Below are 922746 nucleotides of genomic sequence, written 5' to 3' on the forward strand. Positions count from 1 at the left end.
ATGCATTCGAAGGTGGCGCATCGAGACACGGCCGCGGTCTACAAGTCCCACGTGATTTCATTGAACGTGAACTCTGTGACGGCCTCGGAGACCATGTGCTCGCGGCGGCTGCTAGAGATTCTTGCGTGCGGAGGAATCGCGGTAACCAACCAGAGTCGTTCCGTTGACCGGTATTTCAGCGAGTACTGCCACGTTGTGACCACACCGGAAGAGGTTACGGAGCTGTTCTCGCGGCTGCGGCATGGTCCTTCGGAAGACGATCTGGCGCGCGCTGAAGCCGGGGCGGTGTACGTCAAGCAGAATCACACCTGGGCGCACCGTTTGCAGGAAGTCTGCGCGGTCGTTGGTCTCTGAGCGGAGACTGACGCAATGGCTGTGTTGTTCTCATATCTGGCTCAGGCTGTCTTCGTTCTGGTCGTGTTGTCCTTCGGTCTGTACGTCGTGCTTGAGCTGCGCGTGCTGTTGATTTCACGCAAGGTCGAACGGCGCAAGCTGGCGGCGATCGCTCAGGCTGCCGCGCGTTCCGAAGACCCGTTTTTTCCCCCCGTCAGCGTCCTCCTGCCCATCTGCAACGAATCCGCGGTCGTTGAACGTTTGATCGACGCTGCTTGCCGCTTGCGTTATCCCGCTGGCGCGTTAGAGATCCTTGTCCTCGACGATTCTTCCGACATTACCTCGCAGCTTGTCCTTGCCCGGGCGCAGCGCCACGCTGCTGACGGCGTCAATGTTCGCGTGATCCGCCGGCAGGACAGGAAGGGCTTCAAGGCCGGCAACCTGGTCCATGGCATTCAACAATCGACAGGCGATTTCTTCGCCATCTTCGATGCGGACTTTGTGCCGCCGGAGGATTTCCTGTTGAAGACCATCCCCTGTTTCGAAGAACCGAACCTGGGCTTTCTACAAACCGGGATCGGCTATGAAAACCGCGATGTGTCCTTCTTGACCCGCTTCCAGGCGATGGAGATGGGGCATCAGCAGTACGTCACGGTGGGGCTGAGTGAAGACGGTGACATGGCGTCGCTAAGCGGAAGCTCGTGTGTGTGGCGGCGTGCGTGCGTCGAGGCCCTGGGTGGTTGGAATGCCTCTACCGTGACTGAGGACGTGGACCTGGGCTACCGCGCCCAGTTCGGTGAATGGAAGTATGCGTACCTACGCGACGTGGTGTCCATGTCGATTTTGCCCGAGACCATCAGTGCTTTCCGTGTGCAGCGCGAGCGTTGGGGACGTGGCCTGATTCACAGCGCCTTCAAGCACGTGGGTCAAATGTTCCGCCAGCGCATGCCTGTGCTCAAGCGCCTGCATGCGGTGTCAATGATGTTCTCATCGGTCTTGCTGGCGTCCATCTATGTGCTCGTGCTGCTGAGTTTGCCGCTGAACTATCTGGTGGACTTTGATCAGGACGTCTTCAACTGGGGCGCGTTGGCTTTCTTTGTGCTGGTGACGGTGTGGTCGCTGGATAACGCATTCGGCGCACGCAAGGGCGCGCGTCTGGAAGACCAGCCCAGCCTGGCGCTGACGTTATGGCACAACTATCTGTATATCGCGATGTTCCTGCCGATGGCCTGGTACTACTTTGCCGGGGGGATACGTGCGCTGTTTGGGGTGTACGGCGAGTTTCACCGTACGCCCAAAGGGCAGGACGAAAAGCGCACGCGCTTACCGCGAATCAACGCGGTGTTGATGGCGGGGGAGGCCTTTACGTTCTGCTATTCACTGATCGCGCTGGGCGTGGCGCTGCACGAGCGCAACTACGTTCTGGTTCCGTTGAACCTGACCGTCTGCGTCGGTTTTGGGATGGTGGTGTTTTGGTCTTGGCAGGAAGCGCGCCGCCAACCGGAAGCTTGACGGCGTAACCTGCGGCGGGCGGCCGGCGGCGGCGATTGGCGCCGCCCGCTGGCACTACATGGATTGCGCCAGGATTTTCACCGTGGAAAGGATCTGCGCTTCAGTGTGCATGCAGGAAATGAAGAAGCGTAGTCGCGCGGTCTTCTCGGGCACCGCTGGATAAAGAATCGGTTGCACATTGATTCCGTGCTCGAACAGCACCGAGGACAGGCGCGTCGCCTTCAATGAGCTTCCCGTAATGGCAGGCACTACCGCCAGCCCGGAACTGGTGCCGGTGTCGATGCCTGCCGCCTTGGCCTGTTCCAGGAAGAACTTCCCGCGCGCTTGCAGTGCTGCCACGCGATCCGGCATCTCCTTCATACGACGCAATGCGGCCAGCGACGCCGCGGCGACGCTGGGCGGCATGCCCACGCTGTACAGAAAGCCCGGGGCCAGAAACTTCAGGTGTTCCACCAGGGCGGTTTCTCCGGCGATATAGCCGCCGCATCCCGCCAGCGTCTTGCTCAGCGTGCCCATCCAGATGTCGACGTCTTTGCCGTGGACGCCAAAGTGCTCGCGTATGCCGTAGCCGCGCGCGCCCATGACGCCCAAGGAGTGCGCTTCATCAACCATAAGGAACGCGCGATGGCGTTGCTTGATCTCGATGAAGCGGGGCAGATCAGGGTAGTCCCCGTCCATGCTGTAGATGCCTTCCAGCACGATCAACACGCGTTCGAATTGATGGCGTTGTTCGTTCAAAAGCGTGTCCAGCGCTTCCCAGTCATTGTGCGGGAAGCGCAGGCGTCGCGCGCCTGATAGCTGGATGCCTTGAAGTACGCTGTTGTGGATCAGTTGGTCATGGAGGACAAGGTCGCGGGGGCCGAACAGATAGCCGATGGTGGAGACGTTCGTGGCGTGGCCGCTGACGAACGTGATGGCGTCGTCTACGCCGTAGAGCGCGGCAATTTCGTGTTCAAGTTCCCGATGCACGGGCCGCTCGCCAGAGACCAAGCGGCTGGCGGACACCGACGTGCCGTAACGATCAATGGCGGCCTTCGCGGCTGCGGTGACGATGGGGTCACCCGACATGTTCAGATAGTTGTAACTGGCGTAGTTGATGAATTCGCGGGTTCCGATCTGCGTGTCTGCGCCCGCCGTGCCTTCGTGGAGTTTGAAGAACGGATTCTTGACGCCCATCCGGTTTGCGCCGTCGTTGAGGATGCGTAGCTGCTGATAGCCGGGATGCAAATGAAAGCGGTAGTGCTCGTCTGGGATTTCCGCCTTCTTTTCTGTGGGACGCGCGGGGGCCTGGCCGCCCGGGGCGGCAGCCTGACGCAGCTTGCGCTCCAAGGCCTGCTGGATCAGCTTGTCTTTGATCCCGGCCGCCAGACCGGGCAACTTCTTCATGGTGCTCAATTAAATCCGACCTACTGAATCATGCGTTGAATGGGCTGACTGCCGTTCATTTTTATCTCGCCGACCAGGGCGGAAACGGTGCTGGAAGACACGTCAATTGCGTGGCTCGCCGCGGCTTGTTGGACGCTGGCTGCCACGGTGTCGCAAGGTTCGTGATCTTCATTACGTAGCAGCAGAGCCAACCGCTCTGCCAGCTTGGCCGGCGTAGGGCTTTCGTTTAGCGCCATCACAGGAAGGCGGATGCCGAAGCGGCTTTCCAGTGCAACCACCAGCTCAACGCCCATCAGCGAATCCAGGCCCATGTCGTAGACGGAACGCGTGGCTTCGATTTTGTCAGGCGATACGCGCAGGATTTCGCCGATTTCCATCTTGAGCATTTCGGTAAAGCGATCGTGCAGCGTGCTTTCGTCCAGGGTGGCGAGCATCTGCGCTATGTCGTCGGCACCGCCTTCTTCGTCCGTGCTGTTGCCGGATCGACGGGCAAGATCCGAGAATTTAGGCAGGCCCGCCGTGGGCAGAAAGCGGCTAAGCGCGCGCCAGTCCAACTCCAGCACACCTAGCCCAGAGGCGTCCGACACAAGCATGTCTTCCAGAGCGTCCAAGGCCACTTGCGATGCCAGCGCGCCGCCACCCATGCGTCCTTGCAGGGCGTCCTTGATCTTCTGATTGCGTGCCAGGAATCCGACGTCATCGATGGCGCCCCAGCGCACGCAGGTGGCGGGAAGGCCTTCAGTGCGGCGCTGGGCGGCCAGGCGCTCCAGCCAGGTGTTGGCAGCCACGTAATTGCTTTGTCCGGGGTTGCCGAACAAGGTGGTGGCCGACGAATAGAAGATGAACAGGTCCAACGGCAGCTTGCGCGTCAGCTCGTGCAAGTGCTGGGCGCCCAGCACCTTAGCGGCAAGCGTGCGTTCAATTTGTTCGGGCGTGGCGCTGCGGGCCAGGCCATCGTCGATGACGACGGCCGCGTGGACGATGCCCTTCAGGGGCGGCAACGTGCTTGCCGTGTCCTCCAGCAAGCGGGCCAGGGCCTTGCGGTCGGTGACGTCGCAGGCGGCGGCATGCACGCGCACGCCTTGGGCTTGTAGGGCCGCGATTGCGGCTTGCGCGGTGTCGGTGGTGGGGCCGCTGCGGCTGATCAAGATAAGGTTGCGGGCGCCCTTGTCGGCCAACCACTGGGCGGTGCGCAGGCCGAAACCGCCCAAGCCGCCGGTGACAAGGTAGGTGGCGTCGGCGGGCAGTGTCAGGCCGGCGCGTTGCGGGGCGGCGGGCGTGTGGATGCCGCTGATGCCATTGCGATAGGTGATGACAATCTTGCCGATCTGGCGCGCCTGCTGCATATAGCGGAACGCATCGACGATGTCGTTGGCGTCAAACACGGTATAGGGCAGGGGGTGCAACGCGCCCTGGCGGAACAGCGCCATCATCTCCGCGAACAGGCGTTGCGTCAGGTCCGGCCGTTCGTTCATCAACTGATCGGCGTCGATGCCGAAGTAGCTGATGTTGTTGCGGAACGGGCGTAAGCCGATGCGGGTGTTTTCGTAGAAGTCGCGCTTGCCTAGTTCCAGGAAGCGGCCAAAGGGTTTCAGCACCCGCAGGTTGCGGTTGATGGCTTCGCCGGCAAGGGAATTCAATACGACGTCGACGCCCCGGCCGTCTGTGTCGGCCAGTATTTCGTCGGCATAGGACAACGAGCGCGAGTCATAGATGTGGCGCACGCCCAAAAGGCGCAGCAAGTCGCGCTTTTCGTCTGAGCCCGCGGTGGCGTAGATTTCCGCGCCCAGCCATTGCGCAAACTGGATGGCGGCGATGCCGACGCCGCCTGCGGCCCCATGGATCAGGATCTTCTCGCCTTCTTCCAGCCGCGCAAGGTGGTGCAGCGCGTAGTAGACCGTGAAGAAGGTGCTGGGGATGGTGGCGGCCGCTTCGAACGAGAATCCGTCCGGGATATGGGAAATGGCGCTGGGCTTGGTCAGCACGCGGTCGCCGAAGCTGGCGGGTCCGAAGCCCACGACGGCGTCGCCAACGGCATAGCCGTCCACGTCGGCACCCACGCGGGTGACCGTGCCCGAGAATTCCAGGCCCAATGTGGGTCCGGCAAAGCCGTTTTCGATGGCCTCGTCCGATAACAGGCCCAGGGCGTACATGACGTCACGGAAGTTCAGGCCGGTGGCTTCGATGCGAACTTCAAGTTCGTCGGCCGCAGGCATCGGCCCCGGGCAGGATTCCCAACGCAGGTTGCGCAATTGGCCGGGAAATTCAAAGCCCAGTCGTACGGCCCGCGACGCATCGGCGTTGGGTGAAGCGGGCGCTGGACGCGCGACTTGCTGCAATCGCGGCACAAACCGAGCGCCGTTGCCGTCCAGAATGATTTCGTCCTCGCCATCGGTCCAAGTCAGTTCGCGCGTTAACGCGGCAGCCAGTTGTCCCGCTTGCAACAAGGGCAAATCGACCATGCGGATGCGGAAGCTGGACGCCTCGTTGGCCAGCGTACGGCCGTAGCCCCATAGCGCGGCGTCGTTCAGCGCGTGCATGCCTGCTTCTGGCGTAGGTGAGCCAAGCAGGTATTGAGCGACGTCGGCGGTGATTAGCCACAGCGTTGCGCTTGTTCTGCTGCGTTCGCAAGCCCGGACGACCGAGGCTGCCACGTGGCAGCGGCGCGTCTGCTTGGACAGCAGTTCGCGGGGTGTTTCATTGGCGTCGGCCCAAGCCAAGCCGTCCAAGTGCACGATATGGTCTACGGCGCCGGCGGCCTCGTCACGTAGCAGGTCGTCCAGGGCATCGGCGTCGATGCCGGCGGCGATGCGCACATGATGACCTGCGTCGGTCAGGCTCGCCATCAACGCCTGGGCCAGCCCGGCGCCACTCTCTACATTGTGGTCCGCCAGAATCAGCCAGTTGGCCGCGCTGGCCGGCGCGGCTGGCAACGGCGCGGCAGTCTCGTCGGAAAGCAGCCGGGCCGTCAGCAGATACGCGCCCGTGGCGAACGATTCAGAGAAAGCAAGCGGGCTATCGCAGCTCAGGCCCGCGGTTCGGAGCTCTTCGATCCAGAAGGCAGCGGATTGTTGTGTAGACAATTGCTCGCCATTTTCGCCGGCTTGCCACCAGCTTGGGGACGCGCCAAAGACGAAATCCCCCCACGTCGCTGGGTGGGCGCCGCACAGCAAAAGGATGCCGTCGGGCCGCAAACTGGCACGAGCGTGCCGCAGCGCCGCCCGTGCGGCTTCCAGCGTGTCGAAGTCGCAATGGAAGATAGCCAGATCGCAGTGGGCGAGCGCGATATCCTGGCCGTCGCCAACAAACTGCGTCCGCGTATTCGGATAGCGCTCGGACTGCTGATGGGCAACTTGCTCGAGCACGTCGCGGTCGTTCGATGCAAAGCAATAGTCGGCCACGTTGAAGTCCAGTGCGTTGCAGCAGCTGGACCAGAACAGAGGCGCGGCCTGGCCGATTTCGATAACGGCCACGCGCTGCCCGGGCAGGCGGCGCGATTGTGCCTGCGCCAGCGCCGCCTGCAAGGCAGATCCCAGGCGTTGGCTGCTTGCCGCACCAAGCGCGCTGCGCAGGATAGTTGCAGGCGTGGTCGCACGCGGACAGATGTCCTGCAGCTTGGCTTCGCCGCGCAGCAAGGCGGGCAAGTGCAGGCCAACGCGCCCAACGGCATGCACGATTGGTGAGTAGTCGGGATACTCGCGCAGCAATGTGTTCCAGATATCGGCGGATCCGCTTTCGGTGCTGGCTGGCGCGGATAGCTGGACGCCGGCGGGACCGGCTTGGGCGCAGCCTGCGCCGGTCAAGCGGCCGATGCTGTGTTGTAGAAGCAGCCGGCTCTCCGGCGCCAGCCGGTGCAGCTCTGTGATGAGGCTTTGCGGCAGCAAACGGCCATCGGGCGCAAGCTCGCGCAGCGCGTCCAACGAGAACCCATCGCACAGGCTGTCCAACAGCGGGTCCACCTCTTGCGCGTAGCGGGCGTGGGCGTCCTGGCTGCCATCAACGGCAATTGCGTCGGCCAACGCCGCACGCAATGCCGCATGGTCAAGGGGGTTGGGGCCAAACGGGGCATGGGGGCGCGGCGTGGCGACGGCATTCAGAAAGCTAAGTTGGTCCGCCGCAGGCTTGCGTAAACGAATGCTGCGAAACCGCGCCTGCTCGACAATGGCGATGGGTTCACCAGCCTCGTTGAACAGCTCGAAGCAGGCGGTCAGCGAATGCGGAGCGCGACGTTCAAGCCGTGCGCGGGCGGCTGTGGGTTGGCCGGCGTTTGCGCGCAGGGTCAATCGCCCAATCTTGGAAGGCACGAACGCGATGCCCCGGCACATGGCGGGGTCGTTGCGTAACAGCTGGATGATCAGTTGAAATGCGCAGTCCAGCAGTGCCGGGTGCAGGTGGGTGCTGGAAAGTTCACCGGTCAGGCTGTTGTCGGGCTGGAGTACGGCTAGCACGCTATTGTCGGATTCCTGCCAGCCATGGGACACGGCGCGAAACGCAGCGCCGTAATCCAGGCCGACGGCGCGTGTCAGCGCGTCGTGCGACGCGCCGGTGAACTCGGGGGGGCGGCTGGGCAAGCTAAGCCCGGCACTCGACAGCCGCGTCAGCCCGGGCTCGCGTAGCAAGCGCCCGCTGGCGTGTGTCACCCAAGGCTCAGTGCTGTTGGCCTCTTTAGCGGTGATACGGAACCGGCCGTCGGAATCGTCCAGCATCAGGCGCGTCAATTTACTGGGCGAGGCATTTAGCAGTAACGGGGCGTGGATCTCAAGCTCTTCAAGCTCAGCGCAGTCTGCCGCATGCCACTGCAAGGCAGCCGCCACGCCAATCTCGACAAAGCCGGTGCCGGGAAAGACCACGGCGTCTCCCACGACGTGGTCCGCCAGCGTCGGGTGCGACTGCGTATCCAGGCGGTTTTCCCATGTGTGTTCGTGTTGCGGCATACGGTAGCCGAGCAACGGATGCGAGAACCGCCGCGACAGCAGGCCTAATGATTCCGGCGTAGTGGGATGCCAATGGCGTTCACGCTGCCACGGGTAGGTGGGCAACTCGACCTGGGGGCCCGTCCAAGGAAACAGCGATTGAAGATCAATCTGACCACCACCGATGATGACTTGGCCTGCCGCAGTCCAGATTTTGTCGGGGTCGTCTCCACCGCGCGTTGATGTAGCAAGCGCGCGACCCTCGATTCCAGCCGTTTTGAAGGCATCGTTCAGATAAGAACGCAGCACCGGATGCGGGCCGACCTCCAGAAAAACGTTGTAGCCGTCCGCAGTCAGTGCATTGGCGGCCTGTTCGAAACGAACGGGTTCACGCACATTACGCCACCAATAGCCGGCGTCCAGTTGTTCGCCAGCCAAAGTTGCACCGGTGACGGCGGAATAAAACGGTACGCGGCTGGATCGGGGCTGTATTTGTGTCAGCGATTCCCGAATGCCGGCCTCGATGGGATCCATCGCGGGGCTGTGAAAAGCGTAGTCCAGATCCAGGCGGCGGAAGAACATCGCTTGCTCGGCGACCGAGCGCTCCAGTGCGTCAAGGCCCTCTGGAGCTCCGGCAACGGTTGAGCCGCGGCTGCTGTTGAATCCGGCCACGTCAACGCTGTCGCGCAGGCCACTCAAGGCGATCAACGCCTGTGCCTCTTCTCCGCTGATGCCCAGCGCGGTCATGCGGCCGTTGCCCTTGGTCTGGCCTTGCAAGCGGCTGCGCTGAAAAATCACACATACCGCATCGGGCAGGCTCAGCGCCCCGCACGCCCATGCCGCGGCGACTTCTCCAACGCTATGGCCCACAACGGCCGACGGCACGACGCCGCGTTGCGCCAACATGCGCGTGATGCCGACTTGAAGGGCGAACAAAGCAGGTTGCGCAATTTCAGTGCGCTGGTAGCGGTCGTCGCCGTTTGCGCCCGCCAATTCCTGGCGCAGCGAGAAATCCGCATACTGCGAGAACAACGCGTCGACTTCGTCGATTGCCGTGGCGAACACCGGATCTGCCAACAAGCGGCTACCCATGTTGGCCCACTGCGATCCATTGCCGGCATAGACCATTACGGGACCGCAGGCGCGATCAAGCGCTGTACCCGCTACGACGCCGTGATGCGCGTCGACGCCATCGGCAAACCGCTGGAGCTGGTCGGCGACCGCGTTGCCCTGCGTGCCGAAGACCACGGCGCGTTCAGGATGCCAGTCGCGCCGCATCGCGGCGTGGTAGGCGGCGTTGTACAAAAAACGCGCGGGTTGATCGCGCAGCGCGTCGGCCATCTGGCGGGCGGCGGCTCTGAGTGCCAGGCCTGACTTGCCAGACACGATCACCGGAATGGGCGCGGTCTTGGCCATCTTCTTTTCGGTGGTCGGGCTGCAATCGGGCGGGCTCTGCAAAATTACGTGCGCGTTGGCGCCACCAAAACCAAAGGAGTTCACTCCGACGACCAGTGAGCCCGTCGAGCGCAGCTTGCGATTCTGCGTGACGACGTCAAGGTTCCAGTCTTGAAATTCGATCTTCGGGTTAAGGGTCTTGATTCCGATCGTGGCGGGTACGACGCGGTGCCGCAATACATACATAGCCTTGACCAAGCCGGCTACGCCGGAGGCGGCTTCCAGGTGTCCCACATTGCTCTTGACCGAGCCAATAGGCAGCGGGGCATCCTTGCTGCGTTGTTGCGCAAGGGCGGCGCCGATAGCGCGGGTTTCGATCGGGTCCCCCACGGCGGTACCGGTGCCGTGCGCTTCCAGGTAGTCGATCTGCGTGGGCGAGATGCCGGCCCGCTCGTAGGCTTGGCGCATCAAGGCGGCTTGCGCGTCGGCGCTGGGCACGGTCAGGCCTGGTTTGCGGCCATCTGTGTTGACCGCGGATCCCGCAACTACGGCCAGAATGTTATCGCCGTCGGCAATTGCTTGGTCCAGGTCTTTCAGCAGAAAAATGCCGCCGCCTTCGGACCTGACATAGCCGTCGCCAGCTGCGTCGAACACGTTGCAGCGGCCGCGCGGCGACAGCATCGACGCCTTGGAGAAGGTAATGAATCCATAGGGGTGCAGGTGCAAACTGACGCCGCCCGCCAGAGCTTGACCGCATTCGCCGGATACGATGGCGCGACAGGCTTGATGAAATGCCACGAGTGAAGACGAGCATGCCGTGTCCATGGCGATGCTGGGGCCGCGCAGGTCGAAAAAGTATGAGAGGCGGTTGGCGGCGATGCTGGCGGTGTTGCCGGTGGCGGTTGAAGCGTCTATGGCGCCCAGGTCTTCAGCAAGCCGATAAGCGTAATCAGTGCTTGCGATACCGATATAGACGCCACAATTCGACCCCCGCAAGGATGACGGGCGCACGCCTGCCTGTTCAATGGCCTCCCAAGTCATTTCCAGCAGCAAGCGTTGCTGCGGGTCCATGAGCGCGGCTTCGCGAGGTGAAATGCCGAAGAACTCGGCGTCGAACCCGGCCACGTCGCCGATTGAGCCAGCGGCAAACGTGTAGGCCGTGCCTGGATGATCCTTGCCGCGATGCAAATAGGCATCCGCTGACCAACGGTCCGCGGCAACTTCCGTGACCAGATCGCGACCCGCAAGCAAATCCGTCCAGTAGTTGTCGGTCGTGGTGCTGGGGAATCGGAACGAATGTCCGATTATGGCGACGCGCTTAGCCATGCAGTGTCCTTCTATCCCGGCCGCTAGACGACGGGAATTTGAGAATGCGGCGATGCCGCAGGGAGAGCAGGGGCGCTGATAGCTCGAAAGGAGCGATAGACCGCCCGTACATCAGATCGACTGGATCTGGACGCGAAGGTCACGCAGGGCCAAAGTGGCCCGAGCTGCTGCTTCTCCGTTGTGCTGCCATCGCGAGGACGGCGCCCCTCATCCGCTGGACACTGCATTGGCGCGGCTGCCGGCGCACCACCAAAACGCTATTTGTCGTCATTACTTGGTATTGAAGTCCCACAGTGCAAGCATGCATTTTCTTGTGATCCGATAAGGACGCGTCGGCATGGTCTGGAGCACCGCGGAAACAATTTGATTTAAACGGAATGATTTTACTGTATGGCGGCGATACAGACGCCGCATGCGACGGCATGTTACCCGCTCATGCGCTGCTGACTCCGGGCGCAGGCAATATTTGCCCCATGCCTCCTCCTAATTCCGCCCACGCTACGCCCCGCTTGATTAGCCGTAGCATATCAACCGTTTGTAACTTTCCTGGAGCAAGATTAATCAAAACGCTTCTTTCATTGCAAAAATTTGCGGCAATAGAATTCGTGCCCGTCACTTTCGCAATAGTTCATTGTGTGGCGCTGTTACTGCCTAGCTTGGCCAGCGCTCATTGCCCGGCGGAAATAAAAACGCGCGCTGGCTAGCGCGCGTCAAGACGTCCACAAAGGGCAAGTTCAAAATATCCCACACGCCGGCACCGGCGGGATTCTCTTCGCCGGCGTCGGGATCCTCCAGGACGCCCGGCGTCTCAGCGCCCCAAATATCTTCAACCCCTGCGGCCATTCCTCCAGCCCGCTTTCCGCGTTGATATGCCCCGCACCCGAAAGCACCACGACCCGGCTGCCCCAATCCTCGGCAAACTTGCGCGCGCGTTCCAATCGGCAGTAGGGGTCGTCGTCGCTGGCCACAACCACGCTTTGAAAGGGCAGGGGTTGGCGGGGGATAGGTGCGAAGGCGCGCAGGCAGGCGGGGGCGTCGGGGCGTTCGACGTCGGCCGGGGCGACCAGCAGCGCGCCGGCGACTTTGGCGCGCAGGGGGATGGGCAGGGAGGCGCTGATCAGGCAGCCCAGGCTGTGGGCGACCAGCAGGACGGGGCTGCGCGCGCGGTCGACTTCGGCGGCCAGCGTGGACACCCATTCGGCGGGCGACGGGTTTTCCCAGTCGCGTTGTTCGATGCGCACGGCATGGGGCAGCGTGGCTGCCCAGCGGGATTGCCAGTGCTCGGGTCCGGAGTTTTTCCATCCGGGGACGATGATCGGTTGGAGTCTCATGGCGGCCATCTTGCCGCGCGGCGCTTGTAACTCAAACGAATATATCGTCTTTTGCATATACCGCACCGGGTATAAGGCCAGGCCAGCCCGGAATGCGGCCTGCCTGTCCGACGTAGCCCTACCGGAAGGCAGCCCTTTCTATCAAACGTTGCCCGGGCTGAAGCAGGCGCCGCGTATCGAAGAAGGCTTTGCACGATGCGGCACCACCGCGCCCGGACCCCGCCGGAAGTCGGGCCGGATGGGCATAAAAGCCGCATTTTTTCGGTGTATGCTTGCCGTGCAAAAGCACCGTGGCGGGGCGTGAACTTATTGGTATCCGGCGTCCGCCCGCTACGAAAACCAATGATTAAAGCGATTAAAGGAGTCCACTCATGAAGCCAGTATTTCGTCTGACCCCGGTCATCGCGGCGCTGGGAGTCGCCGCTGGCCTGACGTTTGCCGCGGGAGCGCACGCGCAAACCATCAAGATCGGCGTGGTCGGCCCCACCACGGGCGCCGTTACGCAATATGGCGACATGGTCCGCGAAGGGGTGGATACCGCCATTGAACGCATCAACGCCGCAGGCGGCGTCAACGGCAAGAAGCTGGAAGCCGTGGTGATCGACGACGGCTGCGAGCCCAAGCAAGGCCCGGTTGCCGCGAACCGCGTCGTGAACAGCAAGATCGGTTTCGTGGTGGGCCACGTGTGCTCGGGCGCGACCATCGCTGCCGCTGATATCTATAACAACGAAGGCGTGGTCATGGTGACGCCGTCGGCCACGGCGCCCGCGGTCACTGACGGCAAGAACTACGAGTTCATCTTCCGCACCATCGGCCGCGATGACCAGCAAGGTCCCGCCGCCGCCAAGTTCGTGCTGGAAAAGATCAAACCCAAGAAGGCCGCCGTGCTGCACGACAAGCAGTCGTATGGCCAGGGCATCGCCACCGCCGTCAAGAACGACCTGGAAAAGGGCGGCGTGCCCGTCGCGATTTTCGAAGGCGTCAATGCCGGCGACAGCGACTACTCGGCTGTCATCACCAAGCTCAAGGCCCAAGGCGTGGACTTCGTCTACTACGGCGGCTACCACCCCGAAATGGGGCTGTTGCTGCGCCAGGCCGCCGAGCAAGGCGTGAAGGCCAAGTGGATGGGTCCGGAAGGCGCGGGCAACCCGGACATCAACGCCATTGCCGGCGATGCCGTCGAAGGCATGTTGCTGACCCTGCCGGCCGACTTCACCCAGAACGCCGCCAACGCAGACATCGTCAAGGCGTTTGAAGCCAAGAAGCGCAACGCGGGTGGCGCGTTCCAGATGACGGCTTACACGGCCACCCAGGTCATTGCCGACGGCATCAAGGGCGCCGGTAGCGACGACCCGACCAAGGTTGCCAAGTACCTGCACGCCAATTCCTTCGACACGCCGATCGGCAAGGTGTCGTGGAACAAGCAGGGCGACCTGACGAACTTCCAGTTCGAGGTCTTCACCTGGCACAAGGACGGTTCCAAGACCGTCTATAAGTAATACCCGGCAAGTAATACCGGGAAGTCATGCGCGGGCGGGCGCAAGCCCGCCGCTGCATAAGAAAACGGACCGCAAGCCATAAGGCGCGCGGTCCGTTTTTTTATTGCCGGGCAGGCGGGGGAACGCGGCGGCCGGATGGCCGGCCGGGGGCGCGCCCGCCGATAGGCTTAGAGGCCCTGTACGCGGCGACCGGTGTCGGCTTCGAACCAGTGCAGCGGGTGGCGGCCGTCCGGGCCGACGTTGACGCGGTTGCCCACCTTGGCGGACGACTCCGACAATTGGCGCGTCGTGCAGCGCACGACCAGCGTGGTCTTGCCGCAGCGGCAGTGCACCAGCTGTTCCGAACCCAGTGTCTCGACCATTTCAACCTCGGCCGGCACGCCTTGCGTGTTCAGCAGCATGTGCTCCGGACGCATGCCCATGATGATCTTGCGGCCGCGCACTTGCGAGGGCACTTGCAGCGGCGAGATTTCCAGCGGCGTGCCGTCGGCCGTCTGCACGGTACCGTCGCCTGCCACCTGTACTTCCATCAAGTTCATCGGGGGCGAGCCGATGAAGCCGGCCACGAACGTCGAGGCGGGCTTTTCGAACACTTCCATCGGCGTGCCGATCTGCTCGGGCACGCCTTGGTACATGACGATCATGCGGTGCGCCAAAGTCATGGCTTCGACCTGATCGTGCGTCACGTACAGGCTGGTCGTGCCCAGGCGGCGGTGCAGCTTCATGATTTCAAGGCGCATCGCCACGCGCAGCTTGGCATCCAGGTTCGACAACGGTTCGTCAAACAGGAACACCTTGGGTTCACGCACGATGGCGCGGCCCATGGCCACGCGTTGGCGCTGGCCGCCGGACAGCGCGCGGGGACGGCGGTCCAGCAGGTGGCCCAGTTCAAGAATCTGCGCGGCGATGTCCACGCGCTTTTTGATCTCGTCCTTGGAGAACTTGCGGATCTTCAAGCCATAGGCCATGTTTTCAAACACGGTCATGTGCGGGTAGAGCGCGTAGTTCTGGAACACCATCGCGATGTCGCGTTCGGCGGGTTCCAGGTTGTTGACGACCTTGTCGTCGATGACGATGTCGCCGCTGGTCACGGTTTCCAGGCCGGCCACCATGCGCATCAGCGTGGATTTGCCGCAGCCGGACGGGCCGACGATGACGATGAATTCGCCGTCTTTGACATCCATGTCGATGCCATGGATGACCGGCACATTACCGGCATAGGTTTTCTTGACGTTACGGAAGCTGAGAGTAGCCATGTTTATTCGTGTTCGGAGTCGTGTTCGGGTAGGCGAGGGCGGGCAAGCGTCACTTTTCAGTGTCGACCAGACCCTTGACGAACCATTTCTGCATCAGGATGACGACGAGCGCCGGCGGAATCATGGCCAGCATGGCGGTGGCCATGGTGATGTTCCATTCGGTCACGCTGTCGCCGCCGCTGATCATCCGCTTGATGCCGATGACGACGGGGTACATGTCTTCCTGCGTGGTGATGAGCAGCGGCCACAGGTATTGGTTCCAGCCGTAGATGAACTGGATCACGAACAGGGCGGCGATGCTGGTCTTGGACAGCGGCAGCAGGACGTCGAAGAAGAACCGCACGGGGCCCGCGCCGTCGATGCGCGCGGCTTCGATGAGCTCGTCCGGCACCGTCAGGAAGAACTGGCGGAACAGGAAAGTGGCGGTGGCCGAGGCGATCAGCGGCAACGTCAGACCGGCGTAGCTATTGAGCAGCCCCAGGTCTGCGACCACTTTGTAGGTGGGCGCGATCCGGACTTCGACGGGCAGCATCAGCGTGACGAAGATCATCCAGAAAAAGAACATGCGGCCGGGGAAGCGGAAGTACACGACCGCGAAAGCCGACAGCAGCGAGATCGCGATCTTGCCGATGGAAATCGACAGCGCCATGATCAGGCTGACGTACATCATGCGGCCGACGGGCGCGCCCGACGAACCGCCGGACGAGCCGCCGAACAGCGCCTGCATGTAGTTATCGACAAAGTGCGGGCCGGGAATCAGCGACATCGGCGCTTGCGCCACTTCCTGAGCAGTCTGCGTGGACGCGACGAAAGTGATGTAAAGCGGAAATGCCACCATCGCCACGCCGCAGAGCAGAATGAAGTGGGCCAGAATATCCAGCCAGGGACGGCGTTCAACCATTGTTATTAGCCTCGAACAAAATCAATACTGCACTTTGCGGTCGACGTAGCGGAACTGTACGACCGTCAAGGCAACCACAATGAACATCAAGATGACCGACTGGGCAGCGGACGAACCCAGGTCCAGACCACGGAAGCCGTCGCTGTACACCTTGTAGACCAGGATCGAGGTCGACGTGCCGGGACCGCCCTGCGTCGTGGTGTCCACAACGGCGAAGGTGTCGAAGAAGGCATAGATGATGTTGACCACCAGCAGGAAGAACGTGGTGGGCGACAGCAGCGGGAACACGATGCTCCAGAAGCGGCGCGCCGGGCTGGCGCCGTCGATCGCGGCGGCTTCGATGAGCGAGCGCGGAATCGATTGCAGGCCTGCCAGGAAGAACAGGAAGTTGTACGAGATCTGCTTCCAGACGGCGGCGACAAGCACCAGCATCATGGCCTGGTTGCCGTCCAGGCGCGGGTTCCAGTCCACGCCGGACTTGCGCAGCGCGACAGCCAGAATGCCCACGGAAGGCGAAAACATGAACAGCCACAGCACGCCGACCACGGCGGGCGCCACGGCGTAAGGCCAGATCAGAAGGGTCTTGTAGAGCCCCGCGCCGCGGATCACGCGGTCGGCCATGACGGCCAGCAGCAAGGACACGCCCAGACCGACAACGGCCACCAGCACCGAGAACACGGCGGTGACACGGAAGGAATCAAGGTAGGCCTGTTGCGAGAACAGTTCCATGAAGTTGTCGAGGCCGACGAACTCGGACGACAAACCGAAGGCGTCTTCCAACCGCATGGACTGCCACATGGCTTGTCCGGCGGGCAGGAAAAAGAAGACCACGGTAATGATCAGCTGCGGCAGAAGCAGCAGATAGGGCAGGGTCTTATGCCCGAATACAACGCGTTTTTCCATAGGGGGTACCCAAGGTACAGAAAAGCGGCGGTTGGATTAACCGCCGCTTGAAACCGCTTTCATAAAAATACGATAGGCTTAAAGCCCTAAAAAAACCAGGGCTTTAAGCCTTGCGCTCGTATCCGGATTGGCCGTTAAGTCATTGTCACGCTTGAGAAATGCGCGAAGGCAATCGACTGACGGAATCCCGGAAAGGGCGCTACTTTACACTCTTCTCGAACTTTTCCAGCAACTCGTTGCCGCGCTTGACGATGTTCTCGGCGCCGTCCTTGGCCGCAACCTTGCCGGACACGATGCGTTCGATTTCAGCGTCTTCGATTTCGCGGATCTGCGGCAGGAAGCCCAGGCGCAAACCACGCGATTGCGCGGTGGTTTCAACGTTCAGCTGCTTGACGCCAACTTCGGTACCCGGGTTCTTTTCATAGAAGCCGTCTTTCTTGGTCAGTTCGTAGGCGGCCTTGGTGACCGGCACGTAGCCGGTCTGCTGGTGCCAGCGAGCGGCGATTTCCGGGCTGGCCAGGAACTTGAAGAACGCGGTCACGCCCTTGTAGGTTTCCGGCTTCTTGTTGGCGAAGACCCACAGCGAAGCGCCGCCGATGATGGTGTTCTGCGGGGCGCCTTGCACGTCGGCGTAGTAGGGCACGGTGGAAGTGCCGAATTCGAACTTGGCGTTCTTGGCGATGTTGGCGCGCAGGCCCGACGAACCGGTGATCATGGCGCACTTGCCGCTGATGAACAGCGAGTTCGGCTCGTCGCCGCGACCGCCGTACATGAAGATGCCTTCCTTGCCCAGCTTGGCCAGGTTTTCCAGATGGCGCACGTGCAGCGGGGTGTTGATCGCGATGCGGGCGTCCAGGCCACCGAAACCGTTGTCCTTGGTGGCGTACGGCACGTTATGCCAGGCCGAGAACGTTTCCAGTTGAACCCACGACGGCCACGACGTGGTGTAGCCACATTCCTGGCCGGCGGCCTTGAGCTTCTGACCGGCGGCGGCCAGCTCTTCCCAGGTCTTGGGCGGCTTGTCGGCGTCCAGGCCGGCCTTCTTGAAGGCGTCCTTGTTGTAGTAGAAGACAACCGTCGAGCTGTTGAAGGGCATCGACACCAGCTTGCCGTCGGCCGACGAGTAGTAGCCGGCCACGGCGCCGATGAATTCCTTCGGGTCGATCGGGTTGCCGACTTCTTCCGACATCTGTTGGACCGGCTTGATGGCGCCCTTGGCGTACATCATCGTGGCGGTGCCGACTTCGAACACTTGGAGGATGTCCGGCGCATTGCCGGCGCGGAACGCGGCGATGCCGGCATTCATGGATTCGCCGTAGTTGCCCTTGTAGATCGCCTTGACCTGGTAGTCAGGGTTCTTCTTGTTGAACTCGTCAACCAGACCGTTGACGCGGTCGCCCAGGGCGCCTTCCATCGAGTGCCAGAACTGGATCTCGGTGGCGGCATGCGCGGACGCGCCCGCGAACGCAGCCATGACGGCGGCGAAGGTTAAAGCAATACGGTGTGATCGCATGGTGAAGTTCCTCCTGATGGGCGTGTTGTGACCGGGTAGTCCGGACACGGAAAACACGACACCTTATGAATTGTTTGTGACAAAACCGTGACTTTCACATCACTCCAAACGCCTGTCAAATTGCGCGTTTCAGGCGCGAACGAACATTTTCTTTTTTTTCCCCAACGTAGTTGACCGATTACAATGCTGCGCTATGAAAAACGAACTTTCGATTGCGTTCATTGGCGGCGGCAATATGGCGGCCGCTTTGGCCTCCGGTCTGGCCGGCAAAGTATGCCCCGCCGGGAACATCCATGTCATTGACATTAATAAGGATAGCCACGCAGCGTGGCAGGCGCGCGGCATGACCACCGCGGTGGCTCCCGACGAGGCCCTGGCGCGGTGCCGCGTTTGGGTGTTCGCGGTCAAGCCACAGAACATGAAAGATGTTGTGGCTTCCACACGTCAGTGGCTTCGGGACGACACCTTGGTGGTAAGCGTTGCCGCCGGCATTCGCGCCGACACCCTGGCCGGCTGGCTCGGCACGCCCGACGCGCCGTTCAAGCGGCTGGTGCGCTGCATGCCCAATACGCCCGCGCTGGTGGGCGCCGGCATGACGGGCCTGGCCGCGCTGGACGGCGTGGGTGAGGCCGACCGCGAACTGGCTGCGCAGTTGCTGTCCAGCGTGGGGCAGGTGGTGTGGGTGGCCGACGACGCCGCGCTGGACGGCGTGACCGCGTTGTCGGGCAGCGGGCCGGCCTATGTGTTCTTGTTCCTGGAAGCGCTGGTGTCCGGCGGGTTGAAGGTCGGTCTGACCGAAGCCCAAGCCAAGCAGTTGGCCTTGGGCACGCTGGCCGGCGCCACCAAGCTTGCGGCGGAATCTGACGAACCCTTGTCCGTGCTGCGCGAGCGCGTCACGTCCAAGGGCGGCACCACGGCGGCGGCGCTGGCGGCATTCGGCGCGGCCGGGTTTACCGGCATCGTTGAAGACGCCATGGCCGCCGCGGCCCGCCGGTCGGGCGAGCTGGCAGAGGAATTTGGGAAATGATCAAGGCAAGCCGGGGCTTTCCCGCCATGAGCCGCACGCAATTCGGCATCGCCGTGTTGTGCATGCTGCTGGTGGTGGTGGGCTCCAACATTCTGGTGCAGGTGCCGCTTAACGATTGGTTGACGTGGGGCGGGCTGTCGTACCCCATCGCCTTCCTGGTGACCGACGTACTGAACCGCCGTTTTGGCCCGGGCGCCGCGCGGCGCGTGGTCTGGTTCGGCTTTGCGGCCGCATTGGTGGTGTCGTTCTGGGTGGCCTCGCCGCGCATTGCGCTGGCGTCCGGCCTGGCTTACATCTGCGCGCAGCTGGTTGACATCCAGGTGTTTGACCGCCTGCGCGACCAACGCTGGTGGCGTGCGCCGCTGGTGTCGGGCGTGTTGGGCGCCATTCTGGATACGGTGGTGTTCTTCAGCGTGGCGTTCGCCGCCACGGGTGCGCCCTGGACGACCTGGCTGATGGGCGATCTGGCCATCAAGCTCGTGGTCAATATCAGCATGTTGGCGCCGTTCCGTGCACTGATGTGGAACCTGGCCAGGCCCGCCAACGCCTGAAGGTAACGGCCCGGATCGCAACGTCGGTTCGCCGTGCCAAAAAAAGCGCGTATGGACAGCGGTTTCTCCGCTTGCCATACGCGCTTTTTTATTAACCGAATAATCATTATTCGTAAGTCCGGCGTAAGCAGTGTATTTAAATGCGAGACCGCCCGTAATTCGAACGCTGTATTAATGATTATTCATATATCCGCGGGTGGCAGCGGTGGCGCGAAGCAGCCCCCATCCCGCCTGTAAATTCCGCGATTTTCCCAGCGATTTCAGGGGCTTGCAAAACTGATCCGTCACGATTAAACGTTTGGCGCTAAATATTGGGGATTACACGCAGTGACAGTATGGCGGCTTGCTTCCAGAATACCGCCCACACCGTGTTTTTGCCCAAGAAGCCGGCGACGCGCGATACGGATTGCGGGGTATCCACCCGACTAACCGTTTCGATCAGAGCCGCTCAAAACCTCGCTGGAGAACTCCGCATGAAGTTTCTGAATCGCCTTACCCCGGTTGCCATGGCGCTTGGGGCACTTGCCTTGGCTGGCGCCGCGCACGCCGCCGACACGATCAAGATTGGCATTCCCCAGCCTATGACCGGCCCCAACACCCAATACGGTGACCAGATCCAGGCCGGCGCCCTGACCGCCATTGAAACCATCAACGCCAAGGGCGGGGTCAAGGGCAAGAAGCTTGAACCCATCCTGATCGACGACGGTTGCGAACCCAAGCAGGCCGTTCCGGCCGCCAACCGCGTGGTCAACTCCGGCGCCAAGTTCGCCGTGGCCCACGCTTGCTCGGGCGTGACCGTGGCCGCCGTGAAGGTCTACGAGGAAGAGGGCATTGTCGGCATCACCCCGGGCGCCACGTCGCCGCTGGTTACCGACACCATCAAGCCGCATTTCTTCTTCCGCACGATCGGCCGCGACGACCAGCAAGGCCCGTACGCCGCCGCGTACATCGCCAAGACGCTGAAGCCGCAGAAGGTTGCCGTGCTGCACGACAAGCAGACGTACGGCTCGGGCGTGGCCACGCAAGTGAAGGACGCGCTGGCCAAGCAGAACGTCAACGTGGCGCTGTTCGAAGGTATCAACGTTGGCGACAGCGACTACTCGGCCATCATCACCAAGCTGAAGTCGGCGGGCGTGGACCTGGTCTACTTCGGCGGCTACCACCCCGAACTGGGCCTGCTGCTGCGCCAGTCGCGTGAACAAGGCCTGAAGGTTCAGTACATGGGTCCGGAAGGCACGGCCAACCAGGATCTGGTGGCGATTGCCGGCCCGGCCATCGACGGCCTCTTGGTCACGCTGCCGGCTGACTTCACCAAGCTGCCCGGCAACGAAAGCATCGTCAAGGCCTTCAAGGACGCCAAGCGCGATCCGGACGGCGCCTTCCAGATGCCCGCGTACGCCGCCGTGCAGATCCTGGCCGACAGCATCAACGCCGTGGGCGAAGATCCCGCCAAGGTCGCGGACTACATGCACAAGACCACGTTCAATACCGGCATCGGCAAGGTCGAATACGACGCCAAGGGCGATTTGAAGAACTTCGAATTCGCCGTCTACAAGTGGGACAAGGACGGAAAGAAGACCCAGCTGTAAACTCGCGATCCCGCCGGCACGGTGCCGGCGTGTAGGGCCTGTCGTCTTCGTTGTGCCGTAATCCGCGTAGCGATGCGCCAAAAGCGCTGTGCGGCCGGCAAGCGGTGACCACAGGCCCTTATAAAATACGCCCAGGTTTCCGGCTCCGGGTCTTCTCACCGGGGCCGGAACCATTTGGAGCAAGAGAATAATGTCTGACCTCATACCCCAACTTACCCAGCAATTCTTCAACGGATTGTCTCTGGGCGCGATCTACGCGTTGATCGCCATCGGCTACACAATGGTCTACGGCATCATCGGTATGATCAACTTCGCCCACGGCGAAATCTATATGATCGGCGCCTATGTCGGCCTGGTCACCTTGACGTCCATCGGCACCAATAGCGGGCTGCCGGTGCCGTTCATCATTGCCGCCATGCTGCTTGTGGCCATTACCGTGACCGGCATCTACGGCTTCTCGGTCGAACGCGTGGCGTACCGCCCCGTACGAGGCAGCCCCCGCCTGGTGGCGCTGATCTCGGCAATCGGGATGTCGATCTTCCTGCAGAACTGGGTGGCCCTGGGCCAAGGCGCGCGCGACATGGCCGTGCCGTCGCTGGTATCCGGCGCCGTGCAGTTCCACATGGGATCCGACTTCGACGTGACGGTGCCGTATTCGCGCATCATGATCATCGTCGTGACGGTGGTGCTGATGATCGGCCTGACGCTGTTCATCAAGTATTCGCGCATGGGCCGCGCTTCGCGCGCCTGCTCGCAAGACATGCACATGGCCAACCTGCTGGGCATCGACACCAACCGCGTGATCTCGTTCACGTTCGTGATGGGCGCGATCCTGGCGGCGGTGGGTGGTGTGCTGATCGCCATCACCATCGGCAAGCTCAACCCGTTCATCGGCTTTCTGGCCGGCATCAAGGCCTTTACGGCGGCGGTGCTGGGCGGCATCGGCAGCATCCCCGGCGCGATGCTGGGCGGCGTGCTGCTGGGCCTGGCCGAGACCTTCGCGGCTGCCTATATCTCGTCACAGTACAAGGACATCGTGGCGTTTTCGCTGCTGGTCCTGATTCTGTTGTTCCGTCCCACCGGGCTGTTGGGCAAACCTGAGGTGGAAAAAGTCTGATGTCCAAAAACAATATTAAAAACGCCACGATGGCGGCCGTGCTGACGGCGGTCATCGTTACCCCGGTGTTTGGCCTGCAACTGATTCGTCAGGGTGCGCGCACGTCGATGGAATCGCACTGGGGCCTGGTGGCCCTTGCCGCGGCCGTGGTGTTTGTGTTCCAGATGCTGCGCCCGTGGATCGCCATTCCGTTCCAGAAGCTCAAGACGGGCCTGCCGACACTGCCGTCGGCGCCCGCCAAGAGCCACAAGGGGCTGGCGCTGTTGCTGCTTGCCATCGCGGTCATCTGGCCATTCTTCGCGGGACGCAGCTCGGTCGACATCGCGACCCTGGTGCTGATCTACGTGATGTTGGGCCTGGGCCTGAACATCGTGGTGGGCTTTGCGGGGCTGCTGGATCTGGGCTTCGTGGGCTTTTATGCCGTGGGCGCGTACACCTACGCCTTGCTGTATCACTGGGGCGGCTGGAGCTTCTGGGAAGCGCTGCCGTTCTCGGGCGCGATGGCGGCCTTGTTCGGCTTCGTGCTGGGCTTTCCGGTGCTGCGGTTGCGGGGCGATTACCTGGCCATCGTGACGCTGGGTTTCGGTGAAATGATCCGCCTGCTGCTCATCAACCTGAACACGCTGACCGGCGGCCCGGACGGCATTTCCGGCATTCCGAAGCCCACGGTGTTCGGCCTGGAAATGACGCGTCGCGCCAGCACCGAAGGCGGCACCACGTTCCACGACTTTTTCGGCCTGACGTTCCAGAACCAGCACATGGTCATCTATCTGTACATGATGGCGCTGCTGCTGGCCCTGATTACGTTGTTCGTTTCCACGCGTTTGATCCGCATGCCGGTCGGACGTGCCTGGGAAGCGCTGCGCGAAGACGAAATCGCGTGCCGCTCGCTGGGGCTCAACCCCACGCGCATCAAGCTGTCTGCCTTCACGCTGGGCGCGACGTTCGCCGGTTTTGGCGGGGCGTTTTTCGCCGCTCGCCAAGGCATGGTGAACCCGGAATCCTTCACCTTCATCGAATCCGCGTTGATCCTGGCCATTGTGGTGCTGGGCGGCATGGGCTCGCAGGTGGGTGTGATTCTGGCGGCCATCCTGCTGACCGTGCTGCCCGAGCTGGCGCGCGAGTTCGCCGAGTACCGGATGCTGATGTTCGGCTTGGTGATGGTGTTGATGATGATGTGGCGTCCGCAGGGGTTGTTGCCCATGAAGCGTCCCCACGTGGAGCTGTCTAAATGAGCGAGGCATTGCTGAAAGTATCCGGGCTCACCATGCGGTTCGGCGGCCTGTTGGCCGTGGACAGCGTGGGGTTCGAAGTCCAATCCGACGAGGTCTTCGCCATCATCGGCCCCAACGGGGCCGGCAAGACCACCGTGTTCAACTGCGTGGGCGGCTTCTATGCGCCCACGGCCGGCGACATCATCATGGACGGCAAGCCGATCACCGGTCTGCCCAGCCACAAGGTGGCGCGCCATGGCCTGGTGCGCACGTTTCAGAACGTGCGCCTCTTCAAGCAGCTGACCGTGCTGGAAAACCTGCTGGTGGCGCAGCACACGCAGGTGGAATCGCGGCTGCTGCCGGGCTTGTTGAAGCTCAAGGGCTATCGACAGTCGGAAGCCGAAGCGCTGTCGCGCGCGGCGCAGTGGCTGGATTTCATGGGTTTGCGCGAATTCGCCAACCGCGAAGCGGGCAACCTGGCCTATGGCCACCAGCGCCGTCTGGAAATCGCGCGCTGCATGATCACCAAGCCGCGTTTGCTGATGCTGGACGAACCGGCAGCCGGCCTGAACCCGCAGGAAAAGCGCGATCTGCAATCGCTGATCGACCAGCTGCGCCGCGAGTTCGGCGTGGCGGTGCTGCTGATCGAGCACGACATGAGCCTGATCATGGGCATTTCCGACCGTATCCTGGTCATGGAACACGGCAAGCCGATCACCACCGGCACCCCCGAGCAGGTGCGCAACGACGAGCGCGTCATCAAAGCGTACCTGGGGGAGGAATGATGCTTAAGCTGGAAAACATACACACCTTTTACGGGGCCATCCAGGCGTTGAACGGCGTGTCGGTAGAGGTCAACAAGGGCGAAATCGTCACCTTGATCGGCGCTAACGGTGCCGGCAAGACGACGCTGTTGATGACGGTCTGCGGCAACCCGCGCGCGCGTGAAGGCAAGATCACGTTCGAAGGAGAGGACATCACCCACAAGGACACGCACCACATCATGCGCAATGGCATCGCCATTTCGCCTGAAGGCCGGCGCGTGTTCAAGGACCTGACCGTTGCTGAAAACCTGATGATGGGCGGCTTTTTTTCCAAGCGCGCTGAAATCGAAGAGGGCATCGATCACGTCTACGGCCTGTTCCCGCGTTTGAAAGAGCGTTCGGCCCAGCGCGCCGGGCTGATGTCGGGCGGCGAGCAGCAGATGCTGGCGATCGGCCGCGCGCTGATGACGCGCCCGCGCCTGCTGCTGCTGGACGAGCCCACGCTGGGGCTCGCGCCGCTGGTGATTGCGCAGATTTTCGACATCATCCGCGAAATCCGCGAGCAGGGCGTGACGGTATTCCTGGTGGAGCAGAACGCGAACAAGGCGCTTGGCGTGGCCGATCGCGGTTATGTGCTTGAAAACGGCCGCGTCGTGTTGCAAGACACGGGCGCCAATTTGCTGGTCAACGATCAAGTCCGCAAGGCGTACCTGGGCGGATAAGAACCGCGTTGACACATTCCCCGCGAAGGGAAATTCGGGCGCATCGAAAGATGCGCTTTTTTTTCCGCCCGTTTCGGTCAGGCCGCGATCAGCTGCTTGGCCAGATCCGCTTCGTAGTGCGCGATGGCGGCGCGCGCCAAGGCGTCGATGGAGTCCGTCAGCGTCACGCCCAGACTGGCGCGCAGCGCGTGCGGCACGGCCAGCGGCAGTTCAGTGCAGCCCAGCACCACGGCGTCGGCGCCGCGCGCTTTCAGGCGGGCGATGCATTCCGCGGCGGGCGCGAACGCGTCTTCCAGGCGGTTGCCTTTGACGGCGCGAATCGAACCCATGCAATAGCGTTCGACCTCGTCGTCATCCGGCACGATGCACTCGTAGCCTTGCGCCAGCAAGTGCTTCTGGTACAGGCCCAGCTTCAACGTAGCAGCCGTGCCCATCAGCCCGATACGCCCGCCGGGCAAGCCCAGGCGGCGCAGGTCGTCGATGACGGCCTGGATGATGTGCAGCACCGGTACGCCGGTAGCGGCCGCGATGTCGTGGTACCAGAGATGCGCCGTGTTGCAGGGGATGGCGATCAGTTGGGCGCCCGCCTGTTCCAGAAAGCGCACGCCTTCGACCATATGGGGCAGGGGGCTTTCGCCGCCGGCCATGTAGGCGCTGGACCGGTCGGGAATGCGGGGATCGTTGCGCAGCAGCGTGGGGATGTGCTGCTGGTCAATCGCGGCGGGCGTCAGCGCCGCCAGGCGTAGGGCAAAGGCCGCGCCGGCCATGGGACCCATACCGCCCAATACACCCAGGTAGCATCCCTGGGAAAACGTCTTCACTTTATACACTCCGGGCTAAGGCATCACCGGGCGTCAAAACCTGGCCCGGGCGTTGCGTGGTGGTCCGTTCCCCATCCCACACCTGGCGGCCATTGACCCACACCGCGTGGATGCCCTGGCTTGCCTGAATGGGAGCTGAAAACGTGGCCACATCCGTTACCGTGGCAGGATCGAACAGCACCAGGTCAGCATGATACCCCTGGCGCAGCAGACCGCGTTCGGCGATGCCATATTGGTCAGCCGCCAGGCCGGTCATCTTGTGGATGGCGGCTTCCAGCGACAGTAGCTGTTGTTCGCGCACCATCGTGCGCAGCACATTGGTGAAGGTGCCCCATTGGCGGGGGTGCGGGTGCGGATCGAACGGCAGGCCGTCCGAACCGACCATCGTCAGCGGATGCGCAAAAATGCGGTTGACGTCGGCTGGGTCCATCAAAAAGTAGATGGCGCCAGCGGGAGCCAGGCGCGCCACGGCGGCCTCATCGTCCAGGCCCAGCTCTTGCATGACGTCGCTGAAGTCACGGCCCGTGGCGTCGGGGTAGCCTTTGGACCACGTGATCATCGTGCGGCTGGCCAGCCGCGCGCGGTCCAGGCGCAGCATCGTGGACGTGGCGGGGTAGGGATGGCAGTCCAGGCAAACGGGCTGATTGGCCGCGGCGCGGTTGATCAGGTCCAGCGTTTCGCGCGTGCGGCCATGGTTGCGTTCGCCGGCCAGCTTGTGGTGCGAGAAGACCACGCGGCAGTCCAGTTCACGGCCGATCAGCAGCGCCTCTTGCATGGCGGGCACGATATGGTCGGCCTCGTCGCGCAGGTGGGTGGCGTACAGGCCGCGCCGGCCCGCGTTATGAGCGGGAAGCAAAGGCCGGCACACGTCGATGATTTCGTCGGTGGGCGCGGCGCTGGCGGGCGGATAGAACGTTCCCGTCGACACGCCGAAGGCGCCCGCTTCCAGCGCTTCTTGCAGCAGCGCCCGCATGGCGGCGCGCTCAGCGTCGTCGGCGGGGCGCGAGGTGTCGTCCATGACGGCCACGCGCAAGGTGGTGTGGCCCACCAGCGCAATGACGTTCACGGCGGCGGGCGTGTCGCGCAAGGCGTCCATCCACGCGCGAAACGTACCAAAGCGGAACAGCTCGGGCGGCCCCAGCAGGTCCAGCGGTTGGGGAATGCTGTCGCATTCCAACGGCGCCAGGCTGATGCCGCAGTTGCCGGTCACCACCGTGGTGATGCCCTGCGACACCTTGGGCAGCATGTCGGGGTGCGCCAGCAGGTAGCCGTCATCGTGGGTGTGGGAATCGATGAAGCCGGGCGCCAGCACCTGGCCCCGGCCATCGATGACCGGCACCCCCGCAGGGTGGGCAAAACTGCCCACGGCCACGATGCGTTCGCCCAGCACGGCCACGTCGCCCTGGCGGGCGGGCGCGCCCGAACCGTCGATAAGCGTGGCGCCGGCCACGATGAAGTCTGCCTGCAAGGTGTGCTGCGTCATGAAGGCTTAGTCCAGTTTCTCGATGCCGGCAGTGTCGATGATCTTCTGCCACTTGGCGGTTTCACGGTCGATCAACTGCTTGAACTCTTCCGGCGAGCCCGTTGCCGGTTCGGCGCCCAGCGTGGCCAGGCCGGTGCGCACGTCGGGTGCGGCCAGGGCTTTCTGGATGGCGGCGTTCAGCTTGGTAACGACGTCGGCCGGCGTGCCCTTGGGCGCGACCACGCCGCCCCAGGCCACCGTTTCATAGCCCTTCAGGCCGGATTCGTCCAGCGTGGGCACATCAGGCATCAGCGCCAGGCGCTTCAGGCTGCTGACGCCGATGGCTCGCACCTTGCCGCTCTTGACCAGCGGTGCGGCTTCGGACGTGTTGACGAACAGGTAGTCCAGGCGACCGCCCAGCAAGTCCTGAATGGCGGCGGGGCCGCCGTTGTACGGGATGAACATGACGTCCAGCTTGGCCATGCTCTTGAACAGTTCGCCGCCCATGTGGCCGGTGGTGCCCACGCCCGACGCGCCATACGACAAGCGGCCCGGTTCCTTGCGGGCGCGGTCGATCAGGTCTTGCACGCTTTTGACGGGCGATTCGGCCGGCACGATCAGCGCGTTGTACAGGTCGAACATATGCGCGACCGGCGTCAAGTCCTGGTCGACGTCGTAGGGCAGGCGCTTGAACAGCGAGCGGTTAACCGCCAGCGTGTTGATGTTGCCGTAGCCCACCGTGTAGCCGTCCGGGGCGGCGCGCTTGACCAGCGCAATGCCGATGTTGCCGGCCGCGCCAGGACGGTTTTCGATCACCATCGTGGCGCCGGTGTCCTTGGCGATCTGGGTGGTGATCAGGCGCGACAGCACATCGGGCGAACCGCCGGCGGCGGACGGCACGACGAACGTGATGGGCTTGTCGGGATAGCCGTTGGCGGCCGATGCGGTGGCCACCAGTGTGGCGCTGACGGCCAGCGCGGACAGGCCGCGGATAAATTGACGATGCATGGTGGTATTCCCCTTGTTTTGTTGTGGTGACGGGCGCAGATTACACCCGCGTTGCGGCGCTGCATCATCGAAAAATGTGGCAATCCTATAATCCGCCGTTATCGATAAGGGGAAGAAAAAATGGATGCGGACGGCTATGCGGACGAGGTCGGACCCAGCGCGGGGCGGCCGTTGAACCTGCGTCAGATCGAGGTCTTCCGGGCGATCATGATGGCCGGCTCGATCAGCGGCGCGGGCCGCATGCTGCATGTGTCGCAGCCGGCCGTCAGCCGCGTGCTGGCGCTGACGGAATGCCGGCTGGGCTATCGCTTGTTTGAACGCGTCAAAAGCCGCTTGTCGCCCACGGCTGAAGCGCGGCGGCTGTATGCGGAAGTAGAGCAGGTGTATGGCGGCATCCAGCGCGTGAACGACCTTGCCGCCAGCCTGGGCCAATCCGGCGCGGGCATGTTGAAGATCGTGGCCAGCGCCAGCTTTGGGCAGCGGCTGATTCCGATGGCGCTTGAGCGCTTTCGCGGCCGTAATGCGGACGCCCGGGTGGACTACCGCAGCGTGACGTTCGACGAACTGGCGGCGTACTTTTTGTCGGGCCAGGCGGACATCGGCATTTCCATGCAGCCGCCCGATCATCCCAATTTGACGTCGGTGCGGCTGGCGCGTGTTCCCGTGGTGTGCGTGATGCCCGCCGCGCACCCGCTGGCCAGCCACAAGGTGGTGCATCCCGAGGATTTTTCATCCGCCGCGTGGATCGGCTATCCGCGCGACACGCCGCTGGGCCGAGCGCTGGTCACTTTTTTTGGCGCAGGGCCACGCCATGCCGCCGCCATCGAAGTGCATTCGCCGGTGACGGCGTGTTCGTTCGTACAGCAGGGGTTGGGGCCGGCGCTGGTGGACGCGTGGTGCGTATCGCCCGAGCAGTCCGCAAACGTGGTGTTGCGGCCGATCGCGCCCGAGGCCAGCGTTGAAATCTGGGCCACGCATTCGAACCTGAGCGCGCCGCCGCTGCTGGCGCGCAGGTTTTTGGCGGCGGTGAAAAAAACGCTGGAGCTGGAAAGCGCCGCCGACACGCAGTGAATGCGTCCGTTGTCGGCGGGTTCAGAGCAAGCGCGGAGTGTTTCCGGCGCGGTGCGGGGCTCGCAGGGCGCGGTACGCAGGACGCCGGACGCAGGACCGCGGACTTGAGATTACGCCAGCCCTTCGGCCTTCAATGCGGCCTGGACGCCCTTGTCGGCTTCCATGCGCTTTTCAAACGCCGCCAGATTGTCCTGGCCGGCCAGGTCGATTTCCTTGGCGCGCGCCCAGCGCAGCACCACGTACAGATAGGCATCGGCGATGGAAGGCGCGTCGCCCGCCAGATACGGCTTGCCGGCCAATTGCGCATCCAGCTGCGCGAACAGCTTGGTCAGCAGCTTGGACGCCGAACCCGCCAGCTCTTTCTGCGCGGCTTCATCGCCCAGGAAGCGAGACGCGCCAAAGATCATCGAGAAGGTCTTGTGGATGTCGGAATTGATGAAGCCCAGCCAACGGCGGACATCGGCGCGCGAGCGCGCGCTGCCGTCGCCCAGCAACTTGGCCTGAGGGGCCTGCTCGGCGATGTATTCCAGGATGGCTACGTTCTGCGTAAGGGTCCAGTCACCGTCGCTCAATGCGGGCACGGCGCCCAGCGGATTCACCTTCAGAAAGTCGGGTCCCTTGAGCGCTTCGCGGCTCAATTGATGCGTTTCATAGGGCTTGCCCACCCACTCCAGAACAATATGGGAAGCGAGCGAACACGCGCCGGGCATGTAGTAAAGTTTCATGTGATCGGGTCTCCTGAACGAAAGAACGGGCGGGCCCCCGTCCTTGGGCGCTATGGTACGCCACCCCCGGCGCGCTTGGCGCCAACTTGTCATGCCACCCGCGCCCGCATTCCCACTCGTTGCCGCCGGAGATGTCCATGCAGTCACGCACCGCCGCAAGCTCGCGCGCGATTCCCCGTTTTGCTTTCTCCACGTTGATACTGGCTGGCGCCATCTGGGCCGCAACGCCGGCTCGCGCCGCGCAGGAGCCACCGTCGGTGCCGGCGAACGTGACGGCGGTTGTCGGGGGGCTGGATCATCCTTGGGCATTGGCTTTCCTGCCCGATGGCGGCGGTGTGCTGATCACCGAACGACCCGGCAATCTGCGTCTGTTGCGCACGCCGGGCGGGTTGTCCAAGCCGCTGGCGGGCGTGCCCAACGTGGCGGCGCGCGGGCAGGGTGGTTTGCTGGACGTGGCGCTGTCGCCCGACTTCGCTAAGGATCGCTACGTGTACTTGTCGTATGCCGAGTCCGACGGTGATAAAAGCGGCACCGCCGTGGGCCGTGGCCGGCTGTCCGACGATGCGACCGCGCTGGAAGACTTCAAAGTGCTGTTCCGGCAGGCGCCCAAGCTATCCTCGGGTCTGCATTTTGGGTCGCGCCTGGTGTTTGACGGCAAAGGCCACCTGTTCATCTCGCTGGGCGAGAACAACCAGCGCCCCACGGCGCAGGACCTGGACAAGCTGCAAGGCAAGATCGTGCGCCTCAAGCTGGATGGTTCGGTGCCCGACGACAACCCCTTCGTGGGCAAGACAGGTGCGCGGCCGGAAATCTGGTCGTATGGGCATCGCAACCCGCAGGGCATGGCGATGAACCCCTGGACCGGCGAGCTTTGGGAAAACGAACACGGCCCGCGCGGCGGCGATGAAATCAATGTGGTGCAGCCGGGCAAGAACTATGGCTGGCCGCTGGCGACTTACGGCATCAACTATTCGGGCCAGCCCATCCCCGAGGCCAAGGGCGAGACCGCGCCGGGCACCGAGCCGCCGCTGTTCTGGTGGGCCAAGTCACCCGCTATCAGCGGCATGGCGTTCTACAACGCCGACCGCTTTCCGGCCTGGAAGCATTCCGTCTTTATCGGCGCGCTGGGCAATCAGAATTTGATCCGCCTGACGCTGGACGGCAACCGCGTCGTGGGCCAGGAATGGCTGCTGGTGGATCGCAAGAGCCGCATACGTGACGTGCGGCAAGGGCCGGACGGTTATGTGTATGTGTTGACGGACGCATCGCCGGGGCAACTGCTGCGGGTAGCGCCAGCGCAATCAGGAGGGTAAGCGATGAAGACGTACGAATTGATCGGGTCAGCCGGCTGCGGGTCGGCCATTGTGGAAATGGCGCTGGTGCTGGCCAATGTGCCGCACAGGCTGACGGACGTGCCGTACCTGAAGCCCGGCCCCGAGCGCGACCGCTTGCTTGCCCTGAACCCGCTGGGACAGGTGCCTACGCTGATCACGCCCGAAGGCGAGGTCATGACGGAAAGCGCCGCGATGATCCTGCATCTGCACGATGTGGCGCCGCAAGCGGGCTTGGTGCCGGCAGCCGACAAGCCCGAACGAGCGCATTTCCTGAATTTGCTGTTGCGGCTGGTCGCCGCGGTATACCCGACGTTCACCTATGGCGACATTCCCGCGCAATGGGCGGGCGAAGGCGCCGGGGCGGATCTGCTGCGGGAACGCATCCATACGCGGCGCGCCGAGTTGTGGAAAGAGCTGGAGCAGCAGGCCGGTGCGCCGCATATGCTGGGGCGGCGCTTCTCGGCGCTGGACCTGTATGTGACGGTCATGACGCACTGGCGGCCGGGGCAGGCATGGTTCCAGGCCGAATGCCCGGCGTTGACGTCCGTGGCGCGACAGGCCGCGCAGGAACCCAATGTGGCGCGGGTGCTGCGGCGGCATTTCCCGGCGCCGACCGAATAGCGCGTCGCATCGCTGGGTTGGTGGCCGGGTGGCGGGCCGCCGAATCTTGAAGAACGCGCGGCGCCGGGCCTATCAGGCCTTGCCGCGCCGCCGGCCCTTGGCGCGGGCTTCGCGCACCGCGATGTACACGCCGCTGCCGGCGATGATCAGCGCGCCCAGATAAGCGTAGGCGTCGGGGGCTTCGCGCCAGAAGATCCACCCCAGGATCGTGGCCCAGATCAGGCCGGTATAGTCGAACGGCGCAACGACCGATGCCGGGCCGATCCGGAAACCCTGCGTGATCAATGCCAGCCCCAATGTGCTGAAAAGCGCGATGCCGCCGAAGTAGGGCAGGTGTTCGGCGGCCGGCGTCTGCCACACCCACGGCAAGCCCACCGCGCTACAAATCAACTGCCCAAGCACGATATAGAACGTGGTTGTCAACATGCCTTCGGCGCGGCTGATGCCGCGCGCGGTAATCATCATGACGGCGTATAGCAAGGCTGTGGTCAGCGGATACAGCGTGGCCGCCTGAAAGGCATCCGAGCCCGGGCGCACCACGATCAGCACGCCCACGAACCCGGCCAGCACCGCCAGCCAGCGCTTGCCGTCGACGCGCTCTTTCAGGATCAGCACGGACAGCGCCGTCACGAACAAGGGCGCGGCAAATGCGATGGCGGTGGCTTCGGCCAGGGGCAGTGCGCGCAAGCCCAGGTAGAAACAACAGGCCGACACGACGTTGATTGCGCCGCGCAGCAGATGCAAGCCGGGATGCGCGGTGCGCATGACGCGGCGCCCGCCCAGCCACAAAGCCAGCGCGGTGACGAAGGGCAGCGCGATCAGGGCGCGCAGGAACAGGATCTGAAGCGGGTTGTAGTGGGCGCCCAGCCATTTGGCGTTGGCGTCGCTGAGGGTAAGAAAGAAGATGCCGCCCACCACGCAGGCGATGCCTGCAAAGGCGGAGTGTTCCCGGGCGGCGGGCAATACAGTCGAGGAAGACATCGGAAACCTGCAAAGGCGGCGCTTCCTGCCGCCGTTAGAGAAAAAACGGGTAAAAACCGGGGGTAAAAAACCGCGCCGGTTAAAAACGCGATCAACCCAGGCGCGCAGCGAAATGGCTTGGCGTGTTCAGCCCTGGGCGCGATAGGCGGCCAGGGCCACCATGGCCCATGCGGCCAGGAACGCGGTGCCGCCCAGCGGCGTGACGGCGCCCAGCCAGTGGATGCCCGTCAGCGACAGCGTGTAGAGGCTGCCCGAAAACAGCACGATGCCCACGAACATCACCAGCCCCGCAGCGGACAGCAGCGGCGACCCAAAGCGTGCGCCCAGCAGCGCGATAACGAACAAGCCCAGCGCATGCACCAGGTGATACAGCACACCGGTCTGCCAGACGGACAGCAGCTCGGGCGTCAGCATCCGCTTCAGACCATGCGCGCCAAACGCGCCCGCGCCCACCGCCACCATGAGATTAAGCGCCGCAAGTATCGTCAGCTGCCGGTCCGTCATTGCCAATCCTTATCGTTGTTCGTGTGTAACGCCGCCTATGATATGCCCAAATACGGTGCATGCCCGGCAGAACAGCGGCGCATTTGGCCCTTGCGACACGAATTCCAAATGAGATATTATAAATTCTGTTTGGAACATCTTTGTTTGAGTTTGAGCGGCGCCCGCTGTCCGCCCAGCCGCCAACCGGAGCGCAACATGACCCTGTCCATTACCGGAAAATCCGCCGAAAAGCGTGACGCCTCGTCGGCCCGGCCGCCGCGCCGCGCCGTGCCGCGCGCCAAGCAGTTGTTCCAGGAATTGGTGGATAGCCCGCTAAGCGATATGGCGCGCGATGTGCGGCGCGGCCTGCCCGCGCAGATGGTGGACGACGCGGCCGATTTCCTTCAGGTGCCCAAGTCCGAAATCATGGCCATTACCGAAGTCAAAGCGGCGTCGCTGTCGCGTTGGACCCGCGAAGGGCAGATGCTGCCGTTGGGGGAATCCGACCGCCTGGCGCGCGTGGCCCGGGTGGCGCGTGTGGCGCGCCAAGTGCTGGGCAGCGATGAAGAAGCGGTGCAATGGCTGAACACTCCGGTGCCCGCGTTGGGCAACGTCAAGCCCTTGTCACTGCTGACGTCCGACGCCAGCAGCCGGATCGTGGAGGACACCCTGGCCCGGGCGGCGGCGGGCGTGTACGCATGAGCGACTTCATTTCGCTGTGGCGCATTGGCACCACGGCGGGAAAATACCGCGCTGACGACCTGAGCGGCGCGGGGGCGGCAGCGGTGGGCGGGCGCTACAACAGCCCCGGCACGGCGGTGGTGTACACGTCGGCCAGCGTGGCGCTGGCGGTGCTGGAAACCGTGGTGCATTTTGCCGCGCGCGCATCCGAGCAGGCCAACCGTTACCTGATTGAAGTGGCGGTGCCACGCGCCGTGCATGATGCGCGCCAGGTGCTCACGGTGGACCAGTTGCAGCGCAACTATCCGTTCTGGGAAGCGGTGCCGTTTGCCGAGGCCTCGCAGACGGTGGGCGACAACTGGGTCGCGTCCGGCGTGTCCGCAGTGCTGGAACTGCCCAGCGCGATCGTGCCGTATCGCGGGGTGCCCGACTGCAATCTGCTGATCAACCCGGCGCACCCGGACGCCGAGAACATCGTAGTGGTGCGTCGCGAACGTTTCGTTTATGACCCACGCCTGAAAGCGGCGTGAACGGTGCCTAGCCGCAAAAAAAGGGAGCCCCGTGAACTGACCCCCGAAAGTTGGACGTAGATCCAACCTTTCGGGGGTTTTTTACATGGCGAAGTACGACGAGCAGTTCAAGAAAAAGGTGGTGAGGGAGTGTCTGGGAGGCGCAGAGGGTGTTAAATCGGTGGCGGCTCGATATGAGCTGGCACATTCAATGGTGCGTCGGTGGGTCGGGAGCTATCGCGAGCAGGGCGTTGCAGGCCTGCGCCGGAAATCGGGTTCGTACAGTGCGTCCTTCAAACAAGCCGTGCTGCTGAGGATTCGGCGCGAAGGACTCTCTGATACGCAGGCAGCAGTGCTGCACGGGATTCGAAGTGCGTGCCACATTGCGAAGTGGCGCGCCCAGTATGATTCCGGGGGTATAGAGGCGTTGGCGCGCAAGCGCCCAGGAGCGACCATGCCGCATAAGTATCCCCCAGAGCCGGTGTCCAAGGACATGACCAAGGAAGAACTCGAGCAAGAGCTGGCCTATCTGCGCGCGGAGAACGATTACCTAAAAAAAATGAAGGCCTTAATCGAAGCGGAGAAGACCCGGGCGCTCGTTGGAAAGCGCAAGTGGTCCAAGGATTGAGGTCTAAGCATCCGCTCGCGCTATTGTTACGCGCAGCCAACCTATCGCGCAGCACGTTCTACTACCACCTGAAGACGTTGGGTGCCATGGATCCGTATGCCGAGCTCAAGCAGCGCATCGGCGCGGTCTACGCACGTCATAAGGGCCGCTATGGCTACCGCCGGATCACGGCGGTGCTGCGCCAGGCAGGTGAACGGGTGAACCACAAAACGGTTCAGAAGCTGATGCAGACGCTGGGCTTGAGGTCGCTGGTGCGCGCTAAGAAGTACCGCTCGTACCGGGGGCAGTCGCATCACGTGGCCGCCAACGTGCTGGCGCGCGACTTCGAAGCCGCACGCCCGAACGAGAAGTGGGTCACTGACGTGACCGAGTTCAACGTGCGCGGCCAGAAGCTGTATCTGTCGCCGGTCATGGACCTGTACAACGGCGAGATCGTGGCCTACGAGACCAGCCGCCGGCCGGTGTTCCAGATGGTGGGCAGCATGTTGAAGAAAGCGCTGGCGCGGCTGCTGCCCGATGATCGGCCTGTCTTGCACTCCGACCAGGGTTGGCAATACCAGCAGCAGAACTACCGGCGAATGCTGGCAGATCGATCGGTCACGCAGAGTATGTCACGCAAGGGCAACTGCCTGGACAATGCCGCCATGGAAAGCTTCTTCGGCACGCTCAAGGCTGAGTTCTTCCACCTGAACCGCTTCGAAAGCATCGACCAGTTGCAGGCCGGCATCCGGCGGTACATCCATTACTACAATCACGACCGCATCAAGCTCAAGCTAAAAGGCCTGAGTCCGGTGCAATACCGAACTCAGGCCTTCGGGCTTTAGCTGACCGTCCAACTTCTGGGGGTCAGTTCACCGGGGCTCCCTTTTTCATGGCGCGGCCAGCCCGTCAATCGTTGGTCAACACCGCGCGGCCGACCACCTTGCCGGCCCGCAGCGCGGCCAGCACGCTGTCGGCCTCGGCCAAGGCGTGGCGGTGCACCGGCATCGGCGGCACCTTGCCCGCGCGCACCAGTTCCATCAGCTCTTGCAATTCGGCCAGGTTGCCGACGTAGCTGCCGATGATCGACATCGCCTTCATCGGGATCAGCGCGATGGGCCACGACGATGCGCCGCCGAACAGGCCCACGATGATCAGCTTGCCGCCCTTGGTCAGGAAGTCGAACGCCAGCGACGTCGTGGCGGGCGCGCCAACCAAATCGATAGCGGCCTGCACCGGCTTGCCGCCGGCGGCCTTGATGATTTGCTGCGCGGCGTCGGGCGCGGCGCCATCAATGGCGGCCAGCGCGCCGGCGTCCAGGGCTGCCTGGCGCTTGGCCGGGTCGATATCGACCACGATGGCGCCGGCGCCGCCCAGGGCCTTGATCAGTGTCAGGCTCATCAAGCCCAGGCCGCCCGCGCCGAAGATCACCACGGGATGCTCGCGGTATACGTCCGCGCCGATCTTCTTCAGCGCGGAATAAGTGGTCAGGCCCGAGCAGGCATAGGGGGCGATCTGTGCCGGTTCCAGGTCGCCGATGTCGATCAGGTATTTAGGGTGCGGCACCAGGATGTGGTCGGCGTAGCCGCCGGCGCGATGCACGCCCAGGCAGGCCGGCGCGCTGCAATGGTTTTCCATGCCCGCCTGGCACGGTGCGCATTTTCCGCAGCCGATCCACGGGTACACCAGGTAATTCTTGTCGCTGGACAGGCCCTGCGCGTCGGGTCCGGCGGCCGCCACGCTACCCACGGTTTCATGGCCCATGGTCAGCGGCAGCGACACGCCGCGATCTTTCAGCGCCAGGGTGCGCCCCTGGCCCAGGTCGTAGCCGCCTTCCCACAAGTGGATATCGCTGTGGCACACCCCTGCGGCGCGAACCTTCAACAGCACCTGCGTGCCTTGCGGGGTCGGCGTGGGTGCGTCCATTTCCTGCAAGGGTTCGCGAAAGTTCACAACGCAATAGCACTTCATGGAAAGGTCTCCTTCGTGGTTTTTTATAGCCAGCAGACTACACCCGGGCGCGGGGGAACGATATTCACTTTTTTACCAGGGGGCATTCGCTGTCGGCCAGGGATACGAATACCTTGTCGCCCGGCACGGTGGACAGGATGCGGTAGAAGTCGCCGGGGTACTTGGATTCGGCGGGCTTTTTCACTTCGACCAGATACAGGTCCATGATGACGCGCCCGTCTTCGGGGCGGATGCGGGCGTTCTTGATGAGCTTGGTGGTGATGGGCAATTCGCGCATCTTCTTGTTGACCGCGGCGCCCTCAAAGGTGCCCGCCGCCTGGGCGGCCTGCAAATAGTGGGTGGTGGCCACGTAGCTCAGCGCCTGCACGATGGAAGGCGGGCGCGTCACGCCCATCTTTTTCTGCCAGCGCTGCGTCCAGGCGCGGGTGTCGTCGTCGGCGTCCCAATAAAAGCCGGTGGGAAAGGTCAGCCCTTGCGCTACCGGCAAGCCCATGGCTTGCACGTCGTTGATGAAGGTCAGGAACGTCAGCAGGCGCTGCTTGCCGCCTGTCAGCCCAAATTCCTGCGCCTGCTTGATCAGGTTGACCAGGTCGCCGCCCGCGCTGGCCAGCCCCACGACGTCCGCCTTTGATGCCTGCGCCTGCACCAGGAACGATGCAAAATCCATGGCCCCCAGCGGGTGGCGCGTACTGCCGATCACCTTGCCGCCCGCGTCCTGCACGAAGCGGCTGGCGTTGCTTTCCAGGGACTTGCCGAATACGTAGTCGGTGGTGATGAAGTACCAGGACTTGCCGCCGCCCTCGACCACGCTTTTGACCACGGCGTTGGCAAGCGCGTAGGTGTCCGGCGCCCATTGCGTGCTGAGGTTGCTGCATTGCTTGCCGCTAAAGTCTCCGGCAAACCCGCCGCTGATCAGCGCCGTGCCGCCTTTTTCGCGAGCCACGCCCTGGGCCGCCAAGCCGGCCGAGCTGGCGCCGCCGTCCACCACGGCAACCAGGCCCTGCGTGTCAAACCATCGCCGCACCAGTGCCGAGGCCACATCGGCCTTGTTCTGATTGTCCGCACCCACGACTTCGACGGTCTTGCCGGCGACCTTGCCGTTGAAATCCTCGACCGCCATTCGCACGGCCATTTCGGAACCCAGCCCGCCCAGGTCCGAGTAAATGCCCGAACGGTCATTGGACACGCCAAGGCGCACGACATCCGACTGGGCATGGGCCGCGCACGCGGCCATCGTGGCGGCCAGGGCCGCCAACAGGGGTTTGATACGCATCTGTCTGTCTCCCCGACCCTTTGCCGGGCCGTATGGTTTGAATTTTTGGTGTTGACGCGGTACCGCTGACGGGCTGCCGGACCCGGCTGAAAAGGAATTCCTATTGGTGAAAGATAATTCCTGTGCAAGAATTTAGGTTCGCCCATATGAAAAGTCAACATAGTGGAATACCTAGCAGATTTGCACTTTTTGCGACGGTAAATCCGCACAGGGGTCGCCACCATGGAAGTGAAACTTGTAGCCCGCACGCTGGACTTGATCGAGCTTTTTGCGCAGGCGCGCCGGCCCATGCCGCTAACCGAATTGGCACAAGGGCTGGGCGCGCCCATGTCCAGTTGCCTGGCGCTTGTGCGCACGTTGGTGGCGCGCGGCTATCTGTACGAAGTGCGGCGGCGCGGCGGCTATTACCCCACGGCGCGGCTGCAAGCAATGAGCGCGCTGATACAGGCGGGTGACCCCTGGCTGGAACAGGTCCGGCCGCATCTGCTGGCATTGCGCGACGCGGCCAATGAGACGGTCATGCTGGGCAAGATCCAGGATGGCGCCGTGGTGTTCCTGGACGTGGTGGAATCCACGCAACCGGTGCATTACGCCGCGCGCCCCGGCGAGCGCCGGCCGCTGCACACCAGCGCGGTGGCCAAGGCGGTGCTGGCGCGCCTGCCGCCCGCCGAGCGCGACAGCGTCTTGGCCAGCGTCAGCTACGCCAGCCACACGGAACGGACCTTGACCACGCGCGACGCCTTGCTGGCAGACATTCTGCAAGTGCAAACGCGCGGTTGGGCGGCCAACGTGGGTGAAAGCGTGGCTGACCTGACGGGGCTTGCCGTGGCGCTGGATCTAGGCGGGGAATGGTACGCGCTGTGCATGGCCGGCCCGACCCCGCGCGTGTGGGAACGGCGGGATCAGAACCTGGCCTATCTGACGGACGTGGCCGACGCCATCAGGCGGGCGCGCGCGGGGTAGGGGGTGTTAGCAGCGGGGGGTGTACATCCGGGCTGTCGGCAGCGGGCGCAGCAGCATCGGGGCAGCAGCAGCGGCGCACCAGCAGCGGCGCACCAGCAGCGGCGCACCAACAGGGATGCGTCAGGCGGCGGGCCTCAGCTGCCCCGGCGCATCAACGTCGATTTGCCGAACAGGCTTTCGATCAAGTCCACCGCGACTTCGGCCGTCTTGTTGCGCACGTCCAGCGCGGGGTTCAGCTCCACCACGTCCAGCGAGCGCATCAGGCCGGTGTCGGCAATCATTTCCATGCACAGCTGCGCTTCGCGGTAGGTGGGGCCGCCGGGCACCGTTGTGCCCACGCCGGGCGCGATGTCGGGGTCAAGAAAATCGACGTCAAAGCTCACGTGCAGATGGGTGTCGGCATCCAGCCCGGCCAGGGCGGTTTCCATGGTGGCGCGCATGCCCATTTCGTCCAGATAGCGCATGTCGAACACTTCCAGGCCGGCTTCGTGCACCAGGCGCTTCTCGCCCTGGTCCACGCTGCGTATGCCGATCTGGCGGACCCAGCCGGCTTCGATATCGGGCGTCTGACCGGACATGCCCGTGATCTGCGCCGGTCCGTACCCACACAGGCAGGCCACCGGCATGCCGTGGATATTGCCTGTGGGCGTGAGCGCATGTGTGTTGAAATCCGCGTGTGCATCCAGCCATAAAACGCGCAGCTTTTTGCCGGACTCGCGGCAATGGCGCGCCACGGCGCTGATGGACCCGATGCCTAAGCAGTGATCGCCGCCCAGCAGAATCGGCAGGCGGTTCAGCGTCAGTTCGGCATAGACGGCATCGTGTACCACCTGGTTCCAGGCCGCCACTTCCTCCAGATGCCGATAGCCGTTTTCCGGAGGCAGCCACGGGTTGGCCGGGCCGTAAAGGTTGCCGCGATCGATCACTTCAAAACCCTGTGCTTCGATGACGGGGCCCAGGTTGGCAACCCGCAAGGCCTCGGGGCCCATCGACGCGCCGCGTGCGCCCGCGCCGATGTCGGTAGGCGCGCCGATCAGGGTGATTTGGGTGGGCAAGCTGGCGGAGGTGTGCAAGTGGTGGACTCCGGTGGGGTTCATCATGGCGGATAGTAACGCGCGCCTTGGCCGGCTGCTGCACAATAGCGCCTGCGCCGTCACGTCGATACCGATCACGCCGGCCGATTCTTCATGACTTCTGGATGGCTCTCATGCTTTTGCATTCCTTGCTTTCAACGTTGACGCGCGGCGCTACCGTGGCGGCCTTGTCCGTGGTGCTGTGCGCCACCGCCGCCGCCCAGGAAAAGCCCTTGCGCATTGGCGTCATTCCCAGCGTGGCTAACGAAGCCACTGAAATTGCCATTGCCCAGGCCAAGAAAGAAGGCCTGGACGTGAAGCTGGTGGAATTCAACGACTGGGTGTTGCCCAACATTGCCGTGGCCGACGGCTCGGTGGATGCAAACTTCTTTCAGCACGAGCCATTCCTGCAACTGTTCAACCAGCGCCGGGGCGCCAACCTGACGCCGATTGCCTATGGCTATTCGACCACCATCGGCCTGTTCTCGAAGAAGCTGAAAAAGGGCGACACGGTGCCCGACGGCGCCACCATTGCCGTGCCCAACGACCCCGTCAATACCGGCCGCGCCTTATTGCTGCTGGAGTCGATCGGGCTGATCCAGCTGACCCCGGGCGTGGCGCACCAGGCCACGTTGCAAGACGTGGTGGCCAACCCCAAGCGCTTGAAGTTCGTGCAGATTGAAGGCTCGCAGTCGGCCCGCACCTTTGACGACGTGACGGCCTCGGTGACGTACACCACGTTTGCCAAGCAGGCCGGGCTGAACGAAAAGGACGGGCTGGCGTTCGACAATACGGACCCGGCCAGCATCCGCCGCTACGCCATCCGCTGGGTGACCACGCCCGACAAGGCGCAGGACCCGCGCCTGTTGAAATTCATTTCGATCTACCAGAACTCGCCCGAGGTCAAAACGACCCTGAAGCGTCTTTACGGCGACCTGATCAGCTTCCCCTGGTAAGGTGGCCTGCGCGGCTGCCCGGGGGCCGCTTGTGTGGCTTGTGTGGCTGGTGTGGCTCGTGTGGCTTGTGTGGCCCCTTGGGTCGCAGACCGCGTGGCAGCCCGTCTGCCGCCTACGCCGCAGCCTCGCGCCGACCTGCGCGCCGCCCGTTCAGGCGCCAGTGCAAACCCAGCGCTGCCACGCCCACGGCGGCCGCTGCGCACAGGCCCAGCGCTTCAAAGCCCATATGCGTGTACAGCGTGCCGGCCACTGCCGTCCCCACGCTGGCGCCCAGGTAGGTGGTGCAGGTGTTCAAGCCCAGCACGGCGCCGCGCTCGTCCGGCCGGGCGCGAGACAGCAGCAACACCAGCAGGTTCAGGCTGATCTGCGAGGCCGCGCCCCACAGCACGGCAAGCGCCAACACCGCCGCCAACGCGTGCGCGGCGGGCAGCAACACCAGATACACCAAGGCAATCGTGGCCAGGGCCAGCGGCAACGCGCGGCGCGGTCCCAACCTTTCGATCAGCGGCGCGCCGGCAAAACCCGCCAGCATGAAGCCCGCGCCATAGGCGAAGGCAATGAAGCCGACCTGACCGGCCGACAGCGCCAGCAAGGCCCGGACGTGGTCGGCCAGAAACGCGTACACGCCATAGAACGCGGACGAGAACGCCAGGCAGGCCAACAACAGCACCGGCACATCGCGATAGGACAGCGGCGCCAGCAGCCGCGACAAGCGTAGCGGCGCGGCGTTCTGCACGCGACGCTCGGGCAGCTTGCGCAGGCCAAGCAGCGCAATCGTGGCGCACAGCGCCAACGTGCCATACGTGGCGCGCCAGCCGACGGCATCCGAGATCAGCGCGGACAAGGGCACGCCCGCCACCAGCGACACCGACCACCCCGCGATCACGCGGCCCAAGGTGCGCGCCTCTTGGCCCGCGGGCGCCACCAGCGACGCCGACCCGTAGGCGGCGGGCAGAATCACCCCGGCGGCGGCGCCGGCCAAGGCTTGCGCGGCGGTCAGCACCAGCCAGTGCGGCGCCGTGGCGGAAAGCAGCAGGGCGGCAATCAGCACCAGCATTGCGCCCAGCAGCGAACGGCGGATGCCGATGCGGTCGATGCGACCCGCCAGGAAGAAGGCGCTGGCGGCGGTGGCTGCGCCGTAGGCCGAAATGGCGGTGCTGATGGTTAACGCCGAAGTCGAAAAGGACTGCGCCACATCGGTCAGTATCGGACTGAGCGCCAGGCCGTTAGACCCGACCACGCTGACGGCGAACATCAGGGCGGGTACGGACGACGCCTGCTTCGAAGTTTGATTGCCAGGATTTTGCATGCGCCGAATTTTATTGGAATAAAATAAGGGTTTACGCCGATAACTCCTTATTCCATAAAAGTTCAAATGCCGTAAGGCAGAACTTGATTCCGATGCCAGACCTAGACGATCGCGACAGAAAACTATTAACGCTGCTGGCTGGCGACGCTACCCCCAGTTACGCCGAACTGGGCAAGTTATTGAACCTTTCCGCCCCGGCCGTGCATGAACGCGTCAAGCGCTTGAAGCGCGACGGGCTGATCAAAGGCATTGCGGCCCGCCTGGACGGCGCGCGTATTGGCCGACCATTGCTGGCTTTCGTGCATGTGGACACCGCCAACTGGAGCATTACGCAGCAGGTGCTGGACCTGGCCGAACTGACCGAGGTGGAAGAGATCCACACCATCACCGGCAAGAGCGCCATGCTGTTGAAAGTGCGGGTGCGCGACACGCAGGCGCTGGAATTACTGCTGGCGCGCATCCATCAGATAGACGGCATCACCAACACCACCAGCGATATCGCGCTGACCAGCTATCTGGAACGCGGGCCGCTGCCCGACAATGCGGCGGAAGTGGCGGACTAGGAAGCACCGGGAGAGGGCGGCGTGCAGGGGGGGGGCCGCGCGCGCTGGCAGAACGTGAAGGCAGAACGGGACGGCAGAACGGAGCGGCAGAACGTGACGGCGGAACGGAGCGGCCAAACGTGACGGGCAAACGTGACGGCCTAAGCTGACGGCCAAACCTGACGGCCGAGGCTCACTACGCCGGCCGCGCCACCCGCAGCCGTAGCCGCGTGATTTCGGACGGCGCGCCCAGCCGCTTGGGCGGGCCCCAGTATCCCGTGCCCCGGCTGGTGTACACCCACATCTTGCCCAGGCGATGCAGGCCCGCCGTGTAGGGCTGCTGAAAGCGCACGAAGAAACCCCACGGAAAGAACTGGCCGCCATGAGTGTGCCCGGACAACTGCAAGTGATAGCCCAGCGGTTGCGCGGCGGCGGCGCTGCGCGGTTGATGCGCCAACAGGATGCGGGCGCAGGCATCGGGCGGCGCGCCTGCCAGCGCGGCTTTGGGGTTGCTGCGCTGCTGCGGATCGAACGCACCGGCGCTGTAATCCGTCACGCCGGCCACCACCACGGGCAGGCCCGAGGGGTGAATAACAGCATGCTCGTTCAACAACACCCGCAGTCCTATGCGCCGGAATTCGGCAATCCAGGCCGTGGCGCCTGAATAATATTCATGGTTTCCGGTCACCAGGTATACGCCGTAGGGGGCGCGCAAGGTTCCTAGCGGGCTGGCCTGATCGGACAGATGCTCGACGCTGCCGTCCACCACATCGCCGGTGATGGCGACCATGTCCGGCAGCAATTCGTTGACGCCATCCACGATGGCTTGCACATAGCGTTTCTTGATGGTGGGCCCGACGTGGACATCGCTGATCTGCACGATGGTGAACCCGTCCAGGTCTTGCGGCAGGCCGTCGATGGGGACGTCCACATCAACCACCCGTGCCCGGCTGCGCGCGTTGTAGAAGCCGACGAGCGTGCCCGCCAATGCCAGCCCGGCCACCGCCCACGCACTGTAGCGCCGCACGTCGGCCCACGGCAGGTCGGTATTAGCCAGCCACGCCACACCCCAGGTCACCAGCAATGCCGCGTCGCGAATGACGGTCAGCACGAACAGGGACGAAAACAGCCCCATCGCCAAGAGGCCGACCCATGCAATGCGGTCGCCCCAGGGCGGGTTGATGGAAGAGCGGGCCAGCATGCCCAACGGAATCAGGATGCACGACAGCAGCAAGCCGATGATGGCGGCGGCGGCGCCGGCGGCGGACAGTTGCGCGTCGGGAATCAGGCGCGCGCCCACATAGACATGGGCCAGGGCGCCCAGGGTCAAAAAGCGCAGGAAGAACGAGGATTGGCGTAGGGACACGGCGGGCGCGGGGCGGGCAAGGGAAACGCCATTCTATGCCGGGCCGTGGGCTTAAGACGCGCCGGCAGCCGTTGCGTCGCGCCACAGCAAGCCCGCGTTCATCTCGTGCACGCTATTGATGCCCAGCATTGCCATGTTGCGGTCCACTTCGGCGCGCAAAAGATTGATGGCGTGGGCGACACCGGCCTGACCACCCACCGCCGCCGCGTAGTTGAACGGCCTGCCCACGAACACGAAGCTCGCGCCCAGCGCCAGGGCCTTGAGCACATCGCCGCCGCGCCGCACGCCGCTATCCATCATCACGGTCATGTCACCCGCCGCGTCCACCACGCCGGGCAGCGCGCGCAGCGGCGAGATCGCGCCATCCAGTTGGCGTCCGCCATGGTTCGACACGATCACGCCGTCCACGCCATGCTGCCGGGCCAGCGCCGCATCTTGCGGATGCAGGATGCCCTTGATGATCAAGGTGCCCGGCCATTGCCGCCGGATGCGGGCCACATGCTGCCAGCTGAGGTGATCGCGCGCGGTGAAGTCGCGCAATACCGACGCGGATACGATCGGCGCGCCGCGCGTGGCGAACGAGTTTTCAAAGTGCGGCATGCCGTGCGCCATCAGCGTGCGCAGGAACGTGCCCGCCAGCCAGCGCGGCCGGGTCAGGCCGTCCCACGCCAATCGCAAGCTGGGCTTGAGCGGCGTAGAGAAACCGGTGCGGACATTGTTTTCTCGGTTCGCGGACACCGGAATATCCACAGTCAGCACCAAGGTCTCGTAGCCGGCGCGCCGGGCGCGTTCGACCAGCGCGTCGATCTTGGCCGGATCGCCCGGCAGATAGGCCTGGAACCAGGTGCCCGGCGCTTGCTGGATGACCTCTTCCAAGGGGATCAGCGAGGTGCCGCTGAGAATGGCCGGAATGCCGGCGTCGCGCGCGGCGCGGGCCAGCACCACGTCGCCGCGATAGGCCGACAGCGCGCTGATGCCCATCGGCGCAATGCCGAAAGGCGAGTCGTAGCTGCGTCCGAACAACTCGGTGCGCTGCGTGCGCTTCGACACGTCGACCAACACACGCGGCGCAAAACCGTATTGCGCGAACGCGCGTCGGTTGTCTTGCAGGGATTGATTGTCTTCCGCCGCGCCCGCCACGTAGCCGAAGATGGGGCGGGGCAGGCGTCGGCGCGCAGCGGCTTCAAAATCGTCCAACGACAGCATTCGGGCCAGCGCGCGCGGCAGCGGCTGTGCGGCAGTCGCCGCCGATGGGGCGGGCGGAGCGGCCGAGGTCATGGCTGCGTTGCCCGCCGAGGTGTCGGCAGGAGTCGTAGTCAGCGTGGATGTCGTCATGGCAGTAGGGCGTCGGAAGAAAGACTGGACCTGGGAAAGTCCGTAATCTACCGACGCAGCATGACTGCGAAAAGCGAATAAAAGGCGACGAACTTATTCGCTTTTAATGAATGACCCAGCCAGGGTCAGCGCATTCAACGATGCTTGGGCAGGGCCAGCAGTTCGCCCATGCGCACCGGGCCCAGCACCGACGGCGTGTCGGCCCACCGGATCTGGTCCGGGCCGAACAAGACGATGGCGGTGGACCCCAGCTTGAACCGGCCCATTTCCGCGCCTTTTTCCAGATGAATCGGCGCGCGCGCGGCGGCGTCATAGCGCACCGCTTTCACGCGGCGCTTGTAGGGCGTGACCAGGCCGGCCCACACGGTTTCGATCGACGCAACGATCATCGCACCCACCAGCACCAGCGCCATCGGACCATGCTCGGTATCAAAGATGCAGACCACGCGTTCGTTGCGCGCGAACAGGCGCGGCACGTTGCGCGCCGTCAGAGGGTTGACCGAGAACAAGCGGCCCGGCACATGGATCATTTCGCGCAGCGTGCCGGCCACCGGCATGTGCACGCGGTGATAGTCCTTGGGCGACAGGTAGACCGTGGCAAATTCGCCACCTTGAAACGGCGCGGCTCGCTCAACGTCGCCGCCCAGCAGGTCAACCAGGCCGTAGCTGTGGCCCTTGGCCTGGAAAATGCGGCCTTGCTCGATGGCGCCCAACTGGCTGATGGCGCCGTCGGCCGGACAGAGCACGGAACCGGGTTCGTCGTCCAGCGGGCGAGCGTCGTCTTTCAGCGCGCGCGTGAAGAAGTCATTGAAGCAGTCGTAGGCCAACGGGTCTTCTTGCAGCGCTTCGCGCATGTCGACGCCATACTTGCGGACAAAGCGCGAAATCATCCAGTTCTTGACCGCGGGTTCCCGGCAGTCTGAGGCGTATCCGAAGAAGCGCGACACCAGGTGATGGGGCGCAAGATACTGGCTGGCGAGAAATAGTTGGTCTTTGATCGTCATCTACGAGCGCTGAAAAAACGCGTCCCGCGGACAGCGGGACGTGGTTGAAGGCCGCCTCGCAAACGACGCATCAAGGACGCGTGCGGGCAATTCGCGGGATTGTATCGCGATCAGGCGGCTTTGGCGGCCAGTTTGGTTTTGTAGAGCCAGTCCTTGTAGTCGTCCAGGTCGCCATCAAACGGACGCACGGCGCCGTCGGCCACGATGATGAACTCATCGGTGGTGGCGCGCAGCAGGTGGCGGTCGTGGGACACGAGCATCAAGGTGCCTTCGAATTGCGCCAGCGCGGTAGTCAGCGCTTCACGCGTTTCCAGATCCAGGTGGTTGGTGGGCTCGTCAAGCAGCAAGAGGTTGGGGCGCTGCCAGACGATCAGCGCCAACGCCAGGCGCGCCTTTTCACCGCCGGAGAACGGCGCGATCGAGCTGGTGGCCATGTTGCCGTTGAAGTTGAAGCTGCCCAGGAAGTTGCGCAGTTCCTGTTCGCGCACCGTGGGCGCCAGCTTCGTCATGTGCCACAGCGGCGATTCGTCGTGGCGCAGCATTTCGACCTGGTGCTGGGCAAAGTAGCCGATGGACAGGCCCTTGTTGAATTGCGTGTCGCCGGCCAACGTGGTGAGGTCGCCGGCGATGGTCTTGATGAACGTGGACTTGCCCGCGCCGTTGATGCCCAGCAAGCCGATGCGTTGCCCGGCTTGCAACGAAAAGTTGATGCCGGACACGATGATCTTGTCGGACACGGCCTGCGTGTCTTCGCATTCCACGCGGTAGCCCGCGCTGACCTTGTCCATGGTCAGCAAGGGGTTGGGCGCGCGCAGCGGCTCGCGGAATTCAAACGAGAATTCGGCGGCGGCACGCAGGGGCGCCATCTCTTCCATGCGGGCCAGCGCCTTGATGCGGCTTTGCGCCTGGCGTGCCTTGCTGGCCTGGGCCTTGAAGCGGTCGATAAAGGATTGCAGGTGCGAGCGTTGGCGCATCTGCTTTTCCATCATGCCTTGCGCCAATTCCAGCTGCGCGGCGCGCTGGCGTTCAAACGACGAATAGTTGCCCGAGTAGCGGCGCAGTTTGCGTTCGTCGATATGGACGATGACGTTGACCACGCCGTCCAGGAAGTCGCGATCGTGCGAGATGACGATCAGCGTGCCGGCATAGCGCTTGAGCCAGTCTTCCAGCCAGATGATGGCGTCCAGGTCCAAGTGGTTGGTGGGCTCGTCCAGTAGCAGCAGGTCGGACGGGCACATCAGCGCTTGCGCCAGGTTCAGGCGCATGCGCCAGCCGCCGGAAAAACTGGTCAGCGGCAGGTGCATCTGTTCTTGCGTGAAGCCCAGTCCGGTCAGCAGTTGTTCGGCGCGCGAGTGCACGGTGTAGGCATCGGCGTCGGCCAGCGCGGCGTAGATGTCGCCCATGCGCAGGCCGTTTTCGGCGCTTTCCGGTTCGGCTTCCAAGGCGGCAAGTTCGGCTTCCAGCTTGCGCAAGGTGACGTCGCCGTCAATCGCGTATTCGATGGCGGGGCGGTCCAGCGCGGGGGTTTCCTGCGCCACGTAGGCCATGCGCCAGCTGGACGGGTAGTCCAGGTCGCCCTGGTCCGCGTGCAGCGTGCCGCGCAAAAGGCCGAACAGGCTGGACTTGCCGGCGCCGTTGGCGCCGATCAGGCCGATCTTGTCGCCGGGGTTCAAGAGCAGGTCGACCTTGTCGAGCAAGGGCTTGACGCCGCGCATGAGTGAAACTTGTTGGAAGCGGATCATGAATCTTGGGGCAGGGGGTGGCGCGGCAAGCGCGCGGCGTGGCTCCCGCCACAAGGGGCGGCGCAAAAAAGGGAACCGGGCGAGTTCGCGCGCAAATGCCTGGGTGGCCGGCGCCGCCGCCAAAGGCAGCGACAAAACATCGGCAAGACAATAACCAAACAGCGGCAGGACAGCGGGCGCGAATAGAAAAAAGACACGCCCCAGGGTAGGGGCGTCGTCCAATCGTGGGCGCTATTGTACCGGGCCGCGCGCCTTGGCGCAGCCGGCGCTGTGCCGTGAGCAGGATTCGAGGGGGATCCCGGCCGGATTCACACGTGTTTTGCTCTGATTGTTGCGGCAAAACAGCAGCATATTGCCCGCGTGCTGGCTTTGGGTCGCCAGAAGCGGGCTATGCGCCCGCGATGGCGGCAGCCAAAGCCAAAACGCGCTCGGCCTCTTGCGCATGCAGGTTTTCAACCAGCGCCCCGTCCACCACGGCCACGCCCAAGCCCTCGGCCTGGGCGGCGCGCCACGCGTCCAGGCGCTTGCGGGCAAGCGCCACTTCATCGTCGGTCGGTGCAAACGCCGCGTTGGCGGCCGCGATCTGCTTGGGATGTATCAGCGTCTTGCCGTCGAACCCCTGGTCGCGCCCCTGGCGGCAGGTGGCGGCGTAACCGGCGTCGTCGTGTAAGTCCAGATGCACGCCGTCCAGCACCGCCAAGCCGTGGGCCCGCGCGGCCATGACGGCCATCGACCGCGCCAGCAATGTTTCTTCGCGGCCAGGGGTATGGCGCGCGTGCAGGTCCTTGACCAGGTCCGACGTGCCGACCACGATGGCGGCCAGCCTGGGGTGGCCGCCCGCAATGGCGTCCAGGCGCAGAAAGCCCAGCGGCGTCTCGGCCATGGCCCACAGCGGCAGATCCGGCGGCGCGCCGGCGGCATCCAGCGCGTCGGCCAGGGCGTGCAGCTGCGCGGAGGATTGCACCTTCGGCAGCAGCACGGCGTCGGCGCCGGCCCGCGCAATGGCTGCTACATCGTCCAGCCCCCAGGGGGTGTCCAGCGCGTTGATGCGCACGATGCACTCGCGCCGGCCATAGCCGCCCGCCGTCAGCGCCGCGGCCACTTGCTCGCGCGCCTGGGCCTTGGCATCGGGCGCGACGGCGTCTTCCAGGTCAAGAATCAGCGCGTCGGCGTCCAGGCTGCGGGCCTTGTCCAGCGCACGCACGTTGGCGCCGGGCATGTAGAGGACGGAGCGGCGGGGGCGGATGGCAGAAGTCATGAAATCGGGAAGGATCGGCTCAGGGTTTGGAATTGCCCACGACCTGCACGGGCGTGGTGCAGACATAGCCTACGCCGTACACGGTCCGGATGCCCATGTCGCCGCCCGCCAGCGCGCGCAGTTTGCGGCGCAGGCGATGCATGTGGGCGTCCAGCCTGTGGGTGTCGTAGGCGTCGACGCTGGCGCCTAGCGCTTCGACCAGCCGCCCGCGTGACAGCGGCAGCGGCGCGGCCTGGATCAGCGCGCCGATCAAGCGGCATTCGGTGTCGGTGATGTCCACGCAGACGCGCTCGGGCGAAACCAGCGTGCGGCGCGAGGGATCAAAACACCACGCATCGGATTCGGCATCGTGCATGCCTGTCGCGGGCACCACGCGCAGCCGCCGCGACAACGACACCAGGGTGGCGCCCAGTTCGGCCAGGTTGACGGGCTTGGTCAGGTAATGGTCGGCGCCCAGGCTCAGGCCGGAAACCTTGTCTTCGCTGAGCAGGCGGCCGGTCAGCATGATGATGCCCATCGACGGATAGCAGGTCCGCAGATGCGCAATGCGGGTGAAGGCGTCGCCGTCGGGCAGCATGGCGTCCAGCACGAGGATGCCCGGCGTGACGGTCAGCAGCAATTGGTCCAGTTCGGCCAGCGATCCCGCGGTCAGGATGGCTTTGTCCAGCCCCAGGTCCTGGATGGTCTCGACGATGGTGTCGCGCCAGTCACCGTGATCGTCGACAACGATGATGGTCACGGCGGGGTACGCGCCGGCGTACGCACGTGACGCGATCCAAGGGCAAGCACGCGGGTGGCTGCTGACATGCTGTGGCTATATGTTTTGGGAAAAGAGTCCGCTTGCGCGGGCACGTGGCCGGCCAGATACGTTTCGTATCGTGGCGCCTGCGGAGAATATCACCAACGACGTTGCGGCGGCGCGGCAAACGTGGCGGATGCCATCCGGGCGGCGCCAAAACCGTGCCTGATCAAACTTTGCGCAGCCCGTTGCGCATCCCCCAAAAGGCCGCCCACCTTGCATCGGCGGCTGCCTTATCCACAGAAATTGTGGATAAGGCGCTACCGGCTGGCGCCATCCGATTTATGTAGGCAGGTATTCGATCGGCACGCCCGCCGGCACCTTGCGCATGCGGTCGCGCTCGATGCGCGCCGAGGCGAAACGGGTCTTGCGGGCGGCCGCATTTTGCAGCAACACCGACAACACCGATCCCTTGTCCTGGATCCATTGCGTTTTGCCCCGCAGCAATTTCATCGCGCTCTCGGCGCTGCCCAGGCGGTACGACATGGCGTTGATCTGCACCGAGGTCTTGCCGTCGAACGCCGCGGGCTCGTGTTCCGTAATGGCGGCGGCGTCCAGATTGCTGCTTTCGTGATCCACACGGTAGATGAACTTCAAGCCGCTGTGCGGGTCTTGCACCACCAGCAGCTTTTCGGAGCCGGAAATATCGGACAGCATGCCGATGACCGGGGATTCAACCAGCTGGTTGCCGCGCTGTTCTTCGGTGTAGATGAATACGCTGTGGCGCGATACGGAAAGGGCGGCGGGAATAAGGGGAGAGCTGTCCATACCTGACTTGAAAGTGGCGGCCCGGACAACGGCGTCCGGCAATCTGAAGAGGCTGGCGCGTACGGTCAACGCGGCCATGCCGACGCGCATGATACCAATTGTTTCAGATGTTTGCCGAAGCAGCGGGAATTTGATGAGGGGAGCGACGAGCGCGATTCTACGATGCGCGTCGCTTGCCGAACATGGGGGCGCAAGCGCAGAATTCGGCGCATGAAAACAGACGTTGTGGTTCTGGGCGCGGGCATAGTCGGCGTCAGTACGGCCCTGCATCTCTTGGCGCGCGGCCGTTCGGTGGTGCTGCTGGACCGAAAGGGGCCTGGCGAAGAAACCAGCTATGGCAACGCGGGCCTGATCGAACGGGCAAGCGTGATTCCGTACGCCTTTCCCCGGGATTGGCGCAGCCTGTGGCGCTATGCCCGCAACAACACGCCCGACGTCAGCTACCACGTGCGCTTTCTGCCGCGCATTGCGCCATGGCTGCTGCGTTATTGGTGGCATTCGTCGCCAACGCGGCTGGCGCGTGCGGCCGAGGCGATGCTGCCGCTGATCGAGCGCAGCGTGGCCGAGCACGACGCGCTTAAAGACGACGCGAATCTGGCGCCGCTGTTTCGCCGCAATGGCTGGATTGACGCCGCGCGCACCGAAGCCGGCCTGGCGCAGGCAATCGCCGACGCCGAGGCGCTGGCGCCGTATGCGCTGAACTACCGCGTACTGGACCGGCAGGCCTTGACGGCGCTGGAGCCGTCCCTGTCGGCGCGGGCGGTGGGTGCCGTGCATTGGCTGGACCCCGTCAACGTGTCGGATCCCGGCGCCGTCACGCGCGGCTACGCGGCGCTGTTTCAACAACGGGGCGGACAACTGGTACGCGGCGACGCCCGCACCCTTCAGGGCTCGGGCGCCGGGCGTTGGCAGGTGCAGGCCGACGACGGCCGGATCCAGGCGCGCGATGTAGTGGTGGCGATGGGCCCGTGGTCGCTGGATATCCTGCGGCCGCTGGGCTACCGCATTCCCATGGCGGTCAAGCGCGGCTATCACCAGCACTTTGCGCTGGACGCGGGCGCGACCTTGTCGCATCCGGTGGCGGACATCGACAGCGGTTTTGTGGTGACGCCGATGACGCGGGGCGTGCGACTGACCACGGGGGCCGAGTTTGCGCATCGGGATGCGCCGCCGTCGCCCATCCAGATCCAGCGTACGCGGGTATTGGCTGGGCAATTGCTGCCCCTGGGCGCGGCGGTGGAGCAGGAACCGTGGATGGGTTGCCGGCCTTGCATGCCCGACATGAGGCCGGTGATCGGCCCCGCGCCTGGGCATAAGGGGTTGTGGATGGCCTTCGGCCACGCGCATCATGGCTTCACGTTGGGCCCGGTGACCGGCAAGCTGCTTGCCAGCCTGATCACCGGCCAGACGCCGGACATGGACCCCGCGCCTTACGCATTGCGCCGCTAAGCAAGCGGCAGGGGTGGCGGTGGGGCAGGGCAGTCGCGTTGACGGCCCCCCCCCGTGGGCGTGTGTTTACGCCGTACCGGCCACTTTCAAGCGGCGCTGGCGCACCGCCTGTGCCAGCGTTTCCAGCACCGGTTCGGTCTGGCTCCAGCCCAGGCAGGCGTCGGTGATCGACACACCACGGCGCAGCGGTTGGCCGGGCTTCAGATCCTGGCGGCCTTCTTCCAGATGGCTTTCGATCATGACGCCGGTGATGCGCGCATCGCCTTGCGCCAGCTGCGCGGCGATGTCGTTGGCCACGTCGATCTGGCGCAGGTGCGACTTGTTGGAGTTGGCGTGCGAGCAGTCGATCATGACCTGTTCGCGCTGGCCGGCGGCGCGCAGGGCGGCGCAACAGGCGTCGACGCTGGCTGCGTCATAGTTGGGGCCTTGCTTGCCGCCGCGCAAAATCACATGCGTGTCCTGGTTGCCGCGCGTCTCGAAAATGGCGGCCATGCCCATCTTGGTCATGCCCATGAACGCGTGCTTGGCGCTGGCGGCAACCATGGCGTCGGCCGCGATCTGCACGCCGCCGTCGGTACCATTCTTGAACCCCAGCGGGCAACTCAGGCCCGAGCTCAGCTGGCGGTGGCTGGGGCTTTCGGTGGTGCGCGCGCCGATGGCGCCCCAGGCGATCAGGTCAGCGATGTACTGCGGGCTGAGCAGGTCCAGGAATTCGGTGGCAATCGGCAAACCCAGGCCGCTGATGTCCAGCAACAGTTCGCGCGCGCGGCGCAGGCCTTCGTTGATGCGGAAGCTGCCATCCAGGCGCGGATCGTTGATGTAACCCTTCCAGCCCACCGTGGTGCGCGGCTTTTCAAAGTACACGCGCATGACGATCAGCAGGTCTTTCTTGTGCTGATCGACGGCGGCGCGCAATTGGCGCGCGTAGTCCATGGCCTGGCCATGGTCGTGAATGGAGCAGGGGCCCACGACGATCAGCAGGCGGTCGTCGCGGCCGTGCAGCACGTTGGCGATCTGCGCGCGGCTTTCCTCGACCAGCGTCTGGATAGCGGTGGATACGGGCAGTTCGTCCTGCAGGAGCGCGGGCGAAATCAGGGGACGAACGGCGCTGATGCGGGTGTCGTCGGTGCGCGTGTTGTCCTGGGTCGAGTCGGCCGTGCCGACCTCGCGGTCGTGCTGGGGGTCGTCAATGCGGGTCAAGGGAAGCTCCGTGCCGTGGTTGCGCAAGCTGCGCAAGATGCGTAAAGGCGGCCATTATCGCACCCGCGCGCCCACCCCCGGGCGGCGGGGCGGCGTCCGTCTGGACGAGCCGGTGCGTTGTGCGTGGACAACGGGACGAGGCAATTGCGGCCAGGGTGTTCTTAAACCTACGCCTATCGGCCCGGAAATTGCCTTAGCCCTTTGCCGTCGACGACAGATCGCAAGTGAATGCCGTAGCATGGGAACCCGAACAGAACCAGCGGCCGCCTGCCAGGGCTCGACCTATAAGCTAGGACGAAAACGAATGCCAAAAACCGACGCCGGAGCCGCTCGACGAATTCTTCTCGTTGAAGATCACCCCGTTGAACGTGCTTATCTGCAGAACATGCTGCTGGCGTTGGGATATCGGCGGGTTGCCGGGTTGGGCAGCAGCACGGAAGCGGTTAGCGCGTTAAGCCGGCAGTACTACGACCTGGTCATCAGCGACATCGTGATGAGCGACGGCGACGGCACCCACATGCCCAACGAATTGCGGCGCCTGGTGGATGTGGGCCGGCTAAAAAGCATGCCTCCCATCATCTGGATCAGCAGCCTGAGCGAAGAGCTGTTGCAGTCACATGTACGGCTGGCGCTGCAAGCCGGCTGCCCGTCGGCGCAGGCGCTGTCCAAGCCGGTATCCCGCACGGCCATGCACCAGGCCATCAAGGCTGGGCTTGCCGCCGAGGACGTGACGACGCCCCAGCACCCATCCATCCGCCGCGAAGTGGTCGAGGCCGAACTTGGCCGGGCCTTGATCACGGGCGTGGGCATGAGCGTGGTGTTGCAACCGCAAATGAGCCTGTCCACCGGCAAGGTGCTGGCCGCCGAAGCGCTGTCGCGTTGGGATCATCCCGAGCTGGGCGCCATATCCGCCGTGGATTTTGTGCCGGCCGCGCATCGCCTGGGCATGGATCGCATGCTGTTTCTGCGCGTGACGGATCGCGTGCTGGAGGTGCAGAAAACGCTGCACGCCGAAGGCATCGCCGTGCCCATCGCCATTAACGCATCGGCGTCCACGCTGTGTTCTCGCGATATGCCGGCCGTGCTGGAAAAGCGCGTAGCGCAGGCGGGACTGCCGGCGCGCTTGATCAAGATTGAACTGACCGAGGACGAGCCCGTCAACGATTGGCTGGCGCTGTCTTCCGCGTTGAACCTGCTGCGCGTGCGCGGCTTTGAACTGGCCATGGACGACTTCGGCGCGGGCATCGCCTCGATGCGGCTGTTTTCCGCCATGCCTTTTACAGAACTCAAGATCGACCGGGACTTTATCGTCCACATGCACCGCGAAGCCGCATCGCGCGCGGTGGTGGCCGCGGCCATCGAAATGGGCCGGGTGCTGGGCCGGCGCGTGGTCGCCGAAGGGGTCGAGCAGGAACGCGACCTGCAACTGCTGCGCGAGCTGGGTTGCGACGTGGCCCAGGGCTATGGCCTGTCCATCCCCCTGGAGCCGCAAGCGTTCATCGAATTCTGCCGCCAGCACTGAAGCGGCCGGCGGCGGGCGGGGCAATCAGATGCCGGACACGTCGATGTCGCCGGGATAGTCGATCGAGAACTTCAGAACGGTCTCGCGCGATTTGCCCGGTTCAAGGTCCCATTCCCAGATCAGCTTGCCGTCTTCTTCGCGCTTGATGTCGCGGTCGGCGGGCGAGAGCAGCTTGACGACGATTTTCTCGTTGCGCGAGACCGGCAGGCGGTCCTTGAACGACACCTGTTCCTTGGTGGCCTTGTTGTTCTTGACCGTGATCTTGTATTCGTAGGTCACCCGCTTGCCGCTGCCCGAAAAACCCGTGCTTTCGGTGTAGCGGGTGACCAGCTGGCGCTTGATCGAGATGCCGTCGTCGGCGCCCATCGCCAGTTCGACCTTTTCGCCCGGCATCACCGCCTTCATGGCGCTGGACGCGACGAACGCGTCATCCAGGAAGGTGTTGAGCGGGCCGGCCAGGAACGGAAAATCGGTGTTGTTGCTGGCCTGCGCCGTCAGGAATACCGCTTCGCGCAGCGCGGGCGTGGATTGATATTGCAGGGTGGCCGGCAGCTTGGCGGTTGCGATCGCCACGCGCTGGGTAGAGTTGTCCGAGGGCAGCGTGGCCGGGTTCTGGATCTGGAACGAGGCGCTGGTGGCCTCGTTTTGTACCTGCGCGGTGCGCACGTCGATCGGTTCCGGCATGACGTCGGCCTGTGCGCTTTCGGCATAGGCCTGGCTGGCGCCGCGCGGCGCGCGCTTCATGGCCATTTCGCTGGATACGGCAGGCGCGGGCGCGGCGATGGGGCGCGGCGGCGGAGGCGGTGGGGCGGCCACATCGATGATCCACGGTTGCAAGGTCGGCGCGCCACCGCCCAAGGCGGGCCGGGCAGTGGACAACGTCAACTTGACGTTGTTCCAGTCTTCGCCGGAATTCTGGCGAATGACGCCGAAGTAACCCAGATCCACGCTGCGGTCGGCGGGACGCAGGCGGGCGTCATAGGCAGGCGTCCAGCGCGCGCCGCCGACGGCGTACGACACTGCCAGGTCGACCTTGCCCGCACGCGCCAGGTTGACCCGCAACGTAACGGTCTTGGTGCGGCGGCTCATCTGGCCTTGCACCACGTTCAGCTGGTTTTGCAATGCGGCAAGCTCGCGTTCCAGCGCTTCTTTGCGCGTTGCGACCTGACGCAGTCCGGCCAGGGCCTTGGCCAGGCTGTCCGCGCTAAGCGTCTGGATGGCCTTGAGTTCTTCCAAGGTCAGCCGGGCGCTGTCCTTGGAGGGTTCGGTAGCGCCGCGCTGCATCATCAAGACCAGCTCGCGCTGGTTGTCCAGCACGGCGGCCTCGTCATCCAGCTCGGCCATCTGACCTTCCAGCTTGCGCACCTGCTCTTGCAAGGCGCGAACGCGTTCGTTGGCCGTGTCGGCGTTGAAGGCGTCGCGCACCTTGACGTCCAGCAACGAAGCCTGGCCGGTGCTTTTGGCCGACACTTGCAGGGAATTCTCCTGCAATGATGCGGGCAGGTTTTCCAGGGTCAGCTCATGCTCGCCCGCCGCCAACTCGCTGGTGGCCGAGCGCGTGACGACCGCACGGTCCTGATAGACCGTCACTGCGCCGATGGCGGAGGTCAGCGCGGCGGCTGCGCCCAAGCCGGGAATCGTTGCAAGGGCCAAGGCCAGGAGAGTACGTCGCACGGGTTCACCTTTGAAAAGGTTGATATCTGAAGCTGCGTCCCGGCTCAGGGACGGATCAGCGGTAGCGCAATTTACTCTGGTGTCCAAGGCGCGTGCTTTACAGAAGATGACAAACGCGACAGGGCACTACGGCGGCGATGCGGCCGGCTGCGCGCGTTCGGGATGGGCCAGTTGGCGCAGCAACGACACGGCGTTGCCTGCGGCCATGGACCGGTCATGGCGGCGGTAGGCCATGTCCAGCAAAGCGTGCGGGGCGTCGCCCTTGATGGGGCGATACTCAATGCCCTGCGCGCCCATGTGGCGCATGGCGGCGGGCACGATGGAAATGCCGACGCCGGCTGCCACCAAGCTGACGATGGACGCCATTTGCGGCGCCTCTTGAATGACGCGCGGTGCAAAGCCCGCGCGCTGGCAGGCGGACTGGATGGCGTCGTACAGGCCGGCGCCGATGGGGCGCGGGTACAGCACGAAGTCCTCGTCGGCCAGCGCCGCAATCGGTACGCTGCGGCGGCGGCTTAAGGCGTGATCGGGCGGCAGGGCGACCAGCATGGGTTCGTCCAGGACGCGTTCGGATTCAAATTCCGCGTCCAGCAAGTAGGGCGGCCGTACAAAGGCGATGTCTACCTCGCCCACGCGCAGCCCGCGCAGCAGTGAAATGGTGTTGCTTTCCGTCAAGGTGATGCGCACGTCGGGATAGCGGTCGCGATAAGCGCGAATGGCGCGAGGCAGGTACGGGTGGAATACGGCCGATGCCGTGAAGCCCACGGTGATCGCGCCGCGCTCGCCTCGTCCCAGCCGCCGGGCCGTGTCTATCGCGCGGTCGGCGCTGGCAAGAATGGCGCGGGCGTCTTCCAGGAACTGGGCGCCGGCTTCGGTCATCTCGATGCCGCGGGGAAGCCGGAGAAATAGCGGTGTGCCGATTTCGCGTTCCAACTGCTGTATCTGCTGGCTCAACGGCGGCTGGCCAATTCCCAGGCGCGCCGCTGCCCGCGTGAAATGCAATTCTTCGGCCACCGCAGTGAAATAGCGCAGATGTCGTAATTCCATCGTTTTAAAGTATGGACGGTAGGGGTTTCATATATTGGACATATCAAGGCGAAAAGTCTACTTTTGATCTGCGGGCGCGTCGCCCGCTTGTCTTTCAGAGATTTCCCATGTCTGCCCCTAGCGCCAGTTCTCCCACCCCCACGCCCGCCCCTTATCTGGCGCGCGGCACGCCAGAACTGCATCGCGCGCAATGGGCCTTGTTCGCAGCGGGCTTTTCCACGTTTTCGCTGTTGTATTGCGTGCAGCCACTGATGCCGCTGTTCACTGGCGCCTTCGGCGTGTCGCCCGCGCAAAGCAGCCTGGTCCTGTCCTTGTGCACCGGCTTGCTGGCGATCGCGATCTTCTTTGTTGGCCTGTTCTCCCAAGCATTGCCGCGCAAGCGCGTCATGGCCTGGTCATTGCTGGCTTCCGCCGCGCTGGGCACAATCGCGGCCGTGGCGCCCGACTGGCACAGCCTGTTGGCGCTGCGCGCGCTGCAAGGCGTGGCGATGGGCGGCGTCCCCGCCGTCGCCATGGCCTACCTGGCCGAGGAAGTCGAACCGGACACGCTGGGCTTCGTGATGGGCCTGTATATCAGCGGAAGCGCGTTTGGCGGGCTGTCCGGCCGCGTCATCACCGGGCTGGTTTCGGATCACTTTGGCTGGCGCGCCGCGATGGGCACGCTGGGGGTCGTGGGCATCGTGGCCGCGGCACTGTTCATGTGGTTGCTGCCCGCCTCGCGCCGCTTCACGCCGCAACGCGGGCGTGGCTGGGCCGGTGTGCTGGGCGATGTGCGGGCCGGTGTCGGCGCGCACCTGAAGAACGGGCCCTTGTGCGCGTTGTTCGCCATGGGCGGCCTGCTGATGGGCGCGTTTGTCACGGTCTACAACTACGTGGGCTTCCGCCTGCTGCTGCCGCCGTTTTCGCTAAGCCAGACCTTCATCGGCTTCATCTTCGTCGTGTATCTGGTCGGCATCTTTGCCTCGACGTTTTTCGGCCGCCTTGCCGACCGCCACGGCCGGGGCGCCATGCTGTCCGCCGCGACGGCTCTGGCCCTGGCCGGGTTGCTGCTGACCTTGTCGGACTCCTTGCCCATCCTGATCGCCGGTATCGTGGTGTTTACCTTCGGCTTCTTCGCGGCGCATGCGGTCGCCAGCGGCTGGGTGGGCCAGATGGCCCGAGGCTACAAGGCACTGGCCGCATCGCTGTACCTGCTGGTGTATTACGTGGGGTCCAGCGTGCTGGGCGCCTGGGGCGGCCACTTCTGGGCTGCCCAGCAATGGCCGGGCGTGGCCGCGATGGCCGGCGGTTTGTTGGCATTGGCATTGGCCATCAGCGCCGGCCTGGCCTGGCGCACCAGCGGCGCACGTCGCGGGGACGCAGGTCAACCGGCTTGATTGCGCGGCTGAACCTGCCGCCCCTTGTGGTCGACAAAGATCACACCCTTGTCCATCCCAGCGTAGCGATAGAAGTAGCGGGCGCTGGACTTGACGGGGCGCGTGTCGTAGGCGGATAGATCGGAGCCCGGGGTGCATAGGCGTTCGACTTCTTCCGGCCAGCGAAAGGTGCTGGCTTTGTGCTTGATCCAGCGGTCGAGAAGAGGCTTGAGGGTGAAGAGGTTGAAGAGGATGTCGTAGATGTTGAAGATATCGCTCCATCCGCCCGTTCTGGTGACGTTGTTGTCACCGGTGGGTTTACGGACAAGGCCTTGCTCGACAAATTTTGGGTCGGCTTGAATTGCCTTCAGCCCGTGCTCCATATAGCGGCGGATGAACTCCAGCCGGTGAAGGTTGTTGTCGAAACACGTCTGATCATGCACGTCAAAGTCGCCTCCGACGATAAACGGCCTTTTACTCTTTCTGATGCTCTCGGGATCCTGGGACGGCATTTGCATCGTCTCAAGATAAGGCTGCGGGAAACATAAGCGTAGCGTGTAACCGTGCCCGAATTCGGTGTAGGGCCGCACATCGCGCCATGGCAAGTGCAGCACCGTATCGCCATAAGAGACGTGCACCAATTGCGCTTGCCGATTAAATCGGATGCGCGACATGGCAGAATTGGTTCCTAACCATAAACCCGCCGCCGCCATCAGTAAAAAAGGAATACAGATGAGGGCGCCCTTGTGCTGGTACTCCCCGAACAGGGGGGCCAGAATGAACACGATGGTCACGGACATGGACACACCCAGCGTCGACAGTTGCAGCAGAAAGGTAATCTGCCCTTCCATGCGCGGCTCAATATATTGCTCGTTGAACTGCTCTGGATCGGACACGTCTTCGGTCAGCCATAGCTGCTCCGGATCCATGGCGTAGCGAATGTCGGGCAGGGCGGCGAAATACAAGCTTTCGTCGAGACGTGCGCATTGACGCTTGAATTCGACTGCGGCGTCCGGGATGGTGGCGGGGTCGATGGCGCGAAGCTTTTTCACCATGACGAGCTGGCCTCCATCTCGTAGTCGGCGTCCGTGAAACCATTGGGGCGATAGTTCACCGTCGTCGTGCCGAACAGGGCGTTCGTGGCAATTTTGACGACGCCGACACCGTTTATCACGGTCACTCGGTCCGGGTCGTCGTAACGCACCTCGCGGCCTGAGAACTCGCCCAGGCGCGGGGCCTGCTGCTGGCTGATCGAGTACTGGCTGATTTGCGACCGCCATCCTGGCAAGAAGACGGAAACCGAACGGACGTCGTCCGGCACTCCTAATACCGTCGCTAGCCCCGATTTGAGGGAAGGAGCCAAGACCTTCATTACGTCGATGTCGTTTTGCATGCTGGGCGCCTGGAACAAGCGATGGAATTCTTGCAGCTCTTCTTCATCGCTAGCAAAGGGCTCAAGCCCGCCTGGCATGCCCCATACGCTACGTCGGATCCATGTCTCGACCCTCGCCTCGTCGACCGTGGTTTGGTGGAGGTGGCGAAGGCCGAGATAAAGCGCTTCGATTCCAAGAAGGATCCACCCGATCGTGCCGGAGTTAAGCCGAGCCACTCCAGTTGTGCCTTTCAACAGTAATGAGCTTGATCTGGCCAATCTATTTACCTCCCAAGGACGTAATTTTCCCCACAGGTGCAAGAAGCCAATCCCCCCAGCGGCAAATTGCACTGAGCCACTGACGAAGCTGATGGTCGCCACTTGGCCGCGCTCTTGCACGGCGGCCTGCCACCAGTCCTTTGCGCCAATCGCGATTGCGGCCACAGCAGCCACCCCAATCGCTCGCAATTCCCATTTCTTGGCCGCCCCATCAAACGCAGCAGCCACCCCCGTCTCCCCCCGCACCTTCGCCAAGTCGCGCTGTTTCTCAAACCAAAACCTCGTCATCGTCGCCCCAGCGGCGCCCACCCCCAAAACCTTGCCAGTCGCATTCAGCGCATTCCCCAAAGTCAATCCATCCTCACGCCCCAGCGCCTTGAATGCTTCGCCCGCGCTGTACACCGTGGCGAACGCCGCGACGCCGCCTAGCGCCAGGCGGGCGTTGTGCCAGAAGCGCAAGCGCCCGGGCAATTTTCGGCATTGCTCCACGCGCTCCTGCACGTCCTCGGTGTCATACAAGGTGACAAGGGTCTGCACGGCGCGGTCGACGGTCTGTGGACGAAAGCCGTTGACGCCGGTGAGGCCCATGCTGTTTCGCACCCAATTGCCCACTTCGCGCAGCGGTACGTCGTGGGCGCGCGCCAAGGCGCCGTCCAGCACTTCCATGATCGGGCGGTACACACTGGTCCAGAATGCGCCGGGCGATTTCAATTGGCCGTGCGCGACCAAGGCGCCCAGCATCACGCTCAGCTGACTGGATGCGCCGTCCGCCGGTAGCGTCTCCAGCACTTTTTGCAGCGCGGCCAAGGACGCATTGACCGCTGCCTGGCGGACGGTGCCGCTGGCCAGCTTGGCGTAGCTGACGACTTCCGGCGCGCCCAGCACGGCTTTTTGCAATAAGCCCACCGGGCCGTCGGGTTCGACTTGCGCCAGCAAGAAGTCCTTGCCGGCTGTGCAGTGGATCAGGGCGGGCAGGGTGTGCCCCGCAAGGCAGCGCAGGTCCAGATAGCCCTGGGTGTCGGGCGCGTGCACGTCGATGATGGCGTCGTAGGCTTTGCGCTGGCTGTTGAACAACGCCCAAAGATCGGCGGCGGCACGGACGACGTCGTCGGCGTGCGCTTGCAGCTGCTTGGGGTGGTGTTCGACGAAGTGGGCGCGTGCGGCATTTCGAGCGTGCATAGTGCGCTTGCGGTACGCGGCCAGGCGCGCCTGGTTGGCGCGGTCGCGAGAGGCCAGGACGTCCGGGCCGGTGACACCCGGCCCCATGGCGCTGCCGATAGGGTCATTTCGTAGGGTTTGGTGTCCGGCCTCATCGCCGGCCAGATTGCCCAACTGATCGATCATCTGGGACACCCGCAGCTTGTGAGCCGCGTCGGCGCCGTAGCTCTGCAAATCCGCCAGCCTGCTGCCCACCAGCATGTTCAATTCACTTAGCATCCCGGCCAGATCCTGCACGACAACGGCTTGGGGTTGGATGTCCGTGCGGGGCCGCGTCGCGGCCGTCATGGCGTTCTGGGTGGACAGGACGCCGTCGGTGTGTGGCCGGCTTTCACTCCAGGGATACTGGCGCAGCACGGTCTGGGACAGTTCGCGGACTTCTGGCAGCAAGGTAGCGGGAAAGACGTGCGCTTGCTTGCCGCCCGCAATTTTTACGGGGGTGGCCAGCAGGCTGCGCCAACTTTCTTTGTTGTTTTCAATGGTCCATAGCGCGGCGTGGCTCAGTAGCGTGTCGCTGACCATGACATGCACGGTCTCGTCTTGCAGGTCAGGAGGCGCAAGCAGGTAGCGCGCTGCGCCCGTTTCGTCCGGTACGGCCGCGCGGCCCGGCACGTCGCCTTTGTAGTCCGCTTCGGTCCACCAGATAGGCGCGAAGCGGATGTTGTCGGTGACCTGATAGTGGATCGTCCACATGCGTCCGCTCTGGCGCACAAACAGGTAGACATAGCTGCGTGGCCGCAGTACCCGCAAGCCGTAGGCTTTGCCCTCGCTCAACGCCGGATAGCCGACGGTACTTAGCGTAGGGAACACCTTGGCATCAAAGGGCTTGTCCGTGATGCCATAGCGCAAGGGATACAAGGGGATGCCACGCTGGCAAGGCGGCGGGGATATCGCCTTGCCCAGTATCTTGGCGCTGGGGTGGGGCGGTTGCAGCGCCTTGGGACATTGCAGATGAATCATGATTGCTTTCCTGATGCCATCGCGGCGGTGATCGTGTTCAAGCGGTATTCAGCGTGGTTCAGGCGCAACAGCCCGGATTCGTCGCGGCGGGCCAGATTGGCGCGCAATTCGGCATCTTTCTCGAATGGCAATTGGGGAAAGTAGAGGCGCAATTCGATGTAGTGATGAATGTCGCGTTCGAGCCGCAGGTTGATCAGCCCGGCTTCGTCGGTAAACAGCGCGATCTGATGCAGCAGCTTGGCGTGGGCGGCCGGGTGCTTGGTCGCCATATCGGCAGGCACGTGGCGGCGCACGGCCTCGCGCATGAAGCAGGCAAAGCTGGCGCGGTTGACCGCGTCTTCCTCAATCGTCGACAACGCAAAGCCCCTAGGGTCGGGCGCGGTTTCATTCGGAACAGGAACATCGGCTTGCAGCCATAGCGCGCCCGCGTCGTCGGCGGTGCGCCAGATCAGCCTTTGTATCGGCCCCAGCAATTGCGCCAGGCGATCGGCAGGCAGACCTTCGCAAAGCTCTTCCAACTGGCGCGTGGCCGTCAGGTTGAATCGCATGGGCAAGCCATCGGGCGCCCGCATCAGACGCAGGTGCTTCAAGTGTGCACTTGCCGGCGCGTCATCGCCGGCAAACAACAGCACACCCATTTGCCTGGGGGCCCAATCGTCAATAAAAGCTTGCAGCAGCGGCGCGGTGACGGGCGTCAGCAACGGACCATGGCGATATCCCGGCGGCTGGTATTCCCAATCGGTGCCGCGCCATAACCAGTGACGATCCACGCCGGACTGCAATGACGACACCTCGTGTTCCAGCGTGGCAGACCGTGCGCCATCCAACCAAAGCCAGGCAGAGGCAGAGCCGTAGCCAGGGCAAGAATTCGTATCCGCGCTCGCGCGATCGTCGGCCAGGCTGTCCATGCTGGGGGCTTGCACGACGCGGACGGTTTGACGGGGCCAGCCGGCATGTTCCGGGAAGGACATCGTCAGGCTCCTTGCATGCCGCAAGGGCAGGGCACACGGGGGCAGGTGCCGTCGGCGCGCAATGCGCAAAGCAGGTCCATGGCAAGCCCTGGGGTAGCGGCGCCCGCCATCGACGGGCCGCTGGCCGCGCCGGATTGCTGATTGATGGGCCCTTTGAATACAAGGGCGCCTGCGTCCAGCGTGATGCCCGAATCGTCGATGTTGATGGTGCCGCCCGGCCCCTTGATCACCACGCTTTGCGCGGCCTGCAATTCCAGCGTGACCGTCTTGCCCTCGATCCGCTCGCCCGCATGCACCTGGAAATGCCCCTGCACCTTATGTTCCACATGCCCGCCCGTTTCGATCCAGTGATTGGCCACAGTCTTGTCGCGGCGGTTGTTGCCCACGTCTTCCGTACGGTCCCGGCCGGTGGCGATGGTGTGGTTGCGGTCGATGGTCAGGAAGTCGTCCTGGCCGATGGTGTGGCGGCGGTCCTGGCCGATGTGGACCTGTTCATCGCTGCCCACCGATTCGCTGCGGTCGTGGCCGACGGTGATGGTTTCGTCATGCTCGACCTGTTCGCTGCGGTCGTTGCCGACGAAGGTGGTCTCGTTGTGATTGACGTGGATGTTCTGGTCTTTCTGCGCGTGGATGTAGATCTCTTCCTGATCCCGTTCGTCTTCAAAGCGCAGCTCGTTATAGCCCTCGCCCTTGTGCGTCTGGCTTTTGATCGTCATGCGCGTTTTGTGGCGCGGCAGCTCGTAGGGCGGCGGGTTGATCGACCGGTGCGTTCTGCCCGTGACGATCGGCTGCGAGCTATCGCCATCCAGAAAGCTGACGATGACTTCCTGGCCGATGCGCGGGATGGCCATGTGGCCCCAGCCCGCGCCGGCCCAGTTCTGCGACACGCGGATCCAGCACGAACTGTGTTCGTTGTTCTGCCCCAGCCGGTCCCATGGAAACTGCACCTTGATGCGGCCGAATTCGTCGCAGTAGATTTCTTCATTGGGCGGGCCGACCACGCTGGCGATCTGCGGGCCGTCCACTAGCGGCTTGCGGCTGGGCTCGGGTTTCCAATCGACCTTGTCGGGCACGATGTCGGCGGTGTAGCCGTAGCGCGTGCCTTGTTCAGCGCCCGCGCCGTCTTCTTCCTGGCTGCTGTGCTGGATGCCGTGGTGGCGCATGCGCACCGGGCGCCAGCCGTGGTTCCAGTCATCACGCGGGTGGCCGGTCAGGTCGAACGCCACGCCGGGAATTAGCCGTGCGTCGTCGCCGTGCACCTGGGCCATGCGCGCATCGCGGCGCAAGCCCAGCAGGCGGCTTTGCGTGAAGGGTTTGCCTGCCTCGTCGCGCTTGTAGCGGCCGGGGTAGTCGTAGCGCTCGTAGCGGCCGTCTTGGTGTTGCAGGTCGGCGGCGACGTGCGTGTGTTCCTGGTCATACTGCGGGTGTGTGTAGGTGTAGTCGCGTTGCGTCTGGCGGGCGGTGCGTAGTTGTTCGGTGTAGATGAAGCGATGCAATGCAGGTTCGCGTTGATCGCCGCCCGGCGTCGGGTTGTAGAGGACCGGCCCGCCGGCGATCTCGCCATGGATGTAGATGCGGTCGCCGTGGATCAGGCGGTGGGAATTTTCCGTATGGGCGTAGCGGTGGAAGTAGCCCTCTTCGGCGGCCAGGCGCGCCACGAAATCCAGATCGGTTTCGCCGGCCTGCACGCAGTATTCACGCACCAGGTGGTGGTGGGTGGTGACCTGTTCGTAGTCGGTAATGCCGTGGCGCTTGAAGACATCGGCCAGGATTTCCGGCACGGACAGTTGCTGGTAGATGCGCCAGTCCGAACACAGCGCCGCGCGCGCCAGCGACGGTTCGACCACGGCGCGGTAACGCGTGCGCCGAAAGCCGGTGTCGCCTTGCTCGAAGGCGGTGACGATGCCGTGCACGTGGCGCACGGGCGCATCGCCCCGCCATAGCGTGAACAACGCTGTTTGATCCAGCAGCGCGCCAAAGTCGATGGCGGGGTCGAAGCTGGATAGCTCAAGGTCCAACCGATAGGTCTCGGACAGCGCCTCGTCCAGCGTGAATTCAATAACGTCGAACGCCACGCCACGGGCGGCGGGCACGAAGGTAAAACGCAGGTCGGATGAGTGGGCCATGGCTGGGCTGATGCAACATCCGTGCCAAGCCACGAGCCAACAAAATAAAGCCTTTCAGATCATCCACTTGCGTAAAAATCAGGAGGCTTACGTCAAGCGTGCAGCAGCCGATCGGGCTCGAATTCCCGAGTTTTTCCCAAGATTCAGGCCAAATCTGGCCCGATAAAAAATAAGCACTTATGGATCAATGGCTTAGAGTGAGCCAAATTTGGCTCGATCGGGTCAATTCTGGCCCGGCGGCGCCTTCGGCTGGCCGCAAACGGCTCGCGCCAAGCCGTCAAACCTCGGTCTTGAACGCCGCTTGCGGCGGGCTGGCCGCCGCCTCGCCACGGGCGGCCAGCGTTGCGTCCATGCCGCGGCTCAGCGCCGACAGTAGCAGGTGCGGCGCTACATTCAGCTGTGCCAGCAGCACGCTGCTGCGCGCCAGCCGGGTCAGCGCGTGCGGCTCCAGATCGGCCAGCCACTGACAGGCGCGCGGAGACATCTGCATGCCGGCCAGCGTCGTGGCGTCGCAGGTGCGCGCCATGCGTTGCAGCAGCAACAGGTACATCAGGTTGGTTTCGTGGATATCGCGCAGAAGTTCGGTCGAATTCGGCATCGGGCGCTCATCTCGTGGAGTCCGCTTGCCGGCCGCGACCGGAGCGAAAGGCGCGCGGCGTTCTGACGCGAACGTCTATTGCAGACCCGGGGCGGGTTGCCGTGCCGATATGGTCAGTCGATCATATTTAAGCCATCGGGACGCGTCAGTAGTGGATTTCCCTTGTCGTCGGGGCCGGCCGACGTGCCGCAAAAAAGAAGGCGTCTCATTGCGCCGGATTGATGAGCGCCTGAGCCGCGCGTATCCTCCACTAGCCAAGCCGCACGCTGGCGCGACGGCGCATACTGGCGGGTGCGGGATCATCACATGCATAACGCGCGCGCAGCGATCAGTGCGCCAGGTGGACAAACCCGAGGCGCCGGACGGGGCAGGATCGGTAGCGTTGCGTTACCTTGGGTTTCGCCATCGCGGCGGGGCCCCGCAATACAGTACTGGCTGGTAAAGGGGCAGAAATGTTGAAGAAGCAGGATCGCGTATCCCTCCCGTGGACCGATACGCTCGCCCGTCTGGAAGATGAACGGATTATGTTGCAGCGCATTGCGGCCGGTATGCCGCTTGCGCACGTGTTGGAGCACGTACTGCACGCCATCGAGGCCCAGTCCAGCGTACAGCTGCGGGCCGCCATTGCGCTGGTGGATGACACCGGAAAATATCTGGTGCACACCGCCGCTCCCAGTTTGCCGCCCGAGTTCAGCGTGGCAGTGCAGCGCACCGCCATTGGCCCGAACATGGCCTCTTGGGGCACCGCGGCGTACACGGGCAACCCCGTGTACGCCGAGGATATTGCGTCGCACCCGGACTGGGAGCCCTGGCGTGAGCTGGCCCTGGCGCACGGACTGCGCGCCTGCTGGTCCACGCCCATCAAGGCGCCGGACGGGCGCCTGCTGGGTGTGTTTTCGAATTACTACGGGGTGGCGCGCTCGCCGTCCGCCCATGACATCGACGCCATTGCGCTGGTGACGCGCAGCGCCGCGCTGGCCATCGAAAGGCACCTGACCGAAGCCGCCCTGCGCGCCAGCGGCGAGCGCTGGCGCGCCATGTTCGACGGCATGCAAGAGGCCTTCTTTCTTAGCGAGGCGTTGCGTGACGAAAGCGGCCGCATCGTGGACTTCCGCTTTTTAGAGGTCAACCCGGCCTTTGAACGTCAAAGCGGCATGAAAGAGGGCGACACGCTGGGCCATACGCTGCGCGAAATGATTCCCGGCGTGCCGGGCCAGATCATGGACGCCTTCGCCCAGGTCGTGGAAACCGGGCAGCCAACCCAGTTTGAATTTGCCGTGCCGGGGCCCAAAGAGGCGTGGTACGAGGCCCGCGCCCGCAAGGACGGCGATGATTGCATGATGGCGTTGTTCCTGGATGTGACGGCCCGCAAGGCCGCTGAAACCGAACTCTGGGAAGGACAGCATCGCAAGAATTTCCTGTTGTCGCTGGTGGACCGCATGCGCGAATTGCACCATCAGGCAGAGATCGAATATGCGGCTTGCGCGGGGCTGGGCCAGCACCTGGCGCTGGGTTTGGTCGCCGTGGTGGACTGGCCGGGCGACACCGAGCCGGCAACGCTGTCCGCTTGTTGGCGGTCCGAGTCGGACCTGGCAACGCGCGAAGCGCTGTCGCCCGAGCAGCTCGGTGAAGAATTCCAGGCCGCGATGCGCAAGGGGCGCACGGCGCATTTGCAACCCATGGTGGCCGAACAGAATGGTGAAGTCCGGCCGTCCGCCATCGTGGTGCCCATGCGCCGCTGGGGTCGGCAGGACGGGGCGCTGTGGGTACGCCCGCAGGCAGGCAGCCGGCTCAAGGCTGGCGACATTGCCTTCATCGAAGAGGTATCCGAACGTTTGTGCGACGCGGTCGAGCGCTCGCAATACGCCCGCACGCTGGAGCAGCGCGTGGAGGACGCCATCGCGGAACGCGACCGGATCTGGCGCTTGTCGCCCGAGTTGCTGGCGGTGGTGGACGGGCAGGATCGTTTCGTCAGCGTCAACCCGGCCGTGCGGCCCATCCTGGGCTGGACGCCGGAACAGTTCCTGTCCATGGGGCTGACCGAATTGATCCACCCGGACGACCAGGCCGCCACGCGCGCGGCAATTGCGCAGGCCGCCCAGGGCAACCCGACGCAGGCCGTGCGCCATATGGAAAACCGCCTGCTGACGCGCGAGGGTACGTATCGGTGGATTACCTGGAGCATGTCCTGGTCGCAAGACAGCCTTTACATGACCGGGCGTGACGACACGGATTTGAAGGTGCAGGCAGAAACGCTGCGCGACACCGAACAGGCGCTGCGGCAGTCGCAGAAAATGGAAGCCGTGGGCCGCTTGACCGGCGGCATCGCCCACGACTTCAACAACATGCTTCAGGGCATCACGGGCGCCTTGTACCTGATCCAGCGCAAGCTCGCCGCCGGCACGCCGGAGCAGGCCCAGCGCTTCATCACCGTGGCGATGGATTCCGCGAACCGGGCCGCGCACCTGACCCAGCGGCTGCTGACGTTTTCGCGGCGCCAACCCATTGACCCCAAGCCCTTCAGCGTGGCGCCCACGTTGCAATCGATGGCCGACCTGTTCCATCGCTACACCGGCGAACGGGTGCAGCTGCAATTCAATCTGCAACCCGATCTGTGGACGGTCAGTTGCGATCGGAACCAGTTTGAAAATGCGCTGCTCAACCTGGTCATCAACGCCTGCGACGCCATGCCCAATGGCGGCACGCTGACCGTGGCCGCCAGTAATACGCACCTGGACGAAACCACGCTGCGTCCGTTTCCCGGCATCAGCCCGGGGCAATTCGTGGAAGTGTCGGTCAGCGACGTGGGTTGCGGCATGCCGCCAGACGTGTTGGCCCACGCGTTCGACCCCTTCTTCACCACCAAGCCGCTGGGCGAGGGCACCGGCCTGGGTTTGTCCATGATCTACGGCTTTGCCAAGCAGGCGGGCGGCACGGCCACGCTTGAAAGCAGCGTGGGCCAGGGCACGACCGTCCGGCTGCTGCTGCCCCGCTATGAAGGCGCGCCTGACGCGACGCTGCGCCACGAACCCGCTGCGCATCGCACCCAGGACGCCGCGAATCCGTCGGTGGTGGTGGTGGTGGAAGACGACGCCAATGTGCGCGAGATGGTGCGCGAATGCCTGGCTGAACTTGGCATGCAGGTGTTGACGGCCGCCGACGGGGAGGCGGGGCTGGAACTGGTCCTGCATACCCACGACATGGACTTGCTGGTCACGGACGTGGGGCTGCCTGCCCTGAATGGCCGCCAACTGGCCGATGCGGCGCGCGCCGCGCACCCCGGGTTGAAAGTCTTGCTGATGACGGGCTACGCCGAAAGCGCGGCGCGGGGCGGGGGCTTTCTGGAGCACGGCATCGAGCTCATCGTGAAACCGTTTTCGCTTGAAGTCCTGGGTGAACGTGTGCAGCGGATGCTTGATGAGTCCCGCGCAGACGCAGAGAACGCTCGTCCGGCGTAGTCACACCGGCCCGGTGGCGTGCGCAGCCTCGCCACCGGGCTGCTGTCCCCCGCTGCATGTCCCCACTGCATGTCCCCGCTGCATGTCCCCACTGCAATCGCCGGTAAAAAATACCCGGTCTGGCAACAGACTAGGCGAGTAGCGGTGCCGCAAGGAAAAAGCCCGGTGTGAAAGCGGGGCGGGAACGCAGCTTGCTCATAGGTCTGGGCTTTTCCACAAAGGAGTCTGACTATGAAATCTCGTGCTTTGACTTGCGCTTTCGTATTGGCAGCCGGTTTGACGTCTGCCGGCGCGGTAATGGCCCAATCGGCCAACCCGACCACGCCGTCCTCCACGCCGAATGACGCCACCGCCGCGCAGCCGAACCGCGCACAGCCTCCGGGCCAGATGGCTCCGGCGCCCAACGCGACGCCTTCGACCGGAACCAAGCCGCCCGCCACTCACCAAAGCGGCACCATGTCGTCGGGCAAGAAGCACTCCGACGAAACGCCGAAGCGTCCTCGTGAAGCCAACGACAACGTGCCCCGCACGCCGGGCGCAGGCGCTACGCCGCCTCCGGGCTATCCGAACACTGGCGGCTCGAAGTAACGGCTGACGTTGACGGCGGTCTTGACCACCGCCGTCGCGCCGTTCGAGCAGAAGGCTTCCCACGGGAAGCCTTCTTTTTTATGCGAACCGGCAAACTGAAACACCATTTTTTAGCAAACCGGCCACGGCTTCCAGGAAGCGTGGCCGGTATGTATCGCGTGTTATCGCGTGTCTTCCAGCAGGCGCCCGCTGCGGCCTGCACGACCGCTTGCGTGGCGACCGCCTCTTAATGCTGACGGCGCAATTCCGCCGGCGGCACCCGCAATTGCCCGCGATACTTGGACACCGTGCGCCGTGCCAGCAAGATCCCGCTGGCCGCCAGCTGCTGCGTCAGGGCAACGTCGGACAGCGGCATGGTCGGGTCCTCGGCATCCACCATTTCCTTGATCAGCGCGCGGACCGCCGCGGCCGAGCACGAGCCACCCGATTCCGTGGCCAGCTCGCGCGAAAAGAAGTGGCGAAATTCAAAGACGCCGCGCGGAGTCACCATGTACTTGCCGACCGTGGCGCGTGACACGGTGGATTCGTGCATGTCCAGATCATCCGCCACTTCGCGCAGCATCAGCGGCCGCAACGCCACTTCGCCATATTCAAAGAACGTCTGCTGACGCTTGACGATAGCCTCGGCCACGCGCTGGATGGTCGTGTAGCGCTGTTCCACGTTGCGCACCAGCCAGCGCGCCTCCTGAAGCTCTTGCGCCATCGGACTGCGGTCATCCAGGCGGGCGCGGCGGAACAGGTCGGCGTACGTGCGATGCAGCCGTGCCTGCGGCATGGCGTGGCGGTTGGGCAGCACGCGCCAGCGCGAATGCCATTTGTCCACAAACACGTCGGGCACCACATATACGGGCGCTTCAGCGCTGTAGCGCGACCCCGGCTTGGGATCCAGGCTGCGGATCAGCGCGCACGCTTCGCGCACTTGCTCATCGGTGCAGCCCAGCAAACGGCGCAGCCCGACGCAATCGTTCTTGCCCAAGCGGTCCAGATGCTCGCGCACGATGCGCAAGGCCAGGTCGCGCACGTGGGGTTCGACCGACTGCGCCGCCGCCAATTGCAGCGACAGGCATTCGGTCAGGTCTCGCGCTGCAAGGCCCGGCGCGTCCAGCTGCTGCACCAGGCGCAGGGCGGCCGTCCATTCGCCTTCGTCTGGCGGGGGGCTGAAACCGGCGTGCTCCGGATCGCACAGGCTCATCAGCGGCACGCGCAGGTAGCCGTCGTCGTCCAGCGCGTCGATGATGAATTCGGCCAGCAGGCGGTCGCGCGGTTCCAGGTGATAGTTGCCCAAGTCCGCGGACAGGCGCTCGCGCATCGATACCGATGCGCAGACCCATTGCCCCATGTCCTTGCCGTCGCCACCGCCCGTCAGCTGGGTAGGATAGTCGCCGGAATAGGAAGGGGCGTCAGGCAAAGGCTCATCGGCCTCGGATGGCGAGGGCGGGGCGGCGTCGGCCATGGCCGACGGCTCGTCCCCGTAATTGCCGGGTTTGATGGAATCGCCGTTTGGCAGCGGTTCGGTGTCCTGCTCGTCGCCATCTTCCAGAAAGGGGTTGGTGGCAAGCGCGTGTTCCACCGCGGTCGTGAATTCAAGCGCCGACATCTGCAGCAGCTTGACAGACTGCTGCAAGCGCGGCGCAAGCGTCATTTGTTGGCGCAGGCGCAATTCTTGCGAGGGGTGGCCCAATCGAGTCTCCTGGATGAAAGCCGCCGAAGGGCGGCGCATCCTAGGACACATGCAAGATCCGTGCCAGGTCGATTTTCGGGCGTAGGCGCGAGGCTTGCGGCCCTGTCGCAGCGACCGTATTACAAGGCGACGGTAAGAACTGCTCAGCCTCCCGACAAACCTTCTTTTTCGTAGACGTCCAGGCGGTTGTACAGGGTTTTCAAGCTGACGCCCAAGGTGTCGGCCGCCAGGCGCTTGTCACCCCCGTGGTGGGCCAGCGTCGCCAGGATGAAGGCGCGCTGCGCCTGGCCCAAAGGCATGCCCACCGGAAAGTTCATCGCGCCTTCGCGCATCTCGGCGTGCTGGCTGGCGGCAGGGCGGGCCAGCAGGTTGGTGTCCAGCTGCGTGTCCGACAAAATGAAGGCGCGCTGCACAACGTTACGCAGTTCGCGCACATTGCCCGGCCAGTCATGCTGGGCGATGGCGTCCAGCATGCGCTTCGAAAACGTTTTCTGGGTTTGATATTGCGCGTTCAGACCGTCCAGGAAGCGCTGCGCCAGGATCAGCGCATCGTCACCGCGTTCGCGCAGCGGCGGTACCCGAAGGGGGATGACCAGCAGGCGATGCAGGAAGTCCTGGCGCAACCTGCCATCGGCCACCGAGGCCGCGGGGTCGCGGTTGCTGGCGCAGATGATGCGCACGTTTGCGCGCAGCAGGTCGGTGCCGCCCACGCGCTGATACGTTCCCGCTTCCAGCACACGCAAGAAATGCACTTGCATGTCGGGCGGCATCTCGGTGACTTCGTCCAGGAATAAGGTGCCGCCGCTGGCGTACTCAAAATAGCCCGCGTTCTGCGCAACCGCACCGGTAAAACTGCCTTTCTCGTGGCCGAACAATTCGGCATGGGCCAGCGTGCCGCTGATCGCGCCGCAGTTCACGGCGACAAACGGCGCGGCGCGCCGTTCGCTGGCGTCATGGATTGCGCGGGCAATGATTTCTTTGCCCGCGCCGCTTTCTCCCACGATGAATACGCTGGCGTCGGTAGCCGCCGCCAGCTGCAACTGGGTTGCCAATTTCTGCATGACAGCAGACATGCCGGTGACGTCCATGGGGACGACCGAAGACGCGGGCGCAGTGTCGCGCCGCGCGGTGGTGCGATTTGCCATAAAGATACCTCGGGCCGCCGGGGCCTTACGCGACAGCACAATCGTAGTGGTACGTTTGTAGCGCGACTGCGACCAGTTGCAAGTATTCGAAAACTTTAGTCGACAGTATCGATTCTTTACGCATTATGGCTCCAGAGTGTCTATCCTCACAGTGATAAACGCGCGCGCTGATTGATGACCGCGCACCGGCAACAGGAGAACTCATGCCTCATCTGCTTGTCGTCGATGACGACGACGCGATACGGGAAACACTGGCCGAAATGGGTCGCGATAGCGGCTTTTCGGTGGCAGTGGCAGGAAGCGTGAAAGATGCGCTGATACAGCTGGAACGGCAAGCGCCGGATCTGGTGTTGACCGATGTCCGCTTGCCTGGTGGCAACGGCATGGACATTTTCAAGAATGCGGCCGTGGCCAGCGCCGAAGTCGTGGTGATGACGGGGCACGGCACGGTGGATTACGCCGTCCAGGCGCTGCGTCTGGGCGCCAGCGATTTTCTCGTCAAGCCGATCTGCATGGAACGGCTGAACGAAATTCTGACGCGAGTCGTTACGAACGCCGGTGGCGAACTGCCCGGCATGCCCTTCGAAGAGCCCGGCCGTTTCGGCAAGCTGTACGGCGAGTCGGAACGCATGGTGCAGCTGTACCACCAGATCGGCCGGGTGGCGCCCACGAATGTCACGACACTGCTGATCGGCGAAAGCGGCACCGGCAAAGAGCTTGCTGCCCACGCCATCCACGAACTCAGCGCGCGTCGCCAGCGCCCGTTCATTGCGGTCAACTGTGGGGCGATTTCGCCCAACCTGATCGAAAGCGAAATGTTTGGCCACGAGCGCGGCAGCTTTACCGGCGCCGACCGCCAGCACAAGGGCTATTTTGAACGCGCCGACGGCGGCACGCTGTTCCTGGACGAAGTCACGGAAATGCCGCTGGACCTACAGGTCAAGCTGCTGCGCGTGCTTGAAACCGGGCAGTTCATGCGCGTGGGCACCAACCGCGAGATCAGCTGCGACATCCGTATCGTTGCGGCCACCAACCGCAATCCCGAACAGGCGGTGCAAGAAGGCAAGCTGCGCGAAGACTTGTACTACCGCCTGAGCGTATTCCCAATTGAACTGCCGCCGCTGCGCGAACGGGGCGACGACATCCTGCTGCTGGCGCGCCGCTTTCTGCAGGCGCAGAACCAGGAGTCGGGCAGGAACAAATACTTCTCGCCCGAGGCGTCCGAAATACTCAAGCAGTATGAATGGCCGGGCAACGTGCGCGAGCTCAAGAACTTTGTGCGCCGCGCCTTCATCATGGCTGATGGGGATGTGCTGGGGGTGGACATGCTGGCCCCGCACGTGTCGCCGGCGGGTGAACCCGTGGGCGGAGAAGTCAGCGTGCCGGTGGGCGAGACGCTGGCCGAGGCGGACCGCCGCCTGATCCTCGCGACGCTTGAACGCTGCAACGGCGTGAAGAAGCAAGCCGCGATGATGCTGGGCATCAGCCCCAAGACGCTTTACAACCGACTTGAAGAATATGCCGCGGCCGGCTTCGCGCTGCCCGGCGAAGACGCCGGCCAGCGCGATTCCAGGGACGCGGCCTGACCGACTAGCGGTTTACTTGTTGTGGCGGGTCTTCAGATCCGCCATGCAAGCGTCCTTGGCGTTGCCGGACATGGCATCGCATTTTTCCTTGCCCACCTTGTAATCGGCGTCGCTCTTGGTCTTGGCCGCGTCATGGTTGGCCTCGGCCTTTTCCTTGCCGGCCTTGGCATCGGCGCGGGCCTTGTCGCGGTTGGCTTCCGCCTGCTTCTGACACACGTCCTTCTGGTTGCCCTTCATCGCATCGCAAGCCTTTTTGTCCATCTTGTATTGGCTGTCGATTTGATCGTTCGTGCGCAGGGGCGCAGAGCTGCCTTGGGTAGTTTGCGCGGAGGCCTGGAAGGCGACGGCGGACAGGCACAAGGCGATAGCGGGGCAAACGGTTCTGGACAGATTCATGACTGACTCCTTTGGGTAAGGGTCCACACGGGGCGGACCTGCGGACTCCAGAGCAAGTCCCGTTCCCGGTGTGTCAGGCACGGCGCTTGCGCGGGCTGTGGGCGATATCCAGCGATATCCGCCGACGTCAATCGGTGCGCGGCGATATCCATCACGTCAACGCGGAGCTACCCATGACCCACAACGATATGAAGAACGATATGAAGCAGGACAATCAGGCCGCCGGCGCCGAGACCGGAAAATCCCAGGCCAACCAGCCCAAGGACAATACCGAAGCCGCCCACGACAGCGGGCAGTTCGGCGCCGACAAGCCGGGCTTCGGCAAAGAGCGGCAGCCCGCCAAGCGGCCCGCCGACAAGAAACCCAATACCAAGGGCGCTGAATTCGAGGAAGGGGGCCAGTACCCGGGTAAGCGTCCGCCGGGCAACTGAATAAGCCGGGCTTAGCCCGGCTCGCCGGGCTCGCCCGCTTCATCTGCCCAGCGGAACAGCATCACCACGCAATGCAGCGCGGCCAGCCCGATGATGCCCTGGATGCCACGCGTGACGGCGGCGTTCGGAATGACGCGGGCGATCACATCCAGGTTCACGGCAGCGATCAGGCCGCAATTCAAACCGCCGGCCACCACCGCGATCAGCGCTGCCCAATCCAGCCCCGACAAATCGCGTCGGCGGCCGAGTGGGCGCGCGGCAATTTCTTCTTCGCTTGCGGAAATATCTTCACTCTGGCCCGACATGTCCATGGTGCGCGTGCTCCGGTGAGGGGCGGCTGCGGGCAGAGGCCGCCCGCAGCGCGTGGGTACTGCCAAGGGGTCAACCTCCGTTGCGGACCGGGTCGGGCGGCGAGCGCGAAACGCCCGCGTCGTCAGCGTCGGTCACGTGATCGGGCGCGATGTCATCGCCGTCCACATCGTCGTCCAGCAAGTCCGGGTCCACGCTTTCGCGGTCGCCGGTGGATTGCGAGTCGCTATCGGTGTGCGCCAGGCCCGGCGGCACATCGCTGGCAGAGTCCGAGGTGTCGCTGGGTCCGACATCGGGGCGGCCGCTGTTGTCGGGATATTGGATGTCAGGGGTAGGGGGCATGACGGTCTCCGGTAAGTCTTGAATAGGCGATGGCGTAGCCGCATGGCAACGCCGCGCTTCGGCCGGCCCCGCAAGTGGCGTGCCGCAACCCCTCGGGTATGCAAGTTGCTGGACAGCGGGCGTACGCATACGGGAGAACGCTATGTCCTTGATCGTTGCCGCCAGATTCCAGACCTTTGACCAAGCCTCCGTGGCCACGCAAAACCTGTTCAAAGAAGGCTTTACGGAAGACGACGTCCACACGTTCTATATCAATTCCGCAGGCGGGCATTCGCGCTATCCGCTTGGGGGGGATCGGGCGGCCGACCCCGACGCCAAGGGCGGCCACCTGGGCGCGATGGCCGGCGCGTCGGCGTTGGGATTGGTGTTTGCCTTGCTGGGTGGCATGATCGCCGCGCAGATGTCCGCGCCTGTGCTGATCATCATCGCGGCGGCCGGTGTCGGGGCTTATATCGGCGCGCTGGCCGGCGCCATGTGGATCGTGGGCCGAGGCCGGCGCAAGACGCCCAGCACGCCGGTCGTGCAGGAATCCCACCCGGTGGTGCGCATGGCGGGCGTGATGCTGGCGTTGCACGTGACCGCGGAGAAGGAATCGGTGGCGCGTCGGGTGTTGCGCGAGTCTGGTGGACAAGACATTGAACGCGCCCAAGGCCGTTGGCGCGACGGAAAATGGCAGGACTTCGACCCGCTCACGCCGCCGCAAACCGTCGAGGCGCCGTCGCCCACGCCTTGAATGTTCCGTGCCGTATCAAAAAAACAGCAGGCCGCCCGCGGGCGGCCTGCTGCATCTTCCCGCCCGCTGATCAGTCGCCCGCGCTGCCCGTGATGGGCAGCACGATACCGGTGATGTAGCTGGCGCACACGGGCGAGGCCAGGAACACATAGGCCGGGGCAATTTCCTCGGGCTGGGCGGGGCGGCCAAGGTCCGTCTTTTTGCCGAACTCTTTGATGGCCTCGGGGCTTTGGTCCGCCGGGTTCAGCGGGGTCCACACCGGTCCGGGCGCCACGGCGTTCACGCGGATGCCCTGTGATGCCAGGTTGGCGGCCAGCGACCGGGTAAAGGCGTGGATGGCGCCTTTGGTCGACGAGTAGTCCAGTAGTTTGGCGCTGCCTTGCAAGCCGGTGACCGACCCGGTGTTGATGATCGACGCGCCGGTTTTCAAATGCGGCAGCGCTGCGCGCGCCATGCGGAAGTAGCCGGTGATATTGGTGGTCAGCGTTTTTTCCCATTGCTCGTCGCTGATGTCGGTCAGCGAGGCTATGTGCTGCTGGTACGCCGCGTTGTTGACCAGGATGTCGAGCTTGCCGAATTCCTTCACGGTCTGCTCCACGGCGCTTTTGCAAAAGGCGCCGTCCTTCACGTCGCCCGGGATCAACACGCAGCGCCGGCCTTCGGCCTGGACGACGCGCCGGGTTTCCTCTGCATCCTCATGTTCGTCCAGATACACCACGGCGACGTCCGCGCCTTCGCGCGCAAACAACACGCAGACGGCTCGGCCGATGCCGGAGTCGCCGCCGGTGACAAGGGCGACCATGTCTTTGAGTTTGCCGCTGCCTTCGTAGCCGGGCGCCTGGTATTGGGGCTTGAGCACCATGTCGGCTTCATTGCCGGGTTTTTCCAGATGCTGGCCGGGCATGGGCGGCGTGGGGTGCGGGCGGTCGCCGGTTTGGGGCGGGGTCGAGGGTTTGCTCATGGCTGGGCTCCTGTCATGGTCATGGCGCGAAATTCCACGCCTGGCCCCGCGCAGGAGCAAACCTTGTTCCTGTTGTTGCGCCAAATGGTTTGGGCACGGCGCTTGCGTAGGAACGGTACCGGCGTCAACCGTGGCGCCGGGCACCCATCAACATGATGAAAGCGAGAGAGCCATGAACAAGGACCAGGTAAAGGGCAGAGTCGAAGAGGCCGCCGGCAAGGTAAAGGAAGTGGCTGGCAAGGCGACCGGTAGCACGTCTACCGAGCTCAAAGGCACGGCGCAAAAAGTAGCCGGCAAGACGCAGGCCGCTTACGGCGACGCCAAGGACAAGGCCCAAAAGCCGGGCTGATGCCCGGCCTGAGCCCTGTTGGCGCGGCGGTTACTGGCGTCCCACGATGACGCCGAAAAGGAACGCCGCGCCAGCCACCAGCCCGATGGCTTGCCACGGGCGTGCGTGGATGTATTCTTCGGTGCAGTCCAGCGTTTCCCGCATCAAATCCCCCGCATTATCCGAGGCATCGCGCAGGCTGCGCCGCGTGGCGTTCAGCTGATCCGACAGGCGCGCCTTCAACGCGTCCAGATCGCCCGGGTCGGCATCGCGCAAGGTCGCTTCGATTTCATCGATCCAACTTTCCGGATGGCGCGCGCGTCTGCGCGTTCCACGATCGTCCGGGCCGTTCTCGGGAAAATCGGAAGGCAAAGGGGTATTCGTAGAGGCCATCGAAAAGCTCCTGGCAGTCGGGCGAAAAGGGCGCCGGGTCCGAGGCCTGCCCGTGCGGCCCCGTGGCGTGTCAAAGCCGTCAAGCTTCGAGCATGTCCTGACAAGCCAGCGTGCACGCCAGGCAGGCGCCGGCGCAGATCTGGCAGTGCTCCATATCTTGGTAAGGAGCGCATGCGCGGGCGCAAGCGTCGCAAACCAAAGCGCACAACGTACAAAGCGCGGTAGAAAATTCGCCGTTGCGCGCCAGCATCGCGGCGCACAAGCGGCACACGCCGGCGCAATCGGTTGCCAAGGCAATGCAGCGCTTCATCCGCGCTGCATTGGCGTCCAGGCTGGCCGCCGCGCACTGGTCGCAAGCCACCGCGCATTCGTAGCAGGCTTGCACACATTGCTCGAAGTTTGGGTCTCGCATTGCATCTCCTTGTGAGTGCCCATGGCGGTTGGCAAAGGCGCGGCCGCGCCCGGCCGGGCACATCCGCTTGCAATTTGAAGATACTGTCAGTGCCTCGATGCGGCGCGCGGCCGTAGCATGAAAGCTCGAACCCAGACAGGAGGTAGTCATGAAATCCCGATCCGATTCGAAACCCGAGAACGCAGCGTCCGACACTTCTGCGCCCAAGGCGGACGCCACCCAGGACACCGCAAAGATACTGCCGCCGCGCGGGCCCGTCGATGTGCCGAAACAACCGGTGAAACCAGACGCCTCGACGCCGGACGAGGCCGCTCGCGACAAGCGTGCCGTGGTCGATAACCAGACCGAGTCGAACTGGGCCGATGGTGACGCCCCGCAGCCGCGCGCGAAGAATGCACGTTCACACCTCTTCTGAAGGCATGGGCGGCGCGGGCGCGTCCATGGGCGGCAGCTTGCGTAGGAATTCAAGCAGGCGCCGTTCATCCGCATGCAGCCCGCGCGGGCCATCCGGCGCGCGTGACTTGGGCGGCAGCCGGCCCTCCAGATAGGCCTCAAGCAACGCCGGGTGCACATAGCAGGCGCGGCATACGGCGGGCGTGTTGGCCAGCCGCTTCGACACCTGCTTGATGACCTCGGCAACCGTTTGACGCGCTTGCGTCGCGGTCTCGAAGGGGTGCGCCTGCAATGCCGCGTAGGCCATCGCGGACCCCGCCCACGTGCGGTAATGCTTGGCCGTGAAGTCGCCTTCACCCGCTTGGCGCAGATACGCGTTCACCGCGCCGGAATCCACGGGGTGCTTGGCGCCGTCTTCATCCAGATACTGGAACAGCTGCTGGCCGGGAATCTCCATGCAGCGTTTGATGATGCGCGCGACGCGGCGGTCGCGTACCGTCACGTCGTGCGGCACGCCGCTTTTACCCACGAAGCGAAAACGAAAGCTGCTGCCGGCCACGGTGGCGTGGCGGCGCGTCAGCGTCGTCAAGCCATAAGACTTGTTTGACCGCGCGTATTCCCGGGCGCCGATGCGTATCAGTGTGGTTTCCAGCAAGCGTACCAAGGTGGCGATGACCTTGTTCTGCGTCAGGCCGCGTTCCTTCATGTCGCGCGCCACGCGCCGCCGGATGCGCGGCAGCGCCTGTCCGAAGGCCAGCAGGTTCTGGTACTTGCCCGCATCGCGCAGTGCCGCCCAGGCGGGGTGATACCGGTATTGTTTACGGCCACGGGCGTCGCGCCCGGTGGCCTGCAAATGCCCGTGGGGCAGGGGGCAGATCCACACATCTTCGTACGCGGGCGGGATCACCAGCTTGTGAATGCGCTTGATCTCGGCCTCGTCCGTGATGCGCTTGCCGTGGGTATCAAGGTAATGAAAGGTGCTGCCGTTGACGCGTACCCGCCGGTAGCCGGGCTGGGTGTCATCCACGTAGACCAAGGGTGGGTCGCCAGCGCCGGGGGCCGGCTCGGCAAGCGGGTTGCTGCGGGTGTCCATGCTGTCTCCGGAACCTTACGGGCGTCCCGAAGCAAGCGCCGTGCCCGTCAATCAATCGGCCATCGGGCAGGCAGCATGCGTTTGGGCACGGCGCTTGCTGAACAGGGGCCAGCGACAACCGTCTGCGAATCGATCGTTGCACAGCGCGCAGCAAAGCGCGTGGCGCAACGGTCCCTACAGGAGAGTGCCATGCAAGCCACACAGCATCTACACGTGCCGCCCAAGCCGGAGCCCATTCCGCCCGGGTCGCCGCCGGGAGACTTGCCGGTGGACCCCGATACCGACCAGCCGGAAGTGGACCTGCCGCCGCTGTCGCCGCCCGTCAAGGAAATCGAGCCGCCGCAGCGCTGATGCGGCGGCCGCGGAACAACGCAAACCAGAACAACGCAAATCAATAACGACGAGGAGTCATTATGTCGACCATCCTGCTGATCATTCTGATCCTGCTGCTTATCGGTGCCGTGCCCGCGTGGCCGCACAGCCGAAGCTGGGGCTATTACCCCAGCGGCCTGCTCGGCATTGTCGTGATCGTGCTGATCGTGATGCTGCTGATGGGACGGATATAACGGTCCGAACCTGACGCCACGGGCTTGAAAGGCCCGGGCTTGACGCGGCCGAAGGTAACGCTTCGGACATGACGGTCTTGCAATGTGGCCCGGGGTGGCATCGCCGCCCCGGGCCATTGCGTTTGGGCGTGGCCAAGGGCTGGACGACGGGTGGCGCGACGGCAACGCCAGGCGTAAGATTTGCCCGCCTCTCTTTGGCCGATTTCTATTTGGCCCACTTCTCTTTGGCCGACTTTCTTCGCCTGCTTTTTTGCCCGTCCTTCCAAGACCCCGCTACCCGGCAACGCCAACATGACCATCCCCTTGCTGATTTTGATCGACAGCGTGCAGGACTACCTGCCCGAGATCCAGGCGCGCGGCTTCCAGCCCGTCTATGCCCCCACCGCGCAGATGCGCGCTGACGCCATCGCCCAACACGGCCAGGACATCCGCGTCGTTCTGACGCGCGGCGCCACGGGTTTGAAGGCCGACGAAATGGCGGTCATGCCCAGGCTGGAACTGGTCTGTTCGCTGGGCGTCGGTTATGAAAATATCGATCTGGCCGCCGCCCATGCGCGGGGCATCATCGTGACCAACGGCCCTGGCGCCAACGCCGTGTCGGTCGCCGACCATGCCATGGCGCTGCTGCTGGGCGTGGCGCGCCATCTGCCGCAGGCGGACGCCTGGGTGCGGCAAGGCCACTGGAGCGGCTTCATGGGGCCGCAAGTAACGGGCAAGCGCCTGGGCATTCTGGGCTTGGGCACCATCGGCCTGGAAATTGCGCGGCGCGGCGCAAACGGTTTCGGGATGGAGGTCGGCTATTTCAACCGGCGCGCGCGTCCTGAAACGGGCTACACCTATTTCGATAACCCGCGCGACCTTGCGGCGGCGTCCGACTTCCTGGTCATCGCCACGCCCGGCGGCGCGGGCACACGGCACCTGGTGGACGCGCAAGTGCTGCAAGCCCTGGGGCCGAACGGCTACCTGATCAACATCGCGCGGGGCAGCGTCGTGGACACGGACGCGCTGATCTCGGCGCTGTCCGACGGCGGTATCGCGGGCGCGGGGCTGGACGTGGTGGACGGCGAGCCGCAGGTCCCGCAGGCCTTGCTCAAGTTGGGCAACGTGGTGCTGACGCCGCACAGCGCCGGGCGGTCGCCCGAAGCGGTCGCGGCAACCGTGGCGCTGTTCCTGAAAAACGCCACGGCGCACTTTGCCGGTCAGCCCGTGCTGACGCCCGTCCTGGAAGCACACGCCCAGGCGGCCTGAGCGCCGCCGCGGTCCGCGCTCAGTGCGAGAACATGATCGGCACGGTCATGCTCTTGAGGATGGACGCGGTGGCGCCGCCCATGGCCCATTGGCGGAACTTGCTGTGGCCGTAGGCGCCCATCACGATCAGGTCGGCGCTGTGGTCGGCGGCGGCGTTCAGGATGGTGCTGCCCACGCCCACGCCCTTGATATCGCGGCGCACGTGGCTAGGTGCCGGCATGCCGTGCGCCACGCAGTACGTGGCCACGTCGTTGAAATCGACGACGCCGGCTTTGGACGGCGCCGTGCCTTCTTCCATGGTCAACACCACCAGGCTTGCCGCCTGGCGCAAGACCGGCGTGGCGTCGGCCAAGGCGCGGGCCGCTTCGCGGCTGCCATCCCAGCAAACCAGCACGCGGTTGCCGACGGCGTTGAATTCGCCACTTGAGGGCAGCACCAGCACGGGCCGCCCCGTGGTCAGCAACATCTGTTCGACGAATTCGGTTTCGTGCGCGGCTTCGATATCGTCAGGGTTGAATTGGCTGACGATGACCAGGTCGCTGGTGCGCGCATGCAGCGCGACGGTGGCGCTGGGCGCGGCATCGCCCGCGCGGACCACGGCGGCAATATCGGATGCGGCAGCGCTGGCCAGGAAGGCGCTTTCCACCGCGTCGCGATTCTGCGCCTGCAATTGCTTCATGACGTCCAGCGTGCGAGACATCAGCACGGATTCGCCGTAGTAATACTGCGGCGGCGCGGCGCTGGCGTAAATGCCCACCAGCTCCGCCTGGTGGCGGCGCGCCAGCGACAGCGCCAGGTCGGTGCGGCGTTTGCAGTCGAAACCGTGGTCCAGGTGTACAGAAATGCGGCGGTACATGGCGGGTCTCCTTGATAAGCGTCCCATGCCTTCATGGTTGCGCTTTCTTGCCGCCTTGCTATTGACGCGCATCAACCCGTGGGCAATCTCCCGCGTCCGGCGCAAGCGCGCGTCACGCCGTTGATTCCTTTTCGATGCGATCGCGCAATTGGCGCACCTGGCGCGCTTGTTGCGCAATGCGGTCCAGCGGGCCGGCCAGCGCGGGGTCTGCCGCCGTGACAGCGGCGGGCACCGCGAACTGGCGGGCGCTAACGCCCGGCGCCTCGTCCTGCGGGTGCAAGGCGTGCGCCAGGACGCGCGCATAGTCTTGCAGCGCCGAGGCAGCCGCCGGCGCGTCGGCCGGCAGGGCGGGCTGGATTTCCAACACGGTGCCGGCGGCGGTGATGCGGCGCATGGCGTTCAACAGGTTCACGGCGGTGTCGACCTTGCGGTCTCGGTGCACCGGGTTTTGTTGCAAGCGCTGCAACGACGCTTCGGCGTTGTCGGCGGACAGGCACGCCAGGCGCCGCAGCCCCACGATATCCGCCTGGTCGGGCGCGGACGGCGCGTTGCTCTTTTGGCGCAGCAGCGCCAGCGCGTAGGCCGCATGCCGCTCCAGCGCGCGCGTCAGCGCATCGGCCAACTGGCGTGGCTCTTTTTCCGGCCACACCAAAACACCCACCAGCAGCGCCAGCACGCCACCCAACACGCTGTTGAACGCACGTAGCGCGGCCAGCATGGGTTCGTAGATTTCCGGCTGCTGGATATGGCTGACCAGGACGAACTGCGACGTCAAAAAGAAGGTGAACAGCGCGTAGTGGATGGTGCGGGCGGCGAACGTGCCCAGCGCAATCGGCAGCACGGCCAAGGCCACGGACAGCGGCGTGCTGAGCAGCAAGCCCAGCAGCGACGCGCCGATGGCGCCGGCCACGCTGCCAATCACCCGTTCCACCGTGCGCTGCCAGGTCGTGGCGAAATAGGGTTGCAGGATGAAAACCAGCGTCAACGACATCCAATAGCCGTGATTCACCGCAAACGTCTTGGACAGGGCCACCGCGATGGTGGCGCCCACGCCCACGCGGCAGGCGTGGCGAAAGGCGTCTGATTCCACGCCGATGTTCTGGCGCAGCGTACGCAGGGCCTGGCGTGCCCGGCTGCCCATGCCGGGCGACGAGACAGGCGCGGTGGGCGCATCGCCCTGGTCGAACATGGCCTGCATGACGGACTGGGCCGTGTGCAGCATGCGGTCCAGCACCGGGACGACGGACGCCAGATCTGGCGCGTACGCCATGGCGCCGCCCCGCAGGTCATGCAAGCCCGCCGCGAAATGCGCCAGGCGTTCGCGCAGGCATTCGGCCTGCTTGGCGTCGCTGACGTCGGAGGTGCTGGCGATGGCGTTGCATACGCTGGCGTAGCGGTGCAGGGCATGCGACAGGTGCGCGCCCGCGCTGCGCCCCAGCCAGCGCGGTGCGTTCGACTCCAGCAGGTCGGCCGCGGCCACCAGCGCAATGAAGCTGTCTTCGGCACTGTCCAGCAGATACATCAGTTGATGCGCGCGGGCACGGCGCGACGGCCGGGCGTCCTGCACTTCGCGGATGCGCACGCGGGCCGCCTCCAGGGCAGCGCGTTGCGCGCTGCGTTGCGGCTTGGTAACGGCCGTCCAGGCTTGCGGACCGCCGGCGGGCGTCAGGCCGGAATACATGCGCGCCAGGGCATCGGCAAAGTCGGCCAGCCCGCGATAGCAATGGGCCACGGCGTGCGTCGCGTCTTTCCAGGGACGGCGCCGCCATACCAGGGCGGTCATCAAAATGGCCCAGACGGCGCCAACCAGGAAGAACAGGGTGTACGACAGGCTTTCGGCCAGCGTGGGCGCGGGCAGTTCGGCGGCGACCACGAATCCGGCCGACAACAGCGTGCCGACGATGGCGGCGGCGGGCCCCAGCACCCGCAACAGTCCCCCGAGGGTGCAGCACAGGAAAGTCAGGGGCAGCAGCAGCCACAGGTGCCCCGCGCTGGCGCTGGCAAGAAAGCAGAACAGGGCGCCGACCAACCCCAGGGCGAGCATCGAGCCGGCGCGCTGGCGTAGCGGCCCGCCGGGGTCGCCAAAGCAGGCCCAGAACGCCGCGATGGCCGTCCAGCCCAGGCGGGGCTCATGCGCCAGCACGGCAAGAATGACGGGGGCCGCGCTGATCGCGGCGGCTTGCAGGGCGTCCAGCCACAGGACGTGGCGCAGCGAGGCGCGCCAACGGGAAAGCAGTTTTGTCACGCTAAGGGAAGTCGCAGCAGGGGGAAGCCAAACCGGCCAGGGATGCAAACCCTAGCATGTCGACAAGGCGCCGGCATATACGGACGGTTACATAAATGTGAATGCGTTGCCAGATACTCGCAAATTTGCCTGGAACAATTGCGCAAAATGGCATAAAAAAACACTTGCGATCGCGCAGTGGAATTTAACCCCCGCGGATTGCGGCAAGCCAACAGTGAATACTCATGTCCCAATGTGTTCTATCTGCGCCCGGACAGCGCAGGCTTTATCCGGGAACACGCTAGGAGCGTAGACATGACACCGAATCACGAGGCTTCCACAGGCTCGGTGGTCAGCGATGAGGAAATCGCGGCCATGATTGCGGGTAAGGACGGGCTGCGCGTGCTGTTGCAGCCCCAGGTGGATTTGCTGACCGGCAAGATCGTGTCGGCCGAGGCGCTGGCGCGATGGCAACACCCGCGGCTGGGCGTCGTCATGCCCGCCGAATTCATCCCCGGCGTCAATCGCATGGGCCTGGACAAGCAGTTGTTCGAACGCGTGTGCCTGCGCGTCATCGATGTGCTGCTGACCATGCGCAGAATGGGCGTTGCCGTGCCCGTGGCGATCAACGCGCCGGCCACGACCTTGTCGGACGAGCGCTGCGTGGACTTTCTGCTTAACCGCATCCAGGCCGCCGAGTTGCCGGCCTCGCTGGTGCGCGTGGAGCTTACCGAAGACCAGCCCATCAAGGAACTGGACGTGCTGCGCGCGTCGTTGATGAAGCTTGAGGACGCCGGTTGCGAAGTCAGCCTGGATGACTTCGGCACCGGCCATGCGTCGCTGAAGCTGCTGTCTGCAATCCCCTTATCCGAAGTCAAGATCGATCAATATTTCGTGACCCGCATGCGCCGCAGCGCGGTGGCCTTTGAAGTGCTGCGCACCGCCGCCGAGCTGGCCACGCGCATGGGCTGGCGCGTGGTGGCCGAAGGCGTCGAGAACGTGGCCGACATCCCGGCCTTGCGCGCGGCGGGTTGCCGCTATGGACAGGGCTTTGCGCTGGGCCGCCCCATGGTGCTGGACGAGCTGATGGTGCGCCTGCGCACCCAACGCGACGGGATAGCTCCGCTGGCCGCCTCCGCCAGCTACGCCTCTTCGTGGATCGAAGCCTTCGACGGCGCCGACGCCGAGCCTTCCTCGCGTGCGCGCGTGACCACCCAGTAATCGAAGCTGCCGGTAATTCTTACCGAGCGGCCGTCCCCCGGCAGGCTGCGGCGCTTGCCGCGCCGGGCACCAATCAATCAGGGTCATCAAAACTTTGCCCCCCGCATCCGGCACACGGTGTTGTTTGGGCACGCCAGTTGCTACTCCTGTCCAGCGGAATCGTTCCGCCCTAAAGGAGACACGCAATGTCCAATCAGAACCAGCCCGACCAGCAAAAGCAGCCGCAGAAGCAACAGGCCCAGGAAAATTCGCGTGACAAGCAGCAGCCGGGTCAACAGCCGGGCCAGCAATCGGGTCAGCAGCCCGGTCAGCAAATTGACAAGGGCCAGGGCCAGCAAGGCCAGAACCCCGGACAGCAAAACAAGACGCAGCGCTAGCGTCTCGACCGCGTCTTGATTTCCCAGTACGGCAAGCGCGACTCCCGACGGCCCCGGCCCCGCCAGCAACCACGGCGAGGCCGGGGCCATTTGCTTGGCGGCCGGGATTGCTGCCATCATCCATTTCGACCATTGAATAATGTCGCCGTATCTTTGACCATGCCTTGGTTGCGCCCGCGCGGTTGCGCGCACTTTCGTTCGCCCACACAGGATCTTTCATGAGCATTCCCGCCCCAGCTCCGCGCCGGCGTTCGGCCCTGGGCACCACGCTGGCCGTGCTGCTGATGCTTGTCGCCCTGGTGGCGATACTGGCGTTTGCCGCGACGCGCATGGTCGAGCAGCGCATCTACAGTCTGTTGGGGCCGCGCAGCCAGGTGGGCGACATCAGCGTGGGCTTGCGGCAAGTGGTGTTGACCGACGTCGTGGTGCCGGGTGCGGCCGGCCAGAACAAGGCCAGCGCCACGCGCGTGACGCTGGAACCGGAATGGACGGCCTTTCTGCGCCACGAAGCCGTGTTCCACACCGTGCTGGTTGAAGGCTTTGACTTTGCGGTGGTGCGCAGCGGCGACGATATGCAGATTGCGCCGGCCTTGCAGACCGCATTGCATTCGGGCGAAAGCCGCACGCGCGGACCCATGCCGATCCGCATCGCGGACCTGGTGCTGCGCGACGGGCGCCTGGATTTCCTGGATGCGGTCGTGTCGAAACCGCCGCATCGCATCGCGTTCAAGAACGTTCAGGCGCGCTTGAACCCGATCGCCATCCCGGGCGACGGGTCGCATAGCGACCTGGAATTCAGCGGGGTGGTGCAAGACAACCGCAACGGCGAATCCACCGTGCGCGCGCAAGGTTGGGTGGCCTTGGGCAGCACGGATTCCAACATGAAGGTGGCGGTGCGCAATATGGACATCCGCCATGCCGCGCCCTACCTGTCCGAGAACGGGGCGGGCACGCTGGCCGCTGGCGCGATGGACCTGGACATGACCACCGCCATCGACAAGCGTGACCTGCGCGCGTCCGGCACGGTGGCGCTGCGCGACCTGAAGTTCACGGGCGACGGGTCTGTATTTTCCCTGCCGCGCAAGGCCGTGCTGGCCGCCATGAAAGACAAGACGGGCGCGTTGCGGTTTGAATTCGCGCTACGCGGCAGCCTGGACAATCCGAAGTTCTCGGTCACGCGAGGGTTTGCCGCGCAAGTGGCGCGCGGGTTCGGCCGGGCGATCGGCGTGGGCGCGGAAGGCGCCGCCGAAGGCGTAACGGGCGCCGTCAAGGAACTGGGCGACGCCTTGTCGGATCTGCTTAGCCCTTAAGCCAGGCGATCAGTGCGAGCCCGGGGCCGGCGATGCGTACTTGCCGACCATCGTGGCGCTGGCCTCGTTCAGGCCGATCACCTCGACCGTCTTGCCCGCGCGCCGCAATTTGGCCACGGTTTTTTCCAGCGCATCCACGGCTGAGATGTCCCAGAAGTGCGCGCCGCTAAGGTCGATGACGACGGCCGGGGCGTCATCGTTGAAATCGATGGCGTCGGCAAACCGGCCCGTCGACGCAAAGAACACCTGGCCCTGGTAGCGATAGACGCGGGCGGCGCGGTCGTCTGCCCGCTGTGACGTCACCGTCAGCAGGCCCTTGACCTTGCCGGCGAAGAACAGCCCGCTCAACACCACGCCGGTCAACACGCCGCGCGCCAGGTCGTGCGTCCACACCACCACCAGAACGGTGGCCAGCATGACCACGGACGATTGCCAGGGATGCGATGTCAGGTTGCGCAGCGAGCGCCAGTTGAACGTACCGATGGACACCATGATCATCACCGCCACCAGCGCCGGCATCGGAATGCGCGCCACCAGCGGGCCCAGCACCACAATCAAAAACAGCAGGAACGTTGCCGCCACAAAGGTGGACAAACGGGTGCGTCCGCCGGAACGCACGTTGATGACCGACTGCCCGATCATCGCGCAACCGCCCATGCCGCCCAAAAAGCCCGTAACGATGTTGGCCATGCCCTGGCCCTTGCATTCGCGGCGCTTGTCGCTGGACGTGTCGGTCATGTCGTCCACGATCTGGGCGGTCATCATCGATTCCAGCAAGCCCACGGCGGCCATCGTCAGCGAATACGGCAGGATGATGCGCAGCGTGTCCAGCGTGAACGGCACGTCCGGCAGCGCGAATGAGGGCAGGGCGGAAGGCAGCTTGCCCATGTCGCCCACCGTGTTGACGTCCAGCCCCAGATAGATGGACACCGCCGTCATGGCGATGATGGCCACCAGCGGCGAAGGTATCACCTTGGTGAATCGCGGCAGCACATAGATGATTGCCAGGGACGCCGCCACCATCGCATACGCCACCCACGTCACGTGGGTCAGCTGCGGTAACTGCGCCATGAAGATCAGGATGGCCAGCGCGTTGACGAAGCCGGTGACTACCGAACGCGACACGTACTGCATCAGCAGGTCCAGGCGCAACAGGCCCGCCACGATCTGCAACACGCCCATCAGCACCGAGGCCGCGAACAGATACGCGATGCCATGGTCGCGCACCAGCGGCACGACCAGCACGGCGATGGCCGCGGTGGCGGCCGAGATCATGGCGGGGCGACCGCCGGCAAAGGCGATGACCAGCGCGATCGAGAACGACGCGTACAAGCCCACGCTGGGATCAACGCCGGCAATGATGGAAAAGCCGATGGCCTCGGGGATCAGTGCCAGCGCAACGAGCACGCCCGCAAGAATATCGGCGCGGGGATTGGACAGCCAATCGCGGCGCAGCGTGGAAAACGAAAACATGGTTCAGCTAGCCTGAGGTCAGCAAGCGGTGGGGCGTCATCGTGCCCAGGGCCGATGCGGCAAGTTCCGGGCACGCACCCAAAGTCGCTTGAAGTTGTCCGGGGGATAGGCGCCCGGCCGAGCCACCCGGCATGCCGGGTCCACCAGGATCGCGGTAACGCGATCGCCGCGTCCATTGCAGACACGGCGGTGGGGATTGTACATGGACGGGCTTGCAGGGCGTTGCGGCGGCCAAAGGGGCCGCCGCCTGCGGCAACGTGCGGCAGCCTGCCGCAACTTGCCGCAACCCGCCGCAACCTGCCGCAACCCGCCGCAACCTGCCGCAACCCGCCGCAACCCGCCGCCACCCGCCGCCACCCGCCGCCACCCCGGCGCCGCGAAAGGCAAGCTGCGGCGCTTACCGTTGCTGAGGCGCCGGCCCCGCGTAGTAGGCCGCCAACGCCTGTATCTCGGCGTCGGTCAGGCGTTGCGAAAAGGCGCGCATCACCCCGACGTCATCGTTTTGGCGCGAGCCGCTGCGAAACGCGTTCATCTGGTCGGTGAAGTACTCGCGCGATTGGCCGGCAAGCCTGGGTATCAGCGGCCCTTCGCCCATGCCGCGCAGGCCGTGGCAATTGGCGCAGGCGGGCAAGGCGCGTGCGCCGTCGCCTTGCACGTCCAGCTTGCGGGCGGCGTCACCGCCAAACTCGCCCACGTGCATGGGCGGCCCGGCCAGCGTGCCGTAGTACGCCGCCACTTGGCCGATTTCCTGCTCGGACAACGCGCGCGCCACGGTATTCATCAAGGGCTGTACTCGCGCGCCGCTGCGGAAATCGGCCAGTTGCTTGGCCAGGTATTCGCTGCTTAAGCCCGCCAGGTTGGGAAAGATACCGCCCGACGGCGTGATGCCGGCTTGGCCGTGACAGGCCACGCAGGCTTGCACACCGGCGGCGGGTTTGCCGTTGGCCGCCAATTGCTTGCCGGCCGCCGGGTCGGCATCGCGCAGAAAGGTTTCCCATGCGGGGCGCGATGCGCTGAAGTCCAGCGCGCTGCGTCCTGGCACGGGCGCCGGGGGCTTGGGCGGGGCGGCCGCGGCCGTGGGCGCGGGTGCCGTGCCGGCTGCAGTGCCGGGGGTGGCGCCCGGTGTGGCGCCCGGTGTGGCGCCCGGTGCGCCCGGTGCGCCCGAGGCGGCCGGTGCGGTGGCGGGCGCCTGCGTGGCGGGTGGCGCCGATGCCGTCACGGCCCGGGCCCGGATCAGCCCGTCGCCGCCGGTGCCGATCATCTGGTGGGCCGTGGCGATCAGCGTGACGAGCGGTGGCGCCACGATCAGCAGCACGGCGATAGAGATGCCTTTGCGATGTTCAATCATGATCACACCAGCCGTCCCGGCGAACGCAGATAGTCCGCCTTGATTTTTTCCACGATCCAGTAGGCGGTGGCGCCCACGGTGCCCGTCGGGTTGTAGCCCGAGTTCTGCGGAAACAACGCCGCGCCGGTCACGAACACATTGGGCACGTCCCAGCTTTGCCCGTAGCGGTTGACCACGCTGGTTTCCGGGTTGTCGCCCATGGCCGCGCCGCCGGTCAGGTGGGTGGACTGGTAGGCGGTGGCCGAGAACGGACGCTTGCGCGGACCGGGTTCGGTGCGCACGATGCCCTTCATGGCCTTCCCGATTTCATCCCCCTTGGCCGTCAGGAATGCCGACATGCGGATGTCGTTGTCCGGAAAATCGTACGTGACGCGCAACAGCGGCAGGCCCCAGGCGTCTTTATAAGTGGGGTCCAGGCTAAGGTAGCCGCCGCGCCAGGGTTGGGCCGAGCCGGTGATGGTGATGGAGGCGGAATGGTTGTAGTAGCGCTTGACGGCCTTCTTCCAGTCGGCGCCCCAGGCCGGCGTGCCCTTGGGCGTGGGGTGGTAGCCGATGGGCGCGCCGCTGACCACCTGGATCTGCAAGTAGCCGCCGCCCACGAACCCGTGCGGGCCGTGGTCGAAATTGTCGGCGCTGAAGTCGTCCATGGTGACGGCCACCGCGCCCGCGCCCATGAAGGGGTTGATGTTGGTGGCTTCGTCAAAAAACAGGTTCACGCCCGACGTGGTCTGGTGCGTGTAGTTGCGGCCGACCACGCCGGTGTCGGTGACCGGGTCGTACGGTTTGCCGATGCCGGACAACAGCAACAGCCGCACGTTATTGATGCCAAAGGCGCACAGGACCACGATTTCGGCGGGCTGGAACACTTCTTCACCCGCCGCGTCTACATAGGTCACGCCGCGCGCGCGCTTTTTGTCGGGCGTGAGCTCTACGCGCAGCACGTGCGCGCCGGTGCGGATTTCAAAGTTCTCCATCTTCAGCGCCACGGGCAGGATGCACACCTGGGGCGAGGCCTTGGCGAAATGTTCACAGCCGAAGTTGGAACAGAAGCCGCAATACACGCACGCGCTCATGTGCAGCCCTTCGGAATTGACATAGGGGCGGGTACAGAGCGCCGAGGGTTGCACGTAGGGGTGATAGCCCAGCCCGCGCGCCGCTTCGCCGAACAACGCCGGGGCGTAGGGCACTTTCATCGGCGGGTTGGGGTAGGGACGCGAGCGCCACGGCTCGAACGGGTTGCCGCCTTCCTGCTTCTGGCCCTTGATGTTGCCCGCCTGGCCCGACGCACCGATCAGGTAGTCGTAGCGGTCGAAGTACGGTTCCAGCTCGTCGTAGCTGACCGGCCAGTCCTGGCAGGTCAGTTCCTTATCGAAGATATTTGCGCCATACCGTTCGGTGTAGTGGCTGCGGATGCGGAAGTCGGTGGGGTCGAAGCGGTAGTACGCGCCCGACCAGTGGTTGCCCGCGCCGCCCAGGTGCGTGCCCGGGTAGGCGAATTGCCAGCGCCGCATCGGCAGGGCCTTCTGGTCGGTGTTATTGCGGAACGTGAAGGTTTCGGTGGCCGCGTCCTGGTGCAGTTCGTGGCGGCGCGTGTACTTCAGTTCATCGTGGACGTTGGGCCCCTGGAAGTCCGGCGACGGCCAGCGTGCCTGCCCCCGTTCCAGCACCACCACTTTTTGTTTTGCGGCGGCCAGTTCCTTGCCGATGATCGACCCCGTCCAGCCGCCGCCGATGATGGCGACGTCCACGGGAGGTAATGTTTTAGCCATGCTGGTCTCCCGGTTTCATCGTGTGTCCGCGTGCGTTCGCGATAGATACGGGCTTGCCCGCCCAGATCACGCCGTGGCGTTCGATGTCGTTGGAAAACGAGGCATAGGCGCCGGGGAACCCCACCAGCTTCCACCCGACCATGTCGGCGTTGCCGCCATAAAGCGGATCGGAAAAAAAGCCTTCAATGGTGGCGTCCAGCACGGCCTGGAAAAACACATCGGAAGGCAAGGGCGAGAAGTCTGCCTTGCCGCCCTGCAAATCATGAAGCCAGGCGTCCTGCCTGGCTTCGTCGAGTTCCGCGTAAGGTTTGCCGTCTTGTTTGCGCGCGGCGGCATCCAGCGCGGCCAGTCCGCGCCGGAACATTTCGGCGGGCGTGAAAGAAAGCTGGTAGCCCTGTTCGGGCGTGCCTTTTTCAAAGGGGCCCTGGCGGTAGAACTGGCTGCCCGCGCCCCAGGCACCGGCCAGTTGTCCGTCAATGAAGAAGGTGACGCCGGCTTCCTTGGCGCCAGGGCCCAGCTCATCGGCGGGGATCAGGCGCGCCGCGATGGCGTCCATCGTTTTCGCTTCCTCTGCGTTGAAAAATTGCAGGGTGCGGGGGGCGGACGGCGCGATGGCCGCCTGGCCTTCGGGGTTGCCCGCTGCCGGGGCTGGCGCGGTCGGCGCGCCGACCGCCTTGGCGGCCCAGGCCGCACCGGGCACGCCCACGGCCAAGGCCTTGAGCAAGCCGCGTCGGCCGGCAACCGGCTGATCGTCCGCGGGTAAGTCCTTAGGGGATTGATCGTCCATGCATCACTCCAGTGTCAGGGCAGGCACGCTACTTGCCCATGAGTTCAAAGAGATCCGTACAAAATCGTTATCCGCTGGCGCGTAGTTTGTCACTGTTTTCAACTGGGAGACAACGATGAAAAGCCACAAACTGCTACTGCTGTGCGCCATGTTGGCGACGCTGCCCTGGCAGGCCACCACCGCCCAAACGTCGCAAACCACCCTGGTTGCGCAGGCGGCGCCGCCACCTTCCATGCCCATGCCCACCGCTGACGAAAAGACGGCGCCCGCCAATGCCATCGGCAAGCCGGTGCCGGGCGCGCAATCCGAGGACCAGAAAAAAATGCCGTCGACTGAAGAAACCACCAAGAAGCCCGATCGCGGCGCCAAGGATTCGAATGCCCCGCCCAAGGGCGAACCGGATTCGCGCCAGAAGGCGCCCGCATCCGGCACCCATAGTGGCAAACCGGTGCCCGGCGGCAAGGCGGGCGCGCCCGACAACGCGGGCATGCCGGGGGCTGGCGCCACGTCCGGCTCGGGCGGCGGCGCGGACACGCGCTGAGCAATCTGGCAGGGGTCGCGCACCGCTGCGCGGGCGCCGTCGCGTCTGCCGCTTGCGCGACAGGGGCGCCTGCCGCGGCCTGTGTAGACGCGGCTTGGGCAACGTGCTTCGTTGCGCGCGGGGCGGCTGCGGCCATCTGAGGGAATCCAACTTTCAGGTATCATTCAGCTTCCTGTAAGAACGAGAGTTCGGCGGTGTACGCGATAAAGGTTTGCTCAAGCAGCCTCGCGGACGCGGCCTTTTATGACTGAAGACCCGCCTCCTAGCAGGGCGCCTTGGCGCCCACCTTTTCTTCCTGCCACAAGACCGGCCGCCCGACTGCATCGGCGCGCTCAGCCGGCTTGCACCGCGCGCGCCACGCCGCAAATAGCGTGCCGCGCACCGCCGGGCCGCAACCAATCCCCCTTGATTGACCACGCTTTCCCTACTCAGGGCGGCGCCATCGCGCGCGCCCGCCCGACGCTTGCGGATCAACAATGATTTTTGACTGGATGAACGACCCCACCGCCTGGCTTGGCCTGGCGACGCTGGTGGTACTTGAAATTGTTTTGGGCATCGACAACCTGGTCTTCATCGCCATCCTGGCCGACAAGCTGCCGCCCGAGCAGCGCAACCGCGCGCGCCTGATCGGGCTGAGCCTGGCGCTGGTGATGCGACTGGGCTTGCTGGCCAGCATCGCGTGGGTCGTGACGCTGACCGAGCCGCTGTTCACCGTGCTGGGCAGCGAGATCTCCGGCCGCGACCTGATCCTGATCCTGGGCGGCCTGTTCCTGCTGTTCAAGGGCACGATGGAACTGCATGAACGCGTCGAGGGCAGCGCGGGCCATGAGTCCGGCCAGAAGCCGCAGCACGCCATCTTCTGGCAGGTGATTTTGCAGATCGTGGTGCTGGACGCCGTGTTCTCGCTGGACTCGGTGATTACCGCCGTGGGCATGGTGCAGGAACTGAGCATCATGATGATCGCCGTGGTGGTCGCGATGGCCGTGATGATGGTGGCCAGCCGCCCCTTGATGGCCTTTGTGGGCCGCCACCCGACCGTGGTCATCCTGTGCCTGGGCCTGTTGCTGATGATCGGTTTCAGCCTGGTCGCCGAAGGCCTGAACTTCCACGTGCCGAAGGGCTATCTATACGCGGCGATTGGCTTTTCTATCTTGATCGAGCTGTGCAATCAGTTGGCCCGGCGCAATCGCGTGAAGGGAACCCATGCGCTGGGCCGCCGCCAACGCACGGCGCAAGCGGTTCTGCGCCTGCTGCGCGCCGGCCGTAGCGGCCAGCCCGGCCAGCCCGGTCAGCAGGCCGACGACATGGCGGCGCTGGTGGATGGTGTGGGCGACGAGCCCGCGTTCGCGCCCGAGGAAAGCTCCATGATTGAACGGGTGCTGTCGGTAGGGGCGCACGACGTGCGTTCCATCATGGTGCCGCGCGGCGACATGACCTGGCTGGATGTGGCCGACACGCCCGAGGCGGTGGTGCGCAAATTCGCCACCGGCCATTCGCGTCTGCCGCTATGCGCGGGCGATGCGTCCAATGTGTTGGGCGTGCTGCATTTCAAGGAAGTGATGCCGCTGTTGCGCAACCCCGGGCCTATCGACCTGGTGGACCTGGCGCGCGAGCCGCGCTACGTCATGGAAACCACGCCGGTGTTGAAGATTCTTGAAGAGCTGCGCGCCTCGCGCGACCACATGTTGATCGTGGTGGACGAGCACGGCGTGTGCGAAGGCCTGGTCACGCCGATGGACGTGTTGACGGCCGTGGGTGGCGAACTGCCGGAGCACAGCGAAGACCAGCTCGAAGCCTTGCAGTTGTCCGACGGCTCGTGGTTGCTGGAAGGCGGCTTGTCGGTGGGCGAGGCCGCGCGGCTGCTGAACACCCCGGGCCTGGTGGACGAATACCCCGATGCCACCTTGGCCGGATGCCTGCTGCGCGCGGCGGGCCGCTTGCCCGATGCCGGCGACACGATCCGCATGCATGAATGGACCTTCGAAATCACCCGCCGCGACGGCCTGCGCCTGCATCAAGTGCATGCGCGGCCGGACCTGTGAACACCTGTGCCCGCCGTGACGCCCGCAACGCGGACCGCGCGGGTCGGTATGCCGGCGGCCACCACTGCCGCTAACTGCACACGCGGCGCCACGGGGCGATGCCGCGTGGCGGGCAGTAGCCGGCGCACGGGGTAGCGATCGACGTGCCGCTTTGGCAGCGCTGTTCGGGCGCCTTGTCGCCGTAGGGCACGGTGCCCTGGCAGTCGCAGCTGGCCAGGCCCGCACCGGAAGGCAGCTTGCGTGGCACGTCGACGGGCGCGGCCGCCGCAACGTCGTCGGCGGCATTGTCATCGGCCTCCACCACGGCACGCACCTTCGCCGCCGCCATGTTGCAGGCCTTGGCAATGGCCTTGACCGATTTTCCCTCGTCGGACAGAGACAATATTTTCTTGTCGCTGCATGCGGCCTGGGACGGCGGCGACAGTCCTACGAATAGAGCAAGCACGATCAATGCCCGAAACAAGGGCTGGCGCCAGGTCATACGTGTCTCCAGCAGGGAACTTCGGAGGGGCTGCTACGTCTGGCGCCCGATGATCCGATGGCCAAGGCGGGGGCTTGGACATGGGGCGCCCTGGCGTGCGGCCTAGCGTAGTGCCGGCGTTTCCGCGCTGTCAATGCGACCCGATTAAATAGGCGGACGTGGCCAAAGGGCTTGGTAAACAAGCACTTATGAAGAATCACCACGTTGCGCCCGGTCGTCTGATGCGCCTGATCGGGCAACGGGATGAATGGACTAGGCGGCCATGGGATGCGCGGCGATGGCGGCTTGGGCCGATGCGCGCGCGGCCTGCAATGCCGCGTCGCCGCGCGCCGTGCCCTGCACCGAGAAAAATGTCACGTTCTTCAAGCCTATCGTGCCCAGCACATGCGTCAGGTACGGCGTCAGGAAGTCCGGCTGGCGCGCCGCCTCGCCAGAGAATTCTCCCCCCGACGACACCGCCACATACACGGGCCGGTCCGGCAAGTTGCCGATCTTGCCCTCGGGTGTGATGCGAAACGTGCTGCGCACGCGCACCACGTGATCGATCCAGACTTTCAACGCCGCCGACACCGTGAAGTTGTGCATGGGCGTGGCGATGACGATGTGGGTGGCCTGGCGCAACGCGTCGATCAGTTCGCTGGACTGGCGCAACGCGCCGCGCGCCAGCACGTCGTCGGCGGGGTCCACGGGCGAGCTCAACGCGGCGGCGTAATCGTCATCGACATTGGGCAGGCGGGTAGCGTCGATGTCGATGACGGCGGGCGCGGCATCGCCAGACGCCCTGAGCAGCCGTTCAATGATGTGTTGCGACAAACGGTGGCTTTCCGATGCCCGGCCGCGCGGGCTGCAATGAATGTGAAGAATGCTCATGCGGTGACGGCGTCCAGGTTCTTGGAAAAGTGCAGGGCGGTGCTTAGCAGGCCCTGGCGGAAGTAAAAGCGTTGGGCCAGGGAATTGGCAAGGCCCGTATCCAGCACCAGCTTGGCGCAACCGGCCTGGCGCGCAATGTCGTCCAGGGCGCTCAACAGGCGCGCGCCCCAGCGACCGCCGCGACGCGTGTCGTCCACGATCAGGTCGTCCACGTATACGAAACGTCCGTAGATCAGGTTTTCCTGGAAGCGGTAGCCAGCCAGCGCCACCGCCTGTCCGGCGTCGATACCGGCAAGCAGCCGATAGCCCTGGCCGCGCATGCGGTCGATGCGGGCGACAAAGTCGTCGGCGTGGGCAAGGTGCGGGCGCAACTGGCGCATCAAGGGCAGGCAGGCGCGCAGGTCGGCGTCGGTGTCAATGTGATTCAGGTCGGGGTCGGTCATGGCATGGGTAATCGGCATAGGAGTGTTGGGGGCCATCAAATGTCAGCCGTCATCGTAGAAACCCCATGCCATAATTTGAAGAGCCATAAATTGAACTTTGGACTATGCCATGATCAGCCGCCCCGATGCCTTGCCGCCGCTACGCGCCGGCGATTCCGACCCGCTGTATCGGCAGGTCTATGAGCGGTTTCGCAGCGGCATCGCCGAGGGCACGCTCAAGCCCGGCGACCGCATTCCGTCGGCTCGCGCGCTGGCCAAGGAAATGGGCGTGGCGCGCGGCACCATCGAAGTGGCGTATTCGCTGCTGAGCGCCGAGGGCTACATCCAGGCGCGCGGCCAAGCCGGCACCATCGTCGCGCCTGACTTGCAGCCCCTTGCCGCCGCACCCGCCGCCGTCGCCCCGGTGCAGGCCGCCGACGACGACCACGGCTGGCATCGGCCGGCGCGCATCCTGCCGTTTCAGATGGGCATCCCGGCGCTGGACGCGTTTCCGCGCAAGTTGTGGGCGCGATTGGGCGCGCGCGAACTGCGCAGCCTGCAAGCGCCCGACCTGTCTTATCCGCCCGCCGATGGACTGGCAAGCCTGCGCACGGCGCTTGCCGCCTATCTGCGCGTGGCGCGCGGTATTCATTGCCAGCCGGCCCAGGTGTACATCACGTCCGGCTACAACTTCACGATGCAACTCATCATCCAGGCGCTGCTGACGCCGGGCGATCGTGTGTGGGTGGAAGACCCGGGTTATCCGCCCACGCGGGCGCTGCTGGCGCAGGCGGGCCTGGAGGCGGTGCCGATACCGGTGGACGCGGATGGCCTGATGGTGGCGGAAGGCCTGGCGCGCGCAGACCTGGCCCAGGCCGCGGTGGTGACCCCCGCCCACCAAAGTCCGCTGTCGATGTCTTTGTCGTTGCCCCGGCGGCAAGCGTTGCTGGACTGGGCCGAACGCCGTCAGGCCTGGATTGTGGAAGACGATTACGACGGGGAATACCGCTACGTCGGCCGCCCGCTGCCCGCGCTGAAAAGCCTGGATGCGCAGGGGCGGGTGCTGTATGCGGGGTCGTTCAGCAAGGTGCTGTTTCCCGGGATGCGGCTGGCATATCTGGTGGTGCCCCCGGCGCAGGTGCCGCGCTTTGACCGCATCAGCCGCCTGCTGTCGGGCGGCGCGGCGGCGTTCAACCAGGCCATCTTGACGGCCTTCATCACCGAAGGGCATTTCGGCCGCCACATCCAGCGCATGCGGCGCCTATACAGCGAACGGCGCGCGGCTACCGCGCGCGGCCTGAGCGCGGCGCTGGGCTCGCGCATGCGGATCGAACCTCAGCCGGGCGGCATGCATCTGGTGGCGCGCATGGACGCCGGGCAGCGCGATCAGCCGCTGGCCGCCCGCATGTTGGAACAGGGGCTGTACGCGCACCCGCTGTCCAGATGGTCCACGCTGCCGGATCCGCAACCCGGCCTGTTGCTGGGCTTCACCAATATCGTTTCGGAGAGTCAGGCGTACGACTATGGCCTGCAAATCCGCGCGTTGATGTAGTGGGTATAGGCGCCTATTGCAGACCTTGAGGTCTTTGCAGGTATGCCGGGCGACGCCCAGCGTTCAGTTAAGCCCAGCCTTGTCCAGCCCGAATGCGGCGTCGGCCGAGCCGGGCACGGTACGAAACGCCACGTTCAAACGGTTCCAGCCGTTGATGGCAACGATACGGAAGGTCAGGTCCGAGATTTCGGATTCCGATAATTGCTCGCGCACGTGGCTGTACACCGGGTCGGGCACGCCATGCGGGGGCAGGGTGGTCAGCGCCTCGGTCCATGCCAGCGCAGCCCGCTCGCGCGCCGAGAACAATGTCGATTCGCGCCAGATGGCCACATGGTGCAGACGCAGTTCGCGTTCGCCGTGCAGCTTGGCCTGCTTGACGTGCATGTCCAGGCAAAAGCCGCAGCCATTGATTTGCGACGCGCGGATATCGACCAGATCGCCGAACTCCTCGATGACGGGCACTTTTTTCATTGCCGCGCTGAAGTCCATGTACTTCTTGGACAGCTCCGCGGACACCTGGAAGTAATTCAACCGCTGGCTCATAGGCCTACCTTTTAAGACGCTGTTAGGGAAAGGGAATCAGGAAGCCGTAGGATGCGGTAGATTGGTCCAGCCAGAAAGTGCCATAAATGATGTTTAGTTCTAGGCCATGCGGGCGGCAAGCCTGGCCCTTGAAACACGCGCGCGCCCCGGCTATAAGCTTGATCCAGGGGCGGAAACCCGGCGCCCCGACCGACTTAGAAGCCACCTCATGCCGCACCCCCCATCACACGACGAACACGTCGCAAATAAGCCCGCCACCCATGAACGCGAGGAGGCGGCGCGCGGGTCCTGTCTGGAGGTCTTTCTGGTGTTCCTGCGCCTGGGGCTGACTTCGTTCGGTGGGCCGGTGGCGCACCTGGCTTACTTTCGTACGGAGTTTGTCGACCGCCGCCATTGGCTGGACGATTACGCCTATTCCGACCTGGTCGCCTTGTGCCAATTCCTGCCGGGGCCGGCAAGCAGCCAGGTCGGCATGGCAATCGGCCTGCGCCGCGCGGGCTGGATGGGCATGCTGGCCGCATGGCTGGCGTTCACGCTGCCCACGGCCGTTGCGCTGATCGGCTTTGCGATGGGCCTGGCGCATGTTGGATGGCTGTCGGGGTCAGCCGTCATACACGGCCTGAAGATCGCGGCGGTGGCCATCGTGGCCCAGGCCGTGTGGGGCATGGGCCGCACACTGTGTCCCGATCGCGCGCGCGCCGGCCTGGCCGTGGCCGCCGCCTTGATTACCGTCGTATTGCCCAGCGCCTGGGGCCAGATCGGCGCCATCTTGCTGGGTGTCGTCGTGGGGGTGGCCGTGCTGCAATTGCCGCCCCGGCCCATTCTGGCCAACCCTGCCGACGCCGTGTCGCGCGGCGCCGCCTATGTGGCGCTGACCCTGTTCGTGGCATTGCTGGCGGGCTTGCCGATATGGGCGGCCATGTCGGATTCGCCAGCGGCCGCGCAGCTTGCCGGGTTTTATCGCGCGGGGGCTTTGGTGTTTGGCGGCGGGCACGTGGTGCTGCCGCTGCTGGAATCAACGGCGGTGTCCGGCGGCATGGTTTCCAGCGCCGACTTCCTGGCCGGGTACGGGGCAGCGCAAGCCATGCCCGGGCCGCTGTTCGGTTTCGCTGCTTTTCTGGGCGCATTGTCCACCGGCCCGCTGACGGGCTGGGTCGGCGGCCTGGTGCTGTTGGCCGCCATTTTTCTGCCGGGCGCCTTGCTGGTCGTGGGCGCCTTGCCTTTCTGGGAAAGCCTGCGGCGCCGGCCCGGCGTACGCAACATGCTGGCCGGCGTGAACGCCAGCGTCGTCGGCATATTGCTGGCCGCGCTGTATGACCCAGTGTGGACCAGCGCCATTGTGAACAAGGCCGATTTCGGCCTTGCCTTGCTGCTGTTTGCGTTGCTGGTCTATGCCCGATGGTCCGCCGTGTGGGTGGTGTTGCTGGCGGCGGCGGGCGGTTGGGCGCTGGCCTTTCTGGCCTAAGCCTGCCAGCGTGGCGCGCGCTTTTGCAGGAAGGCGTCGATGCCTTCGGACGCGTCCGCTTCCATCATGTTGCGCGCCATGACGTCGCCCGCGTAATCGTAGGCATCGCCCAAGGCCATCTGGCGCTGCTTGTAGAACATCTGCTTGCCGTAGCGGATGGCGCTGGGGCTCTTGGCCAGGATGTCGGCCGCCAGGGCGTTGACGCGCGCGTCCAGCTCGGCCTCGGGCACGGCGTCGTTGATCAAACCCCAGTCCTTGGCCTGCGCGGCATCGATGAAGCGGGCAGTGACCAGCATTTCAAAGGCGCGCTTGGCCGACACATTGCGGCTGAGCGCCACCGCCGGCGTTGAACAAAACAGACCCACGTTGATGCCGGACACGGCGAATCGCGCCGAGTCGGCCGCCACCGCCAGGTCGCAACTGGCGACCAATTGGCAACCGGCCGCCGTCGCAATGCCTTGTACCTTGGCGATGACGGGCACGGGCAAGGCCTGCAAACCCTGCATGACGCGGCTGCATTGGCGGAACAGCGCGCGGTAGTAATCCAGGCTGGGCTGGCTGCGCATTTCGCGCAGGTCGTGGCCCGCGCAGAAGGCCCGGCCCGCGGATTCCAGCACCACGCAACGCACGGTGGCGTCGCCCGCCAAGTCGTCGATCTGTTCCTGCAAGGCGGTCAGCAAGCCTTCGGACAAGGCGTTGAATTGCGCGGGGCGGTTCAGGCGCAGCGTCACCACGCCGTCGGTCGACGTGCGCAACAGCAGGGCGTCGTTGTTCTGGGAATCCGGGGCCATGTCGTTTCCAGGAAGGTCGATTCCTGGATACTAGCGCAAGCCCCCGCGCGTCGGTTCAGCCGCGCAGCCGCCGCGCAATAGCGGGAGACAGCAAGAGCAAGGGCAGGACGATGACCGCGCCGATCAGTGCCATCGCCGCTTGCGGCGCCACGCCGGTGTCCAGCAACACGGTGGCCACAATGGCCGACCCGCTCATCTGGAACAAGCCATACACGGCGGCGGCCGTGCCGGCGCGTTCGGCGAAGGGCTCCAGCGCCAGGCTCAAGCCAGACCCCAAGGCCAACGAGAAGCCCACCGTCAGCACGGCAACCGGCAGCATGAACACCCAGGCTGCTTGCGGTATCCACCACCAGGCGGCGGCATGCATGGCCGATGCCAGCAGCAGCGCCACCATGCCGACCCGCACCATCGTGTGGCGCCCAAAGCGCGCAATGAAGGTGGGCGCCAGGAAGAACGCCGCGATGTTGATGGCGGCGTTGCCGCCGAACCAGGCCGAGAAGCCCAGCTCGGAATAGCCCAACTGCTGCACCAACACCACGGGCGCAGCCGAGACGAACACCAGGATCATTGCCATGCCCGCCATGCCGAACATGGCGAAGTACAGGAAGCGTCCGCTGGACACGATGGGCAGGTACCGGCGCAGGCTGTAGAGCGCGCCGCGCGGGCCGCTGGGCGGCACGCGTGTTTCTTCAAAGCGGCGTGCCAACAGCACCATCAGGCCCAGCGCAAACAGCACCATGAACACAAACGTGCTGCGCCAGCCCGCATGCACCGCCAGCGCGCCGCCCAGCATCGGCGCCAACGCCGGCACGGAGCACAGTGCACCGTTCAAATAGCTGTAGACGCGCGCGCCCACGGCAGGGCTGAAACGGTCACGCACCGCGGCAAAAGCCACCAGTGAAGCCGAACAGGCTCCCAGGCCCTGGATCACCCGCGCCACATAGAACACATCAAGGGATGTCGCGGCCGCACCCAGCGCCGATCCGGCCAGATACGCCAACGCGCCGCCCAGCGCGACGGGTCGCCTGCCATAGCGGTCGGCCAAGGGCCCGATCAGCATCTGGCCCAGGCCCACCGCGAAGATGAACAGCGTGATGCTGGCCTGCAACGCGCTGACGGGTTCACCAAACCCGGCGGCCATGGCGGGCAGCGAAGGCAGGTAGATATCGATGCCCATCGGCGTGAGCGTGACCAGGCCCATCAACAGGCCGATCAGCCAGCGTTGGCTGGAGGAAGATGCAGCAGACTTCATGGCAAGACTCTGGGCGCATTGCACACCCGGGAAAACCCGACATTATCCATGAATGCCGCATGCAGCAGGGGCGGATGTGGGATGCATGCGCGACGCGTGTAGGGCGCATGTAGGGCGCATGTGGAGCGCATGTGGAGCGCATGTGTGACGTGTTTGGAGACGCACGCAGGTGCATCTGGCGACTTTGCCAGGCCGGGCATAGAATATTTCGCCATGAGCACACCGGCCTTCCGACCCCGCATCGTCATCCTTTACTGCACCCAGTGCCAGTGGCTGCTGCGTGCCGCCTGGATTGCGCAAGAACTGTTGTCCACCTTTTCCACCGATCTGGGCGAAGTGGTATTGCAGCCCGGCACCGGTGGCATATTCCAGATCACCTACAACGGCGACCTGATCTGGGATAGAAAAGGCGATGGCGGTTTCCCAGACGCCAAGATCTTGAAGCAGCGCGTGCGCGACCGCCTGGATCCCACGCGCCCGCTGGGCCATATTGACGGCCCCACCGCGGGCAGGTTGGCAGGCCCTTTGGCCGACCCCTTGGCCGACCCCGCCATCACGCCGGACGACTAGTCCGCCGCACCGCGCGCCGACCGGGAAGTGCGGCGCCGCGCTGATATCGTCATGGCTTGCCGTTCCCGTGAGGCGGGCGCAGCCGCGCGGCGATGGCGAACAAGATCAGGCAGATGCCGGCCATCAGCATCCAGGCCGGCCGCAGCCCTGAAAGATGCTGACGGATCACGCCCGCCACGAACGGGAACAGGGCGGCGATCAAGTAGCCCACGCCCTGCACGAAAGAGGCCAGTCGACCCGCCTGTGCAGGCGTGGACGCATGGTCCATCGTGACGATCAGCGACAGCGGAAACAGCGCGCCGATGCCCAGCCCGGCCAGCACGGCGGCAGGCCACGCCAGCAAGACGGGCGCGAAAATCAGCCCCAACAAACCCAGCGTCAGCAAACCGATGGCCGTAAACAGTGCCACCCGGCGGTCGCGCAGCCGGCCGATTGCCGCCGACACCAGCAAGCCGGCCACGATCTCGGCCACCGTCACGGCGCCCAGCAGTTGTCCGGCCGACACCGGCGTCCAGCCCAAGGCCGTGTAATAGGGCGGCAGCCAGGCCAGCACCAGCGTGTAGGCACCGGTGCCCAGGCCGAAGAACACCGCCAGCAACCACCGGTGCGAATGCCCGGTGACCGGTTGGCCCGCCGCGTTCGTCGCCTTCGTCGCCTTCGTCGCCTTCGTCGGGTTCATCGCGTTCGCCGCCTTCGTCGCGTTCGTCGGGTTCATCGCGTTCGCCGCCTTCGTCGCGTCAGTCGCCAACGGAGCGACGGCACCCAATCGGTACACCAGCAGCCAGCACAGCAAAGCCGCCGCCGCGGGCACGGACCAGGCCGCCAATGCCTGAGGCCAGCCCACACGCTCGGCCAGGACGGGCGAAGCCACGCTGGCCACGGCCGCGCCGCCCATGATGGCGGTGGAATACAGGCCCATGATGGCGCTGACGCCGGACGAGAATTGCGCCTTGATGGTGTAGGGCAGCAGCGCCTGCGTGACCGCGATGCCCAGCCCGGCGATAACGCCCGTCAGCAACATCAAGTTGGCGTCATGGGCCCACAGGCGGCATGCGGTGGCCGCCATCACCAGCGCTACGCCGACGGCGATGGCGTGGTGTTCGCGCATCATGCGGCGCAGCGGCGCGACACTCAATGCGCCCAGGCCCATCACCAATACGGGCAGCGCCGTCAACAGGCCGGCCGCACTGTCGGATAGCGCAATAGCGGCTTGCAACCGGTCCAGCAAAGGGGGAACGGACGCCAGGACGGGGCGCAGGTTCAAGCCCACCAGGATGATGGCGGCAACGCGCCAGGCGTTCAAATAAGTCGATGACACAACAGCTCCATGGCCGGCGGCACGCGCGGCGGGAGTTGCCGCAATGCCGTCCGGTAAAGTATCTTGGCGTCAAGATATTTGGATTTTATCTTGACGTCAAGATAAATGGAGAGAGAGAACCGTGGACAGAGCAAGCCGTGCCGTCGAGCAATGGAACCGTGAACGCCCCGAGCTGGACGTATCAACGATGCGTGTGCTGGGGCGTTTGGGCGAATGCGCGTTGGTGATTACGCGCGACCGCATCAACCCGCTATTTGCTGAATTTGGCCTACAGCCGGGTGAATTCGACGTGTTGGCCACGTTGCGCCGTAGTGGCAAGCCGTACGCGCTGACCCCGACGGCGCTTTACGAAGACGCCATGATTTCGTCGGGCAGCATGACCAACCGCATCGATCGCCTGGAGAAGGCGGGCCTGGTGGCCCGCACGCCCAGCCCCAACGACGGCCGCGCCACCTTGGTGATGCTGACGCGCGCCGGCATCAAGCTGATCGACGAAGCGCTGGTGGCCCACCTGAAAAATCAGGCCGACGTGCTGGCGCCGTTGACGCAGGCTGAACAGGAGCAGCTGAGCCGCCTGTTGGGAAAGTTGCTGAAGGCGTATGAGTGATTGCGATGAATGATTGCGATGGAGCAGGGCGCGGGCGGGTAGCGGATTGCGCCCGTGGGACAGGCGCCCGGGTGCCCCGCCCGCAATGATCTTGTCAGAGCCCCAATTCGGATAAGCCGGGGTGGTCATCCGGACGGCGACCCAGCGGCCAGCGGAATTTTCGGTCGGCGTCTTTGATCGGCAAGTCGTTGATGCAGGCGTAACGATGCGTCATGAGCCCGTCTTCGCCGAACTCCCAGTTTTCATTGCCGTATGAGCGAAACCAGTTGCCGGAATCGTCATGCCATTCATAGGCGTAACGCACGGCGATGCGGTTGCCGGTGTACGCCCACAGCTCCTTGATCAGGCGGTAGTCCAGTTCTTTCGCCCATTTACGCGCCAGGAAGGCGCGAGCCTCGTCGCGGTTCTTGACGAATTCCGCGCGGTTGCGCCACTGCGTGTCCAGGCTATAGGCCAGCGCCACCTTGTCGGGGTCGCGGCTGTTCCAGCCGTCTTCGGCCAGCCGGACTTTTTGCACGGCGCTCTGGTGCGTGAAAGGCGGCAGCGGCGGGCGGACATTGGGTTGGGATGTCATGGGCGAACCTCTTGTGGGGGGAAAAGGGCGGCGGCGGCGCGTTGCGCAGTGGCGGTCACGGACACGTCGCCCGTGACCAGCGCCACCGCGATAGCGCCGTCGATCAGTACCAGCAGTTGTCGCGCGGCTTCGTCCGGGTCGGCCAGGCCGGCCTGTTGCGCCAGGCCGCGTACATGGTCCAGCAAACGGGCTTTGTGCAGCCGCGATACCTGGCGGATGGGATTGGCCGGATCGCTGATTTCGCCTGCCGCGTTGATGAAGGCGCATCCGCGAAAGCCGTCGGATTCAAACCATTCTTGCAGCGCGTCGAAGAGGGACAACAGCCGGTCGCGCGGCGCGTCGGCCCGCGTGGTGGCGTGAACGAACCACTGCATCCAGCGTTCATCGCGCGCGGCCAGCGCCGCGGCCACCAGCGCGTCCTTATTGGGATAGTGCTTGTACAGCGTCTTGCGCGCCACGCCCGAGGTCTTCACGATGAGATCCATACCGGTGGCATGGATGCCGCCTTGGTAAATCAAATGTTCGGTGGCGCGCAGCAGCCGTTCCTGCGTCTGCGTCATGGGTTCGGGGGCGGTGACAGCGGCGGCGGGGGTCGAAGAGGGCATGTCCAAACTGGAGTTCATTACGGAGAACGATCATTCTGCATAGGATTCAGGAATCGTAGAACGGTCATTCTCAAGCGTCAAGCTTTATGGCTTAACCCATTATCTGCTTGCTTTTTCACTGATAAATATGTTAAGATCTTTTAATTGCCAGCCAAAATAAAGCAACGCTGAAAAAAACCAAGAACAACTAAAAACGACCGTTGCAGGAATTTTTGGCCGGCAAACTTATTTTGCTTTTTGTTTTGCATTGCCCCCGTTTGAATGCCCCGGCTGACGCAGCAGTTTTTGCCTAAGCCATCCAGTAGTACCCCGCGCAAGACCACGCAATACTACGCAGTACCTTGCGCACCCCCCGCAATTACCGGGCATTCTTGGCACGCTTGAACCCGTGGTGCATTGCTTTGGCGGGAAAGCCACGCGCCCACGCATAGGAGAACGCTCATGTCGCATCAACTGGTTGGTAAAAAGTGGCGCTTCGAGGTTCCGCCCCTGAACTGGACGGCCCCTGACGCGAACAAGGAATCGGAAATCGATTCCATCGACGCGGATTCCGAAACCTCTGAAGACAGCGATACGTCGCGGTCATCCAAGTAGTTCTTCTAGCTGCGCCCGCCCACGCGGGCGTAGTTCTTGCCTAGCAAACACCCAGACGGCGCGCCTTGTGTGCGCCGTTTGAACGTGTAGCGCGCGACTTTCTCTTCCCCCTTTTGTCCGACTTCCGTCAACGCCTTGCCGCGTCGGCGGCTTTTCGTTTGGGCGCAAGCGTCGCACGCAGCATCACCTCTTTGCCAGTGAGCCTGGAATGCCTGAAAACACTTCGAGCAATCATCAAGTCCGACCTTTCGTGTATGCCACGTCGACGTCACGGTCATTGATGTTTTCGCACTCTGAGATCCAAAGCCGCATGTGGACGAAAGACCCGGCGGCGCTCAATCTGGAATACACCCGGATCATGATGGCGTTCTTGCTGTTCAACCCGAACCCTCGTCGCATCGCAATGGTGGGGCTGGGCGGCGGATCGTTGGCCAAATTCTGCTACCAGCATCTGCCGTCCGCCCGCATCGACGTCTACGAAATCAACCCGCATGTCATCGCCTTGCGCGATTCCTTCCATGTGCCGCGCGACGACGACCGCTTTGCGGTGCTGCAAGGCGACGGTGCGGAATTGATTCGGCAATATCAAAACGAGTACGACGCGGTGCTGGTCGATGGCTACGACATCAATGGCCTGCCGACGCAGCTGACGACCGACGCCTTCTATGAAGCCTGCTTCAACGCCCTAGCACCCGACGGCATGATGGTGTGCAACTTCCATGCCTCGAACTTTCAGTTCAGCACGTACCTGGGTCGCATCAAGAAGCAGTTCCTGGGCTCGGTCATCGAAGTCAGCGATACGTCTTGCGCGCACAGCATCGTCTTCGCGTGCCGGGGCGACACCCTTAAACGGCGCACGGGCCTGCCCAAGCGCAAGCCCGACGGCATGAGCGCCGACATGTGGCTATGCCTGTCGCCCACGTACTGGCCAATGCTGGTCTAGCGCCCGCGCCTGTCGGCCATGCTGAAGCTCGCTGCCCCAGCCACTTTCGCGGCTGGGGCAGCGCTGTTAGCCAAGCCCGGCAGGCTGCCGGGCAGGGTAGCGCTTAGAAGTGGTGGCGGATGCCCACCACTGATTGCAGGGTATGGGACTGGTTGCGGTCCACGCGGTCCAGCAGCGCGTAGAAGTTCGTGCGCTTGGACAGATCATGTTCGTAGCCCAGGCCCCAGCCCTTGATGTGCGAGCTGGTGGCGCGCTGGTAGGCAGCCAACACCTTGCTGCTGCCGCTGACCGGAACGCTGACGCCGCCCACGAAGGTATTGACGCGGCGTACGCCCGCCGACGGCCCCACGTTCGGATTGCGCAGATTGCCGTAGCCGGCATGCAACTTCATCCAATCGAAGTCATACGCGGCGGCCAACTGTACGTTGCGCGAGGTCAGCTTGCCCGGCACGCTGGCGTCCGGATTCAGATGCTCATAGGTCAGCGCGGTGGACAAAGGCCCGTCGCGATAACGCAGGCCGGCGGTCCAGACGCGGTCGTGGTTGGTGGTGGAAAATTGATCGTTGTCGTGCGCCTCGAAGCTGTAGCCCACGCCTGCCTGCCATCCCGCCCAGACGGGCGTGCGATAGATAAAGGCGTTATTGACGCGACCGCCGGTGCCGAAGTCGCCGTCGTTGTAGCCCGACGTGACGGATGCCGACGCGCCGCCCCACGAGGTGCCGAAGGGCGAGGCGATGCCGCCCCAGCTGTCGCTGAGGACCTGCTGGCGGCCCGCGCGCAATTCCCCAAAATCACCCCGCAGGCCCAGATACGCCCAGCGTCCGAACAGCCGGCCTTGCGCCTGCGTGCCGTCCGAAGCGTGAAACCCGCTTTCAAGCCGGAAGAAGGCGCTGTAGCCGTTGCCCAGGTCTTCGACGCCGCGCAGGCCCCAGCGTGACCCGGATTGCGTGCCGTCGCGCATGCCCACATGCGAGCGCGACGCGCTTTCGGCGTTGTCATGCCGGCGTTCGAAGGCCAGGCCCAGATCGATGACGCCATACAGCGTGACGCTGGTGGTGGAAGCGTGGGCCATGCCGCCCGTCAAGGCGGCCAATGCGACGGCCAGCGCACCGCGCTTCATGCTTGCTGCTTTCATGAGTACCCCTGGTTTTATGTTGTGTTGCGTTGGACAAAAGGCTCCCCGGCGGCCGGCCAAAAGGCGGGTCGCTAAGGACGTGGAAAGCGCGTGGAAAGAACGCCGCGTGAACACGACGGCAAGCGCAGAAAAACCCGGAACGCGTTCGCCGTCAGCGGCTAGTCATTAACATCGCAATGACCATGGCGCATTATGGTGAGCGTCGCCGCGTAATCAAATAAGACGACTACGAATATGAGTGCCAGGGGGCAGCGTGAATGTCGTCTTTGCCCTTAAGCAGGACGAAATCAGCGCAAGAAAACAACGACCGTGGCAGACACGGTCGTCAAATCAGGATGCATTGCGCATCCCGGGTCCGGTGCGAGGCCCCGCGGGGCGGGGTAAGCCCGGCGCCTTACGCGCCGTGCACAACCACCCGGTTCCGTCCTTCCGCCTTGGCGGCATACAGCGCGGCGTCGGCCGCCTGGAAAACCTGCGCGACATCGCCGACAGAGGTGCGCCATTGCGCCACGCCGGCCGACACGGTAACGCCGCCCACGCCGGACACAGGCTGGCCGGCCGTGTGCTTGCGCAGGCGCTCGGCCACGTTGGCCGCTTCTTTCACGCCCACATTCGGCAGCAGCATCAAGAATTCTTCCCCGCCGCTGCGGCAAAGCACATCTGACGGACGCGAACATTGCCGCATCAGGTCGGCCATGCCGCGTATCACCTCGTCGCCCTTGGGGTGGCCGTAGGTATCGTTCACGCGCTTGAAGTGGTCGATGTCCAGCGCCACCACCGTGAAGGGCGTGCCGGCGGTTTGCAGGTGGTCCACCGCCTCCTGCATGCCGCGCCGGTTGCGTAGCGCGGTCAGCGGGTCGGTCATATTGGCCTGGTTCAGCTTGCCGATTTTGTCCTGCAGGCTTGAAATGCTGGCCATCACCGCGCGCTTGAGCCGTTCCGCCTCGAAGTACCAGGCCCTGACCGACTGCACGCGCTGCATGGCGATGGCCACGTCGTGGTGTTCCACATTGGTGGCCAGTTGCGACAGGGGCAGGGAGATCAGCCGGGCACACCACCAGATGGCCAGCAGGAACGCCACGGCCAGGGGCGCCGCGTAGCCGATCAATGCCCAGATCAGTTCGTATATCGGCTCCAGCGTCACCTCGGCGGGGCGTTGCGCGATGATGCCCCATCCGCTTAGCGGTTCAGGCGCGTAGCCCGCCAGCATGTCCACGCCCTTGGTGTTGACGACGCGTTGCGAGCCCGCTTTGCCTTGGGTGACGGCCGCGACGACCGGATTGCGCATCACGTTTTCGCCGACCCGGGTCGAGTCGACGTGATAGATCAGGTGGCCGTCGCTATCCACCACGAACAGATATGAACCATCCAGGTAATGATGCTTGCCCAGCAGCTGTTGCAGCGCGCTGTCGTTGCGCAGGTAGATGGTGCCCGCAATGTAGCCCAGGTATTTGCCGTCATTGGAATAGATGGGGTGCGACAGGTTGACCAGCATGTTGCCGGCGACTGACACATACGGCTTGCTGATCAGCGGCTGTCGTGCGCGCAGCGCGGCGCGAGTCCCCGGGCTGTCCAGCCGGGTGCCCAGAAAGTTCCGGAACGTCTGCGTGGTAGCCAGCAGGGTGCCGTCCGCGCTGATGACGCCGACCGAGTTGAAGTCGTTGGCCTGTTCCTGCAAGCGCGCGACTTCGGCGGCCAGCACATCGGGCGCGTCAACCTGCGTTGCCAGGTGCCGCGCGCTGTAGGCCAGCTGCTGTTGAGCCGACTTCAGAAAATTCGTGGTGCTTTCGGCCAGCTTGGCCGCGTAGACCCGGTTGGACTCCAGCGTGTTCGTGATGAGCTGGTCGCGCTGCACCAGGTAGCTGGCGTACAGGGCATTGGCAGTGGCCGCGATGGCGCTAAGGACGGTAAGCGCAAGCACAAGCCCGCGTAGATTGATTCGCATGGAGTTTTGGTTAGGCGGGAATCAGGGAAGGACAAGGACGACAGGGCAACGACGGCGCGGCGGTGACGCGCGATGCGGGTGGCTGGTAGCGCAACCCGAGGTTTACGGCAAAAGCGGCGGGCATCTATAGGGCGTTGACGTCCGGTTCGTCCAACAGGCGGGCGGCCGGCGAGTGGGCCGCGGCGCCCGCCCGGAAGTAGCCCATGACCGTGGCAACGCTGGCATGGCCGGTCATTGCCATGGTGTCGCCCAGCGGCACGTTCTGCCGGCCCGCTTCGGTGACAAAGCCAGACCGCAGGCTATGCGCCGAAAACTCGCCATCCAGGCCAGCCAGCTTGCAGCGTTCCAGCACGATGTCGCGCACGGCGGCGGCGGCCAGCGGTTCGCCCACGACGTCGCCGCGCCGTACCCGCCGGAAAATCGGGCCCTGGCGGATGCCGCTGGCGGCAAGCCAGGCGTCCAGCGCCTTGGCGGCGGACCCGGTAATGGGCTTTTGGTCGTCCGCACGGCGGGCGCCTGCCTGATTGGTCTTGGATTGGGTCAGGCTATATAGATAGCCGTCCGCCGTGCGCACCACGTTCTCAACGGTGGCCCGCACCACCTCGGATCGGCGGCGGCCGCCGCTGGCCCAGGCGAACAGCAACAGGGCGCGGTCGCGCATGCCCCGCAGCGACGCATCACAGGTGGCCAACATGGCTTGCAAGGGTTCGCGCGTCAGGGCGGCTTTCTTGGCGGGCGCCATGCCCCGGCGGGCATAGGCGCGACGCGTCTTGGCCAGCAATTCGCGTACGGAAGGCGCGCGGCACGGGTTGGGATACCCGTGCAGCTCGTGCGCCTTTGACAGTACCGACAGGCGTTGCAGCAGCGTGTTCAAGCTGGGCGGCCCTGGTCGGCCTTTGGCTTTCAAGCGCACCAGTTCCTGGTCCAACGCCAAGGGCAGCTCCCATTTCAAGCCTTGATCCGTCGCGCGCTGCGCATGGTCCACCACAAACTGAATGACGGCCGCCTCGGGCAAGGGCAGGGCGAAGCGCTGGCCGTAGCGCAGTTCGAACCAGGCGGTCCAGTAGCGGATCGCCGCGCGGTAGCTGGCCGCCGTGTTGGCGGAACTGCCTTCGCGCATCAGGCCGCGAACGGCGGCGTCCGCCTGGGTATCCAGGGCGTGCGGGTCAAGCAAGGGCAACGAAGCCAGCAATTTCAACGACATCGGAACGGGCAGGGGCGGCAAACGGGAAAGACTTCAGCACTATACGGAAGCGGGCGGGTTTCGGGCGCGGCGCGGCCCCTGGCGCGAGCGAAGAGGCGGTTTTTGAGGCTTTTTTGCACCGCTCCCTGCACAGAAGCCTGTCGCCCCGTCATATGTATTTATACATATGTATGATGTATGATATCTAACAGTATGGCCGGATAGGTCACGATAAGGTTCCATTATCGTGAGTAATTCAGCCGAGACGCCGCGCGAAATGCGGCGATGACAAGGAAAAGGCGATGGCCACAGGAATCACCCAAAACGACGTCTGGACCGCTGCGGACGCGCTGCTGTTGGAAGGGGCGCGCCCCACCATCGAGCGCGTACGGCAGAAAATCGGCCGTGGTTCGCCCAACACCGTCAGCCCGCACCTGGAAACCTGGTTTCGCGCCTTGGGCGCCCGCATCAAGGACCCTGGCGCGTTTGCCGCGCCACCCGCCGTGCCCGACCCCATTGCTCAAGCCGCCACCCATTTCTGGGAAGCTGCTTTGGCCGAAGCCCGCGCGCAACAGGCAGATGCGTATCGCGAACGCTGGCAGGAACTGGCGGACGAGGGGGAGCGGCTGGCCCAGCAAGCCGAACAATTGCAGCAGCGCGATGCGCAATTGGCGAATCGTGAAAAAGACCTGGAAGAGGGGCTACGGGTGGCAACGGCCCAGCTGGCGGCCACCGAAGAGCGGCTACAGGCCGCCGAACGAGCGGTGCGCCAGCGCGACGAACAATTGAAGCAGGCGCGCGGGCAGTTGCAAGACGCACAAAGCGCGGTGCAGACGCTGCTGACCGAAGCCGAAAAGATGCGAGGCGTGCATGCGCAGGCGTTGGACGCGCTGCAAACGCGCCATGCGGCGCACGAAAAGCGCTGGCTGAACGAATTGGACGCCGAACGCGTCGCCGCAAAGAAGCTGCAATCGCGGCTGGACGAGGCCCAGTTGGCCGCGCAAAAACAGGGCGAGCAACACACGGCGGCATTGCGTCAGGCGCAGGAGGCCAGAGGCATGGCCGAAAAGGCGGCGCAAGACGCGCGGGCGGAAACCATGGCTGGGCAGGCGCGGTACGCCACCGCGCAGGCGGCCAGCGAGGCCGCCCAAGCCGCATTGCAGGGCGCGCTGACCTCCGCCCAGGATGCGCTCGCAACGGCCCGGCACAACGAGCAAGCGCTCTTGGCGCGTTTGGCGGCGTCCGACGCGCAAGCGGGAACGCTGCTCGCGCAATTGCAGCAAAAGGACCAGCAACTGGCCGAGCTGACCCGCCATCTGATGGCCGACGCCGCCCAGCTCAAGCGACCGACCGCCTAGTCTTGGCGACGGACTTGCGAAGACGCTCGTGACGTCTCGCTTTCAGCTACCCGCCACTACCGCCCGGGGTAGGTGCCCTGGAACGGCGTATTGTCCGGTTCGCCGAAGTTCTCCGAATGGTAGTTGGCGTGATCCCGCTGCATGGCCGGCGCGCCTTGCTGGGTCGAACTATAGGAACTGGGCGCGGTGCAGCCGGTCAGCATCACGGCCAGCAGCGCGGCGGGGATGACGGCAAAAAGGGTCAAGGGCCTCATGGCATACCTCCAAAGAGATGCCGCCACGGGTGCGGCCGCCAGACAATCCGGGGCCGTCGCCACCCAACGTCGGCGGCAAACGGCTGCCTAGCAAGCTGCATTCCCACCTGTGCGATTGCCTCTGTAAGTCAACCTGAATTTGGGATAAATTCCGATAGACGTATCCACGATGTCTCACGGGCATCCGCCCATTCGTAGCGATGCGTCGTCATGCGGGGCGCTTCAGTCGTCCTGCCGGGAGCATCGGGTGAATCCACGTCCAACGGTTGATCTAGCCCGCATTCTGCTTCTGATTGTCATTCTTTCCGCCCTGATGATCGGCAGCCTCTATGTGCTTAGCCCGTTCCTGCCGGGGCTGATCTGGGCGACCACCATCGTGGTGGCGACGTGGCCGGTGCTGCGGGCGGTGCAAGCGCGCTGCGGCGGGCGCCGCTGGGCGGCCACAATCGTCATGCTGCTGATTTTGCTTTTCGTCATCGTGCTGCCGCTGTATCAGGCGATCGCGACGCTGGCAGAGCATAGCGGCGCGATCATGGCGGCCGTCAAGAGCCTGCCCGACTACACCTTGCTGGCGCCGCCCAGCTGGATCAGCAGTGTGCCGGTGGCCGGCCCCAAGCTGGCGCAGGAATGGCAGACCTTGTCCGATGCCGGCGCGGGCGGCCTGCTGGCGCGGCTGGAACCCTATCTGACCATGGCGGCGCGCTGGCTATTGAGCCATGCGGCCATCGTCGGCGTGTTCGTCATGCACATGCTGGTCACCATCGTCATCGCCGGCATTCTTTATAGCCAGGGCGACGCGGCGGCCGAATTCGTCAAGCGATTCTCGAACCGCCTGGCGGGCGAACGCGGCGTTGCGGCGGTCCGGCTGGCCGGCGCCGCCGTGCGCGCCGTGGCGCTGGGTATCGTGGTGACGGCCGTGGTGCAATCCGTGTTGGGCGGGGTAGGGCTGTGGATTGCCGGGGTGCCGGCCGCCGGCATCCTGACGGCGCTGATGGTGATGCTGTGCCTGGCGCAACTGGGCCCGTTCCTGCCCATGTTGGGCGGGGTGATCTGGCTGTTCCAAAATGACATGAAGCTGGCCGCCACGTTGCTGCTGATCTGGGCGCTGCTGGTAGCCATGTTGGACAACCTGCTGCGGCCCATACTGATCAAGCGCGGCGTGAACCTGTCTTTGCTGCTGATCTTGTCGGGCGTGCTGGGCGGCATGGTCGCGTTTGGCATCGTCGGCCTGTTCATCGGTCCGGTGATCCTGGCGGTGACCTCGACCTTGCTCAATGCCTGGATCGACGAAGTCCCGCCGCCCGCCACGCCCATCGACATTCCCGCTACGACGGCTGCCGCTGCGCCCGGCGACGTGCTGGCTCGTGCGGGGTCGGCCAGCGAAAAGGCGTAACATCTGCCTGACACGGCGGGCGCTCAGCCCGCTTTTTTGCAACGCCCCGCGCAATACCCCATGACGATGCACCCGCTTTTGTCCTACACAAGCAGTTTTCACCTTATTCAAACCCCGGCCACGCCCGCCGCCCGGGGGCCGCAACAATGACCGAAAGCGTACGCCTGGCCAAGCGACTGGCCGCGGATCTGTCTTGCTCGCGCGGCGACGCCGAACGGTATATCGAAGGCGGATGGGTGGCCGTGGACGGCAAGACGGTTGAAGAACCCGGCGCGCGCGTGGCCCCCGGCCAAACCGTTGCGCTGTTGCCCGGCGCCAAGCTGGAAGACATCAAGCCCGTGACGGTGCTGGTGCACAAACCGGCCGGCACCTATGCCGACAACGAGCCCGGGTCCGCGCTGGACCTGATCATTCCCAAGAACCTGATGCCCGGCGACCGCTCGGGCCGGCGCTATCTGAAACGCATGTTCAACGGCCTGAAGCTCGTCACGCCGCTGGAGCGCGCGGCCAGCGGTCTGGTCGTCTACACGCAGGAATACGCGGTGTCGCGCAAGCTGATGGAAGAGGGCAAGCTGGTCGAGCAGGAATACGTGGCGCAAGTCACGGGCAAACTCAGCGACAGCGACCTGGCCCGCCTGCAACGCGGCATGGCTTTTGAAGGCCGCGCCGCCACGCCCATGAAGGTCAGCTGGCAGAACGAAACCCATCTGCGCTTTGCACTGAAGACGCCGCCGCTGGGCTTTATCGAATATGTGTGCGATACCGCCGGCTTGCAGTTGCAGCAGCTACGCCGCATTCGCATCGGCCGGCTGCCGCTGGCGGGCATGGCGGCCGGCCAGTGGCGTTATCGGCTGGACTACGAGCGGTTTTAAGCCGCAGCAAGCACTACTGACCGCACTGAACGCACTGAAAGCACAGCAAGCACAGCAAGCACAGCAAGCCACTGCCAGCACTCAGCACAAGCGAACCGCAACCATGACCCTGCCTGGCATGCCCCCGTTCCCTGCCGATTCCGGACGACGCGGATTTTTGAAACAGGGCGGGGCCCTGTGCCTGTCGGCGTTGGCGCTGGCCGGTTGCGCCGGCCGCGCGCCCAGCGGCCGCCACACGTCGGCCAACCCCGCCTTGCAACGGCCCACGCCGCCGCCGCCCCCGAATGGCAAGGGCGCGACGCCGGTGCCCGCGCTGCGGCCCGGCGCGCGGGTGGCGATTGTGGCGCCGGCCTCGGCCGCCACCAATGCCAGTGACGATGCGGCCGAATGGCTGGAAGCCCGGGGTTTTGTCGCCCAGGTCATGCCCGCCAGCCGCACCCGCCTGGACCCTCCTTACGAATATCTGGCCGGCAGCGATGCCGACCGCCTGGCCGACCTGCACGCGGCCTTTGCCGACCCCGGCGTGGGCGCCGTTTGGTGCCTGCAAGGCGGCTTTGGCTCCTGGCGCCTGCTGAATCATCTGGATTACGGGCTGCTGCGTCGACACGCCAAGCCCTTCATCGGCTATAGCGACATCACCGCGCTGCACCTGGCCATCCAGCGCCATGCTGGCTTTGTGACGTTTCACGGGCCGATGCTGGCGCAGGACCTTTTGGCCGGCAAACGCGAGCCCACGGAATCCAATTTGTGGGCGATGGTCAGCGGGCAGATGGGGCCGGGCTCGTGGATCGCGCCCCCGCAAGACGCGCTGCCTACCGAGCTGGTGCCGGGCGTGGCAAGCGGCAGGCTGGTGGGCGGCAACCTGGCGCTGATCGCCGCGCTTACCGGCACCCGCAACGACATCGACACGCGCGACGCCATCCTGTTCATCGAAGACGTCAACGAAGCCATTCCGCGCGTGGACCGCCTGCTGGCGCAATTGGCGGCGGCGGGCAAGTTTGATGGCGTGAAGGGCTTGCTGGTCGGCAATTTCACGCGGCTAGGCGTGCGCATGGACGACGATCAGGCGCAAGGCCTGCTGTACCCGCTGATCCTTGAGCAGTTTCGGGCGCGCAACATACCAATCCTGGGCGCATGGCCCAGCGGCCATGGCGACCCCAATCTGACCCTTCCCCTAGGTGCACAGGTGACGTTGGACACGGCGCGGGGGGCATTGCGGCTGGACCAGGCGGTGGTGGTGTAAGGGCTGGGTTTCGGCCTCACGAATTGCATCGTTAATAGCGCAGAAGTCTACTTTTTGCGCTATTAATGATTCATAAACGCCGATTGAATGCGTTATTAATCGTGCATTTCCGCGCGCGCGGTTCTATTATTGCGTCATGAAAAAGAAGCTAGCCCCCAGTTTTGACGCCGCCGAGGCGCTGGCACGCCTGGGCGCCAATATCCGAACCGCCCGCCTGCGCCGAGCGGAATCCGAAAGCGCGTTGGCCGATCGGCTTGGCGTGTCGCGCGCCACCGTCGCGCGGCTGGAACGCGGCGATGGCGGCGTGTCGCTGGCCCTTGCCATTGAAGCGCTGCTGCAATACGGCTACAGCGAGCAGGTATTCGCGTTGGGCGACCCCGAGCAGGATGGCGTGGGCAAACGCCTGGACGCGCTGCGGCGGCCAAGCCGGGGCAGCGGCGGCGCGCTGCACGCGCATCGCGCCGATCCCTCCAAGCTCTAGGACGCACCCGGGATGGCACGCGCCCGCAAACTCAAATCGGTAGAAAGCGAGCTCTTCGTCTACGTCGACATACGCGGCGAAGCGGTGCTAGCCGGCGTACTGACGCTGGACGACTCATCGGAATCGCTTTTCTTTGCCGAATTCACCTACGTGCAGTCGTATGTGAACGACCCCCGCGCCTTCGCGCTGGACCCCTTGAACCTGCCGCTGATCGACGCCAAGACCACGTTTCGCACCGAAAGCCGCTATGAAACGCTGGGTGCCATTTTCGACGCCGCCCCCGACGCCTGGGGCCGCAATGTCATGCGGGTGGACAAGGCCGGCGCCCGGGTCACGGAAGACGAAGTGCTGCTGCGCGGCCGGGGCATGGGGGTGGGGGCGTTGTTCTTCAGCGCGCGCCTGTTGACGCCCAACATGCGCAAAACCTACCGCTTGCCCGAAGTCAGCCAATTGGAATCCCTGGCCGACCTGCTGACCGACATCGACCAGGGCGTCAAGCCCAAGGGCCTGTACCGCGACATCCTGGGCAGTTCGTGGGATATCGGCGGGGCCCGGCCCAAGACCATCGTGCGCGACGAAGCCGGCGAAATGTGGATCGCGAAGTTTCCGCGCCGGGGCGATTCCTATGACCGCCAGCGTATCGAATTCGCCAACCTTCAAATGGCTCGCGCCATCGGCCTGACCGTGCCGGACATCCGGCTGACCGAAACGCATCTGGGCGCGGTGCTGCTGACGCACCGCTTTGACCGCGAGCTGCTGCCGCCGGCGCCAGGCGCCGCGCCGGTCGTGGCCCGCCGCCATTTTCTTAGCGGCGCATCGTTGATCAGCCCGCCCGTGCGCATCGGCAAACGCGATCTCGATGGCCCGGAGGGCAGGGCAACGTATTCCTATGCGCGGCTGGCGGACGTGACGCGCCGCATTTCGTCCAACCCCGTGCAGGACCTGAAAGAGCTATACGCGCGCATGGTGCTGAACGTGGCCGTGCACAACACCGACGACCACTTGAAAAACGTGGGTTTCCTGAAGGACAAGAACGCGCACACCTATCGGCTATCGCCGCTTTTTGACGTGGTGACGCAGGAAGGCTCGGCGCGCCACTACCTGCATATCGGCGAGCACGGGCGCGACAGCACCTTTGACAACTGCCTGACGCAGTACCGCCGCTTTGGCCTGCGGTCCGAGGCCGCCGCGCAGTCCATCGTGGACGCGGTGCGCAGCGTAGTGGCCGAGCGCCACCGCTATTACGAGGCTGCCGGCATGGCGCCGACGGAGATCGCGCTGGTCGAATCCACCTTGGCGGCGTGGCGCGCCGGGCGGTAAGTGTCAGCCCGCCGTTGGCCCATGCCAATCCACCTGCCGCCCATCCTTAAGCATGCCCTCGTGAAAATCCCGGCTTAGCGCCGCCAGCGTGACGCCACCAAAACGCGCCATCAGCAAGGCTTCGGCTTCTTCAAATGCGCCGTCCAGTGCCTTGTTCACGGCGGCTTCCACCAGGCAGCCCGGCGATTCGCTGCGGTTGCCCATGGCGAAAATCTCCGGCGCGCCCAACGCTTCATAGATGTCACGCAGGGTCACGGCGTTGAAGTCGCATGACAGCGTCCAGCCGCCGCCGTGGCCTTTTTCAGAGCTGACCAACCGCTGGTCGCGCAGCCCCGCCATGATGCGGCGGATGACGACCGGGTTGGTCTGCATCACCCGGCCCAGGTCTTCGGACGTCATCGGGCCGGGCGCCTCGGCCATATGAAGCAGGACGTGAAGCACGCCGGAAAGTTTGCTGTCTCTTCTCATGCAACGGATGCTATTGCATGAGAAGCCGCGGGGTCAAACCCGCGCTGCCATCATGCCCGCCTGGCCGTCCATGCGCCCTTGCCGTCAGCGGTCCCGCTCATCGTTTTGCCGTTGACCTGGCCGCTGTAGCGCACCCCGTTGACGGTGAACGAGATGGCGTTGCCGTCCATACGCGCGTCCGAAATGTCGTTTGAACCCAGCTTACCGGACAGCATCTGGTAGCGCTGGGTCAGGCGCAGCGTCTGCCCGTCGACCTCCCATTTACCCTCCACCTTGGCCGGCACGATCCACAGCAGCGCCGTGCAGTAGGTCGAGCATTCTTTGGTGACCGTCTCGGACGCGTCCGGCTCCCAGTCGCCCATGCGGAACGTGTTGGACACCACCCGCGTGCCCGGCTTTAGCTGCAACAGCGTCGGGCGCAGCTTTTCATTGATGGTGGACAGCAGGAACATGGTGATGACATCGGCTTTGGACAGGTCCGTCTGGAACAGGTCGGCCGCGACAAACGTGGCCCGGTCGGCCACGCCGGCGCGTTGCGCATTGCGGCGCGACAGTTCCACCAGGTCGGGGTTGTATTCAATACCTTGCGCGGTCAGCCCGCGCTGCGCGGCCGTGATGACGGTGCGGCCATCGCCCGAACCCAGATCCATCAAGCGGTCCTGCGGCGTCACCTTGGCCATGTCCAGCATCTTGTCCACCAGCGACTGCGGCGTGGGCACCCAGATGACGTCCTTGCCGTCCTGGCCCACGTCCGGCACATAGTCATCCTTGGACGCGCCTTGCGGCGCGTTCTGGCCTGCGGGCTTGGCAGCGGGCTGCGCCAGTGCCGACGCCGCGAAGGCAATGGATAGCGCCATGGCGGTGGCGGTGGCAATCAGGCGCAATCGTGACCGGGCCTGGGCATCGGCGGGGGGCGAGCGGCGAACGGAAACGGCTGGGCGGGGTGAGGCTTGCATGATGGCTCCTTGTGGATCGGATGGCGAAAGGTCAGCGGTCAGAGGGCGTAAGTCATCAATCAACCCGGCAAGCGGGCCGGCTTGAGCAGATGCAGCAGCGGCACACCTGCCGCCAGCACCGCCAGGCCGATCAGCGCGCCTGCGCCGGCGTACACGGCGCTGGACACCACCAGGCCGGCGCAGGTCAGGCCCAGCAGCAAAGGGGGAAGGGGGTATAGCGGCACGCGGAACGGCCGGGCGCGCTGCGGGTCGCGCTGGCGCAACCGCCACACGGACGCGGCCACCAGCAGCATGAACAGCCAGAACACGGGCGCCGTATAAGCCACCAGCGTCTGCACGCTGTTCTGGCTGAACGCGCCCAAGCCCACCAGCGCCAGCGTGATCGCGCCCTGTACCAGCAGCGCGGCCACCGGCGTTTCATTGCGGGCGCTCCAGCCGGATAGCGCGTGCAGCTTGGGCACGTCGCGGCCCAGCGCGTAATACACCCGTGCTCCGGTAATGATGGTGCCGTTGATGGTGCTCAAGGCCGTGGCGCAGATCGTCAGGCTGAGCAGCGCGGCGGCGTAGGGGCCGGCGGCCAGTTGCATGACGTCGGCGGCCAGCGCGGGGGTATCGCGCAAGCCCTGCAAGCCGAAGATCTCCAGCAATGCCAGGTTTGTCAGCACGTAGGCGCCCGTCACCACCGCGGTGCCGATCAGCAGTACCCGGCTCATGTTGCGTCCCGGATCGCGCAGTTCGCCGCTGAGATAAGCGGCTTCGTTCCAGCCGCCGTAAGTCAGCAACACAAACACCATGCCCATGCCCATCAGCCCGGCCGGGTTGCCCACCAACGCCGTTGGGGCGGCCAAGGGCGCCGTGTCGCCGCCCGATGCCGACAAACTGGCCACCAGCACCGCGCTTAGCGCCAGCAGCGTCAACACCGTAAAGGCCCATTGCAGCCGTTTGGAATAGCGGGTGCCCACCACATTCAGCGCGGTCAGCGCCACCACGGACATTGCCGCGTGCAAGGCTGGCCCGTGCGCGCCTAGCGGCATCAAGCGTTGGGCGTAGTCGCCATAGATGTAGGCCACGACCGCGATGGCGCCGGTCTGGATCACCGTGCACCGCGCCCAGGCGAACATCAGCCCCACGCGCGCGCCCCAGGCCCGAGTCAGGTACAGGTATTCGCCGCCCGCGCCGGGGTAGGCGGACCCCAGTTCCGCATAGCACAGCGCGCCCACCAGCATCACCAGCCCGCCCGCGCACCACAGCGCGATATACATCGCTTCAGAGGTGGCGTGCTGGGCCACCAGGGGCGGAAAGCCGAAGATGCCGATGCCCACGACCACGCCAATCAGCACGACGGTGGCGTCCATGACGGACAAGCCGGCGGGCGTGACGCCGTCGATGGTCTTGGCGGAGCCGGTCATTGCCTGACTTCCCACGCGTCGCTGGATGTGGGCGGACGCGGCGTCACAACACGCGGGCAGGGCAGGGTCATGGAAACCTCTAGGAAAAGGGGCGGAAGCGGGCTCGTTGAACCCGCCTGACAATTGCCTGAACAAGAACAAATTGCGACTAGACGGTGGCAGAAAAAGTTTCTGCGGGTTTTCCCTTGCGGAGGGGTCTGGGGCGGCGACAGTTGCATTCCGGTGCGTAGAAATCACCTGATAATCGACGCATAACCCTTTGATTCACCATAAATAAATGAAGTTCTTGAAGTGAAATAGTTAAAGTAATTTCTAGGGCTGTATATGGCTTGTACCTGGCCTGTACATGGTTGCTTGGCCCGACAATCGTTCTGCTTTTTCTTTTGTTTACGCGCGGGCGCAGGCACGCCACTTGCTGAGATGGGCGTAAAAAAGAGGAGCTGATCATGGCAACTAGAACCATCTGGAAAGGGGCAATTTCGTTTGGCCTCGTCCATATCCCGGTTGGCCTGCACACGGCGACCACGGACTCCGGCGTGGATTTCGATTGGCTGGACAAGCGCTCGATGGACCCGGTGGGCTACAAGCGCATCAATAAGCGGACCGGCAAGGAAATCGACAAGGAAAACATCGTCAAGGGCGTGGAATACGAAGACGGCCAGTACGTCATCCTGTCGCCTGACGAAATCAACGACGCCTATCCGCGCACCACGCAAACCATCGAGATCCAGCAATTTGTGGATGCCGACGACGTGCCGTTCGTCTACCTGGAGCGCCCCTATTACATCGCCCCCATCAACAAAGGGCAGAAGGTGTACGCCTTGCTGCGCGACACGCTGACCAAGACCGGCAAGATCGGCATCGCCAAGGTGGTGATTCAGACCAAGCAGCATCTGGCCGCGCTGATCCCGTCTGGCGACGCGCTGGTGCTGAACCTGATGCGGTGGGGCGACGAGGTCAAATCCATGGACGACCTGGACCTGCCCAAGGCGGGCTCCAAGGCCATGTCGCCAAGCGCCAGCGAATTGAAAATGGCGCAGATGCTGGTCGAGGATATGGCGGGCAAATGGGACCCGGAGCAATACAAGGACGAGTTCAAGGCCGCCGTCATGGAGCTGGTGGACAAGAAGGTGAAGGCCGGCAAGACCGAAACGGTGATCGAGCCGCAAGAGGAAGCGCCCGCGTACGTGGATAACGTCATCGACCTGACGGAGCTGCTGCAACGCAGCCTGAAGGGTGGGGCAAAGAAGTCCGGCGACACGACCAGGGACGGCAGCAAGGAAAAGCCCGCCGCGAAGAAATCGGCGTCGGGCGAGACACCATCGAAGACCTCCGCGAAGACCGCCACCAAAGCCTCCGCCAAGACCGCCACCAAGTCGGCCACCAAGTCGGCCTCAAAGAAGACCACCAAGAGCGCGAAGACCTCGACCCGGTCGCGCAAGGCGGCGTGATATGGCCGACAGCCTGAAAACCTATCGTCAAAAGCGCAATTTCCAGGTGACCTCCGAGCCGATGGAGGGCGGGCAGGCCAATGAGGAGGCGCGCGCGTTTGTGATCCAGAAGCACTGGGCCAGCCGGCTGCATTACGACTTTCGGCTGGAGCTGGATGGCGCCATGAAAAGCTGGGCGGTGCCCAAGGGGCCGTGCTTTGATCCGTCGGTCAAGCGCATGGCGGTGCAGGTCGAAGACCACCCCATTGCCTATAACCAGTTTGAAGGCCAGATACCCGAAGGGCAGTACGGCGCCGGCAAAGTCATCATCTGGGACGAGGGCGTGTGGGCTCCCGTGGGCGACGCCCGCAAAGGGTATCGCGAGGGCCACCTGAAGTTCGACCTGCAAGGCAAAAAGATGCAGGGGCGCTGGGCGCTGGTGCGCATGAAGGGCAAGGAAAGCGACAAACAGCCGCCCTGGCTGCTGATCAAAGACCGCGACGCCTATGCCCGCCCGGAACGCGAATTCAGCGTGGTCGACGAAATGCCGGACAGCGTGGTGCCGCTGCGTGACAACGCGGCCACCACCCAGCCCGCCGCTCGCCAGCCCGCGCCCGACGCGCAGCAGCCCGGCTCGGACACGGATTCCGCCGCCGACGCCAGGCTGCCCGGCCGCCCGTCCGACCTGCCAGACACGTTCAAGCCCCAATTGGCCACGCTGGTCGAGGGGATGCCGCCCAACCCCGAAGAATGGCTGTACGAATTGAAGTTCGACGGCTACCGGCTGCTGGTGCGCATCGAGGGCGATTCGGTCAGGCTATACACCCGCAACGGCCACGACTGGAGCGCCAAGCTGCCGCACATCGTCCAGGCCTTTGCCAAGCTTCCCGCCAAATGGGCCTGGGTGGATGGCGAAGTGGTGGTGCTGAACGAGCAGGGCGTGCCCAGCTTCCAGGCGCTGCAAAACGCGTTCGACAACGACCGCACTGGCGACATCGTCTTTTACGCCTTCGACTTGCCCTATATCGGCTTGCGAGACCTGCGCGACGAACCGCTGACCGTGCGTCGCGACCTGCTCGCGCAGCTGATGGAAACCGCTGACGACGACCACCTGCGCTTTAGCGCGGCCTTCAAGGAAGCGCCGTCGAACCTGGTGGCCTCGGCCTGCAAAATGGGGCTGGAAGGCATCATGGCCAAGCGGCCGTCAGCGCCCTATGTGTCGCGGCGCACGGACAGCTGGCTGAAGATCAAGTGCGCGCAGCGGCAGGAATTCGTCATCGTCGGGTACACCGCGCCGCAGGGCTCCCGGGAAGGGCTGGGTGCGCTGTTGCTGGCGGTGCATGAAGACGATGGCTCGCTGCGCTATGCGGGCAAGGTCGGCACCGGTTTTGATACCCAGGGCCTGCTTGCCTTGCACAAACAGCTTGCCGCCCTCCAGACCGACAAAAAAACGGTCAGTGGCGCGCAGGCCAGCGGCGTGCAGTGGGTCAAGCCTGAGCTGGTGGCCGAGGTCTCGTTCAGCGAATGGACCAGCGGCGGGCATATCCGCCATTCCGTCTTCCGAGGGCTGCGGCAGGATAAACCCGCCCGCCAGATCACACGCGAGCGGCCGTCGCCCCCGCCCAAGGAGGAGCCGGCGTCCGCATCGGGCAAAAAGACCGCGCGCCAGGCAAAGACAGAGGCAAAGACAAAAGCAAAAGGACAGACAAACACAAAGACAACTGCCGGTCCCGCGCCGGCCCGGACAACGGCGGCGGCGCCCACGCGCGCCAAGCCCGCGCGGCTGACCAACCCGGACCGCGTAATCGACCCGTCCACCAAACTTACCAAGCTGGACCTGGCGCGCTATTACGGGCTGGTTGCCCCGCTGATGCTGGAACATCTGAAGGGCCGCCCGGTGTCTTTCCTGCGCGCGCCCGCCGGCATCGACGGGCAGCTGTTCTTTCAGAAGCACCTGGAAGCCGCGATGCCGGGCGTCAAGCCCTTGCCCAAGCGGCTGGACCCGGATCATCCGCCGTTGCTGGAGGTGCCCACGCCTGAAGCCATCATGTCGGCCGTGCAAATGAACGTGGTGGAATTCCATACCTGGAATGCCGTGAAAACGGCCATCGACAAGCCCGACCGTGTCCTCTTCGACCTGGACCCGGGCGAAGGGGTCAAGTGGGCGACGATGCAGCAGGCCGCCCGGCTGGTGCACACCATGCTGGACGAACTGGGCCTGCAAAGCTGGCTGAAAACCAGCGGCGGCAAGGGCCTGCACGTCGTCGTGCCGCTGCGCCGCCAATACGACTGGGACACCATCAAGTCGTTCGCGCAAGCCATCGTGGTGCATCTGGCCCGTACGTTGCCGCAGATATTCGTGTCCAAGAGCGGGCCGAAGAATCGCGTGGGCAAGATCTTTGTCGACTACCTGCGCAACGGCTTTGGCGCCACTACCGTGTCGGCCTGGTCGGCGCGCGCCCGGCCCGGCTTGGGCGTGTCGGTGCCCGTGGCATGGGACGAACTGGACAAGCTTTCCAGCGGCGCGCACTGGACCATCAGCAACATTCACGAACGGCTGGATGCCGCCAATGCGCCGTGGGACGACTATGCGCCGCAATCCGTGGGGCAGGCCATGGACGCGCTGGGTTTCAAGCGCGGGGCCTCATGACGAGCGCCGCAAGATTGCCGTCGCAAATCACCCGACTGCTTGGCGAACTGACCGCTCCGGTCGACCCCGGGCGGGCATTGCGCCTGCTGGTACGGGCGGGATATGACCCGCTGCCGCTGCCGGGTGGCGGTGCAACGCTGGCCCGCTGGCAGGCCTTGGCCGCGGTGGCCGCCGTCGACCTGAGCCTGGTCAAATTGGTTGAAGGTCACACTGATGCGTTGGCGATTCTGGCCGAATTGAACGCAGCGGACCTCGCCGCGCCGGGCAGTATCTGGGGCGTGTGGTGCGCCGAACCGCCGGACTTCCGTGTCAGCCTGCATGGTGGGGCTGAAGGCGGGAAGCCACACACCCCCGACCCCTACACCACCGCGTGCCTGCGCGGCGTGAAAGCCTGGTGTTCCGGCGCGGCCACGGTCAGCCACGCCCTGGTCAGCGCGTGGGACGAGGCCGGCCGGCCCTGCCTGGCCGCCGTGTCGATGGAGCAGGCTGGCGTTACCGTCACCGAAGACGGCTGGCAAGCCGTGGGGATGCGCGCATCGGCCAGCGTGAACGTGGTGTTCAACAACGCCGTCTGTGTGCCGGTGGGCGCGCCCGGCGCGTACGTGGGCAGACCCGGCTTCCAGCACGGTGGCGCGGGTGTGGCGGCGTGCTGGTATGGCGCGCTGACGCGGATCGCCGCCGCCGTCCAGGCGGCAACGCCGGCGCAGTCCGCCGACCCGCACCGCTTGGCGCATCTGGGCGCGATCGACGTCGCGCTGGACCAGGCGCGTGCCGTCCTGCGCGAGACCGCCGCCGCCATCGATGCGAACCCCCATGACGCCTGCTCGCTGGCCTGTGGCCGCGCGCGGCTGGCGGTGGAAGCCGCCGCCACCGAGGTCATCACCCGGGCAGGGCGGGCCTTGGGCGCCGGGCCGTTGTGCCGCGATGCCGGCTTTGCCCAGGTGATGGCGGACCTGCCGGTGTTCATCCGGCAAAGCCACGCCGAACGCGACCAGGCCGCGCTGGGCCAAATCGTGCGCACGGAGCAGACACCATGGCAGCTGTAGGCGTGGACCATTTCGAGGCCCTGTACCGGCAGCATCCCGACCCTTGGCGCATTGCCAGCGCCTGGTACGAACGGCGCAAGCGCGCATTGCTGCTGGCCTCGCTGGGCCGCGAGCAATACGCGCATGCCTTCGAGCCGGGCTGTGGCAACGGTGACCTGACCCTGCCGCTGGCTGGCCGGTGCGGGCAGGTTTGCGCCGTGGATTTTGCCGGCATCGCCATTGAACGATGCCGTGCACGCACCCAGGAGCAGGGCATGGCCCACGTCGAGGCGCTGGCGCTGGATCTGCCCCGCCAATGGCCGCCCGTGCCTGAAGGCGGCTTCGACCTCATCATCGTGTCCGAACTGGGCTACTACCTTGACGACTCCGCCCTGGCGGCGTTTTTGCAAGGGATCGACGGTTGCCTCGCCCCCGGCGGGGAACTGGTTGCCTGCCATTTGCGGCTTGACTTCGACGACCGCCAGCAGGGCACCGACGCCTTGCACCAGGCGCTGGGCGCGTTGCCCGGCATGAGCTTGCTGTTCGAACACCGGGAAGACGTTTTCCTGTTGAACGGCTGGCAACGACAGCAAAAGGATGACGCATGATCGGTATCTGTATTCCGGCGCATAACGAAGAGCAGCACATCGACGCCTGTGTGCAGGCGGTGCTGCGCGCGGCGCGGCACCCTGAACTGCGTGCCGAGACGGTGCGCATCGTTGTGGTGCTGGACCACTGCGTAGACGGCACGGCCGACCGGCTGCGCCACCATCCCGTGCATTGCCTGGCAATTGACGCGCGTAACGTTGGCGTGGCGCGCGCCCGGGGCGCCCGCCACCTGCTGCGCGCGGGCGCGCGGTGGCTGGCGTTTACCGACGCCGATACCCGCGTGTCGCCACGCTGGCTGGTGGATCAGTTGTCATTGAATGCAGAGGTGGTTTGCGGCACGGTCGGCGTGTCCGGCTGGAGCGAACACGGCGAGCATGCGCAGCGCGCGCGACACGCGTTTGAAAGGGCTTATCAAGACAGGGATGGCCACCGCCATGTGCACGGCGCCAACCTGGGCGTGGCCGCGCGGGCGTACCGGCGCATCGGCGGCTTTGATGCGCTGCCGTGCAGCGAAGACCAGGCCTTGGTAGACCGATTGCAGCAGGGTGGGGCGCGCATCGCCTGGTCGAACCTGCCTCGCGTCGTGACCAGTGCACGCCCGCATTCGCGTGTGGAAGGCGGCTTTGCCAGCGCGCTGCGCGGCGGCTGGAGCGCGGGCGACAGCACCGGCTAGCGCCCCGCACCCGCATCGCCGCTCACGTCACCATGGCGCCATCGACATCGCCACGGACAGAACGACAACCAGTACCAGGAACAGCAGGATGTGCTTCGTGCGCATAAGACCTCTTGAAGTATCGTGACAAAGACAGACAACCCCGTTATCAGCACAACTCATGCCCGGAGGCGTTCGATGCAAGACGTCGTGCAACTACGGCCTGAAGGCCTGTACTGCCCGGCTGGCCGGTTTTATATCGACCCCTGGCGGCCGGTGGACACCGCCGTGTTGACGCACGGCCACGGCGACCACGCCCGCGCGGGCATGGGCTGTTATCACACCAGCGCGCAGGGTTTGCCGATTCTGCAATGGCGGTTGGGGCAGCAGGATTACCGCGTGCATGAATACGGCGAAACGTTCACGCTGGGCAACGCCCGCGTGTCCTTGCATTCGGCGGGGCACGTGCTGGGCTCGGCCCAGGTGCGCATCGAAGTCGACGGCCAGGTGTGGGTGGTGTCGGGCGACTACAAGCGCCAGCCCGACCCCACGTGCGCGCCGTTCGAAGTCGTGCCCTGCGACACGTTCATCACCGAAGCCACCTTCGGCCTGCCCATCTACCGGTGGCCCGATACGTCCGACGTGGCGCGCGACATCGTTCAATGGCGCGACCATTGCGCGGCCCGTGGCGAGGCCGCCATCCTGTATTGCTACGCGCTGGGCAAGGCGCAGCGCGTGTTGGCGGAACTGGCCCCATGGATCGACCGGCCCGTCTACCTGCACGGCGCCATCGCGGCCGGGGTCGACGTGTACCGCCAAGCCGGCATCGCCATGGCAGACACGCGCCTGGTGATTGACGCAAGCGGTACGCGCGCCGCACCCGCGCAGGCGGGGGTCGCGGCAGCCGACGCTGCGGCAGCCGATGCTGACGCAATCACCGACGCGGCCGACGTCGCCAGATCCGGCTTTGCCGGTGAACTGATCCTGGCGCCGCCGTCCGCCGCTGGCAGCAGCTGGCTGCGGCGCTTTCGCAAGGCGCAGCATGGGTTTGCGTCCGGCTGGATGCGGCTGCGCGGCAACCGTCGGCGGCGCAACATGGACCGGGGCTTTGTCGTGTCGGACCATGCCGACTGGCCGGCCTTGCTGCGTACCATCCGCGAGACCGGCGCGCGCCGCGTCATTGCCACCCATGGCGACACGGACGCACTGGTCCGCATCCTGAACGAAACCGGTACGGCGGCCGAAACCCTGGCCACCCAGTACGGCGAAGATGACTAACACGGCGAAGCCCACCCCCTGGAGGCCAACCCCGGCATGAAGCGATTTGCAGCGCTGTATCAGGAACTGGACCGTAGTACCGCCACCTTGGACAAGCGGGCGGCGCTGGTCACGTATTTTCGCGACGCACCGCCGCGCGACGCCGTATGGGCGCTGTACCTGCTGGCGGGCGGCAAGATCACCAGCGCGCGGCGCAAGATCGCGGGGTCGGCCGAATTGCGCGCGTGGATCTCTGCCGCCTCGGATACCCCGGCGTGGCTGGTGGACGCCAGCTACGACCAGGTCGGTGATCTGGCGGAAACGCTGGCCTTGTTGATGCCCGGCCCGGACCCCGCCCATGCCGACCCCGAGCGCGGCCTGGCCGACTGGATCGAAGAAGTGCTGCTGCCCATCGCCAACCGCGACGAGTCCGAACGCCGCGACATCATCGTGGCCGCCTGGCGCGGCATGGGGTTGTCGGAAAGGCTGGTGTTCAACAAGATGCTGACCGGCGCACTACGGGTCGGCGTGTCGCAACGCATGGTGCAGCAGGCGCTGGCCGAAATGTCGGGGGTGCCCATCGCCCGGATCGCGCAGCGCATGCTGGGCACATGGACGCCCAGCCCGGCGTTCCTGCGCGATCTGCTCAGCGCCGAGGCGCTGCCCGGCGACCGCCAGCAGCCGTACCCGTTCTTCCTGGCCTCGCCACTGGAAGCGGACCCGGCCACGCTCGGCACCATCGACGACTGGTTGATCGAATGGAAGTGGGACGGCATCCGCGCCCAGCTCATTCGCCGCCATGGCGAAGTGGCGCTGTGGTCGCGCGGGGAAGAGCGGCTGGACGGAAGGTTCCCCGAAGTGGAGGCCGCCGCGCACGCCTTGCGGGTGGACTGCGTGCTGGACGGCGAACTGCTGGCCTGGCAGGAAGACGCCGCCGGCCCGATGCCGTTTTCCGCATTGCAAACCCGCATCCAGCGGCTTAAGCCCGGCCCCAAGTGGCTGGCGGAAGCGCCCGTGCGCATGCTGGCTTATGACCTGCTGGAGCTGGATGGCGCCGACCTGCGCGAGCGGCCCCAGTCGGAACGCCGCGCCATGCTGGAAACGCTGCTGCGGCAACACCCCGACCCGCGCCTGTCCTTATCGCCGGCGGTGTCGCCCGCCAGTTGGGAGGCGGCCGCCGCCTTGCGCAGGGAATCGCGCGAACGCGATGTCGAAGGCTTCATGCTGAAACGGGCGTCGGCCCCCTACCAAAGCGGGCGCCGGCGCGGCGACTGGTGGAAGTGGAAGATCGACCCGCTGACCATCGACGCCGTCCTGCTGTATGCCCAATCGGGCCATGGCCGCCGCAGCACGCTGTACACCGACTACACCTTCGGCCTGTGGCAGGGCGATGCGCTGGTGCCCATCGCCAAGGCCTACTCGGGCCTGGACGATAAGGAAATCCTGGAGCTGGACCGCTGGCTGCGCGCCCACACGCGCGAACGCTTTGGCCCCGTGCGCTCGGTGGACCCGGTGCAGGTGTTTGAACTGGGGTTTGAAGGCGTCAACCTGTCCAAGCGTCATAAATCGGGCGTGGCGGTGCGCTTTCCGCGCATCCTTCGATGGCGGCGCGATAAGCCCGCGGATCAGGCCGACCAGCTGGACACGCTGAAGGCGCTGGCGCGATGACGGCACCCCCGCGCGGCTGGGACGCGCCGCTGTCGGCCTGGTTCAAAGCGCGCGGCTGGCGCCCGGCGGCTTTTCAGAAAGAGACCTGGAAGCGTTACCTGGCAGGGGAATCCGGCCTGTTGCATACCCCCACCGGCAGCGGCAAGACGCTGGCGGCGTTTGGCGGGCCGATGCTGCAAGCGCTGGCCGATCGGGCCGGTGCCACACCCACGGCCGGCGCGGGGCCGCGCGTGCTGTGGGTGACGCCGCTGCGGGCGCTGGCCACCGACACGGCGCGTGCGCTGGCCGACACGGTGGCGGACCTGAACCTGGGCTGGACGGTCGCCTTGCGTACCGGCGACGCCAGCGCCCGCGACAAACGGCTGGCGCGCCAGGGCAAGGCCGATGTGCTGGTCATCACCCCCGAATCCCTGGCGCTGCTGTTGTCGTACGCGGACGCGTCGTCGCGCTTTCGGGCGCTGCGGTGCATCGTGGTGGATGAATGGCACGAGCTGCTGGGCAACAAGCGCGGCGTGTTGTTGCAGCTGTGTTTGGCGCGCCTGCGGCGCCTGTCGCCCGACGTACGCATGTGGGGCCTGTCCGCCACGCTGGGCAATCTGGACGAAGCCCGCGACGTGTTGTTGCCGCATCAGCCGAACAGCGCGGTGGTGTCCGACGCACGGCCGCGCAAGGTGACGCTGTCCACCTTGCTGCCCGAGCGCAGCGGCGCGTTGCCGTGGGCGGGGCATCTGGGCCTGTCGCAACTGGCGCGCGTGTACAAGCGCCTGTTCGACGTGCGCGCCAGCCTGCTGTTCACCAACACCCGCGCGCAGGCCGAGCTATGGCATCGTGCGCTGGAATCGATCTGGCCCGAAGACCCGGCCACGCTGGCGCTGCACCACGGCTCGCTGGACCCCAAGTTGCGCACCCGCGCGGAACAGGGCCTGCGCGACGGCAGCATCCGCTGCGTGGTGGCCACGTCCAGCCTGGACTTGGGCGTGGATTTTCCGGCGGTGGATCAGGTCTTGCAGGTGGGCAGCCCCAAAGGCGTGGCCCGGCTGCTGCAACGGGCCGGCCGCGCCAAGCACCGGCCCGGCGAATCCGGCCATGTGGTGTGCGTGCCGGCGCAGGCGCTGGAACTGGTCGAATACGCTGCCGCCCGCCAGGCCATCGCGCGCGGCGATATCGAGTCGCGGCCCCCGCCGCGTGGCAGTCTTGACGTGCTGGCCCAGCACGCCGTCACGCTGGCATTGGGCGGCGGTTTCCAGGCGGACGCACTGTACGAAGAGGTGCGCGGCACGCACGCCTATGCCGCCCTGGACGCGCCCACTTGGCAGGCTGTGCTGGACTTCATCGTGCAGGGCGGCCGCGCCTTGTCGAACTACCCGGAATTTCGCCGCGTGGAAAAGGGGGACGACGGCTGCTACCGCGTGCACGACCGCCGCATCGCGCTGCGCCATCGGCTGTCCATCGGCACCATCACGGCCGACGGCGCGGTGTCGGTGAAGTACCTGCGCGGCGGCAGCCTGGGGTCGGTGGAAGAGGGCTTTCTGGCCCGGCTGCGCCCCGGCGACCGCTTCCAGTTCGCCGGCCGCACGCTGGAGCTTGCGCGGCTGGAAGGCATGACAGCCTACGTTCGGCGTGCCAAGGGCGGCGACGGGCCGGTGGCCACGTGGCAGGGCGGGCGCATGCCGCTGTCCACCCAGCTGGCGCGCGAAGTGCAAAGCCTGTATGCCGATCCCGGCGATCACCCCGAAATGCGCGCCGTTGAGCCGCTGCTGCGCATCCAGCGCCAGGCCAGTGCGCTGCCGGCACCGGGCCGCCTGCTGGCCGAACAGATTGCCACGCGGCGCGGCATGCATCTGTTCCTGTTCCCGTTCGCGGGCCGCGCCGTGCACGAAGGCATGGCTGCCATGATGGCGCTGCGCTGGGGCCGGCGCCATCCCAATACCTTTTCCTATACGGTCAATGACTACGGCCTGATGCTGACGCTGGCCGAGCCCGCGCTGCTGGACGACGCCTTGCTGCACCAATTGCTCAGCGCCGAACATATGGCCGCCGATTTGCGCGACGGCGTGAACCTGGGCGAACTGGCGCGGCGGCAGTTCCGCGAGATTGCGCGCGTGGCCGGATTGCTGACGCCGTCGCTGCCGGGCAGGGCCGCCCGTTCGTTGCGCCAGGTGCAGGCGTCCAGCGGCCTGCTGTACGACGTGCTGCGCCGCTACGATCCCGACCATCTTTTGCTGGCGCAGGCCGAACGCGAGGTGTTCGACAACCAGCTGGAAGCGCCCCGGCTGATGGCGGCGTTGCAAGATTGCCAGACGCGCGCGCTGGACCTGTGCACGCCGCGCGCGCTGACGCCGCTGTCGTTTCCGCTGTGGACCGAAAGCCTGCGCGGGCAACTCAGTACCGAAACCTGGCAGGCCCGGGTCAAGCGCGCGGCCGCCCAACTAGAGAAACGCTATGCCCGAATTGCAGGATGACCCGTCGGCGCACGCCTTGCCCACGACGCTGGCCGGCGAGCCGGTGCTGCTGCTGGGCGAGCGCGCGTTGTATTGGCCGGCGCGCGCGCGGCTGGTCATCGCCGACCTGCATCTGGGCAAGGGCCACGTGTTTCGGCAGGCCGGTATCGCCGTGCCGCGCGGCGCGACGCAGGCCGACCTGGACCGGCTGACGCGCCTGGTCCATGACACGGGCGCACGGCAGTTGTGGATTGTGGGAGATGTGCTGCATGGGCCGATGTCGCAAGCCGATTGGCGTGTGGACTGGGCGCAATGGCGGCGCGCCCACGCGGGGCTGGACGTGGCGGTGCTGATCGGCAATCACGACTGCGCCCTGGAGGGCGATGCGCTGGGCATGCGACAACTGGGCGACGAGCAGGCCGACGGCCCGTTTCTGTTCCGGCACCTGCCCAAGCCCGACGCGCAAGGCCGTCATGTGATCGCGGGCCACGTGCATCCCAAAACCCGATTGCCCGGCGTGCCCCGCCATTGGCCCGCATTCTGGCTGCAAGCGGGTGTCACCGTGCTGCCGGCGTTCTCGGATTTCACAGGGGGCCACGCCGTGTCCGTGCAAGCGGGGCAGACGGGGCGGACGGGGCAAGGCGGACAGCAATTGGCCGCCTGCGTCCACGGCAGCGTGGTGCCGATAGGCTGGACGCCACCACGCGCGTAGTCCAGTGGTGTAGTCCAGTCGTGTAGTCCAGTCGCGTGGCCCACTCGCGGAGCCCACTCGCGGAGCCCCGTCGCGTCGTGCCGTCGCGTCGTGCCGTCGCGTATCCCCCCGGCCGACCCGGCACTTATTACCGCCGTTGTAAGAAGTGCCGGGCAGGGCAGCCCCCCAAAAACCGGCCGGCCCCGGCAGCCGAAACGGACCCTGTGCCCCCCGCAACGCATGTTGCCCCGCTGCGCGGCACACCACTTGCTGCGTACCCGGCAGGCGCCCGCACGGGCCACACCCCGGTTCGTGCGAGGCAGGACCCACCTTCACAGGAGACTCACAATGAACCGTGACCCCAGGTACACGCCCCGGTATGACGATGACTTCGAACGCGATCCGGGCGCCGACGCCGGGCGGGGTGATCCGTACCGGCAGGCCCACCAGCGCGGGCGCTCGCAGGGCGACCCATATCGTGATCCCAATCGTGACCCCTATCGCAATCCCGGCTCCCAAGGCCAAGGGCGGGGCAACCGGGGCGCGGGCGACCAGGAACCCTGGCACGACCCCGCACCCTCGTACGGCTACCAGGGCGATGGCAATCGGCCCGCGCCTGGTGCACGCGAGTCGCGCGGCGGCCTGCGCAGCCGCAGCGCCGATCCCGGTCAAAGCAGCTACGGCGGGTTTCGCAACGAAGACCCGTCCTACCAGCGTGAACAGGTCTATGGCTCGCGCAACCCGTCCTACTCCGGCCCCACGTCCTATGGCGATGAAGAAGGCGGCTACTACGGCGACCGCCCGCGTTGGGGCGACGAGACCGGCGTGTCCTTCGAAACGGCTGAACGCGGCGGCTACAACCGTGGGCCCACCGCCTGGCGCGACCGGGGCTCGTTTCGCACCGACCCCAAGGGCTACACCCGGTCCGACGAGCGCGTGCGCGAAAACGTCTGCGAATACCTGGCGCACAGCGGTCTGGACGTCAGCGACGTGTCGGTCAGCGTGACCGATGGCCGCGTCACGTTGGAAGGCACCGCGCCGGACCGCCGCACCAAGCACCGCATTGAAGACTGCACCGACGCGTGCGCGGGCGTGCAAGACGTCGACAACCGCATCCGCATCGCGGGCAAGGGCGGCGCCGGGGAATCAACCGCCACCGGCGACACCGCCATTGGCGGCGGCCGGGAATAACGGCGCCACGCCATGAACGCCGAGCCCACCCCCACCCACGGCGCTGACGGGGACATCGACCCCGATCAGCAGCCCCGCGCGCTGGACGACTGCCGGCGCTGCGGGCTGTGGCGCAACGCCACGCAGGCGGTGGGGGGCGAAGGCGGACGCCGCGCAAGCATCATGCTGGTCGGCGAACAACCCGGCGACAAAGAAGACCTGGCCGGGCTACCTTTCGTTGGCCCGGCCGGCGCCTTGCTGGACAAGGCCTTGGCCGAAGCCGGGGTAGAGCGCCAGGCCGTCTATGTGACCAACGCCGTGAAGCACTTCAAATGGCAGCTGCGCGGCAAGCGCCGCATGCACAAGTCGCCCGCGCAGGTCGAGATTCGCGCCTGTTCGTACTGGCTGGATCAAGAGCTGGACGACATCCGGCCCAGCGTCATCGTGGCGCTGGGCGCAACGGCCCTGGGCGCCGTCATGCAGGACGCCAAGCGCACGTTGAAGGACGCGATGGGTCACGTGATGACGCGCGGCAACAGCCGGGTGCTGGCCACCTACCATCCGTCATTTGCGCTGCGCAGCCCCAGCCACGACAGCCGGGACGCCGCCTACCAGGCGATCGTCAAGGCGCTGGCGCGCGCCAAGCGGCTGGCCGACGAAGGCGGGTAGCGCAGCGGCCGGCACCAGCCATACGCGCCAAGCAACAAGTCCAGCAACAGGCCAGCAACAGGCCAGCAACAAGCCAGCAACAAGCCAGCAACCCGCCACAAGCCACCCGCGACAAACAACAACCCATCTGCCTAGCCCTAACGATCAAGGAGGATCGACCCCATGAAATTCACCAAAGCCACCGGTGCGCACACGCAAGGCGACGCTGTCCTGTTCAACATGGAAACGGCCGGCGTCACGCGGCAATTCGAGATCTCGGGCGACGTCTTGCGGCGCCGTTTCGGCGCGGCGGACGACACCGCCACCGAACTGCTGCACGCGTTCGAAAACGCCGCCCAGGCGCTGCAAGACGCCGCCCAACGCGCAAAGGGGGTGCCCGCCGACGGCCCCATCCAGTTGGGCGAGGGCGATTTCGCCTGACGGACTCGCGGCGACGGCGGGCAAACATGGACATCCAGGCACCACCGAACGCGCCGTCGATCTGGGTGATCGGCGACGTGCACGGCTGCGTGGATTCGCTGGACGCCTTGCTGGCACGCCCCGAGATCGCCGATGACCCGCATTGCCGCCTGTGGTTCGTGGGCGACTTGATCAACCGGGGTCCGGATTCCGCTGCCACATTGCGGCGCGTCATGGCGCTGGGCGAACGGGCCACAGTGGTACTGGGCAATCATGACCTGCGCGCGCTGGGGATTGCTGCCGGCTGCATCCGCCCCGGGCGGCGCGACACATTGGATGAGCTGTTCGCCTCACCCGACGCGCACGAGCTGCTGCACTGGCTGCGTCAGCGGCCCCTGATGCACGTGGAAGCCGGCCATGTGATGGTGCACGCCGGCATCTACCCCAGCTGGGACGTGCGCACCGCCCAGGCGCTGGCGGATGAAGCGCAGGCGCCGCTGCGCGGAGATCGCTGGCGGGCCGTCATGCACGCATTGCACGGCGGCTCGCCGCGCGCCTGGTCGCCAAAACTGCATGGCGACTCGCGGCTGCGGTTCATCGTAGGCGCGTTCACGCGCATGCGGCTGTGCTCGCGCGATGGGGCCATGGCGCTGGGCGCCAAAGCCACCCCGGGCCATTGGCCGCAAGGCACCTTGCCGTGGTTCGACGTGCCCGGGCGGGCCTGCGTCGACACCCCGATCCTGTTCGGCCATTGGGCCACGCTAGGGTTATTGGTACGCCGTGACGTCACCTGCCTGGACACCGGCTGCGTGACGGGAGGCGTGCTGACGGCGCTGCGCGTGGCCGACCGAAAGTTGTTGCAGGTGGGGGCGGAAGCGTTGCAAGTCTAAGCCGCCGCGTGCCCGCTATTCGAAGCTATTCAACATTGGACAGGGTCTGTAAAAACGCCGCGATGTCGCGCGCGTCCTGTTCGCGCAGGCCCAGGGCCGGCATGGCAGTGCCCGGCTTGATACGTTGCGGATCCAGCAACCACTGCTGCATGGAGTCAGGCGAATTCGGCACAACGCCGGCGATGCGCGAACGGTCCGCCATGCCATCCAGCGACGGGCCAACATAGTGGCGCGCACCCGGCACGCCGGGGATGGCGTGGCAGGTCACGCACAGATACTGCTGCAACGCATCGCGCCCGGCCTTGGCGTCGCCCAGGCGCCTGTCGCTTGGCTGCGCCTCTGTAGGCGCAATCGACGCGGAGGACGCCGCGCCCGAAGCCGGGTCGCCAGGCGGTGCGGCGTCGCGATATTGCTGCGGCGATAGCGTCGGCAACACCCGCAGGTATCCCACCACGTCCCAGATCTGCTCGTCCGTCATGCGGTACTGCCAGGCGGGCATGCCGGTCATCTTTATGCCCTGGCGAATGATCCAGAAGACCTCGGCCGCCGGACGCTCCCGAGCGCTGGTCACCAGCGGCGGGGGCGGGGGATTCAGCCCCAGCGCATAGGGTTCGGGCCCCTGGCCCGGCCCACCGTGGCACTGCGCGCAATGCGCGCGGTACAGCGCATCGCCGCGCCGTATGCGCTGCGGGCTGTCCAGGTCCGGGACCTTGATATCCGCCGACCGCAACTTCACCGACCGCGTGGACGCCACGTCCAGCAGGGCATAGACGGGCATGGTGTGCGGGCCGGTGGCGCTGACGTCATACCAGCCGAAGTAGACAACCGCGCTGCCGACCGCCGCGCCCGCAACCGCCAACGCGGCGACACACCAGGCAGCGATACGTGGCCAGCGTCTCATTGCGCCTCCTGTCCCTTGGGCAAGCTCAGCAAGAACGCCGCAATGTCTTGGGCCTCGGCCTGGCTCAAGCCGACGTTCGGCATGGCGGTGCGCGGATTGATGGCGGGTGGGTCCATCAACCAGCGGACCAGATTGGCGGGCGTGTTGGGCAGCAGCCCCGTCAAATAGGCCTGCCGCCCCAGATTGTCCAGGGGCGGCCCCACGGCGGATGCCGGACCGCGCACCGTCGGCACGGCGTGGCAGGCCAGGCAACCGTGCTTGGACACCAGCTGCCGCCCGCGCGCCGCGTTGGCAGTGCTGGGCAGGGCGTCAGCGGACAGGTTCTGCGCCAATGGCGGACGCTCGTCCCCGCACGCCGCCAGCAACGACAGCGCGGCAGCGCCAAGCAGGATGAGGGGAGGGCGAGCGATAAGGCGCAAGAGGGTCTGACGTCCAGCGGCTGAGATACCTGCCAAGCGCCAGCAAGTGTCGTTCCTCGTGGTCGGCATCGCTTGCGCGGAAGGTCCGATGTGATGGCGGGACCGCCGCACGCTACGTTCACCGTTTCATAACGAGAAACCCAATGATCAGCATTCCCAACAGGGTCCCACCCAACGCCAACGCCGCGCGTTCACCGCGTTCGGCACCGTGGAAATACAACGCGCAGCACACTGCGGCGGTGATCACTATCAGGACCCCCAGGACGAAAGGGCGCCAATGACTCCGTAACGCAAAGCACGCCCCGCGCATGGCAAATCTGAGTTTGCTCATGGGCTCTTGCGAAATTTGAAGACCGGGTGTCGATTGTGCCAAATGCGCCACCACTGGAATAGTGTTTTCCACTGATCGCGCTAATTGTTTTCCCCTAGTGCCCGCCGTGTCGACTCTATACAAGACGCGATATGCAAGCCCCCGGGTATGCCACATGCTGACGCGCGGCATGGCCGCCATCCTTTCCTACGTGCTTGCCACCGCGCAGGCGGATTCCGCCGGGACGCGCTTGCCTGCTGCAATTTCGCGCGGGCCGGCGGGCGACGGCGCGCATGTCATTGCCGACATCAGCCAAGTCCTGTTCATCGGCGCCACGGCGATTTTTGTGGTGGTGTTCGCGTTGGTGGCCGTGGCGCTGTTTGGCCCGGCCGCCGCGCGTCGGCGTCTGTCCAGCCCCGCACTGATCGTTGGCGCGGGCATTGCGTTTCCCGTGGTCGCGCTGACCGCGTTGCTGGTCTACGCGTTGAGCACAGGGCCTTCCATGGCCGGCGACGGCGCCAAGCCTGCGGTGCGCATCGCCGTCAAGGGCGAACTCTGGTGGTGGCGGGTGCGCTACCACGACGCGTCGGGAGCCGTCTTGTTCGACACCGCCAACGACATTCGCATACCCGTTGGCGCATGGGTTGAGTTCGAGCTGAGTTCCGACAACGTCATCCACAGCTTCTGGGTGCCCGAACTGGCGGGCAAGCTGGACATGATTCCCGGCCGCGTGAACCGCCTGCGGGTACGCGCGCAGGCGGCAGGCACGTTTACCGGGCAATGCGCCGAATATTGCGGCGCGCAACACGCCAACATGAAGTTCAACGTGGTGGCGTTGGAACCCGACGCGTACCAAGCATGGCAAGACGCACAGGTGCGGCCGGCTGAGGTGCGGCCGGCTCAGGTGCGGCCGGCTGAGGCGCCGCCGGCCGAGGCGTCCGCGCCCACGCTGCATCAGGGCGCGCAAGTCTTCCAGCAAGCGTGCGCGCAATGCCACACCGTGCGCGGCACGGCGGCCCGGGGCACGCTGGGCCCAGACCTGACCCACGTAGGCAGCCGCCTGTCACTGGCAGCCGGTGTGCTGCCTAACAACGTAGGCGCGCTGGCCGGGTGGATCGCCGACAGCCAACACATCAAACCGGGCAACCCCATGCCGTCCTTCAACCAACTGCCAGGCGAAGATCTGCGCGCCGTGGCCCGCTACCTGGAAAGCCTGAAGTGAGCGAAACCGCCCAGCCCCCCGCGACCGCCACCCCACAAGCGCCACCCGTGGGCGCCTTGTTGACGCCCAAGCTGCCCAATCCTTCGCCGCGCCCGCAGGAAGAAGAGGGGGCGCTGTTGCGGGCGTGGTGGCGGCCCAGTGGCTGGCGCCTGGTTACCGTGGTCGACAACGCGTCGATCGGCTTGCTTTATATCGCCACGGCCTTTCTGTTCTTTCTGTTGGCCGGCGTGCTGGCGCTATTGATGCGCACACAGTTGGCCGCGCCCGACAGCCACCTGATCGGGCACGCGCTGTACAACCAGCTGTTCACCATGCACGGCACCGTGATGATGTTTCTGTTCGCCGTGCCCGCCGTGGAAGCCATCGCCGTATTGTTGTTGCCCAACATGCTGGGCGCGCGCGACCTGCCGTTTCCCCGGCTGTCGGCCTATGCCTACTGGGCCTATGCGGTGGGCGGGCTGGTGTTTTTTTGCAGCATCTTCTTTGGTCTGGCGCCCGACGGCGGCTGGTTCATGTACCCCCCGCTGACCGGCTCGCAATATTCGCCCGCCATGAACGCGGACTTGTGGCTGCTGGGCATCGGCTTCATCGAAATATCGGCCATCGCGGGGGCCATCGAGCTGGCCGTGGGCATTCTGCGCACGCGCGCGCCGGGCATGAGCCTGGACAAGATGCCGATCTTTGCGTGGGTGATGCTGGTGTTCTGCGGCATGGTCATCATTGCGTTTCCCGCGGTCATCGTGGCCACGGCGCTGCTGGAACTGGAACGCGCCTTCGACATGCCGTTCTTCATCACGCAACGCGGCGGCGACCCCTTGCTATGGCAGCACTTGTTCTGGTTCTTTGGCCACCCCGAGGTCTACATCATCTTCCTGCCCGCCGCCGGCATGGTGTCGATGATGGTGCCCGCCATGACGGGCGTGCCGCTGGTGGGCTACCGCTGGGTGGTCATGGCGGTGGTGGGCACCGGGTTTCTCAGCTTCGGCCTGTGGGTGCACCACATGTTCGCCACCGGCATCCCGGCGCTGTCGCTAAGCTTTGCGTCGGCGGCAAGCATGGCCGTGTCGGTGCCCACGGCCATCCAGGTATTCGCCTGGATCGCGACGATAGCGGCGGCGCTGCGCTTGCGGCCTTTGAAGACGCCGATGCTGTTTATCCTGGGGTTCTTCTTCATCTTTGTGCTGGGCGGACTGACCGGCGTGATGGTGGCCGTGATTCCGTTCGACCTGCAAGCGCACGACTCGTATTTCGTCGTCGCGCATTTGCACTATGTGCTGTTCGGCGGGATGGTGTTCCCGCTGTTCGCGGCGTTCTATTTCTGGACGCCGCTGGTCAGCAGGCGCGCCTTGTCCGAACGCCTAGGGCGCTGGGCATTCTGGTCGATGTTCGTGGGCTTTAACGTCACGTTTTTTCCCATGCATTTCACGGGCCTGGCCGGCATGCCGCGCCGCGTCTACACCTATGCCGACAGCCAAGGCTGGGGCCTGCTTAACATGGTGTCCACCGTGGGCGCCTACCTGATCGCGGCCGGCGTGCTGGTGTTCATCTGGGACCTGGCGCGCAACTTCCGCCCGGCCATCGGCCGTAACGCCGGCAACGTCTGGAACGCGGGCACGCTGGAATGGCTACCCAGCGAAATCTATGGCGTGCGCAGCATTCCACGCGTGACCTCGCGCGAACCTCTATGGGACCAGCCTGGCCTGGCGCGCGATGTGGCCGCTGGCCGCTATTTCTTGCCTTCCGCACCCTCGGGAACGCGCTCAACGCTGGTGACCAGCGCCGTGGACGCGCAGCCCGATTACGTGTTGCCGCTGCCCGGCCCGGGATGGTTGCCGCTGTTGGCCGCCCTGGGCACGGCAGGATTCTTCTTGCTGCTTACCTTCAAGATGCATGCGTTGGCAGCGGCCTGCGGCGTGCTGGCAGTGGCATCGTTGTGGCGTTGGTTGTGGGACGCCGACACCGGGCCGGACTACGCGTCCGTAGACATCGGGGCGGGCGAGCGTGTGCCGATGATGTGCTCGGGCGCGGCTTCCCATTACGGCTGGGCCATGACGCTGCTGGTGATCGTCTGCGCCAGCATTTTCGGATCGTTGTGCTTTGCGTATCTATTCCTGTGGACCACGGCGCCCGGCGCCTGGCCGGACGTCGCGGAACTGGCCGGCGTGGGGCGCCCCGTGCTATCGGCCTGCCTGCTGTTGGGCGGCTCCGCGCTGGTGGCGCGCTGCGGGCATTGGCTGCGCGTGAAACAGCATGGCCTGTTCAGGGCCGGCATGGTAACGGGCGCGGTGTTGCTGGGCGTGGCCTCCGGGCTTGAGCTCCATGGACACTGGGCACATGGGCTGCGGCCGCAGGCCTCTGCCTATGCGGCGGCCGTGTACGCGGTGTCTGGCTTGCAGGCATTTTTTGCATTGATCGCCATGACGATGGGCGCGTTCACGGTGGCACGCTCGGTTGCGGGCCGGCTGTCCTACACGCGGCGCGCCTGCTATCACGCCACGATGATGATGTGGCACTACACCGTGGCACAGGGTCTGTTGGGGTTGGGGCTGATGCACGCCTTTTCCCGGCTGGTGGGGTAGGGCGATGAAGCTGCCTCTGACCCCGCGCCTGACCTCGCCATTCGGCCGCGACCTGTTGCTGCTGATTGCCGGCCCCCTCATCTGGATGGTGCACTTTCTGGGTATCTACATCGTCAACGCATTGGCATGCGCGCGGCCCGCTTCCGCGTTCGCGATGCAGGCGGGTGGCCTGCCAGTGTCGTCCTGGGTAATTATTGCCGCCAGCGTCGCCGCGTGGATGGCAATGGCGGTGGCCGCGCGCCACGCGGCCCGACGGTCCAGACGTGAAAACGCCCCGGACGGCGCGCGCTTTCGCGCTTGGCTGACCGGGGCGTTGTGCGTGTTGTCGGCGTTGGCGGTCGTTTGGCAGACCGTGCCGGTTTTCCTGGTTGCCGCCTGCGGCTAGCGGCCTGGCGTCAAGGCTACTTTTTCACGCCTTGTTCCAGCGTCTTTGCCATTTGCAGATGCTGCTGCAAGGTGGGCAGGGTTTCGGTCGCGAACTGCTTGATCTCCGGGTCCTTGGCATTCTTGGATGCGTCTTCAAACAGCTTGACCGCATCTTCGTGCGCCGACACGCCCACGCCTTCGGCATAGGCCTTGTCAAACCCGTCGTCGCGCATGCCCAGCGTCTTCAGCTTGGCTTGCTGCATCAACGACGGCTCGGTCGGCGCGTCATAGCCCTTGCTCTTCGCCAGGCTGGCCAGTTTCTCTCCGGCCTTGCCGTGGTCGTCGATCATCTTCTGCGCAAAGCTCTTGATTTCAGCGTTCTGCGACTTCTGCAGGGCAAGCTTGCTGCCTTCCACTTCCATATGACCCGACTGTGCGGCATTTTCCAGAAAATCGCGGTCTTTGCTGTCCAGCTTGGAATCGGCGGCCATCGGCGTGGCGGGCGCGGCGGGCGAAGTCTGCTGCGCAACAGCAGCGGTGCCGACACCTAGCGCGGCAACCGAAAGCAGGGCGGCGGTAAGGGTGCGAGTTTTCATGTACGTCTCCCAAGGGGTGGCGCGGCGCGCCGTTGATAAGAACTACCCTTGTGCTATCCAGCAAACCGCGTTCCCGCCGTCATGGCTTGTTCTCGGATTCCTCAAGCGTGGAATTCTCCGGCACGGGATGTTCGGTCTGGTTGATTACGCTGAATTCGCCGGTGGGTTCCAGGTACGCGCGCTTGACGCGGCTGATGTCGCCCACGCCTTACAGGCGCAGTTGTTCCATCAATTCGCCCCGGCTGATGTGTTCGCGCTTCAAACCCGCCACAAGGATGCGGCCATCGCGGATCAGGCAGATACGCTGCGGTTCCAGAAAGCGCTGCATGGGCGGGATGTAATAGCACAGGCGATCCAGCAGATAGCTCCACCCGACAATCGTCGTGACGACGATGATGCCGTCTCCCATGGAATAAGAATCGCCCGACATGGCATTACCCGCGGCGTCGGCCACCAGCACCAACACCAGCATGTCCGCCACGCCCAACGAGCCCATGTCGCGGCGCCCCGATATGCGCAGCAACGCGTACAACACCCAATACATGGTGGTGCCGCGGACAATCATTTCCGCGAACCCGGCTTGAAGCGCAAAAATTTCAGCAATATCCGACATCGTGGCGACAACACCTAAGCCGCGCTGGGGCGGCGATGCCGAGGAAGCAGCAAATGTTGTGCCTGTGGGGGGTGGGGGCCGTGTGGGCCCTGAGATACGAGTTCAAATACGGTCTCAAATACGCGCGCAGATCCGGGCTTGACTGCGCGCGCATAGACGCCGCCCGCCTACGCGCTGCTGTCGGCCAGCAGGGGTTGCGCAGGCAACGCGCCGCGCAGGGATTCCAGCAATACGCGTTTGTTCTCCCGGCTTCGGTAGGCGTGTTCGCGCATCAGATTTTCAGCGCGGACCGCTTCGCGGCGCGAGATGGCGCGCAACAGATCTTCGTGATCGGCTTGCGCACGCAGCACAAACGGCGTTTCCAACAGCGAAGGGGTCGACGGCAATGTCAGCGCGGCGGGGCCTGCCAACGGCGTCTTGTTGTTGTGTTCGAGCGCCGATAACAAGGCGCGATTGCCTGCGGCGGCGCACAAGATTTCGTGGAACCGGCGGTTGATTTGCCCCCAGGCGCGGGCGTCGACCGTGGTGTTGGGGTCGCGGCGCGCCGGGGCCAACAGCGCGCGGCCTTCATCCACCGCCTGCGTCAGTTGATCCAACACCTCTTGCGAAGCCCCGCGCTCAGCCAACAGCCGCGCCGCCATCCCTTCCAGCACGCCGCGCACGTCTACGGCGTCGCCGATCTCGTCCACGGTAAAGGCCCGCACGCGAAAACCCCGCGAAGGCAAGCGTTCAAGCAGGCCCTCTTTTTCAAGTTCGGTCAGGGCAATGCGCAGCGGGGTGCGCGAAACGCCCAGACGCGCCGAGAACTGCAACTCCACGACACGCTCGCCGGGCTGCAACGCGCCCGAAAGCACCATGTCCCGAAGTTCTGAAATGACTTTATCGATCTGAGCGGCCATAGAGCGGTGGCAAAGGCTGAAGAGTGTCGGAAGGGCTCAAGTGTACCCAGAAAATTGCATGCAATCGGACCGATAAAAACAGATTGCGTATTGCGAATCCTCGAAATTGCATGCAATAATTCGGAAAAACAACGGAAGGCGGGCAAATAACCCGCCCAATGCATGCAACGGGATATTCCGCTGCATGCCTTAGCCGCCAAACGTACAGGAGACAAAATGAAGCTGATCAGCTTCCTGGATGCCGGGCGCCAAGCCTGGGGCGTGGTACAGGGACCCGACGTCGTGGTGTTGACTCACGTATGGCCCGACGTCATCGCGGCGTTGGAAGCCGGCGTGGAGCAGATCGCGGGCGCTGCACAGGCCGACGGCATGCCGCGCCGGTCTTTGGCTGATCTGCAATGGCTGCCGCCCGTGCCGGCCCCTCGCAAAATCTTGTGCGTCGGGCTGAACTACGGACGCCACGTGGCCGAAGCCGGCCGCGAACTTCCCGCGCACCCGTCCTTGTTTGTCCGCTTTGCGGATAGCGTGGTGGGCCATGGGCAGGCGGTGTGGAAGCCGCGCGCCTCCGACCGCTTCGACTACGAGGGCGAACTGGCCGTGGTAATCGGGCGCGGTGGACGTCACATTGCAGCCGCAGACGCGCTGGCGCATGTGGCCGGCTACACCTGCATGGCCGAAAACTCGGTGCGCGACTTCCAAAAGCACAACGCGCAGGTCACGCCTGGCAAGAACTTCGAACGCAGCGGCGCCGTCGGACCGTGGCTGGTCACGGCGGACGAAGTGGGCAACCCGAGCCGATTGCAGGTGCAGTCCCGGTTGAACGGCGAACTGATGCAACAGGGCGACGTGTCGGACCTGATCTTCCCCATTCCAGAATTGATCGCCTACATCAGCGCATTCACCCCTTTATCGCCGGGCGACATCATCGCCACCGGCACGCCCGAAGGGGTGGGTTCCAGCCGCAAGCCGCCGCGATTCATGGCCGCGGGCGACACCTTGGAAGTGGACATTCCCGGCGTGGGCACGCTGGTCAACACCGTGGCCGACGAACCGGCCCATGCATCGGGAGACGCGCATGAATGATGCGCTGCTGTATCTGACAGAGCGGGACGTCGTCTCGGCGTTGAACATCCCCCGCGCCATCGACGCGCTGCACAGCATGCTGGTGGCGCAAGCCCGTGAGCAAGCCCGCAACCTGCCCAAAACACTGGCCACCTGGGGCGACGGCAGCTCAATGCATGCATTGGGTTCCGTGCAGACGGGGCAGGGCGGCTACGCCGGTTTCAAGACCTGGGTGCACACGAAGGCGGGCGGCGGGTCGCTGTTCAGTCTGTTCGACGCGCACACCGGCACCTTGCGCGCCGTGATCGAAGCGCGGGCACTGGGCATGTTGCGCACCGCGGCAATCAGCGGCGTTGCCACACGGGCGCTGGCCCCGGCCGACGCTACGCGGGCCGCGTTGATCGGCACCGGCCCGCAGGCCGTCACGCAATTGGCTGCGCTGGCGGCGGTGCGTCCATTACGACGAGTCCGCGTCTACAGCCCCACCCCCGACAAGCGCCGCGCCTTCGTGGCCAGCATGGCGGACAAGTATGGGTTCGACGTCCAGGAGTCGCCAAGCCTTGAGCACGCGCTGGAGGGCGGCGACATCGTCACCTTGATCACCCGCGCCGTCGAGCCGTTCGTCAATGCCGCCAGGTTGGCCGATTGCCGGCACCTGAACGCCGTGGGCGCCATCCTGCCCGCCAAGGCCGAGTTTGCCCAGGACGTGTTCGAGCTGGCCGACGAGGTAGTGGTCGACGACCTTGAAAACGCCCGCAAGGGCTCGCGCGAACTGCGCGAACGCTTTGGATCGGATGCCGCGCCGTGGGACAGCGTGTCGGTGCTGGGCCAGTGGCTGGCGGACGGCAAGGCACGACCCAGGGACGCGAGGCTGACGATATTCAAGGGCATGGGGATGGGCCTGTCCGACCTGGCGATGGCGCGCGTGGTCTATGAGCACGCCCGCGAACACGGCCTGGGCGTGGCGCTGCCCCCGCAGACCCGCGAAAACCTGCTGCTGGCGCAGCCCTGATCCCGATCCATCAACAAAACAGAGGAAACAAACATGTTCGTCGACGTCAGTGGGGCCAGCCCCCGCGAACAAAACAAGTGGCCGTCGATCGTGATCCCGAAAGAGGACATCGATCTGGAAATCGCGCGGTTGATTGACGCACCCCGGCCCGACAACGGCCGCCGCGCCTCGCTCATTACGCACCCACAGGCCACCGCACCCGGCCTGGGCCTGGCGCCAGGTACCGATGTGACCATCAACGTCGTCAACCCCGGTGAACGCACCTACAACCTGCGCAAGAACTCCAACATGCTGGAAATCTGTATCAGCGGCGAGGGCATCGCGACGGTGGCCGGGCGCGATATCCGCGTGGGGCACTGGGACGTCTGGAACACGCCCGCGATGCAGGTGCACGCTTACCGCAACGAGGGCAAGACCCCTTGGGTGCGGCTGTCGTATTCGAACGCGCCGTTACTGGAAAAGCTGGAAATCCATTACGTCGAGGAGTTTGACGGCGACGTGCCGCCCGCGGACGCCAACACCCGCCCCGTGCCGCCCCGCGCCCCTGACGCGGCTCGCTCGCGCGATCTGGCGCTGCGCGAACAGATCACGCCCGAGGGCGCCTGGCTGATGGGATACGAATGGCTGATCGATATCGACGTGCTGGAATCCAAGGCGCTGCATTGGCCGTGGCAGGCGGTGTCGCGCTATCTGCCGACGGTGGAAGACATGGCACGCGGCTACAACGGCCGCCGCCTGTTCGTGCTGTACAACCCGGCAACCGAGCGGCGCATCGGCACCACGCACAGTTTCTTCGCCACCATCTCGTCATCACCGCCGGACAACCACCACGTGCCGCATCGGCACAGCTCGTCGGCCATCAACTACTACCTGCGCGGCAACGGCTACAGCAAGGTCAACGGCGTGCGGCTGGACTGGAAGGCGGGCGACCTGATCCTGTCGGCGCCCGGCTGGGCGATGCATTCGCACCATTCCGGTACCGAGACCACGTCCGCGCTGACGGTACAGGACCACCCGCTGCAGATCGCCATGGAGTCGCTGATCTGGCAGGAGCGCATGCAGGAACCCATCCTGGCGCTGGGCAGCCAGAGCGGCTTTGAAAGCAACCGCGCGCAGCTGGCCGCGGCGTCCTGACAGTCGTCGTCAAACACTGCCGGGCACCGCCACACCCCGGCCATCTCCGCGCCTTTTCATCCAACGCCATCCGGATCCACCATGACTCTGACTGACCTGTCCGACGCGCCGGCCTTGCGCGCCCAACTACGGGACTTCTACGACGACTATGCCTTCTGCCTGGACGAAGGCCGGCTTGAAGAGTGGCCCGACTTCTTCACCGAAGACTGCCATTACCGCGTGTTGTCTCGCGAGAACCACGACGCCGGCCTGCCGCTGGGCCTTATCTATTGCATGAACAAGAACATGGTGCGCGACCGAGTGACCGCGCTGCGCGAAACCACCATGTTCGAACCGCGTTCGCTGCGCCATTTCATCAGTGGCGTGCGCGTCATGGAATTACAGGGCGACCACATCGTGTCGCAAGCGAACTTCGCCGTGATGGAGTCGCTGTCCGACCGCGAACCCTCCTTGAACATGGTGGGGCGCTATCTGGACGTGCTGCGCGTCACCCCCGACGGCCTGGCGATCAGCCGCCGCGACTGCGTGTACGACAACTATCGCGTGCGCACGTCGCTGATCGTGCCCATCTGAATCTGCTAAGGAAAAGCCATGACCTGTTCCGATTCCGCCGTGCTGGACACCGCTGCCACGGCCCCCATTCACCTGGAACGCCGCTGGCCCAAAGAGGGCTACACGCGTATTCCCAATTGGGTCTACACCGACCCCGCGATCTTTCAAAAAGAAATGGACGTGTTCTTCGCGGGCCAGACCTGGAACTACGTGGGCCTGGAATGCGAAGTGCCCGAGACCGGCAGCTACAAGCGCAACTGGATCGGCAACCGCCCGGTCATCATGGTGCGTACCGAAACCGGTGATGTGAATGTGCTGGAAAACCGCTGCGCCCATCGCGGCGCGCAGATCTGCTGGCAGAACACCGGCCGCGTCACCGACTTCACCTGCCCGTATCACCAATGGAATTACGATCTGCACGGCAACCTGCAAGGCGTGCCGTTCCGACGTGGCGCCATGGGCAAGGGCGGCATGCCGCGCGATTTCGACCCCAAGCAGAACGGCATCCGCAAGCTGCGCAGCGTAAATCGGGGCGGGTCCATCTGGGCCACGTTCTCCGAAGAAGCGCCCAGCTTTGAAGACTATTGCGGCCCCGAAGTGCTGGCCGAAATCGACCACATGCTGCCGGGCAAGCCGCTAAAGCTGCTGGGATACAGCCGCCAGTTGATTCCCAGCAACTGGAAGATGTACCTGGAAAACCTGAAAGACCCGTACCACGCCACCTTGCTGCACACGTTCTACATCACGTTCGGCCTGTGGCGCGCGGATTCCAAGTCCGAGTGCATCCCCACGGGCGGCGGCGCGCATAGCGTCATGGTGTCGCACAACGAAGGCAAGAAGAAGACAGAAGCCACGACCGAAATGAGCCGTTTTCGGGACGACCTGGAACTGCTGGACCTGGAGACTGTGACCCCGCGAGCTGAATTCAACCGAGGCCGCGTAGGGGGGGCCTGGGTATTTCCCGCCGCGCAGTTCGGCATCCAGGCCAATTCGCTCAAGACGCGCCATGTGATCCCCCGCAGTCCAACCGAGCACGAGTTGGTCTTTACCTATTACGGCTACGAGGATGACGACGAGGAAATGACCCGGCTGCGCTTGAAGCACGCCAATCTGCTGGGCCCGGCCGGTTTCGTGTCCATGGACGACAGCGAAATGCTGAACCAGGTGCAGATCGGCGTCACGGGATACCCCGAGGCGCGCGGCATTGTCGAGATGGGCGGGCGCGATACCGAGCCGGCCGACTACATGGTGACCGAAGTGCTGATCCGGTCGTTCTATGACTATTACCGCAAGGCGATGGGGCTTTGATATGGATACCTGGAAACCCGTTGCACGGATTGCGGACATTTCGCCCGACACCGGCACATTGCGCGTGATGCACGAGGGCGACGCGGTCTGCCTGTACAAGCTGCCCGACGAAATCTGCGCCACGCAGGACCGATGTCCGCATGGCAACGCCAGCCTGGCCGACGGCTACCTGGAGGACGGCACGATTGAATGCCCGCTGCATCAGGGCGTGTTCGACATCCGCACCGGCAAGCCGCAATGCCCGCCGGTCACCACGGATCTGCGCCGCTACGAGGTCCGCGTCGAGGCGGATACGGTTTATTTGAAGGCGCAAACGCCGTGAACGCCGGCACGATCGTCATCGTCGGCGCGGGGCAGGCGGGCGGTTGGGCCGCCACCACCTTGCGCGAACGGGGCTACATAGGCCGCATCATCTTGTTAGGTGACGAAGCGCACGCGCCTTACGAGCGCCCGCCCTTGAGCAAGGCGGTACTGAGTGGCAGTGTGCCGCCCGAAAGCACCGAATTGTTCTCCGCCGAACGCCTGGCCGCCCTGGATATTTCCTTTCGCCCAGGCATCGCCGCCACGCGATTGCGGCTGGCGGACAAGCAGGTGGATACGTCCGACGGTGGCGCAATCGCCTACGACAAGCTGATCCTGTGCATGGGCGGCCGGCCCATCGTGCCGCCGCTGCCCGGCGTGGCATGGGGCGAGGGCGCAGGGGCCTTTACGGACGCCCATGGCGTCCACGTGCTGCGGACCCGAGACGACGCGCTGCGCCTGCGCGCCTGCTTGGGGCCGGGCAAGCACATCGTGATCGTGGGTGGCGGATGGATCGGGCTGGAAGTCGCCGCCACGGCACGCCAGGCCGGCACCCGCGTCACCGTACTGGAACAAGCCGATCGGCTATGCGCCCGCAGCGTGCTTCCCGCCGTGTCCGCGCATTTGGCCGCGATGCACGCCGCGCAGGGCGTCGACGTTCGTTTGGGCGTGGGGCTGCGCGCGGTGCTGCGCGAACCAGGTGAATCGCAAGCGGGGCGGCCGTCCCAATCGCAGTCCCAGTCCCGGTCCGTAGCCGAGCTGACTGGCTCCCACCCCCTGGCCGAACTGACCGATGGGCAACGCCTTGTCGCCGACGCCGTGGTGCTGGGCGTGGGCCTGCAAGCCAATGATGCCTTGGCGCGCGAGGCCGGCATCGCCTGCCAGCGCGGTGTGCTGGTCGACCAATACTGCCGCACTTCTGCGCCAGACGTGTACGCGGCGGGCGACGTGGCGGTGTCCACGCATGCTGAAGCCGGCGGAACGATGCGCCTGGAGTCCTGGCAAAACGCGCAAGACCAAGGCACGGCGGCGGCCCTGTCCGCGCTGGGCGAACCCGCGCCGTATCTGCCCACCGGTGCAGTCTGGTCTGAACAATACGACGCCATGGTGCAAATCGTGGGCTTTCCCGCGCTGGCCGCAAGCGAAGTGCTGCGCCCGCAAACGGACGCGGGAGCCTTGGTGTCGGTGGCGCTGGACGGCGGCGGCCGGGTAGTCGCAGCCGTCACCGTGAACGCGCCGCGCGATCTGCGGCAGCTACGCAAGTGGATCGCCCAACGTGCGCTTGTGAACCCCGCATTGTTGCAGCGGCCCGACGTGCCGCTGGCCAATGCCGAAATCCGCTAACGGAGCCGAAGCCAGATGGAACCGCTTTCAGAAGTCATGCCGATCAAAGCCGCCTGCGAAGCGGTCGTTCTGAGTTTTTTTCATGCGCTGGACACCCGCCGCCATGACGCCGCCGCCGCGTTGATGGCCGAAGACGGCGTCTGGATGCGCCAGGGGCGCAAGCTTAGTGGCCCGCACGAAGTCCTGGCGGCGCTGGAGGCCCGCGCGCCCGAGCGCAGCACCTGCCATGTCATCACTAACCTTCGGCTGGTATCGACGGACCGCACGCACGCCACGGTGGGCTACTTCCTGACCGCCTACGAAAGCGTGCCGCAAGAGCAGGGCGGGGCACCGAGACTGGTGTCCATCCGTGAGTGCCAGGACGTGCTTGTGGCAACAAAAGAGGGCTGGCGCCTGGCCGACAAGAGCAGCCGCCGCCATCTGCCACCGGAGTAAGCCGGCGACCCTCCCACGCACGAAAAAACAAATTCAGCCCCCAAGGAGACATGAATGGATGCCACAACCATAAGAACACTGGCGCTACGGCTGCACGAAGCCGAGCAAAGCCGCCGTCAGGTGCGCCAGCTATCGCTGGACCATCCCGACATCACCATTGCAGACGCTTACGCGATTCAGCGCGAATGGGTCGCGCACAAGCTTGCGTCGGGCCGCCGTCTGGTCGGCCACAAAATCGGGTTGACCTCGCGTGCGATGCAGCTGTCATCGCAGATCGACGAGCCCGATTACGGCGCACTGCTTGACGACATGTTGTTCGCCGACGGCGCCGAGATTCCGCGCGGCCGCTTCATCGTGCCGCGTGTGGAAGTCGAGCTCGCGTTCATTCTTGACCGCGCCCTGCAAGGCCCCGGTGTGACCCTGTTCGACGTGTTGGACGCGGTGCGCTACGTGATTCCGGCGCTGGAGATCATTGATGCGCGGTCGCACCAGATCGACCCCGATTCCAAGCGGCCCCGCAAGGTCTTCGACACCATTGCCGACAACGCCGCCAATGCGGGCGTGGTAATGGGGGGCCGCCCGGTGCGCGTGGGCGACATGGACCTACGCTGGGTCGGCGCAATGATGTCGCGCAACGCCGTGATTGAAGAAACGGGCCTGGCCGCAGGCGTGCTCAACCATCCCGCCAACGGCGTGGTTTGGCTGGCCAACAAGCTGGGCGAACACGGCGTGTCGCTGGAACCCGGCCAGATCATTCTTAGCGGTTCGTTCACCCGGCCCGTTTTTGCCGACGCCGGCGACACGTTCCATGTGGACTACGGCCCACTTGGTTCGGTCAGCTGTCGCTTTGTTTGACACCGGCATCACAACAGCGCGCCCGATATCCCTAAACCCCAAGCGCAGGCGCGTTCGATATCCCCACAGGAGACAAGCAGTGAAACCCTCTAAGCCCTTGATTTTCATGGTGGCCGCCGCCTGTGCAGCGGCACCGTTCACTCAGTCCGTAGCCCAACAGGCCGCCTGGCCCACGCACGCCATCACATTGGTCGTGCCGTTTGCGGCCGGCGGCGGCGGCGATACGCTGGCGCGGCTGGTGGCCGAACCGCTATCGCGTGAACTTGGCCAGTCCATCATCGTGGAAAATCGCCCCGGCGCGGGCGGCAATATCGGCACCTCCATCGCGGCGCGGGCCAACCCGGATGGCTACACCCTGTCGTACGGCACCAACGGCACGCAGGCCACCAACCATTGGCTGTACAAATCTCCCGGCTACACGCCGAGCGACTTCGAACCGATCTCGCGCTTTACCGTCATTGCGGCCGCGCTGGTCGTAAACGGCACGGATGACCGTTTCAAGACACTGGAGCAGTTGCTGGCCTACGCCAAGTCGCACCCCGGTGACTTGACCTGTGGGTCGGCCGGCAACGGCACGTCGTCGCACCTTGCCTGTGAACTGCTGAACCAGATGGCCGGCATCAAGGTCATGCACATCCCCTACAAGGGCGGCGGCGCGGCCATGACGGACCTGCTGGGCGGACGCATCTCGTTCCTGATCGACGTCATGCCGAACGTGTCGGGCCAGATTGCCGCCGGCAAATTGCGCGCGCTGGCCGTCACCACGCCTGAACGGGTCGCGTCCAACCCGAGCATTCCAACCATGAACGAGGCGGGCGTGAAGGGTTATGAATTCTTCGCCTGGGACGGCTTGTACGCGCCGAAAGGCACGCCACCCGCCGTGCTGGACAAGCTGAACGCCGCGGTCAAGCGCACGCTGCAACAGCCCGAGGTCAAGAAGGCCCTGGAATCGCGCGGCGCCATCCCGTCGCCCACATCGCGCCAGTCGCTGGCGGACTTTGGCGCCGAGGAATACACGCGGCTGGGCAAAGTGGTGAAAACGGCGGGCGCCGCGATCGATTGACTGCGGCGGGAAAGGAGGCGTGATCGGAGGCACACGGTCACGCGCTTCCTTTGATAACCGGGCGCTGGCCTCGGTGTCGCCCGGACGAATTCGCTAACGCATCCTATACAGCTCGAAATGGAAATGACGCGCGACTGGGAAGCCGTGGGCGGCAAGATCCTTGCGTAGCGCCTCGCCCAATGCGGAGGGGCCACAGAACCAGAGGCTGGCCTCGCGCCATGCGGGCACCAGCGCACGCAGCCTTTCACCATTGAGCCTGCCGTCGCGCGCGCGAATCAATAGGTGCAGCCGCACACCGGCTGCCTCGGCGCGCGCCCGTAGCCGGGCAAGCGCGGCGTCATCGACTTCGGTGGTCACGTGAATCAGGTCGATTGCTGGCGGCGTGGCAGGGTGGGAGTTGCCGTTGCCGTTGGCATTCGCATCGACATTCGCCTTGGCATCGGCCAGCGCGTCCATGCGGGCCAGGAAGGGCGTGATGCCGATACCGCCCGCCACCCAGATCTGGCGGGGCATGCCGTCGTCAAACGTGAAGTCGCCGTAGGGGCCCTCGATGCGTACCGCCTGGCCCGGTTTCAGGGTTTGCGGCAAGCGGCGGGTATGGTCGCCCAGCGCCTTGGCGATGATGGTGATGCGGGCCGCGTGGGGTTTCCAGGCGGAAGCAATCGTATAAGGGTGCGGGCCTTCCGACGCATTCGACATGGCAAAGACGAACTGGCCGGGACGATGGCCCGGCCACCCCGGGCTGGTTTCCAACTCGATTTCCAGCGAATCCACCCCCGGAAAATGCGTCAAGCCGACCACCTTCGCCCACACTTGTCGCCCAGCGTTGGAAGCCCGCAGCAGCAAAAGCACGGCGGCCACGCTGCCGGCCGCCATCAATGCGGCGGCAAGCCACCCCACCGGCTGCGTCCAGTAGCCGTAGTCCAGCAGAACCACCGCGTGCACGACCAGCACCAGGAATAGGGCCGCGATAAGCCGATGCGTCTTGTAGAACAGCCGATAGGGAAAAAAGCGCAGCAGCGCCAGCACCACCAACACCACGACACCGTAAAACGCCCATTCGCCCAGCGCTTCCGCGTCGTGCCGCCACCGATGCAGAAACGTGTCGACGACATCAACCGGGGGCTGGCGCGGCGGCCGGGCGCCGGGCTCGAACCAGCCCCACTGGATCGCCGGCCGAAAGCCGTTCTTGAACAACCAGTGCAGCAGCGAGAAGAATAGGGCACCGATGCCCAACCATTTGTGCAGCCGGTACATCTTGTCCAGGCCGCCCAGCGGTCGCTCGGGCCAGCGCGGGCGCGCCGCCAGCACCAGCGCCAGGCTCATACAGGCAAGGGCAAGCAAGCCGGACAACTGGATCAGCGCGGCGCGCACCGTATAAGGACTTGATGCGCCCCACAACCGGGAATCGGCCAGCGCCCACAACAGCGCGACCAGCAGCAAGGAAAAAACCAGTGTCAGCTTAATCGCGCGCATCTTGCTCCTTCGGGTTCAGCGCGCGCATGGGTCCGGGCAAGCGCTGTCGACGTGGTTGATGGAACGGGCCATCAAGATGCCTCTGCGGTGACGGGATACCGCGACCCTCTCTGTCACCGAATTGTTCGATGAATATAGTCCTGCACCCGGCGAAAGTCTTGGACAAAGATCAAGGTTTTCAGGGGGCCATTGCTTCGCGCGCCAGGCGCGCGACCTCTTGGGCCACGCCTTTGCGTTCGCTGTACCGGTCCGTCAGGTAGTCGCTGCGGTCGCGCACCAGCAAGGTGAACTTGACCAGTTCTTCCATGACGTCGACCACGCGGTCGTAGTAGGCGGACGGCTTCATGCGCCCGGCATCGTCAAATTCCTGGAACGCCTTGGCCACCGATGATTGGTTGGGGATGGTGACCATCCGCATCCAGCGGCCCAGCACGCGCAGCGCGTTCACCGCGTTGAAAGACTGCGACCCACCCGACACCTGCATGACCGCCAGCGTGCGGCCTTGCGTGGGGCGCACGCTGCCGGTCTCCAGCGGCAGCCAGTCGATCTGGCTCTTGAAGACGCCGGTCAACGTGCCGTGGCGTTCGGGGCTGCACCACACCTGGCCTTCGGACCACAGCGACAGCGCACGCAGCTCGGCCACCTTGGGATGATCGGCAGGCGCGCCGTCCGGCAACGGCAGGCCGTGCGGATCGAAAATGCGCGTCTCGGCGCCCAATCGGTTCAGAATGCGAGCGGCTTCTTCGACCAGCAGCCTGCTGTAAGAACGCTCGCGCAGCGAGCCGTACAGCAACAGGATGCGCGGCGGATGGGACGCGCCATGGGCCAGGGAGAGCTTGTCGTGGCTGGGCACGTCCAGCAGGGCTTCGTCCAACGCGGGCAGGGCGTCGTCCAACGCGTCGTCCAACGCGTAATTGGCTTCGTTTGAAGCGGGCAAGCGGTCGTCCATCGAGGGTAGAGCTCCGTTTGAACGGGATGGGGAAGGGCAGGTGGAAGGCGCGCAGCCGCGACGGCCTGGCGACGGTCTAGCGCACGCGGCGTCCGCTGTCGTCGACCACGACTTCGCCGTCTTCCTTGGTGAACGCGGCGCGCTGCGGCTGGTCAAGAATGTCCAGCACCAGTTCGGATGGCCGGCACAGCCGCACGCCCGCAGCGGTGACGACAAAGGGCCGGTTGATGAGGATGGGGTTTTCAAGCATGGCATCGATCAGCGCCGCGTCGGACAGCGATTCGTCATTCAGGCCCAGCGCTTGGTACGCCGATTCCTTCTGGCGGATCGCGTCTCGTACCGACAGCCCGGCGCGGGAAATAAGATCGACCAGCGTTGCGCGATCCGGCGGCGTCTTCAAATATTCGATGACTTGCGGCTCAATGCCGGCGTTGCGAATCAGCGCCAGGGTGTTGCGCGAGGTGCCGCACTTGGGGTTGTGATAGATGGTGACGGGGTTCATGGTGTCCTGTGAGGTTCGGTTAAGTCGTGCGGCTTGGCGCACGCCACGCCACTGCAACATTCGGCGGTCAGGTAATCAACCAGTCCGAACATCAGGGTGGTGTTGGCGCGATAGCGCAAGTAGCGTCCTTCCTGTTCGACGGTCAGCAAACGAGATTGCGTCAACGCCTTCAGGTGAAAAGACAGGTTGGTCGGGGGCAAGTCAAGTTCCGCCGCGATCTGGCCAGCCACGCAGCCGTCGGGCGCCGCGCGCACCAACAGGCGAAAGATGTCCAGCCGGACACCGGAGGCCAGCGATTCGAAGACAGTGACGGCGGTGGTTTTATCCATTCGCGGATACTACAACAATTGTTGAAGTATCGGAATGTGGAGGGTGGCGGTGTGCGTTTACGGGGCGGAATTCAGAACCAGGTCAATTTCTTACTTTACATAATACACATTATGCGTAATACACCAAGGCGAAAGAAGAGGCATTGGACAACGTCCAAGCCTCTCTTTCAAACACCCGAATTCCGCTTACTCAATCCGCCCAATCGTCGCACCGGCCGCCACCGACTTACCCGGCGCTGCTTCCTGTGTGAGCACGCCGTCCCGATGCGCCAGCACCTGCATTTCCATCTTCATGGCTTCCATCGTGGCGATCAGTTCGCCTTGTTTGACGGTGGCGCCGTCTTCCACCTTCCAGGCTTGGATGGTGCCCGCGATGGGTGCCGGCACGCTGTCGGCGCCGGCGACATTGCCGGGAGGCTGCCCTGCGTCCGCCGTTGCGGCCGCGCCGGCGGATTGCAGGCCTCGGAGCAGTTCGGCCGGCAGGCCCAGGGACACGCGGCGGCCGTCGATTTCGACGGCGGTCCGGTGCAGTGTCACCGTGCCCAGCGCCGTTGGGCGCACTGCCGCCTCCAGGTCATTGGCAAAGTCGGTTTCGATCCAGCGCGTGTGGACCTTGAAGCCGGTGTCGTCGCCCAGGAAGTCGTCATGCGCCAGCACCGCGCGATGGAACGGCAGGACCGTGGCCACCCCTTCAATGCGGAATTCGGCCAGCGCGCGGCGGGCGCGCGCAATGGCCTGTTCGCGGGTGGCGCCGGTGACGATCAGCTTGGCCAACAGCGAATCGAACGTGCCCGGTATGGTCGAACCCGACTCCACGCCGCTGTCCACGCGCACGCCCGGTCCGGACGGCGGCGCAAACTGCTCAATGCGGCCCGGCGACGGCAAGAAGCCTCGGCCCACGTCTTCGGCGTTGATACGGAATTCGATGGCGTGGCAGCGCGGCGCGGGCGCGGTGGTGAACGACAGCGGCAAACCGTCAGCGATGCGCAATTGCTCAACAACCAGATCCAGCCCGCAGGTTTCCTCGGTGACCGGATGTTCGACTTGCAGGCGCGTGTTGACCTCCAGGAACGAAATCGCGCCCGATGCGCTCAGCAGGAATTCGACGGTGCCGGCGCCGACATAGCCGGCGTGGGCGCAGATGTCGCGGGCGGACGCGTGGATGCGTTGGCGCTGGTCGTCCGTCAGGAACGGCGCGGGCGCTTCTTCCACCAGCTTCTGATTGCGCCGTTGCAACGAGCAATCGCGTGTGCCCAGGACGACGACGTTGCCGTGCTTGTCGGCCACCACTTGCGCTTCGACGTGGCGCGGCCGGTCCAGGAACTGTTCCACATAGCATTCGCCGCGACCGAACGCGGTGACCGCTTCGCGCACGGCGGATTCGTACAGGTCGGCCACGTCTTCCATGCGCCACACGACTTTCAGGCCCCGGCCTCCCCCGCCAAACGCGGCTTTAACGGCAATCGGCAGGCCGTGTTCGTTGGCGAAGGCCAGCACGTCTTCGGCGCCGTTGACCGGGTCTGCCGTGCCAGCGACCAGCGGGGCTCCGACCGCCAACGCGATCTTGCGCGCCTGGACCTTGTCGCCCAGCCGTTCGATGGTTTCCGGCGACGGGCCGATCCACGTCAAGCCGGCGTCGACGACGGCGCGCGCGAAGGTGGGGCTTTCGGACAGGAAGCCGTAGCCGGGATGCACGGCGTCGGCGCCACTGCGCCGCGCGACGTCCAGCAGCTTGTCGATGTTCAGATAGGAATCGGCGGGACGGTCGCCGTCCAGCCCGTACGCCTCGTCGGCCATGCGCGCGTGCAGCGCGTCGAAATCGGCGTCGGCGTAGACCGCAACGGATTTGACGCCGTAGTCGGCGCAGGCGCGGATGATGCGGACGGCGATCTCGCCACGGTTGGCAATCAGGACTTTCTTCATGGCAGGCAGATTCAGTTAGGTCGGGTTGACGGACACGGCCGGAACATCAACCGGAACGAAGTCGGAAATGGGATTGAAGCGCACGCGAGCGCCGATGGGAATTTGCGCGGCGCGGTCCAGATGCCACGGCGCCACCGAGCCAATGACGGGGTAGCCGCCGGTCAAGGGGTGGTCGGCCAGGAACAGAACGGGCTGGCCGCTGGCGGGCACCTGGATGGAGCCTTTGCGGGTGCCTTCGCTGGGCAGTTCGGCGTGGTTGGCGCGTTGCAGCGGCGCGTCGCCGTTCAAGCGGATGCCGACGCGGTTGGACTGCGGCGTCACCGTCCAGGCCTGGCGCGACAAGAGCGCAACCGCCTCGGCATCGCACCAATCCGTGCGCGGCCCCAACACCACGTCCAGCACCACCTCGACGTTGGTCGTGGGCAGATCCGCCGGGGCAATTTCGGGTGCACCGACGATGGCGCCCTGCCCGGCTGGCCGGATGCCGATGCGGTCGCCCGCCGCCAAGGGCTCGGGGCCGACGCGGGCCAAGGTGTCGGTTGAGCAGCTGCCCAGCACCGATTGCACGTCGAAGCCGCCGCGCGCGGCCAGGTAATAACGAATGCCGGCGGACGGCTGGCCCAGGGTCAGCGTGTCGCCGTCATCCAGCGCAATGGCCTGGTACGTGTTCGCCGTCCACGTGGTGCCGGCGGCATTGCGCAGCGTGACGTCGCCAAGCGCGCCGGTCACGGCTACGACGCTGGGGCCGTGCGCCCGCAGCTGGAACCCGCCGTAGACGATTTCAATGGCGGCTTCGCCGGGCGCGTTGCCCACGAGGCGGTTGGCGGCGCGCAGTGCGCCCCGGTCCATGGCGCCGGACGCGGCCACGCCCTGACGCGCCTGCCCTGCCCGGCCCCAGTCTTCAAACACGGCCTGTAATCCGGGCGATACGACTTCCAGCGCGGGTGTGGCGCGGGAATCGGCGGTGGCCGCGTCGGCGGAAATCGAGGTCGAAGCCTGGGCGGAGGTTCCGGTCGAAGCCCCGGCTGAAGCCCCGGCATCAATGAACCGCACCCGATACCCCGGTTGCAGCAACGCCGGCGTCTCGCGCGATAAGTCCCACATGGGGACCGGGGTCACGCCCAGGATCTGCCAGCCGCCGGGGCTGGCTTGCGGGTAGACGCCGCTGAATGTGCCGGCCAATGCGACGGCGCCCGCGGGGATGCGGGTGCGCGGGGTCTTGCGGCGCGGCACGTCCAGCGTGGGGTCGCCGCCGCTGAGATACGCGAAGCCGGGTGCGAAGCCGGTGAAGGCCACGCTGTACGTGCCGCCGGTGTGACGGCGCACGACTTCGTCCGGCGTGATGCCCAGCAACTGCGCGACTTCATGCAGGTCTTCGCCGTTGTAATGGACGGGGATTTCGATCAGCTTGCCATCGCGCGCCACGTGAGCCGTGGTGTCGCGGGAGCCGATGTCGGCAATCAGCGCATCGCGCGACACCAGGCTGGGTTGAAAGATGACCAGCACCGTGCGCGCGGCGGGAACCATCTCGGTGACGCCGGCAATGGGCCGGTTTTGCAGCGCGGCGAACAGCGCCAGCGTCTGGTCAAGATCGTCCAGTTCGACCAGTAGCGCGTCGGTGTTTACAGGCAGAAAACGCACACGGCCTCCTAGGCGGATTGTGCCGGGGCAGCGTCAATGAAAGACCGGATGGCGACACCCGACTGTTCAAGCTGGCGCCGCAGTTCGCGCGCCATGTCGACCGCGCCGGGGCTGTCGCCATGCACGCAGATGGAATCGGCTTGCACGCGCGTCAGGCTGCCGTCGATGGCTTCGATGACGCCCTCTTGCACCAGGCGCAGCATGCGCGCGGCCACGGCTTGCGGGTCATGCAGCACGGCGCCCTTTTCGCGGCGCGATACCAGCTCGCCCTTGGGCGTGTACGCGCGGTCGGCAAAGGCTTCGGCCACCACGCGCAACCCGCGTTCACGGGCGCGCGTCAGCAGGGGCGAGCCGGCCAGACCCACCAGGACCAACGTGGGGTCGATTTCCAGAATGGCGGCAATTACGTCGTCACCCTGGCGCGCATCGTGCGCGATGGTGTTGTATAGCGCACCATGCGGCTTGACGTAGCGCACGTCGGTGCCGGCGGCGGCGGCCAGCCCCTTCAAGGCGCCGATCTGGTAGATGACATCGGCGATCAGGTCGGTGCTGGCCACGTCCATATTGCGGCGGCCAAAGCCGGACAGATCGGGATAGGACACGTGCGCCCCAACCGTCACGCCGTTATCGCGCGCGGACTTCAGGGTGGCCAGAATGCCCGCGGGGTCGCCCGCATGGAAACCGCACGCCACGTTTGCGCTGGACACCACCGCCAACATCGCGGCGTCGTCGCCCATGCGCCATGCGCCCAGGCTTTCGCCCAGGTCGCTGTTCAAATCGATCCCAGCCATGTCTTATCCTTAGTCCACGGACGCCGGGCAGGCGGATTTCCGCACGGTGCCCCGCTTGTAGTGTGGAACGATAGTTACACAATTGTTCTACAAATTGGTTAGTATGGTAGATCAAACTTGCCCAAGCGGCTATCGGTAATTGCCCCAACCGCCTATGACCACCTCCGACGCGCACCAGACCCTGACCGATAAGGTCACTGAACAGATTCGCCGCCGCTTGATCAATGGTGAATTCATGCCGGGCCAGCGGCTATCGGAAGCAACCCTGACGCAATCGCTGGATGTGTCGCGCAACACTTTGCGCGAGGCCTTTCGCAACCTGACCAAGGAAGGCTTGCTGACTTATGCGCCCAACCGTGGCGTGGCGGTGGCGGTGCCCAGCATGGCGTCCATTATCGACATCTACCGGGTGCGGCGCATGATTGAATGCCAGGCGCTGGCCCAGGCCTACCCGCACCACCCCGCCCGCCAACGCATGCGGCAGGCGGTGGACGACGCGCTGGCGTGTCGCGAGCGGCAGGATTGGGCGGGCGTGGGCACGGCCAACATGGCCTTTCACATGGCCATCGTCGAACTGGCCGACAGCGAACGCCTGAACGCGATGTTCGCCTTGCTGCTGGCCGAATTGCGCTTGGTATTCGGCCTGCTGCAAGACCCGGAATTCCTGCACGCCCCGTATGCCGACATGAACGAGCAGATTCTGCAACGCGTCGAAGCGGGAGATTTTGGCAAGGCGGCCGATGCGCTGAAGGACTACCTGGCGCAGTCCGAGCGCATCGTCCTGGCCAGTTACGCGCGCCGCGTGGCCAATTGAAAGCGCCACGACCGTAGCGCGTCAATCACCAGGAACACCAGCAGGCTGACGCCCATTACCGGCAGGCACCACCCCAGCACGGCGGCCGCCGCCAGCGCGCCCAGCCGCGCCGGCCAGCCCAATGCGGCCCACGCCTGCGTCAGCGTTTGGCCATTCGCGCCCGCTGCCGGCCGGCGCAGCCACCACATGCGATAACCCAGCACGATCATGGTCGATAGCGCCAGGCCGATGGCGCCCATCAACAACTGGTTGGGCCAGCCGAACAGGATGCCCATGTGCATGTCCACGCCCCAGCGGATCAGCTTGGCGATCAGCGGAAAGGTGTCGAAATCGGCACGGCTGGTGATGGCGTAGGTGGTGGGGTCGATGGCGATGGTGTCGACTTGGGTGGGCCAGGACCGGTCGACTTCACGTACCATCCACGCCTGGCCGGCGCCACGCGGTGGACGAATCTCCAGCTGCGTGCTGTCGATGCCACCCTGCCGGGCCGTTTGCAGGATGCGGTCGAATTGCGTGACGACGTCTGAGGGGGCATTCATGGGTGCATGCGTGGATGCACTCATCGGCGCGTCCATCGGCGCATTCATCGGCGCATTCATCGGCGCATTCATCGGCGCATTCATCGGCGCATTCATCGGCGCGGCCGCTTCGGTGGGCGCAGCGGTGGGCGACATCGCCCCGGCCATCTGCATGCCGCCATGATGATGCGCGTGTTCATCCCCGCCGGACGCCTGCCCGGAGGCGGCCTCTGCCCCCGTCCCGGCTCCCTGCCCTGCCGTCGGCAGCTTCAGCGAAATCGCCGGCGTGATCCATCCCAGTTGCGCGCGCAGCTGATCCACGCGTGCCCCCGCCCAGTTCGACCACGTCAAGCCCGTGGCGGACAAAAATATCAGCCCCAGCGCCAGCCACAAGCCCAGCAAGGTGTGCCAACGGCGCGCTCGCAGGCGCGGGCTGCGCGCGCTGATCGCCGCCGCGCGGCGGCGCCCCGTCCACCACAGCACCAGCCCGCCCAGCGTGGCCAGCCACATCCAGGACGCGGCCAGTTCGCTGTAGTTGCGCCCCAGTTCGCCCAGCATCAGATTGCGGTGCAGATAATCCAACGTGGTGCGAAACGGCAGCGTGCCGCTGGTGCCGTAGACCATCATGTCGCCCTTGATGGCCAACGTGACGGGGTCGACGAACACCGCCCGGCTTTCCGAATCGCCCATGCCGGCCTGCGTGAACATGACGCGCGTGGTTTCCCCCGGCGTGGGCGCGGGGCGCACGGCGAACAAGCGAGGGCCGCCCGCACCCAGGTGGGCCTGCGCCGCTTCAACCTGTTTGGCCAAGGGTTGCGCGGGGCCGGTGGAGGCGGTGCGCAGTTGGTCCGCGTACAGCAGGTTTTCGATCTGCGGGGTCAGCACGAACAACGTGCCGGTAACAGCCGCCACCAGGATGAAGGGGCCGACGAACAGGCCGATATAGAAATGCAGGCGCGTGATCAGCGCCAGAAAAGCGCTGGGGGCCGCGGTTCGCGTGCGCGCGGGCGCGGCGGCGGTATCCAGGGTTTGTGTGGACATGGGAACTCTCGAATAGGAAACGGGGCCGCCCCAGGCGGGGGGCCAAGACTAGCCGCAAAGATCGGGCCGCAAAGATCCGGCCGCAAAGATCGAACCGAAAGTGCGGCCACGGTCATGCGCGCAAGGCGCATGCGTGCAGGGTCAACCGTCTATCGAGGGTGGTGCCCGGGGGCCCAGCGGGGGGCCTGTGGCGGGCATGGGCGGGCGCGGGCCGTCCACGTTCAGAGCCGGCTGCGCCAGCCAGTGCAGCAGCACCGGCGCCAAGGCCGCCAAGGGCGGCAGGTTCAGGATTTGATGCGCGCTCAGGCCAAACGGACATTCCTGGCCCGCGCCGCGATCATCGCCCTGCCCTGAACCGTGGTGATCGTGATGGCCGTGCATCTCGTGATGGCCACCGGTGGACGCCTGCCGTAACGACATCGCCTGCAACGCCGCCAGCGCGTTGCCGCCCGCCGTGCAAAAGCCCAAGGTCAGACGGCCTTGGCGCAGCGCCTGCGCGTCGGGCATGTACCCGGTCGGCACCCACGCCCGCGCCACCAGCAACAGCAGCAGCAACAGCCGCCCGAAATCGGCGGCCGTGGCAAAACGCGGGTAATGGGGTAAACGACGGGGCGATCCGGTGCGCATGCGTCCAATCCACAACGCCGGCGGGCGCCGGCGTCTTGGCGGAATTTTACGCGCCGTCTTGGGTTTGCGCGACACCCGCCCCGCCGGCCCGCCTGCAAACGTTGCTTGCCGCCGTCCGGCTTCGGGCATAAATTCGATGTTGCCGATTTCCGCTCAAGGCCCGCTGCGGCTCTGCTGCTCCCGCCAAGCCTGGTACTTCGCCTGGTTTTCTTGATTGGGCGGATACAGGCCGGGCAACTTTTCGCCCGCCTCGACCTGCTGCATGATCCAGCCTTCCAGCCGTTCCTGCTCGATGGCGATGTCGACCACGTCGTCCAGCAACGCGGCCGGGATCAGCACCGCGCCGTCGCGGTCCAGCACGATGACGTCGTTGGGAAACACCGCCACGCCGCCGCAGCCCACCGGTTCCTGCCAGCCGACAAACGTCAGCCCTGCCACCGAAGGCGGCGCCGCCGCGCCGGCGCACCAGACCGGCAGCCCGGTGCCTTCAACGCCTTCCAGGTCGCGCACCACGCCGTCCGTTACCAAGGCCGCCACGCCGCGCTTGCGCATGCGGGCGCACAGGATATCGCCAAAAATGCCGGCGTCCGTGACCCCCATGGCATCGACCACGGCGATGCAACCTTCGGGCATATCTTCAATGGCGGCGCGCGTCGAAATGGGCGAGGCCCACGACGCCGGGGTCGCCAGGTCTTCGCGCGCGGGCACAAAGCGCAGCGTGAAGGCGCGTCCCACGATACGAGTGGCGCCCGGCGCCAGCGGCCGCGCACCGCGCACCCATACGTTGCGCAGGCCTTTCTTCAACAGCACGGTAGTCAGCGTGGCCGTTGTGATGCGCGACAGGGCCGTGACGACGCGCGCGTCCAAGGGCTGAGGGGCAATCGTCATAGTGCGGGGTCTCCTTGCGCCGACTGGGCGGATATACAGGTTGAGGTTGTCGATTGTGACGCCGGCCAAAACGGTGCACAACCCTGTTTTTACAGATTCTGAATCCGCTTTTTATGCCTGCCCGGCCTGGCTCTGGCCCCACTTTTCCGCCACGGTTCACTCCCTGCGGGCCAGGGGAATTTTGACCGGCGCGGGCAATTCCGTGTCCGGCAAGCTACCAGGAGGGAGCCCCGCCGGACAGGATTCCCCTATGAAAATCCGCCTGCGCAGGGGCTCAGGCACGAAACTTGCGCAGGGTGCGGATCTACCACCTCCGGAGAGTCCATGCCCGCCCCGACCGACGAATCCCGCCGGAGCCTGACGGTCCTCACCGTCAATACCCATAAAGGATTCACCAGTTTCAACCGGCGTTTCATGCTGCACGACCTGCGCGAGGCCTTACGCCTGGCCGCGCCCGATGTGGTGTTCTTGCAGGAAGTCCTGGGCGAACACCAGGTGCACGCCGAGCGGCACCAAGAGGCCTGGCCGGCGTTGTCCCAGTACGAGTTCCTGGCCGACACGCTGTGGTCGGACTACGCCTACGGCCGCAACGCCGTCTACCCGGCCGGCCACCATGGCAACGCGATCCTGTCGCGCTACCCCATCGAGCGCTACGAGAATCACGACGTCAGCGTGGACGGCCATGAAGGCCGCGGCCTGCTGCACTGCGTGCTGCGCGTGCCGGGCGATGCGCCGGTGCACGCCATCTGCGTACACCTGGGCCTGCTGGAAAAGCATCGCGGCCAGCAAATGAACCGCCTGTGCGAGCTGGTGGCGCGCGACGTGCCCGAAGGCGAACCGCTGTTGATCGCCGGTGACTTCAACGATTGGCGCGGCAAGGCGAACCGCCAGATGGCCGGCTGCGGCACCGAGGAAGTGTTCACCAGCCGCCTGGGCCGCCCGGCCCGCACCTTTCCCGCGCGTTGGCCGCTGCTGCGGCTTGACCGCATCTATGTTCGAAATGTGCGCGACTGGCGGCCGATGCCGCTGGCCTCGCGCGTGTGGTCGCGCCTGTCCGACCACGTACCCCTATCCGCGGAGATTGCGTTATGAGTGCCGGTGAACTGGGATGGCGGGAAGGCAACCGCTACACCTTGCTGGAAAACGGCGAGGCTTATTTTCCGGCCGCGTTCGAGGCCATTGACGCCGCCCAGCGCGAAGTCCTGGTCGAAACCTTCATCTTGTTTGAAGACAAGGTGGGGCGACAATTGCAGCAGACCCTGATCGCGGCTGCCAAGCGCGGCGTCAGCGTGGACCTGCTGGTGGACGGCTATGGCTCCGATGTGCTGACGCCCGAATTCATCGGCGAAATGACCGAAGCCGGGGTACGCCTGCATATCTTCGACCCGCGCCCTCGCCTGCTGGGCATCCGCACCAACGTGTTCCGTCGCATGCACCGCAAGATCGTGGCGATCGACGGCGTGTGCGCGATGATCGGGGGCATTAATTTTTCGGCCGACCACCTGGCCGACTTCGGCCCCGAGGCCAAGCAGGACTATGCCGTGCGCATCGACGGGCCCCTGGCGGCGGACATTGCCGATTACGCCCGCTCGGCGCTGAACCGCAAGCGGCCCCGCCGCTGGCGCCGCGCGGCCGCGGCGTCGGTGCCCGAGGGCGACGGCGGCGGCCGCCTGGTCGTGCGCGACAACGACGGCCACACCACCGACATCGAACGCTACTACCGCGCCGGCCTGCGCGCCGCCAAGCGCGACGTGCTGATTGCCAACGCCTACTTCTTTCCCGGCTACCACCTGCTGCGCGACCTGACCAAGGCCGCGCGCCGTGGCGTGCGCGTGCGCCTGCTGCTGCAAGGCGAACCCGACATGCTGGTGGCACGGCTGGCGGCGACCATGCTGTACGACTACCTGAAGAACGCGGGCGTTGAAATCTACGAATATTGCAAGCGCCCGCTGCATGGCAAGGTGGCCTGCGTGGACGACGACTGGTCCACCGTGGGCTCCAGCAACCTGGACCCGCTAAGCCTGGCCTTGAACCTGGAAGCCAATGTCGTGGTGCGCGACCGCTCGCTGAACGCCGCGCTGCGCGAAAGCCTGGACCGCCTGATCGCCCAGGACTGCAAGCCCGTGCCCAGCGGCCCCAAGTCCACCCGAGCGCTGCGCCGCTTCTGGGTGGGCGTGGTGGTGTTTCACTTCTTGCGGCGCTTTCCGGCGTGGGCGGGTTCGCTGCCGGCCCACAAGCCGCGCCTGCAAACCATCAAGCCGCCCACCCCCGACGAAGGTGAGACCGCATGAGGGTATATCGAACGACATTCATGCGCACCTTGCGCCACCGCTGGCCGCGCATCAAGAAAGTGCTGCCATGGCTGATCCTGGCGGTGGTCGCCGCGCTGCTGTTTTATTTCGGCCGGTCGGTGGACTGGCCGCAAGTGTGGCAGGCCATGCGCCGTATACCGCGCGACGCCATTCTGATGGCCAGCGGCCTGGTCGTGCTGGGCTATCTAAGCTACGCCGCGCTGGACCTGCTGGGCAAGCGCTACACCGGGCACAAACTAGGCTGGCCCACGGTGCTGGGCGTGGCCATGGTCAGCTACGCGCTGAACCTCAGCCTGGGCGTGCTGGTGGGCGGCCTGGGCGCGCGCCTGCGCCTGTACGCGCGGCTGGGTTGCCGCAAGGCGGTAGCCACGCGCGTGGCGGTGTTCTCGGCTGCATCGAACTGGATCGGGTATGCCTGGGTGGCCGGCGCGGTGTTCGTCAGCGGCGCCTTGCCGGTGCCCCAAGGGTGGGACGTGGGCAGCGGCGTGCTGCGCCTGCTGGGCGCGGTGATGCTGGTGGGCGCGGCCGCCTACGTGTGGGCATGCGCCCGCGCGCGGCGCCGGTCGGCCACGTGGATGGGCCAGCGCGTGACGCTGCCACGCGCGCGCATGGCGATCATGCAATGCGTGTTCGCCGGGCTGTCATGGATGTTCATGGGCGCCGTCGCCTATGTGCTGTTGCAGGGCAAGGCGCCCTACCCCGTCGTGCTGGGCATTCTGCTGTGCTCAAGCTTCGCCGCAGTGCTGACCCGGGTGCCGGGTGGGCTGGGCACCACCGAAGCCATCTTCGTGGCGGTGCTGGCGCCCGGGCTGCCGTATTCCGAAGTGCTGGGCGCGGCGCTGGCTTACCGCGCCTGCTACGCACTGGCGCCGATGTGCCTGGCGCTGGCCGCCTTTCCCTTGTTCGAAGCGCGCATCGCGTGGCGCAAGAAGCATGCGCCGGCCGGCCGGGAACAAGACTTGCTGCACCCGCGACCATGAAGAAAAATCCGCCCCTGACAGCGTCCGATCTGGTGGTGGCGTACCCGCGCCGCGCCACCGCGTCCGAACACGAGATTGCTTCACAAGAGGCCATGGCCGCCCGCCTGGCGGCGTTGCTGGGCAGGCGTTTCGACCCCCACTTCCGGCCCACCCGGCACCGCGACGAGCCGCCTCCGTACTACGTGCCCGACCGCACCATCATCGGCGCGATTCGGGCGGCGCGCCTGGGTATCACGCGCCCTGCCGACCTGTACGGCGGCGTCGCCCCGCACTCCTTCGTGGCGGGCAAGGCCATCACCCACGGCCTGGTCACCGCCCAGGCCCGTGCCCCCAAAGCCTGGGTGCACGAGCTGGGCGACGCCCTGCGCGACGTGGTGTTGAACGGCTACACCGCGTTCACCGTGGCCGATGCCGAAGCCGCGGGCTTGCAGCTGCTGCGCCAGGGGCCGCTACGCCTTAAACCCGTCGATGCCACGGCGGGGCGTGGCCAGGTGGTCGTGCGTAACGCCGACGAACTGCGCGCGGCGCTGGCCGAGCAAGAGCCGCTTGTCATGCGCCGGCTGGGGCTGGTGCTGGAAGAAGACCTGCAAGACGTGTCCACCTACAGCGTGGGCTGGGCGCGCGTGGGCAAGATGGAAATTTCGTACGTGGGCACGCAGTCGCTCACGCCCGACAACCAGGGCATACCGGTCTACGGCGGCTCGGTGCTGCGCGTGGCGCGCGGCGGGTTCGACGACCTGCGCGCGCTGGACCTGAACGAACACGAGCGCCAAGCCGTGGCCCTGGCCTGCCAGTACGACACCGCCGTGTCTACCGCCTACCCGCAATTGCTGGCGTCGCGTCGCAACTACGACGTGGCGTTTGGGCAAAGCCCGTCCGGGCAGCCACGCGCGGGCGTGCTGGAACAATCCTGGCGCGCGGGTGGCGCCAGCCTGGCCGAACTGGCGGCCATGCAGGCGTTTGCGTTGTCGCCGTCGCTGATGTCGGTGCGCGCCGCCACCCGCGAGCGTTATGGCGAACAAGAACCTCGCCCCATCCCGCAGCACCTGGTGTATCACGGCGTGGATTCGGCCGTGGGCCACATCAGCAAGTGGGCGGGCGTGTTGGAGGAGGACGCCGATGGCGGCGCATAGTGATCCCATCGCCTTGTCGGTCGACGGGCAGCAACTGGACGGCACGTTTCTGACACCGGAAGACAAGGTGCCGGGCGTGTTGTTCATCCACGGTTGGGGCGGCAGCCAGCAGTTTGACCTGGCGCGCGCCAAGGGCATCGCCGCGCTGGGTTGCGTCTGCCTGACGTTCGACCTGCGCGGCCATGCCGCCACGCGTGAACAGCAGCTGCAAGTGACGCGCGAGGATAATCTGCGCGACGTCATGGCGGCCTACGATCGGCTGGCGTCGCACCCGTCTCTGGATTCGGGGTCGGTGGCGGTGGTGGGCAGCAGCTATGGCGGCTACCTGGCGGCGCTGCTCAGCGGCCTGCGCCGCGTGCGCTGGCTGGCGCTGCACGTGCCGGCGCTGTATCGCGACGAAGAATGGCTGCTGCCGAAAAACCAGTTGAACCGGGAAACGCTGCGCGCCTATCGCAATAGCTATGTCGCGCCCGAATCGAACCGGGCGCTGAAGGCCTGCACCGAATTTGCCGGCGACGTGCTGATCGTCGAAGCCGAACACGACACGTTCATCCCGCACTCCACCATCATGAGTTACCGGTCGGCGTTCCGGCGCTCGCATTCGCTGACGCATCGCATCATCGACGGCGCCGACCACGCGCTGACGGAAAAATCCGCGCAGCGTGCCTACACGGCAATCCTGGTGAACTGGGTTACTGAAATGGTCACCGGCGCGCGGATGGGAGATCCGCGGCCGGTGCCGTGATGCACGACGGCCGGGCACCCAGGCCCGGCCAGACGCCTTACCAGTAGATGTCCTGCTTGTAGTACGTGTGCAGATTGCGCGCCCACGTTTCGTCGGCCATGCTGGGCCAGTTGTCCTTGTCAAAGCCCGGCGCGTTCTTCAAGGTTTCTTCGTCGATGTCCAGCACGAAGCACTTGCGGTCGGTATCCAGCGTCAAGGCCGCCCAGGGAATGGCAAACAGCTTGTCGCCGATGCCCAGCACGCCACCGCGCGACAGCACCGCGTAAGCGACCCGACCACGCGGCACGTCAATCATGATGTCCTTGATGGACCCCAGCTCTTCGCCGGCCGAGTTGTAGACGTCATTGCCTTCCAGCGTGCCGGCGGCCATGACTTCGGGGCCGGGGCCGCCAGGGCTGCTCTTGGGGCCGCCGACGATATTGGTTTGATGTTGTTCCATGTTCTATCTCCTTTGCGGGGCTTGCGCCCTGCGTACTGGTGGTAGGGACAGGCAACTCCGCAAGCGCCGTGCCCAGCTGCCCGGACACGGCGACGACATCCATTGCGCGATGCTCGATACGCGACACCGCGTTCAGCTGGCCCACCACTGCTTGATCGTGGCGCGCAGCGCGGCGGCGCCCGTGGCGGCGTCTTCCTTGCGCAGCGCCGTCATGTACGCCTTGAACTGCTTGGCCGAAATGTGCGGCGGCATCGGCGGCACCTCGGGGTCGGTCACCACCTCCAGCACCGTCGGGCGGCCGGCCGACAGCGCGCGGTCCCAGGCGGGGCCGACTTCCTCGGGGTCCGTCACGCGTATGCCCTCCAGCCCCAGCATGCGGCCGTAATCCGCATAGGAAAAGTGCGGCAGCCATTGCGAATCGCCAAAGCGCGGGTCGGCGCCCATGACGCGTTGTTCCCACGTCACCAGGTTCAGGTCGCCGTTGTTCAGCACCAGCACGACCAGCGTCGGGTCGGACCAGTCCTTCCAGCGGTGCGCGATGGTGATCAGTTCATTGATGCCCAGCATCTGCATCGCGCCGTCGCCCACCAGTGCCACCACCGGCCGGCCGGGGTGGGCCAGCTTGGCGGCCACCGCGTAAGGCACGCCGCAACCCATGCTGGCCAGCCCGCCCGACACCGAACCCATCATGCCTTCGCGCAGATGCACGTCACGCGCGTACCAGTTGGCCGCCGAACCGGAATCGCAGGTGACGATGCAACGCGGCGGCAGCCGGCTGGACAGCTCCAGGAACGGGCGCTGCGGATTCACGCCCTTGGCGTCGACCATGGCGCGCGACACCACCGTTTCGCGCCACCGCGCCACCTTCTTTTCAATGCTCTTGGTCCACCGGTCAGACGTCTTGGGTTGCAACTTGGGCAACAGCGCCTGCAAGGTCAGGCGCGCATCGCCCACCAGCCCCACTTCCACGGGATACCGCAGGCTGAGCTTGCGCCCGTCCAGGTCGATCTGCACCGCGCGCGCCTGCCCTTCCTTGGGCAGGAATTCGGCATAGGGAAACGACGTGCCCACCATCAACAGGGTGTCGCATTCGTTCATCATTTCCCAGCTGGGCTGCGTCCCCAGCAGGCCGATGGCGCCCGTTACGTACGGCAGCTCGTCCGGCACCACCGCCTTGCCCAGCAACGCCTTGGCCACGCCCGCGCCCAGCCGCTCGGCCACGGCGCGCACCTCGTCGCCCGCGTCCAGCGCGCCGGCGCCCACCAGCATCGCCACGCGTTCGCCACTGTTCAGGATGGACGCGGCGTTATCCAGCGCCGCCTCGGGCGCCACGGCGGCGTGCGCGGTCAGGCCAATGCCGGTATGCACGGTGCCGTGCTCGCGCGGCGGCGTTTCCACGGCTTCCAGGTCTTGCACATCATTGGGAAAGATCAGGCAGGTCACGCCGCGCCGCTCCATGGCGATACGCATGGCGCGGTCGATCATGTGCCGCGCCTGCACGGGCGAGGTCACCATGTGCACGAAGTCGTGCGCCACGTCCTTGTACAGGCTGACCAGATCCACCTCTTGCTGGTAATCGCCACCCAGCGAGCTGCGGGCTTGCTGGCCAACGATGGCCACCACCGGCTGGTGGTCCATCTTGGCGTCGTACAGGCCGTTAAGCAGGTGGATGGCGCCCGGGCCCGAGGTGGCCATGCACACCCCCACCTGCCCGGTGAACTTGGCATGGGCGCAGGCCATGAACGCGGCCCCTTCCTCGTGGCGCGCCTGGATGAATTCCAGTTCGCTGTTTCTTCCAAACGCGCCAATCAGGCCGTTGATCCCATCGCCGGGATATCCGAACACGCGCTGTACGCCCCATTCGCCCAGGCGGGCGAGGACAAAATCGGAAACGGTTTTCAAGTTGACGCTCCTTATGGTCGGTTCAGTCGGTTCTATTGCTTCAATCGGTTCAATCGGTTCAGCAAAAACCAGAGCCTGCGCGCGCCGCAATCGCCATGCCTGGCTGGCCCGCTGGCTCCGTCCCCGACCGCCGTTCCTCGCGACTGTAAAGACGGCGTTTGTTGCGCCGCTCCCAAATTTACAAACGTCAGCAACAACGACTCGCACCCCAGGGTAAGCCCGCCTTTTCCCTATGCGGCCCACCCTTGGGCACGCCACTTGCGCATATGACGGCCTTACGGAACCGGGCCCACTTTTTCAGCGGCCCTCCGACTTTCCCCGGAGCAACAAGCATGGCGACGACAATTCTCATAGTGGCTGCCGAAGCATTCCCGCTCGCAAAGACGGGCGGCTTGGGCGATGCAATCACCGGCATGACGCGGGCGATGATCCAGCGAGGCATCCCCGCCACCGTCCTGCTGCCCGCCTACCGAGGCGCGGCCAAGCAGTTGGACGGCTTGCGCGAAGTGGCGCGGCTGGAAGACCTGCCCGGCGGCGACGCGCGCCTGCTGGCCGGCGTGTGCCCCACGTCCGAGCTGTCTTTCCTGCTGCTTGAGAACGACGCGCTGTACGACCGCGCCGGCCTGTATGTGGACGAGGACGGGCAGGAGCATCCTGACAACGGCCTGCGCTACGCCGCCTTGTCGCACGCCGCCGTGCGTATCGCGCGCGGCCTGCCGGGGCTGGCGCGCCCCGATGTGGTGCACGCGCACGATTGGCACGCGGCCTTGACACCGATGCTGATGCGCGAGGCCGGCATCCAGGACGTAAAAACCGTCTTGACCATCCACAACATGGCTTTCCAAGGCCAGTTCCCGCTAGAGGATGCCGCCGCCTATGGAATCCCGCCCGCCTACCGTGGCGAGCACGCCGCCGTTGCCTGGAACAAGCTGAACTTCATGAAGGCCGGCATCGCCCATGCCGACCGCGTCACCACCGTCAGCCACACCTACGCGCGTGAAATCCTGACGCCGGCATTCGGCTGCGGCCTGGACGGCCTGCTGCGTGAACGCGCGAGCGACCTGATCGCCATTCCGAACGGCATCGACACCGCCCTGTGGGACCCGTCGCGCGACCCGCATCTGGGCCCGTTGCGCTACACCGCGGGCGACCTGGCCAACAAGCGCCTGTGCAAGACGGTGCTGCAACGCGAATTCGGGCTGACGCCGGATGCGCAAGCCACGCTGGTCGTCATGGGCAGCCGCCTGACCGACCAGAAGATGGCCGACGTCGCGGCCGAAGCCTTGCCGCGCGCCCTGGATGCCCACCCCGAAATGCAGGTGGCCATCCTGGGTCAAGGCGACCGTCGCCTGGAAACCGCCTTGAAGGCGCTGGCCGACCGCTACCCCCAACGTTGCGCCACGCGCATTGGCTACAACGAAGCGGGCGCGCATCGCCTGCACGCCGGTGGCGACGTCCTGCTGCACGGCAGCCGTTTCGAACCCTTCGGCCTGACGCCGCTGTACGCCATGCGTTACGGCACCGTGCCGATCGGCTCGCGCGTGGGCGGGATGGCCGACACCATTGAAGACCCCGGCTCGGATTCGCCCCTGACGGCGATGGCGTTCGCCAACGGCCTGCTGTTCGACGGCGACCACCCCGACGCCATGGCCGCTGCGCTGGCGCGCGCGATGCACTTGCGCCAGCACCCGATGCTGTGGCGCGCCATGCAGCGCAATGCCATGAGCACCGACTTCAGCTGGCAGCGTGCCGTGGGTGCGTACGAAGAATTGCTGCAATCCCTGACCGGCCGCTCGCAGGTTCAAGAGCAAGCGGTTGCGGAACCCGCGCCGGCCCGGTCGGCCGACACTCGCCAACGGCGGACCCGGCAAGCCCGTGGCTCCATGCCGATGCCCATCTGATCACAAGGCGCACACGCATGGCCGCTGCCCCCAAGCCCGTCCCCTCCCCGCCCACCGCGTTGCGCATCTGCCACGCGCCACAGGGTTTGCCGGACGGCGCCCCGGCGGCAACGGCCGACGCCGCGCTGGATGCCCGGCTGGCCCGTATCCAGCGCGCCGGATTCAACGCCGTGTTGATTCCGCCGCCCTGGGTCCGGTCGGCCGACGCGCACACCCTGGCGCCCATCGACGCCGACGCCAGCCCGACCGGCGACGGCACCGAACCCATTACCGAACGGCTGGCCCGCCTGTCGCGCGCCACCGCCGCACAAGGGCTGACCTTGATGCTGCACGTGGTGCTGGACCGCGTCTCGGTGGACGCCACGCCCGCCACCGCGCCGCCCGGCTGGTATCTGCCGCCGCCCGACGACCCGGCGCGCGACCCCCGCCTGCCTGTCAGCACGTGGGGCGTCATGGCCCTGGCCGGCGAGCCGCCGCCGGAGTTCGCGCAGGCCTGGTCGGCGCGGCTGGCGCGCTGGATGCAAGCCGGCGTGGCCGGCTTTGTATTCGAAGCCCCCCAGCGCTTGCCCGCCACCAGCTGGCGCGGCGTGCTGGACCCGCTGCGCCAACACGCCACCGCCCCGCATTGCCTGGCCTGGACGCCGGGGCTGACGGCGCATCAGCTGGACACGCTGCGCGACGCCGGTTTCGACGGCGTGTTTTCTTCCCTGCCGTGGTGGGATTACAAATCCGCCTGGCTGGCCGAAGAAGCCGCGCGTCTGCAACGCGTGGCCCCGGTGCTGGCCAGCACGACGCCGCTGCACGGCGACGCCCCGAACAAGCCGCATGCCGATGCGCGGCTGGCGTGGGCCGCTGCCTTTACCGCCAACGGGTGGATGGCGGCGGAAGCCGACATCGACGCGTCGCCCCAATTGCAGGACATCAACCAGTGGCTCAGCCTGCGTGACGCGCCTGCCGGCCCGCCGCGTGTGCTGGGCGGCCGCGACGGCCGCGCCACGCTGGTGCTGCGCGATGAGCCCGACGGCGCCACGGCGGTGCTGGCATTGAACCCGAACGAAGCCGCCCCGGCGCGCATCGATTGGGACGCCGTGGCGTCCAGCCTGCCGCCCGGCGACATCCTGCCCCAACGCATGACCGACGCGCCCCTGCTGGCGGGTGACACCCTGCCCGCGGGCGGTTGCGCCCTGATGGCCGTGACGCCGATGCCGCCCGTGCGCGAAGCCTCGCGCCATCCCGGGCCGCGCACGGAAGGCGGCGCGGGCCTGCGCATCGCCATCGAAAGCGTATCGCCCGCCGTTGACGACGGTGCGCACCCCATCAAGTGCACGGTGCACGAACGCATCACCGTCCAGGCCGACTTGCTGATGGACGGCCACGACCGCATCGCGGGCGAAGTCCGCTGGCGCGCCGCCGATGAAGCCAACTGGCGGCGCACGCCGCTCAAGCTGCTGTCCAACGACCGCTGGCAAGCCAGCTTCCGACCGCGCCGCATCGGGCCGCACGAGTTTCAGGTGGCGGCGTGGTTCGACGTCTGGGAAACCTACCGCCATGACCTTGAGGTCAAGCACGCGGCCGGAGTGGACGTGCACCTGGAGGTGTCCGAAGGCGTCTTGTTGCTGCGCGAAGCCGACAAGCGCGCCAGCCAGCACGCGTATCCGGCCAACAGCGTGGCCGTGGTGAAGGCCGCGTTGAAAGCCCTGCCCGGCGCCAAAACCGACATCGCACCCACCGACGCGCACATTGCGCTGCTGCTGGGCGGCGAGCTGGCGCAGGCGATGCGGGAACTGGACGCGCGCCCGTTTGAAACCGTCACGCCCGACCCGTATCCCGTCTGGGTCGACCGCCCGCAAGCGTGCCACAGCGCCTGGTATGAATTGTTTCCTCGGTCGCAAGCCCGCGAGCCCGGCCGCCATGGCACGTTTGACGACGTCATCGCGCGCCTGCCCGATATTCAGGAAATGGGCTTTGACGTGCTGTACCTGCCGCCGATACACCCCATCGGCCTGCGCAATCGCAAGGGGCCGAACAACAGCCTGATCGCCGGGCCGGACGACGTGGGCAGCCCGTACGCTATCGGGTCGGCCGACGGCGGCCATGACGCCATCGAGCCCAAGCTGGGATCGCTGGATGATTTTCTGCGACTGGTCAGCGCCGCGCGCGAGCACGGCATGGAAATGGCGCTGGACTTTGCCATCCAGTGTTCGCCCGACCATCCCTGGTTGAAGTCGCATCCCGATTGGTTCTCATGGCGCCCCGACGGTTCCATCCGCTACGCCGAGAACCCGCCCAAGAAGTACCAGGACATCGTCAACGTGTCGTTCTACGGCTCGCCGCCCCGCCGCGCGCGCAAGCTGGCGCTGTGGCGCGCGCTGCGCGACGTGGTGCTGTTCTGGGTGGACAAGGGCGTGCGGATCTTTCGCGTGGACAACCCGCACACCAAGCCGCTGCCCTTCTGGCAATGGCTGATTGCCGAGGTGCACGGGCAGCACCCCGATGTGCTGTTCCTGTCTGAAGCCTTTACCCGGCCCAAGATGATGTACCGCCTGGCCAAGGTGGGCTTCACGCAGTCGTACACGTACTTCACGTGGCGCAACGAACGCGCCGAGTTGCAGGCGTATCTGGAAGAAATCTCGAACCCGCCGCCGGCCGATTTTTTCCGCCCGCACTTCTTTGTGAACACGCCGGATATCAACCCGGTGTTCTTGCAGACGTCGGGGCGGCCGGGATTCTTGATCCGCGCCGCGCTGGCCGCCATGGGCTCGGGCCTGTGGGGCGTGTACAGCGGCTTCGAGCTGTGCGAGTCCGCGCCGGTGCCGGGCAAAGAGGAATATCTGGATTCCGAAAAGTACGAACTGCGCCCGCGCGACTGGCGCCAGCCCGGCAACATCCGCGCCGAGATCGCGCGGCTGAACCAGATCCGCCGCGCCAACCCGGCCTTGCAGACGCATCGCGGGCTGACCGCGCTGCGCAGTGGCAACGACCGCGTCCTGGCCTTTGTCAAAGCCACGCCGGGTCTGGGCAACGTGGTGCTTACCGTCATCAGCCTGGACCCCTTCCAACCGCAAACCGCATATCTGGAGGTGCCGTTCTGGTTGTTCGGCGACGCCAGGCCCGCTCATCTTGAAGTCGAAGACCTGTTGACGGACAGCCACGAGACCTGGCGCGACGCGACGCGCACCGTGACGCTGTCCCCCGACCAACCCTATCGCGTCTGGCGGCTGTCCCTGCATGGTTGACGCCCGGAGCCCACGATGATCAGTGAAACCAGTCCCATCAAGGATGACGGCCTTTGGTACAAGGACGCCGTTATCTATCAGCTGCATGTGAAGTCGTTCTTCGACTCGAACGACGACGGGGTGGGAGACGTGCCCGGCCTGATCATGAAGTTGGATTACATCGCCAGCCTGGGCGTGAACACGATCTGGCTGCTGCCGTTCTACCCGTCGCCCCGGCGCGACGATGGCTACGACATCGCGGACTATCGCGGCGTGCATCCCGACTACGGCACGGTGGCCGACGTGCGCAAGCTGATCCGCGAAGCCCACGCCCGCGGGCTGCGCGTCATTACCGAACTGGTGGTCAACCACACGTCGGACCAGCACCGCTGGTTTCAGCGGGCGCGCACCTCGCGCCCGGGATCGGCGGCGCGCAACTTCTACGTGTGGTCCGACAACGACAAGGCCTACGCCGGCACGCGCATCATCTTTTGCGACACGGAAAAGTCCAACTGGACGTGGGACCCCGAGGCCAACGCCTACTTCTGGCATCGCTTCTATTCCCATCAGCCCGACCTGAACTACGACAACCCGCAGGTGCTCAAGGAAGTGCTGTCCGTCATGCGCTATTGGCTGGACATGGGCGTGGACGGGCTGCGGCTGGACGCCGTGCCGTACCTGGTGGAACGCGAAGGCACCAACAACGAAAACCTGCCCGAAACGCACCAGGTGCTCAAGCAGATCCGCGCGGTGATCGACCAGGAATACCCGGGCCGGCTGTTGTTGGCCGAAGCGAACCAGTGGCCCGAGGATGCGCAGGAGTATTTCGGCGCGGGCGACGAATGCCATATGTCGTTCCACTTTCCGCTGATGCCGCGCATGTACATGGCCATCGCGCAGGAAGACCGCTTTCCGATTACCGACATCATCCGCCAGACGCCGGATATTCCGGACACCTGCCAGTGGGCTATTTTCCTGCGCAACCACGACGAGCTGACGCTGGAAATGGTGACCAGCCGCGAACGCGATTACCTGTGGAGCGTGTACGCCGCCGATCCGCGCGCGCGCATCAACCTGGGTATCCGCCGCCGTCTGGCGCCCTTGCTGGAGCGCGACCGCCGCCGCGTCGAACTGATGAACAGCCTGCTCTTGTCCATGCCCGGCACGCCGGTGCTGTACTACGGCGACGAACTGGGCATGGGCGACAACGTGCATCTGGGCGACCGCGACGGCGTGCGCACGCCGATGCAGTGGTCGCCGGACCGCAACGGCGGGTTTTCGCGCGCTGACCCCGAGCGCCTGCCGCTGCCGGTATTGATGGGGCCGTTGTACGGCTACGAGGCGGTCAACGTCGAAGCCCAGCAACGCGACCCGCATTCGCTGCTGAACTGGACGCGCCGCATGTTGGCGCAGCGCCGCCAGACGCATGCGTTTGGCCGGGGCACGCTGCGCTTCATCCAGGCCGGCAATCGCAAGATTCTGGCTTACTTGCGGCAGTGGAACGACACCACCATCCTGTGCGTGGCCAACCTGTCGAACGCGGCGCAGCCGGTGGAACTGCCCTTGCAGGAATTCAACGGCCGCGTGCCGGTGGAAATGCTGGGCGGCACGCCGTTTCCGGCCATCGGTGAACTGCCCTATCTGCTGACCTTGCCGCCCTACGGCTTTTACTGGATGGACCTGAGCATGGACGCCGCGCCGCCGGGATGGCATGCCAGCGGCCCCGCCCAGATGCCCGAGCTGACGACGCTGGTGTTGAAGTCGCGCGGTGGCGCCGCGCTGACGGACTCGTCGCGCAACGTGCTGGAAAACGAAGTGCTGCCCGAGTACCTGGCGCGCCAGCGCTGGTTCCCGGGGTCGAAGGCGCCATCTCGCGCGCGCCTGGCCTACGCCACGCCCTTTGCCGCCAGCAGCGCGGGCATGGGCGGCGGCCGCAGCGCCGGTGGCGAATTCTATTGGGCCGAAGTCGAACCCGAAGACGGCATAGACGACGGCCTGCGCGTGCAAGCCCCGTTCGTGTTGGTGTGGGACGAAACCGCGCAGGTGCAATACCCCATCGCGCGGGTGCGGCGCGGCCCGGAAGTGGGCACGCTGGCCGACGCCTTCCTGCAACCCGGCTTTGTGCTGGGCGTGATCGACGCGCTGCGCGCCAAGCAGGAACTGGACGGGCGCGACGGCGGCAAGCCGGGCGACAAACCCGGCGTCATCCGCTACCTGCCTGAACCCGGCCTGGCCGACGTGGACTTTGGCACGGAACCCGAATTGCAGTGGATTCGGGCCGAACAATCGAATAGCTCGGTGATCGTGGCCAACCAGGCCATCCTGAAGCTGATCCGCAATGTGAAGCCCGGCGTGTCGCCGGAAGTCGAGGTGTCGCGCCATCTGACGCGCGCCGGCTACGCCAACATTCCCGCGCTGCTGGGCGAGGTGGTGCGCGTGGACGCCGAAGGGGTGCCGCACACGCTGGCGGTCATGCACGCCTTCGTCAGCAACGAAGGCGATGCGTGGACGTGGACCCTGGACTACCTGAAACGCACGCTGGGCGCGGCCCTGCTGGGCGGCAACAGCCCCGAGGAATTCGAAGCCAGCCTGGAAGGCTACACGGTGATGGCCGGCACCATCGGCCGCCGTCTGGCCGAGCTGCACAACGCGCTGGCGCAAGCCACGGACGACCCGGCCTTTCCGGTGCAGACGGCCACCGCCGAGGATGCCCAGGCGCACGCCACGCGCATCGCCGGGCAACTGGACCGCGCCGACGAGGACCTGCGCGCGGTGATGGACCGCCTGGAAGCGCCGTCGCACGCTTGCGCGCAGTGGCTGTTTGAACATCGCGACCGGCTGCGCAAGCAGGTGGACACGATGGCGCAGGCGTTGGTGGGCGCGCCGCTGATTCGCGTGCATGGCGACTTCCACCTGGGCCAGGTGCTGGTGGCGCAGACCGACGCCTACCTGATCGACTTCGAAGGCGAACCAATCCAGACGCTGGAGGCCCGGCGCAACATCACCACGCCGTACAAGGACGTGGCGGGCATGCTGCGCTCGTTCGATTACGCCGCCGCGTCGGTGGCGCGATCGGACCCGATGGGCGGTGCGCCCACCGACGCCAACGCGGGGGCCGCCGACTCGGCCGCCGCGCCGGGCGTGCCGCAGGATCTGCGTGACACGCTGCTGGCGCGCTTCGGGTCGCGCGCGGTCGAGGCCTTCTTGCAGGGCTACCAGGAAGCGGCGTCCACGGCTATTGCGCTGCCGGGCGCGCAGGAAGACACCCTGCTCAAGCTGGCCCAACTGGAAAAAGCCGCTTACGAAGTCAGCTACGAAGCCGCGCACCGGCCGGACTGGATCTCTATCCCGCTGTGCGCCCTGACCGGACTGGCACGAGAACTCTTGCAAGATGCGGCGATCAGCGCCGAGGAAAAAACACGATGAGCCTTCCTGACAACGGTGGCTTGCCGCCGTCCTCCACCCCCGCCGGCCAGGTTGACGCGGCCACGCTGCAAGCCCTGGCCGGGGGCCAGCACGCCGACCCCTTCGCCGTGCTGGGACCGCATGACGGCGCCGTTCGCGCGCTGCTGCCCGGCGCCAACGCGGTGGCGGTGATCAGCGCGGATGGCACCCGGACGCCACTGCATGAACAAGCACACGGCCTGTACACCGGCGCCGCACCCGGCGCCCGCCCCGGCGACCCGGCCTCTTATCAACTGGCCATCCAATGGCCCGGCACGGAGCAGGTGACGGCGGACCCGTATGCCTTCGGGCCGGTGTTGTCGGACGCGGACCTGGGCGCCTTGTCCAGCGGGGACTGGCGCGCGGCGCTGGACTTGCTGGGCGCGCGCCTGGTGGAAATGAACGGCGTGTCCGGGCTGCGTTGCGCGGTCTGGGCGCCCAATGCGCGCCGCGTCGCGGTGGTGGGCGACTTCAACAGCTGGGACAGCCGCCGGCACCCCATGCGCCTGCGCCACGCCGCCGGCGTGTGGGAATTGTTCATCCCCGGCGTATGCGCCGGCGATTGCTACAAGTTCGCCATCACCGATAGCGCGGGCGCCATCGTGTTCAAGGCCGACCCCATGGCACGGCGCGCGCAGGCCGCACCCGCGACCGCGTCGGTAGTGGACGACCCCACGCCCCACGTCTGGACGGACGAAGACTGGATGCAATCGCGCGGCGCGTGCCAACAGCCTGACGCGCCCATTTCGATTTACGAAGTGCAGGCCGGCTCGTGGGTGGCCGCCGACAACGAACGCTGCGTCTGGGACCAGCTGGCCGACAAGCTGCCGGCCTATGCGCACGCCATGGGCTTCACCCATGTGGAGTTGATGCCCATCATGGAATACCCGTTCGGCGGGTCCTGGGGCTACCAGCCGCTGGGCATGTTTGCCCCGTCGGCGCGCTTTGGCCCGCCGGCGGCATTCGCCCGCTTCGTGGACCGCTGCCACGCCATGGGCGTGGGCGTGATCCTGGACTGGGTGCCCGCGCACTTTCCGAACGACGCGCATGGGCTGGCGCGCTTTGACGGCACGCCGTTGTATGAATACGCAGATCCGCGCGAAGGCTATCACCCCGACTGGAACACGCTGGTCTACAACCTGGGCCGCACCGAAGTCAAAGCGTTCATGATCGCCAGCGCGGTGCACTGGCTGCGCCAATTCCATATCGACGGCCTGCGCGTGGACGCGGTGGCCTCGATGCTTTATCGCGACTACAGCCGCAAGGCCGGCGAGTGGATTCCCAACGTGTATGGCGGCCGCGAGAACCTGGAAGCCGTGGCGTTCCTGCGCGACCTGAACAGCACCGTACGCCACGAAGCGCCGGACGCCATCGTGGTGGCCGAAGAATCCACCGCATGGCCGGGCGTGACGGCGCCGGTGTCCGAGGGCGGCCTGGGCTTTCACTACAAATGGAACATGGGGTGGATGCACGACACGCTGCGCTACATGGAGGAAGACCCCGTGTATCGCAAGTATCACCATCACGACATCACCTTCGGCATGGCCTACGCCTATTCCGAACGCTTCATCCTGCCGCTATCGCATGACGAAGTGGTGCACGGCAAGGGCTCGCTGCTGAACAAGATGCCGGGCGACCACGGCACCAAGCTGGCGAACCTGCGCGCCTACCTGGGCTTCATGTGGGCGCATCCCGGCAAGAAGCTGCTGTTCATGGGCGGCGAGCTGGCGCAGCCGGCCGAATGGAATCACGACGCCACCATCAACTGGAGCCTGCTGGACGACGCAGGCCACAAAGGCGTGCAGCGCCTGGTCGCGGACCTGAACCGCGTGTATCGCGATTCGCCCGCCCTGCACGAAATGGACGCCCAGCCCGAAGGCTTCGCGTGGCTGGTCATGGACGACGCCGACAACAGCGTGGCCGCGTTCCTGCGCCGCAGCGGCGCATCGACCATGCTGGCCATCTGCAATTTCACCCCCGTTACCCGCCACGGCTACCGCGTCGGCGTGCCGCTGGCGGGGCGCTGGGCCGAAACGCTGAACACCGACGCCGGTTGGTACGGCGGCTCGGGCCAAGGCAACCAGGGCGCGGCGCAGTCCGCCGACCAACCCGCTCACGGCCACGCGCAATCCTTGTCGCTGACGCTACCTCCTCTTGCCACCTTGTTCTTCACGCACGAAGGCTGAATCCATGGACCCCACTCAGTTCACCCGCCTTACCTCCGGCAAGCCGTATCCGCTGGGCGCCGTCAGTGACGGCTTGGGCGTGAATTTCGCCGTGTTCTCGGCGAACGCCACCCGGATCGAACTGTGCGTGTTCGATGCGCGCGGCCGCAAAGAACTACGACGCTTCGACCTGCCGGAATGTACCGACGAAATCTGGCACGGCTACCTGCCCGATGCCCAGCCCGGTTTGATCTACGGCTATCGCGCCCATGGGCCTTACGACCCGCGCAACGGCCACCGGTTCAACCCGCACAAGCTGCTGCTGGACCCCTACGCCCGCCAGCTGACCGGCCCGGTCAGCTGGAGCGATGCGCTGTTCGGGTACCGCCTGAACCATGCACGCGGCGATTTGTCGATGGACCGCCGCGACAGCGCGCCGGCCATGGCCAAGGCGGTGGTGACCGAAGACGTGCCCTTTAACTGGGGCAACAGCAAGGCGCCCGACACGCCGTGGACGGACACCACGATCTACGAAGTGCACCTGCGCGGCGTGTCGATGCAGCGCGAAGACCTGCGCCCGCCGCTGCGCGGCACCTGCGCCGCGCTGGCGGACCCACGCTTTATCGAACATCTGCATCGCCTGGGCGTCACCGCCGTCGAACTACTGCCCGTGCACGCCTTCCTGCAAGACCGCTTCCTGTTGGAACGCGGGCTGCGCAACTACTGGGGCTACAACACGCTGTCGTTCTTCGCGCCAGAACCGACCTATCTGCAACGCGGCCCGAACGACCTGCGCCAGGCCGTGCGCCGCCTGCACGCCGCCGGGCTGGAAGTGATACTGGACGTGGTCTACAACCACACCTGCGAAGGCAGCGAACTGGGCCCCACCCTGTCGTGGCGCGGCCTGGACAACGCCAGCTACTACCGCTTGATGCCGGGCGAAGAACGCTACTACATCAACGACACCGGTTGCGGCAACACCGTCAACCTGTCGCACCCGCGCGTGCTTCAGATGGTGACGGATTCACTGCGCTACTGGACGCAGTCGTATGGCGTGGACGGCTTTCGCTTCGACCTGGGCGTGACGCTGGGCCGCGAGGGCACGGGCTTTGACCCGGGCTCCGGCTTTTTCGACGCCTTGTTGCAGGACCCGGTGCTGGCCGGCGTGAAACTGATTTCGGAACCCTGGGACATTGGCCCGGACGGCTACCAACTGGGTAGCCACCCGCCCGGCATGGCGGAATGGAACGACCGCTACCGCGACACGGTGCGCCGCTACTGGCGCGGCGACGAAGGCATGCGCGGCGACATGGCGGCCCGGCTGTGCGGGTCGCGCGATGTTTTCGACCGCCGCCACCGCCGCCCCTGGGCCAGCGTCAACTTCATCGCGTCGCACGACGGCTTCACCACGCAGGATGTGGTCAGCTACGACGGCAGCCACAACGAAGCCAACGGCGAAGGCGGCAACGACGGTCATTCGGAAAACTACAGCCACAACTGGGGCGTCGAAGGCCCGACCGACGACGCCGCCATCCTGGAAACGCGCGGCCGCGTGCAGCGGGCGCTGCTGGCAACCCTGTTCATGTCGGACGGCACGCCGATGATGTTGGCGGGCGACGAATTCGGCAACAGCCAGGACGGCAACAACAACGCCTATTGCCAGGACGGCCCCGTGTCGTGGCTGGACTGGACGCAGGCGCAAAGCGACGAAGGCCGCGCACTGAGCACGTTTGTCGCCCGTGCGGTGGCGCTGCGGCGCGACCACCCCAGCCTGCGCGCCGCCCGCTTTGGCGACGCGGCGCAGGAGGTGTGCCCCGGCGTCAGCGCGATCGGCTGGTTCGACACGCACGGCGGCCCCATCGACCAGGGCGCGTGGGATGACCCGCAACAACGCACGATGGCGCTGCGGCGCGCGGCGCTGCGCGAGGACGGCAGCGCGGACATCACTTTGCTGCTGATGAACCCGGGCGCCGAACCCGCCACCTTCGCCCTGCCCGAGCCCGGCCAAGCCTGGCTGCGAGAGCTGGACTCGGCCACGCAAGTGCCCGCCGCGCCCGTCACCGAAAACGAAATCACCGTACAGGCGCACAGCCTTGTCCTGCTGTCTGCTACCTGCATCTCCGGAAATGGATCATGACCGTGTTGCCCGAACCGTATACCCACGGCGCGCTGCCGCTGCCCGATGGCCGCACGCGTTTTCGCCTGTGGGCTCCCTCCGCTCCGCCCGACCTTGCGCTGGTTATTCCCGGCCGTGATCCCATCCCCCTGCATCCCGAGGCCGATGGCTTTGTGCAGGTTGACGTCGATTGCACGGCGGGTACGCGTTATCAATACCGCCTGGGCGCAGGCCTGCTGGCGCCCGACCCGGCGTCGCGCCAGCAAGACGGCGACGTGCACGACGCCAGCGTGGTGGTGGGCGCGGACAGCTATCCGTGGCGGCACCCCTCATGGATGGGCCGGCCGTGGCGCGAAGCGGTCATCTACGAAGCGCACGCCGGCCTGGCGGGCGGCTTTGCGGGCCTGACGCAAAAGCTGCCCGAGCTGGCCGACATGGGCTTTACGGTGATTGAGCTGATGCCGATTGCCGACTTTCCCGGACCGCGCAACTGGGGCTATGACGGCGTGCTGCCCTATGCGCCGGACACGGCCTACGGCACGCCCGATGATTTGAAAAACCTGATCGACACGGCGCACGGGCTGGGCCTGTGCGTGATGCTGGACGTGGTCTATAACCACTTCGGCCCGGACGGCAACTACCTGTCGCAGTACGCGGCCCCGTTCTTTCGGGATGACGTGGCTACCCCGTGGGGGTCGGCCATCGATTTTCGCCAGCCCCCCGTGCGCCGCTACTTCGAAGAGAACGCGTTGTACTGGCTCACGGAATACCGCTTTGACGGCCTGCGCCTGGATGCGGTGCACGCCATCCCTGACCCGGAATGGCTGGTAGAGCTGGCGCAATTTGTGCGCGGGCAGATTCCGGCGCAGCGCGACATCCATCTGGTACTGGAAAACGACGACAACCGCGCCAGCCTGCTGACCGATGGCTACGACGCCCAATGGAACGACGACGCGCATCACGTGCTGCACCACCTGTTGACGGGGGAATCGCGCGGCTATTACGCCGACTACGCAGACCGCCCTGCCCAGGCCCTGGCGCGCTGCCTGGGCGAAGGCTGGGTCTACCAAGGCCAGCCGTCGCCCTACCGCCAGGGCGCCGCCCGTGGCGAGCCCAGCGCGCACCTGTCGCCCACGTCGTTTGTGCTGTTCCTGCAAAATCATGATCAGACCGGCAACCGCGCGCGCGGCGAACGGCTGACCCTGCTGGCCGAGACCACGGAACGGCTGCGCGCCGGGGTCGTGCTGCAACTGCTGGCCCCGCAGATTCCGTTGGTGTTCATGGGCGAAGAAGCCGGCAGCCGCGCGCCTTTCCTGTACTTCACCAGCCATACCGACCCGGCCTTGGCCACGGCGGTACGCGAGGGTCGTCAGCGCGAATTCGCCGCCTTCCCCGAGTTTTCGGGCGCAAACAGCGAGGCCGTACCCGACCCCAACGCCGAAACCACCTGGGACCAGAGCAACCCCTGGACGCCCGAGGCCAGCCCCGACGCGCAGCAGTGGCGCGACCTTTACCGCGCGCTGCTGGACATGCGCCAGCGCGTCATCGCCCCGCGGCTGGACGGCGCCAAGACCGTGTTCGCGCGTGCCGTCGGTGAACACAGCGTGCATGCCAGGTGGCGTCTGGCGGACGGCGCGCTGCTGTCCGCGTACGTCAACCTGGGCCCCGTGCCGGAGGCCCTGCCGCGTCAACAAGCGTCGGCCGCGCCCTTGTTTTCGGCGCTGCTGTTTGAGTCGCGCGCCGGTGCGTTCGACGCGTTGTGCCAGGGCAACCTGTGCTCGGAAAGCACGGTATGGCTGCTGGAGGAACCCGCATGAGCGCCGACGCCCCCGCCGGGCTATCGGAGTTGGCGGCCGACGCCGGTATCGCGGAACACTGGACGGACGCGGACAAGCGCCCGCAACGCGTCTCACCCGACACGCTGCGCGCCCTGCTCGCCGCGATGGACCTGCCCGCCGGGTCCGAGGCGGATATTCGCGACAGCCGACAAAGGCTGGCCGACATGCAATCGCAGTCGCACCTGCCCGCGATGCTGGTCGCCGTCACCGGTGAAGCCGTGTTTCTGCCACGCAACTGCGCCGGCGCTTATCGCATCGAACCGCCGGCCGGGCCTGCCATCACCGGCCAAACGACGGACCAGAACATTGACCGGCCCGAGGACCAGCCTACCGGCCAAGGCGGAGGCCAAGGTGCAGGCCAACGCACAGGTCAACGCACAGGCCAAGGCAGAGATCTGCGCACAGACCAACGTACCGGCCGACCCACGCAGGCGGGCGGCACCGCGCCAATGTTGCGCGCCCCGTCCACGCCGGGCTACTACACGCTGCACACGGCCGGCGGCGTGACGACGCTTGCCGTTGCGCCCGCCCGCGCGCCTTCCGTGGACGAGCTGCTGCAAGAGCGGGACGCGCGCGCCTGGGGCCTGGCCGTGCAGGTCTACAGCCTGCGCCGGCCCCACCCCGATCCCACGCAGGCCACGCACGGCTTTGGCGACTTTGGCGCGCTGCGCGACCTGGCCCAGGCAGCCGGCAATGCGGGCGCGGACGCGCTGGCGATCAGCCCCGTGCACGCCATGTTTGCCGCCGACGCGGCGCAGTGCAGCCCGTATTCGCCGTCCAGCCGGCTGTTCTTGAACACCTTGTACGCCGATCCCGCCGCCGTCCTGGGCGTCGACGCCGTGCGCGATGCCCTGGCAGGGATGACCCACACGCGCTTGCGCTCGCTGGATGCCCAGCCGTTGATCGATTGGCCCGCGGCCGCCGGGTTCCGGCACCAGCTGCTGCGGCGTCTGCATGAACGTTTCACCACGGCCGCCGGCGATGAACAGCGCCGCGCCTACGACGCCTTCCGCAACGCGGGCGGGCAAGACCTGCGTGACCACGCGCTGTTTGAAGCGCTGCACGCGGCGCACAGCCTGGAGGCGGGCACGCCCGTGCCGTGGACGCAATGGCCGGCCGATCTGCGCGACCCGCGCTCATCCGCCGCGCAGCAGTTCGCCGCGCAGCATGCCCAAGAGGTGGACGCGCATGCGTTCGCCCAGTGGCTGGCCTCGGCCAGCCTGAAGCAGGCGCAGCGTGCCGGCCGCGATGCGGGCATGCGCGTGGGCATCGTGGCGGACCTGGCGGTGGGCGCAAGCCCGCTGGGCAGCCACGCATGGAGCCGCCAGGCCGACTTGGTCAAGCGCGCCAGCGTGGGCGCGCCGCCGGATATCTACAACCCGCTGGGCCAGGGCTGGGGGCTGACCGCGCTGTCGCCCGCGGCCTTGCAGAAGTCGGGCTATTCGGCGTTTCTGGCCATGCTGCGAGCCTGCCTGGCCCACGCGGGCGGCCTGCGTATCGACCACATCCTGGGCATGGCCCGGATGTGGCTGATCCCTGATGGCGCCGGTCCCCAAGACGGCGGCTATGTGCGCTATCCGCTGCGCGAATTGCTGCGCCTGACTGCCCTGGAAGCGTGGCTGCATCGCGCGCTGATCGTGGGTGAAAACCTGGGCACGGTGCCGGAAGGCTTTGACGCGCTGCTTGAAGAACACGGCGTGCTGGGCATGGACGTACTGTGGTTCATGCGCGCCCCTGCCACGCCCGACGGTTCCGACAGTTCCGACAGCTCCGAAAGTTCCGACAGCTCCGACAGTTCCGACACATCCGACGCGCCCGACACGCCCGGCACGTCCGACACGTCCGAGACATCCGACCCGTCCGTCGCTGCCGACCCGTCCGACACACCCGACGCCCCATCCGCCCCCCCGGCCTTCCTGCCCCCTTCGGAATGGCCCAAACACGCTGTTGCCATGACCACGACTCACGATTTGCCGACTTTGGAAGGCTGGTGGCACGCCCAGGATATTCTGTGGCGCTCCCGCTTGAACCTGCTGGGCCCCGGCCAGGAAGAAGCCGCCCAACGATCCGGCCGCCTGGAAGAACGCGCCACGCTGTGGCGTTCGGTGCAGGCGTCCTCGCCCACGGCCTCGACCCGGCCCTTGCCCCGCCAGACGCCCAGCGCCGAACTGCTGGGCTTTGTGGCCGCCACGCCCTGCCCGCTGATGCTGGTCACGCTGGAAGACCTGACGGGTCAGCTGGATCAGCCCAACCTGCCCGGCACCATCGACGAACACCCCAACTGGCGCCAACGGGCGCCGTTGTCGGTGGACGACTGCCTGACCGCGCCCGCCAGCCAGGCGCGCCTGCGTCCCGTGCGCGCCATGCGGGGCCGCTCATGAAGCCCGTCGCCCCGCCCATCGCCCCCAGCATTCCCCGCGCCACGGCGCGCCTGCAATTGCATGCCGACTTCACGCTGGACGACGCACGCCGGCAGCTTCCCTACTACGCCGCGTTGGGGGTCAGCCACCTATACCTGTCGCCCATCACCCAGGCCAAGGCGGGCTCCACGCACGGTTATGACGTTATCGACCACCAGCGCGCCAGTGACGATCTGGGCGGCGAAAGCGCGCTGCGCAAGCTGGCAGACGCGGCACGCGCCCACGGCATGGGCCTGATTGCCGACATCGTGCCCAATCACATGGCCGCGCATGCGTCCAACGCCTGGTGGGCCGACGTATTGCGGCTGGGCCGGCAAAGCGCGCAAGCCGGCACCTTCGACATCAACTGGGACGCGCCCGACCCCCTGCTGCGCGGCAAGGTGCTGCTGCCCGTGCTGCCCGACCCGTACAGCGAAACCCTGGCAGCGGGTGGCATCCGGCTGGTGCACGATGCGCAGTCGGGCACCAGCTATATCGAAGCCGGCGGCCAGCAGTTGCCGCTAACGCCCGGCTCGGCCACCGGGGACCCGGCCACCTTGTGCGCCGCCTGCGACCCCGGCAGCGCGGCCGGCCAGGCGCGCCTGCACGCCTTGCTGGAACGCCAACACTACCGCCTGGCCTGGTGGCGCACCGCGCCCGACCTCATCAACTGGCGCCGCTTCTTTGAAATCAGCGAACTGGTGGGCGTGCGCGTGGAAGACGAGGACGTGTTCCACGCCGTGCATGCGCTGGTCTTGCGCTTGTACCGCGAAGGCGTGCTGGACGGCCTGCGCATCGACCATATCGATGGCCTGGCCAGCCCCGGTGCCTATCTGCGCCGCTTGCGCCGCGCCATGCGCGAGGCGGACGATGCCCGCAGCCAGGCCGGCCTGCCCGGCGAAGGCTATCTGGTCATTGAGAAGATCCTGGCGGACGACGAAGCGCTGGAACCGCATTGGCCCACCCACGGCACCACGGGCTACGACTTCATGGACCAGGTGGGCGCGCTGCTGCATGCCCCCCAGGCACAGGCGCCGCTGGAACAGTTCTGGGCCAGCCTGAGCCGCGACGCGCGCGATGCCCCGGCCCAACTGCGCGACGCCCGTCACCGCATGCTGGCACGCCACTTCCCCAGCGAAAGGCACGCGCTGGTGACGGCGCTGGCGCGCATCGCGCACATGGATGCGCGAACGCGCGATTGGACCCAGCCCGCCATCGACCGAGTGCTGACGGCGCTGCTGGCGGCATTCCCGGTGTACCGCACCTATGCAGAGGACGGCGGCCGCAGCCCCGCCGATACGCACTGGTGCCGCATCGCGCTGGACCAGGCGCGCGCGGCGCTGGGCGACGCGTCGGCCGACCTGCGCTTGCTGGACCAGTTGGACCACTGGCTGGGCGGGGGCACGCCGCCGTCCGAGTCCGCAACGCCCGCAACGTCTGCACGGTCTGCAACGTCCGCAACGCCCTCAACGTCTGCCACGCCCGCACCGGCTGCGGCTGCGGCTGCAATCCCCGGCGCCGACTCGGCGGACGCCCCCGATTCCCAGCAGGCCGAGGCGCGCACGCTGGCCTTGCGCCGGTTCCAGCAGCTGACGCCGCCCCTGGCCGCCAAAGCCTTGGAAGATACGCTGTTCTACCGACGCGGCCCGCTGTTGTCCCGCAACGAAGTGGGCTCCAGCCCAACCCGCTTCACGCTGCCGCTTGAAGAGTTCCATGCACTGTGCGCCGCGCGTGCGCGCACGCACCCGCATGCCATGCTGGCCACCGCCACGCACGACCACAAGCGCGGCGAAGACACGCGCGCCCGGCTGGCCGTGCTGTCTGAAATCCCCGACGAGTGGCGCCGCACCGCGGACGGCTGGATTGCCCGGCTGGCGCCGCCCGGGCCGCCCACCCCCGCCGACCGCTACCTGCTTTTGCAAAGCCTGGTGGGCGCGTGGCCGCTGTCGTTGTCACCCGACCGGCTAAGCGAACAGCCCCAGGCCGTTGCGGACTTTCTTGGCCGCATCGCGCAGTGGCAGGAAAAAGCCCTGCGCGAAGCCAAGCTGCACACCAGTTGGACGGACCCGAACGCCGACTACGAGGGCGCCGCCCGACGATGCATCGAGGCCTTGCAACAGCCCGGCGACGGGCAGGCCCTGCTGCGAGACATCGGCACCTGGGCGCTGAAAATTGCGCCAGCGGGCCTTGTGAACAGCCTGACCCAGACGGTGCTGCGCAACACGGTGCCCGGCGTGCCCGATCTTTACCAGGGCGCGGACCTGTGGGACTTCAGCCTGGTCGACCCCGACAACCGCAGCCCGGTGGACTACGCGGAGCGGGCGGCGCTGCTTGCCGAATCGAATCCGTCCGGCACCTTGGAAGGCGATGCAACGGATGCCACCGCGCCCTTGCAGGAAGACGCGCGCCCGGACGTCCTGGCAGGGCACGTTGACACGCCCATCGCCACCGACGCGCAGGCATGGCGCAGTGGCGCCATCAAGCAGTCACTGATCCAGCGCGCGCTGGGGCTGCGGGCGCGTCACCCCGACGTTTTCCGCCTGGGCGACTACACGCCGCTTGCGGCGCACGGCCCGCGCGCTGCGAACGTCGTTGCGTACCTGCGCCGCCATGACGGGCGCTGTGTGCTGGTGGTGGCGCCCAGGCTGTGCGCCATGGCGCTGGCCGGCTACGCCCAGGGCAAACCGGCGCAGGCAGCGGCCTTCTGGGAGGGCACGCGCGTGGCGCTGCCGGCAGACGTGGACGCGGACATGGACGCCTTGCGCGACGTGCTTTCCGGCCGCCGTCCCAGCGTGAACGGGGCCGGCGAACTTGCGCTGGACCAACTGTTGCGAGACGGGCCGGTGGCGCTGTTGGCGACGGAGTAGCGGGAAGGACGGCGTAGCGGGAAGGCAAGCGCGGGGGTGAGTGCGGCGGCAAGTGGGGAGGCAAGTGCGGAGGCGACTCCCCACGGAGCCGCCGCGCTGCGCCCGACCCGGTCACGCTTGGTACGGCTGCCGTTTACTGCTGCTGCCGTTTACTTCTGCTGCCGTTTACTGCTGCTCGCGCTAAGTACTGCTCCCGCCAAGTACCGGTCGCGCTCAGTACTGGTATCGCATCGTCACCATCGCGCTGCGGCCGGCGCCCCAGGCGCCCTGGCTGTAGAAGCCGACCTGGCTGTAGTACTTGCGGTCGAACAGGTTGTTCACGTTCAGCTGCGCCGACAGGTTGCGATTGAAGCGGTAGCGGGCCATCAGGTTGGTGATGGCGTAGCTACCCTGCCCCACGCGTTCGTCGCCATTTGGGCCGCTGGCGATGGTGTAGACGCCGCTTTGCCAGTTCACGCCGCCGCCCACCGTCAGCCGGTTCCAGTCGCCCGGCAGCTGATAGGTTGTGAAGACGCGCACCAGCGTGCGCGGCTGGTCGGTCTGGATGGCCGCCCCGTCGCCATCACGCGCGGTCCAGTGCGACCAGCCCGCCGCCAGGTTCCAACCCGGCGTCACTTCTCCGGACACTTCCAGGTCAAAGCCCCGGCTGCGCGTTCCTTGTGCGGCCCGATAAGCCTGGTTGATCGAACCCGGCACCAGGTAACCCGGGTCGGTCTGCGCCACGTTGTCCTGTTCCACCTGGAACACCGCCGCGCTGGCGTTCAAGCGGCCTTCCAGGAATTCGCCCTTGACGCCGGCCTCGTAGGATTTGCCTTCCAGCGGGTCCAGCCAGCCGCCGTTGCGGTCCTGGTAGCTTTGCGGGTTGAAGATGCCCGTGTAGCTGACGTAGGCGGTGTAGTTGTCGTTGATGTCGTACAGCAGCCCGGCGTACGGCGTGAACGCGTTCTTGTCGAACGCGGTGTGGTCACCACCACCAAAGCCCACGGAATCCGTTTTCCAGGTGCTGTAACGGCCGCCGACGATCAGCTTGAGCGGGTCGGCCAGGTTCAGACGCAGCGCGCCGTACCAGCCTGTCTGCTTGGTGGTGTAGCGGCTGGCGGTCACCGCCGTGTCGCTCCAGTCGGGTTCCGGGTACGAGCCGTCCCAGTCAAAGAAGTTGCCCACCGGCGCGGCGTTCAAGCCCGCGCGGTAATCAAAGTCGGCGTACTGGCGGGTGAAGCTGGCGCCCACCACGGCTTCGTGGCGGCGGCCAAAGGCGGTGAACGGGCCGGTGGCCTTGACGTCCAGGCTGTTCTGCTTGCGGTCGCCCAGGTACCACGAGGGCGACCCATTCACGCCCAGGCCGGTCTGGCGGTCCGGCCAGCCGTACAGATAGAGCAGCTTGCCATCCATTTCGTGCTTGGAATGCGAGGCCACCGCCTGCACCCGCCAATCATTGTCAAAGCGATGCTCCAGGCTGGCGAAGCCGCCCGTCGTGGTGCTGGCCCAGGAGCTCCAGTCGGCACCGGTGTTCAGCGACCGCTTCCAGTCGGTGCGCCCGCCGTCGGCGTACCACAGCGGAAAGCCGCCCCAGCTGCTGCCCTTGGGGCTGTTGTCCTGGTAATTGAAGCCGGCGCTGAAGGTGGTGCGCGACGTAATGTCCGCGTCGACCACGCCGTAGAACACTTTCTTCTGGCTTTTGTAGTCGTCCAGGTAAGAGTGGTTGTCCTGGTAGGCGGACACGATGCGACCGCGCACGCTGCCGTCCTTGTTCAGCGGCGTGGACAGGTCCAGCGTGCCGCGATAGGTGTCCCACGAGCCCGCGCTGACGCTGATGTCGGCCTTGAATTCGCGGCTGATGGCGTGCTTGCGCACCAGGTTGATGGACGCCGACGGATTGCCCGCGCCGGTCAGCAGGCCGGTGGCGCCGCGCACGACTTCCACGCGGTCATAGATGATGGTGTCCATTGACGACTCGCCCGCCGCATAGCCGCTATCAAAGCCCGTGGGCACGCCGTCGTACAGGTAATTGCTGATGGCGAACCCGCGCGAGCTGAACGAATAGCGCTCGCTGTCGTAGTTCTGCACCGCGATACCGGGTGTATTGGCCATGACGTCGGCCAGCGACCGCATGTCTTCGTCTTCCATGCGCTGACGTGTCACCACGGTGACCGACTGCGGCGTCTCGCGCAGCGTCAAGGCCATGCCCGTGCCGGCCGCCGTGGCGCGGGGCGTGTAGGATCCCGTCCCTTCCGTGGTGGTGGGGTCGCCGTCGCCCACCACCTGCACGCTGGGCAAGGTGGCCACGGCGCCGTCCTGCGCCTGGGCCGCCGCGCCGCTGGACGCCAGCGCCATCAACACCAGCGCCGGCGTGCGGCGCAGCCGCCACGCAGGACGATCGGAAGAGTGAATACGGGGGCTGCCGCCCAGCGGCCTTTGATCTTGCATGCTGCTTTCCTTTCCCACTTCGGGTTGCGTTGTGGGAAAGGAGTGTAATGCGACTGATTCGCATATACGTTTGCTGTTGTGAATTTACGACGGGAGATGGCAACGGGTGATGTCCACGGGGGATGCCACATAAATCCACGACGCAAATTTGTCCCTACGCGCCGTGGGCATACCCAACACGGCACCCGGCGCATCGGCATAATGTCGCTGGCTTCGGCCCTTATTCCAGTCGCTTTCCGTAGGAATCCCTTCGTGTTCCATGTCTTTACCGGACTGATCAGTCTTTACGTCATCTGGCGTTTCGTCCTGCCCCTGTCGCTATCCCGCCCGGCCAAGGGGGTGTTGTCCCTGTTGCTGCTGGGTGTGGCCGAGCACCATCTGGTGACGCGCAATTTCTTTGGCTCGATGGCCTCGCCCGAGGTGCCCGCCACCTTGCTGATGGCGCTGGGCTGGGCCTTTGGCGCCCTGCTGCTGCTGGCCATGCTGCTATTGCTGCGCGACGTGGTGGGCGTGGTGGTCTACGTGTTCTCGCGCAAGCGGGGTCGCGGGCTGCTGGCTGCGCACGGTTGGGCGCAGGGTGCGGCGGTGGCGGCTGCGCTGCTGTCAGTCATTGGCGTGTGGCAGGCCGTACGCGTGCCTGATGTCAAAACGCTGGAAATCGCCCTGCCCAAGCTGCCGCCCGAACTGGACGGCTTTCGCCTGGTGCAACTGACCGACCTGCACGCCAGCCGCCTTCTGGAAGCGCCGTGGATGGACGCGGTGGTCAAGAAAACCAATGCGCTGTACCCGGACCTGATCGTCATCACGGGGGATCTGGTCGACGGCACGACCGATGCGCGCGCGGCCGATGTGCTGCCGCTGCAAGCCCTGCGCGCGCCACAAGGCGTGTACGCCATCCCCGGCAACCACGAGTACTACGCCGAGTACCAGCGCTGGCTGCCCGCCTTCGAAAAGCTGGGCCTGCGCCTGCTGCTCAATGACCACGTCACGCTGACGCCCAATGGGCAGCGCCTGGTGCTGGCGGGCGTTACCGACAAGATGGCGGCCGCCTACGACCAGCCCGTGCCGGACGTGGCGCGGGCATTGCAGGGCGTGCCCAAGACCGACCCGGTCATTTTGCTGAGCCATCGCCCCCCAGGCGCGGCGCTGAACGCCCAGGCCGGGGCCGGACTGCAACTGTCCGGCCATACGCATGGTGGCCAGATCCTGGGACCGCACCTGCTGACGCAACTGGCCAACGAGGGCTATGTGTCCGGCCTATATCAGGTGAACGGCATGCAGTTATATGTCAGTAATGGCACCGGGCTGTGGCCGGGCTTTCCGATCCGCCTGGGCCGCCCTTCCGAAATCACGCAGATCGTGCTGCGCGCACCAGCCCGAGTGGCCGCGCCGTAGGCTGCCTACGCCCACCCACGTTCCCATGACCTACCTGCTGTGGTCCCTGCCCGCGCTGACCGTGATCGTTGCCATCGCCAGCGGGCGAGTCAACACAACGATGGCGGCGGTGCTGGGACTGTTCGCCGCCATTGCGGTAGCGCTGAGTACCGCGCCCGGCGCTTTCACCGGCGCACAGCTGGCGGTGACCCTGGAACGCGGCGGGTGGATCGGGTGGATCATCACGCCCTACATCCTGGGCGGCTTGTTGTTCTGGCAGATGGCCTCGCCCACGCAGCCGGCCCCGGCCGGTGGTGGCCCCGCCGGCGTTCATCCTCCGGAACTGAACGACCCGCTGGCGCGTCGGCGGCGCTTGTTCTTTGCCTGTTTCCTGATCGGCCCTTTTGCGGAATCCGCTACGGGTTTTGGCGTGGGCATGCTGGGCACCGTGCTGCTTATCCGCCCGCTTGGCCTGAAGCCCCGCGACATCATGATCTTCGCGCTGTTGAGCCAGACGCTGATCCCGTGGGGCGCGATGGGCAGCGGCACCTTGCTGGCGTCCGCCTACGCACGCGTTCCAGCCTCGCAGCTGGCGTTGTACAGCATGGTGGCGGTGGCCTTGCTGATGGCCGTGTGGATGGCGCTGTTCTGGCGCACGGCGCGCATTGCGGGCGTTAAAGTAGGCACCGCTAAAGCCGGCACCGCCGAGCACGTCAGGGAAGCCGGCTGGATCGTCACCAGCCTGGCATCGCTTTGCGCCGCCACAGCCCTGTTGGGCCCCGAGACGGCGCTGCTGGCCGCCTACGGCCCCTTGATCGTGCTGCGCTTCGTGCTGGATCGCAGGCCCGATCGCACCCAGGCGCTTGCGGCCGCCCGCCGCGCGTTGCCCTACATCCTGGTGATTGCGTGCCTGGTGGCCACGCGGTTGATCCCTACGCTGAATCGCGCGTTGGGCGCCTGGGCCGATATCCGGCCGTTTGCCGACCTGCCCGCCTGGATGCCGTTTCTGCATGCCGGCAGTTGGCTCGTTGCCGGCGCGCTGGCCATGGCGGTGTGGCGGCGCCAGCCGGGCGCGCTGGCCGTGCAGGCGCGCGCGGCCTGGCGCACCGGCCGGCATGCCGTCATGTCCGTCTTTCTGTTTGCCATGATGGCCGAGGTGCTGGCCGGCGCCGGCATCTCGCAAGCCTACGCGGACGGCCTGTTCGCCGCCTTGCAAGACTGGACCATCCTGATCACGCCGCTGCTCGCCGGCGCCTTCGGCATTCTGGCCAACAGCGGCAACGCGCCGAACAGCCTGTTCATGCCGTCCCAGCTATCATTAGCCCTGCACGCGGGTCTGAATGTGCCGGCAGCGGCAGCGCTGTTACACGTTTCAGGCACGTCGATGGGGTTTTTTTCACCCGTCAGGATGTCAATTGCGGCGGGTTTGGCCCACGGACAAGGGCAAGAACGCAGCGTGTATGTTCTACTACTGCCGTTTGCCCTGGCCGCGTTCGGCATTCTTTTATTCCTGGCACTGCTTGTCGTGCTGTCGGGATAGCCGCCCGAGCGCTGATGCTCACGGCCTCAACCTTTTTTTTGTGTAGCACATGGGACTAGAACAGTTAGCCGCGATCCGGGCCTTGATCACCAAGCAGGCGCCTGAAGAGCCGACCCCCAAGAAAGAATCGCGTCCGCAAGGCGCAGGCAAAGGCCCCCGCCCACCCGGCGGCGGCAAAGGCCCGCGTCCGCAAGGCGATAAGGGCCCGCGCCCGCAAGGCGGTGACAAGAACGCCCGTTCCCAGGGCGGCGACAAGGGCCAGCGGCCGCAACGCGCCGACCGGCGCGAATCGCCCGTGGACCCGGTCGTGGTCGCAATTTCGCGCTTGCAACGCCAGTTTCCCAAGGCCTTCCCCAAGAACCCCGCGCCGAAGCTTCCGCTGAAGCTGGGCGTGCTGGCGGACCTGGTGCAACATGCCCAGACGCTGCAACTGGACGAAGCGCAGATCAAGGAAGCGGTCAAGACCTGGTGCGATGGCCGCCGCTATTGGGCCAGCATGGTCGAGGACGCGCCGCGTGTGGACCTGAACGGCGAACCCTCGGGCGTCGTGACGGCCAACGAAGCCAAGCATGCCAAGCGCATGGCCTCGCGCAGCGCATCCAAGAACGCCGCCGCGCGCAACAAGGCCAAGAAAGCCGAAGCCGCGGCGGCCGCCGGTACCGGTGACGCCGCTACCGGTGACGCCGCCGTGACGGCGCCCGTGACGGCGCCCGTGACGGCGGATGTTGCCGCACCGGTGCAATCGGCCCCGCAAGCGCCGGCCGAGACGGCTGCAACCCCGGCTGCAACTCCTCCTGCAACTCCGACTGAAAGCGCGGCCTCCGCAACGCCCGCCGCCACGCCGGATGCATCCAGCGATGCGTCGACCCCGGCGGCTGATGCACCGTCCGCCGAGCCGACTTCGCCGGCCACGGATTCGTCCACGGATTCGTCCGCCGACAAGCCCGCGCAGTCCTGAGTCACACCGTCATCGGGCCACATCGCCCGATGACGGCAAAAAGCCCGGCCCGCAACGATCCGTCGCGGGCCGGGCTTTTGCATGCGTCCTTGCTTCAGGCCGCCAGCGCCTGCTCCAGATACCGCATCCCTGTCGGGCTGTACGGCAGCGTCAGCGCCCACTGGTGACCCGCCGCGTCCATTTTCTGCAACGACTTCCTCAAGATCTCCACGATCTTCTCCCCATGCGCGGGATGGAACGCTTCGTACTGGTATTGCAAAAACACCAGGCACAAGGCGTTTTCCATGGTCTGCACGTCGGCGTCCTGCTTGATGCCCTGCTTCATCACGATGGTTCTCACGCGGTCGATCACGTCGTCGGCGTAGCCCGCGTCGCGCAGTATGCCTTCCGCGATGGCGGCATGATGCCGCGCCAGCGCCTTGCGCCACGTCAGATAACCCACGCGCCCGTCGGGATAGCTCTTGCGCGTGATTTCCCAGCGCCCGATGTGCTGGCAGCGCGAGGCCAGCACCAGCGGTTCCGACGCATCCGGCGCCAGCTTCATCACCCATTCATGCAGCTTTTGCGCCAGGAATAGCTCCTGCGGACAGGTCTCGCCCTGCCAGGCGAACAGATTGGGGTCGGTGCCGTTGTACTGGTCAAACCGAAGCAGCGTCTGGTGTAGACGATCATTCATGCGGTGAGTTTCCTGCGTGCGTTGCATTTCCGGGAAGGCGCCGGAGCCGGCCAAAGACGCAACGATCATAGCGCCAAGCCGGCCGCCAGACGCATCCGCGTCGCGCAAACCGCATATCGAAACTCGAAAATCATCGTTCATGTGCGCGCGGTGACTGCTTAGGATCTGGGGTTCTTCCAACGCCGATGGCGCACCGTGCGCCCTGCTATCACCCCATGCCAGATATTTCCCTTCGGGAGCCCCAGGCCCCACCCGTGCGCGTCGCCGTCGACGTGGGCGGCACGTTTACCGACATCGTTCTGGAACGCGACGACCGCCGCTGGTCCGCCAAGCTGCTGACCACGCCCGCCACCCCGGAGACGGCCGTGCTGCAAGGCATTGAAGAACTGCTGGGCGTAGCAGGCCTGCGCTGGCCCGACGTCAGCTTGCTGATCCTGGGCACCACGCTGGCCACCAATGCGCTGATTGAACGCAAGGGCGCGCGCACCGCCCTGCTGACCACGGCGGGCTTTCGGGATCTGGTCGAGATCGGCCTGGAAGACCGCTTCGCGCAATACGACATTTTCCTGGACAAGCCGCAGCCGCTGGTGCCCCGCCCCTGGCGCCATGGCGTCACCGAACGGGTCGACGCGCGCGGGCAGGTGCTGACGCCGCTGGACGAGTCGCAGGTCATCGCGCTGGCGCATGAACTGATCGCCGCGCGTATTGAAAGCGTGGCGGTCTGCCTGCTGCACAGCTACGCCTACCCCGCCCACGAACGCCGCATCCGCGAGCTGTTGCAGGCCCACGCGCCGGGCCTGTGGGTGTCGCTGTCATCCGACATCTGCGCCGAGATCCGCGAATATCCGCGCCTGTCCACTGTCAGCGCCAACGCCTATGTGCAGCCGCAGGTGTCCGGCTATCTGCGCCGGCTGAACGACGCGGCCCGCGAACGCGGCTTGCGCGACGAACCGTTTCTGATGACCTCGGGCGGGGCCATCGCCACGCTGCAAACCGGGGTGGAAGAACCGGTACGCCTGGTCGAATCGGGGCCGGCGGGTGGCGCCATCCTGGCGCAGCACATCGCCGAGCAGACCGGCTCCGCGCGCGCGCTATCGTTCGACATGGGCGGCACCACCGCGAAGATCTGCTACATCGACGACTTCGAACCCCAGGTCAGCCGCAGCTTTGAATTCGGCCGCGTGCACCGGCACCTGAAAGGCTCCGGACTGCCTATCCGCATACCGGTCATCGAGATGGTGGAAATCGGCGCCGGTGGCGGCTCCATCGCTCGCGTCAACCACCTGGGCGTGGTGCAGGTGGGCCCCGACAGCGCGGGTTCCGCGCCCGGCCCCGCCGCCTACGGCAACGGCGGTGAACTGCCCACGGTGACCGATGCGCACGCCGTGATCGGCAACGTAACGCCCGAGCGTTTCGCGGTGGGCAAGGTCAAACTGCAACCCGAGTTGGCGCAGCGTGCCGTTCAGGCGCACCTGGCCACGCCCGCCGAGCTGGATGCGCCGCAGGCCGCGCAGGCCATCATCGATGTCGTCACGGAAAACATGGCCAACGCCGCGCGCGTCCATGCCTCGGAGCTGGGAAAGACGGCCGAAGAACACACCCTTATCGCCTTTGGCGGCGCGGCGCCGCTGCATGCGGCGGCGCTGGCGCGCAAGCTGGGCATCGAGCGCGTCATCATTCCGGAATCGGCCGGCGTGGGATCGGCGGTGGGTTTCCTGTGGGCGCCCATCGCCTATCAGGCCGTTCGCAGCTTTCACCAGCGCGTCGATGGCATCGACCACGCCGCCGTGCAGCGCCTGCTTGACGAACTGACAGCCGGCGTTGACGCCGTGGTGCGCCGGGCCGCCCCGGACACCGCCTTGACGCACAAACGGGTGGTGTTCATGCGCTACAGCGGCCAGGGACACGAAATTGCGGTCGACCTGCCGGACGGACCGTTCGACGAGTCGGCCAGCGCCCGGCTAGCCGCGGCCTTCGCCCAGCGCTACGCCGAACTGTATGGACGCAGCCTGCCGCACGTGGCGCCCGAAGCCGTGAGCTGGTCCGTGGCCGCGCAAGCCGGCCAGCGCCGCGCACGGCCGCACGACCCCATTGCCGCCGGCCAGGGCACGTCGGCGCGCGTGGCAGGCACGCGCCCGGTGTACGACGCCGCGCAGGGCCGCCGCATCGACATCCCCGTCTACGAACGCCAATCGCTGGACCCCGAACAGACGCTGACCGGCCCCGCGCTGGTCGTGGAAGACGAAACCACCACCTTCGTGCCGCCCGGCTTCGTCGCGCGCCGCAGCCGCCTGGGCTCGCTGGTGCTGGACGATACCCGTGCGGCCCAGCGTCGCCAGGCCGACGCCGCCGACAAGGACTACACATCATGAGCACCCAAGCCGACCGCTTGCACCCGGCCACCGCCGCCGCGCCCGTGGCACAAGAGCGCATCCGTTTCCAACTGGCATGGAACCGCCTGCTGTCCGTCGTGGAAGAGCAGGCACAGGTATTGATCCGATCCGCCTTCGGCACCGCCACGCGAGAAGCCGGCGACCTGTCCGCCGGCGTGTTCCTGCCCGATGGCCGCATGATCGCGCAAGCCGTCACCGGCACGCCCGGGCACGTCAACGCCATGGCCGAATCCGTCAAACACTTTCTGCGCGTCTTCCCGCCCGAATCGCTAAAGGATGGCGACGTGCTGCTGACCAACGACCCCTGGAAAGGCACCGGCCACCTGTTCGACATGACCATGGTGACGCCGGTGTTTCACGATGGCGCGCTGGTGGCGCTGTTTGCCTCCACCTTGCACGTGATCGATATCGGCGGCATCGGCAGCAGTGCCGACGGTTTGGAGATCTATCACGAAGGCCTGTTCCTGCCCATCCTGCGCTTCTTCCATCAACACGAAGTGGACCCGGGCGTGCTGGCCATTATTCGCGCCAACGTGCGCGAGCCCGAACAGGTGGAAGGCGACCTGTACGCGTTGGTGGCCTGCAACGCGATCGGCGGGCGCCGCCTGAAATCGTTGTTGACGGAGTTTGAGCTGGGCGGACTGGACGCCCTGGGCGGCTACATTATCGAGCAGTCCGAAAACGCCATGCGCCAGGCCATCGCCCAATGGCCGCAAGGCACCTGGCATAACACGCTTGTGATCGACGGCTACGACGCGCCGATCACCTTGCAAGCCAGCGTGAGCATCGCGCGCGACAAGATCCGAATCGACTTCGCCGGCACCTCGCCCAGCGTGGCGCGCGGCATCAACGTGGTGAAGGCCTACACCGACGCCTATACCTCGTTTGGCGTGCGCTGCCTGATCGGCGCCGACGTGCCCAACAACGCGGGGTCCCTGTCGTGCGTCGAGGTCGCGGCGCCCGACGGCTCGATCCTGAATGCGCGTTTTCCCGCCGCCGTCACGGCGCGCCACATCATTGGGCAGATGTTGCCCGACGTGGTCTTTGGCGCGCTGCGCCAGGCCCGCGCGGATCAGGTTCCGGCCGAGGGCGCGTCGTCGCTGTGGAACCTGCATCTGGTCGGCGGCGAGCCCCTGGCGGGCGCCACGCCCGAACAGCAGGAAGCGCTGCTGGCCGGCCCGCGCTTTAACGCCGTCAGTTTTTCGACCGGCGGCACCGGTGCGCGGCCCGGCAAGGACGGGTTGTCCGTCACGTCCTACCCCAGCGGCGTGCGCAATGTATCGCTGGAGATCCTGGAAAGCGCCAACCCGCTGGTCTTCGAACAAAAGGAATACCGGCCGGACTCGGGCGGCCCCGGCACGCAGCGCGGGGGGCTGGGCCAAACCATCGTGGTGCGCCACGCCGACCCACAAGCCGCCATGATCATTGCCGCCGCGTTTGACCGCGTCGTGCATCCGGCGCGCGGCGCGCTGGGCGGCCACGCCGGCGCGGGCGGCCAACTGGGCCTGGCCGGCGGCGCCACGCTGCGCGCCAAGGGGCGACAGCTGATTCCCCCCGGCGAAAGGCTGGTCGTGCAAACACCCGGCGGCGGCGGACTGGGCTACCCCGCCGGCCGCGACGCCGAGCGCATTGATCGCGATGTGCGCGACGGCCTGGTCAGCGCCGACCAGGCGCGCATGGCCTACCGGGAGCCACAAGCGTGACACCGACGCCGCAACCGATCCGGAAACCGATCCCGATCCCGAAACCGAAACAGAACCCGATCCCGACCCAGCACCTGACCTTGAACCAGACCCCGAGCCCGATCTTGACCCCAACGTTGACCCCAAACTCCCCCCGGATCGCGACCCGGATCGCGACCCGCATCACCCGCCGCATCACCCGCCGCATCGCCACCATGACTCGACGCGCCCGTGTCGGCCTGCTGCTGGCCGGCGCCTTGCTTGCCTTTGCGCCCGCCCTGCACGCCGAGCCCACCCGGGGCGGTACGCTGACCCTGCTATTGCCTTCCGAACCGACCGCGCTGGTGACGGTGGGCAACGTCGCCACGCCCATCCTCAGCGTCAGCGCCAAGGTCACCGAAGGCCTGCTCAAGTACGACTACGACTTGAATCCCCAGCCGCAACTAGCCACCGCCTGGCAGGTCAGCCCCGACGGCACTGTCTACACCTTCACGCTACGCCAAGGCGTGAAATGGCATGACGGCAAGCCGTTCACCGCCGCCGACGTCGCGTTTTCCATCGGGCTGCTCAAGAAGATCCACCCGCGCGGACGCAACACGTTCGCCAACGTCACCGCCATCGAAACGCCGGACGACCACACCGTGGTGCTGCGCCTGGCCAAGCCGGCGCCCTACCTCATCCGCGCCTTCGTCGCCACCGAAACGCCCATCATCCCCAAGCACATCTTTGATGGCCCCGACCCGTTGACCAACCCGGCGATCTCGGCACCCATCGGCACGGGGCCATACAAGTTCAAGGAATGGGTGCGCGGCAGCCACATCGTGTATGAACGCAACCCGGACTACTGGGACAAGCCCAAGCCCTATATCGACCGCCTGATCGTGCGCGTGGTGGCCGACCCCGCCGCCGCCGCCATCGCGTTTGAAACCGGCACCGTGGACCTGGGCTACCGCACGCCCGTGCCACTGGCCGACCTGGCGCGCCTGAAAGCCGTGCCGTCACTGCGGTTCGAAACGCGCGGCAACAGCTATTCGTACAACGTGACGCGGCTGGAATTCAACCTGGACGAGCCGCATTTCAAGAACGAGAAAGTGCGGCAGGCGGTGGCCCACGCCATCGACCGCAACGTCATCCTGAAAGTTGTGAACTACGGCGTGGGCCAGGTGGCGTATTCGCCGATTGCGCCCGGCCTGAAAGCCTATAACGACCCCACGCCGTCGCCTTACGCCTTTGACCTGAAGCGCGCCAACGCGCTGCTGGACGAAGCCGGTTACCCCAAGGGGCCGGACGGCGTGCGCTTTCGGGTGCCGCTGGACTACAACCCGATCGGCTCTGACGGCGCACGGCTGGCCGATTATCTGCGCACGACGCTGGCGCGCACCGGCATCGCCGTGACGGTGCGCTCGCAAGACGCCTCGGCCTTCATCAAGCGCGTCTATACCGATCGCGACTTCGCCTTCACCACCAATGGCGCCAGCAATCTGTTCGACCCCACGGTCGGCGTGCAGCGGCTGTACTGGTCCAGGAACTTCATCCGGGGCGTGCCTTTTTCCAACGGCACGCATTACCAGAACCCGCGGGTCGATGCCTTGCTGGAAGCCGCCGCCGTTGAAAACGACCCCGCGCGGCGCGTCCAGCTGTTCAAGGACTTTCAGCAGATCGTCGCGCGCGAGGTGCCCGACCTGAACCTGTATCAGCCCGAATTCATCACCATCGCCAACCAGCGTGTGCACGACCATTCGCTGACGGCCGACGGCGTGGAAGCCAACCTGGCGGACGTCTACCTGCAATGAACCCGCGACGCGCCGCCAGCACGCTGGGCTTGTCCCTGGTCCAGGCGATCCCGACTGTCATCGGGGTCATCCTGCTAAGTTTTTTCCTGCTGCAAGCCGTGCCGGGCGATGCTGCCGACGTGATCGCGGCCGAGTCCGGATCGGCCACCGAAGCCGGCATGGCGGCCATGCGCAGCCAGTTCGGGCTGGACCGCCCGGTGTTGCAGCAACTTGGCGCCTACCTGGGCAATCTGGCCAGCCTGAACCTGGGGATATCGCCGCGCTACAACCTGCCGGTGTCCGACCTGATCTTCAGCCGCTTGGGCAACACGGTGCTGCTGATGTTCAGCGCGTTGGGATGCGCGCTGGCCGCCGGTATCACGCTGGGCGCGGTCATGGCCACCTTTGTGGGCCGCTGGCCGGACCGCGTGCTGTCGCTGGCGGCGTTGCTGCTGTATTCCACTCCGGGCTTCTGGCTGGGGCTGATGGCCATCATCCTGCTTTCCGTGCAGCTGGGTTGGCTGCCGCCGGGCGGGGTGTCGACGATCGGCGCGCCCGCCACCGGCCTGGCGCACCTGCTGGACGTGGCGCGCCACCTGGTACTGCCGACCTTGGCCTTGGCGGGCTTCTACGTGGCCATCTTCGCGCGGCTGACGCGCGCGGCCATGCTGGAGGTCAGCCGGCAGGACTTCGTGCGCACCGCGCACGCCAAGGGCGTCGCGCCCACGGCCGTGGCGTTGCGGCACTTGCTGCGCAATGCGCTGATTCCGGTTACCACCGTTGCCGGCTTGAACTTCGGCACGCTGCTGGGCGGCGCGGTGGTAGTCGAGACGGTCTTTAGCTGGCCCGGGCTGGGCCGCCTGGCCTACGAGTCGGTCATGGCGCGCGACTATGTCGTGCTGCTGGGCATCCTGGTGCTGTCTTCGCTGCTGGTGATCGTGGCCAATATTCTGGTCGATCTATTGCAGACGCAGCTGGATCCGCGCATTCGCGTCGGCGGATGACGTTCTGGCGTTCTGGCGTTCTGGCGTTCTGGCGTTTGGCCGCCTGGCCGTCTGGCCGCTATGCATTGCTTGGCCTTGGGTCCTTGGCCGTGGGTCTTTGGCCTTGGGTCCTTGGCCTTGGGTCTTTGCCCTTGGATCCTTGCCCTTGGGTCCTTGGCCGTGGGTCCTTCGTATTTGGTCCTGGGGCCTTCGCCCACGTTCCTTGTTCCCTCTTTCCTTCACTTCATTTCATGCCGCCTGATTTCTCGTCCCCGTCTTTGCCACCGCCCGCGCCCCTGGCCCTGGCCATGAGCCCCCCACGCCGTGCGCGCACGCTGCGCCGGCTGCTGGCCAACCCTGGCGCGGTGGTCGGCGGCGTGCTGTTGCTGTTGATCCTGTGCGCCGCCATTACCGCGCCCTGGGTGTTTCCGCACGACCCGCTCGACATGGTCGGTCCGCCGATCCAGTGGCCCGGTCAGGACCCGCAGTTCTGGCTGGGCACCGACACGATGGGCCGCGACATCGCGGCCGGCCTGGCGCACGGCGCCCGCGTGTCGTTGACGGTCGGGGTCACGGCCGCGCTGCTCAGTTTGGCGATCGGCATTGCCGTAGGCGCGTCGGCCGGCTACTTCGGCGGCTGGGCGGACGTGGTGCTGATGCGCGTCACTGAACTGCTGCAAACAATTCCTTCGTTCTTGCTGGTGGTGGTGATCGTGGCCATCGGGCGCCCGTCGGTTGGCGTCATCGCGCTATCGATCGGCGCGGCCTCGTGGCCCGTGGTGGCGCGGCTGGTTCGCGCTGAATTTCGGACCCTGCGCGAAACCGAATTCGTGCTGGCCGCGCGCAGCAACGGCTTTGGCCACGCACGCATCGCCCTGCTGGAAATTTTGCCCAACGCGCTGCCGCCCGTCATCGTGACGACCTCGGTGCTGGTGGCCAACGCCATCCTCATGGAATCCGCCCTGTCGTTCATGCACATGGGCGATCCGAACGCCGTGTCCTGGGGCAGCATGATCGGCGACGCGCGCGAGATGCTGCGCACCGCGTGGTACCTGGCCGCCCTGCCCGGCCTGTCCATCGTGCTGACCGTGTTGTCGCTGAACCTGCTGGGCGACGCCTTGAACGATGCCTTTAACCCGAGGCTATCCGCATGACGCGCACGTCCCACCCCCCCGACACCCGTGCGCTCTTAAGCGTGCAAGACCTGACCGTGTCGTTTCGCGCCGACGACGGGCAGCGCCGCGCCGTCGACGGTTTGAGCTTTGACGTAGCGGCGGGCGAAACGCTGGCGCTGGTCGGTGAATCCGGCTGCGGCAAGTCGACTACCGCACTGGCCGTGCTGCGCCTGCTTGCGCCCGGCAGCCGGGTGCAGGGCCGCATCCTGTTCAACGACGTGGACCTGGCCGCCCTGCCGGACCGGCAGCTGCGCCAGGTGCGCGGCCGCGACATCGCCATGATCTTCCAGGAGCCCATGACGTCACTGAACCCGGTGCTGACCATCGGCCGGCAAATCGCCGAAGCCATCCGTTGCCACGAGGACATCGGGCGTACCGCGTTGCGCCACCGCACGCTGGAGCTGCTGGCGCGCGTTCGCATCCCCGACCCCGAACGCCGCATCGACGACTACCCGATGCAGTTGTCGGGCGGCCAACGCCAGCGTGTAATGATCGCCATGGCCATCGCCTGCCGGCCGAAACTGCTGATTGCCGACGAGCCCACCACCGCGCTCGACGTCACCATCCAGGCGCAGATCCTGCAATTGCTGGACGAGCTGCGGCGCGACCTGGGCATGAGCGTGCTGCTGATCACGCACGATCTCGGTGTGGTGCGGCAATGGGCAGACCGTGTCCTGGTCATGCACGGTGGCAAAAAACTGGAAGAAGCGCCGGCCGTCCAACTGTTCGCCGCGCCGTCGCACCCCTATACGCAGGGGCTGCTGGGCGCATCGCTACACGCGCGCGACGGGCTGCACTACCGTCAGGCACGGCTGCCGGAGATCGTGGTCAGTCATCGACATGGCGATGGCGCACCGCATTTCACATTGCGCACGTCCACGGGCGCTGGCCAAGCGCACGGTGCGACCGGGCCGCACAGCGCCGCGCCGCTGCTCAGCGTGCGAGGCCTGGCTACGCGCTATGCGGGACGCCGAGGCGTCGACGTGCTGGCGGTCGATGACGTGTCCTTCGATATCGCTCACGGCGAAACGCTGGGTTTGGTGGGCGAATCAGGTAGCGGCAAATCCAGCCTGTCGCGCACGCTGCTGCGCCTGACGCCCGCGCATGCCGGCCAGGCGCTGCTGCGTGGCACCGATCTGCTGGCCCTGTCCCAACGCGCGCTGAAAGCATCGCGGCGGCATATACAGATGGTGTTCCAGGACCCCTACGCCTCATTGAACCCGCGCCATACCGTGCACGACATCCTGGCCGCCGTACTGAAGGTGCACGGCGTGCGCGACCGCGCCGAACGAGGCCGGCACGTGGCTCGGATGCTTGACAACGTCGGCTTGCCCGCCGACGCGGCCAGACGCTATCCCAACGAGTTCTCGGGTGGGCAGCGCCAACGCATCGGCATCGCCCGCGCGCTGATCACGCGCCCGTCCCTGGTAGTGCTGGACGAACCCGTGTCGGCGCTGGACGTGTCGGTGCAGGCGCAGATACTGAATCTGTTGGTCGACTTGAAGAACGAGCTGGGCCTGTCCTACCTGTTCATCTCCCACGACCTGGCCGTGGTGCGTTATCTGTGCGACCGGGTCATGGTCATGAACCAGGGCCGCATCGTGGAACACGGAACGCCCGAGACGATCTGGCACCAGCCGGCACACCCTTACACGCGCACGCTATTGGCCGCCGTGCCCGCCGCGCCTGCCCTGCCCGCCGCGACGGCCGCCCACGTCGCGCCGCCCGCCCCAGCTTCGGCCCCCGTTGGCCGCCAAACCGCGTCATACTCGCGGGTTCCGGGCATTGGTATCCTTCACGGGTAAGCGACACCGCCCCACCCCCGACTGGTAACTGCATGAGCTCATCCCCCATCCCCACCCTGGCGCCCGACGTGCTGGCGGCGCAAGCCCTGGCCAAGCAACACGGTGTCGGCACGCCGAACGTGCTGACAACGCCCATCGCCGAATGCCGCGAAAAAAGCCGCGCCTATCAACACTGGTTAAGCCAGCCCGCGCCGCCGGTCGGCCGCGTGGTGGAACATCGGCTGGACCATCTGCCCGTGCCGGCCACGCTGCGCCTGTACTACCCCGAAGGCGCCAGCGACAAGCCCTTGCCTTTGTACCTGCACCTGCACGGTGGCGGCTTCGCGCAAGGCGACCTGGACACGCTGGACCGCTGGAAGCGCGAAATCGCGGCCGACGCGGGCATCGTCACGGCCGGCCTGTCCTACGCCTTGTCCCCCGAAGCCCGCTACCCCGTTGCACTGGAACAGGTGCTGGGCGCCTTGCGCTGGTTGCGCGACGAAGCCCCGGCACTGGGCCTGGACGCACAGCGCCTGGCCGTGGGCGGTGAATCGGCGGGCGGCAACCTGACGCTGGCCGCGCTGCAACGCCTGCGCGATGAGGGCGATGCCTTCATCAAGACCGGCGTGGTCATCTACGGCATGCTGTCGGCCCGCCGCGATACGCCGTCGCAGGAATCGTTTGGCGACGGACGCTTTGGGCTGTCCACGGAAAAGCTGGATTGGTTCTGGGACCAATACGTTGCCGACGCCGCCCAATTGACGGACCCCGGCGTGGCCCCGCTGCATGCCGACGTTGCCGGACTGCCGCCGTTGATCCTGCAAGCCGCCGCGCTGGACCCCCTGCTGGACGACACGCTGGACCTGGCCAACAAGCTGTTCGCCAGCGGCGCCGCGCCCATGCTGGTGGTCTATTCCGGCGTGCCCCACAGCTTTATCGGCATGACTCGCCTGCTTGCCCAGGCGCAAGAAGCGCGCGCGGACCTGGTCCACGCGCTCAAACGCAACTTGGCCGCCTAGCAGAGCGTTAGCTTAAGTTTCGTAGTCGTCTCATGGACAGCGCCTTTCGTGGCTGGGCAAGATGCTGGATTCGATCTTGCCTGACAGAAAAGGAGCACCGCCGTGCCACGGCTGTCCGACCCGCGCCCCACGCTCACATCCACATCCACATCCACATTCAGATTCACGTTCACGACCGCCAGCGGCGCGGCGTTCGACGTTATTGAATTCACGCTGGACGAGGCCCTGTCCGAGCCCTATCGGCTATGCGTGGACTTGTCCAGTTTTGACCCTGCCGTCGATTTCGGCGCCTTGCTGGATCAGCCCGCGCTGTTCACGATATCGCGCGGTGCGCTGCCGGTGCGCTATGTGCACGGCATCATCACTGAATTGGTCCAGGGCGACACGGGCTTTCGGCGCACGCGCTATCGCGTGGTGCTCGAACCGTCACTGGCGCGCGCCGCGCTGTGTTCCGATTGGCGCGTCTATCAGCAACTGTCCGTGCCCGAGATCCTGGCCGACGTCATCAAACGGCAGGGGATTACCGATTACGAACAGGTGACGACGCAGGAACACCTGCCGCGCGAATACTGCGTGCAGGCCGGCGACACCGACTTGGCGTTTCTGGACAGGCTGGCGGCAGAAGAAGGCTATTTCTATCGCTATGCGCATTCTGAGCATGGGCACCGTTTGATTCACGGTGACCGGGTTTATATCCACGGCGAGATCGCGGGCGGGCCGGTGGTTTACAACCCGATGCCGGGCGGTGATCAGGCAGAACCGGCGCTGCATCGGTTTTCTTATGCCGAGCGCGTGCGCACCGCCGTCCAGACGCAGCGCGACTACACGTACACGCATCCGCGCTACAGCCAGGAACATTCGCCGGTTGCATCGGATCTTTCTCATCAGGATGCCCGCTACGAACGCTACGACTATCCCGGCCGCTACAAACGCGACGAGGCGGGCCAGCCGTTTACGCAGACGCGCTTACTGGGCCGCCGCCGCGATGCGCGCGTGGCGATGGTCGAAGGGGATGACGCGCGCTTGATTCCTGGCGTGGCGTTCGATCTTGTCGGTCATCCTCGCGAAGATTGGAACCACGGCTGGCGACCGGTGCGGATGCAACATCGGGGCGTGCAGCCTGCCAGCCAGGAAGAAGACGGGTTCGGAGCCGAATACGGTCAGCAAGGCGGACTGGGCGAAGGCCTGATGCACCGCTCGGAATATCGCCCGGAGCACGGCACGCAATACCGCTACACCGCTGAACTGGTGCCCGACAAGGTCGATTGGAAGCCCGAGCCCCTACCCAAGCCGCGTATCGACGGCCACCAGATGGCGACGGTGGTCGGCCCGCCCAATGATGAAATCTATTGCGACGAATGGGGCCGCGTCAAAGTCCAATTCCCGTGGGATCGCGTAGGCGAGCACAACGAACATAGCTCGTGCTGGATTCGCGTATCGCAGAACTGGGCCGGTGCGCAGTGGGGTCACATGGCGATACCTCGCATCGGACAAGAGGTCATCGTGCAATTCGCAAACGGCGACCCGGACCAGCCGCTGATAATCGGCAGAACTTTCCGGGCGACCAATCTGCCGCCCTATGAATTGCCACGGCACAACGTCCTGAACACGATCAAGAGCAAGGAATTCCGGGGCAATCGCGCCAACGAATTGCGCTTGGATGACACGTCCGCGCAGATCAGCGCGGCGTTGATGAGCGAACACGGCGACACGCAGCTGCATCTGGGGTATCTGACCCATCCGCGTCCAAGCGGTGGGCAAGCTCGCGGTGAAGGGTTCGAACTGCGCACGGACGAACACGGTGCCTTGCGCGCAGCCAAGGGATTGTTGCTAACGGCCGACGCCCAAATGCGGGCCAAGGGCGGGCAGCTGGACCGGTCCGATATCGTCGCGGCATTGCAAGCCGCGCTGGATCTAGCCCGCAACCTGGGCGACTACGCAGCGCAACACGAAGGCGTCGCCCACGACGCCCAGCCGCAGCAATCCCTATCGGACGCGGTGCGCGACCTGGGCCACGGCGCTAACGACCAGCCGGACGGCCCGGGCCAAGGCGACGCCGGGGCCATCGGCCTAAGCGCCCCAGCCGGCATCGCCGCCGCCACGCCGGCAAGCATCGTATTGTCGGCCGGTGGCAATGTGGACAGCGTCGCGCAGCAGCATCAGCAGGTCAGCGCGGGCGACAAGATCGTGCTGAACGCGGGCGGCGACCTGGGCTTGTTCTCGCAAGGCGGCGCCATGCGCCTCATCGCCCACCAAGGCCCGATGCTGCTACAGGCGCAGCACAACGCCATCCGCATCCAGGCCGATCAAAGCGCGGAAATCACGTCCAGCCAACAACACGTGCTGGTCGCCGCCGACAAGCACATCACGTTGCTGTGTGGCGGCGCGGCCATCAAGATCGCCGACGGGAATATCGAGTTCTCCATGCCCGGCAAGCTGACGGTAAAGGCCGCCGGGCACAACTTCACCGGGCCAAGCAGCGCCTCGATGACGTTCAACACCTGGGACGCAACCCCCTTTAACGACCGCTTTCAAGCCACGCTGCAAGACGGTTCCCGCGCTTGCAACCTTGCCTACACCCTGATCCGCAACGACGGCTCGCGCATCACCGGCCGCACGGACAGCGAAGGCTACCTGACGCTGCAACGCGACATGCGCCGCGACGGCGTCCGTATCGAATGGACAAAGGCCGAAGAATGACCGAGACCAGACCCGCCACCGACCCGCCAGAGGAACGCGTGGCGCCGTTTCATTACAACGCCAGGGGGCAGCAGTGCTTCACCTGGACTTTGACCGACTGCGACATTACCGACCCGGTGCAACTGCGTATCGGCCCGGATCTGATCCTGCCGGTGATTTTTATTCCGGGGGTGATGGGCAGTAATTTGAAGTCGGTGCCCGAACCGGGCAGCGACGAAACGGAATCGGTATGGCGGCTGGATTATGGTTTTGCCGGCATTCCCACTCCGTTGCTGGGCCAATGGGCCAGCCAGAAGGCAGGGATACGGCAGAGCCTTCTGCATCCCGACCGAGTGCAAGTGGATGACGAGGGCGGTGTACCCAACGTGCCGTGGGGGATGGTGCAGGATGACCAACAGCTGCTACCCGCTCAGCGCAAGGCCGCCCTGATGAGGCGATATCGCGAGCGGGGCTGGGGCGAAGTCGGACAGACCAGCTACGAACGCTTTCTGATTTGGTTGGAACATGTGCTGAATTCCCCGACGGTTCCCCGCCACCTGAACTATGCGCTTGAACTCGAGGACAGGCACTGGGAAGACCCCACAGCCGCATATCGACGGCTTAAAGCCGGCATGGATGTGTTTATGCCGCGATTGAACGGGGCGGATCGCAACGGCGACGAAGACGACGGCACCAAGCCCTTGACAACGGACGATCTGCTGGCCGGGGTTCGATTCAATATGCCGGTGCATGCGTTTGGATATAACTGGTTGGCGTCGAACACCGATTCGGCCAAGAAACTCAAGCAGCGCATTGAAACCCTGCTCGAACAGTATGGATCCCGCTGCAAGCAGGTCTTGCTGGTGACGCATTCAATGGGCGGTTTGATTGCCAGGATGTGCGCAACTCTGCCAGGCATGGAGTCCGCGATTTGCGGCATCGTCCACGGCGTCATGCCGACAAACGGAGCCCCGGTGGCGTACCGCCGATGCAAGGTCGGTATGCGGGACGAGAGCTTCGGTACCTCGCTGGTTATTGGCAGCAACGGTCAGGAAGTAACAGCGGTTTTTGCCCAGTCGCCCGGAGCGTTGCAGTTACTGCCGACCACGCGATACGCACCGGGATGGTTGAAACTGCTGCGCGAGAACCAATCTCGCACCCTGTCCGCGATGCCCGCGCTCGATCAATGCCCGTATGACGCGATTTATCTTGAGAGGTATCGGTGGTGGGGCTTGGTAAAGGAAGAATGGCTGGCGCCCAAAGGTGGGACGGCGATTGAGTGGAAGGACTACCAGCATGCTATTGGAAACGCCCGTGACTTCCATAGCGCATTAAACACATATTTCCACCCCAAGACCTACGTTTTCTACGGTTCGGATACCAAGTTTGCAAGCTTCGAATCCATCCGATGGAGGATACGTCCGGGTTTGCGGCCAGCGGGTTCCACGATCCCGCCGGTACCCATCGAGTCTCTTTTCCAAGCGCGGAATTCGGACGTGCACCAAGGTGGCAGGACTCCCCTATATGTACGCGGCCACAGGGGCATGAGTCATCCCTCCGTGAAGTACACCGACGGCAGCTCGGCGTCTGAGAAATCGCCGTACAGCGATTGGGAGCTGCACTGCGAAATGCAGGACGGCGTGGGAGACGGCACAGTACCTACAAGCTCTGGTCGCGCACCCATCGACCAAGCCGAACGCGGCCAGGTTCAAGAGCAAATCAAAATGCGCGGGTTCGACCATGAAGGTCCATTTCGGAACGAGCAAGTTCAATTGATCACGCTTCAATGGATTCTAAAAATAGCCGCACAAGCGAGAAAGCCGTCATGAAAAGGACCATTATCATCGCCGCGATTGCGATCGCGATCGCCAGCCTAATAGGTAGCAGCCTCTTGCTGTTTCAGGACAAGGACTCGACAGTGACCACATTCTCTTCCAGCAAACGCACTTGGATGTTCGGGCGCCATCTGATCGACTTGCCCTCGGACTGGTTTTACAGCACGGGCAGCTTTGTCACGCTGTACTACGGGTTGGGTACGGATTTCAATACCGTCGAAGTTCGTGTGCTGGGTATTGACGTTTCGCCGGGTCGCTACATCGAAGCGATAAACGACAGATCTTCACAGATTCAGCAAGTTGCGCATGATTCGGGCGGATCAATGCTGCTTGCCCATATTGCCCTGGATCCGACAAGAACGCTGCTGCGTTTTTATCGCAACCCAGAGCAGAAAAACTACCACACCCATGAACTGCATCTCTTGGTCGGTGACGTCTACGTCCTGATCAAAGCCCACTCCTACCAAAACGTCATGGCCCCCGTAGAGGCCCGCATCCAGGCGCTGGCCAAAACGATCACCAAAATCTCCGACCCACAAACCGCCGGCCCTGGATTCGGGCTGGGGCCCGTCATCATCCGCGACCACCACGATCAGGAAATCGGGATGTTGAAGTTTCGCGCGCCCGGGACAAACCTCAGACTCGACGCCGCGACAAGCGCGATCCAGGAGCAAGAAAGAATCAACATGAAGGAACAGGAAAAGCAAACGCTTGCTGGCATCCGCTACAACTCCTTGCGTTCCGGCGCGCCGACCTTTGCCGGCATGGAGTCCGAGCAAAGCGGCTTCAGCTACCGGAACGGGGATCACCACGCTTTTCTGTTTGTCGTGCAAAGCTATCGCGACAATCCGGGGTTTGCCTGGCCGTCCATCAACATGCGATTGCGGGGAGGCGGCACCATCATGAAGGTCCAAAGCCCTGACTATCAACCCGACCTCGTCCGTTGGTCCCTGCCCCGCTTCGTACCCAACAAGCACGAGATTCCCCTTTGGAAGCGGCCACCTCCCCCGCCCCGCGTGGATGCCACCTTAAGCGACAAAGAAGCCGGCAAGTTGTGGGACGCGATCGTGGCGTCGGTGCGGCTGCGTTACCTGGCCGTCGCGCCCAAGCCGCCTTCCGCTTTTGACCAGGGCAACCCGGAAAAGGCCGCTGCCGATCAAAAGGCGCTGGATGAATTTCTTAGCACCGACGAAGACGGCCGGCCCTGGACGCCGCCTACCGACGACGACGTGCCCGCGCGGTAATCCTCTCGCGTGGTCAGCGTCTTGAAGCGACCGGGTAAAGGCCCGCGGTCAAAGAAAGGCCAATCAAATGGAGGAAAAAGTGACCGACAACCAACCCGCCACCGGCCCACCAGAGGAACGCGTGGCGCCGTTTCATTACAACGCCAGGGGACAGCAGTGCTTCACCTGGACTTTGACCGACTGCGACATTACCGACCCCGTGCAACTGCGTATCGGCCCGGATCTGATCCTGCCGGTGATTTTTATTCCCGGGGTGATGGGCAGTAATTTGAAGTCGGTGCCCGAACGCATCGGACAGGATTCCCGACAGGTCTGGACCCTTGATTATGGATTCGCGGGGCTACGGACTCCCTTGGCCTCCCAATGGGTAGCCAAAGACGCCGGCTTCCGACAGACCACCTTGCACCCCGACCGCGTAGAGGTCGATGACCAGGGCGGCGTTCCCAATGTGCCGTGGGGGATGGTGCAAGAGAACCAGCAAATGCTGCCCGCCGAACGCAAGGCCGCCCTGATGAAGCGATATCGCGAGCGGGGCTGGGGCGAGGTCGGACAGGCCAGCTACGAACGCTTCTTGATTTGGTTGGAACATGTGCTGAACTCCCCCACTGTTCCTCGCCATCAAAACTATGCGCTGGAGCTGAACGACCAGCACTGGGAAGACCCGCAAGCCGCATATCGACGATTGAAACCTGGCGTGGATGTTTTTATGCCGGGCTTGAACGGAATGGATCGTATCGATGACGACACTGAAGGCGTCAAGCCGTTGACGACGGACGATCTGCTGGCCGGGGTTCGATTCAATATGCCGGTGCACGCGTTTGGGTATAACTGGTTGGCGTCAAACGCCGATTCCGCTAGACGACTCAAGCAGCGCATTGAGACGCTGCTGGAGCAGTATGGAAAACGCTGCAAACAGGTGTTGCTGGTGACGCATTCGATGGGTGGCCTGATTGCCAGGATGTGCGCCACGCTGCCCGGCATGGAGACCGCCATTTGCGGCATCGTCCACGGCGTCATGCCGACTAACGGTGCGCCCGTGGCCTACAGACGATGCAAGGTCGGTATGCGAGACGAGAGCTTCGGTGCCTCGCTGGTTATTGGCAGCAACGGTCAGGAAGTAACAGCGGTTTTTGCCCAGTCGCCCGGAGCGTTGCAGTTACTGCCGACCACGCGATACGCACCGGGATGGCTGAAGCTGCTGCGCGAAAACCAGTCTCGCGCCCTGTCCGCGATGCCAGCGCTTGATCAATGCCCGTATGACTCGATTTACCTTGAAAGGCATCGGTGGTGGGGCTTGGTAAAAGAGGAATGGCTGGCGCCGGAAGGTGGCACGGCTATTGAATGGACCCTCTACGAACGTGCTATCGAATTTGCCCGCGAATTCCACGCCGAGTTGAATACGTATTTCCATCCCAATACTTATGTTCTCTATGGGTCCGATGCTAAGTTTCCAAGCTTCGAAACCATCCGATGGAACATACGGCCAGGGTTGCGGTCGCCCGGTACCGTAAGAGCACCAGCTCCGATCGAATCGCTCATTACGGCACGGCACACCGATGTTCAGCACCGCGGTCGCGCAATAGTCCGCGTGGGCCCGCATAGTGCCCTTGGGCGCGCCTCAGTAAAGTTCGTCGGAGATACGTCCACGCCACATGACCCGGGACCGCGGATATATAGCGATTGGGAACTTCACTGCGGCATGCAGGATGGCGTCGGCGACGGGACAGTACCCACGAGTTCGGGCCGTGCTCCGATCGATCAGGTCGAACGTGGCGAAGTTCGAGAACAACTGAAAATGCAAGGCTTTGACCATGAAGGCCCATTCCACGACGAGCGGGTTCAGCTTGTCACGCTTCAGTGGGTCCTGAAAATTGCTGCCCAGGCGAAGAAGCCGTCATGAAATCGCGCTTCTTTTTTGCCGGACTCCTGATCGTCGGGATCATAGGAAGCAGCAATGATTTATTTCTTCGCAAGGACACAACAGTGACTCCAGATACCGCAGACATTCAAACCTGGGTGTTCGGCAGGCATTTGATTGATTTTCCTTCGAACTGGCTTTACAGCACCAGCAGCTACGTGACGCTGTATTACGGATTGGATACCGATTTCAAAACCGCCCAAGTCCGGGTTCTGGGCACCGAAGTGTCCGCCGGCCGATTTGCGGATGCAGTCAACGACAGGGCATCGCAAATCGCGCTCGTCGATCATGATTCGGGCGGCTCGATGATGCTTGCCAAGATGCAGTTGAGCGAAACGCAAATATTGCTACGCTTCTTTCACAGTCCCGAACTGAAGAATTACCACACCCATGAGCTTCACCTTCTGGTTGGTGACGTCTATGTCTTGATCAGGGCTGACTCCTTCAAAAACGTCATGGCCCCCGTAGAAGCCCGCATCCAGGCGCTGGCCAAAACCATCACCAAAATCTCCGACCCACTCAGCGCCGGTCCTGGCTTTGGCCTTGGGCCCATCATCATCCGCGAGCACCACGATCAAGAGGTCGGAGTGATCGAATTTTTCATCGACGGGTCCAATGTCAGCTTGGAAACGCGCATTACGGCCTTGCAGCCCAGTCCATCGACCGGCCTTCAGGCACGCGCAAAACAACAGATGGCTGGTATGGCCTACAACACCTTGCGGGCGGGAAAGCTGACTCTTGCCTCTATGCAAGCAGAACAATTTGCCTTCGGCTTCACCGAAACCAATCACCACGCGTTTCTATTCCTGGCCGAAACCTATCGCGACAAGCGCGCATTCACTCACCCGTCTATTCACATGCGGATGAGCGGCGGCGGCACCCTTACCCCGCCGGCCCGTCCGGATGACCAACCGGACCTTGTCCGTTGGTCCCTGCCCCGCTTCGTACCGAACAAGCACGAGATTCCCCTTTGGAAGCGGCCGCCTCCCCCGCCCCGCGTGGATGCCACCTTAAGCGACAAAGAAGCCGGCAAGTTGTGGGACGCGATCGTGGCGTCGGTGCGGCTGCGTTACCTGGCCGTCGCGCCCAAGCCGCCTTCCGCTTTTGACCAGGGCAACCCCGAAAAAGCCGCTGCCGATCAAAAAGCGCTGGATGAATTTCTTAGCACCGACGAAGACGGCCGGCCCTGGACACCGCCAGACGACGATCCGCCGCCCGACGATCCGCCGTCGCGGTAAAACACCGGATTCGCAGGCGCAGGCCTGCGCCGCATCCTTGCCTCAGCTGCGTGCCGGCTTGTTGCCGTGCGAGACGCTGGGGGTGTCGCGGAACAAGGACATATGCGTGTGGGTGGCAACCCACGGGTCGCCGATGGCTACGCGCGCAAACGAAACGGTTGCGCGGCCGATGCGGTCGAAGGGTTTGCCGTCGGGGTGGTAACCGGTGGAATCCCATACGGCCATGCCGACGGCGAACAGGCGGTCGGGCGACACGAGCGTTTGCACGTCGTCCAGGCGCCAGATGAAGTCGTCGATCGTGAACCAGACGTTGCGCCACTGCGTCTTTTCGGCGTGGTCGCGGCCGGTGACGAAGTTGGTGTAGGTGCCGAAGGCGACGAAGTCTTCGGCGAACAGGTGGCGGGCGGCAGCGTAGTCCACCGCTTGCACGTGGTCGGACAGTTCCTTGAACCAGGCGCGCACGGCGGCGGCATCGGCGGCGTCAACGGGGGCCAGGGCTTGCACGGACATGAATATCGCTCCAATAAAGTAATGAATCAGGGTGTAGCAGGAATCTGGTCGGCGAACCAGCACGCCACGGCATGGGCCGGCGCGACGGATGACTGGGGCGTGGCCGGCGCGGTCGGGGTGACCGGGATGGCCGGCTTTGCAGGCGGGCCGGACGCCCCCGTCAACAACGGCGGGGCCTCCTGCCGGCAGCGTTCCGTGGCCAGCGGGCAGCGCGGGTGATAGCGGCAGCCCGAAGGTGGCGACATCGGGCTGGGCGGCTCGCCTGGGGCGACCCGATAGTGCTCGCGCTGCGCGTCCGCCCCACGTCGCGGCTCCGGCACGGCGGCCAGCAGCGCGCGGGTATACGGATGCCTGGGGCGTTGATAGATGTCATCACGCGGGCCCGTCTCGACAATCTGCCCCGCATACATGATGGCGATGCGATGCGACACGTGCCGCACCACCGCCAGGTCGTGCGCGATCAGCAGGAACGACAGGCCCAGTTCCTGTTGCAGGTCCTGGAACAGGTTGATGATCTGGGCGCGCACCGATACGTCCAGCGCGGACACGGGTTCGTCCGCCACGATCAAGTCGGGCTGCACGGCCAGGGCACGCGCGATACCCACGCGCTGTCGCTGGCCGCCCGAGAACGCGTGCGGATACCGCTGCGCGGCGTCGGCGGGCAGGCCGACCTGGTCGATCAGCTGGGCGACGCGGCGCCGCAGGGCGTCCCGGCCCGCGCTCCAACCGTGCACGATCAGCGGTTCGGCAATGGCGTCGAATACGGTGTGGCGCGGGTTCAGGCTGGTGGACGGGTCCTGGAACACCAGCTGCATGTGCCGCCGCAGCTGGCGCAGCTGCGTGTTGCCGGCGCGCGTGATGTCTTCGCCCCGGAAATGCAATGAGCCCGAGGCCAGCGGCGCGCGCCGCAGCACGGCCCGCCCCAGGGTGGTCTTGCCGGAACCGGACTCGCCGACCAGACCCAGCGTTTCACCGCGCGCCAGGTCCAGCGACACGCCATCGACCGCCCGCGCCAGCACGGGCTTGCCGAACCAGCCGGCCGATCGCACCGGAAAATGCACGCGCAGGTCGCGCGCCTGTAGCAATACGTTGGCGTCGGTCATCGAGCGGAATTCATTGGGGGGGTATTCATCGGGCGGTGCTCATCAGGCGGTGCTCATCAGGCGGTACTCATCAGGCGGTACTCATCAGGTGATACTCGTCAGGTGAAACTCATCAGGCGGTATTCATCACACGTTTGTCCAAGCTGGCGTATACGGACGCACGCAAGCGGCCAAGCGCCCCTGGCCGACGTCTTGCAGCGGCGGGCGGCGCGCGCACGCGGCATCCGCCGCCGGGCAACGTGGCGCAAAGTCGCAGTGCTGGGCACGCTGGCGCAGATCCGGCGGCACGCCTTCGATGGCGATCATGCGGTGGCGCGTGTCGTCCAGACGCGGCGTGGCGCGCAACAGCCCCGCGGTGTAGGGGTGCGCAGGCGCCGCGTACAGCGCGTCGGCGTCCGCCAGTTCCACCAGGCGGCCGGCGTACATGACGGCGACGCGGTCGGCCACCTTGGCCACCACGCCCAGGTCATGCGTGACCAGCAACAAGGCCAGTCCCAGCCGCTGCTTGAGCGTGGCAAGCAGTTCCAGGATCTGCGCCTGGATGGTGACGTCCAGCGCCGTCGTGGGCTCGTCCGCGATCAAAATCCGGGGCTCGCAGGCCAGCGCCATGGCAATCAGGATGCGCTGGCGCTGGCCGCCTGAGAACTCGTGCGGCAGCCGCCCCAGGCGCTCGGACGGCTTGGGTATGCCCACCTGCGCCAGCAGCTCGACGATGCGCGCGCGGCGGCGGCTGGCATCCAGCTTGGTGTGACGCCGCAGCACTTCGTCGATCTGCGTACCGATGGTCAACAGCGGGTTCAGCGCGCTCATGGGGTCCTGAAACACCATGGCGATGCGGTTGCCGCGCAGGTCTTGCAGCACCCGGGGCGGCGCAGCCAGCAGGTCGATGTCGTCGAACCACACCTGCCCGCCGGCCACGCGGCCCGGCAAGGTGGTCAAGCCCATCAAAGCCAGCGCACAGGCGCTTTTACCGGAACCGCTTTCTCCGACCAGCGCCAAGGTTTCCCCGGCATGCAGGTCGAACGACACGCCGTCCACGGCGTTCACGGTGCCATGCCGGGTCAGGAATTGCACGTGCAGGTCGCGCACGCGTAGCAAGGGCCGCGCGCTCATCGACGCACCTTCGCAATCAGACGGCGGGCAAAGTCTTTTTCTCGTTCGCGGGGGTCCAGCGCCAGACGCAAGCGGCTCGCGGCCAGGTTGACGATCAACACCGTCAGCGCGATCGACAAGCCCGGAAATGTAGCCAGCCACCACGCGCTGGTCAGGTAATTGCGGCCGTTGGCCACGTCCAGGCCCCACGACACCGCGGGCGGCTGCACCCCGACGCCCAGGAACGACAGCGCTGCTTCCGCCAGCACCACGCGCGCAAACTCCAGCACCATCAAGGTGATCAGCGGCGCTGCCAGGTTGGGCAGGATGTGGCGCAGCAGGATGCGGCCCGCGCGCGCGCCGATCATCTCGGCGCTTTCGATATAGGGCAGCTGGCGCACGGACAGCACCACGCTGCGGATCTGGCGTGCGTAGACCATCCAGCCGTTCAAGGCCAGTGCCAGTATCACTGTGCCCGGCCCGGGGCCGAGGATCACCAGTATCACCAGCGACAACAGCAGGCCCGGAAACGCCACGTGCACATCAACCCAGCGCATCAAGGCGGCGTCCACACGCCCCCCGGCAAACCCGGCAATCAGGCCGACCAGCACGCCAAAGCTTGCCGACACGGCTACCACGGCCGCGCCGATCAGGATTGACAGCCGCGCGCCGTGCAGGATCCGGCTTAGGACGTCGCGGCCCAGGTTGTCGGTGCCCAACAGATTGGCGACCGTGCCGCGCGCTTCCCAGACCGGGGGCCGCAGGCGCGCCGACAGCTTGATGGCCGCCGGGTCATATGGCGCCAGCCAGGGCAGCACGATGGCCACCACCGCCAGCAGTAGCAGCAGCGCCGCCGCCAGCACCCAGCCGCGCTGCCGATCGGACAGCGCCTGCCAGCCGCGTGCGCGCGGCGCGTCGGGCGCGGGCGCCACATTCCCCATCCAGGCCGGAACGCTGCTCATACCGCGATCCTGGGGTCTAGCAGCCGGTACGCAATGTCCAGGCAGAAATTGATAAGCACGATCAGGAACGCAATGAAGAAGACCACCGCCTGCAACAGGACCAGGTCCTGGCGCTCGATGGCCTGGATGGCGGTCTGGCCCAGGCCGGGCCACGCAAAAACGGTTTCAACGACGACGGTGTGGCCCGCCAGCATGCCGGCAAATTCCCATCCCAGCAGCGCCACGGTGGGCACGGCGGCATTGCGAAGCGCGTGCACCAGTACGATGCGGCCGGACCGCAACCCCTTGGCGCGGGCGGTACGCACGTACAGGGAATTCAATTCGTCGATCAGGGCGGAACGCAGCATCATGGCGATGCGGCCCAGCGCGGGCAAGGCCAGCGTCAGCATGGGCAGGATGGCGCTGCCCGGCGCCTCGGCGCCCGATGACGGCAACCAGTTCAAGGTCACTGCAAACAGCAGGATCAGCAACAGGCCCAGCCAGAACTGCGGCAATGACAGGCCGCCCAGACTCAACACCACGGAAATGCGGTCGGCCCACTGCCCGGGGCGCAGCGCGGCCACGATGCCCAGCGGCACGCCGACCACAATGGCCAGGCTCAGCGCGCCCAGGCACAGCGTCAGCGTGTTGGGCAGGCGTTCCAGCACGATGTCCATGGCGGGCCGCTGCTGCCAGATGGAATTGCCGAAGTCGAACGAGGCGATGTCGCGCAGGTAGTGCAGATACTGCGCCCAGATGGGCCCGTCCATGCCCAGCGCGCGCGCCAGCACGGCACGGTCGGCGGCGGACGCGTCCACCGGCAACATGGCCTGGACGGGGTCGCCCACCAACCGCGTCACGATGAACACGATCGTGGTTACGCCAAACACCACCAGCAAACCTTGCGTGAAGCGGCCCAACAAGAAGCGCGGCAAGCCGCGCCCGCTGTGATTACTGGGTGACACGGATGTCCTTCAGCGGAATCAGGCCATCAACGCGCGGCGCGAAATCAATGCGCTTGGACAGGCCGAAGATCTCGCCCCCTTCCAAAAGAAACACCAGATACGCTTCGTCGCGGCCAATCTTCAGCGCGCGCGTATACAGCGCCTGGCGCTTGACCGGGTCAGCCTCCTGGCGGGCGGCGTCGATCAGGCCCTTGAGCTCGGCGTTGTCGTTGGCGGCGGCCACGCCGCCGTCGGCGTAGTAGGCGCTAAGGGTGCGGTCGGCGTCCAGCAACTGGTTCGAATGGCTGCTGCTGATCTGCGCTTCGGTGGGCACGCGGTTCTTGTTGATGGCTTCCAGGTATTCGGCCCAGGCCAGCACGCGGAAATTCACCTTCAGGCCGGCCGCCTCCCAGTAGGCGGCGATGGTCTCGGCCAGTTCCTTGTCTTTCAGCCAGCGGCCGGACGGCGCGTACAGGTCGATGGACTTGCCATAGGCGCCCGCCGCCTTGAGCAGCTCGGCGGCGCGCGCGGGGTCATAGGGATACGGCTGGATGCTGGCGTCGTAGCCGAACCAGCCGGGTGCCAGCAGCTGCCCGCGCGAGACGGCCGCATAGCCGCCGTACAGGTCCTTGGCCAGCGCCTCTTTGTCCACCGCGTAGTTCAAGGCCTGGCGTACGCGCACATCGCGGGTCAGCCCCTTCAAGGCGTTCAGCGACACGAACGGCAGGTCGGTGCCTTGCAGGGTGACGGCGCGGGCGACGCGCTTGGTGTCTTCGGGCAACACGTTGGTGATGAAGTCGAAGTCGCCGGCGCGCAGGCCGGACAGGCGCGTGCCCGGCTCGGCCACGAACCGATAGGTGGCGCGGTCGACGTTGCCTACCGCTTGCGGATTCCAGTAGTTCGGGTTGCGGGACAGCACGATGCGGTTGCCCTTGGCCCATTCCGTCAACACGTACGGGCCGCTGCCCACCGGCTTCTGGCCCAGGCTGCCGTCGGCGGCGGCCCCGGGCGACACGATGGTCAGCCACGACAGGCGCGCGGGCAAGGCGGGATCGGCGCCGTTGGTGAACACGCGCACCGTGACGGCATCGACCGCCTCGGCGCGTTTGATGCCCAGAAAGAACGGCCGCTGACGCGACGCGGTCTTGGGGTCGACGATGCGGTTGATGCTGGCGGCCACGGCGGCCGCGTCCAGCGGCTGGCCGTCGCTGAATGTGAGCTTGGGGCGCAGGGTCACTTCCCAGGTGTCCGCGCCGGTCTGGCGCGGCAGCTCGGTGGCCAGTTGCGGCACCAATTCGCCCTTGGCGGTGCGAGTGATCAGGGTTTCGAAGATGTTGCGCGACACGGCGCGCTCGGAACCGTCCTGCGCGGTCTGCGGGTCCAGCGTTGACGGTTCGGTGCCCAGCGCCAACGTGATGTCGGCCGCCTGGGCCGCCGACATCACGGCCGTCGACAGCACGGACGCTGACAACACGGACGCTGACAGGGCCAGGGCCAAGCCCTGGTAGCGGTGACGGCTCATTGTGCACTCCGGATCAGAAAGACATGCGAGTGCGGGGCACGATGTCGCAGGTCGGTAAATTAGGAATCCGGAGTTTGCCGCTAGAAATCAGAACGTGCCGTTGTAATGATATGCCTGGGAAATCCTTGACGCGGTGGTGACTGCCGCTTCAAGTCATAAGGGTCAAGACGTCATCAAGGTCGCAAAATCATCGGGTTCGTCAGCGCACGCTTCTATGCTGCCGCCGGCGAAATGCGGGGCAATTCCCAAGCGCGATGCGGCGCGGCCACGTCGAGGGTTGGGTTCGGGTTCGGGTTCGGGTTCGGGTCCAGGTTCGGCCCCAGGTTCTGGTCCAGGTTCGGAGCAGCCTCAACCTGCACCAGCGCCGTCTGCGCGCTGGACCCCTGCGTCAGCCGCGACGTGCCGATGTCGGCCGTCAGCGTATTCGGATTGCCGTGCCGGTCCAGATCGCCGTCCGGGTCGGACCACGCGCCGGTGGACATCTGCACCACGCCCGGCAGCATGCCGGCATCCAGCCGCACGCCGGCCAGGCAGGCGCCCCGCGCATTGAAGACACGCACGCGGTCGCCGTCGGCGATGCCCCGCGCGGCGGCGTCCTCCGGGTGCATCGAGATGGGCTCGCAGCCCTGAATCTTGCTTGACCGCGACAACGCGGCCGGGTCCAGCTGGCTGTGCAGGCGATGGCGCGGCTGGTTCGTCAGCAGATGCAGCGGCCACGTGTCGACAACGGGCGCGCCCAGCCATTCCGATGGCGCCAGCCACACCGGATGCCCCGGGCAATCGGCGTAGCCAAAGCCCGCCACCACCTCGGAGGCCAGTTCGATCTTGCCGCTGGGCGTGCGCAGCGGATGCGCTTGCGCGTCGCGGCGAAAGTCCTCGAACAGCACGTACGGCGAGTCGGGCGCGGGCACCTCGGCGTAGCCGCGCGCCCAGAATTCATCGAAGGGCGGCAACGTCACGCCGCGCTCGGCGCAGCCCCCGCGCATGCCGTCGTACACGTGGCGGCACCAGCCCATTTCGTCGCGCCCGGCCGTGTAGGCCTCGTGAAAGCCCGCGCGCCGCGCCAGCTCCGCGAAGATGTCGAAGTCGTTACGCGCCTGCCCTTGCGGCGCCACCGCGCGGTGCATGGCGAACACGTAGGGGTCGCGCGACGAGCCGCCCACGTCGCAGCGTTCCAGTGATGTCGTGGCGGGCAGCACGATGTCGGCGCGGCGCGCCAAGGGTGTCCACCACGATTCATGCACGATCACGGTATCGGGCTTGGTCCACGCCTGCCGCAAGCGGTTCTGGTCCTGATGGTGATGGAACGGGTTGCCGCCCGCCCAATAGATCAGCTTGATGTCCGGATACGTGTGGCGCGCGCCGTTGAAGTCATATGGCTGGCCGGGCGACAGCAGCATGTCGGCGATGCGCGCGGCGGGGATGGCCAACTGTGCCGGGTTCTTCGGCACCGGGACTTCGGGGCCGGGCACCCGCCGGCGCGGCTCGCCTATGCCGTTCAAGGACGCGTGGCCGAACGCAAAGCCCCCGCCCGGCAAACCAATCTGACCGGCCAACGCGGCCAGCCCGATCAAGGCCCAGTAAGGCTGTTCCCCATGTTGCGCGCGTTGCAACGACCACGCCGCCGTCAACAGGCTGCGTTGCGCCACGATGGCGCGCGCCAGTGCGGTGATGGTGGGCGCCGGCACACCGCAGATGCCGGCCGCCCATTGCGCGTCCTTGGGCTGGCCGTCGGCCGCGCCCGTCAGGTAGTCGGCCCAGGTATCGGCGCCCACACAGTGGCTGGCGAGAAACGACGCGTCGTGCCGCCCTTCGGCCAGCAAGGTGTGCGCCATCGCCAGCATCAGCGCAGTGTCGGTGTTGGGCCGAATCGGGATCCACTCGGCGGCGATGCCGTCCGGCACATCGGCGCGCGTGGGGCTGAGCACCACCAGGCGGATGCCGGCCGCCTGCGCGCGAGCCAACCAGGCCGGCAAGTTGTGCAGCCCCGCGCCGCCCGATGTCACCTGGCTGTTCTTGGTGGGGATGCCGCCAAAGGCCACGATGACGCGCGTGTTGGCCAGCACGCTGTCCCAGTCGGTAACGTCGCCGCTGACCGGGCTGAAGGTGCCGATGACGTGCGGCAACAGGAATTGCGCCGCGCCCCAGCTGTAGTTGCCGACCTGATCGACGCAACCACCGCCTAGAAACAGGAACCGGCGGATCAAGCTGCGCGCGTGGTGGACTCGACCGGCCGACGACCAGCCATACGAGCCGCCAAAGATACCGCCGGGTCCGTGCTCCGCGCGGACGCGAGCCAGTTCCCCCGCCACCAGGTCCAGCGCGTGGTCCCATTCCACTTCCACGTAGTCGTCGCCTTCGCGCTCGCGGTTGCCCGCCAGCCAGCCCCGGCGCACCGCGGGCCGCTGCACGCGCAACGGCGAATGCTGCATTTCGGCGATGGAGTCCAGCATGGGCGACGGCGCGGCATCGGCATGAAAAGGCTCGCAGCCGACGACTCGCCCATCTTTCACTACGGCGGTGAACGCGCCCCAGTGCGCAAGCGAGGGATAGCGGGAGTCAGTCATGGAAGGCGTAAGGGTCTGCGGTTCAAGGAGATTTTCGCGAAGCATAAACGATGAGCCCCGCTAGTGGTTTTCCCTGAAAACGGGCAAATACGCGGTCACCCGCATTCCCAAGCGCGTCTGGCTCCGGTACATTTCGTCCAGTGGCCTGACCACCGGACCATCAGGTAGCCGAACAAAGGCCAGCGCATTCCACGCGGCCCCTGAAGCTGAAACTGAAGCCGAAGCCAAACCCGAAGCCGCAGCCCGTCAAAACGTTATCCAAGACACATCCGCCCCAGACCTATTACGCTCTACCCCCCGGAACCCACTTTCACGCCACGATGAATTCCCTTCAGGCCGTTGCCCCCACCCGCCTTTACCGCATGATTGCCGACCAGATCGCCGCGCGCATCAAGGCGGGCCACTTTCCCGTTGGCGGCCGCCTGCCGGCCGAGCGGGAATTGGCCGAGCAGCTGCAAGTGAGCCGGGCGTCGGTGCGCGAGGCGCTGATCGCCCTGGAAATCGAGGGCTATGTGGATGTGCGCGTGGGCACGGGCGTGTTCGTCTGCGCCCCGCGCGAAGACGGCCAATATCACGACGCCCGTGACGCGGCCACGCCACCGGCGGCGGCCGCCGATAGCGCGGCGGGCAGCGCTGAAGCCACCGACATCGGTCCCTTCGACCTGTTGGAAACCCGCCTGCTGATCGAGCCGGAATGCGCGGCGCTGGCTGCACAGAAAGCGTCGCCCGCACAGATTGCCGCCATCCGCGCCGCGCACGACGGCATGTCGCTGACCGAATCGCCCAGCGTGCACGACCGCGCCTTCCATAGCGCCATCGGCGCGGCATGCGGCAACGCCGCGCTGGCCGCCGCCATTTCGCACATCTGGCACCTGAGCACCCTGAGCCCGGTGTTCCACCGTCTGGAAGAACACTTCGTGACCACCAAGGTGTGGATCGAAGCGCAGAAAGAACACGAACGCATCCTCGCGGCCATCGTCGACCGCGATCCCATCCGCGCGCGCCACGCCATGCATGACCACCTGGTCGGCATCCTGGCGCGCCTGCGGGAAGATTTCGGCAACGTTGGGATTCGATGAGCCCATGACCTCATAACGCGCTAACCCGCCATGGCCTGACGCCCGGGCCTCTCCCCTTACCGACCGTGCAAGCACCGCCGGCGCAGATTGCGCCGCCCGCGGCAAGGGGATCGGCTTGTCCGTTGAAACGTGAATTCGCAGTCCCCGCAGCACCCGTCGTCCACACACATAAAAACAGTTCAAGGTGAAAAACATGCAGCTGACCCGTACCGTGAAGGTAATAAGCGCGGCGCTATTGGCGCTAGGCGCTCATGCCGCCCAGGCCAACAAGGCCGACAATTCCCTCAACATCGCGTTCGACGCGGCGCCCGCCACGCTGGACGCCTACAAGGAATCAGACCGCCCCGGCCTGGCGCTGGCGCGCATGGTGTTTTCGGGCCTGCTGCAAAAAAACCAGGACACGGGTGAATTCGGCCCGTCCATCGCCACCGGCTACAAGTTCGTGGACGACACCACGATCGATCTGCCGATTCGCCGCGACGTGAAATTTCACGACGGTTCGCTACTGACCATCGACGACGTGCTGTACACGCTGAACCTGGTGTCGTCCGACACCTACAAGGCGCGCTTTCAGAACCAGGTGGCCTGGATTGCCCGCGCCGAAAAAGTCGGCGACGACACCGTGCGCATCAAGATGAAGACGCCCTACCCGCTGGCGCTGGAAATGCTGTCGGAAAACCTGCCGATCTATCCGCGCAAGTACTACGAGGCCAACCAGTCCGACATGGGCGCCAAGCCCATCGGCACCGGCCCCTACCGCCTGACCGACAGCCAGCCCGGCAGCCGCTACGTGTACGAACGCTTTGACGATTACTTCGGCGCCAAGCCCGCCGTGCAGAAACTGGTGGTGCGCGTGCTGCCGGACGCCAACACGCAGTACGCCGAGCTGCTGTCCGGCGGCCTGGACTGGATCTGGCGCGTGCCGCCCGACGTGGCCAAGCGCATGGAGAAAACGCCGTCGGTTGCCGTGAAAAGCAGCAGCATCATGCGCATCAGCTATATCTCGCTGAACCCGCGCTTTGACGACGGCAAATCGCCGCTGGCCAAGCAGGAAGTGCGCCAGGCCATCAACCACGCCATCGACCGCGAAGCCATCCGCAAGGCGCTGGTCGGCGGCGCGTCCAAGGTCATCAACGCCGCCTGCAACCCGGCGCAGTTCGGCTGCTCGGCCGATGTGCAGACCTACAAGTTCGACCCCGCCCGTGCCAAGCAATTGCTGGCCCAGGCCGGCTACCCCAACGGCATCACGCTGGACCTGGTGATCTCGGCCCCGCCGCGCAGCATCCTGGATGCGGCCGCCGCGCAAATGGCGCAGGCCGGCATCAAGGTGAATCTGGTGGAACAGCAATACGGCGCCGCCATGACCAACTGGCGCGACGGCAAGATCGCCATGCTGGCGTCCAACTGGGGCTCGTACGGCATTGCCGACGCGGCGCTGTCCACCAGCAACTTTTTCCGTGGCGGCCCGGACGACCAGGCGCGCAACCCGGACGTCATCAAGTATCTGGAAGCCGCCGACACGTCGGTCGACCGGGACCTGCGCGCGAAGAACTACGCCGCCGCGCAGAAGATCGTCGCCGACCAGGCGTACTGGGTGCCGCTGTGGAACCACTCGCTGAACGCCGTGCAGGCCAAGGACCTGAACTTCTCGGTGGATGGCGACGAGTTTCCGCGTTTCTACAAGGCCACCTGGAACTGATCCGGCGGCCATCGCGCCCAGGCGTTGTTCCAACCGTTTTGCCCGTCCGATCCAGGCGCTTGATGCGCCTGGGCGGAACGGCGCGCGCCGACGCAAGCCGCGGCATGTCGATGCTTGCCGATGCGCCGCCGCCAGCCGACGCTAGCTCTATAGGTTGACCCATGATTGCATTCCTGTTTCGCCGCTTGCTGGTCGCCGCCCTGCTGGTGGTGTTCGTATCGCTGATCAGCTTTTCGCTGGTGTTTGCGTCCGGCAACCCGGCCGCGCGCCTGGCCGGTGAAGGCAGCGCGGCCGACGCCGCCCGCCTGTCGCAACAGCACGGCTTTGGCGATCCCATCCTGGTGCAATACGGCCGCTGGCTGGCGGGCGTGGTGCGCGGTGATTTTGGCGACAGCCTGTACTTCAGCCGTCCCGTGGCCGAATTGCTGGGCCAGCATTTCCCCGCCACCGCCAAACTGGGCCTGGCCGCGATGGCCTTTGCCTTGCTGCTGGCGATACCGCTGGGCGTGCTGGCCGGCTTGCGCAAAGGCTCGCTGGTGGACCGCGCCACCATGCTGCTATCCGCCTGCGCACAGGCCATGCCGCCGTTCTGCCTGGCGTTTTTGCTCATCATCGTGTTCAGCGTGCGCAACCAATGGCTGCCCGCCTCGGGCTTTGACACCTGGAAGCACTACGTGATGCCGGTGGTGGCGCTGGGCCTGTTCGCCATGCCCGCGATGCTGCGGCTGATGAAGTCCGAAATGGAAACCGTGCTGGCCACCGACTACATCCGCACCGCGCGTGCGATGGGCCTGGGCGGCGCCAGCGTGGTGTTGAAGTACGCGCTGCGCAACGCGCTGCGGCCGCTGGTGTCCCTGGCGGCGGCGCAGATGGGCACCTTGCTGGCCGGCTCCGTCGTCATCGAAACCGTGTTCGCCATCAATGGCGCCGGGCTGCTGGCCTGGACGTCCATCCTGCGTGGCGACTTCCCCACGATGCAGGCACTGATCCTGATCTTTGCGCTGATCTACATCGTGCTGACCCTGCTTGCCGACCTGGTCAACGGTTGGCTGGACCCCCGCGTGCGAGCCGCCTGATGAATACCGCTATGACCGCTACCGCGACTTCCCTGCCCGCCGCCACGCGCGGCGACCGTCTGGCGCGCGCCGGCCAACTGCTTGGCCTGGCCGTGCTGGCCCTGCTGGTGCTGGCCGGCCTGATCGGCCCGTACCTGATCCCGCACGACCCCTATTCGCAAGACCTGCTGGCGCGTCTGCAAGAGCCCGTGTGGGCTGAAGGCGGTGACTGGAACCACATCCTGGGCACCGACCAGCTGGGCCGCGACGTGTTGGCGCGCGCGCTGTACGGCGTGCGGGTGTCGGCGCTGATCGGCTTGTCGGTCGCGCTGATGGGCGGGCTGATCGGCACCACCCTGGGGGTGGTCGCCGGGTATTTCGGCGGCGCCGTGGACCGCGCCGTGTCCTTCCTGATTACCGCCCGCCTGGCGCTGCCCATCATCCTGGTGGCGCTGGCCGTGGTGTCGGTGGTGGGCGCATCGCTGACCGTGGTGGTGCTGGTGCTGGGCCTGCTGCTGTGGGAACGCTACGCCCTGGTGGCGCGCACCATGGCCGCCGGCCTGCGCAACGCCGAATTCGTCACCGCGTCGCGGCTGCAAGGTTGCACGCCTCTACAAATCATCTGGCGCGACATTCTGCCGAACCTGGTGGGCAACCTGCTCATCATCGGCACGGTGGACGCGGCCATGGCCATCACGCTGGAAGCGTCGTTGTCATTCCTGGGGCTGGGCGTGCCCGCGCCGATGCCGTCGCTGGGCCTGATGATTGCCGAGGGCAAGGAAAACATGTTGTTCCAGCCGTCGCTGGTGGTCATCCCCAGCATCGTGCTGTTCGTGCTGGTGCTGTGCGTGAACCGCGCGGGCGAAACGCTGCGCGCCATCCAGATGAAAAAGGGCTGAGGCCATGACCGCGACGTCCCACCCCCTGCTGCGGGTTGAAAACCTGCATATCGACATCCATACCGCCACGCACACCAAGCACGTCGTACGCGCGGTGGACTTCACGCTGGAACGCGGCAAGACGCTGTGCATCGTCGGCGAATCGGGCTGCGGCAAATCGTTGACGGCGCTGGCGCTGCTGGACCTGCTGCCCGCCGCCGCGCGCCGCCGCATGACGCGCTTGGAGTTCGCCGGGCAAGACCTGTCCACGCTGACGCCGCGCCAGCTGGCCGAACTGCGCGGCGCGCGCATCGCCATGATCTTTCAGGATCCGATGACGTCGCTGAACCCGGTGTTTCAGATTGGCACGCAGCTGATCGACGTGATGCGCCGGCACAAGCGCGTCAGCCGCCGCCAGGCCGCCGAGCGCGCGCAATACCTGCTGCGCCGGGTCGGCATCACCAACCCGGAAGAACGCATGCGCCAGTATCCGTTTGAGCTGTCGGGCGGGCTGCGCCAGCGCGTGATGATCGCCATGGCGCTGATGTGCGGCCCGGAATTGCTGATTGCCGACGAGCCCACGACCGCGCTGGACGTTACCGTGCAGGCCGAATTGCTGGACCTGCTGCGCGACATCCAGGCCGAGTTCGGCCTGGGCATGGTGTTCATCTCGCATGACATGGGCTTGGTGGCGCGCATCGCCGACCACGTCATCGTCATGTACGCGGGCGACATCGTCGAAGGCGGCAGCGTGGCCGAGGTGCTGGCGGACCCGCGCCATCCTTACACCACCATGCTGTTGAACTGCATCCCCCAACCCGGACGCACCGCGCCGCATACCGACCTGCCCACCATCGCCGGGGCCGTGCCGTCGCTGGACACCGCCATCCGGGGCTGCGCGTTTCGGGATCGCTGCCCGGTGGCCGAACCGCGTTGCGCGCAGCCGATCGCCCCGCGCGTGCAGGGCGAACACCGCTGCCTGTGCGTCAAACCCGGCGCGCTGCGCGCAGGAGCCCTGGCATGAATACTTCCATGAACAAGGCCACCGCCATGCCGTCGGCCACCCCGCCCACCAGCGCGCCCACCACCGCGCCCACCACCGCGCCAAGCACCGCGCCCGGCAGCATCCGCCTGGACGCGCTGTCGTTCCACTACGGCCGCGCCAGCCTGTTCTCGCGCCGCCCCGCGCCGCGCATCCTGCATGACATCGACCTGCATGTGCCCGCCGGCCAGACCATCGGCCTGGTCGGTGAATCCGGCAGCGGCAAGTCCACCATCGCCAAACTGATGCTGGGCCTGTTGGCGCCCACCCAAGGGCAGGCGTTGCTGGACGGAAAGCCGCTGACCGCCATGCCCGCCCGCGCCCGCGCACGCCGCATCCAGATGGTGTTCCAGGACCCCTATTCGTCGCTGAACCCGCGCCGCACCATCAACGAAATCCTGACCGCGCCGTTGCGCGTGCATGGCATCGGCAACGCCGCGTCGCAGGCGGCGGCCGTGCGCCGCATGATGGACGCCGTGGGGCTGGTGCCCGCGTTTGCCGGCCGCTACCCGCGTGAACTGTCGGGCGGCCAGCGCCAGCGCGTGGCGATTGCCCGCGCGCTGATGCTGGAACCCCAGCTGCTGATTTGCGATGAGCCCACTTCCGCGCTGGACGTTTCCGTGCAGGCGCAGATCCTGAACCTGCTGATGGAACTGCAACGCGAACGCGGCCTGGGCTATCTGTTCATCAGCCACAACCTGGCGGTGGTGCAGCACATTGCGGATGAGATCGTCGTGCTGCAAGGCGGCCGCGTGGTCGAGCGCGGCGCGGCGGACCAGGTTTACTTTGCACCCAAGCACCCGTACACCCGGCAACTGATCGGCGCGACGCTGGCCGTGCCCGAAGCGCGGGAGCTGGCGGCATGAACGCACACCCGACCGCAGTGACGACCAGCCCGGTGACGACCAGCCCTGTGGCAACCAGCCCCGCGACAACGCCCCTGGCCGCCACACCCGGCAGCGCACCGATGCCAGCGGCGCAACCGCCTGCCCCCGCCCCGCATTACCTCCTGGTCGGCAACGACGAGAAAGTCACCTGGGACGACGGCCGGATCCGCTTCCTGGCGCCCGGCCGCGACTCGCTCAGCATCTTCGACGCCGCCGCCAACCCCGCCGCGCCCGCCTTGGTGGCCACCCTGCCGCTGCCCAATTCGCTGTTTGGTCCGCCCGTCAATCTGGCCGTCACGCCGGACCAGCGCCTGGCCTTGATCGCCGATTCCATGGCGTGGCCCGAACGCGCCGATAGCAAGGGCTGGCAGCCCACCCCGGGCCGTGACCTGTATGTGGTGGACCTGACCGCCACGCCGCCGGCCATCGTGCAGACGCTGCAAGCGGGCTTGCAACCGTCCGGCCTGTCGATCAACCGCGCGGGCACGATGGCCCTCGTCGCCAACAAGGCCGGCTGCTCGGTGTCCGTGCTGACCATCCGCGATGGCCGCGTGGCCGTCTGCGGGGAAATCGACCTGGGCACGCCCGTGGTCGCCGTGTCGTTCTCGGCCGATGGCCGCCGCGCCTACGTCGTGAAGACCGATACGCACCGGCTGGCCGTGCTGCACGTCGACGACACCGGCCCCACGCCCCGCGTCACGCACGATCCGTCCGAAGACCTGACCACCGGGCTGGTGCCGTTCAACCTGGTCGTGTCGCCCGATGGCGCGCTGGCCTTGGTGGTGGATATGGGCAGCCCCACGGCGTCCGACGGCCATGCCGATTCCATCAGCGTGGTGGATTTGCAAAGCGATCCGCCACGCGTCGTCGACCGCGTCATGGTGGAAGACGGCCCCGAAGGCATCGCCATCAGCCCCGATGGCCGCCACGCCGCCGTGGCCATCGTGCAAGGCTCCAACAACCCGTCGTCCGACTGGTTCCACCATCCGCACGGCAAGATCGTGCTGTTGCACATCGACGGCTTGCGCGTCACCCGCGCGGGCGCCATCGATGTCGGCGCCTTGCCCGAAGGCATCGCCTTCAGCCCCGACAGCCGCTACCTGTATGTCGGCAATTTTCTGGACGCAACCTTGCAGGTGCTGGCCGTGGGAGACAACGGCCTGACCGATACCGGTACGTGTATCCCCCTGCCCGGCCACCCCGCATCCATGCGGGCGCAATCCTACTGAGCGGGGCCGCACCCCGCCGCCTGTTGAACCCACCACCCCTACTTCTCTCTTGCATCTGGAGTTACTTCATGACCCACGCTCCCCAAACGTTTCGCGCCCTGATCGGCGGCGCTCTGCTTGCCGTGGCCGGCTTTGCGCCGCTGTCCGCCCATGCCCTGGACATCAAGCTTGGCCACGTGCTGGCTCCCAGCCACAGCTGGAACAAGGCGGCCGAGGGTTTCGCCGCCGAGGTCAAGGAAAAGACCGCCGGCCGCGTCAACTTCGTGCTGTTCCCCAGCGGCCAGCTGGGCAACGAAAAGACCATGCTGGAAGGCTTGCAGATCGGTAGCCAGGGCGCCGCCATCATCGGCTCGGGTTCGTTGCAGCCGATTGAACCGAAGTTCGGCGTGGTGGAACTGCCGTACACGTGGTCGTCGTCGCAGCAAGCCTACAAGGCCTACGACGGCGAGCTGGGCGAGGCGCTGGCCAAGCTGGCCGACAAGAAGAACCTGACGATCATCTCGTGGTGGGAAAACGGCTTTCGCCACGTGACCAACAATCGCGGCCCCGTGAACAAGCCCGCCGACCTGACCGGCCTGAAAACCCGCGTGACGCCCGACAAGATGCGCCTGGACACCTTTACCGCGCTGGGCGCCAACCCGGCCCCGCTGGCCTTTGGCGAGCTGTACTCGGCGTTGCAGCAAAAGGTGTTCGACGCGCAAGAGAACCCCTTGTCCATCATCTACACGTCGTCGTTCTTTGAAGTGCAGAAGTACCTGTCGCTGACGGGTCACGTGTGGGGCCCGGCCAACCTGATCATTTCCAAGCCGGTCTGGAACCGCATTTCCGCCGATGACAAGAAGGTGGTGCAGGCCGCCGCCGACAAGTGGCGCGACGCCCAGCGCAAGATGATCACCGACGGCGACCAGCAGTTCGTGGCCCAGCTCAAAGAAAAAGGCATGCAGGTCAACGAGGTCGACAAGGCCGCCTTTGCCGCCGCCGTGCAGCCCGTGTGGAAGACCTACTCGGTCACCTACGGCCCCGAGCTGATGGCGATTGTGCAGAAGTACCGCGAGGCCCAGTAATGCTTAACCGACTGTCCGCCATCCTGTCGGGCATCAGCAAGGCCTTTGCCGCCCTGGCGGTGGCCTTGCTGGCGATCCTGATCTCTTACGTGGTGTTCTCCCGCTTTGTCACGCACACCACGCCGCACTGGGCCGAGGAATTGCCGCGCCTGGTGCTGGTGTGGTCGGCCTTCATCGGCGGCGTGGCGTGCAGCTACGAACGCTCTCACCTGATGGCCGGCCTGCTGCCTTTCGTGGTGCGCAGCCCGCGCGTGCTCAATGCCTTCGAGCGGCTGAACCAGCTGCTGGTCATCGTGGGCCTGGCGGCGCTGGGCTACGCGGGCTGGCAACTGGCCGAGCTCACCGGCGACCAGACGCTGCCCGCGCTGGACGTGTCCGCCGGCACGGTCTACCTGGCGTTGCCGTTTGCGTGCGCGGTCACCATCGTCGTCCATCTGGCGCAGCTGTTCGCGCCCACCCCCGCCACGGCAAAGGAATAACAAGATGTCTTCGGGTGCTCTCTTCCTGATGGGCGTGTTTACGATCACCGTGTTGATCGACATGCCCATTGCATTCGGCCTGGTGCTGTCGTGCCTGGCCTATCTGGCCGTGTATGACTCGGCGCCCATGATGGTGGCGGCGCAGCAGTACGTGGTGGGGCTGGACAGCTTCACCCTGCTGGCGATTCCGCTGTTCATCCTGGCCGCGCAGCTGATGAACGGCGCCGGCCTGACGCAGCGCATCGTGCGCCTGTGCGCCGCCATCGTCGGCGACATCAAGGGCGGCCTGGCGGTCGTGGCCGTGCTGGCCTGCCTGATGTTCGGCGCGCTGTCCGGCTCGGGCGTGGCCGACGTGGTCGCCATCGGCAGCCTGTTGTTGCCCGCCATGGCGCGCAGCGGTTACGACAAGGGCTTTTCCTGCGCGCTGGTGGGCAGCGCGGGCGCCACGTCCACCATCATCCCGCCCAGCATCGTGCTGATCGTCTACGGCACCATCACCGATACGTCGGTGGGCAAGCTGTTCGTGGCCGGCATCATCCCCGGCATCCTGCTGGGCCTGTCCTTGATCGGCGTGGCCATCTGGCAGTCGCGCAAGCACAACTGGGCGGGCGGCCAGCCGTTTTCCTGGGGCGAACTGCGCGCTTCGGCCATCGATGCGCTGCCCGCGCTGATGGTGCCGGTGCTGATCATCGGCGGCATCCGCTTCGGCATCTTCACCGCCACCGAAGCCGCCTCCAGCGCGATTGTCTACGCCCTGTTGATCGGCTTTTTCTGGTACCGCACGCTTAGCCTGAAATCCTTGTGGGACAACCTGAAATCCACCGGCGAAAGCAGCGCGTCCATCCTGCTTATCATCGGCGCGTCCGGCCTGTTTGCCTGGGTGCTGGTGGCCGAACAGGTGCCGCAAGCCTTATCCACCCTGCTGGTGGAATGGACCGACAGCAAGACGGCCGTGCTGCTGGTGCTGACGGTGGTATTGCTGCTGCTGGGCACCTTCATGGAGGCCATCCCCGTCATCATCATCGTGGCCCCCGTGGTGATGCCGGTGCTGGCACACTACAACATCGACCCGGTGCATTTCGGCATTCTGCTGTCCATCAACATGGCCATCGGCGCCAACACGCCCCCGGTCGGGGTAGACCTGATGGCCGCCTGCAAGATCGGCGGCATCAACATGATGCAAACGCTGCGCCCGCTGTCCTGGATGATGCTGGCCATGACCAGCGTGATGTTGCTGCTGACGTTTGTTCCTGAACTGGTGCTGTTCCTGCCGAGGCACGTGCAATGACCACCCACACCTATTTACGCCGCCCCGCCGCGCTGCGCCGCAGCTGGATGTTCGTACCCGGCATGGACGCCGCCGCGCAGGCCGCGGGCCTGGCCAGCGGCACGGACGCGCTGGTGGCCGACCTGGAAGAATTCACCGCGGCGGTGGAACGGCCCGCCGCCCGGCCACGCATTGCGGCCTTGTTTGCCACGTGCCGCGCGCAGGGCGTCGTGGCGGCCGTGCGCATCAACAAGCTGGAAGACGACGGGCTGGCCGACCTGCGCGGCGTGATGCCGGGCGCACCCGATGCGGTGTTCCTGCCGCACGCCGAAAGCGCCGCGCAGATCGTTGCGCTGGATCAGGCCATCACGGCGCTGGAAGCCGAACTGGGCTTGCCCCCCGGCAGTACCGAGATCGTGCCCACGCTGGAATCGGCGCTCGGGCTGGTGCGGGCCTACGACATCCTGACCGCCAGCCCGCGCGTGTCCGCCTGCCTGCTGGCCGCCGAAGACCTGACGGCCAGCCTGGGCGCCGAGCGCGGCAAGGACGGCATTGAACTGCACGCCGTGCGCGCCCGCTTTCTGGTGGACTGCACCGCCGCCGGCTGCGTGCCGATCGACTGCCCGTTCAATTACCGCGACCTGCCCGCCCTGGAAGCGGACCTGCGCTGGGCGCGCCGCCTGGGCCTGAAATCCAAATGCGCCACGGTGGCCGAACAGGTGCCCCTGATCCACCAGGTGTTCACTCCGGCCCCGCCAGACGTGGACGCCGCGCACGACTGCGTGGCGCGCTTCGAGGCGCAACGCGCCGGCCGCCACGACGCCGAACGCATCGACCCGCCCACCTACAACACCGCGCGCCGCCTGTTGGCGCGCCACGACCAATTCGAACGATGGGCCGCCGAGCGCCGCGCGCAGGCCGTGCCACAACAAGGAGACCTTGCATGACGTCATCCGCACTTCCCGAACGCAACGGCGGCCAAATCCTGATGCAGCAGCTGCGCATCCATGGCGCGCGCCGCGTGTTCATGATTCCCGGCGAAAGCTACCTGCCGTGCATCGACGCGCTGAACGAACACACCGACGCCATCGAACCCGTGGTCTGCCGCCAGGAAAGCGGCGCGGCCTACATGGCCGAGGCCTATGGCAAGCTGACGGGCGAACCCGGCATCTGCTTCGTCACGCGCGGCCCGGGCGCCACCAACGCCAGCATCGGCGTGCACACCGCCTACCAGGACTCCACGCCGATGATCCTGTTCGTGGGCCAGGTCGGCAACGACTTCATGGAACGCGAAGCCTTTCAGGAAATCGATTACCGCCGCATGTTCGGGCAAATGGCCAAGTGGGTGGCGCAGATCGATCGCACCGACCGCATCCCCGAATTCATTTCGCGCGCCTTCGCCGTCGCCACCAGCGGCCGGCCCGGCCCCGTGGTGCTGGCGCTGCCAGAAGACACGTTGTGGGGCACGGCCCGCGTGGCGGACCTGCCGCGCTACCCGCGCGTGCACACCCACCCGGGCGCCGCCGATCTGACGCGCATGACCGAATTGCTGAACGCCGCCGAACGCCCCTTCCTGCTGCTGGGCGGCAATGGCTGGCACCAGACCGCCATCGACCAGGTTGCCGGTTTTGCCGAACGCTTCGAGCTGCCCGTGGGCACCGCGTGGCGCCGCCTGGAATGTTTTGACCAGCGCCATCCCAACGCCGCCGGCCACGTCGGCTGGGCGATGACGCCGGAACTGCGCCAGCGCGTCAAGGACGCCGACCTGGTGCTGGCCGTGGGCACGCGCCTGGGCGAAGCCACGACCGAAGGCTATACCGTCATCGAAAGCCCGCTGCCGCGCCAGAAGTTGATCCACGTCTACCCGGACGCCGCCGAGCTGGGTCGCGTGTTTTCGCCCACCCAGGCCATCGTGGCGGATGTGGCCAGCTTTGCCGCCAGCCTGGCGGACCTGGCGCCCGGTCATGCCAAGCCGCGCGGCGAGGCCGTGCGCATCGCGCATCAGCAACTGGTGGACAGCCTGACCCCGCTGCCCGCGCCCGGCCCGATGAGCCTGGACGCGGCGGCCGCCTACGTGGACGCGCACGTGCCGCCCAACGCCTGCATCACCGTGGGCGCGGGCAACTACGCGCTGTATCCGCACCGCTATCGCCGCTACACCGGCCCGGGCACCAGCCTGACCCCCACCGTCGGGTCGATGGGCTACGGCCTGCCCGCCGCGATTTCGGCCAAGCTGCAAGACCGTGCCCGCACCGTGGTGTGCTACGCGGGCGACGGCTGCTTTCAGATGAACATGCAGGAACTGGGCGTGGCCTTGCAGTACAAGCTGGGCGTGGTCGTGCTGGTGTTCAACAACAGTATCTGGGGCACCATCCGCGCCCACCAGGAACGCGAGTTCCCCGCCCGCACGATTGCGCTGGGCTTTGAAAACCCCGACTTTACGCAGATCATCCGGGGCTACGGCGGTTATGGTGAAGCCGTGGAAACCACGGAAGATTTCGGACCCGCGTTTGAACGCGCGCTGGCCTTTGCCGATAAGGAAAGCCTGCCCGCGCTGCTGGAAATCCGCTACGACGCCAACGGCATCGCCCCGGGCGAAACGCTGATGGGCATCCGCCAAGCCGCGCAAGCCCGCATCGCGCGCGGCAACGACACCCCGAACTCCGCCAACAATGGCCATTGACAGGACGTGAACCCATGACAAGCACGATTTCGATCAACGGACAGCGGCTGTGGCAGTCGCTGATGGACCTGGCGCGGATCGGCGCCACCCCCAAGGGCGGCAACTGCCGGCTGGCGCTGACCGCGCTGGACGGCCAGGGCCGCGACCTGGTCACCGGCTGGATGCGCGAGGCCGGCATGACGCTGCGCGTGGACCAGGTGGGCAACATCTTTGCGCGCCGCGCCGGCCGCAACAACGACCTGCCGCCCGTCATGACCGGCAGCCACATCGACACGCAGCCCACCGGTGGCAAGTTCGACGGCTGCTACGGCGTGCTGGCCGGGCTGGAAGTCATGCGCAGCCTGAACGACCACGGCGTCGTCACCGAGGCGCCGCTGGAAGTGGCCATCTGGACCAACGAAGAAGGCTCGCGCTTTTTGCCCGTGATGATGGGCTCCGGCGTATTCGCCGGTAAATTCCCGCTGGAAGTGGCGCTGGCCGCGCGCGACCACGACGGCAAGTCGGTGGCCGACGAACTGGCCGCCATCGGCTACGCGGGCGCGGACCCCGTGGGCGGGCGGCCGGTGGGCGCGTACTTCGAGGCGCACATCGAACAAGGCCCCATCCTGGAACATGAAGACAAAGTGGTCGGCGTGGTGACCGGGTCGCTGGGCGTGCGCTGGTACGACGTGGTGATCACCGGCATGGAAATGCATGCCGGCCCGACCCCCATGCCCATCCGCCGCGACGCGCTGTACGCCGCCACGTTCCTGTTGCAGGCGGTAATCGGCATCGCCAACGACAACCAACCGCATGGGCGCGGCACGGTGGGCGAAATCCACGCGCATCCGGGCTCGCGCAATGTCATCCCCGGCCAGGTCCGCTTCACCGTGGACCTGCGCCATGAAGACGAAGCCACGCTGACGCAGATGGACGCGCGCTGGCTGGCCGCGTGCACCGACGTAGCCGAACGCCACGGCGTCACCGTTGACGTCAAGCAGGTGCAGTACTTCCCGCCCACCCCGTTCGACCCGGACCTGGTGGCAAAGGTGCGCGACGGCGCCACGCGCCGTGGCCTGGCCGCCATGGACATCGTGACGGGCGCCGGCCACGACGCCGTCTACATGGCCAGCGTCACGCCCACCGCCATGATCTTCGTGCCCTGCAAGGATGGCGTGAGCCACAACGAGATCGAAGACGCCAAGCCCGCCGACCTGGAAGCGGGCTGCAACGTGCTGCTGGACGCGATGGTTGCGCGCGCCAACGCGCACAGCGATACGCCCCCCGGCTCCACCACCCCATCCCGCCTTCATTCCGGAGAACCCGCATGAGCCAACACGACCGCGCCTATTGGCATGACCGCGCCGCCACGCTGCGCATCGACGGCCGCGCCTACATCGACGGCGCCTACTGCGCCGCCGCCGACGGCGCTACGTTCGCCGCCTCCAGCCCCATCGACGGCCGGCGGCTGGCCGACGTGGCCGCTTGCGGCCAGGCCGATGTAGACCGCGCCGTGGCCGCCGCGCGCCGTGCGTTCGAAGCCGGCGTCTGGAGCCAGCTGGCCCCGCGCCAACGCAAGGAACGCCTGCTGCGCCTGGCCCGCCTGATCGACGAACACACCGAAGAACTGGCGCTGCTGGAAACGCTGGACATGGGCAAGCCCATCCGCGACGCGCTGGCTTTCGATGTGCCGGAGACCGCGCGCTGCTACGCCTGGTACGCCGAAGCCATCGACAAGATCTACGACGAGATCGCCCCGACCGGCCCGGACGCGCTGGCCACCATCACGCGCGAAGCGCTGGGCGTGGTCGCGGCCGTGGTGCCGTGGAACTACCCGCTGATGATGGCCGCCTGGAAAGTGGCGCCCGCGTTGGCGGCGGGCAACAGCGTCATCCTGAAACCGGCCGAACAGGCCTCGCTGTCGGCCATCCGGCTGGCGGCGCTGGCGGAACAAGCCGGCATTCCGGCCGGCGTCTTCAACGTGGTGCCGGGCCTGGGCGCGGTGGCCGGGCAGGCGCTGGGCCGCCACCCCGACGTGGACTGCGTGGCGTTCACCGGGTCCACCGCCACGGGCAAGCGCTTCATGAGCTATGCGGGCGAATCGAACTTGAAGCGGGTGTGGCTCGAATGTGGCGGCAAGTCGCCGCACATCGTGTTTGACGACTGCCCCGACCTGGACCGCGCCGCGCAAGCCGCCGCGCTGGCCATCTTCTCGAACCAGGGCGAAGTGTGCATCGCCGGCTCGCGCCTGTACGTGCAGGACGGCATTTACGACGCCTTCATGGAAAAAGTCGCGGCGGTGGCGACCACGTTGCAGCCGGGAGACCCGCTGGACCCGGCCACCGCCATGGGCGCGATGGTGGACGAACGGCAGATGCAGGGCGTGCTGGACCGCATTGCCGCCGGCCAGTCCGAAGGCGCAAGGTTGCGCATCGGCGGCAAGCAGGCGCGCAGCGACACGGGCGGCTACTACATCGAACCCACCATTTTCGATTGCGCGCACCAGGATTCCGCCTTGGTCCGCGAAGAAATTTTCGGCCCGGTGCTGGCCGCGCAACGTTTCGGCTCCGAAGACGAAGCCATTGCGCTGGCCAACGACTCGGTCTACGGGCTGGGCGCGGGCCTGTGGACGGCCAACCTGTCGCGCGCGCATCGCCTGTCGCGCCGCCTGCGCGCGGGTCTGGTCTGGGTCAACTGCTACGCCGATGGCGACATCACGGTGCCGTTCGGCGGCGTCAAGCAATCGGGGTCGGGCCGGGATAAGTCCCTGCACGCGCTGGACAAATATTCGGACTTGAAGACGACCTGGATCAGCTTGACGGTGTGAATGGCGTGGCGGGGCCGGCCGGATGGAGCCGCGGGGGCGCAGGCGCCCCCCCCGGCCCCACCCGCCCCCGCCCCACCCGCCGCCACGCAGCAGGCCGTCAGCACCCCATCGGCCACCCACGCGTAGCGCACGCTTACCGCCTGCCCGGCCCGCCAAGCGACGTCATCCCAATCGCGGGTCAGGGTCAGCGTCACTTCGGCCCTGCTTGCGCTTATTGCCGTCAATTCGGCGGCATCAAAATCCTGGAACCTGCGCAGGCGCGGATACAGCGCCTTGTACAGCGCTTCCTTGGCGGAAAACAATAAGGTCAGCGCATGGGGGCGATCCCACTGCGCCGCCATGCGGGCAAGTTCGCGCTCGGTCGCCACCAGCGGCTGCACGTCGGCCACGGTTTGCGGGGCGATCAGATCCTGCAAGTCCAGCCCCAACGCCTGGCACCGCGCTGCCGAAGCGACCGCCGCAACCGCCCACGCCCCGCTATGGCTGATGCTGCCCAACCACCCCGCCGGCCACACCGGCAGCCGCTCGTGCACGGGCAACACCGGCCCCCGAACCGTCGCCCCTGTGTCCTTCGCCCCTGTGTCCTTCGCCCCCGCGTCCTTCGCCCCCGCTTCCTTCTCCCCCGCCTCCTTCGCTCTCGCCTCCTTCGCCCTCGCCTCAAGTAATGCCCGCCATGCACACACCCGGCCCGCCACGAACTCGGCGCGCCGCCCGGGGCTCATCGCCCCGGTTGCCTGGCGCCACGCCAAGGCCTCATCGCCCACGGCGGCAAGCAAGTGCTCCGCCGCCTGGGCAACGGGCATGGACGCCATGCACACCCAGTCGGGCAGGCGTAGCGCTTGGTGCAGTCCGGTCACGGGGCGTCATCCACCCCGCCATACAGGGCGGGCAGCAAGATCGGCAAGGCGGCACCTTTCCGCAAACGGCCATGCGAGGTTTCCACCTGCACGACCGCGCTGATCTTGGCTTTCATTGAGTCCAGAGCCAGCAGGCGGGCCATGTTTTTTGCCGGTTGAGTTGCCGCTTCATTTGCCGCTTATTTTCCGCGCCCACCGCTTCTCACCCCGCCGAAGCGCCCTTCACTACCCGGTGCACGAACTGAAGCTTGCCGATCACGTCTGCGGGCAGGACGAAGGGGTAGAAGTCGCGTTGGCCCATGCTGCGGGCCAGCTCGTTCAGGACGCCGGTCAGGGCGACCCAGGCGTTGACCAGGTCCAGGAACGCTTGGCCGTCGGGGTCTTCCGGATCGTACAGGGCTTCTTTGGTAAAGGGCTCGTAGGATTGTTCGACGGCGGTGCGCGTAACGCCGAAGCTGATGGCGGTATCCAGCGTGTCCATCATGTGCAGGTAATGCGCCCAGGTTTCGGCCCAGTCTTCCCATGGGTGGCACGACGCGTAGGTGCTGATGTAGTGCAGTTCCCAATCGGCGGGCGGGCCTTGTTCGTAGTTGCGTTGCAGGGCCTCGCCGTAGTCGGCGCGTTCGTCGCCGAAAACTTGCCGAAACGGTTCCAGCCAGGGGCCGGGTGCAATCAGCTGGTCCCAGTAGTAATGGCCGATCTCGTGGCGAAAATGGCCCAGCAGCGTGCGGTACGGCTCGTGCATGTCTTCACGCACCTTCACCCGGTAGGCGTCGTCTGCCTCGCGGATGTTGATGGTGATGAGCCCCTGCGCGTGGCCGGTCAGCAAGGGGGTGCCGTCATCGACGGGCGCCAGCAGGTCGAACGCCAGGCCGCCGTCGTCAGGCGCCACCGAGCGCCGGATGGGCAAACCCAGCGTCATCACCTGGGCGATCATCTGGCGCTTGGCGGCTTCCACCTTGAACCACAGCGGGCCGTTCTCCGGTACGGAAAGATCGGGGATGGTGCGGTTCAGGTTACAGGCCAGGCATAGCGTGTCGGGCGACTGCGCGGGCACCAGCCAGTTGCACAGCGCCGGCAGGCTAAAGTTGCCGCAGCGCTTGTACGTCTTGCCGCGCACCTTGCCCGATTCGCGCAGGATGCCGCCGGGGGCATCGTCCAGCGCGATCACGTGGCCGCGCTTCGGGTCAAAACCCAATTGCCGGTGGCAGTTCAGGCATTCGGTATTGCTGAAGAAAACGGGCTGTCCGCACACGCACTGAAAAGCCTTCGCGCGCGCATGCCGCACGCGCTGGCGTTTCGGGGCGCGCAGTTGGCGGTTGATCGCGTCGAAGAAATAGCTCATGCATCAGTCCCTGTCGGAAACTCGTCTATGGGCGCGACGGTTACGCGCACATTCAATTCATGGCCGCCGCCCCGGATCACGCCGCGCAACGGCGTAACGTCACCGTAGTCGCGGCCATACGCCAGCGCCACATGCGCCGTGCCCGGCACCACGTCGTTGGTGGGATCCAGATCGATCCAACCCCCATTGACGTCCACCCCCGCGCAGTGCACCGACACCCAGGCGTGCGAGGCGTCGGCGCCGATCAGGCGCGGTTTGCCTGGCGGCGGTTGCGACATCAGGTAGCCACTGACGTAGCGCGCCGGCAAGCCCAGGGCGCGCAGGCAGCCGATCATCACGTGCGCAAAATCCTGGCAGACGCCGATACGTTCCTGGAACGCGTCAAGTACCGGCGTGGACACCTGGGTGTGCGCGGGCCGGTAGGTGAAATCCGCGTGGATACGGTGCATTAGCTCCATCGCCGCCTCGGCCACGGGGCGACCCGGGGTGAACGACAGCAAGCCGTATGCCCGAAGCTCGGCATGCAGCGGAACATAGGGAGAAGCGAAGGTGAATTCGACTTCGGGCGCGTAGGGCAAGGCCGGGTCGTAGCGCAGGCGCTGCGCCGCGGCTTCCCACGGCAAACCCTGTGTTTCGTCCAACGCGTCAAAGCGCGGATGGACGGTGACGCGGCTGGTGGCGCGCACCGTCAGTGCCTCGTGCGGCGCGTAGAGCGCAAAGGTGCAGCGCGTGTTGCCAAAGCCGTCCACGGCCTCGGTGATGCCGGGCGGCACGGGAGTCACCTCCAGCGCGTAGGCCTCAAGCACCTGCCACGCGTCGTGTAACGGGCGCAGATAACCCAGATGGTGGGCCAGTTCCACCGGCGAATCGTAGCGATACGCGGTTTCGTGATCGACGATCAGCGTCACCCCATTCATGTCGGCATGCCTCGGAAATTACGCGGTAAGCGTTTGGTCATGACCGGCCGCATGGCTGAAATATCGCAGGCTGATCTCGTTGGACAAGCTGCTGGCGGCCAATTCCAGCTGCGCGCACAAGGTCAGCACGCCCGCGTACAGGCCCTGGGTCTGTAGGCAAAGGTCCGCCAACGATACGCCCACCCCTTCCGACGGCAGCAGGTTCACCAGATCCTTGCCCGGCCCCGCGACGGTATCGGGCAGCCGCGCCAGCTCTTTGCGCAGCACGCTCAGCACACAGGCCAGTGAACGCGGGTTGGCGGGCTCTTGCACCAGCAGGTTCAGCAGCGCGGGCACTTCCTGGCGCCCCGGGTAATAGGCGCGATACGTGATCTTGCTGTCAAACAGGTCCAGCAGCATGTTGAAGCCGCTATCGCCCAGCACTGCGTTGCGGCGGAACAGCTCGCCCAGCAGACCGGCCATGGCGGCCAGACGTTCGATCTGCCGGCCGATGGTCAACAGGCGCCAGCCGTCGTCGCGCGTCATGCGGTCGGTTTGCGAGCCGGTGATGGCCGACAGCTGCATGCCCAGGCTACGCAGGCCGCGCAGGACGTCCGGCGCGGAAATGGTCGCAGAGATGGACGCAGAGATGGACGCAGAGATGGACGGAGAAACGGGGGCAGAAACGGACGCAGAAACGGGGGCAGAAACGGCGGCAGAAAGCGGCGCGGCGGTATCGCGCCCCCTGCCCGCCGACGCCATGCGCATGAACCATTCATGCGCCGTCACCACCAGCCGCCAATGCTCGGGCGACAGGCGGTCACGGATCTGGCCGGCGGCAAACGCCAGCGCCCCCAGGTTGCGCGCCACCCCGCCTTGCGCCTCGTCGCTGACCAGTTGGGCCACCAGCGTGGATTCGAACATGCGCGCCGACAAGGTGGGCGCGGCAGGCACCAGCCCGCTGCGCCGGCACAGCGTGTCGACGGCGGCAAACAGTTCGCCGGCATTGTCTTCATCGCTGTTCAGCCAGGTCAGCGCCACCGTGGCCAGGCGTACATCGTTTTCCGCGCGTTCGGTGTAGCGCCCCATCCAGAACAGGTTTTCGGCGGCGCGGCTGGACACGGGACGATGCGCGGGGGCGATGTCTTCCAGCCGCAACTGCACGGGCAGCATTGAAAATGTGTCCACCGCGCCGCGCGTGGTCACCCACGTGTCCATGCTGCTGCCGCCGCGCTGCATCGACACAATCTGCTGTTCGCGGCTGGCGATGCGCGTCAGGCCGCCCGGCAGGACGTTCCAGCCGCCCTCGCCATCGGCGATGACGAAGACGCGCAGCATCGCCGCGCGCGGCACGATGTGGCCCGAACTCCAGCTGGGCGCCTGCGACAGGGGCAGATATTCCTGGACGGTGTAGGCGTCGGGGTTGTCGGCGATGCGCGCATGCAGCGCGGCGGTGTCGGACGGCGGCACGGCGCGCCCGATGACCGGCTCGAAACCGCCCCGCATATTGCTGGGGTAGGTGGATTTGATGACCATGCCCGGCAGGTTCGCCAACGCCTGTTCGCGCGCGGCGGCCTCGCCGCACCACCACGAAGGCAGCGACGGCAACAGCAGATCGGCATCGAACAGGCGGCGGCTGATGGCGGGCAAAAAGCCGTTGATGGCGGGCGACTCCAGGAAGCTCGCGCCCAGCGAATTGGCCACCAGCACGTTGCCGGCGCGCATCACCTGCAACAGCCCCGGCACGCCCAGCGTGGAATCGGAACGCAGTTCAAGCGGGTCGCAAAAATCGTCGTCCAGGCGGCGCAGCACCGCGTGCACGCGTTCCAGCCCGTGCAGCGTTTTCAAGTAAAGCATCTTGTCGCGCACGACAAGGTCGCCGCCTTCGACCAGCGTCACGCCCAGATAGCGCGCCAGGTAGGTCTGCTCGAAATAGGTTTCGTTGTACGGCCCCGGGGTCAGCAGCACGATGCGCGGCGGCGTGTGCGCGGGCAGCCCGCCCGGGCTCAGCTTGTACAGCATGTCCATCAGCCGCCGGTAGCTGGTGGCCAGATGCTGCACGCGCAACTGCTTGAACGCCTCGGGGAACATGCCCGAAATGGTCAGCCGGTTTTCCAGCAGATAGCCCAGCCCGGATGGCGCTTGTGTGCGTTGCGACACCACCCACCAGCCGCCATCGCTGGCGCGCGCCAGGTCGAACGCGGCAATGTGCAGATACGTGCCGCCCGGCGGCTGGTAGCCGCGCAAGGGCCGCAGATAACCGGGATGGCCGAACACCAGCGCGGGCGGAATCAGCTTGTCGGCCAGCAGGGTTTGCGGGCCGTAGACATCGGCCAGCACGCGGTTCAACAGGCTGGCGCGCTGGCACACCCCCTGTTCGATGGCCGCCCAGTCGGTGTCGTTGATGACAAAGGGCAGCAGGTCCAGCGACCATGGCCGAGTCGACCCGTTGGCTTCGGCGTAGATGTTGTAGGTGATGCCGTTTTCGCGGATTTGCCGCGCCACCCCGTCCACGCGCCGGTCCAGGTCGGCAAAGCCGCTGGTGCCCAGGAGCTCGAGGAATTGGGGCCACGGTTCGCGCAGCTGCGTCGCGCCCGACGCATCGGGCGGCGCGCGCAGTTCGTCATAGTGCCCAGGCCGCGCGGGCAGCGCCGCATGAACCGCCAGGGATGCGACATCCTGCGACGGATCGGTCTGAAAAAGAAATTGCGGCATGGGGCTTCAAGAGGCGACGGGGGCGCCGAGGTTCAAATTCCAACAAGGGGTCAATCGTGCCTTAAATCCAGGGAGAACGGAAATTCACGGCCCACTTGCGCCGGCGCCACGTCCATGCGGCCCGGCGTGTGCCCGATTTTCTCGAACCGGGCCAGGCGCCGGCTCTCGGCCTCGTAGGAATTGACCGGGAACGATTCCGGATTCAGCCCGCCCGGATGCGCGACATGATATTTGCAGCCCCCCAATGAGCGTTGATTCCAGGTGTCGACAATGTCCACCGTCAAGGGCACATGCACCGGTATCGTCGGGTGCAGCGCCGACGGCGGCGACCAGGCCTTGTAGCGCACCCCCGCCACGTACTCGCCTACCCGGCCGGTCGGCTGCAAGGGCAGCGCGCGGCCATTGACCGTGACAACATAGCGGTTGTCGTTCAAGCCCGATACCCGGATTTCCACCCGTTCCAACGACGAATCCACGTAACGCACCGTGCCCGCGGACGAGCCCTCTTCGCCCATTACGTGCCAGGGTTCCAGCGCGCCGCGCAGTTCCAGATGGATGCCGCGCGCCGCCACGTCCCCGAACAGCGGGAAGCGGAACTCGAAATGCGGTGCGAACCAGGCAGGGTCAAAGCCGTAACCCGCCTCGTTAAGATCCGCCAGCACGTCCTCGAAATCCATCTTCACAAAGGTGGGCAGCAGGAAGCGGTCATGCAGCTCGGTGCCCCAGCGCGTCAGGCGCGCGGTATAGGGCGTTTTCCAGAAATGCGCCACCAGGCCGCGCAGCAGCAGCTGCTGGGCCAGGCTCATGCGCGCATGCGGCGGCATTTCAAAGGCGCGCAGTTCCAGCAGGCCCAGGCGGCCGGTGGCGCTGTCGGGCGAATACAGCTTGTCGATGCAGAATTCCGAGCGGTGCGTATTGCCGGTCACGTCGACCAGGATATTGCGCAGCGCGCGGTCGATCATCCAGGGCGGCACCTGCTCGCCCTGTTCGGCGCAGCGCCGGTGGATTTCCTGAAAAGCCAGCTCCAGCTCGTAAACCTGGTCGTTGCGCGCCTCGTCGATGCGCGGCGCCTGGCTGGTGGGGCCGATGAACAGCCCGGAAAACAAGTACGACAAAGACGGATGGTTGACCCAGTACGCCAACAGGCTGGCCAGCACGTCGGGGCGGCGCAGAAAGGGGCTATCGGCCGGCGTGGCGCCGCCCAGCACGAAGTGGTTGCCGCCGCCGGTGCCGGTGTGGCGGCCGTCGGCCATGAATTTTTCGGTGGACAGCCGGGTCTCGAAGGCGGTTTCGTACAGGAATTCCGTGTGGTCGACCAGTTCGGCCCAATTGGCGGCCGGGTGGATGTTGACTTCGATGACGCCGGGGTCGGGCGTCACCGCCAGCACCTTCAGGCGGGGATCGCGCGGCGGCGGGTAGCCTTCCAGCACAATCTTCACGCCCAGATCGCGCGCCGTGCCTTCCACCTGCGCCACCAGCGCCAGGTAATCTTCCAGGCGCGGCAAGGGCGGCATGAACACATACAGGATGCCGTTGCGCGTTTCCACGCACATTGCGGTGCGGGTCAGGTTGGCGGCGGATTCGAACTTGGCGGGCGGGTGGGCGTCCGGCGTTGCGGATGCCCCCATACGCCGGCTCTGCGCCAGCAGCTGCGACGGCCCCGGCAGCGAACGGCGCGCATCGAAGGGGTCGCGCTCGGTCAGCACCGGCGCATCGGCCTCGGCCGCCCAGGGCAGCGAATCCAGCGGCAGGCGCAGGCCCATCGGCGAATCGCCGGGAAACAGGTACATGCGTTCGTCGCGCAAGAACCAGGGGCCGGACACCCACGGCCCGCCCTCGCCCGCCTGGATCGGCAACGCATAGCCGACGATGCTGTCCAGCTTCTGCTCGAACACGCGGCGCAGGCGCGCGCGTTCCATTTCATCGTCCAGCCGGGAATCGAACGGGTCCACGTTGGCCGGCAGCCGGCGCTCGCGCCACAGGTAGTAGAAGACGTCTTCATACCCCGGCACGACGTGGCGCGCGTCCACCTCAAGCCGCTCGCACAGCCGCATGACGAAGCGCTTGGCGTCCGCCACCGTGTACGCGCTGCGTTGGCGTTCGTCGGCGAACAGCGTGGGGTCGTCCCAACACGGCTGGCCATCGGCGCGCCAATAGATCGATAGCGCCCAGCGCGGCAATTGTTCGCCCGGATACCACTTGCCCTGCCCCAGGTGCACAAAGCCGTTGCCGCCGTAGCGCGTGCGCAGGCGGTTCAAGAGTTCCAGCGCATAGCCGCGCTTGGTGGGGCCCAGCGCGGCGGTATTCCATTCCGCGCCTTCGCGGTCGGACACCGAGACGAAGGTGGGCTCGCCCCCCATCGTCAGGCGCACGTCCATGTGGTCCAGCCGGTCATCGATCTTGTCGCCCAGGTCCAGGATGGCGCGCCACTGCTCGTCGCTATACGGCTTGGTGACGCGCGGCGATTCGAACACCCGCGTGACCGACATGGTGTGCGTGAATTCCACCTCGGCCTCGTCGACCGCGCCCGTCACCGGCGCGGCGCTGCCGGGTTCGGGCGTGGCGGCCAGCGGGATATGGCCTTCGCCCGCCAGCAGGCCGGACGTGGGGTCCAGCCCGATCCAGCCGGCGCCCGGCAGATAGACTTCGCACCACGCGTGCAGATCGGTAAAGTCGGTCTGCGCGCCGCTGGGGCCGTCCAGCGCGCGCACGTCGGGCTTGAGCTGGATCAGGTAGCCCGACACGAAACGCGCCGCCAACCCCAGGTGGCGCAGCGCCTGCACCAGCAGCCAACCCGAATCGCGGCACGATCCCGCCGCCCGCGCCAGCGTTTCTTCCGGCGTTTGCACGCCGGGCTCCATGCGGATCAGGTAGCTGATTTCTTTGTGCACCTGCTGGTTCAACCCCACCAGGAAATCCACGGTGCGCTGCGGCCGCTTGTCCACGCGCGACAAGAATTCCGCGAACCGGGGCGTGGCCTCGTCGCGGATCAGGTATGGCGCCAGTTCGCGCGCCAGCCCGTCGTCGTAGGTAAAGGGGAATTCCTCGGCGTCGGGTTCCAGAAAGAAGTCAAAGGGGTTGTAGACGGCCATTTCGGCGACCAGGTCCACGGTGATCTTGAATTCGCGCGTTTTGTTCGGAAAATTCAGCCGCGCCAGGTAATTGGCGAACGGGTCCTGCTGCCAGTTCAGGAAGTGCTCGGCCGGCTCCACCGTCAGGGAGTACGACAGGATGGGCGTGCGGCTGTGCGGCGCGGGCCGCAGGCGCAGCACCTGGGCGGAAAGGCTGACCAGACGGTCATAGTTGTATTGCGTGACGTGCTTGAGCGCTACGTGGATCGTCAAAGCCTTCTCCGGGTCGGCGGTGGCCGTCTTGGATTATGGGGGCGCGAGGGGCAAACGCGGGGGCAAATGGAAGATCAAAGGAATCAGTGGCTTGATTGCACCTGCACCTGTACCGATACGTCCATCGACAGCGTGGCCGCCGCGCCGTGCAGCCAGCGCACGGGCGAGGCAGATTCGTAGTCGCGGCCAACGGCCAGGCGGCAATGGCCGTCGGAAGCAAACGCGGCGTGGCTCACGTCCACGCTGACCCAGCCGTGCCCGGCCAGCCAGACATCGGCCCACCCGTGGCTGGCGGCGTCGTCGCCGGCTTCGTGCCAATAGCCGCTGACAAAGCGGCCCGGCGTGCCCAGGGCACGCACGCACGCCAACAGCAGATGGGTCTGGTCCTGGCTGCCGCCGCGCCGCGCGGCCAGCACTTGCGGGGCGGTCATGGCGGGGCCGCCCAGCCCGGGTTGAACCGCCACGTGTTCGCGGATGGCGGCGCTAAGCATCAGCACGTCGTCCGCGCTGTGCACGCCGCGCGGCACCACACGCCGGCAGAACGCGCGGATGGAATCGTCGCATTGGGTCAGCGCGGTGGGCACGCCATAGATGTAGACGGGCAGGCGTTCGTCTTCATCGCCCACGCGGCCCTGCGCCAGCGGATGGATGTCGACCTGCCCCACGGCATGGATCTCGATTTCGCTATGGGTGCGGTGCAGCGTCAGCGTGTGCGTGACGTTGCCATACGCGTCCACCTGCGGCTGAATTTCGCCCGGGGTCTGGATCTGCCATCGCAAGGCATGTTGATGGTCGTCGCGCCGGGGCGTCAGCCGCAGCGTCTGGATGGTGTAGTTGACCGGGGCGGCATAGCGGTAGCGGGTCACGTGCTTGATGAGATGCTTCATGAAAATCTCCACACTGCGGTCACGCTGGTCACGTCTGGGCGGCGCACCCTGCCCGTTCGCTATTTACCGGCGGGGCACGACGGTCGATAGTAGCAACAAGCCAATGAAATGAATCAGCAATACGCAAGCGTTGAACAGGTCATGCGCATGCCCTGTGCGTGCGATGAAAAAGCAATGCAAAAACAATGAAAAAGCCATAACCATGCAATGACCAAGCAACATGTGTGCCAGCGGGAAAGCCGCGTTCCGCGCGCCCGCGCAGCGCCCCGACGCCCTTGAAACCCGCCCCGCACGCGGCGCCGGCGCACGCTTTGACGCGCGGCCATGCCCGATATCCGGCGCCAGGCACCAAACCGGTGCGATGGCCGCAGAGCCGCCGCGCGTCTTTTTTACAAGCCATTGCAAAATTGTTCCGCGCACAACAGGGCTCTCGCACCGGGGCGCGGGGAAGTCGGGAAGTCGGAACGCCGGGACGCCGGAACGCCGGAACGCCGCCCCGCAGGGCCGTGGGCAGCCACAATCTTCAAAGCGCCGGACAATCGTTCAATACATCGCTACGTAACGCAGGCACATTGCGGGGGTTTCCAAACGGCATCCCAAGGAGCCACACCATGTCCGTTACCGCCTTCGCCAAGCCCGGCGCCAAGCTGTTGTCCCCGCAGGACCACACGCTGATCATGATCGACTTCCAGTCGCAGATGGCGTTCGCCACCCATTCCATCGACGCCATCACGCTGCGCAACAACGCCGCGCTGGTCGCGCACGCCGCCGCCGGTTTCAAGGCGTCCACCATCCTGACCACCGTTGCCGAAAAAAGCTTTTCGGGCCCGATGTTCGACGAAGTCACCGCGCCGTTCCCCGGCCAGGCCCTGCTGGACCGCACGTCCATGAACACCTGGGAAGACGCCGCCGTCATCAAGCAGGTCAACGAAATCGGCAAGAAGCGCATCGTGCTGGCCGGCTTGTGGACCAGCGTGTGCATCGTCGGCCCGGCCCTGTCGGCGCTGGACCAAGGCTTTGAAGTCTATGTCATCACCGACGCTTGCGGCGACGTGTCCGTGGAAGCGCACAACCGCGCTATCGAACGCATCGTGCAAGCCGGCGGCCAGCCGATCACCGCGCTGCAATACCTCTTGGAAATGCAGCGTGACTGGGCGCGCACCGACAGCTACGAAATGACCACCGGCATCGCCAAGAAGTTTGGCGGCGCCTATGGCCTGGGCATCATCTACGCCAAGTCCATGTTCAACGCGCACGAAGCCTGATAGGAGCTGCCCATGAAGGTCTACCTTGTTTCGCTGGCGCTTGGCCTGTTGGTCGGCGTGATCTATGCGCTGTTCAACGTGCGCTCGCCCGCGCCACCGGTCATTGCATTGGTAGGCCTTCTGGGCATCCTGGCCGGCGAACAGATTCCCCCGCTGGTCAAGCGCATGATGGCTGAACCGGCCACGCGCACGTCCTGGCTGCACGAGCAGGTCAAGCCGCATATGTTCGGCGAGCTGCCCAGTTGCCCCAAGGCGTCCGCCCCCTCTGAAACAACCGCCGATGCATGTGGAGACAAGCGCCATGGTTGACACCCAAGCCCCCGATTTGATCCTGCACCAGGGCCGCTTCACCACGCTGGACCCGGCCAACCCCGTGGCCGACGCCGTCGCCATCCGCGAAGGCCGCTTCACGCGCGTGGGCGCCGCCGCCGACATCCTGCCGCTGGCCGGTCCCGCGACGAAGGTCATCGCGCTGAACGGGCGCGGCGTGCTGCCGGGCCTGATCGACAACCACCTGCACATCATCCGCGGTGGCCTGAACTACAACATGGAATTGCGCTGGGACGGCGTGCGCAGCCTGTCCGACGCCATGGCCATGCTGCGCCGCCAGGTCGCCATTACCCCCGCCCCGCAGTGGGTGCGCGTGGTGGGAGGCTTCACCGAGCACCAGTTTGCCGAAAAACGCCTGCCCACCATCGAGGAACTAAACGCCGTGGCGCCCGATACGCCCGTGTTCATCCTGCACCTGTACGACCGCGCGCTGCTGAACGCGGCCGCCTTGCGCGCGGTGGGCTACGACAAGACCACGCCCGCCCCGCCGGGCGGCGAAATCGTGCGCGATGCCGCCGGCAACCCCACCGGCCTGCTGCTGGCCAAGCCCAACGCGTCGATCCTGTACGCCACCTTGGCCAAGGGCCCCAAGCTGCCGCTGGAATACCAGGTCAACTCCACGCGCCACTTCATGCGCGAACTGAACCGCCTGGGCGTCACCGGCGCCATCGACGCGGGCGGCGGTTTTCAGAATTACCCCGAGGACTACCAGGTGATTCAGCAATTGGCCGACGCCAACCAGCTGACGATCCGCCTGGCCTACAACCTGTTCACGCAAAAGCCCAAGCAGGAAAAAGAAGACTTCCTGAACTGGACGGCCACGTCGCAATACAAGCAAGGCACCGACTACTTCCGCCATAACGGCGCGGGTGAAATGCTGGTGTTCTCGGCCGCCGACTTCGAAGACTTCCGCCAGCCGCGTCCCGAGATGGGGCCCGAGATGGAAGGCGAACTGGAAGAAGTGGTGCGCATCCTGGCGCAGAACCGCTGGCCATGGCGCATGCACGCCACCTATGACGAAACCATCAGCCGATCGCTGGATGTGTTTGAACGCGTCAACCGCGACGTGCCGCTGGCCGGGCTGAACTGGTTCTTTGACCACGCGGAAACCATTTCCGAAAAGTCCATCGACCGCATCGCGGCGCTGGGCGGCGGCGTGGCCGTGCAGCATCGCATGGCCTACCAGGGCGAGTATTTTGTTGAACGCTACGGCGCCGGCGCGGCCGAGGCCACCCCGCCCGTCAAGCGCATGCTGGAGAAAGGCGTCAACGTGTCGGCCGGCACCGACGCCACGCGCGTCGCGTCCTACAACCCGTGGGTGTCGCTGTCCTGGCTGATCACCGGCAAGACCGTGGGCGGCATGCGCCTGACGCCGCAACGCAACTGCCTGGACCGCGACGCCGCGCTGCGCATGTGGACGGAGAACGTCACCTGGTTCTCGAACGAACAAGGCAAGAAAGGCCGCATCGCCGTGGGCCAATTGGCTGACCTGGTGGTGCCCGATCGCGACTTCTTCGCGTGCCCGGAATCCGATATCGCCGACACCAGCAGCCTGCTGACTGTGGTGGGCGGCAAGGTGGTGTGGGGCGCGGGCGAATTCTCGACGCATGACGACGCGGCCCCCCCGCCCGCCATGCCCGACTGGTCGCCCACGCGCCTGTTCGGCGGCTACGGCGCCTGGGCAGACACCGAAGGCAAGCCCTTGCAGACCTCGCTGCGCGAAGCGGCCGCCGGCTGCGCCTGCGCGAACGACTGCAATGTGCACGGCCACCAGCATGCGGGCGCCTGGGCCAGCAAGCTGCCGGTGTCGGACCTGAAAGGCTTTTGGGGCGCGCTGGGTTGCGCGTGCTGGGCGGTATGACCGTGCCCCGTCCGCTGACCTCGAAGGCGGTGCGCTGGCTGGCCCTGCTGGCGCTTTGCGGCGCCTATATCCAGGGCGGGCTGGTCAAGCTGCTGGACTTTGCGGGCGCGCAGGCCGAGATGGCGCATTTTGGCCTGCAACCTGCCGCGCCGGCCGCCGTCGCCGTTATCGTGCTGGAACTGGGCGCCAGCGCCCTGATCCTGTCCGGGCGGCTGCGCTGGCTGGGCGCGCTGGCGTTGGCGCTGTTCACCGCCGTGGCGGCGCTGATGGCCAACCGCTACTGGCAAGCGCCCGCCGACGCGCGCTTCATGACAATGAACGCGTTCTATGAACACTTGGGGCTGGCCGGGGCATTCGTCCTGGTCGCCTGGCATGACCTGACGGAGCGCCTGCATGGCCGGACCTGATCGCACCCCCCCGCCCGCCGCCGCCGTGAGCGGCATGGCGCCCTTGAAGCACACGCTGTTCGCCGTGCTGTGGGGCGCCACCATCCTGGGCAACATCGGCAGTTTCATGCGCGACGTGGCCAGCGCGTGGCTGGTTACCGACCTGTCCACCAACCCCGCCGCCGTCGCCATGATGCAGACGGCGGCCACCTTGCCGGTGTTCCTGCTGGCCATTCCGGCCGGCGTGCTGTCCGACATCCTGGACCGGCGGCGCTTTCTGATCATCATCCAGGTACTGCTGGCCTGCGTCAGCTTCACCCTGCTGATGATGGCCAAGACCAACACGCTGACCGTCGAAACCTTGATCGCCCTGACCTTCCTGGGCGGCGTGGGCACGGCGCTGATGGGCCCCACCTGGCAAGCCATCGTGCCCGAACTGGTCCCCAAGGCCGAACTGAAAACCGCCGTGGGCTTGAACTCGCTGGGCATCAACATCGCCCGCGCGTTGGGCCCGGCCGTGGGCGGATTGCTGCTGGCCGCGTTCGGTGCGGCGGCCGCCTATGGCGCGGACGTGCTCAGCTACGTGTTCGTGATCGGCGCGCTGATCTGGTGGAAGCGGCCCAAGAAAGTGGACGACGGCTTGTCGGAACAGTTCTTCGGCGCCTTCCGCGCGGGCGTGCGCTTTGCGCGCGCCAGCCGCGAGCTGCACGTGGTGTTGCTGCGCGCGGCCGTGTTCTTCATCTTTGCCAGCTCGGTCTGGGCGTTGCTGCCGCTGGTGGCGCGCCGCATGTTGGGCGGCAGCGCCGGCTTCTATGGCGTGCTGCTGGGCGCGGTGGGCGTGGGCGCGATCCTGGGCGCGGTGGTGTTGCCGCGTCTGCGCGCACGCCTGAACACCGATGGCCTGGTGCTGGCCGCCGCCGTCGTGGCCGCCGCCGTGATGGCCGCGCTGTCGTTCGCGCCGCCGCAATGGGCCGCCGTGCTGCTGCTGTTGCTGCTGGGCATGGGCTGGATCGTGGCGCTGACAACGTTCAACGGCGTCGCGCAGGCCATCCTGCCGAACTGGGTGCGCGGCCGTGGGTTGGCCATCTACCTGATGGTTTTCAACGGCGCCATGGCGGCGGGCAGCCTGGGTTGGGGCCTGCTGGCGCAAGAGATCGGCGTGCCGGCCACCTTGCTGGCCGGCGCGGCGGGCCTGCTGGTGGCGGGGGTGCTGCTGCACCGCATGCGCTTGCCGCAGGGCGAAGCGAATCTGGACCCGTCCAACCATTGGCCCGAACCGCTGCTGGACACACCGGTGGAACACGATCGCGGACCGGTCATGGTGCAGATCGAATACCGCATCCGCGTGCAGGACCGCCCCGCGTTCCTGGCCGCGCTCAAGTCAGTGGCGGAAGAACGGCGGCGCGATGGCGCCTATGCCTGGGGCGTGGCCGAGCACACCGGCGAACCCGAGCGCGTGCAGGAATGGTTCCTGGTGGAATCGTGGGCAGAGCATCTGCGCCAGCATCAACGCGTCTCGCAGGCCGATGCCGACTTGCAGGGCGAAGCCCAGCGCTTTCATATCGGGCCGGAAAAGCCGGTGGTGCATCACTTCCTGGCGCTGGACTTGCGGCAGGGGAAGCCTGGGGCCACATCGGAGGCCGGGGGCAGCCAGGCCGGTTGAAGGCCACGGTCGGGAGACCCGCCGGTGTGAGGGGCGGGCCGCCGGCTTAGTGGTGGAACCGCCGGCTTAGTGGTGGAACCGCCGGCCTAGTGGTGGAACCGCCGGCCTAATGACCGAGCCGCGTGCTCAGTGGTGGAACCGCCGGCGTAGTGACCGAGCCGCCGGCTTAGTGCGCCGAGGCGTCCAGGAAACGGTGCACGACGCGCACCGCGGCCGCGCCTTCGGCGATGCCCGCCAGCACTTGCGGCACGCAGCCGGCGCGCACCGAGCCGGCTGCGAACACGCCGGGCTGCGAGCTTTCATAGGCGCGTGCCTGCATGGAGCCCGCCGCGGCGCGACCGGTGTGGATGCGGCCCCGGTCATCGGTGTCCAGGCAGCCCTCCAACCAGTCGGTATTGCCCTGGCCCGATCCGTCTTCGGCCAGGCCGGTGGCCACGATCAGGCTGCGTGCCTCGATCACCTGGCCATCATCCAGCCACACCTGGTAGGGATAGCTGGCGCTGTCGAACGCGGTCGCCAGCCGTTGCGGCATGACGTGCGATCCAAAATGGCGGCTTTGCGTTTCGGCGCGGCGCAGCAGTCCGCCATCGCACAAGCCCGTGAGGGTGCCCGGGAAGGCGGGCAAGGCGTAGGCGCCCGGCGCTTGCGCCCCGCACAGCGAACCGCCCACCAGCAAGGTGTGCAGCCCCTCGGACGCGGCATAGGCGGCGGCCGCCAACCCGGCCGGCCCGCCGCCGATAACCGCCAGGTCCAACACCGGGTCCACCCGCCCTACCCCCATGGCCGACCGCAGGATCGCGCCGCCATACGGGCGCTGGCGCAAATAGCTGATCCGGCGCAGCATGAACGCCCGCAGCACGATGTCCGCCAACGTGGGTTCGGCCAGCAACAGCCGCGCCAGGGCCTCGCGCGACAGGCGCAGCAGCCGGCTGTCCGACGCGGCGCGCGCCGTGACGGCATTGGGGCGGTCGGTGAACAAGTCCAGGCTGCCGGTAAATTCGCCATCGCGATGCACCAGCAGGCTTTGCATGGCGCCGTCGGCCTCGCATTCCAGCACTTCAACCGTGCCTTGCAGCAGGATGTGAAAGGCGGCCTCCTGGCCGCCGCTTTGCAGCAGCACGCTGCCGGCCGGCGCCAGCATGGGCTCACCGTAAGGCGTGGCCCGCGCGATCTGGGCGGCGGTCAGCATGGGAAACGCCTGCGCATGCAAGGCCGGCAAGTCCGGCGGACGGCAGGCAAGGTCGATGGCTGGGCGATTCATGAGATTCACGTCCGGGTAGTCCGAAGAAAGCGGCAAGATACGCTATCAAGATAGCTTCGGGCTGCCGGTGGGTCTTGCGTACTTGGGTGTTGCTTTGTACGAAAGAGCAATGATCGCACAACGGGCAGGCGCCCTAGGCGTGCACCTTGCGCCAAGCGCCCGGCGATACGCCCACCACGCTGGTGAACACGCGTTTCAAATGGGCCTGGTCCGCAAAACCGCACAGCAGCGCGATGTCGGTAATCGACTGTCCCGGCACCCGCAGCAATTCCTGTGCCTTTTGCACGCGCTGCTCAAGCAGCCATCGGTGTGGCGTGGTGCCTACCGTCTGGCGGAAGGCCTTGATGAAATAGCTGCGCGACAGGTTGCAGGCTTCGGCGATATCCGTCATCGACAAATCTTCGCGCAGGGTCGACAGCAACATGTCCTTGGCGCGCGCTTCCAGCTTGCGCGACAGCACGCGCGTGCCGCCCGCGGGCTCCCAGCCGGTCGTGGCGCCAGCGCCGTAATGCGCCAGCAGGTGCGCACCGATCGTCAGGCTCAGGTGTTCCACAAACAAGCTGTTGGCCGGCGCGGGCTGCGCCAGCACCGTCGTCAACACTTGCGAAAGATTTGCCAGCACGGGGTCGCCCTTGCCCGTGCGCGGCAGCAGGCTGCTGACCCGGGACCCGCCTTTTTCATCGTTGACGCGTTCGATGAAGGCGCGCGGCAATTCAATCAGCACAAAGTCAAAACCGCCGGTCAGATCGGCGCGGTAATCATCGTTGAAGTCGCGGATGTAGACCGACCCGATGTCGAAATCGTGGGCCGTTGCATGCTGGCCTTGCAGGATGCGGCGGCGGTGGCCCCCCTGCATCGCCACGCCCACCAGAAAACCCCGGTCGGACGCAGGCGTCTCCACGGTGCCGAAGCGTTCGTTGTCGGTGCGTTTGCGATAAAACGTCAGCCCGCCGCCTTCGAAATGCTGGTTGATGACCAGCTTGCTGGCCGAACACCCCAGGGCGTCGGTGGACGGCGCGGGCTTGGGCGCGGCGGCAGCCAGCAAGAAGGGTTCAGGCCCTGGGGCGGGCTCGGACATAAGGCGTAGTCGGGCAGGCATGGATGGGTTCCCCAGGGTCGCGACCGGTGCAAAGAAACGCAACAATCTTGTTATCGGCGGGAAGATAACAGGCCGTGTTGCCCTGCAACAAGTATCGTCACGCATTTTTTCAACATGGTGTCACGGCGGGCGTCGCCGACACTAACGCGGTAACACTGGGCCGGGCGTCAATGGCCCAACGGGCGGCCCCGAGCGCGACGGCATCGGCGGCAGTTTCGGTTGTGCCGGACCACTCCACGGCGGGTTGGCGGGCGTGGTGCGGGAGCCGGGTGGCGGGTAGTCGGTGCCGCCACAAGAGGTGCCCAGGCAGGGTTGCCCGCTGCGGTTCGGGTCAACCGTCTTCGGGCATGACGTGCCCAGGCACGTGTCAGGCAAGGTGCGCGCGGAGGCGGGGGGTTGCGGGACGCTGGGCACGCCGTCCCGCGCCGGCGCGGGGCCAGCCGCCAGCGCCAGGGACGCGGCCAGGATCAGGGCTTTCATCGTGGCTCCAGAGGATGACGAATGCGGGGCAAGCCTGGCACGAGTGTGCGCCCATCCGCCCCGCCTTCGCAAGCCGTGGGATCGGTGCGGTCCGTGCGATGCGTGCAGTTCGCACCGCCCGCGCCAGCCCACAGCCAGCCCAAAGCCAGCCCGCAGCCAGCAAGCCAGCCAGCAACCCGGCCAGCACCCGCGCCGCGCCCCGGATCAATCCAGCCGGATGTCCGCGCTTTTCACGACCTTGGCCCAACGCGCGCGTTCGCTGTTGAAGAACTGCGTCAGCTCGGCCGGGTTGCGTGTCACGATCTCGGCGCCCTGCTCGTTCAATTGCGCCTTCACGTCGGGCTGGTTGACGATCTGGGCCAGCAGCACGGCCAGGCGTTCGGCTACCGGGTCCGTGGTGGTGACCGGCGCCATCACGCCTTGCCACGTGCCCGATTCAAAGCCCTTGACGCCCTGTTCGGAAATGGTCGGGATATCGGGCACCAGCTGCATGCGTTCGCCCTTGGAAATGGCGATGGGGCGCAGCTTGCCGGCCTTGATGTGCGGCAACGTGGCCAGCAGGCCGTTCATGATGATCTGCGTCTGGCCGCCGATGGTGTCGGTGACCGCCTGCGAGCCGCCCTTGTACGGCACGTATTCCCACTGCGCGCCGGTGGCCTGCTGCACGGCCACGGCCGCCAGGTGCGGCGCGCTGCCAATCGCCGTCACGGCAAAATTCAGCCGCTGCTTCTTCGACAGGTCCACCAGTTCCTGAACCGTCTTGGCCGGCACGTCGGGATGCACGGCCAGCACGTGCGGCGAATACGCCAGCATGCTGACGGCGCGCAGGTCCTTGGACGGGTCAAACGACAGCTTCGTGTATACGGACGGGCTGATCGCCAGCGCGCCCACATCGCACAACAACACGGTATGGCCTTCGGCCGCCGATTGCACCACCAGGCCCGCGCCCAGGTTGCCGTTGGCGCCGGGCTTGTTTTCCACGACCACCGTCTGCTTGAGCGCGTCGGACAGGCGCGGCGCCAGGATGCGCGCGATGATGTCCGACGAGCCCCCGGGCGGGTAAGGCACGATGATGCGCACCGGCCGCGTGGGCCAGTTCGCCGCATTGCCACCGGCGGATGCGCCGGCTTGCTGCGCCCATGCCGGCACCAGCGGCGACAGGCATAGCGCCGCGGCGCCGCCCAGGAAATGTCTCTTGCTTACGTCCATGCTGTCTCCACACTGTTTGAGGTGTTCTGGGGTAAAACCGGCGCGGCGCCCCGCCTGCGTCGCCGTGCACGAAAAACAAAGTGGCCTTCGTTCAGTGGCCTTCGTTCAGTGGCCTGCGTTCAGTGGCCTGCGTTCAGCCCATCTGCACTCAGGCCGCCCCGCGCGTTTCCACGTAAAGCGCGTACAACGAATGGCTGCTGGCCATGAATAGGCGGTTGCGCTTGGCGCCGCCAAAGCACAGGTTGGCGCAGCGTTCCGGCAGCCGGATGTGGCCGATAGGCTTGCCGGCGGGGTTGAACACCATCACGCCGTCCAGCTCTTCGGACTTGGCATTGGGCGCGCCATTGCTGCCCCAGCCGCACCACAGGTTGCCGTCTTCGTCGCACTTGATGCCGTCGATGGCGCCGGGGCCTTGCGCGTCGATATGCACGCGCTTGCCCGACAAGGCGCCGTCCGCGCCCACGTCATACGCCCACACCACGCGGTTCGGTTGATGGCGCGACTCGACCACATAAAGGATTTTTTCGTCCGGTGAAAAGCACAGGCCATTGGGGCCGGCCAGATCGTCCAGCGCGCGCGTCACACGGCCGTCGGCCGGGTCGATGCGGTAAACGCCATGCGGCAGTTCGGGCTTTGCCTTGTCGCCTTCCCAATGCCCGCCGATACCGAACGGCGGGTCGGTGAACCAGATGGCGCCGTTGCGCTGGCAGACGATGTCGTTGGGGGAATTCAGGCGCTTGCCGTCATAGCCGTCGGCCAGCACGGTGATGGACCCGTCGTAGTCGGTGCGCGTGACCCGGCGCGTCAAGTGCTCGCAGGCCAGCAGACGCCCCTGGCGGTCACGCGCCAGCCCGTTGCTGAAATTGGCCGGTTGGCGAAACACGCTGATCGCACCCGTGGTTTCGTCCCAGCGCAGAATGCGGTCATTGGGAATGTCGGACACCAGCAGATAGCGGCCGTCGCCCACCCAGACGGGGCCTTCCAGCCAACGGAAGCCGCTGGCCAGTTGCTCGACGCTGCTGCTGTAGATGCGGTATTTGGAAAACTCTGGGTCCAGGATGCGCACCGACGGGTCGGGGTAGCGCTGCTGCGGCGTGAAGTTGAACGACTGCGCCTGGGCCAGCGCGGCCGGTCCCAACGCCAATGCGGCGCCCAGCAGTCGACGGCGGCCGGGTTGGGCCAAGGGGGCATGCTCCATCGGTGTCTCCTCTTGTCGGTGTAGTGCGATGGCAATGCGGTCAGCGTAGGGTCCGGCTTGGACGCGGATCAGCGCCGCGTCAAGTCACCGGCCCAGGGTTGAACAACGCCAGGGCGTTGTGCAGCTTGAGTTTTTCGGCACAGGTCTGCTGGCGGCCGCTGGCCACGTCCAGCATCAGGCGAAACAGTTCCCAGCCCACGTCTTCGATCGATGCCTGACCGGTGGCAATGCGCCCCGCGTTCACGTCCATCAGGTCGTGCCAGCGCCGCGCCAGGCTGTCGCGCGTGGCCACCTTGATCACCGGCACTTGCGCCAGGCCGTAAGGCGTGCCGCGCCCGGTGGTGAAGATGTGCAGGTTCATGCCCGCGGCCAGTTGCAGCGTGCCGCAAATGAAATCGCTGGCGGGCGTGGCGGCAAAGATCAGGCCCTTTTGCGTCAGCCGGTTGCCGGGCGACAACACGCCGTGGATCGGCGAGGAGCCCGACTTCACGATCGACCCCATCGCTTTTTCCACGATGTTCGATAAGCCGCCCTTCTTGTTGCCCGGGCTGGTGTTGGCGCTGCGGTCCGCCATGCCGCGTTGCAGGTAGTCGTCGTACCAGGCCATCTCGCGCACCAGCGCGTCGGCCACTTCCGGCGTGGCGGCGCGCGCGGTCAGCTGGTCGATGCCGTCGCGCACTTCGGTGTTCTCGGAAAACATCACGGTGCCGCCCGCCCGCACCAGCAGGTCGGTGGCGAACCCCACGGCGGGGTTGGCCGTGACGCCCGAAAATGCGTCGCTGCCACCGCACTGCACGCCCACCGTCAGGTCCGACACGGGGCAGGTTTCGCGGCGCCGCGCGTTCAGCTTTTGCAGATGGCGTTCGGCGGTGCGCATGATCAGGTCGATCATCGACTGAAAGCCCACGTTCTCTTCGTCTTGCAAGACGATGGTGTCGACGCCTTCGACGTCATCACCGCTTTTGCCCATGCCCTCGCCCGCGCGGATCGGAATGGCGTTGGGGGCCAGCAAGCGTTCGGGTTGCAGCTTTTCGCACCCCAGGCTGACCACCATGGACGTGCCGCCAAAGTTCGGGTTGCGCGCAATGTTGTGCAGCGTGCGGATGGGAATGGCGGCGCCCGGCGCGTCAATGGCCACGCCGCAACCGTAGGTGTGTTCGATGCCCACCACGTCGTCCACGTTGGGATAGCGCGGCAGCAGTTCCTGGCGGATTCGCGCCACGGCGTGTTCGACCACGCCCTGCACGCATTGCACGGTGGTGCTGATGGCCAGGATGTTGCGCGTGCCCACGGTGCCGTCGGCATTGCGATAGCCTTCGAACGTATAGCCTTCCAGCGGCGGCAACGGCGTCACGCGCGTGCCCACCGGCAGGTCTTCCAAGGTGCGCGCGGACGGCATGGTGGTCACGCGTTCGTTCACCCAGCTGCCGCGCGGCAAGGCCTTGGCCGCGTAACCGACCACCACGTTGTAGCGGACCACGGCATCGCCTTCGGCCAGATCGCGCAACGCGACCTTGTGGCCTTGCGGCACGGCGTCCACCAACTGCAATCCATCGGGCAACACCGTACCGGCGGGCAAGCCGCCTTCATTGGCGACGATGGCCACGTTGTCATCCGCGTGTATCTTGATGAGCACGGGCGCCTGGGGTTGCGCAACCTGCATGAAAAGTCCTTTTGCATAGGGATGCAGGTAAATCCGGCATCCAAAACGTTATCGTACAACCGTGAGAATATCCTTGAACGCGGTCAAAAATAAATTTCGGGTTTCCCCTTGTCTACAAGTGAAATCATAGAGCGGACGCCCTTGAAACGGGTGTAAACGTGTTGTACGATGACTTACCTTTTCACCACCGCCCCCCTCGCGCCAAGCCCCCTCAAGCAGGCTGGCCGCGACCACACCGGACGATCGCGCTATGACCACCCCGCAGGAACTCAAGGAAATTGTTTCGGAAGGTTTGCTGTCCTTCCCCGTGACGGACTTTGACCAGAACGGCGATTTCAACGCCAAGACCTACGCCGCGCGCCTGGAATGGCTGGCCCCGTATGGCGCCACCGCGCTGTTCGCCGCGGGCGGCACTGGCGAGTTCTTCTCCCTGGCGCCCCAGGAATATTCCGATGTCATCCGCACCGCCGTGCAGACCTGCGCCGGCAAGGTGCCGATCCTGGCCGGTGCAGGCGGCCCCACCCGCACCGCCATCGCCTACGCTCAAGAAGCCGAGCGCCAGGGCGCCAAGGGCATCCTGCTGCTGCCCCACTACCTGACCGAAGCCTCGCAAGACGGCATCGCCGCGCACGTGGAACAGGTGTGCAAGTCGGTCAAGATCGGCGTCATCGTCTACAACCGCGCCCAGTCCCGCCTGTCGGCCGACAGCCTGGAACGTTTGGCCGAACGCTGCCCGAACCTGGTCGGTTTCAAGGACGGCATTGGTGACATCGAAGCCATGGTGCGCATCCGCCGCAAGATGGGCGACCGCTTTTCGTACCTGGGCGGCCTGCCCACGGCTGAAGTCTATGCCGCCGCCTACCGCGCGCTGGGCGTGCCGGTGTATTCGTCGGCCGTCTTCAACTTCGTGCCCAAGACCGCCATGGATTTCTACCGCGCCATTGCTGCCGGGGACTCGGACACCACCAACCGCTTGCTGGATGATTTCTTCCTGCCGTACCTGGAAATCCGCAACCGCAAGGCCGGCTACGCCGTCAGCATCGTCAAGGCCGGCGCCAAGCTGGTCGGCCACGACGCCGGCCCGGTGCGCGCGCCGCTGACTGACCTGACCGGCGAAGAAATGGAAATGCTTAACGCCCTGATCAAGAAGCTTGGCCCGCAGTAAGCGGCCCGACTGAACTGCAATCAGCCCCCGGACTCGGGGGCGTTTTTTTCGGAGAATTCATCATGACACTGACCGGCAAAATGCTGATCGGCTCGACCGCCGTCCTGGGCGCGGGCGCCGCGCAATACGCCATCAACCCGGCCACGGGCGAACGCCTGGAACCGGCCTTCCCCGCCGGCTCGTCCGACGACGTTGCGCGCGCCGCCGAACTGGCCCGCGCCGCCTTCGACACGTACCGTGCCGCCCCGCTGGAAACCCGCGCGCAGTTCCTGGAAAGCATCGCCGAAGGCATCCTGGCGCTGGGCGACGCACTGATTGAACGCACGCACCTGGAAACCGGCCTGCCCGTCGCCCGCCTGCAAGGCGAACGCGGCCGCACCGTGGGCCAGCTGCGCCTGTTTGCGCGGGTCGTGCGCGACGGCTACTTCCTGGACGCCACGATCGACCCGGCACAACCCGAACGCCAGCCGCTGCCGCGCGCCGACCTGCGCCTGGCCAACGTGGCCCTGGGTCCCGTTGCCGTGTTCGGCGCCAGCAACTTCCCGCTGGCCTTCTCGGTGGCCGGCGGCGACACCGCGTCGGCGCTGGCCGCCGGCTGCCCCGTCATCGTCAAGGCGCACAACGCGCATCCCGGCGCCTCGGAAATGGTTGGCCGCGTGATCCAGGCCGCTGTCGCCAAGCACGGTTTGCCCGAAGGCACGTTCTCGTTGCTGTTTGGCGCCGGCAGCGAAATCGGCACCGCGCTGGTGTCGCACCCGGCCATTGCCGCCGTGGGCTTCACGGGTTCGCGCCGTGGCGGTCTGGCGCTGGTTGCCGCCGCCAACGCCCGCCCCGTGCCGATTCCCGTGTACGCCGAAATGTCCAGCATCAACCCCGTGTTCCTGATGCCGGCCGCTTTGGAAGCGCGCGCCGAAGCCATCGCCAAGGGCTTCGTGGATTCGCTGGCCATGGGCGTGGGCCAGTTCTGCACCAACCCCGGCCTGGTCGTGGGCGTTGAAGGCCCGGCGCTGGACCGCTTCCGTAAAGCCGCCGCCGAGGCGGTCACCGCCAAGGGCGCGGCCACCATGCTGACCCCGGGCATCTTCGCGGCCTACCAGGAAGGCGCCGATGCGCTGGCCAAGCACGCCAGCGTGACCACCCTGGGCCGTGGCGAAGCGTCCAAGCCGGCCGCCAACGCGGCGGGCGCGGTGGTGTTCGGCACCGAAGCCGACCGCTTCCTGGCATCGCGCGAACTGGAAGCCGAAGTGTTCGGCCCGGCCTCGCTGGTGGTGGGCTGCCGCGACGTGGCCCAGATGACGGCCGTGGCCGAGCACCTGGAAGGTCAGTTGACCGCCACCCTGTTCGTGGACGATGCCGACGTGGCCCAGGCCAAGTCCTTGTTGCCCGTGCTGGAGCGCAAGGCCGGCCGCATCCTGGCCAACGGTTACCCGACCGGCGTCGAAGTCAGCCACGCCATGGTGCACGGCGGCCCGTTCCCGGCCACGTCCAATCCGGCCTCGACGTCGGTGGGCGCCACGGCGATCCGCCGCTTCCTGCGTCCGGTCTGCTATCAGGACCTGCCCGACGCGCTGCTGCCCGACGGCGTCAAGCGCGCCAACCCCTTGTCGATCGCCCGCATGGTCGACGGCGTGCTGACGCCGGCTTGAGCTAGCGAAGAACGGCAGCCCGCGCCCGCGCAATGCGGGACGCGGGTTGGCGGTGGTTTGGGCCAGTGGTCCGGACCGGTGGTTTGGGTCGATGGTCCGGGCCGGTGGTTCGGGCCGGTGGTCCGTGTTCCATCCTTGGGCCGTGACGCCCCGACACCACACTGGTTTTTGCCCGGGTTGCCAAGCCGCCCGGCGCCGCGCAATAATCTGCCCTCGGTAAATAATTGATAAGTGTTCGCATTAGCATTAATGCCGGCACCTGTCGTGAGCGGGCGGGACCCTTGAGCGCTGCACCCCCTTTGTCCACGGACTTCGAACACTTGTACGGCAACCATCATCACTGGTTGCTGGCCTGGGTGAACTGGCGCCTGGGCAACGCGGCGGATGCGGCCGACCTGGCGCACGACGCCTTCGTGCGCCTGTTGACCCGCCCCTGCCATTTCGACAGCCCCCAACAAGCACGCAGCTATCTGCGCAAAATGGCCAACGGCATGTGCGTGGATCTTTGGCGCCGCCGCAGCCTGGAACAAGCTTGGCTGGACGCGCTGGCCACCCAACCCGAACCCACCGTTTCGTCCGCCGAAGACCAGGCGATGGTCCTGGAAGCGCTGGGCGAAATCGACACGATGCTGCGCGAACTGCCGCCCAAGGTCGCGCACGCATTCGTCATGGCGGTGGCGTGCGAAATGACTGATAACGAGGTGGCGGCCACGCTGAACGTGTCGGCGCGCATGGTGCGCAAGTACGTGGCGCGCGCCATGCTGTGCTGCATGAAGCTGGAAGCGCGGCTGGCCGCCGGGCTACCGGATGAACGCGTTGCGTCTCCCGCCGCCGCACTGCCCGCAACGCACGCAACGCCTGCACTGCCTGCACTGCCCGTATCGCCCGTATCGCCCGTCTCACCCGTATCGCCATGACGGCCGTGACCGCTGTCGAACCGTCGCACCGCGTCATGGAAGAAGCCGCCGAGTGGTACGCGCGTCTGCGCACCGGGCAGGCGTCCGCCGCCGAACAGCAGCAATGGCGGCAATGGATGGACCGGGGCGCCGAACAGCGGCAAGCGTGGAGCTACGTTGAACGTATCGACCGCCGTTTTACCCCCTTGCAATCCAGCCCTGACCGTCACGCCGCCGTGACGGCATTTCGCCAGGCGCGCAGCGATGCGCCCCGTCGCCGCCGTCAGGTGGTGCTGGGTCTGGCCGGCGCGCTGGGGCTGTCGTGGATCGGCTGGACCGCATGGCGCCAGACGCCCTTGTCCGCGTTGGCCACGCTATGGGGAAACGAATACCAGGCGGGCGTGGGCGAAACCCGGCAGGTGACACTGGCCGACGGCACGACGGTCTGGATCAATGCGCTAAGCGCGTTCAACGTGGCGTACCGCAACACCGAACGCCGCCTGCAACTGGTGGCGGGCGAAATCCTGATCGATACCGCCCAGGACCCGCTGCGGCCGTTCTTCGTGGAAACAGGCCAAGGCCGCGTGCAAGCCTTGGGCACGCGCTTTTCGGTCAGTCAGGGCGATGCGCGCACGCTGGTCGCGGTGTATGACGGCGCGGTGCGGGTGAATCTGTTGCGCTCGGACGCCAGCGAGGTCGTGAACGCGGGCCAGCAGGCGCGCTTTACCGCTGACGCTTTGCAGCCTTTGATGCCGGCCGACCCCGCCCGTGAAAGCTGGCGCCAGGGCTTGCTGCTGGCCAACGGCACGCCGCTGTCCGACGTGGTGGCCGAACTGCGCCGCTACCACCCGGGCCACCTGGGCTTGTCGCCCGAGCTGGGCCGCCTGCCCGTCTTCGGCAGCTATCCGCTTACCGATGTGGACCGCGCGCTGGCCATGTTGGCCTCGGTGCTGCCCATCCGCCTGGAACGCCCCTTGCCTTGGTGGATCAGCATCGAAGCACGCGATGCCTGAAAAATATTCGCGCGCGCGGTTCCGCATTTCGATGCGTCGTTCGATTTAGGAAGCAAGAGTTCTTGCAACGTCCGTTTCGTTGTCCGGTTTCGTTGTCTGGCTTCGTTGTCCGGCTTCGTTGGCCGCTTCGTTGGCCGCTTCGTTAGGCCGCTTCGTTAGCCCGCTTCGTTGGCCGCTTCGTTGGCCCGCTTCGTTGGCCGGCTTCGTTGCCTCTCCACCCGCTTCCTTCATTGACCCCTCGCACGAGCGCACAGGTTTCCGTCATGTCTCACCGTTTTCCCTCCGCGCCAGCGCTGGCGCTGGCCATCGCCGCCGTCTTCGCCCCCTGGGCGCCGACCTTGCATGCGCAGTCCGCGCCCGCCGCCGACCTGCTGTCGTTCGACATCCCCGCCGCCCCGGTGGGCCAGGTGCTGACCCGGCTGGCCAATGAAACCGGCATCTTGCTGGCCGCGCCGCCCGACCTGCTGGCCGGCCGCCTGAGCGGCGGCGTGCGGGGCCGCTATACACGCGCCGATGCGTTGACCCAGGCATTGACCGGCACCGGCCTGCGCGCCACGCGCGAGGCGCCCAACCAGTTCCGGCTGTCCGCCCTGCCCGCCGCTGGCGCCACCACGCTGGAAGCCGTCACCGTCACGGGCAGCGCCGTGGACACCAGCCTGCCCCCCGTCTACGCAGGCGGCCAGGTGGCCAGCGGCGGTCGCATCGGCCTGCTGGGCAACATGAGCGACATGGACACCCCCTTCAGCGCCACGCAATACACGTCCAAGCTGATCGAGGACCAGCAGGCGCAGAACATCGGCGACGTACTGGTCAACGACCCATCGGTGCGCAACACGTATTCATGCGGCGCGGGACGCGATGAATTCAACATCCGCGGCTTCACCCTGTTCAACTACGACGTGTCGTTCAACGGCCTGTACGGCGTGTCGCCGCGCAACGCCAGTTCGCTGGTCGGCGTCGAACGCGTGGAAGTGCTGCGCGGCCCCAACGCCTTGCTCAACGGCATGGCACCGTACGGTTCGGTGGGCGGCGCGATCAACCTGGTGCCCAAGCGCGCCGGCGCCGAGCCGCTTAACCGCTACTCCGTCAACTACATCGGCGACTCGCAGTTTGGCGTGCACGCCGACCTGGCGCGCCGCTATGGCGACACCCAACAGTTCGGCGTGCGCCTGAACGTGGCCGGCAGCGGTGGCGACCTGCCGCAAGACGGCTCCAAGGAAAACCTGGGCGCCGTGGCCCTGGGCCTGGACTACCAGGCCGAACGTTTCCGGCTGGACGGCGATATCAACTACCAGAACCGCACCACCGATGCGCGCAGCGGCTTGCTGTTTCCGCCGCCGCCGGGCGTGGACATCGGCGCGGCGCCCGACGCGCGCCGCAACTTCTTTCCGTCATGGACCTATTGGAAGACCAAGGAATGGTCGGGCGCCCTGCGCGCCGAATACGACCTGACGCCCGACTGGACGGTGTACGGCGCCATCGGCGCGCGCAAGCACGACTTTGAAAGCCTGCAAACCAGCTGGCTGATGCTGGACGGCAACGGCGACATCGGCGCCGTGCCGGCCCGGCTGAACGAGAACCTGTTGAGCAAGACAGGCGAAGTCGGCCTGCGCGGGCGCTTTAACACCGGCGCCGTCAAGCATGAGCCATCCATCAGCGCCAGCGCGCTGGACATCGATTATTCGTCGGCCCGCATCCGTTCGCGCACCGTGTTCTCAAACCTGTACGACCCGGCCGACCTGCCCAAGCCGGACATCGCGCGACCGGGCGACCTGCCCAAGACCAGCGAGTCGCGCCTGTACAGCGTGGCGCTGGCCGACAAGATCTCATTTCTGGATGACCGCGTGCAAGTCATTGCGGGCTTTCGGCACCAGCGCATCGAGTCCACCAACTTTGACGCCGCCACCGGACGCAGCACATCCGAGTACGCCAAGTCGGCCGTCACGCCCGCCTTCGCATTGACCGTGCGCCCCACTCAGCGCCTGTCCCTGTACGGCAACTACATCGAAGGCTTGAGCCAGGGCGGCACCGCGCCCGAAGGCTCGATCAATGCGGGGGAAATGTTCGCGCCAGAAATTGCCAAGCAGATCGAAGTGGGCGGCAAATACGACTTTGGCGAATTCTCCACGACGTTAAGCGCGTTCCAGATCGAGAAACCCAGCAGCTTTCTGGACCCCGACACCCGCCGCTACGTATCCAACGGACAGCAGCGCAATCGCGGCCTGGAATTCTTGGTGCAAGGCGACGCCGCGCCCGGCGTGCGATTGCTGGGCGGCGTGGCCTATACCGACGCGCGCCTGACGCGCACCGAAGGCGGTGCCAATGATGGCAACTGGGCGCCGGCCGTGCCGCGCTTTCAGTTCAACGCGGCAGCGGAATGGGACACGCCCTTTCTGCCCGGCCTGACCGTCACGGCGCGCATGTTGCGCACCAGCCAGCAGTATGTCGACGTGGGCAACACGCAGACGATTCCCGGCTGGACGCGCTTTGATCTGGGCGCGCGCTACGCGTTCAACGCCAGCGGCACGCCGATGGTGGTGCGGGCGACGGTGGAAAACGTGTTCAACAAGAACTACTGGCAGTCGGCCGCGCGGGAAGGCTTGACCGTCGGCGCACCGCGCACGGTGCTGCTGTCGGTCTCGACCGAGTTCTGACCCACGCCGGGGTCTGGTCCGCGCCGGGTACGATCTACGCCGGCTTCGATCTACGCCGGCTTCGATCTACGCCGAGTTCAATCTGCACCGGCTTCGATCTACGCCGGCGCGCCGCGCTGGCTGTCGCGCGGCAGGTCCACCCGGAAGCGCGTCACGCCGTTACGCGATTCTGCGCCGATGCGGCCGTGATGGCTCAGCACGATCTGCTGCGCGATGAACAAGCCCAGCCCCAGCCCGTTATGGCTGTCAGCCCGACGCTCGCCGCTGCGAAAGGGATTGAACAGATGCGGCAGCAACGCCGGTGGAATCGTGCCGCCGTTGCTGACCGTGACCGTGACGCGGTCGGCCACCGTGCCGTCGGCGTGCACATGCACCGGGATGTCGCGGTCGCCATGATGCAGGGCGTTGCCGATCAGGTTGGCAAACACCTGGCACAGGCGGTCGCCGTCCCAGACGCCCGCCATGTCGCCCACGAATTCGCATTCGATCTGCCGGTCGGGCCGGCCCGTCTGCGCTTCGTCCACGGTGCGGCGCACCAGTGCATCCATGCGCTGCTGGGCCGAGGCCAGCGTCAAGCCGCCCGCCTGCCGGATACGCGTAACGTCCAGCAGGTCTTCGATCAACCGCGCCATGCGCTCGCTGCTTTGCAACATGCGCTGGGCCAGGCCCGCCACGCGGCCGGGGTCCGTCTGCCGCTGCAACAGGGACGCCCCCATCACGATCGACTGCAAGGGCGTGCGCAGGTCATGGCTCAACACGGCCATGAACATCTCGTTGATGCGCAAGGCTTCGGTGCGCTCTTCCAGCTGCTGCGCCAGCGCGCGCTTGCGCTCATGCAGTTCGAAAAAGACGTTTGCCTTCATGCGCAGCATGTGCGGGTCGATGGGCTTGTACAGAAAATCCACGGCGCCGCTTTCATAGCCGCGAAACTGCCAGTTGTGCTCGCGCGAACCGGCGGTGATGAAGATCAGCGGAATGTGGCGCGTGCGCTCGCTGCCCCGGATCAGTTCGGCCAGCTCGAATCCGTTCATGTCGGGCATCTGCACGTCCAACAGCGCCAGCGCGACGTCGCCGTGGTTCAACAGCAGTTCAAGCGCTTCGGGGCCGGATTGGGCCTTGAGCACCTGGATCTTTTCATTTTGCAGCAGCGCTTCCAGCGCGATCAGGTTTTCGGGAATGTCGTCGACGAGCAGGCATTTGATTCTTTCTTCTTGCGGTTTGGCAGATGTCAGGAACATGGTGTCAAAGCGGGGGGTAAGGGTTACAGCGCGGGCTGCGTCGGCAAGCGGGCAAGCATCGCGGCGATCTCGTCGGGGGCCAGTTGGTCATCAACCGCGTGCCGGGCCAACGCCGCTTGCGGCATGGTGGGCATTGAGGCGGACGACGGCGACTGCACCACGGTGCGACCGCCGGCGGCATGAATGGCAGCCAGGCCTTGCGCGCCGTCCTCGTTCGCGCCGGAAAGCAGGATGCCCATCAGCCGGTCGCCAAAGCAGTCGGCAGCCGAATCAAACAAGACGTCAATCGACGGCCGTGAAAAATACACGGGCGCGCCGACCGACAACGCCAATCGCGGCCCCTGGTCCACCAACAGGTGGTAATCCGGCGGCGCGAAGTACAGATGACCCGGCTGTATCCAAAGCTGATCTTCCGCCTCCAGCACGGGCAAGGCGCAGCGTTCACGAAAAATATCCACCAGCAGGCTGCGTCGGTCGCGCGGCAAATGCAGCACGATGATCACGGCCGCGCACAGGCGCGCCGGCAAGGCGGGAATCAGCACGTTCAGCGCGTCAAGCGCGCCCGACGAGCCGCCGATGACGATGGCGTCCCACGGGCCCGACGGCGTCCTTGTCGCCGCGCTTGCCGCCGCGCTTGCCGGAAGGGTCGGCGCGCCCGAGCTCACAGCCCCGCCTTTTTGCGGTAGATGCGTTCTTCAAGCACAAAGTCGTCAAAGTTGTCGGCCTGCCCCGTGAACCGCAGGGATTCGCGCGAGCCCAGGCCAAGAAAGCCGCGGTGCACCAGTGCGTCATGGAACAAGCCCAGCGCGCGGTTTTGCAAGTCGCGCTCGAAGTAGATAAGCACGTTGCGGCACGATATCAAGTGCACTTCGGCGAACACGCTGTCGGTGGCCAGGCTGTGATCGGAAAATACCATGTGCTCGCGCAGCCGCTTGTCGAACACCACCCGTCCGTATCGGGCCGTGTAGTAGTCAGACAGCGAGCTCAACCCGCCCGAGCGCGCGTGGTTGCTGGAAAACGCGGCTACGCGGTCCAGGTCGAACACGCCTTGCTCGGCGGCGCGCAGCGCATGCGGGTTGATGTCGGTGGCGTAGATCAGCGCGCGGTCCAGCAAGCCCTCTTCGGCCAACAGGATGGCCAGCGAATAGACCTCTTCGCCGGCGCTGCATCCGGCCACCCACACTTTGATCGACGGGTAGGTGCGCAGGATGGGAATGACCTCGGTGCGCAGCGCCTGAAAGTAGCCGGGGTCGCGAAACATGTCGCTGACCTGCACGGTCAGGAACTGCAACAGCGCGGTGAATACCGCCGGTTCATGCAGCACGCGGTCTTGCAACTGCGATAGCGTCTTGCAGCCGAACTGCGTTAGCGCGGTTTGCAGCCGCCGCTTCAGGGACGCCTGCGCGTACTCCCGAAAATCGTAGTGGTAGTGGTGGTAGATGGCATCAAGCAGCAGACGCTGCTCGATGTCGGCAATACGCGCTTTGGCAGAGGCAGGCATGGTGGTGTTCAGCGTAAAAAAGCGCGGACGCGGCGTTAGCTGCGCATCCAGACGCGCACCAGGGACAGCAAGCGTTCAACATCAAGGGGCTTGGCGATGTAGTCGTTGGCGCCGGCCGCCAGGCATTTCTCCTGGTCGTCCTTCATGGCCTTGGCGGTCAGCGCAATGATCGGCAGGCGCCGCCATTCCGGCCGGTTGCGGATGTGACGCATCGCCGTGTAGCCATCCATCTCCGGCATCATGATGTCCATCAGAACCAGGTCGATCGCGGCCATGCCGTCCGAACCGGCGCGCTCCAGCGCATCCAGCGCCTCGCGGCCGTTGCGCGCAATTTCCACGCGCAGGCCGGTAGGCTCAAGAATGCTGGACAGCGCGAACACGTTGCGCACGTCGTCTTCCACCACCAGCACCGTACGGCCTTCCAGCGTGGAATCGCGGCTGCGGGCCAGCTCCAGCATCTGACGATGCTCGGGCGGCAGTTCGGCTTCAACCTGGTGCAGGAACAGCGTCACTTCGTCCAGCAGGCGTTCGGGCGAACGCGCATCCTTGATGATGATGGACTTCGAGAAACGGCGCAGGTGCTGCTCTTCATCGCGCGACAGCGCGCGGCCCGTGTACACGATGACCGGCGGAAACGACACGCTTTCCTGCTCGGCCATCTGCTCCAGCAATTCATAGCCGCTGATGTCGGGCAGGTTCAAGTCCATCACCACGCAATCGAACGTGGTGCCGCGCAGCAGTTCCAGCGCCGCGGCAGCAGTGGCGGCGGGCACGATTTCGACATCGTTACGCGCCAGCAGCTGGCGCACGCTTTCGCGTTGGCGGTCGTCGTCTTCCACCACCAGCACGCGTCGCACGTGTTGGGTGAACTTGGCTTCCAGGCGCCGCAAGGCTTCCACCAGCTCTTCGCGCTTGACGGGCTTGAGGGCGTAGCCGACGGCGCCCCGGCCCATGGCTTCCTGCGCGTAGTCCGCTACCGACACCACGTGCACGGGGATGTGGCGCGTTTGCGGGTTGCGTTTCAGTTGATCCAGGACGCCTAGCCCGGAAAAATCAGGCAGGTTCACGTCCAGCACGATGGCGTTGGGGCGCTTTTGCGTCGCAAGCTCCAGGCCGTCGGTGGCGGTGTGCGCCGTCAGGCAGCCAAAGCCCATTTCGCGGGCCAGGTCGGCAAGAATGCCGGCAAAGCGCTCGTCGTCCTCGATGACGAGAATGCTGCGTTCCGGCTGGGCGCTGTCACTGTCGCCGGCGGGCGCGAGGGTATCGGGCACCTTGGCGGTCGCCGGCGTCTGCCGCGTTTCGACCGCGGCATACACCGGCTTGGCGATGCGGGGAAACGGCGCCACGCTGCTACGCGTATGCGCGGGCGGCGGCGCGTTTTCCAGGCGCACCGGCACTTCCAGCGTGAAAACGCTGCCCTGCCCCGGTGTGCTGGCCACGGTCAGCTTGCCGCCCAGCAGTTCGGCCAGATCGCGCGAGATCGACAGCCCCAGCCCCGTGCCGCCGTACTTGCGATGCGTGCTGCCGTCTGCCTGCCGGAACGCTTCGAAGATCAGCTCTTGCTGCTCGGCCGGCACGCCGATGCCGGTGTCGTGCACCGCAAAAAGCAGGCGGTCGCGGCCCGCGCGCGAAACGCGCAGCGCCACCGTGCCGCGCTCGGTGAATTTCAGCGCGTTCGACAACAGGTTCTTCAGCACCTGGCCCAGGCGCTTGGGGTCGGTGTGCATAGCCGGCGGGACGGCGGAGTCGATATCCAATTCCAGCGCCAGGCCCTTTTCCAGCGCCATCGGCCGCAGGGGTTCCAGCAGGCGTTGCAGGGTCGAGGCGATGGTCACCTGCTCGACTTCCATCGTGGCCTGCCCGGCCTCGATCTTGGCCAGGTCCAGGATGTCGTTGATCAGCGTCAGCAGGTCGCTGCCGGCGGCGTAGATGGTTTGCGCGTACTTGACCTGTTCGGTGCTGAGGTTGCCGGGCTTGTTGTCCGACAGCAGCTTGGCCAGGATCAGGGTGGAATTAAGCGGCGTGCGCAGCTCGTGGCTCATGTTGGCCAGGAACTCGCTCTTGAACTGGCTGGCCTGCGTCAGTTGGCGGGCCTTCTCGGTCAGCGCGCCCTGCACCCGCAGCAGTTGTTCGGCCTGCGCTTCCAGGTTGGTATTGGTCTGCTCAAGCTCGGTCTGCTGCAATTCCATGCGCGCCTGCGATTCCTGCAGGATGCGGCTTTGCTGCTCAAGCTCTTCGTTGCTGACGCGCAGTTCTTCCTGCTGCGTTTGCAACTCTTCGGCCTGGCGCTGGGTTTCTTCCAGCAGCGCTTCCAGACGGGTACGGTCCTGGCCGGAGCGGATGGCCGAGGCCAGCATTTCCGAGGCGCCTTCCAGCAGGCCGCGTTCCACTTCACCCACCGGATGGTTAAAGCCCAGTTCGATTACGGCGTAGACGCGGCCGTTCATCATGGCCGGCGCCAGCACCAGTTCGGCCGGGTTGGAACGGCCCACGGCGGACGCCAATTCCAGATGGCTCGCCGGCACGTCGCGCACATGCAGCAGGCGGCGCGACGTGACGGCCTGGCCGGTCAGCCCTTCAGCCGGCAAGATTTTGCGTGCCAGTCGCTCGGGGGGCAAGGCGAACCCGCCGAACAGTTCAAGTTCGCCGGTGGCGCGATCCACCACGTAGCCCGCGCCCACCTCGGCGCCCAGGTACTCGGCCAGATAATCCAGCGAACGCTTGCCGATTTCATCCAGGCGCAAGTCGCCCTGCAAACGCATGCTGAGACCCGACAAACCGGTGGTAACCCACGACTGCCGCGCCTTGGCCTGGTATTCACGCACGGTCATGCCGGCCGACAGCGCAATCAGCGCCAGCAACAGGATCGAGCCGCCCCACGAGTAATAGGCCGACGTGATGGCCGCCGACGCCCAGGCGTCGCGCCCAGCGGCCAGCTCTTGCATCTGCCGCGCATAAAGGTCGCTGACCAGATCGCGCAGGCGGTCCATCGCGTCCTTGCCCGCGTCGGTACGCACCATGGCCATGGCGCCTTCCGCGTTGCCGGCCTTTTGCATGTCGATGGTTTCGCGCAGCTCTTCGAGCTTCTGGCGGGTGATGCCTTCGATGTCGTTGACGATGCGGCGCTGCGAAGGGTCGTCGGACGTGGCGGCCTTGATGATGGCCAGCCGCTGTTCAATCAGCGGCAGCGCGCGCAAATACGGTTGCAGGTAAGGCAGTTCGCCCGTAAGCAGGTACCCGCGCTGGCCGATCTCGGCATCCTTGACGGCCGAATTGAACAGGCTGAGCTGGCGCAACGTTTCCGTGCTGCGGTCCATTGCCTTGACGGCTTCGGTGCGGCTGTCGGTAGACCGCACATTGACGAAGGCGATCACCAAAGTGGCTAGCGCGGCCGTCAGGAATCCGACCAACAAAGTCCGAGGAAAGGCAGAACGGTTGGCAGGCTGCGACGACGATTTCGGCATGGTAGCGGTGGCGGTTCAAGGTAGGGGCGAGTGCCGCTGCCCGACGACGCGGCGGCCCCAGAACATGAACGAGGCGCGGTCGTGGCTAACGGCCTTAAGCGCTGGACTATACCTGTTTTGAACGCGTCTCAACATGTGGAACAGTGCTGAAACCATCCACCCTGCCCGCGCGGCGAAACGCGGGCCGCGACTACGCCCCGCGCCACCGCTTTGCCGCTGGATTGCCTTACTGAACCCGCAGCTTGCCGTCCGCGATGATCTTGGCCCATTTGGCCTGCTCACCGGTCTGGAACGCCGTGAATTGCGCGGGCGTATTCGGCGTGTAGGCCAGGCCCAGCGCCTTCATCTTGGCGTTGACTTCGGGCTTGGCGATGATGGCCGCAATGGTCTGGTTCAATCGGTCGACAACGGCGGGCGGCGTGTTGGCAGGCGCGTAGATGGCCTGCCAGCTACTGACGTCAAAGCCCGCGACACCGGCCTCCTGCATGGTCGGCACGTCGGGCATGACGTCGGTGCGCTTGGCGGACGTGACCGCCAGCGCGCGCACCTTGCCACTTTGAACGTAGGGCAAGGCAACCAGCGCGGTTTCGAACGAACTGGGAATCTGGCCGCCGATCAAATCCTGGATGGCTGGCGCGCTGCCCCGATACGGCACATGCGTCAGATGCGCCCCGGTCAATTGCTTGAACACCTCGCCGGAAAGATGCTGCGACGTGCCTTGCCCGGCCGAGCCGAAAGCGATGGTGTCGGGGGTGGCCTTGCCGGCCGCCACCACGTCCTGCACGGTTTTGTACGGCTGGTTCGCGCCGACGAGCAGCACGTTCGAAATGCTGCCCAGCAAGATCACCGGCGCAAAATCGCGGGCGGCGTTGTAGTTGATGCCGGGCAACAACGACGGGTTGATGGCGTGCGTGGCGATGGTGCCCAGCAGCAGCGTGTAGCCGTCCGGCTTGGCGCGCGCGACGGCGTCGGCGCCCAGCACACCGCCCGCGCCGCCCTTGTTTTCCACCAGCACGGTCTGGCTCAGGCTGGCGCCGAGTTCCTGTGCGATGAGGCGCCCAAGAATGTCCGAGGTGCCACCCGCTGCAAATGGCACCACCAAGGTGATGGGCTTGGCGCGCGGCCAGTCGTCGGCGGCATGGGCCGAGGCGGCGGCCAGGGTGGTCAGGGCCAAAGCGGCGAACGTGCGGCGCAGCAGGGGGAATGCCTTCAAGCTTGTCTCCTAGGGGTCTTTTAGTCTTGTACGTTGTCGTACGACTTATGGAAAAAGGAGAATACTTCGTTGGCGGACTGCGTTTCAATCTAGGGTAATTCCGAATTCGGGGTGCCTCTATAGGCGGTGTCTCATAGGGACGACATGGGATTTTCGCTGCCATTGCATCGAACGGGCTGTATGTTGTACGATGACATACATCTACTCCAGGCCCAAGGATTTTTCCAGGCCGTCCCATGGTTCTACCCCCTCCTTTTTTATTGGATGACAGGCATGACGACTCCCCAGGAACTCAAAGAAATCGTATCGGAAGGTTTGCTGTCCTTCCCCGTGACGGACTTTGACCAGAACGGCGATTTCAACGCCAAGACCTACGCCGCGCGCCTGGAATGGCTGGCCCCGTATGGCGCCACCGCGCTGTTCGCCGCGGGCGGCACTGGCGAGTTCTTCTCCCTGGCGCCCCAGGAATATTCCGACGTCATCCGCACTGCCGTGCAGACCTGCGCCGGCAAGGTGCCGATCCTGGCCGGTGCAGGCGGCCCCACCCGCACCGCCATCGCCTACGCACAAGAAGCCGAGCGCCAGGGCGCCAAGGGCATCCTGCTGCTGCCCCACTACCTGACCGAAGCCTCGCAAGACGGCATCGCCGCGCACGTGGAAGAGGTCTGCAAGTCCATCAAGATCGGCGTCATCGTCTACAACCGCGCCCAGTCCCGCCTGTCGGCCGACAGCCTGGAACGCCTGGCCGAACGCTGCCCGAACCTGGTCGGTTTCAAGGACGGCATTGGTGACATCGAAGCCATGGTGCGCATCCGCCGCAAGATGGGCGACCGCTTTTCGTACCTGGGCGGCCTGCCCACGGCTGAAGTCTATGCCGCCGCCTACCGCGCGCTGGGCGTGCCGGTGTATTCGTCGGCCGTCTTCAACTTCGTGCCCAAGACCGCCATGGATTTCTACCGCGCCATTGCCGCCGGCGATTCCGACACCACCAACCGCTTGCTGGATGATTTCTTCCTGCCGTACCTGGAAATCCGCAACCGCAAGGCCGGCTACGCCGTCAGCATCGTCAAGGCCGGCGCCAAGCTGGTCGGTCACGACGCCGGCCCGGTGCGCGCGCCGCTGACTGACCTGACCGGCGAAGAGCTGGAAATGCTTAACGCCCTGATCAAGAAGCTTGGCCCGCAGTAAACACGCGGCCACGTACCCGCCGCTCGGCTGAGAAAGAACGCCCTCTGGTTTGAGGGCGTTTTTTTTGCTTACGCATCCCGCGCAACGAGCCATTGCCGAATACTCAGCCTGTATGTTGTCATACAGGCTGATGTTCTGAACGTCCTTACCGTTGCCGTGTCGGCGTAAAAGCGGGTCCGCGCCTTGTCCTGGCCTTCATCGCGGCCTCGATCGCCCCTTCGTACAAGCGGCCGCGATGCCCGGAAAGCGTACACTTGCGGCTCCGGACGCGGGCCTAAAGCCCGCTGCAACTGCCCCACCCTATAAGAGAGACGATGGAAACTCCCGCCCGGCCCCGCCAGCGTTCGCGCCTGACAGACGTGGTCATCCAGGAACTGAACAAGCGCCTGGACGCCCGCACCTATCGCGCCGGCGACAAGCTGCCGTCGGAACATGCGCTGTGCGATGAATTCAACGTCAGCCGCACGGTCATCCGCGAAGCGGTTGCGTCGATGCGCCTGAGCGGCCGGTTGGTCAGCAAGCCCGGCATCGGCGTATTCGTCACCGAAGACCGCGAAAAGCCCATCGACTTTGTCATCGAACCCGCTACCGACCCGCGCTGGGCGCTGCACATCATGGAGTTGCGCGCCGGGCTTGAGGTCGAAGCCTGTGGCCTGGCGGCCGAGCGCCGCAGCGCCTCGGACCTGAGCGGCATCGTGGAAGCGTTCGACGCGTTCAACCGCGCCACGCGCGACATGGAAGCCGCCGTCAAGGCCGACTACGAGTTCCACCTGTCCATTGCCAAGGCGTCCAACAACCCGCACTTTCCCGCGCTGCTGCGCGCGGCGGTGCGCGACGTCATGCTGGACTTGAACATCAAGCACGGCGGCAAGACCCCCGAAGAGCTCGAAACCTACGAAACCCGCAACGTGCGCGAACACGAGGCCATCCTGACCGCCATCATGCGCCGCGACCCCGGTGCCGCGCGCGCCGCCATGGACCGCCACCTGGGCGACAGTATCGCCCGATACCGCAAGCTGCTGTCGCAGGCGCCCGCGCAATAAGCCGCCTGCCTGGGGGAAACTGTGCCGGCGTTGTCACTGCCCGGCACGGAAATTACGGGAATCCCCTTACTTGCTAGCTTGTATGACAGCTGCCATCATACGTCTCATGACTTGACGGATTGCGCGCATGCCGGTTTTGCCGGCCCAAGCCCGACCAAGCGCCGGCCAAGCATGACTTTCGTTATGACCCTCGTTGTACAAGTACCGCCGATGAGTCCGATCCTATCTCTACGCACGACGTTCCAGCGCTACACGACGCGTATCCATCGGCATACCCCCTGACCTGAGCACCTGAGCCGGTCAACCGCGCCCGTTCCGGGCCCGCTTCCCTTTCCTTCGCGCCTTCGCGTGCCCTACCCGCCCGGCCCCGGCCGGCGATCGGCTGCGCCTGCGCGACGGACCCCGCTTTCCCTTCCGCTTATTCCAAGCGTTTTCGACCCCCTCCCCAGGAGCATTCTCCATGCGTAAGTTTCTGACCACCGCCGTTGCGGCGACTTTGCTGTGCGCCGCCTCTGGCGCGCAAGCCGGCGTGACGTTCGATGCCGTCAAGAAAAAGGGTTTCTTGCAGTGCGGCTTTGCCGGCATTCCCGGCTTCTCGGTGTTGGACAGCAAGGGCGAATGGACGGGGCTGGACGTGGACATGTGCCGCGCCGTCGCGGCCGCCATGTTCGGCGACGCATCCAAGGTCAAGGGCAATGTGTTGACCGCGCAAGCCAAGTTCACCGCCTTGCAGTCCGGCGAGATCGACATGCTGTCGCGCAACACCACGCAGACGCTGACCCGCGACACCACGCTGGGCCTGATCGGCGTGGGCGTGAACTTCTATGACGCGCAGGGCCTGATCGTCAAGAAGTCAATGAACGTGAAAACCGTGAAGGAACTGGACGGCGCGACGATCTGCGTGCAGCCCGGCACCACCACCGAACTGAACCTGGCCGACTACTTCCGTAGCCGCGGCCTGACGTTCAAGCCCGTGCTGGTCGAAAACTACGACGAGAACTTCCGCCTGCTGGAATCGGGCCGTTGCGATGCCTATACCAACGACAAGTCCAACACCGCCGCCAACATGCGCACGCGCCTGGCCAAGCCGGAAGACTGGGAAATCCTGCCCGAAAACCTGTCCAAGGAACCCTTGGGCCCGATGGTTCGCCAGGGCGACGAGCAGTGGTTCAACGTGGTGCGCTGGTCGCTGAACGCGATGCTGGAAGCCGAGGAATACGGCATCACGTCCAAGAACGTGGACGACATGCTCAAGAGCACCAACCCGAACGTGCAGCGCATCCTGGGCGTGACGCCGGGCATGGGCAAGAACCTGGGGCTGGACGACAAGTGGGCCTACAACATCATCAAGCAGGTGGGCAACTACGGCGAAAGCTATGACCGCGCCATGGGCAAGGACAGCCCGCTGAAGCTGGAACGCGGCCTGAACAAGCAGTGGACCCAAGGCGGCCTGATGTACGGCTGGCCGGTGCGTTAAGCCCCACCTGCTCTGCCTTAGCGACGGCGCAACCGCACTCTGGCAATACCCGCCGTCGCGGCATCCCGCCCTTGCGCGACTTCGCCCTGGTGCAAAGCCGCTTTTCTCTTTACCCGCAAGCCCGGCCATCGCACGGCCTGGTTTGCCCTTTTTACGTTGTAATCATGAACAGCATCGTCAATGCCCGCCTGAAACAGATCAAACCCTCGCCCAGCATGGCCGCCAAGATCGTCGTCGACGAACTGCGCCGCCAGGGCCGCGAGATCGCCGACTTCACGTTGGGCGAGCCCGACATGCCCACGCCCGCCCACATCGCGCGCGCCGGCCAGGACGCCATCGCCAGCGGCGACATCCGCTACACCAGCCCGAACGGCACCGTGGGCCTGCGCCGCGCCATCGCCAACAGCCTGCAACTGGGCCTGGGCGTGTCCTACGGCATGGACCAGATCACCGTGGGCGCGGGCGCCAAGCAGATCATCGGCGCCGCGTTGACGGCCAGCCTGGAACCGGGCGACGAAGTGATCGTATGCGCGCCGTACTGGGTGTCTTACCCCGACATGGTGCTGCTGAACGAAGGCAAGCCCGTGGTTGTGACCGGCCCGGAATCGCAAGGGTTCAAGCTGGACGCCGCCACGCTGGAAGCCGCCATCACGCCGCGCACGCGCTGGTTGATCCTGAATTCGCCCAGCAACCCCAGCGGCGCCGTCTACAGCGCCGCCGAACTGCGCGCGCTGACCGACGTGCTGGTGCGCCATCCGCACGTCTGGATTCTTAGCGACGAAATCTACGCACCCTTCTGCTATAGCGGCCAGGCGCATGCCTCCCCCGTGCAGGTCGAGCCGCAACTGATCGGCCGCACGCTGATCGTCAACGGCATGTCCAAGTCCTACGCCATGACGGGCTGGCGCGTGGGCTACGGCGCGGGCCCGGCCGAGCTGATCAAGGCCATGAGCACGGTCATGTCGCAAAGCACCTCGTGCCCCAGCGCGATCTCGCAAGTGGCCGCGCAAGCCGCCCTGGAAGGCGACCAGTCCAGCGTGACGCAGATGGTCGACATCTTCAAGGCGCGCCGCGACCTGATCGTGCGCCGCCTGAACGCCATTCCCGGCATCTCGTGCGCGATGCCCGACGGCGCCTTCTACGTGTACGCCAACGTGCAAGGCCTGATCGGCCGCACCGGCCCGGCGGGCGAACTGAAGACGGACCTGGACGTCAGCCTGTTCTTCCTGCGCGAAGCCGGCGTTGCCGTGATCGACGGCGGCTCGTACGGCTTGTCGCCCTACGTGCGGTTCTCGTTCGCGACGTCCACCGAAGTCATTGAACAAGGCATGGACCGCCTGGAAGCGGCCGTCAAAGTCTTGATGGCGGACTAAGTCGTGGCCAAGCACACCGCGCTATCCCCGGTGCCGCGGCCCGCGCACCGGGTTTCCTGGAACGACCCGGCCACGCGCGCGCTGGTCTACCAGGTGCTGGCCCTGACGCTGGTCGGGGCCGGTGTCTGGTTCCTGGTGCACAACACGCTGCACAACCTGTCGATGCGCAACATCGCCACGGGGTTCGGCTTCCTGGACCGCGAGGCAGGCTTTGCGATTGGCGAATCCGTCATCGCCTACGGCCCGGCGGACACCTATGGCCGCGCGATCTTCGTGGGGGTGTTGAACACGCTGCGCGTGGGCCTATTGGCGCTGGTCGCCGCGACGATACTGGGCGTTTTCATCGGCGTCGGCCGCCTGTCGAAGAACTGGCTCGTCAAGAAAATCACCTCGGTGTACGTCGAGGTGATGCGCAACGTGCCGCTCTTGCTGCAACTGTTCTTCTGGTATGCGCTGATCACCGAAAACATGCCCGGCCCGCGCCAGGCGCACAACCCCTTGCCGGGCGTGTTCATTTCCAACCGGGGCCTGAAAGTGCCCGGGCTGGAAGGCGCGTCGCTGGACTGGGTGCTGGGCGGCCTGGCGCTGGCCATCGTGGCGATTCTGTTCCTGGGCCACTGGGGCACCAGGCGCCAGGAAGCCACCGGGCGCGCGTTTCCGCTGGGCCGCGCCGCCATCGGCTTGCTGATCGGCTTGCCCATCGTGGGCTGGCTGGCGGGCGGTGCATCGCTGACGTTGGACATGCCAGCGTTAAAGGGCTTCAACTTCGTCGGCGGGCTGACCCTGTCGCCGGAATTCGTCGCCCTGTTCCTGGGTCTTACCGTCTACACCTCGGCGTTCATCGCCGAAGTGGTGCGTTCGGGCATCCAGGCAGTCAACAACGGCCAGTGGGAAGCGGCCGGTTCGCTGGGCCTGCCACGCGCGAAAGTGCTGCGGCTGGTGGTGCTGCCGCAGGCCTTGCGCGTGATCATCCCGCCGATGACCAGCCAATACCTGAACCTTCTCAAGAACAGTTCGCTGGCGGTCGCCATCGGCTATCCGGACATCGTGTCGGTCGTGAACACCACGCTGAACCAGACCGGCCAGGCCATCGAAGGCATCCTCATCATCATGGGCGCCTACCTGACGGTCAGCCTGTCGATCTCGATATTCATGAATTGGTACAACAAGCGCATCGCGCTGGTGGAGCGTTGATATGAGCAGCACTACGCATTCCTACACCGACGCCCTGCCCCCGCCCAGCACCCAGGTTGGCGCGTGGGCCTGGGTACGGTCGCGCCTGTTTTCGTCGCCGCTGAATATCCTGATCACGGTACTGCTGGCCTGGTTTTTGTTGATGTCGTTGCCGGCGCTGGTGGAATGGGCTTTCCTGAAGGCCAATTTCACCGCCACCAATGCCATGGAATGCCGCGCGTCCGTCGGCGGCGCCTGCTGGGCGTTCATCGTTGAAAAGCATCGGCTGATTCTGTTTGGCACCTATCCGTTCGACGAGCAATGGCGGCCGCTGATCGCGACGCTGATCCTGGTTGGCGTGATCGCGTGCAGCGGCATGCGCCGCTTCTGGAACGGCAAGCTGGCGCTGATCTGGACGGCCGGCCTGACGGCCGTGGCGCTGTTGATGTGGGGCGGCGTGTTCGGCCTGACCTATGTCGAGAACTCGCGTTGGGGCGGCCTGCCGCTGACGCTGATCCTGGCCACGTTCGGCATTGCGTTTGCCTTTCCTATCGGCGTGATGCTGGCCCTGGGCCGGCGTTCGAAAATGCCCGCCATCAAGGCGCTGTGCGTCGTGTACATCGAACTGATACGCGGCGTGCCGCTGATCAGCCTGCTGTTCATGTCGTCGGTGATGCTGCCCTTGTTCCTGCCGGAAGGCTTCACCATCGACAAGCTGTTGCGCGCGCAGATCGCCATCATCATGTTCGCCGCCGCCTACATCGCGGAAACGGTGCGCGGCGGCTTGCAGGCCATTCCGAAGGGGCAGTATGAAGGCGCCGATTCGCTGGGCCTGAATTACTGGCAGCAGATGCGCAGGATCATCCTGCCGCAAGCGCTAAAGATCGTGATTCCGCCGCTCGTCGGTATTTTCATCAGCCTGTTCAAGGACACGTCGCTGGTTGTCATCATCGGCATTTTCGATTTGACGCTGGCGGCCAAGGCGGCCCTGTCCGACGCGGCGTGGCGAGGTTTCGGGGTAGAGGCTTATCTCTTTATCTCGCTGATCTACTTCGCCTTTTGCTATTCCATGTCCAAATACAGTCAAGCGCTGGAAAAGCGCCTGGCCACCGGGCACGCGCGCTGATTGCGCCGCGTAGCCCCCGGTAAACCTTACGGAGACCAAGCATGTCGGATTCCATTATTCGATTGCAGGGCGTGAACAAGTGGTACGGCCAGTTCCACGTGCTGCGCAACATCAACCTGGACGTCGCGCCCGGTGAACGCATCGTGGTGTGCGGCCCGTCGGGCTCGGGCAAGTCCACCATGATCCGCTGCATCAACCGGCTGGAAGAACACCAGCAAGGGCAGATCATTGTTGACGGCACCGAGCTGACCAACGACCTCAAGCACATCGAGACCATCCGCCGCGAAGTGGGCATGGTGTTCCAGCACTTCAACCTGTTCCCGCACCTGACGGTGCTGGAGAACCTGACGCTGGGACCCATGTGGGTGCTCAAACAGCCGCGCGCACAGGCCGAGGCCACGGCGATGAAGTACCTGGAACGCGTGCGCATTCCCGATCAGGCCAAGAAGTTTCCGGGCCAGTTGTCGGGCGGCCAGCAGCAGCGCGTGGCGATTGCGCGGTCCTTGTGCATGAACCCGAAGGTCATGCTGTTCGACGAGCCCACCTCGGCGCTGGACCCCGAAATGGTCAAGGAAGTGCTGGACGTGATGGTGACGCTGGCCCAGGAAAGCGGCATGACGATGATCTGCGTGACGCACGAAATGGGCTTTGCGCGCAAGGTCGCCAACCGAGTTATCTTCATGGACCGCGGGGAAATCATCGAGCAGAACAACCCGGATGCGTTCTTCGATAACCCGCGGAACGAGCGGACACAGCTGTTCCTGAGCCAGATATTGCACTGAGGCGCCTCTCATCAGCGTGACTGGCGTCGGTGCGCGTCTGACATGAAATGCCGTCCTTGATGAAGGGCGGCATTTTTTTTAGGGCGGGTACGTGGCCTCGCCGCGAACGGTGCAAGTAGGTTGCAAGGGCGAATCGGGCGAATCGGGCGATGGGGAGGCTGGAAAAATCCCGAAGGGGCCGCGTAGCACTGATTGGCCACGATTTCGTAACCCTCCTATAGATACACGCCTGCAAGCAAGGGAACATGGTGGGTTTTACGCCTTCCTGTAGCGGGTGTTCCCGCTTCGACCATGACGACCGAACCCAGTCTGGAATCCCTGGTACCGGAAATTCTCCGCATCGCTGATCAGACGCGCTGCGACGCGGGCCCCAGCGCCGTGGTCGCGTGCAAGAGCGAAGTCGCCATCTTGCCCCTGCGCTATGCCGTTGTGACCGACGCCGGCCCGGGCCTGGATACCTTGGCGCCTGCGCTACCGTCCCACCTTGGCGCCGATTTTCCGCCGCTACAGGGCAAGCACGCGCGCTACGCCGTACGCACGATGCGCAGAGGCTATCTGTACCTGTTCACGAAGCGCTACATGAAGGACTGGTTCTGCGAAAGCGCCTATCGCACCTATGACACCGGTCTGTTCAAGCGTGTCTTTCCCTACGCGCCCCAGCACCACGCTCTTGAGCCGATCCATGAACCCACAGCCCGTGTGCACGATCTGCACGGCCCGGCCGAAAGCGGCCCCGGTGCCTGGACCGTGTGCCTGAAAGCCCCCGAAGACATTGAAGAACTCCGCGCCCTGTTCACGCCCGATCCCTTGACCAAGCGCATGCTGGACTTGATATCCAGCTTCAGCCCGCTACGCAATCAACTACAGAACTTCGATATCCGAAAGCTGCTGATGTCGTGCTCGCGTACGCCGGACGTGCTGGACCCCAGCATCATCGACGACACGCTGGCGGACGCCATTGCGCAAGATCAGCCTGACACCGCGTCGGTCCTGGCAGGCCAGCTTTATTCCGATCCCGAGAACCGCTACGCGCGCCAAATCGTCGCCCTGGATCTGAAGGAAAGCGCACGCCGTGCTCGCGGCTTTGGCATCGTGCTGCACGACGCCATCGGGATCACGCAGCAGCTCAATAGCTGGCGCAACGACGCCTATGAAGCCGTGCAGCGGTACTTGGACAAGAAGGACGGCAAAGGCGTCGAGAACCAGCGCAAGGTCTTGGTGGCCCAGGCGTTTACCGACGTCAAGCAGCAGTTCGAAACCCGCTCGGCGGCGCTGGAAGCCCAACATTTCATCGATATCGAGCGCGCCAGGGTTTACGACCCCGGCATGGCGGTGGGCCGCAACTGGGTCTTGAACGACGACGAGCGTGAACGCTGGGACAGCGCCGCAGACCAATACATCACCCAGTGCGAAGACGCGATGCGCACCAAGATGCAGGCGAAGCTGGACAGCGGTGAGTACCGGCGCAGGTTCGACAGCAAATATCTGTCTCCGGCAAAACCGGGGCAGGCGGTGCGCGTGGCAGACATGGACGTGGAGTTAACGACGTTCGACGCCGTGTCGGCGGCCGCCGAAAACGTCGGTGCCAAGCGCGCCAAGGATCACGAACGCTGGCTCACCAGCGAACAACTGCTGAGCGCGTTGGACGTCTACGACGACCGGGATCCGACAAGCGGCTGGCGCTTCGCGGGCCAGACGGGCTTGTGCGTGCTGGGCGCGGACGGGTGCGCGAGCACGGCGGATCTGATCGAACAATGGTGGACGGGAAACCCGACCGACCGCGCCAACCTGGCGATGCGCGGCTTTGCGCTGAACCAAACAGAGATTCAGGCGGAGTTGCAACGCACGCTGGACGCAGCGCGCCTTCAAGCGCAAACCCAGGCGCGTGATCCTATTCCGTCTAACGACAGAATGATCCAGCAGGTTCAGGCCGGGTTCGTCGCCGTTCAACATCTGGCTGATCTATTCGACAAGGCGAACGGATTGTTCGAAGCCTTGTCAGCCGCAGGCGAAACGAACCTGGCGGGTGGCGCCCTGGCCTGGTACTCCAGCCTGGGCCGCCAATCCCTGCGCTACGGCTCGACCGGCAAGGAATGGGCCTTCCATGGCATCACCCGAAGCTGGCTGGCGGCCAGCGTCAGCAAGCGGGCCACGAACTTGCGTATCGACGAACTGACCAAACTCGGGCGTAGCGCGGATCCCAAGCAATTGCGCGCACAGATTGGCCGGAACACCAGATTCGCATTTGCCACCGAACTTGTGGACGCCCATCGCAGTGACTTTTACAAGCTGCGCGCCAGCAGCTGGTTGCTGTTCTTTGAAGCGGCGTTGATTGCAATGCGGGTGCGGGATATGCCGGACGATGAACGCGGCGCGGGGGAGTTGATCGCCCATGGGTTGCTTGCAGGTGCTGCGGGGACGGAAATACTGGCGGCCGGGACGGAGTTGGTATTGCAGCATTACAGCGCCGCCAGCGTCACCGGAACGGGAGCGACGGTCTTTCTGGGGCAGCTGAAGCTGGTCGGTGGCGCGTTGGCGGCGGTGGGTGGGGTGGTGTTGATGGGGTATGACTGGAAGGACGCAGACCAATCACGGCAAGAAGCAAAAAAAAGGTTGACGTCTGCGTACTACCTCAGATTTGCCGCGGCCTTTGCGATGGTGGGCAGCCAATCCAGCATTGCCTTCGCCGCCGCTGGTCCGATGCTGAAGATCCTGGCAGAGCGAGGAGGAAAATCATACGCGTTGACCTCGCTCCTTCTCGTGGCGGCAAGGGCTTCCTCATTCCTGGGAAGGCCCGCCATGCTCGCACTATTGCGTAGTCTGCTTCTGCGCAGCACGTTGATTGGGATTGCCGCCACCTTGGCTATAGCCGTTTTTGATGACGACGCGCTAGAAAAATGGTGCAAGCGCTCTACCTATCGCGGCGTCGAGTACCAAGGCAACAGCCCGCACAACGCACTGGAGAATGAGTTAGCCGATTTGTACAGCGCCTTGCTGGAGATAATCTGATGTACCTGATGGAATGGATTTTGTGGCTTTCCGTCATCAAATCCGATGCCTGGCTGCAGGAACAGGCGGATGAGAATCCGAACGACCTTGCCAGCAGGCCTTTGGAACCGGTTTATGAGGATCTACTCGTCGCGGAATATGCACGATTGCGTGCCGCGCGATCTGACCACGCCGAATCCAGAAGCCCGGTATATGCCTGCGACAACACCATCCTCGAGATGCGTTGCGGCGCTATGGAAGAAAAGCGGGGATTCATCACATTAATCTCAGCATTCTTCTCGCTGCCGACGATCGCGGGCATCGACCTCATGTGCTTGTCATTTTCGCTATCGACATGGGAAACCTGGGATTACGACGACACGATTCTTCTGATCATTTTATTGATCGGTAGCCTCGGCGCACCCTACATCTACTTCAAATACCTCTTCCGCTTCACCCGCCTGGAATCCTTCACGTCCCGCCACCTGCTCATCCGATTCAACCGCATCACCCGCCAGGTCTGCCTGCACCGCCCACCGAGTTGCGGCGGTATCGCCGTGCTGCCTTGGGATGACATTCATCACGATGCAGTCCCCGGCGTGAACCTTGTCGTTGGCTGGTACCCGCCCTATTCCCCGCTGCCTTTTCCCAACATGGTTTTCGTCGGCAAGAAAAGCGTCAGCGAATTCGATATGAAAGCCGAATGGGAGTACATCCGCCGCTACATGGATGAAGGCGGTCTGGATGCGGTATCCCCGCCGCGTCTGAGTTCGCACCTGCCTTTGCCTTGGCCCGCCTTCGCGGCGCAGTTTGAGGCGTTGGGTCCGTACCTGCGTCACAGCGGCCCACTGACGTGGCTTGGAATGCTATTGATATCTCCGGCCCTGCTGGTTATCGGCCTGGGACATTGGGTGTCGCTCATGTTGTGCTGGCGTCCGCGTTGGCCAAAGATCATTCGGGAAGCCGGCTTGCCCGGCAAGCCGACCCCGCCGTTGACCACCATCGACGACTACCCGCCGGACGTTCGTGCGGCGCTGCTGGAAAACACGCATCGATGGGTTGTGCGGCCCGGTTCGCCGCCGCCACGGCCCAAGTTTTCATTGACCCGCCGCAAACGGCCCCGGGTTACTCCCCGCGACCCCGTTTGACTGCGCCCTTTATCGCTTTCCACCTGGAATATTCATGACTCCCATCGCCCTAGTCGGACACGCGCATTCCTGCCCCATTCATGGCCCCGGCACCATCGTCAGCGGGGCGTCCAGCGCCGCTGTCAATGGCCGGCCCATCGCGCGGGTGGGCGACCGCATCAGTTGCGGGGCGGTGATCGTCACCGGGTCGGCAGTGGCCAAAGTGGAAGGACAGCCGGTGGCTCGCCAAGGCGATACCACCAGCCACGGCGGCACGCTGATCGAAGGCGACGGCAGCTGGCTATCGGCGTAAGCGGCCGGGACGATGCCGGGCTGAAGGTGGCAAACCCGGGCCACGGATCGCGGGCGCCGGATCGAAGGCGGTATATAGTCACCCCGGTACGCGTCACCATGCACGCCATCCAGGGAACCTGCCGAATGACGAGAAGCCGCATCATGGCGTTTTTTCTCAGCCTGCTTGCCGCGCCCGCCGGCGCCGGCGTGATCTACGACAACCATGGCCTTGTCGTCGACATCACCACCGGCGGCCAGCGGGACTGGAATACCGGCCAGCGCCAGAACACGCGCAGCACCACCATTTCGTTCCAGGGCAACAAGCTGTGCGGCAAAGACGTCGGCAAGCTGCTGTACCCCGACGGCCGCAACATGGCCGCCAACGCGTTCTTCTGCGTGGCCAACGCGCGGGCGTTGGAAACGGACGCGGTGCTGGCCTACTTCACCAGCTCCAGCGCCGATGCGGCACTGGCGCACTTGCAGGTGGTCAACGGCGCGCTGCGGGTGAACCGGCTGGCTTTGTCCCGCCAGCCTGATCGCGACAAGCCCAGTGGCACGCGCTTTGAAGACGCGCGCCTGCCGGGCTGGACGCGCGTGGAAACCGCGTGGGCCGAAACGGTGATGATCCGGCACGCGTCGCTCGCGCCTGCGCAACTCTCGGTCAAACCTGGCGGGTCCGCGCCCGGTGCAACGGGCGCAGGAGCCACGCGCCCCGGGGTCATCAACCTGGGCGCGGGCAAGCTGCTGGATGTGGATGGCGACGTGGTCTATCTGGCTATTCCGCCCGGCCGCGATGTGGTGGTGGTGGAGCCGGCAACGCGCATCAAGGACGCACAGGGCGACATGCGGATCGTGCCGGAGGTCGTCAAGTTTGTAGACACGCCGTTGGCATTTCGCGCGGTGCGTTTGTCCACCGGCCAGGAGCTGGCGCGCCTGGATGTGAAGGACACGTGCGCCGCCCTGCCGGCCATCGAATTCAACCAGCCGGACCCGCTATATCCGTCCTCGGCCCAGCGCGACGTGCTGTTCGACGACGTGCCCGCCTGGCGCGCGGCCACGCTGCAATTGACGCAGACGGCGGGCCGCGCCACGTTGCAGCTGAAACCCGGCGTGACCTTGCCGACCAAGCCGAACTGCAAACGGGGCTGACGCCGCCGCGTGGCCAAGGCCCGGACCCTGTTGCCGTGAAGGGTGGCCCGCAGCGCTTCGCACCTGCCGCGTGCCCTACCCGCCTCAGATCAGAAACTGCCGATACGCCTCGTTATCCGTTTCCTCGAAATGCGCGTAGCCCAGTTGCCGCAGAAAGGCGTCCAGCGCGGCGCTGTCGGCCAGCGGGGCCTGGATGCCGACCAGCGCCGAGCTGAAATCCGCGCCCTGGTTGCGGTAGTGGAACAGGCTGATATTCCAGTTGGGCGCCATCTCGGACAGGAACTTCATCAGCGCGCCGGGGCGCTCGGGGAACTCGAAGCGGAACAGCCGCTCTCCGCCCGCCAGCGGCGAACGGCCGCCCACCATGTAGCGGATGTGCTGCTTGGACACCTCGTTGTACGTCAGGTCACTGACCGAAAACCCCTGCTCTTGCAGCGCCGCCATGATGTCGGCGGCATCGCCACGCCGCGCGATCTGCATGCTGACAAAGATGTGCGCGGTGTGCGCGTCGGCAATCCGGTAGTTGAACTCCGTGACGCTGCGCTGCCCCAACACGCGGCAGAACCGCCGGAAGCTGCCGCGCTCCTCGGGCACGGTCACGGCGAACACCGCTTCGCGCGCCTCGCCGACTTCGGCACGGTCTGCCACAAAGCGCATGCGATCGAAGTTCATGTTGGCGCCTGACGTCACGGCCACCATCGACAGCCCCTGCGCGTTTTCGCGTTCAACGTATTGCTTCAGCCCCGCCAACGCCAGCGCCCCCGCAGGCTCGAGCACGCTGCGCGTATCCAGGAACACGTCCTTGATTGCCGCGCACACCGCGTCGGTGTTCACCAGGATGATTTCGTCCAGGTATTCGCGGCACAGCCGGAAGGTTTCCTCGCCCACCAGCTTGACCGCCGTGCCGTCGGAAAACAGGCCGACTTCGGCCAGGTTGACGCGTGCGCCGGCCTTGATGGACTGCGCCATCGCGCAGGAATCCTCGGTCTGCACGCCGATTACCTTGACGCTGGGGTCCACTGCCTTCACATAGGCGGACACGCCGGCCGCCAGGCTGCCGCCGCCGATGGGCACGAACACCGCGTGCAGCGGGCCGGCGTGCTGGCGCAGGATTTCCATGCCGACGGTGCCCTGCCCGGCGATGACATACGGGTCGTCAAACGCCGGCACGAAAGTCATGTCGTGTTGCTGCGCCAGCGTTTGGGCATGGGCGTAGGCGTCGCTATAGGAATCGCCGGCCTGCACCACCGTGACGGTGGGGCCGCCGTGTGCGCGCACCGCATCCACCTTCACCTGCGGCGCGGTTTGCGGCACCACGATGATGGCGCGCACGCCCAGTCGCGCCGCCGAAATGGCCACGCCCTGCGCATGGTTGCCGGCGGACGCGGTGATCACGCCCCGGTCCAGCGCGGCCTGCGGCGTGTTGCGCATCTTGTTGTAGGCGCCGCGCACCTTGAAGGAAAAAACCGGCTGGTTGTCTTCGCGCTTCAGGTAGACCGTATTGTTCAGCCGCGTCGACAGGCCGCGCGCCAGGTCCAGCTCGGTCTCGCGGGCAATGTCGTACACCCGGGCCGTCAGAATCTGGCGCAGGTATTCCATGGGCGAGGCGTTGCCGTGCTGGAATGCGGTGTCGGGGGTAGCGGTTTGCATGGGGGTTCTCTGCTTGGGGGAAGACTTGCCCGGCAGAGGCGGCCACAAAAAACCCGCCTCGTGGGGCGGGTGGCTGTGACTGTTGCGGTCGCGCGCTAACCCACCATTTTCGGAATGATGGTAATAATCAGCGCAATGCGGACGGCGGGGAAATTCATGGCGCAAAGCTTGCGCCGGGTGCGCGAATTTGTCAAATCGGGCGCGGCGGCCTGACGGCGATATGGGGTTTGTGCTGCGGGCCACCGAGCCCCTCTCGTTCGCGTCATTGCCCGCCTGGTGGTTTGCCGGCCCGGCGCCCTTGCGCCATATCCTGGCCGTATTGATGCGATATCGAGCCCATAACGCAGGCTTTATCGGTGATTTCCCTGCGCGTCAAGCGTGTCGCGGTATTACAATACCGGCTTCGTGGCAGTTCGCACCTTCCAGAATGACCGGTCAAACCGGCTCATTAATAAAGGACGGGCAACCGCCAATTTGCGTGGATCCGGAGCCTGCTTCGCATCTGCCCATACGAACCCACTCTCGACAACATCTACCGGCGTACGCCGCTTAGCATGTTCGGGTTTGCGCCGAAAGCGCTATGCGCCGAACAGATTCAAGGATCATGTCTCTTACTCCGAAGATTATCTATACCCTCACCGATGAAGCGCCGGCGCTTGCAACCCGTTCGCTGCTGCCCATCGTCCAGGCATTCGCCAAGCCCGCGGGCGTCACGGTGGAAACGCGCGACATCTCCCTGGCCGGCCGCATCATCGCCCTGTTCCCGGATTACCTGGAAGACAGCCAGAAGCTGTCGGACGCCCTGGCCGAACTGGGCGCGCTGGCCGTCAAGCCCGAAGCCAACATCATCAAGCTGCCCAACATCAGCGCCTCGATGCCCCAGCTGAAGGCGGCCATCAAGGAACTGCAAGACCAGGGCTACAAGCTGCCCGACTACCCGGACGCCCCCACCAACGACACCGAACGCGACGTGAAAGCGCGCTACGACAAGGTCAAGGGCAGCGCCGTGAACCCGGTTCTGCGCGAAGGCAACTCCGACCGCCGCGCGCCGCTGTCGGTGAAGAACTACGCCCGCAAGCACCCGCACAAGATGGGCGCCTGGTCGGCTGATTCGAAGTCGCATGTGGCTCACATGTCCGACGGCGACTTCTACGGCACCGAAAAGTCGGCGCTGATCGCCGAGGCCGGCGACGTCAAGATCGAACTGACCGCCGCTGACGGCACCAAGACGGTCCTGAAGGAAAAGACCCCGGTCAAGGCCGGCGAGATCATCGACGCCGCCGTGCTGTCGACCGCCAAGCTCAAGTCCTTCCTGCAAGCCCAGATCGACGATGCCAAGACCACCGGCGTGCTGTTCTCGGTGCACCTGAAGGCCACGATGATGAAGGTGTCCGACCCGGTCATCTTCGGCCACGTGGTATCCGTGTTCTACAAGGATGTGCTGGCCCGCCACGCCGCCGTGCTCAAGCAAGCCGGTTTCGATCCCAACAACGGCATTGGCGACCTGTACGCCAAGATTCAATCGCTGCCCGCTGACCAGCAAGCCGCGATCACCGCCGACATCGACGCCGCCTACAAGACCCTGCCGCAACTGGCGATGGTCAATTCCGACAAGGGCATCACCAACCTGCACGTGCCCAGCGACGTCATCGTCGATGCGTCCATGCCGGCCATGATCCGCGACTCGGGCAAGATGTGGAACGCCGAGGGCCAGCTGCAAGACACCAAGGCCGTCATTCCCGACCGCAGCTACGCGGGCGTCTACCAGGCCGTCATCGACGACTGCAAGAAGAACGGCGCCTTCAATCCGGTCACGATGGGCAGCGTGCCCAACGTCGGCCTGATGGCGCAAGCCGCCGAAGAATACGGTTCGCACAACAAGACCTTCGTCGTCCCGGCACCGGGCACCGTGCGCGTCACCGACGCCTCGGGCAAGGTGTTGCTGGAACAAGCCGTGGAAGCGGGCGACCTGTGGCGCATGTGCCAGACCAAGGACGCCGCCATCCAGGATTGGGTCAAGCTGGCCGTTACCCGTGCCCGCGCCAGCAAGACGCCGGCCGTTTTCTGGCTGGACGAAAAGCGCGCCCACGACGCCCAGGTCATCGCCAAGGTCAAGCAGTACCTGAACGACCACGACACCAGCGGCCTGGACCTGCGCATCCTGAACCCGGTTGAAGCGACCAAGTTCTCGGTCAAGCGCATCCGCGAAGGCCTGGACACCATCTCGGTTACCGGCAACGTGCTGCGCGACTACCTGACCGACCTGTTCCCCATCATGGAGCTGGGCACCAGCGCCAAGATGCTGTCGATCGTTCCGCTGGTTGCCGGTGGCGGCCTGTTCGAAACGGGCGCGGGCGGCTCGGCCCCCAAGCACGTGCAGCAGTTCCTGGAAGAAGGCTTCCTGCGCTGGGATTCGCTGGGCGAATTCATGGCGCTGGCCGAATCCCTGGACCACCTGGGCCGCGCGTACAAGAACCCGACTGCCCAGATCCTGGCCAAGACGCTGGATCAGGCAACCGCCAAGTTCCTGGACGAGAACAAGTCGCCGGACCGCAAGGTCGGTGGCCTGGACAACCGTGGCAGCCACTTCTACCTGGCCATGTACTGGGCCCAGGCCGTGGCCGCGCAAACCGACGACCGCGCGCTGGCTGCGCAGTTCGCCGGCGCGGCGGGCGCCTTTGCTGAAAACGAAGGCAAGATCGTTGAAGAACTGAAGGCCGCGCAGGGCAAGCCGGTGGATATCGGCGGCTACTACCAGCCCAACGAAGCGCTGGCCAGCCAAGCCATGCGCCCCAGCGCCACGCTGAACCAGGTGCTGGCCTCGATCGGCTAAGCGTCACTGTCCGGCGGCGCTTGCCGCCGGCGCAAAAAAGCCGGCAGCCTTGGTAAGGCTGCCGGCTTTTTTATGGGTGCAAGGCTGTGGTAGCGGGCGTATCGGGCGTATCGGGCGTATCGGATCAGCGCGCGCCGCCGCACATCCGTTGGCGGAAAGCGGTGTCGATATCCAGCCGCCAGACCGCGCGCGTAGCGCCGGGCAGGCGCGGCGCCACGCCGCTCAGTGCGGGATAGCGTCCGGCGTCGTCGTCGCGGCCCCAGATCCAGAAACGCGTGCCATCAGCCGACGCGCAAAGCCGCGCGGTCAAATCTTCGTTCTGAATCAATACCCGCTTGCCGACGACCGGGTCGAACACCGCCGCGTCGTACAGTTCCTTGCGCCAGTTGTCGCGCGTGGGAATCTCCGGGTCGTTCCAGTTATCGACAATCCAGGAAGGTTCGGACGCCTTCGTGTAGAAGCCCAGATCAAACGGCAACGCATGCAACGCCACTTGCATGTCTTGCGGCCGCATGTCGCCGCGCAGTTCTTTCATGGTGGGGCCGACGCTACCGCGCGGGTTGTTGGATGCCACGATGATCGCGCCCAAGCAGATGATGGCCGCCACGACGATGGCAATGCCCACGCCCCGGCGCTTGCCGACTGCCCAGGCCGGCGCGACGCGCTCACTGATCAGGAATGCCAGCGGCGGAAACACCGGCAGGACATAGCCGATCAGCTTGGATTGCGGGATGGAAAAGAACACCATCACCACCGCGATCCAGATCGCCATCAGCCGGCGCAGCCCATGCGGATCGGCGTCACGCCAGAACGCGCGCGTGAAAATCGCCGCGCCCCAGATCGACCACGGCAAGGCAAGCCCCACCACAATCGGCACATAGAACCAGATCGGCTGCGCGTTGTTGAAGCCGCTTTGCGCGAAGCGTTCAAAGTGCTGGTAGACGAAAAAGTAATGGTAGAAGCCGGGAAACTTCATCTGCATCAGCGCGAACCACGGCACGGCAACCACGGCGAACGCCAGCAAGGCCGGCACCCATAGCAAGGCGCGCATGCCGCGCCAATCACGCCGCAGCAGCAGCCAGGCCAGCACGATTGCGCCGGGCAGCGCCAGCCCGATCAGCCCTTTGGCCAACACGGCCAGCGCGGCCAGCACTCCGGTTGCGATCGACATGCCGCGAAACGCCCGGCCGTCGGCGCGCCGCAGGGCCGTGTCGGCGGCGGCCAGCACGCACAGCGTGATCATGCTGGCAACCAGCATGTCCATGTTGGCAAACTGCGCCGCGCCAAAGAACAGCGGCATCAAGCCCAGGATCACGACGGCCCAGCGCGCCTGCGCCACATTGCGATAGCGCGACACGAACGCATACAGCCCCGCCCCCGCGCTCCACGCGCCCAGCAACGACGGCACGCGCGCGCTGAATTCATGCACGCCGAACAAGGCGTAGCTGATTTGCGCCAGCCAGTAATACAACGGCGGCTTGTGAAAATATGGCATGCCGTCCAGCAGCGGCACCATGGGAGACTGGCTGCGCAGCATCTCCCAGGCGACGCCGGCGTAGCGCCCTTCGTCGGGCAAGGTCAGCCAGCGCGCCCATGCCAAGGCGGCCAGCCAGACGGCCAGGCCCAGCAGCACTTGCCAGCCGGGAATGGACGCTTGCGTCGCCACGCGCGGAACAGACCGGGCGGCGGGGGTCAGCACGGCGCTCATGCCGGGTGATCCTGCGCCGACGGGTGCGCGGCAAGGGGAAAGGCGCGGGGAAAGGCGCTGGGAAAGTCGCCCGCCAGGCGGGGCGAACCAGACTCAAAAGACATGAAAGTCCTGGGTAAGAAACGTTCGGAAAGGCTCAACATGGCACCTATTATGAAAAGGGTAGCGTCGAGTTCTCATGAAATTTCTTAAACCGATCTGAAATATTACGCCGCCCTGCCCGCCTTGGCTGCCCTATTTCGATGCCGACAAGCGGTCCAGTCGCAAGCGTCCCCGATCGTCCGTCAGCCTGCGCATGGCGCCGTAAGCTGCCCCCATGGCCGCCATGCCGCTGGCGCCGCACAGCAGGAACATCAGCAGGATCTGGTATTTGGCGGCGTCGATGGGGTCCATGCCCGCGATGATCTGCCCGGTCATGATGCCGGGCAAGGTGATGATGCCGGCCGCCGACATCTGATTGACGCTGGGCACGATGCCGCGCCGGACCGATTCGCGCAGCAACGTCGAAAACGCCTGATGCGGGGTGGCGCCCAAGGCCAGCCGCGCCTCGATGGCGAGCTTTTCGCGGCGCACGCCGGAAAGAACGCCGTCCAGCGCCAGGCTGGCGGCATTGAGCACGCTGCCCAGCACAATGCCCACCAGCGCGATGGCGTAGCGCGGGTCGAACCAGGGTTCTGGCCGCAACGCCGTGCTCAGGATGAACATGGCCGTGATCAAGGTGGTGGTCGCCACCGCCAGCGTGCCGACCCAACCATTGCCATGCCCGGCCAGCCGCGCCTTGGGGCGGGCGGCCACCTCGCGCGCGGCCAGCGCCATCATCACCGCCACCACCAGCGCCGTCAGCATCGGCGTGGCATGCGCGAACACCACGCGCAGGATATGGCCGACCAGCAACAGCTGCACCACGGTACGGACCGCCGCCCACAAGACCTGACGTTGCAGGTTCAGCCGCAGGGCGAACGAAATTGCCGCGCACAGCAGCACCAGCAGCGAGGCAATGACCAGGTCCAGCGCTTGCAGTTTGATCACGTCCATAGCGGCTCCAGCTGGCCGTTGGTCATGCGCCACGTCCGGCGCGCCAGCCGCCGGGCCTGCTCGGCATTGTGCGTCACCATCAGCATGGCGCCGCCACTGTCCAGGAACTGTTGCAGCGCGGCTTCCACGGTGACGGTGGCGGCCTGGTCCAGCGCCGCCGTGGGTTCATCCAGCAGCAGCACGCGCGGCTGTAGGGCCAACGCGCGCACCAGCGCCAGGCGCTGCCTTTCGCCGGTGGAAAGCTCGTGGACCAGGGCGTCCAGCTTTTCGGGCGCCAGGCCCAGCGGCTGCATCAGGCGTTGCGCCTGCGCGCGGTCGGTGAAATGCGGCGCGACGTGATCGTCCCACCACCCCGCCTCGGCCTGGCAATAGACGACCTGACGCCGCCATTCATGGCCGCGCATTGCCGAACGCGGCCTGCCGAGCAGTTCGACCTCGCCATGGCCGGGGTCCAGGTCCGCGACCTGGCGCAGCAGCAGCGACTTGCCAGAACCCGATGGGCCCACAATGGCGCCGCACTCGCCGCCGGCAAGATCCAGGCTGACCGGGGCAAGGCGCTGGCTATACACGCCACGCAATCGCAGCATCGGCATGATGTCAGAGCGCATCCACCCCTCCGGTACCGGTGCGCGGCGCGATGCCCGCACCGGCGTTGCTTACAGCATGTGGGCCAGGAATTCCCGGCTGCGAGCGTGTTGCGGCGCACTGAAGAACGCGGCCGACGGCGCTTCTTCGACGATGCGCCCTTCGTCCATGAAGATGACGCGATGCGCCACTTCGCGCGCAAAGCCCATTTCATGCGTGACGACCAGCATGGTCATGCGTTCGTCGGCCAGCTGCTTCATGGTGCGCAGCACTTCGCCCGTCAGTTCCGGGTCCAGCGCCGAGGTGGGTTCGTCGAACAGCATGATGTCGGGCTCCATGGCCAGCGCGCGGGCAATCGCAACACGCTGCTTCTGGCCGCCCGACAGGCGCGTGGGATAGTTGTCGCGCTTGTTCAGCAGGCCGACTTTGCGCAGCAGTTCTTCCGCCTTGGGGATGATCTGCGCCTTGCTCATGCCCTTGACGGTGATCGGCGCTTCGATGATGTTTTGCAGCACCGTCATGTGCGGGAACAGGTTGAACGACTGGAACACCATGCCCATCTTGCGGCAGATGCGCCGCACCTCGGCGTCGCTGGCGTAGTGGCTGCGGCCGCCGTCGACGGCGCGCGCCATCACTTCGCCTTCGACCTCGATACTGCCTTCGTCGATGGTCTCAAGGTGGTTCAGGCACCGCAGAAAGGTGCTTTTGCCGGAGCCGGACGGGCCGATCACCGCCACCACCTCGCCCTGGCCCAGCGTCAGCGAAACCTTGTCCAGCACGCGGTTGGCGCCAAAGGACTTGGTGATGTGGGTGGCCTGGATCATGACCGGGCGGGCGCCAGGGGTGCCGGCGGTGCCCGCGGCAAGCGGCTGGTTACTGGTCATATTTGGCATAGCGCTTTTCCATGTGCTGGAAGAACCACGTCAGGACAAGCGTCATGAGCAGATAAAAGGCGGCGGCCACCAGGAACGGCGTGGTGGTGAAATCGCGCTGCACGATGCCGCGCGCGGTGCGCAGGATATCGTTCAACGCCAGCACGTAGATCAGCGACGTGTCCTTGACCAGCGTGATGGTTTCGTTGCTCATCGGGGGCAACACGCGCTGCACCATCTGCGGCAGCACGATGCGGCGCAGCGTTTGCAGATAGGTCATGCCCAGCACCTTGCTGCCTTCGTACTGGCCCCGGTCCACCGACTGGATGCCCGCGCGGAAGATCTCGGCAAAGTACGCGGCGTAGTTCAGCGCAAACGCCACCACGGCCGCCGGAAAGTCCGGCAGCCGCACGCCCACCACCGGCACGAAAGGCAGCGCGAAGTAGATGAACAGCATTTGCAGCATGAGCGGCGTGCCGCGCATGAGCCAGATGTAGCCGTTGACCAGGTTGCTAAGCAGCGGCCACTTCGAAATGCGCGCCAGGGCCAGCACCAACCCCAGCGGCACTGCCAGGGCCAAGGTGATGAAAAACAGCGTCAAGGTCACTTTCGCGCCTTCCGCCATCGGCCCCAACAGAGAGAGAACGTAGTCCATTTAAGAGAGGTCGCGCGCCGCTTACTTGATGATGTTGGCGCCGAACCACTGGGTGGCGATGCGGCCGGCGGTGCCGTCCTGCTTCATCGAATCCAGCGTCTTGTCCAGCTTGCCCAGCAGCTCGGTGTCGTCTTTGCGCACGCCGACGCCGTAGTCTTCGGTGCCGAAGTTTTCTTCCAGCACGCGGTATTCGCCCGCACGCTTGCTGATCAGGTAGCGGCCCACCACTTCGTCCACCACGATGGCGTCCAGGCGGCCGGCGGCCAGGTCCATCAGCGCGGTGACGTTGTCGCCGAACTTCTTCACGTCCTTGATCTGCGCGGCAACCGGATCCTTGGCGATGGCGTCCGTGGCGCTGCTGCCGTCCTGCGCGCCGACCGTCTTGCCGGCCAGGTCGTTCTTGACCTTGATGGGCGATGCGGTGCCCACGATGATGATCTGGTGGTTGGCCATGTACGGCGCGGTGAAGCTGATGTTCTTCTTGCGCTCTTCGGTGATGGTCAGGCCGTTCCAGAGAACGTCGACGCGCTTGCCGTTCAGCTCGGCTTCCTTGGCGCTCCAGTCGATGGGCTTGAATTCGACTTCGATGCCCAGGCGCTTGCTGGCTTCCTTGGCCATGTCGATGTCAAAACCGACGATCTGGTTGCTGGCGTCGCGAAAGCCCATGGGCGGAAAGTTGTCATCCAGGCCCACCACGACCTTCTTGGCGACGGCCGGCGTTTGGGCGCCCGCGGTCGGCTTGGCGTCATCGCTGGGGCCGCAGGCGGTCAGCATCGTGGTTGCGGACACGAGGAAAACAGCAGTCAGTTTTTTCATGGGTTCAGGTGTGCGAAGCGTAAGAATAAGAATGCGGAATAAGAATGCCGGAATGGCTGGCCGGTCAGCCGCGAGCCGCCATTTTAGCGTTACTGCAAGACCGTGCCGGAAAGCGCCCGGGGCGGCCAGGATAGACGTGGGAACGAGATGTCAAGGCGGCAGCGCGGGCCGGGAAGGAATGCAAGCCATGCTAGGCTTTGGCCGCTTGGAGCGGCTGGGCTGCGGGGAACGCGGGGAACGCGGGGAACACCCGGAACACCCGGAGCCCACGGTATACACACGGAGGACAGGCATGCAACTGAACATCAAGGACAACGGCGGTCGCCTCATCGGCGTGGCAGAGGTGAGCACGGGCACGGGCGCCGTGATGGAAGGCAGCTTCACGCCCATGCCCGACTTCGCGCCCTACGCGGCATTGTTCGCCGCCCGCGAAGAGGCGGAGAACGCGCCCGGGGCCAACGCGGCCGACCGGGCTGACGCGGCCAACCCGGCTGACACAGCGCCATCCTCCGGTATGAACGACGCAGCCGACCGCCTTCAGCGCGATATCGATGGCCACGGCTTCGTGGCGCAAGGCCCGATGCCGCTGCCCGGCACCACTGCCGTCCAGGCGCTGCGCATCGCGGGCGACCGAATCCGCTTTACCTTGCAACACCCGCTGACCGCCAAGGTCGACAGATGAGCCCCGCCATCCGTATCGGCCCCCTGGTATTTCCCACCGAACTGGCGGTGTTGATCGTCGCCGGCCTTGTCGCGATAGTGGCGGCGCGTTTGATCAACCGCCGGCAAGACGAGGCCGCGCGCCTGTCCACGGTCTTGTGGCGCGCGCTGATCATCGGGCTGCTGGTCGCCCGGCTGGCTTTCGTCTGGCGCTACCGAAACAGTTACCTGCCCGACCCCATCAACATCCTGGACATCCGCGACGGCGGCTGGAACGGCATGGCCGGGCTGGCGGCGGCCTGGGTCTATGCGCTGGCCGTGGTGCTACGCCGGCACGCGCCGCGCGCGGCGTTGCTGGGCGCGTTGGCCCTGGCCAGCGCAACCTGGCTCGGCGGCAGCCGCTGGCTGGCGCCCACGCCGCAGGCGCATCCGGAGATGACCGATATATTCGTCCATAACATGAACGGCGCGATGGCCGACCTGTCCGACTTTCGCGGCAAGCCTACCGTGATCAACCTGTGGGCCAGCTGGTGTCCGCCCTGCCGTCGCGAGATGCCCGCCTTTGCCGCCGCGCAGGCCGCCAATCCGGACGTCAACTTCGTCTTTCTGAACCAGGCCGAGGCCAAGCCCGAGGTGACGCGGTTCTTGAAGGACCATGCGCCGACGTTGCGTAACGTGCTGATCGACCCGGGCGCCGAAGCATCGCGCGAATTCAGCAACCGCGGGCTGCCCGCCACGCTGTTCCTGGACGCTCAAGGGCGCGTGATCGATGTGCGCGTGGGCGAGCTGTCGGCCGCATCACTGGCGCAGCGGGTAGAGGCGACGCGGGCAGCAAGCGCGCGCGCCGCCGATGTGGCTAGCGCGGGTGACTGACTGCCTACAGCGCCCCCCAGGGCAGCGCGCGTCCGGCTACCGTGCGCTCGGACAGTCGAAGGCGCTGGCCGATATGCGTCGGGCTGTCTTGCAGCCGCAGCACCAACACCGGCCCGTCGGGCAGTGCACGCGCCGTCCCGATAATGGCGACGGCGGTGTCCGCGCCCTCCTTGGCACTGGGTTGCGTCGTCCAGGCCAGCACCTCGCCCTCATTCACCGCCACCGTCTGGGCGCCGTCGTGGCCGCACGCCGGGCACCACAGGCGGGCGGGATAGACGCGATGGCCGCAAGCGCGGCATTCGTGCACATGCAGGCTCATGATTCCTCCCGGCTCAAGACGGCGGCGTTGGCGCACATGCCGTAGCGCAGCTGCACCATGCCGTAGCCGGTGACGACGCCATGCCGTGCGCCCGGCACTTGGCGTGCACCCGCCTGGCCCAACAGTTGCCGCGCCACTTCGACCACGCCGTGCATGCCGCCCGCCGTCCCGGCCTGCCCGGCCGATAACTGCCCGCCCGCCGTGTTCACGGGCAACTGGCGCGTGGCGATACGGCGGGCGATGAACCCGGGCAAGTCGTTTGCGTCGGCATAGCCCAGGTCGCAAAGCTGCGCCACGGCCATCGCCGGATAGTCGTCGTACACGCTGACCACATCCATGTCTTCGGGACCCATTCCCGCCTCTTGCCACAGCCCGTCGGCCAGCTCGGCCACGCCGGTTTGCAGGCCGTCGCCTTCCTGCTGGTCGTGGTTATAGCGCGCGCCACTGGACACCAGCCGCAGGTGCACACCCGTGGGCCGGGCCTGCAAGACCAGGGCGCTGGCCCCGCTGACAACCGGCACGCAATCCAGCCGGCCCAACGGCGGCGCCACCATCGGCGCGTCCAGGTACTGCGCCAGCGTCAACGGCGCGCGATAAGCGGCGTTGGGGTTGTCGGCGGCCCAGGCGCGCTGCGCGACGCACAGCGCGCCGTAGTCTTCGCGGCGCAGCCCCGTTTGGGCCATCTGCCGCTGGGTCAGCATTGCGAACAAGGGATTGGGACCCTGGCAACCCAGCGGACTGAGATAGTCCTGCGCGCTGCGGTTGTATCCGCGCACCAGCTGCGCGAAGTCCGCGCCGGTGAAATGGTCACCAGACACCAGCACAATGGTCCGCGCCTGCCCCGATTGCAGTGCCAGCCACGCCTGCCGCAGCAGGTTGATGGCGCTGGCGCCGCCCAGTTCATCCTGCATGCACCAGTGAAGCCGCAGCCCCAGCTGCCAGGCCAGGTCGATGGCGCGATCCGGCCGCAACGTGAACGATGCCACGCCCAGCCCATCCACCTGGGCGGGCGACAGGCCCGCGTGGCGCAACGCCTGCCCCACCGCCTGTGCCATCAAGCCCGCCGTGGTGCACGCGGCGTCGGGATGGCGCAGCGCGGGGGTTTCGCCCACCGCGACGATGCCGGGCCCGTCTGTGCCGGCCGGGCTCATTCCGTATCCTGCCTGGGCGGGTTACGGGTCAGCAGCAAGGTCACCACCGTGATGGCCGCCATGCCCACCAGAAACCACGCGACGGGCGTGGCCGATTCATATTTGCGCAGCAGCGCCATGGCAATCAACGGCGACAGGCCACCGGCAAACACCGACGCCAGTTCATGCCCCAACGCCAAGCCCGTGTAGCGCACTTCGGCCGGGAACAGCTCGGCAAAATACGCGGGCTGCGTGCCGATCATGGCGGCGTGGCACACGGTGTTGCCCAGGAAGAACGCCAGGAAAATCCACAGCGGCTCTTTGGTCTGCACCATCCAGAAGAAGGGAAACGCCACCAGCACCAGGCCGACGGACCCGATCAAATACACCGCGCGCCGCCCGATGCGGTCGGACAGATGGCCAAACCACACCAGCGTGCCCAGTTCGATGAACATGGACACCAGCACGCCGCCCAGCATCACATCATTCGAGATGCCCAGGAACTTGCCATAGGCCAGGGCAAAGGCCAGGAAAATGTACGAGCCGCCGTTTTCCGCCACGCGCAAGCCCATCGCCGTCAGCACCTGACGCGGATAGCGGCGAAACACCTCTACGGCCGGCATGCCGCGCTTGGCCGTTTTTTTGGCCTGCACGAATTCCTCGCTTTCCGGAATGTGCTTGCGGATGTACAGCCCTACGCCAAAGATCAGCACGCTAAGCAGGAACGGCAGGCGCCAGCCCCAGCTCATGAACATGTCCTTGGGCAATTGCTGCGCCAGCATGAAAATGCCGGACGACAGCACGAAGCCGCCCGCCACGCCCAATTGACTGAACGACGAAAAATAGCCGCGCCGCTTGCCGCCCACGGCTTCGCTGATCAGCAGCACGCCGCCGCCCCACTCACCGCCCGCCGCCGCGCCCTGCAACACGCGCAGCACCACCATCGCCACCGGCGCCCAGAAGCCGATCTGCTCGTACGTGGGCAACAGCCCGATCAGGAACGTGGCCGCGCCCATCAGGCCCAGCGTCCATTCCAACGCCAGCTTGCGGCCGTAGCGGTCGCCGATGTGGCCGAAGATCACGCCGCCCAGCGGGCGCGCCAGAAATCCCACGGCAAAGCCCGCGAACGCGCCCATGGTGCCCAGCAAGGGGTCTGTGCCCTTCGGGAAGAACAGGTCACCGAACACCAGCGCGGCTGCCGTGCCGTAGATGAAAAAGTCGTACCACTCCATCGCGTTGCCCGCGACGGATGCCGCCACGACGCGCCGGGTTCGCTTGCGCTTTGCTTCGTCGTCGGCGGACAGCGCCGCCCCTTTGTATGCCATCGTCATTGCCGCCCCTTGGATTTTTGAATGGATGAATGGCGCGTCAGCGCGCCACGCGATAACCGGCCGCATCCCTGTCCCAGGTGTCGCCGGTAATACCTTCTTCCCGCAAACGGAACTTGCGGACCTTGCCGTTCTCGGTGCGCGGCAGATCGTCCAGCACGCGCACGTAGCGCGGCACGGCGAAATACGGCATGCGGGGCTGGCAAAAATCAAGCAGGCCTTCGGGCGTGGGCGCGTGACCGGTCTTGTAGACCAGCGCGGCCATCACTTCGTCTTCGGCCAATTCGGAACGCACGGCGTACACCGCCGCCGTGGCGACGGCGGGGTGCGACAGCAGCACCTGTTCCACTTCGTACGACGAAATGTTCTCGCCCCGGCGGCGGATGGCGTCTTTCATGCGGTCTAGAAAGCGGAAGTAGCCATCGGCATCGCGCACGACGCGGTCGCCCGTGTGAAACCACAGGTTGCGCCAGGCTTCGACGGTCTTGTCGGGCATGCCGAAATAGCCGGTGGCAATCGCAAACGGCGGACGCGCGCGCAGCAGCAGTTCGCCCGGTTCGCCATCCGGCACGGGCGCGTCATGTTCGTCGGCGACGATGGCGTCAAATTCCGGCGCCACCCGGCCCATCGTGCCCGCGCGCTGGTCGGCCAGCACGCCGCCCAATGCAAAGTTGGTTTCCGTGGACCCATAGCCTTCCAGCAACGCCATGCCGGTGCGCTCGGCGAACACGGCATGAAAGCGTTCGGGTACGCCGGGCGCCAAGGCAATGCGCGTGCGGTGTCCGCGTTCTGACGGGCGGGATTCTTGCGCCAGCAACATCGGCACCATGGCGCCCAACAGATACGTGACGGTGGCGCCCGTGGCTTGCAGGCGGTCGAAATAACGGCTGGCCGAAAACCGTTCGTCGCAGATGATGGACGCGCCCGTCACCAACGCCTGGAAGCAGGCGTTCAGGGCGTTGGTGTGAAACAGCGGCAGGCTGGTGTAGAGCACGTCGGCATCCGAGATTTCCAGATTGCGCGCGGCGATCTTGCCCCACCAATAAAACTGCGCGTGCGGACAGCACACGCCCTTGGACGGGCCAGACGTGCCCGACGTATACAGAATGGCCAGCATGTCGCCCGGCTGGATCGTGGCGGCAGGCAATGGCGGCGTGTCGGCGTGCGGGGCCGGCGGCGGCGCGCTGGCGGGTACGGGCAATTGGCAATCGGGGTCGGCGGGATCCAGCAACCAGATCGCGCGCAGGGCCAACGGCGCATCGTGCGCGGGTTGCCGACCGGCAGGCGCGGGGTGCGCGGGTTGCGCGGGTTGCGCGGGTTGCGCGTCCTGCACGGATTCCACTGGTTGCGCCGGCTGCCCAGCGTGCGACAGCGACGCCAACGCCGCCACGGACGGACAGGACGCCGCGTCCGCCACCAACAACACGCATCCGCTGTTGCCCAACATGTGCTGCAACTGCATGCCGCGCGACGCGGTGTTGATGGGCACCACCACCGCGCCCAGCCAGCCGCAACCCAACACTATCGACAGGAACTCATGACGGTTGCCGGCCATGAGGCCCACGCGATCGCCGCGCTTGACGCCCGCGGCAGCCAGCCGCGCGGCCCAGCTTGCCGCATGCGCCGGCGCATCGCCAAATCGCAACGCACCGCCCGGCGCCTGCACCCACAGGCGGTCTCCCAAGCGGGCCGCCTGTTCCACCAACAGCGACGGTAATGTCAACGCATGCATGACGACGGTTCCCCCGTTGCACTCTTGTGTAGTTGCGGTCGCATCAGCGTGCAGGCACGTCGCGGCCGGTGTGTAGCGTGAAATTAGTCTAGGAATCAACTATTTATGTGTCAAATTTATGGGTATTATTTATCTTATAAATGCGATTGATATCAGGGGCATGCGTGGACTTCGACTTGAATCTCATGCGGGTTTTCCTGACCGTGCTGCACGAGCGCAGCGTGACGCGCGCGGCGCAACGGCTGAACTTGACTCAGCCGGCCGTCAGTTACGCGCTGGCCCGTTTGCGCGAACAGTTTGACGACCCGCTTTTCGTGCGCACCGCCACCGGCATGCAGCCCACGCCGGTGGCGTTTGCGTTGGCCGACCCCATCGAACGCGGCATGAACAGCTTTGCCGAGGCGGTCAGCCTGCGCCAACAGTTCACCCCCGCCACCAGTACCCGACGGTTTCGGCTGTCGATGTCGGATATCGGCGAAATGGTGTTTTTGCCGCCGCTGATGGAACGCGTGCACGCCTTGGCGCCGCGCCTGCGGGTCGAGGTGCTTGAGGTTCCGCTGGAGCAACTGCCGCAGGCTTTGAAGGACGGCCAGGTGGACTTGGCCATTGGCAACCTGGCCGGGCTGGCGCGCCATACGTGCCACGCCGACCTGTTCAGTGAACGCTATGCCTGCATGGGGCGGCGCGGCCATCCCGTGCTGTCGGCGGGCTTGACGCGCGGGCAGTTCAAGCGGCTGGATCACATCCTGGTGGCCTCGCGCGCCAGCGCCCACCGGCTGCTGGACGATGTGCTGGGCGAAGCGGGCTTGCAACGCCAGCCGTACCTGACGCTGCCGCACTTCTCGGCCGCCGCCGAGATCGTGCGGCGCACCGATCTGACCGTGACGCTGCCGCATCGCGCAGCGCTTTGGTTCAACCGCGACAAGGCGTTTGAGATCCGGCCGCTGCCGATTGCGCTGCCGCCCTTGTCGGTCACCGTGCACTGGCATGCGCGCTTCGAGAGCGACCCAGGCACGATGTGGCTGCGGCGGCAGGTCCAGGCCACGCTGGCCGACGCCGCGCCGGACGCCGCCTTGGCGGACCGCGCCTGATCTGCTCGAAGCGCGCAACAGACTCTGGCAAAGACAGGGATAGATCGACGGGATTCACGCCACTAGACTGGCCGCTTCCCTGACCCCACCCTGCGAGCCGCAATGACCCTCTTCCCTTTCGCACGCCGCCTGCTACAGACCGCCGCGCTGGCGCTGTTGATCGCCCCCGTGCTGAATGCCCCCGCCCGCGCCGCCGGCACGGACCTGACGCTGACCCATTTCAACCCGGGCAACGACGCCATCTTTCCGGTGTCTTCCGTCCTGGTCGCCGGCAAGCGCGATGCCATTTTGATTGATGCGCAATTTGGCAAGTCGCAGGCGGAAAAGGTGGTGGCGATGGTGCGTGACAGCGGCAAGACGCTGACCACCATCTACATCAGCCACGGCGATCCTGACTTCTACTTCGGCCTGGACACCGTGTTGGCAGCCTTCCCGGGCGTGCGCGTTGTTGCTACTGAGCCGACCGTGCGGCACATCAAGGAAACCGTTGATGGCAAATTGGCGTTCTGGGGTCCCAAGCTGGGCGCGGATGCGCCGGCCAAGGCCGTGATCCCGCAGGTGCTGGCCGGCCACTCCCTCACGCTGGAAGGTCATCAGCTTGAAATCACCGGCCTGGACGGCGCGCAGCCTGACCGCAGCTATGTGTGGATTCCGTCGCTAAAGGCAGTGGTGGGCGGCGTTGTGGTGTTCGGCAATCTGCACGTGTGGATGGCGGACACGCAGACGCCGCAGTCGCATAAAGACTGGCTGGCCACGCTGCAACACATCGAAGCGCTCAAGCCGGTCACGGTCATTCCCGGCCACTACGCTCCCGGCGCGCCGCTGACGCTGGAATCGGTGCGCTACACGCAGGGCTATATCCGCGCGTTTGACGCGCAAACCGCCAAGGCCGCCGACAGCGCGGCGCTGATCGCGGCCATGAAGGCGCAATACCCGCAAGCGGGCGGCGCCGCGTCGCTGGAACTGAGCGCCAAGGTCGCCAAGGGCGAAATGAAGTGGTAGGCAGGCACGGGGCAAGCACGCCGCACTGACGACGCGACAGAAGCGTCGCCACCGCAACATTGCCCCAACCGCGTGGCCTTGGCGACGAAGCCCAGGCTACGCGGTCACTGAAAGTGGCTGCGCAGCCCGTGCCCCCATCCTGCCCAGCGGGCCTCAGCCCATCGCCGCCAGCATCAAGTCCAGGTTCTGCACCGCCGCGCCGGACGCGCCCTTGCCCAGGTTGTCAAACACGGCGGTCAACAACACCTGTCCATGCTGCGCGCTGCCATAGACGGCCAGCCGCAGGTCGTTGGTACCGTTCAGCGCTTGCGGATCCAGATTCGTATGGGTGGCGGCGTCTTGCGGCGCCACCACTTGCACGTGCGTTGTGTCCGCATAGTGCTGTTGCAGGGCGTCATGCAACTGCGCGATGGTGACGCTGGCCGGCAGCAGCCGTAGTTGCAGCGGAATCGTCAGCACAATGCCCTGGCGGAACGCGCCATAAGCGGGCACGAATACGGGCCGCTGCGTCAGCCCGGCATGCGCTTCGATTTCGGGCGTGTGCTTGTGCGCCAGGCCCAGGCCGTACAGCTGGAATGCGGGCTGGGACGCCGCATCGGCGCCTTCGTACGCGTCCACACTGGCGCGCCCGCCGCCCGAATAGCCCGACACGGCATGCACCACCGCCGGATAGTCGGCGGGCACCAGCCCCGCCTGGATCAAGGGCCGCAGCAAGGCGATGGCGCCGGTGGGATAGCAACCCGGGTTGCTGACCCGCTTGGCCCGCGCGATGGCGTCCGCCTGGCCCGCCGCCATTTCCGGAAACCCATAGACCCAACCCGGCGTCGTGCGATGCGCCGAACTGGCGTCGATCACGCGCACGGCGGGGTTGACGACGGATGCCGCCGCCTGCCGCGCCGGCTCGTCGGGCAGGCACAAGATAGCCACATCGCTGGCGTTGATGGCTTCGGCGCGGCGGGCGGCGTCTTTGCGCTCGGCGGCCGGCAAGGTCAGCAAGCGCAGGTCGGTGCGGCCATTCAAACGTTCATGGATTTGCAGGCCGGTCGTGCCTTGGTCGCCGTCGATAAAGACTAGGGGTTGGGTCATGGCTGCTCCGTCAGGAAAAGGAATGGGGGCTGGGTGCAAGCCGTATCATCGACCCGCGCCATGCATAAGAAAAGTCGAATATCATGACCGTCAAATTCATCTTTTCTGAACGACGGAAGATCACCTCATGCGTGAAATCAGCCTAGACCGGCTGCGCACCCTGGTTGCTATTGCCGACCTGGGTTCCTTCGCCGAGGCGGCGCGGGCCTTGCACCTGGCGCCGCCCACCGTCAGCCTGCACGTGGCCGACCTGGAAGCCCGCGTGGGCGCGCCGCTGCTGACGCGCAAGCGTGGCCAGGTGCGCGCCACCGCCATCGGCGACACGCTGCTGGAACGCGCGCGCCGCTTGCTGGCCGAAGCCGATCAGGCGCTGGATGATGTACAGCGACAGGTGCAGGGCTTGTCCGGCCGCGTACGGCTGGGCGCATCCACCGGCGCCATCGCGCATCTGCTGCCGCGTGCGCTGGAAACCCTGGGCAAGCATCACCCCGGCATTGACGTGCAGGTGGCGGTACTGACGTCGCAGGAAACCTTGCAGCGCTTGAACGATGGCAGCCTTGACGTGGGCCTGGTGGCGTTGCCGCAACCGCCTATCGATGGCTTGGTGATCAAGCCGTGGCGGCGTGATCCGGTCATGGCGTTTTTGCCGGCCGGCTGGAGCGCGCCGGCACGCGTCACGCCCGGGTGGCTGGCCACCCGCCCGCTGATCCTGAATGACGCCACCACGCGGCTGTCGCGCCAGACGGGTGAATGGTTTGCCGCCGCCGGGCTGAACCCGCGCGCGCGCATCCAGCTCAACTACAACGATGCCATCAAGAGCCTGGTGGCGGCGGGCTACGGCGCGACCCTGCTGCCGCACGAAGCCACCGCGCCACAGGCAGACGCGCGCATCATCATGCGCGCGTTGCGCCCGGCATTGTGGCGGCCGCTGGGCATTGCGCATCGGGCCGAAAAAGTGGAACGGTCAACCCAGCATGTGCTGGACGTGCTGTGGCAGCTGCGGGCGGCAAGCGGCACGTAGCGACGTCGCGCGTCTGAAAGCGGGACGCGCGGGCAGCTGCGACAGGGGCGTCTGAAAGCGGGACGCGCCCCCCGCTGCGATTGGCGCGTCTGAAAACAGGAAACGCGTCTGAAAGCGGCAATCGCGGCGGCGGTCCAAAAGCACAGCAACGGTCAGCAAGCGCGGCGGAAATACGCCGTGCGCCGCGTTTCATCGCGCAGCCGTTGAGCCCGCGCGCGGAACAGGTCGCGCCGGCCCACCAGCCCCAGCAAGCGGTGGCTGGCGCGGTCCACAATTGGCACTCGCCCCACGCCGGACAGCGCCATGCGGTCGGCGATGCGGCTGGCCAGTTCGTCCGGATACCCCAGCACCGGCTCGCGCCCGACCAGCGCATCGGCCAGGGTGCGCGTGTCCTCGGCTTCCTCCAACGCCCACGCCAGCGAATCCGCGCGAGTCGCCGTGCCCACCACCACGCCATCGTCGTCCACCACCGGGTAGCTGGTATGCACGTGGCCCAGCGTCGTGAAATGGGCAATGGCCCGCGCCACCGTCATGCTTGCCGCGAAGGTTTCAACGGGATGCGTCATCACCGCTTCGGCGCGCAGCAGTTCGAAGGGATCCACATGGTATTCACGGCTGACGTGATGCCCGCGCCGTGCGATTTTCTCGGTCAGGATGGACCGCTTCAACAGCAGCACCGTCATGCCGTAGGCGAACACGCAGGCCGCCAGCACGGGCAACAACGCGCTCAGGTTGCCGGTGAGTTCGACGGCGAACAGCGTTGCGGTCAGCGGCGCGCGCATGGTGCCGCCCATCATGGCTGCCATGCCCACCAGGGCCCAGAAACCGGGATCGGCCTGTGGCAGCCATGGCGTGGCCAGCGCGCCCAGCGCCCCACCAAAAATCAGCAAGGGCGCCAGCACCCCGCCCGAGGTGCCCGAGCCCAGCGCGATGGACCAGATCGCCACCTTGACCGCCAGCAACACCAGCACGGCTTGCAACGCCAGGTCGCCCGCCAGCAGGTGGCGGATGTTGTCATAGCCCACGCCCAGTGCCGCCGGGTCGATCAGGCCGCCGATGCCGATGGCCAGCCCGCCGAACGCGGGCCACCACATCCAATGCAAAGGCAGTTTTTCGAACAGGTCCTCGGCTGCGTACACCAAGGACGTCAGCACGCCCGAGCCCAGGCCGGCCAGCACGCCCACCGCCGCGCACGCCAGCAGGTGGCCCGGCGTAAAGGACAAGGCCCCGGCATAGGCAAAGATCGGCCCGGCATCCAGCATGAAGGCGCGCGCGGCGGCGGCCACCATGGCCGCGACCGCCACCGGCAGGAAGCTGCGCGGCTTCCATTCGAACAGCAGCAATTCCACCGCCAACAGAATGGCGGCCAGCGGCGTGGCGAAGATGGCCGTCATGCCGGCGGCGGCGCCCGCCACCAGCAAGGTCTTGCGCTCGCCGTCGTCCAGGTGGATGGTTTGCGCCAACAGCGACCCGATGGCGCCGCCCGTCATGATGATGGGCCCTTCCGCGCCGAACGGCCCGCCGGTGCCGATCGACACGGCGGACGACACGGGTTTGAGCACCGCCACTTTGGGCTGGATGCGGCTCTTGCCGATCAATATGGCTTCCATCGCTTCCGGTATGCCGTGGCCGCGAATCTTCTCGGAGCCGTACCGCGCCATCAAGCCGATGATCAGGCAGCCCACGACCGGAATGGCCACGGACGCCCAGCCCAGCGCACCGGTCGTGATGGGTTGGTCGACAAAGGAAAACTGGCCGTGGTAGGCCAGGTTGGAGCACAGGGCGATCAACCGCAGCAAGGCCCACGCGGCCAGCACGCTGGCCAGGCCCACCGGCACGGCCAGCACCATCAGCATCACCACGCGGCGGTCAGTGGTGAAGTCGCCCAGGCGGTGGGCGCGGGTGGATGCGCCGGGTTCGGGGCGGCCAGACGTTGGGGACGATGGGGACGGCGGGGACGATTGGGACGGTGGGGACGGTGGGGACGGTGGCGACGTTTCGGACGTTGGCGACGTTGGGGACGTTTGGGACGGCGGGGACAATGGAGACGTCGGGAAAGCCGTAGATGCCGCGGCCGTCGGCAAGGTGGCAGACGCGCGCGATGTTGCGGGCATTGAGGGGGTGGACGATGAAGGCATGGGAGTGCAAGAACGGGTTCGGTTTCGCTTATTTATATCGTATCACGACATATATTAGAATTGCGCTTGTGAAAACGTCTCCGTCCCCCACTCCGCTGTCCCCCGCCGACTACGAGCTGTTGGCCGACTTTCGCTACGCGCTGCGCACGTTCGCCGCGTTCAGCGAAGGCGCCGCCGCCGAATTGGCGCTGACGCCGCAGCAGCATCAAACCCTGCTGGCCATCAAGGGCACGCGCAAAAACGCGCCCGACCGGCGCGGCCTGTATGTCGGTGAAATTGCCGACCGACTGTTGATCCGGCCGCATACGGCGGCCGAGCTGGTCGGCCGTCTGGCGCGTCTGGACCTGGTCAGCCGCGTGGCGGATCCCGAAGATGGGCGCCGCGTAGAAGTCATTCTGACGCCCAAGGCCGAACGCTTGCTGGAAAGCCTGTCGGCCTCGCACCTGGAAGAACTGCGCGCCATGCGGCCCTTGCTGGGCCGCCTGCTGGCGCGCATCGGCGACGACACGGCTTAACGGGCGCCAGGGGCAAGCGCGCCTCCTGTGCCGCCCCTGCCGCCTGCCCTGCCCATAAGTTCATAACCGGCCCACACCGCGCCGCGTGATAAATTGTCGTCCCGCGACATATTTCGAGCGCGCGAGGAGATCGTTTTGGGTGTGGCATTAAAGCGCTGGCTGAGCGCATTCGCGCCAGCGCCGGTGGGCGTCAACGGGCGCGAAAAGCTGGTTGGCGTGCTGGGCGCGCTGGTCGGGCTGTTCTGCACGGAATGGGTGGGGCGACACGCGCTGGGCGCGGCCAGCCCCTGGTTCATCGCCCCCATGGGCGCATCGGCCGTGCTGCTGTTTGCCGCGCCGGCCAGCCCGCTGGCGCAGCCCTGGTCCATCATGGCGGGCAACCTGGTGTCGGCGCTGATCGGCGTGTTTTGCGCGCAGATGATTCCCGTGCCAGGCGTGGCGGCCGCCGTGGCGGTGGCCTTGTCCATCGGCGCCATGTTCAGCCTGCGCTGCCTGCATCCGCCCAGCGGCGCGGTGGCGTTGACGGCCGTGCTGGGCGGGCCGCCGGTGGCCGCCCTGGGCTATGGCTTCGCCCTTTGGCCCGTGGGCTTGAATTCATTGATCCTGTTGTGCATTGCCGTGGCGTTCAACGGCGCCTTCAAGCGCAACTACCCGCGCCGCCACGCCGACCCCGCGCAAAGCCACCACACACGCGATGCCGCGCCCAGCACCCGCCTGGGCTTTTCCCGCGCCGACCTGGACGAAGCCCTGGCGCAGCGCGGCGAACTGCTGGACATCAGCAAGGAAGACCTGGAAGACATCGTGCTGGCGGCCGAGCTGCGCGCCAGCGTACGCCGCTTTGGCGACGTTTCGTGCGCGGACATCATGTCGCGCGACGTCGTCACCGTGCAGGAACACGTCCCGCTGGACCACGCCGTACGCCTGTTCGACAAGCACCGGCTGCAAGCCTTGCCGGTGCTGGACGCAGCCGGTCGTTACGCGGGCATGGTCGCGCAGGCGGACGTGCTGGCGCGCAAGACGCGTCCGCTGGTCGCCATGCCGGACGGCACCCCTGCCCAAGAACTGCTGGTGGCCGATTGCATGCGCAGCGAAGTGCCCTTCGCCACGCCCGGCCTGCCCGTGATCGAACTGGCCCGCCCCATGTCGGACAGCGTGCATTGCGTGCCGGTGCTGGACGCTTCGCGCACCTTGCAGGGGCTGGTGACGCAGTCGGACCTGGTGGCGGCGCTGTATCAAATGGCGGTGTCGGCAAGTTCGCAGGGTGACACCGGCGGACATGCCCCCCAGCGCGCGGCCTGACGCCTGCGTAACCATCGCCTCCCTGACCATCGCCGCCGAAGCCGTCGACCCCGAAGCCATCGCCCCCGAAGCCATTGCCTTCGTAACCCACGCCTCCGTAACCCTACGGATGTCGGGGCGCGCTTGCCGCAAGGCATAATTTCACGCGTGAATCCCCTATCGCGCTCCCGCGCCCTCCTCTGCTGGCTGGTTTTGTTCTTGCTGGGCGCCGCCTGGATCGCCCGCCAGGAATACCTGGACCAGCACGACCGCTTCTTTCAAAGCACCAGCATCGCCCAGCGCATGTTGAGCCAGAAGACCGTGCAGCACGAGGCCGTGCTGGCCACGCTGACGGCCCTGTCGCATCCGCCCACCCCCGAACGTCTTTACCCCAGCCTGCACCCGGCCATGCCGCAGCTGCTGGGCTTGGGCTATCTGGCCGATGGCGCGTGGGCCGGCAGCCTGCCGCCGCCGCCGGATCTGTCCGCCGCCGTGACGCGCGCCACGCAGTTGGGCCGGCCGGTGACATTGCCGCTGGACGCCGCCCGCTACTGGCTGATCGCGCCGTCCAGCTGGAGCCTGTTGATCGATGCCCGCCAACTGGTGCCGCCCGCCGACTTCCCGCCCAACCTCAGCAACCTGAGCCTGCTGGTGGATCAGCGCCCGCTGGCGCTGCTGGACAAGCAGCCCGAGGACGCGCGCGGCTTGCCCATGACGCTGCAAAAGCCGCTGGGCGCGGCCAGCCAACCGTTTCAGATGCGCAGCAGCCGCACCCTGACGCCGTCTTATTGGCCCTGGACGGCATGGACCGCGTGGGCGCTTGCCAGCGCGCTGCTGGTGGCCGGCGCCGCCGCGTGGCAGCGTTCCCGCGCCGAGGCCCGCCGCCAGCAGGAACAGGCGCGGCTGGCCGCGATGGCGCGCCTGGGCACGCTGGGCGAAATGGCCGCCGGCATCGCCCATGAATTGAACCAGCCCCTGACCGCCATCCTGGCGCAGACGCGCGCCGCCCAACGCATGCTGGACGACGAGGACGAGCGCCCCGCCGTGCGCCACGCGCTCTTGGCCAGCGCCGAGCAGGCCAAGCGCGCGGCCGACATCATCAGCCGCATGCGCGCGCTGGTCCAACCCCGCCCGCCCGCGCGGCGCGAAGCGCTGGACCCCGACGCGCTGGTGGCCGCGCTACGCTTTCTGCGGGAAAGCGAACTCGCCCGGCAGGGCATTCGCCTTGTCTGGCACAACGCCAGCCCCGGCGCGCGGCCGCTGGGCGACCGCGTAGCACTGGAACAGATTCTGCACAATCTGGTGCAAAACGCCGCCGACGCGCTGGCCGGCACTGACGGCCCCCGAGTGATCCAGCTGGAAGGCCGGCTGGACAGCCGCGCCTCGGGCGACGTCTACCGGTTCAGCATCAGCGACAACGGCCCCGGCATTGCCGCCGACGCACTGCCGCGGCTGTTCACCCCGTTCTACACCACGCGGGCACAAGGCATGGGCCTGGGGCTGGCCTTGTGCGAAACGCTGGCCGGGTCGATGGACGGCAGCGTGGCCGCGCACAACCTCAAACCCTCGGGCGCGTGTTTCACCGTCAGCCTGCCTTGCAACAAGAGCCCCGCATGAACCCCGCACCCAACCCCGCGCCCAACCGCACGCCCGAACTGTCACCCCGGGTGTACCTGGTGGACGACGACGACGCCGTGCGCGACGCGCTGGCGCTGCTGCTGCGCAGCGTGGGCCTGGCCAGCAGCGGCTTTGCCGACCCGCAGGCCTTTTTGTCGGCGCTGCCCGCCAGCGCTATCGGTTGCGTCGTGCTGGACATCCGCATGCCCGGCATCAGCGGCCTGGACGTGCTGAGCCGCCTGGCCGACCAGTCCGACCTGCCCGTCGTCATGTTGACCGGCCACGCGAATGTGGACCTGTGCCGCCGCGCCTTCAAGGGCGGCGCCATGGAGTTCCTGCAAAAGCCGGTGGACGACGATGTCTTTTTGGACGCGGTGCAGGCCGCCGTGCGCACGCATGTGGCCAGCCGGGAAAGGCTGGCCGTGACGCAGGCCGCCGCCGACCGGCTGGCGCGCCTGTCCGGCCGCGAACACGAGGTGCTGGAACGCATCGTGCGCGGCATGAGCAACAAGGAAATCGCGCGGGAATTCGACTTGTCGCCGCGCACCGTCGAAACGTATCGCGCCAACGTCTTCGCCAAGCTGGAAGCCGACTCGCTGGCGCAACTGATCCGCCAATACGCCACCCTGCTCGACGAGCGCGCGCCAGGGCCTCCGTAAGCCTACGGAGGCGCGCGCGTAGTCGGGCGTATACCGCGCAACGCCGGATTTGGCCACACTGACTGCTCCTACCGAACGCTCTGAAATCAAAGGATGCAGACCATGAACCGTGTCACCCTAGCCACCCTGTTGTCCACCCTGGCCTTTGCCGGCGCCGCCCACGCCGCCGTACTGACGGAAAGCAACCTGTCGATGGCCGATGCGCAGAAGCTGGCCACCGCCACCGTCGCCGCCTGCCAGGCCAAGGGCTACAACGTCAGCGCTTCGGTCGTGGACCGCGCCGGGCTGCTCAAGGCCTTTGCCCGCGCCGACAACGCCGGCCCGCACACGATCGAGGCCAGCCGCGCCAAGGCCTTCACGGCGGTGTCGGCCAAGACGCCCACGCTGACGATGATGGAAAACGCGCAAAAGAACCCCGGCGCCGCCAACCTGACCGACATCCCGGGCTTTCTGCTGCTGGGCGGCGGCGTGCCGGTCAAGGCAGGCAGCAACGTGATCGGCGCCATCGGCGTGGCCGGCGCACCCGGCGGCAACCTGGATGCGCAATGCGCCGACACCGTGCTGGAAGAGAACGCCGCGCTGTTCAAGTGATCGACGGCGGGCGCGGTCAAGGGGATCCGCCCGCGTTTCGGGTTCTGGTTTCGGGTTTCCCGGTGGCGATTGGCGCGCGCGGCGTCAACAGGCTAGGCTTACGGGCGCCCCATCAGAAAAACGCCCCGATCGCCCTAGCCTCCCATGCCTTTGCCGCCGCGCCCTGCCTTGCTGGACGAAACGCTACGCATCGTCGCCCGACGTTATCGGGTGCCGGCCACCCTGGCCGGCGACATGGACCCAACCGTGTCGTCACAGCGCCATTGCGCGACCCGTCTGGCCGTGGCCATTGACCAAGCCCGCCAGGCCTTGGCCCGCGACGACACCCCGCCGGCCTCGGTCAAGCAGTGCTTTATCGACGCGCTGGCGCAACTGATCCATGAAGCCATGCGCCCTGACCAGGGCGACCCCGCCATCCAGGCGATGGTGCTGCGCCACCAGGCGCCGCAGGTCCGCGAATACGCCTCCTTATCCGCTGGGGCCGAGGCCGACCGACGCGACGTAGTCGCCGCCGTCAACGCCATCGCCCACCCCGCCAAGCTGGAACGCATGCCCGCCGGCGCGCTGCGCACAGTGTTGGCCCGGCTTCAGGCGGCTGCCTCGGCCGCGTCGTGGCCCGCGCTGGCGGCTGCGGTGGCGCAACTGGAATCGCTGCGGGGCACAGCTAGCGACCCAGGCAAAGACCTTGCCGACGGCCCGGCCAATGCCCCCGACAACACCGCAGCCAACGCCCCTGACAACGCCTCGGCCAACGCCCCAGCCTCCGACCCCGCCACCGACCCCACCAACGACCTCGCCCTGGCGCGCAGCCTGTCCCGCTTGCGCGACGGCGCCGCATTGGAACGCTTGCAACGCCTGGACGAGCTGGCCCTGGATCCCTGGGTACGGCGCTACCAGGCGTTATGGAACCGCAACGGCCCCCGCTCGGGCAGCCCCGGGGCCGTGGCACAAGGCGTGGCCGCGCAGCAGCGCGGCGCGGCGGTCGAAGCGCGCGCCTCACAGGCGCTGCAAGCCCTGGCAGACCGACTCAACGCGGCGCCGCACGGCAACGCCGCCTACCGCGTCGTGACGTCAATGCGCGTGCCGCCCGCATTGCCCGGCGATGCCGACCGCGCCAAAAGCGAATGGGACGCCGCGCTGCTGCGCCGTGTGGATGCGCCAAACGTGCCGAACGCGCCCGCCGCCCCGCCCGCCGCCTGGGACGTCTGCCTGCTTGTCGAAGCCAAGGCTTCCGTGGACGCCGCCAGCACCGACTTCGCCCGGCTCTTGCGCGGCCTTGCGCGCCTGGCACAGGCCGAACCGGGCATGACGTATCCGTTTCACACCCACCAGGGCCCCGTGCCGATACGCGGCGCGTCCCTGGCCGCCTTGCCCACCGGCGACACCGACCTGTCCGGCGCCGTGCTGTATTGCAGCGACGCGCCGGCCGACCCCGCGCCGCGCCTGCTTAACGCCGCCTGCCGCATGCAACTGCTATCCGCGCCCGCAAGCGTGGCCTACGCCAGCGAGCTTGCCCAAGGGCGGCCGGCCGACACACGCGGGCTGCAAGCCGTCTGGCAGTCGTTGTTGACATCGCCCCAGTGGGCGGGCGTGTTGAATCAGTACCCGCAGCTGTACCTCGTGCGCGAGCTGATGGTGCATGCCGATGACCTGTTGGCGGCCGCGCAACAGGCTGTGATGTAACCGTCGGCGCTGCTTTTTTTCCCCGTAAAATCCCGCAGTCGGCAACACGTGTCGGCACCACGCTGATACCCGCCGGGATGCACGTCGATCTCTACACCCTTTATTTCCTAGTCATCGGAACGCTGCTTGCCAGCGCCGGCATGACCTATTGGGAACACCGGACCAACGCCAAGCGCGGCAAACAACTGCGGCGGCTGGCCACAGGCTTTGCCACCATCGCCGTCGGCTGTACCGGGGTGGTGCTGCGCGGGTATCTGCCCGCCTGGCTGGGCCCGGCCTTAAGCAACCTGGTCATCCTCGGCGGCTATCTGCTCGTGCTGCAAGGCGTGGCCGCCTTCAACGGCCGGCGCTATCGCGGCGGGTCGGTGGCATTGCTGGTCGTCATGGCGTTGATCTGGGCCATCGCCGGGACCCGTTGGCAAGGCCTCGTCTGGGCCTACGTCAGCGCGGCGCCCATCGCCATCGCGTCCGCGTTGACCGCCTGGGAAATGTGGCGCTGCACGCCCATGAAGGCGCTGACGCCGCGCCGCTTTGTCGTCGGCATCGCCGGCATCCATGCGTTGTTCTACGCCTTTCGGGCGCTGATCCTGCCCTGGCTCGTTGCTCGCCACGGGGCGTCCGTGCAGAGTGCGGCCAGCAGCATCACGATGTACGAAGGCGTGCTGTATTCCGTGTTGCTGCCCATGGCGTTGCTCAAGCTGGTGCGCGAAGAAGCGCATGGCCAACTGCTGCTGGAATCGCAGACCGACTACCTGACCCGCCTGGGCAACCGCCGCTGGTTCTTCGAGGAAGGCGCGCGGCTGCTGCGAACCAAGGGCGCACAGCAGCCGGCCGCGGTGCTGGCCTTCGACCTGGACCAATTCAAGTCCATCAACGACCGCCACGGCCATCAGGCCGGCGATCAGGTGCTGAAGACGTTTGCCGATATCGCCCAGGGCGAGGCCGGAGCGGGCGTACTGCTGGCCCGCATCGGTGGCGAGGAATTCGCCGCCTTGCTGCTGGGAGACGACGCGCGCCGCGCACAAGCGCTGGGTGAGACGGTCGCGCGGCGCTTCGCCGAATCCACGTCCGAACCCGGCGACCGCAGCGCAATCCGCGCCACGGTCAGCATCGGCCTGGCGTATTACGAACGCGACGTGCCGCCGCTGGCCGACAGCCTGGCGGCGGCCGATCGCGCGCTGTACCGTGCCAAGGCAATGGGCGGCAACCGGCTGGAGCGGGCGTAGCGCCTGCGCGTCGGTAAAGACAGCGGGCGCACCGCTGCCGCGCTTGCCCGCCCTCCTTATCGCGCAGCGGGAATCAAGCGGATGTGTTCGCTGCCGTCGCGCTCCAGCTGCGCCACCAGCCCCAGTTCCCAATCCAGGTACTCCCGAAATCCTTCGTCGCGCGCCGAGAGGTCTTCAAAAAGATAGGGGCTGATGCTCTGATCGTCATCGCCGGTCAGCACACCCGCCGCGCCGGTGCCCAAGGCCAGACCCTGCGCCTTCCAGGCCCGGGTTCCGCCCAGCAGATACTGCACCGCGTGCTTGCCGCGCCACGCCAATTCGGCGGCCACCACGCTGGCCAACACGCCGTCGGACGACGTCAACACCACGGTGCGATGATCGTCGGGCGACAGGAACTGCGCCAATCTGTCCGGCGCCGCAAAGCGCGCGCCCGGCACATGGCCGCGCTCGTAGGCCACGCGCGATTCCACGTCAAACACAATCACTTCATCCGCATCCAGTGCCGCGCGCAGCGCCTGTGGCCGCACGCTGGCCGCCTCGGGCCGATGGCGCAACACACGGCGCGGCTCGGGACCGCTTTGCAGCGCGGCCCAGGCCGGCGGCTGATACAGATAGACTTCCACCGCGCCCAGTTGCGCCAACCATGCGCCCGTCGTCAACGCCCGCACGCCATCCCAATCCGCCAACACCACGCGCGCGCGGCGGGTCGCCAGATAGTCGTCGGTGGCCTGCACCAGTTGCCCGCCCGGCGCCCAGCGCCAGCCTTCCAGGTGCCCCGTTTCGTATTCCTCGCGCGTGCGCACATCAAACTTGTACAGCGTGCGCGTGTCCTGCTCGGCCTCAAAGGCGTGCAAGGTCGCTGCATCCACATAGCCGATGCCGGCGCGCTGCGCGACATCGCGCGCCTGCTGCCGCGCCGCATCCCGAGCGGCTTCGCCCGGCTCGGGCAAGGCCGCGTGGCGGCCATAGGCCAGCTCGCGGCCGGACAGCAGCCACTGCATCGTGCCATTGCGCAACGAGGCCACCCGGTTCGGAATGCCCGCGTCGATCAGCGTCTGCGCGCCCACGATACTGCGCGTGCGCCCCGCGCAATTGACGACCACAAACGTGTTCGGGTCCGGCGCCAGCTCGCGGATGCGATAGACCAGTTCAGCGCCCGGCAGGCTGTGCGAGAACGGCAGCGTGAAGTGATGGAATTCCTCGGGCGTGCGGCTATCGACCACGACGATATCGTCACCGCGCGAGATGCGTTCGTGCAGCTCGTCCACATCGATCCAGGGCGTTTGCTTTTCATGTTCGATGACCTCGCCGAACGCCTTGCTGGGCACGTTGGTCCCGGTAAACACCTCCAGCCCGGCACGCGCCCAGCCATCCGTGCCGCCGGCCAGCACGGACACGTCCGACCAACCCAAACGCGTCAGCTTGGCGGCGGCCAGGTGGGCCTGCGACTCGTCGTCGTCCACCAGCACGATGCGGGTGTCGCGCCGGGGCACCAGCCGGTCGGCCAACACTTCAAGCCGCCATAGCGGCGCGGGCACGGCGTACAGCAGATGGCGACGGGCATAGCGGCCCGCCTCGCGCACATCCAGCACGGCGATCTCGGCGTCGCCGCGCAGCGCCTCTTGCAAGGCGTCGGGCGACACGCGCGCGTGGTAGATGGCGGCCGGCGGCGAGAACGTCCGGTACGTGCCGCCGGCCGTGCTTTCAAACACCACCCGACCGTGCAGCCGGTCCAGCGCCAGCCCGTAGAAATGCAGGTGCGCGCCGGCCTCGTCGCCGATCAGTTCAATGGTGTGCACATCGTTCGGCCCCAGCACGATGGAACTGCCCGGCCCCACGTCCACGCGGCGCACATGGGTCAGCGCGTCACGCAAGGGGTCGGCCTTGGGCGCGCGGCGATAGACCTCGTTGCGCTCGTTGCCGTGCACGCCGGCAATGATGGCCCAGGTGGTGTGGTCGTGCGGCGGCTGGGCCTTGCCGGCCTCGCCCAGCGACAGGTAGAGCGCATAGCCGCCGTCCACGTCTTCCGCCAGGCGGTACAGCGTACCGGGACGGTCCGGTACCAGCGGAAATTCCTCTGCCGGAAACAAGTCGCGTCGGCTGCCCAATGCCTGCAACAAGGCGGCGGCCTCGGCCAGCTGCTGGGGCGAGGCGCGTGCCGCGTCGGGCACGCGCTTGCGCACGTCGGCGATGAATTCGCGCACGGCCTGCGCGCGCTCGGTGTGCTTGCCGGTGGCCGGGCTGGCCGTTTGGCTGGCCGTTTGGTAAGAGGTGCTCATGAGGTGACCCGCGGTGTCGGATAAGGGAATGGCTGAGGCTACGTGCCCCGTGCGCCGCCGACAACGTAGAAATGCGTCTATGGATATGCGAACCGTTGTCGCACGGGTTCCGGCGCGCCCTATCTGGAATCGCCCGGCCCGAAATATCAGAGAAGTTCTATAGACGGCCGGGTAGCGGCCTGCGCAAGATGATCAGTCAACCTGACTCGTCCGGAGGCGCCTGTGTCATCGCACGCGAACGATTTTCGTTTTAGCTTTACGCCCGCCAGTGGCGCGGCATTCGACGTCATTGAATTCACGCTGGACGAGGCCCTGTCCGAGACGTATCGGCTATGCGTGGAGTTGTCCAGCTTTGATCCCGCGGTAGATTTCGGCGCGCTGCTGGATCAGCCGGCGCTCTTCACGATATGGCGCGGCGCGGTGGCTGTGCGGCACGTGCACGGCATCGTCACCGAATTTGTCCAAGGCGACACGGGCTTTCGGCGCACGCGGTACCGGCTGGTGCTGGAACCGTCTTTGGCGCGCGCCGCGCTGTGTTCCGATTGGCGCATCTATCAGCATCTGTCCGCGCCCGAGATCCTGGCCGACGTCATCAAGCGGCAGGGCATTACCGACTACGAACAGGTGACGACGCAGGAACACCTGCCACGCGAATATTGCGTGCAGGCCGGCGACACCGACTTGGCGTTTCTGGACAGGCTAGCGGCAGAAGAAGGCTATTTCTATCGCTATGCGCATTCGGAGCATGGGCACCGCCTGATTCATGGCGACCGGATTTATATCCACGGCGAGATCGCGGGCGGACCGGTGGTTTACAACCCGATGCCGGGAGGCGATCAGGCAGAACCCGCGTTGCATCGGTTTTCTTATGCCGAGCGCGTGCGCACCGCCGTGCAGACGCAGCGCGACTACACCTACACGCATCCGCGCTACAGCCAGGAACATTCGCCGGTTGCATCGGATCTTTCTCATCAGGAAGCCCGCTACGAACGCTACGACTACCCCGGCCGGTACAAACGCGATGAGGCGGGTCAGCCGTTTACCCAGACGCGCTTGCTGGGCCGCCGCCGCGATGCGCGCGTGGCACTGGTCGAAGGGGATGACGCGCGCTTGATTCCTGGCGTGGCGTTCGATCTCGTGGGCCATCCTCGTGAAGACTGGAACCATGGTTGGCGACCCGTGCGGATGCAACATCGGGGCGTGCAGCCGTCGAGCCAGGAAGAAGAAGGATCGGGATCGCAGGGGGGGACACAATACCGCTACACCGCTGAACTGGTACCCGACAAGGTCGATTGGAAGCCCGAGCCCTTACCCAAGCCGCGTATCGACGGCCACCAGATGGCCACGGTGGTCGGCCCGCCCAATGAAGAAATCTATTGCGACGACTGGGGCCGCGTCAAAGTCCAATTCCCGTGGGATCGCGTAGGCGAGCACAACGAACATAGCTCGTGCTGGATTCGCGTATCGCAGAACTGGGCCGGTGCGCAGTGGGGCCACATGGCGATACCTCGCATCGGACAAGAGGTCATCGTGCAATTCGCAAACGGCGACCCGGACCAGCCGCTGATAATCGGCAGGACTTTCCGAGCGACCAATCTGCCACCCTATGAATTGCCACGGCACAACGTCCTGAACACGATCAAGAGCAAGGAATTCCGGGGCAATCGCGCCAACGAATTGCGCTTGGATGACACGTCCGCACAGATCAGCGCGGCGTTGATGAGCGAACACGGCGACACGCAGCTGCATCTGGGGTATCTGACGCATCCGCGTCCAAGCGGTGGGCAAGCTCGCGGTGAAGGATTCGAACTGCGCACGGACGAACATGGAGCGCTGCGGGCGGCGAAGGGGTTGTTGCTGACGGCCGAGACGCAACTGCACGCCAAGGGCGGGCAGTTAGATAGATCCGATATCGTCGCGGCTTTGCAAGCGGCGCTGGAACTTGCCCGCAACCTGGGGGATTACGCCGAGAAGCATGAAGGCTTCGCCCACGACGCCCAGCCGCAGCAGTCACTATCGGATGCGGTACGCGACCTGGGCCACGGCGCCAACAACCAGTCGGACGGGAGCGGCCTAGGCGACGTTGGCGCCATCGCGCTAAGCGCGCCAGCCGGCATCGCCGCCGCCACGCCGGCCGGCATCGTGATGTCGGCCGGTGGCAATGTGGACAGCGTCGCGCAACAGCATCAGCAGGTCAGCGCGGGCGACAAGATCGTGCTGAACGCGGGCGGCGATGTAGGCCTGTTCTCGCAAAGCGGCGCGCTGCGACAGATCGCGCATCAAGGCGAAATGCTGCTACAGGCGCAGCACAACGCCATTCGCATCCAGGCCGATCAAAGCGCGGAAATCACGTCCAGCAAACAACACGTGCTGGTCGCCGCCGACAAACACATCACGCTGTTGTGCGGCGGGGCGACGATCAAGATTGCCGACGGCAACATCGAACTGGGCATGCCGGGCACGTTTACGGTGAAGGCCGCCTCGCACAATTTCTCAGGCCCGGGCGGCCAAAGCGCCGCCCTGCCCGTCTTCAAATCTCCCGACGTCGCTGCCGGCGACTACGCCGGCCGGTTCCGCCTGCACAAGACCGACAACCGCCTGTTCGAACGTTATCGGTACCGCGTCATGACAGGCGCCACGCTGCTCCTGGAAGGCACCACCGACAACGACGGCGCGACGGATTTTCTGGACACCCCGCGCGCCCGCGACGTGCAGACCTACAAGACGATCATGCGCGAGGACCAGAAGATCCCAGACGACCCTGGGCAGCTCGCCGAGCGTGTCGACAACATCAATCCGCATCACGCCGAGCACGGACCGATGGACGAAGCTTTTCTGGATTCCCACGTTGAAGGAGACCTCTGATGGCCGCCCCCGCCGCCGCAGCCGCCCTCGTCTGGGGCTACCGAGCCTATCGCGCCTACGCCGCGCACGAAACGGCTCAAACCGCCATTGAAACCGCCCAAACCTTGGCGCAAATCAATGAACGCAAGAAGGAAGTCCAAGCCATCCTTAAAGACACGATTCAGAACATGAAGGAAGAAATCGACGTCAAAAGCTCCACGTTTGTGCGCACCGGCGGCAACAGCACCGTGTCGCGCGGACGCAGCGAACACGTGACCTACCGGCAATACATCGAACGCAAGATCCCCTTTCGGCCAGTGATCAGCACGGTATGCCAATGGGCGCTGAAGTCACCGTTGACGGTGCCCCGACGTCTGCGCAAGAAGATCCGGGGCGAATTCATCGACACCACGATAGATATCGCACTGAAACAAACCACCGCGTCGTTGGTGTTTGAAGTGGTTGATGACTTGTTGAAATGGGAAAGCCCGCTCAAGGCGGAGCCGGTCTACGACGGCACGTCTTACAAGGCGATGCTGGGAGAGCCTTCCACACGTCCGAAGCGCATCAGCGAGGTATTCCCCTTCTGGCCCCGCCCTAAGGGCAGCCTGGCCCCGGATCTTGTAATCGTTGAATACAGGCAGCAGCCGTTTGACGTGGGCAACGTGTTCGCGGCGGTGGAAATCAAGTTTCCGAAGGACTGGGTAAAGCGCGACCAAATGAAGGACTACGTCAGCTTGATGGGCGGTGACGTCCAAAAGGTTGTGCTGCTTCGAGTACCGGAAGACTGCACCGGAGCTTCCGGCTCGGCACGCACATCCGGCACAAAACCAGGCCATTCAAGCCGGAGCGGAAAATGAGTACTACCCACCCATTGATCGACGATCAGGATCTGGCCGGCATGATCGAAGACCTGAAAAAATGGCCGAACACTGCCATTCACAACGGGTCTTTTGAACTGTCTGTCAGCCCATTTCTCACCTTCTATTTCAACTACGACCGCGATCAATATCAGCGCACAACGCTGGACCTGATCGACGTGCACGAGTCGTTTGAAAGCCTGTTAGGCCATCCTTACACGGTCGCGACACACCCGCGTTCAGAAAGACCCCATCGGTACGGCTCGCAGCGCCTGGGCGAACTGCGAGACTGGGCCCGGAAAACTCCCGTAGACAAGAATTTCACCGTCAACTTTACGGACGAAGCCGAACACAAAAGCTCGCCCACCCGTGGCGCATATCTATGGAGAGCTTCCGACTGGGGCGGTGGCGACCAAAACTATTCATCGCTTCAGCTCTATTTTCGATGGCGCTGGTGGTTGGCCAACAAAGAGGCGTGGCGGCAATTCGTCCTTGACGCCATCGCTCGGTTAAAGCCGGCTCAGGTCTACAGCGGCTTTGCGATGGCGAACCCGCTGGAGTTTGGCATGCGCTCGGAGGTAGCCGTGTGGGATCGGGCGCTGACGCCGCATTTCTATGGCTTGGACACGGATGACACGTTCGGCATGACGTTCATGCCACAGCTGCCTGCCGGCATACGGCCGCCCACCTGGGGCTTCTTTCTGTCCGACATTTGGCGCGAGAAGCTGGACATCTCGCGCGACGAGGTTGTTGCCCAGCTTTCCGATTCCCGCATCCGAATCGACACCCTCGGTTGCGGCCAATGGATAGAGCTTGGCCCGCAGCCGGAACTGTATCCCGTCGAAGAAGGTGTGCCGGAACTACCCGTGTTGGCCAACCGTTTGCTTCGCCGTATCCGCCATCCTTTGCTGGATCTGGTGGGCTCCGGCGAATGGGATGGCGACCCCAACGAGCGCTTCGATCGCCGCGACACGCAGCGTTGGCTGGCCCGGTTTGACGACGACAGTGATTGGCCGACTCCTGAAATTCGAGGCCGCACCCCGGGCCCGGCGCCTGCCGAACCCACCCCCACCCATGTCGTCGTCGGCGAAGACATCCCGTCGGACGGCTGGTGGTACACGCTGGCAAAGACAGGCTCGCGCCAGTACTTCAAGGCCGGCGAGCCGGCGCCGGCCATCCATCAAGGCCCATCGCGCGGCCGCGTCATCTGGCAACGCGACATCGATCAACGCCCACCCGAAGCCGAAGCGGCGCGCCAGGCCGAAACCGGTCAGCTGGCCCCACGGGGCGGTCAATGGCGTGGCGACGAAAAAGGCGAAGTCTTGTGCGTGGTCGCGAAACATGAGGCGCTGCCCCCGTATCAAGGCCGATCCCTGACCTGGCACTGGATGCACGACACCGCCCAACGCGCCGCCGCCCGCGTGCGCTCTGGGCAGCCATGCCCCTATCCCGGCACGTGGACCTGCGAAGAACACCCTACGGGTCCAAAAACTTTCGCTTATCAAACCCCCATGCCACAAGTGAACGGGCAAGACGTGACGTGGGCACTGGTTTCTTTCTTACTTTAGGAGGCAAGCCATGGCCGCACCCGCCGCCGCAGCCGCCCTCGTCTGGGGCTACCGAGCCTATCGCGCCTACGCCGCGCACGAAGCGGCGCAAACCACCATCGAAGCCGCCGAAACCTTGGCGCAGATCAATGACCGCAAGAAGGAAGTCCAAGCCATTCTTAAGGACGTGATCCAGAACATGAAGGACGAAATCGACGTCAAAAGCTCCACGTTCGTGCGCACCGGCGGCAACACCACCGTGTCGCGCGGACGTAGCGAAAACGTGACGTACCGGCAGTACATCGAATGCAAGATCCCTTTTCGGCCAGTGATCAGCACGGTATGCCAATGGGCGCTGAAGTCGCCGTTGACGGTGCCCAGGCGCATACGCAAGAAGATACCGGGCGATGCTATTGAAACCACGATAGATATCGCGCTGAAACAAACCACCGCGTCGTTAGTGTTTGAGGTGGTTGATGATTTGTTGGCGTGGCAAAGCCCGTTGAAGGCAGAGCCGAATTACGACAAGGCCTCGCGCGTGGCCATACTGGGTGACCCGACAACCCGCCCAAAGCGCATCAGCGAATTCTTTCCATTTTGGCCACGACCAAAAGGCAGCTTGGCGCCGGACCTTGTAATCGTCGAGTACAGGCAGCAGCCATTTGATGTCGAGAACGTATTTGCGGCTGTGGAAATCAAGTTTCCGAACGATTGGGTGAAGCGGGATCAGATCGAAGACTATGTCGCGCTGATGGGTAGCAACAACAGAAAAGTGGCCTTGCTTCGCGTACCGGAAGACTGCCCGGGATACAAGCCTTCCGCCGGTAAATCGCGGCATGGCAGCCCCCCAAGGAGAACCAGATGAGCACCAGCGAGCAGTTGTTGAACGACGACGACGTGTTTGGCATGGCGACAGACCTGAAGCGATGGCCCAATACCGCAGTCAACCTCGGGGACTACGAACTTGCTGTCACGCCATACCTGACCTTCTATTTCACTTACGACCCCCGGCACCTGCTTCAAACAACACTGGATATGGTCGATATACACGAAGCCTTCGAAGTGCTTCTTGGCCGCCCCTACACCGTCGCAACGCACCCTGACTCCGAACGGCCTCATCCGTACGGCTCAAAAAGGCTGGGGGATATTCGCCAGTGGGCTCGAAAGATCCGTCCCGACAAGTCGTTTACGGTTGGCTTTACTGACGAAAAAAACTCGCAAAGCAGTCCCACCCATGCCGCGTACCTCTGGAGGAAACGGGACAGAGGAGCAGAAGTAGATTTCTCTTCCCTCCAGTTCTACTACCGTTGGCGATGGTGGCTGGACAACAAGGATGCGTGGCGAAAATTTGTTCTGGATACCATCGAGCGTTTGCGGCCGGCGCAGGTGTATAGCGGTTTTGCGTGGGGTACGCCGTTAGCGTTCGGCATGCAATCCGAAATCGCGGTCTGGCACCGGGCGCTGGCTCCGCACTTTTATGGACTGGACACCGACGATACGTTCAGCATGGCGTTCATGCCCGAGCTGCCTTCGGGCATACGCCCGCCCACCTGGGGCTTCTTTCTGTCCGACATTTGGCGCGAGAAGCTGGGCATCTCGCGCGACGAGGTTGTTGCCCAGCTTTCCGATCCCCGCATCCGGATCGACACCCTCAGTTGCGGCCAATGGATAGAGCTTGGCCCGCAACCGGAACTCTATCCCGTTGAAGACGGTGTGCCCGAGCTCCCCGTGTTGGCCAACCGTTTACTTCGCCGTATCCGCCATCCTTTGCTGGATCTGGTGGGCTCCGGCGAATGGGATGGCGACCCCAACGAGCGCTTCGATCGCCGCGACACGCAGCGTTGGCTGGCCCGGTTTGACGACGACAGCGATTGGCCAACCCCTGAGATCCGAGGCCGAACCCCTGGCCCGGCGCCTGCCGAACCCACCCCCACCCATGTCGTCGTCGGCGAAGACATCCCGTCGGACGGCTGGTGGTACACGCTGGCAAAGACAGGCTCGCGCCAGTACTTCAAGGCCGGCGAGCCGGCGCCGGCCATCCATCAAGGCCCATCGCGCGGCCGCGTCATCTGGCAACGCGACATCGATCAACGCCCACCCGAAGCCGAAGCGGCGCGCCAGGCCGAAACCGGTCAGCTGGCCCCACGGGGTGGTCTATGGCGTGGCGACGAAACAGGCGAAGTCCTGTGCGTGGTCGCCAAGCATGAGGTGCTGCCCTCATATCAAGGCCGATCCCTTATCTGGCACTGGATGCACGACACCGCCCAACGCGCCGCCGCCCGCGCGCGCTCTGGGCAGCTGTGCCCCTATCCCGGCACGTGGACCTGCGAAGAACACCCTACGGGTCCAAGAACTTTCGCTTATCAAACCCCCATGCCACAAGTGAACGGGCAGGACGTGACGTGGGCACTGGTTTCTTTCTTACTTTAGGAGGCAAGCCATGGCCGCCCCCGCCGCCGCAGCCGCCCTCGTCTGGGGCTACCGAGCCTATCGCGCCTACGCCGCGCACGAAGCGGCGCAAACCACCATCGAAGCCGCCGAAACCTTGGCGCAGATCAATGACCGCAAGAAGGAAGTCCAAGCCATTCTTAAGGACGTGATCCAGAACATGAAGGAAGAAATCGACGTCAAAAGCTCCACGTTCGTGCGCACCGGCGGCAACACCACCGTGTCGCGCGGACGTAGCGAAAACGTGACGTACCGGCAGTACATCGAACGCAAGATCCCCTTTCGGCCAGTGATCAGCACGGTATGCCAATGGGCGCTGAAGTCGCCGTTGACGGTGCCCCGACGCATACGCAAGAAGATACCGGGCGATGCTATTGAAACCACGATAGATATCGCGCTGAAACAAACCACCGCGTCGTTGGTGTTTGAGGTGGTTGATGATTTGTTGGCGTGGCAAAGCCCGTTGAAGGCAGAGCCGAATTACGACGGCACGTCTTACAAGGCGATGCTGGGAGAGCCTTCCACACGTCCGCAGCGCATCAGCCAGTACTTCCCATTCTGGCCGCGCCCTAGAGGAAGCTTGGCGCCGGATCTGGTCATCGTGGAATACCGCCAGCAACCGTTCGACGTGGACAACGTGTTCGCGGCAGTTGAAATCAAGTTTCCCAACGATTGGGCCAAGCCCGCACAGATGAAAAGCTACGTCAGGCTGATGGATGGCGATACCCACAAGGTGGCGCTACTTCGCGTACCAGAGGACTGCACCGGGTATCGCCCAGACCGGGGCAGCACGCGCGGGAAGCGCGGACATTCACCCAGGAGCGGAAAATGAGTACCACCCATCCTTTGATCAGCGACGAAGATCTGGCGGGCATGATCGAAGACCTGAAACACTGGCCCAATACCGCCATCGACAATGGGTCTTTCGAGCTGTCGATCAGTCCGTTTCTCACCTTTTATTTCCATTACGACCCCGCACAATATTTGCGCACGACGCTCGACATGGTGGACGTATACGAAACGTTCGAAAGACTGGTCGGCCGGCCTTTCACGATAGCCACCCACCCGAGTTCGGAAAGACCACATCGGTACGGCTCGGTTCGTTTGGGCGACCTGCGCGACTGGGCCAGAAAGACGCCGGTGGATAAGGCCTTCACAGTGAACTTTACCGACCAGGCGAACCACCAGAGCTCACCCACGCATTCGGCGTACCTGTGGAGGGAACCCACCATTGGTGACCAGTTGCAGTATTACTCGTCGATTCAGTTCTACTTCCGGTGGCGCTGGTGGCTGGACAACAAGGACGCCTGGCGCAAGTTCGTGCTCGACAGCATCGCTCGCTTGATGCCGGCGCAGGTCTATAGCGGCTTCGCTATGGCCAACCCTTTGGAATTTGGCATGCGTTCCGAAGTTGCGGTGTGGGACCGGGCCCTGGCGCCTAACTTTTTCGGATTGGACACCGATTATCCATTTGCCATGGATATCCCCGCGCAGTTGGGCTCCGGCATACGGCCGCCCACCTGGGGCTTCTTTCTGTCCGACATTTGGCGCGAGAAGCTGGACATCTCGCGCGACGAGGTTGTTGCCCAGCTTTCCGATTCCCGCGTCCGAATCGACACCCTCGGTTGCGGCCAATGGATAGAGCTTGGCCCGCAGCCGGAACTGTATCCCGTCGAAGACGGTGTGCCGGAACTCCCCGTGTTGGCCAACCGTTTACTTCGCCGTATCCGCCATCCTTTGCTGGACCTCGTCGGCTCTGGCGAATGGGATGGCGACCCCAACGAGCGCTTCGATCGCCGCGACACGCAGCGTTGGCTGGCCCGGTTTGACGACGACAGTGATTGGCCAACTCCTGAAATCCGAGGCCGCACCCCGGGCCCGGCGCCTGCCGAACCCACCCTCACCCATGTTGTCGTCGGCGAAGACATCCCGTCGGACGGCTGGTGGTACACGCTGGCAAAGACAGGCTCGCGCCAGTACTTCAAGGCGGGCGAGCCGGCGCCCGCCATCCATCAAGGCCCATCGCGCGGCCGCGTCATCTGGCAACGCGACATCGATCAACGCCCACCCGAAGCCGAAGCGGCACGCCAGGCCGAAACCGGTCAGCAGGACGTGACGCGGGCACTGGTTTCTTTTTTACGCTAGGAGACAAGCCATGGCCGCATTCGCCGCCGCAGCCGCCCTCGTCTGGGGCTACCGCTGTATCCCGCCTATCCCGCCCATCCCGGATATTCCGCCTATATCGCCTATATCGCCCATCTATCGACGCTACCGATAACTTGTTGTCGTGGAAAAGCCCATTGAAGTCGGAACCGAACCACAACGGAACCGCCGATCGAGCGATGCTTCGAGATCCCGCCGCATCCGCAAACCCATCGGCGACTGCTTCCCATGTTGGCAGCGAACACGCCGACAGATTTCCGGCGTAGTCATCGACACGGGCCGGCGCACGCATCAAGCACCCAGGCCCAACATTCACGCAGGAGCGAAAAATGAATACACGCCCTCCTTTGCTCAACGATAACGATCTGACGTGCAGGGTTGATGCGTTGAAGCCGTGGCCTGGTATCGCCATTGATAACGGTTCAATTCCCCTTTGGCCTCGCTTCTTTCTCACCTTCTACCTTCATTACTTGCCCGACCAGAGCTTGCGGACCACCTTGGATATGCTCGACGTACAAGATGCGTTCGCGCGACTTCTAGGACACCCTTACACGACAGCTACCCATCCCCGTTCCGAGCGGCTGCTTAGATATGGCTCGATTCGCTTGGACGAACTGCACGAGTGGGCACGCAGTTGCCCGGTTGACCAAGTGTTCACGGTGAACTTCACGGACCAGGACAACCACCAGATTTCACCCGGGCATTCTGCATATTTGCGCCGCGAACCCGCCATCGCGGGGAAAGCACCGTATTACTCATCGCTACAGTTTTACTTTTGCTGGCAATGGTGGCTGGACCACCAGCACGAGTGGCGGCAGTTCGTGCTGGAAAGCATTGCGTATCTGGCGCCCGCGCAAGTCTATAGCGGCTTTGCGGTCGCGGACCCTTTGGGAACTGGCATGCGTCCACAAGCTGCCATCCTGAATCGGGCGCTTGCACCGCATTTCTACGGGCTGGACATCGATCACCCGCCAGGCATGATGCGAGCAGCCGAACTGCCGTCCGGTATACGCCCGCCCACTTGGGGCTTCTTTCTGTCTGACATTTGGCGCGACAAGCTCGGCACCTCCCGCGACGATGTGACGGCCCAGCTTGCCGACCCGCTTATCCGTATCGAGCCCCTGGATTGCGGACTATGGATCGAACTGGGACCGCGGCCAGAGCTCTATCCCGTTCAACGGGGCGTGCCCAGGCTGCCCGCTGTGCTCAATCGCCTGCTGCGCAAGATCCGCCATCCGCGACTGGATCTGCTCGGCTTCTGCCCTCGGGACGTAGAACCCGGCAAGCACTTCGATTGCCGCGACACCCGGCGCTGGCTAGCCCGGTTCGATGACGGCAGCGATTGGCCGACCCGCAAGTCAACCATCGGGACGCCCCCGGGTTATTAGCCGCATCCCCCACATCAGGAGAACCCAATGGCCGCCCCTGTCGCCGCCGCTCTCATCTGGGCCTACCGCGCTTATCGCGCCTATGCCGCCTATGAGACCGCACAAACCGCTATTGAAGCCGCCGAGACCCTGGCGCAGAACGGTCAGCGGAAAAAGGAAGTGCAATCGATCTTGAAAGACGTGATTCAGGGGATGAAGGATGAAATCGACATCAAGAGTTCGACGTTCGTGCGCACGGGTGGCAACAGCACGGTATCGCGCGGACGCAGCGAAAACGTCACGTACCGACAATATATCGAGCGAAAAATTCCGTTTCGGCCGGTGATCAGCACGGTATGCCAGTGGGCGCTGAAATCTCCGCTGACCGTGCCGCGCCGAATACGCAAGAAAATTCCCGGAGAGATCATCGAAACCACGATTGATGTGGCGTTGAAGCAAACGACCGCGTCGCTGGTGTTTGAAGTCGTGGACGATTTGCTGGCATGGCAAAGCCCGTTGAAGGCGGAGCCGAACTATGACGGAAAATCCAACGCCGCCTATCTCGGCACTCCATGCACGCGTCCAAAGCGCATTAGCGAGTTTTTTCCATTCTGGCCACGGCCGAGGGGAAGCTTGGCGCCCGACCTCGTCATTGTCGAATATAGGCAGCAGCCCTTTGAAGTCGGCAACGTATTTGCCGCTGTGGAAATCAAGTTTCCCGATGACTGGGTCAGGGACAGGCAAATGGGCGCTTACGTACGACTCATGAACGAAGACAAATCCAAGGTCGCCCTGCTACGGGTTCCCGAGGATTGCACCGGATACCGGTCCGTCGCGAATGCCAAGTCGGATCAACAGGGAAAACCAAGGAGAGGCAGATGAGCGCCAGCGATAGTCTGATAAACCAAGACGACGTTTCCGGCATGATCGCCGACCTGAAACGATGGCCTAATACCGCAGTGGACCACGGCGATTTCGAACTCGCGTCAACGCCATATCTAACGTTCTATTTCACCTACGATCCAGAGCACTATCTTGCGGCGACTTTGGACATGATCGACGTCCACGGATCATTTGAAAACGCCCTGGGTCACCCGTATCTGATCGCCACCCATCCGGACTCCGAGCGCCCGCACCCCTACGGCTCTAAACGTCTGGGCGACCTGCGCGAATGGGCCAGAAAAACCCCGCTCGATCAAGCGTTCGCGGTCAATTTCACCGACGAAAAGAACTACAAAAGCTCGCCGACGCACTCGGCTTATCTGTGGCGAGAGCCGACGCTTGGTGAGCGTCACCAATGTTATTCCTCTATTCAGTTCTATTACCGTTGGCAATGGTGGCTGGATAACCGAGATATCTGGCGGAGATTTGTGATTGAGACGATCGAGCTTCTGAAGCCGGCACAGGTCTACAGTGGGTTTGCAATGGGCAACCCGTTGGAATTCGGCATGCGCGCCGAAGTGGCTACTTGGGACCGCGCGTTGGCCAACCATTTTTACGGCCTGGATACGGATTATCCCTTCGGCATGATGTTCAGCCCAGATCTACCCTCCGGCATCCGCCCCCCCACCTGGGGCTTTTTCCTGTCCGACATCTGGCGCGAAAAGCTTGGGATATCGCGCGACGACGTTGCCGCGCACCTTGCCGACCCCCGCGTCCGCATCGACACGTTGCACTGCGGCCACTGGATCGAACTTGGCCCGCAACCGGAACTCTACCCCGTCGAAAACGGCGTGCCCGAGCTCCCCGTGTTGGCCAACCGTTTGCTTCGCCGTATCCGCCATCCCCTGCTGGACCTGGTGGGCTCGGGCGAATGGGATGGCGATCCGAATGAGCGTTTCAATCGCTCCGACACGCAGCGTTGGCTTGGCCGGTTCGATGACGACAGTGATTGGCCCACGCCTGAAATTCGAGGCCGGACACCCGGGGCCGCGCCGCACGAACCCACGCGTTAACAACGCCCGCGCCGCATGGGCTGCATCGACCCTGCACGCTCAGCTGCTTTTCACCGAAACGCCAGCCGCACAGCCCCTCAGCCCTCTCCCTTCAGCTCCCGTTCCACCACTTCCCGCGTCAGGGTTGGGACGAACATCTCGATGAAGTGGAATGCGTAGCCGCGCAGCCAGGCGCCGCGGCGGATGGCCAGGCGGGTCAGGTTGATTTCGAACAGGTGGCGGGCGTCGATGGCGCATAGCCGCGTGTCGCGTTCGGGGTCCCAGGCCACGGCGGCCACGATGCCCACGCCCAGCTCCAGCTCTACATAGGTCTTGATCACGTCGGCGTCCATGGCCGTCATGACGATGTCCGGAGTCAGGCCGGCCCGGGCAAACGCTTCGTCGATGTGGGCGCGGCCGGTGTAGCCCTGGCCATAGGTGATGATGGGATAGCGGGACAACTGCGACAGGCTGATGCCGTCGTGCCGGCCTTCCAGCGGATGGCCGCGCGGCACGATGATGCTGTGGCTCCAGCGGTAGCACGGCAGGTTGACCAGCCCCGGATAGTTGGCGACGGCTTCGGTTGCCACGCCGATGTCGGCCTCGCCTTCCAGCAGCATTTCAGACACCTGCTTGGGCGAGCCTTGATGCAGGTGCAGCACCACGTCCGGATAGCGCTGGCGAAATTCCTTGATGACCGGCGGCAAGGCGTAGCGCGCCTGCGAATGCGTGGCCGCGATCGACAGCACGCCCTGCCGGCTATCGGCGTATTCGGCGCCTGCATGCCGGATGTTGTCCGCGCATTGCAGGATTTGTTCGACCAAGGGCAAGATCAGCGCGCCGGGCGGCGTCAGGCCGATCAGCCGCTTGCCCGAGCGCACAAAAATGTCGACGCCCACTTCTTCCTCAAGCTCGCGAATCTGCCGGCTGACACCGGGTTGCGAGGTATGCAGGCTTTCCGAGACGTCGGTCAGGTTGAAGTCCTGGCGCACGGCTTCGCGCACGGAACGTAGTTGCTGAAAGTTCATCGCGCGCCCTCAGCCCAGGAAGGCCAGTTGATTGCCGGACGGGTCTTTTACGTACATCACGCGCGGCGATGCGTCGGGCTTGGAACAGACCGGAAAATGCCCGGCCTGACGCAGACGCGCCAGGATCTCGTCGTAGGCGCGCGTCTTCAGCGCCAGGTAGTCGGGCTTGACGCCGCTGCTCAGCTCCTGGACCGGAGATAGCGACAGCGTCGCGTCGCCCAAAGAGAAAAGCAGGCGCTGGCCATCCCGCGCGGGCATCTCGTCCAGGCCGATGACGCGGTGATAGAACTCGCGCACGGCGTGAAGCCGGCGCGACAGGAATGGAAGCTGTACCGAATCGATCGAAAGAAGTGAAGTCATGCCCTGCTGCCAGCCATGGAACAGGGCAAATCTTAGTACCCGAAGGCACAACCGGACAAAGAGGTTGTAATTGCTTCTACATAGCCAGAAACCTTAAAGCGCGCCGCTTATTAGCAAATACGCGCAGCTGTTTTTTTATCGTTGCGCTGATGTTTGCAGCCCGCCTCAGGCGCTGCGTCGCAACGCCTCGCGCGTGCTGCTGAACGCACGTTCCAGGTCGCCGATCAAATCTTGCGGATTCTCCAGACCGATGTGCAGCCGCACCACGGACTGCTGCCCAGGGACCTGCTTCCACAGGCTATGTTCCGCCAGCCGCTGCGGCGCGGCTTCCAGCGCCAGGCTTTCATAACCGCCCCAGGACGCGCCGATCGAAAAGTACTGCAACGCGTCGATGAAGCGCGATGCCGCCGTCGGGTCCGGGTGATCGAAGGCAAAAGACACCAAGCCGCTTGCACCGCTGAAGTCTCGCCGCCACAGCGCGTGGCCGGAGTCTTCGGGCAAGGCCGGATGAAACACGCGCGACACGTCCGGATGCGTGGCCAGGTACTGCGCCACGGCCAGCGCATTGACCTGATGGCGTGCCAGGCGCACGTCCAGCGTGCGCAGCCCACGCAGCGTCAGATAGGCGTCGTCCGCGCCCACCGACAAGCCCAGCGCGTCGTAAGTCGCGCCAATCCGTTGCGCCAGTTCGGCGCTGTCCACGGTGACCACGCCCATCATCACATCCGAATGGCCGGCCAGGTATTTGGTGGCGGCCTGGATGGAGATGTGCGCGCCCAGCGCCAACGGCTGGTAGTACAGGCCGCCGCTCCAGGTGTTGTCGGCCGCCACCCACAGGCCATGACGGCGCGCGGTGGCTGCCAGCGCGGGCAGGTCCAGCACCTCGAACAGCAGCGAGCTGGGCGACTCCAGATACAACAGCCGCGTGCTGGGCCGGATCAACGGTTCCAGCGCATCTTGCCCCGGTGAAAAATATTCCACTTCGATGCCATAGCGCGCAAGCAAGGACTTGTCGACCTTGCGCACCGGCGAATACACGCTATCGGCCACCAGCGCGTGATCGCCCGGCGCAAGCGTCGCCAGCAGCACCAACGTGATCGCGGCCAGGCCGGACGGCGCCAGCACCGTTCGATAGCCGCCTTCCAGCAAGGCCACCGCCTCTTCCAGCGCCTGGTGCGTGTCCAGGCCGTGGCGCCCGTACGTGGCAACGCGGTCACCCGCCGCGCGTTGCTGGTTAAGCGCGGCCTGCGTGGCGGTGTCGGCAAAACGCACGGTGCTGGTGCGCACGACAGGCACGTTGACCGGGCCCGCTCCCTGCGTCAATGCGGGGGAGCCGGCGTGTACCAGCCGGGTTTGGACGTGGGCGTGATCCAGGCTCATGCGCGCACCTCTTGGTGGCCTGCCGACATTGCGGATGGGAAAGTCATGATCAGATTCCTTGTGGGTTACACCGCCAGGCGCAGCGGGTCGAAAGACAGCGCGTTCGCGATCGGATCCGACGTGGACCGGCGGGCGGGCGAGGCGCCCAGCGAACGCTGCAAGAAGGCGCGGGTACGGTCGCTGTCAGGCGCGCCGAAGAGGCGCGACGGCGGGCCGGATTCCACGATGCGGCCCGCTTCGGTGAAGTACACGGTGTCGCTCACCTCTTGCGCAAAACGCATTTCATGGGTGACCAGCACGCAGGTCATGCCGTCCTGGACCAGATCGCGAATCACGGTCAGCACTTCGCCGACCATTTCGGGGTCCAGCGCCGAGGTCACCTCGTCGAACAAAATCAACTCAGGTTGCAGCGCCAGCGCGCGCGCGATGGCCACCCGCTGTTGCTGGCCGCCCGAGAGTTCGCCGGGATACGCGCCTTCCTTGTGTTCCATGCGCACCTTGGCCAGCAGTTCACGCGCGCGGGCCTCGGCCTGCACGCGCGGCAGCCCGGCCACCTTCACGGGTGAGATCACCAGGTTTTCCAACACGCTGAGGTGCGGGAACAGGTTGTATTGCTGGAACACGAAACCCACGCGCTTTCTCAAGGCGATGAAGTCGGCTTCTGTTTTCAGCCCGTCCACGCGCACGCCACCCACCTGGATCGCGCCGCGTTGCGCACGCAACAGGCCGGTGATGCAACGCAGGATGGTGGACTTGCCCGACCCAGACGGGCCGATGATCGACACCGCCTGCCCTTGCTTGACTTCAAGGTCGATGCCGCGCAGCACTTCGGTATCGCCAAACGCCAGGTGCACGTCGCGCAGGCTGACCAGCGGATTCAGTTCAATGATGTTCATGGCGTCGTTCCAGGTACCGCGTCCAACGCGCGATGGGATAGCAATAGGCGAAAAACAGCGCCAATAGCGTGAAATAGACAAGAATGGTGAAGTCGCTGCGCGCCACCGTGTTGCTGGCGACGGTGGCGGTATCCACCAGGTCGTGCACGCCTACCAAGGACGCCAGCGAGGTGCTCATCGTGATGCTGGCCATCAGATTCATCCACGACGGCAACATGCGCCGCACGCACTGCGGCAATACCACCATGCGGAAAATCTGCGTCCGCTTGAACGCCAGCGACTGCGCCGCTTCCCACTGCGCGCTGGGTATCGACTGGATGGCGCCCCGGAAGATCTCGGCCACATTGGCGCTGGCGGGCAGCCCCAGGCCGATCACCACCTTGATCCAATCGGGGAACGGCACATACCAGCCGCCCAGGTTCAGTTCGAACGGAAACACGTAGGTGGTGAAATACACCAGCACCAGAATCGGCGCATTGCGAAAAAGCAGAACGTAAGCGCGCGTGGCCCGGCGCAACAGCCATGAGGGCGACAGCGACAGCGCGCCGATCACCAGCCCCACCAGCGTGCCCAGCGCCATCGCCAGCAGACTGATCTGGATGTTCATCGCCAGCCCACGCAGCAAGGCGGGCGACCAGTGCCATAACGCCGCCACGGCTTCGGGCGTGGTGCCGGTGACGGCCCAGGTCAAGCCCAGCGCGACCAGGGCCAACAACAGCAAAAACCACGGGTCGCGCAACAACGCGGGCAACAACGCCGGCAAAAACCCGGCGGTGGCCCGACGGCGGCGTTGCTGTCCGTCGACGCCGGGCGCTTTGGCATCGGCGCCCTTGAACGCAAGATCATTGGCCATAGCCGGGCATCCTCAGGCGGTCTTCCAGACGACGGCCCGCCACGCTGACCAGCCAGGTCAACAAGCCGAAGTACAGCAGGATCAGCAGCAGCAGTTCCAGCACGTTGTCTCGATGCGACCAGATCATGATCGATTCGTACGTCACGTCACCCACCGCGATGGCCGACGCGATGGCGGTCATTTTCACCAGGTCCACCAGGTTGTTGACCAGCGCCGGCAAGGCAAAGCGCACGGCCAGCGGCAGTTGCACCTGCGTCAGGATCTGGCGCCTTGTAAACGCCAGCGACCGCGCGGCCTCCATCGTCACCGACGGCACGGCCTGGATGCCGGCGCGCAGCGCTTCCGCATGGAACACGCCCTTGTGCAGCGCCACCACGATCACCACCCAGGCGAACGGCGTGATGGGATTGCCGCCGCCCAGCTTCTGCGTGATCAGCATGTTCAACACCAGGAACGCGCAATACAACTGCACCAGCGTGGGGGTGTTGCGCGTGAGTTCAACGAAGGCCTGCAAGGGCGCCGCCAACCATCGGCGGCCGCTGGTCAGCCCCGCTGCGATCAGCACGCCGAACAACAGGCTGACGGGGATGGTCCATGCGCACAGTTGCAGCGTCACCAACAGGCCATGCCCGAACGCCGAGAGCTCGCCCGGGTCCTGCACAAAGCTGTAGTTCAGGCCCAGCGGCTTGAAGACATCAACCCACGCTTGCAACAGCTTTTCCATCATGCGGCGGCCTCCAGCGATGCCTGCGGCGCCAACGTCGCGACGGCCTGGCCGATACGTTCGATGGCCGCGTTGATATCGGCGTCGGACGCCGCGAATGACAGCCGCAAATACGGCGACAAGCCATAGGCGCTGCCCTGCACCACGGCCACGCCCGCCGACTCCAACAGCCAGTCGACCACGTCACCGTCGTGCTCGATGCGGCGCCCGTCCGGCCGCACCGCGCCAATCAGGCCCGCCACGCCGACCCATGCAAAGAACGAGCCGTGCGGCGCGTGCACCCGCAAGCCCGGCACCGCACCCAAGCCACCCACCACGCGCTGCGCACGCGCGGCGTACGCGTGCCTGGCGTTTATCACAAAGCCGTCCGCCGCCCCTTGCAACGCAGCCAGCGCCGCCGCCTGCCCCAACGAGCTGGCGCCGGACGACACCTGCGACTGCACGGCTTCCAGTGCATGAATCAACGGCCTGGGCCCCGTGCCCCAACCAATGCGCCAGCCTGTCATGGCATACGCCTTGGACACGCCGTTGACCACCAGCGTGCGGCCGGCAAGATCAGGCGCCACGCGCAGCAGGGACACGGGCGGCTGCAAATACCAGATCGCTTCGTACATCTCGTCCCACAGCACCAGCACATGCGGCGCGTCGCGCAGCACGGCGGCCAGCGCGGCCAGCTCGTCAGCGGTATAGACCGCGCCCGAGGGGTTGCCGGGAGAATTCAGGATCAGCCATTTGGTGCGCGGCGTAATCGCTTGCCGCAAGCTCTGCGGCGTCAGCTTGAAACCCTGTTCGGCGCGCGTGGGCACCACCACCGGCTGGCCGCCGTTGATGCGCACCGCGTCCGGGAACGTGGGCCAGTACGGGGCCGGCACAATCACCTCGTCGCCCTCGTCCAGCGTGGCGTTCAGCGCCAGGTAGATCACCTGCTTGCCGCCATTGGACACGATGACGTTGGAGGCGTCCACGTCCACGTCGTCTCGCTGGCGGTAGCCTTGCGCCACGGCGCGGCGCAAGGCCGCCGTGCCCGCGGTGGGTGTGTACTTGGTCTGGCCCTGTTCCAGCGCGACGCGAGCCGCCTGCTTGATGGCGTCGGGCGTGTCGAAATCGGGTTCACCCGAGGTCAGCACGATGATGGAACGGCCCTCGGCCGCCAACCGCGCCGCGCGGGCGCCGGCGGCGGCAATGGGAGACAGCTGGGCGCCGCGGGCGCGGCGCGACAAGGCGTCGGGGAACAGGTTCGTGGTCATGTCACTTCCTTTGCGGTCGGAGGATCCGAAGGCGTCAAGCGTTGGGGGCACTGCTTACCGTCCTGGCAGAGCGTCACGGCTTGGCGTTGGCTTCGGGCGGCGCGCTGTCGAATTGGCCGGCATGCGCCCGGGCGGTGGCCTGCTTCAGGTAATCGGCCGGTACGCCATAGCGTTCGGCCGCCTGCACCAGCAAGCCCGTGGTCAACCAGTCGCGGATCACGCCGTCCACCAAGGCGCGCGTGTCGGCCTCGTTGCGGCGCGTCCAGATCACCGTGGGCGATGGAATCAATTGATCCTGCGTCGCCAGTTCAAAGTCGTTCCATTGCGCTGCGCTGGGTCCGTGCAGCGTTTCATAAAGCGCCGGTTGGATGTGCACCGACGCGTCGCAGCTGCCGCCCTTTAACGCCAGCAACGATTCCGGAATATTGCGCAGGCCCTTTACCACCGCGCCATAGGTGTCCTGCAAGGGCTTGGCGAAGTTGCTGCCTTGCGACACGCACGCCACCTTGCCCTTCAGGTCTTCCCAGCGCTTGATGCCGCTTTTCTTGGACACCATGGCCGCCCCGCCCACCAGGTTGTAGGGCGTGGGCGCGTAGCTCAGGATTTCGCTGCGTTCCTGGGTCCATTGGATGTTGGCGATCAGCAGATCCACCTTGCCGGCTTGCAGGAACTGCACGCGCGTGGACGCGGTGACCGGCACCGTCTCCAGCGTGACGCCCAGGCGCTTGGCGATGTCCGCGCCCAGGTCCGCCTGAAAGCCGCCGACCTTGCCGGTGGCCGGGTCCAGCAGGCCGAACGGCGGGCTGGCGCCGTCCACCCCCACCACGAGCTTGCCGCGCTGCTTGATCTTGTCCAGCGTGGCGTCGGCGTGCGCGATGCCGGCCGTGCCCAAGGTCGCCAAGCCCGCGACCAGCGCGACCGCCATGGCGGCGCGTGGCCGCAGCGCGAGCGGTTTGCCGGCATCACCGTTGGTGAGCACACGGGGATACTTCGCCGAACCCGCGTTGCCTGAATTGTTCCTGCCCGAATTGCTCATGCCCAGATGCTTCATCTTCGTATGTCCGATCCGTATTCAGGCGCGCTCAGCCGCCCTGCTTGGCTTTGGCGTGCAGTTCCTGCAACAAGGGTTGGGCGGGCTCGATGCCAAGCCGCTTTTCGGTGGCAATCAGCCAACCCGTGCGGTGCCAGTCCTGCACCACCTTGTCGACGGCGGCAATCGTGTCGGCTTCGCCCTTGCGCGTCCACACCACGGAATTGGCGGGCAGCACCTCGGTCGCGATGGGCGCGTGGTAGTCGGCCCATTCCGGGTTGTTGCGCAGCAGCGGATGGATCAAGGTGGAGTCGTGGACGGCCGCCACGCACTGGCCGCCGCGCAGCGCCAGCAGCGAATCGGAAGAGCTCTTGTAGCCCTTGACCACCGCGCCATAGTCCGACGACAAGGGCTTGGCGAAGCTGCTGCCTTGCGACACGCACACCGGCTTGCCGCGCAGGTCTTCCCATTTGGCGATGCCGCTGGTCTTTAGCGTGGCCGCCGCGCCGCCCACGCGAAAGAACGGCGTAGGGGCATAGCCCAGGATCTCGGCGCGTTCTGGGTTCAGCTCCATCGAGGCGATCAGCAGATCCACCTTGCCCGAAATCAGGAATTGCGCGCGGGTCGCGGTTTGCACCTGCACCAGTTCGGCTTTCACGCCCAGGCCCTTGGCAAGCTCACGCGCCAGCTCGGGGTTCCAGCCCACCAGCTGCTGCGTGGCCGGGTCCAGCGAGCCGAACACGCCGCCGTTGGCCAGCACGCCGATGGTGACCGTGCCGCGCTGCTTGATCTTGTCCAGCGTGGCGTCGGCGTGGGCCGCACCGGCGGCAAGCGCCAGCGCCAGGGTAAGGGTGAGGCTGATGTAGCCGCCGGCGATGCCGACGGCCTGGTGGGGGGCTGCTTTGCGTATCGTCATGTTGTTGTCTTGTCGGTTGATGTGAACGTGCGTCCATGCTGCGGGCGCCAGGCCGGCAAGACAAAGAAGACTTTCAGATATCAATATGCGGAAGGTCCGGGCGGGGACGGCATCCGGGCGGCGGCATCCGTGCGACGGCGTCCGGGCGACGGCGTCCGTGCGGCGGCATCCGGGCGACGGCGTCCGTGCGACGGCGTCCGTGCGACGGCGTCCGTGCGACGGCGTCCGTGCGACGGCGTCCGTGCGACGGCGTCCGTGCGACGGCGTCCGTGCGACGGCGTCCGTGCGACGGCGTCCGTGCGACGGCGCGGCCGTGCGACGGCGCGGCCGTGCGCTACTTCAGCTTCACGTCCGCCGACGCGATGATGCGGCGGTAAGTGGCGATGTCGTCGCGCACCGTCTGGTCCACCGCTTCGGGCGCCGTCGCGGCGATGGTGAAGCCCAGGTTTTCCAGCAACGCCGCCGTATCGGGCTCGCGCAGCACCGCCACGACGTCGCGGTTGATCCGGTCGACCACCGCGCGCGGCGTGGATGCCGGCACGGACAAGCCCTGCCAGCTTTCCACCGCGTAGTCGGGCAGCCCCGCCTCTGGCATGGTGGGCACGTCGGGCAACGCGCCAGAGCGCGTCGGCGTGGTCACGGCCAGCGCCACCAGCTTGCCGCTGCGCACGTTTTCCGTGGCGGCGGCCAAGGTGATCAACATCGCGTCCACGTGCCCGCCCAAGACGTCCAGCGTGGCCGGGCCGCCGCCGGGGTAAGGGATTTGATTCGTCTTCGCGCCCATGCGCTCGTTCAAGAGTTCCACCGCCAGGTGCTGCAAGCTGCCCGTGCCGCCAGGCAAGGCCAGCGAAATCTCGCCGGGCCGTTGCTTGACCAGCGCCACGAACTCCTGAAAGGTCTTCACGCCCAGGCCGGGGCGAACCACCAGCAGCTGCGGGTTCACCACGGCCTTGGTCACGCCCTGCAAGTCCTTGACCGGGTCGTACGGCACGCTGGCCTGCAAGGCATTGAGCGACAAGGCGTCGCCGGCCAATAGCAGCGTGTAGCCATCGCCGCGAGCATGCGCCACGGCCGCGTTGCCGATGGCGCTGCTGGCGCCCGGCTGGTTTTCGACGACGACGCTCTGGCGCCATTTCTCGCCCAGCTTTTGCGCCAGGGTGCGCGCCAGCTTGTCGGCGCTGCCGCCCGCCGCAACCGGCACCACAATCTTGACGGGTCGGTTCGGGTAGCGGTTGGCGTCTTCCGAGGCCACCGGCGCCGACCCGGCAAAATTGCTCAACAGGCCGGCGCCCACCACCACGCCCGCCGCCAGACCCAGCCCCAAGCGCCATGCGGATTTGCGTTTGCTGCTCATGCCGTGGCTCCCGAGTCCGCGCCGAACGCGCTGAACGGCTTGCCCAGCACGGCCGTTGAATGCCGGCCGTCCACCCCCACGGGCACGTCGCCCTCCAGCGTGATGCGGTACAGCACGCGCTCGGTGTCCAGATAAGCAAAGTCACCCGGCCCCTGGTGGGCCGTCGCACGGTTGTCCCAGAACGCGATGCTGCCGGGCTCCCAACGGAAGCGCGCGGTGTATTCGGGCCGAGTGATTTCTTCAAAGAACAGGTTCAGCAGATGGCGGCTTTCCTCTTCATTGACGTCCTTGATCCGCCGCGTGAAGCCGGGGTTCACGAACAGCGCGCGCTCGCCCGTCTCGGGCAACACGCGCACCACGGGGTGTTCGGACACCAGCGGGCTGGCCTGCACCCGTTGGGCATAGACGGTCTGGTTGTCGAAGTCGCCGTTGGTGCCGCCAAACTGGTGGCGTGCCCACAGGCCGTCTGCCAGCGCGCGCAACGCGGGCGATAAATGCTCGTAAGCCGCCACCAGATTGGTGAAGATCGTGTCGCCGCCATACGCAGGCACTTGCCGGCCCGCGCGCAGGATGGACCCGGCGGGCGGATTGACCACGCCCGTTACGTCGGTGTGCCAGCGTTCACCGCGCCGCCCGGTAGTGGACCGCGATGAAATCGTGCGGATCTGGGGATAGCCTTCGGGTGGATTCGCGTCGTACGGATGCGCCGACGTCGGGCGTCCAAAACGCCGCGCAAAAGCCAGGTGCTGGGCGTGGTCGATGTGTTGGTCGCGAAAGAAAACAACCTTCCAGCGCAGCAGCGCCGCGCGGATCTGCTCGACCTCGTCTTCGGTCAGCGCTTGCGTCAGGTCCACGCCGTGAATCTCGGCGCCCGTAAAAACCGACAGCGGCCGGAAGTCCAGCCGCGTGTGTTCCAGTGTGCTCATTTGCCGCCCCTGTGTGTTTGCAAAAATTCAGGATAGGGGCGGCGCCGGCGCGCAACAAATACCGATACGCAATGTGAAAATAGCCCGGCTAGGCGCGCTTGTCCGTCAAGAACGCCAACATGCGCCGCGCCAATTCTCGCGGTTGTTCCTCGGGCAGATAGTGGCCGCAATCGGCCAACACGCCGCCGTGAAGATCGCGTGCCAGGGGCCGCAGCGCTTGGTGCAGGCCGGGCGCGCTGCCCTGTTCTCCGCCCAGCGCCAGCACCGGCACGGTCAACGGCGTATCGCGCAGCGCGCGGTTCTGCTCGCGGTCTTCCGGTTCAGCGCGGTAGTAGCCCAGCATGCCGCGCAAGCCCCCCAAGGTCTGGTACACGCGTTCGTATTCATCGATGTCGGCACGGCTGAACACGCCCGGCTTGTTGGCCGTCTTGCGTGAGAAGAACCATTCGATCAGGATGCGCTCGCGCCCGGCCAGCAAGGCTTCGGGCAAGTCGGGAACGCTGTTGAACAGGAAGTGCCAGCTGCGCCAGTTATCCGCGCCAAGCTCGATGGCGGGCGGCAGAGTGACGCCAGGAATGTTCGCGTCCAACAGCACCACTTGATCGACCTCGTGCGCATAGCGCGCGGCGTAGGGGTACGCGATCCACGCGCCGATATCGTGGCCCGCCAGCGCATAGCGCGTCAGGCCCATCGCGTGGAACAAGGCATGCAGGCGTTCGCCGGCGGTGCGCGTGTCGTAGCCATCCAGCGGCTTGTCGGAGTCTCCCTGCCCAGGCAGGTCAACGGCAAACACGCGAAAGTGCGGCGCCAGCAGCGGCATCACGCGCCGCCACGCGTACCAGCTTTGCGGAAAGCCCGCCAACAAGATCAGCGCGGGCCCCGTGCCCCCTTCCACCACGTGGTATCCCAAGCCGTCCACCACCACGCGGCGATGCTGGAACGGCGTGCCGTCCAGCGCAAAGGTGTCGGCGTTTGCCAATGTTGTGTTCATGTTGATGTCCGTCGGTTAGTGCAGCGCGCCCGCGCCCAGCTTGATGTCTTGCGACACCGCCAGCGTCGTGGCCACCATGATCTTGACGCCTTGCACCAGCACGTCCAGCGCCAGGCTGGGCGCGCCGGGATGGCGCGTGGCCATCTCGGGCAGGTAAGGCACGTGCACGAAGCCACCGCGCAACGCGGGCCGCTGCGTGGCGATCAGATGCGCCAGGCCGTAGAAGATGGTGTTGCAGTTGTAGGTGCCCGCCGTGGACGACACCGAAGCGGGAATGCCGGCCGCGCGCAGGTCGCGGACGATGGCCTTGATGGGCAAGGTGGAAAAATAGGCCGCCGGGCCGCCCGCCACGATGGGCTCGTCGACGGGCTGGAGTCCCTCGTTGTCGGGAATGCGCGCATCGATCACGTTGATCGCCACGCGCTCGACCGACACGTCCACGCGACCGCCCGCCTGCCCCAGGCAGATCACCACGTCCGGCTGCACGTCATCGATTGCCTGGCGCAAGCGATCCACCACCTTGCCGATGACGCAGGGCAGTTGGCGCGCAACCAAGTGCGCGCCCGCCACGGCCTGCCCGTCCAGGCGGCGCGCGGCCTCCCACGAGGGGTTAAGCGTTTCGCCATCGAACGGTTCAATGCCGGTAATCAATACGGTTGCCATGCCTGCTTCCTTTGTGTGTCCATGCGGACCATGGTAGATGCGACAGCGCCAATTGTTGAAATCGATATCCGCTATACGTACTATTGACCGCATGAATCTATCTGCCGTGGACTTGAACCTGTTGGTGGCTTTTGAAGCCCTGTACGAAACGCGCAACGTGACGTTGGCCGGGCAGCGCATTCACCGGGCGCAGCCTTCGGTAAGCAGCGCGCTGGGCCGGTTGCGGCGCCTGTTCAACGACGAACTGTTCGTACGCACCGCCGACGGCATGCAGCCCACGGACCACGCTATCGCGCTGATGCCCGCCGTAAGCAGCGCGCTGGATCAGATCCGGCGCGCGCTGGCCCAAGGGGTGGGGTTTGACCCGGGTGCGGCGCACGGGCGGCGTTTTACGCTGGCCGCCAGCGACTATGCCGACGTGGTGCTCGTGCCGCACATCGTGGCGCGCCTGCGCCGTGAAGCGCCCGCGGCGGACTTGCGCGTCGCCCGCCTGGACCGCGCCGCCATTTACGAACAACTGGATAACGGCACCGTCGACATCGCCATCGGCGGCCACCTGAGCCCGCCCAAGCGCATGCGCGCCACGCGGCTATACGAAGAAACCTTCATCTGCATTGCCGATAAACAGCATGCCGGCCTGCGTGGCCGCAAGCTGACCCTGGAACGCTACGTCGCCTTGCCACACGCGCTGTTCGTGCCCAGCAACGATGGTTCCGCGCGCGGGGTGGTGGACGCCGGCCTGGCACGTCTGGGCCGCAAGCGCCGCGTCGCGTGCACGTTTGCACACATCGTCGCCCTGCCCCACGCCGTGGCCGGTACGGACTTGATCGCCACATTGGCGCGCCGCGCGGCGCAGCGCCTGGCGGGGCAAAGCCTCAGCCTGCGGCCCTTGCCGCCGGAAGTGGACCCCGGCCCATTTGCCGTCGACATGATCAGCAGCCGGCGCGCGCCGACGGACGCGGCGCTGGCCTGGCTGCAAGGGTTGATCGAACGGGCGGTGAAAGACATGGGCGGCTGACCGCCCGGCCCGCATCAACGGACCAACATGGATTCCACGTCGGCGCCGAACGCGCAATAGCCCGGGTAGCCGGGCCGCGCGTCGCAGGCCATCAAGCAAGCGGGTTTGCCGTCGGGCAATCTGGCCGACACCGACATGCCGAAACCATAGGTGGGCGTGGTCACGTCGAACGTGCTGTCGCACACCGCCTTGGCGCTGTAGGCAAACGTCATGCCCTCTTGGCGGCCATTGATGGCGAAAGACACCTGGAAGCTGTTGTAGCTGTTCCAGCCGGCGCGGGGCAGCACGACAAAGCGGTACAGCGTGGCATTACGCCGTTCGCCGAAGATCTTTAATTTGGCCGACGTGGTGCGCGTGGCGGGCGACGGATACGGCAAGGCCAGCAAGGCGCGCGGGTCGCCCACCACGCCCAGGTCAAAGCCTATGCCCTTTTGATAGAACGGCACGTCCAGGCTGGGGCCGCCGGAATATTCCACGTGCGGCGGCGGCCCCGCCCGGGTGTCTTGCTTCGGGTCGAAATCGGGCGCGCGCGCGAACGTCACGTCCAGCGTCAGGACGACATCCTTGGGGTTGGCGTCTTCGGTGCGCACGTGCTCTTCATAGAGGGCGGCACTGCCCGCGCATCCCGCCAACAGCGATACCGCAAGCAGGCCCACGCCTTGCAGCAGCAATCGCTTTGCAACGTGCGTCATGTCAATGCTCCCGCGCGGTCAGTGCGGGCAGGGGCGCGGACGTCAGGTCCAGCCCCGTGAACTGCCAGCCGTCCTTGCCCTGTCGCCATGCAAAATGCCGATTGATCCATGCCGCCTTCAGGTTGTTGTATAGCCGCCGTTGGTCGATGCGCTGGCCGGCGTCCAGGGCCTTTTTGGCCGCTTGCGAACTTTCTTCCCACAGACCGGCGAACGCTTTGGCCTGCCGGTCCTTGGTGAACGGCACGCTGGCATAGGGGCCGTCGTCGATGCGCGCCAGCCGGATCTGGTTATCCAACAGCAACGCGCCCTGTCTGTTGTCCGGCGACACCGACACCAACAGCGGCATCGCATGGACGTACTCCTTCGGGCGCTTGTGCTCGAACCACAGCACCTGCCCGGTCGAGGTCACCAGCGCACGCGAGCCCGCCGTGAAGAGCAGCACGTCTTGCCGGCCGGGCTGCGCCAGGCCCATGTCCGGGTCGCGCAGGTCCACCGTGGGACTGAGCACGCGCGCCAGCGGCGTGCCGTTTTGCACGGCGATCAAGATCGTGCCCACGCCCATGAAGTCGTTGGACACCGCCAGCAGCATGGGCTGGCCGCCCTGCGTGGGCCCCAGCGGCTTGACGTGCACGAACTCGTAGGCGTTCAAGGGCCGGTAGATCTTGCCGCGATACAGGATCGTTCGCAGGTGGGATTTTGGATAGCCTTGTAGCGCGAAATCGCCGCCGATGGGCTCAACGGTTTTCAGATGGTCGGTGTTGGCCGCGGCCGGTTGCGCTTGCACGACGCCGGGCACGATGGCGGACATCACGGCGGACATCGCCACACAGCAGGCAAGCGCGCGGCGACGCCAGAGTTTCAAACGAGGCCACGCCAGTACGCAGGAACAACGGAACACAGCGGCAGTGCGGACGAAGCCGCGCAAAAGTCAGGGTGCCGGCATTCTAGGCTAAGTGCGCATGGCGCCGTCGCCGCACTGGCCGCACTGGCCGCCCTGCCCGCACTGGCCGCCCTGCCCGCACTGGCCGCCCTGCCCGCCCTGCCCGCCGTCGCCGCCCGCGCCGTCTTGCCCCGGCGGCAAGCGCACGAGCGTGTCGCGCACCACGTCGCGCAACGCCACCACGCCCAACATGCCCATGTTGCGCCTGACTTCTTCCACGATCAGATCGATGGCGTGCGCCACGCCCCGCTGCCCCGCCACGGTGGCCGCGTAGTTGAACGGCCGCCCCACGAACACGCAGCGCGCGCCCAGCGCGATGGCCTTGAGCACGTCGGACCCGCGCCGCACGCCGCTGTCCAGCATCACGTCCATGCCGCCCGCGGCGTCCACCACGGCGGGCAGCGCCAACAGCGGCGACACGCTGCCATCCAGCTGACGGCCGCCATGGTTGGACACGATCACGCCGTCCATGCCCTGCGCCTTCGCGGTGCGCGCGTCGTCGGGATGCAAGATGCCCTTGATGACCATCTGCCCTTTCCAACGGCGGCGGATGGCCGCCACGTGGCGCCAGTTCAGATGGCCTCGATCTGAAAAATCGCGCAGCACGTTGGCCGACAGAATCGGCGCGCCGCGCGTGGCGTAGTTGTTTTCAAAATGCGGCATGCCATGACGCCACAACGTGCGAAGAAACGTGCCAAACAGCCAGCGCGGATGCGTCAGCCCCTGCCACGCCAGCCCCACGCTGGGCCGCAACGGCGTGGAGAAGCCGGCGCGTACGTTGTTCTCGCGATTGGCGGCAACGGGGGTGTCCACGGTCAGCACCAGCGTGGTGACGCCGGCGGCGGCAACGCGATCGATCAAGGCGCTGATCTGCGCGTCATCGCCGGGCAGGTATGCCTGGAACCAGGTGCCCGGCGCGGCCTGCATCACTTCTTCCAAGCGGATCAGCGACGACCCGCTCATGATGCAGGGCACGTCGGCGGCAGCGGCGGCGCGCGCCAGCACGATGTCGCCGCGATAACTGGACAAGGCCGCGATGCCCATGGGCGCCACACCGACGGGCGCGGCGTAGTCGCGGCCCAGCACGGTGGCGCGTGTGGAGCGTTGCGAGACGTCCACCAGCACCTTGGGCCGGAAACCGTAGTGCGCAAAGGCCTGCCGGTTGCCGCGCTCGGACTGCCCGTCTTCCACCGCGCCCGACACATAGGCGTAGATCGGTTCAGGCAGGCGCTTCTTTGCGGCTGCCTGGAAATCGTGCAGGCAGAGCAGATGGCGCAACGGGTCGGGCATGGCGGTCTCCTGGCGGCGGCGGGCCGCGGGTGGGAACGGCCGTCGCGCTATGGTTTGGGCGATGGCGCACGACTATAGGCGCAGCGCTTGTTTGAATAAAGTGACTTTATCGATATTGCTTATTACACTTTTCTTCGCCCTTAAGCCGACCTGATCCTGCCCCAGCCCCGCCATGACCCTCAAGCAACTCGAAGCCTTTTACTGGGCCGCCACCTGCAAGAACTTTGCCATTGCCGCCAACCGGCTCAATATCTCGGTGTCGTCTTTGTCCAAGCGCATCGGTGAACTGGAAGCGTCCATCGGCGCCGATCTGTTCAGCCGCAGCGCGCGCAGCGCCACCTTGACGGCCTTGGGCGAACAGCTGGTTCCCCATGCCAAGGACCTGCTACGCAACGCCGACCAGTTCATGCAGCAGGCCAGCAACAACCTGACCTATTCCGGCCGCTGCCGCTTTGGCGCGGGCGAGCTGACGTCGATGACGTGGATGCCCCGCTTGATCGACGACATCCAGCGCGCACATCCCAACCTGCTGGTCGAGCCCTATGTGGGCGTGGGTGAACTGGTTGAACGCGGCCTGGAAGAAGGCGACCTGGATTTCGCCGTGATCGCGGGGCCGTCTTCGCGCGCGTCGATTGCCTCGCACCTGATCGGCAGCGCGTCGTTCGAGTGGGTGGCCGCCCCGCGCGCGGTGCCGGACCCCACCGCGCTGACCGTGGCCGACCTGCCCGGGCTGACGCTGATTACGCAGCCGCAAAGCTCCGGCGTGATCCGCATGCTGGACGACTGGCTGACCGAGCAAGGCATCTCGCCCGGCCGCACCCAGTGCTGCAACAGCTGGGGCGCCATCGCGGGGATGCTGCGGCAGGGGCTGGGCCTGGGCTTTCTGCCCACGGCATGGGCGCGCATCATGATCCAACGCGGCGACCTGTACGCGCTGCCCGGCCTGCCGCCTCTACGCCCCCTGCCCTACACCTTCCAATGGCGGCGCGACGACACGCGACCCATGCTGGCCAACCTGCGTGCGCTGGCGCAGGACGCGCTGGACTTCGGCGCGCCCGCCGGGATGCTGTAGCGCTGCCCTGTGGCGCAGCCACACCGCGACACCACTGTTTCGAAAAAGTCGCGCACGAATCAGAAAATTATTCGCTTTATCTCCGTTGTCCGCACGCGTAGAGTCGCCTCAAACGATGACCGCCCACCGGAGACTAGGTGCAATGCCGCATATCGGTACCCCCTCGCAAGACTTCCCCAAACGCCTGTGTCGCCTTGACCTGTGGCTGAACCCAATCTTCGACGAGATCGTCGGCGCCGAACCCGGCATAGCCTTATCGGTGCTGCCCGCGCACGGCGATGACGCCCGCACGCTTGCGGGCCTGCGCACGGCCCACGCCTACCATGTGTCGGCCGCCAAGGACGAACTGCCGCGCCAATGGTTCGTCAACGCGGAGTTGATTGCGCAATGCCCTGATCTGGTTTGCGTGTCGTCCGGCGGCGCCGGCTACGACACCGTGGATGTGCCCGCCTGCACGGCAGCGGGCATTGCCGTGGTGAACCAGGCGGGCGGCAACGCCGCTTCGGTGGCCGAGCATACCTATGCGCTGCTGCTGGCCGTGCAGCGCCGCGTGGTCGAATCGCACCATCGCCTGCGCCACGACACCGGATTCTCACGCGAGGATCTGATGGGCCACGAAATTCACGGCACGGTGATCGGGCTGGTGGGTATCGGCCAGATCGGCTCGCGGGTGGCACGCATTGCGCAAGGATTCGGCATGCGCGTCATTGCGCATGACCCGCTGCTGGACGCCGACACCATCCGTGCACGCGGGGCCGAACCGGTTTCCTTGCCCGACCTGCTGGCCCAGGCCGACGTCGTGTCGCTGCACTGCCCGCTGGACGCGTCGACGCGCGGCATGATCGATGCCCGCGCCTTTGCCGCCATGAAGCCAGAGGCAGTGTTCGTATCCACCGCGCGTGGCGGCATCCACGACGAGGCCGCGCTGTACGACGCGCTGCGGGGCGGGCACCTGCGCGGCGCGGGCCTGGACGTCTGGCAGCAAGAGCCGCCCCCGCGCGATGCGCCGCTGCTGGCGCTGCCGAACGTGGTTGCCACCTTTCATACCGCCGGCGTCACGCACGAGGCCCGTCGCAATGTGGCGCGATCTTCCGCGCAGCAATTGACGGCCATGCTGCGCGGCGAGCGTCCGCCGCAACTGGTCAACCCCGAGGTGTGGCCGGTAGCGGCCGCGCGGATTGCCGCCTTGCAGTCGTAGCACCCCGCCGTGCGCGGCATATGAACAACACCGTGCGCGGCGTTGAAAAACACAGTGCGGCATCAAGCCGCCGACCCACCCCAAGAGGAGACACCATGCAATATCCCCACAACAAGCGCCGCACCTTGCGCGCGCTGGCGGCGTCCATCGCCCTGCTGTCCGGCGCCACGTTGTACTCGGCCGGCGCACAAGCGGCCGGCTACCCCGAACACCCCATCAACCTGATCGTGTCGTACGGCCCCGGCGGCGGCACGGACCTGGTGGCGCGCATGATGGCGCCGTTCCTGCAAAAGTACCTGGGCAACGATGCGCGCATCGTGGTGCTGAACCGCCCCGGCGCGGGCGGCGCCATCGGCTTTACCGAACTGGCCCGCGCGCAACCGGACGGCTACACCATCGGCTTTATCAACACGCCGAACCTGCTGACCATCCCCATCGAACGCAAGTCCGGCTTCACGTGGCAAAGCTATGACCTGTTGGGCAATTTGATCGATGATCCGGGCGCCTTTACCGTGCGCAACGATAACGAGCTGAAAACGTTGGCGGACCTGTTGGCCTACGCCAAGAAAAACCCGGGCAAGGTCACCGTGGGCACGACGGGCACGGGGTCCGACGACCACCTGGCCATGCTGCGCTTTGAGCGAGCGTCGGGCACGAAGCTAAGCCACATTCCGTACAAGGGCGCGGGCGAAGTGCGTGGCGCGTTGGCCAGTGGCGAAATCACGATCGGCGCCATCAACGTGGGCGAGGCCTTGCAGTACCAGAAAGGCGGCACGCCGCTGCGGTTCCTGGGGCAGATGGGCAAGACGCGATCCGCCGCGCTGCCCGACGTGCCGACTTTCAAGGAACAGGGCTATGACTTTGAACTGGCGTCGCTGCGCGGCCTGGCGGCGCCGAAGGGCTTGCCGCCCGAGGTGCGCGAGAAGCTGACGGACGCCGTCAAGCGCACGGTCGATGATCCGGCGTTCCAGGCCAAGGCGAAAGAAATGTTCGCCCCCTTGCGCTACCTGCCGCCCGCCGACTATGCCGGCGTATTGACGAACGGCGAGGCGGAATTCCAGAAGCTGTGGAAGGAAGCGCCGTGGCTGGATAAGTGATGTCTGACTCGGGCCCGCCTGCTTACTTCGGCTTCACGTCTTCGCCCGGGTAGCCGTCGATGTAGGCGCGTCCCGAGCAGCGCAGCATTGCCACGCAGGCCGGCGCGCCGGTCTTGGCCGAGCACTCCTTGCGCGCTTGCTCGCGCGCGGCAACGGGGTCGGGGTTCAGCGCCGTGAAGCGCGTGCCGCGCCCTTCGCTGCCCTTCACCCAAGCCATGCCGACGCAGGTGTCCTTATAGGTCAGCACCTTGCGGCAGTCCTTGCATTCTTCCCACTTGAGCAGCGTCGAGACCGCGTCGTCTTCTTTCGGGTAGCCGTCCGAATAGACCAGGCCGCCGTCGGCGCCTTCGGCCACGGCGCCCCAGTATTGGCGGTCATTGACCTTGGCCGACAACGCTTCCACATCGGCGGGCTTGGCGCGCTTGGCGCCTTGCAGGTCGGCGGCGCTGTAGCCGGGGCCCACGCAATACGGCAGCGACACCAGGCGGCACTTGCCGTCGGGGCTGCCTGCCGTGCAGCGGCGCATGGCTTTCTTGGCGGCCAGTTCGGACGACACGCTGTTGCCCGGAAACAGGTCCTGGCGCGAGTTGCGCGCATAGGCCAGGCAGCTGTCCGAAAACCAGTTCAACTTCTTGCAGTCCTTGCCGCCCTGGCGCCGGCACTCGGCCAGCGACGAGGCCTCGGCGTCTTTTTGCGACGCCTCGGGCATGGTCCAGTACGTTTTGTCGTGATTGCCATCGGTGGCGACGCCGCCAAACTGCTTGTCGGCATACGCGGGGCTTGCAGCCAAACCGGCCAGCAAGGCGATAGCGGCGAATGCAGCGCGGATCAGGGGGTGAAAGCGGGCAGGCATCATCGTCATGGTCAATGAAAGAGAGGAATGCGGAAGCGAAGCGGGGACGATGTTAGCAAGAAGCGCGCGGGCTCCGTCCCCCTGATTTGCCACCTTTCAGGCATATTGAGTAACAAATTTCACATACCGTGATGAGATTGCTGGCCCCGTTTTCCGGTAAAAATGTCGGACTTTTCTTACGTGTATCGATGCTTGGCACGGCGTCGTAGGCTTGATCCCCTGCCCGCATCGCCAGGCCGCCTGTCACGAAGAGAAACAATCAGACTGCGTTATCCCCCGACTCCCCGCCGGCATCACAGGCCGACCGGACCCTTTGCCACGGAACACCGACCGCCCACCATGACGTCGCCCTTGCATTGTTCGACCCGCCGCAAAACGCTGCTGTTGCCGGCCACCCTGATTGCCGCCGCCCTGGGCTTGTCGGGCTGCGCGCCCATGCCTGACGGCGGTAGCTCGGGCTTGCCGTCCCTGGGCAATGTGTTCAAGTCGGGCCTGTCGTTCTCGCCCAGCGTGAACGTGGCCAAGAACATGGAGGGCCGGTCCATCAATGACGCCATCGCCGCCCTGGGCGAGCCGTCTAAAAAACGCGCCGTGGGCAACACGATGGAACTGGAATGGTCCGACTACCAGGCCGCGCCCTACACGGAGTGGGTCACCACGGGGACCAGCCAGCAAGTAGTAGGGATGATCCCGGCCACCAACACCTCCGCGGCCACGCCTGTTTTTCAAACCAACAGCACGGGACACTATCAAAACCGCACCCGCGTGTATGAATGCACTGTGCTGATGCGCATGGAAAACAGCATCATTACCAGCACCAGCGTGGACGGCAACGTGTGCCCGGAATTCATCGCGGCGTTGCGCAAATGGTCGGGTGAAGCCGAAGCCAACAACTACGTGGTGAAGTAACCCACAAGCGTCGCACGCGCCTCGCGCCGCCCGGCCGCCCGCGCCGACCGCCCCGCAACAACGCCCCCCCGCTGCCCCGCCCGCGCCATACCCAAATTTGAGTATGGCGCCTGTTTTTTCCCCCGATTAGATTTGCCCGATGTGCCCGCCGCCGCGTCCGTTGCAGCGCAGCAGGCCAGTATGCCCGCGTTTGTACGAAGCAAGATCATCGAGTGGCCCCTTCGAGGAGAAGACCATGGACTGGTTCGTTTCTACGCTTAAGGCTTATCCGGAAATCGCCATTTTCCTGGCACTGGGTATCGGTTACTGGATCGGGGGAAAGAGCTTCAAGGGATTCAGCCTTGGGGCAGTGACCGCGACCTTGCTGGTCGCCATCGTCATCGGCATCCTGGGTGTGAAGATCTCGCCCAACGTCAAATCCGTGTTCTTCCTGATGTTCCTGTTCGCGGTCGGCTACGGGGTTGGCCCGCAGTTTGTGCGGGGGATCGCCAAGGACGGGCTGCCGCAGGCGATCTTTGCCGTGGTCATGGCGCTGCTTTCCCTAGGCGCCGCGGCCGTCGCCGCGATCATTGCCGGGTATGACCTGGGCTCGGCGGCCGGCTTGCTGGCCGGCTCGCAAACCATCTCGGCATCGATGGGGCTGGCCACCGACGCAATCAACCGCCTGGGCCGGTCGCCGGAAGAAACACAGGCCTTGCTGGACGCCATGCCCATCGCCTACGCGGTGACCTACATTTTCGGCACGGTCGGCTCGGCCATCATCCTGGCGCAGATCGGCCCGAAGCTGTTGGGCATCGATCTGGTGGCGGCCTGTAAGGAATACGAAAAAATGCTGGGCGCGGGCGAGGCCGCGCAAGGCGCCACCGAATGGCACGAATTCGAGATGCGGGCCTATTCCGTGGCGCCCGAAAGCCCATTCATCGGCAAATCAGTCGGCGAACTTGAAGCCGGCACCCGGGAAGGCGTGCGCGCGTTCATCGAACGCATACGGCGTGACGGCGACATCATGGAAGTGGACCAGGCCACGCTTATCCAGGCGGGCGACGTGGTGGTTATCGGCGGCAAGCGCGATCAGATGATTCTGCGGCTGGGCCCCAGCGGGCGCGAAGTCGAAGACCCCGAGCTGCTCAACATCAAGACCGAAGGCGTGGATATTTACGTCTCGAACAAAAAGGTAGATGGCAAACGGCTGGAGGAATTGGCCCGGTGGCCGGGCGCGCGCGGCGTGTTTCTTAAAAAGATCCGGCGCGGCCCCACCGAAACGCAGATTCCCGTGTTGCCCAAAACGCAGCTCTACCGGGGCGACGTCATCACCGTGGTCGGGCGCACGCAAGACATCAATATCACCGCCAAGGAATTGGGCTATGTGGATCGGCCCACGACAGTGACCGATGTGGCGTTCGTATCGCTGGCCATTACCGCTGGCGCGCTGATCGGCGCGATCGTGATCAATGTGGGCGGCATCCCGCTGACGCTATCCACGGCGGGTGGCGCGTTGATCGCGGGCATTGTGTTCGGCTGGTTTCGCGCCATTCATCCCACCTTTGGACGCATCCCCGAGCCCACGCTGTGGTTCATGAATTCGGTGGGGCTGAACGTGTTCATTGCCGTGGTCGGCATATCCGCCGGGCCGGGTTTTGTGGCGGGCCTGCAGAAACTGGGCATCAGCCTGTTCCTGTGGGGCATTTTCGCCACGGCCGTGCCGCTGGTCGTCGGCATGTTGTTGGCCAAATTTGTGTTTCGCTTTCATCCGGCGCTGATCCTGGGCATCTGCGCCGGCGCGCGCACCACCACCGCCGCGCTCGGCATGGTGTGCGAAGCCGCCAAAAGCCAAGTCCCGGGGCTGGGCTATACGGTCACCTACGCGGTCGGCAACACCTTGCTGACCATCTGGGGGATGATCGTGATCATGCTGCTTTCCTGAGAAAGCCGCCCATCCAGACGCCCGCCTCTATCTCCGTCTTCTTTCGTTTTCTCCGTATTTGCGGGGCGCTTTGCGCCTTGCAACGCCAGGGGTACACCATGATGAACCGTCAAACCAACGGCAGCGATCTGGACCATCTGTTTTCGAATTCGGCCGCGCGCATGGATCGGTGGCGCGACATGAACGCCAAGGCGCAGGCCTGGGCGGCGCAAGCGCGTGGCGGCAACGGGCGCAGCGCGGCCACCGCCGTGCAAGAGGCCCTGGCCGCGCTGCGCCCGATGGAAACCTATTTTGCCTATCCCGGCGCGCAGTTGCTGCGTGCACTGGACGAGCGCCTGGCCGAGGGCGACGCCATGGGCGCGGCGCGCCTCATACTGCGCATGAGCAATGCGATGCTGTCGGGCAGCTACCGCTACGACGCCGGCGAATGGAACGTGGCCGAGGACGCCTCGTACGACGCGCCCGACCGCCTGCCCGCGGGCTTGGGCGAGAACGGCGGGCGTCAACCCTATTTCGAAACCCTGTTCGTCACGCCGATGTCGGCATCGCGCACGGCAGCCATTTGCCAGGAGATCCGTCAGTTCCGTCGACCCGACGATGGCTTGATCTATGAGCCCGTTTTAGTCGGCAGCGTGGAAGACGCCCTGCTTGCCACGATCATGAACGGCAAGATCGAAGCCGTGGTGATCTACGAGGGCGTGCCTTTTGCCTCCACCCACGAGGCCCCGCTGCTGCGCGATTTTCTGTCGGCCTACCAGCATCTGGATACGCAGCCGGACGACACGCGGCAAGCGGGCGTCAAGCTGGCCCGCTTCATCGCCAACATCCGGCCCGAGCTGGATATCTACCTGCTGACGGATCGCAAGGTCGAGCAACTGGCCGGCGACCCGGCCGCCGCCTGCATCCGCCGGGTGTTCTATGAGGCCGAAGAGCCCATGGAAGTGCACCTGAACATTCTGGAAGGCGTGCGAGACCGCCAGGCCACCCCGCATTTCGACAACCTGAAACGCTATGCGAACCGCCCCATCAGCACCTTCCACGCCCTGCCCATCGCGCGCGGCAAGTCCATCATCAAATCCAACTGGATCCGCGACTTTGGCGAGTTTTACGGGCTGAACCTGTTCCTGGCCGAAACCTCCGCGACCACCGGCGGGTTGGACAGCATGCTTGAGCCCACGGGCAACATCAAGGTGGCGCAGGAGAAGTTCGCGCGCGCCGTGGGCGCCGACCACGTCTACTTCGTGACCAACGGCACGTCGACCTCCAACAAGATGGTTTATCAGGCGGTGACCAAGCCGGGCGACATCGTCATCGTGGACCGCAACTGCCACAAGTCGCACCACTACGGCATGGTGCTGTCCGGCGCGCAACCGCTGTACGTCGAAGCCTTTCCCATGACGGAATATTCGATGTATGGGGCGGTGCCGCTACGCACCATCAAACAGGCCTTGCTGGACCTGAAGGCCGAGGGGCGGCTGGACAAGGTCGCCATGGTGACGCTGACCAATTGCACGTTCGACGGGCACATCTACAACACGCGCCGGGTCATGGCCGAATGCCTGGCCATCAAGCCGGACCTGATCTTTCTGTGGGACGAAGCCTGGTTCGGCTTTGCCCGGTGGTCGCCCTTTCTGCGCCCGCGCACGGCCATGGGCGCGGCGGCCGCCTTGCAACAATGGCGCGACGACCCGGCCGCCACGGCCGCCTGGCAGGCGCAGGTGCGAGAGTTGGGCGACGAGCTGGACCCGAAGGACCCGCGTCTGCTGGAGCGTGAGCTGGTGCCTAACCCCGAAACCATGCGGATACGCGTGTACGAAACGGATTCGGTACACAAATCGATGTCCAGCCTGCGGCAAGGGTCCATCGTGGCGGTTCGCGACGAAGACTACGAACATCACATTTCCGCGTTTCACGAAGCCGTGTTCATCCATGCCTCGACGTCGCCGAATGCGCAGATCATTGCGTCGCTGGACGTGGCCCGTCGCCAGATGGAGCTGGAAGGCTATGAACTGGTGATGCGCGCGATCGAAGTCGCGTTGGCCATCCGCCGCGAAGTCGCGAGCCACCCGCTGATTTCCCGATACTTCAGCGTGCTGGGCGCCGACAAAATGATTCCGGACGGATTCCGCGCATCCGGCTTTGTCGACTACCTGCAACCCGGGGCCAACTGGCTGACCGCCGTGAAATCGCTGAAGGATGACGAGTTCTGCCTGGACCCGACCCGGCTCACGCTGGTGTGCGGCACGGCGGGGTTCGATGGCACGGCGTTCAAGAATCTGCTGGCGTCCAAATACAACATCCAATTGAACAAGACGTCGCGCAACAGCGTGCTGCTGCAAAGCAATATCAACAACACCCGCAGTGATGTCGCCGCGCTGATCAAGGTGCTGCTTGAAATTTCAGAGGCCGTCGACGCCCGCCTCAGCGCCGACAACGGTGCGGGCAGGCCGGAGTTCGACGCCAGGGTCAAAGCGCTGATGCATGATGTTCCCAGCTTGCCCAATTTCAGCCGCTTCCACGATGGCTATCGCGATAATCCCGCCAGCAGCACGGCGGAAGGCGACATGCGCACCGCGTTTTTTGCTGCGTACGACGAAGCGGAATGCGAGTACCTGCCCTTGACCAGCCCCACCCTGGACGACCGGCTGGCCAATGGCCCGGAGCTGGTATCCGCGAACTTCGTCATCCCGTATCCGCCGGGGTTTCCCATCATGGTGCCCGGCCAGGTCATCGATTCAGACACCATCGAATTCATGCGCAAGCTGGATGTGAAGGAGATCCACGGCTATCACGCGGCGCGGGGCATCAAACTGATCCGCCTGTCCGCCATCAAGCCGCGCACCGGCGGGGGCCAGCGTTAAGCCCGTGACCGCGGCAGTCGCAACCGGGCGCTGCCTTGCGCCCGCTTGCGGCTGGGCGAACGGCCTCAGTTCGCCAGCTTGATGGCTCCGCTGTCCAGCAGCTTCTGCCACTTGGCGCTGTCGGTTGCAATGAACTGCTGCAAGTCCGCGCGCGAGCCGCCCGCCGCAATCATGCCCGCGTTCTCGACCGCGCTCTTGAACGCCGCGGACTGCACGGTTTGCTGCAAGGCGGCGTTCAGCTGGTCCAGCACCGCCTTGTCGATCCCGGGCGACGCGGCCACCGAAAACCACTGGCTGGCTTCGTATCCCGCAAAGCCGGATTCCGCCACAGTGGGCACGTCGGGCAAGGCGTCGAGCCGCGCGCGCGTGGTCACGGCATAGGCCTTGAGCGTGCCGGCCTTGATCTGCGGCAATACCGGCGACGACCCCAGGATGGCCAGCGGAATCTGGCCGCCCGCCACATCCGACACGGCCTGCCCGCCCCCCTTGTACGGCACATGCACGATGTGCGTGCCCGCGGTTTGATTCAGCAATTCGCCCGCCAGATGTTGCGAGGTGCCGTTGCCGGAACTGCCGTAGCTCCAGTTTTCAGGATGCCGGCGCGCATCGGCCAGCACGTCGGCCAATCCGGGCAAGGCGTGCTGCGCCGGCCCGACGACCACCATCGGCCCCTGCGCCATCAACATCACGGGCGCCAGTTCCTTGCCGATGGCCGGCTGCGGCGTGGGATAGATCAGCGGGCCAGGCACGGTAATCAGATAGCCGTCCCCGGGCTTGCTTCGGGCCACCATCTGAAGCGCGATGGCGCCGGACGCGCCGGGTTTGTTCTCGACCACGACCGTCAGGCCCGTACGCTGCGCCAAGTCTTGCGCGGCCACCCGCGTCAGCACGTCGGCGGTGCCGCCGGGAACGAAGCCCACAATCCAGTTGATCTGTTTACCCGGCCAGGGCAGCGTGGCTTGAGCGGAAGCGGCCCCGGACAAGGCCACGGCGCAGGCCAGGCCCGCCCCCGCGATGGCGCGACGAGTGTAGGCGCGACGAGTGAAGGCGCGACGACTGATGAATTTCATGACTTCCCCTTGTGCTTGGCGCCGTCTATCGCGGGCCGTTCATTCCCCGTCAGGCCGACCGGGGGTGGTGTTGGGGTGCTGCGCGCAAGACGCGTTGAAGGCTTGCACCATCTTGAGCATCGGGCCCAGCACCCAGGTATTGAAAATCAAGATATCGCTTTCTTCCTTGGGGTCTTGCTTCAGGTTGAACAGATACGGAGATTCCAGCTTGCCGTTGCCTTCGTTGACCTCGGGCTCCCAATAAAAGTGCAGCTTCCAGTCGCGCCATTTCACCGCGCGCAATTCGTTCTTGATGTAGAACAGAAAGCCTTGCCGCGCCGAGTCCGGGCGCGCGCCGGTAAAAAAATCGGTCTGGTCGATGCCGTCGATGGGCCGGTCGGTGGGCACGGTGGCCCCGCCGATGTGCGACAAGGTCGTGTACAGGTCCGTCACGTGCACGATCTCGTTCGACACTTGCCCCGGCTTGACCTTGCCCGGCCAGCGGATGATGAACGGCACGCGCAGGCTGCCTTCCATGGCGGTGTGATAGGTGCCGCTCCAGGGGCCGGCCGTGCCGCGATAGGGCCGACGATATTCCGGGCCGTTGTCGCTGCAAAAAATAAACACGGTGTTCTCGGCCAGGCCAAGCTGGTCGACCTCGTCCATGACCTGGCCCACGCGATGATCCATTTCCACCATGGAATCGGCGAAGTCGCCCGCGCCGGTACGCCCCGCGAAGTCCGGGTGCGGCAGCGTGGGAAAGTGCAGGTGCACCAGCGGCAGATACAAGAAGAAGGGGCGGCCAGCGTGTGCGTTGTCGCGCATGAAGGTCTGGGCGTGTTGCACCAGGTCCGCATCGATGCCACGACGGCTGTCCAGGTCATACAGCTTCACATTGCTGGACGGCTGCCCGGCCCGGCCTTCCATGATGTAGGGCAGCTCGGCCACGCTGGGATCGAAGCCGATGGATGACGTGAACTGGCTTTCGTCGGTGGTGCGCGGAATGCCGTACCAATGGTCAAAGCCGCGATCCGACGGATAACGTCCCGGGATATCGCCCAAGTGCCATTTGCCGTAATGGGCGGTGGCGTAGCCTTGGCCGGACAGTTGTTGCGCCAGCGTGATTTCGTCGCGGGTCAGCCCTTGCGGCAGGCCGGGCGGCACCGATTGCAGGCAGCCGGTGCGGATGGGGTGGCGCCCGCTCATCAACGCCGAGCGCGTCGGCACGCAATCGCTTTCAACGTTGAAGTTGTGCAGCAGCAGCCCCTGGGTGGCCAGGCGGTCGATGTTGGGCGTGGGCGCGCCGCGCAATGCGCCGCCGCCGTAGCAACCCAGCTCGCCCCAGCCCAGGTTGTCGGCGAGGATCAAAACGATGTTGGGGCGGTTCGGCATACGCGCGGCTCTCTATGGGTACGGGTCTGGGGTATGTCCGGATTCTAGGGTCGGGCGCCGCGCGTAACATTCCAAAAAGTGTGTTCTGGAATTCCTGGCGTTCATGAATCTATCCCTGCGCGACATCGAGTATTTCCTGGCTGCGGTCGAGCACGGCCACCTGGAACGCGCGGCCGCGGCGTGCGGCGTCAGCCAACCGGCGCTGTCCAAGTCGTTGCGGCGGCTAGAGGCCGACACCGGCCTGACCCTGATGCAGCGGCACGGCCGCGGCCTGGCGCTTAGCTCCGAAGGCACGGTTTTCCTGCAACACGCCAAGCGGCTGTGGGCCGAATACCGCGACGCGGTGCGCCACGCCATGGAGCTGCGCGTGGGCGAAGCCGGCTTGCTGCGCATCGGCGCCACTGGCGCCACGGTGGACAGCGTGGTCATGCCTGTTCTCAAGCGCGTACTGCCGCGCCGGCCGGCGCTGCGCGTACAACTGGTGCAAGGCCTGTCGGACGATCTGAACGCGCAAGTGGAAAGCGGCAAGCTTGACCTTGCCGTGACCCCGATCTACGCCGACGGCCCGCCTACCCTGCACCACGAAATCATGGTTGAAGATCCGCTGTGCGTGGCGGCAGGCAGGCGCCATCCCCTGGCCGCGAAGGCCCGCGTCCCGCTGCGCGACCTGGCGGGCCAACGCTGGATCTTGCCGCGCCCGACGTCGGTCGCGCGGCAGATGCTGGACGCGCGTTTCGCGGAAGCCGGCTTGGCGTTGCCGGCAGCGGCGTTGGAAGTGGAACATTTCTCCGAAGGCTCGCTGAAGATATTGGCCGACGCCGAGCTGCTGGCCGTGCTGCCGCAAAGCGCGCTGGCCGCAAGCGCCGACGTGGTGGCGTTGCCGGTGTCGCTGGGCCCGCCGCTACGGCGCAGCATCGCCCTGATCTCCCGGCGCGGCACGACGTGGTCGCCGCTGATGGAAGAATTTCGCCAGGCGGTGCTGGCCGGGGGGTGATGTGGCGGCCGCCAAGCGGATGGACGGCGATATCGCTACAATCGCCCCGCCCCTTCCTTCCTCGCCTTCGGCCGCCCCGGCCGCATCGCTTAGCTCCCCGCCTCGAGAATTTCATGTTTCGGCAGTTGTTGGCCCTAGTCCTTGGGCCGCTACTCGGTCTGTTCGTTGTCTGTATTGGCAACGCGTTCATTTCCTCCCTGACCTCCCTGCGCCTGGACGCGGCCGGTGAATCGGCCACCGTCATCGGTCTGGTCTCGTCGTCGTACTTTATCGGGCTGACCTTGGGCGCGATCTTCAACGACCGCCTGATCGTGCGTATCGGCCACATCCGCGCCTACAGCAGCTTTGCGTCGCTGATTGCCGTCACCGTGTTGTTGCAGGGCCTGATCTACGGCCCCACCGCCTGGTTTGTGCTCCGCCTGATCAACGGCTGGGCCTGCGTGGGCGTGTTTTTGGTGGTGGAAAGCTGGTTGCTGCTGGCCGGCGACCCGAAGATGCGCGGCCGCCTGCTGGCGCTGTACATGATTGCGCTGTATGGCTCCGGCATGCTGGGGCAGGTGCAACTGGGCGCCATCACACAGCTGGGCGACATGGCGCCCTTCATGATCGCGGGCCTGCTGGCGTCCTTGTCCGTCATGCCGATGGTGATCATTCCGCGCATCTCGCCGTTGGTCGAACGCGTCGAACCGCTGATGCCACAGCATCTGATCCGCATGACGCCCACGGGCGTGATGGGTTGCTTCGGCTCCGGCGTGGCGATTGCCGCCGTATACACGCTGCTGCCCCTGTACCTGCAACGCATCGGCCTGGACGTGGCCGATGTGGGCAAGATGATGGGCGCGGTGATCCTGGGCGCGATGGTGTTGCAATATCCCGTGGGCCGTTGGTCCGACCTGCGTGACCGCCAGGTGGTGCTGATCGCCCTGGCGGTGTTCTGCACTGTCCTGAGCCTGCTGATCCTGCTGCTACCCGCCGGCTCGCCGCTGTTGATGGTGCTGCTGTTCTTGCTGGGCGGCGGCGTGTTCGCGATTTATCCGGTAGCCGTCAGCCACGCCGCCGACCGCGCGCCCGCCGACGCGCTGGTGCGCATGATCCAGGGCCTGCTGCTGATCAATTCGCTGGGCTCGGCCCTCAGCCCGCTTGCGATCTCACAAGTGATGGACAGGTTTGGCGCCGCTGGCCTGTTCTGGTGCTTCACCGCCCTGAACCTGGGCCTGCTGGCCTTCTTCGTGTGGCGACGCGGCGAACGCCCCGCCCCCGCTCCCGTCGCCCCCTTCGCCGCCGCCGCGCAGATGTCCCCGGCCGGCGTGGAAATGCGCGTCACCGAAGACCTGGTGCAAGGCGCGCTGGACCACGAAATGACCGAAGACCTGACCAACGTCGTCCCAGGCACCGACGCCGCCGAACCGGTGCTGTCCGCCACCCCCGACCCCTACGTCGCCCGATCCGGTGCGGATTAGCCGTCGCGCAGCCTGCCACTACCCAAATGTAACGGTGTCGTAATACCTGAAATATCGTGAAGCCCAGGGGCAAACACGCGCCCTTATACTCGCCAGCGCACGCGGTGGGGCATGGTGGTTTTCCGGCTTGCCGCGTGGGCATGCCGTCTGCCCGACCCGCCTTTGCATTCCAAGAAAACAAAAGGAAAGCGCGACCTTTATGACACCCTCTTCGAAGGCCAACCTGCCCGTTCGCAGCATCCTGGCGAGCTTGCTTGCCGCCGCCAGCGTGGCCTTGGCGGCGTCGCCCGCCGTTGCCGCGAGCGACGCGCCCGCCCCGATATCCCAAGCCGCCGCTGCCCGCGTAGCGCCGCCGGATGTGCCGTCCATGCTGTACGCCATCTACGACGTAGACGGCAAGGGCGAGACGACTTACGAAGTGGCCAACGGCAGTGTCGCCACGTATTGGTTCGGGCACGCCTTTGAATCCGAGGGTACGCATTACTACACCGGCTTTGCGTGGGACACGGCGGACCGCTACGGCAAGCCGGGCGAAGACGATGTGGGCCCGGGCACCCGGGTCAACCTGACCGAAGCGACCTTCGTGCTGACGGACCCGGCCTCTGAACGGCCCTGGAAGTTTCGCGGCATGGAGCCCACCATCGGCGAATTCGGCGCGTACGAACGCGGCGAAGACGTGGACACGCGCCGCAAGCCGCTGGAATTTCGCACGCCCGCCGGCAAGCTGCTGCTGGCCGTGCCCACCACCGATTTCGACAATGGCATCACCAGCACCGGCTACGCGCTGCTGGTCTTCAACCCCGAGCGGCTCAAGGAAGAAGTGGACGGCCACGTCTGGACGTACGTGGGCAGCCTGCTGACCGGCGAGGACAACAGCGCGGCCTGCGCCGACGGCGACGTCATGCCGTGCACGTCCAGCAAGGGCGAGCTGGTGTTTTCCAACGATGGCAAGCAGGACATGCCCACCGTGACCGTCAAACCCAGCGGCACCACGATTTCAGGCCCCAACAAGACGCGTCAGCTGGGCGCGGCCGACATCACGGCCTATGTCTTCGACCCGGCCAGCAAGGCGTACGTCGCGAAGTAAGGCAATGCCGCTGCCCCCAGCGGCAATACCGCTTCAATACCGCTTCAATACAGCTGCAATACAGCTTTCGTACAGGTGCTATTAAGCCCGCCTGCCTACAATTTCCGCATGGAATTTATTCCGCTTTTCGGGTTGGATGATCATGCGGTTGTTGCAGCAGGCTTTGGTTTCCCAGCATCGGGGCGGGATACGCATTGAGTCCCCGGATTTTCACCACGCAGGCATCGCGCTGCACGAGTTGACGCAGTTCCTGGCGCAGGCCGGCCTGCGTCAGGCAGCGAACTGTTCGGGTTTGACGGGCGCTTCGCCCGGCGCCCATGCCTGGTTGCACCACGCCTTTGCGCGGGCCTACGCCCCGGACCATGACACCACGCAGTTTGCGCGGCAGCTGGGCTTGCGCACCGAGACCCATGACGGCGACCTGGACTGCGAAATCCTGCTGGCCATGCTGGCCAGCCCGGTGGCGTTCACCTTTCCCGATGTAGCCGAATTGCAGTCGGCGGTGCGCATCCGCCGCTACATCGTGCAGGCCGCGCGCAAGACCGCGCTGGCCTTCGACACCGAACACGCCGAGCGCCCGGACGATTACTGGACCTACGACGAAGCGCGCGGCTTTACCGTGCTGCCCGGGCGGTCCGTGATCCAGGGCCTGCAAAAGGCCACCCAGCCCGACGCGTCGGGCCAGCGATACGCGTTTTCCTGCTATCGCGCCACCGAGTACGTGACGGTGCTGGGCATTGCGCAAGAACTTCAGCACGCCAACCCTGAACTTGGCCGCCGGCTTCAGCGCCAATGGGAAACGCGCGCCGTCATGTCGGGGCGCTTTCATGAGGCGTTCCTGCACGAATACGGGTCGATGGACGCGCCGCTGCCGCAACGCTTCTATGTTCCCGGCGACCGCCTGTGGTTCCGCAACCCCGACGCGGCCTCGTCCGACGTGGAAGGCTTTGAAGGGTCCTGGGTGTTTTATCTGGGCAACGGGCTGTTCAACAATTTCTGGGAACGCGGCCGCCCCTACACCCTGACGTCCAAGTGCGTGGAGATTTTTCACTGGCGCCATGGCCTGTTCAGGGATGACGCCGGCGCCCCGCGCATGGACGAAGCGATCGTGCAGGACCGGGTCCGGCAGACCCTGGCGGACCCCGCCGCCACCGCCGCCGTGTTGTCCCGCATGGCGCGCATCCGCGACCCGCAAGGGGTGTACGCCGAAGGCGGCTGCATTGATGCAACGCGTGAGCGAGTGCGGTGGGTGCGGCCGGGCCATAGCGACATCGCGCTGCCGGAATGCCCCGGCCCCGACACCTCCTGGGCCATCGCCGCCTGAAGCCCCTGGTCGGATGCAAACGGCGCGTGCAACAATCGCGCGATGAATGTATTCCTGCTCGGTTTTCCCGCCGTGATGACAGCGGCCATCCTCATTTATCGGGTCGCGCGCCGGCACCCGGCCGAACCCTATCGCCTGCTGGGATTGCGCGTGGTGACCGGTGGGCTGCTGTATGCCGCCATCGGGCCCCTGATCGGTCTGGCTGTCGTGCCGCTGGTCGTGAAAATTCCGGACAGCCTGCAAAACCTGGAAGGCGTGTGGGCGGCATATCTATTGGGCGGCCTGCCCGCCCTGTGTTGCGGCATGACGGCGGGCGCGCTGAAGCGGTCCGCGCCCAGCTGGCCGGTGTTCGCGGCCGTATGCGGCGCCGGCGCGCTGTACGGCTTCGTGTTCATGTTGCAGCTTACCGGCGTGGACCGGCTGCGTTCGATCAGTGATTCCTTGCAAATTGGCGCCCTGCCCGGCCTGGTCGCGGCCATTGCGGGTTCCCTTCTGTTTCTTGGCGTACGCCCGAAAAAAGCACCGGCCACAAACTGAAAGTCTGGAAAAACCAAAGAGACTTCGTTATTCTGCATTCGCGGATTTCACCATTCCGCCCGCGCCGCCATTCACCGGAACGGCAACGCATCCGAATCCTGCGGCCGCAGACCAGGACTGTCCAACGACATGGCGACACAAAGGAAAGTGAGCTTGCTGGCGGTCCTGATTGCGCTGGCCGTACTCAGCGTAGCGGTGGGCTTTGCCAACGCGTTGGTCGCCGGTTACCAGGTCCAGAAGGCGCAAGCCGTGCGCAACGCGCTGGAATCGAACCGGGCGTACGCCCAGAAACTCTCCGAAGTCATCACCCTGTACCTTGCCGCCGTCCACCGTCAGCTGGACGTGGGCGCCGACGCGTTTACGGCCGGCCAACTGTCCGGGGCGCAGCGGCAAACCGAACTTGCCCGCCTGGCCTCAAGGATCGAAGGTGTTTCCGCCGTGCTGCTGGCCGACGCGCAGGGCACGGTCACGGCGCGCGGCGCGAACAGCCCTGGCACGCTAGCCGCCATCAATAGCCTGAACGATTTGCGCGTTTCGGAAACCCGCATCGGCGAATGGGTCCGCCCGTGCTGTCAACCAGACGGTCAGCCCGACGGTCACCCCGACGGCCGACACGCGACACTGACGCTGGTGAATCCCCTTCCCGACGGCGGCGCGCTTGCGGCCGTGGTGATCCTGGAACGCGGCAGCCAGATCGACAAGCTGATCGGCCAGCATCCCTATGCCGACGGCACCCAGGTATACCTGGTGAACAGCGCCGGCCAGGCGCTGTACAGCCGCGATGCCAACACGCCCTTGGCCATCGTGCCCGGCAACACCCCCGCCGGCACGCCGACCATGACCGCCCCCGGCTCGGCTCAGGTGACAGACGCCGACGGCCATGTCCTGTTGACCGGCTATGCGCCGTTGGGCAAGGGTAAATGGGCGGTGGTCGTGCAGCGGCCGTTGGACCATGCGCTGTCGCCGTTGAAGGCGCTGCTGTACGAGTCCCTGCGCCTGGCCATCCCCGCCGTGTTGCTGACCTTGATTGCGGTTAGTGCCCTGGCCTACGCCATCGCGCGCCCGCTGACGCGCCTGACCCACGCGCTCGCCACCCCGGTCGCGGCCGACGCCCCGGGGCTGACCTCCAACGGCCCCCGCGCCTGGTACGCCGAGGCCGATGCCTTGCGCACCGCCCTGGCGGCCCGGCTGGCGCAGCACCGGCACGAAGTCGGCAGGCTGAATACGGAATCGCTGACGGACCCAATGACCGGCCTGATGAACCGACGCGCCATGCGCTTGCGGCTGGATGAACTGGTGGCCGCGGGCACCGCGTTCGCGATCATTGCGCTGGACGTCGACCATTTCAAGCAGATCAACGACACCCACGGCCACCCCACGGGCGATCAGGTCCTGATTGCACTGGCGCGCACGTTGAGCGCCAGCGTACGCCAGCAAGACCGGCCGTTTCGGGTGGGCGGCGAGGAATTCGTGGTGATCGTGCCGGACGCCGCCGAAGCCGTGGCCATGGCCGCGGCCGAGCGCATCCGCGCGGGGGTCGCGCGCACCGACATGCCGCCCGGCGTGGGCCAGGTGACGGTGTCCGTGGGGCTGGCCTTGTGGCCACAAGACGCGGCATCGCCCCAAGCCGCCGTTACCTGCGCCGATCAGGCTTTGTACGCGTCCAAACAAAACGGACGCAACCGCGTTACCCGATGGAATACCCGGCACGTCCATACAACCAACCCCGAAGGCAAGGTGGCAACGTGAGCTATTCATTGATCCTGGCATTGTGCGCAGCCGTATTCTTCTTTCTTCTGCTTGGCGCGATCCGCGTCGGCCGCTACCTGGGCCATCGGCACGACATGGACGAGAAAAGCCGCGCCGGTTCGGCGGCGATCGAAGCGTCGGTCTTCGCGTTGCTGGGCTTGCTGATCGCCTTCACGTTTTCGGGCGCGGCCCAGCGCATGGCCGACCGCCGCAACCTGCTGGTGCAAGAGGTCAACGCCATCGGCACCGCGTGGCTGCGCATCGATATGCTGAACGCGCCCGACCAGCCGCCGCTGCGCGACCAGTTTCGCCGCTACGTAGACGAACGCATCAACTACTACCGGCACGTGGCCGACCTGGATCAGCGCGACGCCATCGCGGCCAAGGCGTCGGCCTTGCAGAACGAAATATGGAAGACGTCCATGGCGGCTGCCAGGAACGCCGTGCCGCCGTTCGCGGCATCCTACATCGGCGCCGTCAACGACATGTTCGACGTGTCCTCGGCGCAAATCGTCGCGCAGAAGGTGCACCCGCCCGCGATGACGTATGTGTTCCTGGGATTCCTGGCGCTGGTGTGCGCCTGCCTGATCGGCCTGAACCTGGCCAGCGCGCATCGCGACACCCTGCTGCACCAGATCATCTATGCGCTGGTCATGACGGCGGCGCTGTACATCATTGTCGACTTTGAATTTCCGCGCATCGGCGTAATACGCATCGACCAAAGCGACGTCCTGCTGATGGCGCAGCGCCAGGCCATGGGCGGCGAGCCATCCGGGGCGCGCCCGTGACACGCGCCCCCGCCCTGTCGGCGCGTGCGTCGGCGTGCGTGGTCGCGGCGGTGGCTTGCGTCGTGGGCGCGGGTGCAGGCGCGCAAACGCTGCGCCTGACGCAGGACGATCTGCAAAAGCGCGCCAACGGCGTGCTGGCCTTGATGTCGTATTCCATCGTGCCCGACATCACGACCAGTTCGCTGTCCATTGGCGGCGGCGGGTCCACGTCGGGGTCCAGCGAATTTTTCATGACGCAGCTGGGCGGCGGCGACACCATTTCAAAGTCGGTGCCGATCTACCTGGAAGGGGTGCTGGCCGGCAGCCGCTACGACCCCACCTTCGTGGCCACCCAGGGTACCGAGTCGCGCAACATCCCGACCAAATGGAACAGCCTGTCGGCCACCGGCGGCATCGGTTGGGACTTCAAGCTGACCGACGAGTTGAAGCTGCGACCCATCTTCAACGTTGCGCTGGGCAACGTCACCAGCGACCTGCGCGCGGCAAGCTGGTACGTGGGCCGCCAGACGGGCAAGGACGTCACCTTCCTGGACCGCGGGTCGCTCAATGCCTATGGCCTGGGCGGGTCCTTGATGCTGGACTACGAGCATTACCGGCCGGGCTACGAGGTGGACGTAGAGCTGCGCTATTCGGACATCCGCCTGCAGAGCTTTTCCAGTTCGGCGGCCGTGCAGGGCAGCGCCATCGCGCAATCGGCCAACCTGTGGGCACGCTACCGGGCACCCACGGGCATCACCCTGCTGCAACGCCCCTTGCGCTATGTGCTGGAGCTGACGCATTCGGAATTCCTGGGCGACCAGCGCGGCGTGTTGGGGTTTGACCGGCTGACGTCGGTGGGCGCCGGGCTGGAGCTTGATTCCAGCGCGTATGACGTCATCATCACGCGCACGCGGCTGGTGGGCCGCTATGTGTTCGGCAACAACGTGTCGGGGTTTTCAGTGGGGCTGGCGGTCAGCTTCTGACGCGCGCAAAGCGGTCAGGCGTCCGCCGCGCCATGCACGGCCAGCGACTGCGCAAGCCCAAGCGCATGCGCCAGGAATTCCGACCCGTCGTCCTTGCGATAGCTGGCGATAACCGGCGACACGAAGCCGTCCCCCTCGATGCGCACGTGCACCACGTCCTGCCGCTGCAAACGCTGCACGGACGCCGGCACCACGGACACGCCCAGACCCGCCGCCACCAGGCCGATTGCCGTCTGCAATTCGTTGGCCTCTTGCACGACTTGCAGCGCATGCCCGCCCGCGCGAAACAGCCCCAGCACGTGATCCGCGAAGTTCGGGCGTGGGCGCGCGGGATACAGCACGAAGGGTTCTTGCGCCAGGCGGTCAACGGACACGCTGGCCAGTCCCGCCAAGGGGTGATGCAAGGGCACGGCGGCCATCAGCGGTTCGGTCATCAGCACCCGGCGTTCGATGGCCGGGTCATCCAGCAGGATGCGGCCGATGCCCAGGTCGATGCGCCCGGCCTTCAACGCTTCGATCTGCGGCAGGCTGGTCATCTCGGTCAGGCCCACTTCCACTTGCGGGTCGGCACTGCGCAGTTGGCGGATCAGTTCCGGCACAAAACCATACAGCGTCGACGGCACAAACCCGATGCCGAACCAGCGGCGCTGGGTCTGGCCCAGGCGGCGCGTGCCTTCCAGCACTTCTTCCAGGCGCGCGGTCAACAGCCGCGACTGTTCCAGTAGAAAGCGGCCGGCTTCGGTCAGCCGCAGCGCGCGCGTGGTGCGTTCGAACAGCACCACGCCCAGCTCGTCTTCAAACTGGCGGATCTGACGGCTAAGCGGCGGCTGGGCGATATGCAAACGCGCGGCGGCGCGGGTGAAGCTGCCCTCTTCCGCCACGGCCTGAAAGTAACGCAAGTGCCTCAGTTGCATGGGTCACCTAGACTGGAAAGGTATGAATGGAAACCCATATAGTCTTGGACGCCAAGGAAAAGCACAAGCCATACTGCGAAGATTGCTGGCCCTTCGGCTGGAAAAGTATGAATCCAGCAAGCGTGGGGCCGCCCACACAAAGACAAAGCCGCGCCGCCCGACAAGAGCGCGTCCTGAATAAACCAAGCACCTTGGAGACAACCATGCGCCTGCGCCATGTGACCAAACCCTTAGCCCGCGCCGTCGTGGCCCTGTCGCTGATAAGCGGCGCGTCGGCCGCGCTGGCCGACAGCTACCCCGACCATCCCATCAAGTGGGTCGTGCCGTTCCCGCCCGGCGGCGCCATGGACAGCATCGCGCGCACGTTGGGCGAATCGATGAGCAAGCAGCTCAATACCTCGGTCATCGTGGAAAACCGCGCGGGCGCGGGCGGCAACATCGGTGCGGCCAGCGTCGCGCGCGCCAAGCCGGACGGCTACACGATCCTGATCGTGGCCAACGGCATGGCGGTCAACCCCGCGCTGTACGCGGATTTGAACTACGACCCCATCAAGGACTTTGCGCCGATCTCGTTGCTGGCGGTCGTGCCCAACGTATTGGTGACCAACCCGGCACGCACGGGCGCGACCAGCGTGCAGGACGTCATCACCAAAGCCCGCGCCCAGCCCAACCACTACACCTACGCGTCGGCGGGAGTCGGCACATCGATTCATCTGGCGGGCGAACTGTTCGTGTCGATGACCGGGGTCGACATGCTGCACGTGCCGTACAAGGGCAGCGGCCCGGCCGTTGCCGACTTGCTGGGCGGCCAGGTGGACTACATGTTCGATAGCATCACGTCGGCCAAGCCGCACATCACGACGGGCAAGCTGCGCGCGCTGGGCGTCACCACCGCCAAGCGTTCGGCCGCCCTGCCCGACGTGCCCACCATGCAGGAGGCCGGCGTGGCGGGCTATGAACTGATGCCGTGGTTTGCGGCCTTTGCGCCGGCCGGCACCAAGCCTGAGGTGGTGGCGAAATTGAACCAAGCCATGCGCAACGCGCTGGCCGAACCGAAGGTCAAGGCGACGCTGGATTCCATCGGCGCGGAATCGATCGGCAGCACCCCGGACGCGCTACGCGACCATCTGGCCAAGGAAACGGCGCAGTGGAAGACGCTGGTGAAGGAACGCAATATCAAGATCAACTGACCGGGGCCGCGTCCCGCCCCAAGAAAAACGCCCACGCCGCTTTCGCGTCCGTGGGCGTTTTGCCATCCGTTGATACGGCTTATTCCACCGTCGCTCCAGATTTTTTCACCACTTCGGCCCAGCGCGGAATCTCGGTGGCCATCAAGGCGCGCAACTGGTCGGGCGTGCTGCCAACCAGTTCCATGCCCATGGTCTTGCCCAGCTTTTCCTGCACGTCGGGCTCTTTCAGGATGATGGCGATTTCGGCGGCCAGCTTGTCCAGGATCGGCTTGGGCGTGCCCTTGGGCGCGTACACCGCCTGCCAGGACGCCATCTGAAAGCCCGGCACGCCGGCTTCCTGCATCGTGGGCACGTTGGGCGCGAGCGAAATGCGGTCCTTGGTGGTCACGGCCAGCAGCTTGAGCTTGCCCGTTTGTAAGAGCGGCAGCGCGGCGGTCATCTGGTCAAACATGAAGGTGACCGCGCCCGAGGACACATCGACCATGGCGGGCGGCGTGCCCTTGTACGGCACGTGCGTGAGCGGCACCCCGATCATGCTGGAAAACAATTCGCCCGCCAGATGGGTGGACGTGCCCGCGCCGGACGAGGCAAACGTGCGCTTGGCGGGGTCGCGCTTGAGCAGCGCGATCAGATCGGCCACCGAGTTCACGCCCAGGTTCGGGTCCACCAGCAACACGTTGGGCAGATACGCGATCAGCGAAACGGGTTCGAAATCCTTGACCGGGTCGTACTTCAGGTTCTTGTACAGGCTGGCGTTGATGGCGTGCGTGCTGATGGTGCCGCCGAACAAGGTGTAGCCGTCGGGCGCCGCCTTGGCCACGTAAGTGGCGCCGATGCCGCCGGCCGCACCGGGCTTGTTTTCAACGATCACGTTCTGGTGCAGGCGGTCGCCCAGTTTCTGGGCCAGCACGCGGCCCACCACGTCGGTGGACCCGCCAACGGTAAAGGGCACCACATAGGAAATCGGCTTTTGCGCGGGCCAGTCGGCGGCGCTTGCCGCGGTGGCCAGCGTGCCCAGGACGGCGCCGGCCAGCAGCGCGGCCAACGCACTGCGTCGTTGCATGTTCATGGTTTGTCTCCTGCCTTGATTTATTGCTTATAGGTATGGGGTCGCCGGCCGCATGGCCGGCGGCAAGGCTCGGTGGCCTTGGCTTGAGGGGTTGGCCTGGTGTTTGGCCTGCTGTTTTGGCTTACCGCCCCTGCGCTTTGCGCCAGGCGGCGAATTTGTCTTTGGTGCCCGGGTCGGTGGGCGGGTACAGGCCCAGGATGGACGCGCCCTGCTGCACCTGGCTGGTCACGAAGTCTTCGAACGCGGTCATTTCCACGGCTTCGACCGAGATTTCATCGGCCAGATGCGCGGGGATCACCACCACGCCTTCGCGGTCGCCCACGACGATGTCGCCCGGCCACACAGCCACGTCGCCGCAACCGATGGGCGCGTTGATGTCCAGCGCCTGGTGCAAGGTCAGGTTGGTAGGCGCCGAGGGGCGCTGGTGATACGCGGCAAAGCCCAGCTCGGCGATTTCAGGCGAATCCCGAAAGCCGCCGTCGGTCACCACGCCGGCCACGCCACGCTTCATCAGCCGCGTCACCAGGATGGAGCCGGCGGACGCGGCGCGCGCGTCTTTGCGGCTGTCCATGACCAGCACCGCGCCTTCCGGGCAGGTCTCAACCGCCACGCGCTGCGGGTGCGAGCGGTCTTCGAACACCTTGATGGTGTTCAGGTCTTCGCGGGCCGGGATGTAGCGCAGCGTGAACGCGGGGCCGACCATGTTGGGCAGGTTGGCGTTCAGCGGACGCACATCCTGGATGAACTGGTTGCGCAGGCCGCGCTTGAACAGCGCCGTGCACAGGGTGGCCGTGCTGATGCCGGACAGGCGGGCACGGGTTTCGGGATTCATTTGGGACACGATGGCTCCGGGCAAAATGCGGAAAACAAAATTGAAATCACAAAAATGAAATCACAAAGAATGAATTCGCAAAAATGAAAGGCGATAACTGATCGGCGCGGCGGGCAGTGGCCCGCCGTTGCGCTTAGAAGATCTCGGGCTCCGGCACCGGTGCGCCGAATTCGGTTTCCAGGAAGTCAAAATCGCAGCCGTCGTTGGCTTGCAGGATGTGCTTGGAATACATCCAGCCGTAGCCGCGCTCATAGCGTTTGGGCGGCGGCGTCCAGGCGGCGCGGCGCGCGGCCAGTTCTTCGTCGCTGATGTTCAGGTGGATGCTGCGCGCCGGCACGTCGACGGTGATCAGGTCGCCCGTCTTGACGAAGGCCAGCGGGCCGCCCACGTAGGACTCGGGCGCCGCGTGCAGGATGCAGGCGCCGTAGCTCGTGCCGCTCATGCGTGCGTCAGACAGGCGCAGCATGTCGCGCACGCCCTGCTTGACCAGCTTGGTCGGGATCGGCAGCATGCCCCATTCCGGCATGCCCGGGCCGCCTTGGGGGCCGGCATTGCGCAGGATCATGATGTGTTCGGGCGTGACGTCCAGGTTCTCGTCATCGACCGCCGCCTTCATGCTGGGGTAGTCGTCGAACACCAGCGCGGGGCCGGTGTGCTGCAAGAACTGCGGGGCGCAGGCGCTGGGCTTGATGACGCAGCCGTCCGGCGCAATGTTGCCGCGCAAGACCGCCAGCGCGCCTTCGTCGTAGATGGCGGTGTCCAGCTTGCGGATCACGTCATCGTTATAGACCTCGGCGCCCGCGATGTTCTCGCCCAGCGACTTGCCCGTCACCGTCATGGCCGACAGGTCCAGGTGCCCTTCCAGGCGCGTCATCAACGCGGGCAGGCCGCCAGCGTAATAGAAGTCTTCCATCAGGTAGGTGTCGCCGCTGGGCCGGATGTTCGCAATGACGGGCACCTTGCGGCTGGCGGCATCAAAGTCTTCCAGGCCGACGGCGTGGCCCGCGCGGCGCGACATGGCCACCAGGTGGATGATGGCGTTGGTCGAGCAGCCCATGGCCATGGCCACGTTGATGGCGTTCTTGAACGACGCCATGTTCAGGATGCGTTGCGGGGTGAGATCGTCCCAGACCATTTCCACCACACGGCGGCCGCATTCGGCGGACATGCGCATGTGGTTCACGTCAGCCGCCGGAATCGACGACGCGCCCGGCAGCGTCATGCCGATGGCTTCGGCAATGGCCGTCATGGTGCTGGCCGTGCCCATCGTCATGCAGGTGCCGTAGCTGCGCGCGATGCCACCTTCCACTTCGGTCCATTGTTCTTGCGTGATCTTGCCGGCGCGGCGTTCGTCCCAGAGCTTCCAGGCGTCCGAGCCGGATCCCAGTATCTTGCCCTTCCAGTTGCCGCGCAGCATGGGGCCGGCGGACACGTACACACACGGCAGCCCGGCGCTGATGGCGCCCATCAACAGGCCCGGGGTGGTCTTGTCGCACCCGCCCATCAGCACCGCGCCATCGACCGGGTGGCTGCGCAGCAGTTCTTCGGTTTCCATGGCCAGGAAGTTGCGATACAGCATGGTGGTGGGCTTGACGAACGATTCCGACACCGAGATCGCCGGCAGCTCCACCGGAAAGCCGCCCGCCTGGAACACGCCGCGCTTCACGTCTTCGACGCGCTGCTTGAAGTGGCTGTGACAGGGGTTCAGGTCCGACCAGGTGTTGATGATGGCGATGATGGGCCGGCCGACCCAGTCGTCCGGGCCGTAGCCCATCTGCATCATGCGTGAACGGTGGCCGAACGAACGCAGGTCATCCTTGGCCATCCAGGCGGCGCTGCGCAGACTTTCGTAGGTACGTTTCATGGGGGAATTCAGAAAGGCGGGGTGGGGATGAAGCCATTTAAACACTAATACATTAGTGCGTCAGCTAGGTGGAAACCCGCTACACTGCGGGCTTTACCCCGTACCCCGCCAGGCCAGCGATGCAAAGCCCCAAGCTAAGACTGGACCGTTCGCGCCACGCGGCGCCTCAGGTCTTCGAACATCTACGCGAACAGATCGTGTCGCTGGAGCTCGCCCCCGGCGCGCCCCTGTCCCGCGTGACGCTGGCCGAAACCTATGGCCTGAGCCAGACGCCGATTCGCGACGCGCTGATGCGGCTGGCGGAAGAGGCGCTGGTGGAGATTTATCCGCAGCACACCACGGTGGTCAGCCGCATCGACATCCCGGCGGCACGCCAGGCGCATTTCCTGCGGCAATCGCTGGAGCTTGAAATCGTGCACATGCTGGCGCAACGGCCCGACCCCATCCTGCACCAGCGCCTGCAAGCCAGCATCGACTTGCAGCACGCCAGCCACGCCAGCGGGCAATACCAGCAGTTCATCAACGCCGATCAGGCGTTTCACCGCGACATGCACACGGCGGCGGGCGTGCACAGCCTGTGGGAACTGGAGCAGCGCTACAGCGGGCACCTGGATCGCTTGCGCCGGCTGCATCTGCCCGAGGCCGGCAAGGCGGAACGCATCATGGACGACCATCAACGCCTGCTGGACGCCATCGTGGCGCAAGACCCGGCCGGCGCGCAGCGCGTGCTGCGCGAGCATCTGTCGGGCACGCTGAGCCAGGTGGCCGAGATCTGCAAGCGGTATCCGGAATACGTGCTGGAGCAATAGCGGGATAGATCGGCGGGGATAGCGCGACGGCCAAACGCGCATCAGCCTTCCTGCCTGCCCTCCTGCCGGCCTGCGTGCTTGCCGGCCTTCCTGCCCGCCGGCCTGCCTTCCTGCCTGCCTGCCCGCCAGCCAGCCTTCCGGCCCGCCAACGCGGCCCGGCCTGCGCCTAGTCCAGCGGATACCGCCGGATGACCGTCTTGCCGTCGCGCTCGGCCAGCGACAACAGGCCGTCGCCGGACAAGTCCAGCCCGATCAGGCCGGTTTCCACATCCTGCGGCATTTGAAACGGGCGCCAGGTCTTGCCGTGGTCGCGCGTATAGAAGTACGTCTTGGTGTATTCGTTGAACGACAACAAATGGTCGGCGTAGGTCTTGATGACCCACGCGTTGGGGCCAAACCAGGCGTCGCCGATCCAGCTTGGCGTGCCCTGCACGCTGGGCGATACCGCGCGGCGCCGCCATGAGCGATCCGCTTTGTCCAGTTCATAGATGGCGTCGCCCTGGGTCTGAAACACGGCCTGGTCGCGCGTGTACAGGTCGTCCGGCGCTGGCGCGGGCACGGGCGGCACGCCCTGCGTGATGCGAAAGCCGGGCGGTGCGCCGTCCTGGAATTCCACTTCGAAACGCCGCGTCTCCAGCACTTCGTTGCCGTGGGACGCATTCAGGCTGACCCGCGTGCGCCAGCTCCAGCCGACGGCGTGCGTGTCGTCCAGCGGATAGAGTGACCAGTCGTAGGCCAACTGGTCGTCGGCGCGCGGGTTGCCGGGCCGTTCGGCGGCTTCGCGGAACGCGCGATCGAACGCGCTGGCGTCGGGCCAGACCTGGTCGTCCAGCCGCGTGGCCGCCCAGTGGCGCGCGCCATCTTCGCTGACCAAAAGGCGCTGCCCGGATTCGTGGCGTTCCAGCGCGATGACGCGCTGACCGGTCAGGAATACGGTGTACTGGCGCGAGCCGCCCAGCGTGACATCGGGCGCGTAGGTCCAGGTCTTGCCCAGGTCGTCCGACCGCAGCGTGTCCCAGCCGGAGGGCGACTCGCCCTGCCCGGCCGAAGGCGCAGCGGTCACCAGATACAGCGTGCCGCCGTCGGGCGCGCCGATTACGCTGACGCCGGTATCCCCGCGCACCGACCCCAGCAGCTCGAACACGCCGGTGCCCTGCCCGCCATAGATCAGGTTGCGCGTGTCGGCCAGTTGCCAGGGCGGGGGCTGGCGCGCGTCGTAGCCGGGCAGTTGCGCGTCCAGCAGCGGCGCGCGTTCCAGGTTGGCCAGGTCCTTGGCGCCGACCAGGCGCTGGCCGATCAACAGTTGTCGTTCACCAAACCGTTGCAGCGACACGCGCGAGGACGAGGCCAGCGGCAAGCCGTTAAGTTCGCCGATGACTTCGCTGCGGGTCAACGGCTGGCCCATCGGCACCAACTGGTAGATGCCATAGCCCAAGACCGCCGCGACGGCGATGGCGACGCCGCTGGCAAGCAGTCTAAGGTTCATGGCGACAACACATACGGGGGATGAAGACCAACCATTTGGCCGGTGGCGTTTGGAGAATGGGCGAAACTATAGCGCGTTGCGCAACGTTCTCTATACTGGCGTGACATACTCTTACGCCGCATCGGCCACACACGGAACCCGGACATGATTGCAAGGCTCGCCCCGCTTACCCTAGCCCTGCTCGTTTTCGGGGCAGCCGCCTGGGGGCAGCCCGCAAAAGCCGTCGCGCCGGATGTTTGCGCGGCGGTGACCGTACGCGAAGGCGATCCGATTCCCGCCGACGCCTGCGCCGTCAACATCGTGCCGCGCGACCTGGGCGTATCCGGCATGACCTTTGGCGGCGACCCGGTCTGGACGCCGCTGGACCCGCAAGCGATGCCCGGTGTGTTCTATGACAGCGCGTCCATCGCGCCCATGTCCGACCGCCCGGTGGTGATGGCGGTGACCGTGGCCTGGTTTTACGCGCAGCCGCGCGTGTCCGAGACCAACGGCCAGCCTTACGCGTCGGTGTCGCAGCCCATCATTTTGAATTGCAGCGCCAACACCTACACCGTCACGCAGACCCAGCACTACGCCGGCAACAACGCCACCGGCGCGCTGGTGGAATCGATACCCGTGGCGGGCATCCACAATGCGCCGGTCGCGCGGGACCCCGTGCAACGCAAGCTGCGCGGCGTGGTCTGCCCGGCGCCGGGCAAGAACGCGCGCAAGTGACAGGCGGCGGGCGCCGACCCCGCCGCGCAGTGGCATCGCTTGCTGCGCTCTGTCTATGCGCGCCCTGTCCGCGCCCTGTCCGCACGCTGTCCGCGCCCTGTCCTCGCCCTGTCCGCGCCCTGCTTGCGCCCTGCTTGCGCCCTACCTGCGCCCTGCTTGCGCTCTATCCGCGCCAGTACCGATACAAGCCGCGCGCCGCCGCGTCCAGCAGAAAGCCCAGCACGCCGATCATCAACACCATGGCCATCAGTTCTGAATAGGCCAGCCGGTCACGCGTGTCCAGGATGAAATACCCCATCCCCGCCGACACGCCCAGCATCTCGCACGGCACCAGCACAATCCACAAAATGCCGATGGCCAGGCGCACGCCGGTCAGGATGTGGCCCAGCACGCCGGGCAAGATCACGCTGCGCAAGGTCTCCCAACGCGTGGCCGCCACGCTTTGCGCCAGCTGTAACCAGCGCGGGTCCAGCTGCTGCACGCCGGCCGCCGTGTTCAGCACGATGGGCCAGACGGCGGCGAATGTCAGCAGGAAATAGACCGGATCGTCGCCCACGCCGAACACCATCACGGCTATCGGCATCCAGGACAGCGGCGAAATCATGCGCAGGAACTGCATGGCGGGCGACACCGTGGCTTCCAGGCGGCGCCAACTGCCGATGGCCAGGCCCAGCGGCACGCCGATGGCCAGCGCAAAGCCCAGGCCCACGCCGATGCGCCGCAGGCTGACCAGGATGTGCATCGGCAGGTCGGACGCCGTCAGCAATTCGGCCAGGCTGATGAATGTGGCGCCCGGCGAAAAGCGCCGCGCCATGCCGCCGGCCGGCGACAGCACGTCCGTGCCCAGCCACCACAGCGCCAGCAGCGCAGCCAGGCCCCCCAGGCCCAGCGCGCATCGCGCGCCCAGGCCCAGGGATCCCGCCCCGGCGCGAACCGTCCGCCCGGCCCGCGTCGTGGATGCCACGGACGGCGATTGTGGCGATTGCCCGGCGTGCTCGGTTTGCCCGGTTTGCCCGGTGTGCCCGGTGCGCTCGGTGCGCTCGGTGCGCTCGGTGCGCTCGGTGCGCTCGGTGTGCTCGGTGTGCTCGGTTTGTGCCGGTTGTGGCGCTTGTGCGGGTTGTGCCGCTTGTGCCGCTTGTGCCGCTTGTGCCGCTTGTGCCGCTTGTGCCGGTTGTGCCGCTTGTGCCGCTTGTGCGGGTTGTGCCGGTTGTGCCATACCGTCTACCGCCCCGCCGGCAAGCGATTCCCGTGCCGTCACGCCTGCACCATTTCAGTCCGGCTGTAGGCGTCGGGAAAGCCGAAGCGGCTCAGGCCGCCCACGGATTCGATGGCGCGCTTGACGTAGCGGTCGTCCACCAACTCGCGCGCCGCGCGGGCTGGGTCCAGGTCGGCAAGAAAGCCCCGGTCGGCCTCGATCACCGTGTCGCGCAGGCGGCGCACCAGCTCTTCGGTGTAGCTGGGAAAGGGATACGGCTGGAATTCGATCCGGCGCTCATCCCAATCGGCATGGCGAATGGCACCGCTGGCCAGGTACTGCTCTCGGTCGGACGCGGGCGGCGCCAGCACCTTGGTCAGCGCCGGCAAGGCGTGCGGCGTGTAGCGGTTGATGCCTTCCTTGGACAGCAGTTGCGCCGTCTCGGCCCGATGGTCCCGAATCCACAGCTGCGCCTGCACGATGGCGTCCACCACCTTTTGCGACCACGCCGGCCGCTGTTCCAGGTCACGCTCGTGCATGAACACCACGCAGCACGCGTGGTTGCGCCAGACGTCGCCGGTAAAACGCAGCACCTTGCCCACGCCCAGCGTTTCGGCCAGCGAATTGAACGGCTCGGCCACGATGTAGCCGGCGATGCGGTTCTGCGCCAGCGCGGGCGGCATGTCGGCGGGCGCCATGACGACCAGGTTGACCTCATTGGCGCCCGCCGAACCGTCCTTGCGCGCTACCGGCGTCAAGCCGTTTTCGCGCAGCAGATATTGCAGCATGACGTTGTGGATGGAATACCAGAACGGAATGGCGACCGTCTTGCCGCCCAGTTCCTTGACGCTGTTGACAGCAGGCGCCACGGTCAGGCCGGACCCGCCCACGTGGTTCCATGCCACCACCTTGGCCGGCACCTGGCTGCCAAAGCGTGCCCACACGGTCATGGGCGACAGCAGATGCACGACGTTGACCTGCCCGGAAATAAACGCTTCGATCACCTGCGCCCAACTGCGCAGCAGCGTGGGCTTTTCTGCCTTGACCCCGGCCTTCTCGAACAGGCCATTGTTATGCGCCACCAGCAGCGGCGCGGCGTCGGTAATGGGCAGATAGCCGATGCGCACGGGCGCGTCCGGCTCGGTTTGCGCGCGGGCGTTGAACGCCGACAGCAAGGACGCTGCGCCACCTGCCGTCAGCAGGGCCGATAGTTTCAACCAGTCGCGACGCGACATGTGTTCCAGGCACATCAAATACTCCTTGCTTGGGAATCGGAATCCGGTCAGGCCGGTACAGACGCAACATGACCCGCGCGCAGCGCACTGCGCAAGCGGGTCAGGATTTCAAGGCGCAGCGCGCCCATTTCAGGCAACAGGTCGGCGCGCGGCTGCGGCAGGTCAACTTGCCAGGTGCCCAGGATGCGGCCGGGCGCGCCGCCCAGCAGCACGATGCGGTCAGCCAGCACCAGCGCTTCGTCGATATCGTGGGTGATCAGCACGGCGGCGGTCTGGAAATCTGCCACCACCTTGCGCAGCAGCAGTTGCATGTCGCCGCGCGTGACTTCGTCAAGCGCGCCGAACGGCTCGTCCAGCAGCAACACCGACGGCTGGCGCGCCAGGCAACGCGCCAAGGCGGTGCGCTGCGCCATGCCACCGGACAATTGCGCGGGGCGCAGGTGCCGCGCATGCGACAGGCCGACTTCGTCAATGGCCTGGTCCACGCGCGCGCGGCGCTGCGCGTCCGCCAACGCCGGTTGATGCTTGAAGTCCAGCCCGAAGGCCACATTGCGTTCCAGGGACAGCCACGGCAACAGGCTGGGGTCTTGAAACGCCACCGCCACGCGCGGGTGCACGCCGGTCAGCGGCGCGCCTTCCATCAGCAGCGATCCGGCAGTGGCCCCTTGCAGGCCCGCCAGCACGCGCAGCAGGCTGGATTTGCCCGCGCCGCTGGCGCCCAGCACCGCCACCACTTCGCCGCGCGCCAGGTCCAGGTCGACCGCTTCAAAGACCGGCGCCGGTGCGGCGGGATAGCGCAGGGCCAGGCCGCGGGCCTGCAACACTGGTGGCGCGCCCGCCGTCAGGTGCAGCGGCGGCGCGCCCTTGGGGCTGCGCACAGGCAGCTCGCCCGCCGTCATGGGCCCCGGCCGCTCGCCCGTCGTCGTGCTCACCGGCGGCTCAGCCGCCGTCATACCGCGATCCCGGCCGCTTCGGCCGCCAGCTTGGCCTGGCGCTTGGCCAATTCGGTTTTCAACTGCACCAGGCTGGGCGTGACGATGGGCAGGAAAGCCGCCTCGCGCCACCGCCGGGCGAAGCCCGCGCCGGCACTGGTCAGATACGCTGCGCCGCCGCTGGCTTGCAGTTCCAGTTGCACCGCCTGCTGCGCGGCCTCGGCCAGCGCGATGCGGATCTCGAACAACGCCCAGGGCTCGGTGACGAAACGCCCCGAGCGCACCCCCTCGATCAGCCTTGCGCTTAGGGCTTGCACCTGCGCGCGCAACGCCGCCAGGGGTTCGCCCAGGATGCCCCGCGACGCCTGCCCCTGCCCGCTTTGCGCCGCCGCCTGCAAGGCGCGCCGCGCTAGGCCGATGGACAAGCCGCATTGCAGCCCCGCAAAAGCCGGCCGGGCGCCGGGCAGATATTGGCGCGCGTCAGGGTGGATCAGCCACTCCGGATCGATGCGCACGCCCTGCACCTCCAGCGCCGCCGTATTGCTCGACTGCAAGGCCATCAGGGAAAGGTCGGGGCTGCGCACCAGCCCCGCGATATCGTGCGGCAACGCCACCACGGCCGGCGTGCCGTCGGGTGCGCTGACGGCGGCCGCCACCAGAAAGCCGTGGGGCCGCAGATTCGTCACCCACGGCATGCGGCCGTCCAGCACCCAGGCGCCCTCGGATTCGCGCGCGCTGATTTGCAGCGATTCGATGCCCGACAAGAACTTCATCGCGTTCGACAGCGCGGTGGCGCCGGCTTGTTCGCCCGACAACAGCGCGGGCAACCAACGTTGCGCCAAGCCCGCGTTCGGGCTGCGCAACAGGTATTCGATAAAGACACGCTGGCCCCACGCCACGAAGGCGCTGGCAACCGAATACTCGGCCACTTGCGACACGGCTTCGATGGCGTCACCAATGTCCGTACCGCCCAGCCCGCCCTGCGCTTGCGGCACACCGATACGAAAGATGCCGGCCCGCGCCAGCCTGGGCAGCACGGTGGCGGCGTCCTGGGTGCCGTCGTCCAGCGCGTCGGCATGGTCGGCCAGCCACGCTGCCAGATCGTCAGGCAGGCGCAGGCCTGCGTCGGGGTTCAAGGCTTGCGCCGCCATCACGCGCCGCTCCAGGCGTAGTCACGCAGCTGCTCGTTCAGCGGGGTCTGCGCCAGGTTATTGCCAAAGTTGCAGATGGTGGCCAGCCCCACGCCCACAATTACTTCCAGCGCGTTGCCGTCCGTATAGCCGGCATCGCGCAGCGCTTGCAGTGCGTCGTCGCTGACGCGCCCGCGGGTGTCGATCACCGCTTCGGTGAACGCCGCCAGCGCTTGCAGGCGTTGGTCGGGCAGCACGCCTTGCGCCCGCAGCGCATCGACAACCTCGGGCGACAAGCGCGCCTTGTTGCGGGCGATGGCGGTGTGGCCCGCCACGCAGAACGTGCAGCCGTGACGCGTGCCCGCCACCAGTTGCACCACCTCGCGTTCCTGCAAGCTAAGGCCGGCGCGCGCGTTCAATTGCGACAGGGTTTGATAGGCTTCCAGCGCCACCGGCGCATTGGCCAGCACGCCCAGCAGATTGGACAGGTATCCCGCGCCCTGCTCCGCGGCGGCCAGCGCGGCGCGCGTGGGTTCGGGAGCGCTTTGCGCGGTATGGACGGGCAAACGGGCCATGTGGATCTCCTGGGTGTCGTTCAAGACAAGGTTGAAAACAATATTGTGCGGGCGCCCGGCCACAAGCGACAATGCGCGAAGATCGCAACTTGATGCTAGATCTTATCGACTTTCAGCTATGCGCTTATAACCAGCCGAAACTGCGATGGTCACTGGACCAGATCAGTTGCGAGTTACCGTCACCAGCACCGCCCCCAAGCTCCGCCCCCACCTTCGCCACCGCCACGCCTGCCGACCTTGCCCAACGACGCCTCCCCTACCGATCAAGCCGCCGTCGACGCGCTGCTTCTGTCCAGCCTGGAAGTGCAATCCAGCTTGTATCACCTGGGCCAGTATTGCGGCAATTGGTCCGCCAGCACCAGCGGCCGCGCGCGCGCCAGCTTTCATCTGATTCTGCACGGCCAATGCCGCGTTGCACTGCATGACAGCCAGGGCGCCGAGCTGGACACGCTGACGCTTGCCGCCGGCGACGGCATATTTTTCCTGCGGGATATTCCGCATGCGCTGACGCCGCTTGATGCCGTGGCGCCCGGCACCGCGCTGTGCCGCGCCATGGAGCCGCTGCTGCCCCGGCAGGCCGATGGCACGGGCCTGGCCTGCGGCTTTTTCCAATTCCGGCCTGGGCTGGCCGACCTGTTGGCCGACACCCTGCCCGACTACCTGGTGCTGCGCGCCCAGGACGAGCGCTTTCGCACGGCGCGCGGCGTGTTCGACCTGATCCTGGCCGAAACCGCCGACACCGCGCCCACGCCGGGCGGCTCGCCCGTGGTGCTGGAACGGCTGACCGATCTGCTGATCTTCTTCATGCTGCGCCATCTGGCCGTGCATGATCGTCAGGCCTACGGGCTGTTCGTGCTGGCGCGCGACCCCGCCATGGCCAGCCTGCTGCAAGCCATCCTGGCGCAGCCCGCCGCGCCCTGGAGCATGCAGGACATGGCCGACCGCCTGCATATGTCCAAGGCCACGTTCCACCGACGCTTCACGCTGCAAAGCGGCACCACGCCCGCGCAGCTGCTGCAATTGCTGCGCATGCGCGTGGCGCGCCGGTATCTGAGCCAGGGCATGGGCATACAGGATGCGGCGGAGCGGGTGGGCTATCAATCGCAGGCTGCGTTCAGCCGGGTGTTTCAGCGCACCGAGGGCGTCGCGCCCTCGGCCCTGCGCAAGCGCCCGCCGGGCGGCGCTTAAACCTGCGCCAACGCTTGTTCCAGATCGGCGATCAGGTCGTCGATGTGTTCGATGCCGATGGACAAGCGCACCGTTTCTTCGCGCACGCCTGCCTTTTGCAGCTCTTCGGGATTCAGCTGCCGGTGCGTGGTGGATGCCGGGTGGGTCGCCAGCGACTTGGAATCACCGATGTTGACCAGGCGCGTGAACAGTTGCAGCGCGTCCTGGAAGCGCGCGCCCGCGTCGCGGCCGCCCTTCACGCCGAAGGTGAACAGGCCCGGCACCTTGCCGCCCAGGTACTTCTGCGCCAGCGCGTGGTCGGGGTGGTCCGGCAGGCCCGCGTAGTTCACCCATTCCACCTTCGGATGTTCACGCAGGAAGTTCGCCACCTTGACCGCGTTTTCAACGATACGGTCCACGCGCAGCGCCAGCGTTTCGATGCCTTGCAGAATCTGGAACGAGTTGAACGGCGAGATCGCCGCGCCCGTGTTGCGCAGCGGCACGACGCGCGCGCGGCCGATGTAGGCGGCCGGCCCGAATGCTTCGGTGTAGACCACGCCGTGGTAGCTCACGTCCGGTTCGTTCAGGCGCTTGAAGCGCGCCTTGTGCTCGGCCCACGGGAATTTGCCGGAATCAATGATGGCGCCGCCCAGGCTGGTGCCGTGGCCGCCCAGGTACTTGGTCAGCGATTGCACCACGATGTCGGCGCCGTGCTCGATGGGGCGCAGCAGGTATGGCGACGGCACGGTGTTGTCCACGATCAGCGGCAGGCCATGGCGGTGCGCGACGTCGGCCAGCGCGGCGATGTCGGTGATGTTGCCCAGCGGGTTGCCGACCGATTCCGCGAAGATGGCCTTGGTGCGATCGTCGATCTGCTCTTCGAAGGCGGCCAGGTCGCTGGGGTTGGCAAAGCGCGTGGTGATGCCGTATTGCGGCAGCGTGTGCGCGAACAGGTTGTAGGTGCCGCCATACAGCGTGCTGGACGAAATGATGTTGTCGCCCGCTTCCGCGATGGTCAGGATGGCATAGGTCACGGCCGACTGGCCCGAGGCCAGCGCCAGCGCGGCAATGCCGCCTTCCAGGGCCGCCACGCGCTGCTCCAGCACGTCGGTCGTGGGGTTCATGATGCGGGTATAGATGTTGCCCGGCACCTTCAGGTCGAACAGGTCGGCGCCATGCTGCGTGTCATCGAACGCGTAGGCAACGGTTTGATAGATGGGCACGGCAACGGCGCGCGTGGTCGGGTCGGGGCGGTAGCCGCCATGCACGGCCACGGTTTCCAGGCGCCAGTTGGGCTTCTTCGGTTCAGTCATGTGTCTCTCCAGGAATGTCGTTGATTCGAGTTTGCGGATCAGGCCGCCAGGGCGCGCGTGGCGCTCAGGATACGGTCGATGTCCGCGTGATTGTTATAGGCGCCGACGGACAAGCGCACGTAACCATACTCCACCACGCTGGCCACCACACCGGCGCGCGTCAAATGCGCCAGCGCGGCGGCCGGGTCGGCCACGCGCAACGCCGTTGTGGTGCTGCGCAATTCGGGGTCGGACGGCGATACCACGGCCACCCCCTGCGCCCGCAAGCCGTCGTGCAAGGCGTGCGACAGTTCCAGCACCCAGGGTTCGATGCGATCCGGGCCGGCGCCTTCGATCAGATCCAGCGCGCCCGCCCAACCCGCGATGCCCGGGTAGTTGAGGTTGCCGGTTTCCAGACGGCGCGCGTCGCCCGCGTCCGCCACGCCCACCTGCCATTGCAGGCCCGACTTGTCCAAGGTAGTGACGCCCGATGGCCCCACGTAAAGCGGGTCCAGCGCGTCCAGCAATTTTTCCGACACATGCAAGAGGCCCACGCCCAGCGGACCCAGCATGCCCTTGTGCGCGCCGCTGGCGAAGGCGTCCACCTGCCATTCGTCTACCCGCGCGCGCAGCAGCCCTGCCCCCTGGATGCCATCGACCACCAGCCAGATGCCGCGCTGTGCGCAGCGGCGGCCCAGCTCGGCAATGTCGGTACGCAGGCCGGTGCCGTACTGCACCCATGACACCGCGATCAGACGGGTGCGCGCATCCACGTGCTGCCATAAATCGTCCACCGTATAGCGATGCGACGTCGCCGCCGCCACGCGCACCTGCACGCCGTGGCGGCGCAGGTTCAACCACGGCAAGGCATTGGTGGGATGTTCCTGATCATCCACGATCAGGTTGTCGCCGGGTTGCCAGGGCAGGCCCTGCGCCACGGTGTTCAAGCCTTCGGTGGTGTTCTTGGTGAAGGCCAGCCGCCGGGCGTCGCCGCCGATCAGACGTGCCAGGCGCACGCGCAACGCATCGGCATCGCGCAGCCATTGCGGCTTGTCGCTGCGGGCATGGGTGATGCCCTCAAAAAACTGTGCCACCGCATCGGCCACCTTGGGCGACAGCGGGCTGGTGTAGGCGATGTTGGCGTAGGCCTTGTCACGCGTGATGGGAAATAACTGCCTGAATTCGTCCTGCCAGCTCATGCGCGGCCTTCCTGTGGATTGCAACTTGGTATGGCCGAATTCTAGGGACCCGATGCGCATCTGGATAAGGCTTAGTTCTTATATTGATATGACGATACAGTCGCTCGGATATCGCGGGCGCGCCCCTAGAATTCATGCCTTTCTTGCATACATACGATACGGGAACGGCATGCGATTGATTCAATTCTGGAAGGCGGCGGGCGTGGCGGTGGCGCTGGCCGCGGGCGTGGCGCAGGCAGGCACCGTCGATACCATCAAGAAGCGCGGCGAACTGGTTTGCGGCGTCAGCCAAGGGTCGGCCGGCTTGTCGATTGCGAACAAGGACGGCCGCTGGACCGGCCTGGACGCCGACCTGTGCCGCGCGCTGGCCGCCGCCGTGCTGGGCGACGCGAACAAAACCCGCTTCGTGCCCTTGAGTTCGCAGCAGCGCTTTCCCGCGCTACAGTCCGGCGAAATCGACGTACTGAACCGCAACACCACCATCACGTCCAGCCGTGACGCGGGCCTGGGCATTGCGTCGGCCGGCATCGTGTTCTACGACGGCCAGGGTTTTCTGGTGCCACGCAAGCTGGGCGTCAAAAGCGCCACCGAGCTTGAAGGCGCGCAGGTCTGCGTGCAGCCGGGCACCGTCAATGAACAGAACCTGGTCGACTACTTCAAGAAGAACAAGCTGACGTATCGGCCCGTGGTGATTGAAAACCTGGTCGAACTGGAACAGGCCTTCTACGCCGGCCGCTGCGACGTGTACCTGTCGGACGCGTCCACGCTGGCCGCCAGCCGCGCGGCGCGCGCCGCCAAGCCGGACGACTTCGTCATCCTGCCCGAACGCATCAACAAGTCGCCGCTTGGCCCCTTCGTTCGGCAGGACGATCCCAACTGGGCCGCCATTGTGCGGTGGACGGTCAACGCGCTGGTGGCCGCCGAAGAGCTGGGCGTGACGTCGGCCAATGCCGACGCCCAATCGCAAAGCACCGACGCACAGGTACGCCGCCTGCTGGGCGTGGACCCGGGCATCGGCAAAAGCTTCGGCCTGGACGAAAGCTGGGCCAAGAACGCCATCAAGGCCGTGGGCAATTACGGCGAAGTGTGGGACCGCAACCTGGGCGCCAACACCCCGCTGAAACTGGACCGTGGCCTGAATGCGCAATGGAACAAGGGCGGCCTGCTGTATTCGCCGCCATTCCAGTGAAGCGCTAAGGACTGAACGCGGCGGGCGGGCCACCGGCCCGCCTTTTGCATGGGCAAGACTTCAATGACTGCAACCACACTTCCCTTTGCGCCGCCCGGCTTCCTGCGCCGCTGGCTGCCCACGCTGGCATGGACGCTGGTGCTGGGCGGCATGGCCGCCGTGTTGCTGGCGCACATCGAAGGCGTACAGGCCGCGCGCGGGGTGCAAGGCGGATTCGGCTTCCTGCTTCAGCCGTCGGGCTTTCGCATTTCGGAAAGCCTGTTGAGCGTCACGCCTGACGATCCTTACTGGATGTCGATTGCGGCGGGCCTGGTCAACACGCTGACCGTGGCCGTCCTGGCGATTGCGCTGGCGACGTTGCTGGGCATCGCGCTGGGCTTGATGCGGCTATCGGCAAACGCCTTGGCGGCGCGCGCCGCAGCCGCCATCATCGCCCCGCTGCGCAACACGCCGGTGTTACTGCAATTGTTCGTCTGGTATGGGGTGCTGTTGCGGCTGCCGGATGCCCGGCAAGCCTGGTCGCCGTTGCCATCCGTATTGCTGTCCAATCGGGGCTTGGCCCTGCCCGCCTTGCATGGCTGCTTGCCGTATGCCGCCGTGGTGATGGCCGCGTTGGCGCTGGCCGCCTGGGCGCGACGCCGCGCCTGCCCGCGCGCGGTGTATGCGGCGCTGGCCGCCGCCGTCCTGTTCGCTTGGGCGTTGCTGCCCGCCGTGCAGATAGACTTGCCGGTCAAGCGTGGCTTGGGGCTGCATGGCGGCTGGCAACCCAGCATCGAGTTCGTGGCGCTGCTGATCGGGCTGGTGGTCTTTCACGCCGCCTACATCGCCGACATCGTGCGCGCCGCCGTGCGCGCGGTGCCGCTGGGGCTAGTGGAAGCCGGCCAGGCCATGGGCTTGAAGCCGCGCGCCGTGATGCAGCGGGTGATTGCGCCCTATGCCGTGCGGGTGGCGCTGCCGCCTTACGCCAACCAATGCCTGGCGCTGATCAAGAACAGCACCTTGGCCATTGCCATCGGCTACCAGGAACTGATGGCCGTCATCAACACCGCCATCACGCAGACGGGGTTGGCGCTGGAAGGCATTGCGCTGGCGCTGGCCATTTACCTGAGCCTGGCGCTGCTGGTGGGCGGCGGCCTGTCGGCCTGGAATGCGCGCCACGCACGGCATGGTCCGGGCGACACGCACGGGCCGCGCCTGGGTGACCGACCCCGCTGGAACGCCACGGACGGCCACCGACGCAGGCGCGGCAAGCTTGCGCAGGTCACGCTGAACGGGCTGACGGCGCCAGCAACACGGCAAGCCTTGGCATCGGCGATCACCGCGCCATTGACCTTGGCAACAAGGGCGACGTACGCCTGGGCAATCACGGCGGTATTGGTCGCCGGATTCCGGCTTGCCATGACGGTGGCCATCACACTGGCGCTTGCGATGGCGACGTGGGCGTTGCTGGACTGGGCCGTGCTGGGCGCGGTATGGCATGGCGAGCCCGAAGCCTGCGCGCGCGCCGCCGGCGCATGCTGGGCGGCCGTGGGCCAAAACCTGCCGCTGCTGGTCTTTGGCACGATGGCTCCGGGCGACCGGGGCCCGGCGCTGGTCGCCTGCGCGGCACTGGTCGCAGGCATCGCGTTAACGCTGGGCGCAGGCGGCCTGGCCGCGCGCCGGCGCCGGGTCGGGTCGGTGCCGGGGCGCCTGCTGGGCTCGCTCGTCGCGTTGCAGCCGAGGCGCACGCCAGGTTCGCTGCCGGCGTTGCTGCCGAAGTTGCTGCCGAAGTGGCTGCCGAAGTTTCTGCCCAAGCTGCTGCCCAAGCTGCCGCCGAAGTTCCTGCCGGCACTGCTGCCTGGATTACTTCTGACGCTGCTGGCCATCGCCGTTTCCGCCTTGTCCGGGTGGCCCTGGGGCGGCACGCCAATCGGGCCGCAACGCTGGGGCGGCTTGCTGGTCACGTTGATTCTGGCCATTGCCGCGCTGGCCGCCGCCGTGCCGCTGGCCTTTGCGCTGGCGCTGCTGCGCCGGTCCGGCAGCCGGGTCGGGTCGATGGCGGCAGCCGGCCTGATCGAAGCGGTGCGCGGCGTGCCGCTGGTGACCCAACTATTGTTCGCCTCGTTCGTGTTGCCCATGCTGTTAGGCGGCAACGTGTCCAAGTTCAGCATGGCGTTAGCCGCGCTGACCCTGCATACGGCGTGTCTGTTGGCCGAGGTGCTGCGCGGCGCACTGCAAGCGATTCCGCCCGGCCAGATGATGGCGGCGCGCGCGCTGGGCATGCGGCCGTTCACGGCCTATGCCACGGTGATCTGGCCACAAGCCCGCCGCATCGCCGCGCCGGCCGCCTTGGGCGTGTTCGTGGGCGCGGTAAAAGACACCTCGCTGGTCAGCATCATCGGCGTCTTCGACGTATTGGGCGCGGCCAAGGCGGTGGTCGCGGGCACCGACTGGCGGCCCTATCACGTTGAGGTCTACCTGGCGGTGGCGCTGCTGTATTTCGGCGCCAGCCTGGCGCTGTCACGCGTGGCCCGGCGCATGGAAACGCGCGCGGGTTAGCGCCTTCGGTAGCCGCGCTTGGCAGGCGCGCGCCGGCCCGGCGCCGTCACCCCGCGCGCGAATCCAGCGGGATGCGGTTCAGGAAACGGTCGAAGGCGCTCAGGTACGCGACTTCCACCGTGCTCAGCTTGCGTTGCTTGTGCCAGGTCAGGAACACATCGATCTCGGCCACCGACTCCGCGGGCGGCAGCCGGCGCAGGTCACCGCTCATCACATCCTGGCGTATCAAATGTTCGGGCAGGAAACTCAGGCCGATGCCGGCCACCACCATGCGGCGTATCTCTTCGATATTGGGCGAGGTGCCCACGATGCGACCGGTAAACCCCTGCTGATCGCGAAAGATCGTCAAGGGCGATAGCGTATCGCCGATCTGGTCGCTGGCGAAGCACACGAAGTTCTGGTCCATCAGGTCTTCAAGGCTGACGCGCGGCTTGGAGAACAGCGGATGATGACGGCCGCAGACGACCGCGTAATGGTGGCGCAGAAATAGCCGCCGCTCCAGCGCGTCAACCGGTTTGCGGCACAGGCAGATGCCCAGGGCAGGCACGCGCTTGGCCAGGGCGTCCAGGATGGCGGCGCTGGGCAGCACATCCACGTGAAACTCAATCTTGGGATAGCGCCGGTGAAACTGCGCCAGGAAATCGTCGTAGGCCGGGCTTTGCACCTTGCTCATGACCAGCAGCCGCAGCGTACCGGCAATTTCGGCGCGGTCCTGGGTGGTGGCGTTTTCAATGCGCGCCATCGTGCCGTACATGTCGCGGGCAATGGCGTAGATTTCATCGCCCAGGCCGGTCAGACGGAATTCGCCGTTGCGCCGGTGCAGCAGCAGCCCACCCACTGCATCTTCAAGCCGCTTCAGCGCCTGGCTGACCGCCGGCTGGCTCAGGTGCAGCGCTTGCGCCGCGCGACCCACGCCGCGCTCTTGCACGACAAACATGAAGGTACGCAGCAGGTTCCAGTCCATGCGTTCGGGGGCAAGCGGTTGTGACGGAACAGTGCGAACGGGCGGCTGGGGCATGGCGTGGGGTCAAGGGCGAAAAAAAGGCCGGGTGGAATCCACGCCGGCCCCGCCGATGCCCCGTGTTTCAGACGCCGGTCAGCCCCGCGAAGAAGCGCGACGCGTTGGATTCCAATCCGTCGATATAGTAGCCGCCTTCCTGCACGATCAGCGTGGGCAGGCGCAGCGCGCCGACCTCGCCGCCCAAGCGCTCGAAACCGTCTTCCGTGACGCTGACCATGGCCTGCGGGTCTTTCTCGAAAATGTCGAAACCCAGCGACAGCACCAGCGCGTCCGGCTGGAATAGCTCGATGGCGCGGCGCGCCTGCGCCAGCCGGTCAAAGAACACGGCTTCGCTGGAGCCGTGCGGCATGGGCAGGTTGATGTTGTAGCCGTAGCCCGCGCCCGCGCCACGCTCGTCTTCAAAGCCCGCGACCACCGGGTAGAAGTTTTCAGGATCGCCGTGAATCGACACGTACAACACGTCGTTGCGTTCGTAGAAGATTTCCTGGATGCCTTGCCCGTGGTGCATGTCGGTGTCCAGGATGGCCACGCGGGGAAACTTCGACGTCAGCCGCTGCGCCGCGATGGCCGCGTTGTTCAGGTAGCAAAAGCCACCCGCCGCATCGCGCCGCGCATGGTGGCCCGGTGGGCGGCAGATGGCGTAGGCGTGCGGGTCGCCGGCCAGCAAGGCTTCGGCGCCGGCCACCGCGCACTGCGCCGCCCAGTAGGCCGACTGCCAGGTGTGCGGGCCCACGGGGCAGCTGCCGTCCGCCAGGTAACGCCCGGCCTTGGCCAGCACGCCACGCAAGGCGTTGGGTTCACGCACGAACACGTTCGAGACCACCTCGCCGCCCCAGTCGCCCGGCAGCTTCATCCAGTCGGCATGCGCGTCTTGCAGAAAACGCAGGTAGTCCAGCGAATGCACCGCCGCCAGCGCGCCCGCGCCATGATCGGCCGGCGCCTGCACGTCAAAGCCCAGCTTCTGCGCCGCCTGCACCAGGCCGTCCAGGCGGGCCGGCACTTCTTGCGGCGTGCGCATCTTGCCGCGTGAAAAATAGGTCTGGGGATGATGCAGCTTCTGGTCGTCGTGAAAAAATGCCTTCATGCTTGCTGATCCTTCAGTTGAAAATTCTGGGTGCGCTGGCCGACAGTGCCCAGCAGCAGGACGGAAACCAGGGAAAGCAACGAAATCGCCGAGAACAACAGCGCCAGCGGCCACCACTGGCCCTTGAAATTCTCGGCCAGCACCGTACCCAGCAGCGGCGTCAAGCCACCGAAGATGGCGCCCGACAACTGATATGCCATCGAAATGCCGGTGTAGCGGATGCGGGTGGGAAAGCTGTCGCTGACGTAGCCGGCGATAACGGCGTAGTAGGCGCCCATGAAGAGTACCGCCACGCCGACCCCCAGCGTAATACTGGTAAGCGAGCCCTGGTCGACCAGGTTGAACATCGCGTAGGGCGTGAAGATCGACGCAAACGCCATGGCGCCCAGAAAGCGCAGGTTGCCCACGCGGCTGGCAATGTAGGCCGACAGCGGCGTGATGAAGAACTGCATGATCGACACCACCAGCAGGCAGTCCAGGATCACCGCGCGGTTCAGGCCCACGTACTGCGTGGTGTAGGCAATCATGAACGTGTTGGTGAAATAGAAGCCGGCAATGCCCAGCACATTGGCGCCCACGGCCAGCGCCAGCAGCCCCGGCGCGCCGCGCAGCACCTGTGCCAGCGGCGCCTGCGCGGGCTTGGCGCCGGCCAGCGCGGCGGACTTGGCGCGCGTGGCCTGTGCGGCCTGCTCGGCCACGAAGTCGGGCGATTCGTTCACGCTCAGGCGGATCACGAACCCCACCACCAGCAACACGGCCGAGAACAGGAACGGCACGCGCCAGCCCCAGCTGAGAAACGCCTCGTCATCCAGCCCGGTGACCAGCTTGAACATCAGCATCGACAAGATCAGGCCGGCCGGGCTGCCCAGCTGCGCAAACGATGCAAAGAACGTGCGCTTGCTTTTGTCCGGCGAATGTTCGCCGGCCATCAGCACCGCGCCGCCCCATTCACCGCCCACGGCAATGCCCTGCACGATGCGCAGCAGGATCAACAGCACGGGCGCCCAGACGCCGATGGACGCGTGTGTGGGCAACAGGCCGATCAGCACCGTGACCGAGCCCATCATCACCAAGGTGATCACCAGGGATTTCTTGCGGCCGATCTTGTCGCCGATGTGGCCAAAGATCGCGCCGCCCAGCGGCCGCGCGAAAAAGCCCACGGCAAAAGTGCCGAACGCGGCCAAGGTGCCGTAAAAGCCCGACGCGGACGGAAAGAACAACTTGCCGAACACAAGCGCTGCAGCAGTGGCGTAGATGTAGAAGTCGTACCACTCGATCATGGTGCCAACAAAAGCGGCGGTCGACGCGCGCACCGGTTGGTGGCCCGTCACGGAATTTCCCCTCATGGCTTATCTCTCTTACGTAGGTTGAGGTCTATCAGCCAATCGTTATAGCCCCGGCCTCGCCATAAGAAAAATTCTTATTTCTTATCCTCTGAATTACTTTGCCTAATGAGTGGAAACCCCTAGTTTTAGCGGGTTTTCAGGCCCGCCCAAGACCTTATATTGCTGCCCGCATCCAGGCCGGGCGCGGCGCGGCGTCCAGCCAGTTCTTCACGATCAACCCTAGTTCGGTATCCCCGGATATCCGCAGGCGCCGTTGAAAGAACAGGGTATCGGCATCGGTGTCGCCGCGCGCCATGCCGATCAGGTCCGCCAAAACCGCGCCCAGCTCCAGGTCGGCCGGCGCGCGGGTCCAGGCCGGGCGGAATGCGCCGCCTTGCACCGAGAAGCCGGCACGCAGGCCCAGGTCCTCGATGGTGATGGCAAAAGTACGGCCGTCCAGTTCGGCGGGTGGCGCCAGCCACTTGACGCGACGCGCCAGTTCCAGCCCCGCCGCCATGTGCAACGACGCCAGCGGCGCCGGCACGCGGCGCCCCAACGCCGCCAGAAAGGCCGGAATGTGCGCGGGCGCCGTCATGCCGTGGCCTCCAGCAGTTCGATGCCCGAGCGGCCGTGGTAATAGCCGTTGCATCGCCCCATGCCGGCCGGTGGCAGCACCGTGCCCGCGGGTTGGCCATGGCGTATGGCATCCAGCGCGGCAATGGCCTCGTGCGTGCCGGCCGACTGCGGGTTGACGCGCAAGACGTCGACGCCCATCCGCGCCAGCTCGCTGGCCTGCGCCAGCAGATCCAGGCACGCGGCGGACTGCACCTGGATGCCGTTGATGCTGAGAAATTCACGCGATTCACGCGTGCGCATGTCCAGGCCATCGGGATGCTCAATGCAGCGAAAGCCACACTCGTCTTTCTTCAAGCGAAAATGCCTCGCGGTAAAGCAGCGCGCCGAGAACGCCAGCGCCATGCGACCCCACACCAGCGTTTCGGCGGCCAGCCCGACGGGCCGCTCTTGCAGCAGCCGCGCCAACGTTTCGCCGTCCATCTCCAGCGGCGCCACAAAACGCATGGCGCCCTGCTGCGCCAGCCATTGCAGCGTGCCGCCGTGATACGCGTTCACGTGCGGCCCCGCCACAAAAGGTCGCCCGGCCAGATGCCGCACCGCGCCCAGCTCGCCCGCTTCGATCATGAAGTCGTCCTGCGCGCACAGCTTCTTCAAGGCGCTGGCTTCCGCGCCCGTCTCGATCAAGGTGCGGCCCGACAGCACCACCGTCTTGCCTGCGGCGCGCAGGTCGTGCGCCAGGTCGCGCCAGTCGTCGGCGCGCAATTCATGGCGGCGGCTACAGACGGTTTCGCCCACATAAAGAATGTCAGCCGGGCCGTCGGCCAAGGCGGCGTAGAAGTCCAGCGTGTCGCGCCGAGTCCAGTAGTACAGCAGCGGCCCGACAGATATTTGATATTGCTTGGGGTTCATTTCCATGGCCGTTCAAATGCGCCTTGTGTGACTTGGGATCCTTCCGCGTGGCGCGCCAGCAAGGCGTTCCACTTGGCCAGCGGGGCAAAGCGCGCGGGGTCGGCCTGCGCACTGTCCAGCGCGGCGCGCAGTGTGGCGACCACTTGCGCCACATAGGCCGGGCTGCGCTGGCGACCCTCGATCTTGATGGCGCGCACGCCCATCTGCGCCAGGCGCGGCAACAGGCCGATGGCGTTCAGGCTGGTGGGTTCTTCCAGCGCATGATCGTCGCGGCCATCAACTTGAAACCGCCCCTTGCACAGCGTGGGGTACGCGGCCGGTTCGCCGGGTTCGTAGCGGTCGATCAAAATGCCCGACAAGCGTGCGTCCATGCGGCCGTTCGCTTCCGCCCAGCGCACTGCGTGGGCGGGCGAGCACACGCCCTTGTTGTTGGGGGAATCGCCCGTGGCGTACGACGACAGCAGACAGCGGCCCTCGGCCATCACGCACAGGCTGCCAAAGCCGAACACTTCGACTTCGACGCTGACGTTGGCGCAGATGCGCGCCACTTCCGACAAGGTCAGCACGCGCGGCAACACCACGCGGCGGATGCCGAATTGTTCCTTCATCAGTTCGATGGCGTCGGCGTGCGTGGCCGACCCTTGCACCGACAGGTGCAGGCGCAGGTCGGGGTAGCGATCACTGGCATAGGCCAACAGGCCGGGGTCGGCCATGATGACGGCGTCGGCGCCCAAGGCGTGCGCGGCATCCACCGCCGCGTGCCACTCGGCCGCCCTGCCCGCCTGCACAAAGGTGTTGATGGCGAACAGCACCTGGCGTCCGCGCCGATGCGCAAGCTCGACGCCGAGGCGTATGTCGTTTTCAGAGAAATTCAGCCCGGCGAAGTTGCGGGCGTTGGTGGCGTTGCGCAGGCCGAGATAGACGGTATCGGCGCCGGCATCCAATGCGGCGGTCAGCGCCGCAAGGCTACCGGCCGGCGCCACCAGTTCCAGGGGATGGGAAGAGGTTTCCATGCCCGGCAGTCTAGAGTCCGGCGCGCACGCGGGCCTTGTCGCAAATCAAACTTGGCCCGGCTGGGCAGGCCCCGGGGCGCATCCCCGAGGCACCGCCCCGCGCGCGCCGCCGGCTTACATGGGCGCTTGCCCATCCGGTGCAATCTTGCGCACCACGTAGCCCATCGGTATCCAGCGGTTCTTGCCGGCCACCATCGATACGGTTTCGGTGGCGGGCATATTGAGGAACTTGGTGGAAAAAATCACGTTCACGTATTGCCCTTGCGGCAGGTCGGCCGGGTCGGACACGCGCACCACCTGTAGCCACTCGCGCTTCGTGTGGCGGCCGACTTCATTGCGCAACTGGCTCAGGTATTCGGACCAGCCCTGCTTGTCCACGCTCTTTTTCATGATGTCGCTGCTGGCGCTCCACATCTTGTCCGTGGCGCCGCTATCCGACATCGACGCCCATTGCTGGGCCGCCGTCACCGCGCTGTCCAGCGACGGATCGGCCGCTAGCGCCGGCGCCGCCAGCAACAGGGCGCCGCTGAAGAGGCCGACGCGCAAGGCGCGAGAAATCAGAGTTTGTTGTTGCATAAATCCTCACTGTGAAAAGATAAACACCGCATTGGCACAAGCACTGCACAAGCCCACCGGCTTGCCGGAAAATCGTTCCGGCAAGCCGACGTTCCCTTACCACTGATAGCCCGCTCCGATCACCGCGCCATACGTACCGCGCGTGTTGGTGGAGCCGGACAGCTTGTAGACCCAATTGCCGCTGGCCGACACGGTGGACAAGCCCATCGCAAAGCCCTGCTGCCCGTCGTACGTGCTGCCGGCGATGGAGAACATGCCCCGGCCCGGCGCGTAGGCTTGCGCCAGACCCGCCACCGCCAACGCCGTGGCCGTGCCGCCCGCCGCATCGCGGCGATAGCGATCGACGTCGCTGCGCAGGTTCTGGAACTTGCCGTCGGTGTAGGCGTTGGACTGCTGCACCGCGCCGCCCAGCCCGGCGTTCAACTGCTGCACGTTGACGGCGTCGTTGTTGTCGACGCCATCGGCCACGTTGCTGAGCGTGACCGGTGCCCCGCCGTTGCCCAGCGTGACGCGCGAGTAGTCAACCGCGCCCGTGCCCGGCGTGGTGGCGTACTGCACCGAGCCCTGCTTGGCCGCGTCCAGCTGCTGCACGTTGACCGCGTCCGTCTGCGCCGTGCCGGCCGCCACGTTGGTCACCTGGCGTTCCTTGCCGGCCGCCCCGACGGACACGACGTTGGCACGTCCGCCGTCGGTACTGCCCGCCCCCAGCGCCACCGAGTTGGCGCCACGCGCTTCGGCGCCGTTGCCCAACGCGGTGCTACCGTCACCCGAGGCGACGGCGCCCGCGCCGGCCGCTGTGGCATCCGCGCCGGTGGCCGTGGGCGCCGGTGTGGCGCTGGCCTGGTTCACCTGGAACATGCCGCTGCCGCCTTGCGTCAAGCCGCTATTGACGGTGGCGATCTGCTGGTCGGTGTACAGGTTGGCCTGCGTCACCGCGCCATCAAGCTGCCGCAGGTTCACGGCGTCAGTAGCGTTTTGCGCGTCGGCCACGTTGCTGACGGTGCGTTCCGCGCCCGCCGTGCCCACGGACACCGTGCCAGCGATGGTGTTGGACACGCCCGAGTACTTGCCGGTGTAGGCCGGCGCCGCGCCCATGTCGGCCACCGCATCGGCGCCCAGCGCCACGTCGCCCGCTTGCAAGGCCTGCGCGCCAGTGCCCAGCGCCACGGTGTTATCCCCGGCGGCGCTGGCGGAACCACCCAGCGCCACGCTGCGATCACCCGCGGCGCTCGCCGAGGCGCCCAAGGCCAACGACTGCGAGCCCCCGGCCAGGGCCGACGAGCCCAAGGCCACGGCCGAGTCCAGCGCGGATCGTGCCGAGGAACCGATGGCAATGCCGTTGGTGGCAGTGCTGTCCACTTCCGCCGCCAGCCCAATGCCGATGCCCGAGTCCCCGTTGACCACCGCTTCGGGTCCGACGGCGATGGCGTCCGTGCCCACCGACAACGAATCCACCAACGTGCTGTTGGCGTGGAAGTACTGGGTGCCCGTCACTGCGACCGACGCGATGGCTCCTTGCAGTTGGCGCACCGTCACGGCGTCCTGCGCTTGTGTTCCATCGGCCACGTTGATGACCTGGCGCAGCATGCCTGGCGCGCCCACCGAGAACGCCCCCGGCGCCACGGCGCGTGTCGCGGCGCGCGTCACGGCGGCCCGATCCGAGATAGAACCTTCGCCTATGGCAATTCCGCCATCCACAGTGACTTGCGTGTTGGCGCCCAAGGCCAGGCTGCCCGCGCCGTCCGCCTGGGCGTTGTAGCCGATGGCGGTCGAGCCCTGTCCCCTTGCAAACGCGTTGCTCGGTGTCATCCCGGTGTCATTGGTGCGCTCGTAACGAACGCCCTGACCGTTGGTGGTCGGGTCAACCGTGCCCGCAAAGTTGTTTACGGTCGTGGTCAACTCCGACATCGCTTCGTTCGTGGCGAACAGCTGCGCTCCGTTCACGGCATCCCAACTGGTTGCGCTGAGCACGCCCGGCGCCACGCTGGTGATGATGCTGGGTCCGCCGATGCTGCCGTGCGCGGCCGTGTAGGCGCCCACGCCCCCGTTGGACGACGGGTCCCACATCAAGGCGTCGGTATTCACCTGCGCCAGACGCGTATTCACGGTTTGCAGCTGGCGTACGTTGACGGCATCGGTCAGGTCGCTGCCCGGCGCCACGTTGGTCAGCTTGCGCAGGTTGCCCGGCGAGCCCACCGAGACTTCGCCCGCCGAGCTGATCGTGCCCGCCAGGCCAAAGGCCACATACGCGTTCTGCGCGCCCATCGACACCACCGAGCCCTGGCCCAAGGCCACGTTGGCGCCGGTCAAGCCGGCATTGATGGTCGCCCCCTGGCCCAGCACCGTGGATTTGGCCACGCCGTTGTCGGTAGCCTGGTTACCCAGCACGACAGATGCCGCACCCGTTGCCAGCGCGCCAAAGCCGCCCGCCGCGCTGTTGGCGCCTGCTGCCAACGGTTGCGCGGTGGTGACCGACGCATCCGCCACAAACGGCCCCGACTTGCCGCTGCTGATGTTCGACACGGTGGCATCCAGCCCACCGATTGCGTTGCCCAACGTCGTGTAGGTATTGCCCTGCACGGTATAGGTGGGCGCACTGATCGAACCAGTGACGGGGTCATAGACCGATCCGCCGCCCAGGCCGGTGGCCACGCTGGTGGCCAGCGTGTTCAAGCCCGCTGTCGCCGCGTTCGACACGCCCGTCAGTTGCCCGACGTTGACCGCATCAGTTGCCGCGCTGCCCGCTGCAAGATTCGTGATCTTGCGTTCGGCACCTGCCGAGCCAAGGGACACTTCACCGCTGGAGCTTTGGGGTGCCGACAAGCCAATCGCGGTGTAGCCGGTTTCAGCACCGATCGTTGCGGTTGAGCCTTGACCCAACGCCACGTTAGAACCCGTCAGGCCCGCCGTGATCGATGCGCCTTGACCCAGGACGGTTGAACCGGCCACGGCATTATCCGTCGCAGAGTTACCCAAGACGGTCGACGCGGCGCCGCTTGCTGAAGCCCCGAAGCCACCCGCCGACGCATCAGCGCCGGACGCCACGGCTTGCGCCGTCGTCACGCTGTTGTCCGACACAAAGGGGCCAACGTTGCCGCTGCTCAGGCCCGCAACTGCGGAGTCCAGGCCGGTGACCGCGGAGTCCAAACCGCCGATGGCACTGCCCAAATTGGAGTACGTATTGCCTTGCACGCTGTAGGCCGGCGCGGTAACCGTGCCGGTCGTCGGATCGAATGCCGATCCGCCGCCCAGGTTGGATGCCACGCTCGTGCCCAGCGTATTCAGGCCCGATGTTGCCGCGTTCGACACACCCGTCAGTTGCCCGACGTTCACGGCGTCGGTGGCTGCGCTGCCCGCTGCAAGATTGGTGATCTTGCGTTCGGCGCCCGCCGAGCCAAGGGACACTTCACCGCTGGAGCTTTGGGGTGCCGTCAGTCCGATTGCGGTGTAGCCGGTTTCGGCACCTATCGTTGCCGTTGAGCCTTGACCCAACGCCACGTTAGAACCCGTCAGCCCCGCCGCAACCGACGCGCCTTGACCGAGCACAGTGGAATCCGCCACCGCGTTATCCGTCGCGGAATTGCCCAGGACCGTCGACGCGGCGCCCGTTGCCGAAGCCCCGAAGCCACCCGCCGACGCATCGGCGCCCGACGCGACGGCTTGCGTCGTCGTCACGCTGTTGTCCGACACAAAAGGCCCGATGTTGCCGCTGCTCAGGCCGGCAACTGCGGAGTCAAGACCGGAGACCGCTGAGTCCAGGCCAGCCACTGCCGAGTCCAGACCGGTGACCGCCGAGTCCAAACCGGTGACTGCCGAATCCAGCCCGCCAATGGCGCCGCCCAGGTTGGAGTACGTATTGCCTTGCACGCCGTAGCTTGGCGCGGTAACCGTGCCGGTCGTCGGATCGAATGCCGATCCACCGCCCAAGTTGGACGCCACGCTCGTGCCCAGCGTATTCAAACCAGACGTCGCCGCGTTCGACACGCCCGTCAGTTGCCCGACGTTGACCGCATCGGTGGCCGCGCTGCCCGCTGCAAGATTGGTGATCTTGCGTTCGGCGCCCGCCGAGCCAAGGGACACTTCACCGCTGGAGCTTTGGGGTGCCGTCAGTCCGATTGCGGTGTAGCCGGTTTCGGCACCTATCGTTGCCGTTGAGCCTTGACCCAACGCCACGTTAGAACCCGTCAGCCCCGCCGTGATCGACGCGCCTTGGCCCAGGACAGTGGAATCCGCCACCGCGTTATCCGTCGCGGAATTGCCCAGGACCGTCGACGCGGCGCCCGTTGCCGAAGCCCCGAAGCCACCCGCCGACGCGTCGGCGCCCGACGCCACGGCTTGCGTCGTCGTCACGCTGTTGTCCGACACAAACGGCCCGATGTTGCCGCTGCTCAGGCCGGCAACTGCGGAGTCAAGACCGGAGACCGCTGAGTCCAGGCCAGCCACTGCCGAGTCCAGGCCGGAGACTGCCGAATCCAGCCCGGTGACTGCCGAGTCCAGCCCGCCAATGGCGCCGCCCAGGTTGGAATACGAATTGCCTTGGACGCCGTAGCTGGGAGTGGTAACCGTGCCGGTCGTCGGATCGAATGCCGATCCACCGCCCAGGTTGGACGCCACGCTAGTGCCCAGCGTATTCAGGCCCGATGTTGCCGCGTTCGACACACCCGTCAGTTGCCCGACGTTGACGGCGTCGGTGGCTGCGCTGCCCGCTGCAAGATTGGTGATCTTGCGTTCGGCGCCCACCGAACCCAGCGACACTTCACCGCTGGAGCTTTGTGCTGCCGACAAGCCAATCGCGGTGTAGCCGGTTCCGACCCAATCGTTGCCGTTGAGCCTTGACCCAACGCCACGTTAGAACCCGTCAGCCCCGCCGTGATCGACGCACCTTGGCCCAGGACAGTCGAATCCGCGACCGCGTTATCCGTCGCGGAATTGCCCAAGACCGTCGACGCGGCGCCCGTCGCCGAAGCCCCGAAGCCACCCGCCGACGCATCAGCGCCCGACGCGATGGCTTGCGTCGTCGTCACGCTGTTGTCCGACACAAAAGGCCCGATGTTGCCGCTGCTCAGGCCGGCAACTGCCGAGTCCAGGCCGGAGACCGCTGAGTCCAAACCGGAAACCGCAGAGTCCAGGCCAGCCACAGCCGAGTCCAGACCGGTGACTGCCGAATCCAACCCGCCAATGGCGCCGCCCAGATTGGAGTACGAATTGCCTTGGACGCCGTAGCTTGGCGCGGTAACCGTGCCGGTCGTCGGATCGAATGCCGATCCACCGCCCAGGTTGGACGCCACGCTAGTGCCCAGCGTATTCAAGCCCGAGGTCGCCGCGTTGGACACGCCCGTCAGTTGCCCGACGTTCACGGCATCGGTGGCTGCGCTGCCCGCTGCAAGATTGGTGATCTTGCGTTCGGCGCCCACCGAACCCAGCGACACTTCACCGCTGGAGCTTTGTGCTGCCGACAAGCCAATCGCGGTGTAGCCGGTTTCCGACCCAATCGTTGCCGTTGAGCCTTGACCCAACGCCACGTTAGAACCCGTCAGCCCCGCCGTGATCGACGCACCTTGGCCCAGGACAGTGGAATCCGCCACCGCGTTATCCGTCGCGGAATTGCCCAAGACCGTCGACGCGGCGCCCGTTGCCGAAGCCCCGAAGCCACCCGCCGACGCATCGGCGCCCGACGCGACGGCTTGCGTCGTCGTCACGCTGTTGTCCGACACAAAAGGCCCGATGTTGCCGCTGCTCAGGCCGGCAACTGCGGAGTCAAGACCGGAGACCGCTGAGTCCAGGCCGGAGACCGCTGAGTCCAAACCGGAAACCGCAGAGTCCAGGCCAGCCACTGCCGAGTCCAGACCGGTGACTGCCGAATCCAGCCCGCCAATGGCGCCGCCCAGGTTGGAGTACGTATTGCCTTGCACGCCGTAGCTGGGCGCGGTAACCGTGCCGGTAGTCGGATCGAACGCCGATCCGCCACCCAGGTTGGATGCCACGCTCGTGCCCAGCGTATTCAGGCCCGATGTTGCCGCGTTCGACACACCCGTCAGTTGACCGACGTTCACGGCATCGGTTGCCGCACTACCCGCTGCAACATTGGTGATCTTGCGTTCGGCACCCGCCGAACCCAGCGACACTTCACCGCTGGAGCTTTGTGCTGCCGTCAGCCCGATGGCGGTGTAGCCGGTTTCAGATCCAACCGCGGCCGTCGAGCCTTGACCCAACGCCACGTTAGAACCCGTCAGCCCCGCCGCAACCGACGCGCCTTGACCGAGCACAGTGGAATCCGCCACCGCGTTATCCGTCGCCGAGTTACCGACGACCGTCGACGCCGCCCCCGTTGCCGAAGCGCCGAAGCCGCCCGCCACCGCATCGGCACCGGAGGCGACCGGCTGCAATGCCGTCACGCTGTCGTCCGACACGAATGGGCCGGTGCTGCCGCTGCTGATGCCGCTTACCGCGGAATCCAGCTGGCTCAGCGCGTCGCCCACGCTGTTGTAGGTGCCGCCCTGGATGCCGAAGCTGGGCGGCGCGACCTGGCCGGTGGCCGGGTTATAGGTGGACCCGCCGCCCAGGCCCGTCGCCACGCTGGCGCCCAGGTTGGACGCCGCGCCGCTCAGTTGCGCCACGTTGACGGCGTCGGTCGGCGCCTTGCCGGCCGCCAGGTTGGTGACCTTGCGCTGGATGGTGCTGGATCCCACCGACACCTCGCCATCGGAATCTTGCGCGGTGGACAAGCCGAACGCCGAGTAGCCGGTCTGCGAACCGGTGGCCGCGCTGGAGTCCTGCCCCAGCGCCACGTTCGAACCCGACACGCCCGTGGCGATGTGCGCGCCCTGCCCCAGTACCGTCGAGCCGGCGACCGCATTGTCGGTGGCTTCGTTGCCGACCACCGTGGACGCCGCGCCGGTTGCCGATGCACCGAAGCCGCCGGCGCTGCTGTTCGCGCCCGACGCCACCGCCTGCGTGGTGGTGACGCTGTTGTCGGACACGAACGGCCCCGTATCGCCCGTCAGCAAGCTGCTGATAGCCGCGTCCGTGCCCGCGAACGCCGCGCCCACATTGGCGTAGGACGTGCCCTGCACGGTGTAGCTGGGCGCGCTGACCGTGCCGGCCGCGCTGCTGTAGGTCGCCCCCCCGCCCAAGCCCGTTGCCAGGCTCGTGCCCAGGTTGGACGCGGCGCCGCTCAGCTGCGCCACGTTGACGGCGTCGTTCAGCGCGCTGCCGGCCGCCACGTTGCTGATCTTGCGGCGGTTGGCCGACGTGCCCACCGAGACTTCGCCGGCCGACGTCTGCGTGGCCGACAAGCCGAACGCGGTGTAGCCGGTTTGCGACCCCGTGCTGGCGTTGGCGTTCTGCCCCAGCGCCACGTTCGAGCCGGACAAGCCGGCCGTAACGCGCGCGCCTTGCCCGATCACCGTGGAATTGGCCACGGCGTTGTCGGTGGCCTGGTTGCCCACCACGGTCGATGCTCCGCCCGTGGCCGATGACCCAAAGCCCCCTGCGCTGCTGTTCGCCGCCGAGGCCACCGCCTGCGTCGCGGTCACGCTGTTGTCCGAGACGAACGGACCGGTTTTACCCGTCGCCAGATTGGTCAGGGCGGTGTTGGCACCCGTCAACGCCGCGCCCACGTTGGCGTAGGACGTGCCTTGAATCGTGTAGCCGGGCGCACTGACCGTGCCGGCCGCGCTGCTGTAGGCGGCCCCCCCGCCCAGGCTCGTGGCCAGGCTGGTGCCCAGGTTGGATGCCGCACCCGTCAATTGGCCGACGTTCACCGCGTCCGTCGCCGCGCTGCCAGCCGCTACGTTGGTGATTTTGCGACGGCTGGCGCCTGTGCCTACCGACATCTCACCACCCGAGGTCTGCGTCGCCGCCAAGCCAAAGGCGGTGTAGCCGGTCTGCGAACCCACTGTGGCCGACGCCCCCTGGCCCACCGCCACGTTGGAACCCGACAGGCCCGAGGCGACCAAAGCGCCTTGCCCGATCACGGTGGAATTGGCCACCGCGTTATCGGTGGCCAGATTGCCCACCACCGTCGATGCCGCACCGGTCGCCGACGAGCCAAAGCCGCCCGCGCTGCTGTTCGCGGCAGAGGCCACGGCTTGCGTCGTGGTCGCGCTGTTGTCCGAGACGAACGGCCCCGTGTCGCCCGACACCAGGTTGGTGATGGCCGTGTTGGCCCCCGTCAATGCCGCGCCCACGTTCGTGTATGCCGTGCCCTGCACCGTGTAGCTGGGCGCGCTGACCGTGCCCGCCGTGCTGTTGTAGGTGGCGCCACCGCCCAGGCCGGTGGCCAGGCTGCTGCCTACGTTGGACGCCGCGCCGCTCAGCTGACCCACGTTCACGGCGTCGGTCAGTGCGCTGCCGGCCGCCACGTTGGTGATTTTGCGACGGCTGCCGGCCGTGCCCACCGACACTTCACCGGCGGAGCTCTGCGCCGCCGCCAGGCCGAACGAGGAATAACCGGCTTGCGACCCGATCGTCGCCGTCGAACCTTGACCAAGCACCACGTTCTTGCCCGTCAAGCCCGCCGTGACCGACGCCCCCTGGCCCAGGACGGCGGAGTTGGCAACTGCGTTATCGCTCGATTGGTTGCCTACCACGGTGGATGCCGCGCCGGTAGCCGACGCGCCGAAACCGCCCGCGGCCGCGCCCGCGCCCGAGGACACCGCCTGCACCGTGGTCACGCTGCTGTCGGATACAAAGGGGCCGATCTTGCCCGTCGCCAGGTTCGTCACCGCCGTGTTAAGCCCGCCTATCGCGGTGCCCACGTTGGTGTAGGACGTGCCTTGCACGCTGTAGGTTGGCGTGCCGATGGTGCCGGTAGCCGCCGTGTAGGTCGCGCCGCCGCCCAGGTTGGTGGCAACGCTGGTGCCCACGTTGTTCATGCCCGAGTTGGCCGCGCTGGTCACCGCCGTCATCTGCCGCACGGTGACGGCGTCCGTCAGATCGGAGCCATCCGCCAGGTTCTTGATCTGGCGCTTGCCGGTGGCCGTGCCGACAGAAATGGCGCCCACGCCCATATTCGACGTGTTGTCGAAGGCGATACCCGCGATCGGCCCCGCCGTGCTGGGCGACACCACACCGCTGGTCTGTATGTTGGTCGAGCCCACCGCGTTCGTGCCCAGTGCAACGCCGCCCGGCACGGTCGATGTCGCGCCCGCGCCCAGCGCTATGGATGCGATACCGGTCGCCTGCGCCCCGACACCCATGGCGATGGCGTTGCCCGCCCCCGCCGTGGCCGTCTTGCCGAACGCCATGTCGTTCAGCCCGGTGGCCGCGGCGCTGGCGCCCACGGCCACCGCGTCCGTACCGGTCGCGCCCGAGTTGGCGCGCGTATTGCTGCCCGCGCCGGTCGCCGTGGAGTTGGCGTTGAAATAGTTGGTGGGGGTCGGTGCCGACGAGGACACCTGCTGCGCCACCGCGTACAGCTGCGAACCGTTGACCGCGTCGGTGCTGGTGGCGCTGAGCAAGCCGGCGGACACGTTCTGGATGCGGCGCGTGGTGTTGCCGTCAATCCCGACGCTGACCACGCCCGTGGGCACGAGTTGGCCGCCCAGGTAGGTGTACGTGTTGCCGCCGATCGTGCTGCTGGCATACGCGTTCATGCCGGACGTAAACGCCGTCGAGATACTGGTGGTGGTGGTGTTGCTGCCCAGCGCCACCGAGTTGGCGATGTTGGTCGTCGCCAGATAGCCAAGCGCCACGGTCCGGTCCACCGACACGTTGTTGCCGGCCAGGTGCCCGCCCGCCATGTTGTAGTTGCCGCTGACGTTCTGGCCGGCGCTTCTGCCGATGGCCGTGTTGAACGAGCCCGCCGCCAACGTGCCCGCTTGCGCGCCGATGGCGGTGTTGTTGCCCACGCTGGTGTTCAGCCCGCTGCCCGCCAGATAGCCGATAAACGTGTCTTGCGTCGCCTTGGCTACGGACAGGTCGCCGATGGCGATGGACGACGATCCCGCCGCATTGGCTTCAGGGCCAATAGACACGGATCGGGACCCGCCCGCGCTGGTCAGATAGCCCAGCGCCACTGCGTTCACGCCAGCGGTGGTGCTTTGATAGCCGATGGCAATGGCCTGCCCCGACGACGCCTTGGCCTGGTAACCCAGGGCAATGGTGCTGCCCGCCGTGGCCAGGGAGCCGGAGCCGATGGCGATGGACGCCAGGCCGGTCGCCGTGTTCAGGTCGCCAATGGCGACGGCGCCTTGGCCAGTGGCCGGGTTGGTGTTGCCGATAGCGACCGCGCCGCGCCCGGCGGCCACAGAAGAAAAGCCCGCGCCGAAAGCGCCATTGCCGCCGTTGGCCTGCGAAGTGGATCCCAGCGCGATCGATCCCGGTGTCAGGGCCGTATTGCCGTTACCCACGGCCAGCGAGCCGTCCGCCGCCGCGTTATTGTCCGCGCCTACCGCCACCGCGCCCGTGCCCGTCGCGGTGTTGGGATCACCGATTGCCACCGCGCCGTCGCCCGTTGCGGTTTGTTGGCGCCCGATGGCCACCGCCCCGCCCAGGGCAGTGGCACTGTTGGCCGCCGTGCCGGACGAGCCAATCGCCACGTTTTGCCCCGTGCCGCTGGCCCGCGACCCATCGCCCACCGCGATGCCAAACGCGCCCAGTGTCTGCGCATTGCGGCCGATGGCGATGCCCGACGTGGCGAGGCTGGTCACCGACGATTGCCCGCCAATCGCGATGCCGTTGATGGCGGCCGAAGAGGCGCCCGTCGTCGCGTTGGCGCCCAACGCGACCGCACCGGCCGCGGTGGCGCGCGCCCCGTTGCCGGCCGCCAGCGAACTGCCGCCGCTGGCCAGCGCGTTGTTGCCCAGCGCCGTGTCGTTGATGGGGCCGCCCACCGTTGCGCCGGCCACCGCGCTGGACCCGATGGCCAACGAGTTCTGGTTCAAGGCTTGCGCGTTGACGCCGATCCCGATCGATCCGATACCGCCTGATGCCGCTGACGCACCCAGCGCCACCGCGCCCGTGGCCGTGGCTGTGGACGACACGCCGATGGCCACGGCATTAGCCGCGGACGTGCTGGACAATTGGCCCAAGGCGACGGTGCTGTTGCCGGCGGCTGTGGTGTTCAGTCCAAGCGCCACGGCACCCGTGGCAAGCGCTGAAGCGCCCGTGCCCACCGCCACCGAGCTGTTGCCAGACGCGGTTGACCCTTGCCCCACGGCGGTTGCGCCCGTGTTGGACGCGGTCGAGGAAGCACCCACCGCCACGGTATTGTTGGCGCCGGCGTTGGAGTCGGAACCGAACGCAGACGAATTGATGCCGGTGGCCGTCGACTTCGAGCCTACGCCCGTCGCGTTATTGCCGGTCACCGAGGAATTACGGCCCACCGCGATGGAGCTCGCCCCTGTGGCCAGGGACCCATCGCCGATTGCCACGCTGACGTTCGTCGCCGTTGCCCCCCCGCCGCCGCCGATCGCGATGGAGTTCGCGTCGACCGCGGCCGGTGAAATGCCGCCGGTGGTGATCGGGTTGATGATGATGCCTTGGATGGCGGTACCCGCCCAGACCGTCCCTCCCATTGCCGCCGCAAGTATCAATGGCGCCGCGATGCCGCCCGCCCTGCGCAACGCGGCTTGCCGCGCACCTCGATTGGACTTTCCACGGGATTTCGTCAATTCCGACACGACGACCCACGCACCTGTCACACGGTTCCAAACGAGGCTATAGATTTTATTCACGGCCAATCTCCATTGACGAATTTCGCGATTCGCCAGCAGTAAATGCGACGCTGATTCTTCTAGTAGGAATCAGAGGATTTTTCCCAGCAAATTCAGACATTTCTGTCACGAATCCTAGTGAAAGGAATTAATCCGACTTGTGTTTTGTCGCTAGCGCGTGAAACCTCTTATAAATTCCGTCTGAATAATCAGATGGCAAAAACGAATTGCTAAAAAAATAGCCGCGCGCAAATGATTCGCCACACACCCATTCAACGGTGGGCGGCAAGGGAGACAACATCGGGAGAGGGTTATGCCGCCTGACAATACCAACGGGTGGGCATGGCGGAAAGATGAAAAAACGGACGCAGTATCCGGCGATACCGAAACGGATTCGGTATGCCAGATGCCTGAAATCTTATTTATATGAATTGACAGAAATCCGGGTATTTCCGTCGTACTAATATTGAATTCGGTCTTAGATTCAATATTTCATGCCCGTCATTGTTTAATGACGCAGCCGTCATTCTTCTTCGGAATACAGGCCGTGTTCCACCGCATAGACGGCCACCTGCACCCGGCTGGTCAGGTTCAATTTCTTCAGCACGTTCTGCACATGGATCTTCACCGTGCTTTCGCTTACGTCCAGTTCGCGCGCGATGACTTTATTGCTGGCGCCGCGCGCCAGGCATTGCACGATCTGCGTCTCGCGGGCGGTCAGGCGGTGGCGTTCGGCCGTGCCCTTGCCTTGCGCCGCCTGGGCCGCCTGCGTGGCCTGGCCACGGAATTGGTCCACCAGCTTGGCCGTCATGCTCTCGGCTATCACCGATTCGCCCCTGGCTGCGCGCCGGATGGCCGATGTCAGCACGTCGGCGTCGATGTTCTTGACCAGATAGCCGCGCGCCCCGTCGCGCAAGGCCTGGCCCAGTTCATCGGCTTCTTCCGACACGGTCAGGATGATGACCGCGCAAGACGGCAGATCCTGCGTCAGCAGTTGCAGCGTTTCAAGGCCGGACAAGCCGGGCAGGTTCAAGTCCAGCAGTATCACATCGGGCTGCAATTCCTTGGCGCGCTTGATCCCCTCCACGCCGTCGCCCGCTTCGGCCACCACTTCAAAGTCGGGCTGGCGTTGCAGCAGCAGGCGCACGCCGGAACGGAACAGGGTGTGGTCATCGACAAGCAGGATACGGATGGGCATGGTCAATAAAGGTCAGGCGGCCTGGCGCTCGTTGCCAGGCAAAGTCAGCATGACGCGCGTACCGGCGCCGGGCTGCGATTCGAGTTTTATCAGGGCGCGCATGCGGGCCGCGCGCTCTTGCATGATGTGCAGGCCCACGTGCGCGTCGCCGCGCGCCGCCACATCGGCGGGGTCGAAGCCCTGGCCGTTATCGACGATGTGCAGGCTGAAGTCGCGGTCGTTGCCCACCGTGACGTCTACGCGGCTGGCCTCGGAATGCTTGCGCACGTTAGACAGGGCTTCTTGCAGAATGAACAGGACTTGCAGTTGCTGGTCAGGCGGCAACGGCGCGCCTTCGCCCCGATCAAACCGCAGCGTGATGTCGATGGCCGTCTGGCGCCGAAAACGCTCCACGGTGCTTTCGATAGCGGCTTGCAAGTCGCCCTGGCCCAATTTGGTGCGGAAGTTGTTCAGCAGTTCGCGCACGTCCTGATAGCTTTCGTCAACGCCGGTGCGCAGCAGCGGCAGAATTTCAGCCACCTCGTCTTCGTCGCCGCGCTTGACGGCCGCGTCCAGCATCTGCAATTGCAGGTTCAGGAAATTCAGCCCTTGCGCCAGGCTGTCGTGCAAGCCTTGCGCGACAAGCCCACGTTCCTGAACCACGGCCAGTTGCCGGGCCTGCGCGCTAAGGCGGCGGTTATCCAGCGCCACACCCAGATGCTGGCCCAGCGTTTCAAGCAGCTGCGAGTCGGACGGCGCCAGCCGGCGCTGGTGCCGAAAATGCAGCGAGTACGAACCCAGCACTTCGTCGCGCGTCACGATGCGGAACACCGCCACGCTGGCGAAGCCGTCGCGCACGCAGTTCAAGTCCATGTCGGGCGGTGAATGTCGGAAATCCTGGATGACGACGACGCCCGCCTGGCGCGTGGCCACGCCGCAATAGCAGTCGTCCACCTTCATGCAATGTTCGGATTCCACCAGCGCGTCGGACAGGCCCACCGACACCACCAGGTTGAGCTTTTCGTTGTCGGGGTCCAGCGCGCGGATGCTGCCGCCGTCGGCGTCGAACTGCAACATGACGCGGCGCAGGAAGCCGTCGCACATGGCTTCGATGTCGTTGGGCTGATTCAGGAAGGCGGCCATGTCGTACAGCGCGCCGATGTCTCGGTTTTGCGCGGCCAACTGCGCGGTCTTTTGTTCGACGCGCGTTTCCAGGCCGGTGTACAGGTCTTGCAACTGGTCGGCCATGCGGTTGTAGCCGCGCGCCAGGACGCCGAATTCGTCTTCGCTTTCCACGGGCAGCCGCGTGCTGAAATCCCGGTCGGCCATGCGTTGCAGGCCGTCGCGCAGGCGCAGCACCGGGGCGATGATCCACAGGTACAGCAGATAGATCATCGCCAGCGTGCCGGCGCAGGCGATGGCGGCCAGCACGCCTTGCGACAGCCGCAACGCCGTGGTCTTGCCGGCGTTGTCTTGCTCAATCATGCGCACCAGCGTGTCCGCGCGGGTGACGAACTCGGGCAGCGTCTGCAAGTACACGGCCGCGTCCGGTTGCGTCAGCGCGCGCTGGGCAGCGGGCTTCATCACGTCGTGCCAGTAATTGGCCACGTCATGCCATTGCGTGCGGATCGCTTCGTTATTGGGGATGAAAAGCGGGCGCGCCGGGTTGCCGCGCGCCAGGCGGGAAATGGTCTCGTCCATTTCGGCCATCTGTTCCTGGCTGCGCGCCTCGCGGCCTGCTTGCGGCCGCATCAGCTCGACGGCAACGCGGTTGGCGCGCATGCGCAGGCTGCCGGTGTCATTGATGGCGGCGCCCGCGCCTTCCAGCTGCCACGACAGCCACAGCGTCCAGCTGATCATTGACAGCACCACCACCAACGCGGCCACTGAGCTGGCGACGATGCGCGTGGACAGCCGATGCCGGGGCGACGGCAGGCCGTCGGAGCCGACATCCGGCGCAGCGGTGCGGGCGCTGGAGGCAGCGCTGGCGGTGGCGCCACGGTCGGTGCGGGTGGCGGTACCGGCGGTGGACGGAGAAGTCGTCATGGTGATCGGATCAGGGCGATGCGGGACGTGCGGTGCGGGACTTGCGGTGCGGGACTTTCAATGCCGGACTTGCGATGCAGTGCTGGCGGTCGTTGCGATGCGTGCAATGCCCGCCGTGCGTCCCGCGCGGTGCCTAGTGTATTCGCCTTCAGGGCAGGCCCAGTTGGTCGCAGATGAATTGCACGACCCGCGCGGGGTCGTTCAGCGGCAGGCATGGCAAGGCGGTGTCCAGCGCGGCGTCAGTCACAACGGCCAGGAAACTGCCGTCCTCCCCATGCAGTGCAGGCTTGCCCAGGGCGGGCCGATAAACTTCCAGGCGGGCAATCGCAGCCTGTTTGAAACCTTCGACCAGCACCAGGTCGGCGGGCGACAGCCGCGCCAATTGCTCGTCCAGGCTGGGTTCGGGCGCGTCGCGCAATTCATGCACGATGGCGTAGCGGTACGGCGAGGCCACCATCACCTCCTGCGCGCCCGCCAGCCGAAAGCGCGCGCTGTCCTTGCCAGGCGGTTCCATCTGAAAGTCGTGATGGCTGTGCTTGATGACGTTCACGCGCAGGCCGCGCGCCGCCAATAGCGGCAGCATCGCTTCGATAAGCGTGGTCTTGCCGCTGCCGGACCGGCCGGCGATACCGAAAACTGGGCTCATGCATGCTCCGAAAACAAGGGACAGACAATGGGTAGAAACGCGTCTGCCCGGGGCGAGTATGCCAGCAATGCCCCGGCCACCAGATCGAAATACCAGCCGTGCAGCGTCAGGCTGCCCGCCGCCACGGCGCGCCGCACGAATGGCAGGTCGTCAAGGTTGCGCAGCGAAATCAGGATGGACGCCTGCTCGCACGCGCGCCGCCGTTCGGCGTCGGTCGCGGCCGGCATCTGGCGCAACACGCGGTCGCGGGCCGGTTCGGCGATGTCCATCCACCGTTCCAGGTAATCGGTTTCGCCATCGCTGCGGGTGCGCTGTTCCATCAGCGCGCGGATGCCGCCGCAATGCGCATGGCCCAGCACGATGATCCGGCTGACCCGCAGTTGCTCGACCGCGAATTGAATCGCCGCCAGCACGCCTTGCAGGCCACGATCCGCGCTGGCCGGCGGCACCAGGTTGGCCACGTTGCGCACGGCGAAGATGTCGCCGGGGTCGCAGCCCAGCAACATGGCCGGGTCCACGCGGGAATCGCAGCATCCGATCAGCAAGGTGCTGGGGTGCTGGCCATCGCGCAGGTGGCGGTACAGCGCGGGTGCGTCCTCGTAATACTGTTGTTGAAAACGTTGGAAGCCGTCGATGAATCGTTCGATGTCGCGCATGATTTTTCCTCGTCCTTCAGCCGCCCTTCAGCCGCCCGTCTGCGCCATGAAGCGCACGATGCGTTCCGGCTGGGCCAGGAAGTCGTGGCGTTCCGGTTTGGCGGCGATGCCGGCCAGGATGGCGCGCGTCAGCTCGGCGTCGCTGGCCCCGGCGCGCAGCATGCGGCCCAGGGGCACCTGGTCTTCCTGGCCCAGGCACAGGTACAAGGTGCCGTCCACGCCCAGGCGGACACGGTTGCAGGCCGCGCAGAAATGGCGCGACATGGGGGTGATGACGCCCAGCACCGGCGCGCCATGGCCGGCGGTCCAGTACCGGGCGGGGCCGGAGCCGGCGCCGAAGCCCAAACCGAAACCCGACCCGAAACCCGAGCCCGCGTGCGTGCCTGTGCCTTGCCCCAACGGCCGGTCCGCTACCGGCATCGCCGGCACCATCCCCGCCTCGGCGGCCAGCGTGGCGCCCAGCGCATTCAAGTCCGTATGCCGCATGCCTTGCCCGCACGTGCCCATCGGCATGGGTTCGATCAGGCGTAGTACGAAGCCCTGCGAGATGGCGTAGTCCAACAACCGCCGCACGTCCGCGTGCGGCGTTGCCGCGTGCACGACGCTATTGAGCTTGATGGGCGCAAAGCCCGCGTCGCGCGCAGCGGCAAGGCCGGCCAGCACGTCCGCCAGACAATCGCGCCCCGTGATCTGCTTGAAGGCCTCTGCGTCCAACGTATCCAGGCTGACGTTCAGCCGCGTCACGCCCGCCGCGCGCAGCGCCCGCGCATGGCGCGCCAGCCGCGTGCCGTTGGTGGATACCGACAGGTCGGTCACGCCAGGCATGGCGGCGACCACGCCGGCCAGATCCGCCACGCCCCGACGCAGCAGCGGCTCGCCGCCCGTCAGCCGCACCTTGCCTACGCCCAGCGCCACAAACAGGCCGATCACCCGCGCCATTTCGGCATGCGTCAGCCAGTTGGCGGGCGTTTCAAAGCCCTTGAAATCCTTGGGCAGGCAGTAGCTGCAACGCAGGTCGCAGCGATCCGTGACGGACACGCGCAGGTAATCGATGCGTCGGCCGTAGCCGTCGGTCAGCGTGCAAAAGTCGCGGGCGGCGGCGGGGTCGTCCATTACCGCAGGGTCGCCCATCACGCGGCCCTCCCGCCCACCACGCGATCCGCCTCGCTGCCTTGCAGGTCTATGCCCTGCACGTCCGCCTGATCCACCAGCAGCTTGGTGTATTGCCGCCAGGCGGTGTCCTGGCTCATGGCCGACAGCGACGCCGCGATCTGCTGCGCGACGTGTTCGTAGGGCAGCATGCGCCCTTCGATGCGGCGCGTCACCCGCACGATGTGCAGCCCGTGCCGCGTTTGCAGCAGCTGCGGCAACAGCCCGCCAGACGGCAGCGCGAACACCGCGCGTTCAAACTCGGGCACGGTATCGCCCCGGCCCAATTGGCCCAGACTGCCGCCCACGGCGGCCGACGGGCAGTTGGACTGCTCGCGCGCCACCTGGGCAAAGCTTGACGGATCGGCCAGCAAATCTTGCAGCACCACGTTGGCATGGGCGCGCAGCATGTCCAGGTTGACGTCGGGCGTCACCTGGAAAAGGATGTGGTCGGCTTCGACCAGCTCGCCCACCATGAAGCGCTGCGGATTGGCATGATAGAAGCGCCGGCAGGCGGCGTCGTCCGCCACCGGCGCGGCGGCCTGGCGGGCAAGCAAGGCGGTGATGATGGCGTCTTCGTTGTCACCGATGGCGCTGTCGTTGGCGCCGTTGTTGTCGGCGTCCTGGTTGCCGACGCTGCCCACGCCCAGGCGCAGCGCCTCGTCCAGCAACACCCGCCGCAAGACCAGCGCCGTGATGGCGTGGCGCATCGGGTTGCCGGCGTCGGCGTGCAAAGGCAGTTCACGTTCCAGATCGGCGTCGTTCAGTTCGACGCCATTGACGATGACAGGCATGTTGGGCTCCTGGTTCAAACGGTTTCAGCGTGGGCGCACCAGTTGCCAGGCGCGGCCCAGATAGCCCAGCGAGGCAAAGCCGCTCCAGACGTGGACCAAGCGGGTGAACGGGAAAATCACGAACAGCGTCAGCCCCATGAATAGATGCGCCTTGAACAGCAGCGGCACACCCGCGATATGGCTGGCGGCGTCGCCCTGGAACGTCACGATGTGCTGCGCCCACGTCATCAGCCGCACCATCATGTCGCCGTCCATGTGGCCGGCGGACAGCACGATGGTCGACAGCCCCAGCAGCAAGGTCACCAGTATCCAAAGCAGCAGCAGCTTGTCGCCCGGGCGCGTCGTGCGCGCGATGCGGGGATCGGTCAGGCGGCGATGGATCAGGATCAACAGGCCGATCAGGCACAGCCCGCCCATCACGCCGCCAGCCACCATGGCCACCGTCTGCTTGAGCGTGTGGCTTACGCCCAGCGTGTCCCACACCACCACCGGCGTCAGCAGGCCGGCCAGATGGCCGAAGAACAAGCCCAGGATGCCGACGTGGAAAAGGATATTGCCCAGCCGAAGCTGGCCGCGATGCAGCAGCTGCGAGCTGTCGGTCTTCCAGGTGTATTGCTCGCGCTCGAAACGGGCCAGGCTGCCCAGCAGGAAGACGGTCAGCGCAATGTAGGGATAAATACCGAAAAGGAATTGATTCAGGGAATTCATGATGCGTCGTCCTGAGCACGAATGGGGGGGTTGGCGCGGGGATAGAAGCGCACGGCTTGCGCGGCATCGCCCGCGAACGGCCGCAGCAGCGGTTCCACGCCGTCCGCGCTGACGCCGAACGTGTCCATGGCTTCGTCCATGTCGCGCACGGGCGCGTCGGTCTGCTCGCGCGGCACCACCCGGGCCGCCGCGCGCAGCACCTGGAAGATTCCCGCGTACGGGCTGTCGCCGCGCGCCAGCCGCGCACCGATGGCGGCCAGCACGTGGATGGCCTCGTCCAACAGGTCTTGCGCGTCGGCCGGGTCGATCACGCCCAGAAATTCCAGGAACAGCGGCACGTGGTCGGGCAGCTCGGACACGACCGGCTCAAAGCCGTGCTGCCGGTACGTATCCAGCAGGTCGACCATGGCCTGACCCCGGTCACGGCTTTCGCCATGCACGTGTTCGAACAGGTGCAGCGAATGCGAGCGGTTGCGGTCGAAGGTGGCAACGTAGTTTTCCTGCACGGTGATCAGGTCATTGGTTGCCAGATAGGCGACCAGCGGTTGCAAGGCTTCTTCGGCGTCGGGGTCGTCGGCCAACGCGGCCTCGACCTCGCCCAGCGCGTCCAGCAGATCGGGCTCGGGGTAGCTGAGCAAGGCGGAAAGCAAGCGGTAGTGCGTCATGGTGTTCTCTCCTGTCCTAGCGCGCCTGGGCGGCCTTCTTGCGGGATTTGGGCATCTCGATGAAGATTTCGCTGCCCTGCGGCTTGCGGCCGAACAAAGTGCCTTCGGACACGCCGCCCGAGCAGCCGTTGCCGAAGGTAAAGCCGCAGCTGCCTTTTTCGTTGAAGCTGTCTTCCACGATTTCCTTGTGGCTGCTGGGTACGACGAAGCGGTCTTCGTAGTTGGCAATCGCCATGATCTGGTACATGTCCTGCACCGTTTCCTCGGACAGCCCCACCTGTTCCAGCAGCGCCGTGTCGCGTTCGCCGTGCACGGTTTCCGAGCGCTTGTAGGCGCGCATCGCCAGCATGCGTTCCAGCGCCTGCAACACGGGTGCTTCCTTGCCGGCCGTGAGCAGGTTGGCCAGGTAGCGCACGGGAATGCGCAAGCTGGACACGTCCGGGATCATCGCGCTCTTGCCCACGGTGCGCTGCGGCATCTGGCCGGCTTCGGCCGCCGTCTGGATGGGGGACAGCGGCGGGATGTACCAGACCATCGGCAAGGTGCGGTATTCCGGATGCAGCGGAAACGCCACGCGCCATTGCACGGCCATCTTGTAGACGGGCGACTGCCGGGCCGCTTCCAGCCACGATTCGGGTATGCCCTGTTCGCGCGCGGCGGCGATCACCGCCGGGGAATGCGGGTCCAGGAACAGGTCCAGCTGCGATTCATAAAGGTCCTGTTCGTTGGCGGTGGCGGCCGCGCGTTCGATCTGGTCGGCGTCATACAGCATGACGCCCAGGTAACGGATGCGGCCCACGCAGGTTTCCGAGCACACGGTGGGCTGGCCGGCTTCAATGCGCGGATAGCAGAATGTGCACTTCTCGGCCTTGCCGCTGCTCCAGTTGTAGTAGATCTTCTTGTACGGGCAGCCCGAGATGCACATTCGCCAGCCGCGGCATTTGTCCTGATCCACCAGCACGATGCCGTCGTCTTCGCGCTTGTAGATCGAGCCCGACGGGCAGCTGGCTACGCAGGCGGGGTTCAGGCAGTGTTCGCACAGGCGCGGCAGGTACATCATGAACGTGTTCTCGAACGTCGAGTACATCTCTTTCTGCACGCCTTCGAACAACGCGTCGCGGCTGCGCGCGCTGAATTCACCGCCCAGGTCGTCTTCCCAGTTCGGGCCCCAATGGATCTTGTCCATCTTCTTGCCGGTCAGCACCGACACGGGGCGCGCGGTGGGCGGCGTTTGCGACAGCGGCGCGTTCTGCAGGTGTTCGTAATCGAAGGTGAAGGGTTCGTAGTAGTCGTCAATGGCCGGCAGGTTCGGGTTGGCGAACAGGTTGGCCAGGATGCGCAGCTTGCCGCCCTGGCGCGGTTCCAGCTTGCCGGCGGCGGTGCGCTTCCAGCCGCCCTTCCACTTGTCCTGGTTTTCCCATTCCTTGGGGTAGCCGATGCCGGGCTTCGTTTCCACGTTGTTGAACCAGGCGTATTCGACGCCGTCGCGGCTGGTCCAGACGTTCTTGCAGGTGACCGAACACGTGTGGCAGCCGATGCACTTGTCCAGGTTCAGCACCATGCCGATTTGGGCGCGTATCCTCATGATTGCTTCTCTTCTTGTTGCGTGGCTTGTTCAGCCGGGTCCTCGACCAGCGGGCCTTCCAGCCAGTCCACCTTCTTCATCTTGCGCAGCACCACGAATTCGTCGCGGTTGGCGCCCACGGTGCCGTAGTAGTTAAAGCCGTAGGCCTGCTGCGCGTAACCGCCGATCATGTGCGTGGGCTTGAGCACCGTGCGCGTAACCGAGTTATGGATGCCGCCGCGCTTGCCGCTGGTTTCCGCGCCGGGCACGTTCACGATCTTTTCCTGCGCGTGGTACATCAGGCACATGCCCACCGGCACGCGCTGGCTGACCACGACGCGCGCGGTCAAGGTGCCGTTCACGTTGAAGACTTCGACCCAGTCGTTGTCCACCAGGCCGGCCTGTTTGGCCTCGGTTTCCGACACCCACACGTGGGGGCCGCCACGGCTTAAGGTCAGCATGCGCAGGTTGTCGGAATAGGTGCTGTGGATGCCCCATTTCTGGTGCGGCGTCAGCCAGTTCAGCACCAGTTCCTTTTCGCCGTTGGGATACTTGCCCAGCATGGGCGCCACCGTCTTGGTGTCGATGGCGGGCTTGTACACGCACGAACCCTCGCCAAAGTCCAGCATCCAGCGGTGGTCCTGGTAGAACTGCTGGCGGCCGGTCAGCGTGCGCCACGGGATCAGTTCGTGCACGTTGGTGTAGCCCGCGTTGTAGCTGACCTCTTCGCTTTCCAGCCCCGACCACGTCGGCGCCGAAATGATCTTGCGCGGTTGCGCCTGGATATCCCGGAAACGGATCTTGTCGTGCTCGCGGCCCACGGCCAGGTGGGTGTGGTCGCGCCCGGTGATCTTGCCCAGCGCTTCCCATGCCTTGACCGACACATGGCCGTTGGTTTCGGGCGCAAAGGTCAGGATCATTTCCGCCGCGTCGATGGCGGTGTCCAGGCGCGGGCGGCCCTGGCTGACGCCGGCCTCGCCCACGCTGGCGTTGATGCCGGCCAGCTCGTGCACTTCGTGCTCGGTGTTCCAGTTGATGCCCTTGCCGCCGTTGCCCAGCTTGTCCAGCAAGGGGCCCACCGACGTGAACTTGCGATAGATGTCGTTGTAGTCGCGCTCAACCACCGTCATCGACGGCGCGGTCTTGCCCGGCACCAGATCGCATTCGCCCAGCTTCCAGTCGCGCGGTTCAAACGCCTGGCCCAGTTCTCCCGGCGTGTCGTGCATCAGCGGGGTCAGTACCAGGTCGCGGCGCTTGCCCAGGTAGGGGCCGCCGATCTCGCTGAACTTCCTGGCCAGCAGCTTGTAGATTTCCCAGTCGGTCTTGCTTTCCCACAGCGGCTGCACGGCTTCGCTCAAGGGGTGGATGAAGGGGTGCATGTCGGACGTGTTCAAGTCGTCCTTTTCGTACCAGGTGGCCGTGGGCAGCACGATGTCGCCGTACAGGCAGGTAGTGCTCATGCGGAAGTCCAGCACCGTCAGCAAGTCCAGCTTGCCCTCGGCGGCGTCTTCCTGATAAGTCACTTCGGTGGGCTTGATGGCGGCGGCTTCGTCGCCGAACACGGCGTTTTGCGTGCCCAGCAAGTACTTCAGGAAGTACTCGTGGCCCTTGCCGCTGGAACCCAGGATGTTGGAGCGCCACACGAACATGTTGCGCGGAAAGTTGGCCGGGTCGTCCGGATCTTCGCAAGACATGCGCAGCGCGCCGGACTTCAGTTGTTCCACGGCGTGCGCCACGGGATCCTTGCCGGCGGCGTCGGCCTGGGCCACGAGGTCCAGCGGATTGGTGCGCAGTTGCGGAGCCGACGGCAGCCAGCCCATGCGTTCGGCGCGCGCGTTCAGGTCGATCATCGACAGGTCGCCGTACTTGGCGCGGTCGGCGGTGGGGCCAAGCACTTCCTGCACGTTCAACTTTTCATGGCGCCACTGGCTGGTGTGGGCGTAGAAGAACGACGTGCCGTTCATCTGGCGCGGCGGACGCACCCAATCCGACGCAAAGGCCAGCGGGGCCCAGCCGAACTGCGGGCGCAGCTTTTCCTGGCCCACGTAATGCGCCCAGCCGCCGCCGCTCTTGCCCACGCACCCGCACATCATCAGCATGTTGATGATGCCGCGGTAGATCATGTCCATGTGGTACCAGTGGTTCAGGCCCGCGCCCACGATCACCATCGACTTGCCTTCCGTGTCGTGCGCGTTCTGCGCGAATTCGCGCGCCACCTGGATCACCTGCGCGCGCGGCACGCCGGTATGCTTTTCCTGCCAGGCGGGCGTGTAGGCCACGTCATCGTCGTAGGACGTGGCGACGTTGGCGCCGCCCAGGCCACGGTCCAGGCCGTAGTTGGCCATTTGCAGGTCGTACACCGTGGCGACCAGCGCGTCCGTGCCATCGGCCAGGCGGATGCGGCGGGCCGGCAGGTTGCGCACCAGCACGTCGTCGTGCTCGCCGCCAAAGTACGGGAAGCCCACGCCCACCGTTTCCGCGCCCTGGCCCAGCAGGCTCAGGGTGGGTTCGATGGCCTGGCCATTGCCGCCATTGCGGGATTCCAGGTTCCAGCGGCCAACCTTTTCACCATCGTTGACCGCGCCCTCGCCCCAGCGAAAGCCGATGCTGCCGTTGGGCGCCACCAGGGCGCCGCTGTGCGCGTCCAGCACCAGCGTCTTCCAGTCGGGGTTGTTCTGTTCGCCCAGCGCGCCGTCAAGGTGCGAGGCGCGCAGGAAGTGGTCGGGTGCGTAGAAGCCATCGCGCGGCTTGAGCAACACCAGCATGGGCATGTCGGTGTAGCGGCGCACGTAGTCGCGAAAGTACGGCGACGGGTTGGCCGACAGGTGGAACTCTTTCAAGATGACGTGGCCCATCGCCATCGCCAGCGCGGCATCGGTACCTTGCTTGGGCGCCAGCCAGATGTCACCGAACTTGACCATTTCACCGAAGTCGCTGGACACGGCCACCGTCTTGGTGCCCTTGTAGCGGACCTCGGTGTAGAAGTGCGCATCGGGCGTGCGGGTCTGCGGCACGTTCGATCCCCACACCATCAGGTAGGTGGAGTTGTACCAATCCGCCGATTCCGGCACGTCGGTCTGCTCGCCCCAGATCTGCGGGCTGGCCGGCGGCAGGTCGCAATACCAGTCGTAGAAGCTCAGGCATGCGCCGCCCAGCAGGCTGAGGTAACGCGCGCCGGCGGCGTAGCTGACCATGGACATGGCGGGAATCGGCGAAAAGCCGATCACGCGGTCGGGACCGAATTTCTTGATGGTCAGCGCATTGGCGGCGGCAATGATTTCGGTGGCGGTGTCCCAATCGGCGCGAACAAAGCCGCCCAGGCCGCGGACTGACTTGTAGCGCTTGGCGCGCACGGGGTCCTGGCTGATCCATTCCCAGGCGGCAATGGGGTCCATCGTCTTGCGGGCTTCGCGCCACATCTGCATCAGGCGGCCGCGGATCATCGGGTACTTCACGCGCTGTGCGGAATACACGTACCAGCTGTACGAGGCGCCACGCGGACAGCCGCGCGGTTCGTGGTTGGGCAGGTCGGGCCGCGTGCGCGGGTAGTCGGTCTGCTGCGTTTCCCAGGTGATCAGTCCGTTCTTGACGTACACCTTCCACGAGCACGAGCCCGTGCAGTTCACGCCGTGGGTAGACCGCACCACCTTGTCGTGCTGCCAGCGGGCGCGGTAGGCGTTTTCCCACTTGCGGTCTTCATTGACCGTTTCGCCGTGACCATCGGCAAAGGTGGATTTGACCCGGGACATGAACTTCAACCGGTCCAGGAAGTGACTCATTGTGTTTCTCCAAGAGCGCCGCGTCGGCGGCGCGTACTGCAATCGTTGCGCTGGTTTCACTGTAGGTCGGGGTCCGTCCCCCGACCATTCGCCAGAGGGCCAGGCCGGGCGCGGCAAAGTGACTAGTCACCCGCCGCGCGCTTTGTTCAGCAAGGCACCGGCGCGTTCCTGCGCGCATAGAACCACCACGTAATCACCATGCACGTGGCGTAAAAACCGATGAAGCAAAACAGAGCCGCCTGCACGCTGCCCGTCATTTCCAGCGACGTGCCGAAACTGCGCGGGATGAAAAAGCCGCCGTAGGCGCCGATGGCCCCGGAAAAGCCCAACACCGCCGCCGATTCCTTGGCCGCTTCGCCCAGCGCACGCTTGTGCGCGTCGGAGCCTTTGCCCGCGGCCGCCTGGGTGCGCTCGCGCAGGAAGATCACGGGAATCATCCGAAACGTCGAGCCGTTGCCCACGCCCGTCAGCGCGAACAGCACAATGAACATCGCGAGGAAACCGTTGAAGTTGCCGCCCTGGCCGGCCCCGGGCAGGAACAGCATCACGCCCAGCACCGCCGCAATCATTCCGGCGAAGGTGACCAGCGTGACGCGCGCGCCGCCCAGCTTGTCCGACACCCAGCCGCCCACGGGCCGCGTCAACGAGCCCACCAGCGGCCCCAGGAACGCGTACGCCATGGGGTTGACGTCGGGGAACAGCGTCTTGGTCAGCATGGCGAAGCCCGCCGAAAACCCGATGAAGGAGCCGAACGTGCCCACGTACAGCCAGCACATCAACCAGTTGTGCTTGCGCTTGAAGATCACCGCCTGGTCCGCGAACGACGCACGCGCGTCGGCGATGTCGTTCATGCCGAACCACGCCGCGATGGCCGCAATGGCGATCGGTACCACCCAGATGAAACCGGCGTTTTGCAGCCACAGGTTCTGCGCCGCGCCATTGACCGTGATGTCCTGCGGTGCGCCGCCGGCCACGCCGAAGACGCCCACCGAAATCACCACGGGCACGACAAACTGCGCCAGCGACACGCCCAGGTTCCCGATGCCGGCGTTAAGCCCCGTCGCCAGGCCCTTCTTTTCCTTCGGGAAAAAGAAGCTGATGTTGGCCATGCTGGAACTGAAGTTGCCGCCGCCCAGCCCGCACAGCAGCGCCAGGATCAGCAGCGTTGGGAACGACGTGGTGGGGTCGCGCAGCGCAAAACCCATGCCCAACGCGGGCACCAGCAAGGAGGCCGTCGAGATCGCCGTCCACTTGCGTCCGCCGAACACGGGCACCAGGAACGAATAGAAGATGCGCAAGGTGGCGCCTGACAGCGCGGGCAGCGCCGTCAGCCAGAACAGCTGGTTCTTGGACAGCATGAAACCGGCGCGGTCCAGGTTGACGACGACCACGCTCCACAGCATCCAGATGCTGAACGCCAGCATCAGCGCGGGAATCGAGATCCAAAGATTGCGGTTGGCGACGCGGGCGCCGGTCTGCTTCCAGAAGCCGGGGTTCTCCGGCTCCCAACGCGTCAGGACTTGTGTGGACATAGGAGCCTCTATTTGGAGGAAATGGGTTGCGGGGTCGTAAGCGACGCCCGCCCCAGCGCCGCGCTTTCAGGGCGGAAGCTGAAGTGCATGAAGATCAGCGACACGCAGACGGTGCCGTACAGCAGCATGAAGGCGCTGGACCGTACGCCGGTCAGGTCCAGCAGCACGCCGAACAGGATGGGCAACACGAAGCCGCCCATGCCGCCCGCCAGGCCCACGATGCCGGACACCGCGCCGATGTTTTCGCCGAACTCGTCCGAGATGAACTTGAAGACCGACGCCTTGCCGATGGCCATGGCGATGCCGACCACGAACAGCAGCACAGTGAAGGTGACCGGGCCCAACGCAATGCCGAACTGCCGGGGGCCGCCGGTGGTCATCACGGTGAACTGGGTTTGCGGGTAGCTCAGCAGGAAGAACGCCACCCAGCACACCCACATCACCCACCACGTGGTCTTGTAGGCGCCGTAGCGGTCCGAGATCCACCCGCCCATGGCGCGCAAGACGCCGCCGGGCAACGAGAAGCAGGCGGCCAGCAGCGCGGCCAGCTTCATGTCGAAACCGTATTCGCCGATGTAGTACTTGGTCATCCACAGCGCCAACGCCACATAGCCGCCGAACACCACCGAGTAGTACTGGCAGTAGCGCCAGACGCGCGGGTCGCGCAGCATGGCAAATTGTGCCGACAGCGTGGCGCGCTGGGTCACCCGGTGCGACGGGTCCGATGCCGAGAACATCCAGAACAGCACCGCCGTGACCAGCAGCGCCACCGCGTACACCTGGGGCACGATGACCCAGGCGCCGCCGGCCGCCGCGATCAACGCGGGCGCCACGAACTTGGTGATGGCCGACCCGGAGTTGCCCGCGCCGAACACGCCCATGGCCAGGCCCTGCTTGTTGCGCGGAAACCAGCGCGCCACATACGGCGTGCCGACCGAGAACGAGCCGCCCGTCAGGCCCACGAACAAGGCCAGCACCAGAAATTGCCAGTACTCGGTGGCGTAGGACAGCAGCCAGATCGGCACCACCGCCAACAGCATCAGGATGAAGAACACGGGCCGGCCGCCGTAGCGGTCGGTCCAGATGCCAAGCGGCACGCGCACCAGCGAACCGGTCAATACCGGCATGGCGGCCAACAGGCCGAATTGCGTTTCGGACAAGCCCAGTTGCGCCTTGATGGGTATGCCCAGCACCGCGAAGATCATCCATACCGCAAAGCAGATGGTGAAGGCGAACGTGCTTGAAATCAGGACCCGCATCGGCCTGCCGGACGGGGATGTTGCTGCTGTCATGGTTACTCTCGCTTTACTCACGAAGACATGGCGCTAGCCTAGGCACGCGCCGCGCCGGCGACCATTCGCCGGCCGACCATTCGGGCCACGCCGATGTGCCTAGTCACCCGGTTTCCGTGCCCGCGTTTGCGCTGGATCAAGCGTTGGCCTATGCCCGGCGCAGGCCCAGGATTAATATGTATTGCAAATACACCTTCACCAATACACCTTCAAAAAGGCGCAGACCGCCATGCCCTCGTTGCTGACCATCGATGAACCCGCCGCGCCACCCCGCCGGCCTCGCCCGCAATGGCGCGCCATTACCGAAATGGGGTTCCGGCCGCTGTATCTGGCCGGCTGCCTGTGGGCGTTGGTATCGGTGTGGTTGTGGGTGCATGCGCCGGGCCGCATCACCGGGCTGATGGCCGGCGTGTTCTGGCATGCGCACGAAATGCTGTGGGGGTTTGTCGCCACGATTGCCGTGGGCTTTCTGCTGACGGCCGGCGCCAACTGGACGGGCAAGAACCCCTTGCGCGGCAACGCGCTGGCGCTCTTGTGCCTGTTATGGGTGGTGGCGCGCGTGGGCTACCTGACGCCGGGCAGGCCCGCGTACGTGATCGCCGTCGTGGCGGACCTGGGGTTTTTCGTGTGGGGCGCCGCCGCCCTGGGCCGCGCCGTCTGGGTCACGCGCAACCAGCGCAACGCGGGCGTGCCGATCTTGATGCTGGGCCTGGCCACCACCAACGCGCTGTATTTATGGGCCGCCGCGCAAGGCGACTATCTGGCGGTGATGCGCTACTTCAATGCCGGCCTGCTTTGCATGGCTGTGCTGACGCTGCTGATTGCGCGTCGCGTGATTCCGTTCTTTGCCAAGCGCGCCGTGACGAGCCTGGACATACCCGCCCAGACCCGCAGCGGTCATTGGCAATTGGGCACGGGCGTGGCGGCCATTGCCGGTTTGCTTGCGGGGCAGCCGCGTCTGGCCGCGGCGGCCTTGACGGCCACGGGCTTGATCGCGCTATGGCAATGGGTGTCATGGAAGCCGTGGGCCGTGCGGCGCGTGCCGCTGCTGTGGATCTTGTATGCCGGCTATGTCGGCCTGGGCGCCGGGCTGCTGGTGGGCGCGGCGCAATTGGCGGGCGTGGTCGTCCGGCTGGCGTGGCCCGCGCACGTGATCGGCGTGGCGGGGTTTTCGGTGCTGATCGTGGGCATGGTGACCCGCACGGCACTAGGCCACCTGGGGCGGCCCTTGCAAACCGATCGCTGCATGGTGGCCAGTTTCGTGCTGGTGATTGTGGCGGCGCTGTCGCGGCTGGCAGCCCTGTGGCCCAGCGTGGCCGCCACCGGTCTGCTGCATGCCGCCACCAGCGCCTGGGGACTGGCGATGGCTCTGTACCTGTGGCGCTTTTTCCCGCTGATGATCCGCCCACGCGCCGACGCCGCCAAGCCGGCGGCGCCGATGATGCGCGTGATGCCGGTCGCCCGGCCGCGCGTCTGAGTGGGGCGGCGCGCCACGCCTGCCCGCCGGCCTGCCCGCCGGCCCGTTTAGCAGGCCGGTTTAGCCGTCTCGTTTAGCCGCGCCCTTCCCGGCGCTCGATCGCCTCGACTTCGCGGCGCATAGCCTTCAGCCACGCCTTCAGCAACGCCTGATCCGAGAACTGCATCACCTCGTGTTCCAGTTCGCCGATGTACTCCTGGATGTCGACGATGTCGTCATCCAGTTCTTCCAGCACCGTCTCCGGGTCGAACGAGGCGAACGGGTCCAGGTCGTAGCGCAGCTTGAAGCCTTCTTCGGCGTAGCTGGCCTGATGCAGCACTTCGTCCAGCTGCGCCTGCAAGGTGGCGTTGGCTTGCGGCAGGCCGTCGTCGGGCACATCGGCCAGCGGCGTCAAATCCGGCGTGCCCAGCTTGCGCCGCGCCGCTTCTTCGTCCTGCATCGTCTGCCACGCCACCGCGTTCGGCGTGGTGTTGCGCAAGGCGGCGCGGGCCAGGGCCAGCAGGTCTTCGGCTTCGTCGTCTTCGAACTGGTCCTGGATGATGCGCAGCAGTTGCGTCGGCGTGAAGGTCGACAGATCGGTGTCGGGGTCCAGCTCCAGGGCCTCGATCAGTTCCGCCTTGGCGTCTTCGGATTCGTCAGCGGCGGCCTCGTCGTAGTCCAGGCCACTGTGCTTCTTGTAAAGGGTCTTGAGCTTGTCGGCATCGCAACCGGCCGGCAGTTCGCCCTTGGCGTCCAGCAGCAGCAATTCCGCCGAAAACTCGGTCACCAGCTCGGACACGAATTCGCGTTCGGCCTTGGACAGCCCCATGTTCTTGTGCGCGTGGTCAAAGCACAGCACGAGCTTCATGCGCAGTTCGTGCAGCTTCTTTTCCAGCGGCGCCAGGCCTTCCGTGTACTTGCGCTGGTATTCGGCCTCGACCGCCTGCCATTGATCCAGGCGACCGCGTTCCGTTTCCAGGCGTGCCTGTAGCCGCTCGAATAACTGACGCGGGGTTTCCAGTGAATGTTGGCCCATGACCTGCTCCTTGCAAACCGGGTAATGAAAGTAGCCGCCACTCTAAACGATTCGGGCAAAGCCCTCTTGGGTTTTTCAGTTAATAACGCTAATCATTATTATTAATATAGAATCTCGGCTGTCCGGCACACCCTGCCCGCAACCTCTTCGCCACGTCTTCGCCACGTCTTGGCCACGTCAGCGCAACATCTCTCAGCACAACATCTATTTGGCAGTCCCGATGTCTTTGCCCCCCACCGCGGGCCCTGCCCCCCTCCGCGCCTCCGCCCACGCCCCTCCTCCACCCGTCGCCCGATCACGGCGCCGCGTGATCCTGACGGTGGCCGTGCTGGTACTTGCCTTGGTCGCGGCGCTGGCCATGTGGTGGAAAACCCAAAGCGGCCCCGCCGCCGCCCGTCCACCCGAATACAACCAGATACCCGTTGCCGTCAGCGTCGCGGCCGCCCGCGTCGGGCCGCTGCAACGCGACCTGCATGCGCTGGGCACCATCACGCCCTTGACCCACGTTGTGCTGCGCAGCCAGGTTGAAGGCGAATTGTTGCGCCTGCATTACACCGAGGGCCAGGCCGTGGTGCGCGGCCAGCTCTTGGCCGAGATCGACCCGCGTCCCTATCAAACCGCGCTGGCGGCGGCCGAAGGTGAATTGGCGCGCACGCAGGCGCTGCTGGACAACGCCCAGGCCGATCTACAGCGCTACCGCACATTGGCGCGCCAGGAATCCGTGGCCGGGCAGCAGCTGGACACCGCCCAGGCGCAGGTGCGCGCCTACACCGCGCAGCGCGAACTGAACCGCGCACAGGTGGCCGACGCACAGCGGCTGCTGGGGCTGACCCGCATCACTGCCCCGCACGATGGCCGCATCGGCCTGCGCCGCGTTGACGCCGGCAACCATGTGCGCGCCAACGATGCCGACGGGCTGACCACGCTGGTGCAGACCACGCCCATTTCGGCGCTGTTCAGCATTTCGGAAACGCGGCTGGACTTGCTGCGCCAGGCGCAGGCGCGAACGGACGTGTTGCGCGTGCAGGCCTGGGATGCCGACGACCGCCGCCTGCTGGCCGAAGGCACGCTTGAAGCCTTGGACAACCGCGTCCAGACCGGCAGCGGCACCGTGCGGCTGCGCGCCCGTTTCGACAACCCCGACGAATCGCTGTTTCCCAATCAATTCGTGAACATCCGGCTGGCCCTGGTCCAGCAAGACAACGTGGTCACCATTCCGTCGGCCGCCGTGCAGTATGGGTCCGAAGGCGCGTTCGTTTTTGTGATCGGCGACGACGCGCGCGCCACGCGCCGCGTGTTGCAGCTGGGCCCCGCCAACGCGGGCCATATCGTCGTGCAAGCCGGATTGGCGCCGGCCGAGCGCGTGGTGGTCGAAGGCGTGGACCGCCTGCATGACGGCCGCAACGTCCAGATCGTAGACCCCCTGACTTGAACCGCGCATGAGCCTGTCACGCCCCTTCATCCTGCGTCCGGTGGCGACGTCTTTCCTGATGATCGCCCTGCTGCTGTCGGGCCTCCTGGCCTGGCGCATGCTGCCCGTGGCCGCGTTGCCGCAGGTGGATTACCCCATCATCCAGGTCACCACGCAGTACCCGGGCGCCAGCCCCAACGTGACGGCGCGCGCCGTGACCGCGCCGCTGGAACGCCGCTTTGGGCAGATACCGGGCTTAAAGCAGATGTCGTCCACCAGCGGCAGCGGCATTTCGGTCATCACGTTGCAGTTTTCGCTGGACGTGTCGCTGGGCGTGGCCGAACAAGAGGTGCAGGCGGCCATCAGCGCCAGCGGCTCGCTGCTGCCCGGTGACCTGCCCACGCCACCCGTTTACCGCAAGGTCAACCCGGCCGACGTGCCCATCCTGACGCTGGCGGTGACCTCGGAATCCCTGCCCTTGCCCACCGTGTATGACCTGGTCGACACACGCATGACGCAGCGGCTGTCGCAGCTATCGGGCGTGGGCATGGTCAGCCTGGCCGGCGGCCAGCGCCCGGCCGTGCGCGTGCAGGTCAACCCGATGGCGCTGGCGGCGCGCGGGCTGCAACTGTCCGACGTGCAGGAAGCCATCGCCAAGGCAAATTCCAATCAACCCAAGGGCAGCTTCGACGGGCCGGTGCGCTCCGTCATCATGGACGCGAACGACCAGCTGCAAAGCGCCGCCGAATACCGCGAACTGATCGTGGCCTGGAAGAACGGCGCGCCGGTGCGGCTGGGCCAGGTCGCCACCATTGAAGACGGCGCCGAAGACCGCTACCTGGCCGCCTGGGTCGACAAGCAACCGGCCGTGCTGGTCAATATCCAACGCCAGCCGGGCGCCAACGTCATCGCCGTGGCCGACCAGGTCAAGGCGCTGCTGCCCCAACTGACGGCCAGCCTGCCCGCCGCCGCGCACGTGCGCATCCTGACCGACCGCACCGAAAGCATCCGCGCGTCGGTGCGCGGCGTGCAATGGGAACTGGTGTTTGCCGTGGGGCTGGTGGTGCTGGTCACGTTCCTGTTCCTCTCCAACCTGCCCGCCACGCTGATCCCCAGCCTGGCCGTGCCGCTATCGCTGATCGGCACTTTCGGCTTCATGCACCTGGCGGGCTTTTCCACCAACAACCTGACGCTGATGGCGCTGACTATCGGCGCGGGCTTCGTGGTGGATGACGCCATCGTCATGCTGGAGAACATTGCGCGGTATCGCGAACAGGGGCACAGCCCGATGTCGGCCGCGCTGAAAGGCGCCGGGCAGATCGGCTTCACGCTGGTGTCGCTGACCCTGTCGTTGATTGCCGTGCTGATCCCGCTGCTGTTCATGGAAGACGTGGTGGGCCGGCTGTTCCGTGAATTCGCCATCACCTTGGCGGTGGCCATCCTGATATCGCTGGGCGTATCGCTGACGCTAACGCCCATGATGTGCGCGCGCCTGCTGCCCGCGCACGGGCAATCGCGCCCCGGCGTGCTGGACCGCATCCAGGCGCGCTACGCGGGATGGCTGGACATCACGCTGCGCCACCAGCGCCTGACGTTGATGGTGATGCTTGGCACCGTGGTCTTGACTGGCCTGCTGTACCTGGCAGTACCTAAAGGATTTTTCCCGGTGCAGGACGGCGGCGTGCTGCAAGGCGTGACGCAGTCCACGCAAAGCACCTCGTTTGACGCCATGTCGCGCAGGCAGCAAGCCGTGGCCCAGGCGCTGCTGGCGGATCCCGATGTGCAAAGCCTGTCGTCCTTCATCGGCATCGACAGCATGAACGCGACGTTGAACACCGGGCGGCTGCTGATCAACCTGAAGCCCTGGGCCGAACGCAGCGCGCCGCTAGCCGATGTCATGGCGCGCCTGGACGCGCGCGCCCGCGACGTCCACGGCATCTCGCTGTTTTTGCAGCCGGTGCAGGAATTGAATATCGAAGACCGCGTCAGCCGGGGCCAGTACCAATTCAGCCTGACGTCCCCCGACAGCGCGCTGCTGGCGCAATGGAGCCAGGCGCTGACGCAGCGGCTGGCGCAGTCGCCCGCGCTGGCCGAGGTGTCGTCCGACCTGCAAGGCAATGGCCGCCAGGCGTACCTGGAAGTGTCGCGCGATACGGCCGCGCGGCTGGGCGTCACGATGGACGACGTGGTGCAGGCGCTGTACAACGCGTTTGGCCAGCGCCAGGTGGCCACGCTGTTCACGCAGTCGAACCAGTACCGCGTGGTGCTGGAAGTGGACCGCAGCCTGGCGCTGGGGCCCGAGGCGCTGGAACGCATCCACCTGCAAACCGAGGACGGGCAGGCGATTCCGCTGTCGGCGCTGGCCACGGTCAGCGAACGCGCGGTGCCGCTGGCGATCAACCATCTGTCGCAATTTCCGGCCGTGAACCTATCGTTCAACCTGCCGCCGGGCGGGTCGTTGGGCGACGCCATTGCCGCCATTGAATCGGCCAAGACCGACATCGCCCTGCCGCCCAGCGTGGAACTGCGGCTGCAAGGCGCGGCCTCGGCATTCCAGGCGTCCCTGTCCAATACGCTGTGGCTGATGCTGGCGGCGGTGGTCACGATGTACCTGGTGCTGGGCATGCTGTATGAAAGCGCCATTCACCCCGTCACCATCCTGTCGACCCTGCCGTCGGCCACCGTGGGCGCGTTGCTGGCGCTGTTGATTACCGGCCGGCCGCTGGACCTGATTGCCGTCATCGGCATCATCCTGCTCATCGGGCTGGTCAAGAAGAACGGCATCATGATGGTGGACTTTGCGCTGGACGCCGAGCGCACGCGCGGGTTGGCGCCGCGGGATGCCATCCGCGAAGCCGCGCTGCTGCGCTTGCGGCCGATCTTGATGACGACGCTGGCCGCGCTGTTCGGCGCGCTGCCGCTGATGCTGGCCACCGGCTCGGGCGCCGAACTGCGCCAGCCGCTGGGCTGGGTCATGGTGGGCGGCCTCTTGGTCAGCCAGGTGTTGACGCTGTTCACCACGCCTGCGGTCTATCTGTTCTTTCACCGGCTGGGGCAGCGGCGCCCGGTCGGTGTGAGGCCCGACGGGCGCAACGCATGATCCGCGCGTTGCTGCACCGCCCGGTCGCCTGCCTGTTCCTGGCGCTGGCGTTGACGCTGCTGGGCGCGGTGGCGTGGCGGCTGTTGCCCGTTGCGCCCTTGCCCCAGGTGGACTTTCCCACCATCGAGGTGCGCGCCGAACTGCCCGGCGCCAGCCCGGAAAGCATGGCCAGCACGGTGGCCGCGCCGCTGGAGCGCGCGCTGGGCAGCATCGCGGGCGTCAGCGCCATGAGTTCGTCCAGCAACCAGGGCGCCACGCGCGTGCAGCTGCAATTCGAGCTGGACCGCGACATCAACGAAGCGGCCCGCGACGTGCAGGCCGCGCTGAATGCCGCGCGCGGCGAACTGCCCGCGGGCATGCCGCAAAGCCCCAGCTACCGCAAGGTCAACCCGTCGCAGGCGCCCATCATGGCGCTGGCCTTGAGTTCCGCCACGCGCCCGGCTGGCCAGCTGTATGACCTGGGATCGACGGTGCTGGCGCAAAAGCTGTCGCAGATCAATGGCGTGGGCGAAGTCACCCTGGGCGGCAGTTCGCTGCCCGCCGTGCGCGTGCAGGTCAACCCCAACGCGCTGGCCCATTACGGCGTGGCGCTGGACGACGTGCGCAATGCCATCGCGAATTCCGCGCCCCTGCGGCCGCTAGGCCAGCTGGACGCGGCCGGCCAGCGCTGGGAAGTCGGCACGCTGGAGCAGCCGCGCGGCGCGGATGAATACGGCCGCCTGATCGTGCGCCACGACGACGGCGCGGTGATCCGGCTGGCGCAGGTGGCGCGCGTCAGCGATTCCGTCGAAAACCGCTACAGCAGCGGCTTTCACAACACGAATCCGGCCGTCGTGCTGACCATCAGCCGCCAGACCGGCGCGAACATCATCGAGACCATCGGCGCGATCAACGCCGCCCTGCCCGGCCTGCGCGCGCTGATGCCGGCCGACGTGGACCTGACGGTGGCGCTGGACCGCTCGCCCGGCATCAACGCCACCTTGCGCGAGGCCCACATCACGCTGGGCCTGGCGACCGCGCTGGTCATCCTGGTGGTGTGGCTGTTTCTGGGCAACGCGCGCGCGGCGGCGATTCCCAGCGTGGCGATACCCGTGTGCCTGATCGCCACGTTCGCCGTCATGCACGCGTGGGGCTTTTCGCTGAACAACCTGTCGTTGATGGCGCTGATCGTCGCGGCCGGCCTGGTGGTGGATGACGCCATCGTCGTGCTGGAAAACATCTCGCGCCACCTTGAACGCGGCCTGTCGCCCCGCAAGGCGGCATTGCGCGGTGTACGCGAAGTGGGCTTCACGCTGGTTGCCATGACGGTGGCGTTAAGCGTGGTGTTCGTGTCGATCCTCTTCATGGGTGGGCTGGTCGAACGGCTGTTCCGTGAATTCTCGATCACGCTGGTGGCGGCCACGGTGATTTCGCTGGTGGTCTCCGTGGCGATCATCCCGGCCTTGTGCGCGCGTTGGCTGCGCGCGGATCAACCTTCGGCCCAATCGCCGCAATCGCCGCAATCGCCCCAATCGCCTCAATCGCCCCAATCGCCCCAATCGCCGCAATCGCCGCAATCGCTTCCTTCGCGCCCGTCGCGCCTGCAATCGGCCTTCGCCCGCGCGCACGATGCCTACGGCCGGTCCCTTGCGCGCGTGCTGGGGCATGCCCGCTTGACCCTGTTGCTGCTGGCCGCCGTGGTCGGCTTGAACGTGTATCTGTACGTCGAAGCGCCCAAGGGCTTTCTGCCCGTGCAAGACACCGGCCAACTGGTGGGATTCGTGCGCGGCGACGACGGATTTTCGTTCCAGGTCATGCAACCCAAGATCGACCAATACCGCCAGCTGGTGCTCAAGCATCCGGCCGTGCAGGACGTCATCGGCTACAACGGCGGCAGCCTGGGCATCAGCAATTCGCTATTCCTGATCCGCCTGAAGCCCGCCGCCGAACGCGGCGAATCATCTACCGAAGTCATCAACTGGCTGCGCACCCACGCCCCGCCCGTGCCCGGCGGCATGTTCTTCCTGAACGTCGACCAGGACCTGCGCATGCCCGGTGGCTTCGGCAATTCCGGCGACCACGAATTGGCCATCATGGCCAGCGACGTGCCCGCGCTGCGCGACTGGGCACGCAAGATCTCCAAAGCCATGCAAGACATCCCCGAACTGCGCGACGTGGACGCCCAAGGCGACGGCGCCACGCAGCAGGTCGTCATCAACATCGACCGCGCGGCCGCGCAGCGGCTGGGCGTGGACATGGACACGATCAGCAGTGTGCTCAGCAATTCGTTCAGCCAACGCCAGGTCGCCACCCTGTACGACGCCATGAACCAATACCGCGTGGTACTGGAGCTGGACCCGCGCTACACCGAAGACCCCGACGTGCTGGAGCAAGTGCAGGTGGTGGCGGCCGACGGCACGCGCATCCCCCTGACCGCCTTCGCCACCTACGAGAACGGGCTGGTCAACGACCGCGTCTACCACGACGGCCTGTTCGCGGCCGTCGGCGTCGGCTTTTCGCTGGCGCCCGGCGTATCGCTGGAACAAGGCCTGGCCGCCATCGACGCCGCCATGGCCAAGCTGATGGTGCCGTCCACCATCCAGACGCGCCTGGGCGGCGATGCGCGCAACTTCCAGCAAAGCCTGCAAGACCAGCCCTGGCTGATCCTGGCCGTGCTGGTCGCCATCTACCTGGTGCTGGGCATCCTGTACGAAAGCCCGCTGCACCCGCTGACCATCCTGTCCACCCTGCCGTCCGCCGGCGTGGGCGCGCTGCTGGCGCTGCGCATCGCCAACATCGAATTCACCCTGATCGCGTTGCTGGGCCTGTTCCTGCTGGTCGGCATCGTCATGAAGAACGCCATCCTGATGATCGACTTCGCCCTCAGCCTGGAACGCCGCGAAGGCCTGACTCCCCGCGCAGCCATCCACCGCGCCGCCATGCTGCGCCTGCGCCCTATCGTAATGACCAACCTGGCCGGCCTGCTCGGCGCCCTGCCCCTGGTGCTGGGCATGGGCGACGGCGCCGAACTGCGCCGCCCCCTGGGCATCGCCATCGTCGGCGGCTTGATGATCAGCCAGTTCCTGACGCTGTATACGACGCCTATTGTGTATCTGGCATTGGAACGGCTGCGGGTGAAGCTGGGGGGTGCGGGGCGAGCTACTCCGGCCACCGGGGCGCGGCGGTCAGGCGGTCGGACATGAATGCCAGGAATTCGCGGGCTAGCTGCGGTAGCGTTCTGCCTTGCAGGGTCAGCACCTGGATGCTGCGTTGGCGCATTTCGGGGTTGGTGAATGGCACGGCGACCAGGCCGCCTTCGCCCAGTTGGCCCATCAGCGTCAGGTAGCCGGACAAGGCGACGATCTGGCTGCCGGGCAGCATCGGCAGGAAGGCGGCGGAATGGTTCGAGACGTAGGCGGGTTCGATGTGCAGGCCCGCGTTGGCGCAGGCGGCGTCGAACAGTTGGCGCACGGTGGTGCCGTGGTCGCCCACGGATAGCGGATAGTGGACCAGGTCGCGCATGCCGATGCTGCGGCGGCCGGCCAGCGGGTGCTGGCGGCACATTACGGCGTAGACGGGTGCACGGGTCAGCAGCTCGGTTTTCAGGCGGTCGTCTTGCGCCGTGGTGTAGCGCAGCGCCATCTGGGCCAAGCCTTCAAGGATGTGGCGGCTGACTTCTTCGGGGCGTTCCACGTACAGATGAAAGCGCGCCTCGGGCCGCTCGCGGTTGAACTGCGCCATGCACATGGGCAGAAAATGATGGGCGAAGCCTTCGGTGCAGGCCAGGCGGATCGTGACATCGCCCACATGACCGCGCTGGCGGATTTCGGACGTGACGCGTTCTGCTTCCAGCGCCGCCGCATTGGCGTACGCGGCCAGTTGGCGGCCGGCCTCGCTCAGTTCCATGCCGCGCGCCAGGCGCTCGAACAGCGCAACGCCCAAGGCGTCTTCCAGCTTGGCAATCTGACGGCTGACCGCCGAGGCGGCCACGTGCTGCGACGCCGCCGCGCCGGCGATCGAGCCGCTGCGCGCGACCTCAAGAAAATACCGCAGTCCCAACGAGATCATCCCGCCTCCGTGTCACACATGCCAAAAAGGCAACGCAAAGATGCTAATTATCTGATTGTGGCATGTAGCGATGCGTAATAACTTTGTGCCTCCCTCGTCCCGAGTGCCGCCGTGAACCGCGAACAAGCCGTCCTGCAAGCCGTTGAAGCCTTTGACAATGGCACCCTTGAAGCCGCCCTGGCGCGTCGCGTCGCGTATGCCACGGAAAGTGAAGTGCCCGAGCAGGCGCCGATGCAGCACGCCTATCTGAACCAGGACCTGATCCCGGTCCTGAGCCGGATGGGCTTTACCTGTGAAGTGCATCCCAACCCCGAAGGCGTGGACCTGCCTATCCTGGTGGCGCGGCGCATTGAAGCGCCCGGCTTGCCCACCGTGCTGATGTACGGCCATGGCGACGTGGTGCGCGGCAATGCGGCCAAGTGGGAAGCGGGCCGCGACCCCTGGCAGTTGCAAGTGGACGGCGACCGCTGGTATGGCCGGGGCACGGCCGACAACAAAGGCCAGCACAGCATCAACCTGGAAGCGCTGCGGCAGGTGATCGCCGCGCGCGGCGGCAAGCTGGGGTTCAACGCCACCTGGCTGATCGAGACCGGCGAAGAAGCCGGTTCACCCGGCCTGGCCGCGTTCTGCGACGCGAAGCGCGACACGTTGGCGGCGGACGTGTTCATCGCCAGCGACGGCCCGCGTCTGCATGCAGCGCGCCCCACGCTGTTCATGGGATCGCGCGGGGCGGTCAATTTTGAATTGAAGCTGCGCGCGCGTGAACGTGGCTACCACTCCGGCAATTGGGGCGGCCTGCTGGCCAACCCCGCCATCGTGCTGATGCACGCCATCGGCACCCTGGTGGACGCGCGTGGCCGCATAACGGTGCCGGCGCTGCGCCCCCCCGCCATCCCCGACGCCGTGCGCGAGGCGCTGGCGGATCTTGAGGTAGGCGGCGGCGAGGACGACCCCGACATCAACGCATGGTGGGGCGAGCCCGGGCTGACGGCGCCTGAAAAAGTATTCGGCTGGAACAGCCTGGACGTGCTGACCTTTGGCGCGGGCGACCCGGCCAAACCCGTGAACGCGATTCCGCCCGAGGCCGTGGCCTGGTGCCAGTTGCGCTTCGTGGTGGGCACCGATTGGCGCGCGCTGGAAACGCATGTGCGCGAGCACCTGCGCCTAGGCGGTTTTGAAGACGTGCAAGTGCGCGTCGGCATGCAAGGCGGCGCCACGCGCTTGTCGCCCGATAACGCCTGGGTGCGCTGGGCGGCGGCGTCGCTGGAACGCACGACCGGCAAGCGCCCCGCACTGCTGCCGAACCTGGGCGGCTCGCTGCCAAACGAAATTTTTGCCGACCTGCTGGGCCTGCCCACCTTGTGGGTGCCGCATTCTTACCCCGCCTGCGCGCAGCATGCGCCCAATGAGCATCTGCTGGGCAGCGTGGCGCGCGAAGGGCTGGCCATCATGGCCGGCCTGTTCTGGGACCTGGGCGAAGCCGTTCCCGCCTGACCGACCGTTTCACTACCGAGAGCGTTGCCATGACTGCTAGATTCTGTGCCGCCGTGATGGCGTTCAACCTTGCCGTCGCCGCTTATGCGGGCGACGCCCATGCCGCCTACCCCGAGCAGCCGATCAAGATCGTGGTGCCCTTCACGCCGGGCGGCGCGACCGATACGGTGGCGCGGCTGCTGGCCAACAAGCTGTCGGGCCGCCTGGGCCAGTCGGTCATCGTCGAGAACCGCCCCGGCGCGTCCACGGTGATCGGGGCGGACGTCGTGGCGCGCGCCCAGCCCGATGGCTACACATTGCTGCTGTCGGGCAGCACTACGTACACCGTCTTGCCCGCGTTGAATTCGTCACTGCCCTACGACCCCGTGCGCAGCTTCGAACATGTGGCCATCGTCGCCCTGGCGCCCGTGGTGCTGCTGGCGCAGAACGGCTTGGCGGCGACCACCGTGCAGGAAGCGGCGGCGCTGGCTAAGCAGCAAAGCAGCAAGGGCGGGCTGATGTACGGCACGTTCGGACCGGGCTCGGCGCCGCATCTGGCGGGCGAAATGTTTGCCGAGGCCGCGGGCGCGAAGATGATGCCGGTGCCGTACAAGGGCAGCGCGCAGCTGATCACCGCGATGATCGGCGGCGAGGTGTCGCTGGGCGTGGACACGGTGTCATCCGCCGCGCCGCAAGTGCGCGCGGGCAAGGTGCGGGCACTGGCCGTCACGGGCGAACACCGCGTGCCGCAGATGCCGGACGTGCCGACTTTCGAGGAAGCCGGGATTCCCCAGGTGTCGTTCGTGGGCTGGTACGCCCTGGCCGCGCCGGCCCATACGCCCGCGCCGGTGATCGACACGTTGAACCGCGCGGTCGCGCAGATCATGCAGGACCCGCAGGTGAAAAAGGCGGTGTCGGACCTGGCGTTGGAACCTGTGTTCTTGCCGGGCCAGGCGTTCAAGGACCGGATTCAAAAAGAAGTGCAGACGTTCAGCGCCGTGGCCAAGCGCGCCGAGATCAAGCTGGAATAGACGGAAAAACAGGCACGGGCGCAAGGCGGCTAGGCGGCTAGGCGGCTAGGCGGCTAGGCAGCAGCATCAGAGCCGCACCGCACCGCCACGCCACGCCACCGCCAAGGGCTGACACCACCAGTCACGACCGCAAAAAAAACGCCTGGGGGTGCACGCCGCGAAGCGTGCACCACCAGGCGCCGGTGCAGAGCGCACACGCGGCCCGCAAAACCGTCGGCGTCAGACCATCGGCGGCATCGTTTCCCGTTCGGGGTGCCGATGCTTGGCCAGGGCCTTGATGAACGCCGTTGCGCTTTTCGCGGGTGCGCCGCCGCCCATCAACAGGCCTTCGTCGGCTTCGTCTGGCGCGATGCCCGCCGAGCCGATCAGTTGCCCGCCCCGGCCCAGCCCCATCAGCGTCTTGCCATGCCGGAAGGCGTCGCGCAGGAATTCCAGCGCGCGGCCGTCCGTCTGCAAGCGCGCCACGGCGGCGTCGCCCCCGGGCACCACCGCGCCGTCAAACAGCGTCGACGGGTGGTTGTCCAGCGACGCGTCGGCATCCAGCATGCCGCCGCCTTCGGTCTGCACGGGGCCGATGCGCTGGCCTACCAAGCGCACCACCACGCCGGCCTGGATCAACGCGTCGGCCACGGCCGACACGGCGCCTTCATCCACGCCCTCGGCCACCAGAATCGCTACCTTGCGCGTGGCCACATTGCCATCACCCGGCCTTGCGGTCAGCGACAGCGCGGGCGACACCTCGATCTCCGGCTTGGGCGGCTGCGCAATGGCACGGGGCAGCGGGTCGGGCAAGACCATGCCCAGCAGATCCGCCACGCCCTGGGCCAATTCGTCGGACACGTTGCGCAACGAGGCCACCATGCGCTGGCGGATGGCGGGCACCGTCACCTTGCTCAGTTCGAACGAGAACGCGTGCACGATGTGGCGCTTTTCCCAGTCGGTCTGGCTGTTGTAGAACAGCGTGGCCTGGTTGTAGTGCTCGGCAAACTTTTCGGGATGGCCGCGCAATTCGTCGCCCGCGATGGGCTCGGGAAACGGCACATAGCCTTCCATGCCGGCCTGAAACGGGCATCCGCCCGCCAGCGAGTTCGGCTCGTACGCGACGCGACCACGATGAATCGCCTGGCGGTGCATGCCGTCGCGCTGGTTGTTGTGCACCGGCGCCACGGGCGCATTGATGGGGATTTCGTGGAAGTTCGGACCGCCCAGCCGCGAGATCTGCGTGTCCACGTAGGAATGGATGCGGCCGGCCAGCAGCGGGTCGTTGGTGAAGTCCACGCCCGGCACCACGTGCGCCGTGCAGAACGCCACCTGCTCGGTCTCGGCAAAGAAGTTGTCCGGGTTGCGGTCCAGCACCATGCGGCCGATCGGCACGATAGGCACCAATTCTTCCGGCACGATCTTGGTGGCGTCCAACACATCGAAGCTGAAGCTGTCGGCTTCTTCTTCCGTGAAGATCTGCACGCCCAGTTCCCACTCGGGGCCCTTGCCCGCGTCGATGGCTTCCCACAGGTCGCGGCGGTGAAAGTCGGGGTCGGCGCCAGACACCTTGACCGCCTCGTCCCACACCTGCGAATGCGTACCCAGGATCGGCGTCCAGTGAAATTTCACCAGGCGCGATTCACCACGCGCGTTCACAAAGCGGAACGTGTGCACGCCAAAGCCCTGCATCATCCGGTAGCTGCGCGGGATGGCGCGGTCGGACATCAGCCACATCAGCATGTGCGTGGATTCCGGCATCAGCGACACAAAGTCCCAGAACGTATCGTGGGCCGACGCGGCCTGCGGCATGCCGTGATGCGGCTCGGGCTTGACCGCGTGCACCAGGTCCGGGAACTTCATCGCGTCCTGGATAAAGAACACCGGCATGTTGTTGCCCACCAGGTCCCAGTTGCCTTCGTCGGTATAGAACTTGACGGCAAAGCCGCGCACGTCGCGCGCCGTGTCCTTGGAACCGCGTTCGCCGGCCACCGTGGAAAAGCGCACGAACACCGGCGTGCGCTTGCCCTTTTCGGCGAACAGCGACGCGGCGGTCAAGTCGGTCAACGGCCGATAGCATTCGAAGTAACCGTGCGCCGCCGAACCGCGCGCGTGCACGATGCGTTCGGGGATGCGCTCGTGGTCGAAGTGCGTGATCTTTTCGCGCAGGATGAAGTCTTTCAGCAAAGCGGGCCCGCGCAGGCCGGCCTTCAGGGAATGCTGGTTGTCGGCGATTGGCACGCCCTGGTTTGTCGTCAGCACCTGCCCACTGCCGTCGGCGCGCACGCGGCCCAAGCGGCCATCCACCGCGTTCACGCCGGGCTCGGCGGCATCGCCCGTCTTGGCGTTGGCTTCCGATTCCGACAGGGAACTGGCGCCCACGGACGGGTCCGGCGGTGTCGTGTGCGCGCCGGTGTAGGGACAGCGCGCGCCTTCCTCGCCGTACTCGGCGGCCTTGTTGGCGTTGTGCGGCAGGGACGCAACCGTGGCGCCCACGGCCGCGGCCCGCTTGAGCGCCGGGTGCACCGGTTTGCCCGCGGGGCCGGCGGCCGGGCCGCTGTCGGTATTCATATAGGCGGTGTCGACGGCGCCGGCCGCGCCCTTGCTTACGGGTTTCTTGCTTGCCATCAAGGCTCTCCTAGTGTTTGAGCATTTCGCCGCGAGCCTGCTCGGCGCGCGAGGCGCCAATGGCGGATTTCACTTGTTTGACTTCTTCAGGCGGCGGCAGCACGGCGGGCAGCCCCAACGATTCCACCCACAGTTCGCGCGACCAGCCCTGCGTGTGATACAGGTGATGCTCTTCGTCCAGCGCCACCGCGTCGTAGGCCTGCTTCAAGATGGCGGCTTCCTTGCCGGAATGCTGGTCGGCCAGCAGCCCGATCAGCGACCAGTTGGAATGGTCCTTGGTTTCGGCCAGCACCACGCATTCGGTCGCCACCAGCTGCGCGGCGTCGGGGTCACCGGCGTTGATGGCCATTTTCATGGCCTTGACCAGCGATTCCCCCAGGTGGCGCACCACCTCGCGGCCCGGCGTCTGCTGCGCGGGGTCAAGTCCCAGTTGTTCAAACACGGTCAAAAGCACACGTTGGTGCGTCCGCGTTTCTTCCAGGTATTCCTTCCACTCTTTCTTCAGGTCTTCATTCACGGCACAGGACACGGCGGTTTCATACACCGTCAAGCCGCCGATCTCGGTTTCCAGGGCCTGGTAAAGCAATTCGTTGATTTGTTTGGCATTTGCCGCTTTGCGTTTCATCAGGGGCTCCTTGTGTCCATGGGGATTCATGCCGGCCCCGGCCCGCGAGCGCGCACCTGCCAGCATGAAACGGTCCTTCAGCAAGCGCCGTGCCCATCCGACGCCACAACGCGCCACAACAGCGTCCCCGATTCGCTTAGAATTGGAACCATTCTCAATACAAGATCCTTGCCGGCCGGCTCGCGGCGGCAATCAACGATAAGAGGCTCCCTCTGAAATCCGGTTTTCGCCTGTCAATGGCCTGGCTGCACACCTGGGTCGGCCTATGGTTTTCATGGCTGCTGTACACGGTGTTCCTGACCGGTTCGCTAGCCCTTTTCGCCGAACCCATCACCCACTGGATGACGCCCGAGCACCAGGCCGCCGAAGCGGCGTCGGCGGCCCAGGCCAGCGCGCCGGTGGACCGCGCGCGCCGGCTGGATCTGGCGGTGGGCTACATGGCCAAGCATCACGCGGGCGCGGGCATGTGGGAGTTCTGGCCCGTTAACCGGGGCCATGACAACGGCTTGTCCGTCTACTGGTTCGACAAGAACGGCCTGTACGCCGACGCCGAGCTGGACCCCGAGACGGGCGCCGAGCTTGCCGATCACCACGACGACGAAGGCCGCGCCACGTTGGGCGGCACGCATTTCGTGAACTTCCACTACATGCTGCATGAAAGCCGCTTCGGCGTGTGGGTGGTGGCCTTTGCGACGATGGCGATGCTGGTGGCGCTGGTGTCGGGCGTGGTCACGCACAAGCGCATCTTCAAGGACTTTTTCACCTTCCGCGCCAAGAAGGGCCAGCGCTCGTGGCTGGACGCGCACAACGCGGTGGCGGTATTGACGCTGCCCTTTCAATTCATGATTGCGTACACCGGCATCGTGATATCCAGCGCGCAACTGATGCCCGCGCCGGTCGCCGCGCATTACGGCGCCGGCATGGATGCCATGCGCCTGTATCTGGCCGAAATGCAGGGCGAGGAAAAACCGGTGCGCACGGGTCAGGCCATGTCCATGCCGCCGCTGGAACCGATGGTGGCGCGCGCCGAAGCCATGATCGGCCAAAGCGCACGCGCCGTCGTCATCCAGAACCCCGAAGACACCTCGATGCGCATCGCCGTGTACGGCTGGAACGAAGCCGGCGACGCGCAGCGCAACATCAGCGCCACGACGGGCATGGTTGAATTCCAGGGCGCGACCGGGCAGGTGCTGCGCATGCGCCCGGCGGGCGGCGTCAACGGCGGCGCGCCCGCCATGGTGCGCCAGGTGATGAACGACCTGCACATGGCGCCGTTCGGCGGGTGGGCCATGAAGTGGCTGTACTTCGTGTGCGGGCTGGCCGGTGCCGCAATGATGGGCACGGGCGCCGTGCTGTTCATGGTGAAACGGCGCGCCAAGGCGGGCGATGAATTCGGCGCCGCCACGGCGCGCATGTACCGGCTGTTTGAAGGCATGAACGTGGCCGCGTTGGCCGGGCTGGCGGTGGCGTGCATCGGCTTCTTCTGGGCCAATCGGCTATTGCCCGTTGCACTGGAAAACCGCGCGCTGTGGGAACTGCGCTGCTTTTTCGGCTTGTGGGCGTTGATGTTGGCGCACGCGTGGCTGACTCGCCCGCGCGCCGCGTGGATCGCGCAGCTTGGCTTGCTGTCCGCCTTGTGCCTGTTGCTGCCGATGGTGTCGCTTGCCACGCTGGGCGACCACCCCGTGGCGCAGATCGGCCGTGGCGATTGGGAAAGCGCGGGCGTCGAGCTGACCGCCGTCGCCATTGGCGTACTATCCGCGTGGGCGGCGATCCGGTTGTGGAAGCAGCCGCACTCCGCGCCTGCCCAGCGCACCCCTCGCGCGAATCACAAGGCCGCGGCATGAACACGAACGACCTATTTGGCATTGCGATGGCATTGCTGTTGACCTATTCAGGCATGGCGTGCCTGAGCCTGGCCATGCCGCGCCACTATGACCAGGTGTGGGGACGCGACCCGTCGGCCGGCCACACCCGCGTGCTGCGCGGCGCCGGCGCGCTGTTGCTGGCGCTGGCGCTTCTGCCCTGCGTGGGTCTGTGGGGCAACACGGTCGGCGTGGTGGCGTGGTTGGGTTGGTTGTCCGCCGGCGCGTTGCTATGGGTCGGCATGCTGTCTTGGGCGCCGCGCCCCGCCGCCCGCACCGCCGCGCTGGCGATGGCCATTTCCCTGGCGGGCATCGGCATCGGCTTCTAAGGCCAGGCGCCCGCCCGCGCGATATTGCGATTTGCCCGTTGTCGCTTAGGCGTTTGACCCGTATCAATCCCGCCTGACATCGCGCCGCCTTGCAGCGCAAAAAACCGCTTGCTCCACCATATGTGGTGATAGAGTTTTGACACCCTACTACATATGGTGTCAGCGATGCTTCTTCAGCCCCCTCTCCCCCGCGACGTTCCGCCCGTGGCTTTCGACCGCGCCAAGCTGGTGGACGTGGAAAGCGCCATGGAGGAATACCTGGAACGGCGCGACTGGCGCGTCAACGCCAACGCCAATCAGGGATACAGCCTGGGCGGCCTGATCTTGAACGTGGCCGGCAAGGTCACGGCCAACTACTGGCTGTCGCACGTCTTCACGCCCGAGGCCGGACAGGCGCATCGCGACGGCGACATCCACATCCACGACCTGGACATGCTTAGCGGCTATTGCGCCGGCTGGTCGTTGCGCCAGTTGCTGACCGAAGGCTTCAACGGCGTACCCGGCAAGGTGGAATCCACGCCGCCCAAGCATATGTCGGCGGCCATCGGCCAGATCGTCAACTTTCTGGGCACGCTGCAAAACGAATGGGCGGGCGCGCAGGCGTTCAGTTCGTTCGACACCTACATGGCGCCCTTCATCCGCCGCGACGCGATGACCTACGCCGACGTCAAGCAGGCCATGCAGGAACTGATTTTCAACCTGAACGTGCCCAGCCGCTGGGGCACACAAACGCCCTTCACCAACCTGACCTTCGACTGGACTTGCCCGGCCGACCTGCAACAGCAAGTTCCCTACGTAGGCGGCGAGGAAATGCCGTTTTCCTACGGCGACCTGCAACACGAAATGGACATGATCAACCGCGCCTACATCGAAGTGATGATGGCCGGCGACGCCAAGGGGCGCGTGTTCACCTTCCCGATTCCCACCTACAACATCACCCCGGATTTCGACTGGGACCATCCCAACACCGACCGCCTGTTCGAGATGACGGCGCGCTACGGCCTGCCCTACTTCCAGAACTTCCTGAACTCCGACCTGGAACCGCATATGGTCCGGTCCATGTGCTGCCGCCTGCAACTGGATCTGCGCGAATTACTCAAGCGCGGCAACGGCTTGTTTGGGTCCGCCGAGCAGACCGGTTCAGTCGGCGTGGTGACGGTCAATTGCGCGCGGCTGGGCTACACCAGCCAAGGCGATGAAGACCGCTTGATGCAGCGCCTGGACACCCTGCTGGACCTGGGCCGCGACGTGCTGGAAACCAAGCGCGCCGTGGTGCAACGCTATATCGACGAAGGCCTGTATCCGTATACGCGCCGCTACCTGGGCACGCTGCGCAACCACTTCAGCACCTTGGGCGTGAACGGCATCAACGAGATGATCCGCAACTTCACCAACGGCGCGGACGACGTCACCACACCGGCCGGCCACGCGCTGGCCGTGCGATTGCTGGACCGCGTGCGCGCCCGCATGACCGAATTCCAGGAACAGACGGGGCACCTGTACAACCTGGAGGCCACGCCCGCGGAAGGCACCACTTACCGATTCGCGCGCGAAGACCGCAAGCGCTTTGCCGGCATCTTGCAGGCAGGCACCGACGCGCAGCCGTACTACACCAACTCCAGCCAGCTGCCCGTGGGCCATACCGACGACCCGTTTCATGCGCTGCAATTGCAAGAAACGCTGCAAGGCAAATACACCGGCGGCACCGTGCTGCATCTGTACATGAACGAGGCCGTCTCGTCGGCGCAGGCATGCAAGCAGCTGGTGCGCCGCGCGCTGTCGAATTTCCGGCTGCCGTACATCACCGTCACGCCCACGTTTTCCATCTGCCCCAACCACGGTTATCTGGCCGGGCACCACGAGTTTTGCCCCAAGTGCGACGCCGAACTGCTGGCCAGACAGGCCGCGTGCTGCGCGGGGGCTTGATGCTTGGTGCCTGATGCGCGATGTGTGATGTGTGATGCGTGATGCTTGATGCGTGATGCGTGATCGCCAGCTTTGATTGTCAACCTTTCCCCGATGCAAGGAGTTTCCCGATGCAAACCTTGACCCTGCCCGCCCGCGCCGCTGTTGTCACCGCCGCCAAGGCCGACGATCGCCCCGCCCTGTCGCTGGACGACAGCCAGCGCGTGCGCTGCGAAGTCTGGACCCGCGTAATGGGGTATCACCGCCCCGTTGCTTCCTTCAACACCGGCAAACAAGGCGAATTCAATGAACGCCGCTTCTTCGTCGAGCAACGCGCCTGAGGGCGCAGCGGAATACACCCAGCCCGGCACGCGCAGGCTGGCCGTCAGGCCGGCCTACTGCGCGCCGCCGCAACCGGTTGCCGAAGCCCTGCCCCGGCATGCGCCGGCCATCGGCGGCCTGGTGCCTTTTTCCAGCGTGGATTGGCCGGGGCAACTGGCGGCGGTGGTGTTCATTTCCGGTTGCCCGTGGCGCTGCCATTACTGCCACAACACCGAACTGCAAACCCGCACCGCTCGCTACGACTGGCGCGATGCGCGGTCGTTCCTGGAGAGCCGTGCGGGTCTGTTGGATGCGGTGGTGTTCTCGGGTGGCGAACCGCTATCGGAACCGCGCCTGCCATCATTGATCCGCGATGTGCGGCGCATGGGTTACCGCGTTGGGTTGCATACGGCCGGGATATATCCACTGCGTCTGGCCGACGTGTTGCGCCATCTGGATTGGGTGGGTCTGGACATCAAGGCCGATGCGCAAGGCTACGACGACATCACCGGCCGGCGCGATTCGCAACGCCCGGCGATGGCGTGCCTGACGCAGTTGCTGTCGGCCGGCAAAAGCTTTGAATGCCGCATCACCTGGCATCCCGATTGGCTGGACGAAACGCGGCTGCTGGCGCTGGCCGATGCGTTGGCCCGCCGTGGCGTGCGGCGCTTTGCCGTGCAGGCCGCGCGCAGTTCGCCGGGCACGCCGCCCGCGCGGGCGTTGACGACACGGGCGCAGGCGCGCATGAGGCAGCTGTTCGAGGACTTTGCGTATCGCTGACGCCACCTTGCCGCAACCTCATCGCAACCTCATTGCCACCTCATTGCCACCTCATCGCCGCGCCAACGCCGCCTCCAACGTCGCGTGAAAGCGCGGTGACCCGATCGCGCCCACATTGCACCGCGACCAGGGCGACACGGCCGTCGGGTCCACGCTGAACACGCGGCCCGGCGCCATGATGACCTTCTCGGGCATCAGCTCGGCGGCCAGCGTCAGCGTATCGTCCACGCCGGGAAACGCCGCCCACAAATACATCGATCGCGACGGCCGCGCGAACACCTGCGCGCCTAGTGAATCCAGCACTTGCAAGGCGTTGCCCGTGGCCGCTTCCAGCCGCTGGCGCAAGCGCGCAAGATGGCGTTCGTAATGCCCGTCGCGCAGCATCACGTCCACCATGCGCTCGCAATATTCCGAACTGCTGACGTGCACCAAGGCCTTCAGGTCGGCCAGGTCGCTGGCCAAGGCCGCGTTGCAGCCGATGAAGCCCACCCGCAACGCCGCGGAAAACGACTTTGAAAAGCTGCCGATGTAGATCGTGCGTTCCAACTGGTCCAGCGCCGACAGCCGCACGGCCGACGTCGGCTTGAAGTCCGCCAGCGCGTCGTTCTCGACGATCATCAGGTTGTGGCGCTCGGCCAGTTGCAGCACCTTGTACGCCTTGGCCAAAGAAATATCGGAACCGGTCGGGTTGTGCGCCAGCGACTGCGTAAAAAACAGGCGCGGCTTCTCGCGCTGCAACAAGGCTTCCAGGGCGGCCACATCGGGGCCGTCCGCCAGGCGCGGCACGCCCAACATGCGCACGCCCGCCAGCTTCAGCTTGCCGAACAAGGGGTAATAGCCCGGGTTGTCGACCAACACCGTACCGCCCGGCGGCACGAAGTAGCGGATCACCAGGTCCATGGCCTCGTTCGCGCCATGCGTCAGCACCAGCTGCGACGGCGCCACGTTCACCCCGACGTCGCCCAGCTTGCGCACCAGGCTTTCGCGCAGGGGCGCATAGCCAAACCGGCTGCCATAGCGGAACAAGGCGCCCAGCCCCGTGCGCACCACCTTCTGGTGATAGCGGTCCATGCGCATGTCGGCCAGCCATTCCACGGGCGGAAAGCCGTCGCCCGCCTGCACCGCATCGGGCTGCGTCTTGAGTTGTTCGCGCATCAGCCAGACGATGTCCATGGCGCGGCTCAACTGGCCCGGTTCTTCATCCGCCGCCTTGCGCGTGTAGCCGCCGTCCAGCACGAAAAAGCCGGAGCCCCGGCGCGGTTCCACCAGCCCCTGCGCCACCAGCATTTCAAACGCCACCACCACCGTGTTCTTGGCGTAGCGATGCAACTGCGATAGCTCGCGCAGCGACGGCAGCTTGTCGCCAGGCCGGTACACGCCATCGGCAATCTGCTGGCCGATCAGCTTGGCCAAACTTTCGGCAATGGGGGCCGCGCGCGGCCGTCTTCCAGTCATGGCTGAGTCTTCCATAGGTGCATTCTTGCGCCGGGCGCTACGCAAAATTGGTGCAGTGCGATGGTACTGTTTGGCAAAACTGTACCTCTCAATAGCGGTACAGTTTACCTAGAATCAGGCCACCTAATACCGATACGGAGACCTGCCATCGTGGCCGATTCACGCCTACCCAACTTCCGCGCACTGACCCCCGCCGACCGCCTTGGCGTCATTGCCAAAGCCGCATCGTTGACGCCCGGAGAACAGCAACTGCTGGCCCGGCCCGGCGCGCTGGCGCTGGACCGCGCCGACGGCATGATCGAAAACGTCATCGGCACGTTCGAACTGCCGATGGGTGTGGCCGGCAACTTCCAGGTCAACGGCCGCGACGTGCTGGTGCCCATGGCGGTTGAAGAGCCGTCGGTGGTGGCCGCGGCGTCGTACATGGCCAAGCTGGCGCGCGAGTGCGGCGGCTTTGAAACGTCCAGCACCCGCCCGTTGATGCGCGCCCAGGTCCAGGTGCTGGGCCTGACCGACCCGCACGGCGCGCGCCTGGCGCTGCTGCGCGAACGCGAGCGCATCCTGACGCTGGCCAACAGCCGCGACAAGGTGCTGATCGAGCTGGGCGGCGGCTGCCAGGACATAGACGTGCATGTGTTCGCCGACACACCGCGTGGCCCGATGATCGTGCTGCACCTGATCGTGGACGTGCGCGACGCCATGGGGGCCAACACCGTCAACACCATGGCCGAAGCCGTTGCCCCGCTGGTGGAAGCAATCACCGGCGGTTCGGTGCGACTGCGCATCCTGTCCAACCTGGCCGACCTTCGGCTGGCGCGCGCCCGCGTGCGCCTGACGCCCCAGGTGCTGGACACCAAGGAACGCAGCGGCGCCGAGATCATCGAAGGCGTGCTGGACGCCTACACGTTCGCCGCGGTGGACCCGTACCGCGCCGCGACGCACAACAAGGGAATCATGAACGGCATCGACCCGGTCATCGTCGCCACCGGCAACGACTGGCGCGCGGTGGAAGCCGGCGCGCATGCCTACGCCGCGCGTTCGGGCCGCTATACGTCGTTGACGCAATGGGAAAAAGACACGTCCGGCGCCTTGGTCGGCACCATCGAAATGCCCATGCCCGTGGGCCTGGTGGGCGGCGCGACCAAGACGCATCCGCTGGCGCGCCTGGCGTTGAAGATCATGGACGTGCGCTCGGCGGATGAGCTGGGCCAGGTGGCGGTGGCCGTGGGCTTGGCGCAGAATCTGGGCGCGCTGCGGGCCTTGGCCACCGAAGGCATTCAACGCGGCCACATGGCGCTGCACGCGCGCAACATCGCGCTGGTGGCAGGCGCGGTGGGCGCCGAGATCGACACCGTGGCCAAGCGCATGGCGGCGGAAAAAGACGTGCGCACCGACCGCGCGCTGGCCCTGCTGGAGGAATTGCGCAAGCAGTAAACGGCAGGCAGGAAGCACAAAGCCCTAAGCGATAAGCGATAAGCGAGAAGCGATGAGCAATGAGCAGTGAGCAATAAGCAGCGCACAGTCATAAGAACAGAGGCGTGCGCGGCCCCGACCGCGCCGCCCGCCCCCCCAACGGAGAGAGACATGGAACCACAATCGCCCGCGCCATCCTGGCGCCTGGCAGAGGTATGGAGCGACACCGTCGACCTGCGCCAATTGGCGTGGGCCATCGGCATTGGCATCGCCATCAGCGTGACCGGCTTTTTTGCCGCCAGCCGCTGGCTGCGCGGCATGGTGGCGTCGCCCGAACTGGCGCACGCCTACGCCATGCTGGCCGGCCTGGCCGGCTGCGTGATCGCGGGCGTGATCTGCGCCCGCCTGTTCCCGCCCAAGCGTGAAGTCATCGAACACACCTCGACGCACGACCCTGCCTGGCGCGCCGAAGTGCTGGCCGAACTGGCGGACCAGCCGGGCGGCCTGGGCTCGCTGGCCGACCTGCCCGAACCCGTCGTGCGCGAACTAAAAGAGCTGGGCCTGTACGACCTGTTCACCGAACCGCCGCCCCCGCCCACCACGACCGCCACGGTCTCCACCGCCGCTTCTCCCACCGCCTCGCCGCAAGGCTCGTCCAAGGAGGCGCTGGCATGAGCGACCCGATCCTGCTTGAACAAATCATGGTGGCTGCCGCCATGGGCCTCTTGGGCGCAGTGGTGTTCGCGGCCATCGGCCTGGTGTCCGGCACCGACGAAACCACCACGCTTGCCCCGCTGACCTTGCTGGTGGTGCTGCTGGGCGTGCCGCCCGCCGGCGTGTTCACCTTCTTTCTGGCCGGCGCCGTGGCCAAGCACATGACGCATGCCGTGCCCACCGCGCTGCTGGGCATCCCCGGCGACACGCTGGCAACACCTTTGCTGCAAGACGCGAACATGTTGCGCAAGCTGGGCGTGCCGCACATCGCGCTGCGCAAGATGGTGTCCGGCGCCATCGTGGCCGCCTTTGTGGCCGTGCCGCTGGCCGTGTTGTTCGCCGTGCTGCTGGCGCCGTTTGGCGCGGCCATCACCAAGTCGGCGCCGTGGATCTTCCTGGCCGCCGCCGTGCTGATCGCGTATTTCTCGGCAGGCCGCTGGGCGGCGGTCGCGCTGCTGGTGCCGTTCGTGGTGGTGATCATTGCCTTGCAAAGCCTGACGGCAAAGTACGGCGTCAAGCTCAGCATCAGCTACTTCCTGGGCATCGCCATCGGCCCGCTGATTGCCGACCTGTTCACCGTGATCTCGCCGATGGGCCGCGCGAAGATGATGCGCGAGAAGGTGCGCACGTTTTCGCTGGCGCCCGACGTCAAGGGCTGGTCGGGCTATTTCCCCAACCCGCTCAAGGTCATGGACCGCACGCAGACCCGCTGGACGCTGGCCACTGCCGCCATCTCCAGCGCCACGTTCGTGTTCAGCCCCGTGGCCATGACGGTGGTGCTGGGCGAGCTGGTGGGCTCGCGTATCAAGCACGCGTACCACCGGCTGACCACCGTGCTGTCCGCGCGCAATGGCGTCACCGAAGCCACCTACATCGCCGAAGCGCTGATTCCGCTGATCGCCTTCGGCCTGCCGCTCAGCCCCGTGGCGGCTGGGCCGGCCGCGCCGCTGTTCAACGCCCCGCCCCGCTTCACGGTGGACGCGGCCACCGGCCAGACGCACAACTTGCACAACCTGCTGAATCACTGGGAATTCCTGGGCTACGGCATGCTGGCCGTGCTGCTGGCGGCCGTGGTGTCATACCCGTTTGCCATGAACTTCGCGCGCCGCGCCGCGCTGTTCGTGTCGCGCCGCGTCAGCCACGAAGCCATCATCGCCACGTTCGTGGGCTTGATCATCGTGATCAGCATCTGGGAAGGCCAGTTCCTGGGCCTGCTGGTGATCCTGACGATGGGCCTGTTCGGCGGCTTGCTGTCGCGCCTGTTCGGCTTTAACACCGGCGTGCAGTTCATGGGTTACTACACGGCGGTGCTGTCGGTGCCGGCCATCGTGAAGTTGATGGCGTGATCTGGGGGGTCGGGGGATCGCGGGATCGAGGGATCGGCTAAGCGGCTGATCCCCCGAATCCCGAAATCGCTTCCCAGTCCGTCCCGCGTCCCAGCCTGCCCCGCGTCGCTGCCCGTACCCTTACGCCGGCAACGGCGCTTCAAGAATCGCCCCGGTTGCGGATTCCGTCATGACGACGGCGCCGCCATCGGGGCGTATTGCGACATTGGTCACCGTGCTGCCGGCAATCGGGCTTTTCAAGAAGTGGGTGACTTCGCCCCCCGCGTTCAGCACGAAGACGCCGCCCAGGCTGGCGTGCGCCACCAGCAAGCCACCCGCCGGCGTGCTGGCCAACCCGTCAGGCCCGCTGGTGCCGAAGAAGGTGCGAAACGCCCCCATCTTCGATAACGAGCCGTCGCGCATCAACGGGCCGCGCCACACCTGGTTGGCACGGGTTACGGCCACGAACAGCACCTGTTCATTCGCGTCCAGCGCAATCCCGTTCGGGCTGGGCGCATTGGCCAGCAGCAGGTCCAGGCGACCGCTGGCCGGATCATAGCGATACACGCGGCCATGCGGATCGTGCAACCCCGTCTGCCCCTGGTCGGTAAAGTACAGCCGGCCGGCGCGGTCAAACACCAGATCGTTCACGCCCTTGAAGGATTCGCTGTTGCGCTCGCCCAGCACGGTGTCGACCTGACCCGTGGCCGGATCGCATCGCAAAATGCCAAGCCGGTAGTCGGCCACCCACAGGCTGCCGTCGCGATGGCGCGCCAGGCCGTTGGGCCAGCCGCCCGTTTCGGCCACCACGCACCAGTCGTTGTCGCCATCCACGCGCAGGATGCGGCCATGTGGAATATCCGTTACGTACAACGCGCCGTCGGCGCCGAACACCGGCCCCTCAAGAAAGCAATCCACAATATGCCCCGCCTTGTTGGCGTCGGCCCACGCGCTGCGCCGAGGCAGCCGTAACGCGGCGGGCATGGCGGCGATAACGCGCGCTTCGATCACCACCGGCGGCGCGAAGTTCAGATTCCACATGCTGTCTTCCCCCTTGTCCGCATTATTCGGGCTTGATGCCCACGCGTTTGCCCACGTCGGCCCACAAGCGCACCTGGTCCTGCACATAGGCGCCAAATTGCGCCACGGGCAGGGACCGATGCCGGGCGCCCTGCCGCGCCATGTTTTCCTGCATGGCCGGCTCGCTCATCACCTGAGTCACCAGCTGGTTCATCTTGTTGACGATGGCCGGCGGCGTGCCTTTAGGCGCGGCCAGGCCAAACCAGTTCAGCACTTGATACGACGGCAGCCCCGCCTGCGCGAAGGTCGGCACGTCCGGCAACGCCGCCAGCCGCGTGGCGCCCGTAACGGCCAACGCGCGCACCCGGCCGCCCTGCACCGGCGGGATGGCCGTGGGCGCGGCCGTGATCAACAGGTCGATCTGCCCGGCCATCAGGTCGGACAACGCCGCGCCCGCGCCGCGATACGGAATGTGGGTCAGCGACACCTGCGCTTCGCTCTTGAACATCTCGGCGGCCAGGTGGGTGGAGCTGGCCTGCCCGCCCGACCCGTAGTTCAGCGTGCCGGGCGCCTTGCGGGCCTGCGCGATCAACGCGTCCATCGTTTTGTACGGGGACTTCTCGGGAACCAGCAGCACCAAGGGCGTTTCGATGATTTCACTAACGTGGACCAGGTCGTTCTGATAATCCCAAGGCAGCTTGGAAAACAGCAGCGGCAGCATCGTGTACGTGGTGTCGGTGACCAGGAACGTGCTGCCGTCGGGCGCGGACCGCGCCACTTCCTGCGTAGCGATAGTTCCCGACGCCCCGGTCTTGTTGTCCACGATGAAGGTCTTGCCGGTGGCCTCCGACAGCTTCTGCGCCACCTGCCGCGCGGCGTAGTCCGTCGTGCCGCCCGGGGAATAAGGAACGACCAGGCGCACGGGCTTGTCGGGCCAGTTGGCGGCGTCGTCGGCCGCGTGCGCCGGCACCCAGGCCAGCGCCGCCGCAACGGCGAGCAGCGCGCGGCGCACGGCGGCGCTGCGCGTGAAAAGCGTAGTCATGATGTTGTCTCCTGTTGGCTTCTGTGGCCCCGCGTCCGCATCAAGCCGCGGTCTGGATGTTGGCTTCGCGGATCAAGCGCGCCCACTTCTGTTGTTCGTCCAGGATGTATTGCTGCGCGGACTGGGGCGAGCCGCCCATCGGCTTGCTGCCTTCCGCCGTGAACATGGCGATGGTGGCGGGGTCGGCCAGCACCTTTTCCACGACGCCATTGACCTGGGCAATGATCTCGGGTGGCGTGCCGGCCGGGGCCACCAGCGCCTTCCAGTCCACGGCCTCGAAACCGTCGAAGCCGGATTCGGCCACGGTCGGCACGTCGGGCAGGATGGACAGGCGTTCGCGCGACGTAACCGCCAAGGGGCGCAGCACCTTGCCTTTCAGCATTTCCTGCGCGGCTTGCGGCGTGGCGAACATGTAGTCGGTGTTCTCGCCCAGCAGGTCGTTCAGCGCCGGCGCCGCGCCTCGGTACGGCACGTTCAGCACCTGGAATTTGGCCTGATACGCCAACAGCTCGCCCGCCAGGTGGCCCACGGTGCCCGAACCGGCCAGCGCCTGCTTGATGTTGCCGGGCTGCGCGCGCGCTTCCTTGACCAGATCGGCCAGCGTGTTCCAGCGCGCGTTGGCCTTCACGACCAGCACCACCGGCAAGGACGCCACCATGGCGACCGCCGCGAAATCCTTGGCGGCATCGAAGGGCATCTTGGCCATCAGCGCCGGGTTGATCGCCAGGTTGGCGGTTTGGCCCAGGCCCAGCATGAAGCCGTCCGGGCGCGTCTTGGCCACGTAGTCCATGCCGATATTGCCGCCCGCGCCCGGCCGGTTTTCCACCACCACGGACCAGCCGGCGGCCCCCGTGATCTTGGCCGCGATGGCGCGCGCCACGGAATCGGTGCCGCCACCCGGCGTGTACGGAACAATCAGCCGGATGGGCCGGCCGTCGGGATAGGCGGACGCGGCATGCAGCCGCAGCGGCAACGCGGCCGCGCAAAGCGTTGCGCCCAAAAACGAGCGTCGGGTCAGCGTGATCATGATGGTTGGTCTCCTTCTGTTATGCGCCTTGCCTTCAAGGCCGCGATCTCGTCGTCGCGATAGCCCACCGCACGCAACAGCGCGTCGGTGTGTTCGCCCACAGCCGGCGGCTGCAAGCGGATGGGGGGTTGCCGCCCGTCCAGCGTCAAAGGGGCCAGCGGCACGAAGCTCTCGCGCCCGTCGGGCAGCGTAATGGGCGCCAGCCCGCCAGTGGCGTTCAGATGCGGATCGTCAAACAGTTGCTCGGGCCGCGTGATGGGCGCAAAGGGCAAGCCTTCTGCTTCAAAGCGCGCGGCCAGCGCCGCCGCGCTATGGCCGGCCAGATGCGAACGCAGCAAGGGCATGAGCCATTCGCGGGCGCGTACGCGGTCGTTATTGCTGACCAGGCGCGGGTCCGACAACCATTCCTCCAGGCCAAAGGCGCGGCAGAAAATGTCCCACTGCTTGTCGCTGACCACGGCCAGGAAAATCTGCTCGCCGTCCTTGACGGTGAACACGTCGTAGACCGCCCACGCGGAAATGCGGGTGGGCATCGGCGCGGGCGCGCGGCCCGTCATGGCGTACTGCATCATGTGCTGGCCAACCAGGAACACGTTGTTCTCGAACAGCGAGGCCTGCACTTCGGTGCCCACGCCCGTGTGCTCGCGCTGGGCCAGCGCGGCCATGGCGCCCATCGCGCCGAACATGCCGCCCATGATGTCGTTCACGCTGGAACCCGCGCGCAGCGGGTCGCCGGCGCGGCCGGTCATGTAGGCCAGCCCGCCCATCATCTGCACCACTTCGTCCAACGCCGTGCGGTTGTCGTAAGGGCCGGGCAAAAAGCCCTTGTGGCTGACGTAGATCAGCCGGGGGTTGCGCGCTTTCAGCGTGGCGTAGTCCAGGCCCAGCTTTTGCATCACGCCCGCCTTGAAGTTCTCGCTGACGATGTCGGCGGTGTCGATCAGGCGTAACGCGGCTTCTACGCCTTCGGGCTGTTTCAGATCCAGCGCGATGCTTTTCTTGTTGCGGTTGAACATGGGAAAGAAGCCCGCGCCCGATCCCAGCAGGCGGCGCGTAGTGTCGCCGCCTATCGGTTCGACCTTGATGACTTCCGCGCCCAGGTCCGCCAGCAGCATGCCGCAGGTCGGCCCCATCACCATGTGGGTGAATTCGACGACGCGGATGCCTTCGTACGGAAGGCGGGACGTTGCACGGCTAGTCATGGGTGATGCACCTTGATTGCGAAAAGGGATGAACGGATGGCCTCAGCGAGCCTGAACAAAGCCCAGGGGCAAGCCCGCGTCGGGCGTCATGCCGTAGAGCGGTTCGCCGGGCAGGCCGGCGGCCAGCGGCTGGCGCGCCGCGATGATTTTTTCCAGGTCGATGCCGGTGCGCACGCCCATGGCCTCGAACATGAAGACAAGGTCTTCCGTGACGACATTGCCCGACGCGCCGGGCGCGTAGGGGCAGCCGCCCAAGCCACCGAGCGAACTGTCGAACGTGCGCACGCCTTCGTCCCACGCCGCCAGGCAATTGGCCAGGCCCAGGCCGCGCGTGTTGTGCATGTGCGCGGCGCCGGCCTTGGCGCCAAGTTCCGCGCGCAAGCGGCGGAACAAGCGGCGCACCTGCGCCGGGTTGGCGTGGCCGACAGTGTCCGACAAGCCCGATTCATCGGCGCCCGCCGCCACGCACATCGCGGCCAGGCGGATGACCGCGTCTTCCGGCACCAGGCCTTGCAGGGTGCAACCGAACGCGGTGGAGATGCCGGCCTCAAGCTTGACGGCGGGCGCGAGTTCGTCGCGCAGCGCGGCAATGGCGCGCACTTGCTCGACCATTTCTTCGGGGGTCTTGCGCACGTTGGCCAGAGAATGCGCGCGGCTGGCCGATACCGGCATGGTCAGCTTGTGCACGCCGGCCCGCAACGCGGCCTCGGCGCCGCGCAGGTTAGGCACCAAGGCCATCACCGTCAGGCCGGGGATACGCGCGGCGTACGCCACGACTTCGGCGGCGTCCGCCATTTGCGGCAGCAAGCGCGCGGGCACGAACGAAGCCACTTCGATTTCACGCACGCCGGCGGCAACCAGCGCGTCGATCCAGCGGAATTTGTCCTCGGTCGCCATGGTGGTCGACACGGACTGCAAGCCGTCTCGCGGGCCTACCTCGCTGATCAGCACGTGCCCGTCGTGGGGGCTGGAATCCGACATGACGATGTCTCCTTGTGGTTTTATATGTTCTATCTTATAGAATGCTGTTCTTTCCTGTGGAATTAAAGACGATGCGAAAAACCCTGTCAAGCGGGTTGCCGGGTAGAAATCACGGTGGGCCGGGGACGCGGCACGTTGCCGCGCCGCGCTGTGCCTACAATGGCGGCGCCTGTCGTTCTAAAGGATGGAATATGCCGATCGCCCTTCCCTCTGCCGTGCCGCATAGCCCGGCCATCACCTCGCAGGTTCGCCATGCCGCGTAAAGCCGCAACCGAATCCGTTGCCGATGCCGACGCCGCCGCCGGTGGCGTGGCGGCGGTAGACCGCGCGCTGAGCCTGATGGCCGTGTTCACGCCCAGCGATCGCACGCTGTCCTTGGGCGAGCTGGCCGAACGCACCCGCCTGTACAAAAGCACGGTGTTGCGCCTGCTGGCCTCGCTGGAACACGCGCAATGGATACAGCGCCTGGACGATGGCCGCTATGCGCTGGGACCCGAAGTGGCGCGTTTGCATGGGATCTATTCGGCGTCGTTTTCCCTTGAACATGTGGTGGTGCCGGTGTTGCGCGACCTGGTGGCCGCAACCGGCGAAAGCGCGGCGTATCACGTACGCCAAGGCGATGCGCGACTGTGCCTGTATCGCGTGGACTCGCCTCACCCGGTGCGCGACCACATCCGCGCGGGCGATCTGCTGCCGTTGGAACGGGGCAGCGGCGGGCGCGTGTTGACGGCGTTCGACGACATCCTGGGCAACGCGCCTGGCCCCGAACAAGCGCTGTACGCGCGCATCCGCAAGGACGGTTATTTCGCGGCAATGGGCGACCGCCTGAACGAAGTGGCGGGCATCTCGGCGCCCGTGTTCCTGCTGTCGGGCGGCATTGCAGCGGCCGTCACATTGACCGCGCCGGCGCACCGCTACAACCCCGATCACCTTAGCCATGTGCTGAACGCCGCGCGCCGCCTGACGGGCCGCGTGGGCTGAAGGCCAAAGCGCCCGCCACGCGCCATTGCCCGCCGCTTGATCCTGCGCAAGGCGACCCGTCATGCCTTGCTCTAGCCTCTGTCCACTTGACCAGAGGAAAGGCTTTACACATGACGTGGTTCAAATCACTCAAACTCGCCGGCCGCGAACTGCTGCCCATCGTGCAGGGCGGCATGGGCGTCGGCGTGTCCGCGCATCGGCTGGCGGGAGCCGTCGCCGCCCAGAATGCGGTGGGCACCATCGCCAGCATCGATTTGCGCCACCACCATCCCGATCTGCTTGAGCAGACAGACAAGTGCAACGACCGCGACTTGATCGACCGCGTCAACCTGCTGGCGCTGGACCGGGAAGTGCGCGCCGCGCTGGACACGGCCCAGGGCCGGGGCGTGGTGGCGGTGAACGTCATGAAGGCCGTGCGCGGCCACCCGGCGCTAGTGCGGCAGGCTTGCGAAAGCGGCGCGCAGGCCATCGTGATGGGCGCGGGCTTGCCCATGGACCTGCCGGAAATGACGGCCGACTTCCCAAACGTGGCCTTGGTGCCGATTCTGTCGGAGTCACGTGGCGTGGCCGTCGTGCTGAAAAAATGGATGAAGAAAGGCCGCATGGCCGACGCCGTGGTGATCGAGCATCCCGGCTACGCGGGCGGCCATCTGGGCGCGGCGCGGCTGGACGATGTCCACGACGAACGCTTTGATTTTCAGCGCGTGCTGGCCGAATGCCACACGCTTTTCGACGAACTGCAACTGGGGAAAGACGCGCCCAAGCTGATCGTGGCCGGTGGCGTGGGCAGCCACGACCAGGTGCGCCATTGGCTGGCGCACGGGGCCGACGGCGTGCAGGTAGGCACCGCGTTTGCCGTCACGCACGAGGGCGATGCGCACGAGAATTTCAAACGCGTACTGATTGATGCCGACCCCACCCAGCTGGCCGAATTCACCAGCGTGGCCGGCCTGCCCGCGCGCGCCGTGGCCACGCCGTGGTTGACACGCTATCTGCGGCAAGAAAAAACGCTGCAAGCCGGCACGCGCTGCGATCCACGCCGTTGCAGCCAGCGCATGGACTGCCTGACGCAATGCGGCCTGCGCGATGGCCTGTCACGCTTTGGGCAATTCTGCATCGACCTGAAGCTGGCCGCCGCGCTACGCGGCGAAGTCAGCCGTGGGTTGTTCTTCAGGGGGGCATCCAAGCTGCCCTTCGGCAGCGCGATGCGGTCGGTGCGCGAGCTGATGGACTATCTGCTGCACGGGCAGATGCCGGCAGCGGCGTAGGCCGCTGATTCAATGGCGCGCGTCTAGGGGCTTCGGGGCCTGCCCCTATCGCGCCGCCGACAGATCAAACTGAAACACCGCGCCCGGCTCCGGGCGTTCCACCAGCCGGATCTCGCTTTGGTGCAGTTGCAGGATGCGCTGCACGATTACCAACCCCAAGCCGCCGCCATCGCGCGGCCCGCGGTTCAGCGCCGAGGCGCGCGTAAACAAGCCCGTGCGCAGTTCTTCCGGTATGCCCTGGCCCGTATCGCTGACCTGCACCTGCACCCGGTTCTGCGCCACACCCAGCTGCAAATCGATGCGGCTGCCCGGCGGGCTGTGCCGGATGGCGTTGTCCAGCAGGTTGGTCAGCACGCGTTCGATCAGCCCCAGGTCTGCCCGCACCAGCGGCAGTGCCTGCGGAATGTCGGTGCTTAGCTGTTGCTGGCGGGCCTCGGCGGCAAGCTCAAACTTTTGCATGACGTCCTGCACCAGCTCCGGCAAGGAAAACGTTTCTGGCTCCAGCCGCACCAGCCCGGACTCCAGCCGCGCCAGTTCGAAGAGCTCTTGCGCCAGACGCCCCACCTTGCGGCTTTGCCCCAGCGCGATGTCCAGATAGCGGCGCCGTTCGCCGGGGTTCAGGGTGTCTTCTTTCAGGCGCAGCGTTTCCAGATAGCCATGCAGCGACGTCAGCGGCGTGCGCAGGTCATGCGAGATATTGGCCACCAGATCGCGCCGCTGCTGGTCCTGCCGCGTCAGTTCGCGCCATTGGTCGGAAATGCGTCGACCCATCTGCACGAAGCTGCGGCGCAACACCGAGATCTCGTCCTGGCTGGTGTCGGTGTCATCGCCCGGGCGGCCCAGGGCGGCCAGCGCCTTGCCGTCATCGCCCTCGAATGCGCGTACCGCTCGCGTCAACTCGCGCAGTGGCCGCGTGATCAGCGCAAACGCCGTCAAGCCCGCCACCAGCCCCAGCAAGGCCACCAGCGCAATCGACCACAACGTGGTGCGCAACACCGAACTACGCGACACCGCCATCGCCAGCGCGTCGTGCGCCTGCCCTTGCAGCACCACGTAAACGTAGCCTTTTTCCTGCCCGCCCACGCGCACCGGCGCAGCGCTGAACACCTTTTGGCCGTCCTGGCTGCGCGGGTCGTCGCCCACGATCGGCAGCATGCCGCCCGCCAGCAAATGCTTGACCGGGGCCAGGTCCACCTGCGCGCGCTTGATCTGGCCGGCCGGCGCGGCATCGCCCACGATGCGCCCGTCGTTGGACAGCAGATAGACCTCCACGGCCGGGTTCACCGCCATCAGCATGTCGAACAGCGAACGCACGGCGCCGGGCTTCCAGCCGTTGGCATCCATCAATTCCGTGGTGCCCGCGATGTGTTGCGCCAGCCCGCTGGACAGGCGCTGCACCACCTCTTGTTCATAGCGGGAGTTGGCGGCGATCTGCAACCACGCCGATGCGCCGCAGCACGCCAGCAGCAGCATCGCGAACACGGCGGACAGGCGTTGGGTCAAGGTAAATCGTTTCATGTCGGGCCTCCGGCAGCGCCCGGTTCGGCGGCGAATTTATAGCCCCGACCCCACACCGTCAGGATGCGGCGGGGGTCGGACGGATCGGCTTCGATTTTCGTGCGCAGCCGGTTGATATGCGTGTTGACCGTGTGTTCGTAGCCTTCGTGCTGATAGCCCCACACGTGGTTCAGCAGGTCCATCCTGGAAAACACCTTGTCGGGATGGCGCGCAAAGAAATGCAGCAGGTCGAATTCGCGCGGCGTCAGGTCCAGCCGGCGGTCGTCCACGTCCACCGTGCGCGCAATCGGGTCGATGGACACCCCGTGCACCGCCAGGCTGCCGGCGTCGATGCGTGCATTGCGTTCGATGGCGCTGCTTCGGCGCAGCAAGGCCCGCACGCGCGCCACCAGTTCCAGCATTGAAAACGGCTTGGCCAGATAGTCGTCGGCGCCCAGTTCCAGGCCCAGGATGCGATGCACCTCGGACGACCGGGCGCTGGTGATGATGATGGGGGTGTAGCGCGCCATGGCCCGCGCGCGTTTGCAGATTTCCAGACCGTCGATGCCGGGCAGCATCAGGTCCAGCACCAGCGCGTCCCAGTTGCCCTCTTCCAGGCGACGCATGCCGTCATTGCCGTCGGCGGCGTGTTCCACCTCGTAGCCTTCGTCGCGCAGGTGCAGGCGCAGCAATTCGGCAATGTGGGCGTCGTCTTCAACAATCAACACGCGGCGGGGGGTGTCCATGGGCGGCTCGGGGGTAGGAATACCGCCATTGTCGCCAATCCACGGGCGGCCAGTTATCACAATTTTTTTAAGTTTGCGTGAGGACTTCGATATCGGCCTGGGACAAGAATGGCTCCAACGACAGCACCCCGCCCCCGGAGACCCGCCATGATGGCAAGCCCCGCCCCCCACATTTCCCCCGCCGCCCGGCCTCCCGGCGTCATCCACCCCGGCTGGCTGCGCATCATGCACTGGCTCAATGCCCTGGCGGTGGTGTTGATGGTCATGAGCGGATGGCGCATTTATAACGCCGCCCCGTTCTTTGACTTTGCCTTTCCCAACAACATCACCCTGGGCGGCTGGCTGGGCGGCGCGCTGCAATGGCACTTTGCCGGCATGTGGCTGCTGTTTTTCAACGGGCTGCTGTACCTGACGCTTAACCTGGCCACCGGCCGGTTGCGGCGCAAATTCTTCCCCGTCAGCCCGCGCGGCGTCGCCACGGACCTGAACGCGGCCTTGCACGGCAAGCTGTCCCACGGCGACCTGCGCCACTACAACCAGGTGCAAAAGCTGGCCTACCTGTTCGTCATGGTCGATATCGCCGTGCTGGTCTTGTCCGGCCTGGTGCTGTGGAAGTCCGTGCAGTTCAGCATGCTGCGCGACTTGATGGGCGGCTATGAATTCGCGCGCCGCATCCACTTTGTCGCCATGGCCCTGCTGGTGGCGTTCGTGGCGGTGCATCTGGTGATGGTGGCGCTGGTGCCCCGTAGCCTGATCGCCATGATCCGCGGCAAATAAGGAGCCCGACATGAGCCAAAAGAAACGCTTGTCGCTGCTGGGCCTGGACGGCGCGGCCATTCTGAAAGAAGCCAGGAATCTGCTTGCCCGGCGCGTCGAGCAGCCGTCGCGCCGCGCATTCCTGCGCAACAGCCTGACCCTGGGTGGCGTGGCGATGCTGTCCGGGTGTTCGCTGTCCGACGACGAAAACGTGGAAAAGGCCCTGACATCGGTGTCACGCTTCAACGACCGCGTACAGGGCTGGTTGTTCGACCCGAACAAGCTGGCGCCCACCTATCCGGAATCCATGATTACGCGGCCGTTTCCCTTCAACGCGTACTACGGCATCGACGAAGTGCGCCACGTGCAAGAGGAATCGTACCGCCTGGAAGTGACCGGCATGGTGGCCGACAAGCGCCAATGGCGCCTGGAAGAACTGCGCGCCATGGCGCAGGTGGACCAGGTAACGCGCCACATTTGCGTGGAAGGCTGGAGCGCCATCGGCAAATGGGGCGGCGTGCCCTTCTCAACCTTTCTGAAACGTGTCGGCGCGGACCTGACGGCCAAGTACGTCGGCTTCAAATGCGCGGACGACTACTACACCAGCATCGACATGCCCACGGCGCTGCACCCGCAGACCATCCTGGCGCTGACCTATGACGGCAAGACGTTGCCCCCCGAGTACGGCTTCCCCATGAAGCTGCGCATGCCTACCAAGCTTGGCTACAAGAACCCCAAGCATATACAGGCCATTTTCGTCACCAACACCTACCCAGGCGGTTACTGGGAGGACCAGGGCTACAACTGGTTCGGCGGAAGCTAGGTGAAATTCCTGTCTTACCCCCTCCATCAAAGGAACGCATCATGAAGAAAATCACCACCGCCGCTTTCTCCCTGTGCCTGGCATTTGGCGCCGTCGCCGCGCACGCCGCCGACACCATGGGCAAGGACAGCATGAGCAAAGACGGCATGAGCAAGAGCTCGATGTCCAAGGACGGCATGGCCAAGGATGGGATGTCGAAGGATGGCATGGCGAAGGACGGCATGGCCAAGGATGGCATGGCGAAAGACGGCATGGCCAAGGACGGCATGGCGAAAGACGGGATGTCCAAGGATGGCATGGCCAAGGACGGCATGGCGAAAGACGGCATGGCCAAGGATGGCATGTCGCACGACGGCATGAAGAAGGATTCGATGTCCAAGGACGGAATGAGCAAGTAAGCGCAGCAAGCCGCACGCGCGCGGGCCGCCCGATTGGCCCGCGCCCGGCATGCCGCATTGTTGACGGAGCCACGCCATGACTTTGAACCGCAGACACTTCCTGACGCTGGGCGGCGCCGCCGCGCTTGCCGCGGGTCTGGCCCCCTGGCTGACCCCGCGTAACGCCTCGGCCGGCACCGCCGCCGCTGCCTCCTTTCCCTACGCGTTGACCGACGAGCAATGGCGCGCCCGGTTGACGCCCGCGCAATACCAGGTGTTGCGCCGCGAGGGCACCGAACGCCCCTACACCAGCCCGTTGAACGACGAACACCGCACCGGCACGTTTTCGTGCGCCGGCTGCGAGCAGCACCTGTTCTCGTCCAGCACCAAATTCGACAGCCGCACCGGCTGGCCCAGCTTCTGGCAGCCACTGCCCAACGCCGTGGGCGAAACGCGCGACACCGGCTTCGGCATGGTCCGCACCGCCGTGCATTGCGCCAACTGCGGCGGGCACCTGGGCCACGTCTTTGATGACGGCCCCCGCCCCACCGGCCTGCGGTACTGCATGAACGGGGTCGCCATGACCTTTGCCGCACAGGGCTGAGGCGCCAAGCCGCTACCCCTTTCTTTCAGGAATCCTCTGACCATGAACTTCCAAGCCAAAAAATTCTGCGCCGCGCTTGCCGCCGCGTGCGGCCTGCTGGCAGCGGGCGCGGGTGCGTCCCGCGCCGCTGAAACCGCGTTCATCATCCCCGCCCCGTCTGTCGACGAAGCCCAGGCCGCCGCCGCGCAAGAAAAGGCCGTCATCGCCGGCGGCTGCTTCTGGGGCGTGCAGGCCGTGTTCCAGCATGTCAAAGGCGTCAGCAACGCCGTCTCGGGCTACGCGGGCGGCAAGGCCGACACGGCCAACTACGACACCGTCAGCGGCGGCCGCTCGGGCCACGCCGAAGCCGTCGAGATCACCTACGACCCCAAGCAGGTCAGCTACGGGCAACTGCTGCAAATCTACTTTTCCGTCGCCCACGACCCCACGCAACTGAACCGCCAGGGCCCCGACCGTGGCACGCAATATCGTTCCACGGTGTTCCCGGCGAATGACGGGCAGCGCAAGGTGGCCGAAGCCTATATCGCGCAGCTGAACAAGACCGGCGTGTATTCCAAGCCGCTGGCCACCACCGTGGAACCGTTGCAAGCGTTCTACCCAGCCGAGGGCTATCACCAGGATTACCTGGTGCGTAATCCGAACAGCATGTACATCGTGATCAACGACGTGCCCAAGGTGGAAAATCTGGCGAAGACGTTCCCGGATAAATATCGCGACAAGCCGGTGCTGGTGGGCGCGAACGGCAAGTAAGCCTGGCCGAAGATCTGAGCGCGGGCGCGCTGCCATGGGTCGGTGGTGGCGCGCGGGCCCGCGTGCATTCTGCGTGCATCACTCCAAGCCGATTCGCCTGGCGGCATTCTTGAACAGGGCTTGCGTGTCGGGCGTCAGGCGGAACGCGTCCAGGAAATTTGAGATGCCATAGGCGGGATTCGCCTTGTGTATCGTCGCCACAAACGCCAGCGCCTCGTCCTGCCTGTCGGCCAGCGCCAGGCAGTGCGCGGCGATAGCCAGGATGTGCACGTGAGCGTTGGGACGCATGGCCGCCTTGACCGCCCAGTCGGCGGCCTCGGCGACCCGGCCCAACCGCACCAAAGCCAGCGCGCGAACCGCCAGCATGCCGAACATCAAGGGATCGAAGGGGCTCAGATGGCGCGAATGATCGGCAGAGCCAATCGCCGCCTGCGCGTCGCCGGATTGGCAATGGACAAAACCCAAGGTGTAGTGGCCCAACGCAAAGTTCGGGCTCAGGTCCACGGCGCGCTGCAATTCCGACAATGACGGCTCCTGGCTGCCGCGCAGCCACAGCGCCCGACCCATGGCCCAATGCGCAGCGGGGTCCCGGTCGTCGGCGATCAGGCTCTGGCCGGCCGCTTTGTACGCGAGATCGATCGACGAATTTTGCTCGCCCCAACGTTGGAATGCGTCCTGCCAATGCGTGAACGACAGCCCGGCGTACGCCCGCGAATACGTGGGATCCAGCCGCAGCGCCAACTCGAAGAAATGCCTTGCCCGCGCGTTATCCGCCCGGTTGAACCGGTACATGTGCCACAGGCCGCGATGATGGGCCGACCAGGCGTCCAGCGAATTCGGCGGCGTAAGGATGGCGCGCTCGCGCTCGGCGGATTCAATTTCGATGTCGACCGAGGCGACGATCCGGTTGCCGATGTCGTCCAGCGCCACAAAGGCGTCGTCCATCGGGTGATCGAACGTTTCCGCCCACACGATGCGCGCGGTGCGCGCCTCGACCAGCGCCACGTCAACGACGATCCGCTTGGCGTGCCGTCGCAGCAAGCCGCTGACCACGAAGTCCACATTCAGCGTCCGCCCGGCCTCTTCAGGCCCCACGCTGCGCTGATCCAGGGCAAACACGGTTCCCTGCGCAATGACGAACAGGCTACGCAGCTTTGCCAATCGCGTGATGATGTCGTAAGCCAGGCCATCGCCCAGGCCGCCCCGCACCCCGCCAGGCGCTGACGCGTCCGCGAACGGCATCACGGCAATCGAGGCGCGACCGGTGTGATCCTTGCTGCCTTCTGCCTGCTCGGCAAGCACCGCCCTGCCCAAGCCCGCCAGCGGTTCAGGCGGGTCGGATGGCGCCCGCCCCAATTGCCGCCTCAATTGGCTCCACGCATCGCGCAACGGTCGCCAGTCCAGCCCTTCGTCTTCAAACGCGCGAATCGCGGCGGCCACGTGTTCTTCGCCTTCGCGAAGCTGCTTTCGCGCACTGAGCGATTGCAGCATCAGCATGTGCGCGTGGCGATCGAACGGCGCCAGGCGCAACCATTTGTCCAGGCAGTCGTAGCGCTCTTCAGAGCCGTCCGGCAGCAGCGCCGCCAAATGTTCCAACACCGCGGCCTGGCATGCCCTGAACCGCCGCCGCTGCGCCACCAGCCAGCTATCGAACATCGGGCAGGACCGGATGTGCAGCCCCTCCAGGAATTCTCCGAGGAACAGCGCCGCCATCGCGCGCAACGGTTCCACACCCACGTTGCCGATGCCCTGCCGCATCGCCTCTTCAATGTCGACCCCATCCACGTGGCAGTCGTGCAGGTCCAGCGTCACGCTGTCTTGCGCGGCCTGCACGCGGCGTTGGTCCGCGTCGTCCAGCAACGCGCGCGCCTTGCTGAGGCACCAACGAAGCTCGCCGCGCGGATCGTTCGGCAGGTCCCAGAGCAGTTCGCACAGATATGCCCGGGACACCGGGTGCGTGGCCAGCGCCAGGTATGCCACCAGCGCGCGCAGCTTGCGCGATGGCGGCAGCGGCAGGGCCGCGCCCGCGCGGCGGATCGCCATCGGCCCCAGCAGCTGGATATGAATGGCGCCGCTCTGGGGAATACCCTCCCCCCCGGTCGACGCGAATTCCACGCCGGCTACCACGTTGGCCTCCACGCGCCCGCTCTACGGTTGAGACCCGATCGCGCGCTACCCGAATAGCCTTTCGCCCGCGCATCGGCACCGCGTCGGCGATATCCGCCCACGCCTTCACCTTGTGTCAATGGAGTCCAGCTATGTCCCCAACCGATATTGCCGCCGTTCCTCTTGCGCCGGCTGCCGCGCCGCCCGATCTGGCCGCCGTAAAAACCCGCCAGCAAGCCACCTGGTCTTGCGGTGACTACGCCGTCGTCGGCACCACGCTTCAGATCGTCGGCGAACAACTGTGCGAGGCGATGGATGTGCGCGCCGGGCAAAAGGTGCTTGATGTGGCGGCCGGTAACGGCAATGCGTCGCTGGCGGCGGCGCGGCGTTGGTGCGAGGTCGTCGCCACCGACTATGTGCCCGCGCTGTTGAGCCGAGCCCGCGAACGCGCCGCCGCCGAACGGCTGAAGATCGAGTTTCAGGAAGCCGACGCCGAAGCCCTGCCTTTCGCGCCCGGCAGCTTCGACGCCGTCATGTCCACCTTCGGCGTGATGTTCACGGCCGACCAGGACAAGGCCGCCGCCGAATTGGTGCGTGTCTGCCGTGCAGGCGGCAAAATCGGCATGGCCAACTGGACGCCGGAGGGCTTCGTGGGCCAGATTTTCAAGACGATCGGCAAGCACGTCCCCCCGCCGGCCGGCGTCAAATCGCCCGCGCTGTGGGGCACCCGCGCGCGTATCGACGAGATGTTCGGCGCACATGCCAAGGCGATCCAGGCGGAACCGCGACATTTCGTTTTCCGGTATCGCTCGCCGGCGCACTGGCTGCAAGTCTTCAAAAGCTATTACGGCCCAGTCCTCAAGGCGTTTTCCATACTGGAGCCCGCCGCGCAAGCCGCCCTGGAAAGCGACCTGATAGCGCAAATAGACCGGTTCAATCGCTCTGGCGATGCCGGGGTGGTGGTGCCCAGTGAATACCTGGAAATCGTGATCACCCGTCAGTGACGGGGACACTGCCCGAAGCCCCGTGGCGCAGGGACTACCCGGGCGGACAGCAAGCAGATGGTCCATGGCGCGACGCCTTCCTTCCCATCCGCGTGGCGGGCAGACGGGGCGATGCGAAGCATGTGGCATGCAAAGCTGGCGCGCGGGCTTGCGGCCCGCCGCCAGGCCGGTGCTGGTCCTTCGCCTGAAATCATACGCCTGCCCGCGCGCCTGCTGGTTCTATGTGCCCGCTGTTATCCGGCACAGAGTGCCGCTGCGATCACTCGCGCTTGCGCTGCTTTGCGCTGGCCTCGAACTCGGCCGACAAGCGCAGCTGCTCTTGCTTGTAGTCGTCCAGGCTGCCGCGGTAGCCGTCCAGATACAGATCCTGCCGGGCCTTGTCCATCGCCGTTGACGTCGCGGCCTGCCTGACGAAGTTTGCAAGCTGCGTACGCACGGGTTCGGGAATACCGCTGCGCACCGCCACGCTGTAGCTGCTGTGAAACACCATGTCGGGCACGCCAAGCTCGGCAAACGTCTTCACGCCCGGCAGATGGCTTACGCTGCCCGGCCGCCCGGTGTAGGCCAGCACCTTGACGTGCGGATTGTCCTTGACGCTTTGCGTGGTGCCGATCGTGGTGAAGTAGCCGTCGATCTGGCCGCCGAGGATGGCCGTCAGCCCTTCGGCCCCGCCCTTGAAGGGAATCGGGCGGTATTGCGTGCCCAGGCTTGCTGCCAGCCTGGCCGCCAAGGTGGAATAGGTGCCGATGCCCAGGTCCGCAATGCCGATATCCATTTCGCGCTTCACGCCTTTCAGGTCCTGAAGCGAGTTCCAGCCGCGGTCGGCCGGCACGATGAAGGCGTAGCTGCTTTGGGCCAGCGGGGCCAGGATGTCGAAGTCCGAAAATTCGTATCCCGCGCCGGGCGTCGTCAGCTTCGCGCTGTAGAAACCTTCGGCATGCACCAGCAAGGTGTAGCCGTCGGCGGGCCGGTTCTTGACGGCCATGATGCCGATGGCCGAGCCGGCGCCCGGCCGGTTTTCCACCACCACAGTCTGCCCCATGATTGCCCCGAGTTGCTGGGCGAACGCGCGCGAGATGGCGTCCGTAGCGGCCCCCGGCGGATACGGGACCACAAGCCGGACGGGCTTGTCCGGATACGCCGTTTGCGCGGCGGCCGAAAAGGAAAACAGTGCGCTGAACACCGCGCCTGTCAGCAGCAGACGGCGGCGAATGGTGAAAGGCATGGCTTGCTCTTTTTCAGTTGTCCCCGCGAAAGTGTATCGAGCCGCCGCGCGATCCATTCCGCCGAATTCCGAAGATGTCTTCTGCAAAAAATGCAGCACGCCGGCACCGCGCGCCGCCATCGGCCATGCCCATGACTCCTTCGATTCATGCAGTTCTGATCTGCGCCCCGAGCTATAGCCAAGCCGGTTCAGCTACCTAGAATTTAGAGCTCCAGATAACTCAAAAGTGAATTGAAAAATCAATTCAAACATTCCGGAGACAAGCCATGACCCACCCCCTTCCCACCCGACGGGCCATCCTGCTGGGCGGCGTGCTGTTGGGCCTGGGCGTCAATGCCCTGGCCGCCCCCAGCGCTTGGCCCGACCGCCCCATTCGCCTGGTCGTCGCCGGTTCGCCCGGCGCGGGTGGCGACATTTTTGCCCGCCTGATCGCCGCCCCCTTGTCCAAGACGCTTGGGCAGCCCATCGTCGTGGAATCCAAGCCCGGCGCCAACGGCATGATTGCGTGCGACGCGGTGGCCAAGGCGGCGCCCGACGGCTACACCTTGCTGCTGGCGCCCTCGTCCGCCATCTTGCTGAACCCGGTGGTGCTGCCCTCGCTGCCTTACGACCCGGACAAAGACCTGCTGCCCATTGCGCAGGTCGGCGCCGCGGGCATCCTGCTGGTCGCCAACCCCAGCATGGGGTTCAAGAACCTGGCGGACATGGTCGCCTATGCCAAGGCCAACCCCGGCAAGTTGGCGTACGGTTCGTGGGGAACGGGCTCATCCGGCAACCTGGCCATGGAAGGCATCAAGGCGCACTACGGTCTGGACATGCCGCACATTCCGTACAAGCAGCTGGTCACGGAAAGCACCGACCTGATCGCCAACACCATCAGCGTCGGCTTCATGGACATCGCCTCGCCGATTCCATTCATGCGTAGCGGCAAATTGGTCGCGCTGGGCCAGACGGGTTCGCGGCGCTGGCCCGCCACGATGGATGTGCCGACGCTGGCCGAACAAGGCTACAACTTCGAAGCCGATGGCTGGTATGGCGTTTTTGCGCCGGCGGGCACGCCGCCCCAGATCATCGACCGGCTCAACACCGAGATCTATCGCGCGCAGCACGCCCCCGACGTCCGCGAAAAAATCGAAGGCCAGAACATGATCATCCCCGCGGATATCTCCGCCAAGGAATTCGCGGCATCGATCAAGCGCGACGCGGTCATCTGGCAAGGCCTGGCGCAAGTGGCCGACTTGAAGAACAAGTAGGCGGCGCGCATGGATACCTCTTTAAACACGCCCTTTGCGGTAAACGCCTTGCAAGGCCGCGTGGCCGTGGTCACCGGCGCCAGCGGCGGCATCGGCCTGGCCATCTGCCGGCAACTGCAATCGATGGGTGCGGCCGTCGTGCAGGTGGACGTCAACGCGGGCGACGCCAGCGTCCAGGCGGATGGCCCGCTGAACCTGTGCTGCGATATCGCAGATCCGGACGCGGTGGCGGATATGGCCGCGCAAGTGGCGCAGCGCTTCGGCCGCTGCGACATACTGGTCAACAACGCGGCCATCAGCGCCGCGCCGGTGGGCCTGGAGGCGTTCCCGATCGACTTATGGGACCGCATCTTTCGCGTCAATCTGCGCGGCGCGTTGCTGTGCGCTCAGAAGCTGTTTCCGCTGATGCGCGAACAACAGGCGGGCAGCATCATCAATGTGGCGTCGATCTCTGCCCACACGCCCACGCGTGTGGGCGCCTACGGTTCGACCAAGTCTGCCCTACTGGCGCTGACCCGCCAGATGGCGGTGGAATGGGGCCCCCTGGGCATACGCGCCAACGCCATCAGCCCGGGGATGATCCGCACGCCGCTGTCGGAACCCCATTACCGCGACGACGCCGTGCTGCAAAAACGCGTCGCCCACATCCCGGCGCGACGCATCGGCCTTCCCTCGGACATCGCGGGCGCCGTGGCCTTTCTGGCCAGCGACGCGTCGCACTATGTGAATGGGCAGGACATCGTGGTGGATGGCGGCTTCCTGAAAGCATCGCTGACGAATCTGTATGCGAGCTGAAACCGAACGCTGAAGGGGGTAGACAGCAGCGCTTTTCTCCACGCGGCGCATGCCTGCGCCCCCCTGATTTCCGGTGGCCGCGAGGGCCGCTAAAATACATCGATCCACGGTTTGCGGACCTGTCATGCCTTTCTTGGTCCGACGCGAACGAAGATCCAACAATGGCACGACGCCCCGCCCCTCGCCCAACCCAGTCGCCCCCTGCCGACTCGCGTCAACCTGCACCGGAGCATCTGGCGGAAATGCTGGACAGCCTAAGCGACGGGTTCATGTCGATCGACAAGTCGTGGCGGTTTACGTACCTGAACGACACCGCCGAACGCTACTTGCAGCAGGACCGGCAAAACCTGCTTGGGCGCGACATCTGGCAGTGTTACCCGGACCTGGTGGGCTCGGGCTATTACCGGATTTACCAGCAGACGGCGGCCACGGGCGTCCCCGGTCGCCACACCGCTTATTACGCCCCGCTGCGCACCTGGTTCGAAGCGCGATCGTTTCGCCACGATGAAGGCATCACGGTGCTGTTTCGCGACGTCACGGGCCAACACGAGCACGCGGCACAACTGGAATTCGAAGCCAGTCACGACTATCTGACCGGCTTGCCGAATCGCCGCAAGTGCATGGAAACGCTAGCGGGCGCGGTCGCGGATGCGGGCTTGAGTAGCGCCGGCAAGGGCGCCCGTGTAGCGGTGCTGTTTATCGATCTGGACCACCTGAAAGACGTCAACGACGCATTCGGCCATGCCGTTGGCGATGCGTTGCTGCGCGCGTTTGCCAACAGGCTGAACACCCTGGTCGAACCCACGTGTTTTGCCGCGCGGGTGGGCGGTGACGAGTTTGTTCTGGTGTTGCGCAACACCTCGGAAAGCGCCGCGCAAGCGTGCGCGCGCGCCGTGCTGGATACGCTTGCAGCGCCGTTTGAAACAGGCGGCCGATCGCTATTGCTTTCTGCCAGCATCGGGATCGCGCTGCTTGGAGAAAAGCCCGAATCCGCCGAGGCCTTGCTGAGTCAGGCCGACACCGCCATGTACGCCGCAAAGTCCTCGGGAAATCTTCATATCCGCGTGTATGACGCGGCGCTGGACAGGGGCATGCGCGACCGCTTGGCACTGCGCTCTGAGCTTGGTGCCGCGTTTTCGACGAACCAGTTTGAATTGCATTTTCAGCCGCAGATTGCCTTGGCCGACAGTTCCCTGGTTGGCGTCGAGGCGCTGCTTCGTTGGCGTCATCCCGAACGCGGCTTGCTGACCCCGGACGCGTTTCTGGCATTGCTGCTTGATTCTTCTTACGAGGGCCATCTGGCCGATTGGCTGTTCGATGCCGTTTGCCGGCATATCGCCGTATGGCAACAGCTGGGCGTCACCGTACCCCGGACCAGCCTGAACCTGTCGCCTCGGCAACTGCTGGACAAGGGCCTGGCAGACCGCATTCTTGATGCCGCGCGGCGGCATCGCGTCTGCCCCACCTTGCTGGATATCGAAATCACGGAAGACGGCTTGCTGGGCGATATCGACATGGCAACATCGGTGCTGGCCGCGTTGAAAGGCGCCGGCATATCCACATCGCTGGATGACTTTGGCGCCGGTTACTCCAGCCTTAGCTACCTGGTCCGCCTTCCCGTGGACACGCTCAAGATCGACCGGTCGTTCGTCCGGGAATTGCTGGCGTCAGAGAAAGCGTCGGCGGTCATCCGAAGCATTGTCGGCCTTGCCCGCGCGCTGGGCATGAAGACCATCGCCGAAGGCGTGGAACACCAACACCAGGCCGATGCGCTGAAAGACGCGGGCTGTGACTGCATTCAAGGCTATCTGATCAGCCGACCGCTGACCGCCGAGGCTTTCCTGGAATTCATGCGGCGCGCGTAATGCCGCCGACGCGCCGCCGCCCCCTTCCCCTATCCCTCCGCGACCACCCCATGTTCCAACTACGACAGCTGAAGATTTTCATTGCCGCAGCAGAGACGTTGAACTTCACGCAAGCCGCCAAACGCGTGCACCTGTCGCAGCCCAGCGTGACGGAACAGGTGCGCGCACTGGAAGACAGCGTGGGTCACGCGCTGTTCATTCGCCAGAACAACCGCTTGCAACTGACGGCGGCGGGGGAAAGGCTGGCCTCGCGCGCCCGCGAGCTGCTTGCGTTGGCCGATGAAGCGTTCCGGCAGGTTCGCGACAACGTCGATGATCCGGGGGGCACTATCCGCGTGGCCGCGCCGCAAACCTTGTGCACCAGCGTGGTGGTTCCGCAACTGCTGGAGCTTGCCGAGCTGTATCCCGCCACCCAGGTTGCGGTCCAGGAAAGAAATTCCTCGGACACCGCGCAGGCGGTGCTGGACGCAACGGCCGACCTGGGGCTGGTGCACGGCTGGCCGGCCGACAACGCCAGGCTTCGTGTCGAGACTATTGCGCGGGACAGGCCAGGCGTCGTATTGCCGCCCGGCCATCCGTTGGCGCACGCAACCGAAATCCACCCGCACGCGCTTGCCGACTACCCGCTGATCGTTACGATGCAGGGCTGCCGGTATCGGGAATACCTTGAGGCCCTGTTGCAGGACGCCCCCGCCCGGCCACACGTTCGCGGCGTGGCCGACAGCGTGCCGGCCTTAATGCAGATGGTGTCCGCCGGCTTGGGAATATCGATCCTTCCCAGGATGGCCATGGGCCCGGCCGTCACGGCGGCGCAGCCCGTATGGCGGCCGTTGGCCACACAGGGAGTAGGCCTGCCCATCTGCCTTATTACGCTGCATCGCGAACCCACGCGCCAGGTTGCGGCGTTCATTCAGATGATCCGGCTTGCGACCCTGGGCTCAGACCAGGCGATGCCCGCCATCGACGTGCAGCACGGTGCCGGTCGTGTAGCCGTTGCCAAGTAGAAAGAGGATGGCATCGGCGATATCGTCGCCGGTGCCCACCCGCCCCACCGGCAGCCGCTCGGCCATCGACGCCAACAACGCCTCACTGTCGGCGCCCGCCACATCGCGCCAAATCGGCGTGCGCACCCATCCCGGGGACACCGCGTTGACGCGCAACGGCGCCAGCTCGACAGCCATCGCGCGCACCACCCCTTCCAACGCGGCATTGATCGCGGCCACCGCCACGCCCTTGGGCCGGGGTCGATAGGCGGCAATGCCCGAGGTCAGCGTGATTGAACCGTGCGCCGGCATCCGTGCGGCGCCATGCTTGGCCAGCAAGATGGGCGCGACAACTTTCGAGCGGATCGCCCGGTCCAGCGCGTCCAGAGCCAGGGCGGGCAGCAGCTCGTAGGCGCCCCGGATGTCGGCGGCGGTGCAAACCAGATGGTCCACGTGGCCGATGTCTTCGAAAAGCCGCTGCACCTGCGCTTCGCTGGTCACGTCCGCCTGACACACGCGCGGCTCGCCAAACGCTTGCAGCTGCGTGGCCGCAGCGTCCAGTTTGTCGCGCGATCGGCCCACGATCACGACATCGCAATGCATGCTCAGCAGCCGGGCGCTTAGGGCCAAGCCCATGCCCGAGCCGCCGCCGACGACCACGATGCGTTGTCCTGCAAGAGAGTTGGTCATGCTCATTTCCTTTGAATGAAGGTTTGGAAATGAACAATGTTCTCGTCATGCCGCGCGGCGGGCCAGCAGGAATGTCCGATGGGGGTATCGGATGTTCTATGTGGACGCGGCACACGCTTTAATCCATGCCGTCTGCGATAATGCCGCCCGCCACGGCAGTCCGCCATGACGCGCGGGCGATCGATATATCCGGCGCTTCCGAATCTGCACTGCCAACACACCAAGATCACATGACATCCAGGGCAATCTGCATTGCTGCGCTAGCCGTTGCAGCGCTGACTCAAGCACCACTTTCCATGGCACAGAACGTCAATGGCAAGAACCTTTTCACGCAGCGATGCGCCATGTGCCACGGGGCCGATATCAAGGGCACCGGGCCTTTGGCCCAGAAAAGTAATCCGCCCACCCCCGACCTGACCACTGCGGCGTTCAAAAAACGTCTTCAAGAATATCCGGGCGTCATTGTTTCATCGGTGATCTTGCGACCAAATGGCGACTTGATTCCGAGGACGCTGCGAGAGAACGGGGTAAAAATTGCACCGCACGCCTGGACGGTTCAGGACTTTCGCGATTTGAATAAATACATGACGGGCGTGATTTCGAAAAGCCGTTAACAGTGCGTTGGCGTCGGCGTCATTACTCGACATCGACTACGGGCGGTCTTCCGCCGAATACCCGTCTGAAAGCAGCACCGCCTATTCTGTTCCAGTATGCTCGCCCCTCCTAACCCAGCGCTTTCAAGGACACACCTCATGAAGTTTGGATACACCATCATCTATGTGCCTGACGTGGCGGCATCCCTGTCGTTCTTTGAAGGCGCGTTCGGTTTTCCGGTGCGGTTCCTGCACGAGTCAAAAACCTACGGTGAGCTTGATACGGGTGCCACCACGCTGGCGTTCGCGGCGCATGAATTGGGGGCAATGAACTTCGCCACCGGGCACGTCGAAGCGTCGGCGTCGGCCAAGCCGCTGGGCATGGAGGTGGCGTTTGTGACGGATGACGTGGCCGCCGCCCATGCCCGGGCCTTGTCGCGGGGCGCAACCGAGCTAAGCGCCCCGACCGCCAAACCTTGGGGCCAGGTGGTGTCTTACCTGCGCTGCCCCGACGGCACGCTGGTCGAGTTGTGTACGCCTGTGCAAGGCTGAGACCGCCAGTTCAACGCCATCGCCCAGCACGACGTCGCCGACAACGTCGCGTTGTCGAAAACCAAGCAGGCCATGCCGGTACTGGCCATCGGCGGAGAAAAATCCTGCGGCGACAACATGGCGGTCGTCATGCGCAATGCGGCGACCAACGTGCGCGGGGAAGTTGACGATGCGCCCGCCGTCCGCCGGCAGCGGCAGCAAGGCCTGGGTAAGAAAGAACACGCCCTTGACGTGCACCGCAAAAAGCGCGTCGAACTGCGCTTCGGTGGTGGGGGCAAAGTCCGCCACGCCGTCAACAAGCGCGATGCCTGTCCGCGACCCCTACTCCGCCTTGATCCCGCCCCGCTGGATCACCGCCGTCCACTTGGCCACATCGTCGCGGATTCGCTGCGCGAATTCGGCCGGCGTGCTGCCCACCGGCTGAAAGCCCAGCCCGGCCAGTTTGTCGCGCAGTGCGCCTTTGCGCACGGATTCAGCCAGCGTTGCCGACAGCTTCTGAATGATGGGTTCCGGCACGCCGGCCGGCGCCACCAGGCCAAACAGTGGCGAAATGTCCACGCCCCGCAGGCCTGCCTCGGTGAACGTGGGCACGTCGGGCAGCTGGCTGGCGCGTTGCGGGCTGGTGACGGCCAAGGCTTTCAGGCGCCCGCCTTTGATGTGTTCCAGCAGCGTGGGAACGGTGGCGAAGGCGAACTGCACCTGGCCGCCCAGCAGGTCCGTGATGACGGTGCCGCCGCCACGGTACGGCACGTGCAACACGTCCACGCCGGCCTGCTGGCGCAGCTGCTCGCCTGCCAGATGCGGACCGCTGCCCACCCCCGCCGACCCGAACGACAGCGTGCCCGGCTGCGCTTTGGCCAGCGCGACAAAGGACGCGACGTCGCTTGCCTTGACCGACGGATGCACCACCATGACGAACGGCGCGGTCGCCATCAGCGAGACCGGTGCAAAATCCTTGATGGCGTCGTAGGGCTGGCGGTCGCCCAGTAGCCCGGGGTTGATGGTGAACGTGGAGTCGACCATGCCGATGGTGTAGCCGTCCGGCGCGGACACCGCCACCGCGCGCGTGCCGATCGTAGTGCCGCCGCCGCCCCGGTTTTCCACGACGAAGGGTTGGCCCAGTGCGTCCGCGAATACCTGCCCCGCCATGCGGCCCAGCGTGTCGGTGGCGGCGCCCGGCGGGTAGGGGATGATCAGGCGGGCCGGCTTGTCGGGATACTGCGCGGCGCGCGCCGCGAAAGTCCACGGCAGGATGGCCGCGCCCGTTGCCATGGTCAGGCCGTTGATCAGGAACGCTCTGCGCGAGGGGTGCATGGGGATTGTCTCCAGGAATATGTTCGAGGCGGCCTCTTTGGGCCCGCCTTATCGTCGTATCAGGGGATGCGTATCAGGGGATTCGTGTCAGGGGCTTCATATCGCACACGTCGTGTCAGGGGCTTTGTATCGCGCACGTCCTGTCAGGCGCTGTATCGTCCTTCAACGAGCGCCGCTTCCGGGTCCGCGCCCAGCCCCGGCGCTTCCGGCACGTGGACCCAACCATCGGCAATGGGCACGCTGTGCGCATAGGGCACGTGGGCAAGTTCCACGTACAGCCGTTCCAGCGATACCTCGGTCTGCTGCGCGGCAATCAAGTGCAGGCTGGCCAGAAAGCCCGGACCAAAGAACGCCACCTGCGGTGCGCAGACGACGCTTGTTTGCGCGCACTTCTGCGCGATGCGCCACGCGGCGGTCAGGCCCAGCTTGATGACGCTGGGCTGCACATACTGCGCGGCTTCGTTGTCCACGACGCGTTCCAGGTCCATGGCGCTGGCGGCGTTCTCGCCCACGGCCAGCGGCACATTGCAGGCACGCTTCAAGCGAGCCAGCGCACGGTCATCTTCCGGCGGCCAAAGCGGCTCTTCGATCCAGAACGGATCATGCGGCAGCATGGCGGCAATGGCGGACTCGGCCTCGTCCGGCAGCCAGGCGCAGTTTGTGTCCACCATGATCGGCACGGCCGGTCCCGCGCTGCGGCGCACGGCAGCCAGCGCATCGGCGGTGCGCTCATGCAACTTGATCTCGGTATAGCCCTCGTTCAAGGCGCGCGTCGTGACGGCATCCAGCCGTTCAGCATTGCCGTAGTACTGAAGCAATGACGCATAGACGCGCACGCGTTCGCGGCGCTTGCCGCCCAGTAATTGGTGCAGCGGCACGCCGGCGCGCTTGGCACGCAGGTCCCACAGCGCAATGTCCAGGCCGGCCAGCGCGTGCACCACGGGGCCGGACCGACCCAGGTTGTGCAGCGTGCGTTGCATGCCGGGCAGCAAGGCGTCGTCATCCGCATCGCGCCCGCAGGCCAGCGGGGCGATCAGCGTCTGGAAAATCGCCGTCAAGGCGCGCGGTTCCACGCAATACGATTCGCCCCAGGCCACCGTGCCGTCCTCGGTCTGCACGCGCACCAGCGCGCTGTCCAGCTTGTCGCGCGGACGGCCGGCGAACAACGGCGACGGGCTCCAGTGATGAAACGGCAGGCGTAGCGGGATGCAGTCGACAGACACAATGGTGTTAGCGGGCATGGTCGGCGTAGTGATGAATGAACCGCAATGGGTACACGGCGGGAGACGATGCGGCTATTCTGGCGGCGGCTTCTTCATATGGTCAAATAGATGAATTGACTATTTCCATATGAAATTCATATGCTCCACCGACGAGAACTGCTGCTGCTGCGCGCCATGTATCGGCACGACACCGTCACCGCCGCGGCCGCCTCGGTCAACATGACGCAGCCGGCCGCCAGCGCGCTGTTGCGCGACATGGAAACACGGCTTGGCTTTGCACTGTTCAGCCGCGAGAACCGCCGCCTGCACCTCACCAGCCAGGGGCGCGCACTGATTCCCGAAGTGCTCAACGCCCTGGCCGGCATCGAGGCCGTCGACCGCTTGGCCGTGGACATTCGGCAAGGCGCGCTGGCGCGGCTGGACGTGGGCGCGGTGGCCATTGCCGCGTCCAGCCTGCTGCCTGCGGCCATGGCAGGCATGCGCCGCGCACATCCTGCCGTGGCGGTGACCGTTCGCGCGGGCACCGCCCTGGAGATCATCGAAATGGCCGTGGACCACCGCATCGATCTGGGCATCGTCATCGGCGCGCCGTCGGACATCGCCCGCGTCAGCAGCCTGCGGCTGGCGCCCTTGGCCTTGCATGCGGTCATGCCCAAGAACCATCCCTGGGCGCGCCAGCCCGTGTTGGCGCTGGAAGACGTGGCCACCGCCGGCCCCATTGTGCTGGCGCCCGCCCTGCCCGCCGGCCGCGCCACGCGCCATGCGCTGGAGTCGCGCGGACTTCCCTATCGGCCGATTATCGAGGTGGCGCAATCGTCGGCCGCCTGCGCTTTGGCGGCAGAAGGCCTGGGCGTAGCCATCGTTGAAAGCCTGGGCGCGCACTACGCTGAACGCCAGGGCCTGGTCACACGCCGGTTGCTGTCACTGGAAGATCCGGTGCTTGCCGTGGTGTGGTCGCGCGACCGCGACATGAGCGGGCCGGCGCAGGTGCTGCGAGACAGTTTGGCGGAGCAGGCCCAAAGCCGTCTGGCCGGTAGCGGGGCCTAGTGACGGCAGCCGCGATAAACAGCTTGCGATAGACTTCCGGGCTTGAAGTGTCGAACACATCAGTTCGATCCCAGCACAGGAATTCATTTAATGAGCAGCATTTTTCCAGGCGATCAGTGGGCAGTGGGTGAGTCCCGCATCAATGGTTTGTCAATCGTCGTGCGATTCCGTACAGGCCTGCCGCCGGCGCCTGATCGCCAAGTCAACGACAACCTGATCATTATCTCCTGGCCGTATACGGGCATTGAATCCGGCATGCCCAATGACGAAGACAAGAAGTCGACCAACAATTTTGAAGAAGCCGTCGAAAACGGATTCGAGAATTCCAGCGTCGGTGTGCCGGTGGCATGCCTGACCGGCAATCACGCGAAAGAGTGGCGTTACTACACGAATGACGTCGACGCGTTTATGCAGGCGTTCAATGAATGCCTGGCCGGGCATCCGGCCTATCCCATCAATCTGCGCGTGTTCAAGGATCCTGATTGGAAGGGGCTGTCGCAATTGCAGCCGCAAGGCTCGGATCAGATTCACTGATCGTCCGGCCGCCTGGGCAGCATATGCCCTTGCGTTTGTCTGTTTTACGGCAAGGCGGCAAGCTTTCTGATAAATTGACGCGCGAATTCAATATCACGTCGAACTATCACGTCGAAGCTGTAGAGCCATCAACGTCAATAACCGAACTGTGGGGTAACGGTCAAAATGAAAAAACTTGCATTGCTTGTTGTTCTGCCCGCGCTGCTTGCCGGATGTACGACTTCACAAATGAGCATGCTGACGGGCAAACGCGCCAAGACCTACAACGACGTCAATGCAAGCTGGGTTGGCAGCACGGAAGAAGCGTTGATCTCGAAGTGGGGTCCTCCCAAAAAGAGCTACACGCTTCAATCCGGCGCACAGATCGTGTCGTACGAAGAGATTTGGGGCCCCATGTCCGCCTATCACGTATGCGTGGAAAAATTCATGATTGAAAACGGCATGGTGACCAAATGGGGGATTTCGGACTGCCCGGCGCGCATTTCCGGCTCGGTCCCGAACGACACCCCCGTTCCGCAGCCCACCTTGTAAGGCGATGGCTGACAGGCAAGGCGTGGATGGACAACAGCAGCCGCTTTGTCGTCCGCGTCATGCTTCAGGTTTCGGGTTTCAGGTTTCATAATCCAGGCCGTAGCGTCCGCGGCTTTGCCGTATGCGCGCAAAGCCCAATTCCCCCAAGTGCATCCCGGCGATCAACAGTTCTTCTGAGCTGACCATGTCCAGCAGCCGCGAGCGCGTGGCGGCGGCCAGCGAAGGATCCTGATCGAACGCAATCGACACGTCCGGCCGTTCAATCTGGATATGAGGGAAATGGACGATGTCTCCCCAAACCAGCAGGCTTTGGTTCGCGGATTCAAACAGATATCCGGTATGCCCATCCGTGTGTCCCGGCAACGGCATCGCTTGAATACCAGGCAGCACCTGCCCGTCCGTGAACGTCGTTAGCGTCTCGCGATAGCCGTCGAACACCTGACGTGCAATCAGAAAGTTGCCGCGCGCGCGCTCGGTGGCCCGACTTAGATTTGCGTCGTCCTGCCAGAATGCAAGCTCTTGCTGATGGAGCAGCACTTGCGCATTGGGAAATGCAATTTGCCCTTCGGCGTCTACCAAGCCGCCCACATGATCGGGATGGGCGTGGGTAAGCAGAATGGTGTCGACGCTGCCCGGTTCAACGCCCGCCAGCCGCAAATTAGCGTGCAGCCGGCCACCCCATTGTTTAATGCCCCCCGCGCCGCCGTCGATAAGAATGGTGCGGCCGGCGCCGCGTACCAGATAGCAGTTGATATGCACGGCGGCAGGGTCCGTGGCGCCAGCATCGTGCTGCATTTTGTCGGCTTCGTCGGCGTCGATATTGGACAGCAGGCTCAGGCTGGCGCTCAGGTAGCCGTCGCTGATTGCGGTGACCGTGTACGCCCCGGCTTGCTGGCTTGGAAAGGGGCAAACGGCCCGCGAACCGGTCAGTTGTTCTGTGATCGGCGAGTACAGGTAAACCCCTTCAGCCAGGCACTCGACGGGCGGCGCCTTTCGCGCAGGCATCGTGGCCATCCAGCGGTGCTGTGGAAACTTCTCCAGCGCCACTGCGTGCATGGCCGACGGGGTCAGGCCCATTTGTATCAAGGGCTCGGCGCCGGTTGCACACAGCACAAGCAGATCGTCTTTATTGACGGCCGGTGCAATGCCGATACCGTCGTACAGATTGCGGTGCCAATCGGTGATGTGCTGCTGCCACCTCGCGAAATTGCCACCGCCCTTCTGGCGATACTCGTCTCCCGTCAGCACCTCCAGCCCGTCGATCGTGTGCAAGGCCAGATAGACGGGGCACCCCGCGCTTATTGCCTTGAAGCGCTGCGACGTGTGAAAGCCGGCTACCGAAATAAGCGCGGGCAATTTATCGACGCTGTAGAAGCGGTTCCATTCGGCTTCGCTGTGGGAATCGGCGAAGCTGCACTCCACGGTATAGATCATCAGAATGTCCTTCATGACAGACGGGGCCGCTGCGGCAAGCCGGCCGTTTCATTGCATTGACGTAATGCTAAGCTGCCATTTACCGCGCATATAGCGATATAAAGTCAGCCTTCATTGACTTTTCATCAAGCTGATTGCAGCGCCTGGAACGACAGCCCCCAGCAAGACACATTCATGCGACGCAAGATTCCAAGCAACTCCGCGCTACTCGCTTTCGAAGCAGCCGCCCGCCATGGCAGCTTTGCCCGGGCGGCCCAGGAATTAGCGCTGACCGAAGGCGCAATCAGCCGGCAGATCGCCCGGCTGGAAGCGTTTTTAAACGTCCCCCTGTTTGAGCGCGTGGGAAACCGGGTTCGGCTTGCGCCCAATGGCGTGCGATACGCCGTGCAAGTTCGTCAGACGCTGGATCGGCTGGAACGGGACAGCCTTTATGTGATGGGGCAGCCCGTGCAGGGTGGGACGATTGATATTGCGGCCAGCCCCACATTCGCCACGCGCTGGCTTATTCCTCGGCTAAAGCGTTTCCAAAACCGCCATCCCGACATAACCGTGCATATTGCCGAACGGTTGGAACCCTTCATTCTTGCCGGCAGCGGTTTTGACGCCGCCATCCATTTCGAGCATCCCGCCTGGGCCGGTATGCATTTGCATCCCCTGCTGGAGGAAGTGCTGGTGCCCGTGTGCAGCCCGGCACTGCTCGCGGATGCGGGTATGGACGCCAGTATGAACACCCGCGCCCACTTGCCATTGAATGATCTGCCACGCCTGCATCGGCGACAAAATCCGGACGCCTGGCAGCGATATGCCCAAGGGGCCGGCATCGAGCTGACCAATTCCGCAGTGGGCGCGCGCTACGACCTGCATGCCATGCTGATCGCCGCGGCCATCGCCGGTCTGGGCGTTGCGCTGGTGCCGCGCCTATACATCGAGGCAGAACTGGAACAAGGCCAACTGGTTGCGCCTTGGCCCAAGAGCAAAGCGGTCGCCAAGACCTTCTGCCTGGTACTGCCCGAGCCGGTCGAATTAAGCGCAGGGCCAGTCCAGGCATTCGCGACATGGCTGCTTCAGGAAGCGCAGGGCCTGGCATCGTAATTGCAGCGCGTCATCCCGCTGCTGTCCCTTGTCCTACCGGAACAACACCGATTCAATTCGATTGCGCCCGCGTTGCTTGGCGTAATACAGCGCGCGGTCGCTGCGGCTGAGCGCCAGCTCGGCATCGTCGTCCTTCGTATGCAGCGCGGATATGCCGATGCTGACCGTCAGCGGTATATCGCGTCCGCCTGTCGAGTACGGCGTGTCGGCAATCTGGCGTTGCACGCCTTGCGCAAAACGATGTGCGCTGTCGATGTCGGTATCGGGCAGCACCACGGCGAATTCCTCGCCGCCGATGCGCCCCACCAGATCGGTTTCGCGCAACTGGCCGCGCAGCATATTCGCAAAATGCTGAAGCACACCATCGCCGATGGCGTGACCCCAGGTGTCGTTGATGTGTTTGAAGTGATCAAGGTCGCACATCAGGACCGCCGACCCTTGGCCGCCGAGGCCTTTGATACGCGTCAGTTCGGCGGCGATACGCGACATGAAATGGCGGCGGTTGGGCAAGGTTGTCAGCGCGTCCGTGGCGGCAAGTTCGCGCAGCTCGAGTTCGGCGCGCTTGCGGTCGGTAATGTCCGTGACAAAGCCGTGCCACACCACGCCGTTGTCGACGTCCGGACGCGGGCTAGCGTCCCCCTGCCGCCACCGCTCGCCTTGCAGAGGCAGGCAAACGCGAAACTCCAGATGCCACGGCGTCAGCGCGGCGGCGGCGTTCTGCAACGACGCGCGATAGGCGGCCAGGTCATCGGGATGGATGCGCTGTTCGATGGCGGTGGAGCTGGCATGGACATCATCGGCGGTCAGCTCGAACATGTCCCAGATGCCGGCGCTGACATAGGAAAACCATGCGCCGCCCTCGGGCGCCGGACGGCACTGGAAAACCAGGCCGGGCACCGCATCGGTAAGGTTGACGACCAGGTCCGCCGTGCGCTTGAGCCGGTCCGACATGGCGCGCACCGCGCTGATATCCGTAGTCGTGCCCATCATACGCAGCGCCCTGCCGGTCTCGTCGCGGCTGATGACTTTGCCGCGGCTACAGATCCACTTGTAGCTGCCATCTTTGCAGCGGATGCGGTGCTCGACTTCGTAGCTGTCGGTCTTGCCGTCGAAATGGTCCTGCATGGCGGCGCGCACGTAGTCCAGGTCGTCGGGATGCAGGCGGGTGTAGGCGTCCTCGATGCGCGTGGAAAGCTCCGATTCGCTATAGCCCAGCAACGCCTTCCAACCCGGCGAATAGGTGATGTCGCCCGTGACGACATTGCGGTCCCAGACGCCCGTGCCGCTGCCCGCGATGGCCAGCGACAGCTTGCGGGCTTCTTCGCGCCAAGTGTCTTCGTCGGCGCGCTGGCCAAACAACGCGTCGCACTGTTCAATCGCCGTGGCCGCCAGACCGGCCAAGTCCATCAAGGCCCGCCGGTCTTCGTCGGTAAAGTCGCGCGCCTGTCCGTGCACCAGCCGCAACACGCCCAGCAGGCGCCCGTCGGCGGCGTGCACTGGGCATTCGACCGACCAGGGTTGGGAACCAGCGGGAGGCGTGCCATCCACCGCTTGCCTGGAGACATCGGCATTGGCATTGGCGTCAGTACAGGCCAGCACGACCATATCGACCCTGAACAAGCGTCGGGTCAGGCGCGCCAGCCGGTCCAGTGAACGGCCGGGTTCGCAGTGGGTTCGGCTCGCGCCATCGCCAGGGGGTCGGGTTGCATACGGATCGCCGATAACTGGCATTTCAGGGCCTGGTCAGGATGGGATACACCGGTACGCCCGGCTCCACATGCCTGACATTTTGTCACGATCTCCACCAAATTTGCATTTTGACGCGGCCCGGCCAGCGCATTTTCTCTGCCCGCCCCCTCGCCCGCCCCCTCGCCCGTCTCCGTTACGGCCGGTCTACGCGCATGACCTGCGGAAGTTTGTAGCTACCGTTCAAGATTTGCTCGGCCGGCTCGTAAAGACGCATCTGCAAGAAAAAATCACCGTCGGGCGCGGGCAGCCAGTTCGATTCCTTGTCCGGTCCGGGCGACTTGGCCTGGATGTACAGCGTCAGGCTTCCATCGGCGCCGGTTTTAAGGCCGCTGGTCCGGTCGCCAATCGAGTAGCGCTTGATGGGATTCTCGACCATGAAAAGGTCATTGGCGTCATACATCGTCAACGACCAGAAGGCCTTGACGGGCACGTTGCCGTCAAATCGAATCGTGTACGACGACTGCCCATTCAACGGCTTGCCGTCACTGTCCGTATACCGGTTCGGATACAGGGCCCGCAGCGCTTTATTCAAGCCAAGTTGCTTATAAGCGATTGCCGAGCGAAGCAGGTAATCGGTCCCGTACTCGCCGCCTTTGAACTCCATATTCCAACCGTTGACGCGCGATCCGGAATCCATGGCTACGCGCTTCACCGCGGCCATTCCATCCTGTAGCGCCCGATTCAACCCGCGCTTGGTGGGCTCGGACAATGTCGCCGCGTCAAAGGGCTTATCCAGGCCCACGCCGATTCGTTTGAATTGGTCGGTAATCGGTGCATCTTCCGCCAACGGGTTCAGGCGGATCGCGCTGTCAAGAACCCCGAAGAAATTCAGGCCTTCAGGAAACCCCATTTTGGCGCTGGCGGCTTTGTGGCCCAGCTCAAGTTTTTTGAACGGCTTTTCATAATTGCTCAGCAGCGTCAGCCGGTATTGGTCTTGCAGGGCTCGCGCGGCCGGCAGATCTTGCTCGCCGTCGACGCCGGTTCTGCCGATGACGTAGACCTGCGGGGTGGGCGATTTGATCAGCACCATCTCCGCCGGCAAGGTTCCCTTCCAGTCGGGGCCGACGATGGCGAACGTGCCGCCCTTGGCGCCTAGCGTGCCGATACCGATGTCTTCGATCGACCGCGAATAGGCGTCAAGCAGCTGCATGATGTAGTAACGGCCGTTGGTATCCGGGACCGTCAACACCACCGGTTCTTTCGACAGGTCCAGGCCGGCAAAGGAATAAAGCGTGTCGTTGTTGGCCGTCACCACAAACTTATCGTTGGGACCGTAAAGGCGCCGCGCATGCCCCATCTGATTGGTGGGCGCCTGCCCATTGTCATAAGGCTTGTCGGCATCGGTCTGGCTGTTCAGGCCCAGCTGCATCATCACCGGAGCAAAGCCGTAGAACACGGCCTCCATGCCCGTTGCATAGGCAATGTTCTCGTCGGTTTGCTCGGTGGTTGGGGGCTGCTGCGCGAACGCCGTCGTGACAGCGCCGGCAGAAAGAAGCATCGCGACAAACGCCCGGGACGCCGTTTGAAAAATGAAGTTCTTCATATTGTTTTCCGTTGATCGTCGGGCGCGCGAAAGTCGCCACGCCCGACATCGTCACAAGAGTTCCACGGCCCGCGTTCGCCTTGGCCGATGGCACCGTTCCATGCCCTTACGGCACCTTGTTCAACGGGGGCATCTGCCACTTGTTATCCAGCACTTCCTGTTTGGGCTGATACAAGCGAAGAATGACGTAAAAGCCGCCTTTGGGCGCCGGCAGCCAGTTGGCGGCGTTGTCGCCCTGGGGCTTGTCAGCCTGGATCGGGATCGTGATGGAACCGTCCGGCGCCACCTTCAGCCCTTGCGTGTCGGAACCGACCTTGTAGCGGTTCAGTTCGTTGGGAACCAGCATCTTGTCGTCGGCGTTGTACATCGTCAGCGACCAGAAGGCGTCTACCGGCGGCGCCGAATCCAGTTTGACCACATAGCGGTTGGCGCCGCTTAGCGGCTTGCCCTCGCTGTCGGTGTATCGAAGCGGGTACATGGCTTCGCGCTCGCCCTGGCCGCCCAGGTACGGGCCCGCGACGAGGGCTCTCAAGGGATAGTCGTAGCCAAAACTGTCAAGGCCGGTCACCCAGTTCCACCCATTGCGCACGCTGGAGGTACTGTCCAAGGACGCCGCCGCAACGGCTGGGCCATCCTTCAACCCGCGTGCCATCCCCTTGCGTGTGGCGTCGCTGAGCTTGCTGGGATCAAACCCTTTCCTCGTCAGACCGATGCGCTCGTATTGCGCGAACAGCGCTTCGTCTGCCGGCTTCACGCTGGTTGATTGCAGGGCAAAGGCAAGGTGCTTGAAGAAACCAAATTCATCGTCGGCGATATCGGGCATCGGCGGCAACGACGTGATATCGCTGGCCTTGCCGCTCAAGGGTTTCACCGAGAACTGCTTCTGCAAAGCCAGCACCGGCGCGGGGTCTTCTCCCTGTTTGACTTGCAGTCGTCCCCATAGCCAGACTTTGTCGGTGCTGACATCAAGCCGCTTCATCCCCGCAGGGACCTTGCCTTTCCAGCCCGGCGGAGCAATCAGGAACTTGCCGGCTTTGGTGCCGGTCACGCGGCGGCCCACGTAGTGCTCCAGTTCCTGCCACGTGCTGAACAGGTCAACAACGTAGTAGCGATCATGGGTATCCGGCACGGTCAATACATAAGGCTCGGTCAGCTTTAAAACCGTGCTCATGTAGTAAGTGTCGTTGTTTGCCGTAGGCATATCCTTGGCGTCGGGATTGGCCAACATCGTCGCCCAGCCCATCTTGTTAAGCGGCGCGCGGTAGCTGGTGGGCGGCTTCGGTGAGGGCACGTCGATGTACTCGCGCATGACGCGTTCCATGCGGACCAGCGGGTAGCCCCAGGTATACGCCGACACGGCCAGGGCATAGCCGTCCGCTTCCTGACCCCGCGCGATGACTTCGGGTGTGCCCGCCGTCGTCAACAGTTCATCGGGAAAGTCGCGCGTGGCGGCCGTGGAAAGCATCGGCGCCAGTGCCGCGGAACTTGTTATGGCTGCGATGCATAGGAGGTTTGCGATTCTTCCATTCATGCGGTTTCTCCTTGGGAAGCGTGGATTGGCGATCGGTAGCGCGAGAGCCGTGGGGCAGCCCCGCGTTGCGCCCTTGCCCGCGGTCCGAACGCGCCGGTCGCAAGCACGGGGTCGAATTTATTTGGGGAAAAGCAGCGTGACCGTGAAGCGTCCGCCCCACCCTCTGGGCCCGTTGTCGGCGGACTCTGCCCAATAACGCAAACCGACCTGAAAGCTGATGGGCTGATCGCCCACTTTGGTCACTTTGGATACCTGGAGGTTGATCGGCACCGCCCATTCGGACTTCTTCCAGTCATAGGTCGACTCGGTGTTGAGCGCGTACGTGATGGCGTCCGGCGTGGTGTATGCCAGGAACGGCTGTAGGAACGTGGACGACACGCCGGGGCGGGAAGACTGCCCCGCATACGACCAGATGTGATTGCCCAGCCCGCCATAGGTCCACGGGCCGTCCTGCTGCAACACCACGCCGGTTGGCCCGGCGCCCCATTTCTTGCTGCCCAGTAGTTTGTCGGTGGCCGTGGGCAACAATAACGCGGGTCCCACCCCCCAGATGGTGCCCGAGGCCGTCGGCTTGGAGGGAGACAGGAAGAAGCTCTGAACGGTATCGCCCAGGCCGCTCTGGCTGGACCCATCGCCGGCCACGTCGCTCTGCCAAACCACCGGCAGAATCGTTCGCGAAATCAGGTTCCAATCTTCGTTCAGCGTGATCGGAACCACCGGCTGAATATTCACGGTATTGCGGTGGCCGTTACCGCCAGGCCCCATGCCGCGATCGTAGTTGTATTGGAACGGAACGCTGATCAACGCGGCGACGGGATTGCTAAGCTGCTTGGCAAGCTCCTGGCTATCAGCGGCAAGTGCCGTGCCCGTTCCCGTGCCCAACGTCAACGCCGCCGCAAGTATTGCCCGACGCTTAAACGAAACGTGCGCGCGCTGCCGTCGGGCATGAATAACTGTCCAACAAAACATGAAAACTCCCCGAGGTCCGGCCCGATTCAGGCATAGGTTCTATGGAATTAATTCGTGCAAAGCGTCTTCAACTCTAAAGGGATCGAGCGGCGACGTAAACGGAATTTGGCCGATGCGTTGTCGCTCGGCTGACAGGATCGGGGAGGTCCTGGCGGCAAATTCCTCGCAGCCGCACACGCCACGCACAGGCTCAAGGCTTTTCGAATTCGTATATCCGTTTCCACTCCGTCTTCATGTCAACCACCGTCCATCCGCTGCGCTGGGCTTCGTCCAGCGCGCGGTCCAGGCGTCCAATGCTGGAGTCCCTGTCGTAGGCCCATTCGCGTTGTGCGTCGGTATGGTGGACGATGCCGGCAAAGCGTTTGCCCGCGCCGGCGGTGGTCCACTGCAACATCTGCAGGTCGCCATCGGAGTTACCGAAGGCCAGTAGCGGGCGGCGGCCGATGTAGCGTTGGATGGCTACCGGCTTGCCCGGGCCGTCGTCGTTGAACTCAAGCTTGCCTTGACGCCACAGCACGGGCTTATCGCCGCGCATCTCGAAGGTGGTGGCAAAGCCGCTGCCGATGACTTGCTCTGGCGGCACGCCGTAGGCGGCCTGCGCCCAAGGACGCATGAACTCGGTTTCGCCGCCCGACACGATGTAAGTCTTGAAGCCGTTTGCGCGCAGATATGTCAGCAGTTCGCGCATCGGCAGGAACGTCATCGAGGTATAGGGCTGGTCAAAGCGCGGATGCCGCGCCGTTGCCGTCCACTGCGTTACGCTTTTCGTGAAGTCATCCACCGACATGCTGGTGTGCGTCGCCCCCACGATCTTCAACAGCCCCGCCTGCCCCGATTTGGCCAAGGCGGCTTTGTCGCCGTCAATCGCCGCCTTGAACGGCTGGCGCTTCGCCCACTCGGGGTGCGCGGGCGCCATTTCCTTGACGCGATCCAGCGCGAACAGCACCTCGAAATACAGCGGCTGCTCGGACCACAGCGTGCCATCGTTGTCGAACACCGCGATGCGTTCCTCGGCCGCGACAAAGTCCGGGCTGCCCGGTTGCGTCACGGCCTGCACGAAGTCCACGATAGCGGTGCGCGACGCCCCGTCGTTCCATGAAGGCAGATCGGCTTGCGGTGGCGACGCTTTCTGAGGCGATGCACATGCCGTCAACAGGGCGATGGTCGCCACCGCCAGCCATGTCGCCCAGCCCCGCCGTTTTTCAGTTGATTGCCTCATCGTTCGCGTCCTCGCGCATCTTGCGCAGTGGCTATTCGCCCTGCCTGGGCGGGTTCAATGCTTCGGGCACGCCATGCCAGGGCTTCGGCCAAAACCGGCCCCACCTTTCAGAAGTGCCCCGGCAAAGGTTCAACGGCTGGCGACGCGACCGGGTTGCTGTTGCGCCTGCTTCCACTGATCGACGGTCATCACCGTCCGAAAGCCCAGGTGCGACATCCCGTTCATGGGGTCGTTGCCGCGGCGCGCGCTGGCGCGGTAGCTGATGCAGTAGGTATCGCTGCACAGAAAAGAGCCGCCGCGCGTGACGCGCTTGGGCGCGGAGGCCGGCACATTGCCGTCGTCGGGGTCGAAGCTGTCGGCGGGTCCGGCGGGATCTTGCGGTGGCTGCCGGTATTGCGCCTGGATGCGGAACGCATCGGCGCGATACCAGTCGGCCGTCCACTGCCAGACGTTCCCCGCCATGTCATAAAGGCCGTATGCGTTCGGAGGGAACGAGCCCACGGGGGTCGTGCCGACCTGAATCTTTTCATCCTTGACGACGGGAAACGGCTGCGGTTGCTGCGTGTCCCAGATGTTGGCCATGGGTTTGCCATTAGGGCTCAGTTCATTGCCCCAGGCATAGGTGGCCTGCTCCAGGCCACCGCGCGCGGCAAACTCCCATTCCGCCTCGGTGGGCAGGCGCTTGCCGGCCCACTTGGCATACGCCAGCGCATCCTCGTACGACACCTGGACCACCGGGTGGTCGTCCTTGCCGTCGATGTTGCTGCCCGGGCCTTGCGGTTGGCGCCAGCTGGCGCCGGGCACAAAGCGCCACCAGCGGCTGTAGTCGCGCAACGACACTTCGGCTTCGGTTCCCACAAACACCATGGCGCCGGGCACAAGCTGGCTGTCGTCGGGACGCGGCGTGCCCGGGGGCAACTGGACTTTCAGGTCTTCCCATTTGGGCTTTTGCTCGGCCGTCGTCACGTAGCCGGTGGCCTGGACGAATCGGCGAAATTCCGCATTGGTGACGTCATGCGTGTCCATCCAGAAGCCGCTTACCCGAACGCTATGCGGGGGCAGTTCGTTCGGTTGCGACAGCTTGTGGTTGTTGCCCATGAGAAATTGAGCGGGCGGAATCCAGGCCATGCCGGCCGGCCCCTGCTTGCCGTCGCCCAGCGTGGCAACCACAGCCGCCGGCTTCGGTGTGAAGTCTACGCCCGCGATATAGGCGCCCAGCGCACTGGCGCCCAGGAGGACGCCGGCTATCGTCAATCCGACTTTCAGTTGCGGCTTCACGTGTCCTCCGTACTGCTATGGATACGAAACACTGGCGCGGAATTGTTCAATATTCCATTATCTTTTGCCGGATGTCGAGAATTTCACCAAAGGGAAAACACCAGACGAGTGATACAAAAAGTGAGCGCTGCCCTCTATAAACCAGAATGACTACAACAGAGTGAATAGCAGTTTTGACAGTGTGCTTTTCAGCGGCCATTGCATCGAGATCAGCAGCAACATCGGCAATGCCGCGGGCGCCAGAATCTTTATCAAGACGGACTTATTAACGATTGCCCCCCGCATTGCCGCAACCGCCTGGTAAATGGCCTGCACGTCAGCCACCGGCCCAAGCTCAGGCGCATTCAGCATGGGATAGTCGGGCACGTCTTTCTTCTCGATCCATTTTTCGTGAACCGCCCGCCCGTGCTGGGTCACAAACGCGCCGTAGTCCAGAAGCGCCTGTCTTTTGACGCGCAGCAACAAGGGCGTGAACACCAGCAGCGGCGCAAGGCCGATAAGGGTCAGCACCACCAGCAACGCTGCAATCTGACCGTAAAGCGAGGGAACCGTCACGCCGTGATAAAGGACTTCGTGCGCCCAGACTCCCCCAACGACCGCTGAGACGGACAGCAGAAAGGGGCCATAGACCACCGGTAGCCGAGTCAGGAACCCCAGGCCGCCCAAGCGATCGGGGTGGCTGGGAACCAATTTCAATGGCAGGGCCGCGATCCTGTACAGAAGCAAGCCCAGCAGCATCAGCCGCCAGACCCAGGCAAGCAACAAGATCGAGAAAATAGGCCGCGTCACCAGCAACAGCCACCAGACGCCAAAATTCAGGCTTGGACTGCCCGAGTCCGCCCAGCGGATTTCGTCGCCGTTGGGCGCGACAAACAGCACGGCCACCCAGGTTGCGACAAACACCGCGATGACGATCCAGGGCGAAATTCGGTTGCGCAAATTCAGCACGCTGAGAAGGACGCGATCAAATCGAGCGGCCAGTTCACCATCCACAAGTCCGGACTGTTTGAATTCGCGCAAACCCACAGGAATAAGTTTTTGGGCGATCCCTTCGGACAGCACCAGCAAAGGGATGGCGACCAGGCAGCGCACGTGGATGCCGATGTGGCCAAGCAAGGGCTCGTTATTGCCCAGGGGCTCGATGGCGGTGCCCGCACGCCAGGCCGCGATCACCAGCGGAAGCCACGCGATCAGTGCATAGGCCACGGCGCGCCGCATGAAGCCATCGCCGCTGGCGGGGATCAAGCCCAATCTGCGCTGAAGGCGATAGAAAACGTCGTCACGCACAAGCGAAAACCGATCCACCGCGCCGGCCGCCTCCCGCTGATCCACTTGCTGCCGATCCATTCCGACTCCCGTAAAACACTGACTGCGGCGTCGACCCGTAAAACGCGTCGTTGATTACCGCAACGTTCGGCCCTGCGAGGAAAAATGAATCGCCCAAATTCTGACCCAGGCGTCGCACGAATATCGCACGCGCGCCGTCGGCTTTGCAAGGCGCGGATACACACGCCCGCGTCTCGTCGCATATAAAAATTTTGTTTTTTTTGGGGATTTTTTTGTGTAGGCTAGGCCGCTGAATTCCGAAGTTGCGTGACTTTGCTGCCCGACAGAACCCCGTGTTGTACGCCGGTTCGCCCATTTGAACGCATGGAGAAGTCGTCATCATGAAGCTCACTAGCACTGCGAATGCCCCCTCGTTGATCCATTACCCCCCCAAGAAACAAATAAAGGGCAGTCGCCTGGCTTCAGCCGCGTTGGCGACATTATTTCTTGCCACCTCTACCTCTGCCTGGACGCAACAGGCGCCAAAGCCAGCCGAAGACGCAACCAAACAAGCCAATGCCGCGCTTCTGAAAGCGCTGCCATTTTCGGACAAGACGTCTTTTGAATTGGCGCACAAAGGCTTCATCGCCCCGCTGCCCGAGGCCATCATCAAAGGTGCCCAGGGCAATGTGGTGTGGGACCCCACCAAGTACAACTTCATCAAGGAAGGCTCGGACGCGCCCGATACCGTCAACCCCAGCCTGTGGAGGCAGTCGCAGCTGCTGAATATTTCGGGCCTGTTCCAGGTGACGGACGGCATCTACCAGGTGCGCAACCTGGACCTGTCCAACATGACTATCGTGGAAGGCAAGGACGGGCTGACGATCATGGACCCGTTGATTTCGACCGAGACGGCCAAGGCGGCGTTGGACCTGTACTACCAGCATCGCCCGAAAAAGCCCGTGGTCGCGGTGATCTACACCCACAGCCACGTCGACCACTATGGCGGCGTGCGCGGCGTTGTGGACGAAGCCGACGTGAAGTCGGGCAAGGTCAAGATCTATGCCCCGCTGGGCTTTCTGGAACATGCCGTGGCCGAGAACGTGATGGCCGGCACCGCCATGAGCCGGCGCGCTAGCTACATGTATGGCAACCTGCTGCCGCCCAGCGCAACGGGGCAAGTGGGCGCGGGCCTGGGCACCACCACGTCGGCGGGTACGGTGACCTTGATTCCGCCCACGGACATCATCGAAAAAACGGGCGAAACGCGCACCATCGACGGCCTGACGTATCAGTTTCTGTACGCCCCGGGCAGCGAGGCGCCCGCCGAAATGCTGTATTACATCAAGGAAAAAAAGGCGCTGAATACGGCCGAGGATTCCACCCACACTTTGCACAACACCTATTCGCTGCGCGGCGCCAAGATTCGTGACCCGCTGGCGTGGTCCAAGTACCTGAACGAAGCCTTGGCCCTGTGGGGCGACGACGTCGAAGTCATGTACGCCATGCACCACTGGCCGGTGTGGGGCAAGAAAGAGGTGCAGGAACAGTTGGCCACGCAGCGCGACATGTACCGGTACATCAACGATGAAACCTTGCGGCTGGCCAACATGGGCTACAACAAGGAAGAAATCGCCGAGCAGGTCAAGCTGCCCAAGGCTATCGCCGAGAAGTTCTCCAACCGGGGTTATTACGGCTCGTTGAACCACAACGTGCGCGCGACTTACGTGCTGTACCTGGGCTGGTTCAACGGCAACCCTGCCACGTTGCATACCCTGCCCATCGAAGAAGGCGCAAAGCGCTATGTCGACATGATGGGCGGCACGGACGCGCTGCTGAAGAAGGCCCGCGAGTATTACGCCAAGGGGGACTACCGCTGGGTGGCCGAGGTGGTGAACTACGCAGTGTTTGCCGACCCGAAAAACCAGGCGGCGCGCGACCTGCAGGCCGACGCCCTGGAACAGATGGGATATCAGGCAGAAAGCGGCCCGTGGCGCAACTTCTATCTGACCGGCGCCAAGGAGTTGCGCGAAGGCGTAAAGAAGCTGCCTGTGCCTGACACCGCCAGCCCCGATACCGTGCGCGCCATGACGCTGGACATGCTGTTCGACTATTTCGCGGTCCGCTTGAACCGTGACAAGGCCGCCGGCAAACATGTCGTGCTGAACGTGGACTTCACCGACACCAAGCAGCAGTACACGCTTGAGATGGTGAACAGCGTGCTCAACCACACGGAAGGCAAACTGGCCAAGGAACCCAGCGCCAGCGTGTCGCTGAGCCGGAACACGCTGAACGACATCATGCTCAAGCAGACCACGCTGAAGGACGCACTTGCCAAGGGTGACGTCAAGATCACGGGCGATCAGACGAAGCTGGACGATGTCTTCGGGTCGTTGGACGACTTCGAATTCTGGTTCAACATTGTGACGCCGTAAGTTCTGCCGCCACCGCGCGAAAGGGGCCGACGCGAATGCGTCGGCCTCTTTTGTTTTTGCCGCCCCTTTCGCACCCGCATCGCGCCCCGCCACGCATTGACAATGCTTGACTGTTGAACGCTGGCGACACAATGCGACACACTGTAATCTTTTCAAACACGTACGCGGTACGAGAGACCGGAACGCGATAGCCGGACCGGCCCGGCGCCTGCGCACGCCCCTATTCCACGGTCTTATCTTTCTATGCCTGCAACTCTGCTCGAATGGTCCGTGCCCGCGGCGATCCTGTTGTGCGCCATCGGACTGTGCGCCGCGCGCTTGGTAGGCTTGAACACCCTGCGATGGGGCTATGCGCTTGCCTGCCTGGGTACCGGTTACGCCGTCATGCTGGTGCAGGCCAATGCGCTTTCTCCTTATAAACAAGTCGTCGAGGACGCTTTCATTCTGGGAGGCGTCATTTTGGCCTGCCGCGCACTGCAAGCCCGCCATCGCACGCAAACCCCTTGCTACTTTGATATTGCAGTCCTGGCCGCTTCGACGGCAATGGTGCTGGTGTCGGTGGTGCTATTTGCCAGTGCGAAGCTGGAGACGTTTTTTGTCCAGGCCTGTTGCGCCCTTGTGATCTGGCGGACCGCGCTGTCTTTTGCCCGGCAGGTTGCAAGCACGTCGGACAAGGTCCTGGTCGCAGCGTTTCTGTTTATCGCGCTGGTGTTAACGGGACAGTGCATCTTGTACCTGGCCGCCACAACGCCGCTTCTGGCAGCGGGAGAATGGAGAACGTCCGTCTGGGGGACATTGATTCAATACACAGGGCTACTTGGAAGCATCGTCCTGACCTTCGCGGTGTTTATCGCAACCAGTCGCGATGCCATAGACAAATATCGCCGCCAGGCACACACCGACGCGTTGACCGGGCTGCTGAACCGACAGGGACTCGGCAGCTTTCTTGCCCCCGATTCCGGCCGCCCCTGCTCGGACGGCGCAACGTCGACCGCGCTGATCATGGCCGACATCGATAATTTCAAACGCATCAACGATGTGTTCGGCCATCCATTTGGCGACATGGTACTGGCGCGCTTTGGCGCCCTGCTGCGCCGCGCGGAAAACGCCCGCACGTGCGCGGCTCGCTTGGGAGGCGAAGAATTCCTGTTGATGCTGCCGGCCGAAAATCTGGAAAGCGCGACGGCAATCGCCGAGCGAATCCGCGCGGATTTCGTCGCGCAGCGCTGGGCGCCGCACGCCCCTGACTCGCGCTTTACGGCCAGCATGGGAGTGACCCTGTTGCAAGCGGAAGAACCGTTTTCCAGCGCGTTGAAGCGCGCGGACGACTTGCTCTACGCGGCCAAACGACGAGGACGAAACTGCACGGTTTCAAGTGATGCACCCGGCGCCACCGCATATGCCCGATCCCCGTTCGGCAACAGGGTTCGCAGGCAAAGTCCCGCGCGTGAACATGAGTCTCGCAGCGCCCGCCGTGGGTAATCACCTATTAAGAAAGACAGCCCGCGTGCCGTATTGCCAGTGTGTCTTTGCCATCCACCTTGGGGAGAAGTTATCTTGGTCGACAAGAATTGCAATGTCGCGGGGCGGTCAAAATGGATCATCCTGTTCGCATGCGCGGCTAACTTCGGAAACCCCACGTACGCGCAGTCGGTGATCGGTACCGGTGACGTGGTACCCGGCGCGGTCCAGACGCCGGATTGGGCGGTCGGCGCCGATCTATCTGTTGGCGATTCCCTTGCCGGGGACTTGACTATCCGCGATGGCGGCACCGTTCAAAACAATGCGGCCTTCGTCGGCAACTTTAATGGCGGCGTGGGCACCGTGACCGTGACAGGCAGCAACGGCAGCGGCATCGCATCCGCCTGGACCAGCCTGGACGATGTCTATATCGGCACCCGGACCGGCAGCACCGGCACATTGAATATTCTGAACGGCGGCACGGCGCAAGGCGCTGCCGGCACCATTGGCTGGGAGAGCGGCAGCATCGGCACCGTGCTCGTTTCGGGCCGGGACTCTACCTGGAATCTGTCAGCAACCCGCCCGTTCGTCATCGGCGAGGACGGCAAGGGCACGTTGCGCATCGACGACGGCGGCACCGTGCATAGCGGCCAAGGGACGATCGGTTGGAACGCCGGCAGCGAAGGCAGCGTGACGGTGTCCGGCAAGGGATCCGTCTGGGACCCTGTCAACAATATCTACGTGGGCTTGGACGGCGTTGGCGAACTGAACGTGCTGGAGGGCGCCGCCGTGCGCACCGTGGGATCGTCTCCGCCCGGCGCCGCCGCAACGGTTTACATCGGCACGAGAGCAGGCGCCGCTGGCACCGTGACCGTCTCAAGCACAACGGCCGATGTCTCGACGCTGAGCGCAAGCGACCGTATCGAAATCGGTTCGGCAGGCACGGGAACAATGACCATCGCCAAGGGCGGGCTGGCAGTCGCCAACAGCGACACGTGGCTGACCGTCGCCAACACCGCAACCGGTACGCTGAACCTCATCGGCGATGCCAGCGGCCGCGGCGTGCTTGAGACCGGGTCGGTCATCAAGGGTGCGGGCGACGCCACGTTCAACCTGGATGGCGGCGTCCTGCGCGCCAAGCGCGACAAGGCCAACTTCCTGAACGGTTTCCTGACGCAGGCAATCGGAAGCGAAGGCGCCTCGTTCGATACCAACGGCTACGAGGTCGGCGTGATGACCGCGTTTTCGGGAACGTCCACGCTGAACAAGCTGGGAGCGGGCAGGCTTACGCTGTCCGGCGATAGCAGCGCCTTCACGGGCACCACCGATGTCCGGGCCGGCACGCTGCAAGTCGATGGCGTGCTGGGCGGCCCGGTGAACGTTCTGCCGGCGGCACGGCTGACCGGCACGGGACGCGTGGGCGCGACGGCCAACCAGGGCACTATCGCTCCAGGACCGCGCAGCGGCTTCGGCGTCCTGACGATTGCCGGTAACTACACGGCGCAAGGCGGCAACCTGGAGGTACGCACCCAACTCGGCGGCGACGGTTCACCCACCGATAAGTTGGTGGTGACGGGCGACACGGCGGGCGCCACACCGGTCACTGTCACGAACATGGGAGGCACCGGCGCGCTGACCCAACGGGGCATCCAGGTCGTGCAGGTCAACGGAATTTCGGCGGGTCAGTTCAACCTGGCTAATGGCGACTACGTCATCCAGGGGCGCCCTGCTCTGGTCGCCGGCGCCTATGGCTACGTGCTTCAACAGGACTCGGCCGACGGCGGCTGGTATCTGCGATCGTCCCTGACCGATCCCGGCACATCACCCATCGGCCCTGGCACCCCCGCCACCGCTCCCGGTACGCCACCGCTCGGCGGCGGATCGCCGGGCACCGCGACGCCTCTGCTTTATCAGCCCGGCGTACCCGTCTATGAAGCCTACGCGAGTACCCTGCTTAACCTGAGCCGGATGCCCACCCTGCGCCAACGCGTCGGCAATCGTCTTTACGACTCGGCGGACGTGGGCCGCAATGGCGTCTGGAGCCGCGTGGAAAGTACGACCAGCAGGCTCAAGCCTTCCACGTCCACCACCGGCGCACGCCAGGACATCGATAGCTGGAAGGCGCAATTCGGGGTCGACCGTGTTCTGGCCGGGCAGGAACAGGGCGCGCGCTTGGTGGGCGGCATTGCGTTCAACTACGGCAAGGCCGACACGCACATCTCGTCGGCGTATGGCAACGGCACCATCGACACCACCGCCTATGGGCTGACGCCAACCTTGACCTGGTACGGCAAGGACGGCTTCTATGTCGACGCCCAGGCCCAGGCCACCTGGTTCGACAGCGACCTGAATTCGCGGCTGGCCGGCAAACTGAAGGGCGGCAACAAGGCCAACAGCTACGGGCTGGGTGTGGAAGCGGGCAAGGCATTCCAGCTAAACGAGCGCCTGGCCCTGATTCCGCAGGCGCAGCTGACGTACGCATCGACCCGTTTCGACAGCTTCAATGACAAATTCGGCGCGCACGTTGAAAGCGACAAAGGCGACAGCCTGCTGGCCCGCCTTGGTGTGGCGCTGGACTACAAAAGCAATTGGCAAACGGGTGGCGTGAACCGGGAATCCAGCGTCTATGGCGTCGTCAACGTCAAACACGAACTGCTGGATGGCACCCGTGTGCGCGTGGCGGGCGTGCCCGCGTCCAACCGCATGGCGCGGACCTGGGGCGGCCTGGGCGCCGGCGCAAACTACGGTTGGGGCGATCGCTATGCGATCTACGGCCAGGTTGACGCCGACGCGGACTTCTCGGGCAGCTACATCGTCACCGCGACCGCGGGTTTCAGAATGACGTTTTAGCGGTTTCGACGCCCTGCCTGGCCATGCGCCGAAGCGCCTGCGGCGGTTGGCCGTAGACGCGCAGGAACGTGCGCCGCATGCGTTCCGTGTCGGTAAAACCCGCCCGCCGCGCCACGCTGTCGATGCTGTCGGCCCCCGCCTCAAGGTGCGCGCGCGCCGCCTCGGCCCGGATGCGCTCGACCGCCTTGGCGGGCGTCTCGCCCGTCTCTGCCTTGAAGCTGCGCAGGAACTGGCGCGGGCTGACGCAAGCCACCTCGGCCAGACGCTCCACGCTTAGCGCCGCGCCCAGGTTGTTGCGGATGTGCTCCAGCACCGCGCGCATGCGTTCGCTGTCGGGCGCCAGGTCCTGCAGCGCCGAGAACTGCGACTGTCCGCCCGAACGGCGGTGATAGACCACCATCTCGCGAGCCGTGGCGGCCGCCACGTCGGCACCCAGATCAGCTTCGACCATCGCCAACGCAAGGTCTATGCCGGCAGTGATGCCCGCCGAGGTCCAGGTGTCGCCGTCGCGCACGTAGATGCGGTCGGCGTCGACGCGCACGCCGGGATAGTCACGCGCCAGCGCGGCGGCGTAGCGCCAGTGGGTCGTGGCGCGCAGCCCGTCGAGCAGGCCCGCGGCCGCCAGCACAAGCGCCCCCGTGCAGACGCTGGCCAGGCGCCTGCCGGCCTGCCGCTGTTCGTGCAGATACCTGTGCAAGCCCGGGGTCACGGCCGCCGCGCGCGCGCCCTCACCGCCCGGCACCAGCAGCGTGCCGGCAGGCGCGTCGCGCCACGATTGCGTCATGACTTGCACGCCACAAGAACTGCGCACGGGTCCGCCGCGCTCGGACACGACGTGGACTGCATAGGCGGGACCCGCGGCGGTCCCGGCCTGCTTGCCGGCCGTCTGGAACACGGCGGCGGGGCCGGACATATCCAGCAATTGAAAGTCGGGCACCAACAGAAAGACGACGTCGTGAGGCATGGCGTTTTTTGTGGGAATTATGTCATTTGCGCCAAAGTGTGCGCCGATAAAGTGACGCCTGTCAAACCGCAACCGCTCCGTCCGATCCGCCGTTCTTTGCTCGGCACCCAGCCTCCTCATCATTGCCCTTCAATCCCGTCGCTCCCACCATGCCCCCATCCCCCTCGCTCACGATTGGTCGTCGCAATGCCCGCATTCTGGCCGTGTGCCAGGGCCTGTTCGTCGCGGCCATTTCCATTGACTTGACGCTGACCGCGCTGACCGGCCACATGCTGGCTCCCAACAAAGCGTTGTCGACCCTGCCCTTTGCGCTGATCACGGTAGCCGGGGCTTTGGTCACCTGGTTTGCATCACTGCTGATGCAGCGCATCGGCCGGCGCAACGGCTTCGCGTTGGGCGCCCTGGCCGGCGCGGCGGGCGGCGCGCTATCGGTGTGGGCGGTATTTCATGCCGACTTCTGGGTCTTTTGCGCCGGTACCGCGCTGGTCGGCGTGTTCCAGGCTTTTGCCCAGTACTACCGCCTGGCGGCGGCGGACGCGGTCGAGCCGGCCGCCAAGAGCCGCGCAATCTCGGTGGTGATGGCCGGCGGCGTCATCGCCGCCATTGCCGGCCCCGCACTGGCCGCCTGGAGCCGCGACCTGTTCGCGCCGGTCACCTTCGCCGGCGCCTACCTGATGGTGACCCTGCTGGCGCTGCTGTCCGCCGCGCTGCTGTGGGGCGGCTATCGGGACGCCGAAGCGCCCGCCGCTGCCGGCGAGACACAGGCCGGCCTGCCGGCACGCCCGCTGCGCGAGGTGGCGCGCCAGCCCGTGTTCATCGCCGCGCTGGCCAACAACGTGGTCGGGTCCGTTTCGATGATGTTCATCATGACCGCCGCACCGCTGGCCGCCGTGGCATGCAGCCACAGCATCGGCGACGGCGCCAACATCATGCAATGGCACCTGGTCGGCATGTACGCGCCCGCCTTCTTTGCCGGCACGCTTATCCAACGCTTCGGCCTGCCCCGGGTGCTGGGCGCGGGCATGCTGCTGAACGGCGCGTGTTCCTTGATCGCAATGGCGTCTCCGGCGCTGCCCGCGTTCTATGCAGCGCTGTTCTGCCTGGGGGTGGGATGGAACTTCATGTTCGTCGGCGGCACCACGCTGCTAGCGCAATCCTACCGCCCGTCGGAACGCGCCCGCGCGCAAGGGGCCGCCGAGATGCTGCGCTATGCCGCGACCGCGTTGGCGACGTTGGCGGCCGGTCCGGCGCTGGATGCCTTCGGCTGGGAAGCGCTTAACGCGGCCATGCTGCCGGTGGTTCTGGCGGCGGGCGTGATGACGTGGTGGTGGGCGCGTGGGCAGGCGATGCCCCAAGCCTCAAGATGCGGGTGAACTGATCGCGCGCCCGACAGTTTCCACGTCTTTCCCATGCAGAACGCGGGTCAGCATTTCCATTGAGTACGGCTTTTGCATGACCGGAAACGGGGCGACTGCTTGCCCACTGATGGCCTCGCTGTATCCGCTGGCAAGCACGATCCGTATATCGGGCCATTGCGCCCGGATACGGCGCCCCAGCTCAACACCGTTCATGCCAGGAAGAACCACGTCCAGAATCGCGATGTCACAGGAACCGCTTTGCGCGGTCAGGTGCGACAGCGCGGCTTCCGCATCAAGGACCCAGGTCGCGTCCTGGCCCATGTCCTTCAACATCGTGTGCACCACATCGCCCACCATGCGATTGTCTTCGACCAGCAAGACGCGATTCCGAACCTGGGGATCGCGACACTGCTGATCGCTCTCATCGTGGGTTTTTGTCGTTGCCTCGAAGGCCGGCAGATAGAGCGTAAACGTGGTCCCCTGACCCACCTGGCTGTGGACGTCGACATCGCCGCCGGACTGCTGGACAAACCCTTGCACCTGGCTCAGGCCAAGACCCGAATTTTCGTGCTGGCCTTTAGTCGAGAAAAACGGTTCGAATATATGTTTGGCGACCTCGTCATCGATCCCGATGCCGGTGTCCTTGACCGCCACCGCAACCTGCGGCGCGTGCGCACTGGGACTGCGGCCCGGCGTCGGCGCGCGATCTGCCTGGCGCGCGGAAATGGTCAGGCGACCGCCCGCGGGCATCGCGTCCCGCGCGTTGATGACCAGATTCAACAGCGCCGATTCAAACTGTGCCGGGTCTGCATAGACGGTCGTGTTCCCCGGGCCCACCTCGTAGGACAAGGCGATAGATGACCCTACCGAGGCTTCAACCAGCTGTCGAAGCGACGACAGGCTGTCGCGCACGTCGAACACGTGCGGTTTAAGGGGCTGCTTTTTTCCATATGCCAAGAGCTGGCGCGTAAGTTGCGCCGCCTTCTCCGTCGTGTCGGAAATGATGCCGACATAACGCATCAAAGACGCCGGCATATCGCGTGATCTTTTCAGGAATTCGGCCGAGAACCGTATCGCCGTCAAAAAATTGTTGAAGTCATGGGCAACGCCGCCGGTCAGGCGTCCAATTGCTTCCATGCGATGCGCGTGATGCATGGCATCGCGCGCGGCCTGGAGTTCTTCGCGGTGCCTCTTCTGCTCGGTCACGTCGCGCGTGATCTTCGCGAAGCCCACGTGCCGCCCCTTGTCATCATGGACCGGATCGATGACGACGCTACACCAGAAGCGCGTCCCGTCTTTTCGCATCCGCCAGCCTTCCGCCTCGAAGCGCCCTTCCTTTCTGGCCGTCTCCAACGCACGTTCTGGCACCCCCGCGGCGCGGTCTTGCTCGGTATAAAACACCGAGAAGTGCTGACCGAGTATTTCGCCTTCTTTGTATCCCTTGAATCGCTCGGCGCCAGGGTTCCAACTGCTGACCCGCCCCTCTGCGTCAAGGAGATATATCGCGTAGTCCATCACGGCATCTACCAGAAGCCGATACCGGTCTTGTTCCGGAAAGTCTGCGGGTGACTGTTTCATGCTGATTCAAAATGGTCGTAAATTTGACGGCATTCCCGCGCGGGGCTGCCGTCTTGGCGCTGTAGTTTCGTGATCGTACGCGCTGACCGCCCGATCGAAAACGGGGACAACCCCGACGCCCATTTCAAAGCAATTCAAAGCCGCCTTATGACTTAGCCCTGTCGACCTGATACCCGACTTCAGCCCCGTGCCTGGGTCTGTCGATGATCTTTTATTACTGCCCGCCCTCATTGGCTTGAGCATCAAGCTCTTGCCGGCCGACGCGCGCAGTTCCCAGCGGCCCGAGCCGCGCGTATCGCGCTACGCCGTGGCGACGATGCCCGCATCGTGCAGGCGGCCGATGGCGCCACTGTCCAGGCCCAGCAGTTCGTGCAGCACCACATCGGTATGCGCTCCCAGGCACGGAGCGGGCGGGGTCGGGGTACGGTCAAGGCCTGCCACGCGGGCGGCGGCGCCGGCGCTCCAGTATTCTCCGATGCCCTCCGTGGACATGCGCTCAAAGACGGGATTGGCCGCGCCGATGCGCGGGTCGCGCTCCAGCAACTCGCCCACGGTGCTGTAGCGGCCCCAGCACACCTTGTGCTGCGTCAACGCGGCCTCGGCCTGCGCTGCGGTGCGTACCGCAAACCAAGGCTCTACCAGGCCGGCGATTGCGTCGCGGCCTTCGAAGCGCTGCGCCTCATCGCGAAAATCCAGACCCAGGCGGCTTTCGGCTGCGCTGATCGCATCGCCGATATCGCAGCATTGAACCAGCGCATTCCACTGACCGGCCGAGATGGCCGCCACCATGATGCGCACGCCATCCGCCGTCGGAAAATCACGTCCGAAGGCGCCGTACAGGTGATTGCCGATGGACGGGCGTTCCTGTTTCAGCAGTTCTGCCTCGGCCAGCACGCCCAGGTGCGACAACATCGAGAACGCGACGTCTGACAGCGCCAGCTTGATCTCGGCGCCGCTGCCCGTGGCCGTGCGACGGTTCAGCGCAGCCGTAATGGCGAATGCGGCCTGGTAGGCGCAGGCAATGTCCCAGGCGGGCAGCACGTGGTTGACCGGCCGGTCGATGGACCCGCCGCCCGTGACGGCGGGATAGCCGGTGGCGCAATTGACGGTGTAGTCCACGGCGGTGCTGCCATCGGCATTGCCCTGGATGGTGCAGCTGATCAGGTCCGCGCGCCGGGCCGCAAGCACGTCATGAGCCAGCCAGGGCGCGGCCACGTTCGTCAGCAATACGCCGGCTTGCGGGCCGGGCGCGGTGGCCAATGCCTGGATTAGTTCACGGCCTTCGGGCTTGCGCAGATTGATGGCGATGGATCGCTTGCCTTTGTTCAGCGCGGTCCAGTACAGGCTGCGGCCATTGCCGTCGGCCTGCGGCATGCGCGGCATTCGGCCGTAGTCGATGCCGCCGCCGATCATGTCCACGCGTATGACGTCGGCGCCGAATTGCGCCAGGGTCAGGCCGGCCAGCGGCGCGGCGATGAAGGCCGAGCTTTCGATGACGCGGACCCCGCCAAGGAAGGAATAGGTCATCGGGTCAGGCCCTCTCGAACACGGCCGCCATGCCCTGGCCGCCGCCTATGCACATGGTTTCGAGCCCATAGCGTTCGCCACGGCGCGACAGTTCGTGCAACAACGACGTCATGATGCGCACGCCGGTCGCGCCCACGGGGTGGCCCAGCGAAATGCCGGAGCCGTTCACATTGAAGCGGCCGGGGTCATTCCAGCCCCAGCCCTTGGCGCAGGCCAGCGCCTGGCACGCAAAGGCTTCGTTCAGTTCCACCAGGGCCATGTCGTCAAAGCCCAGGCCGTTGCGGGCAAACAGTTTCTGCACGGCAGGCACGGGCCCGATACCCATGTGCGAGGGCTCGCAACCGGCGGCCGCCCAGCTGTGCAAATAGCCGATGGGTTCAAGTCCCAGCGCTTCAAGCTTGTCTTCGGCCACGATCAGGCAGGCCGCCGCCGCGTCGTTCTGCTGGCAGGCGTTGCCGGCCGTCACGATGCCGTCTTTCATGATGGGCTTAAGGCGTGCCAGCTGTTCCAGCGTCAAGTCGCCGCGGATGCCTTCATCGCGCGATACCACGATGGGCTCGCCCTTGCGTTGTGGCACGCGCACCGGCACCACTTCGTTTTCGAATTTGCCGGATTCCCAGGCGGCCAAGGCGCGCTGGTGGCTGCGCAGCGCAAAGGCGTCGGCCTCTTCGCGCGTGATGGCGTAGTCGCGCGCCAGGTTCTCGGCGGTTTCTATCATGCCGCTGATCGTGCCGAAGCGCGACACAGGCTGCGAGCGTTCGCGGCCGCGTTCCAGCCGATCGTGAAAGCGCACTGTGCCCGCGCGCTTGCCCCAACGCATATCGGTGGTGTAGTACTCGACGTTGCTCATGCTTTCCACGCCGCCGGCCATGACCACGTCGGCCACACCGGTTTGCACCATCATCGCGGCGGTGGCGATGGCTTGCAGGCCGCTGCCGCAACGCCGGTCCAGCTGCATGCCTGCAACCTCGACGGGAAAGCCCGCTTGCAAGGCGACCCAGCGGCCCGTGCAGGGCACTTCGCCGTTGGCGTATGAATGCGCGAACACCACATCTTCAATGCGGGCCGGGTCCAGCCCGGTGCGTTCGATGATGGCTCGGGCAACGGTGGCGCCCAGCTCTTCCACGGGTACGGGGCGCAACGCGCCTCCGAATGCGCCGATGGGCGTGCGTAGGGGGGATACGATAGCGGCGCGTTTCATGCGGCCTCCTGGAGATGAGATCGAATCGGATCGAAGCAATGTCTGCGCGGTGCGATTGCCGCGCGCAAGTCCGGCGAAGCGTGGGCGTCAGCCATGTTCATGTCCCTGCCGCGCATCATGCAGCGCGTCCGGGAACCGGGGCGTTTCCTTGGCCAGAAAGGCGCGCACACCCTCGCGGGCTTCCGCCGAGGTAAATGCGCGCTCGGATAACGGCAGGGCGCGCGCAATCGCGCCGGCTTCCGTGTCGTCCCAGCTGTAGCCGATGGCGGTCTTGCACAAAGACATTGCCAGCGGCGGCCGTGCGCCCAAGGCGCCCGCCAAGGCCAGGGCCTGGGCCTGCGCCTGGCCCGCCTGCGAAACCCGGTTGACCAGGCCCCACGCCAGCGCCGTCGCGGCATCAATGGGCTCGCCCAGCAGCATCATTTCCTTGGCGCGCGTCACACCGATACGGCGTGTGACCCGTACCGGCCCACCACTGCCCGGAAACACGCCCAGCTTGATTTCAGGCAGCGCAAAACGCGCCGCCGGGTCCGCCACGATGAAATCGCAGCACACGGCAATTTCCAGGCCGCCGCCGAACGCCACGCCATGCACCGCGGCCACCGTAGGTTTGGGAAAGTCGGCCAGCCGCGCGAACACCCGGTGCTGAAGCTCCAGCTTTTCGGGGCCGATGCGTCCGGGCTGCATCAGGGGTTGGAATTCGGCAATGTCCGATCCCGCGCAAAACGCCCTGCCCGCGCCGGTGAGCACCACGGCGCGCACGCGGGGCTCCACGGCCAACGCGTCCAGCGCCTGGCCCAGCGCCACCGTCAAGCCTCGGAACACCACGTTCAGCGGCGGGTTGTCCAGCGTCAGCACCGCGACGCCGTCGTCGCGGATGTCGCAGCGGATGGGCATGTAATCAGCCATAGCGGCCACCCGTGACGTGCAGCACCTCGCCCGTGATGAAGCTGGCGGGCTCCGACACCAGGAATGCCACGGCGTTGGCAATGTCCTCGGGCTTGCCCACGCGTTTGATCGGCTGCATCTGCACCGCGCGCTCCTTGATGGTGTCGTAGGTGGGCAGCGCCTGCACCATTTCGGTTTCCATGAAGCCCGGCGCCACGCAATTCACCGTGATTCCATAGCGCCCTTCTTCGATGGCCAGCGCCTTGGCCATGCCGATCAGGCCTGCCTTGGCGGCCGAGTAATTCGCCTGCGTCGGGTTACCGAAATGCGCGCGCGAACTGATATTGACGATGCGGCCCCAGCCTTGGTCAATAAAGTGCGGCATGACCGTCTTGCACGCCAAAAAGGCACCTTTCAGCATGACTTCCATGACCAGGTCCCAATCCTGCTCGCTCATCTTGACCAGGTATTTGTCGCGCGGAAAGCCCGCGTTGTTCACCAGGATGTGGACGCCGCCAAAGGTGGCGATGGTCTCGTCGACCAGGCGCTGCACGTCAGCCGCCTTGGTGATGTCGGCCACGATGCAATGCGCCTGCAAGCCGTCGGCGCGTAGCGCGGCGGCGGTGGCTTCAGCCTGCTCGGCCAGGACGTCGGTGATCACCACACGCGCGCCTTCAGCGGCCAGCTTGCGGGCGGTGGCCGCGCCCAGGCCCCGGGCGGAACCCGTGACGATGGCCACTTTGTCGTTGATCTGCAGATCCATAACGGTCTCTCGTTATGCAAGGTAAGGCGCGCGCGGCGTCGCGTGCGCGCGGATTCAGTCGGACAAGTCGATGCGGCCGGAACCCAGCACGACGACGCGGCGTTCCATGGCGGTAGTGCGCAGCGAGACGACGCCACCGTCGCGCCACATCTCGGTGCGCAAGGTGTCGCCCGGCAACACCGGCGCGGTAAAGCGCACCCGCATGCCGCGCACGGCACCGGCGTCATAGCCCAGCAGCGCGCGCAGCACGGCGTGCATGGCCACGCCCATCGTGGCCAGCCCATGCAGGATGGGCCGCACAAACCCCGCCGCGCGTGCCGTGGCCGGGTCCGCGTGCAAAGGGTTGGCGTCACCGTTCAGGCGATACAGCAGCGCGGCCTGCGGCAGGGTGGCCAGGTCGCAAACCGCATCCGCAGCCCGGTCGGGCAATACATGCGCGGGCAGCGGTGCGCGGCCATGCGTTGCCCCCTGCGTTGCGCCGAACCCGCCGTCGCCGCGCAGCATCGTGGTCTGCGTCACCGTGGCCAGCAGCTCGCCGCTGGCGGCGTCGACGATGCGCCGGTCTTGCAGCATCAGCGCTCCTTTTTCGGCACCCTTGTCGTGCAGGCCCACGATGCGGTTTTCGCCGACGATGTGGCCGCTGGCGCGCAAGGGGCGTTGGAGTTCGATGTGCTGTTCGGCGTGCACCAGCTTGCGCCAGGTAATTCCGGTGTCGGGCTGGTCTGCCCAGAATCCGAAGTAGCCCAGGATGTTGGCCAGCGTCGGCAAGGCACACAGCCCGCCCGGCGCGTGTTCGTACACATAGCGCAGCTGGCCGGCATCCAGCGGATCGGCGCCCAGGCCGCAACCCAGCGCATACAGCACGGTGTCGCATTCACGGTAGCGATGCGAACGCGGTTCGAACGGCCGGTTCAGCAGAAGGTCGGGATTGATCGGCATGATGGCCACCTAATCAGAGCGTGCCCGGGCCGGGGCCACGGGCCACATCCGCGCGCGCATCCCCGTCGGCGGCCAGTTCGATTACCGCGTCCACGGCATAGGCCCCCTGCCCCGCAGGCAAGGCGATCACCGGGTTGAGGTCTATCGATTGCAGGCGCGGCCCGGCCTCGTGTGCGAAGTGCGACAAGCGCGACAGCATGATGGCCAGTGCCTTCACATCAGCAAGCGGCTTGCCGCGCGCGCCTTGCAGCAGCGGCGCCCCTTTGATGGACAGGATCATCTGTTCAGCGGTGTCGATGTCGAACGGGCAGCGACGCAGGACGACGTCCTTCATGATCTCGACGAAGATGCCGCCCAGTCCGAACATGGCCACCGGGCCAAAAACCGGATCGCGCTGGGTGCCCAGGATGCACTCGACGCCCCCCGACAATTGGCGCGCGACCAGCACGCCTTCAATGCGTGCATCGGGTGCCGCCGTTGCTGCACGCTCCAGCAACCGGGCATGACCCGCTTGCACCGCTTGCGCGTTTGCAACGTCCAACAGCACGCCGCCGATTTCCGACTTGTGCAGAATGTCTGGCGACAGGATCTTCATGACGACGGGGTAGCCGATTTGTTCCGCCGCCGCGACCGCCGCTCGGGCATCGGCGCACACGCGCTCTTCGGCCACGGCGATGCCGGCCTGCGCCAGGATTTGCTTGGCCGTGGCTTCGCTGGGCGTGGCGTCGGGCAGCGGGATTGACACGGGCGCGGATGGCGTCTTCTGCCCAGCCGGCCGCGCAAACGCAGCGCCGAATCGTCCCATGGCTTCAATGGCGGCCACGGCGCGGGCGGGGTCTTCGTAGACCGAGAACCCGTCGTCTTCGTACTGTTGCACCCGTTCGCGCGAGGCCAGAATGCACAGCACGAACAAGCGGTCCGGATGCCGCTCACGCACTGCGTTCAGCTGCGCGCGCAGGCCGTCGGCAATCGATGCCGCGCCAACGGTATAGGTGAAGAATCCAAGAATGGATTGATAGCCGCCCTCTTGGACCACGGCATCCGCGAAGCGGCCCGCAATGGACAGATCGTTCATGAACTGTGCAGTGCAATCCACAGGATTGCGCGGCGCGCAGAACGGAATCAGCTCCTTCAAATGCCGTTGCGCGGCGGCAGGCATTTGGGGCATGGGCAAACCACACAGCTCGGCCGCGTCCGACACGATCACGCCGGCCCCGCCGCTTACCGTGATGACGCCCAGGGAATTGTGCACGGGGTAAATGCGGCGCGTAGCCAGCCGCGCCACGTCCAGCATGTGTTCGGTGGACCGGGCGCGCACCACGCCGTGTTCAGCCAACACGGCGTCCGTCACGGCGTCGTTGCCGGCGATGGACGCGGTATGCGATTGGGCGGCCGCGCTGCCCACTTCACTGGTGCCCACCTTCATCATGACCACGGGCTTGCGGGCCAGCCGCGCGGCTTCCAATGCGGCCAACAAGCGCTGCCCGTCGCGGATGCCCTCGGAGTACACGGCGATGACGTCGGTGTCGGGATCATCGACAAATGCCTGCACCATGTCGCCCAGGCTGATGTCGCTTTCATTGCCGCTCATGACGCAGGCGGACACGCCGATGCCGTAGTCGCGCGCAAGGCCCAGGATGTGGCTGCCATAGGCCCCGGACTGGCTGGCGATTCCGACGCGGCCTGCTTTGGGAAAACCGCTTTCCACCACCGACGTAAAGCTGCCGTAGAACCCGATGCGAGGATTCAACACCCCCAAAGAGTTGGGCCCAAGCAAGCGCAGCCCGTAGCGGCGCGCGGCGGCGATCATGCGGTCTTGCAGCGCCGCGCCCTGCGCGTCGGCCTCGGCAAAACCGGCCGAAAACACGATGGCGACACGCGTGCCGCGCTTGCCCAGTTCCTCGACCACATCGGGCGCCAGCTTGGCGGCCACGGCCACGATGGCCAGGTCGGGCGTTTCCGGCAGGTCGGCCACGCTGGCATAGGCGGGGATGCCTTGAATCGTGGAACGCTTGGGGTTCACGGGCATCAGCCGGCCCTGGTAGCCCTGCTGGCGCATGTAGGCAATGGGGCGGCCGCCGATACGCAGTGCGTCGTCGGAAGCACCAATGATGGCGATGGATCGTGGATGGATCAAAGACGCCAGGGCGTGACGGTCAGACATGAAGGAACGACTCCGGATTGAATGGCGGGTCAGGCGGCCGCAATGATGGCGACCGCCCGGCATGGCTTACTGGACGGTGGCGCCCGACGCTTGGACAACCGGCGCCCAGCGCTTGATCTCGGATGCGATCTGCTTGTCGAACTCAGCCGGCGTCGACCAGCTGGCGGGGAAGCCCTGCGCGTCCAGGCGGGTCTTGATGTCGGGGTCGGCCAGTACCTTCTTCAGTTCCGCGTTCAAGCGGTCGACGATCGGTTGCGGGGTGTTCGCGGGCACCATCAGGCCATTCCAGACCTCCGCGTCGAACCCGGCCACGCCGGATTCCGCCACCGTGGGCACGTCGGGCAACAGAGGCGACCGCGCCGTTCCCGTGATAGCAATGGCCTTCAGGCGGCCGGACTGCACCTGCGGCAATGCCGAGAACATCAAGTCCAGTACGACTTGCGTATTGCCGGCCATCACGTCCGACATGGCTGGCGCGCTGCCGTTGAACGGCACATGGGTCAGCTTGATGCCGGCCTTGCTGGCCAGTAGTTCGGTCGTCAGGTGGGTGGACGAACCATTGCCCGCGCTGGAAAAGAACATTGCGCCTGGCTCGGCTTTCGCGCGGGCGATTAGGTCCTGGATATTGTTGATGCCCAGCTTGGGGTTGACCATCACCAGCATGGGGCCGCTGGACAAGCGGCTCACGCCCATCAGGTCTTTCGTGATGTCGTAGCGCAGGTTCTTGTATAGCGACGGATGAATGGCGTGCCCGGTCGTAACCAGCAGCAGCGTGTAGCCGTCGGCCGGCGCCCTGGCAACGCTTTCGGCGCCGATGTTGCCCGACGCGCCTGCCTTGTTTTCGACGATGATCGGCTGCCCCAGTTGTTCGCCCAGCTTCTTGCCGACCAAGCGCACGACGATGTCGTTGGTGCCGCCGGGCGGATAGGGAACGATGATCTTGATGGGCTTGTCGGGGTAGTCCGCAGCCTGTGCGGCGGCATGTGCGGGGGCAAGCGGCAAGGCGGTGGCGGATAGCGCGGCAAAGCCAAATGCAATGGCGGCCGACACGCGGCGGGCGAGTTTCATAGGGTTGTCTCCAGGTGTTATGACCGCGCCGTCATGGACTGCGCAAGTGCTGTTTTAGGTGCCCATCCTAGAGATGCCACCCATACTTGATCAAATACTTTGCATGTACACTTCTATTCATTCTTTGTATACCTGGCCGGCGGCTGGGTCCGCGTCGCCCCCGCCCTGCCCCGCCTCACAAGGTCGATCACGATGGAACTGCGTCAACTCAAACAATTCGTGGCGGTTGCCCAGACGCAAAGCTTCAGCCGCGCCGCTGAACGCCTGTTCATGGCGCAGCCGCCGCTGTCGGTCGCCATCCGCAAGCTGGAAGACGAAATCGGCGTGGCTCTGCTCGAGCGCGGGTCGCGCGGCGTCAAGCTGACACCGGCCGGGCATGCGGCTCTGGCGGCGGCGACCAAATGCCTGGATAGCGCGGCCGATGTCATCACCGCTGCGCGCCAGGCGGCCAACGGTGAAAGCGGCGGCTTGCGCATCGGCTTTATCGGGTCCCTGACCTTCAGCCTGCTGCCGCGCCTGATCCAGCATTTCAGCCGGCGCTATCCCCACATCAAGCTGGACCTCAGCGAATCGACCAACCTGGGCCTGCTGTCGATGATCGACGCGGAAACCGTGGACGTCGCCTTTGTGCGCGAACCGACCACGCATCCCAGCAACATGGTCTTCGAACCCATTTCGCGCGACGTGTTCTGCGTGGCCATGCCCGCGGATCATCCGCTGGCGCGCAAGCAGTCGCTGTCGCTACAGGAGTTGCGCGATCAGGATTTCATCGGCTATACGCCGTCGCGCGTAGGCGGCCTGAACGCCGCCGTTATGCATTTGCTGCGCGAAGCCGGCGTGTCGCCGCGAGTGACGCAGGAAGCCGTCCAGGTGCAAACCGTGGTGGGACTGGTGCGCAGCGGCTTGGGCATCGCGCTGGTCCCGTCGATCAACGCGGAGTTCATGCCGGCCGACGTCGAATTCCGGCCCCTGAACGACTTGCCCGAATCGTCCAACATCGGCATCGCGCTGGTTTATCGCGAGCGCGACACCAATCCCGTCATCGCAAGGTTTGTCGCCAGCATTCAGCAAAGCATCGCGGACCATGGAGCGAGTTTGCAGCGCTAAGCGGCGATGCCTTCCCGACCCATCCCGTTGCGGTCGGCGCTTCCCAGCGTTGGAAGGCCCGCCGCCCCCGCCGGGCGCGCCGGCGGCATGCCCACGGCAGGTAAACTCCCGCCTTCCATTTCATGGGACCTTTCTATGCCCCCAACACAGCGTGTTGCTCTTGTCACCGGCTCAACGTCAGGCATCGGCGCCGCCATTGCGCGCCGGCTGTCCAAAGACGGCTACGCAGTCGTTCTGCACTCGCGCAGCTCGGTGGACGTGGGCATCTCCATGGCGCGCGAACTGGGTCTGGCGGCTTATGTGCAAGCCGATCTTGCCCAAGACGCAGACCGGGTCCGCCTGGTGCACGAAGCCGTGGCGCAATGGGGCCGCTTGGATGTCGTCGTGAACAACGCGGGCATCAGCCGCGTGGTGCCGCATGCGGATATGGCAGCAGCCACCCCCGACATCTGGCGCGAGTTGCACGAGGTCAATGTCATCGCGCCGTTCCGTATCATCGCGCTGGCCGAGGCCGCGCTGCGCGCGTCCGCCGCAACCGGCACACCGGCCTGCGTGGTCAACGTCAGCTCGCATGCAGGCGTTCGTCCCAAAGGCGCGTCGATCCCCTACGCCACAACGAAAGCGGCGCTAAACCACGTCACGCGCTTGCTGGCGGTCTCGCTCGCCCCGGATATACGCGTGAACGCCATCGCGCCAGGCTTGGTCGATACGCCCTTGACCGCCGACTGGACCGCAGCCCAGCAGTTATGGCGCGAACGCGCACCGATGCGGCGCGCCGCGAAGCCGGAGGATATTGCGCAGGCGGTGTCGATGCTGATTGAGTCGAATTATCTGACTGGGGAAATTCTGCTGTCGGATGGTGGGTTGAATCTGACGTGATCCGGGCAACGCCGTCTTGACGATCAACCCTCTGTACCCCGTTCCAGCGCCTCTGCGAACTTGCGCATCAGACGTACCAAGTCCGTGATGTCTTCGGCGGCCCAGTCCTGAAAGATGCCTTTTGCCAGGCGCTCGCGCGCCTGATCAAGCTTGTCGGTCACGGCCTTGCCCTCGGATGACACTACCGTTTCGCGCATTCGGCGGTCGTCCGGATTCTCATGCCGCATCACCATCCCCATGCGTTCCAGCTTGGCGACCTGGCGGCTAATGGTGGTGTAGTCCCTGCCAAGGCGATCCGCCAGATCGACCACGCCGATCGGCCCCACCCGTTCAATCACCACCAATAGGCGAAACAGCGCCTGGTCCAGCTGCACGCCCGCTTCCGCGATCAGGCGTTCGTCGTTCCTGGGGCGGTTCATCACGCTCACGATCGTGATCAAGGACCGATGAAGATCCTTCAGCTGCGCGGAGATATGTGTATCTTGCACTTTCTTTTTGGTGACCATAGACTCCCCTTTTAATGTGTGCATATTACACATACTTGGAGAGCGACATGCGTAACCCCGTTGACGTCCTGATCTGCGGTGCCGGCGCTGCCGGCCTGACCCTGGCAATAGAACTGGCGCGGCGCGGCGTGCGCTTTGCCCTTATCGAAAAACTCCCTTCCCCCTTTGCGGGCTCGCGCGGCAAAGGGATTCAACCGCGCACCCAGGAAGTATTTGAAGACCTGGGGATCCTTGACCGGGCCATGGCCGCCGGTGGCATCTACCCCACGATTCGCCAATACTCGGCCGACGGCAGTCATGAGGATCAGGAAGTCACGACGGTTGCCGAACCTACGCCTGCCGAGCCCTATCCGCTTCCGTTGATGGTTCCGCAGTTCAAGACCGAAGCGATCATGCGAGAGCGGCTGTTGGAACTGGGCCGTGCGCCGGAGTTTGGTGTCGAGCTGATCGGGATGGAGATCAACGCCGACGGGATTGAAGCCGTGCTGGCCGGTCCGGAGGGCGAACACAGGCTCCACGCTCGCTACCTGGTGGGCGCGGACGGCGGGCGCAGCACGGTACGCGGCCACCTGGGCATCGGCTTTCCGGGCAAGACGTTAGGGGTGCGCGCCATCGTGGCCGATGTCGTGCTGGAAGGCTTGTCGCGCGATAGGTGGCACCAGTTCAACGGTCATGGCGCGGGTCCCCTGGCCATCTGCCCGCTTGCAGGCACCGACCTGTTCCAGATCCAGGCGCCGGTTTCTCTTGAGGGTGACGTCGGCCTGTCCGCTGCCGCGCTGACAAAACGCGTTGCCCTGCACACCGCGCGCACGGACATCACGGTCCACTGCGTTGCCTGGTCTTCGACCTACAACATGAATGCCAGGCTGGCGGATCATTACCGGGATGGCCCCGTGTTCCTGGTCGGCGATGCGGCGCATGTCCATCCGCCCACCGGCGGGCAAGGCTTGAACACCAGCGTGCAGGACGCCTACAACCTGGGCTGGAAACTGGCCGCCGTACTCGCCGGCGCGCCCGAGGCGCTGCTGGAGACCTACGAAGCCGAACGCCGGCCCGTGGCCGCGGACGTGCTCGGCCTGTCCACCCGACTGCTTGCGGGTTTCAAGACCGGGGACAACAGGCGGACCCGGGAAGTCCAGCAACTGGACATCGGGTACCCGACGTCGACGCTATCGCTTCCATTGCAAGCTGACAGCCGACTTGAGCCGGGCAGTCGCGCGCCCGATGCCGTTGTGCGCGGCGCGGGCGGCAGCCCAACGCGGTTGTTCAACCTGCTTAAGGGCGCGCACTGGACCTTGCTGGTCAACGGCGCATCAACCTTTGCGCCGCGCGCAGGCTTGCACATCCACTGCATTGGCGCCGGCCTGGAGATCGAAGACCCTCTGGACCAGTTCGCCAGCTTCTACGGGTTGGCCAAGGGGGCCGCCGCGCTGATCAGGCCCGACGGGTATCTGGCGGGCGTCTTTGCCCGGGATAGCGCCGCCGTGCTGCAAGCGCACCTGGATCGGTACTGCAAGATTCTGTGAAAAGACGCTGGCGTCGTGCCGGCAAGGTGGACAGGCTGCCGGGCCGCGCCAAGCACAACGCCGCGCGACCGCCTCGATATGAACGTTCATGGAAGTTCAGCGCGCGTCTCGGCTGGCGCCTGGGGGCAGACCGGTAACGCGCTTGAACGCACGGCTGAATGCTGCTTGCGACGTATAGCCCAAGCGCTCGGCTACCGTGTCGATCGGCAGCCTGTCGTGCGTCAGCCATTGCCTGGCAAGACGCATCTTCAACTCGTTGGCGTAGCGCAGCGGTGGTGTTCCCACCGTTGCATGAAACCGCTCGGCAAAAACAGAGCGAGAAATATTGCACTCGCCCGCCAACTCAGCCAGTTTCCAATCTCGGGCGGGTTGGCGGTGCAAGGCGAGGATGGCGCGCGCAAGCCGTGGATCCCGCAGCGCTGCGGCCAGGCCGGAGGCATTGTCGCAACCGCACTCGATCCATCCCCGGACAATCATCGCGGCGACCACTTCGGCCAGTCGCGCCAGAATGTCCGCGAAGCCCACGCGTCTGGAACAGATCTCGCCTTTCATCGCGGACAGAATCGGAACCATGCCAGGAAAGCGGTCGCTGTCGGCGTTCACGCACATGACATCCGGCATCAGCTGCCCCAAAGCCCGCATGCCGCCAAGGTCGAATTCCATGCAACCGTAAAAGAAAATTGCGCTGGGGACGCTGCTGGTGCTTGGACACGCATCCACGTCGGTGACGGAATTGCCGATCAAGGCGGCTTCAAGCGTATCGATATCCTGCAAGTCCGCGTCGTCGGCGGAAAGCCATTGATGAGCTTGCCCATGGGGCAGAAACACCGCATTGCCGGCACTCAATTCGTGCAAGCCGCCCTCAGCGGTACGTAGCACGGCCGAGCCCACCGCCAAGTAGTAGAAGAAACCGTGGCCGGCCTTCGCGTCAATGCTCAGTCCAAAACTAGGCCCGGTCTGCACCCGCCGGTACTGCACCCCGCGCAGACGCATTCCGGCAAGCAGCTCACTAATCAAGTGCGGAGGAAGCGCGTAATCCTGCGAGGCCAGCATCGGATTTTCTATCAAAAACTTAGTACGCCGCATCATAGATCATCCCAAGCACACGTCCTAGACTGCACTCACTGATTTTTTAGGATGAGTGCAATGCGTAGTGTTGTTGATGTTTCAAACCCCGAAGGTTCAGCCAGCCCGGGGGACATTGAGCCGGTGTCAGCGGCATGGACCGCAGTGTTCTCGCTGGCGATGGGTGTATTCGGCCTGTTGACCGCGGAGTATCTGCCGGCAAGCCTACTGACGCCCATGGCAGAAGCTCTGCACGTATCAGAGGCCATGGCGGGACAGGCTGTGACGGTGACTGCGGTGGTGGCGTTATTTGCAGGCTTGCTGGTGCCCGGTCTTACCCGCAGCCTCGATCGCCGTACGGTGCTGCTGGGCTTTTCCACTTTAATGATTGTGTCCAACCTGCTGGTTGCGGCGTCGTCGCAGATGTGGGTGCTGCTTTTGATGCGCGTTCTACTTGGAATCGCCCTGGGCGGGTTCTGGAGCATGGCGGCGGCTGTCGCCATGCGACTGGTGCCGACGGCGCTCTTGCCACGCGCGTTATCGATCATCTTCAGCGGCATTGCCGTGGGCACAGTGGTCGCCGTGCCGTTGGGTAGCTATCTTGGTGGCCAGTTTGGATGGCGCAGCGCCTTTGTCGCCGCCGCGGCGGTGGGTGTATTGACCCTGGCATTCCAATGGTTCACGTTACCGAGGATGGCGCCGCGCCGGCCCGCGCGGCTCCGAACGATCTTGGACGTTCTCTTGCGGCCCGGCATCGCGCTTGGCATGTTTGGCTGCATTCTGGCGCATACGGGCCATTTCGCTCTCTTCACCTATATTCGGCCGTTTCTGGAAAGCACTGCCGGCGTGGGAACGAACGGGCTGGCGCTGATGCTGCTTGGCTTCGGCGTGGCGAATTTCGCGGGCACCATGCTCGCAGGCTGGCTGATGCAGCGCAGCTTATCTGTGACCTTGGCCCTCATGCCGGCCCTGGTCGGTGGCAGTGCCTTGGCGATGGCGCTTTTCCCCGCGTCCCTACCGGGTCAGGCAACGTTGGTTGCGGCATGGGGCCTCGCGTTCGGTGGCGTACCGGTTGCATGGTCAAACTGGGTCGCGCGCGCCGTGCCGGATCAGGCTGAAAGTGCCGGCGGAATGGTCGTGGCGTCGGTGCAGTCCTCCATCGCCATGGGCGCCGCGGCCGGCGGTGCCATGTTCAGCCTGACAGGCATTGAGGGCGTTTTTATTGCGGGAGGCAGTGTCATGCTGCTTGCCGGCTTGTTCATCTGGATGCGGGTAAAAGTACCCGCGCCTTCGATCAGAGCAGCCGCAACACCCGCCATTCATCTGTGACCCTGCCGCCATAAAGAGCATCCCTCGTTGCCCAAGGCAGCTTGTGTAGCTTGTGTAGCTGCCTTCGTCTCGGTTCGGATCATCTTGGCGACTCGACACTTGTCGACGTTATGATGCGTCCGACCGATCGAATGGAAAGTCCAGTTGCCCACCGCCAACACAACAATGTCCAACCAAACACATGCCCGTTTTTCTCAAGCACAACCCAGTCGCGGTACGTAAAGGCAAGGTCATCGTGGTGGGCGGCGGCATCATGGGCGCGTCGGCAGCTTGGCATCTGTCCAAAGCGGGCGCATCCGTCACGTTGATCGAACGTGCGCCCGATTGCCTCATCAGTGCAACCGCCTGTTCTTTCGGCTGGGTCGGTGCCAGCGCCAGCACGCCTTCTGACAACCGGGCAGCGTTCGCTGAAAGATTGAAGGCGCTGGAGGAGTTCGCGTATATCGAGCGCGAGCTCAGCCCGCTGCCGATCGCAGCGCGCGGCGCGCTTCTCTGGCGGTCCACGGAGGACGAAACGGCAGCCATGATTGCAGAGCATCGGGCCGCCGGCACCCGAATCGAGCGGCTCACGCGGTCCCAAATTGCCGAGAAGGAACCGACGATTTCGAATCCGCCATCGCTCGCCGCCTGGGCACCAAGCGACTTCGCACTGGAAGCGGGCGCATTGGCACGCCAGCTGCGGGCAGGAGCGCAGGCCGCCGGGGCTTGCGTCCGCCGGGGAACGGTTCAAGCCGTCAATGCCGCGGGAAATCGGATCACGGGAATCGTCGTGGACGGAAAGGAATTTCCGGCCGACATTGTCGTGCTCGCCAATGGCTATCGCTCGCGCGCCCTTGCTCTGACGGTCGGCGTGGACCTTCCGATCTATGAGTCGCCGGCAGTGTTGCTTCGATTCGGTACTGAAGTTGCCGGCCTTCTTCACCTGGTTTGCGCAGAAGAAATGGAGCTGCGCCCATCCTTGGCAGGCGGCCTCGTTTCTGCCGCTGACTATCCAGAATGCGGCGAAACCGGCCTTCCCGCACTAGCCGCGCAAACCGGAAACGCGATTGCCCGACTGTTTGGGACCGCGGCGGCGCCTTCCCTGCTTTCCATAACCGCTGCGATGCGTCCTATGACGACCGACAGCAAACCGCTTTGCGGCCAGGTGGGAAGAATGGAGGGCTTATTTGCATTGGTTGCACATCCCGGCGTAATCCTTGCGCCCCTGCTTGCTCGCCGTTGCGCCGACGCGGTTCTGCGTTCTTGATTCGGAATTGATCGACATCGACGCGAAATAGTCACGCACTACCGGCGTGCCGGTCGCGAAATTCGATTGATTCCACGCACTGCCCGGCAGCACGCCAAGCCTGTATCCCGCCAATTAAATATCTGGCGTCGATGCCCATCGCCTGAAGGGTGGCCGCCAGCCCTTGGCTAAGTTCGTGGCCTTCGGCGCAATAGACGACCACGGCCTGCGTGTTTGCTATCGTGTCTTTCCAGTCCAGCCACAAAGCGGGGTCAAGCCATTGGCCTTCAGGGATTGACACCCCATCCTCCATGCGCCTGAGCTTGCGTCGCACGTCTATCAACGTATGGGGAAACCCGGCGCTGCGCCAAAGCGCAAGTTCCGGAATGGATATGCTTTGCATGATGGACTCCTTGAGCGGGCTTAATGCATCAGCGGGTAAATCGCCAGGCCGATCAGCGCCGCGCCCGTCACGATCATCGGTTCGGGCAGTTTTTTAAACCGTAACAACAGCAGCACCGCGGCCATCGCCAACATCAGTGTCGGCATATCGACGATTGTGCGTCGGGCGATAACGATGACTGCGCCCGCGATAGCGCCGATTGCCGCGGCCGTCACGCCGTCAACGAACGCGAGGACACCGGGCAGTTTTCCGTACTTTTTAAAATAGGGTGCTGGGACGATGGTGAACAGATAACAAGGCAGAAAGGTGGCCAGCGCCGCCACACAGGCGCCGGGAAAACCGGCCACCAGGTAGCCGATGAAACCCACCGTGATAACGACGGGTCCCGGTGTGATCATGGCCACCGCTACGGCATCCACGAACTGCTTGTCATTGAGCCAGTGAAAGTCGGTCACCACGCCGCCATAGAGAAACGGCACGATGGCCAGGCCGGAACCAAAAATGAAAGCGCCCGCCTTGGCGAAGAACAGTCCGATCTGCCAGAGCAGCGGCCAATCCAGCGTAGTTAGCGCCGTGCCCGCTGGCGCGAACATCGCGGCCGCTGCCGGCAGATGGCCGGACTTCAGCCACCGGGGCGGCGCGCGCCAAAACCAGACGAGCAGGCCGGCCGCCAGAAACAGCCAGGCTATTTCAGACTCGGTGATAACGGTTACGACAGCCAGCACCAGATAGATGGCCCACAACAGCTTGTCGCGGCCCACGCTCTTGGTAGTGAGCTTGTAGCCGCTGATGGCGATGATGCCGATCACGGTGGCGCTCACGCCGTAGAACACCGCTTGCATCCAGGCCAGGCCGCCGAAACGCACGTATGCCCAGCCCAGCGCAACAACCATGAAGAACGATGGCAGGACGAAGGCGATGCCCACCAGCGTGGCGCCAAGAATGCGGTAGTGCACGTAGCCGAGGTAGATGGCAAGCTGCGCGGCCAGAGGGCCTGGCGCCAGTTGGGCCAGCGCTAAACCTTCCTTGTAATCGCCGTCCGTGATCCAGCCCCTGCCCTCGACTAGATCGCGGTGCATGTAGCCGGCCAAGGCAACAGGCCCGCCGAAACCGATGGCCCCCAGCCGGACGAAATACCAGGCTAATTGCCAAAGGGTATAGCCAGGCGGCGAGACAAACGTCGCGGCGTGGTCGCGGGCGGATTCTTCAGCGGGATTCACGGTCGCGCTCTTGGCAAGGAAGGGTCATGTCTGACGCCCACCGGAGAAATGGGCGTACAGAGAATCCAGCACGGCGCCGACCTCGGCTAACAGGGCATCGTCGTCGGGCAGGCGCTTGCGCGCGCCGGCCAGCATGGCCTCGAAACCGGCAGCTTCCGGCGCGGCGGCGCCGCCGACGTCAAGCCCATGCACCAAGGCGCCCAGACGTGCAAGGCCCCGGTTGTCTTCCAGTCCGAAGCTGGCAAGCAGCACCTCGAACGACACCCTGTCGCCCACGTGTGTGAAAGTGGCACCGTCGAAGTCAAATCCCAGGGCATCAGGCGGGCAGTCGACCGGGTTCTCGATCCAAAGGAAGCGCGCGGACGGGTCGATGAAGCGCTGGATCAGCCAGGCACTAGCGACCCGGTCTACCCAGACATGGCGCCGGGTCGCCCAGAGCCGGCCCCGGTAATGCATGGGATCGCGGCGCGCGATGCTTCCCTCCTGGGCGACATGAGGTTCGCCGGGCGACAGAAGGGATTCGATGGCATTGGCGAAATCGCGCTGCTGGGCTTGAGCGCGCAGCGAGGCTTCGCCCGGGAAGAAATCGATCCGCTGCAACGCCAGGTAGCTGCGTTCGTGACGGCGCAACAGGCGGTTCAGTTCCGGCCCATTCAAACCGGCCAGCGTCTGGCGCGCCTGGGCCAGTTCCGCCAGCCAGGCTTCGTAGTCGGCCGAGCGATCGAACAGCTGCTGGAACGAGGCGGACTCGTCGTTGTCCCGGGGCTGGACCCGCAGCAACCAGGCCTGGCCGCCTTCTTCGGTTGTTTCGGTGGCCAGATCGGCCAATTGTGCGGCTTGCTCGGCATGAGCCGGCAGCAGATAGGCGCCGTCGCGCAAGGCGGTGCAGCCCAGGGCCTTCAGCTTGCGCCAGATGCGCATGCGCGCGGTGGCACCGCCGGTGGGCAGGCTGACGATAAGCAGAAGCCACGAGGATGCGAGCGAGGAGTCCATGGGAAGCAGAATAAGAAGAGGTTGCGATATCTGCAATCATGTAGAGATCGCTACAACGCTTTTTTCGCTTGCCCTGATTGGCGGCATGGTTTCCAGCCTAGGGATCCCCCCCGGGGGGATATGATCTCCGCATGGAAAAACCTGATCCCCACCATCATCACGACGCCGTCGCCAAACGTCTCAAGCGGGCGGAAGGCCATTTGCGCAGCATTCTGGCAATGATGGAAGAACACCGTCCCTGCCTTGAGCTTGCCCAGCAGCTACACGCGGTTGAGCGTGCCATTTCCCAGGCCAAGAAAGTCCTGATTCAGGACCACATCGACCACTGCCTGCAGGACGCGGTGGGCGAGCTGGACGCGGACCGGCAGCGCGCGATCGACGAATTCAAAGAAATCACCAAGTACCTCTAAGGACGGATCCATGCTGTCGTTTTCCGATCTGATCGCCCAGGGCGCATCGCACGCCTGGCTGTTCATTCCCAGCGCCATCCTGCTGGGCGCCCTGCACGGGCTGGAGCCCGGCCATTCCAAGACGATGATGGCGGCGTTCATCGTCGCGATCCGGGGTTCGGTGGCGCAGGCGGTGTTGCTGGGCATCACCGCGACTATTTCGCACACGGCGATCGTGTGGGGGATCGGCCTGGGCGGCATGTATCTGTGGCGTGGCGTCGCGGCGGAGGAGTTGGAGCCGTATTTCCAGCTGGCGTCCGGGGTGATCATCGTGCTGATCGCGGCGTGGATGTTCTGGCGGACCTGGCGCGAGCAGCATGGTGCGGGCCATGGCCATCATCACCATGTCCATGGACATGACCATGAAAATGGACATGGACATGGACATGGACATGGACACCACCATCGCCATGAGCATCAGCAGCACCACCGCCAAGAAGCGCCGCGAGGTCTGGACGTAGGGGCCGAGGGATACCAGGATGCTCACCAGCTTGCGCACGCCAATGACATCCGGCGGCGTTTCACGAACCGCAACGTGACCAACTGGCAGATCGCCTTGTTCGGCCTGACCGGTGGCCTGATCCCCTGCCCCGCGGCGATCACCGTGCTGTTGTTGTGCCTGCAACTCAAGGAGTTCACGCTGGGCGCCGTCCTGGTGCTGTGCTTCTCGATCGGGCTGGCCATCACGCTGGTGACGGTCGGCGCCGTGGCGGCGCTAAGCGTCCGCCACGTCAACAAACGTGTGCCTTGGTTTAACGCGGTTGCCCAGCAAGCGCCGTATCTCTCCAGCTTGCTGATCATTGCCGTGGGCGTCTATGTGGGGATGAATGGATGGGTTGGCCTGCATCCCGCTTAGGACCGGTATGCAGAAGCGCTGAGGATTATCGAGGCCCACCCTGGCCCACGCCCGAGCCTTGTGCAAGCAAGCGGTGACGTCATTGCCCAGGAACATGTGACGCGACAAACTCATGGCGCCTTTCTGCCCATTCGATAAGCGCCTGCATCGAGGGCCCGAGCGCGTATCCCGCCTCTGTCAGCTGATATTCCACTTTGGGAGGGACCTGAGGAAAAACCGTTCTATGCACGATTCCGTCCGCTTCAAGCTGCTTCAGTTGCTGAATCAACATCTTCTGGTTCACGCCATCGATAAGCCGTTCCAGCTCTGAAAAACGGATCGCTTTTTTAGCTGCAAACAGCTGGCACAGAATGATGATCTTCCACTTCCCCTCAAGGACTCGCAAGGTTTCAGTAGTCGCCGCCGCCCACTCGCGTCGACGATTGGGGTCTTCACAGTTCCATTCCCGATCCCCGGTCATAAGGCCTCCTTGGTGGGTTACTGAGGTTTTAGTGGGTACTTCCAATTTCGAAAGCGGAATTCTACAGTGGACCCTTCATACGCAGGAGTTCATATGAATATCGGGATCATCGGGACAGGAAACATCGGCGGCACCCTTGCTCGCAAACTGACGGCTGCCGGGCATCAAGTGCGCGTAGCCAATTCCAAGGGCAGAGAAGGCGTATCCACGCTTGCAAAGCAGATGGGCGCGACGGCAGCAGACGTCTGGGACGCAGTGAACAATGTGGACGCCATCATCCTCGCCATTCCCCTGCCGGCGATGCAGCAGCTTCCGGCCGGCTTGTTCAATTCGGTCGCGACCGTTGTGCCTATCATCGATACCAGCAACTACTACCCCGGCATGCGAGACGCGCGCATCGCAGAAATTGACGACGGAATGCCTGAGAGCGTATGGGTGTCTCAGCAGGTTGGCCGCCCAGTGACCAAGGCATTCAACAATGCGTTGGCTTACACCCTGGCGAACCTGGGAACGCCTACGGGCGCCCAAGGCCGCCTGGCCATCGCGGTTGCGGGTGACGACGAGGGATGTAAGCAGGTCGCGATGAACCTGGTTGACCAAGTCGGTTTTGATCCAGTCGACGCCGGCTCTTTGAGCGAGTCCTGGCGACAGCAGCCCTGCACGCCCGCCTATTGCTGCGACTGGGACGCCGACGAAACGCGCGCGGCCCTGGCATCGGCGGTAAAGGGCGATGCCGAGCGAAAACGCGACCAGATGGCGGAGGCTTTTGCCAAGCTGGGGCCGAGCCCGACACACGAAGAAGTTGTGGCGATGAACCGCAGGATCAATGCGCCGCAGCATGGCCACCGCTGACCGACTATCACGGCTCCGGAATATTTTCCCGGAAGATGACCTGAAGCCGCGGCAGGTAGCTGGGTTCGGGCGCGCCCTTCACGGCCGCCACCAGCAGCTTGACGATTTCGCGTGCCTCGACGCGCGGGTTCTGGTCGATCACGGCGTCCATGGTGCGATCGAGCAACAGTCGGCGCGTGGCTTCGGTGAGGTCGTGACCCACGAAGACAATGCGATGGGCCGAGGCGGCCTGGTTTGAGCGAGCCTCGTTGGGCCATGCCTCGGTAAGCCACGCCTCGGCCGGCCGCGCCTCAGCCGGCCGCGCCTCTTTCAGCGCCCGCGCGATGCCTTGATTGCCGGCGCCGATGTTGTAAATCGCGTGCGGGGGCTCGTTGCGCAGCAGCTCCTGCGTGACGGCAAAGGCGCGGTCGCGGTCGTCGCCGATCTCAAGAATGTGTGCGATGCGCAGGTGCGGAAACTCTTCGCTCAGCAGCGAGCGAAAGCCCATCTCGCGCTCTTCATGGCCGCGATACGCCAGTGACCCCACGAACACCGCGACCTTGCGCTCGGTATGCTGCGGCAGAAATCGGCCCAGCAACAGCGCGGCCAGGCGGCCCGCGGCGCGGTTGTCGATGCCCACGTAACCCAGGCGCGCCGAGATCGGAATGTCCGACACCAGGGTGCTCACATGCACGCCGCTGTCGCGCAGCGCCATGATGGCGTCGCGCACCTGTGGATGGTCCAGCCCGACCAGGCCAACGGCCTGGGTCTGGCCGCGCAGCTCGTAGAGCTTTTGCGCGAGCTTATTGGCGTCGAATCCCTCGATCAGATGCAGGCGTGCGCGCACATCGGGGCGGGTGGCGGCTTCTTCAAGCAGGTGCTGACCCAACGCGGTCATGAAGCTGTTGGTGCCGGCGGGCAACACGAAATCGACCCGCACGTCCTGGCTTGCGGCATCGGCGCCCTGGACGAAGTAGCCAAGGCGATTGGCGATTGCCAGCACGCGGTCGCGTGTCTTGCCGCGCACACCGTCGCGGTCGTTCAGCACGCGGTCCACGGTGGCGGTGGACATGCCGGCTTCACGGGCAATGAGGGAAATGGTGGGGCGCATGCGGGACCAGGCTCTCAAGACACCATCAGGACGATGGCAGCGAGGCGATCATAACCCATCATTTGCAATCATTCTGGATCAAAAAGGTAACGTTGCTGCCCTATGGGCGCCAGCCACCTTTACCCCTGATTGTTTTGATGTGATTATCGCGGCTCAATAACATCAAACACCGCACGGCAGGATGCCAGGCAGTCGACAGTGCATACCAAGCCGGCAGGAGGAGCACATGTCGCACCCTACCCTGGTGCCCGACCCGCCCATTCGGGAACGGCGCTTTCGCATCGGCTGCATCGGCGCCGGCATGATCATGGCCGAATGCCATCTGGCGGCCTATCAGCAGGCCGGCTTCACGGTGGCGGCAATTGCGTCACGTACTCGCAGCAAAGCGGCCAAGGTCGCCGAACGCTACGGCATCCCGCTAGTGCATGAGAACCCCCTGGCCCTGATCGCCGATCCGCAAATCGAAATCGTGGACATCGCGTATCCGCCCGATATGCAGCCCGCGCTGATCCGCGCCGCCTTGCGCGCCCCGCACGTGCGCGGCGTGCTGGCGCAGAAGCCGCTTGCCCTCTCGCTGGACGAAGCCCGCGCCCTGCGCGACGAGGCACGGGCCGCCGGCAAGATCCTGTCGGTCAACCAGAACATGCGCTACGACCAATCGATGCGCACGCTCAAGCAGCTGCTGGACCAGGGCGTGCTGGGCACGCCGGTGTTCGCGCAGATCGACATGCACGCGATCCCGCACTGGCAGGACTTTTTGCGCGGCTATGACCGGCTGACGCTCTCGAACATGAGCGTGCATCACCTTGATGCCCTGCGTTATCTGTTTGGCGAGCCCACCGAGATCACCAGCATCACCCGCCCCGATCCGCGCACCCAGTTCGCGCATCAGGATGGGCTGGTAAGCACCACGCTGCGCTTTGGCAACGGCCTGCTCGCGCTGTCGCTTGAAGATGTGTGGTCGGGCCCGCGCGCCGAGGGATACCCCGACGACCAGCACATTCGCTGGCGCGTGGAAGGCACCGAGGGCGTCGCGCGCGGCACCATCGGCTGGCCCACCGGCGAGCCGTCGACCCTGAGCTACGCCTCGCGCGCGGCCCAGGGCCATACCGACGGGCGCTGGGTAACCCCCACGTGGGACACGATGTGGTTTCCGCATGCCTTCATCGGCGTGATGGAGCAGTTGCAGTACGCGCTGGCCAGCGGCACCGAGCCTGCGTTGAGCGTGACCGACAACGTACGCACCATGGCGCTGGTCGAGGCCGCGTATACGTCCATCGCCGAAGGCCGCACAGTACGGCTGCCGGCTGTTGAATAACCAGACAAAAAACAGACGGAGACAAGCATCATGATCCAGACCGGAATCTTCTCGGGCTACTTTCCCTATGAGCTGGAGCGCACCGCCAAGGTGATCCGCTCGCACGGCTTCAACACCGTGCAGCTGGACCTGCATTTCAAGGACATGGAACTCGGCCCGGGGCAGTTGACCGCGCAGAAATGCACGCAGATCCGCGACACCTTCCGCCACTACAACCTGCCGGTGTCCTGCATCTCGGCGTATACCAATATCGTTCACCCGGATCCCGCCGAGCGTCAACGCCGCAACGGCTATCTCAAAGAGATCCTCACGCACGCGCGCCAGCTCGGTTCGCCTTACGTGATCTCGGAAACCGGCACGTTTGCCACCGACAGCGACTGGGTGCATCACCCCAAAAACAAGACCGAGGAAGGCTGGGACCAGTGCCGCACGGTGATCGCCGAGCTATCCCAACATGCCTATGACCATGGCGCGGTGTTCCTGCTTGAGACCTACGTGAACAACGTGGTGGGATCCGTCGAGGAAACGTTGCGCATGTTCGCCGAGGTGGATCACCCTGGCCTGGGCCTCTTGATGGACCCGACGAACTACTTCGAAGCGCACAACATCGACCAGATGGACCGCACGCTGAATCAGGTGTTCGACGCGCTTTCCGACAAGATCTGCATCGCGCATGCCAAGGACGTGAAGCGTTCGGGCGATGACAAGTCGGAAAAGCACAGCGACATTGGTGACGAGGGCGCGGCCGAGAGCCACACCTTCCGTGGCGTGGGCGAGATCGAGCTGCCGGCGCCGGGCCTGGGCGCGCTCAATTACGACCTTTACCTGCAACGCCTGGCCAAGAAGCACCCCAACATTCCCATCATCATCGAACACCTGACCGAAGACGACGTGCCGCGCGCCAAGACCTTCCTGGACGAGCGGCTGCGCGCGAACGGCCTGTAGGCCGCCTGACGCAACAGAGGCGCGCCGCGAGGCATCTTTGCATAAGGCCCCCGGCGCGCCCGGGAACACGACTACCAACACGATTCTGAACACCGACACCGGCAAGCGCGCACCCGCGCCTTTGCCAGGGAGAACTCATGCCTGACATTTACGGAACCTGGATGACGCGCCGCGACGTGGAGGCGCGCACCGGGCAGCTTGCGCAGTTTGCCGGCGTACGCCTGATGACGCTGGACGACGGGCTGGAGCGCGGTATCCGCATGCTGGAGTTCCGCAGCGGTACGGGCCTGCGTTTCACGGTGCTGGTGGATCGCGCGATGGACATCGCCGATTGCGAATACCGCGGCTTCGCCATGGGATGGCAGTCGCCGTCGGGCTTTCGCCACCCCGGCCTGCACGACTATGAAGGCGAAGGCGGACTGGGCTGGATGCGCTCGTTCTCGGGCCTCATGATCACCTGCGGGCTGGACCACATTCTGTTCATGTACGACGCGCCGGCCGACAACTACGTGTACGGCCCGCGCAAGACCGCCAAGCAGTCCATCCACGGCCGCGTGGGCACCATTCCCGCGCGGCTGACCGGCTACGGCGAACGTTGGGAAGGCGATCGCTGCGTGCTGTGGGCAGAGGGGATCGTCAGCCAGGGCACCGTGTTCGGCGAGCACCTGGAGCTGCACCGCCGCATCGAGATCGAGGTGGGCACCAACGACATAAAACTGTCGGATCGCGTGGTGAATCGCGGCTTCTACCGCACGCCGCACATGCTCTGCTATCACATCAACCTGGGCTATCCGGTGCTGGACGCCGACTCGCGCTATCTGGCGCCGATCCGCGATGTGGTGTGGGCCGCGCACGAGCAAACCTACCGCAAGCAAGGCGTGGGCTACCGCCGCATGCCGGCGCCGCAGTTGGGCTTTCATGAGCAGGTGTGGCAGCACGAGATGGCCGCCGCCGACGACGGCAGCGTCCCGGTGGCCCTGGTCAACGACAAGCTGGGCCTGGGCATGCAGGTCAGCACCTTCAAGCATCAATTCCCTTGCCAGTATCAATGGCAGAACCTGCAATCGGGCCAGTATGCGATGGGCATCGAGCCCTCGACCAACCATGTGCTGGGCCAGGGCGCGGCGCGTGAGCGCAACGAGCTCATCTGGCTTGAGCATGGGGAAGAGCGCCGCTACGACACCACGTTCAGCGTGCTGGGCTCGCCCGCCGATATCGCGGCATGCGAAGCACGCATCCGCGCGATCGCGGTGCAGCCCGAGGCCGATTATCCGCCGTTGTCGGGGCGCTTTGCGCCCATCGCGGGGCGCACATGAGCGCGCGCTTCTCATTGCAAGGCCGCCGCGTTTTGGTGACGGGCGCGGCGGGCGGCTTCGGCGTGGACACCACGATTGCGCTGCTGGACGCCGGCGCCCGCGTGATCGCGCTGGACAACCACGCCGGGCATATCGATCGCCTGCGCAGCACCGTGCCCGCGCGGTTTTCCGACCAGCTTCACATCGTGCAGGTCGATCTGGCCGACGCCCGCGCGCTGCAATCGCAGCTTGAGCAGCTGACCGCCCAGGGCCCGATTGATGTGGTCATCAACAACGCGGCCATCTACCCCTCGCGCCCGTTCGAGGAATACAGCGACGCAGAGCTGGCGCGCGTGCACCGCGTGAACGTGGAGGCGGCGATTCAGATCATCCGCGCGGCGCTGCCCGGCATGCGCGAGCAGCAATGGGGCCGCGTGATCAACATCTCGTCGATCACGCTGTCCGGCGGCTGGGAAAACCTGCTGCCCTACGTGCAATCCAAGGGCGCGATGGTGGGCGCCACGCGCGCATTCGCCCGCGAGTTCGGCAAGTGGGGCATCACGGTCAACGCCATTTCGCCGGGCGCGTTTCCCACCGACGCCGAGAAGATTCATCCCGATCCCGAGGGCTACAACCGCATGGTGCTTGAACGCCAGTCGGTAAAGCGCCGTGGGCACGCGGGCGACATCGCCGCGGCCATCGTTTTCCTTGCCTCGGACGAGGCGGGTTTCATTTCCGGACAGACGCTGGCGGTTGACGGCGGCTGGGTCATGCATTGAAGCGCATCGGCGCACGCAGAGGGTAGAAGCATGAGTATTCTTTCTGGCTACAAGGTTCTGGACTGCTCCATCGCCATGGCGGGGCCTTTCGCGGCGCAGCGCCTGGGCGACCTGGGCGCCGACGTGATCAAGATCGAGCCGCCCACCGGCGAATGGCAGCGGCACGCGCCGGCCGGCGGCATCACGGGCAACAAGATCAACGTGTCCTTTCTTTCGCTGAACCGCAACAAGCGCTCGCTGGCGATCGATCTGAAGAGTGCCGGCGGCAAGGAGATCATCCACAAACTCGCGGCGCAGGCCGATGTGTTTATCCAGAACTACCGTCCGGGTGTCGCCGGCCGTCTGGGTGTGGACTACGAGACGCTGTCGGCGCTGAACCCGCGCCTGATCTATGTATCGATGTCGGGCTTCGGCGAAGACGGCCCCTATGCCACGCGCCCCGGTCAGGACCTGCTGTTGCAGGCGATGTCGGGCGCCATGCTGTCGTCGGGCCGTGCGGGCGAAGCGCCACGCGCGGCAGGCCAGTATGTGGTCGACGCCGTCACCGCGTACTGCGCCTTCGAAGGCGTGCTGGCCGCGCTGCTGCACCGCGAGCGTACCGGCGAAGGCCAGAAGGTCGAAGTCAACATGCTGGATGCGATCACCACGATCCAGATGCAGGAGCTCTCGGTCTACACCGTGGGGCACAAGCCGCAGGTGCGCAGTGCCGAGCCGCATGCCCACGTGTACATCCGCGCGCCCTATGGCACCTTCGCGACCAGCGACGGCTATCTGGCGCTGGCCATGCCCGACATGAACGTGCTGGCGCGCGTGACCGAGGAGCCGCGCCTGGGGCAGTACACCGCCGAGCGCGACGGTTGGGAAAAGCGCGACGAGATCTATGCGCTGGTGCGCGACACGCTTGCCAAGGCCTCGACGGCCGACTGGTTCGCCAAGCTTGATGCCGCCGGCATCTGGTGCAGCCCCGTCTATGGATACGCCGATCTGGTCGACGACCCGCAGATCGCGCACAACGGCACCTTCGTCGAATATGAGCATCCGACTGAAGGCAAGATCAAGACACCGGGCTTTCCGATCCGCTTTTCCAAGACGCCAAGCCAGGTGGTGCGCGGGGCACCGCTGACCGGCCAGCACACCGACGAAGTCCTGCGCGATTTCGGCTTCAGCGCCGACGAGATCGCCGCGCATGCCGCCTCGGGCGCGGTGCTGCGTGGAGCCTCTGAATGAGCGTGCGCGCCCTGCCCTACCGCGGCCTGACCTGGAACCACCCGCGCGGCTTCAATGCGCTGCACGCTGCCACCGCGCACGCGCCGCTTGTGCACTGGGACAAGCAGTCGCTTGAAGGCTTCGAATCGGCGCCCATCGCCGAACTCTGCGCCCGCTATGACCTCGTGGTGCTGGATCATCCCCATCTGGGCGAGGCCCTGGCGCACGATTGCCTGCAAGCGCTAGACACCGTGTTCGCGCCCGACGAGCTGGCGCGGATTGCGCGCGACAGCATCGGGCTGTCGTACGACAGCTATCGCATGGACGATCGCCAATGGGCGCTGCCGCTGGACGCCGCCACGCAGGTCATGGCCACGCGCGCCGATCGGCTCGACGGCCCCGTGCCGCGCACCTGGCGCGAGGTGCTGACGCTGTCGCAACGCAGCGGCGCGGTCGCGCTCAGTTGGGGCGGCCCGCACCCGTTGTTGTCGCTGCTGTCGATTGCGGCCGCCATCGCGCCCGATACCGACCTGCGTCCGCACGGCGCGTGGCACGACGAGGCGACGCTTGCCGAGGCTTGCGACGTGCTCAGCGAATTGGCGCGGCTCACGCCCGCGCACGCCCTGGCGTACAACCCGATTGCGCTGCTTGGCCACATGAGCTCGCGCGATGACATCGCGCTCTGCCCGCTGGTCTATGGCTATGTGAACTACGCCACCTTGGCGGTCGCGAAACCGCTGACGTTCCGCGACGCGCCCGAGGCTGACGCGGGCAGGCCCGGCTCGATCCTCGGCGGCACCGGCATTGCGATATCACGGCGCTGCATCGTGGGGCCGGAATTGCGCGCGCATCTGTTGTGGTTGCTCGCGGCCGATACCCAAAGCGGCTTCATCCCGCAGCACGAAGGGCAGCCCAGCCATCGCGACAGTTGGGGGGATGCGAACGTCAATGCGGCCAGCGGCAACTTCTATGTCAACACGGCCCGCACGCTTGAGGCTGCCTCGATCCGCCCCCGGCACGATGGCTACATCGCCTTCCAGGCCGAGGCCTCGCAATTCCTGCGTGACGGCGTCGCCGCACGTGCACCTTCCCACTTATTGGCGCGCGGCCTGACTCAGCGCTTCCAGGCCAGCCTGGCCCGCGCCCCCAAGCACACCGCAACCTAAGGATGTCGACGTGAACGCACTCGTTAACCTCAGTATCGATGGCCATGTCGCCATCATCGAACTCAATCGCCCCGAGAAGCTGAACGCGATGACGCCCGAGATGGCCGACCTGCTGATCGCGGCGGTGCAGCAATGCAACACCGACTCGCAGGTGCGCGCGGTGATCCTGACCGGCGCGGGCCCCAAGGCCTTCTGCGCCGGCTCGGACATTACCGAGCTTGACCGCTACGCCACCCCGTGGGATTTCCGCAATCGGCTTGACTACTGCGACTGCGTGCGCATGTTGAAAAAGCCCACGGTGGCGGCGATCAATGGCTATACCTTCGGCGGCGGCCTGGAGATGGCGTTGGCCTGCGATATCCGCATCGCCTCCGACAACGCCCGCCTGGGCGCGCCCGAGATCAAGCTAGGCTGGATCGGCGGCGGCGGCATGACGGCGCAGCTTGTCCATGCGGTAGGCCCGAGCAACGCGGCGCTGATGGTGCTGACCGGCGACCCCATCCGCGCCGAACAGGCGCTGGCCTGGGGCCTGGTAAGCGAGGTGGTGCCGCAAGAGCAGCTGCGCGAGCGCGCGCAAGCGCTTGCCGCCACCATTGCCTCGCGCGCGCCGATCGCGGCCGAGACGGCACGCGTCAATCTGCGCGCCGCGCTGTCGATGCCGCTTGAGAAGGCCGTGGAATACGAGCGCGATCTGCAAGCGATCTGCTTTGCCACCGCCGACGCCAAGGAAGGCCGGCGGGCATTCGAAGAAAAGCGCGCGCCGACGTTCGAGCGGCGCTGACCAGGGCGTTCAGGCGGTCAGGAAGCGCAAGACTTCGGCCCAGTCGTTTGTCGACAGGGCCACGTCCTCGAAGTCGCCCTCATCCTCGTCGTAGCGGGAAACACAGAAGCGCTGGCTCCTGCCGGACGGACGGTCGGCATAGTTGGCGTAGTCGATAAACACCTTCAGGCCGCGCTCTTTGTTCTCAAATGATGGCGCTGCATCGATATAGCTGGACGCGTCGAAATACCCTTCGGGAAGGGCTGGCAGGGTGGTGATGTCGTAGTCGGGAAATTCGCGACGGAGTCGTTCAAGATTCATGAGGAAAGCACGTAGAAGGTGGAAGCCTGACATTTTACGTTGCTCGGCGCCGGCCATGGGGGTCGGCACGCCACTTGCTACACCTTCCGCATGCGCCGGGAGTGTGGAAATGGCTATCAAAGGGTTCTATGCGTTAGTTAAGCAAACGGTGACGAACTGGCTGGACGACTATGCGCCCAGCATGGGCGCCGCCATCGCGTTCTACACGGTTTTCTCGCTGGCGCCTCTTCTTATCATCGTGATCGGAATCGCCGGCTTCTTTTGGGGCCACGAAGCCGCGCAGGGGCAGTTGTTGGAGCAGGTCAGCGCCTTGGTCGGCGCAGAGGGCGGGAAGGCGGTGGAAAGTGTCGTATTGGGCGCGCAAGAACCCGCGCAGGGCATTGCGGCCACGGTCATCAGCGTCGTGGTGCTGGTGGTCGGGGCGACGACAGTATTTTCGGAACTACAAAGCGCGCTGGACCGCATCTGGAAGGTCAACGCGAAGAAGCAGTCCGGCATCTGGGCCGTCATCCGCGCGCGTTTGCTTTCGTTTGGCCTGATTCTGACATTGGCGTTTTTATTGCTGGTCTCGCTGGTCGTCAGCACCGTGCTGGCGGCACTGGGCAGTTGGCTGGGCAGCGGCATCCCCGGCTGGGGGGTGCTTCTGCAAGTGCTCAACGAGGCAATTACGTTGGGCATACTCACCCTGCTCTTTGGGATGATCTACCGGTTTATGCCCCAGGTCTCGGTCGCGTGGCGAGACGTCTGGGCAGGGGCGTTCGTCACCGCCGTGATGTTCGAAATCGGAAAGTTCCTGATCGGCCTGTACATGGCCAAGGCATCCGTCGCCTCGTCGTATGCGGCGGCGGGGTCGCTGGTAATCGTGCTGATCTGGGTTTATTACGCGGCCCAGGTGTTTCTGCTGGGCGCGGAATTCACCCGCGTTTATGCCGAAGCGCATGGATCCCGCAGAGAACGCAGCTAAAGATCCAAAAACCCGCCGTAGGGTCGGGTCGCCACGCGCAAGAAGGTCGAATCAGCTAGGATATGCGGCCCTACTGCTGCGCAAACCTGCCACTCATCATGGGCCGTGTCATACCCGGGTGCCGAGGGCTGGGCGTATACACCAAGAATCCACATGCATCGACGTTTTCCAAATGCCCTGTTGGTCGCCCTTATTATCAGCTTCGGCACTGTTAGCGCTCCGACGTACGCTCAGGCCCCCTCCTCGCCCAGGATGCAAACTGGAAACGGGCACCCCTACGAAATCCCCGATAGCGAGGTATGGGACGTGCCCGATCCCATTTCCAAACGCGGCTACCAGGTCTTCGTCGCATTGCCGCCGTCCTATGCCACGCACCCGCAGCGGCGCTACCCCGTGCTGTATGCGACCGACGCCGACTACGCTTTTCCGATCATCCGCCAGCTAGCGCGCCGCCTGAATGTTGAAGGCCCCCAGGTCGAGGAGTTCATTCTGATCGGCCTGTCCTATGGGAAAGGCGAGAACGGGGGTGTCAGCCGCCAGCGCGACTACACGCCGACACCAAACGGCCCGAGCACGGCATCGCCCAACGCCGTCCACGGTCAGGCGCAGGCTTATCAACAGTATCTGCGCGATCAGGTAAAGCCCTTTGTCAACGCTCACTACCGGGCGGACCCTGCCAAAGCAATATTTCTGGGCCACTCCTACGGCGCACTGCTTGGGACACAAATCCTTTTCACCGAACCTGGCCTGTTCAGCAGTTATATCCTTGGCAGTCCATCGCTTTGGTACGACAAGCGACATGCCTTGAAGCTGGAAGCGAGCTATGCCAAGAAAAATCAGGATCTGAATGCGAAGGTCTATCTTTATGTCGGCCAGTATGAGGCCTTGCGCAAGGGTGATCGACGCTATAACCAGACCGTGGACATGGTTGCCGACAACCGGGCATTGGAAGCGGCGCTGCAAAGCAGGAAGTACCCGAGCTTGACATTGAAATCGGCTGTCTTGAACGACGAGGATCATCTCACCGTCGCACCACGAGGCTTCATGCAGGCGATGAAATATCTACTGCCGGCGCGCTGAACCATCACATAGAGACCAGCCCAACCGCCCCCCGACCGGACCTTGAAAATGCCCCTGGATTTTGCACTGATTGAAGACGGATTCATGGACGTCTTGCGCCCTCACCCCGCGTTCGCCGGTTGGCGCAAAAAGCGTAAGCGTTGCCTGTGGCGCATGGTTGGCGAGGTGGAACAGGGGATGGTGCTGAATCGCTACAAGGATTCCTTCGAGAATCGGCAGTTGGTCTCGATCGGCGTTTACGTTTCCGTGCCGCATGAAGGTGGCTGGCCGGTCTATGTACCCCCCGAAGTCTGGGATAAGGGCCGCCTCTATCGCCGCGCCTACCTGGTGCCCGGAAAGGGCCTGGTCCCGGAAGACACGCTTGCCAGCGGCGCGCCGGTGGCGCTGTGCGAACCCGAAGATTTACGCGCATGGCTGGCAACGCTGCCGCAGGATATCGAGCAGTACATGGCGCCTTGGTTCGCCAGGTACCAAATGCCGGAAGCCGCCGGCTACGAATATCAGATCCCGAAGTGGCGGCTACAGCAAGCCGGGCACGCGCCGGTAGTGCATGGCGACGGCGCCGCCTCGTAGCGGCTTGGCGGAAATCAGCTCAAGCCGTCGCGAGCCGGGTAGCCCGCCCTCGAACAGGGTGGAACCGTGCCCGGCGATTATCGGGTGCACCAGGAATTGGTATTCGTCGATCAGGTTCAGCCGGTCCAACTCGGTGGCAAGCCGGCCGCTGCCCAGCAGTACGCCGTCCGGCGTGGCGTTCTTCAGCTTCTGTACGCTGGCGCGCAGCTCGTCCGCCAGGTGGTGGCTGTTGGTCCACGGGTAGTCTTTTCGCGTCGAGGACGCCACGTATTTCGGCTTGGCCTGTAGCTTGACGGCCCAATCGCGCATGGCCGGTGATGCGTCCACGTCGCCCCGGGCGACCGCCGGCCAGTAGGCTTCCATCATCTCGTAGGTGACGCGGCCCCACAGCATCGCCCCGCACTCGTCCATCAGCCGGGTGAAGAAGGCATGCGTTTCCTCGTTAACGATGCCTTCTCGGTGGTCTACGCAGCCGTCAAGAGTGACGTTGAAAGCGAAAGTCAGCATTCCCATGATGTCGGTTTCCGAAAATAGGCGCCGTCACGCTCGCCGGGGCGCTGGAATGAAACCGCACCGCGAAGGCGGCCGGATCCACGCCTTCGCGGTGCCCTGCTCTGCTCCCCATTGCCTACGCCAGCCCTGGGGTCGATGCTTTGATTCTGACGTTAGGCGCCGACCGGAAAGTTCGGAAGAATCGTTGCCAGCACGTGATGCGTCTGCGTGGCCTTGGCGCGCAGGTAGCCGACGTTATGCGGGTTGGCGTGTACGCCCGTCAGCCGGCTTGCCACCTGGATGCCGTGCTGCTCCAGCTGCGACGACTTGTCGGGATTGTTGCTAAGCAGCTCGATACGCTGGAGCCCCAAGGCGCGCAGCATCTGCGCGGCCGCTGTGTAGTCGCGGGCATCCGTGCCGTGGCCCAGCTCGCGGTCGGCGGCGTAGGTATCGCGCCCCTGCTCTTGCAGGCGATACGCATCAAGCTTGGAATACAGGCCGATGCCGCGCCCTTCCTGGCGCAGGTACAGCAGGTAACCGCCTTCGTTGTTCAGCAGGCGCAGCGCTTCGTGCAGTTGCGGGCCGCAATCACAGCGCAGGGAACCGAACACGTCGCCGGTCAGGCACTCGGAATGCAGGCGCACCAGGGGCGCCGCGCCCGGCTTGCCGAACTTCAGGGCGATGTGCTCTTTGCCGTCGGCAAGACCATGAAAGGTGTAAACCTGCGCCTCGACGTCCCGCCCGTCCAGCAGCCGCATCGGCAAGCACACCTCTGTCCGCACTGTGGCCCCATCCAGCAAGGCAGCGGTGGGGGTATTTGATGTGTCGCTCACTACGGGGAACTCGCGTGTTAAAGGGTTGCCGACGATTGTATACCCGACGTCATCCCCCGGAAGCTGGCGCGCAAAGCCGGGCGGCGGGGCGATCGGGGGCTTTTTATTCACGTTCAAGGCGGGATCGGCGTAGATTCTTAGCGTAACGCCGACGGGGATGTCGACCCCGGACCCGAACCCGGACCCGAACCCCGACACGAACCGACCCCAGGCCCAAAGCTGGAGCTTCCATGAACGTGTTGCTTCGCTACCCTCTCGCGTTGATCGTCGTGGCCGAACTATGCGGTACATCGTTGTGGTTCAGCCCGAATAGCGCGGCGGCCAGCCTTTCGGCCGAATGGGCGCTTAGCACTGCCCAGTTCGGCCAACTGACGGGCGCAACGCAGATCGGTTTCATTCTGGGCACATTGGTCCTGGCCGCCAGCGGCGTGGCGGACCGCTACCCGGCCAGCAGACTGTTCGCCGGCGCCTGTTATCTGGGCGCCATATTGAACGCCTGCTTCGCCTGGTTCGCGTCGGATTTCACCGAAGGGCTGGCGCTACGCTTTGCCGTCGGTATCTGCCTGGCGGGAATCTACCCCCTGGGCATGAAAATGGTGATCGGCTGGACCCAGACCGCCGCCGGATCCACATTGGGATTACTGGTGGGCATGCTGACGCTGGGCACCGCCCTGCCCCACGCCGTGCGGGCCGGCGGCGGCGCCCTGTCCTGGCACGAGGTGGTGTTGGCTTCCAGTCTGCTGGCCATTGCCGGCGGCGCGTTGGTTCAGGCCTTGGGGGACGGGCCGTATCTGCCCCGCGCGCAAGCGTCGCGGGTGGGATGGGGCATGGCGCTCACCGCTTTCAAGGGCAGGCAGTTTCGTGCGTCGGCGCTGGGCTACTTCGGGCACATGTGGGAGCTGTACGCGTTTTGGACCTTGGTTCCCTTTTTCGTGCACGACTTGATAAGCACGACGGAAGTCGCCGCCGATACAAGCCCTGCACTGGCGCCGGCCTTGTCGTTTTCCATTATCGGCATCGGCGCATTGGGCAGCATCATCGGCGGCCGATTAAGCCAACGCGTGGGCAGCCCGATCGTGGCGGCGGCATCGTTGGGCGTATCCGGCTTGATGTGTCTTGCCTATCCGTTTGCCAGGCCCTTCGGCATGGGGCTCTGTATTCCTATACTGCTGTTGTGGGGCCTGACGGTCGTGTCTGACTCGCCGCAGTTCTCCGCGATATCCGCGCGCGCCTGCCCGCCGGAACTGGTGGGCGGGGCGCTGGCAATCCAGAACAGCATCGGGTTTTTGATTACCGTATTTTCAATCACCTTGGTGACGCATGGTTTTCCGATGCTGGGCGCGAGCGTGGCCTGGTATCTGCTGCCTGGCCCGCTATTGGGTCTGGCGTGCTTCATACCGGTCATGCTGCGGCGCAAACCCGCTGCCCTACCCTAAATGCCCGCCCGCTACGTACATCACCTGCCCCGTGATGTACGACGCTTCCGGCGCCGCCATGAAGCAGATGGCGGCGGCGACCTCTTCCATGCTGCCCATGCGGTGCATCGGTGTGGTCGCCAGGCAATCCGTGTACATCTCGCGTTGCCAGGCCTGGTCTTGTTCCGACGGCGGCTCGGTGTTGCGCGGGATGGCGCGCACGCCGTTGTCCAGCGCGCCGGGCGACACGCAATTGACGCGGACGCCGCTTTCGGCAAGCTCCAGCGCCATGCAAATGGTGGCGGCGTGCACGCCGCCCTTGGACGCCGAGTACGGCACGCGGTAGATGCCGCGCGTGGCGTTCGAGCCCACGTTGACGATGGCGCCGCGGCCTTGCTTGCGCATCACCGGAATGACTTCGCGGCACGACCATAGCGTGGGCCACAGCGAGCGGTTGACCTCGCGCTGCATCTCGTCGGGGGTGTATTCCCAGAAGGGCTTCATCCAAATGGTTCCGCCCACGTTGTGCACCGACACGTCGATGCGGCCGTGGGTGTCCAGCGTGTACTCGACCATCGCCTGCGCACCGGCATGGGTCTCCAGGTCGGCGCTGATGAAGGACGCGCGGCCGCCCGCCTCGCGGATCTCGCGGGCCACGGCCGCGCCCAGGTCGGCGGCGCGGTCAACAAGGACCACGCTGGCGCCCTCGGCGGCGAGCCGCCGCGCCGTCGCGCGCCCCACCCCCTGGGCGGCGCCCGTCACCAATGCAATCTGATCTTCAAAACGGTTCATGGAACGCCTTTCTATTTAGTGGGCGCGCGACAGTTCGCCCGGCACGGGCCGCGACGTTTTCGTGTCGACAAGCAGCACGGCCAGCAAGGCGCCCGCCAGCGGAACGGCCAGCGCCAGGAAGAAGCCCGACGGGCCGAACCAGCCCAGGAAGCTGCCGCCGATGGCCGAGCCGATGATGGCGCCGGCACGGCCTACGCCGATGGACCAGCCCGTGGCCGTGGCGCGCAGCGCGGTGGGATAAGCGCCAATCACCAGGTAGTTCAGCGCCAGTTGCTGGCCGCCGATGCCCAGGCCGGCTGCCCCCACCAGAATGAAGACCATCGTCCAGTCGGTGCCCGCGTAGCCCAGGCCCAACGACACCGCGATACCCAACGCAAACATGGCGATGAGCAACGAACGCGTCGGCACGCGCGGCATCAGGTAAGACAGGGGGATCGCGCAGACGATGAAGACCAGGTTCACGGTGAACGTGCCCATGGGCGCCTGGTCGGCGGGCAGCCCGGCGGCCTTGAGCACAGTGGGCAACCACGACAGCAGCATGAACCACGCCACCCAATTAAGCAGATAGATGGACCAGATTGCGATGGTCTTGCGCGCATAGCCATCGGCGAACAACGCCTTGACGCTGGCGCGGATCGTGGCGTCTTCCGGCACGGTAAAGCGCGTGCCGGCAGGCAGCGGCTGGCCCGAGATCCTGGCAAGGATGCGGGCCACATAGCTTTGTCCGGCGGCATCGCCGCGCATGGCCTTGAATTGCAACGATTCGGGCAGCAGCACGAACAACGCAAGCAGCAACAGCAACGGCGCAACGCCGCCCACGATGAAGATGCCTTGCCAGCCAATCACGGGCAGCATGCGCGCGGCCAGCAGGCCGCCCAGCATGGCGCCGGCGGGCAGGCCCAGCAGCACGCCGGTGATGACGGTGCCGCGCAAGCGCGCGGGGGCATACTCGGCAGCCAACGCCAGCACGATAGGCGTGCAGCCGCCCATGCCCAGGCCGGCAATGAAGCGCAGCGCCAGGATCTGCCAGGTCTCGGTAGCACCGGCCGTCATCAGCGTCGCCACACCAAACACGGCAACACCTATCAAGGCGGCGGGCCGTCGGCCGATGCGGTCGCCCACCAGGCCCAACAGCATGGCGCCCACGGTCATGCCCACGATGCCGGCAGTAAGAATGGGCGCCAGTTCGCCCGACTGAAGCTTGAAGGCCACCAGAATCGCCGGGCCGGTAAAGGCCATGGCCTGCGTGTCGAAGCCGTCGAACAGGGCAATCAAAAAACACAGAATCAAGACGCGCCATTGGAAGGCGCTCATTCGATTCTTATCGATCAGGCTGGGTATGGATAGCGTTGCTGACATGAAAGTCCCCTCGTGATTTCGCTTGGTGCGTTATGCGTTATTGGTATGTGGTCAGGACTGCACTGCAATGCGGAAATAAAGGCCCCGCGCATCGCCGCGCGAGGCCGTGGGCGATTACGCCTGGGCGCTGGCGCGCAGGCGGTTGACGATCTGGTTGTCCTTGCCTTGCAACAGGCTGGTCAACGCAAAGTTGAATTCGATTTCCTTGTAGGTATCGGCCTTCAAACCCAGCTTGTCGCCGCCGGCTTTTTCAACCACCGGCGGAATCAGGCCTTCACGCGTGGCATAGGCAAAGTCGTCCCATATGAGCGGGTCGCCTTCGATGTTGAATTGCGTGGTCAGCTTGCGGTGCTGGTCGGCGCTGACGAAGAAGTGCACGTGCGCGGGGCGGTTGCCGTGGCGGCCCAGCGAGTCCAGCAGTTGCTGGGTGGCGCCCTGCGGCGGACAGCCGTAGCCGACGGGCATCAGCGTGCGGAATTCGTATTCGCCATTGGGGCCGGTCTTGACGGCGCCGCGCAGGTTGAAATCGGTTTGCGCGCCGGTGGGGTCGAAGTGCGAGTAAAAGCCGTTGGAGTTGGCGTGCCAGCATTCGACGACCGCATTGGCCAGCGGCGCGCCATTGGTATCGGTGACCACGCCGCGAATCACCAGCGGGCCGGCGGCGTCGTCCGGGTCCAGATCTATGCGCGACACACCGTCGCGCAGTGGCGCACCGGCTACGTACAACGGGCCTTCAATGGTGCGCGGCGTGCCGCCGTCCAGGCCCGCCCGCTTGTCCTCTTCGTCCATGCGGATGTCCAGGTACTTTTCCAGGCCCAAGCCGGCGGCCAGCAACGCGGCTTCGCCGTCGCTGCCCAGCTTGTTCAGGTAGTTCACGCCCGCCCAGACCTCGTCCGGCGTGATGTCCAGGTCGTCAATGGCCTTGAAAAGATCGCTTAACAGGCGGTGCACGATCTGCTTGAAACGCGGGGTACCCTCGCCGCCGTCCACGTTCGAGGCGGCGGTCAGCAGGTCCTGCACTTCCTTGCTGTTAAAAATGTTGAGGCTCATGATTTTGTCTCCGTTTGGGTATCGCTGGGGTATCGATGGGGTATCGCTAGCGTTTCGCTGCACGCGGGGCACAACGCCCGCGATCAATGCCGTTTGTCCGTCACCTTGATCAGCCCGTCACGCGTAAAGCGTTTGATGCGGGCTTCGTCCAGTTCAATGCCCAGGCCGGGGCCCTTGGGCACGGTCAGTTCGAAGTCGCTGTAATCCAGCGGCTGCGTCAGGATCTCTTCGGTGATGAGCAAGGGGCCGAACAATTCCGTGCCCCATTGCAGTTGCGCAAAGGTGGCGAACAGATGCGCGGCGGCAATGGTGCTGACGGCGCCTTCCAGCATCGTGCCGCCGTACAGTTCTATACCCGCCGCATCGGCAATCGCGGCCACGCGCTGGGCGGCAAACAGGCCGCCGTTCTGTTCGATCTTGATAGCGAACACATCCGCGCCGTGCCCCCGCGCGATCTCGAAAGCGCTTTCGGGGCCTTGCAGCACTTCGTCGGCCATCAAGGCGACGGGAAAGCGGCGCATCAATCGCGCCAGCGACACGGCGCTGGCCACGGGCTGCTCGACCAGTTCACAGCCCACTTGCGCAAGCGCCGGGATGGCCCAGGCGGCCTGCGTCTCGCTCCACGCCATGTTGACGTCCACCCGCACCGACGCCCGGTCGCCCAGCGCGCTTTTGATATCGGCCACATGCTGGATGTCGACGCGGGGGTCCCTGCTGCCAATCTTCAACTTGAAAATCCGATGTCGCCGCGTATCCAGCATTTGCTCGGCTTCGGCGATGTCGCGGGCGGTATCGCCCGAGGCCAGCGTCCAGGCCACCGGCAGGCGGTCACGGCGGCACCCGCCCAGCAGTTCGCTGACGGGCACACCCAGGCGCTTGCCTTGCGCATCCAGCAACGCCGTTTCCAGCGCGCTCTTGGCAAAGTGGTTCACCTTGACCAGCTTGCCCACGTGCGCCATCAGCGCCTGAATGCGGGTGGCGTCCTGGCCGATCATCGCAGGCGCGAAGTAGGCGTCGATGGCCAGCTTCATGGCCTCGGGGCTTTCCGGCCCGTACGCCATGCCGGCAATGGTGGTGCCTTCACCGATACCCACGACGCCATCGCTGCACACCACGCGAACAAGCATCAGCGTCTGCCCGTGCATCGTGGCCACGGACAGCTTGTGAGGCCGAATGGTCGGGAGGTCGACAAGAGACGTTTCGATGCGTTCGATAGTTGCTACGGGCATGTTCGGCACAGGAATGGTTAAGGGTCGGGATGTGGATTTATAGGTCCGACGCACTTTTATCGTCCAATACTTTGAATGTCCAAATTGATACCTTGACGGTATATATGGCGGAATTTCCTGGGTGAACCAGCTGCTTCACAGCTACGGGATTCTGGGATCCATACGGGTTTACCATCAGTGAAAAACAATGACTCAGACGCGAAACGCACGCGCGCCCCACCCAGGCGTTCCATACCTTTCTGATATGCGCGCCCACACCGCAGCCCTTTGAAAGGAAAAAACGGTGACGCCGATACAGTTAATAATGCGGGTCCTCGAAACCAAGATAGAGAGACCCTGCGATATGAGTCAGAACACCCCCGGCCTTTGGCATCGACTGCGCCGCCCAATCTTCGCGCTGATTCTGGGCATGCTGCCTTTCTGGCTATTCATGGGTACGACCCAGCAGGCTTCGGTGAACGGCATGGTGGTGCAGGACACCCGTTTCAATATCCTGGGCCTGATCCTGGCTATTGCCGGTTTGGTGATGGCGGCAAAGATGCTCAAGAACGACGGCTCGTACGGCGAGCCCGCGCGCGGGTGGCCGCGCACGGTGCTGTGCGTGGCGGCGGGTCTGCTGTGCATTTTCCAGATCGGTCAAAGCGCCGGCCTGTACAACGTCAACGTCGGCCAGTCGATTGACAACCTGCAAAGCCGGCTGTTCGGCCCCAGCGAGCCGCGTCCGAAATCCCTGGCAAGCGAGCTGGACAAGGACGTGCGCGCACGCACCGAGCAACGCTCGGCCACGGTCAGCCAGGTGCTGCTGCGTGATGACATCGCCACGTCGCTGGCGCGTATCCACGCCAACGCCACGCTTTACAACCTGTATGCCGAAAAGTGCAACAACCCCGGCAAACGTTTCGTGCTGGACGAGATCCCCGCGCTGCTGACCGATAAAGACAAGGCCTACGTCGAAAAAGCGCAGCAACTGGCGGCGCGCAACGCGTCTGACCGCTTTGACTGCCAAGGCGAGCCGATGCGTGACTTCATGAGCAACTGGCTGGCCGGCGACATTCTGCGCGACCGCGCCAACCTGGCCGTGCAAACCGCCGCCTATCGCGAACGCTTTGGCGACAAACCGGCAGGCGCCGGCGACGACACGCTGGTGACAACCGGCCTGGGCGTGTGGCTGGGCGATTCGATCAGCCAGGTGCAAACGGCCTTTGGCACCACGGCCATGCCGGTGCCCGCGGGCAAGTCCGGCAAAACCAAGCTGGACTTTCCGGATCGGGGCATGGAGCTGGTGTTCGACTTTGCCGGCAAGGTGGACACCATCACCGTGCGCGCGCCGTTCACGGGCAGCATCGTCGGCCTGAAAATCGGCGATAGCCGTCGCACGGTCAACCGCCTGCTGGGCGAAAGCTGGATCGACGTGCGCCTGCCTTACGACAACGCCGCCGCCGATTACGACATCCAGTTCCGCAAAAAAACGCCGGGGACCCAATCGCAATGGATCGACCGGCGCCAGGGCAACCCGCAAACGGTGCTGCTGCTACAAGGCGCCAGCTATGCCAGCCAGATCGACGAGATCAAGCTGGTAACGCCGCGCCCGCCGGGCTAGCACCGGAACGGCTGGGGGGTTGGCTTACTTGGCCAACGCCCCCATCGCCTGCCGCATGAACGCCAGCGTCGCGTCGTCGGCCCAGGTGCCGGCGGTCAACTCGGGCTCGGTCATCAACGCCTGCCGGAACTTGGCGTGTGTGGCCGGGTCCTTGCCCGCGTACGAACTGAACAGTTCCAGCCACTGCCGCGCCAGGGCCTGGCCGGTTTCCGAATCGGGCGCCACGCCCGCATCAATGGCGTTTCGGACCTCCGCAATCAGCGACGGCCATTCCGAAATCCTGTCGCCGTAATGTTCGCGCATGAACCGGGCTTCGTCCGGCGTCAGGTGTTTTTCGTAGATCAGCAGTTTGCTTTCCGAGAAGGCGCGCAGCACATAGTCGCGCATGGCTTTGGAAATGCCGACGTGCGTCTGCATGCCGGGTTCCTGCTCGTGCATGCGATTGAGCTTCACCAACAAGCGCGGATCGCCGTTGGTATCGCGCAGCAGCAGTTCCATCCAGCGCCGGGCAAGCTCGCGTGGCTTAGCGTCCTCGGGCGCCACGCCCTGATCCATCTGCTGGCGCACTTGCTGAACCAACGCAAGCCAGTCCGGGTCGCCGTCCGGCCCACGCGTGTACAGGGGCAGGCGCGCCAGTTCTTCAGGCGAAAAATACTTATCGTACATAGTCATCATTTCCAGAGTTTTTAGCCAATCGGCCAGCTCGGGCTCCGTGCCGTCCGTCAACTGCCCGTGCAGTTGCGCCAAGCGTTCGCGCAAGCACGCGGCCTGCTGCATCTGACGGTCCAGCATGGCAATCTGCCGAGAGATCACGTCCGCCAAGGGAACGCCGGGCTGCAAGTTCTGTGGCGACACGGGCGCAATGGTGCCGGCCGCCTAAACGTGCCGGAAACGTCACACGCGGGCTGACCGCGCAACGCCGCCGGGCGATATCATGGCGGCCCAACGAATCGAGACACAAGGAGAGACGATGGAAGATAAATCGTACCGAGCGCGCTTGGTCCCGGAGCTGATGGTTCGGGACATGGGGCAAAGCCGGCGCTTCTGGATCGACCTGTGTGGATTCGAGGTGGTCTACCAGCGCGAGGAAGAGGGTTTTGTGTTTCTGGATCGGGACGGCGCGCAATTCATGCTGGACGAGATCCGGGGAGACGATGGATGGATCACCGCCCCGCTGCAAGCGCCTTTGGGGCGGGGTGTGAATTTTGAGATCAAGGTGAAGTCCATCGGGCCGTTATACGAACGGCTGCTGGCGGCGGACTGGCCGATGTACCGGGCGATGCAGCAACGTTGGTATCGAAACGGGCAGATCGAGATCGGGGTCCAGCAATTTCTGGTGCAGGACCCCGACGGCTATCTGCTGCGTTTTTCCGAATGGATAGGCGACCGGCCCGTGGCGACCGTTGCGCTATCTGTTGCAGCGGCGGCTTGAGCTGACGTTGATCCTATTGCGGCGCGGCGGCGGGTTGCTGGGGGGAGCCTGGGCCAGAGCTTGGGCTGGGGGCATTGCCGGGGCTTGGGGCTGAGGCCGAGCTTGGGCTGGAACCGGAACCTGTGCCTGTGCCTGTGCCTGTGCCTGTGCCTGTGCCCGGGCCTTTGCCTGCCCCCGCCCCCGCTTCCGACGTCGGCGTAATACGCCAGATCACATTTGCCAGGTCGTCCGCCACGATCAGCGCGCCCTTCGGGTCTACCGTCACGCCTACCGGGCGGCCGCGCGTGGTGCCGTCGCTATCCCGAAAGCCTGCCACAAAGTCCTGCGGCGGACCGGACGGGCGCCCGTCGCGGAACGGCACAAAGACGACCTTGTAGCCCACCGGGTCGCTGCGGTTCCAGCTGCCGTGTTCGCCGACGAACACGCCATTGGCGAATTTTGCGCCCATCGCCTCGGACGAAAAATCAACGCCCAGCGCCGCCACGTGCGCGCCCAGGCTGTAGTCCGGTTTGATGGCGGCCGCCACCTTGTCCGGGTTTTGCGGGCGCACGCGGTCATCGATATTCTGCCCCCAGTAGCTATACGGCCAACCGTAGAAGGCACCCGCCTGCACGGCGGTCAAATAGTCGGGAACCAGGTTCGGACCCAGCTCGTCGCGCTCGTTCACCACGGCCCACAGCTGCCCGGAGCCCGGTTCAATCGTCAACGCGGTGGGATTGCGCAGCCCCGTGGCGTAGACCTTGTGTTCGCCCGTGCGGGCGTTGATCTGCCAGATTCGCGCGCGGTCCGCCTCCACGTCCATGCCGCGTTCCGTGATGTTGCTGTTAGAGCCGATGCCCACATACAGATGCTGACCGTCCGCGCTGGCGGCCAGCGCTTTGGTCCAGTGGTGATTGATCTCGGACGGCAACTCGGTCACGGTTTCAGGCGGGCCGCTGGCCCGTGTCTGGCCCGGTTGGTAGTCGAAGCGAACCAAGGCGCCCTGGTTGGCGACATAGAGCTTGTTGTCTATCAATGCCAGGCCATAGGGCGCATCCAGATTTTCCGCGAAGGTCGAGGCCGAGTACGTGCCGTCACCATCGGCATCGCGCAGCAAGGTCAGGCGGTTGCCGCCTTTTACCGAACTGGTGCCGCGCGCCTTGATGATGCCGGCAATGACGTCCTTGGGCTTGAGCTTGGGCGCATTGCCGCCCCTGCCCTCTGCCACCAGGATGTCGCCATTGGGCAATACCAGCGTCTGGCGCGGTATTTTCAGGTCCTTGGCGATGGCGGTGATCTTGTAGCCCTCAGGCACCGTGGGCATCTTGTCGCCCCAGTCCGCGGGTTTGGCGATGACCATGTCAGGCAGCAGCCCCTGCTCGGGCTTGGGCAGTTCCGGCGTGGGTCCGACCTGAGACGGCTGGCCCTGGGCCAGGCAAATTCCGGCTGCGGCGGCAAGCGGGATAACGGCAAGCAAGCTGGCGTGTTTCATTTGGCCCCTCTGATGTGCGGCGTGCGAAAGCCCAGCCAGATCGCGGCGCACGCAAGCACCGCCACGATCACCGACAGGATCAAGCCCAGCGGCATGCTCGCCCAGGCATCGCGCGCGTGGATCAAGGCGTTGATAATGCCCAACACCCAGGTGGCCAACAGCACCACCGTGTACGGAACGATGCCGCGTGCGCGCTGATAGGCCCGGAAAAGATCCACGATGGCGAACAGCAGCGCGATGCCGCCGAACACCAGGCCGCCGATGATCAGCCACGACGCGAAATTATTCCACTGGATGTGAAAAGACTGCGCATAGGCGGCGTCGGCCAGCGCGGCGCCTAGAAACCACGGGAACATCCCCGCCAGGAAGACTGCCGGCACGGGGTGCACGGTCAGGGCATATCTGTTTTCGATAAGTTGGGTCACGTCTAATCGCCTCTTAAAGTAGCGGACTCACGCGCGGAAACATCGACGTCGGCAGCAATTGCCGTTCCCAGCCCCACAACAAAAAAGCCCAGCATCGGCTGGGCGTTTTCAGAAATCGGTGTGCGGCGCCGCGTGTCGTGGCGGCGCTGGGTCGATCAGTTGCTGTTGACCCAGTCCTGCGTATCCTGGATGAACCAAGGCAGATTCAACCTTTCGCCTTCACCGGACTGTATGGTCAGGCGCTGGCCCGATGAACCCGGGTTACCCGTTGCGGACTGCGTCGTGGAAGACGGCCGGCTGTGATAGTCCATATCGGTTTGCCGCGCGGGCTGACTTGTGCAAGCGGCCATTGCCGCGAAACAAAGCGGGGCAATGACGCACCGCACTGCTGAACGAAGAATCTGCATGATGATCGGTTTCCTGCTGGCGGCACAGGCCGATGTGCCGGGCAATCAGGCCTTAAGCGTGTAAACCGCTACCTTACTCGCAATGCCGGGCTGCGTCAGCGCGCAGAGGCCGCCAACGGCCGCCCGCAACGCGCAATCATTTAGCGATAATGTTCCACCGTTGCCTCCAATCCGCCCAAAGAAAAAGCCATGCAGCCCTTCGTTTTCCAAGGCCTATTGTTCCGTGAATTCCTCGATACCGACGCCCAAGATTTCGCGAATGCCGCACGGGAATCCGTCGATACCGTCGGCCGCTGGATGCCGTGGTGCACGGCTTCGTTTTCCGAGCAAAACGCGCTGGACTGGTTTGCGATGTGCCGCGCCAGCCGCGATGCGCAGACGGGCCATGAGTTCGGCGTGTTCTCGGAAGACGCTGGCCGGCTGCTGGGTGGCGTGGGGCTGAACGCGATCAATCAGCAGAACCTGTTTTGCAATCTGGGCTACTGGGTAAGGCAGTCGGCCCAACGGCAAGGCGTCGCGCATCGCACGGTGCGGGCGATGCTGCCCTACGCCTTTAACACCCTGGGCATGCACCGCGTCGAGATCGTGATTGCAGCGGGCAACGTGGCAAGCGAGGCGGTGGCGCGCAAGGCAGGCGCGCAATTTGAATGCACCGCGCGCAATCGGCTGCAACTGCACGGAGGCCCGGTGCCGGCGTCCATCTACTCGGTCATCCCCTAGCCCGCGCGTTGCGATCCGGGGCGGCGAGCCGCATGGGTCTCCAACAGATGCGCCTGGAAAGCCGCCACGCTGCGGTTGCGCGGTTCGGTACGGCTGACCAGGCCCAACGGCGGCAAGGTGTCGGCCAGCGTGCAATCCAGCCGCGCCAGCGCGCCGGAATCCAGGCCCTCGCGCACGAAGCTCAAGGGGCCCATCATCAGGGCCTGGCTGGCGCGCAGGTAATGCACCATGGTGGCAAATGAGCGCGTGCTGAGCGGTTGCTGAGGCGGCAGTTCCCCGCATTCGGCAAACAGCGCCTCGAACGCGCGATAGGTCTGGCTATCCAGCGGTGGGCTGGCCCAGGGGTAGGCCAGCAAATCGGCGGGTTGCAGATTGCGGCGGCCCAGCAGCGGGTGCCTGGGCCCCGAGGCCACCACGCAGATATCGGCCAGCAATGCCTGGAACTGGGAATCGGGCGCCAGCTGCGCGGGTTCGCGCGCAACCAGAAAATCCAGTTCGCCATCCGCATAACGACCCAGCAATACCGGCAACGCGTCTTCGAACAATTCCAGACGAACCTGCGGCTGGCGGGCAAAGAACTCGGGCAGCGCGGGGTTGATGACGCCGCTGACGCCAGCCGTGATCGCGCCCACGCGCACCGTGCCTTCAAAGCCCGCGCCCGCCGCCGCCAAGGACTCGGCGCAACCGGTCAGGCTGTTCATCACATTGCGCAGCAACGGCAGCAAATCCCGGCAGGCAAAGGTGGGCCGCATGCCACGCGCGTGTCGTTCGAACAAGCGCGCTTCCAGCACGCGCTCGACTTCCAGCACCATCTTGGTGGCGGCCGACTGGGTCAGGCCGATCTGCGCGGCGGCGTGCTGCACGCTGCCCAATTCGGCCACCAGCACGATCAGCTGCAAATGCCGCAGCCGGGTGCGCGCGATCAGGCGGTTAAAGAGCGTGGCGGCAGAAGACGGGCTGCCGGGGGTGGCGGTGGCGGTGGCGGTACGCATGGGTTTAGCTATTCCGAAACGGCATATCTTTTATTGATATTTCACTTTTCAAGTATAGCTATTCAAGGCGCAATAGCGGCCTGACACCAACAAAACAAGGGGTTTGAAATGCTGCACTTTTTCCGTCGCGCGCGGGTTCGCGCCGCGCTGTCCGCAGCGCTGATCGCGGGGGCCTGGTTGGCGCCCGTGCAAGCGCAAACCTGGCCCGACAAGCCGGTCACCATCATCATCCCCTTCCCCGCCGGCGGCTCGATCGACGCCGTGATGCGGGCGATTTCCCCGCAACTGAGCGAACGCCTGGGCCAAACCGTAGTCATCGAGAATGTGGGCGGCGCCAGCGGCGCTATCGGCGCGGGCCGCGTGGCGCAGGCCAAGCCCGACGGCACGACGCTGCTGGCCGGCAGCATCAACGACGTGGTCTTGCAGCCGCTGGTCAATCGCAACCTGCGGTATGCCACGGACAGTTTCGACCCGGTGTCGCTGGTGTTCACGTCGCCGCTCATTCTGGTGGCCCGCAAGGATCTTCCCCAATCGAATATCGACCAGGTCGTGCAGGCGCTGCGCGCCGCCCCGGAAAGCCTGAGCTATGGCAGCCCGGGCCAAGGCACGTTTCAGCAAGTGGTGGTTGAAGACCTGCAACGCCGCACCGACACCAAGATGCTGCACGTGCCGTACAAGGGCGCGTCGCCGCTGGTCAATGACCTGCTGGGCGGGCAGATCGACATGGCCGTCATGGCGCCGCCCACCGCGCTGCCGCATCTGCAACAAGGCCGCATCAAATCGCTGGGCGTGATCAGCCGCCAGCGCCTGGCGGCCTACCCCGACCTGGCCACCATCAACGAAAGCCAGACGGTCAAAGGCATGGAGATGGTCGGCTGGGTGGGCGTGCTGGCCCCCAAGGGCGTGCCGCCCGAGCGCCTGCAACGCGTGCGCGACGCGCTTGCCGCCGTGATGGACAAGCCCGAGGTGCGCGAACGCGTACTGGCCATGGGCATGGAGTCGGCAACCGCCTACGACAAAGCCAGCTTCGATGCCCGCATCCGTGACGACGTCACCGCGTTGCGCGCCTTGAACCTTCCGACGCAGCCTTGAGAAACCGCATGACGCCCCACCAAGAGCCCGACGCCGGCCGCGACAACATCGGCATTGCCGCCGCCGACGCCGCTGTCACCGCCGACGCCGCCGACATACTTGCCACCATCAGCGCCAACCCGGCGTTTCGCGCCATCCGCCGCGATGTGCACGCGCATCCGGAAATCGGCTTTGAAGAACACCGCACCGCATCGCTCGTCGCCCGCGAACTGGCCGCCTGGGGCTGGCAGGTATCGACCGGCATCGGCGGCACCGGCGTGGTCGGCACGCTGACGCGCGGCACGGGCGCGCGCCGCATCGGCCTGCGCGCCGACATGGACGCCCTGGCGATGCCCGAAGCCAACGCCTTCGCGCACAAGTCGCAACACGAGAACCGCATGCACGCCTGCGGCCACGACGGCCATACCGCCATCCTGCTGGCCACGGCCTGGTACCTGGCGCGGCACGCGCAGTTCGACGGCACCATCCACTGCATCTTCCAGCCCGCCGAAGAAGGCGGCCAGGCCGGTGCGCGCGCCATGATCGAAGACGGCTTGTTCGACCGCTTCCCCTGCGATGCGGTGTTCGCGCTGCATAACTGGCCGGACCTGCCCGTGGGCAGCTTCGGCGTGCGGGCCGGGCCTTTCATGGGGTCCAGCAACCGCTTTCGCATCGACATCACGGGCAAGGGCGCGCACGCCTCGCAGCCGGAACTGGGCGTCGACCCGTTGGTCTGCGCCGGCCACATCCTGCTGGCGCTGCAAACCGTGATCTCGCGCAACCGCGCGCCCGACGAACCGGCGGTGCTGTCCGTTACGCAGATCCACGGCGGCGACGCGGTCAACGTCATCCCGCAAGCGGCGTGGCTGGGCGGCACGGTGCGCACGCACCGCGACGACACGCTGGACATGATCCAGCGGCGCATCGAAGAAATCACCAACGGTGCCGCCACCACGTTCGGCTGCACGGCCACGCTGACCTTCGAACGCTGCTATCCGTCGCTGGTGAACGACCCGGAACAGACGCGCTTTGCGGTCGAGGTCATGCGTGAAGTCGCGGGCCAAGAGCGCGTGTCGGATGACCTTGCCCGGCTGATGGGGTCCGAGGACTTCTCTTTCATGCTGGCCGAACGACCGGGCTGCTACGTGCTGCTGGGCAACGGCGCGGGCGCGCATCGGGACGCGGGGCACGGGCCCGGGCCTTGCCGCTTGCACAACCCGTCGTATGACTTCAACGATGAAGCGATCCCGCTGGGGGCCGCGTATTTCGTGCGCCTGGCGCAGCGGTTCCTGGGTAATGCAGACGCGCGGGCCTAGCGCGCGCCCCCTTTCACTGGCGCGGTTCCGGCGCGATGGCATCCAGCGCCTGGATGTCATCGTCGCTCAAGCGCAACGCGGCGGCATCGACGTTTTCGCGCAGGTGCTTCACCGACGAGGTACCCGGAATCAACAGGATGTTGGGCGAACGCTGTAGCAACCAGGCCAGCGCCACCTGCATCGGCGTGGCTTGCACCTTGTTCGCCACGTCCGACAACACCGCCGACTGTAGCGGCGAGAAACCACCCAGCGGGAAGAACGGCACGTAGGCAATGCCGTCGCGGGCCAGTGCATCGATCAGCGCGCCGTCGCCGCGATGGGCCAGGTTGTATTGGTTCTGCACGCAAACGATGTCGGCAATGCCGCGCGCCTGCTCCACTTGCCGCGCGGTGGCGTTGCTAAGGCCGATGTGACGCACCAGGCCCTTGCGTTGCAGTTCGGCCATCGTGGTCATGGATGCTTCAATGTCGCCTTCCGCCGGGCCGGCCACGTCGAACATCAAGCGCAGGTTGACGACGTCCATCACGTCGCGCCCCAGATTACGCAGGTTGTCGTGCACGGCCGATTCCAGTTCAGCGGCAGAGAAGGCGGGTATCCAGGACGCATCGGCGCCGCGTCGCGCCCCCACTTTCGTCACGATGACCAGGTCGTCGCGATACGGATGCAGTGCTTCGCGGATCAGTTGGTTGGTGATGTGCGGCCCGTAGAAATCGCTGGTGTCCAGGTGGTTGATGCCCAGTTCCACGGTCTCCTTCAGCACGGCGATAGCCTGCTGTTTGTCCTTGGGCGGACCGTACACGTGTGGGCCGGCCAGTTGCATGGCGCCGTAGCCGAGGCGGTTGACGTTGAATTGGGCCAGGCGGTAGGTGCCGGCTTGTTGGGCTTGGGTCATGGGGTATTCCTTGAACGGGGGTGAATGCCTGGCAGTCTAGGCCTGGATTGGCCGTGCGACAATCTGGCACAATCGCACAGCTTGTGCGGAAATCCGAACAATCGAGAAACGCCGTGGTCGACCTTCAAGACATCAGCGCCTTTGTTGCCGTTGCCACGCATGGCGGCTTTCGTGGCGCTGCGCGCATGACCGGGGCCAGCGCATCGCAATTGAGCGAGGCCGTGCGCCGGCTGGAAACGCGGCTGGGTTTGCGGCTGCTTAACCGAACGACGCGCAGCGTGGCGCTAACGGTTGCCGGACAGCGCTTGCTGGAACAGCTGACGCCCGCGCTCAACGCGGTGGAATCGGCGCTGGACGTGGCCAACCACTTTCGTGATCGGCCGGCGGGGAGGCTGCGGCTGAATGTGCCGCTGGCGGCATCCAAGCTGGTGCTGCCGCGCATCGTCCCCCCGTTTCTGGCCGCCTACCCGGAGATCTGCCTTGAGGTCGTTGTCGAGGACCGCTTTGTGGACCTGCTGCAATCGGATTGCGATGCGGGCATTCGCTACGAAGAAAGCATGGACCAGGACATGGTGGCGATTCCGATCGGCCCCAAGCGCCAGCGCATGGCCGTCGCGGCGTCGCCCGCATATCTGGCCAAGCATGGGCGCCCGCGTCGCCCTGAAGATCTGCGCAAACACATCTGCCTGCGCGGGCGCTTTTCCAGTGGCGCCATGCCCTCGTGGGACTTCGAGCAACAGGGCAAAACCGTCACGGTGGACGTGACGGGCCCCTTGATCGTGGGCCTGGGCGCGGCGGCCGACCTTGCCGTGGATGCGGCCGTTGCGGGCACCGGCGTGGTTTACCTTTTTGAGGAATGGCTGCAACCCTACATCGATCGTGGCGAGCTCGCGCCCGTGCTGGAACGCTGGTGGCCCGGCTTCAACGGCCCGTCGCTCTACTTCCCCGGGCGCCGCTATCTGCCCGCGCCGCTGCGCGCTTTCGTCGACTTTGTCCAAACCGTGCGCTGGTAGCGCAAACCTGAAATGAGCACCCCTCACGAACTTGGATAGGGAGCCGCGCCCCCGGACGCGTCGTCGGTACTGTGGCGCGGTTTTGCGGCGGTACCGACCGGCCCGACCCTCAACGGCGGCATGCCCGCTGCGGCCGTAAAAGGCGGCGGCAGCACGGCCGCCACGCCAGCGGAAAATCGATAGGCCTGGTACGGCAGCAGGCCTTGGATCGTGCCCAGGTCATGCGCCGCGTCGGCCCGCGCTTGCAAGGCGGTTTGCTCGTCGCGCAGCTTGCGATTGGCCGCGACGGAACGCGCATCCAGCCGGGCTTGCTGATCGTGGTAGGCCTGGATGGCGTTTTTAAGGCAATGGGCCGTGTATTGATCCCGCATCGCGTCGACGGACGCGGGGGGCTGAGCAGCATCAACGCCGGCGGGTCGATGGGCGGCGGGCGCGAGGGGCGCCCCAGCCGCCATCGCGGCCGATCCCTGCGCGGCTTGGACCCGCGCGTAGGAGGTCGGGCGCAATTGCGTCGAAGGCGCGGCACGCGTTGGCGCCCGCAGGCGTTCGCTGCGGTAAGGGTCATGAATGTAGCGGTCTTGAACGTATGGACGCTGAATATCGACGATACGGACCTGGCCGGTCGGATCAATAGCGCGGGCAGTCATGGCGGCCTCCTTGGTGATGCGTGGGCGACGGGTCGTGCCCCGGCAATGTCGGCTTCGGTTGCACCGCTACGGTCGCCCGACGGCTTTGGCGGGCATGCGGCGTTGGGCTGCCATCCACAACAACTGCGCCGTCGACCCCACCACGAAAATCGCCAACCACACCCCTAGCGCGCCGCGCACCAGGGGCGATTGCGGGCCGTCGGCAAGCGGATGGGAAACGGGCAGGCGCGTCAGCGTTTCGGCAATGCCGGGCACCCACATCAAGAAAAAGCTGAACGAAAACCCCAGCTGCGACAGATAGGGACGCGACCACGACAACCAGGACAGGCGTGGCGCCAGCAACGCCCCCGACACCGCCAGCAACGCCAGGATTCCCAACGCATGCCCGGCATTGAAGCCACCAGAGCTGGACAGCCCGAACGACGTCAGCACCGCCAATATCAGCCCGCCTAGGTAAAGCTTGCCGGTGCGCGTTGCGGGGTCGATGCCTCGATACCGCGCAAAGCTGTACAGGCCGACAACGGCAGGGACAAGGCTGATGAGGGTGTGGGCGGCGCCCAAGGCGGAAATAGGATGTGGCATGGCAAGGACTCCAGACAGGAAACAAACCGACTAGTTGGTCGGTCATCAGGGCAAAAAAAAGCGGGAGAAAGCGGCACTGCAAATGCGAGGGCGTTAACGGTCAACGGCGCGCACTCCGAGGTGCGCGCATTCCACTGTCAGCCCGCGGCGCTCAACTGCTTGATGGCGGCGCGTGAAATCGATTCGAATACCTTGGGGTCGCCAAACGCGCGCGCGGTCAACATCGCGCCGTGCACCATCGACATGAACGCCTGCGCTTCGGCCTCGACCTTGTCGCGCAATTGGAACTGGCCCTTGGCCGCCCCGCTGGCCAGCACGGAACCGATCCACGCTGCCAGCTCGGCAAAATATGCGCGGACCTCAGCGGCGACGGCGCTGGGAATCAAGGGCGCCTCGGCAGCCAGCATGGCGCATATGCACATGGGCATGGTGCCCTCGCGGATGCACGTGGCCCAGTATTCCGTGTAGGCGGTCAAGCGGGCTTGCGGATCTTCAACGTGCTGGTCAAGCTTGGCCAGCCCCTGGCGCGCTTGTTCACGGTGCACGGTCACCACACTCAGGACCAGGTCTTCCTTGGTGGGGAAATGATGGTGGATGCTGGGTTTGCCGATGTGCACCTTTTCGGACACATCGGCATAGCTGAACCCGTGATAGCCGCCGGCGGCAAGCAGCAGTCGCGTCTGCTCGACAATTTCAAGGGCTCTGGGCGAGAGTTCCAAACTCATGGATTTCCAGTTCGGTTTACGAGTTGGCCCCTACTGGAATATTCGGCAGGGGCGCGCATGGAAGCCAATCTACTAGTTGGTCGGTTGCGAGTCAACAATTTCATGCTGATGGATTCATCTCAGCAAGCGATTGGGCACCGCGCGCCTTCCTTGCCCGGGGTGCTTCAAACATCCCACCCGGCAGGACCGCGCGGGTTCGTTAGGCTACAGTGCCGGGGGGCCGACAAAATCTTGGACGTCGAGCCCCGAAATCCTGGAGAAACACCGCAGTGAACGACACCCGCCTACCCGATCCTGACAGCCCCGAAGACCGCAAGGAACAGGAGCCCAGGCTTTGGCGCGATGACGGCTGGACCGCCCGGATCATCAAGAACGAGGAAGACGACGGCTGGGCCGTCGAAATGACGATGGACGGGCAATCCGAGCCGGCCTTGGTCGGGCCATGGACCATGGGCCGCGACAAGAAAAACCCCAAGCCGCTTGATTCGCCCGCCTTCATCACCCTGGTCAAGACCGCCAACGAAGTGCTGCACCGCCACGAACAGCAGCTGCATGCCACGCTGCACAAAAGCGTGAAGATCGACGCCGAGGCGGGCCGCTTGACGGTCAAGCTGGACATCGTGCCCGACGAAGACGAGCCTTACGCCGTGCTAAGCGCGTACGATGAATCCGGCGAACAACTGGCCCAGGTCAACGTGCCGCCGACGTACAAGCTGACCGTGCAGCGCGCATCGGAATGGGCCAGCGGCGGTTTCGGCAAACAGGGCTGAAGGGTCGTACCGGCGATCCGGCGTTCCGGCGGTCCGGCGATCCGGCGGTCCGGCGATCCGGCGTTCTGGCGATTCGGCGGTCCGGCGACCCGGCGTATCGGCGTACCCGCGCTTCGGCGATTAGCGGTTCGGCGTCTCATCCCCCCTCTGCAAAGGACTTCTCATGCCTAAATTCGTGACGATAGGATATGGCGACCAGGCAGGTTACGACCGCACCCCGGTCGCCCTGCGAGACGCCGCGCACGCGCACGACGCGCAATTGCAGAAGGAAGGTGTGCTGATGGGCATTGCGGGCACGCCGGTGCAGGTGCGCAACACCGGCGCGGCCGGGGTGGAAACCACGGACGGCCCCTACTTGCAGTCGCCCTTGCCCGTGGCCGGCTTTGCCATCATCGAAGCCGCTGACCTGGCCCAGGCCATCGCAATCGTGTCGCAAACACCATGCGCGGTGGCGCACGGCGTGGTCGAAGTCTGGCCGCTGGAACAAGCCTAGCGCATCGCCCGCCAGGTGGGGCTTGTTCACGGCAACGGCCTCTTGCCGGCAGCCGCGGACCAGACCGGATGACGTCAAGCCTTGCGGCCTGGCGCTGCGTTCGCGCCCAGGGCGATCGTTTCGGCCAGGGCCGCCACCGCCCCAATCGCCCAGATGGCGCCGGCGCCCAACACCGCCGCGCCTAAAGCGCTGCCCACCGAAAACCCGAAGTACATGGTCGAAGTGTTAAGCGCCAACGCGACAGGCGCTTGCGACGGCGTGCCCGCCCCGATCAGCCTTGCCATCTGCGCCGGAAAGAACGACCACACGGTGAAGCCCCACAAAGCGACGGCAAGCAGCACCAGGCCCAGCAAGACGCCCCTGGACAACGCCGTCGCCATCGGCAACGCCACAATCGCCAGCACCACAAACGCCAGCCCCAGCAACATCAGCGATGCGCGCACCACGCGGCCAGGTCCGAAGCGGTCGTTCAGGATCCCGCCCGTCATGACACCGGCCGCCGCCGACAGCCCCCACAACGACACCGACGCGGTGATCTCCAACGGCCCGAAGCCCAACACGGCGTTCAAGTATTCAGCGAGGTACGGATAGGCGGTAAACGCGCCGATGGACCAGAACAAGCTCACCGCCAGCAAACGCAGCACGGCGGGTTGGCGCACCACGGACACGCGCTGGCGCAGGCTTGCGACCGCGATGCCCTGCCCCGCGTCGCGCTCGATGCCGGTCAGGATGCCCGCGATTGCCACGACGCTCATCGCGCCCACCAGCAGGAAGGTGGCGCGCCACCCGAACGCATGCCCGATCAGCCCACCCAGAGGCAGACCCAGCGCAATGGCCAGCGTCTGCCCTGCACTGACGATGGCAAGGGCGCGCCCGCGCATCGCCACCGGCACGATGACGCCGGCAAGCCCGTTGGCGGCCGGCACATACAGCCCCGCCGCAATCGCCATCAGCACGCGCGCCAGCATCAGCACGGCGAACGACGACGACAGCGCGGCCACAACGTTGCCGATGGCGAACAAGCTCATGGCGGCCAGCAGCACCCGCTTGCGCGCCATACGCCCGGTTGCCACCGTGGCCACGGGCGATGACAAGGCCAGCACCAATGTGAAGATGATGACCAGCAAGGCGACGGTGGGCACGGGCAGCGCGAAGTCCTGCGCCATGACCGGCAGCAGCGGCGCAATCATGAAGCCTTCGGTGCCGATGGCGAATGTGCCCAGGGCCAGGAAGCCGGCGGGCAGCAAGACGGCGCGCGAGTCTTGCGCAAGTGACGCGGACATAACGCGGTGCTCCTGATAGGCGCTGCCGCCGGAGTCGCGCAAACGCGGCCCCGGCAGCAGACATGCCTTGCCTTAGACGGGAATGGGATTGGCGGCGATTTCGGCGTTGAAGCCGTGCACCAACGCGTGTTCGCCCAGGCCGGGGTTGTCGCGCAAGGCGCGGATTGCCTCGACGAACACTTCCGGCGCATCCGTTGCCAGCCCGGTCATCGTTTCGGCGATGAAGGCGTCCAGCGGCATGGCGCGCGGGTCGCCGCTCTTTTTGATCAGGTCGGTATCGACCCACGGCGGCGCAATTTCCTGCACGGTGACGCTGGTATCGCGCAGCATGAAGCGTTGCGACAGCGCGTACGAATGCAACGCCGCCTTGGACGCCGAGTAGACCGCGTTGGTGGCGATGGGCACGTAGGCCAGCACCGAGGTGTTGTGGATGATGGTGGCGCGCGGCTGGGCCTTCAGATGCTCGACCAGTGCCGAGGTCAGTCGGATTGGCCCAAGCAGGTTCGTGTCCAGGATCTGGCGCGAGACGGCGTCGTCGATCCGGCCCGAGGGATCGTCAAACGGCATGATGCCCGCGTTGTTGATCACGACGTTCAGCGTGGGATAGTCGCGGATCAGTTGCGCGGCCACGCGTTCGATATCGGCGGCATCGGAAATGTCCAGCGCCACGCCATCGATCCCGGGGTTGGCGGCGGCCACTTCGTCAAGCAGTGCCTGGCGCCGCCCGGCGACGATGACCTTGTTGCCCAGCGAATGAAACTGTTCCGCCAGCGCGCGGCCAATGCCCGAGGTGCCGCCGGTGATGAAGATCGTATTGCCCGTCATTTGCATGATTTGTCCTTGAGTGGCACCTGGATGGCGCCTTCCATGGACGAACTATGCGCGGTTCGGGCGTAGTCTCAAATGTCGTAGATCCGGCATTTACGGACATGGCGACCGTGGCCCGCCCCCACGCGCTGATGCGCTCGGGCGGTCAGGCGGCATCCTGCATCAGCGCCAGGCCGCGCTTGACGCTGGCCGGCGGCTGGCCCAGGTTGCGCAGGAACGCGCGCCGCATCCGGTCGCGGTCAGCAAACCCGGTGTCGCGCGCGACGACTTCCAGCGGGTACCGCCCGTCTTCCAGCATGACGCGCGCGGCCTCCAGCCGCAGCATCTCGACGGCTTTAGCCGGCGACCGCCCCGTCTCTTCCCGAAATACGCGGCTGAACTGACGCGGCGACAAGCTGGCCGCTTCGGCCAGTTCCTCGACAGACAGGGCGTTGCGCAGGTTTTCGCGGGCATAGGCCAGCGCGCGCTTGACCCGATCAGAGCGAGGCTCCAGCGCCAGCAGCGCCGAAAATTGCGACTGACCGCCGTGGCGGCGGTGGTACACGACCAGCTTGCGAGCCAGCAGGCGGGACAGGGTCGACCCGTGGTCCTCTTCAATCAACGCCAGCGTCAGGTCGATGGCCGACGACATGCCCGCCGATGTCCAGACGTTGCCATCACGAACGAAGATGCGATCTTCATCCACCCGCACCTTTGGAAAGCGCGCCTGTAGCGTGCGCGCGTGAGCCCAATGGGTGGTGGCGGCGCGGCCATCCAGCAAGCCGGCTTGCGCCAGCACAAACGCGCCCGTGCAGACTCCGGCAACCCGCCGGGCGTCTATGCCCGCCCGCGCCACATACGCGCGCACGCCGGGCGAAATTTCCTGAGGCACCAGTTGCCCCGCCACCATCAGCGTGTCCGGTATGACCCCGAACGGCGTCGTTTCAATACCCGCATTCATCGACGACCGAATGGTGCCGCCCTGCTCGGACAACACCGTCAACCGGTATCCGTCATCGCCCAACTCGGCATTGGCCAGTTCAAACGCCGACAGCGCCGCCAGGCCCATCAGCTGGAATCCGTCTTCAAGGATCAAACCCACCTGCCGCATGATGCTTCCCTTCAAAAAAACGCGTCGCGTATCCGCCTGTAGCGCCGCGATCAGACACATTCCGAAAGGAGTATCCTACGCCGCTTCTCCCCGCCAGATTCACCCATCGCTATGCGCGGCAATCCCGACGCCAGACAAGGCGCCATCGCGTTGCACGGATTCTATTTCCTGTATTACGGCTTGCAGGGCGTCAGCATCCCCTTTCTTCCTCTTTGGCTGGCCAGCCGTGGCCTGGACCCGGCGATGATCGGGCTGATCGTCGCCACGTCGTTCCTGCCGAAGATCCTGTCCACACCGGTTGTCGCGCACGTGGCCGACCAGACCGGCCGCGCGCACGCCTTGATTGCGTCCGCGCTGGCGGCCTCGCTGGTGTTGTTCATCTGCTATCCGTTCATGCACGCGCCTGGCTGGTTGCTGGGCGTCACGTTGGTATTGAACGCGGTGTTTCCCGCGGTGCTGCCGTTAATGGACCGCATGGCCATTGCCAGCGGCCGCGCGCAGGGCAATTCGTACACCATCATGCGGGCGTGCGGATCGCTGGGTTTTGCGACGGTGACGGTGGCAGGCGGCTATCTGATCAAGACTTTCGATGCCAACTGGGTGATGTGGCTGTCGATACTGCTGATCGTGGCGTGCCTGGCGTGTGTTCGGCTGCTGCCGCAGGCGGCGCAGCCCGGGTCCGGGACGCCGACGCAGGCCATGGCCGCACCCCGCGCGCGCCTGCCCATGCTGGAGGTCGTGCGTGATCGGCCGTTGCTGATGTGTATCGGCGCTGCCTCGCTGGTGCAGGCCAGCAATGGTTTCCTGTATTCCTATTCCACGCTCTACTGGACGGCCAGCGGCCTGTCGACCGCATTGATCTCATTGCTTTGGGTCGTTGGCGTGGGCAGCGAAGTGCTGTTCTTCTTCCTGGCGCCCAAGATCCTGGCGCGCAGCGGCGCCCAGTGGCTGATCCTGGCGTCGGCGTTCATGTCGGCCATCCGCTGGGCGGGCTTGTCCGTCACCACGGACCCGACGCTGATCGGCGTCTTGCAGCTGTTGCAGTGCTTCACGCTGGCCGGCAACAACGCAGCCATCATGTGGTACATCACGCGACACGTGCCCGCCGCGCACAAGACGTCGGCAATCGCCCTGTACGCGCTGTTGTCCGGCGGAGTGTTCATGTTTGCCAGCATCCAATTGGGCGGCGCGCTGTATCGCAGTTATGCGCCGGGCGGCTTCATGGTCATGGCGGCCTGCGCGGCCTGCGCAATTCCGCTCGTCGTGTATGCGGAGCGCTTGCGGCGAAACCTGCAACCGGGCCAGATCTGACCCGATCGGGCCAAATCTGGCCCGCTATAAGCCGTTGATAAAACGCAGGTTATTTTTAATCGAGTCATATCTGGCTCGATTTCTCGTGAAAAACGGGCGTTTTCCGGGCATGGCACCGACCGCATGCCACTACAAGTCCGCCAATTTCGCCGCAAGCCATTGATATCGCGCGTCTATTTTTAAGATTCGGTTTCATGGCACGGTTATTGCATTACCCCGATATTGACCGAGCCCGGCGCATGGCTTCATGAACAATCGCCGGCAGCCGGTGCGGGCGTTTGACGGCAGCACCGACCGACGCCCCGGTATTCGCGTTAGGCCAACCAGGGGAGTTGCATCATGGGTTCGCATGCGGGTTCGTTCGCCTATCAGGCTCGGCTGGCGGTATTGGAAACCATGGCGGTGCCGGTCGGTACTTGCCGCGCGTGCGAGCGCAGCGGGATGCCGATCCTGTTGCTGCGCGATGCGGCATTGCCGCCGGGGCCATCCCCCTTCGATCCCGAACAAGACCGCGTACGCATCGATATGCAGCCGGGCAACTATCGCGTACTGCGCGAAGGGTTTGTGTATGTGCTGCTGGATCAGGAAATCTGGCACGCGTACCAAGTCACCGCCGACGGGCACATGCGCCAATATGACCCGTACCGAATGCCCGAGGGCGCTCCCCGCCCTTTGTCCAAGGCTTGCACAGGTGTAGGGCATGACGTGCGCGCTTCGTTCATACACGTCGACACCAAGGCCTACAAGGAAGCGTGGATCGCGTTCTCACAAGACCGGTGGCCTGAGCCGGTGTTGGATGCCTACAAGGCGCAGACGGCGCCATCCGCGCGGTTCTTGAAAGTGGACCTGGCAACGTTGCGAGAAACGCCCCAAACGGTATTGCACGGGTTGAAATTCGCCGATGGGTTTCTGACCGATCACGTGTGGGAATACCGTTACGACGGCGAGGATTTCGGCAGCCGACATGCCGTGCGTACACGTACCCCCAGGTTTGTGCCGTTGAATGATTACGTCGACGACATCGCAAAGACGCAAGGCCTGCCGCAAGGTGTGCCGGTATTGGCGTTACCCGATCCGGTGGGCGCGGTGTTGGAATTCAATCAACAACGCCATTTGCTGATTAACGACCGGCTCGCATGGGCGGGCAATGCCGAACGGCAGTATCTGCTTTTTACATCGGCGGCGCTGGTGCGGATCAGAGAGTTGGAGAAGACCTGGGCACACACGCAAGCGGTACAGGAAGTCGAAAAAGAGATCGAATACCGCCGACAACATAATGACCATCCGGTGCTTGGCACGCGTTCCCATTTACCGCCGGTGGATGTCCCACGAGAAACGGAAATCGCAGCCAGGCGCATCACGGCTGATTATCACGAACGCCTGGAACAACGCTACAGCGAGCCGCGTCGCCAGCAGTTTCAGGACATGCACGATAAGGAATGGCAGCGCAGGCAAGGACTGATAGATACGATGGCGGCCCGCTATGTCGCATGGTTGCAATCCCTGGCTTGGTTGCGCATCGCGCGATACGACTACTCGGCTACCGATCCGCACTCGGCAGCGGCGTACACCAAGATGGTGGCAGCCTGCCTGGACGGCGGCCCCAGCGAAGCGCCCCCGGTTGGTGGCGCGGATCTTGGTCCCACGCAGCAGCTGTGGAAGGCCTTGCTGGAAAACCCCGACAGCATTCTGTACCAGGCGCTACTGGCCAAGAACGCCAGCCTGCTCGAAGGCCTGCGCCCCACTTTTACGGAAGGCTTCAAGGCCAATGATTCCGGCAAGCTGTATGCCGCGATCAAAGACGTGATGGCCTCGCAAGAAGGCGATATGTACCTACGCAGCAGCGTGAGAGACGCGGTGGGCCAACTGCAAGGCGCGATGATCAACGCGATGTTGACGATGGACGCACGGGCGCAAGAACAGCTTCTACCCGTGGCCGCCACGGTGCATCAAGCCGCCCTGCTGCTATGCGAGCGCGTCCAAATGCTGCGCGTTCAGCTTGAACTGACATTGGGCGAGTATCAGGAATTACTTACCCAGCAGATGCGCCAGCAGTACGACAAGGCCGCGAAGGATGCCGGCAAGAAGGCCCGCGCGCTGATCTTCAGCGGCATGTTGACATTGCCCGGTCCGGCGCAGAACCAGGTATTCAAAGCCACGTTTTGGATTGCGGACACAGCGGAAGGGCTAAAAGAGAAATTGACCGCGGTTTCCGAAGCCGGTGCGAACGCCATGGAAGCCGGCTGGCGCAGCGTGCTGGTAAGCGCGGGCGGACTGGAACCGAAGGCGCAGGCGATTGCCGGGCAGCTGCGCACCACGGCAGCCGATGCAAAGCTCCGAGCACATGGGGCCTTCGTGGGTATGCGCGGGATGGCGAACCTGGACGTGGCGTTGTCCATGGGCGCATTGTTCTTCCAGCAGGATGGGCTGAAAAGCAGCCTGCAAGAGCTGGAACGCGTAACGGGTGACCAATACCCGGAAGCCGTCGGGGGCGTTGCGGCAAGCGCGATGGGCACCATGGGTGTGGCCATTGAGGCGACGGGCGTGGGAATACGAAGCGTGGTGCAGGCGATGAAAAGGGCCTCTATCGCCGAAACGCGCGCTACGAACGCGTTGATGCTGGGCAAGGGCATGATTCGCTTTGGCGGCGTGACGAGTGCCCTATCGGGCGTCGTGGAAGGGTTGCAGTTCGGTTCTGCCGCTCTAGGAGCGGGGCGATCCGGCGATGTCGTCGCACGCAACCGTTACTTCTTTGCCAGTGGGCTCGCCATACTTTCCGGATGGGTCGCAGCGTACGCAGCACTCGCCGGGGCGTCATCGCTTCTTGGTCCGTTGGGATGGGCGATTGTCTTGGGTCTGCTCGCCTACGCCGCTTCGGCAAATGCAAAAAGAAATAGATCCACTTCCCTCGAACAATGGGCACGCCGTTGCTATTTTGGCAACCATGACGAAAACCCGGCCGTATGGTGGAACGCTGCGAGAACCGGCGTTTCCGTTCCAGCCTACTCTGATCCACAGATTGAAATCGACAAAGGCGTGCTGGCAAACGTAGACAAAGATACTGCAATCGGCGCTCTAAACGCGGCTTTGCTGGGACTGGAAACGAGCTTTGGATTTCATCTCAAGCCAAGGCTGTCGACCGCGCTGGTGATCGGTAGCGGAATGCACTGGGGAACGACGCTTGAATACAGCATCACCCTACCTGTCTGGTCCGCAGAACGGTCTGGATATGCCATGTCGATGGCATTGAAAAGGCACACCCCTGAACAAGTCGTTATTGCAGAGCAGCACAGGGCTTCACCACTTGGAGAAGTATCACCTGTCCCCAAGCGACCGGGATACCACGTCGACGAGGCCGCCACACACCGCCCCACCGCGACGCTGCCGCTGATTGCCGGGACAATCCTACTAGACCTGGACGATGCAGACATTGAATCCGCGACGCTCAAAATCAGGTACTGGCCGGACACAGCCGATGCCAGCCTCTACGGCGAAATCACGGCCAGAGCGCAGCGCTAACGGCAAATGAATGCCCAACAAAGAAACGTCATTTCTCGCCGGAGTCGGTATTGCTAAAAAAAAACGGGATTCGTGGTGCAAACAGGCCTGCTCTTGCCCCCGCGCATCGCGGATGGGTCCATGATCTGCCCGGGCCTGATGAAGACTCATCAACACCGATCCGCGACTATGAAATTCCCGCCATTAATTCGATGGACGCCACTTGCCTTGAGTTAAGCCGCAAGACGCACAAAATGCGGGGGCTGCTGTTGGCCTTGGCCCCACTGGGTATCACGTGGCTGGCCTTCTCGATATACATCCTGGCGACGTCAGAAACGATGTTTCCGCTGGAAGTCGCGGTAGGCGCCATCGCGATGCTGTGGTGGACCGTCACCATGATCCGGGTTGATATTTCCATTCCCCGTGACGAGCCCATCCGCTTCAATCGTCTGCGCCGCAAGATATACGTCTACCGGTTCCATTACATCTGGTGGAACCCTTTCGCCCGCTGGTACGTCACCACAAACGCGTATCACTGGACCGACCTGCGCGCCGAAGTCTGGCGGCAACGTGGAGCCACCGGCCAAGGCGGCCTGATCATTACGTGGGGCGTGTCGATCGCGGTCGTCAAGCCGGGCACTAACCAGGTGATTGATCGGTTTCCGTTAAGCCTTGGCCAGGACGAAGGCAGTTCGTGGGATTATGTCCGCGCCTATATGCGGCACGGACCCGGCGCCCTGCCCGCTGTCGAAACATTCAACGACCCGAACAAAGTGCCGCCGTGCAATCTGGCCCTGCGCTTGGCGCCAAGAGTGCAATGGCCGGCCGACATGGATGCGGAATCGCGGACCTGAAAACGGACCTGCCGCCGCCAGCCCTAACCCCCCACCCTTCCCCCGCAATGCCGGCACACCCTTGCGTCGCGAAGAATGCGCCCCGCGCAGCGCGGGCAATCGACATGCGTTGGCGCAACCGGTACACGCGCACGGGGTGAGCGGTCCGGCAGCGTCAGCAGAAAAGCACCCGCCAGCGGCGGGCTGATCAGGACGGCCAGCACCGTCCAGCCGATGCCGCGACGGCCACGGCCGGCGGCCATGACGCCCACCACCACCGCCAGCACGACCCATAGAAGAATAAGCAGGAACATATCGCGATGTTAAACCGCGCCTAACGAGAGTAATCTGCTGCCAGGGAGACATCCCGATGTGAGTGGTCAGAAGTTCGTCAGGAACCTTGCAGCGCGTTGGCAAACGCGTCTGCAAACCCGTATGCAACCTAAAAAGGAAGCGCAAATGAACAAGATCTCTTCAACATGGCGTAGGACCACGCTGGCGGCGGTAACGTTGGGCGTGGCAAGCGTGCTGTTCGCGGGGTGCACGACGAATGGCCCCAAGGCGACCCCCACCTCCGCCGAAAAACGGCAGGAACTCAATACCGCCGCCAACGCCACACTGACCCAGCTGTACGCAGCGTCCCCGCAGTCCAAGCAGTTGGTACAGCGCGCCCGTGGCGTGCTGGTGTTTCCCGCCGTGCTCAGCGCCAGCTTCATCGTGGGTGCGGAACATGGCTCGGGCGTGCTGCGCGTGAATGGCCAGGACACCAACTACTACAGCATCACGGGGGGGTCGATCGGCTTTCAGGCGGGCGCGCAGTCCAAGGCCATGGTGCTGCTTTTCATGACGGATGACGCCTTGGCCAAGTTCCGCGCCAGTAGTGGCTGGACGATCGGGGCGGATGCCACCGTTGCCGTCGCGAAGCTGGCCGCCAACGGGGCGCTTGATTCGTACACCGCCCAGCAGCCTATCGTCGGCTTTGTGCTGAACAATGGCGGCCTGATGGCGGGCGTGTCTATCGACGGCAGCAAGATATCGCCGTTGACGCTGTAATTGCATGACTGGCCGCCTGCCGCTGTGTTGAACGGCATCGGCGGCCAGGGTTCACTCATCTGCTGCCCTGCGATGGCGCGGCGCCTGGCTTACGCGCCCGTCGCCATCGCCTTTCCCTTTTCAGGCCAACATCGGCTCCATGTCGGGATCGCCTTTCTTCATGGCGTGGCGATACGCGTCGCGCGCGCCGATGCGCTGAAGGTACGCCAGGATGTTCGGATACGGCGACAAGTCGTAGGGATAGAACAGCCGCATCGTCGTCAGTGAAAACACCGCGACAATGTCGGCCGCCGTCAGCACATTACCCGCCAGGTAATGCGTGTTGCCCAATTGCTTGTCGACCAGCGCCAGCGCCTGCTGGCGGCGCGCGTCGGCAAACTGCGCCACGGGTTTGTCGGCGGGCACCTCGGCGCGGGCCAGCACCATGTTGCGCATCAGCGCCGGTTGCAGCGAGCCGTTGGCGAAGTGGAACCAATACAGGTAGTCGGCATAGGCGGGGTCGCTGGGTGGCACGGTCAGTTGGCCATCGCCATACCGGGCCAGGATGTATTCGACGATAGCCGTGGATTCGGCCAGCACGGTGTCGCCGTCGGTGATGATCGGGGCAGTGCCCAGCGGGTGCAGGGCCTTGTATTCCGGCGGCGCCAGACGCGTGTGGGCATCCCGCTCGTAGACCTTCAGGTTGTACGGGATGGCAAGTTCTTCGCACAGCCAGACAATACGTTCGGACTGCGATTTACCCAGATGGTGCACGGTCAGCATGAAAGTCCTTTGGAAAGGGGTAGCGCCGGGAAAGCAACGTTGCCACTCTACGCCGCTTTGCCCACATCGGCATCGCCGCCGTCCACGCGGCGAGGGCCGCGCCAAAACCCCGCGCGGCACCGGTTCGCTACACCTTTCGCGCAGCTTGTTAACGGATAGATACATAACGCGCAAGGTCAGCAATTACCAGATGCAATCAGCGTGCTAATTTAGGCGCCCGTAACCGCCCACGTCCGTGGCGGCCGTCCAAAGGCCCCTACTTTTCATGAACATGCATAAGACGCCTGCTCGCGATATGAACCCCGTCAAGCGCAATCAACGCCTATCCCGCATCGTGCCGCTGGCGTTCGGCCTGGCCCTGGCCGCGGCGTCGCCGATGATCGCGGCGCAAGGCGACCCCGTGCGCGCCCATTCGCCGGCGCAGCAAAACGGTGCGGCGGCCCAGCCCCAGACACAGATTCAGACCCCGGCGCGGGCACCGGCGCCCACGCAGCAAAACAGCGCGACGGCCCTGGCGCCGGTCACCAAGACGGACATACGCAACCAGGCCGCCTACGAGCGCCTGATGAACAATAGCGGCGTCACCGTGCAGTGGCTGTGGTCGGCCGATCGGGGCCAGCTCAGCGCCAAGGACGTCAATGACGTCGTGCGCATCGACGGCACGCAGGCCAACTTCGAAGGCACCCTGAAAATCAACGGCGAGATCGTGTCCATCGACAGCGACCGCTTTGTCTTTCGCGGCACCATCCTGATTCTGGACGCGCCCGAGAAAGGCCGCCGCTGCGAACGCACGGGCGACTATGAATTCCGCGCCACCGGCAAGCGCAAGTACTGGCGCTTGCAGCAGATGGAAAGCTGCGGCCGCCTGACCGATTACGTCGATATCTACTATTGACGCGATTGACGCGATTGACGCGACGGGGCTATTGACGCTTCAGCGTGCCCCGACATTCCGGCATCTGCCGCCTTCCGGCTCCGCACACCAACGAGGTTTCGCATGATCGATGAACACGACAAGCAGCATCTGGCGCGTTGCGTGGCGCTGGCGCGACAGGCGCTGGAATCTGGCGACGAACCCTTTGGCTCGGTGCTGGTGTCCGCCCAAGGCGAAGTGCTGTTTGAAGACCACAACCACGTTGCGGGCGGCGACCACACGCAGCATCCCGAGTTCGAGATCGCGCGCTGGGCGGCCAACAACGTGCCGCCTGCCGAACGCGCCTCCTGCACCGTCTACACGTCGGGCGAACATTGCCCGATGTGTTCCGCCGCGCATGGCTGGGTGGGGCTGGGCCGCATCGTCTATGCCAGCTCGTCGCAGCAATATCGGCAATGGATGCAGGAATGGGGCGTGGCGCCGTCGCGTGTGAAACCCTTGGCCATTCAGGACGTTATTGACGGCGTGGCCGTCGATGGCCCGGTGGCCGAATTCGCAGAACAGGTCAGGCAGCTGCATCAAGAAAAGCTGCGCCGCCGCGCGTAGTAGCGCGGCACCCTGCACTGCGTAGCGGGCACAAGCACACCCGCCCCACACCGAAACCGAAGGAATCCCGCATGCCCTCTAACAGCGTCAAATGGATCGTCAGCATTGTGTTGGGGCTGCTTATCGGCAAGGTCAGCTATGGCGTGCTGCTTCCGCTTTTGCTGGCCGGCTTGCCCGATCCTGACGCGGCGGACGGCGACACAATGATGTACATCGGCACCGGAGTCTGGCTGCTGATCACCGTGGTGGCCGCGCTATTGCTGGCCCGCATTGCCGACCTGCGCCGCCTGATTGGCTGGGGTTTCGTGGTGCTGGGCGTGGCGTTGATGCTGACCATCCCCGCTACGATGTTGACCATGGATTTCAGTGCGCACCAGGCAGCCACGGCGGGCGCGCAAGCAGCCAACGACGCCAACACCGCGCTGTTTTTCTGGGCCCTGATATTCGGGCTGCCCTATGTCGGCGGCGGCCTGGCGCTGACCATCCTGGGCGCGGTGCTGATCCGCAAAAGCCGCGAGCCCGCCCCGCCCGCCACTCCCACCATTTAACTATCCGGCCAAGCTGCCGTTGTTAAAGACAGCGGCCCCGAAGCGCCATGCCCTCCGCGCGGCCGCGCCGGGTTCGCCGTTCCCTGAACCCACCTTGCCGTAGCGAATGACCCCATCCAACGACACGATCGACACCCTGCTCGCGCGCCGCGCGCAACTGCGCGAATGGCTTGACGCCGGCCAATACGACGACCTGGACGCCCTATTGGAAGCGGCCGCCTTGCGCTGGCTGGACAGCGACGGAGAAAGCTATGGGTATCGGTGGATGCTGGACGTCATCAGCGATCCGCAACGTGCGCCCGCCGACAACCTGGCCCGCGTGCGCGCCTGGCGCGATGCGCGCCCGGCGTCGTATCACGCCCACCTGGCCTACGGCAACCAATGGGAAAGCATCGCCGGCCTCATACGCAGCAGCAACACTGCCGACTACGTGAACGATGCACAGTGGGCCGGCGCGATGATGGCCCGCGACCATGCCGTGGCGGCATTCCTGCACGCCATGGCCTTGCACGAACGCCCCGTGGTGGCCGTGCAGCGCACCATGCGCGTGTGCGCATACCTGGGCGAGCCCGACTGGCTGGCCGACTTGCTGGAACATGGCGTGGCCGCGTCGCACGACGGCTTGCAGGCAAGCTGGGCGCCCGACGTCTGGGAGCAGGCGCTGCGCCTGCTGGACGAACGCAGCGGCATGGGGCTGGCCGAACTACCGGCCTCGCGGCCCGAAGGCCTGCCCCCGCGCACGCCCCAGGACAAGGACGACCCCAAGACCTATTGGCTGCGCACGTCGCTGGCGCTGCGCCCGAACGACCTGAGCGCGCTGATCAGCTACCTGTACTTCCTGTACCCGCGATGGAACGGCAGCCATGCCGACATGCAGGCTTTCATCGACGGCCCGGTCTGCGCCGGGCTGACCGACGCACAGCGCGAAGAGCTGCGGTTTTACAAAGAACTGGATTATCTGGGCTACCCCGCCTTCTACCCGGAAGTGGACGACGACGAACGCAACGCGGCGTTTTGCGACGCCTTCGAGCAATGGCTGACGCTGGATGTGTCCGCCGAATTGCAATGCCGCGCGCTGTGCCACTACGCCAACTTCCAGACCGCGCGCGCCCGCCGTGAAGACGACGACGGCGACGTGCACTGGAACGCCGGGCTGTTGCAGCACGCCTACGCGTTGTTGACGCGCGCATGCGCCGTGGCGCCCGCCAACATCGACCTGGCGGACGACGCTTACCCCGGCGTGCTGTTCACCTTGCAGGCCTGCGTGTGGTTTCAGGGCATGCCGGACGCACAGCGCCTGTTCCCGCTGGTTCTGACGCGTGGCGCGCACTGGGGCGACGATGTGGAAGCCGTCTTGCTGGCAGCGGTGGGCAGCAAGTTCGGCCTGTTCGGCTTGCAGGTGGACGAGCTGGACACCCAGGCCTTGCTTGAACGCGGCTTTGCGCTGGACGGCAAGGACCGCGCTTTCAACCTGGCGCAGCTGGGCCGCAACCTGTGGGGCGACGTGTCGCCCGAGGCCGCGTTGTTCCTGTGGCAGGAAGGCGCCCGGCGCCAGCGCGCCGACGCGCTGATGTCGCTTAGCGAGCTGTATGCCGGCAAGATCGACGCCAACTATCCGGGCATCGACAAGGCCGCCGCAAGAAATTTCCTGACGCAGGCCGCCGAAGCGGGCGACCTGATTGCGCGCAACAACCTGGCCTACGCCGCCATCGACGAAGGCCGCGACATTGCGGCGCATGAATACCAGACGTACCGAGGCTGGCTGGAAAACAATTGGCGCGTGGCCGACCGGGGCTCGCGCATGGAAGCCATGGCGGCGCGCAACCTGAGCTGGCTGATGCTGATGCACAGCGGGTCGGAAGAAGACCAGTGCGCCGCGCTGGACAGCGTGCTGCCCTGGCTGTGGAACCAGGACCACGACGGCGACCGCGAAACCGCCGCCCGCAGCTACGCCATCGCCTTCATGGAAGGCCGTGGCTGCGAGGCCAACGCCTATCTGGCCCACGTATGGATTGCCCGCGCGCTGGCCTTGTCGCCCGATAACGAATACCTGCAACGCCTTAGCGCCGAGATCAACGACGCCAGCGGCTGGTTTGGCGGATGGCGCTTGCGCCGCCGCCTGGCGCGCGACCGCGCCGACATGGACGAACGCGCCCGCGAACTGACGTTTGCGGGCGATGACGGCGAGGGTGACGGCAAAAGCGGCAGCGCTGCCAACGCCGGCTAGGCGACGGATGCGACGGTCAGCGATGGGCGCATCGTCTTGCGTCCGGGTTGCTTGAGGTCGCTTGAGGTCGCTTCAGGTCCCTTCAGGGCGCTTCGGACCGATTCAGCTCGCCTCAGACCGCTTCCCTCGGCTCAGCCCGCCTGCGCACGCGCCACGTCCCACTGGCGCATCAGCTGCGTGATGGCGGCGTCGAATACCGCGTGGCGCACGCCGTCGCGCGCCGCGATGGACACGCCCAACAGAAAGCTGTTGAACACCGTGGCCAGCGCCTTGGCATCCGTGGCGGGGTCCAGTTCGCCGCTGGCGATGCCGCGTTCCACGCAGCGGATAAAACCCGCATACGTGCGCTGGCGCGACTGCGTCAAGGGCTGCGTCACGGCGGTGTGCTCGGGGGTGGGCGCACTCATGACGCCCAGTGCCACCATGCACCCTTTGGGATGGTGGCGTTCGCACTGCATTTTGGTCGAGCGGCGCAACGCCAGCTCAATGGCCTGTGCCGGAGGCAGGGCGTCGTCCCACAGGCTCTCCGTGACGCGCGCGTACGTGTCCAGGTAGCGCTGAACGGCCTCTTGGTACAGCGCCTCTTTCGAGCCGAACGCCGCATAGAAGCTGGGCGCGGAAATGCCGCCGCCGATGCCCGCTTTCAGCTGGCTCAGCGACGTTGATTCATAGCCTTGTTCCCAAAATAAATGCAGCGCCTGATCCACCGCCTGTTCGCGGTCGAACGCGCGTGGCCTGCCCATTTGCGCCATGCCGGTGCCTCCGTTGAAATCAGCGACTCGAAATTCGCGACATCAATACTAATCGATACAAAAGTCGTTGACAACGCGAAAGCCTCGCCTCTACATTTATATCAATCGGTACACATGTACCGTCGAATTCGGAAACACCGTCGCCCTGACGGCCCCCCAGAACAATCACCGCCCGGGCATCTCCCGAGCACCGCAACAGCCTGCCTGCCCGGGCAAGAAAAGGATTTCGTGTGACATCCCCTACCCTGACCCCCGCGCCAACCGCGCCCGACCGCCTGCCCATCGCGGGGCTGCTGGCGCTGGCCATGACCGGCTTTATCTGCATCGTCACCGAAACCCTGCCCGCCGGGCTGCTGCCCCAGGTCAGTGCCGGGCTGGGCGTAAGCCAGGCATGGGCCGGGCAGATGGTGACCGCCTACGCATTGGGATCATTACTGGCCGCCATCCCGCTGACGATCGCCACGCGCGGCTGGCGCCGCCGCACCGTGCTGCTGATGACCATCATCGGCTTCCTGGTCTTCAACTCCGCCACCGCGCTGTCGACGAATTATTGGCTGACGCTGGTCGCACGGTTCTTCGCCGGCGTGGCGGCCGGGCTGGCATGGAGCCTGATCGCAGGCTATGCGCGGCGCATGGTGGCGCCGTGGCAACAGGGGCGCGCACTGGCGTTGGCGATGGTGGGCACGCCCGTAGCGCTGTCGCTCGGGGTACCGCTGGGCACCTTGTTGGGGGCCACGGTGGGTTGGCGCATGGCATTCTGGATCATGTCCGCGCTGACCTTGGTGCTGATTGCCTGGGTGCTGGCCAAGGTGCCCGACTACCCGGGCCAGTCGTCGCACGAACGCATGCCGCTGCGCCGCGTGTTCCTGACGCCGGGCGTGCGCCCGGTGTTGGCCGTGGTGATCGCATGGATGCTGGCGCACAACATCCTCTATACCTACATCGCGCCGTTTGTGGCGCCGGCCGGGTTGGGCAAGCGCGTGGACCTGGTGTTGCTGGTGTTCGGCACGGCCGCCCTGGCGGGCATCTGGGTGACCGGCAAACTGGTGGACCGCCATTTGCGCGCCACCGTGTTGGCCAGCCTGGGCGCGTTCGGCGTGACCGCGCTGGTGTTTGGCGTGGCGCCCGTTACCCCCGCTATTGTTTACCTGGGCGTGGCGGTGTGGGGCGTAAGCTTCGGCGGCGCCGCCACCCTGTTGCAAACCGCGCTGGCCGACGCGGCGGGCAACGGCGCCGATGTGGCGCTGTCCATGAACGTGGTGGCCTGGAACGGGGCAATCGCCTTGGCCGGCGTGGTGGGCGGCATGCTGCTTGGGGCCTGGGGCGTTGCCGCGTTCCCCTGGGTGCTGCTGGCCTTGGTCGGCGTCGCCTTCCTGATTGCGTGGGGCGCGCACGCCCATGCGTTCCGGCCCGGATTACGCACGTCCGGCGCGCTGGTGGCGGGCCATTAGCATCGCCCTGTGCCCCGCCGTGTCGATTGCAGTTTGATACGTTTGTTCACCCGGCGGGCGGGCCCACCTCGGGGCGTACCAGTACAATTCCCGCCACTTCTTGCTTCTGGTCCGCGCTTCGGCCGCACTTTCCCCATGTCCAACCTTATCGTCCACGGCGGCACGCCCCTGCGCGGCCGCGTCATTCCCTCGGCCAACAAGAACGCGGTGCTGCCAATTCTGTGCGCCACGTTGTTGACCGACCAGCCGCTGACCCTGCATGGCGTGCCGGACATTACCGACGTGCGCAAGATCCTGGACATCTTTCGCACCTTGGGCAGCGAGGTAAAGCTGGATGAAGCCACGCGCACGCTGGCGCTGCATCATCGGCACACCGCGTTCGACGCCACCGCGCACCGCCTGCCCGAAGAGATGCGCTCGTCGATCATGCTGGTGCCGCCGTTGCTGGCGCGCTTCGGTGTGGCGCGGCTGGAAGACAACGTCAAGGGGTGCACGCTGGGCGTGCGCGAAATCGATCCGCACGTGGACATTTTCCGTTCGTTCGGCGGGCAGGTGGAACGCGCCAGCGGGTCGTTGCTGGTGCGCAGCAGCGGACCGTTGACGGCCACGCATCACTGGCTGGATTACGCGTCGGTCACCACCACCGAAAACTTCGTGCTGTGCGCGGCCGCCGCGCAAGGCGAATCCACGCTGACCAACGCCGCGTCCGAGCCGCACGTGCAGGAGTTCTGCCGCTTCATGGTGATGATGGGCGCGGACATCGACGGCATCGGCACGTCGCGCCTGACCGTGCGCGGTGGCGCAACGCTGGGCGGCGGCGAGTTCACCTTTGAAGAAGATTTCCACGAGATCACCACGTTCCTCGCGCTCGGTGCGATTACCGGCGGCGATGTCGTGGTGCGCAACCGCACGCCGGGCAACTTCCCGCTGATCGACCGCACCTTTGCCAAGTTCGGCGTCACGATCGAGCACAAGGACGGCTGGTCGCGCGCGCTGCGCACCGGCCCGCTCAAGGTGCAAACGCCCTTCACCAGCAACGTGCTGACCAAGGTGGAAGCCGCGCCGTGGCCATACTTTCCGGTGGACCTGCTGCCCATCTTCATCGCGTTGGGCGTGTGCGCCGAAGGCAACGCCATGTTCTGGAACAAGGTCTATGACGGCGCGCTGGGCTGGACGGGCGAGCTGTCCAAATTCGGCGCGCACGTGTTTTCTTCGGACCCGCACCGCGTGGTGACGTTCGGCGGCATGCCGCTGACGCCGGCCGTGGTGGAAAGCCCCTACATCATCCGCGTGGCGATCGCGCTGTTCATGGTCGCCAGCAGCATCAAGGGGCGTTCCGAAATCCGCAACGCGACGCCGATTCGCCGCGCGCATCCGCAGTTCGTGGAAAACCTGCGCAGCCTGGGCGTGCAGGTGGAATGGGCGACCGAGGAATAGTGGCCCCGGCTCCCATGGCTCACAAGCCGTCGGCCGGCGTGCCCGCTGCCCGGTTCAAGAATTCCAGCACCGCCAGGTAAGACCCCTCGTTGCCCGCCGCATTCGCGGCTGGCGCCCCCCCCGCGTCCAGCAGCAGGCCCGACATTGCGTGCGGCTTGCTGATCAGCGTGGCCGGCAGGTACGGGTAGTGCACGTGGTGCCCCGCCCCCATGCACACGTGGTGGAACGTGGGTAGCCCATGCGCCTGGCGCTGGCGCATCACCATTTCGGAATACGCGGTGCTGGGCCAGAAGCCGTCATCGGACGCGCTGATCAGCATGACCGGGCCGGGGTAGTTCTCGACCGGAATGCGAGCGCGCTCGACCGCCGCCGCATCGCGCGTGGCGCTTAGAAAGGCGTGGGTTTGCCGATACGGCGGCTCGGACGCGTAGGCCGCTTCCCAATCGGCACTAGCGTTGTTCTGCCACAGATGCGGTAGCGGCTCGCCGTTTTTCGTCCACACCTGCGCATCGCGGCCCGTGCCGGGCGAGCCCGCGCTGACCACGCCGTGCATGACGGGCGACGGCACGTAGGCGGCCACCGCGCTGACCAAATCGGGATAGTGCGAGGCCACCAACAGCGAGGTCTCGCCGCCCCGGCTGATGCCCGACAGTGCCACGAAGCCGTCGCGCGGCGCCAGCTCGGCATGCGCCCAACGCAGCGCGTGTTCAAAATACTCCAGCGGCATGTCGTTCAGGTACTTCGGACGGCCGTCGTAGTTGAAGATGGCCAGCGCCAGGCACTGGAAACCGCGCGCGGCAAACAGCGCGGCGCGCGGCGCGTTGACGCCGCCCGACGAGCCGTTCATGTAGATGACCAGCGGATGCGGCCCCGGCCCCGCCGGCGTATACAGTTCGCCCGAAACGGTCATGCCGCCCACCTGTTCGCGCACCGCGCGGTGCGTGACGTCCTCTTCCAGAAAGTCCTGCACCAGCTGCGCCGATGCGTGCTGCGTCCCGTCGGTGGCGTCGATCTGGATCACCAGCGGCTCGGTGCGATCGGGCGGAAACACCACGCGGCTCATGTCTTCGCACACCATGGACCACACCAGGCCCATGGCGGACGGCTCGGCGTAGCTGCCGGACACGGGGCTGTCGCGCCCCAGGTCCAGGCTGCCGTCGTGGCCCGCCACGAACACGGCTTGCGAGCGCCACGGCGCGCCGCACATCTGCATGCTGGCCCGGACGGTGATGAAGGCATAGGCCGGAAAGCCTTCGATGCGGATGTCGCGGGCGACGTCGATCAGGGCGATTTCGGGGCTGACGGTAATGCGGGCTTGGTCGGTCACGGTGCGTCCTTACGCTTTCAGATCGGTCTTGGGCACGCCGTTGGCCTTGATGACCTCGGCCCACATGGCGGATTCGTCGGCAATGACCTTGTCCAGGTCCGCCGACGACGTGAACTCAACGGCCACGCCCTGCTCGGCGAATTGCTGGATCAGGCCGGGGTCGCGCGTGCCTTCGCGCACGGCGTTCTCAAGCACCTTCACCACGTCCGCCGGCATGGCGGCGGGGCCGGAAATCATCATGCGCGTGTACAGCTCGAAGCCATCCACGCCCGCCTCTTTCATGGTGGGCACATCGGGCAGGCTGGACAGGCGCTTGTCGGCGGTCACGGCCAGCACCTTCAGCTTGCCCGACTTGATGTTGGCCAGGGCCGACGTGGGAAAGTCGAACGTGCTTTGCACCGTGCCGGCCATCAGGTCCAGCAGCGCGGGACCGCTGCCCTTGTACGGCACGTCTTGAAACTGCGTGCCGGTCTTGGACTGGAAATGCAGCAACGCCAGGTGGTTGATAACGCCTCGCCCGGCATGGGCGCAGGTGATGTCGCCGGGCTTTTTCTTGGCCAGCGCAATGAATTCCTGCACGGTATTCACGCCCAGGTCGGGGTGCACGATCAACAGCATGGGCGACTTGCCCATTGACCCCAGCTGCTTGAAATCCGACTGCTGGTACGGCAGGTTGTTGTACAGCAAGGGGTTCAGGATCATGCCGTTGGTGCCGGCAAAGCCCAGCGTGTAGCCGTCGGGTTCGGCGCGCGCCACGGCCACGGTGGCGATGATGGCCTGGCCGCCCGGCCGGTTTTCCACCACCACGTTCTGCTTCAGGGTTTTGCCCATGCGCTCGGCCAGCGCGCGGGCCGCAATGTCCGTCAGGCCGCCGGGCGCAAAGCCCACCAGCAGGCGCACGGGGCGCCTCGGAAATGCGGTCTGCGCCCACGCAAGGCGCGAGGTGAGCGGCATCAGGGGCAGCGCGGCAAGCGCGGCCAGGGCATGGCGGCGGGACACGTTCATACGACTCTCCAGCGGGGGCAAGGGCAAAGACAAGGCAATGCGGCACCGTCCGCGCGTGCCATGACAAGACGCCGCGTGGCCGGACACAGGAAATGGGGAAAGACGCACAGGCCGCACGCCGAACAGCGGCGGTCACAATGACGGTATCTTGTATGCAATACCTTTGGACCGCCATTTAGGGATATCCCCAAAAGAAAAATGCCGGCATCGCTGCCGGCATTCTGATCCGCTACTTGAAGTCCGCCCCCGGATCGTCACCGCCATAGGTGCTGGTGCCGTAGGACGTATCCACCTCGATCTTCACCTTGCTGGAATCCACCTGCGCCTCGTCGCTCTTGTAGTGCATGACCAGGCCGGGAAACGCCATCACCGCCGCCACCATCGCCAGCTGGATCACGATGAACGGGATAGAGCCGCGATAGATCTGGCCCGTGGTGACGGGTTCGATCATCCTGCCCGTGACCTTGTCCTTGTACCGGTCCTTGGGCGCCACCGATCTCAGGTAGAACAGCGCAAACCCAAACGGCGGGTGCATGAACGAGGTTTGCATGTTGACCGCCAGCAGCACGCCGAACCAGATCAGGTCGATGCCCAGCTTGTCGGCCACCGGCCCCAGCAACGGCACGATGATGAAGGCCAGTTCGAAGAAGTCCAGGAAGAAGGCCAGCACGAAGGTCAGCACGCTGACGGCAATCAAGAAGCCCAGCTCGCCGCCCGGCAGGCTGATCAGCAGGTGTTCCACCCACAAATCGCCGTTGACGCCCCGGAAGGTCAGGCCGAACACCGTCGAGCCCACCAGGATGAACACCACGAAGGTGGACAGCTTGGTGGTGGTGTCCATGGCCTGCTTCATCAGGTTCAGCGTCAGGCGGCCACGGATCAGCGCCATGATGATGGCGCCCACCGCGCCCATGGCGCCGCCTTCGGTCGGCGTCGCCACGCCGATGAAGATGGTGCCCAGCACCAGGAAGATCAGGAACAGCGGCGGGATCATCACGAAGGTGACCCGTTCGGCCAGTGCCGACAGCAGGCCGATCTTGAAGACCTTGTTGACGCCGGCAATGATGAAGGCGGTCAGGCCCCAGATCAGCAGCGACAGCACAATCTGCTCGTCCACCGGCGCCGTATCGGCTTCGATGTACTGGCCGACGAAGTACGCGGACAGCGCCGAGATCACCATCAGCACCAGCAGCGAACGACCGCCGCGCGTGCCGTTGGCTTCGTGAAACGACCGTGCTTCTTCAGGCAGCGCCGGCGCTGAATCCGGCTTCAGGTACGACTTGATGATGACGAACAACACGTAGGTGCCGGCCAACATGAAGCCGGGCACGATGGCGCCACGGTACATGTCGCCGATCGAACGGCCCAGCTGGTCGGCCAGGATGATCAGCACCAGCGACGGCGGGATGATCTGCGACAGCGTGCCCGACGCGGCGATGATGCCGCTGGCCAGCCTGCGGTCGTAGCCATAGCGCAGCATGATCGGCAGCGAGATCAGGCCCATCGAGATGACCGAGGCCGACACCACGCCGGTGGTGGCGGCCAGCATCGCGCCCACGAACACCACCGCGATGGCCAGGCCGCCGCGCACGGTGCCGAACAACTGGCCGATGGTTTCCAGCAGGTCCTCGGCCATGCCTGATCGTTCAAGCACCAGCCCCATCAAGGTAAAGAATGGCACCGCCAGCAAGGTGTCGTTGGAGATGATGCCGAAGATGCGTTGCGGCAAGGCCTGGAACAACGCCGCGTTCAAAAGGCCCAGTTCAATGCCGATCAACGCAAAAAGAATGCCGTTGGCCGCCAGCGCGAAGGCCACGGGAAAGCCCATGAGCAGGAACACCACCAAGGTGGCGAACATGATGGGGGCCATGTTTGCAGTCAAGAATTCCATGGTCAGCGTCCGTCCTGTCCGTGTTGATCGCGGGCGCCGCCGGGCGGCTTCCCACCTTGCGCCGCCAACGCGCGTTCTTCACGCACGCGCGCTTCTTCGGCGATTTCCAGCGCCAGGGCTTCCTCGGCGGAAATCTCGGTGGCGCGCGCGCCGGGGTCCGGGCACTTGCCCATCAGGAAACCCACGCACTTGATCAAGTGCGACAGGCCCGCCAACACCAGCAAGGCAAAGCCAACAGGAATCAGCAGCTTGACCGGCCAGCGCACCAGGCCGCCGGTATTGGACGACTGTTCATTCGTCACGAACGAATCCATGAACACCGGCCAGGACAGGTAGGTGATGAGCAGGCAGGCGGGCATCAAGAAGAAGATAACGCCGAAGATGTCGATGTAGATCTGCTTGCGCCGCGACAGGCGCGAGGACAGCACGTCCACGCGCACGTGTTCGTTGCGCAGCAGCGTGTACCCGGCGGCCAACAGAAAGATGGCGCCGAACAGGTACCACTGCATTTCAAGCCAGGCGTTGGAGCTGATCTGGAAGACCTTGCGCACGACGGCGTTGCCGGCGCTGACCAGGACGACGACCAGCGTCAACCACGTCACGCACCGGCCGACCACCGTGTTGATCGCATCGATCAAACGGGATAGGGCTAAAAGGGCATTCATGTTGGATATCCGGACCGGCGCGGGACTTACGCGCGGTCAATGTGCAACTTGAGGAGAGACAGACAGGACAGAGGCGAAAAAACAGCGGCAAAAATCCAGCAGGCGCGCGGGGATGCGGCACATCCCCGCGCGCCTTGGGCACTGGCCGGGGCTTACTTGCCGCGGTTGATCGTGCCCATGTAGCTGTCATAGCTGCCTTCGGCAACACGGAACCAGGGCAGTTCGTTGTCGCGGAAGTTCTTCATGCTTTCGTAGACCTTCTTGAACACCGGATTCTTGGCGCTCATTTCGTCGTACAGCTTGACCGATTCCGCAAAGCACGCGTCCATGACGGGCTTGGGGAACGATTGCAGCTTGGCGCCCTGGGCGATCAGGCGGCGCAGCGCGGCGGGGTTCTCGGCGTCGTACTTGGCGATCATGTCGTTGGTCGCCGCGGCCGATGCCTGCGCCAGGATGGCCTGGTAGTGCTTGGGCAGCTTGTTGTAGGCGTCCTGGTTGACGTACAGCGACACTTGCAGCGTGCCTTCCCACCAGCCCGGGTAGTAGTAGTGCGGGGCCACCTTGTTGAAGCCCAGCTTTTCATCGTCGTAGGGGCCGATCCATTCCGCCGCGTCGATGGTGCCCTTTTCCAGCGCCGGGTAGATGTCGCCGCCGGCGATCTGCTGCGGCACCACGCCCAGGCGCGACAGCACCGCGCCCGCGAACGCGCTGACGCGGAACTTCAGGCCCTTCAGGTCGTCCACCGTTTTGATTTCCTTGCGGAACCAGCCGCCCATCTGCGTGCCGGTATAGCCGCAGGGGAAGTTGACGATGTTGTAGGTCTTGAAGACGTCGCGCAGCAGCGACAGGCCGTCGCCGTGGCGCATCCAAGAATTCATCTGGCGGGTGTTCAGGCCGAACGGCACGGCGGCGTCAAAGCTCAGGACCGGGTCCTTGCCGTAGTAGTAGTACGAGGCGCTGTGGCCGCATTCGATCGTGCCGTTTTGCACGCCGTCCAGCACTTGCAGCGCCGGAACGATTTCACCGGCCGGGAACACGCGGATGGAAAACTTGCCGCCCGTGGCTTCCGACACGTACTTGGCGACGCTTTCGCCGCCCGAGAAAATGGCGTCGGCACTGCGGGGGAAGCTGGAGGCCAGGCGCCAGTTCAGCGTGGGGGCTTCCTGCGCGATGGCGGGCACCGCCAGGGTGGCGCCGCCGGCAGCGGCTCCCAAAGTGGCTTTCTTCAAAAACGAACGGCGTTGCATGCAAGTCTCCCAACTTGGATAAAGTTCTTTTCCGGGTCCTGGGGCGAATTGGTGGAGCCCCGTGGGCGCGATCCCATGGGTAACAAATGGTCGCGCTTTTGATTTTGGGTGCGATGCTATGGGAAAAATAAACGCCGTACGTAGCGGGAAAACCCTTGCCGTAAGTTTCGTGAAATTTTTGTGCGTCACGGCACTGGTATGACCAGCCCCGCTTTCAGGGCCGCGTCATTGCCTTCTGCACGGGTATGGGGACCGGATCAGATGGCGCGATGCCGGATTCGACCGGCAAATAAAAACGCCGGTTTATATAACCAAAAAATATTTAGCGGACGGCGCATTCCGACGCCCTGCCCTGGCCCTGCCCCTAACCCCTAGCCCTTGCCGGCTTCAGGGTAGGTGCGCGGGTCCGGCCCTTGTTCGGGCCATTGCTGCGGCACGCGGCGCAGCAATGCCGGGTCGTAGCCCAGCTCGCGCACCTTGTCGACCAGGCGCGCATAGTCGGCATCCGGCAAGGTGGGCGTGCGCGCCATGATCCAGACGTAGTCGCGCTTGCTGCGGCCGATGATCGTCTGCTGATAGGCGTCGTCCACATAGGCAATGACGTATTCCGCCTGGATCGGCCAGATGAACTGCATGCCCCACACCGCGTTGCCGGTGCCGGGTTGCACCGTGCCTTCGGGCCGCATCGTTTTCACCTTGGCGTCAAAACCGCCGTGGCGATAGCGGAACGTGGTCTGAATGCCCCCGTCGGGCAGCAAGGCGTAGGTTTCCACCGCGTTGAACGACGCGCGCTCGGGCCAGGTCGGAATGCCGGCGATGACGTACCAATCGCCCATGAAGCGCGGGATGTCCACCTGCGCCACGGGCGGCATGGGCGTGGGGCTGCCGCAGCCCGTCAAGGCGGCAAGCAACGCCAAGCCGGCAACGCGTAAGGTCTTGCGCATGGGCAGTGCCCTCCTTTAGTCTGGCCGCGCAAAGCGGTAGTGGGCCACCATCCAGGCCTGCCCGTTCTGGTAGCCGAACAACTCGGCGCACGCCATCCAGAACATGCGCCAGCGGTTGAACCACAGGCGGGCCAGCGGCGCGCCGTACGCCTTTTCCAGCACTGTCAGCACCTGGGCGCGATGGGCGTCCTGGTTGGCCAGCCAGTGGTTCGCGGTGCGTTGGTAGTGGCTGCCGTCAACCAACCAGCGCGCTTCGATGCGCAGGTCGCCCTGAAACCACAGCAAGGTGTCTGCCGACGGCATGAGGCCGCCCGTGAAGAAATGCCGGCCCATCCAGTTGTCGTCGCCCTCGGTCTCGAAGGGGTACATCAGGCTGCGGTGCGCAAACAGGTGCACAAACAGCTTGCCGCCCGGACGCAGCCATGACCCGATCCGCGCCAGCAGCGCCTGGTAATTGCGCATGTGCTCGAACATTTCCACGGACACGCAGCGGTCGAAGGTCTGCGGATGCAATTGCAGCGTGTTGACGTCGCAGGTGATGACCTCGACATTGTCCAGCCCGCGCGCGCGGCATTGCGCCTGGATGTGCTGGCGCTGCGAGGCGGAGTTCGACACGGCGGTGATGCGCGCCGTCGGATAGCGTTCGGCCATCCACAGGGTCAACGAGCCCCAGCCGCAACCCAGTTCCAGAATGCGCTGGCCGTCCGCCAGTTCGGCGCGCACGCCATATAGCTCCAGCATGGCGGCTTCGGCCTGGTCCAGCGTTTCCCGCCCCGTGGCGTAATAGCAGCCGGAATACTTCAATTGACGGCCCAGGCACAACGTGAAGAATTCCGCGGGCAGTTCGTAGTGCTGGGCGTTGGCGTCGTCTGTGTGTATGGCCACGGGGCTGGCGCGCAGTTCATCGATCAGATGTTGGTAGCGCCGCGCCTGGGCGGCGGGGCCACCGGCGCTTTCGTCGCGCAGGCGTTGTGCGCACAGGCGCCGGATGCCCAGGCGCAAAAGCGCGTCGGGCACCAGGCCGCGTTCAGCCAGCCCCAGCAGGCCGGGCGCGGCCCGGTCGGAAGCCAGGCGCGATTCAGTCAACGTGGCAGCGTTCATGATTATTCCTCTGGCGTCGGGGTGCGGTGATGCGGTGATCCGGCGCAATCGCGCTTCGGAAACCACGGAAACAGCATCGGCGTGGTGCGTTGATACTGGCGATAGTCTTCGCCCCGGCTGCGCAGCGCTTGCGCCTCGGTGTAGGGAATGCCGCTGATCCAGCGCAGGAAGATGTACATGGCGACGGGGCCCACCCACGCCAGCCAGGCCAAGCCGCTGCCCGCCGCCAGCGCCACGTAGCTGAACCAGTGCAACCATTCGAAGAAATAATTGGGATGCCGCGATACGCGCCACAGGCCGGCACGGCAGGTGCGACCACGGTTGGCGGGGTCGGCCCGAAAGGCGTCCAATTGCCGGTCGGCCACGGTTTCGCCCGCCACCGACACCGCCCACACCAGCACGCCCAGCCAGGCCCAAGGCGTCATGCCGGGCACGGGGTTGGCGGCCACGGCAATGAACGGCAAGGACATGAAGACGACCAGCCCCGCCTGCGCCAGGAAGAACAGCGCGAACTTGCCCTGGCTGCCGTTCCAGTGCGCGCGCAGGGCACGGTAGCGGCCGTCTTCTTCGCCGTGGCGCACGCGCTTCCAGATGTGCAGCGCCAGCCGTCCCGCCCAGACGCCGCCCAACACGGCCAGCAGCACACGCGGGGTGGCCGCGCCCGGGCCGGTCCAGGCCAGCAGGACGGCGGCCACGGCCATGCCGGATGCCCACATCGCGTCGACGATGCCCGCGTTGTGATGGCGCCGCTGCCACAGCCAGCCGCCAGCCATCAGCAACGCGGCCACGGCGGCCACCATCAGGGCTTGCATGGCGGGGGGCATGGCGGAGGTCATGTCGGGCGTCATGTCGGGCGTCATGGCGCCGCCCACCGCGCCGCTGCCGGCGTGGCCCCGGGCCGCGCCAACAACAGATGCGACACGCCGATGGCGCGTTCGCGAAAGCCGCCTTCGCAGTAGGCCAGGTAAAACTCCCACAGGCGGATGAAGCGGTCGTCAAAGCCCTGCCCGCGCACCGCGTCCAGGTTCGCCATGAAGCGCTCGCGCCACGCTGCCAGCGTGCGCGCGTAAGACAGGCCAAAGTCCTCCAGATGCACCAGGCTCAGGTCGCTGGCGCGCGTCTTGGCTTGCAGCATCGCCTGGATCGACGGCATGAAGCTGCCGGGAAAGATATGCCGCTTGATGTAGTCCACCGCCTTGAGCGCCTGCGCATAACGGTGGTCTTCGATGGTGATGGCCTGGATCAGCGCCATCCCATCGGGCTTGAGCAGCTGGCCCACCTTGCCGAAATACGTGGGCAGGTAGTCGGCCCCGATCGCCTCGATCATTTCTATGGACACGAGCTTGTCGAACTGGCCGTGCAGGTCGCGATAGTCTTGCAGCAGCACGTCCACGCGGTATTGCAGGCCGGCGCGGCGGATGCGTTCGGTGGCCAGCGCGTGCTGCTCGCGCGAAATCGTCGTGGTGGTGACGCGGCAGCCGTAGTGGCGCGCCGCGTGCAGCGCAAAACCGCCCCACCCCGTGCCGATCTCGACCACATGCTGGCCGGGTTGCAGGTCCAGCTTGCGGCAGATCACATCCAGCTTGCGGGTGGACGCCTGCTCCAGCGTGTCGTCCTCGCCCGCCCACATGGCGGACGAATACATCATGTCTTGCGACAGGAACAGGCCGAAAAAGTCGTTACCCAGATCGTAGTGGGCGGCAATGTTGCGGCGGCTGCCGGCGCGCGTGTTGCGGCGGCACGCGTGCAAGGCCCGCATCGCCACGCCGCCCAAGCGCGCCACGCCACGCTCCATGCCGTCAAGCAGATCGCGGTTGCGCACCAGCAGCCGGATCAAGCCAGTCAGGTCGTCGCAGTGCCAATGGCCGTCGCCATAGGATTCGCCCCCGCCCACGCTGCCGTTGGCGGCAATGGCGCGGTAGAAGGCGGGATCTCGCACCCGCAGGCGCAACGGCCGGCCCGCCGTGGCGTCCTGCCCGCCCAGTTCAACGCTGCCCATTGCGTCGTCAATCACCAACCGTCCGCCTTGCAATTGCGCCAGTTGTCCCAGCAAGCGCCGACGCAACAGGCGCTCGGTCAGCGACAGGGGCTGCGCGGCATGAGGCGCGCAAGCCTTGTCCAGCGCCAGGCGTTCGGAGTCAGAGGGAGATCTCATCGGTCTTCTCCTGGTTCGGAGGGTTAAGCGCAGGGGTTTCGGTGGGCGTCGGAATTCCCGGCTGCGCGTGTGGATGCCGTATATACGTACGCCCGGATGCATTGGATTCATCGGGGAAAACCCGTAGCACCGGGCCGATATGCGACCCATGCGCTACTTGAACGCGCTATGGGTCGGCCCGCAGCGGCCCGCCCGACGCATCCAAGACAAAACCCGCCAAGTCGTCCAGAACCGGCGCCCGCCAGCGCAAGGGACGCGCCAGCGCGCCGGCCAGCAGTGCGTGCCCCAGGCCGTCGTAACGCACCAACGTCACGGGCACATGGGCGGCCTGCAAGGCGGCGGCCAGGCCTTCGGTGTTGCGATGCGGGTCGACCGTGGTGTCCGCCATGCCGGCCATCAGCAAGGTGGGCGGCGCGTTGGCCGTGACGTGGGTAATCGGCTGGGAGTCGGGCGGCGTGCCCGGAAAATGGAAGACCGGCTTCAGGCTGGCCGCCACGATCGGCAGGAAGTCATAGGGGCCGGCCATGCCGATCCACCCGCGCAGCATCGACGGTGAGGCGCCCTGGCGCTGTAGCCAGCGCGGGTCCAGCGCGATCATGGCGGCGTTGTAGCCCCCCGCGCTGTGGCCCGCCACGAAGACGCGCGCGGGGTCGCCGCCGTAGTCGGCCACGTGGCGCAGCGTCCACGCGACGGCGCGCGCGCAATCGTCCAGGAAGTCGGGATAGGCGGCGTCGGGGTATAGGCGGTAATCGGCGATCACGGCCAGGATGCCGCGCGAGGCCAGCGCGTCGCCCACGAATTTGTAGTCGGCGCGCGAGCCATTGCGCCAACTGCCGCCATAGAAGAAAACCACCACGGGCGGGCTGCGCACCCCGGGTGGCGCGTAGATATCGACGCGCTGGCGCGGGTCGTCGCCATAGGCCACATCGCTGACGATGCGGCTGGCGTTGTCGGGCACCGCGCCGTTAAGCACCGTCAGCGGCGAGCAGGCCGCCAAACCCAGGATCAGCAAGCCGGCCAGCAGCATCGCCAGCAAAGACGCCACGGGCACGCTACGCATCGCCGCGCGCCCGCGCGATCAGTGGAAAGTGTGGCACCGCCGTCTCCTGTCGCATCGTGGGAAGGGTCTACCCGGCGGGGGCAGCCCGCGGGGTGTCATCCCATATACGAAGCAAACGGCGAAATGGATGCCTAGGGCCGGGTCATCAGTTTTTTCCAGCCTTCCAGGCCCAGCTTTTTCATCGTGTCGATGTTCTTTTCATAGATGTCCGAGGCGTCCGGAAACGACTCCACCGCGCGGTCGATGCTGTCTTCCCGCAGCAAGTGCAGGATTGGGTACGGCGCGCGGTTGGTGTAGTTCTCGATGTCGTCCGGCTGCGTGTCGGCAAACTGGAATTGCGGGTGGAACGTGGCCACCTGCAATTCGCCCACCAACCGCATGCGCTTGAGCAGGCGGTCGGACAGGTCCTCGAAATCGTTGAAATCCAGGAAGTCGTCCAGCGCGTCGGGAATGATCAACAAGGTGGTGTCGATCTTCTCGGGGTCGGTCTCGGCCAGCAGGGCAAGCTCGTCCTGCAAGTCGGTCAGCACCCCTTCGGCGTCGGTGGCGTCGCTGACGGCAAAGCGGATCTGGTCCTTGACCTGAACCGCCTTGGCGAACGGGCAAAGGTTCAGGCCGATCACGGCCTGATTCAGCCAGTGGCGGGTTTCAGCCACCACGTTGGCATAAGCGTCGGAAGTCGAAATCATGCCGGCATGGCCGCCATGGTTTGCGCAACGGCGGCCGTCAGCTTCTTGCCATAAGGCACGTGCAGGAATTCATTGGGGCCGTGCGCGTTCGACTTGGGACCCAACACGCCGCACACCATGAACTGCGCCTTCGGAAAGCCCTTTTGCAGGATGCTCATCAGCGGAATCGTGCCGCCCTGGCCGATATAGCCGCAAGGCTGGCCGTAGTACTGCTGGGACGCTGCGTCCAGCGCCTGCGTCAGCCAGGGCACGGAAGCCGGTGCGTTCCAGCCGGTGGCGGCGCCTTCGTTGGCCTTGAAGATGACCTTGGCGTTGTAGGGGGCGTCGGCTTCCAGCAGTTCCTTGATTTCCTGCGAGGCGGCCACGGCGTCGATCAGCGGCGGCAGGCGCAGCGACAGCTTGAATGCGGTGCGCGGACGCAGCACGTTGCCGGCGCTGGACAGCGGCGGCAGGCCTTCGGCGCCGGTCACCGACAAGGTCGGGCGCCACGTGCGGTTCAGCAGCGCTTGTTCGGGCTCGGTCGTCATCGGCAGCACAAAGCCGCCCTCGGCGCCGCAGCTCCAGGGGAAGCGACGCCACACTTCGTCGCCCAGAATGCGCGCGGTGGCGGCCACTTGTTCAACGCGTTCGGCGGGAATTTCGCAATGCAGGCTTTGCGGCAGCAGGCGGCCGGTGGCGCTGTCTTCCAGGCGGTCCAGCAGATGGCGCAGGATGCGAAACGACGACGGCACCACGCCGCTGGAATCGCCCGAATGCACGCCTTCGTCCAGCACCTGCACTTCCAGCGTGCCCGACACCATGCCGCGCAGCGAGGTCGTCATCCAGAGCTGGTCGTAGTTGCCCGCGCCCGAATCCAGGCACACCACCAGGGCGACGTTGCCCAGGCGGTCGCGCAGCGCGTCCACGTACGGCAGCAAGTCGTAGCTGCCCGATTCTTCACAGGTTTCCACGATGCCCACGCAGCGCGGGCGCGGGATGCCCTGCTTGTCCAGCGCCATGATGGCGGTCAGCGAGGCGTACACGGCATAGCCGTCGTCCGCGCCGCCACGGCCATAGAGCTTGCCGTCTTCATACTTGGGGGTCCAGGGGCCCAGGCCCGCGCGCCAGCCCGAAAATTCCGGCTGCTTGTCCAGGTGGCCGTACAGCAGCACGGTGTCGCCGTTGTCGCTACGCGTGGCGGGCGCGTCAAAGAAGATGACGGGCGTGCGGCCCGGCAGGCGCACCACTTCCAGCTTCAGGCCCGAGACCTTTTGCGCTTCGACCCAGGCGGCGGCATCGCGCACCACGCGTTCGATGAACGCGTTCTTTTCCCAGTCGGCGTCAAACGCCGGGCTCTTGGCCGGGATGGCGATGTAGTCGGTCAGCGCGGGGATGATTTCGTTGTCCCACTTGTCGTCGACAAACGCCTGGAGGGCGTCGGGATCAAGGGTGGGCGGCAGGGCGTCGTCGGGGATACGGGCGTTCATGGCGCGGAATCCTGTAGGGTGCGTGGGGGGCGGGATTGGGGTAATCCGGTATTTTATGCCCGTGGCCGCCATCGCGGGGACCGGGCGCGGCGTCGGCGGCTTCGGCTCGCCGTCATTTATGGCAGCCCCAGCCGGCGTCGCCCCACGCAAGTGCGTCATCGAGCCGCGTACGCTTCGATACGCCCCCACACATCGCGCGCCAGGGGTTTGGCGTTGTCTACCGATTGATAAATTCGGATTTCCATATGGATGTCATTGCGGGCGCTGTCGGCGCGCACCAGGGTGCCTGCGCGCAGATCCGATTCGATCAATGTGTGCGGCAGCCAGGCCAGCCCGAACCCTTGGCGCGCCATGGCGTGTAGCGCGTCGGCCAGGTCCGACTCGTACATCGTCTGCAACTGCCCGATCAGGCACAAGCCGCGCAGCCGATCGTCCAGGATGCGCCCCAGCGACATGCTGTCGGCATAGGCCAAAAAAGGCACGGGCGGATCGGACGGCAGCTTGGGCGCGGCGTAGCGCGGATGCCGCCCGCCCGCCGCCACCGGCGCGCTGACAGCCACCAGCTTGTCGGCGCCCACGCGGCGCCAGCGGTAGCCGGGGTTGTCGATCTTTGCGTACAGCGGCTCGTGCGCGTGGCACAGCAGAAAGTCCACTTCGCCATCGGCCAGCATGTCCACGCCGTAGTTCAGCGTGGTGGTGACCACCTTGAGCTGAAACGGCGCCATGCCCTGCTTCACGCGCGCCATCACGCCGGGCAGCACCGAATGCGCCAGCGTCTTGCCCGACGCGATGGTGATTTTCCGATTGCGTTCCTGCTCGGGCTTTTGCAGGGCCTGGCGCGTGTCGCGCAGGATATCCAGCACATCGATCGCCGCCGCCAGCATGCTGCGCCCGGCCGCGTTCAGCGTCGACACCTGATGGCCGCGTTCCACCAGCGGCACGCCCGCCCATTCCTCCAGCGCCTTGATGCGGCGCCCGAACGCCGGGTGCGTCACGCTGCGCGCCTCGGCCGCCTGGAACATATTGCGCGACTTCGACAGCGCGACGAAGTCCTCCAGCCATTTGGTGTCCATCGGTTTTGCTCCGTCCCAGCCCTGGTTCATCTGTGCCAATTCGGCACAGGCATTGCGCATTTTGCACAAGCCAGAAACATCTGGCAACTAACATCCCGGCATCGACTTCTGGAAAACCCTGATGCCCGACTCCCCCGTGTTGCTCAAGTCCATCCGCAGCCATTTCGTGGGCGGTGCCGAGGCCGTGGCCGGCGGCGTGCCCATGCAGCAAATGCAGGTCGTTGACAACGCGCCCCGCCTGATCGACATGAACGGCGGTTACCCCGTCGGCCAGTTGTACGTGCAGGAATACCGGCTGGCACAACCGCGCCACCCCTACCCCGTGCTGCTTTGGCACGGCGGCGGCATGACGGGCGCGCAATGGGAAAGCACGCCGGACGGACGCCAGGGCTGGCTGTGGCGGCTGCTGCAATCGGGCTATGACGTGTTCGTATCCGACGCGCCCGAACGCGGCCGCGCGTCCTGGGCCATGTACCCGCAGGTGTACGACAGCGCGCCCATCTTCCGCTCCAAGGAAGAGGCGTGGCGCCTGTTCCGCATCGGCTCGGAAGCCGGCTATGCACCGGCCGGCCAGCCGCGCCGCGCTTATCCCGCGCAGCAATTCCCGGTAGAGGCCTTCGACACGTTCGCCAAGCAGTTCGTGCCGCGCTGGCTGACGCATGGCGAGATGGCGCTGGACGCCTACCGCGCTCTGCTCGACCTTACCGGCCCGTGCATCGTGGTCGGACACAGCCAGGGCGGCGGCTACGCCACGCTGTTGGCCCAGGAATACGCCAGCACGGTACGCGCCGTGGTGGCGCTGGAACCCACCGGCACGCCCGCCGCCGCCGCCCCCGGCCTGCCCCCGCAATTGCTGGTGTGGGGCGACCACTTTGGCGCCGACGCCACCTGGCAGCGCTACCGCGCGCAAACCGATGCGTACTGGGCGGCGCTGCGCGCGGCCGGCCAGCGCGCCGACGTGCTGGACCTGCCCGCCACCGGCATCGCCGGCAATTCCCATTTCTGCATGCTGGACCGCAATAGCGACCAGATCGCCGAATTGATCGTCGATTGGCTCGCCCGCAGCCTCGACTAACCTTCGCCTGGAGACACTGATGACTTTCAAGAAAACCACCATCGCGCTGGCACTGCTGACCGGCGCCACGCTGGCCGCCGGCGCCGCGTCGGCCCAGCAAGCCGCCTACCCCGCCAAGCCTGTGCGCCTGATCGTGCCGTTTGCACCGGGTGGCACCGCCGACATCATCGGCCGCGTGTTCGCCGCGCAGCTGGGCACCGAGCTGGGCGCCACCGTGGTCGTTGAAAACAAGGCCGGCGCGGGCGGTTCGATCGGCACGCGCTTCGTGGCGGACTCCGCGCCCGACGGCTACATCCTGCTGCTGGCTTCGTCCAGCACGCACGGCACCAACCCGGCCGTGTACAAGTCGCTGACGTATGACCCCGTGCAGGACTTCACCGCCATCACGCAGCTGGTGACGGTGCCGGGCGTGCTGAGCGTGACCAAGGACTTTCCCGCCACCGACCTGAACGCGCTGATCGCCGCGTCCAAGGCCAACCCCGACAGGTTCACCTACGCCTCGTCCGGCGCGGGCGGGCTGGGCAACCTGGCCATGGAGCTGATGAAGTCGATGACGGGCGCCAAGCTGATGCACATCGCCTACCGTGGCGCGGGCCCGGCGTTCACCGACGTGATCAGCGGCCAGGTGTCGATGATCTGGGAACCGGTGCCGGCGTCGCTGCCGTACATCAAGGGCGGCCAGATCCGGCCCATCGCCATCGCGGCCGACGTGCGTTCGCCCGAACTGCCCGACACGCCCACCTTCAAGGAAGCCGGCCTGCCGCGCTACGAAGCCAACGCCTGGAACGGTTTGCTGGCGCCCAAGGGGTTGCCGGATGACGTGAAGAAGGCGCTGCACGACGCGTCAGTCAAGGCCCTGAACACGCCGGAAGTGAAGGCCAAGCTGGCCAGCCTGGGCGGCACGGTGGTGGCTGGTTCGTCGGACGCATTCCAGCAAGTGATCGCCAGCGACGTGAAGAAGTGGAAGAACGTCGCCGCCGACGCCAATATTCAGCTGGACCAGTAAGACGGAAATGAGAAAAGCGCCCCTCGGGGCGCTTTTCTTTTTGGCCGACGGCGGTGTCGCGGTCGGCCGTGGGCAGGCTGGGAAAGGCTGGGTTGCGGTTCCCCGGTCGGGGACCCGGCTAAGACGCCCCGGCTCAGGCGCCCAGCAGCGCCGGTTCGCCATTGCGGCCCAAGGCAGCGGCGTCGGCATCGATCACCTGTCCGCCGGCTTGCAGCTTGAACACCGCCACCGCTTCACGCAGGCGTTGCGCCTGGGCTTCCAGCGACGCGGCGGATGCGGCCGCCTGCTCGACCAGCGCGGCGTTTTGCTGCGTCACGCTGTCCATCTGCGACACCGCCTGGTTCACCTGCTGAATGCCTTGCGACTGTTCTTCCGACGCGCTGGAGATTTCGTTGATGATGTCCGTCACGCGGCGCACCGACGTCACGATCTCCTGCATGGTGGCGCCCGCGGCTTCCACCTGGTCCGAACCGATCGACACCTTTTGCACCGACTCGTCGATCAAGCCCTTGATTTCCTTGGCCGCCTGGCCGCTGCGCTGCGCCAAGGCGCGCACTTCGCTGGCCACCACCGCAAAGCCCTTGCCCTGCTCGCCCGCGCGCGCCGCTTCCACCGCCGCGTTCAGCGCCAGGATGTTGGTCTGGAAGGCGATGCCGTCGATCACGCCCACGATATCGGCGATGCGCTTGGAGCTATCCGCAATGCCGCGCATCGTGCCCACCACGTCGCCCACGGCCTTGCCGCCGCGCGTGGCCACTTCGGAAGCCGCCGACGCCAATTGCGAAGCGCTGCGCGAGCTGTCGGCGTTGTTCTTCACCGTGGATGACAGCTCGTCCATGCTGGCGGCCGTTTCTTCCAGCGACGCGGCCTGCTGCTCGGTGCGGGACGACAGGTCGATGTTGCCCGCCGCGATCTCGCGCGAGCCGGTGTGGATTTCTTCCACGCCCAGGCGCACGGCCGACACGGTGCGCGACAAGCTGTCCTGCATGCGCTTGACGGCGGCATACAGCACGCCGATTTCGTTATTGCCACGCTGCTCGATGCGGTTGCTGAGGTCGCCGCCGGCAATGCGGTCAAACAAGCGGCCGGCCTCGTGCAGCGGACGGAACACCGAACGCGCAAAGATCGCGTACAGGCTGACCACCAACACCGCCACCACCACCAGCAAACAGACCAGCACGACGATCGCGCCATTGATGCGCGTGGACGCCTCGCGCGCCACACGCTGGCCCACGTCGTCGGCGTAATCCACGTACTTCTGGATGGCCTGCGTGAACAGGATGCCCAGCGGCGTGACCTTTTCCAGGTTCAGGCGGCTGGCGTCCTGCGGCTTGCCCGCGCGAATGGCCGCCACCATCGGCGCAATCGCGTCGCGCACATAGACGTCGTAGGCGGCCAGCGCGCCGTCGAACAACGGCTTACCCACTTCCGTGGTTTCTGGAAGCTTGCGCGCGGCGTCGATCAAATCAGACGCCTTCTTGGTATAGCCATCCAGGCGCTGCATGCTGGCCATGTTGTCGATGGACTTGCCTTCCAGCAGCGCGCTCTGCGCGGCCAGCAGCACCAGGCGGGCGCGCAGCAGTTCGGCGCCCGCGCCATCCACCGCGTTGGCGCGGACCAGGTTGGTGTCCAGCAGCACTTCGATCGAGGTGCGGTTGGAGGTCAATTGTTGATAGACGGCCACGCCGGTCAATAGGAAAAGCGCGAAAAAGACGCCCAAGGCGGTCGTCAGGATTGCGCGAATACTTAGGTTCTTGAACATGAAAAGCCACTCCGGGTTGCATTACGCTCTACGGGTTTACGGCAGGTTGCAACGAAAAGTTAAATATCTCATTACGTTACAAAAGATTGTCAGCGGGCGATGCCTCGCAAGCCCCAATCGGCCCGCAAGCCGCGCCAGTGTTGAATCCGCATGCGCTGGACACGGCTGCGCCGCCCTGCTCTTGCTTGCTACCTTGACAGCTAATGAACTACGGTCGGTCAGCACTTTGGATGAGTAGCCGGGGACCTTTCAGCAAGCTCGACTGAGCAATAGGGGGGCATCAACATGAAGTTGCAGCAGGTATTCGATTTTCTTGCCGTCACGCAACATGGCAGCGTGCACGCGGCAGCCCGCGCCACCGGACAAACCCAACCGGCAATGACCAAGTCCCTGCGGCGTCTTGAACGCACGCTGGGCTTGTCGTTATTCGACCGGCACGCCAAGGGGATGCGGCCCAACGACTACGGCAAGCGCTTCTTGCCGCACGCGCAATACCTGGTTCACGAAACCAAGCGCGCCCGCGACACCATGGCGCAGATGCGGGGCGAACGGCTGGGTACCGTTCAATACGGCATTTCGGCGGCGGCCTCGGTGCTGCTGGCGCCCACGGCGATTCAGCGCTTTCGGCAGCGCTACCCCGAGGTTGAACTGCACTGCCGCAGCGGCCTTTACCATTCCCTGATGCCGCTGCTGCGCGATGGGCAACTGGATTTCGCCATCTGCCCCGTCAACACGGACCAAGCCGACCCGAACCTGACCGCGCGCGCCTTGCTGACCTGCCCCTTGGTGGTCGCGGCGCGCCGCAACCACCCTTTGCGGCAAGCCCAGGCGTTGCAGGAACTGCGCGACGTGGTGTTCGCGGTGGCGGGGCCGCCCGGCCAGCCCGGCGCGTCGGTGTACGACGTGTTCTTGCAGGCCGGCCTGGGCACGCCGCGCGTGGACATGCACACGGACGGGGTGATCGACACGGCGGCGCTGGTGGCCAACAGCGACCGCATGGCGTTGCTGCCGACCACGTTGATCGCCACCGGGATGCTGCGCGAACAGCTCGACATCGTGCCCATCACCGACCCGCTGCCCGACTACGTGATCGGGCTGCTGCAACGCACATCGCAGCCGTTGACGCCCGCGGCGGAAGAGCTGGCCAGCCAGTTCGAACGCGAGGCGGGAACGCTGCGGGCGGCTGCCAGTTAAGCGTCACCGCGGACGCAGTGACAACAAAAAGGACGGGCCGTGGCCCGTCCTTCTTGTCATACGGCGGCGGCATTGCCGCCCCCGGGCTTACTTCAGCCAGACGCGCGCATTGCGGAAGATGCGCATCCACGGGCTGTACGTGCCACCCTGGTCGGCGCTGCCCCATTTCTCGGGCGCCCACGACATCATGACGTTGCGGGTCACGCGTTCCGGGTGCGGCATCATCACCGTGAAGCGGCCATCGGCGGTGGTGACGGAAGTCAGGCCGCCCGGGCTGCCGTTCGGGTTGAACGGGTAGGCTTCGGTGGCCAGTCCACGGTTGTCGATGTAGCGCGCGGCGGTCAGCACGCGGCCGGCATCGCCCTGCTGGGAAAAGTCGGCAAAGCCTTCGCCGTGCGCAACCGCGACCGGGATGCGGGCGCCTTCCATGCCGGCAAAGAAGATGGACGGCGACTTGGCCAGTTCCACCATCGACAGGCGTGCTTCGTACTTTTCCGACTGGTTGCGCGTGAAGCGCGGCCAGTGCTCGGCGCCCGGAATCATCGGAGCCAACGCCGCCATCATCTGGCAGCCGTTGCACACGCCCAGCGCAAACGTATCCGGACGCGCGAAGTACGCGGCGAACTGATCCGACAACTGGCTGTTGAAGCGGATGGTGCGCGCCCAGCCTTCGCCGGCGCCCAGCACGTCGCCGTAGCTGAAACCGCCTACGGCCACCAGGCCCTGCATCTGCGCCAGGTCCACGCGGCCGGCCAAGAGGTCGGTCATGTGGACGTCGATGGCTTCGAAGCCCGAGGTGTCGAACGCCCAGGCCATTTCCACCTGGCTGTTGCAACCTTGCTCGCGCAGGATGGCCACGCGCGGACGCTTGCCGGTGTTGATGAACGGCGCGGCGATGTCTTCTTGCGGGTCGAACGACACGTTCGGGCTCATGCCCGGGTCGGTCGTATCGTTCCAGACGTCCAGTTCGGCTTGTGCGCAGGCCGGGTTGTCGCGGCGGGCCATGATGCGGTAGGACACTTCGCTCCAGGCGCGGCCGAGTTCAGCGCGCGGCTGGCCCCAGACCTTCTTGCCGTCGCGGTAGAACTCGACTTCGTCGGCGCCGTTCAGGCCGCCAATGACGTGCGAGTGAGCCGACAGGCCCGCGCCGCGCAGCACTTGCATGACCGCGTCGCGTTGCGCGGCGGGCACCTGGATGACGGCGCCGGCTTCTTCCGAGAACAGCGCCTTCAGCGTCAGTTCTTCGCGCTGCACCTTCACCTGGTCCGGGCGGATCTTGTAGTCGCCCCAGTCCGCCGATTGCGGATCGAACGTCAGCATGTCCAGGTTCACGGAAATACCGGTGCGGCCGGCGAAGGCCATTTCGGTCAACGTGGCGAACAGGCCGCCGTCGGAACGGTCGTGGTAGGCCAGGATGGTGCCGGCTTCGGCCAGCGTGCGGATGGTGATGAAGAACGCGCGCAGGTCTTGCGGCGCGTCGATGTCCGGCACGGTTTCGCCGATCTGGTTGTACGTCTGCGCCAGGATCGAGCCCCCCATGCGGTGACGGCCACGGCCCAGGTCGATCAGGATCAGCACGCTGTCGCCGGCATCGGTACGCAGTTGCGGGGTCAGGCTGGCGCGCACGTCGGCCACCGGCGCAAACGCCGTCACCACCAACGACACGGGCGCGACCACCTGGCGCTGCTCGCCGTCCTGTTCCCAGGACGTTTTCATGGACAGCGAATCCTTGCCCACGGGGATGGACAGGCCGGTGGCCTGGCACAGTTCGCTGACGGCGGACACGGTGTCATACAGCGCGGCGTCCTGGCCATCGACGCCGCAAGCGGCCATCCAGTTGGCGGACAGCTTGATGTCTTCCAGGCGCGCCACGTCGGCGGCAGCCAGGTTGGTCAACGCTTCGGCCACGGCCATGCGGCCAGACGCCGGGGCGTCGAGCATGGCGATGGGGGTACGTTCACCCATCGACATGGCTTCGCCACGGAAACCTTCGTAGTCGGCCAAGGTAACCGCGCAGTCAGCCACCGGCACCTGCCACGGGCCGACCATCTGGTCGCGGCTGGACAGCCCGCCCACGGTACGGTCACCGATGGTGATCAGGAAGGACTTGTTGGCAACGGTGGGGTGACGCAGCACGCGGTAGGCGGCTTCGGTCAGGTCGATGCCGGCCAGATCCAGCGGCGCGGACACGCCCGGCAGGCGGCGCACGTCGCGCGTCATGCGCGGCGGCTTGCCCAGGATGACATCGATCGGCACGTCCACGGGGCGCACTTCGGCCTCGCCTTGCGGGCGGATCGTGTCCAGGCCGGGCAGGCCCTCGCCGTCCACCACGCGCAGCTGGCGTTCTTCAGTGGCCACGCCCACCACCGCATACGGGCAACGTTCGCGGCGGGCGATGGCGTCAAAGCGTTCCAGGTCTTTCGGCAGAATCGACAGGACATAGCGTTCCTGCGATTCGTTGCTCCAGACTTCAGCGGGCGACAAGCCCGACTCTTCCAGCGGCACGCGCTTCAAGTCGAAGATGGCGCCACGGCCGGCGTCGTTGACCAATTCCGGGAAGGCATTGGACAAGCCGCCCGCGCCCACGTCGTGGATGGCGATGATGGGGTTGTTTTCGGCCTGCTGCCAGCAGCGGTCGATGACTTCTTGCGCGCGGCGTTCGATTTCCGGATTGCCGCGCTGGACGGAATCGAAGTCCAGTTCGGCGGAGTTGCTGCCCATGCTGATGCTGGAGGCGGCGCCGCCGCCCATGCCGATACGGAAGCCCGGGCCGCCCAGCTGGATCAGCAGCGCGCCAGGGGGAATCACGTCTTTGTGGGTCAGGCCGGCGTCGATGCTGCCCAGGCCGCCCGCGATCATGATGGGCTTGTGATAGCCCCAGCGCGTGCCGCCTGCCGTCTGCTCGAACGAACGGAAGTAGCCCAAGAGGTTGGGACGGCCGAATTCGTTGTTGAACGCCGCGCCGCCGATGGGGCCGTCGATCATGATGGACAAGGGCGAGGCGATGCGCTCGGGCAGGCCGTGGTGGTCGGCTTCCCAGGGTTGCAGCGCGTCGTCGAAACGCAGGTGCGACACGGTAAAACCGGTCAGGCCGGCCTTGGGCTTGGAGCCCCGGCCGGTGGCGCCTTCGTCGCGGATTTCGCCGCCCGCGCCGGTGGATGCGCCCGGGAACGGGGCAATCGCGGTCGGGTGGTTGTGCGTTTCCACCTTCATCAAGGTGTGCACGGTGGTGTCGCGGCGGATGTACCTGGCGCCGTCAGCGCCCTGCCCCGTGACGCCGGGCACGCCGGCCTGGAAGCGCTGCGCGGGGCCGCCTTCCATGATGGCGGCGTTGTCCGAATACGCCACGACCGTGCCTTCCGGCTGCGCCTTGTGGGTGGCGCGGATCATGCCGAACAGCGTGTTCGGTTGCGATTGGCCGTCGATGACCCATTCGGCGTTGAAGATCTTGTGGCGGCAGTGTTCGCTGTTGGCCTGCGCGAACATCATCAGTTCCACGTCGGTGGGGTCGCGCCCCAGGTCGGTGAAGGACTTGGCCAGGTATTCGATTTCGTCTTCCGACAGGGCCAGGCCCAAGGACACGTTGGCTTCGGCCAGCGCCTTGACGCCATCGGCCTGCACGCCAACCGTGCGCATCGGCTTGCCGGCCAGCGTCTGGAACAGCGCCTGGCCGTCGAAGTTGGCGTCGACCACGGTTTCGGTCATGCGGTCGTGCAGGCAGTCGGCCGCGCGCGCCAGCATGGCGTCGTCAAACGACTTGGTGCCAAGCAGGCCGCGTTCGGGGGTGATGACATAGCGCACGCCGCGCTCGATGCGGTGCACCGACGACAGGCCGCAATTGTGGGCGATGTCGGTGGCCTTGCTGGCCCACGGGGAAATGGTGCCCAGTCGCGGAATGACCAGCAGCGACAGGCTCTTGGCCGGGGCGTCGGCTGTGCTGGGGGTGCCGTAATCCAGCAGTTGGGTCAGGTGTTGCTGCTGTTCGGCCGTCAAGGCGGCGTCGGTGCTGACGAAGTGCTCGTAGCGAGCGGAGATGTCGGCCACCGGCAGGCCGGCTTCCTTCAATTGCGCCAACAGGCGATCGCGACGAAAGGAGGACAGGACGGAGGAACCAGGCAGATGCTGAACTAGGGACACGATGCGGGCGCCGTATAAGGATGGGTGCAAAAAGTGATTTTACCTGTTTAGGGGGTTTTCCCGGAGCTGTTGTTCAAGAAGCTAGCCAAGCGGCCATTTCGGCCGATGTTACAAAAGAATTCCAGCGCCGCCGCACAAAAATGGTGCACGGCAATATCGCGGTAAAGCCTTGGTGTCATCGCGCCCTGTCGCTGGCGACACGCGCCGCGCGGCACGGAAGGCACGGCCGACTCTGACGCAACGCAGCATGTTGTTGCCGCCCCGCACCACGGGAAAACACGAAGACCGGCGCCTGCGGGCCGACGGTAGGATGCAGCGACCCCATGACTAGAACGCGCCAAGCGCCCTGCCGTCGCCGCACCCATGTCCCGCCCTGAAGCCCCCGCCGAACCCGTCGAACCGATCATCCCCGTTGAATCCGAACCCGCCGTCAAGGTGCCGCTTGCCATCGAAGACTGGCTGGCCGTCATCCTGCTGGCGACGCTGGCGCTGATCACCTTCGCCAACGTGCTGGTGCGCTACTTCACCGACCAGTCATTCGCCTGGACCGAAGAAATCTCGGTGTTCCTGTTGATCGTGCTGACCATGGCGGGCGGCAGCGTGGCGTTCGTGCGCAACCACCACATCCGCATCGAAATCCTGGCGGACAGCGGCTCGCCCCGCCGCCAGCGCATCCTGGCCTTGATCTCCAACGGCTGCGTGCTGGCCTTTTTCGTGCTGCTGACCGTGCTGTCGGTCAAGCTGGTGTCCGACGAATTCATCTACGAAGAAACGTCGCCGGCCATTGGCGTGCCTACCTGGTGGTATTCGATCTGGCTGCCCGTGATGGCCGCGGCGATCTCGCTGCGCACGCTGGGCACCATCCGCCGCATCGCCCGGGGCGCCGACACGAAATGATCGCCACCCTGCTCTTCGTTGTCTTCATTGTGCTGATGCTGATCGGCGTGCCCGTGGGCGTGGCGCTGGGCATCGGCGGCACCGTCGCCATCGTGCTGTCCAACCTGGACACGCCCTGGTATGGCCTGTTGACCGTGCCGCAGAACTTCTACGCGGGGCTGGCCAAATACCCGCTGCTGGCCATCCCCATGTTCGTGCTGGTGGGTTCCATCTTTGACCGTTCGGGCGTGGCCAAGCGGCTGGTGGACTTTGCGATTGCCATCGTGGGCCGGGGCCCGGGCATGCTGCCGCTGGTGTCGATTGCGGTGGCCATGTTCCTGGGCGGCATTTCGGGTTCGGGCCCGGCATGCGCGGCGGCGGTGGGCGCGGTGATGATTGCGGCCATGTCGCGCGCCGGCTACCCGGGTTCGTTCTCGGCGGCCGTCGTTGCAGCCGGCGCCGCCACCGACATCCTGATTCCGCCGTCCGTCGCCTTCATCATCTATTCCGTGCTGGTGCCCGGCGCGTCGGTGCCGGCGCTGTTCGCAGCGGGCATGATCCCCGGCATCCTGGCCGGTTTCGCGCTGATCATTCCGGCCGTCTGGCTGTCGCGCAAATACAAGATGGGCGCGCTGGAGGCGCACTTGCCGCGCCCGCCCTTCTGGGCAAGCCTGCGCGAAGCGTCATGGGGCCTGGCCGCGCCGGTGCTGATTTTGGGCGGCATGCGCCTGGGCTGGTTCACGCCCACCGAGGCGGCGGTCGTGGCGGTGTTCTACGGCTTGTTCGTGGGCGGCTTCATCCACCGCACCATCAAGCTGCGCGACCTGTACACCATCTTGCGCGAGGCGGCCGAGCTGTCCGCCGTGATCATGCTGGTGGTGACGCTGGCGGGCATCTTCGCCTGGGCCTTGTCCACGCTTAGCGTGATTGACCCGATCACCAACGCCATCGTCAATTCCGGCCTGGGCGAATGGGGCGTGCTGTCGCTGCTGATTCTGCTGCTGATGACGGTGGGCATGTTCCTGGACGGCATTTCGATCTTCCTGATCTTCGTGCCGTTGCTGATGCCCATTGCCAATGCCTACGGCTGGGACCCGGTGTGGTTCGGCGTGATCCTGACCTTGAAGGTGGCGCTGGGCCAGTTCACCCCGCCGCTTGCCGTGAACCTGATGGTGTCGTGCCGCATTGCGCGCGTGCCGATGGAATCCACGGTGCGCTGGGTGGTGTGGCTATTGGGCGCCATGTTCCTGGTGCTGGTGGCGGTGCTGGTGTTTCCGCAGCTGGCGCTGTGGTTGCCGAAAAAGCTGGGCTATTGAAAGAGCAGGTTGCAGCACAACCATCAACGACCGACAACAAACAACTGACAACAACAACAGACACACTCAGAGAGAGGAGACACCCCATGAAATTCCGCAACCTGATCGGCGCCGCGCTGTGCGCCGCCGCCGTGGTCGGCATGACGCCGGCGCACGCGCAGAACTACAAACCCGAATACAAGCTGTCCATCGTGGTGGGCACGACCTTCCCGTGGGGCCAGGGCGCCGAGATCTGGTCCAAGCTGGTGCGCGAACGCACCGATGGCCGCATCAACATCAAGGTGTACCCGGGCACGTCGCTGGTGCAGGGCGACCAGACGCGCGAATTCACCGCCATCCGCCAGGGCGTGATCGACATGGCCGTGGGGTCCACCATCAACTGGTCGCCGCAGGTCAAGCAGCTGAACCTGTTCTCGCTGCCCTTCCTGATGCCCGACTACGCCGCCATCGACGCGCTGGTGCAAGGCGACGTCGGCCGCGAAATGTTCAAGCTGATTGAAAAGGCCGGCGTCGTGCCGCTGGCATGGGGCGAAAACGGCTATCGCCAGCTCAGCAATTCCAAGCGCGACATCAAAAAGCCCGAAGACATGAAGGGCATGAAGCTGCGCGTGGTGGGATCGCCCCTGTACATCGACACGTTCACCGCGCTGGGCGCCAACCCCACGCAGATGAGCTGGGCCGATGCGCAACCGGCGCTGGCCAGCGGCGCGGTCGACGGGCAGGAAAATCCGCTGTCGATCTACACGGGTTCCAAGCTGTACACGGTGGGCCAGAAGTACCTGACGCTGTGGAACTACGTGGCGGATCCGCTGATCTTCGTGGTGAACCGCGAAGTGTGGAATTCGTGGTCGGAAAAGGATCGCGACATTGTGCGCCAGGCCGCGCTGGATGCCGGCAAGCAGCAGATCGTGATTGCGCGCAAGGGCGTCACGCCCGAAGACCCGTCGCTGCTGAAGGAAATTGAAGGCCACGGCGTGACCGTGACGTCCTTGTCCAAAGCCGAACACGACGCCTTCGCCAAGGTCACGCAACCCGTGTACGACAAGTGGAAGAAGCAGATCGGCGAAGACTTGGTCAACATGGCCGAAAAGTCCATCGCCGCGCGCAAGAAGTAAGGCCGGCTCGGTGAACGCCGACGCCAACGCCAACGCCGACACCGACACCGACACCTACGCATCGATTTAAGCAGCAAGCCCCAGGGGAACGACGGCGCAAGCCGCCAAACCGAGGCAGGGACGTCAGAGCCCTCCCAACCAAACAGGCGCCAGTCAAAAGCTGGCGCCTGTTTCCTTTTTGGGCGGCGGGCAATGTTCCGGTTTGCGCGCGGACCCTGTTGCCCTTCTGCCGCTTTTGCCCTTCTGCCCTTTTTCCCGCTTTTGCCCTTTTGCCCCTGTTGCCGCTTTTGCCTTTTCCCCGTCGCGCCTACGGGTAGCGCACTTCCAGAATATCCAGCTCTTCAATGCCACCCGGCGTGCGCAACACTACCGTGTCCCCTTCCCTGGCCTTGATCAGCGCGCGCGCCACCGGCGAAATCCAGCTGATCTTGCCGGCCAGCGGCTCGGCCTCGTCCACGCCCACAATGGTGACGGTGTGGTCTTCGCCGGCCTTGTCGCTATACAGCACCGTGGCGCCGAAAAAGACCTGGTCGCGGTTGGGCTGCAAGGCCGGGTCCACCACTTCGGCGATGTCCAGCCGCTTGGTCAAAAAGCGCATGCGGCGGTCGATTTCCCGCAGGCGTTTCTTGCCGTAGAGGTAGTCGCCGTTTTCCGAGCGGTCGCCGTTGGACGCCGCCCACGACACCACTTGCACCACCGACGGACGCTCGACGTTCATCAGATGCGTCAGTTCGGCGCGCAGGCGTTCGTAGCCCTCGGGGGTCATGTAGTTCTTGGTGCCCACGGGCAAAGCCTGGGCTTGCGGTAGGTCGTCGTCGTCCTCGTTGTCGGACTCTTTAACAAAGGCTTTATTCATGGCGATGCTCAAGCACTGGCGCCGTGACGGCGCGATCACATTAGTCGGGGCTGGCAGGCGGGGCGGCGCGGGCCGCCCGCGTCAGAACCAATCGTGCCAGACCGGCTTCAGGTCGGACGGCAGCGATGGCAGGCGGCCAAGGTCGATCCGGCTTTCCTTGGGGCTGTGAAAGTCAGACCCGCGCGATGCCAGGAAGCCGTAGCGGCGCGCGACCTCGGCATACTGGCGCGCTTCTTCGACGGTGTGGCTGCCGGTGGTGACTTCGATGCCCTCGCCGCCCAATTGCAGGAATTCGTCGAACAGCGCGGCGAATTGCAGCGGCGTGTACTTATAGCGGCCCGGGTGCGCGATGACCGCGCGTCCGCCCGCGCCGCGGATCCAGCCCACGGCTTCGGCCAGCGTGGCCCATTGCATGGGCACATGGCCGGGGCGGTCGTCGCCCAGGTGCTTGGTGAATACGGTTTGCACGTCGGGGCAGTAGCCCGCTTCGACCAGGTAGCGCGCAAAGTGCGTGCGGCTGATCAGTTCGGGGTTGCCGGCAAACGGCAGCGCGCCTTCGTAGGCGCCCGGCATGCCCATGTCGGCCAGCCGGTCGCCGATGCGCTTGGCGCGTTCGGCGCGGCCCGAGCGGGTCTGGCGCAGGCCGGCCACCAAGTCGGCGTTGTTCGGGTCGAACTGCAAGCCCACGATGTGCACCGTCAAGCCCGCCCACGTGACCGAAATTTCAACGCCGGTGGAAAACCGCATGCCCAGGTCCTGGGCCGCGCTGGCCGCTTCGGCCAGCCCGCCTACCTCGTCGTGATCCGTCAATGCCCAGACGTCGACGCCGTTGGCGTGCGCGCGCTGCGCCACGTCGCGAGGCGCCAGCGCGCCGTCGGACACAGTGGAATGGCAATGCAGATCGATGTTCAGGGTGGGCGATGTCATCGGGCTATTGTAGAGAAGGCCCGCCGCGCTGAATAGCGCCGTGCCGTCCCCGTAATCGCACGGCGGACATTCAAGCCAACAGGAACGCCGCCACGGGTTCCACCTGGCTATCGGCGATCAGGGTAGGCGCGTGTCCCACGCCCGGCACTTCCAGCGCCTGCGCGCGCGGATTGCGTTTCAGCATTTCGTCAACCGTGGCGCGGGTCAGCAGATCGGACTTCTCGCCCCGCACGATCAGGATCGGGCACGGCGTGGCGTCATACGAGCGCCACAGGATCTGTTCGCCGGCGGCCAGTTCGTCCGGCGTTTGCGCGGCCAATGCCTGGGCCAGCGCCAGGTCGTAGTGCTTGACCCATTTGCCACCGAACTCCGGGTAAAGGAACCGGGCCAGCTCGGTCCATTGCGCGTCGGTGTGCGGGCCGAAGGTTTCGGAATTGGCGCGCATGGTGGCCACCGCTTCTTCGAACGTGGCGAATTCGCCCGGCTGACCGACGTATTGGCCGATGCGCGACAAGGCGCCCGTTTCCAGGCGCGGGCCCACGTCGTTCAGCACCAGCTTGTCCAGCTGGATGCCCTGACCGGGCGGCAGCATGCCCGCGTGGGGCCGCATCGCCTGCATGGCGCCGGCGAATACCGCGGCGCCCGACAGCGCCAGCCCGATCAAGCCGCCCATCGACGTGCCCACCCAGGCCAGCCGGGCCGGGGCCAGCCGCGCAAGCAGCGTGACCATGTCGGACACGTACTGCGGCACGGTGTAGAACGCGGGGTTGGCCAGCCAGTCCGACCGGCCACGGCCCACCACGTCGGGGCACACGACGCGGTAGCGCGACGCCAGGCGGCGGGCCAGCACGTCGAAATCCCGGCCGCTACGCGTCAGGCCGTGCACGCAGACCAGCACCTGGTCATTGGCCGGGTCGCCCCACTCCCAATACGCCATCCGGTGCAAGCCCGCCGGGCTGGCGCAGGTGACGAATTCCAAACGGGGTTGCAGGCTGGCGTCCACCATGTAAAGGCTCCACGTATCGAACGGATCGGCGCGCGCCGAAACGGCGGTTCACCAAGGCGGACTAGTGTAATCGCGCCAGCCGGACAAACGCACGACAGTTGCGCGGCCGCCCACTCTGAATTCGCCCGCGTGCCGCAGGCTGGACACTGCGCCCGCGCCTCGCTACGATCACCCCATTCTCACTGGCGCCCCCGGTTTGCACGGCAGGTAAATTGCCGTTGGCTATCAAGCCGATCCATTCATTAAATTGGAATCGGCCGTTCGTTGGGGCCAGAGTTATGAGCTTCAGGCATTGCCAGATCAGTCATCCCAAAATTGATATGGAGTCCGTATGCAGCAAAGCAGTCCTGTCTCTCCGCTGACCGCCGACCATTCTTCACCCGACGTCAGCCCCCCGCCCCCCGAACCGCCAAAAGTGCTTCAAGACGTGTTGTCTCGCGCCGACGTGCAGATCAACGGCACGCGCCCGTGGGACATCCAGGTACATGACAAACATATGTACGAACGCGTCTTCGCCAGCTGGTCGCTGGGGCTGGGCGAATCCTATATGGACGGCGAATGGGACTGCGAACGCCTCGACGAGCTGTTCACCCGACTGCTGCGCGCCGACATGGGCTCGGCCGCGCTAGGGGTCGCGCGCATCAAGCTGATTGCCGAACATCTGCGGCACAAGCTGTTCAACCTGCAATCGAAGCATCGCGCCTTTGAAGTGGGCGAACAGCATTACGACGCCGGCAACGACGTGTTCGAAGCGATGCTGGACAGCCGCATGATCTATTCCTGCGCCTACTGGGAAAACGCCCAGACGCTGGAAGAAGCGCAGTTGGCCAAGCTGGACATGATCTGCCGCAAGCTGCAACTCAAGCCCGGTGAAACGCTGCTGGATATCGGCTGCGGCTGGGGCGGGCTGGCCAAGTTCGCGGCTGAAAACTACGGCGTGTCGGTCACCGGCGTGACGGTATCGAAAGAGCAGTTGGCGCTGGCGCAGGATCGCGTCAAGGGCCTGCCGGTGCAACTGCTGCTGCAAGACTACCGCGACCTGCAAGGCAACTTCGACAAGGTCGTGTCGGTGGGCATGTTTGAACATGTGGGGCCGAAGAACTACGACACGTACTTCAGCAACGTGCAGCGTTTGATGTCGCCGGACGGCATCTTTCTGCTGCACACCATCGGCATCGCGGCCACCAGCCAAAGCACCGACCCGTGGATCGACCGCTATGTGTTCCCGAACGGCAAGCTGCCGTCCGCGCGCGAAATCGCCGGCGCCGTCGAACATCGCTTCATCATCGAAGACTGGCACAACTTCGGCACCGACTACGACCGCACGCTGATGGCCTGGTGGGACCGCTTTGAACGCGCCTGGCCGTCGCTGCAAGCGCGTTACGGCACGCGCTTCTACCGCATGTGGAAATACTATTTGATGTGTTGCGCCGGGTTCTTCCGGTCACGCGAAGGACAGCTGTGGCAAGTCATCCTGACGCACCCGCAGCGCCAGGACGTGTACCGCTCGCTGCGCTGACGCGGCGCCATTCGCCCACCTAACGCCGCATGTCGGCGTCCTCGCGGATCATGTCGGCGGCGCGCTCCGCGATCATGATGGTGGGCGAATTGGTGTTGCCCGACGTGATAAGCGGCATCACCGACGCGTCGGCGATGCGCAACCCCTCCAGCCCGAACACGCGCAGGCGCGCATCCACCACCGCGCCGCTGTCCGCGCTCTTGCCCATCGCGCACGTGCCCACCGGGTGAAAGATCGTGGTGCCGATCTTGCCGGCGGCCTCGCGCAGTTGCGCGTCCGTCTGGTAGTCCGGCCCCGGCAACCATTCCTCTGGGCGATAGCGTTGCAACGCCGGCGCGGCGGCAATGCGGCGGACCAATCGGATGGAATCGGCCGCCACCTGGATGTCGGCCTCGGTGCTGAGGTAATTGGCGGCAATGACCGGCGCCGCGCCAGCGGGCGTGCCCGCCGCGCCCTGCGCATGCACGCTGCCGCGCGACGTCGGCCGCAGGTTGCACACGCTGGCCGTGAAGGCGTCGAAGGCGTGCAGCGGTTCGCCAAACGCGCCCAGCGACAAGGGCTGCACATGAAACTCTACATTCGCGCGCGCCTGGCCCGGGTCGGACTTGGCAAAGGCCCCCAGCTGCGACGGCGCCATGCTCATCGGGCCGCTACGGCGCAGCAGGTATTCCAGCCCGATGCCCGCCTTGCCCAACCATGATCCCGCGATCCGGTTCAGCGTCTTCACGCCATTGACCTTCAGGATCACGCGCAATTGCAGATGGTCTTGCAGGTTTTCGCCCACGCCCGGCAAGGCATGGCGCAGCGCGATGCCGCTTTCGCGCAAGCGCGCGGGTTCGCCGATGCCAGACTGTTCAAGCAGATGCGGCGTGTTGACCGCGCCGGCCGCCATCACCACCTCGCGTCGCGCGCGCACGGTGACAAGGCGCGGCTCGCCCTTGCCCTGCCCTTTGCCCTGCCCCTGGCTTTGGACGCGCACCTGCACGCCCACGCAGCGCTTGCCTTCAAACACCAGCTGCTCGGCCTGCGCCCCCGTCATCACATGCAGGTTGGGCCGCTTTCGAATCGGGCGCAAAAACGCCTTGGCCGTATTCCAGCGCCAGCCGCTGCGCTGGTTCACTTCAAAATAGCCGCTGCCGAAGTTGTCGCCCCGGTTGAAGTCCTGCACGCGAGGGATGCCTTCCTGTTCGGCCGCTTGCGCGAAGGCTTCCAGGATGTCCCACCGCAGGCGCTGCGCCTCGACCCGCCATTCGCCCCCGGCGCCGTGAAATTCGTTGGCGCCCCGGTGGTGGTCTTCGCTGCGCTTGAACACCGGCAGCACCTGGTCCCAGCCCCAGGCCGGGTCGCCCGACAGCGCGGCCCAGTCTTCATAGTCTTCACGCTGGCCGCGCATGTAGATCATGCCGTTGATGGACGAACACCCGCCCAGCACCCGGCCGCGCGGGTAGATCAGGGAGCGGCCGCCCAGCCCCGGTTCTTTCACGGTGCGGTACATCCAGTCGGTGCGCGGGTTGCCGATGCAATACAGATAGCCCACCGGGATATGAATCCAGTGGTAGTTGTCGCGGCCGCCTGCCTCCAGCAGCAGCACCCGGATACCGGGGTCCTGGCTGAGCCGGTTGGCCAGCACGCAGCCGGCCGAGCCCGCGCCCACGATGACGAAGTCGTATGTCTCCATAAGCTCTTCTTATCTGCTTGGCGGGGTTTACACCTGCCGCCACATTGAGCCGACCCGGCTTCGGCGTTGCCACGCACGCCGGGCATCTGGCGTGACTCTGGCGCAGCAGGCCGCCGCTGTCCAATGAAATGTTGAAAATCCGTTTATAAGCATCTTTAATAATGCTCACCCCATTTCGGACGGCGCCATGGACCTCAAGCATCTACGCACCTTTGCCGCCGTGGCGCGCGAAGGCAACCTGACCCGCGCGGCCGAACACCTACACCTGACGCAACCGGCGTTAAGCCTGCAACTGAAGAACTTTCAGGATTCGCTGGACCTGACGCTGTTCGCACGCAGCGCCCAGGGCTTGGCGCCCAATGCCGACGGACGCGCGCTGCTGCCCGCCGCGCTGCGCGTGCTGGACGCCATGGAAGACTTCCAGCGCGCCATCAGCGCCTTGCGCGACACCGTGCAGGGCGAACTGCGCATGGGCACGATCCTGGACCCGGAGTTCCTGCGGCTGGGGGCCACGCTGCAATACCTGATGGAGCACTATCCGAAAATCCGCCCCACGCTGCGCCACGGCATGTCCGGGTCGGTCGGCCGCCAAGTGCGGGCGGGCGAGCTGGATGTGGGGTTCTTCCTGGGTCCGGCCGGGGGCACGGGCGGCCCACCGCTGCTGGACGTGTTGCCGCTGGCCACGTTCACGTACTACGTGGTGGCGCCCAAGGGATGGGGCGCGCAGGTAGCCGGGCGTGGATGGCAGGACATTGCCGCGCTGCCATGGATCTGGACGCCGCCGGATTCCGTGCACCATCGGCTGCTGGCCGCCCGGTTCGATGCGCTGGGCGTCACGCCGAACGCGGTGGCGCAGGTGGATCAGGAAGCCTCGATGCTGGACTTGGTGCGGTCGGGCGTGGGGCTGTCGCTGGTGCGCGATTCCATCGCGCTGCGTGAGTCTCAGGCGAACGGGCTGCTGTTGCTGCCCGGGCTGGCGATCCAGGCGGAACTGTCGTTTATCACGCAAGCCACCCGCCGCGCCGATCCTCTGGTCGCGGCGGCCTTCACGGCAGTCAGGGCCGCGTTCGGGTAGTCGGCCGCAACGCCGCTGCGCAGCCGCAACGCCGGCCGCAACTCCCGGCCGCACCCCGGCCGCACCCCGGCCGCCGGCCGTCCACGCTAGCGCAGCCGGACCGGTGCCATCAGAGACGGCGCAACGCCCTCGTCCACCAGCCACGTTGGCAGCGGCTGTTGGGCCAGCAACGCCGCCGCCATCGCCGACACGCCTGCCGCCGACTGGATGCCGTAGCCGCCTTGCGCCGCCAGCCAGAAAAACCCGGGCTGGGCCACGTCATAGCCCACCACCATGTCGCCGTCCGGCACGAACGAACGCAGCCCGGCCCACACGTGGGACGGCCGCCGGATGGTCAGCGTGGTGGCGGATTCGATGTGATAGATGCCGGTGGCCACGTCCAGTTCTTCGGCCACCACATCGTGCGGGGCAACCGGGTCCGCGTTGGCGGGCGAGCCCAGCAACTGACCCGCGTCCGGCTTGAAGTAGAAGCTTTCGTCGATGCCGACCACGGCAGGCCAGGCGCTGCAATCCACGCCGTCGGGCGGCGCAAAAATGAAGGCGCTGCGCCGGCAGGGCTGCAAGCCCACGGGCGCCACGCCGCAGCGCCCGGCCAGGTCGTCGGCCCACGCGCCCGCCGCGTTGACCACCACGCCTGCGTGCAGTGTGGCGCCGTCCGTCAACCGCAACGTCCACACGCCGTCGTCCGACCGTTGGCCGGATTCCACCTCGGCATTGCAATGCACGACCGCCCCCTGCCGCCGCGCTGCCGCCAGAAAGCCCTGGTGCAACGCATGCACGTCCAGGTCGCGCGCGTCTGCTTCAAACAAGGCGCCGCCCGCCACCGCTTCGGGGCGGATACACGGCACACGTGCCATGGCCTGGGCGGCATCCAGCAACTGCACGTTGCCCGCCTGTGCCGTCGCCGCCTCATAGCCTTGCATCAGCTGGTCGCGCTGCTCGGCACTGGCGATATACAGGCAGCCGCGTTCCTGCAGCAAAGGGTGTTCGGTGAAACCGGCGGGCGGGTTCTCATAGAAAGCGCGGCTGGCGCGCGTCAGCGCCTGGATCTGCGCCGTGCCATAGGTTTCCATGAACATCGCGGCCGAGCGGCCGGTGGAGTGGTAGCCAGGCTGCGACTCGCGTTCCAGCAAGATGACCCGCGTCTGTCCCGGTTTTTCGGCGGTCAGGCGATACGCCAACGACGCGCCAGCAATGCCCGCGCCTACAATCACCACGTCAAATTGCTGCGCTTTCGATGCGTATTCCACTTGCAGTCCCAACGTACGTGTGAATGTACGAGCCAGATATTTCTCGGATTTGAGAATTCTCGGATATGACAAAATATCCGTCAACGAAAAAAACCGGCCAGCCTAGCGCTTGCCCCTGACGCCTAGGGAAAGCACCGACATGCCCATCATCCGACCGCCCGCCTCTACGCCCCCCGCCGCCTCGCCCGCCAGCAACATCCTGGCCGACCGGACCAGCCTGGGCGTCCGATTGCGGGGCCTGCGCCGGGCGCGCTCAATGACATTAAAGGAACTGTCGGCCTTGACCGGCGTGGCGCTGTCTACGCTATCGAAGATGGAACTGGGCCAGGTGTCGATCAGCTACGCCAAGTTCGCCGCCGTGGCGCGTGCGCTTGACGTCGATATTGCCCACCTGTTCGGCCCCGTCACCCCCGCGGAAAACGGCCGCCCTGCCCCGGCCGCCCTGCGCTGCACCCTGGCCGAATCGCCCGGCTACATGACCGGCGCCTACGACTACAAACTGTTAGCCGGCCAGTATCCCCAGCGCAGCATGACGCCCATGTACGGCCGCATCCTGGCGCGCGACGCGTCGGAATTCGATGACTACATGCGCCACGCCGGCCAGGAATTCCTGGTGGTGCTGGAAGGCGAAATCGAAATTCGCTTTGAAAACGGGGAATCGCTGGTGCTGGCCAAGCACGAGACGGCCTATTTCGACAGCGGCGTGGGGCACATCTATTTAACGCGCAGCGCCCGGCCAGCCGAGATCATGGTGGTGATGACGGGCGGCAACTGACGGGCACGCGGCTTGCTGCTTGCCATGCGTCACTGTTCGCAGGCAGAGCTTCATGACCGCACCCAAGCCCGATGTGCGCACCGGCCAATACTCCGGACCACTTTCGCGCGACACCTTCCGGCTGCGCTTCATGCGCCGCTTCTATGACCCCGCCTTCCAGGCCGAACAAGCCGCGCTGGACCGGCTGGAAGCCATTGCGTGGGACGCCTACCAGGGCGGCCGCAAAGCGCCCATCACCGTCAAGGCCGGCGCGGCCTACGCCGATCCCGACTACGACTTGTCGGTGGAATGGAAAGACGCCCACGACCGCCTGACGCAAGCCGCACAGAAGCAGCGCCGCCCGGATACGCCGTCGCGCGTGCTGGTCGTGGTGGGCGCATCGCGCAACGACGGCACCTGTCCGGGCGAGGTATCCAAAACGTGGCGTCTGGCGCAGATCGTGTGCGCCGAGCTGGAAGCCGCCCACGTCCAGGCCGACCTGCTGGACCTGAGCCGGCTCACGTCCGAATACCAATGTCAGATCCATCCGTGCAAAGGCTGCGTGTCCACCGCCATGCCGCTTTGCCACTGGCCGTGCAGCTGCTATCCCAACCATTCGCTGGGCCAGGACAACGACGCCATGAACGACATCTACGAGCAGTGGGTGGCGGCGCACGGCGTGATCCTGCTGGCGCCCACCTATTGGTATCAGTCGCCCAGCCCGCTCAAGCTGATGATCGACCGGCTGGTGTGCGCCGACGGCGGCAACCCGGACCCGACCACCACGTCCGGCAAGGACGCGGCCAAGGCCAAGGCCATTGAACTGGACGGCTGGCCCTATCCGAAACACCTGGCGGGCCGGGCTTACGGCCTGGTGGTGCACGGCGACGTGGCGGGTATCGAGGGCCAGCGGCGCGCGCTGAGCGATTGGCTGGACTGGATGGGCCTGATTGATGCCGGGTCGATGGCCCGGCTGGAGCGGTACATCGGCTACTACAAGCCCTACGCCACCAGCCACGCCGACCTGGACCTGGACACGGCGGTGCAGGAAGAGGTGCGCAACGTTGCGCGCGCCGTGGCGAACTGCCTGCCGCGCCTGCGCGCCGGTGAATTGACCGCGCCCGATGCGGGGCTGCACGACCCGCGGCCCAAGTAGCCGGGACGGTGGCTTTGTAGATGCAATGCAATCAGAGGATGAGGATTAGCAGGTGATGCTCATGAAGAACGATGTGGAAGCAAAGAAGACGGCGCAACAGCACGGCGACAAGCCGGGCGATAAGCAAAACGACAAGCCGGGCGACACGCCGGCCGACAAGCAAGGCAAGCAGCCGCAACCCGTGCCGAAGTCGAATGCCTTCACAAAATTCTTCGACCATTTTGCCGCGCGCGTCACGCATTGGGCAGGCTCCCCCATCGCGTTCGGCTCGGCCTTGTGCGCCGTGATCGTGTGGGCCGTCACCGGCCCCTTCTTCGGCTATTCGGAAACCTGGCAGCTGGTCATCAACACCGGCACCACCATCGTCACGTTCCTGATGGTGTTCTTGATTCAGCAAAGTCAGAACAAGGACGGCCGCGCGCTGCACCTGAAGCTGGACGAACTGCTGATCGCCTTGAAAGGCGCGGACGAACAACTGGTGGACGCCGAACAACTGGACGAAGACAAACTGCTGGCGCTGGCGGCGGCGTGCACGGCACGCGCTCGCGCCAAGGCACGCAGCGACCGCCCCAAGGGGACCAAGTCACGCCGATCGAAGTCGGTCAGGGGCAGCAAGACCACCGTCCGTAGCAGCCTGCGGGTACGACGCGGCGCGTTCCGCGCGGGCAAAGGCGCCCACCCCTGACGGCAACCCTGCCGCGCCGCCCCACCATGCCGCGCCGCGCCAAAGCAGTGCGCGGCGCACAACAACTTGCACCGCTTTGACGCACCGCGCGGCCCGCCTGGAGGCCGCGTGTGTCGCCTGATGTCCCCACGCTTTCCGCCCTTTTCCCTATGACGCCGCGCGCAACCCCGCCCCGCGCGGCCGTCCTTTTCCAACCTGGCATGGTCTTTGCTTAAGTGTTCATGCAGGCCCCAACAGGCCCGCGGCACAATTTAAGCAGTACCGGCAAAGGCGCCCCGACCGACAGGTCCAGGGCGCTTTTTGTCTTTTGAAACCCAAACCACAAGCCTGGGGAAATTCATGAAAGCAACGGCCACTCCCGCCTCCTTGCGGACCTTGGTTGTCATCGGCAACGGCATGGTGGGCCACCATTGCGTCGAACAGTTGATTGCACGCGGCGCGCTGGAGCGCTATCGCATCCACGTCTATGGCGAGGAAACGCGCCGCGCTTACGACCGCGTGCATCTGTCCGAATACCTGAATGGCCGCGACGCCGAATCGATGTCGATGAGCGAGGCCGCCTTTTATGACCGCGACGGCCTGACCCTGCATCTTGGCGAACCGGTGCTGGACATCGACCGCCACGCGCGCGAAGTGGTCACGGCCAACGGCCGCGTCGGCTACGACAAGCTGGTGCTGGCCACGGGCTCTTACCCGTTCGTGCCGCCCATTGCCGGCGCCGAGGGCGCGTCGCGCCTGGTGTATCGCAGCATCGACGACCTGGACCTGATCCGCGCGGCCGCGCAAGGCGCGCGCCGTGGCGTCGTGGTGGGCGGCGGCCTGCTGGGGCTGGAGGCGGCCAACGCCTTGAAGTCGCTGAACCTGGAAGCGCACGTGGTGGAATTCGCGCCGCGCCTGATGCCGGTGCAGTTGGACGAGGAAGGCGGCGCCGCGCTCAAGGCGCGCATCGAGGCGCTGGGCGTGGGCGTGCACCTGTCGCGCGCCACGCAAGACATCAAGCCCGGCACGCAGTACCGCTATCGCATGCGCTTTGCCGAAGGCGCGCCGCTGGAAACCGATCTGATTGTGTTTTCGGCCGGCATCCGCCCGCAGGTGTCGCTGGCACGCCGCGCCGGGCTGGCGCTGGCCGAACGCGGCGGCGTGGCCATCGACGACCATTGCCGCAGCAGCGATGAGAACATCTACGCCATTGGCGAATGCGCTGCCTGGAACGGCAGCGTGTTCGGCCTCGTGGCGCCGGGCTACCAGATGGCGCGCATCGCCGCCGCCGAGCTGTGCGGCGTGCCGGAACAGCCCTTTACCGGCGCCGACATGTCCACCAAGCTCAAGCTGCTGGGCGTGGATGTGGGTTCCATCGGCGACGCCCACGGCACGACGCCCGGCGCGCGCAGCTACCGCTACATCGACGAAGCCGGCGCCAGCTATCGCCGCCTGGTCGTATCGGCAGACGGCAAGCGCGTGTTGGGCGCGGTGCTGGTGGGCGACAACCGCTACTACGACACCTTGCTGCAATACGCGCAGAACGGCATCGCGCCGCCTGCCGACCCCGCCAGCCTGATCCTGCCCGCCAGCAGCGCCGCGCCCGCGCTGGGCGTCGATGCGTTGCCCGCCACTGCCACGATCTGCTCCTGTCACAACGTCAGCAAAGGCGCCGTCAGCGCCGCCATCGACGGCGGCTGCACCGACCTGGCCGGCGTAAAAAGCTGCACCAAGGCGGCCTCGGGCTGCGGCGGTTGCGCCGCGCTGCTCAAGCAGGTGGTGGAACACGAACTGGCCAGTCGCGGCGTCGCCGTCGACAAAAGCCTGTGCGAACACTTTGCCTATACCCGCCAGGAGCTCTACGCCATCGTGCGCGTCGGCGGCATCGAAACGTTTGAAGAACTGTTGGCCAGCCATGGCAAGGGCCACGTCGGCTGCGACATCTGCAAGCCCGCCGTGGGGTCGATTCTGGCGTCGTGCTGGAACCGCCCCATTCAGGAACCGCGCCTGGTGCCGCTGCAAGACACCAACGACACCTTCATGGCGAACATGCAAAAGAACGGCACCTATTCGGTGGTGCCGCGCATACCGGCCGGCGAGATCACGCCCGACGGCCTGATCGCCATCGGCGCCGTCGCCAAGAAATACAAGCTGTACACCAAGATCACGGGCGGCCAGCGCATCGACCTGTTCGGCGCGCAGCTGCACGAACTGCCCGACATCTGGAGCGAACTGATCGCCGCCGGTTTTGAAACCGGCCATGCCTACGGCAAGTCCACCCGCACGGTGAAGTCCTGCGTGGGCAGCACGTGGTGCCGCTACGGCGTGCAGGACAGCGTGCGCATGGCGCTGGACATCGAACACCGCTACAAGGGCCTGCGGTCGCCGCACAAGCTGAAGTTCGCGGTGTCCGGCTGCACCCGGGAATGCGCCGAGGCGCAAAGCAAGGACATCGGCGTCATCGCCACCGAAAACGGCTGGAACCTGTACGTGTGCGGCAACGGCGGCATGCGCCCACGCCACGCCGAACTGTTCGCCACCGACCTGGACGACGCCACGCTGATCCGCATGATCGACCGCGTGCTGATGTTCTACATCCGCACCGCCGACAAGCTGCAACGCACGTCCGTCTGGCGCGAGTCGCTGGAAGGCGGGCTGGACTATCTGAAGGACGTGGTGCTGAACGACAGCCTGGGCCTGGGCGCCGAGCTGGAAGCGCAAATGCAGTTGGTGGTGGACCGCTATGAATGCGAATGGGCCAACACCGTCAGCAGCCCCGAAAAGCTCAAGCGCTTCCGCACCTTCGTCAACGAGCGCGGCGGCGACCCGGACATTCAGTTCGTTCAAGAACGCGGCCAACCCCGGCCCGCCCCGGCCCCCTCGCCTGCACGCCCGGCGGCGCGCGTCATCCCCATCGCCGAGGAGATCGTCTGATGAACGCCCTAGCCCCCGTCTCCACTGGCGCCCGCACTGCCGCCCCCGCCTCCCGCGCACCGACCTGGCGCGCGGTCTGCACCCGCGATGACCTCGTTGCCGACTCTGGCGTGGTCGTCTTGCTGGATGGCCAGCAGATTGCCTTGTTCTACCTGCCCGACGCCGACGGCCCGGACTTATACGCGATTGAAAACCGCGATCCCAAATCCGGCGCCAACGTTATCGGGCGCGGCCTGCTTGCCCATCTGGGCGGCGATCTGGTCGTGGCCTCGCCGCTTTACAAGCAGCACTTCCGTCTGGCCGACGGCAGCTGCGTGCAGTACCCCGAACAGCAATTGCGCACCTGGCAGGCCCGCTTCAACGGCGACACCGTTGAAATTGCCTGACGCCCGCTTCCCTTATCACTGTCACCAACGCAAAAGGTAAATCATGTCCTACCTGGTCCCTTCCGAATTCGTCACCAAGATGGTGGACGCCGGCGAATCCAAAATCTACATGGCGACGCGCGACGTTCTGATCCGCGCCTTCATGGCGGGCGCCATCCTGGCCATTGCCGCCGTGTTCGCGGTGACCGTCACGGTGCAGACCGGCTCGCCCATCCTGGGCGCGGCGCTGTTCCCCGTGGGTTTTTGCATCCTGTACCTGATGGGCTTTGACCTGTTGACCGGCGTGTTCGTGCTGACGCCGCTGGCCCTCTTCGACAAGCGCCCGGGCGTGACCGCGAAGGCCATCCTCAAGCACTGGGGCGTTGTCTTCGTGGGCAATTTCCTGGGTGCGTTGACGGTGGCCGTGTTGATGTCGATTGTGTTTACCTACGGCTTTTCCGTGCCGCCCAACAAGGTCGGTGAAGTCATTGCGCACATCGGTGAAAACCGCACGCTGGGCTACAAGGAATACGGCGCGGGCGGCATGCTGACGATCTTCATCCGAGGCGTGTTGTGCAACTGGATGGTGTCGCTGGGCGTAGTCGGCGCCATGATTTCGACGTCGGTCAGCGGCAAGGTCATCGCCATGTGGATGCCCGTAATGCTGTTCTTTGCGATGGGGTTTGAACATTCCATCGTGAACATGTTCCTGTTCCCGTCGGCGATGATCATGGGCGGCAAGTTCTCGATCATGGACTACATGATCTGGAACGAGATCCCCGTGGTGCTGGGCAACCTGATCGGCGGCATCTCGCTGACGGGCCTGACGCTGTACACCACGCACATGAAGACCGCGCCCAAGCGCCGCTTCAACTGATTGCGCATCGGGACGCCCACCGCAATGGACCGCCGTGAACCCGGCCCCAGCACCGCCGCTACGTTGCGGGTGGCGGTGGGCCAGCACACCGAGCCGGGCGTCAAACCCGTCAACCAGGATTTTCACGGCCTGTGCGTGCCCGGCGAGCCCTTGCTGCACACCAAGGGCATCGCGATTGCGCTGGCCGATGGCATCAGCAGCAGCCAGGTCAGCCACATCGCCAGCGAAACGGCGGTGGCTAGCTTTCTGGAAGACTATTACTGCACGCCCGAAACCTGGTCGGTGAAAAAGTCGGCGCACAAGGTATTAAGCGCGGCCAACAGCTGGCTGCACGGGCAAACGCGCCAACGCCATCACGCCGACCAGCCGCGCGATGCGGATCGGGGTTACGTCTGCACCATGACGGTGATGGTGCTGAAAGCCACCACCGCGCACATCCTGCACATTGGCGACGCGCGCATCTACCGTTTGCGCGCGGGCGTGATGGAGCAGCTGACCGACGACCATCGCGTCTGGATATCGCAAGACAAAAGCTATCTGGGCCGCGCGCTGGGCCTGGCGCCGCACCTGGAAGTGGACTACCACACGCAGCCGCTGGAAGCCGGCGACGTCTTTCTGCTGGCTACCGATGGCGTCTACGAACATATCAATGCGGACGACGTCGCCCAGGCCATCGCGGCCCACCCCGACGCACTGGACGCGGCGGCGCGCCGCCTGGCGCAGCGGGCGCTGGAACGCGGCAGCACCGACAACCTGACCGCCCAAATCGTCCGCATCGACGCCCTGCCTGCGCGCCGCGCCTTTGAACTGGCGCAATACAGCCTGAACCTGCCTTGCCCGCCGCTGCTGGCGGCCGGCATGGAATTCGAGGGCTTTCGCATCCAGGACGAGCTGCACGCCAGCCACCGCAGCCACGTCTACCTGGCGCATGACATCGACAGCGGCGACGCGGTGGTCATCAAGATTCCGTCGCTGGACCTGCGGCATGACCCGGCGTATCTGGAACGCCTGCTGACCGAGGAATGGATCGCCCGCCGCATCGACAGCCGCCACGTCGTGCGCGCCTGGGCCATGCCGCGCGAGCGCCGCACGCTGTACACCGTCAGCGAATACCTGCCCGGGCGCACGCTGACGCGCTGGATGGCGCAAAACCCTCGCCCCACGCTGGCGCAGGCGGTGACGCTGATTGAACAGGTTGCCCGCGGCCTGCAAGCGTTTCATCGCCTGGATATCGTGCACCAGGACCTGCGGCCCGACAACGTGCTGATCGGTGACGACGGCGTGGCGCGCATCATCGACCTGGGCTCGACCCAGGCGGCCGGGCTGTGGGACGCCGCCGCGCAGGGCGACGAGCCGCCCGCCATGCTGGGCACCGCCCAATACGCCGCGCCCGAATACTTTTTGGGCGAAGCCGGCACGCCGCGATCCGACCTGTATTCCCTGGCCGCCATGCTTTACCAGATGCTGTCCGGCCGGCTGCCCTATGGCGCCGACGTGGCGCGCGCGCGCAGCCGCGCCGCGCAGATGCGGCTGACCTATGTGTCGGTGCTGGACCGCGAGCGCGAGCTGCCCGCCTGGGTTGACGGAGTCCTGAGCCGGGCGCTGCACCCAGACCCCGCGCTGCGCACCGCCGAGCTATCGGAATTCACGCACGCGCTGCGCCATCCGCCCGAGGCCACGCGCCGGGGCGAACGGCTGCCGCTGCTGGAACGCAACCCTTTGGCGTTCTGGAAAGGCCTGTGCCTGGTCCAGTTCGTAGTGGTAGTTTTTCTTTTGCTTGATCGCTGATCCCCTGCATCCCCTGGAGCCCATCATGAACCCTTCCGTCTGGCTGATCGGCGCCGGCCCCGGCGACCCCGAACTGCTCACGATCAAAGCCGTGCGGGCGTTGGGACAAGCCGACGTCGTCCTGGTCGATGACCTGGTCAACCCGCAAGTGCTGGACTACTGCCCGCAGGCGCGGCTGGTCTATGTGGGCAAGCGCGGTGGCTGCCGTTCCACCCCGCAGGAATTCATCCAGCGGCTGATGCTGCGCTATGCCCGCCAAGGGCTGCGCGTGGCGCGGCTAAAGGGCGGCGACCCCTGCATCTTCGGACGCGGTGGCGAAGAAGCCCAATGGCTGAGCGACCACGGGGTGGCCTGTGAAATCGTCAACGGCATCACGGCCGGGCTGGCCGCCGCCACCGCTTGCGGCATCCCATTGACCCAACGCGGCATGGCCCAGGGCGTTACACTGATCACCGCCCATTCCCAGGACGGCGCCATGCCCGACTGGACGGGGCTGGCGCAAAGCGGCACGACGCTGGTGGTCTACATGGGGGTAGCCAAATTGCACGACATGAGCAGCCAGTTGCTGGCAGCCGGCATGGCGCCCGACACGCCCGTGGCGATGATCGAACGCGCTTCGCTGGCGGATCAACGTGAATGCCGCTCGACGCTGTCCGGCATGACGTCCGACGCCGCCGCCTTTCAGCTGCGCAGCCCCGCCGTGCTGGTCATCGGCGACGTCGCGGCATGCCACGTGCTTGACAGGGTTGACACCCCCCTGCCGCAAGCCGCCGAACCGCTGATGCGCCGCAGCGCCTGATCCTCCCTTTGCCCTTATGGTCGAACGCCACATCCCACCCCCGCTGCGTTTCCTGCTTGCCGCGCGGCGCAGTGAACTGCACGGCCTGGAAAGCCTGGCTGTCACGTGCGAGCTGGCCGTGCACGTCAGCGCGCTGGTGCACGCGCTGCAAAAAGAACGCGGCTATTCCAATCTGACACTGTGCAGCGCACAGAACGGCGCGCCGCAAGACGGCAAGGCCCGGACGCTGAGCGGGCTGGCTCAGGAATCCGCCCGCGTCGAGGCCGACGTCCGCCGTTTTCTTGACGGGCTGGCGGCCACCGCCCCGCACGCCGGCAACAAGGCGCGCCTGCTTAACTGCATTGCCTTCGCGCTGTTTCGGCTGGACGAATTGCCGGCGCTGCGCCGCCAGGTGCGTGATGTGTCCGTGCCCGCCGAAGACGCCGATGCCCGCTACACGCAAATCATCAGCAGCCTGCTGGCCGTGGTGTTCGAAGCCGCCGATTCCGCGCTGGACCCCGGCGTGACGCGCCTGCTGGTCGCGCTGCTGAACTTCATGCAGGGCAAGGAACTCAGCGGCCAGGAACGCGCCACCGGCGTCATCGGCTTCACCAACGGTTTCTTCACCGACCCGCAGAAGGCCCGCATGCTGGGCCTGGCCGCGCACCAGGCCCGCAGCTTCGACATCTACGCGCAATATGCCGAAGACGCCGCGCTGCAACGCTGGGAAAGCATCCAGCAACAAGGCCAGCCGGTCGAACGCCTTCGCGACATGGCGCAACGCACGTCCGCCGACCAGCGCGTGGACGGCACGCTGGCCGAGTTGTGGTTCGAGCTGTGCACGGCCCGCATCGACGCCATGCGCGACGTTGAAAGCCTGTTGGCGCAGGCGCTGGCGCGGCAATGCGAACGCCGCATCGTCGAAACCCGCCAGGAACTGGACGACCGACAACTGCTGCTGTCGCGCTACGCCGACCATGCCAGCGGCCGCGCGCCCAGCATGGTGTTCAGCGTGCAAAGCCGGCCCCTGGACACGCCGCCCGCCGATGGCGTGGGCAGCGTGCTGGAGCGGTCCATTCTTGAAATGATGCGCGAGCAGACGTTGCACATGCAGCGCACCGACGACGCCTTGAACACCGTGCGCGTCGCGCTGGAAGAAAGAAAGCGCATCGACCGCGCCAAGCGGCTGCTGATCAACCAATACGGCCTGACCGAGCAGGCCGCCCATGAACGCCTGCAACGCGCGGCCATGGACGGCGGCCTGTCCCTGGCCGATGTGGCGCGGCAGGTGATCGGGCAGCTGGGGCCGAACTGAGGGGCAGTGTCGGCGCGGCTGCGGGTTCGGGTGGGGGTTCGGGTGGCTGCGGGTTCGAAACAGGCGCGGTACCGGAACATGCGGTACCGGAACCTGCGCGGTATCGGAACATGCGCGCTATCGGCACGGGCACGCTACCGGAACACCCGCTGCGTCCAGCTGATCAGCACGCCGACAACCGCCAACACAGCCAGCGCGCGAAAGTGATCCAGATTGGCCAGCAGCGCCGACTGCTGATCCACCAGCTGCGCGATGCGCGCCAGCGCCATGCGGTGCGCCTGCACCGGATCCGCCACCGCGGCATACACGCCGCTTAGCGCGGCCTTCGCGGCTTCCACATTGATGTTGCCCTGCGTCACGCCCGCTTGCAGCACGTTGTAGTGCTTGGATGTCAACCATTGCTGCCCCACGGTGGCCGCCATGATGCCCAGCGCCTGCCCCACCTGCGCCAGCATGTTCTTGACCTGCTGCGCATGCGCAAACACCGCCGGGTCATGCGTCAGCCCGGTGAACGTGTTCATGGCGGTGGCCGGCATCAAGATCATGATGAAGACGCCATAGCAAGCCAGCGCGGGCAGCACATCGGCCCAGGGATCGGCCATCGGCGTCAGCCGAGCCATCAGCACGCTGAACCCCGCCAGCGCCACAAACCCGGCCACGAAGAACTTGCGTGGCGACGGCCAACGCGGCAGCAGCTGGGCCATGACCGCAAAAGTCAGCACGCCCGCCCCCAGCCCCATCGCGAAGAACATCCCCGTGTTGGCCCACGACAGGCCCAGCGCGCGTTGCAGCATCTGCGGCACCAGGTAGCCGTTGGCGCCCAACATCAAATAACAAAACATGAATAACGCCAGGCCGCACAGAAAGCGCACCTCGTTCATGCCGCCCAGCTTGAGCAGCGGCGCGCCGTTGCGCGTCTCGGCGCGGATGAAATACGCCAGCGCCAGCAAGCCGGCCAGGGCGAACAGCACCAGCCGATGGCGGTCGCTGAAAAAATCGTAGTAGGACCGCTGCAACGCATGCAGCAGCAGAAAACTGCCCACGCCCAACGCCGCAATCGGCACCAGGCGTGCCTGCCCGGCCACCGTGGCGCCCGCCTGCTTGCCCGGCATGGCGCGCGCCACCGGCCACATCGCCAGCAGCGACAGCCCGGCCACCAACCAGAACATCAGCGGCCAGCCATCGTGGTCCACCGCCGCCGATGCCAGCAACGGCCCCAGCGCCGTGCCGGTGCACAGGCCCGTGGCAAGTGCCTTGATGCCATGAAAGCGCGCTGGCCCCGGCGCGATCAGGTTTACCGTCAAACGGGACGACGTCAGCATGGCCGCGCACCCCATCGCCATCATCACCCGGCCCGTCAGAAAGCCGGCCTCGCCCCGAGACATCGCGCACACCACCGCGCCCGCTGCCGCCGCGCCCAGCGACGCCAGCAGATAACGGCGCAGGCCCAGGTGATGCACCAGCCAGCCTTGCAACGCAATCATCACCACGGCGACGCAGGCGTAGATGACGGCAACGGACGTGTATTCCTCGGGGCTGGCGCCGATTTCTCCCATGATGGGCGTGGCGGCAAACGTGATCATGCCGTTTTGCAGGAAGTCGATGAACGTCAGCGCGCCGATGGTGGCGAGCAAGGCGGGAGGGATTCGGGGTGTGGCTGGGGCGTCGCTGGAAAAGGCTTGCATGGCTTTGGCTTATTTTTATGCCCAGGCTGTATATGCCTAGGCAGATAAATGGATAAAAAAAATGCAGGGGAAAAGGGCCTGCGGGTCGCTGTGTACGGGTCGCTGTGTACGGGTCGCTGTGTACGGGTCGCTGCGTACGGGCTGCCTACGCCTCGTCCGCCTGCGCATTCATCAACACGCGCGACAACAACTTGTGCAGCGTCTCAGCGTCCGCTTCAGAAAAGCCGGCCAGCAGACGGCGCATGGCGACTTCCGTGGCGGCCAGCGCTTGCGGCAATGCGGCTTGCCCCTGTTCGGTCAGTTCGATCAGGTAGCTGCGCCGATCCGCTTCGTTTTCCACGCGCCGGATATAGCCCTTGGCCACAATGCGATCCAGCAGCCGCGTCATCGCGCCCGAGTCATACGCCAGCACCCGGCAAAAATCGCTAAGCGTGCGGCCCCACCCTTTAGCCAGGCAGTTCAGCACCACGTACTGCGGGGTCGTCAGGTCAAACGGCGCTAGTTCGCGCTCCAGCGCATCATGAATGCTGCCGCGCACGGACGTGATCATGAAACCGAGCTCACCGGTGTAGAAGCGGTCCAGCACGGCGGGTTTAGCGGTGGCCATGGTTGTCTCGTGGGGTGGATGGCGATGGCGATGGCGATGGCGATGGCGATGGCGATTGCGATGGCGATTGCGATGGCGATTGCGATGGCGATTGCCGATAGCGGATTTTATCTGCCTAGGCAGTTAAATAGCAAGCATGTTGAAGCAAACTTCCCTCAGGGCAGGTTTTCGCGAAAAATCACCTGGCTGCGCGCCAGTTCCACGCCGTTCATCGGGCTGCGCTTGTCGCGCAGATTGCTGAAGATGCGCACACAGCTCATCAGCGCCTCCATCGGGCTTTGCGTAATCACGGCGTCCATGGTGCCGTCGATCAACAGCGAGCGCGTGTCCGGCGTCAGCCCGTGGCCGATGAACACCACGCGATGCTGCAAGCCGGCCTCTTTCAGCGCGCGCGCCACGCCGTCCGACGCCCCCCCGATGTTGTAGATGCCCGCCAGATTGGGATATTGCTCAAGCAACTGCCGCGTCTGCTCGTAGTTGCGCTGCGCATCGTCATAGCCTTCGCGCAGATCCACCACCTGCATCGCCTGGAACTGTTCGGCATACAACTGCAAGAAGCCGCTTTCGCGTTCCTCGTGCGCGCGGTAATGGCGCGAGCCCGCAATCAGCGCCACGTGCGCCGCGCGCGGGCCGACAAAGCGCGCGATCAGGTAACCCGCCGTGCGCCCGGCGGCGCGATTGTCCAGCCCCACGTAAGCCGTGCGCGCGCTGTTGGCCAGGTCCGAAATCAGCGTCACCGTGGGCACGCCCTGCTGCGCCAGCGTGTTGACGGCTTCGCGCACCACCGGATGTTCCAGCGCCATGAAGGCAATGCCGTCGGCGCGCTTGCCGTGCTTGGCCAGCGCCTGGGCCAGCGCGTCGGGGTTGAAGCTTTCAACGTATTCGATCTGGCACTTGGCGTTCAGCGGGCCGAAGTGTTCATGCGCATAGCTGACGGTGTCGCCCAGCATGCGCAAGTACCGGTTGCTGCCACGCGGCAGCAAGAACACCAGCCGCATTGGCTCGGCCGGCAAGGCGGCGGCCAGTTCCTGTTCGGGCAGATAGTCCAGTTCCATGGCGGCCTTCAACACCTTCTGGGCGGTGTTGGCGCGCACGCCGGGCCGGCGATTCAACACACGATCGGCGGTGGCGGTAGACACGCCGGCGCGTGCGGCCACATCGGCCAAACGGGCTAGCTTGCGGTCGGGCGACGTTCTATTCACATCAAAAACCATCATGAATAAGGTTTGACGATGATAGCGTCAATTCACTATTGTCCAGTCTGCCGCATGGTTATGGCGCTTTTGTGGCACATCAAAAAACATCATAAAACCGATTTTGGAGACAACCATGAAGCTGCTGACACGCCGTAGTGTTCTGCGCCGCCTTTGCGCGGTGCCCGCCGTTGCCCTGACCGGCGGATTCCCGCTGATCGCCCGCGCGGCCGACTACACGCTCAAGTACGGCAACAACCTGCCGGTGACGCACCCGCTGAACATCCGCGCGCAAGAAGCCGCCGACCGCATCCTGAAGGAAAGCAACGGCCGCGTCGACATCAAGATTTTCCCGAACAACCAACTGGGCGGCGATACCGACATGCTGGCGCAAGTGCGCTCGGGCGGCATCGACTTCTTCACCCCGTCGGCGCTGGTCATTGCCACGCTGGTGCCGGTGGCCGCCATCAACGCCGTGGGCTTCGCGTTCAAGGACTACAGCCAGGTCTGGGGCGCCATGGACGGCGCGCTGGGTGCGCACGTGCGCGCCGCCATCGCGCAGCGCAAGCTCTACGCGTTTGAAAAGATGTGGGACAACGGTTTCCGCCAAACCACCAGCAGCAAGGCGCCCGTGACCACGGCCGCCGACATGGACGGCTTGAAGATTCGCGTGCCGGTCAGCTCGCTGCCCATCTCGATGTTCAAGGGCCTGGGCGCCGCGCCCGCCAGCTTGCAGTTCAGCGAGGTGTATTCGTCGTTGCAAACCAAGGTGGTCGACGCCCAGGAAAACCCCCTGCCCATCATTCAGGTGGCCAAGCTGTACGAAGTGCAGAAGTATTGTTCGCTGACCAACCACATCTGGGACGGCTACTGGTTCATCGCCAACGGCCGCATGTGGGAAGGCCTGCCGCAAGACCTGAAGACCATCGTTGCGCGCGGCATCAACGAAGCCGGCCTGGCACAGCGTGAAGACATCAAGAAGCTGAACGCGTCGGTGCAGTCCGACCTGGAAGCCAAGGGCCTGAAATTCAACCAGCCGGCCCCGGACACCTTCCGCCAGGCGCTGCGCACCGCCGGCTTCTACAAGGAATGGCAGGGCCGCTTCGGCAACGAAGCCTGGTCGCTGCTGGAACAAAGCGTCGGCAAGCTGGCCTGAGGTCGCGCCATGTCTTCCTTGTCCGCCCCCCACGCCGCCACCCCGGTGCTGCCGGCCAACCCCTTGCGGCGCGCCGCCAACGCGCTGGACAGCGTGCTGGGCGGCGTGGTCGAGCACGTTGCGGCCGCCATCGTGCTGGTCGAGATCTGCGTGCTGTTCGCGGGTGTCGTCGCGCGCTACGCCTTCCACAGCCCCTTGGTCTGGTCCGACGAACTGGCTTCCATCCTGTTCCTGTGGCTGTCGATGCTGGGCGCCGTGGTTGCGTTGCGGCGCGGTGAACACATGCGGATGACGGCGCTGGTCAACAACGTCAGCCCGGCCCGGCGCGCGCAGCTGGAAACGGCGGCGCTGGCCGCGTCACTGGCGTTCCTGGTGCTGATCCTGTCGCCCGCGATCGAATACGCGCACGAAGAACACTTCATCATCACGCCCGCACTGGAACTGTCCAACGCCTGGCGCGCCGCCGCCATTCCCGTGGGCATGGCGCTGATGGGCGTGGTGGCCTTGCTGCGGCTGTTGCGCACGCAACCCCTGCGTCATGTGCTCGTGGCGTTGGCCGGCGTGGCCGTGGTGGTTGCCCTGTTCTGGTTGGCGCAGCCCATGTTCAAGGGCCTGGGCAAGCTGAACCTGGTGATCTTCTTCGTGGGCATCGTCGCGGCCACCGTGTTCTCGGGCGTGCCGATTGCGTTTTCGTTCGCGCTGGCCACGTTTTCGTACCTGGCGTTGACGACCAACACGCCCATGGAAGTCATGGTGGGCCGGCTGGACGAAGGCATGTCGCACCTGATGCTGCTGGCCGTGCCGCTGTTCATCTTCCTGGGGTCGTTGATCGAGATGACCGGCATGGCACGCGCCATGATCCAGTTCCTGGCCAGCCTGCTGGGCCACGTGCGCGGCGGCTTGTCGTACGTGCTGATCGGCGCGATGTATCTGGTGTCGGGCATCTCGGGCTCGAAGATCGCCGACATGGCGGCCATCGCGCCCGTGCTGTTCCCGGAAATGCGCAAGCGCGGCGCCAAGCCGGGCGACCTGGTGGCGCTGCTGTCGGCCACCGGCGCGCAGACCGAGACCATACCGCCGTCGATTGTGCTGATCACCATCGGCTCGGTTACCGGCGTATCGATTGCCGCGCTGTTCACGGGCGGCCTGCTGCCCGCCGTGGTGCTGGGCCTGGCGCTGTGCTCGGTGGTGTGGTGGCGCTATCGCCGCGAAGACCTGAGCCTGGTGCAACGTTTCAGCTTCAAAGAGATCGGCCGCTTTTTCGTGATCGCCCTGCCCGCCGTGGCCCTGCCGTTTGTCATCCGCGCGGCAGTGGTCGAAGGCGTGGCCACCGCCACCGAAGTGTCCACCATCGGCATCGTGTATTCCGCGCTGATCGGCATCCTGATCTACCGCCGCTTCGACTGGGCGCGCCTGCGCCCCATGCTGATCGAAACCGCCTCGCTGTCCGGCGCCATCATGCTGATCGTGGGCTGCGCCACGGCCATGGCGTGGGCGTTGACGCAGTCCGGCTTCTCGGGCGATCTGGCCAAGTTGATGGCCGGCATGCCCGGCGGCAGCTACGGCTTTTTGGCCGTGTCCATCGTGGCGTTCATCATCCTGGGCAGCGTGCTGGAAGGCATACCCGCCATCGTGCTGTTCGGCCCCTTGCTGTTTCCGATCGCGGTGCAGGCCGGCGTGCACGAAGTGCATTACGCGATGGTCGTCATCTTCGCCATGGGCATCGGCCTGTTCGCGCCGCCCTTCGGCGTGGGCTATTACGGCGCCTGCGCCATCAGCCGCGTCGACCCCAACGAGGGCATCGGCCCCATCTGGGGTTACGTTGCGGCGCTGTTGATCGGCCTGATCATCGTGGCGGCCTTTCCCTGGTTCTCCATCGGCTTCCTGTGACTCGACGCGGCCCGCGCAGATCCGCGTCGGGCCGCCTCCCCCCCTCTTCGTCTTCCTTTTATAAAGATCCATCATGAGTCGTTTCCTGGGCGAAATCCGCCAACTCGGTTATGTGGTGCACGACATCGAAGCCGCCATGGAGTACTGGAGCACCACGCTGGGCGTAGGCCCGTGGTACTACAACCCGCGCGTGCCAATCGTCAATTACCAGTACGACGGCGAAAGCCACCAGCCGCACAATTCCGTGGCGCTGGCCAACTCCGGCTTCGTGCAGGTTGAACTGATCCAGACGCGCAACGACGTGCCGTCGATGTACCGCGACTTCCTGCAAGCCGGCCGCACCGGCCTGCAACACGTGGCCTACTGGACCGAAAGCTACGACGCCGATTTGGAACGCCTGCTGGCCCAGGGCTTCAAGCCCAAGATGAGCGGCGAAGTCGGCGAGAAAGGCCGCTTCATTTATTTCGACACCGAATACCACCCGGGCACCGTCATCGAACTGTCGGAAGTGGCCGGCCCCAAGGGCCGATTGTTCGACCTGATCCGAGAAAGCGCCAACGGCTGGGACGGCAAGGACCCGGTCCGCCCGTTCCCGGATTTGTCGCGCCTTTGATCTGCTGACGCCTGCTGGTGCCTGCTGGTGCCTGCTTAGTGCGTGCTTAGTGCCCGCTGATGCCTCTGTCGCATGCTGATCGCTACTGCCGCCCGCTGTCCCTTGCTGACCCAACATTGCCGCCCGCCGCCCCCTTTGAATTCCCAAGCCTATGAATTCCCAGTCCTTTAGCGCGACCTACCTGATCGAAACCCCGATGGACCCCGCGCGGGTCGCCGAAGTGATGGCGGGCGAGCAGTCCTGCGGCACCTTCACCCGCGTGCAAGGCGAAACCGACGAGCTGCGCGCCCGGGCCCGCGCGCGCATCGAAGCCATCGACCTGCTGGACACCACCGACACACCCAGCCTGCCCAACGCCTGGCTGGCGCGCCAAGCGGGCGGCATGCCGGGCAAGTACCAGCGCGCTCGCGTCCGCATCGCCTTTCCCGTGGCCAACGTGGGCGCCAACCTGCCCACGCTGGCAGCCACCGTCGGCGGCAACCTGTACGACCTGGGCGAAGTCACCGGCCTGCGCCTGGAAAGCATGGAGCTGCCCGCCAACTACCGCGCCCAGTTCGACATGCCGCAAGTGGGCATCGCCGGCACGCGGCAATTGACAGGCGTGGCAACGGGGCCGCTGGTAGGCACGATCATCAAGCCCAATGTGGGCCTGTCGCCCGAGCAAACCGCGCATCTGGTCGCCCAGCTGTGCGCGGCTGGCGTGGACTTCATCAAGGACGACGAGGTGTGCGCCAACCCCGCGCACGCGCCGCTGGCGCAACGCGTCGCCGCCGTCATGGCGGTGGTGCGCGCCCACCGCGAACGCACCGGCCGCCAGGTGATGGTGGCGTTCAACATCAGCGACGAAACCGACGCCATGCGCCGCCACGCCGACCTGATCGAACGCGAAGGCGGCACCTGCGTCATGGCCAGCCTGAACTGGTGCGGCTTTTCCGCCATCCAGACCCTGCGCCGCAGCACGCCGCTGGCCTTGCACGGCCATCGCAACGGCTTCGGCGCCTTGTCGCGCGCGCCCTTGCTGGGCATCGGCTTTCAGGCGTATCAAACGCTGTGGCGCCTGGCCGGCGTGGACCATATGCACGTGCACGGCCTGCAAGGCAAGTTCGCACAGGAAGACAGCGAAGTCGTGGAATCGGCGCGCGACTGCCTGGCCTCGCTCACGCCCGGCATCGACGACCCGGTCATGCCCGCGTTCTCGTCCGGCCAATGGGCCGGCACCGTGCCCGCCACGTGGGCAGCTGTGCGTACTGACGATCTGATGTTCATGTCCGGCGGCGGGATTTTGGCGCATCCGGATGGGCCAGCCGCGGGCGTGCAGAGCATTCGGCAAGCGTGGCAGGCGGTGCGAGACGGACAGGCGCTGGAAGACTTTGCGCGGAACGCGCCCGAGTTGCAGCGGGCATTGGAATTTTTTGGTGGGCGGGCATGACTGCGGGGGTCGGTAGCGCTGGCGGTGAGGCGGGCAGCGCCAAAGATCACGACGGCCCAGGCCATGCCGATGATGCGAGCAGCGCAAATGCCGCAGTCAACCTGACCGCACCAAGCATCTGCTGGTACGGCGACGATTTCACCGGCGCCACCGACACGCTGGCCGAAGTCGCGCGCGCCGGCCTGCGCGGCTTGCTGTTCCTTGGCGTGCCCACGCCCGAACAACTGCGCCGTGCCGGCCCGCTGGACGCCATCGGCATCGCGGGCGCCGCGCGCGCCATGCCCCCCACCGATATGGAAACGGAACTACGTTCTGTCGGCCGCTTCATGGCCGGCACCGGCGCACGCGTGCTGCATTACAAGTGCTGTTCCACCTTCGACAGCGCCCCGCACGTCGGCAGCATCGGCGTCGCCATCCGCGAACTGCGGCGCCACATGCCGAACCGGCTGGTACCGATTGTGGGCGGGCAACCCAGCATCGGACGCTATTGCAGCTTTGCCCAATTGTTCGCCCGCGCTGGGGCCGCGCCGGAGGTGTATCGCATCGACCGGCATCCGGTGATGAGCCAGCACCCGGTCACGCCGATGCATGAGGCAGACTTGCGACGGCACCTGGCCGCGCAGGGGCTGGAGGGGATTCGGTCGGTGCCGCATATTGCGTACCCGCGATTGCGGGGTGCTGGGGATGTAGGTGCGTCGGGTGCGACGGGTGCGGTGGGTGCGAACGACGTCGCCCAACTGGATGCCTGGATCGACGACCTGATCAACACCAGTGACGGCCCGGTCCTGTTCGACGTGACGGGCGACGAGCAACTCGCCGTGATTGGCCGCCTGATCTGGCGCGCGGCGGCAAGTGCGCCGTTGTTGGCGGTTGGCCCAAGCAGCGTACAGCAGGCGCTGGCGCGCGCGGCGGCGTTCGAGCGCGACGCAAGCGTGTTTCAGCGTGACAAAGCGGTGGCTGGCCCACACGCGCACGCGGCTGCGCACGGCGGCAAGATGGCTGCGCGTGATGCCGCTACCTCTTTACTCAGTGGCGTAGTCCCGCTTGCCCCGGCCTCTGGCCCCGTGCTGGTGATGGCCGGCAGCCTGTCACCCGTCACTGCTCGGCAAATCTCTGCCAGCACCCGCTACAAGCATCAGCCCCTGCAAGTGCAGGCGCTGTTGGCGTCGCCCGCCTACGTAGCCGAACAAATCCAATCGGCGGTCGCCGCCTTGGCGCAAGGCCACAACGTGCTCGTCCACACCGACCGCCCCGAACAGGCCGTCACCTCGGACGAAGCGGCCTCCACCGCCCGCGCCACCGCACAGCTTGCCGCCGCCATCATCACCGCCAGCGCGCAAGCGGGAACCCGGCTTGCACGGGTCGGCATCGCCGGCGGCGACACATCAAGCCAAGCCACTTTGGCGCTGGGTCTGTGGGGTTTGCAGTTCCGATGTGTGTTAGCGCCGGGCGTCACCGTCAGCGTTGCGCGCAGCGACAACCCTGTCGTTGATGGTGTGGAGTTGATGCTTAAGGGCGGGCAGATGGGCGGGGACGATTTGTTCGATCGGTTGGTGATGGGTGTGGGGTAGCACAGCGGCGGCTAGACTGGCTGCGGTCCGCGTCTAACCGTCCCCAAGCGCTTGCCTATCGCGCCTTAGCCGACAGTCATCGACCATGCCAGTAGCGCGCACCGTCATCACGCTGCGACCAAACCGACAGACCGTTTGCAGTGGATAGCGCCATCACCGCGCCGTCCCGGTCACTACGCCAGAACACCGCCCCCGCCGCTAGCCAACGCCGCTCCACCGCCGGGGCGGGATGGCGGAAACGGTTTAGATGGCCCGCTTGCGCAATGGCATGAGTGGCTTGCACGGCGCGTACCCAGTCGCGCCCGGATGACGATGCTGAGCCGTGGTGCGGGGCCAGCACCACATCGGTTTTAGGCACCCCGCGTGCGACGAGTTCGCGTTCCTGCGCCACGCCGATGTCGCCTGTCAGCAATAGCGAATGGCTGGCTCCTTCTACGAAAAGCACGCAGCTGTCCGCGTTACGGTCCACCGGTTCGGCGCCGCCGCCGTCGGCAGGATGCAGAAAGGTGAACCGCACGCCGTCCGCCTCCCAGGAGTCGTCGCGACGGCACCGCAACATGCGATCGGGCAGCGTGGACGGCGTGCCGGGCGCCGCTTGGCTCGACGCCGCACCCGACGTCGGCCCACCCACCGGCCCGCCCACCGGCCACACACTGGCATCCCGCCGTACAAACGCCGCCACATCAAATGACGCATAACTACGCCGCACCGGTACCGCCGCCATCACCGCGCGCGCGCCGCCGACGTGGTCTTGGTCGGCGTGGGACAGCACCAGCACATCCAGCACATCGATACCGCGCGCCTGCATGAACGGCGCCACGACTCGATCGCCCGCGTCGCTGCCGCCGTAATGGCGCGGGCCGGCATCGAACAGCAGGGTCTGCGTTGCCGTTTCGACCAGGATGGCGCTGCCCTGCCCCACGTCCAGGGCCGTCATGCGCCAATGGCCGGGCTCGGGCTTGTCCGGCCGCCAGCACAGCAAAGGCAGCATGCAGACCCAGCCAAGGTGTCGCGCTGGCCACCCGCGCACCTGCAAGGCCCAGACCATGCCGGATACCGCGACCAGCAGCCAAGGCCAAGGCGCCGCAGCCACGGCAAAGCTGGCCCAATCTGCATTACCTACCCACGCCACCGGGGCCATCGTGTAATCAAACGCCGCCAACCCCACCTGGCCGACCCACGCGGCCACCGCCTGCGCACCGGGGACCACGGACAGCGCCGCGCACAGCAACGCCAAGGGCGTGACGATGAACGTCACCGACGGAATTGCCACGGCATTGGCCAGGGGCGATCCGACCGATACCTGATACACCAGAAACGCCAGCAGCGGCGTCAAGCCCAGTGTGACCAGCAGCTGTAAACGCGTCGCTTGCGCCAACCGGCTTGCCCAACGGCGGCGCCAGCCCGCCTCGGCATCAAACGGCAGCTCGGCAATGCGCAGCAATATCGCCACCGCGCCGAAAGACAGCCAGAACCCCGCCGACAACGGCGCCCACGGGTCCAACGCCACCACGCCCGCCCCAGCGCACGCCAACACCCTGCCCGCCGTGAGCGGCAGCCGCGACATCACCGCCGCCAGCACCACCGACAACATGAAGAACGTGCGCCGGGCCGGCACGCCCCATCCCGCCAGCAGGCAATACAGCAGCGCCACCACGGCCGCCGCCGCGCCGCCGGCCACGCGCGACGGCACGAATTCCGGCAAGCCCGTCCCGCGCCATCGGGCCCGCCGCCACCCGGCCGCTACCAGCACGCCCGCGATACCCGCGATAGACGTCACGTGCATGCCACTGATCGACACCAAATGCGTAATGCCGCTGCGGTTGAAGATGCGCCAGTCATCGCGCGCCACGCCCGCTTGGTCGCCAATGGCCAAAGCAATCAGCACCGGCGCATAACGGTGTTCGCCCAAGGCTTGCCGCAAACCCTCGCGCACGTGGTGTCGCGCCCGTTCGATGGCCACCCCTGCCGAGGCCCAAGGCTTGTCATCCAACAACTGCGGCCGCCCACGCACCGTGCCCACCGCCCGCAAGCCCCGCGCGAACATGCGCCCTTCCGCGTCCGGCCCTGCCGGGTTCAGTACGCCATGCGGCCGCCGCAACACAAGCGCCATGCGCCAGATCTGGCCCGGCAGCAGTGCGGGCAGTGGCACGGTCGCACCGGGCGGCGCTTGCCATGTGACCTGGATGCGAGACGGAATGCCCGGGCGCGCGGGCTCGGCCCGTTCGGCAATGAAGCGATGATGCCGGCCATCGCCGTCCGGCAGCTCGGCAACGCGCAAGGTCAGGCGGGAGACTTGGTCCTGATGCAAGTCCGCCAGTGAATCGTCAAGGCGCAGGTGCGCCTGAAGGCACGCGTTAAGCGTGCCGGCGCAAAGGCCAAGCACAAGAGCACAGACAACGCGCAAAGAACCGGCGCGGCATCGCAGGCGATCCGCAGCCGCAACGCCAGCCGAAACGCCGGCCGAAACGCCGACCGAAACGACGGCCAAAACAACGGCCAAAACAACGGCCGCAACGACGACCACAACGACGGCAGCAACGCCCCCCGCTATGCCTATCAGCGACAGAACGAAGGCGCCGGGCAATACCGGGAAGCACTGCACCCACGCCGCGCCGCCCACGAACGCCAGGCAAAAAGAACGACCGGTGATGTCCGCCTCCTGAAACCAGAAGCGTAGGACAAGCCGGCCGTAAGCCAATCACCGAATGAACGTTTTTATCCACCTCGGTTTGCCGCAAGCGGGCGCCTTGCCACGCAAGCCGCTCACAAACTTGACCCCCCATCCACCACCATCAAACACCCCGTGACATAAGCGGACTCGTCAGACGCCAGAAACAGCGCCGCGTTCGCAATATCCCACGGGCTGCCCTGGCGCCCCATCGGGCACCTGGCGTCCCGAGCCTTATGCCCTTCTTGCGCCGCCTCACTGCTTGCATACAGCGCGTCGGCATGCGGCGTGCGGATCATGCCGGGGATGATGCAGTTGCATCGCACCTGATCCGCCGCGTACTGACGGGCGATGACCCGCGTCATGTGGTTGACCGCCGCTTTTGCCGTGCTATACGACAGGAATTGCATCGGGCTCCATTTCAGGCTCGCGGTTGACGAGACGTTGATGATGGCCCCGCCGCCGCGCGCCTTCATTTGCGGCAGAAAGGCGCGCGCCATTGCCATGGAGCCGCGCACGTTGACCGTCATGACGCGGTCCCACTCGTCGTCCTGCACGGCGAGCAGGTCTCCCTGGATTTCGATGCCGACATTGTTGTGCAGGATATCGATGCCGCCAAAGCGCGATGCCACGTCTTGCGCCACCCGCGCGATTTGCGCCGAGTCGGTAACGTCGAGCTCGATAGCCTCCGCCACGCCGCCTTCCGACCGGATCTGCCGGGCGGTCTCTTGCGCGGCGGCCAAGGACCGGTCGGTGCAGATGACCGCCGCCCCCTCTCGGGCGAAGCGAATCGCACAGGCTGCGCCATTGCCGACCTGGTCAGCGGCGGAAAACGAATTTCTTAACGTTCCGGCGCCCGCTACCAGCGCCACTTTCGATGCCAGACGCATGATCCGACTCCTGCGCTCAGTCGCGCGTGAACTCGGCGCCGCCCTTGGGGCGGATATAGCGAGGGATGGGCAAGCCGGCCTTCTTGGCCGCGTCGATAATCGAGTCCTCGATGGCGCCGGCATCGCGGATGTTGGCGAACTGGCCGTCGATGAAGTTGATGTTGGCGCCGAAAACGACCATGAATCCTTCGGCCGACTCCTTGGCGTCCTCGGGTACTGAAAAGGTGTGAACGGACCCGCCCGGCTCGTACAGATAGCTGCCGGCCGTCTGCACGTCGTTGGGATATTCCAGGTAGTTCCACTGCCCCTTGGTGGTGTAGAAGTGGACGACGCCCGTATGAAAGTGCGTGGGCAGGCGGGTGCCCGGCGCGAACTTTCCGTACAGCACCCACACGCCGTTTTCCCGATCCAGGAACAACGGAATGATCGACGAGCCCGGGGCGGCGCCTGGCAGCTGGACGCCGTCTTCGATGTTGACGGTCAGCAGGCGATCTTGATGGGTGACGGTGTACGGTAGTGTCATGAGCGTTCCTGATTAGGGTGTAGGGTCAAGACGGCGCTGCGGGCGCGCACGATTCGCGCAATATCAGCTGCGTCTTGATAACGATGCGATCGCCTTGCGCGGGCGCGCTCTGGCGATCAAGTTGCTTTAGGACCAGTTGGGCCGCGCAAGTGCCCACCGCCTCAAGGTCCCAACTAAGCGAGGTGATGGCCGGGCTGAACAGCTGAGACAGATCGGTGTCGCCAATACTGATCACGCTGATATCGTTGGGCACCGCGTCTCCGGTATGACGCAGGGCTTGCAGCACGCCGGACAAAATTCTGGTTCCCAGGCATACAAATGCGGTGGGTCGATTCGCGTGCGACAGCAGCGACATCGCCTCCGAAAACGCAAACTGCATTGCGGACTGTTCCGCCCGGATCAGCGCCGGGTCAGGAACCATGCCGCGCTCTTTGAACGCCTGGCGAAAGCCCGCGATACGCTCTTTGCCGGTGCGCAAATCCGTACCCGGCGTCAACAGCGCAATCCGTGTGTGGCCCAGGTTCAGCAGATACTGGGTCGCCTGGAACGCCCCCGTTGCATGATCCACATGGATACCGACGGACACGTCGCCAAACTCCCGGTCCAGCGCCACAACGGGAACTTCTTGAGACAGCTTGTCGATCAGGTCGGCAGATTCTTTTTCGCACGGGCCCAGAATCAATGCGTCAACGCGGCGGCCGCGAAAGATGTCGATCAGCGACGCTTCGCGACGCCTTTCGTTATGCGTGCTGGCCACCAGCAACGAATAGCCTTCGGCCTGTAGCGCGGTCTCGGTGGCCGTGATGATGCGGGCGTACAGCGGGTTGGCCAGGTCGGACACCAGCAGCCCGATCACGCCCGAGGACTTCGTGCGCAGGCTTCTGGCCACGGCATCCGGGCGATAGTCCAGGCTGCGTACCGCCTGCTCGACCGCCGCAATGGCGGCCTCGCTGACACGGCCGGTGCGGTTCAGCGCGCGCGACGCCGTGCCCAGGGATACCCCCGCTTTCTTGGCGACGTCGCGTATGGTGATTCGGGTGCTTCGGTCTTTCATGATGTTGGTTTTGTCTGTGCCGGAAGTGGCTAACATACACCGTCTTCGGCACCGGGCCGGCTAGGTGCGCGGGCGTATCGGCGCGGATCCATCCCAGGTTTCAGCCGCCCTTCTGATCTCGTCGAAATATTCGCCCTTGCCGCCTTTCATTTCAGACACTTCGATCATGCCGCTGGGCAAATCAGGATGCACGAAGTACGCAAAGCGGCCGCGCAGGCCCATTCTTCCGCCGTGCCCTTCTTCGTAGCCACTGCCACGCAGCCGGTCGCAAAACTCGTCGAAGTTATCCAGCGTCCAGAACGCCACGTGCTGCGCGCATTCCCCGCTTGCACGCAGGGAATCCAGATAGAGCGATGGCGCATCGTCTCGTTGCTGGATCAGCTCGATTTGCAGGTCGCCGGAATTGGCCAATGCAATCGACAAGCGCGGTGGTTGCGAGACCTGGCCGCGATATCGGAATTCCGTGGTCCCCACCTCTTCCTTGTAGAACCAGGGCCCGACGCCAAGCACCTCGGACCAGTGGCGCATGGCCTTTTCAATGTCGCGGACTACATAGCCCACTTGCCGGACGCCGCCAAAAAGCTTGCTCATTGATGTTCCTTAATTCATGTGGGCGCCGCCGTTGATATCCAACGTCGTGCCGGTGATGTAGCTGGAAAGGTCGCTGGCCAGGAACAGGCAGCCGCCCGCGATTTCATGTGGGCGTCCGGCGCGACGCAGCGGCCAGACTTGCGCGGCGTCGTCCTTGCTTTCATCCGAGCGTCCGGTGCGCGAAAAGTCCGTGGTGATCAGGCCTGGCGCAATCGCGTTGGCGCGGATCTTGTGTTCGCCGAATTCCTTGGCCATGGCGCGGGTAATGCCCTGCACGCCCGCCTTGGCGGCGCAGTAATGGGCGCCGCCGAAGATGCCGCCGCCGTTTTGCGCCGACAGCGACGAAATGGAAATGATGCTTCCCCCGGCGCGCTGAACCATGAAGGGGATGACCGCTTGGCTCAGGTTGAAAACGCCGGTCAGGTTGACCCGCAGGATGCGTTCGAAGTCGGCGGGGGTGATGTCCCGGAACGTGGCTTTCTGCGTGATCGCCGCGTTGTTCACCAGCACGTCGACGACGCCGCCGGACCAGGCGGCCACCTTGTCGATGGCAGCGCGACATTGCTCGTCGCTGCCCACGTCGCAAGCCAGCGCAAGCAGCTGAGCCGCCGGGGCGCCCAGGTCCGCCGCGCTTTCCTGTATGCGTGCCTCGTCAACGTCCAGGATCGCCACGCGCGCGCCATGCTCAAGAAAGAGCTTTGCGGTGGCTTTACCGATGCCTTTGGGGTGCGCGGCCCCCGAGATGACAGCCACGCGGTCTTGAAGCAGTTTCATAGTGTCTCGTGCAAGAAAGGGGGCAACGCGACGGTTCGTTGCCACAGCCAAGGAACCGTCTATTGCGGCGTAATGCCGGCTTCTTTCGCCACCACGCGCCACGCTTCGATGTCGGCCACATTTGCCCTTTGATGTGCGGGCCCGGCAACGTACCGAGCCGAAATGCCAAGGCCAAGCAACTTGTCGATCACTTCCTGTTCCTTCAGCACCTTTTCCAAGGTGCCGGACAGGCGATCGACGATGGGCTGGGGCGTGCCGGCGGGCACGTACATCGCCCAATTCAAATCGCGGTCAAAGTCGATGCCCTGTTCCTTGTAGCTGCGAACTTCCGGCACGCTGGGCGAACGCTTGGTACAGACGGCCAGCCCCTTCACCTTGTGTTGCGTGACCATCGGCGTGGCGGTGGCCATGTCGACAAAACCCAGGTCGATATGCCCGCCCATGATGTCCGTCATGATCTGCGTGGTGCCCTTGTAGGGCACGTGCTGCATCTTCAGGTTGCCCTTCTGCACCATGACTTCGCCGCAGAAGTGCCCCGTTGAGCCGATGCCCCAGCTTGCGTACTGGATAGAGTCCTTGCGGGATTCCGCCAGTTTCTTCAGCCCTTCAATATCGTTGGCCGGGAAGTTGTTGTTGGCGACCACCATGATGGCCGAATTGCCGATGGCGCCCAGCGACGTAAAGCTTTTGATCGGGTCATACGGCAGGTCCTTGTAGACCGACGGAGACAGGATGTGCGTGGTCATCCCCCCGATGGTGATCGTGTAGCCGTCCGGCGCCGAGCGGGCCACGGCGGCGATGCCGATCGTGCCGCCCGCGCCGGGCTTGTTCTCGACGATGACGGGCTGCTTCAGTTCGGCTGAAAACCGCTCTGCCAGAATCCGGCCCAAGGTGTCGCCACCGCCGCCGGCCGAGAACGGCAACAGCATGCGAATCGGGCGATTCGGGTAGTCGTCGGCATGGGCCGCGCCCATGCCCAGCAAGGTCAGCAGCGCGGCTGCAACGGACAGCTTCTTCATTGTTGTCTCCTCGGATTTATCTCCGGGTGCAGCGCCTGACCGGCCTGCCCGGTTTTTTCTGTAGAACGCATTGGCCCAACCAGGTTGCCCGCCTCCTGAACGGAACAACCGCTACCGCTACCGCTATCCCTACAACAACCCGAGCGAACGCAGCTTGGCGTTCTGACAGGTGTACGGACGCTCGCAGATCACCTTGGCCGAGTTGGGCGCGAATTCGAACGTGGCCGCCATGCGAACGCGAAACTGGCGTCCCGTCGGCTCGTACGTCTTGCCGTCAACAGTGAACGGGCCGGCATGCGTGCCGGAAAGCCAGAATTCCACCAGGACGATGTCCGTGCCCTCGGCGGCGGCCACCGCGATGATCTCGTTCTTCAAGTCGGGAAACGAGGCCCGCGACGACTCGAAATACCCCATGACTTCGCTCTCGCCGTCAAAGACCGCACCACTGGAGTGCATCTCGTATCGGGGATGTTCGAAGGTGTCGATGACCTTGTCCCACTCCTGAACGCATTCCAGCGCCATGTGGTCAACGACGGTCTTCACGCGTGCAGCCTGCAACTCGGTACTCATGGAAATCCTCTTTTGTGGAAACGTTTCCGCAGATTATGGACGCGCTGTAAGTCCATAAAAAGCTAGGGATTACGATAATTAGTGGAAACGATAACGCAGCCCGGTCCGACGAGGCGGCGCTCGGGACCGGGCTGCGCGTGAGGGCGGGCTTGAACGGTTGGGGCGGTAAGGGGAAACGTTGTTACGGCTGCTGCGCACCGTCAGGCAGAAGTTCGCGATGCAGCATCACCACGTGCGCTGACTCCTGCCACTTTGGATACCGATCCAGCACCAACGGATCATGCCCCGGCACGACATGCTGCTCGGACTGCGCCGCGTCAAACAGCTTGGCGTATCCCGACAGCATCTGGGCCGTGTTGTAGACGATGGGAAACGGCCGGCCCTGCCCCATGTTTTCGTAGTAGTGGCTGGCGTCGGACGCCAGCACTACCCAGCCGCGTTCGGTATGCACGCGCACCGCTTGCAGGCCTTTCGTGTGGCCGCCGATATGCAGCAGTTCCAGGCCCGGCAACAACGTGCTGTCGCCGTCATGAAACTGCACCCGGCCGTCGTACACGCGCCGCACCAGCGCGATCACATCCTCTACTGCGTAGGCATGCCGCAGCGGTTCAAAGCACATGCAACGGCCGGTGGCGAAGTCAAGCTCATCGTCTTGCACGTGAAAGCGCGCCTGCGGCAACAAGTCCAGGTTGCCCGCATGGTCGTAATGCAGATGGGTCAGCACCACGTGCTGCACGTCTTCTGGCTGCACGCCAAGTTGGGCCAGGGCCGAGATCGGGCACTGGATCAGCTCACGCCGCCGCACCCGCGCCATGTCCGCATTGAACCCCGTGTCGACCAGAACAACGCGGCCCGCGCCGCGTATCAACCACACGTAGAAGTCCATGGGCATGTCGCCGTCATGCGGATCGCCGCCCAGGAAGTTGTCGCGTCGCTGGCGCGGCATGCGGGCGTAGCGGATGGCGTAGATTTCGTATTCGGGAAGAACGTTCTGCATCGCCAAGGCTCTCTTCATATGCCCAGATAGGCTTTCTGCACGAAGGGGTCGGCCAGCAGGTCGGCGCCCTTGCCGCTGCGCACCACCTCGCCATGTTCGAACGCATAGGCATGATGCGCCAGGCGCAGCGCCAGCCGCGCGTTTTGCTCCACCAGCACAATGGCGATGCCGCTGTCGCGGTTGATGCGCTCAATGGCGTCCGCGATTTCGGCCACGACCTTGGGCGCGATGCCCAACGACGGTTCATCCAGCATCAACAAGCGGGGTTGTGCCATCAGCGCGCGGCCGATGGCCACCATCTGCTGCTCGCCACCGGACAACGAGCCCGCCAACTGTGCACGCCGTTCCTGCACACGCGGAAACAGCGTGTAGACCTCGTCCAGCCGCGCGCGAACGCGGCTGCGCGACCTCACCCCATGCGCGCCGGCCATCAGGTTATCCAGCACGGTCATGCGGCCGAACAAGCGCCGCCCCTCCGGCGACAAGGACAAGCCGGCCGATACGCGCGCCGCCGAAGCCAGCCCCGCGATGTCTTTCCCGTCAAACACAATGCGCCCGCCCGCGGCCGGCGCCAGGCCGATCAGCGCTTTCAAGGTAGAGCTTTTGCCTGCGCCGTTCGAGCCGACCAGCGCAACGATCTGGCCTTGTTCAACCGTAAAGCTGATGCCGCGCACCGCCTCCAGCGGCCCGTAGCGAACCTTCAGGTCCTGGACGTCAAGCATGGGCATAGTCGGGCGCTCCCAGATAGGCTTCGATCACGGCGGGGTTGTCGCGGATGGCTTGCGGCGTGCCCTCGGCGATTTTTTCTCCCTGCACCAGCACCACGATGCGATGGCAAAGTTCCATGACCAGCGCCATGTGATGTTCCACCAGCAGCATCGTCAGCCCTTCCTCGGATTGCAGGCGGCGCAGCAACCGCCCCAGCTCGTTGCATTCTTCATGGTTCAGCCCCGCCGCCGGCTCGTCCAACAACAACATGCGCGGCCGGCAGGCCAGCGCAACGGCGATGCCCAGCTTTTTCTGCAAGCCGTAGGCGAGCGATCCGGCCGCCGCGTCGCGCCAGCCTTGCAGGTCTAGCAGGACCAGCAGCCGGTCGACCTCCCGCGTCACTTCCGACGCCGGCAACAGATCCTGGTTACGCCCGGCCAGACGACGCAGCCACGAATGCTGAATGCGCGACAGCATGCCGCGCCGGATGTTCTCGGCCACGGTGGCCTCGGGATAGGTCGAGGTGGATTGAAACGTACGAGCCAGCCCTCGCACCACGACACGGCTGGGCGGGCCGCCGGAAATATCACGGCCATCGAAATGCACGGAGCCCGACGACGGCGGCATCGTGCCGCTGATGACGTTGAAGGCCGTTGTCTTGCCCGCGCCGTTGGGGCCGATCAAACCCACGATTTCGCCCGGCGCGATGGCGAAGCTGACGTTGCGCAAGGCTGCCAAGCCGCCGAAGCTGCGCGACAGGCCCTGCACCTGCAATAAAGGTGGATTCATGGGGACTCCTTGTGCCGACGCGATTGCCACGGCCCCGGCAAGCCGGCCAGGCCCGCCGGCAGAAAACGCAGGATCAGGATCAGCGCCGCGCCGTAAAAGATGTGCTGCGTTTGCACCGCGCCGCGAAACAGCTCGGGCAGCGGCGTCAGCACCATAGCGCCGATCAGCCCGCCCCATACTGAGCGGCGGCCGCCGATGACCAGCATGATGATGAAGCCGATGGATATGCTGGCGTTGAATGACTCGGGCGACACGTACCCCACGTAGCGCGCCTGCAAGGCGCCGCCCACTGCCGCCAGCGCGCAACCGGCCACAAAGGCGCACAGCTGGATCCGGTGCACGCTAAGGCCGGTGGATTCGGCCAGGGCCGGGTTCGCGGCCACGGCGTCGATGGCGTGGCCGAATGGCTGCCTTGCCACCGCGCTCAACAGCGCGACGGAGCCCAGGGCCACGCACAGCGCCAGACCGTAAAAGCTGGCCCGCGTATCGAACACGATACCGGCCAGCGCGGCCGGCGGGATGCTGGCGACTCCGTTCGCGCCACCCGACCAGGACGACCCGTCCAGCAAAATCAGCCGCACCAGTTCCCCGAACGCAAACGTCACCAGCACGAAATAAACGCCTTTCAAGCGCAGGATGATCGCGCCCAATATCAGCGCCACACCCGCCGTCAACGCCACCCCCACCAAGGTGGACGGCAAAAAGCCCCAGCCCAGGTAGCGGGCGCCCAGCACCGAGCCGTAGGCGCCCAGCGCGACGAAGGCCGCGTGTCCCAACGACAATTGCCCGCAGCGCGCAATCAGCGCCAAGCCGTTGACGATCAGCACGTTCAGGCAGGTCAGCACCGCCAGATGTTGCGCGAACGGCCCGGCAAACCACGGCGTGCACGCGGCCACGGCCAGCGCTGCCCACAACAGCCAGCGTAATGGCGCGGGCCGCGTCACGGCGGCATCAAGTGAAAGGTCCGTCATGGTTTATGCCTCCCCCCGGCCCAGCAAGCCCTTGGGCCGCACGACCAACATCACGATTACGACGGCGAAAATCAGCATGTCCGCCGTGCTGCTGTCGAACAGCAGGCTGCCATAGCTTTCCGCCAGGCCCAGCGCCAGGCCCGCGAAAGCCGCGCCCGGGATGCTGCCCAGCCCACCCAGGATCACGACGATGAACGCCTTGAGCAGCGGCGTGGCGCCCACGAATGGCGACACCGAGAACAGCGGCGCCATCAGCGCACCGGCCACCGCTGCCAGCCCTACCCCCAGGCCAAAACCCAGCGGGTAATAGATGCGCGAGCGGATACCCTGGATGCCGGCAATCTCAAAGTCCTCGACCACGGCGCGCAGCGCGCGGCCCGGCCGCGAGTGACGCAGGAAGCCATACAGCAAGGCCAGCGCCAGCAAGGCGAACACCACCACGTACACGCGCGACAACGGCACAACGAGCTTGCCCATGCGGGCGGTGCCCTGCGCCACGGCGGGCATGGACAAGGGGTCGGGGCCGAAGAACATCAAGGCCAGGTTTTGCAGGATCATCGCCAGGCCGATGGTGGCGATCATGCCGTTCAGTTCGTCCCGGCGAAACGGCTTGAGCACGCCCCATTCCAGCACCGCGCCGCCGACCACCGACAACGCAAAGGTCAGCGCCACGGCAGGCAGAAACGAGAAGCCCGCCTGGGTCGTCAGGTAGTAGGCGCCAAAAGCGCCCAGCATGTAGAACTCGCCGTGGGCAAAGTTCACCATCCGCATCACGCCGAACACCAGCGTGAAGCCCACCGCCATCAACAGATACAGCAATCCCACGATCAAGCCGTTGATCGTGGCCTGCGTCAGCAAAATGCTCCAATCCACGTGGCATCCCCCGCCGCGCTAGCGGCATCCCTCGACGGTGCAGCGCGCGCGGATCACCTCGCGGCCATCCTTGACCTCGGCCACGTAGAACGGCGCGTTCAACTGATGGTTGATGCCGTACATGGCCTTGCCCGTCCAGCTAAGCTTGCCCAGTGATCCGTCAAAGCCTTCCAGCTTTTCCAGTTCGACGCGCACGCGGTCCGTGTCTTCCACCGTGCCGGCGCGGCGCATGGCTTCGAACAGCATGTTGGTGCCGTCATAAAACGCGGGGCTGAAGCCGTTCATCGCGTGCTTGTACTTGGCGGCATACCGCTGGGTGTAGGCCTTGGTAGCGGGCAGCTCGGGATCGATCGGCGTATGGACGAACATGCCCTCGGTAGCCGCCTTGCCGGCCACGTTGACGATTTCCTGCGTGGCCGGGCCGCCAGTACGCACGATGCGTCCTTCAAAGCCCAGTTCGCGCGCCTGCTTCACGATCAAGCCGGCGGTGGTGGGCGAATTGCCGTCCAGTTCGATGGCGTCGATGCCGCGCGCCATCATGCGCGTCAGCACGGGCACGAAGTCGACCCGGTCGCGTTCGAAGAATTCCTTGACGGACAAGGCCGCGCCCGCCTTCTTGTAGGCAGCTTCCAGGTCCAGCGCAATCTGCTGCCCGGTTTCGTCGTTGGGGAACAGCGCCCCCACCTTGCGCAGGCCTTGCGATTTGACCAGCCAGTCGATCTGCGGCTGCGACACCTCGGCCGTGGTGACGTTGGGACGGAACGTATAGGGCTTGTCCGCGGCCAGCGCCTTGGCGGTAAAGCCCAGCGTCATGACGATCACTTTGTTCTTTTCCGTCATGGGCTGGATGGCCAGCACCGGCGCCGATCCCACCGGGCCGATCACATAGCGCACCTTGTCCTCGAACACCAGGCGGTTGGCCACGGTGACGGCTTCGTTGGCCTGGTACTTGTCGTCATAGGCCACCACCTGCACGCGATACTTCTTGCCGTCCACCTCCAGTCCGCCCGCCTCGTTCACCTGGTCCGCCGCAATCTCGGCGGCATTTTTCATGCCCTGCCCCCAGGCGGCGCCGGCGCCGGACAGCGTGACCAAGGCGCCAAGCTTGAGAGTGCCTTGTGCCTCTTGCGCCTTGACGGCGGGAACCGCGGCCAGCGCAAAGATGCCGGCCAGAATGATCGGATAACGCATGATGCCTCCTGTGAGTCGCGGGCAATGCCGCCCGTCGTTGTTGCCGCGCTATAGGCGGGCGATGGCGTCCAGCACCGGCAATATGTAGCCGCGAAACTGCTGTGGGTTCTCGCTCATGGGGAAATGCCCCAATTCGCGCATGATGGTGACCTGCGCACCGGGAATACCGGCGGCGGTGCGCAAGGTGTCTTCGGGCGTGCACGAAAAGTCGTATTCCCCCGTCAACAGAAATAGCGGACAACGCTCGGTGCGGATGCCGTCCAGCCGGCCCCGCAAATCGCCGTCGACACGGTAGAAATACAGGTCGCCGCGAAACACGCCGGGGCCGCCCTGCATGTATTGCCACAAGGTTTCGTGGCGATAGACGTCCGGCGACTGCGGCGCCACCAAGCCCGATACCAAGGCCGCGCAGACCTCGCCGCCATGGACGTCGCCGCGATGCAGCCACGAGGTGTCGTACCAGGGCTGCTGGAAATCAGCCGCTTCGACTCCGATCAACGCGCGGAAACGTTCGGCGTGCTGATGCGCCAGCTGCAACACGATACGTCCGCCGATCGAGCAGCCGATCAGCGCGGGGCGATCCAGCGCCAACGCCTGGCAGAACGCCATGACCGTTTCCACATAACGTTCGGTGGACAAGCGATATTCCTCGTCCTGCCAGCCGGCCGGCGGGTAGGACTTGCCGTGCCATGGCATGTCGAAAGCAATGACGCGATAGCGCGACGTGATGTCCGCATCGCACAGCATGTGGCGGTACTGGCGGCTGTCGGCGCCGGCGGTGTGCAGGCAGACCAGCGGGATGCCCTCGCCCGCTTCTTCGAAGTAAACACGGCAAGGCTTGCCGCCGATGTCGATGTGCACATAACGGCCAACGATGGGTTCCAGGGCGGCGTTCATGCGTGCACCTCGCGGCCCCTGGCCAGCAGATCCTTGACGAACTGCAAGTGCGCCATCAAGGGTTGCAAGTTGCCTTCGATAGCCAGTTCGCCGCGCTTGCTCAGCGCAAAGATGTCATGCCAGCCCGCATCCGGCACGGCTTGCCAGAAGCGCGACCAAGCGGCGGCAGAGGCGCGCAGCGATACGTCGCAGGAAGGCAGCGGCGCAGCGGGCGCGTCGGCGCTGGTGACCCGGCCGTCGCGAATGCGTACAAGCAGCGGCGCATCGCCGACCCGCACCAGCAGGTCCATATCGACCTGGCGCGGCCGCGAGAATGATAACGCGCGGCTACGGAATCGATGCGCAAGCTGCGCGTCCGACGCGTGTTGCGCTGGCGTGGCGTGGTTTTCCATTGTCTCTTCCCGCTTATATTGTTCTTATGTGCAGAACGTATATTCTTTCTATAAGAACATTCTAAGTATCGAAAACTTCCCCTGTCAACACGGGGAAGTACGAGCCGAAGGCTATTCAGGCGACAACACCCGCCAATCGTCCGCCAGCGTCAGCGGGCAATCCGTCAGGTCCTGCAAGGCGTCAAACCGCAGCCCCGCCACCATCGCGATCACTCGCATGCCATCCGGCAGCACATCGATGATGGCCAGATCAGAATAGATGCGGTCGACCACGCCCGCGCCAGTCAGTGGATAAGTGCATTCGCGCACGATCTTGGGCCGCCCATCCTTGGTCACGTGGTCCATCGTGATGTAGACCTGGCGCGCGCCGGCCACCAGGTCCATCGCGCCGCCCACGGCCGGAATCGTGCCCGGCGCACCGGTGTCCCAGTTGGCCAGGTCGCCGCGCGCGGACACCTGGAATGCGCCCAGCACCGTCAGGTCCAGATGGCCGCCGCGCATCATGGCGAACGACACCACGTGGTCGGTAATGGATGCGCCCGGCAACAAGGTCACCGCTTCTTTGCTGGCGTTGATCAGGTCCAGGTCCAGCGGCGCCTCGGGATCGCCCGGCCCCATGCCGACGATGCCGTTTTCGGTGTGCAAGATCACATCGCGGTCGGCCGGTAAAAAGGCCGATACCAGCGTCGGTATGCCGATGCCCAGGTTCACATAGGCGCCATCCGGAATGTCCTGGGCCACCAGGCGTGCAATCTGGCGTCGATTCAGCTTTTCATATTCCATGATCGCGCTCCACTTGCACCACTCGTTTAACGAAAATTCCCGGCGTCATGACGTGTTCGGGCGGGATGGCGCCCAGCTCCACGATGCTGTCCACCTGCGCCACCGTGGTGGTGGCCGCCATGCACATCACCGGCGCGAAATTGCGCCCGGCATAGCGGTACACCAGATTGCCCCAGCGGTCTGCCGTGCGCGCCTTGACGAAAGCAAAGTCGCCCTTCAACGGGGCTTCCAGCACGTACCCAACGCCGTCTATCACGCGCGTCTCCTTGCCTTTCGCCAAGGGCGTGCCAAAGGCGGTCGGCGTGAAAAACGGCCCCAGCCCCGCGCCCGCCGCGCGCATGCGCTCGGCCATCGTGCCCTGCGGCACGCATTCCAGCTCGATTTTTCCCGCGTGATAGGCCTCGGCGAAGGCGGCGGCGTTTGGGTTCTTGCGATCCGACGAACGCGCAAACGAGCAGACCATCTTGCGCACCCGGCCTGCTCGCACCAATTGGCTCAGGCCACGTTCGCCATTGCCGGCGTTGTTATTGACGATGGTCAGGTCGCGCGCGCCTTGGTCAAGCAGCGCGCAAACCAGTTCGGTCGGTACGCCCGAGGCGCCAAAGCCGCCGATCAGAATCACCGCGCCGTCTTGCACGCCGGCCACCGCGGCGGCCAGCGTATCGACTGTTTTGTCCAGCATGAAAATCCCTTTTCTAAGGAAGGCGCAAGGCCGGCGTCAGCGCGTGGACGGGCCGCCCAGGATGGCGGTGGACTGGCTGGACAAGGTGCCGCCGTTGCCGTGTACCAGCGCAATATCCGCGCCCGCCACCTGTCGTTCGCCCGCCTGAGCCCGCAGCTGACGCACGGCTTCTATCACCAGGAAAATGCCGTACATGCCGGGATGCACGCACGACAAGCCGCCGCCGTTCGTGTTCACCGGCAGACGCCCACCGGGCGCAATGCCGCCGCCCTGAACAAAGGCGCCGCCTTCGCCCTTTTTGCAAAAGCCCAGGTCTTCCAGGAACAGCAGCGTGTTGATCGTGAAGGCGTCATAAAGCTCGGCCACGTCCACGTCCGCCACGTTCAAACCAGCCATGGCCAGCGCGCGCTTGCCGGATTCCGCCGCCGCCGTCACGGTCAGGTCTTCCATGGACGATATCTGGCGGTTCCACACCGCCGTGGCGCTGCCCAGCACGTACACGGGAGGCTGCCGCAGCTGGCGGGCGCGGTCGGCGCGCACCATCACGTAGGCGCCGCCACCGTCGCTGACCAGGCAGCAGTCGCGCACCGTCAATGGATCCGAGACCGGGCGCGAACGCAGCACGTCCTCGATCGATAAGGGGTCGCGCATCGCGGCCTCGGGGTTCAGCGCCGCCCAAGCGCGCGCCGCGACGGCCACTTCGGCCAGCTGTTCGCGGGTTGTGCCGTATTGATGCATGTGGCGGGCGGCGGCCAACGCGTAGGACGTCACGGGCTGTAGCGGCGAATACGGATGTTCGAATGGTTGGGGGTCCAGCAACGTACGCGCCTTGATGCCTTCCTTGCGGCCGAACGTGGCGGTCTTTTGCGTGCTGCCATAGCAGACCAGCACCGCATTGCATTGCCCGGACGCCAATGCCATCACCGAGGGCAGCAGGTGCGAGACAAAGCTGGACCCACCCAGCATCGTGGCTTCGATATACCGAGGACGCAGGCCCAGGTATTCGGCAACGGGCATGCTCCACATCGTGGCCGATGAACTGCATGTGGCCAGCCCGTCGATATCCTTCATGGTCAGCCCGGCATCGGCCACTGCCCGCGACGCGGCCTGGGCCAGCACTTCCATTTCGGTGTAGCCGTGCGCTTCGCCCAGGCCCGCGTGCCCGACCCCGGCAATGGCGACCCGGCCGCGCAGTGATTCCAGCGTCATCATGCGGCCTCCACAGGCTCGAACACCACCAGCGGCTCGGCCGCATCCAACAACACCCGCGCCTTGATCGGCATGCCGATCCGCAGCCGTTCCAACGGCACGCCGTCCACCCGGCTCATCATGCGCGCGCCCTCGTCCAGATCGATCAGCGCCACGTTGTAGTCGCCGCCCGCTTCCGCCTTGCGCCGCACGATGCTGAACGAATAGACCGTGCCGGTGCCCGCGGGCTCGATCCACGCCAGGTCCGTCGCGCCGCAGTGCATGCACAGTGTGCGGGGAAAGAACTGATGCCGCTCGCATGCCCTGCAACGTTGAATTTGAAAACGGCCTTTGGCCAACGCGGCAAAGTACTGTTCCTGTGGCCCCCGCGACAGGGCCTCGGCTTGTTCCGTATGCATTGCTGTCTCCTTCTATTTGTTCTGAGTCGCCGCGCCCGATGTCACGGCGCGGCGGGCCAACGATTTACAAGTCCGCAAAACGCTTGCCCTGCGCCACCAGGCGTTCCAATAACGGGGCGGGCTGCCAAAGTTCGCCGTGTTGATCTTGAAAGCGCCGAATCGTGGCCAGCACATTCGGCAAGCCTTGCTGGTCGGCATAAAACAGCGGGCCGCCCCGATGCCCCGGAAAGCCGTAGCCGTTGACGTAGATGACGTCGATATCCGACGCGCGGCGGGCGATGCCCTCTTCCAGGATGCGCGCGCCTTCGTTCACCAGCGCGTACATCGTGCGCTGCACGATTTCCTCGTCGGTGATGTCGCGTCGCACGATGCCGTCCTGGCGCGCGCATGCCTCGATCAACGCCAACACCCGCGCGTCTTCCAACGGCTCACGGCTGCCCGCTGCGTAGCGATAAAAGCCGGCGCCCGTCTTCTGTCCAAAGCGCCCTTGTTCGCACAGGTTGTCGGCCACGCGCGAATAGCGCAGGTGCGCCGGCCGGGTCGATGCGGTGCGCTTGCGAAACGCCCAGCTGATGTCCAGACCCGCCATGTCCGCCATGCGCAGCGGCCCCATGGCCAGCCCAAAACGCTGCAAGGCGCCGTCCACCTGCGACGGCGACGCCCCCTCTTCCAGCAGAAAATGCGCCTCGCGCGTGTAAGGGCTGACCATGCGGTTGCCGACGAATCCGTCGCATACGCCCACCAGCACCGGCAACTTGTCCATGCGGCGCGCCAGCTGGAACACCGAGGCGATGACGTTGCCATCCGTCTGGCCACCCTTGACCACTTCCAGCAAGCGCATGACGTGGGCCGGGCTGAAGAAGTGCATGCCTAACACCTGGGCGGGCCGACGCGTAAAGCCGGCGATCTTGTCGATATCCAGACGCGACGTGTTCGAGGCCAGAATCGCCAACGGCTTGCACACCGCGTCCAGCGCGGTGAAGATCTGGCGCTTGACGTCCATGTCCTCGAACGCGGCTTCGATCGCCAGATCGACATCGCGCAGATCGTCCATATCCAGTGACGGGCGGATGCGCGCCTGCCGTTCGTCCACCTGCGCCGCCGTCAGCTTGCCCTTCGCCGCCGTCGCGGCGTAGTTCTTGCGGATGGCCGACCAGCCGCGTTCCAGCGCCTGCGCATCGCGTTCGACCAGCACGACGTCCAGCCCGGCGTTGGCCAGGCTCATCGCGATACCGCCGCCCATCGTGCCCGCGCCGACCACGCCCACGGTCGTGATGCCGGCTGTGGCCGTCCACTCCTTCGGCAATTTGACGGCGGCGCGTTCGGCAAAGAACAGGTGACGCTGCGCCTTGGACTGGCTGCCGTTGACGAGGTCCAGAAAGTGCTCGCGTTCAAACGCCAGGCCGTCTTCCAGCGTGCTGTGGGTGGCAGCTTTCACGCAATCGATGCACGCCAGCGGCGCCACGCAGCCACGATAACGGCGGGCGGCCTGTTCGCGGGCACGCTCGTACACGCCCGAATCTTGCGGCGCGGGCACCTGCCGCGCGCCCACGTTGCGCCCGGCCAGTGGCGCGTCGGCCTTCGCCCGCGCATAGGCAGCGGCGCGTTCGGGCAGATTGTCGGCCACGACCGCATCAAGCAGGCCCCAGTCCAGGCCGGTTGCGGTGTCGATGGGGTCGCCCTGCGCAATCATCGTCAGCGCGCGCTCGACGCCGACGAGTCTGGGCAGCCGCTGCGTGCCGCCCGCGCCGGGCAGCACGCCCAGCTTCACCTCGGGCAGACCCAGCGACGCGCCTTGCAGCGCGATCCGGTAATGACAACCCAGCGCCAGCTCCAGCCCACCGCCCAAGGCGGCGCCATGTATTGCCGCAACGATGGGTTTGGATGCGCCTTCGATCAACGCGATCAGGGACCGCAGTGTCGGTTCGCGCGTCGACATAGGGGTATTGAATTCCCGGATCTCGGCCCCGCAACAAAAGAAGCCGCCGTCCCCGATCAAGACCAGTGCGCGAACTTCCGGGTCCTGTAGCGCGTCCTTGATGCTCGCTTGCAATTCGCTGCGCAAGTCCGAGCTCAAGCTATTGACCGGCGGGTTGCGCAACTGCATCATCGCGACCCGGCCCGCCTCGGTTCGTTCCGTATGGATCAGCATGGCGGCGTTACTCCAGCTCGACCACAACCTGGCCTTCGTCCACCTCGTCGCCTTCGCCCACCAGCACGCGTGCGACGATGCCCGCGCGTTCGGACTCGACAGGGATTTCCATCTTCATAGACTCGACCTTGATGACGCTATCGCCAGCGTCGACACGCTGGCCCGGACGCACGCTGACGGCAACCACTCGGCCCACAACGGGGGTTTCTACTTTGAACATTGTTGTCTCCTTGGATACTTCGGTTCAGTCCACGATGCCAAGGCGGTCAACGCCTGGCTGCTGATTCGCTATTCACGCCGCCTGCGCCGCGCGCGTCGCGTCCAGAATGCGGGCGACCATGCCGGTGGACACCTGGCCCGCGCCAAAGCCCTGGTCGTCCAGCACGCGCAACATGAAGGGAATGTTGGTCTTGACGCCGTCCACCTGAAACTGTGTCAGCGCTTGCTTTAACAACAGCAACGCCTGGTCGCGCGTGGCGGCATGCGCGATCACCTTGGCCAGCATCGGGTCGTAATGGCTGGACACGCGGCAACCTTCGGCGTAGCCCGTCTCCACGCGCACGCCGGGCTGCACGGGCGGCGCAAAGACTTGCAGCACACCGGGGGACGGCAGAAAACGCACAGGATCTTCCGCGTAGACGCGCGCCTCCAGCGCATGCCCTTGCAAAGGCGGCACCCGCGCCAACACGCTGTCCATCCGTTCGCCCGCCGCCAGCCTCAGTTGAGCGGCCACGATGTCGATGCCCGTCACCGCTTCCGTCACGGCGTGTTCAACTTGCAGGCGGGTGTTGATTTCCAGGAACGAAAAGCCGGACTCGGGCGTGTACAGCATTTCAACGGTGCCAATCACGTCGTAGCCCAACGTCGACAACATGCCTTCCAGCTTTGCGGCCATGTCGGCCACCAAGTCTCGGTCCAGCCCCGGCGCGGGCGCCTCTTCCAATACCTTCTGGTGCCGCCGCTGCGTAGAGCAGTCGCGTTCATACAGGCAGCGCACTTGCCCATGGCGGTCCGCCAGGAACTGGAATTCCACATGGCGCGGGTTGACCAGCAGCTTTTCCAGATACAGGTCCGATCCGCCAAAGCTGCGCTCGGCGATCTGCCGCGCCCGCGCCCATTCGGGTTCCACCTCCTGCGGGCCGTGCAGCGGAATCATGCCGATGCCGCCGCCACCCGAGGCCGGCTTGATCAGCACCGGGTAGCCCAGGTCCTGGGCGGCATGGCGCACAGCGTCAAGGTCGGCGCCCAACACGGCGCTGCTGGCGGCCATCGGCATGCCAAGCGCCCGCATCGCATCGCGCGCCCGCGTCTTGTGCCCCAGCATTCGTATCCAGCGCGGCGACGGGCCGACGAAGATCATGCCGGCCGATTCCACCGCCTGGGCAAAGTCCGCGTTCTCGGACAGGAAGCCATAACCGGGATGCAATGCATCGGCGCCCGTCTCGCGCGCCACGCGCAGCAGCGTGTCGCGGTTCAGATAGCTTTGCGCGGCGGGCGCCGGTCCGATGGGAACGGCCACGTCCGCTTCACGCAGATAAGGAAGATCGCGATCCGCCTCGGAATACACGGCAACCGATTCCAGGCCAAGCGCGCGCAACCCTCGGATGACCCGTCGGGCGACAGCGCCCCGGTTGGCGACGATGACTCTTTTCATATTGCGCTCCAAGCCCGCCGTCATGGCCGATACCCAAAGGCGCGCGGGCCGGGTTCGCGCAGCGGCGCAACCATTTCCACGAACTCTTCCAGCACCTGCCGCGTGGTGGCCGGGTCGATGATGTCTTCCACGACGAAAGCTTCGGCGCTGCGAAACGGAGAGGTCAGGCCGCGCACGCGCGCTTCAATTTCACGCATCTTGGCCTGGGGGTCGGCGGCGGCTTCGATCTCGGCCTTGTAGGCCACTTCCAGGCCGCCTTCGACCGGCAACGATCCCCATTGGGCAGACGGCCACGCATAGCGGAAATTGAAGCGGCCCGCGCTTTGGTGGCCGCCGCCCGCCACGCCAAAGGCCTTGCGCACAATGATCGAGCACCAGGGCACGGTGGACTGCGCCACCGCCGTCAGCGCGCGCACGCCGTAGCGCATGGCGCCGGCCTTCTCGGCGTTCAGGCCGATCTGAAAGCCGGGCACATCCACCAGGTTCACGACCGGCAAGTGAAACGTTTCGGCCAGGTCGAGCAAGCGCGTGAACTTCTCGGCGGCCGGGCCGTCCCAGCCGCCGCCGTAGTGATAGGGGTCGCTGGCAAACACCGCCACCGGCCAGCCGTCGATGCGCGCCAGCCCCGTGATGACCGCCCTGCCCCAGCGCCTGCCGATCTCCATGAACGAGCCTTCGTCCATCAAGGCCGACACGATGGGTCGCATCTTGTAGACGGCACGCGGGTCGGCGGGGATGGCCTTGCGCAGCCAATCCTGGTCAGCCGACGCGACGGCGGTGCCGGTCTCGCGGGGCGGCAATTCATGCACCGAACGCGGCAGATAAGAAAGGAAGCGCCGCGCCATGGCAAAGGCGTCGGCTTCCGAATCAGCTTCGTCGTCCACCACGCCGTTGCGGGTATGGATGTCGCTGCCGCCCAGTTCATTCTTGTCCAGCGTCTGGCCGATGCGCGCCACGACCGGCGGGCCGGCAATGAACAGCTGCGAGGTCTCGCGCACCATGATGGCGTAATGGCTGGCAGCCACGCGAGCGGCGCCCAGGCCCGCCACCGACCCCAGGGCCAGCGACACCACGGGCACGGTGGCCAGGTTCTGTGCCATCAACGGCCACATGCGCAGCTTGGGCAGCAAGGTGTGGCCCTTGATTTCGATATTGCGCACCGACCCGCCGCCGCCCGTGCCATCCACCAGCCGCAATAGCGGCAGCCTAAGGTCGTGCGCCATGCGTTCGGCCTCGACCAGCTTATCGCCCACCGCGCCGTCGTTGGCGCCGCCACGCACCGTGAAGTCGTCGGCCGCCACCACCACAGGCCGGCCGTCGACCTTGGCGCGGCCGATCAGCAGGTTCGACGGCGTCAGATCCGTCAAGCGACCTTCGGCATCGTATTCCCCGCTGCCCGCCAGCGCGCCCACCTCGCGAAACGATCCCGCATCGACCATGTGCGCAATGCGTTCGCGCACCGGCAGCTTGCCGCCCTCTCGATGCCGGCGCACCTTGGCCTCGCCCCCCATGCGCTGCGCCAGTTCTTTGCGCAGCGCCAGTTCTTGCAGTTCTTTGTCCCAGGACACGTGTGCTCCTCCCTGCCCGTTGCCGATGCGGCGGTTGCCGCCCGGTCAATCGATCTTGATGTTGGCCCGCTTGATCAGCGCTTCGTTTTGCGTAAGTTCTTCGGCGATCTTCTGGCGGAAAGCCTGTGGTGATTGCGTCAGCGGATTGCCCTGCGCCGCCAGCCGTGCGCGCACCTCGGGGTCCTGGGTTACCGCTGCGATTTCCCGATTGAGCCGGTCCACCACCGTCTGCGGCGTGCCCGCGGGCGCAAAGATGCCGACCCAGAACGAGATGTCGAACCCGGGATAGCCCAGCTCGGACACGGCGGGCACGTCCGGCAGGTCGTGCCAGCGGTCGGCGGACGACACCGCTAGCGCACGCAACTTGCCCGACTTGATAAGCGGTACGCCGGACAAGGTGTCAAAGCCGAAGTCGACCTCTTTGGACAGCAGCCCGGCTTCCATCGGCGCGGCGCCCCGGTACGGCACGTGCAGCATCTGCACGTTGGACATGGCGGCAAGCTGCGCGCCCGCCAGATGCATCAGGTTGCCGTTGCCGGCCGAGCCATAGCTGACCGTATTGGGATTGCGCTTGGCCAGCGCCACCAGCGATTTGACGTCGGTCACACCCGCCACACGGGGGTTCTCGGCGTTGATGGTCAGGATGAAGGGCACCGACATCACCGTGGTGACCGGGGCAAAATCCTTCAAGGGGTCGTATTGCAGATCCTTGTAGAGCAAGGGATTGACGGTGATCGAACTGGAATTGCTGACCAGGATGGTGTAGCCGTCCGCCTTGGCCTGCGCGACGGCGCGCGCCGCAATCATCCCGTTGGCGCCCGTCTTGTTGTCCACGACGAAGGTCTGCTTCATCCGCGCGGACAGCGCCTCGCCGACGATGCGCGCCACCGTGTCGATAGTGCTGCCGGGGCTGAAGCCCACCACGAACTTCACCGGTGCACTGGGGTAGTCGGCAGCGCTTGCCGCAAGGGGCGCTGCCGTTGACAACACGAACACGCTTGCTGCCAGCCATTTTGAAACTGTCATGATGTGTCTCCTCCGTGGTTGCCTGAACCCGTGCCTTGCGCTGCATCGGCGCGCGACTCCGGGCCGTTGCTGTGCCTGGCTATGTGCCTGGCGTTGTGATTACTGCGCGGCGACGGCGCCGGACGCCTTGACCGCGCGGCCCCACTTGTCCTGCTCGCTGGACATGAACGCGGCGAACGCCTGCGGGGTGCTGTTGACCACTTCGCCGCCCAGGCTCTCGATGCGCGCCTGCATCGCGGGCGTGGCCACGATCTTGGACACGTCCTCGTAGATGCGTTGCGCCTGCGCCGGTGGCAGCGATGCGGGGGCCAGCAGCCCGAACCACGTTGCGGCCTCGAAGCCGGGCATGCCGGCTTCGGCAAAGGTCGGCACATTGCGCAGCGCCTGCACGCGCGTGCCGTTGGCCACGGCCAGCGCGCGCAGCTTGCCGGATTCAATCAAGGGCAGCGCCGACGTAATCGTGGCCAGCATCATCTGCACCTGGCCGCCCGCCAGGTCCGTGAAGGCCGGCGCGTCACCCCGATAAGGCACGTGCGTGATGCTGGACTGCGTGGCGATCTTGAACAGCTCACCGCTAAGGTGCTGCGCGGTGCCGTTGCCCGGAGACGCAAAGTTGACCGAGCCGCTGTTCTGCTTCAGGTAGGCCAAAAATTCCTGCAATGTCTTGGCCGGGATGGCGGGGTTGACCACCAGCACCAGCGGCACCTTGGTGACCAGCGTGATGGGGGCAAAGTCTTTGACCGGGTCGTAGTTCAGCTTGCTGTACAGATGGCCGCTGATCGTGTGGGCAGACGTGGCCATGAACAGCGTGTAGCCATCGCCCGGCGCCCGCGCCACCGAACTGGCGCCGATGGTGGTGCCGGCGCCCGCGCGGTTTTCAACGATGACGGACTGGCCCCACGACTGCGTCAGCTTTTCAGCGACGGCGCGCGCCACCACATCGGTGGCGCCGCCGGCCGGATACGGCACGATCATCGACACGGGTTTTGAAGGGTAGGGATCGGCCTGCGCCGTTCCCGCGAACAGCGCCGTGGCACATGCCAGCGCGCACAAGACATTGCGGTGCATCGAGTTGTCTCCTCTTGTCTTTGAATGACGGTTTGTTTATTCTTACCGTTCCTGTAGACAGAACGCTTATTCTATTTTATATTTTTTCGGCCAGCGACTGTCAACGAATAAATGCATACCGGCCGCCATCGGACGCGCCGGAAAATCCCATCAAGAGAGGAACATCACGTCATGTCCGAATCATCGGAAACCCTTAAATCCATGCTGATCGGCGGTGAATGGATCGCCCGGCAAGAGGCGGCATTCGCGTCCACCAACCCGGCCACGGGCGCGCAAAACTACTTGGTCAGCGCAGCGTCGGACGCGCAGGTTGACCAGGCCGTGGATACCGCCTGGAAGGCAGTGCGCCAGGCTGCCTGGCGCGACATGCTGCCGCACCAGCGCGCCGCGATCCTGCGCCGCATCGCCGATGGCATCGAACAGCATTCGGAACTGCTGGCACGCTTGCAGATGATTGAAAACGGCAAGGTCTGGGCGGAATGCAAGACGCAGGTCGCCAGCGCGGCGGCCACCTTCCGCTATTACGCGGGCGTGTGCGAAACGCTGGGCGCGGAAGTCACGCCGGCGCGCGGCAACTACCTGTCCATGACGCATTACGAGCCGTATGGCGTGGTCGTGGCGATCACGCCGTGGAACTCGCCGCTGACGATGGAAGCGCAGAAGGTGGCGCCCGCGCTGGCCGCCGGCAACGCCGTGATCCTCAAGCCGTCGGAGGTGACCTCGTCGCCCGCCCTGGCGCTGGGCCGCATCGCGCTGGAAGCCGGCTTGCCGCCTGGCATCCTCAACGTGGTCACCGGCCTGGGCGCCACCGTGGGCCGTCGCCTGGTGGAACATCCGGGCGTGCGCATGGTGTCGTTCACCGGAGGCACCGCCAGCGGTCGGGCCATCGCCCATGCCGCCGCTGAAAAGCTAATGCCCGTGGCACTGGAACTGGGCGGCAAGTCGCCGCACATCGTGTTTGACGACGCGGATCAGGACGCGGCGATAGACGGCGTGATCGGCGGCATTTTTGAAGGCAGTGGGCAATCCTGCGTTGCCGGATCGCGGCTGTACGTGCAGCGCGGTATCGCAGAAGCGTTTATCGAAAAACTTGTGGCGCGTGCCGCACGGCTCAATGTCAACCTGCCCGACGCCACCGGCGCCCAGATGGGCCCGATCGCGTCCTTTGGCCATCGCGACAAGATTGAAGGCATGGTGGAATCCGCCAAGCGCGACGGCGCGCAAGTGTTGCTGGGCGCGCAGCGGCCCGACGACGACGCGCTGCAAGCGGGCGCGTTCTACCAGCCCACCATCCTGGGCGGGCTGTCTCGCGATGCCCACGTGGTGCGCGAAGAAATCTTCGGCCCGGTCCTGTGCGCGCTGACCTTCGAGGACGAAGACGATTTGATCGACCAGGCCAACGACAGCGTCTACGGCCTGGCATCCGGCGTATGGACGGCGGACTACCGGCGCGCGTGGCGCGTGGCCAGGCGCCTGGAAGCCGGCAGCGTGTGGATCAACACGTATAAGCAATTGTCGATATCCACGCCGTTCGGCGGCTTCAAGCAAAGCGGCATCGGGCGCGAAAAAGGCGTCAGCGGGCTGCGTCTGTACCAACAATCCAAGGGCATCTACTTCGGCATGTAGGCCGCAGGAGCCTGTACGCATTCTTTCCAGGGCCGCGACGACGGCCCCCCTTCTTCGGAGACTATCCACATGTCTGAATTTCAACGAGCCGGCTTCATCGGCCTGGGCGTCATGGGCGAACCCATCTGCCGCAACCTGGCCACCAAGGGCGGCCTGCCCGTGCTGGGCTGCGACACCGACGCGGCACCCTTGCAGCGTCTGGCCCCACATGGCGTCCAGAGCGCGACGGCCCAGCAGATCATGCGCGACTGCGACGTGGTGTTCCTGTCGCTGCCGTCCGGCGAAGTCGTGGCGCAGCTGGCGCGCGCCGCCGATGGTTTGCTGGCCAATACACGCAGCGGCCAGTTGATCGTGGACCTGAGCACGTCGCCCGTTGATGTGACGCGCGAGCTGGCCGGTGAATTTGCCGCCAAGGGCGCAACGTTCATCGACGCCCCGGTTGCCCGCACCCGCGCCGCCGCCGAGGCCGGCACGCTGTCCGTGATGATCGGCGGCGAGACCGCGACGTTTGAGCGGGTCAAGCCGCTGGTGTCCACCTTCGCCAACGAAATCACCTATTGCGGCCCGGTCGGCAGCGGCCAGGTGGTGAAGATCCTGAACAATATGGTGCTGTTCGAAACCGTGGTGGCGTTGTCGGAAGCGCGTGCAATTGCGCGGCGTTCCGGCGTGGATCCGCAGGTATTGCTGGAGACTTTCACGCGCGGTTCGGCGGATAGCTTCGCGTTGCGCAACCACGGCTTAAAGGCTATTCTGCCCGGTGAATTTCCCGAAAAAGCCTTCCCCGTGGACTATGCCCGCAAAGACCTGCGCTACGCGCTGGCGTTGGCGGAACAAACCGGCGTACAAGCGCTGGGCGCCCGCAACGTTGAACACTGGTTCAGCGCCGCGTTGGCCCAGGGCCATGGCAACCGCTATTTCCCGGTCATCAGCCGGGTGATCGATCCGGAGTCGGGAACCCATGCCTAATCATCCCTACCATTCCAATGAGTCGCACCCCTACTCAGGACAATTCCACTGACGGCGTCGCCGCCGTCGAACGCGCCCTGACCATCGTCGGGGCCGTTGCGCAACGCACCGAGCCCATCACGCTTGCCGACCTTTCCCGGGCCACGGGGTTCTACAAAAGCACCTTGTTGCGGCTGATTGCCTCGCTTGAAAAAGTGGCGCTGGTGGTGCGCCGCGCCGACGGCCGCTATTCCCTGGGGCCTTACGCGCATCACCTGGGGCGCGCGTACGAAGCCACCTACCGCCTGACCGAAACCATCCTGCCGCTGCTGCAAGCCCTGGTCGATAAGGGCACCGAAAGCGCGTCGTTCCACGTCTACCACGATGCCAATTCACGCGCCTGCGTGCTGCGCGTGGATTCGCACCATTCCACGCTGGACCGTATTCGTGTCGGCGACCTGCTGCCGCTGGACAAGGGAGCGGCGGGCAGGCTGCTGACCGCGTATCTGGTCGACGGCAAGTCCCCCGCCGAAGTCGGCCTGATGCTGACGTCCATGGGCGAACGCGACCCGAACTGCGCGGCGGTGGCCAGCCCGGTATTCGGCCCCGACGGCGACATCTGCGGGGCGATTTCCTTGTCTGGCCCTAAAGAACGTTATTCGCCCGCGGCCGTCAAGAAAATGGCCAAGCTGGTGCAGGAAGCGGCGGCCGACGCCACGCGCGCCCTGGGCGGACGCTGGCCGTCCGCGAAGTAAGGTGACGAACGGTCGCGACCAGACTCGATTGACAGCGTGCCCGGCAACACCAGAACATACGCCGATCCATCGGAACGCGTAGCAAGGACCTTTAGGCATGGCTGAATCTTCCATCGACCTCGACACCGCCGCCTTGGCGCGCGCGTGCCAAGACCGGTACACGGCGCTGCGGCAGGATGCACCGCTGGTGCAGTGCCTGACCAATTTCGTGTCCATGAACATCGCGGCCAATGTGCTGCTGGCAATCGGCGCATCGCCCGCCATGGTGCACGCCACCGAAGAAGCGCCGGAGTTTGCGCGCATGGCCGGGGCGGTGGTCATCAATATCGGCACGCTGTCCGCGCCCTGGTTGGAAAGCATGCTGTTGACGGCGGCGTCGGCGCGGCAGGCCGGCGTGCCGTGGGTGCTGGACCCGGTGGCGCACCACGCCACCGCTTTCCGGCGCGACGCCGTGCGGCAATTGCTGGCCTTGCAACCGACTATCGTGCGCGGCAACGCGTCGGAAATCATTGCGTTGGCGGGCGGCCACAGCGCCGGCAAGGGCGTGGATGCGCGCGACGCCGTGGCGCAGGCAGAACAATCGGCACGCGCCATTGCTGCTGCCCATGGCACCGTGGTGGCCGTGACGGGCGAAACCGATTACGTCACCGATGGCCAGCGTTCAGTGCACATCACGGGCGGCTCGCCGCTGATGCCGCGCGTCACGGCCACGGGCTGCGCGTTGACGGCAGTGGTGGGCGCTTTTGCCGCCGTGTCCAAAGACGACCCGTACATCGCGGCCGTTGCCGCCCTGTCCTGCTTTGCCATCGCAGGCGAACGCGCGGGCGCGCTGGCGGAAGGCCCGGGCTCATTCGCGTGGCGCTTCCTGGATGCGCTGGCGGCGCTGGAACCCGACAGCCTGACAAGAGCATCACCGCTGCGGTAGGACGCCGCTTACCCGGCTTGCACACCCCGGCTTGCACACCCCGGCGGGCACACCCCGCTGGCATACCCCGGCTTGCATACCCGGCGTCATCCGTGTCACGCCCAGGTCACACACCATCCTCACACTCGGATTCCTTCATGACACGGAGGAATGACGGTGAAGCCCCACGTACGAAAACTATTCGCGGTATCGGCCAGCGTTGCGCTCTTGGCGGGCCTGACCGCCTGCGGCGGCGATGACGATGATGATGATGACACCGGCGCAGTCACCCCGCCCGTCGCCAGCGTGCCGCAAGGCGCCGCGCTGGACGTGGCGATCCTGGCCACCACCGACCTGCACGCCAATGTGCTGGGCTACGACTACTACAAGCTGGCCGAAGACAAGAGCTATGGCGTGGACCGCAGCGCGACGCTGATCGCCAACGCACGCAAGCAGCACGCCAACACGCTGCTGTTCGACAACGGCGACACCATCCAGGGCACCGCGCTGTCCGACTACCAGGCGCTGGTAGCGCCGGTGCAGTGCTCGGACATGATCGCCATCTACAAGCAGATGAACCTGCTGGCCTACGACGCGGGCACGATGGGCAATCACGAATTCAACTACGGCCTGCCTTATCTGTCGCAGATCACGAATGTGGACTTCGGCTTGGCCGGCATCGGCAAAGGCACGGACAAGACCAATCCCACCGGCGCCAAGAACTGCGCCGCGCCGGCCTTCCCCTTCGTGTCGGCCAACGTGGTGTCGGCCGCCAGCAAGCAACCCATCTTCAAGCCCTGGGTGTTGCTGGACAAGACTTTCAAGGCGACGGACGCGGGTGGCAAGACGATAGATGTGCCGTTCAAGGTGGGCGTGATCGGGTTTGCCCCGCCGCCGATCTTGCAATGGGACAAGGCCAATCTGGAAGGCCACGTGCAGGTCACGGGCTGGAAGGAAACCGCGCAGCGCTACGTGCCCGAGATGAAGGCGGCGGGCGCGGACATCATCGTGGCGCTGGCGCACGGCGGCATCGACATGAAGACAGCGTACGACCCGGCAATGGAGAACGGCGCCGGGTACCTGAGCCAGGTGCCGGGCATCGACGCGCTGATCACGGGCCACCAACACTTGCTGTTTCCGGACACCAGCGCCACGTCCCCGTTCGTCGGGCAGCCGGGCGTGGACCCGGTGCGTGGCCTGGTCAACGGCGTGCCGGCCGTGCAGGCGGGCCAGTGGGGCAACAACCTGGGCCAGATCACGTTGAAGCTGTCGTACGACAAGGGCTGGCGCGTGCAGCAGGACGCGACCACGGTGCAGCGCATTTCCACGCGCCTGACCGCGCAAAGCGGCTCGACGCCGGCCACCTACGTGGCGCCGGACACCGCCGTGCAGCAGTTGGTGCAAGGCGAGCATGCCGCCACCATCGACTACGTGAAGACGCCAATCGGCCAAAGCCAGTTCGACATGGCAACCTACTACGCGCTGACGGGCGACGTGTCGGCGCTGCAAATCGTGAACATGGCGCAGATCGATTACCTGAAGGACTATATCGCCAAGAACAATCCGGCTTACGGCGCCCTGCCCATCCTGTCGGCCGCCGCGCCGTTCAAGGGCGGGCGCAACGGGCCGGGCGACTTCACCTTCGTCAAACAAGGCAATGTGGCCATCAACAACGCGGCCGACCTGTACCTGTACCCGAACACCTTGCAGGTGGTGCGCGTCACGGGCGATACGGTCCGCCAGTGGCTGGAGAAGACGGCCGAACAGTTCAAGCAGATCGACCCCGCCCAGGCCGCACCGCAAGACCTGGTCGACACGACCTTCCCCACGTTCAATTTCGATGTGCTCTATGCCCCGGGCAATGCGCTGAAGTACGAAATTGATGTGAGCCAGCCCAAGGGTACGCGTATCTCGAACCTGACCTACCAAGGTGCGCCGCTGGATCTGGCCGCGCAGTTCCTGGTGGTCACCAACAACTACCGCGCCAGCGGTGGCGGTGACTTTCCTGGCCTGGCGGGCGGCAAGGGCGACATCGTGCTGCAAGCCCCGGACGCCAGCCGCGACGTGCTGATCAGCTTTATCAAGAAGAACCCGACGCTGGACCTGGCCACCTACGGCCTGGACCGCAGCTGGCGCTTCAAGCCGCTAAGCGGGTTGGCCGGCCCCGTGGTGTTCTGGTCGGTGCCCGGCACCTTGTCGATGGCGGCGGCGCACGGCGTGACCAATGTCAGCGTGTATGACGCCACCCCGGACGCTACGACGCAGCTGTCGCGCTACGCGGTGGATCTGACCCAGTAGGCCGCGTAGACATGTGGATGACAGCCAGGGGTGCTTACAATACGGCTGTTGCGTTGCAACATTCCTCGAATCACCCCTAGCCATCCCCATGTCTCACCCTGCTTCCTTGCAGCACCGCCCCGCGCTGGTGCTGCTTGCCCTTGCTGTGGGCAGCTTCGCCATCGGAACCACCGAGTTCGCCACGATGAGCCTGCTGCCCTATTTTTCCCAATCCCTAGGAATCGACGCTCCCACCGCCGGCCACGTCATCAGCGCCTATGCGCTGGGCGTGGTGGTTGGCGCGCCGATCCTGGCCGTGCTGGGCGCCAGAATGCCGCGCCGCCGCCTGCTGATTGCGTTGATGGGCTTGTTTGCCGTTGGCAACGGCCTGAGCGCCATTGCGCCGGATTATCACTGGATGCTGTTTTTCCGCTTTCTTAGCGGACTGCCGCATGGTGCGTACTTTGGCATTGCGTCGCTGGTGGCCAGTTCGCTGGTGCCGGCCAATCGCCGCACCATGGCCGTCGGGCGCGTGTTCCTGGGGCTGACGGTGGCCACCATCGTCGGTGTACCGCTGGCCAACTGGCTGGGTCAGGTGATCGGGTGGCGCTGGAGCTTCGGGCTGGTGTCGCTGCTGGCGGTGCTAACGATGATCAGCGTGGCCATCTACGCGCCGGATACGCCCGCCGACCACAAGGCCAGCCCGCTGCGCGAGCTGAGCGCACTGGGCCGGGGTCAGGTCTGGATCACGCTGGCGATCGGCGCGGTGGGCTTTGGCGGCCTGTTCTCCATCTACACCTACCTGGCCGACACGCTGACCGCCGTGACGCAGGTAGCGCCCACCACCGTGCCCTTTGTGCTCAGCGCGTTCGGCGTGGGGCTGACGGTGGGCAACATGGTGGTGCCGGTGTTTGCCGACCGCGCCGTGATGCGCACGGCCGGGCTGCTGCTGGTGTGGTCGGCCGTGGTGCTGGCGCTATTTCCGTTGATGGCGCACAACGTCTGGCTGATCACGCTGAACGTGTTCCTGGTGGGCGTGGGCGGCGCGCTGGGCACCGTGTTGCAGACGCGCCTGATGGACGTGGCGGGCGATGCCCAGGGCCTGGCCGCCGCGCTGAACCATTCCGCCTTCAATACCGCCAATGCGCTGGGGCCTTTCCTGGGCGGCCTGGCCATCGCGGCGGGCTACGGCTGGACGTCGACGGGTTGGGTGGGCAGTTTGCTGGCCCTCGGCAGCATGCCCTTGTGGCTGTGGGCGGTGATGCTGGAACGCCGCCATCGCGCCAGGCGGCAGGCCGGGCTTACCGCCAGCGCCGAATCAGCGTAGGGGTTGTTGCGCGCCCCACGACCTTCCTTAGCGGTAATACACGCAGATGCGCTTGCCGCCGATCTCGTGAACGTCGATCGGCAATTCATACAGCGGGCTCAGCACCTCGGGCCGGATCAGTTCGGCCGGGGTGCCTTGATACGCCACGCGCCCCTGCCGCATGGCCACGATGCGGTCCGCGTAGCTGGACGCGAAATTGATGTCGTGCAGCACCAGCACCACCGTCTTGCCCAGCTCATCGGCGGCGCGGCGCAAGGTGCCCATCATCGCGACCGCGTGCTTCATGTCCAGGCTGTTCAGCGGTTCGTCCAACAGCACGTAGCGCGTGTCCTGGCACAGCACCATCGCAACGAAAGCGCGCTGGCGCTGGCCGCCAGACATCTCATCCAGATAGCGCCCGGCCAGGGGTTCCAGGTTCAGATACGCCAGGGCGCGGTCGATGTGGGTCTGGTCGTCCACGGTCAGCCGCCCGCCCGTATGCGGATAGCGGCCGAACGCGACCAAGTCGCGGACGGTCAGGCGCAGCGGCAGGTGGTTGTCTTGCCGCAGGATGGACAGGCGGCGCGCCAGCTCGCGGCTGTCCGCGCGCATCACGTCCAGGCCGTCCACATGGATGCGCCCGGCGGATGCGGGCAGCAGCCGGCTCACCATGGACAGCAGCGTGGACTTGCCCGCGCCGTTGGGTCCGATGATGGCGGTGACACCGTTGGCGGGCAGTTGCAGCGTGACGTCATCCACCACCACACTGTCGCCGTAGTGCTTGCTGACCTTGTCTATTTCTATCATCGGCGCCCCTTGCGCAGGATCAGGGCGAGGAACATCACGCCGCCCACAAATTCGATCACCACGCTGACGGTGGTGTTCAAGCCCAGCACGCGTTCCAGCAGTGTTTGCCCGCCAACCAGGAAGATGACGCCCAGCAAGGTGGCGGCAGGCACGGTGTAGCGATGCTTGTCGGAACCCATCGCCTGGTACGCCAGGTTGCTGACCAGCAGGCCGAAGAAGGTGACGGGGCCGACCAGCGCGGTGGACACCGACACCAGCACCGCGATAGCGCCCAGCGTCAGCAGCAGGCTGCGGCGATAGTCCACGCCCAGGTTCACGGCAATGTCCCGCCCCAGCGCCAACACGTCGTAGCGGTGGCGCAGCCGCCAGATCACCAGCGTGGCCGCGCATACCGCCGCCAGGGCAATGGGCAGCAGCGACACGCGCACGGCATTGAAGCTGGCGAACATGCGGTCTTGCAGCACCAGGAATTCGTTGGGGTCGATCAAGCGCACGACAAAATTGGACAGGCTGCGAAACAGCAGGCCGAAGACAATGCCCACCAGCATCATCAGGTGCAGGCTGCGCAGCGCATCCGAAAACAGCCACCGGAACAGCAGACAGGCAAACGCCGTCATCGCGCACACCTCCAGCATGAAGGCCGCTACGGGATGCTGGGCCGCCGTGGCGGCCTGGCCGAAGCCGAACACCACCACCGCCTGGATCAGCAGGTACAGCGCATCGAAGCCCATGATGGCGGGCGTCAGGATGCGGTTGTGCGTGATGGTCTGGAACAGCACGGACGACACGGCCACGGCATACGCCACCAGCACCATCGCCACCAGCTTGCCGCCACGAAACGGGATCACGAACGACCACTGGCCATTGGCGCCCAGGCTCATATACGCCGCCACGCAGGCCAGCGCCACGGCGGACAGCCATAGCAGCCGCGCGCGCTGCGGCGAGCGCGCGCGCCTCTGCACGGCGGGCAAGATAGCCGGATCAACCAAGACGAGTCCTTTTCAAACGCAGCAGGCACAGGAACAGAATGCTGCCGACCACGCCCACCACGGTGCCGATCGGGATTTCGTAGGGGTGGATCACCAGCCGCCCGATGATGTCGCAGGCCAGCACGAAGACGCCGCCCAGCAAGGCTACCCACGGGATGGAGCGGCGCATGTTGTCGCCCAGCACCAGGCTGACGGCGTTGGGCACGATCAGGCCCAGGAAGGGTATGCCGCCCGCCGTGACCACCACCACGGCCGAAATGGCCGACACGATAAGCAGGCCCACGAACGTCAGGCGCGCGTGGTTCAAGCCCAGGTTGGACGCGAACTCGCGGCCCATGCCCGCGACCGTATAGCGATCCGCCGCTACATAGGCGGCGCAGGCCAGCACAAAGCCGATCCACAGCAATTCATAGCGGCCGCGCAGCACGCCCGAGAAGTCACCGGTGGTCCAGGCGTGCAGCGATTGCAGCAGGTCAAAACGAAAGGCAATGAAGGTAGTGGCCGCATGGATGACCCCGCCCAGGATCAGGCCGATCAGCGGCACGATGAACGGCGTGCGTAGCGGCACGCAGCGCAGCAAGGCCAAAAACAGCAAGGTGCCGGCCAGCGCAAAAGCGGTGGCCGTCATCATCTTGCCGATTACCGGCGTATCGGGCGCCAGCAAGGTAATAACAAGAATGCCCAGCGTGGCCGATTCGACGGTGCCGGCCGTGGTGGGTTCCACAAAGCGGTTGCGCACCAGCATCTGCATGATCAACCCCGCCACCGCCAGCGCCATGCCGGCCAGCAGCAAGGCCAGCGTGCGAGGCACGCGGCTGACCATCAACAGGCGCCAGGCGCGCTCGGCCTCTTCGCCGCTGCCCCACAGCGCCGAGACGGACAAGGTGCCCGCGCCCAGGCTGACACTGGCCGCGCACAGCGCCAACAGCACCATCACCGCCAGCGTCAGCCCGCCCCACCCGCTTATCGTGCGCCGCCAGGTCATCGGCGGCCTTCCCTTGCCCCAGTCATGCCGCTTACTTTCGCGGCGCCAGCGCGGCCGCGATGTCGTCCACGTTCTGCTGCATGGCCGTCAGCCCGGCGCTGCCCAGCAGGTACCAGTTAAAGCCGTTCAGATAGACCACGCGCTTGTTCTTCCACGCGGCCGTGGCGCGCACCAGGTCGTTGTCCAGCATGCGCTGGGCCGATACGCCTTCGCGGCCGATCGCGGCATCGCGGTCAATCACGAAGAGCCAGTCGGGGTTCGTCTCGGCGATGAATTCAAACGAGATGGCCTGGCCGTGGTTGGACACGTTCAGGCCCTTGGCCGCGGGCTTGAGGCCGAACGCATCGTGAATGACGCCAAAGCGCGAACCCGGGCCGTAGGCGCTCATCTTGCCGCCCGTGGTCAGGATGACCAGCGCCGTGCCGGCCGTGGCGGCCTGGCCTTGCAGCGCGGATATCGATGCGCGCAAGGCGTCCAGCTGCTGGCGCGCTTGCGCCTGTTTGCCGTAGATGGCGGCCAACGTTTCGGTGTTGCGGGTGACGCTGCCGACCAGGTCGCGCGGGTCGACGGTCAGGTCGATGGTGGGCGCCAGTTTGGACAGTTCGTCGTACTTCGGTGCCGACCGGCCGGCGACGATAACCATCTGCGGCTGCGCGGCGTGGATCACTTCGTAGTTGGGCTCGAACAGCGAACCCACTTTCAGGTAGCGCGGCTCGGCATATTGCGCCAGCTGCGGCGGCAGCTTGGCGGCCGTGGGCACGCCGGCCACTTCCACGTCCAGCGCGTGCAGGGTGTCCAGCACCGCCATGTCCATCACGATGGTTTTGGTGGGATTGGCCGGCACGCTCGTCTGCCCGCGTGCGTGTTTGACCGGCACGGTGGCTTGCGCCATGCACACGCCAAAGGCGGCCGACAGGGCCAGCGCGGCGCCTGCCTGGATCAGTCGGCGTCGGCCATGGCCGGTGTTTTGCTGCATCGTCATACGTACCTCTTTGGCTTCGCGGGGAAGCAGGCATCGCCCCCCCAGTTCATTCATCCCGATCAGAATTTCACGCCGACGCCCAGCCAGTAACGGCGGCCGTCTTCGACGTATTCGTAATCGTCATACGTGACCTGCTTGTCGAACAGGTTGTAGATGCCGGCATACACCGACACGGTCTTGTTCACCGCGTACGACGCGCCCATGTCCACGAAGGTGTAGGACGGCGCCACCACCGACGACGACGAAGCGCCCGTGATCGGCTGGCTTTCCTTGCCGCGATAGTTCACGCGCGCCCACGCTTGCAGCGCGTCGGACGCCTGCCAGTCCACCGTGGTGGTGAACAGGTGCTTGGGCAATTGGTTCAGCGGTTCTCCCTTGTACTGGCCCGACTTCTGTTCCGACTTGGTAAACGTGTAGCTGCTGGTCAGCGACCAGTCGCGCGCCAGCGGCAACTTCATGCTGGCTTCCACGCCGCGCGACACGGCCTTGTCCACGTTCATGTAGGTGGTGGGGTTGGAGCCGAACTGGTTGGGGCCTTCGGTGCACTGGGACAAGGGGCACGCCACGCGCGTGATCTTGTCCTTGAAGTCGTTGTTGAACAGCGTGACGCCCGCGTTAAAGCCTTCGCCGTCGTCATACAGCAGGCCAATTTCTTCCGTGACGGACTTCTCGGGCGTCAGGTCCGGGTTGCCGTACATGTTGCCGCCCCGGCTGACCTGCCCCCAGCCCGCCACCGTCTGGCGCAGGTCCGGCGCGCGAAAACCGGTGGACACGCCGCCCTTCAGGGTCCAGCGGTCGGCGAAATGCCACACGCCGTACAGACGCGGGCTGAAGTGCGTGCCGAAGTTTTCGTCTTCGTCCATGCGCAGGCCGGCAGTGACGGCAAACTGCTCGGTCAGGCGCCATTCGTCTTCGGCGAACAATGCCCACTGGTAGCGGTCGATCTTGTTGGGGCCGCCGGACAGCTGGTTGCCGGTCTGGTCGTTCAGGCGCTGGCTCAGGTAGGTGCCGCCCAGCGTCAGCATGTGCGAGCCCAGCGGCAGGGTCCAGCTGGTTTGCAGGTTCAGGTTCTTGACCTTCATCTGGCGCGAGCGGTTGTCGAATTCTTCTTCCTGCACATAGCTGTCCGACACCGCCCAGCCCCAGCGCCCGGTATGCGACAGCGCCCACTTGTTGCTGCGGTAGTCGTTCTGCGCCGACGCGGGGCAACCGGTGCGCGCGCACGCCTCGCCCGGCGCCAGCGGCGCGACCGTCTTGCCCAGCGTTTCCTGGATTTTCTGACGCATCGTGGTGGCTTCCAGCACGATGTCGTGGTCGCGGTTGGGGGTCAGCGCCAGCTTGGCCGTGACGCTGTCGGAATTGCGCTTGCGAAATCCGTCAACGATATTGTCTTCGTCGCGCTGCGAGGCCTGGCCGTAGATTTGCAGGCCCAGCAGGTCGCTCTTGATGGGGCCGGCCAGGTAGAAGTTGCCCTGGTAGATATCGCCCGACTTGCTGCTTTCCTGGATGGTGGTATCCATGCGGATTTCACCGTGCCATTCCTTGGGCACCTTGCGGGTGATGATGTTGATGACGCCGCCCATGGCGTCCGAGCCGTACAGCGACGACATCGGGCCGCGCACGACTTCAATACGTTCGATGGCGGCAAGCGGCGGCGTCCAGCCGCCTTCGACCCCGGCCGAGTCGGAATTGGTGCGGGTCTCGCGCGAGCTTTGGCGCTTGCCGTCGATCAGGATCAGCGTGTACTGCGGGCCCATGCCGCGCAGGCTGATGTCCTGGCGGTCGCCACCGCCGGTAACGATGACGCCCGGCACGTCGATCAGCGCGTCATTCACGTCGCGGTAGAACTTTTTGTCCAGGTCTTCGCGGGTGATGACGCTGATGGAAGCCGGCGCGTCCTGGATCTGCTGTTCGAAGCCGCTGGCCGTGACCACCACGGTGTCCAGCGTCTTGGCCTCGCTTGCGGCCTGCGCCCACGACGCCGCCGGCGCCATGCCCAGGCCGGCCGCGCACAACGCCGCCGCCAGCTGCGTGCGCGATGTCAAAACACGGCCGCCCAAGGCCAGATCGTTGCTGCTCATGATGCTTGTTTTCTCCCGTACCAGCGCCCTGCCGCACCCCGCGTGCGGCCTCGGCGCTGCCTCTTATTTCTTAATGAAAACTATTCTCATATTAGAATTGAGGCTTTCGGAACCGGGCAAACACCTTTCCGCAACTTTTATCTTCTTCAGACTTCTTGACACTTCGGCGGGCGGCCATCGGCCACACTGCCGGGTGCGGAACACACTACGGATGCTCTTCTCCCAATCAGCGGTCGCGCGCCGCATCCTGCTTATCGACGACGACGTCGAACTGGCACAGATGCTGCGTGAATACCTTGAACCCAACCATTGCGTGCTGACCCTGGCGCATACGGGCACGCACGGGCTGGCCCTGCTGGCGCAGGACGACTACGACCTGATCCTGTTGGACCTGATGCTGCCGGACGGCAGCGGCCTGGACCTGCTCAAGCAATACCGGCAACGCTCGCGCCGCCCCGTCATCATGTTCACGGCGCACGGCGGCGAAACCGACCGCGTGCTGGGGCTGGAATTCGGCGCCGACGATTACCTGGCCAAGCCCTTCAGTCCGCGCGAACTCAAAGCCCGCATCACCGCCGTGCTGCGGCGCTTTGAAGAGGTGCCTGAAACCACCAAGCCCAGCCTGACGCTGGGCGCGCTGTCGCTGGACCCGGCCTCCGGGCGCGCCTGCCTGGACGCCGAGGAGGTGCTGCTGACCGGCGCCGAACAGCGCATCCTGGAACTGCTGATGCGCGCGCCGGGCCAGGTCGTGGCGCGCGAACAGATCGGCATGTATGCGCTGGGCCGGCGGCCCGACCGCTATGACCGCAGTATCGACACGCACATCAGCGCGCTGCGCAAGAAGCTGCGGCTGGATCAGGCCAACGGCACGCTGTCGATCCGCAATCTGCGCGGCCTGGGTTACGTGCTGGCGGGCGCGGCCTGATGCGCTGGCTATTGCCGACGCGCTCGCTGTTCTGGCGCGCGTTCCTGACCTTCTGGTCCGCCATGGCCATCATCCTGGTGTGCGGCATGCTGTTCACGGCGGCCGTGGCCTGGTATCGCATCAATTCGCTGGACGGGCTGAACCCGGGCAGCCTGACGCATGACGCCGCCCAGGTGGCGCGCATCCACGGCAAGGACGGCCTGGAACGCTGGGTGCAAGCGATGGACCAGCGCTATTCCGCGCTGAAGATCTACATCCTGGATACGGACGACCGCGAGATCCTGGGCCGCACGCTGCCGGCCCGCATGCACGATTGGCTAAGCGCTTACCGCGCGGCGCCCGACCGGCCCGTGCCGGCGGACCCGGCGCAGCCGGACCCCTCTGTGCAACGCGTGTCTTGGTGGCAGCCGCAGCTGCTGGTGTTGCCGGATGGCGCCGAGCTGCTGATGCTGTTCCTGCCGTTCGACTCGTCGCACTGGGAAGTGTTGGGGCTGTCGCCCGTGGCGCTGGCCTTGCTGCTGTTCGCCCTGGCGGTGACGGCGCCGTTCTGCTGGGCGCTGACCCGCCACGTGACGGCGCCCTTGACGCAGCTGCGTCACACCACGCAGGCGCTGGCGGCGGGCCATCTGGGCGCGCACACGCCGGCCAAGCTGGCCGGGCGCAAGGACGAACTTGGCCTGTTGGCGCGCGACTTCAACGCCATGGCCGACCGCCTGAAAGCGGTGGTCGACACGCGTGAACAACTGCTGCACAACATCGCGCATGAATTGCGTTCGCCGCTGGCGCGGCTGCGTTTGGCCAGCGAGCTGGCGCGGCGCAAGGATGAACGCCAGGACGTGCAGCTGGACCGTATCGAACGTGAATGCGAACGGCTGGATGCGCTGGTGGGCAGCACGCTGCGGCTGGCGCGGCTGGGCGCGCTGCCCGAACCGAACGACACGCTAGACCTTGGCGACATCGTCAACGCCGTGGTCGAAGACGCCCGCTTTGAAGCGACCACGTTGCAAGTGCGCATCGCCTGGGAACCGCCCCCGCCGGTGCTGATCACGGGTGAACGCGACAGCCTGTCCAGCGCCATTGAAAACGTCATGCGCAACGCGCTGCGTTTCGCGCCGGCGCACAGCGCCATCCGCGTGCGGCTGATACAGAACGCGAATTACGCCTGCGTGGAAATTGAAGACCGAGGGCCCGGCGTGTCGCCGAATGATCTGGAATCATTGTTCGAACCCTTCTTTCGCGCGGCCTCGGGCGCCAAGACACCGGGCTCCGGAGCGGGCCTGGGCCTGTCGATTGCCCAGGCCGCCGTGGCCGCGCACAAGGGGCGGATAGCGGCACGGAACGTGTCGCCGCACGGGCTGGCGGTGCGCATTGAAGTGCCACATCCGTTGCCTGTTCCGCTGCCTGTTCCGCCGCCAGGCTCCCCGCCCCCGATCAGAACGTGATGTTGGCCGACACCCACAAGCGGCGCCCTTCCAGCACCTGCCGGTAGGAATTGGTCCAGTTGGCGTTAGCAGCTGGCGTCGTGGCGCCTACCTTGGTCGGGCCGTAGTTCACGAAGTTCTTGTCGAACAGGTTGAACACTGACGCCGACAAGGTCACGTTCTTGTTGACCACGTATGAACCGCCCGTGCTGGCCAGCCAGTATGGGTTGTAGAACACCTGCTCTTTTTCCCAATCCATGTCGTTGAACTGCTTGGCGCGGTATTCGCCGCGCGCCCACACGTTGAACTGGTCGTTGATGCGCCAGTTCAAGCCCAGGTTCAGCGCGTGGCGCGGTTGCGAACCCAGCGGTTGGCCCTGCTTGGCGCCCGAAGTCACTTCGCTGGCGGTGAGGGTGTAGTTGCCGTTGAACGACACGCCGCCGCCCAGCGGCACGCGTCCACCCAGCTCGAAACCTTGGATGGTTGCGGTATCGACGTTCACGCGTTGCGAGAAATTGGCCACCGGGATGCCGTTGCGTTCCCATACGCCCAGGTCCAGGCAGCCTGCGGCCGGGCCACCTGCCGCCAGGCAGTTGGGCACGTTCTGGCTGTCGATCTTGTCCTTGAACTTGGTGTGGAACGCCGTCAGGTTGCCCGACAGGCCTTCCCCATCGTCAAACAGCAGGCCCAATTCGGACGCGGTGCTGCTTTCCGGCTTCAGCTGCGAATTGCCCAACAGCGGCATGGTGCCTTGGGCGCCCAGGCCGATGATGCCGTCGGTCATCAGATTGATGTCGGGCGTCTTGTAGCCCTTGCTGACCCCGCCCTTCACCGTCCACATCGGCGTTGCGTTCCAGACCAGGTAGCCGCGCGGGCTCCACTTGCCGCCGAATTGCTCGTTGCGGTCGTAACGCGCACCCGCCGTCAGGGCCAGGTCGTCCACGATGCGCCATTCGTCTTCGGCGAACAATGCCCATTGATACTGGCGCTGGTCCAGCGGCGCGGACACCAGCGTGTCCTTGAAGTGCTGTTCGCGCCACTGGCCGCCCACCGTCAGGTTGTGGCGTTCATTGAGCAGCGGCATCGTCCACTTGGTGTCGAACACCCAGTTGTCGTATTCCAGATCGCGCTTGTCGCCGTCGGTCGGGCGGCGCGGCGCGTTCATCGGGTTGGTGCGGCCGATGGTCTCGGTCGTGTCATAGACCAAGCTGGTATCGGAACTGACCGACCCGCCGTAGCGGCCCAGGTGCGTCAACGCATAGCGCTGGCGGTTGAACTCCATTTCCGGGTCGTAGCCGCCGCCCTGGCGATTGGGCGCGATGCTGGTGTTCAGCGTGCCCAGCTCGCCGTTGCCGTTGTCATAGGTTTGCCAGTTGCTGTCCACGTCGAACAGCACGTCGTGGTTGCGGTTGGGCGTGAGCGCCAGGCGCAGGCCCACGTTCTGTTGGGTGCTGTCGCCCAGGCCGGAAAAGCTGGCGATGTCGCCGGTGTAGTTGCCGCTGTTGTATTCGGCCTGGTTGACCGGGTAGCTGCCGTTGGCGCCAAGCCGGCGGTAGTGGCCGCCACGCAGCGTCAGACCCAGCTTGTCGGTCTTGATGGGGCCGCTAAGGTAGAAGGCCGCGCCATAGTTGTTGCCGTAGGTGTTGTCGCCTTGCGCGGTGCCGTCCAGCGTGATCTGGCCGGTCCAGTCCTGGCTGACCTTGCGCGTGATGATGTTGATGACGCCGCCCATGGCATCCGAGCCGTACAGCGTGGACATGGGGCCGCGCACGACCTCGATGCGTTCAATGGCGGCCATCGGCGGGATGAAGTTGGTGTCGACGTCGCCAAAGCCGTTGGGCCGCGCGCCCGAGCTGTTCTGGTTCAGGCGCTTGCCGTCGACCAGCACCAGCGTGTAGTCGCTGGGCAGGCCACGGATGCTGATGTTCATGCCACCCGCCTTGCCGCCCCGCTCGACCGTCACGCCTTCGACGTCGGCAACCGCATCGGCCAGGTTGTGAAACGGGCGCGTCTCCAGCTGCTCACGCGTGATGACCGAAATGGACGCCGGCGCGTTCTTGATTTCCTGTTCGAAGCCGGCGGCCGTTACCACCACGGTGTCCAGCTGCGCCACGCCCATGGTGTCTTCCATGGCGCCAGCCGTGTTTTGCGCATGCGCCGCGCATGACGCGGTAATGGCCAGCGCCAGCGGCAACAAACGGAAGCCAGGACGGGGGGCAAGACGAGGAACAAGATGGGAAGGACGGGACGCGACGAGGTCGAGGTCTTTAGTGCTTTTCTGAGTCGACATGGGGAATCGGGACAACCACCCGAGGCGGGCGGCGCGCAGTGCGCTGATTGGGAATTTCAATGAACGGCAATGATAGGCATTCCCAATATGCGATTCAACTTTTTGTCAGCTTTAATTCAGTTTTTAGAAAGTTTTAAGAAATTTCTCGGATCTCTGATGTATCCAGACGACAAAATGCCGCCTTTCGGCGGCATCATGCGGGGACGGATTCAGTCGTCGCCGGCCAGGATGGCGGCGGGCAAACGCGGCAAGACGCGCATGGCGTTGGCGGTAGTGGCGTGCGCCACCTGGGCGGGCGTGATGCCGCGCAGCTCGGCCAGCACGGCGGCAATGCGCGGCAGTTCGCCTGGCCGGTTGCGGCGCTGCGGCGGGTGCAGCCAGGCGGGCGGGATATCGGGCGCGTCCGTCTCCAGCACCAGATGGGACAAGTCCACATCCACCGCATGACGACGGATCTGCAAGGCGCGTTCGTAGGTCATCGCGCCCCCCATGCCTAAGGCAAAACCGTGGTCGATAAACGCCTGCGCCTGCTGCGCGCTGCCGTTGAAGGCATGTGCAATGCCGCCGATGGGGCCATGGCGGCGCAGGTACTTGAGCAGGATGTCTTGCGAACGGCGCACATGCAGCAGCACCGGCAGCTTGAATTCGGCGGCCATGGCCAGCTGCGCGGCATAGAAGCGTTCCTGGCGTTCGCGCGGTTCACCCGTGGCGATCTCGGGCACGAAGAAATCCAGGCCGATTTCACCGATGGCGACAAAGCGGGGGTCGCCCAGGCATTGCTTGATGGTGTCGCGCAGGACGTCCAGGTCGGCATCGTCGGCGCGCTGCACGTACAGCGGGTGGATGCCCAGCGCGTAGGCGCCGCCGGCGATCTGCCCGGCCAGTGCCTGCACCACGGAAAAGTTGGCGCGTTCGACGGCGGGGATCACGATGGACCCCACGCCGGCTTCGCATGCGTGGTCGGCTACCTGCTGGCGGTCGGCGTTGAACTCGGCGGCGTCCAGATGGCAGTGGGTGTCGATCAGCATGGGCGGGGTCTCCTTGGCGCCATTATGCTCGCCACCGGCATGGCCCTGCTACCCCGACACCAGGCGGCCGTTTTCCATCAGCAGTTGGCGGTCGGCGCGGGCGGCCAGTTCGGGATCATGCGTGACGATGGCGAATGCCGTGCCCGATTCCTGGTTCACGCGCGTCAACAATTCAAACATCTTGTGCGCGGTGTTGCGGTCCAGGTTGCCGGTGGGTTCGTCGGCCAGCACGCAAACGGGCCGCGTGACCAGCGCGCGCGCTAGCGCCACACGCTGGCGTTCTCCGCCCGACAACTGCCCCGGGAAATGGTCCTCGCGCGCGGCCAGGCCCACCAGCGCCAACACTTCGCGCGCGGCGGCGCGAGCCTTGTCGCGGGTCTCGCGGCGCACGATCAGCGGCATGGCCACGTTATCCAGCGCGGAAAATTCCGGCAGCAGATGATGAAACTGATAGACAAAGCCCAGGCTGCTGTTGCGCACGGCGCTTTTCTTGGCCTCGGACAAGCCCACGGCCAGTTTGCCGTCCACCGACACCGAGCCGCTGGTGGGCACGTCAAGCAAGCCCAGGATGTGCAGCAAGGTGCTCTTGCCCGAGCCGGAAGCGCCCACGATGGCAACCATTTCACCGCGCGCCACCGACAGGCTGACGTTGCTGAGCACGTCGACGCGGGCGGGGCCTTCGTCGTAGTACTTGACGATGTTCTCGGCCTGCAACGCGGGCGTCAGGGCGTCTGCGTTTGGAATCTTAATCATGGCGCAGCACCTGTGCCGGTTGCAGACGCGAGGCGCGCCAGCTGGGATACAGCGTCGCCAGCAACGACAGCACCAGCGACGTCAGGCCGATGGTGGCGATGTCGCCCATTTGCGGGTCGGACGGCAACGCGCTGATGAAATAGACTTCGCGCGGCAGGAAATGCACGCCCAGCATGCGCTCGATGAACGGCACGATCACATCCACGTTGTAGGCAATGGCAATGCCGCCCACCACGCCCAGCAAGGTGCCGATGACGCCGATCATCGCGCCTTGCACCAGGAAGATGCGCGCGACTTCGCCCGGCCCCGCGCCCAGCGTGCGCAAGATGGCGATGTCCGACTGCTTGTCTTTCACGGCCATCACCAACGACGACAGCAGGTTGAACGCGGCCACCGCCACGATCAGCGCCAGGATCAGGAACATCATGCGCTTTTCGGTTTGCACGGCGGCGAACCAGGTGCGGTTGTTGCGCGACCAGTCGCTGGCCATCACGTAGGGCGGCAGCACCTTCTTCAGTTCATTGGCGACTTCGGGCGCTTTTTGCATGTCGGCAATGCGCAGCCGCACACCCGCCGTGCCGCTCTCACGGAACACGCGGGCGGCGTCCTGGTTATCGACAAACGCCAGCGACGAATCGTATTCATAGTGGCCCGACGAGAACACGCCCACCACGGTGAACTGGCGCATGCGCGGCGCAAAGCCGGCCGGGCTGATTGAGCCTTGCGGCGCCATCATCAACAGCGTGTCGCCCACTTTCACGCCCAGCCCGTCGGCCAGCTCGTTGCCCAGCACCACGCCAAAGCCACCGGCTTTCAGATCGGTCAGCTTGCCCGACACCATCTGGCGCGGCAGGTCCGACACGTTGCCTTCGGTGGCCGGGTCGATGCCCCGTACCTGCACACCGCGCAACGCCTGCCCCCGCACCAGCATGCCCTGCGCCGCCACGAAGGGCGCGCCGGCCTTGACCTGGGGGTTTTGCTCGGCGGCGGTGGCGAACTGCTGCCAGCGCTCAAGCACCTGTTCGGGCAAGGCGCCGGGAATATAGAGTTCGATGTGCGGCAGCACCGACAACATGCGGTCGCGCACTTCTTTTTGGAAACCGTTCATCACGGACAGCACCACGATCAGGGCGGCAACGCCCAGCGCGATGCCCGCCATGGAGCTGGCGGCGATGAAGGAGATGAAGCGATCGCGGCGCCCGCGTCGCTGGCGGATTCGGGCCATCCCGGCATAGCGGGCGCCTATCCAGAGTTCGTAGGGTATTTTCAGCACGTGCGCATTATGGCATTAACGGCCTGGAAATCGCGCCGCGGATGTGCGGTTCCACGACCAGCCGTGTCAACCTATGGCAGCCGCCACCGCCGCTTAGTTCCCGCCGCCCGGGCGGACTACAATCGCGGCCATGCTGATCGTCATTCCGGGCGCCCTGCCCGCCCTTCCCGTTGCCGCCGAACTGGCCAAGCTGCTGCCTGAACGCGCCCCCACGCTGCACCGCTGGTTGCTGGCCGGCGCCGCCCGGGCCGCCCCCTTCGATGTACGTGCCGCCGGCTGCACGGCTTTTGAATCCTGGCAACTGACCCGCGCGGGCTACCGACCCGAACCCGGCCTGCTGCAAGGCGCGGGCCTGGGTCCGTTGCTGGCCGATGAGCAGGCCCCGGCCGGGCAAGCCGTGTGGCTGGCCGAGCTGGTCCACCTGGCCCTGGGCGCGGACCAGGCCAATCTGCTGGACCCGGGCCAGATGGATCTGCGCCCCGAAGAATCCGCCGCCTTACTGGACACGGCGCAGCCCTTGTTCGACGGCACCGGTTTTACGGTCCAACCCCTGTCCCCGCAGCGCTGGCGGCTGACCTTGCCTGACGGCCTGCGTCCGCAGACGGCATCGCCGCTGGTCGTGGCGGGGCATCGCTTGAATGAATGGTGGCGCCAGGACGCGGAAACGCGGCCGTGGCGGCGCTTGCTGAATGAAATACAGATGGCGTGGCACGAACACCCCGTCAACGACGACCGCGCCGCGCGCGGCCTGCCGCCCGTCAATGCGCTATGGCTATACGGCGGCGGCACGCCCTGGCCGGTGGCCGCGCCCGGCCCGGAACGCGTGCTGACCGGCCTTGACGCGCCCCAGCGCGCGGGCGATTGGGCCGCCTGGCTTGACGCCCTGACCGAACTCGATACGCAGCATTTGCGCCCCCTGGCGGGCAAGCAGGGCGTGCCCGACAGGCCCGCCGAACTGCTGCTGCTGGGCGACGACCGCCAAGTCGCCCTGACCCTGAAACCGCGCGGGGGCCTGCTGGGCTTGCTGCCCGCGCCCAAGAAAAACTGGAGCGCCTGGTGGTCTCACCCCGCTTAACGACTCGCCCCGCCGACCTGGACGCCTGCCGCGTCCTGGAAGCGTCGGGCATCCATCCCTTGCTGGCCCGCCTGTGGGCCGCGCGCGGCGTCACGCATCCTGATCAGACCAAGCTGGCCTGGCCATCGTTGTTGCCGCCCGCCGGCCTGACCCATTCCGCGCACGCCGCCGGCGTGCTGGCCGATGCCATCCAGGCCGGCAAAAAGCTCTTGATCGTGGCCGACTACGATTGCGACGGCGCCACCGCCTGCGCGGTCGGGCTGCGCGCCTTGTCGGCCATGGGCGCCGACGTCGACTTCCTGGTGCCCAACCGCTTTGAAACCGGCTATGGCCTGTCGCCCGCCGTGGTCGAGCTGGCCGTGCGCCACCGCAGCGGCAAGCCCGACATCATCATCACCGTGGACAACGGCATCGCCAGCGTGGACGGCGTGGCCGCCGCCAACGACGCGGGCATCGGCGTGGTCATCACCGACCACCACTTGCCCGGCGACACCCTGCCCGACGCGCTGGCCATCGTCAACCCGAACCAGCCCGGCTGCGGCTTCCCGTCCAAGAACCTGGCCGGCGTGGGCGTGATCTTCTACATGATGCTGGCGCTGCGCGCCGAGTTGCGTCGCCGTGGTGTTTACCCCGCTGATGGCGGCCCGCGCCTGGACGCGCTGTCCGACCTGGTGGCGCTGGGCACCGTTGCCGACGTGGTCAAGCTGGACGCCAACAACCGCCTGCTGGTCACGCAGGGCTTGCAGCGCATGCGCAGCGGCCGGCTGCAACCGGGCCTGCGCGCGCTGTTTGCCGTGGCGGGCCGCGAACCGCGCAGCGCCAATGGTTTCGACCTGGGCTTTGCGCTGGGCCCGCGCATCAACGCGGCGGGCCGCCTCGCCGACATGAGCCTGGGCATCGCCTGCCTGACGACGGATGACGAAGCGCAAGCGCTGGAAATGGCGCGCGAGCTCGACAACATCAACCGCGAACGCCGCACGATCGAAGCCGAAATGCGCGAACAGGCACTGGCCGCCATGGAAGCGCCCAATGCGGCGGCGGGCGCCACGGTCTGCGTGTTCGACCCTGGCTGGCACCAGGGCGTGGTGGGGCTGGTGGCCTCGCGCCTGAAAGAAAAATTCTGGCGTCCCACGCTGGCCTTCGCGCCGGCGGGCGATGACGAAATCCGTGGCTCGGGCCGCTCCATTCCCGACGTGCATCTGCGCGATGCGCTGGACCTCGTGTCCAAGCGCCACCCCAACCTGATCCGCAAGTTCGGCGGCCACGCCATGGCGGCCGGCCTGACGCTGGGCCGCGCCGACTTTCCCGCCTTCGCGCCCGCGTTCGACGCCGCCGTGCGCGAGCTGACCGGCCGCGACACCTTCGAACCGGTCATTGAAACCGACGGATCGCTGGAAACCGGCTACGCCAACGCCGAAATCGCCGGCATGTTGCAGCAACAGGTCTGGGGCGCGGGCTTTGCCGCCCCCCTGTTCCTGGACGAATTCACCGTACGCAACCAGCGCCTGGTCGGCGACAAGCACTTGAAGCTGTCGCTTGAACGCGGCCACCAGCGCTTTGACGCCATCTGGTTCGGCCACGACCAGTCGCTGCCCGAACACATCCAGGCCGCGTACCGCCTGGAACAGAACGTCTGGAACGGCATGGTGTCCGTGCAGCTGGTGATCGAGCACGCGGGGTAAAGCCTGGGGGGAAGCCGACGCCGGCACGATCGCTTCCCAACCAGCGATCCGTCCCCCCTGTTGCAACACGCGCCCGCGTAGTTGCCCCAACCACGGTAAAATGCCAGGTTTCGCACAAAAGTCATCAGGACAGGATCATCATGGAAGCCGAACGTCAGAACCAGCTCGCAGCCCGCCTCGCCGATTACGCGGAGCGCGAACAGGCTCTACGGAGGTATCTTTGACTACGATGCCAAAGCTGAACGCCTGCACGTTGTAAACGCCGAGCTCGAAGACCCGGCGGTCTGGAACGACCCCAAGCACGCCCAGGACCTGGGCCGTGAAAAGAAAGCCCTGGAAGACGTGGTGGAAACGCTCACCGGTCTTGGCACGGGCCTGGCCGACGCCAACGAATTGTTTGAACTGGCCGAGGCCGACGACGACGATTCCACGCTCGAATCCATCGAAAAGGACGCCGACGCGTTCCAGGAAAAGCTGGAAAACCTGGAATTCCGCCGCATGTTCTCCAACCCGGCCGACCCGCTGAACTGCTTCCTGGACATCCAGGCGGGCGCGGGCGGCACGGAAGCCCAGGATTGGGCATCGATGCTGCTGCGCCAGTACCTCAAGTACGCCGAGCGCAAGGGCTTCAAGGTCGAAGTCCTGGAAGAATCCGAAGGCGACGTCGCGGGTATCAAGTCGGCCACCATCAAGATGGAAGGCGAATACGCTTTCGGCTACCTGCGTACCGAAACCGGCGTGCATCGCCTGGTTCGCAAGAGCCCGTTCGATTCGTCCGGCGGCCGGCACACCTCGTTCGCCAGCGTCTTCGTGTACCCCGAAGTCGATGAATCGTTTGAAGTGGAAGTGAACCCCGCCGACCTGCGCGTGGACACCTACCGCGCGTCCGGCGCGGGCGGTCAGCACATCAACAAGACCGATTCCGCCGTGCGCCTGACGCACATCCCGACGGGCATCGTGGTGCAGTGCCAGAACGACCGCTCGCAGCATCGCAACCGCGCCGAAGCCATGCAGATGCTGAAGTCCAAGCTCTACGAACTGGAAATGCGCAACCGCATGGCCGAACAGCAGAAGCTGGAAGACTCCAAGACCGATGTGGGCTGGGGCCACCAGATTCGTTCGTACGTGCTGGACCAAAGCCGCATCAAGGACCTGCGTACGAACGTTGAAATCTCCAACACGCAGAAAGTGCTGGACGGCGACCTGGATCCCTTCATCCAGGCCAGCCTGAAGCAAGGCGTTTAAGTCTGTCGCGATACTTCCGCTAACCGTACCCAGAGGTCCACGAATGTCTGACACCATCGCAATCCTTACCGGCGCTTCGCGCGGCATCGGCGCCGCCATGGCGCGCGGCCTGGCCAAACCGGGCACCCGCCTGATCACGCTGGCGCGCCGCGAAGACCCCGAACTGGCCGCCTACGCGCAGTCGCGGGATGTGCAGCTGGAACAACTGTCCGTGGACCTCTCGGACTTGAAAGCGGCCGAAGCCTCGGCTGAACGCATCTGCGCGGCCCTGCCGCGCGATGCCAAGCGCTATCTGCTTATCAACAATGCGGGCACGGTGCACCCCGTGGCCGGCACCGACGCCCTGATCGACAGCGCGGCCATTACCGCCGCCTTCAACCTGAACGTCACCGCCGTCATGCTGCTGACCGCGCGCTTTCTGGCCGCCGTCGAAGGCCTTAACGCTGACCGCCGCGTGCTGAACATTTCCTCCGGCGCGGGCCGCAACCCGAACGCCGGCTGGGGCGTCTACTGCGCCACCAAGGCCGCGCTGGACATGTACACGCGCGTGGTCAAGCAGGAACAAGGCGCCGACGGCGCGCGCATCGTCGCGCTGGCCCCCGGCATTGTCGACACCGACATGCAGGTCGCCATCCGTTCCAGCGACCCCGACAGCTTCCCCGCGCTGGCCAAGTTCCAGGACTTCCACGCCACGGGCAAGCTCGCTTCGCCCGCCAATGTGGCCGCCCGCATCCTTGCCTACCTGGATCGCGAAGATTTCGGCACAACCGACATCGACGACATCCGCAATTACGACTGATCCCCTTACCATGACCGACCACTCGACCGCTCCGGCACCCGCCCAGGATGAAAACCGCTTGATCGCCGAACGGCGCGCCAAGCTGGCCAAACTGCGCGAAACCGGGGTTGCGTACCCGAACGACTTTGTTCCGGACGCCCGCGCCGCCGCGCTGCACGACAAGTACGACGGCGAGGAACAGGAAGCCCTGGCCGCCGCCGGCGTCACCGTCAAGGTGGCCGGCCGCATGATGCTCAAGCGCGTCATGGGCAAGGCCAGCTTCGCCACCCTGCAAGACAGCACCGGCCGCATCCAGATCTACCTGGACCGGGGCACGCTGGGCGAAGACAACTACGCCGCGTTCAAGCAATGGGACATCGGCGACATCATCGCGATCGAAGGGTCGGTCTTCAAGACCAACAAGGGCGAATTGTCGGTGCACGCCGCCACCGCCCGCCTGCTGTCCAAGTCGCTGCGTCCGCTGCCCGACAAGTTCCACGGCGTGGCCGACCAGGAACTGCGCTACCGCCAGCGCTACGTTGACCTGATCATGACGGACGCCACGCGCCGCACGTTCGAAGCGCGCAGCAAGGCCGTGGGCAGCATCCGCCAGTTCATGCTGAACGCCGGTTTCCTCGAAGTGGAAACGCCCATGCTGCACCCGATTCCGGGCGGCGCGGCGGCCAAGCCGTTCGTCACGCACCACAATGCGCTGGACATGGAAATGTACCTGCGCATCGCGCCCGAACTCTACCTGAAGCGCCTGATCGTCGGCGGATTCGAACGCGTGTTCGAAGTCAACCGCAACTTCCGCAACGAAGGCGTCAGCCCGCGTCACAACCCTGAATTCACGATGATGGAGTTCTACGCGGCCTATGCGGAATACCGCTGGCTGATGGACTTCACGGAAGAACTGATCCGCCAGGCCGCCATCTCGGCCACCGGCAGCGCCGTGCTGACGTATCAGGAGCGCGAGCTTGATCTGTCCAAGCCGTTCGACCGCCTGACCATCTGCGAAGCCATCCTGAAGTACGCGCCGGGCTACACGCAGGCACAGCTGGACGACCCGGTCTTCGTGCGCGCTGAACTCAAGAAGCTGGGCGCGGACGCTGACGGCCCCGTGCTGTCGCGCGCCGGCCTGGGTGCGCTGCAACTGGCGCTGTTCGAAGAGACGGCCGAAGCCAAGCTCTGGAACCCCACGTACATCATCGACTACCCGGTTGAAGTGTCGCCGCTGGCGCGCGCTTCCGACACGCGCGAAGGCATCACCGAGCGCTTCGAGCTCTTCATGACCGGCCGCGAAATCGCCAACGGCTTCTCGGAATTGAACGACCCCGAAGACCAGGCCGAACGCTTCCGCTCGCAAGTCGAAGCCAAGGACGCCGGCGACGAAGAAGCCATGTTCTACGACGCGGACTACATCCGCGCGCTGGAATACGGCATGCCTCCGACAGGCGGCTGCGGCATCGGCATCGACCGCCTGGTCATGCTGCTGACCGACAGCCCCAGCATCCGCGACGTCATCCTGTTCCCGCACCTGCGTCGTGAAGACTAAGGTCGCAGCAGCGCAGGCGAGCGCCGGAGCAGCGTCGTGATCTTCAAGATCCTGATGCTGCTGCTGATCGTGGCGGGGCTGGTCTATTGGATCAAACAACCCCGCCGCGTCCTGCCGGGTGCGACCTACGCGCCCGCGCGGCCACGCCGCCCGGTGTTCATTGCGCTATGCATTGCCACCGCCATCTCCGTGGTGGCCGCGATCTTGACGGCGCTGTTGTGGATGGGTGGCGTGGCCGGCGGCGTCTCCGGCGGCGGCTATCACGGCGAAGCCGACTTCCTGCTGCCTGTCTCCGGTTGCCTGCTGGCCTTGGGCGTGGCGTGCGCCGTGGCGGCATTCCTGAAGCGTCGCGGCTAGGCGGCGGCATCCAGCGGCCACGCGCCCGCCCCTTCCGGCAACGCCGGCAACGACGCCAACAACATCGCATCGATGAAAGCCGCCGGCGCCAGACGCCCGCCAGGCTTGTACCACTGCACCGTCAGGTTCATCGCCCCCAGCACGCAGCGCTTGATGACGCGCGCGTCGCCCTGGATCAGCCCCGCCTGAACGGCATCCGCCACCACCGACTGCCACATCGCTTCGTAGCGATCGCTTAGCGCCTTGACCGCCGACTGGCTGGGCGCGGACAAGCTGCGCCATTCGTAGACCAGCGCATTCATTGCATCGCCGCCCGCGCCTTGCAGCATGCTCCACATGTGCACGCGAAACAGCGCGGCAAGCCGATCCGCCGGCGCATCGTAGTGCGCCAGCGCGCGTTCGCCCCCGTCGATCACTTCCTGGATGCCGTTGTTCATCACCGCCACCAGGATCTCTTCCTTGCTGCGAAAGTGATGGAACAGGCTGCCCGACTGCAAGCCCACGGCGCGCGCCAGTTCGCGCACCGTGGTCCGTTCGTAGCCGTGCTTGCAGAACAGCCTGCCGGCCGTCAGCACCAGTTCGCGGCGGCGTTCGGAATCAGCGCCCTCTTCGCGCGGCACAAGGGCCGCGGTCTTGGTCATGGCCGATCACAGCCTTTGAATGATGGTGGCCGTGGCCATGCCATGGCCGATGCACATCAGCTGCATGCCGATTTCACCCTCGGTCGCCTCCAGCCCCGCCAGCATCTTGGCCATCAGCCCGGCACCGGTCGCACCCAAAGGGTGGCCGTGCGCGATGGCGCCGCCCCAGGGATTCACGCGCGCGGGCTTCGCATCAAGCTCGCGCTGCCACGCCAGCACCACGCTGGCGAAGGCTTCGTTGATTTCGATCCAGTCGATGTCTTCCAGCGCCAACCCGGCACGCGCCAAGGCCTGACGCGCCGCCGGGATCACGCCCGTCAGCTGCATCACCGGGTCGGACCCCACGACCACCCGTGCCAAGAAACGCGCCCGAGGCCGCAGCCCGTCGGAAAGCGCGGTGTCGCGATCCGCCAGCAACACCGCCGCCGCCCCGTCTGCCAGCTGGCTGGCGTTGGCGGCGGTAACGCCGCCCTGGCCAGCGGGCCGCATCGCGGGCGCCATGGCAGCCATGCGCGCCGCGTCGGTCTTCTCCCTGATACCTTCGTCCCGATGCGCGGCGTCTTGCGGGCCGGGCAGCAGTTCGGCATGCAGGCCGGCCCGCGCGGCAGCCCAGGCGCGTGCGTGGCTTTCGCGCGCCCAATCGTCCATGTCCGCCTGCGACAGTGTCCAGTGGTCGGCGATGCGCTCGGCGCTTTCAATCTGATGCACTAGCGCATGGCGTTCCAACAGCGCCGGGTTCAGCGATTCAAAACCCTTGAATTCGCCCTGCCCCAAGGTCACGTCCAGGAACATCGGCACGCGGCTCATGCTTTCGACGCCGCCCGCGACCACGTAGCGCATATCGCCCGCCGCGATGGCTTGCGCGCCAAAATGCACCGCCTGCTGGCTGGAGCCGCACATGCGGTTCAGTGTTACGCCCGGAACGGTTGCCGGCACGCCGGACAGCAGTGCCGCCAGCCGCCCCACGTTTGCGCCCTGCTCACCCGCCTGGCTGACGCAGCCCGCGATCAGGTCCTCGACCTTGTCGCCCGGCAAGCCGGCACGCGCCAGCAAGCCATCCACCGTCTGCGCCAGCAACGTATCGGGCCGCGTATCGGCCCACCATCCGCCACGCCGACCAAACGGCGTGCGAACCGCCTCCACGATCACGGCGTCATTCATGCCATCGTCTCCTCAACGTAGAGCCTTTCGATTTCGTTCGCGTACGTGCGATAGATGCTGGCCCGGCGCACTTTCATCGTGGCCGTGACCTCGCCATCATCGTGATCCAGTTCCTTGGTCAACAGGTGAAAGCGCTTGATCTGCGACACCGGGGCCAGCCCGGCGTTGGCGCGCGACACCTCCTGCTGCACCAGCTCGCGCACCTCGGGCGATTCCGCCAGAGACCGGAAATGCGTGAACGCAATGCGGCGCGACTCGGCCCACTTGCCCACCGTGTCGAATTCAAGCTGGATCAGCGCCGACACGAACTTGCGCCCATCCGCGATCACGATGCATTCCTTCACATACGGGCTGCCCTTGACGGCGTTTTCGATCTCGGACGGCGTCAGGTTCTTGCCGCCGGCCGTGATCATGATGTCTTTCAGGCGATCCACGATGCGCACGCGGCCGTCCTGTTCCGCCACCACGTCGCCCGTATGCAGCCAGCCGTCGCGCACCGTGTCGGCGGTGGCGTCCGGGTTCTTGTAATAGCCCTGGAACACCATGTCGCCGCGCACCAGCAATTCACCCGCCTCGCCCATCTTCCATTCCACGCCCAGGATCGGTTCACCCACCGTGCCTACCTTTACGCGATCGGGGTGCTGGCCGAAGATCATGCCGGCGGACTCGGTCAGCCCATAGACTTCCAGCAGCGGCACGCCCAGATTGCGAAAGTAGCGGACCACATCGGGCGGTATCGGCGCGGCGCCCGTCATCGCGACGCGCACGCGCCGCAAGCCGATGAAGTTCTGCAAGGCGCGCAGCACCAGCCAGTACCACAGCGCATGCGTCAGCCGTTCGCCCGCACTGTATTGCGCAGGCGACTTTTCAAGAAACGGCGCACAACGCGCCAGCGCCCGCCGGTACAACCACTGTTGCAGCCGCCCCGCCTCCTGCATCTTGATCGAGATCGACGCGTGCAACTTTTCCCAGATGCGCGGCACGCCCAGGAAAATCGTCGGCGCCACTTCACGCAGGTCCTCCTGCACGGTGCGAATGGATTCGCCAAAGTTCACCTGCGACCCCAGGTACAGGGGCACGAAAGTGGACAGCATTTGCTCGGCCACATGGCATAACGGCAGATACGACAGGTGCACGCTGGCCGCATCCATCGACAGCCGGTCCGCGATGCCCGGCGCCACGCCGCGCATGTTGCGGTAGCTGAGCATGGCGCCCTTGGGCTTGCCGGTGGAGCCCGACGTATAAATCATCAGCCCCGTGTCATCCAGCCGCTGCGTATCCAGCGCGGCGTTCAGCGCGGGAAACTCGACGGCCTCGCGACGCGCGCCGTCGGCTTCGACTTCGGCAAAGGTGACGATGCGCGTGCGGTCGGCGGGCGGGTATGACCGCAGGCCTTTGGTCTCCATCATCACAATGCGGCGCAGCAAGGGCAGCCGGTGGGCCACTTGCAGCACCTTGTCGGTCTGCTCCTGGTCTTCGCACACCACCAGTTCGACGTCGGCATGCTCCAGCACATAACCCATTTCCTCGGCCGGGCTGGTCGAATACACACCCACCGCCACGCCGCCCACCGTGCCCGCCCCCAGCTGCGTCAGCAGCCATTCCACGCGGTTTTCCGACACGATGGCCACGCGCCCGCCCACCCCCAAGCCCAGGGCACGCAGCCCCAGGCCCACGCGGCAGGCGCGCTGCCAGTAGTCCGCCCACGACAGCGGCTTCCAGATGCCAAAGTCTTTTTGCCGGATGGCGATGGCCGTGGGTTTGCGCCGCGCCTGCTCGCGCAACATCTGCGGCAGGGTCAGCTCGGGCCAGACGGCGGGATCAATCAACGCAACCATGGCCTTGTCCTTCATGACAGCCAGCGCTTGCGGCGCTTGTAATGCTTGATATCGCGAAAGCCGCGCGCCTCGCCCGTGCCGCCCACGCCCAGATAGAATTCGCGCACGTCGGGGTCGGCGGCCAGCTTGTCGGCCGAGCCGTCGATCACCACCTTGCCGGTTTCCATGATGTAGCCGTAGTGCGCCACGGCCAGCGCCACCGAGGCGTTCTGCTCAACCAGCAACATCGACACGCCCTGCTCGGCGTTGATGCGCGCGATGATGGAAAAAATGTTTTCGACCAGCATCGGCGACAAGCCCAGCGAGGGCTCGTCCAGCAGCATCAGGCGCGGCTGCGCGATCAACGCTCGGCCGATGGCCAGCATCTGCTGTTCACCGCCAGACAGATAGCCCGCCAGGCCGCGCCGCCGCTCGAACAGGCGCGGAAAGTAGCCGTAGACCAGGTCGAAGTCCACCCGCGCGCCGGGCCTGCCCGTCAGCGCGTAGGTGGCGGCCACCAGGTTTTCTTCCACGGTCAGGTCTTCAAATACGCGGCGCCCTTCCATCACGTGCGCAAGGCCCGATCGCACCAGGTTCTGCGGCTTGGCGCCGCGAGTGTCGCCGCCGTTGAACACGATGTGGCCGCGCACCAGTGCCCCGTCTTCCAGGTCCAGCAAACCCGACACGGCCTTGAGCGTGGTGGACTTGCCCGCGCCGTTGCTGCCCAAGAGCGCCACGATGTTGCCGGCCGGCACCGACAGGGACAGGCCACGCAGCACCTGCACCGCCTTGTTGTAGACGACTTCGATATTGTTGATGTCCAGCACCGCCGCGGGCGTGGCGGTGCCCGTCGATGCCGCGTGCGCGTCAGGGGCGAACGTCACAGGCGCCTCACTTGAGCACGATCCAGTCGGACGCCGGCACCATCTGCTTTTGCTTCACATCGGCGCGATAGATCCGGCCCACCGGAATGGAGTTGCCCTTGATGGTGATGGGCACGCCGATCAGCCCACCCGTGTCGAAGTCCTTGATGCCATCCAGCGCGGCTTTCATGTTGGCGCTGGTCAAATCCTTGCCGGCGTCCAGGGTGCGCTTGGCCACTTCGGAAAACAGCATCGCGGCCAGGAAGCCCTGCATGTAGCCCGTGCTTTGATATTGCGGACGCATCTCGCGAATCTTCTTGAGCATCGGCGCATCGCCCTCGGTGTCGTAGTAGTAGCGATACGGCATCACGCCCATGAAGCCCTCGGCGTCTTCGCCCATCTGCATCACGGTGGAGTTGTCCATGGTCCAGAACGTGCCCATGTAGCGCGTCTTCAAGCCCATGCGCTTGCCCTGCCCCACGAATTCGGGAATGGGCGCCAGCACGTAGCCGTGGAAGATTGTGAAGTCAGGGTCGGCGCGGCGCAGCTTGATGACTTCGGTGGACACGTCCACGCTGCCCGGCGGCGTCATGATCTCGGTGGCGACCTTCAGGCCCAGCTTTTCCGCGACCGCGCGCGAACTGGCAATGGGGTCGCGGCCGAACTCGGTGTCGGAATACACGAACGCGACTTTCGCACCGGGCTGCTCCTTGGCGATGTAGCGCAGCAGGATGCCGAACATTTCGGTGTAGTCGGGCCCCAGCATGAACTGCGCCGGATACTTGGCGGGGTCGTTCAGCTCGGTGGCGAACGACGCGCCCGTCATCAGGATGTCGCCCGTGCGGTTCAATTCAGCGTTGATGGTCTTTGAAAACCCCGTGGAATCGCCGTAGTAGAAATTCACCTTGTTCTGGCTGGTAATCTTCTTGAAGGCGGCCACCGACGCATCGACCTTGTACGCCGTGTCTTCCGGCACGTAGCGCAGCTTGCGCCCCTTGATGCCGCCCTGGTCGTTGATGATCTTCACGTAGTCGGTGATGCCGGCGTGGATGCCCTGGCCGGCGAACGCGAACACGCCGCTCAAGGGAATCGACCCGCCCAGCACCAGGTCGTCGGCAGCGTGCGCGGCGGGCGCCGCCGCTATTGCCGCCGCCAGGCCCAGCGGGGCCAACAACCTCGATAAACCGCTGCCTATCCGGATGCGCTTCATGGTGTGTCTCCTTGGGTCTTTTTGGATCATGCAATCGGCCAATCCGCGTTCAGGTCCGGAATGGCCACAGGTGAAAGAAGCGACGCACGCGCCGCCAGATTTCCGCAAGCCCATGGGGCTCGAAGATCAGGAAGCCCACGATCAGCAGGCCGAAAACAATGGTGCGCACCGGCGATACCAAGCGCAGCGCGTCGCCCCCTACGGGCAGCCAACCGACGATCAGCTTGAGCAGTTCCGGCACCATCGTCATAAAGACCGCGCCCAGGATGGCCCCCAGAATCGAGCCCATGCCACCCACGATGATCGCAGCCAGGAAAAAAATCGACATGATCAGTGGAAAGCTCTCGGGTGTGACCACGCGAAAGAAGTACGCCCACAAGCCGCCCGCCACGCCCGCATAAAAAGACGACAGCCCGAACGACAGCAGCTTGTAGCGCAGCAGGTGGATGCCCAGCACTTCGGCCGAGATATCGCGGTCGCGGATGGCGATGAAGGCGCGGCCGATGCGGGTGCGAAACAGGTTGGCAGCGCCCAGCACCATCAGGATCGTCACGGGCACGATCAGCCAATAGATCTTGAACGACGTGTCCAGGTCCACGCCCAGCAAGCGCGCGGGGGGCACCTGCAAACCTGTGGTGCCGCCGGTGAATTGCCAATTGGCAAAGATGAAATGCGCGATGAATGACGCAGCGATGGTGGCGATGGCCAGGTACAAGCCCTTCACCCGCAACGACGGGATGCCCACCAGCAGCCCGCCCAGCATGGCCACCACCCCGCCCCCCAGCAAATTGACCAGCACCGGCGTACCCAGGCGCAGTTCCATCACCGCCACCGTGTACGCGCCCAGCCCCATGAACGCGGCTTGCCCCAGGCTGACCAGCCCGGTGTAGCCCGTCAGGATATTCAAGCCCGTGGCACTGGCGATATTGATGGCGACCAGGCAGGCCAGGTACAACCAGTACGCGTCGGCCACGAATGGGAACAACACCAGCGAAGCCGCCAGCAAGGCCAGCCACACGTGCTGGGTGCGCGTATCGAACAGGGCCTCGTCCGCCAGGTAAGTCTGTTTCGCGGTCGCGATGCGCATGGGTCAGAGCCTCTCGATTTCACGGGTGCCGAACAGGCCGTAGGGCCTGACCATCAGCACCACGACCAGCACGATGAAAGTGGCCAGCAGCTTGAATTCGCCACCCAGATAGGCGCCTGCCCAGGCTTCCAGCAGGCCGATGAACACACCGCCCACCAGCGCCCCCGCCACGCTGTCCAGCCCGCCCACGATCACCACCACCAATACCGACAGGCCGAACACGCCCATCGACGAAGAGATGCCGCCGATGGCGCCCACGATCACGCCCGACACCGCCGCCAGCGCGCCCGCCGCCACCCAGGCCAACGAGAACACGCGCGGCACGTTGATGCCCATCGCATAGGCCGCGCCCTGATCGGACGCCGTGGCGCGCAAGGCCACGCCGCCGCGCCAGTAGCGAAACACCACCAGCACCAGCAACGCCAGCACCACCGCCACCCAGAATCCGTAGAACACCTTGGGTGCAACAAACGCCTCGCCGATCATCACGGGCGAGCGCGGCATGAATTCCGGCAAGCGCCGTTGATCCGCTGTCCAGATCAGTTCCACCACCCCCACCAGAATCGAGGCCAGGCCCACGGTCACCATGAATACCGAGATGGGCGCTTCGCCCAGCATCGGCCGTATCGTCAGCCGTTCGACCAGCGCGCCCAACGCGCCCGACACGACGACAGCACCCACAATGGCCAGCCAGATGGGCCACTGCATGCCGGTGGCAAACGCGTAGAACACATAGGCGCCCAGCATCAGGAATTCACCGATGGCGATGTTCACGACGCGCGTGGCCTTGTAGACGATGACGAACGCCAGGGCAGCCAGCGCGTACAGGCCGCCACTGCCCAGTCCCGCCAGGGTCACTTCCAGGAAGAACAGCGCATCCATCACGCGGCCTCCCGCAGGCGGCGGCGCAGGTCGCCCACATCCCCCGCGCCCAGATAGGCTTTGATGACCTCGGGGTTGGCTTGCACCTCGGCGGGCGTGCCATCGGCAATCACCTGGCCAAAGTTCAGCACCACGACGTGATCCGACAGGTCCATCACCATGCCCATGTCGTGCTCAACCATCAGCACCGTCACGCCCCACTCGGTGCGCGCATCCAGGATGAAGCGCGCCATGTCGTCGGTTTCTTCGCGATTCATGCCGGCCACGGGTTCGTCCAGCATCAGCACCTTGGGCTGCATGGCCAGCGCGCGGGCCAGTTCCACGCGCTTTTGCAACCCATAGGACAACGCCGCCACGGGCGCATGGCGGATGTGGTCGATTTCAAGAAAGTCGATGATGCGTTCTTCGATGTCAGCCCGCAGCGCCATTTCTTCGCGGCGCGCGCGTCCCAGGTACAGCAGCGCATCCAGCACGTTGGTGCGCAGGTGTGCGTGACGCCCCAGCTTGATGTTGTCCAGCACCGTCATGCCGCGAAACAGCGCGATGTTCTGAAAGCTGCGCGCCAAGCCCATCCGCGCGCGCTCGGGCGCCGCCACGCGACTGATGTCGCGGCCTTCAAATCGGATCTGGCCGGTGGCCGGCTTGTAGAAGCCGGAAATGGTGTTGAACAGCGACGTCTTGCCTGCGCCGTTGGGGCCGATGACGGTGGTGATGGTGCCGGGCGCCACCCGGAAGCCCACGCCCGTCAGCGCTTTTACGCCGCCAAAAGCCAAGGTAACGCCATCCACCTCCAGCAAGGGAGCGTGTTCGGACTGATCCACCATTTGTCTCCTCGCTGATTGATCGCGAAGTTATTTGCCGCCTTGTGGCGGACATTTTTTTTGGGCGATGAATCGGGCGACCCGCCAGGCAGGCGATGCAACGAACCTGTCTTTTACCTACGCCAATCCAGCGCCGGAAAATCGTTCAATGCGACAGTGCTATGCGGCAGTGCTATGCGTTACGCTAGGCCTGCTTAAAACAAAACCAAGCAAGCGCTCGGTTCAGACCATAGCATCGCGGTTTTTGGATCGACAGTTGGTACTTACCCGATAACGGAGACACGCCATGACCCAGGAACTTCCCACGTTCGATTCCGTGCTGCTGGAGGCGGACGGCACGCTGGCCACCGTCACGCTGAACCGCCCCGACACGCTTAACGCCATCGACGTCGCCATGGCGCGCGACCTGCAACGCGCCGCGCAATGGCTGGAAACGCAGAAGGATATTCGGGTCGTTCGGTTGCGTGCGGCGGGCAAGGCGTTTTGCGCCGGCGGCGACATCAGCATGTTCACCGGCGAAGCGGCGCAGGTGCGCGCGACCTTGCTGGACCTGTTCACGCCGCTGAATGATTTCATCGCGCGCATCGCACGCATGGACAAGATCTGGTTGGCACAAGCGCATGGCGTCGCGGCGGGCGCAGGCTTGTCGCTGGTGCTGGCCTGCGATCTGGCCATTGCCGATAACGACACACGCTTCATGACCGCGTACTTGAAGCTGGGCGCAACGCCCGACGCGGGTATGACGCACGGGCTGGTTCGCGTGCTGGGCGCACGGCGCGCGCTGGACCTGCTGCTGCGACACGATGCCTTCACGGCAAGCGATGCGTTGGCATGGGGCATTCTTAACCGCAGCGTGCCCGCTTCGGATCTGGCCGAGGCGGGTGCACGCTACGCCCAGGAACTGGCCCGCCATGCGCCGCATGGTATTGCGGGCGCGAAGGCTTTGCTGCGCAGCGCGCAGCACGCCACCTTGGAGACGCAACTGGCCGAGGAGACGGCGCGCTTTTTGGATTCCGCGGGTCGAGCGGACTTTGCCGAGGGCGTGCGCGCGTTCCGCGAAAAACGCGCGCCGCAGTTCAAGGGGTAATAGCCCAGGCAGGGGCGTTAGGGGTTCGTGAGCGGCGCGCGGCCTTCATGGACCCTCCCCGCCGTTGTTGTTCCCTACGCTTCCTTCCAAACCGGCGCACGCTTTTCCACGAACGCCGACAGTCCCTCGGCGGCATCCGGCGTGGCGGCAGCGTTGCAGAACACCTCGACGGCGGTCGCCAGCTTGCGGCGGTAGTCGTTATCGTTGGCAAACACGAACGCGCGGCGGCCCATGGCCAGCACCTGTGGCGGCTTGCTTGCCAACGATTGCGCCAACTGGCGCGCCTGCGCCAACAACTGGGCTTCTTCTTCAACGCGCGCCACCAGGCCCAGCGCGTGCGCTTCCTGCGCACTGAATGTGCGGCCGGTAAAGAGCAGATCAAACGCGCGATGCTTGCCCACGATGGCAGGCAGATGCGCGTAGTGGATGGCCGGCAGCACGCCGACATCAATTTCGGGATACCCGAACGTGGCGTTGCTGGCGGCCACGATCATGTCGCTGGAAATGGCCACCGTCATGCCGCCGCCGCGCACGGCGCCCGACACCACGGATATCGACGGCTTGGTCAGGTTGAATTGCGCGTCGTAGAGCTTGACGTACAGCCGGGACAACAGCGCATGGATTTCGCCGGCTGAACTGGCCATCAATTTCTTCATGTCCAACCCGGCGCAGAAGCGGCCGGGAAGATCGCTGGCCAGCAGCACCGCGCGCACGGCCGTATCGGCATTGGCGCGCTCCAGCGCGGCGATCAACGCATCCAGCATGTCCACATCCAGTGCATTGACCGGCGCATGGCACAGGTGAATCTCGGCGATCCGGTCGCGCACTTCGTAGCGTAGATAGGTCAAGATGGTTCTCCGAGTGCTGTGTGGGGCGACGCTTGGGCTGCTTGTTGGGGTGCTTGCTGGGGGGCTTCCTGCACGCTGCCGGCGGCAAGCAAGGCGTCGATGTCGTCGGGCGTGAAGCCCAAGTCTGCCAGAATCTCGCGGCTGTGCTGTCCAAGCAGCGGCGCAGGCATGGCGGCGTGGCGCGGCTGCTTGCCGAACCGCACGGGCAAGCCCACGTTCTGAACCGTACCCAGCACCGGATGCTGGCTGCTGACGATGAGTTCGCGTGCCGCCACCTGCGGGTGCGACAGCGCCTGGTCCAGCGTGTGTATGGCCGAACAGGCAATGCCGGCGGGCTTGAGCGTGGCGATCCAGTCGGCCACCGTTCGCGTCGCAATCCGCGCCTGCACCAATGCCACGGTCGCGTCAAAGTTGCGCACGCGCGCCGCGTTGCTGGCGAATTCCGGATCGTTCACCTTGTCCAGCAAACCGGCGACGGCACAAAAGCGCTGCCATTGTGCGTCATTGCCCACGCCCAGCATCAGGTCGCCATCCGCGGCACGAAACGCCTGATATGGGCACATCGCCGGGTGGCCCGTGCCCATGCGACGCGGAATCTGGCCAGTGCGCCAATAATTCTGCGCCATGTACGACATCAAGCCCAATGAGGTATCCAGCAACGACACGTCCAGATACTGTCCTTGCCCCGTCTGCGCACGCTGAAGCAGCGCCGCCAGAATGCCACTTAACGCAAACGACCCGGTGCCCAGGTCCACCGGTGAAAAGCTGGCGCGGGCGAAGTTGCCGCCCGGCTCGCCCATGGTGCTGATCATGCCGCTGAAGGCTTGCAGCATCACGTCATAACCGGGCTCGTCACCCATCGGCCCTTCGCGGCCATACCCGGAAATTTCGCAATAGATCAGCGCCGGATTCAGGCGGGCCAGCGTCTCGTAGTCAACGCCGAGCCGCGCGGCGGTCTTGCCGCCGAACCCCTGCAACACCACATCCGCCTGCTGGGCCAGCCGATGCACCACTGCCCTGCCCGCGTCGGATTTCAAGTCGACGGCCAGGCTGCGCTTGTTGTGGTTGACGGCCAGGAACGTGGCGGACTGCCCGGCGTCCTGCGGCAACCAGGCGCGCGTGTCGTCGCCGGTGCCCACGGGCTCGACCTTGATGACGCGCGCGCCCAGCTCGCCCAGATACTGGCCGCACAACGGGCCGGCCAGCACCTTGCTCAGATCCAGCACCGTAATGTCTTTCAGTGGCGCCATGCGCGTAGGAGTCGGCATGTTCATCATTCAGCCTTCAATCCGACGGTGTGGGCGGCATGGGTCCATTGAGCCGTTTCACGCTTGAAGAACGCATCAAGCTCGGCCGGCGGCACGGACAACGCTTCGGCGCCACGTTCCTGCATGGCCTTGCGATACGCTTCACTGGCCACCACATTGGCCACGGCCGTGCGCAGCTTTGCCACGACCTCGGGCGGCGTGCCGGCCGGCACTTGCAGCGAGAACCAGAACTTCAAGTCCAGTCCCGCGTAGCCGGCCTCTTTCAAGGTGGGCACATCCGGCAGCAGCGGCGACCGCGCGCCCGACGTGATGGCCAAGGCCCGCAGCCTGCCCGCCTGCACCTGCCCGATGCTGGTCGACATGCTGTCGAACAGAAAATCAACCTGGCCGCCGATCACATCGGTCACGGCGTTGGCGCTGCCCTTGTATGCCACGCCCACGGCGTCAAACTTCGCCAGCTTCTGCAACAGCGCGCCATACACATGCGGCGAACTGCCCGGCCCAAACGTGGCGTAGCTCAGGCCATGAGAGGCTGCGCGGCCACGCTCCACCAGCTGAGCCAGCGTCTTGACCGGCGTGCGCTCCGGGTTGACGACCAGCAGGTTCGGCATGGCGCCGGTTGTGCCAACCGGCACATAGTCGGTCAGCGGCTGCATGTTGGCGCTGGGATACATCAACGGGTTGATGGCCTGCATGCCAACGGTGTTGTGCATCAGCGTGTAGCCGTCGGCGGGCCCATTCAGCACACTTTGATAGCCGACGTTGCCGCTGGCGCCCGGCTTGTTCTGCACGATGACTTGCTGGCCCAACTCGCGCGACAGCGGATCAGCCACCAGGCGTGCGATGAAATCCGTGGGGCCGCCCGCGGAAAACGGCACCAGCAACGTAATGGGTTTGGACGGCCAGGTATCCGCGACCGCGGGCGTGGCCAGAACCGCCGCGGCAATCGCGGTGGCCAGTGCTTTCATCAGCGCCATGATGTCTCCTTGTGTTTTTTCGATGGTGGCGGCTGCATTATGCAAAGCGGGTAGTTATATGAGAAATACCGTTTTTATATGCTGGCTATCATAAAATTGTTATAGGCAATCCCGACCAGGACCTTTCAATGTCGATGTCGATTCGTGCAATGCAGTGCTTTGTTGCGGTGGTTTCAACCGGCTCGATCAGCCGTGCGGCGGCCGCGCTGCATGTCGCGCAGCCCGCGCTTAGCCTGTTGATCCGCAACCTCGAAGAAGATTTGGGCGTGGTGCTGCTGCACCGGACATCGCGCGGCGTCACCGCCACCGCCGCTGGGGCACGACTGTTGTCTCACGCCCGCGAGATACTGGGCCGCATCGACGCGGCGCGCGCCGATGTGCGCGAAGACCTGGTCGCCCCGCGCGGCACGGTGTCCTTGGCCATGTCAATGTCCATGGCCAAGCTTGTGGCCGTACCGCTGCTGCGATTCAGCCTGCAAACCTGGCCCGACGTCTATTTGAAGATCATCGAATCCAGCACCGGATACATCCCGGGTTTCGTCAGTTCGGGACACGCCGACCTGGGCCTGACGTTCAGCGACGACGCGGCCGTGGACCTGCGTTTTCAGCATTTGATCGATGAGGAACTGGCGGTGGTGTCGCCACCGGCAGCACGCGGTGGTGCAAAAGCGTGGTCCGGGCAGTTGGCCGCGTTACCCAAGATGGGGATAGGCGCCCTGGCCAAACTACCGCTGGTTCTGCCCGGCAATCCACATAGTTTGCGGCGGCTGCTGGACAATTATCAGCAGCAGGAACGCACGGCGTTTCGCGTCATTGCAGAAGCCAACGCGATCCCGCAATTGATAGAACTGGTTCGCGCCGGGCTGGCGCACACGATCCTGTCCTACGAAGCCGTGCGCAAAGAGGCGATGCGCGGCGAGGTGTCGCTGCGCCGGATAAAAGCGCCGCGCCTGACGCGGCCGGTATTCTTATGCCGTTCGGACGTGCTGCCGCTGTCCATGGCGGCCACCGCCGTGGCGGACCGGGTAAGCCGGATCATCATCGATGGCGGCTTGCCCGGCTAGCACAGGCGTCAGATCAGGCCCACGCGCTTCTCGACCGCCTGCGCCCAGCGCCGCGCCACGGTCGGCGAGGTTGCGCAGGTGGCGGAGTCCGTCACCACGCGCACGGCGCGTTCAAGCAGTTGAATGTCGGCCTCGTGCTGGCGCGCCACATGCGGGTCTTCGAAGAAGATCACGCGCTGGCACTGATGCTCAAGCACCAGTTCGGCAATCTGCGCGTCGCCGCCCAGCGGACCGCTCAGGTAGCGATGCACCCACGGCGTATCCTTGGGCCACCCGCGCGACCATGCCAATTCGTTCAGCCGGCCGCCGGTTGTGCCTGTCGCCACGCGCCGGGCAAACTGCGACAACACGTCGAAATGCTCGCTGGCAAAGGCCACCATCTCGTCTTTGAGCGCATCGTGCGCGATCATGGCCAGCGTCTGGCCCGTGAAGTTGAACAGGCGCGACACGGACGCATCAGGCGCCAACCCGGCATGCACGCGTTCCACTTCCATCCATTCGATGGCACCGGCCACCGTTGAAATAAACGGCCGGCCATGCGTGATGCACTGGCGCTTTAACGCCAAGGCTTCCGGGAAAATCGACGACGGATCCACCGGGTCGATCAGATAGATAGCGCCGTCGAACGGCGCCTGCCCGTCGCGCCCTTCGGTCACGCGCGCCACCAGCTTCATCAGTCCGCCTTCGCGCCCGTAGGGATACCGGATCAGCCCGCTGTAGCCTTGCAACATCCCTTCGCGCACGATGGCGTCATGGGTGCGGCCGACGGTGTGCAGTTGGACTCCCAGCTCGCGTATCGTGGACGAGCACGCGCGCAACCAGGTGAACAAAGCGGCATCGGGGGTTTCGTGGTGCAGCCGGTTGGCGGCCAGGCCAAAGCGCAATGGAGCAGCGGGCATCAGTAGACTCGGACAAGGTGGAACACAACGTACGGATCCTTGATGATAACGTGGCCGCTTGACGCCGGCACGGCGGCACGACGTCCGCGCAAACAAAAACGCCCCCATCCGGGAGCGTATTTGTTTGATGCGGTCAGTCCGCTTCGTCGATCCAGGCCATCTGGATGGCTTCAAGGATTTTTTCGCCACAGTGGGCGGGGTCGTCGTTGAAACCGGGCAAGGCCATGACCCATTCGCGCAGCTGCGTGAAGCGCAGCGTTTTGGGGTCCACGTCAGGATGCGCGTCGACCAGGGCGGCCGCAACGTCGTAGGTATCGGTCCACTTCATCAATGGCCCTCTTTGGCATGGTTGATGGTGTACTTGGGAATTTCAACCGTCAGGTCAGCATCGGTCACCAGCGCCTGGCACGACAGGCGCGACGTGGGCGTCAAGCCCCAAGCCTTGTCCAGCAAGTCCTCTTCGTCGTCCGTCGCGTCTTCCAGTGCAGAATAGCCCTGCTTGATGACCACATGACAGGTGGTGCACGCACACGATAGTTCGCAGGCGTGTTCGATGTCGATATGGTTGTCCAGCAAAATGCGGCAGATCGACACGCCCTTGGGCGCGTCCTCGATTACGGCGCCTTCAGGGCAGTAGTCGGGATGAGGCAATACAGTCAGTTTCGGCATAGCGTCTTATCAGGCAATCTCATCAAGTTTTCGACCCGCCAAGGCGGCGCGAATGCTGCGGTCCATGCGGCGCGCGGCGAAGTCGTCGGTTGCGGCCGACAAGGCCTGCACGGCGCCCTTCACGGTGTCCACATCGTCGGCAGCTTGGGCGTCGATGGCGGCTTGCAGGCATTCATCAACGCGGCGGCGCTCGTCGGCGTCCAGAAGGTCGCCGTCAACCGCCAGCGCGGCTTGTACGGACTCCACCAACTGGCGCGCGTCCACTTGCTGCTCGCGCAACATGCGGGCGCGGGCGTCGGTATCGGCTTGCGCCACGCTGTCGGCCAGCATCTGGGCAATTTCGTCGTCGCTTAATCCGTAAGACGGCTTGACCGACACGGCGGCCTCGACGCCCGTGCTTTGCTCGCGCGCAGTCACGCTGAGCAAGCCGTCGGCATCCACCTGGAACGTCACGCGGATGCGCGCGGCGCCCGCCACCATCGGCGGAATGCCGCGCAGTTCGAAGCGAGCCAGGGAACGGGAGTCCGCCACCAGGTCGCGTTCGCCCTGCACCACATGAATGCTCATGGCAGTCTGGCCGTCCTTGAACGTGGTGAACTCCTGGGCGCGCGCCACGGGAATGGTGCTGTTGCGCGGGATCACCCGTTCAACCAGCCCGCCCATGGTTTCCAGACCCAGCGACAGCGGAATCACGTCCAGCAGCAGCCAATCTTCACCCGGTGCGCGATTACCGGCCAGCAGATTCGCCTGCAACGCCGCGCCCAGCGCGACGACTTGATCCGGGTCCAGGTCGGTCAGGGGCTCCGTGCCAAACACCTTGCCCACTGCGGCCCGCACGACAGGCATGCGCGTCGCGCCACCCACCATCACCACGCCTTTCACGTCCGCCGGCGTCAAAGACGCATCGCGCAGCGCGCGGCGCGCGCAATCCAGCGTGCGTTCGATAAGCGGCTGGGCCAAGGTTTCGAATTCGGCGCGGGTCAGTACCAGATCCACGTTGCGGCCGTCGGCCAGCGCCAGCTTCAGCGTCGCGCTGTCCGCGCTGGACAAGGCTTCACGCGCGGCGCGCGCAGCCATCAACAAACCACGCCGGTCAGCGGCAGAAAACTCGCCGGCCGCCAGCTTGGCCACAGCGTGATCGACAATCAACGCATCAAAATCGTCACCCCCCAGCGCCGTATCGCCGCCGGTGGAGATCACTTCGAATACGCCCTGCGTCAGCCGCAAGATGGAAATATCAAAGGTGCCGCCGCCCAGGTCATAGACGGCGTAAACGCCTTCCGATGCGTGGTCCAAGCCATAGGCGATGGCGGCAGCGGTCGGTTCGTTCAGAAGGCGCAGTACGTTCAGCCCGGCCAGCCGCGCGGCGTCGCGCGTTGCCTGGCGCTGGGCGTCGTCAAAGTAAGCGGGCACGGTAATCACCGCGCCCACCAAGTCATCGCCCAATACGTCTTCGGCGCGCTGACGCAGCACCGCCAGAATCTGGGCCGACACTTCAACAGGGCTCAAATCGCCCTGCACCGTGCGGATCCGGACCATGCCGGGCGCGTCCACGAATTCATAAGGCGCACGCGTGGCACGCGCCTCTTCCAGCGAACGGCCCATGAATCGCTTCACGGAAACTACGGTATTCAAGGGGTCTTCGGCTTGCTGCGCGAGGGGCTCGCGGCCCGTTGTGACTTTGCCACCCGGCAGGTAGCGCACCGCCGACGGCAGCAGGGCATGGCCCTGCGCATCGGGCAGCACTTCAGCCACGCTGCTGCGCACTGCCGCAACGAGGGAATTGGTAGTGCCCAGATCGATCCCCACCGCCAGCTTGCGCTGGTGCGGCGCGGGCGATTCACCGGGCTCGGATATCTGCAATAAGGCCATGATCTATTTTTTTCTGGTCAGTTGGCGGCGATGTGCAGGCACCCGGTGCTCGGGCGCCACAACGCAGCGTTGGCTATCCAGCGGGCTGGGCGTGCGCCAGCTCTTGCGCCAGTTTTTCCACGAACATCCATTCGCGTACCTTAAGGCCCGCGGCGGCATGGTCGTGCTCATCGTCCAGCAGGCGCTTAAGCGTGGCGCGCATCGACACGCGAGCCTCGTCCAGTTCCGTGCGCAGGGTCGCCAGCGCGTCAGCGTCGTCGCGCGCGTCGTCCAGCATTTCGCGCCACGTCATCTGCTGCATCAGGAACGCCGTGTCCATGGACGTGTTGCTCTCGGTCTGCAAGTCCACGCCCGCCTGTTCGCACAGATAGCGGGCCCGCAGCAAGGGATCGCGCAAAACGCGATACGCCTCATTGGCGCGCGCCGCCCATTGCATGGCGACACGGCGCTCGGCGGGGCTGGCGGTGGCATAGCGATCGGGATGCACCTGCGCCGCGACGGCTCGCCACGAGGTTTCCAGTGCTTGCGCATCCAGGTCAAAGCGGGCCGGCAAGCCGAACAGGCTGAAGTGGTCGTCTACAGCCAAGACTTACACCGTGAACGACTCGCCGCAGCCGCAGGTCGCCTTCTCGTTGGGGTTGCGGAACTTGAAGCCTTCGTTCAGGCCTTCCCGGGCGTAATCAAGCTCGGTTCCGTCCAGGTAAGCCAGGCTTTTGGGGTCAATGAAGACCTTTACGCCGAAGCTCTCGAACACGACGTCTTCCGGCGCCGAGTCGTCCACATATTCCAACTTGTAGGCCATGCCGGAACAGCCCGTCGTCCTAACGCCGAGCCGCAAGCCGATACCCTTTCCGCGCTTTTGCAAGTAGCGGCCGATGTGGGTGGCAGCCTGTTGGGTCAGGGTAACGGACATGATCAGCCTGCCACCGCTTCGGCTGGGGCCGAATGCTTCTCTTTGTAGTTCTGCACCGCGGCCTTGATAGCGTCTTCGGCCAGGATGGAACAGTGCACCTTCACCGGCGGCAGCGCCAATTCTTCGGCGATCTGCGTGTTGCGGATGTTCATCGCTTGATCCAGCGTCTTGCCCTTGACCCATTCGGTCACGAGCGAGCTGGACGCAATGGCGGAGCCGCAGCCGTAGGTCTTGAAACGCGCGTCTTCGATCACGCCGGCTTCATTGACCTTGATCTGCAACTTCATGACGTCGCCACAGGCGGGCGCGCCGACCATGCCGGTGCCAACCGATTCGTCCGACTTGTCGAACGAACCGACGTTGCGCGGGTTTTCGTAGTGATCCAGAACTTTGGTGCTGTAAGACATGTTATTTCTCCACGTATTTCTTGGCGCGGGCGCTTAGTGCGCGGCCCACTGCACAGTGTTCAAGTCAATGCCTTCCTTGGCCATTTCCCACAGCGGCGACATATCGCGCAGCTTGCCAACGCGGCTCTTGAGCAATTCAATCGCGTAGTCCACTTCCTTTTCGGTCGTGAAGCGGCCGAGCGTGAAACGGATGGAACTGTGCGCCAGTTCGTCATTGCGGCCCAGGGCACGCAACACGTACGACGGTTCCAAGCTGGCCGACGTGCAAGCCGAGCCGCTGGAAACGGCCAGTTCCTTGATCGCCATGATCAGGGACTCGCCTTCGACATAGTTGAAGCTGACGTTCAAGTTGTGCGGCACGCGCTGGTCCATGTCGCCGTTCAGATAGACCTCTTCGATCTGCGACAGGCCATTCCACAGGCGATCACGCAGCATGCGGATGCGCTCGTTTTCGGTACCCATTTCTTCGCGCGCCAGGCGGAAAGCCTCGCCCATGCCGACAATCTGGTGCGTAGCCAGCGTGCCCGAGCGGAAACCGCGCTCGTGGCCGCCACCGTGCATTTGCGCTTCGATACGGATGCGCGGCTTGCGACGCACATACAGCGCGCCGATGCCCTTCGGGCCGTACGTCTTGTGCGCCGAAAACGACATCAGATCAACCTTCAGCTTTTGCAGGTCGATTTCCACCTTGCCAGTCGCCTGAGCGGCGTCGACGTGGAAAATGATGCCCTTTTCGCGGCAGATTTCGCCCAGCGATTCGATGTCCTGGATAACGCCGATTTCGTTGTTCACCATCATCACCGACACCAGCACCGTATCAGGTCGCAGCGCGGCTTTGAACGTGTCCAGGTCGATCAGACCGTCGTCCTTCACGTTCAGGTAGGTGACTTCAAAACCCTGGCGTTCCAGCTCGCGACAGGTGTCAAGCACTGCTTTGTGCTCGGTCTTGACGGTGATGACGTGCTTGCCGCGTTCCGCGTAGAAATTCGCAGCGCCCTTGATGGCCAGGTTATTGGACTCGGTCGCACCAGAAGTCCAGACGATCTCGCGCGGGTCGGCGTTGACCAGCTTGGCGACTTCTTCGCGGGCGCGTTCGACGGCTTCTTCCGAATCCCAACCATACGCATGGCTACGGGAGGCCGGATTGCCGAAGTTCTCGTACAGCCACGGCACCATCTTGTCCACGACGCGCGGGTCGACGGGGGTGGTGGCCGAATAATCAAAATAAATCGGACGGGTGGTCATGTCTACAACTCCTGATACTGCTTATACGGTGGCGTTAGCCGCGACGGTCGTGGTCGGGGAATTGGCAGCGGCATTGGCGCCGCCCACCCGATTGACACGTACTGCGCAGGCCTGCGCTTGATTGCTGGCTTCCTGCAACTGGCGCACGCGCTGCTGATCGACCAGATCTTGCAGGGACACCGAATCCAGGTAATCGACCATCTTGCGGTTCAACGTCGCCCAGAGTTCGTGCGTCATGCACTTACCCGGCTTGCCGTCATTGCCGCTTGTACAGTCGCGCTTGCCGCCACAGCTGGTGGCGTCCAGCGGCTCGTCCACTGCAAAGATGATGTCCGCGACGGTCACATTGCGTGCAAGGCGCGCAAGCGAATAACCGCCGCCCGGGCCGCGCACGCTGTCCACGAGTTCGTGGCGACGCAGTTTCCCGAACAGCTGTTCCAGATAGGAAAGCGAGATGTTTTGACGCTGGCTGATGGCCGCAAGAGTGACCGGGCCGCTGTGCTGGCGCATCGCGAGATCGATCATGGCAGTCACGGCGAAACGCCCTTTGGTAGTTAGCCGCATGGTGGGTTCCCTGTGATTCGGCAATGGCCGCCAGCGAATCCGGCGGTCAATACCCGAGTAATTGGGTCAAGTATAGCCTATTCCCGACTAATTTGGTATGGCTCCTGGCCAGAAAAAACCGCGCTGTTGCGCGGTTTTTTCGTTGCCATGTACCCCAAGAGCCGCACTGTGAGCGGCTCTACGGAAAAGCGGTCAGGCCGCTTGGTACTGGGTAGCGCGCTTGCGGACCAATTCCAGGACACCTTGGCAGGCGTCTTCCAAGTAATCGAGAACCTTGCCAAAACCATCCGCGCCGCCATAGTAAGGATCGGGCACAGTGGCCTCTTCAAACTCATTGGCGAAGCGCATCAGCAGCATCAGCTTGTGCTGATAGGTCTTGGGGCACTGCTGCTGCATCGCAGACAGGTTGTCCCAATCCATGGCGAGGATAAGATCGAAGTCGCGGAAATCCTCTGCGGTGACCTGACGGGCCTCACAGTGCGTGATCTCGTAGCCGCGTTTACGTGCCGCAGCCTGCGCCCGGGCATCAGGCGCCTCGCCGATATGAAACGCATGCGTGCCCGCAGAGTCAATGCGAACAACGTCGCTCAACCCCGCGTCATTCACCAAATGGCGAAACACGCCCTCTGCGCTCGGCGAGCGACAGATATTGCCCATGCAAACGAAAAGTACCTTGGTCATCATGGGAGTAAGTGTGAGGGAAAACCCGAGATAAGGCAAGCTTTTTTTGCAAAGAAACAAATGAGTAAAGGTCGGCCGGGGTGTTAAAAAACCCCTTTAGTATCAAATAGTTATCGAGATATTTAAACGTCACCCCTCCACTCCCAGTGGGCGCCAGGCGCCCTTTCCTGCTGTGCGCGCATATCGATCGTCCTTCGCACCATTTTCAGCATTATGTCAGCTACCTGTCAGCCCATACCGACGCGCTGCGCGGCGCGAGCGCTTATACGGCCCCATCAAGAAGAACACGTTGCTTCAGCGCGGTAAGCGCATCGCGCGCGGCAGCGGCCTGCTCGAATTCCAGATTTCGAGCGTGGTCCATCATCAGCTTCTCCAAGCGCTTCAACTCGCGAGCCAAGGCCTTCTCGTCCTTGAGGAACTCGGCTGGCACGGCGGCCTCAAGGGCGTCGTGCTGCACTGGCGCGACGATGCCGTCGATCAGCTCACGCACGGCCTTGCGGACGCCGCGCGCCGTAATGCCATTGTCGATATTAAACTGCAGCTGCTTGGCGCGCCGACGGCTGGTTTCCTCCATCGCGCGCTGCATCGAATCCGTAATGCGGTCTGCATAGAGAATGGCGTGGCCGTTCAGGTTGCGGGCCGCGCGGCCAATCGTCTGGATCAAGCTGCGCTCGGATCGGAGGAAGCCTTCCTTGTCGGCGTCAAGAATGGCCACGAGCGAAACCTCGGGAATATCCAGCCCCTCGCGCAGCAGGTTGATGCCCACCAACACATCAAAGGTGCCCAGGCGCAGGTCCCGCAGGATTTCCACGCGCTCGACGGTATCAATGTCGGAGTGCAAGTAGCGCACCTTGACGCCGTGTTCGCTAAGGAAATCCGTCAAATCCTCGGCCATGCGTTTGGTCAGGGTGGTGACCAGCACCCGCTCGCCCACCGAAACCCGCGCCTTGATTTGGCCCAGCAAGTCGTCCACCTGGGTGCGGGCCGGCAATACCTCGACCAAAGGATCGACCAAGCCAGTGGGCCGAACGACCTGCTCAACGACGTTGTCAGCGTGTTCTTTCTCGTAAGCCGCTGGCGTGGCCGACACGAAGACGCATTGGCGCATCCGCGCCTCGAATTCTTCAAGCTTGAGGGGTCGATTGTCCATCGCGGATGGCAACCGGAACCCATATTGCACCAACGTTTCCTTGCGCGACCGGTCGCCGCGATACATGGCGCTGAGTTGGCCAATGGTCACGTGGCTTTCGTCGATGAACATCAGCGCGTCGGACGGCAGGTAATCGATCAACGTGGGTGGCGGGTCGCCTGGTGCGGCGCCGGACAGGTGGCGGGAGTAGTTTTCGATCCCCTTGCAAAAGCCTAACTCCTGCAGCATTTCCAGATCGAACCGCGTGCGCTGTTCCAGACGCTGGGCTTCGACCAGATGACCGTCGTCCACGAAGCGTTTGACACGCTCTCGCAGCTCCACCTTGATCGTTTCAATCGCGCGCAGAACCGTATCGCGCGGGGTGACGTAATGCGACCCGGGATACACGGTAAACCGTGGCAGCTTTTGCCGAATGCGGCCCGTCAGGGGATCAAACAACTCCAGGCTTTCGATCTCGTCATCAAAAAGCGTCAGGCGCAGCGCCAGCTCGGGGCTTTCTGCCGGGAAGATGTCGATGGTTTCGCCACGGACCCGGAACGCCCCCCGCGTGAATTCGGCGTCATTGCGGGTGTATTGCATGGCAACCAGACGCGCCAGGATTTCCCGCCGCGAGATCTGGTCTCCGCTGCGCAGAATCAAAACCATCGCGTGGTAGTCGCCGGGATTACCAATACCGTAGATGCAAGACACCGTGCCGACAATAATAGTGTCCCGGCGTTCAAGCAGGCTCTTGGTAGCCGATAGACGCATTTGTTCGATGTGCTCATTGATGGACGAATCCTTTTCAATGAACAGGTCGCGCGTCGGGACATAGGCCTCGGGCTGGTAATAGTCGTAGTACGAAACGAAATACTCGACCGCGTTCTTCGGAAAGAACTCCCGCATTTCGGCATATAGCTGCGCCGCAAGCGTTTTGTTGGGCGCCAACACCAGCGCAGGGCGTCCCAGCCGCGCGATCACGTTCGCCATGGTGTAGGTCTTGCCCGAGCCCGTCACGCCCAGCAGCGTCTGGAACATCAGGCCGTCTTCGATACCCTGGGTCAACCCGTTGATCGCGGTGGGCTGATCGCCGGCCGGAGGATAGGGCTGGAACAGCTGGAACGGGCTACCGGGATATTCCACAAAGCGCGGTTCCGCGCCAGCAACGGGCGGTGCGTCAGCCGATACTGGTACCACGGCATTTCCAGCGAGATTCTGGGCCAGATCTCCCGCGCCGCTCGGGTCTATTGGGCTGTTTGGCATGCTAGACTGTTCCAGGGTAAACCCCCCATTATCCACAGCACCTCGTACTGCGTCCACCCATCCTCATCAGAGTCCCATGAGCAACCTTTTCGATTCCGTCGAACTCGCGCCGCGCGACCCCATTCTTGGTCTGAACGAACAATTCAACGCGGACACGCGTCCGGGTAAAGTCAACCTGGGCGTGGGCGTGTACTACGACGACCAGGGACGGATCCCCCTGTTGGGCGCCGTTCGCAAGGCCGAAACCGCCCGCATCGAAGCGGCCGCCGCTCGCGGCTATTTGCCCATCGAAGGCATCGCCGGCTACAACCAGGGCGCTCAAGCCCTGTTGCTGGGTAAGGATTCCGCGTTGGCCGCAGCCGGTCGCGTGTTGACCACCCAAGCGCTGGGCGGCACCGGCGCGCTTAAGATTGGCGCCGACTTCCTGCGCCAATTGCTGCCCTCTTCCAAGGTGTTGATCAGCAACCCCAGCTGGGAAAACCACCGTGCGCTGTTCGAGCGCGCCGGCTTTGAGGTCGGCACGTATTCGTACTATGACGCTTCCACCCGCGGCCTGAACTTCGAAGCCATGCTGGCGGACTTGAAAGCAGCCCCGGCGCAGACCGTCGTCGTGCTGCACGCGTGCTGCCACAACCCGACCGGTGTGGACCCCACGCCGGAGCAATGGAAGCAGATCGCCGCGGTTGTGAAGGAAAACAACCTGGTTCCGTTCCTGGACATCGCCTACCAGGGCTTTGGCGAGGGCCTGACCGAGGACGCCGTCGTCGTGCGCATGTTCGCCGATCTGGACATGACCATGTTCATCAGCTCGTCGTTCTCGAAGTCGTTCTCGCTTTACGGTGAACGCGTGGGCGCACTGACGATCGTCGCTGGCAGCAAGGAAGCGGCGGGCCGCGTCCTGAGCCAGCTCAAGCGCGTCATTCGCACCAACTATTCCAACCCGCCGACCCACGGCGGCACGGTGGTGTCGACGGTGCTGAACACGCCGGAACTGTTCGCCATGTGGGAAGAAGAACTTGCCGGCATGCGCGACCGCATCCGCCTGATGCGCAAGCAATTGGTGGAAAAGATCAAGGAACACGGCGCCAAGCAGGACTTCAGCTTTGTCCTGCAGCAACGCGGCATGTTCTCGTACTCGGGCCTGACGTCGGCTCAAGTGGATCGCCTGCGCGAAGAGCATGGCGTGTACGCGGTGTCCAGCGGCCGCATCTGCGTGGCTGCGCTGAACAGCGGCAACATTGACAAGGTAGCTGCCGGCATCGCCGCCGTGCTGTAACGCCTGCCTGTACGGGCCGTCCGAGGCCCTGTTATGACGAAACGGAGCCCTGCGGCTCCGTTTTGCTTTCGGGCCCGCCGCCGGCTTGCTTTTTTCCGCTACGTCCCCCAGAATGGCGCTGTATATATGTACAGTCCGCTTATACCGGATCACCGCCATGGCCAGCAAACTCACCGACCGCCAGCAACAAATCCTGGACCTCATCCGGCAGACCGTCACGCGCACCGGCTTTCCGCCAACGCGCGCCGAAATCGCCCAGGCCCTTGGTTTCCGTTCACCGAATGCGGCAGAAGACCACCTCAAGGCATTAGCCCGCAAGGGTGCTATCGAGCTCACCGCCGGCGCCTCGCGAGGCATACGGTTGAAAGACGGGCCCTCCCAGTCTCAGACGTCTCTGGCCATACCTTCTTTGGCGCAGTTGCTGCTGCCGTTGGTCGGGCGCGTTGCGGCAGGCAGCCCTATCCTTGCGGCCGAACACGTCGAACGCGAGGTTGGCGTGGACCCCCATCTTTTTGCCCAAGCGCCCGATTACCTGCTGAAGGTGCGCGGCATGAGCATGCGGGATGCGGGCATTCTGGAAGGTGACTTGCTTGCGGTGAAGAAGGCCTCTGAAGCGCGCAACGGCCAGATCGTCGTGGCACGTTTGGGCGACGACGTGACGGTCAAGCGCCTGCAACGCACCAATGGGCACATCGAACTGCTGCCGGAAAATCCGGACTTTCAAACCATCATCGTTGAAGCAGACCAAGAGTTCGCGCTGGAAGGCATCGCCGTCGGTTTAATCCGTACGCACGCGTTGCACTGACGCAGCACGGGGTAGATCAGGCACGGTCTGCCTAGCCTCGCCGTAGCGTTCGCCCGGCAACGGCCATAACCAAAGTTACCGCGAAGGCCAAAATGATGGCCATAAAAAAACCCCGCCACGTGGCGGGGTTTTTGTTGGGCGCCCATACTTCGGGCGCCCGGCCATACCAGCTGATCAGTGCTTCAGAACCGGGTCCGTCGAGCCGGGCTCGGCAGGCTTGGTCACCAGCGCGTCTTTGACGGCTTCTTCCTCGGCCAGAGGCTCCGGCAGACGCTCCAACGCTAATTCCAGCACCTTGTCGATCCAGCGGACCGGCACGATCTCAAGTTGGTTCTTGACGTTATCCGGGATCTCCGCCAAGTCCTTGACGTTTTCCTCGGGAATCAAGACCGTCTTGATACCGCCACGGTGGGCCGCCAGCAGCTTTTCCTTCAGGCCGCCGATAGGCAGCACTTCGCCGCGCAGCGTGATCTCACCGGTCATGGCAACATTGGCGCGCACCGGAATGCGCGACAACGCCGAAACCATGGCCGTGGTGATCGCGATACCCGCGGACGGGCCGTCCTTGGGCGTCGCACCTTCCGGCACGTGGACGTGCATGTCGTGCTTCTCGAAGACGCTGTCGGCAAAGCCCAGGCGACGAGCGCGGGACCGCACCACCGTGCGAGCCGCTTCCACCGATTCCTTCATCACGTCGCCAAGCGAACCCGTACGCTGGATCACGCCCTTACCCGGCATGTCCGCCACTTCGATTGTCAGCAGATCGCCACCGACCTCGGTCCAGGCCAGACCGGTCACCTGACCAATCTGGTTTTCCTTCTCGGCCATGCCGAAGGTATAGCGGCGCACGCCCAGGTAGTCGCTCAGGTTGTCGCCCGTGACGTTGACCGGCTTGACCTCGATGGTCTTGCCTTCCGCCTTGGCACGATCATTCTGGGTCAGCAACTGCTTGATGACCTTGCGGCAGATCTTGCCCACTTCGCGTTCAAGGGCGCGCACACCGGCTTCCCGGGTGTAATAGCGAACGATATCGCGCAGCGCACTGTCATCGACCGTCAGTTCGTTGTCCTTCACGCCGTTGTTCTGCATCAGCTTGGGCAGCAGATGGTCGCGAGCGATATGGATCTTTTCCTCTTCCGTGTAACCGGACAGGCGGATCACTTCCATACGGTCCAACAGAGCCGGCGGGATGTTCAGCGTGTTGCTGGTGGCCACGAACATGACGTCGGACAAATCGAAGTCGACTTCGATGTAGTGGTCCTGGAACGTGTGGTTTTGTTCCGGGTCCAGCACTTCAAGCAACGCCGAAGAAGGATCGCCGCGGAAGTCCATGCCCAGCTTGTCGATTTCATCAAGCAGGAACAAGGGATTGCGCACGCCGACCTTCGACATGTTCTGCACGATCTTGCCGGGCATCGAACCGATGTAAGTACGGCGATGGCCTCGGATCTCGGCCTCGTCACGCACGCCGCCCAGCGCCATACGCACGAACTTGCGGTTCGTGGCCTTGGCAATGGACTGGCCCAGCGAGGTCTTGCCGACGCCCGGGGGGCCGACCAGGCACAGGATCGGTGCCTTGACCTTGTCTACGCGCTGTTGCACGGCAAGATATTCGAGAATGCGTTCCTTGACCTTTTCCAGACCGTAATGGTCGTTGTCCAGCACCGTCTCGGCGTTGGCGATCGAGTTGTTGATCTTGCTCTTCTTCCTCCAGGGGAGGTTGATGAGCGTATCGATGTAGTTGCGCACCACGGTGGCTTCGGCCGACATGGGCGACATGAGCTTGAGCTTCTTGAGCTCGGCATCGGCCTTTTTACGCGCCTCTTTGGGCATGTGGGCAGCGATGATCTTCTTTTCAAGCTCTTCGATGTCCGCGCCCTCTTCCCCCTCGCCCAACTCCTTCTGAATGGCTTTGACCTGCTCATTCAAGTAGTAGTCGCGCTGGCTCTTTTCCATCTGCTTCTTCACGCGGCCGCGAATCCGCTTTTCGACCTGAAGAATGTCGATTTCGGTTTCCAGCTGGGTAAGCAGACCTTCAAGGCGCTCGGACGTGCCGACGATCTCGAGCATTTTTTGCTTCTGCTCGAGCTTCAGCGGAAGATGCGCGGCGATCGTGTCAGCCAGGCGACCCGCATCGTCGATGCCGGCCAACGAGGTCAGGATCTCCGGAGGGATCTTCTTGTTGAGCTTTACGTACTGTTCGAACTGGGCAACGATCGCGCGGCGCAGGGCCTCGGTTTCGGAGCCCTGCATGGCGTCCGGCTCGATCGGCGTCACCTGGCAGGTGAAATGCGAATCGGCATCTTCGATGCTGTTGATGCGGGCACGCTGAGTGCCTTCGACCAGAACCTTAACGGTGCCGTCGGGCAATTTGAGCATCTGGAGGATGCCGGCAACGCAGCCGATCTCGTAGACGTCTTCGGGGGTGGGATCATCCTTGCCGGCGGATTTTTGGGCCACCAGCATGATGCTTTTGCCCGCTTCCATCGCAACCTCGAGCGCGCGAATAGAGCGCGGACGGCCGACGAACAGCGGGATGACCATGTGCGGAAACACCACGACGTCGCGAAGTGGGAGCAAAGGCAGGTCGATCGGGTCGGAAGGCAGGGTCTGGCTGGCAGACATAGGAGGTTCCTCGGTATGACTCGGCGTATCGGGGACGGGGAGCCTGGGAGAGAGTACCCGGGCTATCCGCGTCAGTTACGTCTGTTATGGGAACAATAGCCGAAAATTCAAGATCCCGGCTGCCGGATAGGCAAAAGGCAAAAAAAAATGCCCCGGAGGGCACTCCTACGGCAAAAAAACCCGTTACAGGAACGGGCTTTTTTGAAATATCAGGCTGCAGCGTCGCGGACTTCTCCACGCTCCGGCTTGTCGGATTCGCCGGCTTCGTCCGCATAGATAAGCAAGGGCTTGCCCTCGCCTTCGATTGCGTTCTCGTCGACGACCACACGCTTTACGTTGCCCTGCGAAGGCAACTCATACATGGTGTCCAACAGCGTTTGTTCGATGATCGAACGCAAGCCCCGGGCACCCGTCTTACGCTTGAGCGCCTTGCGGGCGATCGCCTTCAACGCTGCGGGACGCAGGTCCAGCTCGGCGCCTTCCATGGCGAACAGCTTCTGGAATTGCTTGAGCAAAGCGTTTTTTGGCTCGGTAAGGATCTGAACCAATGCCGCTTCGTCCAGCTCGTCCAGCGTGGCGACCACGGGCAGACGACCCACCAGTTCCGGGATCAAGCCGAACTTGATCAGATCTTCGGGTTCGACTTCCGAGAACAGCTCGCCTACACCGCGTTCGGATTTGGCACGCACCGAGGCCGAGAACCCGATGCCGGACTTTTCGGTACGGTCACGGATGACCTTTTCCAGTCCGTCGAAGGCGCCGCCCACGATGAACAGGATGTTGGTCGTGTCCACTTGCACGAAGTCCTGATTCGGATGCTTGCGTCCGCCTTGCGGGGGCACCGAGGCAACCGTACCTTCGATCAGCTTGAGCAGCGCCTGCTGCACGCCTTCGCCGGAAACGTCGCGCGTAATGGACGGGTTGTCCGACTTGCGGGAAATCTTATCGATTTCGTCGATGTAGATAATGGCGCGTTGCGCTTTCTCGACTTCGTAGTTGCAGTTTTGCAGCAACTTCTGAATGATGTTCTCGACGTCTTCGCCGACGTAGCCGGCTTCGGTCAGCGTCGTGGCGTCAGCCATGACGAAAGGCACATTCAGCATGCGCGCCAAGGTCTGCGCCAACAGCGTCTTGCCCGAGCCCGTGGGTCCGATCAGCATGATGTTGCTCTTGGAGAGCTCGACTTCGTCACCCTTGATCTCGCCGTGACGAATGCGCTTGTAATGGTTGTAAACCGCCACGGCCAGCATGCGCTTGGGCGAGTTCTGCCCAATGACGTACTGGTCGAGGAAGGTCTTGATTTCGGCCGGAGTGGGCAGCTCGGAACGAATCGCCGCGCGCGCGGTCGCTTGCGCTTCCTCGCGGATGATGTCGTTGCACAGATCTATGCATTCATCACAGATGAACACCGACGGACCCGCGATCAGCTTGCGGACTTCATGCTGGCTTTTATTGCAAAACGAGCAATGCAGCACTTTTGCGTCTGCCGATCCCTTTTTTTCAGGCATATTTGTTTCGTATCTCAGGTAAAGATGCGCCAGACCGATAACGGGTCCAGCGCATGCGCTTACTCAAACTTGGTGGCAGCGGGTTCGGATCAACCTGGAAGTCAGCCTTCCGAGCGGGAGCTCATCACCTTGTCCACCAATCCATACGATACCGCATCTTCGGCGGACATGAAGTTGTCACGTTCCGTGTCCAGGCCGATTCGCTCCATCGACTGGCCGGTGTTGTCGGCCAGGATCCGGTTAAGACGTTCGCGCAGGTCCAGGATCTCGCGAGCCTGGATCTGGATGTCGGACGCTTGGCCCTGGGCGCCGCCCGACGGCTGGTGGATCATGATCCGGGAGTTGGGCAGCGTGAAACGCTTGCCCTTCTTGCCAGCCGCCAGCAGGAACGCGCCCATGCTGGCCGCCAGGCCGGTGCACAGGGTCGATACGTCCGGCTTGATGAACTGCATGGTGTCAAAAATGGCCATTCCCGCATACACCGACCCGCCAGGCGAGTTGATGTACAGGGAAATGTCCTTGTCAGGATTCTCCGATTCCAGGAACAGCAACTGCGCCACAACCAGGTTGGCCGTTGCGTCATTGACCGGACCCACCAGGAAAATGAGCCGTTCGCGGAGCAGACGCGAATAGATGTCGTAGGCGCGCTCGCCGCGCCCCGACTGCTCGATAACCATGGGAATGTAGCCCAGGCCGGTGGGGGTCACCGAAGACCCGCCATTCATTGCCGCATAGAAATCGGTGAATCTCTGCATAGTGTTACGCCATCCCCATCAACTGATCGAAAGGCACCTTTTCTTCGGTGACCTTAGCTTTTTCCAGAACGTGCGCGACGACATTGTCTTCCAGCACGATAGCCTCGATTTCAGCACGACGCTGGCGGTCAGCCAGGTAATAGCTGACAACCTGAGCGGGTTGTTCGTAGTTTTCCGCGAATTCTTCAATGCGCGCACGAACTTGCTCGGGCTTGGCTTGCAACTGGGCTTGCTTGACCAGTTCCGACACCAGCAGGCCCAGGCGGACACGGCGTTCGGATTCGGTCGAGAAAGCTTCAGCCGGGATCGGCACGGACTCGGCGTTGGGGATGCCACGCTGCTTGAGCTCTTCGCGGGCAGCTGCGACACGGCCTTGAACGTCGTTGTCGACCAGCGCCTTCGGCACGTCGAACTTGCCGGCTTCGACCAAGGCGTCCATGACGCTGGACTTGGTGCGGCCAGCCGAACGGACCTTGACTTCGCGCTCGATGTTGCTGCGGATGTCGGCCTTCAGCTTTTCGACGTCGCCTTCGGCTTGGCCGAGGGACTTGGCGAATTCGCTGTTCAGTTCGGGCAGAACGCCTTCAGCCACTTCCTTGACGGTAATGGTGAATTCGGCGGTCTTGCCGGCGACTTCCACGCCTTGGTAGTCATCCGGGAACTTCAGTTCGAAGACCTTGGTTTCGCCAGCCTTCAGGCCGCGAGCGGCTTCTTCGAATTCCGGCAGCATGCGGCCTTGGCCGAGCACGAACGGGAAGTCTTCGGCCTTGCCGCCTTCGAACGGCACGCCGTCGATGGTGCCGGCGAAGTCCAGCGTGACGCGGTCGCCATCTTGCGCGGCGCGGCCTTCACGGGCTTCGAACGTGGCGCGCTGCTTGCGCAGAACGTCCAGGGTTTGTTGAACTTCGGCGTCGGTGACGGCGGTTTCGTAGCGCGTGACAGCCAGCGCCGACAGATCCGGCACGGCAACTTCAGGGTAGACCTCGAACGTGGCGGTGAACGCCAGCGTGTCGTCGGTAACGCCTTCAGTCTTGGGTTCGAGGTTCGGGGCGCCAGCGACGCGCAGCTTGGCGCCGTCGATGGCTTGTTCGAAGGCACGGCCAACTTGGCTATTGATCACGTCGTAGCGAATGCTGGGGCCATGGCTACGCTCGAGCATGGCGAGCGGAGCTTTACCCGGGCGGAAGCCGGGGACCTTGGCGGTGCGAGCCACGCGCTTTAATTGCGCCTGGACTTCCTTTTCGACGTCGGCCACCGAGACGGCCAGATCAACACGGCGCTCCAGGCCGGAGAGGGTTTCAACCACAGGCTGCATTAAAAGACCTATTTTCCGAGAGATGAGATTACGGGCGGATAAACGCGCCATTTTACCGGAAACTTCCGGAACCCTGACGCAAAGGGGCGCGAGCCCCGGAATTGCCCGGATACTCGCGCCCCGTTTTCCGCCCGAAAAGGGAGGGCGAACGTCGCTTTGACGCCTTATTTGGCCTTGGCGATGCGGTCTTCGATGTGTTGAGCGCGCTTGGCCGAGGACGGGTGCGAGCTCATCATATCGCTCTTGCCGCCATCAAGCTCGGCAAGCTTCTGGAAAGCCGTGACCAAGCCCCGCGTATTGAGCTTCTTGGCCTGCAACTGATCGAACGAATAGTCGTCCGCGGCGCTTTCCTGCGATTGCGAGAACTGCGCGTTGATGAACTTTTCGGTCAGGTCACCCAGTTGCGACGAATTCAGAGCTGCGACCGTGGCGCCACCCGCGGCACCGGCGGCATCGCGCGCGGCGGACACGGTGTAGGCAGTTTGCATGGCCTTCTTGCTATGGCCCAGCGCAACGTGGCCGATTTCGTGGCCGACCACGCCCATGACTTCGTCGTCCGTCATCATGTCCATCAAGCCGCTATAGACGCGGATGCAGCCGTTGGCCATGGCCCAGGCATTGACGTCCTTGGTGATGTAGACCTTGTAGTTGGCCTTTTGACCATTGACAGTGCCGCCCAGCGCCTTGGCGATCTTTTGCAGACGCGCATCGTACTTGCTGCCCGGCGCGGCAATCTTTTCTTGGGAATCGCTTTGCGCGCACGCCTTGTCCGACAAGGTCTTGATTTCGGCGTCGCTCAAGGTGGCAGCTTGCACAACCTTGCTGCCAGCGCCCACCAGGCCGCCGATGTCGAAGGCATGCGACGCGGAATAAGGGGCAAGCGCGACGGTCAACGCGGCAACGGTGTAGCGGATCTTCATGGGAACAAACTCCTCTTGACTGACTCTATGCGAGCGAGGCGGCAATTCTATATATGCCGAAAGCGCTCCAAGCGTTTCGCCACACAGTTTCGCAAATGGCAGTTTCGCTTACATAAAAGTCGGGCAAACCCTGTGTGGAAGTGCTAGCGGGCCGTGACGACATGACGCGGCTTTGTCATAAAAATCTGCTGCCGGCGTCGTCTTGGCGTTGTTAGAATTGCCGCCGCGCTTTTATCGCAAACAACAAATGGCTCGCACCCAACATGATTGAACCCTCCCCTCCCCGCCTGGGCCTATTGCCCAGTTTGATCTTCAGTTCGCGCTGGCTGCAATTGCCGCTGTACCTTGGGCTGATCGTGGCGCAAGGCGTCTACGTCATGCTGTTCCTGAAAGAGCTATGGCACCTACTGACCCACGCCAACAGCTTTGGCGAAATGGAAATCATGCTGCTGGTGTTGGGCTTGATCGACGTGGTCATGATCTCGAACCTGCTTGTCATGGTGATCGTCGGCGGATACGAAACCTTCGTGTCACGACTGCGCTTGCAGAACCATCCGGATCAACCGGAATGGCTAAGCCACGTGAACGCCAGCGTGCTGAAGGTGAAACTGGCGATGGCGATCATCGGCATCTCGTCCATCCACTTGCTGCGCACGTTCATCGAAGCCGGCACGATTGGCACGCCGAACGCGCGTTTCACCGAAGCGGGCGTCATGTGGCAAACAATCATCCACGCGTTGTTCATACTGTCCGCATTGGGTATCGCGCTGGTCGACAAGCTGTCGACTCCGGCCGTGCATAAGCACTAAGGCACTAAGGCACTAAGACAGCAAGGCATTAAGACGCGCGCGCCAACGCGTTGCGTTTGTCGTAAAAAAAAGCCTCCACACATTGCGTGTGGGGGCTTTTTTATGGGCCGAACACCGGGCGCACCCGGGGCGCTACCCGCAAAGCGTCAGGCCGCGACCTTGATGTTTTTGGCGCTGGGACCCTTGGGACCGGTACCAACCTCGAAGGTGACGCGCTGGTTTTCCTGCAGGGACTTATAGCCTTCGCTGCGGATTTCGGAGTAATGGGCGAAAAGGTCTTTGCTGCCGTCGTCGGGCATGATGAAGCCGTAACCCTTTTCGGCGTTGAACCACTTAACGATGCCGGTTGCCATGGATTGTCCTTGAACCTAAAAGATGCGATTTCTCGCGGGGCGCCAGATCATCAAGGATGGGAGAGGAAGCAACCGCAGCACCACTGACGGCGACAAGTTGACGCAGACCGCGTCGCTTGAAAATCTCGCTGAACTCAGTGTATTGGTGAACCCGGAAAAACGTCAAATATGCGAATGGTCGACGCACGCGCGAAGCTTGTCGGCAGGCGCGGCCCATATAACGACGAATATTTTCACATTGGTATGAAAAGATACATGCCGATACCCACTGACTTCGCGTCAGCGCATGGGGTGCAAGCTCGGTCAGCCGGCAAATCCGCCGGCAGCCAGGAACTCATGTTCGGCCTGAGTGGTCTGTCGCCCCAACACGGCATTGCGATGCGGGAAGCGACCAAAGCGCTTGATGATGTCCCGATGCAAGATGGCCCAGCGCAGCGTATCCGGCTCCAGCGGCTCCATCAGCGCAACCCCACGGTTTTGCATGACCAGGCTTTCCGAATGCTCGAACGGCATGTAGAAGAACTGCCGCATCACCGGCTGCACCGCCAGATCGTGCCCTGCCGCGATAGCCCGTTCGGCGAAATACTGCGCCAATGGGTCGGTGGCGAACATATGCGCCGTGCCGCGATACGCGTTGCGAGGAAACTGATCCAGCAAAATCATCAGGGCCAGCGCGCCATCAGCATCTTCTTGCCAGGCGTCTAGCTGCCGCGATGCGGCTGCCCAATGCGCCGTTTCGAAGCGCTGCCGGAACTCGGCGTCGAACGCATCGCTTTTGCGATACCACTGCTGCGGCCCTGCATCGGCCCAGAAGGCCACGACGTCGGTCGCTTGCGTGGTTAGGGCCATTGGCGAAGAAGCAGTCATGGAAGCCGTCCTGAAGGCATTGAAGCGGTACAGGCTAGCGCGGCGCTGTGGCCGTGCTGGCAGGTGCAGAATAGCGCGCCGCAAAAACAAAAAAAGCCCCCGAAGGGGCTTTTTTGCGAAAACTCAGACCTTTACAGGACCTGAATCTTCGTGGCTTGCGGGCCCTTGGGGCCATTGGCCGTCACAAAGCTGACGCGCTGGTTCTCTTCCAGAGACTTGAAGCCAGAACCCTGGATTTCGGAGAAGTGAGCGAACAGATCCTTACCACCCGCTTCCGGGGTGATGAAGCCATAGCCTTTTTCCGAATTGAACCACTTAACGACGCCGGTTTCCATACTGTATTTCCTAGAGATAATGGGCAAATGCCCGGAGGTCACGAATCAATCAAGGAGGGGACAGTAGAACAATAACGCTGAGCCGGAAAAGGCACGGCACTGAACGAAAATCGCAACGCTTGTGATCGTGTGCCGACACTATCGTTATGTTCCCCTCACAAGTCAACATAATCCTAAAAAATACGTGCCAATAATGCAACAAAGAGAAACTGCGTTGAAAATTTGCACGTTTTCATAGGCAAAACTTGTCCCTGCATAGGTGTAAACACCCATACAACATAAAAAAACAATCGGGGCTTATATAAATGCTGTCTTAACGCATACGTCTTTCATACGTCATTCGGATCAGCACTTTGGTTTGCCGTCAGGCTTACTGGTCGATAGGTAAACCCAACAGATCGAGAGCCGCGCCAAAAGCATCGGATCCCGAGCAAAGGAAAACCGCCACGTCGCCGGGATTCATATTTTCCAGGACCTGGTCGATTTGTTCTTGCGCATTATCAACATTGTCGACATTTGAAGCGTGTATATCCGCTCCGGCCTCGACTTTTTCGATGGGGACGATGTCAGCGATCGCATTGAGATCGGTTACGCCCACCACCACGTAGACGCTGATGGGCTCGCCATCCAGCGTCGTGAGCAGCTCGACGCCGCCCTCTACGTCGGCAAGGTGCCGACTTACTATTTCCATGTTCACTCTTCCTTGATCAGCGGGCTGGGCCCGCTTGGACGCACGCACCGTGAAGGTGCAATCTCACGCCCAGGCGCGACTATAACAGCCTTCGCCTAATGTTTTTTGACATTTGGGCCCAGCGACTGGCGAGCGGCCCCAGACGTGGCCGCTACGCTACGGCAGCGCACCCCTGCATCGGTCAGCACGCGGATCAGCGGCTTCTGGGCGGCCAGGAACGCACCCTTGTCATCGCCGGTGAGCTTGCAGATGAACATCTGCGCCTGCAGCTGCGTGCGGCGCGCCCTGCGGTTGTCGGCTTCCTGGGCCAGCCATTCGCCGATCCAGGCGGCGGCGGCATCGGCGTCGCCTTGTTGCTTGACGTGGCCAAGCAGGTCGAAAATCGTCACGCCTTCGATGCGCTCGTCTTCGCCACGCGTCAGGTAAAGCTTGGCGGCCTGGCCCGAATAACCGGGGATCACCGCAAGGCAATCGCGTTCAGCGGGTTTCTTCATAAAGTTCTGTAGGTAAGTGTCGGTTGTCGAGAACCATCGACTGTAACCCGGCCTTGCGCACCGTCGCATTCACGCCACGGAACTCTGCTATCGTCAGCCTACTATTTTTCTTACGGTGAACATCATGCAACGCGATTTCGACTTGGTCGTCACGATTCTTGGCGCCCTGCGCGACGCGCCCGGCCCCAACCTGAGCACGCACGACATCAAGAACGCCGCTTTGGCGCCGCACCCCGAAGAACAGGGCTTGCAGGTCATTGCGCATCATCTGGACCTGTTGGCCGATGCCGGCCTGGTCAAGCAAGTGAGCGAAACCGCCGCCAATGCCGGTGCCGCGCGCTGGCGTATCACCTGGAAGGGATACGACGCGCTGGAGCAGGATGAGGACGACGAGGACGACGCCGAGGAATTCGACGCCGAAGAGTGATGTAAACGCTACAGATAAAGGCTCAGCGGCGTTGCAGGATGCGCCGCGTGAGCAAGGATGCCGCGGTGCCGATCACCAGGCTGAACATGAAGGCGGCGATGGACAGCATCGCCGACAAGTCGCCAAAGCCGCCTTGGTGAGATAGCAGCACAACGGCAGCGCAGATGGCCACGGCCAGGGCCAGCACGCCCAGCAGCACTTGCTTGACCGAGCGCAGGCGGCCACAAAGCGAACCGCCGATCAGCGCGGCCGCCACCATCGCGGCCATGGACCAGAACAAATATTCGTACTGCATGCGAACGTCTCCCCCGTAATCGTTGAGGCGTGCGCATTATAGGCGGCCCCTGCGGGGCGCCGATTCACCAGCCGCGAAACCGTTCCCAGTGCGCCACCACGCCAGGCTCGCCCGGTCGGACGACTTCGTAGGCCTCGTGCTGGGCACACGTTGCGCACGCGTGGTTGGGCAGAATGCGCAGCTTGGTACCCAGGGGCACGTCCGGCAGGCGGGCAGTGCTGCCCGCGCGCAATTTGATGATGCCCTGCTCCTGGTTGGTTTCGGCCAACAGCAGATCGGGGTAGACGTTTCCCTTTACGTCGCAGACCACGCCGTACAACTGGTCGACGGCCTGCTTGGCGGTGCCGCGGTCGCGCGACATGGCCATCCACCCGGCGTCAACCAGTATCCAGCCCTTATCCGGCTGGTGTCCGATCACCGTGGTGAGCACCGAGGCGGCGATGTCGTCCATTGAGCAGACCCCCAGGCCCGCCATCACCAAGTCGAAAAACACATACACGCCCGCGCGCACTTCCGTCACGCCGTCCAGGTTGCGGGCGAAATGGGCGGTGGGTGTCGACCCCACACTCACAACCGGGCACGGCAGCCCAGCCGCGCGGATGGCCTGGGCGCAGCCGACCGCAGCGGCGCGCTCTTGCTCGGCCATGTCGGCGATGGCGTCGACGCTGCGGCAGCCATAGGATTCGCCGGCGTGCGTCATGACGCCGCGCAGGCTGTCGGCCGCGTGCAGCACCCGCGCAATGGCCAGCAATTGCTCGGCGTTACCCGGCTGCACCCCTGCCCGGTGGCCGTCGCAATCGATTTCGATCAACGCGGGTATCCCGCCGCCGCTGGTCTGCGCCTGCGCCGCTACCGCGCGCGCCGCGTCCAGGCTGTCGACAACCACCGTCAGGTCCACGCCGCGCTGGCGCAGCGCCAGCACACGCGGCAGCTTGCCCGGCGACACGCCCACCGCGTAGAGCAGATCGGTGACGCCGGCGGCCGCAAATTGCTCTGCTTCCTGCAAGGTCGAAACAGCGGCCGGCCCGTGGGGGCCGCTCATCACCCGGCGCGCCACCTCGATCGACTTGGGCGTTTTCAGGTGTGGGCGCAGTTGCACGCCGTGCTTGGCCATCAGGGTGGCCAGCCGTTGGATATTGCGCGTCATGCGCGTTTCGTCCAGCAGCAGGCATGGGGTTTCAAGGCTGTCGACGGTGGCGGCAAGGGTGGCGGGAGTCATGAGCGGGTCTCGAAAAAGGCGAAGGCAATGCGGAATATTCTGATTTGGTCGGTCCAAGTATGGCGTGACGCAACGCGCACGTGTTTAATGTCAGCTTAATTTTTCATTAAGTCGAAACTGAATGATCACAACGGACGACCTGCGATTTTTCCTGAGTCTCGCGGCGACGCCCTCGCTTGCGCAGGCCGCCCGGGCGCTGGACGTGACGCCCCCGGCCGTTACGCAACGGCTGCATGCACTGGAAAAGCGTCTGGGCGTCCGGCTGGTAAACCGATCCGGCAAAGGCACCGCGCTGACCGACGAAGGCCGTCTATTGGCGTTGCGCGCCGGCCAGATCTGCGGCGAACTCGGCGATCTGGCCGACGAATTGGCCGGCCGCCGGGGTGTGGTGGCGGGGCATTTGCGCGTCGTCGCGCCGCTGGGCTTCGGGCAACGCTACGTTGCTGCGCTGGTGGCGGAATTCCGAAAAACCAGCGGCAACATCACCGCAAGCCTGACGCTGTCCGATGGCCCTCCCCGCTTGGCCACGGACAACTGGGACGTCATGATCCACATCGGAGAGCTGCGCGACTCGACGTTGGTGGCCTACCCCCTCGCGCCTAACCGCCGCATCTTGTGCGCGTCGCCGGCGTACCTGGCCCGCCATGGCGCGCCCGCCAAACCGGAAGACCTGCGCGACCATGACTGCATCGCGCTGCGCGAAAACGACGAAGACGTGACCTTATGGCGATTCAAGCGCGGCCGAGGCCCCGCCGTGGGCGTACGCGTATCGCCGGTGCTGTCCAGCAACACCGGCGCGGCCGCCGTGCAGTGGGCCTTGGCCGGGCACGGCATCGTTGCGCGTTCGGAATGGGACGTGGCGGAACATCTGAAGGCGCGCGCGCTGGTCCCGCTGCTGGCGGGGTGGAGCTTGCCGGATGCCAATGTCGTGGCGCTGGTCAAGTCGCGCCAGGAGCAATCGGCCCGCACCGCCGGTTTCCTGGCGCATCTGCGCGAAGCCTTCGCCTCGACGCCCTGGCGCGACAAGCCCTAGCCAAAGCCCATGTCAATCCAGCATGGCTTCCGCTTCGATCTCCACCAGCCATTCCGGCAGTGACAGCCCGCTGACGATGATCCATGAGGACGGCGGCGGGTCTTTTGGAAAGCGATCGCGCAGCGCCTGGGCGATCACTTCCTGATCCTCTCGCGCGGTCTCGCAGATGTAGATGCGCAGCATGATGACCTGGGCCAGGTTGGCGCCCGCGGCGGCCAGCACACGTTCGATATTGTCCAGTGCCGCCTGGGTTTGTTCTTGCAGCCCGGGGCCAACGGTGCGTTCGTCAATGTCGACACCGACCTGGCCAGACAACAGCATTCTGCGCTGCCCGGTAACGATCACCGCCTGGCTGAAGCCGTACTGGACGGTGTTGAAAACGGTATCGGGATTGACAACGGTTCTGGACATGCGTGCTCCTGTGAACGGCGCGCCCCCACAGCGCGCCGGAGCCGCCATTCTAGCGATGCCTTGCTTTACAGCGAGACGCGCGCCACCCCCTGCCGGCGCGCGCCGGGCAAAGCCACCAGCAACACGATCACGCCAGCTACCGTGGCAGTCCAGAATCCGGCTTGCACGCCATGGTGATCCACGACCCAGCCCGCTATCGCCGCGCCCGCCGCAACGCCGGCCCCCAGCCCGGTGACCAGCCAGGTCAGCCCCTCCGTCAGACGCTGGCCGGGCACGCTGCTTTCCACCAATGCCATCGCGATGATCATGGTGGGCGCGAAGGACAGGCCGGCCAGCAACACGCCCAACGCCAAGGTCACCAGGTCGTTCACCAGCAGCAGCGGCAACGTCGTGAATGCCGTCACGGCCGCTGCGATCGATAGCAGGCGGGCCAGCGGCATCTGGAACTTCATGACACCGAACACCAGCCCCGCCACGCACGAACCCAACGCGTAGGTGGACAGCACAAGGCTCGCCCCCGCCGGCACGCCCTGAGCGCGGGCGAAGGCCACGCTCAAGACGTCGATGGTGCCCACGATGACGCCCATGGCCGCCATCATGGCCACCAGCGCGAACATCGACGGCATGCGCAACACCGACGCCTGCCGCCCGGCCGGGACGGCCTGCACCCTGGGCGCCGTGGCGGGCTGCAAGACGAAAGCCGTCACACCCACCGCCAACAGCAACGCGGCAACCAGCGGCCCCGCTTGCGGAAACAACGCCACGCTAAGACCCACGGCCAAGGGCGGACCCAGGATGAAGCTGACCTCGTCAGCGACCGACTCCAGCGCATAGGCGGTACGCAGTTGCGGCTGGTCGCGAAAGATCTCGGTCCAACGCGCACGGATCATCGCGGGCATGCTGGGCAACGTGCCCGCCAGCGCGGCAAACAGGAACAGCGTCCAGTCCGGCGCATTCCACTCTACGCAGGCCGACAAACCAAGCAATGCGGCCACGCAGATCCCCGCGGCGACGGGCAGCACGCGTCCTTGCCCATGACGGTCCACCAGCCGCGAAATGCGCGGTGCCAGCAACGCGGTCGCCAACGCAAACGTGGCGGCAACAGCGCCCGCCATGCCGTAAGCGCCGCGCACTTCCGACAGCATCGTGATGATGCCGATGCCGATCATCGGCAAAGGCAGGCGCGCGATGGCGCCGGCCAGGACGAAACCCAGGGCGCCTGGCGCGTTGAATAACTCACGATACGGATTGGACACCGAAGACCTTTTGCTGATTGGGTGGACAGGCGGATCCTATTCACATACATTCCGTATGTCAATTAACCTGCGCACCGTATGTCATGGGAGACGCACATGCCCCGCACCCGCGCGGAAATGATCGAAGCGACTCGCGCCAAGCTGCTTGCCACCGCCCGTCACGCGTTCGAACACGTGGGTTATGCCGCCACGTCCATGGACGATCTGACCGCCCGAGTCGGGTTGACGCGAGGAGCCTTGTATCACCATTTCAATGACAAACAAGGCTTGCTTGCCGCAGTGGTCCAACAGATCGACGACGATATGGACCGGCGCTTGAAGGATATTTCGGATCAAGCCCCGGACGCGTGGACGGCGCTGCGCGAACGCTGCCGCGCGTATTTGCGAATGGCAACCGAACCGGCCATTCGGCGGATTGTGTTGCAAGACGCGCCGGCGGTGCTGGGCGCGGGGCCGAACGCGGCGCAGTCGCAGTGCATTGCGTCCATGGCGGCGTTGCTGAAGCAACTGATCGACGACGGGCTCATTGAAACCGCCGACCCCCGGGCCATCGCCAATTTCATCAATGGCGGGCTGACGGACAGCGCGTTATGGATCGCCGGTTCGGCCGGCGAATCGGATCGCCTTGACGACGCGCTGCACACCCTGGAATTGATGCTTCGTGGCTTGCGACGCAGGCCTTGATACGGTCCGGCTTCGGTCGGGGTCGGAGTCTGGACCCGGTCAGGAGCTGGATCGGGACACGCCGCAAGGAACCTCCCGCGCCCGCGCGTTGTGCGCTATCTGCAACGCACGTATTATCAAAGCATTTGCTTGTTTAAATTATCGGAGCGCCTGTGCCCACCAGCCCCATCCTTGAGCCCGCCGCCCCCAGCGCTTCGTGGGCCGACCTGCTTCAAGGCGCCAATGCCCTGCGGTCGATTGCCCTGGCGGGCGGCGTCGCGCTGCACGCCATCAACGTTTATATCGTCACCACCATCCTGCCCACGGTGATCGAGGACATAGGCGGCCTGGAGTACTACGCCTGGAACACGACGCTGTTCGTGGTGACGTCCATCATCGGGTCCGCGCTGTCGGCCAAGCTGATCGAAACACTAGGGCCGCGCAGCGCCTACCTGTTCGCCGTGGCCGTCTTCAGCGCCGGAGCCGTTATCTGCGCGATGGCCCCGGGCATGCCGGTACTGCTGGCGGGACGCAGCGTGCAAGGGCTGGGCGGCGGCATTCTTTTCGCGTTGAGCTACGCACTGATCCGGCTGGTGTTCGACGCCCCGTTGTGGTCCCGCGCCATGGCCTTGGTGTCTTGCATGTGGGGCGTTGCAACACTGTCCGGGCCCGCCATCGGCGGGATATTCGCGCAATCGGGAGACTGGCGGCTGGCGTTCTGGGCCCTGTTACCGGTTGCCGCCGTGCTGGCGTTGATCGTCGCACTCAAGGTGGGCGGACGGGCGTCGGTACCGCCTGCGCCGCGCTCGGTGCTGCCGCTGCGCACATTGGCCTTGCTGGTCGCCTCCGTAATCGCCGTCACGCTGGCCAGCCTGTCGACGCAGCTAGTGTGGAACGTGGCGGGCATTGGGGCGGGGCTCATCATCGCCCTGCTTATCGCGCGGGTCGACGCGCGCGCTCGCCATCGCCTGCTGCCCACCGGCGCTTACAGCCTGCGCGCGCCGCTGGGCGCGTTGTACGCGACGATGTGCCTGGTGGTGGCCGCCATCGCCACCGAGATATTCGTGCCCTATTTCCTGCAAGTCATCCACGGCATGCCGCCGCTGAAGGCGGGCTACCTGACCGCTGCCATGGGCGCCGGCTGGACGCTGGCCGCCATGCCCAGCGCCACCCGGACGGGCCGCGACGCCGACCGGCTGATACGCATCAGCCCCATCGTGATCCTGGGGTCGTTGATCGTGCTGGGCATCATGACACCGCAGGCGTCACTGCTTGCCACCCCGGCCGGCCTGGGCGCGTACATCGTTGCGTTGGCGGGGGTGGGATTCGGCATCGGGCTGGCCTGGCCGCATCTGCTGACCAAAGTGTTCAACGCGGCGCCCAAGGGCGAAGAGACGCTGACGTCTTCGTCGATTACCACCGTGCAGCTCTATGCGGCGGCGGTAACGGCGGCGCTGGCCGGCGTGGTCGTCAATAGCGCGGGGCTTGCCGACCCCGGCGGTGTCGAAGGGGCTCGGCATGCCGCGGGCTGGCTGTTCGCGGCGTTTGCATTGATGCCGGCGCTGGCGCTGATCCTGCTGCCTCGCGTGACGCGGGCGGTGGCGCCGGGGCCGGATGCGTAACGCGCCTTGATTGGCGGCATCACGCAAGTCCACGCGATGCTGCCAATCGTCAGACCATTGGGACCGAAATACAGCAAAGGCGGTATGGAACGTCACGCGGGTCTTTGCTACGCTCAGAAGCACCTGCAAAAGGTGGCGCCCATGAGCAACAAGATTCGAGTCCTTTGCGTTCAACCGTCGTCGATGTCCGCGCGGTTCGCCTTCCTGGCGATTGCGGTGCGATGGTCGCTGGGCGCCACCCCCCGCCCCACCCGGCTGATGATCGGGCCCCACGACCTGGAGCCCATCGGCTCCGAACCGGCCTTTTGGCGCTTTGCATTACGGCATGCGCTGACCGGGCAATCGTTTTTGGTGACGCGCGGCGGCCACTGGGATGTGGCGGCGGCGGTGGACGGTGACGAGGTCCATGCATTTGGCCGTAAATTCGCGCTTAGCCAATGCTTGTACTGAACGCTCTTTGTTCCAGGCGTTTATTGTCAGCGCGTTGTTGCCAAGCCTACGCGCCGCATTCCGGCTTGCGGTGAAAAGCAGCCAGTTCCTCAGCTGTCCACCGCAGGCGTGCTTCGTCCTGGCAACACGAACGAAAAACCAAGGCGCCTACATCCAGGAAGCGGCTGACGTCCGCGTCGGTCAGCTTGCCCTGTACCTGCAACAGGCAGTCCGCATACGCGGACAACACGCCGTCCCAGCCGTCCAGCTGGTCCGGCGCGACCGGCTGGGAAATCATGCGCACCATCATTTCACTATGATCCATTCGGTGGTCCCCCCTCGGATACCGCACCGCCGGCCGCAGTGCTGCAACCGTTCGTAGAAAGCTTCCAGCAAGTGTCATGCCCAAAACCGTGCACGCCGGTGTCTACCTACCGCCCGGGCGCCGCATCCGGCGCCCTGCCCCGCAACAGCGCGTCGGGATGGGCCTGAAGATAATCCGCCAACTGCCGCAACGATCGCGCCGCGCGACCCAACTCACGCAGCGCCGTATCGGTATTTAGCGGCAACGCGGACTCGGGGGCCAGCAACGCGCTCACGGCCGCCAACGACTGGTTTGCTTGCCTCAGCACGGCCTGCGCCTCTGGCGCCAGGTGCGTATCCAGCCGCTTGACCAGACGCGAGGCGCCCCGAAGCGCCCCGGCCAGTTCCGTACCGATGGCATCGAACGGCACCTTGTCGACCTTGGTCAGGATGCTGTTCAACTGCTGTTGCAGCTGGTCCAGGTTATTGCGCACGGTGGGGATGAACGGTCGATCTTCCATCTTGAAAGTGGCGGCGGGCGCATCAGGAAATTCCGCTAGCGCCACATACAACTGGCCGGTCAGCAAGTTGCCGATGCGCAACTGCGCCCGGGTGCCGCGCGCGACCAAGGCAGTCATCAATCTGCCGCTGGGGTGTTTGACATCCGGGCCCGCGAAGTTCTTGATCTGGTGGAACGTTTTGTCGCCCAGCCGCTCCGGGTACAGCGTGGCGGAAACCAGCGCGTAGAACTGTTTGGCCGTCTGGTCAAAGTCCAGGTCGATGGCGTCCACCTTGCCGACCGTGACGCCATACGCGTCGACAGGCGCACCCACCACCAGCCCCCGCACCGATTGATCGAAACGCATGCGCACGTGCAGCGGCGCGCCGTCCGGTTCGGCCCGGGCCGACTCTTCGCTGGAGAAAAGCGGGAATGCTGCGCCGGCCGCCGCGGGCTGGCTGGCCGCCCGTTCCAGGGTGTCGAATGCCACGCCACCCACAATTACGGAAACCAGGGACTGGGACCGCATCTGCAAACCGCGCGCATCCACGCTGAAGTCGACGCCGCTGGCGTTCCAGAAGCGCGTGCTCTCATTGACGTAGGAATCGTTCGGCGCGTCGACGAACACCTGCACGTCGACCCCATCGCCATCCTTGGCCAACCGGTAGTTCACCACCTGCCCCACGGCAATGCGGCGGTAGTACACGGGTGAGCCGACATCCAGCGAGCCCAGATCGTTGGCGTGTAGCGTGAAGCGCTTTCCGGCCCGGTCCTGCGCAACCTCGGGCGGCACTTCCAGACCGGTGAATTCGCTTTTACGCTCGCTGCGGGCGCCGCCCTTGCCCTGGCCGCCGGCTGGGTCCAGGCCAATATACGAGCCCGACAACAGCGTACCCAGGCCCGACACCCCGCTGAGCGTCAGCCGCGGGCGCACCACCCAAAATACCGTGCCGTCGCGCAACAGGTTGGCCGCGTCCTTGTCCACGCGGATCGTGACCACCACGCCCGTGCGGTCCTGGTTCAGGTTGACGCGTTCAACCAGGCCGACATTGACTTCTTTGTAGCGGACCTGCGTCTTGCCCGCTTCCAGGCCTTCGGCGGTCTGGAAGTGGACGGTAGCCGGTGGGCCCTGCATTCAGCCAGGCCTGCACCACCAGCAGCAATCCGCCGATGACGGCCACCACCGGGACCAGCCAGATCCAGGAAACGCGGCGCCCCTTGCGCGGCGGCGTGCGAGCTGCGGCAGAACCAGACTCAGCCATCGAGGATGTCTCCTTCGTGTACGCGTCAGACCGGATCGCCCGTCAGCAAGCGCCTGGAATAGCGGGTAGCATGGCCCTCCTATTTGGAGGAAGTCAACGTGAATATCGCCATCCGCCCCGCCATCCCCTCGGATGCGGCCCAGATCTATGCCTTCATTACTGAACTGGCCGTGTACGAGCGCGCCGCGCACGAAGTGATCGCCAGCGCAGACGACGTCGCCCGTACCCTTTTTGCCCCGCAGGCGCCCGCCAAGGCGCTGATGTGCCTGGCGGATGGCAAACCTATCGGGTACGCGGTCTATTTCTACAGCTATTCCACCTGGCTCGGCAAGAACGGTATTTACCTGGAAGACCTGTACATCACGCCCGAGCATCGCGGCATCGGGGCCGGACGCGACCTGCTGCGCCACCTGGCGCAAGAAGCGGTGGCCAACGGCTGTGGCCGGCTGGAATGGAGCGTGCTGGACTGGAACAAGCCGGCAATCGACTTCTACGTATCGATCGGCGCGGTGCCGCTGGATGAGTGGGTCCGCTACCGCCTGACCGACGACGCGCTGAAAAGCTTCGCCGAAGGCCGCCGCCAAGCCGCCTAGAACTCGGGTAGGTCGAACAGCGTGTGCAAGGTCGAGCTAGGCACCGGCACGGACGCCAGCAGTTCGTGGCCGTCGTCGGTGGTCAGCACGCGCACGGGGCGCAGCGCCACGGTGGTGCCGTCCACGCTGATGGCGGTTTCCACGTCGGCCCCCTCCTTGATCACGTCAATCACCTCGGACGCCGAGGCCGTGACCGGCTCGGTGACCCACCCTGGCACGCCCCGCTCGGCCTGGCCCCAGCGCACATAGGCAATGTGCCCGCTGATGGGCTCTTTTCGAACAGCGACGATTACGTAAAAAGACATCCGGGCCTCCCTGTAGTGGTGTGGCCTGGATCGTATAGCAAGCTGCCGTCGATGGCATGCCCGCGCGCGTCAGGGTTCGATATCGATGTCCGCAAAGGATTTCACCAGATCGTCCAGCTGCTTGAGCTGGGTCAGGAACGGTTCCAGTTTGTCCAGCGGCAACGCGCTGGGTCCATCGCACTTGGCGTTCTTCGGGTCGGGGTGAGCCTCTAGAAACAGCCCCGCCAGGCCCACCGCCATGCCCGCGCGCGCCAGTTCGGCAACCTGCGCGCGGCGACCGCCCGAGGCGGCGTCCAAGGCGGAACGCTGCTGCAACGCGTGGGTCACGTCGAAAATCAAGGGCCGGTTGCCGGAGACCTTTTTCATCACGCCGAAACCCAGCATGTCGACCACCAGGTTGTCGTAGCCGAAGCTGGTGCCGCGATCGCACAGGATCAGCTTGTCGTTGCCCGCTTCGGTGAACTTTTCAACGATGTTCAGCATCTGGGTCGGGCTGAGAAACTGCGGCTTCTTGATATTGACGATGCGCTGCGTCTTGGCCAGCGCCACCACCAGATCCGTCTGACGCGCCAGGAAGGCGGGCAATTGCAGGATGTCCACCACTTCAGCAACGGGCGCCGCCTGCCAGGGCTCGTGCACGTCGGTTATGACCGGCACGCCGAACTCTTTCTTGACGGCTTCGAAGATCTTCATGCCCTCTTCCAGGCCGGGACCCCGGTAGGAATGGATGGAAGATCGGTTGGCCTTGTCGAACGACGCCTTGAACACGTACGGAATGCCCAGCTTTTGGGTCACGCGTTGATATTCTTCGCACGCGCGCAGCGCCAGATCCAGGGATTCCAGCACGTTGATGCCGCCAAACAGCACGAAGGGGCGGTCATTGGCGCAGTGGATCGACGAGGAAATTACGACTTCTGGGGCGGTCATGATGGGAAAATCCTGTGGGAATAAGGCAGGTGACAGTGCGTAATGTACAACCTGCCCCGCCCCGATTTCACCTCATCCGCCGATTTTTCCCCACCGCCCTCAGCGGCTGCGCAGCATCCGGCGCAACACCCCATCGTGCAAGGCGTAATGGTGAACCAACGCCGCCAGCGCATGCACCAAGGCCAACGCGATGATCGTCCACGCCACCGTGTCGTGCAGCCCACCGATGAAGTGGCGCTGTTCGCGGTCGATCGCAATCCACCGGGGCACGTCGAACAACCCGAAGAAAGCAAACGGTTCTCCCTGCGCCCAGCGAAACAGAAAGCCCAGCACGATCTGCGCGGCCATCAACAGGTACAGCAGCCCGTGTACGCCTGTACTAGCCAGGCCCATCAAGCCGGTGGCAGCGGGCGGCAGGCGCCGGCCACCAGTGGACCGCCACACGACGCGCAGCACGAACACCGCGGTGAACAGCAAGCCGAACGATATGTGCAGCGATTGCAGCAGCCGACGGGTCGGCGTGCCGCGCGGCAGGAAGCTCCAGATTTCCGCCAGGGCAAACAAGCCCACGACCAGAATCGCCGTCAACCAATGCAACGCAATCGTCATGCGGTCATAGTGCGATGGGCCGGGGTAATTCGCCTGCAAGGGTGACGTCGTCATCGTGGGGATTTGAGCCTGAAAGGTAACCCCCGAGCGTATTGAGTTCCGACTTACGGTGTCCTGAGCAAGCGCGCCGCATCCCCGCGGCGTTATCACTGGACGCGGCCCGGAACCGTGGCCACAATGACCCGTCGTGGACGGTCAAAGCGCCGTCCAGCATCTGATTGAAGGCGGGCACATGGGTTTTTTCGACACGCTGTTCCGGCGCAGGCCTACGCCGGATCAATTTGCCAAACTGTTCGTGGCGGCGGCTCGCAAGCAAGGCTTCGAGGGCGACCTGACTTACAAGGCCGATGAATTCCGCTTGCTGTTGGGCGAAGGTTCGTTCTTCAACCTGCACAACGCTTATCACGCTTACTACAACACCCGTGGCGCGCAGCAACAGCGCGCCCTGCAGGGTTTCGTCTCGGCCTTGGCCAGCAGCAAGCAGTCGACGCCGCAACAGGCCACGGTGGCGCGCCCCATGCTGCGGGCCGTTATCCGCAGCCGCACCGCCCTGGAAGACGTGCGCCTGCACCATGTGCGCACCGAAGGCGACGATTCCGCGTTCCATCCCGCCTACCTGCCCTTTGGCGAGGATTGCGTGGTGCTGCTGGCGCTGGACCACCCGGACGCCATCTCCACCCTGACCAACGGCCCCGAGGCCGCTTGGCAATTGACGTTCGACCAGGCCTTGGCGGTTGCCATCGACAACCTGCGCGACGCGCCGGACGACTTTGCCGAGATTGCTGCCGGCGTCTATCGGGGCGCCTGGGCAGACGGCTACGACATCAGCCGGGCCCTGCTGCCAGACATGATCGAGCGTGTGCCGGTGCGGGGCCGGCCGGTGTTCATGGTGCCTACACGCGACGTGCTGTTGGTGGCCGGCGACAACGATGACGTTGGCTTGGCGAACATGGTGGAACTGGCGCACCAAGCGCTCATGCAAGGGCGGTCGGTCAGCGCGCATATGTACCACTACGAAGATCGGCAACCGCTTCGATACGTGCCGAGCAACCCTGCGCTGGCGCAGCGGCTTGCGCATCTGGAGCGCCTGCTCGACAAATCCGAATACGACGCGCAGAAAGAGGCGCTGGACCATATCCACGAAGAACAGGGCCAGGACATTTTCGTGGCCAACTACAACCTCTTCACCAGCGACGAAGAGCCCGTCATGTCGTTTTCGCTGGCGTCCTGGACGCGCGGCGTGGACACGTCGCTGCCCAAGGTGGACCGTCTTGCGCTGGTGCGCCCAGACGCCGAGGACAACATCGGCGAAGTGCGCGTGGTGTCATGGGAACAGGCCGCGCACCTGCTGCAACCGCTGCTGGCGCGTGAAAAGGGCTACCCGGCGCGCTACCGCACGCAGGGCTTCCCGGAAGACGCGCAGATCGCGCAACTGGACGAAGTGCCGTAGGGGCGGCGGGCTGGATTACCCGTTTTCAGCCCTTAAGCTGCCGCCCTTCCAGGCTCCACAGTTGCGGATCGCTGGTGGACACCCCCACCGCGCCGTGCTTCATGGCCGTGGCAATGTCCGCCTGGTTGCAGACAAAGCCCGACGCCACGATGGGCGGCAGGGCTTTCAGGTCTTGGGGGGCCATGTGCGCCAGCATCGGCGCCGGCATCAACTGAACCAGGTTGGGGTCGCTTTGTTCCAGCGCCTTGACGCTGCGCGGCCAGGTGGAACGGTCGGTCACAAATACTTTTTGCATCGTGACCATACCGGCACGGTTGGCTCGCTGAATGGTGGCCACGCGGGTTGAAACCAGGCTGGCCACGCCGATATCAGCCAGGTATTCCACCCCGCCCTTGTCCTGCGACAGGCCTTCGCAGCTGTCGATATTGACGATCGCGAATTTGCCCGCGCGGTTCAAGGTGGCGATGACCGGCGCCAGCTTGCGCAACTCAACGTTGGCCACGATGCCGATCTCGGCCACGCTGCCCACGAACGTGTTGATTTGCTCAAGCCCATACAGCGTCGCAATGACTGGATGACGCGCCAGGCATGCCCCAAATGACCTATCCATGGTTATCGACTTTCCTGACCATAATGGCGTTGATCGCTCAAGCCCAGCTTGCCGGGATTAAGAATGTTCTGCGGGTCCAACTGGCGCTTGACCGCAAGCAGCACGTTAAAAGCGCTACCCAGCGATTCCTGCATGTACGGCGCCCGCAGCAGGCCCACGCCGTGATGATGGCTGAGCGCCGCATTGTATTTAATCAGCACGGCGTTGGCGGCATCCCATGCGGCGCGATACCACTGGGCGCGCCGCTCCACCTCGACGTCGCCGCGCAACGAAAAATACAGGCAGGCCCCGTCGACGTAAGCATGCGACTGGTGCGCGGAACCCGCCAACGTGCCGGGCACCGCGTTCACCGCCGCCACCACTTCACTGTAAATGGCGGACAGGTCGCTCCAGCGGCCCGACATTTCAAGCGTGTCGGCCACGAACCCCGGGCTGCGCTTGAAGCCCTCGGCGCTCTTGCCGGTCAGATAGCGCGTTTCCAGCCAGCGTTCAAAGACGGCGTCGCCGTCCAGCTTTTCGCCCAGTTCTTCGCAGACGCCTTCGCTGATCTGCATGACGGCGTCCACAATCTGGCGTGCGCCCTCGTCGGCCACCAGCAGCACGTTCAGGTCGGGTCGATTGAACTGCACCCCGCTTTCCAGTTCGTCATACAGGCGTAACGCCGCCGGGTTGGCGCCGCGCTGCATGATCTCGCGGCACGCGTCCAGGCCGATGGCGAATGTCTTGAAACCGTACGCTATGGCGCGGCCGTAATCGGGCAGGCGATGCAGCTTGAGGCGCAACCGCACGATCACGCCCAGCGTGCCTTCAGAGCCGATGAACAACTGCTGCAGGTCCGAGCCCACCGCCGCGCGGGAATAGCCGCCCACCGTGATCAGGCTGCCGTCGGCCAGTACAACGTCCATACCGAACACCATGTCTTCGATCTTGCCGTAGCGGGTGGACAACTGCCCTGCCCCCCGGCAAGCCGCCCAGCCGCCCACCGTGCTGATGCCGAACGACGACGGCCAATGGCCCATCGTCAGCCCGTATTCATTCTGGATGGTCTGTTCAAAGACGTCGCCGAACATGCCCGCTTCCACTTCCACGATTTGGCTTTCGCGGTCCACGCCGATCAGCTGGTTCAGCTGGCAGACGTCCAGCACGATGCCACCGCGCACCGGCAAGGCGGCCCCGGTGACATTGCTGCGCCCCGCCGACACCGTGACCGGGATGGCTTCGGCGTTGGCGTAACGCATGACCGCCTGCACCTGCTGCACCGATGACACCGTCACGATCACCGCCTGCGGCGTAGCAGGCTTGCCGCCGGTTTCCGACACCATGGACCCCGCCCACCAATCGCGCGTCCAGGCGACGACGTCGGCCGTGGCCGTCATGACGTTGTCGGCCACGTGCCGCAGGGCATCGACCTGCGCATCGCTGACGCGCACGGGGTCGCGTTGCAGGCCGGGTTCGGTGCCAGCGCCTGCGCCGGTCAAGGTGGCGGCATAGGCAGGCGGCGTGTGTGCGCCCACGACGTAATTGCCACGGTTGTAGCCGCGCTTGATGGCTTCTTTGCTGATCATTGTTCGTCTCCCATGAGTATGGATTTTTCGTACTTGATGGCAGCCAGGTAGTCGTTCACCTGCTGCGCGATGGTGGCGGGCGGCAAACCAAGTTCCGCCTGCAAGATCTGTCCGACGCGGCCGGCGGCAAGCGCGGAGGCGTCGCGCGCCATCAGGCGCGTGCGCATGCGCCTGGCCAGCACGTCTTCAACGGTGCCGGCCATTTCATGGCGCACGGCGTAAAGCACCTCGGCTTCGGTGTAGGGCAAGCCGTCGACAATCGGCGTCAGCAAAGCCGGCGACGCCTGCATCAAGTCGCTGACAAAGCGCGCCTCGGTGCCATAGCGTTCGCCCAGATGCGCCGACATGCCGCCGGACGCCACGATGGCTTGCGGGTCGTATCCGGCGGCGCCCAGCAGATAGGCCTTCTTCGTCTGGCAGGCATTGCGCTGCCCCAGCACCTGTTGCGCGGCGTCGATGGTCTGTTCCGCCATATGCCGCGACGTGGTCAGCTTGCCGCCCACTATCGTGACCAGCCCGTCGCCGGACACGCGGATTTCGTGGTTGCGCTTGATCTCCAGCGTTTTGCCCCCGGGCGGCGCCACCAGCGGGCGACAGCCGGCGATGCTGCCCACCACGTCTTCGGCTTGCAGATCGGTCTTGAGCGCCGAGCGCGCGCCTTCCAGCAGGAAGTCCAGTTCGCGCCGCGTGCAATACACGTCGTCCAGGTTTCCTTCGTAGTCTTCGTCGGTGGTACCCAGGTAAGACACGTCGCCCCAGCGCGTGATCGTGGCGCGCCGGCTGCGACCGGGCACGGGAATGGTCACCGTGCAATCGTTGCGGACCTTGATCCAGGGCACCGCCACGTGCACGCCCTTGGCCGGGCGCACGTGCAACACGGGTTCATCGCCTTTTTTCGCCCCGGTCCAATCGCGCAGCCAGACGCCCGTCGCCATGATGACGACCCGGGCGCGCGCGCGGATTTCTTTGTTGTCCGCGTGGATGATCGCGCCGTCCACCTTGCCGTGCGTGTCACGCGTGACCTCGATCGCCTTCGCATGATTGGCCACCGCCGCGCCGTGAAAGGCGGCGGTACGCGCCACCGTCAGCGTCAGGCGCGCATCGTCGACGCGGGCGTCGTAATACAGGAAACCGCCCAGCAGTCCGTCTTCCTTGAACGTTGGGCAATGCGACAGCACTTCGGCCGCCGTCAGCTTCTGGTGCAGGATGCCCTCGCGCCATCCGCCTGCCACGTCATACGTCCACAGCAGGCTTTCAAATGCCTTGGACAGGCGCTTGTCGAACACCCCGTCGCGTTCCAGGATGGGAAACAAAAACGGCAGACGCTGCACCAGATGCCGCGCGTTGCGCCGCAGCCGTTGGCGTTCATGCAGGGAATGGCGCACCAAGCCCAGGTTGCCCTGTTCGATATAGCGCAAGCCCCCATGCACCATCTTCGAGGACTTGGACGAGGTGCCCGAGGCGAAGTCGTCCTTTTCGATCAACGCCACGCGATAGCCGCGCAAGGCGGCGTCCAGCGCCGCATAGGCGCCGGTGATACCGCCCCCCACGATCAGGATGTCGAACTGCTCGCTGCCCAACCGATCCAGCTGTTCGTGCCGGTTCAGGCGCAGGGGTTCGGTGCTGGTCATGTCGGCCCGGTCCTTCCTGGGCTTTCTGGATAGCCACCCGATCATTTGTGCAATGCCTCCTGGTTGTCTTGCTTGAACTGTTTGACGTGGCCCAATTCCGACCCCACCCGGGCGTGCCACAAGGCGCGGCGGCGACGACGTTCGTCGGCGTCAACGGCGGGCCGAAACACGGCGTCGGTCACGATGGTTTTGCAGGCCTCGTGCAATGACGGCCACAGCAAGCCCGCCGAGCCCGCCAGATACGCGATGCCGCGCAAGCTGGCGCGATCGGCCTCTTGCATGCGACGAATGGGAATGCCGATCAAGTCCGCTTGAATCTGCAACAAGGGGTCGCTGCGCGACAGGCCGCCGCCCACGACCAGTTCGGACACCCGTACGCCGGAGGCTTGCTCGTCCGCTTCGATGCAGCTGGCCACCGAATGCGCGATGCCCTCCAGAATGGCGTAGGCCACTTCGGCCTGCGTCGTGGCCATCGATACGCCCGTCAGCGACGCGCGGGCCGCGGCTTCCATCCGGGGCACGCGCAGCCCGGTCAAGGCCGGCACGAAGGTCACGCCGTTCGACGCGTTCACCGTTTCTGCCAACGCGCTGATCTCGTGGGCGTCCTTGAACCATTTCAGCTTTTCGCAGACCCAGTTCAATGCCGACCCGGTTGTTGCCACAAAGGTTTCGACCGCGAAGTGCGACACGCCTGACTGACGCCGGGCCGTCATGGTCAACGACCCGTCGGACATGCCGGCTTCCAAGGGAGGTTCGGTGCCGATGACCAGGTCCACGAAGCTGCCCGTGCCATGCACACACATCGCCTGTCCCCGGTTCAGGCATCCCAGGCCGATGGCGCCCGCGTGCTGGTCGCCGGCCGACGCCAGGATTGGCACGTCGATACCCAAGAGCTCCGGACGAGTTCTACCGAAATCATCTGCGTCCTGGCGCAGGGTCGGCAGCAGCTCGTGCGGAAAGCCAAGCTCCTGAATCCACTCTAGGTAGTAACGATGGTCGGCAAGCACGTACGCGCCGGCGGAGGTCGCGTTCGTGGGCGTGGTCACGCATTCGCGCCGCTGTGAAAAATGCCACAGCAACCACGTGTCCACGGTGCCGAACGCCAAGCGCTTGTCGCGCCACGCCTGGGCCACCAGCGGCGAATCGCGCAGGTGGCGCGCCGCCCAGAGATACAACGAGCGCACCCCCACCGGCCGACCGACGCGCTCTCGCAACCGGGCGTCCCATTCCGGCGCCAGCTGGTCCAGTTCGTCGACAAAGCGCGTGTCTTGCCAGACCATGGCCGGAACCAGCGCACGCCCTGTCTGCGTGTCCCACAGCACGGCCGTGGCCCGTTGTGTGGCCAGCGCCAGCGCAGCAATTTCCTGCCCCTCGGCGACCGCTTGTGCGATGGCATCCCGGCAGACCTGGACGGTGCGGTCCAGGATGTCGTTAGCGTCCTGCTCCACAACACCCGGCCGGGGCGAGTCGACATGCAGCGCCACGTATTGCAGGCAAGATACATGGCCGTGCTGAGACACCGTGGCCGCCCGCGTGCCGGACGTGCCCTCGTCTATGGCCAGAATCACTTTGTTGTTTGTCATCGCGAGGCTTTCCCAATGGCGGGGTCCAGGGCAGGCAGCACGGCGTCGTCCTTGAACTGGGGCGCGTCGGCTTCGTTGTCCGGGTTGATGGGGGTGCGGGTGGGGTCCCACTTGATCGTGAAGCAGATGATGCTGGCGATCAGCGGCACGATGGAGAGAATCAGGAAGGTCTTTTCAAGGCCGTAGTTTTCGCGAAACAGCGGAAACACCAGCAGTCCGATCGCGGCCCCCGTGGAGCCCAGCGCGCCGATGATGCCGTTGGCGCCCGCGCGAAGTTCGCTGCGGAACGACAGCGACGACAGGCTCTTGCCGTTGGCCCCCGGCCCGCCCGAATGGAACAGGATGAACAGCGACGGCACCACAACGGCCAGCCACAGCGGCATCTTGCCGTGGAAGGTACCGAGGATCAGCAGCATCAGAAACACCGCGGCAAAGCCGAATGCCGACGCCCGGCGCAGGCCCAGCTTGCGGCCGATGTACGGCGACAGAAAGCCGCCAAAAATGCCGAACACGTTGAACACCAGCGCGCCGATGGTGGCGAAGACGAAGTCCTTGCCGAACAGCGCGGCGCTGATCAAGGGCAGATACCAGCCCACGGCGAAATACTGGATCGACTGGCCGATCTGGACCGTTGCCGCCAGGATCGTGCGCGGCAGGTAAACGCCACGAAAGATCAACAGCACGTTGGCAATGCCGCGCCTGGCCTGGTTGACCACCGGCACACGCTCGTGCATCGGCGCCGCCGCGAACGGCTGCCCGTAGATACGCGTCATGGCGCGCGCCGCCTGCTCGACACGCTCTTTGCGGGCCAGCCAGATCGGGCTTTCCACCATGTAGCGCATTTGCAGCAGCAGGATCACGACCGCGAAGACGGCGGTAGCCGCAACCGAATAACGCCAGATGGAATCGCCCACGTCCCACGAGAAAAACAACAGCGCCAGCAGCAGGTTCGTGCACACGGCCGTGTACCACATGCCCTGCCAGGTATTAAGGCGGCTTTTGAATTTAAGCGGGGTGAATTCGGCCAGGACGGCCATCGCGATGGCGAAGTCGATTCCGTAGGCGGCGCCTACGAAAAACCGGCCGACCAGAATGACTTCGAAGCTGGGTGCAAACATCACCAGCAGCGCGCCGATGACGGCCAGGAATTTTGCGATGATCAAGGGCCGGATCCGGCCCCAACGATCCGCCATCCAGCCGCCGATGGGATTGAACGCAATGGCCACCCACGCGGCAAACGAGGTCATCAGCGCGACTTGACCGGCCGCAAGGCCCAGGTCGCGCGTCATGGGCCCCAGCCCCGCGCTTAACGCGGAGTTGGCAAACGCATCCAGGAACAGTCCACCCAGGGCCAGCCACCAGATCAGGCCTGCCCGCCCGGTGATACCGGGGCGTGAGTCGATAAAAGCGATGACATCGTCGATGCCACGTATTTTTACGGTCGATGATTGCACAGTCGTCTCCTCTTGGAATTATTTCTGTAAGAGGTCGACGCAAACTGCGCGCAATAAAAGACCACCCTACAGATGGTCTTTTATCTAAATCTGTGCGGTGACTTTATGGGCTGGGCATAGGGGTGTCAAGCCTTGCGGGCATCAGGATAAACCCTGGTCCGCGCGGCATATCGGGCTTGATTAACGCAGGCCCTGGGAAAGTATCCAAAGCGCTGGAAAAGTATATGGAACGCGGGGTTTTTATATCTTTTTCTTCTTATTTTTCAATGACTTGCAATAAATATTTAAGCTGTCAAACTACGCCCGCTCTTTGATCTTGGCTTCACCCTGCGGGCCCGCCGATTCCCGGCCCCGCCCCCCCGCCCGATTCCCGAATAACAAAAACACATCATGGCGCGACGTGGCATACACGCGCGCCATGCAGGCACACGCCTGTTCGTAATACCCATGTCCATCGCAACCACATCGTTTCACCAAGGAGAAACCCATGCGCTTAATCACCGATCAAGAACTCAGCAATATGTCGACGGAAAACAAGCGTCGTCGCCATCAAGAACTGGACAAGAAATTGTCGGTGGCCGCCGATCGAGGCTGGGCATGCGTGCCGCGCATCGAAGCCAGCCGCGCCAAAGTCCATGCCGCCATCCTGATGGACGTGGAATTGGGCCGCGATATCGAACCCAGAACCGAAAAGCGTCGCGACCGCATCAAGGTCAAGAACTGATAGCGGATTGAACGCCGTTGGTGCACCCCGGGGATGCATTCCGGGGATGCATTCGGGTAGTTAGCTAACCGGGGCACCAACGGCGCCGGCGCCAGGCCATCTACTGTGTGCGGAGGAATGCGGCCAAGATGGGGCTGAAAGACTGCAAATTCTAGTTGTTATGGGCAGTCAATCGGCACCCACCATTCCCGCTAAGCCGTTGATTCAAAAGCGCCTTGCGGGCACTCAGCACGGCGCCTGGGGGCCAAGCAACGGCTTTCAGTTGTATGGTGCGAAGGAGGGGACTCGAACCCCTACACCTGTTACGGCGTCAGGACCTAAACCTGGTGCGTCTACCAATTTCGCCACCTTCGCTAAAGGTCAAGCCCGCTATTGTAGCTTGCTTGTTAAAATCTTGCGTCATGAATCCGCGCCTCGATGCTTTACACCCCTACCCGTTCGAAAAATTGCGCGCGTTGCTGGCTTGCGCCGCCGCGCAGCAGAACGGTCTGACGCCTATCAACTTATCGATTGGCGAGCCCAAGCACGCCGCGCCCGAATGCGTGGCGGACGCCATTCGCGGGCATATGGACGGGCTTTCCGTGTACCCGTCCACCAAGGGCGATCCCGCGCTGCGCCAGGCGATTTCTGCCTGGCTGGCGCGCCGTTACAGCATTCCCGCCCCAGACGCCGACACGCAGGTCTTGCCCGCCCTGGGTTCGCGCGAAGCGCTGTTCGCTTTTACCCAGACCGTGATTGACCCGTCCGCTGGGTCGGTCGTGATCTGCCCCAACCCGTTCTACCAAATCTACGAAGGTGCGACGCTGCTGGCCGGCGCCACGCCCTACTTCGTCAACGCCGATCCGTTGCGCAATTTTTCCAGCGACTGGAATCAGGTGCCTGACGCCGTCTGGAAGAAGACCCGGCTGGTGTTCGTGTGCTCGCCGGGCAACCCGGCCGGTAACGTCATGTCGCTGGATGAATGGGAAGTCCTCTTCAAGCTGTCCGACCGTTACGGCTTTGTGATTGCGTCGGACGAATGCTATTCCGAGATCTATCTGGACGAAGGCGATGCCCCCCTGGGCAGCCTGCAGGCGGCGCGCCGCCTGGGCCGGGACGACTACCGCAATCTGGTGGCGTTTTCCAGCCTGTCCAAGCGGTCCAACGTGCCAGGCTTGCGGTCGGGTTTTGTGGCGGGCGACGCCGCGCTGATCGGCCGGTTCCTTTTGTATCGCACGTATCATGGCAGTGCCATGAGCCCCCTGGTGTCGGCGGCCAGCATCGCGGCCTGGGCCGACGAGGCGCATGTGAAAGACAACCGCCGCCTGTATCGCGAAAAATTCGACGCGGTCGTCCCCATACTTGAAAACGTGCTGGATGTGTCACGCCCGAAAGCCTCTTTCTACCTATGGGCGGCCACGCCGGGCTCGGATACGGCGTTTGTGCGCGACCTTTATGGCCGTACCGGTGTTACCGTTCTGCCGGGCAGTTTCCTGGCGCGGGAAGCGCATGGCGTCAATCCCGGCCACGGCCGCATCCGTATTGCGTTGGTGGCGCCTTTGGCTGATTGCGTGCAAGCAGCCGAACGCATCGCCCATTTTGTACATACTTCTGTTTGATCAACCTTTAAAAGCTGAGCCGCTATGACTCTCGACCTGCAGACCACCATCGAAAAAGCCTGGGACGACCGGACCAACCTGACTCCCTCCGACGCCAGCGCCGAAGTGCGCGAAGCGGTGGAACACACCATCGACGGGCTGGATCTGGGCCGCCTGCGCGTGGCTGAGAAAATCAACGACGACTGGGTCGTGCACCAGTGGATCAAAAAGGCCGTGTTGCTGTCGTTCCGCCTGAACGAAAACGCCATCATGGGCCAGGCGCCGCTGCAGTTCTACGACAAGGTGCCGCTCAAGTTCTCGGAATACGGCGACAACGCCTTCAAGCAAGGCGGCTACCGCGTGGTGCCGCCCGCTGTCGCGCGCCGTGGCGCGTTCATCGGCCGCAACGTCGTGCTGATGCCGTCCTATGTGAACATCGGCGCCTACGTTGACGAAGGCACCATGGTTGACACCTGGGCCACCGTCGGCTCTTGCGCGCAGATCGGCAAGAACGTGCACCTGTCGGGTGGCGTGGGCATCGGCGGCGTGCTGGAACCCCTGCAAGCCAACCCCACCATCATCGAAGACAACTGCTTCATTGGCGCCCGCTCGGAAGTCGTCGAAGGCGTGATCGTGGAAGAAAACTCGGTCTTGGCCATGGGCGTGTTCCTGTCGCAAAGCACCAAGATTTTTGATCGCGCCACCGGCAAGATCACCTACGGCCGCGTGCCGTCGGGTTCCGTCGTGGTGCCGGGCTCGCTGCCGTCGGCCGACGGCTCGCACAGCCTGGCTTGCGCCGTCATCGTCAAGCGTGTCGACGCGCAAACGCGCGCCAAGACCAGCATCAATGATCTGCTGAGGGCGTAATGAGCACGTCAGCCGTACTGGATCTGGTCAAGGACCTGATCGCCCGCCCGTCGGTCACGCCGGCGGATGAAGACTGCCAGGCGGCGTTGGCCGCCCGGCTCGAGCGCATCGGCTTCACGTGCGAAACCATCGCACAGGGCGGCGTCACCAATCTGTGGGCCCGTCGCGGCAGCGCCGCGCCGCTGACCGTGTTTGCCGGTCACACCGATGTGGTGCCTCCGGGTCCACGCGAAAAGTGGGATAGCGACCCGTTCGTGCCCACTGAACGCGACGGCTGGCTGTACGGCCGTGGGGCGGCCGACATGAAAAGCTCGATTGCTGCCTTCGTGGTGGCGGCCGAGGAATTCGTGGCGGCCCACCCGCAGCATAACGGTTCGATCGCGCTGCTGATCACGTCCGACGAAGAAGGCCCGTCCATCGACGGCACCGCCATCGTCTGCGACGCATTGAAGGCGCGCGGCGAAAAGCTGGATTACTGCATCGTCGGCGAACCGACTTCCGGCGACGTGCTGGGCGACACCTGCAAGAATGGTCGCCGCGGCTCGTTGTCGGGCAAGTTGACGGTCAAGGGCATCCAGGGCCACGTCGCCTACCCGCATCTGGCGCGCAACCCCGTGCACCAGTTGTCGCCCGCGTTGGCCGAAATCGTCTCGATTGAATGGGACCAGGGCAACGAGTATTTTCCGCCCACGACGTTCCAGGTGTCGAACCTGAACTCGGGCACCGGCGCCACCAACGTGGTTCCCGGCGAAGCGGTTGCGTTGTTTAACTTCCGTTTCTCCACGGCCAGCACGCCTGAAAGCCTGAAGGCGCGCGTGCACGCCGTGCTGGACAAGCACGGCCTGGAATACGAGCTGGACTGGGACTTGGGCGGCGAGCCCTTCCTGACCCCGCGCGGCTCGTTGACCGATGCGCTGGTGCAGGCGATTCACAGCGAAACCGGCGTGACCGCCGAACTGTCCACCACGGGTGGCACGTCCGATGGCCGCTTCATCGCCAAGATTTGCCCGCAGGTGATCGAGTTCGGTCCCGGCAACGCCACGATCCACAAGGTGAATGAGCGCGTCGAAGTTGCTTCGCTGGAACCGCTGAAAAACATCTATCGGCGCACGCTGGAAAACCTGCTGCTGAAATAAAGAGACCCCCGCGCTTCGCACGCTGCGCAAGCGCTCTGCCCCCTTCACAGGGGGCGTGTTTTTTCCCGGTTCGGCATGCTGGACGGGGATATAAGGCCTGTTATGTATCAATCCGCCCGCCAAGAATTGCTGACGCTGCGCGACCTGATCCGCTATGGTGTGTCGCGCCTGAACAGCGCCCAGGTGGCGCTGGGGCACGGCAGCGATAACGCCTGGGACGAGGCCGTCTATCTGACGCTGCACGCGCTGCACCTGCCGCTGGACACGCTTGACCCGTTCCTGGACGCCCGCGTGGTCCGTGAAGAACGCGACCGCGTGCTGGACCTGCTGGAACGCCGCGTGACCGAGCGCGTGCCCGCGGCCTACCTGACCAACGAGGCCTGGCTGCGCGGCCACCGCTTCTACGTGGACCAGCGCGTCATCGTGCCGCGTTCGCCCATTGCCGAACTGCTGGACGCAGGGCTGTCGCCGTGGGTCCAGGACCCTTACTCCGTGGAAAATGTGCTGGACATGTGCACCGGGTCGGGTTGCCTGGCCATCCTGTCGGCCATGGCCTTCCCCAATGCCCACGTTGACGCGGTGGACGTGTCGGCCGATGCGTTGGAAGTTGCCCGCCGCAACGTCGACGACTACGGCTTGGCCGACCGTCTGGACCTGCATGCCAGCAACCTCTTCGACAATCTGCCGGCTTGCCAGTACGACGTCATCATCTGCAATCCGCCTTATGTGAACAGCGGTTCTATGGACGTGCTGCCCCAGGAATACCGTCATGAGCCGCAGCTGGCCTTGGCCGGTGGCGACGACGGCATGAACCTGGTGCGGCGCATTCTTGCGTCGGCGCCACAGTACCTGGCACCTGAAGGCGTGATCGTGCTTGAGATCGGTCACGAGCGCGACTTCTTCGAAGCCGCCTTCCCGCAGCTCTCGCCCGTCTGGCTGGACACGGAAGAAGCGTCGGACCAGATCCTGCTGCTTACCCGAGAGCAACTCAGCCTGTGATACGCGCCACTGGATTGACCCTGCGCCGCGGCACGAAAGTGCTGTTAGATAGCGCTGAATTTGTCGTACACCCCGGCGAGCGCGTCGGCATCGTTGGCAAGAACGGCGCGGGCAAGTCCTCGCTGTTCGCGCTGCTGACCGGCGCGCTGGACCTGGACGCCGGCACCGTGAACCTGCCGGCGGGCTGGCGCATTGCCAGCGTCAAGCAAGAGTTGGACGCCGACAACCGCCCGGCTCGTGAATTTGTCATCGACGGCGACACGCACTTGCGCGAATTGCAGGCGCGCCGCGCCGAACTGACGGACGACCAAGGCACGCAAATCGCCGAAGTGGAAGCGGCGCTGATCGAAGCCGGCGCCTGGAGCGCCGCCTCGCGCGCAGAGCAGTTGCTGGCCGGCCTGGGCTTCAAGCCCAACGAATGGATGCTGCCGGTCGAAAGCTTCTCGGGCGGCTGGCGCATGCGCCTGGCGCTGGCCAGCGCGCTGATGGCCCCTTCCGAATTGCTACTGCTGGACGAACCCACGAACCACCTGGATCTGGACGCGATGCTGTGGCTGGAGAAATGGCTGGGGGCCTATCCGGGCACCGTCATGCTGATTTCCCACGACACCGAATTCCTGGACGCGGTGGCCAAGTCCATCCTGCATTTCGACCACGCCAAACTGGTGCGGTATCGCGGTGGCTACGGTGATTTCCTGACGCAACGCGCCGAGCGCCTGCGCCAGACCAACATCGCCTACGAACGCCAGACGCGCGAGACGGCCCGCCTGCAAGGGTTTATCGACCGCTTCAAAGCCAAGGCTTCCAAGGCGAAGCAGGCGCAAAGCCGCGTCAAGGCGCTGGCGCGCATGCAGGTGCTGGCGCCGCTGCACGCTGAAGCCGGCATCGACATCCGCATCCCCTCGCCCGACCAGGTGCCGGACCCGCTGTTGACGCTGGAACACCTGTCGGCCGGGTATACCGACGCGGCAGGCAACGCCATTCCGATTCTGCGCGATGTGACGTTGATGGTTCGCGCGGGCAGCCGTGTCGGCGTGCTGGGGGCCAACGGCGCCGGCAAAAGTACCCTGATCAAGACGCTGGCCGAAGAGATCCCCGTGCAAGCAGGCGAACGGCGTGCCTCGCGTGGCTTGGCGATTGGCTACTTTCACCAGCATCAGCTGGATATGCTGGACGTGGACAGCACGCCTATCGCCCATCTGGCGCGGCTGGCGCCGGACACGCGCGAACAAGAGCTGCGCAATTACCTGGGCGGCTTCGGCTTTTCGGGCGACACGGTCACCAGCAAAGTCGGCCCGATGTCCGGTGGCGAAAAAGCACGCTTGGCGTTGTCCTTGATCGTTTGGCAAAAACCCAATCTGCTGCTGCTGGACGAACCCAGCAACCACTTGGATGTCGAAACGCGCGAAGCGCTGGCCGCCGCCCTTGCCGACTTCGGCGGCAGCATGCTGCTGGTATCGCACGACCGGCACCTGCTGCGTACTACCGTGGACAGCTTCTGGATTGTCGCGGATGGCGCGGTGCGCGAATTCGATGGCGACCTGGAGGACTACCGCGACTGGCTGGCCGCCCGCAACGCCGGCGAGCGCGCCGAAGCCGCGCGCGAAAATGCCGACGGCAGCGAACCCGTCGTGGACCGCAAGGCGCAACGCCGCGCTGAAGCCGAACAGCGCCAACGCCTATCCGCACTGCGCAAACCGCTGGAGTCGAAGTTGGCCAAGGTCGAGGCCGAGATGGAAAAGCTGCGCGTCAAATTGCACGCGCTGGACGCCATCATTGCCGACGCCGACCTGTATTCAGACGCGCGCCGCGCCGAGCGCCAAAAGGTCATGGCCGAGCACGGCGAACACGGCAAGCGCATGGACGAGCTGGAAGAGCAATGGCTGGAAATCCAGGGTTCGCTGGAAGAAATCGACCAAAGCGAGGGATGATCCAAGCGCACGGCTGCAACCGCTGCAAAACCCGCAACAGCGGCGCAGCGGCACAGCTTGGATTGCGGATGGAAAACGGGGGGCCGATTGGCCCCCCGCTTCTTTTATTACGAGTAAGGACGTTCGCGCAGGCGGGTGTGGTGATCGATCACGGTGTCGATCACCTCGCGCAGGATGGTCTCGGCCAACGCGGGCGGCACGCCGGCCTCTTCCGCCAGGCGTCGAATGCGTTCGACCTGTTGGCTTTCCCGTTGCGGGTCCACCAGGTCCATTCCGTGATTGGTTTTCAATTCACCAATCATGTCCGTGCAGCGAAACCGCACGCCCAACAGCAGCATGATCTGCTGGTCGATTTCATCGACCTCGGCACGCAGGGACGCCAGCTCGGCTTTCGGAGACTCGTTGTTGGCCATGTTTAACCCTGAACAATATCAAGCTTCGCGATACCCAGCGCCAAGGTTTTGGCGCCCACGTCACGAAACTGGATTTCCGCCTGGGCGTCCTGTCCAGCGCCGCTCAAGCCAATAATCGTGCCATCGCCAAACCGCGCGTGATGCACGCCCTGACCCACACGATACTGCTTGTCGCCCACCGTGACACCGCTTGCGATGCCGCGAGGTTGACGCGGCGCAATGGTATTGGTGGCTTTGCGGCCGAACGCATCACCCCGATTGCCGCCGCCCCAGCCGGCGCCCGTGCTGCTGACCGGCGCCAAGCCGGCCTTGGGCGACAGCCACTTCAGATGCTCTTCGGGAATCTCGTCAAGGAAGCGTGAGCGCATCGCGTAGCGCGTCTGGCCATGCAGCATCCGGCTTTGTGCCAGGCTGATGTACAAACGCTGCCGTGCGCGGGTAATCGCCACGTACATCAGGCGCCGCTCTTCTTCCAGCCCGGACTGCTCAAGGATGCTGTTCTCGTGCGGGAACAGGCCTTCTTCAAGACCGGTGATGAAAACCGCGTCGAACTCCAGGCCCTTGGCGGCGTGCACCGTCATGAGCTGGACGGCGTCCTGGCCTTGTTGGGCCTGGTTATCGCCGGCTTCAAGCGCGGCATGCGACAGGAACGCCGCCAACGGCGTCAGCCCGTCCGAGGCCACGATGGGCGCGTCGACCACGCCCGGCATCAGCGTTGACGACGTGGCCTGGTCGGGCACCACGCCGGCAGGCATGCCATCGTAGTTTTCTTCCGACGCGAACACGGCTGCGGCCGTGATCAATTCGTTCAAGTTTTCCAGCCGTTCGGCGCCTTCGCGCTCCGCCTTGTAGTGAGCGTTCAGGCCACTGGTTTCGAGCATGTGCTCGACCATTTCCGGCAACGGCAGATCGCGCGTTTCTTCGATAAGGCGGTGGATCAGCTGGGCAAACTGTGCCAGGTTGGAACCACCCTTGCCGGCCACCAGGGCCACCGCGCCGTACAGGCTGGTGTCGTGCGCGCGGGCCGCGTCAGCCAGTTGCTCTAGCGTGCGCGCGCCTATGCCGCGCGTCGGGAAATTGACCACGCGCATCCACGACGTGTCGTCATGCGGATTGGCCATCAAGCGCAAGTACGCCAGGGCGTGCTTGATTTCCTGGCGCTCGAAAAAGCGCAGGCCGCCATAGACCTTGTACGGAATACCGGCCGAGAAGATGGCGTGCTCAATCACGCGCGACTGCGCGTTGCTGCGATACAGCACGGCGATCTCGCGGCGCAGGCTGCCGTCGTGGATCAACGAACGGATTTCGTCCACGATCCATTGGGCTTCCATGCCGTCGGAGGGCTGTTCGATGACGCGCACCGGTTCGCCTTCGCCCTGATCCGTCCAAAGATTCTTGCCCAGGCGGCCACTGTTATGGCCGATCAGCGCGTTGGCGGAATCCAGGATGTGGCCGAACGAGCGGTAATTCTGCTCAAGGCGGATGACGGTGCCGTGCGCGTAGTCGCGTTCGAAGTCGGACATATTGCCGACGTTCGCGCCACGGAACGCATAGATGGATTGGTCGTCGTCGCCCACGGCAAAGATGGCCGCGCCACCGCCGGCCAGCAGGCGCAGCCACTTGTATTGGAGCGTGTTGGTGTCTTGGAACTCGTCGACCAGAATGTGGCGGAAGCGGCGCTGGTAGTGCTCGCGTACCGGCGCATTGCGCGACAACAATTCGTAGGCGCGCAGCAGCAGCTCGGCGAAGTCAACCACGCCTTCGCGTTGGCACTGGGCTTCGTACAGCTGATAGATCTCGATCAGGCGACGGCGATGGGCGTCATAGGCCTCGACGTCTTGCGGACGAAGGCCTTCTTCCTTGGCGCCGTTGATGAAGCGCTGGACGTCCCGGGGCGGATACTTTTCGTCGTCGACGCCATTGGCCTTCATCAGGCGTTTGATGGCGGCAAGCTGGTCCGTCACATCCAGGATCTGGAAGCTTTGCGGCAAGCCGGCGTCGCGGTGATGGGCGCGCAGCATGCGGTTGCAAAGGCCGTGAAACGTGCCGATCCACAAGCCGCGCGTATCGATCGGCAAGATCGCCGACATACGCGCCAGCATTTCGCGCGCGGCCTTATTGGTGAACGTGACCGCCAGAAGCCCAAAAGGCGAAGCCTGGCCGGTTTGAATCAGCCAGGCCATGCGGGTAGTCAGTACCCGGGTCTTGCCGCTGCCCGCCCCGGCCAAGACCAGGGCGTGCTGCGGTTCTAACGTTACTGCGGCGCGTTGTTCAGGGTTGAGCTTCTCTAGCATCATGCCGCGTAGCGGCGCAGATGTTGAGCGAATTGCTCGAGCCCGGCGATGCCGCTTTGCTGGGCGCGCTGGCACCAGGCCTGCAGGTCATGAAGAAGCTGTTCGCTGCTGGCGCTGGAGCTTTCCCAGATGCGGCCGAGTTCACGACGCATCTGCACCAAGGTCGACAGCGACTTGTTTTTGGCAATGGCGCTATCCACGGCGGCAAGCTGTTCAGGCTGGAGGATTTCCTCGTTGCGGTGGATGGCACGACGCACTTGGCGCAACTTGGTGTAGTCGCAGTCTGCGTTGCCTTCCTGGCGCGAGGCCTTCAGCTTGTTCATCTCTTCGCGAGCGGCGCTCTTGATCACGTCCGCGTAGCGGGCCATGACTTCGTAGCGGTGCGTGATCACGCCTTGCAACGTGCGCAGGTCGATGCCGGTACGGCTGTCATCCAGCTTGAGCTTGGGCGCAACCTTCTTGATCTTGGCCAGGCCAAAGAACTTCAGGATGTTGATGTAGCACCAGCCGATGTCGAATTCGTACCACTTGGCCGAGAACTTGGCCGACGTGCCGTGGGCGTGGTGGTTGTTGTGCAGCTCTTCGCCGCCAATCACGATGCCCCAGGGGAACACGTTGGTGCTGGTGTCCGGGCTGTTGTAGTTGCGGTAGCCCCAATAGTGGCCAATACCGTTGACGACGCCGGCTGCCCAGAAGGGAATCCAGGCCATCTGAACCGCCCACACCGTCACGCCGACCGCGCCGAACAGGGCGACGTCGATGGCGAGCATGGACAGCACGCCCCACAAGCTGTGCTTGCTGTAGACATTGCGTTCGAGCCAGTCGTCAGGCGTACCGTGGCCGAACTTGGCCATGGTTTCCTTGTTGTTCGATTCTTCGCGATACAGCTCCGCGCCGCGGAACAGCACCTTCCAGATGCCGAACAACATGGGCGAGTGAGGATCGCCTTCCTTTTCGCACTTGGCGTGGTGCTTGCGGTGAATGGCAACCCATTCCTTGGTGACCATACCGGTCGTCATCCAGAGCCAGAAGCGGAAAAAATGCATGACGGCAGGATGGAGATCCAGACCGCGGTGCGCTTGGCTGCGATGGAGAAAGACGGTGACCGCAACAATCGTGATGTGCGTCACGACCAAGGTGAATACGACGATCTGCCACCAAGAGGCTTGGGTCAGACCACCGGCAATGAAGGAGAGGATGTAATCCATAAAGCTGTTATGAGCCTCGCTTGTTAAGTGCCTGAAGTTTAGCTTACCTTTGCCGACTTATGACAAGGGAGTTTCAAAATAGTTTTTGAGCGAAATCAAGGACTAAGCCCCGATTTCAGAGCACAAAAAACCTCTCTCGCGGCCGCTTCAGGCCGATCGCGAGGCTGGTCTCGCCAATAGACGGCCTTCAGGGCCGGCTACCCCTTCTATGTGGGGGGTATTCGCAAAGACACCAGGTTTTGGCTACATTCCGGTACTAAAGTTCCTGTCAGCAAACAGCGTTCCGCCCGTCGAGGCGCTTTGCGATGCCCGTTTGTTGCGCTCAATGCGGTCCAAAACTGTCTCTTTTGCCCCACTCATGCTGTACAGAAAACCCCGTCCCTTATTTTTCGCGGCCTTGGCGATGATGACGCTGACCGCCCACACACCCGCGCTAGCGCAGAACTTGAAGTCCGGCGATGTGACCGTGCTGGCGTCGTACTACGAGATACGGGGGTCTGACTGCCTGGCGCTGCGGGCGCCACGAGTGGTGATTACGCAAAACCCCACGCTGGGCAAGGCCAGCATCGTGCAGACGCGCGGCCAGTCCAGTGACAGCGGGCGGTGCGCTTACAAGGCCGTGCCGGTATCGCAGGTGGTGTACGCCGCGGATCAACCGGGCGCCGACACCCTGGCCTGGGAAGTGAAATACCAGAACAAGACGCTGGGCACCCGGCGCTATAGCGCGACCATCGGCGTGGCGCCGGCCCGGTAGACTCGGCCCGGCAAGCGGGGAGCAATCCGAAGATCGCAGGCCCCGCCCACCGACCGGTGTCGCCGCCGACCCGGAGCGTCAGGCGAGTTTGTCCTGCTTACCCGCGTCGGCTGCCGGATCGGATACCGCCTCAGACGCTGCCGACTCAGGAATCAGCTGGGCATCGTCCCCAGCCTCGGAATCAACGGCTGCCGGCGGGGTGGCCGTCGCGGTCGCCGTTTCCGGTTCCCGATCCAATTGCTCGTCAGGGATGCCATCTTCCAGCAGATCGGCGTCGGCCGCTTCCGCTGCCACAACGGCGTCCGCACCCGCTGCCGTGTCGGTGGCCGCGCCCTTCTTTTTGCGCTCGAATACCGCCGCGAAGAAGCCGTCCGTGCCGTGCACGTCAGGACGCAGTTGCAGATACGGGCCTTTCAGCTTCAGGTTTTCGCAACGCGAAGCCAGGATCTCGGCCGCGTCCACGCGTTCAAAGTCGGGATGGCTGGCCAGGAAGCGCTCGGCCTGTACTTCGTTTTCTTCGGCCAGCAGGCTGCACGTGGCGTACACCAGGCGTCCGCCCGGCGCCACGCATCGCGCGGCGCTGTTCAGAATGCGCTCCTGCAACTGGCCCAGTTCGGCCAGTGCCTGCGGGTGCTGGCGCCACTTCAGGTCGGGATTGCGGCGCAAGGTGCCAATACCGCTGCACGGGGCGTCCACCAGCACGCGTTGCGCCTTGCCGGCCAGGCGCTTTACGCGGGCGTCGTTCTCGCTGTCGATCACAACGGGCACCACGTTCGACAGACCGCTGCGCGCAAAGCGCGGCTTGGCGCGGGCCAGGCGCGCGGCCGACACGTCAAACGCGTACAAGCGGCCGGTAGAGCGCATCAACGCGCCCAGCAGCAGCGTCTTGCCGCCGGCGCCCGCGCAGAAATCGATGATCATTTCGCCACGGCGCGGCGCGACCAGCAGGGCCAGCAACTGGCTGCCTTCGTCTTGAACCTCGATGCTGCCGTTTTCGAATTGCGGCCAGCGGTTGATCGCCGGACGCCCTTCCATGCGGATGCCCCAGGGCGAAAACGGCATGGCGACGGGCTCGTAGCGGCCTGCACTTTGTTGCAGTTCCGTCAGCATGGCGTCGCGTTCGACCTTAAGCGGGTTGACGCGCAGATCCAGACTGGCCTGACGGTTCAGCGCTTCGACCAGCGTGTCCGGGCTGTCCATCAGCGCCAGGCGCTCGTCGAGCCAATCAGGGATGCTTCCTCGCACGGCGCGCGGCAACGTGGACAAATCGATCTGCGACACGCGCTTGAGCCATTCCGCTTCGGCGGCATCCAGGCCCTCTTCCAGCGCTTCGGCGCCCAGGGTGGCGTTCAAACCAAGAATGGCCAGGCGACGCGATGCGGGACCCACGCCGCTTTCGCCGAATTGGCGGTAGCGACGCAGGTGACGCAGCACGTCGTAAACGGCTTCGGCGACCTCGGAGCGATCGCGCGCGCCCAGGTTCGGATGGTGGCGCAGCCAGTGCGACAGCGCGGCGTCGGCCGGATAGGTCCATTGCAGGATTTCGCCCAGCACGCGTTGGACTTGATCGATGCGGATGGCCGCATACGATTGGCGCGGACGGTTGAACTGCGGCTTTTGCGACGACTGTTCGCGATTGCCCTGCCCGGCGTCACCGCCGCGCGGGCCGGCATACTGGCCGCGTTCGCCACGGTCATCCCCACGGGGGCCGTCGTAGGACGGGCGCGACTGACGTTCATGGCGCTCGGCGCCATAGGAGGAACCACGTTCACCCCCACGGTGCTCGGCCCCGTAGGAACCGCGTTCGCCGCCACGGCTTTCGCCACGGGGACCATTGTTATAGGACGGACGGGAATCCGGGCGGCCTTGGCCTTGCCCGTGTTCACCACGACGTTCCGAACCATAGGAAGCACGTTCGCCGCCACGATTCTCGCCACGCGGGCCGTTGCCGTACGACGGACGGGAATCCGGGCGGCCTTGGCCCTGGCCGTGTTCACCACGACGTTCCGAACCATAGGAAGCACGTTCGCCGCCACGATTCTCGCCACGCGGGCCGTTGCCGTAGGACGGACGGGAATCCGGGCGGCCTTGGCCTTGCCCTTGTTCACCACGACGTTCCGAACCATAGGAAGCACGTTCGCCGCCACGATTCTCGCCACGCGGGCCGTTGCCATAGGACGGACGCGAATCCGGGCGGCCTTGGCCTTGTCCTTGGCCACCACGGCGCTCCGCGCTATAGGAACCGCGCTCGCCGCCACGGTTTTCACCGCGCGGGGCGTCGTAGGACGGGCGGGGGGCCGGGCGGCCCTGGCCTTGCCCTTCCCGGCGGTCACCTGCGAACGAGCCGCGATCGCCGCCAAAGGAGCCGCGATCGCCGCGCCCCCCGGCACGGCCTTCGCCGCGCCCTTCGCCACGTTGGGCTTCAAACGACGCGCGCGGCGCCGGGCGGCCCGCCTCGCGGGCGGGACGCTCATCGCGCCCTCGCTCGGTGCGCTGCTCGCGCGCCGGCGCCTCGCGGGCTTCGCCCTTCGGACGCGAGAAAAAGGACCGACCGTCGCGCCCTTCGGAAGCGGCCCTCGGGGAGCCTGCCGGACGAGAACGCGGAGATTGGGGTTTAGTCATGGTGTGTTCCAGTGGGGCGGAGGAGTTCCGCCCGGTAAAAGCGATTCGGGGCCGCTCAGGCGGCCGGCGACCAGGTGAAAAGGCGTGCGGGATCCCCCTGCACGTCCACTCGATGGTCGGTTGTCAGGGTAACCCGGCCTTCGGCCAGCCAGCGCACGGCGGCCGGAAAAGCCTGATGTTCCACTGCCAGCACGCGGTTGGCCAGCAGTTCGGGCGTATCACCGGCCAGAACCGGCACACAGCCCTGCGCAATGATCGGGCCGTGGTCCAGCACCGGGGTCACGAAATGCACCGTGCAACCGTGCACCCGCACGCCCGTGGCCAGCGCTTGCGCGTGGGTATGCAGGCCGGGAAACGCCGGAAGCAACGACGGGTGAATGTTGACCAGCCGACCGGCGTAATGGTTGACAAAACCCGGCGTCAGCACGCGCATGAAGCCGGCCAGGATGACGTAATCGGGCGCATAGCGGTCGATTTCGGCGGCCAGCGCGGCATCGAAAGCATCCCGGCTGGCGTAGTCCTTGTGATACAGGGCCGCGGTGGGAATGCCCTGGGCGGCCGCCCATTCCAGGCCGCCCGCGTCAGGGCGGCTGGCGATGACGGCGGCAATGTCAGCCGGCCAGCCCTCATTTCGGCAGGCCTCGGCCAGCGCCTGCATGTTGCTGCCTCGCCCTGAAATCAGGATGACAAGGCGGCGCTTAGAAAGTTGTGTTTCCGGCAAGATAAAGAATCCAAAGATGGCCCCCAACGCGCCCGGCTGGGACGCGGTTCGCTTGGCGCAGCGGGCTTGTCCGCCCTCTTCCCACGCCATGAAAACCGGTCGGCGCGTGAACGATTGGGGGGATTGGAACAAACCCGGAATCCAAAATTGTAAACTCTCGCTCGTGAAACCATCGCTGCGTATCTACCGATCCCTGCCTCCGCCCGACCGGCGCGCTCCTTGCGCGCTGACGATCGGCAATTTCGACGGCGTCCATCGCGGGCATCAAGCCATGCTGGCGCGCGTCTGCGAAGCCGCCCGCGAGCGCGGGCTTACCCCTTCCGTGATGACGTTCGAACCGCATCCGCGGGAGTACTTCGCCACCTTGAACCAACGCCCCGAACTGGCGCCGACCCGGGTTTCCGGACTGCGCGACAAGCTGTCGGCGCTGGCGCGCTACGGCGTTTCCCAAGTCGTGGTGCAGCGCTTTAACGCCCGGCTGGCCGAGATGTCGGCCAACGCCTTCATCGAAAACCTGCTGGTGCAGGGCCTGCAAACCAAGTGGCTGCTGGTGGGCGAGGATTTCCGCTTTGGCCATAAACGCAGCGGCGACATCGACCTGCTGCGTGAAGCCGGCATGCACCACGGATTCGAGGTGCAGACGCTTGCCGACGTCACCGACCAGCAAGGTCATCGCATTTCCAGTTCCGAAGTCCGCACGGCCTTGGCCGTAGGCGATCTGGACCGTGCGCGCCATCTGCTGGGCCATCCGTACCATATCAGCGGCCACGTCATCCACGGCCAGAAACTGGGCCGCACGCTGGGCTACCCCACGATGAATCTGCGCGTGGCCGAACGCTGCGCCGCGCGCTCGGGCATTTATGTGGTGCAGGTTTATGGCCTGGCCGACCGGCCGTTGCCCGCCGTGGCCAGTCTGGGCGTGCGCCCAACCGTTGAAGACCGTGGCCGAGTGCTACTTGAGTCACACCTGCTCGACGACACCGTCAACGCTTACGGTAAACTCGTACGCGTCGAATTCCTGCACAAGCTGCGGGACGAAGAAAAATTTCCTGACCTCCCTTCCCTGACTGCCGCCATCGCCGAAGACGCGCGAAACGCGCGCGCCTATTTTGCCGTTCATGGACTATAAAAAGACCCTCAACCTGCCCGATACCCCCTTCCCCATGCGGGGCGACCTTGCCAAGCGCGAGCCCGCCTGGATTTCGCAGTGGGAGGAAAACCACGTCTACCAGGCGATTCGTGCGGCCAGCCGCGGCCGGCCGCGTTTCGTGCTGCACGACGGCCCGCCCTATGCGAACGGCGACATTCACATCGGCCACGCGGTCAACAAGATCCTGAAGGACATCATCGTCAAGAGCCGCAACATGGCCGGCTATGACGCGCATTACGTGCCCGGCTGGGATTGCCACGGCATGCCGATCGAAATCCAGATCGAAAAGAAATACGGCAAGCACCTGCCCGTGGCCGAAGTGCAGTCGAAGGCTCGCGCCTACGCGCTTGAGCAGATCGACCGCCAGCGTAAGGATTTCAAGCGTCTGGGCGTGCTGGGCGAATGGGATCGCCCGTACATGACGATGAACTTCAGCAATGAAGCCGACGAAATCCGCGCACTGGGCCGCATCCTGGACAAGGGCTATGTGTTCCGTGGCCTGAAGCCCGTGAACTGGTGTTTTGACTGCGGTTCGGCACTGGCCGAAGCCGAAGTCGAATACGCCGACCGCGTCGACCCTGCCGTTGACGTGGCCTTCCCGTTCGCGGAACCGACCAAGCTGGCGGCGGCTTTCGGGCTGGACTCGGTGGACAACGGCGCGATCGTCATCTGGACGACCACGCCCTGGACCATCCCGTCCAACCAGGCGCTGAACGTGCACCCCGAAATCGAATATGCGCTGGTGCGTGTATCGCCCGCGCCCAAGTTCGGCCCGCTGCTGCTGGTGGCCAAAGACCGCGTAGAAGCGTGCCTGAAGTCGTGGAACCTGGAAGGCGAAATCATCGCCACGGCGCCCGGCCAAGCGCTGTCCGAAATCGAATTCCGCCATCCGCTGGCGCAGTTCAACCCGGCCTACGATCGCCGCGCCCCCGTCTACCTGGGCGACTACGTCACGGCCGACTCGGGCACGGGCGTCGTGCACTCGGCCCCGGCCTACGGCATTGAAGACTTTGTGTCGTGCAAGGCGCACGGCATGAAAGACACCGACTTCATCAGCCCCGTCATGGGCGACGGCAAGTACGTGGACAGCCTGGCGCTGTTCGGCGGCCTGTCCATCTGGGACGCCAACCCCAAGATCGTCGAAGCGCTGACCGAAGCCGGCGCGCTGATGCACGTCGAAAAGCACAAGCACAGCTACATGCACTGCTGGCGCCACAAGACGCCGATCATCTATCGCGCCACCAGCCAATGGTTCGCCGGCATGGACGTAGCCCCGAAAGACGGCGGCCCGACCCTGCGCGAATCGGCGCTGGCCGGTATCGACGCCACGGCCTTCTACCCGGCCTGGGGCCGCGCCCGCCTGCACGCCATGATCGCGAACCGCCCGGACTGGACCCTGTCGCGTCAGCGCCAGTGGGGCGTGCCGATGGCCTTCTTCGTCCACAAGGAAACCGGCGAGCTCCATCCGCGCACGACCGAATTGCTGGAACAGGTGGCGCAGCGCGTTGAGCAAGGCGGCATTGAAGCCTGGCAAGCGCTTGAACCGCGCGACCTGCTTGGCGACGAAGCCGACCAATACGAAAAGAACCGCGACACGCTTGATGTCTGGTTCGATTCCGGCAGCACGCACGCCACGGTGTTGGGCGGCAAGGACGGCGACTTCGCCGGCTCGCACGGCGCCGAACTGGGCTGGCCCGCCGACCTGTACCTGGAAGGCTCGGACCAGCATCGCGGCTGGTTCCATTCGTCGCTGCTGACCGGCTGCATGCTGTACGGCCAACCGCCGTACAAGGCGCTGCTGACGCACGGTTTCGTCGTTGACGGCCAAGGCCGCAAGATGAGCAAGTCGGTGGGCAACGTGATCGCCCCGCAAAAGGTGTCCGACTCGCTGGGCGCGGAAATCCTGCGCTTGTGGGTGGCCTCTACCGACTATTCGGGCGAGCTGTCCATCTCGGACGAAATCCTGAAGCGCGTGGTCGAAGGCTACCGCCGCATCCGCAACACGCTGCGTTTCCTGCTGGCCAACGTGGCCGACTTCGACGCGGTGTCGCAAGCCGTGCCCTACGGCGACCTGTTCGAAATCGACCGCTACGCGCTGGCCATGACGGCGCAGATGCAGGCCGAAGTGCAGGCCAACTACGAACGCTACGACTTCCACCCGGCGGTCTCGCGCTTGCAGACGTTCTGCTCGGAAGACCTGGGCGCGTTCTACCTGGACATCCTGAAAGACCGCCTGTACACGTCGGCCCCGGGCAGCGTGGCGCGCCGCTCGGCGCAGACGGCGTTGCTGGATATCACCCAGACGCTGCTCAAGCTGATGGCCCCGATCCTGTCCTTTACGGCCGAAGAAGCCTGGAAGGAACTGGTTGGCTCGGCACTCAAGCACCAGGCCGACGCCGCGCGCACGACCATCTTCACCGAGGTCTACCACGCGTTGCCGCCGTTTGCCGACGCCGATGCGCTGTCCGCAAAGTGGTCGCGCCTGCGCGCCATTCGTGCCGAAGTCCAGCGCAAGCTGGAAGAGGTGCGCACGGCGGGTGATATCGGTTCGTCGTTGCAGGCCGAAGTGGATCTTTACGCCAGCGGCGACGACCAGCAACTGCTGGCCAGCCTGGGCGACGACCTGCGCTTTGTGCTGATCGTGTCGCGCGCCACCGTGCACGCGGGTGAAGGCGAGACGCGCATCGATGTCACGCCGTCGACGCACAAAAAGTGCGAACGATGCTGGCATTGGCGCCTGGACGTTGGCCAGGACGCCGACCACCCCGAGATCTGCGGCCGTTGCGTGTCGAACCTGTTCGGTTCGGGCGAAGCGCGCGACAAGGCGTGAACATGGCCCGCCCCTCTGACGCCGGAGCCTCGGTCGCCCCCGCCACCCGCGCCGCGCCCGCGCGCGTGGGCGGCTGGCTGGCGCTGGCGCTGCTGATCATCGTGCTGGACCAACTGACCAAGGTGTACTTCAACACCTCGTTTCAGTATGGCGAACGCGTCAACGTGCTGCCGGTGTTCGACTTCACGCTGATGTACAACCGCGGCGCGGCGTTCAGCTTCCTGGCGTCCGAGGAAGGCTGGCAGCGCTGGCTGTTCACCGGCCTGGGCTGCGTGGCCGCCGTGGTCATCACGATCATCCTGCGTCGCACGCATGGCCAGCCGCGCTTCAGCCTGGCGCTGACGTTGATCCTGGGCGGCGCCATCGGCAACGTCATTGATCGCGTTGCTTATGGCCACGTGGTGGACTTCCTGCTGTTCTACTGGAACGAGTCCTACTTTCCGGCCTTCAACCTGGCCGACGTGGGTATCAGCTGCGGCGCCGTGCTGCTGGTGCTGGACGAGTTGCTCCGCGCCCGTAAGAAGCCTCAGGCCTGACGCCTTCGCGCCGGGGCGGTCTGCCCCGGCCGCCCCTGCCCCCCCGGCTTTTGCCTCGCTTGATACCCCCTGAATGCATGACGAACGGCGCGATGCCGCAATGCAGAATAAAATCACCCTCCATTCCTCGATTTCACGGCGCTGAACCCGCCGCCACGCCCTCATGCTCGATCTCGCCCGCAAACGCATCGTCCTCGGTCTGACCGGGGGCATCGCCTGCTACAAAATCGCCGAGCTGGTGCGGCGCATGACCGAACAAGGCGCCACGGTCGATGTGGTGATGACCGAGGCGGCCACGCACTTCATCACCCCCGTGACGATGCAGGCCCTGTCGGGCCGCCCGGTATTCGTGGACGCCTGGGACGCGCGCGTGCCCAACAACATGGCGCACATCGACCTGACGCGCGGCGCCGACGCCGTGCTGATCGCGCCCGCCAGCGCCGACTTCATGGCCAAGCTGGCGCACGGCATGGCCGACGATCTGCTGTCCACGCTATGCCTGGCGCGCGCCTGCCCGTTACTGGTGGCGCCCGCCATGAACCGCGAGATGTGGGCCAACCCGGCCACGCAGCGCAATGTGCAGCAACTGCGCGCGGATGGCGTCAGCGTGTTGGGGCCGTCGGCTGGCGAGCAGGCTTGCGGCGAAACGGGCGACGGCCGCATGCTGGAAGCGCACGAGCTTCTGACCGACCTGATCGCTTTCTTTCAGCCCAAGCTGCTGGCCGGGCGCCATGTGCTGTTGACCGCCGGCCCCACGTCCGAACCCGTGGACCCGGTGCGCGTGCTTAGCAACCGTTCGTCGGGCAAGACCGGCTACGCGCTGGCCCGCGCCGCGCGTGAAGCGGGCGCTCGCGTCACCTTGATTACCGGCGCCACGTTCCTGCCCGTGCCGCGCGGCGTGACGGCGCTGTCCGTCATGACGGCGCGCCAGATGCACGACGCGGTCATGGCCAGCGCGGCGGACGCCGACATCTTCATCGCCGTGGCCGCAGTGGCCGACTGGCGCGTGAAGAACGTCAGCACGCAAAAGCTGAAAAAGACGAGCGAAGGCGGCGGCGCGCCGGTGATGGAATTCGAACCGAATCCGGACATCCTGGCTGAAGTGGCCAAGCTGGAAAACGGCCCGTGGTGCGTGGGCTTTGCGGCCGAGACCGAAAAGCTCGCCGAACATGCCGAAGCCAAGCGCCAGCGCAAGGGCATCCCGCTGCTGGTGGGCAACCTGGCGCACAAGGTCATGGACGCCGACACCACCGAACTCGTGCTGTTCGACGAGCAAGGCGCGCATCCGCTACCGGCGGGCGACAAGCTGGAAGCGGCCCGCCGCCTGATCGCTGAAATCGCGGCGCGCGTACCGGACTAGTATATTTTCTGGCCTGATTGGTTTCGGCCGGATCTTTTCCGACCGGATATCCCAGCAAAAAAAGAAGGGCCCTTGCGGGCCCTTCTGCTTTACTGCTCCAGGCTAATGTTCGCGGCCTTCACGATATCGGCCCATTGCTGCCGATCCTTCTCAAGAAACTGCGCCGTCTTCTCCGGCGTCATTTCCGTAACCGGCTCGGAACCCAGGCCCGCCATCTTTTCAACCAGCGCCGGGTCTTTCAGCACGTCTTGCAGCGCGGCGTAATAGGCAGCCAGCACGTCGGCCGGCAAACCCGCGGGTGCGAACACCCCCTGCCACGTTGGCATGTCGAAGCCCTTCAGGCCTTGCTCGTCCAGCGTCGGCACATTGGGCAACTGCGGCGCGCGCTTGAGCGAGGCCACGGCAATCGCCTTGACCTTGCCTTGCGCGGCCAGCGGCGCGGCGGTCGAGATGTTGTCCATCGTCATGGCGATGTGCCCGCCCAGCAAATCCGTGATGACCGGCGCCGCGCCACGATAGGCCGCGTGCGGCACCTTCACGCCCAACTTGTACAGCATGGTCTCGGCGATCAGGTGGTTGGAAATGCCCACGCCCGCCGTGCCGTAGGTGGCCGTTGGCGTCTTCTGAAAATACGCTTTCAACTCTGCCAGATTATTGGCCGGCACATCCTTGTTGACGATGACCACGTTGGGTTGCACGGCAGCCAGCGTGATCGGCGTGAAGTCCGACGGCTTGTAGTTCGTGCCCTTGGGATTCAGGACGTGCGTGATGGCCATGGAACCGGCGGCCGCGATGCCGATCGTGTAGCCGTCGGCAGGCGCTTGCGACAGGCGGTACGCCATGATGTTGCCGCCGGCGCCGGCCAGGTTTTCAACCACAACGGACTGCCCCAGGCGCTTGGACAGCGGATCGGCAAGCAGACGCGCCAAGGTGTCGGCCGAGCCGCCGGGCGCAAAGCCCACCAGCAGCCGCACGGGCTTGGTGGGCTTCCACGCGTCGGCGGCGTGGGCGGGCGCCAACAGCGCGGGCAAGACCGTCAAGACAGTAACGGCGGACAAGGCGCCAACGGCGCGGTGCAAGGTACGGCTGAACATGAAAACAACTCCCAACAATAAATTGACGAAGACAGCTTCGTCTCCCCATGCCGCTCATCCGGCATGACGGCGGCATGAAAACGCCACCGCCACGCCGTGCTGAAACATCGGCGGCTTTATTCCAATAATTGCGACAAGGCCTGCGCCACGATGCGGTTGGACAACAGCACCGGCCGGCCGGAGGCTTGGGCCACCGCGTCGCGCATCCGCTGCCCATAGCCCATGCAATGCATGACGATCAGGTCGCACGATGCCAAGGCCTGACCGGCTTGGGCGAAGTTTTGCGCGGCCCGCAGCGCATCGGCTTCATAGGGCGACGCATGCACGATCTGCGTGCCGCAGGCCAGCGGCACCGCCAGGTGAAAGAAGTCGACCTGTTCAGCCAGGGGCACAACCAGCCCCACGTTGCGGCAATGCTGCGACAGGCCCGCGACCAGGTGGTCGACGACCTGCTGCGGCTCAACCACCAAGGTGCGCATGGGCGCGATGGCGGTGCCCGTGCACAGGGGCACCAGCGCGTCGTAACCGGCGTCGTCCGCCTGCCGCATCACCTGGGCCAACCGGGCTTCGGCAGCGGCGGCGTCCAGCTCGATCTGCGTGCCGTCGCGCATGCGAGTGGCAAAGCGATATTCCCCGTCGCGCGGGGCCATCGCAGCCAGCGCGGCCGCGTCCAAGCCGTCCAACGCCCCAAATTCATCGATGTGTACGGCCTCGCCCAGCAAGCGAGCCATCTCGGGCACGACGTCGCTGCGCGGCGATTGGCCGATGGTGAAGAACGCCACGCGACGTGTCACGGCGGCGCTCATGCCGCACCGCCATCGTCATGCCCAACGGTTTGCAAGTGCGCCATGGATCCGTATCGCGCTTGCAGCGCGCGCCATTCCGCATCATCGAAGAACGTCATCGTGCGCTGGCCATACAGCTTGGCAATTTCTATGCAGAAACGCATCGCTACGTCGGCATCCACCGCGTTGGTCACGCCGGTGGCGCAGCCGGGCACGGTGGTTTGCGCCGTCAGCGCCACGCCAACGACAGGCGCGTCGGTGACGATCGACGGTTGCATCAGCGAGTTCACGTGCCACAGGCCGTTTTCGTAGGGCGTGATGTCCTGCGTCGTCAAAGGCAGCGTCACGGGAAGTTCGCCGCTGACCCAGCCCATCACGTCCAGCATCGTTTCGGGAATGCGCAGCAGATAGCCCTGTTTGGCCACCGGCGTCAGCGCCACGCCGCGCTTGTTCACCAGGCGGTTGCCGCGCGTGGTGTCCACGGACAGGATGGCGTCCATGCGCGTGTCCACCTCGTGCGACATCATTTCGCGCATGGGAAAAGGCGAGCGCATCATCGGCACGGGATGATGCGGACGCGTGCCGGCGCGCGGGCAGATGTGCGTGCGGATGCGCACGGTGCCCGGCATCACGTCGCCCTGCCGCGCCATGGCCATCAGCTTGAGCGCCGCGGCAATCGCCACCACCGCCCCGTCGCTATCGGACACCAGGCCGGTCACGGCGGGCCGCGCGCCGATGCCGCCCAGGCGGCCGACTATGCCCAGTTGCGGCGCGGACGCATCCAGGCCCGGAATGGCGATGGACAGAAAATCGGTCGCCGCGCCGTCGCGTTCCAGGCGCGTGACTTGCACCTCGCAATCGCCCGCGTCGCGCAACACCCGCGCCACCGCCTCGCCGGTGATGTGCGCCGAGGACAGGAGTTCGATGGTGTCTATCACCTGCTTCATGCCGCGATCTCCAACGGGCCGGGGCGGAACACGCGCGGCTCGGTGTGACCCAGGAACAACGGCGCATCATGCGGGCCGACCAGCGCCACCTTGGCGCCGCGCACGCGCAGCCCCGCGCCTTCGGGCAGCCCCAGCACCGGCATGTCGGGATTCAGGGTGCAGAACTCGGCCAGGCGCTGGGCCCGCGTTTCGCCTCGGTGGCCGGGAGGATGCGCGTTGGTGTAGTGCGGGTTGATCTGGAACGTGATCAGGCCCAGGCCGTCGAAACCCCCCGGGTCGGTAATGGGCATGTCGTTGGTGGTGCAGATGGTGGGGCACGTCAGGTTGGAGCCCGCGCTCCAGCCCAGATACGCCGCGCCCTCGCGCACGCGGCGCTTCACCACGTCCAGCAGGCCTTGACGGCGCAGCTGGCCCAGCAGGTTGAACGTGTTGCCGCCGCCCACGATGATGACGGCGGCCTTTTCCAGCGCCGCTACCGGGTCTTGCGCGCGGTGCAGGCCTTCGATGGCAAGGCCGGTGTCCGCCAGCGCGGATACCACCAGCGCGGTGTAATCGTCCCAGTCACGCGTGACGCCGGCGAATGGCACAAAGACGGCGGGCGCGCCTTGCGGCAAGGATTCGATCAGCTCGCGGATATCCGGCATGGCGTGCACCAGGTAGCCGGCGTCGCTGCTGGAATTGCTGAGTAGCAAAAGGTTCATGGGGAAGATTCCATCAACAAGGCAAAGGGAAGAATTCAGGTCAGCCAGTAGGGGTCGTTCAGCTTGCGGCCCAGGCCGGCCACTTGCGTCAGGACCAATTCACGCAAGCGCGCCACGCGCTCGGCATCAGCCTGAAACGACACGAACGACAGGCACAGGCCGCGCAATTCGCCAGTGGCCGGGTCGCGCACGGCGGCGGCCACGGCGCCGATGCCGGGCATGGCCTGGTCGATGGCGACGCCGTAGTGATCGGCGCGCGTCTGCTCGACCAGCCGCGCCAGGTCGCCCACGGTAGCCGGGCAATCGCGGCCTTCAGTGGGCAGCGGCTGCGCGGGGTCGGCGCCATAAAGCGCCTGGAATTCGGCATCGCTCAAGCGCGACAGCAGCGCGCGGCCCATGGCGGTGCCCGACGCGTTGCGGCGGGAACCGGGCGGCGACAGCACCTGCACGGGATGGGACCCGTTCAAACGTTGCAGCACCACGGTTTCGCGCTGGTTCAAGGTGGACAGGTAGGCGGTCAGCCCGCTGTCTTCGGACAGCCGTACCAGCACATCGCGGCAGGCTTCGTCCAGCGGGGTGGCGGCCATGCCGGCGCGTACCGCCTGCGCCAGCAAGGCGCCAGGCCGATAGCGGCGCGTGGCGGGGTCCTGATCCAGCATGCCGTAACGCTGCATATGGTTCAGCAGGCGCGATGCCGTGCTCTTGGGCATGGCCAGGCGCGCCGCGACGTCAGTAAAGCTCAGCTCCATGGCGCCGTCCGCGTAGAGCGACAGGACGCGCTGGACTCCATCGAGAATGCTCATGCTTGTTCCATAAAACGGAACCTAGGTTCCTTAATAGAGAACAAGAATAATGCGGGCGCGGAACGCGGTCAATACCGATCGTTGCCGCAAAGAAAAAGCCCCCGGTGTGCCGGGGGCTGGAGGCTGGGACCGCGTGGGTTTCAGCGCGGGCGATTAGCGGTCGGCAAGCGTGGACCACTGCGCCAGCGGCAACGGCGGCTGCGCATGCAGGATGCGCGCCAGCACCAGCTTCAATTCCGCCCAACCGCCCCGCTCGCTGGGCCAGGTGGACGGCGTCACCGGCGTCCAGCCGCCGCCGGGCGTGCGCTCGGCCATCTTGAAGCGAAAGGTGTAATGGCCCGCCATGCCCATGCGCAGGTCACTGACGACCAGCGCGTCGCCAATGGCGTCATAGCGCAGCCAATCATCGGTAAACCAGCGCAGGCGTTGGTGCAAGGGCACATCGTCCAGCACCCGGGCCAGGTCCAGGTTCAGCGGCTGGCGCAGCCATTCCGGCCGGTCGCGATCAAAGAGGCTGCTGACGGCTTCGTAATAATTGCCGTCCGCCGTCTTGGCGATGACCCGCCACACCAGGGTGTTGAACGGCATCGACACGGCCCGCAGCTCGGTCACGGCAATGCCTTCCTGGCGCATCGCGTCGCGTACGCGGTCTTCGGCCACCATGCGGCTGGCCAGGCCGAAACCCAGGTACGCCGTGCTGAAGATCAGCGCGCCGGCCATCAGGCGCCGCGCTCGGCCCGTCATGCCGACGGCGATGGCGAAGAGCACCGCCAGCAGCAAGGGCACGGTATAGACCGGGTCAATGATGAAGATCGCCGACCAACTTTCCGGAACGGGCGTCAGTGGCCAGAAAAGCTGAGTGCCATACACGGTGAACGCGTCCAGCACCGGGTGCGTCACCAGCACGAGCCATAAGGTCAGGAACAGCCGCTTGCCGCTATACGGGGCCTGCGGCCAATATTTGCGTATCAGCCAGGCAAGCAACAGCGCCAGCCCGGTCAGCACGAATATCGAATGGGAAAAGCCACGGTGGTAGGTCATCAGCGACACCGGGTCGGGATAGCGCATCAGCACGTCCAGGTCGGGCACCGTTGCCAGCGCCGCCCCGTACACCAACGCCCGGCGCCCCTGAAACCGCCCCAGCATGACGCCCTGTATGCCCGCGCCCAGCACCGCTTGTGTTACCGAATCCATAGCTTCCCAATCAACCCCGTCAGTCGCATCGCATCAATCAGACAGCCTAGATAACATTTGGCCATCCAGGTAGGCGTTAAGATACCCGATTGCTTTCAGCTAATTTTCAGACTTCGCCTTCATGGATCAATATATCGACAAAATCGGGCTGTTCATCGAGGCCAACCAGGCGTGGGCCGGCCCCATCACCTTCCTGCTGACGCTTGGGGAATCGCTGGTGTTGGTGGGCCTGTTCATCCCCGCCACGGCCCTGATGTTGCTGACCGGCGGCTTGATCGGCGCCGGCACGCTCGACCCCTGGGGCGTCATCGCGTGGGGCATCGCGGGCGCCATCGTCGGCGATGCAGTTTCCTATTGGCTGGGGCGCTGGGCCGGCCCGGGCGTGTTGCGCCGCTGGCCGCTCAAGCAGCAACGCACCGGCGTGGCGCGTGCGCGGCTGTTCTTCTACCGCTATGGCTTTGCGTCGGTACTGATAGGCCGTTTCCTCGGCCCGATTCGCTCGACCATCCCGACGGTGGCCGGTGTGATGGGCATGGCGCATCACCGCTTTCAATTGGCCAACGTCATGTCGGCCCTGCTTTGGATGCCGCTGATGCTGGCGCCGGGCTACATCACCGCGCGCAGTCTGGGTACCGCGGAAAATGCGCAGCAGATCGCCATGATGATCGGCGCGGGCCTCTCAGTGCTGCTAGGATGCGGGCTTCTGCTGGCGATGGTGCGCAAGCGCCGCCAGCCGGCGCGGCAACGGCGCAGCAACTGATCGGAGAATTGGCATGGCGATAGACCTGGAGCCCAAAGACGGCGATTTCGCGCGCTACATCGAAAACCTGTCGCAGGCGGGCGGCGTCACACCAGGCAAGGTGCCCGAAAAGCGCCGTGCGTCCGCTCAGGCGACAGCCACGGTAGCCGTGCCCGCGCCCGCCACGGGCGATTCCTTGTCCACCGCCCCTTGGGGCAATACCGCATCGCCGCGCTCGTCCGCCGGCGCGCCGGGCGCCACTGCCCCGTCGGACGCGGCCGATGCATCGCTGGCGGGGCGCGCCCGCCAGCGCAAGGTCGGCATCATCCTGACCATCGGCGGCGTGTTGGCCGGGTGGGCGGCGGTCAACATCGCGTTCCGCGCCCTGCGGGCTTCGCACTTCGAGCTCGATCAGCTGATGCCCGCCGTGTTCCTGGCGTTCTTCGCCTTCATGCTGCTCAAGGCGGCCGGCAGCGCGCGCAAGCCGCGCGGTATGTCGCCGGGCAAGCTGCCGCCCTTGAAGGCGTCTGCGTATCGCAAGGACAGCTGAAGCCGGGCGGACGCGCACGGCAATGGTGCTAACATTTCCGCCGCTGTCGCAAAGACCCTTGAAGAATTACGGAGTGAAAGTGAATAACGTTGTCGGATTGAACCAGGCCCAGGCGGCCACGATGCTGAAGTTGCAAGACCACTTGAACAGCATGATCAATCCTGACTGGGTCAACGGCGGTTCGCGCTTCCTGCGCGCCGCCTTCGTCGAATCGGCCGAGGCGCTTGAGCACTACGGCTGGAAATGGTGGAAAAAGCAGACCATCGACCTGCCCCAGGTGCAAATGGAACTGGTCGACATCCTGCACTTTTACCTGTCGCACACCATCGTCCAGGCTGGCGGCCAGCAAGCCGAGGCGGCCAGCGCGCTGATGGCAGACCTGGCCACGCCCGCCTCCGTCACGCTTGATGGCCGCGCCTACGCGCTGGACGGCCTGCCCGTGCCGGAACTGCTGGAGCTGATCGGCGGCCTGGCCGTTTGCGGCCGCGCCAGCTACAAGGTGCTGGAACAGACCATGACGGCGTGCGAAATGAGCTGGAACGACGCCTACACCCAGTACGTGTCCAAGAACGTGCTGAACATCTTCCGCCAGCAACATGGCTACAAGGAAGGCACGTACATCAAGATCTGGAACGGCGAAGAAGACAACGTGGTGCTGGCGCGCCTGCTGTCGCAACTGGACCCGACCAGCGCCGATTTTGCCGATGCGATGGCGCGCGAGTTGGAACAGGCCTACGCACGCCTGAAGTAATCCGAAGGCATCCTCGTTCGGACAAAAAAAACGCCGCGATACGCGGCGATTTTTTTTGTGCCCCGGCTGGCCGGGATGTCAGCGTTGGCCGAAGCGCGTTTCGCCGAACAGTTCCTTGAACTCACGCGGCTGCGAACGCCAGTACTGATGCGGCGCGGCGACCTGGCCGCCCAGTTGCGCGGCCGCATGCCACGGCCAGCGCGGGTCATACAGCATGCCGCGCGCCAGCGCGACCATGTCGGCCTGCCCTTGCGCCAGGATGTCCTCTGCCTGCTGCGCCTCGGTGATCAGGCCCACCGTGATCGTCGGCATGCCAACCTGCCGCTTGATCTCGGCCGCGAACGGCACCTGGTAGTTCGGCGCCACGGGAATCTGCTGCTGCGACGATACGCCGCCGCTGGACACGTCGATGAACTCGCATCCCAGCGCCTTCAGCCGATGCGCGAACGCAATGGTCTGGTCCAGGTCCCAACCGCCCTCGACCCAGTCGGTGGCCGACACGCGCACGCCCAAAGCCATCGACGCCGGCACGACTTCACGCAGCGCCTGGAAGACTTCCAGCGGAAAGCGCATGCGGTTTTCAAGCGACCCGCCATAGGCATCGTCGCGCTGGTTGGCTACCGGCGACAGGAATTGATGCAGCAGATAGCCGTGCGCGGCATGCACTTCGATGGCGTCAAAGCCCAGCCTGATGGCGCGCCGCGCGCTGTCCACGAAGGCGTTGCGCACGCGCGCCAGGCCGGCTTCGTCCAGCGCATGGGGCGGCGGTTCGGAGGCCTTGTGCGCGATGGCCGACGGCGCCCAGCCTTGCCAGCCGCCTGCCGACGGCGGCACCAACTGGCCGCCGTTCCAGGGCGCGTCGCTGGACGCCTTGCGCCCCGCGTGGCCCAGCTGGATGCCCAGTTTGATGGGCGAATAGCGCCGCACCGCCGCCACCACGCGGCCCAGTGCCGCTTCCGTCTCGTCAGACCACAGGCCCAGATCCCCCGGCGAAATCCGGCCGTCGGGCTCGACGGCGGTGGCTTCGGTAAACAGCAGCGCCGCACCGGACAGGGCCAGGTGACCCAGGTGGATCATGTGCCAGTCGTTGGCACAGCCGTTTTCGGCCGAGTATTCGCACATCGGCGCGATGACGATGCGATTGGACAGCTGGACGTTGCCAACCGACGTGGGACTGAACAGGTGACTCATGTAGGCCTCCGGGCTTGGGATGCGAAAGCATAGCGCCCCGGCCATGACACCGGCCGCAATCCCATCGCCCCCGTCAGGGTTAAATGCGTGCGGCCGCTGGCCCTATTGCCCTTCGATCACCGAATCCAGGAATTGACGCGTGCGCGCTTCTTTCGGATGGCTGAACAGCACGGACGATTCAGCGTCCTCGACGATGTTGCCCTGGTCGAAGAACAGCGTGCGATCCGAGCTGCGTTCGGCAAACTTCATCTGGTGCGTCACGATGATCATCGTCATGCTGCGGCGGGCCGACAGCTTGCGCAGGATCTCCAGGATGCCGCCAACCAGCTCGGGGTCCAGCGCCGAGGTCACTTCGTCGAACAGCATGATTTCCGGGCACATCGCCAGCGCGCGCGCGATGCCCACGCGCTGCTTCTGGCCGCCGGATAACTGCGCGGGGTAAACGTCCAGCTTGTCGCCCAGCCCCACCATGTCCAGGTATTCCACGGCGCGTTCACGCGCCTGGTCCTTCGTCATGCCCAGCACGTGCACCGGCGCTTCCATCGTGTTGCCCAGCGCCGTCATGTGCGGGAACAGATTGAAGTGCTGGAACACCATGCCGATCTTGCCGCGCACGCGCCGCAGATATTCGGAATTGGCGCCCACCGGCCGGCCCTGATCATCGGTCCACATCGGCTGCCCGTCGATTTCAATGTCGCCGCTGGTGGGTTGGTCCAGCGTCATCAGCACCCGCAGCAAGGTGGATTTTCCCGAACCGGACGGCCCGATCACGGCCACCGTCTGGCCCGCCGGAATTTCCAGGTTGATGCCGCGCAGCACCTCCAGCTCTCCGTAACGCTTGTGCAGATTCTTGATGGTCAAGCTGGCGCTCATCGCTTTCCTCCATATCGTTGCAGGCGGGCCTCCAGGCCGCGCACACCCCATGCCGCCACCAGGCTCAACGCCAGGAACAGCACGCCCACCAGCGTCAGCGGTTCGGTGTAGCGGAACGTGGCCGACCCGATCATCTTGCTTTGTTGCAGCAGTTCAACCACCGTGATGGCCGATAGCAGCGGCGTGTCCTTGAACATGGCAACCAGGTAGTTGCCCAGCGCCGGCACCACGGGCGGAATCGCCTGCGGCAACACCACGCCCACCGCCGTGCGCCAGCGCGACATGTTCAGCGCCGTGGCCGCTTCCCACTGCCCACGCGGCACCGCTTCGATGCCGGCGCGGTAGACCTCGGCGCAATACGTGGCGTAATGCAGCCCCAGCGCCACAATGCCGGTGGCCAGCGGCGACATCTGCGCCCCCGTCAGCGGCAGCACATAGAACAGGAAATACATCTGCACCAGCAGCGGCGTGCTGCGGATGAACTCGATCACGAAGGCGGTGGGCAGCGACACGATGCGCAGGCGCGAACGCCGCATCATCGCCAGGACCAGACCCAGGGTGACGGCCACCAGCATGCCCAGCACCGTGGCCTCGATCGTGATGATGAGCGCCGAACCGAGCGTAGGCAGGATCTCCAGCGCGAAAGCCCAATCGAATATCGGTGTCATCGAACTCGGACCCTCCGCTCAAGGGCCCGCACGCCGGCCGTGATCACCAGGGCGACGGCAAAGTACATCAGCAGCATCAAGGTAAAGATCTCGGTCGTGCGCAGGGTTTCGCTGCGCAACAGCTGGCCGCGGAAGGTCAGGTCGGTGATGGTGATGAGCGAGACCAGCGCGGTGTTCTTCATCAGTTCGATCAGCAGGTTGCCGGCGGGCGGCAGCATGGCCGGAATCGCTTGCGGCACCACGATGCGCCGCAGGATCTGCGCGCGAGTCAGGTTCAGGGCCACGCCCGCCTCGCGCTGGCCGGGCGGCACGGCACGGATCGCGCCGCGCACGACTTCGGCCCCATAGGCGCCCGCGTTCAGGGCCAGCACTACGATGCCCACCAGCATGGCCGGCAGTTGCACGCCAAACAGCGGCAGCACGAAATAGAACCAGAACAGCTGGACGAGAGCCGACGTGCCCCGGAAGACTTCAACGTACACGGACGACAGCCACCGCAATGGCCGCACGGGCGACAAGCGCCCGATGCCCGACGCCAGGGCCAGCGGCACCGCCAATACGACGGCGCCCCCCATGATTTGCAGCGTCACCACCAGGCCCTCAAGCAAGGGCGGCACGAGTGTCGCGATGTGTTCGGAAACGACTTGCATCGGCGCTCCTTACTGGCCGGCGCAGAGCTTGGCGGCCGTCACACCCTGCGGCAGTTCCTGATCGGTGAAGCCAAACGGCGCCACCAGTTTCTTGTGCTCGTCGGTGCCGATGAATTTGGCGAGTTCGGCGTTGAAGGCATCGGCAAAGGCCTTGTCGTCGGTGCGGAAGGCATACGCGCCATAGCCGCGCACACCCTTGCCGTCGATCACCGGGTCGGTGAAGGGCTCCGCCTTTTCCAGGCCGCTGCCCGCCTGTGTCTTGCCCATCAGGTCGTTGATGGTCAGCGCCGTGGCCGCGTAGGCGTCCGCACGGCCCGCCTGCACGCCGGACAAGGCGCTGACGGCGTCGGGGAAGACCACCACCTGGCCGGCGGGCACCTTCACTTTTTCTGCGTACTCGCCTTCGATGGCGCCCACGACAACGCCCAGTTTGGCGTCTGGGTTCTTCACCACGTCTTCATAGCTGTGCAGGTTCTTGGGGTTGCCCTCTTTGACCAGGAAGGCCTCGCCCACGCCGTAGGTGGGGTCGGAAAACGCGACCTGCTGGCAGCGTTCAGGGGTGACGTACATGCCGGCGGCAATGATGTCGAAACGCTTGGCGGCCAGGCCGGGAATTAACGAGCCGAATTCCGTCAGCACGCCTTCCACTTCATTGATGCCCATGCGCTTGAGCACCACGCGCGCAATCTCGACCGATTCGCCGGTGACTTTGGCTTCCTTGCTGTCCATGTACGCAAACGGCGCCTCGTTGGCATAGCCGATACGGATCTTGCCGGCCGCCTTGGCGGCGTCAAGCGTGCTGGTTGCGGTAGCCGGCGCGCCGCCGGCAGCGGGCGCGGGCTTGTCTCCGCCCGAGTCCGAACACGCGGCCAACACGCCAAGGCCCAGGGCCAACAGCAAGCGTTTGGATTGCAGCAAGGTCATGAATGATTTCTCCCGAATCTATTTCTAGGTGCATGGCTTCGCTAAAAATAATACGCTATTAAATGATTTCGACACTAATCATATGGGTGTAAAAAAGCGGGCCTAAGCCCGCTTTTAGCGTCCGTTGCCCTATGGAGTGTTAGCAAACGTTACGGTACGTAGAAATCCATGGCGGCGGCTACTGGGCGTACGAGAAGCGCCCGTTCTTGACCACGCCCATCACCCGCGCACGCTCGTCGAAGCCCTGGTGGTTGTCCTTGGAAATGTTCAGGACGCCATTGGGAACGATCAGGTCGCGGGTGTTTTCCAGGGCGTCGCGCAAGGCGCCCCGGAATTCCGGCGTGCCGGGCTTGGCGCCCGTTTTCAGTGCCCGGCCCACTGCCGAATCCAGCAGCATCCAGGCGCCATAGGCGTCGCCCGCGAATTGCGTCAACGTGTTGGCGCCGTACTGGCCTTCATACTTGTCGGCAAATTCCACAGCAACCTTCTTGACCGGGTTGCTGTCGGGCAGCTCGCGCGCCACGACGCCGGGGCCGGTCGGGAACAGCGTGCCTTCCACATCGCGGCCGCCCACTTGCAGGAATTCCAGCGTGCCGATGCCGTGCGTCTGGTAGATGGCGCCGGTGTAACCGCGTTCCAGCAGCGTCTTTTGCGGCAGGGCCGACGGCGTGCCCGCGCCTGCGATCAGCACCGCGTCCGGCTTGGCGGCAATCACCTTCAACGCCTGCCCCACCACCGACGCGTCCGTGCGCTGGAAGCGTTCCTGCGCCACGACCTTCAAGTCAGTGCCGGCCGCCGCGGTGAATTCCTTCCACCAGCTGTCGCCGTAGGAATCCGCGAAGCCAATGAAGGCCACGTTCTTGAACCCTTTCTTCTTCATGTCGTCCACCAGCACGGTGGCCATCAATGAATCGTTCTGGGGCATCTTGAACGCCCAGGCGCGCTTGGGGTCGGACAAAGGTTCCACGATGACGCTTGAGGCGGCCAGCGCAATCATGGGTGTCTTGGTTTCAGCCAGCACGTCCAGCGCGGCCAGGGCAGCCGCCGTGGTGTTGGGGCCGACGATGGCGTCGACCTTGTCTTCGGACGTCAGCTTGCGCATGTTCTTCACCGCGCGGCTGACGTCGGTGCCATCGTCCAGCACCACATAGCGCGCCGGTTCGCCGCCCAGCGTCTGCGGCCACAGGCGAATGGCGTTATTGGTCTGGATGCCGATGGCGGCGGCGGGGCCGGTCGTGGACACATCCACGCCAATGACGATTTCGGCATGGGCGGACAAGGCGGGCAGCGCCAGCGCAACGGCGCAGGCATAGCGTAGAAAAGTGCGAGACATGACAGCAGCTCTTGGGACGGTTGAAACGGATGCCGCTATTTTGCCTGATGGCCGTGGGCCGTTACATCGGCTTGCCGTTGCGCACCGGTGGATTCCGCGTCCGCCCCCCGGCATCGCCGTATCATCGTTCATGCCTTGCAAGGCAACGCACACCGCCGTCAACGGCGGTCGTTTTTTGCACCGGCCGCGCACCACGCGCGCGCCCCCTCTACAGGAGTCACTATGAAGAAAACCGCATCCGCCGCCTGGTCGGGCGACTTGAAGACGGGCAAAGGCACGATCTCCACGCAAAGCGGCGCGCTCAAGGCCCAGCCCTATGGCTTCAACACGCGCTTTGGCGACACGCCGGGCACCAACCCCGAAGAGCTGCTGGGCGCGGCGCACGCAGGCTGCTTCACGATGGCCTTGTCCAACATCCTGTCCGAGTCCGGCCTGGTGGCCACCAGCCTGGACACCAAGGCGGAAGTGACGCTGGACAAAGTCGACGACGGCTTTTCCATCACCGCCGTGCACCTGACCGTGGAAGCCGTCATCCCGGGAGCCACCGCGCAGGCGTTCGAAGACGCCGCCCGCAAGGCTGAAAAGGGCTGCCCGGTGTCCAAGGTCTTGAACGCCAAGATCACCATGGACGCCAAGCTCAAGTCCTAAGCGCTGCGCCTGGCCAATGGCGCGTCCTGTCCCGGGCCGCGCCATTGGTCTGCCCTATCCCGGGCTTGGGCAAAATCAATTTGACGGTCTTCCAGCACTTCCAGAAAATGAGAACCATTCTCAGGAGTGCCGCATGACCGGATTCATCTACGCAATTTCTGGCGGCAAGGCCGCCTTGGCTCAGGACGCGCGCGTGTCGGCCAACCTGCGGCGCATGGTCGGCTCGGGCATTCTGGTGGCCGTGGGCTACATCGACCCGGGCAACTGGGCCACCGACATCGCGGGCGGCAGCGGCTTTGGATACGGCCTGTTGATGGTCGTTATCTGCTCGGCGTTGCTGGCGCTGGGTTTTCAAATCCTGGTATCGCGCCTGGCGCTGGCCACCGGCCAAGACCTGGCTACGCTGACTGCCCGCCACCTGTCGCCGCGCTGGTCCAAGGCGGCCTGGCTGGCCGGCGAGGCCGCCATCCTGGCTACCGCCCTGGCCGAACTCATCGGCGGCGCCATTGCGCTGCGCCTGCTGTTCGGCCTGCCTTTGATCGCCGGCGTAGCGGTGACCGGCGTCGGTACGTTCGCGGTGTTGGCGCTGACGCGCGGCAATGCCGACCGCCATGAGCGCGTCATCGCGGTGTTGCTGGGCGTGGTTGCCGCGTCATTCGTTTTCCTGCTGTTCAAGGCGAACCCCGCCTGGACCGCCGTGGCGCACGGCATGACGCAGACCGGCCAGGCGTTGCGCGACCCCCAAGGTTTCCTGATCGCGCTGGGCATCCTGGGCGCCACGTTGATGCCGCATAACCTCTACCTGCATTCCGGCTCGTTGGCCGAACGCGCGCAGTCCCTGCCAGCTTCGGCGCGCGACATGGCCATGCGCGTGGCGCGCAACGACACCATCGTGTCGTTGAGCGTGGCCATGCTGATCAACTCGGCCATCATGATCGTGGCGGCGGCATCGCTGTCCGGATCCGGCCTGATCGTGTCCAGCCTGGACGACGCGCATGCCGTCATCGGCCATACGCTGGGCGTGGGCGCCGCCATCGTCTTTGCCGTTGCCTTGTATGCGGCGGGCCAAAGTTCGACGATTACCGGCGTGCTGGCCGGGCGCATCCTGTCCAAGGGGTTTCAGATTCGCAGCAACTGGTCGGACCGGCGCCGGGCGCTGGCCACGCGCTTGATCGCCGGCGCGGCGGCCGTCGGCCTGTTGATCTTCACCGGTGGCAAGGACCCCGACGAACTGCTGGTGTTAAGCCAGGTCATCCTGAGCCTGGCGCTGCCCTTCGCGTTGGGACCGCTGGTGGTGCTGGCCTGCCGCAAACAGGTGATGGGCGCATACGCGCTGCGCGGCGCCTGGGCCTGGGCCGCCGTCGGCGCCACCGTCGGCATCGTCATTCTTGATGGCTATCTGCTGATCGACATGGTGGCTTGAACCGGGCCCGCCCCAAAAAAAAACGCCAGCATATGCTGGCGTTTTTTTAGCTGGCCCCGGGCGCTTCAGTGGCGGGCGGAGATCACCGGATGCTGCTGTCGACCGGCGTCCATGTCGTGCAGGATTTCGCCGACGGCGCCGCCCAACGAGGCCATGCGCACCTTCAGGCGCAACCACAGACCGCGGTTGAAGGGGCCGGACAAGGTTTCCGCTTTGACGGCCTCGCGGATCAAGGACCGCTCCAGCGCATCCGACATACGGGCATTTTTCAACGCGGTATCGCTCATGATTCTCTCCTTGAGAAAGCGCGATGTGGAACAACACGACTTGATGTTAGATCCGCGTTTGTTGCGTCGCAATAAAAACTTTAAGCATTTTTTTAATCGTTGCGCAATGGGGACAAACACCACCATTACGGTGCATGCGGCACCACATTAAGCACTAGTCTTGTGCAGCGCCCTCCCCCATTCAGCCGGCCCGATGCGCCTGGATCAGCTTGTCGGCCATGTCGGCGACCCGCGCGGCCGGGCCACCTTCGCCAAACAGCTGGCTGGAGACAAACGCGCCCTCAATCAACAGCAGCAGGCCGTCCGCCAGGGCCGCGGGGTCTCGGGCGCCCATGCCCAACGCCATCTCGTTCAGGCGTCGGCGCAATCGCAGCTTGTGCTCGACGGCCACTGCGCGCGCCGGGTGTTCGGGTTCAGGGTATTCAACGGCGGCATTGGTCAGCCCGCAGCCGCGATACCCGTTTGCCACGGCCCGCGTCGCCAGCCCCGACAGATAATCCAGCAGCTGTGCGCGCGGATCCCCGGGGTGCGCGGCGCAGGCGGCGTCGAAGCGGGCCCAGAATTCGGCGTCGTAGTCGCGCAGATAGGCCGCCGCCAATTCATCCTTGGACGAAAAGCTGCGGTACAGGCTGGGTTTGGTCACGCCGGCCTGGTTGACGATGGCGTCAACGCCCACGGCGCGGATGCCGTCGCGGTAGAACATTTCGCGCGCCGTCTTGCGGATGCGGTCTGCCGCCAGTAGTGGCTTGGGGCCGGCTTTTGCGGTGGCGCCTGAGGCATTGGAAGGCTTGCTGGCCATGCTGGACTCCTGAAACGGAAGGCGGATGGCGTTCCCGCAACACGGGCGGACGGCCGCGCCTTCAAAAAACAAATCGCCGAAAAATCGCTTGACGATGTTACTGACCGGTACGTACTATTCGCTGATCGCAAACCAGATACGTACCGGTCAGTAACATGAGTATAGCCCAACCTCCGCTTCCCTTTCAGCGCGCCGGACAAAAGTACGCCTTTGTCGTGGTTGCCGTCATTTTCCTGGCCTTGCTGGTTTCCGCCGGTTTGCGCTCTACGCCCAGCGTGCTGCTGGTGCCACTAGAGGAAGCCTTCGGCTGGAGCCGCAGCTCGATCTCGTTCGCGGCGGCGGCTGGCATCTTTTTGTATGGCTTGGTCGGCCCCTTCGCCGCCGCCGCGATGGAACGCTTCGGCCTGCGCCGGGTGCTGATCAGCGCCCTGGTGCTGATGTCGGCCTCAAGCGCCGTCAGCGCCTACATGACCGAGCCCTGGCACCTGCTGATGACGTGGGGCGTGTTCTCGGGCCTGAGTTCCGGAGCGGTGGCCTCGGTGCTGGGCGCCACCATCGTGAACCGCTGGTTCACCAAGCATCGGGGCCTGGTAATGGGCTTGCTGACCGCCAGCACCGCTAGCGGCACGCTGGTCTTCCTGCCCGTGCTGGCCACGCTGGCCTCGTCCGGCGATTGGACGCGCGTCGTCTGGACGGTTGCAGCCGCCGCTGCCGCCATGGTGCCGCTGGCGTGGTGGTTGGTGCCCGACCGCCCGGCCAACGTCGGCCTGACGCCATTCGGCAGCGACCCCGACGCGCCGCCCGCCCCCGTCGCGCCGCGCACCGGCATGTTGGCCGCCACGTTTGGCGCCTTGGCCCGGGCCTCGAAGACCCCCACATTCTGGTTCTTGTTCGCCACGTTCTTCATTTGCGGGTTCACCACCAACGGCCTGGTCGGCACGCATCTGATCGCGCTGTGCGGCGACCACGGCATGCTGGAAGTGCAAGCCGCCGGCCTGCTGGCGCTGATGGGCGTGTTCGATCTGGTCGGCACCACGGCATCCGGCTGGCTGACCGACCGCTACGACCCGCGCAAGCTGCTGTTTGTCTACTACGCCCTGCGCGGCCTGTCGCTGATCTACCTGCCCTATTCCGATTTCTCGTTCTACAGCCTGTCGATCTTCGCCATTTTCTTCGGCCTGGACTGGATCGCCACCGTGCCGCCCACCTTGCGGCTGACGACGGAAGCCTTCGGCGAACGCGACGCCGGCATTGTGTTCGGATGGATTGTCGCGGGCCACCAGCTGGGCGCAGCCAGCGCCGCCTGGATGGCCGGCGCGATCCGGGAAGCCCAGGGCAGCTACATGATGGCCTTTTTGATTTCCGGCGCCACGGGCCTGATCGCCGCGGTGATTGCACTGCGGATCGGCAAGAAGCGGGTGGTGCCTGTGCCCGCTTAAGATCCCTTAGGCCCGCTTAAGCCCACCTAGGCGCGTCAATTCGCATCCGCAAGAAAAAGCCCGGCATTCACATGCCGGGCTTTTTTTGTTGCGCACGTCAAAGCGCGCGTCGCCGTCAGGCCGGAGCGTCCTCGACTTCGCCCAGATACGCCGCCCTGACCTTGGGGTCGTGCAGCATCTGGTTGGCCGGCCCGGACAGGATGATCTCGCCCGATTCCATCACATAGCCGCGATGGCTGTTCTCCAGCGCCAGGCGCGCATTCTGCTCGATCAGCAGAATCGTGACGCCCTCGCTGGCGATGGTGCGCACCACCTCGAACACCTTCTCGACCATCAAGGGCGCCAGGCCCATCGAGGGCTCGTCCAGCAGCAACAGCTTGGGGCGCGCGATCATGGCGCGGCCCATGGCCACCATCTGCTGCTCGCCGCCCGACAAGGTGCCGGCCGCCTGCTTGCGGCGTTCGGCAAGACGCGGAAACAGCGTGAACACGCGGTCGGTGTCTTGCCTGACCTGCGCGGCGTCGCGGCGAATGTACGCGCCCATGGCCAGGTTTTCTTCAATGGTCAGCTGGCCGAAGATGCCCCGACCTTCGGGCACCATGACCAGCCCGCGACGCACCAGCTCGTGCGACTTCTGGCCACCGATGGACTGCCCGTCGTAGACGATTTCGCCGCCCGCCAGCGGCACCAGGCCGCAGATGGCGCGCAGCGTCGTGCTTTTACCCGCGCCGTTGGCGCCGATCAGGCACACGAGTTCACCTGCGTCCACGCGCAGGTCGATGCCGCGCACGGCGCGGATGCCGCCATACGCGACTTGCAGGCCGCGCAATTCCAATAAGGGTTGGGATGCCGTCATGATGCCGGGCTCTCCTTGTGAATCAGCGGGTCTTGCGCGGCGCCCGCGCCCAGATACGCTTCAATGACCTTGGGGTCGCGCTGCACCTGAGCGGGCTTGCCCATGGCCAGCACCTTGCCGTATTCCAGCACCAGCACTCGGTCGCACAGGCCCATCACCAGCTTCATGTCGTGCTCGATCAGCAGCACCGTGACGCCGTCGTTGCGGATCTTTTCGACCAGCTTGCGCAGCACCACCGTTTCCGACGCATTCATGCCGGCCGCCGGTTCGTCCAACGCCAGCAGCTTCGGGTCCGTGGCCAGGGCGCGGGCGATTTCCAGACGGCGCTGGTCGCCATACGGCAGCGAACGCGCAACGTCGTTGGCGCGATGGCCGATGCCCACGTAGTCCAGCAGTTCCTGCGCCCGCGCCTCGATGGCCGCTTCTTCAGCGCGCGTGCGGCGTGTGCGCAGCACCGCGCCGAACACACCCGCCTTCGTGCGCAGGTGCCGGCCGATCATCACGTTTTCAATTGCCGACAAATTCGCGAACAGCCGGATGTTCTGAAACGTGCGCGCCAGGCCCGCGTGGGCGACTTCGTGCGGCTTCTTGCCCGACATCGACTGCCCGTTAAACGTGCAGCTGCCGTCTTCCGGGATGTACAGGCCGGTCAGCACATTGAACAGCGTGGTCTTGCCCGCGCCGTTCGGGCCGATCAGGCCATAGATTTCGCCCTGCTCGATATCGAAGCTGACGTCGGACAGCGCTTGCAGGCCGCCAAAGCGTTTGCCCAGCCCCTGGGCTTGCAGCAGTTTGCTCATGCCGGCCCCCCTTGCGTCTTGGTGGACAGTTCACGCTTGCGCACCGCCGACGGCCACAGGCCGGCCGGGCGGAACAGCATGACGCAGACCATCGCCAGGCCGAACAACAACATGCGGATGCCTTCCGGGTCCAGCACCACCGCGCCGAACACCATGTGCTGGAAGGGTTCCACCACGGCCCGCAGGAATTCCGGCAAGGCCGCCAGGATCAGCGCGCCCAGGATCACGCCCGGGATGTGGCCCATACCGCCCAGCACCACCATGCACAGAATTGAAATGGACTCCATCAGCGAGAAACTTTCGGGGCTGACAAAGCCCTGCATCGACGCGAACAACGCACCGGCCACGCCGCCAAAAGACGCCCCCATCGCAAACGCCAGCAGCTTGATGTTGCGCGTATTGATGCCCATGGCCTTGGCCGCGATTTCGTCTTCGCGGATGGCTTCCCAGGCGCGGCCGATACGCGAATTCTGCAAACGCACGCATACCACGATGATGATCAGCGTCAGCGCCAGCAGCAGGTAGTAGTACTTTTCCGGCCCGGTGAAGCGGATGCCCATCAAGGTCTCGGTACGCGCGAACGTAAACTCACCGACCTTGAACGGATCGATACGGTTGATGCCCTGCGGCCCGTTGGTGATGTTGACCGGCGCATTCAAGTTGTTCAGAAAGATGCGGATGATCTCGCCAAACCCCAGCGTCACGATAGCCAGGTAATCGCCCCGCAGCTTCAAGGTGGGCGCCCCCAGCAGTACGCCGAACAGGCAGGCCACCGCCAGCGCAATCGGCAGAATCGCCCAGAACGGCAGGTGCAGCCCGAAATGCGGCGACGCCAGCAGCGCCCACGTGTAGGCGCCCACCGCGTAGAACGCGATATAGCCCAGGTCCAGCAGCCCGGCAAAGCCCACCACGATATTCAGGCCCAGCGACAGCATCACGTACAGCAACGCGAAGTTCAGGATGCGCACCCAGCTTTGGCCGGCCATGCCGATCACAAAGGGCAGCACCGCCAGCACGATACCGATCAGCGCAATGCCGATCAGGTTGCGGGTCGACAGCCCGCTGTGTTTCAAGGAGGTATTCATGCCCGGTCTCCCACGCGTTCGCCCAAGAGGCCCGAGGGGCGGAAGATCAGCACCAGCACCAACACGAAGAACGCAAACACGTCCTGGTAATGGCTGCCCAGGAAGCCGCCCGTGATGTCGCCGATGTATCCCGCGCCCAGCGATTCGATCACGCCCAGCAACAGGCCGCCGACCATCGCGCCCACCATGCTGCCGATGCCGCCCAGCACCGCGGCGGTAAATGCTTTCAGGCCCAGCATGAAGCCCATGGTGTATTGCGACACGCCGTAATAGGTGGCCACCATCATGCCCGCCACGGCGGCCAACGCCGAGCCGATCAGGAACGCCGCCGAAATCACGGTGTTGATGTTCACGCCCATCAGCCCCGCCACCTCGCGGTTCTGCGCGGTGGCGCGCATCGCCGTGCCCAGGCGCGTCTTGTGCACGATGGCCAGCAGACCGCCCATGATCAGCGCCGCGATCACCACGATGGCGATCTGTAGCGTGCTCATGCGCGCGCCGGCAAACTCAAACACGCGCGGCGACAGCACCTGCGGGAAGTTCAAGTAGTTGCGGCCCCAGGCCATCATGGCCACGTTCTGCAGAATGATGGACACGCCGATGGCGGTGATCAGCGCAGCCAGCCGGGGCGCGCGTCGCAGCGGCCGGTAGGCGACGCGTTCGGCCGTCCAGCCCACCGCCATGCACAGCGGCACGGACACCAGCAGGCCCACGCCCAGCACCACGAACGCCGACACGCCAGGGTCGCCGCCCACCAGTGAAATGGCGATTGTGGTGGCCGCCATGGCGCCGATCATGACGACGTCGCCATGCGCGAAGTTGATCAGCCCGATGATGCCGTACACCATGGTGTAGCCAAGGGCGACCAGGGCGTACACGCTGCCTAGCGTGACGCCGTTAATCAGTTGTTGAATGAAGATATCCATAGGGGCCGCGAAAATAAGCCTGGAAAAATCGCGCTGCAGCGGCCCGCGCCATGATGCATGGAACGCGGCACTCGCGGCGACACGCCGAGCGGCGTGTGCGCAAAGCGTTGGCGGACGCCGGCAGCGCCGGCACGTCCGCCCTACGGGTTCAGCCGGCCTTAGTTGGCTTGGCTGACCATCGTTTCAACCATCTCCCACTTGCCGTTCTTGACTTCGTAGATGGTGACCGAGATTTCCTTCAGGTCGCCCTTGGCGTCGTAGGAAATGTGCTCGCTGGTGGCGCCCTTGCGGTCCAGCTTGGCCAGCACCGGCAGGTACTTCTCGGGCTTGGACGAACCGGCCTGTTCAATGGCCGTGATCATGTTCCAGGCGCCGTCATAGGCGTACGGCGCGTACACGCCCGGCGCCTTCTTGAAGCGCGCCTGATAGCGCTGTTCGAAGTCCTTGCCCGCGGTCATCTTGTCCAGCGGCACGCCGGCCAGCGAGGCGAAGGTGCCGTTGGCGGCGTCGCCGGCCAGCTTGATGAAGGTGTCGCTGCGGGTCATTTCGCCCGAGACCAGCGGCGCCTTCAGGCCCAGCGTGGCCAACTGGCGCTTCATCGGTCCGGACTGCGCGTCCAGGCCGCCGTAGAAAATGGCGTCGGGCGCCGCGCCCTTGATGTTGGTCAGGATGGCGGTGAAGTCGTTGGCCTTGTCGGTGGTGTATTCGCGGCGGACCACTTCGCCACCGGCGGCCTTGACGGCCTTTTCCACTTCATCGGCCAGGCCCTGGCCGTAAGCCGTGCGGTCGTCGATGATGGCGACCTTCTTGGCCTTCAGGTTCTGCACCATGAACTTGCCGACCGCGGCGCCCTGCTGGGTGTCGCTGGTCATCATGCGGAACGTGGTTTCGTAGCCTTGCTTGGTGTATTCCGGCGAGGTCGCCATGGCGATCTGCGGCAGACCGGCCTCATGGTAGACGCGCGACGCGGGAATGGTGGTGCCCGAATTGAAGTGACCCAGAATGCCCACGACATCCTGGTCGACCAGCTGCTGCGCCACCTGCACGCCCACGCGCGGGTCGGCCTGGTCATCACGCGACACCAGCACGAACTTGGCGGGCTGGCCATCGACCTTGATGCCCTTCTTGTTGGCTTCTTCCAAAGCCAGGTTCAGCCCGTTCTGCATGTCTTCGCCGTAGTGCGATTGCGGACCGGTCAGGGGGGCGGCAAAGCCAAGCTTGATGTCGGCGGCCTGCGCGGCGGCCGTCATGCCCACAGCGGCGATGCTGGCGGCGAGAAGCTTCAAAGTGGTGCGGAACTTCATGGGAAAACCCTCCGGGTATCGGGACAGTTGGCCTTGGTCTTAAGGCCTTGTTATACCTGAGCTTTTAGCCAGGCTTTTGGTTTTTTCTACTACCGCGAGCCGGGCTGTGGCCCGGTCCCGCGTATGCATTTTCTGCAAAGTCCGGATGTCGGGTTGCGACATCCGGACTTGAAGTGCGACCGGATTTTCGTTCCAGTGCAACCTGCCCGATATTGGAGATAACCCTCGGTCATCGAGGGTTACCCCTCGGTCACCCTTAGCCGATCGTCATGAGGCTGGCGTTGCCCCCGGCGGCGGCCGTGTTGACGCTGATGGAACGCTCGGTCAAGAGGCGCTCCGGCACGTAGCTGGCGCCGGCCGCCAGGGCGTCGGACGTCAGGCCATGCACCGACAGGATGGCGCCCGGGCGCTGCGCGATGCGCTGGTTCAGCGCTTGCAGCGCGTCGCCATCGCCTTCGAACAGAACCGCCTGGTAGTCGGCCTGATCGACCTCATCGTCAGCCAGGATGCCGGCTTGCCCTTGTTGCTCGGCGTCCAGCGTGGCCAGCAGCGCCTGGGCAGCGGGCGTGTCCGCAAACCAGGCGTGGTTGCCGGTCAGACGGGCAACCGACCACTGCGCCCGCGCACCGGCTTCGGTGGCGGCCACGCAATACACGGCGCCACGCGGTTCGACCATATAGGTGTTGGTTTCGCCCGTGGGGCCCGGCAGCGCGATGCGCTGGGGCAGCGGCGCGGCGGCGTCCAGCGCCGGCGGCAGGCCGGCCGGGCGCGTGCCCAGCAAGCGGTACATATACAGCGGGCCGCCCGCCTTGGGGCCGGTGCCCGACAGGCATTCGCCGCCAAACGGCTGCACGCCCACGACCGCGCCCACGATGTTGCGGTTGACGTAGACGTTCCCGGCATGCACCTGCCCCGTCACGTGCGCGATGGTTTCGTCGATGCGGGTGTGCACGCCAAACGTCAGGCCATAGCCGGTGCCGTTGATGGCATCCAGCAAGGCATCCAGTTCGTCGCGCTTATAGCGCACCACGTGCAGCACCGGCCCGAACACTTCGCGCGTCAATTCGCTGATGTGGTCGATTTCGATGATGGTGGGCGGAACGAAGGTGCCGTGGCGGCATTCGCCGTTCAGTTCTACCTGGTCCACGCGATGGCCGGCGGTGCGCATCGTCTCGATGTGGCGCTGGATGCCGTTGCGGGCGTCGGTGTCGATCACCGGCCCCACGTCCACCGACAGGCGGTCAGGGTTACCCACGGACAGCTCGCGCATCGCGCCGCGCAGCATCGTCAGCACGTGATCGGCGTTGTCTTCCTGCACGCACAGCACGCGCAGCGCAGAACAACGTTGGCCGGCCGAATCGAAGGCCGAGCTCAACACGTCAAACACCACTTGTTCGGACAGCGCGGAAGAATCCACCACCATGGCGTTCTGGCCACCGGTTTCGGCGATCAGCGGAATGGTGTGGCCGTCGTCGTCCAGGCGGTCGGCCAGCGTGCGCGCAATGATGCGCGCCACGTCGGTCGACCCGGTGAACATCACGCCGCGCACGGCGGGGCTGGCAACCAGCTGCGCGCCCACGGTTTCGCCACGGCCCGGCAGCAACTGCACGGCGCCAGCCGGTACGCCGGCGGCGCGCAGAATGGCCACGGCTTGCGCCGCGATCAAGGGCGTTTGTTCGGCGGGCTTGGCCACGACGGTGTTGCCGGCGGCCAGCGCGGCCGCGACCTGGCCGGTAAAGATGGCCAGCGGGAAATTCCACGGGCTGATGCACAACACGGTGCCCAGCGGGCGGTGCGTGTCGTTGCTGAATTCGCGTTCGGCCTGGTCCGCGTAGTAGCGCAGGAAGTCCACCGCTTCGCGCACTTCGGCGATGGCGTTCGGCAGCGACTTGCCGGCCTCGCGCACGATCAGGCCCAGCAGCATCTGCATCTGCTCTTCCAGCAATTGCGCGGCGCGGCGCAGGCACTGCGCGCGTTCCGCCACGGGCGTGGATTGCCAGATGGGCGCGGTATTGGCGGCGGCGCGCAAGGCGGCCTCGGCCTCGTCCGCTTGCGCTTCGATCACGTGGCCGACGACATCGCGCAGGTTGGACGGGTTGCGCACTTCAACGGCGCGCGCCGCGTCCCAAGCCTGTTCGCCTTCGCCCAACATGGGGCCGGCACGCCACGGCGTGCCCGCGCTGGCCAGCAACGCGGCCGACAACGAGCCCAGACGGTGTTCGTTGGTGAGGTCCAGGCCGGCCGAGTTGGCGCGCGCCCCTTGTTGCAGATTGCCGTAGAGCTCGCGCGGCAGCGGAATCTTTTCGTGCGGCGCACCCAGCGGCACAATGCGCGACGCCGCGTCCACCGGGTCGGCCACCAGCGTTTCCACCGGAATGCTGTCGTCGCCGATCAGGTTGACGAACGAGGTGTTGGCGCCGTTTTCCAGCAGGCGGCGCACCAGGTAAGCCAGCAGCGTTTCGTGCGTGCCGACCGGCGCATAGATGCGGCACGGCCGGTTCAGCTTGCCTTGCGCCAGCGGGCCGACCACTTCGTCGTACAGGGGCTCGCCCATGCCGTGCAGGCACTGGAATTCGTATTGGCCGGGGTAGTAGTTCTGGCCGGCCAGCTGGTAGATGGCGGCCAGCGTGTATGCGTTGTGCGTGGCGAACTGCGGGTACACCGCTTCGGGTGCGCCCAGCAGCTTGCGCGCGCAGGCCAGGTAGGCGACGTCGGTGTACAGCTTGCGGGTGTAGACGGGGTAGCCTTCCAGGCCGTCGACCTGGGCGCGCTTGATTTCGCTGTCCCAGTAGGCGCCCTTGACCAGGCGCACCATGATGCGATGGCGGCTGCGGCGGGCCAGGTCGATCACGTAGTCGATCACGAACGGCGCGCGCTTTTGATAAGCCTGGATGACGAAACCGATGCCGTTCCAGCCTTCGAGTTCGGGCGCAAAGCAAAGCGCTTCCAGCAGATCCAGCGAGATTTCCAGGCGGTCGGCTTCTTCGGCGTCGATGTTCAGGCCGATGTCGTAGCTGCGGGCCAGCGCCGTCAGTGCCTTCACGCGCGGCAGCAGTTCAGCAATGACGCGTTCGCGCTGGCTGCGCGAATAGCGCGGGTGCAGCGCGGACAGCTTGATCGAGATGCCAGGGCCTTCATAGATGCCACGGCCGGCCGCGGCCTTGCCGATGGCGTGGATGGCCTGCTCATACGACGCGTAATAGCGCTCGGCGTCTTCGGCCGTGGTGGCCGCTTCGCCCAGCATGTCGTAGGAATAGCGGAAGCCGCGGGCTTCCATCTTGCGGTTGTTGGCCAGGGCTTCAGAGATGGTCTGGCCCGAGACGAACTGTTCGCCCATCATGCGCATGGCCATGTTCACGCCCTTGCGCACCAGGGGTTCCCCGCCCTTGCCGATCAAGCGGGTCAGCGCCTTGGACAGCGATTGTTCGCTGCTGACGGCCACCAGCTTGCCGGTGATCATCAAGCCCCAGGTGGCGGCGTTGACGAACAGCGATTGCGAGCCGCCCATGTGCGACTTCCAGTCGCCACGGGCGACCTTGTCGCGGATCAACGCGTCGCGCGTGGCGCGGTCGGGAATGCGCAGCAGCGCTTCGGCCAGGCACATCAGCGCCACGCCTTCCTGGCTGGACAGCGAAAATTCCTGGATCAGCCCTTCAACGCCACCACCACTGCGCTTGCCGCGCAGCTTCTTGACCAGGTCGGAGGCCATCGCGTGCACTTTTTCAAGATTGGGCACGCGGGCCTGGCCCAGCAACAGCGGCACGCATTCGGGCTCGGGGCGGCGATACGCAGCGGTAATCGCGGCGCGCAGCACGGACTGCGGCTGCACGTCCTGCCCAAACTCGTAGAACGGCGGCGTGGGCGCGGCGGGCGCATCGCCCGAGTCGTCTTCCGTGCCGGCGTCCACGCCCAGGTGCGACATTTCGGCGGGCAGATGGCCACGCTCGATCTTGTCCAGATAAGAAAGGATTGCCTGCTTATGCAGCCAGTGGGGCGTGCAGTTGAGCTTGTTCGCGGCCGCCTTCAGGCGGTCGCGCAGTGCGTCGTCAACTTTGACGCCGAGGGTCGTGCTGGCCATAAGAGATTGCTTCCTGTCGCATGGCAAAGGTGATACTGGACTCGAACGAAACCCAGTATGGGTAGGACCGTATGCTAAACAGGTTGCAACCCGGCTTGTATTAAGGTTAACCCTAGGTTAACCGGTTGACTTGGCGCAGGTTTACCGGGAAGCGCCCATGTCAGTCCTGGTCTTTCGGCGCGTCCTTCAGGGGCGAACATCCCAGCATCTGCACGGACGCCGAGCCCGCTGGGGTTTGACCGTGTATGGCGGACGCCATGGCACCGGCTAGCGCCACGACGGCGCGCTGTTGGGCCGCGATCAGCGCCGGGATGCCCGTCTCGGACACCTTTTCGGTTACGACGCTGCGGCACAGCAAGCCCGTGCCCTTGGCATTGACGGGCCGGACGCGCCACGTGGCATCCAGCTGCGCCATGCTGCCCGAGACCAGCTCGAAGCGTTGGACGTCGGTTTGCACCCGCCACACGGGCGCGCCCGGGCCAGGCTTGACCATCTGCACGTCCAGCGCGCCCAATTCGCCCTTCAGGGCATCGGACAAGGCGCCCCGCAGCTCGTCGCCCAGCGGCGAACTCCAACGCTCGGAATACAGTGCCGATACGCTGCCGTCGCCCGTGCGCACCATCAACTGAGGCTGGTCGGCTTGTGTGGACAGGCTGACCGGTTGTACCTCGATCAAAAAGTCCGCGGAACCGGCGGGCGCGGCGGTGGACGGCGCGGTGGGCCCTTGCAGCGTGTAGTAATGCACGGGCGGCGACGAGCCGCAACCGGCCAGGGCGGCGCTCAGCACCAGCAAGGACAGGACAGGACGCAGGGAAGATAAAGTCATGATTCTTTAGTTCCTGACAGGGCCGGAGCCGGGAATCGGGTCTTTGCCACGGCCGCGCAGCAAGGCTTCGGGGTTCGATTGCAGGAAATCGGCCAATGCCCGCAACGAGCGCGCGGCGCGGCTCAGTTCCTGCATGGCCTTTTCGGTATTGACCGGCAGCGACGCGTCGGAAGCCAGCATCGAGTTGATGTTCGCCATGGATTCGCGGGCCTGCTTGAGCATGCCTTGCGCCTCCGGGGCCACCTGCTTGTCTAGCCGGTTCATCAGCTTGGACGTGCTGGCCAGGGTGGTGCGCAGATCCTCGCCAATCTTGTCGAACGGAATTTTCTCGATCTTGGCGACGATGTTGCTGACCTGCTGCTGCAACTGATCCAGGTTGCCCGGGATAGTGGGGATCACGGCCGGGTCGGACGGGGTGAATTCCACCGGCTTGGCATTCGGGAAGTTATCCAGCACCACGTACAGCTGGCCCGTCAGCAGGTTCGACGTGCGCAACTGCGCGCGCAGCCCGTACTTGATCATCACGCCCAGCAGGCGGTTGCCGGCCTCGTCGCCGTCCTTGAGCGCGCGTTCGCGCACTTCTTCGTACACGCGGCCCAGGCGTTCCGGGTACAGCGTGGCGTCCACAATGGAATAGAAGCGCTTGGTGGCGGGGTCGAAGTCCAGATTGATCTGCGTAACGTTGCCCAGCGTGATGCCGTTGAAGTCGATGGGCGCACCGACGGTCAGGCCGCGAATCGACTGATCGAAGCGCATGCGGATCGGGAAGGCTTCGCCGTCGGGGTTGGCCTTGGCGGCGGCCTCGGTGGGGTAAAGATCGAAGTGCGCGTCGGCCGGCGCGGCGGCGCTGCCATCGCGCACGCTTTGCACCGATTCGAATGCCACGCCGCCCACCGCCATCGACACCAGCGACTGCGTGCGTACCTTCAGGCCATCGGCGTTGACGCTGAAGTCCACGCCACTGGCGTTCCAGAAGCGCGTGCCGTTGGTGACGAACTTGTCGTTCGGCGCGTCGACAAACACTTCGACATTGACCGCCGTGCCGGTCTTGTCGAGCTCGTAGCCGATGACGCGGCCCACATTGATGCGACGGAAATAGACCGGCGAGCCGATGTCCAGCGAACCCAGGTCAGAGGCGCGCAGCATGAACCGCTTGCCCGCGCGGTCGTGCGTCACTGCGGGCGGAATCTCCAGCCCTTCAAAGCTGAACTTGGTGGCCTTTTCCTCGCCGTTCTTGCCTTCCACCGCGTCCACGCCAATGTAGGCGCCCGACAACAAGGTGCCCAGGCCCGATACGCCGCTGACGTCCAGACGCGGCCGCACCACCCAGAAGTTGGTGCCTTCACGCGCCAGGTCCGACACTTCCTTGGCCAGCTCGGCCTTCACCACCACTTTGCTGCGGTCGGAATTAAAGCCGATGGACTTCACCGTGCCGATGTTCACGTCTTTGTAGCGCAGCTGCGTCTTGCCCACTTCCAGCCCTTCGGCCGTATTGAACGAGATCGAGATATCCGGGCCGGCCTGCATCCAGGTGCGTATGACAAGCGACATGCCCATCAGCGCAGCCACGATGGGCACCAGCCATATCCATGAAATCCGGCGTTTCTGCTTGCGCGAGATAGTCGGCGATTTGATCTTCTCTTCACCGCCGCCGGGTGCTTGGTCGGACATCTACTTTCCTTTTTCTTCTTGAGCGGGAACCACGGTTGTTGCTAGCCCACTTCCCTGCTTGTCACGGACGGCGCATGATGCGCCGCCTGGGCCGGATGCGCCCGGCCCTCGATCTCGGGCGCGTCGAAGTCGACGTCGACCTCGCCTTCAAGATCCCAACTGCGGCGCAGATCGAAGCTCATGGCCGCCAGCATGGTCAGGATCACAACGACGCCAAACGCCGCCGCCCCCGCGCCGGCGCTGATCTCCATCAGCCCTTGGAAATCGGCCAGCGCCGCCAGCAATATAACGACAAAAACATCCAGCATCGACCATTGGCCTATGAACTCGACCATCTGATACAAGCGGGTACGCGGCCGCAGATTGGTGGTGCTGCGCCATTGCTCGGTCAGCAGCAAGAGGATCAGCGCCAACAGCTTGGTCAGCGGCACGGCCACACTGGCGATAAACACGATCAGCGCAATATCCCAGGACCCCATCTGCCAGAGCTCGACGACGCCGCCCAGGATGGTATGGGCGCTGTCGCCCAACACCGAACTGACCTGCATGACGGGCAGGACGTTAGCCGGGATATAGAACACGACCGCGGCAAGCAGCAGCGCCCAGGTGCGCGCCAGGTGATCCGGCTTGCGGTAATGCACGATGGCGTCACAACGCACGCAGTGATGTTCTTCTTCGGGATCGGCATCGCGCGGCAGGGCCTGCACCTGGCCGCAGACATGGCAGCCGGCCAGCACGGTTTCCGGACCGCTTTCGGGAATATGCACGGGGGCCACGCCCGCCGTTTCGGCGTAACGCCACAGTACGTGCGGCGACAAGCGCCCCAGCATTGTCAGGAAAACAGTCAGCAGGCCGAAGGCCCCCAGGCCGATACCCGGTTGCACCGCCGCCATGCCCGCCAGCTTGACCACCGCGACCAGCACGCCCAGCAGAAACACCGGCACCATGCACCATGGCGAGAGGAACCCCAGCAGACGCATGGCGCCACGGAACCCGACGGGCTCGTGGCCCCGGGACAAGGGGCCAAGCACCCACAGCAATACGGTCAGTTGCAGCAACGGCAAGGCAAAACCGGCCAGCCCCGTCATCACGGCGACCACCCAGTGGCCTTGGCGCCACGTAATGGAAATGGCGTCCAGCAGGGACGCTTCTTGCACCATGCCCTGCACGGACATGGAAGCGACCGGGTAGGCGTTAGCCACCCCGAAAACGATCAGGGCCGTGATGGCAAGCGCCAGCCAATTGGACAAAGTAAGCCCGCTGTAGCGCCACAACGTGGCCCCGCAGCGGGCGCAATTGGCGGTCTCGCCAGGTTCAAGCTGATGTCGGCGATAAACGCTTGCGCAATGTTCGCACTCGATCAGCGGCTGGCTGTCCGCGGTCATCAATCGATTAGTTCAACTTCCTGCTTGTCCGGCGCATCCGAAGACGGCGGTTTCCCGTTGTCGTCGAAGTCCAGCGTCACCTTGCCCGTGTCGTCCAGATCCACCGTAACCGAACCGCCGTCCACCAGCTTGCCGAACAGCAGCTCGTCGGCCAGCGCGCGGCGGATGGTGTCCTGGATAAGACGTTGCATGGGACGCGCGCCCATCAGCGGGTCGAACCCCTCCTTGGCAAGGTGTTCGCGCAGTTTCGTGGTGAACACGGCTTCCACGCGGCGCTCGTGCAACTGATCTTCCAGCTGCATGAGGAACTTGTCCACCACGCGCAGGATGACCTCGCGGTCCAACGCGGCGAACGGGATGATTGCGTCCAGGCGGTTGCGGAATTCGGGCGTGAACATGCGGCGGATTTCCGCCATTTCGTCGCCCAACATCCGCGAATTGGCAAACCCGATCGACGGACGGTTCAAGGTCTCGGCGCCCGCGTTCGTCGTCATGATGAGGATGACGTTGCGGAAGTCCGCCTTGCGGCCGTTGTTGTCGGTCAGCGTGCCGTGGTCCATGACCTGCAGCAGGATGTTGAACACATCCGGGTGCGCCTTTTCGATTTCGTCCAGCAGCAGCACGCAGTGCGGCTGCTTGGTGATGGCTTCGGTCAAGAGGCCACCCTGGTCGAACCCGACGTATCCCGGAGGCGCACCGATCAGGCGCGACACCGCGTGGCGTTCCATGTATTCCGACATGTCGAAACGCAGCAGCTCGACCCCCAGCGTGAACGCCAGTTGACGCGCCACTTCGGTCTTGCCCACGCCGGTGGGACCGGACAACAGGAAAGCGCCGATAGGCTTTTCCGGCTTGCCCAAGCCCGAGCGCGCCATCTTGATGGCGGCGGACAAGGCATCGATAGCGCCGTCCTGGCCGAACACGACGGTTTTCAAATCGCGGTCCAGCGTGGCCAGCTTGCTGCGGTCGTCGTTGGAGACGGACTGCGGCGGAATGCGGGCGATCTTGGACACGATGTTCTCGATGTCCACCTTGCCGATCACCTTCTTCTGGCGCGAGCGCGGCAGCAGGCGCTGGGCCGCGCCGGCTTCGTCGATAACGTCAATCGCCTTGTCGGGCAGATGGCGGTCATTGATGAAGCGGGCTGACAATTCAGCGGCCGCCGACAACGCGGCAGCGGAATAGCGCACGCTGTGGTGTTCTTCAAAACGGCTCTTCAAGCCGCGCAGGATCTGCACGGTTTGCTCGACGCTGGGCTCCGGCACGTCAATCTTCTGGAAGCGACGCGACAGCGCGTGGTCTTTTTCGAAGACGCCGCGATATTCGGTATACGTGGTGGCGCCGATGCACTTGAGCTGGCCCGAAGACAGGGCCGGCTTGAGCAGATTGGACGCGTCCAAGGTGCCGCCCGAGGCCGATCCGGCGCCGATCAGCGTATGGATTTCATCGATGAACAGGATCGCGTCGGGGTTGCCGCGGATCTGCTTGAGCACGCCCTTCAGGCGCTGTTCGAAATCACCGCGGTACTTGGTACCCGCCAGCAGCGCGCCCATGTCCAGGGAAAAGACCTGGGCGGCTTGCAAGATTTCGGGGACTTCGCCGCGCGTGATGCGCCAGGCCAGGCCTTCGGCAATGGCGGTCTTGCCCACGCCGGCCTCACCGACCAGCAGCGGGTTGTTTTTGCGGCGTCGGCACAACACCTGAATGACGCGCTCGACTTCGTGCTCGCGTCCGATCAGGGGATCGATGCGGCCCGCCAGCGCGGCGGCGTTCAGGTCCGTGGCGTATTGGTCAAGCGGCGACTGACGCGATTCGCCCTGCTCTTCACCGTTGGTCTGCTGCTCTTTCTGCACGGCGGCGGACTCCACCTGGGGCTGTTTGGTAATGCCATGCGACAGGAAATTGACCACGTCCAGGCGCGTGACGCCCTGCTGTTGCAGGTAGTACACGGCATGCGAGTCCTTTTCCCCAAAAATGGCCACCAGCACGTTTGCGCCCGTCACCGGTTTCTTGCCGGTGCCGCCTGCGGAAACATGCATGATTGCGCGTTGAATCACGCGCTGAAAGCCCAGCGTCGGTTGCGTGTCGACCTCGGCGCCGCTTGGAATCACCGGGGTGTTTTCCGAAACGAACTGACGGAGGTTGCGGCGCAAGTCGTCGAGGTTGGCCGCGCATGCGCGCAGAACCTCGACTGCCGAAGCGTTGTCGAGCAGCGACAGCAGCAGGTGCTCGACGGTAATAAATTCGTGCCGGGCCGAACGGGCCTCGACGAAAGCCATATGCAGGCTGACTTCAAGCTCTTGAGAAATCACGCTTCCTCCGTATTGCATCGAAGCGGTCAAATACACGATTCATATTCTATGCCGATCATGGCGTAACGCCAGCGATTTCAAAAACCACTCTATCGTGGCGGCCTAGCGTGTCCATGACGGTTAGCGTATACCGGCCGTCTTGCGCCAGCACTAATTTAAACGGATGACTCGACGCGCCGTGATTCACCACGCGGCCATCAAGCATCCACCATACTTCTCCTTCGGCGCCTTGCACATCCACATCCAGCGCCACTTGCCGGCTTCCCGGCACGGGCCGAAGGACCGAACCGCTGGCCACGCCACCCACGCGCAGCGGCCCTTGGGTAGCGTCGGCGTAACCGGCAAATGACGGCGGCGCCGTGTCGTTCAACAGCCACGCGGCGCGCTGTTCGGGACATTGCCCCGACGGCACGCTGCCCAACCGATAACCCAGTGGCCAACATGTGACCGCCGCCTGCACCGTTTCGGGCCGGCTACGGACCTGCTGCGCGCCTTCCGGCAACGCGGCCACAATATCTTGCAGTAACGGCGCCGCCACATTCGCCCCAAAAAAACCGGGGTTCGGCGTGCCGTCCGGGCGACCTACCCAGACGCCTAGCGTCCATCTGTCGGTCACCCCGATTGCCCAGGCGTCCCGGAAACCAAAGCTGGTCCCGGTTTTCCAGGCCAGCCGCCGGGTCGGGCTGCCCGACTGGTAGAAAGGCCGGTCGGGATGCCCGCCGCCTTCAAGAATATCGCGAACGATCCAGGCGGCTCCAGGGCTCATCATACGGGACTCGATTCGAGGCTGCTCCGTCCGAAGGCGGGGCCGTCCCGAGACGCCATCGCGGGCCAAAGCCCGGTAAGCGCCGACCAGTTCTTCCAATGTGGTGCCACCCCCGCCCAAAATCAAGCTTAAATTTGGGGCAGCCCCGGCCGGCATTCGTAACCGCACGCCGCCAGTCAGCATAACCGACGCAAAACTGGCGGGGCCGACACGGTCCAGCAAGTCCACCGCGGGCACATTCAACGACCGCTGCAACGCCTGCGCCACACTGACCGGGCCCGAAAAAGCGGCCTGGAAATTGCCGGGTGCATAACCGCCGAATGACATGGGCGCATCGATCAGCAGGCTTTCCGAATGAATCAGCCCTTCGTCCAGCGCTTGCGCATACAGAAACGGTTTAAGAGTAGAACCCGGCGAGCGCACGCCACGCACCATATCCACGTGGGCATAACGGGTATCGTCGGAAAAATCGGCGGACCCCGCGTAAGCCTTGACCTCCAGCGTATCGTTATCCATCACCAGCACCGCCATGGAAACCTTGGGCGGCAAATTATCGACACGGTCCAGCAACATTCGTTCCACCGACGCCTGCATGTCAGCATCCAGCGTCGATGCGACCAGCGGCGGGCGCTGGCCCGGCCGCCTTGCGGTGGTTTTGGTACCGGCTTCCTGCAACAGGCGCTGTGCGGCCAGGGGCGCAAGCCAACGTGCGCGTAGCGGCGGCGCGATCACGTTTTCGATCTTGGCATCGGCAACTTCCGCCGGGGTCCAGCGGCCCAGTTCGGCCATGCGGTCCAGCACCTTGTCGCGCGCAGCCTGCGCGGCCTCGGGGTGGCGGTCGGGACGCAGGCGCGACGGGGCTTGCGGCAGCGCGGTCAGCATCGCGGCCTCGGCGGGGCCGAGATCACGGGCAGCCTTGCCCAGCCACAGCCGCGAACCCATTTCCACGCCTTCCACGATGCCGCCCATGGGCGCGTGGGTCAGGTACAAGGACAGAATTTCATCCTTGCTGTAGTGCATTTCCAGTTGCACCGCGCGCCACGCCTGTCGCAATTTGGCCGACATGGAGCGCGAGGGCTTGCCCGCCAGTTGGGGGTCAATCAGGCGGGCGACCTGCATCGTCAGGGTTGATCCCCCCGAAACAATGCGGCGGTTCGTGGCCCATTGCCAGCCGGCCCGCGCGAACGCCACCGGGTTGACGCCGGGATGCCAGTAGAACCAGCGGTCCTCGTACGTGAGCAGCGTTTCCAGGTAGCGCGGGGACACCTGCTCCGGCGTGACCGGATAGCGCCAGATGCCGTCGCGGCTGGGGTAGTTGCGCAGCGGCGTGCCGTCGGCGGCCACGACGACGGCGGCGCCGCCGGAATCGACAGGCGGCAGCGGGTAAAGGCGGTCAAGCACGAATAACAACGCGGCCAGCGTAAACAACACGCTGGCCGCGATGATGCCGCGCCGCCGCCACCGGCGAGCGCGCAAGGCGCCCGCCGTGGGGGTGGCGGCGGCGGTCAAGGACGCTTGGCGCCGCGATCGCGGATTTCGACCGTGCTCCATTGCTCACCCACGCCGCGGATTTCCGGGCGATACATATCTTCCGCCACGGTCGAGGGCACCGCATAGCGGCCCGGCGTTACGACGCGCACCAGATAGAACACGTCGACCTTGCCACGACCCAGGGACACGGCGGCCACATAACGGTCATCGCGGAACTCACGATGCTTGATGTTGGAATCGGCCATGGCTTCGGCCACGCGGCGCCCGCCAATAGTCCATTCCTGCATCTCGGGGCTTTGCGACAGGTTCAGGTTTTCGACTTCAAAACCCGCCGGCACACGGTCCTCGATCAGCGCATCCGGAATGTTCTGGTTGGCGCTGGCCTGCACCCACACCACCAGCATGTCGCCGCTTTGCAGCGTGCCGCCATCCCAAGGCTTGCCGTCCGGGCGATACCAGCCACGCTTGAGCTGGATCACGTCGTTGCGCGGCTTGGGCGCAACCGTCGGGCTGCCCTGGATGTCGTATTCCAGGAACAGGGACTGCGCACCCGTGTTAAGGATTTGCGTGTTGGCCAGATCGGCCGCCGTCAGGCCGACGGTCTGGTCGGTCTTGCCGCCGTCCAGCGGCTTGCGCACGCCATTGACGGTCAGCGCGGCTTCCCAAGGCGTGCCCTTGTCGCCACCGATGGCGCGTGCCGCCATCAACAGCGCCATGCGTTCCTGCGTGGACAGGTACGAACGGTTGCCCAGGCGCGAGGTCAGTTGCGTCAGCAGATTTTCCAGGCGTTCGTGCTTCAGGCCGTACTGGTTGGCCAGCGCGTACGACAAAGCGTAATCGCGCACGCTGCTGCCGTAGTCGCCCAGCCATTCGTCGTAGTAGCCGTTGTAATTGCGACGCGGGAAACCGTATTCGCGCGTCATCGCGGCGTCCAGCGCGGACTTCATGCGGCCTTCGTCGCCCATCAGTTTGAACGCCGCTGCCAGCTGGATCAGGGGCAACGGCGAACGCGCGCGCTCTTGATAGTTGTCGAACAGCTGGCGCACCGTCGACAACGGCGCCTTCTTGTCGCGAGCCAACGCCAGCACGGCGGTCGACAAGCCGGCAAAACGGCGGTGGTCTTCGCGCAGGACGTTGGCATCGCTGCCGTCGATGCGGCCGGCTTCAACGTTGCGGCGCAGGTTCACCGACCACGTGCCGAAGGTGTTCGACGTCTGCTGCACTTGCTCCAGCAACCATTGGCGCGAACGGTCCAGCGTGGCTTCGGGCACTTCAAAGCCCTGGTCGCGCGCGTCTTGCAGGAAGCCCACGGCATAGGCCGTCAGCCACACATCGCGCGAGCTGGAACCGCTCCAGAGGTTGTACGAACCTACCGCGTTGCGCATGCCGGACAGGCGGCCGATGGCGCCGGACACCTGCGCGGCGCGTTCCACCTGCGAATGCGGCTTCAAGCCGAACTGCTTGGCAACGGCGTCATCGATCAACACCCACGGCAAGGCGCGGCTGATGGTCTGTTCGGCGCAGCCATACGGATACGCCAGCAACCCCTCAACCAGCTTGTTCACGTTGAACGGCGGGCGATTCGACACGGTCAGGCTGACCAGCGCCGAATCCGGGTAGTAAGACGACACCCACGAGGCCTGCGCCACGTTGGTTTCACCCGGGTTCAGGCGCAGGCGACGCACCTGGCGTTCGCCTGCGTAGGCCGGCTGCACTTGCAACACCGATTCACGCACGATGTGCACCGGCTTGGCGCCGCCCTGCCCGTCGATGGTCAGGCGCATCAGGCCCAGGCCATACGAGCCGGTCGTGGTGGCGTTAAAGCGCAAGGTGGTGCGCTGCTTGTCCTTCAGCGTCACCGTGCGCACGCCGTCCGTAATGGCCAGCGGGTCCAGCGCTTCCAGTTTGATGCTGATCTTTTGCTCGGCGCCGCTCAGGTTGGTCAGGTCCAGCGCAATGGCGGCCTGGTCGCCCGGCGTGATGAAGCGCGGCGTGTTCAATTCGGCGACGATCGGCGCGGCCACCACCATTTCGGCGTCGGTGCTGCCGTAGTTGTCGGCCGTGAACGCCACCGCCATCAGGCGCAAGGTGCCGTTGAAATCGGGCAGGTCCAGCGGGATGTCCGCTTCGCCTTGCGCGTTCAGCGTGACCGGGCCCGAGAACAGGTCGACCAGCTTGACCTTCTTGGGCAGGCTCTTGCTATCGCCGCGCATGGCGGCGTCACCGCCCCACTTCAGCTTGCCCTTGGTGCCGTCCATTTTTTCGATCAGCTTGCCGTACATGTCCAACAGTTCGGGCGCGTAGCGGTGCTTGCCGAAGAAGTAGTCCAGCGGGTCGGGCGTGGCGTACTGGTTGATGTTCAAGATGCCCACGTCCACCGCGGACAGCGTGACCGTGGCTTGCTTGCCGTGCGCGCCGTCGACCTTGACGCGCACCGTCGTCTTGGTTTCGGGCACGGCCTTGGGCGCGGCCGTCAGCTTTACATCCAGCTTGCGATCGGTGCTGGCAATCGGCAGGAATGCCAGGCCCAGCGCACGGGCCGGCGTCACGCGGTCGCCTTCACTGCCCGGGCGGAACACGGCGGCGGCCACGTACAGATCGTGGCGCTTCCAGTCCTTGCTGACCGGGATTTCGACCACGGTGCCCGTTGCCTTCACGGCCACCCAGGTGGACCACAACATGCGGTCGCCTTCGACGGTGACCAGCGCCTGGCCGTCGTGCGGCGGCGTCAAAGTGACCTTGACGGTGTCGCCCGGCTTGGCCGGCACGCCTTCCAGCTTCATCTGCACGCGATCGGGGCGGTTGCCCATCGCGTCGGCGTCCTGCGCGTTCCAGCCGGCATAGAAGCGGTAGCGCATCGTCTCGCCCGTTTCCGGGTCGGCGATTTCAAGGCGGTAACGGCCCCACTTGACCGGCACGGTCAGCTGGGCGCGATCGTTCAGCGCCACTTCGCGCGAATCGATCAGTTCTTCGGTTTCGGTGTAGCCGCTGTTCCAGCCGCGCTGGTCGTCAAAGCGCCAATAGTATTGGCGTTCTTCGCGGAACAAACGCATCTGGGCCTGAGCCAGGGGCTGGATCTCGCCCTGGGCGTTGACGCGGATCACTTCGAATCCGGCGGGTGCGCTCTCGCGCGCCACGTCGCTATCGAACTGGGGCCGCACGGCGATCAGTTTGTCGGCGGGCCAGACGCTGCGTTCGATGGAACGCACCACCGGGCGGCCGCCCGATTCCAGCAGACTGGCCGACACGCGCACCTTCATGGGCGAATGCGTGCCTGCCGCGTTGGGGTTGACGCTGATCTGAGCAGCACCCTTGTCGTCCAGCGCCTCTTCGGGCAGTTCGCCAAACGTGCGGCGCGTGTCATCGGCGACGTCGCCGAAGATGAAGCCGGGCCATTTCTGGGCCTGCGCGAAACGGTCGCGCTTGACCTGGAAGGTGGACAGCAGGCGGTTGCCGGCGGCGGGTGCGCCGTAAAGGTAATCGCCCTGCACATCGACAAGCAGTTCCTCGTCCGGCGACAGCACCTCTTGCTCAGAGGTCAGCGCCATCTTCATACGTTCAGGCAGGAATTCCTCAACCTGGAACTTCCACGACGCATCGGGCGCGCGCGAGGCCGGGTCAACACGCAGTTCCAGCAGCCACGAGCCGGTCTGCGCATCCAGCGGCAATTCGATTGCGCGCTCGACATAGCCGACCAGATCCTTCTTGGGCTGCCACAGTGTGTTCTGCACCACGCGGCCATCGGGACGCTTGATGGTGGCCGTCAGTGGCGCGGGCGTCAGCATGCGGCCGTCCAGGTCGCGCGGCAGCACCGACACGTTGAACGTTTCGCCAGGGCGATACAGGTTGCGGCCGGCGTAAATGAACAAGTTATTCGGGCGCGACACATGGCCGCCCGTATCGAACTCCGACAGATCCAGCGCGGGCTCGGCCAACGCCAATACCGTCATTTCCTTGTCGCGCGATGCACGGATGACGCGCGCGTTGGTGAAGCTGCCATCAAAGCGCACATGACCTTGCCCATCGGCGGCGGCCTTGGCCAGCGTCTTGCCGGCGCCGTCGACCAGTTCAAAGACTGCGCCGGAGATGGCCTGGCCGGACTTCAGCGACACGGAATAGGCTTCCACGCGGTCGCTGTAGCGGCGCGCGTGCAGGCCGATATCGCTGACGTAGAAGTACGTGACCTGGTATTCGTAGCGGAAACGGCCGGGCTGGCTCATGACCGCGATATAGATGCCGGGCTCTTGCAGTTCCTTCACGCCTTCAACGGGCAGGAAGGTAACGTGGCGGCGGTTGGGTTTATCGTCGGTAATGAATCGGCCTTGATAGACGCTGGTGGTCAGCGAATTCAGGCGGTCCAGATCCCAGTTGCTGACCGAACCCTTCAGGCCACGGTTGTCGGAATAGCGCCAACTGTCTTCTTCGTTGTAGCCGCCCTCTTCTTCGTCATCGGACGCCTGCGCGGTGTTGCGGCCAATGCCCAGCACCGTTTCGAACAGTTCCGGCACGCGGTCGGGCGCGACACGCAGGAATTGCACGTCCACTTCCGGCACGTTGACGGTAGCCACGGGCAAACCGCCGTTCTGGCCGGCCGGCAGCACCACGCCACGACTGGCGAAATAGAACGACGGCGGCATCGCCTGCGTGTTCACTTCGCAGTTGGACGATTGCGCCAGCACGACCTTGTCACCCACGCCCGGCAAACCGGAGCGCACGGTGATGGCGTACTTGCGTTGCGGCTGGATATACGGGAAATACACCATGCGCGGGTTGTCACCCACAATCCAGCTGCCTTTGACGATCTTGCCTTGCGGGGCGGAGTCGCCCGGCTTCACCGAGGCGGGCTGGTCGCCGGCGTTGGAGGCCGTTTCGCTGTCCTGGTCGGCTTTGCCCGACGAGGCGCCCAGATCGGTGACCTGCAGGAAGTCATCCAGCTTGCCCTTGGCATCCACCGGCTGGGTGAACGTGACGGACAACGACAGCGCGTCGTTATATTGGCGTGGTTGGCAGGTCAGTGCGGCGAACGGATCGGGCGCGCCGACCGTGGCGCTGGCGCCCAGCGTGGGTTTTGCCTCGCCCGGCGGGGCCGCTGCGGGGCTTTGAGCCGGGGCGGACACCGCAGGGGCCGCACCCGGAGCCGCTGCCTGCTTGTCCTTGCCCATCCACCAGCCCACGCCTATGGCGCCGGCCAACACCACAACGCCGGCAACCGCCAGCCAGGTCTTACTAACCTTTCCACTCACGGCAAACCCCTCCGCCTACTCGAATACAACGCTCCTTAGCGGCGGAGCTGCCGACCATCCGGATCCGCGCGCTTCCCCAAACGCGGACATTGCCGTGCCATTGGCGCACAGCAGAACGCCGCCTTCGAGGGCGGCGTCTTCATTCTTGGTATTAAACGGGTTCCATCACACATTGCAGCGGGTGCTGGCGCGCCCGCGCATACTGTCCTACCTGGGCGATGCGGGTGGCGGCGAGGTCACGGGGGTACACCCCGCAAACTCCGCGCCCTTCGTGATGCACTTGCAACATGATCCGCGTGGCCTCTTCATGATTTTTATTGAAGAATTTTTGCAGGACTTTCACGACGAATTCCATCGGCGTGTAGTCATCGTTCAACAGCAGAACCTGATACATCGGAGGCGGCGCGGCGCGTGCCGGTGCCTTCTCGACGGCCAAATCATGCTGGGTATCCAAGGTAGAACTCATAGGGCGGCTATTCTATTTAAACTGGGGACGCCTAACGTGCAACTTACTTAAAATTACACGCGGAAATACGTAGTTTCCATACTTGACGACACAAAGAAAAGCGGCGCATTATCACCGCATTCTGGGGTTTTCAACTCATCGAAAATCTGCCAGGAAGCCGGAGGGGGGGACAGAGGTCTAGACCGCGATGCCCTTCTGTCAACATACGATTCAATGAGGCAGTCCGCATGTCTGATACGACCGCAACCGCCGTCCAAGGGGACAATCCCAAATCGACGGGTACCGTCAAATGGTTCAACGATGCAAAGGGGTTTGGCTTCATTACGCCCGACGACGGCGGTGAAGATCTGTTCGCCCACTTCTCGTCCATACAGATGAATGGTTTTAAAACCCTGAAGGAAGGCCAGAAAGTGGCTTTCGAAATCATCCAGGGGCCTAAGGGCAAGCAGGCGCTTAATATCACGGCCGCCTAACACCCTATAAAGTGCAGCGGTAAGGTTGCACCATTATCCAGGCGGGGCTTTCGGGCCCCGCCTTATTATTTTCTTTTTACTGCGCCAGTCATGCTGAAGAATGCGAAGTTATTACCTGCCACTCCTACGTTGTTCAAGACGGCGTTCATAAAACCCGCATTCCTTAAAGCCGTATCGGCGGCACTGGCAAGCGCGGCATTGATGCTGGGCGCGGGCGCCCATGCGCAAACCGGGCCGCAACCGCCCTTGCCCACCACGCAACTGTCAGCCGGCATCCATATTATCCGCGCCGAAGTTGCCAACACCGACGCCACGCGCCAAGCCGGCCTGATGTTCCGCAAAGAACTGCCCGGCAACGACGGCATGCTGTTCGTCTTCGAGCGGCCCGACGTGCAGTGCTTCTGGATGCGCAACACGCTTTTGCCGCTCTCGATTGCCTTTATCGCCGACGACGGCACGATCGTCAACATCGACGACATGGCGCCGCAGACCGAAGACCCGCATTGCGCCCGCAAGCCCGTGCGCTACGCCCTGGAAATGACCCAAGGTTGGTTCGACGAGCATGGCATCAAGGCGGGCCGGAAAATAGACGGTCTGCCCTGAGTCGGGCGCCCCGGGGCGCCAGTGCGCCAGTCGGATGTAGAAAGGGAGCCCCGTGAACTGACCCCCAGAAGTTGGACGGTCAGCTAAAGCCCTAAGGCCTGAGCTCGGTATTGCACCGGACTCAGGCCTTTTAGCTTGAGCTTGATGCGGTCGTGATTGTAGTAATGGATGTACCGCCCGATGCCGGCCTGCAACTGGTCGATGCTTTCGAAGCGGTTCAGGTGGAAGAACTCAGCCTTGAGCGTGCCGAAGAAGCTTTCCATGGCGGCATTGTCCAGGCAGTTGCCCTTGCGTGACATACTCTGCGTGACCGATCGATCTGCCAGCATTCGCCGGTAGTTCTGCTGCTGGTATTGCCAACCCTGGTCGGAGTGCAAGACAGGCCGATCATCGGGCAGCAGCCGCGCCAGCGCTTTCTTCAACATGCTGCCCACCATCTGGAACACCGGCCGGCGGCTGGTCTCGTAGGCCACGATCTCGCCGTTGTACAGGTCCATGACCGGCGACAGATACAGCTTCTGGCCGCGCACGTTGAACTCGGTCACGTCAGTGACCCACTTCTCGTTCGGGCGTGCGGCTTCGAAGTCGCGCGCCAGCACGTTGGCGGCCACGTGATGCGACTGCCCCCGGTACGAGCGGTACTTCTTAGCGCGCACCAGCGACCTCAAGCCCAGCGTCTGCATCAGCTTCTGAACCGTTTTGTGGTTCACCCGTTCACCTGCCTGGCGCAGCACCGCCGTGATCCGGCGGTAGCCATAGCGGCCCTTATGACGTGCGTAGACCGCGCCGATGCGCTGCTTGAGCTCGGCATACGGATCCATGGCACCCAACGTCTTCAGGTGGTAGTAGAACGTGCTGCGCGATAGGTTGGCTGCGCGTAACAATAGCGCGAGCGGATGCTTAGACCTCAATCCTTGGACCACTTGCGCTTTCCAACGAGCGCCCGGGTCTTCTCCGCTTCGATTAAGGCCTTCATTTTTTTTAGGTAATCGTTCTCCGCGCGCAGATAGGCCAGCTCTTGCTCGAGTTCTTCCTTGGTCATGTCCTTGGACACCGGCTCTGGGGGATACTTATGCGGCATGGTCGCTCCTGGGCGCTTGCGCGCCAACGCCTCTATACCCCCGGAATCATACTGGGCGCGCCACTTCGCAATGTGGCACGCACTTCGAATCCCGTGCAGCACTGCTGCCTGCGTATCAGAGAGTCCTTCGCGCCGAATCCTCAGCAGCACGGCTTGTTTGAAGGACGCACTGTACGAACCCGATTTCCGGCGCAGGCCTGCAACGCCGTGCTCGCGATAGCTCCCGACCCACCGACGCACCATTGAATGTGCCAGCTCATATCGAGCCGCCACCGATTTAACACCCTCTGCGCCTCCCAGACACTCCCTCACCACCTTTTTCTTGAACTGCTCGTCGTACTTCGCCATGTAAAAACCCCCGAAGGTTGGATCTACGTCCAACTTTCGGGGGTCAGTTCACCGAGAGGCTCCCTTTTTTGATTCCGCCGCGAACCGCGCGGCGGAAAAAACAACACTTCAGGTTTCAGGCTTGAAGCCGCAAGCTCAGACGCGTTCGATGATGAGCGCGATGCCCTGGCCCACGCCGATGCACATCGTGCACAGCGCATAGCGGCCGCCGGTGCGGTGCAGTTGGTTGATCGCGGTGGTAGCCAGGCGGGCGCCGGATGCGCCCAGCGGGTGACCCAGGGCGATTGCGCCGCCGTTGGGATTCACGCGCGGGTCGTTGTCGGCAATGCCCAGTTGGCGCAGCACGGCCAGGCCCTGCGCGGCAAAGGCTTCGTTCAGCTCGATGACGTCCATCTGGTCCAGCGTCAGGCCGGTCTGGGCCAACACCTTCAGCGTGGCCGGGGCCGGGCCGATACCCATGATGCGCGGCGCGACGCCGGCGGTAGCCATGCCGACCACGCGAGCGCGCGGGGTCAAGCCGTGGCGGGCGGCCGCCTTTTCGTCAGCCAACAGCAGCGCGGCGGCGCCGTCATTCACGCCCGACGCGTTGCCGGCCGTGACGGTGCCGCCTTCGCGGACCACACCCTTGAGCTTGGCCAACGATTCCAGGCTGGTTTCACGCGGATGCTCGTCCTTGGAGACGATGATGGCATCGCCCTTTTTCTGCGCAATCGAAACCGGCACGATTTCGGCGTCGAACACGCCTTCTTTCTGCGCGCGAGCCGTCTTTTGCTGGCTGGCCAGCGCAAACAGGTCTTGGTCTTCGCGGCTGATGTTGAAGTCGTCAGCGACGTTTTCGGCCGTTTCGGGCATCGAATCGACGCCGTATTGCGCCTTCATCAGCTTGTTGACGAAGCGCCAGCCGATGGTGGTGTCGAAAATGGCGGCATTGCGCGAGAACGCGCTGTCGGCCTTGCCCATGACGAAGGGCGCGCGGCTCATGCTTTCAACGCCGCCGGCCAGCATCAGCCCGGCTTCGCCGGCGCGGATGGCGCGGGCGGCGGTGCCAATGGCGTCCAGGCCGGAACCGCACAGGCGGTTGACCGTGGCGCCGGGGACTTCGATGGGCAGGCCGGCCAGCAGCGTGGCCATGCGGGCCACGTTGCGGTTGTCTTCACCGGCCTGGTTGGCGCAGCCCATGATGGCGTCGTCCAGTTCTTCCCAGCGCACGCCGGGGTTGCGCGCTACCAGCGCCTTGATGGCGACGGCGGCGAGGTCATCAGGACGCACGCTGGCCAGCGCACCGCCGTAGCGGCCGAAGGGGGTGCGGATCGCATCACAAATAAAGGCATTCACGGTCATGGGAAGCTCGGAGTGAAGTGAAAAATTCGGGATCGGACGATCTTAGCGCACCGCATTTAGCGCCAAGTTGGTGCACACCTGGGGTGTCCGTCTCATGGACAGTGTCCGGTAGGTGTTCACCCTGATCGCCAAGCCGGCCGCAGGCTTTCAGGGCGACGCGGGCTTGGAAGGCGCCGTTGCGGCGCCCGCCCCGGACTGCGCGGCGCGACCTGCCTCTACGATGGCTTGCCGCCGAAAGCGCCCCGCAGCCAGGTGATAGAACGGCTGCGGGCAGAACTGCCGCGACACGCCCGAGGCCAGCAGCGACCCCACCAGCAACCAGAACAACATCGGCTGGCTGCCCGTCATTTCCATGACCACCACGCTGGCCGTCAACGGCGCCTGCGTGGCGGCGGCCAGAAAGGCGGCCATCGACACCAGCACCAGCACACGCTGGTCCACGCCCTCGCCCGCCAGTTCCCAGATGTGTTGGCCGATGCCGGCGCCCGTGGTCAGTGCGGGGGTGAAGATCCCGCCCGGAATGCCCGCCCAATACGACGCGACGGTAGCGGCCAGCTTGGCCAGCCCGAAGCCGACCGGCGCGGTGTCGTTGCCCGACAGCAGATCGGCCGCCACCCCATAGCCCGTGCCGTACACGCTGCCGGCCGTGCACAGGCCAATCACGGCCAGCACCAGGCCCATGATGAAAGCCGTCCAGATGGGATGCGCGCGGATCCAGGCGCGCCAGGCCGCGGGCGCCGCGCCTGCCGCGCCCTTGCCCAGCAGCCGCGCAAAAATACCGCCCAACGCGCCGTTGATCGCGCCGCAGATGACAATCCACATCACCATGCCGTGGGCCAGCGGCGCACCGCCGAACACGCCGAAATACGGGTTGTTGCCTTGCACCGCGACCACCAGAAACCCCGCTGCCAGCACGCCGATCAGCACCAGGCGCTGCCAGCGCAGCACCGTGCCTCGGCCCAGCTCTTCAATGGCGAAGATCACGCCGGCAAGCGGCGCGTTGAAGGCGGCGGCAAGGCCGCCGGCCGCGCCGGCCGCGATCAGTTCATTGGCGTGAAAGCCCCGCAGCTTGACGCCGCGACGCTTCCAGAAATCCCCCCACGCCAGCATGAGCGCGGCGCCCACCTGCACCGACGGGCCTTCGCGGCCGATCGATGCGCCGGCCAGCATGCCGAAGAACGCCAGGGGAATTTTCCAGAGGGTTTGCGCCAGCGACACCAGGCTGGTCTGGCTGGCCCCCGGCGGCAATGACAGCGCGCCGATGACTTGGGGAATGCCGCTACCGGCCGCGTTGGGCGCGAAGCGCAGCGTCAGCCAGCGCAAGCCGGCCAGGCTGAACGGCAGCACCAGCAAGGCAAGCCAGCCGTTGTGGCCCACCCATTCGCGGTTCCAGTCCAGCGCCTTGTCGGCCAGATACGCAAAACCCAGCGACATCAACGCGACCAGGCCGGCCCCGCCCAACAGCAGTGCCATTTGCAGGCTCTTGCGCGACAGGCGGTTGATCTGACGCACTTTGCGCCGCATCAGGCGGCGGGTGGCGGCGGAGGTCCGGCGGAAAGGTTCAGTCAGGCTCATGGGCTGCTGGCATGCGGCGGAAAGTCGCTAACCTTAACATTCCCACCTGACTCGCAGCCCACAACTTCGCAGCCTACAACCTCGCCGGCCACAACTTCGCAGCCCACAACTTCGCCGACCACGATTCCGCCGTCCATAGACTTACCGCCCGGGCGCTACCGCGCAAGTTTGCGCGGCAGCGCCCGGCGGCTGCTTAGAACGAGGACCAGTCGTCGTCCGACGCGTGCGCCAGCGCCGGCCGCGCCTGGCTGGCGCGTGCCACGGTCGCTGCCGGCTTGCGCGCGGCCAGGGACGCGGGCGTGGGCGTAATCAAGCGCGCCTCGGCACCACGCCCGGAACCCGCGGCGGCGTCCACCTTGAAGCGGCGAACCTCCTGCGCCAGGCGGCCGGCCTGCTCTTGCATGCTGGCGGCCGCGGCGGCGGCTTCTTCAACCAGCGCGGCGTTCTGCTGCGTCACGGTATCCATCTGCGCCACGGCCTGGTTGACCTGGCCGATGCCGGACGATTGCTCTTCGGATGCGCTGGCAATTTCACGCACCAGCGTTGCTACCTGACGCACGCTGTCGACCACTTCGCGCATGGTGCGGCCTGCCTCGTCCACCTGGCGCGTACCGCCCTGCACACGCGCGGCGGATTCGTCGATCAGCGCCTTGATTTCCTTGGCGGCCACCGCCGAGCGTTGCGCCAAGGTGCGCACTTCACCCGCGACCACGGCAAAGCCCCGGCCCTGCTCGCCCGCGCGCGCCGCTTCCACGGCGGCGTTCAGCGCCAGGATGTTGGTCTGGAAGGCAATACCGTCGATCACACCCGTGATATCGGCGATGCGGCGCGAGCTGTCCGAAATGGCGCTCATGGTCTGCACCACGCCTTCCACCACTTCGCCCCCGCGCACTGCCACGGTGGACGCCTGCGTCACCAGACGATCGGCCTCGCTGGCGTTGTTGGCGTTTTGCTGCACGGTGCTGGTCAGCTCTTCCATCGACGCGGCAGTCTGCTCCAGCGACGAGGCTTGCTCTTCAGTACGTTGCGACAGGTCGGAGTTGCCTTGCGCGATCTGCGAGGACGCCGAGGCGATGCTTTCACAGCCATCGCGCACGTCCGCGACGATGCGCGCCAGGCTTTCGTTCATGGCCTTCAGTGCCGTCATCAAGTCGCCCGTTTCGTCACGCGTGGCCACCTGGATGTCGGTGGTCAGATCGCCCGCGGCGACCTGGCGCGCGGCTTTCACGGCCTGTTCCAGCGGACGCACGATGCCGCGCGTGACCAGCCAGCCCAACAGCATGCCGATCACCACGCCGGCCACGGCCAGGATGATCATCACGGCGCGCACGGTGCCGTACAGGTCGGTGGCTTCGTCCACCGATTGCGCGGTGGCTTTTTCCTTGCCCACGGCCAGGTTGGTCATCAGGTCGTCAAGCTTTTGCGACGAGGCGATAACCCGCTTTTCGATCTCGGCCACGCGCGGATCGGTTTGCGTCAGCGACTGCGACTTCGCCGCCGTGAAGAACGCTTCCGACTCCCGCTTCCACACCTGTTCGGTTTCGACAAACTGCGCCAGCAGGCGCTTGCCCTCTTCTTCGTGGAAATTCTTCGCGGCCTTGTCGCGCAGCACGTCCATGTTCTTGACGGCGTCGTCAAACTGCTTTTTCAACGCCTGGCGATCCTGATCGGTGCTGGCGGCCAGGTAGCCGCTGCGGGCGCGGCCCGCGTAGATCAGATTCAGATTGGATTCTTTCAAGTCCGAGATGCCACGCAGCTCGGTGTCGTACAGCCGGTCATTCAATTCGTTGATGCGCGACAGCCCCCAAACACCAAAGGCCCCGATGGCACCGCCGATTACCGCCACGAGCAAAAACGCGCCCGACAGGCGCGCCCCAATGCGCAAGCCTGAAAATAAGCGAAACATGCTTCCCTTCCCTGTAGTTACCCCGGTGGTAAGCGGGCATGCCGCGATCCGTTGGCCCCGTGGTTCAGCCCTGACCACTGGCAACAATAGCGGTCGGGATTCCTAGGGATAACCCTAAAGAAAAGGTCGTTTCTTTGTCATTTCCCTGGAATGAAATCGACAATCGACAGGGTTATGTCAGCTGAATTCTTCCTGAAAGGGAATAAAAAAACCCCTGTGCAAAGCACCAGGGGTTTTTTCTTGCGGGCCTCGTGTGTGGCCCGGCTTGTCTTTACCGATCAGGCAAAGTTCTTGGCGGCGAAATCCCAGTTGGCAAGTGCCCAGAAATTTTCCAGGTACTTGGGACGCGCGTTGCGGTAGTCGATGTAGTACGCGTGTTCCCAGACATCACAGGTCAACAGCGGCTTGTCGGCGGTGGTCAGCGGCGTGGCGGCGTTGCTGGTGTTGACGATGTCAACCGAACCGTCGGCCTTCTTGACCAACCAGGTCCAGCCCGAACCGAAGTTGCCGGCTGCCGACTTGTTGAACGCTTCCTTGAAAGCGTCGAAGCTGCCCCACTTGGCGTTGATGGCATCAGCCAGCTTGCCGGTGGGTGCGCCGCCGGCCTTGGGGGCCAGGCTATTCCAGTAGAACGTGTGGTTCCAGACTTGAGCGGCGTTGTTGAAAATGCCACCCGAGGACTTCTTCACGATGTCTTCCAGCGACAGCGTTTCGAATTCCGTACCCGGGATCAGGTTGTTCAGGTTCGTGACGTAAGTCTGGTGATGCTTGCCGTAGTGGAACTCCAGCGTTTCCTTGGAAATGTGCGGGGCCAGGGCGTCGAGTTCGTAAGGCAGGGGGGGAAGAGTATGTGCCATGTGTTGGTTCCTTCTGTTGAGTGCACGATCAAGCCGGTCAATTGTATCGGCAACTAATGAGGATACCGCGTTAACCCCGCGTCCGCGCGGGGTTAACGGCGCGCATGAGCATATGCGCGCCCACGCCGACGCACGGCGTGTCGCGCTGGCTTTTTGTAAACGCTACTCTTTCTCGTATCGCAGTTCCCTGCCGCCTTCCGACTCCACCAGCGTGCCGTCTTTGTGCACGGTGAATGTCTTGTGCAGCTGTGCGCCAGCGGCTTCTTCCGGTACGTCCAGGTCCACGCGTATCGCGCGCGTGCCGGCGTCCAGTTTGCTGATGTCCACCTGATGCCAACGCGCGCCCGAGGGCAGCGGCACAAACACGGCCAGTGTTTTCAAGGCGCCCGGCTCGATGGGTGCGCTGATGCCGTCTTCACCTTCGGACGGGCGCGGACCGCCCCCGTGATCGGCATCCGCCGACGACATCGCCACGTCAACTTTCACCGGGCGATCGCGGTAGAAAACGCGCACGGACAAAAAGCCGGGCTGGGCGGGGCGTGCGGGCCGGGTATCAGCACGCACGTCGTGGACAGGCGAATACGGCTGGATCGGCGGCGTGTCCAGAAACACCTGCTTGCCGTCGCTGCGCCAGGCGCCGCGCGCCGCGATGTCGACGGCGCCGTAGCTCAGCATGTAGTCAAAGCTGCCGTCCGGCGACAACAGCAATTGGCTACCGACTTCGCGCACACCGTTCAGCACATACAGGCCCGCCAAGCCCGCGGAGTCGGCGGATTTGCTGGCCACCTTGGCGGCCCCTCGCCTGGACGGCGCGGGGGACGGGCAAGTGGCCGGCGGGGATGCACCGGCCGCTTGGACGACACGCTGGAACGCGGGTGCGGACTGGCATGCCAGCGTGTGGGCGAAGGACTGGCCAGGCGGTGCGGCGACCTTGTCAAAACGCGCACCGTGGCGCGCCAGCAATGACAGCATGGCGGGCTGGCCGGATTGCAACGCCACCCACGCCGGCCCGCGGCCCATGGCGTCGGCCTGGTCGGGACGCGCGCCGGCCGTGAGCATGGCGCGGACCAGGTCTTCGCGGCCCAGTTCGATTGCGGTGTTCAAGGGCGTCGCGCCATCGTCCAGTGCGGCGTCCAGCGACCCCCCGGTGGCGTTCACGAACCGCAGCAGCTGCACAAGTTCGCCCTGCCGGGCCACGTACCACTGCCGGCTATGAAGCAACTGAACCACGACGCGTCGCGACAGCGGCGCGGCGTCGGGCGCGCAGGTCGAGGGCTTGCCGGTAAAACCCGCCGCCTGCAATGCCGCGATATAGCCCGGCGCTTCGATCAGGCTGGCTTCGCCGCGTTCGGGCATGCAGGCTTGCGCCACGGGTTGGCCGGTGGCTTTGCTGATGCGGCGCACCAGCGCGATGTCGCCCGAGGCCACGGCCGCGTTCAACAGCGCGTACGAAGCCGGGGCGCGCGGCAGGCGTGGATCGTCCAACTTGGCGCCTGCCCGCAGCAGCCGTTCCAGCATCGCGGCGTCTTGCCTGCCGATCAGCCAGTACAGCGCGCTTTCGCCATCGGGCGCCAGGCCGACCGGGTCCGCGCCCTTGGCCAGCAAGGCGTCAACGACGGGCACTTGCCCCGACGCTGCGGCCAGCAGCAACAGCGGCGCGCCGTCGCCGCTGTCCGCGTCCCCCGCCTTCACTTCCGTGGGCACGCCAGCTTCGATCAGCATCAACGCCAATGACGTATCGCGGTTTTCCAGCGCGCGCCGGATCGCCCCCGTGCCCAGCGCCTTCAGGTCGAAGCCCGCATCGGCAAACAGGCGCAGCGTTGCGGCATCGCCCGATTGCACCGCGACATCGACGGGCGATTTCACGTCATAGCCTTCACGCTTGGCGCGGGGGGCGGCGCCCGCGGCCAATAGCAGCTTGATGGCTTCCGGTTTGCGGGCCTGTACCGCATCGGCAAGCGGCGTGTTGCCGTTTTGATCTTGCGGGTCGCCATCGACTGGCGCCCCCAGCGCCAGCAAACGTTGCAGCGTTTGCACGTCGCCACGGCGCGCCGCCAGGTTCATGATGGGCTGGGCGTCGGACTCCACTTTGGTGAACAGCGCCGCGCTGGAACCCGTTTGTGGGCCGCGTTGCGCGAACGGCATGTTCTTTTGCAGCAGCTGCGCCGCAATATCTGGATGGCCGCCCTGCACCGCCGCCTGCGCGGCGTCCAGCCAGACGTCGTATTGGCCGCTCTGGCCGTAGCCGGTGTTGGGGATTTGGCGCGGCCCAAGTTCCTTCAACACGGGCACCGCGCCGGCATTGCCCAGGTAGGCGGCCAGCGCCAAGGCGGTCAGCCCGTCTTCATACGCCGGCTTGGTGCCGGTGGCGGCCAGCGCCTGCAACGGTGCCGCGCCCTCGGTCAGTTCAACCATGGGCGACCACGCCAGGTAATCCGCCACGTCGGCGCCCGCGTCGGCATAGGGCTTGGCGGCGCCGGCCTTGAACAAGGCCAGCACCATGTGTGTCATTGATGGGCGGTCGACCAGACGCGGAAGGTACGTCATGCGCACCGCGAATTCAAAATCGCGATTCAACAGGAATTCAAGTGGGGTGCGGTGTTCATCGCCGCGCTGATTGGCGTCGGCACCGGCCGCCAGCAGCATGTCCATGAGTTCAGGCGTGCCATACAGCAGCGCCAGATGCAGCGGCGGACGACGCGATTCGTAGGTGACGTCGTTCAGCGGTGGCCGGGTGGCCAGCAGCGCGGCCAGCATGCGCGTGCGAGCAGGCAGCGTGGCCTGGTGAGCTTGGCGTATGCGATCGGCATCCTCGGTTGAAATGCTCCAGTACACGTTCTGGGCGCGCAATTCGCGCGGCGGCTTGAGCAGCGCGTGCAGCAGCGGCACGCCGTCCAGCGCGTAGTCGCCGGGCTGCCGGACCTGCGCCAATGCAGAGGCAAAGGCGTCGGGATCGTTGTTGCGTACGGCGGCAAACAGTGCCCGGGTGTCGGGGGTGTCGGCCTCTTGGTAGTCGCGGTACGGCGACTGGCAATCGCAGTTGGCGGCGGGGGGCTGGCTTGCGGCCTGAGGCGGTGTCTGGGCCGAGGTCTGGGCCGGGGTCTGGATCGGGGTCTGGGCCGAGGTCTGGGCCGAGGTCTGGGCCGAGGTCTGGGCCGGGGTCTGAGCCGGTACCTGCGCTGATTCCTGCGCTGATACCCGTGCCGGTCCTTGTGCTGATTCCGACGATGTTGCCTGCGCTGATACCGGCACTGGTGTAGCCTCTGCCGCTTCCACTAGCGCTACATGCCCCAGCGCCATGACCGTTCCGGCCAACACACCGGCCATCCAACCCATGCTTTCGTTGTGCCGCATTGCATCGCCTCAGAGTGCGTCAACCTGTCGTGCACCACCCCGCCGGCGCCCCCGCCGAATGCGTGGGCGCTGCCGGCCGGCGGATCGTTTCTGCTTAACCGGCGTCGCGGCTATTGCGGGTTTGCTGCACCTGCACCTGCGCCCCGCCCTGTGCAAAGCTCAGGTCCAGCGCCTGCCCGGCCGCCAGACTTGCGGCATCCCGCACGATGCGGCCATCGGCGTCCCGCGCGATGGCGTAGCCGCGCGACAAGGTATTGCCCGGGTCCAGCGCGCGCAACTGCGCCGTGGCCGCCGCCAACCGGTTGCGACCCTGCACGAGCAGGCGTGCATGCGCCTGGCCCAGCTGACGCACGGCGCCTGCCAGGCGGTCGGCGGCGCGCCCGGTATCGGGGACGCGATGCGCCAGGCGTTGCGTCAGCAGATTGACGCGCGCGGTGCGCCGGGCTTGTGGGCCCGACCACGCGGACGCAAGCCGGAAGCGCAGGCTGTTCAGGCGTTCTTGCTGGTGCTCAAGCCGTTGCGACGGCGACACCAACTGCCCGGACGCACGATCCAGGCGCTGCGCGGCGCGTTCCAGCCGCCGTTGCTGGCCCCGAACCATGGCTTGGGCCGACTGCATGACGCGGCCCATCAATTCGGAACGGGGCACGCAGGCCAATTCGGCGGCGGCCGTGGGCGTGGGCGCGCGCACATCGGCCACAAAGTCCACGATGGTGAAGTCGGTTTCATGCCCCACGCCGCTGATCACCGGAATTTCGCTGACCGCGACCTGGCGCGCCAGGTCTTCGTCGTTGAAGCTCCAAAGATCTTCGATGCTGCCCCCGCCGCGCACCAGCAGCAAGGTGTCGACCTCGGCGCGGGCGTTGGCCAAGCGCACTTGGGCGGCCAGGCGGCTGGCGGCATCGGCGCCCTGAACCGGGGCCGGATAGATGATGACGGGCACCTGCGGCGCGCGCCGGGCAAGCGCCGACAGCACATCGCGCAGCGCCGCCGCATGCAGCGACGTAATGACCCCGATTGCGCGCGGCAAGCGGGCGGGCTCGCGCTTGCGGGCCGGGTCGAACAGGCCTTCCGAGGCCAATTGCTCTTTCAGCCGTAGAAACGCTTCATACAGATTGCCCAGACCGGCCCGGCGCATGGCGTCGGCCTGCAACTGGTAGTCGCCGCGCGGCTCGTACAGGGACACCCGCGCACGGATTTCGACCTGGTCGCCCGCCTTTGGGACAAAACCGACTGCGCTGGCGCGGCTTCGGAACATGACAGCCCGCACCGAGGCCCGGCTGTCCTTGAGCGTGAAGTACCAATGCCCGGATGCCGCCTGCGTGAAGTTCGAAATCTCTCCGCGCACCCATAAAGCCGGGATGCTGCGCTCCAACAACTGCCCCACTGCTTGGTTTAGCTGGGCAACTGTCAGGATATCCCGCGTGAATGCGTTGTTTGTGACTGCAAATTCAATTGTCATGAGGCTTTCCGATGCGTACCTGTCCACAGGGCATACGTAGCGGGGCGCAATGATACCGCGTCCACAGATTTTTGCAGCGGCAGGCCCGAAAGCCAGCAAACTCCGTGCAAGTTATTGATTTTTATATATAAATTATAAAAACTCGATTGCGCTAATTTGAAGCAAACAAGCGCAAGCCCTGTGCCCACAAGCGTTCCGGCGAAGTTTTGCACAGAATTATCCACAATTTCTGTGGATAAATCGCGGGCCTTCCCGCCTTGCCACAAACCCGCCGCGCCGTTACAGTTTCGGCTTGATCTGATGCCACGGCGCACGCACTGTTGCCGCCATATGGCCCCCGGGAGTTGAACGCTTTGCTTTCCATTTTGCGCGAGGCCGGCTGGCCCATCTGGCCCCTGCTGGCGACATCCGTGCTGGGACTGGCGCTGATTTTCGAGCGCTTCCTCTCCCTGCGCCGCAGCCTCATCCTGCCCCGCGGCCTGAACGAACAGGTCGTGGACATGCTGCGCAACCGCCAGGACACGCCCGAAGCCATCAACCGGCTGGAACGAAACTCGCCGCTGGGCCGGGTGCTGGCCGAAGTGATGCGTCACCGCCATCTGCCCCGCGAAGAACTGCGCAACGTGGTCGAAGACACCGGCCGGGCCGTGGCGCATGACCTCAGCCGCTACATCCCCGCCATCGGCACCATCGCCGTCGTCGCGCCCTTGATGGGGCTGTTCGGCACCGTGGTCGGCATGATCGAGATCTTCGGGTCGTACACGCCCGGTGGCGGTGACCCCGCCCAACTGGCGCGCGGCATCTCCATCGCGCTGTACAACACCGGCTTCGGCATCCTGATCGCCATTCCCGCCATGATTGCCCACCGCTACCTGCGCGGTCGGGTCGACGGTTATCTCAGCGCCATGGAGCAATCCGCCTCGCGCCTGGTCCGCGCCGTGTCGCCCGTGCCGCCGGCCCCTTCCACCCATCCCGCAGCCCACCCCGCGGCCTACCCCGCACGCGAGGGGCGTTCATGAATTTCCGCGGTTCCCGGGGCGATCGCGACGAGCTGGACATCAACCTGATCCCGCTGATCGACGTCTTGCTGGTCATCCTGATTTTCCTGGCCGCCACCACGTCGTTCACCCGCTTCACGCAGTTGAAGGTGACCCTGCCGCAGGCCTCGTCCGAGCAGGACACGCCGCCGGCGCTGGAAGTGGCCGTCAGCCAGGATGGGCGCTATGCGCTAAACGGCACGCTGATCGACGTCTCCACGCCTCCTGAAATCGCCGACGTACTGCGTCAGGCGGCCGCCGGCAAGACCGAGCCGCTGGTCATCATCAACGCCGACGCCCAAGCCACCCACCAATCCGTGATCAACATCATGGAAGCCGCCCGCCTGGCCGGCATCGGGCGCGTCAACTTCGCCGCCCAGACCTCACGGTGAGCACCCCGCGTTCGTCTCCTTCGCTGCTGGCCCGCCAGTGGCAGCATGGCGGCTGGCTGTCGACCCTGCTGTCGCCCCTGGCTGCGCTGACCGAGTGGGCGGTGGCCAGAAAGCGCGCCGCCTACCTCAGCGGCGCCAAGCCCAGCTACCGCGCGCCGGTGCCGGTCGTGGTGGTGGGCAACATCTACGTCGGAGGCACCGGCAAGACGCCCATGGTGATCGCCACGGTGCAAGGCTTGCGGGCGCGCGGGTTCACCCCGGGCGTGGTCAGCCGCGGCTATGGCGTGAAGATGGGCCGCGAAGCCCGGGTCGGCGTCGGTGCATTGGCGGCTGATCGCTTTGGCGACGAGCCCGCGTTGATCGCGCGCGCCACGGGCGCCCCGGTATCCGTGCACCCGAAACGCGCGTTGGCCGCCCGTGCGCTGCTCCAGGCGCATCCCGATGTGGACGTGATTGTCTCGGACGACGGCCTGCAACATCTGGCGCTGGCGCGTGACGTCGAAATCGTGGTGCAGGACGCGCGCGGCGTGGGCAACGGCCGGCTGCTGCCCGCCGGCCCACTACGCGAACCCGCGCACCGCTTGCAGGACGTGGATGTGGTCGTCACCAACATCGGCACGCCGGTCGGCCCCGGGGTCCAGGCTAACGCCAACGCCGACGCTGTTCCCGCCCGCCGCCCGCGTCCGGTGCGGATGTGGCTGGAACCGGGCGACGCCCGCCACATCGAAGACGGCGCAACGCGCCCGCTTTCTGCCTTTGCGGGCCAGCCGCGCGTGGCGGCCGCCGCGGGCATCGGCAACCCGGAACGCTTCTTCTCGACACTGCGCGCGGCCGGAATCGAACCGGACGCGACGCTGCCCTTGCCCGACCATCACGACTACGCCGATTCGCCCTTCCAGGGCCTGATGGCCGACGCGATCCTGGTGACGTCCAAGGACGCCATCAAATGTGCCGCGCTGCACGACGCGCGCCTGTGGGAAGTCCCCGTCACGGCGGCTTTTTCCGACGCCCGGTTGTTTGACTGGCTGGCACAAACGCTACACCAACGTCTCGCTCCAAAGTCGACATCGGCAGTCACCCAAGCGCGGCCGCCGACTTGAAAATCTGACTCTCGCCCGGGCCCGCCGGGCCTTGCCCGCCGCAAACTGTTTTAGAATCCCGGTCATGGAATCCCGACTTCTCGACATCCTCGTCTGCCCCCTGTGCAAGGGGCGCCTTGAAAACGACCGGCAGCACGCCGAACTCGTTTGCCGCGCCGACCGCCTGGCTTTCCCGATTCGCGACGGCATCCCCGTCATGCTTGAGTCGGAAGCCCGAGTGCTGGACGAAACCGTCCCCACCTGACCGCCGCACCGTGAGTTTCATCGCCCTGATCCCGGCGCGCGCCGCCTCGACCCGCCTGCCCGACAAGCCCCTTGCCGATATCGCCGGCAAGCCGATGGTCGTGCGCACCGCCGACCGCGCCGCGCTGTCCGGCGCATCCCGGCTGTACATCGCCACGGACGACGCGCGCGTGCAGGCGGCCGTGCAGGCCCATGGCCTGACCGCCCTGATGACGCGCGGCGACCATCCCACGGGCACCGACCGGCTGGCCGAAGCCGTCCAGCAACTGGGCTTGCCGGACGACGCCATCGTCGTGAACGTGCAAGGCGATGAACCGCTGATCGAACCCGAACTGATCGACGCCGTGGCGGCCAAGCTGCAAGCCTGCCCCCACGCCGATATCGCCACCGCCGCCTGCCCGCTGGCCGACGCCGAGGCGCTGTTCAACCCGAATGTCGTGAAAGTCGTGTGTACCGCCGACGATCGCGCCCTGTATTTCTCGCGCGCGCCGATTCCCTGGGCGCGCGATGCGCTCGCCAGCGGCGAACGTGTGCTGGCCGACGGGCTGCCCGCCTGGCATCACATCGGCCTGTACGCCTACCGCGTGTCGTTCCTGCGCCGCTTCCCGACGCTGCCGCAAGGCATGCTGGAACGCTTCGAGGCGCTGGAACAGCTGCGCGCCATGGAACATGGCCATCAAATCGTCGTACACCGTACGCTCAACCCTCCCGCAGCGGGCGTAGATACCCCGGCGGATCTGGAACGCGTGCGCTTGGTCTACAGCAAACAGATGTAAGGGTTATTTCCCATGGCGCAGCCCCGCATTGGCTGCTGCGTTGCGGCATAATCCCCCGGATCACAAAAAATAAACCCCATCAGGAGCACTCATGCGTCTCATCTTGCTCGGACCTCCCGGCGCCGGCAAAGGCACCCAGGCCGCGTTTCTCACCCAACACTTCGGCATTCCCCAGATCTCCACCGGCGACATGCTGCGAGCCGCGGTGAAGGCGGGCACGCCCTTGGGTATTGAAGCCAAAAAGGTCATGGATGCCGGCGGTCTGGTTTCCGACGAGATCATCATCGGCCTGGTCCAGGACCGCCTGAAGCAGCCCGACTGCGCCGGCGGCTACCTGTTCGACGGTTTCCCCCGCACCATCCCGCAGGCCGACGCGCTGAAAAGCGCCGGCGTCAAGCTGGACTACGTGGTGGAAATCGAAGTGCCCGAAGAGGACATCATCGAACGCATGAGCGGGCGCCGCGTGCACCAGCCCAGCGGCCGCAGCTACCACGTGCGCTTCAACCCGCCCAAGGTTGAAGGCCGCGACGACCTCACCGGCGAAGAACTGATCCAGCGCGACGACGATCGCGAGGAAACGGTGCGCCATCGCCTGTCCGTGTACCGCGAACAGACCCGTCCGCTGGTTGATTACTACTCGACCTGGGCACAGCAGAACGCCGCCGAAGCCCCGAAGTACCGCAAGATCTCGGGCGTGGGCGCCGTCGACGAAATCAAGTCGCGCCTGTTCGAGGCTGTCAACAGCTGATAGGCGCTTGGTTGGCCCAAAGGCCTTCGGCGCCGGCTGGACGCACTGCGCTCCAGCATCGGCCCGAAGGCCTTGTCGCATTCGGCGCCTGCCGCGCCGCTTTCATCCCCTTTGAATTGAACTGGTGGTAGAGACATGGAAATCGCGAACAAGGTATTCATCGTTACGGGTGGCGCATCGGGACTGGGCGCGGGCACCGTGCGCATGCTGGTGGAAAACGGCGCCAAGGTCGTCATCGCCGACGTGCAGGACGAGCCGGGCCAGGCCCTGGCCAAGGAATTGGGCCAGCGCTACGTGCATTGCGACGTCACGCAGGAAGCCGACGGCAAAAGCGCCGTGGCGGCCGCGCTGGAACTGGGTGCGTTGTTTGGGCTGGTGAACTGCGCGGGCGTCGCGCCTGCGGCAAAGATCGTGGGCAAGAACGGCGCGCACCCGCTGGAACTGTTCCAGAAGGTCGTGTCGATCAACCTGATCGGCAGCTTCAACATGATGCGCCTGGCCGCCGAAGCCATGAGCGCCAATACCCCGGAACCCACGGGCGAACGTGGCGTCATGATCAACACGGCGTCCGTTGCCGCCTTCGACGGCCAGATCGGCCAGGCTGCCTACGCGGCATCGAAGGCGGGCGTGGCGGGCATGACCCTGCCGATCGCGCGCGATTTGGCCAAGACCGGCATCCGCTGCATGACCATCGCCCCGGGCATTTTTGGCACGCCGATGATCTTCGGCATGCCGCAGGAAGTGCAGGATTCGCTGGCCGCCAGCATCCCCTTCCCCGCCCGCCTGGGCCGTCCGGAGGACTACGCCAAGCTGGTCTACAGCATCATCACGAACGACATGCTGAACGGCGAAACCATCCGCCTGGACGGCGCCATCCGCATGCCGCCGAAGTGATGTAGGACAAAGGCCGGCCCACGAAGTGGGCCGCCTTTCTTTGCAATGCAGCCATCACTTTCCGTGTAGTCGCTTCGGGCCGGCCCGCACTTTTTTTCGTAGTCCCATCCATGAGCCTGTTTCGTTCAGCGGCCACCGTCAGCAGCTTCACCCTGCTGTCCCGCATTTCCGGCCTGATCCGCGACATCCTGGTCGCGCGCGCCTTTGGCGCCGGCCCTATCACCGACGCCTTCTGGGTCGCCTTCCGCATTCCCAACCTGCTGCGCCGCCTGTTCGCCGAGGGCGCGTTTGCCCAGGCGTTCGTGCCCATACTCGGCGCCGCGCGCAACAAGCGGTCTGAAGAAGAAGTCCGCATCTTGCTGGACCGCGTGGCGCTGCTGCTGACCGCCACGCTGATGCTGATCACGTTGATCGGCATCGTCGCCGCGCCCTGGGTGGTGTCGGCCATGGCCAGTGGCCTGCGTGGCGCTGCCCGCGATACCGAGTTCGGCGCTGCCGTCTGGATGACGCGGATGATGTTTCCCTACATCTTCTGCATGTCTCTGATTGCGTTCGCCTCCGGCGTGCTGAACACCTGGCGCCGATTCGCCGTACCGGCCTTCACGCCCGTGCTGCTCAACCTGTCGATGATCGCCGCGTGCATCTGGCTGGCGCCGCGCATGGATGTGCCCGTCTACGCACTGGCCGTCGGCGTGATGATCGGCGGCGTGGCGCAACTGGCCGTGCAATGGGTGGCCCTGGCCCGCCTGGGGCTGACTCCGCGCTTTTCGCTGCGCTTTCGCCAAGCCTGGGCCGACCCCACCGTGCAGCGCATCCTCAAGCAAATGGCGCCCGCCACGCTGGGTGTGTCGGTGGCGCAGATATCCCTGCTGATCAACACCAACATCGCCACCTGGCTCACGCCAGGCAGCGTCACGTGGCTGTCCTTCGCCGACCGGCTGATGGAGTTCCCCACCGCTTTGCTGGGCGTCGCGCTAGGCACCGTGCTGCTGCCCAGCCTGTCCGCCGCCCACGCCCGCGATGACCACGGCGGCTACAGCGGCCTGCTGGATTGGGGCTTGCGTCTAGTGCTGCTGCTGGGCCTGCCCGCCGCGGTGGGCATGGCGCTGCTGTCGGACGGCCTGGTAGCCACCCTGTTCCACTATGGCGCCTTCGCCGCGCAAGACGTGCTGCAAACGCGCCTGGCCGTCATGTCGTACTCCGCCGGCTTGATCGGCCTGTTGGCCGTCAAGATTCTTGCCCCGGGGTTCTATGCCAAGCAAGACATCCGCACGCCCGTCAAAATCGCCATCGGCGTGCTGGTTTTGACACAGTTGATGAACCTGGTGCTGGTACCGTTCATGGCGCATGCCGGCCTGGCGCTGGCCATTGGCCTGGGCGCCTGCCTGAACGCCTTGGCGCTTCTGATCGGCTTGCGCCGCCGGGGCGTGTACCAGCCGGGGCCCGGCTGGACCGTGTTCGTGCTGCGCCTGCTGCCCGCCCTGGCGGCGTTGGCGGCATTGCTGTGGTACGCCGACGGCAAAATCGACTGGCTGGGCATGCAGGCCCATGCGGTACAGCGCGCCGGCTTGCTGGGTGGCGTTTTGGTGGCAAGCGGGGTGGTGTACTTCGGAACGTTGTTACTCTTTGGCTTTCGACTTAAGGACTTTGGACGTCGGCCAAAAGTCTGATTTCGGCCGTTGCGCAGACAATCCCACCAAAAAGCCGGCTTCCCGCCGGCTTTTTGCACTAGATTCGTCAAGAAATGCCAACAGCCCGGTAATCTTTGGTAAAAAACCTTTATTATTTACAAATTGCCATCAAGAGGAACCCCCGCCGATTCACGGGCGGGAACATGAAGTGAAGTACGCCCAAGGACAACCCATGGCGGACCAGGTGATCAATTGGTTGCTACTGCTGCGCTCAGGTAAAGCGACAGCGCAGGACTACAACGACTTCCTGGCGTGGCGTGCGGCTGACCCTGTCCATGAGAACGCCTGGCAACAGCTGACGGGCTCATTGGCAGGTTCGACGTTTGGACGGCTGGGCGACGCTTATCCCGCAGCCGGGTACGCCGCCGGAGCCGCCCCCACGTCGCAGCCGCTGATCCCTCCGCCCCCGGCCATCGTGCCGCCACGCCGCCGATTTCTGGCCGGCTCGCTGGCGCTCGCCAGTACGGCAGCCGGCGCCGCCTATGTCGGCAACGCCTTCTATCCGCTGAGCAACGTTGCCGCCGATGCGGCCACGGCCACCGGCGAACGCCGCCGCTACCTGCTGTCCGACGGCAGCCAATTGCTGCTGGACGCCCGCAGCCGCGTCAACCTGGATTTCACGCCCGCCTACCGACAGGTTCGCCTGCTGGACGGCGCCGTAACAGTCTCGGTGGCGCCCGACGCGCGCCGCCCCTTCCTGGTACAGACCGCCGAAGGCACCGTGCGCGCATTGGGCACCCGGTACATGGTGCGCCAGCAAGCGCAGCGCACCGTGGTCGTGGTGCATGAACACGAGGTCGAAGTCGAAACGATGGCCGGCGCGCACGGCACCGTCCGTGCCGGAACGGGCGCGCGGTTCGACGTGTCACGCATGGATATCCCGCGCGCCGAGCTGATGGCGGAAGCCGCATGGGAATCCGGCTGGGTCGATGCCCGGGGCCGCCCGCTGGCGGAAGTGATTGCGGCGCTGCGCCCTTATCGCACGGGTACGCTGCGCGTATCGATGGCGGCCGGCGGCCTGCCCGTCTCGGGGCATTTCCCCCTGGACGACACCAACGCCGCGCTGGACACCCTGCAAGAGATGATGCCCATCCATGTCCGCCGCTTTACCCCGTGGTTTGTCTCTATCAACGTCGCGACCTGACAACGCTATGCCGCGCGCCTGTGCCTGGCGCCCGCTTCGTTGTATACTCAGCACCGTGTTTTTATCCAGTAGGCGCCGCGGGTTTTCCTCAAGGCTGTGTTTCAGGCTTTAGCAGGGGATCATCCGAAAGGGTTCTCTAGCCAGGGCTCTTTAGCCCGGGAACATTTCCCCCCAGCGCCCCCCGCCCGGTTGACGGGCGCTCCATCGACAGATCTGACATTAAAAGCTTGCAATCCCATCGGGACTTGCTACAATGTTCGACTTTGCCGAATTCAACTTATATAGCAACATGGCCAATACCGCCCAAGCCCGCAAGCGCGCTCGCCAATCCGTTGAGCGCAACAAGCACAATTCCAGCCTGCGCTCGATGCTGCGCACCGCCATCAAGCGCGTTCGCCAATCTATCGCCGCTGGCGACAAAGCTGCGGCTGGCGACGTGTTCCAGAAGGCCTCGAGCGTGATCGATCGCGTGGCTGACAAGAACATCATCCACAAGAACAAGGCTGCTCGCCACAAGAGCCGCCTGGCTGCCGCTATCAAGGCGCTGGCCTAAGATTCTGCCGCCCCGCTTTCTGGGGCGTCATGAATACGGCAAATAAAGAAGGATGCCCTCGGGCATCCTTTTTTGTTGCCTGAACGGATCGGCTGCCTGAGTCGGGCTGCCTGAGTCGTTTCGCTGCCTGAACGATAGAACAAGCAGAGCCATCATCCGCCGGCCAGCCGGGCCTTGATCGCTTTGGCGGCGTCGGTCAAGGATGCCACGAACGCTTGCACCAAGGGATTGGCGGGCCGGTGTTCAGGAAAGACTGCATTCACGCGAAAGGGCAGCGAACGCCGCAGCGGGCGGATATGCAGGCCCCTGCCGACGAAGTCCAGCGCCGTCAGCGGGTTCACGATGGCCAGCCCCAGCCCTTGCCTGACAAAAGTGCAGACCGACACGGCGGTGGGCGTTTCGACCACCGAGCGCCGCAACACGCCGACTTCAGCAAAGGCTTCGTCAATCTGTACCCGGTAGGGATCGTGGGCGGACAGGCTGACAAAGGCATGCCCTTCGAAATCAGCAAGATCGATTTCCTGGCGCGCCAAGAGCGGATGCCCATCGGGCAACACGCAGACCTCGTCCACTTGCAGCAACAGCTGCAAGCGCGTGCCGGCCGGCGCGGCATCCCGCTCGGTCAACCCAAGATCGTAGCGTTGGGCCGTCAGCCACTCTTCAAGGAAGGGCGATTCTTGCGTCTCCACGGACAGGCTGACGCCAGGATGAAGATCGTGAAAACGCCGAAACGCATCCGGCAAGATGGAATGCGAGAACGCCGGCAAAGCGATCACGGACAGCTGCCCGCCCCGGAATTCGCGCAAGCGGGCCGCCGCCGACACAACGCGCTCCAGCCCCGCATACGATTGCCGGATCTCGTCGTACAGCGCCAGCGCCGGCATGGTGGGCCGTAAACGCCCATGCACGCGTTCAAACAAGGCAAAGCCGATGCCCTGCTCCATCCGCGCCAATTCACGGCTGACGGTCGGTTGCGACGTGCTTAAGAGCTGCGCCGCGCGCGTGACGCTGCCCGCGATCATCACCGCGCGGAATACTTCGATATGGCGATGCGTCAACACGGTGCGCTCCATATCAGGAATGAATGACCCTTCAACATATAAGCATTTTACTGGATGACACGAACCCGGCATCATGCCGCCTGGTTTCCTTTCCTTTTTCAAGGTTCATGCTTCATGGCTTTTGATCCGCGCCAACTTACCGAACTCGCCACGCAACATGGCACGCCGCTGTGGGTGTACGACGCCAGCGTCATCCGCGAACGCATCGCGCAGCTGCGCCGCTTCGACACCATCCGCTACGCGCAGAAAGCGTGCTCGAACCTGCACATCCTGCGCCTGATGCGCCAGGAAGGCGCGGTGGTCGACGCCGTGTCGCTAGGCGAGATCGAGCGCAGCCTGGCCGCCGGATTCGACCCCAAGGGTGAACCGGAAGGCATGGTCTTCACGGCCGACCTGATCGACCACGCCACGCTGGCCACCGTACTTCGGCACGGCATCACCGTGAACGCCGGCTCGCTGGACATGTTGGACCGCGTGGGCCAGGCCTCGCGCGGCCACCGCGTTTGGCTGCGCATCAACCCCGGCTTCGGCCATGGCCACAGCAACAAGACCAACACCGGCGGCCCGCAAAGCAAGCACGGCATCTGGATCGACGACGTGGCCCCGGCCGTGTCCATCGTGCGCCGCCACGGCCTGAAGCTGGTCGGCATTCACATGCACATCGGTTCGGGCGTGGACTACGGCCACCTGTCCAGCGTCTGCGACGCCATGGTCGACGTGGTGCGCTCGCTGGACCACGACATCGAAGCGATCTCGGCCGGGGGCGGCCTGTCGATTCCCTACCGCGATGGCGAGCCGCGCATCGACTGCGACCATTATTTCGAACAATGGGACGCGGCCCGCAAGCGCATCGAACAGTTTCTGCAACACCCAATCCGCCTGGAGATCGAACCCGGACGCTTCCTGGTCGCCGAGGCCGGCGTGCTGGTGACCGAAGTGCACGCCGTCAACCACCGCCCCGAGCGCGACTTCGCGCTGGTGGATGCGGGCTTCAATGACTTGATGCGCCCGGCCATGTACGGCAGCTACCACCGCATTTCCGTGCATGCGCCGGACGGTTCCGACCCACAGGGCGCGGCCCAAACGCGCATTGCCGTCGCCGGGCCGTTGTGCGAATCGGGTGACGTGTTCACGCAGGAAGAAGGCGGCGTGATGTCGGACCAGCTGCTGCCGCAGCCGCGCATTGGCGACTTCATGGTGCTGCACAACGCGGGCGCGTACGGTTCGTCGATGTCATCGAACTACAACAGCCGGCCGCTGGCGCCGGAAGTGTTGCTGGACAACGGCCAGGCGCGGCTGATCCGTCGCCGCCAGACGGTGGGCGAACTGCTGGCGCTGGAAGACTGACCGCCGGGCAACACCGGGCACAACGCTCAAAGCGCCACACCAGAGCACTGAAAGCAAAGCACTGAAAGCAAAGCACCACCAACAAAGCACTGCAAACAGCGCGCGCAATGCAAAACGCCCCGCATCGTCGCGGGGCGTTTTTGCATATCAACGCCGGCCGGCGCAATCAGCTGGGAAAGGTTTCCCGCAAGGCAAACGTGGCCTGCTTGAACACGCCCAGGTCCGTGCCCACCGCTACAAAGTGCATGCCCATGTCCAGATAGCGGCGCGCGTCCGCCTGCACCGGCGCCAGGATTCCGACGGCCTTGCCCTGGGCCGACACGCGTTCGTGCAGATGCCGAATGACCTCTTGCACTTCGGGGTGGCTCGGGTTGCCGATGTGGCCCAACGCGGCCGCCAGGTCCGACGGGCCGATGAACACGCCGTCCACGCCTTCCACCGCCGCAATCTCGTCCACCGCATCGATGCCCGGACGGCTTTCAATTTGCAGCAGCACGCAGATGTTGTCGTTGATGGTTTGCAGGTAATCGGGCACCGTGCCGTAACGGTTGCTGCGCTGCGCGCCGGCCACCCCGCGTATGCCCTCGGGCGGATAACGGGTGGCGGCCACGGCCAGACGCGCGTCCGCTTCCGATTCAATGAACGGGATCAGCAGGTTGTAGAAGCCGATATCCAGCAAGCGCTTGATCTGCACCGGGTCGTTCCACGACGGACGGCCGACGGCCGCGCTGGCGCTGCCCTGCAACGCCTGTAGCTGCTGCAGGAACATCGGCACTTCGTTGGGCGAATGTTCGCCATCCAGCAGCAGCCAGTCAAAATCCGCCAGGCCGACGAGCTCTGCCGTGATGTGGCTGGACATACACATCCAAAAGCCGATGAGCCGCTCGCGCGCCAGGATGCGTTGGCGGAAACGGTTGGGTAAAGGTGAGTTCATTGCCACTTCCAATGTCGCAAAATAAAAACCAGAAACAACGCGCCGGGCCATGACCCGGCGCGCCCGTATTAATCCATGCGCGCGCCCGATGCCTTGGCCGCCTTGCCCCACTTGGCGATTTCGTTATCGACAAACGCCGAGAACGACTTCGGGTCGTCGCCCACCACCACAAAGCCCACGCTTTCGAGCTTTTGACGGATCTCGGGCGACGCCAGGGCCTTTACCGTCGCCTGGTTCAAGCGCTGGATCACGGCAGGCGGTGTCTTGGCGGGCGCCGACAAGCCGAACCACGATTCAGCCGAAAAACCGGGATAGCCCGATTCCGCCACCGTGGGCGTGTCGGGATAAGCAGGGTTGCGCTTGGCGCTGGCCACGGCCAACGCGCGCAGCTTGCCCGACCTGACTTGCGGCAGCAGCGTGTCCTGATTCAAGAACATCACTGACACACGCCCGCCGATCATGTCGGTAATCGCGGCCGCGCCGCCTTTGTAGGGCACGTGCACCAAATCAATCTTGGCGTCTTGCTTGAGCATCTCCATGGCCAGATGGCCGGACGAGCCGCTACCCGAACTCGCATGCGTGTACTTTCCCGGATTTTCGCGCGCCAACTTGATGAAATCGGCGAACGTCTTGCCCGGAAACTCCATGTTCGCGACCAGCACATTGGGGCCGGTGGCCAGCAAGGAGATATGCGCGAAGTCGCTGTTGCGATACGGCATGTTCTGGTAGACCGCGTAGCTGATGGCGTTGGAGCCCACGCCCGATAGCAGCAAGGTATAGCCGTCAGGCTCTGCCTTGGCCACGACGTCCGATCCGATGTTGCCGTTGGCGCCGCCCTTGTTCTCGACGATGACGCTTTGGCCCAGCTCTTTGGACAGCTCGGCGGCCAGCAGTCGGCCGACCGAATCGGTGCTGCCGCCGGCCGGGAAAGGCACGATCAGCTTGACCGGTTTGGCGGGCCAGGCCGCCTGCGCCATGGCCGCCCCGGGCAATAGCGTCAGGGCACCAAGCGTGGCCGCCGCGAGCACGGCAAGGCGTCTGCGCGCCGAAGGTTTGGGTTGTTGCATGGTTGTCTCTTCCGTATGGTTTTTCTTGGGGAATGAGCCCGGTGGCCGGGTCTGCTGTTTTGGGTACAACAAAATCAGTGCAACAAGCGCCGTGCGATCAGATATCGTCCAGCAGATAGGGCGTGCCCGCGCGCTCGCAGATGCCGCGCAGGCGTTCGGCCAGGGCTGCCGAAATGGGTATGCCCGCGCGCAACCGACGCGCGCGCTCGGCCGCTTCGGGCTCGCCCGCCACCAGCACGGGTTCGTCGGGATTGGCGGGCGGCGTGTCGTGCAGCGCGTCGATCATGTCGTCCATATCGGATTCGAACGAGCCCGCCGCGCGGAACGCATCGGGGTTAAGCGCCAGGAAGAAGTGGCCCACGTCATCCGGTTCACCGGCCTTGCGCGTAGGCGCGCGGCGCGCGGCAAACGCGCTGCCGCTAAGCGTGCCGCCCAGAATCTGCGCCATCATGGCCAGGCCGTAGCCCTTATGGCTGCTCATTGCGGATGTGCCGCCCAAGGGAGTCAGCCCGCCTTCGGGCTGCTTGAAGATGTACTGCATGGCCGCGTCGGCATCGGTCACCGCCGCGCCCTGCCCGTCCACCGCCCAGCCGGGCGGCAAGGGCTTGCCCAAAAAGTCATACACCTTGACCTTGTTCGCGGCCACCGTCGTGGTGGCCATGTCCAGCACGAAAGGCTCGTTGTGCGCGGCCGGGGCGCCGAACGCAATGGGGTTGGTGCCCAGCATGGGCATGGCGCCGCGCGTGGGCACCATGATGATGCCGTTGGCGCTGCTGGTCACCAGGCCAACCACGCCGCGTTCCACCGCGATGCGCGCGTAAACGCCGGCCGCGCCGAAGTGATGCGAATTGCAGACCGACACCGCGCCCACCCCGTGTTCCAGCGCCTTGTCCACGGCCAGATGCATGGCCTGCGCCGCCACCGGATAGCCCAGACCGCCCATGCCGTCGATCAGCGCACTGGCGCCGCTGTCGCGCACCACGCGCGCGCGGGCATCCAGCCGCAACGACCCGGCACGCCACTTTTCCTCGTACGAAGGCAGCATCGAAATGCCATGCGAATCAATTCCCAGCAGATCCGTCCGCGCCATCAGGCCGGCGGTGGTGTGGGCCAGGTCTTCGTCCATGCCCCACGCTTGCAAGACCTGCAATATCTGTTCAAGCACCTGCTCTACCGGCACGTTTCTCGCTGTTGCTCCATTGCCTTGCACGGGTTGTCTCCGTTTGATGTGGTGAAGGGCGGCGGCGCGCCACGCGGGATGGATCAGTCGCGTTCGCGGTCCACCAGCCGATGGCGCGCCTGCCCCAGGTGAAACTGCATGGCGACGCGGGCGCGCTCGCTGTCCTGTTCGCGGATGGCGTCCAGGATGGTGGCGTGCTCGTCCACGACACGCTGCGCGCGCTGGCGCGAGCCGGTGCGGGTCAGGCTCAACGTCAGGCGCATGAAACCGTTGATGGATTCGTGGATGCTTTCCAGCACGCCCAGATAAAAATCATTGCCGCTGGCTTCGGCGATGCTGGCGTGGAAAGCCAGGTCGGCCTCGGGCGAGACCTGGCCATGCGTCAGGCTGTCCGCAAAGGCCGCGTGCGCGTCAGTGATCTTCTTGAGCTGTTCGTCGGTGCGGCGCAGCGCCGCCAACCGCGCGGCATCGCCTTCCAGCGCCACGCGCACCTCTTGTGCGCGCAGGTACGCGCTGACGTTCTGCACATCGTTGAACGTTTTCAGGCGTGGCGCGGGCTGGTGGCTGACGAAGGTGCCCAGCCCCTGATGCGCGGTGATCAGGCCATCGGCGCGCAGCCGCAGCAGCGCTTCACGCACCACCGGCCGCGAGACCCCGAAGCGTTCCGATATTTCGTTTTCGGACGGCAGCTTGTCGCCGACATTGAGCCCGCCCGACACGATCTGTTCGAAGATTTGCCCGTAGACCTGGTCCGCCAGCCGCACCCGGTGTCCCCGTTCAAGCACATGGGAACCGGCGGCTTCGGCCTCGGCCGGCGCTTGCGGTTCGGATGATGGTGTTGCTTTGGATCGGGCCACGAAACCTCCTGAATGCGTAAGGCCTGCCCGCCTTTACGCGGACAGCGCCCATCGTACCGCCAACCGGCGGCAAGACGGGCGATGCGCGGCCGAGCCGTTCACGTTCAGGCCGCCACGGCTTCCCGGTCCCAGGCCGCCAACTCGCGCGCGACGGGCGCCACGCGTTCGCGTTCGGCGCTGGAAATGCCGGTCAGCAGCGGCAACATGGGACCCATGTTCGCCACGCCGGACAAGGTCACCGCGTCGTGCAGCACGCGGATCGGGCTGATGCCGTCGCGGCAGTCTTCCAGGCCCAGATAATGTTGGCGCACGGATTCGGCTTCGTCGTAGCGGCCATCGCGCAGCAGATGCAGCAAGCGCATGGACCCGCGCGGGGCGATGCAGACCGAGCCCGACGTGAAGCTCTTCAAGCCGAAATCGCGATAGTGCACGATGGCGGGGCGTTCACCGATGCCGCTGACGATCCAGCGCGCGTCCACCGCTTGCAGCATCGACGACAGGTACGCGTCCTTGGCCGGTTCATCGCGCACCACGGCGTACTTGAACGCGGCGATGCGGCCTTCTTCGATCAAGCGCGCGGCGGTCTCGGGGGCCAGGTAGTCGGCCGACTTGATATAGACCACGGCCGGCTTGCCCAGCGCATCGGTAAAGCGGCGCACGCCGTCGGCCAGGCCGGCGTCCGTGTACGGGAACGACATCGGCAACAGCATGGCGGTGGGAAACGCGCGCGAACGCAGGATGGCGGCCTGGTCCATCATCTTGCCGTAGTCGGGGCCGACCGACGGCAGGATCCATGTGTCCGCGCCGGCCAGGCCGGCCAGCATGTCCACGATGCGCGCGTATTCGCTGACGCCCACGTTGTAGAAATTGGCGTTGCCGCCGTACATGACGTTGCGCACGCCGCCCGCTTCCAGATGGCCAAGCAGGGCCTTGTTGGCGGCTTCGTTCAGCGAAAGATCGTCGTGGCGCGCCAGCGGCGGCACGGCAATGACCGAGCGTTGCAAGTCCTGCGCGGTGACCGGGGAAGTTTTCATGGACGGGCTCCTGGCTGATCCAGTTGTCAGATAAGTAAGGTGAAAAAAGTATACTTGGTTGACAAGCATATTCTCAATACCTATATTTGTTTGACAAGTGAAACGGCATCACCAAAACATCCCACAAACGATGCGCGGCCACGCGCACACCGAGGAGACAACACCATGCATGCCCTATTCGCGCGACGCCGGCTGCTCGCTGCCGCCAGCCTCACGGCCATCGCCTTGACCTTGCCCGCCGCGCAGGCCCACGCCGACTATCCCGAACGCGACGTGAAGATCATCGTGCCCTTCCCTGCCGGCGGCACCGCCGACATCGCCGCGCGCGTGGTGGCTGCGGAACTGGGCAAAAGCTGGAACAAATCAGTGGTGGTCGACAACAAGGCCGGCGCGGGCGGCAACGTGGGCACGGCCGAAGCCGCGCGCGCCACGGCCGACGGCTACACCTTGCTGATGGGCACCGTCAGCACGCACGCCATCAACCAGTCCGTCTACAGCAAGCTGCCGTACGACCCGGTGAAGGACTTCGTACCGGTCACGCTGGTCATCCCGGTGCCGAACATTCTTGAACTGAATCCCAAATTCGCGGACAAGCATGGCATCCGCACGGTGGCGGACCTGATCAAATACCTGAAGGCCAATCCCGACAGCGTCAACATGGCGTCCACCGGCAACGGCACGTCCACGCACTTGTCGGGCGAACTGTTCCAGACAATGACGGGCACGCGCATGACGCACGTGCCCTACAAGGGCAGCAGCCCCGCGCTGACCGACGTGATGGGCGGTTCGGCCGACCTGATCTTCGACAACCTGCCTTCGTCCATGGGCTACATCAAGGGCGGCAAGCTGCGCCCGCTGGCCGTCACCACGACCGCCCGCTCGCCCGCGCTGCCCGACGTGCCCACGATGGCCGAAGCCGGCGTAAAGGGCTACGAGGCATCCAGCTGGTTCGGCCTGTTGGCGCCTGCCGGCACGCCGCCCGCCATCGTGGAAAAAATCCAGCGCGACGTGGCCGCGGCCTTGCAGCAAGAGCCGGTGCGCGCGCAGTTGCAGGCGCAAGGGGCCACGCCGTCGGGCAACACGCCTACGCAGTTCAAACAGTTCATGGCGCAAGAGACCGTCAAGTGGGCCGAGGTGGTGAAAGCCTCGGGCGCGAAAGTCGACTGAACCAACGCAGATTCAGGCCCGTGCGCAACGCGTGAGCGCCGGGCTTTTCATCACCACGCGAACCAGGAGACAACATGAATAAACTGTTCTGCGCGGCTGCCGCGGCGGGCGCCGTTCTACTTGCCGGACCCGCGGCGCAGGCCGCCGGTTATCCGGAAAAGCCGGTCACCATGATCGTGCCCTTCGTGCCGGGCGGCTCGTCCGACATCACCGCGCGCTCGGTCACGCCCGCGCTGACCAAGATCCTGGGCCAGACCTTCGTGGTCGAGAACAAGCCCGGCGCCAACAGCGCCATCGGTGCACAGGCGCTGGCCCGCAGCACGCCCGACGGCTACACGATGATGGTGGGCTCGATCGGCACCTTCGCCATCAACGAGGCGCTGTACAAGAACCTGTCCTACAACCCCAGCAAGGACTTTGCTTACCTGACGCAGGCGGTGCGCAACCCCAATGTGCTGGTCGCGTCTCCCAACTTTCCCGCCAGCACGGTGGCCGAACTGGTGGCCTATGCCAAGAAGAATCCGGGCAGCGTGTCGTACGCGTCGTCCGGCACCGGGTCGTCCGACCACCTGTCGGCGGTGCTGTTTCGCCAGCGCACGGACAGCACGGGCGTGGACGTGCCCTACAAGGGCGGCGGCGCTGCCATCGCGGACCTGATCGGCGGACAGGTGAACGTGTCGTTCCAGAACCTGGGCGCGGTGCAAAACCACATCAAGGCCGGCAAGCTCAAGGCGCTGGCCATCACCGGCGATGCCCGAGCGACCGACCTGCCCAACGTGCCGACCTTGGCCGAAGCCGGCATCAAGGACATGGTGGTGTATTCGTGGCAAGGCTTTGCCGTGCCCAAGAACACGCCGCCGGCAGTCGTTGAACAGCTGTCCAAGGCTTTGCAGACGGCGTTGCGCGACCCGAAGACCGAGCAGACGCTGCAAGGCCTGGGCTTTGAAGTCGTGGCGAATACTCCGCAGCAGTTCACCGCCTTCCAGCAAGGCGAGGTCAAGCGTTGGAAGGACGTCATCCAGAAGGCGAACATCCAGCTGGAGTGAAAACCGCCACGCCCGATCAAGGCCAAGGCCAGGGCCAGGGCCAGGCAACCGCGAGGGGATGCCTACGGGCATCCCCTCAGCGGTTTTCAAGGTCGAATCAAGTAGCATGACCGTTTTGCCACCCATCCGTACGACAACATGACCACCAAGCATCGCATCATCCAGGTCGGCTCGCTGGCCGGCTCGCCTTCCGCCAACAAGAACCTAGCCGAGCGCTATGACGTCGTGGAGCTATGGAAATTCCCCGACCGCAAGGCGGCCTTGGCTGAACATGGCAAGGGCATCACCGCCGTCGTCACGTCGGCCAACTTTGGCGCGGACGCCGAACTGATCAACGCGCTGCCCGACCTGAAAGCCATTTGCAGCTGGGGCGTGGGCTATGAAACCATCGACGTGGACGCCGCCAAAAAACGCGGCGTGCAGGTCAGCAACACGCCGGACGTGCTGACGGACTGCGTCGCGGATCTGGCCTGGGGCTTGTTGATCGCGGGTGCGCGCCGCATGGGCCAGGGCGAACGCTTTGTGCGCGCCGGCCAATGGGGTCAGGTGCACGGCAGCATCCCGCTGGGCCAGCGCGTCAGCGGCAAGAAGCTGGGCATCGTGGGCCTGGGCCGCATCGGCGAAGCCATCGCCAAGCGTGGCACGGGTTTCGACATGGACGTGCGCTATCACAACCGCAGAAAGCGCGACGACATCGCGTACGGCTACGAAGCATCGCTGGTGGACCTGGCCGCGTGGGCGGACTTCCTGGTGGTCGCCACCGTGGGCGGGCCCAGCACGCGCCACCTGGTCAACCAGGCCGTGCTGGAAGCGTTGGGTCCCAAGGGCATCATCGTCAATATCGCGCGCGGGCCGGTCATTGACGAGGCCGCGCTGGTGGCCGCACTGGAAGCGGGCAAGCTGGGCTGCGCGGCGCTGGACGTGTTCGAGCACGAACCCAAGGTGCCGGACGCGTTGAAGACCAGCGACAACGCCGTCGTGCTGCCGCACATCGGCAGCGCCACGCTGGAGACCCGCCTGGCCATGGAAAACCTGATGCTGGACAACCTGAAGGCGTACTTCGACACGGGCCACGTGATTACGCCGGTGGAATGAACGCGGCCGCGCGATGGCGCGGCCAAGCAGATAGCAAAAAAGAAAGCAAAAAACAGAAAGCAAAAACGAAAAAGCCTCTCGGTGCCCATACCGAGAGGCTTTCGACTTTCCGGCCCCAAGAGGTCGGTAGTCTTCCTGCAAAGGAACTACATCGGGCTTTTCAGCCCCCTGCCTACTTCGCCGGCGTCGTGGCGCCGGAATGGTCCATCTTTGATGCGCCTGATTTCGCGGCCGCCGGTTTGGCGGACGTTTTGTCAGACTTGTGATGCTTATGCTGCGCGTGGGTCTTGGTATCACCCGCCTTGGTCGTGGCATCGGCGCCCGCCGCGAACGCCGAAGGCGCAGCAGCAAGACCGAGGCACAAGGCCGAGGTGGATAAGAACGCAGCGATACGGGAGTGAGTCGTCATTACATGAACTCCTGAATGTGCAAGGCCGAAGCCTAACCGACACGGGGCGGCAACATCGCCGCTTACCCCGTACTCCGTTTGAAGTTCACCGGCTGCGAAGGTTCAACGCGGAACCAGAAAATTTCGGCTGCTAACGCTTGGAAATATGGCTTCAGGATATGGCTTAAGGATATGGCTTGAAGTTATGCCTACGGTTATGCCTACGACTCAAACGCCAGCAAGGCCACGGTGGCGAACAGCATCAACGCAAAGCAGACTCTCAGCTTGCGTTCAGGCAGCTTGTAGGCCAGGCGCACACCGACCGGCACGAACAGCAGGCTGCCGATGGCCAAGGGCACGCCCACCGTCCAGTCCGCCTGGCCGGCCCATGCATACGTGATCAGCGCGATGGTCGATCCGGGGATCACCATGCTTAGGGCCAAGGCCTGCGCCACCGTCTGCGGCAAGCGGAACACCGTGGTGATGATGGGCACGGCCAGCACCGCACCGCCCACGCCGAAGAAGCCACCCAACGTGCCGCACAGCATGCCCAGCACGCTGGCGCGGCGCGGGGTGAAGACCGGTGCACGCTTGTGGTCGGACTGCGGCTTGTGGTTGGAGTGCAGCTTCTGGTCGGACTGCGCTTTGGACGGCGCTTGCCCTGCTGCACGGCGCGCGGCAAGGCGGCCCGCACGCCAGGTCTGCCAGACGTAGAACAGCGCGATAAAGAACAGGAACACGGCGAAGCTTCGACGCAGCACGCTGGAATCAATGCCCAGCGCCAGCCGCGCGCCCACCCACGTGAACACCACCGCGCCGGCCGCCCCGGCAGCCGCCACGCGCTTGTCGATGCGCGTTTGCTGGTTGTATTTCCGCACCGCCATGATGATGGCGGGCAGCACCATGATCAGCGCGGTGCCCTGCGCCAACTGCTGCGACATGCCCATCAACAGCACCAGCGCCGGAATGGCGATGAGCCCGCCCCCGATGCCCAGCACGCCGCCCATGAAACCAATCAGGCTACCCGCGGCCAGGCACGCGGCAATCACTAACAGACTCACGTCTTGCTCCAACAGCCCTTGCCTGCGCGGCAAGGGGAAAACAGCGCGTCAGCGCAACTTGTCCAACGCGGCGTCCAGCCGGTCCACCGCCCAGATCTCCAACCCTTCAATGGGTTGGCGCGGGGCGTTGGCCTTGGGGATCAGCGCAATTGAAAAACCCAGCTTGGCGGCTTCGCGCAAGCGTTCCTGGCCGCGCGGCGCGGGACGGATCTCGCCGGCCAGACCAACTTCGCCGAACGCGATCAGGCCGCGCGGCAAGGGCTTGTCGCGCAGCGAGGACATGATGGCCAGCAGCACCGGCAAGTCGGCGGCCGGTTCGGTGATGCGCACACCGCCCACGGCGTTGACGAACACGTCCTGGTCAAACGTGGTGACACCCGCGTGCCGGTGCATCACCGCCAGCAACATGGCCAGCCGGTTGCCTTCAAGGCCCACCGTCAGGCGGCGCGGATTGGGCGAATGCGAACTGTCGACCAAAGCCTGGATTTCAACCAGCAGCGGGCGCGTGCCCTCTTGCGTGGCCATCACGCAGGACCCGGCCACCTGCTGCTCGTGCTGCGACAGGAACAGCGCGGACGGGTTGGCCACGCCGCGCAGGCCACGGTCGGTCATCGCAAAAACGCCCAGCTCGTTGACGGCGCCAAAGCGGTTCTTGAATGCGCGCACCAGCCGGAACGAGGAATGCGTGTCGCCTTCGAAATACAGCACGGTGTCCACAATGTGCTCCAGCACGCGCGGGCCGGCCAGCGCGCCGTCCTTGGTGACGTGGCCGATCATGACGATCGCGATGCCGGTCTGCTTGGCCAGGCGCGTCAATTGCGCCGCGCATTCGCGCACCTGCGACACCGACCCCGGCGCGGCGCTGAGTTCGCCGCTGTACAGGGTCTGGATGGAGTCGATAACGGCCACGGTAGGCTTCTGTTCGGACACGGCAGCCTGGATCGCTTCCAGGCGGATCTCGGCCAGCAGGTTCACGTTGCCCGTCTGCAAGTCCAGCCGGCGTGCGCGCAAGGCGACCTGTTCGGCCGATTCCTCGCCCGTCACATACAGCACGTTGGTGGTTTCGGACAGCGAGGCCAGCGCCTGCAACAACAGCGTGGATTTGCCGATCCCCGGATCGCCGCCGATCAGCACCACGGCGCCGGCGACCAGGCCGCCGCCCAGGACGCGGTCGAATTCGTCCAGCCCGGTCGGCTGGCGTGGTGTTTCGCGGGCTTCGATTTCAGACAGGCTGCGCACCGGGCTGGCAGAGGCCAGCGGCGCGTAACGGTGCGCGGCGGCGGCGGGCGTCGAGGACTCGACGGTTTCTTCCAGCGTGTTCCAGGCGTTGCAATGCGGGCATTTACCCTGCCACTTCGGGGTGGTGCCGCCGCAGTCGGCGCACACATATACGGTTCGGGATTTGGCCATGCGCGAAAGTGTACCGGCAAGCGCAAGATTTCAATCTGCTTTCAATAACAGGGCCGGGCCAAAATAACATCGCCGCCGTGCAAGAAAACCCCGCCCGGAATCGCGCAAATCGCGCATAATCGTCCAGTGCAGCGCATTGTCGAACCGCCCAGCCCAGGGCGGCATACCCGGCGCCGAACGCCCCTCAGGGCGCGGCAACGGGAATCGCGGCGCATTCGCCCTGCGGCCCTGGCCGCATAAACCGGAACACGACCCTAGCCACGACGAGACCGCCGGACCACCGGCGCGGCGCCCAGCAAGGTCAAACGCGTAGGCGTCTTGCCACCAGACGCCGCCGCGAGGAGTACGCGCATGAGCATTACCTATCGGCCCCCCTTCGACGAAGACGATGAACGGGATCTGCGCGCCCTGTACCGCAAGCCCGGACCCGGCAGCAGTCCCGAACTGGACGCGGCGGTACGTCGTGCCTGGCACCCCGGCCACAGCTGGCACCCCGGCTGGGCAGCCGCCGCCTGCGCCGCCATGGTCGCCGGCTTGTTCGCCTGGACGGACATGCGCGAAGCCGCGGACATGCACGAGCAGAATTCGCCGCTGACCGCTTCCCATGACAGCAGCACCGACCGCAACCCCGCTCCCATTGCATTGACGGACGCGTTGTCGGGCAAGTCGGCCACCGTGGCCCAACGCGTCTCTGCCCCCCAAAACGAACCTGCCGCTGTCCCGCCGCTACCGGCAGCCACCGCCGAACCGCAACCGCAAGCCGCCCCCGCGGGCGTTGCACAGGAAGGCGACGCCACCGCCACCGAGGTCGTGGCGTTCAGCGAAGCCGATATCGAAGCCCGCGTGGCGCACATCCGGCAGTTGGTGCAAGACGACCAGCAAGCCGATGCCGTGCAGGCGTTGCACGAACTGCAACAAGGCGCGCCCGACCTGGCCTTGCCCGACGACTTGCAGGAATTGGCGCAGCAGAATCCCGCCTGACGGCAGGGCATAGCGACGCCGCACTGCTTGCCCGCACCGCCGCCCGCCGCGCCCAGCAGGCGCCGCCGGCGGCGGTGTTGCGCGCATGACGCATCAAAATTTGTGGTCAAAAAATGGGCGGCTTCTTGCTAACATAGCCGCCATGAGTCCCAGCTTCCACCACCGCAATCTTCCCCACCTGCTGCTATACGCGCGCGAAACCCTGATGGCGCATTTCCGCCCCGTGCTGCACGCGGCCGGCGTCACCGAACAACAATGGCGGGTGTTGCGCACCCTTAGCGAAACGGGCGCAATGGAGCCCAACCAGATTGCGCGCAGTTGCCAGATTCTCAGCCCCAGCCTGACGCGGATGCTGGCCGGCATGGAAGAACAGGGCCTGATCAAGCGCGCCCGCTCCAGCGCGGACCAGCGTCGCCAGGAAATATCCCTGACGCCCAAAAGCCACAAACTGATCGACCGCATGCGCCCGCAGGTGGACGCGAAGTATCAGGAAATCGAGGCCAAGATCGGCAAGGAATTGCTCGACCGCCTGTATCAGGACGTGGACACAATGGTCGAGCTGATACGCCGTGACCCGCCCCCGGCCGACGCCAAGGAAACGGCCGACGCGTAGCAGCATCGGCCCGCCACCTGCCGAAACTTAGTCCGGCACCGGAAAGATCGCGTTGATCTGCCCCGTGCCCGAACTGGTGAAGTAGTCGGTGACGATTTCCACCGGCCTGTCGTAGCCGTCCCACCCCAGCAGGCCCAGCAGCATGGCGGTGTCGTGCATGCCGCCCTCGCCCACGCACAAATCGGCGTATTCGGGCAGCATGGCGCAAAACGTCTTCCAGTCGCCCTGGCGCCAAAGATCGACGACGCGCAAGTCCACCTGCTTGAAAAATTCGCGGCTGATCTGGTGCATCGCGGCTTCGGGGCTGTTGTTGTCGTTAAAGCGATGCGACAACGACCCGCTGGCCAACACGGCAACGCGGCTGTCGCTGGCCTGGATGGCTTGGCCCAACGCCGCGCCGAAGCGCCGGCTTTCGTCCAGGCTGTGCCAGGCGCACCATGCCGCTACCGACACCACCTTGAAGCGGCCATCGGCGTTCATGTAGCGCATGGGCACCAGCGTGCCGTATTCCAGTTCCAGGCTGTCGATTTCGTGGCTGCGCGTGCCCACGCCCGCCGCGTTGGCGCTTTCGGCGATGCGGCGACCCAGATCGGGGTTGCCGTCGTACGCGTAGTGCATGTCCTTGATAAAATGCGGCAGTTCGTTGCTGGTGTAGCAGCCCTTGAAGGCGCCGTTGGCGTTGACGTGATACCCCGCGTTCACCAGCCAGTGCACGTCCAGCACCACGATCGTGTCCACGTCCAGCTCGCGGCAGCGTTGGCCAATGATGCGGTGGCCCTCGATGGCGGCTTCGCGGCAACCGTGATGTTTGCCGGGAAGCTCCGACAAGTACATCGACGGCACGTGGGTCACCTTGGCGGCCAGTGCAAGCTTACCCATGATGGTTGTCTCCTTGTTGCATTCACACGCCCCATCTGGGGATGTGGTGGCTGCCCATCGACACGCACACGTTCTTGATTTCGGCGAACACCTCGTAGCTGTATTCCCCGCCTTCGCGTCCCGTGCCGGATTCCTTGGTGCCGCCGAACGGCTGGCGCAGATCGCGTACGTTTTGGCTGTTGATGAACACCATGCCTGCTTCGATGCCACGCGCCAAGCGGTGCGCGCGGCCGATGTCGCTCGTCCAGATGTACGAGGCCAGGCCGTATTTGACATCGTTGGCCAGCGCCAGCCCGTGGGCTTCGTCCTTGAACGGGATCAGGCAGGCGACCGGCCCGAAAATTTCTTCCTGCGCGCAACGCATGCGGTTGTCCACGTCGGCCAGCACCGTGGGCCGCACGAAATTGCCGCGCGTCAGATGGGCGGGCAACCCTTCCGGCTTGCCCGCGCCGCCCGCCAGGATACGCGCCCCTTCCTGTTCGGCCAGCTGAATGTAGCCGGTGACCTTTTCCCAATGCTGACGCGTGATCATCGCGCCCACGTGAGTGGCCTCATCAGCCGGGTCGCCGACCACCAGGCGCTGGGCGCGCGCGGCGAACTTTCGCACGAAATCGTCGTAGATGGATTGCTGCACGAAGATGCGCGAACCCGCGGTGCAGCGTTCGCCGTTCAGCGAAAAAATCGTGAACAGCGCCGCGTCCAGCGCGCGGTCGACATCAGCGTCGTCAAAAATCAGCACGGGCGATTTGCCGCCCAGCTCCATCGAATATTTCTTGATGCCGCCCGCGCTCGCCATGATTTTCTTGCCGGTGACCGTGCCGCCGGTGAACGAGATGGCGCGCACGCCCGGATGCCGCACCAGCGCATCGCCCGCGTCCGCGCCATAGCCCTGCACCACGTTCAGCACGCCGGCGGGAATGCCGGCTTCAAGCGCCAGCCGGCCCAATTGGTCGGCGGTCAGCGGGGACAATTCAGACATCTTCAACACGGCGGTATTGCCCAGCGCCAGGCACGGCGCCGTCTTCCACGTGGCCGTCATGAAAGGCACGTTCCACGGTGACACCAGCGCGCACACGCCCACCGGCTGATACAGCGTGTAGTTCAGCATTTGATCGTCCACCGGATAGGTGTGGCCGTTCATGCGGGTGCAGACTTCGGCAAAGAAATTGAAGTTCTCGGACGCGCGCGGAATCAGCTGTTTGCGCGTTTGCGAAATGGGCAGGCCCGTGTCCTGCGTTTCTAGTTCGGCCAGGTGCGGCACGTTGGCGTCGATAAGTTCGCCCAGGCGGCGCATCAACCGCGCGCGCTCCTTGGCGGGCGTGCTGGCCCACTTGGGAAACGCGTCCGCCGCCGCCGCCACGGCCGCGTCGATTTCTTTCTGCCCGCCCGCCGCCACTTCGGCAATGGCCTCGCCCGTGGCGGGGTTGTAGGTGACGAAGCGGTCAGCGCTATCGACCTGCTGGCCGTTGATCCAATGCTTGATGCTCACGTGCGGCTCCTCGTTCTTATCGCGGCGCAATGCGTCGCCCCATTTAATTAACACGTTAACTTTATGCTGCCGGGATGGCGCTGTCAACGGCGGGATTCCCGGGTCGCATCGCGCGTCTGGCGCATTGCCGTCGATCCGCTTTCCCGCTATTCTAATTAACATGCTAACTATTTTGGCGGAGACACCATGCCCCATATCTGGATCGAGTATTCAGGCAACCTTGCCCTGGATACCCGTGCGCTGATGCGCGCGGTGCAAGGCGCCGCCGTCGGCGACGGCAGCTTGTTTCCGCTGGCAGGCGCCCGCACCCGGGCACTGCGTGTGGACGACTGCCTGATCGTGGACGGCCACCCCGACAACGCGTTCGTGCACGTGGTGCTGCGCATCGGCCACGGCCGCACCGACGCGCAAAAGGCCGCGTTGGGCGAGCGGGTGTTCCTGGCGCTGAACACCGCGCTGGCGCCGCACCTGGCCATGCGGCCCTTGGGCATTTCGATGCAGATCGAAGAAGCGGACCCGGTGCTGAACTACAAGCACAACAACTACCGCCACTATCTTGCGCAGCGCGCCGAAGCGGCCAGCGCGGCCTTGGCGCAGCCGCCGCGCACCGTGGTCGGCGTGGCGCTCAACACGCGCCAGTCGCTTGACGCATTGGGCGACGCCGTCAACGCGCCGCCCTACAAGGCCGCCCCGCGCGCACCCGTGCTGTACATCAAGCCCGCCAACACCTATGCGCGCGACGGCGACACCATCACGCTGCCCGCCGATGTGCAAGAGGTGCAGGTAGGCGCCTGCCTGGGCGTGGTGTTCGCGCGCCGCGCCAGCCGCGTCAGCCAGGCGGATGCGCTGGACTACGTGGCGGGCTATCGCGTGGTGGCGGACCTTTGCGTGCCGCACGACAGCTATTTCCGGCCCGCCCTTAAACAACAGTGCCGCGATGGGTTCTGCCCCATCGGCGACACGCTGGCGCCGGTATCGCCGGCAATCAATCCGGATGCGTTGGACATCGAAGTGCTGGTGGACGGCGTTGTCAGGCAGCGCGCCAGCACGGCCGACCTGTTCCGCCCCGTTGCGCGGCTGATCGCCGACGTGACCGAATTCATGAGCTTTGACGCCGGCGACATCCTGCTGGTGGGTACGCCGCACGATGCGCCACGCGTGCGCGCGAGGCAACGCTATGACATCCGCATCGCGCAGGTCGGCACGCTGGGCAACACGTTGGCCGCAACCTGAGGACATCACCATGAAACACGCACGCATCGCTTACGAAGGCGTCATCCACTCCGTCACCGAAGCCGACGGCGCGCCGGGCAGCGTACGGCTGCCGGACGGGCGCGTCCTGGCCGAAGACGCGGTGACATGGTTGCCGCCCATCGAACCGCGCACCACCTTCACACTGGCCATCAATTACGCGGATCACGCCAAGGAACTGGCGTTCAAGGCGCCCGACGAGCCGCTGGGTTTTCTGAAAGCCGCCAACACGTTCGTGGGCCATCGCGCGCACACGCTGCGCCCGGCCGACGTGGCCTTCATGCACTACGAGTGCGAGCTGGCCGTGGTCATCGGCAAGACGGCGCGCAACGTCACGCGCGGGCAGGCGTACGACTATGTCGCGGGCTACACGGTGGCCAACGACTATGCGCTGCGCGACTACCTTGAAAATTGGTATCGCCCCAACCTGCGCGTGAAAAACCGCGATACCGGCACGCCGCTGGGCCCCTGGCTGGTGGACCGCGACGATGTGCCCGACCCCATGAACCTGACGCTGCGCACCACGGTCAACGGCGTTCAGACCCAGCTTGGCAACACGCGCGACATGGTGTTCGACGTGCCCGCGCTGATTGAATATTTCAGCAGTTTCATGACCTTGTCCCCGGGCGACCTGATCCTGACCGGCACGCCGGACGGCATCGTCAACGTCATGCCCGGCGACGTGGTCGTGACGGAAATCGAAGGCGTCGGAAGGCTGGTCAACACGCTGGCGCCCTTCCCGTCTTAACCCTAATCCGGACCTTCCATGCTAGACACCCAAACCGTACGCAGCATCGCCGCGCGCCTGCATGAAGCAGAACGCACGCGGACGCAGATCCGCCAGATTTCGCTGGACCATCCCGACATCGATATCGCCGACGCCTACGCCGTCCAGCGCGCCTGGATGGACATCAAGCTGGCCGAAGGCCGCACCCGGCGCGGTCACAAGATCGGCCTGACGTCCCGCGCGATGCAGCAGTCATCGCAGATCGACGAGCCCGATTTCGGCATGCTGCTGGACGACATGTTCTTCGAGGACGGCGGCACCATTCCCGCCGGCCGCTTCATCCTGCCGCGTCTGGAAGTCGAGCTGGCCTTCGTGCTGGGCAAGCGGCTACAAGGCCCGCGCGTGACACTGTTCCAGGTGTATGACGCAGTGGACTACGTGATCCCCGCGCTGGAGATCATCGACGCGCGCTCGCACGGCATCGACCCCGACACCAAGCGTCCCCGCAAGGTATTCGACACCATCGCCGACAACGCGGCGAACGCAGGCGTGGTGATGGGCGGGCGGCCTATAAAGATGGGCGATTTCGACCTGCGCTGGGTCGGCGCGATTTTGTCGCGCAACGCCGTGATCGAAGAAACCGGCGTGGCGGCGGGCGTCTTGAATCACCCGGCCAATGGCGTAGTATGGCTGGCTAACAAGCTGGCCGCCCACGACGTGGCGCTTGAAGCGGGCGAGATCATTCTGTCGGGTTCCTTCACCCGCCCCGTTGCCGCCCGGCCGGGCGACACCTTCCACGTCGATTACGGGGCGCTGGGTTCCGTCAACTGTCATTTCAACTAACACGGCACGCCGTCCATGGACATCCTGACCAATACCTTCAAGCAAGCCTTGCGCGACCGCCAACCCCAGATCGGCCTGTGGGCCGGCCTGGCCAGCGCCTACACATCTGAAATCATTGCGGGGGCCGGCTTCGACTGGCTGCTGATCGACGGCGAACATGCGCCGAACACCTTGCAGACCACCTTGTCGCAATTGCAATCCGTGGCCGCCTATCCGGTGGCGCCCGTGGTGCGCCCGGCGTGGAACGACCCGGTGCAAATCAAGCAGATCCTGGACACCGGCGCGCAGACCTTGCTGGTGCCGATGATCCAGTCCGCCGACGAAGCGCGCGCGGCCGTGGCCGCGGTGCGCTATCCGCCGGCCGGCATCCGGGGCGTGGGCAGCGCGCTGGCGCGTTCGTCGCGCTGGAATCGCATCCCCAACTACCTGGAACGCGCCAACGATCAGATGTGCGTGCTGGTGCAGATTGAAACGCCGGCCGGCATCGACGCGCTGGACGACATCCTGGCGGTGGATGGCGTGGACGGGGCCTTCATCGGCCCAGCCGATTTGTCCGCGGGCATGGGCTTTTTAGGCCAGCCGGACCACCCCGAGGTGCTGGCAACCATCGACCAGGCCATTGCGCGCATCGTGCGGTCGGGCAAGGCCGCGGGCATCCTGCACAGCGGCGTGGCGCAGGCCAAGCACTACCTGTCGTTGGGCGCGACCTTCGTGGCAGTCGGCGTGGATGCCGTGTTGCTGGCGCGCGCGGCGGAAAACCTGGCCGGCGAATTCAAGGACGTGCGGCCGGTGGCGGCGGGCAAAGGCCCCTACTGAATCCGCGACGCATCAAACGGGCAGAAAAAAGCGCACCGACTAATTCCGGTGCGCTTTTTATTTGGGCCTGACCGTGATCAGGATCGGCCGGCCACGCTGCCGCCGCCGTCCACGCCCAGCACCTGGCCGGTAATGAACCCCGCGTCGTCCGACAGCAGGAAGGCAATGGCGGCCGCCACTTCGGCCGGCGTGCCCAGGCGCTTCATGGGCACGGAGGCCAGCGCGCGCTTTTCGCCATCGCTACCTGCCGGGCGGGTGGCGCGGAACATTTCCGTTTCAATCGGGCCGGGCGCGACCGCGTTGGCGGTCACGCCGTATTCGGCCAGTTCAAGGGCCCACGTGCGGGTGCAGCCCACCAGTGCGCTCTTGGCGGCCGAGTACGCCGTACGGTCCAACCCGCCATGGATGGCGCGGCTGACCACGTTGACGATGCGGCCGGCGCGGCGCACCTTCATGGATTCGATGAACGCCTGGGTGACCTGCACCGCCACGCGCACATTCAGGTCCAGCACGTTGTACAACGTGGCCAGGTCGATTTCGCCCAAGGGCTGCGGCGACGCAATGCCCACGTTGTTGACCACGGCGTCCACCGGAAACTTCTCGCGGATTTCGCGCAGCACTTCCTCGGTGCGGCCGGCGTCAGCCAGGTCACAGGCATACAGATAGCCGGGAAAGTCCACGTCGGTGGTGTTGCGCGCAATGCCGACCACATGACAGCCCATGTCGGACAGACGCTGCGTCAGCGCCCAGCCTATGCCCTTGGTGGCGCCCGTAATGAGCACACATTTGTCCTTCATGGATTGAAACCTCGTCGTCAGATTGCTGGGTCAAAAACGGGCGCGTGGGCGCCCGGTGTTCCAAGTAGACACCATCCGGGGATGGCTGTCTTGTAAATTGCGTAGCAATTTCTGCCCACCGGACACCCGGCCAAAATCGGCCAGGTCGGGCGGCGATACGCTCAGGCGTCGCGGCTGACCGGCACGCGTGGCGCCAGGGCGCACAGCAATTCGTAGCCGATGGTGCCGGCGGCCTGTGCCACTTCGTCCACCGAGGGGCCGTCTTCGCCCCACAACACGACGGGCGCGCCGACACCGGCGGCGGGAATCGGGTCCAGGTCGACGATCAGCATGTCCATCGACACGCGGCCGACCAATTGCGTACGGATGCCCGCCACGACCACGGGCGTGCCGGTGGTGGCGTGGCGCGGGTAGCCGTCGGCGTAGCCGCAGGCGACGATGCCGATCCGCATGGCGCGTTCGGCGCGGAAAATCGCACCGTAGCCCACGGAATCGCCCGCCTTCAGTTCCTGCACGGCGATGATTTCAGAGGCCAGCGTCATGGCCGGCTTCAGGCCGAAGGACGCGGCTTCGGCATCCGCGAACGGCGACGCGCCGTACAGGCAGATGCCCGGGCGCACCCAATGGGTCTGCGTGGGCGAGCTGACGGCGATGTCGGCAAAGCGCAGCGTGGCGGCCGAGTTGCAGACGCTGATGGTGCCGGGCATCTTATGCGTCACCGAATTAAACAGGGCCAGCTGCTCGCTCACGCCCTGGGGGCCGTCGGCGCACGCAAAGTGCGTCATTTTGCCCACCGACCCCAGCGTGCCCTGCTGCTGTAGCAACATGGCGCGTTCATGGGCAGCGGGGTAGGAAGCCGGGCTGAAACCCAGGCGGTTCATGCCGCTGTTGAGCTTGAGCATGACATCCACGCGCCGGGTGAAACGGGCGCGCGACAGCATGTCCAGCTGCTCGCGATTGTGTACCGTGGTGCTCAGGTGATAGCGGTCGACCAGATCCAGGTCGGCGGGTTTGAAGAACCCTTCCAGCAGCAGGATCGGGCCGCCCCAACCGGCCTCGCGGCAGCGCACGGCCTCGTCCAGGTCCAGCATGGCCAGGCCCTGCGCCTTGGAAAACCCCGTCACCGCCTGCTCGATGCCATGGCCGTAGGCATTGGCCTTGATGACTGCCCAGATGGACGGCGGCAACCCGCCCGCGGCGGCGGCGGTCTGTTCAAGATGGTGGCGCACGGTGGCAAGATTGTGCGCAAGCGCGGAGACGGAGACGGTGGCGGATATGGGGCGCGGCATGGTGTGGGATCCTGTGGCGCTTAAGTCTAACTGATCGCCGCCCGAGAGGGAGGGCATCTGCAATGACATCTCTGATGGCATCGCGCCCCCAAAGGCGACTACTCTAAAATGGTGCGATCCCGTCCCGGGACCGCCCTCTGTACCGCTATCCATGTCCATCGATCACTACGAGAACTTTCCCGTCGCCTCGCTGCTGTTGCCGCGCAGGCTGCGCGGCGCCGTGACCGATATCTACCGGTTTGCCCGCGCCGCGGACGATATTGCCGATGAAGGCAGCGCGTCCGACGAAGAACGGCTGGCGCAACTGGCGGCTTTCCGCACCGAACTGCACCGCATCGGCGCCGAACCGGGCGTGACGCCCGCGCCGGGCTTGCCGCCGCTGGCCGACATCTTTACGCCGCTGGCCAAGACCATCGCGCGCCATCAACTGCCCATCACGCCGTTCTACGACCTGCTGTCCGCATTCGAGCAGGACATCACCGTCAAGCGCTACGAAGACTACGCCACGCTTGCCGACTACTGCACGCGCTCGGCCAACCCGGTGGGCCGCCTGATGCTGCATCTGTTCGACGCGTGCAGCCCCCAGGACGTGGCCGAAAGCGACGCCATCTGCACCGGCTTGCAGCTGGTGAACTTTTGGCAGGACGTGCGGGTCGATTGGCACAAGCAGCGCGTGTACCTGCCGCAAGAAGACCTGCGCCGCCACGGCATTACCGAAGAAGACCTGGCGGCGTGCCGGCTGACCCCGCAATGGCGCGAGTTGATGGCCTTCGAGGTCGAACGCACGCGTGCACTGCTACACTTCGGCGCTCCGCTGGCGCGCCGCCTGCCCGGCCGCATCGGCCTGGAGCTGCGCCTGGTGGTGCAAGGCGGGCTGCGCGTGCTGGAGCGTATCGAGGCGAGCGGCTACGATGTATTCATGAACCGCCCCGAATTGGGCGCCAAAGACTGGGCCATCATGCTGTGGCGCTCTATCAAGTAACAGGCCCTGCCTATCTATGACCCCTGACGAATATTGCCAGGAGAAAGCCGCCAAAAGCGGTTCCAGCTTCTACTACTCATTCCTGTTCCTGCCGCCCGAACGCCGCCGCGCGATCACGGCGCTTTACGCCTACTGCCGCGAAGTGGACGACGTGGTCGACGAATGCACCGACCCGTCGCTGGCCCGCATCAAGCTGGCCTGGTGGCGCACGCAGGTCGACCAGATGTTCGACGGCAAGCCCGATCACCCCGTGACGCGCGCGCTGCAACCGCACCTGCAAACCTGTTCCATCACCCGCGAACGCTTGCTGGCCGTGGTGGACGGCATGGAAATGGACCTGGACCAGACGCGCTACCTGGACTGGCCCGGCCTGCGCAAATACTGCTGGCACGCGGCCGGCGTGGTGGGCGAATTGTCCGCCGGCGTGTTCGGCTATAGCGATCCCAAGACGCTGGTCTATGCCGAAAAGCTGGGGCTGGCGTTCCAGATGACGAACATCATCCGCGACGTCGGCGACGACGCGCGCCGGGGCCGCATCTACATCCCGGTCAACGACATGCAGCAATTCGAGGTCAAGGCTTCGGACATCCTGAATGGCGAATACTCCGAGCGCTTCAGCGCGCTGATGAAGTTCCAGGCCGATCGCGCCCGCGAACTCTATCGCGAAGCCATGAGCAACCTGCCCGAGGTCGACCGCCGTTCGCAGCGGCCGGGCTTGATGATGGCGGCCATCTACTACGCGCTGCTTGATGAAATCGAGCGCGACAACTGGCAGGTGCTGCACCAGCGCATCTCGCTCACGCCGCTGCGCAAGCTGTGGCTGGCCTGGAAAACGTGGGTGGGCGGCGGACGCGGACTGGTCCGCCGGCTGGCGCGGTGAAGGCGGCGGTAATCGGCGCGGGCTGGGCCGGCTTGGCGGCCAGCATCGCGCTGCGCGAAGCCGGCGCCAAGGTCACGGTGTTTGAAGCCGGCCACACGCCCGGCGGCCGCGCGCGCCGCGTCTTCCATGAATCGTTCGAAGCGCCGCTGGACAACGGCCAGCACATTTTGTCGGGCGCCTACCGGCATACGCTGGCGCTGATGCGCCGCGTGGGCCGCAACCCCGATGCGCTGCTGATGCGCCGGCCGCTGCGGCTGGCCAGCCTGGACGGGCGCTTTCGCCTGTCCGCTCCCCGGCTGCCCGCGCCCTTGCACATGGCCGCCGCCTTGCTGTTTGCGCGCGGCCTGAGCTGGGCGGAACGCTATGCGTCGCTGCGGCTGATGCGCGGTTTGAAAGCCATGTCCTGGTCACCGCCGCGCGACTGGACGGTGCTGCATCTGCTGCACTATCACGCGCAGTCCGATGCGCTGATCCGGCAGCTTTGGGAACCGCTGTGCCTGGCGGCGCTGAACACCCCATGCGCCACCGCCAGCGCCACGCTGTTTTCGCGCGTGTTGCGCGACAGCCTGGCTGGCACGCGCGAAGACAGCGATCTGCTGCTGCCCTGCACCGACCTGTCGGCGCTGTGGCCCGACGCCGCGGCGCGCCAGGTCACCATGCGCTACGGCAACACGGTGCGCCAGCTGCATCCGTCGGACGACGGCATTGTGGTCAACCAGGAACGCTTCGACGCCGCCGTGCTGGCCGTGCCCCCGACGTACGCGGCTCGCTTGCTGGACGCGCCCTTGCGCCAAGCCGGCGCGACCGGCCTGCTGGAAGCGCTGAAGGCCTTTGACTACCTGCCCATCGCCACGCTGAACGTGCGCCTGGCCGAACCCTGGCGGCTGCCCGAGCCCATGATGATGCTGCGCGAGGAAGCCGCGCGCGGGCATGTGGGGCAATGGGTTTTTGACCGTGCGCAATTGGCGGGTGACGCCAAGGCGGGCGAATTTGCCGTGGTGGCCAGCGCCGCCACCAGCATCGCCGAACGCAACCGGCGCCAGGTGATCGAAGCGCTGATCGACCAGGTGGCCGAACAGGCGGCGCGCCATCCCGCGCGTTTGCCCGCCATGCCAGAAGTGACGGCGGCCGAACTGCTCATTGAAAAGCGCGCCACTTTCGCGGCGGTGCCGGGCGTGACGCGCCCGCTGAACACCACCCCATGGCGCACGCTGGCCCTGGCGGGCGACTGGACCGATACCGGCTACCCCGGCGTGCTGGAAGGCGCGGTGCGCAGCGGCCTGCAAGCCGCTCGCGTGTTGAACCCCCGCGCCGATTAACGCGTGAACGCGGCGGGCGCAAGCCCGCCGCCCGCGCGTAGCGGCAGGGTTTGGCCGTAGCGCGTAGCGGCAGGGCTTGGCCGTAGCGCGTAGCCGCAGGGCTTGGCCGTAGCGCTTCGCCGTAGCACCTAACCCCAGCGTTTTGCCGCGGCACTTAACCGTGGCGCCTGACGCCTACCGCCTTGCGCCTCGCGCATCGCGCATCGCGCCTTGCCCCTAGCGCAGCCAGTGCACCGTGGCGATGCCCGCCGCCGTCAGCGCCAAGGACCCCGCCAGACTCACCCCCGCATAGCCCAGGGCCGTACCATAAGCGCCGCGTTCAAGCATCGATACGGTTTCCGCCGAGAAGGTGGAAAACGTCGTCAAGCCTCCCATGAACCCGGTGATGGCGCCCAGCCGGATCCACGTCGGCCATTCGGGGTGCCCGGCCACCAGCGCCAACGCCACACCCACGAAATAACCGCCCGCCAGATTCACCGTGAACGTGCCCCATGGCCACGACTCGACGTTCAACCACAGGCTGACCAGCCAACGCGTCCAGGCACCCAGCACGGCGCCCAGGCCCACGGCCAGGAAATTCAACGGGATCAGGGTTTGATAGGCAGACATAAGTCGGGGCGCCTGACATAGGCCGGCGCGCAAGGCAAAAGACCAGCAGCAGCATAACGCGCCCAAGGCGCAGCCGCGCAACAACCGTCAACGCGCAGAGGCGTAGGGATCGTGAACGCGCCGGCGCGTGGGAACCGTCAACGCGCCACCCGCTTTGCCCCCGCGCCGCCTTCGAAATCGATTGAAATCAGCGTCCGTGAACCGCTCGGTCTTTTATACGAGTAATTCTCATTAAATGTTAGAATCCGCCGCTTCAAACCGAATCCCGCATGGACAGTCAACCCACTCCACGGCGCCGGGCCTACTGGCTCAAGACGCTGCATCAATGGCATTGGATCAGCTCGGCGCTATGCCTGCTGGGCATGCTGCTGTTTGCTGTCACCGGCCTCACGCTGAACAACGCGTCGCACATCGAATCCCGTGCGGTGGTAACGAGCCGGCAAGCGCAATTGCCCGGCCCCGTCCTTAAGCAACTGACCGCGCCGTCCAGCCAGAAAAAGGCGCCGTTGCCGGCCTCTGTCGCACGGTGGCTGGACGATACGCTGGATGCCGGGGCCGCGGGCAAGGCCGCCGAATGGTCCGCCGACGAGGTCTACCTGTCATTGCCCCGCGCGGGCGGCGACGCCTGGCTGTCCATCGACCGCGCCAGCGGCGATGTCGAATACGAGCGCACCGATCGCGGATGGGTCTCTTACCTGAACGATTTGCACAAGGGCCGCAACACCGGCCTGGCCTGGAGCTGGTTCCTGGACATCTTCGCCGTTGCCTGTCTGGTCTTTTCGCTGACTGGGCTGGTGCTGCTGAAGATGCACGCCGGCAACCGCAGCGCCACCTGGCCCATGGTGGGGCTGGGCGTCGTGATTCCCGTCGTCCTGGCGCTGCTCTTCATCCACTGATGCTCGTCCCCTGATTCCTTCGATCCGCCCCTGGAGATTTCCATGCGCAAACTGTTGTTGTCGGCCCTCTTGGCCGGCGCGATCGCCCGAACGGCCAATGCGGCCGACATCGGCCTGTCCATCGAGGTGCCGCGCCTGGATGTGGCCGAATACCACCGCCCGTACGTCGCGATCTGGATCGAAAACCCCGACCAGAGCGTGGCCGCCGACCTGGCCGTCTGGTACGACGTGGCCAAGAAGAACAACGAAGGCACCGAGTGGCTCAAGGACATGCGCCAATGGTGGCGCCGCAGCGGCCGCAACCAGCAGTTCCCGGTGGACGGAGTCAGCGGCGCGACCAAGCCCGTGGGCAAGCACACGCTGAGCTTTGACGCGGCCTCCAAGCCCTTGGCATCCCTCAAACCCGGCCAGTACGCGGTCGTGGTGGAAGCGGCGCGTGAAGTCGGCGGCCGTGAATTGGTGCGCATTCCCTTCCAGTGGCCCGCGCAAAAGGCCGAACAACTGACCGCGCAAGGCGAACACGAATTGGGCGCCATCGCGCTCAACCTCAAACCCTGATGCCCCACATGCCTTCAAGGACCGCAACCATGAAATCCGCCGCCAAACTGGCCGCCGCCCTGGCGCTGTGCCTGCCCTTTGCCGCCCACGCGCATGACGTGTGGATCGTGCCGTCGTCCACCGTGCTCTCGGGCACCGACAGCTGGATCACCGTTGACGCCGCCGTCGGCAACGACAAGTTCTACTTCAACCATGCGCCGATGCGCCTGGACGGCCTGGCCGTCATCGCGCCGGACGGCAACCCCGCCGAAGCCGAAAACCTGAACCGTGGCAAGCTGCGCAGCACGTTCGACCTGCAACTGAAGCAAAGCGGCACGTATCGCGTGGCCGTGGTCAATGACGGCGTGTTTGCGCGCTGGAAGGAAGACGGCAAGAACAAGCGCTACTTCGGCAAGGTCGAAGGCATGGCGCAGGCGGTGCCCGCCAACGCGCAAGAACTGGAAGTGTCCCAAAGCCTGGGCCGAGTCGAAACGTTCGTGACGGCGGGCAAGCCGTCGACCATCAAGCCGGTGGGCCGTGGCCTGGAGCTGGCGCCGGTCACGCACCCGAACGATTTATTCACGGACGAAGCGGCCAGCTTCCAGATGCTGCTGGACGGCCAGCCCGCCGCCAACCTGGAAGTGAACGTCGTACCCGGCGGCAGCCGCTATCGCGACAAGGTCGGCGAGATCAAGCTGACCACCGACAAGGACGGCAAGTTCTCGGTCAAGTGGCCGCAGCCCGGCCTGTACTGGATCGAGGCCGGCATGGAAGACGCCAAGGTCAGCGTGCCGAAGGCAACCAAGCGCCGCCTGTCCTACGCCGGCACCGTCGAAGTGCTGCAACCCTGAGGCGCGCGCGTGTCGGCAGCCCGGTCCTATGCGCCTCGCGGCACGGCGCCCCCCGCCGTGCGCGTGAGCTATGGCGCCATGCCGGCGGCGCGCCCCGCATCCCCAGCGTTGTCAGCCTTGTCAGCATTGCCAGCCTTGTCAGCGTCGCCCGCCGTGGCCACGTGGTCCGCGCCGACCGCGCTGCCTGCCCCGCCCGCACTGCCCGCGCTGGCGGCGTTGGCGGGCGCGACCATGGGCACAACGTGGTCCGCACGCATGGCGCTGCCGGCCGGCATCGACAGTGACGCCGCGCGCAGCGCTATCCAGGCGGCGCTGGACGACGTCGTGGCGCAGATGAGTACCTGGGAATCGGCCTCCGATATCACGCGGTTCAACCGGGCCCCAGAAGGCTGGCAGGTGCTGCCCGACGGCTTTTTCTACGTGCTGCGCCATGCCCTGGCCTTGGCCGAGGACAGCGGCGGCGCGTATGACCCAACGGTGGGGCCGCTGGTCAACGCCTGGGGCTTTGGCCCGCACCAGCGCGCATTTGAACCGCCCTCGCCTGCCGCCATCGAGGCGGCGCGCGCGCGCTGCGGTTGGCGCCGCGTGCCGCTGGGCGTGGCACGGCAAGCCGCCATGCAAGCCGGCGGCACATATCTGGATCTGTCTTCCATTGCCAAAGGCCATGGCGTGGACCGCGCGGCCTTGGCGCTGGACGCGCTCGGTATCTCGCAATACCTGGTGGAAGTGGGCGGCGAATTGCGCGCGCGCGGCAGGCGGCCCGATGGCCAAGCCTGGCGCGTCGCGATCGAGGTGCCGGATGCCAGCGACAAGCACGCGTTGGCCTTGCCCCTGCAAGACCTTTGCATCGCCACGTCCGGCGACTATCGGCGACACGCCGGCAGCGGCGACGCACGCTATGCCCACACCATCGATCCGCGTAGCGGGCAGCCGGTGCGCAACAACGTGGCGTCCGTGTCCGTGCTGCACGCCGAATGCATGCAGGCGGACGCGCTGGCCACGGTCTTGACGGTGCTGGGCGAGGCCGACGGCCTGGCCTACGCCCGCCGCCACGACCTGGCGGCCCTGTTCATTCTGCGCGACGCCCACGATTACCGCGTCGTCGCCACCCCGGCGTTTCAGGCGCTGGCCCAAACTTCCTGACCCGATGAGCCCTACCCGATTGTTCGCCGCAGCGTGCGTGGTGGCAGTGTGGCTGCTGCTGTGCCTGTGGGCGTGGCGCCGCGCGCGGCGGCATCAGGCCAGCCAGGCGCGGGCGCTGGCCGCCTTGAGCCTGAACGCCGACCGGGGTTCTGATTCCGATGCCGTGCTGATCGCATATGCCAGCCAGACCGGCTATGCGGAGGCCCTGGCCGAACAAACCGCGCAATCACTGCGCGCGGGCGGCCTGACGGTGCATGTGGCGTCGCTGGGGCAGCTGGATGTGGCGCGCTTGTCGGGGCAATCGCCCGTCTACCGCCGCGTGCTGTTCGTGGTCAGCACCTATGGCGAAGGCGATCCGCCCGACGCCGCGGCCGCCTTTGCCAGCCAGATGCAGGCCGCGCCCTCGCGGGCATTGGCCGGTGTGCAGGTTGCGGTGCTGGCGCTGGGCGATAGCGGATACACGCGGTTCTGCGGTTTTGGGCATCAGCTGAACGACTGGCTGCACGCCCAGGGCGCCACCCCCTTGTTCGACATGGTGGAAGTGGACAACGGCGACCCCGCTGCGCTGCGCCACTGGCAACATCACCTGAGCCTGTTGACCGGCCGCAGCGACCTGCCCGATTGGCAGGCGCCGGACTACGAACCGTGGCGGCTCGCAGCGCGCACGCTGCAAAACCCCGGCAGCGCGGGCGGTCCATGCTACCTGTTGACGCTAACCCCGCCGGCCCACGGCAAGCCAAGTTGGCTGGCTGGCGATATCGCGGAAATCGGCCCCCGACTGGAACGCGACGGGCCGCTGCAAGCACACCGCGAATATTCCATTGCGTCGCTGCCGGAAGAGGGGGCCATTGACCTGCTGGTGCGCCAGATGCCCGGGGCAGACGGCGGCCTGGGCGTAGGTAGCGGCTGGCTGACACAGGTGGCGCAGGTGGGCGATCAGATCGATCTGCGCGTACGCACCAATCGCAACTTCCATGCGCCGGACGATGGCCGCCCGATGATATTGGTGGGTAACGGCACCGGGCTGGCCGGGCTGCGCGCGCTGATCAAGGCGCGACGCGCGGCGGGGCATCGACGCAACTGGCTGATCTTCGGCGAACGCAACGCCGCGCACGATGTATTTTGCCGGGCCGACATCGACGTCTGGAAAGCGGACGGCACGCTGGAACGCGTGGACACCGTTTATTCGCGCGACCAAGCCCAGCGCCGCTACGTGCAACACGTGCTGCGCGAGCAAGCCGATGCGTTGCGCACCTGGGTGGCGGACGGCGCCGCCATCTACGTCTGCGGCAGCCTGCAAGGCATGGCGTCCGGGGTAGACGCGGCACTGCAAGACGTGCTGGGCGACGACGCCTTGCAGGCGTTGCTGCACGCCGGCCGTTACCGGCGCGACGTGTACTAAGGCTACGGCGCTGCGCCCGACACTATCGCAGCCGGGACCTGCCGTAGCCCGGCCCGAGTTGCTGATTGCAGCTTGATCTCGCGCGGATCGATCTCATTGCAGCTTGATCGCATCGCAGCCGGACCGCATCACAGCCAGACCGCATCACAGCCAGATCTCATTGCAGCTTGATCTGCGCGCGGTCGATCACCGTCTTCCAGCGGTCGCGTTCCGTGCGAATTTGTTCCGCGAATTCCGCTGGCGTATTGCCCAGTGCAAAGGCGCCCGTTTCCTCCATCTTCGCCGCCGTGGCCGGGTCGCGCACGGCTTGCGCAAACGCCTGGGCCAGCTTGTCGCGCACATCGGCGGGCATGCCGGCCGGGCCCACCACGCCGTACCAGGCCGTGACGTCGTAGTCCTTGTAACCCTGCTCGGCGAACGTCGGCACATCGGGCAGGCGCGGGTTGCGCTCGGTGCCCGTGATGGCCAGCGCGTGCAGATGCTTGCTTTTCACATACGGCAGCGACGACGGGAAATTATCGAAGATGACCGGCACCACGCCGCCCACCGTATCGGTTAACGCCGGCGCCGAGCCGCGGTACGAAATACTGTTCATCTTGCCGCCGATGATCTGCAAGAACCAGATCATGCCCAAGTCGTTCACCCCGCCCGCGCCCGCGTTGGCGTAGCCGTCCTTGTTCGGATTGGCGCGCACGTGCGCCACAAAATCGGCCAGCGTCCGTGCCGGATAGCTCGGGTTGACGCTAAGAATATTGGGGCTGGTGACCAGGTTGCTGATCGGCGTGAAATCCTTGACCGGGTCGTAGGCCAGGTTGGGGAACAAGTGCGGCGCGGTGCCGTGCGTGCTGACGGTGGCCAGGCCCACGGTGTAGCCGTCGGGTTTGGCGCGCGCCGTGGCCGCCATGCCGATGGTGCCGGACGCGCCGGTACGGTTTTCCACCACGATCTGCTGGCCCAGGATCTCGCCCGCCTTGGCCGCCGCGACACGGCCGACGATGTCGGTGGGGCCACCCGCCGGGAACGGCACGATAAGGGTGATGGGATGGTCCGGGAACGCGGCATGGGCGGTGGGCAACAGCGCCGCCAGCGCCAGGGCAATCAATGTCTTTTGCATCATGATGGGTTTGTCTCCTTGGGGTTTTTGTATGTGGCTTCGCGCCGCAAGATCTTGCCGGGGCGGTTCATGCCCGGCGTTTCCGGGAATACCGGTTGGCCATTGACCAGCACGTGTTCAACGCCAATGGACGGCAGCGTCGGCGCGTCCCAGGTGGCGCAATCGGCCACGGTGTCCGCGTCGAACACCACGATGTCCGCCCAGGCGCCCACGCTGAGCTGGCCGCGGCCGGACAGCCCGAACACGCGCGCGGGCAACGCCGTCATCTTGGCCACGGCGGCTTCAAGCGTCAGCAATTCGGCCTCGCGCACATAGCGGCCCAGCACCCGCGTGAAGCTGCCCCACAGGCGCGGATGCGGGTGCGCGTCATTGGGCAGGCCGTCCGACCCGACCATGCAGCATTCGTGTTGAAAGATGCGCTGCACTTCCGTCTCGTCCATGGCGAAGTAAATGGCGCCTGCCGGGCACAGCCGCTGTGCGGCCTGCGTCTTGTCGCAGCCCCAGCGCGCGGCAATGTCGGCCAGCGATTCGCCGCTGCATTCCGGATGCGGTACCGACCACGTAATGCGAATGTCGTCGATGCTGTCTGCGCGTTCGGGAATCAGGATCGTCGAGCTGCCGGGATACGGGTAGATGTCCAGCGCCACGTCGATGCCCTCGGCGCGCGCGCGGTCGATGTTGGCCAGCGTGACGCGGCTTTTGCCCCAGTTGCGCGGCATCATGCACTTGTGGTGCGACAGCACCGTGGCGCAGCCCGTGTTGCGCCCGACGGAAAGCACCTCGTCCACGGCGGCTTCAACCTCGTCGCCTTCGTTGCGGATGTGGCTGGTGTGCAGCGCGCCGTGCGCGGCCGCCACGCGGGCCAGGCCGTCCAGTTCGTCTTGTTGCGCGGCGCCGCCCGGCTGGTAGGCCAGCCCGGTGCTGAAACCCACCGCGCCGGCCGTCAACGCATCGTCCAGCATGCGCTGCATGGTGTCCTGCTCGTCCGGCGTTGGCGTGGCGGTCGGGTCGCGCATGGCGGCCAGGCGCAGGTTGGCGTGGCCCACCAGCGCCGCGACGTTGATCATGGGTTGCTGCGCGCGCAGGGTATCGAAATAGGCGTGCATGTCGGCAAACAGCGGCGTTTCGCCCAGCAGCGCCAAGGCCGCCGCCGTATTGCCCGGCAAGGGCGCGGGCGCGCCGCTGACGCCGCAATTGCCCACCACCACCGACGTAATGCCCTGGCTGGTCTTCCACGGCAAGCCGGGCTTTTCCACGAACATCAAGTCATCGTGACCGTGCGAATCGATGAACCCGGGCGCCACGATCTTGCCGCGCGCATCGATGCGGCGCATGGCCTGGACCTGGGCCAGGTCGCCGATGGCCGCCACGCGTTCGTCTTTCACCCCTACGTCCGCCAACCGTCGCGGGCCGCCCAGGCCATCGATGACCCAGCCGCCTTCAATGATCAGATCCAATTTTCCGTGTTGCATGTTCGTCCTGCCTGGATGAAGCCCCTAGTATCGTCCGGCCAATCAATCTGGAAAAATTGTTTTTATTGATCCATCTATCGTAGTTTGAAATGAATCGCCTGCCCAAGCATGTCACGTTGAAACACCTGACCGCGTTTGTCGCGGTGGCCCAGGAATCCAGCTTCACGCACGCCGCCAAGCGGCTGTTCCAGACCCAATCGTCCGTGACCAGCCTGGTGCGCCAGCTGGAAGACGCGCTGGCCACGCAGCTGTTCGCGCGCACCAGCCGGCGCGTGCTGCTGACCGCGGCGGGCGAAGAATTTTTGCCGCGCGTGATGCGCTTGCTGGCCGATTTTGATGGCGTGATCGAAGACGTGGTGCGCTATGGCGCGCTGGAGCGCGGGCGCGTGGGCGTGGCCGCCGCGCCATCGGCCATCACCGAAATCATCGCGCCGGCGGCAGCCGCATTCGCGGCCCAATATCCCGCCGTGCGCCTATACCTTAGCGACGACAATTCCGGCCGCATCCAGCGCAAGGTGGCGGCGCGCGAAGTGGACTTCGGCTTGACCAGCCGGTGGGCCGATGCGCCCGGTCTGCACTTTGAACCCTTGCTGGAAGACCGCTTCGGCGTGTTGTACCGGGCCGATGACCCGCATCTGAAGCCGGGGCGGGAGGGCACGATGCGCTGGTCGGACCTGGCGGGGCGCAAATTGGTGGGGGTGGTGGACGAAACCGGCATCATGGCGCTGCTGCGTGCCCGCGCCGACTTGCCGATCGAGGCCGGCGCACCGTTCTACGAAGCGTCCAGCACCACGTCGCAGGCGGCGCTGGTCAAGGCCGGGCTGGGCGTGGCGCTGTTGCCGGCGCTGGCCGCCGCCCGGGTACAGGAACCCGGCTTGGCCTATGCGCTGCTGGCGCGCCCGACGGTGGTGCGCACCGTGTGCGTCATTCGCCATAAGGAATACCCGACCAGTCCGGCGGCGCAGGCGTTGATCCGCGCGATCCACGATTACCTGCGCGGCGCGCCACTGCCCGCCGGGTGCAAGCGCGTGCCGGCAAGCCGCAAGACGCTGGCCGAAATGCCGCTGACCTAAATGCTGCTGAGCTAAATGCCGCTGAGCTAAATGCCGATGACCGAAATGCCGCTGACCGAGATGCCGCTGACCTAGCGGCGGCGACTGCGCTATCCGCTATGCCTGGCCGGCGCGCAGCTTTTCGTCCAGCGCCGCCAGGCCCGCCGCGAACACATTCTGCCCCACGGCATGGGCCACATCGGCAAGCTCGGCGCCTTCGACACGGAAGTCCGCCCACCATTGCACCAGCGTGTGTTCGCCCGATGGCTGCCCCGATGTCTGCTCAGACTGCGTGATGCGATGCAAGGACACGCCCGCCGTGTAGTCGCGCATGGGCAGGTCGGTTTCAATGATCGAATAGCGCAGCGCCGCGTTGGGGTCGTCCAGCATCAACAACTGTTCGCGCACAAAGCCCGATGGTTCAAGCGCCAGATACCGCACGCTGCCCACCGCGTCATGGCGCCCGTCCGCTTCCAGGCGGCTTTGCGCCACGCCCGGATGCCAGGCGGCCAGGCCGTCGAAATCGCGAAAGCACGGCCACACCTGTTCAAGCGGTGCGTGGATAACGGCACTGACGAAGACGGTATGCGACATGAGCACCTCAGAAGGTCAGGTTTTTGAATTCGCGGGTGGCGGCGGTCAAGGCCAGTTCCGTGGGCAGGCGTTCCATCGAACTGGCGCCGTAGAAACCATGGCATTGCTTGCAGTGGCGCAGCACGTAAGCGGCGTCCTGGGGGGTGGCGATGGGCCCGCCGTGGCATAGCACGATGATATCCGGACGCACCGCCAGCGCGGCATCGGCAATGCGGTCGATGGCGGCAACGCAATCGTCCAGCGTCTGCGACGTTTCCGCGCCGATGGACCCGCCCGTCGTCAGGCCCATATGGGCCACGATGATGTCCGCGCCCGCTTCCGACATGGCGACGGCGTCGTCCTCGTTGAAAACGTACGGCGTGGTCAGCATGCCCTTTTGATGGGCCAGGCGGATCATGTCGACTTCCAGCGCGTAGCCCATGCCGGTTTCTTCAAGGTTGGCGCGGAACGTGCCGTCGATCAGGCCGACGGTGGGAAAGTTCTGCACGCCGGCAAAGCCCTGGCGTGTCAGGTCATCCAGGAACACATCGAAATCGCAGAACGGATCGGTGCCGTTCACGCCGGCCAGCACGGGCGTCTTCTTGACCACCGGCAGCACTTCGCGGCCCATGTCGACCACGATCTCGTTGGCGTTGCCGTAGGCCAGCAAGCCGGCCAGCGAGCCGCGTCCCGCCATGCGATAGCGGCCCGAGTTATAGATGACGATCAGGTCGATGCCACCCGCTTCCTCGCACTTGGCCGACAAGCCCGTGCCCGCGCCACCGCCGACGATAGGCGTGCGGGCGCGCACCATGGCGCGAAACTTGTCCAGCAGTTCGTTACGGTCAAAACGCGGCATGGGGCCTTCCTTAATGGGTAGCGATGTCAAGAAATTGGTCCACCGCCGTCCTGGCGAACAGCGGGTCGTTGATATGGCACGGCACGCGCACCAGGCGGCGGTCGGCGGTCTGCACCACATTGGCCTCAAGCGCCGCGAACAAGGCGGCGTCGGCCTCGGGGTTCCAGAACGCCTGGCCCGGTGCATCCAGCGCTGATACGCCGCCTTCCGGTATCAAGAAGCGCACGGGTCCATTGCATTGGTTCAGCTTCTCGGCGATCCACTCGCCCTGCCGTCGATTTTCCTCGACCGTGGTGCGCATCAGCGTCACCTGCGGATTGTGCGGGTAGAACTGGCGGCCCTGGTAGCGTTCGGGAACGGTGTCCATGCCGCCAAAATTGACCATATCCAGCGCGCCGCAAGACCCCACATAGGGCGCGCCCGTGCGGGCCACGGCGCCGAAGCGGTCTTGCGTGCAGGCCAGCACGCCGCCAAAAAGAAAGTCGCAGACTTCGGTGGTCGTCAGGTCCAGCACGCCGGCCAGCAAGCCGCTGTCCAACAGCTTTTCCATCGACTGCCCGCCCGTGCCCGTGGCGTGGAACACCAGGCAGTCATAGCGCGATTCCAGCAGCGGGGTCACCTGCTGCACGCAGGCCGTCGTGACGCCGAACATGGTGATGCCCACGGCGGGGCGGCCATCATCGGCGGTGGCGCTAGCCGCGGCCATGCGATGCGCGCCGGCAATGGCCCCCGCCGCATTGGCCAGCACGCGGCGCGAAATGCGGTTCAGCCCGGCCACGTCGGTCACGGAATACATCATCGCGATGTCGGACGGGCCGACATAGGGCGCGACGTTGCCCGATGCCATCGTGGACACCATCACCTTGGGCGTGCCGATGGGCAGCGCGCGCATGGCCGGGGCGATCAGCGCCGTGCCGCCGGAGCCGCCCAGGCCCAACAGCGCGCCGATGCCGGCGTGGCCGGCCACGTAGCGCTCGAACGCCAGCGCCATGGCGGCGATGGCCGTGCCGCGATCACCGGTGAACACGGCGTCCGCCCCGCCCGGGTGGCTGGCGGCGACGTCGCGCGCCTGAATCCGAGCGGCACTGGGCGCGCCCGTGGTGGACACGTCCACCGACACCACGTCCACGCCGTCGCGGCGCAGCAGGTCCACCACGTACTCGGCTTCCTGGCCCTTGGTGTCATAGGTGGCGGCAACAAATACCCGCCGGTTCGAATGCGTCATGGCTCCTCCGCGGGCGGCTACACTCGGTGCGCGCCTCGATATGTGAGGCCCTGAAGGCCTGTGTAGAATCAAGAAATGAGACGAAAGAATCATACTGAGACGCCTGTCTCACGTCAAACTCCCGCCGTCCCGGCCAGCCGTTCGGCCACGAGCGGCACGGCGCGGCTGATCGCGCCCGCCAGCCGTCAGGCCGAGGCCAGCGGCGAACCGCCGCACGGGCCGCGCGCCCGCATGCGCAAGACCTTGCTGGACGCAGCGCAACAGCTGATGGCCCAGGGCATCACCCCGTCGGTAGCGGAATTGGCGGAACACGCCAAGGTGTCGCGCGCGACCGCGTACCGCTACTTTCCCAGCCAAAGCGCGCTGATCGCGGCCGTGGTGGACGAAAGCCTGGGCCCCATCCTGGCCTGGGATTCCGACTCGTCCGACGCAGCCGCCCGTGTCGACGAACTGCTGCGCTTTGCCTACCCGCGGCTGGCGTCCCACGAAGCGCCGCTGCGCGCGGCCATCATGGTGTCGCTACAGCAGCATGCGCAAGCCAGCGCCGGCAAGGACGCCGCCGAGCCCCGACTGGTGCGCGGCCATCGCGTCGACATCCTCAAGCGCGCCATCGCGCCGCTGGCGCAGACATTGACGGCCGCGCAACGGGACCGCGTGGCGCAAGCGCTGTCGCTGGTGTATGGCACCGAAGTGTTCCTGGTGTTGAAAGACATCTGGCAACTGGACCTGCCCGCCGTCACGGACGTGGTGCGCTGGACGGCCAACGCCATCATCACGCAGGCGCTCGCCGAAGCGGGCACCGGCGCGGGCACCGGCGCCGGCGCGGGCGCGGGCAAGGCCAAGGGCGGCAGCACGCGCAAGCGTTAAGCACCCGCGTCGTATCGCGGCGGCCTGCTGTCATGCCCGCGTCACTCGTCGTGGGCATAGTTCGGCGTTTTGCGGCCCGCCGTTGCGGGTCGCCAGACGTTGGAGTGTGTCCATGCAGTTCGAAGTATCCCGCGTGCGGCGGGCCGTCTTGCCCCTGTCGCTGGCTTGCGTCACCTTGTTGAGCGCTTGCGGTGGCAGCGACGACGACGATGAACCCGTCGCGCCCCCCACCCCGCCTGTGGTGACCGAGCCGGCCCCGCCGGTCGAGCCCACCAAGCCCGTCGAAACCGGCGCCTGGACCACGGGCGACCTGCACGTGCACACCTATCAGTCCGACGACGCGCAGGTCAGCCTGGAAAGCGCGCTGGACCAGGCCTTTGACCGCTACAAGCTGGACTGGGTGGCCATTTCAAACCACCTGCGGCTCTCGGGACGCGATCATACCGGCACTACGCTGGCAGGCGGCGCCATCCCGTTTTCCACCGGCATGGCGCAGTATGAAGTGCCGTTCATCAAGACCGCGCAGGCCGCCGGGCGCTATGCCGACAAGATCATCTTCTCGTCGTTCGAATGGGACATGCCGACGCATGACCACGTGAACATCGGCATCGGCACCGACGACCCGCTGTCGGACAAGTCGCTGCAAGCCGTGGCCGAATTCGAATACCTGTTCACCAACCGCGCCCCTGCCCTGTTCGACCCCTTGCTGGCGTCGCGCCTGGCGGGCCAGACGCGCGCCTACACCACGCATGCCGATTCGCTGGCGGCGTTGGCGTGGCTGCGCGACAAGCACCCCGACAGCTACATGCTGCTGAACCACCCGTCGCGTTACGCGGGCAAGTACACCGCCGCGCAGCTGCGCGAAATGAACGACCTGGCGCCCGGCATCTTCTTCGCCATCGAAGGCATGGTCGGCAACCAGATGGAACCGGATCGCGGCGGCTACGCCACGGCCTACACCAACGCGTTCCTGCCCAACCGCACGTACGGCGGCGTGGACTATCTGGTGGCGCACCTGGGCGGCACGTGGGACGCGCTGCTGGGCGAAGGCCGACGCATCTGGACGGTGGCCGATTCCGACTTCCACTTCCGCACCGCCTCAGGGCTGTACAGCTCGGGCTACGCGCCGGGCGAATACGCCAAGACGCATGTGTGGAAGGACGGCGACGACATGAAGGCGGTGGTGGCCGGCTTGAAAAGCGGCCGGGTCTTCGGCGTGTTCGGCGACCTGATCGATGCGCTGGACTTCCAGGCGCAAGGCGCGGCCGGCGTCGTGCACATGGGCGGCGAACTGCAAGCCACGAAGGGCGAAAAGGTGGAAGTCACCATCCGCTTTCGCAGCCCGGACAGCAACCATTACGAATACCCGATCGAAAGCGGCAACCCCACCTACGTCAAGCCCACCGTCAATCACGTGGACCTGATCGTGGGCGACGTCGGGGCACGCGCCGCCGTCGGCACCCCGGGATATGACGCCGACACCAACCCGTCCACCCGTGTGCTGGCCCGCTACACACGCGCCGACTGGACGGTGGACGCCGACGGCTACAACGTCATCAAGACCACGATCACGGCAGACAAGAGCCAGTACCTGCGTTTGCGCGGCACCAATCTTGGCGTTGACGTTACCGGCGAGACGGCGGCCGGTGAACCGCTGCCCGACGCCAAGGTGGACCTGGCCGACAACGTCGCGCGCTTTAACGCGATCAACGCGCGCAACTACAACGATTTGTGGTTCTATTCGAACCCGGTGTTCGTGACGGTTGCGCAGTAAGTCCTGCACAGAGCGTAAAAAAAGCCTGGCATTTTTCAATGCCAGGCTTTTTGTTTACCGCAACGCTACCGGTTTACTGCAACGTGCGGGTGAACACGAATTCCCCGTCGCGCCAATCCACCGGCACGACATCGCGCGGCCCGAACTTGCCTTCCAGGATCAGGCGCGCGACCGGGTTTTCGATCTGCTGCTGGATGGCACGCTTCAAGGGGCGTGCGCCAAACACCGGATCGAAGCCGGAACGCGCCAGTTCCGCCAGCGCGGCCTCGGTGACTTCCAGCCGCATCTCCTGCTTTTCCAGCCGGGCGCCAAGGCGGCGCAACTGGATCCGGGCGATGGACTCGATGTGCTGCGCTTCCAGCCCATGGAACACCACCACTTCGTCGATACGGTTCAGGAACTCAGGACGCAGGGTCTGCTTGAGCTCGCCCCACACCACTTCCTTGACCACGTCGTACGGCTGGCCCGCCAGGCTCTGGATGTGGTGCGAACCCAGGTTGGACGTCATCACGATCACCGTGTTGCGGAAGTCCACCGTGCGGCCCTGGCCATCGGTCAGGCGACCGTCGTCCAGCACTTGCAGCAGCACGTTGAACACGTCCGGATGCGCCTTTTCGACTTCATCCAGCAGCACCACGCTGTACGGCTTGCGACGCACGGCTTCGGTCAGGTAGCCGCCCTCTTCGTAGCCCACATATCCGGGCGGCGCACCGATCAGCCGCGCCACCGAATGCTTCTCCATGAACTCGCTCATGTCGATGCGGATCAGGTGCTCTTCAGAGTCGAACATGAACTCGGCCAGCGCACGCGTCAGTTCGGTCTTGCCTACCCCGGTGGGGCCCAGGAACAGGAACGATCCATAAGGCCGAGCCGGGTCCGCCAAGCCCGCACGCGAACGGCGGATGGCGTCCGACACCAGGCGCACGGCCTCGTCCTGGCCGACCACGCGCTTGTGCAGGAATTCCTCCATGTGCAGCAGCTTTTCGCGTTCGCCCTGCATCATCTTGGACACCGGAATACCGGTGGCGCGCGAGACGACTTCGGCGATTTCTTCCGCCCCCACACGCGTGCGCAACAGACGCGGACGGCCATTGTCGCCCTCGGCGTTTTCCGCGGCCTGCGCGGCGCCCACTTCGGCGGCCTTCAGGCGCGATTCCAGGTCAGGCAGCTTGCCGTATTGCAGTTCGGCCAGCTTGTCGAATTGGCCCTTGCGCTGCAATTCCGCCATTTCGGCGCGCACGCTGTCGATCTCTTCCTTGATGGCCTGCGTGCCTTGCACGGCGGCCTTCTCGGCCTTCCAGATTTCCTCGAAGTCGTTGTATTCGCGTTGCAGCTTTTCCAGCTCGTCTTCGATGACCCCCAGGCGGCGCTTGGAGGCGTCGTCGGTTTCCTTCTTGACGGCTTCGCGCTCGATCTTCAGCTGGATGATGCGACGGTCAAGCTTGTCCATCACTTCCGGCTTGGAATCGATTTCCATGCGGATGCGCGCGCCGGCCTCGTCGATCAGGTCAATGGCCTTGTCGGGCAGGAAGCGGTCGGTGATGTAGCGGTGCGACAGCTCGGCGGCCGCGACGATGGCCGGGTCGGTGATTTCAACACCGTGGTGTATCTCGTAGCGCTCTTGCAGGCCGCGCAGGATGGCGATGGTGGATTCCACGTCGGGCTCGTCCACCAGCACCTTCTGGAAGCGGCGTTCAAGCGCGGCATCCTTTTCGATGTACTTGCGGTATTCGTCCAGTGTGGTCGCGCCAATGCAGTGCAGCTCGCCGCGTGCCAACGCGGGCTTGAGCATGTTGCCCGCGTCCATCGCGCCCTCGGCCTTGCCCGCGCCGACCATGGTGTGCAGCTCGTCGATGAAGACGATGTTGCTGCCGTCGTCCTGGCCCAATTCCTTGAGCACGGCCTTCAGGCGTTCTTCGAATTCGCCACGGAACTTGGCGCCGGCCAAAAGCGCCGCCAGGTCGAGCGACAGCACGCGCTTGCCGCGCAGGCTTTCGGGCACTTCGTCGTTGACGATGCGCTGCGCCAGGCCTTCGACGATGGCGGTCTTGCCCACGCCGGGTTCGCCGATCAGCACGGGGTTGTTCTTGGTGCGGCGTTGCAGGATCTGGATGGTGCGGCGGATTTCATCATCGCGGCCGATCACGGGATCCAGCTTGCCCTGGCGCGCGCGCTCGGTCAGGTCCAGGGTGTACTTGGACAGGGCTTCGCGGTTGGATTCGCCTTCGGCGCCGGACACGTTTTCGCCCCCGCGCACGGCGTCGATGGCGGCTTCCAGGGCTTTCTTCTGCAACCCCGCTTCGCGCAGGATGCGGCCGGCCTCGCCTTTGTCTTCGGCCAGCGCCAGCAGGAACAGCTCGCTGGCAATGTAGGTGTCGCCACGGCGCGCGGCTTCCTTGTCGGTGCGGGTCAGCACCGCGTTCAGGTCGCGGCCCACTTGCACGTTGTCGTCGCCCTGCACTTGCGGCAACGACTTCATCGCTGCTTCAAGCGCGGGGGTCAGGCGGTTGACCGCCACGCCCGCTCGCGCCAGCAGGCTGCCCGCGCCGCTGTCCGGGTCGGATAGCAGCGCCGACAGCACGTGCACGGGCTCGATATAGGGGTGGTCGTTGCGCGCGGCCAGACTTTGGGCGTCGGCCAGGGCTTGCTGGAACTTGGTGGTTAGTTTGTCGAATCGCATAATGGTCGTTTGGCTTGTTGGAGAGCCTGACCGATACGTGCCGGCTGGCTCGATACCCTGAATATGTGGCCGGATGACAAAATTTCAACACCCTGCCGCCCACTTCACTGCTTCGACGTGCGAGATAAACCGATTTATGAGCATATACGTTTTCGTCTACGGCACCCTACGCACGGGCGAAATCAATGATCTGGCGCAAGCCGCCGCCCGGCGCGGCCTGCCCGAGGCCCATTGGATAGGCCCGGCCACGGTGCCCGGCATGCTGGTCGACTTCGGCTCATGGCCCGGTCTGATCCCGGTGGATGACGGGCGGCGGGTGCGCGGCGACGTGTATCGGGTCGACCCGGCGCTGATCGCGCTGATGGACGAGATCGAAGAATACGTACCCGGGCAAGCCTGCTGTTTCGTGCGCCGGGAGACCATCGCGCGCCTGGATTCGCCCCTGAACGGCGCGCGGGACGTGCACTGCCAGTACTATCCCATTGATCCGTCGCTGCGAGCGTTGGCCGTGGACATCCCGGCCGACGACTGGATCGCCTATCGGCAATCGCGTCCGGCGACCAAGGGCACGTAAGACGCCCGTAGTAACAACCGACTACAATGCTTTTTGTCTTCACGCTTGTACACCCGTACGCGCCATTCCTGGCGCAACGGGCACTATAAAGGTCATCGTATGCAAAAACGGGTTCCCGTCGCCCCGGATGCCGCCCACTGTTCCACGTGTATGTTGGGCCACGTGTGTGTGCCCGTGGGCATGGCAGCCGCCGAAGTGGAAAAGCTGGACGAGCTGGTGCAAGAACGCGTACGCCTTGAGAAAGGCAAGATGCTGTACTCGCTGGACCACCCGCTTGATGCTGTCTATGGCGTGCGCTTTGGCAGCATCAAGACGCAGCTGGAAGACGCCACCGGCCAGATCCAGATCACCGGCTTTCACCTGCCGGGCGAAATCGTCGGCATGGACGGCATGCTTGAAGGCAAGCACGTGTCCGCCGCCGTCGCGTTGGAAGACTCCGAGGTTTGCGTCATCCGCCTGAACGAAGTGGATCGCGTGGCCGCGCACCTGCCCTCGCTGCAACAGCAGTTTCGCCGCCTGATGAGCCGCGAGATCACGCGGTCGCACCAGATGCTGGCCTCGTTGGGTTCGATGCGTTCCGAGCAGCGCCTGGCCGCCTTCCTGTTGAATCTGTCGCAACGCTATGCCTCGCTGGGCTATTCGTCGACGGAGTTCGTGCTGCGCATGAGCCGCGAAGAAATCGGCAACTTCCTGGGCTTGACCTTGGAAACCGTCAGCCGATTGTTCTCCCGATTCGCGCGCGAAGGCCTGATCAAGATCAACCAGCGCGAGGTCCGCATCCTGGACCTGCCCGCCCTGAAGCAACTGCTGGGCCACGAGGCCTGCTGAACGCCCGCCGCGCCATGCGACGCGCGCCTGCCCCTTCCGCTGCCCACGCCGCGCTCGCCAGCGTTCGTGCCGCCGTCGGCTCCACCACGCGCCCCGCCTCCTGGCGGGCGCTTGGGGTAGCGCTGGGCGTGTCGCTGGCCCTGGCTGCCTTGCTTGCGCCAAGGCTTGCCCCCGCGCAGACCCCCTTGCCCGACCCCTACGACTACGACGAAACGGTGCCCGCGCCCAAACGCGCCGCGCCCTTGCGTTGGCAGCCCGTTGAACTGGGCAAGCCGGGCCATCGCTACAAGATTCCCGTCTACGCCAACCGCAACCTGACCAAGGACGACCTGCGCGACATCAAGCAGGTGTTGATCGTGGTGCACGGCGTCAAGCGCGACGCCGACCGCTACTACGACACCGCCGCGCAGCTGCTGTCGCACAACCCCGACCGCGCCCGCGACACCTTGATTCTGGCGCCCCGGTTTTCGGGGTCGATCGACTCGGGCTTTGGCGGCATGGCCGCGTGGCGCAAATCCAGCTGGGAAGACGGCGAAGACAGCATCCAGGCCAGCGGCCGCCCCGCGCCGGTGGCCTCGTTCCAGGTGCTGGACGACCTGCTGCGCAGCCTGGACGACCGCAAGCGCCTGCCCGCCTTGGCAGGCATCGTGCTGGCCGGCCACTCCGCCGGTGCGCAGCTGGTGCAACGCTACGCCATCCTGAACAACGTTGACGGCGCGCTGCGGCGCGATGGCCTGGCGTTGCGCTACGTCATCGCCAACCCGTCGTCCTACCTGTACCTGACCAACGAGCGCCCCCGCGCCGACGGCAAGGGCTACGCGCCCTACGAACGCGGCATCTGCCCCACCTACAACCAGTACAAGTACGGCACCGACAAGCTGCCCGCCTACGCCCGCGAAACCGACGATACCCGGCTGTTCGTGCGCTACGCGGCGCGCGACGTCACCTATCTGTTGGGCGGCGCCGACAACAACCCCGAACACCGGCTGCTGGACAAGACCTGCGGCGCCGAAGCCCAGGGCGCCACGCGCCTGGCCCGTGGCACGGGCTATATCCAATACGAATATGTGCTGGCCGGGCGTGGCCCGAAACCCGTGCCTTTGCATCGCAGCAGCTTCGAGGTGGGCGGCGTCGGGCATGACAACAAGGGCATGTTCACATCGGTCTGCGGCGCCCAGGCGTTGCTGGGCAGCGACGCCCAGACGGACGATCGCGCCGCCGCGTGCGACATCATCAAGCCGCGCGGCAAATAGGCCGCAAACAGAGGCGGCCAACAGCCTCTATAGCGTGCCGGCCGCCGCGCTGCGCGATGCGTACCGATGCACGGCAATGGGGCGGAATGTGCCTTGGCCGCAAGCGGCATACCTGACCAAATCCTTAAAGAAGCGCCCTTGCCGACGCGTGCATTTCGCGGCGGCCAGGCGCAAGATATTGCCCATGCGTGTTCCATTTCGCGGCTGACCTTGCGATCTTGACGGGCGAGGACTAGGCGCGCTCGCGTGTCCGGCGACTCCCCGACAAGCTCACCTTGAGAACAGTCATGACGCAAACGTATCTGGCCATGCCCGACGCAAAACGCCGCATCAAGGCCATCTTCATCGGGTCTATGGGCAACTTGGTCGAGTGGTACGACTTCTACGCCTACACCGCCTTTGCGCTGTATTTCGCGCCCGCCTTTTTTCCTTCGCACGATCCCGTCGTCCAGCAGCTGAATGCGGCCACGCTGTTCGCGGCCGGCTTCATCGTGCGGCCATTGGGCGGTTGGCTGTTCGGCCACCTTGCAGACCGGCACGGGCGGCGCCTGTCGTTGATGGTATCGGTGGGGATGATGTGCGTGGGCTCGCTGATCATCGCGCTGACGCCCACCTACGCCACGATCGGCTTGGCCGCGCCCGCCCTGCTGGCGCTGGCACGCGTGGTCGAAGGCCTGAGCCTGGGCGGCGAGTATGGCGCCAGCGCTACCTACCTGACCGAAATTGCCGACCCCGAACATCGCGGCTTTTATTCCAGCTTCCAATACGTCACGCTGATCGGCGGCCAGCTTTGCGCCATCCTGGTATTGCTGCTGTTGCAGAACGTGTTCCTGACGCATGAAGAACTGGTGCAATGGGGTTGGCGCATTCCGTTCGTGATCGGCGCATTGCTGGCCATCGTGACGGCGCTGATGCGGCGCGACATGCCGGAAACCGATTCGTATAAAGCGGCGCAAGAGGCACAAAAAGCCAAGCCCAGAACGAGTTCGCTGCGCGGCCTGACAAAGTACCCGCGCGAGGTCGCCATCGTGGTTGGCCTGACAGCCGGCGGCACGGCTGCGTTCTACACGTTCACCACGTATATGCAGACCTTTGTTCGCCAGACGGCGGGCTTTACCGACATCACCACCACCTACATCATCGCCGGCTCGTTGATCTTTGCCTTGATCCTTCAGCCACTGTATGGCGCGCTGTCCGACAAGGTAGGCCGCAAGCCGCTGCTGATTTTCTTCGGCGTTGCGGGCGCGGCGCTGACCGTGCCCATTTTGATGACCCTGTCGCACACCCGGTCCCCTTTCATCGCGTTCCTGCTGATCTGCGGCGCCTGGGTTTTCACGGCGGGCTACACATCGATCAACGCCGTCGTGAAGGCGGAATTGTTTCCCACCAACATCCGCGCCACGGGCGTGGCCGTGCCCTACGCCATTACCGTGTCGATCTTCGGCGGCACGGCGCCGGCCATCGCGCTGTTCTTCAAGCAGCAAGGCCACGAGCAATGGTTCTACTACTACTTGGCGGGCGTGATTTTCGTGTCCCTGCTGGTGTATGCCACGATGCGAGACACCAAGCATCAATCCGCCATGCACCGCCACGATTGACGTCAGGGAAATTCCCAATCACCGCCGGCTTGACGCCGGCTTTTTTCCGGGCGGATACTTAACCTTATGGTTAACTTAATCGATGACACACTGGACAGCGTCTTTTCCGCCCTGGCCGACAGCACGCGGCGCCGGGTGCTGGCCGACCTGGAAAACGGCGCCGCGTCCATCAGCGAACTGGCGCGCCCGCACGCAATGTCTTTGCCCGCCTTCCTGAAGCACCTGCGGGTGCTGCAAGACGCGGGGCTGATCTCACGGGCCAAGGACGGGCGCGTGGTCAGCTGCACCTTGTCGCCCGAGCCGATGCGGGCCGCATCCGACTGGCTGGCGCGCTACGAGAAGTTCTGGACCGGGCAACTGGATTCACTGGCCCGATATCTGTATCACGACGAGGAGATCCACCCATGCCCACCGACCCCATCCCGAACAAGCCCGGCGACAACGCCGCAACTTCCGGCCGCGACCAACGCCGCAGCGCCGGCCGCGACGCCGACGCCAGCGCCCCGCTTGAACTCCGACTCACCCGACGCTTCACCGCGTCGGCCGAACGCCTCTGGCGCGCGTGGACCGACCCGCAAGCGCTAATGCAATGGTTCGGCCCCGCCGGCACGCAGCGCGTGTTGCAGGCCGACACCGACGTGCGCGTAGGCGGCGCCTATGAAGTGGGCTTTGTGACGGAAGACGGCCAGGCGCATTACGCCAGCGGCGTGTACCAGGAAGTCGAACCGCAGCGCCGCCTGGTGTTCACCTGGGCATGGCGCGACACGCCCGACGACACCTCATTGATCACCCTTGAATTCACCCCCGCGCAGGGCGGCACCGAACTGGCCTTCCTGCAAACCCCGTTTGTCGATCAGCCCACCCGAGACGGCCACGAAGCCGGCTGGGCGGGCGCCATGGATCGGCTGGCGGATCACCTGGCAAGCGCCGTCTGAGTTGCCTTGCCGCCCGCGGGCCGGACCGGCCCGCCATCAGGAGCCGCATCATGCAGACAAATCACGCCGTCGTATCACGCCCCGAATGGGAAGCCGCGCGCCTGGCGCTGCTGGCCCGCGAAAAAGCACTGACCCGCAACCAGGACGCGCTGGCCCGCGAACGCCTTGAGCTGCCCTGGGTACAGGTCCAGAAGCGCTACCAGTTTCAAGGCGAGCACGGGCCGGTGGGCCTGGCCGATCTGTTCGCCGGCAACAGCCAGTTGCTGGTCTACCACTTCATGTATGGGCCGGATTGGCAGGAAGGCTGCGTAGGTTGCTCGTTCCTGGTCGACCATCTGGAGGCGGCAATGATGCATCTGCGCCATCACGACGTGTCGGTAGTTGCCGTATCGCGCGCGCCGCTGGGCAAGCTGCAAGCGTTCAAGCAACGGATGGGCTGGCAGTTTCCATGGGTGTCGTCCGAAGGTTGCGACTTTAACTTCGACATGCAGGCCTCGGTGGCCCAGGCTGACGGCAGCGTGCAAGAGCGATCAGGCATCAGCGCGTTTTTCCGTGACCCGGACGGTGAGATTTTCCACACGTATTCAACGTTCGAACGCGGCGTGGAACGCCTGGCGGGCGCCTACAACTACCTGGAATTCGCGCCACTGGGCCGTAACGAATCCGGCCCGCACTTCAACCTGGGCGACTGGGTGCGCCACCATGACCGGTACGACAACGCCCCGTCGGCCTGCCACGCGTGCGGCTAGCGCGGCGCGGGCCGCTAGCAGGGCGCGGGCTGCTACGCGGGCAGCGCGCGCCATGACATGGCTATGGCTGGCTTGCGTGGCGGCCATGCTCATCGGGCTGGCCATCGACACGCGCCAGACGCCCGCCCCCTTGCTCGCCAGCGAATGCGGCGCGCCGGGCACCTGGTGGGAGTTGGCGTGGCGGCATGCCGTCCTGATGCCCGCCACCAGCGTCGCGATGGCACTGGCGGCGCTGGCACCCTGGCCCGGCGCGCCGTCGGCCGCGGCGCGCATGTTGTGCGCCGCGCTGATGGCTGCCGGCATGGTGGTCGGCGCACGGCTGGGCGTGGGGATGGCGCTAGCGGCAGGCGCCGCGCCGTTTGTCGGCTTGGTACTGGGCATGGCGGCAGGCATGGCGATGGCGGTTCTGCCTTTGGCCGCGCAGAGATGGGCTTAGGGCGTGCAGAGAGGGGCTTAGGGGGGTGCAGAGATGGGTTTAGGGCGCGCAGAGACGGGCTTAAGGCGCGCAGAGACGGGCTTAAGGCACGCAGAGACGGGCTTAAGGCGCGCAGAGACGGGCTTAAGGCGCGCAGAGACGGGCTTAGGGCACGCAGAGACGGGCTTAAGGCGCGCAGAGACGGACTTAGGGTGCGTATAGACGAGCTCAGGACGCTCGGGCTTCCTTGGCCGCCTTCAGCGCCGCGCCCCCGTCAACGGGCGCGCGACCGGCGCCGTAGGCGCAAGCGGCTCGGCAAGCGGGGCCTGGATCTCAAGCGCCGAGGTCGCGCGGGCCACGCATGGCAGGATCCAACCCTCTTCCTTTTCGTCCCGCGACAACCCGGGCCACTGGACCGCGTACGTCACCGAGCCATCCAGCATCAGGCACATGCAGGCCCGGCACGTGCCGTTGCGGCACGAACTGGGCAGCTTGATGCCGGCCGCCTGGGCCGCCAACAGCACCGAGCTGTCCGCCTCGGCATCGAAACGCAGGCCGGACGGCTGGATCAGGACAGGGAATGCGGCCATGGCGACTGGCTTGCCGTGACGGCTAGGCGGCGTTGTCTTGCCAGTCCAGCTTCCACGCGCCCGACAAGACGTTTTGCATCCACAACACACACGTCAAGGTCTTGGCGTCGGTGACTTCGCCACGGCTGCATGCAGCCAGAAGTTCGCTGGGTTCGGCGCTGATCACATCCAGGAATTCGTCCTGGTCCAGTTGCCTGTCGCCGGCGCGCAGGCCGCGCGCAAAAAAGATGTGGATGATCTCGGTGGAATAGGCAATCGCCAGATGCAACGCGCCGGCATGCGCCCACTGGTCGGCGGTATAGCCGGTTTCTTCAAGCAATTCGCGTTTGCCGCACACCAGCGGGTCTTCGCCGGGGTCGAGCTTGCCGGCGGGGAATTCGGTCATGACGCGACCGATCGGGTAGCGGAACTGGCGTTCAAGCAGAACCCGGCCGTCGTCAAGCAACGGAATCACCACGACAGCGCCCGGATGCACGATGTATTCGCGGGTGGCGGTGTGGCCGTTGGGCAGGCTGACGGTATCGCGGCGAACCTTCAAAAAGCTGCCTTCAAACGGCGCTTCGCTGGTCACCAGCGTTTCGACAAGATGCGTATCGCTAACAGAAGATGGGCGGGTCATGACGGCAACTGGGTCTGTTGAAACAAGCGGGCGGCGGGCCGCCCCGGGGCAAGCTTTGCAGCTTACCATCGCCGCCGGGCGCGACACATTAACGGGTCGCGCACGGGCTTGAACCCGCTCGTCTCAGGCGTCCAGGGCCGGACTGAAGCAAGGCCTCCGTGCCCCCGGCGTCCAGCAACGGCAAGAGGCTTAGTCGAACTTGCGCCTGGCGTCCAGCGCCAAGCCGGCGCCGATGCTGCCGAACAGGTCGCCTTCCACGCTGCGCGCGCCCGGCACCAGGGCCGACACGGTCTCGCGCAAGCGCGGCACCCGGCTGGAGCCGCCAGTAAAAAACACCGTGTCCACATCGGCCGTGGCCACGCCCGCGTCGCGCAGCAAGGCCCCAACGGTGATTTCCACCTTTTCAATCAGGCGGCTGACGCAGGCGTCAAACGAGGCCCGCGTCACGTCCACGCCCAAGTCCGGGGCCACGCGCGACAGATCAATGCGCGCGGCCGGATTTTCAGACAGCGCGATCTTGGCCTCTTCCACCTGCACCGCCACCCAGTGGCCGGCGCGCTGCTTCACCAGGTTCAACAGCAGGTCGATCTTGTCGCGGTCGCCGGCTTCGGCACGGATGTACGCAAAGTGCTCTGCCGCCTTGCGCGTGTAGGCCTGGTTGATGGTGTGCCAGCAGGCCAGGTTGCCGTATTGGGTCGACGGCACATCCTTGCCGCTACGCAACTGGCTGCCCAGCCCCAGCAAGGGCATCACGTGCGCCAGACTCAGTTGCTTGTCGAAATCCACCCCGCCGATATGCACGCCGCCGTACGCCAGGATATCTTCGCGCCGGTCCGCCTTGGCGGCGCGGCCCGGACCCAGGCGGATCAAGGAAAAGTCGGACGTACCGCCGCCGATGTCGATGACCAGCACCAGCTCTTCGCGGTCAATCTGCGATTCGTAGTCGAACGCGGCAGCCAGCGGCTCAAACTGGAATTCGATATCGGTGAACCCGACGCTGCGCGCGATCTCGCCCAGCGTATCCTGCGCGGTCTGGTCGGCGGTGGTGTTGTCATCAACAAAGAACACCGGCCGGCCCAGCACGGCGCGCGTAAAGTCCCGGCCGGCAGCCGTTTCGGCGCGCCGCTTCAGCTCGGCGATAAAGCGCGTCAGCAGCACGCGGAACGGAATGGAACGCCCCTGCACTTCCGTGGACCCGTCGATCAGCGAACTGCCCAGCAAGCTTTTCATCGAACGCATCAAGCGTCCGTCGTAACCCGCCAGATAATCGGAAATCGCCGCGCGGCCGTAGCTGACCTCGGCGTCTTCGTCATGGAAGAAAATGGCCGACGGCAAGGTGGTCTTGCCGTCTTCCAGGGCGAGAAGCGCGCGCTGATCGGGGCGGCTCCAGCCGACGGTGGAGTTAGACGTACCGAAGTCGACGCCGCATGCGGTGGAGATCATGGAGAATTCTGGGGCTGAAAGCAAAACGGCGGACAAGTGTACTCGCTTCGCCCGGGCGCAGCGGTCATGGTCCGTCCCTATCTTGGTCCATTCGAGTGCTGGGTGCCACCCGCGTCTGCCCACACCGCCCGCTGCGGTTGATCGCGCCTTCAAGCAGGAAACTGTTGTACGGCAGCAATAAAAGGTGAGTTTTTATATGTGTCTGGGGTAACCGAATATTTGAAAAATCCTAGCTTTGTCCAGGAAAGGCCGTCGAATATGGCCCTTATTTGTATATCTCGAACCATTACGTCGTTTTCGGTTTCATCTATCCGGACGGTCTTGCCTATTGTTGATGCCGGGGCTGCTTTCACGGCTCCGCGCAAGGCCAGGGTTTCACCAACGGCCGCTTCACGTGGGATGGGTTGCGCATCAACTCGTGCATGGTTGGTGTAAGCGCTCCGATCGGCGCTGCCAGCAACATCTTCGCTTCGTGGCAGCGCGCTGACCCGAACAAGAACTTGTACGCGATGGACATCTACAGCGTCGGCTACACCTACGACTTGTCTAAGCGCACGAACTTGTACGCCTTGGCTTCCTACGCCGACGGCGCCGCCTTTATCAATGGCAACAAGATCAGCACCGTGGGCGCTGGCATTCGCCACCGCTTCTAAGCGGGCTGCGGGCCGCCCAACTGAGCAGAGTCGGGCGGCTGCCTTTATTCACGCCATCCTTTAAAGGGTGGCGTTTTTTTTCGACTTCTGTGGCAGATCACATCGACGGCAACAAGCACCGGTGCGGCGCAAAGGAAGCGTTTAACCGTTCAATGTGGCTGCGGCGGGATGCTTGACGGCAGGAGCATGCGCGCGCGGGACAGGCGCAGCGGCGACAGAACGACGAACAGCTCGGCGCGTGGCAGCCCAGTCGTAAAGTGCCACGCCGGGCTGGCGCAGCAGGACCGCGCCAAGAAAGACCAAAACAACCGCCATGAACAGGGCCAGCCAAAACATCTGACGCCCTCCTTATAAGACGCTCCGGCACGGAAACCGGATGAAAAACTGCATGCAGAAAATAACACTCGGAAGCAAATGTACCGCACGAATCGTGAAGTAAGCGTGAAATGGGGGATGGAAAACACTGTTCCGTAACGCTGGGAAACATTTGACGGAAAAGTGATCGTTCCGGTTGCAGCCAGCGGCTCAGCGCCGAATCCGCCTCGAAAACGCCACCGGATTCTCCTCCGGCGTGGTCAGCGCCCCCACCGCCGCCCGCTTGCGCAGCGCGTCCAGCGGCACACTGGTGTCCAGGCCGCCCTGTTCGTACAGGTATTCGGGCAGGTAGCCCGACAGCAGCAGGCGGTAATCCAGTGGCAGGCCGGGCACGATGGCGTTGACCATGTGATAGACCAGCGTGGTGCAGTTGGCGGTGACCGTGTGATAGAAGCGCGGCGTGGTGGTCAGGGCGTTGGCCGTGTCCACGTAGGACAGGAACAGCCGGCGCATGGCGTCCGGGGGCATGTGGACCGGGTACAGGTAGACGTTTTCGCCACGCGGCCCGGCGCGGACATACAGGATGTCGCGTTCTTCGGCCGCCACGACGCTGAGTTCGAACTGCTTGAAGAAGCCGCCGATTTCCGAGAATTGCTCGCCGCGTTCTTTGCGGATTTCAACCGAGAAGACAACGTGGCGGCCGTCGGCGAAGCCGAAGGACACCAGCGTATGGGCAATGGCCGGGCCGTCCCAGTAGGACAGCGCCATGTCAACGGAGACGAGCTGGTCCAGATCGTATTGGCGCGTTTCCCAGCGGACGGTGTAGTCGTCGTCCGCGCGCCAGTCGAAATTACGGACGTTTTGCAGGGTGACGACGGAACCTTGCACGGACCCGCGCAACATGCGGGCCACGTCGTCGGCCCAGATGCGGTCGTTGGATGGCGCCAGCGTTTGCCACCAGGCGCACAGCAACGCCAGCCCGACTACGTAGGCCCAGCCCGCGCGCCGTCGCCACGGTGCTGCCCGCCACACGGCCACCATCGCCACCACGCAAAGCGCCGTCCATGCGACGCCCGCAGCGCCCTTGCCCCAGTTGCCGCCGGGCGCCTGATAGGCCAGCGCCAGGCATCCCCACAACGCCGACGCCGCCAACAGCAAGGTCAGCAGCACACGTCCCACCATGGCCGCCGCCCTGCGCACCGCCCTCTTAGCCACCGGCATGAACACCCACAATTTCCATGACGCCGTTGATGACGAATTGCACGCCCATGCACACCAGCAAAAAGCCCATGACGCGCGAAATGGCCTCAACGCCGCTTTGCCCGATCACGGCGACGATACGGCCCGCTGATCGCAGGCACACCCAGAACAACAGGCCCAGCAGCGCGAACACGATGACCGGCGTCACGGCAACGACCCACGGCGCGTATTGCGGCGTGATGGTTGCGTCCACCGAGGCCGCGCCGCTGATGATCATGGCGATGGTGCCGGGCCCCGCCGTGCCCGGCAAGGCCAGCGGCACGAAGGCGATGTTGGGCGTTTGCCGTGTCTGTGCGTCGGCAGCGGCTTCGGCGGCCAGCGTGCGCGGCTCAGCGGGCGGAAACAGCATGCTGAAGCCGATACTGACCACGATCAGCCCGCCCGCGATGCGCAATCCGGGAATCGAAATTCCAAAGGTATGCATGATCCACGCGCCGGCGTAGTAGGTGACCAGCATCACGCCCACCACGTAAAACGCCGCTTGCGTAACCTGGCGTTCGCGTTCCTTGTAGGGAATCTGCGCGCCCAGCGACAGCAGCAGCGTCATGGAAGTCAGCGGATTGGCCAACGGCAGCATCAGCGCCAGACCCAGGCTGATCAGCTTGCCCAGTTGGATCAGGTCATCAATCATGGAACTCCCGATAAAAGGACGCGCAATTCGCGACAGGCGCCTTGCCGGGCGCGACGGTTCAATCATGCAATGCCCGCTACCTTACACACTTCCGGCCGCGTTCGGCGCGATGCCGGGCGCGATGCCTGGCGCAACGCCGGGCGCAATGCCGGGCGCAATGGCAGCCCGCCTCACACCGATCTGCTTCACGACTTTCTGATTATCAACGTCTATTAAACTGCTGCAATTGTCGCGGTGGCGTGCGTTGCCCAGGATACAGGCGCTAAACAGGCGCGAAACACATGGGCTGAACACAGGCGCTGAACACAGGCGCAACGCAAGGGCGCCACACCAAAGCGCCCTGCATATAGGCGCCACGCCGCGGCCGACGCATTTGCCGCACCTTTATTTTGTGACCCCGGAGTTTTCCCTTGAGCGATCTTTTCCATTTCAGCCGTGGCACCGCCCCGCTGCTGATCTCCATTCCCCACCTTGGCAGCCAGATTCCCGACGCGCAGCGCCCGCAGATGACGCCGCTGGCCTTGCAGTCCGGCGACACCGACTGGCATCTGGACACGTTGTACCAATTTGCCCAGGCGCTGGGTGCGTCGGTGCTGGGCGCGCGTTATTCGCGCTACGTGGTGGACCTGAACCGCCCGCCCAACGATGAAAGCCTGTATCCCGGCCAGACCAAAACCGGCCTGTGCCCGACGCAGACCTTTCGCGGCGAAGCGCTGTACCAGAACGAAGGCGTGCTGACCGACGCCGAACGCGCACACCGCCTGCAAGCCTATTGGCAGCCGTATCACGCCCAGCTGCGCAGCGAGCTGGATCGCATCAAGGCCGAGCACGGCACCGTGCTGCTGTGGGAAGCGCATTCCATCGCCAGCGTGCTGCCGCGCCTGTTCGAAGGCAAGCTGCCGGACCTGAACATCGGCACGTCCGACGGCGCGGCCTGCGCGCCCGACATCCTGGCCGCCGTGCAGGCGCAACTGGACACTTGCAAGGACTACACCTGGGCGGTGAACGGCCGCTTCAAGGGCGGGTACATCACGCGCCACTACGGTTCGCCGGCCGACAACGTGCATGCCATTCAACTGGAAATGTGCCAGTCCACCTACATGGACGAAACGTACCCCTACGGCTACCGCCCGGATCTGGCCGACAAGGTCATCCCGGTGGTGCAGGCGATGGTCGGCGCTGCGCTCAAGCAGACGACGGCGCGTCGGGGATGAGCCCCAAGAGCCCTACTACCTAAAGCAGCGCAATCAGCCCCGGCCCGCGCGCCTGGCCGGCGTGCGCAGCCGGCCCATCCCATGCACGGGATGTGGCGCCGCGGGGTGCGCGCGCCTGACGCCGACGTCGGACCGGCGTTAGGGGCTTTTGCGGACGATGCCGACGCTGACGTTGAAGCTGGGAATCTGGTCCCACTGTGCGCGCGGCAAGCGTGGCGTTTCGACGCCCATGCCGATGTCGTAGGCGACGCCGCCGGGTCCCGCGCGCCAGGCGAACGAGGCCGGGCTGGCCCAGCCGCAGCAGACGTATTCCAGCGCGGGCATGCCGAATTCGTGCATCAGATAGGCTTCCAGTTTGACGGCGGATGAACCGCTGACGCGGTAGTTCGCCCGCATCGGCTGGATGTAGGAATCGTCGTCCTGCTCGCAGCCCAGGTATTCAAGATAGTCGGGCTTTCTGCCCAGGGTTTGCAGAAAGTCCTGGCACGGCGTGTCGGGCGGCGCGATGCCGGCAGCCCGGTCATCGGCTTCCCACCGTGCCAGCGTGGCCCCGGAAGCCCCCGCGGTCGATGCTGCGGCAGCCGGTGCTGCGGCAGCCGGCGCTGCGGCAGCCGCCACCCCAGCAGCCGTCACCCCCGCAGCCGTCATCCCCACAGCCATTGCCCCACCCGCCGCAACGCTCAGCCATAACCCCAGACACACGCCTGCCACAGCCGCACGACCCGGCCCGGTCCCATACCCAATCCATCTCATCGTCATGTCCTTGCGGCGTCCGCCACACCCCCCGCGCGCAAGCCGGGCGGAACACCATGATTCTGCGCGTCCACCTTGCCGCGCCCTTCCTCGGCCAGGAATTCCACCAGCGCGGGTAGCGATGCGTCCATGGGACGGTTCGCGTGCACGCGCATGACATAGCCCCACGACCCCGGCATCCGCAATTGCGGCACCAGCGGCACCAGCCGGCCACTGGCCAGGTCTTCGTCGATCAGCGGCGCGCGTCCCAAGGCGATGCCCACGCCCGCGGCGGCGGCGGCCACGACGGTGCTCAGCCCGCTTAGCACCATCGGTTCCTGCCAATCGGAATCAGCCAGCCCCAGGCGCGGGCTCCAGGTTCGCCAGTCTGTTTCCGGGCTATCGATGTGCTTTTCCTCCAGCCAGCGATGCCGCAGGAACACGCGCGGGTCGTTGCGGTCGGCTTCGGGGATCAGCGCCGGGCTGCACACGGGCACCACGGTTTCGGTCATCAGCGCGATGTCGCCGGCCTCGGCCACATGCGGGCCGCCGGTGCGCACGTGTAGAAAAGCCAGGTCGATATCCTGGCTTTTCCAGGCGGGATCCTGGCTGGCGTGCAGATAGACCTGCACGCCGATGTCCGGGTGCAGTTCGATGAAGCGGCCGATGCGCGGCGCTAGCCACAGCGCCGCCAGCGACGGGTTGGCCGACACGTTCAGCGTGTAGCGGCGCTTGCCTCGCGCCGTGGCGCGAACCTGGCGGCAGGCGGTGTCCAATAGGGTCAAGGCCTGTTGTACGGAAACCAGAAGCTCGCTGCCCGCCGGGGTGGTTTCAGCGCGGCGCACGGTGCCACCCCGTCGCAACAGCGGCACGCCCAGATCCGCCTCCAATGACCGCAGTTGATGGCTGACCGCGCTCTTGGTGACATGCAGTTCTGCGGCGGCGCGGCTCAGGCTGCCCAGGCGGGCAACGGCTTCAAAGGCGCGCAGGGCCGCCAGGGGTGGCGTGTGGCTGGGCTGATCGGGCATCGGTTGAGTTTATCTCAACCCATGATTGAAAAACACTCGCTATCGCGAAGCCGTCGGATCAGCGACCATGCTGGCTCTGGATGGAGCACTGATATGTATTTCGACTCTCGATTGTGGCGAATGACGGCGGGGTTGCGCGCCGGCATGGCGGGCGGCATTTTCCTGGGCCTGTTGGCGCTGGGCGCGGGCATTGCCCGTTATGTCTTCCTGGGCCAGCTGCTGGCCCGCGTGTTCAACGGCGCCCCTTGGCAAGACTGGATCACGCCCGCGCTGTGCGTGGGCGCGATGGTGCTGCTGCGCGCGCTGTTCGACCACTGGCGCACCGTGCAGGCCAACCACACATCGGCCCAGATCCAGCAAAGCCTGCGCGGCAAGCTGTATGACCGTATCGTTGCGCTCGGACCCGCGTGGTTTGCCAACCAGCGCACCGGCGGCGTCATGCTGACGGTGGTCGATGGCGTCGAGCAGCTGCAAACGTTTTTCGGCCAGTACCTGCCGCAAGTGGCCATCGCGGCCGTCGCACCCTTCGCGATCTTTGCGGTGATTGCATTCTGGGACGTGCCCACGGCGCTGGTGTTTCTGGCGGCGGCGCTGTTCGCCCTGTTCGGCCCCATGGCCGTGCACATGCTGGACCGGCGCGCCAGCCAGGCGCGCACCCGCGCGCTGAATGCGTTCGGCGAAGACTTCCTGGATGCGGTGCAAGGCCTGCCCACCTTGAAGTCCTATGGCCAGGGCAAGGCGTGGGGCCGGCGTTTGGCCGCGCGCGCCCGCAGCTTGTCCGACAACACGTTCTGGGTGTTGTCCGTCAGCTTGCTGACGCGCGGCATCAGCGATCTGGGCGTGGCGCTGGGCGCCGCGCTGGCGCTGACCCTGGGCGCGTGGCGCGTGGCCGCTGGCGACATGAGCGTGGAAGCGCTGCTGATCGTGCTGATGGCCGGCACCGAGATCTTCCGGCCGTTGCGTGACCTGCGCTCGGTCTTGCATCGCGGCATGCTGGGCCAATCCGCCGCCGTCAGCATCCATGCGCTGATGGATGCGCAACCGCTTACGCCCGTGCCTGTGTCCGTGTCGGCTTCCGTGTCGGCTTCCGTGCCCGCGTCCGTGGCCCGAGACGGTGCACAAGGTGGCCACGCTGTTGCCGCGCCGCCCACATCCGGCAAGCTGGCGCCCACCATCGAATTCGACAACGTGGCGTTTGCCTACACGCCCGAACGCCGCGCGCATCAGGGGCTGGCGTTCACCATCGCGGCCGGCGAACGGGTTGGCGTGGTCGGCCCAAGCGGCGCGGGCAAGTCCACCATCGTGCGCCTGCTGCTGCGCGAATGCGTGCCGCAGACGGGCGTTATCCGCGTCGGCGGGCACGACGTGAACACGCTGGACACGCAAACGCTGCTGTCGCAGATCGCGCTGGTCAGCCAGGACATCACGCTGTTTCACGGCACCATCGACGACAACCTGCGGCTGGGTCGGCCGGACGCCACGCATGAACAGGTGCGCGCCGCCGCCCGCGCCGCCAATATCGATGACTTCATCATGGCGCTGCCCGCCGGATATGCCACGCGCATCGGCGAGCGCGGCCTGCAATTGTCGGGCGGCCAGCGCCAGCGCGTGGCCATTGCCCGCGCCCTGCTGCGCGACGCGCCCATCCTGATCCTGGACGAAGCGCTGTCGTCGGTGGACACCGAAAACGAAGCGCTGATCCAACAGGCGCTGGACCGCCTGATGGCGGGCCGCACCACGCTGATCCTGGCGCATCGGCTGGCCAGCGTGATCGGGGCCGATCGCAACCTGGTGCTGGACCACGGGCGCATTGTCGAAGCCGGCCCACACGCGCAGTTGATGCAGCAGCGCGGGCTGTATTACCGGCTGATGCACGAACAGGCCGAAGCGCATGAGAATCCGTCGGCCGGGGTGGCGGTGGCATCGATCAACACGCCCCTCAACGCGCTGAACGACGCATCCATCAACGCACCCGCTGACGCCCCCGTCAACGCCACCCACACCCGCACAGCCGACGCCGCCAAATCCCTGCAAGACAACGACGACCGCGCCCAGGGCCCTGCCCTGCGCCCGCTGGACGCCGACGCCGAACAGGTCGGCTGGCGCGCCACGCTGGGCACCTTGTTGTCCGTGGTCCGGCCATGGCGTGGCACCTTGACCGCCACCATCTTGCTGGGCGTGGCGCGCGTGGCGGCCTTTATTGGCGTCGGCGTATTCAGCGCCCTGATCGTGGCCGCTATCCGCGATGGCCGCGATATTGGCGGCCTGGTCGCCGGCCTGCTGGTCTGCGCGCCGCTGGCCGCGCTGTTCCACTGGCTGGAGTCGTGGTTGGCGCATGCGATGGCGTATCAGTTGCTGGCCGACATGCGCGTCAAGCTTTTCGACAAGCTGGAACGACTGGCGCCCGCCTATCTGTTGCAGCGCCGTTCTGGCGACCTGGTAGCGCTGGCGACGCAGGACGTCGAAATGGTCGAGTACTTCTACGCGCACACCATCGCCCCGGCCATCGTGTCGGTGCTGGTGCCGCTGTCGGTGCTGGGCTTTTTGGCTGTCTACAGCTGGCCCGTGGCGCTGGCGCTGCTGCCCTTTCTGGCGTACGCGCTGGTCTCGCCCGTGCGCGGCCGCCGTCATGTGGACGCCCTGGGCGACAAGGCGCGCCAGGCCTTGGGCGAAATGAGCGCGCACGCCACGGACACCATCCAGGGGCTGGCCGACCTGACCGCGTTCCAGGCCACCGGCCGCCGCCGTGGAGAATTCCTGAAAGTGGCCGACGCCTACCGCGTCCGGCGCCTTGCCATCCTGCGCGACCTGTCCAAGCAGAACGCCTGGTTTGAAGTGGCGATGGGGCTGGGCGGCTTGGCGGTTGCGGTGGTGGGCGCGTTGCAGGTGTCGGCCGGCGCCTTGTCGGCCGGGATGCTGCCCCTGCTGGTGCTGATCGCCATGGCGACCTTCCTGCCCGTTTCCGAAATTTCGCAAGTCAGCCGCCAGTTGGCGGACACCATCGCGGCCACGCGCCGGCTGCATGTGGTCAGCAACGAACCCGAGCCCGTGACCGACGGACCGCTGGCGCCGCCCGTGGCCACGCACGGTCTGGCGCTGGCGTTTGAACACGTGACCTTCGCGTATCCGGGCAAAGAGGAAGACACGCTGAAGGACCTTAGCTTCAAGGTGCCGGCCGGCGCCACGGTCGCCATCGTGGGCGCATCGGGCGCGGGCAAAAGCACGGTGGCCAGCCTGTTGCTGCGCTTCTGGGACCCCCGCCTGGGCGCGGTCAAGCTGGACGGCATGGACGTGCGCCAACTGCAACTGGACGGTCTGCGCGACCGCGTGGCGCTGGTCACGCAGGACACGTATTTGTTTAACGACACGCTGGAGGCAAACATCCGGTTGGCGCGCCCCGAGGCCACGCCCGACGAGGTAGCGCGCGCGCTGGACCAGGCGGCGCTGACCGACTTCGTGAAGCAACTGCCCGACGGTCTGGCAACGCCCGTCGGCGAACGCGGCATGCAGTTATCCGGCGGCCAGCGCCAGCGCATCTCGATTGCGCGCGCCTTTTTGAAGAATGCGCCCGTGCTGATTCTGGACGAAGCGACCTCGCACCTGGACACCTTGTCCGAGCTACAGGTGCGAGGCGCGCTGGATGCGCTGATGCAGCACCGCACAACACTGGTCATTGCGCACCGCCTGTCCACCATTCGCAATGCCGACCTGATCCTGGTACTGGACCGGGGCACGCTGGCCGAGGCCGGCACGCACGACCAATTGCTTGCCAGGCAAGGGGCTTATGCGCGCCTGGCCAGCCACCAGGGCGGCTACGCGGTCAGTAGCGCAACGTCTCTACCGACTTAGCGTTGGCGCGCACTTCGGCGGGCGTGAACCAGACACGCTTGCTGCCGAAGTCCCGGTACATGTCGAACTGGTCGCGCGAGTGGACGGACGCTGTGCCGTCCGGGGCGACAAAGCCGCTTTGCCCCGGCGCCACCACATCCACCGCGCGCACGCCCTTGCCGTCGAACACCGTCATGTTGTTTTCAGTGCCCCGGTTCTGGGTGGACGGAAAGCTCAGCACCGCCTTGTCGTCCGCCTGCGGCACGCCCAGGAAGTTCTTGGGCGCAAACACCATCGGCGCGGCCGGAATGCGCCACGCGGCCGGGTCCTGGCCATAGGTCTTTTGCAAGGTGGCCAGGGCATCGTCCAGCGCGGCCAGCGTGACGGATTCGGGGCGCTTGCCGTTGAAGAAGTCGTAAGTCTGCGGCACGCCGGCATCGGGGCCGGCCAGCGCGTTGAACAACACCTTCACGCCCACCGTCAGGTTCAGCGAACCCACGGCCGGCGCGGCCGGTGTGGGATAGCCGGTGGCGCTGTACCACTTGAAGAAATCGGCCGGCATGTCGTCGGCCAAGGTCGCGCGCAGCATGGCGCGCAGCCACGCGTCCATCACCGCCGGGCCGACGTTGTCGTAGTAACCCGGCTGCTTATCGCTGGTGCCCATGCCGTCCCAGGCGGTCAGCCCTGCCACCAGTTTGGCGCGGGCATCATCGGCCGGCAGGCCCGCCACCGCGCGTTGCAGGAATGGCAGGAAATGGCGGCGGTTCACGTCGGCGTAGCTGGTGGTGCGGATCAGGTCCCACATCTGCTGCGCGCTGACCTTGCCGCCGTTGGCCGTCATGGCCTTCAGGCGCGTTTCGATTTCGGCGTAGCGGTCGGCCTGGCCCCACACGATGGCGAACAAGTCGGTGGACGGATAGCCGCGCATGGGCTGGTTGTTCCAGTTGCCGATGAAGCCTTGGCGCGGGTTGTAGACCTGCGGATTGGTGGCAAACGGCAGCATGCCGTCCCAGTCCATTTCGCCGGTGCCCGGCACGGGCAGGCGCGGGTCGTGGCCGGGTTTGCGCTTGGGATAAAAACCGGTGTGGGCGTAGCCGATATTGCCGCGATCGTCCGCGTAGTACCAGTTGATGGTCAGCGCGTGGCGCGCGGCCTGCTGCTTCCATTCGTCCCAGTTGCGCACCTGCGCCTTGTGCGTCCAGGCCATCAGCGATTGCAGCTCGTACCCTTCCCAGGCGCGCGCCTTGGCGTAGGCCACATGCTGCTTGTCGTCGAACTTGGTGACGATGCCGTGCACCGTGCGGTACACGTCCATCAGCACCGGCTGGCCGCCCTTGACCGGGATCAGCTCGGTGCGCTTTTCCATCGTCTTCCACTGGCCGTCATGGAAATAACGGGTGCGGTCGGCGGGGTCGAGCTTTTCGGCGTAGACGTCCACGTCGTCGCCAAAGCCGGCCGTCGAGCCCCAGGTGACATGGGCGTTGTGGCCGAACAGGATGCTGGGATAGGCGAACGGGGTGTTGCCCACCACGTCGAACCCGGCGCCGTGCAGGCCGATGCCGTAGGTGTAGGCGGGGTTCCACCAGCCGAATTGCGGGCCATTGAGCAAGATGGACCTGGCGTCCTTGGCGTGCTCGCGACCCACGATCCACATATTGCTGGTGGTGGGAAAGCCGGCGATGCCGGGTTGGCCTGATTCGGCGAACTGCGCCAGCATGCGGGCAGGTGCATCGGCGGCGGGGTCGGTGGCGTTGTCGGTGGGCGTATCGGACAGCACACCGCGCGTCTGCGGGTCGCGCGCCACGCGTTCGAGCATGGGCGGCGTGCCGTCGTAGCGCGGCAAGGCATACGACAGCTTGGCCGCTGCCGGCGCCGAGGCCGACGGGGCTCCCGGCCGATACACGCCCTCTTCTTCGGGCACGGTGGTAGGCGCGCGGCTATCGGTCATCCAGCGCAGCTGGTTGAAGATCTGCATCGCGCGCGCCTCGCCGTGCCTGTCCTTCAAGGCGGTCAGCAGGGCCAGGTTGTCGACCTCGCTGTTGGCATCCGAAAACCGGTTGGCCATGGTGCCCACGAACACCATGGCCACGTCATAGGCTGTCCAGTTGATCGGCTGAAATTGCAGGTCGTTGAATTCCTTGGGCATCAGCGTGTCGGGCTGGGCGCGCACGCGCGCGATCCACGCGTTCATGCCGGCGGCATAGCCGTCCAGAATCTGGCGTTCGGAATCGGGCAGCGCGGCCAGCTGGCGCTGGATGCGTTCGGGCGAAAAATTGCCGCGTATGGACTTGTCGAACGCCACCATTTTTTCGCCCAGCACTTCAGCGACCTGCCCCTGCGTGCTGCGGCGCGCCATCTCCATCTGGAACAAGCGGTCTTGCGCCACCGCGTAGCCGTAGCCATAGAACAGGCCGTAGACCGTGTCGGCGTACACGTGGGGCATGCCGTAGCCATCGCGGCGGATGGTGACGGCCTTGGATGCAGCCGGGGACGCCTGGCCGCCGGTGGCGGATACGGGCGCCGAGCCTTGCATGGCAGGCTGGGCGGAATTCGCGTTCCGGGATGTTTCCAAGGCCAGGGCCGGGGCCGCGCCCACGCTGGCGCAGGCCGCCAGGATGGCGGCCGACAACAAATGCTGCTTCATTGAATCTGTCTCCGAATTGATAAGCCGCGCCCATCGTGCGAGTGCCCAGGCGTGGGATGCGGCGCCTCTGTCGGGCGCCGTCCGGGACCATGATAAGAAGGCATTACTTATAATGCCAATGCATTTATGTCATGACTTTGATGCGGAAAGGTTATGGATTTTCAAAAGCTCAAGCACCTGCTGGCGGTGGTGGAATACGGCACTTTTTCGCTGGCGGCGCAAAAGGTGAACTTGTCGCAGCCCGCCTTAAGCCGCAGCATCCAGGCGCTGGAGGCCGAGCTGGGCTTGCCGTTGCTGGACCGGGGCACCCGCCAGGTTCACCTGACGCCCTATGGCGCTTGCGTGGCCGAACGCGCGCGTCGCATGCGCTTCGAAGAAGCCGAGCTGCAACGCGAACTCAAGTCGCTGCACAGTGGCGATTCCGGCACGTTGACCATCGGCCTGAGCCCCACGCCGGCCTCGTTGCTGCTGTCGCCTTTTCTGGCGCACATGGCGGCCAATCGCCCGCAGGTGCGCGTCGGTGTCGAACTGGGCGCCACCGCCGCGTTGCTGGACATGCTGCGCGGGGAACGCATCGACGCCATGGTGTGCGATGCGCGCATGCTGTATGACGCCGCCGACATCGTCACCCGCCCGCTGGCGCCGCTGCGCGCCGGCATGGTGTGCCGCCCCGGCCACCCCATCCTGGCGCACAAGCAGGTTGGTATCGAGCACGTGCGGCAGTACCCGGTGGCGTCCAGCACGTTGAGCCCCGAGGTCTCGCTGCGGCTAGCCGAGACGCTGGGTCCGGGTGGCGCGCCCGAGCAGATGGTCACCTTGCGTTGCGAAAACCTGGAGCCGCTGGCGGATCTGGCGCTGCATACCGACACGCTGCTGCTGGGCGTGATCTGCGTGACGCAGCGCGAGCAAGAGGCCGGGCGACTTGTCGAAGTGCCCTTGCCGCCCGACCCGCAGCGCCAAGGCCATTACGTGCTGGCGCGCCTGGCCGGGCGCACGCCGTTGACGGCGCAAGATGCGCTGTACGACTTCACGCAGCAATGCTGGGCCGGCTTCGCCTCCTTCCGGCCACGCAGCCGCCCGCGTTGAAAAAAACCCACATCGGCGGCCCGCGCGCGCGGCGCCCCGTTGATTCCCTTAACTCATCTCTATAGAATCAGCAATTCGGGCGTTTGCCCATTTCTTTTTCACTCACTTCACTTACCGCCAGGGAGGCCGCATGATGTATCACCCCATGCCGTACGCCGTCCCGCGCGTGTCCCCGCGACGCCATTAAGTCGTCGCCCGCGCGGACCCATCGCTAGACCGTTACCTAGCGACTGGTCCTCCGTGCCCGCCCCAAAAACATAAACGCAGTCGCCGGCGCTCATTGCGCCCGGCATGTCATCCCCGCTTTCATCACAAGGACATCCTGGCGTGTCTTGTGCCGCCAGGCCATTGTTATGGCTAGAAAAAAAATCGACTTACGAGGACAGGCCTTCAAGGACGTCCTGGGCTTTACCTTTCGGCATTGGGCCTTCCAGCCGTGGCGCACGCTGGTCATCGTGCTGCTGGCCTTGCTGTCGGCCGTCGCCGACATCCTGACGCCGATGTATGCCGGCCGCCTGGTCGACGCCGTGGCGTCCGGCTCGTCCGGCGATGCGCTGGCCTGGAGCGCCGCCATCACCGCCTTCTGGCTGCTGGTGGCGCTGGGCGTGGGCGGCACGCTGCTGCGTCAGGCGGTGTTCCAGAACATCATCACGTTTACGTTGAAGATGATGAACGGCATCGTGTCCAACGCCTTTTATCGGGTGCAGCGCTTCTCGACGGATTGGCACGCCAACAGCTTCGCGGGTTCCACCGTGCGCAAGATCACGCGCGGCATGTGGGCCGTGGACATCCTGAACGACACGCTGCTGATCGCGCTGTTGCCGTCGGTGGTGATGCTGGTGGGCGCAACGGCGTTGCTGGGCGCGCACTGGCCGGTGATGGGGCTGGTGGTTGGGCTGGGCTCGGTGCTGTACATCGCCGTTACCGTGGCGCTGTCGTTGGGCTATGTGGCGCCGGCCGCGCGCCTGGGCAACGCCTGGGACACGCGCATGGGCGGCGCGCTGGCGGACGCCGTCAGCTGCAACGCGGTGGTCAAGGCATTCGGCGCCGAAACGCGCGAAGAAGTACGCCTGGACCGCGTGGTGAACAAGTGGCGCAACCGCACGCGCCGCACCTGGGTACGCGCCACGCTGAACGGCGGCATCCAGGGCGCGATGCTGGTGGCGATGCAGGCAGCTATCCTGGGCGCCTCCTTGCTGCTGTGGTCGCGCAACCAGGCCACGGTGGGCGACATCACGTTCACGCTCACGATGTTCTTCGTGCTGCAAGGCTATCTGCGCGACGTGGGCATGCACATCCGCAACCTGCAACGCTCGGTCAACGACATGGAAGAACTGGTGGCGATGGAACGCCAGCCCCTGGGCGTGGCTGACCGGCCGGGCGCGGGCGCCATCCGCGTCAGCGCGGGCGAGATCCGCTTTGAAGATGTGACGTTCCGCTATGGCGCGCACAACACGCCGCTGTACGACAAGTTCTCGGCGCGCATCGCGCCGGGTGAACGCGTCGGGCTGGTGGGGCATTCCGGGTCGGGCAAGACCACGTTCATCAAGCTGATCCAGCGCCTGTACGACGTCAACGAAGGCCGCATCACGATCGACGGGCAAGACATTGCCCAAGTGAAGCAGGCGTCGCTGCGCAGCCAGATCGCGATCGTGCAGCAGGACCCGGTACTGTTTCACCGAACGTTGGCGGAGAACATCGCGTATGCCCGCCCGGGCGCCACGCAGGCCGAGATCGAGAAGGCCGCCCGCTTGGCCAGCGCGCATGATTTCATCATGTCGCTGCCCAAGGGTTACGACACGCTGGTGGGCGAGCGCGGCGTGAAGCTGTCGGGTGGCGAGCGCCAGCGCGTGGCCATTGCGCGGGCTTTCCTGGCGGATTCGCCCATCCTGATCCTGGACGAAGCCACCTCCAGCCTGGATAGCGAAAGCGAGGTACTGATCCAGCAGGCCATGGACCGCCTGATGGTGGGCCGCACCACGCTGGTGGTGGCGCACCGGTTGTCGACGGTGCGCGCGCTGGACCGACTGCTGGTGATGGACCATGGCCGCATCATTGAAGAAGGCAGCCATGACCAGCTGATCCGCTTGAAGGGTGGCCTGTACCGGCGCCTGTTCGAACGCCAGGCCCTGGAACTGACCAAGGGCATGACGCCGGCCGAAATGCTGCAAGACGGCGCCACGCCCCCGCCCGTGAAAGAGCAGGTGGACAACGACGACGTGGACGCCGGGGAGTTTGCGTTCGGCAAGTAAAGGGGCAGGACGCGGCGTGCGGTTGGGGATGGGCGTCTGGCCGATGCCTGGCGTCCGCCCCTGCCGGCATCACGCCGGGCGCTGCGCGAAGGTCAGGCGCAGGCCGAAGGCGATCAGCGCCGTGCCGAAGACCACGCTTTGCACTTTCTGGGCGCGGGGGCTGGCAGACATCCAGCGCCCCACCGCCCCGCCCGCCAAGGCGCAGATCACATCGAACGTCAGCCCCAAGCTGACGAGAATGACGCCCAGCACCGCAAATTGTTGCCCGATGGACCCCTGCGCGGGCGACACGAATTGCGGCAGCAGCACCGAGCAAAACAGCAGGGCCTTCGGGTTGAGCACATTGGTCAACACGCCGCTTAGCAAGGCGGCGCCCAGGCCCTTGCCGCGCGCCGCCTGCGGGCCAGTGGCGTCAAGCACGACCGGCTTGGCCCGCAACAGCTTCACGCCCAGCCACATGAGATAACACCCGCCCACCGTGCGCGCGGCGTCGAAGGCCCAGGGATGGGTCTTGAACAAGGCCGCCAGGCCCAGCGCGGCCAAGGTAACGTGCGCGGCGCGTGCAATGGCCAGCCCGACCGCCACCGCCAGCGCCTGCCCGCGCCCGCGCAGCACGCCGGTTTCCAGCAACAGGATCATGTCCGGGCCGGGCACCACGTATACAACCAGCAAAGCCCCAAGAAACAACGCCATATCGGCCATATCCGCGCTCCCACGCATGCTGTTTAACGCGGTGATTCTAGGGAAATCGGGCTGGCATGTGCTTGCGATTCATGCCAAGGGAACTATGATGATTGGCACATCAAGCCAATACATCCCCCCATTTCCATCACCCATGCCAAAACACGAACTGGATGCCTACGACCGCCGCATTCTCGAGGCCTTGCAGAAGAACGGCCGCCTGACCAATGTAGAGCTGGCCGAGCAGATTGGCCTGTCGCCATCGCCCTGCCTGCGGCGCGTGCGCATGCTGGAAGAATCGGGCGTCATCCAGGGCTACGAAGCGCGGCTGGCGCCTGACGAAGTGGGCCTGGGCCTGACGGTGTTCGTCGGGGTGAAGGTCGAGCGACACCACGAGCGCGACGCCGAGCAGTTCCGCAAGGAAGTCAGCGCCCTGCCCGAAGTCATTGCGGCGCACCTGGTATCGGGCGAGTCCGACTTCCTGCTGCAAGTGGTGGTGCCGGACCTGCGCGGCTACGAGCGCTTTTTGCTGGGCACGCTATTGAAGCTGACCGGCGTGAAAGACATCCGCAGCAACTTCGCCATTCAAACCGTTAAACCGCAAAGCCCGCTTCCGCTGGACCACCTGAGCAAGTAGCCCCGCCTGTTTTCACGGCGGCATGTTCGCCGCCGCCTGATCCACCCGGGCGGCGCGACGGTCAAAGCGCGCCTGCGACATCGACAAATAACGCTGGACCACGGCGGGCTCGGAGGTGGCTGGCGTGCCGCCGGGAAACGGCGGCTTGGGGTCGTACTCGATTTGCAACTGGATCAGCTTGGCGACGTCTTCGCCGCATAGCGCCGCCACCACCTTCAAGCCCATGTCGATGCCCGAGGTGACGCCACCGGCCGTATAGGTGTTGCCGTCCACGCACAGCCGTTCTTCGCTGGGGACTGCGCCAAACCGCGACAGCAGTTCGCGCGCGCGCCAATGGCTGGACGCCCGCTTGCCGCGCAGCAACCCCGCCGCGCCCAGCAACAACGAACCGGTGCAGATGCCGAATACATAGCGCGCCGCCAAGCCCTGCCGCCGCGTGAAGGCCACCCAATCGGCGTCGACGATGGCATCATCCGTGCCCGGCCCGCCCGGCACCACCAGCAGGTCGCATTGCCGCGCCGACGCCAGCGTTTGCGTGGGCACGAACTGCAAGCCGCGATCGCACCGTACCGGATCACGCGTTTTTGCGACAAAATCCACCGTGAAGCCCGGCGCGTTCGCCAAGACCTCGTAGGGCCCGGTCATATCCAGCTGGGTCAGCCCTTCGAACAAGAGAAAATTCACATGCATGACGATGCTCCCTTGAAAACGCCAGCGTCCAGCATAGGCGGACGCGCCCGCGCCGGTGCGCCAGAAGCGGATGAATTTGCGCCACAACGCGTGTTGTTCCTGCTGTACGACGGCTTTCAGCCGCTGGACCTGGCCGGCCCGTGGCAGGCATTCACGTCCGCCAACGAAGAGGCCGGCAAACCGCTCTACCAACTGCGCACCATCGCGGCAACGCCGGTGGTCGCCACCTGGGAACAGGGGCTGCGCATGCAGGTGGACGGCACCTTCGAACACGATGCCGATGCACCGATCGACATGATGTTCGTGCCGGGCGGCCCGGGGGTGGATCGCGCCAGCGCGCACGCCGAAACCATGGCCTGGCTGCGACGCCGCGACGCCCTTGCCCCGCGTACGTGCAGCGTTTGCACGGGCGCCTTCGTGCTGGCCGCCGCCGGCCTGCTCAATGGCCGCGCGGTCACCACGCATTGGCGATCCGCGGACCGGCTCCGGCTGATGTACCCGGCGTTGCGCGTGCAAGACGACCGCATCTTTATCGAAAGCGGCAAGTACTGGACGTCGGCGGGGGTGACGGCGGGTATCGACCTGGCGCTGGCGCTGATCGAACGCGACTTTGGCGCCGCGCTATCGCAGCAAGTGGCCCGCCGCCTGGTCGTCTTCATGCGACGCGATGGCGATCAGCGCCAATACAGCCAAACGCTGCGCTTGCAGGACCGCGTGGCCGCGCCGTTCCGGGACCTGGTCGAGAAGATCGAGGCAAAGCTGTCGGCGCGCTGGACGGTGGACGACATGGCCGATGCCTGCCATATGTCGCGCCGCACGTTCCAGCGAAAATTTGCCGCGCACTTCGGCGTGGCGCCCACCGAAGTGCTGCGGCGGCTGCGCCAAGAGCGCGCCGACGCGTTGCAGGCGACCGGTAAGATGTCGAAAAAATCGGTCCGACGATTTGTCGGGCCACTCCACAACAGGCCCGTTCCATGACCACACCCGCTGTCTCTTGCAAGCCCTCGCGCCGTGCCCTTGCGCTGTTGGCCGTGGGCCTTGCCCTGCCGCTGCTGGCCGGTTGCGACGACCCCGCCGGCCCGCCCAAGCTGACCCTGGAACAGCGCCTGTTCAAAGACCTGACGCCCAACCGCGAGTTCAAGGGCGACCTTAACGGCCAGCCGGTGCACCTGATCGTCAATGATTGCGAGGTCTACCTGAACGAAGCCGATCCGGAAAGTGCATCCGGCGCGCGCCGCTGGACCAAGGTGCTGGAACCCGAGTTCTACCCATCGTTCATGGACTGCCAGCGGCAGTCGTTAAGCCGCGTGGGCAAGATGGTGGAAGCCGAGATTGGCGAAATGGCGATGGGCGCGGGCGGATGCTGCGCCACCGGCGGCCGCTTCCGTTCCACGGATGGCCGCGTATGGAAGCCGCAGTAGGCTGCGCGCACCGCTGCCGGATGCCGCGCAGCGTCGCGACCCCGACGCCCCGACGTCCCGACGTCCCGACCCGCGTCAGCCCGCCAGGCCCACCGACATCCCGCCACAGACATACAGCAGCTGCCCGGTCATGAACCCCGCCTGCCGGTCCAGGAACATTGCGACGCTGTGCGCGACCTCTTCCGGCTGACCCACCCGCTGCACGGGAATGGAGGCTTCCAGGGCCAGCGTCTTCGGCGCCCCCGGGGGGTTGGACTGGTTGAACAATTCGGTGGCGATCGGCCCGGGCGCCACCGTGTTGACCGTGATGCCGTCGGCCGCCAGCTCCAGTGCCCAGGTGCGCGTCATGCCGGCCAGCCCGGCCTTGGACGCGCCATAGACCGTGCGCCCGCCCTTGCCCAGCGCCGCGCGGCTGCCGATATTGACCACGCGCCCGTACTTCGCCTGGCGCATCGCAGGCAGCAGCGCCTGTAGCAGCAGCACGGGCGCGGTCAGGTTCAAGGCCAGCGTGCGCTGGAGGTCGGCCTCGGTCACGTCCGCGATATCCGCCACCTGGATCATGCCGGCGTTGTTCACCAGATGCAGCACGCGGCGCTCGGCCGCAAGCGCTTGCGCGGCCTGGCGCGTGGCGGCCGCATCGCCCAGGTCGACCGAACGGAAAGTCTCGCCCGGCAGCACCGCATCGGGCGGACGGCGGCTGAAATTGACGACCTGATAGCCGTCGCGAAGCAGGCGGGCGACGATGGCGCGGCCGATGCCGCGGCTACCGCCGGTGACAAGTGCGATGGGCGTGTTCATTGCGCGGTGATTCCTTGGTCTTTGATAAGCCCGCCCCATTTCTTGCGCTCGGCGCGTTCGAAGGCGGCCAGGTCGGGGCCGAAAAGCGTACCGGGTTTTGCGCCCATGGTGGCGAAATTCGTGGCCACGGCAGCGCTTTGCAAACCGCTGCGCGCGGCCTCGATCAGCTGCTTGACCACCGGCGCCGGTGTGTCGCGCGGGGCATACAAGGCGAACCACGCCGTCACGTCGAAACCGGGCAGGCCGGATTCGGCAACGGTCGGCAGATCAGGCACCGACGCGTCGCGTTCGGCCGACGTCACGGCCACGCCGCGCACCAGGTTGCCATCCTTGATCTGCGCCAGCGCGCCGGGCAGGTTGTCGAACAGCAGGTCCACCTGCCCGCCCGCCACGGCCGGCAGCGACGCCGACGTGCCCTTGAACGGCACATGCAACATCGTCACGCCCGCCATCGCTTCGAAATAGGCGCCGGTCAGGTGCACCGACGAGCCGATGCCCGGCGATGCGTAGGTCAGCTTTTTGTCGGGCGATTGCTTGGCGGCGCGGATAACGTCGGCCACCGTCTTGTAGGGCGACTTTGCGCTGACGGCAATCACATTGGGCGTAGTGGACACCAGGGCAATCGGCACCAGGTCGCGCTCCGGATCGAACGCCATGTTGCTGTACAGGAACTGGTTGATGGTCTGCGTGCCGATGGTGCCAAGCCCCAACGTGTAGCCGTCGGGCTTGGCGCGCGCCACATGAGCCATGCCGATGTTGCCGCCCGCGCCGGGCTTGTTTTCCACCAGCACTGTCTGCTTCAGCCCGGGCTGCAAGGCGTTGGCGATGGCACGGCCGAAGATATCGGCACCGCCGCCCGGCGGATACGGCACCACCACGGTCACGGGGTGGTCGGGATAGCCGGCGGCATGCGCCACGGGCAACGCCAACAACGCCAGGGCGGCCAGCGCCAGCCGGCGCCGCCCGGCGCGCGGGGAAACGGATTGGGTCATGAACTTGTCTCCTGTCGAACCCGCTGTTTGCGGATTTCTTTTGAATTGAACGGCGGCGAAAACGACAGCTTGTGACGGCGCCTGCTCAAAGTACGTAAATACGTACTATAGTTATAAAAACATAGAAATCGGATAGGAGACAAGCAATGAAACGTTGGACGCAACGCCCGGAAGGATCCACCTGGGGCGACTTCGGCCCGGACGACGAGCTGGGCCGGCTGAACCTGCTGACCGAGGAAAAGGTCTTGCAGGCGGTGCGCGAAGTGCGCGCGGGCAAGGTGTTCTGCCTGTCGCTGCCGCTGGACCTGCCCGGCGGCAACGTGCTCAATCCCCGCCGCCATGCGCCCACGCTGAAACCCACGTTCCGTGAAGGCACGCCGTACCTGAACTTTGCGATGTCGCAGTTGCAGCCCGAGGCCGTCGACGTGCTGTCCGACGACCAGGTCACGCTATCGATGCAATATTCCACGCAGTGGGATGGCCTGTGCCACGTCGGCGCGCTGTTCGACATCCAGGGCGACGGCGAAGCGCGCCGCGTCTACTACAACGGCTATGCCGCTGGCGTAGACGTGTTTGGCGGCGCTGACCCGGATACGGCTGCCGATGCCTGCTGCCCACCCGGCGGCTCGTTTGCGCGCAAGCTCAGCGTCAGCCGCTATGCCGAAAAAGGCATGCAGGGGCGTGGCGTGCTGGTGGACCTGGAACGCGCGTTCGGCCCAGGTCGCACCTTGGTCGGCCATGAGCAGCTGCAAGCAGCCATGCGCGAACAAAAGGTGCACGTGGAAACGGGCGACATGCTGGTGCTGCGCACCGGCTTTGCCGACCGCTTAATCGAGATGAACGGCCAGCCCGACCCGCACGCGCTGGAACAGACCGGCGCGGTGCTGGACGGCGCCGACAGCGCCTTGCTGGACTGGATCAGCGCCAGCGGCGTAGCCGCCATCTGCGCCGACAACTACGCCGTGGAATCGTATCCGGCGCGCACGTCCGGCCCCGGCCATTCCATCCTGCCGCTGCATCACCATTGCCTCTTCAAGCTTGGCGTACCGCTGGCCGAGCTCTGGTACTTGAAGGACCTGGCCGACTGGCTGCACGCCAACGGGCGCAACCGTTTCCTGCTGACCGCCCCGCCGCTGCGCATGCCCGGCGCGGTGGGCTCGCCGGTGACGCCCATTGCCACGGTGTAAGCCATGACGCCGCCTTTTTCGACCTTTGCCGCGCACCTGGACGCGCTGGTTGGCAGCCGCCCCGAGTCCCCACTGCTGATCGACCAGAACGTGCCAATCAGCGCGCGCCAGCTACGCGATCAAAGCCGCGCGTTGGCGGCGGGCTTGGCGCATATCGGCGTGCGCCCCGGCCACCGCGTGGCGGTGTGGTTGCCCAACTGCGCCGCGTGGGTGGAGTCCTTCCTGGCGTGCGCGCATCTGGGCGCGCTGGTGCTGGCCGTCAACACGCGCTTTCGCGCGCTGGAAGTGGCCGACATATTGGGACGAGGCCAGGCCGACTGGCTGGTGTTCTGGCCGGGGTTCAAGGGCATCGATTTCGCGGGCATTCTGGCCGATGTGCCCCCACAGGGATTGACGCGCCTGCAAGGGGTCGTGGCCATTGCCGAATCCGACGCGGGCGCCCGCTCCGCGTCCCTGCACGGCAAGCCCGCGCATCGCTATGCCGACCTGCTCGCCACCCAGGCCCCGCCCCCTTCCCCGCACGGCAACGCCGGGGTGCTTTGCTTCACCACGTCCGGCACCACGTCCAAACCCAAATTTGTTTTGCACGACCAGCAAACGTTGCTGCGCCACGGCGCGACGGTGGCCGACGCTTTCGAATACGACGACGACAGCTGCATCCTGGCCAGCGCACCGTTCTGCGGCGCGTTCGGCTTTGCCACGCTGGTGGGCGGCCTGGCGCGCGGCGTGCCGGTCGTGTGCGCGCCCGTGTTCAACGCAGCCGAATCGGCCGACGCCATCGCGCGCCATGCCGTCACGCACACCTATGCCAACAACGAGGCGCTGGTGGGCATGATGCAGGCGGCGCCGGCCAGCGCTTTCACGTCCGCGCGGCTGTTCGGCTTTGCCAGCTTTACCCCCGCGCTGGACAACATGCTGGACCTGGCGCGCCAGGCGGGCGTGCCGCTGACCGGCCTGTACGGTTCCAGCGAGCTGATCGCGCTGGTGGCGGGCCAGCCCCGCGATCCGGCCGAAGGCGACGTGGCCGCGCGGCATCAGCCCGGCGGCACCCTGATCTATCGGGACGCCCGCGTGCGCGCCCGCGACCCCGACAGCGGCCAGGTGTTGCCGCACGGCCAATCGGGCGAGATCGAAATCCTGTCGCCCAGCCTGATGCAAGGCTATCTGGACAACCCGGATGCAACGCGCAACGCCGTCACCGCCGACGGCTATTTCAAGACGGGCGACCTGGGCTACACCCTGACCGAGCGCCAGTTTGTGTTCCAGACCCGCATGGGCGATTCGCTGCGGCTATCGGGCTTTCTGGTGAACCCGGTGGAAATCGAACAGGTGGTTGAAACGCTGCCCGGCGTGCGCGCGTGCCAGGTGGTGGGCGCCACGCGCCACGGCAAGTTCGTGCCCTACGCCTTTGTGCTGCTGCAAGACGGCGCGCACGCCGATCCCGCCGCCTGGACCGCTGCCTGCAAGGCGGCGATGGCCGGCTTCAAGGTGCCGGTGGGCTACACGGTGCTGGACGCCTTTCCCTCGGTGGAAAGCGCCAATTCGGTCAAGATCCAGAAACATCGGCTGCGCGACATGGCAAACGCTATGCTCTCGGATCCTTCCTCACCGCCCGCGCCCTGACCCCATGCCCGCCCGCAAGCTTTTTTCGCGCAGCCCCCAGCCGCTTTACCTGCAAGCGGCGGCGCTGTTTCGCAGCCATATCCAGAATCGAACCTGGCGACCGGGCCAACAGATTCCACCGCTGGAATCGCTGATGGAAACCTATGGCATTTCGCGGGCGACCATCCGGCAGGCGTTCGGCCTGCTGGAGCAGGACGGGTTGATCCGGCGTTCACGCGGCTCGGGCACTTTCGTCAACGCCGAACTACCGGAAACGCCCACGCTGCTGATACCCAAGACCTGGGCCGAAACCGTGGAACTGAGCAACCAGCTGGGCACGGTGTCGCTGGTGGAATCCAGCGCCGACTCGCCACTGCCCGACACGCTGGGCATGCCTTGCGAGGCCGACCGCGGCGGGCTGTTCCAGTATTTGCGGCGCGTGCACACGACGGATGCCGGCCCCTTTTGCTACAGCGAGGTGTTCCTGGAAAGCGGACTGTTTCGCAAGCATCGCACCCGCATTCAGAAAAGCACCGTGGCGCCCGTGCTGGACCAGTTCTACGGCACCCGCATCACCGAAGCGCGCCAGGTGTTGAACGTGATTGAAGCCGGCCAGGAGTCGGCCGAATCCTTGCAGATTCCCGTGTCGTCCCCGGTGGCGGAGCTGCGTCGCTACGCCTGCATCGACGGCCGCGTGGTGTATTTCGCGCGGCTGGAATTTCCGTTTCGCAAGGTGCGGATGGAATTCGATTTGCTGGCCCAGCGCTGACGGGTCAACGCCCCCACGCCCACGACCACCCCGCCCCCGCCCCATCGCCCAAGGAGCCCATCCCCGTCCACGCCACTTTCGCGGCCCGCCCCAAAAAGCCAGAGCGCCATCAAGGCGCCAGCAGGTTTTCACATGATCCGGCACAAGAGGAGACAAACCATGGCTTACGCCAAGATGCCCCGGATTTCCATGCAATGCCGCAGCACGATTACCCGTTTATTTGCCGCTTCCGCCCTGGCAGCGGCCGCCGCCACCCCTGCCTGGGCGCAGCAGCCGGCCGCCATCTCTGACGATATCGTCAGGCTGGGCCTGATCCTGGACATGAGCGGCGTCTACGCCGACGTGACCGGCAAGGGCAGCGCCACCGCCGCGCAGATGGCCATCGACGACTTCGGTGGCACGGTGCTGGGCAAAAAGATCGACCTGATGGTGGTAGACCACCAGAACAAGGCCGACATCGCCGCCGCCAAGGCGCGCGAGTGGTACGACACGCAGAAAATGGACGCCATCATGGACGTGGCGGGGTCCGCGCCCGCGTTGGCGGTGCTGGAAGTGGCCCGGGAAAAGAAGAAGATCGTGGTGTTCAGCGGCCCTGGCACCGAACGCATCACCAACGATTTGTGCTCGCCCTATTCGGTGCACTACACCTACGACACCTGGTCCCTGGCCAACACCACGGCGCGCGCCACTGTCGAGAAAGGCGGCAAGAGCTGGTACTTCCTGACGGCCGACTACGCCTTCGGCCACACGCTGCAAGCGTCCGCCACCGAGGTGGTCAAGGCCAACGGCGGCACGGTCCTGGGCGCGTCACGCCACCCCTTGGGCTCCAGCGATTTTGCGTCGTATCTGCTGCAAGCGCAGGCCAGCAAGGCACAGGTGATCGGGCTGGCGAACGCGGGCGGCGACACGGTCAACGCCATCAAGGCGGCCAGCGAATTCGGCCTGACCAAGGGCGGCCAGAAAATGGCCGGCCTGCTGCTGTACATCAACGACATCCACGCCATCGGCCTGGACGCCGCCGCCGGCCTGACCCTGACCGAGGCGTTCTACTGGGACATGAACGACCAGACCCGCGCCTGGTCGCAGCGCTATTACGACAAACTCAAGAAGATGCCCAACATGAGCCAGGCGGGCACGTATTCGTCGGTGATGCACTACCTGAAGGCAGTGCAGGCGGCTGGCACCGACGCACCGGAAGCCGTGATGAAGCAGATGAAGTCCATGCCCATCAACGACTTCTTCGCCACCAATGGCCGCATCCGCGAGGACGGGCGAATGGTGCACGACATGTACCTGTTCGAGGTCAAGCAGCCGTCGGAATCCAAGCGGCCGTGGGACTACTACAAGCTGGTCGCAACGCTGCCGGGGGATCAGGCGTTCATGCCCTTGTCGAAGTCGACCTGCCCGCTGGTGAAAAAGTAGCAAACGAAGTAGCAAACCCGCTCCAGGCGGTGCCGCATCCGAATACGCTAGGATGAACGCCACCGCTTGGAGATTTCCGCATGCCCACCGCCGCGCCGCCCCCCGACTTCCCTGCCAACGCCGCCCCGCCTTCATCCGCTGCCAAGCGTGCAAGCGCGGCCTCGGAGTCATCCACGGCGACCACGCCATCCGATCCCGCCGCCGCTGCGTCCGAGCCGGCGCGCGGCCCGATCGCCGCCACCATCGCCGCCGTCATCCGAGATGGCCACGTGCTGCTGGTGCGCCGCGCCAACCCGCCCGACGAAAATTGCTGGGCTTTCCCCGGCGGCAAGATCCACGCCGGCGAGCCATTGGAAATCGCCACCGCCCGCGAACTGCTGGAAGAAACCGGCGTGGTGGCCGAGCCGCTGCACGTGTTCGACGCCGTCGACGTCTTCGATCGCGACGACGCCGGCGTGCTGCGCCGCCATTTCATTTTGATCGCCATGCTGTGCCGCTGGCAGTCCGGCGAACCCGTCGCGGGCGACGACGCGCGCGACGCGCGCTGGGTCCCGCTGTCGGACCTGGAAGGCCACCGCCTGGCCACCAGCTTCGGCGTGGCGCGGCTGGCACGCAACGCGGCGGCATTGATGTCTATGTTGTGACCCCGGGGTGTCCATGCCGATGCTGGCTGGACCGGCGCCGCTTGCTGCAATGGGTGGTGGCGTGGTGCGGCTTGTCTGCCGCGTGGTATCTGGCCGACGGTGACGACGCGGCGGTCGACCTGAACATCGCCCACCAGGCCCACGCGCTGCTGCGCGCCTGAACCGCGCCCGCGTCACATGCCGGCCGGGATGATCGGGTAAGGTGTATGCCCTTCACCCCTTATCTCTTCATTCCTGGAGTCCTGAATGACCGGATTGTTTATCGTGGTGGCGGCGCTGGCGTTTCTGATGCTGGCGGCGTATCGAGGCTATAGCGTCATTTTGTGCGCGCCCATCGCGGCCATGGGCGCGGTGCTGTTGACGGACCCTTCCGCGCTGGCCCCGGTGTTTTCGGGCATCTTCATGGAGCGCATGGCGGGGTTTGCCAAGCTGTATTTCCCCGTGTTCCTGCTGGGCGCGGTGTTCGGCAAGCTGATCGAGCTCTCTGGCTTTTCGCGCGCCATCGTGCAGGCCGTGCTGCGCATGATCGGGGCCGAACGCGCCATCATTGCGATCGTGCTGGTCTGCGCGGTGCTGACCTACGGCGGCGTCTCGCTGTTTGTGGTGGTGTTTGCCGTTTACCCGTTCGCGGCCGAGATGTTCCGCCAGGGCGGCATCCCCAAGCGCCTGATGCCGGGCGCCATCGCGCTGGGCGCGTTCACCTTTACGATGACCGCGCTGCCGGGCACGCCGCAGATCCAGAACATCATTCCCACCACCTTCTTTGAAACCACGACGTGGGCCGCGCCATGGCTGGGGCTGATCGGCGCTGCCTTCACGCTGACGGTGGGCGTGACGTATCTGGAATGGCGCCGCAAGCGCGCAGCGGCGGCCGGGGAAACCTATGGCACCGAACTGCGCAACGAACCCGCTACCCCGGCCACGGAACGCAACCACCACCCGCTGATCGCGTTGCTGCCGCTGGTGGTCGTGGGGGTGATGAACTTCCTGCTGACGCGCTGGATTCCGGGCTGGTATCCCGCCGGTTCCGAAGTGGACCTGCCCGGCCTGGCCAAGCCCATGCCCGTGAACGCCGACGACCAGGTGGCGCTGTGGGCCGTCATGGGTGCGCTGATAGCCGGCATTGCCACCATCCTGCTGTTCTCGTTTTCGACCATCAAGGCGCATTTTGCCGAAGGCAGCAAAAGCGCCGTGTCCGGCGCGCTGCTGGCGTCCATGAACACGGCCGCCGAATACGGCTTTGGTGGCGTCATCGCGGCGCTGCCGGGTTTCTTGCTGGTGGCCGATGCGCTCAAGGCCATCCCCGATCCGCTGGTGGGCGAAGCCGTGGCGGTGACGTCGCTGGCGGGCATCACCGGGTCCGCCTCGGGGGGCATGAGCATCGCGCTGGCCGCCATGGCGCAGACGTTTATCGATGGCGCGGTGGCCGCCGGCATCCCCATGGACGTGCTGCATCGCGTTGCCGCAATGGCCAGCGGCGGCATGGACACCTTGCCGCACAACGGCGCCGTGATCACGTTGCTGGCGGTTACCGGCCTGACGCACCGCCAGTCGTACGGCGACATCTTCACCATCACGCTGATATCTACGATGTCGGTGTTCGTGGTGATTGCGGTGTACTACCTGACCGGCATCGTCTGATCGAACGCGGTGGCGAACACCTGGACTAGCCACTGCGTGAAGACGCGCACCCGCGCGGACACCTGCCGGTTCTGCGGATACAGCACCGACACCGGCATGGGCGCGGGCGGCAGATGCGGCAGCACGATGCGCAGATGGCCAGCCGCCAGTTCGCGCTCGACGCGATAGCGCGGCACCTGCACCAAGCCCAGCCCGGCCAGCGCCGCGCTGGTGTAGAGCTCGGCACCCGTCACACTGACCACCGACGCCGGGCGCGCCGTGACGTTGCGCCCGTCCACCATGAAATCCAGCGCAATGGCCCGCCCGCTGGCGCTGGACACGTAATCCACCGCGCGGTGGTGCGCCAGATCGTCCAGGCCGGCGGGTGTGCCAAAGCGCGCCAGGTAGGCCGGGCTGGCCACGGTTACCTGCGGCATCAGCGCAATCTGGCGGCCCGCCAGCGAAGAATCCTGCAAGGCACCCGCGCGCAGTACGCAGTCCACGCCTTCGCGCACCAGGTCCACCAGACGGTCGTCTTCGCCCAGGTGCAGGACGATATCGGGATAGCGTTCCAGAAAGCCGGGTAGCCCCGGCATCACGAAATACTTGGCCAGCGTGCCCTGCGCATTGACCCGCAGCAAGCCCTTGGGCGCGGTGTTCAGGAACGCGCCGTCGGCCTCTTCCAGGTCGGCCAACAGGCGCACGCAACGCTGGTAGTAAGCCTCGCCGTCGTGCGTCAGCCGGACCTGCCGCGTGGTCCGTTCCAGCAGCCGCGCGCCCAGCCGCTGTTCCATGCGCTTGATCAGGTTGGTGACGGTGGCGCGCGGGATGCGCAGGTCTTCGGCCGCCTGCGAAAAGCTGCGCCGCTCGGCGATGCGCACGAACACCTGCATTTCCTGAAATCGGTCCATGTCTAGGCGGAGATTGTTAATGCAAATGAAATGATGTTAGCGATTATCGGGTAATTATTTTCGGTTTGGAATAGTTCATGATTCGTCTCAAGCCGTACGCCCTGCGGCCTGCGCCCTACGCCCTTTTTGAACCGGAGATTCCCAATGAACAAGCAAGCCCCCGAACAAGCATCGCAACGCGTCGCCCTGGTTACTGGCGGGTCGCGCGGCATTGGCGCCGCCATCGTGCGCCGTCTGGCCGCCGACGGGTACGCCGTGGCCATCAACTATGCCTCCAGCGCGGCGCACGCCGACACCCTGGTCAGCGAGATTCGCCAGGCCGGCGGGCGCGCGTTGGCGGTGCAAGCGGACGTGGCGCGCGCCGACCAGGTGCGCGCGATGTACGACAAAGTGGAAGCCGAGCTCGGCACGGTACACGCGCTGGTCAATTGCGCCGGGGTGTTGATGGTGCAGCCGCTGGCGGAAACCACCGACGAGGCCTACGACCAGACGTTCGACATCAACACGCGCGGCACCTTCAACACGCTGCGCGAAGCCGCCACGCGGTTGGCGGACGGCGGCAGCGTCATCAACGTGTCCAGCACCACCGTGGCAACCAACCTGCCGGGTTACGCCATCTACATCGCCAGCAAGGCGGCAGTCGAAAGCCTGACGCGCGTGTTCTCCAAGGAACTGCGCGGCCGCCGCATCACGGTCAACGCCGTGGCCCCCGGCCCCGTTGCCACCGAGCTGTTCCTGAAAGGCAAAAGCCCCGAATTGATCGAGCACTTTGCCAAGATGCCGCCGCTGGAACGGCTGGGCCAGCCGGACGACATTTCAGGCATCGTGTCGTTCCTGGCCGGCCCGGATAGCGGCTGGATCAACGGGCAGGTGCTGCGCGCCAACGGCGGGCTGGCATAGCGATGCGCCTGCGCGGGCGGTGGTCAGGCGCGTGCATCGTCATGATGCGCGCGCCGATATATGGCCGCCCTGCCCCGCGCCAACCGTGCCTTTTCAGAACCGTGCCTTTCAGAACCGATACTGCGCGGTCGCGACCGTCGGCCGGCTTGTAGGTCAGGAACGCGCTGCCGTTGCGCCGCGCCACGTTGCTGACGCGGTTTCTGCACATTTTCGACCTTGCGCCGTCTGGGCTAGGGCCAGCGGCAAGGCGGATGACAGGGCTAAGGCAAGTGCCCAGGACAGGCGGCGGGGATAAACGGCGGATACATCGCAAAGCCCTTGATCGATTCAGGTTGACGAAAGCCGATACTGTCGAGCATCGATTTCATTTACCAATAAGAATTATTTTCCGTTGCCCAAGGGCAACCAGCTCATCCGTCTGCATGACGCACGACGCCGACACGCCCCCGCCCCGCACCGCCCGGAACGTCGCGAATTTGCGAGCTTGCTCATCCGTTGCGGCGATGCGGGCCCTCGCCCGAGAGGGCGAGACCAACCATGCGTTGTTGTGGATTTTGCTTTCTTCACTCGGGAGTTCGACCTACGGCCAAGTCTGGCCAGCCGGACGAGATTTGCATGAGACGGCACCCGGAAGGTCTGGTTTAGGCTGACCCGGCAGTACTCCGACTCACCTTGATCGATTGGACGAAAGCAAATGAATCAACTCATTCATACAGACTGCCATCCCTTCACCGCCGCGGGAAACATGAAGCAGATATCCGCCTTTTATGAGGAGGGACGTCGAGTCATGTGGATGATGCTGCGTGCGCAACCGCGGCCGTGCTTCAACCACGAACTTATCGACGAAATCATGACCCTGGCGCGCGCCGCCAAGGACTCCGGGCTGCCGATCGACTTCTGGGTCACGGGCTCGCTGGTGCCGCAGATCTACAACGTGGGCGGCGACCTGAACTTCTTTGCCGAGGCTATCCGCACCGGCAAGCGCGAAGCGCTGCGTGCCTACGCCCGAGCCTGCGTGGACTGCGTACACGCCGCCTCGCGCGGTTTCGACACCGGCGCGATCTCGCTGGCCATGATCGAAGGCACGGCGCTTGGCGGTGGCTTTGAAGCCGCGCTGGCGCACCACTTCGTGCTGGCGCAGAACAATGCGCGCATGGGCTTCCCAGAAATGGCGTTCAACCTGTTCCCGGGCATGGGTGGCTATTCGCTGGTGGCGCGCCGGTCCGGCATGAAGCTGGCCGAAGAGCTGATCAGTTCGGGCGAATCGCACACGGCCGAATGGTTCCACGGCAAGGGGCTGGTGGACACGCTGTTCGAGCCGGGCGAGGCGTATCGCGCCACCCGCACGTTCATCGATGTGATACGACCCAAGCTGAACGGCATGCGCGCCATGTTGCGCGCCCGCCAGCGCGTGCTGAACCTGTCGCGTTCCGAATTGATGGACATTACCGAAGACTGGGTCGAAGCCGCATTCTCGATCGACCCGAAGGACCGTGCCTACATGGAACGCCTGGTGCTGGCGCAGAACCGTCGCAGCGCCGTCAGCAGCGACGCCGCGCAGGAAGCCACCATGCACTAAGCGCGGCTGCCCACGGATCCGGCAAGCCTGCCCCTCGGCGCGGGCAGCATCAGGCGATCAGATGCAGCCGGCGCCGTTGGGCCAGCCAGGTGACGAATTCGGACGCGGGCATGGGCTTGGCGTACAGATAGCCCTGCTTGGCGTCCACGCCCAGCGTGTCCAGGAAACCGGCCTCTTCGGCGGTTTCCACGCCTTCGGCGATCACCTTCAGTTCCAGCGTGCGCGCCACCGCCACGATGGCGCGCGCCAACGCCTGCGACACCGGGTTTTCGTTCACGCCGCGCACAAAGCTGGCGTCCAGCTTGATGGCATCAAGCGGTATGCGCGCCAGCTGCGACAGCGACGAATAGCCCGTGCCGAAGTCGTCCAGGTGCACGCGCGCGCCCAGTTGCCGGAACTGCTTGATCAGGTCGATGGCGGCGCCCTCGTCTTCGATCAGGCAGCTTTCGGTAAGCTCGATATCCAGCATGCACGGGTCCAGCCCCGCGTCGCCGATCGCGCGCATGAAGTCGCTGACCACGCC

The 922746-nt window shown here is 65.2% G+C and carries 787 protein-coding genes, 1 tRNA gene, 12 pseudogenes and 1 other annotated feature (2 of these 801 only partly in view); of the genes and pseudogenes, 380 read left to right on the plus strand and 420 right to left on the minus strand.

The window, feature by feature from the left end:
* Both KYT87_RS13720 and KYT87_RS13725 read left to right on the plus strand, forming a co-directional pair.
* Positions 1-354, plus strand: the 3' portion of a protein-coding gene (locus tag KYT87_RS13720) for a glycosyltransferase (protein WP_219992469.1). It extends 732 nt beyond the left edge of the window; 354 of the gene's 1086 nt are visible here — the last part of the coding sequence; the start codon falls outside the window, past its left edge; the stop codon is at positions 352-354.
* A gap of 15 nt (positions 355-369) precedes the next feature.
* A complete protein-coding gene (locus KYT87_RS13725; RefSeq protein ID WP_219992470.1) occupies positions 370-1845 on the plus strand; it encodes a glycosyltransferase in 1476 nt (491 codons plus the stop codon).
* Positions 1846-1899: 54 nt separating this feature from the next.
* Here the strand turns inward: KYT87_RS13725 and KYT87_RS13730 are convergent, their stop codons facing one another.
* The 3 genes from KYT87_RS13730 to KYT87_RS13740 form a co-directional block, all read right to left on the minus strand.
* Positions 1900-3231 (minus strand): aminotransferase class I/II-fold pyridoxal phosphate-dependent enzyme, encoded by a 1332-nt coding sequence (locus KYT87_RS13730; protein ID WP_219992471.1) that lies wholly within the window; start codon positions 3229-3231, stop codon positions 1900-1902.
* Between the two features lie 20 nt (positions 3232-3251).
* Positions 3252-10865: a type I polyketide synthase gene (locus KYT87_RS13735; protein ID WP_219992472.1), complete on the minus strand. Its 7614-nt coding sequence runs from the start codon at positions 10863-10865 to the stop codon at positions 3252-3254.
* Positions 10866-11599: 734 nt separating this feature from the next.
* Complete coding sequence (locus KYT87_RS13740; RefSeq protein ID WP_120157478.1) at positions 11600-12196, minus strand: alpha/beta hydrolase; 597 nt, start codon at positions 12194-12196, stop codon at positions 11600-11602.
* A gap of 371 nt (positions 12197-12567) precedes the next feature.
* Here KYT87_RS13740 and KYT87_RS13745 point away from each other — a divergent pair, with 371 nt between their 5' ends.
* A complete protein-coding gene (locus tag KYT87_RS13745) occupies positions 12568-13695 on the plus strand; it encodes a branched-chain amino acid ABC transporter substrate-binding protein (protein ID WP_046806307.1) in 1128 nt (375 codons plus the stop codon).
* A gap of 167 nt (positions 13696-13862) precedes the next feature.
* Here KYT87_RS13745 and KYT87_RS13750 read toward each other — a convergent pair whose 3' ends face one another.
* From KYT87_RS13750 to ugpB, 4 genes are all read right to left on the minus strand, one after another.
* Complete coding sequence (locus KYT87_RS13750) at positions 13863-14951, minus strand: sn-glycerol-3-phosphate import ATP-binding protein UgpC (RefSeq protein WP_046806306.1); 1089 nt, start codon at positions 14949-14951, stop codon at positions 13863-13865.
* A gap of 49 nt (positions 14952-15000) precedes the next feature.
* Complete coding sequence (gene ugpE / locus KYT87_RS13755; RefSeq protein WP_046806305.1) at positions 15001-15852, minus strand: sn-glycerol-3-phosphate ABC transporter permease UgpE; 852 nt, start codon at positions 15850-15852, stop codon at positions 15001-15003.
* A gap of 21 nt (positions 15853-15873) precedes the next feature.
* Positions 15874-16755 (minus strand): sn-glycerol-3-phosphate ABC transporter permease UgpA, encoded by an 882-nt coding sequence (gene ugpA, locus KYT87_RS13760; protein WP_046806304.1) that lies wholly within the window; start codon positions 16753-16755, stop codon positions 15874-15876.
* A gap of 199 nt (positions 16756-16954) precedes the next feature.
* On the minus strand, positions 16955-18268 hold the full coding sequence (gene ugpB / locus KYT87_RS13765; protein ID WP_046806303.1) for a sn-glycerol-3-phosphate ABC transporter substrate-binding protein UgpB: 1314 nt from the start codon (positions 18266-18268) through the stop codon (positions 16955-16957).
* Positions 18269-18461: 193 nt separating this feature from the next.
* On the opposite strand from ugpB, the gene proC reads away from it, so the two are divergent.
* The 7 genes from proC to KYT87_RS13800 all read left to right on the plus strand — a co-directional run bounded on the left by proC (position 18462) and on the right by KYT87_RS13800 (position 25252).
* Positions 18462-19295, plus strand: a complete 834-nt coding sequence (gene proC, locus KYT87_RS13770) for a pyrroline-5-carboxylate reductase (protein ID WP_219992473.1) — start codon at positions 18462-18464, stop codon at positions 19293-19295.
* Entirely contained in the window at positions 19292-19846 is a 555-nt protein-coding gene (locus KYT87_RS13775) for a queuosine precursor transporter (RefSeq protein ID WP_046806301.1), read from the plus strand. Before proC ends, KYT87_RS13775 begins: the two co-directional genes overlap by 4 nt.
* Before the next feature lie 473 nt (positions 19847-20319).
* On the plus strand, positions 20320-21435 hold the full coding sequence (locus tag KYT87_RS13780; protein WP_104143925.1) for a high-affinity branched-chain amino acid ABC transporter substrate-binding protein: 1116 nt from the start codon (positions 20320-20322) through the stop codon (positions 21433-21435).
* Positions 21436-21625: 190 nt separating this feature from the next.
* Positions 21626-22552 (plus strand): high-affinity branched-chain amino acid ABC transporter permease LivH, encoded by a 927-nt coding sequence (gene livH, locus KYT87_RS13785; RefSeq protein WP_050728699.1) that lies wholly within the window; start codon positions 21626-21628, stop codon positions 22550-22552.
* Positions 22552-23787 carry a high-affinity branched-chain amino acid ABC transporter permease LivM gene (locus KYT87_RS13790; protein ID WP_162941207.1) on the plus strand — a complete coding sequence of 412 codons (1236 nt, stop codon included), beginning with the start codon at positions 22552-22554 and terminating at the stop codon, positions 23785-23787. The genes livH and KYT87_RS13790 overlap by 1 nt, the downstream gene beginning before the upstream one ends.
* Positions 23784-24551 (plus strand): high-affinity branched-chain amino acid ABC transporter ATP-binding protein LivG, encoded by a 768-nt coding sequence (gene livG / locus KYT87_RS13795; RefSeq protein WP_046806298.1) that lies wholly within the window; start codon positions 23784-23786, stop codon positions 24549-24551. Before KYT87_RS13790 ends, livG begins: the two co-directional genes overlap by 4 nt.
* Positions 24551-25252: an ABC transporter ATP-binding protein gene (locus KYT87_RS13800; protein WP_046806297.1), complete on the plus strand. Its 702-nt coding sequence runs from the start codon at positions 24551-24553 to the stop codon at positions 25250-25252. The genes livG and KYT87_RS13800 overlap by 1 nt, the downstream gene beginning before the upstream one ends.
* A 77-nt stretch (positions 25253-25329) precedes the next feature.
* Here KYT87_RS13800 and KYT87_RS13805 read toward each other — a convergent pair whose 3' ends face one another.
* From KYT87_RS13805 to KYT87_RS13815, 3 genes are read right to left on the minus strand one after another with little or no spacing between them, the layout of a single operon-like run.
* Positions 25330-26019 (minus strand): aspartate/glutamate racemase family protein, encoded by a 690-nt coding sequence (locus KYT87_RS13805; protein ID WP_370638773.1) that lies wholly within the window; start codon positions 26017-26019, stop codon positions 25330-25332.
* A 55-nt stretch (positions 26020-26074) separates the two neighbouring features.
* On the minus strand, positions 26075-27556 hold the full coding sequence (locus KYT87_RS13810; protein WP_219992475.1) for an amidohydrolase family protein: 1482 nt from the start codon (positions 27554-27556) through the stop codon (positions 26075-26077).
* Positions 27557-27562: 6 nt separating this feature from the next.
* Entirely contained in the window at positions 27563-28543 is a 981-nt protein-coding gene (locus KYT87_RS13815; protein ID WP_219992476.1) for a tripartite tricarboxylate transporter substrate binding protein, read from the minus strand.
* Between the two features lie 120 nt (positions 28544-28663).
* Here KYT87_RS13815 and KYT87_RS13820 point away from each other — a divergent pair, with 120 nt between their 5' ends.
* Positions 28664-29614 carry a LysR family transcriptional regulator gene (locus KYT87_RS13820; RefSeq protein ID WP_219992477.1) on the plus strand — a complete coding sequence of 317 codons (951 nt, stop codon included), beginning with the start codon at positions 28664-28666 and terminating at the stop codon, positions 29612-29614.
* 110 nt (positions 29615-29724) lie between these two features.
* On the opposite strand, the gene KYT87_RS13825 is transcribed toward KYT87_RS13820, so the two are convergent.
* On the minus strand, positions 29725-30339 hold the full coding sequence (locus KYT87_RS13825; RefSeq protein ID WP_104143932.1) for a glutathione S-transferase family protein: 615 nt from the start codon (positions 30337-30339) through the stop codon (positions 29725-29727).
* Positions 30340-30476: 137 nt separating this feature from the next.
* Here KYT87_RS13825 and KYT87_RS13830 point away from each other — a divergent pair, with 137 nt between their 5' ends.
* Together KYT87_RS13830 and KYT87_RS13835 are read left to right on the plus strand one after the other, a co-directional pair.
* Positions 30477-31652, plus strand: coding sequence for a PQQ-dependent sugar dehydrogenase (locus KYT87_RS13830; RefSeq protein WP_219992478.1), 1176 nt, complete (start codon positions 30477-30479; stop codon positions 31650-31652).
* Positions 31653-31655: 3 nt separating this feature from the next.
* Positions 31656-32294, plus strand: coding sequence for a glutathione S-transferase family protein (locus KYT87_RS13835; protein WP_046806290.1), 639 nt, complete (start codon positions 31656-31658; stop codon positions 32292-32294).
* 72 nt (positions 32295-32366) lie between these two features.
* Here KYT87_RS13835 and KYT87_RS13840 read toward each other — a convergent pair whose 3' ends face one another.
* A complete protein-coding gene (locus KYT87_RS13840) occupies positions 32367-33275 on the minus strand; it encodes a DMT family transporter (protein ID WP_046806289.1) in 909 nt (302 codons plus the stop codon).
* Between the two features lie 126 nt (positions 33276-33401).
* The gene (locus tag KYT87_RS13845) at positions 33402-33779 is read right to left on the minus strand and encodes a DUF423 domain-containing protein (protein ID WP_104143935.1); all 378 of its coding nucleotides are present in this window, start codon (positions 33777-33779) and stop codon (positions 33402-33404) included.
* A 195-nt stretch (positions 33780-33974) separates the two neighbouring features.
* Here KYT87_RS13845 and KYT87_RS13850 point away from each other — a divergent pair, with 195 nt between their 5' ends.
* The 3 genes from KYT87_RS13850 (at position 33975) to KYT87_RS13860 (ending at position 36400) form a co-directional block, all read left to right on the plus strand.
* On the plus strand, positions 33975-34460 hold the full coding sequence (locus KYT87_RS13850; RefSeq protein ID WP_046806287.1) for an antitoxin Xre/MbcA/ParS toxin-binding domain-containing protein: 486 nt from the start codon (positions 33975-33977) through the stop codon (positions 34458-34460).
* Positions 34457-34969, plus strand: a complete 513-nt coding sequence (locus KYT87_RS13855; protein ID WP_120155471.1) for an RES family NAD+ phosphorylase — start codon at positions 34457-34459, stop codon at positions 34967-34969. The genes KYT87_RS13850 and KYT87_RS13855 overlap by 4 nt, the downstream gene beginning before the upstream one ends.
* Before the next feature lie 85 nt (positions 34970-35054).
* A protein-coding gene (locus tag KYT87_RS13860) for an IS3 family transposase (RefSeq protein WP_219992479.1) occupies positions 35055-36400 on the plus strand; the annotation gives its coding sequence in 2 pieces (ribosomal slippage) (positions 35055-35519 and positions 35522-36400; 1344 coding nt in all).
* Between the two features lie 64 nt (positions 36401-36464).
* Here KYT87_RS13860 and KYT87_RS13865 read toward each other — a convergent pair.
* Positions 36465-37526 carry an alcohol dehydrogenase gene (locus KYT87_RS13865; protein WP_120155474.1) on the minus strand — a complete coding sequence of 354 codons (1062 nt, stop codon included), beginning with the start codon at positions 37524-37526 and terminating at the stop codon, positions 36465-36467.
* A gap of 64 nt (positions 37527-37590) precedes the next feature.
* A complete protein-coding gene (locus tag KYT87_RS13870; RefSeq protein ID WP_046806284.1) occupies positions 37591-38799 on the minus strand; it encodes an ABC transporter substrate-binding protein in 1209 nt (402 codons plus the stop codon).
* A gap of 222 nt (positions 38800-39021) precedes the next feature.
* On the opposite strand from KYT87_RS13870, the gene KYT87_RS13875 reads away from it, so the two are divergent.
* On the plus strand, positions 39022-39762 hold the full coding sequence (locus tag KYT87_RS13875) for an IclR family transcriptional regulator (protein ID WP_219992480.1): 741 nt from the start codon (positions 39022-39024) through the stop codon (positions 39760-39762).
* A 134-nt stretch (positions 39763-39896) separates the two neighbouring features.
* Here the strand turns inward: KYT87_RS13875 and rocF are convergent, their stop codons facing one another.
* Positions 39897-40862 carry an arginase gene (gene rocF, locus KYT87_RS13880; protein ID WP_219992481.1) on the minus strand — a complete coding sequence of 322 codons (966 nt, stop codon included), beginning with the start codon at positions 40860-40862 and terminating at the stop codon, positions 39897-39899.
* Between the two features lie 107 nt (positions 40863-40969).
* On the opposite strand from rocF, the gene KYT87_RS13885 reads away from it, so the two are divergent.
* The gene (locus KYT87_RS13885; RefSeq protein ID WP_120155476.1) at positions 40970-41791 is read left to right on the plus strand and encodes a MetQ/NlpA family ABC transporter substrate-binding protein; all 822 of its coding nucleotides are present in this window, start codon (positions 40970-40972) and stop codon (positions 41789-41791) included.
* 112 nt (positions 41792-41903) lie between these two features.
* On the opposite strand, the gene KYT87_RS13890 is transcribed toward KYT87_RS13885, so the two are convergent.
* Entirely contained in the window at positions 41904-43100 is a 1197-nt protein-coding gene (locus KYT87_RS13890) for an MFS transporter (RefSeq protein ID WP_219992482.1), read from the minus strand.
* A gap of 92 nt (positions 43101-43192) precedes the next feature.
* Between KYT87_RS13890 and KYT87_RS13895 the strand changes: the two genes are divergently transcribed.
* Positions 43193-43663, plus strand: coding sequence for an Lrp/AsnC family transcriptional regulator (locus tag KYT87_RS13895; RefSeq protein ID WP_219992483.1), 471 nt, complete (start codon positions 43193-43195; stop codon positions 43661-43663).
* Positions 43664-43838: 175 nt separating this feature from the next.
* Here the strand turns inward: KYT87_RS13895 and KYT87_RS13900 are convergent, their stop codons facing one another.
* The 7 genes from KYT87_RS13900 to KYT87_RS13930 all read right to left on the minus strand — a co-directional run bounded on the left by KYT87_RS13900 (position 43839) and on the right by KYT87_RS13930 (position 51914).
* On the minus strand, positions 43839-45008 hold the full coding sequence (locus tag KYT87_RS13900; protein ID WP_219992484.1) for a metallophosphoesterase: 1170 nt from the start codon (positions 45006-45008) through the stop codon (positions 43839-43841).
* Positions 45009-45059: 51 nt separating this feature from the next.
* Positions 45060-46286: an alpha-hydroxy acid oxidase gene (locus KYT87_RS13905; RefSeq protein ID WP_219992664.1), complete on the minus strand. Its 1227-nt coding sequence runs from the start codon at positions 46284-46286 to the stop codon at positions 45060-45062.
* A 191-nt stretch (positions 46287-46477) separates the two neighbouring features.
* Positions 46478-47347 (minus strand): archaetidylserine decarboxylase, encoded by an 870-nt coding sequence (gene asd, locus KYT87_RS13910; protein WP_046806279.1) that lies wholly within the window; start codon positions 47345-47347, stop codon positions 46478-46480.
* A 110-nt stretch (positions 47348-47457) separates the two neighbouring features.
* Entirely contained in the window at positions 47458-49089 is a 1632-nt protein-coding gene (locus tag KYT87_RS13915) for an ATP-binding cassette domain-containing protein (RefSeq protein WP_120155490.1), read from the minus strand.
* A gap of 388 nt (positions 49090-49477) precedes the next feature.
* Entirely contained in the window at positions 49478-50347 is an 870-nt protein-coding gene (locus tag KYT87_RS13920) for a CoA ester lyase (protein ID WP_219992485.1), read from the minus strand.
* 19 nt (positions 50348-50366) lie between these two features.
* A complete protein-coding gene (locus tag KYT87_RS13925) occupies positions 50367-51086 on the minus strand; it encodes a response regulator transcription factor (RefSeq protein ID WP_219992486.1) in 720 nt (239 codons plus the stop codon).
* A gap of 342 nt (positions 51087-51428) precedes the next feature.
* Complete coding sequence (locus KYT87_RS13930) at positions 51429-51914, minus strand: hypothetical protein (protein WP_046806321.1); 486 nt, start codon at positions 51912-51914, stop codon at positions 51429-51431.
* Between the two features lie 210 nt (positions 51915-52124).
* Between KYT87_RS13930 and KYT87_RS13935 the strand changes: the two genes are divergently transcribed.
* A complete protein-coding gene (locus KYT87_RS13935) occupies positions 52125-53363 on the plus strand; it encodes an FAD-binding oxidoreductase (protein ID WP_120155498.1) in 1239 nt (412 codons plus the stop codon).
* A 66-nt stretch (positions 53364-53429) separates the two neighbouring features.
* On the opposite strand, the gene KYT87_RS13940 is transcribed toward KYT87_RS13935, so the two are convergent.
* Positions 53430-54563: a 3-deoxy-7-phosphoheptulonate synthase gene (locus KYT87_RS13940; RefSeq protein WP_120155501.1), complete on the minus strand. Its 1134-nt coding sequence runs from the start codon at positions 54561-54563 to the stop codon at positions 53430-53432.
* A 304-nt stretch (positions 54564-54867) separates the two neighbouring features.
* Here KYT87_RS13940 and KYT87_RS13945 point away from each other — a divergent pair, with 304 nt between their 5' ends.
* Positions 54868-56085, plus strand: a complete 1218-nt coding sequence (locus tag KYT87_RS13945) for an EAL domain-containing protein (RefSeq protein WP_104143949.1) — start codon at positions 54868-54870, stop codon at positions 56083-56085.
* A gap of 24 nt (positions 56086-56109) precedes the next feature.
* Here the strand turns inward: KYT87_RS13945 and KYT87_RS13950 are convergent, their stop codons facing one another.
* On the minus strand, positions 56110-57759 hold the full coding sequence (locus tag KYT87_RS13950; RefSeq protein ID WP_255594114.1) for a mucoidy inhibitor MuiA family protein: 1650 nt from the start codon (positions 57757-57759) through the stop codon (positions 56110-56112).
* Positions 57760-57885: 126 nt separating this feature from the next.
* The gene (locus KYT87_RS13955) at positions 57886-58806 is read right to left on the minus strand and encodes a LysR family transcriptional regulator (RefSeq protein ID WP_104143951.1); all 921 of its coding nucleotides are present in this window, start codon (positions 58804-58806) and stop codon (positions 57886-57888) included.
* 107 nt (positions 58807-58913) lie between these two features.
* Here KYT87_RS13955 and KYT87_RS13960 point away from each other — a divergent pair, with 107 nt between their 5' ends.
* The gene (locus tag KYT87_RS13960; protein ID WP_219992487.1) at positions 58914-60182 is read left to right on the plus strand and encodes an MFS transporter; all 1269 of its coding nucleotides are present in this window, start codon (positions 58914-58916) and stop codon (positions 60180-60182) included.
* On the opposite strand, the gene KYT87_RS13965 is transcribed toward KYT87_RS13960, so the two are convergent.
* The 5 genes from KYT87_RS13965 to KYT87_RS13985 all read right to left on the minus strand — a co-directional run bounded on the left by KYT87_RS13965 (position 60170) and on the right by KYT87_RS13985 (position 67685).
* Complete coding sequence (locus tag KYT87_RS13965; RefSeq protein WP_219992488.1) at positions 60170-61216, minus strand: hypothetical protein; 1047 nt, start codon at positions 61214-61216, stop codon at positions 60170-60172. The genes KYT87_RS13960 and KYT87_RS13965 overlap by 13 nt on opposite strands.
* Complete coding sequence (locus tag KYT87_RS13970; RefSeq protein ID WP_219992489.1) at positions 61210-63990, minus strand: toxin VasX; 2781 nt, start codon at positions 63988-63990, stop codon at positions 61210-61212. The genes KYT87_RS13965 and KYT87_RS13970 overlap by 7 nt, the downstream gene beginning before the upstream one ends.
* Positions 63987-64961 carry a DUF4123 domain-containing protein gene (locus KYT87_RS13975; RefSeq protein WP_219992490.1) on the minus strand — a complete coding sequence of 325 codons (975 nt, stop codon included), beginning with the start codon at positions 64959-64961 and terminating at the stop codon, positions 63987-63989. Before KYT87_RS13975 ends, KYT87_RS13970 begins: the two co-directional genes overlap by 4 nt.
* 2 nt (positions 64962-64963) lie before the next feature.
* Complete coding sequence (locus KYT87_RS13980) at positions 64964-67087, minus strand: type VI secretion system Vgr family protein (protein ID WP_219992491.1); 2124 nt, start codon at positions 67085-67087, stop codon at positions 64964-64966.
* Positions 67088-67364: 277 nt separating this feature from the next.
* Positions 67365-67685: a flagellar transcriptional regulator FlhD gene (locus KYT87_RS13985; protein WP_219992492.1), complete on the minus strand. Its 321-nt coding sequence runs from the start codon at positions 67683-67685 to the stop codon at positions 67365-67367.
* 452 nt (positions 67686-68137) lie between these two features.
* On the opposite strand from KYT87_RS13985, the gene KYT87_RS13990 reads away from it, so the two are divergent.
* Both KYT87_RS13990 and KYT87_RS13995 read left to right on the plus strand, forming a co-directional pair.
* Positions 68138-71143, plus strand: a complete 3006-nt coding sequence (locus KYT87_RS13990) for a PAS domain S-box protein (protein ID WP_219992493.1) — start codon at positions 68138-68140, stop codon at positions 71141-71143.
* A 231-nt stretch (positions 71144-71374) separates the two neighbouring features.
* Complete coding sequence (locus KYT87_RS13995; RefSeq protein WP_046807588.1) at positions 71375-71731, plus strand: hypothetical protein; 357 nt, start codon at positions 71375-71377, stop codon at positions 71729-71731.
* Positions 71732-71957: 226 nt separating this feature from the next.
* On the opposite strand, the gene KYT87_RS14000 is transcribed toward KYT87_RS13995, so the two are convergent.
* Together KYT87_RS14000 and KYT87_RS14005 are read right to left on the minus strand one after the other, a co-directional pair.
* On the minus strand, positions 71958-73451 hold the full coding sequence (locus tag KYT87_RS14000; RefSeq protein WP_162941209.1) for an RNA polymerase factor sigma-54: 1494 nt from the start codon (positions 73449-73451) through the stop codon (positions 71958-71960).
* A gap of 104 nt (positions 73452-73555) precedes the next feature.
* Positions 73556-74500, minus strand: a complete 945-nt coding sequence (locus tag KYT87_RS14005) for a sigma-54-dependent Fis family transcriptional regulator (RefSeq protein ID WP_082134678.1) — start codon at positions 74498-74500, stop codon at positions 73556-73558.
* A 260-nt stretch (positions 74501-74760) separates the two neighbouring features.
* Between KYT87_RS14005 and KYT87_RS14010 the strand changes: the two genes are divergently transcribed.
* Positions 74761-76143, plus strand: coding sequence for a sigma-54 dependent transcriptional regulator (locus KYT87_RS14010; protein WP_046807590.1), 1383 nt, complete (start codon positions 74761-74763; stop codon positions 76141-76143).
* A gap of 12 nt (positions 76144-76155) precedes the next feature.
* On the opposite strand, the gene KYT87_RS14015 is transcribed toward KYT87_RS14010, so the two are convergent.
* The gene (locus tag KYT87_RS14015) at positions 76156-76539 is read right to left on the minus strand and encodes a hypothetical protein (RefSeq protein WP_052946137.1); all 384 of its coding nucleotides are present in this window, start codon (positions 76537-76539) and stop codon (positions 76156-76158) included.
* Between the two features lie 173 nt (positions 76540-76712).
* On the opposite strand from KYT87_RS14015, the gene KYT87_RS14020 reads away from it, so the two are divergent.
* Positions 76713-76970, plus strand: coding sequence for a hypothetical protein (locus KYT87_RS14020; RefSeq protein WP_223265008.1), 258 nt, complete (start codon positions 76713-76715; stop codon positions 76968-76970).
* Positions 76971-76981: 11 nt separating this feature from the next.
* Here the strand turns inward: KYT87_RS14020 and KYT87_RS14025 are convergent, their stop codons facing one another.
* Entirely contained in the window at positions 76982-77281 is a 300-nt protein-coding gene (locus KYT87_RS14025; protein WP_046807591.1) for a DUF378 domain-containing protein, read from the minus strand.
* A 70-nt stretch (positions 77282-77351) separates the two neighbouring features.
* Positions 77352-77621 carry a hypothetical protein gene (locus tag KYT87_RS14030; RefSeq protein WP_046807592.1) on the minus strand — a complete coding sequence of 90 codons (270 nt, stop codon included), beginning with the start codon at positions 77619-77621 and terminating at the stop codon, positions 77352-77354.
* Positions 77622-77763: 142 nt separating this feature from the next.
* Between KYT87_RS14030 and KYT87_RS14035 the strand changes: the two genes are divergently transcribed.
* Positions 77764-78354, plus strand: a complete 591-nt coding sequence (locus KYT87_RS14035) for a hypothetical protein (protein ID WP_104145534.1) — start codon at positions 77764-77766, stop codon at positions 78352-78354.
* A 70-nt stretch (positions 78355-78424) separates the two neighbouring features.
* Here the strand turns inward: KYT87_RS14035 and KYT87_RS14040 are convergent, their stop codons facing one another.
* Positions 78425-79315, minus strand: a complete 891-nt coding sequence (locus tag KYT87_RS14040) for an SDR family oxidoreductase (protein WP_104145533.1) — start codon at positions 79313-79315, stop codon at positions 78425-78427.
* A 172-nt stretch (positions 79316-79487) separates the two neighbouring features.
* On the opposite strand from KYT87_RS14040, the gene KYT87_RS14045 reads away from it, so the two are divergent.
* A complete protein-coding gene (locus tag KYT87_RS14045; RefSeq protein WP_046807595.1) occupies positions 79488-79664 on the plus strand; it encodes a CsbD family protein in 177 nt (58 codons plus the stop codon).
* A 30-nt stretch (positions 79665-79694) separates the two neighbouring features.
* On the opposite strand, the gene KYT87_RS14050 is transcribed toward KYT87_RS14045, so the two are convergent.
* Complete coding sequence (locus KYT87_RS14050; RefSeq protein ID WP_046807596.1) at positions 79695-80036, minus strand: YqjD family protein; 342 nt, start codon at positions 80034-80036, stop codon at positions 79695-79697.
* A gap of 79 nt (positions 80037-80115) precedes the next feature.
* Positions 80116-80448 (minus strand): four-helix bundle copper-binding protein, encoded by a 333-nt coding sequence (locus KYT87_RS14055; protein WP_104145532.1) that lies wholly within the window; start codon positions 80446-80448, stop codon positions 80116-80118.
* 148 nt (positions 80449-80596) lie between these two features.
* Here KYT87_RS14055 and KYT87_RS14060 point away from each other — a divergent pair, with 148 nt between their 5' ends.
* Positions 80597-80863, plus strand: a complete 267-nt coding sequence (locus KYT87_RS14060; RefSeq protein WP_046807597.1) for a hypothetical protein — start codon at positions 80597-80599, stop codon at positions 80861-80863.
* Here KYT87_RS14060 and KYT87_RS14065 read toward each other — a convergent pair.
* Positions 80849-81934, minus strand: a complete 1086-nt coding sequence (locus KYT87_RS14065) for a DNA topoisomerase IB (RefSeq protein ID WP_219992494.1) — start codon at positions 81932-81934, stop codon at positions 80849-80851. The genes KYT87_RS14060 and KYT87_RS14065 overlap by 15 nt on opposite strands.
* Positions 81935-82123: 189 nt before the next feature.
* Here KYT87_RS14065 and KYT87_RS14070 point away from each other — a divergent pair, with 189 nt between their 5' ends.
* From KYT87_RS14070 to KYT87_RS14080, 3 genes are all read left to right on the plus strand, one after another.
* The gene (locus KYT87_RS14070) at positions 82124-82285 is read left to right on the plus strand and encodes a hypothetical protein (protein WP_162941210.1); all 162 of its coding nucleotides are present in this window, start codon (positions 82124-82126) and stop codon (positions 82283-82285) included.
* 62 nt (positions 82286-82347) lie between these two features.
* Entirely contained in the window at positions 82348-82500 is a 153-nt protein-coding gene (locus KYT87_RS14075; RefSeq protein ID WP_006219570.1) for a DUF3309 domain-containing protein, read from the plus strand.
* Positions 82501-82791: 291 nt separating this feature from the next.
* Positions 82792-83748: a 2-hydroxyacid dehydrogenase gene (locus tag KYT87_RS14080; protein ID WP_219992495.1), complete on the plus strand. Its 957-nt coding sequence runs from the start codon at positions 82792-82794 to the stop codon at positions 83746-83748.
* A gap of 19 nt (positions 83749-83767) precedes the next feature.
* On the opposite strand, the gene KYT87_RS14085 is transcribed toward KYT87_RS14080, so the two are convergent.
* A complete protein-coding gene (locus KYT87_RS14085; protein WP_046807600.1) occupies positions 83768-84604 on the minus strand; it encodes a universal stress protein in 837 nt (278 codons plus the stop codon).
* A 112-nt stretch (positions 84605-84716) separates the two neighbouring features.
* Positions 84717-86849, minus strand: a complete 2133-nt coding sequence (locus tag KYT87_RS14090) for an FUSC family protein (protein WP_046807601.1) — start codon at positions 86847-86849, stop codon at positions 84717-84719.
* Between the two features lie 294 nt (positions 86850-87143).
* Between KYT87_RS14090 and KYT87_RS14095 the strand changes: the two genes are divergently transcribed.
* Positions 87144-88049, plus strand: coding sequence for an EAL domain-containing protein (locus KYT87_RS14095; protein WP_219992496.1), 906 nt, complete (start codon positions 87144-87146; stop codon positions 88047-88049).
* A 140-nt stretch (positions 88050-88189) separates the two neighbouring features.
* Here KYT87_RS14095 and KYT87_RS14100 read toward each other — a convergent pair whose 3' ends face one another.
* Positions 88190-88546 carry a hypothetical protein gene (locus KYT87_RS14100; RefSeq protein WP_185975345.1) on the minus strand — a complete coding sequence of 119 codons (357 nt, stop codon included), beginning with the start codon at positions 88544-88546 and terminating at the stop codon, positions 88190-88192.
* 98 nt (positions 88547-88644) lie between these two features.
* On the opposite strand from KYT87_RS14100, the gene KYT87_RS14105 reads away from it, so the two are divergent.
* Positions 88645-89736 (plus strand): DUF748 domain-containing protein, encoded by a 1092-nt coding sequence (locus KYT87_RS14105; protein WP_219992497.1) that lies wholly within the window; start codon positions 88645-88647, stop codon positions 89734-89736.
* Positions 89737-89745: 9 nt separating this feature from the next.
* Here KYT87_RS14105 and KYT87_RS14110 read toward each other — a convergent pair whose 3' ends face one another.
* The 4 genes from KYT87_RS14110 to KYT87_RS14125 form a co-directional block, all read right to left on the minus strand.
* Complete coding sequence (locus tag KYT87_RS14110; RefSeq protein WP_120155549.1) at positions 89746-91209, minus strand: SulP family inorganic anion transporter; 1464 nt, start codon at positions 91207-91209, stop codon at positions 89746-89748.
* Between the two features lie 92 nt (positions 91210-91301).
* Positions 91302-91354, minus strand: a sequence feature (sul1 is cis-regulatory element that is thought to sense ions involved in sulfur or methionine metabolism; They are found in Alphaproteobacteria).
* A 252-nt stretch (positions 91355-91606) separates the two neighbouring features.
* A complete protein-coding gene (locus KYT87_RS14115) occupies positions 91607-92557 on the minus strand; it encodes a c-type cytochrome (RefSeq protein WP_219992498.1) in 951 nt (316 codons plus the stop codon).
* Between the two features lie 2 nt (positions 92558-92559).
* Complete coding sequence (locus KYT87_RS14120; RefSeq protein WP_104145525.1) at positions 92560-94326, minus strand: GMC family oxidoreductase; 1767 nt, start codon at positions 94324-94326, stop codon at positions 92560-92562.
* Positions 94319-95113, minus strand: coding sequence for a gluconate 2-dehydrogenase subunit 3 family protein (locus tag KYT87_RS14125; RefSeq protein ID WP_219992499.1), 795 nt, complete (start codon positions 95111-95113; stop codon positions 94319-94321). Before KYT87_RS14125 ends, KYT87_RS14120 begins: the two co-directional genes overlap by 8 nt.
* Positions 95114-95228: 115 nt before the next feature.
* On the opposite strand from KYT87_RS14125, the gene KYT87_RS14130 reads away from it, so the two are divergent.
* Both KYT87_RS14130 and KYT87_RS14135 read left to right on the plus strand, forming a co-directional pair.
* Positions 95229-95654, plus strand: coding sequence for a hypothetical protein (locus KYT87_RS14130; protein ID WP_046805651.1), 426 nt, complete (start codon positions 95229-95231; stop codon positions 95652-95654).
* A gap of 476 nt (positions 95655-96130) precedes the next feature.
* Positions 96131-97696 carry a TerC family protein gene (locus KYT87_RS14135; protein WP_219992500.1) on the plus strand — a complete coding sequence of 522 codons (1566 nt, stop codon included), beginning with the start codon at positions 96131-96133 and terminating at the stop codon, positions 97694-97696.
* A 70-nt stretch (positions 97697-97766) separates the two neighbouring features.
* Here KYT87_RS14135 and KYT87_RS14140 read toward each other — a convergent pair whose 3' ends face one another.
* From KYT87_RS14140 to KYT87_RS14150, 3 genes are all read right to left on the minus strand, one after another.
* Positions 97767-98177, minus strand: coding sequence for a hypothetical protein (locus tag KYT87_RS14140; protein WP_046805653.1), 411 nt, complete (start codon positions 98175-98177; stop codon positions 97767-97769).
* Between the two features lie 252 nt (positions 98178-98429).
* On the minus strand, positions 98430-99047 hold the full coding sequence (locus tag KYT87_RS14145; RefSeq protein ID WP_219992501.1) for an FMN-dependent NADH-azoreductase: 618 nt from the start codon (positions 99045-99047) through the stop codon (positions 98430-98432).
* Positions 99044-99490, minus strand: a complete 447-nt coding sequence (locus KYT87_RS14150; RefSeq protein ID WP_104145520.1) for a GNAT family N-acetyltransferase — start codon at positions 99488-99490, stop codon at positions 99044-99046. The genes KYT87_RS14145 and KYT87_RS14150 overlap by 4 nt, the downstream gene beginning before the upstream one ends.
* A 109-nt stretch (positions 99491-99599) precedes the next feature.
* Between KYT87_RS14150 and KYT87_RS14155 the strand changes: the two genes are divergently transcribed.
* Entirely contained in the window at positions 99600-101021 is a 1422-nt protein-coding gene (locus KYT87_RS14155; RefSeq protein ID WP_219992502.1) for a PLP-dependent aminotransferase family protein, read from the plus strand.
* A gap of 63 nt (positions 101022-101084) precedes the next feature.
* On the opposite strand, the gene KYT87_RS14160 is transcribed toward KYT87_RS14155, so the two are convergent.
* Positions 101085-101564 (minus strand): carboxymuconolactone decarboxylase family protein, encoded by a 480-nt coding sequence (locus tag KYT87_RS14160; RefSeq protein ID WP_046805656.1) that lies wholly within the window; start codon positions 101562-101564, stop codon positions 101085-101087.
* Between the two features lie 208 nt (positions 101565-101772).
* On the opposite strand from KYT87_RS14160, the gene chrA reads away from it, so the two are divergent.
* Positions 101773-103029, plus strand: a complete 1257-nt coding sequence (gene chrA, locus KYT87_RS14165) for a chromate efflux transporter (RefSeq protein WP_104145518.1) — start codon at positions 101773-101775, stop codon at positions 103027-103029.
* Here the strand turns inward: chrA and KYT87_RS14170 are convergent.
* Entirely contained in the window at positions 103026-103820 is a 795-nt protein-coding gene (locus KYT87_RS14170) for an enoyl-CoA hydratase (RefSeq protein ID WP_219992503.1), read from the minus strand. The genes chrA and KYT87_RS14170 overlap by 4 nt on opposite strands.
* 55 nt (positions 103821-103875) lie before the next feature.
* Positions 103876-105072 (minus strand): multidrug effflux MFS transporter, encoded by a 1197-nt coding sequence (locus tag KYT87_RS14175; protein ID WP_120155566.1) that lies wholly within the window; start codon positions 105070-105072, stop codon positions 103876-103878.
* A 213-nt stretch (positions 105073-105285) separates the two neighbouring features.
* On the opposite strand from KYT87_RS14175, the gene KYT87_RS14180 reads away from it, so the two are divergent.
* Positions 105286-105642 carry a SelT/SelW/SelH family protein gene (locus KYT87_RS14180; RefSeq protein ID WP_219992504.1) on the plus strand — a complete coding sequence of 119 codons (357 nt, stop codon included), beginning with the start codon at positions 105286-105288 and terminating at the stop codon, positions 105640-105642.
* Between the two features lie 49 nt (positions 105643-105691).
* Here the strand turns inward: KYT87_RS14180 and KYT87_RS14185 are convergent, their stop codons facing one another.
* A complete protein-coding gene (locus tag KYT87_RS14185; protein ID WP_219992505.1) occupies positions 105692-106960 on the minus strand; it encodes an MFS transporter in 1269 nt (422 codons plus the stop codon).
* Positions 106961-107081: 121 nt separating this feature from the next.
* Here KYT87_RS14185 and KYT87_RS14190 point away from each other — a divergent pair, with 121 nt between their 5' ends.
* Positions 107082-107567 carry a MarR family winged helix-turn-helix transcriptional regulator gene (locus tag KYT87_RS14190; protein WP_120155574.1) on the plus strand — a complete coding sequence of 162 codons (486 nt, stop codon included), beginning with the start codon at positions 107082-107084 and terminating at the stop codon, positions 107565-107567.
* A gap of 94 nt (positions 107568-107661) precedes the next feature.
* On the opposite strand, the gene KYT87_RS14195 is transcribed toward KYT87_RS14190, so the two are convergent.
* Both KYT87_RS14195 and KYT87_RS14200 read right to left on the minus strand, forming a co-directional pair.
* Positions 107662-108141, minus strand: a complete 480-nt coding sequence (locus tag KYT87_RS14195; protein WP_104145512.1) for a nuclear transport factor 2 family protein — start codon at positions 108139-108141, stop codon at positions 107662-107664.
* Entirely contained in the window at positions 108138-108746 is a 609-nt protein-coding gene (locus tag KYT87_RS14200; RefSeq protein ID WP_219992506.1) for a TetR/AcrR family transcriptional regulator, read from the minus strand. Before KYT87_RS14200 ends, KYT87_RS14195 begins: the two co-directional genes overlap by 4 nt.
* A 441-nt stretch (positions 108747-109187) precedes the next feature.
* Here KYT87_RS14200 and KYT87_RS14205 point away from each other — a divergent pair, with 441 nt between their 5' ends.
* Positions 109188-109340, plus strand: a complete 153-nt coding sequence (locus KYT87_RS14205) for a hypothetical protein (RefSeq protein WP_162941212.1) — start codon at positions 109188-109190, stop codon at positions 109338-109340.
* 310 nt (positions 109341-109650) lie between these two features.
* Entirely contained in the window at positions 109651-110283 is a 633-nt protein-coding gene (locus KYT87_RS14210; RefSeq protein ID WP_240434106.1) for a fused MFS/spermidine synthase, read from the plus strand.
* A gap of 103 nt (positions 110284-110386) precedes the next feature.
* Here the strand turns inward: KYT87_RS14210 and KYT87_RS14215 are convergent, their stop codons facing one another.
* The 3 genes from KYT87_RS14215 to KYT87_RS14225 form a co-directional block, all read right to left on the minus strand.
* Entirely contained in the window at positions 110387-111418 is a 1032-nt protein-coding gene (locus KYT87_RS14215; protein WP_219992507.1) for a porin, read from the minus strand.
* Positions 111419-111812: 394 nt separating this feature from the next.
* Positions 111813-113363 (minus strand): sensor domain-containing diguanylate cyclase, encoded by a 1551-nt coding sequence (locus tag KYT87_RS14220; protein WP_219992508.1) that lies wholly within the window; start codon positions 113361-113363, stop codon positions 111813-111815.
* A 124-nt stretch (positions 113364-113487) separates the two neighbouring features.
* Positions 113488-114567 carry a site-specific integrase gene (locus KYT87_RS14225; RefSeq protein WP_046805666.1) on the minus strand — a complete coding sequence of 360 codons (1080 nt, stop codon included), beginning with the start codon at positions 114565-114567 and terminating at the stop codon, positions 113488-113490.
* Positions 114568-114848: 281 nt separating this feature from the next.
* On the opposite strand from KYT87_RS14225, the gene KYT87_RS14230 reads away from it, so the two are divergent.
* The gene (locus KYT87_RS14230) at positions 114849-115904 is read left to right on the plus strand and encodes a DNA-binding protein (protein ID WP_219992509.1); all 1056 of its coding nucleotides are present in this window, start codon (positions 114849-114851) and stop codon (positions 115902-115904) included.
* A gap of 56 nt (positions 115905-115960) precedes the next feature.
* On the opposite strand, the gene KYT87_RS14235 is transcribed toward KYT87_RS14230, so the two are convergent.
* Positions 115961-116158 (minus strand): hypothetical protein, encoded by a 198-nt coding sequence (locus KYT87_RS14235; protein WP_219992510.1) that lies wholly within the window; start codon positions 116156-116158, stop codon positions 115961-115963.
* A gap of 247 nt (positions 116159-116405) precedes the next feature.
* Between KYT87_RS14235 and ydiK the strand changes: the two genes are divergently transcribed.
* From ydiK to KYT87_RS14260, 5 genes are all read left to right on the plus strand, one after another.
* Positions 116406-117551 (plus strand): AI-2E family transporter YdiK, encoded by a 1146-nt coding sequence (ydiK, locus tag KYT87_RS14240; RefSeq protein WP_255594116.1) that lies wholly within the window; start codon positions 116406-116408, stop codon positions 117549-117551.
* A 146-nt stretch (positions 117552-117697) separates the two neighbouring features.
* Entirely contained in the window at positions 117698-118423 is a 726-nt protein-coding gene (locus KYT87_RS14245) for an RNA pseudouridine synthase (RefSeq protein WP_104145503.1), read from the plus strand.
* A 304-nt stretch (positions 118424-118727) separates the two neighbouring features.
* Positions 118728-119666 (plus strand): LD-carboxypeptidase, encoded by a 939-nt coding sequence (locus KYT87_RS14250; protein WP_120157482.1) that lies wholly within the window; start codon positions 118728-118730, stop codon positions 119664-119666.
* 136 nt (positions 119667-119802) lie between these two features.
* Positions 119803-120147 carry a helix-turn-helix transcriptional regulator gene (locus tag KYT87_RS14255; RefSeq protein WP_046805671.1) on the plus strand — a complete coding sequence of 115 codons (345 nt, stop codon included), beginning with the start codon at positions 119803-119805 and terminating at the stop codon, positions 120145-120147.
* A 12-nt stretch (positions 120148-120159) separates the two neighbouring features.
* Complete coding sequence (locus tag KYT87_RS14260) at positions 120160-121467, plus strand: type II toxin-antitoxin system HipA family toxin (protein ID WP_104145502.1); 1308 nt, start codon at positions 120160-120162, stop codon at positions 121465-121467.
* Between the two features lie 3 nt (positions 121468-121470).
* On the opposite strand, the gene KYT87_RS14265 is transcribed toward KYT87_RS14260, so the two are convergent.
* Genes KYT87_RS14265 through KYT87_RS14275 form a run of 3 tightly spaced genes read right to left on the minus strand, consistent with a single transcriptional unit; the run spans position 121471 to position 124300 of the window.
* Positions 121471-121935 carry an Rrf2 family transcriptional regulator gene (locus KYT87_RS14265; RefSeq protein ID WP_104145501.1) on the minus strand — a complete coding sequence of 155 codons (465 nt, stop codon included), beginning with the start codon at positions 121933-121935 and terminating at the stop codon, positions 121471-121473.
* Positions 121936-121985: 50 nt separating this feature from the next.
* Positions 121986-122891 (minus strand): cyclopropane-fatty-acyl-phospholipid synthase family protein, encoded by a 906-nt coding sequence (locus tag KYT87_RS14270; protein WP_219992512.1) that lies wholly within the window; start codon positions 122889-122891, stop codon positions 121986-121988.
* A gap of 59 nt (positions 122892-122950) precedes the next feature.
* Positions 122951-124300 (minus strand): APC family permease, encoded by a 1350-nt coding sequence (locus KYT87_RS14275; protein WP_219992513.1) that lies wholly within the window; start codon positions 124298-124300, stop codon positions 122951-122953.
* A 446-nt stretch (positions 124301-124746) separates the two neighbouring features.
* Between KYT87_RS14275 and KYT87_RS14280 the strand changes: the two genes are divergently transcribed.
* The 13 genes from KYT87_RS14280 (at position 124747) to KYT87_RS14340 (ending at position 139851) form a co-directional block, all read left to right on the plus strand.
* Positions 124747-125751, plus strand: coding sequence for a Ku protein (locus tag KYT87_RS14280; protein ID WP_219992514.1), 1005 nt, complete (start codon positions 124747-124749; stop codon positions 125749-125751).
* Position 125752: 1 nt separating this feature from the next.
* The gene (gene ligD / locus KYT87_RS14285; protein ID WP_219992515.1) at positions 125753-128380 is read left to right on the plus strand and encodes a DNA ligase D; all 2628 of its coding nucleotides are present in this window, start codon (positions 125753-125755) and stop codon (positions 128378-128380) included.
* Positions 128377-129426, plus strand: coding sequence for an acyl-CoA dehydrogenase (locus tag KYT87_RS14290; protein WP_255594117.1), 1050 nt, complete (start codon positions 128377-128379; stop codon positions 129424-129426). Before ligD ends, KYT87_RS14290 begins: the two co-directional genes overlap by 4 nt.
* Positions 129414-130013, plus strand: a complete 600-nt coding sequence (locus KYT87_RS14295; RefSeq protein ID WP_219992516.1) for a bifunctional 2-polyprenyl-6-hydroxyphenol methylase/3-demethylubiquinol 3-O-methyltransferase UbiG — start codon at positions 129414-129416, stop codon at positions 130011-130013. The genes KYT87_RS14290 and KYT87_RS14295 overlap by 13 nt, the downstream gene beginning before the upstream one ends.
* Positions 130010-130687: a glycosyltransferase family 2 protein gene (locus tag KYT87_RS14300; protein ID WP_219992517.1), complete on the plus strand. Its 678-nt coding sequence runs from the start codon at positions 130010-130012 to the stop codon at positions 130685-130687. The genes KYT87_RS14295 and KYT87_RS14300 overlap by 4 nt, the downstream gene beginning before the upstream one ends.
* Before the next feature lie 177 nt (positions 130688-130864).
* Complete coding sequence (locus tag KYT87_RS14305) at positions 130865-131944, plus strand: DNA ligase-associated DEXH box helicase (protein ID WP_219992518.1); 1080 nt, start codon at positions 130865-130867, stop codon at positions 131942-131944.
* A gap of 36 nt (positions 131945-131980) precedes the next feature.
* A complete protein-coding gene (locus KYT87_RS14310) occupies positions 131981-133591 on the plus strand; it encodes an ATP-dependent DNA ligase (RefSeq protein WP_219992519.1) in 1611 nt (536 codons plus the stop codon).
* Positions 133588-136053, plus strand: a complete 2466-nt coding sequence (locus KYT87_RS14315) for a ligase-associated DNA damage response DEXH box helicase (protein WP_219992520.1) — start codon at positions 133588-133590, stop codon at positions 136051-136053. The genes KYT87_RS14310 and KYT87_RS14315 overlap by 4 nt, the downstream gene beginning before the upstream one ends.
* Positions 136034-136744, plus strand: coding sequence for a ligase-associated DNA damage response endonuclease PdeM (gene pdeM / locus KYT87_RS14320; protein ID WP_219992521.1), 711 nt, complete (start codon positions 136034-136036; stop codon positions 136742-136744). The genes KYT87_RS14315 and pdeM overlap by 20 nt, the downstream gene beginning before the upstream one ends.
* Before the next feature lie 327 nt (positions 136745-137071).
* Positions 137072-137914, plus strand: a complete 843-nt coding sequence (locus tag KYT87_RS14325; RefSeq protein WP_046805683.1) for a BON domain-containing protein — start codon at positions 137072-137074, stop codon at positions 137912-137914.
* A gap of 12 nt (positions 137915-137926) precedes the next feature.
* Positions 137927-138562, plus strand: coding sequence for a UdgX family uracil-DNA binding protein (locus KYT87_RS14330; RefSeq protein WP_120155623.1), 636 nt, complete (start codon positions 137927-137929; stop codon positions 138560-138562).
* 162 nt (positions 138563-138724) lie between these two features.
* A complete protein-coding gene (locus KYT87_RS14335; RefSeq protein ID WP_046805685.1) occupies positions 138725-138982 on the plus strand; it encodes a DUF1488 family protein in 258 nt (85 codons plus the stop codon).
* A 26-nt stretch (positions 138983-139008) separates the two neighbouring features.
* The gene (locus tag KYT87_RS14340) at positions 139009-139851 is read left to right on the plus strand and encodes a symmetrical bis(5'-nucleosyl)-tetraphosphatase (protein ID WP_219992522.1); all 843 of its coding nucleotides are present in this window, start codon (positions 139009-139011) and stop codon (positions 139849-139851) included.
* A 25-nt stretch (positions 139852-139876) separates the two neighbouring features.
* Here KYT87_RS14340 and KYT87_RS14345 read toward each other — a convergent pair whose 3' ends face one another.
* Positions 139877-140752 (minus strand): c-type cytochrome, encoded by an 876-nt coding sequence (locus KYT87_RS14345; protein ID WP_219992523.1) that lies wholly within the window; start codon positions 140750-140752, stop codon positions 139877-139879.
* Positions 140749-141171, minus strand: a complete 423-nt coding sequence (locus tag KYT87_RS14350; RefSeq protein ID WP_255594118.1) for a cytochrome c family protein — start codon at positions 141169-141171, stop codon at positions 140749-140751. The genes KYT87_RS14345 and KYT87_RS14350 overlap by 4 nt, the downstream gene beginning before the upstream one ends.
* Positions 141172-141656: 485 nt before the next feature.
* Here KYT87_RS14350 and KYT87_RS14355 point away from each other — a divergent pair, with 485 nt between their 5' ends.
* From KYT87_RS14355 to KYT87_RS14365, 3 genes are read left to right on the plus strand one after another with little or no spacing between them, the layout of a single operon-like run.
* The gene (locus KYT87_RS14355) at positions 141657-142703 is read left to right on the plus strand and encodes a c-type cytochrome (RefSeq protein WP_255594119.1); all 1047 of its coding nucleotides are present in this window, start codon (positions 141657-141659) and stop codon (positions 142701-142703) included.
* 47 nt (positions 142704-142750) lie between these two features.
* Complete coding sequence (locus tag KYT87_RS14360) at positions 142751-145282, plus strand: cbb3-type cytochrome c oxidase subunit I (protein WP_219992668.1); 2532 nt, start codon at positions 142751-142753, stop codon at positions 145280-145282.
* A gap of 4 nt (positions 145283-145286) precedes the next feature.
* A complete protein-coding gene (locus KYT87_RS14365; RefSeq protein WP_219992525.1) occupies positions 145287-145667 on the plus strand; it encodes a hypothetical protein in 381 nt (126 codons plus the stop codon).
* 16 nt (positions 145668-145683) lie between these two features.
* Here KYT87_RS14365 and KYT87_RS14370 read toward each other — a convergent pair whose 3' ends face one another.
* From KYT87_RS14370 to KYT87_RS14380, 4 genes are all read right to left on the minus strand, one after another.
* Complete coding sequence (locus KYT87_RS14370; protein WP_219992526.1) at positions 145684-146244, minus strand: DUF4142 domain-containing protein; 561 nt, start codon at positions 146242-146244, stop codon at positions 145684-145686.
* Positions 146245-146323: 79 nt separating this feature from the next.
* Positions 146324-146449: a hypothetical protein gene (locus KYT87_RS29810; protein ID WP_255594120.1), complete on the minus strand. Its 126-nt coding sequence runs from the start codon at positions 146447-146449 to the stop codon at positions 146324-146326.
* A gap of 3 nt (positions 146450-146452) precedes the next feature.
* Positions 146453-146809: a DUF421 domain-containing protein gene (locus KYT87_RS14375; RefSeq protein ID WP_255594121.1), complete on the minus strand. Its 357-nt coding sequence runs from the start codon at positions 146807-146809 to the stop codon at positions 146453-146455.
* A gap of 215 nt (positions 146810-147024) precedes the next feature.
* Complete coding sequence (locus KYT87_RS14380; RefSeq protein ID WP_104145486.1) at positions 147025-147756, minus strand: GntR family transcriptional regulator; 732 nt, start codon at positions 147754-147756, stop codon at positions 147025-147027.
* 216 nt (positions 147757-147972) lie between these two features.
* Here KYT87_RS14380 and KYT87_RS14385 point away from each other — a divergent pair, with 216 nt between their 5' ends.
* The 10 genes from KYT87_RS14385 to KYT87_RS14430 all read left to right on the plus strand — a co-directional run bounded on the left by KYT87_RS14385 (position 147973) and on the right by KYT87_RS14430 (position 156821).
* Positions 147973-148839: a fumarylacetoacetate hydrolase family protein gene (locus KYT87_RS14385; protein WP_219992527.1), complete on the plus strand. Its 867-nt coding sequence runs from the start codon at positions 147973-147975 to the stop codon at positions 148837-148839.
* On the plus strand, positions 148832-149830 hold the full coding sequence (locus KYT87_RS14390) for an ornithine cyclodeaminase family protein (RefSeq protein ID WP_219992528.1): 999 nt from the start codon (positions 148832-148834) through the stop codon (positions 149828-149830). The genes KYT87_RS14385 and KYT87_RS14390 overlap by 8 nt, the downstream gene beginning before the upstream one ends.
* A 33-nt stretch (positions 149831-149863) precedes the next feature.
* Entirely contained in the window at positions 149864-150964 is a 1101-nt protein-coding gene (locus KYT87_RS14395; RefSeq protein WP_120155643.1) for a cupin domain-containing protein, read from the plus strand.
* A gap of 81 nt (positions 150965-151045) precedes the next feature.
* Entirely contained in the window at positions 151046-151537 is a 492-nt protein-coding gene (locus tag KYT87_RS14400; RefSeq protein ID WP_219992529.1) for an aromatic-ring-hydroxylating dioxygenase subunit beta, read from the plus strand.
* Positions 151538-151555: 18 nt separating this feature from the next.
* Positions 151556-152824: an aromatic ring-hydroxylating dioxygenase subunit alpha gene (locus KYT87_RS14405; protein ID WP_104145481.1), complete on the plus strand. Its 1269-nt coding sequence runs from the start codon at positions 151556-151558 to the stop codon at positions 152822-152824.
* 1 nt (position 152825) lies between these two features.
* Complete coding sequence (locus KYT87_RS14410; protein WP_104145480.1) at positions 152826-153146, plus strand: non-heme iron oxygenase ferredoxin subunit; 321 nt, start codon at positions 152826-152828, stop codon at positions 153144-153146.
* Positions 153143-154468 (plus strand): NAD(P)/FAD-dependent oxidoreductase, encoded by a 1326-nt coding sequence (locus tag KYT87_RS14415; RefSeq protein ID WP_104145479.1) that lies wholly within the window; start codon positions 153143-153145, stop codon positions 154466-154468. Before KYT87_RS14410 ends, KYT87_RS14415 begins: the two co-directional genes overlap by 4 nt.
* Positions 154469-154483: 15 nt before the next feature.
* Complete coding sequence (locus tag KYT87_RS14420) at positions 154484-154903, plus strand: nuclear transport factor 2 family protein (RefSeq protein ID WP_104145478.1); 420 nt, start codon at positions 154484-154486, stop codon at positions 154901-154903.
* Between the two features lie 54 nt (positions 154904-154957).
* A complete protein-coding gene (hpaH, locus tag KYT87_RS14425; protein ID WP_104145477.1) occupies positions 154958-155758 on the plus strand; it encodes a 2-oxo-hept-4-ene-1,7-dioate hydratase in 801 nt (266 codons plus the stop codon).
* Positions 155759-155864: 106 nt separating this feature from the next.
* Entirely contained in the window at positions 155865-156821 is a 957-nt protein-coding gene (locus KYT87_RS14430; protein WP_219992669.1) for a tripartite tricarboxylate transporter substrate binding protein, read from the plus strand.
* 93 nt (positions 156822-156914) lie between these two features.
* On the opposite strand, the gene KYT87_RS14435 is transcribed toward KYT87_RS14430, so the two are convergent.
* From KYT87_RS14435 to KYT87_RS14465, 7 genes are all read right to left on the minus strand, one after another.
* A complete protein-coding gene (locus tag KYT87_RS14435) occupies positions 156915-158297 on the minus strand; it encodes a ferric reductase-like transmembrane domain-containing protein (RefSeq protein ID WP_219992530.1) in 1383 nt (460 codons plus the stop codon).
* Between the two features lie 178 nt (positions 158298-158475).
* Entirely contained in the window at positions 158476-159246 is a 771-nt protein-coding gene (gene arsH, locus KYT87_RS14440) for an arsenical resistance protein ArsH (RefSeq protein WP_370638765.1), read from the minus strand.
* Between the two features lie 76 nt (positions 159247-159322).
* The gene (gene arsC, locus KYT87_RS14445) at positions 159323-159748 is read right to left on the minus strand and encodes an arsenate reductase (glutaredoxin) (protein ID WP_120155650.1); all 426 of its coding nucleotides are present in this window, start codon (positions 159746-159748) and stop codon (positions 159323-159325) included.
* A complete protein-coding gene (locus tag KYT87_RS14450; RefSeq protein WP_219992531.1) occupies positions 159745-160077 on the minus strand; it encodes a helix-turn-helix transcriptional regulator in 333 nt (110 codons plus the stop codon). Before KYT87_RS14450 ends, arsC begins: the two co-directional genes overlap by 4 nt.
* Before the next feature lie 186 nt (positions 160078-160263).
* Positions 160264-162000, minus strand: coding sequence for a biotin carboxylase N-terminal domain-containing protein (locus tag KYT87_RS14455; protein WP_219992532.1), 1737 nt, complete (start codon positions 161998-162000; stop codon positions 160264-160266).
* Between the two features lie 15 nt (positions 162001-162015).
* Positions 162016-163641 (minus strand): urea amidolyase family protein, encoded by a 1626-nt coding sequence (locus KYT87_RS14460; RefSeq protein WP_219992533.1) that lies wholly within the window; start codon positions 163639-163641, stop codon positions 162016-162018.
* 8 nt (positions 163642-163649) lie between these two features.
* Positions 163650-164432, minus strand: coding sequence for a LamB/YcsF family protein (locus KYT87_RS14465; RefSeq protein ID WP_219992534.1), 783 nt, complete (start codon positions 164430-164432; stop codon positions 163650-163652).
* A 154-nt stretch (positions 164433-164586) separates the two neighbouring features.
* Here KYT87_RS14465 and KYT87_RS14470 point away from each other — a divergent pair, with 154 nt between their 5' ends.
* Positions 164587-165246 carry a GntR family transcriptional regulator gene (locus tag KYT87_RS14470; protein ID WP_046805711.1) on the plus strand — a complete coding sequence of 220 codons (660 nt, stop codon included), beginning with the start codon at positions 164587-164589 and terminating at the stop codon, positions 165244-165246.
* Here the strand turns inward: KYT87_RS14470 and KYT87_RS14475 are convergent.
* From KYT87_RS14475 to KYT87_RS14485, 3 genes are all read right to left on the minus strand, one after another.
* Entirely contained in the window at positions 165222-166805 is a 1584-nt protein-coding gene (locus tag KYT87_RS14475; RefSeq protein ID WP_219992535.1) for a PepSY domain-containing protein, read from the minus strand. The genes KYT87_RS14470 and KYT87_RS14475 overlap by 25 nt on opposite strands.
* 141 nt (positions 166806-166946) lie before the next feature.
* Positions 166947-167432, minus strand: coding sequence for a DUF2946 family protein (locus tag KYT87_RS14480; RefSeq protein WP_255594123.1), 486 nt, complete (start codon positions 167430-167432; stop codon positions 166947-166949).
* A gap of 153 nt (positions 167433-167585) precedes the next feature.
* Positions 167586-168320, minus strand: a complete 735-nt coding sequence (locus KYT87_RS14485) for a ribonuclease activity regulator RraA (protein WP_219992536.1) — start codon at positions 168318-168320, stop codon at positions 167586-167588.
* 324 nt (positions 168321-168644) lie between these two features.
* On the opposite strand from KYT87_RS14485, the gene KYT87_RS14490 reads away from it, so the two are divergent.
* The 5 genes from KYT87_RS14490 to KYT87_RS14510 are packed head-to-tail and all read left to right on the plus strand — an operon-like array spanning position 168645 to position 173490.
* Positions 168645-169412, plus strand: coding sequence for an endonuclease/exonuclease/phosphatase family protein (locus tag KYT87_RS14490; protein ID WP_046805715.1), 768 nt, complete (start codon positions 168645-168647; stop codon positions 169410-169412).
* Positions 169409-170611, plus strand: a complete 1203-nt coding sequence (gene clsB / locus KYT87_RS14495) for a cardiolipin synthase ClsB (protein ID WP_104145455.1) — start codon at positions 169409-169411, stop codon at positions 170609-170611. The genes KYT87_RS14490 and clsB overlap by 4 nt, the downstream gene beginning before the upstream one ends.
* Positions 170608-171612, plus strand: coding sequence for a lysylphosphatidylglycerol synthase domain-containing protein (locus KYT87_RS14500; RefSeq protein ID WP_104145454.1), 1005 nt, complete (start codon positions 170608-170610; stop codon positions 171610-171612). Before clsB ends, KYT87_RS14500 begins: the two co-directional genes overlap by 4 nt.
* On the plus strand, positions 171609-172745 hold the full coding sequence (locus tag KYT87_RS14505; protein WP_219992537.1) for a DUF3182 family protein: 1137 nt from the start codon (positions 171609-171611) through the stop codon (positions 172743-172745). Before KYT87_RS14500 ends, KYT87_RS14505 begins: the two co-directional genes overlap by 4 nt.
* A complete protein-coding gene (locus tag KYT87_RS14510; RefSeq protein WP_046805719.1) occupies positions 172732-173490 on the plus strand; it encodes a S9 family peptidase in 759 nt (252 codons plus the stop codon). The genes KYT87_RS14505 and KYT87_RS14510 overlap by 14 nt, the downstream gene beginning before the upstream one ends.
* 37 nt (positions 173491-173527) lie before the next feature.
* Here KYT87_RS14510 and KYT87_RS14515 read toward each other — a convergent pair whose 3' ends face one another.
* Together KYT87_RS14515 and KYT87_RS14520 are read right to left on the minus strand one after the other, a co-directional pair.
* Positions 173528-173929, minus strand: coding sequence for a PRC-barrel domain-containing protein (locus KYT87_RS14515; RefSeq protein WP_120155673.1), 402 nt, complete (start codon positions 173927-173929; stop codon positions 173528-173530).
* A 132-nt stretch (positions 173930-174061) separates the two neighbouring features.
* Positions 174062-175831: a thiamine pyrophosphate-requiring protein gene (locus KYT87_RS14520; RefSeq protein WP_104145451.1), complete on the minus strand. Its 1770-nt coding sequence runs from the start codon at positions 175829-175831 to the stop codon at positions 174062-174064.
* 332 nt (positions 175832-176163) lie between these two features.
* Between KYT87_RS14520 and glgA the strand changes: the two genes are divergently transcribed.
* Genes glgA through treY form a run of 8 tightly spaced genes read left to right on the plus strand, consistent with a single transcriptional unit; the run spans position 176164 to position 195776 of the window.
* Positions 176164-177732, plus strand: a complete 1569-nt coding sequence (gene glgA / locus KYT87_RS14525; RefSeq protein ID WP_104145450.1) for a glycogen synthase GlgA — start codon at positions 176164-176166, stop codon at positions 177730-177732.
* Positions 177733-177749: 17 nt separating this feature from the next.
* The gene (locus tag KYT87_RS14530; protein WP_219992538.1) at positions 177750-180968 is read left to right on the plus strand and encodes an alpha-1,4-glucan--maltose-1-phosphate maltosyltransferase; all 3219 of its coding nucleotides are present in this window, start codon (positions 177750-177752) and stop codon (positions 180966-180968) included.
* Positions 180969-180983: 15 nt separating this feature from the next.
* On the plus strand, positions 180984-184373 hold the full coding sequence (treS, locus tag KYT87_RS14535; RefSeq protein ID WP_219992539.1) for a maltose alpha-D-glucosyltransferase: 3390 nt from the start codon (positions 180984-180986) through the stop codon (positions 184371-184373).
* Positions 184370-186577 (plus strand): 1,4-alpha-glucan branching protein GlgB, encoded by a 2208-nt coding sequence (gene glgB / locus KYT87_RS14540; protein WP_219992540.1) that lies wholly within the window; start codon positions 184370-184372, stop codon positions 186575-186577. Before treS ends, glgB begins: the two co-directional genes overlap by 4 nt.
* A 4-nt stretch (positions 186578-186581) precedes the next feature.
* Positions 186582-188693, plus strand: a complete 2112-nt coding sequence (gene glgX, locus KYT87_RS14545) for a glycogen debranching protein GlgX (protein ID WP_046805725.1) — start codon at positions 186582-186584, stop codon at positions 188691-188693.
* Positions 188690-190489, plus strand: coding sequence for a malto-oligosyltrehalose trehalohydrolase (treZ, locus tag KYT87_RS14550; RefSeq protein ID WP_219992541.1), 1800 nt, complete (start codon positions 188690-188692; stop codon positions 190487-190489). Before glgX ends, treZ begins: the two co-directional genes overlap by 4 nt.
* On the plus strand, positions 190486-192891 hold the full coding sequence (gene malQ / locus KYT87_RS14555) for a 4-alpha-glucanotransferase (protein ID WP_255594126.1): 2406 nt from the start codon (positions 190486-190488) through the stop codon (positions 192889-192891). Before treZ ends, malQ begins: the two co-directional genes overlap by 4 nt.
* Positions 192888-195776 carry a malto-oligosyltrehalose synthase gene (gene treY / locus KYT87_RS14560; RefSeq protein WP_219992542.1) on the plus strand — a complete coding sequence of 963 codons (2889 nt, stop codon included), beginning with the start codon at positions 192888-192890 and terminating at the stop codon, positions 195774-195776. The genes malQ and treY overlap by 4 nt, the downstream gene beginning before the upstream one ends.
* A gap of 213 nt (positions 195777-195989) precedes the next feature.
* Here treY and fhuE read toward each other — a convergent pair whose 3' ends face one another.
* The gene (gene fhuE, locus KYT87_RS14565) at positions 195990-198203 is read right to left on the minus strand and encodes a ferric-rhodotorulic acid/ferric-coprogen receptor FhuE (protein WP_219992543.1); all 2214 of its coding nucleotides are present in this window, start codon (positions 198201-198203) and stop codon (positions 195990-195992) included.
* Positions 198204-198455: 252 nt separating this feature from the next.
* Here fhuE and KYT87_RS14570 point away from each other — a divergent pair, with 252 nt between their 5' ends.
* From KYT87_RS14570 to KYT87_RS14580, 3 genes are read left to right on the plus strand one after another with little or no spacing between them, the layout of a single operon-like run.
* Positions 198456-199598 (plus strand): metallophosphoesterase, encoded by a 1143-nt coding sequence (locus KYT87_RS14570; protein WP_219992544.1) that lies wholly within the window; start codon positions 198456-198458, stop codon positions 199596-199598.
* A 25-nt stretch (positions 199599-199623) separates the two neighbouring features.
* Entirely contained in the window at positions 199624-201117 is a 1494-nt protein-coding gene (locus KYT87_RS14575) for a hypothetical protein (protein WP_219992545.1), read from the plus strand.
* 49 nt (positions 201118-201166) lie between these two features.
* Positions 201167-202075, plus strand: a complete 909-nt coding sequence (locus tag KYT87_RS14580; protein ID WP_223264997.1) for a ProQ/FinO family protein — start codon at positions 201167-201169, stop codon at positions 202073-202075.
* Between the two features lie 94 nt (positions 202076-202169).
* On the opposite strand, the gene KYT87_RS14585 is transcribed toward KYT87_RS14580, so the two are convergent.
* Positions 202170-202751 carry a DUF4202 domain-containing protein gene (locus KYT87_RS14585; protein ID WP_046807778.1) on the minus strand — a complete coding sequence of 194 codons (582 nt, stop codon included), beginning with the start codon at positions 202749-202751 and terminating at the stop codon, positions 202170-202172.
* Between the two features lie 254 nt (positions 202752-203005).
* Here KYT87_RS14585 and KYT87_RS14590 point away from each other — a divergent pair, with 254 nt between their 5' ends.
* The 12 genes from KYT87_RS14590 (at position 203006) to KYT87_RS14645 (ending at position 222473) form a co-directional block, all read left to right on the plus strand.
* Positions 203006-205123 (plus strand): hydantoinase/oxoprolinase family protein, encoded by a 2118-nt coding sequence (locus KYT87_RS14590; protein WP_255594130.1) that lies wholly within the window; start codon positions 203006-203008, stop codon positions 205121-205123.
* Entirely contained in the window at positions 205120-206847 is a 1728-nt protein-coding gene (locus tag KYT87_RS14595; RefSeq protein ID WP_219992547.1) for a hydantoinase B/oxoprolinase family protein, read from the plus strand. Before KYT87_RS14590 ends, KYT87_RS14595 begins: the two co-directional genes overlap by 4 nt.
* A gap of 194 nt (positions 206848-207041) precedes the next feature.
* Complete coding sequence (locus tag KYT87_RS14600; protein WP_219992548.1) at positions 207042-208619, plus strand: ABC transporter substrate-binding protein; 1578 nt, start codon at positions 207042-207044, stop codon at positions 208617-208619.
* Positions 208616-209602 carry an ABC transporter permease gene (locus tag KYT87_RS14605; RefSeq protein ID WP_219992549.1) on the plus strand — a complete coding sequence of 329 codons (987 nt, stop codon included), beginning with the start codon at positions 208616-208618 and terminating at the stop codon, positions 209600-209602. Before KYT87_RS14600 ends, KYT87_RS14605 begins: the two co-directional genes overlap by 4 nt.
* A 287-nt stretch (positions 209603-209889) precedes the next feature.
* Positions 209890-210735 (plus strand): ABC transporter permease, encoded by an 846-nt coding sequence (locus tag KYT87_RS14610; protein ID WP_255594131.1) that lies wholly within the window; start codon positions 209890-209892, stop codon positions 210733-210735.
* Complete coding sequence (locus tag KYT87_RS14615; RefSeq protein ID WP_219992550.1) at positions 210732-212561, plus strand: ABC transporter ATP-binding protein; 1830 nt, start codon at positions 210732-210734, stop codon at positions 212559-212561. The genes KYT87_RS14610 and KYT87_RS14615 overlap by 4 nt, the downstream gene beginning before the upstream one ends.
* Before the next feature lie 32 nt (positions 212562-212593).
* Positions 212594-213559: an alpha/beta hydrolase gene (locus tag KYT87_RS14620; protein WP_104145436.1), complete on the plus strand. Its 966-nt coding sequence runs from the start codon at positions 212594-212596 to the stop codon at positions 213557-213559.
* 102 nt (positions 213560-213661) lie between these two features.
* Positions 213662-216259 carry a type VI secretion system Vgr family protein gene (locus KYT87_RS14625; protein ID WP_219992551.1) on the plus strand — a complete coding sequence of 866 codons (2598 nt, stop codon included), beginning with the start codon at positions 213662-213664 and terminating at the stop codon, positions 216257-216259.
* Positions 216256-218067 (plus strand): hypothetical protein, encoded by a 1812-nt coding sequence (locus tag KYT87_RS14630; RefSeq protein WP_219992552.1) that lies wholly within the window; start codon positions 216256-216258, stop codon positions 218065-218067. Before KYT87_RS14625 ends, KYT87_RS14630 begins: the two co-directional genes overlap by 4 nt.
* Positions 218064-219317: a T6SS immunity protein Tli4 family protein gene (locus KYT87_RS14635; RefSeq protein ID WP_219992553.1), complete on the plus strand. Its 1254-nt coding sequence runs from the start codon at positions 218064-218066 to the stop codon at positions 219315-219317. Before KYT87_RS14630 ends, KYT87_RS14635 begins: the two co-directional genes overlap by 4 nt.
* A 67-nt stretch (positions 219318-219384) precedes the next feature.
* Positions 219385-221217 (plus strand): hypothetical protein, encoded by a 1833-nt coding sequence (locus KYT87_RS14640; protein WP_219992554.1) that lies wholly within the window; start codon positions 219385-219387, stop codon positions 221215-221217.
* Positions 221214-222473: a T6SS immunity protein Tli4 family protein gene (locus KYT87_RS14645; protein ID WP_219992555.1), complete on the plus strand. Its 1260-nt coding sequence runs from the start codon at positions 221214-221216 to the stop codon at positions 222471-222473. The genes KYT87_RS14640 and KYT87_RS14645 overlap by 4 nt, the downstream gene beginning before the upstream one ends.
* 42 nt (positions 222474-222515) lie before the next feature.
* Here KYT87_RS14645 and KYT87_RS14650 read toward each other — a convergent pair whose 3' ends face one another.
* The 7 genes from KYT87_RS14650 to KYT87_RS14680 all read right to left on the minus strand — a co-directional run bounded on the left by KYT87_RS14650 (position 222516) and on the right by KYT87_RS14680 (position 231152).
* On the minus strand, positions 222516-222983 hold the full coding sequence (locus KYT87_RS14650; protein ID WP_219992556.1) for a nuclear transport factor 2 family protein: 468 nt from the start codon (positions 222981-222983) through the stop codon (positions 222516-222518).
* Between the two features lie 26 nt (positions 222984-223009).
* Positions 223010-224086: an ABC transporter ATP-binding protein gene (locus KYT87_RS14655; RefSeq protein WP_219992557.1), complete on the minus strand. Its 1077-nt coding sequence runs from the start codon at positions 224084-224086 to the stop codon at positions 223010-223012.
* 126 nt (positions 224087-224212) lie between these two features.
* Positions 224213-225199: an ABC transporter ATP-binding protein gene (locus KYT87_RS14660; RefSeq protein WP_104145756.1), complete on the minus strand. Its 987-nt coding sequence runs from the start codon at positions 225197-225199 to the stop codon at positions 224213-224215.
* Positions 225196-226140 (minus strand): ABC transporter permease, encoded by a 945-nt coding sequence (locus tag KYT87_RS14665; protein ID WP_255594132.1) that lies wholly within the window; start codon positions 226138-226140, stop codon positions 225196-225198. Before KYT87_RS14665 ends, KYT87_RS14660 begins: the two co-directional genes overlap by 4 nt.
* Complete coding sequence (locus tag KYT87_RS14670) at positions 226137-227084, minus strand: ABC transporter permease (RefSeq protein WP_223265038.1); 948 nt, start codon at positions 227082-227084, stop codon at positions 226137-226139. The genes KYT87_RS14665 and KYT87_RS14670 overlap by 4 nt, the downstream gene beginning before the upstream one ends.
* Positions 227071-228585, minus strand: a complete 1515-nt coding sequence (locus tag KYT87_RS14675; protein ID WP_219992558.1) for an ABC transporter substrate-binding protein — start codon at positions 228583-228585, stop codon at positions 227071-227073. Before KYT87_RS14675 ends, KYT87_RS14670 begins: the two co-directional genes overlap by 14 nt.
* A gap of 212 nt (positions 228586-228797) precedes the next feature.
* Positions 228798-231152, minus strand: a complete 2355-nt coding sequence (locus tag KYT87_RS14680) for a molybdopterin-dependent oxidoreductase (protein WP_219992559.1) — start codon at positions 231150-231152, stop codon at positions 228798-228800.
* A 320-nt stretch (positions 231153-231472) separates the two neighbouring features.
* Between KYT87_RS14680 and KYT87_RS14685 the strand changes: the two genes are divergently transcribed.
* The 14 genes from KYT87_RS14685 to KYT87_RS29815 all read left to right on the plus strand — a co-directional run bounded on the left by KYT87_RS14685 (position 231473) and on the right by KYT87_RS29815 (position 247320).
* Positions 231473-232231 (plus strand): FadR/GntR family transcriptional regulator, encoded by a 759-nt coding sequence (locus KYT87_RS14685; protein WP_046807321.1) that lies wholly within the window; start codon positions 231473-231475, stop codon positions 232229-232231.
* A 193-nt stretch (positions 232232-232424) separates the two neighbouring features.
* Positions 232425-233930, plus strand: a complete 1506-nt coding sequence (locus KYT87_RS14690) for an ABC transporter substrate-binding protein (RefSeq protein ID WP_046807322.1) — start codon at positions 232425-232427, stop codon at positions 233928-233930.
* A 161-nt stretch (positions 233931-234091) separates the two neighbouring features.
* Positions 234092-235006: an ABC transporter permease gene (locus KYT87_RS14695; protein WP_046807323.1), complete on the plus strand. Its 915-nt coding sequence runs from the start codon at positions 234092-234094 to the stop codon at positions 235004-235006.
* 11 nt (positions 235007-235017) lie between these two features.
* Entirely contained in the window at positions 235018-235884 is an 867-nt protein-coding gene (locus KYT87_RS14700) for an ABC transporter permease (protein ID WP_255594134.1), read from the plus strand.
* A gap of 4 nt (positions 235885-235888) precedes the next feature.
* A complete protein-coding gene (locus KYT87_RS14705) occupies positions 235889-236887 on the plus strand; it encodes an ABC transporter ATP-binding protein (protein ID WP_219992561.1) in 999 nt (332 codons plus the stop codon).
* The gene (locus KYT87_RS14710) at positions 236884-237771 is read left to right on the plus strand and encodes an ATP-binding cassette domain-containing protein (RefSeq protein ID WP_255594136.1); all 888 of its coding nucleotides are present in this window, start codon (positions 236884-236886) and stop codon (positions 237769-237771) included. Before KYT87_RS14705 ends, KYT87_RS14710 begins: the two co-directional genes overlap by 4 nt.
* Complete coding sequence (locus KYT87_RS14715) at positions 237768-239021, plus strand: YncE family protein (RefSeq protein ID WP_255594137.1); 1254 nt, start codon at positions 237768-237770, stop codon at positions 239019-239021. The genes KYT87_RS14710 and KYT87_RS14715 overlap by 4 nt, the downstream gene beginning before the upstream one ends.
* 68 nt (positions 239022-239089) lie before the next feature.
* On the plus strand, positions 239090-240085 hold the full coding sequence (locus KYT87_RS14720) for a DctP family TRAP transporter solute-binding subunit (RefSeq protein WP_046807326.1): 996 nt from the start codon (positions 239090-239092) through the stop codon (positions 240083-240085).
* Positions 240085-240564 (plus strand): TRAP transporter small permease, encoded by a 480-nt coding sequence (locus tag KYT87_RS14725; protein ID WP_046807327.1) that lies wholly within the window; start codon positions 240085-240087, stop codon positions 240562-240564. The genes KYT87_RS14720 and KYT87_RS14725 overlap by 1 nt, the downstream gene beginning before the upstream one ends.
* 4 nt (positions 240565-240568) lie before the next feature.
* Complete coding sequence (locus KYT87_RS14730; protein WP_219992562.1) at positions 240569-241852, plus strand: TRAP transporter large permease; 1284 nt, start codon at positions 240569-240571, stop codon at positions 241850-241852.
* On the plus strand, positions 241849-242778 hold the full coding sequence (locus KYT87_RS14735) for a CoA ester lyase (protein ID WP_219992563.1): 930 nt from the start codon (positions 241849-241851) through the stop codon (positions 242776-242778). The genes KYT87_RS14730 and KYT87_RS14735 overlap by 4 nt, the downstream gene beginning before the upstream one ends.
* Positions 242775-244514 (plus strand): thiamine pyrophosphate-binding protein, encoded by a 1740-nt coding sequence (locus KYT87_RS14740; RefSeq protein WP_219992564.1) that lies wholly within the window; start codon positions 242775-242777, stop codon positions 244512-244514. The genes KYT87_RS14735 and KYT87_RS14740 overlap by 4 nt, the downstream gene beginning before the upstream one ends.
* A gap of 14 nt (positions 244515-244528) precedes the next feature.
* Positions 244529-245824, plus strand: a complete 1296-nt coding sequence (locus tag KYT87_RS14745; RefSeq protein WP_219992565.1) for a Zn-dependent hydrolase — start codon at positions 244529-244531, stop codon at positions 245822-245824.
* Positions 245821-247320 carry an aldehyde dehydrogenase gene (locus tag KYT87_RS29815; RefSeq protein WP_255594138.1) on the plus strand — a complete coding sequence of 500 codons (1500 nt, stop codon included), beginning with the start codon at positions 245821-245823 and terminating at the stop codon, positions 247318-247320. The genes KYT87_RS14745 and KYT87_RS29815 overlap by 4 nt, the downstream gene beginning before the upstream one ends.
* Before the next feature lie 200 nt (positions 247321-247520).
* On the opposite strand, the pseudogene KYT87_RS29820 reads toward KYT87_RS29815, so the two are convergent.
* From KYT87_RS29820 to KYT87_RS14780, 7 genes and pseudogenes are all read right to left on the minus strand, one after another.
* A pseudogene (locus KYT87_RS29820) lies at positions 247521-248132 on the minus strand (4'-phosphopantetheinyl transferase); the annotation flags it as partial.
* Positions 248133-248173: 41 nt separating this feature from the next.
* Positions 248174-248320, minus strand: a complete 147-nt coding sequence (locus KYT87_RS14755; RefSeq protein ID WP_162941133.1) for a hypothetical protein — start codon at positions 248318-248320, stop codon at positions 248174-248176.
* 59 nt (positions 248321-248379) lie between these two features.
* Positions 248380-249522: a putative zinc-binding metallopeptidase gene (locus KYT87_RS14760; RefSeq protein ID WP_046807077.1), complete on the minus strand. Its 1143-nt coding sequence runs from the start codon at positions 249520-249522 to the stop codon at positions 248380-248382.
* The gene (locus tag KYT87_RS14765) at positions 249519-250439 is read right to left on the minus strand and encodes a transglutaminase family protein (protein WP_219990201.1); all 921 of its coding nucleotides are present in this window, start codon (positions 250437-250439) and stop codon (positions 249519-249521) included. The genes KYT87_RS14760 and KYT87_RS14765 overlap by 4 nt, the downstream gene beginning before the upstream one ends.
* A gap of 18 nt (positions 250440-250457) precedes the next feature.
* On the minus strand, positions 250458-253133 hold the full coding sequence (locus tag KYT87_RS14770) for a circularly permuted type 2 ATP-grasp protein (RefSeq protein WP_219990202.1): 2676 nt from the start codon (positions 253131-253133) through the stop codon (positions 250458-250460).
* 50 nt (positions 253134-253183) lie between these two features.
* The gene (locus tag KYT87_RS14775) at positions 253184-256477 is read right to left on the minus strand and encodes a DUF2126 domain-containing protein (RefSeq protein ID WP_219990203.1); all 3294 of its coding nucleotides are present in this window, start codon (positions 256475-256477) and stop codon (positions 253184-253186) included.
* 83 nt (positions 256478-256560) lie between these two features.
* Positions 256561-257364 (minus strand): transglutaminase family protein, encoded by an 804-nt coding sequence (locus KYT87_RS14780; RefSeq protein WP_046807073.1) that lies wholly within the window; start codon positions 257362-257364, stop codon positions 256561-256563.
* A 611-nt stretch (positions 257365-257975) separates the two neighbouring features.
* On the opposite strand from KYT87_RS14780, the gene KYT87_RS14785 reads away from it, so the two are divergent.
* Genes KYT87_RS14785 through KYT87_RS14805 form a run of 5 tightly spaced genes read left to right on the plus strand, consistent with a single transcriptional unit; the run spans position 257976 to position 262869 of the window.
* The gene (locus KYT87_RS14785; protein ID WP_046807072.1) at positions 257976-258629 is read left to right on the plus strand and encodes a hydrolase; all 654 of its coding nucleotides are present in this window, start codon (positions 257976-257978) and stop codon (positions 258627-258629) included.
* A 12-nt stretch (positions 258630-258641) separates the two neighbouring features.
* The gene (locus KYT87_RS14790; protein ID WP_046807071.1) at positions 258642-258938 is read left to right on the plus strand and encodes a XapX domain-containing protein; all 297 of its coding nucleotides are present in this window, start codon (positions 258642-258644) and stop codon (positions 258936-258938) included.
* Positions 258931-260820, plus strand: a complete 1890-nt coding sequence (locus KYT87_RS14795) for an amidohydrolase (protein WP_219990204.1) — start codon at positions 258931-258933, stop codon at positions 260818-260820. Before KYT87_RS14790 ends, KYT87_RS14795 begins: the two co-directional genes overlap by 8 nt.
* Positions 260817-261227 carry a DoxX family protein gene (locus tag KYT87_RS14800; protein WP_046807082.1) on the plus strand — a complete coding sequence of 137 codons (411 nt, stop codon included), beginning with the start codon at positions 260817-260819 and terminating at the stop codon, positions 261225-261227. The genes KYT87_RS14795 and KYT87_RS14800 overlap by 4 nt, the downstream gene beginning before the upstream one ends.
* On the plus strand, positions 261214-262869 hold the full coding sequence (locus KYT87_RS14805) for an MFS transporter (protein WP_219990205.1): 1656 nt from the start codon (positions 261214-261216) through the stop codon (positions 262867-262869). Before KYT87_RS14800 ends, KYT87_RS14805 begins: the two co-directional genes overlap by 14 nt.
* 166 nt (positions 262870-263035) lie before the next feature.
* Here KYT87_RS14805 and KYT87_RS14810 read toward each other — a convergent pair whose 3' ends face one another.
* The 6 genes from KYT87_RS14810 to garD all read right to left on the minus strand — a co-directional run bounded on the left by KYT87_RS14810 (position 263036) and on the right by garD (position 269779).
* The gene (locus KYT87_RS14810; RefSeq protein ID WP_104145794.1) at positions 263036-264130 is read right to left on the minus strand and encodes a Crp/Fnr family transcriptional regulator; all 1095 of its coding nucleotides are present in this window, start codon (positions 264128-264130) and stop codon (positions 263036-263038) included.
* A gap of 133 nt (positions 264131-264263) precedes the next feature.
* Positions 264264-265229: a helix-turn-helix transcriptional regulator gene (locus KYT87_RS14815; RefSeq protein WP_255593162.1), complete on the minus strand. Its 966-nt coding sequence runs from the start codon at positions 265227-265229 to the stop codon at positions 264264-264266.
* 141 nt (positions 265230-265370) lie between these two features.
* A complete protein-coding gene (locus KYT87_RS14820) occupies positions 265371-265709 on the minus strand; it encodes a hypothetical protein (RefSeq protein ID WP_219990206.1) in 339 nt (112 codons plus the stop codon).
* A 204-nt stretch (positions 265710-265913) separates the two neighbouring features.
* Positions 265914-266918: a tripartite tricarboxylate transporter substrate binding protein gene (locus KYT87_RS14825; protein ID WP_046807067.1), complete on the minus strand. Its 1005-nt coding sequence runs from the start codon at positions 266916-266918 to the stop codon at positions 265914-265916.
* Positions 266919-267066: 148 nt separating this feature from the next.
* A complete protein-coding gene (locus KYT87_RS14830) occupies positions 267067-268116 on the minus strand; it encodes an SMP-30/gluconolactonase/LRE family protein (protein WP_104145778.1) in 1050 nt (349 codons plus the stop codon).
* Between the two features lie 79 nt (positions 268117-268195).
* Entirely contained in the window at positions 268196-269779 is a 1584-nt protein-coding gene (gene garD, locus KYT87_RS14835) for a galactarate dehydratase (protein ID WP_104145779.1), read from the minus strand.
* Between the two features lie 250 nt (positions 269780-270029).
* On the opposite strand from garD, the gene kdgD (KYT87_RS14840) reads away from it, so the two are divergent.
* From kdgD (KYT87_RS14840) to KYT87_RS14860, 5 genes are all read left to right on the plus strand, one after another.
* The gene (kdgD, locus tag KYT87_RS14840; RefSeq protein ID WP_046807064.1) at positions 270030-270944 is read left to right on the plus strand and encodes a 5-dehydro-4-deoxyglucarate dehydratase; all 915 of its coding nucleotides are present in this window, start codon (positions 270030-270032) and stop codon (positions 270942-270944) included.
* Between the two features lie 62 nt (positions 270945-271006).
* Positions 271007-272590 carry an aldehyde dehydrogenase (NADP(+)) gene (locus KYT87_RS14845; RefSeq protein ID WP_046807063.1) on the plus strand — a complete coding sequence of 528 codons (1584 nt, stop codon included), beginning with the start codon at positions 271007-271009 and terminating at the stop codon, positions 272588-272590.
* 281 nt (positions 272591-272871) lie between these two features.
* Positions 272872-273507, plus strand: coding sequence for a sigma-70 family RNA polymerase sigma factor (locus tag KYT87_RS14850; protein WP_370638712.1), 636 nt, complete (start codon positions 272872-272874; stop codon positions 273505-273507).
* A complete protein-coding gene (locus KYT87_RS14855; protein ID WP_219990207.1) occupies positions 273504-274499 on the plus strand; it encodes a FecR family protein in 996 nt (331 codons plus the stop codon). Before KYT87_RS14850 ends, KYT87_RS14855 begins: the two co-directional genes overlap by 4 nt.
* 263 nt (positions 274500-274762) lie before the next feature.
* A complete protein-coding gene (locus tag KYT87_RS14860; protein ID WP_219990208.1) occupies positions 274763-277153 on the plus strand; it encodes a TonB-dependent receptor in 2391 nt (796 codons plus the stop codon).
* Between the two features lie 98 nt (positions 277154-277251).
* On the opposite strand, the gene KYT87_RS14865 is transcribed toward KYT87_RS14860, so the two are convergent.
* From KYT87_RS14865 to KYT87_RS14885, 5 genes are all read right to left on the minus strand, one after another.
* A complete protein-coding gene (locus KYT87_RS14865; RefSeq protein ID WP_046807060.1) occupies positions 277252-278391 on the minus strand; it encodes a hybrid sensor histidine kinase/response regulator in 1140 nt (379 codons plus the stop codon).
* Positions 278392-278414: 23 nt separating this feature from the next.
* Positions 278415-279056: a chemotaxis protein CheB gene (locus tag KYT87_RS14870; protein ID WP_219990209.1), complete on the minus strand. Its 642-nt coding sequence runs from the start codon at positions 279054-279056 to the stop codon at positions 278415-278417.
* Entirely contained in the window at positions 279053-279892 is an 840-nt protein-coding gene (locus KYT87_RS14875; RefSeq protein ID WP_046807058.1) for a protein-glutamate O-methyltransferase CheR, read from the minus strand. Before KYT87_RS14875 ends, KYT87_RS14870 begins: the two co-directional genes overlap by 4 nt.
* Positions 279893-279927: 35 nt before the next feature.
* On the minus strand, positions 279928-283356 hold the full coding sequence (locus KYT87_RS14880) for a response regulator (protein WP_219990210.1): 3429 nt from the start codon (positions 283354-283356) through the stop codon (positions 279928-279930).
* Positions 283357-283582: 226 nt separating this feature from the next.
* Positions 283583-284569, minus strand: coding sequence for a tripartite tricarboxylate transporter substrate binding protein (locus KYT87_RS14885; RefSeq protein ID WP_219990211.1), 987 nt, complete (start codon positions 284567-284569; stop codon positions 283583-283585).
* Between the two features lie 273 nt (positions 284570-284842).
* On the opposite strand from KYT87_RS14885, the gene kdgD (KYT87_RS14890) reads away from it, so the two are divergent.
* The 11 genes from kdgD (KYT87_RS14890) to KYT87_RS14940 all read left to right on the plus strand — a co-directional run bounded on the left by kdgD (KYT87_RS14890) (position 284843) and on the right by KYT87_RS14940 (position 298289).
* The gene (gene kdgD, locus KYT87_RS14890; protein ID WP_046807056.1) at positions 284843-285757 is read left to right on the plus strand and encodes a 5-dehydro-4-deoxyglucarate dehydratase; all 915 of its coding nucleotides are present in this window, start codon (positions 284843-284845) and stop codon (positions 285755-285757) included.
* 314 nt (positions 285758-286071) lie between these two features.
* A complete protein-coding gene (locus tag KYT87_RS14895; RefSeq protein ID WP_219990212.1) occupies positions 286072-286800 on the plus strand; it encodes a FadR/GntR family transcriptional regulator in 729 nt (242 codons plus the stop codon).
* A 460-nt stretch (positions 286801-287260) separates the two neighbouring features.
* Positions 287261-288277, plus strand: a complete 1017-nt coding sequence (locus KYT87_RS14900; protein WP_046807054.1) for an amino acid ABC transporter substrate-binding protein — start codon at positions 287261-287263, stop codon at positions 288275-288277.
* Positions 288278-288441: 164 nt separating this feature from the next.
* Entirely contained in the window at positions 288442-289650 is a 1209-nt protein-coding gene (locus KYT87_RS14905) for an aminotransferase class I/II-fold pyridoxal phosphate-dependent enzyme (RefSeq protein ID WP_046807053.1), read from the plus strand.
* A 30-nt stretch (positions 289651-289680) separates the two neighbouring features.
* Positions 289681-290844: an amino acid ABC transporter permease gene (locus KYT87_RS14910; RefSeq protein WP_219992677.1), complete on the plus strand. Its 1164-nt coding sequence runs from the start codon at positions 289681-289683 to the stop codon at positions 290842-290844.
* Position 290845: 1 nt separating this feature from the next.
* Positions 290846-291949: an amino acid ABC transporter permease gene (locus KYT87_RS14915; protein WP_219990213.1), complete on the plus strand. Its 1104-nt coding sequence runs from the start codon at positions 290846-290848 to the stop codon at positions 291947-291949.
* A gap of 41 nt (positions 291950-291990) precedes the next feature.
* Positions 291991-292731, plus strand: a complete 741-nt coding sequence (locus tag KYT87_RS14920; protein ID WP_046807050.1) for an amino acid ABC transporter ATP-binding protein — start codon at positions 291991-291993, stop codon at positions 292729-292731.
* A gap of 291 nt (positions 292732-293022) precedes the next feature.
* Positions 293023-295740: a T6SS effector BTH_I2691 family protein gene (locus tag KYT87_RS14925; protein WP_304505137.1), complete on the plus strand. Its 2718-nt coding sequence runs from the start codon at positions 293023-293025 to the stop codon at positions 295738-295740.
* A complete protein-coding gene (locus KYT87_RS14930; RefSeq protein WP_219990215.1) occupies positions 295740-296867 on the plus strand; it encodes a hypothetical protein in 1128 nt (375 codons plus the stop codon). Before KYT87_RS14925 ends, KYT87_RS14930 begins: the two co-directional genes overlap by 1 nt.
* A 34-nt stretch (positions 296868-296901) precedes the next feature.
* The gene (locus KYT87_RS14935; RefSeq protein WP_219990216.1) at positions 296902-297159 is read left to right on the plus strand and encodes a PAAR domain-containing protein; all 258 of its coding nucleotides are present in this window, start codon (positions 296902-296904) and stop codon (positions 297157-297159) included.
* A 143-nt stretch (positions 297160-297302) separates the two neighbouring features.
* Positions 297303-298289, plus strand: coding sequence for a hypothetical protein (locus KYT87_RS14940; RefSeq protein WP_255593164.1), 987 nt, complete (start codon positions 297303-297305; stop codon positions 298287-298289).
* 84 nt (positions 298290-298373) lie between these two features.
* On the opposite strand, the gene ilvA is transcribed toward KYT87_RS14940, so the two are convergent.
* Positions 298374-299939: a threonine ammonia-lyase, biosynthetic gene (ilvA, locus tag KYT87_RS14945; protein WP_104145906.1), complete on the minus strand. Its 1566-nt coding sequence runs from the start codon at positions 299937-299939 to the stop codon at positions 298374-298376.
* 604 nt (positions 299940-300543) lie between these two features.
* Here ilvA and KYT87_RS14950 point away from each other — a divergent pair.
* Entirely contained in the window at positions 300544-302772 is a 2229-nt protein-coding gene (locus KYT87_RS14950) for an NADP-dependent isocitrate dehydrogenase (RefSeq protein WP_219990218.1), read from the plus strand.
* 124 nt (positions 302773-302896) lie between these two features.
* On the opposite strand, the gene KYT87_RS14955 is transcribed toward KYT87_RS14950, so the two are convergent.
* The 6 genes from KYT87_RS14955 to KYT87_RS14980 all read right to left on the minus strand — a co-directional run bounded on the left by KYT87_RS14955 (position 302897) and on the right by KYT87_RS14980 (position 308443).
* On the minus strand, positions 302897-304480 hold the full coding sequence (locus tag KYT87_RS14955) for a glycosyltransferase family 39 protein (RefSeq protein ID WP_219990219.1): 1584 nt from the start codon (positions 304478-304480) through the stop codon (positions 302897-302899).
* Between the two features lie 234 nt (positions 304481-304714).
* Entirely contained in the window at positions 304715-305515 is an 801-nt protein-coding gene (fetB, locus tag KYT87_RS14960; RefSeq protein ID WP_219990220.1) for an iron export ABC transporter permease subunit FetB, read from the minus strand.
* Complete coding sequence (locus tag KYT87_RS14965) at positions 305506-306123, minus strand: ATP-binding cassette domain-containing protein (RefSeq protein WP_240433872.1); 618 nt, start codon at positions 306121-306123, stop codon at positions 305506-305508. Before KYT87_RS14965 ends, fetB begins: the two co-directional genes overlap by 10 nt.
* Positions 306124-306171: 48 nt before the next feature.
* The gene (locus KYT87_RS14970; RefSeq protein WP_046807336.1) at positions 306172-306924 is read right to left on the minus strand and encodes an amino acid ABC transporter ATP-binding protein; all 753 of its coding nucleotides are present in this window, start codon (positions 306922-306924) and stop codon (positions 306172-306174) included.
* 49 nt (positions 306925-306973) lie between these two features.
* Positions 306974-307627, minus strand: coding sequence for an amino acid ABC transporter permease (locus tag KYT87_RS14975; protein WP_006219374.1), 654 nt, complete (start codon positions 307625-307627; stop codon positions 306974-306976).
* A 21-nt stretch (positions 307628-307648) separates the two neighbouring features.
* Positions 307649-308443: an amino acid ABC transporter substrate-binding protein gene (locus tag KYT87_RS14980; protein ID WP_046807300.1), complete on the minus strand. Its 795-nt coding sequence runs from the start codon at positions 308441-308443 to the stop codon at positions 307649-307651.
* A 292-nt stretch (positions 308444-308735) separates the two neighbouring features.
* Here KYT87_RS14980 and KYT87_RS14985 point away from each other — a divergent pair, with 292 nt between their 5' ends.
* The gene (locus tag KYT87_RS14985) at positions 308736-309125 is read left to right on the plus strand and encodes a hypothetical protein (protein ID WP_219990221.1); all 390 of its coding nucleotides are present in this window, start codon (positions 308736-308738) and stop codon (positions 309123-309125) included.
* Positions 309122-309976, plus strand: a complete 855-nt coding sequence (locus tag KYT87_RS14990; RefSeq protein ID WP_219990222.1) for a TlpA disulfide reductase family protein — start codon at positions 309122-309124, stop codon at positions 309974-309976. Before KYT87_RS14985 ends, KYT87_RS14990 begins: the two co-directional genes overlap by 4 nt.
* Before the next feature lie 4 nt (positions 309977-309980).
* On the opposite strand, the gene KYT87_RS14995 is transcribed toward KYT87_RS14990, so the two are convergent.
* Genes KYT87_RS14995 through KYT87_RS15010 form a run of 4 tightly spaced genes read right to left on the minus strand, consistent with a single transcriptional unit; the run spans position 309981 to position 314485 of the window.
* A complete protein-coding gene (locus KYT87_RS14995) occupies positions 309981-310295 on the minus strand; it encodes a Zn-ribbon domain-containing OB-fold protein (RefSeq protein WP_219990223.1) in 315 nt (104 codons plus the stop codon).
* Positions 310292-311446, minus strand: a complete 1155-nt coding sequence (locus tag KYT87_RS15000; protein ID WP_219990224.1) for a thiolase family protein — start codon at positions 311444-311446, stop codon at positions 310292-310294. Before KYT87_RS15000 ends, KYT87_RS14995 begins: the two co-directional genes overlap by 4 nt.
* The gene (locus tag KYT87_RS15005) at positions 311443-312756 is read right to left on the minus strand and encodes an MFS transporter (RefSeq protein WP_046807305.1); all 1314 of its coding nucleotides are present in this window, start codon (positions 312754-312756) and stop codon (positions 311443-311445) included. Before KYT87_RS15005 ends, KYT87_RS15000 begins: the two co-directional genes overlap by 4 nt.
* Positions 312757-312793: 37 nt before the next feature.
* Positions 312794-314485 (minus strand): AMP-binding protein, encoded by a 1692-nt coding sequence (locus KYT87_RS15010; protein ID WP_219990225.1) that lies wholly within the window; start codon positions 314483-314485, stop codon positions 312794-312796.
* A gap of 164 nt (positions 314486-314649) precedes the next feature.
* On the opposite strand from KYT87_RS15010, the gene KYT87_RS15015 reads away from it, so the two are divergent.
* Positions 314650-315576 carry a LysR family transcriptional regulator gene (locus KYT87_RS15015; RefSeq protein WP_223265061.1) on the plus strand — a complete coding sequence of 309 codons (927 nt, stop codon included), beginning with the start codon at positions 314650-314652 and terminating at the stop codon, positions 315574-315576.
* 102 nt (positions 315577-315678) lie between these two features.
* A complete protein-coding gene (locus KYT87_RS15020; RefSeq protein ID WP_104145915.1) occupies positions 315679-316578 on the plus strand; it encodes an MBL fold metallo-hydrolase in 900 nt (299 codons plus the stop codon).
* 153 nt (positions 316579-316731) lie between these two features.
* On the opposite strand, the gene argC is transcribed toward KYT87_RS15020, so the two are convergent.
* On the minus strand, positions 316732-317664 hold the full coding sequence (gene argC / locus KYT87_RS15025) for an N-acetyl-gamma-glutamyl-phosphate reductase (protein WP_219990226.1): 933 nt from the start codon (positions 317662-317664) through the stop codon (positions 316732-316734).
* 127 nt (positions 317665-317791) lie between these two features.
* Here argC and KYT87_RS15030 point away from each other — a divergent pair, with 127 nt between their 5' ends.
* Entirely contained in the window at positions 317792-318685 is an 894-nt protein-coding gene (locus KYT87_RS15030) for a LysR family transcriptional regulator (protein WP_219990227.1), read from the plus strand.
* Positions 318686-318837: 152 nt separating this feature from the next.
* Here the strand turns inward: KYT87_RS15030 and KYT87_RS15035 are convergent, their stop codons facing one another.
* Positions 318838-320541, minus strand: a complete 1704-nt coding sequence (locus KYT87_RS15035) for a chloride channel protein (RefSeq protein WP_219992678.1) — start codon at positions 320539-320541, stop codon at positions 318838-318840.
* 350 nt (positions 320542-320891) lie between these two features.
* Between KYT87_RS15035 and KYT87_RS15040 the strand changes: the two genes are divergently transcribed.
* The 7 genes from KYT87_RS15040 (at position 320892) to KYT87_RS15070 (ending at position 328392) form a co-directional block, all read left to right on the plus strand.
* The gene (locus KYT87_RS15040) at positions 320892-321338 is read left to right on the plus strand and encodes a MarR family winged helix-turn-helix transcriptional regulator (RefSeq protein ID WP_219990228.1); all 447 of its coding nucleotides are present in this window, start codon (positions 320892-320894) and stop codon (positions 321336-321338) included.
* A gap of 135 nt (positions 321339-321473) precedes the next feature.
* Positions 321474-322637: an HPP family protein gene (locus tag KYT87_RS15045; RefSeq protein ID WP_219990229.1), complete on the plus strand. Its 1164-nt coding sequence runs from the start codon at positions 321474-321476 to the stop codon at positions 322635-322637.
* 147 nt (positions 322638-322784) lie between these two features.
* On the plus strand, positions 322785-324233 hold the full coding sequence (locus tag KYT87_RS15050; protein ID WP_046807313.1) for a sensor histidine kinase: 1449 nt from the start codon (positions 322785-322787) through the stop codon (positions 324231-324233).
* On the plus strand, positions 324230-324892 hold the full coding sequence (locus KYT87_RS15055) for a response regulator transcription factor (protein WP_046807314.1): 663 nt from the start codon (positions 324230-324232) through the stop codon (positions 324890-324892). The genes KYT87_RS15050 and KYT87_RS15055 overlap by 4 nt, the downstream gene beginning before the upstream one ends.
* A 102-nt stretch (positions 324893-324994) precedes the next feature.
* Positions 324995-325483 carry a heme-binding protein gene (locus KYT87_RS15060; RefSeq protein WP_120157497.1) on the plus strand — a complete coding sequence of 163 codons (489 nt, stop codon included), beginning with the start codon at positions 324995-324997 and terminating at the stop codon, positions 325481-325483.
* Between the two features lie 144 nt (positions 325484-325627).
* Entirely contained in the window at positions 325628-327166 is a 1539-nt protein-coding gene (locus KYT87_RS15065) for a 3-deoxy-D-arabino-heptulosonate 7-phosphate synthase (protein WP_219990230.1), read from the plus strand.
* A 77-nt stretch (positions 327167-327243) separates the two neighbouring features.
* On the plus strand, positions 327244-328392 hold the full coding sequence (locus tag KYT87_RS15070) for a diguanylate cyclase (protein WP_219990231.1): 1149 nt from the start codon (positions 327244-327246) through the stop codon (positions 328390-328392).
* Positions 328393-328448: 56 nt separating this feature from the next.
* Here KYT87_RS15070 and KYT87_RS15075 read toward each other — a convergent pair whose 3' ends face one another.
* Positions 328449-330671 (minus strand): rhodanese-like domain-containing protein, encoded by a 2223-nt coding sequence (locus KYT87_RS15075; RefSeq protein ID WP_219990232.1) that lies wholly within the window; start codon positions 330669-330671, stop codon positions 328449-328451.
* Positions 330672-330893: 222 nt separating this feature from the next.
* Here KYT87_RS15075 and KYT87_RS15080 point away from each other — a divergent pair, with 222 nt between their 5' ends.
* From KYT87_RS15080 to KYT87_RS15125, 10 genes are all read left to right on the plus strand, one after another.
* A complete protein-coding gene (locus tag KYT87_RS15080; RefSeq protein ID WP_219990233.1) occupies positions 330894-333536 on the plus strand; it encodes a type VI secretion system Vgr family protein in 2643 nt (880 codons plus the stop codon).
* Positions 333536-334375, plus strand: coding sequence for a VRR-NUC domain-containing protein (locus KYT87_RS15085; protein WP_046807704.1), 840 nt, complete (start codon positions 333536-333538; stop codon positions 334373-334375). Before KYT87_RS15080 ends, KYT87_RS15085 begins: the two co-directional genes overlap by 1 nt.
* Entirely contained in the window at positions 334372-335943 is a 1572-nt protein-coding gene (locus KYT87_RS15090; protein WP_219990234.1) for a type VI immunity family protein, read from the plus strand. Before KYT87_RS15085 ends, KYT87_RS15090 begins: the two co-directional genes overlap by 4 nt.
* Positions 335944-335953: 10 nt before the next feature.
* Positions 335954-336787, plus strand: coding sequence for a VRR-NUC domain-containing protein (locus tag KYT87_RS15095; RefSeq protein ID WP_219990235.1), 834 nt, complete (start codon positions 335954-335956; stop codon positions 336785-336787).
* On the plus strand, positions 336784-338352 hold the full coding sequence (locus KYT87_RS15100; protein WP_219990236.1) for a type VI immunity family protein: 1569 nt from the start codon (positions 336784-336786) through the stop codon (positions 338350-338352). Before KYT87_RS15095 ends, KYT87_RS15100 begins: the two co-directional genes overlap by 4 nt.
* A gap of 10 nt (positions 338353-338362) precedes the next feature.
* Entirely contained in the window at positions 338363-339202 is an 840-nt protein-coding gene (locus KYT87_RS15105; RefSeq protein ID WP_219990237.1) for a VRR-NUC domain-containing protein, read from the plus strand.
* Entirely contained in the window at positions 339199-340515 is a 1317-nt protein-coding gene (locus KYT87_RS15110; protein ID WP_219990238.1) for a type VI immunity family protein, read from the plus strand. Before KYT87_RS15105 ends, KYT87_RS15110 begins: the two co-directional genes overlap by 4 nt.
* A gap of 347 nt (positions 340516-340862) precedes the next feature.
* On the plus strand, positions 340863-341921 hold the full coding sequence (locus tag KYT87_RS15115) for a type VI immunity family protein (protein WP_219990239.1): 1059 nt from the start codon (positions 340863-340865) through the stop codon (positions 341919-341921).
* A 27-nt stretch (positions 341922-341948) separates the two neighbouring features.
* A complete protein-coding gene (locus KYT87_RS15120; RefSeq protein ID WP_219990240.1) occupies positions 341949-342782 on the plus strand; it encodes a VRR-NUC domain-containing protein in 834 nt (277 codons plus the stop codon).
* A complete protein-coding gene (locus KYT87_RS15125; protein ID WP_219990241.1) occupies positions 342779-343855 on the plus strand; it encodes a type VI immunity family protein in 1077 nt (358 codons plus the stop codon). The genes KYT87_RS15120 and KYT87_RS15125 overlap by 4 nt, the downstream gene beginning before the upstream one ends.
* Positions 343856-343932: 77 nt before the next feature.
* Here the strand turns inward: KYT87_RS15125 and KYT87_RS15130 are convergent, their stop codons facing one another.
* From KYT87_RS15130 to pcp, 13 genes are all read right to left on the minus strand, one after another.
* The gene (locus tag KYT87_RS15130) at positions 343933-344862 is read right to left on the minus strand and encodes a CysB family HTH-type transcriptional regulator (protein ID WP_046807699.1); all 930 of its coding nucleotides are present in this window, start codon (positions 344860-344862) and stop codon (positions 343933-343935) included.
* A gap of 9 nt (positions 344863-344871) precedes the next feature.
* Positions 344872-345222: a VOC family protein gene (locus tag KYT87_RS15135; RefSeq protein ID WP_046807698.1), complete on the minus strand. Its 351-nt coding sequence runs from the start codon at positions 345220-345222 to the stop codon at positions 344872-344874.
* A 165-nt stretch (positions 345223-345387) separates the two neighbouring features.
* A complete protein-coding gene (gene metC / locus KYT87_RS15140; RefSeq protein ID WP_219990242.1) occupies positions 345388-346602 on the minus strand; it encodes a cystathionine beta-lyase in 1215 nt (404 codons plus the stop codon).
* A gap of 65 nt (positions 346603-346667) precedes the next feature.
* On the minus strand, positions 346668-347498 hold the full coding sequence (locus tag KYT87_RS15145; protein ID WP_219990243.1) for an amino acid ABC transporter ATP-binding protein: 831 nt from the start codon (positions 347496-347498) through the stop codon (positions 346668-346670).
* Positions 347485-348351, minus strand: coding sequence for an amino acid ABC transporter permease (locus KYT87_RS15150; RefSeq protein WP_219990244.1), 867 nt, complete (start codon positions 348349-348351; stop codon positions 347485-347487). Before KYT87_RS15150 ends, KYT87_RS15145 begins: the two co-directional genes overlap by 14 nt.
* The gene (locus tag KYT87_RS15155; protein WP_046807695.1) at positions 348341-349078 is read right to left on the minus strand and encodes an amino acid ABC transporter permease; all 738 of its coding nucleotides are present in this window, start codon (positions 349076-349078) and stop codon (positions 348341-348343) included. The genes KYT87_RS15150 and KYT87_RS15155 overlap by 11 nt, the downstream gene beginning before the upstream one ends.
* Entirely contained in the window at positions 349075-350322 is a 1248-nt protein-coding gene (locus tag KYT87_RS15160) for an aminotransferase class I/II-fold pyridoxal phosphate-dependent enzyme (protein ID WP_219990245.1), read from the minus strand. The genes KYT87_RS15155 and KYT87_RS15160 overlap by 4 nt, the downstream gene beginning before the upstream one ends.
* A 73-nt stretch (positions 350323-350395) precedes the next feature.
* A complete protein-coding gene (locus KYT87_RS15165; protein ID WP_219992679.1) occupies positions 350396-351247 on the minus strand; it encodes a transporter substrate-binding domain-containing protein in 852 nt (283 codons plus the stop codon).
* Positions 351248-351404: 157 nt separating this feature from the next.
* Positions 351405-352268, minus strand: coding sequence for a transporter substrate-binding domain-containing protein (locus KYT87_RS15170; protein WP_219990246.1), 864 nt, complete (start codon positions 352266-352268; stop codon positions 351405-351407).
* 334 nt (positions 352269-352602) lie between these two features.
* Positions 352603-353622, minus strand: coding sequence for a tripartite tricarboxylate transporter substrate binding protein (locus KYT87_RS15175; protein WP_219990247.1), 1020 nt, complete (start codon positions 353620-353622; stop codon positions 352603-352605).
* Entirely contained in the window at positions 353619-354548 is a 930-nt protein-coding gene (locus KYT87_RS15180) for a TauD/TfdA family dioxygenase (protein ID WP_219990248.1), read from the minus strand. Before KYT87_RS15180 ends, KYT87_RS15175 begins: the two co-directional genes overlap by 4 nt.
* Before the next feature lie 88 nt (positions 354549-354636).
* The gene (locus tag KYT87_RS15185; RefSeq protein WP_219990249.1) at positions 354637-355539 is read right to left on the minus strand and encodes an alpha/beta fold hydrolase; all 903 of its coding nucleotides are present in this window, start codon (positions 355537-355539) and stop codon (positions 354637-354639) included.
* A gap of 15 nt (positions 355540-355554) precedes the next feature.
* A complete protein-coding gene (pcp, locus tag KYT87_RS15190; protein ID WP_219990250.1) occupies positions 355555-356202 on the minus strand; it encodes a pyroglutamyl-peptidase I in 648 nt (215 codons plus the stop codon).
* Between the two features lie 91 nt (positions 356203-356293).
* On the opposite strand from pcp, the gene KYT87_RS15195 reads away from it, so the two are divergent.
* Positions 356294-357220, plus strand: coding sequence for a LysR family transcriptional regulator (locus KYT87_RS15195; RefSeq protein ID WP_219990251.1), 927 nt, complete (start codon positions 356294-356296; stop codon positions 357218-357220).
* A 14-nt stretch (positions 357221-357234) separates the two neighbouring features.
* On the opposite strand, the gene KYT87_RS15200 is transcribed toward KYT87_RS15195, so the two are convergent.
* The 3 genes from KYT87_RS15200 to KYT87_RS15210 form a co-directional block, all read right to left on the minus strand.
* On the minus strand, positions 357235-357912 hold the full coding sequence (locus KYT87_RS15200) for a hypothetical protein (RefSeq protein WP_219990252.1): 678 nt from the start codon (positions 357910-357912) through the stop codon (positions 357235-357237).
* 1 nt (position 357913) lies between these two features.
* Entirely contained in the window at positions 357914-358774 is an 861-nt protein-coding gene (locus KYT87_RS15205) for a hypothetical protein (RefSeq protein WP_255593176.1), read from the minus strand.
* Positions 358775-358861: 87 nt separating this feature from the next.
* Positions 358862-360142, minus strand: coding sequence for an alpha-hydroxy acid oxidase (locus tag KYT87_RS15210; protein WP_255593177.1), 1281 nt, complete (start codon positions 360140-360142; stop codon positions 358862-358864).
* Between the two features lie 172 nt (positions 360143-360314).
* On the opposite strand from KYT87_RS15210, the gene KYT87_RS15215 reads away from it, so the two are divergent.
* From KYT87_RS15215 to KYT87_RS15225, 3 genes are all read left to right on the plus strand, one after another.
* On the plus strand, positions 360315-361214 hold the full coding sequence (locus KYT87_RS15215; RefSeq protein WP_046807944.1) for a LysR family transcriptional regulator: 900 nt from the start codon (positions 360315-360317) through the stop codon (positions 361212-361214).
* A 142-nt stretch (positions 361215-361356) separates the two neighbouring features.
* Positions 361357-362412, plus strand: coding sequence for a hydroxyacid dehydrogenase (locus KYT87_RS15220; RefSeq protein WP_219990253.1), 1056 nt, complete (start codon positions 361357-361359; stop codon positions 362410-362412).
* Positions 362413-362507: 95 nt separating this feature from the next.
* On the plus strand, positions 362508-363509 hold the full coding sequence (locus KYT87_RS15225; protein WP_219990254.1) for a tripartite tricarboxylate transporter substrate binding protein: 1002 nt from the start codon (positions 362508-362510) through the stop codon (positions 363507-363509).
* A 22-nt stretch (positions 363510-363531) separates the two neighbouring features.
* Here the strand turns inward: KYT87_RS15225 and KYT87_RS15230 are convergent, their stop codons facing one another.
* A complete protein-coding gene (locus KYT87_RS15230) occupies positions 363532-364371 on the minus strand; it encodes a DUF4189 domain-containing protein (RefSeq protein WP_255444815.1) in 840 nt (279 codons plus the stop codon).
* A gap of 330 nt (positions 364372-364701) precedes the next feature.
* Here KYT87_RS15230 and KYT87_RS15235 point away from each other — a divergent pair, with 330 nt between their 5' ends.
* The 3 genes from KYT87_RS15235 to KYT87_RS15245 all read left to right on the plus strand — a co-directional run bounded on the left by KYT87_RS15235 (position 364702) and on the right by KYT87_RS15245 (position 370056).
* A complete protein-coding gene (locus KYT87_RS15235) occupies positions 364702-365271 on the plus strand; it encodes a hypothetical protein (protein ID WP_046807940.1) in 570 nt (189 codons plus the stop codon).
* 235 nt (positions 365272-365506) lie between these two features.
* Entirely contained in the window at positions 365507-367195 is a 1689-nt protein-coding gene (gene aspT, locus KYT87_RS15240; RefSeq protein WP_046807913.1) for an aspartate-alanine antiporter, read from the plus strand.
* Positions 367196-367293: 98 nt separating this feature from the next.
* The gene (locus KYT87_RS15245; RefSeq protein WP_255593179.1) at positions 367294-370056 is read left to right on the plus strand and encodes a beta-eliminating lyase-related protein; all 2763 of its coding nucleotides are present in this window, start codon (positions 367294-367296) and stop codon (positions 370054-370056) included.
* A gap of 65 nt (positions 370057-370121) precedes the next feature.
* Here KYT87_RS15245 and KYT87_RS15250 read toward each other — a convergent pair whose 3' ends face one another.
* Together KYT87_RS15250 and KYT87_RS15255 are read right to left on the minus strand one after the other, a co-directional pair.
* Positions 370122-371126, minus strand: coding sequence for a tripartite tricarboxylate transporter substrate binding protein (locus KYT87_RS15250; RefSeq protein WP_120155869.1), 1005 nt, complete (start codon positions 371124-371126; stop codon positions 370122-370124).
* A 39-nt stretch (positions 371127-371165) separates the two neighbouring features.
* Complete coding sequence (locus KYT87_RS15255) at positions 371166-372497, minus strand: arylsulfatase (protein ID WP_219990255.1); 1332 nt, start codon at positions 372495-372497, stop codon at positions 371166-371168.
* A gap of 103 nt (positions 372498-372600) precedes the next feature.
* Between KYT87_RS15255 and KYT87_RS15260 the strand changes: the two genes are divergently transcribed.
* From KYT87_RS15260 to KYT87_RS15295, 8 genes are all read left to right on the plus strand, one after another.
* On the plus strand, positions 372601-373491 hold the full coding sequence (locus KYT87_RS15260; protein WP_046807915.1) for a LysR family transcriptional regulator: 891 nt from the start codon (positions 372601-372603) through the stop codon (positions 373489-373491).
* A gap of 113 nt (positions 373492-373604) precedes the next feature.
* Positions 373605-374951 carry an MFS transporter gene (locus tag KYT87_RS15265; RefSeq protein ID WP_219990256.1) on the plus strand — a complete coding sequence of 449 codons (1347 nt, stop codon included), beginning with the start codon at positions 373605-373607 and terminating at the stop codon, positions 374949-374951.
* 199 nt (positions 374952-375150) lie between these two features.
* Entirely contained in the window at positions 375151-376038 is an 888-nt protein-coding gene (locus KYT87_RS15270) for a hypothetical protein (protein ID WP_219990257.1), read from the plus strand.
* 136 nt (positions 376039-376174) lie between these two features.
* Positions 376175-377362 carry a hypothetical protein gene (locus KYT87_RS15275; protein WP_219990258.1) on the plus strand — a complete coding sequence of 396 codons (1188 nt, stop codon included), beginning with the start codon at positions 376175-376177 and terminating at the stop codon, positions 377360-377362.
* Between the two features lie 42 nt (positions 377363-377404).
* Positions 377405-377899 carry a hypothetical protein gene (locus tag KYT87_RS15280; RefSeq protein WP_219990259.1) on the plus strand — a complete coding sequence of 165 codons (495 nt, stop codon included), beginning with the start codon at positions 377405-377407 and terminating at the stop codon, positions 377897-377899.
* Positions 377900-378046: 147 nt separating this feature from the next.
* Entirely contained in the window at positions 378047-379648 is a 1602-nt protein-coding gene (locus tag KYT87_RS15285; protein WP_255594176.1) for a sensor domain-containing diguanylate cyclase, read from the plus strand.
* A complete protein-coding gene (locus KYT87_RS15290) occupies positions 379645-380436 on the plus strand; it encodes a hypothetical protein (RefSeq protein ID WP_104145812.1) in 792 nt (263 codons plus the stop codon). Before KYT87_RS15285 ends, KYT87_RS15290 begins: the two co-directional genes overlap by 4 nt.
* A gap of 38 nt (positions 380437-380474) precedes the next feature.
* Positions 380475-381398, plus strand: coding sequence for a hypothetical protein (locus KYT87_RS15295; RefSeq protein WP_162941330.1), 924 nt, complete (start codon positions 380475-380477; stop codon positions 381396-381398).
* A 14-nt stretch (positions 381399-381412) separates the two neighbouring features.
* Here the strand turns inward: KYT87_RS15295 and KYT87_RS15300 are convergent, their stop codons facing one another.
* Positions 381413-382312 carry a LysR family transcriptional regulator gene (locus KYT87_RS15300; protein WP_219990261.1) on the minus strand — a complete coding sequence of 300 codons (900 nt, stop codon included), beginning with the start codon at positions 382310-382312 and terminating at the stop codon, positions 381413-381415.
* 203 nt (positions 382313-382515) lie between these two features.
* Between KYT87_RS15300 and KYT87_RS15305 the strand changes: the two genes are divergently transcribed.
* Positions 382516-383502: a tripartite tricarboxylate transporter substrate binding protein gene (locus KYT87_RS15305; RefSeq protein ID WP_219990262.1), complete on the plus strand. Its 987-nt coding sequence runs from the start codon at positions 382516-382518 to the stop codon at positions 383500-383502.
* Between the two features lie 79 nt (positions 383503-383581).
* Here KYT87_RS15305 and KYT87_RS15310 read toward each other — a convergent pair whose 3' ends face one another.
* The 3 genes from KYT87_RS15310 to araD all read right to left on the minus strand — a co-directional run bounded on the left by KYT87_RS15310 (position 383582) and on the right by araD (position 387267).
* The gene (locus tag KYT87_RS15310) at positions 383582-384571 is read right to left on the minus strand and encodes a tripartite tricarboxylate transporter substrate binding protein (RefSeq protein ID WP_046806733.1); all 990 of its coding nucleotides are present in this window, start codon (positions 384569-384571) and stop codon (positions 383582-383584) included.
* Between the two features lie 121 nt (positions 384572-384692).
* Positions 384693-385403 (minus strand): ribonuclease activity regulator RraA, encoded by a 711-nt coding sequence (locus tag KYT87_RS15315; protein WP_104145808.1) that lies wholly within the window; start codon positions 385401-385403, stop codon positions 384693-384695.
* Between the two features lie 133 nt (positions 385404-385536).
* Positions 385537-387267 (minus strand): L-arabinonate dehydratase, encoded by a 1731-nt coding sequence (gene araD, locus KYT87_RS15320; RefSeq protein WP_219990263.1) that lies wholly within the window; start codon positions 387265-387267, stop codon positions 385537-385539.
* A 119-nt stretch (positions 387268-387386) separates the two neighbouring features.
* On the opposite strand from araD, the gene KYT87_RS15325 reads away from it, so the two are divergent.
* Positions 387387-388076, plus strand: a complete 690-nt coding sequence (locus KYT87_RS15325; protein ID WP_046806730.1) for a GntR family transcriptional regulator — start codon at positions 387387-387389, stop codon at positions 388074-388076.
* A gap of 166 nt (positions 388077-388242) precedes the next feature.
* On the opposite strand, the gene KYT87_RS15330 is transcribed toward KYT87_RS15325, so the two are convergent.
* On the minus strand, positions 388243-389562 hold the full coding sequence (locus tag KYT87_RS15330; RefSeq protein ID WP_104145807.1) for a hypothetical protein: 1320 nt from the start codon (positions 389560-389562) through the stop codon (positions 388243-388245).
* A gap of 144 nt (positions 389563-389706) precedes the next feature.
* Here KYT87_RS15330 and KYT87_RS15335 point away from each other — a divergent pair, with 144 nt between their 5' ends.
* Positions 389707-390276: a surface-adhesin E family protein gene (locus tag KYT87_RS15335; protein ID WP_046806728.1), complete on the plus strand. Its 570-nt coding sequence runs from the start codon at positions 389707-389709 to the stop codon at positions 390274-390276.
* A gap of 163 nt (positions 390277-390439) precedes the next feature.
* Here the strand turns inward: KYT87_RS15335 and KYT87_RS15340 are convergent, their stop codons facing one another.
* The 5 genes from KYT87_RS15340 to KYT87_RS15360 all read right to left on the minus strand — a co-directional run bounded on the left by KYT87_RS15340 (position 390440) and on the right by KYT87_RS15360 (position 395343).
* On the minus strand, positions 390440-391189 hold the full coding sequence (locus KYT87_RS15340) for an ABC transporter permease (RefSeq protein WP_046806748.1): 750 nt from the start codon (positions 391187-391189) through the stop codon (positions 390440-390442).
* Between the two features lie 341 nt (positions 391190-391530).
* A complete protein-coding gene (locus KYT87_RS15345) occupies positions 391531-392721 on the minus strand; it encodes an ABC transporter substrate-binding protein (RefSeq protein WP_219990264.1) in 1191 nt (396 codons plus the stop codon).
* 32 nt (positions 392722-392753) lie between these two features.
* A complete protein-coding gene (locus KYT87_RS15350) occupies positions 392754-393551 on the minus strand; it encodes an ABC transporter ATP-binding protein (RefSeq protein WP_219992682.1) in 798 nt (265 codons plus the stop codon).
* Between the two features lie 104 nt (positions 393552-393655).
* A complete protein-coding gene (locus KYT87_RS15355) occupies positions 393656-394789 on the minus strand; it encodes an acyl-CoA dehydrogenase family protein (protein ID WP_219992683.1) in 1134 nt (377 codons plus the stop codon).
* On the minus strand, positions 394789-395343 hold the full coding sequence (locus tag KYT87_RS15360; protein WP_120157503.1) for a carboxymuconolactone decarboxylase family protein: 555 nt from the start codon (positions 395341-395343) through the stop codon (positions 394789-394791). Before KYT87_RS15360 ends, KYT87_RS15355 begins: the two co-directional genes overlap by 1 nt.
* Positions 395344-395580: 237 nt before the next feature.
* Here KYT87_RS15360 and KYT87_RS15365 point away from each other — a divergent pair, with 237 nt between their 5' ends.
* A complete protein-coding gene (locus tag KYT87_RS15365) occupies positions 395581-396531 on the plus strand; it encodes an AraC family transcriptional regulator (protein ID WP_219990265.1) in 951 nt (316 codons plus the stop codon).
* On the opposite strand, the gene KYT87_RS15370 is transcribed toward KYT87_RS15365, so the two are convergent.
* Together KYT87_RS15370 and KYT87_RS15375 are read right to left on the minus strand one after the other, a co-directional pair.
* Positions 396528-397823, minus strand: a complete 1296-nt coding sequence (locus KYT87_RS15370) for an O-acetylhomoserine aminocarboxypropyltransferase/cysteine synthase family protein (RefSeq protein ID WP_219990266.1) — start codon at positions 397821-397823, stop codon at positions 396528-396530. The genes KYT87_RS15365 and KYT87_RS15370 overlap by 4 nt on opposite strands.
* Before the next feature lie 38 nt (positions 397824-397861).
* Entirely contained in the window at positions 397862-399001 is a 1140-nt protein-coding gene (locus tag KYT87_RS15375; protein WP_219990267.1) for an aminotransferase class V-fold PLP-dependent enzyme, read from the minus strand.
* Between the two features lie 169 nt (positions 399002-399170).
* On the opposite strand from KYT87_RS15375, the gene KYT87_RS15380 reads away from it, so the two are divergent.
* Both KYT87_RS15380 and KYT87_RS15385 read left to right on the plus strand, forming a co-directional pair.
* Positions 399171-400190 (plus strand): amino acid ABC transporter substrate-binding protein, encoded by a 1020-nt coding sequence (locus tag KYT87_RS15380; protein ID WP_219990268.1) that lies wholly within the window; start codon positions 399171-399173, stop codon positions 400188-400190.
* Between the two features lie 63 nt (positions 400191-400253).
* Entirely contained in the window at positions 400254-402728 is a 2475-nt protein-coding gene (locus KYT87_RS15385; protein ID WP_219990269.1) for an ABC transporter permease subunit, read from the plus strand.
* Positions 402729-402774: 46 nt separating this feature from the next.
* On the opposite strand, the gene KYT87_RS15390 is transcribed toward KYT87_RS15385, so the two are convergent.
* The 21 genes from KYT87_RS15390 to KYT87_RS15525 all read right to left on the minus strand — a co-directional run bounded on the left by KYT87_RS15390 (position 402775) and on the right by KYT87_RS15525 (position 436864).
* Positions 402775-403746 carry a LysR family transcriptional regulator gene (locus KYT87_RS15390; RefSeq protein WP_104145800.1) on the minus strand — a complete coding sequence of 324 codons (972 nt, stop codon included), beginning with the start codon at positions 403744-403746 and terminating at the stop codon, positions 402775-402777.
* A 67-nt stretch (positions 403747-403813) separates the two neighbouring features.
* Positions 403814-404833 carry a histone deacetylase family protein gene (locus KYT87_RS15395; protein WP_104145799.1) on the minus strand — a complete coding sequence of 340 codons (1020 nt, stop codon included), beginning with the start codon at positions 404831-404833 and terminating at the stop codon, positions 403814-403816.
* Positions 404830-406179 (minus strand): MFS transporter, encoded by a 1350-nt coding sequence (locus KYT87_RS15400; RefSeq protein WP_046806718.1) that lies wholly within the window; start codon positions 406177-406179, stop codon positions 404830-404832. Before KYT87_RS15400 ends, KYT87_RS15395 begins: the two co-directional genes overlap by 4 nt.
* A gap of 154 nt (positions 406180-406333) precedes the next feature.
* Positions 406334-406753, minus strand: coding sequence for an SCP2 domain-containing protein (locus KYT87_RS15405; RefSeq protein WP_046806717.1), 420 nt, complete (start codon positions 406751-406753; stop codon positions 406334-406336).
* Complete coding sequence (locus tag KYT87_RS15410) at positions 406750-407643, minus strand: U32 family peptidase (RefSeq protein WP_046806744.1); 894 nt, start codon at positions 407641-407643, stop codon at positions 406750-406752. Before KYT87_RS15410 ends, KYT87_RS15405 begins: the two co-directional genes overlap by 4 nt.
* Positions 407640-408656 (minus strand): peptidase U32 family protein, encoded by a 1017-nt coding sequence (locus KYT87_RS15415; protein WP_219990270.1) that lies wholly within the window; start codon positions 408654-408656, stop codon positions 407640-407642. The genes KYT87_RS15410 and KYT87_RS15415 overlap by 4 nt, the downstream gene beginning before the upstream one ends.
* A gap of 114 nt (positions 408657-408770) precedes the next feature.
* Complete coding sequence (locus KYT87_RS15420; protein WP_104145796.1) at positions 408771-409232, minus strand: DUF4019 domain-containing protein; 462 nt, start codon at positions 409230-409232, stop codon at positions 408771-408773.
* Between the two features lie 96 nt (positions 409233-409328).
* Positions 409329-413987, minus strand: a complete 4659-nt coding sequence (locus KYT87_RS29825) for a YadA-like family protein (protein ID WP_370638774.1) — start codon at positions 413985-413987, stop codon at positions 409329-409331.
* Positions 413897-420910 carry an ESPR-type extended signal peptide-containing protein gene (locus KYT87_RS15465; protein ID WP_219990271.1) on the minus strand — a complete coding sequence of 2338 codons (7014 nt, stop codon included), beginning with the start codon at positions 420908-420910 and terminating at the stop codon, positions 413897-413899. The genes KYT87_RS29825 and KYT87_RS15465 overlap by 91 nt, the downstream gene beginning before the upstream one ends.
* 502 nt (positions 420911-421412) lie before the next feature.
* Positions 421413-422087: a response regulator transcription factor gene (locus KYT87_RS15470; protein ID WP_219990272.1), complete on the minus strand. Its 675-nt coding sequence runs from the start codon at positions 422085-422087 to the stop codon at positions 421413-421415.
* A gap of 12 nt (positions 422088-422099) precedes the next feature.
* Entirely contained in the window at positions 422100-424112 is a 2013-nt protein-coding gene (locus tag KYT87_RS15475; protein ID WP_255593181.1) for a type IV pili methyl-accepting chemotaxis transducer N-terminal domain-containing protein, read from the minus strand.
* 148 nt (positions 424113-424260) lie between these two features.
* Positions 424261-424758, minus strand: a complete 498-nt coding sequence (gene mobB, locus KYT87_RS15480; protein ID WP_219990273.1) for a molybdopterin-guanine dinucleotide biosynthesis protein B — start codon at positions 424756-424758, stop codon at positions 424261-424263.
* The gene (locus tag KYT87_RS15485) at positions 424755-425414 is read right to left on the minus strand and encodes a carbonic anhydrase (RefSeq protein WP_219990274.1); all 660 of its coding nucleotides are present in this window, start codon (positions 425412-425414) and stop codon (positions 424755-424757) included. The genes mobB and KYT87_RS15485 overlap by 4 nt, the downstream gene beginning before the upstream one ends.
* A gap of 27 nt (positions 425415-425441) precedes the next feature.
* Entirely contained in the window at positions 425442-426545 is a 1104-nt protein-coding gene (locus KYT87_RS15490) for a GTP 3',8-cyclase MoaA (RefSeq protein WP_370638775.1), read from the minus strand.
* Positions 426545-427357, minus strand: a complete 813-nt coding sequence (locus KYT87_RS15495) for a peptidylprolyl isomerase (RefSeq protein WP_046806741.1) — start codon at positions 427355-427357, stop codon at positions 426545-426547. Before KYT87_RS15495 ends, KYT87_RS15490 begins: the two co-directional genes overlap by 1 nt.
* Positions 427358-427381: 24 nt before the next feature.
* Positions 427382-428065, minus strand: a complete 684-nt coding sequence (narI, locus tag KYT87_RS15500; RefSeq protein ID WP_104145213.1) for a respiratory nitrate reductase subunit gamma — start codon at positions 428063-428065, stop codon at positions 427382-427384.
* Positions 428062-428730: a nitrate reductase molybdenum cofactor assembly chaperone gene (gene narJ / locus KYT87_RS15505; RefSeq protein WP_046806709.1), complete on the minus strand. Its 669-nt coding sequence runs from the start codon at positions 428728-428730 to the stop codon at positions 428062-428064. The genes narI and narJ overlap by 4 nt, the downstream gene beginning before the upstream one ends.
* A gap of 16 nt (positions 428731-428746) precedes the next feature.
* A complete protein-coding gene (narH, locus tag KYT87_RS15510) occupies positions 428747-430315 on the minus strand; it encodes a nitrate reductase subunit beta (RefSeq protein WP_046806708.1) in 1569 nt (522 codons plus the stop codon).
* Entirely contained in the window at positions 430312-434073 is a 3762-nt protein-coding gene (locus tag KYT87_RS15515; protein WP_219990275.1) for a nitrate reductase subunit alpha, read from the minus strand. Before KYT87_RS15515 ends, narH begins: the two co-directional genes overlap by 4 nt.
* Positions 434074-434219: 146 nt before the next feature.
* Positions 434220-435605 carry a NarK family nitrate/nitrite MFS transporter gene (locus tag KYT87_RS15520; protein WP_219990276.1) on the minus strand — a complete coding sequence of 462 codons (1386 nt, stop codon included), beginning with the start codon at positions 435603-435605 and terminating at the stop codon, positions 434220-434222.
* Positions 435606-435613: 8 nt separating this feature from the next.
* On the minus strand, positions 435614-436864 hold the full coding sequence (locus KYT87_RS15525; protein WP_120155909.1) for a nitrate/nitrite transporter: 1251 nt from the start codon (positions 436862-436864) through the stop codon (positions 435614-435616).
* A 262-nt stretch (positions 436865-437126) separates the two neighbouring features.
* Between KYT87_RS15525 and KYT87_RS15530 the strand changes: the two genes are divergently transcribed.
* Complete coding sequence (locus tag KYT87_RS15530) at positions 437127-438374, plus strand: NnrS family protein (RefSeq protein WP_219990277.1); 1248 nt, start codon at positions 437127-437129, stop codon at positions 438372-438374.
* Positions 438375-438447: 73 nt separating this feature from the next.
* Here the strand turns inward: KYT87_RS15530 and KYT87_RS15535 are convergent, their stop codons facing one another.
* Complete coding sequence (locus KYT87_RS15535; RefSeq protein ID WP_120155914.1) at positions 438448-439389, minus strand: molecular chaperone DnaJ; 942 nt, start codon at positions 439387-439389, stop codon at positions 438448-438450.
* A gap of 307 nt (positions 439390-439696) precedes the next feature.
* Here KYT87_RS15535 and KYT87_RS15540 point away from each other — a divergent pair, with 307 nt between their 5' ends.
* From KYT87_RS15540 to KYT87_RS15550, 3 genes are read left to right on the plus strand one after another with little or no spacing between them, the layout of a single operon-like run.
* Positions 439697-440821 (plus strand): efflux RND transporter periplasmic adaptor subunit, encoded by a 1125-nt coding sequence (locus tag KYT87_RS15540; protein WP_255593183.1) that lies wholly within the window; start codon positions 439697-439699, stop codon positions 440819-440821.
* Between the two features lie 7 nt (positions 440822-440828).
* The gene (locus KYT87_RS15545; RefSeq protein ID WP_219990279.1) at positions 440829-443900 is read left to right on the plus strand and encodes a multidrug efflux RND transporter permease subunit; all 3072 of its coding nucleotides are present in this window, start codon (positions 440829-440831) and stop codon (positions 443898-443900) included.
* Positions 443897-447082 carry an efflux RND transporter permease subunit gene (locus KYT87_RS15550; protein ID WP_219990280.1) on the plus strand — a complete coding sequence of 1062 codons (3186 nt, stop codon included), beginning with the start codon at positions 443897-443899 and terminating at the stop codon, positions 447080-447082. The genes KYT87_RS15545 and KYT87_RS15550 overlap by 4 nt, the downstream gene beginning before the upstream one ends.
* On the opposite strand, the gene KYT87_RS15555 is transcribed toward KYT87_RS15550, so the two are convergent.
* Positions 447039-447947, minus strand: a complete 909-nt coding sequence (locus tag KYT87_RS15555; protein WP_219990281.1) for a LysR family transcriptional regulator — start codon at positions 447945-447947, stop codon at positions 447039-447041. The two genes, KYT87_RS15550 and KYT87_RS15555, sit on opposite strands and share 44 nt — an antisense overlap.
* Before the next feature lie 111 nt (positions 447948-448058).
* Here KYT87_RS15555 and KYT87_RS15560 point away from each other — a divergent pair, with 111 nt between their 5' ends.
* Positions 448059-449441 (plus strand): M20 family metallopeptidase, encoded by a 1383-nt coding sequence (locus KYT87_RS15560; RefSeq protein ID WP_219990282.1) that lies wholly within the window; start codon positions 448059-448061, stop codon positions 449439-449441.
* Between the two features lie 29 nt (positions 449442-449470).
* The gene (locus KYT87_RS15565) at positions 449471-450451 is read left to right on the plus strand and encodes a tripartite tricarboxylate transporter substrate binding protein (RefSeq protein ID WP_219990283.1); all 981 of its coding nucleotides are present in this window, start codon (positions 449471-449473) and stop codon (positions 450449-450451) included.
* 219 nt (positions 450452-450670) lie between these two features.
* Here the strand turns inward: KYT87_RS15565 and KYT87_RS15570 are convergent, their stop codons facing one another.
* Positions 450671-453058: a catalase gene (locus KYT87_RS15570; protein ID WP_219990284.1), complete on the minus strand. Its 2388-nt coding sequence runs from the start codon at positions 453056-453058 to the stop codon at positions 450671-450673.
* 10 nt (positions 453059-453068) lie between these two features.
* Positions 453069-453683 carry a hypothetical protein gene (locus tag KYT87_RS15575; RefSeq protein ID WP_046807359.1) on the minus strand — a complete coding sequence of 205 codons (615 nt, stop codon included), beginning with the start codon at positions 453681-453683 and terminating at the stop codon, positions 453069-453071.
* A 236-nt stretch (positions 453684-453919) separates the two neighbouring features.
* Between KYT87_RS15575 and KYT87_RS15580 the strand changes: the two genes are divergently transcribed.
* The 5 genes and pseudogenes from KYT87_RS15580 to KYT87_RS15600 all read left to right on the plus strand — a co-directional run bounded on the left by KYT87_RS15580 (position 453920) and on the right by KYT87_RS15600 (position 458883).
* A complete protein-coding gene (locus KYT87_RS15580) occupies positions 453920-455530 on the plus strand; it encodes a PepSY domain-containing protein (RefSeq protein ID WP_219990285.1) in 1611 nt (536 codons plus the stop codon).
* Positions 455527-455877: a DUF3325 domain-containing protein gene (locus KYT87_RS15585; RefSeq protein ID WP_046807357.1), complete on the plus strand. Its 351-nt coding sequence runs from the start codon at positions 455527-455529 to the stop codon at positions 455875-455877. Before KYT87_RS15580 ends, KYT87_RS15585 begins: the two co-directional genes overlap by 4 nt.
* Before the next feature lie 216 nt (positions 455878-456093).
* A pseudogene (locus KYT87_RS15590) lies at positions 456094-457803 on the plus strand (ribonucleoside triphosphate reductase); the annotation flags it as partial.
* A 110-nt stretch (positions 457804-457913) separates the two neighbouring features.
* Positions 457914-458123, plus strand: a complete 210-nt coding sequence (gene nrdD, locus KYT87_RS15595) for an anaerobic ribonucleoside-triphosphate reductase (RefSeq protein WP_104145227.1) — start codon at positions 457914-457916, stop codon at positions 458121-458123.
* Positions 458089-458883 carry an anaerobic ribonucleoside-triphosphate reductase activating protein gene (locus KYT87_RS15600; RefSeq protein ID WP_219990286.1) on the plus strand — a complete coding sequence of 265 codons (795 nt, stop codon included), beginning with the start codon at positions 458089-458091 and terminating at the stop codon, positions 458881-458883. The genes nrdD and KYT87_RS15600 overlap by 35 nt, the downstream gene beginning before the upstream one ends.
* 51 nt (positions 458884-458934) lie before the next feature.
* Here KYT87_RS15600 and KYT87_RS15605 read toward each other — a convergent pair whose 3' ends face one another.
* On the minus strand, positions 458935-460338 hold the full coding sequence (locus tag KYT87_RS15605; protein ID WP_046807355.1) for a PLP-dependent aminotransferase family protein: 1404 nt from the start codon (positions 460336-460338) through the stop codon (positions 458935-458937).
* Between the two features lie 147 nt (positions 460339-460485).
* On the opposite strand from KYT87_RS15605, the gene KYT87_RS15610 reads away from it, so the two are divergent.
* The 3 genes from KYT87_RS15610 (at position 460486) to KYT87_RS15620 (ending at position 463811) form a co-directional block, all read left to right on the plus strand.
* On the plus strand, positions 460486-461772 hold the full coding sequence (locus KYT87_RS15610) for a hydroxymethylglutaryl-CoA reductase, degradative (protein WP_219992687.1): 1287 nt from the start codon (positions 460486-460488) through the stop codon (positions 461770-461772).
* Positions 461773-461922: 150 nt separating this feature from the next.
* Positions 461923-462426: a hypothetical protein gene (locus KYT87_RS15615; RefSeq protein WP_104145230.1), complete on the plus strand. Its 504-nt coding sequence runs from the start codon at positions 461923-461925 to the stop codon at positions 462424-462426.
* On the plus strand, positions 462423-463811 hold the full coding sequence (locus tag KYT87_RS15620; RefSeq protein ID WP_046807353.1) for a tripartite tricarboxylate transporter permease: 1389 nt from the start codon (positions 462423-462425) through the stop codon (positions 463809-463811). The genes KYT87_RS15615 and KYT87_RS15620 overlap by 4 nt, the downstream gene beginning before the upstream one ends.
* Positions 463812-463931: 120 nt before the next feature.
* Here KYT87_RS15620 and KYT87_RS15625 read toward each other — a convergent pair whose 3' ends face one another.
* The 5 genes from KYT87_RS15625 to KYT87_RS29835 are packed head-to-tail and all read right to left on the minus strand — an operon-like array spanning position 463932 to position 469062.
* Positions 463932-464831, minus strand: coding sequence for an SMP-30/gluconolactonase/LRE family protein (locus KYT87_RS15625; protein ID WP_219990287.1), 900 nt, complete (start codon positions 464829-464831; stop codon positions 463932-463934).
* A gap of 22 nt (positions 464832-464853) precedes the next feature.
* Positions 464854-465852: a tripartite tricarboxylate transporter substrate binding protein gene (locus tag KYT87_RS15630; protein ID WP_219990288.1), complete on the minus strand. Its 999-nt coding sequence runs from the start codon at positions 465850-465852 to the stop codon at positions 464854-464856.
* 40 nt (positions 465853-465892) lie between these two features.
* Positions 465893-466879, minus strand: a complete 987-nt coding sequence (locus KYT87_RS15635; RefSeq protein WP_046807351.1) for a tripartite tricarboxylate transporter substrate binding protein — start codon at positions 466877-466879, stop codon at positions 465893-465895.
* Positions 466876-468081 carry a CaiB/BaiF CoA-transferase family protein gene (locus KYT87_RS29830; protein WP_046807350.1) on the minus strand — a complete coding sequence of 402 codons (1206 nt, stop codon included), beginning with the start codon at positions 468079-468081 and terminating at the stop codon, positions 466876-466878. The genes KYT87_RS15635 and KYT87_RS29830 overlap by 4 nt, the downstream gene beginning before the upstream one ends.
* A gap of 42 nt (positions 468082-468123) precedes the next feature.
* Entirely contained in the window at positions 468124-469062 is a 939-nt protein-coding gene (locus tag KYT87_RS29835) for a hydroxymethylglutaryl-CoA lyase (protein ID WP_255593184.1), read from the minus strand.
* A gap of 252 nt (positions 469063-469314) precedes the next feature.
* Here KYT87_RS29835 and KYT87_RS15645 point away from each other — a divergent pair, with 252 nt between their 5' ends.
* Positions 469315-470043 carry an IclR family transcriptional regulator gene (locus KYT87_RS15645; RefSeq protein ID WP_046807348.1) on the plus strand — a complete coding sequence of 243 codons (729 nt, stop codon included), beginning with the start codon at positions 469315-469317 and terminating at the stop codon, positions 470041-470043.
* A 110-nt stretch (positions 470044-470153) separates the two neighbouring features.
* Complete coding sequence (locus tag KYT87_RS15650; protein ID WP_219990289.1) at positions 470154-471311, plus strand: nitronate monooxygenase family protein; 1158 nt, start codon at positions 470154-470156, stop codon at positions 471309-471311.
* A gap of 45 nt (positions 471312-471356) precedes the next feature.
* Here the strand turns inward: KYT87_RS15650 and KYT87_RS15655 are convergent, their stop codons facing one another.
* Together KYT87_RS15655 and KYT87_RS15660 are read right to left on the minus strand one after the other, a co-directional pair.
* Entirely contained in the window at positions 471357-472829 is a 1473-nt protein-coding gene (locus tag KYT87_RS15655; protein WP_219990290.1) for a HAMP domain-containing sensor histidine kinase, read from the minus strand.
* Positions 472826-473554 carry a response regulator transcription factor gene (locus KYT87_RS15660; protein ID WP_046807345.1) on the minus strand — a complete coding sequence of 243 codons (729 nt, stop codon included), beginning with the start codon at positions 473552-473554 and terminating at the stop codon, positions 472826-472828. The genes KYT87_RS15655 and KYT87_RS15660 overlap by 4 nt, the downstream gene beginning before the upstream one ends.
* A gap of 147 nt (positions 473555-473701) precedes the next feature.
* Here KYT87_RS15660 and KYT87_RS15665 point away from each other — a divergent pair, with 147 nt between their 5' ends.
* The gene (locus KYT87_RS15665; RefSeq protein ID WP_219990291.1) at positions 473702-474331 is read left to right on the plus strand and encodes a cytochrome b/b6 domain-containing protein; all 630 of its coding nucleotides are present in this window, start codon (positions 473702-473704) and stop codon (positions 474329-474331) included.
* 10 nt (positions 474332-474341) lie between these two features.
* The gene (locus KYT87_RS15670) at positions 474342-475133 is read left to right on the plus strand and encodes a molybdopterin-binding protein (protein WP_046806329.1); all 792 of its coding nucleotides are present in this window, start codon (positions 474342-474344) and stop codon (positions 475131-475133) included.
* A gap of 212 nt (positions 475134-475345) precedes the next feature.
* Here the strand turns inward: KYT87_RS15670 and KYT87_RS30025 are convergent.
* A pseudogene (locus KYT87_RS30025) lies at positions 475346-475471 on the minus strand (hypothetical protein); the annotation flags it as partial.
* Here KYT87_RS30025 and KYT87_RS30030 point away from each other — a divergent pair.
* From KYT87_RS30030 to msrA, 3 genes and pseudogenes are all read left to right on the plus strand, one after another.
* Positions 475433-475531 (plus strand): annotated as a pseudogene (locus tag KYT87_RS30030) (pentapeptide MXKDX repeat protein); the annotation flags it as partial. The pseudogenes KYT87_RS30025 and KYT87_RS30030 sit on opposite strands and share 39 nt — an antisense overlap.
* A 76-nt stretch (positions 475532-475607) precedes the next feature.
* On the plus strand, positions 475608-476114 hold the full coding sequence (msrB, locus tag KYT87_RS15680; RefSeq protein WP_046806331.1) for a peptide-methionine (R)-S-oxide reductase MsrB: 507 nt from the start codon (positions 475608-475610) through the stop codon (positions 476112-476114).
* A gap of 42 nt (positions 476115-476156) precedes the next feature.
* Entirely contained in the window at positions 476157-476864 is a 708-nt protein-coding gene (gene msrA, locus KYT87_RS15685) for a peptide-methionine (S)-S-oxide reductase MsrA (RefSeq protein WP_104145237.1), read from the plus strand.
* A gap of 78 nt (positions 476865-476942) precedes the next feature.
* On the opposite strand, the gene KYT87_RS15690 is transcribed toward msrA, so the two are convergent.
* Complete coding sequence (locus KYT87_RS15690; protein WP_219990292.1) at positions 476943-479003, minus strand: transcriptional regulator; 2061 nt, start codon at positions 479001-479003, stop codon at positions 476943-476945.
* Between the two features lie 119 nt (positions 479004-479122).
* On the opposite strand from KYT87_RS15690, the gene KYT87_RS15695 reads away from it, so the two are divergent.
* Complete coding sequence (locus KYT87_RS15695; protein ID WP_104145238.1) at positions 479123-479974, plus strand: class I SAM-dependent methyltransferase; 852 nt, start codon at positions 479123-479125, stop codon at positions 479972-479974.
* Between the two features lie 259 nt (positions 479975-480233).
* Here KYT87_RS15695 and KYT87_RS15700 read toward each other — a convergent pair whose 3' ends face one another.
* Positions 480234-481199, minus strand: coding sequence for a tripartite tricarboxylate transporter substrate binding protein (locus KYT87_RS15700; protein ID WP_052946082.1), 966 nt, complete (start codon positions 481197-481199; stop codon positions 480234-480236).
* Positions 481200-481465: 266 nt separating this feature from the next.
* Between KYT87_RS15700 and KYT87_RS15705 the strand changes: the two genes are divergently transcribed.
* From KYT87_RS15705 to KYT87_RS15720, 4 genes are all read left to right on the plus strand, one after another.
* Entirely contained in the window at positions 481466-482452 is a 987-nt protein-coding gene (locus KYT87_RS15705) for a tripartite tricarboxylate transporter substrate binding protein (RefSeq protein ID WP_219990293.1), read from the plus strand.
* 9 nt (positions 482453-482461) lie between these two features.
* A complete protein-coding gene (locus KYT87_RS15710) occupies positions 482462-483247 on the plus strand; it encodes an SDR family NAD(P)-dependent oxidoreductase (protein ID WP_219990294.1) in 786 nt (261 codons plus the stop codon).
* A 242-nt stretch (positions 483248-483489) separates the two neighbouring features.
* Entirely contained in the window at positions 483490-485112 is a 1623-nt protein-coding gene (locus tag KYT87_RS15715) for an EAL domain-containing protein (protein ID WP_219990295.1), read from the plus strand.
* A 50-nt stretch (positions 485113-485162) separates the two neighbouring features.
* On the plus strand, positions 485163-486116 hold the full coding sequence (locus KYT87_RS15720) for a LysR family transcriptional regulator (protein ID WP_219990296.1): 954 nt from the start codon (positions 485163-485165) through the stop codon (positions 486114-486116).
* Here KYT87_RS15720 and KYT87_RS15725 read toward each other — a convergent pair.
* On the minus strand, positions 486051-486785 hold the full coding sequence (locus KYT87_RS15725) for an SDR family oxidoreductase (RefSeq protein ID WP_219990297.1): 735 nt from the start codon (positions 486783-486785) through the stop codon (positions 486051-486053). The genes KYT87_RS15720 and KYT87_RS15725 overlap by 66 nt on opposite strands.
* A 296-nt stretch (positions 486786-487081) precedes the next feature.
* Here KYT87_RS15725 and KYT87_RS15730 point away from each other — a divergent pair, with 296 nt between their 5' ends.
* Both KYT87_RS15730 and KYT87_RS15735 read left to right on the plus strand, forming a co-directional pair.
* On the plus strand, positions 487082-487399 hold the full coding sequence (locus tag KYT87_RS15730; protein WP_370512768.1) for a cytochrome c: 318 nt from the start codon (positions 487082-487084) through the stop codon (positions 487397-487399).
* 138 nt (positions 487400-487537) lie between these two features.
* A complete protein-coding gene (locus KYT87_RS15735; RefSeq protein WP_104145243.1) occupies positions 487538-487930 on the plus strand; it encodes a VOC family protein in 393 nt (130 codons plus the stop codon).
* A 141-nt stretch (positions 487931-488071) separates the two neighbouring features.
* On the opposite strand, the pseudogene KYT87_RS30035 reads toward KYT87_RS15735, so the two are convergent.
* From KYT87_RS30035 to KYT87_RS15745, 3 genes and pseudogenes are all read right to left on the minus strand, one after another.
* Positions 488072-488215 (minus strand): annotated as a pseudogene (locus KYT87_RS30035) (3-oxoacyl-ACP reductase); the annotation flags it as partial.
* A gap of 36 nt (positions 488216-488251) precedes the next feature.
* Entirely contained in the window at positions 488252-489244 is a 993-nt protein-coding gene (locus tag KYT87_RS15740) for a tripartite tricarboxylate transporter substrate binding protein (RefSeq protein WP_219990298.1), read from the minus strand.
* Positions 489245-489387: 143 nt separating this feature from the next.
* Entirely contained in the window at positions 489388-490485 is a 1098-nt protein-coding gene (locus tag KYT87_RS15745; protein ID WP_219990299.1) for a mandelate racemase/muconate lactonizing enzyme family protein, read from the minus strand.
* 120 nt (positions 490486-490605) lie between these two features.
* Here KYT87_RS15745 and KYT87_RS15750 point away from each other — a divergent pair, with 120 nt between their 5' ends.
* From KYT87_RS15750 to KYT87_RS15760, 3 genes are all read left to right on the plus strand, one after another.
* Positions 490606-491514 carry a LysR family transcriptional regulator gene (locus KYT87_RS15750; protein ID WP_219990300.1) on the plus strand — a complete coding sequence of 303 codons (909 nt, stop codon included), beginning with the start codon at positions 490606-490608 and terminating at the stop codon, positions 491512-491514.
* Between the two features lie 90 nt (positions 491515-491604).
* Positions 491605-492048 carry a DUF695 domain-containing protein gene (locus tag KYT87_RS15755; RefSeq protein WP_104145247.1) on the plus strand — a complete coding sequence of 148 codons (444 nt, stop codon included), beginning with the start codon at positions 491605-491607 and terminating at the stop codon, positions 492046-492048.
* A gap of 228 nt (positions 492049-492276) precedes the next feature.
* Positions 492277-492579 (plus strand): hypothetical protein, encoded by a 303-nt coding sequence (locus KYT87_RS15760; RefSeq protein ID WP_052946080.1) that lies wholly within the window; start codon positions 492277-492279, stop codon positions 492577-492579.
* A 78-nt stretch (positions 492580-492657) separates the two neighbouring features.
* On the opposite strand, the gene KYT87_RS15765 is transcribed toward KYT87_RS15760, so the two are convergent.
* Positions 492658-493509 (minus strand): MBL fold metallo-hydrolase, encoded by an 852-nt coding sequence (locus tag KYT87_RS15765; RefSeq protein ID WP_255594178.1) that lies wholly within the window; start codon positions 493507-493509, stop codon positions 492658-492660.
* Positions 493504-494013, minus strand: a pseudogene (locus KYT87_RS29845) (sugar ABC transporter); the annotation flags it as partial. The pseudogene KYT87_RS29845 and the gene KYT87_RS15765, both read right to left, overlap by 6 nt.
* Positions 494014-494187: 174 nt before the next feature.
* On the opposite strand from KYT87_RS29845, the gene KYT87_RS15770 reads away from it, so the two are divergent.
* Positions 494188-495105 carry a LysR substrate-binding domain-containing protein gene (locus tag KYT87_RS15770; protein ID WP_219990301.1) on the plus strand — a complete coding sequence of 306 codons (918 nt, stop codon included), beginning with the start codon at positions 494188-494190 and terminating at the stop codon, positions 495103-495105.
* A 33-nt stretch (positions 495106-495138) separates the two neighbouring features.
* Here KYT87_RS15770 and KYT87_RS15775 read toward each other — a convergent pair whose 3' ends face one another.
* The 7 genes from KYT87_RS15775 to KYT87_RS15805 form a co-directional block, all read right to left on the minus strand.
* Positions 495139-496836 (minus strand): diguanylate cyclase, encoded by a 1698-nt coding sequence (locus KYT87_RS15775; RefSeq protein ID WP_219990302.1) that lies wholly within the window; start codon positions 496834-496836, stop codon positions 495139-495141.
* A gap of 151 nt (positions 496837-496987) precedes the next feature.
* On the minus strand, positions 496988-498397 hold the full coding sequence (locus KYT87_RS15780; RefSeq protein WP_219990303.1) for a DUF1254 domain-containing protein: 1410 nt from the start codon (positions 498395-498397) through the stop codon (positions 496988-496990).
* Between the two features lie 106 nt (positions 498398-498503).
* Positions 498504-499862 carry a DUF1254 domain-containing protein gene (locus tag KYT87_RS15785; RefSeq protein WP_219990304.1) on the minus strand — a complete coding sequence of 453 codons (1359 nt, stop codon included), beginning with the start codon at positions 499860-499862 and terminating at the stop codon, positions 498504-498506.
* A gap of 183 nt (positions 499863-500045) precedes the next feature.
* Complete coding sequence (locus KYT87_RS15790) at positions 500046-500810, minus strand: transporter (protein WP_219990305.1); 765 nt, start codon at positions 500808-500810, stop codon at positions 500046-500048.
* A 277-nt stretch (positions 500811-501087) separates the two neighbouring features.
* Positions 501088-502116 carry an HAD family phosphatase gene (locus KYT87_RS15795; RefSeq protein ID WP_219990306.1) on the minus strand — a complete coding sequence of 343 codons (1029 nt, stop codon included), beginning with the start codon at positions 502114-502116 and terminating at the stop codon, positions 501088-501090.
* 129 nt (positions 502117-502245) lie between these two features.
* Positions 502246-503394 carry a formylglycine-generating enzyme family protein gene (locus tag KYT87_RS15800; protein ID WP_219990307.1) on the minus strand — a complete coding sequence of 383 codons (1149 nt, stop codon included), beginning with the start codon at positions 503392-503394 and terminating at the stop codon, positions 502246-502248.
* A 150-nt stretch (positions 503395-503544) separates the two neighbouring features.
* Positions 503545-504741: a hypothetical protein gene (locus tag KYT87_RS15805; RefSeq protein ID WP_219990308.1), complete on the minus strand. Its 1197-nt coding sequence runs from the start codon at positions 504739-504741 to the stop codon at positions 503545-503547.
* A 320-nt stretch (positions 504742-505061) separates the two neighbouring features.
* Here KYT87_RS15805 and KYT87_RS15810 point away from each other — a divergent pair, with 320 nt between their 5' ends.
* From KYT87_RS15810 to KYT87_RS15820, 3 genes are all read left to right on the plus strand, one after another.
* A complete protein-coding gene (locus KYT87_RS15810; RefSeq protein ID WP_255593186.1) occupies positions 505062-507095 on the plus strand; it encodes an alkyl/aryl-sulfatase in 2034 nt (677 codons plus the stop codon).
* A 243-nt stretch (positions 507096-507338) separates the two neighbouring features.
* On the plus strand, positions 507339-508577 hold the full coding sequence (locus tag KYT87_RS15815) for a GGDEF domain-containing protein (protein WP_219990309.1): 1239 nt from the start codon (positions 507339-507341) through the stop codon (positions 508575-508577).
* Positions 508578-508652: 75 nt separating this feature from the next.
* Positions 508653-511406, plus strand: a complete 2754-nt coding sequence (locus tag KYT87_RS15820; RefSeq protein WP_219990310.1) for an autotransporter outer membrane beta-barrel domain-containing protein — start codon at positions 508653-508655, stop codon at positions 511404-511406.
* Here KYT87_RS15820 and KYT87_RS15825 read toward each other — a convergent pair.
* Complete coding sequence (locus KYT87_RS15825) at positions 511390-512370, minus strand: GlxA family transcriptional regulator (RefSeq protein WP_219990311.1); 981 nt, start codon at positions 512368-512370, stop codon at positions 511390-511392. The genes KYT87_RS15820 and KYT87_RS15825 overlap by 17 nt on opposite strands.
* A 149-nt stretch (positions 512371-512519) precedes the next feature.
* On the opposite strand from KYT87_RS15825, the gene KYT87_RS15830 reads away from it, so the two are divergent.
* A complete protein-coding gene (locus KYT87_RS15830) occupies positions 512520-513743 on the plus strand; it encodes an MFS transporter (protein WP_219990312.1) in 1224 nt (407 codons plus the stop codon).
* Here the strand turns inward: KYT87_RS15830 and KYT87_RS15835 are convergent.
* Positions 513729-515306: a PAS domain-containing sensor histidine kinase gene (locus KYT87_RS15835; protein ID WP_120155990.1), complete on the minus strand. Its 1578-nt coding sequence runs from the start codon at positions 515304-515306 to the stop codon at positions 513729-513731. The genes KYT87_RS15830 and KYT87_RS15835 overlap by 15 nt on opposite strands.
* Positions 515307-515457: 151 nt before the next feature.
* Between KYT87_RS15835 and KYT87_RS15840 the strand changes: the two are divergent.
* A pseudogene (locus KYT87_RS15840) lies at positions 515458-515586 on the plus strand (DUF1232 domain-containing protein); the annotation flags it as partial.
* A gap of 20 nt (positions 515587-515606) precedes the next feature.
* On the opposite strand, the gene KYT87_RS15845 reads toward KYT87_RS15840, so the two are convergent.
* The 7 genes from KYT87_RS15845 to KYT87_RS15875 all read right to left on the minus strand — a co-directional run bounded on the left by KYT87_RS15845 (position 515607) and on the right by KYT87_RS15875 (position 523856).
* On the minus strand, positions 515607-516833 hold the full coding sequence (locus tag KYT87_RS15845) for a CoA transferase (protein ID WP_219990313.1): 1227 nt from the start codon (positions 516831-516833) through the stop codon (positions 515607-515609).
* Positions 516834-516837: 4 nt separating this feature from the next.
* Positions 516838-518034 carry an acetyl-CoA C-acetyltransferase gene (locus KYT87_RS15850; RefSeq protein ID WP_219990314.1) on the minus strand — a complete coding sequence of 399 codons (1197 nt, stop codon included), beginning with the start codon at positions 518032-518034 and terminating at the stop codon, positions 516838-516840.
* 87 nt (positions 518035-518121) lie between these two features.
* Entirely contained in the window at positions 518122-518943 is an 822-nt protein-coding gene (locus KYT87_RS15855) for an enoyl-CoA hydratase/isomerase family protein (protein WP_240433882.1), read from the minus strand.
* Entirely contained in the window at positions 518936-519685 is a 750-nt protein-coding gene (gene fabG / locus KYT87_RS15860) for a 3-oxoacyl-ACP reductase FabG (protein WP_046806356.1), read from the minus strand. The genes KYT87_RS15855 and fabG overlap by 8 nt, the downstream gene beginning before the upstream one ends.
* Positions 519686-519739: 54 nt before the next feature.
* Positions 519740-520624 (minus strand): MaoC/PaaZ C-terminal domain-containing protein, encoded by an 885-nt coding sequence (locus tag KYT87_RS15865; protein WP_219990315.1) that lies wholly within the window; start codon positions 520622-520624, stop codon positions 519740-519742.
* 13 nt (positions 520625-520637) lie between these two features.
* Positions 520638-522788, minus strand: coding sequence for an acetate--CoA ligase family protein (locus KYT87_RS15870; RefSeq protein WP_219990316.1), 2151 nt, complete (start codon positions 522786-522788; stop codon positions 520638-520640).
* A 66-nt stretch (positions 522789-522854) separates the two neighbouring features.
* A complete protein-coding gene (locus tag KYT87_RS15875) occupies positions 522855-523856 on the minus strand; it encodes a tripartite tricarboxylate transporter substrate binding protein (protein WP_219990317.1) in 1002 nt (333 codons plus the stop codon).
* 192 nt (positions 523857-524048) lie between these two features.
* Here KYT87_RS15875 and KYT87_RS15880 point away from each other — a divergent pair, with 192 nt between their 5' ends.
* Entirely contained in the window at positions 524049-524963 is a 915-nt protein-coding gene (locus KYT87_RS15880; protein ID WP_046806400.1) for a LysR family transcriptional regulator, read from the plus strand.
* A gap of 135 nt (positions 524964-525098) precedes the next feature.
* Positions 525099-525842 (plus strand): SDR family NAD(P)-dependent oxidoreductase, encoded by a 744-nt coding sequence (locus KYT87_RS15885; RefSeq protein WP_219992690.1) that lies wholly within the window; start codon positions 525099-525101, stop codon positions 525840-525842.
* 23 nt (positions 525843-525865) lie between these two features.
* Here KYT87_RS15885 and KYT87_RS15890 read toward each other — a convergent pair whose 3' ends face one another.
* Positions 525866-526348, minus strand: a complete 483-nt coding sequence (locus KYT87_RS15890; RefSeq protein ID WP_046806359.1) for a MarR family winged helix-turn-helix transcriptional regulator — start codon at positions 526346-526348, stop codon at positions 525866-525868.
* A 47-nt stretch (positions 526349-526395) separates the two neighbouring features.
* Here KYT87_RS15890 and KYT87_RS15895 point away from each other — a divergent pair, with 47 nt between their 5' ends.
* Positions 526396-527874, plus strand: a complete 1479-nt coding sequence (locus tag KYT87_RS15895) for an FAD-dependent oxidoreductase (RefSeq protein ID WP_219990318.1) — start codon at positions 526396-526398, stop codon at positions 527872-527874.
* Between the two features lie 96 nt (positions 527875-527970).
* Here the strand turns inward: KYT87_RS15895 and KYT87_RS15900 are convergent, their stop codons facing one another.
* Positions 527971-528960 carry an AraC family transcriptional regulator gene (locus KYT87_RS15900; RefSeq protein WP_370638776.1) on the minus strand — a complete coding sequence of 330 codons (990 nt, stop codon included), beginning with the start codon at positions 528958-528960 and terminating at the stop codon, positions 527971-527973.
* Positions 528961-529020: 60 nt separating this feature from the next.
* Here KYT87_RS15900 and KYT87_RS15905 point away from each other — a divergent pair, with 60 nt between their 5' ends.
* Positions 529021-530268: an MFS transporter gene (locus KYT87_RS15905; protein WP_219990319.1), complete on the plus strand. Its 1248-nt coding sequence runs from the start codon at positions 529021-529023 to the stop codon at positions 530266-530268.
* Positions 530269-530449: 181 nt separating this feature from the next.
* A complete protein-coding gene (locus KYT87_RS15910; protein WP_219990320.1) occupies positions 530450-531514 on the plus strand; it encodes an FAD-binding oxidoreductase in 1065 nt (354 codons plus the stop codon).
* 31 nt (positions 531515-531545) lie between these two features.
* Here the strand turns inward: KYT87_RS15910 and KYT87_RS15915 are convergent, their stop codons facing one another.
* From KYT87_RS15915 to KYT87_RS15925, 3 genes are read right to left on the minus strand one after another with little or no spacing between them, the layout of a single operon-like run.
* A complete protein-coding gene (locus tag KYT87_RS15915; protein ID WP_104145276.1) occupies positions 531546-531896 on the minus strand; it encodes a rhodanese-like domain-containing protein in 351 nt (116 codons plus the stop codon).
* Between the two features lie 20 nt (positions 531897-531916).
* The gene (locus KYT87_RS15920; protein ID WP_219990321.1) at positions 531917-533116 is read right to left on the minus strand and encodes a chromate transporter; all 1200 of its coding nucleotides are present in this window, start codon (positions 533114-533116) and stop codon (positions 531917-531919) included.
* Between the two features lie 24 nt (positions 533117-533140).
* A complete protein-coding gene (locus KYT87_RS15925) occupies positions 533141-534109 on the minus strand; it encodes a chromate resistance protein ChrB domain-containing protein (protein ID WP_104145278.1) in 969 nt (322 codons plus the stop codon).
* 131 nt (positions 534110-534240) lie between these two features.
* Here KYT87_RS15925 and KYT87_RS15930 point away from each other — a divergent pair, with 131 nt between their 5' ends.
* Positions 534241-534519, plus strand: a complete 279-nt coding sequence (locus tag KYT87_RS15930; protein ID WP_104145279.1) for a metal-sensing transcriptional repressor — start codon at positions 534241-534243, stop codon at positions 534517-534519.
* 10 nt (positions 534520-534529) lie between these two features.
* Positions 534530-535414 carry a nickel/cobalt efflux transporter gene (locus KYT87_RS15935; RefSeq protein ID WP_219990322.1) on the plus strand — a complete coding sequence of 295 codons (885 nt, stop codon included), beginning with the start codon at positions 534530-534532 and terminating at the stop codon, positions 535412-535414.
* Between the two features lie 79 nt (positions 535415-535493).
* Here KYT87_RS15935 and KYT87_RS15940 read toward each other — a convergent pair whose 3' ends face one another.
* Positions 535494-535874 carry a helix-turn-helix domain-containing protein gene (locus tag KYT87_RS15940; protein ID WP_082134582.1) on the minus strand — a complete coding sequence of 127 codons (381 nt, stop codon included), beginning with the start codon at positions 535872-535874 and terminating at the stop codon, positions 535494-535496.
* Between the two features lie 93 nt (positions 535875-535967).
* Between KYT87_RS15940 and KYT87_RS15945 the strand changes: the two genes are divergently transcribed.
* On the plus strand, positions 535968-536726 hold the full coding sequence (locus KYT87_RS15945) for an NADPH-dependent F420 reductase (protein ID WP_219990323.1): 759 nt from the start codon (positions 535968-535970) through the stop codon (positions 536724-536726).
* Positions 536727-536733: 7 nt separating this feature from the next.
* Here the strand turns inward: KYT87_RS15945 and KYT87_RS15950 are convergent, their stop codons facing one another.
* Complete coding sequence (locus KYT87_RS15950) at positions 536734-537777, minus strand: LacI family DNA-binding transcriptional regulator (protein ID WP_219992692.1); 1044 nt, start codon at positions 537775-537777, stop codon at positions 536734-536736.
* A gap of 265 nt (positions 537778-538042) precedes the next feature.
* Here KYT87_RS15950 and KYT87_RS15955 point away from each other — a divergent pair, with 265 nt between their 5' ends.
* The 7 genes from KYT87_RS15955 (at position 538043) to KYT87_RS15985 (ending at position 545306) form a co-directional block, all read left to right on the plus strand.
* Positions 538043-539134, plus strand: a complete 1092-nt coding sequence (locus KYT87_RS15955; RefSeq protein ID WP_219990324.1) for a Gfo/Idh/MocA family protein — start codon at positions 538043-538045, stop codon at positions 539132-539134.
* Between the two features lie 30 nt (positions 539135-539164).
* A complete protein-coding gene (locus tag KYT87_RS15960; RefSeq protein WP_046806371.1) occupies positions 539165-540079 on the plus strand; it encodes a sugar phosphate isomerase/epimerase in 915 nt (304 codons plus the stop codon).
* Positions 540080-540216: 137 nt separating this feature from the next.
* The gene (locus tag KYT87_RS15965; RefSeq protein ID WP_219990325.1) at positions 540217-541395 is read left to right on the plus strand and encodes an aldose 1-epimerase family protein; all 1179 of its coding nucleotides are present in this window, start codon (positions 540217-540219) and stop codon (positions 541393-541395) included.
* A complete protein-coding gene (locus KYT87_RS15970) occupies positions 541392-542153 on the plus strand; it encodes an SDR family NAD(P)-dependent oxidoreductase (protein ID WP_219990326.1) in 762 nt (253 codons plus the stop codon). Before KYT87_RS15965 ends, KYT87_RS15970 begins: the two co-directional genes overlap by 4 nt.
* 30 nt (positions 542154-542183) lie before the next feature.
* Positions 542184-543380 carry a CaiB/BaiF CoA-transferase family protein gene (locus tag KYT87_RS15975; protein WP_219990327.1) on the plus strand — a complete coding sequence of 399 codons (1197 nt, stop codon included), beginning with the start codon at positions 542184-542186 and terminating at the stop codon, positions 543378-543380.
* Positions 543377-544525 carry a hypothetical protein gene (locus KYT87_RS15980; protein WP_219990328.1) on the plus strand — a complete coding sequence of 383 codons (1149 nt, stop codon included), beginning with the start codon at positions 543377-543379 and terminating at the stop codon, positions 544523-544525. The genes KYT87_RS15975 and KYT87_RS15980 overlap by 4 nt, the downstream gene beginning before the upstream one ends.
* Before the next feature lie 10 nt (positions 544526-544535).
* The gene (locus KYT87_RS15985) at positions 544536-545306 is read left to right on the plus strand and encodes an enoyl-CoA hydratase/isomerase family protein (protein ID WP_120156028.1); all 771 of its coding nucleotides are present in this window, start codon (positions 544536-544538) and stop codon (positions 545304-545306) included.
* Positions 545307-545315: 9 nt separating this feature from the next.
* On the opposite strand, the gene KYT87_RS15990 is transcribed toward KYT87_RS15985, so the two are convergent.
* Positions 545316-545663 (minus strand): hypothetical protein, encoded by a 348-nt coding sequence (locus KYT87_RS15990; protein WP_255593189.1) that lies wholly within the window; start codon positions 545661-545663, stop codon positions 545316-545318.
* On the opposite strand from KYT87_RS15990, the gene KYT87_RS15995 reads away from it, so the two are divergent.
* The 3 genes from KYT87_RS15995 (at position 545662) to KYT87_RS16005 (ending at position 548223) form a co-directional block, all read left to right on the plus strand.
* A complete protein-coding gene (locus KYT87_RS15995) occupies positions 545662-546570 on the plus strand; it encodes a YihY/virulence factor BrkB family protein (protein ID WP_255593190.1) in 909 nt (302 codons plus the stop codon). The two genes, KYT87_RS15990 and KYT87_RS15995, sit on opposite strands and share 2 nt — an antisense overlap.
* Positions 546571-546876: 306 nt before the next feature.
* Entirely contained in the window at positions 546877-547650 is a 774-nt protein-coding gene (locus tag KYT87_RS16000) for an alpha/beta hydrolase (protein WP_255593191.1), read from the plus strand.
* A 48-nt stretch (positions 547651-547698) separates the two neighbouring features.
* Entirely contained in the window at positions 547699-548223 is a 525-nt protein-coding gene (locus KYT87_RS16005; protein WP_219990330.1) for a hypothetical protein, read from the plus strand.
* Here the strand turns inward: KYT87_RS16005 and KYT87_RS16010 are convergent.
* Together KYT87_RS16010 and ribA are read right to left on the minus strand one after the other, a co-directional pair.
* Positions 548170-548736, minus strand: coding sequence for a dihydrofolate reductase family protein (locus tag KYT87_RS16010; protein WP_219990331.1), 567 nt, complete (start codon positions 548734-548736; stop codon positions 548170-548172). The genes KYT87_RS16005 and KYT87_RS16010 overlap by 54 nt on opposite strands.
* A 152-nt stretch (positions 548737-548888) precedes the next feature.
* On the minus strand, positions 548889-549473 hold the full coding sequence (gene ribA / locus KYT87_RS29850) for a GTP cyclohydrolase II (protein ID WP_046806382.1): 585 nt from the start codon (positions 549471-549473) through the stop codon (positions 548889-548891).
* A gap of 305 nt (positions 549474-549778) precedes the next feature.
* On the opposite strand from ribA, the gene KYT87_RS16020 reads away from it, so the two are divergent.
* Positions 549779-550984: an MFS transporter gene (locus KYT87_RS16020; RefSeq protein WP_219990333.1), complete on the plus strand. Its 1206-nt coding sequence runs from the start codon at positions 549779-549781 to the stop codon at positions 550982-550984.
* Here KYT87_RS16020 and KYT87_RS16025 read toward each other — a convergent pair.
* The 4 genes from KYT87_RS16025 to KYT87_RS16040 all read right to left on the minus strand — a co-directional run bounded on the left by KYT87_RS16025 (position 550976) and on the right by KYT87_RS16040 (position 555393).
* Positions 550976-551755 (minus strand): 1,6-dihydroxycyclohexa-2,4-diene-1-carboxylate dehydrogenase, encoded by a 780-nt coding sequence (locus KYT87_RS16025; protein WP_046806384.1) that lies wholly within the window; start codon positions 551753-551755, stop codon positions 550976-550978. The two genes, KYT87_RS16020 and KYT87_RS16025, sit on opposite strands and share 9 nt — an antisense overlap.
* Positions 551756-551770: 15 nt before the next feature.
* On the minus strand, positions 551771-553069 hold the full coding sequence (locus KYT87_RS16030; protein WP_219992694.1) for an MFS transporter: 1299 nt from the start codon (positions 553067-553069) through the stop codon (positions 551771-551773).
* A gap of 159 nt (positions 553070-553228) precedes the next feature.
* On the minus strand, positions 553229-554164 hold the full coding sequence (catA, locus tag KYT87_RS16035; protein ID WP_219990334.1) for a catechol 1,2-dioxygenase: 936 nt from the start codon (positions 554162-554164) through the stop codon (positions 553229-553231).
* Between the two features lie 83 nt (positions 554165-554247).
* The gene (locus tag KYT87_RS16040; RefSeq protein ID WP_219990335.1) at positions 554248-555393 is read right to left on the minus strand and encodes a muconate/chloromuconate family cycloisomerase; all 1146 of its coding nucleotides are present in this window, start codon (positions 555391-555393) and stop codon (positions 554248-554250) included.
* Between the two features lie 343 nt (positions 555394-555736).
* On the opposite strand from KYT87_RS16040, the gene KYT87_RS16045 reads away from it, so the two are divergent.
* The gene (locus KYT87_RS16045; protein WP_219990336.1) at positions 555737-556993 is read left to right on the plus strand and encodes a hypothetical protein; all 1257 of its coding nucleotides are present in this window, start codon (positions 555737-555739) and stop codon (positions 556991-556993) included.
* 24 nt (positions 556994-557017) lie between these two features.
* Here KYT87_RS16045 and KYT87_RS16050 read toward each other — a convergent pair.
* Positions 557018-557833: pseudogene (locus KYT87_RS16050) on the minus strand (TipAS antibiotic-recognition domain-containing protein); the annotation flags it as partial.
* Positions 557834-557927: 94 nt separating this feature from the next.
* Between KYT87_RS16050 and KYT87_RS16055 the strand changes: the two are divergent.
* The gene (locus KYT87_RS16055; RefSeq protein ID WP_255593192.1) at positions 557928-558425 is read left to right on the plus strand and encodes a VOC family protein; all 498 of its coding nucleotides are present in this window, start codon (positions 557928-557930) and stop codon (positions 558423-558425) included.
* A 13-nt stretch (positions 558426-558438) separates the two neighbouring features.
* On the opposite strand, the gene KYT87_RS16060 is transcribed toward KYT87_RS16055, so the two are convergent.
* From KYT87_RS16060 to KYT87_RS16070, 3 genes are all read right to left on the minus strand, one after another.
* Positions 558439-559896: a sorbosone dehydrogenase family protein gene (locus tag KYT87_RS16060; protein WP_219990337.1), complete on the minus strand. Its 1458-nt coding sequence runs from the start codon at positions 559894-559896 to the stop codon at positions 558439-558441.
* Positions 559893-560321 (minus strand): DUF2231 domain-containing protein, encoded by a 429-nt coding sequence (locus KYT87_RS16065; protein ID WP_104145302.1) that lies wholly within the window; start codon positions 560319-560321, stop codon positions 559893-559895. Before KYT87_RS16065 ends, KYT87_RS16060 begins: the two co-directional genes overlap by 4 nt.
* Positions 560322-560476: 155 nt before the next feature.
* Positions 560477-560728 carry a hypothetical protein gene (locus tag KYT87_RS16070; protein ID WP_082134694.1) on the minus strand — a complete coding sequence of 84 codons (252 nt, stop codon included), beginning with the start codon at positions 560726-560728 and terminating at the stop codon, positions 560477-560479.
* Positions 560729-560917: 189 nt separating this feature from the next.
* Here KYT87_RS16070 and KYT87_RS16075 point away from each other — a divergent pair, with 189 nt between their 5' ends.
* Entirely contained in the window at positions 560918-561448 is a 531-nt protein-coding gene (locus tag KYT87_RS16075) for a GNAT family N-acetyltransferase (RefSeq protein WP_219990338.1), read from the plus strand.
* Here KYT87_RS16075 and KYT87_RS16080 read toward each other — a convergent pair.
* Positions 561445-562440, minus strand: a complete 996-nt coding sequence (locus tag KYT87_RS16080) for a LysR family transcriptional regulator (RefSeq protein ID WP_219990339.1) — start codon at positions 562438-562440, stop codon at positions 561445-561447. The two genes, KYT87_RS16075 and KYT87_RS16080, sit on opposite strands and share 4 nt — an antisense overlap.
* Before the next feature lie 108 nt (positions 562441-562548).
* On the opposite strand from KYT87_RS16080, the gene KYT87_RS16085 reads away from it, so the two are divergent.
* Both KYT87_RS16085 and KYT87_RS16090 read left to right on the plus strand, forming a co-directional pair.
* Positions 562549-563532: a tripartite tricarboxylate transporter substrate binding protein gene (locus tag KYT87_RS16085; RefSeq protein WP_046807791.1), complete on the plus strand. Its 984-nt coding sequence runs from the start codon at positions 562549-562551 to the stop codon at positions 563530-563532.
* 8 nt (positions 563533-563540) lie between these two features.
* A complete protein-coding gene (locus KYT87_RS16090) occupies positions 563541-564827 on the plus strand; it encodes a M20 aminoacylase family protein (protein WP_219990340.1) in 1287 nt (428 codons plus the stop codon).
* Between the two features lie 13 nt (positions 564828-564840).
* Here the strand turns inward: KYT87_RS16090 and KYT87_RS16095 are convergent, their stop codons facing one another.
* A complete protein-coding gene (locus KYT87_RS16095; protein ID WP_219990341.1) occupies positions 564841-565719 on the minus strand; it encodes an aldo/keto reductase family oxidoreductase in 879 nt (292 codons plus the stop codon).
* Between the two features lie 113 nt (positions 565720-565832).
* Between KYT87_RS16095 and KYT87_RS16100 the strand changes: the two genes are divergently transcribed.
* On the plus strand, positions 565833-566732 hold the full coding sequence (locus tag KYT87_RS16100; protein WP_046807789.1) for a LysR family transcriptional regulator: 900 nt from the start codon (positions 565833-565835) through the stop codon (positions 566730-566732).
* A gap of 23 nt (positions 566733-566755) precedes the next feature.
* Here the strand turns inward: KYT87_RS16100 and KYT87_RS16105 are convergent, their stop codons facing one another.
* The 3 genes from KYT87_RS16105 to KYT87_RS16115 form a co-directional block, all read right to left on the minus strand.
* Entirely contained in the window at positions 566756-567379 is a 624-nt protein-coding gene (locus tag KYT87_RS16105) for a hypothetical protein (RefSeq protein ID WP_219990342.1), read from the minus strand.
* A gap of 66 nt (positions 567380-567445) precedes the next feature.
* Positions 567446-567961, minus strand: a complete 516-nt coding sequence (locus tag KYT87_RS16110; RefSeq protein WP_219990343.1) for a hypothetical protein — start codon at positions 567959-567961, stop codon at positions 567446-567448.
* A 137-nt stretch (positions 567962-568098) separates the two neighbouring features.
* Entirely contained in the window at positions 568099-568686 is a 588-nt protein-coding gene (locus KYT87_RS16115; protein WP_219990344.1) for a TetR/AcrR family transcriptional regulator, read from the minus strand.
* 269 nt (positions 568687-568955) lie between these two features.
* Between KYT87_RS16115 and KYT87_RS16120 the strand changes: the two genes are divergently transcribed.
* Positions 568956-569456 (plus strand): hypothetical protein, encoded by a 501-nt coding sequence (locus tag KYT87_RS16120; RefSeq protein WP_219990345.1) that lies wholly within the window; start codon positions 568956-568958, stop codon positions 569454-569456.
* A 163-nt stretch (positions 569457-569619) separates the two neighbouring features.
* Positions 569620-569949 (plus strand): YciI family protein, encoded by a 330-nt coding sequence (locus KYT87_RS16125; protein ID WP_219990346.1) that lies wholly within the window; start codon positions 569620-569622, stop codon positions 569947-569949.
* A gap of 74 nt (positions 569950-570023) precedes the next feature.
* Here KYT87_RS16125 and KYT87_RS16130 read toward each other — a convergent pair whose 3' ends face one another.
* From KYT87_RS16130 to KYT87_RS16140, 3 genes are all read right to left on the minus strand, one after another.
* Positions 570024-571232, minus strand: a complete 1209-nt coding sequence (locus tag KYT87_RS16130; protein ID WP_219990347.1) for an MFS transporter — start codon at positions 571230-571232, stop codon at positions 570024-570026.
* A 72-nt stretch (positions 571233-571304) separates the two neighbouring features.
* Positions 571305-572063, minus strand: coding sequence for an SDR family oxidoreductase (locus KYT87_RS16135; protein ID WP_104145319.1), 759 nt, complete (start codon positions 572061-572063; stop codon positions 571305-571307).
* Positions 572064-572205: 142 nt separating this feature from the next.
* Positions 572206-573150 carry a GlxA family transcriptional regulator gene (locus tag KYT87_RS16140; protein WP_046807794.1) on the minus strand — a complete coding sequence of 315 codons (945 nt, stop codon included), beginning with the start codon at positions 573148-573150 and terminating at the stop codon, positions 572206-572208.
* Between the two features lie 111 nt (positions 573151-573261).
* On the opposite strand from KYT87_RS16140, the gene KYT87_RS16145 reads away from it, so the two are divergent.
* The 3 genes from KYT87_RS16145 (at position 573262) to KYT87_RS29855 (ending at position 578813) form a co-directional block, all read left to right on the plus strand.
* Positions 573262-574461: an MFS transporter gene (locus KYT87_RS16145; RefSeq protein ID WP_219990348.1), complete on the plus strand. Its 1200-nt coding sequence runs from the start codon at positions 573262-573264 to the stop codon at positions 574459-574461.
* Between the two features lie 339 nt (positions 574462-574800).
* Positions 574801-577980 carry a T6SS effector BTH_I2691 family protein gene (locus tag KYT87_RS16150; protein WP_219990349.1) on the plus strand — a complete coding sequence of 1060 codons (3180 nt, stop codon included), beginning with the start codon at positions 574801-574803 and terminating at the stop codon, positions 577978-577980.
* Positions 577981-578030: 50 nt separating this feature from the next.
* Complete coding sequence (locus tag KYT87_RS29855; RefSeq protein ID WP_255593194.1) at positions 578031-578813, plus strand: DUF6708 domain-containing protein; 783 nt, start codon at positions 578031-578033, stop codon at positions 578811-578813.
* Positions 578814-578836: 23 nt separating this feature from the next.
* Here the strand turns inward: KYT87_RS29855 and KYT87_RS16160 are convergent, their stop codons facing one another.
* Positions 578837-579106: a hypothetical protein gene (locus KYT87_RS16160; RefSeq protein ID WP_104145101.1), complete on the minus strand. Its 270-nt coding sequence runs from the start codon at positions 579104-579106 to the stop codon at positions 578837-578839.
* Positions 579107-579251: 145 nt separating this feature from the next.
* Here KYT87_RS16160 and KYT87_RS16165 point away from each other — a divergent pair, with 145 nt between their 5' ends.
* Positions 579252-579845, plus strand: coding sequence for a YSC84-related protein (locus tag KYT87_RS16165; RefSeq protein WP_104145100.1), 594 nt, complete (start codon positions 579252-579254; stop codon positions 579843-579845).
* Positions 579846-579965: 120 nt separating this feature from the next.
* On the opposite strand, the gene KYT87_RS16170 is transcribed toward KYT87_RS16165, so the two are convergent.
* A complete protein-coding gene (locus tag KYT87_RS16170; RefSeq protein WP_219990350.1) occupies positions 579966-580607 on the minus strand; it encodes a glutathione S-transferase family protein in 642 nt (213 codons plus the stop codon).
* 265 nt (positions 580608-580872) lie between these two features.
* Between KYT87_RS16170 and KYT87_RS16175 the strand changes: the two genes are divergently transcribed.
* The 4 genes from KYT87_RS16175 to KYT87_RS16190 all read left to right on the plus strand — a co-directional run bounded on the left by KYT87_RS16175 (position 580873) and on the right by KYT87_RS16190 (position 584862).
* Positions 580873-581502, plus strand: coding sequence for a hypothetical protein (locus KYT87_RS16175; protein ID WP_219990351.1), 630 nt, complete (start codon positions 580873-580875; stop codon positions 581500-581502).
* A 102-nt stretch (positions 581503-581604) separates the two neighbouring features.
* Complete coding sequence (locus KYT87_RS16180; protein WP_120156091.1) at positions 581605-582087, plus strand: nucleoside deaminase; 483 nt, start codon at positions 581605-581607, stop codon at positions 582085-582087.
* A gap of 71 nt (positions 582088-582158) precedes the next feature.
* Positions 582159-582635 carry a hypothetical protein gene (locus tag KYT87_RS16185; RefSeq protein ID WP_219990352.1) on the plus strand — a complete coding sequence of 159 codons (477 nt, stop codon included), beginning with the start codon at positions 582159-582161 and terminating at the stop codon, positions 582633-582635.
* A 106-nt stretch (positions 582636-582741) separates the two neighbouring features.
* A complete protein-coding gene (locus tag KYT87_RS16190; RefSeq protein ID WP_219990353.1) occupies positions 582742-584862 on the plus strand; it encodes a DUF4034 domain-containing protein in 2121 nt (706 codons plus the stop codon).
* Between the two features lie 131 nt (positions 584863-584993).
* On the opposite strand, the gene KYT87_RS16195 is transcribed toward KYT87_RS16190, so the two are convergent.
* Complete coding sequence (locus KYT87_RS16195; RefSeq protein ID WP_104145095.1) at positions 584994-585614, minus strand: TetR/AcrR family transcriptional regulator; 621 nt, start codon at positions 585612-585614, stop codon at positions 584994-584996.
* Between the two features lie 305 nt (positions 585615-585919).
* On the opposite strand from KYT87_RS16195, the gene KYT87_RS16200 reads away from it, so the two are divergent.
* The gene (locus KYT87_RS16200) at positions 585920-587065 is read left to right on the plus strand and encodes an MFS transporter (protein ID WP_219992698.1); all 1146 of its coding nucleotides are present in this window, start codon (positions 585920-585922) and stop codon (positions 587063-587065) included.
* A gap of 135 nt (positions 587066-587200) precedes the next feature.
* Positions 587201-588502 carry a UDP-N-acetylglucosamine 1-carboxyvinyltransferase gene (locus tag KYT87_RS16205; RefSeq protein ID WP_120156097.1) on the plus strand — a complete coding sequence of 434 codons (1302 nt, stop codon included), beginning with the start codon at positions 587201-587203 and terminating at the stop codon, positions 588500-588502.
* A gap of 19 nt (positions 588503-588521) precedes the next feature.
* Here KYT87_RS16205 and KYT87_RS16210 read toward each other — a convergent pair whose 3' ends face one another.
* The 13 genes from KYT87_RS16210 to KYT87_RS16270 form a co-directional block, all read right to left on the minus strand.
* Positions 588522-589829, minus strand: a complete 1308-nt coding sequence (locus tag KYT87_RS16210) for an acyl-CoA thioester hydrolase/BAAT C-terminal domain-containing protein (protein ID WP_219990354.1) — start codon at positions 589827-589829, stop codon at positions 588522-588524.
* 9 nt (positions 589830-589838) lie between these two features.
* Positions 589839-590834: a tripartite tricarboxylate transporter substrate binding protein gene (locus tag KYT87_RS16215; RefSeq protein ID WP_219990355.1), complete on the minus strand. Its 996-nt coding sequence runs from the start codon at positions 590832-590834 to the stop codon at positions 589839-589841.
* 229 nt (positions 590835-591063) lie between these two features.
* Entirely contained in the window at positions 591064-592725 is a 1662-nt protein-coding gene (locus tag KYT87_RS16220) for a TRAP transporter large permease subunit (RefSeq protein ID WP_046806932.1), read from the minus strand.
* A 2-nt stretch (positions 592726-592727) separates the two neighbouring features.
* Positions 592728-593390, minus strand: a complete 663-nt coding sequence (locus KYT87_RS16225) for a TRAP transporter small permease subunit (protein ID WP_219990356.1) — start codon at positions 593388-593390, stop codon at positions 592728-592730.
* Between the two features lie 152 nt (positions 593391-593542).
* Positions 593543-594637, minus strand: coding sequence for a TRAP transporter substrate-binding protein (locus KYT87_RS16230; RefSeq protein WP_046806934.1), 1095 nt, complete (start codon positions 594635-594637; stop codon positions 593543-593545).
* Between the two features lie 371 nt (positions 594638-595008).
* Positions 595009-595581, minus strand: coding sequence for a lipocalin family protein (locus KYT87_RS16235; protein WP_219990357.1), 573 nt, complete (start codon positions 595579-595581; stop codon positions 595009-595011).
* Positions 595582-595596: 15 nt separating this feature from the next.
* The gene (locus tag KYT87_RS16240; protein WP_120156106.1) at positions 595597-596682 is read right to left on the minus strand and encodes a cyclopropane-fatty-acyl-phospholipid synthase family protein; all 1086 of its coding nucleotides are present in this window, start codon (positions 596680-596682) and stop codon (positions 595597-595599) included.
* 2 nt (positions 596683-596684) lie between these two features.
* Positions 596685-597542, minus strand: a complete 858-nt coding sequence (locus tag KYT87_RS16245; protein WP_255593195.1) for a DUF1295 domain-containing protein — start codon at positions 597540-597542, stop codon at positions 596685-596687.
* Positions 597539-598837 carry a cyclopropane-fatty-acyl-phospholipid synthase family protein gene (locus KYT87_RS16250; protein ID WP_219990358.1) on the minus strand — a complete coding sequence of 433 codons (1299 nt, stop codon included), beginning with the start codon at positions 598835-598837 and terminating at the stop codon, positions 597539-597541. Before KYT87_RS16250 ends, KYT87_RS16245 begins: the two co-directional genes overlap by 4 nt.
* A gap of 166 nt (positions 598838-599003) precedes the next feature.
* The gene (locus KYT87_RS16255) at positions 599004-599897 is read right to left on the minus strand and encodes an alpha/beta hydrolase (protein WP_219990359.1); all 894 of its coding nucleotides are present in this window, start codon (positions 599895-599897) and stop codon (positions 599004-599006) included.
* A gap of 131 nt (positions 599898-600028) precedes the next feature.
* Positions 600029-600586: a DUF1415 domain-containing protein gene (locus KYT87_RS16260; protein WP_104145087.1), complete on the minus strand. Its 558-nt coding sequence runs from the start codon at positions 600584-600586 to the stop codon at positions 600029-600031.
* Entirely contained in the window at positions 600583-602052 is a 1470-nt protein-coding gene (locus tag KYT87_RS16265) for a M20 family metallopeptidase (RefSeq protein ID WP_046806938.1), read from the minus strand. The genes KYT87_RS16260 and KYT87_RS16265 overlap by 4 nt, the downstream gene beginning before the upstream one ends.
* 155 nt (positions 602053-602207) lie before the next feature.
* A complete protein-coding gene (locus KYT87_RS16270) occupies positions 602208-603125 on the minus strand; it encodes a LysR family transcriptional regulator (RefSeq protein ID WP_219990360.1) in 918 nt (305 codons plus the stop codon).
* 121 nt (positions 603126-603246) lie between these two features.
* On the opposite strand from KYT87_RS16270, the gene KYT87_RS16275 reads away from it, so the two are divergent.
* A complete protein-coding gene (locus tag KYT87_RS16275) occupies positions 603247-604200 on the plus strand; it encodes an alpha/beta fold hydrolase (protein WP_219990361.1) in 954 nt (317 codons plus the stop codon).
* A 19-nt stretch (positions 604201-604219) separates the two neighbouring features.
* Positions 604220-605206, plus strand: coding sequence for a tripartite tricarboxylate transporter substrate binding protein (locus KYT87_RS16280; RefSeq protein ID WP_219990362.1), 987 nt, complete (start codon positions 604220-604222; stop codon positions 605204-605206).
* A gap of 133 nt (positions 605207-605339) precedes the next feature.
* Here KYT87_RS16280 and KYT87_RS16285 read toward each other — a convergent pair whose 3' ends face one another.
* Positions 605340-606968 carry a methyl-accepting chemotaxis protein gene (locus KYT87_RS16285; RefSeq protein WP_219990363.1) on the minus strand — a complete coding sequence of 543 codons (1629 nt, stop codon included), beginning with the start codon at positions 606966-606968 and terminating at the stop codon, positions 605340-605342.
* 285 nt (positions 606969-607253) lie between these two features.
* Here KYT87_RS16285 and KYT87_RS16290 point away from each other — a divergent pair, with 285 nt between their 5' ends.
* The gene (locus tag KYT87_RS16290) at positions 607254-608162 is read left to right on the plus strand and encodes a LysR substrate-binding domain-containing protein (protein ID WP_046806943.1); all 909 of its coding nucleotides are present in this window, start codon (positions 607254-607256) and stop codon (positions 608160-608162) included.
* A gap of 87 nt (positions 608163-608249) precedes the next feature.
* On the opposite strand, the gene purL is transcribed toward KYT87_RS16290, so the two are convergent.
* A complete protein-coding gene (gene purL / locus KYT87_RS16295) occupies positions 608250-612299 on the minus strand; it encodes a phosphoribosylformylglycinamidine synthase (RefSeq protein WP_219990364.1) in 4050 nt (1349 codons plus the stop codon).
* Between the two features lie 363 nt (positions 612300-612662).
* On the opposite strand from purL, the gene KYT87_RS16300 reads away from it, so the two are divergent.
* From KYT87_RS16300 to KYT87_RS16310, 3 genes are all read left to right on the plus strand, one after another.
* Positions 612663-613196 carry a TRAP transporter small permease gene (locus KYT87_RS16300; RefSeq protein ID WP_104145083.1) on the plus strand — a complete coding sequence of 178 codons (534 nt, stop codon included), beginning with the start codon at positions 612663-612665 and terminating at the stop codon, positions 613194-613196.
* Positions 613193-614491 (plus strand): TRAP transporter large permease, encoded by a 1299-nt coding sequence (locus KYT87_RS16305; protein ID WP_046806945.1) that lies wholly within the window; start codon positions 613193-613195, stop codon positions 614489-614491. The genes KYT87_RS16300 and KYT87_RS16305 overlap by 4 nt, the downstream gene beginning before the upstream one ends.
* Positions 614492-614577: 86 nt before the next feature.
* Complete coding sequence (locus KYT87_RS16310) at positions 614578-615606, plus strand: DctP family TRAP transporter solute-binding subunit (protein WP_219990365.1); 1029 nt, start codon at positions 614578-614580, stop codon at positions 615604-615606.
* Between the two features lie 307 nt (positions 615607-615913).
* On the opposite strand, the gene greB is transcribed toward KYT87_RS16310, so the two are convergent.
* From greB to KYT87_RS16325, 3 genes are all read right to left on the minus strand, one after another.
* Positions 615914-616462, minus strand: coding sequence for a transcription elongation factor GreB (gene greB / locus KYT87_RS16315; RefSeq protein WP_046806947.1), 549 nt, complete (start codon positions 616460-616462; stop codon positions 615914-615916).
* 81 nt (positions 616463-616543) lie between these two features.
* Positions 616544-617389, minus strand: coding sequence for a 3',5'-nucleoside bisphosphate phosphatase (locus tag KYT87_RS16320; protein ID WP_046806948.1), 846 nt, complete (start codon positions 617387-617389; stop codon positions 616544-616546).
* 70 nt (positions 617390-617459) lie between these two features.
* Positions 617460-618395: an alpha/beta fold hydrolase gene (locus KYT87_RS16325; RefSeq protein WP_219990366.1), complete on the minus strand. Its 936-nt coding sequence runs from the start codon at positions 618393-618395 to the stop codon at positions 617460-617462.
* A 331-nt stretch (positions 618396-618726) separates the two neighbouring features.
* Here KYT87_RS16325 and cfa point away from each other — a divergent pair, with 331 nt between their 5' ends.
* Entirely contained in the window at positions 618727-619914 is a 1188-nt protein-coding gene (gene cfa / locus KYT87_RS16330) for a cyclopropane fatty acyl phospholipid synthase (RefSeq protein ID WP_104145080.1), read from the plus strand.
* 19 nt (positions 619915-619933) lie between these two features.
* On the opposite strand, the gene KYT87_RS16335 is transcribed toward cfa, so the two are convergent.
* Positions 619934-621592: a GMC family oxidoreductase gene (locus KYT87_RS16335; protein WP_120156116.1), complete on the minus strand. Its 1659-nt coding sequence runs from the start codon at positions 621590-621592 to the stop codon at positions 619934-619936.
* Positions 621593-621779: 187 nt separating this feature from the next.
* Between KYT87_RS16335 and KYT87_RS16340 the strand changes: the two genes are divergently transcribed.
* Positions 621780-622667: a LysR family transcriptional regulator gene (locus KYT87_RS16340; RefSeq protein WP_219990367.1), complete on the plus strand. Its 888-nt coding sequence runs from the start codon at positions 621780-621782 to the stop codon at positions 622665-622667.
* A gap of 86 nt (positions 622668-622753) precedes the next feature.
* On the opposite strand, the gene KYT87_RS16345 is transcribed toward KYT87_RS16340, so the two are convergent.
* Positions 622754-623884 carry an FAD-binding oxidoreductase gene (locus tag KYT87_RS16345; protein ID WP_304505138.1) on the minus strand — a complete coding sequence of 377 codons (1131 nt, stop codon included), beginning with the start codon at positions 623882-623884 and terminating at the stop codon, positions 622754-622756.
* 172 nt (positions 623885-624056) lie between these two features.
* On the opposite strand from KYT87_RS16345, the gene KYT87_RS16350 reads away from it, so the two are divergent.
* The 9 genes from KYT87_RS16350 (at position 624057) to KYT87_RS16390 (ending at position 634548) form a co-directional block, all read left to right on the plus strand.
* Positions 624057-624692, plus strand: coding sequence for a helix-turn-helix domain-containing protein (locus KYT87_RS16350; RefSeq protein ID WP_120156119.1), 636 nt, complete (start codon positions 624057-624059; stop codon positions 624690-624692).
* A gap of 52 nt (positions 624693-624744) precedes the next feature.
* Positions 624745-625827, plus strand: coding sequence for a flavodoxin family protein (locus KYT87_RS16355; protein ID WP_219990369.1), 1083 nt, complete (start codon positions 624745-624747; stop codon positions 625825-625827).
* A 61-nt stretch (positions 625828-625888) separates the two neighbouring features.
* Positions 625889-626512: a low affinity iron permease family protein gene (locus KYT87_RS16360; protein WP_219990370.1), complete on the plus strand. Its 624-nt coding sequence runs from the start codon at positions 625889-625891 to the stop codon at positions 626510-626512.
* A 339-nt stretch (positions 626513-626851) separates the two neighbouring features.
* Positions 626852-629425, plus strand: a complete 2574-nt coding sequence (gene nirB, locus KYT87_RS16365) for a nitrite reductase large subunit NirB (RefSeq protein WP_219990371.1) — start codon at positions 626852-626854, stop codon at positions 629423-629425.
* The gene (nirD, locus tag KYT87_RS16370) at positions 629425-629811 is read left to right on the plus strand and encodes a nitrite reductase small subunit NirD (protein WP_219990372.1); all 387 of its coding nucleotides are present in this window, start codon (positions 629425-629427) and stop codon (positions 629809-629811) included. The genes nirB and nirD overlap by 1 nt, the downstream gene beginning before the upstream one ends.
* Before the next feature lie 43 nt (positions 629812-629854).
* Positions 629855-630667: a formate/nitrite transporter family protein gene (locus KYT87_RS16375; RefSeq protein WP_046807848.1), complete on the plus strand. Its 813-nt coding sequence runs from the start codon at positions 629855-629857 to the stop codon at positions 630665-630667.
* 24 nt (positions 630668-630691) lie between these two features.
* Positions 630692-632455, plus strand: coding sequence for a bifunctional protein-serine/threonine kinase/phosphatase (locus KYT87_RS16380; RefSeq protein WP_219990373.1), 1764 nt, complete (start codon positions 630692-630694; stop codon positions 632453-632455).
* A 25-nt stretch (positions 632456-632480) separates the two neighbouring features.
* Positions 632481-633254: a uroporphyrinogen-III C-methyltransferase gene (cobA, locus tag KYT87_RS16385; RefSeq protein WP_219990374.1), complete on the plus strand. Its 774-nt coding sequence runs from the start codon at positions 632481-632483 to the stop codon at positions 633252-633254.
* Between the two features lie 16 nt (positions 633255-633270).
* Positions 633271-634548: a nitrate- and nitrite sensing domain-containing protein gene (locus KYT87_RS16390; protein WP_219990375.1), complete on the plus strand. Its 1278-nt coding sequence runs from the start codon at positions 633271-633273 to the stop codon at positions 634546-634548.
* Between the two features lie 134 nt (positions 634549-634682).
* Here the strand turns inward: KYT87_RS16390 and KYT87_RS16395 are convergent, their stop codons facing one another.
* From KYT87_RS16395 to KYT87_RS16405, 3 genes are all read right to left on the minus strand, one after another.
* The gene (locus tag KYT87_RS16395; protein WP_219990376.1) at positions 634683-636233 is read right to left on the minus strand and encodes an MFS transporter; all 1551 of its coding nucleotides are present in this window, start codon (positions 636231-636233) and stop codon (positions 634683-634685) included.
* 145 nt (positions 636234-636378) lie between these two features.
* Positions 636379-636840 carry a MarR family winged helix-turn-helix transcriptional regulator gene (locus tag KYT87_RS16400; RefSeq protein WP_046807844.1) on the minus strand — a complete coding sequence of 154 codons (462 nt, stop codon included), beginning with the start codon at positions 636838-636840 and terminating at the stop codon, positions 636379-636381.
* Positions 636841-636995: 155 nt separating this feature from the next.
* Complete coding sequence (locus tag KYT87_RS16405; RefSeq protein ID WP_046807843.1) at positions 636996-638057, minus strand: LacI family DNA-binding transcriptional regulator; 1062 nt, start codon at positions 638055-638057, stop codon at positions 636996-636998.
* Positions 638058-638169: 112 nt separating this feature from the next.
* Between KYT87_RS16405 and KYT87_RS16410 the strand changes: the two genes are divergently transcribed.
* The 5 genes from KYT87_RS16410 (at position 638170) to KYT87_RS16430 (ending at position 644692) form a co-directional block, all read left to right on the plus strand.
* Positions 638170-639189, plus strand: a complete 1020-nt coding sequence (locus KYT87_RS16410) for a TRAP transporter substrate-binding protein (RefSeq protein WP_120156125.1) — start codon at positions 638170-638172, stop codon at positions 639187-639189.
* Between the two features lie 9 nt (positions 639190-639198).
* Positions 639199-641079, plus strand: a complete 1881-nt coding sequence (locus tag KYT87_RS16415) for a TRAP transporter large permease subunit (RefSeq protein WP_046807841.1) — start codon at positions 639199-639201, stop codon at positions 641077-641079.
* Between the two features lie 73 nt (positions 641080-641152).
* Positions 641153-641692, plus strand: a complete 540-nt coding sequence (locus KYT87_RS16420) for a VOC family protein (protein ID WP_046807840.1) — start codon at positions 641153-641155, stop codon at positions 641690-641692.
* A 151-nt stretch (positions 641693-641843) separates the two neighbouring features.
* Complete coding sequence (locus tag KYT87_RS16425; RefSeq protein WP_219990377.1) at positions 641844-643121, plus strand: ribulose-bisphosphate carboxylase large subunit family protein; 1278 nt, start codon at positions 641844-641846, stop codon at positions 643119-643121.
* Positions 643118-644692: a four-carbon acid sugar kinase family protein gene (locus KYT87_RS16430; protein ID WP_219990378.1), complete on the plus strand. Its 1575-nt coding sequence runs from the start codon at positions 643118-643120 to the stop codon at positions 644690-644692. Before KYT87_RS16425 ends, KYT87_RS16430 begins: the two co-directional genes overlap by 4 nt.
* Positions 644693-644768: 76 nt before the next feature.
* Here KYT87_RS16430 and KYT87_RS16435 read toward each other — a convergent pair whose 3' ends face one another.
* Entirely contained in the window at positions 644769-647120 is a 2352-nt protein-coding gene (locus KYT87_RS16435) for a DNA internalization-related competence protein ComEC/Rec2 (protein ID WP_370638777.1), read from the minus strand.
* Here KYT87_RS16435 and KYT87_RS30040 point away from each other — a divergent pair.
* Entirely contained in the window at positions 647031-647372 is a 342-nt protein-coding gene (locus tag KYT87_RS30040; protein WP_370638793.1) for a hypothetical protein, read from the plus strand. The genes KYT87_RS16435 and KYT87_RS30040 overlap by 90 nt on opposite strands.
* Positions 647373-647458: 86 nt before the next feature.
* Here the strand turns inward: KYT87_RS30040 and KYT87_RS16440 are convergent, their stop codons facing one another.
* The 25 genes from KYT87_RS16440 to KYT87_RS16560 form a co-directional block, all read right to left on the minus strand.
* Positions 647459-648235 carry an SDR family NAD(P)-dependent oxidoreductase gene (locus tag KYT87_RS16440; RefSeq protein ID WP_255593202.1) on the minus strand — a complete coding sequence of 259 codons (777 nt, stop codon included), beginning with the start codon at positions 648233-648235 and terminating at the stop codon, positions 647459-647461.
* Between the two features lie 34 nt (positions 648236-648269).
* Positions 648270-648776: a 2,4'-dihydroxyacetophenone dioxygenase family protein gene (locus tag KYT87_RS16445; protein WP_120156129.1), complete on the minus strand. Its 507-nt coding sequence runs from the start codon at positions 648774-648776 to the stop codon at positions 648270-648272.
* 25 nt (positions 648777-648801) lie between these two features.
* Positions 648802-649830: a LacI family DNA-binding transcriptional regulator gene (locus KYT87_RS16450; protein WP_240433890.1), complete on the minus strand. Its 1029-nt coding sequence runs from the start codon at positions 649828-649830 to the stop codon at positions 648802-648804.
* 60 nt (positions 649831-649890) lie between these two features.
* Positions 649891-650421 (minus strand): VOC family protein, encoded by a 531-nt coding sequence (locus KYT87_RS16455; protein WP_219990379.1) that lies wholly within the window; start codon positions 650419-650421, stop codon positions 649891-649893.
* Between the two features lie 9 nt (positions 650422-650430).
* Positions 650431-651195, minus strand: coding sequence for an SDR family NAD(P)-dependent oxidoreductase (locus tag KYT87_RS16460; protein ID WP_120156132.1), 765 nt, complete (start codon positions 651193-651195; stop codon positions 650431-650433).
* A gap of 59 nt (positions 651196-651254) precedes the next feature.
* Entirely contained in the window at positions 651255-652214 is a 960-nt protein-coding gene (locus tag KYT87_RS16465) for a tripartite tricarboxylate transporter substrate binding protein (protein ID WP_219990380.1), read from the minus strand.
* 129 nt (positions 652215-652343) lie between these two features.
* Entirely contained in the window at positions 652344-652784 is a 441-nt protein-coding gene (locus KYT87_RS16470; protein WP_046805748.1) for a nuclear transport factor 2 family protein, read from the minus strand.
* 181 nt (positions 652785-652965) lie between these two features.
* Positions 652966-653781 (minus strand): N-acyl homoserine lactonase family protein, encoded by an 816-nt coding sequence (locus KYT87_RS16475; RefSeq protein WP_219990381.1) that lies wholly within the window; start codon positions 653779-653781, stop codon positions 652966-652968.
* A gap of 14 nt (positions 653782-653795) precedes the next feature.
* Positions 653796-654509, minus strand: a complete 714-nt coding sequence (locus tag KYT87_RS16480) for an ABC transporter ATP-binding protein (RefSeq protein WP_219990382.1) — start codon at positions 654507-654509, stop codon at positions 653796-653798.
* On the minus strand, positions 654496-655278 hold the full coding sequence (locus KYT87_RS16485) for an ABC transporter ATP-binding protein (protein ID WP_219990383.1): 783 nt from the start codon (positions 655276-655278) through the stop codon (positions 654496-654498). The genes KYT87_RS16480 and KYT87_RS16485 overlap by 14 nt, the downstream gene beginning before the upstream one ends.
* Positions 655275-656249 carry a branched-chain amino acid ABC transporter permease gene (locus KYT87_RS16490; RefSeq protein WP_120156135.1) on the minus strand — a complete coding sequence of 325 codons (975 nt, stop codon included), beginning with the start codon at positions 656247-656249 and terminating at the stop codon, positions 655275-655277. Before KYT87_RS16490 ends, KYT87_RS16485 begins: the two co-directional genes overlap by 4 nt.
* A 3-nt stretch (positions 656250-656252) precedes the next feature.
* Entirely contained in the window at positions 656253-657122 is an 870-nt protein-coding gene (locus KYT87_RS16495) for a branched-chain amino acid ABC transporter permease (RefSeq protein WP_104145056.1), read from the minus strand.
* 18 nt (positions 657123-657140) lie between these two features.
* Positions 657141-658313, minus strand: a complete 1173-nt coding sequence (locus tag KYT87_RS16500; RefSeq protein WP_219990384.1) for an ABC transporter substrate-binding protein — start codon at positions 658311-658313, stop codon at positions 657141-657143.
* 48 nt (positions 658314-658361) lie between these two features.
* Positions 658362-659210 (minus strand): alpha/beta fold hydrolase, encoded by an 849-nt coding sequence (locus KYT87_RS16505; protein WP_219990385.1) that lies wholly within the window; start codon positions 659208-659210, stop codon positions 658362-658364.
* On the minus strand, positions 659207-659602 hold the full coding sequence (locus tag KYT87_RS16510; protein ID WP_219990386.1) for a hypothetical protein: 396 nt from the start codon (positions 659600-659602) through the stop codon (positions 659207-659209). Before KYT87_RS16510 ends, KYT87_RS16505 begins: the two co-directional genes overlap by 4 nt.
* A 111-nt stretch (positions 659603-659713) precedes the next feature.
* Entirely contained in the window at positions 659714-660385 is a 672-nt protein-coding gene (locus KYT87_RS16515) for a 3-oxoacid CoA-transferase subunit B (RefSeq protein ID WP_219990387.1), read from the minus strand.
* The gene (locus KYT87_RS16520; protein ID WP_046805756.1) at positions 660375-661067 is read right to left on the minus strand and encodes a 3-oxoacid CoA-transferase subunit A; all 693 of its coding nucleotides are present in this window, start codon (positions 661065-661067) and stop codon (positions 660375-660377) included. Before KYT87_RS16520 ends, KYT87_RS16515 begins: the two co-directional genes overlap by 11 nt.
* A 36-nt stretch (positions 661068-661103) precedes the next feature.
* The gene (locus tag KYT87_RS16525) at positions 661104-662276 is read right to left on the minus strand and encodes a thiolase (protein WP_219992701.1); all 1173 of its coding nucleotides are present in this window, start codon (positions 662274-662276) and stop codon (positions 661104-661106) included.
* Positions 662276-662674: a Zn-ribbon domain-containing OB-fold protein gene (locus tag KYT87_RS16530; RefSeq protein WP_219990388.1), complete on the minus strand. Its 399-nt coding sequence runs from the start codon at positions 662672-662674 to the stop codon at positions 662276-662278. Before KYT87_RS16530 ends, KYT87_RS16525 begins: the two co-directional genes overlap by 1 nt.
* Before the next feature lie 64 nt (positions 662675-662738).
* A complete protein-coding gene (locus tag KYT87_RS16535) occupies positions 662739-664826 on the minus strand; it encodes a 3-hydroxyacyl-CoA dehydrogenase NAD-binding domain-containing protein (RefSeq protein ID WP_219990389.1) in 2088 nt (695 codons plus the stop codon).
* Between the two features lie 7 nt (positions 664827-664833).
* Positions 664834-665046 carry an acetyl-CoA carboxylase biotin carboxyl carrier protein subunit gene (locus tag KYT87_RS16540; RefSeq protein ID WP_104145050.1) on the minus strand — a complete coding sequence of 71 codons (213 nt, stop codon included), beginning with the start codon at positions 665044-665046 and terminating at the stop codon, positions 664834-664836.
* Between the two features lie 72 nt (positions 665047-665118).
* Entirely contained in the window at positions 665119-666480 is a 1362-nt protein-coding gene (locus KYT87_RS16545) for an acetyl/propionyl/methylcrotonyl-CoA carboxylase subunit alpha (protein WP_219990390.1), read from the minus strand.
* Positions 666481-666500: 20 nt separating this feature from the next.
* Positions 666501-668048 carry an acyl-CoA carboxylase subunit beta gene (locus tag KYT87_RS16550; RefSeq protein ID WP_219990391.1) on the minus strand — a complete coding sequence of 516 codons (1548 nt, stop codon included), beginning with the start codon at positions 668046-668048 and terminating at the stop codon, positions 666501-666503.
* A 45-nt stretch (positions 668049-668093) separates the two neighbouring features.
* Entirely contained in the window at positions 668094-669074 is a 981-nt protein-coding gene (locus KYT87_RS16555; protein WP_120156143.1) for a tripartite tricarboxylate transporter substrate binding protein, read from the minus strand.
* A 99-nt stretch (positions 669075-669173) separates the two neighbouring features.
* The gene (locus KYT87_RS16560; protein ID WP_219990392.1) at positions 669174-670142 is read right to left on the minus strand and encodes a tripartite tricarboxylate transporter substrate binding protein; all 969 of its coding nucleotides are present in this window, start codon (positions 670140-670142) and stop codon (positions 669174-669176) included.
* Between the two features lie 171 nt (positions 670143-670313).
* Between KYT87_RS16560 and KYT87_RS16565 the strand changes: the two genes are divergently transcribed.
* The 6 genes from KYT87_RS16565 (at position 670314) to KYT87_RS16590 (ending at position 677976) form a co-directional block, all read left to right on the plus strand.
* Positions 670314-671768, plus strand: coding sequence for an aldehyde dehydrogenase (locus tag KYT87_RS16565; protein ID WP_219990393.1), 1455 nt, complete (start codon positions 670314-670316; stop codon positions 671766-671768).
* A 69-nt stretch (positions 671769-671837) separates the two neighbouring features.
* On the plus strand, positions 671838-672734 hold the full coding sequence (locus KYT87_RS16570; RefSeq protein ID WP_046805763.1) for an NAD(P)-dependent oxidoreductase: 897 nt from the start codon (positions 671838-671840) through the stop codon (positions 672732-672734).
* 17 nt (positions 672735-672751) lie between these two features.
* Complete coding sequence (locus KYT87_RS16575) at positions 672752-673468, plus strand: IclR family transcriptional regulator (RefSeq protein ID WP_046805764.1); 717 nt, start codon at positions 672752-672754, stop codon at positions 673466-673468.
* A gap of 97 nt (positions 673469-673565) precedes the next feature.
* Entirely contained in the window at positions 673566-674393 is an 828-nt protein-coding gene (thiM, locus tag KYT87_RS16580) for a hydroxyethylthiazole kinase (RefSeq protein ID WP_120156146.1), read from the plus strand.
* A 150-nt stretch (positions 674394-674543) separates the two neighbouring features.
* Positions 674544-676670 carry a 5'-nucleotidase C-terminal domain-containing protein gene (locus tag KYT87_RS16585; RefSeq protein ID WP_255593206.1) on the plus strand — a complete coding sequence of 709 codons (2127 nt, stop codon included), beginning with the start codon at positions 674544-674546 and terminating at the stop codon, positions 676668-676670.
* An 88-nt stretch (positions 676671-676758) separates the two neighbouring features.
* Positions 676759-677976, plus strand: a complete 1218-nt coding sequence (locus tag KYT87_RS16590; RefSeq protein WP_219990395.1) for an MFS transporter — start codon at positions 676759-676761, stop codon at positions 677974-677976.
* A 27-nt stretch (positions 677977-678003) separates the two neighbouring features.
* On the opposite strand, the gene KYT87_RS16595 is transcribed toward KYT87_RS16590, so the two are convergent.
* The 5 genes from KYT87_RS16595 to KYT87_RS16615 form a co-directional block, all read right to left on the minus strand.
* Entirely contained in the window at positions 678004-678762 is a 759-nt protein-coding gene (locus tag KYT87_RS16595; protein WP_219990396.1) for an ABC transporter ATP-binding protein, read from the minus strand.
* Complete coding sequence (locus tag KYT87_RS16600; RefSeq protein ID WP_370638778.1) at positions 678759-679643, minus strand: iron chelate uptake ABC transporter family permease subunit; 885 nt, start codon at positions 679641-679643, stop codon at positions 678759-678761. The genes KYT87_RS16595 and KYT87_RS16600 overlap by 4 nt, the downstream gene beginning before the upstream one ends.
* 100 nt (positions 679644-679743) lie before the next feature.
* Positions 679744-680736 (minus strand): ABC transporter permease, encoded by a 993-nt coding sequence (locus KYT87_RS16605; RefSeq protein ID WP_219990397.1) that lies wholly within the window; start codon positions 680734-680736, stop codon positions 679744-679746.
* Positions 680737-680767: 31 nt separating this feature from the next.
* Positions 680768-681718 (minus strand): siderophore ABC transporter substrate-binding protein, encoded by a 951-nt coding sequence (locus tag KYT87_RS16610; RefSeq protein WP_104145041.1) that lies wholly within the window; start codon positions 681716-681718, stop codon positions 680768-680770.
* A 59-nt stretch (positions 681719-681777) separates the two neighbouring features.
* Complete coding sequence (locus tag KYT87_RS16615; RefSeq protein ID WP_219990398.1) at positions 681778-683799, minus strand: ligand-gated channel protein; 2022 nt, start codon at positions 683797-683799, stop codon at positions 681778-681780.
* A 211-nt stretch (positions 683800-684010) separates the two neighbouring features.
* Here KYT87_RS16615 and KYT87_RS16620 point away from each other — a divergent pair, with 211 nt between their 5' ends.
* The gene (locus KYT87_RS16620) at positions 684011-684724 is read left to right on the plus strand and encodes a response regulator transcription factor (protein WP_104145039.1); all 714 of its coding nucleotides are present in this window, start codon (positions 684011-684013) and stop codon (positions 684722-684724) included.
* Positions 684724-686166 carry a HAMP domain-containing sensor histidine kinase gene (locus tag KYT87_RS16625; RefSeq protein WP_219990399.1) on the plus strand — a complete coding sequence of 481 codons (1443 nt, stop codon included), beginning with the start codon at positions 684724-684726 and terminating at the stop codon, positions 686164-686166. The genes KYT87_RS16620 and KYT87_RS16625 overlap by 1 nt, the downstream gene beginning before the upstream one ends.
* On the opposite strand, the gene KYT87_RS16630 is transcribed toward KYT87_RS16625, so the two are convergent.
* The 4 genes from KYT87_RS16630 to KYT87_RS16645 all read right to left on the minus strand — a co-directional run bounded on the left by KYT87_RS16630 (position 686156) and on the right by KYT87_RS16645 (position 691441).
* Positions 686156-688435, minus strand: a complete 2280-nt coding sequence (locus KYT87_RS16630; protein ID WP_370638713.1) for a TonB-dependent receptor domain-containing protein — start codon at positions 688433-688435, stop codon at positions 686156-686158. The two genes, KYT87_RS16625 and KYT87_RS16630, sit on opposite strands and share 11 nt — an antisense overlap.
* Before the next feature lie 209 nt (positions 688436-688644).
* Positions 688645-689463, minus strand: coding sequence for a TatD family hydrolase (locus KYT87_RS16635; RefSeq protein ID WP_120156152.1), 819 nt, complete (start codon positions 689461-689463; stop codon positions 688645-688647).
* A 48-nt stretch (positions 689464-689511) separates the two neighbouring features.
* Positions 689512-690216, minus strand: a complete 705-nt coding sequence (locus KYT87_RS16640) for an ABC transporter ATP-binding protein (protein WP_219990401.1) — start codon at positions 690214-690216, stop codon at positions 689512-689514.
* A complete protein-coding gene (locus tag KYT87_RS16645) occupies positions 690209-691441 on the minus strand; it encodes a lipoprotein-releasing ABC transporter permease subunit (protein WP_046805776.1) in 1233 nt (410 codons plus the stop codon). The genes KYT87_RS16640 and KYT87_RS16645 overlap by 8 nt, the downstream gene beginning before the upstream one ends.
* A gap of 178 nt (positions 691442-691619) precedes the next feature.
* Here KYT87_RS16645 and KYT87_RS16650 point away from each other — a divergent pair, with 178 nt between their 5' ends.
* From KYT87_RS16650 to KYT87_RS16675, 6 genes are all read left to right on the plus strand, one after another.
* A complete protein-coding gene (locus KYT87_RS16650; protein WP_120156154.1) occupies positions 691620-692564 on the plus strand; it encodes a hypothetical protein in 945 nt (314 codons plus the stop codon).
* Positions 692546-694246 carry a single-stranded-DNA-specific exonuclease RecJ gene (gene recJ / locus KYT87_RS16655; RefSeq protein WP_219990402.1) on the plus strand — a complete coding sequence of 567 codons (1701 nt, stop codon included), beginning with the start codon at positions 692546-692548 and terminating at the stop codon, positions 694244-694246. Before KYT87_RS16650 ends, recJ begins: the two co-directional genes overlap by 19 nt.
* A 140-nt stretch (positions 694247-694386) precedes the next feature.
* Positions 694387-695491 (plus strand): peptide chain release factor 2 gene (gene prfB, locus KYT87_RS16660; protein WP_100856261.1). Its coding sequence is split into 2 segments (ribosomal slippage): positions 694387-694467 and positions 694469-695491, totalling 1104 coding nucleotides; the frame shifts between segments, so codons are not numbered across the junction.
* Positions 695492-695534: 43 nt separating this feature from the next.
* The gene (locus KYT87_RS16665) at positions 695535-696290 is read left to right on the plus strand and encodes an SDR family oxidoreductase (RefSeq protein ID WP_120156155.1); all 756 of its coding nucleotides are present in this window, start codon (positions 695535-695537) and stop codon (positions 696288-696290) included.
* Positions 696291-696300: 10 nt separating this feature from the next.
* Complete coding sequence (gene lysS / locus KYT87_RS16670; RefSeq protein WP_046805780.1) at positions 696301-697824, plus strand: lysine--tRNA ligase; 1524 nt, start codon at positions 696301-696303, stop codon at positions 697822-697824.
* Between the two features lie 36 nt (positions 697825-697860).
* Entirely contained in the window at positions 697861-698181 is a 321-nt protein-coding gene (locus KYT87_RS16675; protein WP_219990403.1) for a preprotein translocase subunit TatB, read from the plus strand.
* Here KYT87_RS16675 and KYT87_RS16680 read toward each other — a convergent pair.
* The 8 genes from KYT87_RS16680 to KYT87_RS16715 form a co-directional block, all read right to left on the minus strand.
* Positions 698178-698822 carry a TetR/AcrR family transcriptional regulator gene (locus tag KYT87_RS16680; protein ID WP_219990404.1) on the minus strand — a complete coding sequence of 215 codons (645 nt, stop codon included), beginning with the start codon at positions 698820-698822 and terminating at the stop codon, positions 698178-698180. The genes KYT87_RS16675 and KYT87_RS16680 overlap by 4 nt on opposite strands.
* Positions 698823-698828: 6 nt before the next feature.
* Positions 698829-699983: a thiolase family protein gene (locus tag KYT87_RS16685; RefSeq protein ID WP_219990405.1), complete on the minus strand. Its 1155-nt coding sequence runs from the start codon at positions 699981-699983 to the stop codon at positions 698829-698831.
* Positions 699980-701821 (minus strand): long-chain fatty acid--CoA ligase, encoded by a 1842-nt coding sequence (locus tag KYT87_RS16690; protein ID WP_370638714.1) that lies wholly within the window; start codon positions 701819-701821, stop codon positions 699980-699982. The genes KYT87_RS16685 and KYT87_RS16690 overlap by 4 nt, the downstream gene beginning before the upstream one ends.
* Before the next feature lie 11 nt (positions 701822-701832).
* Positions 701833-702627, minus strand: a complete 795-nt coding sequence (locus KYT87_RS16695; RefSeq protein ID WP_046805831.1) for an ABC transporter ATP-binding protein — start codon at positions 702625-702627, stop codon at positions 701833-701835.
* Positions 702628-702691: 64 nt separating this feature from the next.
* Positions 702692-703873, minus strand: a complete 1182-nt coding sequence (locus KYT87_RS16700) for an ABC transporter substrate-binding protein (protein ID WP_082134542.1) — start codon at positions 703871-703873, stop codon at positions 702692-702694.
* Positions 703874-703922: 49 nt separating this feature from the next.
* The gene (locus KYT87_RS16705; RefSeq protein WP_046805785.1) at positions 703923-704960 is read right to left on the minus strand and encodes a branched-chain amino acid ABC transporter permease; all 1038 of its coding nucleotides are present in this window, start codon (positions 704958-704960) and stop codon (positions 703923-703925) included.
* A gap of 3 nt (positions 704961-704963) precedes the next feature.
* Entirely contained in the window at positions 704964-705842 is an 879-nt protein-coding gene (locus KYT87_RS16710) for a branched-chain amino acid ABC transporter permease (protein ID WP_046805786.1), read from the minus strand.
* Positions 705842-706666, minus strand: a complete 825-nt coding sequence (locus KYT87_RS16715) for an ABC transporter ATP-binding protein (protein ID WP_046805787.1) — start codon at positions 706664-706666, stop codon at positions 705842-705844. Before KYT87_RS16715 ends, KYT87_RS16710 begins: the two co-directional genes overlap by 1 nt.
* 283 nt (positions 706667-706949) lie before the next feature.
* Between KYT87_RS16715 and KYT87_RS16720 the strand changes: the two genes are divergently transcribed.
* Positions 706950-707750, plus strand: coding sequence for an enoyl-CoA hydratase/isomerase family protein (locus tag KYT87_RS16720; RefSeq protein WP_219990407.1), 801 nt, complete (start codon positions 706950-706952; stop codon positions 707748-707750).
* Positions 707751-707824: 74 nt separating this feature from the next.
* Here KYT87_RS16720 and KYT87_RS16725 read toward each other — a convergent pair whose 3' ends face one another.
* The 3 genes from KYT87_RS16725 to KYT87_RS16735 are packed head-to-tail and all read right to left on the minus strand — an operon-like array spanning position 707825 to position 710843.
* A complete protein-coding gene (locus KYT87_RS16725) occupies positions 707825-708598 on the minus strand; it encodes an enoyl-CoA hydratase/isomerase family protein (RefSeq protein WP_219990408.1) in 774 nt (257 codons plus the stop codon).
* A complete protein-coding gene (locus KYT87_RS16730; RefSeq protein ID WP_255593209.1) occupies positions 708595-709866 on the minus strand; it encodes a CaiB/BaiF CoA-transferase family protein in 1272 nt (423 codons plus the stop codon). Before KYT87_RS16730 ends, KYT87_RS16725 begins: the two co-directional genes overlap by 4 nt.
* Positions 709867-709871: 5 nt before the next feature.
* Positions 709872-710843, minus strand: a complete 972-nt coding sequence (locus tag KYT87_RS16735) for a tripartite tricarboxylate transporter substrate binding protein (protein WP_219990409.1) — start codon at positions 710841-710843, stop codon at positions 709872-709874.
* Between the two features lie 128 nt (positions 710844-710971).
* On the opposite strand from KYT87_RS16735, the gene KYT87_RS16740 reads away from it, so the two are divergent.
* A complete protein-coding gene (locus tag KYT87_RS16740; protein ID WP_219990410.1) occupies positions 710972-711907 on the plus strand; it encodes a LysR family transcriptional regulator in 936 nt (311 codons plus the stop codon).
* 8 nt (positions 711908-711915) lie between these two features.
* Here the strand turns inward: KYT87_RS16740 and KYT87_RS16745 are convergent, their stop codons facing one another.
* From KYT87_RS16745 to uvrB, 11 genes are all read right to left on the minus strand, one after another.
* Positions 711916-712806 (minus strand): methylglyoxal synthase, encoded by an 891-nt coding sequence (locus KYT87_RS16745; protein ID WP_104145022.1) that lies wholly within the window; start codon positions 712804-712806, stop codon positions 711916-711918.
* A gap of 133 nt (positions 712807-712939) precedes the next feature.
* Positions 712940-713134, minus strand: a complete 195-nt coding sequence (iscX, locus tag KYT87_RS16750; RefSeq protein ID WP_046805790.1) for a Fe-S cluster assembly protein IscX — start codon at positions 713132-713134, stop codon at positions 712940-712942.
* Positions 713134-713475 (minus strand): ISC system 2Fe-2S type ferredoxin, encoded by a 342-nt coding sequence (gene fdx / locus KYT87_RS16755; RefSeq protein WP_046805791.1) that lies wholly within the window; start codon positions 713473-713475, stop codon positions 713134-713136. Before fdx ends, iscX begins: the two co-directional genes overlap by 1 nt.
* A gap of 9 nt (positions 713476-713484) precedes the next feature.
* Positions 713485-715347: a Fe-S protein assembly chaperone HscA gene (gene hscA, locus KYT87_RS16760; RefSeq protein ID WP_120156162.1), complete on the minus strand. Its 1863-nt coding sequence runs from the start codon at positions 715345-715347 to the stop codon at positions 713485-713487.
* Between the two features lie 73 nt (positions 715348-715420).
* Complete coding sequence (hscB, locus tag KYT87_RS16765) at positions 715421-715933, minus strand: Fe-S protein assembly co-chaperone HscB (protein ID WP_104145020.1); 513 nt, start codon at positions 715931-715933, stop codon at positions 715421-715423.
* Positions 715934-715936: 3 nt separating this feature from the next.
* Entirely contained in the window at positions 715937-716260 is a 324-nt protein-coding gene (gene iscA, locus KYT87_RS16770) for an iron-sulfur cluster assembly protein IscA (protein ID WP_006220173.1), read from the minus strand.
* A 2-nt stretch (positions 716261-716262) separates the two neighbouring features.
* Complete coding sequence (iscU, locus tag KYT87_RS16775) at positions 716263-716667, minus strand: Fe-S cluster assembly scaffold IscU (RefSeq protein ID WP_006220174.1); 405 nt, start codon at positions 716665-716667, stop codon at positions 716263-716265.
* Between the two features lie 33 nt (positions 716668-716700).
* On the minus strand, positions 716701-717912 hold the full coding sequence (locus tag KYT87_RS16780; protein WP_046805794.1) for an IscS subfamily cysteine desulfurase: 1212 nt from the start codon (positions 717910-717912) through the stop codon (positions 716701-716703).
* A gap of 21 nt (positions 717913-717933) precedes the next feature.
* Positions 717934-718476: a Fe-S cluster assembly transcriptional regulator IscR gene (iscR, locus tag KYT87_RS16785; protein WP_006220176.1), complete on the minus strand. Its 543-nt coding sequence runs from the start codon at positions 718474-718476 to the stop codon at positions 717934-717936.
* A 192-nt stretch (positions 718477-718668) separates the two neighbouring features.
* Entirely contained in the window at positions 718669-719160 is a 492-nt protein-coding gene (locus KYT87_RS16790) for a low molecular weight protein-tyrosine-phosphatase (protein ID WP_046805835.1), read from the minus strand.
* Between the two features lie 259 nt (positions 719161-719419).
* Positions 719420-721549, minus strand: a complete 2130-nt coding sequence (uvrB, locus tag KYT87_RS16795) for an excinuclease ABC subunit UvrB (protein WP_240433893.1) — start codon at positions 721547-721549, stop codon at positions 719420-719422.
* A gap of 76 nt (positions 721550-721625) precedes the next feature.
* On the opposite strand from uvrB, the gene KYT87_RS16800 reads away from it, so the two are divergent.
* Both KYT87_RS16800 and lexA read left to right on the plus strand, forming a co-directional pair.
* The gene (locus KYT87_RS16800) at positions 721626-722825 is read left to right on the plus strand and encodes an amino acid aminotransferase (RefSeq protein ID WP_219990411.1); all 1200 of its coding nucleotides are present in this window, start codon (positions 721626-721628) and stop codon (positions 722823-722825) included.
* 157 nt (positions 722826-722982) lie between these two features.
* Complete coding sequence (lexA, locus tag KYT87_RS16805) at positions 722983-723630, plus strand: transcriptional repressor LexA (RefSeq protein ID WP_046805797.1); 648 nt, start codon at positions 722983-722985, stop codon at positions 723628-723630.
* Between the two features lie 174 nt (positions 723631-723804).
* Here lexA and lon read toward each other — a convergent pair whose 3' ends face one another.
* The 5 genes from lon to KYT87_RS16830 all read right to left on the minus strand — a co-directional run bounded on the left by lon (position 723805) and on the right by KYT87_RS16830 (position 730753).
* Positions 723805-726255 carry an endopeptidase La gene (gene lon / locus KYT87_RS16810; RefSeq protein ID WP_046805798.1) on the minus strand — a complete coding sequence of 817 codons (2451 nt, stop codon included), beginning with the start codon at positions 726253-726255 and terminating at the stop codon, positions 723805-723807.
* Positions 726256-726464: 209 nt separating this feature from the next.
* Positions 726465-727763 carry an ATP-dependent Clp protease ATP-binding subunit ClpX gene (gene clpX, locus KYT87_RS16815; protein WP_046805799.1) on the minus strand — a complete coding sequence of 433 codons (1299 nt, stop codon included), beginning with the start codon at positions 727761-727763 and terminating at the stop codon, positions 726465-726467.
* 101 nt (positions 727764-727864) lie between these two features.
* A complete protein-coding gene (gene clpP, locus KYT87_RS16820; RefSeq protein WP_006220183.1) occupies positions 727865-728518 on the minus strand; it encodes an ATP-dependent Clp endopeptidase proteolytic subunit ClpP in 654 nt (217 codons plus the stop codon).
* A gap of 4 nt (positions 728519-728522) precedes the next feature.
* Positions 728523-729833 (minus strand): trigger factor, encoded by a 1311-nt coding sequence (gene tig, locus KYT87_RS16825; protein ID WP_046805800.1) that lies wholly within the window; start codon positions 729831-729833, stop codon positions 728523-728525.
* Between the two features lie 164 nt (positions 729834-729997).
* Positions 729998-730753 carry a M48 family metalloprotease gene (locus tag KYT87_RS16830; RefSeq protein WP_006220185.1) on the minus strand — a complete coding sequence of 252 codons (756 nt, stop codon included), beginning with the start codon at positions 730751-730753 and terminating at the stop codon, positions 729998-730000.
* A gap of 263 nt (positions 730754-731016) precedes the next feature.
* Here KYT87_RS16830 and KYT87_RS16835 point away from each other — a divergent pair, with 263 nt between their 5' ends.
* Positions 731017-731562 carry a TIGR00645 family protein gene (locus tag KYT87_RS16835; protein WP_046805801.1) on the plus strand — a complete coding sequence of 182 codons (546 nt, stop codon included), beginning with the start codon at positions 731017-731019 and terminating at the stop codon, positions 731560-731562.
* Between the two features lie 146 nt (positions 731563-731708).
* Here the strand turns inward: KYT87_RS16835 and KYT87_RS16840 are convergent, their stop codons facing one another.
* The 5 genes from KYT87_RS16840 to KYT87_RS16860 form a co-directional block, all read right to left on the minus strand.
* Complete coding sequence (locus KYT87_RS16840) at positions 731709-731915, minus strand: cold-shock protein (protein ID WP_006225311.1); 207 nt, start codon at positions 731913-731915, stop codon at positions 731709-731711.
* Between the two features lie 303 nt (positions 731916-732218).
* On the minus strand, positions 732219-732782 hold the full coding sequence (locus tag KYT87_RS16845; RefSeq protein ID WP_104145014.1) for a DUF924 family protein: 564 nt from the start codon (positions 732780-732782) through the stop codon (positions 732219-732221).
* Between the two features lie 131 nt (positions 732783-732913).
* Complete coding sequence (locus KYT87_RS16850) at positions 732914-733117, minus strand: cold-shock protein (RefSeq protein ID WP_006220190.1); 204 nt, start codon at positions 733115-733117, stop codon at positions 732914-732916.
* 370 nt (positions 733118-733487) lie between these two features.
* On the minus strand, positions 733488-733808 hold the full coding sequence (locus KYT87_RS16855) for a hypothetical protein (protein WP_046805804.1): 321 nt from the start codon (positions 733806-733808) through the stop codon (positions 733488-733490).
* Positions 733809-733903: 95 nt separating this feature from the next.
* Positions 733904-734302 carry a hypothetical protein gene (locus KYT87_RS16860; RefSeq protein ID WP_046805805.1) on the minus strand — a complete coding sequence of 133 codons (399 nt, stop codon included), beginning with the start codon at positions 734300-734302 and terminating at the stop codon, positions 733904-733906.
* 124 nt (positions 734303-734426) lie between these two features.
* Here KYT87_RS16860 and KYT87_RS16865 point away from each other — a divergent pair, with 124 nt between their 5' ends.
* Positions 734427-734729, plus strand: coding sequence for a DUF2513 domain-containing protein (locus KYT87_RS16865; RefSeq protein ID WP_046805836.1), 303 nt, complete (start codon positions 734427-734429; stop codon positions 734727-734729).
* Positions 734730-734751: 22 nt separating this feature from the next.
* On the opposite strand, the gene KYT87_RS16870 is transcribed toward KYT87_RS16865, so the two are convergent.
* Both KYT87_RS16870 and KYT87_RS16875 read right to left on the minus strand, forming a co-directional pair.
* Positions 734752-735024, minus strand: a complete 273-nt coding sequence (locus KYT87_RS16870; RefSeq protein ID WP_046805806.1) for a hypothetical protein — start codon at positions 735022-735024, stop codon at positions 734752-734754.
* A 64-nt stretch (positions 735025-735088) separates the two neighbouring features.
* Positions 735089-736243, minus strand: a complete 1155-nt coding sequence (locus KYT87_RS16875; protein WP_219990412.1) for a DSD1 family PLP-dependent enzyme — start codon at positions 736241-736243, stop codon at positions 735089-735091.
* A 121-nt stretch (positions 736244-736364) separates the two neighbouring features.
* Between KYT87_RS16875 and KYT87_RS16880 the strand changes: the two genes are divergently transcribed.
* Positions 736365-737276 (plus strand): LysR family transcriptional regulator, encoded by a 912-nt coding sequence (locus KYT87_RS16880; protein WP_104145011.1) that lies wholly within the window; start codon positions 736365-736367, stop codon positions 737274-737276.
* A gap of 12 nt (positions 737277-737288) precedes the next feature.
* Here the strand turns inward: KYT87_RS16880 and KYT87_RS16885 are convergent, their stop codons facing one another.
* Together KYT87_RS16885 and KYT87_RS16890 are read right to left on the minus strand one after the other, a co-directional pair.
* Positions 737289-737687: a RidA family protein gene (locus KYT87_RS16885; RefSeq protein WP_104145010.1), complete on the minus strand. Its 399-nt coding sequence runs from the start codon at positions 737685-737687 to the stop codon at positions 737289-737291.
* A gap of 65 nt (positions 737688-737752) precedes the next feature.
* Positions 737753-738943 (minus strand): MFS transporter, encoded by a 1191-nt coding sequence (locus tag KYT87_RS16890; protein WP_219990413.1) that lies wholly within the window; start codon positions 738941-738943, stop codon positions 737753-737755.
* A 96-nt stretch (positions 738944-739039) separates the two neighbouring features.
* Between KYT87_RS16890 and KYT87_RS16895 the strand changes: the two genes are divergently transcribed.
* From KYT87_RS16895 to KYT87_RS16905, 3 genes are all read left to right on the plus strand, one after another.
* Complete coding sequence (locus tag KYT87_RS16895; RefSeq protein WP_219990414.1) at positions 739040-739627, plus strand: TetR/AcrR family transcriptional regulator; 588 nt, start codon at positions 739040-739042, stop codon at positions 739625-739627.
* Positions 739628-739779: 152 nt separating this feature from the next.
* Positions 739780-741228: an MFS transporter gene (locus KYT87_RS16900; RefSeq protein WP_255593211.1), complete on the plus strand. Its 1449-nt coding sequence runs from the start codon at positions 739780-739782 to the stop codon at positions 741226-741228.
* Between the two features lie 6 nt (positions 741229-741234).
* Positions 741235-741678 carry a hypothetical protein gene (locus KYT87_RS16905; RefSeq protein WP_255593212.1) on the plus strand — a complete coding sequence of 148 codons (444 nt, stop codon included), beginning with the start codon at positions 741235-741237 and terminating at the stop codon, positions 741676-741678.
* 46 nt (positions 741679-741724) lie between these two features.
* Here KYT87_RS16905 and KYT87_RS16910 read toward each other — a convergent pair whose 3' ends face one another.
* Both KYT87_RS16910 and KYT87_RS16915 read right to left on the minus strand, forming a co-directional pair.
* Entirely contained in the window at positions 741725-741982 is a 258-nt protein-coding gene (locus tag KYT87_RS16910; RefSeq protein ID WP_046805812.1) for a hypothetical protein, read from the minus strand.
* A 106-nt stretch (positions 741983-742088) separates the two neighbouring features.
* A pseudogene (locus KYT87_RS16915) lies at positions 742089-743721 on the minus strand (intermembrane transport protein PqiB).
* A gap of 98 nt (positions 743722-743819) precedes the next feature.
* On the opposite strand from KYT87_RS16915, the gene KYT87_RS16920 reads away from it, so the two are divergent.
* Positions 743820-744314 carry a GNAT family N-acetyltransferase gene (locus KYT87_RS16920; protein ID WP_046805839.1) on the plus strand — a complete coding sequence of 165 codons (495 nt, stop codon included), beginning with the start codon at positions 743820-743822 and terminating at the stop codon, positions 744312-744314.
* Here KYT87_RS16920 and KYT87_RS16925 read toward each other — a convergent pair.
* From KYT87_RS16925 to KYT87_RS16935, 3 genes are all read right to left on the minus strand, one after another.
* Entirely contained in the window at positions 744311-744619 is a 309-nt protein-coding gene (locus tag KYT87_RS16925) for a DUF3892 domain-containing protein (protein WP_219990415.1), read from the minus strand. The genes KYT87_RS16920 and KYT87_RS16925 overlap by 4 nt on opposite strands.
* Before the next feature lie 69 nt (positions 744620-744688).
* Complete coding sequence (gene kdsA, locus KYT87_RS16930) at positions 744689-745546, minus strand: 3-deoxy-8-phosphooctulonate synthase (protein ID WP_219990416.1); 858 nt, start codon at positions 745544-745546, stop codon at positions 744689-744691.
* A gap of 99 nt (positions 745547-745645) precedes the next feature.
* The gene (locus KYT87_RS16935) at positions 745646-746209 is read right to left on the minus strand and encodes a cytochrome b (protein WP_219990417.1); all 564 of its coding nucleotides are present in this window, start codon (positions 746207-746209) and stop codon (positions 745646-745648) included.
* 133 nt (positions 746210-746342) lie between these two features.
* On the opposite strand from KYT87_RS16935, the gene KYT87_RS16940 reads away from it, so the two are divergent.
* The gene (locus KYT87_RS16940; protein ID WP_223264954.1) at positions 746343-747605 is read left to right on the plus strand and encodes a hypothetical protein; all 1263 of its coding nucleotides are present in this window, start codon (positions 746343-746345) and stop codon (positions 747603-747605) included.
* A gap of 25 nt (positions 747606-747630) precedes the next feature.
* Here the strand turns inward: KYT87_RS16940 and KYT87_RS16945 are convergent, their stop codons facing one another.
* The 5 genes from KYT87_RS16945 to KYT87_RS16965 are packed head-to-tail and all read right to left on the minus strand — an operon-like array spanning position 747631 to position 754448.
* Positions 747631-748215 (minus strand): glycerol-3-phosphate responsive antiterminator, encoded by a 585-nt coding sequence (locus KYT87_RS16945; RefSeq protein WP_219990418.1) that lies wholly within the window; start codon positions 748213-748215, stop codon positions 747631-747633.
* 2 nt (positions 748216-748217) lie between these two features.
* On the minus strand, positions 748218-749780 hold the full coding sequence (locus KYT87_RS16950; protein WP_219990419.1) for an FAD-binding oxidoreductase: 1563 nt from the start codon (positions 749778-749780) through the stop codon (positions 748218-748220).
* Positions 749777-751456: a glycerol-3-phosphate dehydrogenase/oxidase gene (locus KYT87_RS16955; protein ID WP_219990420.1), complete on the minus strand. Its 1680-nt coding sequence runs from the start codon at positions 751454-751456 to the stop codon at positions 749777-749779. Before KYT87_RS16955 ends, KYT87_RS16950 begins: the two co-directional genes overlap by 4 nt.
* Positions 751453-752994, minus strand: coding sequence for an FGGY family carbohydrate kinase (locus KYT87_RS16960; protein ID WP_120156175.1), 1542 nt, complete (start codon positions 752992-752994; stop codon positions 751453-751455). Before KYT87_RS16960 ends, KYT87_RS16955 begins: the two co-directional genes overlap by 4 nt.
* Positions 752991-754448, minus strand: a complete 1458-nt coding sequence (locus KYT87_RS16965; protein WP_219990421.1) for an MFS transporter — start codon at positions 754446-754448, stop codon at positions 752991-752993. The genes KYT87_RS16960 and KYT87_RS16965 overlap by 4 nt, the downstream gene beginning before the upstream one ends.
* 487 nt (positions 754449-754935) lie before the next feature.
* Here KYT87_RS16965 and KYT87_RS16970 point away from each other — a divergent pair, with 487 nt between their 5' ends.
* Complete coding sequence (locus KYT87_RS16970) at positions 754936-755172, plus strand: toluene tolerance protein (protein ID WP_104145000.1); 237 nt, start codon at positions 754936-754938, stop codon at positions 755170-755172.
* 267 nt (positions 755173-755439) lie between these two features.
* On the opposite strand, the gene KYT87_RS16975 is transcribed toward KYT87_RS16970, so the two are convergent.
* Positions 755440-755526 (minus strand) — tRNA-Leu (locus tag KYT87_RS16975).
* Positions 755527-755573: 47 nt separating this feature from the next.
* Here KYT87_RS16975 and dapC point away from each other — a divergent pair.
* From dapC to KYT87_RS17000, 5 genes are all read left to right on the plus strand, one after another.
* Positions 755574-756770 (plus strand): succinyldiaminopimelate transaminase, encoded by a 1197-nt coding sequence (gene dapC / locus KYT87_RS16980; protein WP_046804656.1) that lies wholly within the window; start codon positions 755574-755576, stop codon positions 756768-756770.
* Between the two features lie 24 nt (positions 756771-756794).
* Positions 756795-757616, plus strand: coding sequence for a 2,3,4,5-tetrahydropyridine-2,6-dicarboxylate N-succinyltransferase (gene dapD, locus KYT87_RS16985; protein ID WP_046804657.1), 822 nt, complete (start codon positions 756795-756797; stop codon positions 757614-757616).
* Complete coding sequence (gene dapE / locus KYT87_RS16990; RefSeq protein WP_219990422.1) at positions 757616-758752, plus strand: succinyl-diaminopimelate desuccinylase; 1137 nt, start codon at positions 757616-757618, stop codon at positions 758750-758752. Before dapD ends, dapE begins: the two co-directional genes overlap by 1 nt.
* Before the next feature lie 102 nt (positions 758753-758854).
* Positions 758855-759751, plus strand: coding sequence for a 50S ribosomal protein L3 N(5)-glutamine methyltransferase (prmB, locus tag KYT87_RS16995; protein ID WP_219990423.1), 897 nt, complete (start codon positions 758855-758857; stop codon positions 759749-759751).
* Positions 759748-761682: an ABC-F family ATP-binding cassette domain-containing protein gene (locus KYT87_RS17000; RefSeq protein WP_120156223.1), complete on the plus strand. Its 1935-nt coding sequence runs from the start codon at positions 759748-759750 to the stop codon at positions 761680-761682. Before prmB ends, KYT87_RS17000 begins: the two co-directional genes overlap by 4 nt.
* A gap of 107 nt (positions 761683-761789) precedes the next feature.
* On the opposite strand, the gene KYT87_RS17005 is transcribed toward KYT87_RS17000, so the two are convergent.
* From KYT87_RS17005 to KYT87_RS17015, 3 genes are read right to left on the minus strand one after another with little or no spacing between them, the layout of a single operon-like run.
* The gene (locus KYT87_RS17005; protein ID WP_046804661.1) at positions 761790-762095 is read right to left on the minus strand and encodes a chorismate mutase; all 306 of its coding nucleotides are present in this window, start codon (positions 762093-762095) and stop codon (positions 761790-761792) included.
* 2 nt (positions 762096-762097) lie between these two features.
* Entirely contained in the window at positions 762098-764392 is a 2295-nt protein-coding gene (locus KYT87_RS17010; protein ID WP_104144452.1) for a UvrD-helicase domain-containing protein, read from the minus strand.
* Positions 764389-765597: a fatty acid desaturase gene (locus KYT87_RS17015; protein WP_104144451.1), complete on the minus strand. Its 1209-nt coding sequence runs from the start codon at positions 765595-765597 to the stop codon at positions 764389-764391. Before KYT87_RS17015 ends, KYT87_RS17010 begins: the two co-directional genes overlap by 4 nt.
* A gap of 302 nt (positions 765598-765899) precedes the next feature.
* Here KYT87_RS17015 and KYT87_RS30045 point away from each other — a divergent pair.
* Both KYT87_RS30045 and KYT87_RS17025 read left to right on the plus strand, forming a co-directional pair.
* Positions 765900-766004, plus strand: a pseudogene (locus tag KYT87_RS30045) (hypothetical protein); the annotation flags it as partial.
* The gene (locus tag KYT87_RS17025) at positions 765956-766351 is read left to right on the plus strand and encodes a hypothetical protein (RefSeq protein WP_046804664.1); all 396 of its coding nucleotides are present in this window, start codon (positions 765956-765958) and stop codon (positions 766349-766351) included. The pseudogene KYT87_RS30045 and the gene KYT87_RS17025, both read left to right, overlap by 49 nt.
* Positions 766352-766429: 78 nt before the next feature.
* Here the strand turns inward: KYT87_RS17025 and KYT87_RS30050 are convergent, their stop codons facing one another.
* Both KYT87_RS30050 and purN read right to left on the minus strand, forming a co-directional pair.
* A complete protein-coding gene (locus KYT87_RS30050) occupies positions 766430-767905 on the minus strand; it encodes an RsmB/NOP family class I SAM-dependent RNA methyltransferase (RefSeq protein ID WP_219992704.1) in 1476 nt (491 codons plus the stop codon).
* 1123 nt (positions 767906-769028) lie between these two features.
* On the minus strand, positions 769029-769631 hold the full coding sequence (gene purN / locus KYT87_RS17035; RefSeq protein WP_240434151.1) for a phosphoribosylglycinamide formyltransferase: 603 nt from the start codon (positions 769629-769631) through the stop codon (positions 769029-769031).
* Positions 769632-769857: 226 nt separating this feature from the next.
* Between purN and KYT87_RS17040 the strand changes: the two genes are divergently transcribed.
* From KYT87_RS17040 to coaBC, 4 genes are all read left to right on the plus strand, one after another.
* Positions 769858-770823, plus strand: a complete 966-nt coding sequence (locus KYT87_RS17040; protein WP_046804667.1) for a bifunctional riboflavin kinase/FAD synthetase — start codon at positions 769858-769860, stop codon at positions 770821-770823.
* Positions 770813-773674 (plus strand): isoleucine--tRNA ligase, encoded by a 2862-nt coding sequence (gene ileS / locus KYT87_RS17045; RefSeq protein ID WP_219990424.1) that lies wholly within the window; start codon positions 770813-770815, stop codon positions 773672-773674. The genes KYT87_RS17040 and ileS overlap by 11 nt, the downstream gene beginning before the upstream one ends.
* A gap of 2 nt (positions 773675-773676) precedes the next feature.
* Positions 773677-774210, plus strand: coding sequence for a signal peptidase II (gene lspA, locus KYT87_RS17050; RefSeq protein WP_219990425.1), 534 nt, complete (start codon positions 773677-773679; stop codon positions 774208-774210).
* Between the two features lie 163 nt (positions 774211-774373).
* A complete protein-coding gene (gene coaBC / locus KYT87_RS17055; RefSeq protein ID WP_046804670.1) occupies positions 774374-775570 on the plus strand; it encodes a bifunctional phosphopantothenoylcysteine decarboxylase/phosphopantothenate--cysteine ligase CoaBC in 1197 nt (398 codons plus the stop codon).
* An 89-nt stretch (positions 775571-775659) separates the two neighbouring features.
* Here the strand turns inward: coaBC and KYT87_RS17060 are convergent, their stop codons facing one another.
* From KYT87_RS17060 to KYT87_RS17085, 6 genes are all read right to left on the minus strand, one after another.
* Positions 775660-776664, minus strand: coding sequence for a tripartite tricarboxylate transporter substrate binding protein (locus KYT87_RS17060; RefSeq protein WP_219990426.1), 1005 nt, complete (start codon positions 776662-776664; stop codon positions 775660-775662).
* 116 nt (positions 776665-776780) lie between these two features.
* On the minus strand, positions 776781-777470 hold the full coding sequence (locus tag KYT87_RS17065; protein ID WP_219990427.1) for an AroM family protein: 690 nt from the start codon (positions 777468-777470) through the stop codon (positions 776781-776783).
* Entirely contained in the window at positions 777467-778396 is a 930-nt protein-coding gene (locus KYT87_RS17070) for a DUF1177 domain-containing protein (protein ID WP_219990428.1), read from the minus strand. The genes KYT87_RS17065 and KYT87_RS17070 overlap by 4 nt, the downstream gene beginning before the upstream one ends.
* Positions 778393-779097, minus strand: coding sequence for a dipeptidase PepE (gene pepE, locus KYT87_RS17075; protein ID WP_104144442.1), 705 nt, complete (start codon positions 779095-779097; stop codon positions 778393-778395). Before pepE ends, KYT87_RS17070 begins: the two co-directional genes overlap by 4 nt.
* A gap of 35 nt (positions 779098-779132) precedes the next feature.
* Positions 779133-779900, minus strand: a complete 768-nt coding sequence (locus KYT87_RS17080; RefSeq protein WP_046804675.1) for an IclR family transcriptional regulator — start codon at positions 779898-779900, stop codon at positions 779133-779135.
* A gap of 153 nt (positions 779901-780053) precedes the next feature.
* Positions 780054-781094 (minus strand): metal-dependent hydrolase, encoded by a 1041-nt coding sequence (locus tag KYT87_RS17085; protein ID WP_219990429.1) that lies wholly within the window; start codon positions 781092-781094, stop codon positions 780054-780056.
* Positions 781095-781215: 121 nt separating this feature from the next.
* Between KYT87_RS17085 and KYT87_RS17090 the strand changes: the two genes are divergently transcribed.
* The 3 genes from KYT87_RS17090 to KYT87_RS17100 all read left to right on the plus strand — a co-directional run bounded on the left by KYT87_RS17090 (position 781216) and on the right by KYT87_RS17100 (position 783134).
* On the plus strand, positions 781216-781854 hold the full coding sequence (locus KYT87_RS17090) for a DedA family protein (protein ID WP_219990430.1): 639 nt from the start codon (positions 781216-781218) through the stop codon (positions 781852-781854).
* A gap of 13 nt (positions 781855-781867) precedes the next feature.
* Positions 781868-782383, plus strand: a complete 516-nt coding sequence (locus KYT87_RS17095) for a hypothetical protein (RefSeq protein ID WP_219990431.1) — start codon at positions 781868-781870, stop codon at positions 782381-782383.
* Positions 782384-782480: 97 nt separating this feature from the next.
* The gene (locus tag KYT87_RS17100; RefSeq protein WP_120156234.1) at positions 782481-783134 is read left to right on the plus strand and encodes a dUTPase; all 654 of its coding nucleotides are present in this window, start codon (positions 782481-782483) and stop codon (positions 783132-783134) included.
* A gap of 78 nt (positions 783135-783212) precedes the next feature.
* Here the strand turns inward: KYT87_RS17100 and KYT87_RS17105 are convergent, their stop codons facing one another.
* The 6 genes from KYT87_RS17105 to KYT87_RS17130 form a co-directional block, all read right to left on the minus strand.
* A complete protein-coding gene (locus tag KYT87_RS17105) occupies positions 783213-784325 on the minus strand; it encodes an NADH:flavin oxidoreductase/NADH oxidase (protein ID WP_046804680.1) in 1113 nt (370 codons plus the stop codon).
* Positions 784326-784427: 102 nt separating this feature from the next.
* Entirely contained in the window at positions 784428-785198 is a 771-nt protein-coding gene (ehuA, locus tag KYT87_RS17110; RefSeq protein WP_219990432.1) for an ectoine/hydroxyectoine ABC transporter ATP-binding protein EhuA, read from the minus strand.
* Positions 785195-785866 (minus strand): ectoine/hydroxyectoine ABC transporter permease subunit EhuD, encoded by a 672-nt coding sequence (gene ehuD, locus KYT87_RS17115; protein ID WP_046804682.1) that lies wholly within the window; start codon positions 785864-785866, stop codon positions 785195-785197. The genes ehuA and ehuD overlap by 4 nt, the downstream gene beginning before the upstream one ends.
* Positions 785863-786516, minus strand: coding sequence for an ectoine/hydroxyectoine ABC transporter permease subunit EhuC (gene ehuC / locus KYT87_RS17120; protein ID WP_104144435.1), 654 nt, complete (start codon positions 786514-786516; stop codon positions 785863-785865). The genes ehuD and ehuC overlap by 4 nt, the downstream gene beginning before the upstream one ends.
* Positions 786517-786525: 9 nt before the next feature.
* Positions 786526-787440, minus strand: coding sequence for an ectoine/hydroxyectoine ABC transporter substrate-binding protein EhuB (ehuB, locus tag KYT87_RS17125; RefSeq protein ID WP_082134462.1), 915 nt, complete (start codon positions 787438-787440; stop codon positions 786526-786528).
* A gap of 178 nt (positions 787441-787618) precedes the next feature.
* Complete coding sequence (locus tag KYT87_RS17130; RefSeq protein WP_219990433.1) at positions 787619-788773, minus strand: ABC transporter substrate-binding protein; 1155 nt, start codon at positions 788771-788773, stop codon at positions 787619-787621.
* Between the two features lie 222 nt (positions 788774-788995).
* On the opposite strand from KYT87_RS17130, the gene KYT87_RS17135 reads away from it, so the two are divergent.
* Together KYT87_RS17135 and KYT87_RS17140 are read left to right on the plus strand one after the other, a co-directional pair.
* On the plus strand, positions 788996-789421 hold the full coding sequence (locus tag KYT87_RS17135; protein WP_046804685.1) for an OsmC family protein: 426 nt from the start codon (positions 788996-788998) through the stop codon (positions 789419-789421).
* A gap of 133 nt (positions 789422-789554) precedes the next feature.
* Complete coding sequence (locus KYT87_RS17140) at positions 789555-790844, plus strand: Nramp family divalent metal transporter (RefSeq protein WP_120156238.1); 1290 nt, start codon at positions 789555-789557, stop codon at positions 790842-790844.
* Positions 790845-790909: 65 nt separating this feature from the next.
* On the opposite strand, the gene KYT87_RS17145 is transcribed toward KYT87_RS17140, so the two are convergent.
* On the minus strand, positions 790910-791131 hold the full coding sequence (locus KYT87_RS17145; protein ID WP_104144431.1) for an XRE family transcriptional regulator: 222 nt from the start codon (positions 791129-791131) through the stop codon (positions 790910-790912).
* Between the two features lie 181 nt (positions 791132-791312).
* Positions 791313-791930 carry a TetR/AcrR family transcriptional regulator gene (locus KYT87_RS17150; RefSeq protein WP_219990434.1) on the minus strand — a complete coding sequence of 206 codons (618 nt, stop codon included), beginning with the start codon at positions 791928-791930 and terminating at the stop codon, positions 791313-791315.
* 155 nt (positions 791931-792085) lie between these two features.
* Here KYT87_RS17150 and KYT87_RS17155 point away from each other — a divergent pair, with 155 nt between their 5' ends.
* On the plus strand, positions 792086-793369 hold the full coding sequence (locus KYT87_RS17155) for an MFS transporter (protein WP_046804689.1): 1284 nt from the start codon (positions 792086-792088) through the stop codon (positions 793367-793369).
* Between the two features lie 115 nt (positions 793370-793484).
* Here the strand turns inward: KYT87_RS17155 and KYT87_RS17160 are convergent, their stop codons facing one another.
* From KYT87_RS17160 to clpS, 13 genes are all read right to left on the minus strand, one after another.
* Complete coding sequence (locus KYT87_RS17160) at positions 793485-794225, minus strand: ABC transporter ATP-binding protein (RefSeq protein WP_219990435.1); 741 nt, start codon at positions 794223-794225, stop codon at positions 793485-793487.
* Positions 794222-795025, minus strand: coding sequence for an ABC transporter ATP-binding protein (locus KYT87_RS17165; protein ID WP_120156241.1), 804 nt, complete (start codon positions 795023-795025; stop codon positions 794222-794224). Before KYT87_RS17165 ends, KYT87_RS17160 begins: the two co-directional genes overlap by 4 nt.
* Entirely contained in the window at positions 795022-796110 is a 1089-nt protein-coding gene (locus KYT87_RS17170; RefSeq protein WP_219990436.1) for an ABC transporter ATP-binding protein, read from the minus strand. Before KYT87_RS17170 ends, KYT87_RS17165 begins: the two co-directional genes overlap by 4 nt.
* Positions 796107-797036 carry a branched-chain amino acid ABC transporter permease gene (locus KYT87_RS17175; protein WP_006220267.1) on the minus strand — a complete coding sequence of 310 codons (930 nt, stop codon included), beginning with the start codon at positions 797034-797036 and terminating at the stop codon, positions 796107-796109. The genes KYT87_RS17170 and KYT87_RS17175 overlap by 4 nt, the downstream gene beginning before the upstream one ends.
* Positions 797037-797194: 158 nt before the next feature.
* Positions 797195-798340: a branched-chain amino acid ABC transporter substrate-binding protein gene (locus tag KYT87_RS17180; RefSeq protein ID WP_046804693.1), complete on the minus strand. Its 1146-nt coding sequence runs from the start codon at positions 798338-798340 to the stop codon at positions 797195-797197.
* Positions 798341-798596: 256 nt separating this feature from the next.
* Positions 798597-802418, minus strand: coding sequence for a trifunctional transcriptional regulator/proline dehydrogenase/L-glutamate gamma-semialdehyde dehydrogenase (gene putA / locus KYT87_RS17185; protein ID WP_219990437.1), 3822 nt, complete (start codon positions 802416-802418; stop codon positions 798597-798599).
* A gap of 160 nt (positions 802419-802578) precedes the next feature.
* The gene (locus KYT87_RS17190; RefSeq protein ID WP_219990438.1) at positions 802579-803244 is read right to left on the minus strand and encodes a membrane integrity-associated transporter subunit PqiC; all 666 of its coding nucleotides are present in this window, start codon (positions 803242-803244) and stop codon (positions 802579-802581) included.
* A gap of 6 nt (positions 803245-803250) precedes the next feature.
* The gene (locus tag KYT87_RS17195) at positions 803251-804915 is read right to left on the minus strand and encodes an intermembrane transport protein PqiB (RefSeq protein ID WP_143215369.1); all 1665 of its coding nucleotides are present in this window, start codon (positions 804913-804915) and stop codon (positions 803251-803253) included.
* A gap of 41 nt (positions 804916-804956) precedes the next feature.
* Entirely contained in the window at positions 804957-806300 is a 1344-nt protein-coding gene (locus KYT87_RS17200; RefSeq protein WP_104144422.1) for a paraquat-inducible protein A, read from the minus strand.
* On the minus strand, positions 806300-808612 hold the full coding sequence (clpA, locus tag KYT87_RS17205; protein WP_039884291.1) for an ATP-dependent Clp protease ATP-binding subunit ClpA: 2313 nt from the start codon (positions 808610-808612) through the stop codon (positions 806300-806302). The genes KYT87_RS17200 and clpA overlap by 1 nt, the downstream gene beginning before the upstream one ends.
* Before the next feature lie 55 nt (positions 808613-808667).
* Positions 808668-810887 (minus strand): penicillin-binding protein 1C, encoded by a 2220-nt coding sequence (gene pbpC, locus KYT87_RS17210; protein WP_219990439.1) that lies wholly within the window; start codon positions 810885-810887, stop codon positions 808668-808670.
* Positions 810884-816112, minus strand: coding sequence for an alpha-2-macroglobulin (locus KYT87_RS17215; RefSeq protein ID WP_370638715.1), 5229 nt, complete (start codon positions 816110-816112; stop codon positions 810884-810886). The genes pbpC and KYT87_RS17215 overlap by 4 nt, the downstream gene beginning before the upstream one ends.
* 151 nt (positions 816113-816263) lie before the next feature.
* On the minus strand, positions 816264-816578 hold the full coding sequence (clpS, locus tag KYT87_RS17220) for an ATP-dependent Clp protease adapter ClpS (RefSeq protein ID WP_006220276.1): 315 nt from the start codon (positions 816576-816578) through the stop codon (positions 816264-816266).
* A 227-nt stretch (positions 816579-816805) separates the two neighbouring features.
* Between clpS and KYT87_RS17225 the strand changes: the two genes are divergently transcribed.
* Positions 816806-817051, plus strand: coding sequence for a cold-shock protein (locus KYT87_RS17225; protein WP_006220277.1), 246 nt, complete (start codon positions 816806-816808; stop codon positions 817049-817051).
* 201 nt (positions 817052-817252) lie between these two features.
* Complete coding sequence (locus KYT87_RS17230; protein ID WP_240434153.1) at positions 817253-817654, plus strand: DUF192 domain-containing protein; 402 nt, start codon at positions 817253-817255, stop codon at positions 817652-817654.
* An 83-nt stretch (positions 817655-817737) separates the two neighbouring features.
* Here KYT87_RS17230 and KYT87_RS17235 read toward each other — a convergent pair.
* The 7 genes from KYT87_RS17235 to xseA form a co-directional block, all read right to left on the minus strand.
* A protein-coding gene (locus tag KYT87_RS17235) for an IS3 family transposase (RefSeq protein WP_255593224.1) occupies positions 817738-819083 on the minus strand; the annotation gives its coding sequence in 2 pieces (ribosomal slippage) (positions 817738-818616 and positions 818619-819083; 1344 coding nt in all).
* A 135-nt stretch (positions 819084-819218) separates the two neighbouring features.
* Positions 819219-820424 (minus strand): 3-oxoadipyl-CoA thiolase, encoded by a 1206-nt coding sequence (pcaF, locus tag KYT87_RS17240; protein WP_046804699.1) that lies wholly within the window; start codon positions 820422-820424, stop codon positions 819219-819221.
* A gap of 147 nt (positions 820425-820571) precedes the next feature.
* Entirely contained in the window at positions 820572-821999 is a 1428-nt protein-coding gene (locus tag KYT87_RS17245) for a chloride channel protein (RefSeq protein ID WP_046804700.1), read from the minus strand.
* 193 nt (positions 822000-822192) lie between these two features.
* On the minus strand, positions 822193-823905 hold the full coding sequence (locus KYT87_RS17250) for a methyl-accepting chemotaxis protein (RefSeq protein ID WP_219990441.1): 1713 nt from the start codon (positions 823903-823905) through the stop codon (positions 822193-822195).
* Between the two features lie 278 nt (positions 823906-824183).
* Positions 824184-824762, minus strand: coding sequence for a superoxide dismutase [Fe] (sodB, locus tag KYT87_RS17255; protein WP_046804702.1), 579 nt, complete (start codon positions 824760-824762; stop codon positions 824184-824186).
* 162 nt (positions 824763-824924) lie between these two features.
* Complete coding sequence (locus KYT87_RS17260; protein ID WP_255593227.1) at positions 824925-828116, minus strand: ankyrin repeat domain-containing protein; 3192 nt, start codon at positions 828114-828116, stop codon at positions 824925-824927.
* Between the two features lie 94 nt (positions 828117-828210).
* Entirely contained in the window at positions 828211-829578 is a 1368-nt protein-coding gene (gene xseA / locus KYT87_RS17265) for an exodeoxyribonuclease VII large subunit (protein WP_219990442.1), read from the minus strand.
* A gap of 353 nt (positions 829579-829931) precedes the next feature.
* On the opposite strand from xseA, the gene KYT87_RS17270 reads away from it, so the two are divergent.
* From KYT87_RS17270 to rpsT, 10 genes are all read left to right on the plus strand, one after another.
* The gene (locus KYT87_RS17270; RefSeq protein ID WP_046804704.1) at positions 829932-830597 is read left to right on the plus strand and encodes a MotA/TolQ/ExbB proton channel family protein; all 666 of its coding nucleotides are present in this window, start codon (positions 829932-829934) and stop codon (positions 830595-830597) included.
* Positions 830594-831007, plus strand: coding sequence for a biopolymer transporter ExbD (locus tag KYT87_RS17275; protein WP_046804705.1), 414 nt, complete (start codon positions 830594-830596; stop codon positions 831005-831007). The genes KYT87_RS17270 and KYT87_RS17275 overlap by 4 nt, the downstream gene beginning before the upstream one ends.
* A complete protein-coding gene (gene lpxK, locus KYT87_RS17280; RefSeq protein ID WP_219990443.1) occupies positions 831004-832107 on the plus strand; it encodes a tetraacyldisaccharide 4'-kinase in 1104 nt (367 codons plus the stop codon). The genes KYT87_RS17275 and lpxK overlap by 4 nt, the downstream gene beginning before the upstream one ends.
* 64 nt (positions 832108-832171) lie before the next feature.
* Positions 832172-832351, plus strand: coding sequence for a Trm112 family protein (locus tag KYT87_RS17285; protein WP_104144416.1), 180 nt, complete (start codon positions 832172-832174; stop codon positions 832349-832351).
* Between the two features lie 10 nt (positions 832352-832361).
* Positions 832362-833126 carry a 3-deoxy-manno-octulosonate cytidylyltransferase gene (gene kdsB, locus KYT87_RS17290; protein WP_104144415.1) on the plus strand — a complete coding sequence of 255 codons (765 nt, stop codon included), beginning with the start codon at positions 832362-832364 and terminating at the stop codon, positions 833124-833126.
* A 91-nt stretch (positions 833127-833217) separates the two neighbouring features.
* Complete coding sequence (gene adk, locus KYT87_RS17295; protein ID WP_046804709.1) at positions 833218-833874, plus strand: adenylate kinase; 657 nt, start codon at positions 833218-833220, stop codon at positions 833872-833874.
* A 135-nt stretch (positions 833875-834009) separates the two neighbouring features.
* Entirely contained in the window at positions 834010-834768 is a 759-nt protein-coding gene (locus KYT87_RS17300) for a 3-hydroxyacyl-CoA dehydrogenase (protein WP_046804710.1), read from the plus strand.
* Between the two features lie 110 nt (positions 834769-834878).
* Complete coding sequence (gene murJ / locus KYT87_RS17305; RefSeq protein WP_219990444.1) at positions 834879-836438, plus strand: murein biosynthesis integral membrane protein MurJ; 1560 nt, start codon at positions 834879-834881, stop codon at positions 836436-836438.
* Between the two features lie 193 nt (positions 836439-836631).
* Entirely contained in the window at positions 836632-837603 is a 972-nt protein-coding gene (locus KYT87_RS17310) for a FecR domain-containing protein (protein WP_046804712.1), read from the plus strand.
* Positions 837604-837892: 289 nt separating this feature from the next.
* Entirely contained in the window at positions 837893-838156 is a 264-nt protein-coding gene (gene rpsT, locus KYT87_RS17315; RefSeq protein ID WP_025135824.1) for a 30S ribosomal protein S20, read from the plus strand.
* Positions 838157-838308: 152 nt separating this feature from the next.
* On the opposite strand, the gene KYT87_RS17320 is transcribed toward rpsT, so the two are convergent.
* Positions 838309-839217, minus strand: a complete 909-nt coding sequence (locus tag KYT87_RS17320; protein WP_046804783.1) for a LysR family transcriptional regulator — start codon at positions 839215-839217, stop codon at positions 838309-838311.
* 114 nt (positions 839218-839331) lie between these two features.
* Between KYT87_RS17320 and lysA the strand changes: the two genes are divergently transcribed.
* On the plus strand, positions 839332-840564 hold the full coding sequence (lysA, locus tag KYT87_RS17325) for a diaminopimelate decarboxylase (RefSeq protein ID WP_219990445.1): 1233 nt from the start codon (positions 839332-839334) through the stop codon (positions 840562-840564).
* A 166-nt stretch (positions 840565-840730) separates the two neighbouring features.
* Here the strand turns inward: lysA and garL are convergent, their stop codons facing one another.
* From garL to KYT87_RS17350, 5 genes are all read right to left on the minus strand, one after another.
* Positions 840731-841498: a 2-dehydro-3-deoxyglucarate aldolase gene (garL, locus tag KYT87_RS17330; RefSeq protein WP_104144412.1), complete on the minus strand. Its 768-nt coding sequence runs from the start codon at positions 841496-841498 to the stop codon at positions 840731-840733.
* 68 nt (positions 841499-841566) lie between these two features.
* A complete protein-coding gene (locus KYT87_RS17335) occupies positions 841567-842565 on the minus strand; it encodes a tripartite tricarboxylate transporter substrate binding protein (RefSeq protein WP_162941234.1) in 999 nt (332 codons plus the stop codon).
* A 97-nt stretch (positions 842566-842662) separates the two neighbouring features.
* On the minus strand, positions 842663-843691 hold the full coding sequence (locus KYT87_RS17340) for an Ldh family oxidoreductase (protein ID WP_255594182.1): 1029 nt from the start codon (positions 843689-843691) through the stop codon (positions 842663-842665).
* Between the two features lie 137 nt (positions 843692-843828).
* Positions 843829-844530 carry a FadR/GntR family transcriptional regulator gene (locus KYT87_RS17345; RefSeq protein ID WP_162941334.1) on the minus strand — a complete coding sequence of 234 codons (702 nt, stop codon included), beginning with the start codon at positions 844528-844530 and terminating at the stop codon, positions 843829-843831.
* Between the two features lie 176 nt (positions 844531-844706).
* A complete protein-coding gene (locus KYT87_RS17350; protein WP_046804718.1) occupies positions 844707-845636 on the minus strand; it encodes a dihydrodipicolinate synthase family protein in 930 nt (309 codons plus the stop codon).
* A gap of 165 nt (positions 845637-845801) precedes the next feature.
* On the opposite strand from KYT87_RS17350, the gene KYT87_RS17355 reads away from it, so the two are divergent.
* The 3 genes from KYT87_RS17355 to KYT87_RS17365 all read left to right on the plus strand — a co-directional run bounded on the left by KYT87_RS17355 (position 845802) and on the right by KYT87_RS17365 (position 848944).
* Positions 845802-846803, plus strand: coding sequence for a tripartite tricarboxylate transporter substrate binding protein (locus KYT87_RS17355; RefSeq protein WP_219990447.1), 1002 nt, complete (start codon positions 845802-845804; stop codon positions 846801-846803).
* A 74-nt stretch (positions 846804-846877) separates the two neighbouring features.
* Positions 846878-847849: a tripartite tricarboxylate transporter substrate binding protein gene (locus tag KYT87_RS17360; protein ID WP_104144410.1), complete on the plus strand. Its 972-nt coding sequence runs from the start codon at positions 846878-846880 to the stop codon at positions 847847-847849.
* Between the two features lie 138 nt (positions 847850-847987).
* A complete protein-coding gene (locus KYT87_RS17365) occupies positions 847988-848944 on the plus strand; it encodes a 2-hydroxyacid dehydrogenase (protein ID WP_219990448.1) in 957 nt (318 codons plus the stop codon).
* A gap of 172 nt (positions 848945-849116) precedes the next feature.
* Here the strand turns inward: KYT87_RS17365 and KYT87_RS17370 are convergent, their stop codons facing one another.
* The 3 genes from KYT87_RS17370 to radA form a co-directional block, all read right to left on the minus strand.
* Positions 849117-849353 (minus strand): hypothetical protein, encoded by a 237-nt coding sequence (locus tag KYT87_RS17370; RefSeq protein ID WP_046804722.1) that lies wholly within the window; start codon positions 849351-849353, stop codon positions 849117-849119.
* 200 nt (positions 849354-849553) lie between these two features.
* Positions 849554-850393 carry a sulfite exporter TauE/SafE family protein gene (locus KYT87_RS17375; RefSeq protein WP_219990449.1) on the minus strand — a complete coding sequence of 280 codons (840 nt, stop codon included), beginning with the start codon at positions 850391-850393 and terminating at the stop codon, positions 849554-849556.
* 48 nt (positions 850394-850441) lie between these two features.
* Positions 850442-851803: a DNA repair protein RadA gene (gene radA, locus KYT87_RS17380; protein WP_046804723.1), complete on the minus strand. Its 1362-nt coding sequence runs from the start codon at positions 851801-851803 to the stop codon at positions 850442-850444.
* 351 nt (positions 851804-852154) lie between these two features.
* On the opposite strand from radA, the gene KYT87_RS17385 reads away from it, so the two are divergent.
* Together KYT87_RS17385 and hpaR are read left to right on the plus strand one after the other, a co-directional pair.
* Entirely contained in the window at positions 852155-852784 is a 630-nt protein-coding gene (locus KYT87_RS17385; RefSeq protein ID WP_104144409.1) for a hypothetical protein, read from the plus strand.
* Positions 852785-852926: 142 nt separating this feature from the next.
* Positions 852927-853397, plus strand: coding sequence for a homoprotocatechuate degradation operon regulator HpaR (gene hpaR, locus KYT87_RS17390; protein WP_104144408.1), 471 nt, complete (start codon positions 852927-852929; stop codon positions 853395-853397).
* A 27-nt stretch (positions 853398-853424) separates the two neighbouring features.
* Here the strand turns inward: hpaR and hpaD are convergent, their stop codons facing one another.
* Positions 853425-854276 (minus strand): 3,4-dihydroxyphenylacetate 2,3-dioxygenase, encoded by an 852-nt coding sequence (hpaD, locus tag KYT87_RS17395; RefSeq protein ID WP_219990450.1) that lies wholly within the window; start codon positions 854274-854276, stop codon positions 853425-853427.
* A gap of 22 nt (positions 854277-854298) precedes the next feature.
* On the minus strand, positions 854299-855765 hold the full coding sequence (gene hpaE, locus KYT87_RS17400) for a 5-carboxymethyl-2-hydroxymuconate semialdehyde dehydrogenase (protein WP_219990451.1): 1467 nt from the start codon (positions 855763-855765) through the stop codon (positions 854299-854301).
* 186 nt (positions 855766-855951) lie between these two features.
* Here hpaE and KYT87_RS17405 point away from each other — a divergent pair, with 186 nt between their 5' ends.
* The 4 genes from KYT87_RS17405 to hpaI are packed head-to-tail and all read left to right on the plus strand — an operon-like array spanning position 855952 to position 859402.
* Positions 855952-856998, plus strand: a complete 1047-nt coding sequence (locus tag KYT87_RS17405; protein WP_219990452.1) for a fumarylacetoacetate hydrolase family protein — start codon at positions 855952-855954, stop codon at positions 856996-856998.
* Between the two features lie 10 nt (positions 856999-857008).
* Complete coding sequence (locus tag KYT87_RS17410; RefSeq protein ID WP_219990453.1) at positions 857009-857764, plus strand: fumarylacetoacetate hydrolase family protein; 756 nt, start codon at positions 857009-857011, stop codon at positions 857762-857764.
* A gap of 18 nt (positions 857765-857782) precedes the next feature.
* Positions 857783-858586 carry a 2-oxo-hept-4-ene-1,7-dioate hydratase gene (gene hpaH / locus KYT87_RS17415; RefSeq protein ID WP_046804730.1) on the plus strand — a complete coding sequence of 268 codons (804 nt, stop codon included), beginning with the start codon at positions 857783-857785 and terminating at the stop codon, positions 858584-858586.
* A 15-nt stretch (positions 858587-858601) separates the two neighbouring features.
* Positions 858602-859402 carry a 4-hydroxy-2-oxoheptanedioate aldolase gene (hpaI, locus tag KYT87_RS17420; RefSeq protein WP_046804731.1) on the plus strand — a complete coding sequence of 267 codons (801 nt, stop codon included), beginning with the start codon at positions 858602-858604 and terminating at the stop codon, positions 859400-859402.
* Positions 859403-859479: 77 nt separating this feature from the next.
* Here hpaI and KYT87_RS17425 read toward each other — a convergent pair whose 3' ends face one another.
* Together KYT87_RS17425 and alr are read right to left on the minus strand one after the other, a co-directional pair.
* Positions 859480-860199 carry an SDR family oxidoreductase gene (locus KYT87_RS17425; RefSeq protein WP_046804732.1) on the minus strand — a complete coding sequence of 240 codons (720 nt, stop codon included), beginning with the start codon at positions 860197-860199 and terminating at the stop codon, positions 859480-859482.
* A gap of 161 nt (positions 860200-860360) precedes the next feature.
* Complete coding sequence (alr, locus tag KYT87_RS17430) at positions 860361-861488, minus strand: alanine racemase (protein WP_046804733.1); 1128 nt, start codon at positions 861486-861488, stop codon at positions 860361-860363.
* A 151-nt stretch (positions 861489-861639) separates the two neighbouring features.
* Here alr and hpnC point away from each other — a divergent pair, with 151 nt between their 5' ends.
* From hpnC to hpnE, 3 genes are read left to right on the plus strand one after another with little or no spacing between them, the layout of a single operon-like run.
* Positions 861640-862470: a squalene synthase HpnC gene (gene hpnC / locus KYT87_RS17435; protein ID WP_046804734.1), complete on the plus strand. Its 831-nt coding sequence runs from the start codon at positions 861640-861642 to the stop codon at positions 862468-862470.
* A gap of 16 nt (positions 862471-862486) precedes the next feature.
* Positions 862487-863350, plus strand: a complete 864-nt coding sequence (gene hpnD / locus KYT87_RS17440; protein ID WP_046804735.1) for a presqualene diphosphate synthase HpnD — start codon at positions 862487-862489, stop codon at positions 863348-863350.
* On the plus strand, positions 863347-864669 hold the full coding sequence (hpnE, locus tag KYT87_RS17445) for a hydroxysqualene dehydroxylase HpnE (RefSeq protein WP_219990454.1): 1323 nt from the start codon (positions 863347-863349) through the stop codon (positions 864667-864669). The genes hpnD and hpnE overlap by 4 nt, the downstream gene beginning before the upstream one ends.
* Positions 864670-864885: 216 nt before the next feature.
* Here the strand turns inward: hpnE and crcB are convergent, their stop codons facing one another.
* Positions 864886-865278: a fluoride efflux transporter CrcB gene (gene crcB / locus KYT87_RS17450; RefSeq protein ID WP_046804737.1), complete on the minus strand. Its 393-nt coding sequence runs from the start codon at positions 865276-865278 to the stop codon at positions 864886-864888.
* Between the two features lie 269 nt (positions 865279-865547).
* Between crcB and KYT87_RS17455 the strand changes: the two genes are divergently transcribed.
* The 5 genes from KYT87_RS17455 to KYT87_RS17475 are packed head-to-tail and all read left to right on the plus strand — an operon-like array spanning position 865548 to position 870107.
* On the plus strand, positions 865548-866174 hold the full coding sequence (locus tag KYT87_RS17455) for a PepSY-associated TM helix domain-containing protein (protein ID WP_219990455.1): 627 nt from the start codon (positions 865548-865550) through the stop codon (positions 866172-866174).
* Between the two features lie 42 nt (positions 866175-866216).
* Positions 866217-866732 carry a DUF2271 domain-containing protein gene (locus tag KYT87_RS17460; protein ID WP_046804739.1) on the plus strand — a complete coding sequence of 172 codons (516 nt, stop codon included), beginning with the start codon at positions 866217-866219 and terminating at the stop codon, positions 866730-866732.
* 29 nt (positions 866733-866761) lie between these two features.
* Positions 866762-867562 (plus strand): DUF4198 domain-containing protein, encoded by an 801-nt coding sequence (locus tag KYT87_RS17465; RefSeq protein ID WP_104144401.1) that lies wholly within the window; start codon positions 866762-866764, stop codon positions 867560-867562.
* A 57-nt stretch (positions 867563-867619) separates the two neighbouring features.
* Positions 867620-868705, plus strand: coding sequence for an FAD:protein FMN transferase (locus KYT87_RS17470; protein ID WP_370638779.1), 1086 nt, complete (start codon positions 867620-867622; stop codon positions 868703-868705).
* A 4-nt stretch (positions 868706-868709) separates the two neighbouring features.
* Positions 868710-870107, plus strand: coding sequence for a sulfite reductase subunit alpha (locus KYT87_RS17475; RefSeq protein WP_219990456.1), 1398 nt, complete (start codon positions 868710-868712; stop codon positions 870105-870107).
* 157 nt (positions 870108-870264) lie between these two features.
* Here the strand turns inward: KYT87_RS17475 and KYT87_RS17480 are convergent, their stop codons facing one another.
* Positions 870265-871224, minus strand: a complete 960-nt coding sequence (locus tag KYT87_RS17480) for a tripartite tricarboxylate transporter substrate binding protein BugE (RefSeq protein WP_162941235.1) — start codon at positions 871222-871224, stop codon at positions 870265-870267.
* Positions 871221-872693 (minus strand): amidohydrolase family protein, encoded by a 1473-nt coding sequence (locus tag KYT87_RS17485; RefSeq protein ID WP_219990457.1) that lies wholly within the window; start codon positions 872691-872693, stop codon positions 871221-871223. The genes KYT87_RS17480 and KYT87_RS17485 overlap by 4 nt, the downstream gene beginning before the upstream one ends.
* Before the next feature lie 89 nt (positions 872694-872782).
* On the opposite strand from KYT87_RS17485, the gene KYT87_RS17490 reads away from it, so the two are divergent.
* The gene (locus tag KYT87_RS17490; protein WP_046804786.1) at positions 872783-873766 is read left to right on the plus strand and encodes a LysR family transcriptional regulator; all 984 of its coding nucleotides are present in this window, start codon (positions 872783-872785) and stop codon (positions 873764-873766) included.
* Positions 873767-873862: 96 nt separating this feature from the next.
* Here KYT87_RS17490 and KYT87_RS17495 read toward each other — a convergent pair whose 3' ends face one another.
* Genes KYT87_RS17495 through KYT87_RS17505 form a run of 3 tightly spaced genes read right to left on the minus strand, consistent with a single transcriptional unit; the run spans position 873863 to position 876402 of the window.
* A complete protein-coding gene (locus KYT87_RS17495) occupies positions 873863-874339 on the minus strand; it encodes an SRPBCC family protein (RefSeq protein ID WP_219990458.1) in 477 nt (158 codons plus the stop codon).
* Positions 874340-874346: 7 nt separating this feature from the next.
* Positions 874347-875177, minus strand: a complete 831-nt coding sequence (locus tag KYT87_RS17500) for a phosphoenolpyruvate hydrolase family protein (RefSeq protein ID WP_219990459.1) — start codon at positions 875175-875177, stop codon at positions 874347-874349.
* A gap of 10 nt (positions 875178-875187) precedes the next feature.
* Positions 875188-876402: a Tm-1-like ATP-binding domain-containing protein gene (locus KYT87_RS17505; protein ID WP_219990460.1), complete on the minus strand. Its 1215-nt coding sequence runs from the start codon at positions 876400-876402 to the stop codon at positions 875188-875190.
* 165 nt (positions 876403-876567) lie between these two features.
* On the opposite strand from KYT87_RS17505, the gene KYT87_RS17510 reads away from it, so the two are divergent.
* Complete coding sequence (locus tag KYT87_RS17510) at positions 876568-877269, plus strand: TetR/AcrR family transcriptional regulator (protein ID WP_255594185.1); 702 nt, start codon at positions 876568-876570, stop codon at positions 877267-877269.
* A 112-nt stretch (positions 877270-877381) separates the two neighbouring features.
* Positions 877382-879043: an S-layer protein gene (locus KYT87_RS17515; RefSeq protein WP_219990461.1), complete on the plus strand. Its 1662-nt coding sequence runs from the start codon at positions 877382-877384 to the stop codon at positions 879041-879043.
* A gap of 73 nt (positions 879044-879116) precedes the next feature.
* On the opposite strand, the gene clpB is transcribed toward KYT87_RS17515, so the two are convergent.
* Positions 879117-881723, minus strand: coding sequence for an ATP-dependent chaperone ClpB (clpB, locus tag KYT87_RS17520; protein ID WP_046804749.1), 2607 nt, complete (start codon positions 881721-881723; stop codon positions 879117-879119).
* A gap of 136 nt (positions 881724-881859) precedes the next feature.
* Here clpB and KYT87_RS17525 point away from each other — a divergent pair, with 136 nt between their 5' ends.
* The 8 genes and pseudogenes from KYT87_RS17525 (at position 881860) to KYT87_RS17560 (ending at position 888096) form a co-directional block, all read left to right on the plus strand.
* The gene (locus KYT87_RS17525; RefSeq protein ID WP_120156270.1) at positions 881860-882297 is read left to right on the plus strand and encodes a gamma-glutamylcyclotransferase; all 438 of its coding nucleotides are present in this window, start codon (positions 881860-881862) and stop codon (positions 882295-882297) included.
* Between the two features lie 99 nt (positions 882298-882396).
* Entirely contained in the window at positions 882397-883125 is a 729-nt protein-coding gene (locus KYT87_RS17530) for a helix-turn-helix domain-containing protein (RefSeq protein ID WP_046804751.1), read from the plus strand.
* 14 nt (positions 883126-883139) lie between these two features.
* Positions 883140-884378, plus strand: a complete 1239-nt coding sequence (locus KYT87_RS17535; protein WP_255593245.1) for a hypothetical protein — start codon at positions 883140-883142, stop codon at positions 884376-884378.
* A 287-nt stretch (positions 884379-884665) separates the two neighbouring features.
* On the plus strand, positions 884666-885976 hold the full coding sequence (locus KYT87_RS17540) for an MFS transporter (RefSeq protein WP_046804752.1): 1311 nt from the start codon (positions 884666-884668) through the stop codon (positions 885974-885976).
* 66 nt (positions 885977-886042) lie between these two features.
* Positions 886043-886228 (plus strand): annotated as a pseudogene (locus KYT87_RS30055) (ArsR/SmtB family transcription factor); the annotation flags it as partial.
* A 152-nt stretch (positions 886229-886380) separates the two neighbouring features.
* Entirely contained in the window at positions 886381-886911 is a 531-nt protein-coding gene (locus tag KYT87_RS17550) for an SRPBCC domain-containing protein (protein WP_370638716.1), read from the plus strand.
* Positions 886912-886961: 50 nt separating this feature from the next.
* A complete protein-coding gene (locus tag KYT87_RS17555) occupies positions 886962-887660 on the plus strand; it encodes a thioredoxin family protein (RefSeq protein WP_219990463.1) in 699 nt (232 codons plus the stop codon).
* A 52-nt stretch (positions 887661-887712) separates the two neighbouring features.
* Positions 887713-888096: a hypothetical protein gene (locus tag KYT87_RS17560; RefSeq protein WP_219990464.1), complete on the plus strand. Its 384-nt coding sequence runs from the start codon at positions 887713-887715 to the stop codon at positions 888094-888096.
* 236 nt (positions 888097-888332) lie between these two features.
* On the opposite strand, the gene KYT87_RS17565 is transcribed toward KYT87_RS17560, so the two are convergent.
* The 3 genes from KYT87_RS17565 to KYT87_RS17575 all read right to left on the minus strand — a co-directional run bounded on the left by KYT87_RS17565 (position 888333) and on the right by KYT87_RS17575 (position 890727).
* Positions 888333-888665, minus strand: a complete 333-nt coding sequence (locus KYT87_RS17565; protein ID WP_219990465.1) for a 2Fe-2S iron-sulfur cluster-binding protein — start codon at positions 888663-888665, stop codon at positions 888333-888335.
* Positions 888666-888687: 22 nt separating this feature from the next.
* A complete protein-coding gene (locus tag KYT87_RS17570) occupies positions 888688-889284 on the minus strand; it encodes an NUDIX domain-containing protein (RefSeq protein ID WP_104144388.1) in 597 nt (198 codons plus the stop codon).
* A gap of 189 nt (positions 889285-889473) precedes the next feature.
* Positions 889474-890727 (minus strand): Hsp70 family protein, encoded by a 1254-nt coding sequence (locus tag KYT87_RS17575; RefSeq protein WP_046804759.1) that lies wholly within the window; start codon positions 890725-890727, stop codon positions 889474-889476.
* 398 nt (positions 890728-891125) lie between these two features.
* On the opposite strand from KYT87_RS17575, the pseudogene KYT87_RS17580 reads away from it, so the two are divergent.
* Positions 891126-891380, plus strand: a pseudogene (locus KYT87_RS17580) (porin); the annotation flags it as partial.
* A gap of 141 nt (positions 891381-891521) precedes the next feature.
* On the opposite strand, the gene KYT87_RS17585 reads toward KYT87_RS17580, so the two are convergent.
* The 3 genes from KYT87_RS17585 to KYT87_RS17595 all read right to left on the minus strand — a co-directional run bounded on the left by KYT87_RS17585 (position 891522) and on the right by KYT87_RS17595 (position 893586).
* Positions 891522-891716 (minus strand): hypothetical protein, encoded by a 195-nt coding sequence (locus tag KYT87_RS17585; RefSeq protein WP_219990466.1) that lies wholly within the window; start codon positions 891714-891716, stop codon positions 891522-891524.
* A 189-nt stretch (positions 891717-891905) separates the two neighbouring features.
* Entirely contained in the window at positions 891906-892877 is a 972-nt protein-coding gene (locus KYT87_RS17590) for a DUF4105 domain-containing protein (protein ID WP_255593247.1), read from the minus strand.
* A 25-nt stretch (positions 892878-892902) separates the two neighbouring features.
* Positions 892903-893586, minus strand: a complete 684-nt coding sequence (locus KYT87_RS17595; RefSeq protein WP_046804762.1) for a MarC family NAAT transporter — start codon at positions 893584-893586, stop codon at positions 892903-892905.
* A 410-nt stretch (positions 893587-893996) separates the two neighbouring features.
* On the opposite strand from KYT87_RS17595, the gene hutG reads away from it, so the two are divergent.
* A complete protein-coding gene (gene hutG / locus KYT87_RS17600) occupies positions 893997-894800 on the plus strand; it encodes an N-formylglutamate deformylase (protein ID WP_219990468.1) in 804 nt (267 codons plus the stop codon).
* Positions 894801-894938: 138 nt separating this feature from the next.
* On the opposite strand, the gene KYT87_RS17605 is transcribed toward hutG, so the two are convergent.
* Positions 894939-895460 (minus strand): DUF4952 domain-containing protein, encoded by a 522-nt coding sequence (locus KYT87_RS17605; RefSeq protein ID WP_219990469.1) that lies wholly within the window; start codon positions 895458-895460, stop codon positions 894939-894941.
* Between the two features lie 95 nt (positions 895461-895555).
* Positions 895556-896560: a LysR substrate-binding domain-containing protein gene (locus KYT87_RS17610; protein WP_255593249.1), complete on the minus strand. Its 1005-nt coding sequence runs from the start codon at positions 896558-896560 to the stop codon at positions 895556-895558.
* Positions 896561-896653: 93 nt separating this feature from the next.
* On the opposite strand from KYT87_RS17610, the gene KYT87_RS17615 reads away from it, so the two are divergent.
* Positions 896654-900409 (plus strand): ABC transporter ATP-binding protein, encoded by a 3756-nt coding sequence (locus tag KYT87_RS17615; RefSeq protein WP_219990470.1) that lies wholly within the window; start codon positions 896654-896656, stop codon positions 900407-900409.
* Here KYT87_RS17615 and KYT87_RS17620 read toward each other — a convergent pair.
* The gene (locus KYT87_RS17620; protein ID WP_219990471.1) at positions 900381-903032 is read right to left on the minus strand and encodes a penicillin G acylase; all 2652 of its coding nucleotides are present in this window, start codon (positions 903030-903032) and stop codon (positions 900381-900383) included. The two genes, KYT87_RS17615 and KYT87_RS17620, sit on opposite strands and share 29 nt — an antisense overlap.
* Before the next feature lie 153 nt (positions 903033-903185).
* On the opposite strand from KYT87_RS17620, the gene KYT87_RS17625 reads away from it, so the two are divergent.
* Both KYT87_RS17625 and KYT87_RS17630 read left to right on the plus strand, forming a co-directional pair.
* Entirely contained in the window at positions 903186-904118 is a 933-nt protein-coding gene (locus tag KYT87_RS17625; protein WP_219990472.1) for a LysR family transcriptional regulator, read from the plus strand.
* A gap of 353 nt (positions 904119-904471) precedes the next feature.
* Complete coding sequence (locus KYT87_RS17630) at positions 904472-906370, plus strand: ABC transporter ATP-binding protein (RefSeq protein ID WP_046804769.1); 1899 nt, start codon at positions 904472-904474, stop codon at positions 906368-906370.
* A gap of 69 nt (positions 906371-906439) precedes the next feature.
* Here the strand turns inward: KYT87_RS17630 and KYT87_RS17635 are convergent, their stop codons facing one another.
* Complete coding sequence (locus tag KYT87_RS17635) at positions 906440-907063, minus strand: LysE family translocator (protein WP_240434072.1); 624 nt, start codon at positions 907061-907063, stop codon at positions 906440-906442.
* 142 nt (positions 907064-907205) lie between these two features.
* Between KYT87_RS17635 and KYT87_RS17640 the strand changes: the two genes are divergently transcribed.
* Positions 907206-907688, plus strand: coding sequence for an Lrp/AsnC family transcriptional regulator (locus KYT87_RS17640; protein WP_046804771.1), 483 nt, complete (start codon positions 907206-907208; stop codon positions 907686-907688).
* Between the two features lie 12 nt (positions 907689-907700).
* Here the strand turns inward: KYT87_RS17640 and KYT87_RS17645 are convergent, their stop codons facing one another.
* The gene (locus tag KYT87_RS17645; RefSeq protein ID WP_219990473.1) at positions 907701-908378 is read right to left on the minus strand and encodes a DJ-1/PfpI family protein; all 678 of its coding nucleotides are present in this window, start codon (positions 908376-908378) and stop codon (positions 907701-907703) included.
* Positions 908379-908468: 90 nt separating this feature from the next.
* Between KYT87_RS17645 and KYT87_RS17650 the strand changes: the two genes are divergently transcribed.
* Positions 908469-909356: a GlxA family transcriptional regulator gene (locus tag KYT87_RS17650; RefSeq protein ID WP_219992708.1), complete on the plus strand. Its 888-nt coding sequence runs from the start codon at positions 908469-908471 to the stop codon at positions 909354-909356.
* Positions 909353-909799 carry a hypothetical protein gene (locus KYT87_RS17655; protein ID WP_255593253.1) on the plus strand — a complete coding sequence of 149 codons (447 nt, stop codon included), beginning with the start codon at positions 909353-909355 and terminating at the stop codon, positions 909797-909799. Before KYT87_RS17650 ends, KYT87_RS17655 begins: the two co-directional genes overlap by 4 nt.
* Before the next feature lie 75 nt (positions 909800-909874).
* Here KYT87_RS17655 and KYT87_RS17660 read toward each other — a convergent pair whose 3' ends face one another.
* Positions 909875-910597 (minus strand): SDR family oxidoreductase, encoded by a 723-nt coding sequence (locus KYT87_RS17660; RefSeq protein WP_219990474.1) that lies wholly within the window; start codon positions 910595-910597, stop codon positions 909875-909877.
* On the minus strand, positions 910594-911589 hold the full coding sequence (locus KYT87_RS17665; protein WP_219990475.1) for a tripartite tricarboxylate transporter substrate binding protein: 996 nt from the start codon (positions 911587-911589) through the stop codon (positions 910594-910596). Before KYT87_RS17665 ends, KYT87_RS17660 begins: the two co-directional genes overlap by 4 nt.
* Before the next feature lie 146 nt (positions 911590-911735).
* Here KYT87_RS17665 and KYT87_RS17670 point away from each other — a divergent pair, with 146 nt between their 5' ends.
* The 6 genes from KYT87_RS17670 (at position 911736) to KYT87_RS17700 (ending at position 918854) form a co-directional block, all read left to right on the plus strand.
* Entirely contained in the window at positions 911736-912776 is a 1041-nt protein-coding gene (locus KYT87_RS17670; RefSeq protein ID WP_046804775.1) for a cyclase family protein, read from the plus strand.
* Positions 912777-912779: 3 nt separating this feature from the next.
* Positions 912780-914399: an AMP-binding protein gene (locus KYT87_RS17675; protein ID WP_219990476.1), complete on the plus strand. Its 1620-nt coding sequence runs from the start codon at positions 912780-912782 to the stop codon at positions 914397-914399.
* Between the two features lie 4 nt (positions 914400-914403).
* Entirely contained in the window at positions 914404-915147 is a 744-nt protein-coding gene (locus KYT87_RS17680; RefSeq protein ID WP_046804777.1) for a GntR family transcriptional regulator, read from the plus strand.
* 159 nt (positions 915148-915306) lie between these two features.
* Positions 915307-916569 (plus strand): ABC transporter substrate-binding protein, encoded by a 1263-nt coding sequence (locus KYT87_RS17685; protein ID WP_046807869.1) that lies wholly within the window; start codon positions 915307-915309, stop codon positions 916567-916569.
* A 230-nt stretch (positions 916570-916799) separates the two neighbouring features.
* Positions 916800-917213, plus strand: coding sequence for an NUDIX hydrolase (locus tag KYT87_RS17690; protein WP_046807877.1), 414 nt, complete (start codon positions 916800-916802; stop codon positions 917211-917213).
* 246 nt (positions 917214-917459) lie between these two features.
* Positions 917460-918854: a GntP family permease gene (locus KYT87_RS17700; RefSeq protein ID WP_219990477.1), complete on the plus strand. Its 1395-nt coding sequence runs from the start codon at positions 917460-917462 to the stop codon at positions 918852-918854.
* Here the strand turns inward: KYT87_RS17700 and KYT87_RS17705 are convergent.
* Complete coding sequence (locus KYT87_RS17705; RefSeq protein WP_219990478.1) at positions 918833-919744, minus strand: LysR family transcriptional regulator; 912 nt, start codon at positions 919742-919744, stop codon at positions 918833-918835. The genes KYT87_RS17700 and KYT87_RS17705 overlap by 22 nt on opposite strands.
* Positions 919745-919888: 144 nt before the next feature.
* Here KYT87_RS17705 and KYT87_RS17710 point away from each other — a divergent pair, with 144 nt between their 5' ends.
* Both KYT87_RS17710 and KYT87_RS17715 read left to right on the plus strand, forming a co-directional pair.
* Entirely contained in the window at positions 919889-920644 is a 756-nt protein-coding gene (locus KYT87_RS17710) for an SDR family oxidoreductase (protein ID WP_219990479.1), read from the plus strand.
* 694 nt (positions 920645-921338) lie between these two features.
* Positions 921339-922223 (plus strand): crotonase/enoyl-CoA hydratase family protein, encoded by an 885-nt coding sequence (locus tag KYT87_RS17715; protein ID WP_219990480.1) that lies wholly within the window; start codon positions 921339-921341, stop codon positions 922221-922223.
* Between the two features lie 49 nt (positions 922224-922272).
* Here the strand turns inward: KYT87_RS17715 and pdeR are convergent, their stop codons facing one another.
* Positions 922273-922746 carry the 3' end of a cyclic di-GMP phosphodiesterase gene (pdeR, locus tag KYT87_RS17720; RefSeq protein WP_120154850.1) on the minus strand. 1524 nt of this gene lie beyond the right edge of the window, so the window shows 474 of its 1998 coding nt (coding positions 1525-1998); the start codon falls outside the window, past its right edge; it ends in the stop codon at positions 922273-922275.

The sequence above is a fragment of the Achromobacter sp. ES-001 genome (assembly GCF_019448355.1).
GTDB lineage: Bacteria > Pseudomonadota > Gammaproteobacteria > Burkholderiales > Burkholderiaceae_B > Achromobacter > Achromobacter spanius_B.

Bases quoted from the DNA above. Each gene is read 5' to 3' on its own strand.
- cfa (WP_104145080.1), top strand. From the start codon at position 618,727: ATGCAGCAAAGCAGTCCTGTCTCTCCGCTGACCGCCGACCATTCTTCA.
- KYT87_RS14385 (WP_219992527.1), top strand. From the start codon at position 147,973: ATGAAGCTGATCAGCTTCCTGGATGCCGGGCGCCAAGCCTGGGGCGTG.
- hpaD (WP_219990450.1), bottom strand. From the start codon at position 854,276: ATGGGTAAGCTTGCACTGGCCGCCAAGGTGACCCACGTGCCGTCGATG.
- KYT87_RS15815 (WP_219990309.1), top strand. From the start codon at position 507,339: ATGCCTGCAACTCTGCTCGAATGGTCCGTGCCCGCGGCGATCCTGTTG.
- KYT87_RS13935 (WP_120155498.1), top strand. From the start codon at position 52,125: ATGAAAACAGACGTTGTGGTTCTGGGCGCGGGCATAGTCGGCGTCAGT.
- KYT87_RS15195 (WP_219990251.1), top strand. From the start codon at position 356,294: ATGAATCTATCTGCCGTGGACTTGAACCTGTTGGTGGCTTTTGAAGCC.
- KYT87_RS17530 (WP_046804751.1), top strand. From the start codon at position 882,397: ATGCAAAAACGGGTTCCCGTCGCCCCGGATGCCGCCCACTGTTCCACG.
- KYT87_RS16935 (WP_219990417.1), bottom strand. From the start codon at position 746,209: ATGACGACGTCACCCTTGCAGGCGAATTACCCCGGCCCATCGCACTAT.
- KYT87_RS14865 (WP_046807060.1), bottom strand. From the start codon at position 278,391: ATGTTCCTGACATCTGCCAAACCGCAAGAAGAAAGAATCAAATGCCTG.
- KYT87_RS15405 (WP_046806717.1), bottom strand. From the start codon at position 406,753: ATGACGGCGCCCGCGCACATTCCGGCCTTTCTGGCGGCGTTGGGGCGC.
- KYT87_RS16720 (WP_219990407.1), top strand. From the start codon at position 706,950: ATGACCCAGGAACTTCCCACGTTCGATTCCGTGCTGCTGGAGGCGGAC.
- KYT87_RS17620 (WP_219990471.1), bottom strand. From the start codon at position 903,032: ATGAAGCAGCATTTGTTGTCGGCCGCCATCCTGGCGGCCTGCGCCAGC.
- KYT87_RS15625 (WP_219990287.1), bottom strand. From the start codon at position 464,831: ATGTGGAATCTGAACTTCGCGCCGCCGGTGGTGATCGAAGCGCGCGTT.
- KYT87_RS15000 (WP_219990224.1), bottom strand. From the start codon at position 311,446: ATGAGCCCGGCCGGCACAGACGGGCCCGGCATCGTCGCGGTGGGCGAA.
- ugpE (WP_046806305.1), bottom strand. From the start codon at position 15,852: ATGGTTGAACGCCGTCCCTGGCTGGATATTCTGGCCCACTTCATTCTG.
- KYT87_RS16355 (WP_219990369.1), top strand. From the start codon at position 624,745: ATGACCGCACCCAAGCCCGATGTGCGCACCGGCCAATACTCCGGACCA.
- KYT87_RS14880 (WP_219990210.1), bottom strand. From the start codon at position 283,356: ATGCCGAAATCGTCGTCGCAGCCTGCCAACCGTTCTGCCTTTCCTCGG.
- KYT87_RS16430 (WP_219990378.1), top strand. From the start codon at position 643,118: ATGACTGCGGGGGTCGGTAGCGCTGGCGGTGAGGCGGGCAGCGCCAAA.
- KYT87_RS15375 (WP_219990267.1), bottom strand. From the start codon at position 399,001: ATGAGCTGGCAGGACGAATTCAGGCAGTTATTTCCCATCACGCGTGAC.
- KYT87_RS14615 (WP_219992550.1), top strand. From the start codon at position 210,732: ATGACGCGCACGTCCCACCCCCCCGACACCCGTGCGCTCTTAAGCGTG.
- KYT87_RS15915 (WP_104145276.1), bottom strand. From the start codon at position 531,896: ATGCAAAGCATATCCATTCCGGAACTTGCGCTTTGGCGCAGCGCCGGG.
- KYT87_RS14640 (WP_219992554.1), top strand. From the start codon at position 219,385: ATGGAGGAAAAAGTGACCGACAACCAACCCGCCACCGGCCCACCAGAG.
- KYT87_RS16705 (WP_046805785.1), bottom strand. From the start codon at position 704,960: ATGCGCATCGCGACCGCGAAACAGACTTACCTGGCGGACGAGGCCCTG.
- KYT87_RS14725 (WP_046807327.1), top strand. From the start codon at position 240,085: ATGCTTAACCGACTGTCCGCCATCCTGTCGGGCATCAGCAAGGCCTTT.
- KYT87_RS16040 (WP_219990335.1), bottom strand. From the start codon at position 555,393: ATGCCCGTAGCAACTATCGAACGCATCGAAACGTCTCTTGTCGACCTC.
- KYT87_RS14055 (WP_104145532.1), bottom strand. From the start codon at position 80,448: ATGCGAGACCCAAACTTCGAGCAATGTGTGCAAGCCTGCTACGAATGC.
- KYT87_RS17525 (WP_120156270.1), top strand. From the start codon at position 881,860: ATGAGCATATACGTTTTCGTCTACGGCACCCTACGCACGGGCGAAATC.
- KYT87_RS14040 (WP_104145533.1), bottom strand. From the start codon at position 79,315: ATGAGCAAACCCTCGACCCCGCCCCAAACCGGCGACCGCCCGCACCCC.
- KYT87_RS15175 (WP_219990247.1), bottom strand. From the start codon at position 353,622: ATGAGCAGCAAACGCAAATCCGCATGGCGCTTGGGGCTGGGTCTGGCG.
- KYT87_RS17495 (WP_219990458.1), bottom strand. From the start codon at position 874,339: ATGTCGCATACCGTCTTCGTCAGTGCCGTTATCCACGCACCGCTTGAA.
- KYT87_RS13845 (WP_104143935.1), bottom strand. From the start codon at position 33,779: ATGACGGACCGGCAGCTGACGATACTTGCGGCGCTTAATCTCATGGTG.
- KYT87_RS15695 (WP_104145238.1), top strand. From the start codon at position 479,123: ATGTCCCCAACCGATATTGCCGCCGTTCCTCTTGCGCCGGCTGCCGCG.
- KYT87_RS16590 (WP_219990395.1), top strand. From the start codon at position 676,759: ATGTCTCACCCTGCTTCCTTGCAGCACCGCCCCGCGCTGGTGCTGCTT.
- KYT87_RS14430 (WP_219992669.1), top strand. From the start codon at position 155,865: ATGGTGGCCGCCGCCTGTGCAGCGGCACCGTTCACTCAGTCCGTAGCC.
- KYT87_RS14400 (WP_219992529.1), top strand. From the start codon at position 151,046: ATGACTCTGACTGACCTGTCCGACGCGCCGGCCTTGCGCGCCCAACTA.
- KYT87_RS16290 (WP_046806943.1), top strand. From the start codon at position 607,254: ATGAAGTTGCAGCAGGTATTCGATTTTCTTGCCGTCACGCAACATGGC.
- KYT87_RS15520 (WP_219990276.1), bottom strand. From the start codon at position 435,605: ATGTCCACACAAGTCCTGACGCGTTGGGAGCCGGAGAACCCCGGCTTC.
- KYT87_RS15150 (WP_219990244.1), bottom strand. From the start codon at position 348,351: ATGGCCAATGATCTTGCGTTCAAGGGCGCCGATGCCAAAGCGCCCGGC.
- clsB (WP_104145455.1), top strand. From the start codon at position 169,409: ATGAGTGCCGGTGAACTGGGATGGCGGGAAGGCAACCGCTACACCTTG.
- KYT87_RS15665 (WP_219990291.1), top strand. From the start codon at position 473,702: ATGATGGCAAGCCCCGCCCCCCACATTTCCCCCGCCGCCCGGCCTCCC.
- KYT87_RS14935 (WP_219990216.1), top strand. From the start codon at position 296,902: ATGACTCCCATCGCCCTAGTCGGACACGCGCATTCCTGCCCCATTCAT.
- KYT87_RS14265 (WP_104145501.1), bottom strand. From the start codon at position 121,935: ATGAGAAGAGACAGCAAACTTTCCGGCGTGCTTCACGTCCTGCTTCAT.
- KYT87_RS13750 (WP_046806306.1), bottom strand. From the start codon at position 14,951: ATGGCTACTCTCAGCTTCCGTAACGTCAAGAAAACCTATGCCGGTAAT.
- KYT87_RS16950 (WP_219990419.1), bottom strand. From the start codon at position 749,780: ATGATCAGCAAAGAAGCCATCAAGCGCGGCTACAACCGTGGCAATTAC.
- KYT87_RS17555 (WP_219990463.1), top strand. From the start codon at position 886,962: ATGCAGACAAATCACGCCGTCGTATCACGCCCCGAATGGGAAGCCGCG.
- KYT87_RS17595 (WP_046804762.1), bottom strand. From the start codon at position 893,586: ATGATTGATGACCTGATCCAACTGGGCAAGCTGATCAGCCTGGGTCTG.
- KYT87_RS17625 (WP_219990472.1), top strand. From the start codon at position 903,186: ATGGATTTTCAAAAGCTCAAGCACCTGCTGGCGGTGGTGGAATACGGC.
- KYT87_RS17360 (WP_104144410.1), top strand. From the start codon at position 846,878: ATGAATAAACTGTTCTGCGCGGCTGCCGCGGCGGGCGCCGTTCTACTT.
- clpX (WP_046805799.1), bottom strand. From the start codon at position 727,763: ATGCCTGAAAAAAAGGGATCGGCAGACGCAAAAGTGCTGCATTGCTCG.
- KYT87_RS16360 (WP_219990370.1), top strand. From the start codon at position 625,889: ATGAAGAACGATGTGGAAGCAAAGAAGACGGCGCAACAGCACGGCGAC.
- KYT87_RS16055 (WP_255593192.1), top strand. From the start codon at position 557,928: ATGGCGGCCCAACGAATCGAGACACAAGGAGAGACGATGGAAGATAAA.
- KYT87_RS15065 (WP_219990230.1), top strand. From the start codon at position 325,628: ATGCCTTTGCCGCCGCGCCCTGCCTTGCTGGACGAAACGCTACGCATC.
- KYT87_RS17500 (WP_219990459.1), bottom strand. From the start codon at position 875,177: ATGCCGCGTTTTGACCGTAACGAACTGCTGGACAAGTTTCGCGCCATG.
- KYT87_RS17605 (WP_219990469.1), bottom strand. From the start codon at position 895,460: ATGGCTGTGGGGATGACGGCTGCGGGGGTGACGGCTGCTGGGGTGGCG.
- KYT87_RS14100 (WP_185975345.1), bottom strand. From the start codon at position 88,546: ATGATGGCAGCAATCCCGGCCGCCAAGCAAATGGCCCCGGCCTCGCCG.
- KYT87_RS16475 (WP_219990381.1), bottom strand. From the start codon at position 653,781: ATGCAGAACGTTCTTCCCGAATACGAAATCTACGCCATCCGCTACGCC.
- KYT87_RS14305 (WP_219992518.1), top strand. From the start codon at position 130,865: ATGCAAGACGTCGTGCAACTACGGCCTGAAGGCCTGTACTGCCCGGCT.
- KYT87_RS16105 (WP_219990342.1), bottom strand. From the start codon at position 567,379: ATGACTGCCCGCGCTATTGATCCGACCGGCCAGGTCCGTATCGTCGAT.
- KYT87_RS14050 (WP_046807596.1), bottom strand. From the start codon at position 80,036: ATGGCCTCTACGAATACCCCTTTGCCTTCCGATTTTCCCGAGAACGGC.
- KYT87_RS15735 (WP_104145243.1), top strand. From the start codon at position 487,538: ATGAAGTTTGGATACACCATCATCTATGTGCCTGACGTGGCGGCATCC.
- KYT87_RS14845 (WP_046807063.1), top strand. From the start codon at position 271,007: ATGACACTGACCGGCAAAATGCTGATCGGCTCGACCGCCGTCCTGGGC.
- lysS (WP_046805780.1), top strand. From the start codon at position 696,301: ATGACCGACCACTCGACCGCTCCGGCACCCGCCCAGGATGAAAACCGC.
- KYT87_RS14815 (WP_255593162.1), bottom strand. From the start codon at position 265,229: ATGCCTGCCCGACTACGCCTTATGTCCGAGCCCGCCCCAGGGCCTGAA.
- KYT87_RS14610 (WP_255594131.1), top strand. From the start codon at position 209,890: ATGAGCCCCCCACGCCGTGCGCGCACGCTGCGCCGGCTGCTGGCCAAC.
- lon (WP_046805798.1), bottom strand. From the start codon at position 726,255: ATGTCTGCCAGCCAGACCCTGCCTTCCGACCCGATCGACCTGCCTTTG.
- chrA (WP_104145518.1), top strand. From the start codon at position 101,773: ATGCCGCACCCCCCATCACACGACGAACACGTCGCAAATAAGCCCGCC.
- KYT87_RS17705 (WP_219990478.1), bottom strand. From the start codon at position 919,744: ATGGACCGATTTCAGGAAATGCAGGTGTTCGTGCGCATCGCCGAGCGG.
- pcp (WP_219990250.1), bottom strand. From the start codon at position 356,202: ATGGCAACCGTATTGATTACCGGCATTGAACCGTTCGATGGCGAAACG.
- KYT87_RS15300 (WP_219990261.1), bottom strand. From the start codon at position 382,312: ATGCAACTGAGGCACTTGCGTTACTTTCAGGCCGTGGCGGAAGAGGGC.
- KYT87_RS15925 (WP_104145278.1), bottom strand. From the start codon at position 534,109: ATGGACTCCTCGCTCGCATCCTCGTGGCTTCTGCTTATCGTCAGCCTG.
- arsC (WP_120155650.1), bottom strand. From the start codon at position 159,748: ATGAACCCCGTCACCATCTATCACAACCCCAAGTGCGGCACCTCGCGC.
- KYT87_RS15250 (WP_120155869.1), bottom strand. From the start codon at position 371,126: ATGAAATTCATCAGTCGTCGCGCCTTCACTCGTCGCGCCTACACTCGT.
- KYT87_RS14455 (WP_219992532.1), bottom strand. From the start codon at position 162,000: ATGAAGAAAGTCCTGATTGCCAACCGTGGCGAGATCGCCGTCCGCATC.
- KYT87_RS16625 (WP_219990399.1), top strand. From the start codon at position 684,724: ATGCGCTGGCTATTGCCGACGCGCTCGCTGTTCTGGCGCGCGTTCCTG.
- KYT87_RS13805 (WP_370638773.1), bottom strand. From the start codon at position 26,019: ATGGCCGGCGCGGCCTTTGCCCTACGCCTGGCGGCGCTGACGCCCGCC.
- KYT87_RS14130 (WP_046805651.1), top strand. From the start codon at position 95,229: ATGAAAAGCCACAAACTGCTACTGCTGTGCGCCATGTTGGCGACGCTG.
- KYT87_RS16170 (WP_219990350.1), bottom strand. From the start codon at position 580,607: ATGCTGACCGTGCACCATCTGGGTAAATCGCAGTCCGAACGTATTGTC.
- KYT87_RS16690 (WP_370638714.1), bottom strand. From the start codon at position 701,821: ATGGTTGCGTTGATTGATCCCGCCGTCTGGCCCGAGCTGACCCTGCCG.
- KYT87_RS15130 (WP_046807699.1), bottom strand. From the start codon at position 344,862: ATGAACTTTCAGCAACTACGTTCCGTGCGCGAAGCCGTGCGCCAGGAC.
- KYT87_RS17060 (WP_219990426.1), bottom strand. From the start codon at position 776,664: ATGTTCAGCCGTACCTTGCACCGCGCCGTTGGCGCCTTGTCCGCCGTT.
- KYT87_RS29830 (WP_046807350.1), bottom strand. From the start codon at position 468,081: ATGACTAGCCGTGCAACGTCCCGCCTTCCGTACGAAGGCATCCGCGTC.
- KYT87_RS14940 (WP_255593164.1), top strand. From the start codon at position 297,303: ATGGCGTTTTTTCTCAGCCTGCTTGCCGCGCCCGCCGGCGCCGGCGTG.
- KYT87_RS17015 (WP_104144451.1), bottom strand. From the start codon at position 765,597: ATGGATTACATCCTCTCCTTCATTGCCGGTGGTCTGACCCAAGCCTCT.
- KYT87_RS14515 (WP_120155673.1), bottom strand. From the start codon at position 173,929: ATGGAACAACATCAAACCAATATCGTCGGCGGCCCCAAGAGCAGCCCT.
- KYT87_RS17025 (WP_046804664.1), top strand. From the start codon at position 765,956: ATGCTGTACAGAAAACCCCGTCCCTTATTTTTCGCGGCCTTGGCGATG.
- KYT87_RS14930 (WP_219990215.1), top strand. From the start codon at position 295,740: ATGTACCTGATGGAATGGATTTTGTGGCTTTCCGTCATCAAATCCGAT.
- dapC (WP_046804656.1), top strand. From the start codon at position 755,574: ATGAATCCGCGCCTCGATGCTTTACACCCCTACCCGTTCGAAAAATTG.
- KYT87_RS13840 (WP_046806289.1), bottom strand. From the start codon at position 33,275: ATGTCTTCCTCGACTGTATTGCCCGCCGCCCGGGAACACTCCGCCTTT.
- KYT87_RS15185 (WP_219990249.1), bottom strand. From the start codon at position 355,539: ATGAACACAACATTGGCAAACGCCGACACCTTTGCGCTGGACGGCACG.
- KYT87_RS15600 (WP_219990286.1), top strand. From the start codon at position 458,089: ATGAACGCCGCTTCTTCGTCGAGCAACGCGCCTGAGGGCGCAGCGGAA.
- hpaR (WP_104144408.1), top strand. From the start codon at position 852,927: ATGAGTCCCAGCTTCCACCACCGCAATCTTCCCCACCTGCTGCTATAC.
- KYT87_RS16945 (WP_219990418.1), bottom strand. From the start codon at position 748,215: ATGGATAGGTCATTTGGGGCATGCCTGGCGCGTCATCCAGTCATTGCG.
- nirD (WP_219990372.1), top strand. From the start codon at position 629,425: ATGAACGCCCTAGCCCCCGTCTCCACTGGCGCCCGCACTGCCGCCCCC.
- KYT87_RS17130 (WP_219990433.1), bottom strand. From the start codon at position 788,773: ATGTCTCGCACTTTTCTACGCTATGCCTGCGCCGTTGCGCTGGCGCTG.
- KYT87_RS15035 (WP_219992678.1), bottom strand. From the start codon at position 320,541: ATGCTGATGGTGCTGGCCGTGCCGGTGGGCCTGGCCAGCGTGCTGGCC.
- KYT87_RS14390 (WP_219992528.1), top strand. From the start codon at position 148,832: ATGAATGATGCGCTGCTGTATCTGACAGAGCGGGACGTCGTCTCGGCG.
- KYT87_RS15945 (WP_219990323.1), top strand. From the start codon at position 535,968: ATGAATATCGGGATCATCGGGACAGGAAACATCGGCGGCACCCTTGCT.
- KYT87_RS14970 (WP_046807336.1), bottom strand. From the start codon at position 306,924: ATGATCCAGGCCACCCACATCACCAAGTCCTTTGGCGCCAACCGCGTG.
- KYT87_RS14500 (WP_104145454.1), top strand. From the start codon at position 170,608: ATGAGGGTATATCGAACGACATTCATGCGCACCTTGCGCCACCGCTGG.
- ribA (WP_046806382.1), bottom strand. From the start codon at position 549,473: ATGCGGCTGCTGGACGGGCGGGACGTCGAGGCGCAGGTTTACACCTTT.
- KYT87_RS17385 (WP_104144409.1), top strand. From the start codon at position 852,155: ATGAGCATTACCTATCGGCCCCCCTTCGACGAAGACGATGAACGGGAT.
- KYT87_RS16910 (WP_046805812.1), bottom strand. From the start codon at position 741,982: ATGGATCATAGTGAAATGATGGTGCGCATGATTTCCCAGCCGGTCGCG.
- KYT87_RS15910 (WP_219990320.1), top strand. From the start codon at position 530,450: ATGCCCGTTTTTCTCAAGCACAACCCAGTCGCGGTACGTAAAGGCAAG.
- KYT87_RS16960 (WP_120156175.1), bottom strand. From the start codon at position 752,994: ATGACAAACAACAAAGTGATTCTGGCCATAGACGAGGGCACGTCCGGC.
- KYT87_RS16470 (WP_046805748.1), bottom strand. From the start codon at position 652,784: ATGAGTACCGAGTTGCAGGCTGCACGCGTGAAGACCGTCGTTGACCAC.
- KYT87_RS16665 (WP_120156155.1), top strand. From the start codon at position 695,535: ATGTCTGACACCATCGCAATCCTTACCGGCGCTTCGCGCGGCATCGGC.
- KYT87_RS14245 (WP_104145503.1), top strand. From the start codon at position 117,698: ATGACCGAAAGCGTACGCCTGGCCAAGCGACTGGCCGCGGATCTGTCT.
- KYT87_RS14220 (WP_219992508.1), bottom strand. From the start codon at position 113,363: ATGCGAATCAATCTACGCGGGCTTGTGCTTGCGCTTACCGTCCTTAGC.
- KYT87_RS14700 (WP_255594134.1), top strand. From the start codon at position 235,018: ATGACCGCTACCGCGACTTCCCTGCCCGCCGCCACGCGCGGCGACCGT.
- asd (WP_046806279.1), bottom strand. From the start codon at position 47,347: ATGACGATCAAAGACCAACTATTTCTCGCCAGCCAGTATCTTGCGCCC.
- KYT87_RS15930 (WP_104145279.1), top strand. From the start codon at position 534,241: ATGGAAAAACCTGATCCCCACCATCATCACGACGCCGTCGCCAAACGT.
- KYT87_RS15260 (WP_046807915.1), top strand. From the start codon at position 372,601: ATGAATCTATCCCTGCGCGACATCGAGTATTTCCTGGCTGCGGTCGAG.
- KYT87_RS14310 (WP_219992519.1), top strand. From the start codon at position 131,981: ATGAAGCGATTTGCAGCGCTGTATCAGGAACTGGACCGTAGTACCGCC.
- ligD (WP_219992515.1), top strand. From the start codon at position 125,753: ATGGCCGACAGCCTGAAAACCTATCGTCAAAAGCGCAATTTCCAGGTG.
- treZ (WP_219992541.1), top strand. From the start codon at position 188,690: ATGACCGTGTTGCCCGAACCGTATACCCACGGCGCGCTGCCGCTGCCC.
- KYT87_RS15740 (WP_219990298.1), bottom strand. From the start codon at position 489,244: ATGCACCCCTCGCGCAGAGCGTTCCTGATCAACGGCCTGACCATGGCA.
- KYT87_RS14180 (WP_219992504.1), top strand. From the start codon at position 105,286: ATGAGCACACCGGCCTTCCGACCCCGCATCGTCATCCTTTACTGCACC.
- KYT87_RS17135 (WP_046804685.1), top strand. From the start codon at position 788,996: ATGAAGAAAACCGCATCCGCCGCCTGGTCGGGCGACTTGAAGACGGGC.
- fdx (WP_046805791.1), bottom strand. From the start codon at position 713,475: ATGCCGAAACTGACTGTATTGCCTCATCCCGACTACTGCCCTGAAGGC.
- KYT87_RS17575 (WP_046804759.1), bottom strand. From the start codon at position 890,727: ATGATCTCCACCGCATGCGGCGTCGACTTCGGTACGTCTAACTCCACC.
- KYT87_RS14505 (WP_219992537.1), top strand. From the start codon at position 171,609: ATGAAGAAAAATCCGCCCCTGACAGCGTCCGATCTGGTGGTGGCGTAC.
- KYT87_RS13735 (WP_219992472.1), bottom strand. From the start codon at position 10,865: ATGGCTAAGCGCGTCGCCATAATCGGACATTCGTTCCGATTCCCCAGC.
- KYT87_RS15780 (WP_219990303.1), bottom strand. From the start codon at position 498,397: ATGAAGAACTTCATTTTTCAAACGGCGTCCCGGGCGTTTGTCGCGATG.
- ehuC (WP_104144435.1), bottom strand. From the start codon at position 786,516: ATGCAAGTCGTTTCCGAACACATCGCGACACTCGTGCCGCCCTTGCTT.
- KYT87_RS15335 (WP_046806728.1), top strand. From the start codon at position 389,707: ATGATTGCAAGGCTCGCCCCGCTTACCCTAGCCCTGCTCGTTTTCGGG.
- KYT87_RS14270 (WP_219992512.1), bottom strand. From the start codon at position 122,891: ATGCAAGCCTCACCCCGCCCAGCCGTTTCCGTTCGCCGCTCGCCCCCC.
- glgX (WP_046805725.1), top strand. From the start codon at position 186,582: ATGGACCCCACTCAGTTCACCCGCCTTACCTCCGGCAAGCCGTATCCG.
- KYT87_RS15760 (WP_052946080.1), top strand. From the start codon at position 492,277: ATGAGCATGCTGACGGGCAAACGCGCCAAGACCTACAACGACGTCAAT.
- hpaI (WP_046804731.1), top strand. From the start codon at position 858,602: ATGGACATCCTGACCAATACCTTCAAGCAAGCCTTGCGCGACCGCCAA.
- KYT87_RS16410 (WP_120156125.1), top strand. From the start codon at position 638,170: ATGAAGCTGCTGACACGCCGTAGTGTTCTGCGCCGCCTTTGCGCGGTG.
- KYT87_RS15835 (WP_120155990.1), bottom strand. From the start codon at position 515,306: ATGAAACAGTCACCCGCAGACTTTCCGGAACAAGACCGGTATCGGCTT.
- iscR (WP_006220176.1), bottom strand. From the start codon at position 718,476: ATGCGGCTAACTACCAAAGGGCGTTTCGCCGTGACTGCCATGATCGAT.
- KYT87_RS16380 (WP_219990373.1), top strand. From the start codon at position 630,692: ATGGACCGCCGTGAACCCGGCCCCAGCACCGCCGCTACGTTGCGGGTG.
- clpS (WP_006220276.1), bottom strand. From the start codon at position 816,578: ATGAGTTCTACCTTGGATACCCAGCATGATTTGGCCGTCGAGAAGGCA.
- KYT87_RS14290 (WP_255594117.1), top strand. From the start codon at position 128,377: ATGACGAGCGCCGCAAGATTGCCGTCGCAAATCACCCGACTGCTTGGC.
- KYT87_RS15390 (WP_104145800.1), bottom strand. From the start codon at position 403,746: ATGCCCCAGCCGCCCGTTCGCACTGTTCCGTCACAACCGCTTGCCCCC.
- KYT87_RS15545 (WP_219990279.1), top strand. From the start codon at position 440,829: ATGAGCCTGTCACGCCCCTTCATCCTGCGTCCGGTGGCGACGTCTTTC.
- KYT87_RS17490 (WP_046804786.1), top strand. From the start codon at position 872,783: ATGAATCGCCTGCCCAAGCATGTCACGTTGAAACACCTGACCGCGTTT.
- KYT87_RS14160 (WP_046805656.1), bottom strand. From the start codon at position 101,564: ATGAGCCAGCGGTTGAATTACTTCCAGGTGTCCGCGGAGCTGTCCAAG.
- KYT87_RS15245 (WP_255593179.1), top strand. From the start codon at position 367,294: ATGATGAACCGTCAAACCAACGGCAGCGATCTGGACCATCTGTTTTCG.
- KYT87_RS16095 (WP_219990341.1), bottom strand. From the start codon at position 565,719: ATGACCCAAGCCCAACAAGCCGGCACCTACCGCCTGGCCCAATTCAAC.
- KYT87_RS15965 (WP_219990325.1), top strand. From the start codon at position 540,217: ATGCCTGACATTTACGGAACCTGGATGACGCGCCGCGACGTGGAGGCG.
- KYT87_RS16860 (WP_046805805.1), bottom strand. From the start codon at position 734,302: ATGAAGAAACCCGCTGAACGCGATTGCCTTGCGGTGATCCCCGGTTAT.
- KYT87_RS14980 (WP_046807300.1), bottom strand. From the start codon at position 308,443: ATGAAAAAACTGACTGCTGTTTTCCTCGTGTCCGCAACCACGATGCTG.
- KYT87_RS14330 (WP_120155623.1), top strand. From the start codon at position 137,927: ATGAACGCCGAGCCCACCCCCACCCACGGCGCTGACGGGGACATCGAC.
- KYT87_RS14605 (WP_219992549.1), top strand. From the start codon at position 208,616: ATGAACCCGCGACGCGCCGCCAGCACGCTGGGCTTGTCCCTGGTCCAG.
- KYT87_RS14760 (WP_046807077.1), bottom strand. From the start codon at position 249,522: ATGAGCTATTTCTTCGACGCGATCAACCGCCAACTGCGCGCCCCGAAA.
- KYT87_RS15525 (WP_120155909.1), bottom strand. From the start codon at position 436,864: ATGCGGGTCCTGATTTCAAGCACGTTCGCCTTCACCATCTGCTTTGCG.
- KYT87_RS14995 (WP_219990223.1), bottom strand. From the start codon at position 310,295: ATGAGCCTGCATGTGCACGAATGCCGCGCTTGCGGCCATCGCGTCTAT.
- KYT87_RS16615 (WP_219990398.1), bottom strand. From the start codon at position 683,799: ATGAGCAGCAACGATCTGGCCTTGGGCGGCCGTGTTTTGACATCGCGC.
- KYT87_RS16790 (WP_046805835.1), bottom strand. From the start codon at position 719,160: ATGATGACCAAGGTACTTTTCGTTTGCATGGGCAATATCTGTCGCTCG.
- KYT87_RS15650 (WP_219990289.1), top strand. From the start codon at position 470,154: ATGACGTGGTTCAAATCACTCAAACTCGCCGGCCGCGAACTGCTGCCC.
- KYT87_RS16025 (WP_046806384.1), bottom strand. From the start codon at position 551,755: ATGAACCGTTTTGAAGATCAGATTGCATTGGTGACGGGCGCCGCCCAG.
- KYT87_RS16525 (WP_219992701.1), bottom strand. From the start codon at position 662,276: ATGACGCTGGAATCACTGCGCGGCCGGGTCGCCATTGCCGGGGTCGGG.
- KYT87_RS17370 (WP_046804722.1), bottom strand. From the start codon at position 849,353: ATGACGACTCACTCCCGTATCGCTGCGTTCTTATCCACCTCGGCCTTG.
- KYT87_RS16010 (WP_219990331.1), bottom strand. From the start codon at position 548,736: ATGGGAATGCTGACTTTCGCTTTCAACGTCACTCTTGACGGCTGCGTA.
- KYT87_RS16305 (WP_046806945.1), top strand. From the start codon at position 613,193: ATGATCGCCACCCTGCTCTTCGTTGTCTTCATTGTGCTGATGCTGATC.
- KYT87_RS16160 (WP_104145101.1), bottom strand. From the start codon at position 579,106: ATGTTCCTGCTTATTCTTCTATGGGTCGTGCTGGCGGTGGTGGTGGGC.
- KYT87_RS16730 (WP_255593209.1), bottom strand. From the start codon at position 709,866: ATGCCGACTCCTACGCGCATGGCGCCACTGAAAGACATTACGGTGCTG.
- KYT87_RS14410 (WP_104145480.1), top strand. From the start codon at position 152,826: ATGGATACCTGGAAACCCGTTGCACGGATTGCGGACATTTCGCCCGAC.
- msrA (WP_104145237.1), top strand. From the start codon at position 476,157: ATGAACTTCCAAGCCAAAAAATTCTGCGCCGCGCTTGCCGCCGCGTGC.
- KYT87_RS14680 (WP_219992559.1), bottom strand. From the start codon at position 231,152: ATGACTGACTCCCGCTATCCCTCGCTTGCGCACTGGGGCGCGTTCACC.
- KYT87_RS16780 (WP_046805794.1), bottom strand. From the start codon at position 717,912: ATGACCACCCGTCCGATTTATTTTGATTATTCGGCCACCACCCCCGTC.
- KYT87_RS16140 (WP_046807794.1), bottom strand. From the start codon at position 573,150: ATGCGGCAGGTGGGTTTGATCCTTGAAGACGGATTCCAGCTGATGGGC.
- KYT87_RS15230 (WP_255444815.1), bottom strand. From the start codon at position 364,371: ATGACGATGATGCCTGCCCGCTTTCACCCCCTGATCCGCGCTGCATTC.
- KYT87_RS15125 (WP_219990241.1), top strand. From the start codon at position 342,779: ATGAGCGCCAGCGATAGTCTGATAAACCAAGACGACGTTTCCGGCATG.
- KYT87_RS14115 (WP_219992498.1), bottom strand. From the start codon at position 92,557: ATGATTGAACATCGCAAAGGCATCTCTATCGCCGTGCTGCTGATCGTG.
- KYT87_RS15265 (WP_219990256.1), top strand. From the start codon at position 373,605: ATGTTTCGGCAGTTGTTGGCCCTAGTCCTTGGGCCGCTACTCGGTCTG.
- KYT87_RS13970 (WP_219992489.1), bottom strand. From the start codon at position 63,990: ATGATTCATCTGCAATGTCCCAAGGCGCTGCAACCGCCCCACCCCAGC.
- purN (WP_240434151.1), bottom strand. From the start codon at position 769,631: ATGCAGGCGCTGGCCGAGGCCTGCCGAAATGAGGGCTGGCCGGCTGAC.
- KYT87_RS16600 (WP_370638778.1), bottom strand. From the start codon at position 679,643: ATGAGCCTGGGCGCCAATGGCCAGTGGTCGTTCGTGATCCCGTTTCGT.
- KYT87_RS13730 (WP_219992471.1), bottom strand. From the start codon at position 3,231: ATGAAGAAGTTGCCCGGTCTGGCGGCCGGGATCAAAGACAAGCTGATC.
- KYT87_RS16640 (WP_219990401.1), bottom strand. From the start codon at position 690,216: ATGATTAAGATTCCAAACGCAGACGCCCTGACGCCCGCGTTGCAGGCC.
- KYT87_RS14345 (WP_219992523.1), bottom strand. From the start codon at position 140,752: ATGAGACGCTGGCCACGTATCGCTGCCTGGTGTGTCGCCGCGTTGGCG.
- KYT87_RS17645 (WP_219990473.1), bottom strand. From the start codon at position 908,378: ATGCATGTGAATTTTCTCTTGTTCGAAGGGCTGACCCAGCTGGATATG.
- KYT87_RS17455 (WP_219990455.1), top strand. From the start codon at position 865,548: ATGGACAGTCAACCCACTCCACGGCGCCGGGCCTACTGGCTCAAGACG.
- coaBC (WP_046804670.1), top strand. From the start codon at position 774,374: ATGCTCGATCTCGCCCGCAAACGCATCGTCCTCGGTCTGACCGGGGGC.
- KYT87_RS15885 (WP_219992690.1), top strand. From the start codon at position 525,099: ATGCCCCCAACACAGCGTGTTGCTCTTGTCACCGGCTCAACGTCAGGC.
- KYT87_RS16125 (WP_219990346.1), top strand. From the start codon at position 569,620: ATGCCTAAATTCGTGACGATAGGATATGGCGACCAGGCAGGTTACGAC.
- KYT87_RS15655 (WP_219990290.1), bottom strand. From the start codon at position 472,829: ATGAAACGATTTACCTTGACCCAACGCCTGTCCGCCGTGTTCGCGATG.
- KYT87_RS16845 (WP_104145014.1), bottom strand. From the start codon at position 732,782: ATGACTGCTTCTTCGCCAATGGCCCTAACCACGCAAGCGACCGACGTC.
- KYT87_RS15075 (WP_219990232.1), bottom strand. From the start codon at position 330,671: ATGAGCACCTCTTACCAAACGGCCAGCCAAACGGCCAGCCCGGCCACC.
- KYT87_RS15725 (WP_219990297.1), bottom strand. From the start codon at position 486,785: ATGACCAACTCTCTTGCAGGACAACGCATCGTGGTCGTCGGCGGCGGC.
- KYT87_RS14855 (WP_219990207.1), top strand. From the start codon at position 273,504: ATGACGGCCGTGACCGCTGTCGAACCGTCGCACCGCGTCATGGAAGAA.
- KYT87_RS15615 (WP_104145230.1), top strand. From the start codon at position 461,923: ATGGAACCACAATCGCCCGCGCCATCCTGGCGCCTGGCAGAGGTATGG.
- KYT87_RS16520 (WP_046805756.1), bottom strand. From the start codon at position 661,067: ATGCTGGACAAAACAGTCGATACGCTGGCCGCCGCGGTGGCCGGCGTG.
- KYT87_RS15530 (WP_219990277.1), top strand. From the start codon at position 437,127: ATGCCCTCGTTGCTGACCATCGATGAACCCGCCGCGCCACCCCGCCGG.
- KYT87_RS14215 (WP_219992507.1), bottom strand. From the start codon at position 111,418: ATGAAAGCAGCAAGCATGAAGCGCGGTGCGCTGGCCGTCGCATTGGCC.
- KYT87_RS14720 (WP_046807326.1), top strand. From the start codon at position 239,090: ATGACCCACGCTCCCCAAACGTTTCGCGCCCTGATCGGCGGCGCTCTG.
- KYT87_RS13865 (WP_120155474.1), bottom strand. From the start codon at position 37,526: ATGAAGTGCTATTGCGTTGTGAACTTTCGCGAACCCTTGCAGGAAATG.
- KYT87_RS16460 (WP_120156132.1), bottom strand. From the start codon at position 651,195: ATGAAACTGCTTCAAGACCGCGTGGCTGTCATCTCGGGGGCCGCGCAC.
- KYT87_RS14795 (WP_219990204.1), top strand. From the start codon at position 258,931: ATGGTTGACACCCAAGCCCCCGATTTGATCCTGCACCAGGGCCGCTTC.
- KYT87_RS16115 (WP_219990344.1), bottom strand. From the start codon at position 568,686: ATGAGTTTGGAACTCTCGCCCAGAGCCCTTGAAATTGTCGAGCAGACG.
- KYT87_RS13875 (WP_219992480.1), top strand. From the start codon at position 39,022: ATGGAAGTGAAACTTGTAGCCCGCACGCTGGACTTGATCGAGCTTTTT.
- KYT87_RS14730 (WP_219992562.1), top strand. From the start codon at position 240,569: ATGTCTTCGGGTGCTCTCTTCCTGATGGGCGTGTTTACGATCACCGTG.
- KYT87_RS14030 (WP_046807592.1), bottom strand. From the start codon at position 77,621: ATGCCCCCTACCCCTGACATCCAATATCCCGACAACAGCGGCCGCCCC.
- KYT87_RS16375 (WP_046807848.1), top strand. From the start codon at position 629,855: ATGTCCTACCTGGTCCCTTCCGAATTCGTCACCAAGATGGTGGACGCC.
- KYT87_RS16635 (WP_120156152.1), bottom strand. From the start codon at position 689,463: ATGCTGATCGACACCCACTGCCATCTGGACGCCGCCGAGTTCAACGCC.
- KYT87_RS14150 (WP_104145520.1), bottom strand. From the start codon at position 99,490: ATGACCGACCCCGACCTGAATCACATTGACACCGACGCCGACCTGCGC.
- KYT87_RS14280 (WP_219992514.1), top strand. From the start codon at position 124,747: ATGGCAACTAGAACCATCTGGAAAGGGGCAATTTCGTTTGGCCTCGTC.
- KYT87_RS16150 (WP_219990349.1), top strand. From the start codon at position 574,801: ATGGGTTCGCATGCGGGTTCGTTCGCCTATCAGGCTCGGCTGGCGGTA.
- KYT87_RS14210 (WP_240434106.1), top strand. From the start codon at position 109,651: ATGTGGACGAAAGACCCGGCGGCGCTCAATCTGGAATACACCCGGATC.
- garD (WP_104145779.1), bottom strand. From the start codon at position 269,779: ATGCAGGTTGCGCAACCCCAGGCGCCCGTGCTCATCAAGATACACGCG.
- KYT87_RS15710 (WP_219990294.1), top strand. From the start codon at position 482,462: ATGGATACCTCTTTAAACACGCCCTTTGCGGTAAACGCCTTGCAAGGC.
- KYT87_RS16075 (WP_219990338.1), top strand. From the start codon at position 560,918: ATGCAGCCCTTCGTTTTCCAAGGCCTATTGTTCCGTGAATTCCTCGAT.
- KYT87_RS17245 (WP_046804700.1), bottom strand. From the start codon at position 821,999: ATGAGCCTGACTGAACCTTTCCGCCGGACCTCCGCCGCCACCCGCCGC.
- KYT87_RS13780 (WP_104143925.1), top strand. From the start codon at position 20,320: ATGAAGTTTCTGAATCGCCTTACCCCGGTTGCCATGGCGCTTGGGGCA.
- KYT87_RS17275 (WP_046804705.1), top strand. From the start codon at position 830,594: ATGAATTTCCGCGGTTCCCGGGGCGATCGCGACGAGCTGGACATCAAC.
- KYT87_RS16335 (WP_120156116.1), bottom strand. From the start codon at position 621,592: ATGGAGACATACGACTTCGTCATCGTGGGCGCGGGCTCGGCCGGCTGC.
- KYT87_RS14685 (WP_046807321.1), top strand. From the start codon at position 231,473: ATGAATTCCCTTCAGGCCGTTGCCCCCACCCGCCTTTACCGCATGATT.
- KYT87_RS14675 (WP_219992558.1), bottom strand. From the start codon at position 228,585: ATGAGCCGTCACCGCTACCAGGGCTTGGCCCTGGCCCTGTCAGCGTCC.
- KYT87_RS13890 (WP_219992482.1), bottom strand. From the start codon at position 43,100: ATGCAAAATCCTGGCAATCAAACTTCGAAGCAGGCGTCGTCCGTACCC.
- KYT87_RS15135 (WP_046807698.1), bottom strand. From the start codon at position 345,222: ATGACTTCACTTCTTTCGATCGATTCGGTACAGCTTCCATTCCTGTCG.
- KYT87_RS14480 (WP_255594123.1), bottom strand. From the start codon at position 167,432: ATGCGCACCGGATCGCCCCGTCGTTTACCCCATTACCCGCGTTTTGCC.
- KYT87_RS14985 (WP_219990221.1), top strand. From the start codon at position 308,736: ATGCAACTGAACATCAAGGACAACGGCGGTCGCCTCATCGGCGTGGCA.
- KYT87_RS14080 (WP_219992495.1), top strand. From the start codon at position 82,792: ATGACCATCCCCTTGCTGATTTTGATCGACAGCGTGCAGGACTACCTG.
- KYT87_RS14830 (WP_104145778.1), bottom strand. From the start codon at position 268,116: ATGGAGCATGCCCCCTTGGCCCAACCCGGCCGCCGTCGACTGCTGGGC.
- KYT87_RS14780 (WP_046807073.1), bottom strand. From the start codon at position 257,364: ATGAAGCATCTCATCAAGCACGTGACCCGCTACCGCTATGCCGCCCCG.
- araD (WP_219990263.1), bottom strand. From the start codon at position 387,267: ATGAAACGTACCTACGAAAGTCTGCGCAGCGCCGCCTGGATGGCCAAG.
- KYT87_RS15145 (WP_219990243.1), bottom strand. From the start codon at position 347,498: ATGAACATCATTGAACTGAATCCGCTGGTCAGCCTGCGCGACGTGCAC.
- KYT87_RS14195 (WP_104145512.1), bottom strand. From the start codon at position 108,141: ATGACATCCCAACCCAATGTCCGCCCGCCGCTGCCGCCTTTCACGCAC.
- KYT87_RS17465 (WP_104144401.1), top strand. From the start codon at position 866,762: ATGAAATCCGCCGCCAAACTGGCCGCCGCCCTGGCGCTGTGCCTGCCC.
- KYT87_RS16450 (WP_240433890.1), bottom strand. From the start codon at position 649,830: ATGAAAGACCGAAGCACCCGAATCACCATACGCGACGTCGCCAAGAAA.
- KYT87_RS14125 (WP_219992499.1), bottom strand. From the start codon at position 95,113: ATGGACGATCAATCCCCTAAGGACTTACCCGCGGACGATCAGCCGGTT.
- nirB (WP_219990371.1), top strand. From the start codon at position 626,852: ATGAAAGCAACGGCCACTCCCGCCTCCTTGCGGACCTTGGTTGTCATC.
- KYT87_RS14925 (WP_304505137.1), top strand. From the start codon at position 293,023: ATGACGACCGAACCCAGTCTGGAATCCCTGGTACCGGAAATTCTCCGC.
- KYT87_RS14380 (WP_104145486.1), bottom strand. From the start codon at position 147,756: ATGGCCGCTCAGATCGATAAAGTCATTTCAGAACTTCGGGACATGGTG.
- KYT87_RS14170 (WP_219992503.1), bottom strand. From the start codon at position 103,820: ATGGCCCCGGATTCCCAGAACAACGACGCCCTGCTGTTGCGCACGTCG.
- KYT87_RS13800 (WP_046806297.1), top strand. From the start codon at position 24,551: ATGCTTAAGCTGGAAAACATACACACCTTTTACGGGGCCATCCAGGCG.
- KYT87_RS14745 (WP_219992565.1), top strand. From the start codon at position 244,529: ATGACAAGCACGATTTCGATCAACGGACAGCGGCTGTGGCAGTCGCTG.
- KYT87_RS14010 (WP_046807590.1), top strand. From the start codon at position 74,761: ATGCCTCATCTGCTTGTCGTCGATGACGACGACGCGATACGGGAAACA.
- KYT87_RS16560 (WP_219990392.1), bottom strand. From the start codon at position 670,142: ATGCACCGCAATGTCTTGTGCGCGCTGGCATGTGCCACGGCGCTGTTC.
- KYT87_RS14155 (WP_219992502.1), top strand. From the start codon at position 99,600: ATGATCAGCCGCCCCGATGCCTTGCCGCCGCTACGCGCCGGCGATTCC.
- KYT87_RS16445 (WP_120156129.1), bottom strand. From the start codon at position 648,776: ATGACACTACCGTACACCGTCACCCATCAAGATCGCCTGCTGACCGTC.
- KYT87_RS14015 (WP_052946137.1), bottom strand. From the start codon at position 76,539: ATGAATCTGTCCAGAACCGTTTGCCCCGCTATCGCCTTGTGCCTGTCC.
- KYT87_RS17505 (WP_219990460.1), bottom strand. From the start codon at position 876,402: ATGACGCATTCGAACCGGCGGGTATTTGTTGCCGCCACCTATGACACC.
- KYT87_RS17565 (WP_219990465.1), bottom strand. From the start codon at position 888,665: ATGGCCGCATTCCCTGTCCTGATCCAGCCGTCCGGCCTGCGTTTCGAT.
- KYT87_RS17540 (WP_046804752.1), top strand. From the start codon at position 884,666: ATGACGCAAACGTATCTGGCCATGCCCGACGCAAAACGCCGCATCAAG.
- metC (WP_219990242.1), bottom strand. From the start codon at position 346,602: ATGAGCCTGGATCACGCCCACGTCCAAACCCGGCTGGTACACGCCGGC.
- KYT87_RS15875 (WP_219990317.1), bottom strand. From the start codon at position 523,856: ATGAAACTCGCCCGCCGCGTGTCGGCCGCCATTGCATTTGGCTTTGCC.
- KYT87_RS14420 (WP_104145478.1), top strand. From the start codon at position 154,484: ATGGAACCGCTTTCAGAAGTCATGCCGATCAAAGCCGCCTGCGAAGCG.
- sodB (WP_046804702.1), bottom strand. From the start codon at position 824,762: ATGGCACATACTCTTCCCCCCCTGCCTTACGAACTCGACGCCCTGGCC.
- KYT87_RS16060 (WP_219990337.1), bottom strand. From the start codon at position 559,896: ATGAAACACGCCAGCTTGCTTGCCGTTATCCCGCTTGCCGCCGCAGCC.
- KYT87_RS15395 (WP_104145799.1), bottom strand. From the start codon at position 404,833: ATGAAGGCATTTTTTCACGACGACCAGAAGCTGCATCATCCCCAGACC.
- KYT87_RS15630 (WP_219990288.1), bottom strand. From the start codon at position 465,852: ATGACTACGCTTTTCACGCGCAGCGCCGCCGTGCGCCGCGCGCTGCTC.
- KYT87_RS14370 (WP_219992526.1), bottom strand. From the start codon at position 146,244: ATGAAAACTCGCACCCTTACCGCCGCCCTGCTTTCGGTTGCCGCGCTA.
- ehuA (WP_219990432.1), bottom strand. From the start codon at position 785,198: ATGAGCGCCAGCTTGACCATCAAGAATCTGCACAAGCGTTACGGAGAG.
- KYT87_RS15005 (WP_046807305.1), bottom strand. From the start codon at position 312,756: ATGACGATGGCATACAAAGGGGCGGCGCTGTCCGCCGACGACGAAGCA.
- KYT87_RS14510 (WP_046805719.1), top strand. From the start codon at position 172,732: ATGGCGGCGCATAGTGATCCCATCGCCTTGTCGGTCGACGGGCAGCAA.
- KYT87_RS15010 (WP_219990225.1), bottom strand. From the start codon at position 314,485: ATGCATGCGTTGACATTACCGTCGCTGTTGGTGGAACAGGCGGCCCGC.
- KYT87_RS13965 (WP_219992488.1), bottom strand. From the start codon at position 61,216: ATGGTGAAAAAGCTTCGCGCCATCGACCCCGCCACCATCCCGGACGCC.
- KYT87_RS16020 (WP_219990333.1), top strand. From the start codon at position 549,779: ATGAACGTGTTGCTTCGCTACCCTCTCGCGTTGATCGTCGTGGCCGAA.
- KYT87_RS14235 (WP_219992510.1), bottom strand. From the start codon at position 116,158: ATGAGGCCCTTGACCCTTTTTGCCGTCATCCCCGCCGCGCTGCTGGCC.
- narH (WP_046806708.1), bottom strand. From the start codon at position 430,315: ATGAGGATACGCGCCCAAATCGGCATGGTGCTGAACCTGGACAAGTGC.
- KYT87_RS14300 (WP_219992517.1), top strand. From the start codon at position 130,010: ATGATCGGTATCTGTATTCCGGCGCATAACGAAGAGCAGCACATCGAC.
- KYT87_RS16180 (WP_120156091.1), top strand. From the start codon at position 581,605: ATGATCGATGAACACGACAAGCAGCATCTGGCGCGTTGCGTGGCGCTG.
- KYT87_RS14175 (WP_120155566.1), bottom strand. From the start codon at position 105,072: ATGAAGTCTGCTGCATCTTCCTCCAGCCAACGCTGGCTGATCGGCCTG.
- msrB (WP_046806331.1), top strand. From the start codon at position 475,608: ATGACTTTGAACCGCAGACACTTCCTGACGCTGGGCGGCGCCGCCGCG.
- iscA (WP_006220173.1), bottom strand. From the start codon at position 716,260: ATGTCCGTTACCCTGACCCAACAGGCTGCCACCCACATCGGCCGCTAC.
- KYT87_RS16565 (WP_219990393.1), top strand. From the start codon at position 670,314: ATGTCCGAATCATCGGAAACCCTTAAATCCATGCTGATCGGCGGTGAA.
- KYT87_RS15575 (WP_046807359.1), bottom strand. From the start codon at position 453,683: ATGAAACGCAAAGCGGCAAATGCCAAACAAATCAACGAATTGCTTTAC.
- garL (WP_104144412.1), bottom strand. From the start codon at position 841,498: ATGAACTCACCTTTACCCAACCGTTTCCGCCAACGCATCCTGGCGCGC.
- KYT87_RS16240 (WP_120156106.1), bottom strand. From the start codon at position 596,682: ATGAACGCTGCCACGTTGACTGAATCGCGCCTGGCTTCCGACCGGGCC.
- KYT87_RS16530 (WP_219990388.1), bottom strand. From the start codon at position 662,674: ATGCATACGGAACAAGCCGAGGCCCTGTCGCGGGGGCCACAGGAACAG.
- KYT87_RS13725 (WP_219992470.1), top strand. From the start codon at position 370: ATGGCTGTGTTGTTCTCATATCTGGCTCAGGCTGTCTTCGTTCTGGTC.
- KYT87_RS15890 (WP_046806359.1), bottom strand. From the start codon at position 526,348: ATGGTCACCAAAAAGAAAGTGCAAGATACACATATCTCCGCGCAGCTG.
- KYT87_RS15305 (WP_219990262.1), top strand. From the start codon at position 382,516: ATGCGCCTGCGCCATGTGACCAAACCCTTAGCCCGCGCCGTCGTGGCC.
- KYT87_RS14620 (WP_104145436.1), top strand. From the start codon at position 212,594: ATGAGCTCATCCCCCATCCCCACCCTGGCGCCCGACGTGCTGGCGGCG.
- KYT87_RS14120 (WP_104145525.1), bottom strand. From the start codon at position 94,326: ATGGCTAAAACATTACCTCCCGTGGACGTCGCCATCATCGGCGGCGGC.
- KYT87_RS16605 (WP_219990397.1), bottom strand. From the start codon at position 680,736: ATGACCTGGCGGCGCACGATAAGCGGGTGGGGCGGGCTGACGCTGGCG.
- KYT87_RS15165 (WP_219992679.1), bottom strand. From the start codon at position 351,247: ATGGCGGTCGCGCTGGTCGCGGGCTTGGCGACCTTGGGCACGGCCGGC.
- KYT87_RS16415 (WP_046807841.1), top strand. From the start codon at position 639,199: ATGTCTTCCTTGTCCGCCCCCCACGCCGCCACCCCGGTGCTGCCGGCC.
- KYT87_RS17655 (WP_255593253.1), top strand. From the start codon at position 909,353: ATGACCACACCCGCTGTCTCTTGCAAGCCCTCGCGCCGTGCCCTTGCG.
- KYT87_RS14435 (WP_219992530.1), bottom strand. From the start codon at position 158,297: ATGCGCGCGATTAAGCTGACACTGGTTTTTTCCTTGCTGCTGGTCGCG.
- KYT87_RS17180 (WP_046804693.1), bottom strand. From the start codon at position 798,340: ATGAAGTTCCGCACCACTTTGAAGCTTCTCGCCGCCAGCATCGCCGCT.
- KYT87_RS14135 (WP_219992500.1), top strand. From the start codon at position 96,131: ATGATTTTTGACTGGATGAACGACCCCACCGCCTGGCTTGGCCTGGCG.
- KYT87_RS16630 (WP_370638713.1), bottom strand. From the start codon at position 688,435: ATGTCGACTCAGAAAAGCACTAAAGACCTCGACCTCGTCGCGTCCCGT.
- KYT87_RS16400 (WP_046807844.1), bottom strand. From the start codon at position 636,840: ATGGCCACCGCTAAACCCGCCGTGCTGGACCGCTTCTACACCGGTGAG.
- KYT87_RS14955 (WP_219990219.1), bottom strand. From the start codon at position 304,480: ATGAGCGCCGTGCTGACCCCCGCCGCCCGGTCTGTTCCGCGCGTGGCG.
- KYT87_RS16680 (WP_219990404.1), bottom strand. From the start codon at position 698,822: ATGACCAAGACCGCGGCCCTTGTGCCGCGCGAAGAGGGCGCTGATTCC.
- hpnC (WP_046804734.1), top strand. From the start codon at position 861,640: ATGTCCATCGATCACTACGAGAACTTTCCCGTCGCCTCGCTGCTGTTG.
- KYT87_RS15420 (WP_104145796.1), bottom strand. From the start codon at position 409,232: ATGCAACAACAAACTCTGATTTCTCGCGCCTTGCGCGTCGGCCTCTTC.
- KYT87_RS13815 (WP_219992476.1), bottom strand. From the start codon at position 28,543: ATGCATCGTCAATTTATCCGCGGCCTGTCCGCGCTGGCCGTCAGCGCC.
- KYT87_RS16595 (WP_219990396.1), bottom strand. From the start codon at position 678,762: ATGATAGAAATAGACAAGGTCAGCAAGCACTACGGCGACAGTGTGGTG.
- KYT87_RS15090 (WP_219990234.1), top strand. From the start codon at position 334,372: ATGAGTACTACCCACCCATTGATCGACGATCAGGATCTGGCCGGCATG.
- KYT87_RS17460 (WP_046804739.1), top strand. From the start codon at position 866,217: ATGCGCAAACTGTTGTTGTCGGCCCTCTTGGCCGGCGCGATCGCCCGA.
- catA (WP_219990334.1), bottom strand. From the start codon at position 554,164: ATGAGCCTCAACATTTTTAACAGCAAGGAAGTGCAGGACCTGCTGACC.
- KYT87_RS16265 (WP_046806938.1), bottom strand. From the start codon at position 602,052: ATGAACGCCCGTATCCCCGACGACGCCCTGCCGCCCACCCTTGATCCC.
- KYT87_RS14575 (WP_219992545.1), top strand. From the start codon at position 199,624: ATGACCTACCTGCTGTGGTCCCTGCCCGCGCTGACCGTGATCGTTGCC.
- KYT87_RS15225 (WP_219990254.1), top strand. From the start codon at position 362,508: ATGCAATATCCCCACAACAAGCGCCGCACCTTGCGCGCGCTGGCGGCG.
- KYT87_RS17610 (WP_255593249.1), bottom strand. From the start codon at position 896,560: ATGCCCGATCAGCCCAGCCACACGCCACCCCTGGCGGCCCTGCGCGCC.
- KYT87_RS16885 (WP_104145010.1), bottom strand. From the start codon at position 737,687: ATGTCCAGAACCGTTGTCAATCCCGATACCGTTTTCAACACCGTCCAG.
- KYT87_RS14635 (WP_219992553.1), top strand. From the start codon at position 218,064: ATGAAAAGGACCATTATCATCGCCGCGATTGCGATCGCGATCGCCAGC.
- KYT87_RS17665 (WP_219990475.1), bottom strand. From the start codon at position 911,589: ATGACCCAATCCGTTTCCCCGCGCGCCGGGCGGCGCCGGCTGGCGCTG.
- KYT87_RS14770 (WP_219990202.1), bottom strand. From the start codon at position 253,133: ATGCCGCAATTTCTTTTTCAGACCGATCCGTCGCAGGATGTCGCATCC.
- crcB (WP_046804737.1), bottom strand. From the start codon at position 865,278: ATGTCTGCCTATCAAACCCTGATCCCGTTGAATTTCCTGGCCGTGGGC.
- KYT87_RS15110 (WP_219990238.1), top strand. From the start codon at position 339,199: ATGAGTACCACCCATCCTTTGATCAGCGACGAAGATCTGGCGGGCATG.
- KYT87_RS17485 (WP_219990457.1), bottom strand. From the start codon at position 872,693: ATGCAACACGGAAAATTGGATCTGATCATTGAAGGCGGCTGGGTCATC.
- KYT87_RS14690 (WP_046807322.1), top strand. From the start codon at position 232,425: ATGCAGCTGACCCGTACCGTGAAGGTAATAAGCGCGGCGCTATTGGCG.
- KYT87_RS16855 (WP_046805804.1), bottom strand. From the start codon at position 733,808: ATGGAAATAGTAAGTCGGCACCTTGCCGACGTAGAGGGCGGCGTCGAG.
- KYT87_RS15750 (WP_219990300.1), top strand. From the start codon at position 490,606: ATGCTCCACCGACGAGAACTGCTGCTGCTGCGCGCCATGTATCGGCAC.
- KYT87_RS29835 (WP_255593184.1), bottom strand. From the start codon at position 469,062: ATGTCGGATTCCAGCCCCCACGACGGGCACGTGCTGATCAGCGAGGTA.
- KYT87_RS13985 (WP_219992492.1), bottom strand. From the start codon at position 67,685: ATGCCGAATTCGACCGAACTTCTGCGCGATATCCACGAAACCAACCTG.
- KYT87_RS14600 (WP_219992548.1), top strand. From the start codon at position 207,042: ATGACTCGACGCGCCCGTGTCGGCCTGCTGCTGGCCGGCGCCTTGCTT.
- KYT87_RS14255 (WP_046805671.1), top strand. From the start codon at position 119,803: ATGAAAAAGAAGCTAGCCCCCAGTTTTGACGCCGCCGAGGCGCTGGCA.
- KYT87_RS13745 (WP_046806307.1), top strand. From the start codon at position 12,568: ATGAAGCCAGTATTTCGTCTGACCCCGGTCATCGCGGCGCTGGGAGTC.
- KYT87_RS13850 (WP_046806287.1), top strand. From the start codon at position 33,975: ATGACCCTGTCCATTACCGGAAAATCCGCCGAAAAGCGTGACGCCTCG.
- KYT87_RS14005 (WP_082134678.1), bottom strand. From the start codon at position 74,500: ATGGACGTCACCGGCATGTCTGCTGTCATGCAGAAATTGGCAACCCAG.
- KYT87_RS13980 (WP_219992491.1), bottom strand. From the start codon at position 67,087: ATGGCCCACTCATCCGACCTGCGTTTTACCTTCGTGCCCGCCGCCCGT.
- ehuD (WP_046804682.1), bottom strand. From the start codon at position 785,866: ATGACACCGATATTCGATTGGGCTTTCGCGCTGGAGATCCTGCCTACG.
- KYT87_RS16585 (WP_255593206.1), top strand. From the start codon at position 674,544: ATGACGGTGAAGCCCCACGTACGAAAACTATTCGCGGTATCGGCCAGC.
- KYT87_RS15060 (WP_120157497.1), top strand. From the start codon at position 324,995: ATGAACCGTGTCACCCTAGCCACCCTGTTGTCCACCCTGGCCTTTGCC.
- KYT87_RS16465 (WP_219990380.1), bottom strand. From the start codon at position 652,214: ATGAAGAAGCTGTCCGTTGCAGCCGCGCTGCTGACCTTGCTGGGCATG.
- KYT87_RS15870 (WP_219990316.1), bottom strand. From the start codon at position 522,788: ATGTCTGACCGTCACGCCCTGGCGTCTTTGATCCATCCACGATCCATC.
- KYT87_RS16280 (WP_219990362.1), top strand. From the start codon at position 604,220: ATGACTTTCAAGAAAACCACCATCGCGCTGGCACTGCTGACCGGCGCC.
- KYT87_RS16955 (WP_219990420.1), bottom strand. From the start codon at position 751,456: ATGATCGGGTGGCTATCCAGAAAGCCCAGGAAGGACCGGGCCGACATG.
- KYT87_RS17550 (WP_370638716.1), top strand. From the start codon at position 886,381: ATGCCCACCGACCCCATCCCGAACAAGCCCGGCGACAACGCCGCAACT.
- KYT87_RS16610 (WP_104145041.1), bottom strand. From the start codon at position 681,718: ATGACGATGCAGCAAAACACCGGCCATGGCCGACGCCGACTGATCCAG.
- KYT87_RS14295 (WP_219992516.1), top strand. From the start codon at position 129,414: ATGGCAGCTGTAGGCGTGGACCATTTCGAGGCCCTGTACCGGCAGCAT.
- KYT87_RS14145 (WP_219992501.1), bottom strand. From the start codon at position 99,047: ATGAGCATTCTTCACATTCATTGCAGCCCGCGCGGCCGGGCATCGGAA.
- hpaH (WP_104145477.1), top strand. From the start codon at position 154,958: ATGGATGCCACAACCATAAGAACACTGGCGCTACGGCTGCACGAAGCC.
- KYT87_RS17065 (WP_219990427.1), bottom strand. From the start codon at position 777,470: ATGAGCGCCGCCGTGACACGTCGCGTGGCGTTCTTCACCATCGGCCAA.
- hpaH (WP_046804730.1), top strand. From the start codon at position 857,783: ATGCTAGACACCCAAACCGTACGCAGCATCGCCGCGCGCCTGCATGAA.
- arsH (WP_370638765.1), bottom strand. From the start codon at position 159,246: ATGGACGACCGCTTGCCCGCTTCAAACGAAGCCAATTACGCGTTGGAC.
- KYT87_RS17310 (WP_046804712.1), top strand. From the start codon at position 836,632: ATGGCGGACCAGGTGATCAATTGGTTGCTACTGCTGCGCTCAGGTAAA.
- radA (WP_046804723.1), bottom strand. From the start codon at position 851,803: ATGGCCAAATCCCGAACCGTATATGTGTGCGCCGACTGCGGCGGCACC.
- KYT87_RS17350 (WP_046804718.1), bottom strand. From the start codon at position 845,636: ATGAAAACTTCCCCGGTCACCGCGCAGGACTTGCAACGCTCGGTCATT.
- KYT87_RS16185 (WP_219990352.1), top strand. From the start codon at position 582,159: ATGCCCTCTAACAGCGTCAAATGGATCGTCAGCATTGTGTTGGGGCTG.
- KYT87_RS15385 (WP_219990269.1), top strand. From the start codon at position 400,254: ATGACTGCAACCACACTTCCCTTTGCGCCGCCCGGCTTCCTGCGCCGC.
- KYT87_RS15670 (WP_046806329.1), top strand. From the start codon at position 474,342: ATGAGCCAAAAGAAACGCTTGTCGCTGCTGGGCCTGGACGGCGCGGCC.
- KYT87_RS16425 (WP_219990377.1), top strand. From the start codon at position 641,844: ATGAATTCCCAGTCCTTTAGCGCGACCTACCTGATCGAAACCCCGATG.
- lysA (WP_219990445.1), top strand. From the start codon at position 839,332: ATGGCTTTTGATCCGCGCCAACTTACCGAACTCGCCACGCAACATGGC.
- KYT87_RS17475 (WP_219990456.1), top strand. From the start codon at position 868,710: ATGAGCCCTACCCGATTGTTCGCCGCAGCGTGCGTGGTGGCAGTGTGG.
- KYT87_RS14755 (WP_162941133.1), bottom strand. From the start codon at position 248,320: ATGGCCCGCCTGCTGGCTCTGGACTCAATGAAAGCCAAGATCAGCGCG.
- cobA (WP_219990374.1), top strand. From the start codon at position 632,481: ATGAACCCTTCCGTCTGGCTGATCGGCGCCGGCCCCGGCGACCCCGAA.
- KYT87_RS13975 (WP_219992490.1), bottom strand. From the start codon at position 64,961: ATGTCCTTCCCGGAACATGCCGGCTGGCCCCGTCAAACCGTCCGCGTC.
- KYT87_RS17010 (WP_104144452.1), bottom strand. From the start codon at position 764,392: ATGATGCTAGAGAAGCTCAACCCTGAACAACGCGCCGCAGTAACGTTA.
- KYT87_RS15270 (WP_219990257.1), top strand. From the start codon at position 375,151: ATGACACCCTCTTCGAAGGCCAACCTGCCCGTTCGCAGCATCCTGGCG.
- kdgD (WP_046807064.1), top strand. From the start codon at position 270,030: ATGACCACCCCGCAGGAACTCAAGGAAATTGTTTCGGAAGGTTTGCTG.
- KYT87_RS16090 (WP_219990340.1), top strand. From the start codon at position 563,541: ATGACGCCCCACCAAGAGCCCGACGCCGGCCGCGACAACATCGGCATT.
- KYT87_RS14260 (WP_104145502.1), top strand. From the start codon at position 120,160: ATGGCACGCGCCCGCAAACTCAAATCGGTAGAAAGCGAGCTCTTCGTC.
- KYT87_RS16390 (WP_219990375.1), top strand. From the start codon at position 633,271: ATGGTCGAACGCCACATCCCACCCCCGCTGCGTTTCCTGCTTGCCGCG.
- narI (WP_104145213.1), bottom strand. From the start codon at position 428,065: ATGAATTCCCTGAATCAATTCCTTTTCGGTATTTATCCCTACATTGCG.
- KYT87_RS15705 (WP_219990293.1), top strand. From the start codon at position 481,466: ATGACCCACCCCCTTCCCACCCGACGGGCCATCCTGCTGGGCGGCGTG.
- KYT87_RS16195 (WP_104145095.1), bottom strand. From the start codon at position 585,614: ATGGCGCAAATGGGCAGGCCACGCGCGTTCGACCGCGAACAGGCGGTG.
- KYT87_RS15700 (WP_052946082.1), bottom strand. From the start codon at position 481,199: ATGCCTTTCACCATTCGCCGCCGTCTGCTGCTGACAGGCGCGGTGTTC.
- KYT87_RS15975 (WP_219990327.1), top strand. From the start codon at position 542,184: ATGAGTATTCTTTCTGGCTACAAGGTTCTGGACTGCTCCATCGCCATG.
- KYT87_RS15645 (WP_046807348.1), top strand. From the start codon at position 469,315: ATGCCGCGTAAAGCCGCAACCGAATCCGTTGCCGATGCCGACGCCGCC.
- KYT87_RS17070 (WP_219990428.1), bottom strand. From the start codon at position 778,396: ATGAAGCAGGTGATAGACACCATCGAACTCCTGTCCTCGGCGCACATC.
- KYT87_RS16970 (WP_104145000.1), top strand. From the start codon at position 754,936: ATGCGCTTAATCACCGATCAAGAACTCAGCAATATGTCGACGGAAAAC.
- KYT87_RS17570 (WP_104144388.1), bottom strand. From the start codon at position 889,284: ATGACCCGCCCATCTTCTGTTAGCGATACGCATCTTGTCGAAACGCTG.
- KYT87_RS17670 (WP_046804775.1), top strand. From the start codon at position 911,736: ATGAAACGTTGGACGCAACGCCCGGAAGGATCCACCTGGGGCGACTTC.
- KYT87_RS15880 (WP_046806400.1), top strand. From the start codon at position 524,049: ATGGAACTGCGTCAACTCAAACAATTCGTGGCGGTTGCCCAGACGCAA.
- KYT87_RS15620 (WP_046807353.1), top strand. From the start codon at position 462,423: ATGAGCGACCCGATCCTGCTTGAACAAATCATGGTGGCTGCCGCCATG.
- KYT87_RS17425 (WP_046804732.1), bottom strand. From the start codon at position 860,199: ATGAAGGACAAATGTGTGCTCATTACGGGCGCCACCAAGGGCATAGGC.
- KYT87_RS17225 (WP_006220277.1), top strand. From the start codon at position 816,806: ATGTCTGATACGACCGCAACCGCCGTCCAAGGGGACAATCCCAAATCG.
- KYT87_RS14315 (WP_219992520.1), top strand. From the start codon at position 133,588: ATGACGGCACCCCCGCGCGGCTGGGACGCGCCGCTGTCGGCCTGGTTC.
- KYT87_RS13830 (WP_219992478.1), top strand. From the start codon at position 30,477: ATGCAGTCACGCACCGCCGCAAGCTCGCGCGCGATTCCCCGTTTTGCT.
- KYT87_RS15275 (WP_219990258.1), top strand. From the start codon at position 376,175: ATGATCATGCGGTTGTTGCAGCAGGCTTTGGTTTCCCAGCATCGGGGC.
- KYT87_RS15495 (WP_046806741.1), bottom strand. From the start codon at position 427,357: ATGCCTGTCATCGTCAATGGCGTCGAACTGAACGACGCCGATCTGGAA.
- KYT87_RS13790 (WP_162941207.1), top strand. From the start codon at position 22,552: ATGTCCAAAAACAATATTAAAAACGCCACGATGGCGGCCGTGCTGACG.
- KYT87_RS16030 (WP_219992694.1), bottom strand. From the start codon at position 553,069: ATGAGCGCCTTCCAATGGCGCGTCTTGATTCTGTGTTTTTTGATTGCC.
- uvrB (WP_240433893.1), bottom strand. From the start codon at position 721,549: ATGCCAAACAGCCCAATAGACCCGAGCGGCGCGGGAGATCTGGCCCAG.
- glgB (WP_219992540.1), top strand. From the start codon at position 184,370: ATGAGCCTTCCTGACAACGGTGGCTTGCCGCCGTCCTCCACCCCCGCC.
- KYT87_RS14785 (WP_046807072.1), top strand. From the start codon at position 257,976: ATGTCCGTTACCGCCTTCGCCAAGCCCGGCGCCAAGCTGTTGTCCCCG.
- KYT87_RS16230 (WP_046806934.1), bottom strand. From the start codon at position 594,637: ATGCAACGCCGTTCGTTTTTGAAGAAAGCCACTTTGGGAGCCGCTGCC.
- KYT87_RS15410 (WP_046806744.1), bottom strand. From the start codon at position 407,643: ATGAACCCCAAGCAATATCAAATATCTGTCGGGCCGCTGCTGTACTAC.
- KYT87_RS15795 (WP_219990306.1), bottom strand. From the start codon at position 502,116: ATGAGGCAATCAACTGAAAAACGGCGGGGCTGGGCGACATGGCTGGCG.
- KYT87_RS14085 (WP_046807600.1), bottom strand. From the start codon at position 84,604: ATGTACCGCCGCATTTCTGTACACCTGGACCACGGTTTCGACTGCAAA.
- KYT87_RS14875 (WP_046807058.1), bottom strand. From the start codon at position 279,892: ATGCCTGCCTCTGCCAAAGCGCGTATTGCCGACATCGAGCAGCGTCTG.
- KYT87_RS17340 (WP_255594182.1), bottom strand. From the start codon at position 843,691: ATGGACGAAGACCTGGCCCACACCACCGCCGGCCTGATGGCGCGGACG.
- KYT87_RS16045 (WP_219990336.1), top strand. From the start codon at position 555,737: ATGAGTCAGAACACCCCCGGCCTTTGGCATCGACTGCGCCGCCCAATC.
- KYT87_RS14375 (WP_255594121.1), bottom strand. From the start codon at position 146,809: ATGATTGTCCGCGGCACCACCATGTATTGGGTGTTGTACGCGTTGCTG.
- KYT87_RS13955 (WP_104143951.1), bottom strand. From the start codon at position 58,806: ATGGAATTACGACATCTGCGCTATTTCACTGCGGTGGCCGAAGAATTG.
- dapE (WP_219990422.1), top strand. From the start codon at position 757,616: ATGAGCACGTCAGCCGTACTGGATCTGGTCAAGGACCTGATCGCCCGC.
- KYT87_RS15280 (WP_219990259.1), top strand. From the start codon at position 377,405: ATGAATGTATTCCTGCTCGGTTTTCCCGCCGTGATGACAGCGGCCATC.
- adk (WP_046804709.1), top strand. From the start codon at position 833,218: ATGCGTCTCATCTTGCTCGGACCTCCCGGCGCCGGCAAAGGCACCCAG.
- KYT87_RS17560 (WP_219990464.1), top strand. From the start codon at position 887,713: ATGACATGGCTATGGCTGGCTTGCGTGGCGGCCATGCTCATCGGGCTG.
- KYT87_RS15605 (WP_046807355.1), bottom strand. From the start codon at position 460,338: ATGACTGGAAGACGGCCGCGCGCGGCCCCCATTGCCGAAAGTTTGGCC.
- KYT87_RS14860 (WP_219990208.1), top strand. From the start codon at position 274,763: ATGTCTCACCGTTTTCCCTCCGCGCCAGCGCTGGCGCTGGCCATCGCC.
- KYT87_RS15810 (WP_255593186.1), top strand. From the start codon at position 505,062: ATGAAGCTCACTAGCACTGCGAATGCCCCCTCGTTGATCCATTACCCC.
- KYT87_RS16325 (WP_219990366.1), bottom strand. From the start codon at position 618,395: ATGGTGGACGCCAGCCTGCAACCCCGTTTGGAATTCGTCACCTGCGCC.
- KYT87_RS14975 (WP_006219374.1), bottom strand. From the start codon at position 307,627: ATGGACTACGTTCTCTCTCTGTTGGGGCCGATGGCGGAAGGCGCGAAA.
- KYT87_RS15580 (WP_219990285.1), top strand. From the start codon at position 453,920: ATGGCCTGGCTGCACACCTGGGTCGGCCTATGGTTTTCATGGCTGCTG.
- ehuB (WP_082134462.1), bottom strand. From the start codon at position 787,440: ATGACCTTGCTGCAATCCAAACGCTTGCTGTTGGCCCTGGGCCTTGGC.
- KYT87_RS15585 (WP_046807357.1), top strand. From the start codon at position 455,527: ATGAACACGAACGACCTATTTGGCATTGCGATGGCATTGCTGTTGACC.
- KYT87_RS14800 (WP_046807082.1), top strand. From the start codon at position 260,817: ATGACCGTGCCCCGTCCGCTGACCTCGAAGGCGGTGCGCTGGCTGGCC.
- clpB (WP_046804749.1), bottom strand. From the start codon at position 881,723: ATGCGATTCGACAAACTAACCACCAAGTTCCAGCAAGCCCTGGCCGAC.
- KYT87_RS17615 (WP_219990470.1), top strand. From the start codon at position 896,654: ATGTATTTCGACTCTCGATTGTGGCGAATGACGGCGGGGTTGCGCGCC.
- KYT87_RS16535 (WP_219990389.1), bottom strand. From the start codon at position 664,826: ATGCTGATCCATACGGAACGAACCGAGGCGGGCCGGGTCGCGATGATG.
- KYT87_RS17710 (WP_219990479.1), top strand. From the start codon at position 919,889: ATGAACAAGCAAGCCCCCGAACAAGCATCGCAACGCGTCGCCCTGGTT.
- KYT87_RS15180 (WP_219990248.1), bottom strand. From the start codon at position 354,548: ATGAGCACACTGGAACACACGCGGCTGGACTTCCGGCCGCTGTCGGTT.
- KYT87_RS14530 (WP_219992538.1), top strand. From the start codon at position 177,750: ATGGCCGCTGCCCCCAAGCCCGTCCCCTCCCCGCCCACCGCGTTGCGC.
- KYT87_RS15785 (WP_219990304.1), bottom strand. From the start codon at position 499,862: ATGCTTTCCACGGCCGCCACGCGCGACTTTCCCGATGAACTGTTGACG.
- KYT87_RS17175 (WP_006220267.1), bottom strand. From the start codon at position 797,036: ATGGATATCTTCATTCAACAACTGATTAACGGCGTCACGCTAGGCAGC.
- KYT87_RS15120 (WP_219990240.1), top strand. From the start codon at position 341,949: ATGGCCGCCCCTGTCGCCGCCGCTCTCATCTGGGCCTACCGCGCTTAT.
- KYT87_RS15770 (WP_219990301.1), top strand. From the start codon at position 494,188: ATGCGACGCAAGATTCCAAGCAACTCCGCGCTACTCGCTTTCGAAGCA.
- KYT87_RS14225 (WP_046805666.1), bottom strand. From the start codon at position 114,567: ATGTCGTTGAAATTGCTGGCTTCGTTGCCCTTGCTTGACCCGCACGCC.
- KYT87_RS17300 (WP_046804710.1), top strand. From the start codon at position 834,010: ATGGAAATCGCGAACAAGGTATTCATCGTTACGGGTGGCGCATCGGGA.
- KYT87_RS15900 (WP_370638776.1), bottom strand. From the start codon at position 528,960: ATGCGGCGTACTAAGTTTTTGATAGAAAATCCGATGCTGGCCTCGCAG.
- rpsT (WP_025135824.1), top strand. From the start codon at position 837,893: ATGGCCAATACCGCCCAAGCCCGCAAGCGCGCTCGCCAATCCGTTGAG.
- KYT87_RS14470 (WP_046805711.1), top strand. From the start codon at position 164,587: ATGACCACCTCCGACGCGCACCAGACCCTGACCGATAAGGTCACTGAA.
- KYT87_RS15825 (WP_219990311.1), bottom strand. From the start codon at position 512,370: ATGCCTCACGACGTCGTCTTTCTGTTGGTGCCCGACTTTCAATTGCTG.
- KYT87_RS14950 (WP_219990218.1), top strand. From the start codon at position 300,544: ATGTCTCTTACTCCGAAGATTATCTATACCCTCACCGATGAAGCGCCG.
- KYT87_RS16080 (WP_219990339.1), bottom strand. From the start codon at position 562,440: ATGCGTACCGCCACCGCCACCGCCACCCCCGGCAGCCCGTCTTCTGCC.
- lexA (WP_046805797.1), top strand. From the start codon at position 722,983: ATGGCCAGCAAACTCACCGACCGCCAGCAACAAATCCTGGACCTCATC.
- KYT87_RS13835 (WP_046806290.1), top strand. From the start codon at position 31,656: ATGAAGACGTACGAATTGATCGGGTCAGCCGGCTGCGGGTCGGCCATT.
- KYT87_RS15100 (WP_219990236.1), top strand. From the start codon at position 336,784: ATGAGCACCAGCGAGCAGTTGTTGAACGACGACGACGTGTTTGGCATG.
- KYT87_RS15855 (WP_240433882.1), bottom strand. From the start codon at position 518,943: ATGGCTGATTACATGCCCATCCGCTGCGACATCCGCGACGACGGCGTC.
- KYT87_RS14920 (WP_046807050.1), top strand. From the start codon at position 291,991: ATGTCGGATTCCATTATTCGATTGCAGGGCGTGAACAAGTGGTACGGC.
- KYT87_RS16175 (WP_219990351.1), top strand. From the start codon at position 580,873: ATGAACATGCATAAGACGCCTGCTCGCGATATGAACCCCGTCAAGCGC.
- KYT87_RS13825 (WP_104143932.1), bottom strand. From the start codon at position 30,339: ATGAAACTTTACTACATGCCCGGCGCGTGTTCGCTCGCTTCCCATATT.
- KYT87_RS17355 (WP_219990447.1), top strand. From the start codon at position 845,802: ATGCATGCCCTATTCGCGCGACGCCGGCTGCTCGCTGCCGCCAGCCTC.
- KYT87_RS16225 (WP_219990356.1), bottom strand. From the start codon at position 593,390: ATGAATGCCCTTTTAGCCCTATCCCGTTTGATCGATGCGATCAACACG.
- murJ (WP_219990444.1), top strand. From the start codon at position 834,879: ATGAGCCTGTTTCGTTCAGCGGCCACCGTCAGCAGCTTCACCCTGCTG.
- KYT87_RS15020 (WP_104145915.1), top strand. From the start codon at position 315,679: ATGACCCTCTTCCCTTTCGCACGCCGCCTGCTACAGACCGCCGCGCTG.
- malQ (WP_255594126.1), top strand. From the start codon at position 190,486: ATGAGCGCCGACGCCCCCGCCGGGCTATCGGAGTTGGCGGCCGACGCC.
- KYT87_RS16830 (WP_006220185.1), bottom strand. From the start codon at position 730,753: ATGAAGATCCGCTACACCGTTGCCGCGTTGACCGTCGCGCTTGCCCCT.
- iscU (WP_006220174.1), bottom strand. From the start codon at position 716,667: ATGTCTTACAGCACCAAAGTTCTGGATCACTACGAAAACCCGCGCAAC.
- KYT87_RS14025 (WP_046807591.1), bottom strand. From the start codon at position 77,281: ATGGACATGTCGGGCCAGAGTGAAGATATTTCCGCAAGCGAAGAAGAA.
- KYT87_RS15160 (WP_219990245.1), bottom strand. From the start codon at position 350,322: ATGACCACGAACCTGTTCCCCGACGCCTTGTCGCGCCGCGCCCGCGGC.
- KYT87_RS14790 (WP_046807071.1), top strand. From the start codon at position 258,642: ATGAAGGTCTACCTTGTTTCGCTGGCGCTTGGCCTGTTGGTCGGCGTG.
- KYT87_RS16215 (WP_219990355.1), bottom strand. From the start codon at position 590,834: ATGAACGTGTCCCGCCGCCATGCCCTGGCCGCGCTTGCCGCGCTGCCC.
- KYT87_RS14465 (WP_219992534.1), bottom strand. From the start codon at position 164,432: ATGGCTGGGATCGATTTGAACAGCGACCTGGGCGAAAGCCTGGGCGCA.
- KYT87_RS15415 (WP_219990270.1), bottom strand. From the start codon at position 408,656: ATGGAAACCTCTTCCCATCCCCTGGAACTGGTGGCGCCGGCCGGTAGC.
- argC (WP_219990226.1), bottom strand. From the start codon at position 317,664: ATGACCCAACCCCTAGTCTTTATCGACGGCGACCAAGGCACGACCGGC.
- ilvA (WP_104145906.1), bottom strand. From the start codon at position 299,939: ATGCAAACCGCTACCCCCGACACCGCATTCCAGCACGGCAACGCCTCG.
- KYT87_RS17150 (WP_219990434.1), bottom strand. From the start codon at position 791,930: ATGGCCAGCAAGCCTTCCAATGCCTCAGGCGCCACCGCAAAAGCCGGC.
- KYT87_RS14475 (WP_219992535.1), bottom strand. From the start codon at position 166,805: ATGTCCACACAAACCCTGGATACCGCCGCCGCGCCCGCGCGCACGCGA.
- KYT87_RS15850 (WP_219990314.1), bottom strand. From the start codon at position 518,034: ATGAAACGCGCCGCTATCGTATCCCCCCTACGCACGCCCATCGGCGCA.
- KYT87_RS14060 (WP_046807597.1), top strand. From the start codon at position 80,597: ATGAAATCCCGATCCGATTCGAAACCCGAGAACGCAGCGTCCGACACT.
- tig (WP_046805800.1), bottom strand. From the start codon at position 729,833: ATGCAGCCTGTGGTTGAAACCCTCTCCGGCCTGGAGCGCCGTGTTGAT.
- KYT87_RS17335 (WP_162941234.1), bottom strand. From the start codon at position 842,565: ATGCAACAACCCAAACCTTCGGCGCGCAGACGCCTTGCCGTGCTCGCG.
- KYT87_RS15535 (WP_120155914.1), bottom strand. From the start codon at position 439,389: ATGGGCCAACATTCACTGGAAACCCCGCGTCAGTTATTCGAGCGGCTA.
- KYT87_RS16310 (WP_219990365.1), top strand. From the start codon at position 614,578: ATGAAATTCCGCAACCTGATCGGCGCCGCGCTGTGCGCCGCCGCCGTG.
- KYT87_RS17165 (WP_120156241.1), bottom strand. From the start codon at position 795,025: ATGAGCAAACTGCTGCAAGCCCAGGGGCTGGGCAAACGCTTTGGCGGC.
- KYT87_RS17105 (WP_046804680.1), bottom strand. From the start codon at position 784,325: ATGAGTCACCTGTTCAGTCCCACGTCGGTTGGCAACGTCCAGCTGTCC.
- KYT87_RS15565 (WP_219990283.1), top strand. From the start codon at position 449,471: ATGACTGCTAGATTCTGTGCCGCCGTGATGGCGTTCAACCTTGCCGTC.
- KYT87_RS17480 (WP_162941235.1), bottom strand. From the start codon at position 871,224: ATGATGCAAAAGACATTGATTGCCCTGGCGCTGGCGGCGCTGTTGCCC.
- KYT87_RS16250 (WP_219990358.1), bottom strand. From the start codon at position 598,837: ATGAGATCTCCCTCTGACTCCGAACGCCTGGCGCTGGACAAGGCTTGC.
- KYT87_RS16505 (WP_219990385.1), bottom strand. From the start codon at position 659,210: ATGAACGCCGCCCTGGAACCCATCGTTGGCCGTTATGTGCACATCGAC.
- KYT87_RS15490 (WP_370638775.1), bottom strand. From the start codon at position 426,545: ATGGGCGACCCTGCGGTAATGGACGACCCCGCCGCCGCCCGCGACTTT.
- KYT87_RS15210 (WP_255593177.1), bottom strand. From the start codon at position 360,142: ATGCCCGACCCGTTGCGCCATCTGCTCTGCCTGCACGATTTCCAGGCA.
- thiM (WP_120156146.1), top strand. From the start codon at position 673,566: ATGGCTGAATCTTCCATCGACCTCGACACCGCCGCCTTGGCGCGCGCG.
- KYT87_RS15940 (WP_082134582.1), bottom strand. From the start codon at position 535,874: ATGACCGGGGATCGGGAATGGAACTGTGAAGACCCCAATCGTCGACGC.
- KYT87_RS14735 (WP_219992563.1), top strand. From the start codon at position 241,849: ATGACCACCCACACCTATTTACGCCGCCCCGCCGCGCTGCGCCGCAGC.
- treY (WP_219992542.1), top strand. From the start codon at position 192,888: ATGAAGCCCGTCGCCCCGCCCATCGCCCCCAGCATTCCCCGCGCCACG.
- KYT87_RS16540 (WP_104145050.1), bottom strand. From the start codon at position 665,046: ATGTTCAAAGTAGAAACCCCCGTTGTGGGCCGAGTGGTTGCCGTCAGC.
- KYT87_RS16685 (WP_219990405.1), bottom strand. From the start codon at position 699,983: ATGAATGACGCCGTGATCGTGGAGGCGGTTCGCACGCCGTTTGGTCGG.
- KYT87_RS14365 (WP_219992525.1), top strand. From the start codon at position 145,287: ATGAAGCTGCCTCTGACCCCGCGCCTGACCTCGCCATTCGGCCGCGAC.
- KYT87_RS14070 (WP_162941210.1), top strand. From the start codon at position 82,124: ATGCAAGCCACACAGCATCTACACGTGCCGCCCAAGCCGGAGCCCATT.
- KYT87_RS13915 (WP_120155490.1), bottom strand. From the start codon at position 49,089: ATGATCCGCTTCCAACAAGTTTCACTCATGCGCGGCGTCAAGCCCTTG.
- KYT87_RS15845 (WP_219990313.1), bottom strand. From the start codon at position 516,833: ATGACCTATTCCTTCCTTGGCGGGGTCCGCGTCATCGAAAGCTCGGCC.
- KYT87_RS14230 (WP_219992509.1), top strand. From the start codon at position 114,849: ATGGCCACAGGAATCACCCAAAACGACGTCTGGACCGCTGCGGACGCG.
- KYT87_RS16880 (WP_104145011.1), top strand. From the start codon at position 736,365: ATGATCACAACGGACGACCTGCGATTTTTCCTGAGTCTCGCGGCGACG.
- KYT87_RS16875 (WP_219990412.1), bottom strand. From the start codon at position 736,243: ATGACTCCCGCCACCCTTGCCGCCACCGTCGACAGCCTTGAAACCCCA.
- KYT87_RS17405 (WP_219990452.1), top strand. From the start codon at position 855,952: ATGCCCCATATCTGGATCGAGTATTCAGGCAACCTTGCCCTGGATACC.
- KYT87_RS16480 (WP_219990382.1), bottom strand. From the start codon at position 654,509: ATGCCCATGCTTGACGTCCAGGACCTGAAGGTTCGCTACGGGCCGCTG.
- KYT87_RS16740 (WP_219990410.1), top strand. From the start codon at position 710,972: ATGTCGATGTCGATTCGTGCAATGCAGTGCTTTGTTGCGGTGGTTTCA.
- KYT87_RS15980 (WP_219990328.1), top strand. From the start codon at position 543,377: ATGAGCGTGCGCGCCCTGCCCTACCGCGGCCTGACCTGGAACCACCCG.
- KYT87_RS14630 (WP_219992552.1), top strand. From the start codon at position 216,256: ATGACCGAGACCAGACCCGCCACCGACCCGCCAGAGGAACGCGTGGCG.
- KYT87_RS14035 (WP_104145534.1), top strand. From the start codon at position 77,764: ATGTCCTTGATCGTTGCCGCCAGATTCCAGACCTTTGACCAAGCCTCC.
- kdgD (WP_046807056.1), top strand. From the start codon at position 284,843: ATGACGACTCCCCAGGAACTCAAAGAAATCGTATCGGAAGGTTTGCTG.
- KYT87_RS14715 (WP_255594137.1), top strand. From the start codon at position 237,768: ATGAACGCACACCCGACCGCAGTGACGACCAGCCCGGTGACGACCAGC.
- prmB (WP_219990423.1), top strand. From the start codon at position 758,855: ATGTATCAATCCGCCCGCCAAGAATTGCTGACGCTGCGCGACCTGATC.
- KYT87_RS14705 (WP_219992561.1), top strand. From the start codon at position 235,889: ATGACCGCGACGTCCCACCCCCTGCTGCGGGTTGAAAACCTGCATATC.
- KYT87_RS15950 (WP_219992692.1), bottom strand. From the start codon at position 537,777: ATGTCCACCGCCACCGTGGACCGCGTGCTGAACGACCGCGACGGTGTG.
- xseA (WP_219990442.1), bottom strand. From the start codon at position 829,578: ATGACAATTGAATTTGCAGTCACAAACAACGCATTCACGCGGGATATC.
- KYT87_RS17630 (WP_046804769.1), top strand. From the start codon at position 904,472: ATGGCTAGAAAAAAAATCGACTTACGAGGACAGGCCTTCAAGGACGTC.
- KYT87_RS16715 (WP_046805787.1), bottom strand. From the start codon at position 706,666: ATGGTGGATCAGTCCGAACACGCTCCCTTGCTGGAGGTGGATGGCGTT.
- ileS (WP_219990424.1), top strand. From the start codon at position 770,813: ATGGACTATAAAAAGACCCTCAACCTGCCCGATACCCCCTTCCCCATG.
- KYT87_RS15310 (WP_046806733.1), bottom strand. From the start codon at position 384,571: ATGAACATGCAACGACGCAGTGCGTTGGCCGCGCTGCTGGCCGGCGCC.
- KYT87_RS16700 (WP_082134542.1), bottom strand. From the start codon at position 703,873: ATGAAGCGCATCCGGATAGGCAGCGGTTTATCGAGGTTGTTGGCCCCG.
- KYT87_RS17155 (WP_046804689.1), top strand. From the start codon at position 792,086: ATGAGTATAGCCCAACCTCCGCTTCCCTTTCAGCGCGCCGGACAAAAG.
- rocF (WP_219992481.1), bottom strand. From the start codon at position 40,862: ATGATGAACCCCACCGGAGTCCACCACTTGCACACCTCCGCCAGCTTG.
- KYT87_RS15200 (WP_219990252.1), bottom strand. From the start codon at position 357,912: ATGACGCACGTTGCAAAGCGATTGCTGCTGCAAGGCGTGGGCCTGCTT.
- KYT87_RS15115 (WP_219990239.1), top strand. From the start codon at position 340,863: ATGAATACACGCCCTCCTTTGCTCAACGATAACGATCTGACGTGCAGG.
- KYT87_RS16085 (WP_046807791.1), top strand. From the start codon at position 562,549: ATGCTGCACTTTTTCCGTCGCGCGCGGGTTCGCGCCGCGCTGTCCGCA.
- KYT87_RS17195 (WP_143215369.1), bottom strand. From the start codon at position 804,915: ATGTCCGACCAAGCACCCGGCGGCGGTGAAGAGAAGATCAAATCGCCG.
- KYT87_RS14655 (WP_219992557.1), bottom strand. From the start codon at position 224,086: ATGACCGACGCCAACGTATTGCTACAGGCGCGCGACCTGCGCGTGCAT.
- KYT87_RS14660 (WP_104145756.1), bottom strand. From the start codon at position 225,199: ATGAGCGCGCGGCCCTTGCTACGCGTGCGCGACCTGCACGTGCAATTC.
- pepE (WP_104144442.1), bottom strand. From the start codon at position 779,097: ATGAACCTTTTGCTACTCAGCAATTCCAGCAGCGACGCCGGCTACCTG.
- KYT87_RS15085 (WP_046807704.1), top strand. From the start codon at position 333,536: ATGGCCGCCCCCGCCGCCGCAGCCGCCCTCGTCTGGGGCTACCGAGCC.
- KYT87_RS15745 (WP_219990299.1), bottom strand. From the start codon at position 490,485: ATGCCCGCTAACACCATTGTGTCTGTCGACTGCATCCCGCTACGCCTG.
- KYT87_RS16500 (WP_219990384.1), bottom strand. From the start codon at position 658,313: ATGCGTTATCCGATCATTCTGGCCGGCATCTTTGCGCTGGCCGCGGTT.
- KYT87_RS17160 (WP_219990435.1), bottom strand. From the start codon at position 794,225: ATGACGGCATCCCAACCCTTATTGGAATTGCGCGGCCTGCAAGTCGCG.
- KYT87_RS14065 (WP_219992494.1), bottom strand. From the start codon at position 81,934: ATGGACACCCGCAGCAACCCGCTTGCCGAGCCGGCCCCCGGCGCTGGC.
- KYT87_RS15730 (WP_370512768.1), top strand. From the start codon at position 487,082: ATGGCACAGAACGTCAATGGCAAGAACCTTTTCACGCAGCGATGCGCC.
- KYT87_RS15105 (WP_219990237.1), top strand. From the start codon at position 338,363: ATGGCCGCCCCCGCCGCCGCAGCCGCCCTCGTCTGGGGCTACCGAGCC.
- KYT87_RS15905 (WP_219990319.1), top strand. From the start codon at position 529,021: ATGCGTAGTGTTGTTGATGTTTCAAACCCCGAAGGTTCAGCCAGCCCG.
- KYT87_RS16745 (WP_104145022.1), bottom strand. From the start codon at position 712,806: ATGCCCGCTGCTCCATTGCGCTTTGGCCTGGCCGCCAACCGGCTGCAC.
- KYT87_RS15570 (WP_219990284.1), bottom strand. From the start codon at position 453,058: ATGGCAAGCAAGAAACCCGTAAGCAAGGGCGCGGCCGGCGCCGTCGAC.
- KYT87_RS16220 (WP_046806932.1), bottom strand. From the start codon at position 592,725: ATGGAATTCTTGACTGCAAACATGGCCCCCATCATGTTCGCCACCTTG.
- fetB (WP_219990220.1), bottom strand. From the start codon at position 305,515: ATGGACGTGATCAAACTGCAAGCGCTGGACCTGGTCATTGCCTCGCTG.
- KYT87_RS15485 (WP_219990274.1), bottom strand. From the start codon at position 425,414: ATGCGCGACATCGAACGATTCATCGACGGCTTCCAACGTTTTCAACAA.
- KYT87_RS15095 (WP_219990235.1), top strand. From the start codon at position 335,954: ATGGCCGCACCCGCCGCCGCAGCCGCCCTCGTCTGGGGCTACCGAGCC.
- KYT87_RS14710 (WP_255594136.1), top strand. From the start codon at position 236,884: ATGAATACTTCCATGAACAAGGCCACCGCCATGCCGTCGGCCACCCCG.
- KYT87_RS15970 (WP_219990326.1), top strand. From the start codon at position 541,392: ATGAGCGCGCGCTTCTCATTGCAAGGCCGCCGCGTTTTGGTGACGGGC.
- KYT87_RS13885 (WP_120155476.1), top strand. From the start codon at position 40,970: ATGCTTTTGCATTCCTTGCTTTCAACGTTGACGCGCGGCGCTACCGTG.
- dapD (WP_046804657.1), top strand. From the start codon at position 756,795: ATGACTCTCGACCTGCAGACCACCATCGAAAAAGCCTGGGACGACCGG.
- KYT87_RS15380 (WP_219990268.1), top strand. From the start codon at position 399,171: ATGCGATTGATTCAATTCTGGAAGGCGGCGGGCGTGGCGGTGGCGCTG.
- KYT87_RS14395 (WP_120155643.1), top strand. From the start codon at position 149,864: ATGTTCGTCGACGTCAGTGGGGCCAGCCCCCGCGAACAAAACAAGTGG.
- KYT87_RS16320 (WP_046806948.1), bottom strand. From the start codon at position 617,389: ATGACATCGCCCACCCTGAACATCGATCTGCATTGCCATTCCACTGTG.
- hpnD (WP_046804735.1), top strand. From the start codon at position 862,487: ATGACCCCTGACGAATATTGCCAGGAGAAAGCCGCCAAAAGCGGTTCC.
- KYT87_RS15055 (WP_046807314.1), top strand. From the start codon at position 324,230: ATGAACCCCGCACCCAACCCCGCGCCCAACCGCACGCCCGAACTGTCA.
- proC (WP_219992473.1), top strand. From the start codon at position 18,462: ATGAAAAACGAACTTTCGATTGCGTTCATTGGCGGCGGCAATATGGCG.
- KYT87_RS13820 (WP_219992477.1), top strand. From the start codon at position 28,664: ATGGATGCGGACGGCTATGCGGACGAGGTCGGACCCAGCGCGGGGCGG.
- KYT87_RS15775 (WP_219990302.1), bottom strand. From the start codon at position 496,836: ATGCCAGTTATCGGCGATCCGTATGCAACCCGACCCCCTGGCGATGGC.
- KYT87_RS14990 (WP_219990222.1), top strand. From the start codon at position 309,122: ATGAGCCCCGCCATCCGTATCGGCCCCCTGGTATTTCCCACCGAACTG.
- mobB (WP_219990273.1), bottom strand. From the start codon at position 424,758: ATGAGCCCAGTTTTCGGTATCGCCGGCCGGTCCGGCAGCGGCAAGACC.
- KYT87_RS15720 (WP_219990296.1), top strand. From the start codon at position 485,163: ATGTTCCAACTACGACAGCTGAAGATTTTCATTGCCGCAGCAGAGACG.
- livH (WP_050728699.1), top strand. From the start codon at position 21,626: ATGTCTGACCTCATACCCCAACTTACCCAGCAATTCTTCAACGGATTG.
- KYT87_RS14000 (WP_162941209.1), bottom strand. From the start codon at position 73,451: ATGCGCCGCCCTTCGGCGGCTTTCATCCAGGAGACTCGATTGGGCCAC.
- KYT87_RS13945 (WP_104143949.1), top strand. From the start codon at position 54,868: ATGCCAAAAACCGACGCCGGAGCCGCTCGACGAATTCTTCTCGTTGAA.
- KYT87_RS13995 (WP_046807588.1), top strand. From the start codon at position 71,375: ATGAAATCTCGTGCTTTGACTTGCGCTTTCGTATTGGCAGCCGGTTTG.
- KYT87_RS17260 (WP_255593227.1), bottom strand. From the start codon at position 828,116: ATGCGGCACAACGAAAGCATGGGTTGGATGGCCGGTGTGTTGGCCGGA.
- KYT87_RS15660 (WP_046807345.1), bottom strand. From the start codon at position 473,554: ATGGACACCCCCCGCCGCGTGTTGATTGTTGAAGACGACGCCCACATT.
- KYT87_RS14695 (WP_046807323.1), top strand. From the start codon at position 234,092: ATGATTGCATTCCTGTTTCGCCGCTTGCTGGTCGCCGCCCTGCTGGTG.
- KYT87_RS16570 (WP_046805763.1), top strand. From the start codon at position 671,838: ATGTCTGAATTTCAACGAGCCGGCTTCATCGGCCTGGGCGTCATGGGC.
- KYT87_RS16270 (WP_219990360.1), bottom strand. From the start codon at position 603,125: ATGGACACCAAATGGCTGGAGGACTTCGTCGCGCTGTCGAAGTCGCGC.
- KYT87_RS14485 (WP_219992536.1), bottom strand. From the start codon at position 168,320: ATGACGATTGCCCCTCAGCCCTTGGACGCGCGCGTCGTCACGGCCCTG.
- fhuE (WP_219992543.1), bottom strand. From the start codon at position 198,203: ATGCAAGATCAAAGGCCGCTGGGCGGCAGCCCCCGTATTCACTCTTCC.
- KYT87_RS16925 (WP_219990415.1), bottom strand. From the start codon at position 744,619: ATGTCTTTTTACGTAATCGTCGCTGTTCGAAAAGAGCCCATCAGCGGG.
- KYT87_RS15515 (WP_219990275.1), bottom strand. From the start codon at position 434,073: ATGAGTCACTTCCTGGACCGGTTGAAGTTCATGTCCCGGGTCAAATCC.
- KYT87_RS16835 (WP_046805801.1), top strand. From the start codon at position 731,017: ATGATTGAACCCTCCCCTCCCCGCCTGGGCCTATTGCCCAGTTTGATC.
- KYT87_RS15370 (WP_219990266.1), bottom strand. From the start codon at position 397,823: ATGACTGAACCGAAGAAGCCCAACTGGCGCCTGGAAACCGTGGCCGTG.
- KYT87_RS16200 (WP_219992698.1), top strand. From the start codon at position 585,920: ATGACCGGCTTTATCTGCATCGTCACCGAAACCCTGCCCGCCGGGCTG.
- KYT87_RS13810 (WP_219992475.1), bottom strand. From the start codon at position 27,556: ATGACGCAGCACACCTTGCAGGCAGACTTCATCGTGGCCGGCGCCACG.
- KYT87_RS14140 (WP_046805653.1), bottom strand. From the start codon at position 98,177: ATGACCTGGCGCCAGCCCTTGTTTCGGGCATTGATCGTGCTTGCTCTA.
- KYT87_RS14335 (WP_046805685.1), top strand. From the start codon at position 138,725: ATGAAATTCACCAAAGCCACCGGTGCGCACACGCAAGGCGACGCTGTC.
- KYT87_RS15805 (WP_219990308.1), bottom strand. From the start codon at position 504,741: ATGGATCGGCAGCAAGTGGATCAGCGGGAGGCGGCCGGCGCGGTGGAT.
- KYT87_RS16300 (WP_104145083.1), top strand. From the start codon at position 612,663: ATGTCCCGCCCTGAAGCCCCCGCCGAACCCGTCGAACCGATCATCCCC.
- KYT87_RS17140 (WP_120156238.1), top strand. From the start codon at position 789,555: ATGACCGGATTCATCTACGCAATTTCTGGCGGCAAGGCCGCCTTGGCT.
- glgA (WP_104145450.1), top strand. From the start codon at position 176,164: ATGGCGACGACAATTCTCATAGTGGCTGCCGAAGCATTCCCGCTCGCA.
- KYT87_RS14895 (WP_219990212.1), top strand. From the start codon at position 286,072: ATGGAAACTCCCGCCCGGCCCCGCCAGCGTTCGCGCCTGACAGACGTG.
- KYT87_RS16865 (WP_046805836.1), top strand. From the start codon at position 734,427: ATGCAACGCGATTTCGACTTGGTCGTCACGATTCTTGGCGCCCTGCGC.
- KYT87_RS16840 (WP_006225311.1), bottom strand. From the start codon at position 731,915: ATGGCAACCGGCATCGTTAAGTGGTTCAACGCCGAAAAGGGTTACGGC.
- KYT87_RS14045 (WP_046807595.1), top strand. From the start codon at position 79,488: ATGAACAAGGACCAGGTAAAGGGCAGAGTCGAAGAGGCCGCCGGCAAG.
- KYT87_RS16895 (WP_219990414.1), top strand. From the start codon at position 739,040: ATGCCCCGCACCCGCGCGGAAATGATCGAAGCGACTCGCGCCAAGCTG.
- KYT87_RS16130 (WP_219990347.1), bottom strand. From the start codon at position 571,232: ATGTCCGCGTCACTTGCGCAAGACTCGCGCGCCGTCTTGCTGCCCGCC.
- KYT87_RS17685 (WP_046807869.1), top strand. From the start codon at position 915,307: ATGGCTTACGCCAAGATGCCCCGGATTTCCATGCAATGCCGCAGCACG.
- alr (WP_046804733.1), bottom strand. From the start codon at position 861,488: ATGCCGCGCCCCATATCCGCCACCGTCTCCGTCTCCGCGCTTGCGCAC.
- KYT87_RS17170 (WP_219990436.1), bottom strand. From the start codon at position 796,110: ATGAATACCTCCTTGAAACACAGCGGGCTGTCGACCCGCAACCTGATC.
- hscA (WP_120156162.1), bottom strand. From the start codon at position 715,347: ATGGCCTTATTGCAGATATCCGAGCCCGGTGAATCGCCCGCGCCGCAC.
- KYT87_RS15550 (WP_219990280.1), top strand. From the start codon at position 443,897: ATGATCCGCGCGTTGCTGCACCGCCCGGTCGCCTGCCTGTTCCTGGCG.
- KYT87_RS16145 (WP_219990348.1), top strand. From the start codon at position 573,262: ATGCGCGGCAATCCCGACGCCAGACAAGGCGCCATCGCGTTGCACGGA.
- KYT87_RS15960 (WP_046806371.1), top strand. From the start codon at position 539,165: ATGATCCAGACCGGAATCTTCTCGGGCTACTTTCCCTATGAGCTGGAG.
- KYT87_RS17515 (WP_219990461.1), top strand. From the start codon at position 877,382: ATGCAGTTCGAAGTATCCCGCGTGCGGCGGGCCGTCTTGCCCCTGTCG.
- KYT87_RS13895 (WP_219992483.1), top strand. From the start codon at position 43,193: ATGCCAGACCTAGACGATCGCGACAGAAAACTATTAACGCTGCTGGCT.
- KYT87_RS15955 (WP_219990324.1), top strand. From the start codon at position 538,043: ATGTCGCACCCTACCCTGGTGCCCGACCCGCCCATTCGGGAACGGCGC.
- KYT87_RS16455 (WP_219990379.1), bottom strand. From the start codon at position 650,421: ATGAGCAAGCTTTTTGGCGGCGTCCGGCAAGTGGGCTATGTAGTCCGC.
- KYT87_RS29815 (WP_255594138.1), top strand. From the start codon at position 245,821: ATGAGCCAACACGACCGCGCCTATTGGCATGACCGCGCCGCCACGCTG.
- KYT87_RS14820 (WP_219990206.1), bottom strand. From the start codon at position 265,709: ATGAAAGCCCTGATCCTGGCCGCGTCCCTGGCGCTGGCGGCTGGCCCC.
- KYT87_RS17090 (WP_219990430.1), top strand. From the start codon at position 781,216: ATGGATCAATATATCGACAAAATCGGGCTGTTCATCGAGGCCAACCAG.
- KYT87_RS14020 (WP_223265008.1), top strand. From the start codon at position 76,713: ATGACCCACAACGATATGAAGAACGATATGAAGCAGGACAATCAGGCC.
- aspT (WP_046807913.1), top strand. From the start codon at position 365,507: ATGGACTGGTTCGTTTCTACGCTTAAGGCTTATCCGGAAATCGCCATT.
- KYT87_RS17145 (WP_104144431.1), bottom strand. From the start codon at position 791,131: ATGAGCGATACCGCGTTGAAAAATGCCCGTATGTCGGATGCGCTGGAG.
- KYT87_RS14915 (WP_219990213.1), top strand. From the start codon at position 290,846: ATGAGCAGCACTACGCATTCCTACACCGACGCCCTGCCCCCGCCCAGC.
- KYT87_RS17590 (WP_255593247.1), bottom strand. From the start codon at position 892,877: ATGGTGGGACGTGTGCTGCTGACCTTGCTGTTGGCGGCGTCGGCGTTG.
- KYT87_RS17250 (WP_219990441.1), bottom strand. From the start codon at position 823,905: ATGTTTCGCTTATTTTCAGGCTTGCGCATTGGGGCGCGCCTGTCGGGC.
- KYT87_RS14585 (WP_046807778.1), bottom strand. From the start codon at position 202,751: ATGAATGATCGTCTACACCAGACGCTGCTTCGGTTTGACCAGTACAAC.
- KYT87_RS14405 (WP_104145481.1), top strand. From the start codon at position 151,556: ATGACCTGTTCCGATTCCGCCGTGCTGGACACCGCTGCCACGGCCCCC.
- kdsA (WP_219990416.1), bottom strand. From the start codon at position 745,546: ATGACCGCCCCAGAAGTCGTAATTTCCTCGTCGATCCACTGCGCCAAT.
- KYT87_RS13930 (WP_046806321.1), bottom strand. From the start codon at position 51,914: ATGGACAGCTCTCCCCTTATTCCCGCCGCCCTTTCCGTATCGCGCCAC.
- KYT87_RS14900 (WP_046807054.1), top strand. From the start codon at position 287,261: ATGCGTAAGTTTCTGACCACCGCCGTTGCGGCGACTTTGCTGTGCGCC.
- KYT87_RS16135 (WP_104145319.1), bottom strand. From the start codon at position 572,063: ATGCAAATGACGGGCAATACGATCTTCATCACCGGCGGCACCTCGGGC.
- KYT87_RS17200 (WP_104144422.1), bottom strand. From the start codon at position 806,300: ATGACCGCGGACAGCCAGCCGCTGATCGAGTGCGAACATTGCGCAAGC.
- KYT87_RS16255 (WP_219990359.1), bottom strand. From the start codon at position 599,897: ATGCGTAGCGTGCCCGTGGCGTCTTTGCTGGCGATGCTGCTGGCCGGC.
- KYT87_RS17190 (WP_219990438.1), bottom strand. From the start codon at position 803,244: ATGACTTTATCTTCCCTGCGTCCTGTCCTGTCCTTGCTGGTGCTGAGC.
- KYT87_RS14645 (WP_219992555.1), top strand. From the start codon at position 221,214: ATGAAATCGCGCTTCTTTTTTGCCGGACTCCTGATCGTCGGGATCATA.
- KYT87_RS14325 (WP_046805683.1), top strand. From the start codon at position 137,072: ATGAACCGTGACCCCAGGTACACGCCCCGGTATGACGATGACTTCGAA.
- KYT87_RS15990 (WP_255593189.1), bottom strand. From the start codon at position 545,663: ATGGCCGGCGCCGAGCAACGTAAAATGTCAGGCTTCCACCTTCTACGT.
- KYT87_RS17675 (WP_219990476.1), top strand. From the start codon at position 912,780: ATGACGCCGCCTTTTTCGACCTTTGCCGCGCACCTGGACGCGCTGGTT.
- KYT87_RS16275 (WP_219990361.1), top strand. From the start codon at position 603,247: ATGCCCGACTCCCCCGTGTTGCTCAAGTCCATCCGCAGCCATTTCGTG.
- KYT87_RS16800 (WP_219990411.1), top strand. From the start codon at position 721,626: ATGAGCAACCTTTTCGATTCCGTCGAACTCGCGCCGCGCGACCCCATT.
- ugpB (WP_046806303.1), bottom strand. From the start codon at position 18,268: ATGCGATCACACCGTATTGCTTTAACCTTCGCCGCCGTCATGGCTGCG.
- KYT87_RS16490 (WP_120156135.1), bottom strand. From the start codon at position 656,249: ATGACGGACCTTTCACTTGATGCCGCCGTGACGCGGCCCGCGCCATTA.
- KYT87_RS15215 (WP_046807944.1), top strand. From the start codon at position 360,315: ATGACCCTCAAGCAACTCGAAGCCTTTTACTGGGCCGCCACCTGCAAG.
- KYT87_RS13740 (WP_120157478.1), bottom strand. From the start codon at position 12,196: ATGAGACTCCAACCGATCATCGTCCCCGGATGGAAAAACTCCGGACCC.
- KYT87_RS17005 (WP_046804661.1), bottom strand. From the start codon at position 762,095: ATGGCCAACAACGAGTCTCCGAAAGCCGAGCTGGCGTCCCTGCGTGCC.
- KYT87_RS15755 (WP_104145247.1), top strand. From the start codon at position 491,605: ATGAGCAGCATTTTTCCAGGCGATCAGTGGGCAGTGGGTGAGTCCCGC.
- KYT87_RS17715 (WP_219990480.1), top strand. From the start codon at position 921,339: ATGAATCAACTCATTCATACAGACTGCCATCCCTTCACCGCCGCGGGA.
- KYT87_RS16405 (WP_046807843.1), bottom strand. From the start codon at position 638,057: ATGATGGTTTTTGATGTGAATAGAACGTCGCCCGACCGCAAGCTAGCC.
- KYT87_RS16235 (WP_219990357.1), bottom strand. From the start codon at position 595,581: ATGCGCAAGACCTTACGCGTTGCCGGCTTGGCGTTGCTTGCCGCCTTG.
- KYT87_RS14200 (WP_219992506.1), bottom strand. From the start codon at position 108,746: ATGCCCTCTTCGACCCCCGCCGCCGCTGTCACCGCCCCCGAACCCATG.
- KYT87_RS15470 (WP_219990272.1), bottom strand. From the start codon at position 422,087: ATGCCCATCCGTATCCTGCTTGTCGATGACCACACCCTGTTCCGTTCC.
- KYT87_RS16510 (WP_219990386.1), bottom strand. From the start codon at position 659,602: ATGGAAAACCACGCCACGCCAGCGCAACACGCGTCGGACGCGCAGCTT.
- KYT87_RS17230 (WP_240434153.1), top strand. From the start codon at position 817,253: ATGCTGGGCGCGGGCGCCCATGCGCAAACCGGGCCGCAACCGCCCTTG.
- KYT87_RS15255 (WP_219990255.1), bottom strand. From the start codon at position 372,497: ATGCCGAACCGCCCCAACATCGTTTTGATCCTCGCCGACAACCTGGGC.
- KYT87_RS16870 (WP_046805806.1), bottom strand. From the start codon at position 735,024: ATGCAGTACGAATATTTGTTCTGGTCCATGGCCGCGATGGTGGCGGCC.
- KYT87_RS14810 (WP_104145794.1), bottom strand. From the start codon at position 264,130: ATGAATCGCCCAGCCATCGACCTTGCCTGCCGTCCGCCGGACTTGCCG.
- KYT87_RS17535 (WP_255593245.1), top strand. From the start codon at position 883,140: ATGCGACGCGCGCCTGCCCCTTCCGCTGCCCACGCCGCGCTCGCCAGC.
- KYT87_RS15235 (WP_046807940.1), top strand. From the start codon at position 364,702: ATGACGTCGCCCTTGCATTGTTCGACCCGCCGCAAAACGCTGCTGTTG.
- KYT87_RS16395 (WP_219990376.1), bottom strand. From the start codon at position 636,233: ATGCAAGCCTTTTCCAGCGACGCCCCAGCCACACCCCGAATCCCTCCC.
- KYT87_RS16555 (WP_120156143.1), bottom strand. From the start codon at position 669,074: ATGACAGTTTCAAAATGGCTGGCAGCAAGCGTGTTCGTGTTGTCAACG.
- KYT87_RS16575 (WP_046805764.1), top strand. From the start codon at position 672,752: ATGAGTCGCACCCCTACTCAGGACAATTCCACTGACGGCGTCGCCGCC.
- KYT87_RS16350 (WP_120156119.1), top strand. From the start codon at position 624,057: ATGCCCATCATCCGACCGCCCGCCTCTACGCCCCCCGCCGCCTCGCCC.
- KYT87_RS16005 (WP_219990330.1), top strand. From the start codon at position 547,699: ATGCCCCTGGATTTTGCACTGATTGAAGACGGATTCATGGACGTCTTG.
- KYT87_RS14075 (WP_006219570.1), top strand. From the start codon at position 82,348: ATGTCGACCATCCTGCTGATCATTCTGATCCTGCTGCTTATCGGTGCC.
- KYT87_RS14580 (WP_223264997.1), top strand. From the start codon at position 201,167: ATGGGACTAGAACAGTTAGCCGCGATCCGGGCCTTGATCACCAAGCAG.
- KYT87_RS14275 (WP_219992513.1), bottom strand. From the start codon at position 124,300: ATGACCGGCTCCGCCAAGACCATCGACGGCGTCACGCCCGCCGGCTTG.
- KYT87_RS15400 (WP_046806718.1), bottom strand. From the start codon at position 406,179: ATGAGGGGAAATTCCGTGACGGGCCACCAACCGGTGCGCGCGTCGACC.
- KYT87_RS16245 (WP_255593195.1), bottom strand. From the start codon at position 597,542: ATGACGCCCGACATGACGCCCGACATGACCTCCGCCATGCCCCCCGCC.
- KYT87_RS13960 (WP_219992487.1), top strand. From the start codon at position 58,914: ATGTCTGCCCCTAGCGCCAGTTCTCCCACCCCCACGCCCGCCCCTTAT.
- KYT87_RS16735 (WP_219990409.1), bottom strand. From the start codon at position 710,843: ATGGCGCTGATGAAAGCACTGGCCACCGCGATTGCCGCGGCGGTTCTG.
- KYT87_RS16710 (WP_046805786.1), bottom strand. From the start codon at position 705,842: ATGGATGCGCTGTTCTTCCTGGAAGTGACCCTGGCGGGACTGGGCAGT.
- KYT87_RS15995 (WP_255593190.1), top strand. From the start codon at position 545,662: ATGGGGGTCGGCACGCCACTTGCTACACCTTCCGCATGCGCCGGGAGT.
- KYT87_RS13905 (WP_219992664.1), bottom strand. From the start codon at position 46,286: ATGACCTCGGCCGCTCCGCCCGCCCCATCGGCGGCGACTGCCGCACAG.
- KYT87_RS17660 (WP_219990474.1), bottom strand. From the start codon at position 910,597: ATGAACACGCCCATCGCACTTGTCACCGGCGGTAGCCGCGGCATCGGC.
- KYT87_RS16650 (WP_120156154.1), top strand. From the start codon at position 691,620: ATGCTGATCGTCATTCCGGGCGCCCTGCCCGCCCTTCCCGTTGCCGCC.
- KYT87_RS14765 (WP_219990201.1), bottom strand. From the start codon at position 250,439: ATGAATGGGGTGACGCTGATCGTCGATCACGAAACCGCGTATCGCTAC.
- fabG (WP_046806356.1), bottom strand. From the start codon at position 519,685: ATGGATCTGCAGATCAACGACAAAGTGGCCATCGTCACGGGTTCCGCC.
- KYT87_RS15830 (WP_219990312.1), top strand. From the start codon at position 512,520: ATGCCCCCATCCCCCTCGCTCACGATTGGTCGTCGCAATGCCCGCATT.
- KYT87_RS15895 (WP_219990318.1), top strand. From the start codon at position 526,396: ATGCGTAACCCCGTTGACGTCCTGATCTGCGGTGCCGGCGCTGCCGGC.
- KYT87_RS14105 (WP_219992497.1), top strand. From the start codon at position 88,645: ATGAGCATTCCCGCCCCAGCTCCGCGCCGGCGTTCGGCCCTGGGCACC.
- ugpA (WP_046806304.1), bottom strand. From the start codon at position 16,755: ATGGAAAAACGCGTTGTATTCGGGCATAAGACCCTGCCCTATCTGCTG.
- KYT87_RS14340 (WP_219992522.1), top strand. From the start codon at position 139,009: ATGGACATCCAGGCACCACCGAACGCGCCGTCGATCTGGGTGATCGGC.
- KYT87_RS15715 (WP_219990295.1), top strand. From the start codon at position 483,490: ATGCTGGACAGCCTAAGCGACGGGTTCATGTCGATCGACAAGTCGTGG.
- KYT87_RS17095 (WP_219990431.1), top strand. From the start codon at position 781,868: ATGGCGATAGACCTGGAGCCCAAAGACGGCGATTTCGCGCGCTACATC.
- KYT87_RS16110 (WP_219990343.1), bottom strand. From the start codon at position 567,961: ATGCCACATCCTATTTCCGCCTTGGGCGCCGCCCACACCCTCATCAGC.
- KYT87_RS14095 (WP_219992496.1), top strand. From the start codon at position 87,144: ATGACACCGAATCACGAGGCTTCCACAGGCTCGGTGGTCAGCGATGAG.
- KYT87_RS17410 (WP_219990453.1), top strand. From the start codon at position 857,009: ATGAAACACGCACGCATCGCTTACGAAGGCGTCATCCACTCCGTCACC.
- KYT87_RS17085 (WP_219990429.1), bottom strand. From the start codon at position 781,094: ATGGATTCGGTAACACAAGCGGTGCTGGGCGCGGGCATACAGGGCGTC.
- KYT87_RS16205 (WP_120156097.1), top strand. From the start codon at position 587,201: ATGTCCAACCTTATCGTCCACGGCGGCACGCCCCTGCGCGGCCGCGTC.
- KYT87_RS15330 (WP_104145807.1), bottom strand. From the start codon at position 389,562: ATGAACCTTAGACTGCTTGCCAGCGGCGTCGCCATCGCCGTCGCGGCG.
- KYT87_RS15635 (WP_046807351.1), bottom strand. From the start codon at position 466,879: ATGATCACGCTGACCCGACGCTCGTTTTTGGGCGCAACGCTTTGCGCG.
- KYT87_RS16070 (WP_082134694.1), bottom strand. From the start codon at position 560,728: ATGCAGATTCTTCGTTCAGCAGTGCGGTGCGTCATTGCCCCGCTTTGT.
- KYT87_RS15360 (WP_120157503.1), bottom strand. From the start codon at position 395,343: ATGGCCCGTTTGCCCGTCCATACCGCGCAAAGCGCTCCCGAACCCACG.
- KYT87_RS17365 (WP_219990448.1), top strand. From the start codon at position 847,988: ATGACCACCAAGCATCGCATCATCCAGGTCGGCTCGCTGGCCGGCTCG.
- KYT87_RS15030 (WP_219990227.1), top strand. From the start codon at position 317,792: ATGCGTGAAATCAGCCTAGACCGGCTGCGCACCCTGGTTGCTATTGCC.
- KYT87_RS14805 (WP_219990205.1), top strand. From the start codon at position 261,214: ATGGCCGGACCTGATCGCACCCCCCCGCCCGCCGCCGCCGTGAGCGGC.
- KYT87_RS16620 (WP_104145039.1), top strand. From the start codon at position 684,011: ATGCTCTTCTCCCAATCAGCGGTCGCGCGCCGCATCCTGCTTATCGAC.
- KYT87_RS13855 (WP_120155471.1), top strand. From the start codon at position 34,457: ATGAGCGACTTCATTTCGCTGTGGCGCATTGGCACCACGGCGGGAAAA.
- KYT87_RS15865 (WP_219990315.1), bottom strand. From the start codon at position 520,624: ATGCCGATCAATCCCGACCTTCTGCTGAACCGGCCGTTCGAACCGCGT.
- KYT87_RS16285 (WP_219990363.1), bottom strand. From the start codon at position 606,968: ATGTTCAAGAACCTAAGTATTCGCGCAATCCTGACGACCGCCTTGGGC.
- KYT87_RS15325 (WP_046806730.1), top strand. From the start codon at position 387,387: ATGCAAAGCCCCAAGCTAAGACTGGACCGTTCGCGCCACGCGGCGCCT.
- KYT87_RS17585 (WP_219990466.1), bottom strand. From the start codon at position 891,716: ATGTTTTGGCTGGCCCTGTTCATGGCGGTTGTTTTGGTCTTTCTTGGC.
- clpP (WP_006220183.1), bottom strand. From the start codon at position 728,518: ATGCAGAGATTCACCGATTTCTATGCGGCAATGAATGGCGGGTCTTCG.
- KYT87_RS14490 (WP_046805715.1), top strand. From the start codon at position 168,645: ATGCCCGCCCCGACCGACGAATCCCGCCGGAGCCTGACGGTCCTCACC.
- KYT87_RS17640 (WP_046804771.1), top strand. From the start codon at position 907,206: ATGCCAAAACACGAACTGGATGCCTACGACCGCCGCATTCTCGAGGCC.
- KYT87_RS17080 (WP_046804675.1), bottom strand. From the start codon at position 779,900: ATGAGCATTCTCGATGGAGTCCAGCGCGTCCTGTCGCTCTACGCGGAC.
- KYT87_RS14905 (WP_046807053.1), top strand. From the start codon at position 288,442: ATGAACAGCATCGTCAATGCCCGCCTGAAACAGATCAAACCCTCGCCC.
- KYT87_RS14355 (WP_255594119.1), top strand. From the start codon at position 141,657: ATGCTGACGCGCGGCATGGCCGCCATCCTTTCCTACGTGCTTGCCACC.
- lspA (WP_219990425.1), top strand. From the start codon at position 773,677: ATGGCCCGCCCCTCTGACGCCGGAGCCTCGGTCGCCCCCGCCACCCGC.
- KYT87_RS15170 (WP_219990246.1), bottom strand. From the start codon at position 352,268: ATGACGATACGCAAAGCAGCCCCCCACCAGGCCGTCGGCATCGCCGGC.
- KYT87_RS13775 (WP_046806301.1), top strand. From the start codon at position 19,292: ATGATCAAGGCAAGCCGGGGCTTTCCCGCCATGAGCCGCACGCAATTC.
- KYT87_RS16165 (WP_104145100.1), top strand. From the start codon at position 579,252: ATGAACAAGATCTCTTCAACATGGCGTAGGACCACGCTGGCGGCGGTA.
- KYT87_RS15935 (WP_219990322.1), top strand. From the start codon at position 534,530: ATGCTGTCGTTTTCCGATCTGATCGCCCAGGGCGCATCGCACGCCTGG.
- KYT87_RS15315 (WP_104145808.1), bottom strand. From the start codon at position 385,403: ATGAATCCCGAAACCCGTGCCCGCCTGTCCGGCATCAGCACGGCCACC.
- KYT87_RS13870 (WP_046806284.1), bottom strand. From the start codon at position 38,799: ATGCGTATCAAACCCCTGTTGGCGGCCCTGGCCGCCACGATGGCCGCG.
- KYT87_RS15345 (WP_219990264.1), bottom strand. From the start codon at position 392,721: ATGTGCCTGGAACACATGTCGCGTCGCGACTGGTTGAAACTATCGGCC.
- KYT87_RS15220 (WP_219990253.1), top strand. From the start codon at position 361,357: ATGCCGCATATCGGTACCCCCTCGCAAGACTTCCCCAAACGCCTGTGT.
- putA (WP_219990437.1), bottom strand. From the start codon at position 802,418: ATGGCCAGCACGACCCTCGGCGTCAAAGTTGACGACGCACTGCGCGAC.
- iscX (WP_046805790.1), bottom strand. From the start codon at position 713,134: ATGAAGTGGACCGATACCTACGACGTTGCGGCCGCCCTGGTCGACGCG.
- KYT87_RS16545 (WP_219990390.1), bottom strand. From the start codon at position 666,480: ATGAAAAGAGTCATCGTCGCCAACCGGGGCGCTGTCGCCCGACGGGTC.
- pdeM (WP_219992521.1), top strand. From the start codon at position 136,034: ATGCCCGAATTGCAGGATGACCCGTCGGCGCACGCCTTGCCCACGACG.
- KYT87_RS17635 (WP_240434072.1), bottom strand. From the start codon at position 907,063: ATGGCGTTGTTTCTTGGGGCTTTGCTGGTTGTATACGTGGTGCCCGGC.
- nrdD (WP_104145227.1), top strand. From the start codon at position 457,914: ATGCAAACCTTGACCCTGCCCGCCCGCGCCGCTGTTGTCACCGCCGCC.
- KYT87_RS14965 (WP_240433872.1), bottom strand. From the start codon at position 306,123: ATGCGCTCTGACATCATGCCGATGCTGCGATTGCGTGGCGTGTATAGC.
- KYT87_RS14665 (WP_255594132.1), bottom strand. From the start codon at position 226,140: ATGAGCAGCGTTCCGGCCTGGATGGGGAATGTGGCGCCCGCGCCCGAC.
- treS (WP_219992539.1), top strand. From the start codon at position 180,984: ATGATCAGTGAAACCAGTCCCATCAAGGATGACGGCCTTTGGTACAAG.
- KYT87_RS15555 (WP_219990281.1), bottom strand. From the start codon at position 447,947: ATGATCTCGTTGGGACTGCGGTATTTTCTTGAGGTCGCGCGCAGCGGC.
- KYT87_RS15155 (WP_046807695.1), bottom strand. From the start codon at position 349,078: ATGATGGAAAAGCTGTTGCAAGCGTGGGTTGATGTCTTCAAGCCGCTG.
- KYT87_RS16850 (WP_006220190.1), bottom strand. From the start codon at position 733,117: ATGGAAACCGGCGTCGTTAAGTGGTTCAATTCGGAAAAAGGCTATGGC.
- KYT87_RS16420 (WP_046807840.1), top strand. From the start codon at position 641,153: ATGAGTCGTTTCCTGGGCGAAATCCGCCAACTCGGTTATGTGGTGCAC.
- KYT87_RS16340 (WP_219990367.1), top strand. From the start codon at position 621,780: ATGGACCTCAAGCATCTACGCACCTTTGCCGCCGTGGCGCGCGAAGGC.
- KYT87_RS14740 (WP_219992564.1), top strand. From the start codon at position 242,775: ATGACGTCATCCGCACTTCCCGAACGCAACGGCGGCCAAATCCTGATG.
- narJ (WP_046806709.1), bottom strand. From the start codon at position 428,730: ATGACGCACTACCGCTTGCTTTCCGCCTTGCTCAGCTACCCCGAGCCC.
- KYT87_RS13920 (WP_219992485.1), bottom strand. From the start codon at position 50,347: ATGACTTCTGCCATCCGCCCCCGCCGCTCCGTCCTCTACATGCCCGGC.
- KYT87_RS15355 (WP_219992683.1), bottom strand. From the start codon at position 394,789: ATGGCGGCGCAAGCCTTGAACCCCGACGCAGGCCTGCGCCTGCCTGAC.
- KYT87_RS17700 (WP_219990477.1), top strand. From the start codon at position 917,460: ATGACCGGATTGTTTATCGTGGTGGCGGCGCTGGCGTTTCTGATGCTG.
- KYT87_RS16485 (WP_219990383.1), bottom strand. From the start codon at position 655,278: ATGAATCCACCTTTATTGCAGGTGCAGGGCCTGTCGCGCAGCTTCGGC.
- livG (WP_046806298.1), top strand. From the start codon at position 23,784: ATGAGCGAGGCATTGCTGAAAGTATCCGGGCTCACCATGCGGTTCGGC.
- KYT87_RS14650 (WP_219992556.1), bottom strand. From the start codon at position 222,983: ATGTCCGTGCAAGCCCTGGCCCCCGTTGACGCCGCCGATGCCGCCGCC.
- KYT87_RS16645 (WP_046805776.1), bottom strand. From the start codon at position 691,441: ATGGCCCGAATCCGCCAGCGACGCGGGCGCCGCGATCGCTTCATCTCC.
- KYT87_RS17285 (WP_104144416.1), top strand. From the start codon at position 832,172: ATGGAATCCCGACTTCTCGACATCCTCGTCTGCCCCCTGTGCAAGGGG.
- KYT87_RS17680 (WP_046804777.1), top strand. From the start codon at position 914,404: ATGCCCGCCCGCAAGCTTTTTTCGCGCAGCCCCCAGCCGCTTTACCTG.
- KYT87_RS14450 (WP_219992531.1), bottom strand. From the start codon at position 160,077: ATGGATAAAACCACCGCCGTCACTGTCTTCGAATCGCTGGCCTCCGGT.
- KYT87_RS16515 (WP_219990387.1), bottom strand. From the start codon at position 660,385: ATGGAATATGAAAAGCTGAATCGACGCCAGATTGCACGCCTGGTGGCC.
- KYT87_RS16190 (WP_219990353.1), top strand. From the start codon at position 582,742: ATGACCCCATCCAACGACACGATCGACACCCTGCTCGCGCGCCGCGCG.
- KYT87_RS15070 (WP_219990231.1), top strand. From the start codon at position 327,244: ATGCACGTCGATCTCTACACCCTTTATTTCCTAGTCATCGGAACGCTG.
- KYT87_RS14205 (WP_162941212.1), top strand. From the start codon at position 109,188: ATGTCGCATCAACTGGTTGGTAAAAAGTGGCGCTTCGAGGTTCCGCCC.
- KYT87_RS14595 (WP_219992547.1), top strand. From the start codon at position 205,120: ATGAGCACCCAAGCCGACCGCTTGCACCCGGCCACCGCCGCCGCGCCC.
- KYT87_RS14110 (WP_120155549.1), bottom strand. From the start codon at position 91,209: ATGTTTTCGTTTTCCACGCTGCGCCGCGATTGGCTGTCCAATCCCCGC.
- greB (WP_046806947.1), bottom strand. From the start codon at position 616,462: ATGAATAAAGCCTTTGTTAAAGAGTCCGACAACGAGGACGACGACGAC.
- KYT87_RS14825 (WP_046807067.1), bottom strand. From the start codon at position 266,918: ATGGACGTAAGCAAGAGACATTTCCTGGGCGGCGCCGCGGCGCTATGC.
- KYT87_RS15475 (WP_255593181.1), bottom strand. From the start codon at position 424,112: ATGACGACTTCTCCGTCCACCGCCGGTACCGCCACCCGCACCGACCGT.
- pcaF (WP_046804699.1), bottom strand. From the start codon at position 820,424: ATGACCGTGAATGCCTTTATTTGTGATGCGATCCGCACCCCCTTCGGC.
- KYT87_RS13990 (WP_219992493.1), top strand. From the start codon at position 68,138: ATGTTGAAGAAGCAGGATCGCGTATCCCTCCCGTGGACCGATACGCTC.
- KYT87_RS16260 (WP_104145087.1), bottom strand. From the start codon at position 600,586: ATGATTTCGACTTCCGACGCTTATGCCAACGTGGTGGCTGAAACCCGC.